This window comes from Arcobacter roscoffensis (assembly GCF_024267655.1).
GTDB lineage: Bacteria > Campylobacterota > Campylobacteria > Campylobacterales > Arcobacteraceae > Arcobacter_B > Arcobacter_B roscoffensis.
Window position 1 is genome coordinate 922,747 of the sequence record NZ_CP100595.1, and the last position, 922,746, is coordinate 1,845,492.

The 922,746-nt window shown below is 28.4% G+C and carries 812 protein-coding genes, 14 tRNA genes, 7 pseudogenes and 1 riboswitch (2 of these 834 cut by a window edge); of the genes and pseudogenes, 470 read left to right on the plus strand and 363 right to left on the minus strand.

From position 1 onward, the window contains the following. From rfaD to NJU99_RS04505, 6 genes are all read left to right on the plus strand, one after another. A protein-coding gene (gene rfaD, locus NJU99_RS04480; RefSeq protein WP_254577529.1) for an ADP-glyceromanno-heptose 6-epimerase crosses the window boundary here: on the plus strand, nt 1–257 show its 3' end. 745 nt of this gene lie to the left of the window's left edge; 257 of the gene's 1,002 nt are visible here — the last part of the coding sequence; its start codon lies off the left edge, out of view; it ends in the stop codon at nt 255–257. Between the two features lie 48 nt (nt 258–305). Continuing rightward, entirely contained in the window at nt 306–1,322 is a 1,017-nt protein-coding gene (gene galE / locus NJU99_RS04485; protein ID WP_254577530.1) for a UDP-glucose 4-epimerase GalE, read from the plus strand. A 97-nt stretch (nt 1,323–1,419) separates the two neighbouring features. Continuing rightward, complete coding sequence (locus NJU99_RS04490; protein ID WP_254577531.1) at nt 1,420–1,974, plus strand: adenine phosphoribosyltransferase; 555 nt, start codon at nt 1,420–1,422, stop codon at nt 1,972–1,974. A gap of 10 nt (nt 1,975–1,984) precedes the next feature. Continuing rightward, entirely contained in the window at nt 1,985–3,193 is a 1,209-nt protein-coding gene (gene trpB, locus NJU99_RS04495) for a tryptophan synthase subunit beta (RefSeq protein ID WP_254577532.1), read from the plus strand. Nucleotides 3,194–3,198: 5 nt separating this feature from the next. Beyond that, entirely contained in the window at nt 3,199–3,906 is a 708-nt protein-coding gene (locus tag NJU99_RS04500) for a DedA family protein (RefSeq protein ID WP_254577533.1), read from the plus strand. After that, nucleotides 3,896–5,314, plus strand: coding sequence for a leucyl aminopeptidase (locus tag NJU99_RS04505; protein WP_254577534.1), 1,419 nt, complete (start codon nt 3,896–3,898; stop codon nt 5,312–5,314). The genes NJU99_RS04500 and NJU99_RS04505 overlap by 11 nt, the downstream gene beginning before the upstream one ends. A 21-nt stretch (nt 5,315–5,335) precedes the next feature. Here NJU99_RS04505 and NJU99_RS04510 read toward each other — a convergent pair whose 3' ends face one another. Then, entirely contained in the window at nt 5,336–6,139 is an 804-nt protein-coding gene (locus tag NJU99_RS04510; protein WP_254577535.1) for a DNA ligase, read from the minus strand. Between the two features lie 264 nt (nt 6,140–6,403). Between NJU99_RS04510 and NJU99_RS04515 the strand changes: the two genes are divergently transcribed. The 4 genes from NJU99_RS04515 to NJU99_RS04530 all read left to right on the plus strand — a co-directional run bounded on the left by NJU99_RS04515 (nt 6,404) and on the right by NJU99_RS04530 (nt 9,005). Further along, nucleotides 6,404–6,622 carry a cold-shock protein gene (locus NJU99_RS04515; protein WP_254577536.1) on the plus strand — a complete coding sequence of 73 codons (219 nt, stop codon included), beginning with the start codon at nt 6,404–6,406 and terminating at the stop codon, nt 6,620–6,622. Nucleotides 6,623–6,694: 72 nt separating this feature from the next. After that, a complete protein-coding gene (locus NJU99_RS04520) occupies nt 6,695–6,832 on the plus strand; it encodes a hypothetical protein (protein ID WP_254577537.1) in 138 nt (45 codons plus the stop codon). Nucleotides 6,833–7,030: 198 nt separating this feature from the next. Continuing rightward, nucleotides 7,031–8,134 (plus strand): redox-regulated ATPase YchF, encoded by a 1,104-nt coding sequence (gene ychF, locus NJU99_RS04525; protein WP_254577538.1) that lies wholly within the window; start codon nt 7,031–7,033, stop codon nt 8,132–8,134. 49 nt (nt 8,135–8,183) lie between these two features. Then, nucleotides 8,184–9,005 (plus strand): HDOD domain-containing protein, encoded by an 822-nt coding sequence (locus tag NJU99_RS04530; protein ID WP_254577539.1) that lies wholly within the window; start codon nt 8,184–8,186, stop codon nt 9,003–9,005. A 19-nt stretch (nt 9,006–9,024) separates the two neighbouring features. Here NJU99_RS04530 and NJU99_RS04535 read toward each other — a convergent pair whose 3' ends face one another. From NJU99_RS04535 to NJU99_RS04545, 3 genes are read right to left on the minus strand one after another with little or no spacing between them, the layout of a single operon-like run. Beyond that, the gene (locus tag NJU99_RS04535) at nt 9,025–11,433 is read right to left on the minus strand and encodes a diguanylate cyclase domain-containing protein (protein WP_254577540.1); all 2,409 of its coding nucleotides are present in this window, start codon (nt 11,431–11,433) and stop codon (nt 9,025–9,027) included. A 43-nt stretch (nt 11,434–11,476) separates the two neighbouring features. Further along, on the minus strand, nt 11,477–12,091 hold the full coding sequence (recO, locus tag NJU99_RS04540; RefSeq protein ID WP_254577541.1) for a recombination protein RecO: 615 nt from the start codon (nt 12,089–12,091) through the stop codon (nt 11,477–11,479). A 3-nt stretch (nt 12,092–12,094) separates the two neighbouring features. Beyond that, a complete protein-coding gene (locus tag NJU99_RS04545; RefSeq protein ID WP_254577542.1) occupies nt 12,095–12,349 on the minus strand; it encodes a hypothetical protein in 255 nt (84 codons plus the stop codon). A gap of 126 nt (nt 12,350–12,475) precedes the next feature. Between NJU99_RS04545 and ppnP (NJU99_RS04550) the strand changes: the two genes are divergently transcribed. The 3 genes from ppnP (NJU99_RS04550) (at nt 12,476) to NJU99_RS04560 (ending at nt 15,945) form a co-directional block, all read left to right on the plus strand. After that, nucleotides 12,476–12,787 carry a pyrimidine/purine nucleoside phosphorylase gene (gene ppnP, locus NJU99_RS04550; RefSeq protein WP_254577543.1) on the plus strand — a complete coding sequence of 104 codons (312 nt, stop codon included), beginning with the start codon at nt 12,476–12,478 and terminating at the stop codon, nt 12,785–12,787. 217 nt (nt 12,788–13,004) lie between these two features. Continuing rightward, nucleotides 13,005–13,901, plus strand: a complete 897-nt coding sequence (locus NJU99_RS04555; RefSeq protein WP_254577544.1) for a cytochrome-c peroxidase — start codon at nt 13,005–13,007, stop codon at nt 13,899–13,901. A gap of 1 nt (nt 13,902) precedes the next feature. Next, on the plus strand, nt 13,903–15,945 hold the full coding sequence (locus NJU99_RS04560; protein ID WP_254577545.1) for an EAL domain-containing protein: 2,043 nt from the start codon (nt 13,903–13,905) through the stop codon (nt 15,943–15,945). Between the two features lie 40 nt (nt 15,946–15,985). On the opposite strand, the gene NJU99_RS04565 is transcribed toward NJU99_RS04560, so the two are convergent. After that, on the minus strand, nt 15,986–16,372 hold the full coding sequence (locus NJU99_RS04565) for a class II SORL domain-containing protein (protein WP_254577546.1): 387 nt from the start codon (nt 16,370–16,372) through the stop codon (nt 15,986–15,988). A 142-nt stretch (nt 16,373–16,514) separates the two neighbouring features. On the opposite strand from NJU99_RS04565, the gene NJU99_RS04570 reads away from it, so the two are divergent. The 3 genes from NJU99_RS04570 to NJU99_RS04580 all read left to right on the plus strand — a co-directional run bounded on the left by NJU99_RS04570 (nt 16,515) and on the right by NJU99_RS04580 (nt 18,849). After that, entirely contained in the window at nt 16,515–17,336 is an 822-nt protein-coding gene (locus NJU99_RS04570) for a thiamine-phosphate kinase (protein WP_254577547.1), read from the plus strand. 18 nt (nt 17,337–17,354) lie between these two features. Beyond that, entirely contained in the window at nt 17,355–18,419 is a 1,065-nt protein-coding gene (gene truD, locus NJU99_RS04575; RefSeq protein ID WP_254577548.1) for a tRNA pseudouridine(13) synthase TruD, read from the plus strand. A gap of 79 nt (nt 18,420–18,498) precedes the next feature. After that, nucleotides 18,499–18,849, plus strand: coding sequence for a hypothetical protein (locus NJU99_RS04580; protein ID WP_254577549.1), 351 nt, complete (start codon nt 18,499–18,501; stop codon nt 18,847–18,849). Nucleotides 18,850–18,871: 22 nt separating this feature from the next. On the opposite strand, the gene NJU99_RS04585 is transcribed toward NJU99_RS04580, so the two are convergent. Then, nucleotides 18,872–21,061, minus strand: coding sequence for a methyl-accepting chemotaxis protein (locus tag NJU99_RS04585; RefSeq protein WP_254577550.1), 2,190 nt, complete (start codon nt 21,059–21,061; stop codon nt 18,872–18,874). A gap of 93 nt (nt 21,062–21,154) precedes the next feature. Between NJU99_RS04585 and ruvA the strand changes: the two genes are divergently transcribed. From ruvA to NJU99_RS04615, 6 genes are all read left to right on the plus strand, one after another. Continuing rightward, on the plus strand, nt 21,155–21,721 hold the full coding sequence (gene ruvA / locus NJU99_RS04590; protein ID WP_254577551.1) for a Holliday junction branch migration protein RuvA: 567 nt from the start codon (nt 21,155–21,157) through the stop codon (nt 21,719–21,721). 18 nt (nt 21,722–21,739) lie between these two features. Further along, nucleotides 21,740–22,780 (plus strand): D-alanine--D-alanine ligase, encoded by a 1,041-nt coding sequence (locus NJU99_RS04595; RefSeq protein WP_254577552.1) that lies wholly within the window; start codon nt 21,740–21,742, stop codon nt 22,778–22,780. Between the two features lie 2 nt (nt 22,781–22,782). Beyond that, a complete protein-coding gene (locus tag NJU99_RS04600) occupies nt 22,783–23,502 on the plus strand; it encodes an alpha/beta fold hydrolase (protein ID WP_254577553.1) in 720 nt (239 codons plus the stop codon). Beyond that, nucleotides 23,489–24,934, plus strand: coding sequence for a Mur ligase family protein (locus NJU99_RS04605; protein WP_254577554.1), 1,446 nt, complete (start codon nt 23,489–23,491; stop codon nt 24,932–24,934). The genes NJU99_RS04600 and NJU99_RS04605 overlap by 14 nt, the downstream gene beginning before the upstream one ends. A gap of 13 nt (nt 24,935–24,947) precedes the next feature. After that, nucleotides 24,948–25,436, plus strand: coding sequence for an HIT family protein (locus NJU99_RS04610; RefSeq protein WP_254577555.1), 489 nt, complete (start codon nt 24,948–24,950; stop codon nt 25,434–25,436). Nucleotides 25,437–25,537: 101 nt separating this feature from the next. Next, entirely contained in the window at nt 25,538–26,818 is a 1,281-nt protein-coding gene (locus tag NJU99_RS04615) for an NAD(P)/FAD-dependent oxidoreductase (protein ID WP_254577556.1), read from the plus strand. Here the strand turns inward: NJU99_RS04615 and NJU99_RS04620 are convergent. Continuing rightward, nucleotides 26,808–27,308, minus strand: a complete 501-nt coding sequence (locus tag NJU99_RS04620) for a hypothetical protein (RefSeq protein WP_254577557.1) — start codon at nt 27,306–27,308, stop codon at nt 26,808–26,810. The genes NJU99_RS04615 and NJU99_RS04620 overlap by 11 nt on opposite strands. 149 nt (nt 27,309–27,457) lie before the next feature. On the opposite strand from NJU99_RS04620, the gene NJU99_RS04625 reads away from it, so the two are divergent. The 3 genes from NJU99_RS04625 to NJU99_RS04635 are packed head-to-tail and all read left to right on the plus strand — an operon-like array spanning nt 27,458 to nt 30,910. After that, entirely contained in the window at nt 27,458–28,807 is a 1,350-nt protein-coding gene (locus NJU99_RS04625) for a hypothetical protein (RefSeq protein ID WP_254577558.1), read from the plus strand. A gap of 3 nt (nt 28,808–28,810) precedes the next feature. Further along, nucleotides 28,811–29,815 (plus strand): ATP-binding protein, encoded by a 1,005-nt coding sequence (locus NJU99_RS04630; protein ID WP_254577559.1) that lies wholly within the window; start codon nt 28,811–28,813, stop codon nt 29,813–29,815. Between the two features lie 3 nt (nt 29,816–29,818). Continuing rightward, complete coding sequence (locus NJU99_RS04635; RefSeq protein WP_254577560.1) at nt 29,819–30,910, plus strand: vWA domain-containing protein; 1,092 nt, start codon at nt 29,819–29,821, stop codon at nt 30,908–30,910. 247 nt (nt 30,911–31,157) lie between these two features. Next, nucleotides 31,158–31,235: riboswitch (cyclic di-GMP riboswitch) on the minus strand. Nucleotides 31,236–31,284: 49 nt separating this feature from the next. On the opposite strand, the gene NJU99_RS04640 is transcribed toward NJU99_RS04635, so the two are convergent. Then, entirely contained in the window at nt 31,285–31,914 is a 630-nt protein-coding gene (locus NJU99_RS04640) for a TetR/AcrR family transcriptional regulator (RefSeq protein WP_254577561.1), read from the minus strand. A gap of 126 nt (nt 31,915–32,040) precedes the next feature. On the opposite strand from NJU99_RS04640, the gene NJU99_RS04645 reads away from it, so the two are divergent. The 27 genes from NJU99_RS04645 to infA all read left to right on the plus strand — a co-directional run bounded on the left by NJU99_RS04645 (nt 32,041) and on the right by infA (nt 45,891). Then, entirely contained in the window at nt 32,041–33,228 is a 1,188-nt protein-coding gene (locus NJU99_RS04645) for a zinc ribbon domain-containing protein (RefSeq protein WP_254577562.1), read from the plus strand. A gap of 99 nt (nt 33,229–33,327) precedes the next feature. Then, nucleotides 33,328–33,504 carry a hypothetical protein gene (locus tag NJU99_RS04650; protein ID WP_254577563.1) on the plus strand — a complete coding sequence of 59 codons (177 nt, stop codon included), beginning with the start codon at nt 33,328–33,330 and terminating at the stop codon, nt 33,502–33,504. Between the two features lie 151 nt (nt 33,505–33,655). Continuing rightward, complete coding sequence (locus NJU99_RS04655) at nt 33,656–34,420, plus strand: hypothetical protein (RefSeq protein WP_254577564.1); 765 nt, start codon at nt 33,656–33,658, stop codon at nt 34,418–34,420. Further along, nucleotides 34,410–34,727, plus strand: coding sequence for a hypothetical protein (locus NJU99_RS04660; protein ID WP_254577565.1), 318 nt, complete (start codon nt 34,410–34,412; stop codon nt 34,725–34,727). Before NJU99_RS04655 ends, NJU99_RS04660 begins: the two co-directional genes overlap by 11 nt. 552 nt (nt 34,728–35,279) lie before the next feature. Continuing rightward, entirely contained in the window at nt 35,280–35,594 is a 315-nt protein-coding gene (gene rpsJ, locus NJU99_RS04665) for a 30S ribosomal protein S10 (RefSeq protein ID WP_071627220.1), read from the plus strand. 15 nt (nt 35,595–35,609) lie between these two features. After that, entirely contained in the window at nt 35,610–36,185 is a 576-nt protein-coding gene (gene rplC, locus NJU99_RS04670) for a 50S ribosomal protein L3 (RefSeq protein ID WP_254577566.1), read from the plus strand. Continuing rightward, nucleotides 36,182–36,793: a 50S ribosomal protein L4 gene (gene rplD, locus NJU99_RS04675; RefSeq protein ID WP_254577567.1), complete on the plus strand. Its 612-nt coding sequence runs from the start codon at nt 36,182–36,184 to the stop codon at nt 36,791–36,793. Before rplC ends, rplD begins: the two co-directional genes overlap by 4 nt. Nucleotide 36,794: 1 nt before the next feature. Then, entirely contained in the window at nt 36,795–37,076 is a 282-nt protein-coding gene (locus NJU99_RS04680) for a 50S ribosomal protein L23 (RefSeq protein WP_254577568.1), read from the plus strand. 11 nt (nt 37,077–37,087) lie between these two features. Continuing rightward, nucleotides 37,088–37,915 (plus strand): 50S ribosomal protein L2, encoded by an 828-nt coding sequence (gene rplB, locus NJU99_RS04685; RefSeq protein ID WP_254577569.1) that lies wholly within the window; start codon nt 37,088–37,090, stop codon nt 37,913–37,915. A gap of 9 nt (nt 37,916–37,924) precedes the next feature. After that, the gene (gene rpsS / locus NJU99_RS04690; RefSeq protein WP_254577570.1) at nt 37,925–38,200 is read left to right on the plus strand and encodes a 30S ribosomal protein S19; all 276 of its coding nucleotides are present in this window, start codon (nt 37,925–37,927) and stop codon (nt 38,198–38,200) included. A gap of 3 nt (nt 38,201–38,203) precedes the next feature. Further along, nucleotides 38,204–38,536, plus strand: coding sequence for a 50S ribosomal protein L22 (rplV, locus tag NJU99_RS04695; protein WP_254577571.1), 333 nt, complete (start codon nt 38,204–38,206; stop codon nt 38,534–38,536). After that, a complete protein-coding gene (rpsC, locus tag NJU99_RS04700) occupies nt 38,536–39,234 on the plus strand; it encodes a 30S ribosomal protein S3 (protein ID WP_254577572.1) in 699 nt (232 codons plus the stop codon). The genes rplV and rpsC overlap by 1 nt, the downstream gene beginning before the upstream one ends. A gap of 2 nt (nt 39,235–39,236) precedes the next feature. Beyond that, nucleotides 39,237–39,662 (plus strand): 50S ribosomal protein L16, encoded by a 426-nt coding sequence (gene rplP, locus NJU99_RS04705; RefSeq protein ID WP_254577573.1) that lies wholly within the window; start codon nt 39,237–39,239, stop codon nt 39,660–39,662. Continuing rightward, a complete protein-coding gene (gene rpmC, locus NJU99_RS04710; RefSeq protein WP_076084968.1) occupies nt 39,649–39,840 on the plus strand; it encodes a 50S ribosomal protein L29 in 192 nt (63 codons plus the stop codon). Before rplP ends, rpmC begins: the two co-directional genes overlap by 14 nt. A gap of 11 nt (nt 39,841–39,851) precedes the next feature. Then, a complete protein-coding gene (gene rpsQ, locus NJU99_RS04715) occupies nt 39,852–40,103 on the plus strand; it encodes a 30S ribosomal protein S17 (protein ID WP_254577574.1) in 252 nt (83 codons plus the stop codon). After that, nucleotides 40,103–40,471: a 50S ribosomal protein L14 gene (rplN, locus tag NJU99_RS04720; protein WP_254577575.1), complete on the plus strand. Its 369-nt coding sequence runs from the start codon at nt 40,103–40,105 to the stop codon at nt 40,469–40,471. The genes rpsQ and rplN overlap by 1 nt, the downstream gene beginning before the upstream one ends. Before the next feature lies 1 nt (nt 40,472). Then, on the plus strand, nt 40,473–40,712 hold the full coding sequence (gene rplX, locus NJU99_RS04725; protein ID WP_254577576.1) for a 50S ribosomal protein L24: 240 nt from the start codon (nt 40,473–40,475) through the stop codon (nt 40,710–40,712). Nucleotide 40,713: 1 nt separating this feature from the next. Beyond that, nucleotides 40,714–41,262, plus strand: coding sequence for a 50S ribosomal protein L5 (rplE, locus tag NJU99_RS04730; protein ID WP_254577577.1), 549 nt, complete (start codon nt 40,714–40,716; stop codon nt 41,260–41,262). Continuing rightward, nucleotides 41,262–41,447 (plus strand): type Z 30S ribosomal protein S14, encoded by a 186-nt coding sequence (locus tag NJU99_RS04735; RefSeq protein WP_254577578.1) that lies wholly within the window; start codon nt 41,262–41,264, stop codon nt 41,445–41,447. Before rplE ends, NJU99_RS04735 begins: the two co-directional genes overlap by 1 nt. A gap of 14 nt (nt 41,448–41,461) precedes the next feature. Continuing rightward, nucleotides 41,462–41,860, plus strand: a complete 399-nt coding sequence (gene rpsH, locus NJU99_RS04740; protein ID WP_254577579.1) for a 30S ribosomal protein S8 — start codon at nt 41,462–41,464, stop codon at nt 41,858–41,860. Nucleotides 41,861–41,869: 9 nt separating this feature from the next. Continuing rightward, complete coding sequence (gene rplF / locus NJU99_RS04745) at nt 41,870–42,403, plus strand: 50S ribosomal protein L6 (protein ID WP_254577580.1); 534 nt, start codon at nt 41,870–41,872, stop codon at nt 42,401–42,403. Nucleotides 42,404–42,413: 10 nt separating this feature from the next. Next, complete coding sequence (gene rplR / locus NJU99_RS04750; protein ID WP_254577581.1) at nt 42,414–42,773, plus strand: 50S ribosomal protein L18; 360 nt, start codon at nt 42,414–42,416, stop codon at nt 42,771–42,773. A gap of 9 nt (nt 42,774–42,782) precedes the next feature. Then, nucleotides 42,783–43,223, plus strand: coding sequence for a 30S ribosomal protein S5 (rpsE, locus tag NJU99_RS04755; protein WP_254577582.1), 441 nt, complete (start codon nt 42,783–42,785; stop codon nt 43,221–43,223). A gap of 4 nt (nt 43,224–43,227) precedes the next feature. After that, on the plus strand, nt 43,228–43,626 hold the full coding sequence (gene rplO / locus NJU99_RS04760; protein WP_254577583.1) for a 50S ribosomal protein L15: 399 nt from the start codon (nt 43,228–43,230) through the stop codon (nt 43,624–43,626). Between the two features lie 2 nt (nt 43,627–43,628). Beyond that, complete coding sequence (secY, locus tag NJU99_RS04765) at nt 43,629–44,891, plus strand: preprotein translocase subunit SecY (RefSeq protein WP_254577584.1); 1,263 nt, start codon at nt 43,629–43,631, stop codon at nt 44,889–44,891. 2 nt (nt 44,892–44,893) lie between these two features. Continuing rightward, complete coding sequence (map, locus tag NJU99_RS04770) at nt 44,894–45,658, plus strand: type I methionyl aminopeptidase (protein WP_254577585.1); 765 nt, start codon at nt 44,894–44,896, stop codon at nt 45,656–45,658. Nucleotides 45,659–45,672: 14 nt separating this feature from the next. Continuing rightward, on the plus strand, nt 45,673–45,891 hold the full coding sequence (gene infA / locus NJU99_RS04775) for a translation initiation factor IF-1 (protein WP_072682044.1): 219 nt from the start codon (nt 45,673–45,675) through the stop codon (nt 45,889–45,891). Between the two features lie 129 nt (nt 45,892–46,020). Here infA and NJU99_RS04780 read toward each other — a convergent pair whose 3' ends face one another. Next, nucleotides 46,021–46,230 carry a transcriptional regulator gene (locus NJU99_RS04780; protein ID WP_254577586.1) on the minus strand — a complete coding sequence of 70 codons (210 nt, stop codon included), beginning with the start codon at nt 46,228–46,230 and terminating at the stop codon, nt 46,021–46,023. Nucleotides 46,231–46,357: 127 nt separating this feature from the next. On the opposite strand from NJU99_RS04780, the gene NJU99_RS04785 reads away from it, so the two are divergent. The 10 genes from NJU99_RS04785 to NJU99_RS04830 all read left to right on the plus strand — a co-directional run bounded on the left by NJU99_RS04785 (nt 46,358) and on the right by NJU99_RS04830 (nt 57,579). Then, nucleotides 46,358–47,029: a uracil-DNA glycosylase gene (locus tag NJU99_RS04785; protein ID WP_254577587.1), complete on the plus strand. Its 672-nt coding sequence runs from the start codon at nt 46,358–46,360 to the stop codon at nt 47,027–47,029. Next, complete coding sequence (locus tag NJU99_RS04790; protein ID WP_254577588.1) at nt 47,026–48,156, plus strand: hypothetical protein; 1,131 nt, start codon at nt 47,026–47,028, stop codon at nt 48,154–48,156. Before NJU99_RS04785 ends, NJU99_RS04790 begins: the two co-directional genes overlap by 4 nt. 44 nt (nt 48,157–48,200) lie before the next feature. Then, nucleotides 48,201–49,952, plus strand: a complete 1,752-nt coding sequence (aspS, locus tag NJU99_RS04795) for an aspartate--tRNA ligase (RefSeq protein ID WP_254577589.1) — start codon at nt 48,201–48,203, stop codon at nt 49,950–49,952. Between the two features lie 19 nt (nt 49,953–49,971). Then, the gene (locus NJU99_RS04800) at nt 49,972–50,766 is read left to right on the plus strand and encodes a metal ABC transporter solute-binding protein, Zn/Mn family (protein WP_254577590.1); all 795 of its coding nucleotides are present in this window, start codon (nt 49,972–49,974) and stop codon (nt 50,764–50,766) included. 100 nt (nt 50,767–50,866) lie between these two features. After that, nucleotides 50,867–53,443 (plus strand): chemotaxis protein CheW, encoded by a 2,577-nt coding sequence (locus NJU99_RS04805; RefSeq protein WP_254577591.1) that lies wholly within the window; start codon nt 50,867–50,869, stop codon nt 53,441–53,443. 236 nt (nt 53,444–53,679) lie between these two features. Next, nucleotides 53,680–53,925, plus strand: a complete 246-nt coding sequence (locus tag NJU99_RS04810; RefSeq protein WP_254577592.1) for a type II toxin-antitoxin system Phd/YefM family antitoxin — start codon at nt 53,680–53,682, stop codon at nt 53,923–53,925. Further along, on the plus strand, nt 53,919–54,188 hold the full coding sequence (locus NJU99_RS04815) for a Txe/YoeB family addiction module toxin (RefSeq protein ID WP_254577593.1): 270 nt from the start codon (nt 53,919–53,921) through the stop codon (nt 54,186–54,188). The genes NJU99_RS04810 and NJU99_RS04815 overlap by 7 nt, the downstream gene beginning before the upstream one ends. A gap of 157 nt (nt 54,189–54,345) precedes the next feature. Continuing rightward, a complete protein-coding gene (locus NJU99_RS04820; RefSeq protein WP_254577594.1) occupies nt 54,346–56,127 on the plus strand; it encodes a YgiQ family radical SAM protein in 1,782 nt (593 codons plus the stop codon). A 112-nt stretch (nt 56,128–56,239) separates the two neighbouring features. Beyond that, entirely contained in the window at nt 56,240–56,824 is a 585-nt protein-coding gene (locus NJU99_RS04825) for an adenylate kinase (RefSeq protein WP_254577595.1), read from the plus strand. Beyond that, nucleotides 56,824–57,579, plus strand: a complete 756-nt coding sequence (locus NJU99_RS04830) for a competence/damage-inducible protein A (RefSeq protein WP_254577596.1) — start codon at nt 56,824–56,826, stop codon at nt 57,577–57,579. The genes NJU99_RS04825 and NJU99_RS04830 overlap by 1 nt, the downstream gene beginning before the upstream one ends. Before the next feature lie 3 nt (nt 57,580–57,582). Here NJU99_RS04830 and NJU99_RS04835 read toward each other — a convergent pair whose 3' ends face one another. The 5 genes from NJU99_RS04835 to NJU99_RS04855 all read right to left on the minus strand — a co-directional run bounded on the left by NJU99_RS04835 (nt 57,583) and on the right by NJU99_RS04855 (nt 63,699). Then, nucleotides 57,583–58,149: a tetratricopeptide repeat protein gene (locus NJU99_RS04835; protein ID WP_254577597.1), complete on the minus strand. Its 567-nt coding sequence runs from the start codon at nt 58,147–58,149 to the stop codon at nt 57,583–57,585. Beyond that, nucleotides 58,146–59,168 (minus strand): alanine racemase, encoded by a 1,023-nt coding sequence (locus NJU99_RS04840; RefSeq protein ID WP_254577598.1) that lies wholly within the window; start codon nt 59,166–59,168, stop codon nt 58,146–58,148. Before NJU99_RS04840 ends, NJU99_RS04835 begins: the two co-directional genes overlap by 4 nt. Before the next feature lie 3 nt (nt 59,169–59,171). Then, nucleotides 59,172–61,022 carry an excinuclease ABC subunit UvrC gene (gene uvrC, locus NJU99_RS04845; RefSeq protein WP_254577599.1) on the minus strand — a complete coding sequence of 617 codons (1,851 nt, stop codon included), beginning with the start codon at nt 61,020–61,022 and terminating at the stop codon, nt 59,172–59,174. Nucleotides 61,023–61,079: 57 nt separating this feature from the next. Next, entirely contained in the window at nt 61,080–62,720 is a 1,641-nt protein-coding gene (locus NJU99_RS04850; RefSeq protein WP_254577600.1) for a TPR end-of-group domain-containing protein, read from the minus strand. Nucleotides 62,721–62,796: 76 nt separating this feature from the next. Beyond that, the gene (locus NJU99_RS04855; RefSeq protein WP_254577601.1) at nt 62,797–63,699 is read right to left on the minus strand and encodes a hypothetical protein; all 903 of its coding nucleotides are present in this window, start codon (nt 63,697–63,699) and stop codon (nt 62,797–62,799) included. Between the two features lie 128 nt (nt 63,700–63,827). Here NJU99_RS04855 and NJU99_RS04860 point away from each other — a divergent pair, with 128 nt between their 5' ends. Continuing rightward, on the plus strand, nt 63,828–64,523 hold the full coding sequence (locus tag NJU99_RS04860; RefSeq protein ID WP_254577602.1) for an SOS response-associated peptidase: 696 nt from the start codon (nt 63,828–63,830) through the stop codon (nt 64,521–64,523). Here NJU99_RS04860 and NJU99_RS04865 read toward each other — a convergent pair. The 11 genes from NJU99_RS04865 to NJU99_RS04915 form a co-directional block, all read right to left on the minus strand. After that, on the minus strand, nt 64,512–65,270 hold the full coding sequence (locus NJU99_RS04865) for a phosphotransferase (RefSeq protein ID WP_254577603.1): 759 nt from the start codon (nt 65,268–65,270) through the stop codon (nt 64,512–64,514). The genes NJU99_RS04860 and NJU99_RS04865 overlap by 12 nt on opposite strands. Then, entirely contained in the window at nt 65,251–65,820 is a 570-nt protein-coding gene (pnuC, locus tag NJU99_RS04870) for a nicotinamide riboside transporter PnuC (RefSeq protein WP_254577604.1), read from the minus strand. The genes NJU99_RS04865 and pnuC overlap by 20 nt, the downstream gene beginning before the upstream one ends. Before the next feature lie 98 nt (nt 65,821–65,918). Continuing rightward, nucleotides 65,919–66,395: a glutathione peroxidase gene (locus NJU99_RS04875; protein WP_254578076.1), complete on the minus strand. Its 477-nt coding sequence runs from the start codon at nt 66,393–66,395 to the stop codon at nt 65,919–65,921. Between the two features lie 129 nt (nt 66,396–66,524). After that, nucleotides 66,525–67,823 (minus strand): diguanylate cyclase, encoded by a 1,299-nt coding sequence (locus NJU99_RS04880; RefSeq protein ID WP_254577605.1) that lies wholly within the window; start codon nt 67,821–67,823, stop codon nt 66,525–66,527. 241 nt (nt 67,824–68,064) lie between these two features. Next, nucleotides 68,065–68,997, minus strand: coding sequence for a GGDEF domain-containing protein (locus tag NJU99_RS04885; protein WP_254577606.1), 933 nt, complete (start codon nt 68,995–68,997; stop codon nt 68,065–68,067). A 6-nt stretch (nt 68,998–69,003) separates the two neighbouring features. Further along, on the minus strand, nt 69,004–69,624 hold the full coding sequence (locus tag NJU99_RS04890; RefSeq protein ID WP_254577607.1) for a chemotaxis protein CheX: 621 nt from the start codon (nt 69,622–69,624) through the stop codon (nt 69,004–69,006). Then, complete coding sequence (locus NJU99_RS04895; protein WP_254577608.1) at nt 69,624–69,989, minus strand: response regulator; 366 nt, start codon at nt 69,987–69,989, stop codon at nt 69,624–69,626. The genes NJU99_RS04890 and NJU99_RS04895 overlap by 1 nt, the downstream gene beginning before the upstream one ends. 101 nt (nt 69,990–70,090) lie before the next feature. Further along, a tRNA-Pro gene (locus NJU99_RS04900) sits at nt 70,091–70,168 on the minus strand. A gap of 64 nt (nt 70,169–70,232) precedes the next feature. Next, a complete protein-coding gene (locus NJU99_RS04905) occupies nt 70,233–70,703 on the minus strand; it encodes a hypothetical protein (protein ID WP_254577609.1) in 471 nt (156 codons plus the stop codon). Nucleotides 70,704–70,762: 59 nt separating this feature from the next. Further along, a complete protein-coding gene (locus tag NJU99_RS04910) occupies nt 70,763–71,263 on the minus strand; it encodes a SprT-like domain-containing protein (protein WP_254577610.1) in 501 nt (166 codons plus the stop codon). A 5-nt stretch (nt 71,264–71,268) separates the two neighbouring features. Next, nucleotides 71,269–71,742: a J domain-containing protein gene (locus tag NJU99_RS04915; protein ID WP_254577611.1), complete on the minus strand. Its 474-nt coding sequence runs from the start codon at nt 71,740–71,742 to the stop codon at nt 71,269–71,271. 223 nt (nt 71,743–71,965) lie between these two features. On the opposite strand from NJU99_RS04915, the gene NJU99_RS04920 reads away from it, so the two are divergent. From NJU99_RS04920 to NJU99_RS04930, 3 genes are all read left to right on the plus strand, one after another. Further along, entirely contained in the window at nt 71,966–73,657 is a 1,692-nt protein-coding gene (locus NJU99_RS04920; RefSeq protein WP_254577612.1) for an L-lactate permease, read from the plus strand. Nucleotides 73,658–73,761: 104 nt separating this feature from the next. Next, entirely contained in the window at nt 73,762–75,693 is a 1,932-nt protein-coding gene (locus tag NJU99_RS04925) for an ankyrin repeat domain-containing protein (RefSeq protein ID WP_254577613.1), read from the plus strand. 95 nt (nt 75,694–75,788) lie between these two features. Next, entirely contained in the window at nt 75,789–77,702 is a 1,914-nt protein-coding gene (locus NJU99_RS04930) for an ankyrin repeat domain-containing protein (protein WP_254577614.1), read from the plus strand. A gap of 11 nt (nt 77,703–77,713) precedes the next feature. Here the strand turns inward: NJU99_RS04930 and NJU99_RS04935 are convergent, their stop codons facing one another. Together NJU99_RS04935 and NJU99_RS04940 are read right to left on the minus strand one after the other, a co-directional pair. After that, entirely contained in the window at nt 77,714–79,648 is a 1,935-nt protein-coding gene (locus NJU99_RS04935; protein ID WP_254577615.1) for a sensor histidine kinase, read from the minus strand. A 90-nt stretch (nt 79,649–79,738) separates the two neighbouring features. After that, a complete protein-coding gene (locus NJU99_RS04940) occupies nt 79,739–80,362 on the minus strand; it encodes a DsbA family protein (RefSeq protein WP_254577616.1) in 624 nt (207 codons plus the stop codon). Nucleotides 80,363–80,457: 95 nt separating this feature from the next. Here NJU99_RS04940 and NJU99_RS04945 point away from each other — a divergent pair, with 95 nt between their 5' ends. From NJU99_RS04945 to NJU99_RS04960, 4 genes are all read left to right on the plus strand, one after another. Beyond that, nucleotides 80,458–80,724 carry a DnaJ domain-containing protein gene (locus NJU99_RS04945; RefSeq protein WP_254577617.1) on the plus strand — a complete coding sequence of 89 codons (267 nt, stop codon included), beginning with the start codon at nt 80,458–80,460 and terminating at the stop codon, nt 80,722–80,724. 11 nt (nt 80,725–80,735) lie between these two features. Then, entirely contained in the window at nt 80,736–81,596 is an 861-nt protein-coding gene (locus NJU99_RS04950; RefSeq protein WP_254577618.1) for an ADP-ribosylglycohydrolase family protein, read from the plus strand. A gap of 7 nt (nt 81,597–81,603) precedes the next feature. Further along, a complete protein-coding gene (locus NJU99_RS04955; protein ID WP_254577619.1) occupies nt 81,604–82,035 on the plus strand; it encodes a hypothetical protein in 432 nt (143 codons plus the stop codon). Between the two features lie 189 nt (nt 82,036–82,224). Next, entirely contained in the window at nt 82,225–84,777 is a 2,553-nt protein-coding gene (locus tag NJU99_RS04960) for a methyl-accepting chemotaxis protein (RefSeq protein WP_254577620.1), read from the plus strand. Between the two features lie 19 nt (nt 84,778–84,796). On the opposite strand, the gene NJU99_RS04965 is transcribed toward NJU99_RS04960, so the two are convergent. Together NJU99_RS04965 and NJU99_RS04970 are read right to left on the minus strand one after the other, a co-directional pair. Next, on the minus strand, nt 84,797–85,459 hold the full coding sequence (locus NJU99_RS04965; RefSeq protein WP_254577621.1) for a response regulator transcription factor: 663 nt from the start codon (nt 85,457–85,459) through the stop codon (nt 84,797–84,799). After that, nucleotides 85,456–86,511: a hybrid sensor histidine kinase/response regulator gene (locus tag NJU99_RS04970; RefSeq protein ID WP_254577622.1), complete on the minus strand. Its 1,056-nt coding sequence runs from the start codon at nt 86,509–86,511 to the stop codon at nt 85,456–85,458. The genes NJU99_RS04965 and NJU99_RS04970 overlap by 4 nt, the downstream gene beginning before the upstream one ends. A 75-nt stretch (nt 86,512–86,586) precedes the next feature. Here NJU99_RS04970 and NJU99_RS04975 point away from each other — a divergent pair, with 75 nt between their 5' ends. From NJU99_RS04975 to NJU99_RS05090, 24 genes are all read left to right on the plus strand, one after another. Then, complete coding sequence (locus NJU99_RS04975) at nt 86,587–88,875, plus strand: ATP-binding protein (protein ID WP_254577623.1); 2,289 nt, start codon at nt 86,587–86,589, stop codon at nt 88,873–88,875. Between the two features lie 97 nt (nt 88,876–88,972). Further along, nucleotides 88,973–90,250, plus strand: a complete 1,278-nt coding sequence (urtA, locus tag NJU99_RS04980; protein WP_254577624.1) for an urea ABC transporter substrate-binding protein — start codon at nt 88,973–88,975, stop codon at nt 90,248–90,250. Nucleotides 90,251–90,297: 47 nt separating this feature from the next. Beyond that, entirely contained in the window at nt 90,298–91,896 is a 1,599-nt protein-coding gene (gene urtB / locus NJU99_RS04985; RefSeq protein WP_254577625.1) for an urea ABC transporter permease subunit UrtB, read from the plus strand. A gap of 4 nt (nt 91,897–91,900) precedes the next feature. Next, nucleotides 91,901–93,010: an urea ABC transporter permease subunit UrtC gene (gene urtC / locus NJU99_RS04990; protein WP_254577626.1), complete on the plus strand. Its 1,110-nt coding sequence runs from the start codon at nt 91,901–91,903 to the stop codon at nt 93,008–93,010. A gap of 1 nt (nt 93,011) precedes the next feature. Then, on the plus strand, nt 93,012–93,800 hold the full coding sequence (urtD, locus tag NJU99_RS04995) for an urea ABC transporter ATP-binding protein UrtD (protein ID WP_254577627.1): 789 nt from the start codon (nt 93,012–93,014) through the stop codon (nt 93,798–93,800). Nucleotides 93,801–93,938: 138 nt separating this feature from the next. Further along, nucleotides 93,939–94,634 (plus strand): urea ABC transporter ATP-binding subunit UrtE, encoded by a 696-nt coding sequence (gene urtE / locus NJU99_RS05000; protein WP_254577628.1) that lies wholly within the window; start codon nt 93,939–93,941, stop codon nt 94,632–94,634. A gap of 261 nt (nt 94,635–94,895) precedes the next feature. Continuing rightward, nucleotides 94,896–95,582, plus strand: a complete 687-nt coding sequence (locus tag NJU99_RS05005) for a GntR family transcriptional regulator (protein WP_254577629.1) — start codon at nt 94,896–94,898, stop codon at nt 95,580–95,582. A 3-nt stretch (nt 95,583–95,585) separates the two neighbouring features. Continuing rightward, a complete protein-coding gene (gene puuE, locus NJU99_RS05010; protein WP_254577630.1) occupies nt 95,586–96,506 on the plus strand; it encodes an allantoinase PuuE in 921 nt (306 codons plus the stop codon). A 240-nt stretch (nt 96,507–96,746) separates the two neighbouring features. Then, nucleotides 96,747–97,268, plus strand: coding sequence for a 2-oxo-4-hydroxy-4-carboxy-5-ureidoimidazoline decarboxylase (gene uraD, locus NJU99_RS05015; RefSeq protein ID WP_254577631.1), 522 nt, complete (start codon nt 96,747–96,749; stop codon nt 97,266–97,268). Further along, on the plus strand, nt 97,258–98,268 hold the full coding sequence (gene alc / locus NJU99_RS05020) for an allantoicase (protein WP_254577632.1): 1,011 nt from the start codon (nt 97,258–97,260) through the stop codon (nt 98,266–98,268). The genes uraD and alc overlap by 11 nt, the downstream gene beginning before the upstream one ends. Before the next feature lie 3 nt (nt 98,269–98,271). Then, nucleotides 98,272–98,790: an ureidoglycolate lyase gene (locus NJU99_RS05025; RefSeq protein WP_254577633.1), complete on the plus strand. Its 519-nt coding sequence runs from the start codon at nt 98,272–98,274 to the stop codon at nt 98,788–98,790. 1 nt (nt 98,791) lies between these two features. Further along, nucleotides 98,792–99,979, plus strand: coding sequence for a urate hydroxylase PuuD (locus tag NJU99_RS05030; RefSeq protein ID WP_254577634.1), 1,188 nt, complete (start codon nt 98,792–98,794; stop codon nt 99,977–99,979). A 1-nt stretch (nt 99,980) separates the two neighbouring features. Further along, a complete protein-coding gene (gene uraH, locus NJU99_RS05035; RefSeq protein WP_254577635.1) occupies nt 99,981–100,325 on the plus strand; it encodes a hydroxyisourate hydrolase in 345 nt (114 codons plus the stop codon). A gap of 32 nt (nt 100,326–100,357) precedes the next feature. After that, nucleotides 100,358–101,104, plus strand: coding sequence for an outer membrane protein OmpK (locus NJU99_RS05040; protein ID WP_254577636.1), 747 nt, complete (start codon nt 100,358–100,360; stop codon nt 101,102–101,104). A gap of 13 nt (nt 101,105–101,117) precedes the next feature. Beyond that, nucleotides 101,118–102,557 (plus strand): uracil-xanthine permease family protein, encoded by a 1,440-nt coding sequence (locus NJU99_RS05045; RefSeq protein WP_254577637.1) that lies wholly within the window; start codon nt 101,118–101,120, stop codon nt 102,555–102,557. Nucleotides 102,558–102,567: 10 nt separating this feature from the next. Beyond that, nucleotides 102,568–103,908, plus strand: a complete 1,341-nt coding sequence (locus NJU99_RS05050; RefSeq protein ID WP_254577638.1) for an 8-oxoguanine deaminase — start codon at nt 102,568–102,570, stop codon at nt 103,906–103,908. Between the two features lie 86 nt (nt 103,909–103,994). Continuing rightward, nucleotides 103,995–104,747, plus strand: a complete 753-nt coding sequence (locus NJU99_RS05055) for an urease accessory protein UreD (protein WP_254577639.1) — start codon at nt 103,995–103,997, stop codon at nt 104,745–104,747. Nucleotides 104,748–104,758: 11 nt separating this feature from the next. Continuing rightward, complete coding sequence (locus NJU99_RS05060; protein WP_254577640.1) at nt 104,759–105,451, plus strand: urease subunit gamma; 693 nt, start codon at nt 104,759–104,761, stop codon at nt 105,449–105,451. Further along, a complete protein-coding gene (gene ureC / locus NJU99_RS05065) occupies nt 105,438–107,138 on the plus strand; it encodes an urease subunit alpha (protein WP_254577641.1) in 1,701 nt (566 codons plus the stop codon). The genes NJU99_RS05060 and ureC overlap by 14 nt, the downstream gene beginning before the upstream one ends. 24 nt (nt 107,139–107,162) lie before the next feature. Then, nucleotides 107,163–107,597: an urease accessory protein UreE gene (locus tag NJU99_RS05070; protein WP_254577642.1), complete on the plus strand. Its 435-nt coding sequence runs from the start codon at nt 107,163–107,165 to the stop codon at nt 107,595–107,597. Then, a complete protein-coding gene (locus NJU99_RS05075; RefSeq protein WP_254577643.1) occupies nt 107,572–108,273 on the plus strand; it encodes an urease accessory protein UreF in 702 nt (233 codons plus the stop codon). Before NJU99_RS05070 ends, NJU99_RS05075 begins: the two co-directional genes overlap by 26 nt. Before the next feature lie 22 nt (nt 108,274–108,295). Then, a complete protein-coding gene (gene ureG, locus NJU99_RS05080) occupies nt 108,296–108,883 on the plus strand; it encodes an urease accessory protein UreG (RefSeq protein WP_254577644.1) in 588 nt (195 codons plus the stop codon). 60 nt (nt 108,884–108,943) lie between these two features. Beyond that, nucleotides 108,944–110,035, plus strand: coding sequence for a glycoside hydrolase family 3 N-terminal domain-containing protein (locus NJU99_RS05085; RefSeq protein ID WP_254577645.1), 1,092 nt, complete (start codon nt 108,944–108,946; stop codon nt 110,033–110,035). 8 nt (nt 110,036–110,043) lie between these two features. Then, on the plus strand, nt 110,044–110,643 hold the full coding sequence (locus NJU99_RS05090; protein ID WP_254577646.1) for a leucine-rich repeat domain-containing protein: 600 nt from the start codon (nt 110,044–110,046) through the stop codon (nt 110,641–110,643). Between the two features lie 141 nt (nt 110,644–110,784). Here the strand turns inward: NJU99_RS05090 and NJU99_RS05095 are convergent, their stop codons facing one another. Then, nucleotides 110,785–111,237, minus strand: coding sequence for a tyrosine-type recombinase/integrase (locus tag NJU99_RS05095; protein WP_254577647.1), 453 nt, complete (start codon nt 111,235–111,237; stop codon nt 110,785–110,787). A gap of 38 nt (nt 111,238–111,275) precedes the next feature. Then, nucleotides 111,276–111,587 (minus strand): phage integrase N-terminal SAM-like domain-containing protein, encoded by a 312-nt coding sequence (locus tag NJU99_RS05100; RefSeq protein WP_254577648.1) that lies wholly within the window; start codon nt 111,585–111,587, stop codon nt 111,276–111,278. Between the two features lie 322 nt (nt 111,588–111,909). Between NJU99_RS05100 and NJU99_RS05105 the strand changes: the two genes are divergently transcribed. The 5 genes from NJU99_RS05105 to NJU99_RS05125 all read left to right on the plus strand — a co-directional run bounded on the left by NJU99_RS05105 (nt 111,910) and on the right by NJU99_RS05125 (nt 114,362). After that, nucleotides 111,910–112,203 carry a hypothetical protein gene (locus NJU99_RS05105; protein ID WP_254577649.1) on the plus strand — a complete coding sequence of 98 codons (294 nt, stop codon included), beginning with the start codon at nt 111,910–111,912 and terminating at the stop codon, nt 112,201–112,203. A gap of 29 nt (nt 112,204–112,232) precedes the next feature. Then, nucleotides 112,233–112,469 carry a hypothetical protein gene (locus NJU99_RS05110; RefSeq protein WP_254577650.1) on the plus strand — a complete coding sequence of 79 codons (237 nt, stop codon included), beginning with the start codon at nt 112,233–112,235 and terminating at the stop codon, nt 112,467–112,469. Nucleotides 112,470–112,493: 24 nt separating this feature from the next. Then, on the plus strand, nt 112,494–113,129 hold the full coding sequence (locus NJU99_RS05115) for a hypothetical protein (RefSeq protein WP_254577651.1): 636 nt from the start codon (nt 112,494–112,496) through the stop codon (nt 113,127–113,129). A gap of 153 nt (nt 113,130–113,282) precedes the next feature. Further along, a complete protein-coding gene (locus tag NJU99_RS05120; protein WP_254577652.1) occupies nt 113,283–113,741 on the plus strand; it encodes a hypothetical protein in 459 nt (152 codons plus the stop codon). A gap of 147 nt (nt 113,742–113,888) precedes the next feature. Then, entirely contained in the window at nt 113,889–114,362 is a 474-nt protein-coding gene (locus NJU99_RS05125; RefSeq protein ID WP_254577653.1) for a hypothetical protein, read from the plus strand. Between the two features lie 274 nt (nt 114,363–114,636). Here NJU99_RS05125 and NJU99_RS05130 read toward each other — a convergent pair whose 3' ends face one another. Next, entirely contained in the window at nt 114,637–115,326 is a 690-nt protein-coding gene (locus NJU99_RS05130; protein ID WP_254577654.1) for a class I SAM-dependent methyltransferase, read from the minus strand. Between the two features lie 161 nt (nt 115,327–115,487). Between NJU99_RS05130 and NJU99_RS05135 the strand changes: the two genes are divergently transcribed. Further along, nucleotides 115,488–115,967 (plus strand): helix-turn-helix transcriptional regulator, encoded by a 480-nt coding sequence (locus NJU99_RS05135; protein WP_254577655.1) that lies wholly within the window; start codon nt 115,488–115,490, stop codon nt 115,965–115,967. Between the two features lie 259 nt (nt 115,968–116,226). Next, on the plus strand, nt 116,227–117,126 hold the full coding sequence (locus NJU99_RS05140; protein WP_254577656.1) for a glycosyltransferase family 9 protein: 900 nt from the start codon (nt 116,227–116,229) through the stop codon (nt 117,124–117,126). Nucleotides 117,127–117,137: 11 nt separating this feature from the next. Here NJU99_RS05140 and NJU99_RS05145 read toward each other — a convergent pair whose 3' ends face one another. Next, complete coding sequence (locus NJU99_RS05145) at nt 117,138–117,926, minus strand: exodeoxyribonuclease III (RefSeq protein ID WP_254577657.1); 789 nt, start codon at nt 117,924–117,926, stop codon at nt 117,138–117,140. Nucleotides 117,927–118,066: 140 nt separating this feature from the next. On the opposite strand from NJU99_RS05145, the gene NJU99_RS05150 reads away from it, so the two are divergent. After that, the gene (locus NJU99_RS05150) at nt 118,067–118,492 is read left to right on the plus strand and encodes a globin domain-containing protein (protein ID WP_254577658.1); all 426 of its coding nucleotides are present in this window, start codon (nt 118,067–118,069) and stop codon (nt 118,490–118,492) included. A 36-nt stretch (nt 118,493–118,528) separates the two neighbouring features. Here NJU99_RS05150 and NJU99_RS05155 read toward each other — a convergent pair whose 3' ends face one another. From NJU99_RS05155 to NJU99_RS05170, 4 genes are all read right to left on the minus strand, one after another. Beyond that, on the minus strand, nt 118,529–119,101 hold the full coding sequence (locus NJU99_RS05155) for a TetR/AcrR family transcriptional regulator (RefSeq protein WP_254577659.1): 573 nt from the start codon (nt 119,099–119,101) through the stop codon (nt 118,529–118,531). 11 nt (nt 119,102–119,112) lie between these two features. Continuing rightward, nucleotides 119,113–119,766 carry a peroxiredoxin-like family protein gene (locus tag NJU99_RS05160; RefSeq protein WP_254577660.1) on the minus strand — a complete coding sequence of 218 codons (654 nt, stop codon included), beginning with the start codon at nt 119,764–119,766 and terminating at the stop codon, nt 119,113–119,115. A 112-nt stretch (nt 119,767–119,878) separates the two neighbouring features. Continuing rightward, a complete protein-coding gene (locus NJU99_RS05165; RefSeq protein WP_254577661.1) occupies nt 119,879–120,139 on the minus strand; it encodes a hypothetical protein in 261 nt (86 codons plus the stop codon). Next, complete coding sequence (locus NJU99_RS05170; RefSeq protein ID WP_254577662.1) at nt 120,136–120,399, minus strand: CBU_0592 family membrane protein; 264 nt, start codon at nt 120,397–120,399, stop codon at nt 120,136–120,138. Before NJU99_RS05170 ends, NJU99_RS05165 begins: the two co-directional genes overlap by 4 nt. A 101-nt stretch (nt 120,400–120,500) precedes the next feature. Here NJU99_RS05170 and NJU99_RS05175 point away from each other — a divergent pair, with 101 nt between their 5' ends. Beyond that, the gene (locus NJU99_RS05175) at nt 120,501–121,214 is read left to right on the plus strand and encodes a sulfite exporter TauE/SafE family protein (protein WP_254577663.1); all 714 of its coding nucleotides are present in this window, start codon (nt 120,501–120,503) and stop codon (nt 121,212–121,214) included. Nucleotides 121,215–121,222: 8 nt separating this feature from the next. On the opposite strand, the gene NJU99_RS05180 is transcribed toward NJU99_RS05175, so the two are convergent. Further along, a complete protein-coding gene (locus NJU99_RS05180; RefSeq protein WP_254577664.1) occupies nt 121,223–122,137 on the minus strand; it encodes an AEC family transporter in 915 nt (304 codons plus the stop codon). 107 nt (nt 122,138–122,244) lie between these two features. Between NJU99_RS05180 and NJU99_RS05185 the strand changes: the two genes are divergently transcribed. Both NJU99_RS05185 and NJU99_RS05190 read left to right on the plus strand, forming a co-directional pair. After that, nucleotides 122,245–124,854 (plus strand): sensor histidine kinase, encoded by a 2,610-nt coding sequence (locus NJU99_RS05185; protein ID WP_254577665.1) that lies wholly within the window; start codon nt 122,245–122,247, stop codon nt 124,852–124,854. Between the two features lie 15 nt (nt 124,855–124,869). Continuing rightward, the gene (locus NJU99_RS05190) at nt 124,870–125,577 is read left to right on the plus strand and encodes a response regulator transcription factor (protein ID WP_254577666.1); all 708 of its coding nucleotides are present in this window, start codon (nt 124,870–124,872) and stop codon (nt 125,575–125,577) included. A 61-nt stretch (nt 125,578–125,638) separates the two neighbouring features. Here NJU99_RS05190 and NJU99_RS05195 read toward each other — a convergent pair whose 3' ends face one another. Next, complete coding sequence (locus tag NJU99_RS05195) at nt 125,639–125,902, minus strand: hypothetical protein (protein WP_254577667.1); 264 nt, start codon at nt 125,900–125,902, stop codon at nt 125,639–125,641. Continuing rightward, nucleotides 125,892–126,194, minus strand: coding sequence for a toxin (locus tag NJU99_RS05200; protein ID WP_254577668.1), 303 nt, complete (start codon nt 126,192–126,194; stop codon nt 125,892–125,894). Before NJU99_RS05200 ends, NJU99_RS05195 begins: the two co-directional genes overlap by 11 nt. Before the next feature lie 319 nt (nt 126,195–126,513). Between NJU99_RS05200 and NJU99_RS05205 the strand changes: the two genes are divergently transcribed. From NJU99_RS05205 to lhgO, 4 genes are all read left to right on the plus strand, one after another. Next, the gene (locus NJU99_RS05205; protein ID WP_254577669.1) at nt 126,514–127,533 is read left to right on the plus strand and encodes a TAXI family TRAP transporter solute-binding subunit; all 1,020 of its coding nucleotides are present in this window, start codon (nt 126,514–126,516) and stop codon (nt 127,531–127,533) included. Between the two features lie 104 nt (nt 127,534–127,637). Continuing rightward, on the plus strand, nt 127,638–129,587 hold the full coding sequence (locus NJU99_RS05210; RefSeq protein WP_254577670.1) for a TRAP transporter permease: 1,950 nt from the start codon (nt 127,638–127,640) through the stop codon (nt 129,585–129,587). Beyond that, complete coding sequence (locus NJU99_RS05215; RefSeq protein WP_254577671.1) at nt 129,571–130,167, plus strand: lactate utilization protein; 597 nt, start codon at nt 129,571–129,573, stop codon at nt 130,165–130,167. The genes NJU99_RS05210 and NJU99_RS05215 overlap by 17 nt, the downstream gene beginning before the upstream one ends. Next, nucleotides 130,148–131,365 carry an L-2-hydroxyglutarate oxidase gene (lhgO, locus tag NJU99_RS05220; protein WP_254577672.1) on the plus strand — a complete coding sequence of 406 codons (1,218 nt, stop codon included), beginning with the start codon at nt 130,148–130,150 and terminating at the stop codon, nt 131,363–131,365. The genes NJU99_RS05215 and lhgO overlap by 20 nt, the downstream gene beginning before the upstream one ends. 7 nt (nt 131,366–131,372) lie before the next feature. Here lhgO and NJU99_RS05225 read toward each other — a convergent pair whose 3' ends face one another. Genes NJU99_RS05225 through NJU99_RS05240 form a run of 4 tightly spaced genes read right to left on the minus strand, consistent with a single transcriptional unit; the run spans nt 131,373 to nt 133,765 of the window. Further along, nucleotides 131,373–132,410: a sensor histidine kinase gene (locus NJU99_RS05225; protein ID WP_254577673.1), complete on the minus strand. Its 1,038-nt coding sequence runs from the start codon at nt 132,408–132,410 to the stop codon at nt 131,373–131,375. Further along, nucleotides 132,397–133,041 carry a response regulator transcription factor gene (locus tag NJU99_RS05230; RefSeq protein ID WP_254577674.1) on the minus strand — a complete coding sequence of 215 codons (645 nt, stop codon included), beginning with the start codon at nt 133,039–133,041 and terminating at the stop codon, nt 132,397–132,399. Before NJU99_RS05230 ends, NJU99_RS05225 begins: the two co-directional genes overlap by 14 nt. A 2-nt stretch (nt 133,042–133,043) precedes the next feature. Further along, nucleotides 133,044–133,295 carry a hypothetical protein gene (locus tag NJU99_RS05235; protein WP_254577675.1) on the minus strand — a complete coding sequence of 84 codons (252 nt, stop codon included), beginning with the start codon at nt 133,293–133,295 and terminating at the stop codon, nt 133,044–133,046. After that, nucleotides 133,292–133,765 carry a hypothetical protein gene (locus NJU99_RS05240; protein ID WP_254577676.1) on the minus strand — a complete coding sequence of 158 codons (474 nt, stop codon included), beginning with the start codon at nt 133,763–133,765 and terminating at the stop codon, nt 133,292–133,294. Before NJU99_RS05240 ends, NJU99_RS05235 begins: the two co-directional genes overlap by 4 nt. A 146-nt stretch (nt 133,766–133,911) precedes the next feature. On the opposite strand from NJU99_RS05240, the gene NJU99_RS05245 reads away from it, so the two are divergent. Beyond that, nucleotides 133,912–134,115, plus strand: coding sequence for a hypothetical protein (locus NJU99_RS05245; RefSeq protein WP_254577677.1), 204 nt, complete (start codon nt 133,912–133,914; stop codon nt 134,113–134,115). A gap of 235 nt (nt 134,116–134,350) precedes the next feature. On the opposite strand, the gene NJU99_RS05250 is transcribed toward NJU99_RS05245, so the two are convergent. From NJU99_RS05250 to NJU99_RS05260, 3 genes are all read right to left on the minus strand, one after another. Continuing rightward, the gene (locus NJU99_RS05250; RefSeq protein WP_254577678.1) at nt 134,351–135,154 is read right to left on the minus strand and encodes a hypothetical protein; all 804 of its coding nucleotides are present in this window, start codon (nt 135,152–135,154) and stop codon (nt 134,351–134,353) included. A gap of 95 nt (nt 135,155–135,249) precedes the next feature. Further along, on the minus strand, nt 135,250–135,945 hold the full coding sequence (locus NJU99_RS05255) for a hypothetical protein (RefSeq protein WP_254577679.1): 696 nt from the start codon (nt 135,943–135,945) through the stop codon (nt 135,250–135,252). A 368-nt stretch (nt 135,946–136,313) separates the two neighbouring features. Then, the gene (locus tag NJU99_RS05260; protein WP_254577680.1) at nt 136,314–137,141 is read right to left on the minus strand and encodes a LysR family transcriptional regulator; all 828 of its coding nucleotides are present in this window, start codon (nt 137,139–137,141) and stop codon (nt 136,314–136,316) included. Nucleotides 137,142–137,237: 96 nt separating this feature from the next. On the opposite strand from NJU99_RS05260, the gene NJU99_RS05265 reads away from it, so the two are divergent. Genes NJU99_RS05265 through NJU99_RS05275 form a run of 3 tightly spaced genes read left to right on the plus strand, consistent with a single transcriptional unit; the run spans nt 137,238 to nt 138,974 of the window. Continuing rightward, nucleotides 137,238–138,422 carry a YbfB/YjiJ family MFS transporter gene (locus NJU99_RS05265; protein ID WP_254577681.1) on the plus strand — a complete coding sequence of 395 codons (1,185 nt, stop codon included), beginning with the start codon at nt 137,238–137,240 and terminating at the stop codon, nt 138,420–138,422. A gap of 10 nt (nt 138,423–138,432) precedes the next feature. After that, complete coding sequence (locus NJU99_RS05270) at nt 138,433–138,771, plus strand: antibiotic biosynthesis monooxygenase family protein (RefSeq protein ID WP_254577682.1); 339 nt, start codon at nt 138,433–138,435, stop codon at nt 138,769–138,771. Continuing rightward, nucleotides 138,762–138,974: a tautomerase family protein gene (locus NJU99_RS05275; protein ID WP_254577683.1), complete on the plus strand. Its 213-nt coding sequence runs from the start codon at nt 138,762–138,764 to the stop codon at nt 138,972–138,974. The genes NJU99_RS05270 and NJU99_RS05275 overlap by 10 nt, the downstream gene beginning before the upstream one ends. Here the strand turns inward: NJU99_RS05275 and NJU99_RS05280 are convergent. After that, nucleotides 138,971–140,800 (minus strand): mechanosensitive ion channel domain-containing protein, encoded by a 1,830-nt coding sequence (locus NJU99_RS05280; protein WP_254577684.1) that lies wholly within the window; start codon nt 140,798–140,800, stop codon nt 138,971–138,973. The genes NJU99_RS05275 and NJU99_RS05280 overlap by 4 nt on opposite strands. 73 nt (nt 140,801–140,873) lie before the next feature. On the opposite strand from NJU99_RS05280, the gene NJU99_RS05285 reads away from it, so the two are divergent. Together NJU99_RS05285 and NJU99_RS05290 are read left to right on the plus strand one after the other, a co-directional pair. Then, complete coding sequence (locus NJU99_RS05285) at nt 140,874–141,902, plus strand: peptidase M42 (protein ID WP_254577685.1); 1,029 nt, start codon at nt 140,874–140,876, stop codon at nt 141,900–141,902. A gap of 7 nt (nt 141,903–141,909) precedes the next feature. Then, nucleotides 141,910–142,881 (plus strand): zinc transporter ZntB, encoded by a 972-nt coding sequence (locus NJU99_RS05290; RefSeq protein WP_254577686.1) that lies wholly within the window; start codon nt 141,910–141,912, stop codon nt 142,879–142,881. 10 nt (nt 142,882–142,891) lie between these two features. Here the strand turns inward: NJU99_RS05290 and NJU99_RS05295 are convergent, their stop codons facing one another. The 5 genes from NJU99_RS05295 to NJU99_RS14905 form a co-directional block, all read right to left on the minus strand. Next, on the minus strand, nt 142,892–143,944 hold the full coding sequence (locus tag NJU99_RS05295) for a succinylglutamate desuccinylase/aspartoacylase family protein (RefSeq protein WP_254577687.1): 1,053 nt from the start codon (nt 143,942–143,944) through the stop codon (nt 142,892–142,894). Beyond that, nucleotides 143,945–144,868: a 30S ribosomal protein S6--L-glutamate ligase gene (gene rimK / locus NJU99_RS05300; protein ID WP_254577688.1), complete on the minus strand. Its 924-nt coding sequence runs from the start codon at nt 144,866–144,868 to the stop codon at nt 143,945–143,947. 1 nt (nt 144,869) lies between these two features. Further along, entirely contained in the window at nt 144,870–145,277 is a 408-nt protein-coding gene (locus NJU99_RS05305; RefSeq protein WP_254577689.1) for an ester cyclase, read from the minus strand. A 53-nt stretch (nt 145,278–145,330) separates the two neighbouring features. After that, nucleotides 145,331–145,582, minus strand: coding sequence for a hypothetical protein (locus NJU99_RS05310; protein WP_254577690.1), 252 nt, complete (start codon nt 145,580–145,582; stop codon nt 145,331–145,333). Between the two features lie 356 nt (nt 145,583–145,938). Beyond that, nucleotides 145,939–146,067, minus strand: a complete 129-nt coding sequence (locus NJU99_RS14905; protein WP_283256440.1) for a hypothetical protein — start codon at nt 146,065–146,067, stop codon at nt 145,939–145,941. A gap of 126 nt (nt 146,068–146,193) precedes the next feature. Here NJU99_RS14905 and NJU99_RS05315 point away from each other — a divergent pair, with 126 nt between their 5' ends. From NJU99_RS05315 to NJU99_RS05330, 4 genes are all read left to right on the plus strand, one after another. Next, a complete protein-coding gene (locus NJU99_RS05315; protein ID WP_254577691.1) occupies nt 146,194–146,385 on the plus strand; it encodes a sodium-dependent tyrosine transporter in 192 nt (63 codons plus the stop codon). 124 nt (nt 146,386–146,509) lie between these two features. Then, nucleotides 146,510–147,946, plus strand: coding sequence for an alanine/glycine:cation symporter family protein (locus tag NJU99_RS05320; RefSeq protein WP_254577692.1), 1,437 nt, complete (start codon nt 146,510–146,512; stop codon nt 147,944–147,946). A 71-nt stretch (nt 147,947–148,017) separates the two neighbouring features. Continuing rightward, a complete protein-coding gene (locus NJU99_RS05325; RefSeq protein ID WP_254577693.1) occupies nt 148,018–149,154 on the plus strand; it encodes a sensor histidine kinase in 1,137 nt (378 codons plus the stop codon). Next, a complete protein-coding gene (locus tag NJU99_RS05330) occupies nt 149,147–149,830 on the plus strand; it encodes a response regulator transcription factor (protein WP_254577694.1) in 684 nt (227 codons plus the stop codon). The genes NJU99_RS05325 and NJU99_RS05330 overlap by 8 nt, the downstream gene beginning before the upstream one ends. A 20-nt stretch (nt 149,831–149,850) precedes the next feature. Here the strand turns inward: NJU99_RS05330 and doeB2 are convergent, their stop codons facing one another. From doeB2 to NJU99_RS05355, 5 genes are all read right to left on the minus strand, one after another. After that, entirely contained in the window at nt 149,851–151,008 is a 1,158-nt protein-coding gene (gene doeB2, locus NJU99_RS05335; RefSeq protein ID WP_254577695.1) for a N(2)-acetyl-L-2,4-diaminobutanoate deacetylase DoeB2, read from the minus strand. A gap of 53 nt (nt 151,009–151,061) precedes the next feature. Next, nucleotides 151,062–152,261: a M24 family metallopeptidase gene (locus NJU99_RS05340; RefSeq protein ID WP_254577696.1), complete on the minus strand. Its 1,200-nt coding sequence runs from the start codon at nt 152,259–152,261 to the stop codon at nt 151,062–151,064. Between the two features lie 18 nt (nt 152,262–152,279). Next, nucleotides 152,280–153,677: an NAD-dependent succinate-semialdehyde dehydrogenase gene (locus NJU99_RS05345; protein ID WP_254577697.1), complete on the minus strand. Its 1,398-nt coding sequence runs from the start codon at nt 153,675–153,677 to the stop codon at nt 152,280–152,282. 27 nt (nt 153,678–153,704) lie between these two features. Continuing rightward, entirely contained in the window at nt 153,705–154,946 is a 1,242-nt protein-coding gene (locus tag NJU99_RS05350) for a diaminobutyrate--2-oxoglutarate transaminase (RefSeq protein WP_254577698.1), read from the minus strand. Between the two features lie 137 nt (nt 154,947–155,083). After that, a complete protein-coding gene (locus NJU99_RS05355; RefSeq protein ID WP_254577699.1) occupies nt 155,084–155,239 on the minus strand; it encodes a hypothetical protein in 156 nt (51 codons plus the stop codon). Nucleotides 155,240–155,469: 230 nt separating this feature from the next. Between NJU99_RS05355 and aspA (NJU99_RS05360) the strand changes: the two genes are divergently transcribed. Together aspA (NJU99_RS05360) and NJU99_RS05365 are read left to right on the plus strand one after the other, a co-directional pair. Then, nucleotides 155,470–156,876 carry an aspartate ammonia-lyase gene (gene aspA / locus NJU99_RS05360; protein WP_254577700.1) on the plus strand — a complete coding sequence of 469 codons (1,407 nt, stop codon included), beginning with the start codon at nt 155,470–155,472 and terminating at the stop codon, nt 156,874–156,876. A gap of 3 nt (nt 156,877–156,879) precedes the next feature. Beyond that, entirely contained in the window at nt 156,880–157,371 is a 492-nt protein-coding gene (locus NJU99_RS05365; RefSeq protein WP_254577701.1) for an asparaginase domain-containing protein, read from the plus strand. A gap of 18 nt (nt 157,372–157,389) precedes the next feature. Here NJU99_RS05365 and NJU99_RS05370 read toward each other — a convergent pair whose 3' ends face one another. Beyond that, entirely contained in the window at nt 157,390–157,899 is a 510-nt protein-coding gene (locus NJU99_RS05370) for a ferritin (RefSeq protein WP_254577702.1), read from the minus strand. A 111-nt stretch (nt 157,900–158,010) separates the two neighbouring features. Here NJU99_RS05370 and NJU99_RS05375 point away from each other — a divergent pair, with 111 nt between their 5' ends. From NJU99_RS05375 to NJU99_RS05390, 4 genes are all read left to right on the plus strand, one after another. Further along, nucleotides 158,011–159,915: a sensor histidine kinase gene (locus NJU99_RS05375; RefSeq protein ID WP_254577703.1), complete on the plus strand. Its 1,905-nt coding sequence runs from the start codon at nt 158,011–158,013 to the stop codon at nt 159,913–159,915. A 77-nt stretch (nt 159,916–159,992) separates the two neighbouring features. Next, a complete protein-coding gene (locus NJU99_RS05380; protein ID WP_254577704.1) occupies nt 159,993–160,913 on the plus strand; it encodes a manganese-dependent inorganic pyrophosphatase in 921 nt (306 codons plus the stop codon). 251 nt (nt 160,914–161,164) lie between these two features. Next, nucleotides 161,165–163,954, plus strand: coding sequence for an HD domain-containing protein (locus NJU99_RS05385; protein ID WP_429726352.1), 2,790 nt, complete (start codon nt 161,165–161,167; stop codon nt 163,952–163,954). 1 nt (nt 163,955) lies between these two features. Further along, complete coding sequence (locus tag NJU99_RS05390; protein ID WP_254577706.1) at nt 163,956–164,552, plus strand: hypothetical protein; 597 nt, start codon at nt 163,956–163,958, stop codon at nt 164,550–164,552. A gap of 100 nt (nt 164,553–164,652) precedes the next feature. Here NJU99_RS05390 and NJU99_RS05395 read toward each other — a convergent pair whose 3' ends face one another. Next, nucleotides 164,653–165,714 (minus strand): agmatinase family protein, encoded by a 1,062-nt coding sequence (locus tag NJU99_RS05395; protein WP_254577707.1) that lies wholly within the window; start codon nt 165,712–165,714, stop codon nt 164,653–164,655. Between the two features lie 152 nt (nt 165,715–165,866). On the opposite strand from NJU99_RS05395, the gene NJU99_RS05400 reads away from it, so the two are divergent. The 6 genes from NJU99_RS05400 (at nt 165,867) to NJU99_RS05425 (ending at nt 172,997) form a co-directional block, all read left to right on the plus strand. Further along, on the plus strand, nt 165,867–166,952 hold the full coding sequence (locus tag NJU99_RS05400; RefSeq protein ID WP_254577708.1) for a DNA alkylation repair protein: 1,086 nt from the start codon (nt 165,867–165,869) through the stop codon (nt 166,950–166,952). Beyond that, entirely contained in the window at nt 166,936–167,403 is a 468-nt protein-coding gene (gene ybaK / locus NJU99_RS05405; protein ID WP_254577709.1) for a Cys-tRNA(Pro) deacylase, read from the plus strand. The genes NJU99_RS05400 and ybaK overlap by 17 nt, the downstream gene beginning before the upstream one ends. Nucleotides 167,404–167,507: 104 nt before the next feature. Further along, a complete protein-coding gene (locus tag NJU99_RS05410; RefSeq protein WP_254577710.1) occupies nt 167,508–170,696 on the plus strand; it encodes an NAD-glutamate dehydrogenase domain-containing protein in 3,189 nt (1,062 codons plus the stop codon). A gap of 78 nt (nt 170,697–170,774) precedes the next feature. Beyond that, nucleotides 170,775–170,987: a hypothetical protein gene (locus NJU99_RS05415; RefSeq protein ID WP_254577711.1), complete on the plus strand. Its 213-nt coding sequence runs from the start codon at nt 170,775–170,777 to the stop codon at nt 170,985–170,987. Nucleotides 170,988–170,994: 7 nt separating this feature from the next. After that, on the plus strand, nt 170,995–172,305 hold the full coding sequence (locus NJU99_RS05420; protein ID WP_254577712.1) for a SagB family peptide dehydrogenase: 1,311 nt from the start codon (nt 170,995–170,997) through the stop codon (nt 172,303–172,305). 11 nt (nt 172,306–172,316) lie between these two features. After that, a complete protein-coding gene (locus tag NJU99_RS05425; protein ID WP_254577713.1) occupies nt 172,317–172,997 on the plus strand; it encodes a response regulator in 681 nt (226 codons plus the stop codon). Nucleotides 172,998–173,016: 19 nt separating this feature from the next. On the opposite strand, the gene NJU99_RS05430 is transcribed toward NJU99_RS05425, so the two are convergent. After that, nucleotides 173,017–173,451 carry a globin domain-containing protein gene (locus tag NJU99_RS05430; protein ID WP_254577714.1) on the minus strand — a complete coding sequence of 145 codons (435 nt, stop codon included), beginning with the start codon at nt 173,449–173,451 and terminating at the stop codon, nt 173,017–173,019. Between the two features lie 151 nt (nt 173,452–173,602). Between NJU99_RS05430 and NJU99_RS05435 the strand changes: the two genes are divergently transcribed. From NJU99_RS05435 to NJU99_RS05445, 3 genes are read left to right on the plus strand one after another with little or no spacing between them, the layout of a single operon-like run. Further along, nucleotides 173,603–174,202, plus strand: a complete 600-nt coding sequence (locus tag NJU99_RS05435; RefSeq protein ID WP_254577715.1) for a paraquat-inducible protein A — start codon at nt 173,603–173,605, stop codon at nt 174,200–174,202. Further along, a complete protein-coding gene (locus NJU99_RS05440) occupies nt 174,203–174,784 on the plus strand; it encodes a paraquat-inducible protein A (RefSeq protein ID WP_254577716.1) in 582 nt (193 codons plus the stop codon). Next, entirely contained in the window at nt 174,777–177,437 is a 2,661-nt protein-coding gene (locus NJU99_RS05445; RefSeq protein ID WP_254577717.1) for an MlaD family protein, read from the plus strand. The genes NJU99_RS05440 and NJU99_RS05445 overlap by 8 nt, the downstream gene beginning before the upstream one ends. 15 nt (nt 177,438–177,452) lie before the next feature. On the opposite strand, the gene NJU99_RS05450 is transcribed toward NJU99_RS05445, so the two are convergent. From NJU99_RS05450 to NJU99_RS05465, 4 genes are all read right to left on the minus strand, one after another. Then, nucleotides 177,453–177,677 carry a cysteine-rich CWC family protein gene (locus NJU99_RS05450; RefSeq protein ID WP_254577718.1) on the minus strand — a complete coding sequence of 75 codons (225 nt, stop codon included), beginning with the start codon at nt 177,675–177,677 and terminating at the stop codon, nt 177,453–177,455. After that, nucleotides 177,678–179,105 (minus strand): SDR family oxidoreductase, encoded by a 1,428-nt coding sequence (locus tag NJU99_RS05455; RefSeq protein ID WP_254577719.1) that lies wholly within the window; start codon nt 179,103–179,105, stop codon nt 177,678–177,680. A gap of 93 nt (nt 179,106–179,198) precedes the next feature. Then, the gene (gene ciaB / locus NJU99_RS05460) at nt 179,199–181,076 is read right to left on the minus strand and encodes an invasion protein CiaB (protein WP_254577720.1); all 1,878 of its coding nucleotides are present in this window, start codon (nt 181,074–181,076) and stop codon (nt 179,199–179,201) included. 66 nt (nt 181,077–181,142) lie between these two features. Further along, entirely contained in the window at nt 181,143–181,517 is a 375-nt protein-coding gene (locus NJU99_RS05465; RefSeq protein WP_254577721.1) for a DoxX family protein, read from the minus strand. 186 nt (nt 181,518–181,703) lie between these two features. Between NJU99_RS05465 and htpG the strand changes: the two genes are divergently transcribed. The 6 genes from htpG to NJU99_RS05495 all read left to right on the plus strand — a co-directional run bounded on the left by htpG (nt 181,704) and on the right by NJU99_RS05495 (nt 187,899). Beyond that, nucleotides 181,704–183,614, plus strand: a complete 1,911-nt coding sequence (gene htpG / locus NJU99_RS05470; protein ID WP_254577722.1) for a molecular chaperone HtpG — start codon at nt 181,704–181,706, stop codon at nt 183,612–183,614. Nucleotides 183,615–183,790: 176 nt separating this feature from the next. Beyond that, entirely contained in the window at nt 183,791–184,594 is an 804-nt protein-coding gene (locus NJU99_RS05475; protein ID WP_254577723.1) for a DUF2971 domain-containing protein, read from the plus strand. 130 nt (nt 184,595–184,724) lie between these two features. Next, nucleotides 184,725–185,468, plus strand: a complete 744-nt coding sequence (locus tag NJU99_RS05480; protein WP_254577724.1) for a sulfite exporter TauE/SafE family protein — start codon at nt 184,725–184,727, stop codon at nt 185,466–185,468. A 24-nt stretch (nt 185,469–185,492) separates the two neighbouring features. Then, nucleotides 185,493–186,311: a LysR family transcriptional regulator gene (locus NJU99_RS05485; protein ID WP_254577725.1), complete on the plus strand. Its 819-nt coding sequence runs from the start codon at nt 185,493–185,495 to the stop codon at nt 186,309–186,311. A 98-nt stretch (nt 186,312–186,409) separates the two neighbouring features. Then, entirely contained in the window at nt 186,410–186,889 is a 480-nt protein-coding gene (locus NJU99_RS05490) for a GNAT family N-acetyltransferase (protein WP_254577726.1), read from the plus strand. 59 nt (nt 186,890–186,948) lie between these two features. Next, entirely contained in the window at nt 186,949–187,899 is a 951-nt protein-coding gene (locus NJU99_RS05495) for a tetratricopeptide repeat protein (protein WP_254577727.1), read from the plus strand. A gap of 22 nt (nt 187,900–187,921) precedes the next feature. Here the strand turns inward: NJU99_RS05495 and NJU99_RS05500 are convergent, their stop codons facing one another. Next, nucleotides 187,922–188,386, minus strand: a complete 465-nt coding sequence (locus NJU99_RS05500) for a hypothetical protein (RefSeq protein WP_254577728.1) — start codon at nt 188,384–188,386, stop codon at nt 187,922–187,924. 272 nt (nt 188,387–188,658) lie between these two features. Between NJU99_RS05500 and NJU99_RS05505 the strand changes: the two genes are divergently transcribed. Next, the gene (locus NJU99_RS05505) at nt 188,659–191,109 is read left to right on the plus strand and encodes a methyl-accepting chemotaxis protein (RefSeq protein WP_254577729.1); all 2,451 of its coding nucleotides are present in this window, start codon (nt 188,659–188,661) and stop codon (nt 191,107–191,109) included. A 122-nt stretch (nt 191,110–191,231) separates the two neighbouring features. Next, the gene (locus NJU99_RS05510) at nt 191,232–191,795 is read left to right on the plus strand and encodes a hypothetical protein (RefSeq protein WP_254577730.1); all 564 of its coding nucleotides are present in this window, start codon (nt 191,232–191,234) and stop codon (nt 191,793–191,795) included. A 16-nt stretch (nt 191,796–191,811) separates the two neighbouring features. Here the strand turns inward: NJU99_RS05510 and NJU99_RS05515 are convergent, their stop codons facing one another. Beyond that, nucleotides 191,812–192,627 carry a DUF4197 domain-containing protein gene (locus tag NJU99_RS05515; protein ID WP_254577731.1) on the minus strand — a complete coding sequence of 272 codons (816 nt, stop codon included), beginning with the start codon at nt 192,625–192,627 and terminating at the stop codon, nt 191,812–191,814. 76 nt (nt 192,628–192,703) lie between these two features. Between NJU99_RS05515 and NJU99_RS05520 the strand changes: the two genes are divergently transcribed. Beyond that, a complete protein-coding gene (locus NJU99_RS05520; protein ID WP_254577732.1) occupies nt 192,704–193,138 on the plus strand; it encodes a hypothetical protein in 435 nt (144 codons plus the stop codon). 9 nt (nt 193,139–193,147) lie between these two features. Here NJU99_RS05520 and NJU99_RS05525 read toward each other — a convergent pair whose 3' ends face one another. Beyond that, nucleotides 193,148–193,774: an LOG family protein gene (locus tag NJU99_RS05525; RefSeq protein ID WP_254577733.1), complete on the minus strand. Its 627-nt coding sequence runs from the start codon at nt 193,772–193,774 to the stop codon at nt 193,148–193,150. 120 nt (nt 193,775–193,894) lie between these two features. Between NJU99_RS05525 and NJU99_RS05530 the strand changes: the two genes are divergently transcribed. The 10 genes from NJU99_RS05530 to NJU99_RS05575 all read left to right on the plus strand — a co-directional run bounded on the left by NJU99_RS05530 (nt 193,895) and on the right by NJU99_RS05575 (nt 201,842). Further along, on the plus strand, nt 193,895–195,427 hold the full coding sequence (locus NJU99_RS05530; protein WP_254577734.1) for a cache domain-containing protein: 1,533 nt from the start codon (nt 193,895–193,897) through the stop codon (nt 195,425–195,427). Between the two features lie 118 nt (nt 195,428–195,545). Continuing rightward, nucleotides 195,546–195,665 (plus strand): HD domain-containing phosphohydrolase, encoded by a 120-nt coding sequence (locus tag NJU99_RS05535; protein WP_254577735.1) that lies wholly within the window; start codon nt 195,546–195,548, stop codon nt 195,663–195,665. Next, entirely contained in the window at nt 195,649–196,329 is a 681-nt protein-coding gene (locus NJU99_RS05540) for a response regulator transcription factor (protein ID WP_254577736.1), read from the plus strand. Before NJU99_RS05535 ends, NJU99_RS05540 begins: the two co-directional genes overlap by 17 nt. Before the next feature lie 63 nt (nt 196,330–196,392). Then, the gene (locus NJU99_RS05545; RefSeq protein WP_254577737.1) at nt 196,393–197,349 is read left to right on the plus strand and encodes a TRAP transporter substrate-binding protein; all 957 of its coding nucleotides are present in this window, start codon (nt 196,393–196,395) and stop codon (nt 197,347–197,349) included. A gap of 44 nt (nt 197,350–197,393) precedes the next feature. Further along, the gene (locus NJU99_RS05550; protein WP_283256446.1) at nt 197,394–197,840 is read left to right on the plus strand and encodes a TRAP transporter small permease subunit; all 447 of its coding nucleotides are present in this window, start codon (nt 197,394–197,396) and stop codon (nt 197,838–197,840) included. After that, entirely contained in the window at nt 197,830–199,164 is a 1,335-nt protein-coding gene (locus tag NJU99_RS05555; protein ID WP_254577739.1) for a TRAP transporter large permease, read from the plus strand. Before NJU99_RS05550 ends, NJU99_RS05555 begins: the two co-directional genes overlap by 11 nt. 102 nt (nt 199,165–199,266) lie before the next feature. Further along, nucleotides 199,267–199,467, plus strand: coding sequence for a hypothetical protein (locus tag NJU99_RS05560; RefSeq protein ID WP_254577740.1), 201 nt, complete (start codon nt 199,267–199,269; stop codon nt 199,465–199,467). Between the two features lie 55 nt (nt 199,468–199,522). Continuing rightward, nucleotides 199,523–200,260, plus strand: a complete 738-nt coding sequence (locus NJU99_RS05565; protein WP_254578077.1) for a 5-oxoprolinase subunit PxpA — start codon at nt 199,523–199,525, stop codon at nt 200,258–200,260. Then, nucleotides 200,260–200,934 carry a 5-oxoprolinase subunit PxpB gene (pxpB, locus tag NJU99_RS05570; protein WP_254577741.1) on the plus strand — a complete coding sequence of 225 codons (675 nt, stop codon included), beginning with the start codon at nt 200,260–200,262 and terminating at the stop codon, nt 200,932–200,934. Before NJU99_RS05565 ends, pxpB begins: the two co-directional genes overlap by 1 nt. Then, on the plus strand, nt 200,931–201,842 hold the full coding sequence (locus NJU99_RS05575) for a 5-oxoprolinase subunit C family protein (RefSeq protein WP_254577742.1): 912 nt from the start codon (nt 200,931–200,933) through the stop codon (nt 201,840–201,842). The genes pxpB and NJU99_RS05575 overlap by 4 nt, the downstream gene beginning before the upstream one ends. Here NJU99_RS05575 and NJU99_RS05580 read toward each other — a convergent pair. Both NJU99_RS05580 and NJU99_RS05585 read right to left on the minus strand, forming a co-directional pair. Beyond that, nucleotides 201,834–202,619: a diguanylate cyclase domain-containing protein gene (locus NJU99_RS05580; RefSeq protein WP_254577743.1), complete on the minus strand. Its 786-nt coding sequence runs from the start codon at nt 202,617–202,619 to the stop codon at nt 201,834–201,836. The genes NJU99_RS05575 and NJU99_RS05580 overlap by 9 nt on opposite strands. Next, a complete protein-coding gene (locus NJU99_RS05585) occupies nt 202,616–203,839 on the minus strand; it encodes an EAL domain-containing protein (RefSeq protein WP_254577744.1) in 1,224 nt (407 codons plus the stop codon). Before NJU99_RS05585 ends, NJU99_RS05580 begins: the two co-directional genes overlap by 4 nt. A 177-nt stretch (nt 203,840–204,016) precedes the next feature. Here NJU99_RS05585 and NJU99_RS05590 point away from each other — a divergent pair, with 177 nt between their 5' ends. From NJU99_RS05590 to ribA (NJU99_RS05615), 6 genes are all read left to right on the plus strand, one after another. Next, a complete protein-coding gene (locus NJU99_RS05590; RefSeq protein WP_254577745.1) occupies nt 204,017–204,643 on the plus strand; it encodes a hypothetical protein in 627 nt (208 codons plus the stop codon). Nucleotide 204,644: 1 nt separating this feature from the next. After that, nucleotides 204,645–205,175: a DedA family protein gene (locus NJU99_RS05595; protein ID WP_254577746.1), complete on the plus strand. Its 531-nt coding sequence runs from the start codon at nt 204,645–204,647 to the stop codon at nt 205,173–205,175. A 10-nt stretch (nt 205,176–205,185) separates the two neighbouring features. Then, the gene (dbpA, locus tag NJU99_RS05600) at nt 205,186–206,553 is read left to right on the plus strand and encodes an ATP-dependent RNA helicase DbpA (protein ID WP_254578078.1); all 1,368 of its coding nucleotides are present in this window, start codon (nt 205,186–205,188) and stop codon (nt 206,551–206,553) included. Nucleotides 206,554–206,664: 111 nt separating this feature from the next. Beyond that, entirely contained in the window at nt 206,665–209,109 is a 2,445-nt protein-coding gene (locus tag NJU99_RS05605) for a diguanylate cyclase (RefSeq protein WP_254577747.1), read from the plus strand. Nucleotides 209,110–209,151: 42 nt separating this feature from the next. Beyond that, nucleotides 209,152–209,433 (plus strand): peptidylprolyl isomerase, encoded by a 282-nt coding sequence (locus NJU99_RS05610; RefSeq protein ID WP_254577748.1) that lies wholly within the window; start codon nt 209,152–209,154, stop codon nt 209,431–209,433. Between the two features lie 123 nt (nt 209,434–209,556). Continuing rightward, nucleotides 209,557–210,132: a GTP cyclohydrolase II gene (gene ribA, locus NJU99_RS05615; protein WP_254577749.1), complete on the plus strand. Its 576-nt coding sequence runs from the start codon at nt 209,557–209,559 to the stop codon at nt 210,130–210,132. Here ribA (NJU99_RS05615) and NJU99_RS05620 read toward each other — a convergent pair. The 6 genes from NJU99_RS05620 to NJU99_RS05645 all read right to left on the minus strand — a co-directional run bounded on the left by NJU99_RS05620 (nt 210,127) and on the right by NJU99_RS05645 (nt 217,886). After that, nucleotides 210,127–211,464 (minus strand): sensor histidine kinase, encoded by a 1,338-nt coding sequence (locus NJU99_RS05620; protein WP_254577750.1) that lies wholly within the window; start codon nt 211,462–211,464, stop codon nt 210,127–210,129. The genes ribA (NJU99_RS05615) and NJU99_RS05620 overlap by 6 nt on opposite strands. 4 nt (nt 211,465–211,468) lie before the next feature. Then, nucleotides 211,469–211,942, minus strand: coding sequence for a molybdopterin-dependent oxidoreductase (locus tag NJU99_RS05625; protein WP_254577751.1), 474 nt, complete (start codon nt 211,940–211,942; stop codon nt 211,469–211,471). Nucleotides 211,943–212,013: 71 nt separating this feature from the next. Next, on the minus strand, nt 212,014–212,379 hold the full coding sequence (locus NJU99_RS05630; RefSeq protein WP_254577752.1) for a hypothetical protein: 366 nt from the start codon (nt 212,377–212,379) through the stop codon (nt 212,014–212,016). Between the two features lie 80 nt (nt 212,380–212,459). Further along, the gene (locus NJU99_RS05635; protein ID WP_254577753.1) at nt 212,460–214,721 is read right to left on the minus strand and encodes a methyl-accepting chemotaxis protein; all 2,262 of its coding nucleotides are present in this window, start codon (nt 214,719–214,721) and stop codon (nt 212,460–212,462) included. Nucleotides 214,722–214,811: 90 nt separating this feature from the next. Then, a complete protein-coding gene (locus tag NJU99_RS05640) occupies nt 214,812–216,299 on the minus strand; it encodes an HD domain-containing protein (protein ID WP_254577754.1) in 1,488 nt (495 codons plus the stop codon). A gap of 207 nt (nt 216,300–216,506) precedes the next feature. Next, nucleotides 216,507–217,886, minus strand: a complete 1,380-nt coding sequence (locus tag NJU99_RS05645) for a PhoH family protein (protein WP_254577755.1) — start codon at nt 217,884–217,886, stop codon at nt 216,507–216,509. 121 nt (nt 217,887–218,007) lie between these two features. Here NJU99_RS05645 and NJU99_RS05650 point away from each other — a divergent pair, with 121 nt between their 5' ends. Then, complete coding sequence (locus NJU99_RS05650) at nt 218,008–219,576, plus strand: PAS domain-containing sensor histidine kinase (RefSeq protein WP_254577756.1); 1,569 nt, start codon at nt 218,008–218,010, stop codon at nt 219,574–219,576. A 256-nt stretch (nt 219,577–219,832) separates the two neighbouring features. Here NJU99_RS05650 and NJU99_RS05655 read toward each other — a convergent pair whose 3' ends face one another. Continuing rightward, complete coding sequence (locus NJU99_RS05655) at nt 219,833–220,342, minus strand: NADPH-dependent FMN reductase (protein ID WP_254577757.1); 510 nt, start codon at nt 220,340–220,342, stop codon at nt 219,833–219,835. Nucleotides 220,343–220,450: 108 nt separating this feature from the next. On the opposite strand from NJU99_RS05655, the gene NJU99_RS05660 reads away from it, so the two are divergent. Then, nucleotides 220,451–222,334: a sensor histidine kinase gene (locus tag NJU99_RS05660; RefSeq protein ID WP_254577758.1), complete on the plus strand. Its 1,884-nt coding sequence runs from the start codon at nt 220,451–220,453 to the stop codon at nt 222,332–222,334. 6 nt (nt 222,335–222,340) lie between these two features. On the opposite strand, the gene NJU99_RS05665 is transcribed toward NJU99_RS05660, so the two are convergent. From NJU99_RS05665 to selA, 17 genes are all read right to left on the minus strand, one after another. Continuing rightward, nucleotides 222,341–223,990: a response regulator gene (locus NJU99_RS05665; RefSeq protein ID WP_254577759.1), complete on the minus strand. Its 1,650-nt coding sequence runs from the start codon at nt 223,988–223,990 to the stop codon at nt 222,341–222,343. Further along, entirely contained in the window at nt 223,990–224,529 is a 540-nt protein-coding gene (locus NJU99_RS05670; protein ID WP_254577760.1) for a heme NO-binding domain-containing protein, read from the minus strand. Before NJU99_RS05670 ends, NJU99_RS05665 begins: the two co-directional genes overlap by 1 nt. 9 nt (nt 224,530–224,538) lie before the next feature. Further along, nucleotides 224,539–228,324, minus strand: a complete 3,786-nt coding sequence (locus NJU99_RS05675) for an ATP-binding protein (RefSeq protein ID WP_254577761.1) — start codon at nt 228,322–228,324, stop codon at nt 224,539–224,541. Between the two features lies 1 nt (nt 228,325). Continuing rightward, nucleotides 228,326–231,346: an ATP-binding protein gene (locus NJU99_RS05680; RefSeq protein WP_254577762.1), complete on the minus strand. Its 3,021-nt coding sequence runs from the start codon at nt 231,344–231,346 to the stop codon at nt 228,326–228,328. Then, a complete protein-coding gene (locus NJU99_RS05685) occupies nt 231,347–232,390 on the minus strand; it encodes an HD domain-containing phosphohydrolase (protein WP_254577763.1) in 1,044 nt (347 codons plus the stop codon). It abuts the gene before it with no gap. A 61-nt stretch (nt 232,391–232,451) separates the two neighbouring features. Continuing rightward, nucleotides 232,452–234,629 (minus strand): PAS domain-containing protein, encoded by a 2,178-nt coding sequence (locus NJU99_RS05690; RefSeq protein ID WP_254577764.1) that lies wholly within the window; start codon nt 234,627–234,629, stop codon nt 232,452–232,454. 142 nt (nt 234,630–234,771) lie between these two features. Continuing rightward, nucleotides 234,772–234,858, minus strand: a tRNA-Leu gene (locus NJU99_RS05695). A gap of 23 nt (nt 234,859–234,881) precedes the next feature. Further along, a tRNA-Phe gene (locus tag NJU99_RS05700) sits at nt 234,882–234,957 on the minus strand. Nucleotides 234,958–234,967: 10 nt separating this feature from the next. Next, nucleotides 234,968–235,052: transfer RNA gene (locus NJU99_RS05705), tRNA-Tyr, on the minus strand. A gap of 26 nt (nt 235,053–235,078) precedes the next feature. Beyond that, a tRNA-Gln gene (locus NJU99_RS05710) sits at nt 235,079–235,153 on the minus strand. A gap of 115 nt (nt 235,154–235,268) precedes the next feature. After that, complete coding sequence (locus tag NJU99_RS05715; protein ID WP_254577765.1) at nt 235,269–236,018, minus strand: hypothetical protein; 750 nt, start codon at nt 236,016–236,018, stop codon at nt 235,269–235,271. A gap of 29 nt (nt 236,019–236,047) precedes the next feature. Next, complete coding sequence (locus tag NJU99_RS05720; protein ID WP_254577766.1) at nt 236,048–238,201, minus strand: hypothetical protein; 2,154 nt, start codon at nt 238,199–238,201, stop codon at nt 236,048–236,050. After that, nucleotides 238,198–239,136 (minus strand): hypothetical protein, encoded by a 939-nt coding sequence (locus tag NJU99_RS05725; protein ID WP_254577767.1) that lies wholly within the window; start codon nt 239,134–239,136, stop codon nt 238,198–238,200. The genes NJU99_RS05720 and NJU99_RS05725 overlap by 4 nt, the downstream gene beginning before the upstream one ends. Continuing rightward, complete coding sequence (locus NJU99_RS05730; RefSeq protein ID WP_254577768.1) at nt 239,126–240,751, minus strand: UvrD-helicase domain-containing protein; 1,626 nt, start codon at nt 240,749–240,751, stop codon at nt 239,126–239,128. The genes NJU99_RS05725 and NJU99_RS05730 overlap by 11 nt, the downstream gene beginning before the upstream one ends. Before the next feature lie 5 nt (nt 240,752–240,756). Continuing rightward, the gene (locus tag NJU99_RS05735) at nt 240,757–241,302 is read right to left on the minus strand and encodes a manganese efflux pump MntP (RefSeq protein WP_254577769.1); all 546 of its coding nucleotides are present in this window, start codon (nt 241,300–241,302) and stop codon (nt 240,757–240,759) included. A 62-nt stretch (nt 241,303–241,364) separates the two neighbouring features. After that, nucleotides 241,365–243,194, minus strand: coding sequence for a selenocysteine-specific translation elongation factor (selB, locus tag NJU99_RS05740; protein WP_254577770.1), 1,830 nt, complete (start codon nt 243,192–243,194; stop codon nt 241,365–241,367). Further along, a complete protein-coding gene (selA, locus tag NJU99_RS05745; RefSeq protein WP_254577771.1) occupies nt 243,194–244,540 on the minus strand; it encodes an L-seryl-tRNA(Sec) selenium transferase in 1,347 nt (448 codons plus the stop codon). Before selA ends, selB begins: the two co-directional genes overlap by 1 nt. A gap of 58 nt (nt 244,541–244,598) precedes the next feature. On the opposite strand from selA, the gene NJU99_RS05750 reads away from it, so the two are divergent. After that, nucleotides 244,599–244,697 (plus strand) — tRNA-Sec (locus NJU99_RS05750). Between the two features lie 134 nt (nt 244,698–244,831). Here NJU99_RS05750 and NJU99_RS05755 read toward each other — a convergent pair. Continuing rightward, on the minus strand, nt 244,832–245,443 hold the full coding sequence (locus tag NJU99_RS05755) for a cupin domain-containing protein (protein WP_254577772.1): 612 nt from the start codon (nt 245,441–245,443) through the stop codon (nt 244,832–244,834). 480 nt (nt 245,444–245,923) lie between these two features. On the opposite strand from NJU99_RS05755, the gene NJU99_RS05760 reads away from it, so the two are divergent. From NJU99_RS05760 to NJU99_RS05820, 13 genes are all read left to right on the plus strand, one after another. Then, on the plus strand, nt 245,924–246,670 hold the full coding sequence (locus NJU99_RS05760) for a SapC family protein (protein ID WP_254577773.1): 747 nt from the start codon (nt 245,924–245,926) through the stop codon (nt 246,668–246,670). Between the two features lie 86 nt (nt 246,671–246,756). Then, nucleotides 246,757–295,332, plus strand: coding sequence for an LEPR-XLL domain-containing protein (locus tag NJU99_RS05765; protein ID WP_254577774.1), 48,576 nt, complete (start codon nt 246,757–246,759; stop codon nt 295,330–295,332). Nucleotides 295,333–295,350: 18 nt separating this feature from the next. Then, complete coding sequence (locus tag NJU99_RS05770) at nt 295,351–305,709, plus strand: beta strand repeat-containing protein (protein ID WP_254577775.1); 10,359 nt, start codon at nt 295,351–295,353, stop codon at nt 305,707–305,709. A 50-nt stretch (nt 305,710–305,759) separates the two neighbouring features. Continuing rightward, on the plus strand, nt 305,760–307,886 hold the full coding sequence (locus tag NJU99_RS05775) for a hypothetical protein (protein WP_254577776.1): 2,127 nt from the start codon (nt 305,760–305,762) through the stop codon (nt 307,884–307,886). Between the two features lie 4 nt (nt 307,887–307,890). Continuing rightward, entirely contained in the window at nt 307,891–308,382 is a 492-nt protein-coding gene (locus NJU99_RS05780) for a hypothetical protein (RefSeq protein WP_254577777.1), read from the plus strand. Between the two features lie 16 nt (nt 308,383–308,398). Next, nucleotides 308,399–309,955, plus strand: coding sequence for a TolC family protein (locus NJU99_RS05785; RefSeq protein ID WP_254577778.1), 1,557 nt, complete (start codon nt 308,399–308,401; stop codon nt 309,953–309,955). After that, nucleotides 309,956–310,759, plus strand: a complete 804-nt coding sequence (locus NJU99_RS05790) for an efflux RND transporter periplasmic adaptor subunit (protein WP_254577779.1) — start codon at nt 309,956–309,958, stop codon at nt 310,757–310,759. A 6-nt stretch (nt 310,760–310,765) separates the two neighbouring features. Then, nucleotides 310,766–312,646, plus strand: a complete 1,881-nt coding sequence (locus NJU99_RS05795; RefSeq protein WP_254577780.1) for an RND family efflux transporter — start codon at nt 310,766–310,768, stop codon at nt 312,644–312,646. A gap of 5 nt (nt 312,647–312,651) precedes the next feature. Continuing rightward, complete coding sequence (locus tag NJU99_RS05800) at nt 312,652–314,802, plus strand: site-2 protease family protein (protein WP_254577781.1); 2,151 nt, start codon at nt 312,652–312,654, stop codon at nt 314,800–314,802. Nucleotides 314,803–314,809: 7 nt separating this feature from the next. Then, nucleotides 314,810–316,765 carry a preprotein translocase subunit SecA gene (locus NJU99_RS05805; RefSeq protein WP_254577782.1) on the plus strand — a complete coding sequence of 652 codons (1,956 nt, stop codon included), beginning with the start codon at nt 314,810–314,812 and terminating at the stop codon, nt 316,763–316,765. Between the two features lie 136 nt (nt 316,766–316,901). Next, on the plus strand, nt 316,902–317,636 hold the full coding sequence (locus NJU99_RS05810) for an endonuclease (RefSeq protein ID WP_254577783.1): 735 nt from the start codon (nt 316,902–316,904) through the stop codon (nt 317,634–317,636). Nucleotides 317,637–317,719: 83 nt separating this feature from the next. After that, nucleotides 317,720–318,895, plus strand: a complete 1,176-nt coding sequence (locus NJU99_RS05815) for a class I SAM-dependent methyltransferase (RefSeq protein WP_254577784.1) — start codon at nt 317,720–317,722, stop codon at nt 318,893–318,895. Between the two features lie 18 nt (nt 318,896–318,913). Next, nucleotides 318,914–319,315, plus strand: coding sequence for a DUF695 domain-containing protein (locus NJU99_RS05820; protein WP_254577785.1), 402 nt, complete (start codon nt 318,914–318,916; stop codon nt 319,313–319,315). A 10-nt stretch (nt 319,316–319,325) separates the two neighbouring features. Here NJU99_RS05820 and selD read toward each other — a convergent pair whose 3' ends face one another. Next, entirely contained in the window at nt 319,326–320,363 is a 1,038-nt protein-coding gene (gene selD, locus NJU99_RS05825) for a selenide, water dikinase SelD (RefSeq protein ID WP_254577786.1), read from the minus strand. 197 nt (nt 320,364–320,560) lie between these two features. Here selD and NJU99_RS05830 point away from each other — a divergent pair, with 197 nt between their 5' ends. The 5 genes from NJU99_RS05830 to NJU99_RS05850 all read left to right on the plus strand — a co-directional run bounded on the left by NJU99_RS05830 (nt 320,561) and on the right by NJU99_RS05850 (nt 330,523). Then, the gene (locus NJU99_RS05830; RefSeq protein ID WP_254577787.1) at nt 320,561–325,852 is read left to right on the plus strand and encodes a transporter substrate-binding domain-containing protein; all 5,292 of its coding nucleotides are present in this window, start codon (nt 320,561–320,563) and stop codon (nt 325,850–325,852) included. A gap of 21 nt (nt 325,853–325,873) precedes the next feature. After that, nucleotides 325,874–327,370, plus strand: a complete 1,497-nt coding sequence (locus NJU99_RS05835; protein ID WP_254577788.1) for an HD domain-containing phosphohydrolase — start codon at nt 325,874–325,876, stop codon at nt 327,368–327,370. Between the two features lie 165 nt (nt 327,371–327,535). Further along, complete coding sequence (locus tag NJU99_RS05840) at nt 327,536–328,381, plus strand: putative selenate ABC transporter substrate-binding protein (RefSeq protein ID WP_254577789.1); 846 nt, start codon at nt 327,536–327,538, stop codon at nt 328,379–328,381. Continuing rightward, a complete protein-coding gene (locus tag NJU99_RS05845; protein WP_254577790.1) occupies nt 328,381–329,040 on the plus strand; it encodes an ATP-binding cassette domain-containing protein in 660 nt (219 codons plus the stop codon). The genes NJU99_RS05840 and NJU99_RS05845 overlap by 1 nt, the downstream gene beginning before the upstream one ends. Next, nucleotides 329,033–330,523 carry a PhnE/PtxC family ABC transporter permease gene (locus tag NJU99_RS05850; protein WP_254577791.1) on the plus strand — a complete coding sequence of 497 codons (1,491 nt, stop codon included), beginning with the start codon at nt 329,033–329,035 and terminating at the stop codon, nt 330,521–330,523. Before NJU99_RS05845 ends, NJU99_RS05850 begins: the two co-directional genes overlap by 8 nt. Here NJU99_RS05850 and NJU99_RS05855 read toward each other — a convergent pair. From NJU99_RS05855 to NJU99_RS05870, 4 genes are read right to left on the minus strand one after another with little or no spacing between them, the layout of a single operon-like run. After that, nucleotides 330,515–331,198 (minus strand): metallophosphoesterase, encoded by a 684-nt coding sequence (locus NJU99_RS05855; protein ID WP_254577792.1) that lies wholly within the window; start codon nt 331,196–331,198, stop codon nt 330,515–330,517. The two genes, NJU99_RS05850 and NJU99_RS05855, sit on opposite strands and share 9 nt — an antisense overlap. Continuing rightward, nucleotides 331,198–331,860, minus strand: a complete 663-nt coding sequence (locus tag NJU99_RS05860) for a response regulator (RefSeq protein WP_254577793.1) — start codon at nt 331,858–331,860, stop codon at nt 331,198–331,200. Before NJU99_RS05860 ends, NJU99_RS05855 begins: the two co-directional genes overlap by 1 nt. After that, nucleotides 331,853–333,451 carry a sensor histidine kinase gene (locus NJU99_RS05865; protein WP_254577794.1) on the minus strand — a complete coding sequence of 533 codons (1,599 nt, stop codon included), beginning with the start codon at nt 333,449–333,451 and terminating at the stop codon, nt 331,853–331,855. Before NJU99_RS05865 ends, NJU99_RS05860 begins: the two co-directional genes overlap by 8 nt. Next, nucleotides 333,445–334,593, minus strand: a complete 1,149-nt coding sequence (locus NJU99_RS05870; RefSeq protein WP_254577795.1) for an ABC transporter substrate-binding protein — start codon at nt 334,591–334,593, stop codon at nt 333,445–333,447. The genes NJU99_RS05865 and NJU99_RS05870 overlap by 7 nt, the downstream gene beginning before the upstream one ends. 202 nt (nt 334,594–334,795) lie before the next feature. On the opposite strand from NJU99_RS05870, the gene NJU99_RS05875 reads away from it, so the two are divergent. From NJU99_RS05875 to NJU99_RS05955, 17 genes are all read left to right on the plus strand, one after another. Then, the gene (locus tag NJU99_RS05875; RefSeq protein ID WP_254577796.1) at nt 334,796–336,493 is read left to right on the plus strand and encodes a 4Fe-4S binding protein; all 1,698 of its coding nucleotides are present in this window, start codon (nt 334,796–334,798) and stop codon (nt 336,491–336,493) included. After that, complete coding sequence (locus NJU99_RS05880; RefSeq protein WP_254577797.1) at nt 336,483–337,256, plus strand: TorD/DmsD family molecular chaperone; 774 nt, start codon at nt 336,483–336,485, stop codon at nt 337,254–337,256. Before NJU99_RS05875 ends, NJU99_RS05880 begins: the two co-directional genes overlap by 11 nt. A 141-nt stretch (nt 337,257–337,397) precedes the next feature. Further along, nucleotides 337,398–337,610, plus strand: a complete 213-nt coding sequence (locus tag NJU99_RS05885) for a Tat pathway signal protein (RefSeq protein WP_254577798.1) — start codon at nt 337,398–337,400, stop codon at nt 337,608–337,610. Between the two features lie 28 nt (nt 337,611–337,638). Next, complete coding sequence (locus NJU99_RS05890; RefSeq protein WP_254577799.1) at nt 337,639–340,470, plus strand: formate dehydrogenase subunit alpha; 2,832 nt, start codon at nt 337,639–337,641, stop codon at nt 340,468–340,470. Nucleotides 340,471–340,479: 9 nt separating this feature from the next. Next, nucleotides 340,480–341,106 (plus strand): formate dehydrogenase FDH3 subunit beta, encoded by a 627-nt coding sequence (fdh3B, locus tag NJU99_RS05895; protein ID WP_254577800.1) that lies wholly within the window; start codon nt 340,480–340,482, stop codon nt 341,104–341,106. Continuing rightward, nucleotides 341,096–342,055, plus strand: coding sequence for a cytochrome b/b6 domain-containing protein (locus NJU99_RS05900; protein WP_254577801.1), 960 nt, complete (start codon nt 341,096–341,098; stop codon nt 342,053–342,055). Before fdh3B ends, NJU99_RS05900 begins: the two co-directional genes overlap by 11 nt. 130 nt (nt 342,056–342,185) lie before the next feature. Further along, nucleotides 342,186–342,974: a formate dehydrogenase accessory sulfurtransferase FdhD gene (fdhD, locus tag NJU99_RS05905; RefSeq protein ID WP_254577802.1), complete on the plus strand. Its 789-nt coding sequence runs from the start codon at nt 342,186–342,188 to the stop codon at nt 342,972–342,974. Next, nucleotides 342,967–343,368, plus strand: a complete 402-nt coding sequence (locus NJU99_RS05910; protein ID WP_254577803.1) for a ModE family transcriptional regulator — start codon at nt 342,967–342,969, stop codon at nt 343,366–343,368. Before fdhD ends, NJU99_RS05910 begins: the two co-directional genes overlap by 8 nt. Further along, a complete protein-coding gene (locus tag NJU99_RS05915; RefSeq protein ID WP_254577804.1) occupies nt 343,352–343,735 on the plus strand; it encodes a winged helix-turn-helix domain-containing protein in 384 nt (127 codons plus the stop codon). Before NJU99_RS05910 ends, NJU99_RS05915 begins: the two co-directional genes overlap by 17 nt. Next, a complete protein-coding gene (locus tag NJU99_RS05920; RefSeq protein WP_254577805.1) occupies nt 343,722–344,711 on the plus strand; it encodes a cysteine desulfurase in 990 nt (329 codons plus the stop codon). The genes NJU99_RS05915 and NJU99_RS05920 overlap by 14 nt, the downstream gene beginning before the upstream one ends. Further along, on the plus strand, nt 344,701–345,948 hold the full coding sequence (locus NJU99_RS05925) for a molybdopterin molybdotransferase MoeA (RefSeq protein WP_254577806.1): 1,248 nt from the start codon (nt 344,701–344,703) through the stop codon (nt 345,946–345,948). The genes NJU99_RS05920 and NJU99_RS05925 overlap by 11 nt, the downstream gene beginning before the upstream one ends. A 26-nt stretch (nt 345,949–345,974) precedes the next feature. Beyond that, the gene (locus NJU99_RS05930) at nt 345,975–346,787 is read left to right on the plus strand and encodes an ABC transporter substrate-binding protein (RefSeq protein WP_254578079.1); all 813 of its coding nucleotides are present in this window, start codon (nt 345,975–345,977) and stop codon (nt 346,785–346,787) included. A 30-nt stretch (nt 346,788–346,817) separates the two neighbouring features. Further along, on the plus strand, nt 346,818–347,513 hold the full coding sequence (locus tag NJU99_RS05935) for an ABC transporter permease (RefSeq protein WP_254577807.1): 696 nt from the start codon (nt 346,818–346,820) through the stop codon (nt 347,511–347,513). Beyond that, nucleotides 347,510–348,529: an energy-coupling factor ABC transporter ATP-binding protein gene (locus NJU99_RS05940; protein ID WP_254577808.1), complete on the plus strand. Its 1,020-nt coding sequence runs from the start codon at nt 347,510–347,512 to the stop codon at nt 348,527–348,529. The genes NJU99_RS05935 and NJU99_RS05940 overlap by 4 nt, the downstream gene beginning before the upstream one ends. A gap of 66 nt (nt 348,530–348,595) precedes the next feature. After that, nucleotides 348,596–348,988: a rhodanese-like domain-containing protein gene (locus NJU99_RS05945; protein ID WP_254577809.1), complete on the plus strand. Its 393-nt coding sequence runs from the start codon at nt 348,596–348,598 to the stop codon at nt 348,986–348,988. A gap of 45 nt (nt 348,989–349,033) precedes the next feature. Beyond that, nucleotides 349,034–349,381 carry a rhodanese-like domain-containing protein gene (locus tag NJU99_RS05950; protein WP_254577810.1) on the plus strand — a complete coding sequence of 116 codons (348 nt, stop codon included), beginning with the start codon at nt 349,034–349,036 and terminating at the stop codon, nt 349,379–349,381. An 88-nt stretch (nt 349,382–349,469) separates the two neighbouring features. Further along, entirely contained in the window at nt 349,470–349,655 is a 186-nt protein-coding gene (locus tag NJU99_RS05955; protein ID WP_254577811.1) for an Rdx family protein, read from the plus strand. A gap of 22 nt (nt 349,656–349,677) precedes the next feature. Here the strand turns inward: NJU99_RS05955 and NJU99_RS05960 are convergent, their stop codons facing one another. After that, nucleotides 349,678–349,896 (minus strand): cold-shock protein, encoded by a 219-nt coding sequence (locus tag NJU99_RS05960; RefSeq protein ID WP_254577812.1) that lies wholly within the window; start codon nt 349,894–349,896, stop codon nt 349,678–349,680. Between the two features lie 386 nt (nt 349,897–350,282). Next, nucleotides 350,283–351,251 (minus strand): aldolase catalytic domain-containing protein, encoded by a 969-nt coding sequence (locus NJU99_RS05965; RefSeq protein ID WP_254577813.1) that lies wholly within the window; start codon nt 351,249–351,251, stop codon nt 350,283–350,285. A 167-nt stretch (nt 351,252–351,418) separates the two neighbouring features. Here NJU99_RS05965 and NJU99_RS05970 point away from each other — a divergent pair, with 167 nt between their 5' ends. From NJU99_RS05970 to NJU99_RS05980, 3 genes are all read left to right on the plus strand, one after another. After that, the gene (locus tag NJU99_RS05970) at nt 351,419–352,594 is read left to right on the plus strand and encodes an ATP-binding response regulator (RefSeq protein WP_254577814.1); all 1,176 of its coding nucleotides are present in this window, start codon (nt 351,419–351,421) and stop codon (nt 352,592–352,594) included. A 130-nt stretch (nt 352,595–352,724) separates the two neighbouring features. Beyond that, a complete protein-coding gene (locus NJU99_RS05975) occupies nt 352,725–353,987 on the plus strand; it encodes a serine hydroxymethyltransferase (RefSeq protein WP_254577815.1) in 1,263 nt (420 codons plus the stop codon). 150 nt (nt 353,988–354,137) lie between these two features. After that, nucleotides 354,138–354,977: a bifunctional transcriptional activator/DNA repair enzyme AdaA gene (locus tag NJU99_RS05980; RefSeq protein WP_254577816.1), complete on the plus strand. Its 840-nt coding sequence runs from the start codon at nt 354,138–354,140 to the stop codon at nt 354,975–354,977. On the opposite strand, the gene NJU99_RS05985 is transcribed toward NJU99_RS05980, so the two are convergent. The 4 genes from NJU99_RS05985 to NJU99_RS06000 form a co-directional block, all read right to left on the minus strand. After that, the gene (locus NJU99_RS05985) at nt 354,974–355,492 is read right to left on the minus strand and encodes a methyltransferase (RefSeq protein WP_254577817.1); all 519 of its coding nucleotides are present in this window, start codon (nt 355,490–355,492) and stop codon (nt 354,974–354,976) included. The genes NJU99_RS05980 and NJU99_RS05985 overlap by 4 nt on opposite strands. A gap of 20 nt (nt 355,493–355,512) precedes the next feature. Beyond that, nucleotides 355,513–355,821 carry a hypothetical protein gene (locus tag NJU99_RS05990; protein WP_254577818.1) on the minus strand — a complete coding sequence of 103 codons (309 nt, stop codon included), beginning with the start codon at nt 355,819–355,821 and terminating at the stop codon, nt 355,513–355,515. Nucleotides 355,822–355,892: 71 nt separating this feature from the next. Further along, nucleotides 355,893–356,270 carry a DUF302 domain-containing protein gene (locus tag NJU99_RS05995; protein ID WP_254577819.1) on the minus strand — a complete coding sequence of 126 codons (378 nt, stop codon included), beginning with the start codon at nt 356,268–356,270 and terminating at the stop codon, nt 355,893–355,895. A 2-nt stretch (nt 356,271–356,272) separates the two neighbouring features. Continuing rightward, nucleotides 356,273–356,752, minus strand: a complete 480-nt coding sequence (locus NJU99_RS06000; protein ID WP_254577820.1) for a DUF2721 domain-containing protein — start codon at nt 356,750–356,752, stop codon at nt 356,273–356,275. A gap of 92 nt (nt 356,753–356,844) precedes the next feature. On the opposite strand from NJU99_RS06000, the gene NJU99_RS06005 reads away from it, so the two are divergent. The 3 genes from NJU99_RS06005 to NJU99_RS06015 all read left to right on the plus strand — a co-directional run bounded on the left by NJU99_RS06005 (nt 356,845) and on the right by NJU99_RS06015 (nt 359,804). Further along, nucleotides 356,845–357,207 (plus strand): S24 family peptidase, encoded by a 363-nt coding sequence (locus NJU99_RS06005; protein ID WP_254577821.1) that lies wholly within the window; start codon nt 356,845–356,847, stop codon nt 357,205–357,207. Between the two features lie 94 nt (nt 357,208–357,301). After that, a complete protein-coding gene (locus tag NJU99_RS06010) occupies nt 357,302–358,564 on the plus strand; it encodes a PAS domain-containing protein (protein WP_254577822.1) in 1,263 nt (420 codons plus the stop codon). 4 nt (nt 358,565–358,568) lie between these two features. Then, nucleotides 358,569–359,804, plus strand: coding sequence for a response regulator (locus NJU99_RS06015; RefSeq protein ID WP_254577823.1), 1,236 nt, complete (start codon nt 358,569–358,571; stop codon nt 359,802–359,804). An 11-nt stretch (nt 359,805–359,815) separates the two neighbouring features. On the opposite strand, the gene NJU99_RS06020 is transcribed toward NJU99_RS06015, so the two are convergent. The 3 genes from NJU99_RS06020 to NJU99_RS06030 form a co-directional block, all read right to left on the minus strand. Next, a tRNA-Ser gene (locus NJU99_RS06020) sits at nt 359,816–359,904 on the minus strand. Nucleotides 359,905–359,919: 15 nt separating this feature from the next. After that, nucleotides 359,920–360,006, minus strand: a tRNA-Leu gene (locus tag NJU99_RS06025). Between the two features lie 19 nt (nt 360,007–360,025). Beyond that, nucleotides 360,026–360,110, minus strand: a tRNA-Tyr gene (locus tag NJU99_RS06030). Between the two features lie 103 nt (nt 360,111–360,213). Here NJU99_RS06030 and NJU99_RS06035 point away from each other — a divergent pair. Continuing rightward, entirely contained in the window at nt 360,214–360,564 is a 351-nt protein-coding gene (locus NJU99_RS06035; protein ID WP_254577824.1) for a RidA family protein, read from the plus strand. 24 nt (nt 360,565–360,588) lie between these two features. Here NJU99_RS06035 and NJU99_RS06040 read toward each other — a convergent pair whose 3' ends face one another. Together NJU99_RS06040 and NJU99_RS06045 are read right to left on the minus strand one after the other, a co-directional pair. Next, nucleotides 360,589–362,052, minus strand: coding sequence for a sensor domain-containing diguanylate cyclase (locus NJU99_RS06040; RefSeq protein WP_254577825.1), 1,464 nt, complete (start codon nt 362,050–362,052; stop codon nt 360,589–360,591). Continuing rightward, nucleotides 362,052–362,318 (minus strand): hypothetical protein, encoded by a 267-nt coding sequence (locus tag NJU99_RS06045; protein WP_254577826.1) that lies wholly within the window; start codon nt 362,316–362,318, stop codon nt 362,052–362,054. The genes NJU99_RS06040 and NJU99_RS06045 overlap by 1 nt, the downstream gene beginning before the upstream one ends. Nucleotides 362,319–362,426: 108 nt before the next feature. Between NJU99_RS06045 and NJU99_RS06050 the strand changes: the two genes are divergently transcribed. Continuing rightward, nucleotides 362,427–364,274, plus strand: coding sequence for a GGDEF domain-containing protein (locus NJU99_RS06050; protein WP_254577827.1), 1,848 nt, complete (start codon nt 362,427–362,429; stop codon nt 364,272–364,274). Between the two features lie 24 nt (nt 364,275–364,298). On the opposite strand, the gene rraA is transcribed toward NJU99_RS06050, so the two are convergent. Beyond that, on the minus strand, nt 364,299–364,781 hold the full coding sequence (rraA, locus tag NJU99_RS06055) for a ribonuclease E activity regulator RraA (RefSeq protein ID WP_254577828.1): 483 nt from the start codon (nt 364,779–364,781) through the stop codon (nt 364,299–364,301). Nucleotides 364,782–364,980: 199 nt separating this feature from the next. On the opposite strand from rraA, the gene NJU99_RS06060 reads away from it, so the two are divergent. The 10 genes from NJU99_RS06060 (at nt 364,981) to NJU99_RS06105 (ending at nt 372,170) form a co-directional block, all read left to right on the plus strand. Beyond that, nucleotides 364,981–365,463 carry a DUF2721 domain-containing protein gene (locus NJU99_RS06060; protein ID WP_254577829.1) on the plus strand — a complete coding sequence of 161 codons (483 nt, stop codon included), beginning with the start codon at nt 364,981–364,983 and terminating at the stop codon, nt 365,461–365,463. 2 nt (nt 365,464–365,465) lie between these two features. After that, entirely contained in the window at nt 365,466–366,398 is a 933-nt protein-coding gene (locus tag NJU99_RS06065; protein WP_254577830.1) for a methyltransferase domain-containing protein, read from the plus strand. A gap of 62 nt (nt 366,399–366,460) precedes the next feature. Beyond that, nucleotides 366,461–366,745 carry a hypothetical protein gene (locus tag NJU99_RS06070; protein WP_254577831.1) on the plus strand — a complete coding sequence of 95 codons (285 nt, stop codon included), beginning with the start codon at nt 366,461–366,463 and terminating at the stop codon, nt 366,743–366,745. 92 nt (nt 366,746–366,837) lie between these two features. Further along, on the plus strand, nt 366,838–367,260 hold the full coding sequence (locus NJU99_RS06075) for a disulfide oxidoreductase (protein ID WP_254577832.1): 423 nt from the start codon (nt 366,838–366,840) through the stop codon (nt 367,258–367,260). Then, entirely contained in the window at nt 367,250–367,894 is a 645-nt protein-coding gene (locus tag NJU99_RS06080) for a DsbA family protein (RefSeq protein ID WP_254577833.1), read from the plus strand. Before NJU99_RS06075 ends, NJU99_RS06080 begins: the two co-directional genes overlap by 11 nt. A 3-nt stretch (nt 367,895–367,897) precedes the next feature. After that, the gene (locus tag NJU99_RS06085) at nt 367,898–368,758 is read left to right on the plus strand and encodes a PhnD/SsuA/transferrin family substrate-binding protein (RefSeq protein WP_254577834.1); all 861 of its coding nucleotides are present in this window, start codon (nt 367,898–367,900) and stop codon (nt 368,756–368,758) included. A 127-nt stretch (nt 368,759–368,885) separates the two neighbouring features. Beyond that, nucleotides 368,886–370,064: a hypothetical protein gene (locus tag NJU99_RS06090; RefSeq protein WP_254577835.1), complete on the plus strand. Its 1,179-nt coding sequence runs from the start codon at nt 368,886–368,888 to the stop codon at nt 370,062–370,064. Between the two features lies 1 nt (nt 370,065). Beyond that, nucleotides 370,066–370,356: a hypothetical protein gene (locus tag NJU99_RS06095; protein ID WP_254577836.1), complete on the plus strand. Its 291-nt coding sequence runs from the start codon at nt 370,066–370,068 to the stop codon at nt 370,354–370,356. A 106-nt stretch (nt 370,357–370,462) separates the two neighbouring features. Beyond that, complete coding sequence (locus NJU99_RS06100) at nt 370,463–371,038, plus strand: TlpA family protein disulfide reductase (protein ID WP_254577837.1); 576 nt, start codon at nt 370,463–370,465, stop codon at nt 371,036–371,038. Between the two features lie 16 nt (nt 371,039–371,054). Then, on the plus strand, nt 371,055–372,170 hold the full coding sequence (locus NJU99_RS06105; protein ID WP_254577838.1) for a pyridoxal phosphate-dependent aminotransferase: 1,116 nt from the start codon (nt 371,055–371,057) through the stop codon (nt 372,168–372,170). A 2-nt stretch (nt 372,171–372,172) separates the two neighbouring features. Here NJU99_RS06105 and NJU99_RS06110 read toward each other — a convergent pair whose 3' ends face one another. The 8 genes from NJU99_RS06110 to pgp3 form a co-directional block, all read right to left on the minus strand. After that, nucleotides 372,173–373,150: a hypothetical protein gene (locus tag NJU99_RS06110; protein ID WP_254577839.1), complete on the minus strand. Its 978-nt coding sequence runs from the start codon at nt 373,148–373,150 to the stop codon at nt 372,173–372,175. A 65-nt stretch (nt 373,151–373,215) separates the two neighbouring features. Beyond that, nucleotides 373,216–373,854 (minus strand): HAD family hydrolase, encoded by a 639-nt coding sequence (locus NJU99_RS06115; protein WP_254577840.1) that lies wholly within the window; start codon nt 373,852–373,854, stop codon nt 373,216–373,218. 3 nt (nt 373,855–373,857) lie between these two features. Next, nucleotides 373,858–374,274, minus strand: a complete 417-nt coding sequence (locus NJU99_RS06120) for a ModE family transcriptional regulator (RefSeq protein ID WP_254577841.1) — start codon at nt 374,272–374,274, stop codon at nt 373,858–373,860. A gap of 304 nt (nt 374,275–374,578) precedes the next feature. Beyond that, a complete protein-coding gene (locus tag NJU99_RS06125; protein WP_254577842.1) occupies nt 374,579–376,207 on the minus strand; it encodes an ATP-binding protein in 1,629 nt (542 codons plus the stop codon). Between the two features lie 70 nt (nt 376,208–376,277). Further along, the gene (locus NJU99_RS06130; protein ID WP_254577843.1) at nt 376,278–378,776 is read right to left on the minus strand and encodes an efflux RND transporter permease subunit; all 2,499 of its coding nucleotides are present in this window, start codon (nt 378,774–378,776) and stop codon (nt 376,278–376,280) included. Further along, the gene (locus NJU99_RS06135) at nt 378,777–379,364 is read right to left on the minus strand and encodes a Tgt2/MlaC family protein (protein ID WP_254577844.1); all 588 of its coding nucleotides are present in this window, start codon (nt 379,362–379,364) and stop codon (nt 378,777–378,779) included. 5 nt (nt 379,365–379,369) lie between these two features. Further along, the gene (locus NJU99_RS06140) at nt 379,370–380,116 is read right to left on the minus strand and encodes an MlaA family lipoprotein (protein ID WP_429726353.1); all 747 of its coding nucleotides are present in this window, start codon (nt 380,114–380,116) and stop codon (nt 379,370–379,372) included. 139 nt (nt 380,117–380,255) lie between these two features. Continuing rightward, nucleotides 380,256–381,128 carry a peptidoglycan metallopeptidase Pgp3 gene (gene pgp3 / locus NJU99_RS06145; protein ID WP_254577846.1) on the minus strand — a complete coding sequence of 291 codons (873 nt, stop codon included), beginning with the start codon at nt 381,126–381,128 and terminating at the stop codon, nt 380,256–380,258. Nucleotides 381,129–381,221: 93 nt separating this feature from the next. Between pgp3 and aspA (NJU99_RS06150) the strand changes: the two genes are divergently transcribed. The 4 genes from aspA (NJU99_RS06150) to NJU99_RS06165 all read left to right on the plus strand — a co-directional run bounded on the left by aspA (NJU99_RS06150) (nt 381,222) and on the right by NJU99_RS06165 (nt 389,287). After that, a complete protein-coding gene (aspA, locus tag NJU99_RS06150) occupies nt 381,222–382,640 on the plus strand; it encodes an aspartate ammonia-lyase (RefSeq protein ID WP_254577847.1) in 1,419 nt (472 codons plus the stop codon). 65 nt (nt 382,641–382,705) lie between these two features. Further along, nucleotides 382,706–383,416: a YebC/PmpR family DNA-binding transcriptional regulator gene (locus tag NJU99_RS06155; RefSeq protein WP_254577848.1), complete on the plus strand. Its 711-nt coding sequence runs from the start codon at nt 382,706–382,708 to the stop codon at nt 383,414–383,416. Nucleotides 383,417–383,562: 146 nt separating this feature from the next. Next, nucleotides 383,563–387,756 (plus strand): response regulator, encoded by a 4,194-nt coding sequence (locus NJU99_RS06160; RefSeq protein WP_254577849.1) that lies wholly within the window; start codon nt 383,563–383,565, stop codon nt 387,754–387,756. Continuing rightward, a complete protein-coding gene (locus tag NJU99_RS06165) occupies nt 387,749–389,287 on the plus strand; it encodes an ATP-binding response regulator (RefSeq protein ID WP_254577850.1) in 1,539 nt (512 codons plus the stop codon). The genes NJU99_RS06160 and NJU99_RS06165 overlap by 8 nt, the downstream gene beginning before the upstream one ends. A gap of 17 nt (nt 389,288–389,304) precedes the next feature. On the opposite strand, the gene NJU99_RS06170 is transcribed toward NJU99_RS06165, so the two are convergent. The 7 genes from NJU99_RS06170 to NJU99_RS06200 form a co-directional block, all read right to left on the minus strand. Further along, on the minus strand, nt 389,305–390,132 hold the full coding sequence (locus NJU99_RS06170) for a M48 family metallopeptidase (RefSeq protein WP_254577851.1): 828 nt from the start codon (nt 390,130–390,132) through the stop codon (nt 389,305–389,307). A gap of 41 nt (nt 390,133–390,173) precedes the next feature. Next, complete coding sequence (locus NJU99_RS06175) at nt 390,174–392,306, minus strand: alpha/beta fold hydrolase (RefSeq protein WP_254577852.1); 2,133 nt, start codon at nt 392,304–392,306, stop codon at nt 390,174–390,176. Next, complete coding sequence (locus NJU99_RS06180; RefSeq protein WP_254577853.1) at nt 392,303–394,663, minus strand: acyl-CoA dehydrogenase; 2,361 nt, start codon at nt 394,661–394,663, stop codon at nt 392,303–392,305. The genes NJU99_RS06175 and NJU99_RS06180 overlap by 4 nt, the downstream gene beginning before the upstream one ends. After that, nucleotides 394,651–396,759: a 3-hydroxyacyl-CoA dehydrogenase NAD-binding domain-containing protein gene (locus tag NJU99_RS06185; RefSeq protein ID WP_254577854.1), complete on the minus strand. Its 2,109-nt coding sequence runs from the start codon at nt 396,757–396,759 to the stop codon at nt 394,651–394,653. Before NJU99_RS06185 ends, NJU99_RS06180 begins: the two co-directional genes overlap by 13 nt. 1 nt (nt 396,760) lies before the next feature. Next, nucleotides 396,761–398,035 carry a thiolase family protein gene (locus NJU99_RS06190; RefSeq protein ID WP_254577855.1) on the minus strand — a complete coding sequence of 425 codons (1,275 nt, stop codon included), beginning with the start codon at nt 398,033–398,035 and terminating at the stop codon, nt 396,761–396,763. A 10-nt stretch (nt 398,036–398,045) separates the two neighbouring features. After that, on the minus strand, nt 398,046–399,779 hold the full coding sequence (locus tag NJU99_RS06195) for an AMP-dependent synthetase/ligase (RefSeq protein ID WP_254577856.1): 1,734 nt from the start codon (nt 399,777–399,779) through the stop codon (nt 398,046–398,048). A gap of 193 nt (nt 399,780–399,972) precedes the next feature. Continuing rightward, the gene (locus tag NJU99_RS06200) at nt 399,973–400,227 is read right to left on the minus strand and encodes a hypothetical protein (RefSeq protein ID WP_254577857.1); all 255 of its coding nucleotides are present in this window, start codon (nt 400,225–400,227) and stop codon (nt 399,973–399,975) included. Between the two features lie 282 nt (nt 400,228–400,509). Here NJU99_RS06200 and fumC point away from each other — a divergent pair, with 282 nt between their 5' ends. After that, complete coding sequence (gene fumC, locus NJU99_RS06205; protein WP_254577858.1) at nt 400,510–401,907, plus strand: class II fumarate hydratase; 1,398 nt, start codon at nt 400,510–400,512, stop codon at nt 401,905–401,907. A gap of 7 nt (nt 401,908–401,914) precedes the next feature. Here fumC and NJU99_RS06210 read toward each other — a convergent pair whose 3' ends face one another. Beyond that, the gene (locus NJU99_RS06210; protein ID WP_254577859.1) at nt 401,915–402,355 is read right to left on the minus strand and encodes a YiiD C-terminal domain-containing protein; all 441 of its coding nucleotides are present in this window, start codon (nt 402,353–402,355) and stop codon (nt 401,915–401,917) included. A 370-nt stretch (nt 402,356–402,725) separates the two neighbouring features. On the opposite strand from NJU99_RS06210, the gene NJU99_RS06215 reads away from it, so the two are divergent. Further along, nucleotides 402,726–405,302 carry a bifunctional aconitate hydratase 2/2-methylisocitrate dehydratase gene (locus NJU99_RS06215; RefSeq protein ID WP_254577860.1) on the plus strand — a complete coding sequence of 859 codons (2,577 nt, stop codon included), beginning with the start codon at nt 402,726–402,728 and terminating at the stop codon, nt 405,300–405,302. Between the two features lie 132 nt (nt 405,303–405,434). Next, nucleotides 405,435–406,313 carry an RluA family pseudouridine synthase gene (locus NJU99_RS06220; protein WP_254577861.1) on the plus strand — a complete coding sequence of 293 codons (879 nt, stop codon included), beginning with the start codon at nt 405,435–405,437 and terminating at the stop codon, nt 406,311–406,313. A gap of 35 nt (nt 406,314–406,348) precedes the next feature. On the opposite strand, the gene NJU99_RS06225 is transcribed toward NJU99_RS06220, so the two are convergent. Next, nucleotides 406,349–407,419, minus strand: a complete 1,071-nt coding sequence (locus tag NJU99_RS06225) for an ADP-ribosylglycohydrolase family protein (RefSeq protein WP_254577862.1) — start codon at nt 407,417–407,419, stop codon at nt 406,349–406,351. A 231-nt stretch (nt 407,420–407,650) separates the two neighbouring features. Here NJU99_RS06225 and NJU99_RS06230 point away from each other — a divergent pair, with 231 nt between their 5' ends. From NJU99_RS06230 to NJU99_RS06290, 13 genes are all read left to right on the plus strand, one after another. Then, nucleotides 407,651–408,211, plus strand: a complete 561-nt coding sequence (locus tag NJU99_RS06230; protein ID WP_346731820.1) for a TetR/AcrR family transcriptional regulator — start codon at nt 407,651–407,653, stop codon at nt 408,209–408,211. Next, complete coding sequence (locus tag NJU99_RS06235; RefSeq protein WP_254577863.1) at nt 408,198–409,085, plus strand: NADH-quinone oxidoreductase subunit B family protein; 888 nt, start codon at nt 408,198–408,200, stop codon at nt 409,083–409,085. Before NJU99_RS06230 ends, NJU99_RS06235 begins: the two co-directional genes overlap by 14 nt. Before the next feature lie 2 nt (nt 409,086–409,087). Continuing rightward, nucleotides 409,088–410,443: a nickel-dependent hydrogenase large subunit gene (locus NJU99_RS06240; RefSeq protein WP_254577864.1), complete on the plus strand. Its 1,356-nt coding sequence runs from the start codon at nt 409,088–409,090 to the stop codon at nt 410,441–410,443. A 266-nt stretch (nt 410,444–410,709) separates the two neighbouring features. Then, on the plus strand, nt 410,710–411,948 hold the full coding sequence (locus NJU99_RS06245) for a hydrogenase small subunit (protein ID WP_283256441.1): 1,239 nt from the start codon (nt 410,710–410,712) through the stop codon (nt 411,946–411,948). After that, a complete protein-coding gene (locus NJU99_RS06250; protein ID WP_254577865.1) occupies nt 411,948–413,690 on the plus strand; it encodes a nickel-dependent hydrogenase large subunit in 1,743 nt (580 codons plus the stop codon). Before NJU99_RS06245 ends, NJU99_RS06250 begins: the two co-directional genes overlap by 1 nt. 19 nt (nt 413,691–413,709) lie before the next feature. Continuing rightward, nucleotides 413,710–414,396, plus strand: a complete 687-nt coding sequence (locus NJU99_RS06255) for a cytochrome b/b6 domain-containing protein (protein ID WP_254578082.1) — start codon at nt 413,710–413,712, stop codon at nt 414,394–414,396. A gap of 88 nt (nt 414,397–414,484) precedes the next feature. Continuing rightward, on the plus strand, nt 414,485–415,072 hold the full coding sequence (locus NJU99_RS06260; RefSeq protein ID WP_254577866.1) for a HyaD/HybD family hydrogenase maturation endopeptidase: 588 nt from the start codon (nt 414,485–414,487) through the stop codon (nt 415,070–415,072). Continuing rightward, the gene (locus NJU99_RS06265; protein WP_254577867.1) at nt 415,056–416,594 is read left to right on the plus strand and encodes a Kae1-like domain-containing protein; all 1,539 of its coding nucleotides are present in this window, start codon (nt 415,056–415,058) and stop codon (nt 416,592–416,594) included. Before NJU99_RS06260 ends, NJU99_RS06265 begins: the two co-directional genes overlap by 17 nt. Nucleotides 416,595–416,781: 187 nt before the next feature. Beyond that, nucleotides 416,782–417,330, plus strand: coding sequence for a hypothetical protein (locus NJU99_RS06270; protein ID WP_254577868.1), 549 nt, complete (start codon nt 416,782–416,784; stop codon nt 417,328–417,330). 55 nt (nt 417,331–417,385) lie between these two features. Next, complete coding sequence (locus NJU99_RS06275; RefSeq protein ID WP_254577869.1) at nt 417,386–418,144, plus strand: hypothetical protein; 759 nt, start codon at nt 417,386–417,388, stop codon at nt 418,142–418,144. Between the two features lie 55 nt (nt 418,145–418,199). After that, nucleotides 418,200–418,949: a hypothetical protein gene (locus tag NJU99_RS06280; protein ID WP_254577870.1), complete on the plus strand. Its 750-nt coding sequence runs from the start codon at nt 418,200–418,202 to the stop codon at nt 418,947–418,949. Between the two features lie 123 nt (nt 418,950–419,072). Then, the gene (gene hypF, locus NJU99_RS06285; protein WP_254577871.1) at nt 419,073–421,298 is read left to right on the plus strand and encodes a carbamoyltransferase HypF; all 2,226 of its coding nucleotides are present in this window, start codon (nt 419,073–419,075) and stop codon (nt 421,296–421,298) included. 411 nt (nt 421,299–421,709) lie between these two features. Then, the gene (locus NJU99_RS06290; RefSeq protein ID WP_254577872.1) at nt 421,710–422,126 is read left to right on the plus strand and encodes a hypothetical protein; all 417 of its coding nucleotides are present in this window, start codon (nt 421,710–421,712) and stop codon (nt 422,124–422,126) included. 50 nt (nt 422,127–422,176) lie between these two features. On the opposite strand, the gene NJU99_RS06295 is transcribed toward NJU99_RS06290, so the two are convergent. Continuing rightward, nucleotides 422,177–424,459 carry a HAMP domain-containing methyl-accepting chemotaxis protein gene (locus NJU99_RS06295; protein WP_254577873.1) on the minus strand — a complete coding sequence of 761 codons (2,283 nt, stop codon included), beginning with the start codon at nt 424,457–424,459 and terminating at the stop codon, nt 422,177–422,179. Between the two features lie 246 nt (nt 424,460–424,705). On the opposite strand from NJU99_RS06295, the gene NJU99_RS06300 reads away from it, so the two are divergent. After that, a complete protein-coding gene (locus tag NJU99_RS06300) occupies nt 424,706–426,052 on the plus strand; it encodes a sodium-dependent transporter (protein WP_254577874.1) in 1,347 nt (448 codons plus the stop codon). 54 nt (nt 426,053–426,106) lie between these two features. Here the strand turns inward: NJU99_RS06300 and NJU99_RS06305 are convergent, their stop codons facing one another. The 3 genes from NJU99_RS06305 to NJU99_RS06315 form a co-directional block, all read right to left on the minus strand. Continuing rightward, nucleotides 426,107–426,577: a DUF420 domain-containing protein gene (locus tag NJU99_RS06305; protein ID WP_254577875.1), complete on the minus strand. Its 471-nt coding sequence runs from the start codon at nt 426,575–426,577 to the stop codon at nt 426,107–426,109. Then, nucleotides 426,578–426,877 (minus strand): DUF3817 domain-containing protein, encoded by a 300-nt coding sequence (locus tag NJU99_RS06310; protein WP_254577876.1) that lies wholly within the window; start codon nt 426,875–426,877, stop codon nt 426,578–426,580. Between the two features lie 165 nt (nt 426,878–427,042). Beyond that, nucleotides 427,043–428,920 carry a sensor histidine kinase gene (locus NJU99_RS06315; protein ID WP_254577877.1) on the minus strand — a complete coding sequence of 626 codons (1,878 nt, stop codon included), beginning with the start codon at nt 428,918–428,920 and terminating at the stop codon, nt 427,043–427,045. A 53-nt stretch (nt 428,921–428,973) separates the two neighbouring features. Between NJU99_RS06315 and NJU99_RS06320 the strand changes: the two genes are divergently transcribed. From NJU99_RS06320 to NJU99_RS06330, 3 genes are read left to right on the plus strand one after another with little or no spacing between them, the layout of a single operon-like run. Then, the gene (locus NJU99_RS06320) at nt 428,974–429,843 is read left to right on the plus strand and encodes a type 2 periplasmic-binding domain-containing protein (protein WP_254577878.1); all 870 of its coding nucleotides are present in this window, start codon (nt 428,974–428,976) and stop codon (nt 429,841–429,843) included. Then, on the plus strand, nt 429,836–430,660 hold the full coding sequence (locus NJU99_RS06325; RefSeq protein WP_254577879.1) for a GGDEF domain-containing protein: 825 nt from the start codon (nt 429,836–429,838) through the stop codon (nt 430,658–430,660). The genes NJU99_RS06320 and NJU99_RS06325 overlap by 8 nt, the downstream gene beginning before the upstream one ends. A gap of 1 nt (nt 430,661) precedes the next feature. Next, nucleotides 430,662–431,057: a DUF2391 family protein gene (locus NJU99_RS06330; RefSeq protein ID WP_254577880.1), complete on the plus strand. Its 396-nt coding sequence runs from the start codon at nt 430,662–430,664 to the stop codon at nt 431,055–431,057. Here the strand turns inward: NJU99_RS06330 and NJU99_RS06335 are convergent, their stop codons facing one another. After that, on the minus strand, nt 431,058–431,693 hold the full coding sequence (locus tag NJU99_RS06335; RefSeq protein ID WP_254577881.1) for a hypothetical protein: 636 nt from the start codon (nt 431,691–431,693) through the stop codon (nt 431,058–431,060). Between the two features lie 48 nt (nt 431,694–431,741). After that, the gene (locus NJU99_RS06340) at nt 431,742–433,718 is read right to left on the minus strand and encodes a methyl-accepting chemotaxis protein (protein ID WP_254577882.1); all 1,977 of its coding nucleotides are present in this window, start codon (nt 433,716–433,718) and stop codon (nt 431,742–431,744) included. Nucleotides 433,719–434,009: 291 nt separating this feature from the next. Here NJU99_RS06340 and hypB point away from each other — a divergent pair, with 291 nt between their 5' ends. The 19 genes from hypB to NJU99_RS06435 all read left to right on the plus strand — a co-directional run bounded on the left by hypB (nt 434,010) and on the right by NJU99_RS06435 (nt 452,682). After that, nucleotides 434,010–434,783 carry a hydrogenase nickel incorporation protein HypB gene (gene hypB / locus NJU99_RS06345; RefSeq protein WP_254577883.1) on the plus strand — a complete coding sequence of 258 codons (774 nt, stop codon included), beginning with the start codon at nt 434,010–434,012 and terminating at the stop codon, nt 434,781–434,783. Nucleotides 434,784–434,787: 4 nt separating this feature from the next. Next, on the plus strand, nt 434,788–435,069 hold the full coding sequence (locus tag NJU99_RS06350; protein WP_254577884.1) for a HypC/HybG/HupF family hydrogenase formation chaperone: 282 nt from the start codon (nt 434,788–434,790) through the stop codon (nt 435,067–435,069). Nucleotides 435,070–435,079: 10 nt separating this feature from the next. Then, on the plus strand, nt 435,080–436,207 hold the full coding sequence (gene hypD, locus NJU99_RS06355; RefSeq protein ID WP_254577885.1) for a hydrogenase formation protein HypD: 1,128 nt from the start codon (nt 435,080–435,082) through the stop codon (nt 436,205–436,207). A gap of 13 nt (nt 436,208–436,220) precedes the next feature. Next, nucleotides 436,221–437,216 (plus strand): hydrogenase expression/formation protein HypE, encoded by a 996-nt coding sequence (gene hypE, locus NJU99_RS06360; RefSeq protein WP_254577886.1) that lies wholly within the window; start codon nt 436,221–436,223, stop codon nt 437,214–437,216. Nucleotides 437,217–437,225: 9 nt separating this feature from the next. Then, a complete protein-coding gene (gene hypA, locus NJU99_RS06365) occupies nt 437,226–437,567 on the plus strand; it encodes a hydrogenase/urease nickel incorporation protein HypA (protein WP_254577887.1) in 342 nt (113 codons plus the stop codon). A gap of 97 nt (nt 437,568–437,664) precedes the next feature. Further along, nucleotides 437,665–439,578 (plus strand): diguanylate cyclase, encoded by a 1,914-nt coding sequence (locus NJU99_RS06370; RefSeq protein ID WP_254577888.1) that lies wholly within the window; start codon nt 437,665–437,667, stop codon nt 439,576–439,578. Nucleotides 439,579–439,695: 117 nt separating this feature from the next. Continuing rightward, entirely contained in the window at nt 439,696–440,811 is a 1,116-nt protein-coding gene (locus tag NJU99_RS06375) for an ABC transporter substrate-binding protein (protein WP_254577889.1), read from the plus strand. Between the two features lie 124 nt (nt 440,812–440,935). Continuing rightward, nucleotides 440,936–441,832 carry a branched-chain amino acid ABC transporter permease gene (locus NJU99_RS06380; RefSeq protein WP_254577890.1) on the plus strand — a complete coding sequence of 299 codons (897 nt, stop codon included), beginning with the start codon at nt 440,936–440,938 and terminating at the stop codon, nt 441,830–441,832. Nucleotides 441,833–441,834: 2 nt separating this feature from the next. Next, nucleotides 441,835–442,881: a branched-chain amino acid ABC transporter permease gene (locus NJU99_RS06385; RefSeq protein ID WP_254577891.1), complete on the plus strand. Its 1,047-nt coding sequence runs from the start codon at nt 441,835–441,837 to the stop codon at nt 442,879–442,881. Then, on the plus strand, nt 442,878–443,645 hold the full coding sequence (locus NJU99_RS06390) for an ABC transporter ATP-binding protein (RefSeq protein ID WP_254577892.1): 768 nt from the start codon (nt 442,878–442,880) through the stop codon (nt 443,643–443,645). Before NJU99_RS06385 ends, NJU99_RS06390 begins: the two co-directional genes overlap by 4 nt. Further along, the gene (locus NJU99_RS06395; RefSeq protein ID WP_254577893.1) at nt 443,638–444,333 is read left to right on the plus strand and encodes an ABC transporter ATP-binding protein; all 696 of its coding nucleotides are present in this window, start codon (nt 443,638–443,640) and stop codon (nt 444,331–444,333) included. The genes NJU99_RS06390 and NJU99_RS06395 overlap by 8 nt, the downstream gene beginning before the upstream one ends. A gap of 124 nt (nt 444,334–444,457) precedes the next feature. After that, nucleotides 444,458–444,871 (plus strand): TerB family tellurite resistance protein, encoded by a 414-nt coding sequence (locus tag NJU99_RS06400; protein ID WP_254577894.1) that lies wholly within the window; start codon nt 444,458–444,460, stop codon nt 444,869–444,871. Nucleotides 444,872–445,114: 243 nt separating this feature from the next. After that, the gene (locus tag NJU99_RS06405; protein ID WP_254577895.1) at nt 445,115–445,324 is read left to right on the plus strand and encodes a hypothetical protein; all 210 of its coding nucleotides are present in this window, start codon (nt 445,115–445,117) and stop codon (nt 445,322–445,324) included. Beyond that, nucleotides 445,324–445,758 (plus strand): hypothetical protein, encoded by a 435-nt coding sequence (locus NJU99_RS06410; RefSeq protein WP_254577896.1) that lies wholly within the window; start codon nt 445,324–445,326, stop codon nt 445,756–445,758. The genes NJU99_RS06405 and NJU99_RS06410 overlap by 1 nt, the downstream gene beginning before the upstream one ends. 1 nt (nt 445,759) lies before the next feature. After that, entirely contained in the window at nt 445,760–447,607 is a 1,848-nt protein-coding gene (locus NJU99_RS06415; RefSeq protein ID WP_254577897.1) for a primosomal protein N', read from the plus strand. Nucleotides 447,608–447,696: 89 nt separating this feature from the next. Next, on the plus strand, nt 447,697–448,884 hold the full coding sequence (locus tag NJU99_RS06420) for a tetrahydrodipicolinate N-succinyltransferase N-terminal domain-containing protein (protein WP_254577898.1): 1,188 nt from the start codon (nt 447,697–447,699) through the stop codon (nt 448,882–448,884). A gap of 116 nt (nt 448,885–449,000) precedes the next feature. Further along, nucleotides 449,001–449,807: a substrate-binding periplasmic protein gene (locus tag NJU99_RS06425; protein ID WP_254577899.1), complete on the plus strand. Its 807-nt coding sequence runs from the start codon at nt 449,001–449,003 to the stop codon at nt 449,805–449,807. Nucleotides 449,808–449,862: 55 nt separating this feature from the next. After that, entirely contained in the window at nt 449,863–451,692 is a 1,830-nt protein-coding gene (locus tag NJU99_RS06430; RefSeq protein WP_254577900.1) for an ABC-F family ATP-binding cassette domain-containing protein, read from the plus strand. Between the two features lie 69 nt (nt 451,693–451,761). Next, entirely contained in the window at nt 451,762–452,682 is a 921-nt protein-coding gene (locus tag NJU99_RS06435; RefSeq protein ID WP_254577901.1) for a hypothetical protein, read from the plus strand. A 10-nt stretch (nt 452,683–452,692) separates the two neighbouring features. Here the strand turns inward: NJU99_RS06435 and NJU99_RS06440 are convergent, their stop codons facing one another. From NJU99_RS06440 to NJU99_RS06480, 9 genes are all read right to left on the minus strand, one after another. Continuing rightward, nucleotides 452,693–454,690, minus strand: coding sequence for an EAL domain-containing protein (locus NJU99_RS06440; RefSeq protein WP_254577902.1), 1,998 nt, complete (start codon nt 454,688–454,690; stop codon nt 452,693–452,695). 73 nt (nt 454,691–454,763) lie between these two features. Next, the gene (locus NJU99_RS06445; RefSeq protein WP_254577903.1) at nt 454,764–455,846 is read right to left on the minus strand and encodes an FkbM family methyltransferase; all 1,083 of its coding nucleotides are present in this window, start codon (nt 455,844–455,846) and stop codon (nt 454,764–454,766) included. After that, nucleotides 455,843–456,661: a DUF234 domain-containing protein gene (locus NJU99_RS06450; protein ID WP_254577904.1), complete on the minus strand. Its 819-nt coding sequence runs from the start codon at nt 456,659–456,661 to the stop codon at nt 455,843–455,845. The genes NJU99_RS06445 and NJU99_RS06450 overlap by 4 nt, the downstream gene beginning before the upstream one ends. 86 nt (nt 456,662–456,747) lie before the next feature. After that, on the minus strand, nt 456,748–458,043 hold the full coding sequence (locus NJU99_RS06455; RefSeq protein WP_254577905.1) for a murein hydrolase activator EnvC family protein: 1,296 nt from the start codon (nt 458,041–458,043) through the stop codon (nt 456,748–456,750). Continuing rightward, on the minus strand, nt 458,036–458,854 hold the full coding sequence (locus tag NJU99_RS06460) for a cell division protein FtsX (RefSeq protein ID WP_254577906.1): 819 nt from the start codon (nt 458,852–458,854) through the stop codon (nt 458,036–458,038). The genes NJU99_RS06455 and NJU99_RS06460 overlap by 8 nt, the downstream gene beginning before the upstream one ends. Then, a complete protein-coding gene (locus tag NJU99_RS06465) occupies nt 458,841–459,503 on the minus strand; it encodes a cell division ATP-binding protein FtsE (protein WP_254577907.1) in 663 nt (220 codons plus the stop codon). The genes NJU99_RS06460 and NJU99_RS06465 overlap by 14 nt, the downstream gene beginning before the upstream one ends. After that, the gene (trmB, locus tag NJU99_RS06470; RefSeq protein WP_254577908.1) at nt 459,500–460,696 is read right to left on the minus strand and encodes a tRNA (guanosine(46)-N7)-methyltransferase TrmB; all 1,197 of its coding nucleotides are present in this window, start codon (nt 460,694–460,696) and stop codon (nt 459,500–459,502) included. Before trmB ends, NJU99_RS06465 begins: the two co-directional genes overlap by 4 nt. Nucleotides 460,697–460,707: 11 nt before the next feature. Next, complete coding sequence (locus tag NJU99_RS06475) at nt 460,708–461,979, minus strand: fibronectin type III domain-containing protein (protein ID WP_254577909.1); 1,272 nt, start codon at nt 461,977–461,979, stop codon at nt 460,708–460,710. Continuing rightward, entirely contained in the window at nt 461,927–462,913 is a 987-nt protein-coding gene (locus tag NJU99_RS06480; RefSeq protein WP_254577910.1) for an RluA family pseudouridine synthase, read from the minus strand. The genes NJU99_RS06475 and NJU99_RS06480 overlap by 53 nt, the downstream gene beginning before the upstream one ends. A gap of 19 nt (nt 462,914–462,932) precedes the next feature. Here NJU99_RS06480 and NJU99_RS06485 point away from each other — a divergent pair, with 19 nt between their 5' ends. Both NJU99_RS06485 and NJU99_RS06490 read left to right on the plus strand, forming a co-directional pair. Then, a complete protein-coding gene (locus tag NJU99_RS06485) occupies nt 462,933–464,039 on the plus strand; it encodes an FtsW/RodA/SpoVE family cell cycle protein (RefSeq protein ID WP_254577911.1) in 1,107 nt (368 codons plus the stop codon). Between the two features lie 97 nt (nt 464,040–464,136). Further along, nucleotides 464,137–464,715 carry a superoxide dismutase gene (locus tag NJU99_RS06490; RefSeq protein ID WP_254577912.1) on the plus strand — a complete coding sequence of 193 codons (579 nt, stop codon included), beginning with the start codon at nt 464,137–464,139 and terminating at the stop codon, nt 464,713–464,715. Between the two features lie 55 nt (nt 464,716–464,770). Here the strand turns inward: NJU99_RS06490 and NJU99_RS06495 are convergent, their stop codons facing one another. From NJU99_RS06495 to NJU99_RS06505, 3 genes are all read right to left on the minus strand, one after another. Further along, complete coding sequence (locus NJU99_RS06495; protein ID WP_254577913.1) at nt 464,771–465,691, minus strand: methylenetetrahydrofolate reductase; 921 nt, start codon at nt 465,689–465,691, stop codon at nt 464,771–464,773. A gap of 69 nt (nt 465,692–465,760) precedes the next feature. Further along, the gene (locus NJU99_RS06500; RefSeq protein WP_254577914.1) at nt 465,761–466,486 is read right to left on the minus strand and encodes a hypothetical protein; all 726 of its coding nucleotides are present in this window, start codon (nt 466,484–466,486) and stop codon (nt 465,761–465,763) included. Nucleotides 466,487–466,499: 13 nt separating this feature from the next. Next, the gene (locus tag NJU99_RS06505) at nt 466,500–467,273 is read right to left on the minus strand and encodes an energy transducer TonB (protein WP_254577915.1); all 774 of its coding nucleotides are present in this window, start codon (nt 467,271–467,273) and stop codon (nt 466,500–466,502) included. A gap of 112 nt (nt 467,274–467,385) precedes the next feature. On the opposite strand from NJU99_RS06505, the gene NJU99_RS06510 reads away from it, so the two are divergent. The 5 genes from NJU99_RS06510 (at nt 467,386) to NJU99_RS06530 (ending at nt 471,058) form a co-directional block, all read left to right on the plus strand. After that, a complete protein-coding gene (locus tag NJU99_RS06510; RefSeq protein WP_254577916.1) occupies nt 467,386–468,522 on the plus strand; it encodes a GGDEF domain-containing protein in 1,137 nt (378 codons plus the stop codon). Nucleotides 468,523–468,594: 72 nt separating this feature from the next. Continuing rightward, entirely contained in the window at nt 468,595–469,875 is a 1,281-nt protein-coding gene (gene hemL, locus NJU99_RS06515; protein ID WP_254577917.1) for a glutamate-1-semialdehyde 2,1-aminomutase, read from the plus strand. Between the two features lie 10 nt (nt 469,876–469,885). Further along, the gene (ppnP, locus tag NJU99_RS06520) at nt 469,886–470,200 is read left to right on the plus strand and encodes a pyrimidine/purine nucleoside phosphorylase (protein ID WP_254577918.1); all 315 of its coding nucleotides are present in this window, start codon (nt 469,886–469,888) and stop codon (nt 470,198–470,200) included. 8 nt (nt 470,201–470,208) lie between these two features. Then, on the plus strand, nt 470,209–470,520 hold the full coding sequence (locus tag NJU99_RS06525; protein ID WP_254577919.1) for an AtpZ/AtpI family protein: 312 nt from the start codon (nt 470,209–470,211) through the stop codon (nt 470,518–470,520). Beyond that, entirely contained in the window at nt 470,504–471,058 is a 555-nt protein-coding gene (locus NJU99_RS06530) for a hypothetical protein (RefSeq protein ID WP_254577920.1), read from the plus strand. The genes NJU99_RS06525 and NJU99_RS06530 overlap by 17 nt, the downstream gene beginning before the upstream one ends. A gap of 9 nt (nt 471,059–471,067) precedes the next feature. On the opposite strand, the gene NJU99_RS06535 is transcribed toward NJU99_RS06530, so the two are convergent. Together NJU99_RS06535 and rpoD are read right to left on the minus strand one after the other, a co-directional pair. After that, a complete protein-coding gene (locus NJU99_RS06535) occupies nt 471,068–471,748 on the minus strand; it encodes a hypothetical protein (RefSeq protein ID WP_254577921.1) in 681 nt (226 codons plus the stop codon). A 3-nt stretch (nt 471,749–471,751) separates the two neighbouring features. Continuing rightward, nucleotides 471,752–473,605, minus strand: coding sequence for an RNA polymerase sigma factor RpoD (rpoD, locus tag NJU99_RS06540; protein ID WP_254577922.1), 1,854 nt, complete (start codon nt 473,603–473,605; stop codon nt 471,752–471,754). A 175-nt stretch (nt 473,606–473,780) separates the two neighbouring features. On the opposite strand from rpoD, the gene NJU99_RS06545 reads away from it, so the two are divergent. From NJU99_RS06545 to NJU99_RS06555, 3 genes are all read left to right on the plus strand, one after another. After that, on the plus strand, nt 473,781–474,290 hold the full coding sequence (locus tag NJU99_RS06545; RefSeq protein WP_254577923.1) for a 3-isopropylmalate dehydratase small subunit: 510 nt from the start codon (nt 473,781–473,783) through the stop codon (nt 474,288–474,290). Next, a complete protein-coding gene (gene leuB, locus NJU99_RS06550) occupies nt 474,290–475,354 on the plus strand; it encodes a 3-isopropylmalate dehydrogenase (RefSeq protein WP_254577924.1) in 1,065 nt (354 codons plus the stop codon). Before NJU99_RS06545 ends, leuB begins: the two co-directional genes overlap by 1 nt. 123 nt (nt 475,355–475,477) lie before the next feature. Then, nucleotides 475,478–476,404: an exopolyphosphatase gene (locus tag NJU99_RS06555; RefSeq protein WP_254577925.1), complete on the plus strand. Its 927-nt coding sequence runs from the start codon at nt 475,478–475,480 to the stop codon at nt 476,402–476,404. A 23-nt stretch (nt 476,405–476,427) separates the two neighbouring features. Here NJU99_RS06555 and NJU99_RS06560 read toward each other — a convergent pair whose 3' ends face one another. Continuing rightward, entirely contained in the window at nt 476,428–476,790 is a 363-nt protein-coding gene (locus NJU99_RS06560) for an HIT family protein (RefSeq protein ID WP_254577926.1), read from the minus strand. A 327-nt stretch (nt 476,791–477,117) separates the two neighbouring features. Here NJU99_RS06560 and rpmJ point away from each other — a divergent pair, with 327 nt between their 5' ends. From rpmJ to guaB, 8 genes are all read left to right on the plus strand, one after another. Beyond that, nucleotides 477,118–477,231 carry a 50S ribosomal protein L36 gene (gene rpmJ, locus NJU99_RS06565; RefSeq protein WP_254577927.1) on the plus strand — a complete coding sequence of 38 codons (114 nt, stop codon included), beginning with the start codon at nt 477,118–477,120 and terminating at the stop codon, nt 477,229–477,231. A 6-nt stretch (nt 477,232–477,237) separates the two neighbouring features. Further along, nucleotides 477,238–477,606 carry a 30S ribosomal protein S13 gene (rpsM, locus tag NJU99_RS06570; RefSeq protein ID WP_254577928.1) on the plus strand — a complete coding sequence of 123 codons (369 nt, stop codon included), beginning with the start codon at nt 477,238–477,240 and terminating at the stop codon, nt 477,604–477,606. Between the two features lie 10 nt (nt 477,607–477,616). Further along, entirely contained in the window at nt 477,617–478,009 is a 393-nt protein-coding gene (gene rpsK, locus NJU99_RS06575; protein ID WP_254577929.1) for a 30S ribosomal protein S11, read from the plus strand. A gap of 9 nt (nt 478,010–478,018) precedes the next feature. Beyond that, on the plus strand, nt 478,019–478,645 hold the full coding sequence (rpsD, locus tag NJU99_RS06580; RefSeq protein WP_254577930.1) for a 30S ribosomal protein S4: 627 nt from the start codon (nt 478,019–478,021) through the stop codon (nt 478,643–478,645). A 21-nt stretch (nt 478,646–478,666) separates the two neighbouring features. After that, nucleotides 478,667–479,665, plus strand: a complete 999-nt coding sequence (locus NJU99_RS06585; RefSeq protein WP_254577931.1) for a DNA-directed RNA polymerase subunit alpha — start codon at nt 478,667–478,669, stop codon at nt 479,663–479,665. A 15-nt stretch (nt 479,666–479,680) separates the two neighbouring features. Continuing rightward, nucleotides 479,681–480,031, plus strand: coding sequence for a 50S ribosomal protein L17 (gene rplQ, locus NJU99_RS06590; protein ID WP_254577932.1), 351 nt, complete (start codon nt 479,681–479,683; stop codon nt 480,029–480,031). A gap of 198 nt (nt 480,032–480,229) precedes the next feature. Then, nucleotides 480,230–481,588, plus strand: coding sequence for an Asp-tRNA(Asn)/Glu-tRNA(Gln) amidotransferase subunit GatA (gene gatA, locus NJU99_RS06595; RefSeq protein ID WP_254577933.1), 1,359 nt, complete (start codon nt 480,230–480,232; stop codon nt 481,586–481,588). A 23-nt stretch (nt 481,589–481,611) separates the two neighbouring features. Further along, a complete protein-coding gene (gene guaB / locus NJU99_RS06600) occupies nt 481,612–483,057 on the plus strand; it encodes an IMP dehydrogenase (RefSeq protein ID WP_254577934.1) in 1,446 nt (481 codons plus the stop codon). A 153-nt stretch (nt 483,058–483,210) separates the two neighbouring features. Here guaB and NJU99_RS06605 read toward each other — a convergent pair whose 3' ends face one another. Further along, nucleotides 483,211–483,501: a DUF3144 domain-containing protein gene (locus NJU99_RS06605; RefSeq protein WP_254577935.1), complete on the minus strand. Its 291-nt coding sequence runs from the start codon at nt 483,499–483,501 to the stop codon at nt 483,211–483,213. A gap of 222 nt (nt 483,502–483,723) precedes the next feature. Here NJU99_RS06605 and NJU99_RS06610 point away from each other — a divergent pair, with 222 nt between their 5' ends. The 7 genes from NJU99_RS06610 to NJU99_RS06640 all read left to right on the plus strand — a co-directional run bounded on the left by NJU99_RS06610 (nt 483,724) and on the right by NJU99_RS06640 (nt 486,705). Continuing rightward, nucleotides 483,724–484,149 carry a hypothetical protein gene (locus NJU99_RS06610; protein WP_254577936.1) on the plus strand — a complete coding sequence of 142 codons (426 nt, stop codon included), beginning with the start codon at nt 483,724–483,726 and terminating at the stop codon, nt 484,147–484,149. A 91-nt stretch (nt 484,150–484,240) separates the two neighbouring features. Continuing rightward, nucleotides 484,241–484,495: a hypothetical protein gene (locus tag NJU99_RS06615; RefSeq protein WP_254577937.1), complete on the plus strand. Its 255-nt coding sequence runs from the start codon at nt 484,241–484,243 to the stop codon at nt 484,493–484,495. A gap of 62 nt (nt 484,496–484,557) precedes the next feature. Continuing rightward, nucleotides 484,558–484,782 (plus strand): hypothetical protein, encoded by a 225-nt coding sequence (locus NJU99_RS06620; RefSeq protein ID WP_254577938.1) that lies wholly within the window; start codon nt 484,558–484,560, stop codon nt 484,780–484,782. A 48-nt stretch (nt 484,783–484,830) separates the two neighbouring features. Beyond that, a complete protein-coding gene (locus tag NJU99_RS06625; RefSeq protein ID WP_254577939.1) occupies nt 484,831–485,067 on the plus strand; it encodes a hypothetical protein in 237 nt (78 codons plus the stop codon). Nucleotides 485,068–485,126: 59 nt separating this feature from the next. Continuing rightward, a complete protein-coding gene (locus NJU99_RS06630; RefSeq protein ID WP_254577940.1) occupies nt 485,127–485,474 on the plus strand; it encodes a hypothetical protein in 348 nt (115 codons plus the stop codon). A 104-nt stretch (nt 485,475–485,578) separates the two neighbouring features. After that, nucleotides 485,579–486,208 (plus strand): adenylate kinase, encoded by a 630-nt coding sequence (locus tag NJU99_RS06635; protein ID WP_254577941.1) that lies wholly within the window; start codon nt 485,579–485,581, stop codon nt 486,206–486,208. A 155-nt stretch (nt 486,209–486,363) separates the two neighbouring features. Then, nucleotides 486,364–486,705, plus strand: a complete 342-nt coding sequence (locus tag NJU99_RS06640; RefSeq protein WP_254577942.1) for a metal-sulfur cluster assembly factor — start codon at nt 486,364–486,366, stop codon at nt 486,703–486,705. A gap of 25 nt (nt 486,706–486,730) precedes the next feature. On the opposite strand, the gene NJU99_RS06645 is transcribed toward NJU99_RS06640, so the two are convergent. After that, on the minus strand, nt 486,731–487,105 hold the full coding sequence (locus tag NJU99_RS06645; protein WP_254577943.1) for a hypothetical protein: 375 nt from the start codon (nt 487,103–487,105) through the stop codon (nt 486,731–486,733). A 122-nt stretch (nt 487,106–487,227) separates the two neighbouring features. Between NJU99_RS06645 and NJU99_RS06650 the strand changes: the two genes are divergently transcribed. The 4 genes from NJU99_RS06650 to NJU99_RS06665 all read left to right on the plus strand — a co-directional run bounded on the left by NJU99_RS06650 (nt 487,228) and on the right by NJU99_RS06665 (nt 490,198). Next, complete coding sequence (locus NJU99_RS06650) at nt 487,228–487,695, plus strand: Lcl C-terminal domain-containing protein (RefSeq protein WP_254577944.1); 468 nt, start codon at nt 487,228–487,230, stop codon at nt 487,693–487,695. Nucleotides 487,696–487,776: 81 nt separating this feature from the next. Further along, nucleotides 487,777–488,586 (plus strand): AraC family transcriptional regulator, encoded by an 810-nt coding sequence (locus tag NJU99_RS06655; protein ID WP_254577945.1) that lies wholly within the window; start codon nt 487,777–487,779, stop codon nt 488,584–488,586. 52 nt (nt 488,587–488,638) lie between these two features. After that, complete coding sequence (locus NJU99_RS06660; RefSeq protein WP_254577946.1) at nt 488,639–489,235, plus strand: LysE family translocator; 597 nt, start codon at nt 488,639–488,641, stop codon at nt 489,233–489,235. A gap of 24 nt (nt 489,236–489,259) precedes the next feature. Next, nucleotides 489,260–490,198, plus strand: coding sequence for a matrixin family metalloprotease (locus NJU99_RS06665; RefSeq protein WP_254577947.1), 939 nt, complete (start codon nt 489,260–489,262; stop codon nt 490,196–490,198). Between the two features lie 6 nt (nt 490,199–490,204). On the opposite strand, the gene NJU99_RS06670 is transcribed toward NJU99_RS06665, so the two are convergent. Continuing rightward, complete coding sequence (locus tag NJU99_RS06670; RefSeq protein ID WP_254577948.1) at nt 490,205–490,699, minus strand: type II toxin-antitoxin system antitoxin SocA domain-containing protein; 495 nt, start codon at nt 490,697–490,699, stop codon at nt 490,205–490,207. Nucleotides 490,700–490,774: 75 nt separating this feature from the next. Between NJU99_RS06670 and NJU99_RS06675 the strand changes: the two genes are divergently transcribed. Continuing rightward, nucleotides 490,775–491,128 (plus strand): DCC1-like thiol-disulfide oxidoreductase family protein, encoded by a 354-nt coding sequence (locus NJU99_RS06675; protein WP_254577949.1) that lies wholly within the window; start codon nt 490,775–490,777, stop codon nt 491,126–491,128. On the opposite strand, the gene NJU99_RS06680 is transcribed toward NJU99_RS06675, so the two are convergent. The 4 genes from NJU99_RS06680 to NJU99_RS06695 all read right to left on the minus strand — a co-directional run bounded on the left by NJU99_RS06680 (nt 491,125) and on the right by NJU99_RS06695 (nt 494,145). Beyond that, on the minus strand, nt 491,125–492,201 hold the full coding sequence (locus NJU99_RS06680) for a YeeE/YedE family protein (RefSeq protein WP_254577950.1): 1,077 nt from the start codon (nt 492,199–492,201) through the stop codon (nt 491,125–491,127). The two genes, NJU99_RS06675 and NJU99_RS06680, sit on opposite strands and share 4 nt — an antisense overlap. A 1-nt stretch (nt 492,202) precedes the next feature. Next, entirely contained in the window at nt 492,203–492,472 is a 270-nt protein-coding gene (locus NJU99_RS06685; protein WP_254577951.1) for a hypothetical protein, read from the minus strand. A gap of 148 nt (nt 492,473–492,620) precedes the next feature. Continuing rightward, nucleotides 492,621–493,040 (minus strand): FKBP-type peptidyl-prolyl cis-trans isomerase, encoded by a 420-nt coding sequence (locus tag NJU99_RS06690; RefSeq protein WP_254577952.1) that lies wholly within the window; start codon nt 493,038–493,040, stop codon nt 492,621–492,623. A 70-nt stretch (nt 493,041–493,110) separates the two neighbouring features. Beyond that, entirely contained in the window at nt 493,111–494,145 is a 1,035-nt protein-coding gene (locus tag NJU99_RS06695; RefSeq protein ID WP_254577953.1) for a coproporphyrinogen III oxidase, read from the minus strand. 111 nt (nt 494,146–494,256) lie between these two features. Here NJU99_RS06695 and NJU99_RS06700 point away from each other — a divergent pair, with 111 nt between their 5' ends. From NJU99_RS06700 to NJU99_RS14910, 30 genes are all read left to right on the plus strand, one after another. Continuing rightward, nucleotides 494,257–494,838: a DJ-1/PfpI family protein gene (locus NJU99_RS06700; protein WP_254577954.1), complete on the plus strand. Its 582-nt coding sequence runs from the start codon at nt 494,257–494,259 to the stop codon at nt 494,836–494,838. Nucleotides 494,839–494,846: 8 nt separating this feature from the next. Next, a complete protein-coding gene (locus NJU99_RS06705) occupies nt 494,847–495,854 on the plus strand; it encodes an adenosine deaminase (RefSeq protein ID WP_254577955.1) in 1,008 nt (335 codons plus the stop codon). Continuing rightward, nucleotides 495,854–496,306 carry a protein tyrosine phosphatase family protein gene (locus tag NJU99_RS06710; protein ID WP_254577956.1) on the plus strand — a complete coding sequence of 151 codons (453 nt, stop codon included), beginning with the start codon at nt 495,854–495,856 and terminating at the stop codon, nt 496,304–496,306. Before NJU99_RS06705 ends, NJU99_RS06710 begins: the two co-directional genes overlap by 1 nt. Nucleotides 496,307–496,395: 89 nt before the next feature. Beyond that, entirely contained in the window at nt 496,396–497,502 is a 1,107-nt protein-coding gene (gene metX / locus NJU99_RS06715) for a homoserine O-acetyltransferase MetX (protein ID WP_254577957.1), read from the plus strand. A 3-nt stretch (nt 497,503–497,505) separates the two neighbouring features. Continuing rightward, nucleotides 497,506–497,709, plus strand: a complete 204-nt coding sequence (gene xseB, locus NJU99_RS06720) for an exodeoxyribonuclease VII small subunit (RefSeq protein ID WP_254577958.1) — start codon at nt 497,506–497,508, stop codon at nt 497,707–497,709. A 61-nt stretch (nt 497,710–497,770) separates the two neighbouring features. Continuing rightward, nucleotides 497,771–498,433, plus strand: coding sequence for a RadC family protein (gene radC / locus NJU99_RS06725; RefSeq protein ID WP_254577959.1), 663 nt, complete (start codon nt 497,771–497,773; stop codon nt 498,431–498,433). 77 nt (nt 498,434–498,510) lie between these two features. Beyond that, complete coding sequence (locus tag NJU99_RS06730) at nt 498,511–500,073, plus strand: type I restriction-modification system subunit M (protein WP_254577960.1); 1,563 nt, start codon at nt 498,511–498,513, stop codon at nt 500,071–500,073. 14 nt (nt 500,074–500,087) lie between these two features. After that, a complete protein-coding gene (locus tag NJU99_RS06735; protein WP_254577961.1) occupies nt 500,088–500,981 on the plus strand; it encodes a PDDEXK nuclease domain-containing protein in 894 nt (297 codons plus the stop codon). Beyond that, on the plus strand, nt 500,974–502,200 hold the full coding sequence (locus tag NJU99_RS06740) for a restriction endonuclease subunit S (protein ID WP_254577962.1): 1,227 nt from the start codon (nt 500,974–500,976) through the stop codon (nt 502,198–502,200). The genes NJU99_RS06735 and NJU99_RS06740 overlap by 8 nt, the downstream gene beginning before the upstream one ends. Before the next feature lie 35 nt (nt 502,201–502,235). Then, entirely contained in the window at nt 502,236–503,717 is a 1,482-nt protein-coding gene (locus NJU99_RS06745; protein WP_254577963.1) for a hypothetical protein, read from the plus strand. Nucleotides 503,718–503,800: 83 nt separating this feature from the next. Next, a complete protein-coding gene (locus NJU99_RS06750) occupies nt 503,801–504,082 on the plus strand; it encodes a type II toxin-antitoxin system Phd/YefM family antitoxin (RefSeq protein ID WP_254577964.1) in 282 nt (93 codons plus the stop codon). Further along, nucleotides 504,079–504,405, plus strand: coding sequence for a type II toxin-antitoxin system RelE/ParE family toxin (locus NJU99_RS06755; RefSeq protein ID WP_254577965.1), 327 nt, complete (start codon nt 504,079–504,081; stop codon nt 504,403–504,405). The genes NJU99_RS06750 and NJU99_RS06755 overlap by 4 nt, the downstream gene beginning before the upstream one ends. Then, nucleotides 504,402–507,317, plus strand: coding sequence for a type I restriction endonuclease subunit R (locus tag NJU99_RS06760; RefSeq protein ID WP_254577966.1), 2,916 nt, complete (start codon nt 504,402–504,404; stop codon nt 507,315–507,317). The genes NJU99_RS06755 and NJU99_RS06760 overlap by 4 nt, the downstream gene beginning before the upstream one ends. 123 nt (nt 507,318–507,440) lie before the next feature. Beyond that, nucleotides 507,441–508,121: a HesA/MoeB/ThiF family protein gene (locus NJU99_RS06765; RefSeq protein WP_254577967.1), complete on the plus strand. Its 681-nt coding sequence runs from the start codon at nt 507,441–507,443 to the stop codon at nt 508,119–508,121. 139 nt (nt 508,122–508,260) lie between these two features. Further along, entirely contained in the window at nt 508,261–511,500 is a 3,240-nt protein-coding gene (gene carB / locus NJU99_RS06770; protein WP_254577968.1) for a carbamoyl-phosphate synthase large subunit, read from the plus strand. After that, nucleotides 511,500–511,943, plus strand: coding sequence for a Sua5/YciO/YrdC/YwlC family protein (locus NJU99_RS06775; protein WP_254577969.1), 444 nt, complete (start codon nt 511,500–511,502; stop codon nt 511,941–511,943). Before carB ends, NJU99_RS06775 begins: the two co-directional genes overlap by 1 nt. A gap of 14 nt (nt 511,944–511,957) precedes the next feature. Further along, nucleotides 511,958–513,259 (plus strand): ATP-binding protein, encoded by a 1,302-nt coding sequence (locus NJU99_RS06780; protein WP_254577970.1) that lies wholly within the window; start codon nt 511,958–511,960, stop codon nt 513,257–513,259. A gap of 160 nt (nt 513,260–513,419) precedes the next feature. Continuing rightward, a complete protein-coding gene (locus NJU99_RS06785) occupies nt 513,420–552,689 on the plus strand; it encodes a hypothetical protein (protein ID WP_254577971.1) in 39,270 nt (13,089 codons plus the stop codon). 14 nt (nt 552,690–552,703) lie between these two features. Continuing rightward, nucleotides 552,704–555,148: a tetratricopeptide repeat protein gene (locus NJU99_RS06790; RefSeq protein ID WP_254577972.1), complete on the plus strand. Its 2,445-nt coding sequence runs from the start codon at nt 552,704–552,706 to the stop codon at nt 555,146–555,148. Nucleotides 555,149–555,162: 14 nt separating this feature from the next. Further along, nucleotides 555,163–557,289: a type I secretion system permease/ATPase gene (locus NJU99_RS06795; RefSeq protein WP_254577973.1), complete on the plus strand. Its 2,127-nt coding sequence runs from the start codon at nt 555,163–555,165 to the stop codon at nt 557,287–557,289. Nucleotides 557,290–557,295: 6 nt separating this feature from the next. Continuing rightward, the gene (locus NJU99_RS06800; protein WP_254577974.1) at nt 557,296–558,570 is read left to right on the plus strand and encodes an HlyD family type I secretion periplasmic adaptor subunit; all 1,275 of its coding nucleotides are present in this window, start codon (nt 557,296–557,298) and stop codon (nt 558,568–558,570) included. 95 nt (nt 558,571–558,665) lie between these two features. Continuing rightward, complete coding sequence (locus NJU99_RS06805) at nt 558,666–559,619, plus strand: hypothetical protein (protein WP_254577975.1); 954 nt, start codon at nt 558,666–558,668, stop codon at nt 559,617–559,619. 10 nt (nt 559,620–559,629) lie between these two features. Then, complete coding sequence (locus tag NJU99_RS06810) at nt 559,630–560,769, plus strand: hypothetical protein (RefSeq protein WP_254577976.1); 1,140 nt, start codon at nt 559,630–559,632, stop codon at nt 560,767–560,769. A 10-nt stretch (nt 560,770–560,779) separates the two neighbouring features. Continuing rightward, nucleotides 560,780–561,532 carry a hypothetical protein gene (locus NJU99_RS06815; protein ID WP_254577977.1) on the plus strand — a complete coding sequence of 251 codons (753 nt, stop codon included), beginning with the start codon at nt 560,780–560,782 and terminating at the stop codon, nt 561,530–561,532. Beyond that, nucleotides 561,532–565,290, plus strand: a complete 3,759-nt coding sequence (locus tag NJU99_RS06820) for a TolC family protein (protein ID WP_254577978.1) — start codon at nt 561,532–561,534, stop codon at nt 565,288–565,290. Before NJU99_RS06815 ends, NJU99_RS06820 begins: the two co-directional genes overlap by 1 nt. Next, the gene (locus NJU99_RS06825; RefSeq protein WP_254577979.1) at nt 565,290–567,473 is read left to right on the plus strand and encodes a GGDEF domain-containing protein; all 2,184 of its coding nucleotides are present in this window, start codon (nt 565,290–565,292) and stop codon (nt 567,471–567,473) included. Before NJU99_RS06820 ends, NJU99_RS06825 begins: the two co-directional genes overlap by 1 nt. Further along, entirely contained in the window at nt 567,457–568,272 is an 816-nt protein-coding gene (locus tag NJU99_RS06830; RefSeq protein ID WP_254577980.1) for a hypothetical protein, read from the plus strand. The genes NJU99_RS06825 and NJU99_RS06830 overlap by 17 nt, the downstream gene beginning before the upstream one ends. 14 nt (nt 568,273–568,286) lie before the next feature. Beyond that, a complete protein-coding gene (locus NJU99_RS06835) occupies nt 568,287–569,222 on the plus strand; it encodes an SEL1-like repeat protein (protein WP_254577981.1) in 936 nt (311 codons plus the stop codon). A gap of 59 nt (nt 569,223–569,281) precedes the next feature. Next, nucleotides 569,282–569,357: transfer RNA gene (locus NJU99_RS06840), tRNA-Glu, on the plus strand. Nucleotides 569,358–569,472: 115 nt separating this feature from the next. Further along, nucleotides 569,473–569,607, plus strand: a complete 135-nt coding sequence (locus NJU99_RS14910; protein ID WP_283256442.1) for a hypothetical protein — start codon at nt 569,473–569,475, stop codon at nt 569,605–569,607. A gap of 13 nt (nt 569,608–569,620) precedes the next feature. Here NJU99_RS14910 and NJU99_RS06845 read toward each other — a convergent pair whose 3' ends face one another. Further along, entirely contained in the window at nt 569,621–571,267 is a 1,647-nt protein-coding gene (locus tag NJU99_RS06845) for a BCCT family transporter (protein WP_254577982.1), read from the minus strand. A 152-nt stretch (nt 571,268–571,419) separates the two neighbouring features. Here NJU99_RS06845 and aroB point away from each other — a divergent pair, with 152 nt between their 5' ends. The 9 genes from aroB to NJU99_RS14915 all read left to right on the plus strand — a co-directional run bounded on the left by aroB (nt 571,420) and on the right by NJU99_RS14915 (nt 581,953). Beyond that, complete coding sequence (aroB, locus tag NJU99_RS06850) at nt 571,420–572,454, plus strand: 3-dehydroquinate synthase (RefSeq protein ID WP_254577983.1); 1,035 nt, start codon at nt 571,420–571,422, stop codon at nt 572,452–572,454. 1 nt (nt 572,455) lies between these two features. Then, on the plus strand, nt 572,456–574,213 hold the full coding sequence (locus NJU99_RS06855; protein ID WP_254577984.1) for a mechanosensitive ion channel domain-containing protein: 1,758 nt from the start codon (nt 572,456–572,458) through the stop codon (nt 574,211–574,213). 18 nt (nt 574,214–574,231) lie between these two features. After that, nucleotides 574,232–575,500, plus strand: a complete 1,269-nt coding sequence (gene mtaB / locus NJU99_RS06860) for a tRNA (N(6)-L-threonylcarbamoyladenosine(37)-C(2))-methylthiotransferase MtaB (protein ID WP_254577985.1) — start codon at nt 574,232–574,234, stop codon at nt 575,498–575,500. Then, complete coding sequence (locus tag NJU99_RS06865; protein ID WP_254577986.1) at nt 575,481–576,968, plus strand: AAA family ATPase; 1,488 nt, start codon at nt 575,481–575,483, stop codon at nt 576,966–576,968. The genes mtaB and NJU99_RS06865 overlap by 20 nt, the downstream gene beginning before the upstream one ends. After that, a complete protein-coding gene (gene bioV, locus NJU99_RS06870) occupies nt 576,955–577,473 on the plus strand; it encodes a pimelyl-ACP methyl ester esterase BioV (RefSeq protein ID WP_254578083.1) in 519 nt (172 codons plus the stop codon). Before NJU99_RS06865 ends, bioV begins: the two co-directional genes overlap by 14 nt. Then, complete coding sequence (gene mog, locus NJU99_RS06875; RefSeq protein ID WP_254577987.1) at nt 577,470–578,012, plus strand: molybdopterin adenylyltransferase; 543 nt, start codon at nt 577,470–577,472, stop codon at nt 578,010–578,012. The genes bioV and mog overlap by 4 nt, the downstream gene beginning before the upstream one ends. Before the next feature lie 178 nt (nt 578,013–578,190). Beyond that, nucleotides 578,191–579,525, plus strand: a complete 1,335-nt coding sequence (locus tag NJU99_RS06880; protein ID WP_254577988.1) for an SLC13 family permease — start codon at nt 578,191–578,193, stop codon at nt 579,523–579,525. Nucleotides 579,526–579,560: 35 nt separating this feature from the next. Beyond that, the gene (locus NJU99_RS06885; protein WP_254577989.1) at nt 579,561–581,765 is read left to right on the plus strand and encodes an endonuclease MutS2; all 2,205 of its coding nucleotides are present in this window, start codon (nt 579,561–579,563) and stop codon (nt 581,763–581,765) included. Nucleotides 581,766–581,830: 65 nt separating this feature from the next. Continuing rightward, nucleotides 581,831–581,953, plus strand: a complete 123-nt coding sequence (locus NJU99_RS14915; protein ID WP_283256443.1) for a hypothetical protein — start codon at nt 581,831–581,833, stop codon at nt 581,951–581,953. 16 nt (nt 581,954–581,969) lie between these two features. Here the strand turns inward: NJU99_RS14915 and NJU99_RS06890 are convergent, their stop codons facing one another. Further along, entirely contained in the window at nt 581,970–582,515 is a 546-nt protein-coding gene (locus NJU99_RS06890; protein ID WP_254577990.1) for a hypothetical protein, read from the minus strand. A gap of 96 nt (nt 582,516–582,611) precedes the next feature. Further along, entirely contained in the window at nt 582,612–585,725 is a 3,114-nt protein-coding gene (locus NJU99_RS06895; protein ID WP_254577991.1) for a DUF748 domain-containing protein, read from the minus strand. Nucleotides 585,726–585,827: 102 nt separating this feature from the next. On the opposite strand from NJU99_RS06895, the gene dapE reads away from it, so the two are divergent. From dapE to NJU99_RS06950, 11 genes are all read left to right on the plus strand, one after another. Beyond that, on the plus strand, nt 585,828–586,928 hold the full coding sequence (gene dapE / locus NJU99_RS06900) for a succinyl-diaminopimelate desuccinylase (RefSeq protein ID WP_254577992.1): 1,101 nt from the start codon (nt 585,828–585,830) through the stop codon (nt 586,926–586,928). A 154-nt stretch (nt 586,929–587,082) separates the two neighbouring features. Continuing rightward, nucleotides 587,083–588,249, plus strand: a complete 1,167-nt coding sequence (locus NJU99_RS06905) for an AAA family ATPase (protein ID WP_254577993.1) — start codon at nt 587,083–587,085, stop codon at nt 588,247–588,249. Then, nucleotides 588,236–590,158, plus strand: a complete 1,923-nt coding sequence (locus NJU99_RS06910) for an NACHT domain-containing protein (RefSeq protein ID WP_254577994.1) — start codon at nt 588,236–588,238, stop codon at nt 590,156–590,158. Before NJU99_RS06905 ends, NJU99_RS06910 begins: the two co-directional genes overlap by 14 nt. A 212-nt stretch (nt 590,159–590,370) precedes the next feature. Continuing rightward, a complete protein-coding gene (locus tag NJU99_RS06915) occupies nt 590,371–591,348 on the plus strand; it encodes an alpha/beta hydrolase (protein WP_254577995.1) in 978 nt (325 codons plus the stop codon). Continuing rightward, entirely contained in the window at nt 591,345–591,818 is a 474-nt protein-coding gene (locus NJU99_RS06920; protein ID WP_254577996.1) for a GNAT family N-acetyltransferase, read from the plus strand. The genes NJU99_RS06915 and NJU99_RS06920 overlap by 4 nt, the downstream gene beginning before the upstream one ends. Before the next feature lie 11 nt (nt 591,819–591,829). Beyond that, nucleotides 591,830–592,645, plus strand: a complete 816-nt coding sequence (locus NJU99_RS06925; RefSeq protein WP_254577997.1) for a helix-turn-helix domain-containing protein — start codon at nt 591,830–591,832, stop codon at nt 592,643–592,645. Between the two features lie 66 nt (nt 592,646–592,711). Continuing rightward, the gene (locus NJU99_RS06930) at nt 592,712–593,236 is read left to right on the plus strand and encodes a YbhB/YbcL family Raf kinase inhibitor-like protein (RefSeq protein ID WP_254577998.1); all 525 of its coding nucleotides are present in this window, start codon (nt 592,712–592,714) and stop codon (nt 593,234–593,236) included. Between the two features lie 100 nt (nt 593,237–593,336). Next, entirely contained in the window at nt 593,337–593,783 is a 447-nt protein-coding gene (locus tag NJU99_RS06935; RefSeq protein WP_254577999.1) for a GyrI-like domain-containing protein, read from the plus strand. Nucleotides 593,784–593,792: 9 nt separating this feature from the next. Further along, a complete protein-coding gene (locus NJU99_RS06940) occupies nt 593,793–594,491 on the plus strand; it encodes an aspartate/glutamate racemase family protein (protein ID WP_254578000.1) in 699 nt (232 codons plus the stop codon). 1 nt (nt 594,492) lies between these two features. Beyond that, complete coding sequence (locus NJU99_RS06945) at nt 594,493–595,125, plus strand: hypothetical protein (RefSeq protein ID WP_254578001.1); 633 nt, start codon at nt 594,493–594,495, stop codon at nt 595,123–595,125. 11 nt (nt 595,126–595,136) lie between these two features. Next, nucleotides 595,137–595,475: a zinc ribbon domain-containing protein YjdM gene (locus NJU99_RS06950; protein WP_254578002.1), complete on the plus strand. Its 339-nt coding sequence runs from the start codon at nt 595,137–595,139 to the stop codon at nt 595,473–595,475. Here NJU99_RS06950 and NJU99_RS06955 read toward each other — a convergent pair. From NJU99_RS06955 to NJU99_RS06970, 4 genes are all read right to left on the minus strand, one after another. Continuing rightward, nucleotides 595,472–596,260 (minus strand): ABC transporter ATP-binding protein, encoded by a 789-nt coding sequence (locus tag NJU99_RS06955; RefSeq protein WP_254578003.1) that lies wholly within the window; start codon nt 596,258–596,260, stop codon nt 595,472–595,474. The two genes, NJU99_RS06950 and NJU99_RS06955, sit on opposite strands and share 4 nt — an antisense overlap. 24 nt (nt 596,261–596,284) lie before the next feature. Next, nucleotides 596,285–597,631 carry an SLC13 family permease gene (locus NJU99_RS06960; protein ID WP_254578004.1) on the minus strand — a complete coding sequence of 449 codons (1,347 nt, stop codon included), beginning with the start codon at nt 597,629–597,631 and terminating at the stop codon, nt 596,285–596,287. A gap of 71 nt (nt 597,632–597,702) precedes the next feature. Further along, complete coding sequence (locus NJU99_RS06965; RefSeq protein WP_254578005.1) at nt 597,703–598,509, minus strand: AraC family transcriptional regulator; 807 nt, start codon at nt 598,507–598,509, stop codon at nt 597,703–597,705. Nucleotides 598,510–598,516: 7 nt separating this feature from the next. Further along, complete coding sequence (locus NJU99_RS06970) at nt 598,517–599,119, minus strand: Crp/Fnr family transcriptional regulator (protein ID WP_254578006.1); 603 nt, start codon at nt 599,117–599,119, stop codon at nt 598,517–598,519. Between the two features lie 83 nt (nt 599,120–599,202). On the opposite strand from NJU99_RS06970, the gene NJU99_RS06975 reads away from it, so the two are divergent. Then, a complete protein-coding gene (locus NJU99_RS06975) occupies nt 599,203–600,096 on the plus strand; it encodes a DMT family transporter (RefSeq protein WP_254578007.1) in 894 nt (297 codons plus the stop codon). A gap of 12 nt (nt 600,097–600,108) precedes the next feature. Next, nucleotides 600,109–600,903, plus strand: coding sequence for an aldo/keto reductase family protein (locus NJU99_RS06980; protein WP_254578008.1), 795 nt, complete (start codon nt 600,109–600,111; stop codon nt 600,901–600,903). 29 nt (nt 600,904–600,932) lie between these two features. Here the strand turns inward: NJU99_RS06980 and NJU99_RS06985 are convergent, their stop codons facing one another. Further along, the gene (locus tag NJU99_RS06985) at nt 600,933–601,496 is read right to left on the minus strand and encodes an LOG family protein (RefSeq protein WP_254578009.1); all 564 of its coding nucleotides are present in this window, start codon (nt 601,494–601,496) and stop codon (nt 600,933–600,935) included. Between the two features lie 167 nt (nt 601,497–601,663). On the opposite strand from NJU99_RS06985, the gene NJU99_RS06990 reads away from it, so the two are divergent. The 3 genes from NJU99_RS06990 to NJU99_RS07000 are packed head-to-tail and all read left to right on the plus strand — an operon-like array spanning nt 601,664 to nt 603,307. After that, nucleotides 601,664–602,218, plus strand: a complete 555-nt coding sequence (locus NJU99_RS06990) for a TetR/AcrR family transcriptional regulator (RefSeq protein WP_254578010.1) — start codon at nt 601,664–601,666, stop codon at nt 602,216–602,218. A 54-nt stretch (nt 602,219–602,272) separates the two neighbouring features. Then, entirely contained in the window at nt 602,273–602,779 is a 507-nt protein-coding gene (locus NJU99_RS06995) for an HPP family protein (protein ID WP_254578011.1), read from the plus strand. A 6-nt stretch (nt 602,780–602,785) separates the two neighbouring features. Further along, nucleotides 602,786–603,307: a pyridoxamine 5'-phosphate oxidase family protein gene (locus NJU99_RS07000; RefSeq protein WP_254578012.1), complete on the plus strand. Its 522-nt coding sequence runs from the start codon at nt 602,786–602,788 to the stop codon at nt 603,305–603,307. A 15-nt stretch (nt 603,308–603,322) separates the two neighbouring features. Here the strand turns inward: NJU99_RS07000 and NJU99_RS07005 are convergent, their stop codons facing one another. The 3 genes from NJU99_RS07005 to NJU99_RS07015 form a co-directional block, all read right to left on the minus strand. Further along, nucleotides 603,323–604,051 (minus strand): DsbC family protein, encoded by a 729-nt coding sequence (locus NJU99_RS07005; RefSeq protein ID WP_254578013.1) that lies wholly within the window; start codon nt 604,049–604,051, stop codon nt 603,323–603,325. 115 nt (nt 604,052–604,166) lie between these two features. Then, nucleotides 604,167–605,063, minus strand: a complete 897-nt coding sequence (locus NJU99_RS07010; protein WP_254578014.1) for an AEC family transporter — start codon at nt 605,061–605,063, stop codon at nt 604,167–604,169. Next, entirely contained in the window at nt 605,063–605,455 is a 393-nt protein-coding gene (locus NJU99_RS07015) for a winged helix-turn-helix transcriptional regulator (protein WP_254578015.1), read from the minus strand. The genes NJU99_RS07010 and NJU99_RS07015 overlap by 1 nt, the downstream gene beginning before the upstream one ends. A gap of 134 nt (nt 605,456–605,589) precedes the next feature. On the opposite strand from NJU99_RS07015, the gene NJU99_RS07020 reads away from it, so the two are divergent. The 9 genes from NJU99_RS07020 to NJU99_RS07060 all read left to right on the plus strand — a co-directional run bounded on the left by NJU99_RS07020 (nt 605,590) and on the right by NJU99_RS07060 (nt 611,640). Beyond that, nucleotides 605,590–606,249 (plus strand): NAD(P)H-dependent oxidoreductase, encoded by a 660-nt coding sequence (locus NJU99_RS07020; RefSeq protein ID WP_254578016.1) that lies wholly within the window; start codon nt 605,590–605,592, stop codon nt 606,247–606,249. A gap of 8 nt (nt 606,250–606,257) precedes the next feature. Next, complete coding sequence (locus tag NJU99_RS07025; RefSeq protein ID WP_254578017.1) at nt 606,258–606,692, plus strand: DoxX family protein; 435 nt, start codon at nt 606,258–606,260, stop codon at nt 606,690–606,692. After that, the gene (locus NJU99_RS07030) at nt 606,692–607,681 is read left to right on the plus strand and encodes an L-dopachrome tautomerase-related protein (protein ID WP_254578018.1); all 990 of its coding nucleotides are present in this window, start codon (nt 606,692–606,694) and stop codon (nt 607,679–607,681) included. The genes NJU99_RS07025 and NJU99_RS07030 overlap by 1 nt, the downstream gene beginning before the upstream one ends. After that, nucleotides 607,681–607,989 carry a putative quinol monooxygenase gene (locus NJU99_RS07035; protein WP_254578019.1) on the plus strand — a complete coding sequence of 103 codons (309 nt, stop codon included), beginning with the start codon at nt 607,681–607,683 and terminating at the stop codon, nt 607,987–607,989. Before NJU99_RS07030 ends, NJU99_RS07035 begins: the two co-directional genes overlap by 1 nt. Nucleotides 607,990–607,992: 3 nt before the next feature. Then, on the plus strand, nt 607,993–609,093 hold the full coding sequence (locus NJU99_RS07040) for an alkene reductase (RefSeq protein WP_254578020.1): 1,101 nt from the start codon (nt 607,993–607,995) through the stop codon (nt 609,091–609,093). 57 nt (nt 609,094–609,150) lie between these two features. Then, nucleotides 609,151–609,711 carry a DUF1097 domain-containing protein gene (locus tag NJU99_RS07045; protein WP_254578021.1) on the plus strand — a complete coding sequence of 187 codons (561 nt, stop codon included), beginning with the start codon at nt 609,151–609,153 and terminating at the stop codon, nt 609,709–609,711. A gap of 73 nt (nt 609,712–609,784) precedes the next feature. Further along, entirely contained in the window at nt 609,785–610,417 is a 633-nt protein-coding gene (locus NJU99_RS07050; protein ID WP_254578022.1) for an NAD(P)H-dependent oxidoreductase, read from the plus strand. A gap of 78 nt (nt 610,418–610,495) precedes the next feature. Continuing rightward, nucleotides 610,496–610,876 (plus strand): hypothetical protein, encoded by a 381-nt coding sequence (locus NJU99_RS07055; RefSeq protein WP_254578023.1) that lies wholly within the window; start codon nt 610,496–610,498, stop codon nt 610,874–610,876. A 65-nt stretch (nt 610,877–610,941) separates the two neighbouring features. Then, nucleotides 610,942–611,640, plus strand: a complete 699-nt coding sequence (locus NJU99_RS07060) for a winged helix-turn-helix domain-containing protein (protein ID WP_254578024.1) — start codon at nt 610,942–610,944, stop codon at nt 611,638–611,640. A 70-nt stretch (nt 611,641–611,710) separates the two neighbouring features. On the opposite strand, the pseudogene NJU99_RS07065 reads toward NJU99_RS07060, so the two are convergent. The 4 genes and pseudogenes from NJU99_RS07065 to NJU99_RS07080 form a co-directional block, all read right to left on the minus strand. Then, nucleotides 611,711–611,845, minus strand: a pseudogene (locus tag NJU99_RS07065) (IS256 family transposase); the annotation flags it as partial. Nucleotides 611,846–612,071: 226 nt separating this feature from the next. After that, nucleotides 612,072–612,698, minus strand: a complete 627-nt coding sequence (locus NJU99_RS07070) for a hypothetical protein (protein ID WP_254578025.1) — start codon at nt 612,696–612,698, stop codon at nt 612,072–612,074. Between the two features lie 67 nt (nt 612,699–612,765). Then, nucleotides 612,766–612,954, minus strand: a pseudogene (locus NJU99_RS07075) (IS256 family transposase); the annotation flags it as partial. A 72-nt stretch (nt 612,955–613,026) separates the two neighbouring features. Beyond that, complete coding sequence (locus tag NJU99_RS07080; RefSeq protein ID WP_254578026.1) at nt 613,027–614,076, minus strand: sensor histidine kinase; 1,050 nt, start codon at nt 614,074–614,076, stop codon at nt 613,027–613,029. Between the two features lie 72 nt (nt 614,077–614,148). Between NJU99_RS07080 and NJU99_RS07085 the strand changes: the two genes are divergently transcribed. Beyond that, the gene (locus NJU99_RS07085; RefSeq protein ID WP_254578027.1) at nt 614,149–614,907 is read left to right on the plus strand and encodes a response regulator transcription factor; all 759 of its coding nucleotides are present in this window, start codon (nt 614,149–614,151) and stop codon (nt 614,905–614,907) included. 1 nt (nt 614,908) lies between these two features. On the opposite strand, the gene NJU99_RS07090 is transcribed toward NJU99_RS07085, so the two are convergent. The 5 genes from NJU99_RS07090 to NJU99_RS07110 are packed head-to-tail and all read right to left on the minus strand — an operon-like array spanning nt 614,909 to nt 618,372. After that, complete coding sequence (locus NJU99_RS07090) at nt 614,909–615,757, minus strand: ABC transporter ATP-binding protein (protein WP_254578028.1); 849 nt, start codon at nt 615,755–615,757, stop codon at nt 614,909–614,911. Then, the gene (gene modB / locus NJU99_RS07095; RefSeq protein ID WP_254578029.1) at nt 615,754–616,443 is read right to left on the minus strand and encodes a molybdate ABC transporter permease subunit; all 690 of its coding nucleotides are present in this window, start codon (nt 616,441–616,443) and stop codon (nt 615,754–615,756) included. The genes NJU99_RS07090 and modB overlap by 4 nt, the downstream gene beginning before the upstream one ends. Next, nucleotides 616,443–616,832, minus strand: coding sequence for a TOBE domain-containing protein (locus NJU99_RS07100; RefSeq protein ID WP_254578030.1), 390 nt, complete (start codon nt 616,830–616,832; stop codon nt 616,443–616,445). The genes modB and NJU99_RS07100 overlap by 1 nt, the downstream gene beginning before the upstream one ends. 10 nt (nt 616,833–616,842) lie before the next feature. Continuing rightward, nucleotides 616,843–617,589, minus strand: a complete 747-nt coding sequence (modA, locus tag NJU99_RS07105; RefSeq protein WP_254578031.1) for a molybdate ABC transporter substrate-binding protein — start codon at nt 617,587–617,589, stop codon at nt 616,843–616,845. After that, the gene (locus NJU99_RS07110; protein WP_254578032.1) at nt 617,590–618,372 is read right to left on the minus strand and encodes a TOBE domain-containing protein; all 783 of its coding nucleotides are present in this window, start codon (nt 618,370–618,372) and stop codon (nt 617,590–617,592) included. A gap of 403 nt (nt 618,373–618,775) precedes the next feature. Here NJU99_RS07110 and NJU99_RS07115 point away from each other — a divergent pair, with 403 nt between their 5' ends. The 6 genes from NJU99_RS07115 to NJU99_RS07140 all read left to right on the plus strand — a co-directional run bounded on the left by NJU99_RS07115 (nt 618,776) and on the right by NJU99_RS07140 (nt 624,910). Then, the gene (locus tag NJU99_RS07115) at nt 618,776–619,111 is read left to right on the plus strand and encodes a DUF5666 domain-containing protein (protein ID WP_254578033.1); all 336 of its coding nucleotides are present in this window, start codon (nt 618,776–618,778) and stop codon (nt 619,109–619,111) included. 117 nt (nt 619,112–619,228) lie between these two features. Continuing rightward, nucleotides 619,229–619,891 (plus strand): response regulator transcription factor, encoded by a 663-nt coding sequence (locus NJU99_RS07120; protein WP_254578034.1) that lies wholly within the window; start codon nt 619,229–619,231, stop codon nt 619,889–619,891. After that, a complete protein-coding gene (locus NJU99_RS07125) occupies nt 619,888–621,216 on the plus strand; it encodes a sensor histidine kinase (RefSeq protein WP_254578035.1) in 1,329 nt (442 codons plus the stop codon). Before NJU99_RS07120 ends, NJU99_RS07125 begins: the two co-directional genes overlap by 4 nt. A gap of 43 nt (nt 621,217–621,259) precedes the next feature. Then, nucleotides 621,260–621,679, plus strand: a complete 420-nt coding sequence (locus NJU99_RS07130; protein ID WP_254578036.1) for an FKBP-type peptidyl-prolyl cis-trans isomerase — start codon at nt 621,260–621,262, stop codon at nt 621,677–621,679. Between the two features lie 139 nt (nt 621,680–621,818). Beyond that, entirely contained in the window at nt 621,819–623,291 is a 1,473-nt protein-coding gene (thiI, locus tag NJU99_RS07135; RefSeq protein WP_254578037.1) for a tRNA uracil 4-sulfurtransferase ThiI, read from the plus strand. 125 nt (nt 623,292–623,416) lie between these two features. Continuing rightward, nucleotides 623,417–624,910 (plus strand): hypothetical protein, encoded by a 1,494-nt coding sequence (locus NJU99_RS07140; RefSeq protein WP_254578038.1) that lies wholly within the window; start codon nt 623,417–623,419, stop codon nt 624,908–624,910. A 2-nt stretch (nt 624,911–624,912) separates the two neighbouring features. Here the strand turns inward: NJU99_RS07140 and NJU99_RS07145 are convergent, their stop codons facing one another. From NJU99_RS07145 to NJU99_RS07160, 4 genes are all read right to left on the minus strand, one after another. Further along, a complete protein-coding gene (locus tag NJU99_RS07145) occupies nt 624,913–627,171 on the minus strand; it encodes an EAL domain-containing protein (RefSeq protein ID WP_254578039.1) in 2,259 nt (752 codons plus the stop codon). A 79-nt stretch (nt 627,172–627,250) separates the two neighbouring features. Continuing rightward, nucleotides 627,251–628,450 (minus strand): hybrid sensor histidine kinase/response regulator, encoded by a 1,200-nt coding sequence (locus NJU99_RS07150; protein WP_254578040.1) that lies wholly within the window; start codon nt 628,448–628,450, stop codon nt 627,251–627,253. Next, nucleotides 628,447–630,099, minus strand: a complete 1,653-nt coding sequence (locus tag NJU99_RS07155; protein ID WP_254578041.1) for a CheR family methyltransferase — start codon at nt 630,097–630,099, stop codon at nt 628,447–628,449. Before NJU99_RS07155 ends, NJU99_RS07150 begins: the two co-directional genes overlap by 4 nt. Further along, nucleotides 630,096–634,082, minus strand: coding sequence for a response regulator (locus tag NJU99_RS07160; RefSeq protein ID WP_254578042.1), 3,987 nt, complete (start codon nt 634,080–634,082; stop codon nt 630,096–630,098). Before NJU99_RS07160 ends, NJU99_RS07155 begins: the two co-directional genes overlap by 4 nt. A gap of 198 nt (nt 634,083–634,280) precedes the next feature. On the opposite strand from NJU99_RS07160, the gene NJU99_RS07165 reads away from it, so the two are divergent. Beyond that, nucleotides 634,281–635,873 carry an ABC-F family ATP-binding cassette domain-containing protein gene (locus NJU99_RS07165; RefSeq protein ID WP_254578043.1) on the plus strand — a complete coding sequence of 531 codons (1,593 nt, stop codon included), beginning with the start codon at nt 634,281–634,283 and terminating at the stop codon, nt 635,871–635,873. An 81-nt stretch (nt 635,874–635,954) separates the two neighbouring features. On the opposite strand, the gene NJU99_RS07170 is transcribed toward NJU99_RS07165, so the two are convergent. After that, nucleotides 635,955–636,428: an acyl-CoA thioesterase gene (locus tag NJU99_RS07170; RefSeq protein WP_254578044.1), complete on the minus strand. Its 474-nt coding sequence runs from the start codon at nt 636,426–636,428 to the stop codon at nt 635,955–635,957. A 276-nt stretch (nt 636,429–636,704) separates the two neighbouring features. Between NJU99_RS07170 and NJU99_RS07175 the strand changes: the two genes are divergently transcribed. Both NJU99_RS07175 and NJU99_RS07180 read left to right on the plus strand, forming a co-directional pair. Next, nucleotides 636,705–638,561, plus strand: coding sequence for a HAMP domain-containing sensor histidine kinase (locus NJU99_RS07175; protein WP_254578045.1), 1,857 nt, complete (start codon nt 636,705–636,707; stop codon nt 638,559–638,561). Then, nucleotides 638,558–639,154 (plus strand): response regulator, encoded by a 597-nt coding sequence (locus NJU99_RS07180; protein WP_254578046.1) that lies wholly within the window; start codon nt 638,558–638,560, stop codon nt 639,152–639,154. Before NJU99_RS07175 ends, NJU99_RS07180 begins: the two co-directional genes overlap by 4 nt. Nucleotides 639,155–639,166: 12 nt before the next feature. Here NJU99_RS07180 and ligA read toward each other — a convergent pair whose 3' ends face one another. Continuing rightward, on the minus strand, nt 639,167–641,113 hold the full coding sequence (ligA, locus tag NJU99_RS07185; RefSeq protein ID WP_254578047.1) for an NAD-dependent DNA ligase LigA: 1,947 nt from the start codon (nt 641,111–641,113) through the stop codon (nt 639,167–639,169). A 125-nt stretch (nt 641,114–641,238) separates the two neighbouring features. Between ligA and NJU99_RS07190 the strand changes: the two genes are divergently transcribed. Genes NJU99_RS07190 through NJU99_RS07200 form a run of 3 tightly spaced genes read left to right on the plus strand, consistent with a single transcriptional unit; the run spans nt 641,239 to nt 644,647 of the window. Beyond that, nucleotides 641,239–641,634 (plus strand): hypothetical protein, encoded by a 396-nt coding sequence (locus tag NJU99_RS07190; RefSeq protein WP_254578048.1) that lies wholly within the window; start codon nt 641,239–641,241, stop codon nt 641,632–641,634. Between the two features lie 3 nt (nt 641,635–641,637). Then, entirely contained in the window at nt 641,638–643,527 is a 1,890-nt protein-coding gene (locus NJU99_RS07195; RefSeq protein ID WP_254578049.1) for a HAMP domain-containing sensor histidine kinase, read from the plus strand. A 1-nt stretch (nt 643,528) separates the two neighbouring features. After that, a complete protein-coding gene (locus tag NJU99_RS07200) occupies nt 643,529–644,647 on the plus strand; it encodes a hybrid sensor histidine kinase/response regulator (RefSeq protein ID WP_254578050.1) in 1,119 nt (372 codons plus the stop codon). A gap of 58 nt (nt 644,648–644,705) precedes the next feature. Here the strand turns inward: NJU99_RS07200 and NJU99_RS07205 are convergent, their stop codons facing one another. The 5 genes from NJU99_RS07205 to NJU99_RS07225 form a co-directional block, all read right to left on the minus strand. Then, nucleotides 644,706–645,779, minus strand: coding sequence for a tyrosine-type recombinase/integrase (locus NJU99_RS07205; protein WP_254578051.1), 1,074 nt, complete (start codon nt 645,777–645,779; stop codon nt 644,706–644,708). A gap of 64 nt (nt 645,780–645,843) precedes the next feature. Continuing rightward, nucleotides 645,844–646,149: a helix-turn-helix domain-containing protein gene (locus tag NJU99_RS07210; RefSeq protein WP_254578052.1), complete on the minus strand. Its 306-nt coding sequence runs from the start codon at nt 646,147–646,149 to the stop codon at nt 645,844–645,846. Between the two features lie 78 nt (nt 646,150–646,227). Further along, on the minus strand, nt 646,228–647,577 hold the full coding sequence (locus NJU99_RS07215; protein WP_254578053.1) for a hypothetical protein: 1,350 nt from the start codon (nt 647,575–647,577) through the stop codon (nt 646,228–646,230). Nucleotides 647,578–647,694: 117 nt separating this feature from the next. Continuing rightward, nucleotides 647,695–647,952 (minus strand): hypothetical protein, encoded by a 258-nt coding sequence (locus NJU99_RS07220; protein ID WP_254578054.1) that lies wholly within the window; start codon nt 647,950–647,952, stop codon nt 647,695–647,697. Between the two features lie 161 nt (nt 647,953–648,113). Then, entirely contained in the window at nt 648,114–649,088 is a 975-nt protein-coding gene (locus NJU99_RS07225; RefSeq protein ID WP_254578055.1) for a hypothetical protein, read from the minus strand. Between the two features lie 111 nt (nt 649,089–649,199). Here NJU99_RS07225 and NJU99_RS07230 point away from each other — a divergent pair, with 111 nt between their 5' ends. Next, complete coding sequence (locus NJU99_RS07230; RefSeq protein ID WP_254578056.1) at nt 649,200–649,376, plus strand: hypothetical protein; 177 nt, start codon at nt 649,200–649,202, stop codon at nt 649,374–649,376. A gap of 23 nt (nt 649,377–649,399) precedes the next feature. Then, the gene (locus NJU99_RS07235; protein ID WP_254578057.1) at nt 649,400–650,362 is read left to right on the plus strand and encodes a hypothetical protein; all 963 of its coding nucleotides are present in this window, start codon (nt 649,400–649,402) and stop codon (nt 650,360–650,362) included. 339 nt (nt 650,363–650,701) lie between these two features. Here NJU99_RS07235 and NJU99_RS07240 read toward each other — a convergent pair whose 3' ends face one another. Then, entirely contained in the window at nt 650,702–651,940 is a 1,239-nt protein-coding gene (locus tag NJU99_RS07240) for a response regulator (protein ID WP_254578058.1), read from the minus strand. Between the two features lie 169 nt (nt 651,941–652,109). On the opposite strand from NJU99_RS07240, the gene NJU99_RS07245 reads away from it, so the two are divergent. Beyond that, entirely contained in the window at nt 652,110–653,603 is a 1,494-nt protein-coding gene (locus NJU99_RS07245; RefSeq protein WP_254578059.1) for a PAS domain-containing sensor histidine kinase, read from the plus strand. A gap of 30 nt (nt 653,604–653,633) precedes the next feature. Continuing rightward, nucleotides 653,634–653,978, plus strand: a complete 345-nt coding sequence (locus NJU99_RS07250) for a hypothetical protein (protein ID WP_254578060.1) — start codon at nt 653,634–653,636, stop codon at nt 653,976–653,978. 23 nt (nt 653,979–654,001) lie between these two features. Here NJU99_RS07250 and NJU99_RS07255 read toward each other — a convergent pair whose 3' ends face one another. Together NJU99_RS07255 and NJU99_RS07260 are read right to left on the minus strand one after the other, a co-directional pair. Further along, nucleotides 654,002–654,253: a type II toxin-antitoxin system RelE family toxin gene (locus tag NJU99_RS07255; protein WP_254578061.1), complete on the minus strand. Its 252-nt coding sequence runs from the start codon at nt 654,251–654,253 to the stop codon at nt 654,002–654,004. Next, nucleotides 654,246–654,476 carry a ribbon-helix-helix protein, CopG family gene (locus NJU99_RS07260; RefSeq protein ID WP_254578062.1) on the minus strand — a complete coding sequence of 77 codons (231 nt, stop codon included), beginning with the start codon at nt 654,474–654,476 and terminating at the stop codon, nt 654,246–654,248. The genes NJU99_RS07255 and NJU99_RS07260 overlap by 8 nt, the downstream gene beginning before the upstream one ends. Before the next feature lie 119 nt (nt 654,477–654,595). Here NJU99_RS07260 and NJU99_RS07265 point away from each other — a divergent pair, with 119 nt between their 5' ends. Then, entirely contained in the window at nt 654,596–655,399 is an 804-nt protein-coding gene (locus NJU99_RS07265) for a DUF1853 family protein (protein WP_254575253.1), read from the plus strand. Between the two features lies 1 nt (nt 655,400). On the opposite strand, the gene NJU99_RS07270 is transcribed toward NJU99_RS07265, so the two are convergent. Together NJU99_RS07270 and ccsA are read right to left on the minus strand one after the other, a co-directional pair. Then, a complete protein-coding gene (locus NJU99_RS07270) occupies nt 655,401–656,693 on the minus strand; it encodes a zinc-binding metallopeptidase family protein (RefSeq protein ID WP_254575254.1) in 1,293 nt (430 codons plus the stop codon). Nucleotides 656,694–656,789: 96 nt separating this feature from the next. Continuing rightward, complete coding sequence (ccsA, locus tag NJU99_RS07275; RefSeq protein ID WP_254575255.1) at nt 656,790–659,543, minus strand: cytochrome c biogenesis protein CcsA; 2,754 nt, start codon at nt 659,541–659,543, stop codon at nt 656,790–656,792. A 175-nt stretch (nt 659,544–659,718) separates the two neighbouring features. Between ccsA and cmoB the strand changes: the two genes are divergently transcribed. Next, on the plus strand, nt 659,719–660,633 hold the full coding sequence (gene cmoB / locus NJU99_RS07280) for a tRNA 5-methoxyuridine(34)/uridine 5-oxyacetic acid(34) synthase CmoB (RefSeq protein ID WP_254575256.1): 915 nt from the start codon (nt 659,719–659,721) through the stop codon (nt 660,631–660,633). A gap of 2 nt (nt 660,634–660,635) precedes the next feature. Here the strand turns inward: cmoB and NJU99_RS07285 are convergent, their stop codons facing one another. Genes NJU99_RS07285 through NJU99_RS07295 form a run of 3 tightly spaced genes read right to left on the minus strand, consistent with a single transcriptional unit; the run spans nt 660,636 to nt 663,141 of the window. After that, nucleotides 660,636–661,610, minus strand: coding sequence for a GGDEF domain-containing protein (locus tag NJU99_RS07285; protein WP_254575257.1), 975 nt, complete (start codon nt 661,608–661,610; stop codon nt 660,636–660,638). 10 nt (nt 661,611–661,620) lie between these two features. Further along, nucleotides 661,621–662,526: a GGDEF domain-containing protein gene (locus NJU99_RS07290; RefSeq protein WP_254575258.1), complete on the minus strand. Its 906-nt coding sequence runs from the start codon at nt 662,524–662,526 to the stop codon at nt 661,621–661,623. A 12-nt stretch (nt 662,527–662,538) separates the two neighbouring features. Next, nucleotides 662,539–663,141: an MBL fold metallo-hydrolase gene (locus tag NJU99_RS07295; RefSeq protein WP_254575259.1), complete on the minus strand. Its 603-nt coding sequence runs from the start codon at nt 663,139–663,141 to the stop codon at nt 662,539–662,541. Nucleotides 663,142–663,193: 52 nt separating this feature from the next. Here NJU99_RS07295 and NJU99_RS07300 point away from each other — a divergent pair, with 52 nt between their 5' ends. From NJU99_RS07300 to NJU99_RS07385, 18 genes are all read left to right on the plus strand, one after another. Beyond that, the gene (locus NJU99_RS07300; RefSeq protein WP_254575260.1) at nt 663,194–664,012 is read left to right on the plus strand and encodes a ferritin-like domain-containing protein; all 819 of its coding nucleotides are present in this window, start codon (nt 663,194–663,196) and stop codon (nt 664,010–664,012) included. Between the two features lie 171 nt (nt 664,013–664,183). Then, nucleotides 664,184–664,906: a GntR family transcriptional regulator gene (locus NJU99_RS07305; protein WP_254575261.1), complete on the plus strand. Its 723-nt coding sequence runs from the start codon at nt 664,184–664,186 to the stop codon at nt 664,904–664,906. A gap of 23 nt (nt 664,907–664,929) precedes the next feature. Continuing rightward, a complete protein-coding gene (gene phnC, locus NJU99_RS07310; protein WP_254578084.1) occupies nt 664,930–665,655 on the plus strand; it encodes a phosphonate ABC transporter ATP-binding protein in 726 nt (241 codons plus the stop codon). Nucleotides 665,656–665,685: 30 nt separating this feature from the next. Next, complete coding sequence (gene phnD / locus NJU99_RS07315; RefSeq protein WP_254575262.1) at nt 665,686–666,549, plus strand: phosphonate ABC transporter substrate-binding protein; 864 nt, start codon at nt 665,686–665,688, stop codon at nt 666,547–666,549. Nucleotides 666,550–666,595: 46 nt separating this feature from the next. Next, nucleotides 666,596–667,453 carry a phosphonate ABC transporter, permease protein PhnE gene (gene phnE, locus NJU99_RS07320; RefSeq protein ID WP_254575263.1) on the plus strand — a complete coding sequence of 286 codons (858 nt, stop codon included), beginning with the start codon at nt 666,596–666,598 and terminating at the stop codon, nt 667,451–667,453. After that, on the plus strand, nt 667,453–667,866 hold the full coding sequence (locus tag NJU99_RS07325; protein ID WP_254575264.1) for a phosphonate C-P lyase system protein PhnG: 414 nt from the start codon (nt 667,453–667,455) through the stop codon (nt 667,864–667,866). Before phnE ends, NJU99_RS07325 begins: the two co-directional genes overlap by 1 nt. An 11-nt stretch (nt 667,867–667,877) precedes the next feature. Then, on the plus strand, nt 667,878–668,414 hold the full coding sequence (phnH, locus tag NJU99_RS07330; RefSeq protein ID WP_254575265.1) for a phosphonate C-P lyase system protein PhnH: 537 nt from the start codon (nt 667,878–667,880) through the stop codon (nt 668,412–668,414). Nucleotide 668,415: 1 nt separating this feature from the next. Continuing rightward, nucleotides 668,416–669,492, plus strand: a complete 1,077-nt coding sequence (locus tag NJU99_RS07335) for a carbon-phosphorus lyase complex subunit PhnI (RefSeq protein ID WP_254575266.1) — start codon at nt 668,416–668,418, stop codon at nt 669,490–669,492. Then, entirely contained in the window at nt 669,489–670,319 is an 831-nt protein-coding gene (locus NJU99_RS07340; protein WP_254575267.1) for an alpha-D-ribose 1-methylphosphonate 5-phosphate C-P-lyase PhnJ, read from the plus strand. Before NJU99_RS07335 ends, NJU99_RS07340 begins: the two co-directional genes overlap by 4 nt. Further along, nucleotides 670,319–671,155: an ATP-binding cassette domain-containing protein gene (locus tag NJU99_RS07345; RefSeq protein WP_254575268.1), complete on the plus strand. Its 837-nt coding sequence runs from the start codon at nt 670,319–670,321 to the stop codon at nt 671,153–671,155. The genes NJU99_RS07340 and NJU99_RS07345 overlap by 1 nt, the downstream gene beginning before the upstream one ends. A gap of 12 nt (nt 671,156–671,167) precedes the next feature. Next, on the plus strand, nt 671,168–671,857 hold the full coding sequence (phnL, locus tag NJU99_RS07350; protein ID WP_254575269.1) for a phosphonate C-P lyase system protein PhnL: 690 nt from the start codon (nt 671,168–671,170) through the stop codon (nt 671,855–671,857). Beyond that, nucleotides 671,857–672,996: an alpha-D-ribose 1-methylphosphonate 5-triphosphate diphosphatase gene (locus tag NJU99_RS07355; protein ID WP_254575270.1), complete on the plus strand. Its 1,140-nt coding sequence runs from the start codon at nt 671,857–671,859 to the stop codon at nt 672,994–672,996. The genes phnL and NJU99_RS07355 overlap by 1 nt, the downstream gene beginning before the upstream one ends. 55 nt (nt 672,997–673,051) lie before the next feature. Further along, entirely contained in the window at nt 673,052–673,690 is a 639-nt protein-coding gene (locus tag NJU99_RS07360) for an LbetaH domain-containing protein (RefSeq protein ID WP_254575271.1), read from the plus strand. Nucleotides 673,691–673,699: 9 nt separating this feature from the next. Next, complete coding sequence (locus NJU99_RS07365) at nt 673,700–674,230, plus strand: nucleoside/nucleotide kinase family protein (protein ID WP_254575272.1); 531 nt, start codon at nt 673,700–673,702, stop codon at nt 674,228–674,230. Next, nucleotides 674,223–674,912 (plus strand): endonuclease/exonuclease/phosphatase family protein, encoded by a 690-nt coding sequence (locus NJU99_RS07370; protein WP_254575273.1) that lies wholly within the window; start codon nt 674,223–674,225, stop codon nt 674,910–674,912. Before NJU99_RS07365 ends, NJU99_RS07370 begins: the two co-directional genes overlap by 8 nt. Before the next feature lie 9 nt (nt 674,913–674,921). Beyond that, nucleotides 674,922–676,154 (plus strand): MFS transporter, encoded by a 1,233-nt coding sequence (locus NJU99_RS07375; protein WP_254575274.1) that lies wholly within the window; start codon nt 674,922–674,924, stop codon nt 676,152–676,154. After that, a complete protein-coding gene (locus NJU99_RS07380) occupies nt 676,144–676,884 on the plus strand; it encodes an MBL fold metallo-hydrolase (protein ID WP_254575275.1) in 741 nt (246 codons plus the stop codon). The genes NJU99_RS07375 and NJU99_RS07380 overlap by 11 nt, the downstream gene beginning before the upstream one ends. A gap of 59 nt (nt 676,885–676,943) precedes the next feature. Further along, on the plus strand, nt 676,944–678,917 hold the full coding sequence (locus tag NJU99_RS07385; protein WP_254575276.1) for a DUF2075 domain-containing protein: 1,974 nt from the start codon (nt 676,944–676,946) through the stop codon (nt 678,915–678,917). A 25-nt stretch (nt 678,918–678,942) separates the two neighbouring features. Here the strand turns inward: NJU99_RS07385 and NJU99_RS07390 are convergent, their stop codons facing one another. The 5 genes from NJU99_RS07390 to NJU99_RS07410 form a co-directional block, all read right to left on the minus strand. Continuing rightward, complete coding sequence (locus NJU99_RS07390) at nt 678,943–679,854, minus strand: NAD(P)-binding protein (protein ID WP_254575277.1); 912 nt, start codon at nt 679,852–679,854, stop codon at nt 678,943–678,945. Between the two features lie 10 nt (nt 679,855–679,864). Next, the gene (locus NJU99_RS07395; RefSeq protein ID WP_254575278.1) at nt 679,865–681,352 is read right to left on the minus strand and encodes an ABC1 kinase family protein; all 1,488 of its coding nucleotides are present in this window, start codon (nt 681,350–681,352) and stop codon (nt 679,865–679,867) included. A 65-nt stretch (nt 681,353–681,417) separates the two neighbouring features. Further along, a complete protein-coding gene (locus NJU99_RS07400) occupies nt 681,418–681,681 on the minus strand; it encodes a hypothetical protein (RefSeq protein ID WP_254575279.1) in 264 nt (87 codons plus the stop codon). Nucleotides 681,682–681,761: 80 nt separating this feature from the next. Further along, nucleotides 681,762–682,046, minus strand: a complete 285-nt coding sequence (locus NJU99_RS07405; RefSeq protein WP_254575280.1) for a TIGR03643 family protein — start codon at nt 682,044–682,046, stop codon at nt 681,762–681,764. Between the two features lie 3 nt (nt 682,047–682,049). After that, nucleotides 682,050–682,562 carry a lipocalin family protein gene (locus NJU99_RS07410; RefSeq protein WP_254575281.1) on the minus strand — a complete coding sequence of 171 codons (513 nt, stop codon included), beginning with the start codon at nt 682,560–682,562 and terminating at the stop codon, nt 682,050–682,052. Between the two features lie 214 nt (nt 682,563–682,776). On the opposite strand from NJU99_RS07410, the gene NJU99_RS07415 reads away from it, so the two are divergent. After that, complete coding sequence (locus NJU99_RS07415) at nt 682,777–683,445, plus strand: hypothetical protein (RefSeq protein ID WP_254575282.1); 669 nt, start codon at nt 682,777–682,779, stop codon at nt 683,443–683,445. Between the two features lie 6 nt (nt 683,446–683,451). Here NJU99_RS07415 and NJU99_RS07420 read toward each other — a convergent pair whose 3' ends face one another. Together NJU99_RS07420 and NJU99_RS07425 are read right to left on the minus strand one after the other, a co-directional pair. After that, nucleotides 683,452–684,180, minus strand: coding sequence for a TIGR03915 family putative DNA repair protein (locus NJU99_RS07420; RefSeq protein ID WP_254575283.1), 729 nt, complete (start codon nt 684,178–684,180; stop codon nt 683,452–683,454). A gap of 1 nt (nt 684,181) precedes the next feature. After that, nucleotides 684,182–685,423 carry a putative DNA modification/repair radical SAM protein gene (locus tag NJU99_RS07425; RefSeq protein WP_254575284.1) on the minus strand — a complete coding sequence of 414 codons (1,242 nt, stop codon included), beginning with the start codon at nt 685,421–685,423 and terminating at the stop codon, nt 684,182–684,184. Between the two features lie 181 nt (nt 685,424–685,604). Between NJU99_RS07425 and NJU99_RS07430 the strand changes: the two genes are divergently transcribed. Continuing rightward, entirely contained in the window at nt 685,605–686,747 is a 1,143-nt protein-coding gene (locus NJU99_RS07430; RefSeq protein WP_254575285.1) for an iron-containing alcohol dehydrogenase, read from the plus strand. 22 nt (nt 686,748–686,769) lie between these two features. Here NJU99_RS07430 and NJU99_RS07435 read toward each other — a convergent pair whose 3' ends face one another. The 24 genes and pseudogenes from NJU99_RS07435 to NJU99_RS07550 all read right to left on the minus strand — a co-directional run bounded on the left by NJU99_RS07435 (nt 686,770) and on the right by NJU99_RS07550 (nt 708,795). After that, the gene (locus NJU99_RS07435; RefSeq protein ID WP_254575286.1) at nt 686,770–687,636 is read right to left on the minus strand and encodes an AraC family transcriptional regulator; all 867 of its coding nucleotides are present in this window, start codon (nt 687,634–687,636) and stop codon (nt 686,770–686,772) included. 9 nt (nt 687,637–687,645) lie between these two features. After that, nucleotides 687,646–688,248, minus strand: a pseudogene (locus NJU99_RS14995) (HD-GYP domain-containing protein); the annotation flags it as partial. Nucleotides 688,249–689,229: 981 nt separating this feature from the next. Continuing rightward, nucleotides 689,230–690,588: a sensor histidine kinase gene (locus NJU99_RS07445; RefSeq protein ID WP_254575288.1), complete on the minus strand. Its 1,359-nt coding sequence runs from the start codon at nt 690,586–690,588 to the stop codon at nt 689,230–689,232. Further along, complete coding sequence (locus NJU99_RS07450; protein ID WP_254575289.1) at nt 690,581–691,252, minus strand: response regulator; 672 nt, start codon at nt 691,250–691,252, stop codon at nt 690,581–690,583. Before NJU99_RS07450 ends, NJU99_RS07445 begins: the two co-directional genes overlap by 8 nt. A 66-nt stretch (nt 691,253–691,318) precedes the next feature. Further along, entirely contained in the window at nt 691,319–692,035 is a 717-nt protein-coding gene (locus NJU99_RS07455) for a metallophosphoesterase (protein ID WP_254575290.1), read from the minus strand. 4 nt (nt 692,036–692,039) lie between these two features. Next, nucleotides 692,040–692,570, minus strand: a complete 531-nt coding sequence (locus NJU99_RS07460; protein WP_254575291.1) for a YceI family protein — start codon at nt 692,568–692,570, stop codon at nt 692,040–692,042. After that, nucleotides 692,558–693,532: a hypothetical protein gene (locus NJU99_RS07465; protein ID WP_254575292.1), complete on the minus strand. Its 975-nt coding sequence runs from the start codon at nt 693,530–693,532 to the stop codon at nt 692,558–692,560. Before NJU99_RS07465 ends, NJU99_RS07460 begins: the two co-directional genes overlap by 13 nt. Further along, nucleotides 693,511–695,082: a hypothetical protein gene (locus NJU99_RS07470; RefSeq protein ID WP_254575293.1), complete on the minus strand. Its 1,572-nt coding sequence runs from the start codon at nt 695,080–695,082 to the stop codon at nt 693,511–693,513. The genes NJU99_RS07465 and NJU99_RS07470 overlap by 22 nt, the downstream gene beginning before the upstream one ends. Continuing rightward, a complete protein-coding gene (locus NJU99_RS07475) occupies nt 695,066–695,692 on the minus strand; it encodes an ABC transporter ATP-binding protein (RefSeq protein ID WP_254575294.1) in 627 nt (208 codons plus the stop codon). The genes NJU99_RS07470 and NJU99_RS07475 overlap by 17 nt, the downstream gene beginning before the upstream one ends. Next, nucleotides 695,689–696,768: an ABC transporter permease gene (locus NJU99_RS07480; protein WP_254575295.1), complete on the minus strand. Its 1,080-nt coding sequence runs from the start codon at nt 696,766–696,768 to the stop codon at nt 695,689–695,691. The genes NJU99_RS07475 and NJU99_RS07480 overlap by 4 nt, the downstream gene beginning before the upstream one ends. Nucleotides 696,769–696,836: 68 nt before the next feature. Beyond that, complete coding sequence (locus tag NJU99_RS07485) at nt 696,837–698,228, minus strand: cryptochrome/photolyase family protein (RefSeq protein ID WP_254575296.1); 1,392 nt, start codon at nt 698,226–698,228, stop codon at nt 696,837–696,839. Further along, a complete protein-coding gene (locus NJU99_RS07490) occupies nt 698,228–699,283 on the minus strand; it encodes an EAL domain-containing protein (RefSeq protein WP_254575297.1) in 1,056 nt (351 codons plus the stop codon). Before NJU99_RS07490 ends, NJU99_RS07485 begins: the two co-directional genes overlap by 1 nt. Nucleotides 699,284–699,292: 9 nt before the next feature. Next, nucleotides 699,293–699,934: a pyridoxamine 5'-phosphate oxidase gene (gene pdxH / locus NJU99_RS07495; RefSeq protein WP_254575298.1), complete on the minus strand. Its 642-nt coding sequence runs from the start codon at nt 699,932–699,934 to the stop codon at nt 699,293–699,295. Nucleotides 699,935–699,943: 9 nt separating this feature from the next. Continuing rightward, on the minus strand, nt 699,944–700,480 hold the full coding sequence (locus NJU99_RS07500; protein WP_254575299.1) for a DUF3833 domain-containing protein: 537 nt from the start codon (nt 700,478–700,480) through the stop codon (nt 699,944–699,946). After that, on the minus strand, nt 700,477–701,703 hold the full coding sequence (locus NJU99_RS07505) for an SAM-dependent methyltransferase (RefSeq protein WP_254575300.1): 1,227 nt from the start codon (nt 701,701–701,703) through the stop codon (nt 700,477–700,479). Before NJU99_RS07505 ends, NJU99_RS07500 begins: the two co-directional genes overlap by 4 nt. A 1-nt stretch (nt 701,704) precedes the next feature. Continuing rightward, the gene (locus NJU99_RS07510) at nt 701,705–702,451 is read right to left on the minus strand and encodes a DUF1365 domain-containing protein (RefSeq protein WP_254575301.1); all 747 of its coding nucleotides are present in this window, start codon (nt 702,449–702,451) and stop codon (nt 701,705–701,707) included. Beyond that, entirely contained in the window at nt 702,448–703,686 is a 1,239-nt protein-coding gene (locus NJU99_RS07515) for an NAD(P)/FAD-dependent oxidoreductase (protein ID WP_254575302.1), read from the minus strand. Before NJU99_RS07515 ends, NJU99_RS07510 begins: the two co-directional genes overlap by 4 nt. Further along, complete coding sequence (locus NJU99_RS07520) at nt 703,683–704,201, minus strand: lipocalin family protein (protein ID WP_254575303.1); 519 nt, start codon at nt 704,199–704,201, stop codon at nt 703,683–703,685. Before NJU99_RS07520 ends, NJU99_RS07515 begins: the two co-directional genes overlap by 4 nt. 86 nt (nt 704,202–704,287) lie before the next feature. Continuing rightward, on the minus strand, nt 704,288–705,523 hold the full coding sequence (locus NJU99_RS07525) for an MFS transporter (protein WP_254575304.1): 1,236 nt from the start codon (nt 705,521–705,523) through the stop codon (nt 704,288–704,290). Then, complete coding sequence (locus tag NJU99_RS07530; RefSeq protein ID WP_254575305.1) at nt 705,520–705,951, minus strand: nuclear transport factor 2 family protein; 432 nt, start codon at nt 705,949–705,951, stop codon at nt 705,520–705,522. The genes NJU99_RS07525 and NJU99_RS07530 overlap by 4 nt, the downstream gene beginning before the upstream one ends. After that, complete coding sequence (locus NJU99_RS07535; protein ID WP_254575306.1) at nt 705,948–706,703, minus strand: SDR family NAD(P)-dependent oxidoreductase; 756 nt, start codon at nt 706,701–706,703, stop codon at nt 705,948–705,950. Before NJU99_RS07535 ends, NJU99_RS07530 begins: the two co-directional genes overlap by 4 nt. 10 nt (nt 706,704–706,713) lie before the next feature. Beyond that, a complete protein-coding gene (thiE, locus tag NJU99_RS07540) occupies nt 706,714–707,328 on the minus strand; it encodes a thiamine phosphate synthase (protein WP_254575307.1) in 615 nt (204 codons plus the stop codon). After that, nucleotides 707,322–708,089, minus strand: coding sequence for a bifunctional hydroxymethylpyrimidine kinase/phosphomethylpyrimidine kinase (gene thiD, locus NJU99_RS07545; protein WP_254575308.1), 768 nt, complete (start codon nt 708,087–708,089; stop codon nt 707,322–707,324). Before thiD ends, thiE begins: the two co-directional genes overlap by 7 nt. Nucleotides 708,090–708,192: 103 nt before the next feature. Beyond that, nucleotides 708,193–708,795 (minus strand): hypothetical protein, encoded by a 603-nt coding sequence (locus NJU99_RS07550; protein WP_254575309.1) that lies wholly within the window; start codon nt 708,793–708,795, stop codon nt 708,193–708,195. A gap of 77 nt (nt 708,796–708,872) precedes the next feature. Between NJU99_RS07550 and NJU99_RS07555 the strand changes: the two genes are divergently transcribed. Then, complete coding sequence (locus NJU99_RS07555) at nt 708,873–709,775, plus strand: DMT family transporter (protein ID WP_254575310.1); 903 nt, start codon at nt 708,873–708,875, stop codon at nt 709,773–709,775. Nucleotides 709,776–709,788: 13 nt separating this feature from the next. On the opposite strand, the gene NJU99_RS07560 is transcribed toward NJU99_RS07555, so the two are convergent. The 4 genes from NJU99_RS07560 to dnaJ all read right to left on the minus strand — a co-directional run bounded on the left by NJU99_RS07560 (nt 709,789) and on the right by dnaJ (nt 716,768). Continuing rightward, a complete protein-coding gene (locus NJU99_RS07560) occupies nt 709,789–710,685 on the minus strand; it encodes a formate dehydrogenase subunit gamma (RefSeq protein WP_254575311.1) in 897 nt (298 codons plus the stop codon). Nucleotides 710,686–710,857: 172 nt separating this feature from the next. Continuing rightward, nucleotides 710,858–712,075: a tryptophan synthase subunit beta gene (trpB, locus tag NJU99_RS07565; protein WP_254575312.1), complete on the minus strand. Its 1,218-nt coding sequence runs from the start codon at nt 712,073–712,075 to the stop codon at nt 710,858–710,860. A gap of 71 nt (nt 712,076–712,146) precedes the next feature. Next, entirely contained in the window at nt 712,147–715,575 is a 3,429-nt protein-coding gene (locus NJU99_RS07570; RefSeq protein ID WP_254575313.1) for a transporter substrate-binding domain-containing protein, read from the minus strand. 74 nt (nt 715,576–715,649) lie between these two features. Then, entirely contained in the window at nt 715,650–716,768 is a 1,119-nt protein-coding gene (gene dnaJ / locus NJU99_RS07575) for a molecular chaperone DnaJ (RefSeq protein ID WP_254575314.1), read from the minus strand. Between the two features lie 86 nt (nt 716,769–716,854). Here dnaJ and recR point away from each other — a divergent pair, with 86 nt between their 5' ends. Further along, nucleotides 716,855–717,427 carry a recombination mediator RecR gene (gene recR / locus NJU99_RS07580; protein ID WP_254575315.1) on the plus strand — a complete coding sequence of 191 codons (573 nt, stop codon included), beginning with the start codon at nt 716,855–716,857 and terminating at the stop codon, nt 717,425–717,427. Here recR and NJU99_RS07585 read toward each other — a convergent pair. Together NJU99_RS07585 and NJU99_RS07590 are read right to left on the minus strand one after the other, a co-directional pair. After that, nucleotides 717,424–717,831 carry a PAS domain-containing protein gene (locus NJU99_RS07585; RefSeq protein ID WP_254575316.1) on the minus strand — a complete coding sequence of 136 codons (408 nt, stop codon included), beginning with the start codon at nt 717,829–717,831 and terminating at the stop codon, nt 717,424–717,426. The two genes, recR and NJU99_RS07585, sit on opposite strands and share 4 nt — an antisense overlap. 9 nt (nt 717,832–717,840) lie before the next feature. After that, nucleotides 717,841–719,238, minus strand: coding sequence for a methyl-accepting chemotaxis protein (locus tag NJU99_RS07590; RefSeq protein WP_254575317.1), 1,398 nt, complete (start codon nt 719,236–719,238; stop codon nt 717,841–717,843). A 374-nt stretch (nt 719,239–719,612) separates the two neighbouring features. On the opposite strand from NJU99_RS07590, the gene NJU99_RS07595 reads away from it, so the two are divergent. Beyond that, a complete protein-coding gene (locus NJU99_RS07595; protein ID WP_254575318.1) occupies nt 719,613–720,536 on the plus strand; it encodes a dUTP diphosphatase in 924 nt (307 codons plus the stop codon). Between the two features lie 27 nt (nt 720,537–720,563). Here the strand turns inward: NJU99_RS07595 and NJU99_RS07600 are convergent, their stop codons facing one another. The 6 genes from NJU99_RS07600 to NJU99_RS07625 form a co-directional block, all read right to left on the minus strand. Next, entirely contained in the window at nt 720,564–721,064 is a 501-nt protein-coding gene (locus NJU99_RS07600) for a gamma carbonic anhydrase family protein (protein ID WP_254575319.1), read from the minus strand. Nucleotides 721,065–721,125: 61 nt separating this feature from the next. Then, the gene (locus NJU99_RS07605; RefSeq protein WP_254575320.1) at nt 721,126–723,711 is read right to left on the minus strand and encodes a M14 family metallopeptidase; all 2,586 of its coding nucleotides are present in this window, start codon (nt 723,709–723,711) and stop codon (nt 721,126–721,128) included. A gap of 1 nt (nt 723,712) precedes the next feature. Continuing rightward, nucleotides 723,713–725,215: a helix-hairpin-helix domain-containing protein gene (locus NJU99_RS07610; RefSeq protein ID WP_254575321.1), complete on the minus strand. Its 1,503-nt coding sequence runs from the start codon at nt 725,213–725,215 to the stop codon at nt 723,713–723,715. Between the two features lie 9 nt (nt 725,216–725,224). Further along, a complete protein-coding gene (locus NJU99_RS07615) occupies nt 725,225–726,127 on the minus strand; it encodes an ATP-grasp domain-containing protein (protein ID WP_254575322.1) in 903 nt (300 codons plus the stop codon). An 18-nt stretch (nt 726,128–726,145) separates the two neighbouring features. Further along, entirely contained in the window at nt 726,146–727,273 is a 1,128-nt protein-coding gene (locus NJU99_RS07620) for a M20 family metallopeptidase (protein ID WP_254575323.1), read from the minus strand. Nucleotides 727,274–727,406: 133 nt separating this feature from the next. Further along, nucleotides 727,407–728,654 (minus strand): argininosuccinate synthase, encoded by a 1,248-nt coding sequence (locus NJU99_RS07625; protein WP_254575324.1) that lies wholly within the window; start codon nt 728,652–728,654, stop codon nt 727,407–727,409. Between the two features lie 146 nt (nt 728,655–728,800). On the opposite strand from NJU99_RS07625, the gene NJU99_RS07630 reads away from it, so the two are divergent. From NJU99_RS07630 to lptB, 4 genes are read left to right on the plus strand one after another with little or no spacing between them, the layout of a single operon-like run. Beyond that, on the plus strand, nt 728,801–729,052 hold the full coding sequence (locus NJU99_RS07630) for a S4 domain-containing protein (protein WP_254575325.1): 252 nt from the start codon (nt 728,801–728,803) through the stop codon (nt 729,050–729,052). Between the two features lie 2 nt (nt 729,053–729,054). Then, nucleotides 729,055–730,038, plus strand: coding sequence for an anthranilate phosphoribosyltransferase (trpD, locus tag NJU99_RS07635; protein WP_254575326.1), 984 nt, complete (start codon nt 729,055–729,057; stop codon nt 730,036–730,038). 11 nt (nt 730,039–730,049) lie between these two features. After that, nucleotides 730,050–730,466: a tRNA (adenosine(37)-N6)-threonylcarbamoyltransferase complex ATPase subunit type 1 TsaE gene (gene tsaE / locus NJU99_RS07640; protein WP_254575327.1), complete on the plus strand. Its 417-nt coding sequence runs from the start codon at nt 730,050–730,052 to the stop codon at nt 730,464–730,466. Then, entirely contained in the window at nt 730,456–731,181 is a 726-nt protein-coding gene (gene lptB, locus NJU99_RS07645; RefSeq protein ID WP_254575328.1) for an LPS export ABC transporter ATP-binding protein, read from the plus strand. The genes tsaE and lptB overlap by 11 nt, the downstream gene beginning before the upstream one ends. Before the next feature lie 12 nt (nt 731,182–731,193). On the opposite strand, the gene NJU99_RS07650 is transcribed toward lptB, so the two are convergent. From NJU99_RS07650 to kdsB, 3 genes are all read right to left on the minus strand, one after another. After that, on the minus strand, nt 731,194–732,513 hold the full coding sequence (locus NJU99_RS07650) for a GGDEF domain-containing response regulator (RefSeq protein WP_254575329.1): 1,320 nt from the start codon (nt 732,511–732,513) through the stop codon (nt 731,194–731,196). Then, nucleotides 732,506–734,467 (minus strand): EAL domain-containing protein, encoded by a 1,962-nt coding sequence (locus tag NJU99_RS07655; RefSeq protein ID WP_254575330.1) that lies wholly within the window; start codon nt 734,465–734,467, stop codon nt 732,506–732,508. Before NJU99_RS07655 ends, NJU99_RS07650 begins: the two co-directional genes overlap by 8 nt. 96 nt (nt 734,468–734,563) lie before the next feature. Continuing rightward, nucleotides 734,564–735,289: a 3-deoxy-manno-octulosonate cytidylyltransferase gene (kdsB, locus tag NJU99_RS07660; RefSeq protein WP_254575331.1), complete on the minus strand. Its 726-nt coding sequence runs from the start codon at nt 735,287–735,289 to the stop codon at nt 734,564–734,566. Nucleotides 735,290–735,375: 86 nt separating this feature from the next. On the opposite strand from kdsB, the gene polA reads away from it, so the two are divergent. The 4 genes from polA (at nt 735,376) to NJU99_RS07680 (ending at nt 739,364) form a co-directional block, all read left to right on the plus strand. Then, nucleotides 735,376–738,057 carry a DNA polymerase I gene (polA, locus tag NJU99_RS07665; RefSeq protein ID WP_254575332.1) on the plus strand — a complete coding sequence of 894 codons (2,682 nt, stop codon included), beginning with the start codon at nt 735,376–735,378 and terminating at the stop codon, nt 738,055–738,057. Between the two features lie 106 nt (nt 738,058–738,163). Continuing rightward, on the plus strand, nt 738,164–738,865 hold the full coding sequence (locus tag NJU99_RS07670) for a response regulator transcription factor (protein WP_254575333.1): 702 nt from the start codon (nt 738,164–738,166) through the stop codon (nt 738,863–738,865). Nucleotides 738,866–738,903: 38 nt separating this feature from the next. Further along, a complete protein-coding gene (locus tag NJU99_RS07675) occupies nt 738,904–739,101 on the plus strand; it encodes a hypothetical protein (protein WP_254575334.1) in 198 nt (65 codons plus the stop codon). 35 nt (nt 739,102–739,136) lie between these two features. Then, the gene (locus tag NJU99_RS07680) at nt 739,137–739,364 is read left to right on the plus strand and encodes a hypothetical protein (protein ID WP_254575335.1); all 228 of its coding nucleotides are present in this window, start codon (nt 739,137–739,139) and stop codon (nt 739,362–739,364) included. A 22-nt stretch (nt 739,365–739,386) separates the two neighbouring features. Here the strand turns inward: NJU99_RS07680 and lgt are convergent, their stop codons facing one another. After that, complete coding sequence (lgt, locus tag NJU99_RS07685) at nt 739,387–740,208, minus strand: prolipoprotein diacylglyceryl transferase (RefSeq protein ID WP_254575336.1); 822 nt, start codon at nt 740,206–740,208, stop codon at nt 739,387–739,389. Nucleotides 740,209–740,210: 2 nt separating this feature from the next. After that, nucleotides 740,211–741,512 (minus strand): (Fe-S)-binding protein, encoded by a 1,302-nt coding sequence (locus tag NJU99_RS07690; RefSeq protein WP_254575337.1) that lies wholly within the window; start codon nt 741,510–741,512, stop codon nt 740,211–740,213. A gap of 214 nt (nt 741,513–741,726) precedes the next feature. Here NJU99_RS07690 and NJU99_RS07695 point away from each other — a divergent pair, with 214 nt between their 5' ends. Continuing rightward, the gene (locus tag NJU99_RS07695; RefSeq protein ID WP_254575338.1) at nt 741,727–742,467 is read left to right on the plus strand and encodes a glycerophosphodiester phosphodiesterase; all 741 of its coding nucleotides are present in this window, start codon (nt 741,727–741,729) and stop codon (nt 742,465–742,467) included. A gap of 8 nt (nt 742,468–742,475) precedes the next feature. Here NJU99_RS07695 and hemN read toward each other — a convergent pair whose 3' ends face one another. The 3 genes from hemN to hemB form a co-directional block, all read right to left on the minus strand. Next, nucleotides 742,476–743,843, minus strand: coding sequence for an oxygen-independent coproporphyrinogen III oxidase (gene hemN / locus NJU99_RS07700; RefSeq protein ID WP_254575339.1), 1,368 nt, complete (start codon nt 743,841–743,843; stop codon nt 742,476–742,478). Next, nucleotides 743,843–744,769, minus strand: a complete 927-nt coding sequence (gene argF, locus NJU99_RS07705) for an ornithine carbamoyltransferase (RefSeq protein WP_254575340.1) — start codon at nt 744,767–744,769, stop codon at nt 743,843–743,845. Before argF ends, hemN begins: the two co-directional genes overlap by 1 nt. Nucleotides 744,770–744,905: 136 nt before the next feature. Beyond that, nucleotides 744,906–745,880 (minus strand): porphobilinogen synthase, encoded by a 975-nt coding sequence (gene hemB / locus NJU99_RS07710; protein WP_254575341.1) that lies wholly within the window; start codon nt 745,878–745,880, stop codon nt 744,906–744,908. Nucleotides 745,881–745,938: 58 nt separating this feature from the next. On the opposite strand from hemB, the gene ribA (NJU99_RS07715) reads away from it, so the two are divergent. The 8 genes from ribA (NJU99_RS07715) (at nt 745,939) to NJU99_RS07750 (ending at nt 750,614) form a co-directional block, all read left to right on the plus strand. Further along, nucleotides 745,939–746,514 carry a GTP cyclohydrolase II gene (gene ribA, locus NJU99_RS07715; protein WP_254575342.1) on the plus strand — a complete coding sequence of 192 codons (576 nt, stop codon included), beginning with the start codon at nt 745,939–745,941 and terminating at the stop codon, nt 746,512–746,514. Next, nucleotides 746,511–747,098, plus strand: coding sequence for a 16S rRNA (guanine(527)-N(7))-methyltransferase RsmG (rsmG, locus tag NJU99_RS07720; RefSeq protein WP_254575343.1), 588 nt, complete (start codon nt 746,511–746,513; stop codon nt 747,096–747,098). Before ribA (NJU99_RS07715) ends, rsmG begins: the two co-directional genes overlap by 4 nt. Beyond that, entirely contained in the window at nt 747,098–747,319 is a 222-nt protein-coding gene (locus tag NJU99_RS07725) for a PP0621 family protein (RefSeq protein WP_254575344.1), read from the plus strand. The genes rsmG and NJU99_RS07725 overlap by 1 nt, the downstream gene beginning before the upstream one ends. 8 nt (nt 747,320–747,327) lie before the next feature. Beyond that, entirely contained in the window at nt 747,328–747,699 is a 372-nt protein-coding gene (locus NJU99_RS07730; protein WP_254575345.1) for a hypothetical protein, read from the plus strand. 74 nt (nt 747,700–747,773) lie between these two features. After that, nucleotides 747,774–747,929, plus strand: a complete 156-nt coding sequence (locus NJU99_RS07735) for a hypothetical protein (protein ID WP_254575346.1) — start codon at nt 747,774–747,776, stop codon at nt 747,927–747,929. After that, complete coding sequence (glyS, locus tag NJU99_RS07740) at nt 747,922–749,937, plus strand: glycine--tRNA ligase subunit beta (protein WP_254575347.1); 2,016 nt, start codon at nt 747,922–747,924, stop codon at nt 749,935–749,937. The genes NJU99_RS07735 and glyS overlap by 8 nt, the downstream gene beginning before the upstream one ends. 150 nt (nt 749,938–750,087) lie before the next feature. Continuing rightward, a complete protein-coding gene (locus tag NJU99_RS07745) occupies nt 750,088–750,432 on the plus strand; it encodes a hypothetical protein (RefSeq protein WP_254575348.1) in 345 nt (114 codons plus the stop codon). A gap of 14 nt (nt 750,433–750,446) precedes the next feature. After that, complete coding sequence (locus NJU99_RS07750) at nt 750,447–750,614, plus strand: entericidin EcnAB (RefSeq protein WP_254575349.1); 168 nt, start codon at nt 750,447–750,449, stop codon at nt 750,612–750,614. A gap of 114 nt (nt 750,615–750,728) precedes the next feature. On the opposite strand, the gene NJU99_RS07755 is transcribed toward NJU99_RS07750, so the two are convergent. The 4 genes from NJU99_RS07755 to NJU99_RS07770 all read right to left on the minus strand — a co-directional run bounded on the left by NJU99_RS07755 (nt 750,729) and on the right by NJU99_RS07770 (nt 751,107). Beyond that, nucleotides 750,729–750,805 (minus strand) — tRNA-Thr (locus tag NJU99_RS07755). 36 nt (nt 750,806–750,841) lie between these two features. Beyond that, nucleotides 750,842–750,918 (minus strand) — tRNA-Met (locus tag NJU99_RS07760). A 13-nt stretch (nt 750,919–750,931) separates the two neighbouring features. Beyond that, nucleotides 750,932–751,008: transfer RNA gene (locus NJU99_RS07765), tRNA-Met, on the minus strand. A gap of 24 nt (nt 751,009–751,032) precedes the next feature. After that, a tRNA-Gln gene (locus tag NJU99_RS07770) sits at nt 751,033–751,107 on the minus strand. A gap of 119 nt (nt 751,108–751,226) precedes the next feature. Here NJU99_RS07770 and NJU99_RS07775 point away from each other — a divergent pair. Continuing rightward, nucleotides 751,227–752,255, plus strand: a complete 1,029-nt coding sequence (locus NJU99_RS07775) for a bifunctional 3,4-dihydroxy-2-butanone 4-phosphate synthase/GTP cyclohydrolase II (RefSeq protein WP_254575350.1) — start codon at nt 751,227–751,229, stop codon at nt 752,253–752,255. A 23-nt stretch (nt 752,256–752,278) separates the two neighbouring features. Here the strand turns inward: NJU99_RS07775 and NJU99_RS07780 are convergent, their stop codons facing one another. The 5 genes from NJU99_RS07780 to NJU99_RS07800 form a co-directional block, all read right to left on the minus strand. Next, nucleotides 752,279–752,773: a hypothetical protein gene (locus NJU99_RS07780; RefSeq protein WP_254575351.1), complete on the minus strand. Its 495-nt coding sequence runs from the start codon at nt 752,771–752,773 to the stop codon at nt 752,279–752,281. An 86-nt stretch (nt 752,774–752,859) separates the two neighbouring features. After that, complete coding sequence (gene pckA / locus NJU99_RS07785; protein WP_254575352.1) at nt 752,860–754,440, minus strand: phosphoenolpyruvate carboxykinase (ATP); 1,581 nt, start codon at nt 754,438–754,440, stop codon at nt 752,860–752,862. Nucleotides 754,441–754,482: 42 nt separating this feature from the next. Continuing rightward, nucleotides 754,483–755,805, minus strand: coding sequence for a sodium ion-translocating decarboxylase subunit beta (locus NJU99_RS07790; RefSeq protein WP_254575353.1), 1,323 nt, complete (start codon nt 755,803–755,805; stop codon nt 754,483–754,485). A 16-nt stretch (nt 755,806–755,821) separates the two neighbouring features. Beyond that, a complete protein-coding gene (locus tag NJU99_RS07795) occupies nt 755,822–757,609 on the minus strand; it encodes a biotin/lipoyl-containing protein (protein WP_254575354.1) in 1,788 nt (595 codons plus the stop codon). Between the two features lie 6 nt (nt 757,610–757,615). Further along, the gene (locus tag NJU99_RS07800) at nt 757,616–757,861 is read right to left on the minus strand and encodes an OadG family protein (protein ID WP_254575355.1); all 246 of its coding nucleotides are present in this window, start codon (nt 757,859–757,861) and stop codon (nt 757,616–757,618) included. A gap of 330 nt (nt 757,862–758,191) precedes the next feature. Here NJU99_RS07800 and NJU99_RS07805 point away from each other — a divergent pair, with 330 nt between their 5' ends. Further along, a complete protein-coding gene (locus tag NJU99_RS07805) occupies nt 758,192–758,848 on the plus strand; it encodes a S24 family peptidase (protein WP_254575356.1) in 657 nt (218 codons plus the stop codon). Between the two features lie 8 nt (nt 758,849–758,856). On the opposite strand, the gene NJU99_RS07810 is transcribed toward NJU99_RS07805, so the two are convergent. From NJU99_RS07810 to NJU99_RS07835, 6 genes are read right to left on the minus strand one after another with little or no spacing between them, the layout of a single operon-like run. Further along, the gene (locus NJU99_RS07810) at nt 758,857–759,846 is read right to left on the minus strand and encodes a peptidoglycan synthetase (RefSeq protein ID WP_254575357.1); all 990 of its coding nucleotides are present in this window, start codon (nt 759,844–759,846) and stop codon (nt 758,857–758,859) included. After that, nucleotides 759,846–761,804 carry a methionine--tRNA ligase gene (gene metG / locus NJU99_RS07815; RefSeq protein ID WP_254575358.1) on the minus strand — a complete coding sequence of 653 codons (1,959 nt, stop codon included), beginning with the start codon at nt 761,802–761,804 and terminating at the stop codon, nt 759,846–759,848. The genes NJU99_RS07810 and metG overlap by 1 nt, the downstream gene beginning before the upstream one ends. A gap of 30 nt (nt 761,805–761,834) precedes the next feature. Then, complete coding sequence (locus tag NJU99_RS07820; protein ID WP_254575359.1) at nt 761,835–762,041, minus strand: hypothetical protein; 207 nt, start codon at nt 762,039–762,041, stop codon at nt 761,835–761,837. Beyond that, nucleotides 762,034–762,876, minus strand: a complete 843-nt coding sequence (locus NJU99_RS07825; RefSeq protein WP_254575360.1) for a class 1 fructose-bisphosphatase — start codon at nt 762,874–762,876, stop codon at nt 762,034–762,036. The genes NJU99_RS07820 and NJU99_RS07825 overlap by 8 nt, the downstream gene beginning before the upstream one ends. A 2-nt stretch (nt 762,877–762,878) precedes the next feature. After that, a complete protein-coding gene (mobB, locus tag NJU99_RS07830; protein ID WP_254575361.1) occupies nt 762,879–763,376 on the minus strand; it encodes a molybdopterin-guanine dinucleotide biosynthesis protein B in 498 nt (165 codons plus the stop codon). Nucleotides 763,377–763,422: 46 nt separating this feature from the next. Further along, nucleotides 763,423–763,794: a sirohydrochlorin chelatase gene (locus tag NJU99_RS07835; RefSeq protein WP_254575362.1), complete on the minus strand. Its 372-nt coding sequence runs from the start codon at nt 763,792–763,794 to the stop codon at nt 763,423–763,425. A gap of 119 nt (nt 763,795–763,913) precedes the next feature. Here NJU99_RS07835 and NJU99_RS07840 point away from each other — a divergent pair, with 119 nt between their 5' ends. Continuing rightward, nucleotides 763,914–764,378: a hypothetical protein gene (locus NJU99_RS07840; protein WP_254575363.1), complete on the plus strand. Its 465-nt coding sequence runs from the start codon at nt 763,914–763,916 to the stop codon at nt 764,376–764,378. Here NJU99_RS07840 and NJU99_RS07845 read toward each other — a convergent pair. Genes NJU99_RS07845 through bamA form a run of 6 tightly spaced genes read right to left on the minus strand, consistent with a single transcriptional unit; the run spans nt 764,350 to nt 772,186 of the window. Beyond that, complete coding sequence (locus tag NJU99_RS07845; protein ID WP_254575364.1) at nt 764,350–766,008, minus strand: lytic transglycosylase domain-containing protein; 1,659 nt, start codon at nt 766,006–766,008, stop codon at nt 764,350–764,352. The genes NJU99_RS07840 and NJU99_RS07845 overlap by 29 nt on opposite strands. A 2-nt stretch (nt 766,009–766,010) precedes the next feature. Continuing rightward, nucleotides 766,011–766,283, minus strand: a complete 273-nt coding sequence (locus NJU99_RS07850) for a YggT family protein (RefSeq protein WP_254575365.1) — start codon at nt 766,281–766,283, stop codon at nt 766,011–766,013. After that, entirely contained in the window at nt 766,280–767,551 is a 1,272-nt protein-coding gene (gene gltX / locus NJU99_RS07855; RefSeq protein ID WP_254575366.1) for a glutamate--tRNA ligase, read from the minus strand. Before gltX ends, NJU99_RS07850 begins: the two co-directional genes overlap by 4 nt. A 2-nt stretch (nt 767,552–767,553) precedes the next feature. Beyond that, complete coding sequence (locus NJU99_RS07860; protein WP_254575367.1) at nt 767,554–768,843, minus strand: M16 family metallopeptidase; 1,290 nt, start codon at nt 768,841–768,843, stop codon at nt 767,554–767,556. Between the two features lie 5 nt (nt 768,844–768,848). After that, nucleotides 768,849–769,937, minus strand: a complete 1,089-nt coding sequence (locus NJU99_RS07865; protein WP_254575368.1) for a dehypoxanthine futalosine cyclase — start codon at nt 769,935–769,937, stop codon at nt 768,849–768,851. After that, entirely contained in the window at nt 769,937–772,186 is a 2,250-nt protein-coding gene (gene bamA / locus NJU99_RS07870) for an outer membrane protein assembly factor BamA (RefSeq protein WP_254575369.1), read from the minus strand. Before bamA ends, NJU99_RS07865 begins: the two co-directional genes overlap by 1 nt. Nucleotides 772,187–772,286: 100 nt before the next feature. On the opposite strand from bamA, the gene NJU99_RS07875 reads away from it, so the two are divergent. Next, complete coding sequence (locus NJU99_RS07875) at nt 772,287–773,117, plus strand: prephenate dehydrogenase (protein WP_254575370.1); 831 nt, start codon at nt 772,287–772,289, stop codon at nt 773,115–773,117. 20 nt (nt 773,118–773,137) lie between these two features. Here NJU99_RS07875 and folP read toward each other — a convergent pair whose 3' ends face one another. From folP to NJU99_RS07900, 5 genes are read right to left on the minus strand one after another with little or no spacing between them, the layout of a single operon-like run. Further along, nucleotides 773,138–774,277, minus strand: coding sequence for a dihydropteroate synthase (gene folP / locus NJU99_RS07880; protein ID WP_254575371.1), 1,140 nt, complete (start codon nt 774,275–774,277; stop codon nt 773,138–773,140). A 10-nt stretch (nt 774,278–774,287) separates the two neighbouring features. Continuing rightward, nucleotides 774,288–774,920 carry a DNA polymerase III subunit delta' gene (locus NJU99_RS07885; protein ID WP_254575372.1) on the minus strand — a complete coding sequence of 211 codons (633 nt, stop codon included), beginning with the start codon at nt 774,918–774,920 and terminating at the stop codon, nt 774,288–774,290. A 3-nt stretch (nt 774,921–774,923) separates the two neighbouring features. After that, the gene (locus NJU99_RS07890; protein ID WP_254575373.1) at nt 774,924–775,475 is read right to left on the minus strand and encodes a HobA family DNA replication regulator; all 552 of its coding nucleotides are present in this window, start codon (nt 775,473–775,475) and stop codon (nt 774,924–774,926) included. A gap of 2 nt (nt 775,476–775,477) precedes the next feature. Continuing rightward, complete coding sequence (locus NJU99_RS07895; protein ID WP_254575374.1) at nt 775,478–776,689, minus strand: aspartate kinase; 1,212 nt, start codon at nt 776,687–776,689, stop codon at nt 775,478–775,480. 17 nt (nt 776,690–776,706) lie between these two features. Further along, nucleotides 776,707–777,204, minus strand: a complete 498-nt coding sequence (locus NJU99_RS07900; RefSeq protein ID WP_254575375.1) for an RNA pyrophosphohydrolase — start codon at nt 777,202–777,204, stop codon at nt 776,707–776,709. 55 nt (nt 777,205–777,259) lie between these two features. Here NJU99_RS07900 and hemW point away from each other — a divergent pair, with 55 nt between their 5' ends. The 6 genes from hemW to NJU99_RS07930 all read left to right on the plus strand — a co-directional run bounded on the left by hemW (nt 777,260) and on the right by NJU99_RS07930 (nt 783,260). Further along, the gene (hemW, locus tag NJU99_RS07905) at nt 777,260–778,327 is read left to right on the plus strand and encodes a radical SAM family heme chaperone HemW (RefSeq protein WP_254575376.1); all 1,068 of its coding nucleotides are present in this window, start codon (nt 777,260–777,262) and stop codon (nt 778,325–778,327) included. A 47-nt stretch (nt 778,328–778,374) separates the two neighbouring features. Continuing rightward, the gene (gene prmC, locus NJU99_RS07910; protein ID WP_254575377.1) at nt 778,375–779,199 is read left to right on the plus strand and encodes a peptide chain release factor N(5)-glutamine methyltransferase; all 825 of its coding nucleotides are present in this window, start codon (nt 778,375–778,377) and stop codon (nt 779,197–779,199) included. Between the two features lie 11 nt (nt 779,200–779,210). Further along, complete coding sequence (locus tag NJU99_RS07915) at nt 779,211–781,184, plus strand: M3 family metallopeptidase (RefSeq protein ID WP_254575378.1); 1,974 nt, start codon at nt 779,211–779,213, stop codon at nt 781,182–781,184. A gap of 51 nt (nt 781,185–781,235) precedes the next feature. Continuing rightward, nucleotides 781,236–781,820, plus strand: a complete 585-nt coding sequence (locus NJU99_RS07920; RefSeq protein WP_254575379.1) for a hypothetical protein — start codon at nt 781,236–781,238, stop codon at nt 781,818–781,820. Nucleotides 781,821–781,834: 14 nt separating this feature from the next. Beyond that, on the plus strand, nt 781,835–782,113 hold the full coding sequence (locus tag NJU99_RS07925; protein WP_254575380.1) for a hypothetical protein: 279 nt from the start codon (nt 781,835–781,837) through the stop codon (nt 782,111–782,113). 94 nt (nt 782,114–782,207) lie between these two features. Further along, nucleotides 782,208–783,260: a tyrosine-type recombinase/integrase gene (locus NJU99_RS07930; protein ID WP_254575381.1), complete on the plus strand. Its 1,053-nt coding sequence runs from the start codon at nt 782,208–782,210 to the stop codon at nt 783,258–783,260. 19 nt (nt 783,261–783,279) lie between these two features. On the opposite strand, the gene NJU99_RS07935 is transcribed toward NJU99_RS07930, so the two are convergent. From NJU99_RS07935 to NJU99_RS08025, 19 genes are all read right to left on the minus strand, one after another. After that, complete coding sequence (locus tag NJU99_RS07935; protein ID WP_254575382.1) at nt 783,280–784,284, minus strand: sensor domain-containing diguanylate cyclase; 1,005 nt, start codon at nt 784,282–784,284, stop codon at nt 783,280–783,282. 84 nt (nt 784,285–784,368) lie between these two features. Beyond that, nucleotides 784,369–785,442 (minus strand): protein-glutamate methylesterase/protein-glutamine glutaminase, encoded by a 1,074-nt coding sequence (locus tag NJU99_RS07940; protein WP_254575383.1) that lies wholly within the window; start codon nt 785,440–785,442, stop codon nt 784,369–784,371. A gap of 13 nt (nt 785,443–785,455) precedes the next feature. Continuing rightward, nucleotides 785,456–786,130: a chemotaxis protein CheD gene (locus NJU99_RS07945; RefSeq protein ID WP_254575384.1), complete on the minus strand. Its 675-nt coding sequence runs from the start codon at nt 786,128–786,130 to the stop codon at nt 785,456–785,458. Beyond that, a complete protein-coding gene (locus NJU99_RS07950) occupies nt 786,127–786,975 on the minus strand; it encodes a CheR family methyltransferase (protein WP_254575385.1) in 849 nt (282 codons plus the stop codon). The genes NJU99_RS07945 and NJU99_RS07950 overlap by 4 nt, the downstream gene beginning before the upstream one ends. Before the next feature lie 12 nt (nt 786,976–786,987). Next, a complete protein-coding gene (locus tag NJU99_RS07955; RefSeq protein ID WP_254575386.1) occupies nt 786,988–789,138 on the minus strand; it encodes a chemotaxis protein CheA in 2,151 nt (716 codons plus the stop codon). 16 nt (nt 789,139–789,154) lie between these two features. Then, complete coding sequence (locus tag NJU99_RS07960) at nt 789,155–789,499, minus strand: response regulator (RefSeq protein WP_254575387.1); 345 nt, start codon at nt 789,497–789,499, stop codon at nt 789,155–789,157. Nucleotides 789,500–789,758: 259 nt separating this feature from the next. Next, on the minus strand, nt 789,759–791,936 hold the full coding sequence (locus NJU99_RS07965; RefSeq protein WP_254575388.1) for a polyribonucleotide nucleotidyltransferase: 2,178 nt from the start codon (nt 791,934–791,936) through the stop codon (nt 789,759–789,761). 7 nt (nt 791,937–791,943) lie between these two features. Beyond that, complete coding sequence (locus NJU99_RS07970) at nt 791,944–792,597, minus strand: phosphoribosyltransferase family protein (protein WP_254575389.1); 654 nt, start codon at nt 792,595–792,597, stop codon at nt 791,944–791,946. Further along, on the minus strand, nt 792,587–794,707 hold the full coding sequence (locus NJU99_RS07975) for an LPS-assembly protein LptD (RefSeq protein ID WP_254575390.1): 2,121 nt from the start codon (nt 794,705–794,707) through the stop codon (nt 792,587–792,589). Before NJU99_RS07975 ends, NJU99_RS07970 begins: the two co-directional genes overlap by 11 nt. Continuing rightward, nucleotides 794,700–795,140, minus strand: coding sequence for an RDD family protein (locus tag NJU99_RS07980; protein WP_254575391.1), 441 nt, complete (start codon nt 795,138–795,140; stop codon nt 794,700–794,702). The genes NJU99_RS07975 and NJU99_RS07980 overlap by 8 nt, the downstream gene beginning before the upstream one ends. A gap of 9 nt (nt 795,141–795,149) precedes the next feature. Then, on the minus strand, nt 795,150–796,415 hold the full coding sequence (gene purD / locus NJU99_RS07985; protein WP_254575392.1) for a phosphoribosylamine--glycine ligase: 1,266 nt from the start codon (nt 796,413–796,415) through the stop codon (nt 795,150–795,152). A 259-nt stretch (nt 796,416–796,674) separates the two neighbouring features. Continuing rightward, complete coding sequence (locus NJU99_RS07990; RefSeq protein WP_254575393.1) at nt 796,675–797,304, minus strand: uroporphyrinogen-III synthase; 630 nt, start codon at nt 797,302–797,304, stop codon at nt 796,675–796,677. Then, nucleotides 797,297–798,868: a SulP family inorganic anion transporter gene (locus NJU99_RS07995; protein WP_254575394.1), complete on the minus strand. Its 1,572-nt coding sequence runs from the start codon at nt 798,866–798,868 to the stop codon at nt 797,297–797,299. Before NJU99_RS07995 ends, NJU99_RS07990 begins: the two co-directional genes overlap by 8 nt. Before the next feature lie 17 nt (nt 798,869–798,885). Next, the gene (der, locus tag NJU99_RS08000) at nt 798,886–800,310 is read right to left on the minus strand and encodes a ribosome biogenesis GTPase Der (protein WP_254575395.1); all 1,425 of its coding nucleotides are present in this window, start codon (nt 800,308–800,310) and stop codon (nt 798,886–798,888) included. An 84-nt stretch (nt 800,311–800,394) separates the two neighbouring features. Then, nucleotides 800,395–800,937 carry a ribosome hibernation-promoting factor, HPF/YfiA family gene (hpf, locus tag NJU99_RS08005; RefSeq protein ID WP_254575396.1) on the minus strand — a complete coding sequence of 181 codons (543 nt, stop codon included), beginning with the start codon at nt 800,935–800,937 and terminating at the stop codon, nt 800,395–800,397. A 92-nt stretch (nt 800,938–801,029) separates the two neighbouring features. After that, nucleotides 801,030–803,294, minus strand: coding sequence for a DNA translocase FtsK (locus NJU99_RS08010; protein WP_254578085.1), 2,265 nt, complete (start codon nt 803,292–803,294; stop codon nt 801,030–801,032). 10 nt (nt 803,295–803,304) lie between these two features. Then, on the minus strand, nt 803,305–804,252 hold the full coding sequence (gene lpxD, locus NJU99_RS08015; protein ID WP_254575397.1) for a UDP-3-O-(3-hydroxymyristoyl)glucosamine N-acyltransferase: 948 nt from the start codon (nt 804,250–804,252) through the stop codon (nt 803,305–803,307). A gap of 49 nt (nt 804,253–804,301) precedes the next feature. Beyond that, nucleotides 804,302–804,799: an acetolactate synthase small subunit gene (gene ilvN / locus NJU99_RS08020; RefSeq protein WP_254575398.1), complete on the minus strand. Its 498-nt coding sequence runs from the start codon at nt 804,797–804,799 to the stop codon at nt 804,302–804,304. After that, nucleotides 804,799–806,496: an acetolactate synthase large subunit gene (locus NJU99_RS08025; protein ID WP_254575399.1), complete on the minus strand. Its 1,698-nt coding sequence runs from the start codon at nt 806,494–806,496 to the stop codon at nt 804,799–804,801. The genes ilvN and NJU99_RS08025 overlap by 1 nt, the downstream gene beginning before the upstream one ends. Nucleotides 806,497–806,646: 150 nt before the next feature. Here NJU99_RS08025 and NJU99_RS08030 point away from each other — a divergent pair, with 150 nt between their 5' ends. Next, nucleotides 806,647–807,456 carry a flagellin N-terminal helical domain-containing protein gene (locus tag NJU99_RS08030; RefSeq protein ID WP_254575400.1) on the plus strand — a complete coding sequence of 270 codons (810 nt, stop codon included), beginning with the start codon at nt 806,647–806,649 and terminating at the stop codon, nt 807,454–807,456. Here the strand turns inward: NJU99_RS08030 and NJU99_RS08035 are convergent. Genes NJU99_RS08035 through NJU99_RS08045 form a run of 3 tightly spaced genes read right to left on the minus strand, consistent with a single transcriptional unit; the run spans nt 807,453 to nt 810,043 of the window. Beyond that, nucleotides 807,453–808,367 (minus strand): Ppx/GppA phosphatase family protein, encoded by a 915-nt coding sequence (locus NJU99_RS08035; RefSeq protein WP_254575401.1) that lies wholly within the window; start codon nt 808,365–808,367, stop codon nt 807,453–807,455. The genes NJU99_RS08030 and NJU99_RS08035 overlap by 4 nt on opposite strands. Before the next feature lie 12 nt (nt 808,368–808,379). Next, complete coding sequence (locus NJU99_RS08040) at nt 808,380–808,937, minus strand: CDP-alcohol phosphatidyltransferase family protein (protein WP_254575402.1); 558 nt, start codon at nt 808,935–808,937, stop codon at nt 808,380–808,382. Further along, nucleotides 808,934–810,043 (minus strand): GGDEF domain-containing protein, encoded by a 1,110-nt coding sequence (locus NJU99_RS08045; protein ID WP_254575403.1) that lies wholly within the window; start codon nt 810,041–810,043, stop codon nt 808,934–808,936. Before NJU99_RS08045 ends, NJU99_RS08040 begins: the two co-directional genes overlap by 4 nt. 89 nt (nt 810,044–810,132) lie before the next feature. Between NJU99_RS08045 and NJU99_RS08050 the strand changes: the two genes are divergently transcribed. The 4 genes from NJU99_RS08050 (at nt 810,133) to trxC (ending at nt 812,951) form a co-directional block, all read left to right on the plus strand. Next, nucleotides 810,133–811,674 (plus strand): SulP family inorganic anion transporter, encoded by a 1,542-nt coding sequence (locus NJU99_RS08050; RefSeq protein WP_254575404.1) that lies wholly within the window; start codon nt 810,133–810,135, stop codon nt 811,672–811,674. A gap of 105 nt (nt 811,675–811,779) precedes the next feature. Further along, nucleotides 811,780–812,292: a putative metalloprotease CJM1_0395 family protein gene (locus NJU99_RS08055; protein ID WP_254575405.1), complete on the plus strand. Its 513-nt coding sequence runs from the start codon at nt 811,780–811,782 to the stop codon at nt 812,290–812,292. Beyond that, complete coding sequence (locus tag NJU99_RS08060) at nt 812,270–812,515, plus strand: hypothetical protein (RefSeq protein WP_254575406.1); 246 nt, start codon at nt 812,270–812,272, stop codon at nt 812,513–812,515. Before NJU99_RS08055 ends, NJU99_RS08060 begins: the two co-directional genes overlap by 23 nt. 4 nt (nt 812,516–812,519) lie before the next feature. Further along, nucleotides 812,520–812,951: a thioredoxin TrxC gene (gene trxC / locus NJU99_RS08065; RefSeq protein WP_254575407.1), complete on the plus strand. Its 432-nt coding sequence runs from the start codon at nt 812,520–812,522 to the stop codon at nt 812,949–812,951. Between the two features lie 3 nt (nt 812,952–812,954). On the opposite strand, the gene NJU99_RS08070 is transcribed toward trxC, so the two are convergent. Both NJU99_RS08070 and NJU99_RS08075 read right to left on the minus strand, forming a co-directional pair. Then, nucleotides 812,955–813,449: a 2-thiouracil desulfurase family protein gene (locus NJU99_RS08070; protein ID WP_254575408.1), complete on the minus strand. Its 495-nt coding sequence runs from the start codon at nt 813,447–813,449 to the stop codon at nt 812,955–812,957. A 3-nt stretch (nt 813,450–813,452) separates the two neighbouring features. After that, on the minus strand, nt 813,453–814,232 hold the full coding sequence (locus NJU99_RS08075) for a PP-loop family protein (RefSeq protein WP_254575409.1): 780 nt from the start codon (nt 814,230–814,232) through the stop codon (nt 813,453–813,455). 169 nt (nt 814,233–814,401) lie between these two features. On the opposite strand from NJU99_RS08075, the gene NJU99_RS08080 reads away from it, so the two are divergent. Then, the gene (locus NJU99_RS08080; RefSeq protein WP_254575410.1) at nt 814,402–814,611 is read left to right on the plus strand and encodes a hypothetical protein; all 210 of its coding nucleotides are present in this window, start codon (nt 814,402–814,404) and stop codon (nt 814,609–814,611) included. A gap of 480 nt (nt 814,612–815,091) precedes the next feature. Continuing rightward, the gene (locus NJU99_RS08085) at nt 815,092–816,312 is read left to right on the plus strand and encodes a molybdopterin molybdotransferase MoeA (RefSeq protein ID WP_254575411.1); all 1,221 of its coding nucleotides are present in this window, start codon (nt 815,092–815,094) and stop codon (nt 816,310–816,312) included. Nucleotides 816,313–816,328: 16 nt separating this feature from the next. Here NJU99_RS08085 and NJU99_RS08090 read toward each other — a convergent pair whose 3' ends face one another. The 6 genes from NJU99_RS08090 to NJU99_RS08115 form a co-directional block, all read right to left on the minus strand. Further along, nucleotides 816,329–817,456 (minus strand): SO_0444 family Cu/Zn efflux transporter, encoded by a 1,128-nt coding sequence (locus tag NJU99_RS08090; protein ID WP_254575412.1) that lies wholly within the window; start codon nt 817,454–817,456, stop codon nt 816,329–816,331. Nucleotides 817,457–817,459: 3 nt separating this feature from the next. Then, nucleotides 817,460–818,800, minus strand: a complete 1,341-nt coding sequence (locus NJU99_RS08095) for a DNA recombination protein RmuC (RefSeq protein ID WP_254575413.1) — start codon at nt 818,798–818,800, stop codon at nt 817,460–817,462. Next, nucleotides 818,793–820,040, minus strand: coding sequence for a M48 family metallopeptidase (locus tag NJU99_RS08100; protein WP_254575414.1), 1,248 nt, complete (start codon nt 820,038–820,040; stop codon nt 818,793–818,795). The genes NJU99_RS08095 and NJU99_RS08100 overlap by 8 nt, the downstream gene beginning before the upstream one ends. A gap of 71 nt (nt 820,041–820,111) precedes the next feature. Beyond that, nucleotides 820,112–821,116 carry a GGDEF domain-containing protein gene (locus NJU99_RS08105; protein WP_254575415.1) on the minus strand — a complete coding sequence of 335 codons (1,005 nt, stop codon included), beginning with the start codon at nt 821,114–821,116 and terminating at the stop codon, nt 820,112–820,114. Between the two features lie 74 nt (nt 821,117–821,190). Beyond that, nucleotides 821,191–821,703, minus strand: a complete 513-nt coding sequence (locus NJU99_RS08110) for a phospholipase D-like domain-containing protein (RefSeq protein WP_254575416.1) — start codon at nt 821,701–821,703, stop codon at nt 821,191–821,193. After that, the gene (locus NJU99_RS08115) at nt 821,690–822,064 is read right to left on the minus strand and encodes a YbgC/FadM family acyl-CoA thioesterase (protein ID WP_254575417.1); all 375 of its coding nucleotides are present in this window, start codon (nt 822,062–822,064) and stop codon (nt 821,690–821,692) included. The genes NJU99_RS08110 and NJU99_RS08115 overlap by 14 nt, the downstream gene beginning before the upstream one ends. Nucleotides 822,065–822,786: 722 nt before the next feature. On the opposite strand from NJU99_RS08115, the gene NJU99_RS08120 reads away from it, so the two are divergent. From NJU99_RS08120 to NJU99_RS08135, 4 genes are read left to right on the plus strand one after another with little or no spacing between them, the layout of a single operon-like run. After that, on the plus strand, nt 822,787–824,328 hold the full coding sequence (locus NJU99_RS08120) for a coiled-coil domain-containing protein (RefSeq protein WP_254575418.1): 1,542 nt from the start codon (nt 822,787–822,789) through the stop codon (nt 824,326–824,328). 9 nt (nt 824,329–824,337) lie between these two features. Beyond that, nucleotides 824,338–824,973 (plus strand): hypothetical protein, encoded by a 636-nt coding sequence (locus tag NJU99_RS08125; protein ID WP_254575419.1) that lies wholly within the window; start codon nt 824,338–824,340, stop codon nt 824,971–824,973. Continuing rightward, nucleotides 824,954–825,256 (plus strand): hypothetical protein, encoded by a 303-nt coding sequence (locus NJU99_RS08130; protein ID WP_254575420.1) that lies wholly within the window; start codon nt 824,954–824,956, stop codon nt 825,254–825,256. Before NJU99_RS08125 ends, NJU99_RS08130 begins: the two co-directional genes overlap by 20 nt. Further along, nucleotides 825,250–825,567, plus strand: coding sequence for a DNA/RNA non-specific endonuclease (locus NJU99_RS08135; RefSeq protein ID WP_283256447.1), 318 nt, complete (start codon nt 825,250–825,252; stop codon nt 825,565–825,567). The genes NJU99_RS08130 and NJU99_RS08135 overlap by 7 nt, the downstream gene beginning before the upstream one ends. 331 nt (nt 825,568–825,898) lie before the next feature. On the opposite strand, the gene NJU99_RS08140 is transcribed toward NJU99_RS08135, so the two are convergent. Then, on the minus strand, nt 825,899–826,054 hold the full coding sequence (locus tag NJU99_RS08140) for a hypothetical protein (RefSeq protein ID WP_254575422.1): 156 nt from the start codon (nt 826,052–826,054) through the stop codon (nt 825,899–825,901). Between the two features lie 135 nt (nt 826,055–826,189). Between NJU99_RS08140 and NJU99_RS08145 the strand changes: the two genes are divergently transcribed. Further along, nucleotides 826,190–826,579 carry a hypothetical protein gene (locus NJU99_RS08145; RefSeq protein ID WP_254575423.1) on the plus strand — a complete coding sequence of 130 codons (390 nt, stop codon included), beginning with the start codon at nt 826,190–826,192 and terminating at the stop codon, nt 826,577–826,579. A 17-nt stretch (nt 826,580–826,596) separates the two neighbouring features. On the opposite strand, the gene NJU99_RS08150 is transcribed toward NJU99_RS08145, so the two are convergent. Further along, the gene (locus tag NJU99_RS08150; protein ID WP_254575424.1) at nt 826,597–828,279 is read right to left on the minus strand and encodes a protein adenylyltransferase SelO; all 1,683 of its coding nucleotides are present in this window, start codon (nt 828,277–828,279) and stop codon (nt 826,597–826,599) included. 168 nt (nt 828,280–828,447) lie between these two features. Continuing rightward, on the minus strand, nt 828,448–830,991 hold the full coding sequence (locus NJU99_RS08155) for a methyl-accepting chemotaxis protein (RefSeq protein WP_254575425.1): 2,544 nt from the start codon (nt 830,989–830,991) through the stop codon (nt 828,448–828,450). A 160-nt stretch (nt 830,992–831,151) separates the two neighbouring features. Between NJU99_RS08155 and NJU99_RS08160 the strand changes: the two genes are divergently transcribed. Beyond that, nucleotides 831,152–832,585: a sensor domain-containing diguanylate cyclase gene (locus tag NJU99_RS08160; RefSeq protein ID WP_254575426.1), complete on the plus strand. Its 1,434-nt coding sequence runs from the start codon at nt 831,152–831,154 to the stop codon at nt 832,583–832,585. A gap of 31 nt (nt 832,586–832,616) precedes the next feature. On the opposite strand, the gene NJU99_RS08165 is transcribed toward NJU99_RS08160, so the two are convergent. Then, entirely contained in the window at nt 832,617–833,636 is a 1,020-nt protein-coding gene (locus tag NJU99_RS08165) for an aldo/keto reductase (protein ID WP_254575427.1), read from the minus strand. A gap of 56 nt (nt 833,637–833,692) precedes the next feature. Beyond that, a complete protein-coding gene (locus tag NJU99_RS08170; protein ID WP_254575428.1) occupies nt 833,693–834,670 on the minus strand; it encodes an SLAC1 anion channel family protein in 978 nt (325 codons plus the stop codon). A gap of 56 nt (nt 834,671–834,726) precedes the next feature. On the opposite strand from NJU99_RS08170, the gene NJU99_RS08175 reads away from it, so the two are divergent. After that, complete coding sequence (locus tag NJU99_RS08175; RefSeq protein WP_254575429.1) at nt 834,727–834,939, plus strand: malate dehydrogenase; 213 nt, start codon at nt 834,727–834,729, stop codon at nt 834,937–834,939. A gap of 66 nt (nt 834,940–835,005) precedes the next feature. Here the strand turns inward: NJU99_RS08175 and NJU99_RS08180 are convergent, their stop codons facing one another. Next, nucleotides 835,006–836,268, minus strand: coding sequence for a cobyrinic acid a,c-diamide synthase CobB (locus NJU99_RS08180; protein ID WP_346731821.1), 1,263 nt, complete (start codon nt 836,266–836,268; stop codon nt 835,006–835,008). Between the two features lie 106 nt (nt 836,269–836,374). Here NJU99_RS08180 and NJU99_RS08185 point away from each other — a divergent pair, with 106 nt between their 5' ends. Together NJU99_RS08185 and NJU99_RS08190 are read left to right on the plus strand one after the other, a co-directional pair. Next, complete coding sequence (locus NJU99_RS08185; RefSeq protein ID WP_254575430.1) at nt 836,375–837,121, plus strand: metallophosphoesterase family protein; 747 nt, start codon at nt 836,375–836,377, stop codon at nt 837,119–837,121. Continuing rightward, nucleotides 837,121–837,741, plus strand: coding sequence for an acyl carrier protein phosphodiesterase (locus tag NJU99_RS08190; RefSeq protein ID WP_254575431.1), 621 nt, complete (start codon nt 837,121–837,123; stop codon nt 837,739–837,741). The genes NJU99_RS08185 and NJU99_RS08190 overlap by 1 nt, the downstream gene beginning before the upstream one ends. On the opposite strand, the gene NJU99_RS08195 is transcribed toward NJU99_RS08190, so the two are convergent. The 6 genes from NJU99_RS08195 to NJU99_RS08220 all read right to left on the minus strand — a co-directional run bounded on the left by NJU99_RS08195 (nt 837,738) and on the right by NJU99_RS08220 (nt 843,011). Then, nucleotides 837,738–838,712, minus strand: a complete 975-nt coding sequence (locus tag NJU99_RS08195; RefSeq protein WP_346731805.1) for a FecCD family ABC transporter permease — start codon at nt 838,710–838,712, stop codon at nt 837,738–837,740. The two genes, NJU99_RS08190 and NJU99_RS08195, sit on opposite strands and share 4 nt — an antisense overlap. Next, nucleotides 838,709–839,410, minus strand: a complete 702-nt coding sequence (locus NJU99_RS08200) for an ATP-binding cassette domain-containing protein (RefSeq protein ID WP_254575432.1) — start codon at nt 839,408–839,410, stop codon at nt 838,709–838,711. Before NJU99_RS08200 ends, NJU99_RS08195 begins: the two co-directional genes overlap by 4 nt. Next, on the minus strand, nt 839,388–840,221 hold the full coding sequence (locus NJU99_RS08205; protein ID WP_254575433.1) for an ABC transporter substrate-binding protein: 834 nt from the start codon (nt 840,219–840,221) through the stop codon (nt 839,388–839,390). Before NJU99_RS08205 ends, NJU99_RS08200 begins: the two co-directional genes overlap by 23 nt. 1 nt (nt 840,222) lies before the next feature. Further along, on the minus strand, nt 840,223–842,019 hold the full coding sequence (locus NJU99_RS08210) for a TonB-dependent receptor domain-containing protein (RefSeq protein WP_254575434.1): 1,797 nt from the start codon (nt 842,017–842,019) through the stop codon (nt 840,223–840,225). A gap of 22 nt (nt 842,020–842,041) precedes the next feature. Then, nucleotides 842,042–842,227 (minus strand): hypothetical protein, encoded by a 186-nt coding sequence (locus tag NJU99_RS08215; protein WP_254575435.1) that lies wholly within the window; start codon nt 842,225–842,227, stop codon nt 842,042–842,044. A 73-nt stretch (nt 842,228–842,300) separates the two neighbouring features. Then, a complete protein-coding gene (locus NJU99_RS08220; RefSeq protein WP_254575436.1) occupies nt 842,301–843,011 on the minus strand; it encodes a sulfite exporter TauE/SafE family protein in 711 nt (236 codons plus the stop codon). 382 nt (nt 843,012–843,393) lie between these two features. On the opposite strand from NJU99_RS08220, the gene NJU99_RS08225 reads away from it, so the two are divergent. Further along, entirely contained in the window at nt 843,394–844,017 is a 624-nt protein-coding gene (locus NJU99_RS08225; protein WP_254575437.1) for an HAD family hydrolase, read from the plus strand. A gap of 174 nt (nt 844,018–844,191) precedes the next feature. Beyond that, nucleotides 844,192–846,393 (plus strand): HAMP domain-containing methyl-accepting chemotaxis protein, encoded by a 2,202-nt coding sequence (locus NJU99_RS08230; protein WP_254575438.1) that lies wholly within the window; start codon nt 844,192–844,194, stop codon nt 846,391–846,393. Between the two features lie 90 nt (nt 846,394–846,483). Here the strand turns inward: NJU99_RS08230 and NJU99_RS08235 are convergent, their stop codons facing one another. From NJU99_RS08235 to NJU99_RS08260, 6 genes are all read right to left on the minus strand, one after another. Continuing rightward, entirely contained in the window at nt 846,484–847,839 is a 1,356-nt protein-coding gene (locus tag NJU99_RS08235; RefSeq protein WP_254575439.1) for a 4Fe-4S binding protein, read from the minus strand. Between the two features lie 9 nt (nt 847,840–847,848). Beyond that, on the minus strand, nt 847,849–849,717 hold the full coding sequence (locus NJU99_RS08240) for a TonB-dependent receptor plug domain-containing protein (protein ID WP_254575440.1): 1,869 nt from the start codon (nt 849,715–849,717) through the stop codon (nt 847,849–847,851). Nucleotides 849,718–849,841: 124 nt separating this feature from the next. Beyond that, a complete protein-coding gene (locus tag NJU99_RS08245) occupies nt 849,842–850,291 on the minus strand; it encodes an NfeD family protein (protein WP_254575441.1) in 450 nt (149 codons plus the stop codon). After that, complete coding sequence (locus tag NJU99_RS08250; protein ID WP_429726333.1) at nt 850,263–851,201, minus strand: SPFH domain-containing protein; 939 nt, start codon at nt 851,199–851,201, stop codon at nt 850,263–850,265. Before NJU99_RS08250 ends, NJU99_RS08245 begins: the two co-directional genes overlap by 29 nt. Before the next feature lie 67 nt (nt 851,202–851,268). Beyond that, complete coding sequence (locus NJU99_RS08255; RefSeq protein WP_254575442.1) at nt 851,269–852,123, minus strand: sensor histidine kinase; 855 nt, start codon at nt 852,121–852,123, stop codon at nt 851,269–851,271. Further along, nucleotides 852,113–852,772: a response regulator transcription factor gene (locus tag NJU99_RS08260; protein WP_254575443.1), complete on the minus strand. Its 660-nt coding sequence runs from the start codon at nt 852,770–852,772 to the stop codon at nt 852,113–852,115. Before NJU99_RS08260 ends, NJU99_RS08255 begins: the two co-directional genes overlap by 11 nt. A 166-nt stretch (nt 852,773–852,938) precedes the next feature. On the opposite strand from NJU99_RS08260, the gene NJU99_RS08265 reads away from it, so the two are divergent. Continuing rightward, a complete protein-coding gene (locus tag NJU99_RS08265) occupies nt 852,939–855,185 on the plus strand; it encodes a methyl-accepting chemotaxis protein (protein ID WP_254575444.1) in 2,247 nt (748 codons plus the stop codon). Between the two features lie 27 nt (nt 855,186–855,212). Here NJU99_RS08265 and NJU99_RS08270 read toward each other — a convergent pair whose 3' ends face one another. The 4 genes from NJU99_RS08270 to pgeF form a co-directional block, all read right to left on the minus strand. Continuing rightward, nucleotides 855,213–855,677, minus strand: coding sequence for a tRNA (cytidine(34)-2'-O)-methyltransferase (locus NJU99_RS08270; RefSeq protein ID WP_254575445.1), 465 nt, complete (start codon nt 855,675–855,677; stop codon nt 855,213–855,215). Next, nucleotides 855,677–856,510, minus strand: a complete 834-nt coding sequence (gene purU / locus NJU99_RS08275) for a formyltetrahydrofolate deformylase (protein ID WP_254575446.1) — start codon at nt 856,508–856,510, stop codon at nt 855,677–855,679. The genes NJU99_RS08270 and purU overlap by 1 nt, the downstream gene beginning before the upstream one ends. Nucleotides 856,511–856,585: 75 nt before the next feature. Then, a complete protein-coding gene (locus NJU99_RS08280; protein WP_254575447.1) occupies nt 856,586–857,842 on the minus strand; it encodes a malic enzyme-like NAD(P)-binding protein in 1,257 nt (418 codons plus the stop codon). Nucleotides 857,843–858,175: 333 nt separating this feature from the next. Then, complete coding sequence (pgeF, locus tag NJU99_RS08285) at nt 858,176–858,844, minus strand: peptidoglycan editing factor PgeF (protein ID WP_254575448.1); 669 nt, start codon at nt 858,842–858,844, stop codon at nt 858,176–858,178. A gap of 84 nt (nt 858,845–858,928) precedes the next feature. Here pgeF and NJU99_RS08290 point away from each other — a divergent pair, with 84 nt between their 5' ends. Continuing rightward, entirely contained in the window at nt 858,929–859,543 is a 615-nt protein-coding gene (locus tag NJU99_RS08290) for a class I SAM-dependent methyltransferase (protein WP_254575449.1), read from the plus strand. Between the two features lie 10 nt (nt 859,544–859,553). Here the strand turns inward: NJU99_RS08290 and NJU99_RS08295 are convergent, their stop codons facing one another. Further along, on the minus strand, nt 859,554–859,997 hold the full coding sequence (locus NJU99_RS08295) for a bacteriohemerythrin (RefSeq protein ID WP_254575450.1): 444 nt from the start codon (nt 859,995–859,997) through the stop codon (nt 859,554–859,556). Between the two features lie 127 nt (nt 859,998–860,124). Here NJU99_RS08295 and NJU99_RS08300 point away from each other — a divergent pair, with 127 nt between their 5' ends. After that, nucleotides 860,125–860,928 carry a shikimate dehydrogenase gene (locus NJU99_RS08300; RefSeq protein ID WP_254575451.1) on the plus strand — a complete coding sequence of 268 codons (804 nt, stop codon included), beginning with the start codon at nt 860,125–860,127 and terminating at the stop codon, nt 860,926–860,928. Between the two features lie 13 nt (nt 860,929–860,941). Here the strand turns inward: NJU99_RS08300 and NJU99_RS08305 are convergent, their stop codons facing one another. From NJU99_RS08305 to NJU99_RS08325, 5 genes are all read right to left on the minus strand, one after another. Further along, nucleotides 860,942–861,469 carry a super-infection exclusion protein B gene (locus tag NJU99_RS08305; protein WP_346731806.1) on the minus strand — a complete coding sequence of 176 codons (528 nt, stop codon included), beginning with the start codon at nt 861,467–861,469 and terminating at the stop codon, nt 860,942–860,944. A 35-nt stretch (nt 861,470–861,504) separates the two neighbouring features. Next, nucleotides 861,505–861,753, minus strand: a complete 249-nt coding sequence (locus NJU99_RS08310; RefSeq protein WP_254575452.1) for a CcdB family protein — start codon at nt 861,751–861,753, stop codon at nt 861,505–861,507. Next, nucleotides 861,753–861,995, minus strand: coding sequence for a type II toxin-antitoxin system CcdA family antitoxin (locus NJU99_RS08315; protein WP_254575453.1), 243 nt, complete (start codon nt 861,993–861,995; stop codon nt 861,753–861,755). The genes NJU99_RS08310 and NJU99_RS08315 overlap by 1 nt, the downstream gene beginning before the upstream one ends. Nucleotides 861,996–862,110: 115 nt before the next feature. Beyond that, nucleotides 862,111–862,779, minus strand: coding sequence for a hypothetical protein (locus tag NJU99_RS08320; RefSeq protein ID WP_254575454.1), 669 nt, complete (start codon nt 862,777–862,779; stop codon nt 862,111–862,113). Between the two features lie 152 nt (nt 862,780–862,931). Beyond that, nucleotides 862,932–863,825, minus strand: a complete 894-nt coding sequence (locus tag NJU99_RS08325; protein WP_254575455.1) for an AEC family transporter — start codon at nt 863,823–863,825, stop codon at nt 862,932–862,934. Between the two features lie 133 nt (nt 863,826–863,958). Between NJU99_RS08325 and NJU99_RS08330 the strand changes: the two genes are divergently transcribed. From NJU99_RS08330 to NJU99_RS08355, 6 genes are all read left to right on the plus strand, one after another. Then, nucleotides 863,959–864,828, plus strand: a complete 870-nt coding sequence (locus NJU99_RS08330) for an AraC family transcriptional regulator (RefSeq protein WP_254575456.1) — start codon at nt 863,959–863,961, stop codon at nt 864,826–864,828. Between the two features lie 71 nt (nt 864,829–864,899). Beyond that, the gene (locus NJU99_RS08335) at nt 864,900–865,244 is read left to right on the plus strand and encodes a DUF6172 family protein (RefSeq protein WP_254575457.1); all 345 of its coding nucleotides are present in this window, start codon (nt 864,900–864,902) and stop codon (nt 865,242–865,244) included. Nucleotides 865,245–865,252: 8 nt separating this feature from the next. Then, nucleotides 865,253–865,753, plus strand: a complete 501-nt coding sequence (locus tag NJU99_RS08340; protein ID WP_254575458.1) for a YgjV family protein — start codon at nt 865,253–865,255, stop codon at nt 865,751–865,753. A gap of 68 nt (nt 865,754–865,821) precedes the next feature. Further along, nucleotides 865,822–866,679: a hypothetical protein gene (locus NJU99_RS08345; protein WP_254575459.1), complete on the plus strand. Its 858-nt coding sequence runs from the start codon at nt 865,822–865,824 to the stop codon at nt 866,677–866,679. An 88-nt stretch (nt 866,680–866,767) separates the two neighbouring features. After that, on the plus strand, nt 866,768–867,415 hold the full coding sequence (locus NJU99_RS08350; protein ID WP_254575460.1) for a UPF0323 family lipoprotein: 648 nt from the start codon (nt 866,768–866,770) through the stop codon (nt 867,413–867,415). Between the two features lie 3 nt (nt 867,416–867,418). Continuing rightward, nucleotides 867,419–868,597 carry a glutathionylspermidine synthase family protein gene (locus NJU99_RS08355; RefSeq protein WP_254575461.1) on the plus strand — a complete coding sequence of 393 codons (1,179 nt, stop codon included), beginning with the start codon at nt 867,419–867,421 and terminating at the stop codon, nt 868,595–868,597. 31 nt (nt 868,598–868,628) lie between these two features. Here the strand turns inward: NJU99_RS08355 and NJU99_RS08360 are convergent, their stop codons facing one another. After that, nucleotides 868,629–869,549, minus strand: a complete 921-nt coding sequence (locus NJU99_RS08360) for an MBL fold metallo-hydrolase (RefSeq protein WP_254575462.1) — start codon at nt 869,547–869,549, stop codon at nt 868,629–868,631. 138 nt (nt 869,550–869,687) lie between these two features. Here NJU99_RS08360 and NJU99_RS08365 point away from each other — a divergent pair, with 138 nt between their 5' ends. Continuing rightward, nucleotides 869,688–870,719 carry a hypothetical protein gene (locus NJU99_RS08365; RefSeq protein ID WP_254575463.1) on the plus strand — a complete coding sequence of 344 codons (1,032 nt, stop codon included), beginning with the start codon at nt 869,688–869,690 and terminating at the stop codon, nt 870,717–870,719. Here NJU99_RS08365 and NJU99_RS08370 read toward each other — a convergent pair. Genes NJU99_RS08370 through NJU99_RS08405 form a run of 8 tightly spaced genes read right to left on the minus strand, consistent with a single transcriptional unit; the run spans nt 870,702 to nt 875,456 of the window. Beyond that, nucleotides 870,702–871,151, minus strand: coding sequence for a hypothetical protein (locus NJU99_RS08370; RefSeq protein WP_254575464.1), 450 nt, complete (start codon nt 871,149–871,151; stop codon nt 870,702–870,704). The two genes, NJU99_RS08365 and NJU99_RS08370, sit on opposite strands and share 18 nt — an antisense overlap. Continuing rightward, complete coding sequence (locus NJU99_RS08375) at nt 871,144–872,088, minus strand: tetraacyldisaccharide 4'-kinase (RefSeq protein WP_254575465.1); 945 nt, start codon at nt 872,086–872,088, stop codon at nt 871,144–871,146. Before NJU99_RS08375 ends, NJU99_RS08370 begins: the two co-directional genes overlap by 8 nt. 6 nt (nt 872,089–872,094) lie before the next feature. Continuing rightward, a complete protein-coding gene (locus NJU99_RS08380) occupies nt 872,095–873,234 on the minus strand; it encodes a DegT/DnrJ/EryC1/StrS family aminotransferase (protein WP_254575466.1) in 1,140 nt (379 codons plus the stop codon). Nucleotides 873,235–873,238: 4 nt separating this feature from the next. Further along, nucleotides 873,239–874,000: an NAD+ synthase gene (locus NJU99_RS08385; protein WP_254575467.1), complete on the minus strand. Its 762-nt coding sequence runs from the start codon at nt 873,998–874,000 to the stop codon at nt 873,239–873,241. A 24-nt stretch (nt 874,001–874,024) separates the two neighbouring features. Then, a complete protein-coding gene (locus NJU99_RS08390; protein ID WP_254575468.1) occupies nt 874,025–874,237 on the minus strand; it encodes a hypothetical protein in 213 nt (70 codons plus the stop codon). A gap of 1 nt (nt 874,238) precedes the next feature. Then, complete coding sequence (locus tag NJU99_RS08395; RefSeq protein WP_254575469.1) at nt 874,239–874,469, minus strand: (2Fe-2S)-binding protein; 231 nt, start codon at nt 874,467–874,469, stop codon at nt 874,239–874,241. A gap of 4 nt (nt 874,470–874,473) precedes the next feature. Then, a complete protein-coding gene (locus NJU99_RS08400) occupies nt 874,474–874,701 on the minus strand; it encodes a (2Fe-2S)-binding protein (protein ID WP_254575470.1) in 228 nt (75 codons plus the stop codon). Beyond that, a complete protein-coding gene (locus NJU99_RS08405) occupies nt 874,701–875,456 on the minus strand; it encodes a TerB family tellurite resistance protein (RefSeq protein ID WP_254575471.1) in 756 nt (251 codons plus the stop codon). The genes NJU99_RS08400 and NJU99_RS08405 overlap by 1 nt, the downstream gene beginning before the upstream one ends. A 91-nt stretch (nt 875,457–875,547) precedes the next feature. On the opposite strand from NJU99_RS08405, the gene tatB reads away from it, so the two are divergent. The 5 genes from tatB (at nt 875,548) to NJU99_RS08430 (ending at nt 880,043) form a co-directional block, all read left to right on the plus strand. Further along, entirely contained in the window at nt 875,548–876,063 is a 516-nt protein-coding gene (tatB, locus tag NJU99_RS08410) for a Sec-independent protein translocase protein TatB (protein ID WP_254575472.1), read from the plus strand. After that, nucleotides 876,063–876,791, plus strand: coding sequence for a twin-arginine translocase subunit TatC (gene tatC / locus NJU99_RS08415; RefSeq protein ID WP_254575473.1), 729 nt, complete (start codon nt 876,063–876,065; stop codon nt 876,789–876,791). The genes tatB and tatC overlap by 1 nt, the downstream gene beginning before the upstream one ends. A gap of 5 nt (nt 876,792–876,796) precedes the next feature. After that, nucleotides 876,797–877,819: a tRNA preQ1(34) S-adenosylmethionine ribosyltransferase-isomerase QueA gene (gene queA, locus NJU99_RS08420; protein WP_254575474.1), complete on the plus strand. Its 1,023-nt coding sequence runs from the start codon at nt 876,797–876,799 to the stop codon at nt 877,817–877,819. A 33-nt stretch (nt 877,820–877,852) separates the two neighbouring features. Then, nucleotides 877,853–878,605 carry an exonuclease domain-containing protein gene (locus NJU99_RS08425; protein WP_254575475.1) on the plus strand — a complete coding sequence of 251 codons (753 nt, stop codon included), beginning with the start codon at nt 877,853–877,855 and terminating at the stop codon, nt 878,603–878,605. 100 nt (nt 878,606–878,705) lie between these two features. Then, the gene (locus NJU99_RS08430) at nt 878,706–880,043 is read left to right on the plus strand and encodes a sodium-dependent transporter (RefSeq protein ID WP_254575476.1); all 1,338 of its coding nucleotides are present in this window, start codon (nt 878,706–878,708) and stop codon (nt 880,041–880,043) included. A 21-nt stretch (nt 880,044–880,064) separates the two neighbouring features. Here NJU99_RS08430 and NJU99_RS08435 read toward each other — a convergent pair. The 4 genes and pseudogenes from NJU99_RS08435 to NJU99_RS08450 form a co-directional block, all read right to left on the minus strand. Then, nucleotides 880,065–881,270, minus strand: a pseudogene (locus tag NJU99_RS08435) (glycerate kinase). Beyond that, nucleotides 881,179–882,936, minus strand: coding sequence for a sensor domain-containing diguanylate cyclase (locus tag NJU99_RS08440; RefSeq protein WP_254575477.1), 1,758 nt, complete (start codon nt 882,934–882,936; stop codon nt 881,179–881,181). The pseudogene NJU99_RS08435 and the gene NJU99_RS08440 overlap by 92 nt, the downstream one beginning before the upstream one ends. A gap of 309 nt (nt 882,937–883,245) precedes the next feature. After that, nucleotides 883,246–884,688 (minus strand): dGTPase, encoded by a 1,443-nt coding sequence (gene dgt / locus NJU99_RS08445; RefSeq protein WP_254575478.1) that lies wholly within the window; start codon nt 884,686–884,688, stop codon nt 883,246–883,248. After that, nucleotides 884,681–885,445 (minus strand): ion transporter, encoded by a 765-nt coding sequence (locus NJU99_RS08450; RefSeq protein ID WP_254575479.1) that lies wholly within the window; start codon nt 885,443–885,445, stop codon nt 884,681–884,683. The genes dgt and NJU99_RS08450 overlap by 8 nt, the downstream gene beginning before the upstream one ends. 118 nt (nt 885,446–885,563) lie before the next feature. Between NJU99_RS08450 and NJU99_RS08455 the strand changes: the two genes are divergently transcribed. Beyond that, nucleotides 885,564–885,731 (plus strand): hypothetical protein, encoded by a 168-nt coding sequence (locus NJU99_RS08455; RefSeq protein ID WP_254575480.1) that lies wholly within the window; start codon nt 885,564–885,566, stop codon nt 885,729–885,731. A 5-nt stretch (nt 885,732–885,736) separates the two neighbouring features. After that, the gene (gene aat, locus NJU99_RS08460) at nt 885,737–886,408 is read left to right on the plus strand and encodes a leucyl/phenylalanyl-tRNA--protein transferase (protein WP_254575481.1); all 672 of its coding nucleotides are present in this window, start codon (nt 885,737–885,739) and stop codon (nt 886,406–886,408) included. Between the two features lie 6 nt (nt 886,409–886,414). Here the strand turns inward: aat and NJU99_RS08465 are convergent, their stop codons facing one another. The 9 genes and pseudogenes from NJU99_RS08465 to NJU99_RS08500 all read right to left on the minus strand — a co-directional run bounded on the left by NJU99_RS08465 (nt 886,415) and on the right by NJU99_RS08500 (nt 899,551). Next, nucleotides 886,415–887,560 carry a Wadjet anti-phage system protein JetD domain-containing protein gene (locus NJU99_RS08465; protein WP_254575482.1) on the minus strand — a complete coding sequence of 382 codons (1,146 nt, stop codon included), beginning with the start codon at nt 887,558–887,560 and terminating at the stop codon, nt 886,415–886,417. After that, on the minus strand, nt 887,550–891,128 hold the full coding sequence (locus tag NJU99_RS08470; RefSeq protein WP_254575483.1) for an ATP-binding protein: 3,579 nt from the start codon (nt 891,126–891,128) through the stop codon (nt 887,550–887,552). The genes NJU99_RS08465 and NJU99_RS08470 overlap by 11 nt, the downstream gene beginning before the upstream one ends. After that, nucleotides 891,121–891,795: a DUF4194 domain-containing protein gene (locus NJU99_RS08475; RefSeq protein WP_254575484.1), complete on the minus strand. Its 675-nt coding sequence runs from the start codon at nt 891,793–891,795 to the stop codon at nt 891,121–891,123. Before NJU99_RS08475 ends, NJU99_RS08470 begins: the two co-directional genes overlap by 8 nt. Further along, complete coding sequence (locus tag NJU99_RS08480) at nt 891,785–893,188, minus strand: Wadjet anti-phage system protein JetA family protein (protein ID WP_254575485.1); 1,404 nt, start codon at nt 893,186–893,188, stop codon at nt 891,785–891,787. The genes NJU99_RS08475 and NJU99_RS08480 overlap by 11 nt, the downstream gene beginning before the upstream one ends. 89 nt (nt 893,189–893,277) lie before the next feature. Continuing rightward, nucleotides 893,278–893,913: pseudogene (locus NJU99_RS08485) on the minus strand (HD-GYP domain-containing protein); the annotation flags it as partial. A 228-nt stretch (nt 893,914–894,141) separates the two neighbouring features. After that, nucleotides 894,142–894,750 (minus strand): annotated as a pseudogene (locus NJU99_RS14960) (hypothetical protein); the annotation flags it as partial. A gap of 48 nt (nt 894,751–894,798) precedes the next feature. Further along, on the minus strand, nt 894,799–897,168 hold the full coding sequence (locus NJU99_RS08490; RefSeq protein ID WP_254575486.1) for an AAA family ATPase: 2,370 nt from the start codon (nt 897,166–897,168) through the stop codon (nt 894,799–894,801). Further along, on the minus strand, nt 897,155–898,279 hold the full coding sequence (locus NJU99_RS08495) for a metallophosphoesterase family protein (protein WP_254575487.1): 1,125 nt from the start codon (nt 898,277–898,279) through the stop codon (nt 897,155–897,157). Before NJU99_RS08495 ends, NJU99_RS08490 begins: the two co-directional genes overlap by 14 nt. A 33-nt stretch (nt 898,280–898,312) precedes the next feature. Beyond that, the gene (locus NJU99_RS08500) at nt 898,313–899,551 is read right to left on the minus strand and encodes a ComEC/Rec2 family competence protein (RefSeq protein WP_254575488.1); all 1,239 of its coding nucleotides are present in this window, start codon (nt 899,549–899,551) and stop codon (nt 898,313–898,315) included. Nucleotides 899,552–899,628: 77 nt separating this feature from the next. Between NJU99_RS08500 and NJU99_RS08505 the strand changes: the two genes are divergently transcribed. From NJU99_RS08505 to NJU99_RS08520, 4 genes are all read left to right on the plus strand, one after another. Then, entirely contained in the window at nt 899,629–900,438 is an 810-nt protein-coding gene (locus tag NJU99_RS08505) for a hypothetical protein (RefSeq protein WP_254575489.1), read from the plus strand. A gap of 87 nt (nt 900,439–900,525) precedes the next feature. After that, nucleotides 900,526–901,155, plus strand: a complete 630-nt coding sequence (locus NJU99_RS08510) for a hypothetical protein (RefSeq protein ID WP_254575490.1) — start codon at nt 900,526–900,528, stop codon at nt 901,153–901,155. Nucleotides 901,156–901,271: 116 nt separating this feature from the next. Further along, the gene (locus NJU99_RS08515; RefSeq protein ID WP_254575491.1) at nt 901,272–901,484 is read left to right on the plus strand and encodes a hypothetical protein; all 213 of its coding nucleotides are present in this window, start codon (nt 901,272–901,274) and stop codon (nt 901,482–901,484) included. After that, complete coding sequence (locus NJU99_RS08520; protein WP_254575492.1) at nt 901,481–901,765, plus strand: type II toxin-antitoxin system RelE family toxin; 285 nt, start codon at nt 901,481–901,483, stop codon at nt 901,763–901,765. Before NJU99_RS08515 ends, NJU99_RS08520 begins: the two co-directional genes overlap by 4 nt. A 20-nt stretch (nt 901,766–901,785) precedes the next feature. On the opposite strand, the gene NJU99_RS08525 is transcribed toward NJU99_RS08520, so the two are convergent. The 8 genes and pseudogenes from NJU99_RS08525 to NJU99_RS08560 all read right to left on the minus strand — a co-directional run bounded on the left by NJU99_RS08525 (nt 901,786) and on the right by NJU99_RS08560 (nt 911,041). After that, the gene (locus NJU99_RS08525; RefSeq protein ID WP_254575493.1) at nt 901,786–902,430 is read right to left on the minus strand and encodes a CatB-related O-acetyltransferase; all 645 of its coding nucleotides are present in this window, start codon (nt 902,428–902,430) and stop codon (nt 901,786–901,788) included. Between the two features lie 307 nt (nt 902,431–902,737). Next, complete coding sequence (locus NJU99_RS08530; RefSeq protein ID WP_254575494.1) at nt 902,738–903,766, minus strand: ankyrin repeat domain-containing protein; 1,029 nt, start codon at nt 903,764–903,766, stop codon at nt 902,738–902,740. Between the two features lie 208 nt (nt 903,767–903,974). After that, nucleotides 903,975–904,259 (minus strand): annotated as a pseudogene (locus NJU99_RS08535) (LbetaH domain-containing protein); the annotation flags it as partial. 507 nt (nt 904,260–904,766) lie between these two features. Next, complete coding sequence (locus tag NJU99_RS08540) at nt 904,767–905,564, minus strand: hypothetical protein (RefSeq protein WP_254575495.1); 798 nt, start codon at nt 905,562–905,564, stop codon at nt 904,767–904,769. Between the two features lie 106 nt (nt 905,565–905,670). Next, on the minus strand, nt 905,671–907,761 hold the full coding sequence (gene ovoA, locus NJU99_RS08545) for a 5-histidylcysteine sulfoxide synthase (protein WP_254575496.1): 2,091 nt from the start codon (nt 907,759–907,761) through the stop codon (nt 905,671–905,673). Between the two features lie 20 nt (nt 907,762–907,781). Continuing rightward, nucleotides 907,782–909,998 carry a tetratricopeptide repeat protein gene (locus NJU99_RS08550; RefSeq protein WP_254575497.1) on the minus strand — a complete coding sequence of 739 codons (2,217 nt, stop codon included), beginning with the start codon at nt 909,996–909,998 and terminating at the stop codon, nt 907,782–907,784. Beyond that, a complete protein-coding gene (locus NJU99_RS08555) occupies nt 909,999–910,562 on the minus strand; it encodes a hypothetical protein (RefSeq protein ID WP_254575498.1) in 564 nt (187 codons plus the stop codon). Then, nucleotides 910,562–911,041, minus strand: a complete 480-nt coding sequence (locus tag NJU99_RS08560) for an RraA family protein (protein ID WP_254575499.1) — start codon at nt 911,039–911,041, stop codon at nt 910,562–910,564. Before NJU99_RS08560 ends, NJU99_RS08555 begins: the two co-directional genes overlap by 1 nt. 127 nt (nt 911,042–911,168) lie before the next feature. On the opposite strand from NJU99_RS08560, the gene NJU99_RS08565 reads away from it, so the two are divergent. From NJU99_RS08565 to NJU99_RS08575, 3 genes are all read left to right on the plus strand, one after another. Continuing rightward, the gene (locus NJU99_RS08565; protein WP_254575500.1) at nt 911,169–912,146 is read left to right on the plus strand and encodes a tetratricopeptide repeat protein; all 978 of its coding nucleotides are present in this window, start codon (nt 911,169–911,171) and stop codon (nt 912,144–912,146) included. A 71-nt stretch (nt 912,147–912,217) separates the two neighbouring features. After that, nucleotides 912,218–912,859: a DsbA family protein gene (locus tag NJU99_RS08570; protein ID WP_254575501.1), complete on the plus strand. Its 642-nt coding sequence runs from the start codon at nt 912,218–912,220 to the stop codon at nt 912,857–912,859. Nucleotides 912,860–912,968: 109 nt separating this feature from the next. After that, nucleotides 912,969–913,529 carry a hypothetical protein gene (locus NJU99_RS08575; protein ID WP_254575502.1) on the plus strand — a complete coding sequence of 187 codons (561 nt, stop codon included), beginning with the start codon at nt 912,969–912,971 and terminating at the stop codon, nt 913,527–913,529. 5 nt (nt 913,530–913,534) lie between these two features. Here the strand turns inward: NJU99_RS08575 and NJU99_RS08580 are convergent, their stop codons facing one another. Next, nucleotides 913,535–914,422: a DMT family transporter gene (locus NJU99_RS08580; protein ID WP_254575503.1), complete on the minus strand. Its 888-nt coding sequence runs from the start codon at nt 914,420–914,422 to the stop codon at nt 913,535–913,537. A gap of 241 nt (nt 914,423–914,663) precedes the next feature. Here NJU99_RS08580 and glmS point away from each other — a divergent pair, with 241 nt between their 5' ends. From glmS to NJU99_RS08605, 5 genes are all read left to right on the plus strand, one after another. Then, the gene (glmS, locus tag NJU99_RS08585) at nt 914,664–915,077 is read left to right on the plus strand and encodes a methylaspartate mutase subunit S (protein WP_254575504.1); all 414 of its coding nucleotides are present in this window, start codon (nt 914,664–914,666) and stop codon (nt 915,075–915,077) included. After that, nucleotides 915,077–916,441, plus strand: coding sequence for a methylaspartate mutase (locus tag NJU99_RS08590; protein WP_254575505.1), 1,365 nt, complete (start codon nt 915,077–915,079; stop codon nt 916,439–916,441). Before glmS ends, NJU99_RS08590 begins: the two co-directional genes overlap by 1 nt. After that, nucleotides 916,438–917,643 carry a glutamate mutase L gene (locus NJU99_RS08595; RefSeq protein WP_254575506.1) on the plus strand — a complete coding sequence of 402 codons (1,206 nt, stop codon included), beginning with the start codon at nt 916,438–916,440 and terminating at the stop codon, nt 917,641–917,643. The genes NJU99_RS08590 and NJU99_RS08595 overlap by 4 nt, the downstream gene beginning before the upstream one ends. A gap of 12 nt (nt 917,644–917,655) precedes the next feature. After that, a complete protein-coding gene (locus tag NJU99_RS08600) occupies nt 917,656–919,227 on the plus strand; it encodes an AMP-binding protein (RefSeq protein WP_254575507.1) in 1,572 nt (523 codons plus the stop codon). A 123-nt stretch (nt 919,228–919,350) separates the two neighbouring features. Continuing rightward, nucleotides 919,351–919,629: a c-type cytochrome gene (locus NJU99_RS08605; RefSeq protein WP_254575508.1), complete on the plus strand. Its 279-nt coding sequence runs from the start codon at nt 919,351–919,353 to the stop codon at nt 919,627–919,629. A 29-nt stretch (nt 919,630–919,658) separates the two neighbouring features. Here the strand turns inward: NJU99_RS08605 and NJU99_RS08610 are convergent, their stop codons facing one another. Continuing rightward, a complete protein-coding gene (locus NJU99_RS08610; protein WP_254575509.1) occupies nt 919,659–920,498 on the minus strand; it encodes a GGDEF domain-containing protein in 840 nt (279 codons plus the stop codon). Between the two features lie 152 nt (nt 920,499–920,650). On the opposite strand from NJU99_RS08610, the gene NJU99_RS08615 reads away from it, so the two are divergent. Further along, nucleotides 920,651–921,811 (plus strand): TsoY family (seleno)protein, encoded by a 1,161-nt coding sequence (locus NJU99_RS08615; RefSeq protein WP_254575510.1) that lies wholly within the window; start codon nt 920,651–920,653, stop codon nt 921,809–921,811. Between the two features lie 118 nt (nt 921,812–921,929). Beyond that, nucleotides 921,930–922,746, plus strand: the 5' portion of a protein-coding gene (locus NJU99_RS08620) for a C40 family peptidase (RefSeq protein ID WP_254575511.1). The gene runs 455 nt beyond the window's last position; only the first 817 of its 1,272 coding nucleotides appear in the window; the start codon lies at nt 921,930–921,932; the stop codon falls past the right edge of the window.

Below are 922,746 nucleotides of genomic sequence, written 5' to 3' on the forward strand. Positions count from 1 at the left end.
AAAAATCAGGAGTTTTCAATGTAGGAACTTCAAAACCAAAAAGCTTTGAAGACATTGTAAATATTTTGCAAGAGTTATTAAAAACTCCTAAGAAAAAAGAGTATATAAAAAATCCCTATATAGGTTCATATCAGTTTTTTACACAAGCAAATATTGAGACTACAAAAAAGTATTTAGATTATGAACCAAGATATTCTTTAGAAGAGGGTATAAAAGAGTATTTACCTCAAATAAAAGAGTCTTTAAAGACAAAATAATAAATAATAAATTATAATACTAAAACTTATTTAGCAAAAGGAAAGATATTGAAAGTACTAGTAACAGGCGCAGCAGGATATATAGGAAGTCATACTTGTATCTCTTTACATGAAGCAGGCTTTGATTTTGTAGTTTTTGACAATTTATGTAACTCTTCACAAGAGAGTTTAAGTAGAGTTGAAAAAATTATAGGAAAAAAAATAGAATTTGTAAAAGGTGATATTAGAGATAAAAAAGCTTTAGATGAGGTTTTTTCAAAATATGAGATAGATTCTGTTATTCACTTTGCAGGATTAAAAGCTGTAGGTGAGTCTGTTACTAATCCTTTAGAATATTATGATAACAATATAAATGGTACTTTGGTTTTACTTGAAGTTATGAAAAAACATAATTGTAAAAAGATAGTATTTAGCTCTTCTGCTACAGTTTACGGTGACCCTCATACAACTCCTATAAAAGAAAACTTTCCAGTGGGCGCAACTACAAATCCATATGGTAGAACAAAATATTTTATAGAAGAGATATTAAGAGATGTTTATATCTCTGACAATGACTTTAAAATAGTACTTCTAAGATATTTTAACCCAGTTGGAGCTCATGAGTCAGGAACTATTGGTGAAGATCCAAATGGAATACCAAATAACCTTATGCCATTTATCGCTCAAACTGCTGTTGGAAAAAGAGAGTTTTTAAGTGTATTTGGTGGAGATTATGAAACTCATGATGGTACAGGAGTTAGAGATTATATTCATGTGGTAGACTTAGCAGCAGGTCATGTAAAAGCCTTAGAGAAAATAAATAGTATAAATGAAGTATTAACTGTAAATCTTGGAACAGGAAATGGTTATAGCGTGCTAGATATGATAAAAGCCTTTGAGAACACTAGTGGTAAAAAAGTAGCTTATAAAATTGTAGATAGAAGAGCAGGAGATATTGCAAAATGTTTTGCTGATCCAAGTTATGCTAAAGAAACTTTAGATTGGGAAGCAACAAAAGGAATTGAGCAGATGTGCTCTGATACTTGGAATTGGCAATCAAATAATCCAAATGGCTATAAGTCATAGTATAAAATAACCCCACATCACAAACAATTATAAAACAATAATAAACTTTTAGCTAAAATATTTACTAAAATATCATCTAGATAAAAAGGGAAATATTTTGAGCTTAAAAAAATTAAATGAAGATGACAAAAGATTATTACTAGACTCTATTAGAGATGTGGAAGATTTTCCAAAACCTGGCATTATTTTTAAAGATATAACTACACTATTAAACAACAAAGAAGCCTTTGCTTTACTTATGCAACACTTAGAAGATAGATACAAAGAATACAACTTAGATTATATTGCTGGTATTGACTCAAGAGGTTTTATTTTTGGAGCGGCTTTAGCTGATAGATTAGGTATTGGTTTTGTACCAGTTAGAAAAAAAGGTAAATTACCAAGTACTACTGTTTGTGAAAAATATGAATTAGAGTATGGTTTTGATGAAATTGAACTTCATCTAGATGCATTTAGAGGTGATACTCATGCAAGAGTTCTTTTAATAGATGATATTATAGTAAGTGGTGGTACTGCTTACGCAGCAGCTAATCTTATAAATAAACTAAATGTTGATTTAGTGGAAATGTGTTTTTTAATGAATATTCAGATTTTAGATGGCGCACAAAAACTAAAAAAAGTAGCACCAGTTTATTCTGTGCTAGACGTATAAAGAGAGAAATATGAACGATTATATACCAAAACCAAGTAAGCACGACCCAGATAATAAGGGACAGTTTGGTATCTTTGGTGGTCAGTACGTACCAGAAACATTGATGCCTGTTTTAAAAGAATTAGAAATAGAATATAATAAATATAGATTTGATAAAGAGTTTTGGGCTGAGGTAAATGAACTTTTAAGAGATTATGTAGGTAGAGAAAACCCACTTTATCATGCGAAAAATATAAGTGATGAAATAGGTGCAAAAGTATATTTAAAAAGAGAAGACTTAAATCATACAGGTGCACATAAAGTAAATAATGTAATAGCCCAAGGTTTACTTGCAAAAAAACTTGGAAAAACTAAGATTATTGCAGAAACAGGAGCAGGACAACATGGAGTTGCAAGTGCTACTATTGCTGCACTTTTAGGTTTAGAATGTACAGTATTTATGGGTGCAAAAGATGTTCAAAGACAAGAGCTAAATGTATTTAGAATGAAGCTTTTAGGAGCAAAGGTAGTAGCAGTAGAGTCAGGAAGTAAGACTTTAAAAGATGCTATGAATGATGCTATTAGATACTGGGTTACAAATGCAAGAGATACTTTCTATGTAATTGGAACTGTTGCAGGACCTCACCCTTATCCAGTTATGGTTAGAGATTTTCAAGCTATTATAGGTTATGAAGCAAGAAAACAAATCTTAGAAAAAGATAGAAAACTTCCTGATTATGTAGTAGCTTGTATTGGTGGTGGATCAAATGCTATTGGTATGTTCTCACATTTTATAGAAGATGAAGAAGTTACTTGTATTGGTATTGAAGCAGGTGGTTTAGGACTTGATACAGATAAACACGGATGTTCGCTAGAAAAAGGAAGACCAGGGGTTTTACATGGACAATGTTCATACCTTTTACAAGATGAAAATGGACAAGTTTTAGAAGCTCACTCAATGAGTGCAGGACTTGACTATCCTGGAATTGGACCTGAACACTCTTATCATAAAGATATGAAAACTGTACAGTATGATTCAGTTACTGATGATGAGGCTTTAGATGCTTTTGTTTGGTTAAGTCAAAAAGAAGGTATTATTCCTGCTTTTGAATCATCACATGCAATTGCTTATTTGAAGAAAGCAAAAGAAAAGTTCCAAGGGAAAACTGTTATTATAAACCTTTCAGGTAGAGGTGATAAAGATATGGTTCAAGCAAAAGATTTACTGGAGTTTAAATAAAATATATGATAAAGAGCCTACAAAACCATTCTGGAAAAATTTTATTTGCTGTTGTTTTAACTTTTTTGTCTTTTTTAGCTTACAATCTTTACATAGCACCTGTACAGGGCTTTGAAAATAAGTTTATATATCTTTTAAAAACATATGGTTATGTGATTTTATTTGCATGGAGTACTTTGGAGGGAGAACTTGGTCTTATTATGGCTGGGCTTCTTATTCATGATGGGCATATGAATCTTTATATTGCTATATTTATAGCAGGCTTAGGTGGTTTTGTAGGAGATCAAGTATATTTTTATACTGGAAGATTCAATAAAGCTTATGTTCATAGAAAGTTCAAAGGTCAGCGAAGAAAGTTTGCATTAGCTCACTTGCTTCTTAAAAAGTATGGTTGGCCTATTATTTTTGTACAAAGATATATGTATGGAATGAGAACAATTATTCCAATTTCAATTGGTCTTACAAGATATAGTGCAAAAATGTTTGCATTTATTAATCTTATAAGTGCTTGGTGTTGGGCTGCACTTACTATTGTACCTGTTTGGTATTTTGGTGAAGAGATTTTAAAAGTACTACATTGGGCAAAAGAACACTGGTATTTAGCTTTACCATTTGCAATTGCTTTTGGAGGAAGTATAATTTACTACTTCAATAAAGCAACACAAAAAGTAGATAGAAAAACTTTAGAAAAGGAAATAAATAGTGAAAATTAGTATAAATACAAAAAATTATAAAAAAGTAAAAGCAGATTTAGAAATCATTTTAATAAATGAAATTGAAGATACAAAGGATGAGGAAGTTTTAGAAGCCTTAGATTTTAAAGCAGTTGATGAAGCTTGTATCTTACTTCCTGAATCAAAAAAAATATATGTAGGTTTTGAAGATGATACATATGATAGTATCGCAATTGCAATTGCTACAGCTGTAAAAAAACTTCAAAGCACAAAGTATAAAACTGCAAAAATTGACTTATCAAGTGGTGCTTTAAGTGAAAATGTAAAAGCTTTGATTGAGGGAGCTTTACTTGGGTCTTATACTTTCGATAGATACAAGTCAGAGAAAAAAGAGAAGAAGAAACAAGAGCTTATTTTTGTAGTTGAAGATGAAGCTTCTATTAATGAAGTTTTAAATGACTCAAAAGTTATAGCAAAAGCTGTAAATAAAGCAAGAGATATGGTAAATTCAACTCCTCAAGACTTCTACCCTATAGTTATGGCTGATTTAGCAAAAGAGTTAGCAGTTGATGCTGGCATTGATTGTAAAGTTTATGGTGAAAACTTTTTAGAAAAAAACCATATGAATGCAATGTTAAGTGTTGGTAGAGCCTCAGTTCATGAATCTCAACTTATTCATATGTCATATAAACCAAAAAATGCAAAGAAAAAGATTGTATTAGTTGGTAAGGGTCTTACTTATGATTCAGGTGGATTATCACTTAAACCTGCAGATTTTATGGTAACAATGAAACTTGACAAAGCTGGTGGTTGTGCTGTTATGGCTACTCTTTGGGCTGTTGCAAAACTTGGACTTCCTTATGAAGTACACGGAATCGTTGGTGCTGTTGAAAATATGGTAGGTGGTGATGCTTATAAACCTGATGATGTATTAGTGGCTAAAAATGGTAAAACTATTGAAGTTAGAAATACAGATGCTGAGGGAAGACTTGTACTTGCTGATTGTTTATGTTATGCCCAAGATGAGATTGAAGATATTGATTATATTTTTGATTATGCAACACTTACAGGTGCTTGTGTAGTTGGTGTTGGTGAATATACAACAGGTATTATGGGTAATGATGATATTTTAAAAAGAAATGCAGTTTTAAGTGCCTTAAAGTCAGGTGAGTACGCAACAACTTTAGACTTTAACAGATATTTAAGAAAAACTATCAAATCAGAAGTAGCAGATATTTGTAATATCGCTAGTACTAGATATGGTGGAGCAATTACAGCAGGTATTTTCTTAGATAACTTTATTTGTGAAGAAAATAAAGACAAATGGATACACTTTGACATAGCAGGACCTGCATATGCTCAAAAATCATGGGGATATAACCCATATGGTGGATCAGGAGCTGGTGTTAGAATGACTATTGAGTTCTTAAAAGGCTTAGGCAAATAGTTTTTTATTAGAAGAGGTGATTTATTCACTTCTTCTTACTCTTAAAAATGATGCAAACTTTGGCTTCCCATATTTTGTGAAACCATAATATTTGAAAGTTACTACTTCATCTATTTTAGGATGCTTCTTTTTTTGTTCATTTGTAAAACCTCCTCCTAAATTGAACTTAATTCCATTTTTTAGTTTTACTTTCAAACTTTTAAATTTTCCATCTTCATGTTTATTTATTCCTATTACTAAAGCTTCCATATCAAAAAACTTTTTTACCTTAAGAATATTTTCATTTCTTCCTTCAAAGTAGGTTATATTTGGATTTTTTAGTATTATGCCTTCTGCTTTTAATTTAATAAGTTCATTTAGATATTTGTTGAGGTGTTTTTTGTTTTTACAAATTATCTGCGGTATGATTTTTATATATTTGTTTTGATTGACTCTTTGCCAGTTTTTTATTTTTTTAAGTCTTTTTCTAAAATCTCCTTTTTCATGTGGCACTTCAAAGATATTGTAAGTTATATTTTTCCAGTCTTTTGAAGGAGTTTTATCTAATACAATATTTTGGATATTTTCAAAGTCTGATCTTTTTGTCCATAATTCGCCATCAAGTTTGAAATTTGGAAAATCCTTTGTAAACCAGGACGGAGCATATATTTTATTTCCATTTTTGCTTAAAAGTTCTTTTCCATTCCAATATGCTCTAATACCATCAAGTTTTTCACTCATATACCAGCCTTTGATATTATCTTGTTCTTTATTATAAACTTTAGGTTTTTGAAGTTCTAGTGCATTTAGGTTGAAAAGTATAATGCTTAGGATAAATAGTCTCATTTTCGCCCTTATTTATTTAAATATAACTAATTATATTATGTAAAGTCTTAATTTACTAATTCTTTTGCCTTTTCATACAAAAAGCTTGCTATTAGTTAGCTATTGTGTTACTATGTCCTAACTTTTAAAGATTAACGATTGTAATAGCTTCACTTTGACCTGCTTTTTTTAATAAACATTGATTAAAACTCTCAAATATTTAGATACTCAAACTTTGACTTTATAAAAATTTAAATAATACATTTGTATTAACAAGGAAACTCTATGGAAAATAGACAAAATGGAACAGTAAAATGGTTCAACAATGATAAAGGTTTTGGATTCATCCAATTAGAAGATAATAGTAAAGATTTATTTGTACACTACAGTGAAATCAATCAAACAGGTTACGGAAGAGTATCGTTAGAAGACGGACAAAAAGTAACTTTCCTAATTGGCGAAGGTCAAAAAGGTGAGCAAGCTAAGAATGTTGAAGTAGTTTAATTAACTATTTCTCTTTTAGCTTGAAGATAAAGCATTATGCTTTATCTTTGCGAAATAATAGAAAGGAAAAAAATGACAACATTAACAAGAAAATATAAATTTACTGTACTTTTAAGACTTTTAGATACAAAAGAAACATTAATTGATGCATGTTCAAAATCAGGTCTTAGCTTAAATCAAGCAACAAACTATTTAAATAAACTTTCATAAACTCAAATCCTAAAAAATAGGATTTAAATCCTATGTACTTTATCTAATTCTTTGCAATTTTCGTTTATAATACACTTCAAGTAATACCTTCTTAATTGATTAGAAATCTTTTTGATACTTAAATAAAAAGTCTCTTTCAAATACCTTCTTGAAGGTTATAGTAAAATAAAATATTTATCATTAAATAAAAGGAAATAAATGGGATTAGGTGTAGGAATAGTAGGACTTCCAAACGTAGGTAAATCAACAACTTTTAATGCTTTAACAAAAGCACAAAATGCAGAGGCTCAAAACTATCCATTTTGTACAATTGAACCAAATAAAGCTGTTGTTCCAGTACCTGACAAAAGACTTGATGAATTAGCAAAAATTGTTGACCCAAATAAGATTCAGCACTCAACTATTGATTTTGTAGATATTGCAGGATTAGTTAGAGGTGCAAGTAAGGGTGAAGGACTTGGGAATCAGTTCTTATCTAATATTAGAGAAGTTGAAGTTATCTTACATATGGTTAGATGTTTTGATGATGGAAATGTAACTCATGTTGAAGGTGATGTAGATCCAATTAGGGATATTGAAATCATTGAAACAGAGTTGATTTATGCTGATATTACTCAATGTGAAAAGAAAATCGAAAAGTTAAAAAAACAATCAAAAGGTTCTAAAGAAGCTGCTGCTATGTTAGTTGTTGCTGAAGAGTTAATGGCTCATTTAAGTGAATTAGAACCTGTAAAAACTTTTGAAGATAAAGAAAATGAACTTTTCCTTGCAATGGATAAAGAATTAAGATTTTTATCAAATAAAGATGTGATCTATGGTGCAAATATGGATGAAGACTCTTTAATGGAGGGAACAAATGAGTATGTTGAAAAACTAAAAGAACATGCAAGCTCTGTAGATGCTGATGTTATTACTCTTTGTGCTAAAATTGAAGAAGAGCTTGTTGGTATGGAAGATGATGAAGCAAAAGAGATGTTAACAGATCTTGGTGTTGCTGAGTCTGGATTAGAGCAAATTATACATAAAGCATTTGATAAACTAGGGCTACAATCTTACTTCACTGCTGGTAAAATGGAAGTTAGAGCATGGACTATTAAAAAAGAGACTAAAGCTCCTCAAGCAGCTGCTGTAATTCATAATGATTTTGAAAAAGGATTTATAAAAGCAGAAGTTATTTCTTATGAAGACTTTGTTGCAAATGGTGGAGAATCTAAGTGTAAAGAGCTTGGAAAATTAAGACTTGAAGGTAAAGATTACATTGTTCAAGACGGTGATGTAATGCATTTCAGATTTAATACATAATTGATATACATTGTGTTACAATAGAAAATTATTATAGTAGGAGTTTAAATTGTCATCTATAAGCATATTAGAAAAAATAGAATCTCTTCCTCCACTTCCTAAGACTATTAGTGAAATAGAGGAATTTAGAAGAAAAAGTGATAAAGAAGCATTTGAGTTACTACAAATTGTAGAAAAAGACGCTTTAATCATTTCTACATTATTAAAGATTTCAAATTCAGCAATGTTTGGATTTAGATCTAAAGTAGAAACACCAAGTAGAGCAATCAATCTTTTAGGAATTAATTTTACAATTTCTATTGCTATTGGTGGAACAGTTCAGAATTTACTGATGTCGAATTTAGAGCCATATAGTATTAGTAGTGATGATTTTATGAGAGCTTCAAACCTTTCATCAACTCTAGCTCATTTATGGGTTTCAAAATTTGATTATGATTTAAAAGAAGAGCTTTTACTTCCTGCACTTTTACAAGAAGCTGGTAAGTTTATTTTAGCTGACATAATAGTTTCAGATAAGAAAACAGAAATGTTTAAAGCTAAGATTGCTCAAGGTGAAGATGTAGCTGCTGTTGAAAAAGAATTAGTTGGTTTATCAACTTCAGAAATAACAGCGAAAATCTTTAGACACTGGAAATTAAGTGATAATTTAATTGATATGATTGAATTTGTAGATGATGTAGAAAAATGTAATGCATCAATTAAACAAAAAGCTCAAATTTTAGATGTTATTAAAACAGCTTGTAATGTTACAGATCCTTTAAGTGAAGAGAATTGTGCAAAAGCAGTTGAAAAAGCTACTAAATATGGACTTCATACTAAATCTTTAGAAAAAGCTATAGAGACACTTCAAGACAGACTACTAGACGAATAATTAAGGTTTTAAACCTTAATTATTTAAATTCATAATATCCATTTTTACTATTTTTAGCTAAAGACATTCCATATTCTGACTTTTCTAAAATATTTTGACTATCACCCCATGTAACTGAAATTTGAAGTTCTGGTTTTATATTAATATCTTCATGATTCAAAGTAATCTCTTTTATTTTTTCAATTAAATTTTTATACTCTTCTTTATTACTTAAAATAGCTAATGTAGGACCTTGAAGTCTATATACAGGTATTTCTTCATTTATTTTTAAAGCAAATTGTTTAAATAGTTTATTACCTTTATCATAAGTGTATTTACTATTGATTTGTTTTAAATTATCAAAATAAATTTCAATAAATGTAATTTCTTCATTTTCTTGATTTTTTAAATCTTTTTTTAATTTATTTGTATTAAATAGCGTAGTAACTGAATCTATATATATAGGGATACTTTTTAAATAACTAATGATAATATTTATGAGGTTTTGTATTATATAAGACTTGTTTTTTTCAAAAATCTCTAAAAATATATGTTCATATACTTTAGAATAAGCCATTCTTAGTTTATAGCCTTCCATTAGGGGTATTTCAAGTTTTTTATATCCTAAGTCAACTAATCTACATTTTTCTTCACAAAGCCCTTCAATGGCGCAAAAAATAAGACCATGAAATATTTCATTTGAAATAAAGTTTTCAATACTTTTATTTAAAGTATCACTATCCAAACCTTCTTTTGTAAAGATTTCACTTACGATATTTGTTAGTTTTTGGTTTATATTATATTTTAAGGTGATTTCAAATCTTTTTGCATACTTCTCTATAATATTTTGACCAATTTCTCTATATTTTGTTGTCTCGTAAACTAAATCACTAATCTTTATATCTTCAACGTAGTTTTTCCCAAGATTTACAAGAACTGCATTGTTTAGCTCTAAATATTCATTTTCAAGTAGAGATTTGCCATTTATACTTATATATTTGTAAAAATATTCTTTAGTAGTTTCAATAGACTTTTCATCATCATAGTATGAATAATAAGCAGATAAAGATAAATAGAGTTTAGAGTATATAGCCATAAGGTGTGAAGCTATTTTATTTGTTTCTATATATGAAATTATTTTAGAATGAAGACTATTTTTTATAATATCATTGTTAAGTTTTGTTAGTTTTGAAATAATAACATCACACAAAGATAGTTTATAGTATTCATGGTAATCATTTTCAAACTTATCTTTTTTTATAAGTATTTCTAAAATTTCAATTAATTTATTTTCATCTATTTTTTTTGAATAAAGTACAATACAAAGAACTATTTGCATATTTATACTATTAAACTCTTTATTCTTTATAAACACGTCAAGTATCTGAGTATAATCGTAATTCTTGTTTGTATTATTGTTGTAAATATATGAAAAATTATCAATCAAGTCTTCTTGAAATTCATATATACACTTAAAATCTTTTATAGTTTTATGTGTTACTTCTTGTTTGTATAAATCAAAAATATTTGCAAAGTTTTCTAAAACATTTGTGTTTTCTAAATCATAATTATGGTGAAGTTTATAAATTAAGTTTGATAATAGAGTACTTAAAGAATTTAAAAAAATACAATAATACTTTTGATGGTTTTGTTCATTTGCAAAGTTTGTATTTTTTGATAACTCGTAACCATCGCATGTTTTTTGAAAATAAAAATAAAACTCATTTATAAGGTAAGTGTAATCTTTATTTTTAATATCTATAAATGGTATATGAGAATAAAAGAACAGTAGTTTTCCTAAAATATTATTTAATATATTTATCTTTTCATCACCAATAGATACTTTAAATTTTGTAATATTTATTGTTTCCGTGATTAAATCAATTAATTCATTTATTGTTCTTTTTCTATAGACATCATTTGAATTTACTGTACAAATCTTATTTAGTGTTTCAATCAATAGTACATACTGAGTGAAACTGTTCTCAAAGTTTTTCTTATCTTTTTTTTCATATTCATTTTGTAGTTTATCTTCGTAATCTCTAAATAACTTAGATAGGTTTTCTAAATTAAATAGATTATAACTCTTAAATAGATTATAATCTTTTCCAAAAGATAAAAGATTTATAATTGTTACTACTTCTTTGAAGAAAATTGTTGAGCTATTATCTAGAATATTATTTAATCTACTTTGAATATTATCAATTAAATAAGTTTTGAAATGAAAATTATTTTTAAGCTCATTTTTTATGTCATAAGGTATTTCTTCTTCATTAATATATAGTTGTGATATAAATTCTATAAAAGCATCATAGTCATCACTTAAACTATACAGATAAGATTTATTGTTTATATGGATATCATATTTACTTAATAAAGACTCAATAGCTAAATCTTCACTATCTACATCTAAATATGCACTTGCATTATTTGAAGAAATATTTGACATAATAACTCCTAGGTTTATGTTATTTATTATATTACTTTTTTACTTATAAACCTTGAAGTATTATGTTCCACAGGTATTCAACCTCTTCATCTGAAAAGCTAATGAGCTTTTTTTCTTCAAAGAGTTCTTTTATTTTTCTCATTTCAAAAACCTTACTATATGTACATTTTGCATGAACAGGAAGAAAACTTCTAACAAGTGATATATCTTTTGTAATGGTGTTTTCACATAAAAGACACTCATAATTTGTATGAAGTCTTCCTTCATGTTCAAGTAGGTTTATATATGTCTCACAAATTGCTCTTAGTGCATTTTGCTTTATCATTACATGCGTGAGGTGGTCTAATAGATAAAAGTAATAAGAATCAACTTCTTCTAAATCTTTTAAATGTGGGTTAAATAATTTTATAAATCTTTGCCAACAATACATTTTTTCATAATCTAATATCCATTCAAAACCTAATTGAATAACATCTTTAAGCCTTGGTATATTAGCTCTTGTATTTTCAAGTTCAAAATCTATTTTATAACCAATATTTATATTTGAGTGTCTTGCTCCATAAAATCTATAAGTAGTATATAAATGATTCTCAGTAAGAATGGTAACTATTAAGTCATCATCTTTAACTGGTTTAATATCTATTATATATCCTTGCAATTACTACTTGTCCTCTAACATCTCATTTATTTCTTCAATAATTTCTTGACACTCTTCATCATCAATTTCACCTGCTTCTATATCTTTAAGCATTTCAAGAAAATCATCTCTCATCTCTTGTATATCTGCTAATTCTTCTTTTGTTCTTTCATCATCTTTTTTTGAAGCAATTAATTCAAATAGTTCATCAATATAATCTTCAACATCAGTCAATACATCATTTTTTATTAGTTGCTCTAATTGTTTTTGAATAGTCATTTTTTCCCTTAATGTATAATGTTGCGATTATAACAAAAAACAACTACTCTTTTGCTTGAATATTCATAAAAAATATATTTTAATTATGATATGATATTTAAAAATAATTATGTAAGGAAAATGTAGATGGCAGAATTTAATAATGTATCAATTGCAAAAGCTGCAAATATTTTATTTGAAGGAAATATCACTAGTAGAAGTATTGAGTTTGAAGATGGATCTAAAAAAACATTAGGAATTATGTTACCTGGTGAGTATGAATTAAATACGGTTCATTCAGAGATTATGGATATTCAAAGAGGAAAACTAGAAGTTATGCTTCCTGCTGAAGATTGGGTTGAATATGAAGGGCCTGCGACTTTTGAAATTCCTGCAAATTCAAAATTTAAATTAAAAGTACATTCATTAGTTGATTATTGTTGTTCTTTTGTAAAATAATATTTTTCTTAGCAATGCGGTCTTAATCGCATTGTAAAAGAAAAACTCTATCTTTAAATAAAAATATCAAACAAATATTAATTATTTTTAGCTGATAAAAATATAAATAATTGTTAAAACTCCCATTTTACAATGTAAATTAAGTGTAAAATATATATAATAACTTCAATATATGGTTATTAATAAAATCAAACTAATTTTAATTTCAATTTTTTTATTGTTAAATTTAAATGCACAAGAAATATATAAACCTTTACCTACTACTTTATCTTATGATAAAAAAAAGGTAAATCTAGGAAGAGAACTATTTTTTGATACATTACTATCTAAAAACAAAAACATATCATGTGCTTCATGCCATAGTATTTATGGTGCAGATGATAAAAAGTTTAGTTTAGGAGACAATAATAAAATAGGGAGTATCAATACAACAAGTATTTTTAATAATAAATTTAACTTAAGTCTTTTTTGGAATGGAAGAGCAAATAATTTAAAAGAGCAACTTTTAGATGGACCACTTTTTAATGAACATGAAATGAATATTTCAAAAGAACTTATTGAACAAAGACTAAGAACATCTTTAAAATATCAAAAGCTTTTTGAAGAAGCATATGGAAAAAAACCAAACTTTAAAAATAGTATTGATGCTATAATTGCTTTTGAAGAAACTCTAATAACTCCAAATTCAAAATTTGATAAATATTTAAGAGGTGAAGTTGAGTTTTCTTCTAAAGAAAAAAAAGGTTTAGAGCTATTTAATTCTTATGGTTGTGTTTCTTGCCATAATGGAATAAATTTGGGTGGAAACTCTTATCAAAAATTTGGAACTATTATTAATTATAATAGTAGTAAAAATAATAGCCTTTGGGAAGATAGATTTAAATATACAAATAAGCAGAAAGACAAAGATGTTTATAGAGTTCCTAGTCTTAGAAATGTGGCTAAAACTGCTCCATATTTTCATTCAGGGGATGTTAATGATTTAAAACATGCAATAAGTCTAATGGCTTACTATAATCTTGGTATAGTAATAAAACATGAAGAAGTTGAATTAATTGAGTTGTTTTTAAATACTCTAACAGGTGAACTTCCTAAAACATGGATAACTAGATAAAATGCAAAGGTTAAATTTTAAACTATTAATGCTTCTTGCTTTATCCTTTGGGGTATTTATCCTTGCTTTAAATTTGAAAAAAGATTTGGATAAATTTAATAAAGATTATAATAAATTAGCTGAAAATATTTATAAAATAAAATACAATGTTACAAGTCATCTTCAAGAGATAAAAAACTCTATAATCTTTCTTCATTACAATAATGATAATATAGTAGAAAAAATAAAAGAGAATCGAACTTTTATTGAAAATATTAATTATGAAGAAAACTATCCAAAAACTTTTAATTTAATATCAAGTTTTCAGTTAGAGTATAGACATTTTGAAGAACTCACTTATGATTTTATGAGAAAAAATGCAAAGGTAAAAAACTCTCTTACAAATCTAAAAAGAAGTATAAAGAATAGAGATGATTTCAGTGTTGAATACTCAACAAAATTAATAGATATAGTTTCAGAATTTATGTTATTAAACAGTTCTTTTGATTTAAAAACAAATATAGATAAAAAGCTTTATAACTATTTTAAAAATCATGAAAGAGTAGAGGAGTCTAGTTTTGAATTGATATTTATTCATATTGATTTACTTTATAGAAATATACCTCAATTAAAAGAGTTATTAGAAGAACTACAGGAAACAAGACTTATTTATATAAATGAACAAATGTTTGAAAGCTTAGAAAAAGAGTCAAAAGTTCTACGAGATAAAGTACAGCTTAAATTTTACGTGGTTCTTTTTGCTTATCTTTTATCAATAGTTTTAATTCTTTATTATATTGATAAGTCAAGAAAAGATACGCAAAATATAATCAAACTAAAAAATAAAAATGAAAAAAATCTTTTATTTGATGACTTAACAGGATTATTAAATAGAACATCTTATTCTCTTGATTCTAAAGATAAAAACAACTCAATAATCTTAATAGATATAATTGATTTTAATAAAGTAAATTCACTTATAGGATATGAAGGTGGTGATTTTTTATTAAAAGATGTTGCAAAATTTTTAGACAAAAGGTTTGAGAAAGTATATAGAGTGGGGGTTGATCATTTTGCTATTTTATTTAATGATAAAGCAATTAAAGAGTTAGTATCAATATCACAAGATTTACTAAGTCAACTAGATAATAATAAATTTGTATATAAATCTATTGAAGTTCCAGTTAGTTTAAATATAGGAATTTCAAATATTCAATCATATTTAAAAAATGCAGAAATAGCAATATCTAAATCAAAGAATAGTTATGAAAGAGTTAATGTTTATAGTAAAGAAATGAATGAAAAAGAGGATACTTTAAAAAACTTCTCAATGCTTGCAAAGGTTAAACAAGCAATTGAAAATGATAAAATAAGGCCTTTTTTCCAAGGAATTGTAGATTTACAAACAAAAGAAATTGTAAAATATGAGGCTTTAGTAAGACTTATTGACGAAAATGAAAAAGCAATTAGCCCATATTTTTTTCTTGATATTACAAAAAAATCTAAACTTTATCCAGAGATTACAAAAATAGTTATCAAAAAAAGTATTGAGTTTATAAACCTAAGAAAACAAGCAGTTTCAATAAACTTATCATATCAAGATATAATTGATTCAAAAACCTTAGAGTATATATATACAACTTTATCAAATAATAAAGAAGTTGCTTCATACATAACTTTTGAGATGTTAGAAAGTGATGAAATAGATAGTTATGAGTATGTTTATGATTTTATAGAAAAGATCAAGTCCTATGGCTGTAAGTTAGCTATTGATGACTTTGGTAGTGGATACTCTAACTTTACGCAACTATTTAATATGAAGCCAGATATTGTAAAAATAGACGGAAGTTTGATAAAAGATATAAATACAAATCAAAACTCAAAAAATATAGTAGAAGCCATAATAAACCTATCTAAAAAAAGTGGTATTCAAACAGTTGCTGAGTTTATAGATAATAAAGAAGTCGAACAAACAGTATTAAGTCTTGGAGCAAATATGGCACAAGGTTTTTACTATGCTAAACCGGAGGATCTTTTAGAAGATATAAAAAAAGGCAAAAGCTAAAAGCTTTTACCTTCTTACGAAATTAAGATACAAATAGAAATTAAGCTTCTACAGCTACTTCTACAGGTGTACCTTCCCAAATTCCGTGCTTAGTACAGTAACCATGAGCTACTAAGTTTAATTTTTTACCAGTTGGAATAACAGTAAAAGTTGTTGTATTATGAGCTTTAACGTTTCCTAAAGTTCCTGGAACGTAAGTAGCTTTTGCTAATAAAGTTTCACCGTTGAATAATGATACAGACTCAATGTAGTGATCGAAATCATCTGGGTGAGTATACTCGTTACCCATTTTTACAGTTACTTCAAATGGTTCACCTTGCTTTGCAGTTTCAGCACAGTGGATGAATGGTGAGTGTCTATCAATTAAATCTTTTTTTGCTTCTCTTTCAACAGTGTCGATGTCAACATATTTATTAATTTTTGGCATTTTGTCTCCTAATATTTTAATTTGACCATTATTATACAATAATTTTCTTAAAAATAAATAGGATAAAAACTATCCTATTTAAAAATGTAACTTTTTAGTAACAAAAAAGCTCTTGTTTTATTCTTCTTTGGTATAATTTCATATGAATAAAGAAGATTATTTTATAAAACAGTTTTCAAATAGTAAATTTATTGGTGATGATGCTGCTGTTGTGGGTAAGTGGTCATACTCAATGGATGCATTTTTTGAAAATGTTCATTTCAAAAAAGAGTGGATGAGCTTAAGACAAATAGCTTATAAGTCTATGATAGTTAATATTTCAGATGCAATTGCTATGAACTCATATCCTAAGTATGCACTACTTACTGTTGCTATCCCAAAATCCTATTCAAATGATGAACTAAAAGATTTAGCAAAAGGCTTTAAAAAAGCAGCAAAAGAGTTTGATATAGAGATTATTGGTGGAGATACTATTGCTAATGAAAAACTTGATATCTCTATCACAATAATATCAAAAATCAAAAATCCTATTTATAGAAATGGTGTAAAAAAAGATGATTTAGTTTGCTTTACAGGTGATTTAGGAAGCTGTAAAAAAGATTTGGAAAAACTTTTTAAAAATAAAAAAGTGTCAAAAAACTCAAAGTTTATCAAGCCCAAGTTAAGTGCTGACTTTTTTTATGAGGCTTCAAAATATATAAATGCTTCATTAGATATATCAGATGGTTTATTTTTTGAGTTAGAAAGATTATCAAAGCAAAGTAAGCTTGGATTTGAATTTTTTGAAAAAATAAGTGATGAGATTGGAACTTCAGGTGAAGAGTATGAAATACTTTTCACTTTTGAAGAAAAAAATAGAAAAAAAATAGAAAAAATAGCCAAAAAACATGGTGTAAAATTAAATATATTTGCAAAAGCAATAAAAGGTAAATATAGAACAAAAGTTAAAAATCACCATTTTTAAATAAAACAAGGAAAATTATTGGAACAATTACAAAGATATTTAAATCATGCAAAAATTGATGTGGTATTTAAACAAACAAAAGATGACTTCGTAGTAACAGAAGTGCCTTTATATGAGTTTTCAGGTGAGGGTGAACATCTTATTTTAAAAATAAGAAAAAAAGACTTATCTACTTGGGATGCAGTTGAGATTATCTCAAATCATGTTGGATGTAAAGTAAGAGATATTGGTTATGCAGGATTAAAAGATAAAAATGCAATGACAATTCAGTCTATTTCTCTTCATAAAAGTTTTGAAGAAAAAATAAATAATTTTGAACATCCAAATATTAAGATTTTAGAAAAAACTTACCATAACAACAAAATAAAAGTAGGACACTTAAAAGGAAATAAATTTTTTATTAGATTAAAAAGAGTAAATCTTGTTGATCAAAGAAAAATTGAACAAGCTTTAAGTAGTATTGTTACTCTTGGTATGCCAAACTACTTTGGTTTTCAAAGATTTGGTATTGAAGGTGACAATTACAAAAAAGGTAAAGATATTATTGATGGTAAACTAAAAGAGAAAAGAAGAAACCTAAAACAGATGTATATTAATGCATATCAAAGTCATCTTTTTAACTCTTGGCTTTCAAAAAGAATAGAAATATCTAAACTTGTAGAAGCTTTTGAACCAAAAGAAATTTATGAAAAATTAAATTTACCACTTGATGTTGTAAAAGAAATGAAAAAGCAAAAACACCCACTAAAGCTAATTACTGGGGATTTACTATCTCATTATCCTTTCGGAAAAATTTTCACTATTGAGGATTTAGAAACAGAATCTAATAAATTCTATGAAAGAGATAGAGTACCAACTGGACTTTTAGCTGGTAAAAGAGTTAAAAACAGTGAAGGCTTAGCTTATGAAATAGAAAAAGAGTTTGATGCTAAAACTTTACAAGATGGTGCAAGAAGATTTGCTTGGGTTTTCCCTGATGAAGTTGAGAGTAATTATAAAGAAGATAAAAACTGGATGGAGTTACAATTTTATCTTCCAAAAGGTTCTTATGCAACTGAGCTAATAGCAGAAATAATCCACTAGTAATAAAAAAGTAACATTTTTCTTTTCATTAAGTAAAAATAGGTTAAACTCATGTATAAAGTATATTCAAGGAAGACATATGAAGTATGAAGAGCTAATACATGAGTTATGTGATGTAATAAAACAATCAGAAAATAACGCTACTCTAATATATGAAAATCTACAAAATATCTCAGATTCTACTGAAAGTTTAAGTGTAATTGAACATGAAAAAGACAAAATAAGAAGTCAAGTTTCTGAGGCAATGGGTCATCTTCAACATCAAGATTTATATAGACAAAGAATAGAAAAAGTTGTAAATTTTGTTTGTGAAAAAAATGATATTGATAAATCTCAATATAATTTAGCCAATAGTGCTAAAAGTATTGATAGTGATGATAACCTAAGTGAAAAAGAGTTAGAAGAACTAATTAAACAAATGCAAGCTTAAATAAAGAAGTATTTAAACTTCTTTATTTCTTACAAGCATCTTCTTTTAGATGATTTAAATTACCAAATATTTTAAGTGTTGTAATCTCTACTTCTTTTGCCTTTTGATTTAAACTAGAATTATCTTCTTTATTTGCATTAGCATCAACTAAAGCTTGAAGAGATGATCTAAAATTATCTGTTAAAATACTTAATTCATTCATAGTATCATGGTTTTGTTTTTTACCTGATACCTTATGCTTTTCACACCAGTTTTTAAGATTTGTATCTTCTGGTACCTTCCAAGAGTTATAAGTTCCAAGTTTAGAGTATGTATCATCTTTTCTTGTAAGTAAGTCTACTTTTAATTCAGCAGTATCATAAACTAAATCCACATCACAAACTTTATTTAAAGACTCTTTTAAGAAAGAAGCTCTTGATGCTGCTGTTACTAATGAATTTGACATAGTTGAAATATTTTCAGCCATATGTGAAATCTCACCTGCAACTTGTGCATTTTTTTGTGTGGCTTGATCAAGTGTATTAATCGCATCATTTATTTGAACAATACCTCTTTCTTGCTCTTTTGAAGCATTTGCGACTTCTTCAATAGTCACAGTTGTATTAGCAATGTTCCCATTTAACTCTTTATATCCTTCTATCATTTCATCAGATATATTTTTACCTTCTTGGGCTTTATTTGTAGCTAGTTCAACTATCTCTTTAATCTCTTTAGCTGCTTCTGCACTTCTTGAAGCTAGATTTCTTACTTCTTGAGCAACGACAGCAAAACCTTTTCCAGCTTCACCAGCAGTTGCTGCTTCAACAGCTGCATTTAATGAAAGAATATTTGTTTGGAATGCTATTTGATCAATTACTTCAATAGCTTCATTGATAGAGCTAACTTCAGTATTTATTTCATCCATTGCTCCTGCTGTTCTATTAGCTAAGCTTTCACCTTTTTTAGCAGAGTTTGTAACACTTTGTGCAAGTTGTGACATTCTAACTGTTGCTTGTGTGTTTGATTGAATATTAGCAGTTATTTGCTCTAAGGCTGCTGCTGTTTCTTCTAATGATGCTGCTTGTTGATTTGATGAAGCTGATAGATTATGAGAAGCTCCTGATAGGGTTTTAGTATTTTCATTTAATGAATCACCTGTATTCATAATCATTGCTAAAATTTCAGATGTATTGTTTCCAACTAATTTAATTCCTGATGCAAGAGAACCTAAATCTCCATAAATACCTTTGTCATCAATTCTATAATCAAATTTAGACTCAGAATATTTTCTAAGAGTTTCGTTGATTTTATCAAGTGTTTCTTTTGTATGTAAAATCATTGCATTTAATTGATTTTTTAAGTTTTCAACATGAGGGTTAGAAGCAGTACTTTCAACTTGATAAACAAAGAATCCACTAGCAGTTTTCTCTAAAATATCATTTGCTTCTTCAATAACAACTTCATCTTTTTTAAGTCCAGCTCTAACTTTTGCCATGTAAGCATTAAATAAATCAGCAACTTCACCCACTTCATCTTTTGATTGAACATCAAGTGTAATTGTTGGATCATTTGATTCAAGTAGTTTTTGGAATCCCGTTTTTAAATCACCTATTGTATTTGTAGCTCTTTTTACTATAAAGAATACAAATAAAATCGTTATCCATCCAGCAATTGTAGCTACAACTAAAATATGAATTAGTAAATCCCAGATTTCATCATCAGCTTCATCTAGTGAGAATGTTAAATCCATAACACCAATAACATCACCTTTGGCTTGGTTGGCATGACATAACAAACATTCTTGTGTTGCAACCATTGGTTTAACCATTCTTAAATTATGTCCACTTTCATCATCTGTTTCTAGTAATAAAGGTTTTTTAGTTTCAAATGTTTTTAGTATTTCTGAATCAGTGGTATACTCATATCCAGGGTTTGGGTACATTTCCATTAAAGGTTTACTTTTTGCTACGGTTAAATTTTTTACACCTTTAATTTCTCTTGCATCTTCTTCTGCTTTTTTAATTTGAGCAGGGTCACCAGTATTCATCGCATTTCTTAAACTTTGGAACATTGCTGCGTTTAACATTTCCAAGTTTTCTTTTGTATTTTCAATTGTATTTCTACTAACTTCTTTTGTACTGAAATATACAATTGTTAATGTACTTATAGTAAGTAAAACCAAAAGTGAAAATATGATTTTATTACTAATCTTCTTTGTTACTAAATCAAACATTGTCGTAGCCTTTATTTTTAAGTCTATTTATTATATAATCTAATTTATTTATTAAATATTAATTGTAACATAAAATTTAACAAAAGTAGGAAAATGATTGTAGGTCTTGAAGGAAAAATAACTAAAAAAGAGCCCACATTATTAAACATAAATGTAAATGGTATAATATACGAAGTTAACGTATCTATTAACTGTTCTCAAAAGATAACATCTAATGAGATTTCACTGCACATAACTCAAATAATAAGAGAAGATGCCCATACTCTTTATGGCTTTTTAGACCCAAATGAAAAGAAGCTTTTTGACACTGTAATCAAAATCAATGGAGTAGGTCCAAAAGTAGCACTAGCAATTTGTTCAACTTTTACTCCTAGTTCTTTCTCTCAAATTGTAACAGACAATGATGTTTCAATGTTAAAAAGAGTTCCAGGAATCGGTCCAAAAGGTGCAAGTAGAATCTTAGTAGAATTATCAGGATTTATTGTAGATGGTGATGACTCTAGTGAAGATAATTTAGCAGCATCAGCTTCTCTTGAAGCAGCACTTGCTTTAGAATCTTTAGGCTTTAAAAAAGATATGGTTTCAAAAATATTAAAAACTTGTAAGGGTACAAATACAAGTGAGTTAGTAAAAGAAGCTCTTAAAAAATTACAAAAATAAAATCACAAAAGGAATTTAATGAAAATAGCAATAGTTTTCGGTGGGGTAAGCTTTGAACATGAAATTTCAATTGTAAGTTCAATTGCAATGAAAGATGTTCTAAAAAATGAATTAGTTTATATATTTTTAGACGAAAATAGAGAGTTTTATCATATTCCAACAGATGTAATCAAGTCAAAACTTTTTAGTTCGGGTGATTATAAAAAGTTTGATAAATTAAGTATTGCAAAAAATGGTTTTTATAAAAAAGGTGGATTATTTTCAAAAGAAAAGCCATTAGACTTTGATATTGCTTTAACACTTATGCATGGTGGTGATGGTGAAGATGGTGTTGTGGCTTCACTTTTTGAATTCTATAACATTCCTTATTTAGCTCCAAGAGTTGAAGCTTGTGTTGTAAGTTCAAATAAATTTTTAACTAAAGGTTATGCTTCATCTGTTGATGTAAATGTAGTTGATTATAAGTATTTCACAAAAGGTGATGAAGTTAAAGTTGATGAATTTCCAGTGATTTTAAAACCTGTAAAACTAGGTAGTTCTATTGGTGTATCTATTGTAAAGTCAAAAGAAGAGTTAGACTATGCTTTAGATGTTGCTTATGAGTTTGATGATGCTATTATTATTGAACCATTTATTAGTGGTGTAAAAGAGTATAATTTAGCTGGAACAAAAGTAAATGGTGAGTTTAAATTCTCTATTTTAGAAGAACCTCAAAAAGCTGAGTTCTTAGACTTTGATAAAAAATACTTAGACTTTTCTAGAACTTCTAAAGCAAAAGAAATTGATCTTGGTGAAGAGTTAAATACAAAAGTAAAAGAGGCATTTAAAAGAATCTATAACAACTTATTTGAAGGTTCATTAATCAGATGTGACTTTTTTGTTATTGACAATGAAGTTTACTTAAATGAGATTAACTCAATTCCTGGATCTATGGCAAACTATTTATTTGATGATTTCAATGCTTTATTAAATGAAGTAGCTTCAAATCTTCCAAAAAGAAAACATATACCAATTTCATATGAGTATGTAAATAAAATTCATAGTGCAAAAGGTAAGTAGTTTTGGCAAAAAAAAGTATAAAAGTAGATAATAAAGAGTATGAAATCTCTTATGATTTAGTAAACCCAAGTGCAAAAGTAGATTTTGTTGTTTTGCATGGTTGGGGTTCAAATAAGGAGATTATGAAAAACTCTTTTAGTTCATATTTAAAAGATTACAGACATATCTATATTGATATGCCAGGCTTTGGAAAAAGTCCTACATCTTATGAACTTACTACACATTTATACGCCAAAATACTAGAAGAGTTTTTGTCTCAATTAAACTCTTCAAAAGATATCATAGCCGGTCATTCTTATGGTGGAAAAGTAGCTACACTTTTAAAGCCTAAGTATTTAGTTCTTTTAAGTAGTGCTGGTATTTTAGAAGAGAAAGCTTTTGATGTAAAAGTAAAAATTGCTATTTCTAAATTCTTTAACTCTATAGGTTTAGGTGGTATTACAAAAGCTTTTAGAAGTAAAGACGTAAATACTATGAGTGAAAACATGTATGCAACATTTAAAAATGTTGTAAACGAAGATTTTAGAGCAAATTTCAAAGCTTTTGAAAATCAAGCTTTAATCTTTTGGGGAGAGAAAGATACAGCCACTTCCTTAGATTCTGGTAAAAAAATAGCCTCTTTAATAAATAACTCAACATTTATATCATATGATGGTGACCATTACTTCTTTGCAAAAAATGCAAAAGATATTTGTGAGAGAATAGAAAATGCAATACCTTGAATATTTTAATATATTTACACATATAGTTTTAATAATGAGTTTAGGTTGGTATCTTATTACTAACCTTCAATGGTACAACTACAAAATAGAAAGAGTTGTTTTAAAGCACCACAAATGGCAGTGGCATATCACTTACTTCCTAGCTCCAATTGTTCTATTTTATTTAATTCCTGAACTTTATTATGCTATTTATTTTTATGCATTATACTTAGTTAGTTTTGTATTATGGAATAAAAAACTAGATAAGCCCTTGGTTTTAACTGCAAGGGTAAAGAGATTTTTAACAATACTTCTTTTTACAACTTTTGTATTAACAGCGCTTTGTTTAGCAAGTTTAGAATGTTCAAATAAGTTTATATTTGCACCACTTCTTTTAGCTTATGGTATTTCTACTATTTTAGAGAAGATATTTTTTATCTCTTTTAAGCATAAAGCAAAACAAAGATATGAAAATATTAGAGGTTTAAAAACAGTTGCTATTACAGCATCATTTGGAAAAACTTCAATCAAAAACTTTTTATATCATGTAATCAAGAATAAGTTTAAAACATATAAAACACCAAGATCTGTAAATACAATGGGTGGTATAGTCTTAGATGTAAATAGAGATTTACCTGATGATACACAAGTTTATATTGCAGAAGCAGGGGCAAGAGTAAAAGGTGACATTGAAGAAATTACAATGTTCTTAGAACCGCAACTTTGTGTAGTAGGAACTATTGGTGAAGCTCATATTGAGTACTTTAAAACTATAGATAATATTATTCATACAAAAATGGAACTTTTAAAATCTCCAAAAATGGAAATGGGATTTGTTCATGAATCAACTCATATAAAAGATTATGACACAATTACAAAGTTTCCAAACGGTTTACATGTTACAAAAAGTGATTTAAACGGTATATGGTTTGATGTAGAAATTAATGGCGAAATGGAACATTTCCATGCGCCAGTTCTAGGAAGTTTTAATGCTGTAAATTTAACAGCTGTAATTCTAGTAGCTCATCATTTAGGTATGAGTATAGATGAGATTAAATTAGCTCTTCAAGACTTACCTCAAGTTGAACACAGACTTCAAAAGATAGAAGCAGGCGGTAAAGTAATCATTGATGATTCATTTAATGGAAATATTGAAGGAATGCTTGAAGGTATAAATATTTGTTCTTCATATGCTGGAAGAAAAGTGATTATAACTCCTGGATTAGTCGAGTCAACAGATGAAGCAAATATGCTACTTGCAAATGCAATTAATGAAAAATTTGATTATGCAATTATTACAGGTGATTTAAACTCTCATTTACTAAGCTCAAATATTGATGAAGATAAAGTATTTATCTTAAAAGATAAATCAAAAATGGAAGAAACTTTGGCAGAAAAAACAAGATCAGGTGATTTAATTCTTTTTGCTAATGATGCCCCAAACTTTATATAAGGAATAATAAATTATGGAACACTTATATGCACCTTGGAGATACTCTTATGTTAGTGAGGAAAAGATTGAAGGTTGTGTTTTTTGTCATATTTCAAAAAACTTAGATGATGAAAACCTACAAGTTTTATTTCATGATGAGTATTGTTTTGTGGTAATGAATAAGTTTCCATACTCACCTGGTCATATGATGGTTATACCTCATTTTCATACTGATAAAATTGAAGACTTAGATGACAAAACTTGGGAAGTTATGAGTGTTCGTGTTAGACAAGGTGTAAAGCTGCTAAAAGAGACAATGTCTTGTGAGGGAGTAAATATAGGAATGAATTTAGGAAAAGCTGCTGGTGCAGGAATAGAGCAGCATGTACACTATCATATGCTTCCAAGATGGCTTGGAGATACTAACTTTATAAGTTCAATTGCTGGAAATAGAGTTTATCCTGCTAATTTTGATGAGATTTTTAACAAATTAAAAAATAGTGCTTCAAAATATTTCGTATAAATTATTAATTAAATAAATTATATTATAATACTCACACATATTTTATCTACAAAAATACAAAATATTAATATATTATTTGAAAAATATTCTAAGGATTTTTTATGAAACGAGATATCGTAATAATTGGTGGAGGTATTATTGGATTAATGAGTGCTTACTTTTTGCAAAAAGCTGGAAGAAAAGTAACTTTGATTGATGAAAATGATATTACAAATAGTACCTCTTTTGGAAATGCTGGTTTATTGTCAGCTTTTGATAAAGCTCCTTTAAGTCATCCAGGTGTTGTGGGTGAGACAATAAAAATGATGATGAAGGGTGAATCACCTGTAAAACTTCATCCTAAATTTGATTATCAACTTATCAAATGGCTTTTATCATTTGTAAAAAATGCAAATGAAGAAAGGCTAAAAAAAACACTTATTCTTTTTGAGAAGTACGGACAAGATACTATTGATTTATATAAACAACTTCAAAAAGAAGAGGGTTTAGATTTTGATTTTCATCATACGGGTATGTTATCTGTTTTTACAGAGCAAGACACCTATGATAAAAAGCTAAAACAATATAATTATGAAGATAGTAAAAGATTTGAGGTACTTACAAAAAGTAGACTTGAAGAGTATTTACCTTGTGCAAGTTCTGATGTAAAAGGGGCTATTTTATTTAAGAAAAATGCTCACTTAGATCCTCAAAGAGTTATGCTTGAAATGAAAAGATACCTTATGGAAAATGGTGTTGAGTTTATTTTAAATGAGAAAATTGAAGATATTAGCTTTAGCGATGATAAAGTAATTAGCGTTAGTTCAAAAAGTGCTACATATGAAGCAAATACCTTTATAATGGCTACAGGATATCAAACACTTCTTGCAAAAAGAAGAAAAAAGCAACTGCTTATGACACCGGCAAAGGGTTATAGTATAACTTTTGAAATGCCAGAAGAGTTACGTCCTAAAACTTCTTGTTTATTCAATGATTTATTTATTGTGATGACACCAAGAAGAGGTGATGTAAGACTTACTTCAAAATTAGAATTAGGTTCTTCAAATCCTGCTATTGTAAAAGCTCAAATAGATAGTATAAAAGAAAATTTTAAAAAGTACACAAAACCTTTTGAAATGAAAAATATCAAAGAGTGGAGTGGTTTTAGACCCTTAACACCAAATGATAGACCATTGTTTGGAAAAGATGAAGAGTATGACAATCTTGTATATGCTATGGGGCTTGGGTGGCTTGGTATGACATTTGCTCCAAGTATTGCTAAAACACTTGAAAATCTAATAGTAAATGATTTAAAAAATGAAGAAGATGATGATGTTCTTCTTTTCTCTGGATTCTACCAAGGGGAGAGTCCAAAGAAGCATTTGTTTTGTCTTATAAATTAGAAGTATAAGCTTGTAATTTCTCTCTTACATCTGGACTTTGAGTTTGTTCATTTATTTTGTCCATCATATTTGCAAAAGATGAAAGCTTATTTTCACCTGTACTATTTGCTGTTTCATTAGTTATACTAAATAAAGCAGCTGCATAGTTTGCATCAGTAGTTATATCATTTTGTGTATTTAAAACTTGTTCTTGCAGATTTAAGTTATTTAAGCCACTATCTCCTAGAAAATTACTAAAATCTTCTCTTGAAATATTTCCATTTCTTAGTTCATCAAGATTAAATAAAAAATCTTGCTGTAAAGCTTGTGTTTGTATATTGTCTTGTGCTACTGCATCAATATTTACAACACTTGCATCACCTATTTCACGAGGTGGAGCAACTTGATCTACTGGATCTGGTGTTTCAAAGCTAGGGCTTGAAGGTTGTATGGATATATCAGCATAATCAGGTATATCTAAACCATAACTGTCAATTGATGAAATATTCATAATAATCAACTCCCTTCATATATTATATGTATTAATTATATCATCCAAAAGTAAATGAAATGTATAGAAACTGTAAAGTTTTAATAAAAATTAGCTTAAATATTTAATTTAATAAAGGAATTTAAAGTATGAAAAGATAAGATACCAACATGATTGATTATAAAAATAAAAATATATTTTTTACAGGAAGAACTGACCTTATTGATTTAGAAGAGTTAGAAAAGTATTTATTACAAAAAGGTGCAGTTCTTGTTGATAGTATGGAAAAAGCAGATCTTGTTATAAAAGGTAAATTTACACCTATTATTATAGAAGAGGAGTTATATGAACTCTCTCTAACCCAATTAGATATTTTAGAAATTAATAAACTAGAAGAGGAGTTTTCAAAGAATCTTGATATAGATTCAATACTAATAGCTATAAAAATATCTAAAGACCAAGAAAGGTTATTAAAACTTTTAAGTAATGAGTATTTTGAAGATGAAGTTTTTATAAAGCTTTTAAGATTATATGACTTTAAAGATGAAGATATTTATGATACAGATGAAAATAGGGATGTTTGTACAAAGATTGTTGAGAGGTTTTGTAGTTTAGTTGAAACTAATCACAATATTCAATATGCACCAATAGGAGTATATTATACAGCCTTAGAAGCAAGTAGTGATAAGCTCTTAGAGGTTATCTATAATATGCCTGATTTCTCAATTTCTGATAAAAATGCTCAAGAAAACCAGCCTTTAAATCTTAAAGAAGTTGTAGCTTTAAATCCAAATAGTTCTAAGACTATGCATTTACAGATTATCAAAAATAATAGAGTAAATGAACTAAGATTTTTAGCTTTAAATGAAGCTATATCTGCTATGGTTCAAAAAAAGCTTTTTGAAAAAAATATACAAGAGGTAAACATCTCTTTGATAAAGGCTTCAAACTATGATGAGAATATGATAGATGAGTTTTTAAAAGATGATGTTTTAAGAAAAGAACTTTTTAAAGTTGTAAGTTTAGATGAAAGATTGTTTGATAAGTTTTTTGAAAATATAGATGATATTTCACTTATTTATTTATGTATGAACAAGAGTTTAACTAGTGGCATGATTGAAAAAGCATTTGAAAAAAATATAGATAATGCAAATATAAATCTTCTAAAAAATAAAAACTGTCCAAATGAAAAAATTGAAGAGTTTTTAAATAAACAAGACAAGATATATAATATCTCAATTGCTCATAATGAAGCATTAACTAAAGAGCAGTTTGAATCTCTTTATGCTTTAGATGATTACGATGTAAATATCTCTCTTGCTTCAAATATAAGTACTTCTAAAGAGATTTTAAAAAGTTTAAGTCTAAAAGAAGATAGATTTATAAATGAGACTCTATGTGCAAATGTAAGTACTCCCATAGGTGTATTATTACAGTTTCAGTACGATGGTGGTTTAAAATCAATAATCTCTAATAATGATAGTTTTAGAGAATTTACAAGAAAAAATATAGGAATGTAAGATATGAAAGCAAGTGCATTAAAAAACTCTTTAGAAGCTATGATAAAAAGTCAAGTACCTGTATTTATCTGGGGAAATCCAGGAGTTGGTAAATCTTCACTTGTAAAACAAATAGCAAATGAAAAGGCTATGAATTTTATAGATTTAAGACTAAGCCTTCTTGATCCTACTGATTTAAGAGGAATACCTTTTTTTGAAAAAGAGTCAAAAAGTGCAGTATGGGCAAAACCTGAGTTCTTACCTGATACAAATTCACAAGAAGAGGGGATACTATTTTTAGATGAAATAAACTCAGCTCCTCCAACTATACAAGCAGCAGCTTATCAGCTTATCTTAGATAGAAAAATAGGTGAGTATACTCTTCCTTTAAACTATGCAATCATTGCAGCAGGTAACTATGAAACAGATAGAGGTGTGACATACAGAATGCCAACACCTTTGGCAAATAGGTTTGTGCATTTAGATTTTGATTTGGATTTTGATGAGTGGAAGAAGTGGGCTTATACTTCAAATATTGATATTAGAATCATTTCTTTTTTATCATATAAAAGTGAAAACTTATTTACATTTGATGCAAAGTCAAAAGAAAAGTCCTTTGCAACACCTAGGTCTTGGTCTTATGTAAATGACATCTTAAAATCAAAACTTGAAATGAACTTACTGGAAGAAGTTATAAGTGGTGCAGTTGGAAAAGATAGTGCAGTTGAGTTTATGAACTATTGTAAGGTTATGAAAGATTTACCCAATATAAGTAGTATCTTAGATGGAAGCTTAAAGGAAGTTCCAGAAAATAACTCTGTTTTATATGCTTTATGTACAGGAATAACTTATGCTTTAAAACAAAATCAAAGTATAGAGACAATTACAAATGTTTTAGATTACTCTTTAGAATTACCAAATGAATTTTCAGTAATGCTTATAAGAGATATTCAAAAAGAGGGTATTAATATTGAGAGTTCACCTTCATGGAAGACATGGAGTGATGCAAATAAGTTTTTGATAGGCTAAGTCTTGCAAAATCAAATTGAACAGAGAATCTCAAGAGTTAAGTCCTCTCTTATAATAGAACAACCATATTTTGGCTCAATAGCTTCAAGTCAAAAGGCTGTTTTAAATGAGGATTTAAAAACATATCTTTCAACTAGTACAAACTTTGAATATAATGATGATTATATAAACTCATTAAGTGATGAAGAGTTAAGTTTTGTACTAACAAACTCAGCAATGCATCAAGCATTTTTGCATGATAAAAGAGTAGATTTAAGAATGCAATGGCTTTGGGTTTTAGCAACAGATTATGCAATAAATTGTTTACTTGTAAACAATGGCTTAGAACTTCCAGATGGTGTAAACTATGATGAAAGATTTGATGATATGAGTGCAGAGGCTATTTATGCTGCACTTGAAAATGAAATAGATGATGATAAACACACTCCTGAACAAGTTTCACAAATAAAGTTTGAAAAACAGTACGAACAAGAAATAGATGATAATCAAGAAATACAAGATATGCATGAACAGCTTTTAAATAAAGCAAAACTTCAAGGTGATTTACCTCTAGGAATAGAAATACTTGTACCAAATCTATATGATGGAAAAATCTCTTGGGAAGATGAACTTTATAATATAATAGAGCAATCTGTAAGGTTTGATTATAAGTTAATACCTCCAAATAAAAGATATATTTCCCAAGGCATTGCTTTGCCATCGCTACAAGGTACAAAGGCTAAACTTGTGGTTTGTATAGATAGTTCAGGTTCTATTGATGGAAAACTTTTATCTAGATTTTTAGCAGAAGTTGAATCTATCATGAATAGTTTTGAGAACTTTGAGATTGATTTATTAGTGGCTGATGCAAAGGTGCATGAACATCATATTTTATATGCTGGAGATGAACTATCTTACACTTTAAAAGGTGGAGGAGGAACTAACTTTGAAAATACTTTTAAATACATAGATGAAAATATTGATGAGGTAAATTTACTTTTATATTTTACTGATGGCTTTGGAAAGTTTCCCCAAGATGAGCCTTCATATGAAAGTGTTTGGGTTCTAAGTGAAGACATAGAAGTTCCTTTTGGAAGAAAACTTCTATTAATCTAATTTCCACATTTTATTTTGTTATTATGTTGTAAACAAATTGAAAACAGGTATGTTTTTTTGCATATGCATAAGTAGAATAAGTGTGAAGGAAAAAACAGCTAATAAGAAGCTATTTTTCAATCCTTTTGTTATAAGTGTTCTCATTTTTAATCTCCTAGAATATTCAAAGAAGTGTAGTTCGCGTATAACTTCTTCATTTTAATTCATAGTTTAGATTAAAATTGCCAATTGCATTGGTTGTATAAGAGTGTGCAATCCGGCTATCTTAAATCTAAGACCCGTGACTTTCCGTCCCTATCTCACAATAGGTTTGGCTATACTAATTTTATGTTATTTTTTATTATAAAAAGCTTATTTGTGGGAAATATATAGTTTTATTTATTCATTTTCCTTATTAAGTCCTTGCCTTTTTGTGTTAAATTTGGGTAAATCATAAACTCAAAAAATACTTCTTTTGATTCTTGAAGTGTCTCTAAAGTCACATCTTCTATTGTAGAAACAAAGCTTTGCCAATAAGCTGTAATAAACCAGTGAAGTTTAGCTCTTTTGTTTAAAGAGCTTTTATTTAACTCTTTTATTAAACCTTCTTTTATAAGATATTTCAACAGACCTTCTATTTGTTTTATTCTTATTTCTTGATTTTGTGTAAAAGCTTTTTTTAGATTAGAATCCATAGCTATTAAAACTGTAGCATCTCTTAGTAAAAATCTATATTCAAAAAATAGTTTTGCATATTGATTAAACATCTCATCCATAGCCTCAAAAAAATTATCATGCATTAGCATTTTTTCAAAACTGTTTAGTTCTACAAAATTTAAACTAAGTTCTTTGTATAAATCAAGAATTATCTCTTCTTTGTTTTTGTAGTGATAATAGAGATTACCTGGTGATATACCAGCTTGTTTGGCTATATGGTTTGTAGTAATACTTAATGAATTTTTTTCATTGAAAAGTTTCATTGCAGATTGTTTTATTTTTGTTTTTGCATCAATTCTTTTTTTCATGATCAATTATATCATCTTAGAGCTTTTACTCTAAAAGATAGAGTAAAAATTCTAAATATTTTTATACGAATTAAATTATAGTTTACATATACTTAGCTTCAAAATAAATATCTCATGGAGAAGACAATGAAAGAGGTTTTCAAAAACTTTTATAAAAACAATTTCGTATTTAAAGGAAAAGAGAAACTCTCTAAACTTGCTATTATTTTTATAGTACTGTTAGATTTATTTGTATTCTCTATTTTACAAATGGGAGTAGACTTTCAAGTAAAAGTTCTTAATAGTCCTTATAATTCATACAATAGTACTTGTAAAAACATAGTAACATCAAGTAAAATTGAGAGTTTAAATAGTTACTATTATACAAATGAAAATAGATATAAATATAATACTATTCAAAAAGAGAATATATCTAGTAAGTGTAAGGAAGTTATATCTTTAATAGATAATGTAAAAAAAGAACATAGTATAAAAGAGCTTCGTAAAACAAAAAGATTGATCAATAAAGAATTAGCATCAGTAAATACTCAAATAAACTTCTACAGACAAAACTATAACACATCACTTTTTGAAAACATACAAACACAAAATAAAGAAGAACTAAATAGTGAAGTTAAAGACAAATACAATAACTATCTAGCAAAAAGAAAAGAGTTAAACACAAAGATAAATCAAATAGATAAAAACTTTGCTTCTTCAAAAAGTGTGAAAAAACTAAGCTCTTATATCAATGAAAATAAAGAGTTGATAAAAGAAGACTATAAAGCAAAAGTAAAAGCATATGAAGTAAAAAAAGATTTAATTACGCTTGCATTTTTATTACCTCTTTTATTAGTATCATTCTTTGCTATGAAAAAATACATGTTAAAAGAGAACTATATTTTATATATAATTGCAAAAAATGTTTTAGTAATAGTATCTATACCTACAGTTGTATCTTTTATTTCTTTAGTGTATACACTTTTACCAAAAGTGTTTTTTGAAAAGTTGATGAGATTTTTTGCAAATTTGGAAATCCCATTTGTAGTTTACTATTTTGCTTTAGCTGTGTTAGTTGTAGTATTTACTTTTATCATAATAAGAGTACAAAAGAAATATAAAGAAAGTAACAGCCAGTTTCAAAATACTTCCATGTCAAAAATAGAATCATACAATAAAAGTATATGTAATAACTGCAACAATAAAATAAACTATGAAACAATGAACTTTTGCCCAAACTGTCAAAATAAAATAAGAGTAAAATGTAAAGCTTGTGGAGACATGACAGTTGATTCTTTAAAGTATTGTAGTTCTTGTGGAGAAGAACATAACTAGTATTTTATTAAGAAAACACTAAATACAGTATTTTTAGAAATGATACTATTATGATACCTTTAATAAATATAATGAATATTATAAAAAAAGGAGTCTGTTATGAAGAGTATAAATATTTTAATTTTAACAATTTTTATCTTGGTAATGGCAGGCTGTAATAGCCAAAACAATAAACTAACAAAACAAGATTGTCTTAATGAAAATAAAAACTACAAAATAGAAAAACAACTTAACTACAGAACTGGTAAATATGAGGATAGGGTGATTTGTATTTGACTATCTAATATTATCAATGTAAAGCAAGGCTTCTATTAGAATTATGAAAAAGATTAATTATACATTATTCTCAATACAAAAAAAGGTAAGGAAGGTTTTATTACTAATTATTAAATAGATATAATTATTCTGAAATTATTTTGGAGTTAGTATGAGTGAGAAAGAATATAATATAATTGATGTCATTGAGGATATATCAAAAGTGGGATATTCAATTGGAGTATTTGCCTGTAAATATATTTATAAGGCTAGTAGTGTTGAAACATTAAAAAACTCTATGGATGCATATGTAGCTTCGAGATTTTTACAAAGATTAGAATATTTTATAAATGAGCATGACAAAATATCAAATTATGAAAAAGAAGATTTTTATAGTAGTTTAATAAGTAACAAACAAAATATGAATTATTTATATGAATTTATAGAAAAAGCAAGAACTACAACTTATGATATTCATTCTAAAATATATGCATTATTGTCAGTGAGATTAATTAGAAATAAAGGTTTAAAGTATTACGAAGATTTGATCCTATCAAATTTGCATTTATTAAATGAACATGATTTGAGATATCTAGGATATATTTTAGGTATAACTACAGAACACAATTATTATACAGACAATTTCAGTGAGATAAAATCAGAAGAAAAACTAAATAAAATGAAAGTTTATAAAAGTAGAAAGTTTGGCAAATTAAAAATAGATAATGAACATATATTTATTATTGAGAACCATGAACATTATATGACATATAGAAAATGTTTACAGTTTGGAATTTTTGATGAAATTATTGAAAAAGATAACTCAGGATATGTAGAATCAAATAGTCCAAAAATATATGGAGTTTTAGAAGATAGAAAAATCTGCATTACAAAGTGTACAAAAATTTTTGCAGAAATATTAGAAGATGTGTTATAAAATGTTAAATATTAATGAAATAATCGAAAAACTTAAAGACATTTTGTCAAATGAGATTAAAGATAAAAATATATATGATAAAGATATTGCACAGGCACTGAGAATAAACTATGATAATTTCAGAAAACAAAAAGCTAGAGGGACAATACCCTATCAAGAGATAATGAGCTTCTTAGTTAAAAGAAATATATCAATTAATTGGTTCTTCTGTAATCAACTACCAGAATCTCTAATAAAACCAACTTCAAAATTTATACTAGTTAATTATCAAAAGAGAATAAATGCATCATCAGAAGATGATGAATAAACTATCATTTGGATGATACAACTAATTAGGTATTGTTAAATAGCTATCAGATCATATCAAGACAAACTATTATTTATATATTAGAGGGAATAAAGAATGTAAGAGATAGTAATGAGCTAGATCAGGCTTATATATAAAAAGAATACACATTAAGGAAGATAAACATTATATATAAAGACATAGAGTAAGAAGAATATTAAGTAATAAGAAGGGTAAAAGGAGTACTTTTAAAGCTTTAGATTTGTAAATGAAATGTGAGTAATGTAATCTTAGATAGTCTATTTTTATGCGTACACACATTTCATAAGCCGTTTTCACAAATTGTTTCCATTTTGTAATAGTCCCAAATTTTAAGCTTTATACTTAGTATATACTTAAAATGATGCTGAATTTACACTATCTTTCCTTTATAGAAGGAAATAAAATATGCTTTTTTTCTATCTAAACCCCATTATACTTGACATTTAATACCTTTTAAGTTATAATCCGCGTCCACTAAATGTGGTTAGAGTGCTTTTTTGGTACGTCTAACGAGTTCTTTAAAGGAAAAAAATGGAAAAAATCAGATTAAAGCTTAAAGCTTACGATCATAGAGTTTTAGACAGAAGTGTTGCTTCAATTGTTGAAGCTGTTAAAAGAACTGGTGCTGAGTTGAGAGGTCCTATACCTTTACCAACTAAAATCAGAAGATATACAGTTCTTAAAGGTCCTCACGTAAACAAGGATTCAAGAGAGCAATTCGAAATCAGAGTTCATTCAAGAATGATTGATATCATTGCAGCGACTCCTGATACAGTAGATTCATTAATGAAACTTGACTTAGCTCCTGAAGTTGATGTTGAAGTTAGATCTATGGGTCAAGAATAAGAGAAAGGGTAATAAATGGAATATATCGTAGAAAAAATTGGTATGAGTAGAACTGTTTCAGTTCCTGCTGTTCCTGTTACACTTTTAAAAGTTCTAGATACTAAGGTATGTGAAGTGACTGACGGTGTAGCAATTGTTTCTTATGCTTCTGGAAAGAAGATGAATAAGACAATTGAAGGTCAACAAAAGAAATATAATCTATCTAAAGAGTTTAACAGATTTGCAACTACTACAGTAGCAAACGCTGAAGCTGGTGATTTAGATGTTGCTCCTTTATCTGAAGCGAAAGTTTTAAAAACAACTTTCAAGACTAAAGGTAGAGGTTTCCAAGGTGGAGTTAAAAGATGGAACTTCGCAGGTGGTAGAGCATCTCACGGTCATAGAATGGGTAGAAGAACTGGTTCAATCGGTAATGCTGAGTGGCCAGGTAGAGTTCAACCAGGTAAAAAAATGCCAGGACAATACGGAAATACAAATGTAAGTGTTAAAAATGATGTAGTTTCATTTGACGCTGAAACTGGAATCTTAGTTGTAAAAGGTTCAGTATCAGGACCAAATGGTGCATTAGGAAAAGTAAAGGTTGCTAAATGAGTAATGCAGTAGTATTAAACGAAAAATTTGAAAATAATGGTGAGTTAGCATTACCAGCAAGTTATGAAGAGATTAACTCTCACAACTTATACTTATATGCTAAATCTTACTTATCTTCATTAAGAGCAAATACAGCTAGAGTTAAAAACAGATCTGAAGTAAGCGGTGGTGGTAAAAAACCTAAAGCTCAAAAAGGTTCTGGTGGTGCTAGATGGGGTTCTAAAAGATCTCCTTTATTCGTAGGTGGGGGTCAAGTATTTGGACCATCAGCTAGAAACTATAACCAAAAAATTAACAAAAAACAAAAAGCTTTAGCATTAAAATTCGCTTTAAATGCACAAGCTAATAATGGTTCATTATTTGTAGCAGATTCTGTTAAAATTGAATCAGGTAAGACAAAAGACGCAGTTGCAGTTTTAAATAAACTAGACAAAAGAGATACTCTTGTTGTAGTTGATACAATTGATGAGAAAACATACTTAGCGTTTAGAAATGTTAAAAACTGTTATATGGTTGAAAAGCAAGAAGTTAACGCTTACATAATTGCTGCATACCACTCAGTACTAATTGAAAAATCAGTATTTGATGCATTAACAAAAGAGGCTTAAGATGGCAGATATTACAGATATTAAAGCGATATTATATACAGAAAAGACAATCGAGCTTCAAGAAAATGGTGTAATCGTTGTTCAAACTAGTCCAAGAATGACTAAAAACGGTTTAAAAGAAGTATTTAAAGAGTATTTTGGTGTTACTCCATCAAAAGTTAATTCTTTAAGACAAAACGGTAAAGTTAAAAGATTTAGAGGAAAGCCTGGTAAAAGACCAGATTTCAAAAAATTCTACGTTACATTACCAGAGGGCGCTGAAATAGCGAACCTATCAGCTTAAGGAGATTATAGATGGCAATTAAAAAATTTAGACCAATAACTCCTGCAAGAAGATTCATGTCGGTTATGGATACTTCTGATATTACTTCTAAACCAACAGTTAGATCTTTACTTGTAAGAGTTAAAGCTTCAGCTGGTAGAAATAATAACGGTAGAATCACTTCTAGACATAAAGAAGCAGGTGCTAAAAAATTATATAGAATTATCGATTTTAAAAGAGATAAATTTGGTGTTCAGGGTACTGTATCAACTATTGAGTACGACCCATACAGAAACTGTAGAATTTGTTTAGTTACTTATGCTGATGGTGATAAAAGATATATCTTACAACCTTCTGGATTAAAAGTTGGTGATAAAATTCAAGCTGCTGAGTCTGGTTTAGATATTATTCCAGGTAATGCAATGAGATTAAAATCTATCCCTGTTGGTACTATGGTTCATAACATTGAGATGAAACCAGGTAAAGGTGGACAAATTGCAAGATCTGCTGGTGGATATGCTCAAATTATGGGTAGAGAAGACAAGTATGTTATCTTAAGATTACCATCTGGTGAAATGAGAAAGATCCTTGGTGTATGTATCGCAACAATTGGTATTGTTGGTAACGAAGACTACATTAATATGGTTGTTGGTAAAGCTGGTAGAACTAGACATATGGGTATTAGACCTCAAACTAGAGGTTCTGCAATGAACCCTATTGATCACCCACACGGTGGTGGTGAAGGTAAGACTAACTCTGGTAGACATCCTGTTACTCCATGGGGTATGCCAACTAAAGGTTACAAAACTAGAAAGAAAAAAGCTAGTGATAAGCTAATCATTTCAAGAAGAAAGAAGTAAGGGTTTAAGATGGCAAGATCAATTAAAAAAGGTCCATTTGTAGATGCACACCTAATGAAAAAAGTTATCAAAGCTGTTGAAGCTAACGATAAAAAACCAATTAAAACTTGGTCAAGAAGATCAATGGTATTACCTGATATGATTGGTTTAACTTTTAATGTGCACAATGGTAGAAACTTTGTTCCTGTAAATATTACAGAGAACCACGTTGGATATAAATTAGGTGAATTTGCACCAACTAGAACATTTAAGGGTCATAAAGGCTCTGTACAGAAGAAGGCGTAATCAATGGGTAAAGCAATATTAAAATTTATTAGACTTTCTCCTACAAAAGCAAGATTAATTGCTAGAGAAGTTCAAGGTATGAATGCTGAGTATGCTATTGCATCTTTAGAATTTACTCCTAACAAAGCTGCTGGAATCATCTCAAAAGTTATTGCATCTGCAGTAGCAAATGCTGGTTTAGAGCCAGAAGAAGCTGTAATTACTTCAGCTAGAGTTGACAAAGGTCCAGTTCTTAAGAGATTTACTCCAAGAGCTAGAGGTAGTGCATCACCTAAGCACAAACCAACTGCACACATTATGATTGAAGTAGCGGCTGCTGAAAAAGGAGACAAGTAATGGGTCAAAAAGTTAATCCAATAGGTTTAAGACTAGGTATCAATAGAAACTGGGAATCAAGATGGTTTCCTAAATTTTCTAACATGCCAGCAAACGTTGCTGAAGATGATAAAATTAGAAAGTTCGTTAAGAAAGAGTTATACTATGCAGGTGTTGCTCAAACTATCGTAGAAAGAACTGCTAAGAAAATTAGAGTTACTATTGTAGCTGCTAGACCTGGTATCATCATTGGTAAAAAAGGTGCTGACGTTGAGAAGTTAAAAGTTAATCTTTCTAATTTAGTTGGAAAAGAAATCGCTGTTAACATCAAAGAAGAAAGAAAGCCTCAACTTTCTGGTCAATTATCTGCTGAAAATGTTGCTCAACAATTAGAAAGAAGAGTTGCGTTCAGAAGAGCTATGAAGAGAGTTATGCAAAATGCTTTAAAATCTGGTGCTAAAGGTATCAAGGTTTCTGTTTCTGGTAGACTTGGTGGAGCTGAAATGGCTAGAACTGAGTGGTACTTAGAGGGTAGAGTTCCTTTACATACTTTAAGAGCTAAGATTGATTACGGATTCGCTGAAGCTCATACAACTTACGGTTGTATCGGTATTAAAGTTTGGATCTTCAAAGGTGAAATTCTTGCAAAAGGAATTCCAGCTGAGAGAACTGAAGAGCCTAAGCAAAAGAGAAGACCAAGTAAGAGAAGAGGTAAATAATTATGTTAATGCCTAAAAGAACAAAATATAGAAAAATGATGAAAGGCCGAAACAGAGGTAAAGCCCATAGAGGTAATACTTTAGCTTACGGTGACATCGGACTTAAAGCTGTTGAGCACGGAAGAATTGATTCAAGACAAATCGAAGCTTCTAGGGTTGCAATGACTAGAAAAGTTAAGAGACAAGCGAAAGTTTGGATTACTGTATTCCCAGATAAGCCACTTACTGCTAAGCCATTAGAAACAAGAATGGGTAAAGGTAAAGGTGCTGTTGATAAATGGGTTATGAACATTAAGCCTGGAAGAATTTGTTTTGAGATGGCGGGTGTTAGTGATGAGTTAGCAAGAGAAGCTTTAACTTTAGCACAACATAAATTACCATTTAAAACTAAAATTGTAACAAGAGATAGCGAAAATGAACTATACTGATTTAAAAGACAAGAGCTTACAAGAGCTTACGGAATTATTAAAAGAAAAAAAGGTGCTTCTTTTTGAATTAAAAGCTAAGCTAAAAACTATGCAGTTAACAAATACATCTGAATTAAGAGTAGCGAAAAAAGACATCGCAAAAATTCAAACAGCAATTACTGCAGCAAAAGCTAACTAAGGATCCAAAGTATGACACATAAAAGAGAGATTCAAGGTGTAGTGGTAAAAAAATCTGGAGATAAAACAGCATCAGTATTAGTTACTAGATACGTTTTACACCCAAGATATCACAAGACTGTAAAAAGATTTAAAAAATATTTAATTCATGATGAAAGAAATGAGTTAAATGAAGGTGACAAAGTTATCGCTGTTGAGTGTAGACCTTTATCAAAAACTAAATCTTTCAGATTAAAAACTATTGTTGCTACAGGAGTTAAGTAATGATTCAAAGTTTTTCAAGATTAAACGTAGCTGATAACACAGGTGCTAAAGAAATCATGTGTATCAAAGTTCTTGGTGGATCTAAGAGAAGATATGCATCTGTAGGTGATGTAATTGTTGCTTCTGTTAAAAAAGCTTTACCAACTGGAAAAGTTAAAAAAGGTCAAGTAGTTAAAGCAGTAGTTGTTAGAACTCATAAAGAAGTTCAAAGAGAAAATGGTTCATTAATCAGATTTGACGACAATGCAGCAGTAATTTTAGATGCTAAAAAAGACCCAATTGGTACAAGAATCTTTGGACCTGTTGCTAGAGAAGTTAGATATTCAGGTTTCATGAAAATCGTTTCACTTGCACCGGAGGTATTATAATATGGCAGTTAAATTAAAAATCAAAAAAGGTGATACTGTAAAAATCATCGCAGGTGATGACAAAGGTAAAACTGGTGAAGTTTTAGCTGTATTACCAAAAGAATTAAAAGTAATCGTTAAAGATTGTAAAGTTGCTAAAAAAACTGTTAAGCCTGATCAAGAGAAAAACCCAGAAGGTGGTTTTGTAAACAAAGAAATGCCTATTGATATTTCAAATGTAGCAAAAGTAGAAGGTGAGTAAGATGGCAGCAAGATTATTAGAAAAATACAATTCAGAGATTAAACCAGTTTTAGAAACTGAATTCCCAAAAAACAAGATGTTAACTGCTAAGATAGAAAAAGTAGTTATTTCTGTTGGTGCTGGGGAAGCTATGAAAGATAGTAAATTAATGCAAAACATTGAAGATACTATCTCTTTAATTGCTGGTCAAAAGTCAGTTAGAGTTATCGCTAAAAAATCAGTTGCTGGTTTTAAAGTAAGAGAAGGTTACCCTGTAGGTGTTAAAGTAACACTTAGAGCTGAAAGAATGTATGAATTCTTAGACAAATTATGTTCTATTGCATTACCAAGAGTAAAAGACTTCCAAGGTTTAAACAGAAATGGTTTTGACGGAAGAGGAAACTTCAACTTCGGTTTAGATGAGCAGTTAATGTTCCCAGAAGTAGTTTATGATGATATTATCAAAACTCACGGTATGAATATTTCAGTTTCTACTAGTGCTGATAATGATGCGGAAGCATTTAGATTATTAGAGTTAGCAGGAATTCCATTTACTAAAGGAAGAGCGTAATGGCAAAGAAATCTATGATTGCTAAGCAAAAGAGAACTCCTAAGTTCTCTTCAAGAGCATATACAAGATGTTCAGTGTGTGGTAGACCACACTCAGTATACAGAGACTTCGGACTTTGTAGAGTTTGTTTAAGAAAAATGGCTAACGAAGGTTTATTACCTGGTGTTAGAAAAGCTAGTTGGTAGGGAGAAAATAAGCTATGATGAATGATATAATCGCAGATGCTTTAACTAGAATTAGAAATGCTGCAATGAGAAAATTAGAAGTTGCAACATTATTACATTCGAACACTGTTGTTGGTATTGCTGAAGTATTACAACAAAAAGAGTATATAGAAAGTTACAAAGTTATTGATGGTGAAAACAACAAAAAAACTGTTCAAGTTACATTAAAATATGATGATAATGATAACTCTGTAATTAACGAAATCAAAAGAGTTTCTAAACCTGGTAGAAGAGTTTACAAATCTTTTGATGAATTAAAAAACTTTAAAAATGGATACGGTACAATCATTGTTACAACTAACAAGGGTGTTATTGCTAACGACGAAGCTTACGCTTCTAAAGTTGGTGGTGAAGTACTGTGTACAGTATGGTAGGAGAGTGTAATGTCTAGAATTGGAAAAAAACCTATCGCAATCCCTTCAGGGGTTGAAGTATCAGTTGATGGTACAATCGTAAATGTTAAAAAAGGGAATAAAACTATTCCTGTTGAAACTCACGGAAGAGTATCTGTAGAAATTGCTGATAGCCAAGTTGTTTTAGGAAAAGTTGGTGAAGCAAAAGAAGCGGCTGCTTTCTGGGGAACTTATAGAGCATTAATCAACAACGCTGTTGATGGTTTAGCTACAGGTTTCCAAAAGTCTTTAGAAATCAACGGTGTTGGTTATAGAGCTGCTGTAAAAGGTAAAGTATTAGAGTTACAATTAGGATACTCTCACCCAATTAATTATGAAATCCCAGAAGGATTAGAAATTACTGTTGAGAAAAACTTAATTCACGTTAAAGGTGCAGACAAACAACAAGTTGGTCAAGCTGCTGCAATTATTAGAGGCTACAGAAAACCAGAACCGTACAAAGGTAAAGGTGTTAAGTATACTGACGAGCATATCGTTAGAAAAGCCGGAAAAACTGCTAAGTAAGGTGTGAGTAATGAGTAGAGCAAAAGATTTAGCAAAGAAAAATGCATTAAGAGCAAGAAGAAAAAGAAGAGTTAGAGGATCAATTTTTGGTACAGCTGAAAAGCCAAGAGTAACAATTTTTAAATCTAACAAATATTTAAGCGCTCAAGCGGTTAATGATGTTGAAGGTGTAACTTTAGCAGCTGTTAGTTCTCAAACAATGGGACTTAAAGTGAGTAAAGAAAATGCAGTAAAAGTTGCAGCACAATTCGCTGAAAACTTAAAGTCTGCTGGTATTGAAACAGTAGTATTTGATAGAAATGGGTACCTTTATCATGGTGTTGTTGCAGCTTTCGCTGACGCATTAAGAGAAAACGGTATTAAATTATAAGGGTTAATGATGGCAGTAAATAGAGAAGACTTTCAAGAAGCAATCGTTAAAATCGGAAGAGTAACAAAAGTTGTAAAGGGTGGTAGAAGATTCAGATTTACAGCTTTAGTTGTTGTTGGAGATAAAAACGGAACAGTTGGATTTGGTACAGGAAAAGCTAAAGAGGTTCCTGATGCAATTAAAAAAGCTTTAGATGATGCATTTAAATCTTTAGTAAAAGTTAGTATTAATGGTACAACTATTGCACATGATATTGAACACAAATATAACGCATCTAAAATCTTATTAAAACCAGCATCTGAAGGTACAGGACTTATCGCAGGTGGTGCGGCAAGACCAGTTCTTGAACTTTCTGGAGTTAAAGATATTATTGCAAAATCTTTAGGTTCAAATAATCCAAACAACCTTGTACAAGCTACAGTTGAAGCTTTAGCAAGAATCAAAGGATAGTATGATGGCATTAGAAAATTTACAACCAGCTCCTGGTAGTACAAAAAACAGAAAAAGAGTAGGTAGAGGTCAAGGTTCTGGAACTGGTAAGACTTCTGCAAGAGGACAAAAAGGTCAAAAATCTAGATCTGGTTACAAGATCAAGAGAGGATTTGAAGGTGGTCAAATGCCAATGCAAAAAAGACTTCCTAAGATTGGATTCTTCTCAAGAACAGTTAAGCCTTACTCTATCAACGTTGATAAAGTAAAAGCTGTTGCTGCACTTGAAGAGATTACAGTTGAGTCAATCAAATCTGTATACAAATTATCTAAATCAGTTGTTAAAGTTAAATTAATTGGAGCTGCTGCAAAAGATTTAGTATCTAAAATTAAAGACGAAAACGTAACAACTACTGGAAAATAACTATGAGTAAAGATCTAATAAATAAGATTCTTATTACATTAGGTTTTATTTTACTTTACAGGTTACTGGCATACGTGCCGGTACCTGGTGTAAACATAGACGTAGTTAAAGAATTCTTCGATTCAAATGCAAATAATGCATTAGGTCTTGTTAATATGTTTAGTGGTAATGCAGTTGAAAGACTGTCTATTATATCACTAGGAATTATGCCTTACATCACAGCTTCTATTATTATGGAATTATTAGCTGCAACTTTCCCTGCACTTGGTAAAATGAAAAAAGAGAGAGATGGTATGCAAAAATACATGCAAATCATCAGATATACAACTATTGTTATTACATTAATTCAATCTATTGGTGTATCAATGGGATTAAACTCTTTAACAGGACAAAGTGGACAAAGTGCGATTTCAATTGATATGAATACATTTATATTCGTATCTTCAATTTCTATGTTAACTGGTACTATGCTTCTTATGTGGATTGGTGAACAAATCACACAAAAAGGTATAGGTAATGGTATTTCATTAATTATTTTCGCTGGTATTGTATCTGCAATTCCAAGTGCAATTGGTGGAACTATTGACTTAGTTAATAATGGTCAAATGAACTTCTTAACAGTAATTGCAATAATTGTAATTATTTTAGCTACTGTTGGAGCTATTATTTATGTTGAGTTAGGTGAGAGAAGAGTTCCCGTATCATATTCAAGAAAAGTAATGATGCAAAATCAAAACAAAAGAGTTATGAATTATATTCCTATTAAGGTTAACCTTGCAGGTGTAATTCCAGCTATTTTTGCAAGTGCGATTTTAATGTTCCCTGCAACTGTTTTACAGGGATCGCAAAATGAATACTTATTAGTTATTGCTGACTATTTAAGTCCAAGTTCTTATACATTTAATGTATTTATGTTCTTATTTGTAGTTTTCTTTGCATTCTTCTATGCATCAATTACATTTAATGCAAAAGATATATCTGAGAACTTAAAAAAACAAGGTGGATTTATTCCAGGTGTTAGACCAGGAGCAAGTACAGCTGAGTTTTTAAATGAGACTGCAAGTAGATTAACATTCTGGGGTGCATTATATTTAGGTGCTATCTCAACTGTTCCTTGGTTAATAGTTAAAGGAATGGGTGTACCATTTTATTTTGGTGGTGTTGCAGTATTAATCGTTGTTCAAGTTGCAATTGATACAATGAGAAAAATTGAAGCACAACAGTACACTAATAAATATCAAACATTAAGTGCGGTAGGTCTTTAAAAATGGCTATTCCAATTAGAAAACCTAACGAAATAGCTAAACTTAAAGCGGCAAATGTAATTGTTGCTAAAACACTTAACTATCTTAGAGAAAACGTAAAACCTGGCATGACTTTATTAGAAGTCGATGCCATGGGTGATAAGTTTTTAAGAGACTTAGGGGCAAGACCATCTTTCAAAGGTCTTTATGGTTTCCCTAATTCAGTTTGTACTTCTTTAAATGAAGTAATTATTCACGGAATACCAGATGATACTGTTTTAAAAGAAGGCGATATTCTTGGCCTTGATATTGGAACAGAACTTGATGGTTGGTATGGTGATTCTGCGATAACAATGCCAATTGGGCAAATATCAAAAGAAGATGAAGAATTAATTGCTTGTGCAAAAGATTCTTTATATCACGCTATTGATATTATTCATGAAGGTATGAGATTCAAAGAACTTTCAAAAGCTATTGAAGAATTTATCGTTGCTAGAGGTTATCAACCACTAGTAAGATTTTGTGGTCATGGTATTGGAAAGAAACCTCATGATGAGCCAGAGATTCCAAACTACTTAGAGAATGGTAGTCCAAAATCTGGACCAAAAATTAAAAACGGTATGGTATTTTGTTTAGAGCCAATGATTTGTCATAAGGATAGAGAACCTGTTATTTTAGAAAATAATTGGGATGTTGTATCTAGAGATGGATTTAGAGGTAGCCATTACGAGCACACAGTTGCTGTTGTTGATGGTAAAGCAGTTATTTTAAGTACAGTTGAAAACTAGGGAGAACATAAAAAGTGGCAAAAGATGATGTAATTGTAATTGATGGTAAGGTTATTGAGGCTTTACCTAATGCAATGTTTAGAGTTGAATTAGACAATGGTCATGTAGTATTATGTCATATCTCAGGAAAAATGAGAATGCACTACATTAAAATTTTACCAGGTGATAAGGTTAAAGTAGAAATTACTCCTTATTCATTAGATAAAGGTAGAATTACTCACAGATATAAATAAGGATTTTTCCTTATTTATATTTTTTTGGTTTCATAAAATATACAAAACTATGAAGCCCTAACAATTAATATTTCGCGCACTTTAAAAAGTTTACTAAAGGCTATGGCTTCATAGTTTTATATATTGATATTATACCCTTTTCTTGGTTAGAGTTATCTCATGCTCAATTATCTCTTTTTGTTTAATAAGAATTTCAAGGTTTTTTTTTAGTAGTTCTTTATCTTTATATGAGTTGATTATAAATTCATAAAGTTTAGGTCTATTTTTTTTCCAATTATGCAGGGTAGTTTTATTTACTTCTAAATCTTCTTCTAATTTTCTAAGACTAGGTGATGTCATTTTAGTTTTCCCAAAAAAATTTATGCGTATTTTATAAGATATTGGAACAAATGTCAAGTTATTTTTTAATACTGTACATATAGTTGGAACAAATAGTTACCAAAGTAAGATTTTTGTACAATTTTGTATGACAAAATCAACCAAATATAAATTATTACATCATTTAAAATTTTTAAAATCAATTGGATATTCTTATCATGAGCCAATTACTTTCATCTCAAATGAGATTAATGGTTTTAATTTACCAAACAATTTAGAATTACTTAAAAATAGTGTTGAAAATTGCTACTTATGCGAATTGTCAAAAAGTAGAAAAAATACTGTTTTTGCTAGTGGCAATATAAATGCTAAGATTATGTTCATATCTGACTTTCCTGGAAGTTTAGAAGATGAAACTGGAAAAATATTTGTAGGTAAAACAGGTGAATTACTTACTAAAATGATTGAAAATGTTTTAAATATAAAAAGAGAAGAAGTTTATATTGCTAATATTTTAAAATGTAAGCCTATAAATACTAGTTCTTTAAGTAATGAAGCAAATCTTTGTAAGTCTTATTTATTTAAACAAATAGAATTAGTTAAACCTAAAATTATTGTTACTTTAGGGGAAAATGCTTACAAGTATTTAACAAATGAGGATGTAAATATAAATATGCTTAGAGGTCAAACTATAAACTATAAGGATATGGTTTTAATACCAACTTTTCATCCAAGTTTTTTATTAAGAAACCCTTCTTCTAAAAAAGATGCATATGTTGATATGTTAAAAATTAAAAATCAATTGGAGTCTTTAAATTGAAACAGTTATTAAGTATTATATTTGTAGCAGCTATTTTTATAGGTTGTACACCTAAACAAGAAGTTGAAATTAATATTCCTCAAAAGGAAGTAAGTGAGCAACTAGGCAAGCCTATTACAAATGATTTTGAATTAGGACAGAATGTTGGTGAGCAGATTGAAGGGGTGGATCCTTTAGTAATTGAAGAAAATGAATTTACTTTAGAGGCTTCACAGAAGTCTGTTAATGTTGCTATTGTTTATCCTTCAAGAGTTGTGGGGCGATATGCAAAAAGTTCAATGAATACAATTTTGGGTTATTTATCTTTCATGAATGCAAGCTACAATGTTAAAGTTTATGACACAGAAAATGAAAATCCTGAAAACATTACAAAAGCATTTGAAGATTTGAAAACAGATGGATATGAAAAGGTTATTGCCTTATTTACACCAAGAGCTGCAAGTACTCTTCACACTTTAGATAGCTCTTCATTAAGTGTTTTTTTACCTCTAAGCAATAAAGGTGATTATGAAACATATAATGATAATTTTGTATATGGTGCAATTTCATATGATAAACAAATACAAAAGCTTTTAGAGTATTCTAATATTAAGAACACGATGTTTTATCAAGAGTCTTATATTGGTAAGAAATTAAAAGAAAAGTATGAAAAACAAGTTCCTAGTACGGTGACAACAAAGTTGATCAAAAATAAAAGAAACTATTTTAAATGGATTGTAAAAGATCATAAGTTAAATAACTCTACACTATTTTTAAATACTAAAATTGTTAAGACATCTATCATTTTATCTCAATTAAGAGCGTATGAAACTAAACCAAAAGTTATATTATCAACACAGTTAAATTTCAATCCTAAGATAATTGCATTAACTCAAGAAAAAGATAGAAAAAACTTAGTTGTTGCAAGTTCAATTGATAAAGTAGATGATAAATTAATTGATACAATTAAAATGTATGGTGGAGATATTGAATACAATTGGGTTGATTATTCAACGCTAGTTGGTATTCATTATTTATTTGAATCTAATCAATCAAATGGAATTAACACAAAAATTGAAGACAATAGAGTTATATATGAACCAAAACTATATAAAACAACTAGATTTGGTTTTTTAGAAATTAAGTAAAAGTTAGATAAAATCGCGCATATTTATTATTTATGGAGTTTGAATTGAGAACACATTATTGTACAGAAGTAACTGAAAATATCATCGGTGAAAAAGTTACTGTTGCTGGATGGGTAAACAGTAGAAGAGACCACGGTGGAATTATATTTATTGATTTAAGAGATAAGGGTGGAATAGTTCAACTAGTAGCTGACCCTAAAGAGTTAGATGTAGCTGAGTCTGTAAGAGACGAATTTGTTTTAATTGCAACAGGTACTGTAAGACAAAGAGGTGAGGGATTAGAAAATCCAAACTTAATTACTGGAAAAATTGAAATTGTATTAGATGAATTAGTAATTGAAAACAGATCTAAGCCAATGCCTTTTGATTTAAATGATGAAAAAGTAAATGATGAGATTAAGTTAAGAAATAGATTCTTAGAATTAAGATCAGATAAAATGTATGACATTTTCAAATTAAGATCAAAAGCAACTATTCAAGTTAGAAACACTTTAGATGAATTAGGTTTCTTAGATGTTGAAACTCCTATATTAACAAAATCAACTCCAGAGGGAGCAAGAGATTATCTTGTACCATCAAGAGTTCATGGAGGAGAGTTTTATGCACTTCCACAATCACCACAATTATTTAAACAATTATTAATGGTATCTGGTTTTGATAAGTACTTCCAAATTGCTAAATGTTTTAGAGATGAAGATTTAAGAGCTGATAGACAGCCTGAATTTACTCAAATAGATGTTGAGATGAGTTTCTGTGACCAAGAAGATGTAATCAAAGTAGCTGAAAAATTAATCTATGATACATTTACAGCTTGTGGAAAAGAAGTTCCTTCTACTTTCCCAAGAATTACTTATGCTGATGCTATGGAAAAATATGGTTCGGATAAACCTGATTTAAGATTTGATATGGCAATGGTTGATGTTATTGATATTTTTGCTAACTCAACAAATGAAATCTTTGCATCAATTGCAAAAGATACTAAGAACAATAGAATCAAAGCTTTAAGATGTCCAAATGGAGATAATATTTTCTCAAAAAGACAAATGAAAGGTTTTGAAGATTACGTTAGAAAGTTTGGAGCTAAAGGTTTAGGTTACTTCCAAATGAAAGAAGATGGATTAAAAGGTCCATTAACTAAGTTCTTCTCTGAAGAAGATTTAGAAGCAATCGTTAAAACTACGCAATTAGAAGTTGGTGATGTTGTATTCTTTGGTGCAGGTGATAAAAAGACTGTATGGGATTACATGGGTAGATTTAGACTTTACTTAGCAGAGCAAATGGATATTATTCCAACAGACGTTTATGAGTTTGTATGGGTTGTTGACTTCCCTATGTTTGAGGTTGAAGATGGAAGAACAAAAGCATTACACCATCCATTTACTATGCCTAACTTAGAAAAATGTGATTTAGACAATATCGATGATATTGAAAATATTGAATCAATTGCTTATGATATCGTATTAAACGGAACTGAGCTTGGTGGTGGTTCAATCAGAATTCATAAAGAAGAAATACAATCTAAAGTATTTAAACTTATGGGAATTTCTGATGAGGAAGCAAAAGAGAAATTTGGTTTCTTATTAGATGCTCTTCAATATGGTGCTCCATCTCATGGTGGTTTTGCAATGGGACTTGATAGAATGATCATGTTACTTGCTGGAACTGACTCAATTAGAGATGTTATTGCATTCCCTAAAACTCAAAAAGCTCAATGTCTATTAACTCAAGCTCCAAGTGAAGTTGATGCTGAGCAATTAAAAGAGTTAAGCTTAAGAATTAGAAAATTAGAACAATAAGTTTTACTAGGTAAGAATTGTGAAAAAAACTCTTTTTTTACTAATTCTTCCTTTATTGGCATTTAGTAAGTTTCAAATAACTGTCTATATGCCAATAGAAGAGTTTTTTATAAAAAAAATAGCTCAAAATTTTGTTCGAGCTAAAAAGATAACTTTATACTATACTGATAAACCTATTGATTTAAAATACTCAGATCTTTCAAGGTTGGCTACTACTAGGGCTTATTTTCATTTTGGTTTAGATATAGAAAAATCATATATCAAAAAACTAAAAGATATAAATCCTCAACTAAAAATATACGACTTATCTGTAGGAATAAATAAACTAAAACTAAAAGATGGAACTGTAAATCCATATATTTGGACTGATCCTTTGATTTTAAGAGATGTTGCTACAAATATTTATGAGTATTTAATAGAACTTGATTCTCTAAATCAAGAGCACTATAAAAGAAACTATGAGCTTTTACTTGCTAAACTTGATAAACTCTTTTTAGATATAAGAAACAACCTATATGAAAGTGAAATATATAATATCTATGTATTTGATGATTACTGGGATTATTTTGCAAATAGATTTGGTCTTAATTTATATAAAAGAGAAAAAAAGATTATCAAAGCTGATGAATTAGAAGATATTAAAAAGTTCGTAAATCTAAATGAAATAAAAGCAATTTTAATAAAAGATAAAAATGACATAAACTACGCTAAGTCTCTTGCAGATGAAATGAATATTATCATAAAAGAGCATGATATATTCGAGGAACTATTCTTTTTTAACCTAGAAAATCTATCAAAAAAATTATCTAAATAGTTATTAGAAATTATACAAGAGTATAAAAACTATACACACTAATAAAAATTATTTCTTTTTTATAATGTATAATTTATGTATACAAATTGGGAGAATTTATATGTCAAAAAAGTTTATTAATTACAAAGGTATTAGTGTAAAAAAAGATTTATATCCTATTATTAAGCATATTGAAGATGTTGATAAATATAGAGAAGAGTTAGGACGACTTAGTTCCTCTTGGGATATCTTTGCTCTTTTAGGGCAGTTGGGAGATATAAATATTGATATTGGAAAAACTAAAGAGAATTTTTTAAATCTAACTTCTACTTTATTAAATCACTTAAGTGAAGAAACTATCAAAAAAGTAACAGCTGAGATGAAATTTAAATCACAAGTTGCTATTGATGTTGTTATTAGAAACTTATTTGAAAGAACTGCTGATATTGGATTTTTAGCTACTGATGACGATATTAGAAACTTTATACAAACATATGTTTCTGATTATAATGATGAGAGTTTAGAGCTGAAAAAACAAATACAAAAAAGATTTAAAGAGTATGTGGCTAAATACTCTGTATATTTTGATATTGTACTTGCTAATCCAAATGGAAAAGTTATTGCAAGACTTGATGAAACAAATAAAGTTGATAAGATTGATAATAGTTTTATTCAAGAAGTATTAAATACAAGTGATGAGTATGTTGAAACTTATAAACATCATGATTTTATTCCCCAATATAAAAAGACACTAGTATATTCATATAAAGTTACAAAAACAAATAATCCAAATAGTGAAAACTTAGGGGTTTTATGTTTATGCTTTAGGTTTACAGACGAAATGAAAGGTATTTTCAAAAACTTAATTGATACTAGAAATAAAGAAGCCTTAACTATTTTAGATGAAGAGGGACGTGTTATTGCATCAAGTGATAGATCTTATATTCCATTAGGTTCAAAACTTCCTATTATTTTAAATGAGGATTATAAAGTTGTAACTTTTTCAGGTAGGGACTATATAGCTAAAACTTGTAAAACCAATGGTTACCAAGGCTTCAAAGGGCTTAAATGGTATGGGCATATTATGATACCTATTGAATATGCTTTTTTAAGTGATGATTTAAACCCTATTGATACAGATGATAATATTATTGAAGCTATGATGGATAATGAAGAACATTTTTCAAAAGATCTTAAAGATGTGTTTAATAAAAGTAGAACTATTCAAGATAATCTTAGTCGTGTAATTTGGAATGGTAATATTGCTCAAAGCAAGTTAAACTCATCAAATAGAGGTTTTTCTAAATCCCTTCTAAATGAAATTGGTGTTACAGGAGTTAAAGCAAACTCTTCATTAGACAACCTAAACCAAACTATAATCACATCTATTTTAAAAGATAGTGAATTTTTATCTTCCCTTGCTATTGATATTATGGATAGAAACCTTTATGAAAGAGCAAATGACTGTAGATGGTGGGCTTTAACTTCTTATTTTAGAGAAGCTTTAGATGATATGAACTCAATTGCTCATAAAAAAGAAGAAATTAGCTCTATTTTAAAGTACATAAATGATTTATATACAGTTTATACAAACTTACTTATTTTTGATAAGGATGGAAAAGTAATAGCTGTATCAAATGATAAAGATGAGTATTTAGTAGGAAAGGTTTTATCTCAAGAATGGGTTGGAAAAACTCTAACTTTAGGTGATACTTCAAAATATACAGTATCTAAATTTGAAAAAACTAATCTTTATAATAATGAACCTACTTATGTTTATTGTTCTGCTATTAGATCTTTTAAAAATGAGAAGCAAATAAATGGTGGTATTGCAATTGTTTTTGATTCAACACCTGAGCTTCATGCAATGCTTGAAGAAACTCTTCCTTCAAATAAAAATGGTGTGTTTGGTGTATTTACAAATAGATCTAAAAAGATAATTTCATCAACAAATAAAAGCTTAGAAGTTGATGGTTTCTTAGATATTGATGATAAGTTCTTTTCAATTGAAAATGGGCATAAATATAGTGAAATAATTGAATATGATAATTGCTACTATGCTGTTGGTGCTAGATGTTCTATGGGATATAGAGAGTATAAAAGTAGAGTTGATGATTATAAAAATGATGTATTGTGTTTTGTATTTATAAAAATTGGAAATATTGAAAATAGTAATAAAATTCTTTCTAATAAAAACAATACTTTTACAAATCAAAATGAGAATAAAAAGTTTGATGAAGATAGTACTGAACTTGCAACATTTAATATTGGAAATAAGTTTTTAGCAGTTGAAGCTAAAAATGTATTAGAATCAATTTCAGTTGATGAACTGGAAGAGTCAATTGATATTGATAAAAACAATCCATTTAAAGGTATGGTTTTATACAAAGATAGGTTGATTTCGGTTTTAGATATTAGAGACTTTATAAATGTAGAAGTTGAAGATGATGAGCTTAACAATATTATCTTATTTGAGTATGATAAAGATAATATAGAACATTGTATTGGAATTATGGTTTCTACTTTACAAAGTATTAGCGTTGTTCAAAGAAGTTCAATTCAACATATAGAAAACCACTTTTTAGGTTCAGGTACGCTAGTTCAAAGCTTAGTTGATATTACAGACAATAATGAGTCAAAAGTAGCAATGATTTTAGATATTAAGAAAATCGATGATAACCTTACGGAAAGGGTTTAAAAAATTATGGTTTAATAGTTACTATTAGAAGTGCTTAGCTAGAATAATTGTTTTTTGTGTCTTTCTATTGATATTTCAAAATACATTATTTAAGGAGTTTGTCACTGCTTCGACATGAAGTATATTTTAACATAGCATTTTTCTAATTCCTTAATTAGTTATCTTTAAGATTATCATATCTTGACAAAACGTACGATACTTAGTACAATATGTAAAATTAACTTAAAGGTTTACTTATGACAAGAGTTATGTCAGTAAGTCAGGTAAGAGCTGATATTTACAATGTAATGGATGAAACAGCACAAACTCATGAGCCTATACTTATTACAGGGAAAAGAAACAATGTAGTTATGCTTTCACAAGAAGACTGGAATGCAATAGAAGAAACACTATATTTAAATTCTATACCTAATATGGCATCTTCAATTCAAAAATCTATGAGTGCAGATGATAGTGAGTTTAGTGAAGATATTGAATGGTAGGGTATAAAATACTTTATAGTAAGTTAGCATTAAAAGATGCTAAAAAACTATCAAGTGCAAATTTAGATAAAAAAGCTAAAGAACTTATTGAAATTATCAAAAAAGAGCCATTTCAAAACCCTCCTCCCTATGAAAAATTGGTAGGAAATTTAAATGGTTCATATTCAAGAAGAATAAATATTCAACATAGACTGGTTTATGAGGTTAGAGAATCTGATAAGGTAATAAGAATTTCTAGAATGTGGTCACATTATGGAGATTAAGATAATAAGTCTTTGCATTAAATAGATAATTGATTAATAAACTCAAATGTAAGTATTCCCTTTGTAAAAATGATAGTGCTCCTTTATAGTATATGTTAAAACATATTGTGGCACAATACGAAAAATATAAATACAAATAAATTTAAAAGAATATATAATGAGCCACAATAAAAAACCAAATAATTTTTTACCAACTACTAAAGAAGAAATGAAACAAAGAGGTTGGGATGAACTTGATGTTGTCCTAATTACAGGAGATGCTTATATAGACTCTCCTTTCATGGGAATTGCAGTTGTTGGAAGAATCTTAGAAGATATAGGATTAAGAGTTGGAATCATAGGGCAACCTGATGTTGATTCTGATGTAGATGTTAAAAGATTAGGTGAACCAAAACTTTTTTGGGGTGTAAGTGGTGGAAGTATTGACTCAATGGTGTCAAACTACACTGCAACTAAGAAGTTTAGAAACTCTGATGATTATACTCCTGGTGGAAAAAATGATAAAAGACCAGATAGAGCTACTTTAGTATATACAAATCTAATTAGAAGACATTTTAAAAATACAGTTCCAGTTGTACTTGGAGGAATTGAAGCTAGTCTTAGAAGATTAACTCACTATGATTACTGGACAAATAAGCTTAGAAAACCAATTTTGTTTGATTCAAAAGCTGACTACATGATTTACGGTATGGGTGAACAAGCTATTATTGATTTAGGAAATACTTTAAGAGAGGGTGGAGATCCAAGAAGTATTAGAGGACTTTGCTATATTTCAAAAGAAGAACCTACTGGTGAAAACTTCAAAGAGATACCATCACATCAAGACTGTTTAGATGATAAAGAAAAATATATAGATCTTTTTAGAGATTTTTATGATAATAATGACCCAATATACTCAAAAGGACTTTATCAAAAAGTTGATACTAGATACTTAATCCAAAATCCACCAAGTGACCATATGGAAGAAGAGGAGATGGATAAAATCGCATCTTTCCCTTATCAAAGAGATGCACATCCTTTCCATAAAAAAGATGGAAAAGTTAAGTGTTTGGAGACTATTAAGTTTTCAATTATGACACATCATGGATGTTGGGGAGAGTGTAACTTCTGTGCTATTGCTGCTCATCAAGGTAGAACTATTAGAACAAGAAGTGAAAAAAACATCTTAGAAGAAGCAAAATCTTTTACTAAGATGAAAGACTTCAAAGGTATTATTTCTGATGTTGGTGGACCTACTGCTAATATGTATGGTTATGAATGTAAAAAGAAAATGAAACTTGGAACTTGTGTAGATAATAAAAGATGTGTAGATGCAAACAGACTTTGTAGAACAATGAAAGTTGATCATAGCAGAAACATACAACTTCTAAAAGATATTAGAGAAATTCCAGGAATTAAAAAAGCCTTTGTTGCTTCTGGGGTTAGATATGATTTAATTACTGCTGATAAAAAGCATGGTTATGAGTATCTAAAAGAGATGGTTGACCATCATATTTCAGGTCAAATGAAAGTTGCACCAGAACATACAAGTGATGAAGTACTTCATCATATGGGAAAACCAGGAAAACAAACACTTATTGATTTTAAAAAGATGTATGATAGATTAAATAAAGAATCAGGTAAAAAACAGTTCTTAACATACTATTTAATCGCAGCTCACCCTGGATGTGAAGAGAAGCATATGAAGGAACTAAAAGACTTCACTACAAATGAACTTAAAATGAATCCAGAGCAAGCGCAAGTATTTACACCAACACCTGGAACTTACTCAGCTGTGATGTATTATACAGGTCTTGATCCATTTACAAAGAAAAAAATCTTTGTAGAAAAAGACCCAAGAAGAAAAGAGAAACAAAAAGAGATTGTTATTGAAAAACATAGATTCAATCACTATGGTGGAACAAAGAAAAGAGAGTTTGGTTCTGGAATGCAAGGATAACTCTTAATGGAATAGTAGTTAAATCAAAGGTATTTCTTACCTTTGATTTAATAACAATTTTGATAAAATCTCATTATTAAAAAACTTAAATACACTCAAGGAAAATCAATATATGAAAAAACTATTTTTAATCATTGGAGCTCCAGGTTCTGGAAAAACTACTGATGCTGAACTAATTGCACAAAAACATGAAGATATTACACACTATTCTGCTGGTGGTATGTTTAGGGCTGAAGTTGCAAGTGGTAGCGATAGAGGACAATTAATAGACTCTTTTATTTCAAAAGGTCTTATTGTTCCTATTGATATTGCAATTGAAACTATAGTAGATGCTATTAAAAATGCTCCAACAAAAGTAGTTATTATTGATGGTTATCCAAGATCAAACGAGCAAATGATAGAACTGGATAAATACTTGGAAAATGAAAAAGAAGTTGAATTATCAAGTGTTATTGAAGTAGAAGTATCAAAAGATACAGCTTTTAAAAGAGTTCTAGGAAGAGCAGAAGAAGATGAAGTTGTAAGAGCTGATGATAATGAAGAAGTATTCTTAAATAGAATGAGAGTTTATACTGAGCCATTAAAAGAGATTCAAGAGTTTTATCAAGAGAAAAACTTACATAAAGTAATTTCAGGTGAGGGAACTATTGAAGAGATTGTACTTGAAATGAATGAGTTTATTCAATCTCAAATCTAATGACTAAAAAAGTTAATTTCTACTCAGTTATTATTGGAACTGAACTATTAAATGGGCGACGAAAAGATGCCCATTTTTCTTTTTTGAATGAACAACTTTTAGAAAGAGGCTGGGAACATAAAGCCTCTTTTGTAATAGAAGATGACATAGAGCTAATGCTAAATATCTTTAATCTTATAAAAGCTGATAAAAACTCTGTTATGTTTTGTTTTGGAGGTATTGGTTCAACTCCTGATGATTATACTAGACAAATAGCTGCTAAAGCTTTTACTGATTCTAAGATGGAATTTCAAGAAGAATCAAAAAGAAAAATAGAGAGTAGATTCAAAGAAGAAGCATATCCTCATAGAATAAATATGGCATATCTTCCTATAAATGCAAAATTACTTCAAAATGTAGTAAATGACATACCAGGGTTTTATTTAGAAGATAGATTCTTCTTTACACCAGGATTTCCTTCAATGAGTCAAAGTATGGTAGTTGAGGCTTTAGATAAACTATATCCAAAAAGTACTGCTAAATATAAAAGAGTTTTAACAGCTTCTTGTGGTGAAAATGCTTTAATTGATATTATGAAAAAAATGCCAAGTCATTTAGATTTTGCTTCTTTACCTAAACTTATAGGTGAAAAAAGAAAAGTTGTGATTTTTCTTGCTGGATATGAAAGTGCTGAGGTTGATGAGTATTTTCAACTTTTTGTAGATTATTTAGAAGAAAACAATATAGAGTATATCTTAAAAGATATTAGCTTTTAAAAGCTATTCTATTGGCTTATTATAATTCCCAATATTCCAACCCTTATCTTTTGGATATTTAGCCAAATTATAATCCTTCCAAACTTTTTTACATAGTTTATTGCCTTTTTCATACTCTTTTTTAGCAAATACATGGGCTCTTCCAAAGTTTGGAAATGCACCTTTTCCACTTGCATACATATAAGCAATATAGCAGTTTGCTTTATACTCTTTTTGTTTTGAGGCTTCTTTGAAATAGTATAAAGCTTTATCGTAGTCTTTAGGTGTTGTAAGCCCTTGTAAGAAAAGTTTTCCTACTATTAGTTGTGATCTTGCATGACCTTTATTTGCTGCGTATACGAAGCTATTATAAGCTTTTATTTTGTCATAGTATTTAGTTTTTTTTGATAAATATATTTTTCCTAAAGTATAATAAGCATTTAGATTTTTGTTTTCTTTTGAAAGTAAGAGTAAAGTGTAGGCCTTATCTATATCTTTGTTTTTGATGTATTTTAAGGCTTCATTATAATAGTTTGTTGTTGCAAATAGAAAGTTTGATAAAATACTTAGAGCAACAACTGCTTTTCTCAAACTATTTGCCTTGGTATTTGAGTACTAAGTGTTGTTATGATTTCATAAGAAATAGTATCATGAATTTTTGCTAAATCATTTGCATCATCAAAAATACATACTTCTTTATCATCACTATTTAATGATAAATTATCCATCGATACTCTTCCTAAAATTTTATAACCTTTAGGCGTAAAGTATTTATTTTTTTCATTTATTCTTAAAAAACCATCTCCATAACCTAAGTCATAAGTTGAAGCTATCATATCTTCTTTTGCGATATATGTTCCACCATATCCTATAGCTTGACCTTTAGTTATTTTTCTAGTTGAAATTTTACTTGCCCAAAGAGATAATACAGGCTTTAAGTCTGGTACCCTTAAAGGTTTTTTATTTTCAATATAACCATAAGTGGCTATTCCAACTCTAGCAAAATCTTCATCAAAGTGGTTATGTCTAAATAGAGCAGAAGAGTTGCAAGAATGAAACTTTGGAAGTGCAAGTGAAAGTTTTTCACATAAGTTCACAACTATTCTTTTAACATCCTTAAAATTCTCATTTTGCCAATAGAACTCAGTTGATAACTCATCAGCACTTCTATGGTGTGTAAAGACTCCTGTAATGTTTACATTATTCTTACACAATCCATGAATACACTCTTCTAGCTCATCTTTTGATATACCATTTCTATGCATTCCTGTATCTACTTTGATATGAACATTGGCATCTTTAGGTAGATTACTAATATTTTCTAGGGAGTTTAAAGCTATGTGAAAAGAGTGTGAATAAGTGGGGAAATTTGTTTCAGCTAGGATTAATATATAGTCAAATAATTTTTCTATTTTACTGGCTTCTTCATATGTCCTAACCACTGCTTTTTTTATTCCAAACTCTTTTGCCATAGTGGCTATCTCTAAAAGACCATGACCGTAAGCATTGTCTTTAAGTACTACGGCTACTTTATCTTTATTTCCTGCATGATTTTTGATTATTTCCAGGTTGTGAAATAAGTTTTCTTTACTTAATAAAATTTTTGCCAAAATTTATTCCCCGTTTTCTCTAAAATAATTATGTATTAAGTTTGCATCTTTTTCATTTATAACTTCTTTTAGTTCTTCAACTGATGCATTTTTAATCTTTTCAAACTCCCCAAAGTATAAAAGAAGTTTTTTAACTTTTGCCTCACCTATACCTTTTATTTGAAGTAGTGAAATTTGTTTATCTTCTTTTCTTTTTTGTTTTTTATGAAAGTTGATTACAAATCTATGGGCTTCATCCCTTTGTCTTTGAACAAATTGAAGTCTTTGGTCACTTGTTTTTAGTTTTATATTTCTTATTGTTCCATCACTATCTTTATAGTGAACTATATCTTTTGCTGCACCTTTTGCTCTGTGGGCTTTTGCGTCAACCTTCTCTTTTGCAATAGCAATTATATCAAGGTTAACACCAACTGATTGCACTATATCAAAAGCAAGTTTTAGTAGAGTTTCACCTCCATCAATAACCCATAAATCAGGCGCAGGGTTCTTCTCAAAACTTTCAACTCTTCTCATTAGCATTTCTCTCATTTGAGAGTATTCATCTTTTGATTCAAGATTATAGTGTCTAAAGGCTTTTCTATCAAAAGAGTTTAACTCTTCATTCCACACAACCATGGCTCCAACAGTAGCTTGTCCCATCATATGAGAGTTATCAAAAGACTCAACTCTGTAAGGGAGTGTTTGTAGCTTAAATAGATTTTTTAACTCATCATAAATAGTAGTTTGGTTTCTTGATGATTCAATTCTAAGTAGTTCATCACAGTTATTTAAAGCTATTTCAAGTAGTGTCTTTTTCTTTCCTCTTTGAGGATTAATGATACTAATATTTCTTTCAAATCTATTTTTTAAAAACTCTTCTATCTCTTCTTTATCTTCAACTTCTTGAGCTGTTAAAATCTCTTTTGGTAAAAGTGGTATTTCATTGTCATAATAATTTACAATTGCTCTTTTATAGGCTTCATTTAAATCTATATTTGAATTATCTTCTAAAAAGTCAAGCTTTACAAAATCATGAGAAGATGAGGCTAGTTTTCCATCTCTTATGAACATTCTTACTATTACTGCTTTTTTTGAGCTTGCTTTTATAGCAAATAGGTCTAAGTCTTCGTTTGTTGCTAAATCCATTCCTGATTTAATTTGAGACTTTTCTATGGTTTTTATTCTATCTCTAAGCTTCATAGCCTCTTCAAATCTAAACTCTTCTGAGTATTGCATCATTTTTTCTTCTAGTTTTGAAATAAGCTTTGCTTTATTATATATAAAATCTAAGGCTTCTTCAACAACTTTTCCATAATCAGCAGTTGAGATTTTACCTTCACAAGGAGCATGACACTTTTTGATTTGATGGAAAAGACAAGCTTCTTTTCCTTTTACACATGATTTTTTTTGTACAAGTGGAACTATTTCATAAATAGAGTCAAGCATATCTTTTGCACCTGTAGAGTAGGGACCAAAGTATTTGATATTTTTACCCTTATAAACTCTTCTTGTTATTTCAAGTCTTGGAAAAAGTTCATTATAATCAACCATAATATATGGATAGGTTTTGTCATCTCGTAGAAGAATATTGTATTTAGGTTTTAACTGTTTTATTAAAGAGTTTTCCAAAATTAAAGCATCATGCTCATTTGGAACAACAATCCATTCTAATGATACAACTTCTGTAATCATCTTATAAATTCTAGGACCTAGTCTATCTGATGGAAGAAGTTTTGGAGTAAATTTAAAGTATGATTTAACTCTATTTTTAAGTACTTTCGCTTTTCCTATATAAAGTAAATGACCATCTTTATCAAAGTATTGATATACCCCAGCATCGTTTGGGAGTTGTTTAAGTTTCTCTTCTAATTGCATTTTGAAATAATATCCAAAAAATGCTTTACAAGAATTATAAAGGTTTAAACAAAACCTTTATTTATATTTACTAATTATTTTTTGAAAGTTTTCATCATCAAGTAAATGAGCCCAGTCTTCATCTTCTAAAACAAAATCCTTTGTGATTTCATCATCTTTTAATGATTTATCTAAAATATCTAAGGCTTTATCTATTTCATCTTTTACAGAATATAGACATGCTAAATTATATTTTCCTCCACCTAATTCTATTGCTTTTTCATATTTTTCAAAGGCTTGACTAAATAAATTTTTATCGTTGTTTATTTTTGCTAAGTCAATTAATACAACTCCCCAATTATTAAAGATAGATTCATCTTTAGGATTTAAAATTGAAGCAGATTTATATTTTTCTAAAGCCTTTTTATATAATTTTTCATTATTGTCTATTCTTGCTAAATCAGTTAATGTGACTCCCCAGTTATAATAGATATGACTTTCTTTTGAATTTAAAATGGAAGCGCGTTCATACTTTTTTAAAGCTTCATTAAATAAGTCTTTATCATTTGTTTTTTTTGCTAAATTAGCTAACATATTTCCCCAGTTTTCTTGAAGTTCAAAACTTCTAGGATATGCAATTTCTGCTTCTTTATAAATATCAAGTTTTTTATTTATGTCTTTTTCTTTTTGTGCTTTTAATTCATAATCCCACCAACTAGGCAGTATTGATTTAGCATTTTCTTTAAATTCTTCTGAAGTAGATTCTTTTACTTCTTCCATAAATTTAGATAATTGCTGTTTATAGATTTTTACTTTTTTGTAAGCATTTTTTACAATAAGAGATTCTGAATCATCATCTTTAGACAAGGATTCTATTGATTCAAAACTGTAGACATTTTTTTGCAAAGAAACCATCAGCTCATCAAAGCCTTCTATTTTTACTATTTTATCATTTCCTTTTAAAACTTCTTTTATATTTTGAGGAATATTTTCAGTATTTTTTAAACACCAGTAAATTTCCTTTCTTGTAGAGTTTTTTAGAAAATTCATAATACTTTTATCATTTCCTCCATAACCTATGATTATTAAAGGTGAATTAGCAAGTATAGGTTTTAGTGCCTGTTCTAGTGGTTGTTCAAGTTCACAGGTATTATCTGGACTATTATATGGATCCAAAAGAATATCTCTATGGGCTTTTATAATTGTAGGTCTAGTAGAATTTAACTGTACAAAGTTAGCAAGAGATTCATGTCCACATACTAAAGGTCTTTTTGATGTAAATAAGAAAAGAGCATCTTCAATCAATGAGTCAAAGTTTGTTGTTATTACAAAGTTATGGTTTGTATTTTCTAAAATTTGAGAAAGAATAGTGTATCCAATACTTGGTTGTTTATTTTCCATTATCTTTTGAAGTGTTTCATAGCCATTTTGAGGGTTATATTCAAATCTTTTTCTAAAAATCTCTGTATATTTAGAAGCAGGGTTTTTTTCATCAATTTTATTTTCTTTTTTCCATGATTCAAACTCTTCTTTCAAATCTTCTTTTATTTCTTCAATCCACTCTTTCGCAAGTTTTGATGCAGATGGTATTTCACTTTGTACAGAAGCACCTGCACCTAAAAGAAAAACAAACCTAGTATCGCTTTTATTTTTATGATTATCTTTTAGTATTCTTACTAGGTTGTTTTGATTGATTTTAATTATATTTTCTTGACCCATTGAAGTTTCCTCTTTAAATTGTAAGGATATTATATCTGACAATGGGTAAATAGTATTTTAATATAAAATTTAATTCTTAGTGATAATTTATATAATAAGGTTGTTCTTCAATTATTTGACTTCCAACATTTTCAAAACCAAGTATTTTTTTTGGTGTCATTAAAGGTTTTATATCATTGTTATAAAAGATTTTAAATCCACCTATAGCTTTATTTGTTTGTTCTCTTGCATACAAGGCATTGTAGATTTTAACTTTTACTCCTGCTTGTCCATGTCCATCTATATTGTAGATTAGTTTTATGTTTTCATAGTTTTTTACTTCATTTTTTTGTCTTAACATTCTTTTATGAAACATATGAACTATTATTTTCTTAGGAGTTTTAATATCATTTTCTTTTAGGTATGAACCTACATACTCTTGTAGTTCATTTAACTCTTTTGCTTTTACATGACCTACATATTTTCCTGGTGGGTATCTTCTATGTGTTGGGATTTTGAACTCTGGGTCAATTGCTAAGTGTACATTTTCATATTTTAGATACTTAAGTAGTGGTTCTACAGCTTCTTTGGGAGTTTTTACTGAAAGTTGTACATCTAAAATCACTGCAAAGTTTTCTTTTTGGGCTCTTTTTATATATTTTAGTACAGTTTTTTCACTCATTCCTAAAAGGTAGTCATTTCTTCTTCCTGGGTCTTTTGTTGCAAGAGAATGAATAATATGAAAAGCCATTTTTACTTCTAAGTCCTTATTAAAAAGTTCTAAGTCTTTTTTATAGTATTCTTGCTTTTCTCTCATTTTAATAACTAATTCATTAATATTATTTTCTCCTAAAATTCCTAATGATTTACTATTTGGTCTACCATAGAAACCTACTAAAACTTCATTTTTATAGGTTTTTGAATATTCTATAGTATTTGCAGTTATAGTACTTGTAAGGAATAGGGCTATAATGCCTATATAAACTAGTGTTTTTCTCATTTTTACCTCAAAAAAAATTATTTAATAATTTTAGTATATTCTATTAACTTGAAATAAAATTTAAAACCTTTCCAATAAGGCTAATTACAGTTAAATACTATTAATATTTCATAAAAAAAGGAAAAGTTTTGCCAGGTAGATTAGCTATTTTTGATGATAAGTCTTTTAAAGAAGACTCAAAACATTTGATTAAAAATGATATGGTAGGTATCTTACAAAAAAGATACAATATTCCGCCAACTACTCCAATACCTGCACTTTTAAATAATGGCAACTATCTATATACTCATTTTGGTTTTTTACCTTCGTGGGCTACTTCAAAATCTTCTATGAATATAAATGCAAGAAGTGAGAGTATTTATGAAAAAAAGACTTTTAGAGAAGCTTTTAGATTCAAAAGATGTATTATTCCAATAAATGGCTTTTATGAGTGGCAAGTTGAAGATAAAGAAAAAACACCTTTTTTTGTAAAAGATATGAAAGAGGATTATTTAGCTGTTGCTGGTATTTGGGACGAGTATTTTGAAGAGCAGTTAAATATGAATATTGTAACTCTTGCTTTGATAACTTGTGATGCAAATGATAAGTTGGGAGAGATTCATCACAGAATGCCAGTAGTTTTAGAAAAAAAAGATTTTTCAACTTGGCTTAAAAGTGATGATTTAAAAGAAGTAAACTCTTTATTTAAAATCTATGATTCTTCAAAACTAGAACTTTATGAAGTATCAAGTGATGTAAATAAAGTTCTTTTTGATAAGCCTTCGTGTATTGAAAAGGTAGTTAAAAAACAGCCTGAACCAAGAGGTCAGTTATCACTTTTTTAAAGCTTCAAACCACAAAATCCAAAGATTAGTGCAGATTTTTTTGTATGCTTTTAGTTTTTCTTTATGCTCTTTTTTTACTTTTTTAAAATACTCTTTTAATAAATACTTTTCTTGTTTATCATTTAGTTTAAACTCTATACATAAAGCTGCTAGATCAAAAAACCTGTCATTTATACAAGCAAACTCCCAGTCTATAAAAAATGCTTTATTTTGATTAAAAAGTATATTTTTCTGATTTAAATCATGGTGACATAAAACTAAATCTTTTTTATATCTTTTAAGAGTGTGAAGCTGTTTTAAAGACTCTTTAGCAAGAGTTTTTATCTTTCTATCTTTAAATAACTTTTCATAGTTTTTAAAATCTTTTTTTAAATCATAAGGCTTTTTCTTTATTTTTATACTATGAAGCTTTTTAAGTGTTTTAACTACAGCTTTTATATTAGCCTTTGTGAGTTTTTCTTTATGTTCACCTTTTATAAAATCACAAATCATTAGAGAATTTTTTTTATCTAAGATATAGGCTTTTGCACCTATATCTTTTTTATAAGCTTTATTTTGTATCTTAAATTCAATTTCTCTTTTTTTCTTTTGTGTATGGGTGTGTTTAAAAACTCTTATACTATAAGTTTTTTTAGAAGTTTGAAGTTTATAAATAGTATTGCAAACTCCTTGATTTTCAAGAATTTTTAAATCTAAAAGCTCTTGATTTCCAAAAAGTTTATACTCTTTAAGCTTTTTGATATTCATAATCTCTTTTCCATTTTAAGTATGCTACAAATGCAAGGGCAGTATAAATTGCAAATAAAACAGCAGTTAGATTTAAATCTTTTTGAATATAAATGTAAATAGAAATAGCATCTATTACTATCCAATAAATCCAGTTTTCTAGTACTTTTTTTGCTAGCATATATGTAGAAAACACTGCAAAAACTGTAGTAAAAGAATCAATATAAGCAAAATCAGCATGAGTATATGTATCCATGATAAAACCAAATATTGAAGATATGATACTTAAAACTATGATTATTTGGATATTTTTCTTTATTCCATAACTAGTTACAACTAGTTCTTTTTCTTTTAGTTTATTTCCATATCTCCATGAGTACCAACCATAAAGTGCCATAACTAAATAGTACACATTTAAAGCACTATCCATTAAAAGTGCTACATCAAAAAATATTATTGCATAAATAAGGGTTGAAAAAAATGCAGCTACCCAACACCATAAATTTTGTTTAATAGCAAGAAGTAGGTAAGCAATAGATAAACTCATAGCTATTGCTTCCCAGTTTGACATAATCTTTAAATAATCAATTATAGGGCTAATAAAATCTTCGATAATAAATCCTTTTTATAAAAAAGGAAATATATCTAAAATGTTCTAAAAAAAGCTATTTATAAAAGTTCTTTTATTTTTGGTTCTATTTCTAAAGGTTTTGTTGTTGAACCATATCTTTCAATAACATTTCCTTTTTTATCAATTAAAAACTTTGTAAAGTTCCATTTTATGCTTTCTGTTCCTAAAATTCCAGAAGCCTCTTTTTTTAGATGAGTATATAAAGGATGTTCATTATCACCATTTACATCAATCTTTGAAAACATATCAAATTTTACTCCAAATGTTAGTGTACAAAACTCTTTTATCTCTTCATTTGTTCCTGGTTCTTGGTTTGCAAATTGATTTGATGGGAAACCTAAAACCATAAAATCTTCATCTTTATATTTTGCATGAAGTTTTTCTAAGCCTTCATATTGAGAAGTAAAACCACATTTACTAGCTACATTTACTATTAGAAGAACTTTGTCTTTATATTTTGACATGGAAATCTCTTTTCCTTCTATATCTTTTACTTTAAAATCATAAATACTCATACTATTCTCCTTAGCAAATAAAGTTCCAATTAATAATGAAACTACAACAGTTAATCTTAATATCATAATTTATCCCTTTATTTTAGTAATTCATTTTAACGCAATTTACTGTTATTTTGTATGGTTTTTTTATAAATTCACACTAACTTGGTTTCTTCCATTCTCTTTTGAAGCATATAAAGCCTTATCAGCTCTTGCTATAATAGTGTCTAAACTTTCATCATTACTTTTTATTTGTGAGATACCTATACTAATAGTTACAGGAATATTTAGGTTTTCAGTTATGAAGTTGTTTTTATTAAAAAACTCTCTAATTTTTTCAGACAGATTTAAAGCTCCTTGCGAGTCTGTACTATTTAAAATAATCATAAACTCTTCACCGCCAGTACGAGCTAAAATATCAGACTTTCTAATACTGTTTTCAAGTGAACCTGATACATATTTTAAAACTTCATCTCCTATTTGATGACCATAGGTATCATTTACTTTTTTAAAAAAATCAATATCAATACAAACAACACATAGTTTTTGATTTTCTCTTTTTGCTAGATTGAATGACTTTGAACCCATATCAAAGAAATATCTTCTATTTGGTATATTTGTTAAAAAGTCTGATGTTGAGATTTTAAGAAGTTTTTTATTTGCCTCAACAAGCTCTTTTGTTCGATTTTTTACTTTTCTCTCCAAGGTCTTGTTTAGTCTTAAAATATTTCTTTCTCTTGTATAAATACTATTTATTGTATAGCTTATGATAAAAATAAATACGATACTTGTAAAAAAAGTAATTACATATAAAATATTTGTTTTTGAAGTAATAAGTTCAACGTTTTGACTATAAACATTTGTAGGAATACTAACTCTTAGTCCACCCATAGTATCGCCAACTTTGTAGTTTTGTGTTTTGTGACAGCTTAAACATGATTCATCAACTCTTAAAACTCCTAGTAAGTCATAAGCTTTGTCATTTAGTTTTGTATAAAAATCTTCATTTCTATTTTTATCTAAAAACTCAAGGGCTTTTTTCTCAAATAAATCTGCCTTATTATTTGGATTTTTAGGATTTAAACTTGTGATTTTGAAATAGTAGTTTTTATTTACTTCATTTGATAATTCTGATAATTGTCTTGTCATCCAAGCCGGATTTACTTTTATAAGAAGTTCATTGTTTTTTGTGTAAGTGTGATTGTCTTCTAAATAAGGATTTGGCTTTATTCCTTCGTGTGCTTTTACATAAATACCACCATGTTTTGATGCCCAAAGTCTTGTAGTTACAACATTGTTAAATAGACTTGAAGCTTCTTGAAAAAGTATTTTTTGAGATACTTTAATATAGTTTAATTTTGTTTGATAAATATAGTTCACAATAATTATTGTAAATATAAAAACTAATGTAACTATAAAATAAATAATGAAGTTTTTGTTTTTCATACTCTACCTATAAGACTTATATATGTATTGTAACATAAAATAATTTTATTATATAGAAATATATAGGATATAAAATATACAGTTTTTAGATAGATACTTGTAACTAAGTTGTTATAATAGTACTATATAATTCACAACAAAGGAGAAGGTATGGAAATTATATATATTACATTTGCATGTATTTTTTTAGTTGGTATTACGGCTTGTTGTATTGTAAAATTTTTTGGAAATTATGAAAAGACTATTTAGCTTTTACAACTTTATTTCTACCACTAGTTTTTGCTTCATATAAAGCTTCATCAGCTCTAGCAAAAGTCTGTTCTAAATTATCATTGTCTTTTTGCTCATCAAATTTAGCAACACCTAAACTAACAGTATATTTTATCGTAGTATTTTCATCTATTATAACTTCTGCTTTTTCTATATACTCTCTAATTTTTTCAGCAACTAGATAGGCATTTTCTATACTACAATCTTGAAGAAGTACAACAAACTCTTCTCCTCCAAATCTTGAAATAATATCACTATCTCTTAAGTTTTTTTCAAGTGCTCTTGCAATATGAATAATTACTTCATCACCAACAAGGTGACCATAAGTATCATTTATATTTTTAAACTTATCAATATCTAAAACAATAAGAGAAAGGCATGTATCATTTCTTTTGCTATATGATTGTATTTTTTTTGATTGCATTGAGAAGTATCTTCTATTTGAAAGTTTTGTCAAAGGGTCTCTATGTGTCATTTCTACTAGTTCTTCATTTAAAAGTTCTAGTTTATGATTTGTTTCTCTAAGATTTGTAGTATTGTAAATAAATAAACAAACAAGTTCTTTATCTTTGTCATAAGGAACAATAGTAATATTTTGTTGCATATATTTATATATGCTATTAGTAATAGATTCCACAGGAATTTTTATCAAGTATCTGTTTTGGTCAACATTGTAAAATGAAGGATTATTTGTAACTAAAACTGACTTTACTTTTCTTTTTAGTTTTTTTTCATTTATATTTTCATAAAGTTCACAGATGTTTTTATTTATTACATCCGCTTCTTTTTTATAAGTAAGTATTTCAAGCCATCTATTCCAAGCTAAAATATTTAGCTCTTTGTCAAGTATTATAATTCCATTGTCAACACTATTAAATATTACATTATTGTTTATATCTATCATTTATATTTATAAATCCTCTAAAAACTGAGAAATTGATTCTCTTAAATATTCAGATGATTCATTTTTTGAAAGTATAATTAATTCACCTTTTATATGTTCATCTTCAAAGTTAAGCTCAGTAGAAATTATAATGATATTTTCATAGCTTTTATCAAAACCATCATTAAACTCTTTTATATTAGTAACTCTTTTTATATTTGGAGATGAAAATGAAATACTTGCATCAATTAATGAGGCTAGTTTTCCTGATGTTACAGATGAAATGATATTTGTAATTTCTAAAACAACATCTTTTATTTCATCATCATCAATTTCATCATCTTCTAAACCAAACTCTTTAGTAAGATTATAGCTAGATTTTTCATCAATTATAAAAAGATTTTCTCCTGAAATATTCCCATGAATAAGTTGATTCGCAATAAAATAGTTCCCATTTTCAACAATTTTTTCATTTAAGTGTTTAAGTAAACCCTCAGAAGTAACTGTATTAATTACTGGAATATTCAAAGTTGCAAATTTATCTATGATTTTAGATATGGCAGCAGTTGCTTCACCATAAGCTATATTCATGAGTTCTTGTAAGCAGTCTCTTTCATCTTCATTTAAATCAATAAGATTTTTGCCCATTAGATTAGTCCAAGTTTTTCAAGCATCTTTTTTAAATTTTCTAGGTTTATTGGTTTTTTTATAAAACCTAATGCGCCATTATTTTTAGCTTTTTGCATAGCTTGTTCTTGAATATCTGCACTTACTATAATGATTTTAGAGTCTTTATCGAATTGACTTATTTCTTTAGTTGCTTCAAAACCATCTACAACAGGCATTGTTAAGTCCATAAAACAAATAGAAGGATTATGCTCTTTGTAAAGCTCAATTGCCTCTTGGCCATTTGTAGCTTCTACAATATTTGAGTCTTCGCTTATTATCTCTTTTAAATTCTTAATTGTCATTTTTCTTGCTAGTTTAGAATCGTCAACTACTAAATATGTCATAAAGTATCCTCAATTAAATTTTGGACATTATAGCATAATAATTTTTGTTTTAATTTGAAAAAAGTGTTAGTTTGTGATGTTTTTTTGATTTTGTAGATAAATGGTCGGGGCGAGAGGATTCGAACCTCCGGCCCCCTGGTCCCAAACCAGGTGCGCTAACCAGACTGCGCTACGCCCCGACGATTAACAAGGCGGGAATAATACTATGTTTTTTAATAAATGTCAAGTATATATTCCAAAAAACTATTGAATTTTTGAAATTTCAATATCATTTATATTTTCTACTAGTTTAAGTAAGCTATTGTCTTTCATTTCTAAATAACCTTCACTTTTAATTCTTCCTTTAGAGTCATAAACAAATTTAAAGTTTTCATCAAAACTTACAGTAATAAACTTATCTTTTTTTACTTCTAGTTTTTCTGTTTTTACATCATTTGCCATAGCTTTTTTTAGAATATAGATAATGGCATATTTGTCTTTTTTATATTTTGTATTTTCATCATTTTTTTTATTTTTAAAATCTTCATTGTAAAAAACAAACTTATCCTTTCCTAATAAAAATCTAGCAATAGAGTTTGTAACTTTTGCTTCAAGATAGTTGTGTTCTAAAGACTTAAAGTTTTCTATTTCACCTAAAGTAATACCTTTAAATTTGATTGTATAGTTTGCAAACGCAAAACTCGCAAGTAGTATAGTTGTTATTAAAATTTTCATGTTTTCCCTTTTAATTTAAGTGATATTATATCTAAAAAGTGAATTTTTCGTGAAAGCTTTTAATTGAAAAGTTTTGTTTTTTCCATCAAAATATCATTATGATTTACGAATCTTTCACATCTAAGACCATTTAGTTTTTTACAAATTCTTTGCCATTTTTTTGTATGACCTGAGTTTTTATTTGAAAAGTCACTAATATGAAACATTATAGCATGGGCATATTCGTGGGGAAGTACATCATTTATCATATAATTTGAGCTTTCTTTAAATCTTTTTTTATTTAAATATATTTCAATACTTCCATCTCTTTCATAAACAGCCATGCCAAATCTATTTGCAGTCATTTCCTCAGAAATAATTATAGGAAATTCTCTTACAATATTAAAATTTATTTTTGCTAAGTATCTTAACTCTTTAAGTTTTAGTGTTAGTTGGGTTTTGTATTTATCATCAAGTGGTTTTTTATCAAAAGAATAGTCTTCATACCAAAGTAGAACTAAAAGTGCCAAAGCACCTATAGTTATAAAGAAGAAAGTTTTTTGTAGCTTTTTAAAAAACATAAGTTTTATTTTACTGTTTTTATTAAAATATCTCTAAAGTGATTTAGCTCTTTCATTTTTGTATCATCTCCACCGTTTATATCAGGGTGATATTTTCTTGCTAATTCTTTGTATCTTTTTTTTATCTCTTCTTTTGTAGGTTCACCTGTAAAACCAAAAAAGTCTTTTGCTTGTTGTATTTCATTGTATCTTGGCTGATTTGCAAAGTTTTGAAAATCATTTGAATTAAAATTTTGAAAATCATTGAAGTTGAAATTTGCATTGTTTCCTTGTGAAAACTCTTGACCGTTAAATTTAAAGTGAAAACCATTTGTTTTAATTTTCTTTTTTAAATTATATATTGCTATAAAACCTAAGATAAATATAATCCCTATTATCATTAAAAATGTTCCAAAGTTTGTAAATATTAAGTATAAAATAAAAAATATTATTGCAAGTCTTACTATTCTGTTAAATATATAAATGGCTGTATTGTTCATAAAAATCTAAATCCTTTAAAATAAAACGTGTATTATAGTATTCTTTTTAAAATAAGTAAATTAAAGCTATTTCTTATATAAAAATTAATTATATTTATTAAATGTGTTACAAAAGTAATCATTAAAACTTTAAAAATATTGCTATTTAAATGCTATAGAAAAATTATCATAAAAATATCACATGCTAGGAATATTCTTTTTGTGTTAAAACAAGGAGGAATACATGAGTATTGGTTTACAAGCATTTTTTGCTGCATTACCTATATTTTTAGCTGGTATTTTACTAGTTGGTTTAAGGGTTTCTGCTAAGAAAGCAATGCCTTTAGTTTATATAGCAACAGTTGGTGTTGCATTTGTTGTGTGGGAAGTTTCTTTTAATAGAGTTATGGCTTCAACTATTCAAGGTCTACTTATAACAGTTGCTGTTTTATGGATTATTTTTGGTGCAATTTTACTTTTAAATACACTAAAACATTCAGGTGCGATTGCTGTAATTAGACAAGGTTTCAACAATATTAGTCCTGATAGAAGAGTACAAGTTATTATAATTGCATGGTTATTTGGATCATTTATTGAGGGTGCTTCTGGATTTGGTACACCTGCTGCGATTGCTGCACCACTTTTAGTTGCTATTGGTTTCCCGGCAATGGCTGCTGTTATGGTTGGTATGATGATTCAAAGTACACCTGTATCTTTTGGTGCTGTTGGAACGCCTATTTTAATAGGAGTAAATAAAGGTTTAGATGCTCAAGGAATAGGGCTTGACTTAGAAAGTATTGGTTCGTCTTGGGATGTTTATTTACAAATTATTACTTCACAAGTTGCAATTACTCATGCAATTGTTGGTACTTTAATTCCTTTATTTATGACTGTAATGTTAACTAGGTTTTTTGGTGAAAATAAGTCATGGAGTGAGGGCTTAAGTATTTTACCTTTTGCTATTTTTGCAGGACTTGCGTTTACAATTCCTTATGCTTTAACAGGTGTTTTCTTAGGTGCTGAGTTTCCATCATTAATAGGTGCTTTAGTTGGACTTCCAATAGTTATGTTTGCAGCTAAAAAAGGTTTCTTAGTTCCTAAAAAAGCTTGGGATTTTGCTCCAAGAGAGAAATGGCCTACATCATGGGTTTCAAAAATAGAGATGAAATTAGACGCAATGAGTGCAAAAGTTCCAATGTCTTTAACAAAAGCATGGATTCCATATATCTTAGTTGCAGTGATTTTAGTAATTACAAGAGTTAGTGATGAGGCTAAAGCGTTTGTTAAATCTTGGATTATTCCATTTAAAGATATTTTAGGTGAAAACTTAGGTTATTCTATCACTCCACTTTACTTACCAGGGGGTATTTTAGTATTTGTAGCCCTTGTTACTTATTTCCTACATAAAATGGAATTTAAAGAGATGAAAGAAGCTATAGGTGAGTCTTCAAAGGTTATGTTAGGTGCTGGTTTTGTACTTATTTTTACAATTCCATTAGTTAGAATTCTAATTAATTCAGGTGTAAATGATTCTGGATTTGATTCAATGCCAGTTGCAATGGCTAATTTTGTAGCTTCATCAGTTGGAGATATATATCCATTATTTGCTCCAATGGTTGGTGCTTTAGGTGCATTTATTGCAGGTTCAAATACAGTTTCAAATATGATGTTAGCACAGTATCAATTTGGTGTTGCAGATGCACTAGGTGTATCAACAGCCTTTATGGTAGCACTTCAAGCAGTTGGAGCTGCTGCTGGTAATATGATTGCAATTCATAATGTTGTTGCAGCAAGTGCAACTGTTGGTCTTTTAGATCAAGAAGGGCAAACATTAAGAAGAACAATTATTCCTACAATCTATTATTGTTTATTAGCAGGTATTATCGGACTTGTTGGTATGTATGTATTAGATGTGGTTGATCCACTTATGAAATAAAGAAAAGAGATTTAATCTCTTTTCTTAAACTACTATTTTAACCTCTTTATAACCTCTTTTTTGATAATCTAAATCATAATTTATATACATAGGTAACTAATTTTATGTTAAATAAACTTTTAGAGAAAAAAGAACTTTTATTTGGAAAAAAAGAGTCATTAGAAGAGCTTGTAATAAAAGATCCTTTTAATGAAAAAAAGCTTCAAAAAGCAATAGATGCTTATGATTTAGACTTAAATAACCAATACTTACTTAAGCTATGTATACAGAACAACTCTTATGAAGCTTTAAGTTTTCTTATAGAAAAAGTAGGCTTTAAAATAGACAAACTAGATGTAAATAAAGAAAACCTATTATTCTTAGCTATAAGAGAAAAAGTTAATGAGTGTTGTAAAGTCTTATTATCAAATAATATTGATATTAATCAAGCAAATATAAACAGCATTACACCCTTGCATCTTGTAACTAAAAGTGGCATGGAAGACATATTTGATATTATCACAGATAGAGTTGACAATCTTGAAATAGAAGATAAAGACGGAAGAAATATTCTTTTCTATGCAATACAATCAAAAAACTTTGAAATTATAAAAAAAGTATTTCAACTAACATCTATAAAACTTAACTTCAAAGACAATCAAGACAATACAATTGTTCATATAAAAGAGATTACAGCAAATCTTGACTTATTTAAATTTTTCGTAAGTAAGGGATTAAATGTAGATAGCATAAATAAAAACAATGAAGATTTTTTATATTTAAACTGTTTAGATTTAGATGTTCCAGATGAACTTTTTATATCTTTTTTACAAAAAAGTAATTTAAAAAATAGAAAGTATGGATTAAATGAAGAGTCTATTTTAATGAAAATAGTAAAAAAAATACTTTCAATTGATATACAAGTTCTAGAAAATAAAGGTTTAGTTACTAAGTATCAAGATAGACTTATTACCTTTATCGAACATGGGGTAGATGAAAATAGCTTGAATAGTGAAAATGAAAACTTTTTATTTGATGTTGTAAGAGCAAAAGATGATTTAGTTTTAGAGTTTTTATTAAACAGAACAAAAGTAAATATTAATCAAATTAATAATCATGGTCAAAACTTACTTGACTTAGCAATCTTTAATGGAAAAGTAAATGTTGAATTAGTTAAAAAGCTAGTATATACAAACATAAATTGTACTGTAAAAGATAAAGATGGATTAACAATAGTTGAAAAACTTGTAGATGTTATATTAAGTGAAGATATTCCAAATAGAGTAAGAAAAATAGGGAAAACAAAAAGTGCAAAAAATGTAAACTATACTCAAATTTTAACTTTTATTTTAGATTATACAAAAATTGATATAAATCAAATTATGTTTGAGGCTGAACCTATAGTATTTGAGATAGGAAAATCTTTTCATGTTCCATTATTAGAAGTATTTAAAAAACATGGTGCAAATTTAAATATAGTAGGTCAAAAAGATAAACTTACTATTTTTTATAAGGTTTTAGAAGCAGGTAAAGATGCAAAAGATGAAAGAGCACTTTTTTTAAAAATGTTAAAGTATTTAGTTCTATGTGATGTTGATATTGACCATAAAGATTCACATGGTGGAAATGTAATACATAAAGCAATTTTAGATCACGATTTACAAGTTGTAAATATTCTAACTCTAAGAGTTAAAAATTATAAAGCAAGGGATAAAAAAGGAAGAACTTATATTCATAATACAATTTGGAAAAATAAAGCAGATATTTTGAAAAAAATAGCCTTTAAAAATAAAGACTTGATGAATATACCTGATAAGTTTGGTTTATTACCTATAAATTATGGCGTTATAATGGGAAAAAAAGAAGTTGTATTTGCTTTAATAAAAATGGGTGCTTATTTAAATAATCCTTATAATGTAAACGAACAATTTAAAGAACAATTCTTTTCAAAACTTGGAAAACTTGAGGATATTTTGAGTTCAACAATGACTGAAAATGAGAGATCTCTAATGACAGAACTAGTAAGAAGTATGCAAAAAGAACTTGATATAGAATAAAAATAATTTTTAAAAACCCTAAAATAAAGGGATTTAATTCAAACATAATAAAAAAATTGCTATTCTTTCGCTAATGAAAGAAAAAAGGTAGAGTAATGCTAGATAAATTATTTGGTAGTAGTGAAACTATCGAAGAGTTAATAATAAAAAAACCTTTTAATGAAAAAGCGGTAGAAAAGAAATTAGCAAAATCTGATTTTAATAAAAATGATAGCTCTTTATTGCATCATTGTGCAAAATATGATGCTTTTAATGCAGTTAATTATTTGCTAAGTATTGGAGTTAAATTTAATTCTTTAAATGAATTTAATGAAAATGCACTTTTTACAGCTTTAAAAAGCTCAAGTTTAGAGACTTCTAAACTATTATTAAAAAAAGGAATAGATGTAAATCAAGAAAATCTTGATGGGGAAATCCCCTTACATTTAGCTTTTAAATATGGAGCAATTCAATTAATAGATATAATTGCTTCAAAAACGCAAGATATAAATAAAAAAAATAAAGTAGGTAGAACAGTTTTATTTTATGCAATAGAGTCAAAAAATAGACTAGCCATAAAAAAAGTTTTAGCTTTAAGTAATGAATTAGATATTAATCAACAAGATAATAATGGTAATACAATTTGTCATTTAAAAGAAATAACTGCTGATTTAAATATTTTTGATGGATTGCTTGATTTAGGTTTAGATTTAAACTCTATTAACAACAAAGGACAAGACTTTTTATATCTAAATTGTTTAGATTTGGATTTAAATAACAATCTTTTCTCTTTTGCAATAAGAAATAATGCTTCATTAAATAGAAGATATGGAACAAAGAAAAATACCTTATTGATATACTTGATTGATAAACTATTAACTTATGATATTCAAGTTTATGAAAATAAAAGTTTTATAAATAAATATCAAGATAGGATAATGACTTTTGTTGAAAATGGTGCAAATGTAAATCTTTTGAATTTAGAAGAAGAGAATTTATTATTTAACATAATAAGAGCAAGAAGTGAGTTTAATTTAGATTTTATTTTAAAGTCAACATCTATAAATGTAAATCAAACTAATGCTATTGGTAATACGGTTTTAGATATTGCTATTTTTAATGGTAAACCTAACATTGATCTAATAAAAAGACTTCTTTTTTCAAATATTGACTCAAGTTTAAAAGATAAAAATAATCATAGTGTTATAGAAAAAGTAGTAGATGTTATTTTGAGTGAAAACTCACCAAATAGAGTAAGAAAAGTATCAAATATAAGAGTTTATCCAGAGGTTAATTATAATCAAATTCTAAATTTACTTTTAGAGTTTATAAAAGTAGATATAAATGAAATACTTTTTGAAGAAGAGCCAATTATTTTTGAAATTGCAAAATATTTTAATGTTCCTTTACTTGAGACATTTAAAAAATATGGTGCAAATCTAGATATCTTAAGTAAAAAAGATAATCTAAATGCATTTTATAGGGTCCTTCAATCAGGAAAAGAACAAAAAAATCAAAAGCAAGCTTTTCATAAAACTTTGAATTTCCTTATCTTAAATAATGTAAATATTGACTGTAAAGACTCTTATGGAGGAAATGTAATTCATAAAGCTATATTAGATCATGACTTACAAGTTATAAATATTCTTACAAAAAGAGTAGGGGATTATAGAGCTGTAGATAATAAGGGAAGAAACTATATTCATAATACAGTTTGGAGTGATAAAATAGATATATTAAAGAAAATTGCTTTAAAAAATAGAGACCTAATAAACAAACCTGATAGATTTGGTATCTTACCAATAAATTATGCTGTTATTATGGGTAAAAAAGAGGTTGTGTTCTCTCTTATAAAATTAGGTGCATTTTTAAATAATCACAATAAAATCAATCAGCAATTTAAAGAGAGTTTTTTTTCTAAACTAGGAGATTTAGATGATATTTTAAATACTTCAATGACGGTAAATGAAAGAAGCTTAATGACTAAATTAGTATCTAATATGAAAGAAGAGTTTCATATTAAGAAATAGTTTTAATGGTTTTATTTTTTAGGCCCCAATAAGGGCACTTCAATTGTAAATTTTGCTCCATTAAAACTAGAACCTTTATAATTATATGATATGTTTTCAACAGAAAGTTTCCCTTTTAAACTTTTTGTTACTATGTTTTTTGACATATAAAGTCCTATACCTGTACCTTCATTTCCTTTTGTAGTAAAATAAGGACTAAATACATTTTTTATAATATCTTCATTTATTCCTTTTGCATTATCATATATTTCTAATTTTAAAAAATTGTCATTTTTTAATGTTTTGATAAAAATAAATTTATTTTCTTCAAGTTCTTCTCTGTTTTCAAGTGCTTCACTTGCATTTTTAATGATATTTACTAAAACTTGCAGTAGTTCATTTTCATTACTTTTTATAGATATATCTTTATCTTCTCTAATTACTTTGATATTACAAGTTTTAATTGAACTTTCTAAAAGTTTAAGTGTTCTATTTATTGTATTTGTAACTTCAAAGTCATTGAATTCTTTGTGGGGTGAAAAGAAGTTTTTAAAATCATCTATTGTCTCAGATAGATACTTTGTCGATTTTGTGATTTTATCCATCTGTGAATTAATATCTTCAAGTTTTAAATAGTTTAATTCATTTTGCATTTTTATTCCAGAAGATATTGTTGTTATTTGACTTAGAGGTTGTTTCCATTGATGTGCAATATTTGCTATCATTTCTCCCATTGTTGCCATCTTCGCTTGTTGGGACATTAAGTCATCTTTTTCTTTATTTTCTATGATTTTATTTTCAATTTCTTTTTTATAAAGTTTAAGTCTACTTTCTAAAACTTTTGAGATAAAAAATGAAATAATAAGTAAAAGCATAGTTGTTAAAATGCTTATTTTTGTAATAGTTTCAATATTATCAAGTTTTTTCTTTTCAAGTAAAAGCTTTTTCTCTTCAATCTTTTTATTTAAGTTTTCAGTATAAAAACCAGTTCCTATAACCCATTTGTATGCTTCAAATTTTCTGATATAAGAGATTTTTTTATTGCTAAGGGCACTTTTATCTGTATTGATAGTTGCCTCATAAGTCATATACTCCCCATCATTATTTCTTGCAAAATTTATAATATCTTGAACTAAATATCTACCTGCACTGTTTTTATAGTTTATTCTATTTTTACCAATTAGTTTTGTTTTATAATGAGCTAAATATTTCCCATCATAATCTATTACAAAAATATAAGCATTATTTGCATATCTTATTTTTTGAATATACTCTAAAATTTTAGTTTTAAGTTTTGCTTCAAAGTCAACTATATATTCCCCTGTACCTATAATAATATCATATGGCTCAAAATATTTATAAAATGCAATTTTTTCAAAGACTTCAGCTGTATCATTGTTCTTATACCAAAAATAGGAATCAAAACTTTCACTTTTCTTTTTAATCGTTTCAATCATTTTTCTAACTGGGTAATTACCTTCTTTATCTCTAAAGTTTATGTAGTTTTTGCCTTCAATGGATTTATTTAATGGTTGAAGAACATTATTCCCATACTTGTCATTTATGAAAAAATATCCCCTTCCTTCATTAAAAATTATACTTTCTAATGTTGTTTTTATTAAAGAGAAAATTTCTTCTTTTGATTTTGTATCTTTATTTTTTTCATAGATTTTTGTAGCAATATTATGAGCTAGATAAACTTTTTCTTTTATAAAAACTTTTAGTTCTTTTTCTGTATTATTTTTTTCATTTTCAATATGATTATAGACTCTTTGTACTTCTTCATAAACTCTTTTTTTATTTTGTAAGTAGTACTCTTTTTCTAATTCTGTAATCTCTTTTTTATAAGATACTTCTTTTTCATTTAGTATTATTTTAGTTGCAATAAGTGAGAAAATAATAACAAATATAATAGGTGCATACTTTATAAAAAATATTATAAACTTGTCATTATTTGATTTTATCATCACTTGCCTTTTTAGGTATTCTTCTATTATATAACATAAGTTATTAAATATAATAAAAAAAAGGCTTTAAAAAAGGAGTTTAATCCTTTTTTAAAAATAGATATTTTGTGTTAAATCAATAATCTGCTTTAACATACTTGTATGATCATCATATTTTATATTTATTGGATAAACTTCTTTCTTATATTTTAATACAAGAGAAGGGAAAACTCTAACTTTTAGTGATCTTCTTAAATTTAATTCATCTTGTAAATCTTCTTCGATTTTTTGACCTTTCAAATCTTCTTCAAATTTCTTTTCATCTAATCCTATTTTTTTTGCAAGATCGATTAAAGTAGAAGCATCACTTGGGTTTTTTGCTTCTTGATAATAAGCTTTTTGAATAGCTTCTATCATTTCATCTTCTTTATTTTCATATCTAGCTAGCATTGTAGCTTGGCATGAAAGGTAAGTTGAACGTCTTGGTTCACATTTTTTCCAGAAGTCGTGATTAAATTTTGTTCCAACTTCTTTATTTATTTGTTTCCATATATTTTCAATTGTTTCTTGCTGTTCTTTTGGCATAGGAATATTACTATTTTTAGCTAATCCTCCCACAACATGTACAAGTTCTACATTTGATGGAAGTTCTTTTCTTAAGTTATCAAGAGTAGGTTTAAAAGCATAACACCATGAACACATTGGGTCATGTACATGATAAAGTATTGATTTCATATATTCTCCTAAAATTTATATTATACTTGTAGTATACTATATTCATTTAAAAAAAATATTGTAGAATATAATTGATTATATAATTAGGGAAAAATATGGATTATGAAGAGTTTGAAAAAGCAGTTGATATAATGGGAGTTCTTACAAGAACCTCTAAAAAAGATTTGAAGAAAAAATATTTAAAACTCTCAAAAAGATACCATCCTGATATGCCAGAAGGTAGTCATGAAAAGTTTCAAGAAATAAAAGATTCATATGACTTACTTTGTGCATACATGGATTCGTATTGTTTTTTATTTGATAAAGAAGAGTTTAAAGAGCAGTTCCCAGCTTTTACAAATTATAAAAATTGGAATAGATAAAAGGATAATTAATGTTTGAACAAAAAAAAATAAAAGAGTTAGTGCTAACTTCACTGGTAACAGATGCATATTGTTTAGGAACACACTGGGTTTATGATGAAAAACAGTTATTGGATGATTCAATTAACTTTGAGAAGCTAAATAAACCCCTTTCTATTTGGCATAAAGAAAAAGTTGCAGGTGAGTTTACTCATTATGGCGATCAAACTTATTGGCTTTATGAATTTTTAAAAGATAAAGAAGAATTTAATGAAAATGATTTTCTAGAGTTTTGGACTAATAAAATGGCTGCTTATAATGGTTATATTGATGGTGCATCTAGAAATACTTTACAAAATATAAAAGATTCAGTAGTACCTAGTGGTTCAAACTCTAGCGATTTATCAATTGTTGGAAGAATTGCACCTTTATTAAAAGTTTCGAAAACAAAAGAAGAGTTTTTAGAAAATGTAGAAAAGTTTGTAAAATTAACACATAATTCATCAAAAGCTTTAAATGCTTCAAGATTTTTTGCAAAAGTCTTATTAAAAGTTTTAGATAAAAAAGATATTAAAGAAGCAATTATGAGTTTAAAAGATGAGTTTGATATATCTATTAAAAAGCATATTGAAAATGCAATAGATTCTAAAGATAAAGATACTTTCCAAGTAATTAGAGAGTTTGGTCCTGCTTGTGATGTAGATCAAGGTTTTGCTGGAACTATACATTTACTTTTAAAATATGACAGTTTAAAAGAAATGTTAATTGAAAATGCAAAAGCTGGTGGAGATTCTAGTGCTAGAGCTATGATAGCATCTATCATATTCATGGCAAATAATTCAATAAAACAAATACCAAATGATTGGTTAGCAATTAAAGTGGTAATAGATTAGGAGATTTATGAAAAAAACAGTATTAAATTTTTTCTCGGATAAATTGTATATAGAATTAGCAATAGCTTCAGTTTTATTTATTATTGCTTTATCTTTAGGCATGTTAATGGATTTTATTATTTATATGCTTTATTTTATTATATTTTTAGAAATTGTTAGAGCTGTAATTAATTATATAAGGGAGCAAAGGGTTGCTCTTACTCTTTTAGTTGATGCTTTTATAATTCTTGCTTTAAGAGAATTTATTGTAAATGTTGTAAAAGTTAATAAAGAAGAGTTAAATTCAATTGATGCAATATTCAGTAGTGCAGTTAATTATAATCTTCTAATTTTGTCAGGGGTTATTGTATTTTTACTTGTTGTTAGATATTTTTCAATTAAGACATCTCAAAAATATTTATTTACTAAAAGAATAAAAGAAGAGAAAAAACTTGATTAATGTAACTTATTGTTTTATATAGAATAATTAATAAATGTTATTCAAATATGCTCAAATATTAAAGTTATTTTAATTTAAAACAGAATATTATTAAAATAGAATAATGATTCTTCAAGGGGTTTAATAAGAGTTATTAGAGGATAGAAACTATTATTTAATATTTTTTATCAAAAGAAAAAAGGGGCGATTATGTTAAAATCTATATCCATTAAAGCTAAGCTTTTAATGATTGTAATTAGTTCAATTGTAGTAGTTTCAGTTGCAATGATTGTTCAATCAATTATTTCATTACAAGAAACATCTGAAACTGTGATTGAAAAGTTTAAGGCAGATGCATACAAATCAAAAGAAAAAGAGCTAGAAAACTATATTTCATTAGCTATAAAAACAGTTGAAACTTATCATGCAAGAACGGCAAAAGATAAAGTAAAAGCTGAGGTTCAAAGTTACCTAAAAGAACAAACTGGATTTATGTTATCTGTAATGGAAGGAACTTATAATCAATATAAGGGAAAAGTTTCAGATGATGAGTTAAAAGAATTAGTAAGAACAGCAGTAAAATCTACAAGATATGGTAAAACGGGTTATTTTTGGATGAATGACTTAGATGCAAATATAGTAATGCATCCAATTAAACCGCAACTTGATGGAAAAGATTTATCTCAGTTTAAAGATAAAGGTGGAAAAAGAATTTTCTTTGAGTTTGCAAAAGTTGCAAAACAAAAGGGTGAAGGTTTTGTAGATTATGTATGGCCTAAACCTGGATTTGAAGCTCCACAAGATAAAGTATCTTTTGTAAAATTATTTAAGCCATTTGGTTGGGTAGTTGGTACTGGTGAATATGTTGATGATGTTACATCAAGACTACAAAAAGAAGCTTTACAGGCAGTTGCTGATATGAGATATGGTAAAGATGGATACTACTGGATCAATGACTCTCATCCTAAAATGGTAATGCATCCTATAAAACCAAAACTGAATGGAAAAGATTTAACAAACAATGCCGATGCCACAGGAAAAAGACACTTTGTTGAAATGTCAAAGGTTGCAAATTCTTCAAAAGAGGGTGGATTAGTTAGTTACAAGTGGGATAGACCAGGAAAAGTTGGTGATCCTAGACTAAAATTCTCTTATGTTAAAAAATTTGAGCCATGGGATTGGATTATTGGAACAGGGGCATATGTAGATAATATTGAGTCAAAAATTGCTGAAATGGAAGCAAAAACTCAAGAGCAGATTTTAGATGTAATTATTAGAAACTGTATTATCATTTTCATAATTATGATTATTTTAGCATTTGTAATGGCAGTATTATCAAATAAAGCAATCTTTAAACCATTACAAGAGTTCCAAGATGGTTTATTAAATTTCTTCAAATATATCAACAAAGAAAAAAATGATGTTGATCATTTAGACGATAGCGCTAATGATGAGATTGGTAGAATGGCTAAGATTATTAATCAAAATGTTGTTAAAACAAAATCATTAGTTGAGCAAGATGCCGCACTTATTGAAGATGTGACAAGAGTTGTTGCAAATATCAAAGATGGATATTTAGATAGTAGAGTTGAAAAAACTACTCAAACAGAAGCCCTACAAATTTTACAAACTCAAATCAATGAGATGTTAGATAATCTAGAAACAAATATTGGTAGAGATACAAATATAATTTTAGATGTATTAGCAAAATATGGTCAATTAGACTTTAGAAATAATATTAAAAATGCTAATGGAAAAGTAGAAATTGCAATCAATGATTTATCAAAAATTATTAATGATATGTTAGCAGAAAACAAACAAAATGGTTTAACTCTTGATTCAAGTTCAGATGTTCTACTTCAAAATGTAGATAAATTAAATAAAAACTCTACAACAACAGCAGCAGCCTTAGAAGAAACAGCAGCAGCTTTAGAAGAGATTACAAGTACAATTATTAATAATACAGATAGTATTAGTATTATGGCAGCTAATTCAGAAGAGTTATCTAAATCTATTAATATAGGACAACAATTAGCAACGGGAACTGTTAAATCTATGGATGAAATTAATGATCAAACACAAGATATTGCAGAAGCAATTACAGTTATTGATCAAATTGCATTCCAAACAAATATCCTTTCACTAAACGCAGCAGTTGAAGCAGCTACAGCAGGTGAAGCTGGAAAAGGCTTTGCAGTAGTTGCACAAGAAGTAAGAAACCTTGCAGCAAGATCAGCAGAAGCTGCAAAAGAGATTAAAAATATTGTTGAAAAAGCAACAGAAAAAGCAAATGCTGGTAAAGATGGTGCGGATAAGATGATTAAAGGTTATGAGACTTTAAATCAAAGTATCTTAAAAACTACAGAATTAATTGCTACAATTACAGAAGCTTCAAAAGAACAAAGAGCAGGAATTGAGCAAATTAATGATGCAGTAACACAACTTGATCAACAAACACAACAAAATGTTGTTATTTCAAATACAACTCATAGTATTGCTTCTCAAACTGATGAGATAGCGAAACTTATCGTTCAACAAGCAGATGAAAAAGAGTTTATTGGAAAAGAAACAATAAAAAGTGAGGCTGTAAAGTTAAGTGAAAAAAGTTCAGAAGAAATTTTGGCAGAACTTAGAAATAAAACAAATTCAAAGAATTCATCTAAACCAAAACAGACGCAAAGTTATACTCAATCAGAATCAAAAACAAACACAAAACAATCATTCACAGATACAAGTAGTGATGATGAGTGGGAAAGCTTCTAAAAGAAGCTTTTCTCTCAACTTATTTAATTAGCTTATATCCTACACCTCTTAAATTTATTATCATTCCACTTTTTAGTTTTTGTTTCAATTTATGAATAACACTTCTCATACTTACAGTTTGCATCTCTTTAGAACTCCATACATATTCATGTATCATCTCATTTGTAACTGTATTATTTATATTTTTAGAAAAAAGAGTAAGAAGAAGTTTTTCTTTTACTGTTAAATCAATCTCATGTTTATGTTTATAAAGCCTTTGTTCTATTAAATCAAAAGAGAAATTATTACCTAAATCTTTTTGTAATTCGCTGGTTTTTTCTAAGTTTAAGTGGGATAAGTGATACTCAATTCTAAGATATAACTCTTCAAAATCAAAGGGTTTTTTTATATAATCATTACAACCAAGATTGTATGATTTCTTGATATTTTCAATATCAATTTTTGCACTAATCATAATAACAGGTGTATTTATATCTTTTTGTCTAATAAACTCTAAGGTTTTATGACCATCAAAGCCTAAGACATTTACATCTAAAATATATAAATCATAACTATCATTTAGTATTTTATCAACTGCTTTATATCCATCTATAAAGCTATCTATGAAAAAACCTTTTTTTTCAAGTGAGACTTTTATGATTTTATTTAGATTATGGTCATCTTCTAAAAGTAGTATTTTCATAAAACTTCCTTTATCATATTTTTTGGAAAAATATAAGAGAAACTTGTTTCTTCTTTACTTGAATTTATATCTATTTGTATTTGATTGTTTTTACAAATCTCTTTTACAATACTAAGCCCCAAGCCTAAACCAATATTTTTATCTTTTTGTTGATAATATGCTTTAAAAATAGAATCCTTATCTTCTATAATAATACCTTTATTTTTTATCTCTATTATTCCTTGATTTTTATAATCTAAAATAATTTCTATATCTTTATTTTCATATGAGTATTTTATTGCATTTGATATTGTATTATCAATTACTCTTTCAAGTTCATATCTATCCATAAAAAGTTCAAACTCTTTATCTATCTCTAAATGAATATGAAGATTTTTTGTTTTTGCTATCTCATCAAAAAATTGTATTCTTGAAGATAAAAAAGAGACTAAATCTATTTTTTCGCAAGACTTTTCTCTTGCTTTCTTTTTTGTTAAAAAGTACAAGTCATTATAAATTGAAGAGAGTGATTTGCTTGAGGCTTTTATAACTTCAAGTTGTTCTTTTTGTCCTATTTGCTCTTCTAAATTATCTACATTTAAAGAGATTACACTCAGAGGTGTGTTTATTTCATGAATAATTTTTTTTAGAAAAAAGTCTTGTTGATTTAATAGTTTTGAAATAGTTTGTTTATTTTCATATATTTCAAGTTGTGTTCTTATTCTTGCTTTTACTTCTTCTTGCTCAAAAGGTTTTGTAATATAATCAACCCCACCTTGCTCAAAAGCTTTAACTTTTATAGAAACATCATCTAAAGCACTTATAAAAATTATGGGTATATCTTTAAGTTTCTCATCTTGTTTTACTATCTTACAAACTTCAAAACCATCAATATTTGGCATTTTTATATCAAGTAGTATTAAATTTGGTGGCTTTTGTTTTGCTGATTCAATTGCAAATAGTGCATCAGGTGTTGCTTTTAATTCATACGTTTCATCTTTTAAAATCTCTTTTAAGTACTTTAAATTCTCAATTTTATCATCTATTATAAGTACTGTATATTTTCTATTCATGGTGATTACTCTTTTTGCTTTGGCTATTGTTACAATTATAAGCAAATAGATATAAAGATAGATTGAGGATTTTAGGTGAAATTAAAGAAACTTTTTATGTTGCTGTTTATTTTTAATACAGTTGCTTTTATAAGTATGGCAATTGTGATTAATAAATATCAAAAAGCAACCATTGATTTAGAAGATGCTTATGAAATGCAATACAAATCACTTATTCTAGCTCATGAGTTAAGGCAAAGTAGTGATGATTTAACACGAATGGCTAGAACCTATGTAATAACGGGAAATCCAATGTTTGAACAGCAGTATAAAACAGTTCTTGATATAAGAAATGGTTTAAAACCAAGACCTAAAAGATACAATGGTATTTTTTGGGATTTTCTCACAATAGATGGAAGTAAGGCTAAACTTGATGGGAAAAAAGTTCCTTTGAGAGAATTGATGAAAGAAGCAAACTTCCCAGATGAAGAGTTGAACTTACTTTTTACTTCACAAAATGAATCTGATGAACTAACAAGGCTAGAACATAAAGCAATGAATGCTGTAAAAGGTATTTTTGAAGATAAAAATGGAAACTATACTATAAAAGAAGAACCTAACTTCACACTAGCAAGACAGATTATGCACTCTAAAGAGTATCATGAAGCAAAAATAAGAATTATGAAACCTCTAGATACCTTCTACAGAGCCTTTGAAAATAGAACAAAACAAAAAGTTATTGAAGCTGCAAATGTAGTAAAACAACAAGAGTTAAATGTAAATGTGATTGTAGTTTTATCTATTCTTATATTTTTAACTTCCTTTTTTATAATTTTATTTAGAATAGTTTATCCCCTTGATTTACTTAGAAAAATCATGTTAAGACTATCACAAAATGATATGAGTGTAGAGCTTGAGAAAAATAAATATGAAGATGAAATAGGTGATATGATAGGAGCTGTTGAAATCTTTAAAGATAATACAACAAAACTTATAAGTAGTGAGGCAAAATTAAGAGTTGCTATTAGTGAAGCAAAAAGTGCAAACAAAGCAAAATCAATATTTTTAGCAAGAATGAGTCATGAATTAAGAACTCCTCTAAATGCTATATTAGGTTTTTCAAGCTTGCTTCAAAAATCAAAAAATATAAAAAAAGATGAAATTGAAAACCTAAATATTATTCATAAAAGTGGAAAACATCTTTTAAATATAATAAATGAAATATTAGAACTTTCAAAAATTGAAGCAGGGAAAATTGAAATACGAGCAGTAAGTTTTGATTTTTATGAGCTAATAAAAGAGATAGATTCAATTTTTAGTTTTAGATGTAAAACAAAAGATATTGATTTTAAGATAAAGCACCTATCAAGCCTACCTAAATATATAAAAGCAGATGAACAAAGACTAAAACAAATACTTATAAACTTACTTGGAAATTCATTAAAATTTACAGAAAAGAAAGGCTCTATTTTAGTAAATATCTATGAGAAGAATAAAAAGCTTTTTTTTGAAGTAAAAGATAGTGGTAAGGGTATAAAAAAAGAAGATATAAGAAAAATATTCAAACCATTTGAGCAAGTAAATGATGAAGAGTTCAAACAAAAAGGTACTGGACTTGGATTATCTATCACAAAAGAGCTAGTAAACTTAATGGGTGGAGATATTTATGTAAAAAGCCAAGTTAATATTGGAAGTCAATTTTTCTTTAGTATAGAGTATGAAAAAAGTATAGAAAAAAACTCAAAGTTAAATAGCATAGAACTTTTTTCAAAACAAGAAATAAAAGGTAAAAACAAAACTATCTTAGTAGTTGATGATATAAAAGTAAATAGGGATTTGATTTGTAAGATACTGCAAGAGTATGATTTTAAAACTTTTGAAGCAAGTAGTGGAAAGCAAGCTTTAGCTTTAATCTCAAAATATGAAATAGATTTAGTTTGTATGGATATTTTGATGAAGGATTTAAATGGTTTAGAAACCATGAAAATACTAAGAGAAGATTTAAATATAAAAATACCCATTATTGCAATCTCTGCAAACGTATATGAGGAAGATAAAACAAAAGCCTTAGATTGTGGAGCAAATGACTTTGTATGTAAACCAATAGATGAAAATGAACTTATTTCTAAAATATCGAAATATTTAAATCTATGTAATGAAACTAAAGCTCTTAGTACTGAAAACATAGAAGATAGTTTTATTAAAATATCTAAAACTTTTTTTGAACTATTAAAAAAATATAGCTTAGATATGAATGAAGATAAGATACTTGAACTTCTTGAAATCTATAAACTCTCAGAAAATCAAAAGGCTTATATAAAAGCTTTATTGAATGATTTTAACTACAGTAAAATAAATGACTTATGTATAAAATATATACACTAAGTCTTTATTTTTAATCTAAAAAACAACACTAAAACAACACTTCTTTTTTATACTTCTTTTTAGAAGTCAAGATGACTTGAATTAAAAAGGAGAATTCATGAAGAAAAGATTTGCAAAAGCCTTAGCTGCTTCGGCGTTGGTTAGTATGAGTTTAATGGCACAAGCTGCTGATACAATTAAAGTTGGTGTTTTACACTCTTTATCAGGAACGATGGCTATTAGTGAGACAACACTTAAAGATACAGTTTTAATGCTAATAGAAGAGCAAAATAAAAAAGGTGGACTACTAGGTAAAAAATTAGAGCCTGTAGTTGTTGACCCTGCTTCAAACTGGCCTTTATTTGCTGAAAAAATGAGAGGTCTTTTAACTAAAGATAAGGTAGATGTTACTTTTGGATGTTGGACATCAGTATCTAGAAAATCTGTTTTACCTGTGGTTGAAGAGTTAAATGGTTTATTATTTTATCCTGTTCAATATGAAGGGGAAGAATCTTCTAAAAATGTATTTTATACAGGTGCTGCGCCAAATCAGCAGGCAATTCCAGCAGTTGATTACTTAATGAATGAAGTTGGTGTTAAAAGATGGGTTTTAGCAGGAACTGACTATGTATATCCAAGAACAACAAACAAAATTTTAGAAGCATATTTGAAAGCAAAAGGGGTTGCTGCTTCAGATATTATGGTTAACTATACACCATTTGGTCACTCTGACTGGCAAAGTATTGTAAGTGATGTTAAGAAGTTTGGTAGTGCAGGGAAGAAAACAGCAGTTGTTTCTACAATCAATGGTGATGCAAATGTACCATTTTATAAAGAATTAGGAAACCAAGGTATTACTTCTGAAAATATTCCAGTAGTTGCTTTTTCTGTTGGGGAAGAAGAGTTATCAGGAATTGATACTAAACCTTTAGTTGGTCACTTAGCTGCATGGAACTACTTCCAAAGTGCTGAATCACAAGCTAATGATGAGTTTATATCTAAATGGAAAACATTTATCAAAGATGATAAAAGAGTTACAAATGACCCAATGGAAGCAACTTATATTGGATTTAATATGTGGGTAAAAGCTGTAGAAAAAGCAGGAACTACTAATGTTGATAAAGTAAGTGATGCAATGATTGGAATTGAAGTACCAAATCTTACAGGTGGAACTGCAAAAATGCTTAAAAATCACCACTTAACAAAACCTGTTTTAATTGGTGAAATTCAAGAAAATGGTCAGTTTGAAACTGTATGGGAAACTGACGGTGAAGTTGCAGGTGATGCATGGTCTGACTTTTTACCAGGAAGTAAAGACTTGATTTCTGACTGGACTAAACCAGTTAATTGTGGAAACTACAACACAAAAACTAATAAATGTATAGGTGCAAATTAATAAAAGTATGGAAGTTCTCTTCCATGCTTTTATAAAGAAAGGTTAATATGAATATTTTAAAAATAATATTACTTAATTTATTGCTAGTAAGTTTTACATATGCAAATACTTTAAAAGAAGATGCAAACTCTTTACTTACAAATAGTTTTAAAGGCAAAGAGAAAGCTATTAAAAGTTTAGCTTCAAAATACTCAGAAAATGACAATTTAGAGTTTCTTTTACAAAGAATGTTAGAGGGAAAACTTTACTACATAAAAAAAGATAAAACATTAGTTTTCTTAAAAGAAAAGATTCAAAGAGAGTATATAACTGTTGAGGTTTTCTCAAAAAAAACTTTAGAAAAGAAATCAAAATATGATTTCAAAAAAATTAAAATAAACAATAAATTAAGAAGTGTTATCAAAGAATCACTTGCTAAACTAAATCTTTTTTCAAAAAATGAAGACAAAAGACTTAAGTCAGCAAAAAATTTACTTAAAAACTTAGATATAAAAAGTCAAGCTTTAGTTTTAGAAGCTTTAAATAAAGAAAAAAGTAGTGATGTAAAAGAGGTTTTAGAAGAGATAAAAACAAATCTTGATGCAAAGTATGCTTCTTCATTAGATAAACAAATGGAAGCAACAAAAAAACTAGGAGAGTTTTTATCTTCTAAATCACTTCAAACATTAAATGAGATTAAAAATAGTAGTGAAGATAAAGTTTTAGTTCAAACTGCTCAAAAATCAATAAAAAGTATTGAATCAAGTAAATCTTTTTACTCTTTTATTGAAACTGCATTTTTTGGTTTAAGTATGGGGTCTGTTTTACTTTTAGCTGCAATTGGTTTAGCTATTACTTTTGGTGTTATGAAGGTTATTAATATGGCTCATGGTGAGCTTATTATGATTGGGGCATATACAACTTATACTATTCAGCAAATTATGCCAGGACTTATTGAGTACTCAGTTCTTATTGCTATTCCAGTTGCTTTTGTTGTAAGTGGTATTGTAGGGATTTTAATTGAAAGATTGGTTATTAGACATCTTTATGGAAGACCACTTGAAACACTTTTAGCAACATTTGGGGTTAGTTTGATTTTACAACAATTAGTTAGAACAATTTACTCTCCTTTAAATCAAGAAGTAAAAACACCATCTTGGATGAGTGGAGCTTGGGAAGTAAATAGTACGCTGTTTTTAACATACAACAGACTTTATATTATTATATTTGCCTTTGCTGTATTTTTAGCAATTTTATTTGTGATGAAAAAAACTTCACTTGGATTAAAAGTTAGAGCTGTTTCTCAAAACAGACCAATAGCAAGAGCTATGGGAATAAAATCGAACTATATTGATGCCTTAACATTTGGTATTGGTTCAGGTATAGCAGGTGTTGCAGGTGTTGCTTTATCTCAACTTACAAATGTAGGACCAAATCTAGGACAAGCTTATATAGTTGATAGTTTTATGGTAGTTGTATTTGGTGGAGTTGGTAACTTATGGGGTACGCTAATAGCAGCTCTTACACTTGGAGAGATAAATAAATTTATAGAACCAATTTCAGGAGCAGTTCTTGCTAAGGTTATTATTCTTGTGTTTATTATTTTATTTATACAAAAAAAGCCTAGAGGATTATTTCCTCAAAAGGGCAGAGATGTTGAGGATTAATTAGATGGAAAGAAAAGCATTAATATTAAAAATATTAGAAAATGACAAAGGAGGGAAGATAGTTCTTTCTTCTTTAGCTGTAGTAGTTTTTGTAGTTGCTTTTTGTAATTTATTTGTTCCAAGTGATTCGATATTTTACATCTCAACTTTTACAGTAACTATTTTAGGAAAGTATTTAGCCTTTGCACTTTTAGCCTTGGCTTTGGATTTAGTTTGGGGATATTTAGGAGTTTTAAGTCTTGGTCATGGGGCATTTTTTGCCCTTGGTGGTTATGCTTGGGCTATGTATCTTATGAGACAAATAGGTGATAGAGGTGTTTATGGAAACCCTGATTTACCTGATTTTATGGTTTTTATGAACCTAAAAGAGTTACCATGGTTTTGGCAAGGCTTTGATAATCCACTATTTGCTTTTTTAATGGTGATGTTAATTCCAGGTATCTTAGCTTTTGTTTTTGGATACTTAGCTTTTAAAAGTAGGGTTACAGGAGTTTATCTATCGATAATAACTCAAGCTTTAACTTATGCTTTAATGTTGGCATTTTTTAGAAATGATATGGGTTTTGGTGGAAACAATGGACTTACAGATTTTAAAGATATTTTAGGTTTTGATTTACAAGCTGATACAACAAGGGTTGCACTTTTAATCATCACTTTTTTAGCTTTAGTTTTAGGATATTTAGTTTGTAGATTTATTATAAATTCAAGACTTGGAAGAGTTGTTATCTCAATTAGAGATGCTGAAAGTAGAGTAAGATTTTTAGGATATAAAGTTGAGCAATATAAACTATTTATCTTTGTAGTATCAGCTGTTTTAGCTGCAATTGCAGGAGCTTTATATGTACCGCAAGTTGGGATTATAAACCCTGGTGTATTCTCTCCTTTATTTTCTATTGAGCTTGTGATCTGGGTTGCTATTGGAGGAAGAGGTACTTTATATGGTGCAATTATTGGAGCAATAGTTGTAAGTTTTGCAAGTACATATTTTACATCAGCTTTACCTGAGATTTGGTTATATGCTTTAGGTGCTTTATTTGTAATATCGACTTTATATTTACCAAAGGGAGTTGTGGGAGTATTTGCACAACTTAGCTCAAAACTAAAAAAGGCTTAAAATGAAACTATTAAAACATGAAAATGAACAAAATGTAGGTGATTTAAAAAAAGGAGATAGAATCCTTTTAGTTGATGGTGTAAGTGTTAGTTTTGATGGTTTCAAGGCTTTAAATAATCTAAGTTTTTCTATAAATTATGGTGAGCTTAGATGTATTATTGGTGCAAATGGTGCAGGAAAATCAACTATGATGGATGTAGTAACAGGAAAAACAAGACCAGATGAAGGTCATGTTGTTTTTGGTGAAGCTGTTGATTTACTTGGACTTAATGAGCCAACAATAGCTCAAATAGGTATTGGAAGAAAGTTCCAAAAACCAACTGTTTTTCAAAACAATACAGTTTTTGAAAACCTAGAACTTGCTATGAAAGAAGATAAAAGGTTTTTTAAAACTCTATTTTCAAAGTTAAGTGGTGAGCAAGAAGATAAAATTGATGAGACTTTAGGACTTATTGGACTTAAAGATTTAGTGCATAGGCAAGCAGGTATTTTATCACACGGGCAAAAGCAGTGGTTAGAAATAGGAATGTTAATCATGCAAGAACCAAAACTTCTACTTGTAGATGAACCAGTTGCAGGAATGACTCCCCAAGAAGTGGAAAATACAGCTGAAATTCTAACAAATTTAGCAAAAGATAATGCAGTTGTAGTCGTTGAGCATGATATGGAGTTTATTAGAAGTATCGCTAAAAAAGTTACAGTTTTACATGAGGGGTCTGTTTTAGCTGAGGGAAGCATGGATGCTATACAGAACAATGAGAAAGTAAGACAAGTATATTTGGGTGAATAGAACCCAAATATAAAGGCAAACTCGTTTGCCCCTTTAGGGTTTTGTTCACTTTTAACAATTTTTTATAAATTGTGTTAAAAAGTGTTATAGATAAAAAGGTCCCTGTTAAATTGGGACAATTTAATAGGAAAAAACAATATGTTAAAAATAGAAAAAATAAATCAATACTATGGACAAAGTCATACTCTTTGGGATCTAAGTTTAGAGCTTAAAAAAGGTAGGTGTACTTGTATTATGGGAAGAAATGGTGTTGGTAAAACAACACTAAGTAAAGTAATTATGGGATTACTTCCTATAAAAGATGGACAGCTTTTATATGATGGAAAAGATATTTCAAACTTAAGTGACCATAAAAGAGCAGGTATTGCCATAGGATATGTACCTCAAGGAAGAGAGATATTTTCACAACTTACAGTTTTAGAAAATCTTCAAATAGGTGTATTAGCAAATAGAAATAAAATCAAAAAAGTACCTGAAAAAATCTATGAGCTTTTTCCTGTTTTAAAAGATATGCAAAAAAGAAAAGGTGGGGATTTAAGTGGAGGTCAGCAACAACAATTAGCAATTGCAAGGGCTTTATGTATAGATCCAAAATTTCTAATCTTGGACGAACCAAGTGAGGGAATACAACCAAATATCGTAGCTCAAATAGGTGAGGTTATTGATTATCTTACAAAAGAAGAAGATATGACAGTTATGTTAGTTGAGCAAAAACTTCCTTTTGCAAGACGACATGGAGATGACTTTTATGTATTAGATAGAGGTAGTGTTGTAGCAAATGGTGAAATCAATGAACTAAGTGATGATATTGTAAATAAATATATGTCTGTTTAAATTCACAAAATAAAATAGGTCAAGAAAAACTTAGTCTTGATCTATACTTCTTGTATCTAAAAAAACTATCAAATAATCCAAAATATTGTAGACAATCTTTTAAATATTTATACAAAAAATATACAGCTATATAAAAAATATATAAACAAATTGTATTATATATTATAAATATATAAAATGAATATATTATATACAAGAATTGTATACAATTATTGTTGACAATCTGCTAATATTTCCTCATATCAAAAAAGGATTTACTTAATGCTTGAAATAAATGAACATAGAACTTTAGAAGAGGAAATCGTCTATTTTATTTTTGATTCAATATTAAATAAAAAAATACAAGCAGGAATAAAACTCTCTGAGAGTGTTTTAGCAAAAGAGTTTAATACAAGTAGAGATGTTATTAGAAAGGCTTTTAGTCAACTTCAAAGCATGGGAATTTTAAAGTATAAAAAAAATCAAGGTTTTCATGTTGTTTGGTTAACAAAAGAAGATACAAAAGATATTTTTGCAACAAGAAAAATATTAGAGTTAGGGATAATTCAAATACTTACACAAATGCATGCTAAAAATGAGCTGGATTTAAGTCTTTTAAATCAAAGTGTAGAAACAGAAGAGTTTTTAAAAGTATCTCTTAGAAATGGTGAGTATGTAAAAAGTTCTTGTGATTTTCACTTAAATTTGGCACTTTTAACAAAAAATGACTATTTAATAAATGCCTTAAAACCTTTGATTGCTTTAAGTACACTTGCTGCACTTATTTATGATAATCAAGAAACATCTTTTTGCTCTTACGATGAACATAAAGTAGTTATAAAAGCTATTGAAAGTCATGATATTGAAAATGCAAAAAGTATTATGTATCAGCATTTAAATCATTGTGTTGAGTCTTTAGATTTTGATATAAAGCCAAGTAAAAAAATAAATTTAATTTTTGGAAAATAGTTGATGTATGATTTTAATAAAAATTACCCAAGGGATTTAATAGGCTATGGAAATAATCCAGTAAACCCAAAATGGCCAAATAATGCAAAAATTGCTTTACAGTTTGTCTTAAATTATGAAGAAGGTGCTGAAAACTCAATCTTACATGGAGATGAAGCAAGTGAAGTGTTTTTATCAGATATGGCAAATCCTCAAGCCTTTAAAGCAAGACATAAAAGCATAGAGTCTTTATATGAATATGGTTCAAGAGTAGGTGTTTGGAGAGTCTTAGAGCTTTTTAAAGCTTATAATATTCCAGTTACTATTTTTGCAGTTGCTATGGCAATTGCTAGAAATCCAAAACTTGCTGAATACTTAGCTAAAAACAATTATGACATTTGTTCTCATGGATATAGATGGATAAATTATCAAAATATTGATAAATCTATTGAAGAAGATCATTTATATAAAAGTATAGAAATTTTAGAGCAAATGATAGGGAAAAGACCTCTTGGATGGTACACAGGAAGAGATAGTGTTAATACTAGGGAGCTTGTAGTAAAAGAGGGTGGTTTTTTATATGACAGCGATGCTTATAATGATGATTTACCATATTTTTCACCTGAAATTACTTCAAAAAAGCATTTAGTAATTCCTTATACTATGGATAATAATGATATGAGGTTTTTACCAAATGGCTTTTCATATTCACAAGAGTTTTATGAGTACTTAAAAGATAGTTTTGACACCTTATATGAAGAAGGAAAAACAAGTCCAAAAATGATGTCTATAGGAATGCACTGTAGAATTTTGGGTCGTCCTGGGAAAATAGCTGCTATGAAAAAGTTTTTAGATTATGTAAGTGGATTTGATGATGTTTGGTTTTGCACAAGAGAGCAAGTAGCTAGACATTGGATAAATAATTTTAGTGAATTAAAAATTTAAAGGATATTTGATGAAGCAATCAATTTTAAGTATACCACCATAAAAATGACTTTTTTAATCCATATTTAAAATATTTCCTAAAAAAGTCACGCCAATACAATTATAGTGAAAATATTATTAAATAAGGAAAATGCAGTGATAAGAAAATCATTTTTCATTATAAATTGATAGATATACACACTTTTTATGTCTAGTAAAAAATATAATGAAAAATATTATTAGATATAAAAAGGAATTTTAATGATTAAACCTCATACTTTAGCAAATAAAAATAAAGAACTTTTTCTTGATACTTTCAAGGATGTTTACGAGCATTCAGCTTGGATTATAAAGGACTCTTATGAAATTGCAAAGGCAAATGAATTATATGATGATGTACAAAAGTTTCATATTCTTCTTTCTCAAATAGTTTTAAACTCTACAAAGAGTCAACAAGACTTACTAATAAAAGCTCACCCTATGTTAGCAAAAGAGAAATTAGCTTTTAAAGAGCTAACACTAAACTCTCAAAATGAACAAAAGTCAGCAAGTTTGGATTCATGTAGCAAGGATGAACTTGAGAAGTTTACAAGCTTAAATACAAAATATTTTGAGAAATTTGGCTTTCCTTTTATTATGGCAATTAAAAATAAATCAAAAGAAGAGATTTTAGAAAGTTTTGAAAGAAGAATTAAAAATACAAAAGAGCAAGAGCATGAGGAATCTTTAAATCAAATCAATCAAATTGCTCTTTTAAGAATAAAGGATATTTATGAAAAATAGTATTGATAACCTAGCAAATGTTGCAAGTTATGATTTAGGTTCAAGGGTTATTTACTCAAGTGATGAGTTTTTTGCACAAGCAAATAGAATGCTAGAAGACACAGATGCTGTTTTTAAAGATGAGTATGATGATAATGGTCATTGGATGGACGGTTGGGAAACTAGAAGAAGAAGAAATGATGGAAATGACTACTGTATCATCAAGCTTGCAGAAATCTCAACAATCGATAACTTCTTAGTAGATACAAGCTTTTTTAAAGGAAATTTCCCCCCAGCTGTTTCAATAAAAGGGTGTTTTAGTAAAAATGGAAATGATGAAGAGTTTATCTCAAATCAAGATACACAAGAATGGTTTGAATTATTAGAACAATCAGACTTACAAGGGGATAATCAAGAATTATTTACTTGTATTTCACAAAAGCAAGTAAGTCATTTAAAAGTTGATATTTATCCTGATGGTGGTATTGCAAGACTTAGAGCTTATGGTTCTATAGTTTTTAATGAAAAGCTTTTTAAAGAAGACAATATAAATGTTATAAGTGCAAAAACTGGTGCAAAAGCAGTTTCTACAAACAATGAGTTTTTTGGAAAACTAAAAAACATCCTAAAAGATAGTAAAGCTTTAAATATGGGTGATGGTTGGGAGACTAGAAGAAGAAGAGAACCTGGTTATGACTGGGGAATTATAGAGTTAGGAAATAGTGCAGTTGTTGATAATATCATGATTGATACTAATTTCTTCAAAGGAAATTATCCTGACTCATTTAGTATTTGTAGTGCTTATTTGCCAAATACTACACCAAGTAGTGTAATTACTCAAAGTATATTTTGGGAAGATTTGATCTCTTCACAAAAACTACAAATGAACAAAGAACACTATTTTGATAAGAGTTTCTTGCTTCATAATAAACCAATAACACATATTAGAATAAATATTTTTCCAGATGGTGGAGTTTCTAGACTTAAACTTTTTGGAAAATTTGTAAAAGAAGAAGTATAGAAAATGAAGCTTAGTTTAAAACCACAAGCTTTAACACAGGAGAGCTTTAGTGCTTATGGAAAGGTATTAAGTACAAAAGACTCAAAAAGCAAAATCATAAATAATGGCTTTGCAAAAAAGCATTATGAACTTTGTTTGATGGATGCAAATGAGAAAAATGGTGTTTCAACACTACATATTTATATTGCAAAGAAAAGAGAGTTTCCTTTAAGTATAAATATGCTTGAAAAGCATCCATTTTTTTCTCAAACCTTTATGCCAAGAAGTGAAAAACCTTTTTTACTTGTGGTTGCATTAGGCGAAGATAAACCTGATTTATCAACAATTAAAGCTTTTGTAACAGATGGAAGTCAAGGGGTACATTATGACAGAGGTATTTGGCATTTTCCTTTGATTAGTTTAGAAGACAATGAAGAGTTTATAGTAATAGATAGAAGTGATAAAGGTTTGACTCAAAGTAAAATTGAAGAGTGTATAGAGTTTGATTTTATTAATGAGAATATCACTTTAGAAAGGACATAAAGTGGAAGCATATATATTAGACTGGCTAAATACAATGATTAGGTTTGCCCATTTCATAACAGGAATTGCATGGATTGGAGCCTCATTTTATTTTAACTGGTTAGAGAATAATTTAAATAGACAAGCAGGTCAAAAAGAAGGAATTGCAGGTCATTTATGGGCTGTTCATGGTGGAGGTTTTTACTATTTAGAAAAGTATAAATCTTATCCAAATGAACTTCCAAAAGAGTTACATTGGTTTAAATGGGAAGCTTATTTTACCTTAATAACAGGATTTGCTTTATTAGTAGTGATTTATTATTACAACGCAAACTCATATTTATTATTGCCAAATAGTTCAATCTCTGCAATAACAGGAATTGCACTAAGTTTTTTTGGTTTGGTTTTAGGCTGGTTGATTTATGATAGTTTGACAAAAACAGCATTAGTTAATAAGCAAAATATTATTGCTTTAATTATGCTAGGTGTTGTGGCACTTTTTGCTTTATTTTATCAGCAGTTTTTTACACCAAGAGCTGTGTTTATTCAGATTGGAGCAATGATAGGAACTATTATGGTTCTAAATGTATTTTTTGTAATTATTCCTTCTCAAAAACAACTAGTTAAAGCCTGTGTAGATAAAGCAGATATTGGAAATGATTTGGTTTTCAAGGGATATATTAGATCAAGAAACAATAACTATTTTACTTTACCTGTACTATTTATTATGTTAAGCGGACACTTTCCAATGTTTTATTCAAATGTAAATCCAGCTTTGATGTTGGTTTTAATTTTCATAACAACAGTATTAATTAGACACTACTTTAACTTAAAAGGTGAAGGTAAAAAAGGAACTTCTTTAGTTTTAGCCTTAGTTGTTATTTTAACAGCTAGTGTATTTTATGCACTTATGCCTCAAAAAAGAGTTTTAAGTGAGAATGCAAAAGTAGTAGAGTATGAAAAAATCGCAACTATTATAGAAAAAAGATGTGCAACATGTCACTCTTCAAACCCAAGAGATGAGAGTTTTAGTGTAGCACCATCAGGTTTTATTCTTGATACAAAAGAGCAGATTATAAATGCTAAAGATGCAATTTATTCAAGAACAATCGCAAGTGCTTCAATGCCTTTAGCAAATAAAACAAATATGACAGATGAAGAGAGAACAAATCTTGCAAATTGGCTTATCTCTTTATCAAAGGAAAAATAAGATGAAAAAATTAAGTACACATGTTTTAGATACAACATTAGGTAAGCCAGCAGAAAATGTAAAAATTGAACTTTTTAAGCTTGAAGATGAAAACAAAAAGCTTTTAAAAACAGTTTTTACAAATAGTGATGGAAGAGTTAATGAGCCTATTTTAAAAGATGAAGAACTAGAAAAAGCAACTTATGAGTTTGTATTTTATACAGCATCTTATTTTAAAGAAAATGGTATCAAATCTACATTTTTAGAAGATGTAGTAATTAGATTTTGTATTGATTTAAAAGAGGATAATTATCATGTTCCTCTTTTATTATCACCTTATGGCTACTCAACATATAAGGGTAGTTAAAAAAAATTATAAATATTACAAGGATTATTAAAATGAAAAAAATTATAGCGTTAACATTAGGAATCAATTTATCTTTATTTGCATTTAGTTCAACAAGTTTATCAGTATTAAATGGAAAATTTGATGGAAATAGTGCAGTTTACGATACAAACGAAGGTAAAAATAAAACAACAGTTACATTTGAGACTTTAACAAAAGGAAAAATGGGTGATGTCTTTTTCTTTGCCGATTATGCACAAGCAAGTAGTGGACAGTTATATAACAAGGATAATAAATCATGGATTTATGCTGAGCTTGCACCAAGATTGAGTTTAAGTTACTTAACAGACAAAGATTTATCAAACTCATTTGTAAAAGATTATTTTATCGCGTCACAGTATAACTATGGAAGTAATTCTGATTTTAAAGCAGGTTTACTTGGAGTTGGAGCTGACTTAAATGTTCCTGGATTCGATTTCTTTCAAGCAAATCTTTATTATAGAAATGTAGATCTAACAATCAAAGCAAAAGATTATGATAGAAATACTTATCAAGTAACAACAGTTTATGGGAAAAAGTTTAAGGATTATGGAATATCTTTTAAAGGTTTTGTGGATTTAACAGGATATAACCTAGGAACTCAAAACCAACTTTTATATGATTTATTTGAAATTGAAGGAAAAGCTGTACAAGTTGGAGTTGAACACTTATACTACTATGAATTCAAAAACGATTTTACATCAAGTAACCCTCATGTAAAAACTAGTGCTTTACAAGCAATGATTAAATTTTCTTGGTAAGAAAGGATAAAAAATGAGTAATGATAAAGAATTAATTTATAAACTTGATGATAATCCCTCCGCAAGGGAGTCTTTTTTTGCAGCAATACAACATGTATTAGCTAGTTTTATTGGAATTATTACCCCTACTTTAATTATAGGAGGGGTACTTGGATTAGGAAGTGAAATCCCTTATTTAATCTCTATGGCACTTATGGTTTCAGGAGTTGGTACTATTATTCAAGCCAAAAAACCAATGGGAATTGGTACAGGTATGATATGTGTACAAGGTACAAGTTTTGCTTTTTTAAGTTCAGTATTAGCAGCAGGATTTATAGCTAAAGCAAATGGTGGTGGCCCTGATGATATTTTAGCAATGATATTTGGTGTATGTGTTTTAGGTGCATTTATTGAAATAGGACTTAGCCAAGTTTTATCAAAATTAAAAAGAATAATCACTCCTTTAGTTACAGGTACAGTTATTACTATTATTGGTATTAGTTTAATCAAAGTAGGATTTACAGACTTAGCAGGTGGAAAATGGCTTATGACAAATAAACCTGAATTTTTTGCAAGTTTTGAGAATCTATTTTTAGGATTTATTGTAATGCTTACAATAATTATTGCAAATAAATCACCAAACCAATGGGTTAGATTATCTTCGATTATTCTAGGTATGTTAGTTGGTTTTGTAATTGCCATGTTTATGGGAAAAGTAAATTTTGCTTCAATTACTCAAGTTGAATCAGTTATTAGTATACCAATTCCATTTAAATATGGTTTTGATTTTGATATTGCTGCTTTTATACCAATTGCATTGATTTATTTAATTACTGCTATTGAATCATCAGGAGATATTACAGCAAACTGTATGATTTCAAAACAAGATATAAAAGGAAAGTCTTATTTAGAAAGAATAAAAGGTGGAGTTTTAGCTGATGGTGTTAACTCACTAATTGCAGGAGTATTTAATACTTTTCCAAATACTACTTTTAGTCAAAATAATGGAGTTATTCAGTTAACTGGAATTGCAAGTAGATTTATTGGTGTATGGATTGGAGCAATTTTAATTATTCTTGGATTGTTTCCTCATATTGGTGCGGCTTTTAGAGCTATACCAAACTCTGTTTTAGGAGGTGCAACTATTATTATGTTTGCAACTGTTGCAATAGCTGGAATAAAAATTTTATCTCAGGTAAATCTAAATAGAAGAAATATGCTGATTCTAGCTATCTCTTTTGGTATGGGTTTAGGGGTTTTATTAGTTCCTGAAATCGTAAATACAGTAGCTGCTAATGTGGGTGGAGATTTAGGAAAAATTATCAAAAGTGTATTTGGTTCTTCTATTACAGCAGGTGGTATCACCGCTATTTTGGCTTCACTATTTATCTCAAAAGCAGAAGATGTACAAGAATTACCAAGTGAAGAACCTATAAAACAAGATTTTGCAACACCAGCTAGTGCAGCTATCTGAAGGGAGATTTATGGGAGTGAAAATTTGGATAAAGCAGCCTTTAGCTATATACGCAACTAATGCCGAAAATGGTTTAGTAGTACAAGATGATAAAATTATAGAATTAGTACCAAAAGGTGCTACTCCTTTAAATCTAATTGATGAGGTATTTGATGCCTCACAATTAGTAGTAACTCCTGGTTTAATAAATACTCATCATCACTTTTATCAAACTTTGACAAGGGCATATCCAACAGCTTTAAATAAAGAGCTATTCCCTTGGCTTTTATCTTTATATGATGTTTGGGAAAATCTTGATGAACAGATGATTTATCACTCTACAAAACTTGCTTTAAGTGAGCTTTTGCTTTCAGGTTGTACTACTGCTAGTGATCATCATTATGTATTTCCTAAAAGATTAGAAAATGCCATTGACATTCAAGTTCAAGTTGCAAAAGAGCTTGGAATAAGAACAGTTTTCACAAGAGGTTCTATGAGTTTAGGAAGAGATGATGGTGGCTTACCTCCTCAAAGTGTAGTTCAAGATGAACAAACAATAATTGATGACTCAATTAGACTAATCAAAGCTTATCATGATGAAAATGAAGGTGCTATGAGCCAAATTGCTTTAGCCCCTTGTTCTCCTTTTTCTGTATCAACACAGCTTATGAAAGAGAGTGCAAAATTATCAGAAGAATATAATGTTTGTCTACATACTCATTTAGCTGAAACAATTGATGAAGAAAAGTTTTGTTTAGAAAAGTTTGGTATGAGAACTGTTGATTATTTAGAGCATACAAATTGGTTACATGATAAAACATGGTTAGCCCATGGAATACACTTTAATGATGAAGAGATTTCAAGACTTGGAAAAGCAAATGTTGGTATTACTCATTGTCCAACTTCAAATATGATGTTAGCTTCTGGAATTTGTAAGACTTTAGAACTTGAAGAAGCAGGGGCAATAGTAGGTTTAGGTGTTGATGGCTCTGCTTCAAATGATGGTTCAAATATGATTCAAGAAGTAAGAATGGCTATGTATCTTCAAAGATTGAAATATGGTTCTACAAAAATCACACATCAAAAGGCATTATCTTGGGCAACAAAAGGAAGTGCAAGTCTTTTAAGAAGAGATGACTTAGGTGAAATAAAAGTAGGTAAGCAAGCCGATATAGCATTTTTTAAACTTGATGAAATTCAGTTTTCAGGTTCTCATGATCCTTTGGCTGCCTTACTATTATGTGGAGCAAGAAAAGCAAATGCTGTTATGGTAGCAGGTAAGTTTAGAGTACTTGATTCAAAAATAGTTGATATGGATATAGAAGAGATTATCTCAAATCATAAAAAACAGGCTAAAAAATTAGCTGTGTGATTATTTTATATACAAATGTAGAAAAAATAACTGGATGTTTTTAGTTAAAATATCTTTATAAATTATAGACATGATTAAGAGGAAATATGAGCATAAAGTTTGGTTTTAAAGAAGATGTATTTAGTTTAGATAAACTACTTTTACCGTCACGATATTACTATTTTAACGAAGATGAAAACTATATAAAACTTCTAAATATAGGTGAGGGAATATTTCCAAAAGATAGAATAAAACTTCATGTATCTTTGAATAAATCAAACTTAGTTCTTACAACTGAATCTGCAACTAAGATTTATAAATCAAAAAAAGAGTATGGAATCAACTATATCAATATCAAACTTCAAAAAAGCGCGAACTTGGAGTTTATAAATGATGAGTTGATTTTATATGAACAATCAAAATATATACAGCTTTTTAGACTAAGTTTTGATGAAAACTCTACATTTTTTTATACTGATATTTTGAGTCGTGGAAGAAGTTATGAGAACTTTGATTTTACTTCTATGCTTATGAAAAACTCTTTTTATGAAAACAATAACTTAGAGTATCAAGAAAAGTTTGATGTAAGTGGTGTTCAACTAAAAGATTATATGAAAAGAAAAAAGAGTAAACAAAACTTTTTTGCCAAAATTTATATTAAAACAAAAAACAATGAAGAGTTTTTAAATGAGGTTTATAAAAGTGGTTTTGAAAGTATAACTTACTCTTCAAATCAAAAAATGCTTATAGCTGTAATATCCCATGAAAATATGAACAGTTTAAGAAAAGAAATCTTTTTTATTTGGAGTTTATATAGAAAAAGTCTAAATAAAAAAGAGTTTAATCTAGGAAAACAATAAAAGGAGAAAGTGTGTTTCTTACAAATCGTGAATCAGAAAAACTGCAAATTTATACAGCAGCAAAATTAGCCCTTGAGAGAAAAGATAGAGGCTTAAAACTTAACTATCCTGAAGCTGTTGCTATTATCACTTCATATATCATAGAAGGTGCTAGAGATGGAAAAAGTGTAGCTCAACTTATGGTTGATGCAACTAAAGTTTTAAAACAAGATGATGTAATACCTGAAGTTGCTTCTATGATTTCTATGGTTCAAGTAGAAGCTACTTTTGATGATGGAACAAAACTAGTAACTGTTCATAATCCAATACCAACTTCAAAAGATATAGAAGTTCCAGGAGAGTATTTAGTAGATGATGAAGAACTTATATTAAATGAAAATGCCAAGATTACTACAATAGAAGTAGAAAACAAAGGGGATAGACCTGTTCAGATAGGTTCACACTATCACTTTTTTGAGGTAAATAAAGAGCTTGATTTTGAAAGATTTGAAGCTTATGGAAAAAGACTTGATGTACCTGCTGGAACATCTGTAAGGTTTGAGCCAGGTTCTAAAAAACAAGTTGATTTAGTTGCCTTTACTGGAAAAAGATATATGAGTGGTTTTAATGGTTTAGTGGAAGGCTTTTTAGATGATGAAGAAACTAAAGAAAAAGCTAAAAAAAATTTAGAGAAGTTTTTAGGAGAGTGTGATGAAGATAAGTAAACAAAAATATGCTTCTATGTATGGTCCAACAAAGGGTGATAGATTTAGATTAGCTGATACTTCATTAATAGCAAAAATTGAAAAAGATTATACTACTTATGGTGAAGAGGTTAAGTTTGGTGGGGGAAAGACTATTAGGGATGGTATGGCTCAAAGCCCAACAGCAACTGTTACTTGTGATTTGATTATCACAAATGCTACTATTATTGATTATACAGGAATTTATAAAGCTGATATTGGAATAAAAGATGGCTTAATTAGTGCTATTGGAAAAGCAGGAAATCCAAATCTTTGTGATGGTATTAGTGAAGGTTTGGAGATTGGTGCAAATACAGAAATACTTTCAGCTGAGGGAAAAATCATAACAGCAGGGGGAATTGACTCTCATATTCACTTTATCTCTCCTGGGCAAATTGATGAAGCACTAGCTAGTGGTGTTACTTCTATGCTTGGAGGTGGTACTGGACCAAACACAGGAACAAATGCTACAACTTGTACACCTGGTGAGTGGAATATATCAAAGATGATTCAAAGTGTTGATGATATACCTATGAACTTTGGATTTATGGGAAAAGGAAATAGTTCAAGCTATGAAGCTTTAAAAATGCAAATAGAAGCAGGTGCTATGGGTCTTAAACTTCATGAAGATTGGGGAAGTACTCCAAAGGCTATTGATACATGTCTTAGTGTTGCAGATGATTTTGATATACAAGTTGCAATTCATACAGATACTTTAAATGAGTCAGGTTTTGTGGATAATACAGTTGATAGTTTTAAAAATAGAACTATTCATACTTTCCATAGTGAAGGAGCTGGTGGTGGTCATGCCCCTGATATTATGAAAGTTGCAGGTTTAGCAAATATTTTGCCTTCAAGTACAAACCCAACACTTCCATATACAAAAAATACTATTGAAGAACACCTTGATATGCTTATGGTTTGTCATCACTTAAGCCCTAAAATTCCTGAGGATGTGAGCTTTGCAGAAAGTAGAATTAGAGGTAATACTATCGCAGCTGAGGATGTACTACAAGACTTAGGAGCTATTTCTATTACTAGTTCTGACTCACAAGCTATGGGAAGAGTAGGTGAAGTAGTAATAAGAACTTGGCAAGTTGCTGACTCTATGAAAAAACAAAGAGGAGCTCTTGAGGGTGATGATGAAAAAAGTGATAATGAAAGAATCAAAAGATACATAGCAAAATACACTATAAACCCTGCAATTGCTTGTGGAATTGATGAGTATGTGGGAAGTGTTGAAGTTGGAAAAATGGCTGATTTAGTTTTATGGAATAGGGCATTTTTTGGAGTGAAACCAGAACTTGTACTAAAAGGTGGATTTATAGCTCTTGCTATGATGGGAGATAGTAATGCTTCTATTCCTACACCTGAACCAAATATGTATAGACCTATGTTTGGTAGTCTTGGTAAGGCTAGTGCTAAAACAAGTGCTATTTTTACTTCAAAAGTAGCAAGTGAAAACTTAGCTAGTAAACTTGGAATAAACAAACAAGTTTTAAGTGTAAAAAACACAAGAAATATAGGTAAAAAAGATATGAAACTAAATGATTTCATAGGTGAGGTTGAGGTTGACCCTGAAACTTATGATGTAAGAGTTGATGGAAAACTAATAGAATCAAATTATGTAAGTGAAGTGCCAATGGCTAAGAAATACTTCTTATTTTAAAATGTGACATTTTAAGGAATATAAATGATAAAAAAAATAATAGAAATAAAAAAAGACATCAGTTTTGATGATGAGGTTGAGTTATCATGGTTTGATATGCAAAAACCAAACCTAACAGCTGTAAGTAAAAAAGGTGTTGATTTTATAATAAAAGCCAAGTTTACGCACTTGCATGAAAATGATATTTTAGTTGATGAAGATGGCTTTACTATCAAAGTTTCAAGAAGTGAAGATATGATTTATATCTTAGAGTTTAAAGATGCACTTAGTTTTGCAAAAACTGCTTATGAGATAGGAAATAGACACCAACCAGTGCAAATAAGTGAGTCAAAAATAGTGGTTTTAGATGATATATCTATTGAAGATATTATCAAAGACTGCTATAAAAATGAGTCAATAAAAGTAGAAAAGACAAGAGGGTATTTTAAACCAAATGGAAAAGCACACCACTCACACTAAGACTTTAAAAAGCTTAAGTAGATTTTTGCAAATACTTGATGGAAGTTTTCCCTCAGGTGTTTTTGTTCACTCTTTTGGACTTGAACCTCATATGGTTTTAGAAGAAGTAAAAGATATAGATACTTTAAGAGAGTATCTTAAAAACTTTATTTATGATCAGTATGCAAAACAAGAGTTTGTATACATCAAAAAAGTCTATGAGGCTTTAAGTAGTGAAAATCTAGTAGTATTAAAAAAACTTGATAAAAATCTAGGGGCATATTTGACTTTTGAGTATGCGAAGGCTTCAAAACATATAGGTGAAAACTATTTTGCTCAAACAAAAACTTTGCCCCAAAAGCAAATAGTAAAAGAGTACTTTTTAAAAATAGAAAATAAACAGTGTTTAGGAAATGAACTTTTAGTTTTAAGCTCACTAGCCTTTGATATGGATATAAAAATAGAAGATTTTATAGTAATGTGGACTAAAAAAAATCTCATAAACATCTGTGCAGCAACACTAAAAATATCAAGAATAAAACCCTCACAAATTCAACAACTCTTATTTGAGTTTGATGAGTTTTTAGATGAGTTTGATTATGAAAATATTGATGAAAAGATTACAAATTTTAATCCACTTTTTGAAGAAGTGATATTTAAACATAAAAATTTAGAACCCAAACTATTTATTACATAAAAATTAGTCAGTAGGAGAAAAAATGGCACTAAAAATAGGAATAGCAGGACCAGTAGGAAGTGGTAAAACTTCTTTGATTGAAAGCCTTACAAATGTTTTGAAAGATAAATATAGTTTAGGAATAGTAACAAATGATATTTATACAACAGAAGATGCAAACTATCTTAAAAAAACACTTGATTTAGATGAAAATAGAATTCTAGGAGTTGAGACAGGAGGATGTCCTCACACAGCAATCAGAGATGATATTTCTATGAATCAAAAAGCAGTAGTTGAGTTAGAAGAGAAGTTTAATCCTGATATTATTTTTGTAGAAAGTGGTGGAGACAATCTAAGTGCTACTTTTTCTTATGAATTAATAGATTATTACTTATATGTTATTGATGTTGCACAAGGTGCTGATATTCCTAGAAAAAAGGGTGCTGGTTTACTTTTTAGTGATTTACTTGTGGTAAATAAAACAGATTTAGCCCCTTATGTTGGTGTATATTTAGAGCAGATGAAAGAAGATGTAGCAAACAATAGAAAAAATAAACCCTCGCTTTTTATCACAAACAAAGATGAAAAAAGTTTAGAAAAACTAGTAGAGTGGGTAGAGGTTTTACTTTGATATAAGTATTTAAAAAGAGCAAAAGGATATAATTTCATAAATTTTAAAAAGAGAAAATATATGATAAAAAAACTTTTTGTTCTAAGCCTTTTTGTTAGTTGTTTATTTGCAAATGAAAACTATACAAAAAAACAAGTAGAAAATATGATAGCAAAGATGGTAGTCTTAGGTTTTCATGGTACAGATGTATCTGTAAATGATAAAATATATAAGGATATAAAAAACTATAATCTAGGTGGTGTTATTCTTTTTGATAAAGACCCAAATGATAAAAGTAAAAGAAAAAATATAGTAAATCCTACTCAACTTAAAACTTTAACTTCAAAACTTCAAAATATTAAAGTTGAGAAACTTTTAATCTCTATAGACCAAGAGGGTGGAGTCGTGCAAAGACTAAAACCTGCTTATGGATTTAAGTATACATCATCAGCCCAAAAAGTCTCTTCAATGGGTGAAAACTTTGCAAGACAAGAGTATCAAACACTTGCAAAACAGCTAAAAGAAAATGGAATAAACCTAAACTTCGCACCAGTAGTTGATCTAGCTATAAATCCTAAAAATAAAGTAATCTATAAACTAAAAAGATCTTATGGAAAAGACCCAAAACAAGTAATAAAGTATGCTTCTATCTTTGTAGAAGAATCAAGAAAACAAGGTGTTATCTCTGTACTTAAACACTTCCCTGGACATGGTTCATCTTATGGAGACTCTCATAAAGGCTTTGTAGATGTAACAAAAACTTGGAAACAAGAAGAGATGAAACCATATGAATATCTAATACAGAACAATAAAGTTGATATGATTATGAGTGCTCATGTTTTCAATAAAGAGATGGATAGAAACTATCCTGCAACACTTTCATATGATATAAATACTATTATTTTGAGAGATATGCTAAACTATAAAGGTGTTTTAATAAGTGATGACTTACAAATGAAAGCTATCTCTTCACACTATAGTTTAGAAGATACAGTAACTTTAGCTATAAATTCAGGTGTAAATATCTTGCTTTTTGCAAATCAACTTGCAAAACCTGTAAAACTTGAAACTATCATAAATACAGTTTACACACAAATACAAAAAGGAAAAATATCTCTTGATAAAATAGTTGATTCAAATAAAAAGATAGAAACACTACTTCAAAAGATATAAAAATAACAATGTTTGAATTTGAAGATAAAACTATCGAAACTTTAAATCTAAACCATAAAAACTTAAAAGAAATCCCTAAAGAGGTCTTTGAAATAAGCTCTTTAAGGAAACTCTACCTTTGGAGCAATGCTATTTCGATGCTACCAAATGAAATAGCTAGCTTAAACTTGCTAGAATGTTTAGATATTAGAAATAATACTTTAGAAACTTTGCCTTTTGAGATTTCTAAGCTTGAAAACTTAAAAACACTTTATCTCACATCAAATAAGCTAAAAGAGTTACCACTAGGATTTTATAAGCTAAGAAACTTAGAAAAAATAGTCTTAAATGATAACTGTTTTGAGGTGTTTCCTAGTGAACTTCTAAAAATGCCAAAGCTTCAAAGAGTGATAATAAGAAACAATAAGATAAAAGAAATACCCAAAGAAATAACAAATATGAAAAGTCTAAAAAACTTGGACATTAGTGGAAATTTATTGGAAAATTTACCAAAAGAGTTAAAAAATCTAAAAAATCTAAAAAGACTAGATGTAAGTGGAAATAAAATAAAACAAAATGAACTTAAAATAGAAGAGTTTGAAAGCTTAAAAGTCTTTCAAAACTCTTGATTTTTTAAGACTGCTCAGAGTTTTGTATCAGTAACTGATAGTTCCTAGAATTTTAGTATAGTTAATCTTACTAATCCTAATTTGCGCCAAAAAGTACAGGTTTTGAATCAGAATTTAACAATCAATATTTATTCATAAAATTTAAAAATCCAATGGTGATTTAATATCACCTTTATTTAATTCTTTTACTACATGTGTATATATCATCGTAGTTTCTATAGATTTATGTCCTAAAAGTTCTTGAATGCTTCGTATATCTGTACCATTCTGCAAAATAGGAAAAACATATTGCCATTTGGTTTCAAATTTTGCTTTTGGAAATTTTCGTTCAAGTGCATAAGGTATATATACACTTCCATATCCATTTTCTAAATCTTTTTGGTGTATTTCTTTTACTTTCTCAACTTGAATTTTAAGTTCATCTTTTATTTTTAGTGGAAGTGGTAAAGTTCTATCTTTAAGTGACTTACTATCCCAAATATAGATTTTATCGTATCCGAAATCAATATCTTTTATACGTATATATTGTGCTTCTTTCATTCTTAATCCACACCCATACATAAGTTTAACTATGAGTTGATAAATACCTGTCATATTTAATATAATACTTCTTACTTCATTTATAGTTAAAACTACAGGAATATGCTTTCTTTTGCTCTTAGTGCTTGAATATTTTGGTCTTTTAAAGAGATATTTAAAACTTGTTCATATAAAAATAATATTGCATTAAAGGCTTGGTTCTGTGTTGTAGGAGATACGTTTAGTTTTGTGGCAAGATAAGTCAAAAACTGTTCTATTTCGATTTTTCCCATTTCTATAGGGTGCCTTTTCTTATGGTAAATAATATATCTTTTAGCCCAGCCGATATAGCTTTGTTCTGTTTTTATACTGTAGTGCTTAAATCGTATTTTGTCTCTCATAATATCTAGTAATTTTTTACCCATAATAGACTCCTGATATATTTATCATTATGTTAAACTATTACAGTTTTTAATCAATATCAGAACATTTTGATAAGATATTAAGGATATTAGTTAATAATCTAACAAAAATAATTATATCAAAGATAAAAAATAAGATAAAAAATAAGATAAAAAATATTACATATTGTAATATATTATTTTATATTTTATTGAATTAATCCTATTTATAGGACTTTGTCTAACTTGATATCATAACATTTAAAATGTATTACTATTAAGTAATTTTATGGGTAATTAGTATATAATGTATTACTAATAAATAGTTATACATAAAAGGAGAAACATGTTAACACAACAAGAATTACAAATTAAAATTGATAGATATACAAAACAACCATTTATGTATTATGTTGAATATCCTGAAAGTGATGATAATGAATATTTTTGGAAAGATGGTTTGGGAGAATTACAATTCATTCCAGATATGACAATGGATCATTTAAAGGCATGTATTAATAAAATCAAAAAAGATATAAAAGAATTTTATGATGAAGATGTTCGGGATATCCTTATTCCTATTGCAGAAAAAAAACAAAAGCAATTACAAGCAGAATTAATGAGAAAAGCAAATAGTTAAAATATAACAAGTCATTGGAGAAAAATATTATGAGTAATCAATACAATGGAAAACGAATTTATGAGTATGGGCGTGGTTCTCAAGCTAAATATGAGATTCGCGGTAATTTAATTCATGAGTATGCTCGTGGTACACAAGCAATCTACGAAATTAGAGGCAACCTGATTCATGAATATGCTAGAGGAACACAGGCTAAATATGAAATTAGAGGTAAGTATATCCATGAATACGCACGTGGAACTCAAGCAGTTTATGAAATACGTTGAGAAACAGCATAATAAAGGAAGCAAATGAATGATGTTTTAACAACAATATTTTATGGAGTTATTTCAAGTATTATTGCTGCGATAATACTTGAATTAGCTAGAAAAAACTCTTCATGGATACCATCTCCATCCGAAAACAAATCATTAAAAAACACATTAGAATCCATAGAAGAAAATGATGTAAGATCAAGAAATAAAGAAAAATTAAATCGAACTTTCTTTAATATGTTTTTTTATTTTTATACGTTCATGTTATTATATTTAGCATTACTTATGCCACCACTGTTAAAAGGTGGATTATTAAATAAAGGTGTTGTTTATTTAGATGATGCTAGATTTATAGGTGCTTATTTACCACACATTCTAATACAGTCGAATATTGTACAATCAGTTTTTATTGGAATAGCTATTGTATTTTATCTTCCTCTTTTATTAATTGTAAATAAATGCTCGCTATATATTGCACTTATAGTTGATAAGTTTAAGCTTGTGGACTTTTACGAATGGAGAAGAATTCAAACACTTATTTTTATGGTATTTTCATCAATAATAGCCATACTATCTATATGGCTTTATAATGAAATGAGTATAGGAAAGGCATTTTCTTCATTTTTAACATTTATATTTTTAGGTTTTGTACTTGCATCAGGTAAGCGATAAACATAACAAATCAGTGGAGTCAATAAATTACCCTGCAGGCAATTTATTGGCTCATTTTAAACGTTATCAATATTTATATCAAGGATGGAGTATATAGTGAAAGATAAAATAGTTTTTTATTTAGCAATATGGGGTGCACTATTAAGTTCAATATTGGGTTATTTTCAAATTCAAGAATATTTAACTCCAAAACATACTATTTATATAGATGCTCAAATAAGTGCCACCAATAATAAAAATGGTGAAAATATTGTAATGTGGATACGAAATATTGGACAATCAACATTTTCAATAAAACCTCCAATAAAAATAATAAGTATGAATAAAAATGACAAAAAGGCTTACACACAAGTTCTTAATTGGAGTGAAATACCATCAACAAGAAAAAATTCTGATAACAGAATAGTACCTGGTCCAGCATTGCTAAAAACAAATGAGCTAATTGAAGCAAGAGGCACCTTAAACATGATGGATAAATTTAATCCAAAAGATAATGATGTATTTGTAGTCTTTGATATTGTTAATGAAGGTCAATATCAAACTATTCTAAATGTTACAGAATCATATAGCAAAAATAATTTCAGGGTCAATGGATTTGTGCATAAATATTAATTGATAACAAAACATTGGAAAGAAAAACGAGGGTGTACTTGCGGTTTTAAAGTTATAAATTGTAAGTAGAATTTAAAAGTGGTATTGAATAATCAGATGGAATCTTTCCTCGTTTTTCAATTCAACCGTTAGCATAGGAAATAATCAGTGAATATCCCAAATATCCCAACAGACAATCTTTATAAGTTTTTAAGTATATCTAGCATGTTAATTACCATTTTTTTCTTTGTTATCCCCTTATACCTTAAACACGAAATAGATATAAAAATAATATATCTTACTGGAGAAATGGATTTAATTGAAAAAAAGATATCTATTACTTCTAATGATCTAGATATACTTGATAAACTAGCTCAAACAGAAGATAAGCAATCATTAAAATATATTGAATTAGAAAAAGAAATCAAAAAAAACAATCTTGTTAATGAGAATAGTTTAAATGAAATTCGTGTTAAATCTACACTTATAGCATATTATAAGAAAAATCTTTTTTATCTTGCTATAATTTCTTTTATTATATTGTTCGTAAGTATTCCAATGACTTTTATTGGGTTTAGGCTATGGTACATAAAGATTCAGAAACCATTAGATACAGAATTGTATACTAACTTAAAGTGCTAAAACCTTGGAAGAAAAACAAGGGTATACTGCGGTTTATTTTAACTTTTTAGAACAAAAAAGCTCAAATGAAAATTTGAAATTATCAAGTGGAATCATACCCTTGTTTTTCAAGTCCAACGTTAGAACTCCTATAAACTCTAAATTTTGGAAGAAAATCAGAAAATCTTACTTATCGGCTTTATAAGCTTTATGTAGAGATATAATTTGTTCCAAAAAGTATTCAAGAAGTAGAATTTATAGATTCTCTAAAATCAGACCTTTTGAACAATAAAAATCACTTTTTATAAACTGCAAAAAAGTGAGGAACACTTGGTACTTGCTCATCATCATAAGCTAAAAAACTTTGCTCTTTTAGATTTTGTACTGTTATGAACTCATCTATTTCTGATTTACTTAAAGGTTTTGGTATTTCATCTTCTTTTTCATGCTCATCTCTACTTCTACATGAAACTAAAATATATCCATCTTTTGAAAGAAGGGAAGTCATAGAAGTTCTTGCTTTTTTTCTGTATTCATCTGGTAAAACTTGAATCGTATTACACTCATAAACTACATCAAAACTCTCAAACCACTCTTTTGGATAGTCAAACAAATCAGCTACTATAAACTGCACTTTTGTATCAGGGTATCTGTTTTTACAAAGCTCTATAGCCTTTGGTGAAATATCAAAAGCTATAACTTCAAAACCAAACTCACTTAAAGCCTGTGCATCATCACCAACTCCACAGCCAATAACACAAGCTCTTTTATTCGCTTTGTTTATAGGGTTTTCTTTTAGCCAAGATACAAGATAAGGACTTGGCTCTAAGTCAGCCCAAAACACCTTCGTATAGTCACCTTTGGCACTCTCATAAATATGGTCAAACCATTGTGTAGGTTTGTCTTTTTCATAATAAGACTTAACCATGTCTTTGTATTTATCTGCTTCAAAAGTATCTTTATTTAGAAAATCAAAATCATTCATAATATACGCCTTTTGTTTTTGAGTGATTTTAGCAGTAGTTTTCTTAAGGGTGCTAGAGTGTTTATAAAATAAGAATTTCTCTGCATTTTTTATTTAGTTGTCAGTTGACAATAATATATTTATTTTATATAATTGATAAATGTATTATCTAAAGGTAAAAAATGAAAAATTATGATTTTGAACTTATATTTAAAGTTCCCAATATATCAAAAGATATAAATGAATACTTAGATAGTTTATATGAAAGTGCTTGTGATGATGCCATTATAAGTACAGGTCAGTTTGGAATGATAGCATTGTCTTTTTCAAGAGAATCAAATAGTGCAAATGAAGCTATAAAAAGTGCAATAACTGATGTCAAAAAAGCCATAAAGGATGCCAAACTAGTAGAAGCAACTCCTGATATAGTAAGTATTTCTGATGTAGCATCTATTTTAGGCTATTCAAGACAATATATAAGAAAACTTTTTGAAGAAAATATATCTTATCTACCAACACCAATTCATATAGGAAATCCTTCTATATGGCACTTAAATGAAATACTTTCTTGTATCAAAGAAATCAAAAAAAACAAAGATATCAATGAATTGCTTTTTGAAGTATCTAGGGTTACTAAAGAAGTTAATAGAAGTAGGGTATGATTCAGTATGATAATTTTTATATTGAAAACAAACACAAATCATGATACGAAAAATAAATATTTAAACATCAAAAAGTGGTATGTAAAATTTGATTTTTCATACCATTCATCTTATTGTCTAAATCTATTTCATAAAAGTTACCCCTTCACACACTCAAAAAAAGCTATGATAAAATTGCTATATTAATCAAAAAAGCTCAACTAATACAAAGAAAATTTATGTATATTATATATAAAATATTTATACATTGGGAAGATAGATGAAGTTATTGGTTGAACTACCTGAATTGATTGAAGATACTGTTTTGATTACTCCTGCTATTGAGAATCTTTTGAAGCATTATAGAAACGCTGAAGTTACTTTTGTAGGTTCTAGTGTTTCTACTCAACTTTTTTCTAAAGATGAAAGAGTTAAAAACCTTGTTGTTGAGGAGACTTCTAAGAGTTTGTTTACTCTTATTTCACTTTTTAGAATGGCTAAAAGTTTTGATGAACAAGATTTAGTTATCTCTTTTAAAGATGGTTTTTTATCTAAGTTTTTTGTTTATTTTGTAAATGCAAAAAAGAAAGTAAGTTATACTTCAAACAACAAAGATATTCATCAAGTTGAAAAGTACAATAACTTTGTAAATGAAACTTTAGATACTTCATATAAAGCAGGGGATTTGATGCTTCACTTTAAACCTCAGTGGTTTAAAAAACCTACTTTTGGTATTCACCCAGGTTCAACTTATGCAGATGTTAAAAGATGGCCACCGCAAGAGTTTGCTAAAGTAGCTGTTGCTTTATCTGCTAAGTATGATATTGTACTTCTTGGTGGTAAAAATGAAGTTGATATTTGTAGTGTGATAGAAGAAGAACTTCAAGCAAATGGTATTACAAACTATGAAAATCTTGCAGGCAAAACTTCTGTAGCTGATTTAGTAGAAAAAATCGCTGCTCTTGATTTATTTTTAGGAATAGATTGTGGGCCTATGCAGTTAGCTGCTGTTTACAGAGTAAACTCTATAATATTACCAACATCTTATGATAAGATAGAGCAAAGAAATCAGTGGAAAAACCCACTTGAGACTATAGTTTATAAAGAAGTAGACCCTTATGAGGATGAGCCTGATTATACTGTTCAAGCCCAAGATGTTTTAAAACTGTTTAAGTTATAAGAGGATAACTCTTATAACTCAATCTCAAGTCCGATAGGACAATGATCACTTCCCATAACATCATCTAAGATATAAGCATCTTTTACAAAATCTTTTAAATCTTCACTTATATAAAAGTAGTCGATTCTCCAGCCAACATTGTTTCCTCTAGCATTTGCTCTGTATGACCACCATGAATATTTATCTTTTATATCACCATTTACAAGTCTAAATGTATCAAGATAACCATGTTCTAAGAACTTAGTTAACCAATCTCTTTCCATCGGCAAGAAACCTGATTTTTTTTCATTTGCTTTTGGTCTTGCGATGTCGATTTCTGTGTGAGCTGTATTTACATCTCCACAAACTATGATAGATTTTCCTTCTTTTTTTAGATTTTCACAGTGTTCTAAAAATCTATCATAAAACTCCATTTTATATGTAAGTCTTTCTTCTTTTGATTGACCATTTGGAAAATATACATTGAAAAATGCTATATCTTTTTCACCTAAAGTAAAATGAACTTCATTTATTCTTCCCTCATCAAGCACATCTACACTAGGACAGTTGCACTCAAAAGTTGTTTCTATATCTGTAAATAGTGCTGTTCCACTTCTTCCTTTGATAGCTGATTCACTAGCAAATAGTGTTTTGTACTTTTTGTCAAAGATTGACTCAGGGATTTGTGATTTCATTGATTTTGTTTCTTGTATACCAAGTAAATCAATATTTGCTTCATCTACCCATTTTAAAGCCTCTTTTTTATCAACTGCTCTAATACCGTTTACATTCCACGAAATAAATTTATATGTTTTTGCCATTTATTTATACCTTATAATATCTATTGAATTTTTGAAATTATATCAGAAAAGTCTTGTATTATTTTTATCTTGATTCTAATCAAGACAAAAAGTATCCTATTTTGCTAAACTTCGCCAAATTATTAAAAAAGGAATAAATTATGAATGAAAAAACAATAGAAATTATAAAAGCAACTGCTCCAATTGTAAGAGATAAAAAAGATGAAATTACAAATACAATGTATGAGATTTTATTTACAAAGTATCCAGAAACAAAGATTTTATTTAAAGATGCTACAGAAGAACAGCCTAAAAAATTAGCAAATGCAATTTATGCTTATGCAAGCAATATTGATAAGTTAGACAATCTTACAAAAGGAATAGAAACAATGGTAAGTGCTCACGTAAAAACAAATATCCAAGCTAAGCACTATCCTATGGTAAAAGACTCTTTACTTCAAGCTTTCAAAGAGGTTTTAGGTGAAGCTTGTACTTCAGAGGTAGCTAATGCTTGGGCTGAAGCATATGATTTTTTAGCAAATGTATTAATTCAAAAAGAGAAAGAAGCTTATTCTAAAGTATCATAGATATAAGGTTTAAACTAAAATACTAAGGTATTTAGTTTAAACTCTAAATGAATTTATATAAGATACTAAGTGTTTCATTGTATCTTCAAAATCTTTTTCATTTTCATGTTTTTTACTAAGAAGTAAAGCACCTTCAATTGAAGCTATTAAAAAAGTGGCACAAGTTTTTGTATCTAGTGTTTGAGTTATTTGTTTTTTATCTTTTGCTTTTTGCAAGATGTTTGAAAAAAACTCTTTCCATTCATCTAAAATAGTAGTTAAGGCTTTTGCAAAGTCCTCATCATGGTCAAGTGATTCTTGAAGTAAGTTTCCTAAAGGACATCCATTTTTTAAATCCCAACTATTAATATCTTCTAAAATTGATATAAGTGAATCTATAATATTCTCTTCAGTACTTGCTAAGTCTTTCCACTTATTTTCAATTCTTAATTTTATTTTTTCATCAATCATAGATAAAACCATCTCTTTTTTTGAAGGAAAGTAGTGATACATAGCACCTTTTTTTACATCAGCTCTTTTTAGTATATGAGCTAGTGAAGCTGCTTGGTATCCTTTAGAAAAGACTTCTTGAAATGTGGCTTCAATCAATCTACTTCTTACATCTTGCATTTGCTTACACCTTATTGGTTTTTGCTAATTATATCCAAAATTTCTTGGGGTTCACTTCTACTTGTGTAGTCTTCATCTATGAAGGCATATAGTATTTCTTTGTTTTTATTTATTACATACGTTGCAGGCATGGGAAGGTTAAATGTGTCATCATTATTTGAGCCAACTATATCTATTCCAAATTTTTCATATATAGGTTTTAGCTCATCTGCAAGTGAAAACACTAGTCCATATTCTTTTGCTATTTTATTATCTGTATCACTTAGAACTTCAAAACTTAGCTCATTTTTCTCTTTTGTTGTTAAGCTTGCATCTGGAGTTTGAGGAGAAATAGCTATAAGTTTTGCTTTTTTGTTTAACAGTTGTTCATTTATAGACTCAAATGCTTTTAATTCTAAGTTACAATATGGACACCATGCTCCTCTGTAGAAATTTAAAACTACAAATTCATTTTCTTCAAGTAATTTATTTAAATTTACATCTTTATTTATTGCATTTTTTAAAGTAAAATCTTTTGCTATATCTGATACTTTCAAAGCATTTTTTGATAATTTTTGCTCTTTTAGCTTTTGTGTTGCATTTAGCATTGTTTCTTGTAGATTTTCAGGGACTCTTTTTCTAAAATCTTCTTGATATTTATTTATACTATCTATTAATCTTGACATTATATTCCTTTAAATTCTTGTTATTTATTTTAAAACCAACCAGTTGGTCTGTTGGAATATTAACAAGAAATCAAACTTGTGTCAAGCACTTTTTTGATTTCTTATTTAGTTTTTATTTGTTTTGAGTAGTTTTTTTAGTAGGTTTAGGTTTGTTTTGAGGTATTAAAGGTTTCGGTGCATTAGGCTTTTTAGGTTTATTTACTCCTATTGATAAAGAGTTAAAATTTTGATTTGTAAAAGCTGATTTTGAATCAATTAGTTTATCGCCTTTTCCTCCATGCATATCGATATTTTTTGCATTTTGATTATTAAATGAGTAATTAGCATATAAAATATTTGAAAACACTAAACTTATAAATATTATATATTTCATTCTTCTTCCTTTTTTTTATTCTTTTTTTCTCTTATATTTTTTGCTATTCCATAAATAGTAATTCCTATCCAAAATACTTCGATTATGAAAGAACCCAAGTTAAAGTGTACAAAAAGAGATATTAAAAGTAAGATAGCACCAACAAGGTTTAAAAGTTGATACTGAATTGATCTAATAGTATATTTATCCATTTGTAAAAGTAAGTAAGCAAAAACAACAAATGCCATTCCCACAAAGCCTATCCATTGGTAAATATCCAAGGTATTCTCCTGTCGTGATTTAAAATCGGATTGTAGCTTTTTTTTGATAATAAAGCCTTAATTTAGTATCTTAAATATATAAAATATTTTGGAGATTTATTTTGACAGAGATTATCTTAGGTTTAGTCACGTTTTTTACATCTGCTATTGCTGCTATTGTAGGTCTTGGTGGTGGTATGATGTTGATTGCTGTTCTTCCATCTTTTTTACCTTTAAATGCCATAATTCCAGTACATGGTCTAACTCAAATGTCAAGCAATGTAAGCCGAGCAGTTTTTGGATACAAAGATATACAGTATGAAACTATTCCAAAGTTTTTAATTGGCTCACTTTTAGGAGTAGGTCTTTTTGCTAGTATAGTCTCAGTTATTTCACTAGAGTATGTTCCTTTGTTCATAGGAATTTATATACTTCTATCTTTATGGTCAAAAAAGTTTAATAACAAAATCAAAAAGTTTGAAAACTACTATATCTTAGGCTTTTTTCAATCAGGATTATCCGTAGTTGTTGGTGCAACTGGACCTTTGACACTTACTTTACTTTATAAAGACTATATTGATAAAAATAAAGTAGTAGCCACAAGTGCTGCTTTGATGAGCATATCTCATCTTTTAAAAATACTTGTATTTATCTATTTTGGTTTTGTATTTTTTGATTATATAGAACTTATAACAGTTATGATAATAGCTGCTATTTTAGGCTCATATGTAGGAACAAAACTAAGAAATAAAATAGATGGAAAAAAGTTTGCTATTGTTTTAAAAGTTTTATTATCTATTTTAGCTTTTAAGTTGATACTTGGCTTATTTATATAAGTTTATTTTTAGACAAAATAGTTTAAAACAAAGATTATAAACAGTATAGATAGTAAAGTTTGTACTGTTATAATTGAAGACATTAAGTTTATATCTCCACCAAGTTGTCTTGCTAGTACAAAAGAGGAGGGTGCTGTTGGAAGTACCGCAAAGATGATAAGTATTGAAATCATAAAGTCATCTAAATTAAAAAGTTTAGCTACTAAAAACATGATTATGGGTGTTATGATTAGCTTTGCTAAATTTGCATTAAATATTTCATTTTTAGATGAGTTTATCTCTTTTAGAACAAGTCCAAAGCCAACTGATAAAAGTCCTAGTGGAAGTGCTGCTGAGCTTAAAATGGCTAATATTTTATCTGCTATTACAGGAAGCTGTACCCCTAAAAAATTTATCATACCTCCTATGAAGCAAGCTATTATCAAAGGATTTGTGATTATTGATTTAAGCAAATATATAAAAGTTAATTTATTGTTATTTATATAAAGTGCAAAACTTGAAATACAAAGTATATTTATAAATGGAATAACAAAAGTCATTAATATTGCTGCTAAAACAAGACCTTTATCTCCAAAAATAGAATCAACTAAAGCTAAAAAAACGTATGTATTAAATCTAATACCACCTTGTACAATAGATGTAAAAGCATCACCTTTGAATTTGAATAGTTTATTTATTATAATTAGAAGTATAAAAACAAAGCTAATAGCAAAAATTGCAGTAGCTACAAAGTTTAATCCATCTACTCCTTTAAGGTTTGCAGTTGAGAGTTTATAAATCAAAAGTGATGGCATCAAAATAAAGTATGTTAATTTGTCAGCTTGAGGCCAAAACTCTTTTGATGGGAATTTGATTTTTTTTAAGAAGTAACCAATCATAATCAGCGAAAAGATAGGAATTAGTGCTGTAAAAATATGTATCATAGTTACTCCTTAACTTTGCTTTATAAAAAGTTTCAATATAATCTAAACAATTGAAACAATTTTGAAACTTTAGAATTATAGATTAAAAATATATAGGATAAGATTAAATGCTTTTTAAAAATGAAAAAAAATACACTCTTTATGATATACAAAAGCTTTTTTCTCAAATCCCTGTGATATTTATAATGATATTTGCAAGTTTATTTATTGTAATTTCATATTTTATTTTAGAAGCTAAAGAAAATAGAGAAATAGATCTTTTAAAACAAAAATCTTTTTTAAGCTATAAGTTTGAAAAAAAAGAACAAATTATTGATTTTAAGTCAAAAGTAGAAGAGCAGCTAAAAGAAGGCTTTTTAGAAGAAGAAACTTTATTAAAAAAAGTAACTTATAAAGCTATTGGTTATTTAGAATCAAACTCTTTATCAAAGTTTGATTTACTTACAGATTATTTACAAAAAATAGAAAAACAAAACCACATAGAACTAGTAGTATTTACAAAAGATAATCTAAATATTTTATATGGAAAAGATTCAATTAGTTATTTACAAAAGTTAATATTTAATTCAGATACAAAAAATCATGAAAATATAACATTGAAGTATATTTACTCTCAAGGGCAAAGTAACCTTCAATATTGGAAGGATGATTTAAAAAGAACAGTTAGATTAAGCTTTTTTGATAAGATAACTATAAATGGCTATGAGTATTTTGTGGGTTCATTTTCTACTATTAATTCCATAAAAGAAATCACTAAAAGCTCTATAATGAGCACAATTTCAAATCAAAATTATGATATATGGTTTTATGATATTATCTCCCAAGATACTTTTAATTTTAATGCTAAGAAAAAAAATATAAAATCTAATGAACTACTTAAAAATAAAGATGATAATATCTCATATAAGATTTTAGAACATTATTTTAAAGATTATGAATATAATAAAAAATTTAAAGATTATACCTACTTTTATGATAAGTATAATTTTTTGATAGTAAGTTTTTATGATGAAAATGAAATCAACGATGAAATGAAATATACTGTAAAACAAATAAAAAAAGAGTATCTAAATCAGTTTTTTCAAATATCAACATTGATTATAATTATAACTACTGTTTTTATACTTTTTACATATATCTTCTCTAATTTTATTAAAAATATTTTCAATGAATACAATGATGAACTTGAAGGTAAAACTTTATCTTTGGAGCATTGGAAAAAAAGATTTGAACTTGCTATTATTGCTTCAAATGATGGATTATGGGATATTGATTTCAAAACTAAAAAGATATACTTTTCTGATAAATGGCTTGAAATGTTTGCTTATGAAAAGCAAGAATTACAAACATTTTCAGATTGGTTTGAACTAATTCATAATGAAGATAAAAAAAATGTAGAAAAGCTTTTTGATAAAATCTTTGCAAAAGTTGATGATACTTTTATTTGTGAGTATAGACTAAAAACAAAAAATGATGGTTTCAAATGGGTACTTGCACGTGGAAAAGCCTTTGTAAATGACAAAAACGAACTAGATAGAATGCTTATGATGTCAATGGATATAGATAAAAATAAAAGAATGAAAAAAGAACTTTTAGATGTTGAATATCTTGTTGAAGATGGGAAAATCGTAATCTTTAAACTTAAAAATGATGAGAATTTATCAGTTCAATATATCTCAAATAGTATTAAGTCTTTTGGCTATACAAAAAAGAATTTTGAACAAAAAGAAATGAATTTTTTAAATCTAATTCATAAAGAAGATACAAACAAAGTTCAAGTAGCAATAAATGCAGCACTTAAAAATGATCTTCCAAATTTTACAGTTGTATGTAGAGTAAAAAATGCAGCAAATGAAACTAGATGGATTTCATCAAGAGTAATACTTATCAAAAATCATTCAGGAAAAGTTTCTCATTTTTACGGTTATATAAATGACATAACAAAAATCAAGTTAAGTGAAGAAGACCTAAAACTAAAAGTTGAAGATGAAGTAAAGAAAAATAGAGAAAAAGATAGAATTTTAATTCAACAAAGTAAGTTAGCAGCTATGGGAGAAATGCTTGGAAATATAGCACACCAGTGGAGGCAGCCTCTAAATAATATCTCTTTAATCATGCAGTTTTTAAGAGATAACTATAAAAATGAAGCAGTTAGTGAGCAAAAACTAGATAAGTTTATGAATAAAGCAAATAAACATATAGAGTATATGAGTGAAACAATAGATGATTTTAGAAACTTCTATAAACCCTCAAAAACTCAAGATAAATTTAGCATAAAAGATTGTATAAACACACTTTTATATATGATAAAAAATCAGTATGAAAGTGATGGTGTTAGAATAGAGTTTGAATGTGAAGATATAATAATCATTAACTATGAAAATGAATTAAAGCAAGCATTACTGAATATCTTAAACAATGCAAAAGATGCTTTATTAATCAAAAAAGAGAATAAAAAGTTTGATGCAACTATCAAAATAGTAGTAAAGAAACAAGATGATAAACTAAAAATAGAAATCTTAAATAACGGTGATAATATTAAAAATGATATAATAGATAGGATTTTTGAACCCTATTTTACTACAAAGTTTGAGACTCAAGGTACGGGAATAGGGCTTTATATGACAAAATCAATAATTGAGACAAATATGAAAGGAAAAATTCAAGTTGAAAATATAAAAGATGGTGTGAAGTTTATAATCACATTAAATATTTGAAACAGGATATAAAAAATGAGTGAAATAATTACAAGAGTTTTATTAGTAGAAGATGAAGAAGATGCAAGAGAAATATTGGAGTTTTATTTAGATACGATTTTTGATGAAGTGCAAATCGCTTGTGATGGAGAACAAGGTTTAGAGCTATATAAAAAATATCATGATGAAAATAAAACCTTTGACTTAGTTCTAACAGATATAAAAATGCCAAATAAAGATGGTCTTTCAATGATTGATGATATAACAGTTTTAAATGAAAATCAAAAGTTCATCATAGTATCAGCATATAAAGATGAAGAATACCTATTTCGATCAATAGGACTAAATGTAATCTCATATTTCGTTAAACCCCTAGAAGTAAAAACAGTAATGGAAATGTTAAAAAAAGTAAAAACAAAAGTCCTAGAAGATAAATCATCAAAACAAGAAGACTTAGATGAAGTAATAAAGCTAAATCAGACCTACTCATATAATAGAAAAACAAATTTATTATACAAAAATGATGAGCTAATAAATCTATCAAAAAAAGAGACATTATTAATACAAGCTCTAATCACAAATATAAAAGAGATAAAAACAAAAGAGTACCTAAAAGAGTTCATCTGGAATGACTCAAATACCTCAGATGCCACAATGCGTACAGTTATTAAAAGAGTAAAAGATAAAGTATCAGATGATGACTTTATTGTTTCTAAGAAAGGGCTTGGTTATATAGTTGAGTAATAGAACTTTGTAATACTAATTGAATTAGAACTAACACACCCTTTTTTAGTATTGTTTTTCTTTATACATCTAATTTGATTTTATTAGAAGCGAACTGATGTATAAGCATCTGAATTAGTGTTTGATATGGGATAGAGTTTTCTAAAGCTTTCTTTTTTAGTTCATAAATATCATTTTCATTTATTCTTATAGATATTGCTTTTTTCTTTTGATTTTTTATGTATGACTGTAGTTCTTTTAATCTATCTTCTTTATTGTTTCTGCTTTCCCATTCGTTATTTTCAACACTTTGCAAAATATCATTTTCAAATTTGTCAAGAGTCATTTTTTGCTCCTTTATTATATTTTTTATTCATTTGTCTTGAAGGTATAATCGTTTTTAAAAATATTGATTTTTCATCTTCTACATAAGGAACTAAATATACATAATCTTTTATTTTTATTAAAATTATAAAAATATTTTGATTTGGATATTTGTTTTTATTTGGATGTTCTATATCATCCAATAGATTACCCTCTTCAATACTTAAAATCACATCTTCAAAACTAATATTTCTATCTCTCTTCAGAATTTCATTTTTTTCTAAAGAATATCTTATAGTTTTATTTTTAAACATAATTAATCCTATATATACAATGTATTTTATATTCTTTTATTTTTATTGTCAAGTTATTTTAGCAATTAAATTTTAGTAGTATTGTTTTTATGTCAAATTGTAATAATTTTATATTTTAAATCATTATTTATATTTGATTTTAAGTAAATATAGATTCTGTAAAGTTTCAAAGTTAATAGATTTTTTGTATATAATAAATGATAAATCTCCCATAAATAAGGATGTTTAAAACAAATTTATAAATTTGAAACAATTTTGAAACAATTTTGTTTCAAAATGTGTTATACTTCTTCTAGTACAAAAACTAAGGAGAAATAAGATGTCTAAAATATCAATCTTAAAAAAACTTTTTGTTACATCAGCAATCACAGCTACAATGATTACTGGTGCCAATGCAGCAAAAAAAGAGTCTAAGTATGTAATTGCAACGGCAAGTACAGGTGGAACTTACTATCCAGTAGGTGTTGGAATTGCAACTATTGCTTCACTTAAATTAGCAAAAAAACATAAAACAACATTTTCTGCTATCACATCTGCTGGAAGTGGTGAAAATGTAGATATGCTTCAAAAAGGTGAAGTAAACTTTGCTATTTTACAAGGGCTTTTTGGTTCTATGGCTTGGCAAGGAAAAGCTAAATATGAAGGTCAGCCAAAGAAAAACTTAAGATCTATTACTATGTTATGGCAAAATGTTGAGCAGTTTACTATAAGAAAAGAGTTTGCTAAAACTGGAAATATTATGGATTTACAAAATCTTTATGATGAAAGATTCTCAATTGGTGGAAGAAGTTCTGGTTCAAGGGTTTCAGCTGAAACTATTATGAGCTCATTAGATGTAGACTTTAATAAAATGAATATTCAATACTTAGGGTATACTCCCTCATCAACTGCTCTTCAAGATGGTAAAATCGATGGTATGAACACTCCCTCAGGACCTCCAACATCAGCTGTTACAAATGCTTTTGCTTCTATTGGAAATGATAAAATTAAAGTTTTAGATTTTAATGAAAAAGATTTAAAGAAAATCAACGACAACTATCCTGTATGGACTCCATTTACTATTAAATCAGGTACATATCCAGGACAAACAGAAGATATCAATACAATCGCACAACCAAACTTATTAGTTGTTACAAAAGATACACCAGAAGAGACAGTATATCTTTTAACTAAAACGATTTATGAAAACTTACCATTTTTAAATAGTGTTCATAAAGCTACAAAAGCAATGAGTTTAGACAAAGCAATTTCAGGTCTTCCTATGCCCCTACATCCAGGTGCAGTAAGATTTTATAAAGAACAAGGTATTAAAATCCCAGCTACTTTAATGGCAAAATAATTTTAAGAAATAGACATACCAAAAGAAGATTTCTTCTTTTGGTGTATGGATTATATAAGTAATTATAAATTGTTTATGTAGTTTATATATTTTAGGAAAAAAAGATGATAAAAATAAAATACTTTAAAGAAATTACCTTTATTTACGCAATCTTTATATCATTATTTCATTTTGGTATAAATGTTTGGGGTGGATTAAGTGATTTATGGTTTAACTCCGCGCACTTTGCACTTTTGGCTTCACTTGGATTTTTGACATATGAAGCAAGTAAAAATGAAAATCAAGTTTCCATTTTAAATTTAGTCTTTGCAGTTTTGTCATTGGCTACTTTTATATATATGATGGCTTTTGAAGAGAGCCTTTATGCCGTTGCTAATGGTCAAATGAGAACAAGTGATTTAATAGTAGCTTCAATGACAATTGTTTTAGCTATTGAGATGGTTAGAAAATCAACAGGTTATGTAATTCCTTCCATTATCGTGTTTTGTATTGCATATTTGCTATTTTTAGGTCAGCATTTTGAAGGTGTTTTTGCTTTTGGTGGAATGACTGTAGATAGATTTTTATATAGAATGTTCTATACAAATGAAGGTTTATTTGGTCCAATTGCAACAATTTCTTCAACATATGTATTTATGTTTATTCTTTTTGCTGCTTTCTTATTAAAATCAGGAGCAGGGGACTTTATAGTAGATGTGGCAAATGCTGTTGCTGGTAAATATACAGGTGGAACTGGTCATGTTGCTGTTATCTCTTCAGCTATGATGGGAACAATCTCAGGTTCAGCAGTTGCAAATACCGTATCAACTGGATCTATTACAATTCCTATGATGCAAAAAGCAGGATTCAAATCCAAATTCGCAGCAGCAGTTGAAGCAGCAGCTAGTACGGGTGGACAAATCATGCCTCCTATTATGGGAGCAGGGGCTTTTATCATGGCTCAGATGACTCATATTCCATTTGTTACTATTATTTCTGTATCTATTTTACCTGCTATTTTATATTTTGCTTCTATTGCATTTTATATAAATATTCATGCAAAAGAAAATAATGTAAGAGGTGAAAAAAGTGATGTTAAAATCCTTCCTATTTTAAGAGAAGGTTTTCACTTTATTATTCCACTTTCTACTTTAGTTGGATTATTAATTTATGGATTTACTCCTACTTATGCAGCTGGTATTGCAATAGTTGCAATTGTTTTATCTTCATATCTTACAAAAAATAAAAGAATGGGTATAAAAGAGATTTTAGGTGCTTTAGCCCTTGGTTCTCAAAATATGATTGTAACAGGTGTTTTACTTATTGCAGTTGGAATCATAGTAGGGATTATTAATATTTCAGGTATTGGTATTACTTTCTCTCAGTTAATTATGGAATGGTCTGGTAATTCACTATTAATCGCAATTGTATTAGTTGCTATTGCTTCTCTTATTTTAGGGATGGGATTGCCTGTAACTGCATCTTATGTTGTATTATCGGTACTATCAGCACCAGCATTAGTTGGTCTTATGCTAAGTCCTGAAATGGCAGCTTTAGTAAATGCAGGTATTCAAATTCCTGAAGTTACTATGTATTTATTATCAGCACACTTGATAATCTTTTGGTTATCACAAGATTCTAACCTTACACCACCTGTGTGTCTTGCAGCATTTGCAGCAGCTGCAATTGCAAAAACACCACCAATGGCTACAGGTATGACTTCTTGGAAAGTTGGAAAAGGTATGTATATTATTCCACTACTTTTTGCCTTCACTCCTCTTATCAATGGTACTTGGTTTGAGAGATTTGAGGTATTTGGATTTGCTTTATTTGGAATCATGGCATTTTCCATTGTTATGGAAGGATACTGGGATAAAAAAATGAGTATTTTAGAAAGAGTTGTATTTGCTGTTGCAGCTGTTCTTTTACTTACTCCTGATAGTGCTTTTGGTCTTGAAAGTTATTTAGGTTTAATTCAAAATACGCATATCTTAGGATTTGGGATTTTTGCTGTATCTATGGTAATGCATAAAATTTTATCAAAGGAGGAGAGAGCTTATGCAAAAGCTAATTAATACACTTGAAAGTTGTGGTTACAAAGTACATAACGCAAAAGATAAAAAAGAAGCTTTAGAAATATCAAAGATTTATATAAAGGAGGGAATCTCTGTAGGTCTTGGAGGTTCTACTTCTGTTGGGCAGATTGGATTACTTGATTTTCTTGTAAATAATAAAAATATTACTTTATACAATCAGTATGAAAAAGGTATTTCTATGGAAGAAAATACAAAGAGAAGAAGAGAAGGTATGCTTACTGATTTATATGTTACAGGTACTAATGCATTAACTAAAGATGGGAAACTAGTAAATGCAGATGGCAGTGGAAATAGAGTCGCAGCTATGATTTTTGGACCTAAAAAGGTTTTAGTAATTGTAGGAAAAAATAAAATTGTAAATTCTGTAGAAGAAGGCTTTGATAGGGTTATGAATGTAGCTGCTGTTAAAAATATTGATAGAATGAATAAAAAAGCTATTGAAATGGGAAAAGAACCAAGACACAATTTAGATAATGCTGCAAATAAATTTACTTATATAAAAGCAGATGAAAAAGATAGAATAGTATTGATTTTAGTAGATGAAGAATTGGGGTTTTAAGATGTATGATTATTTGATTATAGGGGCAGGTATTATAGGATTAAATATTGCTAAAAACTTAAAACAGAGATTCCCTCAAAGCAAAATTTTGGTGATAGAAAAAGAAAATGAAGTAGGCTTTCATAGTTCAGGACGAAATTCAGGGGTTCTTCATGCAGGCTTTTACTATACAGCAAATTCTTTGAAAGCTAAGTTCACAAAAGAGGGAAATGCAGCTTTAAAAGAGTTTGTTAAAAGCAGAGGATTACAACTTAATGAGTGTCAAAAAGTTGTAGTTGCAACAAATGATAAAGAAGTTGAGGGATTAGAAGAACTTAAAAGAAGAGGAGATATTAATGGAGTTGAGCTTATATGGTTGGACGAAAAACAATTATCTGAGCTTTATCCAAATATTAAAACTTATAAAAAAGCACTTCTATGTCCAAGTACAGCAACAGTAAATCCAAAAGAAGTAACAAAAGAGTTTGCAAAAGTTATTGAAGAAATGGGAGTTGAGTTACTTTTAGATTGTAAATATATTTCAAGTAATAGCAATGTTGTATCTACAAGTGCTGGAGATTTTCAAACTACAAAAGTGATTAATTGTGCAGGATTATATGCTGATAATATTGCTAGAGATTTTGGTTTTTCAAAAGATTATGTGATTATTCCATTTAAAGGTATTTATTTAAAAGATAAAAAAAATGAATCGAATCTTAAAACAAATATTTATCCTGTGCCAAATTTAGAAAACCCATTTTTGGGAGTTCATTATACTTTAACTGTAGATAATGAAAGTAAGATTGGGCCTACAGCTATTCCTGCATTTTGGAGAGAAAATTACAAAGGTTTTGATAACTTCTCTTTAAAAGAGTTTATTCAGATTCTGTATTATGAATCAAAACTGTTTATTACAAATGCCTTTGGCTTTAGAAGTTTGGCTTTTGCAGAGATGAGAAAGTATTCACTTTCTCATTTAAAAGGATTAGCTCAAACATTAAGTAACAAAAAAATGGACCATAAAGGTTTTGATTCATGGTCAACGCCAGGAATTAGAGCTCAATTGTTAAATAAAAACACATTAGAGCTAGTGCAAGATTTTGTTGTTGAATCTGATGAAAATTCAGTACATGTTTTAAATGCAGTAAGTCCTGCATTTACATCTTCAATACCTTTCGCGAACTGGGTAGTAGAGGAGCATGTTTTAAAAAGTAAATAATATAGGATTATTTAGGGAATGTAAGGCTTACCTTCGTTCCCACTTGAACTTCACTTCTAATATCTATTTGTATTTCTAATATATCACAAAGCTTTCTTACAATACTCATTCCAATACCAAGACCATTTTCATTCTCTTTATAGTATCTTTGAAATACTTTATTTGTATCTTTTATTCCTACACCTGTGTCTTCTATGATAAGGCTATTATTCTCTATACTTATGATTACTTTTCCATTTTTTTTGTTATATTTACAAGCATTTGTTAGAAGGTTGTCTATGATTCTATCAACTGCATTTTTGTTGCTTTTGATAGTTAAATCATCTTGTAGCTTTTCAAAAGAGACTCTTGGATATAGCTTTTCTAAAAGCTCTATTTTATTATCAATTAGTTCTTTTAGTGAGATTTCTTCATCTTTTATAATTTGTTGAGGATTTATAAATTCTAAATTTTTATATAAAGATGAGATTGTTTTAGCACTTAATTCTATTCTCTCAATCTCTTTAAAATCACCTTTTCTTCTTAAAAGTTTTGTGTTTAATAAAATAGATGTAGCAGGAGTATTTAAATCATGTATCAAGTCTTTTAAGAATGTCTCTAGTAGATTTACAGCCTCTTTCATAGGTCTTATTGAGTACATGGCAAAGGCTATAGATATAAGAAGTATAAAAATGAAAATAACAATACTAAATTTAAATATTTTCATCAAAAAGTCATTATAAACTTTCTCATATTTGTTTTTATCATAGATTACTTTTAAAAGGTAAGGGTTTTTTGATGGTGTTTTAAAATAAGCACATAAACCTCCATCACACTCGTAGATTTTAAAAGTCTCTTTTTTATCACTATATTCAACAATATCTAAACTAAATTTATCACTTTGAAAATCAAAAGTATAGTCTTTCATCTGATATAAAATATTCTCTTTTATATATTTTATTCTATCTTGATGATACATATAAAGTACGATAAAAGCGAAGCTAATCAAAGGAATAAAAAACAAAAAAGTAGTTGTTAGTAAGGATTTCTTCTCATAGTTCTTCAAGTTTGTATCCTATACCTTTTATATTTGTGATATTTAAATCAAATGTTTTTTTTAGCTTACTTATCAAAACTCTAAGTGCTGTATCTGAGGGTTTATTCATATAGTCAAAAAAATCAGTTTTATTTACTGTAAGCCCTATATTTTTAATAAGAAGGGAAAATACATCTTTTTCTACGCTTCCTAGTGCTACTTCTTTTTCGTCTTGAAAAACTCTATTTTCAAGTAAATCAAAACTAATATTCTTATAGTTTATAGTTGGATTTCTTCTTTTTAATGTGGCTTTAACACGTGCAAGAAGTTCATCTGGATCAAAAGGTTTTTTTATATAATCATCACATCCACAATCAAAACCTTCAAGGGTAGATTTTGTATCAATAAGTGCAGTTATAAAAAATGTAGGAGTGTTGTCTTGGGCATCTCTTAGAAGTTTTAATGTTTCTTTTCCATTTAATAAAGGAACATTTATATCAAATAAATATAAGTCATATTTCTCTTCATATGTTGCTTCAAGTACTTCTTCACCATCATTTACCAAAGTAACATCATAGTTCTCTTCTTCTAGTAAATCAAGTAAACTACTTGCTAAAACAGTATCATCTTCAAGTAATAGGATTTTTAGTTTTTTATTCATATCTATTTTTCTAAACTAAAAGTTTTAGTAGGAAGTTTACTTTTTGCTTTGATAATCGCATTTGATTCCTCTTGAACTTTTTTATTTTTATTCGCAAGTTTTATTTTTAGTTTCTCAATGAGTTGTTTTTTCTCAACTGGATTTTTTGTTTGGTTTATTTTTAAAAGTAAATTATCAATAGTATTAATATTTTCAGTTTGAGCGAAAAGTGTATTTAAAGTTACTAATAAACTTATAATTATAAGTTTTTTCATTTCTCACCTGCTTTTATCTTACTTTTTATTTGTGTTAGTGGGTGTGTTTTAAAGGCTCTAATATTACAGCTATTTTTTTTAGCTTTATTATAGTTTTCATCATATACGCTTAGCGCTGCATTAATATTTTTTGCAAAAATAGTTGGGGATTTACTCTTTACTAGAAAAAGTTGAGCCTTTGCTCCTACAATATCTTTTTTATCAAAGTAGGCTTTGTTAAATTCAGTTAAGATATATTTTTTTGCAAAAAGCATATCTTTTCTATGTTTATAGCAATATTTATATGTTTTTTTAATCTTTTTAGTTTTTACTGTTTTCTTAACTTCTGCTTTACTTGGTTTTTCTTGTTTGCTTTCAATTTCTTTTTTTGTTTCTGTTTTTATATCTTGTTTTTCTACTTGTTTATTTAGACATCCTGTTAATAAAATTATGAAAATGGTAATAAAAAATAGTTTTAAAATCTTTGACATTTTTACCTCTTAAGTGTAATTAGTTCTTTTGAAAAGATGAAAATTATAATGGAAACTCTATTAAACATCAAATGAAAATAGAACTTATACTTAACTAACACTTCTTATATATACTTCCACCACATAAAAAATAGGAGAAATTAAAAATGAAAATTATCGTAAAAAGTTTAGCATTAGTATTAGTAGGTCTTACAAGTTTAGTAGCACTTGAAGTAAATGACAAGGTTAACAATGAACAACAAATCGTAAAAGTAAAAGTTAAAAAACAAGTTGAACAAACTAAACAAGAAGCAAAAGATGTTAAAGAAGATGAAAAAATGAAAGATTTTAAAGACTCTATTAAAAAGTAAATTTTTATCTTATAAAAGAAATTTTATTGTTCAAGAAGTCCTAAGGGTTTGAGAGAATCTCAAAATTCTACTTCTTGAACACTTTTTGGAATAAAGCATATCTCTTTAAAAAGCTAATAGGCTAATAAATGAGATTTTCTGATTTTGTTCCAAAATTAAGAGGTTCTGAAACACTTTGTTCACTATAAATTACGAATGCATCAAGTAATTTCCCCGTGTGTAGCAACCTGTTAAGTCAATATGGCTTTTCAATCTTATCAGATGTCTTCAGTAATTCTTTATTAAATTTGGAGTCAACATAGTCAGCCTGAAAACCAGCCTCACAAAGTGCTTTTTTTAAATTTGATATTGTAAGATCTTTCTCTGAAATATCTAAATTAATTTTTTTACATTGCTGCTTAGCAACATTGAACTCTTCTTTATAGGAAGAGTAGAAAAATGTATTTTTTGGAAAATATAGAGCAGGGTCACCTTGATATGGTTTTGTTAAAATCAATGCATTATCTGAAATATCAAATCTAGATATTGAGACCTTATCAGTTACATATAAACTAACTTCAATAAATGGCGATTTATTGATTTTTAGACAAGACAAAAAGGTTGTAAGTAGTTCAATTCTTACATCTCTTGTTGACTGAATTTTTCTTCCTTTATTTCTTTCGCCATGCCCAAATGAAGCATAGAATTTACAAGCATTTTCATCATCTGGATCGATAATTATTAAATCAATATGTTTAGTAATTCTTAAATCATTAGCCTGTTCTAGAAGTTTTGGAAATGTAACAGCTCTATTCCACCTCGCAGTATGACCATAGTACGAAAAGCGTTCTGTTCCATTGAGCATAGAATTAAGAGAGTCTTTTATATCATGTGAAGAAATTACATTTACATCATTACTATCAAGACCACTTGGTGTAATAAACCAGATAAAACCAGAAGCAATCAGGCTTGAACCAAGTAATGCTATTAAATTATTCATAAATGAAGGTACAGCTCCCTCATAAACGTATTCAAAGAAAACAAATGCTTTGGGTAACAAGTAATAATTAGTAAGTATCATTAATACTAAAAATATTATTAGACCAGTGAAATAAATCCGCAATTTTGTTGGACTTTTTATTATATCTTTAACAATCAAAATAACCTCCGATTTAAAAATTCAGACAACTTTTTTTGCAAGAAAGAATTATGGATAGTAGAGTTTTTAAATATCAAGTTACACTCGATTTTCCGATTTGTAAGCACATTAGCACTTAACCCCATTGCTTCCCCCGTTATCACTATTGATTCTGCGGGATTTGAGTTTTCTTTACTTACATTATGGTACTTTGTCTGAGGCAATTGAAAAATGTCACCTTGTTGAAAACTTAGTTTTTCTATCTGATTTAAAACAACATTGTCAAGATTATGAAACGAATGCCCCGAGTAATCTTCTAAATATCGGCATTCAAATAAATTAAAGCTTTCACATTCTTTTGAAGTTTGATCAAAAGTATAAATTGGCCACTCATAGGACCCATTCAGAACTAATCCCGTCATGTCCCAAGGATGATTATGGATATCAGGAGCTTGGAAAGGTTTTTCTGGCCAAATATGAAACCTAATAGAATATTTAGGTCGCTTTTCTATCAGCACAACTTTTAGAAATCCGTTGTTATGAGAATAAGACCTGCTTGCTACTTCATTAAGCTCTATTGGATTACCCAATAAGTTCTCAATAACATCTTCAAGTAAGCCTGACTTTAGCAATTGAAGAAAGCTAGTTCTATTTTCTTTGTTGTTTATCAAAAGTTTTTCAGATGCTAGAGTTTCAAGCTCAATCAGTTTCATATTGTCCCTCTTTAGGATTTAATTATTTATTAAGTATACATTATAAACAAGATAGCCTAAAATTAACAAACAACATATCCGAAAATATTACTTGTTAAAAGAGATAAAACTATAAAATGTTAAATATATTGGGAAATACAATGTGAGTTATAACTGCTCTAAATATTAGGGCTTTATGAATTTATTTGGAGAGGTAACATGAATTCATACTTAGAATTTAAAATACCTAAGTTAAAATAATAAGTTCAACAATCTGTAGATTTTGGCAAAAAATTAGTATTAGTAAGATTAGCACACTAAAATTATATCTCTATCAACTTTGACATAAAACTATGAATAGTCTACTTACAAAAGAAATAAACTTAATTCTATAAGTTTATTTCTTTTAATTGTTCACTTATCATAGGTTTGTTGTCTTTTCTACAAACTAAGTAAGTAGATAAATCAAATAAATTTTTATCTAATAATTCAAGTTTCAATCTGTCTTCATATCCAAATTTATAAATAATACTTTGAGGGATTATTGACCTTCCCATTCCTACTTCTACACAACCAAGTATGGTTTCATAGTTTTCAAATACTATAGTTTTAAAATCATTATTTCCATTGTTTTTTAGATAATTTCTAAAAAAAGTATAATATGCACAGCTATCTTTATATGCTAATATCGTATTTGAACTATTACCATCTTTTTTATCTACAAAGTAAACATTTTCATCAAATACTTTTATTACTTCAATATCTTTATGATTTGGGTTTCCACTTACAAAAGCAATATCAATTTTATAGTTTAAAAGCTCATTTACTACATGTGGGGTAGTGTTAGTATACACTTCAAGTTTCATATTTTCAAAATCATTATTCATTTTTTTTATAAAAGGAAGAAGTCTTACTATTGCATTTGATTGAGTTGAACCAATTCTGAGAAGCTCTTGATAATTGATGTTTTTCATATTTAAAACTAGTTGTTCAACTTTATTTATTACTTCTAAGGCATAAGGATATAGTTTTTCTCCTTCTTTTGTAAGTTGAACTCCTTTTGCAACTCTATAAAAAAGTGCAAATCCCAAGACTTTTTCAAGCTGTTTTATTCTTGATGTCACATTTGATTGAGCAAAACCCAACTCTTTTGCAGCAAGTGAAACACTTTTTTGATTTGTAACTTCAATAAATACTTTTAATAAATTTGAATCCATATCACTAATCCTTATATCATATATCATGATTTAATATTTGACTTTACATCATCTATAGTGATATTATACAAAAAATATCAAGATTTAGGATTAAAAATGTATCTTTTAAATAAAAATAGCAATACCTCGATTATCTTAGCTGGTATTTTAGCTTTGATTGTTGGAGTTGGTGTTTCTAGGTTTGCTTTTACTTCTTTACTTCCTTCAATGTTAGATGATTTTTTGAGTGTTAGTTTTGCTGGTTATTTAGCTGCTATAAATTATGTAGGTTATTTAAGTGGTGCAATTTTTGCAGTTTTTATAAAAGATATAAATACAAAAGTAAAATATTTTAGAGTTGGAATGCTTTTATGTGTTTTAACAACAATATTTTTAGCAACTACACACAATGAAACTGTTTGGTTGCTTTCAAGAATTATTGCAGGTTTTGGTTCGGCTATGGCTTTAGTTGTTGGTTCTGCAATTGTAATGACAAAGCTTAATATGCAAAGTAAAACAAAAGCAATGGGAATACACTTTTCTGGAATTGGTTTTTCTATTTTGGTTTGTGATTTAATAATGAGAGCAGTTTTTCAAGCAAATGGCTCATGGGAAAACTCATGGGTGATATTAACAATTTTTGCTTTTTTTGCAACACTTTATAGTATTTATATTTTATCTTTTGACAAAGAACAAAAAACAGCAAACACTAGTCACGGTTTTGATAAATCTATATTCTCAACATATGTTGTTTTATTGATATTGGCATATTTTGCAGTGGGAATTGGATTTGTAGTTTTTGCTACATTTTTACCTGATATTATAAACTCCCTTGAGGGGCTTGAAGGCTATGGCAGTTTAACTTGGACTTTAGTTGGACTAGCTGGAATTCCATCTTGTATTTTTTGGATGAATTTAGCTCATAAAAAAGGTAGTGTAAATGTTATTATAATTTCAATGTTTTTACTTTTTATTGCTATTATGATACCAACACTTACAAATAATGTATATTTAAACCTGCTAAGTGGAGTTTTGTATGGAGGTACATTTGTTGGACTTGTAGGACTTTTTTTAAATATTGGTGGAAAATTAGCAGGGAAAAATCCAGTAGTTTTAATGGGAGCTATGACTACAGCATATGGAATAGGGCAAGTAATAGGGCCTTTATATAGTGTTGCGTTAATAGATTATTTTAAAGATTACAATTATGCTTTATATGTAACAGCAGGGATAGTTTTACTTGGTATATTTTTATTATTTATAGCAAAAAATATTGCAAATGAAGAACAAAAAAACTTATAAGGAGAAGAGTATGTATGGAGTGATTTTTGAGGTAAAAATTGCAAAGATGAAAAAAGAAGAGTATTTAAAAATAGCTTCAAATTTAAAAGAGCAGTTAGTAAAAATGCCTGGATTTATATCAATAGAGAGATTTCAATCACTGGTTGAAGAATCAAAGCTTTTATCTTTATCTTTTTGGGAAGATGAAGAGTCTTTACTTAAGTGGAAAGCAAATATTGAGCATATGGCAGCTCAGAAAAAAGGAAGAGACTCTATTTTTGAGGATTATAGAATTAGGATTGTAGAAGTAAAAAGAGATTATACGATGCAAAGTAGTACATTTGAAAACAATGAGAAGAAATGCCAATAATAAACGTAAAAATGACTCATGAAGATGGAGGTGCTTCAAAAGATCAAAAAGAAGAGTTAGCAAAGAAGTTAACAGATGCTTTTGTAGAAGTTTTTGGAAGAGGTGAAAAAACTTGTGTTGTAACTATTGATGAAATTTCAACTGACAACTACTCAATAGGTGGAAAGACTATTTCAAATATTAGAAAAGAACAAGCAGATTAAACTGCTTGATTCTTCTCTTTTTTGATATGTAAATCAAGTTGAGGAAATGGTATCTCAATATCGTGTTTGTATAAAGCATTATAAATTAAAATTAAAAAATCAGATCTTAACGAGTTTGGTTGAAGTTTATCATTTGCTTTTATCCAAACTAAAAGCTCTAAATCAACGCTACTTGTATTCATATTTTCAAGTCTAATTTCAGGTTTCTTATCGTCATTATTTTTTACATATTTTAAATCACTATTTTCTAATTCTTCTAAAACAACTTCTTTTACTTTTTCAATTTTTGTACCATACGCAACTCCAAAAGGAATATGAAGTCTTCTTGATGGGTCTTCTAGTGTCCAGTTGATTACATTGTTTTGAATAAAAGATGAATTTGGCACTACAATATCAATATTATCAAAAGTTTTAATAGTCGTTGACCTAATTCTAATATCTGTAACTGTTCCTTTTAATAAATCATTTATTTCTATAATATCACCAATTCTAATAGTTCTTTCAAACATTAAAATTACACCAGCAATTAAGTTTGAAACAACTGTCTGTAAACCAAAACCAATACCAATAGATAATGCCCCAGCAATTAATGAAATAGATGACATATCTATTCCTAAGCTACTCATCGCAATCATAAATGTAATTATTACAATAATATAAAAACCTACATTTGATGAAAGTTTTAGAGACATTTGGCTCATATTTGGCCACTTTTTAGCAATATTTGCAAGCCATTTTTTATAAATAACTCCAATTACAAAACCAAATACTATTAGTAAAATAGCTTTTATTAAACTAAATAGTGTTATTGCTTGTTCATTGTAAACAAAAATTGGTGATGTTATATATCCCCAAATTTGTTTTAAAATATCTTGACTTTGATATATTGAGTTACTTAAAAAAAGTTTAGTATTTCCAAGATGTTTTTTTGCTAAACTTTTTATAAACTCATCTACTTTTTCATACTGTTTTTTATCTTTTAATAATAGCTCACTAAAAAGATTTTCTTTTAATGTATATACCTTTATTAACTCTTTTTCATTTTGATTTTTTATAAAAAATATACTTTGTTTGAAAAGAATATCTAAGCTTTTTTGAATTTGCTCTTGAATCTGAACATTTTTTGCTTCAATTTTATTTGCAAACAACAAAATATTTTTACTATTTTCTTCAATATTCTCTTTTTCTAGTTCTATTTCATAGGCTGTTTTATCTTCAATTAGTTTTTTGATTTTTTTGTTTATATCTTCTAAATCTTTTACTAATTTATTTATATCAAAACTTTTGATTTTTGAGATAAATTCAAAAAGAGACTTTTCATATCTATCTTCAATCTTTTTTAACTCTTTAACTCTTTGTTCAATATTGCTTTTTTGAGTTCTGTAATAAGCATATTGCAATTGATATGTTAAAAGGTTTTGTTTATCTTGTTCGATAATATCTTCAATACTTTTCTTTAAAAATATTAATTTATTTTGTACATCACCTAATAAACTATTTTGAGTATCTATTTTTATTTGTGTTTTGGCTAAAGTTAAAGTAGCTTCAAAATATGTATCAATATTTATATCTTTATTTGCAAAATATGAATTGTCAAATTTTTCTATATTTATATCTTTAGAAATAAGCTCTCTTAGTCTTTTTAAATTAACTTTTTGAGTATTGATTATTTCTTGTGAAAACTCTTGTTTTTTTGATGATTCTTCAATCTTTTTTTCTAAGTCTTCATAGAATTTAGGATTGTTTTTATTTTCAAATAAACTATTGTCTATTTGAGCTGAATTTAAAAAAAGTGCTAGTGAAAAAATCACTAATAAACTTCTCATTTTTTCTTACCTTTTTTTGCGTAATTATATCAGAAATTTTGATATAATCATGCAATTTAATTAAGTAGGAAAAATGGAAAATTTTTATGATATTTTAAAGCAATTAATTCGTATTCCAAGTGTTGTTGGAGCGGAGCACTCATTCTTTGTTTATTTAAAAAGAGAACTAGAAGAGATGAACATAAAAGTGCAGTATTACGATGGTATTTTAGTTGCAATTGGTGATGAGCCAACTAGTGGCTATATCTCTGCTCATGCTGATAGACATGGGCTTGTTTGTACTGGTCACAATGAGTTTCAGTATGCTGCTTTTATTGCAAAAAACCAAGCAGATTTAAAAGGAAATTCAAACTCAGAACAGATGCTAAAAAACTTTGAAATGAGATTTGTAAATCAAAAAGTTCAAGCTTATGAACCTTGGTCTGGTTCTTATTTAGGTTTAGGTGTAATTGAAGATGCTTTTTTATGTGAAAGAAGAAACAATATTATTTTTAAAGTAAAAGATTTAGAACATCTTTTACCTGGAACACCAATAGCATTTTTAGATAAATTAACAATAGATAATGATTTGGTTTCTGCACAAATTGACAATGTTTTAAGTATTGCGATGATTTTACATCTTTATTCTCTTGGCTATAAAGGTACCGCATTTTTTACAGCTTCTGAGGAAGCAGGTAAGAGTTGGAGGTTTTTATTAGAGTATTTTAAAAGATTTGATATTTCTACAAAAGAACTATTAGTTTTAGATACAAGTCCTTATAAAAATATTGAGGATTTAAACCATCTAGATATAGTCTTAAGAAACAGAGATGAAAACGCATATTTTAGATCACCTCTAAAAAGTAAAATAAAAAAAATAGCATTAAAAAAGAAAATGAAGTATCACTATAAAGATGAGTATATGAAAAATATTATGAATCAAACAGGTGTTAAAACTTCTTTAGGGGTAACAGAACTTGGAAGAATTATAAAAGCAAGTAAAGGCTCAATTCAAGGAACAACTCTGCAAGTTCCAACTATTGGTTATCATACAGTAGAAGAGACAACTTCAAAAGCTTCAATTGATAGTATGATGACTATTTTAAAAGAGTTATATTTATAGGAAAATTATGGAAGAAAAAAAAGGACTAATCTATGCTTATCTTTTAGATAAGCAAGGTGGTGCAAGAGAAATAAGTCTTGAAGATTATACAAATAGAAAAGAAGATGAGCTAATCTGGTTGCATTTTAATTATACAAATGATGAAAGTATAAATTGGCTAGAAAATGAAAGTGGCTTGGATGAAGTTGTTATAAATGCTTTATTAACTCCTGAGACTAGACCTAGAACAGTTTTTTTAGAAGATTCTATTTTGATAGCTTTAAGAGGAATAAATTTTAATATAAACAGTGAACCTGAAGATATGGTTTCTCTTAGAGTATTTATAAATGAAAATACAATTATTACAAGTAAAAAAAGAAATATGCTTTCAGTTAGTGAAATAGCAAAAGAGTTACAGTCAAAAAAAGGAGTAAAAAGTTCATCTGAATTTTTAATAACTCTTACAGATAAAATCACTTCTAAAATGCAAGAGACTATTGATGACTTAGAAGAGAATAGTCTAGATTTAGAAGAGAATATTTTAAGTGATGAGAATGTAAATATAAAAACAGAAATTTCATCTTTTAGAAAAGAACTGCTATCTTTGAAAAGATATTTATACCCTCAAAAAGATGCTTTAAATAAACTATGTTTTAACTCTATTTCATGGCTTAGTGATTATGATAAAATCAAATTAAAAGAAGTAACTGATCATCTAATAAGATATATTGAAGAGATTGAAACACTAAAAGATAAACTTAGTTTAATTCAAGAAGAGTTTACAAATAAAATAAGTGAACAAATGAATCAAAGGGTTTATATCTTATCTATTGTTTCAGCAATCTTTTTGCCCCTTGGTTTTTTTACTGGATTATTTGGTATAAACGTAGGTGGAATTCCAGGAGTTGAGGATAAAAATGCTTTTAATATTTTTCTTGTAGCTTTAGTTATACTTTTGATAATACAACTTATAATTTTTAAAAAGAAAAAATGGATTTAAGGATTCTATATTATTCTATAGAATCCTCTGTGTTTAGTTCATAAAACTCGCTTGTTTCTATGGCGTCTTCACTAAAATATTCTATTTTGTCTTCAGCCGTTTCAAGATTTTTAAATCTTCCTATATGAAAAATTGCATCTCCTTCATGAACTAAAGGTATTTCAGACTTACCTATAATCACACCGTCAAAAGTTGCTTTTATAGCATATGAAATATCCTCTAATGGATCATCAATATAAGCTATGATTTCATCTGTTTTTACGGTATCTCCTAAAGCTTTTATAGTTCTTAAAATACCACTTTCACAAGCTCTTATCCAGTTACTACTTCTTGTAACAATAGGAAGTCTTCTAGTTTTTCTTTTTGTATTTTTAGGAAGCATATCAATTTCTCTTAAAATATTTATTATGCCTTTCACTCCAATTCTAATACAAGTTTCATCAAATCTTAAAGCTTCACCTGCTTCATACAAAAGTACAGGAATACCTTTTTCTTGTGATTGAGCTCTTAATGAACCATCTCTTAAAGAAGAGTGTAAAACCACAGGAGCTTGAAAGGCTTTTGCAAGATTATATGAAAATTCATCATTTAAATTTGCTCTAATTTGTGGTAGGTTTGATTTGTGAATAGAGGCTGTATGTAAATCAATTCCTAAATCGCAAATACTTACAATCTCATCAAAAAATATCTTTGCAACTCTACTTGCTAGTGAGCCTTTTTGTGAACCTGGAAAACTTCTATTTAAATCTCTTCTATCAGGTGTATATCTTGATAGAGTCATGATTCCATAGATATTTACAATAGGAATTAAAATCAAAGTACCTTTTAGTTTTTTTAAAATATTTAGTTTTTTTACTCTTCTAATAATTTCAATACCATTTAATTCATCTCCATGAATAGAAGCACTTACAAAAACACAAGGGCCATCTTTTTTCCCTCTAAAAACATATACAGGGAGGTTTGCAGGTGTATTGTAAAGTTTGGGAAGCTTAATATTTACTCTTTTTGTTTCACCTCTTAAAATTTCAATACCACCTAAAATAAAAGCTTTAGATTTTTCCATCTAAGCTCCTATTCTATCTTTTTTAATTTTTCTTTTTATTGGTTCATTTGGAGTTACATTTCTTTCAATATAATTCATAATTTCCCCTGCAATATCTAGTTTAGTACTTGTTTCAATTCCTTCTAAACCAGGAGATGAGTTTACCTCCATTACTAAAGGACCTCTTTTTGAAGGAATCATATCCACTCCACAAACTCCAAGTCCCATAGCTTTAGCAGCAGCAAGAGCTGTTGATTTTTCTTTTCTTGTAAGTTTATGTGCAACAGCAGAGCCACCTTGGTGTAGGTTTGACCTAAAATCACCCTCAGCACCTTGTCTTTTCATAGCTCCTACAACTTGTCCATCTACAATAAAAGCTCTAATATCAGCCCCACCTGCTTCTTCAATATATTCTTGAACAAGTAAGTTTACATCCATTCCATAAAAAGCATCAAGAACTGACTTAGCTGCTTTTTCACTATCAACTAAAACAACACCAACACCTTGTGTTCCTTCTAAAATTTTTAAAACTAAAGGTGCTCCACCACTTAAAGCAATAACATCTTTTGAGCTTGACATATTTGAAGCAAATACTGTTTTAGGCATATCTACGCCATTTTTTGAAAGTATTTGTAAGCTTCTTAGTTTATCTCTACTTCTTTTAATAGCTAAACTTCCTGTTACAGTAAATACATCCATCATCTCAAAGTGTCTAACCATAGCAGTCCCATAAAAAGTTCTACTTGCACCAATTCTTGGAATAATAGCATCAGGAACTGGAAGTTCAACTCCTTGGTAGTTTATTTTTAACTCACCTTTCATTATCTCAATACTACATTTTAAAAAATCAATTACTCGAATATCCCAGTTTTTTGCTTTTCCTGCTTCAACTAGTCTTTTTGTAGAGTATAAAGATGGGTTCCTAGATAAAATATAAACTCTCATGTTATGCCTTTAATTGTTTTACTAATGTATTTAAATCACCAAGAACCCAAATACTTTTTATTTTGTTTTCATCAAATTTGAAAAATGTAGCACCGTTATATAAAATTCTATTATTAGATGCTTCATACTCAAAAAGTTTTCCTGTATGCTTACCTGTATATAATGCTCTTACCGCAATACTATTGTTATCAACTACCATATCTATTATACTATGAAACAGTGATGGAATACCAGTATGAATTGTATTCATATACTCTTCAAACTCTTTTTTGCCATTTGTTTCTAGTCCTAGTGAACCATGAAAAGAGATGTTGTCATGAAATAAAATATCTATAAACTCTTTATTTTTTTTATTCCATAGTTCTTCATAATATAGTTTTACTAAATCTTTATTTGTTAAATTCTTCATTTTATTCCTTAATATTAAAATAGAATAAGAAGATAAAAGGAAGCTAATATTTTTTAATTTTGGTTTTGATCTTGATCGTTTTCTTGATATTGCTCTGCTGGTTCATTTTCAGTAGTTGGTTCTTGAGAAATCAAACATTTATCAAACTCATATTCACATTTTTCTATACACATTTGATCTTTAGTCTCACCTTGTGTTTGTTCGCATTTATCTGTACATCTTTCGAATACATCTTCACAATCAATTTCATTTGCATTTAAAGCAATTGTTAATACTAAAGAACTAAATAAGATTTTTTTTAACATTCAAACTCCTATATAACAAATTTAACTTTTTCATAAGCTATCTTTGTTAGTATAAAAGTACTCAATATTTTAGAGTACAACATATAATCTAAAACTTACACAGACACCGCCAAATGTATTAAGTGTAGGTTTTAGAACTCTTGATAATTACATTCTTCTTATTCTATTTGCGAATTATAAATCAAAAAAAAAGATTTTACTCTTAAAAAAAACTTAAACTTAAATTGTGGTTAAAAAAGTGGCTTTTTTAGGGTCTTTTTCGTGCAAATTTTTTTTAAGAAAAATAAAATTTATTTTGAAAATTAGTATTGATAATTTGATTTTTATAAAATTATATAAAGAAAGTAAATAGGGTATTAAAAATACCCTATAAATTTATGATATTTGTATACAAACTTTTTACAAGTTTGAACCAACTCTAATAAAATAGAGTTCATCTCCTCAATCATACTTTTTTGTAAATAAGAATTTGAAATCGTAGCCATAATAAATCCTTTATTGTAAAGTTTTATTATATAAATATTTTATTAAAAAGTAAAATAAAAAGGTAAAATAAACTTTACTATAAAAATAAAAAATGCTAAAATACACAAAAATAAAAAAGGAAGCCTATGTTTTTTCAATTAAATGATAGAGTTTTTATCAATTTAAATAAAATTAGTAGAACAAAAATTGACCATGTAGAAGATGGAATTAGAGTTAGATTTTATGAAGGTAAAGATCAAATTGCAAAGTCACAAAAATTTGATGATGTAAAATCAGCACAAAAGTGGCTAAAAAAAGCCCTAAACATCAAAAAATAGTCAAAAAACACTCAAAAAGAGGCAAAAACACTAGTTTTTACCTCTGTAAACTTTAAATAACACTAAATCCCACTTTTATCACTCTTCTTACTGCTAAACTGCTTCTAGTTAAAAAGGAGAAAAAATGTTAGCTGAAATTAATGACTTTTTAAATAACTTAATCTGGGGAAATATTTTAATATATTTACTTCCTGCTTTAGGTATATTTTTTACGGTTGCGTCAAGATTTGTACAGTTTAGATATTTCTTTAAAATGTTTAGAGTTTTAAGAGATACTGTACATGATAAAGAAGGACATATTAGTTCTTTCCAAGCTTTAATGCTTAGTGTTGCAGGTCGTGTTGGTGGTGGAAACATTGCTGGTGTTGCTGTTGCTATTACTCTTGGAGGTCCAGGTGCTGTGTTCTGGATGTGGATTATTGGTCTTATTGGTATGAGTACAAGTTTCTTTGAGTGTTCTTTAGCTCAATTATATAAAGAAAAAGATGGTGAAGATTCAGGTGTATATAGAGGTGGTCCTGCTTACTATGTTACAAAAGCACTAGGACAAAAATGGTTAGGTGTAATTATTTCTATTCTTTTAATGATTACTTTTGGTTTTGCGTTTAATGCAACTCAATCATTTATTATCTCAACTTCTTTTGAATCATCATTTGATATTCCTACTTGGATTACAGGGGCAGTTATTACTGTGATTTTTGCAGCTGCAATTTTTGGTGGTATTAAAAGAATTACTAAATTCTCAGAAGTAATCGTTCCTGTAATGGCAGTTGGATATTTACTTATTGCTATTGTGGTTATTGCTTTAAACTTAGAAAAAATCCCAGATTTAATTACTATGATTGTAACAGAAGCTTTCAATCCTTCATCTGCTATTGGTGGTGGTATTGGTGCTGTTATACTTCAAGGTGCAAAAAGAGGTATGTTCTCAAATGAAGCTGGACTTGGTTCTGCTCCGAATGTTGCAGCAGTTGCTTATGTTGCTCACCCAGTACAACAAGGTATTGTTCAATCATTCTCTGTATTTATTGATACAATTATTCTTTGTTCTTGTACGGCGTTTATTATTCTTTTATCTGGTGTTTATGTTCCAGGTCAAGAAGGTGTTCAAGGTGTATTATTAACTCAAAATGCTTTAGTTGAACATATTGGACCATTTGGTGGATATTTTGTAACTGTTGCATTATTTTTATTTGGTTTATCTTCAATGTTGTATAACTATTATCTTGCAGAAAATAGTGTAAACTTCTTCTCAAAAGGTAATACAACATTATTCAATGGATTTAGAGTTTTATGTGTTGCTTTAATTGTATGGGGATCATTCCAAGACCTAGGGTCTATATTCTCATTTGCTGATTTATCAATGGGATTATTAGCTGTAATTAACTTAGTTGTACTTGCAATTTTATACAAGCCAGTTCTTAAACTTATTAAAGGTTACGATAGACAATTAAAAGAGGGTAGAAAACCTGTTTTAAGATACAATGACTATCAAGAATTTAAAATTGATAAAGATACATGGAAAGAAATTGTTGATAATATCAATGATAAAAAAGCTTAAAAGTAAAGGGGAAATAGCCCCTTTATTTTTTATTTGATATTATATAAACATAAAGAACTAAGGTGAGAGTTATGTTTAATAAAGAGGGAATTCCTTTTTTTACTGTTATTATTCCTTTTTTAAGTATATTGTTTGTGGCTTTTTTTTCTACTTCTTATTATCTTAAGCTTACAAATGAGGCTTTTGAAGAAGATATAAAAGAGTTTAATCAATTATATATTTTAAAAAGTAATAATCAAAAAAATATAAATATTTTAATAAAACAAAAAACACAAGTTCATAAACAAAGACAAGAGAAGTTTAAAGAGTTTATGATTTATCTTACAGGCTCAATTGTAGTTTTCATGGCACTTTTTTCACTTCTTATGAGTTCAATAATAGATGATGTTGTAAAAAAATATAAGCAACAAGTACAAAATAAAGAAGGGAAACTTCAAAGATTAAATAAGAGTTTAGAGTACAAAGTTCAAAAAGGTATACAAGAAGCTAAAAGAAAAGATAAAGCTATCTTACAACAATCAAAGTTAGCTAGAATGGGTTCTATGATAAGTATGATTGCACACCAATGGAGACAACCTTTAACTGAACTTTCAGGTGTTTTAATGGAGCTTGAAACAGCAACTAGATTTAAGAAAGTGAATGATGAACATATTTTAAGTTCAATTGAGCGATGTGATGGAATGATTGAATTTATGTCAAATACCATTGATGATTTTAGAAATTTTTATAGACCAGATAAGAAAAAAGAAGATTTTTATGTATTAGATTCTTGTCAAAAAGCTATAGGTTTAGTAAATGCTTCTTTGAAAGAGTCTAGTATTGATTTGATTTTAAATATTAAAAAAGACAAATTAATTCATGGTTATCCCACTGAATTTTCTCAAGTGATTTTGAATTTAATTACTAATGCAAGAGATGTTTTATTGGAAAAAAATATTCAAGAACCTAGAATTGAACTTAGTATAGAAACTATGGGTGTTTTATGTATTGTGAAGGTAAAAGATAATGCTGGAGGAATAAAAAAAGAAAACCTCGACTTAATATTTGATCCTTATTTTAGTACAAAAGATGAGAAAAGTGGAACTGGATTAGGTCTTTATATTTCAAAACTTATTATTGAAAATAATATGGGTGGTGAGCTTAGTGTAAAAAATGATAAAGATGGTGCAGTTTTTAAAATAGTTATAACAGGATGGAACAATGGATAAAATTTTATTAGAAGAATTAAAAAATATACCAATTTTATGTGTTGAAGATGAAGATGGTATTAGACAAATAGTTGTTGAAACTTTAAAATACTATTTTGATGAAGTTTATGAAGCACGAAGTGGAGAAGAGGCTTTTGAAATTTATGAAGATTATAAGCCAAAAATTATTCTTTCAGATATTCAAATGAAAGATGGTGATGGAATAGAATTTGTAAAGAAAGTTAGGAAAGAGGATACAAACACTTTTATTATAATGCTTACTGCTTACTCAAATGAAGAGTATTTAGTGGATTTAATAAATTTAAATATTAATCACTTTATTTTAAAGCCTTTAAATCTTAAAAAGCTAAATGAAGTTTTACTTAAATATATAAACTTAAAAGCAAAACCTATTACTTTATGTAAGGATTTAGTTTTAGATTTACAAAAAAGGGAGCTTATTTATAAAAATGAAGAAACAATCTTTTTGAGAAAAAGAGAGAAAGACTTCTTACAAATACTTTTTGAAAAAAAAGATTCTATTTTAACTTATGAAGAAATTGAATTAGAGCTTTGGCATGATAAGCATATGACTTCCCATGCTTTAAAATCTTTTATTAAAGATTTAAGACACAAACTACCTATAAATGTAATAAAAAATGTTCCTCAAGAGGGATATACTTTAGCTAAGTTTTAAATAGAAGAGTAAATACTCTTCTATTCAAACTCAAAGTTTGCAAGTCTCATTAATGTAGTACTTGCAGGTTTTATAAGCTTGTCGTTAAAATCATAATACACATTATGACAAGGTTTTTGATGTTTCTCAACACCATCATCTGTTCCAATAAGTGCAAAAGCACCAGGAATTGTATTTAAATAGTAACTAAAGTCTTCACTAGCCATAATAGGTGTAGGAATACTACTTTGCCAATTTTCACCTAATGTTTGTTTTAGAGATTCTCTCATCATTGAAGCTTGTGTATCATGGTTTATTGTTGCTTGGTATCTATCTCTTAATTCTATTTCAACTTCTACATTATAAGATTTTGCTACATCTTTTGTAATCTCTTCAATTTGCTTAAATACAAACTGTTTTAGCTCAATAGTTGGAACTCTAATACTTCCTTCAATTCTTGCATTATCAGGAATAGTAGTTAGCTCGCTTCTTGCATCTATTGATGTTACTGAAACCACAACACTATCTTGAGGTGCTATTTGTCTTGCAACAATTTGTTGCAAAGCCATAGTAATAGCACTTGAAGCTAAAACAGGGTCTTTACATATTTCAGGTTGGGAAGAGTGTCCTCCCAAACCTTTCACATCTATATGAAAAGTTCCATTTCCTGCCATAACTGTACCATCTGGGCAAACCGCTTGTCCAAACTTTATAGCAGGCCAATTATGCCAACCAAAAATCATATCAACACCTTCTAAACAACCTTCTTCAATCATTTTTTTTGCACCATGACCTCCTTCTTCAGCAGGTTGAAATACAAGTGAAACAGGATTTGTAAGTTTATCTTCATTTTCTTTTAGCCAAATTGCAGCTGCTATTAAAGTAGCTGTATGTCCATCATGCCCGCAAGCATGCATACATTGAGGTTTTTGTGATTTATAAGATACATCAGTTTTTTCTTCTAAGGGAAGGGCATCTATATCACCTCTTAAAGCAATATGTGGTCCTTCCTTGTCTTGTGCTAAAAGTCCAACTGTACCAGTATTTGCATATGTCTTATAAGGAATTCCATGTTGTTCTAAAACTTCTCTAATATTTTTTGCTGTATTAGTTTCTTCCCATTTTAACTCAGGATTTTTATGTAAGTTATGTCTAAAATCTATTGCATATCCTATAACTTCATCAAAACTTTTATACATGATAACTCCTTTTATCTATAACTTATCATATTAAAATATTTTATAGCTTTTTATTACTTAATAAATAATTCTCTTGGGAAATTACTTAAAGTCTCAACTCCATCTTTTGTAATTAATATACTTTCAGTAACTTCAGCTCCCCAATCTTCTTGCCAAATTCCTGGCATAAAGTGGAAAGTCATACCTTCTTCTAAAACTGTTAAATCAGTATTTCTCAAACTACAAGTTCTTTCACCCCAGTCAGGAGGATAACTAACACCTATTGGATATCCATACCTTGCATCATTTCTATCTATTCCATATCTTTTCATAACTTTTTCAGCAGCTATTGCTATATCAGCAGTTGTATTTCCTGGTTTTGCCATTTCTAAACCTGCTTCAATAGTCTCTCTTAAAGCTTTTTCTGCATCTAAAAACTGTTGGGTTGGTTTGCCAATATAAATAGTTCTAGACATGGGGGCATGGTATCTTTTGTAGCACCCTGAAATTTCTATATATGTTGCTTCATTTCTTTTAAAAGGTCTATCATCCCATGTAATATGTGAAGCTGATGCTTCTGTTCCTGAGGGTAATAGAGGAACAATTGACGGGTAATCCCCTCCATATCCATCTACTCCTGCAATTGCAGTTTCATAAATCTGTGATACTACATGACTTTTTGGAATACCAGGTTTTACAATATCAAGAACTCTTTGATGAATTTTTTCTGTAATTCTTCCTGCAATTTTCATATACTCTATCTCTTTTGCAGATTTTTTACCTCTAACCCAGTTTACAAGGTTATTGGCATTTATAAATGTTGCATTAGGAAGAGTTGCTGTTAATCTAAAATGAGCCTCAGCTGAATAATAATAGTTATCCCTTTCTGTTGCAATTATTGCTTTATCCCAGCCATTTTTTTTGAAGATATTCTCTCCAATCCAAGTCATAGGATGTTCATCTAGATTTTGTACATATTTTTCAGGATAACCTACCATATTATCTGCATTCATATAGCATCTAAGTAAGGCTGCATTTTTATCCATAAGTCTTCCAAACCAAATAGGCTCTTCATGGTCAAGTGAGATAATTACCCCTTGATGAACATAAAAAGACCAACCATCATAACCTGTAAGCCAGTTCATATTTCCAGGATCTGTAGCAACTAAGACGTCAATTCGTCTTTGTTGCATAATAGATTTAACTTTTTTAACCCTTTGGATATATTCCTTTTTTGTAAAGGCAAGCTTTGTAATCGTTTTTGATTTAGCCATTGTTGTTTTCTCCAAAACTTAGTTTTTTACAGGACCTACCCACACTTGTTGAGTATTTACAAACATTTTAATACCTTGAGGGCCTAATTCTTTTCCAAGTCCTGATTTTTTAACTCCACCACTTGGAAGTCTTGGGTCTGATTTTACGATACCGTTTACTGATACTTGTCCAGTGATAATCTTTCCTGCAAGTTTTTTACCTTTTTCTACATCACCTGTCCAAATTGAACCACCTAAACCATACTCTGTATCATTTGCAACTTTTATAGCTTCTTTTTCATCTTTAACTTTAATAATTGCTGCAATTGGTCCAAATGTTTCTTGGCAAGATACAACCATACCAGGTTCAACATCAGCAAGCATAGTTACAGGGAAGAAGAATCCTTGTCCTTCATGTCTTTTCCCACCTAATATTAATCTTGCACCTGCTTGAACAGATCTATCTACTTGATTATGCATCTCTTCAACTAACTCTTTTCTTGCAATTGGTCCAATAGTTGTAGTTTCATCTTTTGGATCACCAAGTTTAAGTTTTTCAAATCTCTCTTTTAAAAGTTCTATAAATTTTTCATAAATTGGCTCTTCAACTATGATTCTTTTTGCTGCAATACAAGATTGTCCTGCATTAATATATCTTGAAAGAACTATAGTATCAGCAGCTTTTTCTAAATCATCAGCATCTGCTAAAACAATAGCAGGGTCACTTCCACCTAATTCTAAAACAACTGGTTTAATTTCACTTCCAGCAATTGCTCCTACACTAGCACCAGCTTTTGATGAACCTGTTAAAGATACACCTTTTATAATAGGATTTCTAATCACAGATTCTAAACTTTCATGTCCTACTACTAAATTTTGAACTAAGTTTTTAGGCGCACCTGCTTTTTGGAAAGCTTCTACAATTCTTACTGCACAAAGTGGAGTATGTGAATCATGTTTCATAACACAAGCATTTCCAGACATAACAGCTGGAGCTAAGTATCTAAATGCTAACCAAAAAGGAGCATTCCAAGGAAGAATTCCTAATGTAACTCCAATTGGAAGATACTGAACATAACTCTCACTTGCATCTGATTCAAGATATTCTGTTTTTAAGTAATCTTCTCCAAAAGAAGCATAATGCTCAGCTGCCCATGCTGCTTTGTTTACTTCACCTCTTGCTTCATTAATAGGTTTTCCCATCTCTTCTGTCATTGGAAGTGCGTAGTAATCAAGATTATCTTTCATTTCTTTTGCTACATCATTTAAAAGCTTTGCTCTTTGCTCATAGCTTGTATCTTCCCAAGTATTATCAAATGCTTCTTGAGCATTTTCTAATATTTCTCTTGCTTCTTGCAGTGTATGCATAGGTATTTCATATACAGTCTCTTCTGTATAAGGATTTATTGATTTAAAGTGTGTTTTGCTGTATCCCATCTTTTATCCTTTTAAATGTCCAATTTCTTATAATACTGCTTCAACAGAAGCTACAAATCTATTTAAACCTTCATTTAACTTATCATCTTCAATAGTTAAAGGAGGAATAAACTTGATAATCTCACCTGTTGAACAAGCACCGATGATTAAACCATTTTCATAACATTTCCCAGTTATCTCTTTTACAGTTGCTGCACTATCAAACTCAATAGCAAGCATCATTCCTTTTTGTCTGATTTCAATAGCTTGTGAGTACTTAGAGTTGATTTCATCTAAAACTTTTCTAATAATGTCACCTTTTCTTTTTGTTTCATTATTAAACTCTTCGTCTTTGAAGTAATCAAGACCCACTTTACCAGCCACAAAAGATAAACCTTGTCCTCTAAATGTACCTGTATGTTGTCCTGGACCCCATGCTTTATCAAACTCTGGTTTATTTACAAGCATTCCTATAGGAGTTCCAACTCCACCTAAACCTTTTGCTAAAATTATGATATCTGGGTCTACATCTAAGTCATCAAAACTAAAGTAACTTCCACATCTACCACTACCACATTGAATACTATCAAGAATAAATAGTGCTCCTGTGTCATTTGCTAGTTTTTGAACACCTTGTAACCACTCTTTTGTTGCAGGTCTAACTCCACCCTCAGCTTGAACAGGTTCTACAATAAATGCAGCAGGAGGTAACATTCCCGAACCTAAATCAAACATTTTTTGTCTTAAGTTTTCTAAGGCTTCCATATCATTAAATGTATCTCTGATTACATTTGTTAAAGGAACTCCTGAACTACTTCTAAAGGCATTATTTGCTGTACAAGCTAAAGCTCCAAGTGTCATACCATGGAAACCTCTGTTAAATGCTACTATTTCTGTTCTTCCTGTTACTTTTCTAGCAAGTTTTAGTGCAGCTTCAACTGCATTTGTTCCAGTAGGACCTGTAAATTGAAGTTTTCTATCTTCCCAGCCTCTTGGCTTTAAAATAGTCTCAACAAATGAATCAATGAATTCTCTTTTTACATCTGTATACATATCTAGTGAGTGAATAACTCCATCTCTTTGAATAAAATCAACAATTGCTTCTTTCATTTTAGGGTTGTTGTGACCGAAGTTTAAAACACCTGCACCTGCAAAAAAGTCTATAAATTCTTTATCATTTTCATCTATCATAACTGCATTTTTAGATGATTTAAAAACTGTTGGTACGGCTCTACAATATGCTCTAATTTCTGATTCGTTTTTTTCAAAAGTTGTAATTTTGTTTGACATTATATATCCTTTAAAATAGTATTAAATTATTAAGTTTTGTAAAAAGTGACCCTCTAAAATAGATATATAATATAATAGTTATTTATATATCTAAAATCACAATCATCTAATATTTTATATATTTAGATTGTGGGGGTCTATCTGGCAATAAGAATAAAGCTTTTTTCTTGGATTAGTAAGTTTTGAATTTCTTTTATAGGTTTTGTTGTTAAGTAGATAATTTTGTATAGTCTAATTAGAGTATAGATTATGATATTTTTAAATTTCGATAGCGAATAGTTTAATGATTTCATTTATACTCCTTTAAAAGTTTATACAAAAATCTTAACCAAAATTTTTTAAGGAGTCAATCCCTTTTTGATTAAATTTTGTACAAAAATGTGTTAAATCTATAATTAAGCTGTAAAAAGTTAGTGTTTTTATTGTAATTAATATGAAATTTGTTAAAAACTATATAAATATATACACTTTTGTCATACTTAATAATAGTAATATTGTATATGAAAATTTAAAAGGTTAAATTATGGAAGAGAATTTTAGAATTGAAAAAGATTTTTTAGGTGAAAAGAAGATTGATATTCATAGTTATTATGGAATACAAACATTAAGAGCAAAAGAGAATTTTGATATTACAAAAACTAGTATCTCTTTATTTCCAAACTTTATAAAATCCCTTGCAAAAGTTAAAAAAGCTTGTGCTTTAACAAACTATGAATTAGGTGATTTAAATGACAAACAAAGAGATGCAATAATCCAAGCTTGTAATGAAATTATAGATGGTAAATTTAAAGACCAGTTTATTGTTGACCCAATTCAAGGTGGAGCTGGAACTTCAACTAACATGAATGTAAATGAAGTAATTGCAAATAGAGCCTTAGAAATATTAGGTGAAAAAAGAAGTAGTTATGATGTAATTCATCCAAACAATCATGTGAATATGTCTCAATCAACAAATGATGTTTACCCAACAGCAATTAAACTAACACTTTATGAGTTAATTTATAAGTTAAAAGACTCTTTAAGATATTTAAGAGATAGTTTTGAAGAGAAATCAGTTGAATTTAAAGATGTATTAAAAATGGGAAGAACACAACTTCAAGACGCTGTTCCTATGACTTTAGGTCAAGAGTTTAAGACTTTTGCCATTATGGTTGATGAAGATATCTATAGATTAAGAGATGCCCAAGCCTTACTAAAAGAGGTAAACTTAGGTGCTACTGCTATTGGTACAGGAATTAATACTAAAAAAGAGTATAGAAGAAAGGTTATAAATAACCTAAGAGAAGTAACTGGAATAGATTATGAAAGTGCAGGGGATTTAATTGAAGCCACACAAGATACTGGAGCTTTTGTACATATCTCTGGTATTTTAAAAAGAGTTGCTATTAAAATCTCTAAAATTTGTAATGACCTAAGACTTTTAAGTAGTGGTCCAAGAGCTGGTTTAAATGAAATCAATCTTCCACCAATGCAACCAGGAAGTTCAATCATGCCAGGAAAAGTAAATCCAGTAATTCCAGAAGTTGTAAATCAAGTAGCTTTTGAAGTAATTGGTGCAGATGCTACTATTTCAATTGCTTGTGAAGGTGGACAGTTACAACTAAATGTATTTGAGCCATTAGTTGCTTATAAGCTTTTCACATCAATTAATATGATGAGAAGATCATTTTATTCATTGGCTGAAAAATGTATAAAAGGAATTACTGCAAATGAAGATGTTTGTATGGAAAATATTTTAAACTCTGTTACTTTAGTAACTTGTTTAAATCCTATTTTAGGATATGAAAAAAGTTCAGCTTTAGCAAAAGAAGCACTAGCTACAAATAAAAGAGTATATGATATTATTCTAGAGCAAGAACTATTTACAAAAGAAGAGTTAGATGAACTTCTTCATCCAAAAAATATGGTAAGTAATTATGAAGGAAATTAATAGATGAATATTACAATTATAAATACAGGTGGAACTTTTAATAAAAGATATAACCCATTAAAAGGTGAGCTTGAAGTACCAAGTGATAATATAGCTTTAGATGAGATTATCGAGTCTTGTTTTAATATAGATTTTGAAATCAAAAATATTATTTCTAAAGATAGTCTAGAAATAGACAATGATGATAGAGATATGATGATTAAAGCTATAAATGAATCTGAAAATGAAAAAATAATCATAGTTCACGGAACAGATACTATTGATATTACAGCACAATATCTTCAAGATAAAGGTGTAAAAAAACAAATTGTTTTAACTGGTGCAATGGTTCCTATGAGTATCAAAAAAGTAGAAGCAACGATGAACTTTTCACAAGCTATTGGCTTCTTAAACGCAGATATAAAAAATGGTGTATATATTTCTATGCATGGTGTTGTAGTAAATCATACAGATATTAAAAAAGATAGAAAAATAGGTCAGTTTTTAGTAAATTAATAAGAGCAAATGCTCTTATTAATTATTTGTAGTATCTACAAAAGTTCTTCCAGATAGTTCTTTATCAATTGTGTAAAGTCCATATCCATTATCACCCACAAGTTTAATATGGTCAATAATTTCACCAACAGTTGCTTCTTCTTCAACTTGTTCAGTTACATACCATTGAAGTAAGTTATAAGTAGCATGGTCTTTTTCTTTCATAGCTAAATCTGATAAATTATTTAAGTTTTTAGTCATTTTTTGTTCGTGTGATAATGATTTTTTAAATACATCTAATAATGATTTATAATCCACATCAACAGCATCAATTTTTGGAAGTTTAATCTCAACATCTTGATCTTCTAAGTATTTAAATAGTTTCATCCCATGAGCTACTTCTTCTTGGTATTGAATTAAAAACCAATTAGATGCACCATTGAAACCCTCTTTAGAACAGTATGCACTCATACCTAAATAAATGTATGCAGAGTGGTACTCTTTATTTAGTTGCTCTATTAAAGCTTTTTGTAATTCTTTGCTAATCATATATTACTCCTTTAATTTTTTGAATTATAACTAAAAAAATATTTGAAACTATGTAAACAATTCAGTGAAATTATGAGACAATATTTAATAAGTAATTAAAAGAGTTTAATAATGAAAATTAAAAATGAGAAACAAATATTATTTATTATAAAATATGCTCTGCCAAGCTTTATTCTTATAGTATCCTTGATAATAACTATATTTCTGTATTGTAAAAGTAAATCAGATTTTGAAAAGTTAAAAACAGAAACACAGGAAAACTTTATTTCTGAAAAAAAGTTTATAATAAAAGAACAGGTTGAAAGTATCTATAATTATATTATGTCTGAGCAACTAGATACTGAAAATGCTCTTAGAAAATCACTTATCTTAAGAGTTAATGAAGCTCATAAAATAATCCAAAATATATACAATACTTATGATGATACTCTTTCAAAAGAAGAATTAACTAAACTTATTAGAACATCAATAAAAGATATTAGGTTTAACAATAATAGGGGCTATTTTTTTGTTTATGATAAAAAAGCAGTGAATATTATACATCCATTACTTCCTATGGTTGAAGGTAAAAGTTTAATAAATCATCAAGATACAAAAGGAACTTATGTATTAAGAGAATCCCTTGCTTTATTAGAAAATGCAGATCAATCATATCAAGAGTGGTATTGGAGAAAAGTCAAAGGTGATAGTCGTGAATATAAAAAAATAGGTTTCGTTAAAAATATTTATGAGTTAGATTGGTTTATTGGAACAGGAGAATATGTAGAAGATTTTTCAAAGGATATTCAACAAAAAGTATTGTCTCAAATAAAAAAGTTTAAGTTTGGCAAAAATGACTATTTTGTGGTAATAAGTGATGATGATAAATATTTGTCTCATATAAAACCTGAGCTTATAGGAACAAATGTTATTAAAAAACTAAACAGCTGGAATAGTACTAATATTTTGAAAAAAACAAAGAGTTTAGTTTCTAAAGGTGGAGGTTTTATAACTTTAGAATTCTCAAAACCTCACAATACTCAATCTTCAAAGAAAATCAATTATGTAAAAAGTATTCCTCATTGGAATTGGATTATTTCAACAGGTTTTTATTTGGATGAAATACAAATCGAAATTGATAAACAAAAAGAGCTTTTAAACCAAAATTATATAGAAAATATAAAAAGTTTATTTTTAATTGCTTTTTTGTCTATTGTTTTTTTATTGATTTTATCTTTTTATATATCTTCACTTATTGAAAAAAAATTTAATAAATATAAAGAAGATTTAAAATCTTATATTAATGAAAATCAAAAGCAATTCGAGTTATTATCTCAAAAGTCAAAACTAGCTTCAATGGGTGAAATGATGGAAAATATAGCTCATCAATGGAGACAACCACTATCTTTAATTACAACTGCCTCAACTGGTATAAAATTCCAAAAAGAAATGGATATATTAACTGATAAGTTTCTATTGGAGTCTGTTGAAAGCATAGGTAATTCAGCTAATCATTTATCTGAAACCATTGAAGATTTTAGAGATTTTTTTAGGTCTGATAAACAAAAAGAGTTTTTTAAATTAGAAGATAGTATTGATAAAACTTTTAAACTTTTATCATCGCAAATGCAAAAGCAAGAAATAGAAGTTATAAGAAATATTAAAGATGTAAGTATAGAGTCTTATGAAAGAGAGTTGTTACAAGTACTTCTTAATATTTTAAATAATGCAAAGGATGCATTAGAAGATTGTCATGGTGATAAATATATTTTTATTGATATATATGAAGAAGAAAACATAGCATATATTAAAATTTATGATAATGCAGGTGGAGTTAAGAAAGATGCTTTAAGCAGAATATTTGAACCTCATTTTACTACTAAAAATCATAAAAAAGGAACAGGGCTAGGGTTATATATGTCAAAAGTAATTGTTGAAAAGCATATGAGTGGTGAACTATTAGTCTCTAATATAAACTTTGAGTATGAGTCAAAAAAATATACAGGTGCAATGTTTACAATAAAAATTCCTAAATAAATTAATATTTTTATTTAAAAGTAACATAACTATATTTTAGGTAAAATTCCCAAAAATTAAATTTAGGATATTTTATAATGGCAATTTATACATGTGGACATACAACTCCTGATTCAGATTCTATCTGTTCAGCGATTTCATTAGCATACCTTTTAAACAAAACTGGAAGAGAAGCAATTCCAGCAAGACAAGGTAAGGTTTCTCCTGAAACACAATTTATTTTAGATAAGTTTGGTTTTGAAGCACCAGAGCTTAAAACTGAATTTGCAGGTTGTGAACTATTTATCACTGATTATTCTGATAAAGGACAAGCTCCTGCTGATATTGATGAAGCAACTGTTGTTGGTATAGTTGATCACCATAAATTAGGTGATATTACAACTGATACACCTTTAGAGTGTTGGATTAGACCTGTTGGTTGTACAAATACAATTGTAAAAGAGATGTACGATTATCATGGTGTAGAAATTCCTGCAAATATTGCTGGTGTTATGTTATGTGCAATTTTAAGTGATACAGTTATCTTTAAATCACCTACTTGTACAGATATTGATATAAAAGTTGTAAGAGAACTTGCTGAGATTGCAGGTGTTGAAGACTTTGGTGCACTTGGTATGGAAATGTTCAAAGTTAAATCAGCAGTTGATGGAACGCCTGTAAGAGACTTAATTTTAAGAGATTACAAACCATTTGATATGCACGGAAATGATGTAGGAATTGGACAATTAGAAGTTGTTGATTTAGCTATTTTTGATCCAATCAAAGATGAGTTACAAGCTGATTTAGATAAATTAAGAGAAGAAAATGGTTTACATACAGCATGTTTACTTTTAACTGATATTATGAAAGAAGGTTCTGAAGTTCTTGTATCTTCTAGTGATTCATCAATCTTTGAAAAAGCATTTGATGCAAAACTTGAAGATGGAAAAGTTTGGTTAGACGGTTGTCTATCAAGAAAAAAACAAGTTATTCCTTTCTTACAACCTGCATTTGCATAATTTATAAAGACAGCTTAGGCTGTTTTTATAATAACTATTTTAATTTCTCTGTATTTACTTTTTCAATAACATGATTTTTAGTTTTTTAATTATATAATAACTTAATAATTTTAGAATTAGGATTTATTATTAGTAATTACAGAAACACAAATCTATGGAATTTATTTACAAATAAAACTGATGAAGCAATTCAAGGTAAATTAAAAACAATATTAGATAATTCAATTCCTTTACTAAAACAAATAGTAAGAATTTTCCCAACTTATACAAATCATGATGACGCACATTCTCTAAAAATTTTAGAAAATATTGAAATGTTATTAGGAAATAGTATTGATAACTTGTCAGCTAGTGAATTAGCTGTAATATTATTATCTGCATATTGGCATGATTTAGGAATGGTTTGTAATGATATTGAAGAGATAAAAAATGAAGAATGGTTTGATGAGTATATAGATAAATCATATAAGTATGATGGAAATTTAACGCCTAATATTGTTTCTGAATATATAAGATTAAATCATCATAAAAGATTAGAAAAGTATCTTTATGATACTTCAAATATATTAAATGAATCAGAAAAAGATTTATTTATAAATGAATATGATGTAATTGATATGGCTTATAAAGTATCAATGAGTCACAATGAAAATACAAAAGATTTAGAAAAATTTAAAGAATATCAATCAAATCATAATCAAGATGATTTTATTTTTTGTGCTATTTTATTGAGGTTAGCTGATGTTATGGATTTTGACAATGATCGAACAGCTAATTCTTCTTATAAGTTTTTAGGTTTAGAAAACCCAATAAATAGTGAAAATCAATTTAGTCAAAAAGAATGGAAAAAACATTTAGATAGTTTAGGATTTAGCTATAATTATGAAAATAAAATACTCTATTTTAAAGCTATTCCAAAAGACCCTGACACAGAATTTTATATTAGAGAATTTGTAAAAATTATTGAAAATGAGTTAAATAAATGTACTCAACTTTTTAATTCTCATTGTCATAAATGGAGAGATGTTTTTAAATTACCTTATGAAATAGATATTTCAGGTATTAATTCAAAAAGTAGGTATAAATTTGGAGATTATAAATTTTCATTTGATAATAATCAAGTATTAGATTTACTAACTGGAAATAATATATATTCTGATCCTATGATTTTTGTAAGAGAATTATTACAAAATTCAATTGATGCTTCTTTATATCGAGAAACTTTAGAAAAAGAAAAAGGTAAAAGTGATTTTAAATGTGAAGCAATAAATGTAACAGATTGGCATGATAAAGATGGTAATTACTGGATTAGATTTGATGATTATGGTTTAGGAATGGATGAGTATGTCTTACTTAATTATTTTACAAAAATTGGAAAGTCGTTTTATGAATCAAAAGATTTTAATAACGAAGTAGGTTTTAAGGCAATAAGTAGATTTGGTATAGGAATATTATCTTGTTTTATGGTTGCTAATAAAATTGAAGTAAGTACAAAAAAAGAAAATAGTGAAGCTATAAGATTTTCTATTAAATCTCTTTATTCTTACTTTATAACGCAATTAGAAAGTATACATAGAAATGTATCTCCATTTCCATCATCTGATGACTCAAAAATTGAAAAATATAGAAAAGAGATTGGTACATCAATAGCAATACAAATTGATTTTAATAAATTAAACAGATGGTTTGAAATAAAAAAAGAACTTTTAAGACATATATATTATAGTCCAGTTGAAATACAATATAAAAATGAAAAAATTGGAACAACTATTGATGAACTTGAAAAAAATCCTTGGATTGATGAAGAAACAATTATTGAATTAAATGAGAAAGACGATTCAAAAATTAAATCTTTTTTTACTATTACCAATATGAATGAAAGATTTAAGTTAAGAATTAAACCTATTAAATTGTCAGATTATTCTAATAACAATAAAATAAAAGCTCAAATGGTAATAGTAGAAGTTTTTTCTAACATTTTAAAAGTTGAAGGGAATATTCAAAGAGAAATATTGATTCAAAGAAGTTTTGTTAATGATGAATCTTTAGAATTGAAACTTAATAGAACAAATCCAAAAATAAGTCATAGTTCAAAAAGTACTAGAATATTGTTAAAGAATTACAAAGAACTTGTAAGTTTTGATAAATTGACTTATTCCAAATTAGGACATAATGGAATTTTCAATACTAAGGATTTTTCAGATTTATTTAATGAAAAATTAACTTCAATTACAAATTCAGAAAAATTTGTAATAACACATATTTACTTGTCAAATGAATTTAGACCATCATTAGATATTTCACGTTCAAAAGAAATAAATTTTGACTATAAAACTATTTCAACTGTAAATTTAATGATGAGTAAGTTTATTACTAAGAATAATTTAACAAAAGAAACATATGATTGTTCACTTGTAAGGAATCGTTTTAGTGGGAATATAACATATAATGAAATTTTAAATGATGAAAATTCTAAAGAATGGAAAGAAGAAAAAATATTTTTATTAGAAAATGATAATTATGGAAGTTTAAAAGAACTAGTAAATAAAAGAATTTATAATTATCCAAGAATTGAACATTTTAATCTGGATTATATTTATAAATCACATACTAGACAAATGTTTGTTTTAATTCTAGTTAGTTTATTTACTGATGGGTATTTAGATAAAAAAGGTTTTTATTATGTTGAAAAAATTTATGAACAACCTAAAGAAGTTAATGCAGAGAAATATTTTAATGTTGGCTTTTTCTTAAAATATGAAGAAAGTATAAGAACTAAATTACAGCTAAGCTATAAGCATGAATATTTTTCTTTAAATATTGAACATCCATTTTCTAAATGGCTTTTAGAAAATGCAAAAGCGTTAAATGATAATTATAAAGGTATATTTGAAGATATAAAGAATACATTTAATAGTTATTATCAAAATGAAAAATTTGAAAAATTAGATTCTCTTTTAAGATTATTAGAAAAATTAAAACCAAATATTATTGACGATGTAATAATAAAGAGTATAGAAACATTAAAAGAAGGAAGTTAAATTGTTAAAGGTATTAAATCAACAAAATATTTTACCAGATGAAAGAAAAGCTATTAAAAGATGGACTTCAAAATCAGAAGTAAGGTTTTATAGACATATAAAAAAAGCTTCTGAAAATAAATATAAAAATACAACTCATGTTTTAGAAGCAAATTATATAAAGTGGTTCGATAGTTTGGAAAGTTTATTTAAAAGCTATGAAGATAACACTTTATCTTTTAAAGAGATTTATAGAGCTGATATTATAGATAATACTTTTGGTGAAGAATTTTCAGATGATGAATTATTTGAAAAATTTAGTTCTCAATTTACAATAAATGAATATTATAAATTTCCTGATATTTTATGTTCTTTTAGTAGAGATAAATACTATGCAATAAATGCTTGTGAAAAGAATGACAAATATAAAAACAGTAAAACTCCAAGAGTTTTATATGTAGTTGAAAAAAGGACTTCAAAGTATCTTTATATTGAAGAATTTTCTGAAGTTGCAAATGAAGAAGAAGTTATAGCTATTTTAAAATCAAAATTTATTGTAAAAAATATCATAAAAAAAGAAAACAATTTCATAGAAATATATCTTGATGAATTAGATTGATGGAAAAGTTTGGTTAGACGGTTGTCTATCAAGAAAAAAACAAGTTATTCCTTTCTTACAACCTGCATTTGCATAAAAAATAAATAATCCCTTTTTGGGATTATTTATACTCAATTTTTCCTTGACTTGCTAGTAGGGCACCACATAACTGGTATAAAACTCTCGCACCAACATTTGCGTCCCATTCATCATCACTAGTTCCAACTTCACATAAATCAAAACCTATGATATTTCGTCCACTTTTAACTACCATAAATACTAAATGTTCTAACTCGCTATATCTTAAACCACCTGGTACGGGAGTTCCTGTATTTGGACAGTTTAATGGTTCTAATCCATCAATATCAATAGATAAATAAACATTTTGTGGAAGCTTTTCAATATACGGAGTAAAAACCTCTTCTAATGTTTTTCCAGATGCTAACTGTGCTTGTATATGTGAGTCATATAAACAAGCACCTCTTTGCCCATAATCAATCATTCTTTGTTCTTCTTCACTACTATAATCTCTAATTCCAAATTGAACTAATTGTGAGATTTTTTCACACTCATTTAAGGCATTATAAAAAATTGAGGCATGAGAGTAAGTAAAATCTTCATAAGCTTGTCTTAAATCATGGTGGGCATCCACATGTAAAACTCCAAACTCTTCATCTTGTGTATCATTTAAAGCTTTTAAAAGACCAAGAGGGCAAGAATGATCTCCTCCTACAACAGCAACAGCTTTACCTTTTTTTAGTTGTTTCATTGCTTTTTTGTAAACAGAAGTATTTAAAATATCAGAAGCTTCATTTACAAACTTAATAGCTTTCTTATTTTTGTTTCCTTTTTCTAAGGCTTCGATTGCTTTAACAGCTTTTTTTCTAGCTTTATTGCTTAATTTTAATAAATCCTTATCTGTTTCAAGCATAGTAATACCAGCAGTATAAGGCTTGATATAATGATAAGTTTCAACATCAAGTTGATGACTTGAAACTCTTATTGCATCAGGAGCATGTGCTGTTCCCTCACCAAATGAAACTGTTGCTTCCCATGGAACAGGTATTAGAACTAAACTAGCTTCTTTGGGATTTAATCTTCCTCCAATAAAACCATCATCTTCTTGTGGTGGCAAGCCTTGTTCTAGTATTTTTATTTCTTCTTTTAATGTTCTGTATGACATTAGTTTTCCTAAGTTAAAGTAAATTTTATTTGTAATTATATACAAAGTAAGTCTATAAAATAGTTAATCTCTGATTTTATTTCAAAGTGAAATATTTTTTTAGTAAATACTATTTTTATGATAGACTTTCAAAAAACAAAAAAAGAAAAAATATGGCTGAACAATTAAAGAATGTCTATACAGAAGAATATATTTCAAATTTAGCAAATGAAATTGAGATATACTATAAAAAATTTGAAAAAAAAAGTTTTATCAAAGCTATTTTTGATAAACCTTGGGAACATTTAGAGTTAAAACAAAGAATGAGACATATTGCTTTGATGTTAAATAAGTTCTTATTAATAACTTATGAAAAGCAACTTGAAATTTTAAAGCCTGTATCAACTAAGTTTAGTGGTTTTGAGGCTATGTTTTTTCAAGATTTTGTAGAAGTTTTTGGCTTAGATGATTTTGAGAATTCTATGAAGGCTTTAGAAGTTTTTACAATTGATAGTAGTAGTGAATTTGCTATAAGAGCATTTATTTTAAAGTATGAAGATAAAACTTTAAATCAAATGAAACTTTGGGCAAAGAGTGAAAATGAACATTTACGAAGATTATCATGTGAAGGCTGTCGTCCTAGACTTCCTTGGGCTGTAGCTTTACCTAAGTTTAAAAATGATCCTTCAAAAGTTTTGGAAATAATTGAACTTCTTAAAAATGATAAGAGCAAATATGTTCAAAAAAGCCTTGCAAACAATCTAAATGATATATCAAAAGATAATCCACAAATTGTAATAGATTTTGTTTCAAAAAATCTTGGAATTTCAAAAGATTTAGATTGGATATGTAAACACGCAAGTAGAACCTTACTTAAAAAAGGTGATAAAAAAATACTAAAACTTTTTGATTATGGAACTACTTCTCATATTGATATTAGAAATTTTAAGTATGATTCTTCTGTAAATCTTGGAGATTATTTTACTTTTTCTTTTGATTTAAATAGTTTAGAAACTTTAGGAAATCTAAGAGTTGAGTATGCTATTTATTATAAAAAAGCAAATAGTACAAATTCTAAAAAAGTTTTTATGATAAGTCAAAATGAACATAAAACAAAAAATAAAAGTTTTATAAAGAAACTAAGTTTTAAAGACTTAACTACAAGAAAACACTATTTAGGAGAGCATTTTGTCTCTATTATTTTAAATGGTGAAGAAAAAATAAAAAGGAGTTTTGTTTTAAATGACACCAGCAATTAATCTACTTAAAAAAAATAAATGTGAATTTAAAATACACAAGTATGACCATGATCCAGCTTGTGAAAACTATGGAGAAGAAGCAGCTTTAAAATTAGGTCTTGATGAAAACCAAGTATATAAAACGCTTTTAGTTGAATTATCACCAAAAGAATTAGCAGTTGCAGTTCTACCTGTATCAAAACAGTTAAGTCTAAAAGAAGTTGCAAATGCTTTTAAAGCAAAAAAAGCTGTGATGGCAAACAAACAAGAAGCACAAAAAGTAACAGGATATTTACTTGGAGGGATTTCACCTTTGGGGCAGAAAAAAAGATTAAAAACTATTCTTGATGAGAGTGCCAAAAGTTATGATACTATTTTTGTAAGTGGCGGTAAAAGAGGTTTAGATATTGAAGTAAAGCCACAAGATTTAATTAAACTTTTAAATGCAAATTACTATAAGGTTACTGCCTAGTAACAAATATATTATTAACTTATAAAAATTACAAGCTTTTAATGAATTCTTAACATTTAAAGAGTAAGATATGGAAAAATAATATATATAAAGAAGGAAAAACAATGGCTAATTCAGATATGCACGCGATATGTTCTCAACTTTTAACACCTGATGATTTAGCTGTAAGCAATGAGCTTTTTGAAGAGGTATTAAAAGAAGACATTGTTTCTAAGATTTTAGATGGAAAAGATACAAAATATGTAAAGATTTTTTCAACAAAAAAACTTTTCTTATCTCATATAACACCTTTATTACATAATATTGGCTTTGAAATTATTGATGAGGTTACATATAATATCTCTCATAAAAATAAAGAGATTTATATCTCAAGGTTTAACTTAAATGTTACAGATACAAGTAAACTTGAAGAAGCAAAAGATAATTTAGAGTTTATAATAGCAAATAGTTTAAAAGACTGCAATATTAAGCATTCAAAGGCATTTAGTTTAGTTTATAAACAAAATTTATCAATTAGAAAAATCAAGCTTTTAAGAGCTTTTATCGAGTATATAGACCAAGCTGTACTTACTATAAATTCAGCAACAATTTTAAATACTCTTACAAAACATGACAAGTTAGCTTGTATGTTTGTAAAATATTTTATTGCAAAATTTGATCCAGAAGCAAAAGATAGAAAAAAACAATTAAGTGAAATTGAAGAGAAAATAAAAGATGAAATTAAAGCAATTCCTCAAATTATTGATGACAAGGTTTTAAACATCACATTTATGTTCTTAAAATCACTTTTAAGAACAAACTATTTTTTAAATAAGAAAACAATAGCTTTAAAAATTGATACAAAAACTTTTGGTAAAGACTTAAGAGGTTTACAACCAAACTTTGAAAACTTTATTTATCACCAAGACTTTTACGGAGTTCATTTAAGAATGTCAAAAGTATCAAGGGGTGGACTTAGATGGTCTGATAGACATGATGACTATAGACAAGAAGTAAAATCACTTATGATCACTCAAGAGGGTAAAAACTCTATTATTATTCCTGATGGTTCAAAGGGTGGTTTTGTAATAAATAAAGATATATTTTCAGAGTTTTCAAAAGAGTCTTTTACTGAAATCTATTCAGAGTTTATCCATGCTAATTTAGATCTTGTTGATAATATGATTGATGGAAAAGTTGTAAGAGATGAAAGAATTGTAGCTTATGATGGTGATGATCCATATTTTGTAGTTGCTGCTGATAAAGGAACTGCTTCTATGAGTGATGTTGCTAATGATATTGCAATTAGCAGAGGCTACTGGCTTGGTGATGCTTTTGCTAGTGGTGGAAGTAATGGATATGGGCATAAAGATTTAGGTATTACTGCTCGTGGTTCTATTATGTCAACAAAAAGATTTTTTATTGAAGATGGTATTGATATATATAAAGATGAAGTATCAGTTGTAGGTATTGGTTCTATGAGTGGGGATGTATTTGGAAATGGTTTAATTGAATCAGAAAAATTCAAACTACTTGCAGCAATTTCTCATAGTGATATATTCGTAGATCCAAATCCTGATTTAAAGGTTTCTTTTAAAGAGAGAAAAAGACTTTTTGAGTCTAAAAATGGTGGTTGGAAAAATTATAATACAAAACTTATTTCCAAAGGTGGAGGTATCTTTAAAAGAAGTGACAAAGAGATTACACTTTCACCTGAAATTAAAAAGCTTTTAAATACTACTAAAAAAGTAATCTCAGGAGAAGAACTATCTAGAAGATTGCTTACATTAGAAGTTGATATGCTATTTAATGGTGGTGTTGGAACTTATGCAAAAGCTAGTGATGAAAATAACTTAGATTTAGGTGATAAACAAAATGAAGCTGTAAGAGTTGATGCAAATGAAATTAAAGCAAAAGTAGTTTGTGAGGGTGGAAATTTAGGTTTTACTCAAAGAGCAAGAATTGAATATGCTTTAAATGGTGGAAGAATTCATCAAGATGCTATTGATAATGCGGCAGGTGTAAATACTTCAGATCATGAAGTAAACTTAAAAATCTTACTAAATAGTATAAAAGCACAAGGGATTTTATCTCAAAAACAAGTTCAAGATACTCTTTACTCTCTTACAGATCAAGTTGTGGATATGGTTTTACAAAGTAATTATGACCAAGCTTTTGTGATTTCTATTGATGAGCAATTTTCAAGAAAATATGTAGATGATTTTATTAGAACGATAGAAATTTTAGAAAATAATGTAGAAGCCTTTAATAGAAAAGATTTTTATATTCCTAAAAATGAGAATATACATGAAATTATAGATATCCATGGTTCAATCGTAAGACCTGTTTTAGGTTCACTATTATCATATAGTAAGATTTTTGTAAAAAAAGTATTACTTGAAACTAATCTAATTGATGAACAGTTTGCACAGCAGTATTTATATAGATACTTCCCAAAATCTTTTGTTGGGGCATATGAACATGATATTTCTAACCATCCATTAAAAAGAGAAATAATAGCTACTATGATGGCAGATATTATTATAAACTCTCAAGGATGTACTTTTGTAAGTGATTATGAAAAGTTAGGAAAAGATAGATTTTTATTAAAAATAAAATCTTATCTAATTATCAAGCAATTATTTGGTGCAAGAGCTATTAGACAGAAAATTTATGATCAAGATTATACTATGAACATAGAAAAACAGTATAAATTAATCAATAAATTAGAGTACACTTTATATGCAAGTACTAGATGGATGCTTAAATATTTAAAGAAAAATCAGTTAGATTCTTCTCATATTTTAGACCATAAAGAAGAGTTGTTCCAACTTCTTTCAGAGGTTCACAATCAAAAAGTAGAAGTTTTAATTGAAAATGATAATGACTTTAATCAGTTCTATTCAGTTATTGATTATCTAAGGTTTGCAATTGCAGCTATTATGATAAAAGAGGATACACATCATTCCTTTAAAGATGTAATTATTTTATTCTACTCATTAATCCATGAGTTTAATATCTTAGAAATAGTAATTGCTTTAAACAGAGTAAAGATTACAAACCAAAGTGATATGACTTTAAGAAACCAAGTGTTACAGTTCATTGACTTTATTGTAGTAGACTATACAAAGAAAGTTTTAGAATTTAAAAGGGTAAATGAAGAACCGGATGTAGCTTTTGCAAATTTTGTTACAAATGAAAAAGAGGTTTTCTATAAAGTTAGATCTCACTTAGATACATTTATGGCAAAAGAAACAAAAGATATTAAAGAAATTGCTATAACTGTTAATCAATTAATGGTTTCATTAATATAATATTAACTTATAATTAACATTTGATTGTTAAAATTAAATTAGTTATACTTATAGTTAAAAATATGAAAGGATATAACTATGCAAAATAAAGATTTTGACGATGAATTAAGTATGGATAAAATAGAAGACTATGATGGAAATGAGTCTTCTCAAAAGAAAAAAACAGTAAGGAATGTAATAGTAGTTTTATTAATAGTAGGAGCAGCTTTTGCTTATTTTAAAGCAACATCAGTTCCTGATGATTATATAGGTACTCCTGAAAAACCAGGAATTACGGCTACTAAGCATTAAGGAAAAAATGAAACAATTTTATGATTTTTTTAAATATCACCAAGAAACAAAACACTCTTATCATTCTGTTAGGGTTTTCCCTAACAGACTAGATTGGAATAATCAGCCAAGTACTCTTAAAAACTATCCTCAAAACTATAAAAGAATAGATTTAAATACAAATTTAGATAACCATAATTTTTTATATTTGATTGCAGGAGTAAATGCAAAAAAAGTTTATCCTACAGTTGAGTATTATTTAAGAGTAAACCCAAGTGCAGGAGCACTGTATCCAAATGAGATATATTTTCAAGTAAGAAATGAAGATGGCTTTGAAGATGGTATTTATCACTTTGAGATTAGCTCATCAAATGCTACTTTACTATATAAACTAAAAGAAGATGAAGGTATTGAAGGAAACTTAGAACTTGAGGGAAGTTATGATGGATTTATTTTCTTTATTTCATCTGTTTATTATAGATCTTCTTGGAAGTATAAAAATAGAGCCTTTAGATATTGTTTATTGGATGCAGGACATATTTTAGGTTCAATTGAGGCTTCTTCTTATTTATTTGATAAAGAGTTTTCAATAATATATGATTTTAATAGGGAGAAATTAAATAAACTTTTTGCTTTTGATGAAAAGGAATTTTTTAATTCATTAGTGCTGTGTGCAAAAAAGACAAATGCCTCTAAAAACCCTATATTATTAGACTTGCCTACAGTTGATGGATTAAAAGTTGAGCAAAATAGTAAAGAAGAAATTTTTGAAAAAAATGAATTAATTGAAAATGCATATCTCCTCTCATCTAAAATAAATAATAAAATAGTACAATTACACAAAGCAAACTTTGTTTATAATAAAGAACTTTTTAAAGAAACAATTTTTAAAAGAAGGTCTATACGAGGCTTTTCTAATAAGTCTATTTCTAAAGTTGAATATGAATCAATATTAAATGTTTTAAATCAAGCAATTACTTCTGATTGTGATGAGCAAATTGATATTTATTATGTTGTAAATAGAGTTGAAAATATGCCTATTGGTTTATACAAAAATGGTAAGTTGATTAAAGAAGGTGACTTTAAATCAAAAGCTGGTTATTTATGCTTAGAGCAAGATTTAGGTTCAAGCAGTGCCGTAACTTTTTATTTAACTTCAAAAGATAAAAACTACCAAGCGTTATATCAAAAAGCAGGAATCATAGGACATAGGTTATATCTTGCTAGTAACTATATGCAAATAGGTTGTAGTGGGATAGGTGCTTATTATGATGATGAAGTTTGTGAATTTATAGATGAGTATTGTATGGTTTTATACTCACTAGCAATAGGAAATTAAAAAGGGGTAAAATGGATAAGATTAGGGTACTTTTAATCGAAGATGAGAAAATGATTGCTGAAAATCTAAAGTCTGTTATTGAGAACTTTGGATATGAAGTTGTTGATATAGTTGATACAGCAGAGGATGCTTTAGAAGTTGCGTTTGACACAAGTATTGATATTGTAGTTTCAGATATTGAAATTAGAGGTCTTACAGATGGTATTGAAGTTTCTAAGATACTGCAAAATACTTATAATTTACCAATTATTTTTACAACAGCTTATAATGATGAAGAAAAAATCAAAAGAGCTTCTGATGTAGTAAATATGGTAGGGTATTTAGTTAAACCTATTAGAATTGATGAACTTGATACTATGATAAAAATAGCAATTACTAAATATCAAATTTTAGAAAAAAGAAAAATGAAAGATATCAATAATATCTATAAATATGACTTCACAAATAAAAAGATTTTTGAAGACGATAAAGAGATTGTTCTTACAAGAAATGAAAGTATTTTACTTTCTTTATTAGTAAATTCTATGGGAGATATTTTATCTTATGATGCTGTAAATACTGCAATTTGGAAAGATAAAAAAGGTTCAGATGTTGCTAGAAGACAATTAATTCATAGACTAAAATCTAAACTAGAAAAAATAGATATTGCCTCTGAGAAGGGTGTTGGTATTTATATCAAAGAAAAAGAGTAAGTATAAACTTACTCTTTTTTTAAGCTTCGTTAGTATTCATCATCCAAATTGAAAAAATATCAATATAATTCCAAAAAGATTTTTTTAATTCTTCTGGCATATCATGTTGTGCTAAAACCATAGCATATGATTCAAGCCAAACTCTTCTTGCTTCTGGATTGATTTTAAATGGTGCATGTCTTGCTGCCATCATAGGTCTTCCTCTTTTTTGATTAAAGTGTTGAGGTCCACCACAGATTTGAATAAAGAAATCAGCTGAATGCTCTTTTGCCATAGCAAAACCTTTATCTGTTGGAGGAAATAATCCTTTGATATTACTTTGTCTTAATAAATCATAATGATCTGATACAAGTTTTCTCATACCATCTTCACCAAGATACTCTAATACAGCAGGACTTGGCTTTTCTACAGGAGGTCTAGTACCAACTTGTGCTGGTGTTATATTAAAATCCATTTTATTAACCTTTAAAAATTTAAAATTGTTTATATTTATGCTTTACAGCAAGGTAATAATACTATGGTAAACTAAAATACCCACTTAAAAGTATTAAAGCATAAAAAAGATAATTATGATAAAATTATAAGATATTAAAAGTAGGGAAATAATGTCAATAGATACAAATAAAGTAATAGAGTGTTATGGGTGTGGACTTTTTATAGCAAAACAAAAAAAGCAAAAAGGCAAAAAATTTAAATGCCCTAGATGTAATACTAGATTGCTACTAGAAAATAACCATAGTTTTGACTCACTATACTATGCAATTTCAGCACTTTTACTTTTTATACTTTTTAATAGCTATCCTTTAATAAGTTTAGATGTTAATAATGCCCACTTAAAAACAACGCTGTATGATACTATTTTGATTTTACTAGAACAAAATCTATTTTTTGTGGCATTAATAGTTTTTTTTACTATTTTTTTAGCACCTGTTTTAAATTCACTTATAATTATATTTTCTTTTATTCAGATGCATACTAATATAAGATTTTTTACAAATACTTTACTTCATGATAGTTTGGTATTTTTTAAGCATTGGGGATTTATTGAGGTGTTTATTATAAGTGTAATAGTAACATATATAAAACTTGTAGGTATGTCAGATAGTACTAGGTTTGATATAGGATTTTATATTATGTTAGTATATTTGTTTTGTTTGTATATGTCCAATATAAAGTTTGAGGGTAAAAATGTTTTTGGAGAGTAGATGCCTTTAATTTCTTGTAAAAACTGCCACAAGGTTTTTGAAAAACCCAATTATGACAACTTTGTATGTGATAGATGTAATCATGTGGTTAGAAAAAGAATACATCACTCTTTACAAGTATCACTAGCACTTGTAATTAGTGCAATACTTTTATATATACCTGCTATGGTTTACCCTATGATGGAGATAACTAAGTTTGGAGTTACTACTGAAAGTACAATTATAGAAGGCGTTATAAGCTTTTTAGAGTATGAAAACTATTTTATAGCTATTGTTGTTTTTGTAGCAAGTGTGGTAATACCAGTGGTGAAACTTATTGGTTTATTATTGATTTTTACAAGTTTAAAAATACGTGTAAAAATGAGTAATAAAACTAAGCTTGTAGTTTTTAAGTTTATTGATATGATAGGAAAATGGTCTATGATTGATATTTATGTTGTAGCAATCATGGCTTCAATCGTTCAAATGGATGAACTTTTTAATATTAAAGGAGGCATAGCTGCAAGCTCTTTTGCCTTAGTGGTGGTTATTACAATGATAGCTGCGTATAGATTTGATACAAGGATAATTTGGGATGAGTAATCAAGAAGAAAATATAGAAGAAGTTGTTTATAAAGCAAAAGAAAAAAAGAATAAAAAAGCTGTATCTTTTATATGGGTTTTACCTTTGATTATTTTAGGTGTTTTATCTTGGATTGCTTATGAATCATATATGAAAAAAGGCACAAATATAGAAGTTGTTTTCAAAAGTGCTGAAGGACTTAAAGAAAATGTTACTCCCTTAGAGTACAAAGGTTTACAACTTGGAAAAGTAACTGATATTAAACTTCATAAAGATTTAAAAAGTGTAAAAGTAAATATCCTTGTAAAAAATGAAGTAGCAAAATATGTAGCAAGTGAAAGCTCAAGATTTTATATCAAGAGACCTACAATTTCCCTTACTAAAGTGTCAGGTTTAAGTACTTTAATTAGTGGATTTAAAATAGAAATATCTCCTAAGTTTAGAACAAAAGGAGAATTTGAAGAAGGAAAACAAAAGTTTATATTTGAAGGACTTGATAGTAGGCCTGATGATGAACTATCAGCTGAGGGTTACTATATAACACTTCTTGCAAATGATAAAGAAAGCCTAGAAGTAGGAACTCCGATTTTTTATAATCAATATCAAATAGGTGAGGTGGTTTCAAAAGAATTTAAAGCTGAAAAAGCTTTTTTAAACGCATATATTTATGATAAATTCAACTATCTTGTAAACAATAGTTCAAAGTTTGTAATGAATAGTGCATTAAAAGTAAACTATGGACCAAGTGGCTTAAATATAGAGTTAGGTTCACTATACTCTGCAATTGTTGGAGGAATAACAGTAGTTACTCCAAAGAAAGATGATGAAAAGATAAAAAGAGATGAGGTTCATATTCTTTATGGAAATAAAGATGATCTTAAAAAGAAAAAATATTTTCATATAAAATTCGCAAATGCAAGTGGAATAGGTGAGAATACTCCTATTATCTACAAAGGTATTACTGTTGGTAAAATATCAGAGCTTTCACTTACACCTGAGGATGTATCAACAAAAGCTTTTATTTATGATAAGTATAAATATCTTCTTACTTCAAATACAGACTTTTTTATAAAAAGACCCAAAGTTAGTATTGATGGAGTAAAAGATCTTGGAAATGTAGTAAAAGGTGATTATATTTCTCTTGATTATAAAAAAGGTGAAGAAAAAGATGTTTTTGTGGCAAAAGATTATCAAGATTTGAAAAAAAGTTTAGAAAATACAATCATAACTTTATATGCAGATGATTTAAACTCAATTACTAAAAAGTCAAAACTTTACTATAAAAATATAGAAATAGGTGAAGTTGTAGATTATGATTTTACTAAAAACTTTTCAAAAGTTAAAATAAAAGTATCTATCGATAAAAAGTATGAAAATCTAGTAAATGACCATACTTTATTTTATGACTTAAGTTCAAAACTTGTAGATATGAAAGCTTTAAATTTAGATATAAATTATAGTGGTTTCGAGCCTTTATTAAATGGTGCTATAGGAATACTTACTGAAAAAAGAACTTCAAATCTATCAAAGAAAAGTTTTAAACTTTATGAGAAATATAAAGATGTGCGAGATTTAAAAAGAGTATATAACCAAGGAAGTTTATATACAGCATATTTTGATAATAGCTTTATGCTAGAAAAAGGAATGGCAGTAGTTTATAAAAATAAAGAAATAGGTTTTGTAAAATCAATCTCTTTTGATGAAAAAGAATCAAAAGTAAAACTATTTATTTATAAAGGTTTTAAAAAATATATAAACAATACAAGTGCTTTTTATAAAAAATCTAAGGTAGATTTTAGTGCAAGTTTAAATGGCATAAATCTAAATATTGATAACTTCACATCTTTCTTAGAAGGCTCAATTCATTTGATGAGTAAAACAGACAAAACTTATGATAAAAAAAGAGTTTATTCTTCGTATGATGAACTGAAAAATATTTCAAATAGTATAAGTATAGTTTTTGATGATGTTGAAGGTTTACATGAAGAGTTTTCTCAACTTACTTATAAAGGTGTAAAAATTGGTAAGGTTACAAATATCTCTTTAAACAAAGAGCAAAAAGTAGTAGTTAAAGCACAAATTTATGATGACTATGAAAGTTTTGCAAAAAAAGGTGTGATTTATTATCTTAAAAAGCCAATTATTTCACTACAGCAAGTATCCGATGTTGGCTCAACAATCAAGGCTGTAAATATTGGAGTTGTAACTTCAAAAGCAAAAGATGTATTTGCAAAGAGTTTTGTAGGCTTTGATAAGCTGCCTTCTATTGATAAAACACATGAAGGAATAACTTTTAAAGTAAACTCTATTCATGCTTCAAAAGCAGATGTAAATGCACCTATTTATTATAAGTTTGTGAAAATTGGTAAAATACATAAAAAAGAGTTGTCTCATGATGGTTCAAGAGTTATTATGCATTGTCAAATAGATAATAGATATGCTAATCTTGTTAGAAAAAACTCTAAGTTCTATGATATAAGTGGCTTTAATGTTAAGTTCTCAATCTTCTCAGGTTCTAAAGTAGAGTCAAATACTTTTACAAGTATTTTAAAAGGTGGTTTAGTTTTAGTAACACCTGAAGAGTATACTCAAAAAGCAAGTACTATTGATGAGTTTGATTTAATCGAAGAGTTACCTGATGGATGGGATAAGATAACTCCTAATATAAAATAGCAAAAGAAGATAAATCTATTTATATGGATTTATTTCTTCTATAAATTTTTCTTTATTTTCTTTGAAAGCTTCAATACAGTTCTTACAAATGCAAGATTTCATTTGTAAGTTCTGAGGAATTAAAGCAATTAATTCTTTTGGTACTTTTATATCAAAGCACCAACAAGTACTATTTTTTATGTGAGCTTGACATAAATTCTCTTTTTTACAAAAAGGACACAGTTTTTCATTTGTTTTCATTTAGTTCTCTTTATCTTTTGCTTTTTTCACGATACTTTTAATCATATTTGTAAATACAAAATAGTGAAGTGGTACAAGTGCATACCAATACAATCTTCCAAAAACTCCTCTTGGATAAAAGTAAGCTGATTGTATAAGTTTTTCATCATCTACTTTAAACTCTAACCATGCAGTTCCTGGTAGTTTCATTTGTGCAAAAAGTAATAATCTTTTATTCTCTTGTACATCAACAACTTTCCAGAAATCCAAGCTATCACCAACTCTTAAATTATATTGGTCTCTTCTTCCTCTTTTTAAACCAACTCCACCAATCATTTTATCAATAACACCTCTAATTTTCCAAAGAAAATCATAGTCAAACCAACCCTCTTTTCCACCAATAGAAATAAAAGATTTGTAGATATTCTCTTTTGAAACATTATTATAATACTCTATTTTTCTATCAACAAATATAGCATCAGCCAAGTCTTTTGAGTGGTCTTTATCCCAAGCTTTACCAAATCTATCACTCCATCTACTTATTACCTGGTTTTTTTCAATCTCTTCTACTGCTTTTTTTACAGCATTTAAATATGATATTGGTTTTATATTAGGAAAGTATTTTTTTGCATTGTCATTTTGTATTATAACTTCTGATCTTAATCCTTCAATCAAAGCTTTTGCAACACCAAATCTAACAGGTGTAAATAGATTTAACCAATAAGATGAAAGGGTAATTGATAAAAATGGAAGAGGAATAATATATCTTTTTAAGTCTAAGGCTTCTGCTGTTTTTAACATCATCTCTTTATAAGTTAACTGTTCAGCTCCCACATCAATAGTAAGGTTTTTTTCTTCTTTTAAATAAATTGATTCATATAAATAGTTCAATACATCAGAAACAGCAATTGGCTGAGCTTTTGTATCTACCCATTTTGGAGTAGTCATAACAGGAAGTTTTTCTGTTAAGTTTCTAATAATCTCAAAGCTTGTACTTCCTGAACCAATAATAACCCCAGCTCTAACCCAAATAGTTTGAACCTTTGGATTTGAACTTAGAACTTGTCCTGTTTCAAGTCTACTAAGAAGGTGTTCACTTGTATTTTCATTCTCAACTCCAAGACCACCTAAATAGATAATTCTTTTTACTCCACAAGAAGCTGCTATATCAACAAAGTTTTGAGCTGAAATCTTGTCAAGATTTTTATAATCTTTTCTATTTAGTGAGTGAATCATATAAAAGGCAGTATGAACTCCCTCAAGGGCTTTTTCTAATGATTCTTTATCAAAGGTATTACCTTCAATAACTTCTACTTTTTTTGAGTTTTTTAAGCTAACAGATTGTTTGTTTCTTACGAAAAGACGTAAATCTATGTTTTCATCTGCTAGTAGTATTTGTTTTAATCTTCTACCGATATATCCTGTCGAACCTGTTAGTAATACTTTCATAATATATCCTTTAAGTAGTTTAAATTATTTTAGCATGTTATTTTGTTTTTACATAGAGTTATTTTGTAGTTATATAAACTAAGGCTTTAGCCTTTAGTTTATATAGTTCTCTTTTTTATCTTCTGTATCTAACTCTTGACCAATTTCTTGGTATCTTTTAAAGTAGTATTTTACAAATGAGTTTATTTTTTTGTTTACAGGCATGAAGTATTTTTCTTCTTTTTCTGCGTATTGATTTAAGAACTGTGTTGCGTCTTTTTTATCAAGGTAGTGTTTTGCTAAATCAGTGTAAGTTTGAACATACCACTTTTTAAGTGCTTCGTGTTTTTCATCACTCATGTCAACGATTAAGTTTTTTTCATCCCAATCTAAAACACCACTATCAAAAAGTCCAGCTAAGTGAATAAGACCTTCACAATAGTATGGTTGAACTTCATCTACTTCCATCCATCCCATAAGTCCTACAGCTCTTTTTACTGTATCTATTAGTACTTGTTTTTCAAGTTCTTTTTCATCATCTTGTTCATCTAGGAAAAATGAAACTAATCCACCAGTTGTAGCTTTGAACTCTTCTATGTTTTTGAAGTTTCCTGTTTTATTCATAGCTGATTCTGTTTCATCATCACACCATAGAATATGACCAAACTCATGTCCAATAGTTGTGATGTCATAAACTTGGTGCCATTTTGAAGTTTCATTGAAAAGGAAAGTTCTATCTTCTGTAAGTAGTTCTTGTCCAAAAGTCTCTTTTGAAATCTTTAAAAATGGCTTTGCTCTACTGCTTTGAAGTATTTCATCACTAAATGCGAAGATTTTTTTACCTTCTTCTTTTGATACTATCTCATCATTTGGTACAACTTGTGCTGAAAATAGTCCATTGAATTCAGCTCCAAAAAATACAGCAGGTCTTCCTATATAAAGTTGCACTTTGTAAAGTGATTTTAGTGAGAAATCATAAATACTTTTGTATTCTTGTGTTTGCTCAATTCTATCAAATACTTTTGCAAAAGCTGATTTGATTTTAGTTACCCTGTGGTCATTTTGTGCAAACTGTGGATTTGAAAGTCTTATATCCCACTCTAAAGCAACTGCTTTTCTAAAGTGATCTTCATAGTACTCTAAAGGGTGACCTATTTGAATAGGTGCTTTTATTTTCATCCAAGCTCTATCTACATCTGCCCATTTCTCAACTAGTTTATGTTCTTTGTCTTCCCCCAAGGCTTTGATTAGTGTTTGGATATATAAGATATAGTTCCATTTCTCACCATATATATCATCTTCAAGTTCGATTAGTTTTTCTTCAAACTCTTCAAGTTCATCAATTACAGCTGTTGTTTGCTCTTTGAAAGCTTTGATATATGCTTGTGATTTATACTCATCTTTTTGTTTTACAAGTGCTGAGTATGATCTATCTGCTATCATGTCATTATGACCTAAGTCATAAAGATGGTTATTTTCTAAGTATTCATATACTTTTGACTCATCACCATCAAATTTGGCTAATAACTCTTTATTTATACCATTTATAATATGTGAAGTCCAAGCACTCTGCCATGATGACATCTTAAGACCTACATTATAAACACCTTGAAAAATCTCTTGGTAAAAAGGAGTTAATAAGTTGTTGTTTTTTATATAATCGATTGTGTTCTTATGCTTTTCATGCCAAAAGTCTCTTACAAAGCAGTAAGCTTTTTCTTGAAGCTCTATAATCTGTGCCTCACTTTTTTCAGACTTTTTAAGTACCTGTACAAGTGAATCATCTCTAAGACTTACAAGTCTAGTAACAAGAGCAAATCTTAAATCTTCTTTCATTTCTAAACCTAAGTTTTTTGCAAACTCATCAATGATAGTAAGTTTTTCATACTCTTCGTTTTCTAAATGTGATATTAGTTTATTGATATTTGATTTTTGAGCATCTAGGTACTCATATAATTCATTTAAATCTTCTAAAAATTTGTTTTTATCCAAAATTTTATCCTTATGTTTATCTATTTTGTAAGTCTATCTAGTTATATCTTTTTTTTATATAATAAATTAAAATTTATTTTTTAAAAAGTAAGATATCGCAAGAATTCCAAGTATCACTAAAGGTGCAATAATCTTATCAAGGGAATCTCCAACAGCAAAATGAGAATAAGAAGCCGCAATAAAATCAAAAGTAAAACCTGCATAAGCCCACTGTTTAATAGTAGAAAAACTTCTTGGTAAAAGTAAAGCAATAGCTCCTAAAATCTTAAATACCCCAAGCATTGGGAAAAAATATGGTGGATATTGTAATGTTTGGTTTACTTCTAAAACAGCACTTGTTTGAAGTATATCTACAATTCCACCATAAAAACCAACAAGTAAAGCAATAAATAGTGTTGATGCGTAATAAATACTCTTTTTATTTATAATTTTTCCTATCATATTTAGTCCTTTTTATATCTAGTAAATAATTATATTTTAATTTTGTTTAACAAATGTAAAGTCAAAAAGTATATAAAATTAGCACTTGATGAGTAAAAGTGCTAAAATTTATCAAAACTTTAGCTTTCTTTTATAAAGTTTTGTTAAAATTATCATAATAAAATTAAAATTTAATAGGAGAAATTTATGGCGAAACATCAATTTCAAACAGAAGTAGGACAATTATTACATTTAATGACGCACTCTTTATACTCAAATAAAGAGATATTTATAAGAGAATTAGTATCAAATGGTAGTGATGCTATTGATAAGTTAAACTACTTAAAGTTAACTGATGATAAATTAAAAGAACAATACGCAGATTGGTCAGGTGAGATTAACATCACTTTTGATGAAGAAGATAAATCTTTAACTATTATTGATAATGGTATTGGTATGAATGAAGAAGATTTAATCGCTTCTATTGGTACTATTGCAAAATCAGGAACTAAATCATTTGTTGAAGCTCTAACAGGTGATGCTAAAAAAGACTCAAACTTAATCGGACAGTTTGGTGTTGGATTCTATTCAGTATTTATGGTAGCTTCAAAAGTAGATGTTATCTCTAAAAAAGCTGGTGAAGAAACTGCTTATAAGTGGTCTTCAGATGGTACTGGTGAGTTTGATTTATCACCTTGTACAAAAGAGTCTTCAGGAACTGTTATTTATATCAAACTTAAAGATGAAGAAGCTGAAGAATTTGCTAATAAATCAAGAATTGAAAATATTATTGGTAAATACTCAAACCATATCGCTTACCCAATTTTCTTAAACTACACAGAAGAAGTAGAAGAAGAGTTAAGTGAAGAAGATAAAAAAGCTGGAAAAGAAGCTAAAAAAACAACTGAAAAAAGACATGAAAAAATCAATGAAGCAACAGCTTTATGGATGCAAGCAAAATCAAAAGTAAAACAAGAAGAGTACAATGATTTCTATAAGTCAATCTCTCATGACTCTCAAGATCCATTAGCTACTATTCATACAAAAGCTGAGGGTGTAAATGAGTATACTACACTTTTCTATATCCCAAAAACTGCACCTATGGATATGTATAGAGCTGATTATCAACCAGGTGTTAAGCTTTATGTTAAAAGAGTATTTATTACTGATGATGAAAAAGAGTTATTACCAACTTACTTAAGATTTGTTAGAGGTATTATCGATAGTGAAGATTTACCACTAAATGTATCAAGAGAAATCTTACAAGAAAACAGAATCCTAGCAAACATCAAACAATCATCTGTTAAAAAAGTTTTATCTGAAATCAAAAAACTTTCTAAAGATGAAGAAAAATATGCTGAATTTATTGAGCAATACAATAGACCACTTAAAGAGGGTGCTTACCAAGACTTCACAAATAAAGATAAAATCTTAGAATTAATTAGATTCAAGTCAACTAAGGCAGAAGCTGGAAAAATGACTTCATTAGAAGCTTATAAAGAAGCAGCTGATAGTGAACAAAAAGCTATTTACTTTATCGTAGGTGAAAATGAAAATGTATTAAGAAACTCACCACTTTTAGAAGCATATAAGAAAAATGACATTGAAGTTTTAATCTTAGATGACAAAGAAATCGATGAAATCGTAACTCCAATGTATGGTGCATACAAAGAGTGGGAATTCAAAGACATCACAGCTTGTGAAGCTCCAAAAGTAGAGCAATCAGAAGAGAAGAAAAAAGAAGTTGAAGAGAAGTTTGAAGACATCACGAAAAAAATCAAAGATATCTTAGGTGAAACTGTATCAGATGTAAGAGTTACAAACAGACTTTCAGATTCACCATCTTGTGTAGTAAAAGATGCAGGTGACGCTCAAATGGCTCAAATGCAACAAATGATGAGAGCAATGGGACAAGAGATGCCAGAATCAGCTCCAATCTTAGAAATCAACCCAGACCACGAAATCGTAACAAAACTAAACGGTTTAGCGGATGAAGCACTAGTTTCAGATGTATCATGGGTACTATTAGACCAAGCAAAATTATCTGAGGGTATGGATATCACAGATGCAGTAGCGTTTGCGCAGAGATTATCAAGAATCACAGCAAAAGCTCTATAAAAATAAATCAACTATTTGCACGCATCTTCAGCGTTGCAAATAGTTTTTCTTTCAATCACCTACTAAATGTAGGCTCAATCAAGAAAAAATATTTACGCCTTGAATCTACATACAACTAGTTGTTTATTTAATTGTTATATACTAATAGATTAAGTTAAATAATTTAAGGAAATAATTTGAATTTAGAAGATTTTAATAGTGATAAGTATGTAGCTCATTACACTAACGTTCATAGAGTCTTAAAAAAGATACTCCCCTCTAATAAAATACGAATCAGTTCAGTTTCTAAAGTTAATGATCCATATGAAAGAGATTCTACTTGGATTGAAAACGAACCTTGTTTTTCAGATGAAGATGCTATTAAATGTTCTAATTTATTAAGCGAATTAAAACCACATATTTATAATTATATAAAACTTTTTTGTGTGTCTTCATATGACAAAAAAAGTAGTAATTGTTTTGATTTATCTCTTGATATATATGGTAAACCAAGAATGTGGGCAAGTTATGGAGATAATTGTAAAGGTTTGTGTTTAATTTTTGATAAAGAAGAATTATCAAAAGAGTTTAATAAAATTGATAATGTAAAGATATATGAAGATAAAGTTGAATATTTAGATTTCATACCTTTAATTGAAAGTTCTACTTGTTTTTCACTTTATGATTTGAAGAATATAAAAACTAATTCCGAAGAAATGAAGTTTAACCCAGAACTATTATATAAGGCAATAGATAAAAACTATTTATTAAAGTTCAAGTATTTTCGTAAACATATTGATTGGAAAACAGAAAATGAATACAGATGGCTAGTTTTTTCAAGAGAAACAAAAGATTTAGATATTAATTTTGGAAATTCTTTGAAAGCTATTGTTTTAGGAGTTGATTGTAATTCTAAGTATAAGTGTTTATTAGAATATTATAATATACCATTATTTAAGTTATCACTTCAATATGGAAAATATATAGCTACAAAACTATGAAAGAATAGTATTTTCGTAAAGAATATTTTTTGCTTTTTATTTTCAAACCCCTTTAATAAATTTCTGATATAATGATTAGTAATACTATTTGGTATTACACATAGTTATATGTAATATTAAAGGTAGTCATATGGAAACTGAATTTCTTATTGTTTTTACTCTTGTTATACTGATTTCTTCTTTTATTCATGGAAGTATTGGTTTTGGTTTTGGGCTTATTTCTACGCCTGTTGTCGCTCTTTTTACTGATATTCAAACAACTATTACTTATATTATTGTTCCTACTATGATTGTGAACTTAGTTAGTATTTTAAGTGAAGGGAAGTTTTTCGAGGCTTTGAGGAAGTTTTGGTTTATTATACTTCTTATGGTGATTGGCTCTTGTGTTGGAACTTATATACTTGTTTATTTTAATTCTGAGTATTTTAAGTTGCTGTTAGCTTTTATCATCTTTGCTTATTTGATTCAATCAGCTATAAAAGTTAGAGCTTCTTTCCTCTCTACTTATCCAAGGTCTTCTACTTATGGTTTGGGTCTTATAGGTGGTCTTGTATCTGGTCTTACAAATGTTGTAGCACCTTTGACTATCATGTACACTTTAGAGCTTAAGTACTCTAAAAAAGATACAATTCAGCTATCAAACTTATGTTTTTTATTTACAAAAGTAGGGCAGATAGCTACTTTTTTATATTTTGGAGCATTTAGTAGTACTGCTGTTGAAATATCATTTGTTAGTATGTTTTTAGTTGCTATTGGTTTATACTTTGGTATAAAAATAAAGAAAAAAATCGATGCTAAGTTTTATGCTAAGATTTTAAAAGCATTACTGTTTATCATAGCTGTTGTTTTAGTGGTTCAAACACTAGCTGTTTAAATACAAAAGATTATAGGAATTTTTGTGGACTCAAATTTATTAAAAGCATTTATCACTGTTAAAAATGAAAAAAGCATATCAGGCGCAGCCAAAAAGTTAGGCTACACTCAGTCAAACATAACTTCAAGAATCAAGCAACTTGAAAAAACTTTAGCTTATAGTCTATTTCATAGAACAAACAGAGGTGTTGTACTTACAAATGAGGGAGAGAAACTATACCCTTTTGCTGTTGATATTGTAAAAAAAGTAGAAGAAGCAACTTCTCAAATGAGAAACATAAATCATCAAGAAATTCTAAAAATGGGAACAACCCAATCAAACGCAACCATAAGACTTATTCCTATAATTGAGCAGTTAAATAAAGACTTCCAAGATATGAAAATAGAGTTTAATATAGATAGTAGCTTAAATCTAATAGAACAACTTTTAGACTATCAAATAGACATAGCTTTTATAAATGGAAAGCCAAATCATAAAGACTTAGAAATTCTAAATGTATTTAAAGATGAGATATATTATGTAGAACCCAAAGATAAAGAAGTTAAAAACAACCTATTAGTTTATAGAGATACTTGTGCTTATTGTCTTCATTTGCAAGATTATGCGAAGCAAAATAGTGATTTAGAGTATAAAACTATAGCTTTACAAAACTATGAGCTAATGTTAGGACTTACAAAAGCAGGCTATGGTGTAACACTACTTTCAAAAAGTATCATAGATAAGTTTGGCTATACAGACAAACTAAAGCTTACAAGAATACAAAGTGACTTTGATGCTCATTTAGTTTGTAGAAAAGATTATCGTCCGATGATTGAAGATTATCTAAGAACTAAGTTGCAATAGTTTTATACTCTATAAATTAGTTTGCTTTCAGAATCTTTTGATAAAGTTCCAGCACTAAAGAATAAAGAGAAAATAGAAAAATTAAATTAAGGAATAAAATGTCAGTTATTATAAGAGATGCAGTATCAAGTGATGCTCAAACTATACTAGATTTTATTATTGAGTTAGCTGTTTATGAAAAAGCAGAACATGAAGTAAAAACAAATGTAGAACAAACAAGAGAAGCTATTTTTGGTGATAACTCTACTGTAAAAGCTTTGATTTGTGAAGAAAATGGAGTTGCTATTGGTTATGCTGTATATTTTTACAACTACTCAACTTGGCTTGGTAAAAAAGGTATTTATTTAGAAGACTTATATATCACAGAGCTAAAAAGAGGAAATGGTGCAGGTAAGAAGATGTTAAAACATCTTGCAAAAAAAGCACTTAATGAGAAGTGTGGAAGGTTTGAATGGTCATGTTTAGATTGGAATACTCCATCAAGAGAGTTTTATGAAAGTCTTGGTGCAAAAAGCCAAGATGAATGGATAGGATATAGACTAGAAGGCAAAACTTTAGAAGATTTTGCAAAAAGTTAATAATAAATCAAGTATACTTTTGTTAAAAATAATAATTATCAAATATTAAAAGGATGAAATTGAATCAAGAAAACTTTGAATATTTATACAGTCAATTTAATCAAAAGATGCAAAATAAAGAGTTTGAGGATGCTTTGTTTTTAGTACCCGAGTTATTAAGTGTAGCTGGAGACAATGACCTTGATGTATTTTATACACTTATGGGGAAAGCCTCAGCACTTACAAACCTAAATGAAGATAAAGATGTAATTGAAACATATGATGAAATAATAGAAAAATTTGAAGATACAAAAAATGAGATTATCTTTAGATATCTAGCATATAGTTATTATAATAAAGCTTTAATTTATGCTAAATCAAATGATTATGAAAAAGAACTTGAATGCTATAACAGGCTTTTAGAAAAATTTATTGAAGATACATCTTCTCAATTAGAGATTGTTTTAGTAAAAGCTTATTTAAATAAAGCTGTTTGCATAAATCAACTAAAAGAAAGAAAAGATGCAATTGTCGTTTATGAAGAACTGCTTTTAAATTTTAAAGACTCAGTAAACCCAGACGTTCTAGACAATCTTGCTTATGCTTCATTTAACATAGCTTTATTGTATGCAAAAGAAGAACAAAATGATGAAGCTATTAAAGCTTATGACTTTTTAATTGATAACTTTAATTCATATGAAGAAGAGAGTATCAAAGAACTCGTAGCAAAAGCTTATGTAAATAAAGCAGGAAGGTATAGGGAACAAAACTATATTGGAAAGGCAATTGAGGTTTATGATCAAGTTATAGAAAAGTATGAAAAAGAACAAGGTGTACTTTTAAAGCAAGTGGCACTTGCTTTATATAATAAATCTATTATATTAAGTCAATTAAATAATGAAAAAGAACTTTTAGAAGTTTGTGATATTATCATAGAAAAATTCTCAGATAGTAAAGATGATATGATTATGAATGTAGTATCATCTGCTGAGGTAGTTAAAAATAAAGAGAAGTTTAATCACTCTTTTTAAACTTCCTAAAAAAGAGAAGTGTTTACTTCTCTTCTAACTGTTTTAAAGACAAAATGATTGCTTGTGATAAATCATCTGTTATTATCTCTTGCCATTTCTTTTTTTGTTCTTCTTTGTGTTCTTTACAAACTTCAATCATTGTTTCATTAAAAAATCTATTATCGTTTATTTCATGAACCATATGTTCTATTTCTATTTTTTCTGTTTTTACATCATCTAAGTTATCATTTGCAAATTTTTGCAGTGCATCCATTGCTGCTTGCTTTTTTAGCTCATCTTGAAATATTTCATTGATATTATCAAGGCTATCTAAATCTTTTAGTAATTCATAAATAGAACCAAGGGCATATTGAAGTTCAATATCATAATTTATATTTGTATTATTTGTAAGGGAACAAAGTTTACCAAGAGATACTTGATAAAATATTTCATAATCTGCCAAGTTCTGTGTGATTTTGTCTTTTTCAAAATAGTTTTCAATATTCATAAGAGTCCATTTTTTATTTTGATTTTATCAAAAAAAATAAAAAATAAGATTAATAATAAAGTAGTTGTAAAAAATACATGATTTAGAGTTATTTTATAGGTTATGATTTAATATTAAAGAGTTATTAGTTTTAAGTAATGTATTATAAAACCCAATTTTAAGGAGTTCTGTTTTTGTCTTCTATAGTTATTTAAAAATATTATTTAAATTTTTTATCAGATATGAAAGCTTTTTATTATATAATGGATAAAAAATATACACAAGGGAAGCAAATGTTTAAAAAGATGACAATTAAAGCTAAAGTAATAGGGCTTATTGTAGTGTCATTAAGTTTACTTGCAGTTGTTATAGCAGGTTTTTCAGTAAGCAAAGCTAAAGAGGGTATTTTAGCTCAAAACTACGCTATGCTGACATCTGCAAGGGATTCAAAAGCAAACCAAATAACAAACTTTTTTCAAGAGAGAGTTGGGGATATAAAGGTTTTATCTAAAAGTAAAGATATTTTAGAACTTTATAATTCCCTTGAGCAAACTTTTGATGTTGTTGGCTTAGATGATAAGTCTTCATATGATGTAAAAAATCAATTGGTAAAAAATGTAACAAGTAAGTATGAAGAGTATTTTCAAAGTTATATGAAAGAGTATGGTTATTACGATATATTCTTAATAAATGCTCAAACAGGTCACGTAATATATACAGCAGCAAAAGAGTCTGATTATGGAGCAAACTTAAAGTACGGTTCATTGAAAAATAGTGGTTTAGGAAAGGTTTTTGCAAACACTCTTACTAGAAATAAACCAACATTTGAAGATATGAGACCTTATGCACCAAGTAATAATACACCTGCAATGTTCCTAGGAAATCCTATTTCTAAAAATGGAAAGGTAGATGCAGTTTTAGTTTTCCAAATAAGTGATAGGTCAATTAATAAAATTATGCAGTTTAGAGAAGGTTATGGAAAATCACAAGAAGATTACTTAGTAGGTTCTGATAAACTTATGAGAAGTGATAGTTATCTTGACCCTAAAGGGCACAGTTTAATAGCTTCTTTCTCAAATAATACGCAAGTTAAAACTAAAGGAAGCCAAAATGCATTAGATGGTCAATCAAATACAGAAATTATTGATGACTATAATGGAAATCCTGTATTATCAGCATATGCACCTTTAAATATTAGTTCTGATATAAAATGGGCGATTTTATCTGAGATTGATGAAGCTGAAGTTTTAAAAACACCAAATGCTATTAGAAACTTAATTTTAATCATTGCTTTAGCATTACTTATTTTTGTAATTGCAGGAGCTGTTATTACTATTAATAATATCGTTGTAAAAAGATTAGTTAAATTCCAAGATGGTTTAGAAGGCTTCTTTGATTATGTAAATAGAAAATCTTCTGATGTAAAAGAGTTAGAAACAGATAGTTTTGATGAAATAGGTTTAATGGCTCAGGTTGTTAATGAGAATATCAAAAAAGCTAAAAAAGGTATTGAAGAAGATAGAGCTATTATTGATGAGACAATTACTGTTTTAAATGAGTTTGAAAAAGGTGATTTAACTCAAAGAATAACAACATCAGTTAATAACCCAGCATTAAATGAACTAAGAGATGTTTTAAATAAAATGGGTGATAACTTAGAGAATAATATTGATAATATTTTAGATGTTTTAGAAAAATTCTCAAATTACAACTACTTAAGTAAAGTTGATACAACAGGAATAAAAGAGCATTTAGAAAGACTTGCAAAGGGCGTTAACTCTTTAGGTGTTTCTATTACAGAAATGTTAGTTGATAATAAGAAGAATGGTCTTATTGTTGATAGTTCATCTGAACATCTATTATCAAATGTAGACACATTAAATCAAGCTTCAAATGAAGCAGCAGCATCACTTGAAGAAACAGCAGCAGCTCTTGAAGAGATTACAGGAAATGTATCTTCAACAACACAAAAAATTTCAGAAATGTCTACTTTAGCAAATGAAGTTACTGCATCAGCTAGTAAAGGTGAAGAACTAGCTTCAAGAACTACTTTAGCAATGGATGAAATAAATGACCAAGTAAGTTCAATCAATGAAGCAATTACAGTAATTGATCAAATTGCTTTCCAAACAAATATTCTTTCATTAAACGCAGCAGTAGAAGCAGCAACAGCAGGTGAAGCTGGAAAAGGTTTTGCCGTAGTAGCACAAGAAGTGCGAAACTTAGCTTCAAGAAGTGCAGAAGCAGCAAAAGAGATTAAAGAATTAGTTGAAAATGCAAATATCAAAGCCAATGAAGGTAAAAATATTGCAGGTGAAATGATTAAAGGTTATGAGGGATTAAACTCAAATATTGATAAAACAATTGAGCTTATTTCAGATGTTTCAAGTGCTTCAAAAGAACAGGAAACTGGTATTGTTCAAATAAATGATGCTATTAACTCACTAGACCAACAAACTCAAAAAAATGCAACAGTTGCAGGTGAAACTAAAAACATTGCATTAAATACAGCAGCATTAGCAAAAGATATAGTTTCAAAAGCAAATGAAAAAGAGTTTGAAGGAAAAGATAGTATTGATATTTCAAAAGATATCAAAGCTATAAATAGTACAAATGATAGTGTTAGTGTAACTGCTCAAAGTAGAACAGTTTCAAGACCACAAAGTCAAGCTAAACCTCAAGCAAAATATGAACCTAAAACTTTCAATGATACTTCGTCAGATGATGAGTGGGAAAGTTTCTAATAAAGCTTAAGAGATTCACCTTAGTGAATCTCTTAAAAAACTAAAAACTAGCCATTAAAACCTTGAATTTCACATTTAAATATGATAAAGTACATTTCTTTATATTAAATTAAGGCATTTAAATGGGAATCATAAAAAACTTTCTAAAAAGCTTCATAAAATTATCTCGACCACGTTTTACTTTTACAGATAATAAACTTATTTTTAAAATCAACTCAGACCTTTTTTATGAATATGCAATAGAAAATTATGAAACAAATACTAGACATGATTCTTATGTATTAGATGCTTATACTCTAAAAAGTGATGAAATTTTTTTAGAACATATTCATGTGGACAATGATGTTGAGTGGGAAGGTTTACCTAGTTCTATTTATACATCATTTTTAAAAGAACAATTAAAATTTAAAAATATGGAAGTTCTTGAAAAGTTTGAGTATGATGGTTTTGATTTTATTACTTACAAACTTGATGAACATTTTATTTTAAATTTTATATATATTTATGAAATAAATAAAGACACTTTTATTTTAGATGTGAAATCTAATCTTTATACAAAGCTTCTTAAAAGTTTTGATAGTTCTTATGAATATAATTATGAGAAAAATAGCCAAGAAGTTCTAAATTTAGATATAAGTTTAGTAAAACAAAATGCCATTTATGGGTATTTTAAACTTGATAACTAAAAAGGTTGTAACCTTCTTAGTTTCCGAATACTTTTTGTAAAATAGATGTAGTTTGAGCTACTGGATTAGTTCTAATATCAGCTTCTTTTTGAGCTATCATTTTAAATAAACCATCAATTGCCTTATCAGTTACATACTCATCTAAGTTTTTATCACTACTTCCTGGAAGATATGAGTCAACACCAAAGTTTTTAGCAAGTCCCATAACAGAGCTTTCATCTACCATTGATTTTACATTTGTTTTATAAAAATTATTTGCCATATCGTAGTATGTTGCTACTTGATTGTCCTTCATAGTTTCTTGAATAATAGGTTTTATCATATTTCTTAAAGAATCAGATGTATTTGATTTAAAGTAGTTTGTTGCAGCTTCATTATTCCCTGCAAGTATTTTTTTAGCATCTTCAATTGACATATTTTCAATGCTCTTCATAAAAATATCAGCTGTTTTAGGAGCTGCTTTTGTTGCTGCTTTGTTCATTGAGTTGATTAAATTATCAGCGATTTCATTTCCACCTGCTTTTCTTATTAGTGTTTCAACTTTTGATAAGTTATCAGGTAAGGGAATTTTAACATTACTATTGTTTAAATAACCATTCTCTTTTCCTAATGTTGATACTGCATAACTTACACCTTTTTTAAGTGCTTCTTTCAATCCAGTTGAAACTGTTGAGCTTTCAAGTGAGCTTTGCTCTTTTGTAGTTGTTTGTTCATTTGTTGTACTTGGTTTTGTAACAGTATCTATCACATCTTTTGTTAAAGCATTTAAGTCAAATGCAAAAGATAAACTTGAACTTAAAATTAGTGATGCTAGTATTGTTGTTTTTTTCATTTTTATTCCTGTTATAAATTTTTTTTTATATTAGTATTATATAATAGATTAATTGTGAAAAAGGATAATTAAAAAAATGACTAGTGAAATTTCAAATTATTTTCATGCTTTTAAGAACAAAACTTTAGAAGCAGATGAAATATATGCCAAATGTGGAAAAACTATTTTAGAGTTTGAACAAAAGTTTAAGGAAACTTTATCTTTCGAAGAGTATGAGAATAATTTTCTAGTAATATTAGGGTATACCTATAGACTTACTGATGTCTCTCAAAGATTGTATTATACTTTCCAAGAAGCTGTTTATGCTATTGATTTAGATAAACTCATGAGAAATGAAGACTCTTTAAAACTAAACACTATTGTATATACTTTGGTATTAGCAAATATATTAAAAGAGTATGAATCAAAACAAATTGATGAAGATATTAAACAAAAAGCTATTTTAGAGTATAAAAAACTAGAAGAGAGAAAAGCAAAAGAGAATAGTAAATATCATATGTATCAAAATTGATACATATGGTTATTTTAGTAGAGTTTTTATTTCCTCTTCAATCAGTTTTATATCATCAGTTGCTTTGATAATATGAATATCTTCTTTACTAATCATATTATTTGCATAAAGTGACTTTTCAATAAACTTTAGTAAATACTCCCAATAATCATACCCAACTAGATATATTTTAAAACCTTTTGGCATTTTTCCTGTTTGTGTAAGAGTTAAAACTTCAAACATTTCATCAAGTGTACCAAATCCTCCTGGAAATACAACACAAGCTTTTGAGTATTTTACTAACATATATTTTCTTGAGAAAAAATAGTTAAAAGTAAGATTTTTATTTGTGTATTTATTTAAAGACTTTTCAAAAGGTAAATAAATACTCAAGCCAATAGATTGGGCACAATTTGCATCATATGCTCCTTTATTAGCTGCTTGCATAATACCATCTCCACCACCTGTGATAATATTTATTCTATTTTTACTTAAATTAAAAGCTAAATCATAGGCTAGTTTTGCATATTTGTCATCTTCATTTGTTCTTGCACTACCAAAAATAGTTACATTATTTTTTAAATCTTTTAGTAGCTCTTTGCCATTTGTAAAATCATCATTTATCTTTTTTTTATATACTGTATCAGGACTTAACATAATATCCTCCTTTATAAAAAAATATTATTTATATAAATTATATGCCAATTTACATTAAAAAACTCACTATTTTCTCACTTGGTTTTGCTACACTTATATTTTAGATTAGGAGACTTTAACTTGTTTAGTGAAAAAAACATTCCCAAACTCATTATTTTAACACCTATTATTACAGTTATTATGATTGCATTTTTTACTATTTATTTTTTTATAGAAAATCAAAACAACTATTTTGAAGCACAAAGTATTGAAGTTGAAAAAGCATATATTAACAAGCAAAAAAATATTTTAAAAAAAGAAGTAGATTACATCATAAACTATATTGAACATCATGTAAAAAGAAACAATAAATTAAGTGAAGAAGAGTTAAAAAAAGAGCTTTTAAAATATATAGAGACTATTAGATATGAAAAACATGGGTATATCTGGGTTCATGATACAGATTATTATTTAAGAGCCCATCCCTTTAGACAAGACAGCATTGATACATATGATATAGATTTGCAAGATGCTATGGGAACTTATATTACAAAAGAGTTTATTGATAAAACTATTAAGAATCCAGATGGAATTTTTATAGAGTATTATTGGCAAAAACCTAAAAATGTTCATTTTTCAAAAAAACTTGGTTTTTTTAGATTGTATGAAAAATACAATTGGGTAATTGGAGCTGGACTTTATATCGATGATATTCAAAACTCAATTTATGAAAATAAAAAGATTTTAGAAGAGAAAATTAATAAACATATTAGACTTGTTGTAACTATTTCTTTCTTAGTTATTTTAGTAATAGGACTTTTGTCTTTTATCATGTCAAAAAAAATTACACAAGTTTTTAAAGCCTATCAAGATAGTGTAAAGAAAAAAGAGTTATTACTTGAAGATTTAAATAGAAACTTAGAGCTCAAAGTTCAAAAAGCTATTAAAGAAGTAAAGAAAAAAGATAGAGCTATGCTTCATCAATCAAGACTAGCTAGAATGGGAACAATGCTTAGCATGATTGCTCATCAGTGGAGACAACCCTTAAGTGAAGTTTCTGGTATCTTAATGGAGTTAGAAACTGCTAATAAATTTAAAAAAGTTGATTCAAATATGATAAAAGATAGTGTAGATGAATCAAATAAACAAATTCAGTTTATGTCAAATACTATTGAAGATTTTAGAAACTTTTTTAAACCTGATAAAAAGAAGATTGATTTTTATATTGATAGTGCTTGTAGTGAAGCGGTTACTTTAGTTTATGCTTCTTTAAAGAATTTTAACATCAAATTAAACAAAAATGTAAAGTATAATTGTTTTATTCATGGTTATGAAAGAGAGTTCGCTCAAGTTATGTTAAATCTTATTTCAAATGCAAAGGATATTTTAATTCAAAGAAATATCAAAGATCCTAAAATTGATATTACTTTGGATAAGAAATTTAATAATGCAATTATAAAAGTACAAGATAATGCAGGTGGGGTTGAAGATGAGTATTTGGATTTAATCTTTGAACCATATTTTACTACAAAAAGCAGTTCAAAAGGTACTGGCTTGGGACTTTATATGGCTAAGATGATTATTGAAAAGAATATGCAAGGAGAGTTATTTGTAGAAAATAAAAAAGAAGGAGCTTGTTTTTTTATTATTTTACCAATTGAACAAAAAGTATAAAATGATACTTGTTTGATACTATTTTTTTGGATATAAAAAAGAGTTTGAAAAAGTAAAAGAACATCCTTCTTTTTCAGTTGAAATTCTAAAAAAGTATGGATAAACAAAACAAAGGTTATTGGATATTATTGAGCAACACCATGAAAAATGTCATGGCTCAGCTTATCCAAAAGGCTTAAAAAAAGATGAAATAGACTTAGATTATTTAAATAAGGTTTTTGATGGAAGATTTAATTAAACAACTTCAAAACTATACAGTTTTATGCGTAGAAGATGAAGAGGGAATTAGAAAAAGATTAGTAAATACTTTAAAATACTATTTTAAAGATGTTTATGAAGCAAATAATGGTGAAGATGGTTTTGATATGTATCAAGAGTATAAGCCTTCACTAATTATAAGCGATATAGAAATGCCTAATCAAAATGGTATTTCTATGATAGAGCAGATTAGAGAAAATGACTTTGATACTATTGTTATTATGATTACTGCTTATTCAAATGAAGAATATTTATTAGAACTTATAAATTTAAATATCAATCAATATATTTTAAAGCCTGTAAATTCAGACTCTTTATTAAGTGGTATAATAAAAGCTTTTGGTAATAGTTTAAATGAAGTAATAAACTTTAGTGAAAATATGTTCTTTGATAAAACTCAGATGGAGCTTTTTTATAAAAATGAACTTGTACCTTTGAGAAAACGAGATAAAGAGTTTTTACTGCTTCTTCACAAGAATAGGAACGGTGTGCTTACTTATGACTTAATTGAAGAGTATTTATGGAGAGATAAGTCAATGAGTTTATCAGCACTAAAAACTTTCATCAAAGAGTTTCGTCAAAGAATACCTGTGGATATTATCACGAATGTGCCACAAATTGGTTACAAACTTTTAAATCTATAAAAAACTCACTATAAACTCACTTGATTGTTTTATGATTTCCTTATAAAAATAAGGAGAAACAAAATGATTAAGAAAAGTTTACTAATAGCCTCACTTGCATCTTTAGCTTTAGCTGGAAATGTTAAGATGGATTTAAATGCAAAATATGGAGCAAATAACTTCCATACAAAAGGTGCTGTACAGTTTGCAGGTCTTGTAAAAGACTATTCAAATGGAAGTGTAAATATTACAGTTCATCCAGGAAGTGCATTAATTAAAGGAAACCCTTTAAAAGCGGTAAAAGATGCAACTGTTGCAATGACTGATATGTTTATTCCCTTTACATCAGGTGGAGGAAAAGTATTTGGAGTTTCAGCTTTACCTTTTATTGCAAACTCATATGAAGATGCTTATAAGTTATACCAATTATCAAAACCTGCATATGAAAAAACTGCAAGAAAGTGGAATCAAAAACTACTTTATTCTGTAACATGGCCAGCTTCTGGTTTTTACTCTAAAGATTCAATTTCATCAATCAATGATTTTAAAGGTATCAAAACTAGAACTTATGATAAAAACTCAGCTGCGTTTATTAACCTATCAGGTGGAAATGCTGTAGCACTTCCTTGGGGAGAGGTTTATTCAGCACTTAGAACAGGTATGGTTGACTCAGTTGTAACATCTTCATCATCAGGAAAAGATGGTAAGTTTTGGGAAGTTTTAAATAACTATACAAAAATCAATTATGCATACCCACTTCAAGCAGTTACTATTAACTTAGATTATTGGAATTCTTTAGATAAGGCACAACAAGAAGCTGTTTTAAAAGCTGCAAAACAAATAGAAGAGTCTCAATGGAAAGCTGTTAAAGTTGAAGAAAAAGAAGCACTTGAGACTTTAGCTAAAAATGGAATGAAAATAGTAGATGCTACTCCTGCACTAAAAGCAGATTTAGACAAAATTGCAAATAAGTTATTAGAAGAGTATTTAGAAGATGCAAATTCTGATATTAAGAAAATATTCAAAGAATATAGAAAGTAATAGTTATGAACTATATTTCAAACTTTATAGATAAGCTTACCAAAATGGGGGCTTATCTTGCGGGATTTTTATTAGTTTCACTGGTTTTATTAATTTTGACAGAGATTTTTTTGAGATCTTTTTTTGATATTTCTACGATGATAGCAGATGAGTATAGTGGGTATTTATATTTAGCATCTATATTTTTAAGTTTAGCTTATGCTTTTTCAAAAGATGCTCATATTAGAATCAACATAATTACTTCAAGATTATCAAAAAAGACAAATAAGAAGATTGATATTGTTGCAGCAATTATTACTTTAGGTGTTTTAATTTTTGCCTTATATAGAACAATTTTATTTACTTATGACTCTTATGATTTAGAAATGTTATCAGAAAATGTATCTGAAACACCACTTTATCTAACACAACTTGCAATGCCAATAGGGATTACTATTTTTATATTAGCAGTTGTATTATTTATATTCAAAGGATTCTCAAATGATAGCTGATCCACTAATTTTAGCAGTAATTTTAATTACTGTAATGTTTGTTTTTTTATTATCATCTTTATGGATTGGTGTGTCATTAATGCTTACAGGTATTATAGGAATGCTAATTTATGATCATAATTTACCACCTGTAATTAGTATTTTTGATAAAGTAGGAGATTTACTTGCTTCATCTTTATACGATGCTATGAATTCATGGTCACTAGCAGCACTTCCTATGTTTATTTTGATGGGAGAGATTTTATATAAATCTTCAATTTCTGCAAAACTTTTAAATGGACTTAGACCTTGGCTTTCACATATTCCAGGGGGACTTCTACATGTAAATGTAGCTGCATGTTCACTTTTTGCAGCAGTTTCAGGTTCAAGTACAGCAACAACTGCAACAGTTGGAAAAATCACACTTGATGAGCTTCAAAAAAGAGGTTATTCAAAACACTTAGCTATGGGTTCACTTGCTGGTTCTGGAACTTTGGGATATTTGATTCCTCCTTCATTAATTATGATTATTTATGGAGTAATGGCTGATGTATCTATTGGTAAACTATTTTTAGCAGGATTACTTCCAGGGCTTCTAATGGCTTCTTTATACTCATTTTATATTATGTATAAAGCAAAAGTAGATCCAAGTGTTTTACCTGCAAATGAAGAAAAGTATACATGGAGTGATAAACTTCACTCACTAAAAGACTTAGCACCAATTTTCTTATTGATTTCATTGGTTTTAGGTTCTATTTATGGTGGATATGCAACTCCTACAGAAGCTGCTGCGTTAGGTGTATTAGGAAGTCTAATTTTAGCGGCTTATTTTAAAGCGGTATCTTTAGAAATTTTAAAAAATGCTTTATTAAATAGTATTAGAACATCTGTAATGATTGGATTTATTATTGCTGGAGCTGTTTTCTTATCACAAGTAATTGGATTTTTAGGAATAGCAAGAGCTATGAGTGAGTTTATTACAGGACTTGGATTGACTCCAATGATGCTTATTTTAATAATTGGTATTATGTACATAATTTTAGGAATGATATTAGAAGCTATTTCTATTGTTGTTATGACACTTCCTATTGTTTTACCAATTGTTGTATTAGCAGGTTTTGATCCTTTATGGTTTGGGGTTTTTCTAGTATTTATGGTTGAGATGGCTCAAATTACGCCACCTGTAGGTTTTTCATTGTTTGTGATACAAAGTATAAGTAATGAAAAAATACAAACAATTTTAAAAGCAACATTCCCATTTTTTATTCTGATGATTGTAACAGTTGTGATTATTACTGTTTTCCCAGAAATAGTATTTTTCTTACCAGATCAGATGATTAAATAGTTACAAAAAAGAAGTAGTTTGCTACTTCTTTTTTTATTTGTATAAAACTCACTTTTTCCCTACTTTGAGTTGTTAGTATTAAAAAAACTTTAGGTGGAAAATATGCTTGAATTATTATATGTTTTTATATGTGTGATGATATATCTTATCTCTTTTATATACAGAAGAGTGTCAATACTTGCTAGTTTAGTGGTTTTATATACAGCTTATGTTTTAGAGGTTAGTTTACCTTTTGCTCTTGGTGTTTTAGTTGTTTTAACATTACTAAGACTTAAAAAAACAGGGATAAAAGAAGAACTTTAAAAAATTATATGTTTAAGATATGGTAGAATAAGGAATATCAATGCAAGGTAATGAAATGGCAACTATTAGATTAAACTGTGATATGGGTGAGAGTTTTGGTATTTGGAAGATGGGTTTAGATGATCAAGTTATGCCTTATATCGATATGGCAAATTTAGCTTGTGGTTTTCATGCAAGTGATGCTGTAACTATGAATAAATCAGTAGCTCTTGCAAAGCAAAACAATGTAACAATAGGTGCTCATCCCGCATATCAAGATTTAGTAGGTTTTGGAAGAAGAACAATGCAATGTTCTTTAGAAGAAATAAAATCAATAGTTTTATACCAATTAGGTGCATTAAGTGCTTTTTGTAAAGCTCATAAAACAGCAATATCTTATGTAAAACCACATGGTGCTTTATATAATGACATGATGAGAGATGAGAATATTTATAAGGCAATTGTAAGTGCTATTGCTTCTTTTGATAAAAATATAAAAATTATGATTTTATCAAGCCCTAAAAATGAAGCCTATAAACATACAGCACTTTTATATGGAATAAATGTAATTTATGAAGTATTTGCAGATAGAAACTATAATGATGATGGAACACTAGTTTCAAGAACAAGAGAAAATGCAGTAATTCATGATGAATTGGATGTGGCTGAGAGAATTGGTACTTTAAAGAACTATGGTTATTTACATAGTGTAAGTGGGCAAAAACTTTATATGGCGGTTGATACTATTTGTGTTCATGGGGATAATGAAAAAGCATTATCATTTATAAAGCTACTTAAAAAAGCGATGACATAATGCAGTTTAAAGTAGCATCTGTAGATTCCTTGATTATTTATTTTGGAGATGAAATAGCCCAAGATGTGGCTTTGAAAGTAAAAAAAGCTTATCAAGGCTTAAAGAGTTTAAAGCTTGAGGGTTTAATAGAAATAATTCCTTCATACACTTCGATTTTTATAAGCTATGATATTTTTAAATATGATTATGAGAGTTTAGTAAAGCTTTTAAAACAAGAAATAAATCTTGATTCAAAAATAGAGTTTGAAGAAAAAATAGTAACTATTGATACATATTATGACCCTGAAGTTGGTCTTGATTTAAAAGATATGGCTTTTAAAACTAATCTTAGTATTGATGATATTATTGGAATTCATTCAAATAAACTTTATGATGTATATGCAATTGGTTTTTTACCAGGCTTTGCTTATTTAGCAAGCGTGGATGAGGCTATAGCAATGCCAAGATTAAGTACTCCAAGAAAACAAATACCAAAAGGCTCTGTTAGTATTGCAGATACTCAAACAGCAGTTTATCCACAAGCAAGTCCTGGGGGCTGGAATATTTTAGGTCGTACTGCTCTTGAACTATTTGATAGAAGTTTAGATACTTTATCTCCTTTAAGTGTTGGTGATAAGGTAAAGTTTAATCCTATTACAAAAAAAGAGTTTTTAGCACAAGGGGGAGTTTTATGAGTTTAGAAATAATCAACTCTCCTATTTTTGCAACCATTCAAGATAAAGGAAGATTCGGCTTTAATTCAATTGGAGTTACAAACTCAGGAGTTATGGATGAGTATGCTTATTTAATAGCAAATAAACTTTTAGAAAATAGCGAAGATGAAAATATAATTGAAATAGCTTTTTCAAACGTAGAGTTTAAAGCTTTAAAAGATATAAAAGTTGCTCTTACAGGAGCTAAGTGTGAGTTTTTTATCAATAACACTTTGTATCCAACTTGGCAAACTTATAGTGTCAAAGCTGGCGATATAATAAAAGTTGGGAAGATAGAAGAGGGTGCTAGAGTTTATTTTGGTGTTAAAGGTGGCTTTGATATTAAAAAAGAGTTTGGTAGTAATTCAACAACACTAAAAGAAAAACTTGGTGGAATAAATGCAGATAGATTACAAAAAGGTCAAATCTTAGAGTCTAAGAAAATTAATGAATTTTATAATATTAGATTAAAAGAAAAATTTGTTCCTAAATATGAAGATACTTTAGAGCTAAGGGTAATCTTGTCTTATCAAGATGAATTTTTCTATAAAGAGGAAATAGCTAAGTTTTTCTCTTCAATTTACACAGTATCAAATGAATTTAATAGAATGGGTTGTAAGCTTCAAGGTGAGCCTGTTTCTTGTAGTATTGATGGAATTATTTCTGAGGGAATTGGATTTGGTTCAATTCAAATACCAAGTGATGGACAGCCAATCATTTTACTTAAAGATAGACAAACAATAGGTGGTTATCCTAAAATTGGCTCAGTTTTAAGTATAGATTGTTTTAAATTAGCTCAAGCAAAACCAAAAACAAAAATAAAATTTAAGCCTATAGAAATTAAAAAAGCCCAAGACATAGTAAAAAAGTTTTACTCTTCTTTACGATAAAAGAGCTTCAAGAAGCTCTTTTGAGTCCGTCCCTTTTTCATAAGCTTTGATTTTATATTCAAAATTAGCTTTTAAAACAATACCTGATTTACTTTTTAAAGTGCTATTTGCTAAAAGTCTTTTTATATTATTGATTAGACTTTGTGCATCTTTTTGTGTTTTATCACTAAAAAGAACTAAAAATTTGTTGTTTAGAAATCTTACTATTTCAAATTCACATTTGTCATCTTCTAAATGTTTTTTTAGGAAATTACAAATGAAAATAAGTAGATTATTTGAGATTACATCTCCATACTCTTTTTGAACATAATTATAATCAACTAAATCAACCATAGAAATAATTCCATTGTTTTTGAAATAAGTATTTTCGTCTAAAACTTCATTGTACAGCCATTTTCTATTATATGAACTTGTTAAATCGTCTAAGAAAATTTTTTTATTTAGTTCTTGAATCTCTTTTTCTAAGTCATCCATATGTTTATAAATACTAGTTAAGGCATCGGTGTCTTTATCCTCAATAGCCTTTTTTGTATCTTTTGCAACTTTTTTAAGCTCTTTTGCATTGTTTGCCGTAATATCCATATAGCTTTCAATTGTATTAAAGTCTTCAATAATTAGTTCATTTATCTCATTATTAAATTTTTCATCATTAAAATCTATTTCTAAAGTTTTTGCATTTTTATTAAACTTTTCAAAATAAATCGATGGCATAATTATTTCATTGTTTAATAGCTCATTTATAGTAAGATTTGTAATCTTTCTAAGCTCTTTTTTCATTTCTTTTCTCCGATTATATTCCCAATTGGCTGGGGTTTACCTATGTAGTAGCCTTGCGAATAGTCAATTCCAACAGCATTTACATATCTTAATATTTTTAAATCACTTACAAACTCTGCAACTGTTTTTATATTTTGTTGTTTACAAAAGTGAACAATACTTTTAATTAGGTTTAAATAAATCTCTTCGTTTATTTTCTTTATTAGTGAACCATCAATCTTAATATAATCTACATTTAGATTTAAGATATATTCATAGTTTGAAAAACCTGTACCAAAATCATCAATAGCTATTTTAACTCCATATTTTTTAACTTTTGCAATAAATTCGTTTACTATATTGTAATTAGAGATTTTTTCACTCTCTAAAATTTCAATTGTAAGGTACTCACCGATATGATTTGTATTTATCTTTCCAATAATTGACTTTTGTACATAAGGGTTTAAAATATCTGTATAGTCAAGATTTATACTAATGTGAATTTTGTATTTTATGATATAGTCAACAACTTTATCTATTAGCAGTTCCATTAGTTTATGATAAAGTCTTGCTTTTTTAGCTTTTTGAATAAAAACAAAAGGAGATAAAACATTCCCTTCTTTATCAAAAACTCTCATTAAAGCTTCATATTTATAAAGTTCTTCTGTATCTGAGTCTACAATTGCTTGTAAATATGGTTCAACAAGTTTGTTCTCTATATTGTAAGTTAGAAGCTCTATAATATTTTCATTACTATGGTCATTTTCATAAAGTTTTGCATCATAATATGTAAAATGTATATTGTTTATTTTTGCATTGTATAAGGCTTTTTCAGCATAAACTCTTAAGTAAGAGTCTTTTGATTTAGAACAACCAATAGTAATATCAATATTAATAGGTGTTTGCTTTGTTTTAAGATTGAAATTATGGTTGATTACTTTTTTAAATATAAGCTTTCTAATTTCTGTAATTTCTTCTTGTGTTAAATTATCGTAAAGGGTTAAAGAAAAAACATCAGCATGTAAGTTTTTAAGTTCTGTATAGATATTTCTTTTAAGGGATTTTTTTATTAATTTCGTTATTTTATTTTTTAAAAGGCTTTTTAATTGATTAATTATAAAATCACCATTTTTAAATCCGTAGATTGCATTAATATCCTTCATATAAAGGATATCAATCAAAAATAGAGTTTTTACATTTTTTTTATGTATTTGTTTGTATATAAAACCATTTAAAAACAAAAATTAACCTTATTTAAAGAAAGATAAATCATTATATATAATTTATCTTTAAGAATTGTAAAAAATTTAAATAAAAGTTATCAAATTTACAATTTTTATAAAGCTTTTTTGTAAAAACTTTTATTTAATACTATTTTTGATAAAATCCAGCAACTATATAAGATAGGATTTAAATAAATGAAAAAGATAAATATAAAAGATTTATATATTGATATTGATTTAATACAACTTAATGAATTTATAAAAGTAAATAAAACAATAATTATTGATTATAAGGGTAATTTACTCTCTGAAAATGAGAATAAAGAGGCTGTAGTGTTTATATCATCAAAACTTGATGAATTAAAGCGTATAAATGATTTAAAGCTATTAGGAACAACTCTTTTTGAAAAATATAAGCCTGTAGTTTCTGGAACAAACTGTAAAATAAAACCTTTAAATAATTGGCAAGAAATTATTGATTTTAATAGAAAAACAATGCTTTACTTTGATCATCAAAGTGATGGGGTTGAAATCTTTGAAGATTCCATTTTAGAAGATTATGGATGGCATGCTAGTGCCCTAGAAGTAAACTACAGACAAATCAGTGATTTTATAGAAGAAAACTGTGAAGGTGTTTTATTATGCTATGATAATGAAATACAATTTAGTGGTTTTGCAATAGAAGATAATATTGAAGATTTAAGATCTTCTGTAAAAAAGTTTATTATAGAAGAAGCTAAGAAAAATATTGAAACAAATGTTGTTGATTTAGATGATGAAGATGCTCAAGAAGCTTGTGAGTTTTTTGGTATAGAGGAATAAAATGGAAGAATTGATTAGAGACTGGGGCTATATAGCTCTTTTTGCTTACTCATTTGGTGGTGGCTTTGTTGGTTTAGTATTTGCAGGGATTTTATCTTATGCAGGTGATTTGAACTTATTTATTTGTATTTTAGTAGCAGGGGTATCAAACTTTTTGGGTGATCAGTTTCTTTTCTTTTTAGCTAGAAAAAATAAAGCATATGCAAAAGATATGATGAAAAAATATGGAAGAAAAATTGCAATGGCACATTTACTTATGAGAAAATATGGCTCATTTGTAGTATTTTTCCAAAAATATGTTTACGGTATTAAAACTTTAATACCACTTGCAATGGGGCTTACAAAGTATTCAGGAATAAAGTTTTCTATTTTGAATATATTTGCAACAGCTCTTTGGGCAACTGTAGTAGGTTATGCATCTTACGCAGCAGGTGAGGTTATCTTAAGTTCAGCAGATGAGTTTAAGTATGTTGGTTTAGGAATTGTAGCAGTAATACTTCTTACAGTTTCTTACTATTTTAGAAAAATATAAAGGCTATAAAATTTCTACATTTAATAAATTAAATTTAAAAGATGAGTTTGTAAAAAACTTAGACTCATTAGAGTATAAACAAATGACAAAGATACAAGAACTATCTTTACCACATACTTTAGACAATAAAGATATTATTGCTAAAGCTAAGACAGGTTCAGGAAAAACAGTAGCTTTTTCAATACCAATAGTAAATAAATTAGATGTTAAAAAGTTTAAAATACAGTCTTTAGTTTTAGCTCCAACAAGAGAACTTGCAAACCAAATAGCACAAGAAATAAGAAAATTGTCACGTCATATTCATAATGTTAAGGTTTTAACTTTAACAGGTGGAGTTCCATTTAAACCTCAAGTAGCTTCACTTTTCCATGGGGCACATATAATTGTAGGAACACCAGGAAGAGTACTACAACATATTAAAGAAGAGAATATAAACTTCGAATCTTTAAATACATTTGTTTTGGATGAAGCAGATAAAATGCTTGATATGGGATTCTTTGATGATATCAAACTTATTATTGATGAGCTTCCAAAACAAAAACAATCTATGCTATTTTCAGCAACTTATGAAGAAGGAATTGAAAGTCTTGCTTCATTTGTTTTAAATGAGCCTATAAAAGTTGAAGTTGAAGATGAAGAAAAAGTTAACATAAAACAGGTTTTATATAAAGCAGATGAAGCTGTAAAAACTTCAATACTTCCATCACTAATTAGTTCAAATGAAGCTAATACTACTTTGATATTCTGTAATACAAAAGTTAAATGTGATGAGTTAGCAGATGAATTATATGACTTAGGTTTAGATGTTTTAACTTTACATTCTGATTTAGAACAAAGAGATAGGGATGAGGTTATAACTTTATTTGCAAGTAAATCTTATCCTATTTTAATAGCAACAGATGTAGCTTCAAGAGGTTTACATATTGATGATATTGATTTAGTAATAAATTATGATTTAGCAAGGGATGAAAAAGTTCATACCCATAGAATAGGAAGAACTGCAAGAGCTGGTAAAGGTGGTATGGCTATATCTTTATACGAAGCTTGGGAAGAAGAAAAAATAGAAGATTTAAAAGAGTTTTTTGATGATATTAAATTTGATGAAGTTTCAAATATAATAGAAAACCCATCTTTTAAAATTGATAGTGATTATAGAACACTCTTTATAAATGGTGGTAAAAAACAAAAACTAAGAGCAGGGGATATTTTAGGTGCTTTAACAGCAGGACTTGGTCTTGAAAAAACAAGTGTGGGAAAAATCACATCTTATGATTTTTGTTCATATGTTGCTGTTAAAAAAGAAGATATAAAAAAAGCACATGATGGATTAAGTAATAAAAGAATTAAAGGAAAATATTTTAGAGTTTTCATAAAATAACTTATTTCAAAAAGTAACCAAGTTTATAAAAGTGAAGGTATAACTATTTAAATTCTTCACTTTTAGAGCTTTTTAAATATAATTTAAATAGCTAGAGGAAAGATGATACATATGATAAATAAAATTTTAAACTATTTTCTACTTAAAAATACACTTTTTCTTAAAATTATTTTAGTGTTTACTCTACCTGCACTTGGTATGCTTTATTTTAGTACAGTTTTAGTGTATGAAAAAGTTCAAACTTTAAACGAAGTAAAAAATGTACAAAAAAATATTGACTACACCTTAATCTCACAAAAATTGATTCATTCTTTACAGCTTGAAAGGGGAATGAGTGCAATATATATTAATTCAAAAAAGAATATAAAGCAACTTAATCAACAAAAAGCATTTGTAAACAAGGCATATGAAAATTACTTAAATAAAACACTTAATCTTAAACTAAATAGTAAAACAATTGAAAAAATAAAAGATATCAAATTAAAACTTTACAAACTAGAACCAATAAGACAGAGTGTTTTAAATGTAAATAGAAATGAAGTAGGTCTGATTTTTCAAGAGTATACACACATAATCAATTATCTAATAAATAGTTTAACAAGTATAAAACCTGTAAATTCAGCTACAAGCTTTAATAATAGATTTTCATACTTAGTAAATCTACTTGTACTAAAAGAAAACATGTCTATTCAAAGAGGCATTATTGCAATGGCTATTGCAAGTAATAAAATAGAGCAAAAGACATTAAACGAATTACAAAAAAATAGTGTATTAGAACAAGAAAATATAAAACAGTTTTTAGTAAAAGCAAGCAATGAAGAAGTAGAAAGATTAAATACTCTTTTAAATTTAAATGAAACAAAAAAAATTAATGAAATAAAAAACTCTTTATTAAATAATAAAATTCCTACAGATATAACAGTTAAAAAGTGGTGGGAAATTGCAAGTGTTAAAATAGAAGCTTTAAGTGATATTTATAATTTTGTGGTTCTTCAAACTTCTAAATACTCAAAAAGTTTGCAAACAGAAGCATATATGGCTCAGATATTTAGTTTGGCATTTTTACTTGTATCTTTTTTAACATTAATTAGTCTTTTCTTTGTTTTAAGAAGTATTGTTTCAAATGAACAAAAAAGTTTTAATAAAATTAAAAAACAACAAGAAGTTTATAAACTTTTAAATAAAACAAATAAATTTTTAATAAAAATCAATGATGAAAAAGAGTTGTTTTCTGAAATATGTAAATTGATTTATGAAAATAAAAATATGTCTTTTGGTTTTATTTATAAAATAAAAAGACATAATAACTTTAAACTTATTGCTCAAGAGGGTGAATTAAAAGATATTTTAAATGAAAAGTTTAGGCGTGAAGAAAAAAGAGACAATTTAGTAAAAAAAGTATTAGAAATAAACAATAATGTTATTGTAAATGATTATGAAGAAGAAAACATTTCACTTTTAAATGATGTAGCTACAACTTATGATATAAAATCTGCTGCTGCCTTTGCTATAAAAAAGTTTAAAAAAATTGATGCTGTTTTAGTTTTATATTCAAATGAAAAAGAGTTTTTTGATGAAGAAATAGAAATTCTTTTTGGAAAAATGATAAATGATATGAGTCATACTTTAGAAAGAATTGAGTATGAAAAAACAAGAAAAGAACAAGAAGATGAATTAAGGCTTGCTTCTTATGCTTTTGAATCAAATGAACCTATGATTATCACAGATAAAGATACATTTATAATTAATGCAAATAATGCTTTTTGTAAGGTTATGGGTTATAGTAAAAATGATGTGATCGGAAGACGTCCTAGTATGTTTAAATCAAAACATCAAGATAAAGAGTTTTATAATAAACTTTGGTATGATTTAACAAAAAATGGCTCGTGGTCTGGTGAGATTTATAATACAAAAAAAGACAAACAAAAAATACCTTTAAGATCAACTATTACAGCAATCAAAGACAATGAAGGACTTGTAACTCACTATTTAGGACAGTATATTGATATTAGTGAGCAAATAGATAAGCAAAAAGTATTAGAGTATCAAGCAACTCATGATAACCTAACAGGACTGCCAAATAGATTATTATTATTAGATAGAATTGAACATGCAATTACAAAGACTATAAGACATGATATTGTTGGAGGTCTTATTTTTATAGACCTTGACAACTTTAAACAAATCAATGATACTCTAGGACATGATGTAGGTGATAAGCTTCTATTTGCAGTTGCTCAAAAGCTAAAAGAAAGTATTAGACAAGAAGATACAATAGCAAGAATTGGTGGAGATGAGTTTATTGTATTAGTTGATTGTATTGGTTCAAATAGTGATGAAGCGAAAGAGAACTTAAGTAATTTAGCTCAAAAAATAAAAGAGTCTTTAAATAGTATAGAGTATATAGATGGACATAAAAATATATCAACTCCAAGTATTGGTGTTACTTTATTTAAAGACTCATCTGTAACGGCAAGAGATATTATAAAACAAGCAGATACCGCAATGTATGCAGCTAAAAAACAAGGTAAAAACTCAGTAGAGTTTTTTAATTGATTTATGCTAGAATTTTGCTTTTAAAAAATATAAGGAATTAAAATGAAATCAGCAAGTGCAAGACACTTATTAGTAGAATCAGAAGAATTATGTAATGAATTAAAACAAAAAATTGCAAATGGTGAAAAGTTTGAAGATATTGCGAAAGAGTATTCAAAATGTCCATCAGGTGCACAAGGTGGAGATTTAGGTACATTTTTCCAAGGTCAAATGGTTCCAGAATTTGATAAAGTAGTATTTAACGATGAATTAAATGTAGTTCATGGACCAGTACAAACTCAATTTGGATACCACTTATTAGAAACAACTGCTAGAAATGACTAAATAAAAGAGAGTTTTACTCTCTTTTATACTTTTAAATAAGATAACTTTACTCCTCTTTAAGAAAAACCTATTATAATATATTTATGCAACTTAGTTGCAAAATAAAATAAATAAGAATAAATTATGGAAATTAAAAAATCAAATATTGCAAAACTTCCATCAAAACATGGAAAGTTTTTTATTAAAGCTTATAAGCAAGATAATCAAGAGCATTTAGCAATTATGAGTGAAAACTTTAATCAATTACAAAATCCTTATGTTAGAGTTCATAGTGAATGTCTAACAGGAGATGCCTTAGGAAGTCTAAAGTGCGATTGTCAAAACCAATTAGATTTGGCATTAAACTTTATTTCAAAGCAAGGTGGTTTGGTGATATATCATAGACAAGAGGGAAGAAATATAGGTTTATTAAATAAGATAAATGCCTATGCTCTTCAAGATAAGGGAAGAAATACAGTAGAGGCAAATCTAGAATTAGGCTTTGCAGAAGATGAAAGAGATTATAGTGTAGTAAAGTTTATTTTTGAAGATTTAGATATAAATAGTATTAAGCTTATTACAAACAATCCTAAAAAAATAGAATATATAAACTCAATAGGTGTAAGTATTGTTGAGAGGATTCCTGCTATTACAGAGGTAAATGAGTTTAATAAAAACTATTTAAATACTAAAAAAGAGCATTTTGGACATATGTTATAGGGGAATTACTACAGTAAATTTTGCACCTTTTAGCTTTTTGTTTTCATGTGTATATTCATGATTAGCAACACTAATAGTGCCTTTACAGTACTTTGAGATTAGCTCGTGGGACATGTAAAGGCCTATTCCCGTACCTAAAGATTTGTGCTTTGTTGTAAAATATGGTTCAAAGATTTTTGTTATTACTTCTTCCTTTATACCTTGTGCACTATCTAAAAACTCAATTTCTAAATTTTTATCTTTTTGTTTAATATCAATAAAAAAATATCTATTTTCTGTATTTATTTCTTTTTGTTTAAAAGCATCTTTTGCATTGTTGCAAATATTTATAAAGGCTTGAATTAAGATACTTTCATTTGAGTATAAATCATGATTTTTATCAATTGTAATTTGAGTTTTTATAAAATTATTCTCAAAAATATTTTGAGTAAGAGATTCTAAATCTCTAATTACTTTTTTTATACTAATAATACTCATAGACTCATTATCTGCCATAAAAAAGCTTCTAAAATCATCAATAGTCTTAGATAAGTAATTTGCTTGTTTTATGATATTATCAGAAGCTTGAATAAGCTCTTCTTTTTTTAATTCATTATTTATTTCTAGTGAAAATTTTGTTCCACTTGCGAGTGTTGTAATCACAGATAAGGGTTGTCTCCATTGATGAGCAATATTTCCAAGCATTTCACCAATTGCTGCAATTTTTGATTGATTTAAAAGAAGTTTTTGATCTCTTGTTTTTTCTTGCTCTAATAGTGACTTCTTTTTAAAAATATAAATTAGAATAGCAAATAAAATAAGTATCGATACTAGTGTATAAACTAAAATTACCATTATTTCAAATTTTTTAGATTCATCTAAAACTATTTGTTTATGAAGCTGTTTCCATTTGATTTTCTCTATGCGTTCAACTATCTTATTTACTTCTTGTTTATTATCAAAAAGATTTTTTCTATTTTGAGGATCTATATTAAGTAGATTTTCTTCTAATATTGAAATAGAGTTTAAAACATGGGTTTTTAGTTTATCTATATCTTTGTATTCTCTTAATTCAAAGGCAGATAAAAAACCAAGTGAACCTTCTAGGTAATCTACACTATCATAAATTAAGTCTTCATCACTTTTTAGAAAACCTTCAATTGCTAAGTTGTAAGCTTTTTCGTTTAAAATTGAGACTTTTAAAATATGCCTTACAGATTCATTTGTAATAAAGTTTTTTCCTACTTCATTTACTTTATGGGGTACATATTTAGTATATCCCCACCAAAAGTAAGAAACACTACAAATTATAAACATAAGTAGTAATAAAATATATAAAATTCTATTCTTCATATATTTATTTAAACTCTATACTTTTTATCATCCAAATCCATTTGGGAAGATTTTTAGCGAAGTTTTCATTCGCTTTTTTATATTTAGGGTAAACAACTCTTAAGGGCCCTTTTTTATCATAGCCTACAATTTGTCCATTGATTCTAGTTGCTAAGAGAATATGGAATTTTTCCCACTCTTTTTTTGTGATATTTACACTATATCCATCAAGTGCATTAAAACTAATGCTTTTTGTATTTTCATTGGCAAAAAAGTTTGCAAATGTTTTTAAATCAACACCAGAATATTTTGTTTTTATTTTTGTATATGGATCAAGTATTTCAAAAGATTTAATACCTAAGGATTCAATAGTTTTTATAGAAACTCTTTTTTTTATATTGGGTTTTAACTCCCCAGAAAATTTTATGGTTTTTGATGAAAGTTCACTTTGTGCTAAAAGTGAAGAAAAAAAAAGACAAAAAAGTAAAAGATATTTCAATAAATACTCCAGATATTTAAATATAATTTAAAGTATAACATCTTTGATATAAAGAATACTTAATAAAATAATTAAAAAGTATCTTTATCTTCTACTTCTTCCTCCCATAAAACAGATACTCCGTACTCTTCATCAGTAATTACATATTTAAAATACTCTCCTGTTCCCTTTCTTCCATGAAGCCTTACTACAGTTTGACCATCTTGTAATAATTTTTTCATTTCTCTTTCACTAAAACTTCTTTTATTCCATCTTAAAAAAGCATTTGAGTATACTCTAAATCTACATGAGGAATCAGTTGTAAATACATACTGTTCACTTTCATCATACTCTTTCTTTGCATTTTCACATGAGTAAAGTTTTATTTTCTTACCTTGGGCTGTAATATTTTTTGAGCTAACAACACCTTTACAGTAAGGACACTCTCCTAATATCATTTAATATCCTGTTTTTTATTTGAGATTCTAGCTTAATTTTTTTAAAATCTAAAAAAATATTTCAAATTGAAAGCAAAGAGTTAAATTTCTTTACCTTCAAAATTATTTTTAGCCACATTTTGAACTACTTTTGAAGCTATTATATTTGTTTGTTTTGCAATGCTGTCAGTTTTTTGAGCAATTTTTGTATTTTCTTGGGCGTAAATATCAAGTTTGTTAACTATATCATCAATAAAGCTAATTTTTCTTTCTTGCTCTTTTGCGGCATTTGTTACATCATCAATAAGATGGTTTGTTTGAGTAACTTTTTCTTCTAAATCTTCAAAGCCTTCAATAAGAGAATCACTTATTTGTTTCCCTTCATCAGTTTTTAAAGAGGCACTCTCAACTAATGCTGTTATTTCTTTTGCCGCTTGAGCACTTCTATTAGCAAGGTTTCTAACTTCCTGTGCTACAACTGCAAAGCCTTTGCCTGCTTCGCCAGCAGTTGCTGCTTCTACTGCTGCATTTAATGATAAAATATTTGTCTGGAATGCAATTTGATCAATGATAGTAATCGCTTCATTTATTGCTTTTACTTTTTCATTTATGTCATCCATTGAAGAAGCTGTTTTTGAAGCTAAATCTTTTCCTTTTAGTGATGAATCTTTTGTAAAAGTAGAAATATCAGACATCTCTTTTGCTCTTGCGCTTGTATGGGAGATAGTTGTTGAAATATCATTAATTGCTTCTGTTGTTTCATTTAAAGCATTATTTTGTTTATGTGCATTTTCATTTAAAACTTTTACATCTGTTGTTAGTTTAGACGAACTTTCTTGTAAAGTAATACCATCACGTTGATTCGAAGTTAACATATTTGTAATCATTTTATTCATAGAGATAATTTGTTTACCAATGTCACCACTAGTTTTTTCATCCAATTTAGGTGTAAAATCATTTTTTGAGTAACTGTTTAATACTTTTGAAAGCTTATTAATATCATCACCCATAAATTTTTGTAAGTTCTCAAGCATGGTATTAATAAGTGTTTTTAATTCAGCTAAAGAGTCTGTATTAGATTGTTTCTCAATTCTTTTGTTTAAGTGACCTTCTTTTACACTATTTACTACATCTTTTACATTATTAATCAAAATATTTTCTTCTTTGATACTTTTACTTATTTCTAAAATATTATCATTGATGTTCTTTGCCATTTGTCCAAATTCATCATTTTGATTTATTATAATTTTTTCTGGGCTGTTTGATTGTTTATTTAAAAACTTAAAGAAATTATTTAAGCCATTTTGAATAGTGTTTAATTTTGTATTTAAAACTTTTGTAGAGTAAAATACCACTAATCCTATTAAAATAGTAGTTATTAAACCTGCTAAAATAGAGAAGTTTTTGATGATAAAAGCACTTTGTAAATATTCATCATTTGGAACAGATAATCCAAAACCCCAAGTTACATCAGAATTGGAAATTATAAAAGAAGTAAGATAATTAAATGAGTCTTGATTGTTATATAAAGATTTTTCATCAAAGAAAAAGTCTTTATTTTTTTGAATATTTTTTATAATCTCTTTACTTCTATTTGTTTTTGAAACATCAAAAAGGTTTTTGCCTAAAAGTTTTTCATTTGGATGGGAAATAACTGTTCCTTTTGAACTTAATATATATCCATAGCCATTATCTAGAATTTTTAGTTTAGAAACTTTTTGTACTATTTTATCAAGAGAAATATCAATTCCTACAACACCAACAAATTTTCCATTATTGTACATAGGAACTGAAACAGTTGTATTTAGTACTTCTTTATTATTTACATTAAATTTGTAAGGTTCTGTAATGTACTCTTTTTTTGTTTCTTTAGGTTTTGTAATCCAAATATTGTTTTCCAATACAGGATATTGCCAAACTAAGTTTATTTCACCATTGTTTTTCATAACATAAGGCGAGAATCTTCCTTTTTCATCGTGGGCGTATCTATTTGCCATTGAAGGAATATTTTTATAAAATGTATTTGCTTCAAAATAAGTCCAAACCCCAACAATATATGGGTTTTTCTCTAAGATAGAACTCATAAGCTCTATTAAAATAGGCTTAGAGTACATAACATCTTCTTTTAAAGCAGTTTCTAAAGAAGCACTAAATGTTTTGATTAGAACAACAGACTTTTCAATATCTCCTTTAATTTCTAAAGCATTTTTATGTCCCAGTTCTTTCATATAATCTTTTGAAATCTTTTGGGTTTCACTAAATACTTTACTTGAAATTAGAAAAGTTGATATTGTAGATAAAAATACAAGTACACCTAAAACACTAAATAATAATTTCTTACTAAAACTTAAATTATTGAACATTATTAAACCCCTAACAAAAATAGTAAAAATAATACAAAAATATTGTTTAGTGATTGTTGGTTAAGAGTTTAAATATAAAACTAAAAGAGCTTAAGAGAATATCTTAAGAATAATCTCTTTTAGCTCTTTTTTCATAGTCTCACTTAGTGTTTTTTTATTTGAGTAAATATAAAAAGGTACGGTGTTTTGCATAGAGTGTTTAAGTCTTTTTCTAAGCGTTGAAATCTCATCTATATCTATCAAAGATTCGCCATCATAAAAACAAAAGTCTTTTTGAATACCAATTTTAAATGACACTATTTGATAAGTAAGAAATAGCTCATCTTTCTTATTTTCCCATCTTTTAGTAAAGGCATCTAACTCTTTTTGAAGGGTTTTAGCTCTATTTTCTGTGATATATCCAAAACTTTCTCTAAACTTATATCTTTGAACTGTTTCAAATCCTAACTCTTTATAAAACTCATTTAGGTTTTTCCAATGGGATTTAAATCTTCTTTTTCCAAATAGAACTTCTTCAAAACAATAAAGATATTTTTTATCTTGTGTAGTTAAGATTTTCTTATCTTTTATATAAAAGTACTCTTTTTTAAATAGTGAGATTAGCCAGTTCTCATCTAGCATAGATATTGTATCAAGTTGTTTTTCCACATCTTTTTCTTCATTGAAATTCCAAAGCATTGATATATTATCTTCATTATTTGCTGATTTGATTTTGTCATTAAAGAAATTATTAGAAAGATATAAAACTACATTTTCTAAAAGAGCATCTGTCTTTGCAATGCCATGATTATAAATCACTTTTTTGTATAAATTAAATCTCATTTCTAACATATGTTCTATATCAATTAGTGACATATCAAAGAAACTTAAATAAAATTTATTCTTCTCTTCTACTAAAACAGCTTGTTTTGTGATTCTAATATGATCACTAGGACCTGTGATATATCCACTTGCAAGCATATCTCTATTTACATAATCAAGTCTATCAGCATCAACAGTACTATCTATATAATTATGTAAAACTTTAAAGTCAAAACCATTATAAACTTTTTCTTCTAATATAAATAAACACAGTTTTTTTATTAGTTTTATGTATTCTTTATCAACACTTTTTTTAAGTAGGTCTTCTACTTCATAATCAAAAAGAAGTTCTAAAAGGTTTTTCCCTATTGCTTCATGAAGTACTTCTTTTGAATCTTGTGTTATCTGCTCATATTTAGTTTTAAATTCTATTTCTTTTTTAAGTAAAACTTCTTTATTTAACTCTTTTTCTATGATTTTTCTATAAACTTTTTTTAGGGCATACTCTATTTGATGAGAGAAAGGAAGGTGCCCCACATCATGTAATAATCCAACTATTCTAATAGTTTGTAAAACAATACAATAAGAAACTCTATGAGCCTTTGATTTTGTAGGAATATTAAATTGATATAAAGCTTTGTTATCGAAATACTCCATATCTTTTAAATCAAGTTTTAAGGCATCCTCTTCAATGATTTTTAAAATTACATCTTTTAGTGAATCAAGGAAGTCGTTTTTTGTTTTTTTATTTGCATTTAAAAGAGAGTTTTTAAACATAAATGAAGCTAAATGCATAGTTCCAAGTGAATGTATAAACCTCTTTGTTGTAATAGATGGATAAGAAAAATATGCTAATGCATTTTGTGTAATAAACTGTAATCTGTTTACTATTTTTGTTTGTAATAATTTGTCTTCTAATTTTGTGTACTCTATATGATTATAGATAGTATCATTTATTAATCTATTTTGTATTTTAAATCCTTATTAGTTCTCTTTTTTCTTTTCAAAAATTCGCTCTGTAAATTGTGCATATTTACCTCTTACTGCTTTATCAAGTTCAATTGCAAACATATTAAGCTCTTCATGTTTACTACTTGTTTGCTTTAATAAAGTTGTAAGACCGTTATTGTATTTATTTAAATATAAATTATCAATTTGTCTGTTTGAACCAATCACTATAGCCATACAAGATTCATCAAGTCTTGATAGAATTAATTGTGTTGTTTTTTCACTTGAGTTTTGCCACTCATCCATGATAACTATAGCACTTGATAGAGTTCTTCCTCTAGCTTCTCCTGGCCATAAAGTTTCAATACAGTATTTTGACTGAAGTTCACTTATCTTTGACTCAATTGATTCTTTATTATCCTTATTTTCACTTTTTTTAAGTTGTTTTTTTGCTATAAATTCCAAAGTGTCATGTACAGCCATATTATAGATTCTAAATTTTTCATCATTTCCTGCAAGATAACCAATATCAGCACCTTTATCTAAAGATTCAATTGAGTTCCTAACATATACTATTTTGTCATATAGTCCTAAGTCAATAAGTCTCATGGCACTTACTATTGACATAAGTGTTTTCCCACTTCCTGCTTTTGCATCAATTACAAGTAAATCATACATATTAGATAAAATAGCTTTTGTAAATAGTTTTTGCTTTAAATTTACAGGTTTTACATTTAATGACTTAAAGTCTGTTTCTTTTAAAATATCGAGTTTACCATTGTAAACAATACCATAAGTTGAATTTCCATCAGGGCTTTCAAAACTATATGAAAAGTTTTCATATACGTAGTGTTCATCTATATTAAATATATTTTTTTTATCAAGACTATTAAAGTTACTTGAGTCAAAATCAAGTTTTTTAACAAACTCAAAGCTTGGAACAGTTGATTTATCATCATGTAAAGTCTCTGTTTTTAAACCCTTAAATAAAGCGAAAGTTCTAGCATAAACATCAAGAGATAAAAAAATAGTCTGTAAGCCTTTATAGTATTCTTGAGCAATAGATGCAACTTCTATGATTCTTTTATCATTACTTTCACTTATATGGATTTGTTCTATTTGTGTATCATAAACATCTTTTGAAATGATATGTAAGTTTAGTTCATCATTAAAAAACTTTATTACTTTAAAGCCTAGTTTATAATCAACTTCTTTTATTTTCATTTTGGCTAATAATCTAGCAAACTCTCTTGAATAAAAACCTAATTCATTTGTCAACTTCTTCTTATCTTCAAGTTCTAGTAAAACTGTTTCTGGGATTACAATATGGTTAGTTTTATTGTCAGATATTTTATAAAGATTTTGAATATTCTGTAAAATGATATTTGTGTCTAATACGTATATTTTATCTTTCATAAAAAAAGTCTAGCACATATAAGTTACAAAATAATAACAGTCTTGCATTAAAATTATACTTTAGCTATAATCATTTCCATTAAAAATAACTATTAAAAAATAAATAATTATAGGTTTTCTTGTGACTAAATTTAAGAGAAACAATATTAAAAATCTTCTAAAAACTTCATTAGACCTTGCAAATGAAGCAATCTATCTAATAGACTCAAATGGTAAAATTCTTTTAGCTAATACGACAGCATGTCAAGCTTTAGGTTATGATAAAAAAGAAGTATCAAGTTTAAATGTTTTCGATGTGGACGCTTTAGTTAAATCAAAAGATGAATATAAAGAGAAATTTGAACTATTTAAACAAAATAAATCTAATAATGCTTCTGTTATAGAATCAATACATAAGAGAAAAGACGGCACTACTTTCCCTGTTGAGATAAGTTCAAGACTAATTGATATTGATGGTAAAGAACATCTAATATCTTATGTATTAGACATTTCCCATAGGGTTAAACAAGATGAAGAATTAAAGCTTTATTTTGAGTTTATTAAAGAATCAAGTGATATGATTTTTTTAGTTGATTTTCAAAGTCAAAAAATAGAGTTTGCTAATGAGAAAGTTTGCAAGACTTTAGAATATAGTTTAGAAGAATTAAAGCAAATGAGAATTTCTCAATTAAGAGAAGGGATATTAGACTCAGCAGAAATACCAGAAGTTTTTAAAGATATAAAAAATAAGAAAAACATGATTACATATGGTAAATATATTGGCAAAAATAATAACAGTGTTTTTGTGGAAACCTCATTAAGTTTGAAAAATTATCATGGTAAAGATTATATTATGGCAATTTCTAGAGATATTAGTGAACGATTAGAGATTGAGAAACAAAGGGAAGCTTTAAATAGAAAACTTGAAAACTATAATAATACATTAAAAGAAGAAGTTGCAAAAATAAAAAGTGAACTTACTGAGTATGAAAATATCATGCAAAGACAAGCTAAGATGGCAGCAATGGGTGAGATGTTAGAAAATATCGCCCATCAGTGGAGACAGCCTTTATCAATTATTTCAGTTTTATCAACAGGGATGAAAATACAAAATGATACAGGAACACTTGATAAGCAGACTTTAACAAATGGCTTAAATGATATAAATACAAGTTCTCAATATCTTTCTAAAACTATTGATGATTTTAGTAATTTCTTTAAACCAAGCTATAAGAAAACTAAATTTAATATAAGTGAAGTTATCAAATACACAATAAATCTTACTAAAACAAATTTTAAATCTCAAAATATAAAGATAGTTGAAAATATTATAGATTTAGAAGTTTATACTTTTAAAAATGAACTTATTCAAGTACTTTTAAATATTTTAAATAATGCTGGGGATGAGCTTATAAAGTTAGATAAAAAAAGAAAACTAATTATGATAGAAACTTATGAAAATGATGAATATTTATTTATAAAAGTTTTAGATAACGCTGGCGGAATTAAAAAATCAATAGTAAATAGAGTCTTTGAGCCATACTTTACTACAAAACATAAATCACAAGGTACAGGAGTAGGGCTTTATATGTGTGAAACTATTGTAAAAAAACACATGCAAGGTTTAATTGAAGTTGAGAATAAAGAGTTTATGTTTGAAGATGATAAGTATACAGGTGCTCAATTTATATTAAGTTTACCGAAAAATTAATTTTAGCACTATGTGTTAATGAGTGCTAGTTTTTATTGAAAATTAAGTTTTATACATTTATAATTACATTAACTTTAGTCACAAACACTAAAGAGTACTTTTTTATTACGGTAAGGAGGTTGATAAGGTTTGATTAAAGGATAAAATTAAAATATAAAAAAGTGTAAAAGAGGCAATAGCACTCTATTTTTTAAGTAATCTCCCTGATATTATAAAGACATCAATAGAATAAAATATAGGCAATTTGCCTATATTTTTAAACTTTTGAAAGTTTTACTAATTGTTCAATCATATTTTTTGAAGCATCTTCATTTAACTGTTTTTCATAAGTTGTTAAAATTTCTCTTGCTAAAATATTTGCACCTAAGTGTTGGAACATGATTCTCATAGCCTGAAGACCCTTAGCTCCACCTCCACCACTGTGAGTTGCTAATCCTACAACTTTTTCGTTGAAAGCATCTCTCCAATCTTTAGTCGATCTTGAAGTCCATGCCATTGCATTATTTAGAACAGGAGGCATTACTCCATTGTATTCAGGAGCGATTACAATAAATGCTTTTAAATCTAAAATAGTATTTGCTAAATCTAATGCTGTTTCTGGGATTCCATTTCTTTCTTCTTCAATAGTACTATATAGTGGTAAATCTAAATCTACTAGGTTAATTAACTCCACTTCGCAAGATAAGCTTTCGGCAAGCTCTTTTAATTTATCACCTAATTTTCTATTGTTATTTGCACTTGCAACTAAAATACCAATTTTTGACATATTTAATTCCTTATAATTTATAATATTTTTAGAAGTATATCTTATTTATTACTTATAAAGTGAAATTCTTATATCATTTTAATTAAATTATGATAAAACAGTTGGACAATGAAAAATAATAATGAAAAAAACATTCTTTATATTATAAGATACACACCACCTTTTTTTATTATTTTAATATCTATCATTTTGACTATTATTCTATATTCTGATAAGAAAAAAACTATTTTAGAACAAAAGAAAACTATAAAAAAAGAACTTTTAGAAGAACAAAAACAAATTATTAAAAGTGAAGTAGATAGAACTTATAGATATATTACTTACCTCGAAGAAAACGCTGAAAGAAACTTAAAAAAACACATAAAAGACAGGGTGAATGAAGCTTATAATTTGATAGATGGTATATATAATAAATATAAAAATACTAAATCAAAAAATGAAATTTTTAATCTTATAAAAACAAGTTTAAATGAGCTTAGATATGATGATAAACAAGGTTATTTCTTTGCTTATAATAGATTTTTGGATACTGTTGTATATCCAATCTCAACCGATAGAAGACATTTTAGAAAATTTGATAAATTTGGAAATAGTATCATTGATGAAATAAAAATGACTTTTCAAGATAAAAAAGAAAGATTTGGAACCTACTTTTGGTATAAACCTAATTCCGGTGATGAACAACATAAAAAAATCTCTTACTACAAATATTTTGAAGCTTTTGATATAGTTATAGGAACAGGTATTTATTTAGATGACTTTGAAAGTAGAATACAGAAAAAAGTTTTAGATTATACAAAGCTTGTAAGTTATGGTAAGAATAGTTATATTTTTGTTATTGATTATGATACAGTTTATTTAAGTCATAAAAATGAAGAGTATATTGGTGAAACGGCAAAACAGAATAATGATACAAAATATGTTGATGAAGTAATAGCAAAGCTTATTGGTATTGCAAAAAATGGTAGTGGTTTTTATGAATATATTCAAAATAAAAAGCCAGGTACAAATATTCCCATGAAAAAAACTAGTTATGTAAGAGGAAATAATAACTGGAATTGGCTAATTGGTATGGGTGTTTATAGTGATGATATATTAGAAAGAATAGAAGAAAAAGAGAAACTTATTGATGAAAAATTTGATGAATATATTAAAAATATCATTATAGTTTCTATTCTGCTTACTATTTTATTGTTGTTATTTTCAATTTATATTTCAAATATTCTTGAAGAGAAATTTAATTTATATAGAAATGATATAGAAAAAAAGCAAGATATTTTATTTCAACAATCAAAAATGGCAGCAATGGGAGAGATGATAGGAAACATTGCTCACCAATGGAGACAGCCTTTATCTACTATTACTACTGTATCAAGTGGTATGTCTTTACAAAAGCAAATGGGTGTTTTAAATGATGACTTTTTTGAAGAGGGTACAAAAAAGATTACTAAATCAGCTCAATATTTATCCCAAACAATTGATGATTTTAGAAACTTTTTTAATCCAGCAAAAGAGAAAAATAGTTTTGTTTTAGAAAATGCTTTTAATTCAACACTTGATTTAGTTGATGCACAATTTAGGACTAAGAATATAGAAATTTTTAAAGATATCGAAAAACTTACAATAAACTCATACGAAAATGAATTGATACAAGTTTTTATTAATATTTTAAATAATGCAAAAGATGCCTTTTTAGAAAATGAAATAAAAGGTAAAAGGTACATATTTATAAAAGCTTATGTAGATAAGTCATTACTTGCTATTGAGATAAAAGATAGTGCAGGGGGAATTCCAAATGATATTTTGCCTAGAGTATTTGAACCATATTTTACTACAAAAGCACATAAAGATGGAACAGGAATTGGTCTTTATATGACTAAAGAGATTATTACTAAACACTTAGATGGTAAAATCAGTGTTGAAAATAGTGAATACGAGTTTGAAGATAAAACTTATAATGGAGCACTTTTTAAGATTATATTGCCCCTATAAAAATAGTTAAATATCTTTAAAACTATTTTTTAAAAGGTTCATTATCTTATTTTGTTTTTCTTTTGAAAGTATGTTTTCTTCAAGTTCTTGTAGAATTTTACAAATATCTATAAATCCCAAATTCAAACAAGAGTTTTTGATATAGTTTGCTTTTGCAATAATATTTGATGAGTCATTTTCTTTTATAAAAGTATCAAGTTCATCTAAATCTTTATGTATTTCTTTTTTAAACTTTGATACTATCATTTCAGCTATATTTTCAGAAATACCAATATTTTGTGAAATCTTTTTTATATTAATATCTAACTTTAAGTGTTCATTACTTTGTTTATTTGTATATTTGGCAATAAGCTTTTTTAGTTCGTTTGCATTTATAGGTTTGCTCAAGTAATCATTCATCCCAAGTTCTAAAAGTTTTTCTTTGTCTCCTTTTATTGCATTTGCTGTTAGTGCAATAATAGGAATATTTTTTAGTTTATTTATTCCTTGATAATTTTTTATCTTTTTAAATGAATCAATACCATTTAAAATAGGCATATTAATATCCATTAAAATTAAATCATACTCTTCAGGGCTTTTTATATACTTATCATAGGCAATAGCGCCATTTTCTGCTATTTCAAGATTTATTTGAAGCTCATTTAAAATAGCCTTTAGTAGTTCTTGATTAGCATAATTATCCTCAGCTAATAATATATTTATTTTTGAAGATATATTCTCTTCTAGTCTATTTTGATATTCATCTTTACTTATTTCTTCTTTTGTGTCTTCAAAAACTTCACAAATTAGAGTAAACTTAAAAGTACTTCCTTTATTTTCTTTGCTTTGTATTTCTAAGTTTGAAGCAAAAAGCTTTAAAAGCTCAGTAGATATACTAAGTCCTAACCCTGTTCCAACAGTTTGTTTATTTGATATATCTTCTAATTGAATAAATGGTTTAGTTATAGCTTCAATTTTATTTGAAGCTATTCCTATGCCTGTATCTTTTATAATAAACTCTAATTTTGTCTTATTTTCAAAAGCCTCAATAAGATTTATTCTAAACTCTACCTTACCTTCTTCTTTTGTAAATTTAATTGCATTTGAAAGTAGATTTGTGATTATTTGCTTTAGTCTTAGGCTATCTGTGTTTATATATTTAGGAATATTCTCATCTATTTTAGAAAAGAAATTTAGATTCTTTTCTTTTATTTTATAGGAAAATAAATCTAAAACATCTGTATATATAGCATATATATTTGTTTTACTTTTTGATATATTAAAATTACCATTTTCAATTTTAGAAAAATCAAGAATGTCATTTATTATGGATAATAGTGAATTAGCACTTGAATTTATAATAGATGAGTATTTAATACTTTTTTCATCTAAGCTTTGTGAATCATTGAGAATTTTTGAAAAACCTATTATTGCATTTAGAGGAGTTCTAATCTCATGACTCATATTTGCTAAAAAGTCAGACTTGGCTTGATCTGCTTTTCTAGCTTGAACTAGTGCTTTTTCAAGACTTGCTGTTCTTTCTTTTACTTGATTTTCTAGGTCCTGATTTATTTGCCATAATTCAAAACTTTTTTCTTCAAGAAGCCTTTCACTCTCTTTTCTAGCTTTTCTTTCCCTTTCAAATCTACTTTTCCAAGGGTTATTCTCTTCAATCATTAGATTTTCTTTATAGTAAACTTAACTTCATAAGGTTCATCACAAACAGTTTTATATTTTACATCAAGTGGTTCATTAAAGTACTCTCCACATGCTTCAATAAGACCATGAGCAAAGGCTTCTAATCTTTTGCTTGATTTATATACAAGTTCTAAACTTTCTTCATCTTTTTGAACTGTTTCAAACTTTGGTAAATCAGCATCAGGATAAAGTTTTTTAACTTCTACGTGAACATACTCTTCTACACTATCAATAAAATCAAGAGCATTTCCCACACTTTTAATATCTTTTCCATATAGTTTTACAAGTGTAGAAAATAGATGTTTTCCAAAAATAAATAAAAGATCATTTGGGGCTTTCCCTGTTATTTCAGATAAAGCTGTTAATAGTTTCACCATATGATCAAAAGGATAATTACCACCTTGAGAAAAGGCTCCATGGTTTTCAAGCATAGCTTTTTCTATCATTTTATCTGCAACATCAAAACCTAAAGCTTCTTCTACAAACTCTATCATTTCTGTAAAAATTACACCTCTCATTTTTTCTCCTTATTTTAGTGAATTTATTTTATTTTTTAAACTATTGTAAATTTTTTGAATCTCTAAAGAGCTTAACTCTTCACAACTTTCAAGAGATTGAAGATTAAGACAAATGTCATCTAAAGCAAGATTCAAACAAGAGTTTTTAATATAATGAGCCTTAGCAGAGATATTTTCATGGTCATTGTCTTGAATAAAAGAATGAAGTTCATCTAAATCCTTGTGAATTTCCTTTTTGAACTTTTCAATAATCATAATAGCAATGTTCTTAGAAACCCCAAGCTTAGAAATAACCTTGTCAATGTCAATCTCAAAAGTCTCAACAACTTCCTTCTTGCTTAAATTACTTTCCTCTAAAGATGGCTTAGAGTGCATAGCTTCTTTTTTGTTTAAAAATTTGTCAAATAAAAACTTTAACTCATTAGTATTAACAGGCTTAGATAAATACTCGTTCATACCAATGTTTAAAAATCTTTCCCTGTCACCTTTAATTGCATTAGCAGTTAAAGCAATAATAGGAATAGTACCTAAAGCATGTTGCTTTTCATGTTCTCTAATGGCATTAAATGCCTCAATACCATCCATAATAGGCATGTTAATATCCATTAAAACTAAATCATAAGCCTCAGGTTTAGAAATAAACTCATCTAAAGTTTCTTTCCCATTAGGTTTGATATTATAATTAAGACCGAAACTTTCTAAAATATAAGAGATTAACTCCTGATTAGCAAGATTGTCCTCAGCAACTAAAATGTTTCCATTAAAAGACTCCAATAAAGAGTCTTCATTAATTGAAGGCATAGAATCAACAGCTTTTTTCTGAAGTTCCTGTAAAGCATCATTAACCTTAGAAGCATAAAAAGGTAAAGATAATGCTTGCTCGTTGTCTTCTAAAATAAGCTTAGATAAGTCTTCTTCATATTCAAATAAAATTAAGATAGGATTGTCTTTGTGTAATTGTCTAAAATCATCTAAATTATGATCTTTATTGTAATTGAAGATGTAAATATCTTTAGATGAAGATTTGTTAATGTTAATAGTACCAAAGATAGATAAATACCTTTTAATGTAATGATATAAATCATTGTCAGTATTCTCAACCTTGAAATTTAAATGATGTAAATACTCTTTGTTAGTATGAATAGAATCGTCACAAACATCAAATGTTAAATCAAAGAAAAAAGAAGTACCTAAACCAATAGAACTTTTAATACCAATTTTAGAACCTAAAGCCTCAATAATATGAGAACAAATACTTAGACCTAAACCAGTACCCTCAAACTCCCTAGTAGACTTGTGGTCAACTTGAATAAAAGGTCTGAAAACATTGTCAAGCTTGTCATCAGGAATACCAATACCAGTATCTTTAATTTCAAAGTTAATAGTAGCTTTGCCATCAGAGATGCTTTGTAAAGAGATATTAAGTTCAACCTTGCCATGCTGAGGAGTAAACTTAATAGCATTAGATAAAAGGTTAGATAGAACTTGTCTTACTCTAACACCATCAGTTAAGATACACATAGGGATTCTATGGTCAATGTTAAAAATAAGTTTAAGATTTTTTTCAATAGCATTTTTAGAGAAAAGCTCAATAACATGCTCAGAGATAAAATATAAATCAGTATTGTCAATAGTAATGTCAAAATTACCACTTTCAATTTTAGAAATGTCAAGGATGTCATTAATAATAGATAATAAAGAGTTAGCACTAGATTGAATAATTCTAGCTTGCTTAACTCCATGAATATCTAAAGATTTAGATTTGCAAAGGATGTCAGAGAAACCAATAATAGCATTTAAAGGGGTTCTAATTTCATGACTCATATTTGCTAGGAATGTTGACTTCGCTTCATCGGCTTTTTTTGTATTTTCTAAAGCCTTTTGAAGACTTTGTGTTCTTTGTTCTATTTGCTTTTCTAAAGATTGATTAATTTGAACTAATTGTTTAGTTTTATTATCAACTTTTTCTTCTAAGTGTATATTTAACTCTTTTTGCTCAGTTAATAATATTTTTATTTTATGTGCCATTTCATTAAATGACTTTTCTAGATTACCTATTTCATCATTTGATTTTACTTCTATTTTATAGTCAAAATCATTGTTTGCGAATTTTTTAGTACCAATAAGAAGTTTTTCAATTTTAGAAGATATATAATTAGACATCCAAATAGCAACTGCTATTATAAAAATAATCATAATAAAAGTAAGAACTGTAAGTTCATTTATTAAAGATTTAATAAATGTTTCTACCTCAAAAGTATTATCATCTACTATTTCTTTCATTTGTTCTGTTTGATGTCTTAATATTTTATTTATATTTCTTTTTGTGTCATTTGCCGCTGCATGAAACTCTTCTACATTTGCTCCAATTGTTACAAATCCAAAACCTCTTTTTGAATTTGCATATTGACCTGTATAATATGGAATGGTAGCAGCAGTTGTTAGTTTCCATACCTTACTCCAATAGATAATAAATGAACCATAACCTCCATCTTCAGTTACTTGCATCCATCCTTTACATTGAGGAGCAAAGTTTAAATATCTACAATCAAGTCCAATATTTCCATTATCTTTTAACTGTTTTATATTTGGTTTTTTCTTTAAACTTTGATTTTCAAAAGTAGGGTATGAAGATAGAAATTCATTTATTTCTATATTTGAGTTATAATATTTTTTTGCAGTATCACTACTTAGCCAAGGCATAGCAGGTTTACCTGTATTCTTATCATATCCTACAATAAAATAGTCTCTTGGGTGAGAGATGTTTTTCCCTTTATGATCCCACATAAAAGCATAGTTCCCATTGCTTGCATCAGAGATATTTTGAATAGGGTTGTTACTAGTAGGATTTATTGTATCTGTAAATTGCATAATATGTTCATGATCCAAAGCAAGTGAGATATATCCTCTTTTTTTGCCATCTTTATAAATTGGAGTTACAAATCTTATAATACCTTCAAACTTTTTACCTACAGGATTTTCTTTTCCTGCATAAGCATAATTTTCAGGCTTAAAAGAAATATTTGCTTTTTGTGCTTTTTGTTTACTAAAGTTTCCTATTACTTTTGTGTGTAGTTGTTCTCCAATTACTTCTGATACATATATCTCACCTTTTTTCAGGTTTTGAATTTTTTCGAAATAGCTCTCAGAGTTTATATAAGTGTTTTGTTTTTCTGAAATATTTAATAAATTAGGATTTATTTGTGAAACCTTATATAGTTCATTTCCTTTTAAATCAAAATAGTTTATTTCTTTATAAAGTGGAATAGATTTCTTACTAAATTTAATAGGGTTTGTATAATTAAACTCTTTTTCATTATCTTTTATACTTGCCTCAAGTAGTTCATATTTTTCTTTTGAGGGTTGTTTTGTACTTTTCCAAGTATTTATCTTATCATCATAAATATAATCCTCATGAAGAATAATTTCTTTAGTCTTATTGTTATAAAAACTTTCTAAAGTATTTTTATTAAGTTCTAAATTTGATAATAATAGTATATCTTTATCTCTTTCATACAAAAAAGCTGCTACTTTTTGAGCAATTTCAAAAGATAGCCTTTCAATGGCTAATTGAGACTTCTTATCTAAATTTTTAATACTATCTTCAATTGATTCATTGGCAGTATTCATTATAATCTCTTTATTTTGATTAAATAAAAACCTTGTACTATTTTGAAGATACTCTTCTAGTTTAATAGCACCTGTGTATGCAATATAAGTAATTATAAGTAAAGGAATCACTTTTATTAAAATAAATAGAAGTATTAGTTTTACTTTAATTGAGAAGTTTTTCATTTTAGGCCTTTATGCTACTAAGTTGTTTTCTTATATAGTTAAAACAGTCATTAATTTCATTCACAGATAAATCCATAGAATTTTCAAGAGATTGAAGATTAAGACAAATGTCATCTAAAGCAAGATTCAAACAAGAGTTTTTAATATAATGAGCCTTAGCAGAGATATTTTCATGGTCATTGTCTTGAATAAAAGAATGAAGTTCATCTAAATCCTTGTGAATTTCCTTTTTGAACTTTTCAATAATCATAATAGCAATGTTCTTAGAAACCCCAAGCTTAGAAATAACCTTGTCAATGTCAATCTCAAAAGTCTCAACAACTTCCTTCTTGCTTAAATTACTTTCCTCTAAAGATGGCTTAGAGTGCATAGCTTCTTTTTTGTTTAAAAATTTGTCAAATAAAAACTTTAACTCATTAGTATTAACAGGCTTAGATAAATACTCGTTCATACCAATGTTTAAAAATCTTTCCCTGTCACCTTTAATTGCATTAGCAGTTAAAGCAATAATAGGAATAGTACCTAAAGCATGTTGCTTTTCATGTTCTCTAATGGCATTAAATGCCTCAATACCATCCATAATAGGCATGTTAATATCCATTAAAACTAAATCATAAGCCTCAGGTTTAGAAATAAACTCATCTAAAGTTTCTTTCCCATTAGGTTTGATATTATAATTAAGACCGAAACTTTCTAAAATATAAGAGATTAACTCCTGATTAGCAAGATTGTCCTCAGCAACTAAAATGTTTCCATTAAAAGACTCCAATAAAGAGTCTTCATTAATTGAAGGCATAGAATCAACAGCTTTTTTCTGAAGTTCCTGTAAAGCATCATTAACCTTAGAAGCATAAAAAGGTAAAGATAATGCTTGCTCGTTGTCTTCTAAAATAAGCTTAGATAAGTCTTCTTCATATTCAAATAAAATTAAGATAGGATTGTCTTTGTGTAATTGTCTAAAATCATCTAAATTATGATCTTTATTGTAATTGAAGATGTAAATATCTTTAGATGAAGATTTGTTAATGTTAATAGTACCAAAGATAGATAAATACCTTTTAATGTAATGATATAAATCATTGTCAGTATTCTCAACCTTGAAATTTAAATGATGTAAATACTCTTTGTTAGTATGAATAGAATCGTCACAAACATCAAATGTTAAATCAAAGAAAAAAGAAGTACCTAAACCAATAGAACTTTTAATACCAATTTTAGAACCTAAAGCCTCAATAATATGAGAACAAATACTTAGACCTAAACCAGTACCCTCAAACTCCCTAGTAGACTTGTGGTCAACTTGAATAAAAGGTCTGAAAACATTGTCAAGCTTGTCATCAGGAATACCAATACCAGTATCTTTAATTTCAAAGTTAATAGTAGCTTTGCCATCAGAGATGCTTTGTAAAGAGATATTAAGTTCAACCTTGCCATGCTGAGGAGTAAACTTAATAGCATTAGATAAAAGGTTAGATAGAACTTGTCTTACTCTAACACCATCAGTTAAGATACACATAGGGATTCTATGGTCAATGTTAAAAATAAGTTTAAGATTTTTTTCAATAGCATTTTTAGAGAAAAGCTCAATAACATGCTCAGAGATAAAATATAAATCAGTATTGTCAATAGTAATGTCAAAATTACCACTTTCAATTTTAGAAATGTCAAGGATGTCATTAATAATAGATAATAAAGAGTTAGCACTAGATTGAATAATTCTAGCTTGCTTAACTCCATGAATATCTAAAGATTTAGATTTGCAAAGGATGTCAGAGAAACCAATAATAGCATTTAAAGGGGTTCTAATTTCATGACTCATATTTGCTAGGAATGTTGATTTCGCTTCATCTGCTTTTTGTGCTTTGATTTGAGAGATTATTACATCAGTAATATCAAGTCTAATAGCCAAGAACTCTTCTATTTCATTTTCGTAATTTAAGATAGGAACAATAGTAGTATTTACATAGTAATCTTTTCCTTCTTTATCTTTATTCTTTATCTGTCCTTTCCATATTTGTTTACTTAAAATTGTATTCCATACTTCTTCAAATAGACTAGTTGGCATATCAGGATGTCTTACTATATTGTGATTCTCACCTATTAATTCTTCTTGCGTATATTTAGATATTTTAATAAAGGCATCATTTACATATGTAATTTTTCCATTCTTGTCTGTCTTTGATACTATGGCACTTAAGTCAACGGCTCTTTTATATTGGTTTAAAAGCTTATTAGCATTTCTTAAATCTTGAGTTCTATTTTCTACTTCTGATTCTAGTGTTTCTTTTGCTTCTTTATGTTGCTTTTCATTTTTTTCTGAAATGATATTATAGTGAATCGCTAAAATTAGAATAAAGAATATTAATATTGAAACCATTATCAAAGTTTGTTGAGTTGTTAAAATAAACTCATTTCTATATGGCATACTAACTTCAATAACTCCTCTTACATCACCTAATTTCCAATTGTTTTTAGGAGTATCTGCTCTTGTATTGTGACAATTTACACAAGACATATCAGTAAATACATCAGCAATAGCAACTTTGTATTTTTTTGTACTATTAGAAGAAATTTCTTGTGTGTAAATCTCAGAAGGGTTATTCACTAAATATGAAAGAGTCATCTTTTCATGTTCTTTTAGAACTCTGTTTTCTCTATTTGGAAAAGGATAATTACTATACATTTTAATTTCAATTTCATTCTTAGGTAATAGCAAACTCAAATCATGTAAAAGTGTTGCAGGTAGAGGAATAGTTTTTGTATTTGTTTCGTGATCAAAATTAATATTTATATTCTCATGACCTTTAATTTTACTTATTATTTTTTCCGTATAGTAAGCTCTAGTTTTTTTTAAATTATCAATAAGTTCTAAAGCTTTTTCTTCCATTTGAGTTTTATTGTTTGCATTTGTATACTTTGGAATAATAAAAACCATAGATACAGTAAGTATTATAGTAATTACAAAAATTGGACCAGTAAAGGGATTAATAAAAGGACTTAAAATTTTTTTGCTTAAATTCATTTAGTTTTCTTCTTGAAATGAGTTATAGATATTTTTTACTTCGTCAATATTCTCAACAAAAAGTTCAACAACTTTTGGATCAAAATGTTTACCTTTTTCTTCTATTAAAAGATTCAAAGCATCCTCAAAAGTCCAGGCTTTTTTATATGGTCTATGAGATGTTAAAGCATCAAATACATCAACAACAGCGACTATTCTTCCATAAATATGAATATCTTCACCTTTTAAACCCTTTGGGTAACCAGAGCCATCATACTTTTCATGATGATTAATAGCAATAGTAGCACCTGCTTGAAGATATTCACTTTTAGAGTCTTTTAGTATTTCATAACCAATGTGAGCATGTGTTTTCATAACATCAAACTCTTCTTTATCTAATCTTCCAGGTTTTAATAAAATATCATCTTCAATTCCTACTTTTCCTAAATCATGGAAAGGTGAAGCATAGTAAATAATATCCTGCTCTTTTGGGCTTAATCCATACTCTCTTGCTAGCATTTTAGAATAGTGTGCAACTCTTGATACATGTGAAGCTGTTTCTGGGTCTTTGTATTCTGCTGTTTTACCTAAAATACTTAGTGTTTCATGTTCTCTTTCAATAAGCTCTTTTGTTGCAATTACTACTTCTTCTTCTAAAAGTTTAGCTTTATCTTCAATCAAAAGAGTATTTTTATATAAATTTAGTAAGTTTAAAACTCTTGCTTTAAATAAAGTTGCATTTACTGGTTTATTTAAAAAGTCATTAGCCCCTGCTTGAAAAGCATCATTATGTATATCTTGGTCATTTGCTGCTGTAATCATAATTATAGGCACTTTTGTATTATTCTTTCTAAACTCTTTAATAAAATCAAGACCATTTAGTTGAGGCATCATATAATCTATTAGTATCATGTCAACAGGATTATTTAATACATGCAAAAGTGCATCTAATGGCTCAGAGAAGCTTTTTATATTAAGCCCCATATCATTACAAAAAGCTTCGATTAAAAATAAATTGTTTTCATTATCATCAATAGAAATAATCTTCATATCTTCTAGTTTCAAGTTAATCCTTTTATCTACTTTTAAAGTATATATAAAAATAGTATTTTAATAGTATCAATTTTTATTCTTTAAAAACTATACTAAAACAGCAACCTTTATAAGTTATATTATTATATACAAATTCTTTATTAAATACATTAATTTGTGCATTATGTCTTTGCCTTAAGACTCTGTCAACTATGGCAAGGCCTAAGCCTGTACCGTTTGATTTATGTTTTGTAGTAAAGTAGGGTTCAAATATTTTATCTATGATATTATCAGGAATCCCAAGGGCACTATCGTAAATCAAAAGTTCAAGTTCATTTTTATGTTTAACTGTCTTTATAAAAATAAATCTATCACTTTCATTTTTTACATTTTGTTTTAGAGCATCTTTACTATTATTTATGATATTTATAAAAGCTTCAATTAGTTCATTTTTATTTCCATAAATTTTATAATCATCAATATCTAATATAGCTTGAATATAGTTGTTTTTAAGAGATGCCTGAACTAAAGTTAGAGTATCTTCAATAACTTCTTTAATTGATACTTGTATTATCTCATCTTTATTGCCTTTAATAAAGTTTCTAAAGTTGTCAATTGTATTTGAAAGGTATTTTGCTTGTTTCATAATACTATCTACACAAGTATCAATATCTTTTTGTTCCAAAGTGTTTAGTTGTGATTGAAGTTTTAAGCCACTTGCATTCATAGTTATAACACTTAAAGGTTGTCTCCATTGATGGGCAATATTACCTATCATTTCTCCCATGGAAGCTAGTTTAGATTGTTTTTCTAAGGTTTTTTTACTTGTAATGTCTTTTATTGTTAGTAAAAAATTATCTTTATTTGGTAAGGAAGAGATACAAATGCTAACTATTATTCGTCTATTCTCTTTTACTAGAATACTTTTTTCAAAGTATTCACTATGTCCAAGTTTTGAAGCATTATGTATAGCATTTAAAAATTTAGTTTTATCTTCTTTTATAATTAAGTCTATATAACATAAGTTATTTATCTCTTCTTTTTCATATGTAGTTAATTTTATGAAAGCATCATTGAAATTTAAAATTTTAAAGTTAAAATCAATAATCACAATACTATCTTGAGAGTAGTTAAATATTGATTCAAATTCATTTTTTTGTTTTAATATTTTATCTTGAAGTTCTTTTTCTTTTGTAATATCTCTAAACGAACTATAGGTATATGCTTTATGATTAATTTTTATACTAGTAATTTTAATTGATACATCAATCAGTAAGCCATCTTTTGTGATATATTTAGACTCAAAACCCATTGGGCTTTTTAAATCTTTTTTTATATTTTCTTTTATTTGCTCTTTTTTGTGAATTGCTTCAAAATCCCAAACATAAAGATTTAAAGCTTCTTTTTTTGTATAACCCAGTACTTTACAAAATTCTTTACTTACCTCAATAACTTTTGCATTTTCATCAACTATAAAAATAGCATCAGAGGATTGTTCTAAAAGTTTTTTATATTTTACTTTTTCTGCTTCTAAAGTGTCTTGTAATTTTTTTATTTCACTTATATCTCTAGCTATTCCTAAAATACCAGATAATTCATTGTTTTCATCTAGCATTTTTGTTTTGATTGTAAGGCAATACTCTTTATGCTTATCATTTGAAAATGTTAACTCTTCAAAGTTTGATACGGGAATATTGCTATTCATAGCCTCTAAGTCATGCTTCCTAAAAAAGTCACCTAACTGTTTATCTACAAAATCATAGTCGGTTTTTCCTATAATTTGTTCTTTTTTTGCTCCAAAAAACTCTTCAAATTTTTTATTACAATTAAGATAAGTTCCATCTTTATCTTTCATCCAAAGTAAGTCAGGAAGAAGATACAGAACAGAATCTATGTTATTTGCTTTTTTTGCTTTATACTCATTTGTAATATCATTTAAAAATAAAACATAAAAGCCATTTTCAATATTTGCATTTGCTTTTATATGTTTATGTTTCTTTTTTTTATCAGTTATTGTAAATATTGGAAGTTCAAAGTTGTTATTTGTATTTGTGGAAAATACTTTTAAAATTTCTTCTAAATCACTTTTTTCAATAAGGTTTTGAAATAAAATATTATTTAATAGAAATTCATTTTTATCATAAGATGTTAGTGTTTTTATATTTGCTGATACGTTTACTATTTTTTTTAAATCTTTGTCTTCAAAAACTATTGCTGAAGTAGGGCAGTTGTTAAAAAATTGGCTTTCGATAATATTGTTAATGTTATCCAAGGAAGTCATAGTAAGAGTCACTTTATAATAAATTATTTTAATATACTATTTTATCATAGTTTAATAAAAGTGTAGTTAAATACTTGAGATTATAAAGTTAAAATTAAAGTTTTTGATTGTTTTGTTTTGATTATTTAAAAGGTGGTGCGAATGGTGAGAATCGAACTCACACTCCGAAACCGGAATGGGATTTTAAGTCCCACGCGTCTACCTATTCCGCCACACTCGCACACAGTGTATAATATTTTTAAGTGGTGGTTCGAGGCAGAATCGAACTGCCGACACAAGGATTTTCAATCCTTTGCTCTACCGACTGAGCTATCGAACCATTACTTAAGTGGTGGTGAGGGAAGGATTCGAACCTTCGAAGCCGTAGGCGGCGGATTTACAATCCGCAGGATTTGACCACTCTCCAACCTCACCATTGAGATATAAAATAACATACTTAGTGGATGGGGTAGAGGGATTCGAACCCCCGAATAACGATACCAAAAACCGTTGCCTTACCACTTGGCGATACCCCATTCCGTTTAAGTGGGTGAAATTATAATAGGTTGTTTATTAAAATAACCTGAAATTATTTCAAAATTTAATTTTTTTTCGAAATAAGTAAAAAAGACTATTTTTATATAATCTTTTTTACTTATAAGGTGTTGCAACAGGTGGGAATTCTTCAAAAGATTTCTTGATTGCTTCACTTATTGTGTTCTTATTTTTGATATTTTGCATTGGATTTGAGAATTGTAAGTACTCAATTGCACCTTCTTTTGTTTTTTCTTCTTTAAAAACAAAGGCTTCTTTCTTTCCAAGTTTTAAAACATTTTCATATAATAGCTTTGCATAATCATTTATATAAGGGAATTCTTTTTGACTTATCTTATCTCCCCATGCAAAAAATACAAACTTTCCGTTTGGTATTAAATTCGCAGCATCTAAATACATAATATCTCTATCAAACTCTGTGTTTTGGAAAGAATTGTATTTTTCTAAATCTGAATTAAACTTCATAAGAAGCGAAGAAGCATCAATATTTGATTCAACTAAGTTAAATAAGTTTTTGAACTCTACAATTTTACCTTTACATTTCTCTTTCATAGCTTGTTTAAAGATAGTGATATAGTTTTCACCTTTTATTTCTACAAAATCACCCCATTGATCAAAGTCTTGCTCTAAAAGGTACTTATTTGAATCATAACCTACAGGAGTTACAATTGGATTATATAAGTAAACTGTACCTATAATATTTTTCTTTCTATCTTTGTTTGTTTTAATTTTCTGCTTTAAGTCTTTTACTGTGATGATATCATCTTCATCATAGTTGAAATACATATAGCTTGAAGTTAAAAAAACTTCTTCATATTTAGTCTCAAATGTTCCAAAATATTGCATTTTTTTCCTTATTTATTTATGTTTGAATGTTATCTAATTTCTTTTTTATATATTCTTAGGTTAGCACACTCTTTGATTAGTTCCTCATAGTATTTTGTATTAGAATACTCTTTGTCTAATTTTTCAAAAAACTCACCATAGCCATTTTCTAGATATTTTTTATAGATTTTTGATTTTGAGTATACCCAAAATCTTTCAGGCTCATAGCTTTCTTTGGCTGCTATATAGTAAGGTTCTCTTTTTTTAGAGAATTTTATATCAAAAGAGGCTAGTTCTGATTTTGCTAACATATAAACTATTTTTGCTCTAAATTCTTTGTTTTTTGCGTATTTTAAAGCTTTTTTATAGTGTTTTATTGATAAATTTATTTTTTTCTCTTCCAAATTCTTTTCTTTGAAAGAATAAACACTTCTATAAACAGTTGTTAAACTATTTGAGTTTCCAAAATAACTTAAGTTATATAAGGCGTTTGCATATAAATAGTTATCCATGACACTCTTTGGGTTTAAATCTATTTGCTTTTTTATTTCTAGTGTTTTTTCTAGAAACTGCTTAGTTGTATAAGTGTATTGTTTACCTTCTCTATTATTTCCTTTGATATTTACATTAAATGGATTAAATCTGATTTTTTCATTTAAAATATTTGCATTTATATTAAGAGCTTTTCTAAATTGCAGATTATTTATAAGTAGTTTTGTATTTGTATCTTTTAGATTTTTTGATAAGACAAAACTCTCTTTTTCTTCTAAAATATAAGCTCTTTTTTTATGCTGTTTTATAAAGTACTCTTCAAGTTTTGTTTGGGGCTTTTTATTTATAAAGGCTTTAAACTCTTCTAAGCTTTTTAAGTCAAAAATAGTTGGTCTTAAATAGTTTACACTTGCACTTAAAATCATTTTTAACTCATCATTTTGGGCTTTATAAAGCTTTTCTAGTTTTTTGAAAGTATAGTTATGAATAGAATCAGTATTCAAACATTTACCTTCGTGTTCTTTTAAAAGTTGTGACATTTTTTTATAAATAATATTTTCATCTTCTAAATTTACTTTTTTTAGACTATTTAAATATATTAAATAATTTAAAGTTCTTGTTTCATGATTGCTATTTGTTTTTAGTAGTTTTTCTGAAAACTCTTGAGCTTTTTTGATGTTTCCATCATATAAATAAAAGTATGATAATGATAAATCAATCAAATACATATCATCTTTTGAAATAGACTCTAAAAAGTTAATATACTCTTTTATTTGAAAATCTCTTTCATATAAAGTATGTTCATCAAAAAAGTGTTGAGTATTTAAAAGCTGTCTATAAAGCAAAAAGTCAAACCATTTAGAATTAGGATTTAATTCATATAGATTTTGAAGCTCTATTAGTGTGTTTGCATTTGCATTTAAGGCTCTAAGAGTTATAAACTTCTCTTTTTCTTCTTCTGATTTTGCTAAACTTTTTAGCTCTTCCCAAAGTTCATTTGTGTTTATATGATAGAAGTTATAAAAGCTTAATTGCCAGTTTATTTTTGATTTATCAAAGAGTTTTGTAAAGTTATAAACACCTAATGCTATTTGTTTGTCTTTTATTAAAATCCCAGCATATAATGCTTCAATCCAGTCTTTTACAATAGTTTTAGACTTGCTGTCTAAAAGATATTTATAGTTTTCAAAAACTTCTAAAGCATTCATATTTTTATAGTGAGTCAGTCTAAGAGCTAAATAAAAATATCTTAGTTTTAAATACTCAGAGTCTACTTCGTCTATTTTTTTTAAAGCTTGGTTTATTAAAACTTGTGGGTCTAGTTTTTCTTTTTTCTTTTTGTAGTAATAGTAGTGAGGAACTACTAAAGATTCTTGTTTTTCTACAAGGTTTAGATAGTCTAAAACCTCTTGATTTTTTATAAGGTTTAGGCTTTCTCTTTTATATACTATTTTTTCAATTTGCTCTAAAGTAAGACTGTTTTTAAACTGATTTTGCCACTCTTTTAAGTTGGCTTGTTTATTTCTTTTTTCATAATCCCAATGAATTTGATTGTAGATAGCTGAGTCTTTTAGGTTTCCTGAATTATTAGAAAATGGAAGTTCTCTTTGCTCTAAAAATACAAATTGTTTATCATGAAAACTCCAGCCAGAAGCACAAGCAAAAAGACTTGTCGTAAAAAGTAAAATAAAAGAAAGTATTTTCAAAATCATAAATTATCCTTGATTAGATGGTTTAAATTATATCTATTTTTATAAGAGTATCTATAGAAAATGATTTCATTAAAAGGCTTTTTGGCTAATGAAAAAAAGTCATTTATAGCTATAGCCAAATCTTTTTCTAAGCTTTGCTCAAACCTAAAAATATCACCTTTGTATATGTACTTTTTTTGAAAATACATACTTTTTTTAGCTCTATAAAAGTTTGTATCTATTTTGCTAAAGTTCTCTTTAAAGTTCTCTTCTTTTAAGCCTTCAAATATATCTAAAGGCATATTTCCTCTAAATCTAATGGCTTGATTATATAAAGGAAGTGCAAGTTTAAGTCTTAGAGGATATTCATCAAAGTTATAGTGGTATTTTTTAGCAATAATATTATCTAAAATAGAATTTTTAGTGTTTATATCTGTGATACTTGACATATTGTAGTACATCAAAACACCATAATCAACAGGTGGTACTCCTGTTTTTGCATAGTATTTTATTTGATGAAGTCTTATTGTAACACTTAGTTTTTTATTAGATTTAGTTTTTAGCTCTTTTAATAAATCAAAATAGTTTGCTTTATTTAAAAGTGACCAGTCGCAATCTATTTGAAGCTCAGAAAAATCATAAGCTTTTGTTTGCTCCAATATAAGTTTACTTATGTTTTTGTAGTTTATATTTTTCATAGCTTCGTTTGTGATATAAACTGTAGGGATGAACTTTTTTGGTGCTTTCTTTATAAATCTTGTTTTTTCAAACTCTAATTTTTTTGAGTATGAGATATCTAAGACTTTTATATAAAGTTTTTCTTTTACATTCTCTTCTTTGAAGCTATTTTTCCAATGATAAAAAGATACTTCTATTTTAGGCTTTTGAGTGAATATAAAATATGAACATACAATAGCTATCAAAACAGCTATTAATATCAGTAATTTAGAAGGCATCGACTTTTTTTACTCTATTTTTTTTAAGCCATTCTTCTTGTAGATTTTTCATTTTTTTATCACTTGTTTTTTTAGCATATCTAGGTTTTGCTATTGAACTTACGGCATCACCTTCTTTGTAAGTATAGTCAAGGTTTAAAGAGGCTAAATCGATGGCTTTTTTTACTCTTGTAGCTGCCACATAGTAGATGTTTAACTCTTCATTTATTCTAAGATAAGATAGTTTACTTTTGGGATTACTAATCTCTTTTTTTGTAATAAAGTCATTTGTCATCAAAACTTGTTCATACTCTAAACCTTTTGATTTATGAGTTGTTGTGAAAATAATATCGGCTTCTTCTTTTTTTGTGGTAAGTCTATCTTTGATTTTTTTGTTTATATCAAAGATATTATCTCCATAGGTATTGATAAACTTTATAATATTTAAATAGTCTTGGTTTTTTGTATCTTTTGCAAACTGTTCTAACTCATAGATTGATTCAAAGTCTTTGATTTCATCTAGTGTAACTTTGTCGTTTTTTTTCTCTTTTAGATAAAAAATAGAGTAAACAGTCTGATTCATAAATGAATAAGAGTTATATCCACCCTCAAAGTAAAACTTTTTATCTGAGTGAATATGCTGTACTAACTCTTGCATAAGACCAAAGGTTGATCTTGCAATAATAGTATATTGTTTATCCTCATCAATACAGTTTCTATGAAAAGAAGTTTTTGAATCAATACCTGAAATACTTAAAGGTTTGGTACTATTTTTTTCATAAAGGCTATTGATTCTTCTTTGTAAGTCTTTTGCGTATTCATCTGAAAATCTAAAACTTTTTGTAAGATTGTAACTTGGTAAATCTATTTTATTTAAGGCATTTATGGCGTATCTAAAAGAGTATATTTGCTGAAAAGAATCCCCTACATAAACCCTTCTACAGTTTTGTGATTCAACTATTCCTATCATCACATCTGAAATATCTTGGGCTTCATCTACTAAAATCAAGTCATATCCAAGGTTTGAACTGATTTTTTTATTTAGGTAAAACATCTTTAGATAAAAGTCATGGGTTGCATCTATTTGTTTGTTTTTCATAGATGATAAGATGTGTTTTAGGTGGGCTAAAACCCTTGAAGTATCTTTGTTTATAAGCTCCAAAATCTTAGCGCTTAAATCAGATTGTTTTTTATAGTTTTCTATTAGTTTTAAATCAAGTGCTATCAATGAACTATTACAATAAAAGTTTACTAAGTCTTTCATAAGCGCAATATACTCAGGAATAGGGTAGTAGTTGTTTCTTTGGTTTACTGTTTGCTCAAAAGAGCATAAAACTCTCTCAATTACTTGTACTTTTAAATCATGGGCAAGAGTGTATCTATATGCTTCTATTTTATTGTAAGCAAGAGAGTGAATGGTACTTATACTCATGTTTGATAGTTCATATTCACTTAGCTTTTTTTGAATGGTTTGTTGAAGAGATTTGTTGTATGCTAGATATAAAATTTTTAGATGTCTATTTTGTTTTGCGTACTCTAAAAGTGTAGTGGTTTTACCACTTCCTGCAACAGCATTTATTTTAAAAGATGGCTCTTTTGAGTTTATAATCTCTTCTTGTTCTTTTGTATAATTCATTTATATTAAGCTAATCCCTCTATCAATATTTTAAATCCTAAAGCTATTAAAATAAAACCACCTAAATACTCTGCTTTATCTTCTAAGTAACCACCTAAGTATTTACCCACATAAACAGCAACTATACATAAAGCAAAAGTTATAAGTGTGATTAGGATTACTGCATAAAAAATATCAGTATTAGAAAAAGAGAACGTAACACCAACAGCAAGTGCATCAATAGATGTGGCAACTGCTAAAATAAAAAGTGTTTTGGTTTTTAAATCTTTTACTTCATCTTCAAAGTCATCTTGCCTTGCTTCTTGTATCATCTTATAACCTAAAAATACTAAAATTACAAAGGCTATATAGTGATCTATGCTATCCACAAAATCTGCAAATAAAGCACCTAAATAGTATCCAATTAAAGGCATCATACCCTGAGCGATACCAAAAAAAGCTGCTATTTTTATAGTGTTTGAAAAGTTTATATTTTTATATTTACTTCCACTAGCTATAGATACTGCAACACTATCCATAGCTAATGCAATTGCAATAAGTACAAGTTCCATTTTTTATCCTAAATTTTATTAAGATTGGAATTGTACTTATTTTATAATTAAAGCAGTGTTAGCTAGGTTAAAACTCTTTTATTTCCGTCTTTTTTAATATTTGAGAAGTTGTCTAAGTAATCAAGGTAAGTAATAAGATATTTTCTACTTAAAGGGTGTCTTTCTTTGAAATTTGAAATTTCAATAAAGCCATCTTCTTGGATTATACTTTTCATTTGTCTTACTATACTATCTAGACTTTCACTATGAATAAAAAGATTATGTTGAAGTCTAATTACAAGTTTTTTTGAAGTTAAAAACTTAAGTATATTATCTCCAAGTTTTCTATCTAAGTCTAAATCATCATAGATATTATAAGGAGCAGTTGGTGTGATATGCTCTTTTTTAAGTCTTTCTAAAACTATATTTTTTAGTTTGTCTTCATAGTCTTCTTCTATATCTTTACTTTTATAAAGTTTGTTGTTTTTAACTAAAAATCCTTCATCAACTAAGTGTGTTAAAGCATCTTCGATGAAGCTTTCACTTGCCCATTTGATTCTAAGATTTATAGAAGCTGGTGAAAGTAGGGCGTATTTGTTTTTTGTATAAATCTCTTTGATAAAGTCAATAATAACTTGTTTTGTTTCAATAGGATAAATCGTAAGTTCTTCTTTATCTATATATACATTTTCTAAATTATTAGCAAACTCGATTGCCTCTTCATGGCTTAAAGCAAATCTTTGTGAAGATGAAATAAGACCTAAACCTTTTTTATGGGCTTCAAGAAGTTTTTTATAAGCATAAGTAAAGTTCTCTTCTTTTAGAGCTTCTAAAAGTTCTCTTTTTTGGTTTTTTTTCATAGGATCTGCGATAGGATTTAGAACCTTTCCACCTGCAATAGTGTCATTTCCTAATCTTAGGATAATCTTTTCACCAAAAATAGTATATAGTTTTTCATCAGCTTTTATAGTAGCAAAGCCTTCTTTTAAACTAGTCGTAGAATCAAAAAGTAAAACCCTAACTTCAAGCTTTTTAGAACCTATGAAAAGTGTATATTTTTGATTGTGTTTTAACTCTTTTTGTTTTAAAGTATTAAAAGAAATATCAATCATATCAAAGCCTCTTAAAAAGCCTTTTTTACTAAGTAAATCACCTTTTTGAATAGAATTTGCATTTATACCTTGTAAGTTTAAAGCAGCTCTGTTTGAGATGTTTGCTTCAATGGCATTTTCATTATGAACTTGGATGTTTTTTATTTTGATTTGTTTTTCACTTTGACATAAAAAAACTTTTTCATTTAATTCACAAGGTTTCCCTAAAACTGTACCAGTTACAACAGTACCTATACCTTTTGGAGAGAACACTCTATCTACATAATACCTAAAGAAGTTTTCTTCTTTTTTTGCTTTGTTTTTTATACTAAAAAGTTTATCTTTTAAAGTCTCTATTGAATCAGGCTCAAAAACAGATACAGCTTGAATAAAATTTATATCAAAATCATACTCTGAAAAAAACTCTTCTATTCTTTTTTCTTGTTTCTCTAACTCATCTTGTGATACTAAGTCTTTTTTCGTTATCACAATAACTACATCTTTAATACCCAAAAGATTGATAATCTCAATATGCTCAACAGTTTGTGGCATGATACCTTCTTGGGCACTAATAGCAAACATAACGCAGTTAAATCCAAAAGCACCTGCAATCATATTTTTGATAAGTTTTTCATGTCCTGGCACATCAATAAATGCTATGTTTTGTTGACCTTTAGAAAGATTTGAAAAAGATAAATCAATAGTGATACCTCTTTGTTGTTCCTCTTTTGTAGAGTCACCTTCATAGCCGTTTAAAGCTTTGATTAAAGCAGTTTTCCCATGGTCAATATGTCCTGCTGTTCCTATAATAATATTTGACATTAGTTAAAAACTCCTCTTATAATCTCTTGTATTTCTTTTATTTCATGTTCTTGAATACTTCTAAAATCAATTAGAACTTTTTCATTTTCTATTCTTATTATCAAGTTTTGTTTTCTAAGAAGTTTTTCTATTTTGTTTGCTTTATAGTCTTTGTATTCTAAAGTAAGGGCAATTGTTGGTATCTTTTTGTTTGGAGTAGTTCCTCCACCTATTAAAGATTGTGTTTTTATAACTTCACACTTACAAATATCTTCTATACTTTGTTTTAGAGTATTTGCTCTTTGCTCTAAAGTCTTAACATCTTCATGTAACATCTTTAAAGTAGGAATGTCTTGTGTTTGACCTTTTAGATACGAAGTAAGATTGTCTTCAAGTATTGCTAAAGTGATTTTATCAACTCTTAGCATTCTTAGAAGTTGGTTTTTTTTGATTTTTGCTATTAGCTCTTTTTTACCAACTATGATACCAGCTTGAACTGAACCTAAAAGTTTATCTCCTGAGAAACTAAGTAAGCTTGGTTTATGTTTCATATATTTTATAAGTGATGGTTCACTTAAGTCAAGATTGTAAGGTAAATCTATCATATGACCACTCCCCATGTCATAGTAGTCTATCACATCATGTTCTTGGGCTACTTTTATGATCTCTTCATAAGAAACTTCTGATGTAAAACCTTCAATAGAGTAGTTTGACTTATGAACTTTCATAAGCATAGATGTATCTTCATCAATAGCATTTTCATAGTCTCTAAGGTGAGTTTTGTTTGTAGTACCTATCTCTTTTAGTTTTGCACCACTTTGGCTCATAACCTCAGGAACTCTAAAACTTCCACCAATTTCCACAAGCTCACCACGACTTACAACTACCTCTTTGTTTTTAGCAAAAGTATTTAGTATCAAAAATACAGCACTAGCATTGTTGTTTACAACAACTGCATCTTCACAACCTGTAAGAGCTTGAAGAGTAGATACTATATGCTCATATCTTTCACCTCTTTTTCCCTCTTGAAGAGAATACTCTAAGTTGTTGTATGAAGTAGCAACTTTTTTTGCTCTATCAAAACTATCTGGATTTATCAAAGACCTACCTAAGTTTGTATGTACGATAATACCTGTAGCATTTATAACTTTTTGAAGTGAAGGTTTTGTGATGTCTTGGTACTTTTTAAGTACATCATTTATAATATCATCTTGTGTGAAATCTTGGATTTTTTCATCTAAGATATCTTGTCTATACTGATTTATAGTATCTTTACTGATACTTGTAATCAACTGTTTTGAAAGCTCTTCAAAAGCTTTGTTGTTGACAAACTTGTCAACCTTTGGAAGGTTCTTAAGTAAACCCATATTTACCCTTTCAGATAGTTTTAAAATAAAATGCTGTAAGATTTCAATTCTTTTAAGCGGGGGGTATGTGATCCTGGTGGACACCGCAGGCTTCAACCCTGATCGGAGGTTCGTGTGTACGCGCCTCGGTAGGTTCGATTCCTACACCTTCTCGCCATTATTTAAATGGCTATACTCCCCTTAAAATCATACTTTCTTACAAAATAATTCAGAGATTTTATCTAATATATAATTCATTTTAACTTAATAAAATGGTAAAATTTATTTTACTTTTTGTCAAAATATGCTTTTCTATAAATGTCCAGTTTTTACAAAGATAATAGTTTCTTCTTTTACAAAGGGAAAATGCTCACTTAAATGAGGACTTCTTATCCAAGAACCTTTTGGATAGTTTCCATATTCATCCATAAATATACCTTCTAGCACAAGTATTTCTTCACCTCCCCAGTGTTTATGAGGAATAAACTTTTCATCTTTTGGCCATTTAACTAGTGCTGTTTGAACATCAAGAGGCATTACTTTTAGATTGCCTTGTCCTTCTAACCATTCTGAGGTTTCAGTATCAATAATGATTTTTTGTTCATCAGAAAAATGATTTGTCTTTCTAAAAAATACACAGTTATCATCTGTTTTTACTAAAGATTCATTTTCCTTACTTAGTTTGAGATAAGTTCCTTTAAGAAATTTTCCATATTGGTTTATGTATGTACCTTCAAGAACAAATACTTCTACACTATTTATTTTTGTTTCTTGATTTAAGCTAGAGTTTTTTTGTAGTTTGATTAGAGATGTTTCTTCTTCATCTTTTGTTGATAAAACTTTTTTAAATACATTTTGAGTATCTATTTGCCATTCTAGATTGTTTGTATCTATTAAAGCTTTTTTTTCATAGTCACTATTCATGTTAATCCTAAGAATTTATATCGTTGTTGTATTTTAATCTTTATTTCCTTAGCTTGTAAATAAAAGACTAAAAAATATAAATTTTGATTAGAAAATATACAGAGAATTAATTGATAAAAATTTTGTTTTTATTTTTATAATAAAAATAATTTCAAGAGCCAGTTTTTTGCTTAAAATAACTAATCATATAACGATTAAATTTTAATTAAAATAACCTATAAATTAATTTTTAAAATTTTTAAATAAATAAAATAACTCTCATAATCCCCTTAAATAAGGTGTTTTAGGGATATATAATTAAAGATGACAGGTAGTTTATTCATAGCATTAAGATAGCATTGTAAATTAGACAAATAATACTCCCATTAACTAGTTATTTTTTACAATTATTTTGTTTATTTTATTGGTTTTAGAACAAAATTTAGCTATAATATTATGAAGTACGTAATATACTCAAAAAATCTTAAGGAGATAAACATAATGTTTAAAAAAATTGTACCTATAACTTTGAATAATCACAAAGATTTAAAAGTAAAGCAAATTGATAACTTTAATTTCGTAAGTGATATTCACTTAGCTTCTGTGATGGTTCACGAATTCTCAAGAGCTGCTGCTACATACCCAATCGTTTTCTTAGAAGATAAAGCAAATGATAAATTTAGACCAGTTGTTATGTTAGGACTTGAAGCAGGTGAAAACCTATTTGTTCAAGAAGGTAAATGGAAGGCATCTTACATTCCTGCAATTGTTAGAAGATATCCTTTCGCACTTTCTAAAACAGGTGATGAAGATAGATACGTAATTTGTATTGATGAAGATAGTGAATTTGTTAACAATGACGAAGGTCAAGCTATATTCAAAGAAGACGGTACAGCTGATGAAGTAATGGATAGAGTAAAAAAATATTTAACTGAACTTCAGCAAATGGATTTATTTACTGATAAGTTTTGTGAGGATATGAAGTCTGAAAACATGTTTACACCTCTTAACATGAAAGTTAGAGTTGGTGATGAAATTAAAAATGTTGGTGGAGCTTATGTAATCAATGAAGAAAGATTTAATGACTTAAACAATGAAAAGTTTGTTGAGTTAAGAGAGAAGAAATATATTCCTGTTATTTATTCTCATTTAAGTTCATTAGCTCAAATTGAAAGATTATTGACTTTCAAAGATACATCAAGAGCAGTTACTGAAAAAATCGAAGAAAGATTTGAAGAAGTAAAATAAACAAAAAATCAGAAGATAGTTTATAGTGCACAAAGTTCTACTTTGTGTACTATTAAGTTATCAATCATCAAGAAAAAGGATATATTATGAAAAGACCAAGTGGATTAAATAATTTACATAGAAGATACCAAAGACATCAAGAGAAACTACAGGCTAAAAAACAAAAAAAACTATTCAAAGAAGGAAATAGTTTATTTGAAATAGAACCTTTAGAGCAAAGGACACTATTATCTGCTGATCCTTTACTTGGTGCAGGTTCTGCTGCAGTTATTTTAAATGATAATGAAAATAAATACCAAGAAACACAAACAATAATCCTTGATGATACTTTAAATGAAAAAGAAACAGTTGTAAAAGATTTAACAACTGAAGATAACTCTTTCTTACTTGATGCAAAACTTATAGACTTTAATAATATATCTGAATTACTAATTGATGATGAAATCCTAGGGGGAAGTGGTACTATCGAGGCTGATGTTGTAAACTATAACATTGTAGCTCCTGGTTACTCTCCAGGTATCCAAAATATTACTGGTGATTATACACAAGATAGTAGCGGTACCCTTCAAATAGAAATTGGTGGACTTGATAACTCTGATACAAATAATCCTGAATATGACCAATTAAATGCTTCTGGAAATATTGAGCTTGATGGTACTTTAGAAATTACTATGTGGGATGATTTTGCTGCAAATGTAGGGGATGAATTTACTATTATTACAGGTTCAAATATTACAGGTGCATTTACAGATATTACAGGTCTTTACGGATTTAATTCTGATTACTACTTTGATATTGAACAAACAAGTACAGAAGTAAAACTTATCACGAAAGAGTTGGTATCTGGAGATGATTTCAACTTTGTATTAGATACTGTTCCTCAATATGATGAAATAGGAAAAGTTTTAAATGCTGATTATTTAGTATCAGCACAAAATAGTATTGAACTAAATGACATAGATATTCAAGTTTCAGGGTTTGCTGCAAGTGGTAATTTTGCTATTGAAAAAAACACTAATACTATTGAAATTATTGGTTCGGGTGTATCAGTTACTATGAATGCCTCTGATATTTTTGTTGGGGTTGAAAATGCAGATTTAGGAATCATTGTTGATAGTAATAAAAAAGTTGCTTTAGAAGCAAGTGGTGATATTGTATTAGATGGTTTTGATTTTGATTTACCTACTGCACAAAGTGTATCTGTAAAATTAAATCAAACAGGTACAGAATATACGGATGAGACACTAACTATTGGAACTTCATCTTATACTTTTGATAATATCGCATCTTCTACAACTCTAAAAGAGATAGGTATTACAGGTTTAGATGTAACATTTAGTGATAATATAGTTTTAAAAGGTGACTTTGCTTTTGTAAGTGATACTACAAATAATGTATTTAATGCAATATCATCTAATGCAACAGCTTATATGAGTGCAGGTGATTTTTATGTTGGTGTAAGTAGTGCAAATTTAGGTTTAATGGTAACTGATGAAGGTGTAGTTTTACAAGCAAATGGTGCTTTAGATGTATCTTTAGGTAGTGATATCGTTTTAAGTGCTGAAAATGTTTCATTTGATTACAATGAAACGGCTACAGATTATTTAAATGAAACTATTAGTGTTGGCGCATCAACTTTTACTTTCAATGTTGAGTCTTTACACAAGGCTACAAATATTACTAATGGTTCATTAAATGTATTTGACTTTTTAACAGCTTCTGGAAATTTCTCTTTTACTCAATCAAACGATACTGTAACTTTATCTGATAGTACAAATACTTCAGTAGAATTATTAACTTTAGGTATGACAAATGTTACAGCATTTGCAGGACTAAATGCAAACTCAAGTGATAAAGTAGGTTTTGAACTTTCTAATTTAGACCTTGCTTTAGTATTTGCTGTTGATACAAAAAACAATGCAAGAAAGTGGACTGCATTACAAGCTAGTACAAATAGTATTTCATTTGTAGGAAGTGATAAACTAACAATCGAAGCTACATCTACACTTTTAGAAATAAATAGAAGTGCTATTGATGGTACATTAATTGATTTTAAATTAAATCCATTAACAATACAAGTAGGTACAGACTCTTTATCTTTAACAATGGATGCAAGTGAAGGTGAACTTTTAAGAGTTTCAGGAGATATGATTATAAACATAAGTGATTTCTTCATCTTTGAAGGAAGTGTTTATTTTAGTAAATCAACTACAAGTGTAACTTTAACAGACGATAGTGTTGTAAGTGTTGATAATTTGACTTTAGCCATGAATGGTGTAGATGCATTTGCTGGTTTAGATGCTCAAAGCTCAAATAAAGTTGGTTTAGACTTAGAAGGTGTTTCTTTTGCCTACTCAATTATGGCAAGCAAGAGTGTCGCAAGTGATAAATGGACATCGTTTAAAGCTAAAGCAACTGGAGCTTCTTTTGTGGGAATTGATGATGTAACAATTGATGCAAGAGATATTTTAGTAAATATAAATACTTCTTCAAATGCTGAGTTTGTTGATTATTCAAAAACATCATATAGTGTAGATTTCCAAAATGGAAACAGTATAGAGTTTGATATGCAAGCTGAAATTATAGAATTAAGTGCTGATATAACATTTAATTTATATGATTTTTTAGTTATTGACGGTGGCTTTGCTATTGAAAAATCTACACTAGATGATGTAGTACTAAGTGATGAATCATTAGTTGATGTTGATTTACTTACTGTTGGTGCAAATAATTTAACTGCATTTGCTGGATTAAATTATGGAAAAACTGATGAGGTTGGGTTATCTTTAAGTGGTGTTTCTTTTGCTCTTAGTGTAATGAGTGAAAAAACAGCTAATAAAAGAAAATGGTTAGCCCTTCAAGCAACTGCACAAAACGCAGGTTTAGTTGGAGTAGATGATTTAGTATTAAAAGGAAGTGATTTAAATATATTGATAAATCAAGCTTCTTCTGATGGTACTTTAGTTGATTTTAGTTCTATGAGTTTTGCAGTTGATACAAGTTCTTCAACTTCAATTACCTTAGATATGGACGGAAGTGTAGGAGAGTACTTAAAAGTAAGTGGACACTTCGATGTAAATGTATATAATTTCTTTAGTACAAGCGGTAACTTTGCATTAGAGAAGACAACAGATACAGTAAGCCTAGATAGTGGAGAGAATGTAAATGTAGATTTACTAACAATAGGAGCAGATTCAGTAGATGCGTTTGTTGGAGTAAATGGAGGAAGCAGTGATGCAATAGGGATCCAAGCCACAAATACAAACTTTGCATTAGCAATATTAAATGATAAAACAGTAGGAAGTAATTCTCAATGGATATCATTACAAGCAACAGTAGGGACAGCTGGATTTGTAGGGATAGATGGATTAAGCCTAAGCGCAAGTAACCTAGATGTACAAATAAATAGAAGTAGTGAAACAGGGTCAGATGCAAGATATGTAGATTATGCAATAAATAATCTAGAAGTAGCAACAGGAACAGACACAAGCTTTAACTTAACAATGGATGGAAGCCAAAAAGAGTTAACACAAATTAGTGGAGCTATGGATATAAACATCTTTAACTTCTTTAGTGTAAATGGAGAGTTTGCATTAAAGAAATATACAGACTATGATATAAAAACAGTAGATAAAGATGATAGTACAAATACAACAACAATAGAAGAAGTAGATGTATTAACACTAGGAGCATTAGGAGCAAACGCATTCATAGGAATGAATGGAGGAAGTGATGAAGCCCTAGGACTAAGCGCAGCAGGTGTAAACTTTGCCTTAGCAATAATCAATAATAAATCAAATAAAAATGAAAGTTTCACATCCCTACAAGCAACAACAAATAATGTAAGCTTCGTAGGAATAGAAGACTTAACAGTAAGCGCAACAGACTTAGCATTAAATATCAACCAAGCGTCAAATACAAATAAAGTAGTAGACTATAAAACAATGGAAGATAATGGTGATGCCTTTGATGTACTAGTAGGAACAAACCAAACAGTAACATTAGATATGGATGGAAGTAGAGGAGAATTACTAGAAGCATCAGGACACCTAGAATTAAACCTATTTAACTTTATAGGATTAGAAGGAAACTTCGGATTTGAGAAATCAGTAAGAGAAGTAACCCTAAACTCAGGTGAAAGTATAAAAGTAGATTACCTAGGATTAGGTGGAGAGAATGTAAGTGCATTCGCAGGATTAAATTATAAACAAGCAGATGCAGTAGGATTAAGCTTAGGAGATATGGACTTCGGATTAGCTTTAATGAGTGATAAGAAAGATAATACAAGAAAGTTCACATCATTACAAGCGACAGCATCAAGTGCAGGACTAATCGGAGTAGATGGATTAGTAATAGAAGCTAGTGACTTAGAAGTATATGTAAATCAAGGTATCAAAGTAGATGAGATACCAGATGAGACAATAAAAGAGAATACAATTTTAAAAGTAAGCATCACAGAAGATATAAGAGGTGATGTAGTAATAACAAAAGATGGCTCAAATGAAATACTAAATATAGATGGAAGTGAAACAAATGAGACATTATTAGCAGAATTAAAAGCAGCATTTGTAAGTTTAGCAGGAACAGACGCCGTAAATGTAGAAGTAAGTGGCGATAAAGTAAATGGATATAAAGTAGAGTTTGTAGGAGCACTAGAAGGTGTAAATGTAGAAGGGTTTACAGTTTCAACAACAGCACCAAGTGCAAGTGTAAGTATATCGACGATAGAAGAGGCGAAAGCGGGAGTAGATGAGATAACAAGATTAACAATCGATACTCCTAGAGTTGTTACTGCGCCAATAGACACAGAAATATCTACAATAACAAATACTTCAAGTGGAACAAATGAAATTCAAACAATAACTTTCCATGACCCATATGATGCAGGGACATATACATTATCAAATGGTGTAAGTTCAGTTAGTGTTAAATTTGTAGGAAGTCAAACTTTAACAAATCAAACAAATATACAAAAAGCATTAGTAACACTATATGGTGGAACAACAGCAGACTATAAAGTTAAGTTTGATTCAAGTTCAAGTGGAAGTCATAAGTATTATATTACCTTCCAAGGAACAAAAGCAAATAGTAATATTACAGAATTAAATGCAACACCAGATTCTAATATGAAAGCAATTTCTGTTTCTACATATAAAGAAGGAACAGGAGCTCTTAGTGAAACACAAGAGTTTAAAGTTTCAACAACAGCAACTGGAAACTATACTTTATCTTTAGATTATAATGGAAATACATATACTACAAGTGCATTAGACTTTAATGCAACAGCAAATGAAATTCAAACAGCATTAACAAATGCGATTTCTTCAATAAGTGGAGCAACTGTTTCTGTAGTAGATTCAGTATCAGGTAAAGAAGATACATATGAAGTTACATTTGCAGGTACATTATCAGGAGTAGATTTAGCACTTTTATCAATAAAAACAAATCCAGATGCTACAAGCGCGAGTGGGACATTTGATATATGGTTTGAAGGAGATAGTAAGCAAACAGTAGCATATTCAACAGATATGAGTGTGTTAGCAAGTAATATTCAAACAGCATTAGAAGCAACAAGTACGATGGGTGCAGGAAATGTACAAGTAGAGTATGATGCAGCAAATTCAAATGAGACACAAATAAATTTCCTAATAAAAGCGATAGGAACATTAGAGAAGACAGATGTAAGTGATAAGTTCTATACAGATGATAGTAATCTAAACCTAGCAAGTACAAAATTGTACTATGAAGTAGAAGGGTATAGTGATACAGCAGAAGAGCAAAAGTTAGTATTTAACTCAGAGACAGAATATAGTTATACATTAACATATAATGGACAAACAACAAGTGCGATATTATCAAGTGCAACAATAACAGAGATACAAGCTATTATAGATACAGAGTTAACAAGTGATATAAAAGTAAGTAACTTTAATGGAACAGAATTAGTATTAAGCTTTGAAGGAAGTTTAGCAGGGACAGATGTAGAGACAATAGTAGCAAATGTAGAAGCTAAGACAAGTGAAGCAAGTATAGAAGTAAGTCAAGCAGGGTCAACAACAGTAATTGCAGGGAAAGAGGCAAGTGCAATAGTAGTTGATTATAAAGCGATGAATGAGGTATCTGCAACAACAGATGATGATTTCAAAGTATTATCAGGAACAGGTAAATACTTTACTTTAGATATGGATGGAAGTGTAGGAGAGTACTTAAAAGTAAGTGGACACTTCGATGTAAATGTATATAATTTCTTTAGTACAAGCGGTAACTTTGCATTAGAGAAGACAACAGATACAGTAAGCCTAGATAGTGGAGAGAATGTAAATGTAGATTTACTAACAATAGGAGCAGATTCAGTAGATGCGTTTGTTGGAGTAAATGGAGGAAGCAGTGATGCAATAGGGATCCAAGCCACAAATACAAACTTTGCATTAGCAATATTAAATGATAAAACAGTAGGAAGTAATTCTCAATGGATATCATTACAAGCAACAGTAGGGACAGCTGGATTTGTAGGGATAGATGGATTAAGCCTAAGCGCAAGTAACCTAGATGTACAAATAAATAGAAGTAGTGAAACAGGGTCAGATGCAAGATATGTAGATTATGCAATAAATAATCTAGAAGTAGCAACAGGAACAGACACAAGCTTTAACTTAACAATGGATGGAAGCCAAAAAGAGTTAACACAAATTAGTGGAGCTATGGATATAAACATCTTTAACTTCTTTAGTGTAAATGGAGAGTTTGCATTAAAGAAATATACAGACTATGATATAAAAACAGTAGATAAAGATGATAGTACAAATACAACAACAATAGAAGAAGTAGATGTATTAACACTAGGAGCATTAGGAGCAAACGCATTCATAGGAATGAATGGAGGAAGTGATGAAGCCCTAGGACTAAGCGCAGCAGGTGTAAACTTTGCCTTAGCAATAATCAATAATAAATCAAATAAAAATGAAAGTTTCACATCCCTACAAGCAACAACAAATAATGTAAGCTTCGTAGGAATAGAAGACTTAACAGTAAGCGCAACAGACTTAGCATTAAATATCAACCAAGCGTCAAATACAAATAAAGTAGTAGACTATAAAACAATGGAAGATAATGGTGATGCCTTTGATGTACTAGTAGGAACAAACCAAACAGTAACATTAGATATGGATGGAAGTAGAGGAGAACTACTAGAAGCATCAGGACACCTAGAATTAAACCTATTTAACTTTATTGGATTAGAAGGAAACTTCGGATTTGAGAAATCAGTAAGAGAAGTAACACTAAACTCAGGTGAAAGTATAAAAGTAGATTACCTAGGATTAGGTGGAGAGAATGTAAGTGCATTCGCAGGATTAAATTATAAACAAGCAGATGCAGTAGGATTAAGCTTAGGAGATATGGACTTCGGATTAGCTTTAATGAGTGATAAGAAAGATAATACAAGAAAGTTCACATCATTACAAGCGACAGCATCAAGTGCAGGACTAATCGGAGTAGATGGATTAGTAATAGAAGCTAGTGACTTAGAAGTATATGTAAATCAAGGTATCAAAGTAGATGAGATACCAGATGAGACAATAAAAGAGAATACAATTTTAAAAGTAAGCATCACAGAAGATATAAGAGGTGATGTAGTAATAACAAAAGATGGCTCAAATGAAATACTAAATATAGATGGAAGTGAAACAAATGAGACATTATTAGCAGAATTAAAAGCAGCATTTGTAAGTTTAGCAGGAACAGACGCCGTAAATGTAGAAGTAAGTGGCGATAAAGTAAATGGATATAAAGTAGAGTTTGTAGGAGCACTAGAAGGTGTAAATGTAGAAGGGTTTACAGTTTCAACAACAGCACCAAGTGCAAGTGTAAGTATATCGACGATAGAAGAGGCGAAAGCGGGAGTAGATGAGATAACAAGATTAACAATCGATACTCCTAGAGTTGTTACTGCGCCAGTAAATGTAAGTGTGACAACAACAGCTACAGCAGTTTCTGGAATGGATGAAGTAAAACATATTATTTTTAAATCTCCTACATCTTCAACTGGTACATATAAAATTACATCTAACTCTAAAACATCAGAGACAATAACTTATGATAAAAATAGTGTAGAAACAAATAAAACAAGAATAAAAAATGCTTTCTTAAGTTTATATAATGATTTAGCAACAGGTGTTTCAAGTGATGATATTATAGTTACACAAGAAGTATTAGCAGATGGTAGTCATCAATATAATGTTAAGTTTACAAATGATTTAGGACATAAAGATGTTCCATCATATAAAGTTTCATGGAGAGGTTTATCTATGAAAATAGCTACAACAGATAATGGTGTAGCACAAGTAAATGAAACTCAAAACTTTAAAATATCAACAACAGCAACAGGAACATATAATTTATCATTTGCATACAATGGAAATACATACACAACAAGTGAACTTAATTTTACAGCAGATGCAACAGCAATTCAAACAGCATTAAATAATGCAGTAACATTAGCAGATACAAGTATAAGTGTAACAGGAAATACTGCAAATGGATTTGATGTTGTATTTGGTGGAAGTCTAAGTGGTATAGATGTAGAGACATTAAAAGTTAAAACAAATCCAGATGCTACAAGCGCGAGTGGGACATTTGATATATGGTTTGAAGGAGATAGTAAGCAAACAGTAGCATATTCAACAGATATGAGTGTGTTAGCAAGTAATATTCAAACAGCATTAGAAGCAACAAGTACGATGGGTGCAGGAAATGTACAAGTAGAGTATGATGCAGCAAATTCAAATGAGACACAAATAAATTTCCTAATAAAAGCGATAGGAACATTAGAGAAGACAGATGTAAGTGATAAGTTCTATACAGATGATAGTAATCTAAACCTAGCAAGTACAAAATTGTACTATGAAGTAGAAGGGTATAGTGATACAGCAGAAGAGCAAAAGTTAGTATTTAACTCAGAGACAGAATATAGTTATACATTAACATATAATGGACAAACAACAAGTGCGATATTATCAAGTGCAACAATAACAGAGATACAAGCTATTATAGATACAGAGTTAACAAGTGATATAAAAGTAAGTAACTTTAATGGAACAGAATTAGTATTAAGCTTTGAAGGAAGTTTAGCAGGGACAGATGTAGAGACAATAGTAGCAAATGTAGAAGCTAAGACAAGTGAAGCAAGTATAGAAGTAAGTCAAGCAGGGTCAACAACAGTAATTGCAGGGAAAGAGGCAAGTGCAATAGTAGTTGATTATAAAGCGATGAATGAGGTATCTGCAACAACAGATGATGATTTCAAAGTATTATCAGGAACAGGTAAATACTTTACTTTAGATATGGATGGAAGTGTAGGAGAGTACTTAAAAGTAAGTGGACACTTCGATGTAAATGTATATAATTTCTTTAGTACAAGCGGTAACTTTGCATTAGAGAAGACAACAGATACAGTAAGCCTAGATAGTGGAGAGAATGTAAATGTAGATTTACTAACAATAGGAGCAGATTCAGTAGATGCGTTTGTTGGAGTAAATGGAGGAAGCAGTGATGCAATAGGGATCCAAGCCACAAATACAAACTTTGCATTAGCAATATTAAATGATAAAACAGTAGGAAGTAATTCTCAATGGATATCATTACAAGCAACAGTAGGGACAGCTGGATTTGTAGGGATAGATGGATTAAGCCTAAGCGCAAGTAACCTAGATGTACAAATAAATAGAAGTAGTGAAACAGGGTCAGATGCAAGATATGTAGATTATGCAATAAATAATCTAGAAGTAGCAACAGGAACAGACACAAGCTTTAACTTAACAATGGATGGAAGCCAAAAAGAGTTAACACAAATTAGTGGAGCTATGGATATAAACATCTTTAACTTCTTTAGTGTAAATGGAGAGTTTGCATTAAAGAAATATACAGACTATGATATAAAAACAGTAGATAAAGATGATAGTACAAATACAACAACAATAGAAGAAGTAGATGTATTAACACTAGGAGCATTAGGAGCAAACGCATTCATAGGAATGAATGGAGGAAGTGATGAAGCCCTAGGACTAAGCGCAGCAGGTGTAAACTTTGCCTTAGCAATAATCAATAATAAATCAAATAAAAATGAAAGTTTCACATCCCTACAAGCAACAACAAATAATGTAAGCTTCGTAGGAATAGAAGACTTAACAGTAAGCGCAACAGACTTAGCATTAAATATCAACCAAGCGTCAAATACAAATAAAGTAGTAGACTATAAAACAATGGAAGATAATGGTGATGCCTTTGATGTACTAGTAGGAACAAACCAAACAGTAACATTAGATATGGATGGAAGTAGAGGAGAACTACTAGAAGCATCAGGACACCTAGAATTAAACCTATTTAACTTTATTGGATTAGAAGGAAACTTCGGATTTGAGAAATCAGTAAGAGAAGTAACACTAAACTCAGGTGAAAGTATAAAAGTAGATTACCTAGGATTAGGTGGAGAGAATGTAAGTGCATTCGCAGGATTAAATTATAAACAAGCAGATGCAGTAGGATTAAGCTTAGGAGATATGGACTTCGGATTAGCTTTAATGAGTGATAAGAAAGATAATACAAGAAAGTTCACATCATTACAAGCGACAGCATCAAGTGCAGGACTAATCGGAGTAGATGGATTAGTAATAGAAGCTAGTGACTTAGAAGTATATGTAAATCAAGGTATCAAAGTAGATGAGATACCAGATGAGACAATAAAAGAGAATACAATTTTAAAAGTAAGCATCACAGAAGATATAAGAGGTGATGTAGTAATAACAAAAGATGGCTCAAATGAAATACTAAATATAGATGGAAGTGAAACAAATGAGACATTATTAGCAGAATTAAAAGCAGCATTTGTAAGTTTAGCAGGAACAGACGCCGTAAATGTAGAAGTAAGTGGCGATAAAGTAAATGGATATAAAGTAGAGTTTGTAGGAGCACTAGAAGGTGTAAATGTAGAAGGGTTTACAGTTTCAACAACAGCACCAAGTGCAAGTGTAAGTATATCGACGATAGAAGAGGCGAAAGCGGGAGTAGATGAGATAACAAGATTAACAATCGATACTCCTAGAGTTGTTACTGCGCCAATAGACACAGAAATATCTACAATAACAAATACTTCAAGTGGAACAAATGAAATTCAAACAATAACTTTCCATGACCCATATGATGCAGGGACATATACATTATCAAATGGTGTAAGTTCAGTTAGTGTTAAATTTGTAGGAAGTCAAACTTTAACAAATCAAACAAATATACAAAAAGCATTAGTAACACTATATGGTGGAACAACAGCAGACTATAAAGTTAAGTTTGATTCAAGTTCAAGTGGAAGTCATAAGTATTATATTACCTTCCAAGGAACAAAAGCAAATAGTAATATTACAGAATTAAATGCAACACCAGATTCTAATATGAAAGCAATTTCTGTTTCTACATATAAAGAAGGAACAGGAGCTCTTAGTGAAACACAAGAGTTTAAAGTTTCAACAACAGCAACTGGAAACTATACTTTATCTTTAGATTATAATGGAAATACATATACTACAAGTGCATTAGACTTTAATGCAACAGCAAATGAAATTCAAACAGCATTAACAAATGCGATTTCTTCAATAAGTGGAGCAACTGTTTCTGTAGTAGATTCAGTATCAGGTAAAGAAGATACATATGAAGTTACATTTGCAGGTACATTATCAGGAGTAGATTTAGCACTTTTATCAATAAAAACAAATCCAGATGCTACAAGCGCGAGTGGGACATTTGATATATGGTTTGAAGGAGATAGTAAGCAAACAGTAGCATATTCAACAGATATGAGTGTGTTAGCAAGTAATATTCAAACAGCATTAGAAGCAACAAGTACGATGGGTGCAGGAAATGTACAAGTAGAGTATGATGCAGCAAATTCAAATGAGACACAAATAAATTTCCTAATAAAAGCGATAGGAACATTAGAGAAGACAGATGTAAGTGATAAGTTCTATACAGATGATAGTAATCTAAACCTAGCAAGTACAAAATTGTACTATGAAGTAGAAGGGTATAGTGATACAGCAGAAGAGCAAAAGTTAGTATTTAACTCAGAGACAGAATATAGTTATACATTAACATATAATGGACAAACAACAAGTGCGATATTATCAAGTGCAACAATAACAGAGATACAAGCTATTATAGATACAGAGTTAACAAGTGATATAAAAGTAAGTAACTTTAATGGAACAGAATTAGTATTAAGCTTTGAAGGAAGTTTAGCAGGGACAGATGTAGAGACAATAGTAGCAAATGTAGAAGCTAAGACAAGTGAAGCAAGTATAGAAGTAAGTCAAGCAGGGTCAACAACAGTAATTGCAGGGAAAGAGGCAAGTGCAATAGTAGTTGATTATAAAGCGATGAATGAGGTATCTGCAACAACAGATGATGATTTCAAAGTATTATCAGGAACAGGTAAATACTTTACTTTAGATATGGATGGAAGTGTAGGAGAGTACTTAAAAGTTGCTGGTAATTTAGAAATTGATGTATTTGGTGCAGTAAAACTTGATGGTGGCTTTGCTCTAGAAAAGTACACTAAATCTGATGTTCTTTTATCTGATAACACTACAGTAAATACTGATATGCTTACTTTTGGTATTAGTGATGCTAATGGATTAGTAGGATATGACCAAGATACAGAAGATAAAACAGATGATGTTGGACTTATTTTAAGTGATGTTGATTTTGCAATGGCTATATTAAGTGATAAAACTGTTGCAAGTACTCAAAAATGGATTACTGCAAATGCAACAGTTGGATCTGTTTCATTTGGTGGGATTTCAGGCTTAGGTATGAGTGTATCTAACTTAAATATTTCTGTAAATAAAGAATCTGCTAATAAAACAGTTATTGATTATAAAGTTGATGAAAATGATACGACAGGAACTGAGCTTTCTGTTTTAACTGGAAGTGATAATAAATCAATTGACTTTAATATGGCTGGAAGTAAGGGTGATTTCCTAGAGGTAGCAGGACAAGCGACAATAGACTTGTTTGGAGTAGTAAAAGTAGATGGAGGGTTTGCAGTAAGTAAGTCTGCGAATCAAACAGTATACTTAGCAAAAGATGGAGTTGAGCAAACAGGTGCAGTAGATACAGAGTTAATGACGATAGGATTAACAGGGGCAAATGCACTAGTAGGATATGACCAAGGGACAGATACAAGTACAGATGATGTAGGATTATTACTGCAAGATGTAGATTTAGCAGTAGCAATGATAAAAGAGAAATCAGGTACAAGAAGCTGGACATCAGTACAAGCTAGTGTAGGGAGTGTAAGTTTCCAAGGAGTACCTGGACTTACAATGTCAGTAGATAAGACAAATGTATTAGTAAATAAACAAGCAGCAGATTCAACAGTAGTAAACTATTTAACAAGTGATACAGATACAGTAGGAACAGACTTAAGTGTAGCAGTAGGAACAGATGAGAATAGTGTTACACAATATGTAGATTTCAATTTAGATGGAAGTAAAGGTGATTTCTTAGAGGTAGCAGGACAAGCGACAATAGACTTGTTTGGAGTAGTAAAAGTAGATGGAGGGTTTGCAGTAAGTAAGTCTGCGAATCAAACAGTATACTTAGCAAAAGATGGAGTTGAGCAAACAGGTGCAGTAGATACAGAGTTAATGACAATAGGATTAACAGGGGCAAATGCACTAGTAGGATATGACCAAGGGACAGATACAAGTACAGATGATGTAGGATTATTGTTGCAAGATGTAGATTTAGCAGTAGCAATGATAAAAGAGAAATCTGGTACAAGAAGCTGGACATCAGTACAAGCTAGTGTAGGGAGTGTAAGTTTCCAAGGAGTACCTGGACTTACAATGTCAGTAGATAAGACAAATGTATTAGTAAATAAACAAGCAGCAGATTCAACAGTAGTAAACTATTTAACAAGTGATACAGATACGTTAGGAACAGACTTAAGTGTAGCAGTAGGAACAGATGATAATAGTGTTACACAATATGTAGATTTCAATTTAGCTGGAAGTAAGGGTGATTTCTTAGAGGTAGCAGGACAAGCGACAATAGACTTGTTTGGAGTAGTAAAAGTAGATGGAGGGTTTGCAGTAAGTAAGCAAGCAAACCAAACAGTAGATGTTTACAATAAAACTACATCTAAAAATACATCTGTTAATACTGAATTATTAACATTAGGTCTTTATGGAGTTGATGCTTTAGCGGGTTATGATCAAGGTACTGAAACTAAAGAAGATGATGTTGGTATAGAGTTTAGTGATGTTAATTTAGCAGTTGGAATCTTCAAAGATAAATCAAGTAGCAGAACTTGGACAGCAGCATTAGGTAGTGGTGGTGCAGTCTTAAAAGGAATTGATGGATTAACTGCTTCAATTAATAGTTCTGATATTTTACTAAATAATGCAGCTAGTGATGATACTGTAATAGATTTTGCTAATATGAAATCTGATGGAAATACTTTCAATGTTGCAACAGGAACAAATGATAGTGGTGTTACACAATATGTAGAGTTTGATATAGATGGTAAAAAAGGCTCTCAATTATCAGTTGCTGGTGATATAACTTTACAAATTGCTGACTTTGTTTATATTGATGGTGGATTCGCATTTAGCAAATCAAGTATTCAAACTACACTAACAGGAAAAACAACTTCATTTGATGCGAATGTTATGACCTTTGGATTAAGTGATATGGACCTTTTTGCTGGTGTGAATTACAACACTAGTGAAGCAATTGGTATTGAGGCAACAGGTCTTAACTTAGCTCTTGCAATTATTTCTGAAAAGAAAACATCAGGAAGAGAATGGATAGCTTTAAAAGGTAATGTATCAACAGCAACATTTAAAGAAAATATTGATGCCTTTGATATGAGTGTTAGTGATATTAATGTTGAGTTTAATATTGCAAGTAGTGTTGATGATTCAACAGTTGACTTTAGTAAGACTGTATTAGAAGTTGCTACTGGACCTAGTTCAAGTTATACATTTACTACAACTGCACAAAGTGTTGCAATTTCTGGTAAGTTAAGTTTAGACATTGATGGTTTTGTTTCATTAGAAGGTGGCTTCTCTTACGAAAAATCTCAAAAAGTAATGAAATTATCTGATGGTTCTGATGTAACTGTAGATGTATTAGCATTTGGTGGTTCAAATATTACTGCATTTGCTGGTGTAAATGGAATAGGTTTTGATTTAAAAGATGTAACTTTTGGATTAGCTTTATTAAATGATGTTAATACAAATAGAAACTGGACATCTTTAATTGCTAATGCAAGTAGTGTTAAATTTGAGGGTGTTGATGGTTTGACATTAAGTGCTACTGATTTGGATGTGACAATTAACACTGCAAGTTCTGGTGTTGCTATTGATTATGCAAATAGTTCAAGTAGTGTGAAAATTGGAACATTAGATTTAAGTATGTCTGGACAAACTCTACTTGTTTCAGGTGCTATTGAAATAAATATCTTTGACTTTGTTCAAATAGATGCACAATTAGACTTCTCTAAAAAGTCTGATACAGTTTCTGTTTATGATAATGGTACAACACAAGATGTAGAAGTTGAAATGTTAACTATGGCTGCATTTAATGTTAATGCATTTGCTGGTATGGGAAGTGTTGGATTTGAGTTAAAAGAAGCTGATTTTGCACTTGCAATTATGAGTGAAAAAGTTCAGTCAGGAACAGCTAGATCTTGGACATCATTACAAGCAAATGTAGGTTCTATTGGATTTGTAGGTGTAGATGGATTAGGTATTTCAGGTAATGATATAACGATCGAATATAATAAAACGGCTCTTGATGGAAGTGCAGTTGACACTAGTGTAAATAGTTTAGTAGTGGTATCTCCATTTGATGAGTCTCAAACTGTATCTATTTCTATTGATGGAAGTGAAGGGTCATATGCCCAGATAGAAGGTAGTTTAAAATTAAGTTTATTTGGTTTCTATGAAAATGATGTTTTCTATACTTTAAGACAATACTTAGAAACAGTTCAACTTTCAGATGGTACAACTACTTCTGTAGCTATGTATAAATTTGCAAAAAGTGGAATTAGTGCAAAAGCAGGAATAGGTGATGTTGGATTTGCAATAGATGATGTTGATATTGGATTTGCCTTATACACAGATGGAACTAGAGGTTGGATTTCTGGAAAAGCTACTGCAAATGAAGTGAGTTTTGGTGGTATTGATGGTGTAGATATTGCAGCAACAAGTGTTGATCTTACTATAAATTCTGCTTGGGATGGAGTTGCTATTGATTATAGCGCTAAAGAAGTTAAAATTTCAGACACTATTACTTTAGATACTTCTATTACAGGTGAAGTGTATAAGATTCAAGGTGATTTAGATGTAAATATCTTTAACTTTTTCACTGTAAATGGAAACTTTGCATTTGAAAAGTCTGTACAAGAAGTAACTTTAGTTGATGGAACAGAGCTTAGTACAAATGCTATGACATTATCAGGTACAAATGTAAATGCTTTTGCAGGTTTAGCCTTTGATGACTATAAAGTTGGTTTTGAATTAACAGGTGTTAATTTTGCTCTTGCTATGTTAGAAAGTAGAGCTAACTCAGCTCACAACTGGACATCTTTAAAAGCTACTGCATTAAATGCTGAGTTTGTAGGTGTTGATGGTTTAGAAATTGGTGTAGAAAATCTTGATATTTCATTAAATATGGCAGCTCCAAATATCTCAGGAGTAAACTATTCAGCTTCAAATTTAAATGTTGGTGTTGTATCTTTAGATATGGCTGAAGAAAATGTAATGAAACTTGAAGGTCTAATGGATATTAATCTATTTGGTCTTTATGAAAAAGAAGATGAATTTGCTTTAGTTAAAGAGTTCCAAACTGTAACATTTGATGATGGTTCAACTGGTATGGTTGATATTCTTACACTGGGTGCTAAAATTGATAGTGCATTTGCTGGTGTAAATGAGGGAACTGACGATGAATTTGGATTTGGACTTAATGATGTAGGGTTTGGATTAGCTGTTGCTCTAGATAGTTTTAACCCAAGTAATTATTGGATTACTGCTCAAGCAAAGGCTGAGGAAGTTACATTCAAAACAGCTGGTGCCTTTGATATGGAAGTTCAAGGTTTAGAAGTAATAATTAATACAAAATCTAATAGTGGAAGAGTAATTGACTACTCAACTAATAATCTTGAAATTAAAGAAGGTGCATCAGGTGGTGGAGTTTCTACTAGTGATGAAGTTGCATTTGTTTTAGATGCAAAAGGTATTGAAACTTATGGTATTGATATTGAATATGCAGAGCTTACTGTAGGTGATTTTGTACAAATTGTGGGTGGATTATCTATTCAAAAGGGTGCAGATATTGAAGTTGATGTATCTACAAACTTAAAACTTATTGACTTACCATTCTTAGCTCCAAACGAGTTAAAAGCAGTATTATTAAATGCTTTAACATTAGACTTAGGGCTTGATGATGCACTAGATTTAATGAATAGTTTTACAAGTGCTGAATCAATACTTGAATTTGCTATTGATAATTTCCATAGATTAGACTTCTCAACTATTAAAAATGTAAAAGTTTCTACATTAACAGTTGGTGGAAATGACGTAAATGTGTTTGCAGGACTAGGACCATACTTCCAAGATACAAATAATGATGGAAGAATGACTTCTGAGGATGAAGTAAATGAATCTGCTATGGGATTTGCAATAGAAAATACTAATGTAGGTTTAGGTTTATTTAGTCAAGTTACTAAACTTGGTGAGCTTAAATATTTAAAACAATTTACTTCATTAAAAGTAACAGCTGAAAGTGTTGGACTAGTTGGATTTGATTTCTTAGACTTAACTGCAAAAGATATAAATATCGCAGTTAATACAGGTGGAACTTGGGGAACAGGTTATTTACAGAAAAAATCAGTTATCGATTGGGAATCTACATATTCAAGTTCAGAAGATGCAGGATTTAAATTACCAACTGGTGGAGAATCGTTTTTAACTTTAGACTATGATGGTCAAGATAGAATGGCCGTAGAAATTGGTCAAGCTTTATTAAGAATTGATGAGTTCTTATATCTTCAAGGTTCATTTGCATTTGAAAAAGGGCCAATTGAAGAAGTTTCAATAAATACAGGACTTGGTGATATTGGTGCTGCTGCTGGATTAATTCCAGGAATTAACGGTATTATTGATGATGTCTTAGGTGTAGGTGGTCTTGGAATAAATGAAGATTACTCAATCTTAAGTGGAGTAGAAGTATCTACTATGACAATTGGTGCTTCAAATATTCAAGCCTTTGTAGGTATTGGTGGACCATATAAACAAGACTTTGATTGGACAGTTGATAGTGATGGTGATGGAAATAAATATAATGACTTCTATTACAATGCAGGAGCTACTGGAGTTGTAATTGATGATCTTGATTTTGGTATGGGTATATTTAGCACTCAAACACCAATATTAAAAGACTTCTTAGATAAATTCTATTCTGTTAATATCACTGCTAATAAAATAGGTCTAGTTGGTCTTGGGGAAGATATTAATAGTAATGGAAAGATTGATAAAAAAATCAATACATATAAATATGATGACAATGGTGATTTAGTACTAGAAACAATAAGTGAAGATTCAAATGGAAATGATCTATTAGATGCAACTGTTGTTTTAGAAGGTAGAGAAATTGCTGTTAGATTTAATAATGGTCCAAAATGGGGTGGAGTTTTAGGCCCTGCTTCAATTAACTTCAAAGAATCATTTGCAGATTTTACTGAAGATTCAAATGGAAATGGTATTCTAGATGAGGGTGAAGATTTAAATCTAGATGGAAAAATAAATGAAGATGCATTCGCTATAAATACTGGTGGAGAGCCTGTTTATTTAGATTATGAAAACAATCTTATTGAAGTTGAAGTTGGAGTTGCTCAACTTCAAGTATCTGAGTTCCTTTACTTAAGAGGTGGCTTTAAGTTTACTATGTCAAATGTTGAACAAGTTGTTGTAAACACTGGTGATTTAGCTCCTTTAGTTCAAGGCTTTAAAGCTGCAACTGGAACTGATGATGGTTTAGAAGATGATCAAATCAGAATGAATGTTGATAGAATTTCAATTGCTGCAACAAATCTTTATGGATTTGCAGGAGTTGGTGGTGCACCATGGCAAGACTTAAATAATGATGGTGAGATTGTTGGTGATGAAGAAAAATGGGCTAATAGTGAGTCTATGGGAGTTAGTTTAGTAGATGCAGATATTGCCTTTGCTATTATGACTCCAAGTTTAGCTCAAATTCCAGGAGCTGGAAACTTTGTACCAAAATTTGTTTCATTAAAAGTTGGAATTGATTATGCTGGATTAATTGGTGTTGATGATTATGTTGAAGCAAACTTACAAGATGTACAAGTAAATATTAATACTTTATATGTTCCTCAGTCAATGTTACCTGGACCAGCATACGCTGCATATGCAGTAGCATTAGCAGCAGGTGCTTTACCAAATATAGATTATAAAGCTTCATACAAAGGTGAAGATACTAATAACAATGGTATTTTAGATGAAGGCGAAGATACAAACTTAGATGGAGAGTTAAACAGAGGACTTGAAATGTCTAGTGGTTTAAGTGCTTTCTATCTTGATTTTGATACAGAAGTTATTGAAATTAAAGGTTATGGAGAACTTCAAATTATGGGTGTACTTCAAGTAAGTGCAGGTGTAGTTATAAGTAAAAAAGTTCAAGATGTAACTTTTATAGATGTTGTAGGAGGACATGAAGCTGTTGGTTCAGCTGTAACTTTAAACTTTGGAATTATAGAAGCTTATGGATATATAGGTCAACCTGTACAAGGTGGATACTGGATTGATGCCAATAATGACGGTCAAATTACAAATGAAGATGGTGGTGCAAGAGCAACTGGTGTTGTGGGTATTGCTGTTGAAGATTTAAATCTTGGTATGTCTGTTATGAGACAAACTACTGCCATTGTTGATTGGAATGTAGATACAGGGTCTGAAGCAGGAGATATTGCAGCAGATGCTGCTTTAAATATTGCAGGAAAAGCAAATATTTATATGGGTATGGTTGCAAGTCTTGGAAGTATAGAGTTAGTTGGTATTCCAGGTGTTGAACTAAAAGCTGAAAGCTTTAGTTTCCTTGTAAATCAAGCATACAATCCATTATTAATAGTGGATTTCTCTAGATCTGGTGAATTAGATGAAGATACAGGTATTAGAGGTGATTATGCTCTTGAAGTAAATGAAAACTTAAGATTAAGCTTTGGAGAGTTAGATGACTTAATGTTAAGTATTTCAGGTGCAGCTACAATGAGAGTATATGATCCAAACTCAAATACAAATTTTGTAAGTGTTACAGCTGCTTTATCTATGGAAGTTAGTGCAAGTGGTGGAATTGAGCTATTCTTTGATGGACAAGTAAACATTGCAAGTGGAATTATTGAAGCAGATGCTTCAGGATTATTTGTACTTAATGATAAAGGTGTAATAAGTAAATTTGATTTAGGAACTGGTTTTGGTATTGATGGAGTATTTAGATTAGATGCTGAACTTCAATTCTTAATGAATACTACAGGTGAAGACTTTACTTATAATGTTCCTTCACAACTTCAAGAAACAGTAGGTTATGAAACAATAGAGGTTTCAAATACACCTCCTGGAAAAACTGAACCAGTTGATGCTTATATTTCTTTATCAGGAAAAGGTAATTTAGATTTATTAAATATAGTAGATTTAAAAGGTGAGTTTGACATCTTAATTAGCATGGACGATGGTGGCTCAAGTTTACTTACTGAAATGAATATTGGAGCATTACTAATTATAGAAGGTTTAAGTGAAATTGGAGTAGCTGGAACTTTAGGATTAGGAACTGAGGGATTATATGGTTCATTAATGGTTGGAAATCCATTTGGTGGAGGTTCAACGATTATAGATGCTGGAGTATTTACAATTTCAGGTGGATTTATTTTCCAAATTAATACTACATCTTCAACTCAACAAGTAAAAGGTTTAGAATTAGATGCTGATGGTAATCTAACAGGTGAGTTTATAAATCTTGATTTAGATCCAACTTCATTATTTATAGCAGGTAGTGCAGAAATTGTAATTGCTGATACTGTAACAATGTATGGTGCTATGGAACTTCTAATTAATGAGCAAGGTTTTGAGGCAGAAGCGCAATTAACTTTAGAATTAGGGAATCTTGGAAACTTAAATGTTGAAGGTGCTATTGCTATTTTAAATACAGATGAAGGTCCAGTATTTGCTATGAGAGTTGCAACTGATGTTGAACTTGGAATTGATGTTATTGGAATTCAAGCAGGTGCTGTATTAGAAATAAACACAAGTAGCTCAAATGAATATGCAGGAGTAAAAGCTAATACGCTATTTAATTTAGAGCTTAATGGGGCACTTAAAATATTAGCATTTGATGTTGATTTTGCTGGAAGTGTTAGTATAGTTGATAGTGTATTTGAGATTAGAATAGATAGGGCAAACTTAAACTTCTTTAATTTTGTTGATATTAATATTAGTGGATTTATTAGAAGTGATGGAAACTTCATGATTAAAGGTGGAGTTGACTTTAGTATAGGTCTTGGACCATTACAACTTAATGCTGGTATGTCTATTACTTTAGGAAATAAAATTTTTGCAGCATCTGCTTATGGTTCATTAGATGTTCATATTGATTTAGGTTTATTTGAAATTAATACTACATTAGCTGGTTTTAGTGGAGAGATTGAATTAACACCATCAACTGCATATTTAAGAGCTACAGCTACTGTTGCTGGTATTAGTGTTAGTGGTGATGTATTATGGACATGGGGAATTCCAGATCCTATTTTAGCTACGAAAAGTGGAGATACTTTATACTTAAATATTGGTGATAGATGGGATAAAAGAGAAGTAGACCCTAATGATCCTCACTATAAAGATGTAACAAATGAAATGTATACAATTACTGAGAAAAAAGATGGTACAGTAGTTGTTGAAGCATTAGGATTTAAAGAAGAATATAGTGGTATTAATAAAATCGTTGCAGATGGTGGTTCTGGGAATGATACATTCTTTATTGATAATAGTGTTACAAAATTATTAGAACTTAAAGGTGGAGAAGGAAATGATGAATTCTTAACTTTTGGTGGTAAGAGTGGAAGTAAATTCTATGGTGGTGCTGGAAGAGACTCTTTTGTAAATAGTATTGATAAAGCTTACTTCTATGGAGAAGGTGGAAATGACGAATTTTATGGAAGTGAAGTTGTAGAATATGTTTTCATGGGAAGTGGAAAAAATATAGCGAATACTTCTGGTGGAGATGATGTTATTTATATTGAAAGTGCTGATGATACAGTAAATGCAGGAAGTGGAAATGATACAATTTACTCAACTACAAATGGTGGAAGTTTAGATCTAATTGCTGGTAATGGTATTGATAAAATTATTTTTGATACAGTAGCTTCAGATAGTATCTTTGAGTTAGGTAATGAATCTATAAACTATGGATATAGAACTACTACATTTGATGATTCTTTAGAGTATATTTATATTAAAGATACTTCAGATTTAACAGTTATTGAAACAACAGATGACCATACTATAAGTAAAACATCAATTGAGCTTAAGTCATCAGGAAAAATTGACATTGCAAATCAAAATGTTAATATGAATAGTGGAAGTTTAATTTTAGAATCTTCATCTGATATTATTGATATTAGAAATACAACATTTAATATGCCAAATGGAAGTTTAATTTTAGATGCTTATGGAATTTATGGAACTTTAAATAGTACACTTGAAAACTTAACGATTATAAATAAAGCAACTACTTCTGAATATGCAAATATTGTTATAAATGAAACAGACTCATTAAACATACTACGTGATAATAGAGTAAATGGTGGATTATATACGATAAATGGTGTAATTGATATTACATTAAATAGCAAGGATGCTTTATTGCATCTTCAAAGTGGAGTTATTTCAACTGAAAATTCTGGCAATGATATCACAATAACAGCAGATGATGTTGACTTTGATAGTGGTAGAGATAAAGTAAAATCTTTAGGTGAATTACATGTTGTATCAAAATCATTAGATCAAGATTATAGACTTGGTGGAGCTGGTGGTTCTAGATATGGTAACGACTTCTCTTTAGGTGCACCAAATGGATATTTAGACTTCTCTATGAAAGATTTTGATGCTCTTGTAGATGGTTTTTCTTATATTTATATTGGACATAAATCAGATGATACTTTAATGATGATAGGTGACCTTGAGAATAAGGTAGTTTCTGGTAGAGATTTTAGATCTAAATTAACAGACTTAGTTAAATTTACTGCAAATAGAATTAATATTGTTGGTGATGTTCAATCAGAAACTATTATTAATTTTGAATCTGATTTATTTGATGTTCAAAAAGCAAATATTAATACTCCATTAAGTGGACCTGATTCAGGTATTACGGGTGAAGAGATTAATATAGTTGCAAATGAACAAATGTTAGTAGGGGGATGGATTAAAGCTAATACTTTAATTGATATTGACATTTTAAATACAGTAAATGGAAATACTTTAGTTGGTTATGGAAGTGAAGCAAATTCATTTACAGCAGATCAAGGTAGTGCAATAGTTACTTTAAGTGATAATGCAACTATAAATATTGATACTTTAGGATCTATTTACAGTGCAACTGCAATCGAGGTGTTTGGTACAGATTCTATAATAAATATGACAAGTGCTTCAGGGCTTACTATACTTGAAGGTGCAGTTGTTGCAGCAAGAGCAGATAACTCTTCTATTAACCTTACAGGTGAAGATTATTTACATATAAATAGTGGAGGTGCTGTAACTGCTGGTGCTAAGTTTGAGTATGTTGAATCAACTCCAATAGCAATTGCAACTGGTATCAATACTTCAATGAATTTAACAACAAGTGGTGAGATGTTATTAGCTGGTTCTATTACAGCAAATGGTGCAATGAATTTAGTAGGTGGTGGCTCATTTAGTGATTATGAAGATTACTTCGACACAATCCCTGGAGAAAAAATTGCTTCAACATCTATAACGGAAGCTATTTTAGAAAAATTAAATGCACAAGATAAATCATTAGATTCAGCAATTCTAGAATTATTTGCAAGTGAAAATTTAATTATAAGTGATAACTTAACTATTACAGCAATAGAAAATTATAAGACTTTTGCAGATTTAGATGAAGCTACTCAAAAAATGATTATTGCTGATTTAGGGTATACTTTAGTTGATATTGAAGGTGAAGATAAAACATTCTATTTCAATCCAAATAGTAATAATCCTGTTATAACAGAGTTTATTTCAGGAAATATATACACTAGTTCTCAATTAATTGAAATGGGATATACAAAAGCAACAAATACTATTTTCTATAACCCAGAAACAGGTGAGCTTAAAACTTCATTCTTTGAAGGTGATATTGTTGATTATGATAATTCTTTAATTGATTGGACAGGGGTAGGAACTCCAGCTACAAATGCTTCATTTAGTGATTTAACATATGAACAGCAAGAAAGAGTTGCTAATACTCTTGGTTATGAACAAGAAGTAATTGAAAATACTCCTACAGCTATATTTAATGTAATTACTGGGTATAACAAAGATAGTGAAGGTAATGCAAGTGACCCAATCTATAAAGAAAAAAGAGAATATGTAGATTATAGAAATGTAAGAGTTGACTGGTCTGAGTTAGGAGTTGAACAGCCTGATGAGGATACATTCTTTGAAAACTATACATCTGAGCAAAAACAAGTAATTGCAAATGCTTTAGACTTTGAATTATCTAGTGTTGAATATACAAAACAAAGAGATCCTAAATACTTTAACTATGATGCACAAGCAGGTAAAAAAATAGTTGAAGAATTTACTCAAGGTACATGGGCTGATTACAAAAATGAATATGTATATTGGGGAGAAAGTTCATCAACGCCTACAGGTAACTTCTCATCATTAAGTTTAGAACAACAAAAAGTTCTTGCTCATTCTTTAGGGTTTGATGTTTATGAAACAGGAACATATTATAATCTTGAAGCAAATGATTCTTTAAAATTCCAAGAATCAAGAGAAACTGGAAGTCAAGCAAATTATATGTTCTCTCAAATTGATTTTGGTGGTGTAGAAACTCCAGATGAAGGAACTACTTTTGAACAATTATCAATTGCTCAGAAAAATATTGTTTTAGAAGAGTTAGGTTATTCTGAATTTACAGGAAAAATTTATATTAGCACTACTGAAGGTACACCTACTTTTGCTACTTCATTTACTGAGGGAGTTGATTATACAATTGAAGATATTACTTGGGATACTGATGAAAATGGTAATGAAAAAGCACCTGCAAAAGATGCTATTTTTGAAGTTTTATCAAAAGATCAACAAACAAAAGTATTAGAATTTTTAGAGTATAAATTATATAGTGGAGTAACATATTATAATGTAGATTTAAATAAATATACTCTAACACTAGTTGAAGGTATTGATTATGAAAACTCTAAAGTTTCTTGGAGTGATGTAGAAATACCTTCTTCAGATATTACATTTGATGAAATGAGTGGAGAACAACAAAGTGCAATTTTAAGTTCACTAGGTTATAAGGAGTATTCTGCTCCTCAATATTATAATGTGAATGCTTCTAGTGAAGATAAATACATTGTTCAAAGTTTTATAGAAGGTATTGATTATAATAATAGTGATTACAACTTAGGAAATAGTGCTAATAGATGGCTTGTTACTGATGAAACTAATAATACTCAATATATGTTATATGCAACTGATACTGATGGAAATGGTGAATTTGAAGAGATTCAAATCCAAGATCCACATGAGTTAGTAGGACAAAGAGGTTATGGATTCTTATTAACAGGTACAATTACTGTACTTGAAGATAATAAAGACTTAGTAATTTCTAGTAATAATGATACTGTAATCAGAGGTAATATTAATCTTTACGGAGAAAATTCTACATTAACAGTTCAATCAGATAGTTGGGTTTACTGGGAAGGTGAAGCTGATGTTACAGGTGATATTACTTTACTTGGTGGTATTGATTTAGATGATAAAGTAACAGTTGAAGATAGTGCAAAAGATACATCTCTTTATATTCATGCTACATCAACATTAAATTCAAAAGATGCAGCAACTACAATTACTCTTTCTGGTGGTAAAGATGTTGATATTTATGGAAGAGTTGTTGCAGGTGGTGCTATTGGAAGTACAGGTGTTACTTATAATGAAGGTGATTCAGTTGTAAATATTTTAGCTGGTGAACAGGTATATATCGATACTGCAATTGCTGCAAGTAAGGCAATTAATATTACAACAACACAAGAAACAAATAGTGAAGATGATAATAAATCTCTTATTTTAACTTCATCTTCTGGATTAACTGTTGCGGGTATTACATCAGATTTAAGTGGTGGAAACATTAATATTAATACAGTTGATGATATTGAAGCAATAGGTATGATTCTTTCAGGTGGATTTGTTACTCAAACATTTGATGAAAGTGGAAACCTTCAGTCTGAAACATTTAATTGGAATGAAGAAAATTCTTACGTTTCAATTACAAGTTTAGGAAAAGTTTCAATTGCAGGTGAAGTGTTAGATATTAATAATGAAGCTGTTGAAATTGGTGGTGTTATTAGAGCTAAATCAGGAATTACAATAAATGCAGGTATTTCTAGTGATGGCATTGGTATTTATTTACCAGGAAGTGCAAAACTAATTACTTATGATACTAATAGTGTTATTGATTTAAGTTCATCTGGTGATGCTGTTTTAACTGGACTTATTATTGCTGGTGGTGAGTTAGTTGACTATAGAGACTCAGAGGGTAAATACCTTGGAAGTGAAGTTGAGTTAAAAGATGATAATACTTCTAAAATATATATTTCTTCTGATAAACAAATTACATTAGGTAGAGATTTAACAGCAGGTAGTTTAATTGATGTGAGAGGTGGTGCAGGTAGTGATAGAGCAGATGATACTGTTCTTGGTGAAGAAGGTTACTACTTTAATAGACAAGACCAAGGTATTGTAATTGGAGCAAATGTTCACTTAACAACACTTTCTGAAGACTCAGAAATCAACTTAAGTTCAAGTGGTGACTTAGCAGTTCTTGCTAGTGTTTGGAACGAAGAAATTACAGCTGATAAATTTGCAGAATCTGCTTATGGAAAATTAAGTGAAGATGTTACTTTAAAAATAGAGTTTGATAATGGAGTTGAAAAAATCACTAAAGATGTTGTTATTTCAGCAGCAGACACTTCATCAAATAATGGTTTAGGTGATTTAATTACAGATATTCAAAATGCATTAGATGCAGTTGGTTTTGCTGATATTACAGCAAGACTTACTGATGGTAAAATCATGTTAACTAGTGATTATGCCTTTGTATTAATGGCATCTTCATCAAGCGCAAAACTTCTTGGATTTAATCTTAATGAAAATAGAAACTCTAAAGGTTCTATCTCAATTGATGCAACACAAAAAGGAAGTGTAGTTAATCTAGGTAAAGAAGGAGCTATTAATGGTTCTATTTATCTATCTAATTATGTAGCTGGTCATGATGCTGTGAATTTCTACAGTGGAAATGAACCAACAGATGGTGGAAATCAAAACTTCTACTTTGGTGTTGGTGGAACTATTGAAACACATAAAGGTGATATTGAGCTTAATCCAGGAGATAATGGTACTTTATTAGGGGATTTAAAAGCTTTAGGTGATGGAGCGAATATTATAATTCACTCATCTGATACTTTAGATATAAAAGGAAGTTTAACTGCTCAACAAAATATCATCATTTATGCAGGAAGTGAGCAAAAAGAAGGTACTACAAGTATTCAAACTTATGGAACAAGTTCTATAAATACATTAGATGCAAATGGTTCAATTATTTTCGCTGGATACAATGATGTAGTAATAGATAGTGTTCTTGGAAAAGATAAAGATGGTAATGTAAATGCTAACTTAGATTCAATTCAAATTGTATCAGTATATGGAGATGTTACATTAGCTAAAACTAGTGGATGGATTGAGACAGGCGCTCAAATTAACTTTAAAGCTGGTGGAGATATTTCTGTTGATGGTGTTATTAAAAGTTCAAGAGTAACTGAGTCTTTATATGATGATGAAGTATCTTTTGTAGCAGATAAGGGTGTTAACTTAAGTGGAACATTAGAACTTGATGGCTCTTTAAAAATTCAAACTGGTGAAGATATCGTTCTTGAAGGTACAAGAATGGGTATTGATAATACTGATCAACATCTAAAACTTTATTCTCAAAGAGATATTTACTTAGGTACTATCAATCCAGTTGTTGGTGAAGAAGCAAACGGTGCAGTTGTAATCTATGCTGATAAATATGTTGATATGAAAGCAGCAGGAGATATAGTTCTTGCAAATGATGCTCATATTATGACAAGTGGAGAGAATAGTGAAGTAAAAGTAACTGCTAAGAACTTAACAGTTGCTGGTTCTATTAGAGCTGGAGCTACATTTGATGAAGATACAAATTCTACTTCTTTAACTAAACAAGGTGGTGTGATTACTATCAAAGTTGATGAGTTATTAACTGTTGGTGGAAATGGTATGACATTTGATGAAAATCAACTTATATCTGGAACAACTCAAAGAGGTGGTGTTATTGAAGCTGCCAATGATATTACAATTAAAACAGGTTCAAATGATAATGGATCTGGTGTTAGTATTATTAATTCAAGTACAGTAAGAGTTGACTCTACCGTAGATGGAGCATTTGCAGATACTACAGATGGAAGTATTTATATTTTCTCTGAGGGAATGATAAATGTTGAAGGTATTATTAGTGCACTAGATGATGGTGCTGATATAACTTTAAAAAGTGAAGACTTAATCTATGTAAATAGTATGATTAATGCTGATGATAGTATCGTTATAGAAGGTGGTAGTGGTGCTAGTGGTTCAGGTGTATTTGTAGAAAAGCTATTATTTACTGATTATGAATATGACACTACTAGTGGTTTAATTACTAATAAAGACTACTTAAGTGGTGGTATTATAAAAACAGGTGATAATGGAACTATAGATATCTCTTCTGATGATGATATTATTATCAAAGGTGTAGTTGGTGAGCTTGATGCAAATGCAAATGCTGTAACTAAATCCGTAACTTTAACAACTCTTTCATCTGATATTACTGTTCAAGGTCAAGCAAATACTTACTCAACTACTTTAAGTGATGGAAGTACTTATGAAGGTGTTGAATATAACTATGCAAGAGTTGATGCAAAAGATTTAATAGATGTTTACGCTAAAAATATTAATGTTCTTCAAAACTCTTTAGTTTCTGCAAGAAGTGATATAAGTAGAGTTGAGTTAGAAGCTGTTAAAACAGTATTTATCAGTTCTGCAATTGACCCAGACCAAGGTGGTATTGTAAAAGCAAAAGATTTGATGCATATTAAAGCTAATGATATTAGAGTTGATGGTTTTGTAGGTTCAAGAAGTGATGATGGTGATGATAATGATTACATGGGAGACAACAATGACGATGGTGTAGCAGATTTAGATACATCAAAAGATAGAGTTACTGTTGTTCAAGATGATGGAAGTACAATTGTTTTATCAAAATCTAGTGTATTAGGAAATGATACAGCAACACCAGAAAACTTATATATTTCAGCACAAAATAGTGTACTTGTAAAAGGATATATCAGTGCTAATGATATTAGTTTACTATCTGGTATTGATTTAGAAGAGTACACAATGAGTGAAATTGAAGCAGGAACAGCAAGCGATGCTACACCTGATATAGAAATAACACTTGATGATTTAAAAGACGGAACAATTACTATTAGTAATCAAGGTATTGTAAATGCAGTAGAAGATATTGAAATGTTTGCAGGAGGAGATGTAACATTAAATGCAGATACTTCTTTAGATGGAGGTCCTGCAACAATTCTTATTCCTTATATTTATAGTTATACAAAAGATGTAGAGTATGTAACTGGATACCAAGAAGTAGCAATTGGTCAAATAGAAGTTCCTAAAATCACTTGGGTTTCAACAGAAGTAACTGAGCAAACAGGAACAAAAGAAGTACCTGTTGGTAACTATTACTATACTATGGATATTGAGCTAACTCAAATTGGTTATTATAATCCAAATGCAGAAGAGAGTGAAAAGTTTAAAGAAGTTCTTATTGAAGGTCTTGATTATAACAACAAAGATGTTAATTGGGCTAATGCTGGAAATGAAGCAATGCCAAGTAGAACAGCAGAAACTGTTGTATATAATTATGATGATTACGATAAGTCAGACTATTTAGCAAAATATAAATCATTTACTCAATTAAATGATGCACAGAAACAAGCAGTTTTAAACTATTTAGGGTATAAGACTTTATATAGCTTTGGTTATAGTGCAACAGATCCTGATACAGATGTAGTTAAAAGTGATAAGGTTCTTAAAAATCAAGTTGTAAATGGTACAGCAAGTACACAAATAGTTACTCCTGATTGGGCTTCAAATGATGAACAAGTTTACGCAATTGATGTTGCAGGACTTAGAGATAAGCTTATAGTAATGCCAGAAGGTGCGCATGAAGATATCTTAAGAGTTGTATCACAAGGTGAGGCAAGATATCTTTCAGGTAATGATACGAATACAGATTTCCATAGCGGTTCAGAAGCAAATCAAACTTATACATGGAAAACAGCAAGTGAGTTAGCAGCTTCAGTTGATTATTTCTATAAGTCTGACAATAATCATACAGGTTCTACTTTAATAAGTGGAGATTACTACTATGAAACAATTGCAAAATCTGTTTATAGTAATTTTACTGAATGGGAAAAATTTGGTGCAAGCACACCTGTATTATTTAAAGATGGAAGTACAGTTTTAACAGAAGCACCTGACGGAGAGTACTTCTTTAACGCTGATACTGAAAAGTTATATTATTTAGATACAACAAATGATAAATTTGTATTAGTTTCTGATACAACAGAGACTATTTCTTTAACAGATGTTAATGGTGGACTTGTTGCTGATGGTGGATTAGATATTAATTGGGATAGATTTGAAGGAAGTGTAACAATTGATGGTGAAACATTAGCTAAATTTACTAAAGCTGAAAAGATTGCAACTTTAGAGTCTGTAGGCTTTATGTTAAAAGAAATCTCACTTGATGAGTTCGATACATATTCAATTCAAAAGCAAGAAGCAACTAGACTTGGTTTTAGTGCTGTAATTGATTATAAAGACTTTGATAAGTTATCTTCTGCTCAGCAAGAAGCAGTAGCTGCAAAATATGGATATACAAAAGGCTTCTATGATACTAGTGGTGGAAGTGTATCTATTGGTGAATGGGTAGGTAAATATAAAGATGAATCAAATGTTTATTATGATCAAACATCATCAACTTTTGATGAAACAACAAATAGTTTAAAAACAACAAATGGACATACAGGAGCAAGTGATACTTTCTCTCATAGTAAATGGAATGGAATTGATGCAACTATAACTGATAATGATTCTGGTCTAAATGCTTGGGATACTGGTTATACGACATCAGGTGCTAAATGGACAGCTGATTATATAGATAATACAGGTACTAGATATTTTGATATAAAAGATAATGATGCTATTTTCTATAACTTTGCTTACGAAGGTGTTGAAAATATAAATTATGACCCTTATTGGTCTTGGAGTGGAAGTAATGCAAGTGCAGAAGGTACAGACTCTTGGAACACAGGTAAAAGAGATAGTCAAAATATAGTTTCTTATGCTGATTATATAAGTGCATTAGATAAAACAAATGGTAATACTCAGTCATTAGAATATGTGACTAGTAAAACACAATATAATGTTGTAGTAGGTAAGTTCGCATATTGGGATTCATGGGATACAATTTTCTTATTAATTATTGATGATGATGATGGTTCTAAACACACTGGTGGAGATGGAGGTATTAAGAGTGGATATGACTTTAATAATACATATAAGAATTTCTCTTATAAAGCATTAGGTTCAAATACTTATGCTTATGAAACTAATGACACGTATAAAGATAGAATAATTGACTGGGCAAATGATGATGATGGTGGACCTTGGGAGAAACACTGGAGAAATGTTGGTTATGGAAACTTTATTAATAGCTATTCTGAATTAAATACGATAGCAAATGCTTATGATGAAGTTGATTTTAGGTTAGATTATTTATCAAATAGTGAATGGAGTGGTAATAATAACTCTTCTAAAGGTGACTTACCAATTTGGGGTGCTGATGAAGATGGTGCATTAGTTGAACTTGTAGGTAGAGATAGAATTTGGGTAAATGTAAAACAAGACCAGTATGATTATACTTATGAGTGGACTTCAAAATACCATGATATGTATGACACGCGAATCAAACTAAATTATCAAATGGCAACACAAAGTCAAACAGTTTATGACTTTAGACCTATATATGAAACTAAAAATGTACAAAAAGAGCATATTGATTGGGAAACTCAAACAGTTTACGAAACTCAAGCAATTATGGGAACTCAAGAAGAAGTTGTAACTGAGACTAGATATGAAGAAGGTGTTGGTCTTGGTGGAGACTATAGTGATAGTTTATTTGCTGATAATCTATTTATTAAAACTAAATCAGATACTAATATCTTTGGTAATATTTATGGTATTGATACGATTGATATTTATGCAAAAAATTCTATTGATATCAAAGGTAAAATGGCTGATGGTGATACAAATGAAACTATTTCAAAACTTGATGCTGATAACTCTATAAGACTTGTTTCTGATGATACTATATCTATTAGTGACTCAGCAAAAATTATAGGTACAAATAGCGTTGTTATTGAAGCTAAAAATAGTTTAATCCTAGGTTCTGAGGCCATAGCAAATGAACATGCAGCAATGGATGTAAATGATACAATTTCAGGCTATACAAAAGGTCAAATTGAAATTGAATCTACAAATGTAACTTTAAAATCTGGTTCAGATATGGTTTTAAGTGGAACAATAACTGCTTCTAATCAATTAACATTAAGTGCAGGTGATGACACTGTAAATAGTGTAAATGATGGTGGAATTACTGGAGATTATGAACTTGAATTAGATGCTAAAAATATCTCTATTTCAACAGGTACATTTGGTGGAAATGTTAATTTTGTTGGTTCAAAAATAAATGCTACGAATTCAATTACTATGAATGTTCAAGCAGGTCAAGTAAATCAAAGTATTGGTGCAATAAGTACTGATTTATTAACAGCAGATGCTGAAACAAAAATAAGTTTTGCAAATGCAAGTGTAAATAGTGTAGATTTAAGCTTAAATGATAAAGGTAATATCTCTCTTATTAACGATAAGGATCTTGAGATTATTGATGTAGAAGCTAAAAATGGTTCTATTGATATAACTGCAACAGGTGATATTGAAATTCTAAAAGCTAGTACATTAGGTGTTAGTGATGTAAATGATATGACGGTTACAGCTAATAGTTTTACTATCTATACATATAAAAATTCTGATGGTGTTGAAAGTGATTACTTATCTTCTCAATCTGATAGTAATTTAGAATTAGTTTCAACAAGAACTGAAGGTGGTAATGTATATTTAGGTTCTATTTCATTAGGAACGAGAGGTGATTTTTCTGTAAATGCAAGTGCAGCTATCTTAAAATCAACTAATCTTGATGATAGTGCAGTAGATAATATTTTTGTAAATGCCGATGAAGTTATTTTAACTTCAGTTGGAAATATTGTTATAGATACAAAGGCTAATAGTTTATCTGCAAATGTAAATGCAAAAGGTAATTTAACAGTTAATCAATCAGTAAAAGATAAATTGCTATTAAAAGATGTAAGTTTATCAAATGGTAATATTTTAGTAAATAGTGATGCGATTGTTGAACTTGGAAGTGTAAATGTTAAAACAGATACAAATGTCGAAACTGAAGCAATATTTGACATAGATGGAAGTAAGATTTCAGATGCAGTAAAAACTGATAATTTAATTACTATAAATGCAAATAGTGATATTTTAATCCAAAAAGTTTGGTTTGGAAATGATGAATCAGAACAAGTAGTTAATAATATTAGTGGAGATATTGTATTAAATTCTGGTGGTATCATTAAAGAAAGCTTTGGTGATGATGAAGCAGATATTATTGCTGATACAATTGATTTTACTGCTGTAACTGGAGTAATTGAACTTGAAACAACACTAAATAAAATTACAAATATTACTACTACGTCAGGTAATGTGATTTTAACAGAAGTAGATAGAGTTGCTGATACTACAAAAGGTCTTGAAATTGGAAATATTTCAATTACTGCAACAACAGATACTATTGTAGATATTACATCTCAAAATGACTTATTAGTAAGAGCAGATTCTCTAATCAAAGGTGCAAGTATTATTCTTGAAAGTACTGAAGGAAGCATTAGTGTTGAAACTCCAGAATCATATGTGGAAAACGATACTTCAACAGACAGCTTAGTTTACACAGAAGGTGTAAGTTTCACAGCATTTGATACTATTGATTTATATAGATTCTTTAATGCTCCTGAGTTTATTATTTATAAAGCAGGTGATCATTTTGAGTTTGGAACAGTAAGTGATCCAGAATCAGCAGACTTTAATAAATCAACATTAGTACCAGAAAATATTGAATCAGATACTGTAATTTTAAATTCAGGTGTAACAATTTCTATTGATGGAACAATTACAGCTAAAGATAGATTAGAGTTAGTTTCTAAACAAAATATTAATATTTCAGGTGATATCTTAGCTAAAGACTTAAATATTAGTGAAGTATATATTAAAGCTACAGGTGAAAATACTATTAAGTCTATTGTTGATTCATCAGGTTCAGGTGTTGCGAATGTTTCTGGAACAATAAAAGAAACACCATCAGGTTTTGTAAATATTAATACAGCAGGTATTGAAGCAATTAATTTTGAAATTAGAGCTTTAAATGATATCTTTATTCAATTTGATGATAACTTTACATTAACTGGATTTGTTGGTGGACTTACTGGATTTGACAGTGCTAGAAATATTGATATTATTGTAAAAGATACACTATTACCAAATGATATAAGTAATAGTTTAACTGTTCAAGGTGGTATTGTAAGTGCACAAGATATTTTAAGACTTGAAGCTGATGATATTAGTAGTGATGACAGTTCGGTATTTATTGCTACAGACTTAATCGCTGTTGCAAAAGGTGGAATGTTACTAAATACTTTAGTTAAAACAGTAGATGCAGTATCTTCTAATGTAGGAAGTATCATAATAAATGAGGCTGATAATTTAGTAGTTAAAAATGTTTATGCTAATAATGGAAAAATAGATATTACTGCAGGTGGTAATTTAGATGTTTATAGTGCAATTACAGCTGTAGATTCAGGAGATGCAAGTGCTATTAATGCTTCAAGAATTTCACAAATTGATGATACTGCATTATCTGCTTTAAAAACAGCATACACTACAGCATACTCAAGTGCAAATTATGAAACAGCAATGGAAAAAGCTCTTGAAATAGCACAAATAGGTAAATTAATTACAAGTGCAGTTGATCTTTATGAAGGAATATCTGTTTTAAAAGAGGCTATAACATTATACAACGAAGCAAATGCAGCTAAAACAGAATTAGATACAGCAAAATCTGATTTATCTAGTTTCCAAACAAGTAGTACTGAGAAAAGTACATTAGATACTGCCAAATCTAATTTAACAACAATAGAGGGTGAACTTACTCCATTAGAAACAGCTTATAATAATGCTCTAGCTGACTTTAATTCAGCAGAAGAATTACAAACAGCAGTAATTACTAATATTATTAATGATAGAGTTACTTACTATAAATCAGAGTACGGATTAACTGATTTACAAGCTTTAAAACTTGTAAAAACAGAATTTGATTTAGAAAAACAAAATGCACAGGATGAAGTAAATATTGCATTAACAAATTGGGAAGCAGATGAAAATAATACATCGTTAAGAGATATTCATATTGAAAAAGATAAGATATTAGATAGAAAAGCTTTATTCTCTAATGTTGCAGATAGTTTATTATCTGCGTTAAATTTAGGAGATGGTAGTTATTCAACGTTAATTTCAAATGCAAGTTCTTATACTATACCAGCATCTTACAGTACTAAAGTTTCAACATATGATACAGATTTTGCAGCTTATAAAACTGCAAATACTAATTTTGAGAATGCCTTAAGTGCTTATGATACATCATCTTTAAATACATATAAAACTAATATAGATTCATATGATTTAAATATAGATACATATAAAGCTGATACAGAAACTTATTATACAGATGCAAAAGCATTATATTCTGGAAGTGCTTCAGCTGTTGGAACTGCTAAAACAGCAGCAGATGATGCATTATCTGCTGCAAATACTGCATTAAGTGCAGTTACAACGGCACTTTCAAACATTAATAGTAGTACAATTACATCGGCTAAAACAGCTTTAGATACAGCTACTGCAAAAATTTCAATGGCAAATGCAGATTCATCTGTAAGTGAGGTAGTAGATTACTTTGATGCAATCTCTGCATTAGAAACAGCACAAGCTGCCTATACTGCATTATCTTCATCTGCTACAGAAACGCAAATAAATACAGCATTAGATAATATAGAAACAGCACAAACAAATGTAATTACAGCATTGGCTGATTATAAAGCGGCAGTTACTGAGTACGAAACAGCATTATCTAATTATATTACAGCAGCTAAAAACTATAATACAAGTATTCAAACTTACCATGATAAAGTAGATACTTACTATACAGCTGTAAATACATTTAATTCTAAAGTAGATGCTTATAAAACTGCAATTGAAGCTGATGGAACTAATATTTCAAGTTTAGGAAATATCCCTTCTCTTAGTTCATCAAGTATTACTAGAGTTACTGCAACTTTAGATAATAGTACTTTATCTACAGCTGCGACTACTTTAAATACAAGTGAATATTCATTAGTTGATGATTTAAGAGTGAACACTTTAGCAAAATTTGATACTATGAGTACAGCTAGTGAAACATATAATAATAAACTTGCAGAAAAAGAAACAGCACAAGAAGCTGTAAATACAGCACAAGATGCATATGATGCAAAAGAAGATACTTATAGTTCTATAGTTACTCAAAAGCAAGAAGCTTTATATGCTATTTTAAGTTTAGAAGGTGTTGATAAAACAGAAGCAAAAGTTACAACAAAATTAGCTGAGTTACAGACAAATATTAGTACAGAAGCTTCTAATATGAATACTGATTATACAAGTTTTATTGCAAATGTTGATTCAGGATTAACTTCTGCATCTAATGTTTCTGATGGCTTATCAGGTGAAGATTATAAATCACAGTTTAGTGGTAATGATATTTTCTTAAGTTCAGCTGGTAATTTAAAAGTTGATTATGTTGAGTCAGGTGCAAATGCAGGTGCAGAGAAAGCAAATACTTCAATTGTATTAAACTCAGCAGGAATAATAAGTGAGCTTATTAATAACTCTAAAAATATTGCAATGACAGCTACTCCATCAGATGCTGAAGATTTAGCGATCTTTAATAAAGAACAACAAGCTGTTGATGTATTTGGTTCTCAAGTATTTATTAAAAACCTTTCAACTTCATATGTTAGTTTAAGTGGAGCAGGAAATACTAACAATAGAGGAACATCTCTTGTAGATATAGAGATTGCTAATACTCAACCAAATGGAGTTAGTGTTGATGCTACAACAATTGAAAAAGATACAGCAGGTTATACGGCAAAAACATATACAGGAGATAAAGTATTAATTATTCCAGAAGTTGTAACAACAACTGTGGATATTACAACTAATGAAACATTAACTGTTGCTAAATTTAGTAGTGATGGAAAAAATGATTTAGCCTTTACTGCTGGTGAAGATTTAGTAATTGTTTCAGATTTAACTGTAGATGCAGATAAAAAAGTTACTTTAGATGCTTCAACTGGTGGAATTACTCTTGGAGGAACAATTACTGCTGGTACTTTAGATGTTACTGTTCAAGATGACTTCTCAGTTATTAGTAAAGTAGATACATTAGTTTTAGATGTAGTAGGAAGTGGAGATGTAACTATTGAGCAAATAGGTAATTTAACAGTTTCTAGCTTAGATATGAATGGTGGAGATTTAGATATTGTTATTGATGGAGATATTACACTTAACTTTACAAGTGATGCTTCAATTGGAGATATTAATATTACTGCAACAGGTTCTGTAATTGTTACTGGTTTAACTGATTCTGCTAACGTTACAATAAGTTCAGGTGGAAGTGTTGATTTAACACTAGAAGCAGATACTTTAGATATTGAAGCTAATGGTGAGGTTACTATAAATGAAACTGATGATGTAACTGTAAATAGATTAGAACAAAATAGTACAGACTCGAACTTAACACTTACAGCTGGTGGAAGTGTTGTATACAATGATAATATTGAAGCTACTAATGATGCTGTTATTAGTATGAATGTTGGAACATTAACTCTTAATAATTCAATTGAGAGTGAAAATGGTGCTATTAGTCTAATCGCTTCAAGTGGTATGAGCTTTAGTGGACAAGGTGATATTACAAATACAGCTGGAAATGTAAGTCTTAACAGTGGTAGTGGTGTTCTTGAAATGAATGCAGAAACTGTATTTAATAGTGGTAGTGGAATTTTATCATTAACTTCTGGCTCTGATATGAGTATAGGTAAACTTCAAAGTCAGTTTAGTGATGATGGCGGTTCTCAAGCAGCTATTGTTGTAAATAGTGGTGGTTATGTTTATGATAGTGAAGATAGTACTATTGATATTATTGCTGTAAATGAAACTGTTGAAATTAACGCTGCTGATGGTATTGGTGGTGGAGAATTTGAAGCTATCGAAACTAATGTAAAAGAGTTAATCTTAACAAATAGTACAACAGGAGATGTTTTAATCTCTGAATTAGATGATATTGAAATCAGTAAGATTACTCAAGATGGTTCAGGTGTAATTACTTTAGAAACTGTTGATGGTTCTATTACTGTACAAAAAGATGGAATTAGTTCTACAAGTGGAGATATAACTTTATACGCAGGAGGAAATGATACAACTAATTTCTTTACATTAAATGCTGATATTAATACAACAGGTGGAAGTGTAAGTATTACAACGGAGCAAGGAGATGTGACACTTAAAGAAGACATTTTTGTAAATGGTTTAGGTGATATTTTAATAGCTGCAAATAATGGAGCTATTTTAAATGATATTACATCTTTAGATTGGGTTATGGAAAATAATCCAGCAAATGATAATTATGACTTCAATAAAGACCTTGTTTGGGTGTTTAAAAACTTCAAATTTGATATTGATAAAAACACAGGTGAAATAGTTGTTGCAAATGCTACACCTTATGAAGAACAACAATATTTTGCAAATGGAACAGTTCTTAAAGGTATTGTAGGTGCTTATATTCAAACAACTGAAGGAAAGATAACTTTAGAAGCTAAAGAAAATATTGGTGGTAGAAGTATAGATGATCCATTTGTTGGTATTGAAACACAAGAAGAACAAGCAAAAAGAGAACTTCTAGAAAAAATTGCATTAACTGTATTAGTTGATGCTGAAAAATTAACTATGTATAGTGCAAATAGAGATGAAATCTTTGTAACGGCTATGGATAGTGTAGAAGTAGTAAAAAGTGAAAAAGCAGGTTCAAAAGCAGGTGCTACAAATGTAACTACTTTAGCTTATAATGCTGAACAAACAATTACAGATGCAGTTGATGCAAGTGGTGAAGATATTGAAATTATTTCATCTGATATTAATATTGATGAGTCAGTAAGAAGTGCAGGTGGTGTATTAAATATTTCAACTATTAATCCATATGCAAATATTGCAATTGGAGATTATATTACAGATCCTGTTTTACTTGAAGCCTTACAGTTGGATAAATCAGAAATTGCAAACCTTGAAAATGGTTTTGAAGAGATTATTATTGGTAGTGAAACAAGTGCAAATAAAATCTACTTTGGTGATAAAGATGAAGATGGTACTGTAGAAACTATTACATTCCAAGATGATTTAGTAATTATGAATCCTCAAATTGGTGGTGAGATTTTTGTAAATAGAGATTTAGTTATCAATGATGATTCAAGCTTAAAAATCTATGGTTCAGGATTTACAACTACAGTTAGTTCAGATATGACAGTTGATTCTTCTGTTTATATCAATGACTCTATTAAAATAGACGGTAGCGAACAAGTAGATAATACAGTAGTTATTACTTCAGTTGATTCTCATATTACATTAGGAGATCATGTGTCTCATACTTTAGACGGTGATGGTATAACAGGTGATGATAAACTTATCGTAGATGCTGAACTTGATGTAAATATTACAGGTAAAGTTGGAAGTGATGATGCCTTAGAGTACTTAGAAGTAAATGGTAGAGATATTGACTTTTATAAAGAAGTAGTTGTAAATGGTGACTTAAAAATTGATGCATCAGGAGATGTATCATTTAGAGAAGATATTTTAATTTATGGTGATTTATATATTGAAAATGCAGATAGCATTGACTTTAAAGGTACAGTTACTGTAACAGGAGATATTTTCTTAGAAGGAAATAGTGTTGACTTTGCAGGTGTTGTAAAATCAACTAATAATGGAACATTAACTATTAGACCAGCAGATAAGACTTTTGACATTGAAGTTTCTAGTATGATGGATAATTCAGTAAATCCTGATGAGGTTTTAGAGCTTACTTATACTGAAATGTCATTAATTAAAGATGGTTTTGATTCTATTAAAATAGGTTATAACCTTGGTGATAGAGCAGACTTTGGACTAGGAGATATTTTCCTTGGACAAAAGAATGCAAATTCATATACATTCTTAGATACTGCATATTTATATGCTAATAAGATTATTGTTGAAGATGGTATTACTAGTGATTATACACTTAAAACTTTAGAAGATTTACATCTTGAAGCATATAGTAATGTAGAAATTTATAACCAAATTACAGCTGGAACTAGTGAATCAGCACAGAATGTAAGTATTTATTCTCAAACTGGAAAAATTGTTCAGTTAGATTATGAAAACTTTGGACATGATGGAGAACTTGGTGAGTCTGAGTATATTAAAGCAAATACTTTAAGTTTATACGCACAATCTGGAATGGATTTACAAGCATTACTAGTTGATAATCTTTCTGTTGAAAATAGTGGTGATGGTAATATCATCCTTAATATTGTAGATAATGATATAAATATCTCAAATGGTGCAAGTGGTATTCAAGATGTAAACATCATCAAAGTATCTCAGTCAAATGAAACTGGTACAGGTAATACTACAATTACTACTGAAAATGGTGATATTACAGTTCTTGATAATGCAACTACTGTTTCAAGTGCTTTAGGTGATGTAACTGGTTTAGGTATTGATATAAAAGGAAGTGGTACTTTAAATATCACAGCTAAAGATACAGGAGTAAATACTGATCTTAATATCAATAATACAATCACAGCAGTTGGAGGAGAGTTTAACTTAATTGCTGATGGAAATATAAATATTAACGCAAATATTTCAAATACATTAGCTCAAGGAAGTGGTGCAATTACTATCACTTCTAATAAAGCAGATGTTGTGATGCAAGATGGAACAAAAGTTAGTTCTATGGATGCAATTAATAATGATGGTTCTATTAGTATTACAGCTGATAATGATATTAAATTATCAATTCTTGAAGCTGATGGTTCTGTAACATTAACAGCAGGAGCGAGCGTACTAGATAACTTAAGTGGTGAAACATCAAATATCTTAGGTGGAACAACTTCCTTAACAATAACAGCACAGACAGGAATAGGAACAAATAGTGATGATATAGATACAACAGTAGCAAATATTACACTAACAAATAGTACAAGTGGTGATATATATTTACAAGAAACAGATACATTAGAAATAAAAGGTATCACACAAAATAGTAGTGATGGTGTAATCAATATTGTTGTTGATTCAGGAGATATTACACAAAGTGGAAATATTACATCAGTAAATGGAGATATAAGTGTAATAGCTACATCTGGAAGTATCATAATGAATGATATAAAAGAAACAAACTCAACTTCAGGAAATATTACATATGACGCAAGTTCAAATGTAGAAGTAGCAATAATAAATACAACAGGAAATGTATCAGTAATAGCAGGATTAGCAATAAGTGATAACTTAAGTAGTGAAAATGCAAATATTACAGCAAATGAAGCAGCATTAAGCGCAACAACAGGAATAGGAACAAATAGTGAAGAAATAGATACAGATGTATCAACAATCTCTTTAACAAATATAACAAGTGGAGATATATTCCTAGAAGAAGATGATGACTTAATAATCTCTTCAATTGATTCACAAGGTTCAAATGGTGATGTAGTAATCGTAACAGAAGAAGGTTCAATTACAACAACAGGAACAATAACAACAAATACAAGCTCAAATGGAGATATATTACTTCAAGCAATAGGAACAGAATCTGATATCACAATAGGAGCAGCCTTATTAAGTACAACTGGAAATATATCACTAAATGCAGGAAGAAGTGTAAACTTAAATGCAAATGTAACAACATCAACAAGTAGTAAAACAATAGATGTATTAGCAAATACAAATATCACAATGGCAGATGGAACAACTCTAGAAACTAATGATGGAAATATCATCATAGAAGCAACTGCAGGAAGTGTAACAACAGAGATAGTAAATGCAGGAACAGCAGATGTAGCTGTTTATGCAGGAACAACACTAAGTGATATAGATGAAAATTCAGAAATCATAGCAAATGACTTATTATTAAAAACAGGATTATCAATAGGTGAAGGAAGTAATCACTTAAATACAACAGTAGATGTAGTAACAGTAAATAGTGGATCAGATGTATATATCACAGAAGCAAATGCAGTAGAAGTAAACAGTGTAGATGTAGAGGTAAATAGAGTAGCTAGTAATGGTGTGGCTACTCTTACAACAAGTCATGCAACACAAAGTGATATAACAACAGGCGGAAGCTTAGTTATAGAATCAGGTGCGATGAGTGTAAGTGAGAGTATAGTTGCCCAAGATAATGTACTGTTAAAATCAAATGATACAATGACACTAGATGCAAACTTAACATCAAATAGTGGAAATATTACATTAGATGCAACAAATGATATAGTATTAAACGCAGATGTAAAAGCAGTAGTAGCAAATAAAACAATAGAATTAAAATCAGGAAATGATATCACTATGGCAACAGATACATTAGTATCTGTAGAAAATGGTGGAAATATTTTATTAGATGCAAATAATGATGTAACAATAGAAACAATAGATGCAAAAACATCAAGTGTTTCAATCACTGCCGGTGGAAACTTAATAGATACAGATGATCAAATAGATATTATAGCTTCTAGCTTATTGTTAGATATTACAGGTGCTGTAGGAAGTGTAAATAATCACTTAGAAACAAATATAGATACATTAAGTGCAAAAGCAGGAAATGGTTTATTTATAACTGAAACTAATACAGTTTCAATAGATTCAGTAGATGTAAATGTAAATAGTGTAAATAATGATGGAACGATTACATCAACAACAAATGGAGCACAAGAAAACTTAGTATCAACAGATAAAATGATTTTAGTAAGTACACAAGGTGATATTGATGTTACAGAAGGTGCAGTAGTATCTTCAAATAGTGATACACTTATTAAAGCAACAAATGGAAATGTAGTATTAAGTAGTGATTTAAATACATTAGGAAACTTAAGTATCCAAGCTTCAAATAGCTTCACTCAAAATGCAAATGTAATAGCAACTGGAACAGTAGATGTAAAAGCTGTAACAATCACAATGGGAAGTACAACTTCAACAGATGCAACAGCTTCAAATATTAGATATAACGCTACAGGAGTATTAACACTAGGTGAATTAGTAACTACAAGTGATGTATCGTTAAAAGCAGGTTCAATAGTAGATTCAAATGCAGATACAAATAATATCACAGCAGATGAGTTAAGAGTTGAAACTACAGGTTCAATAGGTGAGAGTACAAACTTAATAGAAACAGATGTAGCAAAACTAAGCTCAAACTCAGATAGCTTATTTGTAGTAGAAGCAAATGACTTATTAATTACACAAACATCGGCAGTAGAAGTACAAAGAGTAGATGAAGTAGGAAACTTATCATTAGTAACAGACTTAGCACAAAGTGATGTAATCGCAAATAATGATATAGAGATAAAAGCAGAAGGTACAATAACAGTAGATGTAAATGCAGGTGATGTAATATCAACAAATGGAAGTATTGCTTTAGAAGCAGGAACAAATATTGTTCAAAATGGATTAGTACAAGCAAATACTACAGTATCAATGGAAGCAAAAGCAGGAGATATTACAATGGGTGAAGACTCAAGAGTAATAGCAAATGCAGATGTAAGCTTAGAAGCGAATGGTTCGATTATAACAGAGATAATAAGTACATCAGGTAATGTAAGTTTAGTAGCAAGTACAGGAAGTGTAAGTGATATTGATGCTAACTCTAAGATTTCAGCAAATGGATTAAATGTACAAGCAACTACAAATATAGGATCTGTAGCAAATGTATTAAATACAGAAGTATCAAAAATAGCTATGGATGCAGGAAGTGATATTTATGTAAGTGAAGTTGATTCTCTTGAAGTAGCAGAAGTAACAGTTTCTATTGATAGTCAAAATACTGTAAACTCTGGTATCAATAGTGTTGGAACTTTAGTTCTTAATACAGCAGATTCTATAACAACAAATGCAGATATCGTATCAACAAATGCAGATATTAACCTAGAAGCAGGAACATATATCGCTCAAAATGCTTTAGTTCAAGCAAATAGTACAGTTTCAATGAATGCACAAGATGGAAATATTACTATGGACGATAACTCAAGTACAGTATCAAATGCTGATATAAGTTTAGTAGCTAAAGATTCAATAGTAACACAGTTAATTAGTACATCAGCAAATGTAAGTTTAGTAGCAAGTACAGGAAGTGTAAGTGATATAGATGAAAACTCAAAAGTTCAAGCAAGTACTTTAAGTATTCAATCAGGAACAAATATTGGTGAAGCTAATAATCACTTCAATACACAAGTATCTACTATAACTACTGTTTCACAAGATGATACATTTATTGATGAAGTTGATGCTATTATTATCTCAGATATAACAAGTGCAGGAAGCTTAGTGTTAGAATCAGGTGCGATGAGTGTAAGTGAGAGTATAGTTGCCCAAGATAATGTACTGTTAAAATCAAATGATACAATGACACTAGATGCAAACTTAACATCAAATAGTGGAAATATTACATTAGATGCAACAAATGATATAGTATTAAACGCAGATGTAAAAGCAGTAGTAGCAAATAAAACAATAGAATTAAAATCAGGAAATGATATCACTATGGCAACAGATACATTAGTATCTGTAGAAAATGGTGGAAATATTTTATTAGATGCAAATAATGATGTAACAATAGAAACAATAGATGCAAAAACATCAAGTGTTTCAATCACTGCCGGTGGAAACTTAATAGATACAGATGATCAAATAGATATTATAGCTTCTAGCTTATTGTTAGATATTACAGGTGCTGTAGGAAGTGTAAATAATCACTTAGAAACAAATATAGATACATTAAGTGCAAAAGCAGGAAATGGTTTATTTATAACTGAAACTAATACAGTTTCAATAGATTCAGTAGATGTAAATGTAAATAGTGTAAATAATGATGGAACGATTACATCAACAACAAATGGAGCACAAGAAAACTTAGTATCAACAGATAAAATGATTTTAGTAAGTACACAAGGTGATATTGATGTTACAGAAGGTGCAGTAGTATCTTCAAATAGTGATACACTTATTAAAGCAACAAATGGAAATGTAGTATTAAGTAGTGATTTAAATACATTAGGAAACTTAAGTATCCAAGCTTCAAATAGCTTCACTCAAAATGCAAATGTAATAGCAACTGGAACAGTAGATGTAAAAGCTGTAACAATCACAATGGGAAGTACAACTTCAACAGATGCAACAGCTTCAAATATTAGATATAACGCTACAGGAGTATTAACACTAGGTGAATTAGTAACTACAAGTGATGTATCGTTAAAAGCAGGTTCAATAGTAGATTCAAATGCAGATACAAATAATATCACAGCAGATGAGTTAAGAGTTGAAACTACAGGTTCAATAGGTGAGAGTACAAACTTAATAGAAACAGATGTAGCAAAACTAAGCTCAAACTCAGATAGCTTATTTGTAGTAGAAGCAAATGACTTATTAATTACACAAACATCGGCAGTAGAAGTACAAAGAGTAGATGAAGTAGGAAACTTATCATTAGTAACAGACTTAGCACAAAGTGATGTAATCGCAAATAATGATATAGAGATAAAAGCAGAAGGTACAATAACAGTAGATGTAAATGCAGGTGATGTAATATCAACAAATGGAAGTATTGCTTTAGAAGCAGGAACAAATATTGTTCAAAATGGATTAGTACAAGCAAATACTACAGTATCAATGGAAGCAAAAGCAGGAGATATTACAATGGGTGAAGACTCAAGAGTAATAGCAAATGCAGATGTAAGCTTAGAAGCGAATGATTCGATTATAACAGAGATAATAAGTACATCAGGTAATGTAAGTTTAGTAGCAAGTGCAGGAAGTGTAAGTGATATTGATGCTAACTCTAAAGTTACAGCTACAAACTTAACAGTAGATGCAAGTCAAATTGGACAAAGTGATAATCACTTAAATACGGATGTAAATGTATTAAATGCTACATTATCAAGTGATACAATGTATTTATCAGAAGTAGATGATATGGTAGTAAACACAGATAAGTTACTAGGAAGCATCCAAGCGACAACATTAACAGTAAATGCAAATGAAATAGGTGAAAGTAATAATCACCTAAATACAGATGTAAATACAATGAATGTAACAGTAGAAAATGACACAGTATACTTAACAGAAAAAGACGCAATCACAATAAATATAGATAAATTACTAGGTGAAATAAAAGCAACAGAGCTAACAGTAAATGCAAATGAAATAGGAGAAAATACAAATCACCTAAATACAGATGTAAATACAATGAATGTTACAGTAGCAAATGATACAGTATACCTAACAGAAAAAGATGCAATCATAATAACTATCGATAAATTATTAGGTGAAATAAAAGCAACAACATTAACAATAAATGCAAATGAAATAGGTGAAATAACAAATCACCTAAATACAGATGTAAATATAATAAATGTAAACGCTTCAAATAATACAGTGTACCTAAGTGAAAAAGACTCTATCATTGTAAATAGTACTTCTTTATTCGGAACAATAGAAGCAAGTGATTTAACAATAAGCGCAAATAGTGTAGGTTCTACAGTAAATTACCTAAATACAAATGTAGATACACTAAATGCTCAAATAACTAATGATATTTACCTAATAGAAAATGATGATTTAAAAATAGATACAGTAGATGCAATAAATATGTATGTAATCGCAAACTCAAATATAGAGAATAAAGATGTAAACTCATTAGTAAAAACAGATAAATTAATAATAGATGCTCTAAATGTAAACCTGAATACAGAAATAAAAACAATAAAAGCAAATGTAGTAAATGATATAACAATAAATGAAAAAGATAACCTACTAGGAACAATCATAGCAGAAGACTTAATCCTAGATGTAGCCTTCTCAACACTTCTAACAGATGTAGAGACAATGACACTTAACTCAAGTGACTCAATATATGTAACACAAATAGATGATGTAATAGTAAAAGACTCAAATGCAATAAATATCCTAGCAATAGAAAGCTCAAATGGAGATCTATACTTAGATAAATTAACAGCAGAAACAGTAACAGTAAAAGTATCAGAAGATAAAAGAATACTAGATAATAATGATGAGTTAACAAATGTAGAGTCAGAAAACCTAAATATGCTAGGAAAAGGTGCATACACAGAAGGAAACTTAATAAACCCAGAAACAATAGAAACAATGGGACAAAAAGCTATAGAAATAGACACAACAAAGTTATATCTAGGGAATCATGATACAGCTAAAATAAAAAATAATACAATAAATGATACAATGTACGGATTATTAATAGAAAGAGATAACTACTCGATGCAATATGTAGCTCAATCAGAATTTGAAAGAGAATTAACAGAGATAAATACGGAACTTTCAACAGGTATGGAAGATATTGTAATGTGGGAATTTGAAGCAGCAATAAATTATCAAAGTTTAAATCAATCAAGTAATGTAAATAGTGCATATAATGAATATGTAGTAAGAAATACACAGATAACACAGAATGATAATATCAGAGCATTAAGAAGCTTTGAAGTACAGACTGTAAGTACAGTAGCGGAGCATACAGTAATAATGCCAAGTGTAGAATATAGTACGTATACAAGTTCAATAGGATTTATAGATATAGAAAGAACAAGTAATAATATCTTGTTTGACTATGATGATGAAGAGTATGAGTTATGGACAGAAGATTTAGTTTTATAATAAAAGTAGGGAAATAGTATGAAATTTAATAGTAGAGTTATAAAAAGAAGAGAAAAACTTTTGAAGCAGAAGAAGTTAAAACAAATGGAACAAACTGAGTCACTTTATAATATAGAACCTTTAGAGAGTAGAACACTACTCTCTGCTGATCCAGTTTTAGGTGGGGCACAAGCTGTACTCCTTTTGAATAATGACCAAAACACTTATTCTCAAACAAGCTATGAAACTATTAAAAATACTTTAGATGATAGTGATGGAAGTAGAACAGAATTATTAAAAGACAATACTCGACTTGAGGCATTAGATTCAAATAATAATAAAACAGTTGTTTTAGACATTAAAGAGATGTTAAATGCAGATGGTACTTTAGAAACTATTCTTTTTATAGACCCACTAGATTTAAATGACCATATTTATTTAGGAACAGATGGAACTACTAATACTTCTGCTGGAATTCATTTAAATGCACAATTGTTTGAAGATATTAAAAATGAGTTTGATACGATAGTTGTAGGAAGTGTAGCAGGCTCAAATGACTTTACTGTTTTAGGATCAGGTGATGGCACAGCAAACTTAGAATTAGATGATAATCTGTATATCGTATCGAACCCAAATAACTCTACAACAAATATTACTTCAAAACTCTCTTTTTTAAATGGAAATAATTTAACTACTTTTGTTGCTGATGTGATGACAAATAAAAATACTACTTATGCAGCTCCTATTATTGTTTCAGGTGATGAAGTATATTTTAATTCAGATGGGTATTATGATTCAAGTGAAGAAGGTATTCAATTTGATGATACTATAAATGGAAGTACTTCAAATGATAAATTAGCTATTTTAGCATCAGGAAATATGACCTTTAAAGATAAAATTGGTGATACAAATCCTTTAGAGCATTTATCTATTACTGGAAATAATATGAACTTTGATCTTGAAGTTATAACAGATGGTGATTTTGTAATAACTTCAACTAATGGAAATATATTATTTAATGATAGTGTTACAGTAAATGGAAATCTTTATATAGAAGGTGCAAATACTATTATCTTCCAAAATACTCTTGATGTTACTGGTAATATTTATTTAGAAGGTAATGAAATAGATTTTGCTAACTATGTAAATAAAGATGTTACTTTTGATGCAAATAGAACTATCACATTAAAACCTACTGATAAGAGTGTAAATATAGAGGTTTCTTCACCAAGTAAAGTAGGTGCTGATTATGAAGATATTAACTCTCTTAATTTAAGTAGTACAGAATTAGGGTATTTATCTGAAAAGTTTGGAAAGATTATCATAGGTCATGAAGATGGTATGGATAGTTATAATGATACTACTAGTACAGGTCATGCTTCAAGCGGATTAGGGGATATTATCTTAGGACAAATTGGTTTATTTGGTTCTACTTTTAATGATGATGTTTATCTTTTTGGAAATAATATTATAGTTGATGATAATCAAAACTCTTCAGCTATTTTATCTGTAAAAGATAGTATTTATTTTGAAGCCTATAATAATATCGAAATATATAATAAAGTTACTACTTCAAATGATATTTCTTTTTATTCAGTTGAGGGAAGTATTTCTCAAAAAGACTATAATGAAGTTGATAATGATAATAGAACAGGAGAATATGAGTTTTTAGATGCTGATAACTTAACAGCTGTTGCTAAAACAGGAATAGATTTATCTTCTATATTTGTCAATAATATTGATATTAAAAATACAGGAAATGGAGATATTAATATCAACATTGTTGATTTAAAAGATGATAAAGGAACATCTGATACTTCTGATGATACAGATATTGTAAATGGATATACTTATAAAAAAGATGTAAATGTAACAGCTTTAGAACAAACAGATGAAAATGGTACAGGAACTACTACTCTTACAACTGAAAATGGAACTATCACAGTTTTATCTAGTGCCAATAGTGGGAGAGGAATTACTATAAATAGTAGTGAAACTACTACAATTGAATCAAAAGATAGAGATACTAGTGATAGTGATGATTTTGATATTTTAGTAAATAATAATATTCAAACAAATGATAGGAATTTATATTTAGTAGCTGATAAATCAATTACTGTAGCTGATGGTATTTATACTAACTCTTCAAATGGTGGAGATATAGCTTATACTGCTGGTTTAGATATAGCTGTTTCTATTATAACAACCTCTTCAAATGTAACATTAACAGCAGGAGGGAGCGTCCTAGATAACTTAAGTGGTGAAACATCAAATATCTTAGGAACAACAACTTCATTAACAATAACAGCAGAAGCAGGAATAGGAACAAGTAGTGATGATATAGATACAACAGTAGCAAATATCACATTAACAAATGGTACAAGTGGTGATATATACCTACAAGAAACAGATATATTAGAAATAAAAGGTATCACTCAAAGTGGATCAGGCGTAATTGATATTGTTGTTGATTCAGGTGATATAAATCAAACAGGTAATGTAACTTCAACTAGTGGCGATATTTCTATTGAAGCTACGTCTGGAAATATTACTATGACTGCTCAGAAATATACAACTTCAACTTCTGGAAATATTACATATGATGCAAACTTAAATGTAAATATTTCAATTTTAAGCACAAGTTCTAATATAACAGTTACTTCTGGAGATGCGATAACTGATACCCTTGTAAGTGAAGATGCAAATATCATAGCAGATGAAGTAACGTTAAGTGCAGTAAATGGAATAGGTACAAGTGAAGATAATGATATAGATACAAGTGTATCAACAATTTCATTAAGTAACACTACAAGTGGGGATATATTTATTCAAGAAGATAATGATTTAATAATCTCTTCAATTAATTCACAAGGTTCAAATGCAGATGTAGTTGTAACTACAGAAAATGGTTCAATAGAAACAACAAATTCTATTACTGATTCAGTGACAGGTGATATATTACTTCAAGCAATAGGAGCTACTTCAGATATCACAATAGGAGCAGCCTTATTAAGTACAACTGGAAATATATCACTAAATGCAGGAAGAAGTGTAAATCTAAATTCTAATGTGACAACTAATGGAAATAGTAAAACAGTAGATATATTGGCAAATGATTCAATAACAATGATAGATGGAACTACTATCCAAACTAATAATGGTAATATCATTTTAGATGCAACTGCAGGAAGTGTAACAATAGACAGCGTAAATGCAGGAACAGCAGATATAGCTACTTATGCAGGGACTAGTATTTCTGATATAGATGAGAGTTCTTTAATTACAGCAAATGATTTATTATTAAAATCAGGAAGCACAATAGGAACAGGAATAAACCACTTAAATACAACAGTAGATAACTTAACTGTAAATAGTGGAGATAATACATTTTTAACAGAATCAACAGATATAAATATAGATAGTGTTGATGTGGAAATAAATAGAGTAGATTCTACAGGAGTAGCGACACCTACTACAAGTCATGCAACACAAAGTGATATAAATTCAAGTGGAGCATTGGTACTACAAACACAAGATGGAAGTATCACAACTATAGTAAATGATGGAGATATAATAACAGGTGGGAATACACTGTTAAAAACATCAGAAATAGCAGAGGGAAGTAGTAGCGATTCAGATATTACACTAGGTGGAAGTATAAGTATCACAAATGGAAATATAAGTATTTCATCAAGTGATAATGTAAATATCAATAATAATATCATTTCAAATACAATAAATAAAACAATAGATGTTTTAGCAAGTAGTAATATAACAATGATAGATGGAACAAGTGTTACAAGTAGTGATGGAAATATCAGCTTTGAAGCAAATACTGGAAATGTAATAAGTGAAACTATTAACGCTGGAACTGGTGCAGTAGCAATAAAAACAGCAGGAACAATAAATGATATAGATTCTTCTTCTTTAATTACAGCACAAAGCTTACTAATAGATGCTCTAGGAAAAGTAGGAACAACTACTAATCATATAAATACAAATATCACAACATTAAGCGCAAATGCAGGAGCAGGTTTATATATCACAGAAAATGATGGTGTTTCAATTGATAGTGTAGATGTAGAGGTAAATAGAGTTGCAAATACAGCAATAGCAACAGAAACAACAAATGATGCACAAGAAAAACTAATCTCAACAGAAAAACTAGTATTAGTTGCAACTTTAGGAAATATAGAGGTAACAAGTAATAGTTCAAATGATGTAAGCTCAAATGGTGATACTTTAATTAGTGCATTAGATGGAGCTGTTACATTAAGTGATGATTTAATAACAGGAACTGGAAACTTAAGTATCTTAGCAAATACAACATTTGCACAAAATTCAAATATTACAACTGCTGGAACTGTAGATGTAGAAGCAAATACTTCAATTACAATGGTAGATGTAATTACTAATGCAAATGATTCAAATATTAGATACTCAACAAGTGGTGAAATAAGTTTAGCTCAATTAACAACAAGTGCAGATGTTTCAATCATAGCAGGTTCAGTAAGTGATAGTAATGCAGATACAAATAATATCACAGCAGATGAGTTAAGATTAGAAGTTATAGGTTCAACAGGTGTTGGAACAAATCATATAGAAACAGATGTAAATACTCTAAGTTCAAATGGTGGAAGCTTATTTGTAACAGAAGCAAATGATATAACAATAAACCAAACAAGCCAAATAGTAGTTCAAAGAGTTGGAAGTGATACAACACTAACAACAACAAACACAACAGATACAACACAAAGTGATATAAATTCAAGTGGAGCATTGGTACTACAAACACAAGATGGAAGTATCACAACTATAGTAAATGATGGAGATATAATAACAGGTGGGAATACACTGTTAAAAACATCAGAAATAGCAGAGGGAAGTAGTAGCGATTCAGATATTACACTAGGTGGAAGTATAAGTATCACAAATGGAAATATAAGTATTTCATCAAGTGATAATGTAAATATCAATAATAATATCATTTCAAATACAATAAATAAAACAATAGATGTTTTAGTAAGTAGTAATATAACAATGATAGATGGAACATCTGTTACAAGTACAGATGGGAATATCAGCTTTGAAGCAAATACTGGAAATGTAATAAGTGAAACTATTAACGCTGGAACTGGTGCAGTAGCAATAAAAACAGCAGGAACAATAAATGATATAGATTCTTCTTCTTTAATTACAGCACAAAGCTTACTAATAGATGCTCTAGGAAAAGTAGGAACAACTACTAATCATATAAATACAAATATCACAACATTAAGCGCAAATGCAGGAGCAGGTTTATATATCACAGAAAATGATGGTGTTTCAATTGATAGTGTAGATGTAGAGGTAAATAGAGTTGCAAATACAGCAATAGCAACAGAAACAACAAATGATGCACAAGAAAAACTAATCTCAACAGAAAAACTAGTATTAGTTGCAACTTTAGGAAATATAGAGGTAACAAGTAATAGTTCAAATGATGTAAGCTCAAATGGTGATACTTTAATTAGTGCATTAGATGGAGCTGTTACATTAAGTGATGATTTAATAACAGGAACTGGAAACTTAAGTATCTTAGCAAATACAACATTTGCACAAAATTCAAATATTACAACTGCTGGAACTGTAGATGTAGAAGCAAATACTTCAATTACAATGGTAGATGTAATTACTAATGCAAATGATTCAAATATTAGATACTCAACAAGTGGTGAAATAAGTTTAGCTCAATTAACAACAAGTGCAGATGTTTCAATCATAGCAGGTTCAGTAAGTGATAGTAATGCAGATACAAATAATATCACAGCAGATGAGTTAAGATTAGAAGTTATAGGTTCAACAGGTGCTGGAATAAATCATATAGAAACAGATGTAAATACTCTAAGTTCAAATGGTGGAAGCTTATTTGTAACAGAAGCAAATGATATAACAATAAACCAAACAAGCCAAATAGTAGTTCAAAGAGTTGGAAGTGATATAACACTAACAACAACAAACACAACAGATGCAACACAAAGTGATATAAATTCAAGTGGAGCATTGGTACTACAAACACAAGATGGAAGTATCACAACAGTAGTAAATGATGGAGATATAATAACAGGTGGGAATACACTGTTAAAAACATCAGAAATAGCTGAGGGAACAAGTAGTGATTCAGATATAACATTAGGTGGAAGTATAAGTATCACAAATGGAAATATAAGTATTTCATCAAGTGATAATGTAAATGTAAATAATAATATCATTTCAAATACAATAAGTAAAACAATAGATGTTTTAGCAAGTAGTAATATAACAATGATAGATGGAACAAGTGTTACAGGTAGTGATGGAAATATCAGCTTTGAAGCAAATACTGGAAATGTAATAAGTGAAACTATTAATGCAGGAACTGGTGATGTGATAATAAATGCAGGAGATAAAATATCAAATATAGATAATAACTCTTTAATTACAGCAGATAAATTATTATTAAATACAGGAAACTCTATAGGAAGTTCTTCAAATCATATAAATACAACTATAAATTCATTAAGTGCAAAAGCAGATACTAATGATGTAGATACAACAGATGATAATGATATTTTTGTTACAAATACACAAGCTTTAATTATTGATAGTATTACTATAGATATAAATAGAGTTGATACTAGTGCAACCATAGATACAGATACTACAGGAACAACACAAGAAGATATCTCAACTAGTGATAACGGAAATATTGTAATAAAAGCAAGTGATATTACACTTGAGGGTGGAAGTGATACTATAGGATTAAATACACTTGGAACAGGAAATGTAAAACTAAATGCAACTTCTGGAAATATTACATTAAATGATAATGTAAATGCTGGAAGTGGTGACATAACAGTTTTAGCTGGTACAAGTATCATCCAATCAGGAGATATTTTAACTACAGATGGAACAGTGGAACTAGAAGCAACTGCTGGTTCAATTAGTATGGGTGATGGTGTAAAAACAAGTTCAAATGAAAACATAAGATATGAAGCATCTACAAGCTTGTCTCTTGGATTGATAACTACAAGTAAAAATGTATCGCTAGTTGCAGGAACTATAACTGATAGTGCAGGCTTAGACACAAGTGATACAACAGTAGATATCCAAGCAAAAGAGCTAAGAGTTGAAACTACTGATTTATCAGGTGGATTGGGAATTGGTGCTAACCATATAGAAACTACAGTTGAAGTAATAAGTGTAAAAACTGGAACAAGTGGAGCATTTATAAGTGAGACTGATGATGTTTTAGTTGATGAAGTTGAAGATACAGAAGATTCATCAGATGGAATAAGTGTAAATAGAGTACTAGATACAGCAGTAGTAACAGCTTCAATAATAACTGATGCAAGTCAAAGTGATATAGTAACTAGTGGAGATTTAGTACTACAAACATTAGACGGAAGTATTACAACAGTATCAGATAGTGGAGATATAAGTACTGGTGGAAACACACTTTTAAAAACTATAGATGAAGATGATAAAGAGGATAATATTAATATTAACTCTAATATAACTTCATTAAGTAATATCTCAATTGTCTCAGCTCAAAACTTCAACTTAGCAGCAAATGCAAAAGTTGAATCTACGGGTGTAAACTCTACAATAGATATTTTTATAAGTAGTGTTGATGGAGATGTATCCCTAGAAGATACAAGTTCTATTGTTTCAAATGATTCAAATATTAGAGTAAAAGCAGATGATATTAAGCTTTCATCAATAGATGCTGGAACTGCTTCGATTTCTCTTTATGCACTTGGAAATATACTTGATAATGGAGATACAACTACAGATTTAGTTTCAAAAAATTTAAGAGTTTTTGCACAAAATGGTGGAGCAGGAAATGACACTACAACAATAAATAGCTTAGATATTGATGCTGATAATATCACTGCAAATATAGGTGTAAATGGTATTTATATAGAAGACTTAGATGATTTAACAGTTACATATATTGATGATATTAATGTAAATAATGTAAACTCACAAGCTTTAGTTTTATCTCAAAGAACAGATGAAATCCAAGAAGATATTAAAACTAAAGATAGTGGTGTTATTTCGATTACTACAGATAGTACTTTAACTATCAAAGAAGGAGAGTTAGTAAACCCTTCAACAAATGCAAATACAGATGATGGCTTAGGAATAAGTGGAAGTGATAATATAGTATTAAACTCTACAAGTGGAAATATTGATATTCAAAGTGGTATTACATCGTCATCTGGAGATATTACAATAAATGCTCAAACATCTATTTCTCAAACTGGGAAAATAGAAGTACAAGGTTTAAATAACTTACTTAAAGTTACAACACAAACTGGAAGTATTGTGATGAATGATGACTCTATTATAAAAGCAGTTGATTCAACTACTCAAATAGAGCTAAATTCAGCTGCAAATATTGAAGTAGAAACAATTGAAAGTTTAGGGCAAGTAAGTATAACTGCAGGAGGGAACTTAACTGATATAGACTTAACTGGTGATAGTGAAGTAGATATTACAGCAGTAGATTTAATCTTGAATGTTACTAATGAAATAGGTTCATTAGATAATAACATCGAAACAGATATTACTACAATTGAATCTACTTCAAGTAACTTATACTTAGATGAAACAGATGATTTATTTGTAAATAGTATCACAGGAACACAAGTAAATTTAACAGCAAATAAAATAACAGATGGAACAAATACAAGCATCCAAGCGACAACATTAACAGTAAATGCAAATGAAATAGGTGAAAGTAATAATCACCTAAATACAGATGTAAATACAATGAATGTAACAGTAGAAAATGACACAGTATACTTAACAGAAAAAGACGCAATCACAATAAATATAGATAAATTACTAGGTGAAATAAAAGCAACAGAGCTAACAGTAAATGCAAATGAAATAGGAGAAAATACAAATCACCTAAATACAGATGTAAATACAATGAATGTTACAGTAGCAAATGATACAGTATACCTAACAGAAAAAGATGCAATCATAATAACTATCGATAAATTATTAGGTGAAATAAAAGCAACAACATTAACAATAAATGCAAATGAAATAGGTGAAATAACAAATCACCTAAATACAGATGTAAATATAATAAATGTAAACGCTTCAAATAATACAGTGTACCTAAGTGAAAAAGACTCTATCATTGTAAATAGTACTTCTTTATTCGGAACAATAGAAGCAAGTGATTTAACAATAAGCGCAAATAGTGTAGGTTCTACAGTAAATTACCTAAATACAAATGTAGATACACTAAATGCTCAAATAACTAATGATATTTACCTAATAGAAAATGATGATTTAAAAATAGATACAGTAGATGCAATAAATATGTATGTAATCGCAAACTCAAATATAGAGAATAAAGATGTAAACTCATTAGTAAAAACAGATAAATTAATAATAGATGCTCTAAATGTAAACCTGAATACAGAAATAAAAACAATAAAAGCAAATGTAGTAAATGATATAACAATAAATGAAAAAGATAACCTACTAGGAACAATCATAGCAGAAGACTTAATCCTAGATGTAGCCTTCTCAACACTTCTAACAGATGTAGAGACAATGACACTTAACTCAAGTGACTCAATATATGTAACACAAATAGATGATGTAATAGTAAAAGACTCAAATGCAATAAATATCCTAGCAATAGAAAGCTCAAATGGAGATCTATACTTAGATAAATTAACAGCAGAAACAGTAACAGTAAAAGTATCAGAAGATAAAAGAATACTAGATAATAATGATGAGTTAACAAATGTAGAGTCAGAAAACCTAAATATGCTAGGAAAAGGTGCATACACAGAAGGAAACTTAATAAACCCAGAAACAATAGAAACAATGGGACAAAAAGCTATAGAAATAGACACAACAAAGTTATATCTAGGGAATCATGATACAGCTAAAATAAAAAATAATACAATAAATGATACAATGTACGGATTATTAATAGAAAGAGATAACTACTCGATGCAATATGTAGCTCAATCAGAATTTGAAAGAGAATTAACAGAGATAAATACGGAACTTTCAACAGGTATGGAAGATATTGTAATGTGGGAATTTGAAGCAGCAATAAATTATCAAAGTTTAAATCAATCAAGTAATGTAAATAGTGCATATAATGAATATGTAGTAAGAAATACACAGATAACACAGAATGATAATATCAGAGCATTAAGAAGCTTTGAAGTACAGACTGTAAGTACAGTAGCGGAGCATACAGTAATAATGCCAAGTGTAGAATATAGTACGTATACAAGTTCAATAGGATTTATAGATATAGAAAGAACAAGTAATAATATCTTGTTTGACTATGATGATGAAGAGTATGAGTTATGGACAGAAGATTTAGTTTTATAATAAAAGTAAAAAAGAAAATAAAAATTATCTAAATATTAAAAGGAATTAAAATGTTAAAAGTAAAACACCTAGTATTATCAACATCTACAATTATTTTTTTAAGTGCTTGTGGTGGAGGAGGTGGTGCAACTACAACTACTGTTTCAACACCAATCACAAAAGTATCAGGAACAGTTACAGATGGACCTATTAAAAATGCATTAGTATATATAGATGAAAACTTAAATGGACAATTAGATTATATTGATAATAATACTAATAGTACTTTAGATTTTGGAGTTGATAGTGTAACTGAGTATTATACTTTTACTGATGAAAATGGTAGATATACTATACAAGGTATTTTAGATAATAATAAAGAGTATATGGTTGTAGTTGAAGGTTCGTCAGCTTATAATACAGAAGACTCAGAGGATAATGCAAGTGATGGTACAAATCTTACATTTAAAATGTTTAACATTCTAAAAACAACAACTGCAAGTTCTACAAATAAATTTACAGGTGGTCAATATAGTGTAAATCATAATGCTAATCTTTTTAAATCAACACTTAAAACTTTAGATGAAAAAACTTTTAATGCTATAAGTGATTCTAACTCATATACAGGAGTTAAAGAATTTATAAATGATCCCTCTACTGATAATACAGATTTATTTCAAAAGTATATAAAAAGTACAGCAACAACACCTATAAATGCACAAGTTACAACACTTCAAGGTGAAGTAACACAATATTTAGATAAACAAAACAATGAACAACAGCCAACTGTTACAAATAATCTTTTAGGTTTAGGAAGTGATAGTTTACTTGCTACTTCATCATCTACAAGTAATTCTTTACTTGACAGTTCTTTAACACAAAAATCAACTATTGGAACTAATTATACCTTCTCAAAGAAGGTAGATTCATCTACATTATATGAAGAGACTAATTCAGGCTCTTACAGTTATATTACAAAGTATGATAATATCTTACAAATTCCAGATTTTGAAATTTTACAAAACCAAGGTTACTCTTTCGTAAGTGGGGCAGATATTAAAACTAACAATACTACAGGTGATGTATTGGATATTTTAAATAACTTATTAGAAGAAGTAAGTTTTACTGATCAAACAGCAGTAGTTTTATATCAATATAATGGAACTTCATGGAATCAAGTAGGTACTACATTTGATATTGTATCAAATGAAATAGATTCTACTATTAAAGCTTCAATGACATTAAATCCATTTATTATTCTTGAAAATAAAACTAGTAATCAAACTACTAAAACTTTAGATGTAAGTGAGTTTAGCTCTTATTCTAATCCATTAGTAGTTGTAAAAAACACTAAAGGTGAGATTATTGATTATGTTGAAGTTACTGGAAATAGTGTAAATATAAATTATGATGATTCTGAAAATGTTGGTTCTATTGTTGTTTTAAGTGAAGATTTTAAAGAAACAACAAGCAGTGAGAGTTTAGCTGTATCACTAAAAGTAACTAAAGACCAAAGTGGAGACTTATCTTTAGGAGAATTACCAATTACTAAAAGACTTGTTACAGGGGATTCTTTATTAGACATTAAAAGTGGAAATAACATTTATGAAATTTATGGTGCTCAAAATATGATTAGAACAGATATTGCTTATGAAGTAGTAAGTGATTATAATTCTGATACTAGTAGTTATAGTTCTTATTCAGCAACTGATCTTGGGGATAATATCGTAAGCGTAGTATTTAGTAAATCTTTTGAAAATGAAACTACTTTAAGTGATAGTTCAGAGCAAAGTGAAACTAGTAATTATGAAGGTCTTGTAGTATTTAATCAAAGTACAAGTAAACTGCTTTCTGCTAAATATTACCAAGATATTACTTTAAAAAATAGTGTATCTGGAATTAATAAATTAAGTGGATATATTACTATGAAAGATACGTCATCAGGTACAGCACTTGAATTTGAAAAAGGAAACTATGAGTTTTCAATCAATGATAGTAGTGTAGGTACTTATACTATTTTAACTACAAGTACTTGTAATCCAGTAGTTACAGATGATGATAATATAGAAAATGATAGTGCTATTATAAAAGGTGAAATTGAAGTTACTAATGCTACAACTGCAAAAGCAGCAGGTAATGCACAGGTTGATAATACAATCACAACAGCAGTTGTTACAACAACAAATAAGTGTCAATAAATAGATGACAAAAGAGATTTTTAGAGTATTTAGATTTTTTTCTTTTGTATTTATAGTATTGTTTTTTAGTGCTTGTGGAGGTGGTGGTGGCACTAGCTCCTCAAGTGTAGATACAAATATGCAAAAGATAGATGGAAAATGGGACCCATATTTTAGTGATAAAAGATTTTTAGCCAATCAAAATGGTGACTTTGTAGGTCAAGCTACTTGGTATGAAGAAAAACTAAAAGATGATGGTTCTGTAGATGCAGACGCTGAAGGTGAAATGACTTTTATTTTTAATTCTAAAGGTGAAGTATATTTAAGTATTGAAATTTTAGAACCTATAAAAGTAGGAGAATATGACATAGATAGTCAAGGAAGAGAATTAACAATTAGTTCATTGAAAGTTATTTATGAATTAGTTGAAAACGCAGGACAAAATTGTGTAAAAGTTAGTAAGCTAACAAATGGTAATTTTGACTCATATTATAACTTATGTCAAAAATTTAATTAGAGTATTAAGGGGAGTGATGAAAAAAGTTATAACAATATGTTGTATAGGACTTCTATCATCAGTTTGGGCTTCAAATGAGCCTAAAACTATTGATGTGGATATAAAAAGTATGATTGTGGAAGTTGTAAAGAGAAATTCAAATATCATCTTTGATAGAATGCAAGATCAGATTATTGAATCTCAAATTAAACTAGAAGAATCTGGTTTTGATCCTACTTTTTATGTAAATATTACAAAACAAAGAACAGATGTACCAAATGGTGTTGATGAAAAATCAACAAGAGGCTATTTAAACGACTATGAAGAAAATCTCCAATCCCAAGAAATGGGAATAAAAGGTGTCACTTCAATTGGTTCACAATGGAGTCTATCTCTTACAAGTTCTGCAAAACAAAGTAATTTAATCAATAAATATCAAAGTGATTATGATACAGAGTTTAGAAAAGGAATAAAGCTAAGTCTTGTTCAGCCCTTACTTAAAGGTTTTGGTGAACATGGAGCTATGGGAAAAGTAAATTTAGCTAAGGCTGAAAGAAAAATATACTCTAAAAAATCTCAAAAAAATATTTCAGATGTTATGGGCGGTACAATTCAAAGTTATTGGAAATACTACTCTGCTAAACAGTTAAAAGAAAGCTATAAAAGCTCACTAGATTTTAATGAAAAAATCACAAAACTACTTGAAAAGAAATTTGAAGCTGGTGAAATACCTTATTCAGAAGTTTTAGAAGCAAAAAGTTCAGGTCTTATTAGACAAGCTCAACTAAAAAAAATAGATAGTGAAATCAAAAAATACAAAAATGATTTTTTCTCACTTTTAAATGTATCTACTTATAATACTCAAGATATTGATTTTAATCTATTAGAAAATCCAAGTATTGATGAAAATGAAAAAGTACTGAGCTTACAAGCATACTTTGAAAAAGCACTTGAAATTTGGCCAGAATTTCAAATAGCAAAAAATAAACTTGAAAAAGAGTTATTACAGATTAAAATCACTGAAAATTATGTAAAACCACAGTTAGATTTAATCACTAGTGCATCAAGTGGTACTTTAACAAATACTTTTAAAGATAGAGTTTATGATGATGAACATATATCTTGGAGTGTAGGATTACAATATTCAGGTTCTTTATATAATAATCAAGCAATAAATGCTTTAAGAATCGCAAAATTAAAAGTAAATCAAATCAAACTAGAACTTGATACTTTAAAAAAAGGCTTATACAACGCTATTGATACAAAACTTGAATCATACAATAACTCAAAAGAAGAAGTTGAGTTTTATAAAGATAGTTTAGAAATCAAAAAAAGATTATTAGCTGATACAAAAAAAGCCTTTAATTTTGGAGAAAAAAGTATAAAAGATGTTATTGTTCAAGAAGATGATTTGATTGAATATCAGAATAAATTTTTTAATAGACTAATAGACTTTAAGTTATCAAAAGCATCTTTAGATAAAGCTATTGGAGAGTTATTTAATAAATACTTATCAATGGAAGAAATCGAAAGATTAAAAGTTTCAAATGTTAGAAATGAATTATCAAAAGAAAGTTTTGGAGTTATAAGATAAATGAAAAGATTAATATATATGGCTTGTATTTGTACTACATTTTTACAAGCTCAGGAGTTATTAGCTCCTTTAACAGGAATAGTTAAACCTATTTATGAAGGTAAAATTGGTATTTCAACAGAAGGTAAGGTTGATAAGGTTTATTTAAAAGAGGGTGATAGTGTAAAAAAAGGTCAGGTTATTTTATCTTTAGATAGTAACTTACAAAAACTAGAAACGCAAAGACGAAATCTTCTATTAAAAGATAAAACTCAATTAAACTCACTAAAAAAGAATATTGTTGTAATTGAAGATATTTTAAATAAAAAACAAAAACTTTACAATGAAACAAAATCAATTAGTTTAAATGAACTAAATCAATTAAAAATGCAATACACAAATACAAAAGCAGAATTAAGTTCACTAATTATAAATGAAAAAAAAGAGTATATAGAGTATCAAATTTCTAAAAATGTATTGGATTATTATAAACTAAAATCACCTGTAAGTGGTGTGATTACAAAAATTGAACCTAAAATTGGTGAATGGGTTCAAGTAGGGAAAGAAATAGTTCAAATTATTGATATTGATACTTGTTTTGTTGAAGTTGATTTAACAACAAGCGATTTACAGCAATTATCTGTAAACTCAAAAGTAGATGTGGAAATTTCAAATGGAAAGGAAACATTTATTAAAGAGGGAACTGTATCATTTATTTCAGCTATGGCTGATAGTTCAAGTGGATTAATTAGAGCAAAGATAGACTTTGATAATAAAGATAAAAAAGCTATTCCTGGATTAACTGCAAATGTTATTTTAAAGTAGAGCTGAATGGAAGTTAGTAAGAGTAAAAAAACAGACACAATTGAGATATTAAATAGTTTAACAAATTTGAGAAACTCTTCTTTAGAAGAAGAAGAGTTTTGGTTTGAGTATTTAGAATCTATATCTTTACTTACAAAAAGTAATCTAAGCTTTATTGTAAAAAAAGATGAAGAGCTTACTCTTTTTCAAGAGTATGATGATGCTTCAATAGATGATATAAGTAAAGATAGTATTTATAATAATATAAGTTCATTAGTTCAAAGGTCTTCACAAAATACTTATGCTTATGAAAAATCAAATTTTCAAAATAGACATATAGTAGCTATTAAAATAGATAGTATAGAAGAAAAAAGTGAATTTTTTCTTTGTTTTTTAATAGAAAACAATAACAAAAATGAGTTTACAAATGTAATATTAAGAGCTATCTTATGTAAAGATGTTCCTTTTGCATATTTTAATAATAAGAATAAATCAAAAGCAGTTGAAGTATACCAATCAAATGATATGAATGACATAGATGAACAGGAAGAAAATGATTTAACTTCAGTTGTTGAACTTATAAACTATATTGTAAGTGAAAATAAATTTAAACTATCAATTATGAAACTAGTAGATGAACTATGTACTAGATACAACGCAAATAGAGTATCAATTGGTTGGGAATTTAATCAATATGTAACTCCTAAAGCCATAAGTCATGTGGAGGATTTTTTAAAATCAAGTTACAGTTCAAAGGCTTTAGAAGCTATTTATGAAGAAGCTTATGAACAAGATAGTGAAATATTTTATCCTGAGGATAAAGATAGTGATTTAATTACAAATGCTCATAAAATATATCTAAAAGATAACAAGCTTTTAAATTTATATACCTTTCCTATTAGACTTGAAGATGAGATCATAGGTGTTATTAGTTTAGAGTTTAAAGAGAGTGAGTTGTCATTTTCTAGTTTAGAAACTATTAGATTAGCTCTAAATTTAATTGCACCAATTTTAAATAATATTTATACTCATGATCAAAATATTTTTAAAAAATCTTTAGTTAAAACTGAAAAAATGTCTAAAAACTTTTTTGGACCACAAAAAAGTTTATTGAAGTTATCAACTATTTTAGTATCAATTCTTTTTTTATGGATTATATTTGGAAAACTTGAATATAAAGTTGAGTCTGTAACTAATCTTCAAACAGATAATATATCTTATGTTTCAGCACCTTTTGATGGAATAGTGCAAGAAGTTTTTGTAGACTCAGGAGATGATGTTGAAAAAGGAAAAAAACTTTTAGCTTTTGATGACAAAGAAATGATTTTAAAAAAATTAGAGATTAATGCTGATCTTATTAGATACGATACAGAAGCAGAAAAGGCTAGATCTCAAAGAAAACTTGCAGATATGCAAATCGCACTTGCAAAAAAAGAGCAATCAGAAGCAAACCTAAAAAAGCTAAATTACTTTCTGGAAAAAGCAGAGCTTAAATCACCTTTTGATGGTATTATCATCGAAGGAGATAAAGAAAAACTACTTGGAAGTCCTTTCTCAAAAGGTGATATTTTAATTCAAATAGCTAAACCTACTGATTTATATGCAAAACTAAAGGTTCAAGAAGAGTATATTGATGAAATAAAAGTAGGTCAAATAGCTGAACTTAACCTTTTAAGTAGACCACATGAATACTTTAATGTAAAAGTAGAAAAGATAATTCCAATGGCAAATGTTGATGATGAAAATGGAAATGTTTTTACAATTAAAGTAGTTTTTTTAGATGAAGTAAAACCTTGGATGAGACCTGGTATGAGTGGTATTGCAAAGATTAAAATTGAGCAAAGACCTGTTTATTGGATATTAACTCATAAAATCTCTGACTTTTTACATATGCATGTATGGTGGTAAGATAGATGCAAGGTAGTGTTTTTAGTGAACAGTGGTTTAAAGTTGCAAAACTTAATGTATCACTTAATAGTTCAAGTTATATAAAAAAACAGTTTTATAGAGGTCAGAAATGGTATGTAATTGAAGATAGTTTTAACAATCAATTTTTTAGAGTTAGAGAAGAGGCTTATAGATTTTTAGCTAGACTTGACTCTTCTAAAACTGTTGAAGAGATTTGGGAAGAGTCTTTAAAAGATGAGTCCTCTCACACTCCAACTCAAGATGAAGTTATATCATTACTAACAAGTCTACACCATAAAAATCTTTTATATTTTAAAAATAAAGCAAATACTGAACAACTTTTAAATAGAGCAGAACTAAAGCATAATAAAAAGATGAAAACTAAAGTTTTTTCTTTTTTATATTTTAAAGTACCATTATTTGACCCAGATAGATTTCTTGATAAAACAAGACCTTTTACTGAAATAGTTTTTTCAAAAATAGGTGCTATTGTATGGTTTATAGTAATTGCACTGGGAATAAAATACTCTATTGAAAACTTTTCATCTTTATATGATCAAACACAAGGAATGTTATCTCCTAATAAGCTTTTCTTACTTTATATTTCAATCATAATATTAAAAACCTTACATGAATTTGGTCATTCAATGATGGTTAAAAAATTTGGTGGAAAAGTAAATGAAATGGGTGTAATGATACTTGTTTTTACACCAATACCATATATGGATGCTACGCAAAGCTGGCTTTTTAGATCAAAATATCAAAGAGCGCTAGTTGGTGCTGCTGGTATGATAGTAGAGCTTTTTATAGCAGCAATTGCAGCTATTGTTTGGGCAAATACAGGTGATGGTATAGTTAATAGTATTGCTTTTAATATGATGATTATAGGGTCTGTTTCAAGTATCTTTTTTAACGGTAACCCTTTATTAAGGTTTGATTCATACTTTATTTTATCTGACCTTTTAGAAATACCAAATCTTTACGAAAACTCTAAAAAACAATGGTATTATTTAGTTGAAAAGTATATTTTTAAACTGGAATATGTAGTAAATCCAAGTCAGTCTTTAAGGGAAGCATTTTGGTTATGTACTTATTCTGTTTTAAGTTTTTTCTATAGACTCTTTGTTGCTTTTTTAATTGCTCTTTTTGTAGCAGATCAATGGTTTTTTCTTGGTGTTTTAGTAGTTTTAATATCTTTGTATATGTGGATTTTGAAACCTTGGTATGAATTTTTTAAGTACTTATTTACTAGTAATAAGTTACAAAAAACAAGATTAAAAGCAATATCAATAACGACTTTTGTAATAGCTACAATATTTATAATAATTGCAGTGATACCATTTCCTTTTTCATTAAAAGCAAACGGTATTGTAATGACTGATAACTATCAAAATATATTTTTAAAAACTGATGGATATTTAAATAAAATACATGTAAAAAATGGTGAGTTTGTCAACCAAGGTGATGTCTTACTAAGTTTTGTAAATAAAGAGTTAGATTTTGAAATACAAAGTGTAGATGCTTCAATAAAAGAAACAAAAGCTTATATGGTAAAAGCAAGAACAAGTGCAAAAGCTGATATGAATGCTATTAACAATCAAATAAATTTATTAAAAGACAAATTAAAATATTTGGAAGAGAAAAAAGATAAACTTTTTATAAAAGCAGATAAAAGTGGATATTTTATTCATCAAGAGATAAAAAATAAAGAAAATACTTGGTTTCAAATGGGACAAAAAATTGGAATGATACTTCCTAATAAGAAGACGCATTTTCAAGCAGTAATTCCTCAAGAAGAGTCTTTTAATATCTTTACTAATCAAGTTTACAATGGAAGTTTAAAACTTCATGGTTTAAATGAATACAAAATTAGTGTTAGTGAAATTAGAGTTATTCCATATCAAAAGCAAGAGCTTCCGTCTGCTGCACTTGGTTGGCTTGGTGGTGGTGATATTGCTGTATCACAAAAAGATAATTCAGGTACAAAAACAAAAGAGAGTTTTTTTGAGGTTAAAGCAAATATTACAAATAAACAAAAGTTTGTTTTACAACATGGAAGATCAGGTGTTCTAAAAATAAAACTAGAGCCAAAAACTTTAGTTGAAAGAATAGTAACAAATGCTAAACAGATTTTACAAAAACATTATAAGATTTAAGTAGTCTATGAAAAAAGCTAGAAAAAACATAATAAAAATAAAAGAAAAAGAGTTACATGAAGGCTTAGATTATTACTATAATCTAATTCTTGGTAAGATAAATAAATTTAAATATAGACCTTCAAACTTAAAAAAAGATGCTTTATTTGTACATAAAACTTCTTTAGAGTTTCAAAAATTAGCTCAAGAAGAATTAGATAAAAAAATAGAATTAATTCAGACTCTTTTTAGATTAAACAAACAAAAAGAAAAAGATGTTTTAGAAGCCTTTGCTTTGTGTGTAGAGGCTTGTTTTAGAATCACAGCTAAAAGAGCCTATGTTGTACAGATAATGGGAGCAATTGCTTTATATAAGAAGTTTATTATCGAGATGTCTACAGGTGAGGGTAAAACTCTAACTGCGGCTATTGCTGCTGGGGTTTTAGGTTGGCTTGGTAAACCTATACATATTTTTACTTCAAATGATTATCTAGCTGCAAGAGATGCTGAACTTTTTGAAGAGTTCTATAATAGTATTGGATTAACATGTTGTTCAATTACTTCTTCAAATTCTCCTGAGGAAAGAAAAAAACTTTATGAATCAAATATAGTTTATACAACAGGGAAAGAGGTTTTAGCAGATTTTCTAAAAGATAGAATGAAAGAAGATTCTTCTTTTGATTTTAATAAATACTTAATTGATAAAGTAAGTGGAAAACTAAATGAAAATGATTATGCATTAAGAGGTTTAGAAATAGCGATAATTGATGAGGCTGATAGTGTTTTAGCCGATGATGCTGTTACTCCTTTGATTATTTCTGCTACGGCTGAAAATAAGGTTTTACAAAAGTCAGTTGTTGATGCTTATAAAATAGCTTCATTATTAAAAAAAGATGAAGATTATAAAATTAGTGAAAAGTTTAATGACATAACTCTTACAAAAAGTGGTATCAAAATAGTTGAAGAAAATAGTTTTGAACTAAACGAGATATGGAAAGTTAAACATAGAAGAGAGTATCTTGTAAAGCAAGCTTTAACAGCAAGAGAATTATATCTTTTAAATAAACACTACATTATAAAAGAAGGTAAAGTTGTAATCGTTGATGAAAAGACTGGTAGAATTATGGAACACCGATCGTGGGGAAATGGACTACATCAGGCTATTGAAGTAAAAGAAGGCTTAGGGATTACAGATCCAACTACTACTTTTGCAAAAATGAGTTTTCAAAGGTTCTTTAGATTATATACTCATTTATGTGGGATGAGTGGAACTTTAAAAAATCTTGATAATGAATTTTGGCAAATTTATGAAATATCTATACTAAAAATACCTACACGAGTTCCTTCAAAAATGATTATTAAAAAAGATGAATTCTTTTTAGATGAAAATAAAAAAAATACTAAGATAATAGAATATATAAATTCATTAAATAAAAAAGGAATTCCTGTATTAATAGGTGTTACTTCTATTAAAGATAGTGAAAACTTAGCTAAAGAACTTAAAAAAATAGGTTTACAAAGTAAAACTTTAAATGCCTTACATGACGAAGATGAGGCAAATATTATTTCTCAAGCAGGACAAAAAGGTTCAATTACGATTGCTACAAATATGGCTGGTCGTGGAACAGATATTGATATAAGTGAAGAAATAAACTCTTTAGGTGGTCTCCATGTAATCACAACTCAAAGGGATAAATCAAGAAGAATTGATTTACAGTTTTTTGGAAGATGTGCTAGACAAGGAGAGAATGGAGTGGCTGTTGCTTTTTTAAGTTTAGATGACTTAATTATAAAACATTATTTACCAGCTTGGTTAAGAGAGTTTTTCTTAAAAAACTTTAATTCAAAACTAATAAAAAAAATAGCTTGGTTATTTTATGTTTTTTATCAAAAAAAGATAGAAAAGGATATTTCAAATATTAGAAATAAAACACTACTTCAAGAGTTTAATTTAAAAAATTCTATGTCTTATACTTTAGACTAATAAAATTTATATTATTAAATAGAAATATTATAAGTATAAAACATATTAAAATATTATTTATTTTAAAACTTCCTAATTTTATAAATCTATAGAAATTATTTATACGTTATACTTCTTCAAAAAATTTGGAGAGTTTATGAGAATAGTTTTTATTTTTATTATGTCTTTTGCATTTATCTATGCAAATACTACTATTGATTCTTTTAGTAAGTCAAAAAAGCTTCTAAAGAAAATATACAAAGGTAATCAAATTACTTTTTATGCAGAATGTAAGTACAACTACAAAGATAAATCAAATATGATTGATAGAAGTTCATGTGGTTATACTCCAAGAAATGAGTACACTAAAAAAGGTAATCAAAACAAAAGAGCTAGAAGAATAGAATGGGAACATGTAATTCCTGCTCAGAACTTTGGTAGACAGTTTTCTTGTTGGTATGAGGGTGATTCGCAATGTATAAAGCAAAATGGAAAGTCTTACAAAGGAAGAAAGTGCTGCACTAAAGTAAATCAAAAGTACAAGTATATGCAAGCTGATTTACATAATCTTGTACCTGCAGTTGGTGAACTAAATGCCGATAGATCAAACTTTAGATTTTCACAAATCGAAGGTGAAAGAAGATGGTATGGAAAAGATGTGGATTTTGAGGTGGACTTTAAAAGAAGAGTTGTTGAGCCTAGAGATGAGATAAAAGGAAATATCGCTAGAACATACTTCTATTTTGAAAAGACTTATGGTATGAAAATCTCACAAAAAGATAAGAAGATATTAGAAGTTTGGAACAGACTTGACCCAGTAGATAAGTGGGAAAGTCAAAGAAACAAACTAATAGAGAAAATTCAAGGCAATAAAAATGAGCTCATTGATTAATATACAAATGAACTCACTTTAGATATTATACGAAAAAATAGTCTTATAAATTAGCAGTAAATTCACAGGAGTTTAAAAATACTATGGAAAGCATAACTCAATCAATACAAAATATAGTAGATGAAGAAGCGATAATACACTCAGTTTTAAGCGGTATTCAAAAAAATGCCCAAAAAACTTTCAACAAAGTTACAATAAAAAAAGTAATCATTCAAAATGAAGAAAAATACCAATTTGAATATTTTTATGATAAAAATGTGGAACATAAAAACCTAAATAATGATGAAACAAAAGAAGAGTTATCAAAGCTTATTGAAACATATTTTAAGCAAGCTATTATTCATACAAGCTCTTGGGATTATCATATTTTAGTAAACAAAAAAGGCGAAGCTAAAATAAACAAAAAGCAAGCCACAAGAAAGTTTGAAGAGATTAGTCACAATAGAAAGAAAAAGTATATTATAAATGAGGGTGAAAAATCAGCTTTTTTAATAGAGCTTGGAATTATGACAAAAGAAGGAAAGGTAATCAAAGCTAAATATGATAAGTTTAAACAAATAAATCGTTATTTAGAGTTGGTTTCTGATTGTATTCCATATTTAGATAAAAACAAAACTATTAGAATTATTGATTTTGGTTGTGGAAAGGCATATTTAACTTTTGCTCTTTATGATTATCTTGTATTAAAGATGGGTTACAATGTAGAGATTGTAGGGCTTGACTTAAAAGAAAATGTTATTAAGTTTTGTTCAAACCTAGCAAAAAAACTAAACTATGATGACTTAAGATTTGAACAAGGTGATATAAAAGGCTTCAAGCAGTACGGTGAGGTTGATATGGTTATTTCACTTCATGCTTGTAATACTGCTACTGATGAAGCACTAGCTCAAGCTGTAAAGTGGGATGCAAAGGTTATTTTAGCAGTGCCATGTTGTCAGCATGAATTACTAAAGAAAATCAAAAATGAGAAAATGGCTCCTATTATGAAGTATGGAATCATCAAAGAAAAAGTAGCATCACTACTTACTGATGGTTTAAGAGCAAATGTTTTAGAGATTATGGGATATAGAACACAGGTTTTAGAGTTCATAGATATGGAACATACTCCTAAAAACATAATGATCAGAGCTTTCTTTGAAGATACAAAAAATATAAGTAAAGTAGTAAATGAATACAAAGAGTTTAAAACCCAATGGCAAATCTCACCATATATAGAACAAGCATTTGGTGAAAAGCTAATAAATAGACTAGAAAAATAATAAGTTTTAGGAGAGAATATGGAAGAAGTTTGGCAACTAAAAGTAACTGATAGTTTAAATCAAATGTTACGAATTAGAAATGATATTGATATAAACAGTACTTTAGAAAGCTTTAGTCATTTAGTAACTATAAAACACAAGTATCATGCAAGTGATGATATTATGTTTCCTGATCCTGCTTGTTTGGCTTTTTTTACTGCTTTTGAGCAAAATCATCTAAAAGCTTTAGAAGAAAGTGATAGTTTAAAACTAGTAGCTGTTGATATTCATGAAGGAATAATGCAGTATTTTCTTCTTACAAATGATGCTATGAAAACTATAAATGACTCTATTTCATTTTTGAAATCAAACTCTTTATATGCTTGTGATTTTGAAATAGCTCATGAGAAAAAAAATGAGCTTATAAGTAGTATGTATTAAGATATTATAGTTAGTGAACTATAATATCTTTAACACCTTTAGGAATAACTTCCCCAATAATTGAAGCATAACCAAAGCTTAATTCTTCAAGCTCTTTTATATACTCAACTGCGTCTTCTTTTGGCATAGCAATTAGTAAGCCACCTGATGTCTGAGCATCACAAAGTAGTGTTTTACAATGTTGTGATAAACCACTCATATAAGATACTTTATCTTCTAAGTATTTCATATTTTTCTTTGTTCCACCAGGAACTACACCATCACTAGCTAAAGCAATAGCTTCTTCAACTACAGGTACACTTGAACACTCTATCATAAATGAAGTAGTTTCATTTACAGACTCTAAAGCATGACCTAATAGTCCAAAACCTGTAATATCAGTACAAGAGCTAACTTTGTACTTTCTCATGATTTTAGAAGGAAGATAGTTTAAACTAGCCATAATATCTGCACATTTTCTAATAAGAGAGTTTTCTATCAAATCTCTTTTTATAGCTGTTGTTAAAACACCCATTCCTATAGGTTTTGTAAGAACTAAAACATCACCAATTCTTGCTGTATTGTTTCTTACTATTTCATTTGGATGTATCATACCTGTAACTGATAGACCATAATACATCTCAGGTGATTCAATAGTATGACCACCAAGTAAAAGTCCACCACACTCTTTAATCTTTTCATTTCCGCCATTTAGAATCTCTCCTAAGGCTTCATATGATAGATTAGCTTTATCAAATCCTACGATGTTTAAAGCAGTTTTAACCTCTGCTCCCATAGCAAATACATCTGATAGAGAGTTAGCTGCTGCTATTTGTCCATAAATATATGGATCATCAATTACAGGAGTAATAAAATCTAGTGTTTGAACTATAGCTTGATCATCATTTATTTGATAAACACTAGCATCTTCGCTTGTATCAAAGCCCACTAAAATTCTGCTGTCATTTGGTTTTAAGTTGCAAATTGTTTGTTTAAGATCCCCCGGACCCATCTTTGCAGCTCACCCAGCAGCTTTAACGAACTTAGTTAATTTATATTCATTGTTCATAAAACTCCTTTCAAAACACATGTTTTACACATAATTGTAATATAATATAAATAAAATCCGTAATTGTACAAGGTTTTTTTCAAAAAAGACTTAAAAAGTAAAGTAAAATTTACTTTTTGATATAAGTAACTTTGAACATTTAAGTTTAAAGAATATAGAATAACTAAATATATACTTAGGTATAACAAAGGTGAAAAATGAAAACCTTATTAAAAATACTAATTTTTTTTGTCTTACTTTTTAATTTTTTACATGCAGAAGAAAAAAAACAAATTGATATTGCAATAATAAAAGATATGGTTCCTTATTCCTTTTTAAACAAAAATGGCAAGCCAGATGGTATTTTTGTAGATTATTGGAAGCTTTGGGCACAAAAACAAAATGTAAAGATAAACTTTAAAGCTTATAGTTGGAGTAAAAGTTTAGAAGCTATAAAAAACAAAGAAGTAGATATTCACTCTGGGCTTTTTGAAAATGAACAAAGAAAAGAGTTTGTAACTTATATTGATAAAATATATCCTTCCCAAGGATATATTTATATAAAAAGAGAGAAAAAAGAAGATTTTAAAACAATAAAAGATTTTAAAAATCAAAAAATAAGTGTTTTAAAAGGAAGTTTTTTTGAAGGCTATTTAAAAGAAAACTATCCTTTTTTAGATTTAGATGAAAAGGAAAGTTTTAAGGAAAGTTTTGATGATATAAGAAGTTCTAAAACAGAATTTTTTATAGATGATGCTTTAATCTCTTGGTTTCAACTAGTAGGTTCACTAGATCATAAAAACTTTACTACATTAGATGATTTTAAAATAAATAAGTGGTTTTATAGTGCAGTTAAAAAAGATGATATAACTTTAAAAAATCTTGTTCAAGAAGGAATAAAAAAAATCTCTTATGATGAACTAGTTGAACTTGAAAAAAAATGGATTATTCAAAATGAATATAGATATTTTGAACAAAAAAAACAAATTGATTTACTAAACTTTGAAGAGAGACTTTGGCTTTTAAGAAACCAAGATATAAAGTTTGCTCTTGTGAAAGATTGGGAAAGATATAGCTTTCTTAATAAGTTTGGTGAAGTAAAGGGCTATCATTTAGATTTATTAAAACTTTTAAATAAGAAGTTAAAAACAGATTTTAAATATAAGGTTTTTGATAGTTGGTCTGATGCTTACAATAGTGTAAAAAATGGTAAAAATGAAGCTATTTTTGGTCTTTCTTGGTCACAAAGTAGAGAAAAGATATTTAGTTTTTCTCCTTCTTATAACTATAGCCCTTATTATATAGTTACTCATAAAGATGATAACTCAATAAAAACTTTAAGCGATTATGAAAATAAAACAGTTGTTACTTTAGAAAACTCTATTACAAATGAAATTATAAATGAGGAAGTTAATGATGCAAATATAATATATGCCAAATCTATTAATGATATTTTATATAAACTTCAAACAAAAAAAGCAAAAAGTGCAATATTAGAAAATGCAAAAGATTTAGATTTAGATAGTTACAATCTAAAAATAGTAGCACCTATTTATTCTAAGTATGGAAAACTTCATATAGGAATAAATAAAAAATTAAAAACATTTACTTCAATTTTAGAAAAAGGAATAAATTCTATTTCTATTGAAGAATCAAAAGTTTTACAGGATAAATGGCTTAAAAATATTATTGAGTTTTCAAATGAAGAATTAGATTACATAAAAAATAAAAAGATATTAAAAGTTGGTGTTGAAAACTGGACAGCTATTAGTGAGTTTAAAAATGAATATGAAATGGATGGAATTGGAGGAAGAGTAGTTCAAAAAGCTTTAGATATTTCAGGAATAAATTATGAGTTAGTAAAAGGTGAATGGAGTAACTTACTTGAAAGTTTTAAAGAAGGTGAAATTGATATTTTACCAACAACTTTATATTCTGAAAATAGAGCCTCTTATGGTGAGTTTTCAAATAGCTATTTATGGGTAAAAAACTTTTTATATGTAAAAGATAATAATTCTGAAATAAAAACCTTTGAAGATTTAAAGGGTAAAAGATTAGCAATTCAAAAAAGCTATGCAACTATAGAATTAGTAAAACAAAAATATCCTGATATTGAAATAGTAGAAACAAAAAACTTAGAAGATTCAATTACAAGGGTTTTAAATGGTTCCGTTGATGCTTTATTTGAATTACAAATATCAGTTGAGAGCAAATTAAAAGAGCTATTAATTACTAGTTTAAAAGCTGTTTCTCAAAATAGTATTAAAGCTCAAGAATTACATGTATTATCAAAGTATGAAGACTATAATTTAGTAAATATTATCAATAAATCTTTATCTTCAATAGATCAAAAAACAAAAGAGACTATTATTTCAAGTTGGACTAATAATTTAAAAGTTAAAAAAGAGGTGAAAATAGCTTTTGCTAAAGATAGAGAACCTTATACTATTAGTCAAGGTCAAGTAAAGGGAATAGAGTATGACTTATTAAAAGAGATATTAATTCTAAGTGATATAAATATTGTTGAATCTAAGAACGTAAGTGTAGATAAACTTAGTTCAATATTAGTAAAAAATGACAATTTTGATATAGCTGTAAATAGAAAACTAAATGAGGGTGATAATCTTTTTTATTCAGATAAATTTTTAAGTTTTGAAAATGTTGTAGTTTCAAAAAAATATAGATTTAATGCTATTAAGAGTTTAGAAGAGTTAAAAGATAAAAAAGTTTTAGCTTTTTATAATGCTAAAAAATATTTAGGTGAAACTTACAATAGTGTATTAAAACCAAAAACTAATAAAAACTATATGGAAACAGCAAATCAATTTGAGCAAGTAAAAGCATTGGTAAATGATGAGGTTGATTTTATTGTTTTAGACAAAAATATATTTAAATGGTATTTAAATAAACTTGATAGAAGTATTGAAAATAAATATAATATTGATTTTGTATTTTCAAGTAAAAACCCAAGATATGTTGCTTTTAAAAACAAAGCATTAAGAGATTTATTTAATAAGAATTTAGAAATTATTAAAACTAATGGTATTTATGAAGAGATATTTTTAGATTATACAAATGCTTATATTTTACCAAAGGTAAAAATAAACTCTTTAATAGCAGCGGTTGCTTCAAACTATATATTCATAGAGAATATTCAAGAACTATCAAGGGTAATGGATGTTTTTTCAAGATTGCCATATATAGAAAAAATAGAAATTTTTAATAACTCATCAAATATATTGTATTCATCAAATGAAAAGCCTTTAATAAAACATAGAGCTCAAAACAGTTTTCACTATATAGTAAATGTACCTCAGAAAGTAGGTTTTATAAAAGTATATTTTGATAATAATTTACTAAAAACCTATGAACAAAGTGATGATTTTATTCCTAAGTTATCACTTTTTGAAAACTTTAAAAGCTTTGAATATATAAAAACAGTTTATAAAAAATATGGCTATATAAATAAAGGCCTAAACTTAAATAGTAAAGAAAAAGAATTTATTAAGAAAAATAATACAATATACTTTTCAGAGATTGATTGGAAACCAATAGTACTAATTGAAGATGATAAGTTTAGTGGTTTAGCAAAAGATTATTTAGATTTAATAAAAAAAACAACAGGCTTAAATTTTGAGTTTAAGAAGTATAAAAATTGGCAAGAAACTGTATTAGCTTTTGAAAATGGTAAAATTGATATGATACCAGCTTTAGGAGATGTGGCATTTTCTATAAAAGGCTCATTTGTAAGTAATAGTATGGCAGATTTTAAATATGCAATAGTAACAAATAATGAAGGAAGATTTCTAGATGGAATAAAAGACTTAAAAGGAAAAACTGTTGCTCTACCAAAAGGCTTTAGTTCACATGCACTTATAGAAAATAGGTATCCAGATATTAATATTAGGGAAACAAAATCAATTGATGAGGCTTTAAGTTTGGTTTCAAAAGGTGAGGTTGATGCTTTTATAGGTCATAGTGCAGTTGTAGTTTATAAACTACAAAATAGTTTTTCAGATTTAAAAATTTCAGGATTAAGTGAAGAGAGATTTAACCATTATATATTAATACAAGATAAGTATCCAGAACTTTTAAGTATCTTGAACAAAGCAATATTTAATATTACTCCAAATCAAAAATTTGAGATAAAAAATAAATGGATTAAATCAGAAATTAAAACAGAAATTAATTATGAACTCTTATATAGAGTAATAACTATTTTTATAATCATACTTTTGATTGTTTTATACTTTACAAAAAAATTATCAGATACAAAAAGTTTGGTACTACAAAAATCTAAAGATTTAGAAGAGCAAAGAAACGTATTTCAAACACTATTTAATGATTCAAGTGATGGTTTGTCCTTGATGAAAAATGGAAGATTCATTGAGTGTAATGATGCTGTATTAAAAATGCTTGATTATAAGAGCAAAGAAGAGTTTTTAAATCTAAAACACACTGAACTCTCTCCTTTATACCAATTTGATGGACAAAAGTCAGAAGATAAAGCAAAGGTCATTGTTCAAGAGTGTCTAAAAACAGGTCATGCAAGATTTGAGTGGTTACATTTAACATCAAAAGGTAAAGAAATTTGGTTTGAAATAGTACTAACCAAACTTATTCTTAACGATGAAGAAGTAATTCATGCTGTATGGAGAGATATTGAAGATAAAAAGACATTAGAAGAACAAAACTTAAGAAGAACTATGGAACTTGAAGATACAAATAATGAATTAGAACACTCAATAGATAATCTAAAAAAGACACAAAAACAGTTAATTGAATCAGAAAAAATGGCTAGTTTAGGTGGATTAGTTGCAGGTGTTGCCCATGAGATAAATACCCCTATTGGAGTAGCCTATACAGGAATTACTCATTTTAAAGAAATAACTGATAAGGTTAAAAGTTTATATGAAAAAGATATGATGAGTCAAGAGGAGTTTGAAGAGTATTTAAATACTTCACTTGAGCTTTCAACATTACTTAATACAAATATAAAAAGAGCTGCAAATCTAGTGAAGAGTTTTAAACAAGTAGCAGTGGATCAAACTAGTGAAGAAAAAAGAGTATTTAACATAAGAAAATACTTACAAGAGATTCTTTTCTCAATTCATAGTGTTACTAAAAAAACTAATTTAGATTTTAAAATTACATGTGAGAGTAGTTTAGAAATCAATAGTTTCCCTGGAGCTATTTCTCAAATTATAACAAATCTAATCATGAATTCTATTATTCATGCTTATGAACCTAAGCAAAAAGGTGTAGTTTCAATAGAAGTAATAAAAGAAGATGATAATATAAAATTAATATATAAAGATGATGGAAAAGGAATTCCAAAAGAGAACCTAACAAAAATATTTGATCCATTTTTTACTACTAATAGAGAAAAAGGTGGTAGTGGTTTAGGTTTAAATATAATTTATAATATTGTTACAAGTAAATTAAATGGAAAGATAAATTGTCAAAATAATGAAAATGGAGTAGAGTTTATTATACTTTTTAAAGTATAATAATTCTAATAGGATTAAAAAATGGGTAAATTAAATTTTTATAAGTCAAAAGATAAAAAAAATGAAATTTTAGACACATGGAAAATACTTATTTCAGATGATGAGTTAGATGTGCATACTTTAACTAAAACTGTTTTAAAAAACTTTGTTTATAAGGGTAAGGGTTTAGAGTTTATTAGTACTTTTAGTGGTGAAGAAACTATTGAAGTTGTTAAAAATAATGATGATATAGTTTTATTACTTCTTGATGTAATCATGGAAAGTGATGATGCAGGACTTCAAGTAGTAAAAACAATCAGAGATGATTTAAATAACCATGACTTACAAATAGTTTTAAGAACAGGTCAATCAGGACTAGTTCCTGAGAGTGAAGTTGTTATGGATTATGCAATAAATGACTATAAAGAAAAAACTGAACTTACTTCAAAAAAATTAATTACCACAATTATTACAGCAATTAGGTCTTTTGAGAATATAAAAGCTTTAAATAAAAGTAATGAAGATATTAAAAAATTAAACTACGACCTAAATGGTATTTTAGATTCATTTGATAAATATGTAATAGCTTCAAGGGCAAATAAAGATGGTGAAATCATATACGTAAGTGAAGCTTTTTGTAATTTAACGGGGTATAGAAAAGATGAATTATTGGGAAATAATCATAATATCTTAAAAGATATGTTTACACCAAATGAAATTTATGATGATTTATGGAAAACAATTACCTCAAACAAAGTTTGGAGGGGTCAAATAAGAAACCAAAAGAAAAATGGTGAGTATTATTGGTTAAAAACTGTAATTAGTCCTGAATATGATGTCCATGGGGAGTTTGTTTGTTATACTGCAATTTCCCAAAATATCACAGCTCAAAAAGAAGTTGAAAAAGCAAATGTAGAAATTGAGCAGTTAAATGAAGATATTATAGAAACACAAAGAGAAGTAGTCTTTAGACTTGGTGCTATTGCAGAAGCTAGAGATAAAGAAACAGGTATGCATGTAAAAAGAGTAGCTGAATACTCTAAGCTTTTAGCCTTATATTACGGACTTCCTGCAAATGAAGCTGAAATAGTAAAAATGGCAAGTCCAATGCATGACATAGGTAAAGTTGCAATTCCTGATGATATCTTAAAGAAACCAGGTAGATATACTCCCGAAGAGTTTGAGATTATGAAAACCCATGCTCAAATTGGTTATGATATGTTGAAATCTTCAAATAAACCTATTTTAAAAGCAGCAGCAATTATTGCTCACCAACATCAAGAAAAATATGATGGTTCGGGTTATCCACAAGGTTTAAGTGGAGAAGATATTCATATATATGGAAGAATAACTGCTATTGCTGATGTATTTGATGCCCTTGGAAGTGATAGGGTTTATAAAAAAGCTTGGGATGATGATAGAATTTTTAATCTTTTTAAAGAAGAAAGAGCCAAGCATTTTGATCCAGTTCTAATAGACTTATTCTTTAAAAATTTAGACAACTTTTTAGAGATTAGAGACAAATTTAAGGATGTATAGTAAAATGGTAAAGTTTTTTTTACTTTTCCTTAAGTTTTATTTTATACAAGATATTATAGTATTTCGACATAAATTAGCATACAGACCTAAGGTTTAGGTTGGACATAAAGTATAATTTTCTATCTTTATTTCTTCATTAATGCTTCAAAAAATTGAGGTTTTTTTATGAAAAAAATTCTTTTCGCAGTTGCATTTTTAGCAACTACACTATTTTCACAAACATTTACGTTTACAGCAATTCCTGATCAGGATGAAACAAAGTTAAAAGAGAGATTCTCTAAATTAGCAGTTTACTTAACAAAAGAGTTAGGTGTTGATGTTAAGTTTGTTCCAGTTAAGTCTTATTCTGCATCTGTTGCTGCATTTAGAAATAATCAAGTTCAATTAGCATGGTTTGGTGGTTTTTCAGGTGTTAAAGCAAGACTTTTAGTTAAAGATTCACAAGCAATCGCTCAAGGTGTTGAAGATCCAAAGTTCTACTCTTATATTATTGCTCATAAAAGTACTGGATTAGATAAAGCTAAAACTTTACCAGAAGCTGTTAAAGGTAAGACTTTTACATTTGGTTCAAAAGGTTCTACTTCTGGTAGATTAATGCCTGAATACTTTATTAGAGAGACTTTTAATGCAGCTCCTGCTGATGTATTTAAAAAAGTTGGTTTCTCAGGAAATCACTCTAAAACTATCTCTTTAGTTCAAAGCGGTGCTTATGAATTAGGTGCTGTTAACTATAAAGTATGGGATAGAGAGTTAAAAGCTGGAAATATTGATACTTCAAAAGTTAAAGTTATCTATAAAACTCCAGATTACTATGACTACAACTTTACAATTAGAGCTGATGTAGATAAAAATTATGGTGAAGGTTTCATCAAAAAAGTTCAAGCTGCATTATTAAAGCTTGATGATAGAGATATCCTAGATGCATTCCCAAGAGCTAAGTTTATCGAAGCTAAAAACTCTGATTATGATAAGGTTTTAGAAACTGGTAGAAAAATCGGACTTATTGACTAATGATTTTTAATTTAGAAAATGAAACAATCTCTTATGAAAATAAAAAAGTTTTAGATTCTATTAATTTGTCAATAAAGAAGGGCGAAAAAATCGCTCTTCTTGGTTCAAGTGGAAGCGGGAAGTCAACACTTTTAAAAAGATTATATGAAATAAAAAGCGAAGAAGTTTCATATTTACCACAAGATTTAGGTTTAGTAAACAACCTTACTTCTTATCACAATGTTTATACAGCAACACTTGAAAAAAAATCAACAATTTATAATTTAATAAATCTAATTAGACCTTTTAAAAAGGACTTATATGAGGTGTCAAAGATTTTAAAAGAGCTTGAATGTGAAAGTAAGCTTTTAACAAAGTCTTTAAATCTATCAGGTGGGCAAAAACAAAGAGTAGCAATTGCTAAATCTATTTATTCAGGTAAAAATATTCTTTTAGCAGATGAACCAATATCTGCTCTTGATGAATATATATGTAAAAAGTCAATTGATATTATGCATAAATCCTTTGAAACAATTATTTGTGCGATGCATAATGTGGATTTAGCAATTGAAAACTTTGATAGAATAATTGGTATAAAAAATGGAAAGATACTTCTAGATAAACAAACTACATCTATTTCAAAAGAGGATACAAATAGGCTTTATTATGTTGTTGAGTAGTAAATCAAGAGAATTAAATGTAAGTTTGATTTTTCTTGCTGTATTTGTAATATCTCTATTTTTTGCAGATTTAGAGATCTCTGCTTATGAACCTTTTTTAGAATTAAGTAAATTTATATCAGGAATAAAAGATATAAATTTTTCTTCAATTGATACTTTACTTGAAGCAGTTTTACAAACTATTTATATTGCAACAATCTCTATAGTTTTATCAGCTGTATTTGGTTTTATACTATCATTTTATTTTAAATATATGCTAGTTAGAGTTACTTTAGCTTATATAAGAGCAATTCATGAAATATTTTGGGCATTAATTTTTCTTCAAATTTTTGGTTTAAATACAATAACAGCTATTTTGGCAATTTCCTTACCTTATAGTGCTATACTTGCAAAAGTTTATGCTGAAATCCTTGAAGAGTATGATACTTTTGATGAAAAAACTATTTCTCAAAAAGTATCAAAAATATCAGCATTTTTTTATACAAAGTTACCAAATGCTATGCCTCATTTAATCTCATATACACTATATAGATTTGAGTGTGCTATGAAATCTTCTGCAATTTTGGGTTTTGTAGGAATTGCAACTTTAGGATACTACTTATCTTCATCTTTTAATGAAGGTCATTATAATGATGTATGGCTTATGTTAATCATCTTTTATATACTTATTGCAACTATTAAATTTTGGTTTAATAAGTTTACTGTATTGATTTTATTTGTAATATCATTTATTCAAATGCCTATGAGTATAAATTCTTTTTCTTATGATAATTTAGTGCGATTTTTAACAGAAGATATTATTCCAAGTCCAATAAAAAATGATTATACTTTAATAGAAGGCTTTAATTGGTTCTCTAAAATTTTTGTAAATGAAATAGTTCCAGGAGTTTTTAATACTGTAGTTTTAACTCAGATTTCTTTAGTAACTACAGCTATTTTAGCACTTATTTTATTCCCAATGATTTCATATAGGTTTGTAAGTAAAACAGGTAGGTTCTTTTCACATATACTCTTAGTAGTTTTAAGATCAACTCCTGAGTATATTTTAGCTTTCTTATTTTTATCTATTTTTGGTGCTTCTATGCTTCCAGCAGTTCTAGCTTTAATGCTTCATAATGGAGCAATTATAGCATTTATAATTGGTAAACAATCAAATGAAATGCAGTATGTATTAGATAAGTCAAGTCATTTAAATCTATATGCTTATGAAGTACTACCAAGGCTTTATAGTTCATTTTTAGCTTTTTTATTTTATAGATGGGAAGTAATCATGAGAGAGTCTGCAATACTTGGTATTTTAGGGGTTGCGACTTTAGGTTTTTATATAGATTCAGCCCTAGCAGATATTAGATTAGATAAAGTTGTAATACTTCTATTTTTCACAGCACTTTTAAATATTTCTATTGATTTAATCTCAAAAAAAGTAAGGGATTATCTAAAAGCAGATGAAAAACTTATAGGATGTGGCTGCGATTTAAAGTAGCACATCTTTTTTTATTAAGTCTTGTTGTATTACTTCTAAACTATCTAAATTTAAAGCACTAAGTTTTCCACCATAAACACAAGCTGTATCAATACAAATATAGTTATGTTTTCTTACTATATTTTTTGAAGACTCATGACCATATATATTTATATACTCATACTTCTTCCAATCTTTTTCCCAATCCCAATCCCATTCGTCTTTATCTGAAATTCGATTTGTCATCATAGCATGAGTTTTTGATTTATCATTTCTTCTTTTAAAGTAGGGCATGCAAAAAGCATGAGTAATAAAATAGTTTTCTATTATTAGGTATTGAGGTAGAGTTTTAATCCATTCTAAATGCTCTTTTAGCGTATCTAAATCGTTTTTATAGTTATCAATAGTTACAAGTCCACCCATATACTCTTTTGTATTCCATCTAACCTTAGCACCATTTAAACAATCTTCTATATTATCTAAAAGATAAAAGTCGTGATTTCCTAAAATACATGGATAATTATTGTTTTTTACAAACTCTATTACTTTTTTAGAGTAAAGTCCTCTATCACATAAATCTCCCACAAAAATTAAATTAGCATTTGATGGAAGCTTCTTTATCAAAGCTAGCATAGTATAATAACAGCCATGTATGTCAGAGATAACATAGGTGTTTTTTAAATCAACCTTTTGCATTAAATATGCTCTAGGGCAGACTCATTAAATCTATATGTTTTATGTTGTACTTTAACTAAAATATTTTTTTCAGCAAGTTCTTTAAAAAGTTTTATAAGTGTTGGTTTTGAAATAGAAATCTCTTCCATAATATCACTGTATGAAGCTGTAAATTGGTTTTCATTGTCTAGGTTATTGATGATAAATTTTACAATATCAACTTGCTTACTATCTGTGATAGCTGAAATAGTTCTAATTACATTTGAGTTCTTTTGAATCTCTTTTTGTTGAACTATAGGAAGCAATACATCATGTAAGCTATTTAGTAACTCTTTTATATTTATTGGTTTTACTATATAGTTTTCTACTTTTAATTTTATGGCTTCAAGTAAATATTTTGTATCCGTATGAGCTGTTGTTAAAATAGTTGGAATAGTGATATTTTTTTGTTTAATGTGTTTTAAAAAATCAATTCCATTTTCATCTTCAAGTAGAATATCAGAGATAATAATATCAACTTTTTTATTTAATAATATATCCATAGCTTCATTAGAAGTTTTTACTGCGTAGATATTGTTTACAAAGTCTTCTAAAACATCTTTTGTATGTTTCAATAGACTTACATCATCTTCTAAGTATAAAATATTAAATTGTTGTAAGATATTTAAATCTCTGTTATTCATTTATAGCCTCTTTATTATTTGAAATTGGGATTTTTATTGTAAATAAGGAACATTTAAAATTTGTATTATCATTTGGTTTTATTTTATGTACAATATTTTTATATGAAATAGAGCCATTCATATGTTTTTCAATTATTTGCTTTGACATATATAAACCAATACCAGTTCCGGCACTTTTATATTTTGTAGTGTAATATGGTTCAAAGATTTTAGGAACAATCTCTTCATTGATTCCTCCACCATTATCTATTAGATTTACTACTACATTATGCTTATATTTATTTACAATTATTTTTATAATTCTATCATTTTTATTAATAGTACTACATAAAGCATCCTTTGAATTGGAAATGATATTTAAAAATACATGAGATAGTTCATTATAGAAAGTATGAAGTTCTACATTTTGTTTGATTTCAAATTTTATTTGAATACTTTGTTTTTCTAAAGAGTATTTTGAAAGCTCAATAGAGTGTTCAATACAATCTTTGATTAAAAACTTACTTCTTTGTTTATTGGGGCTAAAAAAGTTTTTAAAATCATCTAAGGTTTGAGACATGTTATTTGCTAAAAGCAAAGCATCATTTACTTTTTCATCAACAAAGGTATCAGTTAATTTTCCCATTAACATTTTTGTTTGGAAGCTTTGAACAATCATAGTAATAGATCCTAGTGGTTGTCTCCATTGATGGGCTATGTTATTTAGCATTTCACCTAAACTTGCAAGTCTAGCTTGTTGAAACATAATTATATCTTTCTTTCTATTTTGAGCAACCTCTTTTGATACTTTTATCTCTAGGTAAGCATTCAGTTCTGTTAGCTCTTTTGTTTTCTCTTCTACTTTTTGCTCTAAGGTATTATGTAAAGTTTTAAAATTATTGATTATATAAACTGACAAGATAATAGAAAATAAAAACACTAAAATAATAGATATAATTGAAAAAATCATGATTATATTGAAAATCTTTTGGGTATTTCTCTTTTCATTTATAGCAAGGGATAAATCATAATTAATCAAACTTGTAATATAAATAGAAATGGCATTTATTTCTAGATTTAAATTTGCATAATCATAGTCTATTTTATTTTCAATCATATAGTTTAAATCATACTTTATTTGAAACATTTTTTTATCAACATTTCTCATAATATTTTTCTTTAGAACTTCATTTTCAAAATAGTTCTCTTCATTTATGAAAAACTTTTTTATAAATGAAATTATATAAAATCTATCAGCTTTTTTTTCTAACTCTTCTTTATATGAATTCCAGTTTTTATTTATAAGTTGTTGAGCTAAAAGTAAAACATCTTTTGCTTGATTTAGTGTTAGTTCATCATTCTCCAAGTCTTTAATAGTAGCTTGAATATTTACATTATAGGTATCTTTTATGTTCTCTAATTTAATTAAACTTTTTGTTCTTTTATCAAAAAGTACGTCAAAATCTTGTTTGATTGTAAAAGTTGAAATCTGAGATAGAATAACTATACAAATCATACCACCAGCAATAATAAAAACTAAAAAAGAAGTTTTGTATTTGAAACTTAAATCATCAAAATATGCAATTATTTTTTTTAATTTACTTATTACCATTTTAACTCTTTAAATTTATTCTCATCATATTCAAATAGATATGTTTTGTTAAATAATTGAGAATTTCTATACTTTAAATGTAAACCTTTTAATAAATCAGAAGGAGTAGTTTTTAGCATATGTATTAATTTTTCTCTTGTTCTGTCACCTTTTATTCTAGAAATTGCATTTACTAAAATCTTAGAAGCCATAAATGCCTCAAGGGAAATAAAACCAAACTCTTCATTTGGATAATATTTTTTCATAAGTGTTTGATACTCATTTATAACAGGTATTTTATTATCTAGATAGTTAGGAACGACTTGTGAGAAAATTAGATTTTTTGAACTGATTTTTAGCTCGTCAAGTTTTTTTACCATTGCATTTGCATCACCAAAAGAAATATTACAAAAAATTGCATCTTTCAAATTTGGATTTTGTTTAGCTTTTTTGATAAATAAAGCATTTGTTTTATAAGCTCCAACCATCACAATAGCTTGAGGCTGTGCATCTTTTATCTCATTGAAAGCGTGGTTTATAGACAAGGTGTTTCTTTTATAAGAACCCTCAGCAACTAAAGGGAGTTTTCTTTTCTCTAAGGCTTGTAAAAGGGAAATATAACCTTCTTCTCCATAATCGTCATTCTGATAAAAAACTGCAATTCTATTTAGCTTTTTTTGTTTATGTAAATATTCAACTATTTTTTCTATTTCTTGTTTATATGAACTTCTAAAGTTAATAAAATTCTCATCTTTTGTATCTCTTAAAAAAGAAGCCCCAGTAAAAGCACCAAAAAATGGTATATCTTCATCATGTATAATTGGTAAGATATTTTTAACTGTTGGTGTTCCAACAAATCCAAAAAGAGCATAAATTTTATCTGTAAATATTAATTTGTTTACATTTTCTATTGTAAGTTCTGGTTCATACTTATCATCATACATTAGCAGTTCAATTTTTTTATTTCCTAAAAGTCTACTTTCATTTACATGCTTAAAGTATGCATTAGTACCTTTTTCAACTGATTCTCCCCATGTTTTAATAATTCCAGTTTTAGGAACGGACATACCTATTTTAATAGTATTGCTTGGAAAAATTTCATCTTTGAAATATATATAAAAAATGATAAATATAAATAGTAGTATTGGTAATCTTTTAATCATACTTTAGTTTACAAAAATATGTTCAAAATATAGCTTTAATACACTAAATATAAAAGTTTTATATCTTTTGTAAAAAACATAGTCCTTATAAGTAACACCCTTTAAAATATAGGTAAAAAGTTTTTTAATATTTAAGGTTCATTTAAAAATATACTATTAGAATTAGGTAAAATATTTTTTACCATTGATAAGGGCATAGGTTATGCAAGAATTTATATATTACAACCCAAAAGGTTTAGATTTCCCTGTTAGCGAAGAGATACTAGTATCTACTAACTTAGATGAAATAAAAGAAAAAAGTTTTTTAATCTCTAATACTTCTGAGGTAAATGCAGAAGTAAATGCAGATGAAATCGATTTTTATATCAAAAATACAAAAGACTCAATGGCAGCTCAAATTGAAAATGTTTATAAATTATATGATATAGCTGCTAATAAGTACGATTTTGCTCAAGATATATCTTACTCACAAGAAGTTACAAATCAATTACTTTTAGTTGCAAATACTAAAGAAGAGTATGAAAAATTTGTAGCCTGTATTAAGCCTGATGATTTTGAACTATTTTTTGTACAAGAAAATATCATCAAATCTATTTCAGGTCATATTGGAAACTTAAGTGTTATTGTTGATGATGAAGGCAAAGATGTAACTTTAAATGTTTCTCAGATTGTTTGGTATGATGCCAAAGAAGAGGGAATTAAGCAAAGTGGATGCTTTGATCCAAAAGAATCAAGTGAAGAGGAAGTTGTATCTTTACTAAAAGAAAATATCAACTCTTACTCTTACAAAAAATTTACAACATATGATAAAACAATCTGTCAATATAATGAAAGAAGAGAAGTTATTTGTTCTAAATGTGAAGAGGTTTGTCCTAGTGTTGCTATTACAAAAGATGACGAAACAAAAGTATTGTCTTTTTCACAAATAGATTGTCATGGATGTGGTGGATGTATTTCTGTTTGTCCAAGTGGTGCACTTGATTATGCTCCATCAAATAGAGAGTCTCTTTTTGAAATGAGCAAAGCGTTTGCAAACACTCATCCTTTAATTACACCTCAAAAAATGAACATTTCTTCTTTAGAAGTTGAATTAAAAGAGGGTGTTTTACCTTTTGCAATTGAGGGTGAAAAGTTTTTAGATGAAACTGCTTTTTTAACTTTAGCTCAGATTTCAGGTTCTCAACTTGTGTTTTACACTGACTTCATCTCAAAAGGAAGTGGTGATGCAATTAGAATTGTGAATGACATTTACCAAAAGAAATACGGTAAAGATGCGATTATAGTTGCTATGAATGAAGAAGAATTAAGTGAAGCTTTAAAAGAAGTTTCATTTATTGAGGGTTCAAACTTTAACTTTAATCAAGAAGGACTTAAAAAAAGAGAAATCTTTTCTCATAGACTTCAAAAGCTAGTTGGGGATGAAGATTTAGGTGAAGTTAAAACAGGTGAACATGTTCATTATGGTCTTGTAAATGTAAATGAAGATAAGTGTACTTTATGTTTAGTTTGTGTTGGAGCTTGTAATGTAGATGCTTTACAAGCAGATGCAAAAGATAATACACTAAGACTTAATCCATCTTTATGTACATCATGTGGATATTGTGAAGTTTCATGTCCTGAAACAGATTGTCTAGAAATCGAAAGAGATGTTATAAAACTTCAACCAATGTGGTTTAAGGAAAATATCTTAGCTCAAGATGAACTTTTTGCATGTGTAGAGTGTGGTGTAGAGTTCGCAACTAAAAAATCAGTTGAAAAAATAGCAGCTATTATGGGTCCTGTTTTTGCAAATGATCCTGTAAAAGAGAAATCTTTATATTGTTGTGCAGACTGTAAACCAAAAATTATGATGCAAAACTATTATGATCAAAAAAAGCAAGGAATGTCAAATGCAAGATAATCAAGCAATAAACAAAGCAAGAGCACTTTACTACAATCTTTTTGCAAACTTTTTTGTAGCATCTCCTGATACTACAACTTATTTAGAGTTAGTAAGACTAGTAAATGTACTAAAAGAAAATCCTTTAGAACCATCATCAGGAAAAGCCTTAGAGTCTATTTCTTCAAAGTTAGACCCAAGTTCAAATATTGCTTTATTACAAGAGTTTGATGAGTTGTTCCATAATCCAACAAGTGCAACTATTAGAACAACAGCTTCATTTTATGATGAGGGAATTGAATCAGGTAAAAAAAGAGTTGAAATGATTAATTTTGTTGCAAAAACAAAATTAAGAAGAGATGAAAAAAACTATTATGAGTATGAAGACTCAATTGGATTTATTTTTTCATTAATGGCTCAATTAACTGATGAAATTTCTCAAGGTGAAAAAATATATGAAAATACTGTTCATTGTATTTTTGATCAAATTCTAAATGAATTTATAGATGAAATAGGAAAAGAAATATATGAACATGAACATGGAAATATTTATAAAGATTTAATGATTGTTTTAAATTCTTTTGTAGAGTTTGAAAGACTTTATTTAGAAGTTTCAAAACCTGCACCTAAACCAAAACAAGCAAAAGAAGATGCTTCTTGTGCTGTGGAGGAAATATCAGAAGAAGAAAAGCAAAGAAGAGCTAGAAATAAAGCATTAAAGGCTTTAGGACCAAAAGAAGAAACACCAAAAGACATCCAATATGATGTTGAGGAAGATATCTAAAAGAGAATTTCTCTTTTAGGGATTTTATAAAGAAAGCTAAGCTTTTTTTATAAAGTCTCTAAAATAAAGAGTCTTTTAAAAACAATCAGGTTTTTAAAAGATTACTTTTCAGGGGCTTATTTTTCTATAAGGAGGTCAGTCATGGAACAAAGCAGAAGAGAATTCGCTAAGAAAACTGCAATTGTTACTGCTGGTGCTGCAGTTGCTGCGGGAACTAGTGTATTGGCTGCTACTGGTAATTCATCAGTTCAAGATGATACGAATAATGGTGTTGTAAAAGGGTCTTCTAGAAAGAAAGAGATTCTTTACAGAAAAACTGCAGCGTGGGAAGAATTCTACAAAGCAGCAAAATAACAATAATATAAAAGAGTAGGAGAGGCGTATGTCAGCAAATACATATGAAACTCTAAATGCAAAAGTAGGTAGAAGGTCATTTATGAAAATGGCTGCAGTAGCTACTGCATTTGGTGTTACATCGTCTTTTGCAAGTACTACAGCAACAAGAAAAGCTACTGAGGAAGAGATTAAAAATCCATTCCCTGGTTCAAAGATGGTTAGATCTATCTGTACAGCTTGTTCAGTTGGTTGTGGTGTAGAAGCGGAAGTACAAAATGGTGTATGGGTAAGACAAGAAGTAGCTCAAGATCACCCTGTATCACTTGGAGGTCACTGTTGTAAAGGTGCCGATATGATTGATATGGTTAGATCGGAAGTTAGAGTTAAACACCCAATGGTTAAAAGAGGTGGAAAATGGCAAAGAATTTCTTGGGATGAAGCATTAGACAATATCGCTAATAAGCTTGAATCTTTAAGACAAACAGATGGGCCAGATTCAACAATGTTTTTAGGATCAGCGAAATTTAATACTGAGCAATCATATTACTTTAGAAAATTCGCTGCAATGTTTGGAACTAATAATATAGATCACCAAGCTAGAATTTGACATAGCTCAACAGTTGCCGGGGTGGCAAACACATGGGGTTATGGTGCTATGACAAATTCTTTAGGGGATATTCAAAACTCTAAGGCGATCATTATTTTTGGAGCAAATCCAGCGGTTAATCACCCAGTTGGTTTCCAGCACTTCTTAAAAGCAAAAGAGAGAAACAACGCAAAAATTATTGTTGTTGATCCAAGATTTACTAAAACTGCTGCAAAAGCAGATTTATATGCAGGTTTAAGACCTGGTACAGACATTCCATTTATGTATGGTATGTTAAATATTATTTTTGAAAACGGATGGCATGACGAAAACTTTATTAAAGATAGAGTTTACGGAATGGAAGACATTAAAAAAGAGGCTAAAAACTGGCCACTTGATAGAGTTGCTGATGTAACTGGTGTTGATGCTGATTTAATTATGCAAATCACTAAGTTATATGCTCAAAATTCTCCTGGTACATTAGTATGGGCTATGGGTTTAACGCAACACAATAATGGTTCTTCAAATACAAGAATTGCTCCAATCGTTCAATTAGCTCTTGGTAACATGGGTATTGAAGGTGGTGGAACAAACATCTTAAGAGGTCACGATAACGTTCAGGGTGCTACTGATATGTGTTGTTTATCACACACATTACCAGGATACTATGGATTAAGTGATGGTTCATGGAAATATTTCGCAAAAATGTGGAATGTTGATTATGAATGGTTAAAAGGAAGATTTAAAGCTCCTGAATGGATGAATAAAAAAGGTTTCACACTTGCTAGATGGTGGGCTGGAGTTCTTGGTGGTAATCCAGGAGAAGATGCTATTCATAATGCAGGTACAAACTTAAAAGCTTTATTTGTTATGGCAAATGGTATTACATCAACTGCACAACAAGTAAAAGTAAAAGAAGCCTTAGATAATTTAGATATCGCAGTATTTGTTGACCCATTTGTAAATGAGGGTGCAATTATTACTGATAAGCAAGATGATGTTTATATCTTACCTGCTGCAACTCAATTTGAAACTAGTGGTTCTGTAACTGCTACAAATAGATCAGCACAGTGGAGAGATAAAATTATTGAGCCAATGTATGAGTCAAAAACTGACCACGACATTATGTTTGAATTAGCTAAAAGACTTGGATTCTATGATGAATTAACAGCAGGTATGTTAGTTAGAGAGAATAAAAAAGAGTTTACTTGGCCTGAAGATTGTACAGATGAAATTGCTAGAACAATCAAAACAATTGGTTTAACTGGTTGGACGGCTGCAAGACTTAAAAAACATCAAAAGAACTGGCATATGTTCGATGAAGTATCTATGAGAGGATACGGAGAAATGGCTGGTGAGTACTATGGTTTACCATGGCCTTGTTGGACTGAGGATCATTGTGGATCTCCATTATTATACAACATTAACAGAAGTGTTAAAGATGGTGGTATGGGATTCAGAAATAGATTTGGACTTGAGCACGACGGTGAAGATTTATTAGCAGGAAAAGGTTCAGCACCTAAAAACTCTGTAAATAAAGATGGTTATCCTGAAATTACAAGAGATAACATTGAAGAAGTACTTAAGATTAAGTTAACAGATGAAGAGAAAAAGAAAATTGGTAAAAACTGGAAAGTTGATACTTCAAATATTATTGCTGAAAAATGTATGGAAAGAGGAATTGCTCCTTATGGAAATGCAAAAGCAAGAGCAAAAGTATGGACATTCGCAGACCCAATTCCTTTACATAGAGAGCCATTACACTCTCCAAGACAAGATTTAGTTGGAAAATACCCAACGTTTGCAGATAAGAAAGATCACTATAGAGTTGATACTAGATATATCTCTGAGCAAAATGCAGAAGAATGGGTTAAAGAATTCCCAATTAACTTAGTTACGGGAAGACTTGTAAATATGAATGGTGCTGGTATGGAAAATAGAGCATCTAAGTATTTAGCTAAATTAACTCCAGAAATGTTCTGTGATATTAATCCAGACTTAGCTGGAAGACACGGTATTAGAGATGGTGCTATGATGTGGATTCATTCGCCAAACAATACTAAGATTAAAGTTAAAGCAAAATACAGCCACAGTGTAGCTGATGATAGAGTATTCTTGCCATTCCACTTCTCGGGTGTAATGCAAGGTGTAGATTTATCTCACAAATACCCTGAGGGAACACTACCATTTGCAATCGGTGATAATGCAAATATTGTAACTAACTATGGTTATGATATTGTTACGCAGATCCCTGAAACAAAAGGTGGTTTATGTAGAATTGAAAGAGCCTAGGAGAAGCACATGAGTAGTAATAATTTAAAAGTAGATTTCTCAAGTATGAGGTTTTACTGTGATGAAAACAGATGTATCCATTGTGATGGTTGTTCTGTTGCTTGTGCCGAAGCTCACGAATTACCAGTAGAAATTTCTAGAAGAAAAGTAATAACAGTAAATGAAGGTAAGCAAGGCGAAGAGTTCTCTATGTCTGTTGCTTGTATGCATTGTACTGATGCCCCTTGTGAGCAAGTTTGTCCAGTTGATTGTTTCTACATCAGAGAAGACGGAATTGTTTTACATGATAAAGATAAGTGTATTGGATGTTCATATTGTCTATACGCTTGTCCTTTTGGAGCTCCTCAGTTCCCTAAAAATGGTGCATTTGGTACAAAGGGAGTTATGGACAAATGTACTATGTGTGCAGGTGGTCCTGATGAAACAAACTCTGAGCACGAAAGACATTTATATGGACAAAACAGAATCTCAGAAGGTAAAGTTCCAGTTTGTGCAGCAATGTGTTCAACAAAAGCTTTACTAGTTGGTGATTCTGAATCTATCTCTAATATTTATAGAGAAAGAGTTCTATCTTTCGGGCACGGTGTTCAAACAGCTCCTAAACCGTACGGATGGGATAAAGCATATGGAAAATAAGAGTTTTCTTAGCGAATATAAAGCCTATTTAATTATAGGCTTACTATTCGTAGTTCTTACTTATTGGTATTTTTGGTTAGCAACAATTGCGGATATAAACTATGTTTATAACTTCTTGTTGCAAATAGCACAGGGTAATTTTACTGGTCAAGTAATTCCATATGAGTCATTAACTAAATATGAACAAATGGAAGTTACATTATTTGGTCCAGAGTATGATGCAATCGCACCTGAAGTAGTTAGAGCATTTGAAGAAAGACAACATTTACTGCCAATAGTTTTTACTGTGGAGTTTTTCTTATTTTTAACAATGTTCATTGTTGCAAAGGGTAGAAAGCAAGCTAAAATTACAAGACATGATGACAAAGTACAAGTTTACTCTGTATTTCAAAGAATTGTAATTTTATTAAATATAGTTATTATGATGTATCTATTTATCACAGGTTTTTCAATTACATTTGGAAACTGGACAGGTGGTGGAGAGATTGCAAGATTTATGAGAGCAACGCATGAAATAGTTGGTGTTGGTTGGATTCCAGTTTGGTTACTGATGACAATTATCGCATTTAAAGATCATAAATTTTTCATAAGACCAAGTGTTAAAATTTGGAATAAAATTTTCTTAAGAGGAAAATACAAGCATATGGATAGAATTAACTACTATATGTATGCTGCATTTGGATCAAAACTAGTTATTAGTGGATTTATCATTTGGTGGATGTTCCCCGATGCTGCAAATCATGCTGAAACTATTCAGTTCAAAAGATTTATTCTATTTATTCACTTTATGGGAAGTGCGATTATTTCGTTCTTTACATTTGAAACAGTATATTCATACTTTGTATCTGTAAAAGGATACATCCCTGGAGTAATCACAGGAAAATTACCAGTTGAGTATCTAGAGCAGTTAAGACCTGATGTTCTAGAAGAAGAGAATTTAAGAAAATAGAAAAGCTATCATGTTTCCCCTTTGGGAAACTGATTTGCTTTTTCTATTTATTTACTAATATGCAAAACTAGCATATTAGAATTTTGATATTATCAAATATGCAAACTTAGCATATTAAGAGAGAAGAGATATGGACAACACTAAATATTTAAAAACAGTAGTAATAGACAAACTTATAGAAAATGAAGCAACTGAAATCGAAGATGTGACGATTGATGAGTCACGATTAAACTTATATTTAAATGGAGAAAAAACCATATCAATGATGACAATTCCAAAAGATCAAGATGCACACGCCATTGGCTTCTTGATGAGTGAGAATGTAATTTCTTCTATTGATGATATTGAAGATATAAAAATAAGTGAAGAGGGATTAAGAGTTGATGTAAAAGCGAAAATCAATGAAGAATCACTTCAAAATTTATATAAAGAAAAAACACTTACTTCTGGTTGCGGTGGGGGAGTTACAGGTACAGAAGCTACTGAGCTTGTAATTCCTTTTAATCAAACGGCATTTAAAATTAAACCCCAAACAATTTCAGATGAAATTAGAATATTTTACAGAGAAAGTGAACTATATAATCTAACAGGTTGTGTTCATAAAGCAATGATTTACTTACTTGATGGAACAACAGTAACAGCAGAAGATATAGGAAGACACAATGCAATTGATAAAGCAATTGGTAAGTGTAAATTACAAAAACTTGACACTATAAAGTCAGTTTTATTTGTATCTGGAAGATTAAGTTCAGAGATGGTTACAAAAGCAGTAATGCACAGAATTCCTATAATTGTTTCAAGAACAGCACCTACTTATCTTGGTGTTCAAACAGCACATAAACATGGAATAACACTTATTGGTTTTGCAAGGGGTAAAAAGATGAATCTTTATACTCACCAAGGAAGAATTGATGTCTAGTTTAGATGAAGTTCAAAAAGAACTTTTATTTACAAATTTAGATGAAGAAGGAAAACTATCTTGTCTAAAGGCTTTTAAGGTTGCAAGACTTATTGGAAAGCATCCAAAACAAATGGCAAAAATTACAAATGAGTATGGTGTTAAAATCACTAACTGTGAGTTAGGTGTTTTTGGGAAACTGAGATTTGAAAGTTCTAGTGATAAGGTTTACAATAGATTACAAGAGAATTACATGGGGCATAAAAGATTAGAGTGTAAAGTTTTATGGGATGAAGCACAAAAATCAACACTTAATACTGTGGGCTCAACTGTAAAAAATTCTGATATTCAAGTAACTCATTGTCAGCTAGGAATATTTAGAGAAAGAAGAGGAAACCATGGAAGTAAAAGTTAAAGTTTGGATTGATGATGACGAAAACAACTTGGTTTTTGGTGGTGGTAAAACAGAAGTTTTAAAATATATAGATCAAACTGGTTCTATTTCTAAAGCAGCTAAAATCGTAGGTATGAACTATAAAAAAGCATGGACTCATATAAAAATACTTGAAGAGCATATAGAAGATGAACTTGTACATACTAAAAAAGGTAGGGGTGAGGATAGTGGAAGTTCTCTTACTCCAAAAGCAAGGGAAATTGTTGATACTTATGAAATTCTACAAGAAGATATAAAAGAGTATGCAAAAAAAAGATTTGATGAGCTGTTTTTGAAAGATAATAAAGAGATTATAAAAGTAAAAGGTGAATGTTGTGATAAAGCTTAACTCTTTGCAGTATACAAATATGCAAAATTTGCATATAAATAGTGATTTGTCATTAAGTGTATTAAGTAATAATGAAAGCTATTTAGATTTAAAAAAAGAGTTTATATCTAAATATTCTAAAACTAATTTAACAACTTTTAGTTTTGATAAAGATGGTTTTTTAGGACTTTTTTTAGAGCTTTCAAAAAAAGGAAAGATAGCTGTTTGTAAAGGTGAAACACATAGTGTTTATGAAGCAGCAAAGACATTTGAGTCTTTAGGTTTTGAACTTTTATGGCTGGATTTATTAAAAAATGGAAAAGTAGATACAAAAAAAATAGAAAGTGAAAATATTGACTTTTTATTTCTTTCATCATATGTGATGGACACTTTTGTAAAAACAAATTTAGAAGAAATCAAAGAACTTACCAGTGCAAAGATTATATCAAATGCAAGTGCAAGTTTTAGTGAACATAGTGATGCTGTATATTTTGACTCTTATAAATTAACTGGTTTTACTACATCTGGTGTTTTACTTTTTGATGGTGAATTATTTGAAGAAAAGTCTTTTGGTTTTATAGATAGTATTGCTGTAAATACTATATTTGAAGCTTTAAAAGCTCAAAGTTTTGAAAGCTCAATAAAACACAGTTTTAAAGATGAACTTGAAAATGCACTTGGAGATAATCTATACTATTTTGTTGATTCAAATGATACTTTAGATTATTCATTTCATTTTGCATTAAAAGGCATAAAAGCAAGAGAGCTTATAAGAACTCTTAGTTTAGATGAAATACATATTACAAATGGTGAAGGATGTAGCTTAGGTTTATCAAAACCTTCAAGAATTATCCAAGCTATGGGCTATGATGAAACTACAAGTAGAAATGCTTTGTCTCTTACTTTTTGTGAAAAGTTAGATGCAAATATTATTGAAAAAGTAGCAAAAATAATTGCTAAAAAATATAGACAAATAAAGGTTTTAAATGAGCAATAAATTAAGATATTTAGATTTTGAAGAAGCAGTTAAAAGAAGTTTAGATTTAGCAAAGGCTACAAGTTTTACAGAGATTATTCCTTTAGCAAATGCAATTGGTAGAGTTGTTAGTGAAGATGTACTTTGTGTTAAGAATCTTCCTGCTTTTAATAACTCAGCAATGGATGGTTTTGCAATTAAAGCAAGTGATGCAGGAAAAACACTAAACATAAATAAAGTGATTTATGCAGGTGATAAGGGTGAAGCTGTAAAAGAATCACTTTGGGATAATGAATGTTACAAGATTATGACAGGTGCAAAAGTACCTAGTGATGTTGATACGATTATTCCTATTGAAAACTGCTTTGATGTAACAGATAAAACAGTTAGAGTTCCTGAAAATATAAAAGAGGGTGCAAATTTAAGACTAAAAGGTGAAGAGCAAAAAGAAGGAAATGTTTTATTTGAAAAAGGTGAGATTATTACTTCTTCTCATGTGACACTTTTAGCATCACAAGGTCTTACAATGATTAAGGTTTTCAAAAAAATCTCAATTGCTGTTGTATCAACTGGAAATGAGTTAAAAGAGCCATGGGAAAGTAGTGATGAAGAAGAGATTTATAACTGTAATTCTTATGCTTTAGTGTCATTACTTACTGAAAATGGTTTTGATGCAACTTACAGTGGAGTAATACCTGATAGCTTAGAAGCTTCAAAAGAGTTTATTTCAAATATGAAAAACTATGATGTAATTATTACAACTGGTGGTATTTCTATGGGAGATGCTGATTTTGTAGGTCAAGCTTTTTTAGATAATGGTTTAGAAACTGCATTTCATGGAGTAAATGTAAAACCTGGACGTCCAATAATGATGGGAAAAATGGAAAATACTATTGTGATGTGTTTACCAGGTAACCCACTTACTGCGATGGTAAATATGCACTTATTTGCAGTACCTGTTTTACATAAACTACAAGGAAGTAGTAGTTTTTATCATGATGTGAATTTTGCTATGAATCATCAAGATTTCAAAACAAAGCAAGGAAGAGTAAATGTAGTACTTGGAACTTGTGAAAATGGAGGTTTTAAGGTAACAAGAAATAATAAATATGGTTCAGGAATGATAACAGCACTGTATGAGAGTAATTCTATACTTGTGACTAGGGAAGAGACATCAGGTATAGATGTAGGTCAAGAGGTTTATGTTATTAAATTTAATAACAAATTAGTAAAAAAACAAACAAATATATTTAATTAGTTAAAACAAAAAGGAAGCAAAAAATGATGAAGAAAACTTTAGTAACTTTAGGATTAAGTGCAGCATTAGTATCTGGATTAAACGCAAAAGATTTAATGATGGCTACAACAACAAGTACAGATAATACTGGATTATTAGACTATTTAGCACCAAAATTTGAAAAAGAGACTGGTACAACTTTAAAATGGGTTGCAACAGGAACTGGAAAAGCTTTAAAAATGGGTGGAAATTGTGATGTAGATATTTTATTTGTACATGCACCTGGTGCTGAAAAGAAATTTGTTGGAACAGGTTACGGTGTAAATAGAACTCAAGTTATGTATAACGATTTTGTAGTTATTGGACCAAAAGCAGACCCTGCAATGGTAACAGGTATGCAAACAGCAGCAGCACTTAAAAAAATTAATGATAAGGAAGCTAAATTCTTCTCAAGAGGTGATAACTCTGGTACAAACAAAAAAGAGATTAAACTTTGGAAAGAAGCTTTAACTAAAGCTCCTGAAAAAGCATCTTGGTATGTTCAAACTGGTCAAGGTATGTTAAGAACTATTAACATGGCTGCTGAAAAGGGTGGATATACAATGACAGATAGAGGAACTTGGATTAAATATCAATCACAAAAAGCTGATAAAAATACAATGAAAATTGTAGTTGAAGGTGATAAAACACTATTTAATCAATACTCTGTTGTATCAATTAATAAAGAAAAATGCTCAAATGTTAAACCAGAATTAGCAGCACAGTTTACAAGCTGGATTATTAAGCCTGAAACTCAAAAAACAATTGCTGATTTTAGATTATTAGGAAAAGCTTTATTTATTCCTAATGCTGGTAAATAAATAAAAAATTAAACTTAGGATTAAAACGGGATGAATCTTTTTACTGATGGCTTTAATGAAGCGATAGAACTACTTGTATCTGGAAATGAGAGTGTTTATTCTGCGATTATTACGACAGTTACTGTATCTTCTTGGTCTTTACTTATAAGCTTACTAATAGGTCTTCCTTTAGGCTTTGCTTTGGGATATTATAACTTCCCAGGCAAGGCAGTGGTTAGAACTATTGTAGATACACTTCTTGCTTTACCAACTGTTGTTATTGGTTTAGTTGCTTATACAATGTTATCAAGGGTAGGACCTTTTGGTGAGTATGATTTACTTTTTTCTCAACAAGCAATAATAATAGGACAAATAGTTTTAGGTTTGCCTATTATTATTGCTTTAACAGCCACGCAAGTTGAAGCAGTTGATAAAAGACTTTATATCTCTTTGAAAGGTTTAGGTGCTACATCTTTTCAGATATTAAATGCAACTTTAGTAGAAGCTAGATTTGGAATTATGACAGCGGCAGTTACAGCATATGGACGAATTGTGACTGAAATTGGTATTTCTATGATGGTTGGTGGAAATATCAAATATCACACAAGAACTGTTACTACTGCAATTGCTTTAGAGACTGGTAAAGGTGAGTTTGTAACTGGAATTGCATTAGGTCTTGTGCTTTTTGCTGTTGCTCTTATGGTAAATATTGCATTGTCAATGCTTAAAAGGAAATGGACACAATGAGTTTATATAAATTAAGTAATGTTGAACAATACTATGATGGAAGAAGAGTTTTATCAATAGATAATCTAACTTTAGATGAAAATCAAATAATAGGATTTTTTGGTCCAAATGGAAGTGGTAAATCAACACTCTTTTCTCTTTTATCTTTTATAGATAAACCAAGCTTAGGAAATGTATCCTTTAATGGCTTATGTAATAGCAAACTTGATTTTGAAACAAGACAAAGTGTAGTAATGGTACCTCAAAATCCATATCTTTTAAAAAGAACAGTTTATGAAAATATAGTTTATGGTTTGAAACTTAGAAAACAAACAGATAATTTAGATGAAAAAGTCTTAGAAGCTTTGAGTTTAGTAGGACTTGATAACTCTTTTTCAAAAAGAAAATGGAGTCAACTTTCAGGTGGGGAGTCTCAAAGAGTAGCACTTGCTGCAAGACTTATATTAAAACCAAAAGTTCTGATACTAGATGAACCAACAACAGGAGTTGATACAAATTCTGCGCAGTTGATAAAAGAAGCAATTTTAACAGCAAAACAAAAGTACAACACAACTATTTTAATCTCAAGTCATGATCATAACTGGCTTAATCATATCTGTGATAGGAAAGTTGCTTTATTTAATGGAAGTTTAGTTGAAGCAGGGGGAGTTAATCTTCTTTTTTCACCTTGGCAAAAAAATGAAGATGGAAATTTAGTAAAGCATTTTATAGATGGGCAAAGATTAGAAATAAAAAATAGTAAAAGTAAAAAAAGAGATGCAGTTGCTATGATAAATTGTGATTCTATAAATATATGTAGAGTAGATTGTGAAGAAATGAAAGATGAAAATACATTAATTGCAGAAGTAAGCTCTATTCAACAGCTTAATGGTTTAGATGATTTATTAATAGAGTTTACAATTTCAGGAATTAGTTTTAACTGTAAAATTTCAAGAAAACTAATGCAAGAACAAAGTTTTCTACCAGGCGATAAAATCAATGTAAATATTGATACTACTAAGGTTTGTTGGATTTAAGAAGCTTCTTTTAATTGAATTAATAAACAGATTAGTATATAGTTATTAAAAATTTTGGAGATAACTATGAATGAACAAATAAAACACTATGAAGATAAGCTAAAGTATGAGATTGATTCATGGGATTTAAATATTGCATTAAAAGAAGATAAAAATATTATTGTAATTGATGCAAGATCTAATGAGGCTTATGAGTATGAAAGAATTCCTAATTCTATAAATTTACCCCACAGAACAATGACTGAAGAAACTTTAATAAACTTAGATAAAGATATAATTTATATTACTTATTGTGATGGAATAGGATGTAATGCTTCTACTAAAGGGGCTTTAAATATGGCGAAATTAGGTTTTAAAGTAAAAGAGTTAATAGGTGGACTAGACTGGTGGATTAGAGATGGTTACCAAACAGATGGTAAAAATGCAAGAAAAGCTAGTAGTATCTCTTGTGGATGTTAATCTTATATCAGTATAATAATAAATATTTAATACTAAAGGACTTTGATGAATGAAAATATGATTTATATTCTTATCATATTTATAGCTTACTTTGCTTATAAAAAATACATGCAATATAAAGTCTTAAAACTAGTTCCTGAATTACTTAAAAAAGGTGGACTTATTATAGATGTTAGAACAGAAGATGAGTTTAATTTGGCCCATAAAGATGGGAGTATAAATATTCCATTGAATAAACTTAATAGTAGTACTGATAAATTAGATAAAACTAAACCTATTATCGTTTGTTGTGCTAGTGGAAGTAGAAGTGGTATAGCAAAGCATACTTTAAAAGCTCAAGGTTTCAAAGATGTTCACAATGCAGGAACATGGAAAGCACTTAGAAAGTTTTAAACATATATATTCTATTATGTAATAAATTAAGTATTAAAAGGTTTTATTTATGAAAGTAGAAATTTTTTATTGTACAGCTTGAAACTATTTGCCAAGAGCTTCTAGGGTAGAAGAGGAAATTAGGGAGTCTTTCCCAAGTGTAAATATTAAGTTAATACAAAGTTCTGGTGGTGATTTTAGGGTAATTGTTGATGAAAAAACTATTTATGATAAGAAGGAAACTGAGACGTTTCCAAGAATTTTTGAAATTAGTAAGATTATAGAAGAGTTATAAACTCTTCTATAACTAATGGCTACTATAAAACAGTTACGTTTACAGCTTGAACACCCTTATCAGTTTGCTCAGTTTCATAAGAAACTTTTTGACCTTCTTCTAAAGAAACTCTTCCGTAACCAGTGCTATTTACTTGTCTGTAATGTACAAATGCGTCTTTGCTTCCATCTTCAGGTTGAATAAATCCAAAACCTTTTTCGTCGTTGAACCATTTAATAGTTCCGTTTTTTAAATCTGCCATTTTTAATGCCTTATATTAATGTAATCTTGAAAATATAAAGTAAAGTGTTCTTCAGGGTAGTTCTACTGCAGTTGTGTTCAATAAATCTTAGCTAAAGATGAAACTCTAAACCATCTTTCAATTGATTTATTTTAACAAAAAGAAACTTTAATTACATCATAAAATGAAGAAATATTAAAAAAATGTGAAAATTTGTCAATGATACTTTTTTAATACACATTTTTTCTATAATATATTCATGAATGAAGATACAAGATTTTTAATTATATGTTTGGCGTTATATCCGTGTTTGTGTTTTAGTTACTTTGTAGGTTTTTTCTTATTTTAAGTAGCTTTAAATAAGAAAAGGGATAATTGTTATCCCTTTTAATTTTAGACTTTTAAACTTATTCTTTTAATAAGTCTCTGTAAAACTCTCTATATTCTGTATTTTTCTCATCTCTTGCTTTCATGGCAGGTCTTGGATGTTCGTTTAACTGTCCTGTTAGCATATATGGAATTGAGTAACCCCAGTCAAGCTCTTTTTCTAATGGTACAATAAACTCTTCAATAAATTTAAGAATTGGCATTAGTTTATACTTTGGATTTTTTAGGAAACCAATTAGTAGTTCCATAGGACAGTTTCCTGCACCTCTTCCTAATCCTGATACAGTTACATCTAAGAAACTAGCACCATATGTCATAGCTTCAATTGTATTTGCATAGGCTAATTGTAAGTTGTTATGTGCATGAATACCTATTTTTTTACCACTTGCTTCTGCAATTTTTAAATATTTTTCTGTAAGTTTTACAATTTGTTCAGGGTAGAATGAACCAAAACTATCTGCAATATAGATTACATCTACAGGTGTTTGAGCTAATTGATTTAAAACTTCAGTTAATTCATCATCAAAAGATTTTGATATAGCCATAACATTTACAGTTGTTTCATAACCTTTAGCATGTGCATCTTCTATTAATTCAATTGCAGCTGGTAATTGGTGAATATATGTAGCAATTCTAATCATATCAACAACTGATTCTTCTTTTGGTCTTAACTCTTCTTTTAAAGATCTACCAATATCAGACATAACAGCTATTTTCATATCAGTATTGTTTTCACCAACAATTCTTCTAATATCCTCTTCTTTACAGAAGTTCCATGGTCCATACTCATCTTCACTCATAATAGTTGGAGATACATTTTTACCGATTTCCATATAATCAACACCAGAGGCTACACAAGCTTCATAATGTGCTTTTACAAATTCATCTGAAAATTGGTAATTATTTACTAGACCACCATCTCTGATAGTACAATCAAAAACTTTAATATCTTCTCTTACTGAAAGTATAGAACCTTTTCTTTCTAACATAATACTCTTCCTAATTCTTCTTTTTTGAAATTGTTTGTATCTTATCTTAAAATGATTCAAAGTATTATTAATAAGATTGTCTTGTTTGCATTTTTAATAAAAAACTATGATTAATTTCATATTTTATGTATAATTGTTATAACAGATATTAAAAATAAGAGTAAGTCATGAAAGCTAAAACACTAGAAGATATACTTATATTATATGTAGAAGATGATGAATTCATTAGAAATGAACTTATTTATTTCTTAGAAAAGAAGTTTAAAAATATAAAAGTAGCTTCAAATGGTGAAGAGGGATTAGAACTTTTTGAAAAATATCAACCTGATATTGTTATTACAGATATAAAAATGCCAAAGATGAGTGGTATTGAATTAAGTAAATATATTAGACAAAAAAATAGTGACACAATTATAATAGTAAGCTCAGCTCACTCTGAAACAAGTCTTTTAGATGAAGCAATAGAGTTTGGAATAGATACGTTTTTGATAAAACCAATTAGTTTAGCCCAACTTTATTGTACTGTTCAAATAGCAATTGAAAAAATCATATTAAAAAAACAGAATGAAGATACTCAAAATAAATTAGATGAAACAAAAAAGCTTTTAATAGAAGCAGATAAAATGGCAATGATAGGAAATCTAGTAGCAGGCGCAACTCATGAAATCAGTTCACCTTTAGGTGTTGGGATTACAAGTATTAGTCATCTTACAGATATAAGTGAAAAATTAAAAGCAGATTATGAAAATGAGATTATGACTCAAGATAATTTTGAGTCATATTTAAATTCTGCGATTGATTTATCAAAGATGACATATATTAACTTGCAAAAAGCAAGTGATTTAATAAAAAGTTTTAAAACAATTGCTGTTGATCAAGCTTTAGATGATAAAAAAGAGTTTGATTTACAAAGCTATCTAAATGAAGTAATTTTTAGTTTAAACTATGTATTAAAAAAAGTAAAGGTAAGTGTAAATATAAAAGCTAGTGAAAAAATACAACTAAACTCTTACCCAGGAGTTTTTTCGCAGATTTTTACAAATCTTATAAACAACTCAATAAATCATGGCTTTGAAAATCTAGAAGAAGGTAATATAAATATAACTCTAAGTAAAAATGATAATGAAATAAAAATCATTTATCATGATAATGGAAATGGTATTGATAAAGAAAAATTACCAAATATCTTTGATAAGTTCTATACTACTAAAAAAGGTAAAGGCGGTACAGGACTTGGACTTAATATAATAAAAGATTTGGTAGAAAATAGATTAAATGGAAGCATTACTTGTGAAAGTTCAAAGAAAGAAGGAACTTCTTTTGAAATAATTTTAAAAAAATAAAATTAAGTTTTTTATTTGATGAACCAAAGCAATTAATATAAAAAAGTAAAAAATTTTAAATTAGCAATATTTGGATTGTTTGAATTTAAAGTTTTCGTTATACTTTCAAAAAAACAATAAAAGGCAGACTATGAGCTATATATCAAACGCATCGTTAAAAGAAGCAGATAAAGAGATATTTGATATCGTTGAGCAAGAATTAGATAGACAAACAACACACTTAGAAATGATTGCAAGTGAAAACTTTACTTCACCTGCTGTTATGGAAACTATGGGTTCAGTATTTACAAACAAATATGCTGAGGGTTACCCTTATAAAAGATATTATGGTGGATGTGAATTTGCTGATGCTGCTGAGCAATTAGCAATTGATAGAGCTTGTGAAATCTTTGGATGTTCTTATGCAAATGTTCAACCACATTCAGGTTCTCAAGCAAATGGTGCAGTTTATGCAGCATTATTAAAAGCTGGTGATAAAATCTTAGGTATGGACTTATCTCATGGTGGTCACTTAACTCATGGTTCTAAACCATCATTCTCAGGTAAGAACTACCAAGCATTCTACTACGGTGTAGAATTAGATGGTAGAATTAACTATGATAAAGTAATGGAAATTGCTAAAATCACTCAACCAAAAATCATTGTTTGTGGAGCTTCTGCTTACGCAAGAGAAATTGATTTTTCTAAATTTAGAGAAATTGCTGATGCAGTTGGTGCTATTTTATTTGCTGATATTGCACATATTGCTGGATTAGTTGCAGCAGGTGAGCATATGAGTCCATTCCCTTATGCTGATGTAGTAACTTCAACAACTCATAAGACTTTAAGAGGTCCAAGAGGTGGTATTATTTTATCAAATGATGAAGATATTGCTAAGAAAATTAATTCTGCTATTTTCCCAGGATTACAAGGTGGACCATTAGTTCACGTAATGGCAGCAAAAGCAGTAGCATTTAAAGAGATTTTAGCACCCCAATGGAAAGATTATGCTAAACAAGTAAAAGCAAATGCAGCAAAACTTGGTGAAGTACTAGTTTCAAGAGGATACGACATTGTATCAGGTGGAACAGATAATCACTTAGTATTAGTATCTTTCTTAAACAAAGAATTTTCAGGAAAAGATGCAGATGCAGCATTACAAAACGCTGGTATTACTGTAAATAAAAACACAGTACCAGGTGAAACAAGATCTCCATTTGTAACATCAGGGGTTAGAATTGGATCACCTGCTTTAACAGCAAGAGGAATGAAAGAGCAAGAGTTTGAATTAATTGCAAACAAAATTGCTGATATTTTAGACGATATTGAGAACACTGAATTACAAGCAAGTATTAAGGCTGAACTTAAAGATTTAGCTAATAACTTTGTTATTTACACTCAGTCTACTTACTAAGATTTAATCTTAGTCCCATTTATTTAAATCAAAACATTGCAAAAGTGGTCTTCCCAAACCACTTTTGCTTCCCAATTAACTCATAATTTGCTTTTACTAATAAACTTTTCTATATAATACAAAATATAAAAAGAAACATCAGGATATTTTATGCAAGACAAACTTTTAGAAGAGAATGAAAACTATAAAAAAATTGAAAAAGTTATAAAATATATTGATGAAAACTTCAAAGAACAACCTTCAATTGATACTATTGCTTCATATATTGGTATGAGTAAATATCATCTGATTCGTGTATTTAAAGAGTATGTGGGAGTAACTCCCATACAGTTTTTACAATCTGTTACTTTGAACTATGCAAAAGAGCATTTAAAAGAATCAAAATCTATTTTAGATAGTGCACTTGATATGGGACTTTCAAGCCCAAGTAGACTTCACGATTTATTTGTAAATATTATTGGTGTTACACCAAAAGAGTATAAAGAATCAGGGAAAAATGTAAAAATCACTTATGGTTATGGTTCTACTCCTTTTGGAGAAGCTTTAATTGCTTTTACAAAAAGAGGGGTTTCCTATCTTGGTTTTGTAGATAATGACAAAGAAGGAATTTTTAATAGGTTCAAGGAAATTTGGGAGAAAGCTGAACTTATAAAAGATGATGAAAAAGCTCAAGAGTTTTTGAATAATATCTTTGTAGAAAAGAAAAAGTTTGATTTATATGTAAAAGGAACAAATTTTCAAATAAATATTTGGAAAGCCTTACTTAATATTCCAAATGGAACAATTGCAACTTATCAAGATATAGCAAATAGTATAAATAAACCAAAAGCAGTAAGAGCAGTTGCTAGTGCAATTGGTTCAAATCATATAGGATATTTAATTCCTTGTCATAGGGTTTTAGCAAAAAGTGGTGCTATGAGTGGTTATAGATGGGGAATTGAAAGAAAGAAAATTTTAGTTGCTTATGAGGCTTTAAAAAAAGAAAATTAAGTTTTATAAAAATAAATAGGGGTTCTGTAAATATCTTTTACTTCTATTTTTTTTCTAAATTTTATATGTCTAAAGGCAAAGGTACTGCTTATTATTTCTGTATTTATAGTCTCATCAAAAAGTTTATCTTCAAGATTTTGCATTCCTTTTGGAAATAAATAACAAACTAAAAGAGAATTTTTTAAATCTTCTTTTAGAAAATCTTTTTTATAAATTTCAAGATTTTTTACTCTTAAAATAGTTTTTAATACTTTTGAAATTATATATGGAAAAAAAGATACTTCATAAGCTAGAACTTTTTTATGTGGTATATTTATTGCTAGAAAAATAGCTAAACTTCCAAAACCTGAACCCAAATCTATAATTTCATTTTTAGTAGAATTTTTAGCTAGTGCTAAAATTTCCATAGCAACTTTTTTAGAAGAGGGCATTGGTGAAATACCAATTTTTAAAGAGCTAATTGCAATTGTAATTGTAATAAAAAGTAAAATTATTAGTAAATATAGTTCAAACATGAACTATATTATATACAAATTTAGCCACAAAATCCACAGGCTGTTTTATATTGAGCTTCATTTTTAGGACAAATTACACATCTATCTTGAAATCGTGATAAATCTCTTTTTTCTGAACAAATAGGATTTTTTAAAGCAGCATAAGAAACATTTGCTACAGGGTCATATGCAAGACTATTAACTATATATGAAGGAGTGTGTCTATTTTTAGCAATACATCTTCTCACATTTGAGAAAGGAGATTTACTTAAAGTAATTATATCATTTAACTCTCTTGTATTTTGTGCTTTCAATATCAATATATGTTCTTCTTGTGCAACTTTTATCATACTCTTAATCCTTTTTATATTTTAAGAAATTGTATTTAAAAAGAGTATGAAAAAAGTATCATTATTTAAATTTATTTAACATTTTCAATTAATTCTAAAACAATACTTTGTACTTCTTGAGCCTCATCTACTAAGTCAGGATTAATATCATCTATTAATTGAACTATTGAGTTCATTGAAATGTATGTTTGTTTATCTTTTGAATATACTGATATTTTACAAGGCATAATTGTTGATAAAGTCATATCACTTTCTAAAAAAAGCTTTGCAAAGTTTGGATTACAAATATCTAAGATTTGACACTCTTCATTAAACTCTACACCTTTTGATTCTAATGTTTGGGCAACATTATGAATATGTAAAACTCCAAATTTATAATCTGATATTTTTTCTTGAATCTCATTTACAAGTTCTTGAACACTTTTATTTGATGTTTCTGTATAAACCATTATTAACCTTTATTTTTTAATGTAGTTTTCTTTTTATTTATAAATGACGTAGTATAGTATATCTCTCTTAGAAATAAAATTAAAGATAAAATAAAAGACAACATTGCCACTATAAATAAACTTGCAATAAATAAAGAGTCTTCAAACTTAAACATTGCACTTAAAAACATTGTTACAATAACCATTGCGATTAAAAGCCCTGTACTTGTACAAAAGAAAATAGAGTAGTTTATATTTCTCATTCTATTAATCAAAAATCTTCTTCTATCTTTAAATTTTTCTTTTGCTTTTTGTTCATCTTCATTTGTTTTTTGATTACCAATAAAATTATCAATTTTTTCTAATTTATCAATAATTCTAGATAATCTTCCTGTAAAAACATTTAAAAGACCTGCAACTCCTGCTAATAAAAAAACAGGGGCAACAGCTAACTGTATTAGCTGAGCCACTGTATTTACTGTATTTACACTATCAACTGACATTTTTTCACTTTATATTTTATTTACTATTTAAAAATTAATTAGTATTTAATCAAATAATATATATAAATAAAGCTTAAAAATAAGGTACAATTATGAAAAGAATAACTTTAGAATATACAGATGTCTTTGATAATAATAAAATAAAAACAATAAGTTTTGAAGAAACAGCGATAAAAGAAAGTTTTAATAAAACATCACTATTTGCTACATTAGTTGATGGGGAATCAATGCAACCTTTGATTACTCACAAAGCAATTTTAGTTGTTGATATTTCAAAAAAAGATTTATTTCATGAAGAAAATTATTTAATATATTATAAAAATAGAATGTGGATAAAAAAGTATGATAATAATATAAAATCATTTGTATCTATAAATCCAAAATATCAGCATTTAATTTATAGCTTAAATGAGGTTCATACCGTAGGAAAAGTACTTTTGTATAAGAATTGCTAGAAAAAAGTTTATTTTTCTTAATAAAAGGTTATTTCTTAAAAACTAACTTAGAGAGTTTATAGTAAGATATTATAATATAAGGGAAAATAAATATATGCTAGATGAAAATTTTTTAGGTACATTAACTATATTATATGTTGAAAATGACAGTGAACTGAAGAAGGAGTTTCTTCAAAAGTTTGAACCACTTTTTAAAACAGTTATTACTTCAAGTAGTGTTAATGAAGCAATAAGTAGTTTTGATAGTGCAATAAAAAACAATAATGATGTAGATATTATAGTTAGTGAAGCAAATATTTCTGAATGCTCTGGTTTAAGCTTACTTTCTCATGTAAGAAAAGAACATAAAAATCTTCCTTTTATCTTTTTTACTGATATGCAAAATGCAGATATAGATGTACTTTTAACTTCTTTAAGACAAGATGTAACAGCTTATTTTATGAAACCTCTAAAAATAGATGATATTTTAATGAAAATAGAGGATGTATGTAAGGTAAAAAAAAGAGAAGATGAAATTGAATCTGAAAGAAATGAAGTAGAAGAATACTTAAGAATAATCAATAAAGTTGCTTTAGTATTTATTTTTGATGTAAATGGAACAATAGTTTATGTAAATGACTTTTTGAAAGAAGTAGTTAAATGTAGAGATGAAGAAATTTTAGGTCATGATTTCAAAGCGATATATCATCATGAAATGCCTAAAAAAGTTCTACAAGAGCAGTGGGAACTAATAAATGAGGGTGAAAAATGGGATGGTAAGATGAAGTATCTTACAAAAGACAGTTCAATTTTTTATACAAATGCTTCAATCATTCCTGTTTTTAGTAAAGATGAAAATGAAAATATAAGAAAGTTTATAAGTGTTAACTTTCTTACAACAAAAGAAGAAAATGAAAAAAGAGAATATCGAAAAAAAGTTTTATATAATCTTCAAGAAACAAAAAGAGTTTATCAAGTAGCCCAACAAAAAATAGATGAACTAAATCAATACTTAAAAAGATACGATGGTTATGATAAGGTAGAAGAGTATCTTAATAAGCAAGTAAAAGAAAATAAAGAAAAATATGATGAGTTACAAGGTTTAGAGAATAGACTAAAGGCTAGTAAACGAAGATTTGAACAATTAACATTTGGTGTGAATGATAAAATAAACAAAATTTCAATAATGACTAGTGATATGAAAGATATAGAATTTAAAGCTACAAAAAAGATTGATAAAGTAATAGAAGAAATAAAAGTAAGAGAAGCTTATATTCATAGAATTAAAGAAGAGATAGAAGAAAAAGCTTCAAAGATTAAAGATTTAGAAGATGTAGTAAAACATAGAACAGAGCAATTAGTAGAAAAGAAAGGTTAAGTAAGTGTTTAATTATGCATTTTTAAAAAAGCTTGATATTTTATATATTGAAAGTAATGAAAAGGACAATAGTTATTTAACTGAAATGCTTTGTAAGCAGTTTAGAAATGTAATCTCTGAAAAAAATGGTAAAGATGGATTAGATAAGTTTAAAAAAAACAAAGATGAAGAGTTTGAACTTGACATTGTAATTGTTTCTGAAAAACTTGATGACATGTCAGGGCTAGATGTTTTAAAAGGAATAAGAGAACTAAACTCAAATATTCCTGTAATCATTACAACTAATAAAATAGAAATTGAACCTCTTTTAGAGGCTATTGATTATCAAGCAACTGACTATTTACAAAAGCCAATAAATGCAAAAGATTTAGTTTTTAGTGTTGAAAATATATGTCAGAATAAATACCATGCGAAACTTAGAATTCAAGCTCAAAAAGATTTAGAAGATATAATTGAAGTTATTAACGAAGTTGCTTTAGTTATCAAAACAAATGAGCATGGAGAGATTACTTTTGTAAATAGTTTCTTTAGTGAAACTTCAAATTATAGTTTAGATGAATTAGTTGGTAGTAATTATGAAATTCTAAAAGATGAAGGTACTAACAAACTTATTTTTGAAGATTTATGGCATAAAGTAAAACAAGGTGAAATATGGGAAGGAAAGCTTAGATTTATTACAAAAAATAAAGATTTTTTCTATGTATATTTAACTGTTGTACCTGTTATGGATAAAAAAAATTCAAATATAAAAGAGTATATGTGGGTAAGTTTTCTTGCAACTCAAGATGAGTTGGAACAAAAAGAGTTTAAGAAAAAAGCTGCACAAAATATCCAAGCAAATAGACGCATAAATACACAAGCTAGAGAAAAAATCGATGAGCTTATAAATAAGCTTTCATTTTATAGAAATATTGAAACTCAAATAAGAAGTGAAAAAGAAAGAAATGCAAAGTTTTCTAATCAAATAATATTTTATAAAAAAGAGCTAGAGCAACTTGAAAAGAAGTTAAAAGAAACAAGTGAAAAAGCTAGTGTAAAGATTAAAAAAGTAGTTGCTGATGAAAAGGTAACTAGAGAGAAAAAAGATAAAGTTGTAAATGAACTAAGAGGACTAACAAAAGAGTTAGATATAAAAAATAAAACCATAAAAGAACTAACAAGTGAACTTGATTTACAAGTAAAAACAATCGAAAAACTAATGGCATCTATTGAAAGAAAAGAAAATCAAATAGGGATTTAAAGTATTGAAAGTGGCAGAGAGTGGGGGATTCGAACCCCCGGAGGCGTGAACCTCGCCGGTTTTCAAAACCGGTACTTTCGACCAACTCAGTCAACTCTCTACTGTTTTTAAAAGATGGTGCGAATGGTGAGAATCGAACTCACACTCCGAAACCGGAATGGGATTTTAAGTCCCACGCGTCTACCTATTCCGCCACACTCGCACACAGTATATCTCTAAAGTGGTGGTGAGGGAAGGATTCGAACCTTCGAAGCCGTAGGCGGCGGATTTACAATCCGCAGGATTTGACCACTCTCCAACCTCACCGTTTTAAAGAGGTCGAAATTATAGTTACTTTTTTATTAATTTAAAATTAAATTTTGTTAACTTTGCTATAATTTTTCAAATTTTATATAAATTAGGAGTTATTTTGATTAATAGAGAAGAAGTTAGTGAAAGAATGAGTAGAATTGTAGAGCATAATGGTGTAGTGTATCTTGCAGGAATTGTATCAGATGATAAAACTTTAGATATCAAAGGTCAAGCTGCAAGAGCTTTAGAAATAGCTGAGCAAAGATTAAATCAAATTGGTTCAAATAAAGATAGTGTTTTAAGAGTAGAAATCTTCTTAAAAGATATTTACAGAGATTTTCAAGATTTTAATAGTGTATGGGATGAGTGGGTTTCAAAAGAAAATCCTCCAGCTAGAGCTTGTGTTGAAGCAAATATGGCAAGTACTACAACATTAGTTGAGTTAGTAGTAACAGCAGTTAAAAGTTAAGTAATTTTACTTAACTTTTATCTTTTAAAGATGTCTTTGTCTTATGATACAGTTCTTACCATTACTCTTGGCGCTATAAAGTAGTTTATCTGCTTCATTTAGCATAAAGTCTAAGCTATCTTTATTTTTTCTCTTAGCTAGCCCTGAACTTATAGTATATTTTATTTTATCACCATTATATATTAAAAAGTCATTTTCTATGGATTCTCTTATTTTTTCACTAAGTTCATATGCCTTTTCTTCATTTAAGTCATAATAAACTATTGCAAACTCTTCTCCACCCAGTCGACCAAAAACATATTTACCATCTAATAAATCAGTTACTTTATTTGTAAAGTGTTTTAAAACTTCATCACCTGCTGGATGTCCATATGTATCATTTATAGTTTTAAAGTTATCAATATCAATCATTAAAACAGCTAAGTCTTTTTGTGTATTAGCTGAAAGATTAAATAGTTTATTTGCCTCATAGAAAAACATTCTTCTATTACTTATTTTAGTTAATTCATCAGTTTGTGAAAGGTATTTTAACTTTTCGTTTGATTCTTTCAACTTTTGCGTTTTTAAATCAATCTCTTTTGCTAATCTTTTATTATATTTTTGTAATATTTTGATATTTACATATATAAGTAAAAGAAGAACAAATAAGAATGTAGTAGTTATAATATTATAAAAAACAATAGTTTCTTTTCCTTTTTTCATAAAGTCCCTGTTGTTTTTTAATGAAAATGTAACTAAATGTGTTTTATCAAAACTATAATATTCAATATAATTTATGATTGTGTCTGATTCTTTTAATGTACTTACTTTTATATCTTTGATATAAATTGATCTTTCATCTTGATACTCTTCTAAGTGATTAGTTTTATCTAAAATATCTATATTTTTAAATGATTTATTTAATTTAGATAAACTTTTCTTAGTTATTTCTTTCCCTGAATATAAATAACCATTAGGTTTTGCTCTACTATCACTTGTTGAAATTTCATTTTTTGTGATGATAAAATATCTATTTTGATACTCTAGGATCTCTTTTTTAAATAAATTAGATATATTCTTTTTATTTAAGAATTTTTTTATTAGTTCTAATTCAAAGCTTTTTTTATCTTTTAAAAAATTAGAGTTTATATAGCTTGAGTAAATAGGCGTATTATTAATATTTGTAAATAACATAAAATCAAGATTTAAATCTTCTAAAGTATTAGAGCCTTCTCTAAAGTTTTCATTTATATACTCACTATTTTTATCATTTATAAATCTGTATGTAGCATCCCAATAAGCATAATCTACTGTTATACTTTCCACTCTTGATAACTCATTATCAATTATAGTTAAAAAAGAGTTGATGTTTTTTTTATTTTGTTCATCTTCAATATTTTCAAACTTAACTGTAAAAAAACTGTAACTTAAAGTATAGAATACAACTACAAGTATTGTAATAAATAGTACAGCTAAATATGAATTTGTTTTAAGAAGTAATGTTTTCATTACTGGTGTTCATGCTCTTTTATATTTGAAATAATCTTTTCATAAATTTTTTCATACTCTTCTTGTGGGATGCTATCTTCTTCTATTACAGCTAGAATATTTTGAAGTTCAACTAAAAATGATTCCATTTCTTTTATTGCATCTATATCATCTTGCGTTTCAACACCTTTTTCAAGTAATGTATGAAGATCTTCCACATAATGTTCTACTTCGGGAATCATTCCATTTTCAACTAGGTCTTTTAGCTTATTTTTTATTTCTGACATTTAAAATCCTTTATTTTACTGATTATATAATATTTTTTATAAATTGTTATATAACTAGTTTAAGAACAATTACTGTACAATTTTTTTATTATTATTTAAGGTGTTTTTGTGAGAAAAAATATTATTTTACAGTTTGTTGTTATGGTTGTTTTATTAGCAATAGTTATTACCGCATTAAGTCTATATAATTTAAGAAATATTGGTATTAAATCTGCAATTCATAATGCTCAGGCAATTTCAGAAGTTGTAAAAAGCGGTTTAACTTCTCATATGTTAAACAACAATATGCATCAAGTGGACACTTTTATAGATTCAGTATCTAATATGAACAATGTAAAAAACATATGGCTAGTTAGAGGTGAGCCTGTAAATAAACAGTTTGATAGAGTTGATAAGACGAAATTACCTAAAGATGCACTAGACAAAAGTGTATTATTAACTGGAAAAATGCAATATAAAATAGAAGAAACTTTTACAACTACCTCAGTTAGAGTTACAATTCCTTATAATGCAATTGCAATTAAAAATGTGGATTGTTTAAAATGTCATAATGTAGACCCAGGTGAGACTTTGGGTGCAGTATCCTTAGAACTTGATATTAGTGCTTTAAAACAAATTGGGATTGAATCAATTTATATAATAACGTTAGTCGTACTTTTTGCAATTTTGATTATTGTATATCTTTCAAGAAGAATTTTAAAACCATATATAGTTTTATTTGAAAAGTTTAGTGTAAATATAAGTAATGCAGTTCAAGGAAAATTTAAAAAAATCAGTACACCAACTGGTCTTACTAAAGATATGCTTTCTTTAACTGATGAATACAATAAATTAATGGTAAACTTTAAAGATACATCAATTGATATTGAACAAAAACTACATGGATTTATTGGCTACAAAACAGGTCAACATGGAAAAGATCCATTAAATGAATCAAAAGAGATTATTGATAATTTATCAAATCTTTATCAGTTTAAAAAAGAGATTGAACTTGATGACTCAAGGGATGAAATATATCAAAGGCTATCACAAGTATTCTCAAATAAGTTTAATCTAAAAGCTTTTAACTTTATAGAAATAGAAATGACTAAAAATAAAATGACTACTGTTGTTGAAAAAGGTGATATGTTTTGTTGTAAAACTACTTTAGAAGAAACTCCTGAGGTTTGTAGGGCAGCAAGAACTAAAAATGATGTAATATCAATGGATTTTCATAACACTTGTCCGTACTTTGAAAAAGAGGATCTTTTTTATTATTGTACAAATGTTGCAATTAGTAAAAATGTTAATCTTATTATAAACTTTGTATTTGAAAATAAAGAAGATTTAGAAGAATTAAAATCTCAAATTACATTTATTAAAAGTTATATAAATGAAGCTGCACCTTCACTTGAAGTTAAACTTCTTATGAAAGCATTACAAGAATCAGCATTTACAGATGGTCTAACAGGGCTTTATAATAGAAAATTCTTAGAAGAACATACTAAAAAACTTATTCCACATGCAAAAAGAGAAGATATTAATATTGGTGTTTTAATGCTAGACATGGATCACTTTAAAGCTGTAAATGATGAATATGGACATGATATAGGTGATAAAGTATTAAAAGAGTTAGCTATTATTTTAGATGAAAATGTAAGAGAATCAGATTTAGTTATTAGATATGGTGGTGAAGAGTTTATTGTTCTTTTAGTTGGAGTTAATAGTGAAGAAGATGCTTTAAGTGTTGCAAATAAAATTTCTAAAAAAGTTAGAGAAAATGAAATAGATGTATACGCAGGAGCTAAGCTTAAAAAGACAATCAGTACAGGATTATCAATGTTCCCACAAGACTCATCAAACTTTAATTCAGTTATTAAAAATGCAGATATTGCATTATATGAAGCAAAAAGTACAGGTAGAGATAAAGTTGTAAGATTTAAAGAAGAGCAGGTATCTAGTGTAGATTTATTTTAGTATAAACTAAGGGTAAAACCTTAGTTACACTAACTTTTCTTTTGAGATAACTATACCGTCATTATCAGCATAAATATAATCACCTCTATTAAAAGTTAAACCCTCGAAGCTTATTTCTTCACCTCTTGAAGATTCAGTCTTATCAAAGTTTCTTAAAGGACAAGTACCGATTGCGAATAATCCAACATTAATATTTTTAGTTTCATCAGTATCTCTTACATATCCATTTAAAATGATAGCTTGCCAGTTGTTTTTTGCTGCAAAAGCCATAAGTTTATCACCTACAACTCCAAAAAATTCTTGTGCATTATCAACAACTACAATTCTACCTTCACCATCTTCATCTCTTAGCATTTCTAAAAGTCTAAAGTTACTTTTATCAAGTTTTACTGTTTCAATTTGTCCATAAAATCTTTTTAAACCACCATAATTTTTAAATTTTGGTGATAAAATCTGTAATTTTTTATCTTGGTTTTCATCACATAAATCAGCTGTGTGTATATTCATATATTCTCCTTAATAGTTTCTTCCCATAGGTGCAATAGTAGTAGAAAAAAATGTATAAAAAGTGTAAACATTAAAAAAACATTAAAAAAAAATATTAATTTAAAAGAATAAGTAAAATAGTAACACTTGTGATAAAAAATATCATATACTTTACAGATAAATAAGTTATAATTTCAAAAATCTTAATCAAGGGTATTATATGGATATTGCTTTAACTACACCAGCACTATTATTTCCAGCTATTTCATTATTGTTATTAGCTTATACAAGTAGGTTTTTAACAACAGCTCAGCTTATCAGAGGACTTAGTGCAAATGCAAGAGATGGGAAAGTACCAAAAGCATCAAAACAAATAAAGAATTTAAAAAAAAGAGTTGACTTAATCAAATTAATGCAAATACTTGGCGTTTTATCTCTTCTTCTTTGTACCTTTTCAATGTTTTTACTTTTTTTAGAGTTTAAGACATTTGGGAATATTATTTTTGGAGTTAGTTTAATTTTGATGTGTGCTTCTTTAATTACTGCTATTTTTGAAATATCTATTTCAACAGGTGCAATCGAAATAGAACTTGAAGGTATTAAAAAATATTCAAAGGAGCATAAGAAAACTAAAGATGCTGATCTTGATATAAAAGAAGTACAAGAAGAAATTCAAACACAGCTAAAGAAAGAAGAAAAGTAATTATGAAAAAATTCACAAGAAATGCTATGTTTGAAATCTTAGAGTATTTACAAGATATTTTAAAAAAAAGCAGTGAGGCACAAATAGAAGTTTTAAACCCTGATTATGGAGTTGATTTATATGCAGGCGAGATAATAAAACTTGATGAAGAGTATATTTATCATTCATATAAAGCTTGGAGTGATTTAAGTGAGCTTTTGTATTGTAAACTTTTAACACCAAGTATTAAATCTAAATACACAGTAGTATTAACTTTTGTAAAGATAAATAAAAAAGAGTCTTTTCATAATACAAAAATTAATGATATAAGTGAAAAGTATGGGGAAGACTCTATTTTTTTTAGAATAAATAAAAATGAAGAACCAGCATTTTTATACTATTATAAACAAGCACTTTTAAATGCAAAAATACAAGAGAAAAAAAACATATTAAATTTAGGTATAAATAAAGCAGATGAGTTTGCTTTGATAAGTAAACTTTTATCAAAAGATGAACTATCACAAAAACAGTTTTTTGGGATTGATTTTTCAAAAACAGCAATAAACTACTCAAAACAAAGATTTCCCCAAGAAAATTTTAAATTTTATGCCCATGATATAAATGATTTAAAAAGTTTAAATCTAAAAAAAGCTGATTTGATTATTTCTATTGGAACATTGCAAAGTACAACACTTAATTTTAAAGAGTTATTTATGGATATTTTCCAAAATCATCTTGAAGAAAATGGGGCTATAATTTTAGGCTTTCCAAATTGTAGATGGCACGACACACAGATGATTTATGGTGCAAAAGCTGCAAATTATTCATTTTCCGAACAATCAGTGTTATATAAAGATGTATATTTCTGTAAAAAATATTTACAACAAAAAAAATATAGAGTTACACTTACTGGAAAGAATTATCTTTTCTTAACTGCAACATCAATAAAGAAATAAAATGTTTGTTTATTGCTACGCTTTTATGTTACAATTTATGAAATTTAACCAAGGAGTGTATTATGCCTAGTAAACACATTGAAATAAAAACATTTAAATTAGCTCACAGTTCTGATGATACTGTAAAAATTGAGCACGTTGAAAAACCATACGGTGAGTATAGTAGTCCTGTTGTTAGTATTGCAATTTATTCTCACGGTAAAGAAAAAACAGCAGAAGTTGAAATTCCTTATGAAAATATTGAAGAGTTTTTTAAAGCTTTAAATGAGTCAGTTGCTATGTGTGATTCTATTCCTAGAAGTGAACTTCATGGTGAACTAAATGCCAATGTAGGTGGCGGAGCTTAAAACTTTATAAATTCTACTTATAACAATTATAATAAATTTATTGTTAACTAATCTTAGATATAATTTTCGAAAAATTATATCTAGGAGCTAATTTGACTAAGTCAAACTTTTTAATTTTACTCTCTTTTATCACAGCCTGCATCGCAACAATGGGAAGCCTTTTTTTCTCAGAAGTTATGCAATTTGTACCGTGTAGTATGTGTTGGTATCAAAGAATTTTTATGTATCCTCTTGTTTTAATATTTTTAGTAAACACACTTTATCCTGATAATAAAGTCTTCAAATATGCTATGCCAATAGTGGTAGTTGGTTTATTGTTTGCTATTTATCACAATTTACTAATGTTTGGGATTATTCCTGAAAGTGTAGTTCCTTGTGTTCAAGGTGTACCTTGCTCAACTGAGTATATTAATTGGTTAGGTTTTATAACTATTCCATTTTTATCACTTAGTGCTTATTCTATAATATTTATCTTACTTTTAATGTATAAAAAGGAATTAAAAAATGAAAAATAAATCAGTAGTATTTATATCAATTTTCGTAATAGTAGCAGCTTTTATAGCAATGGTGTTTTTTTATCAACAAAAAACAACAAGTAGTATTGAAAAACTATCTCATACAGATGCTCCTTTTATTAGAGATCATTCTACAAAATTTGGGGATAATAAAAAAGGCGTGTATGTAGTAGAATTTATTGATCCTGAATGTGAATCATGTGCTTTATATCATAAAGTAGTAAAAGAACTTTATCGAACTTACTATGAGGATATTCAACTGGTTGTAAGATATTTAGATAATCATACTAATTCAAAATTTGCAATTAGAGTTTTAGAGGCTTCAAAAAATCAAAACATGTATCAAGCAGTACTTGATAAGATTTATGAAACACAAAGAATTTGGGCGCAACATAATAATGAAAAACCAGAACTTTTATGGGAAGAATTAAAAAGTGTTCCTTCTTTAGATGTGGAAAAATTAAAAGCAGATTTTGAAAATACAAATGTAGATAAAATCGTAAAAATTGATAGAGAAGATGCGACAAAATTGGGTGTTAGAGGAACTCCAACACTATTTGTAAATGGTGAAAAACTTCAAAGGTTATCATATCAAGATTTATTTGACTTAGTAGAATCAAAACTTTTTAAATAAAAAATGATTAAAGTATTATTCTTTATATTTATTACCTCATTATTTATAAAGGCTGATAGTATAAATATCGGTCTTTATGGTCTTGATAAAAAAGTAGCAAATGAAAAAACAGTAAAAAGACTTATGGAGAAGTTTCTAAGTGATATAAAAGGCTTAGAAAACTTAGAAGTAAGTGTTACAACTTATTATGATGAGAAAATTTTAAAAGAAGATTACTTATTAAATAAACTTAATCTTTTTTATTTGACTCCAAGTTTATATATAAAATATTTTAAATTTTTTAATGAAAATACAAAAGATTTGATTATTTTAAAAGACTCTGCAGATAATCATACTCAATATTTAAGTTTAGTAAATAAAACTTCAAAAATAGAATCCTATAAACACTTAAATGATAAAAATGTAAGTTTTTATACTAATCATAATCTATCAAAACTCTGGTTTATAAAAAGATATTATGAGGAAACAAATAATAAGAATATAAGTTTTCATATAAAAGATTATGCAAATTTTAATCAACACAAAAAAATCTTAGATGTATATTTTAACAAATTAGATTTAGCTGTTGTTCCTTCTCATGTTTGGGAAATTGCAAAAAGTTTAAATCCTAAAATAGTGCAAAGAGTAGAAATATTTGATAAGTCTGAAAAGATCTTTCCTTCTGTAGTTGGACTTTTTAATAAAAACTATAATCAATCTATAATCAAAACTCATAAAGAGTATATCAATAATGAAAAAAATAAAGATAGAATTAAAAAGATTTTAAGTCTGGTTCGTTATCAAACAGTAGAATCAATTGATAAAACAACATATAAGCAAGCCCATGAATTTTACAAAAAGTATGAAAAGTATTTTTATGAATAAATAGAAGTTTATTTTTGTATCAGTTAATAACTTATACCTTTTAAGTATAGATTATATAGTAAAAAGATTAAGAAAAAGAGTGTATACTAATAAAAGTAATAAAGTTAAATATTAAAGGAAGCAGGGGATGTCATTTTTAGAAAACCTAAAAGAGTTTTTTACTATTGCAAAGCAAACGAATTTTGATTTAGCACAAGTTTATGCACAAACACCAAATGGAGTTTATAGTACAGGTTTAGTTTTACTAGTGATTTTATTAGTTGTTCTATTTTTTATTAGAAGATCTATTAAAATCTCTTCAGCTGTTAAGTTAGCCTCACAAATTCAAAACTCAAAAGATATAAATGAGTATAATGAAAAGCTTGATAAGCTAGCAGCTGAGTTGCCTAAAAGAGGTCTTAAAGTTGCTCAAACTTTAAATGCTCAAAAAAATGAGATTTTAGAAAAAGAGTTAGAGCTTTTAGAAGAGTTAAATATCAAAGAAAAGATTGATAAGTATACACAAATAGCTTCAAAATATGAGTTAATAGCTAAAAACTCAAAGAAATATGCTATGAATGAATTAACTTCTTATTATGATCAAACAGCAAAAAAACTACTTGAAGTAAATCTTATAGAAGATATTAATACTTATAGTAAAAATGCTGCTTTCAATGAAAATGATCTTGAATTTGTAAATAGTATAGTTAAGTATGCAAATACTACACCAAATCCTGATGAAATTTTAAATTCAGTAATAAAAGAGATAAACTCTTATAGTTATGCATATAATTTAGATTTAGTAAAGTTTACAAAAGCTTTAACTAAAGATGAATCAAAGCAAGTTTATGAGAACTGTACTAATAACTTAGAATTAGTTTTAACATCAGGTGAACATAAAGTATCAGAAATAGTTTTATCATATCTTTTAGAAGAAAATAAAGAAGATGTTTATAACTATATTTCTACTTTAGAAAATAAAACTTACCTAGAAGATTTATATCATAACTTATTTGCAAAAAAAGATGATATTGATTTAGATCTAGCTTTTGTTGCAAATGAGACAAAAACTAATGTAGATTATGCAAGTTTTATTGATAAAAAAATCACTGATAACTGGAAAGATTTAAAACTTATGAAGCATATAATAAAAGCTCCACGAGTCTTAGAAACAATTGGACATGTAAGCTATAGATCTGTTTTAGAAAGAATTGAAAAACTTGAAACACAAGAAGAGAACAATAAAACAATTTTAGAGGCACTGCAAACTGCTAGAAGAGCTGAAGCTTTAGCTAAAGAAGCAAAAGATATAGCAAGGTCTAAATAGTATGGATGCTCTAACTTTAGTTTTAATACTTTTAATTATTTTTGCTACTTATTTAATTTACAAGCAATTTTCTCAAAAAATAGCAGTGAAACCAAGTGCTGTAAAGAAAGATGAAATAATTGAAGAGTATAAACAAAAGTTAGAGCAAATCAAAACTAATTATAAAGATGATGAATCAAAATTAAAAATAGAGAAAATGAAGTTTATAAAACAAGTTAATACTGAGCTTTCAATGAATCTATTTTTTGATGAACATGAAGCAAAAAAGATAATACAAGATTTACTTAAATAATCTTTGTATTATTAACAAACTGATATAATTCCACTTTTATTTTAGCATTTATGATTTATTAATCATTCTTAATTATAATTTTAAAAATCAAATTTCTAGGACTAATATGAAAAAAAACTTTTTAATTGCAGGAGCAATAACTTCGTTATTACTTTTCACAGGATGTGATACAAAAAGCTCAATCGATGAGAGTATGGTAGCAAAGCCAACAAAAGATAAAAAAGTAGGTGAGAATTTCGATTCTAAAGAATTTAAATTAACAACAGTTGATGGCAAAACAATAGAAGCAAGAACAACACTTACAGGGATTGATTTCAAGGATTATAAAGGAAAGGTTGTGTTAGTAGATATTTTTGCTACATGGTGTCCTCCTTGTATTAAAGGGCTTCCTGATATGAACAAGTTAAAAGAAAAGTATGATGGAAAGTTTGAGATTATTTCTGTTTTATTCCAAGATAATAAAACTATAGAAGAGATGCAAGCTTTTAAAAAAGAACATAATATAAAATATCCTATTGCAATTGGTGATGTAAATGCAAAATTTGCTAAAGAGTTAGGAGAGGTTACAAAAGTTCCTGAATACTACCTATATGATAAAGATGGAAATTATATTAAAAAGTTTGTTGGTGAAACTGACAAATCTTTATTTGAAAGATATATAGATAAGGCTATAAACAACTAAATTGGAGAGTTTTTAATTGAGATATGAAAATATGAGTTCATTTATTGTGATGGACATAGTAAGGGATGCTGCTGCATTTGAAGATACAATACATTTTGAAATAGGGCAGCCAGATTTAAAACCTAGTGCAAAGGTTAAGAAAAAGCTTTTAGAAGCTGTGGAAAATGATGAGTTTTCTTATACTGAATCAAAAGGTCTTGTAGAACTAAGACAAGAAATAGTTTCAATGTATAAAAGAAATTATAATGTGAATATAGATAAGGAACAAGTTATTTTAACTCCTGGAACATCAGGAGCTTTTTTGGTTGCTTATACCTTAACATTGAAGCATAACCATGTACTGGGATTATCAGATCCTTCATATCCTTGTTATAAAAACTTTGCAAGTATGTTAGATATAAAGCCTTGTTTTATGCCTATAGACAAATCAAGTGATTATGAGTTAACAGTTGAGCATCTAAAGAATAAAAAATTGGATGCCCTTCAAATATCTTCTCCTTGTAATCCAACAGGAAATATTTATAAAAAGAAGAATTTAAAAGAGCTTATAGAGTATTGTGAACACAATAATATAGCTTTTATTTCTGATGAGTTATATCATGGTTTAACATATGAAAAAGATGCAAACACAGCTTTAGAGTTTAGCGATAAAGCTTTTGTAATAAATGGTTTTTCAAAATACTATTGTATGCCAGGATTAAGACTTGGATGGATTATAGTTCCAAAAGAGCTTTCTAGACAAGCTGAAATTATTGCTCAAAATATATTTATTTCAGCACCTACTTTATCGCAATATGCAGCACTTGAGGCTTTTGATGAAGAGTATCTACAAGAAGTAAAGTCTATCTTTAAAGAAAGAAGAGATTATTTATATAATGAATTAAGTGATATTTTTGAAATAGATGCTAAGCCTGACGGAGCTTTTTATCTTTGGGCAAATGTATCAAAATATACAGATGATAGTTTTGCTTTTGCAAAAGAGCTTCTTGACTCTATTCATATTGCTACAACTCCTGGTATTGATTTTGGAGCAAATAAAACAAATCAATACTTAAGATTTGCATACACAAGAGATATAGAACATATGAAAGAGGGAGTTCAAAGATTAAAAGAGTACTTAAAAACTAGATAGTTTTAAATTATAAAATCTACTCCATTTATAAGTCCTGTCTTACCATTCTCTTTTATAAAAAAACTAGATTGTTTAAGATGGGCAAATCTATTTTCAATAGATTGATGATAATCAAAAGATGTTTTAGAATCACCTAAATAAATAGCTCCAACTCCTGCTTGAGTTAAAGAGATTAGTCTATCATCTCCTTTATCATTTTTTTCCCAAATCACCAAATCTTTGAAAATTGAATCATTTTCATCAATCCAGTTATTACTGTCTTTATCATAAGCTTTTAAATCTTTAAAACCATCACCACTTTTAGTTCCAAATAGTTCATTTGCACTATCTATTGCTTGATTACTATTTTTATCTATTGCTAAAAAACCTGCTCCATCTCTTAGAAGAGGTATTCTTTCAACTTTTCCATCATTATTTAAATCAAAAGCAAATTTTAAAGTAGGGTTTATATTATCAAAACTATTTAAAGTATCCTTATAGTTTATAATAAGTGGGTCTATAAATTTTTCATTTCCTAGATTTAGTTTTTCCTCATGAACTTCATAAAAGCTTTTTGAAAAAAATATTGATAGGTCTATTTCAAACTCTTTATTTGAAGTTTTTATTACAGCTTTTGTATTAAACTCAATACTATTTTCAAGTTGATATTGTGTTTTTGTATGTAGTCTAAAGCCCCAATTTACTTCATCATTTTTAAATTTATCTTTGTTATTAGGAAAAAAGCTAGTTTGTTTATCATTATTTACTTTAGAAGTAATCTCTTCTAATATTTGTTTTTTGATTTTATCTTCATTTGAGAGTTTTGATTCATCATTTGAGGCTAGATATATACCATTTAAATCTGCAACTACTGTAGTTTTTACAGCCTTTGTTTCTCTTGCACTTTTGAGTTCATTCATCCAAGAAGCAGAGCTTACTGAGCTACTTGTAAGTGAGTTTGAAACAGTATTTATTGTAATCTCTGATGATTCTATTTTCATAATAAAGCCTTTTTTCTTTATATAAAAATTTTATGATAGCTTTATAAAAAGGAAGCTTAAGAGTTTTATATAGTTTCTAGTAAGCTTTCAAGTTCATCTAGTTTGTTTATAAAGAAATCAGCCTTTGAAAAATCATGTTTTACTGTAAAGTCATTGTGTACTATAGCACATTGAATATTAGCATTAACAGCAGAGTTTAGACCTCTTTGTGAATCTTCTACCACTATAGCTTCTTCTTTTTTTGCCTTAAATTTTTTAAGACCTGCTAGGTATGGGTCAGGGTAGGGTTTAGCTCTTTTATACTCTTCAACGCAAAGACTAAATTCCATGTAATCAATAATACCTCTATTTTTATGAATAAGATCAAAGTCAACTCTTCTCGAAGTTGTAACTATTCCCATTTTATATTTTTTTGATAGTTTTTCTAAAGTTTTTTTAACATTTGGAATTTCAATATTTTTAGTTTTCAAGAAATCTTGATAATAATCGTCTCTTTGAAATCTTTTATTATCAACTATTTTTTTTGAAAAGCCTTTTTCAAAAGCTAATTCCCAAGCTGTACCACCTCTTGCCATGATTTCTAGGTATACATCAAGTCCTAAAGTAATTCCCAGTTCTTTTAAAGCTATTCTATTAGCTTCATAGTACCACTTTTCTGTTTCTACTAATACTCCATCGTTATCAAATAGTATATATTTTTTCATATACTACTTTTTTCTCACCTTATCAAATTTGTCAAACTCTTCATCATAAAAAACACCTAATTGACAATGAGTTACTTTAATATCAGAATTTTTAATAGATGAGCCAACTTTTTTTAGAGTTGAACCTTTCTCTTGTGCTAATTTCCAAGCAATCTCACACTGAACTTTTTTGTTGTTTGCAGAGTTTTTAGCTAATGTATTATAAATATCATCATTCATTTGTGAGAATTTTAGTTTACCAAATACACCTAGTTCACAATTTGTAATTTTAATATTCATGTCTTTTGCAATTTGGGCCATATTTTTAGGTTTTATACCCATAAGTTTTGCAGCTTTAAAAGCTCTTATACACGATAATTCACCGTTTTCATTTAGATTGTTTAAAACTAACTGTTTTTGTGTAGAATCAAGTTTTATCATTATATTATTAAAAATCCTTATATTTATTAAAATTGTAATTATAGTTAAAAAATATTAATTTTGTTGTTATTTTTAATTCAAATATTATACAGTTTTATAAATTAAATCTAAGCATAAAAAAAACAGAACGCCTAGGGGGTAGCGTTCTGTTATTGACTTGTATATTATTTGTAGGAGAGTCAAGTTGAAAAACTTGTGTATCAAAATTAAGTCTTTTGCTTAATTGATATTATAATTATAGATTATGAAGATTAATATATTTTAAATAAATAGTTAACCATGAGTAAATAAGATAAAAAATATCTTAATTTATTTGAATAGGTAAAATCAATTTAACCTCTAATCCTTTGTAAGGTTTGTCTTGGTAGTTGAACTCTGTATTAGTAACTTCTATAGTACCTTTTAAGTGTCTTTTGATTAAATCATGAACTATAAATAAACTAAGACCAACTCCCGATGATTTGTCATCTTTTGTTGTAAAATATGGTTCAAAAATTTTATCTAATAAATTCTCATCAATCCCAAGAGCATTATCCTTGATTCTTACAATGCAGTTCTTGTTAGCTTCTTGTTTAACATCAATAATAATAAGCGGATTTGAAATATTTTTGTTTTCAAAGGCATCAATTGAATTGTTTATAATATTTATTAGGATGTGAATTAGTTCTGTTTCATATGTATATAAAGAAACATCTTCAAGGTTTTGTTTTACTATTATATTTGAGCTCGCAAATTTCTTATTTAAAACTTCGTTAATTTTCTCAAAAGTTTCTTTTATTTTGAGCTCTTTTTTTTGTGTATTTTTAAGAAAATATTCTCTAAACTCATCTATTGTTTTTGATAGATTTTGAGTTGTTTTTACAACTTTATCTAAGGCTTGATCATATAGTTTTTTATCTTCCATATAAATATCATAATCTATTTTCATAGCACTTGTAATAGTAGAGATTAAAGATAATGGCTGTCTCCAGTGATGTGCTATATTTTCAAGCACATTACTTAATGATACTAACTTTGCTTGGTGAGTTATAAGATTTTCTTGTTTTTTTATCTCTTCTTGTCTTAAATATCTATTTACTGCAAGGGATACTAAATAAGAAAAAGAGTCAATTAACTCAAGCTCAAAACTTGTTGGTTGCTTGGGTTTTTTATAATAAATGGCAAAAGTTCCTAAAACTTCATTGTTCTTTGAAAAGAAAGGTTGAGACCAACAAGCGTTTAGGCCAATTGGTTTTGTAAGGCTTACAAAGTCAGCCCAAAAAGGGTGTGTATTTATGTCTTCAACTATAACTCTTTGTTTTGTAAAAGCAGCAGTTCCACAAGAACCAACACCCTCTCCAATTACTAAGGTTTTAACAGCATCATTATAGTAATCTGGAAGACTTTTAGTAAAGCTTTTATTGAACATTTGTTTTTTTTCATCTAAAAGAAGAATAGAACATATCATATTATTATTTATTTTTTCAGCTTCATTGATTATGAAAAGTAAAGTTTCTTTTAGTTTATTGTCTTTTAGAGTATATTCAAGAATTTTTTGTGTTGTAGTATGTAGAGTTTCATACTCTTTTTCTTTTGTAATATCTTTTGAAATACCAATAATTGCTACAGCATTATTTTGTTCATCTAAAATCACATCCTTTTTAGATTCAAAGTAGATTTTACTATCATCGTTTAAAGTTAATACTTCGCAAAAACTTTTTTCTTCTTTTTGATTTATAACGCTTTGGTCGTTTGTAGTAAATGCTTTTGCATCTTCTTCATTAAAAAGTTCATAATCTGTTTTCCCTATGACTTCTTCTTTTGTATAGTTTGTATATTTACAAAAAGAGTCATTACATAGTATATATTTACCCTCTAGGTCTTTAAAGTATACTAGATTTTCTAACAGATCAAAAGTTTTTTCTTGGTATAGATATGTTTTTAATGTATTCATAACTATAAATATAACATATTTTAGTTATATAAGAGATATAAATATTGGAAAAAGTTAAAAAAAGTAGCTGTTATGCTACTTTTTTAAATGGTTTAAATAGGATAATAAGTTTTGGAAGTAAAAGTAAAGCAGATGCTAAAATAGTTGCCATTACTACTACTGTTAATAGACCAAAATAAATTGTTGGAATTAGATTTGATAAAACTAAAATAGAAAAACCAACTATTACAACTAAAGATGTGTAATACATAGCATAACCTATAGTTTCATGAGCTCTTTTCATACTATTTAAATAATTATGATCATGTTTGAACTCTTCTTTAAATCTATGAATATAGTGAATTGTATCGTCAACTCCAATACCTATAGAAATAGCTGCAATTGTAATAGTCATAATATCTAAAGGAATGTTTAACCAACCCATAATTCCAAAAATTGCAGAAATAGGAATAATATTTGCGAGTATTGCAACTGTTGCTATTTTTATTGATCTAAATAGAATTAAAAACATTATAAATAGAATAACTACTACAAATCCTAAAGTATTGATTTGAGAATCAAATAAAGATTGAAGCATATTATTATATAAAATCATTAGATTTGATAATCTAAATGAAGTGTGTTCACTAGCAATTAGTTCTTCTAAATCATGATTGATTTTCTTTATAAGTTCATTTCTTCTAAGCTCTGGGTTTGAATCCATAATTCTTACTGTAACTCTTGCTTCATTATTTTCAATATTAATATATGGATTTAAAATAATATCTTTATATTTATTTGGTAGTTCATTATAAAGTAGGGCTAGCGTTACACCATCTAAAGGCTCCCCTTCATTTAAAAGTTTCCCAAGTCTAAGTAAAGTCTCTAAAGATTGAACCTTACCAACTTCATCAAGTGATTCTAAATATGAATGAACTTTTTTAATAACTTCAAGTTTATCTGCTGTAAACCAGTATTGTTCATCATTTGCACTCTCTTGGAATTCACTTTCAAAGTCATCAAAAGCACTAAATTCATCACTAGTATCTTCTTTAATAGCCACTGCTACTTCTTTTTTATCTTCTTTAAATTTGATGATTACATCTAAGGGAGTTGTTCCTCCTAGTTGCTCATCAATTACTTTCATTCCTTTATAAATTTCAGTATCTTTTTTAAAGTAGTTAATAAAACTATTTTCAACAATAAGTTTTGAAGCACCACTTAATGAAAATATTACTAGAAGTATACTTGCTATTATAATAGTATTTCCTCTTTTCTCAACTAATTTTGTACAAGTTGGGATAAGTGAGAAACTGTCTTGTTTTTTCTTTGCATTTTTTTCTTCTTTTCTTTTTAAGAAAATTAAAATAATAGGAAAAACTATAAAAGCAATAATAAGAGAGATTGCAATACCTGCACTCATCATTAAACCTAAGTTTTTAACAGGCTCAATTTTTGATAAAACAAGTGAAGCAAAACCTGTTATTGTTGTAAGTATAGCAAAGAATGATGGGTTTAATTTTGATAATACAGTATTGATTACAAGTTTGTATTGACTTGCATGTTTGTATCGATTGTTAAGCTCTCTATATCTTACGATTAAGTGAAGTACTATTGATAATGTAATTATTAATTGTAAAGATATAAAGTTTGATGATATAACAGTAACTTCTAAAGCAAATAAACCTAAAACACCAGCTGTTGATACTACAGAAAGTAAACAAATAGTAATAGGTAAAACTACCCATCTTAAGTTTTTAAAAATAATCCAAAGAATAGTAATAAGTAAGAAAATTAGAGTTGAACCATAAATCAAAAGGTCACTTTTTACATAGCCAACAATATCATTAGCTATCATATTTACTCCACCTAAGAAAATAGTTCCAGTATTTTCATATCTTTTTATAATATTTCTAATAGCTTGAATGTTTTGGCTATCTTCTTCTCTTACAAAATCCCTATGTTTTTTGAATTCAATTATTATTTCATCAAGCTCTTTTTTTTCTTTAGAAGTTATACTACCTTCTCTTTCAAGCTTAAGTAAAGAGTTTCTTTTTTCAAGTAATGCTCTATACTTTTCATCATCTTTTAAACTTAAAACTAAAGCTGTTGTTTTAAAATCTTTGCTAACTAAACTATTACTATAAAGCTCAGAGTTTAAGAACTCTTTTTTTACTAAGTCTTTATCATAGTTCCCATCTTCAATTGTATTTACTCCATCAACTAAGCTTGCTATAGGTTTTATAGGTGATTGAAGTAAAGGAGCATTTATTATTGAAGTAACTTTTGTAATTGAGTCAACTTCTAAAAAGTCATTACTTATTTTTTTGATAGTATCAATACTTTCTTGTGATAATAAATCATTATTGGGAGTAAATGTTACAAGTAAAAAGTTTGGATTATGGTATCTTTTACTAACTTCTCTTACGAATTTTAAATCTTTATCGTCATCTAAAAGCAAAGTTTCAGCAGAAGCATCTATTTCAAGTTTTGTAGCGTAGTATCCCAAAGCTCCTACAGAAAGTAATAAGGCAATTATTACAGCTGTTGGAAACTTGAAAATTATATTGTCATAGAATTTTTTAATCATCTATTTTTTTGTATCTTTTAAAATCACAAGTAATTCATCAAAACTTTTTTCTTTTAAAAGTCCAGCAAATTGTTTTCTATAAGTTTGAACAATACTAACTCCTAGTAAATCTACATCATAGATAAGCCATTGACTTTTCTTTTTATTGTTATAGAAATTGTAATTAATTTTATAAACTTCATCTTTTCCTACAACTTCTGTTTTTAACTGAAGTCTTGTTTTCTTATACGGAGAAAGTTCTATGATTTTCACTTTTTGGTCTGTATAAAGCTCTAATTTATCAACATAAGAGTTTTTAAGTTTAGTCTCAAAGGCTTTTATAAACTCTTCTCTTTGAGTGTCATTTATACTTAACCAAGTTTTTTTACCAAGTGAGATTTTTCCCATAAGTTCATAATCAAAAATTTCATCTATTAAAGCAAAGATTTTATTTGCCTTATCTTTTGTTTCTAAATCTTTTTGTTTTAAAACCTCTAAGGCATTATCAACTTTAGCTGTCATTACATTTATAATTTCATCTTTTTGAAGCGCATTTGCACCAGTGATTAAAAATGTTAATAGAAGTAAAACTTTTAATATATTTTTCATTTAATTTATTCCTTTATTTGTTGATTTCTTCTTTGCTCATAAATATCCCTTAAAAATGGATATAAATCTAAAGCATCTTTTTTGATATTTTCATATTGACCTAGTTTTAAAGAAACACTATTTACAGTGTTTACTCCTGTAATAGCCATAGCTTCGATACTATTATTTGGTATTTTATATCCTATATCACTTGAACCTGTTACAGATATAGGACTTACATATCCATCTGGAATCATACTAAATACATCTCTTAGGTTTGAAGGTCCAAGTAGTGGTAAAACTATATGAAAGCCATTTCCTACACCATAGTGCCCAAGTGTTTGTCCAAAGTCTTCATCATATTGTTTCCAGTTAAGCTCAGAAGTAGCTGGATCCATAAATCCGCCTAATCCCCAAATTGTATTTACTACAAATCTTCCTACCTCAACACCTGCATTTTCAAATTTAAGTTGTAAAACATTGTTTGTAAACCTAATTGGAAATAATAAGTTATCAAAAAAGTTTGATACTCCAACTCTTACATCTTGAGGTAAAACATAAGCATAACCTTTGGCAATAGGATTCATAACATATATAAATGCATAATCATTAAAAGTTGTCATAACTCTGTTGTAGCCACTTAATGGATCAAAAACTTCAGCTTTTGAGTCTTCACTAAACTCATCTGCAAATTCATCACTGAACTCATCATTAAAACTATCATCGTTTTTTGATAAAGTTGTAGATTTTTCTTGGGGCGCAGTTTTTTCTATATTGCTATTATCTTTACTTGCACAGGCATTAAAAGAAAAAGCAATAAAAAGTACAAAAATAAGATTTTTCAAATTAGTTCCTCATAATTTTATTAAATATTATATAAAAAAAATGTGAAATATATGTTGAAAGAGTTTTTTAGTTATTTAATTTATTTAAAATTTTTATTGCTTGAAGTGGGTCTACTTGAATACCATTTATTCTAAAAGCATAGTGTAAGTGTGGTCCTGTGATTCTTCCTGTTGCTCCACTAAGTCCTATTGTTTCACCTTTTTTTACAAAATCACCAACTTTAAAATTCATTTTACTTAAGTGATAATAACAAGAATAAACCCCATGTCCATGATCAATTACTATTGAGTTTCCTGCATAAAATCTATTTTGTGCAATTCTTACAATTCCTGAGTTTGAAGCAATTATAGGTGTACCTACTTTTGCTCTAAAATCTGTACCACTATGATAAGATTTTAGTTGATTATTATAAACTCTTTTTGTTCCAAAGGCACTTGTGATTTTTGAGTTCATAGGATAGATAAAGTCCTCGTTCCACAAAATCTTTTCACTTATACTTCTGTAAACACTCATAGCATCTTTATACTCTTGTTTTGTTCTTTTTATTCTTTGTTTATTTGGTTTAAACTTTGACTTTGAAACAGTAATAGTTTCACTTTTATATTTCCCATCTATTACATTTAGTTTTATTGATTTGAAATATTTTTTGTCATTTTTAAAATATGAAATAATAACTTTATACTTTTTTGGCTTTTTATAATAAGAAATAGGTATTAAAGCATAGTATTCATTTTTTTTGAAACTATTTTTTTTAAAATTTAAATTTAGTGTTTCTTTATCTAGTAGCGTTAATTTTGCATTGGAAATATCCTTTGCTTGAAGCCTTAAAAGTGCTGTTTGTGCATTTTTTATAGTGTTTTCTTCAAAGAAAAGCTTTAACTCTTGAGCGTATGTAAAATTGAATAATAAAGTAAGTAGTATAAGTTTTTTAATCATCATACGAAATTGTAACAAAATCTCTTTAAAGTTTAAACAAACTAATATAAAAACACAGTAGAATTAATGATAATAAAAATATTGCTGAGGTTATTTATGAAAAAAAAGTACAGAATAGAGTGTGATTTATTAGGTGAAAAAGAGATTTCAAATAAATATTATTATGGAATTCAAACATTAAGAGCAAAAGAGAACTTTTCAATATCAGGTGTTCCTTTGTCAAACTTTCCCAAACTTATTATTGCCCTAGCTCAGGTTAAAAAAGCTTCTGCTCTAGCCAATAATAAACTTGGATTACTGGATGATGAAATTTGTAATGCTATTTGTAGTGCTTGTGATGAGCTTTTTGCAAAAAAATATCATAAACAGTTTATAGTTGATGTGATACAAGGAGGTGCAGGAACTTCTACAAATATGAATGCAAATGAAGTAATAGCAAATATTGCATTAGAGTTAATAGGAAAGAAAAAAGGTGAGTATGAGTTTATTCATCCAAATAATCATGTAAATATGTCTCAATCTACAAACGATGTATATCCAACAGCTGTACGATTAGCTCTTTATGAATACCTTTGTAAGCTTCAAAATAAGATGGAAGTTTTAAAAGAATCATTTTCAACTAAAGCAAAAGAGTTTGAAAAGATTATAAAAATGGGAAGAACACAACTTCAAGATGCAGTTCCTATGACTTTAGGGCAAGAGTTTAACTCTTTTGCTTTAATGATTGATGATGATATAAAAGTAATTGAGATGGTAAAAGGTTTAGTTGCTCAAATGAATTTGGGTGGTACTGCGATTGGTACAGGAATAAATACAGATTCTAAGTATGCAGCTTTAGTAAAAGAGAAACTTGAAGAAGTTACAAATAGACCTTTTGTTACAGCTTGTGACTTAGTAAAAGCAACACAAGATACTTCAACTTTTGTTCATGTATCAGGGGTTTTAAAATCAATTGCTACAAAAATATCTAAAATTTGTAATGACTTAAGACTTTTAAGTAGTGGCCCTAGAACGGGAATAAATGAAATAAATCTACCAAAAATGCAACCAGGAAGTTCTATAATGCCTGGAAAAGTAAATCCAGTAATTCCAGAAGTTGTAAATCAAGTAGCCTTTCAAGTAATAGGTTATGATACGACTATTTCACTTGCAAGTGAAGGAGGGCAGTTACAACTAAATGTATTTGAGCCAATAATAGCTTATAATCTTTTTCAATCTGTAAATATGATGTGTAATGCCTTTGAGACATTGGCATTTAAATGTGTTGATGGAATTACGGCAAATGAAGATGTATGTAAAAATCAAGTATTAAATTCTATTGGTTTAGTAACAGCACTTAATCCTTATATAGGTTATCACAATGCAACAGCAGTTGCAAAAGAGGCATTAAATACAAATAGAAGTGTATATGATATAGTTTTAGAAAAAAAATTATTATCTAAAGAGCAGTTAGATGAGTATTTGAAACCAGAGAATATGACTCATCCCTCATTTTCAGGTGAATGTAAACTTTAATATAATGGCATCTTTATTACAAACTTGTTATAATCCCCACAAAAAACATAATTGGAGTATTTTTTATGGGTAGAGCCTTTGAGTATAGAAAAGCCGCAAAAATGAAAAGATGGGGAGCAATGTCTAGAGTTTTCCCTAAACTAGCAAAAACTATTGAGATAGCTGCAAAAGCAGGTGGAGCTGATCCTGAGATGAACTCAGCATTAAGAACTGCTATTTTAAATGCAAAAGCTGAAAATATGCCAAAAACAAATATTGAAGCAGCTATCAAAAGAGCAACTGGAAAAGATTCTGCAAACTATACAGATGTAAACTTTGAAGGTAAGGGACCTCATGGTGTTTTAATTTTTGTTGAAACAGCAACAGATAACAACACAAGAACAGTTGCAAATGTAAAAATGCACTTTAATAAAAATGGTGGTTCAATGGCACCAACTGGTTCATTAGAGTTTATGTTTGATAGAAAAGCTATTTTTGAATTTAATAAAGCTGATGATACGGATTTAGAAGAGTTAGAGTTAGAACTAATCGATGCTGGTCTTGAAGAGATTGAAGAAGAAGATGGTATTGTATTAGTTACTGCTGATTATAAAGATTTTGGTACTTTAAATAAAGCCTTTGAAGATATGGGAATTGAACTTACAAAAGCTAAATTAGAGAGAATCTCAAATAATCCTCAAGAATTTTCAGAAGAACAGCAAGAAGAAATCGGAAAGTTATTAGAAAAACTTGAAGATGATGATGATGTTCAAGCTGTATATACAAACATGGCATAGCCTATAAAATAGAGGTTTCCCTCTATTTTGTACTTTTAATAAACTTATTTATAAATATAAAGTGTAAAATTTTTACTTTTTTTAAACTAATTTAATTATTATTTACATTATAATGAAGACTAATAAATTTAGTCTGGAATCATAAAGTGAACCTTTTAAAAATACTTATCTTCATATCAATAACTTTTACATATGCAATATCATCAGATATTATAAAAATTGTTTATAACTCTAATACACCTCCTTTAAAGTTTACTGATAAAAATAACCAAGCAAATGGAATGCTTATTGATATATGGAAGCTTTGGGCTAAAAAAACAAATACAAAAGTTGAATTTGTAGAGGCTTCATGGGAAGATACTCTTAAAATGGTAAAAGATGGAGAAGCTGATATTCATGCAGGATTATATTATACAAAACAAAGAGATAAGTTTTTAGAATATTCGAAGACTGTTTTGTTTAATAATAAAAAATATTTCTTTTACAGTGATAAATTAGAAAAGATAGAAGATATAAACAAATTTAAACCCTATGTAGTCGCTGTTGATAATGGTTATCCTGTTTCATTTATGAAAAAAAATCATAGTAATCTTTATATAAAAGAATTCCCAAATGCAAACTTAGCAAATGAATCTTTTTTTAGTGATAACCAAAAAGTTGTTTTATCTTCATTGGCAACTTTATATTATTATATAAAAAGAAATAATATTGATGAATCGAAGTTTCAATACAATGAATATACTTATGCTTATTCAAAACAATATTTAGGTGCAGTAAAAGAAGGTAACTTAGAATTATTAAAGAAAATAGATAATGGCTTTAAGTTAATAAGTAAAGAAGAATTTGATTTTATCGAACTTAAATGGACTAAAGAGCTTGATATAAATAAGGTCGAGGAAGAAACTTCAAATAGTATGCTTTCAAAAGAACAAATTAATTTTTTAGATAAAAAAGAAGAGATTAGCATGTGTGTTGATCCAAGTTGGTTACCCTTTGAAAATATAGATAATGGTAAGCATATGGGTTTAGTTGCTGATATTTTTACTCTTTTTGAGGAAAAATTAAAACATCCAATTACTCTTATTTCAACTCAAACATGGAGTGAAAGTTTAAATTTTGCCAAAGAAAGAAAATGTGACATAATAAGTGCAGCTGCATTAACACCTGAAAGAAAGAAATATTTAGATTTTTCAAAACCTTATTTAAGATTTCCACAAGTTATTGTAACAAGAGAAAAAGAACCATTTATTGTTGACTTTAATGAAATTATTCATAAAAAAATTGGTGTAGTTAAAGACTCAGCTGTAGTAGAGCTACTTCTTAAAAAATATCCAAATATTAATTTGATTGAAATAGATGATGTATCAGAAGGTTTATATAAAGTTAGTAGTGGCGAATTATATGGTTTTGTAAATACAACTGCTGCTGTAAGTTATGCAATAGCAAAAAGTGGAATGACAAATCTTAAGATTGCTGCAAAGGCTGATATTGATTATTTTTTAAGAGTTGCCATTAGAAATGATGAACCACAACTTGTAGATATTTTTAATAGGCTAATTAGTGAAGTAGATAAGGTAAAAATTGAAGAGATTAAAGATAATTGGCTAACTGTAAAAACACAAGAGATAGTTGATTATAGTTTGATTTATAAAATTTTAGGTGTATCTATTTTTATTTTAGGTTTTATTTTATATTGGAATAGAAAATTAAAGCAAGAAATAAGTGAAAGAATTATAGCCCAAGAAAAGTTAAATAAATTTATGCAAGTAATTGAACAAAGTAAAGTTTCAATCATACTTACAGACAAAAGTGGAGTTATAGAGTATGTAAATCCTTTTTGTATAAAGAAAACAGGTTTCTCTCATAATGATTTTATTGGCTCGAAACCAAGTATATTAAAGTCTGGCTACCAAGATGTAAGTTTTTATGATAATTTATGGTCAACTATTCTTTCTGGAAAAACTTGGAGTGGTGAGTTTTCTAATAAGAAAAAAAATGGTAATGTTTTTTGGGAAAGTGCTGTAATTGCACCTATTTTTGATAATGATGGGAAAATAAAATATTTTGCATCAATTAAAGAAGACATAACAGAAAAAGTAAAAGTACAAGAAGAGTTAGTTGTAGCACAAAAAGAAGCAGATAGTGCAAATAAAGCAAAATCAGATTTTTTAGCAAAAATGAGTCATGAAATTAGAACTCCAATGAATGCTGTTTTAGGGATGTTATATTTACTTGAAAAAACGCAACTTAATACAACTCAAGAAAATTACATAAAAAAAGCTCATGGTGCAGCTAATTCTTTATTGGGTGTTATTAATGATATCTTAGATTTTTCTAAAATTGAAGCAGACAAGCTGGAAATTAAAAATGAAGAGATAAATATTCATATTTTGATTAATGATATTATGAGTGTAATGAGTGTAAAAGCTGAAGAGAATGAATTAGAACTTTTAACTTATTATGATAAAGAGTTTCCTATCCATATAATAAGTGATCCTCTAAGAATATCTCAGATCTTAAACAATCTATTGTCAAATGCAATAAAATTTACTACAAAAGGTGAAGTTTTAGTTTCAACAAAGTTAGTAAGCCAAAATAGTAATGAAGCAATTTTAAAGTTCAGTGTTAAAGATACAGGAATTGGCGTTTCAAAAGAGAATCAAAAGAAACTATTCCAAGAGTTTTCTCAGGTTGATAGTTCTGCAACAAGAAGCTTTGCAGGAACTGGTCTAGGTTTAGCAATTTCTAAAAAGCTAACAAATTTACTTGGTGGTGAAATCTGGGTCGAAGAGAGTATGGAAGGTGTTGGTACAACTATTTGTTTTACTATAAAAGTAAAGCTAATGAACCAGGACTCTTCTAAAAATTATTCATTACCTACACATATGTCTAATTTAAGTGTATTGATTGTGGATGATAACTTTACAGCATGTGAAGTTCTAAAAGAGATGTTAGAGTCATTTAAATATAGTGTTGATGTAGTTTTTAATGGATTAGATGCAATTAATATAGTACAAAAGTATGATTATGATATGGTATTTTTAGATTACAAAATGCCTGGATTAAATGGTATAAAAACATATACTGAGTATAAAAATATACTAAAAGAAAAAACTCCTAAAACCTTGTTGGTGACAGCATATTCACAGGAGCTTATAAACGAGAATGTTGAAGATGCTGGAATAAAAGGTTATTTAACAAAACCTGTTTCTCCATCTACTTTATATGATTCAATTATAAATATAATGAATGAAAATAGAATTATCTATGATAATACTAAAAATTTAAAATATTCAAATCAAGTACTAGAATCTTGTGATGTTTTATTAGTTGAAGATAATAAATTAAATCAAGAGTTTGCTATTTCAATTTTAGAGTCATTTAATTTAATTGTTGATTTGGCAAATAACGGCTTGGAAGCAATTGAGAAAGTAAATTCAAAAAAATATAAATTAGTTCTTATGGATATTCAAATGCCAAAACTTGATGGCTTAGAAGCAACGAGAAGAATAAGAACTTTAGATAATGAGTATTTTAAAAATATTCCAATTATTGCATTAAGTGCAAATGCACTTGTCGGAGATAAAGAAAAGAGTTTAAGTGCTGGAATGAATGAACACATAACAAAACCAATAAATCCAGATGAATTATATACAACGCTCAAAAAATATATAAAAGAAGTGGATGTTAAAATACCTAATGCTAGTATTCAAAGTACAGATAGTACTAAAGAGATAATAGAGTTTGAAATAATATCAAAACTAGATAAAAAAGTTTTAAATATAGATGAAGCAATGAGTAGAATGTCTAATAATGAGACTGCATATATAAAAATTCTAGAGCAATTTAAAGAACACTATGCTGAAATATTTGTTGAACTTGAAAAGCTTTTTGAGAATAAAGATATTTTAACATTAGATAAGAAAATACATGAATTAAAAGGGATATCTGGTAATTTAGCGGCAAAAGAGTTGTTTCATAATTTGCTTGAAATCAATAGTTATTTACAAAAAGGTAAACTTCCTACTGTTGAGATTTTTAAAGCAACAAAAAATAGTTTAGATGATGTAATAAAAGAGATCAATAAAATCACACAAGAAAATATTATTAAGAGTAAACAGTTTGATATTAATATTGTGATAGATTTACTATATAATATAAAAAACAATTTAAACAGTGATATTGTAAAGTGTGAAGAAAATATGAATACTTTAAAATCTTATCTAACAGAAGATTACTTAGACTATTCTTCAAAACTACAAAAAGCATTAAATGAATTTGATTTAGATAAAGTAGATGTGTTAATTGAATCATTTTTAAAGGAACTAAATAATGAATAGTAAACCTAGAGTTTTAATAGTAGATGATGTATCCTCAAATATTCATCTATTAATGAATATTTTAAAAGATGATTATACATTAATAGCTGCAACAAATGGAGAAAAAGCAATATCTCTAACAAATATGGACCCACAACCAGATATAATTTTACTTGATGTTGTTATGCCTGATATGGATGGTTATGAAGTTTGTAGAAGATTAAAACAAAACAAACAAACAGCCCATATTCCAATAGTTTTTGTTACTTCTTTAAATAGTACTGAACAACAAGAAGAAGCTATTAATGTTGGTGCGATTGATTTTATAACAAAGCCTTTATCTAGAAATATAGTATTACATAAAGTTAAGACATATATTAATTTAAATAGTTTAAATGATAAAAAAGACTCAATATCTATTAGAAAATTAAAAGATACTAATACGAAAATAATCAAGCCCTCTATTTTGGTTGTAGATGATACTCCTGAAAACATTCAAGTTATGATACAGGTTTTAAAAAATGAATACATAGTAACTGTAGCTACAAGTGGGGCAAAAGCCTTAGAGATACTTAGTAATGGTTTATCTCCTGATTTAATATTATTAGATGTAGTCATGCCTAAGATGAATGGATATGAGTTCTGTGAGCTTATAAATCTAGATGATAAGTATAAACACATACCAATTATCTTTGTAACAATATTAGAACATGAAAAAGATATTGTAAAAGGTTTTGAATTGGGTGCAGTTGATTATGTTGTTAAACCAATAGAGCCAATAGTTTTAAAAGCTAGAATAAACACACATTTAAAATTGAAAGGTTATAGTGACAAGTTAATTGAAGATATAAGAGTAAAAGAAGATTTGATTATAAATCAATCAAAACTTGCACTTTTAGGTGAGATGTTTGAAAATGTTACTCATCAATGGAAACAACCACTATCTTCAATTAATGTAACAACTACAGGAATTAAAATACAAAAAGACTATAATCAACTAGATGATGAAAAACTATTGAATGGTTTAAACACAATAGAAAATGCAGTAAAGTATTTATCTGATACAGTTGATGATTTTGGAAACTTTTTGATAAATGATTCTAAAAAATATGAGTTTAATATTGAAGTATTAATATCTAGAACGCTAAATTTATTAAGTCCTAAACTTGCTGATTATTCTATTATAGTAGAGAATAACGTGGAAAATGTTTTACTTATAAATTATGAAAATGATTTAATGCAAGTTTTAATGAATATTATTTTAAATGCTTTAGATAAATTAGTTAATGTAAAAGGTAATAGAAAAATTATAATAGATTCCACACATAATGAAAACAGTATAACTATAAGAGTTCAAGATAATGCAGGAGGGGTTAATCCTGAAAACATTGATTGTATTTTTGATAAGTACTTTACAACTAAATCTAAAAAAGAGGGAAGAGGTTTAGGTCTTTTTATAAGTAAAAAAATTGTTGAAGATAGATTAAGTGGAGAAATTAATGTAAGCAATATTAGTGACGGTGCTTGTTTTGAAATTGTTTTAAGTATTTAGAAGAAGTTTAACTTCTTCTAATAAACAGGGTTTCCTAAAAGCTTGCTTGAAGATTTAGATTCTGTTTTTTGATTTCTAACTTTTGTTTGTGTTGATTCAATTTTTTCAATTACTCTTTGAATATTTGCAATTCTTGTACTTGAACTTGGGTGAGTTGAAAAAAACTCATTTGTTTGTTTTTTACCCTTACTCATATTTTTCCAAAAGTTTAAAGCTTCATGTATATCATAATTAGCTTTTGCCATAAGATAAATACCTATTTCATCAGCTTCACTTTCTTGCAATCTTCCATAAGGAAGCATGACACCTAGTTGACTACCTACTCCATAAGCTTGATTAAATACATTTGTGTATTCAGGAGCAGTTGAAGCTAATACCACATTTCCTATTACTTGTAATCCTTGTTGAACCATAGCAGAACTCATTCTTTCAGCTCCATGTCGAGCTAGTGCATGGGCAACCTCATGGGCCATTACAGTTGCTAATTGGTCATCGTTTTGAGCAACTTCTAAAATACCTGTATAAACAACAACTTTTCCACCAGGTAAACAAAAGGCATTTTTAGCTTTATTTTTTACTAAGTTAAATTCCCATTTAAAATCAGGTCTTTTTGCAACTTGGGCTATTTTTAGACCAATATTTTGAACTCTTCTTGCATCAGTAGTATTTGTAAGAACTTCTGATTTTGAAAGGGCTTGTTTATATGACTTTTCACCTAGAGCTAACTCTTCTTTTGGTGACATAAAAATCATTTGTGATCTGTTTGTGTAGGGTGTTTTTTGAGTACAACCTAAAATGATTAGTGAAAGCAGCGTTATAAAAATTAGATTTTTTAAGAACTTCATTTTGGTTCCTTGTGTGTTTTTTCTTATTATACTAAAACTTTTTAGTGTAGAAACTGTGAATATAGGTTGTTTTTAATAAAGTTTAATATTATCTCAAATAACTCATCTTTCCCCTCACCTTTAACTATTATATGTCTGTTGGCTTCTATTATTTGTAAATCTTTATTTTGTGAGTTTATTTTTTCATGTATTTCATAAGCACTACTAGCATTTACTACTGGGTCATCTTTTGCTTGAAGTATCAAGCAAGGTTGTGTTACATTTTTTAGATTTTTTCTTGTGATTTCCATTAGTAAGCTTAGTTGTTTGATTGATTCTATATAAAACTTATCATAGTTTACATCAGGGTTTTCTGAGTTGTTATCTATATAGTCTTTTGAATAGTCATTGTTATTAAATCGTTTTACTAGATCATTCCAAAAAGATACAGCAGGAAGTAGGGCTTTTACTCTTATGTCTTTTAGATTTAATGCTGCATTTATACATATAATAGCTGTAAATTCATGATACTTTTTATTTGAACTTAAAAGACTTAATAATCCACCTGTTGAAAAGCCTACTATAAATACTTTTTTGTATTTTATAGATGCTATTGTTATAGTTTGAGATACACTTTTATACCAATCTTCCCATTTCTTATCTTTTAAATCCTCAGGGCTAGTTCCATGACCATCAAGTCTAGGAGAGTAAACAGCAAAACCAGCAGAGTGTAAATATATGCTTAACTCTTCAACTTCTTTTGGGCTTGAGGAAAAACCATGTACGGTGATAATACAAGTATCACTTGATTCTAAATCAAGATATTTATTCTCACCAATATTTATATCTTTTACATCCGCAAACTCTTTAAACTTCATATAACTTTTTAAATATGAGTCTTTTTGTTGTTTCCTAAGAAGTTTAACTATCTTTTTATTTATTTTTTCTTCATTATTATTTACATATTCTTTTGCTAACTTTACGACACTTTCATTTACTAAGACTTCATTTAGTATGACTTTTAATATATTTTTTAATCTAATTGAGTGATGAGTATAACTAGCTAAAAGTTTTTGTTTATTAATTATATATTCATCATTTGAATCATAAATAATTTCATCTGTTAAAGCAATCTTTAAAACCTCTTCATACTGTTTATATTTTTCATATGAAATTAGATATATTAAATCTTTATCTATATCATCATCTAAAAAATAGTCTCTATTTCTTAGTTTGTTTATTACAAGATAGATTAGTCTTTTAAATATTTTTATATTAATTCTTTTTTTTGGATATAAGAAAAGTATTAATATAAAAATATGGTCAAAATTGATAGTCAATGATTGATAAATTTTATTCATAAAGTTATGTGTAGTTTCATATCTAATAGCACTTATAGTTTTTGCATGATTAGGTTCTTTTGAATAATCTTTTAAAAGCTCCTTTGTACTAATAGGCTCTAAGACTTGTATTATTATTTTTGAGTTTAAAACTATGTTACTCTCTATTTCTAACTCTTCTTTAAAGTTATCTCCTATACTATCCATAAGTTTTTCAACCATGTCAACTAAAAAGTTTCTGCCATGTCTTATTTTGGAGTATGAGATATTTATAGGAACTATCATAGTGTCATTTTCATTTATCTCACTACAATCATTTATAAAATATTTTCTTTGAAATTTCTTGAAATTTTTTACTTTATGATTAAAATAGTCTTCTCTTAAAGCTTGAGAAAGTAGGGCAAAATAACTAGCTCCTGTATAAACTCTTTGACAAGTTCCATCTATTTTTACACAGAAGTGTTTACCTATTTTTTCAATATCTTTAGCTTTTACCATTCTTCCTTCAGGAAAAACCATCCAATCCTTGCAAGATGTTATTAAATCTCCAAGGATATGGTTGTTTCTTAGGGGGTCTGATTTTTTCATAGCCCCAAGGTTACTTAAAAAGTCTCCAAAATATGTTTTAAATAGTGAATCATCAGCAATAACTCCTACTTTTTTACCTGTAAGATTATACATAGTATATGGTACAAGCATTGCTTCTGTTCTTGTAAAATGATTTGCCACAAAAATTCTTGGATTATTTTTTGGAATATTCTCTATTCCTTTTACTTCTACATTTGCATCTAGAATTTTTTCTAACAAACTTAAAATATACCCATTAGTATTTATTAACAAATCTTTCTTTTTCATTTTGAAGCCTTATACTCCTCAACACTGAAAGAATCTACACTTACAACTTCTTGTTTTAATTCATGAGCTTCTTTCATAGATGCTGCTTTTTCTTTATTGATTAAACCTTTTTCTATAAGTTGTTTAATCATCTCATCAAATTCACCTGCAACTACAGTGTTCTCTTTGATTGCAGTTTTTAAGATTTTGAAACTATCTTGATTTATTCTATTTAATTTAACTGCTTTTTGTAGTTTTGCAAATCTGTCTTCATCATTTTTATCAACAAAGATGTTTGAGCAAAGTTCACTTAAACTCTCTTCATTTTTTAATGTATCAATAATTTTTGCATTTAATTTATCGTCAGCTTTAACTCCAAAAGGATTTAATTTTACTATTGGTAAAAGCCAAGATAATCCACCAAGATTTGAGATAAGTTCTTCTCTTGCTATTTGAATATCATTAAAACAATAATCACAAATGTATGTAACTAAAGCTTTATGTTCTTCTTTTGGATTATTTTCAAACTCTCTTAATGTAGCAGTAATTAAGTAAAGGTTTGAAAGTATATCTCCAAATCTAGCACTTATATTTTCTCTTTTTTTAAGTGCAGGTCCTAAAATACCTAAAGCAACATTTGCTAAGAATGTAAACTCAGAACTAACCCAAGTTACTTTTTGTTTATATCTAGTAAACTCACCTTTTTCACAAATAATATGACCTCTTGTAAGATAATAAAATAGTGATTTACAAAATGAACTATATCCTAGATTCACATGGGCAAAAAAGCCTTTATCAAAACTCTCAATATTATTTGATCTTAAAGCATTTATTTCTTTATAGATATATGGATGAGATTTTATTAAACCTTGTCCAAATTGCATTAAATTTCTTGTTAAGATATTTGCTCCCTCAACTGTAATAGAAATAGGTAAAGCAAAATAAGCATGAGCTAAAAGGTTGTTTTTACCTCTAATAATAGCACTACCACCTAAAACATCCATAGAGTCATTTATAACTTCTCTAAACTTCTCAGTTGCATGATATTTCATAACTGAATTAATAACACCTGGTTTCTCACCATTATCAATTGCATCTAAAGTATAGTTTCTACTTGCATTTAACATATAAGTAAAAGCAGCAACTTTAGCAATTTTTTCTTCAACACCTTCAAAGTGGTCTATACTTAAACCAAATTGTTCTCTTAATTGTGAGTATGAACTTACAATATTTAAAGCATATTTACTTCCACCTAAAGATACAGAAGGAAGTGAAATACCACGACCAATAGATAAAGATTCAACTAACATTTGCCAACCTTTACCAATGCCATCAACACCACCAATAATATCTTCTAAATCAATAATTACATCTTTCCCATATAAAGGCGAGTTTACAAAAGGAATTGTAAGTGGGTCATGTCTTCTTGAGTTATCAACACCATCTTTTTTATGGTCAACTAAACCAAAAGTAATTCCAAGATTTTCTTCTTTTCCTAGTAAATGCTCAGGATCTTTTAAAACAAAAGCAAGACCAATAAGTGTTGCTATATTTCCTAAAGTAATATATCTTTTTTCAAAGTTTAGTCTTATTCTAATTTTTCCTGAGTCATCTTTAAATAAAACACCATTAGATTTTATAGAAGTCGCATCACTACCTGCATTTGGTTCAGTTAGTCCAAAACAAGGCACTTGCTTACCTCTTGCTAAATCTTTTAGGTATTTGTCTTTTTGTTCATTAGTACCATGTTTTTCTATTAACTCAGCAGGTCCAAGTGAATTTGGAACCATAACTGTAATAGCTAAAACTTGAGATCTTGATACTAGTTTTTCAATTACTTTTGAGTGTGCTGTTGCACTAAATCCAAGACCACCATATTTTTTAGGAACTATCATCCCAAAGAATTTTTTATCTTTGATAAACTGCCAAACCTCAGGACTTAAATCTCTATCTTGGAAAATCTCCCAATCTGTAGTCATAGAACATAATTGTTCAACTTCATTATCTAAGAAAGCTTGTTCTTCTTCTGTAAGTTCAGTGATTTTCTCTTCTAAAACTTCACTAAAATTAACTCTTCCTTTAAAGTAGCTTGATTCAACCCAGTTTGTACCTGCTTGAAGTGCTGCTTCTTCAGTTTGAGAAATTTGAGGAAGTAAGCCATTTTTATTTATAAAGTCAACAAGTTTTTTGGTAATAAACTTTATTCTTAAAGGCTGAATTAAAAATAATGCAGCTAAAGCAAAGAATATAAGCCAAGATATTACACCAAAGTCAAAGAATACAAATGAGTAAACTCCAACAACTGTAAAGTAAGTATATAATGGGAAACTCATATATCCCAAAACTAAAAGTATTAAAATTAAAATTAGTGTTTCCATAATGTTTCTCCTGTATTGAAGTCTTTGTCTTGTTCTTGAAGTTTTAATAATAAAGAACTTGGTTTAAATCTTTCCCCGTAAGTCTTCTCATATTTTTCTAAACTTTTTACAAGATTTTTGATTCCAATTTTATTTGCTAGAGTACAAAGTCCACCTTTATATGGAGGGAAACCAGTTCCTGTAATCATAGCAAAGTCTATAATATTTGGATCATCAACAATTCCTTCTTCTAAACATCTTGAGGCTTCATTTATCATAATAAATATACATCTATTAATAATATCCTCGTCATCTAAAATTTTACTCTTCTTATCTAGCAATTGCGTAACATTAGGGTTTACATCTTTTGCTTTTTTACCTTGATATGTATAAAAACCAGAACCTGTTTTAACACCTAATTCTTTTTTGTTATAAATTTTCTCTATTAAAGGAGCAACAGGCATTCTGTTTCCATAAGACTCATTTAATATATTTGCAACTTTATAACCAATATCAATACCAACTGTATCAGCTAAAGTAAAAGGTCCCATTGGCATACCAAAGTTTTTGATAAGCTTATCAATATGTTTAATATCCCCATGCTCTTCTAAAATAAATGCAGCTTCATTTAAATAAGGAAGTAAAATTCTATTTACAATAAACCCTGCACAATCTCCTACTAAAATAGGAGTTTTACCACAAGAGATTAAAAGCTCAAAAACTTTGTTAATAGTCTCTTTTGATGTATTTGAAGTTGGGATTACTTCTACTAAGGGCATCATATTTACAGGATTAAAGAAGTGAACTCCTAAGAAGTTTTCTTTATTTTTAATATCGCTTGAAAGTTTTTCTATAGATATTGATGAGGTATTTGTAGCAATAATTGCATCATCTTTCATACTATTTTCTAAACTTTTAAAGGCTTCTTTTTTTGCTTTTTCATCTTCAATAATAGCTTCTATGGCAATATCACTATTTTTTAAACCTTCAAACTTATCTGTGTAAGTGATTTTATTTAGTTTAAAATCAACTTGATTTGCTGTCATTCTTCTTGTTTTTACTAAGAAGTCATATATTTTAGATACATCTTTTAAAATGCTATGAATTTGCTCAATTTTTCGCACTTTGATTCTAGTACTTTGAAGATATTTAGAAAATAGCCAGATAATACCTTTTCCCATAACTCCATTTCCTAAAATAACAGCATTGTTTATAGGATTAGCAGTTTTCTCATAATTTTTATTTAGTTTTTGGAAAGTAAAAAATAGTTTAATCATATTTTTTGATTCATGAGTTATTGCTATTTTTGAAAACTCTCTTGCTTCTACTTTTAAACCTTCATTAAATGATCTTGCAAAAGTATCTTTGATAACTTCTAAGGCTACATAAGGAGCTTTGAAATCTTTATTTACTTTTTTTTCTAAGTTTTTATAGGCTTTTGAAAATACTATTTCTCTTAAAGGCCATGTTTCAAGTAAAGCGAATTTTTTTCTATTTTTAACTTCATTTTTTATGGCTTTTTGTATAAACTCTTCAAGTTTAAACTCTTTTTGTCCATCATCAAAAATCTCATCTACAAGTTTTATTCTATATGCTTTTTTAGCATCAAGATTTTTAGCACTTAAGATAATATCTAAGGCATTTACAAGTCCTACTATTTTTGGAGCTCTTAAACATCCTGCAAAACCTGGAAATATTCCTAATTTTATTTCAGGGAAAGCAAGCTTAGTTTTAGAACTTGTTGTTGCAACTCTATATGTACAAGCTAAAGCTAACTCTAAACCTCCACCCATACAAGCACCATTTATATAAGCGATTGATGGAAAAGGAAGATTTTCTAACTTATTAAAAATAGAGTGTACTTTCATAAGAAGTTCGTAAATCTCTTCTTCTTTACTTAAAGTCTCAATCTCTTCAATATCAGCACCAGCAATAAAAATATTTTTCTTTGCACTTTGAACTACTAGGGCTTTGATTGAAGAATTGTTTTTTATCACATCTAAAGTCTCATCAAATTCACTTAAGACTTTAGTTGATAGTTTGTTTACTTTTTCATTTTCTAAATCAAAAGTAATTCTTGCAATACCATCTTTGATTTCTAAATTTAAATTCTTCATTTTACACCTCCAATAAGAAAGCTGCACCTTGTCCACCACCAATACATAGTGTTGCTAAGGCTTTTTTAGCTTTTCTTCTTCTAAGTTCTTTAAGTGCAGTTAAAACTATTCTAGCTCCACTCATTCCAACAGGGTGACCAAGAGCTATAGCTCCACCATTTACATTTAATATAGATTCATCAATTTCGCCAATTGCATCACTTCCAAAAGTTTTTTTACAAAAGCTTTTTGATTTAAAAGCTTCTAGATTTGCTATTACTTGTGCTGCGAAGGCTTCATTTAACTCTATTACATCTATATCTTTTAGTGAAGTTCCTGTTTTATCGAAAAGTTTTTTACTTGCATAAACAGGTCCTAAACCCATTCTTGAAGCTTCTAGTCCTGCATAAGAGTAGTCACTTATAAAACCAAGTGGTTCAAGATTTAACTCTTTTGCTTTTGATTCCGTAGTAACTATTAAACTACAAGCTCCATCTGATACTTGTGATGAGTTTCCAGCTGTTACTGTTCCACTTAATCTATCAAAAATAGGTCTTAGTTTCGAAAGGCTTTGAATATTTTGATTTAGTCTTACCCCATCATCATCAATAATCGAAGCATCTTTTGTCATAATAGGATGAATTTCATCTTTTAAAACACCATCTTCTATAGCTTTTTGAGCTTTTAGGTGAGAGTTTAGGGCATATTCATCTTGAGATAATCTGCTGATTTTAAACTCATTTGCTAGGTTTTCAGCTGTAATACCCATAATTCTTCCAGAAATTGGGTCTGTTAAGCCAGAGATTAATCCAATCACAGGTTTTAAAAAGATTGGTCTAAAAGTTCCTAATATTTTAAGTTTTTCTTGGAAATTTCGAGCATAAGTTAGTTTTGTAATAAGTCTTCGTAATTTGTCACTATGAAGTAGAGGAATATTACTCATAGATTCAACTCCACCTGCTAGGTATAAATCCCCTTGGTTTGTTTGAATCTTTTCAATTGCTGATGAAATTGCTTGCATTCCAGAAGCACAGTTTCTATGAACTGTGTACGCAATTGTACTTTGTGGAAAACCAGCTTTTATAGCTAATACTCTTGCTATGTTTGCTGCATTTGCTGGTTGTGCTACATTTCCTATTATTACTTCATCAAAAAGTTTGTAATCAAGATTATTTCTACTTACAAGTTCTTTTGTAATAATAGCTCCAAGTGTATCTGCACTAACTAAATCTAATTTGCCATTTGCTTTAGCGATAGGACTTCTAAGTCCGTCTATTATTGCTATTCTTTCTTTCATGATGGCTCTCCTAATACATACTGTTTATGTCATTTTCATACTTTTGTTCAATAAAGGCTCTACAAACTTTCATTGAAGGTGTTAATTCCCCTGTTTCAATTGAAATGTCGTTTGTTATTAATTTGTATTGAACTACTTTCTCCCATTCATTTAAGTCTTTATTTACTTCTTTGATATAATTATTTATTTCAGAAGTAATTTTTTCATTATTATAGTACTCTTGTATTGTTAAGTGTTTATTTAGTCTTTTTGCTTCATTGAAAATCTCCTTATCTACAAAAAGTAGGGCAGTTGTATATTTTCTGTTATTAGCTATTATTACAGCAAACTCAATATATTTATTTTTTGCTAACTTTTGCTCTATTTGAACTGCTGCAACATACTCACCAGTTGATGTTTTGAAAACCTCTTTTTTTCTACTTGTTATGTAAAGGTAACCCTGTTCATCAACTCTGGCGATATCACCTGTATGTAACCAACCTTGATTATCAATAGTCTCATTTGTTAGTTTTTCTTGATTTAAATAACCTTTCATTAGTGAAGGCCCTTTTACTAGTAGTTCCCCATCTTCTAAGATTTTTATAGTAGCACTTGGAAGTACTCTTCCTGTTGAGCCAATTTTATTTGCTTTTGGATGATTTGTTGAAATAACTGGCGAAAACTCTGTAAGTCCATAGCCTTGATAGATTGGAACACCAATATTGTTGAAAAATACTGAGATGTCTTTAGGTAGTGCTGCTCCTCCACTGATAAGTTTTTCAAGTTTTGAACCAAAAATATCTCTAAATTTACTATATACAATTTTGTCAAAAATAGGAAAAAGTAGGCTATTTTTATTCATGCTTTCATTTTGAGCATACTCAAAAGCCTTTGAAGCTATGAATTTTCCAATAAATGGCTTATTTGAAATATTTGTCTGAATTTTATTATAGATTTTTTCAAGTAGCCTTGGAACAGCAGTCATAATAGTAGGTTTAACAACTTTTAAGAGATTTGCTACATTTGTAATTTCATCAACAAAATATATACTAACTCCTCTACTTAAATAGTAGCTCATTACAGTTCTCTCAAAAATATGAGCTAAAGGTAAAAGAGATAATGCTGTTTCATTTTGTTTTAATGATATGAGTGTGTTTATATCATGAAGTTGTGAAACTATGTTTTTATGTGTAAGCATTACACCTTTTGGAGTTCCCGTATTTCCACTTGTGTATATAATAGAAAAGATTTCATCTTCATTTGGAATATATGCTTCAAAGCCTTTTGAGTCACAAATTTGTTGACCTATAATTAAAATATCATCCACGTTGAAAAATCTATCTTCTTTTATACAAAAGTTATGAGTGATAAAAATAAGTTCACTATTTTCATCTTCTATATCTTTAATTCTTTCTTCATTATCTATAAAGATATATTTTATCTTTGCATCTTGTATTTCAAAGTTTAAATTTTTGGAAGAGATATTAGCAAAAATAGGAACACTAATAGCTCCTACTTCATGAATAGCAAAATCAAAGATAAGCCAAAAAGGTGAGGAGTTGGCAAATATAGCAACCTTATCACCAGCTTTTATACCTAAATCCTTCATTGCTAAACTTAAGCATATTACTTTATTTTTAAAGGTTTCAATTGAAATATTTTTATATTCACCATTTTCTAGATAGTTTAGAAAAGTGTTATTTTTATAGTTTGTTGTGATGTGAGTAAAAAGCTCACTGTATGTTTTAAAGTCATAAGAATTCATAGTGTATCCTTTCACAATGAACATGTAAAACTATTGTACCATTTAAATTAAAAAGAAACAGAAACTATTTTTTTAATGTAAAAATTTTATTATTTTTTAAGAATTAATAAAAGCTTTTATTTATTATGACTTAAATAAAAGCTTTTTAGGTAGTTTGAGGTGCTTAAAAAAACATCAATTTGTTTTTTTTGAGTTATTTATCTAATCTCATTTCATTTAAAGCTTCTAATATTTCTACAGCTTCTTCTTCACTTATATCTTTGTTATCTAAGTCTTCAACAACTTGTTCAAAGAATTTCTTCATTTCTTTTAAATCTTCAAACTCTTCTTTATCATCACTAGTAGCTTTCCAAGATTGAGTTATATTTGCAAGTTCAAGTAGACTTTCATCAAGTTCAGGAATAAACTCTTCTTTAAGTACTTTTTCTAATTTTTCAATATTTGACATGATATATCCTAATTTTTTTGAGATTATATCGAAAATAGCTTGAAAATAAATATCGCATATTATCAAAATTAAGAGTTCTTTAAAACTCTATTATATATAATGATAATTAATATCATAAAAGGAAAATAAGATGGATACTCTTATAATAATGTTAATATGTATTTTGGTTGTTGGTGTAAGTTCTTTGATTCTTATAGTAAAATTGGATAAATTTTTAAATGTTCAGAACTTATATCTTAATAGAAATGAAAATAAAAACAAATCTTTAAAAAAGGATAGTTTATGCAATATAGAATAGAAAAAGACACAATGGGTGAGATGCAAGTACCAAATGATAAGTATTGGGGTGCTCAAACTCAAAGAAGTATCGAAAACTTTCCAATTGGTGAAGAAAAAATGCCAAATGAAGTAATTGAGGGTTTTGCATATCTTAAAAAATCTTGTGCAATTGTAAATAACAAACTTGAAAGATTAGATGATGAAAAAACAGCTGCTATTTTACAAGCTTGTGATGAAATCTTAGAAGGTAAACTTGATGGGAACTTTCCTTTAGTTGTTTGGCAAACAGGTTCAGGAACACAATCAAATATGAATATAAATGAAGTTGTAGCAAATAGGGCAAGTGAAATTTTAGGATGTGATTTTAGAGTAGAAAAGCCAGCTCACCCAAATGATGATGTAAATAAAGGTCAAAGCTCAAATGATACTTACCCAACTGCAATGAGAATTGCTTTTGTTTTAGACCTACAAAAAAGATTAATTCCAGCAATAAAAACTTTAAAAGCTACATTTGAAAATAAAGTTAAAGAGTTTGAAGATGTAGTAAAAATAGGAAGAACACATCTCCAAGATGCTACTCCTCTTACTTTAGGACAAGAAATATCAGCATACGTTGATATGCTTGATAAAGCTTTATTACAAATAGATGATTCTATGAAGTATATAGTAGAACTTGCTATTGGTGGAACTGCTGTTGGAACTGGACTTAATTCACATCCTGATTTCTCACCAATGGTTGCAGAAGTTTTAAATGAGCTCACAAATACAAAATATAAGTTTAAATCCCACCCGAATAAATTTCATGCACTAACAGCTCATGATGGTGAAGTTGTCTTAAGTGGAGTTTTAAACGCTCTTGCTTCAAATCTTATGAAAATAGCAAATGATATAAGATGGCTTTCATCCGGTCCTAGATGTGGAATAGGGGAGATAAATATCCCTGAAAATGAACCAGGAAGTTCAATCATGCCTGGAAAAGTAAACCCAACACAAAGTGAAGCTATGACAATGGTTGCAGTTCAAGTTATGGGAAATCATACAACCATAAGTGTTGCAGCATCTCAAGGTAATTTTGAGCTAAATGTATTTAAACCAGTAATTGCTTTAAATATTCTTCAATCAATTAGACTGTTAAGTGATACAATGATAGCTTTTAATGACAAATGTGCAATAGGACTTGAAGCTAATAAAATAAATATTGAGAAATATTTAAATGAATCTTTGATGTTGGTAACAGCTTTAAATCCATATATAGGATATGAAAAAGCAGCACTAATAGCAAAAACTGCCCATAAAAATGGAACTTCATTAAAAGAAGAAGCTATGAATCTAGGTATTTTAACTTATTCGCAGTTTGATGAGTATGTAAAGCCATATGAAATGATAAAAGCAAAAGTGTAAGATTTTCTTACACTTTTATCACATAAACACCTTCAAAATCTACGCAAGTTTGATTATCTTCAATTATCGAAGACTTTATCTTTAATGAAGCACTACCTTTTTCTTTTAGTTTTTTAGCTACTTTTTCTATCTCATCAATTGAAGGCTTGATTGTGTAACAATATATATCTTTAGTAACAGGCTTTTTATATGAGTTTTCATTTTTTATTACAACAATATTTTTACTATCTATATTTAGCTCTTGAGAAATAAGCCAAGACATACTCCAAGATGAGATAATAGTCATAGTACTTAAACTTCCACCAAAAGCTGTTCCTTTATCATTTATATTTATATCAAGAGGTGCTTTTGTAATTAGTTCTTTTTCATTATATTCTTCAATACTTATATTCATTAATTTTGTAAGTGGTATTTCATTGTGTAGTTTATCTTGTAATTTTTTTATCAAAATGCTTCCTATTATAATAAAATGAATGAAATTATAGTCATAAATACTTAAAATAATAGAAAAACTTGCTTTTACAATTTCTGTCATATATAGCACAGAAATTGTACAAAGCTCACAGAAACTAAAATTTAAGATTTGAAAGAAAATTATACAAATACTTAAAGAAATGTAAAGATAGCTTTGCTTTATTGCCCTATAATACTATTTTTCACTAGTATAGGCTTTTAAATATAGCTTAACAATAGCTATTTTTGTAACTTTTATTTACATAAATTAAAACTTGTACAATAGTTTACAATTTTTGTACATACTAATTTTTTTGTTTATGTTATAATATTCCAAACTTTTTAAATCAAATAGGAGATAATATATGAGTTTATTAGCTGATTACCAAGCACACACGCAAGAAAGACTTAATGAAGGTGATTTACCTCCATTAGCATTAACTGCTGAGCAAACTGCTGAATTAGTAGAATTACTAAAAGCAGATTCTGTTGAGGAAGCAGATTACTGTTTAGAATTATTTAAAAACAAAATTAACCCAGGTGTTGATGACGCTGCATACGTTAAAGCTGCATTTTTAAATGACGTTGTTCAAGGAAATGTTTCATGTTCAGTAATTTCAAAATCTGAAGCTATTGAAATTTTAGGTAAAATGATGGGTGGATTTAACGTTACTCCATTAATTGACGCACTTAAAGTTGAAGAGGTTGCAGATATTGCAGCTACTCAATTAAAAAATACTATCTTAGTATATGATGCATTCAACGATGTAAAAGATTTAATGGATGCTGGAAATGCTAAAGCAAAAGAAGTTATCGAATCTTGGGCAAATGGTGAGTGGTTCACTAATAAGCCAGCTTTAGAAGAAGAAATTAAATTAACTGTTTATAAAATTCCTGGTGAAACAAATACAGATGATTTATCTCCTGCAACTGTTGCATTTACTAGACCAGATATTCCATTACACGCAACTGCAATGTTACAATCAAGAATGGAAAATCCATTAGATACAATGAAAGCTCTTAAAGAAAAAGGTAACCCATTAGCATACGTTGGTGATGTTGTTGGTACTGGTTCTTCAAGAAAATCAGGTATTAACTCTGTTCAATGGCACATGGGTAGAGATATTCCAGGTGTTCCAAATAAAAGAACAGGTGGTGTTGTAATTGGTTCTATTATTGCTCCAATTTTCTTCAATACAGCAGAAGATTCAGGATGTTTACCAATTGAAGCTCCAGTTGATGCACTTGAAACTGGTGATGAAATTGTTGTTAAACCATACGCTGGTCAAATCACTAAAAATGGTGAGGTAGTTTCTGAATTTACTTTAGCTCCTAACACTATGACTGATGAAATGAGAGCAGGTGGTAGAATTCCTTTAATTATTGGTAAAGGTTTAACTGCAAAAGCTAGAGACGTATTAGGTTTACCTGCAACTGACATGTTCTTAGCTCCTGAGCAACCATCTGATAATGGTAAAGGATTTACTCAAGCACAAAAAATGGTTGGTAGAGCTTGTGGTATTGAAGGTGTTAAGCCTGGTATGTACGTTGAGCCAATCGCTACAACTGTTGGATCACAAGATACAACTGGACCAATGACAAGAGATGAGATTAAAGAACTTGCAGCACTTAGCTTTGGTGCTGATATGGTTATGCAATCATTCTGTCATACTGCTGCTTACCCAAAACCAGCAGATATTAAATTAAGACATACTTTACCTGATTTCATCAACTCAAGAGGTGGTGTTACACTTAAGCCAGGTGACGGTGTTATTCACTCTTGGTTAAATAGATTATGTTTACCAGATACAGTAGGTACTGGTGGAGATTCTCATACTAGATTCCCAATTGGTATTTCATTCCCAGCTGGTTCTGGTCTTATTGCATTTGCTGGTGTTACAGGTGCTATGCCTTTAACTATGCCAGAGTCTGTACTTGTTAAATTCAAAGGTGAAATGCAACCAGGAATTACTTTAAGAGACTTAGTAAATGCTATCCCTTACCAAGCAATTCAAGATGGTTTATTAACTGTTGAGAAAAAAGGTAAGAAAAACGTATTCGCTGGTACTATCATCGAAATCGCTGGTTTACCAGATCTTAAAGTTGAGCAAGCATTCGAATTATCAGATTCAGCAGCAGAGAGATCAGCAGCAGCTTGTTCTGTTCAATTAGATAAAGAACCAATCATTGAGTACTTATCTTCAAATATCGCTTTAATTGAAAAAATGATTGAAGAGGGTTACGAAGATGCTAGAACTCTTCAAAGAAGAGCTGACAAAATGAAAGAATGGTTAGCAAATCCAGAGTTATTAACTCCAGATGCAGATGCTGAATATAAAGAAGTAATTGAAATTGATTTAAATACAATTACTGAGCCAATCTTAGCTTGTCCAAACGATCCAGATGATGTTGATACATTAACAAACATCTTAGCTGATGACAAAAGAATTAAGAATATTGATGAAGTATTCGTAGGTTCTTGTATGACTAATATCGGATTATTTAGAGCACTTGGTGAAGTTCTTAAAGGTGAGGGTGAAGTTCCTACTAAATTATGGGTTGCACCACCAACAAAAATGGATGAAGCTCAATTAACTGAAGAGGGATACTATGCTACATTTGCAGCAGCAGGTGCTAGATTAGAAATTCCTGGTTGTTCTTTATGTATGGGTAACCAAGCTTCTGTTTCAGAAGGAGCAGCAGTATTCTCAACTTCTACAAGAAACTTTGATAATAGACTTGGAAAAGGTTCTCAAGTTTACTTAGGATCAGCAGAAGTTGCTGCAGTTGCTGCACTTCTTGGAAGACTTCCATCTAAAGAAGAGTACATGGAAATCGTACCTAAGAAAATTACTGAACAAAACAAAGATGGAGTTTATAAATACTTAAACTTCAACCAAGTTTCTAAAGAGCACTTAACTACTTTAGTAACTTCAAGATAATCTTGAATTAAAACAAAGAGCTTAGCCTCTTTGTTTTATTTTAACTAGCAATTACGAACTTCTTAATCTCAAAAAATCTTCTTAATTTTATTTTTATAGTGTATAATTCAAAAAAATAAAAAAGGTTTTTACTTGCCATACATCTTAAAAAAGATAAATGTTTCAAAAGCTATGAAAATAGAAGAATTTTTATTGGAAAATACAAACTTAGATGAAAATACTATCAATAGTTTAGTATCAAAAGGAAAAATTCTTAATGATAAAAACAAAAGATTACAAAAAAATCAAGTTATAAAAGATGGATTTATTAATGTATATGTTTTTGAGCCTAAAAGCAAGGGATTAAAACCTTTATTTGAAACTTTTCATTTTGCGATTTTTGATAAGCCCTCTGGTTTAAAAGTCCATCCCAGTGCTATTGATAACGAGTATACTTTGCTTGATGAAATACAGTATTATTTAGGAAAAGATGCTTCTTTAGTTCATAGAATTGATGCTCAAACATCTGGTTTAGTATTAGTTGCAAAAAATCCATATAGTCAAATGGTTTTAAATAGTATGTTTGAAGAAAAGAAATATTCAAAAAAATATTTAGCTTACGTAGAAGGTCAGATTAAAGAAGCTGTAAACATAAATAAAAAGATTACAAATAGTAAAGGTATTATAAAACTAAAGATGAAAACCTCAGATGAAGGAAAAGAGTCTTTAACTAAAATAAATCCCTTATCATATGATAATGAAAAAGATATAACTTTACTTGAATGTATGCCTATAACTGGGAGACAACACCAAATACGTGTACATTTAGACTCAATAGGACATAGAATAATAGGTGACCCAATTTATGGAATTGATGAAAAACTTTGTGATAAACTTCTTAAAAAAAGTTTGACTAAAGAAGAAAGATATGAAATTACCAAAGCAGATAGATTAATGCTTCATGCTTATTTATTAGAGTTTACATTTTTAAATATAAAATATAAAATATCTTCAAAGCAAGAGTTTCAATAAAAAAAGGAGCTTCTTACGAAGTTCCCTTTTTATAGTTATTTTTCTTTATTTATTAAAGGAAGTTTGTTAAGTAGATTCTCACAATACTCCCATTGGTCTAATGTCTCTTTCCACTCTTTAGGAATAGCACTTACACCTTTATATGCTCCTAGAACCATTCCAATTGCAATACCTCTTGAAGCATTATCTCCTCCAACCATTGCATTTGCTTGTAAGGCTTTTTTTAAGCTGTCTTCTTTATCTGAATATTTTAATATGAAATAAACACTTGCAGGTAAAGTACCTTCTGTTGGACTAGCTTTTCCAACTTTTATAGGTTCACTTCTTCCTATATCCCAAAGTCTAGCCATACTAGTAATTGCTAAATCATCACTAAATTGCTCTTTTGATAAATCAGAATTAGGGTCTTTTTCTTCTTCATACTTAGCAATTGCTTGCTTTACTTTATCTTCATAAAAGCCACCCATTAAAACAGCAACATCTTCTATGGCACTTCTTGGTGTTTCACCCCTTAGAACTCTATGTGTTACTCTTGCAAAAAACTCTCCACCACCTAAGGCATAAGTGTTTTGATGAGTAAACATAGTTTTTCTTGCTACATCAACTATTTCTTCTTCTGTTTCATAATAAGCATGAGCTGCAACATGTCTAATAGCTGTTGCATTTGATGCACCACCTAAGTATTGAGTTTGTACACCTTGTTTTACTTGTGCATATGTCTCTTTTGTCATTGTACAAATCCATGAACCCCAAGAGTTTTCAAGTCTATTCATCCAATGTGGAATTAGTTTTGATACCTCAAAAGCTCTAGGTGGATTTGAAATCATTGCTAGATGTTCTAAAACTAAAATATTATAATCTCCATAGTCTGTAGTACCTCCTGCTTTTTTCCCAGGATGATAGTTTCTTTGTCCCCAACCAATTCCATGAGTTTCTCCACCCATGTGTTCCCCTGGACTCATAAACTTTTCAATTGGTTTTTGTCCATAAGCATTGTAGATTTTTTCAGCATCGTACTCATAGTGTGTACCTAAACATAATGCATCTGCAACAATAGCTCCAAAAAATGCACCCTTTAAATTTTCTTCTTTTAATAATGTATTCATATTTTATAACCTTTTAATTTTAATGGCTATATCTTAGGGAAATTTACATTAATACACGCAAGAAATAAGTATTTTAATTTTATTTACTTTTTATTTGTTCCAAATAGTTGATAAAATCTTTTATGAAAACTCATTCACTATTAATTAGAAATATTGTATCATTGGATACTATTTTATTATAATTAAGGATCCATCATATCTACTGCAAAAGAGACTAAAAAAAACAATATTATTGAAAATTCTTTAAAACTATTTTCTAAAAAAGGTTTTTATAATACAACTATTCCAGATATTGCAAAAGCCATGAAAATGAGTGTTGGAAATATGTATAACTACTTCTCTTCAAAAGAAGAGCTAGCAAAATATGCTATTAAATACTCTACAAATATTTTAGCAGCAGAACTAAGAGAAATAAATCAAATGGATATTTCTTCAAAAGAGAAAGTATATCTTTTTGTAAAAAACTATTTTGAAAATGTTAAAAACTCACCTGAAGTGGTTGAGTATTTTTTAAGGGTTTACTTATCAAATAGAGAAGTGTTCAAAGAAGGTTGTGAAGGCTTTTTGTGTGTAGGAGAGTTTGTAACAGAAGTTATGATTCTTTTAGATGAAGGGGCTCAAAATAAAGAGTTTAGAGAACAAGATTTTTTCCCTGCATTTGCTATGATTATGGGTTGTTTAGGTGGCTTTGCTTTTTTAAGTGGTGAGGCTGTTCTTGACAAAGATTTATTAGAGTATTCAGATCCAATTGCTGATAATATCTACAGAGCCTTAAAGTATGAAGAGTCATAAACCAACAATTGTATGGTATCAAGCAGTTACTTGTAATGGTAATACTCACTCACTTTTAAGTGCAAGCTCTTCAAGGTTAGAGCTATTTTTAAATAGCTTTGATCTTATCTATCATCCCTCACTTACAATTGACACAACTTTAGATGATATTTTAAAACTAAAAGACATTGATTTTTTATTAGTTGAAGGAGCTATTACTTCTGATGAAAAGTATTATTCAATTAATCAAAACTCAACAAAAAATATTTTAGAAAAGTTATCTCAAAAAGCAAAATATATAATAAGTGTTGGTTCATGTGCCTCTTATGGTGGAGTTCATAAAAAGTTTGAACAAAATGATGATATTTTAGGTGTTGAAGAAATTATAGACACAAAAAAATATAAAAACTTAAAACATGAAATAGTAAATCTTACAGGCTGCCCTGTGCACCCAGAATGGATACTTCAAACAGTTTTTTCTTTAAATAGCTTTTCTAGGATGAGTTTAGATGATGAAAAAAGACCACGAGAGCTTTATAGTAATTTAGCTCACCATGGTTGTACTAGAAATGAGTATTTTGAATGGAAAGTCGAAGGTGACTTTGGGCAAAAAGAGGGATGTTTATTTTATGACCAAGGATGTAGGGGACCTATGACTCATAGTTCATGTAATAAAATCTTATGGAATGATGTGAGTTCTAAAACAAGAGCCGGTATGCCATGTATTGGCTGTACGGAAAAAGACTTTCCAAGAGAGAATATGCTTGAAACAAAAAAGAACATAGGAATTCCTTTAGATGTACCACTTGGTATTCCTAAACGTGCATATCTTTCAATAACAGGTGTTGCAAAGACTTTTAAAATAGATAGATTAAATAAAAAACTAATGGATTAGCTTTGAAAACAGTAGATATAGTAGAGAGAATAGAAGGTGAAGCAAGACTTAACTGTACTTGGGAAAATGGCTTTGTCAAAGATACCCAAATAGATTTTTTAAATTTTAGAGGTTTTGAGTATATATTAGAAGGTAAACCAGCTTTAGATGCACTTGTATACACTCCAAGAATTTGTGGAATTTGTGGACAGGCTCATTTAAAAGCTACTGTTGAAGCTTTGGAGAATATTTATAAAAGTCTAAATGAAGAACTAGTTATTACAAATAAAGCTAAGATTTTAAGAGAAATAGGTTTAAATATTGAAATAATTGATTCACATATAAAATGGTTTTATATGTTTATTTTACCTGATGTAATTAAACTTAAAGAAAATGACTTAAAAGAGTACTCACCGCTAAAAGGCAAAAGATGGTTAGAAGCTTGTAAAACAGCAAGTGAAACTATAAAAGCTTTAGCAATTATAGGCGGTCAGTGGCCACATACTTCTTATATGATACCAGGTGGAGTAGTAAGTGACCCAACTTTACTTGACTTGACTTCTATGATGAACTATTTGGATTTAGCAATTAACTTTTTTGAAGACTCTATTGCCGGAGTTAGTTTTGATAAATATTTATCTTTTAATAGTGTAGATGATTTAAATATTTTAAATGAGGATTTAAAATATTTTACAAACTTGAGTTTTGAATACTCACTGCAAAAATATGGCACTTCTTATGATAGACATCTTGCACTAAGTGACTCTTCTATTTCTAAAAGAGGAAAGATTAGGCAAAGACTTACAGATAAACTTGACTTAAATAAGATAAAAGAGAATTGTGATAGAACTTTTAAAGTTGAAGAAGATAGTAAAAATAAAGAGAAACATACTTGGTCAAAAGCAGTTACTTATAACTCAATGTTTTATGAAACAGGACCTTTTTCTCGTGCGATGGTTTCACATAGAGAGTTTATTTATGAGCTTCATAAATCATATAAAGACTCAGTATTTACAAGAGTAATGGCAAGAGTTGATGAAATCGCTCACCTTTTACATAGTACAAAAGAGTTAATCAAACAAGTAGATATAAGTGAAGAGTCTTATATAAAACCAAAAATATCACTAAAAGATATACCAAAAGCAAATGCTAAATCAGTTGTTGAAGCTTGTAGAGGTTCACTTTATCATAATGTCTCAATTGAAAAAGGAATTATCACAAAATATGATGTAATCACTCCTACTGTTTGGAACTTAGGTCCTGCTATAAAAGATGAAAAAGGAGTGGCTCAAAAAGCAATAATTGGCTCACCTTCACTAGATATTGCAAAAATAGTTCTTAGAAGTTTTGATGTTTGCTCTGTTTGTACAACTCACTAAGTAAAATAAACTGTTACTTTTTTAAACATAAGAAAAAATATTTTATAAATAATAATTCAATTATAAAAGCTAGTTTTAAACTTTATATATGAATAGTCATTCATTGAATAGCCATCAGATGGTTACTTAGTGAATAGTTATTCATAAAATTCATAATTTAAGCTATTTTATTGCTAGAAAACCTTAAATGTTATTAAGTAAACAATAAGTTTCATATTGATAATTTTACAATAGTAAATGAATATTCATTTTTTAGGGAGATACATATGATAGATTCTACAGAGATGGTAAAAAAAGTTTTTACCCAAAAATCAGGTAGAGTGGACACAAATAGAGGTGACGAATATTATAATTCTTTATTTGAGAACGCTAAAAATAGATTATCAACTTTAAGAGAGCAAGAGCCACTTAAAGATATTGATATGATGGATGTAATTGAGAGTGAAGGTGTAAATAGAAGAGATTTCATGAAGTGGGTAAGTGCTACAACTGCTACACTTATGTTACCTCCTATGTTTGCTCCTTTAGTTGCTGAGGCAACTGAACTTATGAATAGAGTTCCAGTAATTTGGCTTGAGTTACAAGACTGTGCTGGTAATACAGAAGCACTTTTAAGAAGTAGTGCACCAACTGTTGATGACTTGTTATTTGATGTATTAAGTTTAGAGTTCCACCATGCTTTAATGGCAGGAGCTGGACATGATGCTGAACATCAATTAGATGAAGCAATGGAGCATTTTAAAGATAACTATTTATTATTTGTAGAGGGTTCTATTCCTATGGGAATGAATGGAAACTATGGAACTATTGGACCATCAGGTGAGACTTTCCATGACCATTTACAAAGAATTTCTAAACATGCAGCAGCTGTTGTAGCTGTTGGTACTTGTGCTACATTTGGTGGAGTTCCTGCTGCCTCTCCAAATCCAACTGGTGCTGTTGGTGTTATGGATATTGTAAAAGGTAAGCCAATTATTAATATTCCTGCATGTCCTGCAAACCCTGCAAATATGGTTGGTGTAGTTTTACACTATATTTTAACAGGTCAGGTTCCAGAGTTAGACTCACTATTAAGACCTAAGTTCGCATTTGGATATAGAATCCACGATAACTGTGAAAGAAGAGCGCACTTTGATGCAGGTGAATTTGTAGAAGAGTGGGGTGATGTTGGAGCTCAAAACAACTGGTGTTTATATAAAGTTGGTTGTAAAGGTCCTATGACATTTAATAACTGTTCGATTATTAGATATAACGAGGGAACAAACTGGCCTATTGGTGCAGGTCATGGATGTATTGGGTGTTCTGAGCCAGACTTCTGGGATAAATATGCTTACCAAAGACCAATGGCAAGTGCAAATATAAAAGCTCCAACAGGTGGAGTTGAGAAAACAGTTGATGAGTTTGGATTAGGATTATTAACAGCTACAACAGTAGGTATTGGTGTTCATGCAGTTGCAAGCGCAGTTGCAGGTAAAAAATCAGGTGAAGAAGGAGAAGACAAATAATGGCAAAAAAACACTTAGTAATTGACCCAATTACAAGAATTGAAGGACATCTTAGAATTGAGGCAATTATAGATGAAAACAATGTTGTAACAGATGCATACTCTTCTTCTACTATGTTTAGAGGAATTGAAGAGATTTTAAAGGGAAGAGACCCAAGAGATTGTGGTTTACTAGCAATGAGAATTTGTGGTGTTTGTACAGGTACTCACTATCAAAGATCAATAGAAGCAGTTGAGCATGCCTTCAATGTTACTATTCCAAAAAATGCAAGATTAGTTAGAAACTTAATTCAAGGTGCACTTTATGTACATGACCATATCGTTCATTTTTATCATTTACACGCTCTTGACTGGGTTGATATTACAGAAGCACTTAAAGCTGATCCTAAAAAAACTGTAGCAGAAGCTCAAAAGTGGGCAAAAGTTGCAGGTGATAGACCATGGAATGCAAGTGAAGATAACTATAAAGCTGTTCAAGAAAGAGTTGAAAAGTATATCAAACAAGGAAGATTAGGTATTTTTGGAAATGCTTACTGGGGATCAAAAGGCTTTAAACTTACTCCTGAGCAAAACTTAATCGGTTTATCTCACTATCTTGATGCTTTAGAAATCCAAAGAGAACTTGGAAAAATGATGGCTATCTTTGGTGGTAAAAACCCACACCCACAATCATTTGTTGTTGGTGGTGTTACTTGTGTTCAAGATATTAAAAACCCTGCAAGAATTGCTGAGTTTAAACAAATACTAAAAGCTGGAAGAAAGTTCACAAAACAAGCATATTTACCAGATGTTTACATGGCTGGAACTATGTATGCTGATGAAGCACTTGAAGGAATTGGTGGAGGTTTAGGAAACTTCATGTCTTATGGTGACTTTAATATGGATGATTTACCATTCTATGAAGCTTCTAAGTTATTCCCATCAGGTATTGTAAAAAATAAAGATTTATCAAAAGTATATGAAGTAAATCAAGAAAAGATTACAGAAGATGTTACTCATGCTTGGTATGAGGGAAGTACAAACCTTCACCCATACGATGGTGAGACTAAACCAAACTTTACAGGTTTTGGTAAAAAAGAAGACAATATCGCTTACTTAGATACTGAAAATAAATACTCTTGGATTAAATCACCACTATATGATGATGAAAGAATGGAAGTAGGACCACTTGCAAGAATGATTGTAGGTGTTGCAAAAGGTGATGAGAGAATCTCTAAATATGTAACTACTTTCCTAAAAAATGGTAACTTACCAACAAAAGTTTTATTCTCAACAGTTGGAAGAACAGCTGCAAGAGCTATTGAAACTGAACTTATGTGTGATGTTATGATGGAATGGTGTGATGAATTAGCATCAAATGTTGCTCATGGAGATTTATCTACATGGACTGAATTTGACTTTGATTCAGTATCAGGTGATGTACAAGGTTATGGTATGGCTGAGGCTCCAAGAGGAGGATTAGGTCACTGGGTTAAAATCAAAGATGGAAAAGTTGCAAACTATCAAGCAGTAGTTCCTTCAACTTGGAATGCAGCCCCTAGAGATTATAAAGGAAGACTTGGTGCTTATGAAGCATCACTTGTTGGTACAAAAGTAGCAAATCCTGACCAGCCTTTAGAAATCTTAAGAACTGTTCATAGTTTTGATCCTTGTATTGCTTGTGCTGTACATATTATTGATACAAATGGAAAAGAGTTAGGTGTTTATAAAGTAGATCCAATAGGAGGGACAAGCCGTGCCTAAAATAAAAAAGGTTAGAAGAATGACTGTAACCATGCGAATCATTCACTGGGTAACAGTGATAAGCATGATTATTGCAGTTGTAACCGGTCTTTATATAGGTCACCCTTATTATCAAACTTTTATTGCTGATCCAGCTGTGGATAAGTATGTTATGGCTTGGAATAGATGGTGGCATTTTATTGTTGCAATTATATTTGATGTAACTGCAATTTTAGTTGGGTATTTATACTTCTTCTCAAGGTTTGAAAAGCCTTATAAGAAGTTGATTCCAAATAAGCAAAATCTTGTAGAGTTTTGGGAAGTTCTTTTAAATCTAATTACTTTAAATAGAAGAAAAAAGTTTGACTCAACTCATAGTGATAGTTTTAATACTGTATTTTTTACAGTATTTCACTTACTATTAGTACTTATGTTATTTACAGGTTTACAGTTATATGTACACGCACTTGCTTCTGGTACATCTTCAATCGGTGCTTGGTGGCCTGCAATGCTTCACTTAGTTACTGATTGGACGCTATATGTATTTGGTGGAAATATGGGTGTTAGATATACTCATCACTTTAGTATGTATCTAATCATCATGTGGGTTATGTTCCATGTTTACTATCAAGTATGGAGAACAATCTTCTGGCAAGAAGGAGACATCGCTATAGTTGTTGGTGGTTCTAAATTTGTAAAAGAAGAAGAGGATAAAAAACAGGATTAATTCCTGTTTTTATCTTTTTTATAAGCAGTATAAAAATAGTGTTTATAAAAGGGATACACAAAAAAATAGATAACAACGGAGTTATAAAATGAAGAAAAATATAGTTGTTGGTGTAGGAAATATGCTTTTCAAAGATGAGGGTGTTGGTATTTATGCCTCTGAGTATTTAAAACAAAACTATGAGTTTGATGGGGATTTAGAGATTATAGATGGTGGTACATTAGGTTTTAAACTAATGACATATTTTCAAGAGTATGAAAATGTAATTATTCTTGATACTGTATCTATTGAAGAGAATGCAGGTGAGATATATAGACTTCCTTCTGATGTACTTTTAGGCATGGGAAACTACAGAAAAACTGCCCATGAAGTAGAAATAGTTGAAATGCTTGAGATTGTATCTGTTTTAGACTCTCATGCTAAAGTTACTATTTTAGGAATTATTCCTGAAGATATAATCTCTGTTGGTATTGGTTTGACTGAAACTATTGAAAATAGATTTGAAGAGTTTATTTTAAACGCTATAAAAGAGATAGAATCACTTGGCGTAAAAACTAAAAAAGTAAATAATATAGCCATACCAGATATTGTAAAAAGTATGATTGGTAGTTATAATGGTGAACACTTAAGTAGAATTCCAAATGAAGAAGATATAAGACATGCAACTAATATATAAAATAGAATTTAATACAACTAACTCATATTTCAAATACATAATAAATAAACTAATAGATGAAGCAAACGTAAATGCCACTTGTAAACAATACAAAGGCTTTATAATCTTAAAGATTGAAGAGAGTGCAGAGAATATTGAGAGCTTTTTTGCATTACTTGAAAAAAAGCTTCCTGTTTCGATTTTTTTAGGAAAGTCATATGTAATAGAAGAGTTTGATGAAACAATAGAAGAGTTAGAGTGTAAAGAAATAAAACAAAACCTTACACTTTTAACAAACGACTCAATCAAAGATATTATAGAAAACAACGATATTGACTTTTTAAATGATATAGTAAAAATCTCAAAAGGTGGAGTTTCAAGATTTGAAACACACAATGGTTTAAAAGATCTATTTTTACCAAATAAAGAGTTAAGAGAAGAGTTTGAAAGTAAAGGTCATGAAGTAAAACTTCTAATTACTGATTTAAATAAAATCACAGACTTATTTGATGTAAGTGCAAAAGATTTACAACTTTTATGCTCTATAGAAAGACCTCTTGTAAAACTAAAGTTTAAACTTTTACAAAACAAAGAAAATGAGTACTCATCTACAAACTTTATTTATGCAAAAATACCTGATGATAAAGAAACGGTTTTATTTGCTCAGGCTTTAAAACAAAAAGATATTTCTCATATACTTTATGTAAATGATGATGTTTATCAAGATGGACTAAAAGTTACATATTTCAATGATGAGAACCTAATCATACATGGAGATAAAGGTCTTTTCCCTAAGTTTGATTATCTAGCAAATAAGAAGTTTAACTCTTCAAAAGAGTATTTTGATGAAAATGGAGGAGTTTATAAAGCAATACTAGCTCAAAATAATAAAAGACTTGTTCCAAGTGCAGGAGTTTACTTCTCTTCTAACTCAAATAAAAGCTCGGTTTTAATGAACCTTCCAACAAAGGGTTTAAAAGAAGTAATAGCAATACCAAATATAATAAACTCTTTTGAAAACTGTTTAGAAGAAATAACAGAAATAGATGAGTTTTGTGAAAGACTTGTTTCAAACTATAAAAACAAATTTCCAACATATTTTGAGGATATGAGTGTAGATAAAAATGCTCATGGTTTTGAATCTATTATAAATATGTGTGCAAAAGCCTTAGGTATGAAAGGTGGAGCAAAAGAGTTTGAAGATACAGCTTTAAGTATAAACATAAAAAGTGGTATTCAAATAGATATGAAGCTTGTAAATTTAGATGGGGTTAACTATCTAGATTATAGAAGAACGGTTCAATCTATCATGTCATATAAGATGGCAGATGTAGATAATGCTACTTTAGCTTACTCTTTTTATGAAAGCCTTAGTGAGTTTATCTGTAACTATACAGATGAGGTTGCAAAAGAGATAAAAGCAAAAGACGTAGTAATGAGCGGAGATATGTTCTCAAACTCAATCTTACTTTCAAAAACACATAAAAAACTAAGTAAAAACTATAACTTCATTCTTCCTAAAGAGTATCCTTTAGATTACTAAAAACAATAGCCTAAATATCTTTTAGGCTATACCTCAAATAATAAGTAAAAAATATAAATTTTAAACTATTTTTACTTTGCTAACATAGTTATTTAACACAGTAATCCTCTTATTTTAATAATAAATAAAGTATTATAGTATTAATATATAATATTAATATGTTTTAGTAATTAAAGGTAATAGTTAAATGACAGTAAGTACTAGTAATAATTTAAATCATTTGATTCAAAAAGTTCAATCATCTAATAAAACACAAAATACAAAAGAAAGTTCTATGATTCAAAAAGAAGAGCTTGGAGAAAAAAAAGATTCTGAAAGATATAATTTTTTAACTGCAAATGGCTGGTTGGATAATTCAATAATTATGAAAGATGAGAAATTGAATGCAGAATTTAGAAATTATGTAGATAATATGAGCGAAGATGAATATTTCTCTTTCCTCACTTCAATGGCTTGTGATTTTGCACCAGGATTTGGTAATAATATAAATAATTTGCCTCTTAACGAAGCTCCTTCAAAAAAAGACCCAAACATTGAATTTTCTTCATTATCAAGTATAAAAAAATACTTTACAGATGAATATAATGAAGTATTAACAAATACTGCTAAATGGGGTGGAGATACAACAAATGCGATAAATACAATAACTAATCTTTTAGATTTTTTTAAAAATTATGAATCAAAAGAACAAGAAAAACAATACATTACTTTAGGACAAGGTAGTATAAATGTCTAAAAGTATTTTAAAATATATTATGTTTACAAAATAAAACTAAAAAAAGGAGTTTATAATGCAAGTAACAAATAATACATATACAAACTATTATAATCAAACAAATAGCACAACAAAAGTAGAAAAAACAGAAAAAAGCTCTTTTGCTTCAATGTTGACAGGTTCACAAAAAGAAGATGTAGATGAGCAAGGAAGATTTCTAAAGTACATGGATAAGTATAATGCATTTGATTCCCTTTCACAAGAAGATAGAAAAGTCTTTAGAGAAATACTAAAAGATGACAAAGTAACAATGGCTGAAATAGATAATCTATCTTATAATCAAGCAGAAATTAGTCAAGAATCATTTAATTTACCAGCAAAAAAACTAGATAAAGGGAATAGTATCGGAAAAGAAAGATATGATGCTTTAGCAATTAATGGCTGGTTTAAGAATTCTGCTTTTGAAAAAGATGAAAATTTAAAGGAAGAGTTTAAAAGTTATTTGGGAGAAATGTCACAAAGAAGTTTTTCAATGACTTTGTTTTCTATGATTAGAAGTTTTACTCCTGGAATGGTTGAAAATAATGACTTACTTCCTTTACATTTAGCACCAAAACATAAGGATGCATCGATTGAACTTTCTTCTGTTTCAAGTATAACTAATTACTTTCAGGATAATTATAACTCAATAGTTGAAAATGTAAATAAATGGGGTGGAGATGCAACAGAGGCACTTAAAAATGTATCAGGATTAATTAACTTTTTTAAAAATTATGAATCAAAAGAACAAGAAAAACAATATATTACTTTAGGACAAGGTAGTAGAAATGTCTAAAAGTATTTTAAAATATATTATGTTTACAAAATAAAACTAAAAAAAGGAGTTTATTATGCAAGTAACAAATAATACATATACAAACTATTATAATCAAACAAATAACACAACAAAAGTAGAAAAAACAGAAGAAAGCTCTTTTGCTTCAATGTTGACAGGTTCACAAGAAGAAGAGGAAGTTGGTAGGTATGTAAAATATATGGATCAATTTAATTATTTTGATTCTTTATCAGAAGAAGATAGAAAAGTTTTTAGAGAAATACTAAAAGATGATAAGATAACAATGGCTGAGATGGATAGTTTGAGTTATGAGCAAGCAGTAAGATTTGAGAAAGTAGCTTTTCCTCAAGGAAATTTTTCTAAAGAACAACTTAACAATACTCCTATTGTAAACATGCCAAATCAAGCAGTTCACATGCTCTCTGCCACAAAAAGAACAAATGATAAAACTTTTAACGAAGCTTTATATAGAACAGCAAGAGAAATAGATGACGACTCATACAGAAGGACTATTTTTAGAGAAGTAAAAACAAATGTAACACAAGTACATTTTGGAGACCCTTTAGTTGAAACATTTAATGTAATAGCATATGAAAATGCAAAAAATCTTTGGAAAGAAGATATTGATAAGATGAATATAAACTTTGATAAATTCTTGACAGATGTAATTACTTTACATGAAAAAGCACTAGTAAATCCTAAAACACATCCTGCGGTTATAGACCAACATCAAGAAAAACTTGATGGATATAATATAATTTTAAAACATTATACTGACATAAAAAAAGAATCAATTTATGCTTGATCTTCAAAGATTGTTGTATAAATAAGAAGAATGATTAATTAATACTTTAAAACCTTCTTCTAAATAATTTTACAATAAGAATTTTTTTATACAATTATAAAAAACTTATATATTGGATGATTGATGAAAACTTTACAAATTGAGATTAAAGGTATAGTTCAAGGAGTAGGGTTTCGACCATATGTATATAATCTAGCTTTAAAACATGAGATAAAAGGTTGGGTTAACAACGATGAAAAAGGAGTAAATATAGTAGTTTACTCTTTTGAAAAAAACTGCGAAAACTTCATAAATGAACTAAAAAACAATCCCCCAGTTTTAGCAAGAATAGACTCTTTAGAAATAAAAGAAATAACAAAAATAAAAGAGTATAAAAGCTTTGAGATTATACAAAGTACTAAGCAAAACAACAAAACTACAATAGTCTCACCAGATATGGCGATATGCCAAGACTGCATAGATGACATAAACGATAAAAACAACTTTAGATACAATTATGCTTTAACAAACTGTACAAACTGTGGTCCAAGATACTCTATAATCAAAACAGTTCCCTATGATAGAGAAAATACTTCAATGAGTGAATTTGAATTATGTCAAAAATGTAAAGAAGAGTATGAAAATCCAACAAATAGAAGATACCATGCCCAACCAGTTGCATGTGAGACTTGTGGACCAAATGTGACTTTGTATAATAAAAATAAAGAAGTATCTTCAAATATAGAAGCTATAGAACAGTGTGCAAACTATATAGATGAAGGAAAGATTGTTGCAATCAAAGGCTTAGGCGGTTTTCATCTAATTTGTGATGCAACAAATAGCAAAGTTGTAAAAGAATTAAGACTTAGAAAAAATAGACCAAGTAAACCTTTTGCAGTTATGTTTGATAATATCAAGACTATTAAAGATTATACAATTTTGAGCTCAAAAGAAGAAGAATTATTAAACTCAAAAGAAAAACCTATAGTTTTAGTCAAAAAAGTAGAACAAGCAGACTTGTGTGAAGAAGTTGCACCAAATATTGATAGACTAGGGTGCTTTATAGCTTATACACCTTTACATCATCTACTTTTTAGATTTACAAACAAACCTTTAGTTGCAACAAGTGCAAACTTAAAAGATGAACCTATTATTAGATTTAAAGATGAGATTTTAGAAAAGTTAGGTCATGTGGTGGATTTTGTACTTGATTTTAATAGAGATATTGTAAATGCTTGTGATGATTCTGTTATACAAGTTGTGAACAATGATATTTTGAAGCTTAGAAATGCAAGAGCTTATGCCCCTACAGCTATAAACTTACAAAAAAAGGCAAATAAAAAGATATTAGCTCTTGGAGCAAATCAAAAATCAGCAATAGCAATAGCTTCTGAAAATAATCTTATTTTATCTCCTCATATTGGAGATTTAAACTCTATTGATGCAGTGGAGTATTTCATAAGAACTATTGATACATTTAAAAGATTTTATGACTTTGTACCTGATGTTATTGTTTGTGATAAGCATCCAAATTATGAGAGTGTAAAATGGGCAAAATCACAAGATATTAAACTTGTACAAGTTCAACATCATTATGCTCATATTTTATCAACTATGGCAGAATACAAGCTTGAAAAAGATGTCTTAGGAATAGCTTTTGATGGTACAGGTTATGGTGATGATGGAAATATATGGGGTGGTGAAGCTTTTGTTTGTAATAAAAAAGAGTATAAAAGAGCTTATCATTTACAGTATTTTAAACTCCTAGGAGGTGAAAAGGCTGTAAAAGAGCCTAAAAGAATAGCTCTATCTCTTCTTTTTGATAACTATACTTTAGAAGAGGTTCTATCACAAAACAATAGTGTCGTAAACGCCTTTAGTGGAAATGAGATAAAGCTTTTACATACTATGTGGCAGAAAGATTTAAATGCCCCACTTACAAGCTCAATAGGAAGGCTTTTTGATGCAGTTGCTAGTATTGCAAATCTTGCTCATATCCAAAGTTATGAGGGAGAAACAGGTCTTTTGATAGAGCAAAACTATGATGAAAAAATAAAAGATATTTATTCATATGCGTTAAATGAGGAAGAAATAGATATTAGTTCAATGATAAAAGAAATGCTAGAAGATAAACAAACACAAGTTATATGTACTAAGTTTATAAATACTTTAACTCAGATAATCCTTGATATTTCAAATAGATATGATGATTTAGAAGTGGTTTTAAGTGGTGGAGTTTTTCAAAATAAAACTCTTTTAGAATTAGTAACAAAAAAGCTTGAAAATCAAAATAAAAAATACTACTACTCAAAACAAATTCCTTTAAATGATGGTGGAATTTCAGTAGGTCAAATCTATCATATAACTTAAAATTTAAACCAAGTTTACTAAATAGAGTAGGGCTATTTAGTAAACATCTTTCATTAATATTCTTTATAATCAGTATAAAAAACAAAGTAGGAGAATAAATCTATATTTTATTCAAAATCACTCGTTTAATAAAATATTTATAGTATTACAAAGTGTACACTATTTATTAGTCTATTTATGTTAAATAAAATGTATGAAAATATTCTATGGAGTCTATATATAGGTAAATATTGAAAAAATAATTTTTTGAAAAAAGCTTCTTGTTTTTTCTTTTAAATATGGTGTATTTTATTTATTATAAATTATATGATATGTATATGTTTTAATAGTATTAAAAACATATAAGTGAAAATATATTATGATATATAAATCTTACTATGTTAAAATCATGAAAAAATTTTAAGGTAACTTATGATTAAAACAGCACATGAAATTTCAAATGAAAATGGATATATAAAATACAACTTCTTTGAAATCCACCCTGACTTAGAAGCTATAATTGCAGAAGATTATCATACATATGGAACTGATAAATATGAAAAGCAAGAGTATTGTGAAGCTATGTATAAAAAGAATTTTTATGACAAATATGATGAGAGTTTATACAAAGAAGTTTATGATAAATATATCAACAATGAAAAGTTTAAAGAAAAAGCAATGTTTGTATATAGTGTTATAGACTATGATAAATATAAGCAGTTTGTGAAGCTTAATCCTGAGATAGAAAACCCAAATGAATTAACTATTACATATTCTATTTTAGATAGTAGTGGTGTGAAAGTACAGATTTATAATTTAGCGATTACTGATATTTCTTTTGTGTTTTAGAGGTTTAAACTAAGTTTTTAGAAACTAGACTTAAAAGTCTAGTTTTTATTTTAGAAATTTTCCCAAATTTCTTCTTGGGAATCTTCTTCTTTTTTTATTTTAGTATCTTCTTTATGTTTTATATTTTTTAAAGAAAGCTTTTTCTCTTTTACTTCATCTTTTCCAAGAAACTCTTTTGCATTTGCATTTTCTACGATAGTATTTGCTATTGTTGAAGTAGTTGTTGCTATTTCTTGAGTTTGATTAGCAATACCAGCATTTTTTTGTGTTTGTTCATCCAAAGAGTTAATTGCATCATTTATTTGAACTATTCCCGTTTGTTGTTCATTAGCAGCATTTGATACATCACTTATAAGTTCTATAGTTTCGTTTATATTAGATTTTAGGTCTACATAACCTTCTTGCATGTTATGGGCAATATTTTTGCCTTCATTAGCTTTTAAAGTAGCTTTTTCAACTAAATCTTTTATTTCTTTAGCAGCCTCTGCACTTCTTGAAGCAAGGTTTCGCACTTCTTGTGCTACAACTGCAAAACCTTTTCCTGCTTCACCTGCTGTTGCTGCTTCTACTGCGGCATTAAGTGACAGAATATTTGTTTGGAAGGCAATTTGGTCAATAACTGTAATTGCTTCATTTATTGAGCTAACTTGTGTATTTATATCCTCCATTGCTGTTGTAGTTTGTATTGCTAAATCTTCACCTTTATTAGCAGAGCTAGTTACATTTGAAGTAAGGTCATTCATTTTTGTGATTTTTTGAGTCGTAAGGGAAATATTACTTGTGATTTCTTCAAGAGCTGCTGCTGTTTGTTCTAGTGATGCTGCTGCTTCATTTGAGCTTATATTTAAAGTATCAACATTTTCAAGTAGTATTTTTGAACTGTTATTTAAGGTAAGACCGTTTGATTTATTTTCAATTAGCATACTTGTAATTGAAATACCTAGACTATTTACTCCATTCGCTAATCTTTCTAGATGCTCTTTTATTCCAGTTGTGTCAACTTTATTTAAGTAGTTGTAATTTGAGAACTGCTCTAATACATCTAAAATATTATCTATATTTTGCTCTAATGTATCACCCATATTATTTAGAACATCTTTTAGTTTATTTAAGGCTGGATTGTTTACATTTGTTGTAATTCTTTGATATAAGTCACCTTTTTCAAACTCACTTAATACTTCTACTGTTTCATTTATAATTGCTCTATCTTCTTCGATATTCTTTTTAGCTATTTTGATATTTTCATTAACTACCTTTGACATGATACCAATCTCAGTTTTAGTAGTGTTTTTTAGTTCTTCAACATTTGGAATCTCTCTATTTAAATATTTGAAGAAATTTAGTAAACCTTCTTGGAATTGGATAATTTGATTATTAATGTCTCTTGGTATATAAACCCCAAGTATTAATATAATAGATATAACAATAAGTGAAATAATTTTAATAGCAAGTTCTAAGTTGTAGTTAGTTTCAGCCACATCAGGACCAATAGTGTCTTGTTCTTTTTTTATAGAGGTTTTAAGTTTTTGTGCAATATTGGCAATATTTGGACCAATAGTGTCTAATCTTTCAATAACTTTGTTTCTCTTATCAATAACTTCAATAACATCATTTAATCCACTTTTATAAATTTCAATTAATGCTGTTGCTTCTTTTAGTTGTTCCAATCTATTGTTATTTTGAACTTGGTTTTGTACAGATGCTATTTGTTTTTTTAGTAAATTAAACTCTTTGTGGGCTCTTTGATTATCTACATGTTTATTTGAAATCAAAAATTTTGCAGAATATAATCTTGCTAAAAGTAGTGTTCTTACGGTTTTTGCAGCTTCAAGTGAAGCTATTAAATCACTATCTCTTTGAGCACTATTCATAACTTTAGTAAGTAAGTTTTCTATTTCTTTACCATTTACATCTAAATTTCCATAAACTATTTTATTTCTTTGTTCCATATAGTCTGTAAGCATAAAAAAGTTTTTTCTATACTCTTCTAGATTTTTAGATAACTTTTCTACTAAAGGTTTTCTATTTGTATTTTCAATCTCTTTTAAAGCTTTGTTGATATGCTCTTTTGTTTTATCATAATAAGCCTCAAAGTCTTCAATATCTTTTTTGTTCATGTTATGAATATAATCTTTTACATTCATTCTTACCATCAACATATTTGATTGAACATTACTAGCTAGAACTGTATCTTTAGCCATCTCCCTATAACTTGAAAAGCCTTTAGCTGCTTTATCAATTCCAAATATACTATATAGTCCTAGTGTAACTATAAGTATACACACAATCGTAAATGAAATAATCAGTTTTAACTTAATTGTTAAATTATTCATTTTTCTTATCTCCTCCATAAATTTTACTTATTATACTTAAGATATGATAATAGTTCTCACTATTGAAGTTATATTTGTAGTTATAATTTTAAATATATTTTTGATTATTATTAGTATGTAAAAAAATAGTTATAAATTTATAAAATAAAAGAATTATGAAATTAATTTGTAATAAATTACAAGATAGTTACATAAAAGTTTAACTTAAATTTAGATAAAATCTTTGTTTTTAAATTAAGGAGAATTATGAATTCATCAAGATTTACTAGGTTTGGATTTATTTTAGCTGCTGTTGGTTCAGCAGTTGGATTAGGAAATGTATGGAAATTCCCATATGTTACAGGTGAATATGGAGGAGGAGCCTTTGTATTAGTTTATTTAGCAACAGCTTTATTTGTTGGGGTATTTGTATTAATTTCAGAGTTACTAATTGGTAAACTAGGTCGAAGTGATGCTGTTTCAATGTTTGAGAATTTAGCAGTTAGAAACAAAAAACTTTGGAAATGGGCTGGTTTTATAGTAATTGTGCCATTAATAATTTTATCTTATTACTCTGTAGTAATCGGGTGGATTTTTCATTATATTGCAATGTCATTTCAAGGTTTACCTTCAACAGTAGAGCAATCTAAAGATATTTTTATGGCATTGCTGACTACAGATGTACAGACTCAACTTATGTATCATACAATAGTATTTGTTTTAGTAACAGCTATTATTTTAAGAGGTATTAAAGATGGTATTGAGAAGATTAATAAGATTTTAATGCCATTATTAGCACTTATCTTAGCTATTTTATTTGTATATTCTATAAATATAGATAGTTTCTCAAAAGCTGTTCATTTTATGTTTGATCCTGACTTCTCAAAGCTTACATCTGAAGCTATTATTGTAGCTATTGGACAAGCATTCTATACTCTTTCTTTAGGTATGGGTATTATTATTACATATGCAGCTTCTTTACCAAAAGAGGCAAATGTTGTTAAGTCATCGATTTTAATCTCAATCATTGATACTATGGTTGCGATTGTTGCAGGTCTTATTATCTTTACTTTATTATTTGACAAAGGTGCAGAGTCTACAAAAGGTGCTGGATTAGTATTTATTTCATTACCATCTGTATTTTATGAGTTTGGTTCAATTGGTTCAACTTTAGCTTTATTATTCTTTATTGCTATTGCATTTGCTGGTATCACATCAGCTATTTCTATGTTAGAACCAATGGTATCTTACTTTATGAATAGATTTGATATGTCAAGAATTAAAGCTGCATTAATTTGTAGTATATTTTTCTATGTATTAGGTATTGCGGCATTGTTATCAAATATCTCAGATTACTCGCCTATGTTAATGATTGGAGAAAAAGGATTATTTGACTGGTTAGACTTTGTTTGTTCAACTATCTTAGTTCCAATTGGTGGTATTTTAGTAGTTGTATTTATTGGACACTTTATGGATAAAGAAACAGTTGAGGGTGAGCTTGTTCCTTTAATGGGAAGCTTCTTAACGAAAGTATGGTTCTTTATGGTTAGATATGTAATTCCTATTGCTTTAGTAGTAGTAATTTTAAATGAAACTGGAATATTTAAATTTTAATATTTATTGATAAGTCAAAATAAGAAGGGATAGATATTTTATCTATCCCTTTTTTTATATAAATAAAAATATATAAATACTTACACCCATAATAGAAGTAAGTGTCATTGAAGCGAAAATTGCTTTTCCTATTTTTTTATGTTTACTATTTGAAAACTCTTTAAAGCCACTTTTCTTATATAGTTTATAAGAGCTAATAAAAAGATATAACCAACCAGCTACAGCAAAAATAGCGATTACAATATGAACAATTAAAAATATAAGTAAAAAGTCATATGATAAATTACTATGCTTTGCATACTCAATAAATCCACCTGTTAATCTAACACCTATTTCAAATACTAAAACCATTACTAAACTAAGAGCTAGAATAATAGTTTGAGAGATAAAGTGAAGTTTATATTTTTTGTTGATGGCAAGCTTGATACTATAAGCTAGTAAGAAAGGAAGTAGTACAAAAAAGATTGTAACTACATCCATAAATAGTAAAGCTTTTGTTCCTAAAAAGCCAGATGAAGAGAACATCTAGCTGTCTTGAGGCTGTTTTTTAAGTGATTTGTCTATTATGATAAATCCAAATGGAATTAAAGAATATACAAAGTACTGAAATGCAATTCCTTTATCCCAATTACATTTTCTTAATGCATCAAATAAAAAAATACAAAATAGTATAAATAATACTCCATGACTCATACCTACAATCTTTACAGGATAAGGGTTCTCACCTATATATTTGATAGGCATTGCTATAAATACTAAGATTAAGTACGATAAACCTTCTAAAATAGAAATAATTCTAAATCTAGAATATGCGTTTTTTAACATTTTGATCCTTTATAATAAAAACATGATTATATGAAAGTTTTGTTTACGAAAAGTTAATATAGAATTGCTAAAATATACACTAAGGAGTTTTTATGAATGCAAATAAAGTGATTTTTTCATTATTGGTTTTATATATATTAGCAGATGTTGCAAATACATATTTTTTTAACTAAGGTTTATTTTTATTGTAAATTCTACACCTTTGTTCTCTTCACTATTACAAACAATTGACCCTTTTAATTTACTTGTGATGATATTATAGATTATATTTAAGCCAAGACCTGTGCTTCCTTTATCCCTATTAGTTGTAAAGAAAGGCTCAAAGATCTTAGCAATATTTTCTTCTTTGATTCCTTTTCCATTATCTTTATAGATTATAAAAACTGTATCTTCTTCTTTTTTTAAAGCAATATCAATTTTTCCATCAGTTTTATGTTTAAAGCCATGCTTTATAGAATTTATAATCAGATTTGTAATAATCTGAGAAAAGTAACCTGGATATGAGTATAACTCAATATTATCATCAGAACTAATATCAACATCTACATGATTTTTCTTTATGATATTTTTTAAGCTAAATAGTATGTCATAGATGTATTTATCTAAGAAAAACTTTCTCTCATCTTCACTTGTTTGATCAACTGAGATTTGTTTGAAACTTTTTACTAATTGAGCTGTTCTTTCAAGGTTTGTATTTACAAGCTTTGAAATATCATCACTTAAGCTTAAGTATTTCTCAAAGTCTTCTTGGGTTATTTTATCTTCTTTATATAGTGCACTTATCTTTTTTGTTTCTTCTAAAAGATGAGTAACTCCTGTAAGTCCAATACCTACAGGTGTATTTATTTCATGGGCAACTCCTGCTACAAGAGAGCCTAAGCTTGCAAGTTTTTCTGCTTCAATAAGTTTATCTTGTGTTTGTTTTAAGTTATTTATTGTAGCTTGTAGTTCTTCATTTGATTCTTCTAACTCTTCTGTTCTTTCATAAACTTTTTGTTGTAACTCTTCATTGAATTTTTCTATTTTTTCTTTTGCTTTGTTTATTTCTGTAATATCTAAGTATGTACCAATAATTAGCCTTGTATTAGTTTTATCATCTTTAAAATAGTTTTTATAAATAATAACATCTTTGATATTTCCTTTAAAATTTTTAACTTTACAAAATTTACTCTTGGCTTTTTCACTTTTTAAAACTTCATTATCTACTTGTTTTTGCTCTTCAATTAGAGTATTGTCTTTAAATATACTTATATTTGAGCCTATGATTTCTTCTTTAGTCTTACCATAGAATTTTGCAAAAGATTTATTACAGTTTACATAGTTTAATTTGTCGTCTTTTATAAAAATAGGGACATTGATACTTTCCATTAATAGATGTTGGAAATCTAATTGTTGATTAATTGTATCAATTCTATTTTTTAAAGAGTTTCTCATACTATCGAAGTTTTGAGCAAGTTGAGCTACTTCATCTTTTGAGTTTATGTTTATCTCAAAGTCTAAATTACCTGAACTTATTTCTTTTGTTGCATGGGATAAATAGTTTATAGATTTGATTGTTTTATTTACAAAATAGTAAATTATTCCTAATAAAAGAAACAAAACAATAATTGTAGCTTCAATTATTGCTTCTTTATATTTTTGAACAGTCTCTAAGATTGATGTGTCTGAATAATAAATATTTAAAGTTCCTAAATGCTCTTGGGATATTTTTAAAGGAATAGAGTTTTTAATTATCTTTGATGTGGAGTTTATTTTTTTATCAATAGTTATATTTACTACTTCGCTAAAGTCAATTAGTTCTATTTTTAAAATATCTTCATCAATTGATAAGGCTTTTAAGTTAGTAGTTAAGATATTTTTATTTAAATCAAATAGTAGTTGAGCAATAGTATCTTGATTGATTTTTTTATGGTATTCGATTTTTTCAGTAAGTTTAGCTTGAGCTTCTTGTTTTTTTATATTGATGATATAATTAACAAAGATAGACATTGATACTATTGTTGTTATTGAAATTGATAAAAAAATCTTCATTAAAATAGACATGTTTAAACCTTTAAGTTATTATACAATAAAGACAACTTAATTTAAGGAATACTATGAGTAAAGTTTTTTTAATTATAATTTTTTCATTTGTTTTTTTAAATGCTAATAACATAAAAGTAATTCCTCCAAAATCAGAATTTGATACTATTCATGATTATTATTTTAAGTTATTAAAAAAAGTTTTAAAGCTTACAGAGTCAAAATATGGAAAAGCAAATATTCTATTTTCAAAAAAAATGGAACAGGGTAGGGCTTTAGTTTATTTAAAAGAAGGAAAATTTATAGATATTCATTGGGCTGGTACATCAAAAAAAAGAGAAAAAGAACTAAAAGCAATAAAAATTCCTTTATTTAAAGGACTACTTGGTTTTAGAAAACTAATAATTCATAAAGATAACATAGAAAAATTTAATGAAGTTAATACTTTGGAAGATTTGAAAAAATATAAAGCTTGCCAAGGTACACACTGGCCTGATACAAAGATTTTAGAAAATGCTAAAATAAAAGTAGTAAAGAATACAAACTATGAAGCGATGTTTTATCAAATAAAAAGTAAAAGATGTGACTTTTTCCCAAGAGCTATATTTGAAGCTAATCCTGAGGTTGAAAGTAGAAAAGATATTTTACCCCAGTTAATGGTTTATAAGAATTTAGCTTTAGTATATGAATTTCCTATGTATTTTTTTGTATCAAAAAAGAATATAAATTTATATAAAAGAATTAAAGAGGGCTTAACTATAATGCTTGAAACAAAAGAGTTAGACAAATTTATGATGAATCATGAAATAACTAGACATATTTTTCCTATTGAAGAAAAAATAAATGTAAAAAGCTTTAAATTAGACAATCCTTATATAAATAAGAATAAAATCACTGATGATATTTTTGGTTTACAAAATAAAAAAGGTTACTTAAATGAGTAGTGAACAAATTGAAACAATTATAAAAAATGAAAAATTAGAAAATTTAGATACAAAAAAAATTAATGAATTAGCTTATAATACTGCTAGTATAGAAAAGTTTACAAAGAAAATAAATAATCCTTACTCTAAAATCATATCTGTTTTAATACATAAGAAGCTTGATGAGCATGAAGCTAAATTTACATGGGATAAGTTAGTTACTCATATGAAAAGTTTAGAAAAAACTTTAAAAAGACCTGTTGGTATAAATGTGGCAAGTGTAGATTATATAGAAAATATTAAAAATACATCAGAAGATATGAAAGTTATGTTAGAAGATGAGTTTGAAACTATATCTAAAATTGCTACTATTGATGAATTGACTTCTTTATATAAAAGAGAGGTTTTGGATATTTTTATAAAAAAGATTTTTGAAAAAGCAAAAAGAAAGAACAATAATTTCTCTTTTATGATGATTGATATTGATGATTTTAAAGATGTAAATGATACTTATGGACATCAAAAAGGTGATGAGGTTCTTGCAAAAATTTCAAAGATTATTAAACAAAGTATTAGAAGTATGGATGTAGCTTTTAGGTATGGAGGTGAAGAGTTGAGTGTAATTTTTCCTGATACCAAAAAAGATGATGCTTTTATGATTGCCCAAAAAATAAGGGAAAATATTCAAAAAGAGTATACAAATGATATGAAAATAACAGTAAGTATAGGTATAAGTAGTAATGAAGAGATAAAAAAAGATGAACAAGAAATCATTAAAAGTGCAGATGAACTTCTTTATGAAGCAAAAAACAATGGTAAAAACCAAGTAAGGGTTTAAAATGAATTTAAATATTGATATGAAAGATATAGGTCAAATTTCAATAGGCTCTTTTGCTTTTGCTGTTCCAATTTCATTTTCAGAGGAGGCTTGGAGAATTAGTGAGAGTCTTCCTTTTACTAATCTTACATTAGTATTTTTATTGTCAGTGAGTTTTTTAGCCCTTTTTGCCTATGAGAGTGTTTTCCAAGGGCAGGTTGTACATAGAATTTTTGTTTTTATAATAAGAATTATAATTGCATATATAATATCAGCTTTTGTCGTAGCCTTAGTTTTAATATCTATTGATAAATTACCTTTATTAACAGAGCCAATTATTGCTATAAAAAGATTGATTGTTATTACAATGCCTGCTTCAATGGGTGCAATTATTGTAGATAGTTTTGATAAAGAGTAATTAAAATATTTTATTCAAAATTTTAATTTGCTCTTCTTTGCTGTAGTTAAATTTAAATTCACACTCTTTTAAATAATAAAAAAAATAGTCTGACTCAAAACCTTTATATTTTCTAAGATTGTCTTCCAAAAAAAGCCAAAACTCTTTTAATCTTGTCTTATATGAGTCTTTAGAATGGATTTTATACCAGTTTAAATACTCTTTAAAATGCTCATTGTTTTCACTATTTCTTTTAGGTAGTTTGGGCATTAAAAGTGTATATACTTTTTCATCAAAATAAAAGCCTATTATATTTATAGCTTCATATAAGGACTTGTTCTTACTTTGTTTTTGTTTTGTATTGAAGTAATAATACTCTTCATAATCGCTATTGTCTTTAATACTCTTGTTATACTCTTCTTCTAAAAATTTAGCAAGTTTTAGTCTTAGTTGGTCATACCTATTTTTTACAGTACGATAGTTTACATTTAATTTTCTGCTGCATTCATTGGCATTGATATTATCGCAAAAGCTTTTGATGATTTTGCTATCTGTTGCAAGTTTTTTTAAGGAGTACTTTTTATTGCATTTTTTGCATTTTATGTAGTTTTTTTCAATATGATAAAAAGTGTTATTGTTGCAGTTTTTACAATTCATAAAAACATTTTAACACTTTTTATCAAAGTTATAGTTTATAAGACAAGCTTAAAAGCTTGTCCATTCATCTTCATCTTTTGAAGAGTCTTTAAACTCATTATGTGAGGATTTATTAAAGTTATTTGAGTTTTGTTTTGATGAAGTTTTTACTTCATATTTTTTACTGTCATCAGAATCATTAGAGTTTAACTCTTTTGCTTGAACCTCATCTTTACCTATAAACTCTTTTGAGTTTGCATTTTCAACTACAAGTTTTGCGATATTATCAGTTTGCACAGCCACATTGTATGTTTGGTTAGCAATCATTGCATTTTCTTGTGTTTGTCTGTCAAGGGAATTAACAGCATCATTAATTTGTTCAATACCTGATAACTGTTCTTTACTAGATGCTTCAACATTTTTAATTAAATCAATTGTTTTATTTATATCTTCATTAAGCTCTTTGTATCCAGTAATCATCTCATCAGAGATTTTTTTACCTTCATCTGCTTTAATTGTAGCTGTTTCAACTAAGTCTTTGATCTCTTTAGCAGCCTCTGCTGATCTAGCTGCAAGGTTTCGCACTTCTTGAGCAACAACAGCAAAACCTTTACCAGCTTCACCAGCAGTAGCAGCTTCAACAGCAGCGTTTAATGATAAAATATTTGTTTGGAAGGCAATTTGGTCAATTACAGTAATTGCTTCATTAATAGCATTTACTTCATTGTCAATTTCAGTCATAGCTTCTGTTGTTTTGTTTGCTAAAGCTTGCCCTTGTGAAACTGAAGATGTTACACTTGATGCTAATTGTGACATTTGAACAACATTTTGAGTATTGTTTGAAATATTACTTGAAATTTCTTCAATAGCTGCTGCTGTTTGCTCTAATGATGCTGCTGCTTCATTTGAGTTTTTATTTAAAGTATCAACATTATTTAACAAGATATTACTACTATTACCCAATGTTAAACCATTTGATTTATTTTCAACAAGCATATCATTTATGATATCTGCAAGGTTATTTAGTCCAACAGTAACGCCACTATTACAACCATGAATTCTATGTGTAAAGTCTAAAGAAGCATATCTTTCTAAAGCAAATGAAATATCATTTATATTTGTACAAACTCTAAGTTGTAAGCTATAAAGCATTTCATTTATTTGCTCTCTTAGGTTCTCTAAACTAGCTGTTTTTGTTTCATTGTCAAGTCTTTTGTTTAAGAAACCATCTTTGATTACATGAACAATATCATTTATTTCATCTAAGAATTTATTATCAGAATCAATTGTCTCTTTTGCTTCTTTAATATTCTTATTAACTTCTTTAGCCATAACTCCAAACTCATCTTTTGATGAATCATCTAAGAATTCAACAGTATCACTCTCTTTATTTACATACATAAAGAAACTAAGAAGTCCACTTTGGAAGTTTCTAATAGATCTTAGTATTTGATTTGATAATAAAATACTAAAAGTTAAGAAAAGAATAATTGATACAAGAGCAATTGTGATTAAAACATTGTTCATTGTTACTACTGCAGCATCTTTTTGTTTGATGGCATTTTCATTTATTGTTGATAACTCTTTTTCAAGCTTTAAACCTGTTTGAACCATCTGTTTAATTATAGATAAAATCCTTGGAGTATCTTTAATTATGCCCTTTTCAAAATTAGTTATTTTTTCAGGTGCGAAATTGTTAAATTTTACAATATACTCTTGAGATAAAGATAAAATATCCTTTGCTAAATGCTGATTTTCTGTATTGTCTAGCAGTGGAATTAAGTTTTTTACCTGATTATCTAAGGACTTAAAATCCTCTCTAACTTTGTTTGCTGTTTGGTTATTTGGAGATCTTAAGAATTGATATACAGAAATCCTACCTTTTAAAACCTTCTGTATAAACACATCTGTCTCAACAGCTACATGAATCCTCTTTTCAGATATACTATTGAAGTAACTGAAAACTAGACTAGATACTATAACTATAAATATGAATGTTATAGGTAGTATCAATAGTTTTACCTTTGTACTAATGTTGTTTAGCATTTGTACCTCCCTTATTATTTTAAAAACAAAAATTAATTATTACTTAAATTAAATGAAAATTAAATAAAGAAATATTGAATTCTGTTATCTATAGTGTTATATAAATATATTTATTACCTAAAGTCTTTTCAAATGATATAAGTTTTGGTTATATGTTTAAAATATATACTTTTTTTCCTAAAAATACATAAGAAATTGATTTAATTAGAATAGATTTATAAAAAGTGAGTTACACTACAGAATAAAATGAATAAGTATTCACATTTAAATATATTACTAAAAGGAATAAATATGTGTACAGATTGCGGATGTTCAATAACAGACCACCATCATCATGATCATGAACACTCACATGGAGATAGTCAAACTCACCAAGCTGCTCATGAAACTTTACATCATAACCCACAACTAAATGATAGTAAAACAGTATCAGTAATAAAAAAGATTTTAGATAAAAATGACCATGAGGCATCACATAATAGAGCCCATTTTGATAAGCAAGGTGTTTTAGGTATTAATCTGATGTCTAGTCCAGGAAGTGGTAAAACTACACTTTTAGAGCATATGGCTGACTTAGCCCAGTTTAATTATGGTGTTGTCGAAGGTGACTTAGAAACAAACAGAGATGCTGATAGATTAAAAGCAAAAGGAATAAAAGCTACTCAAATTCAAACAGGTAGTGCTTGTCATTTAGATGCTTTTATGGTTCATAAAGGTTTACATGATATGCCTTTAGATGAATTAGATGTTTGTTTTGTAGAAAATGTTGGGAACTTAGTATGTCCTGCTTCTTATGATGTTGGAACTCATTTAAATATTGTACTTGTATCAATTCCTGAGGGTGAAGATAAGATTGCAAAATATCCAGTTATGTTTAGATGTGCTGATTTGATTTTGATTACTAAAACAGATTTACTTCCTCACTTTCAATATGATATAGAAAAAGAAAAGCGTGAGGCTAGAAAACTAAAACCAAATGTTGATATTTTAGAAGTTAATATCAATGATAAAGAATCAATTCAAAGAGTTCTTGATTGGATTGAATTTAAAAGAAAGATGAGATAAGGCTATGTGTTTATCAATTCCTTCAAAGATTAAAAGTATAGATGAAGAAATGAACACTTGTGTAGTGGATACTATGGGAGTTGAAAGAAGTGCTTCTTTAGATTTAATTGACCAACCTGTAAAAATAGGTGATTATGTATTATTACATATAGGTTTTGCTATGAATAAGATAGATGAAGAAGATGCATTAGAGTCATTAAAAGTTTATCAAGAAATCATAGATAAAATGGAAGAAAATGACAGGCTTGCAGCAATAGAAGAGTCAGAAAACTGTCCTAATAGATAAGTAGAGAAGTATGGAAAAAGAACTAGAACTAAATGATTTATATGATGGCTTTAGAAACCCTGAGGTTATGAAAGCTTATGCAAAATTAATAGAAGAAGATGCAAGTAAGTTAGATAAAACTATAAATATTATGGAAGTTTGTGGAGGTCATACTCATACTATTATGAAGTATGGAGTTCCACAACTTCTTCCATCTAATATAAACTTTATTCATGGACCAGGATGTCCTGTGTGTGTTATGCCAAAAGATAAAATCGATAGTGCATATGCACTTGCTATGCAAGAAGATATTATCTTAGTTACTCTTGGAGATATGATAAAGGTTCCTGGAAGTAATGGAAGTTTACAAGATGCTAGAAGTAAGGGTGCTGATGTAAGGTTTGTGTACTCTCCAATGGATTGTATAAAAATTGCAGATGAAAATCCATCTAAAACAGTAGTGTTTTTTGCTATTGGATTTGAAACAACAACTCCTATGACATGTTCACTTTTAAAAACAGTAATAGCAAAAGATATGAAGAATTTATACTTTCATGTAAATCATGTAACAGTTCCAGAAGTTATGGAAGTTTTAGTTCAAAGTGATGATTGTAAGATAGATGCTTTTTTAGGACCTTCTCATGTATCAGTTATAAGTGGCTCTAAAATCTACGAACCTTTCCCTAAAAAATACAATAAACCTGTAGTTGTAAGTGGTTTTGAGCCTGTTGATGTGATGCAGTCTATTCATATGTTAATCAGACAGTTTGTAGAAAATAGAAGTGATTTAGAAGTTGAGTATAAAAGATTAGTTTCTTTTGAAGGAAACCTAAAAGCTCAAGAGATGATTGATACATATTTAAAGAAAGTTACTTTTAAATTTAGAGGAGTTGGAGAAGTTCCTTTAAGTGGTTATGACTTAAAAGATGAGTTTGATAAATATAATGCAAAAGTAATATATGAAAAGATATTGCCAAAAGAAACTCCAAAAGAAAACAAAGCTTGTAAGTGTCCAGAGATTTTAAAAGGAGTGGCAAAACCAACTGACTGTAAAATATTTGGAAATGTATGTACTCCTACAAACCCTGTTGGTTCTTGTATGGTAAGTAGCGAAGGTGCATGTGCTGCGTATTATAAATATGGTAATCTCTTAAAATAAGTAAAGGAAATAGATGAAAAAAGTTACATTAGCCCATGGAAATGGTGGAGCTGAAAATCAAGAGTTAATATCAAAGGTTTTTTATAAAGCTTTTGAAAATGAGATTTTAGCAAAAAGTGAAGATGCTGCTATTATTGATAATGGAAGATTAGCTTTTACGACTGATTCTTTTACAGTAAGTCCTATTTTTTTTAATGGAGCAGATATAGGGAAACTTTCAATTTGTGGAACTTGTAATGACCTGGCAATGATGGGTGCAAAACCAAAATATCTTACATGTTCAGTGATAATAGAAGAGGGTTTTGAGGTTGATAAGTTAGAAACTATTGTAAATAGTATGAAAATTGAGCTTGAAAAAAATGGTGCGAAGGTTGTAAGTGGTGATACAAAAGTAGTGCCAAAAGGAAGTGTTGATAAGATATTTATAAATACAACTGGAATAGGTGAAGTTCAAAAAGAGGGTATTAGTTCAAATAAAGTATCAACTGATGATGTGATTATAGTTAGTCGTGATATTGGAGCTCATGGGGCAACTATCTTTGCTTCAAGAGAGGGTATGGATATGAATACTGATTTGCAAAGTGATTGTGCTTCTTTATGGCCACAAGTTGAGGCTTTAATAAATGAAAACATAAACATAACAGCTTTAAGAGATGCCACAAGAGGTGGATTAAGTGCTGTTTTAAATGAGTGGGCAGTTCAATCTGATATATGTATCGAAGTGAATGAAGAAGCAGTACCTGTAAAGGATGAGGTAAAAGGTTTATGTGAGCTTTTAGGTTTTGAGGCTATGAGTTTAGCAAATGAAGGAACTTTTGTATTAGCAGTAAAAAAAGAAGATGCAAAAAAAGCAATTGAGGTTTTAAGTAGTTTTGAAAATAGCTCAAACGCTTCTATTATTGCAGATGTTACAAAACAATATGATAAAAAAGTAGTTTTAAACAGCCCTTGGGGAACAAAAAGATTTTTAGAGTTGCCTACTGGTGAACTACTTCCTAGAATTTGTTAGGAGAAGCATATGCACGAATACAGTATAGTTCAATCCTTACTAGAGTCATGTGAAGAGCATGCAAAACAAAATGAAGCTAAAGAAGTTACAAAAGTAGTAGTAAAAATAGGTGTTTTATCAGGAGTTGAACCTGATTTGTTGCAAACAGCTTTTGATACTTTCAAAGAACATACAGTTTGTCATAATGCTGATTTTATTATGAATATACAAAAAATAATGATTGAGTGTCATAATTGTAATACTCAATCAGAACTTGAAAAAAATGAATTTTCATGTCCAAAATGCAAAAATACTGATATAAAAGTACTTGATGGTGAGGATATGTATCTTATGAGTTTAGAAATGAATTAATATGTATTTAAATTTATAACTGATATTCTTTTCATAATAAGTAAAAAATAACTTAAGGTTTAAGATATAATGTAAAAAATACATATAAAGATTTATTATGAAAAAAATATTATTAGAAAAACTAATTTATAAAAATTATTTAAAAACTTCATTAACTTCATTATTACTAATTGAGGTTTTATTGATATTTATTTACTTCTCTGTAAATAATAACATGACTACAACAAGTGTTAATTTTATGCTAAAAGATATAAAAGAAAATACTTATGAGCTTGTAGAGTCACGTATTGAAAATCTATCAAATAAGTTTGCACAAGTTGAGAACTTAACAAAAATAATCCAAAATGAACATGAGTACTTTTTCTCTAATCCAAAACTATTTGAGTATAAAACTGATGAAAAACTATTTAAATATTCCCCTTATGGTGTTTATTATAAATACATAGAAAATGGTGGTAGTTCGCTTATTTTGTCTAGAAATACAAAACTAACAAAAAGTTTAGAAGATACTTTATATAAAACTGAGTATTTTGATAGAACTTTTAAATCCATAGTACAAAGTGATAAAAGTATAATAGCTGCTTACTTTAACTCAAAAGATAACTATAGTAGATACTATCCTTATATATTTGATATTTTTAAAGTATTCCCAAATGATTTAGATATGAATAACTATAACTTCTACTATAAAGCAAAAAAAGAAAACAACCCTTCACAAAAACCTATTTGGACAGATGTATATTTAGACCCTGCTGGAAAAGGTTGGATGATAAGTAGTGTTGCTCCTATTTATAATAAAAATAAACTAGAAGGGGTATCTGGTATTGATGTTACTATTGATACTTTTATAAAAGAGTTTTTAAATATAAAACTACCCTATGATGGTAAGTCTTTTATTTTAGGCTCAGATGGAAAAATAATAGCAATGCCAAAGGGAATAGAAACGGTCTTAAATATTGATGAGGTTACTCCTTATGATTATAAAAACAGTTTATTAATAGAAAAGACTATTTATAAATCAGATAAATTTAACTTATTAAATTACCATGATGAAAAAGTTGCATATAATTTTAAAAATATATTAGCTTCAAAACCTTACAGTCACAAGATAACTTTTGAAGGAAAAAACTATTTGATTTTTTCTAAAAAACTTGAAAAAACCTCTTGGTATATTATTTCTTTAATACCTGAGGATAAAATACTTGAAAAGATAAATACTTTAAAAAGTGATTATCAAAAACTTGGATATTTGATTATTTCATGTATTTTGATGTTTTATTTACTATTTTTTGTTTTTCTTTATTATAAGGCAAAGTGTTTAGTAAATGATATAAACAAGCCTTTGATGAAAGTAGTTGAACTTACAAGAAATTTAGGAAAAACAAAAAGTATTGGAAAGTTAGAAAACTGTGGAATAGAAGAAATAGATAAATTAAGTGATAACTTCAATCAAATGACAAAAGAGTTAGAAATAAGAACTCAAAAACTTGTAAAATCAGAGACAAAAAGAGTACTGGTTGAAAAACTTGCAAATACTGATCCTTTAAGTGGAGCATATAATAGAAGATTTTTAGATGAATTTATTGAAGGTTATTTCAAAATAGTAAAAAGAGAGCATAGTGATTTATCTTTACTTTTAATAGATATTGATGATTTTAAAAGTATAAATGATAATTTTGGTCATGATATTGGAGATGAAGTTATAAGAGATTTCGCAAAATTAACTAAAAGTACTATTAGAAAGAATGATTTATTAGTTCGATTTGGTGGAGATGAATTTTTAATACTACTTCCAAATACTAAAAAAGAGGCTTCAAAAAAAGTGGCTATTAAGTTAGTAAATAAAATAGATGAGTTTAAAAGTCTAAATAAAGATAAAAAATACAACTACACAATTAGTATTGGTAGTGCTAGTTATAATAAAGATGATAATTGTATTGATGATATTATTATTAGAGCAGATGAAGCTTTATATACAGCAAAGGCAAATGGTAAGAACACAATTGTATAAAATATGTAAAAAACGAATAAAATATGTAATTTTCCTATAAAAAATGATTTCAAATAAGCTAGTTTTCCATAACTTTTCCATAAAATTGTTATATTGTTTTTAACAAAAGGAGAATGAATGAAAAAAGTATTAAGTTTAGCTCTTGCATCTGCCTTGACTTGTGGTGTTGCAATGGCAAAAGAGATTAAAGTTGGAGCAGTTATGCCAATGTCTGGACCATTAGCTGCATATGGGCAAGTAACAAATTTAGGAGTTGAACTAGCTCATAAGTTACAACCTACACTTAAAAATGGAGATACTGTTAAATTAGTATTAATCGATAATAAAGGTGATAAGGTTGAAACTGCAAATGCTACAACTAGATTAATCTCATCTGATAAAGTAGTTGCTATTTTAGGTGCTCTTACATCTACAAACACAGCTCAAGCTATTGCCATAGCTGATAAGAAAAAAGTTCCAGTTATTGCTTCTGTTGCTACAAATGATAGATTAACTGCAAGAAGAACTTTTGCAAATAGAGTTTGTTTTACAGACTCATTCCAAGGTGAAGTTGTTGCAAACTATGCAAAAGATCAAGGTTACAAAACGGCGGTAGTTGTAGTTGATCAAGCACAAGTTTACTCACTAGGACTTGCTAAAGCATTTCAAGATGCATTTAAGAAAAGCGGTGGAGATATTGTAAAAGTTATTAGAGTTACATCAGGAGATAAAGACTTTAAAGCTGTTGTTTCACAAATCAAAAAAATAAATCCTGACTTTATGTTCTTACCTTTATATCATCCAGAAGCTTCTATGATTGCTAGACAATCTAAACAATTAGGATTAGACAAGCCTATGTTTAGTGGTGATGGTGTTGCTAACCAAACATTTATTGACTTAGGTGGTGAGTCAGTTGAAGGTTATATGTTTACAGACTTCTTTGATTACACAAATCCTCCATCTCAAACTTCAGCAGACTTCGTTAAGTTCCATGAAAAAGAGACTGGAAAAGCTGAAATGAATTCATTTACTGCTTTAGGTGCAGATACTTATAATATCTTAATTGATGCAATGAACAGATGTGAAGATCCAACTGATTCTATTTGTGTAAATAATGAGATTAAAAAAACAACTGAATTTGATGGTGTTTCAGGAAAGATTACTATTAACAATGAAGGTAATGCTACAAGATCAGCGGTTATTAAAGAGATTAAAGGTGGAAAAGCTAGCTTTAAAGCGACGGTTAATCCATAATTTTTTAATCAACTATTAAAAAGTCTAGCAATAAGTTTGCTAGACTTTTTTTTTGCTATAGGAAAAGCAATAGTATTACTTTTCCTATTGTAAAAGGGTATTTTTTACAAATTAGGGAGTTTTGATGGATATATTAACATTTATGCAACAAATGGTAAATGGATTCTCACTTGGATCTATGTACGCATTAATTGCAATTGGGTATACGATGGTATACGGGGTTTTAAGGCTTATTAACTTTGCCCACGGTGATATTATGATGGTTGGTGCCTTTTTAGGTTATGCATTTTTAGCAATTTTTCAATTACCTTTTAGTGTTGCTGTACTACTTGCAGTGACATTATCTGCTGCTGTTGGTATCTTAACAGATAAGATTGCTTATAAGCCTTTAAGAGAAGCACCAAGAATTTCATTACTTATTACAGCTATTGGTATTTCTTTTTTCTTAGAAAATGCCTTTACTGTATTTGCAGGTGGAGTTCCAAGAGCTTTTCCTGTTCCTGAATACATGGAAAACATTTTTAATGTAGCAGGAGTTACTTTTACAGTATCTTCTATTATGGTTCCAATTGTTACATTGATTTTACTTGTAGGTATTTTATTTGTACTATATAAAACAAAATACGGTATGGCAATTCGTGCTTTATCATTTGACTTTAAAACAGTAAATCTTATGGGAATTGATGCAAATATGATTATTTCTATTGTGTTTGCTTTAGGTTCTGCTTTGGCTGCTGTTGGTGGGATTTTCTGGGTAGTAAACTATCCATCTGTTGAGCCTATGATGGGAGTTCTTGTTGGACTTAAAGCCTTTGCTGCTGCTGTTGTTGGTGGTATTGGTTCTGTAACAGGAGCTGTTATTGGTGGATTTATTATTGGATTTACTGAAGTTGTTGTTATTGCTTTTTGGCCTGAGCTTGGTGGTTATAAAGATGCCTTCGCATTTATCTTCTTAATTTTAGTTCTTATTTTTAAACCAACTGGAATTATGGGTGAAGATTTAGAAAAGAGTAGGTTTTAATCATGATGAACGATACAATATTCACAAAACAAAGATTAATAAATCTAAGTATTATAGTAGTTGCTATTTGGTTTACATGGTTCGCCCAAGTAACTTTTGATGACTATACAGTAAGAATTATAAACAATGTTTGTATTTTTATAATCTTAGCCGTTTCATATAACCTTATAAATGGTGTAACAGGGCAGTTATCCCTAGAACCAAACGGTTTTGTAGCAGTTGGTGCTTATGTAACTGCTATTTTGACTTTAGATGCTGATACTATGCTTTATCAGTTCTATTTAGAAGATCCATCTGAGTGGGTTTTAGCACTTCAAGCTGATTTTGCATGGGCATTACTATTTTCAGGTATTATTTCTGCACTTTTAGCTTTAACTTTATCTTTTCCTGTATTTAGAGTAAGAGGGGATTACTTAGCTATTGTTACTTTAGGTTTTGGTTTTATTATCAAGATTTTAGCTATAAATAATCCACAAATTACAAATGGTTCATTAGGTCTAAACGATATTCCAGAGTTTTCAAATCTTTACTGGACAGGTGGAATTGCAATCTTTACAGTTATAGCTATTTTAAATGTAATTTATTCAAAATATGGAAGAGCTATGAAAGCTGTAAGAGATGATGAAGATGCAGCAACAGCTATGGGAATTAATACATTTAAAACAAAAACTTTAGCATTTTGTACTTCTGCATTCTTTGAAGGTGTTGGTGGTGGTTTATTAGCTGCACTTTTAACTTCAATCAGTCCAGATTTATTTACATTCTTACTTACATTCCAGTTACTAATCATCATTATTTTAGGTGGTTTAGGATCAACGACAGGAGCGATTTTAGGTACTATTTTTGTAATGGCAGGATTAGAATGGGCGAGATTCTTAGATGAACCTATGAATATTCTTGGTTTCCAAACAGAAGGAACACCAGGAATGAGAATGGTTGTATTCTCTCTAGTTCTTATAATCGTTATGCTATTTGCAAGAGAAGGGCTTATGGGTAAAAAAGAGTTATTTGATCTTAAGATTTTCAAAAGAAAAAAGGGGAATAAATGATTTTAGAAGTATGTAATGTAACTAAGAAATTTGGAGGAGTTACTGCTATAAAAGATACCTCTTTTCATGTAAACTCTAAAGAGATTTATGGTCTTATTGGTCCAAATGGAGCTGGTAAGACTACTATGTTTAATATCATTACAGGAAACTATGAACCAACTGAAGGTTCTATAAAGTTTCATGGACAAACTTTAAATGGTATAAAACCACATAAGATTGTACATAGAGGAATTGCAAGAACATTCCAAAATATTAGATTATTTAATTCTATGACAGTTTTAGATAATGTTTTAATTGGTTTTGATTATCAAGCTTCATATTCATATCTTGAAGCGATGCTTAGATTTCCAAGATTTTTCTTAGAAGAGAGGCGAATTAGAAAAAGAGCTTTTGAGATAATGGAAGTTTTAGGCATAGCAGAGTTTGCAAATGAAATGTCTACATCATTATCTTATGGACAGCAAAGAAAAGTAGAAATAGCAAGAGCACTAGCAGCAGCTCCTCAACTTCTACTTTTAGATGAACCAGCAGCAGGAATGAATCCTCATGAGACTCATGAATTAGCAGAGCTTTTCTTTAAGATTAGAGATGAGTTTGATGTTACGATTTTATTGATTGAACATGATATGAAGTTTGTAAATAAACTTTGTGATAGGGTTATGGTTCTTGATTATGGGAAAACTATTTTTGAAGGTGATATTAAAGATGCCATTAAAGATGAAGAAGTTATAAAAGCTTACCTTGGAGATTTTAAACATGCTTAAAGTAAAAGATTTAAAAGTATATTATGGATTAATAAACGCAGTAAAAGGTATAGACTTTGAAGTAGGTACGGGACAAATTGTTTCGCTTATTGGAAGTAATGGTGCAGGTAAAACTTCAACTTTACAATCAATTGTAAATGATGTTAAAAAAACAGGGAGTATTGTATATATTGATAATGATATTTCTAAAATGAAAACACATAAAATTATTCAAAGTAATATAGCACTTGTTCCAGAAGGAAGAAGATGCTTCCAAAACTTAACTATTGAAGAAAACTTAAGAATGGGTGCTTTTAACAATGATGAAAAATATGAAGAGTTATTAGAGCATATGTTTAAACTATTCCCTAGACTTGTATCAAAAAAAGGTCAACTAGCAGGAACAATGAGTGGAGGGGAACAGCAAATGCTAGCAATTGCTAGAGCTTTGATGTCAAGCCCAAAACTTCTAATGCTAGATGAGCCTTCACTTGGACTTGCTCCAAAAATTGTAGGGGAGTTATTTCAAACAATTGAAAAATTAAGAGATGAAGGTATTACAATTTTATTAGTTGAACAAAATGCCTTTGCAGCTTTAGAAATCTCTGATTATGCTTATGTTTTAGAAAACGGTGAGATAGCTTTAGAAGGAAAAGGAAGTGAACTTATAGACTCTGATGAAATTAGAGCAAAATATCTAGGTGCTTAAACTTTAAAAAAGAAATAGTAGCTAAAATACGGCTACTATTTTATAAACTATTATTTAACAATCATTAACTATCAAAGAATATAATATTTATAATAATTAAAAAACTATTTAGGAATTTACATAAATGCTATTAATGCAATTAGAAACAAAAGAAAAATTTTCATTTTTACAACTTGCTCACTATTTAGCAAGAATTGATAAAAATTTTGGTGAAAAAGAAGAAGAGATTATTTTAGAATATTGTTCTGAAATGGGAATTGATAATATTGATATCTTTGATGAAGATAGCTTTTGTTTAGAAACTGTTTTAAATGATTTTAAATCTAAGAAGAGCCAAAAAATAGTACTTTTAGAGCTTATGATTTTAATTCATATTGATAATAATTTTGATATAAATGAGAAAGAGTTTATAAAAAATATTTGTGATAAATTTGATATTTCATTAGAAGATGCAGATGATTTTTCACAATGGGGTAAATCAGTAGCTATGTTATATCAAGTAGCAAAAATATTTATAAATGAGAAAAAAGAGGCATAAGTACAATTCTTTAAACTTTCTTAGTAGGAAACTTTTGATAAAATCTCATTATGGAAATAATAGAGACATTAAATACTAAGCTTGATAAAATTTTACATGATTATGAAAGATTGAAATTAGAAAATCAATCTTTAAAGCAGGAGTTAGAAACTCTCAAAAATGATAATGATGAGTTGGTACGCAATAATCAAGATATGTTTCTAAGAATTGATAGTACTTTAACATTAACGAAGGCACGAAGAAGTGAATAAAGAGATTACATTTTATATTAATCACATGGCATATACTATCAATGTTGATGAAGAAATGGAAGAACAACTTACAAAATATTTAGAACTAGATAAAGAGAATAATACAAAAGATTTATTAGCTGCTTATATTAGGATTACTCAAGAGTATTCAACTTTTAAAAAAGAGGTTGAACAAATTACAGAAAAATTAGCAAGGTTTTAATGAAAAAATCTTTTTCTATCTTAGAAATTATTATAGTTATTGTAATAGTTTCAATTATATTAAGTTTTGCAGTTACAAAATTTGATTTAATAAATCAAAATACAAATCTTACAAAATTAAAAGCAGATACTGCGCTTATTCAAAATGGAATCACAAATCTAAAAAAACAAAAAGTTTTACAAAATAACTATGATGAAGTTGATATTTTAGATGATGCTTCTGTTCTAACAAAAGATGAAAAACTTTTTTCAAAGGTATTACAATATCCTATAATATCTACAAATAAAGCTTTAAAACAAAAAGCCCATTGGTATAAAAAAAGTTCCAAAGAGTATGTATTTGTTTTAGATAGTAGTGATGAAGTATTATTTGAGTTAGAAAATTCTGTTTTTTCTTGTATTAAACCCAAAAAAGTTTGTGAGGAGCTTTATTAAAATGTTTTATTATGAATTAGCCTTATTAAAGTCTCCTTTAAACCCTTTGACTTATCAAAGCCAAAACTCATTAGATATTGGTTCAAAAGTTTTAGTTAAACTTCAAAATAGAAAAAAACTAAATGAAGCAGTTGTTATAAAAGAGGTTGAAAAACCAAGTTTTAGATGTGTAAATGTAGAAGAACTAACAGATGAATATTTTGATGAAAAGATGCTTCAAGTAGCAAAGTTTGTATCACAATATTATGTATGTTCATTAGGTGAAGCTTTGAGTGTTTATAGTCCTTTTAAAAGGGGACTTGAAAAAAGTAGTGAATTTGAGCTTTTTGATACAAAAATAGAATTATCAAATGAACAAGAAAAAGCATATGATTTTTTAAATGAAAAAAAACAAGCCTTACTTTTTGCAAATACAGGTGCAGGAAAAACAGAGATTTATATCAAGATTATAGAAGAGCATTTAAATCAAAATAAGCAAGCTGTTTTATTAATGCCTGAAATTTCACTTACTCCTCAAATGCAAAAAAGATTAGAAAAGGTCTTTGAAAATAGCGTTGCAATTTGGCATTCAAAAATTACCAGAAAGAAAAAAGATGAGATTTTACATAAGCTTCAAATAGGAGAGATTAAACTAATAGCTGGTGCGAGGTCAGCACTATTTTTACCCTATAAAGACTTAGGTTTAATTGTAGTTGATGAAGAGCATGATGAGTCTTATAAAAGTGATTCAAAACCAAGGCTTAATACAAAAGATTTATCTATTTATATGGCAAAGAAATTTGATATGCAACTGATCTTAGGAAGTGCTACTGTTTCAGCAGGCTCTTTTGCAAAAATACCTTATGTTAGACTTGAAAAGACTTTTTATGATACATCAAAAAAATATATTTTTGATGATGGAGAATCATGTTTAACTCCTATGATTTTAAATAAAATCTCACAAACAATAGAATCACAAAATCAAGTGATTATATTTTTACCTACAAGAGCAAACTTTAAGTATCAAATATGTACTTCATGTGGTAAATCAGTTGAATGTCCTTATTGTTCTGTATCAATGAGTTTACATAAAAATGATTTAGCTTTAAAGTGTCACTATTGTGGATATTCCCAACAAATACCTGATAGCTGTCCTTCTTGTGGTACTGGAATTATTCATAATTTAAGAGTTGGAACGGCTCAAATAGAAGAAGAGTTAAAAGAGATTTTTCCTAGCAAAAGTATAAAAAGATTTGATAGGGATGAGATAAAAACAAATAAGCAGTTAAAAACGGTTTTAAATGAGTTTAATAAAGGTGAAATTGATATTTTAGTTGGAACTCAAATGCTTTCAAAAGGTCATGATTATCACAATGTAAAGCTTGCAGTTGTACTTGGAATTGATTCTGTTTTAAATATGAATTCATACAAATCAAGAGAAAAGGCTTTATCTTTACTTATTCAAATTGCAGGAAGAAGTGGACGAAAAGGTGATGGTGAAGTTATAATTCAGACAAAAAATGAAGAGTTTTTTGATTTTTATTTAAATGAGTCAAATTACAAAGAGTTTTTAGAAACAGAATTAGAGTTTAGAGAAGAATTATATCCACCTTATTTAAAACTTTCAAAAGTTATATTTGCCCATACAAATGGACTTAAAGTAAAAGAAGAACTTGATAAATATGTGAGAATTTTAAAATCTAATCCAAATATAGAAGTAGTAGGATTTGGACAATGTGCAATTTTTAAAATGGCGAATAAATATAGATATGAGATAGTTTTAAGATCAAAAAATGTAAAAGCAATGCTAGAAGCTTTACATAGTGTTACTTCACCTATGGCTACCATAGATATGGATACTATATATTAAATAAAAATTTAAATACATATAAAATAGGATTATTTTAATCTTATATTAGCAAACTTATTGTATAATCGGCAAAATTTTTAGGAGATATTATGGCTTATACAAAAGAAGATTTCAAAAAATTAGTAGAAGATATTCAATCACAAGATTGGTATAAAAATCCAATCGGATTTGGTATTGCAAGAGTAGATAGAGGACAGTTAAACCCTGAAAAAATCCTGCAAGCAACTTACCCATTAATTAACTGGGAAGAGAACTATGGAAGTGCTGCTGTGTTATTAAATGCACTTAAAAAAGCAGGAAATAATGTAGATACATCTGGTTCTGAGTTAGTTTGTTCAGTTTCTGATGCTTTCTTAGCTGAGTGTATTGAATCATTTAGACCTTACATTCCAGAAGCAAAGGGTGATGCACATAAAAATGTTCAAGTAATTTCTGCATTATCATCATTACCAATTGATTCAGGATATACTGCTGATGATTATAAAGTAGTATTTATTTTTGAAGATACAGATGCAAAATCTGTTGAATCAGCATACTTAAAACTATATGCTTTATCAACTGGAAAAGCAGCACTTAGATCATTAAACTTAAATGGAATCTTTGGTCAATTACATAACGTTGCATGGGTTGGAAATCAACCAATCGAACTTGACTGGTTAAGAGAAAATGAGATTACATTAAAACTTTCTGGTCAATACCCAAGTATTACTAAAGTAGATAAATTCCCTCAATTCTTAGATCACGTTATCCCTGCTGATAATACAAGAGTTTTAGATACAAATAAAGTAAGATTTGGTGCTCAGTTAGCTGGTGGAACTACTGTTATGCCTGGTGCTGCATACATCAACTTCAATGCTGGAACTGAAGGTTCAGTAATGGTTGAAGGTAGAATTTCATCATCTGCTAAAGTTGGAGCTGGTTCTGACGTTGGTGGTGGGGCTTCTATTCTTGGTGTATTATCAGGAACTGATGGTGTTCCTGTTACTATTGGAGAGAACACTTTATTAGGTGCTAACTCTTGTACAGGTACTGCTATTGGTGATTCTTGTATCTTAGATGCAGGGGTAACAATCTTACCTGGTACTAAAATTGCATTATCTGAAAAAGCAGTAGCTGCAATTAAAGAAATTAACCCAGATAAAGAAATTTCTACTTCAATGAAAGGTGCTGATTTCTTAGGAGTAAATGGAGTTCACTTTAGAGTTAACTCTACAACTGGTCAAACAATCGCTATGAGATCAACTAGAGAAGTTAAATTAAACGCTGACTTACACTAGTATAAAACTACAGTTTAACTAAAACACTTAAAAAGGTAAGAGTAAAATCTTACCTTTTTTTATATATTTATTTTTATATGATATAATTTACTATATTTAAATAGGAATTATGCAATATGAAACTTCAAAAAATAATACTTTTGATATTTATATCTTTAAACTTTGTATATGCAAATAAGCTAATAATGGGCTATAGAGAAAATGAAAGACAACCATTGATAGGTAATATTTATGATAATAATGGCCTTTACCTAGAACTATATTCATTAGCAGCAAAGCGAATAGGTTATGATTTAGAGGTTGTAAGAAAACCTAAAAAGAGGATTTTACTTGAAATGAAACAAGGTAAAATTGATTTTTATCCAGGTTTTACATTCACACATCCAAGAACAAAGTATAGTTATTTTATGGAAAATGGATTACCAGGAGGAGATGTAGGGATATCTTTAAAAGATTTTCCTGATATTAACAGTCTTGATGATTTAAGTGGAAGAAAAGTCTTAGTAGCAGCAGGTGGACCTACTGAGGCTAGATTATCAGATTTAGAGCATATCAAACTTCATAGGGTACCAAGATTAAGTATAGAAAAGGCATTTAATTTAATAAAACTTAAAAGAGATGATTTTTATGTTTATAATAAAGCATCAATTGATTTTTATATAAAAGTTAATAATATTGATTATTTAAAAGTCCATGATAAATGTTGTGGAGGTTATAAACCTATGTATTTAGGATTCTCAATAAACTCTGATAAGTTCTCTTATATAAAAAATCCAAATTTTGACAGATCACAAGAAATTACAAGAAACAACCTCCCAATCAAAATAGATACAAATAGTGTTGCTTATAAATTCCAAAAGGCACTTGAAAAAATGAAAAATGAGGGCATCACAGATAAACTTTATAAAAAGTACTATAATTAATCTCTAACTTATAATTTCATATAATCAGCCTTCAATTTAATAGAAAAGAAGACTAATGATAGAACTTTCAAATATTTCAAAAAGCTTTGCAAACAAAGAGTTATTTACGAATTTAAACTTTAGACTAAACAAAGGTAATAAAGTAGGTTTAGTAGGAAGAAATGGTAGTGGGAAATCTACTTTATTTAAAATCATTTTAGGTGAAGAACATCCTGATGATGGTGAAATAAACATACCTAAAAACTATAAGATAGGAGCTTTAAAACAGCATTTAGTTTTTACTGAAAAAACTGTTCGAGAAGAAGGCTCAACTGCTTTAAATGAAGAAGATAAATATAATGTATATAAGGTAGAGAAAATTCTTTTTGGATTAGGTTTTTCCCATGAGGATCTGGACAAATCCCCTCAAAGTTTCTCAGGTGGATACCAAATCAGAATAAACTTAGCAAAACTACTTGTAACACAACCAAATCTTTTACTTTTAGATGAGCCTACAAACTACTTGGATATTGTATCTTTAAGATGGCTAAAAAGCTTTTTGAAATCTTTTGATGGCGAAGTTATTATAATCACTCACAATAGAGATTTTATGGATAGCATAACTACACATACTATGGGCTTAGTGCGAAAAAATCTAGAAGTTATACCAGGAAGCACACATAAGTTTTATGCTCAACTTGAAGCAAATGATGAACACTATGAAAAACAAAAAGCTTCAAATGAGAGAAAAAGAAAAGAGCTTGAAGATTTTATAGCAAAAAATAAAGCAAGAGCTTCAACAGCTGCACAAGCACAGTCAAAACAAAAAGAGCTTGATAAAATGGAAGACTTAGGAAGCTTAGAGAATGAAGCTAGTTTAGATTTTGACTTTAACTACAAAGATACACCATCAAAAGTTTTACTTGATGTAAAAGATGTTTCATTTGGATATGATGAAAATAATTTATTATTTCAAGATATTTCTTTTTCACTAAAAAAGGGTGAAACTATTGGAATCATAGGAAAAAATGGTAAGGGTAAATCAACACTTCTAAATACAATTGCAGGTGAATTAAAACACTTAAGCGGTTCAGTTGACTTTCATACATCAACAACTCTTGGACATTTTGGTCAAACAAATATAGATCATTTAAATCCTAAAAATACAATCATGGATGAGATATATCTTGGAAATGCAAAACTAGCTGAATCATCAGTTCGTGGTATTGCTGGGTCTATGATGTTTAGTGGGGATGATATAAAGAAGAAAATTTCACTTTTATCAGGTGGTGAAAAAAGTAGAGTTATGCTTGGGAAAATACTAGCAACAGATGTAAACCTGCTTTTCTTAGATGAGCCTACAAATCACCTTGATATGCAGTCAATTGATGCACTTATAAAAGCCATCAAAAACTTCAATGGATCGTGTTTGATAGTAACTCACTCAGAAGAGCTTTTAAGGGAAGTATGTGATAGTCTTATTATCTTCTCAAAAGGAACAGCTTCATATTTTGATAGGGGATATGATGAATTCTTAGAAAAAATTGGTTGGGAAGAAGAGGAAGAAGAGAAAAAAACAAAAACTGCTCCAAAAGTAAATAAAAAAGAAAACAAAAAACTAAGAGCTCAAATTATTCAAGAAAGAAGCAAAAAAACATCACCTCTAAAGAAAAAACTAGAAAAATTAGAAAATGAAATTATGGAACTTGAAGATGATGTTAGTTCACAACAAGAAGAGCTAATCAAAGCTTCAAACGAAGGTGATAATAGTAAAGTAATTGAACTTTCTCAAATAGTAACAAAAAATGAAAAACTAGTTGAAGACAAATTTGAACAGCTTGAAATAACTCAACATGAATTAGATGAAATTGAAGAAGAGTATCAGCAAAAACTGGATGAAATCTAAGCTTTTATATATTTAATACTTTTAAAAGTTAATCCTATTATAATATTAAAAATTATAATAAGGATTAATATGAAAAACTCTTTACTAATTATCTTAAGCACATTTATTTTTACTGCTTGTTCTTTTAGTAATCAAGCTAAGATAAAAGAAACAAAATCAATAAACGTTTTTACTAATTATGTATCTAATAGTTATTATAAAAAAGATGAAGGTTATGACTGGGTTAGTGTAAACTTATCTAAATATGATGAAAATACTATTAAAGTAAAAGTTCGTTCTCGTGCTGATAAAAAAACACCTACATGTACTTTAGATACTTTTGCATATAAAGTTGATAAAAATAAATATAACTTTTATAGTGAAGGTAAAACATTAGAGCTTTTAATATATGAAAACAAAATAGAGTTAAAAGGTAAAACAAAAGATGATGAAATAGCCTTATATTATTTTTGTTCAGGTGGGGGAAGTCTAAAAGGTGATTATTTCAAATATGAAAAGTCATTAGATAAAGAACAGATTGATAAAAGAGCCTATGTTAATAGTCTGTCTTATGGAAAATATAGATTCTATATAGATAGTTCTGATAATAAATTAACAATAAAAACTTATGATTTAAAATACTCAAAAGAGCCTTTTGTACATGAAATAAAAGGACAAGTAGTATTTAGTGAAATAGCAGATATAAATAATGATACAAATCCAGAAATCTATATATATTTAAATGAAAATATAGAAGGTAAGACTTATGGAAAATTAATTGCATATAGTGTAAATGCAGCAGTTTCAATGAGTGAAATATATCTTGCACCACTAAAATATAATAAAGAGCTTTCTTCTTCATATTTTGGAAATGATGAATTTAGAGTAGTTAAAAACACTTTAGTAAGAAGATACCCTCTAAAAAATGGAAAAATAAAACAAATTCAATATAAATTAGTAGCAGGTGAGGCTACTTGGCAGTTAAAAATAGATAAGATATTGGAGTATTAAACTTTTTATCTTATATCCCTAAAAAACTAATATTCTCAGGTTTACCAAAGTAGTAACCTTGAGAGTAATCAACTCCTAGATTCTTTAGAGTGTTAAATATTTCCTCATTTTCCACATATTCAGCAACTGTTTCAATATTTTGCTTTTTTGCAAACATTACTATAGTTTCAATTATGTTTTGACTAAATTGATCACTTACTATATTTTTAACTAAACTTCCATCTATTTTTAGAATGTCTGGTTCAAACTTAAGGAGTCTTTCAAAGTTCGAGTATCCAGTTCCAAAATCATCAATAGCAATTCTTACACCCATTTTTTTTACTTTTCTAATAAACTTTCTTATGACATTAAAATTTTTCACTTCTTCGTCTTCTAGTAGTTCAAAGATTATTCTGTTTGCGTTTTCTTTGTGCTGTTCAAGAAGGGTATAGAGAACTCTTCTTGTGTCTTCTTTTTCTATATCAACAGAAGATAGATTTATAGATAGTTTTGTGTTAATTTTATCTAGAATTTTAAAAGAGTTTTCAAGAACTCTGTGGGTGATTTTATTATAGTAGCTTCCTTTTTTTGATATATCTAAAAATCCTGCAGGAGATATAACAGAACCTTTTTCGTCAACTAGTCTTACAAGAGATTCATATTTTTCAATCTCTTTTGTTTTGTTGTTGATTATAGGTTGAAAATAAGAGATTATTTTATAGTTTTCTAAGGCTATTTTAACCATTTTCATTACTTCTATATTTTTCTTAGCTTCAATATGCTCTTTAATAGAATTATCATTTGAAAAGTTTACTATCTCTTTTTTTAGTAAGGCTTCATCTAAACCACACTTAGCATCTTCGAATAGATGCATTTTCCCAAAAGAGTAGCTTACTATAATATTCAAATCATATTCAATATCATCGATAATTAAAATAGATTCCTTTACTTCTTGAATAAATTTGTTAATGTAGTTATTAAGGTTTATTTCATATTTAGAAAAAGTAAAAAAATCAGTTAAAAGTGCAAATTGACCATTTTTCATATTATATATTTGCTCAAAAATATATTCATCTGGTAGATAATCAAGAAGTCTTTGGGCAAATTCATTTTCAATTTTATTTACGATATCTTTATTATAAAACTTCTCAAACATATCAAACTCTTCAATTTGAATAAGAAGAAGTAAAGAGATATTATTTTGCTCAATTTCACTTATTAGCTTTTTCTCATCCCTTTGAATACTTGTAATATTACTTTTTATATGTATATATTCAAGTGTTCTAGTTTTCTTAGATAATATAGGTTTCATATCTGTTTTAAGGTAGTAAGGCTTACCATTCTTAGATATGTTTTTTATTACGGCTGAGCATTCTTCTTTTTTATTTATTAATGTATTCCATAGATTTTCTTGGATTTTTTTTGATTGTTTTGGGTGATTTAGTAGTGTGTAGTGTTGACCTATTAATTCATCTGGTGTATACTCAGATACATCACAAAAATTGCTATTTACATAAGTTATAATTCCTTGATTATCAATTTTTGAAATTATAGAGGTTTTATCTGCCGTTTCTAAATGATATTTTAGAAGCTTTAATTCTTTTTTAATTTTTTTATTTTTATCTTTAATTTTTTTTGATGATTTGATTAAAATATCTATAAAATCTACTTCTTTAAATGGAAATAATAAAAAGCCATCTATTCCTATATTTATTGATTTCATTAAATGCTCAGGTTTATTATCTTTTGTATATATAATAGAAACAAAGTTCTTACTAAAACTTTTCATTAATTCAAGCATTTCAAAGGTACATAAAGGAGAAGTTTTAATATCTGTTATTACTATATCTATTTTGTTTTCTTTAAAGTATTTAAGTCCTTCACGAGTATTTGAAATCAAAATAACATTTTCAAAAAAATTATTTAAATATCTTATTTCATTTGAATTTTTATCTTTTATGTCTGAAATAAACAATATACTTAATTTTATAATATTATTTTCCATCTTATCTTTACTTATTGAATCCATGGAATTCCTTATAAATAATTTTTATATATGGTATAGTAAATATACTAATAGAATTATTAATAAAAATAAGAAATTACGAATTATATTTTTTTGGAATAAAATACATCACAGTTTCATATATCCCTTCCATATAATGTCTAAGGTATACATCGTAGTCATTTCTTATGCTAAGTATCAAATTGGGTACTTCATACCAGTCACTTGCTTTATGATAAATACATATAGCTAAGATAGGATGATATAGCTCTATTGTCTTTTTAGCACCTTCTAAGGCTTTTATTTCATCACCTTCAATATCAAGCTTAACAAAGTCTATTTTATCCTTTATAAGCTCATCAATTGTGTTTATATTCTGTGTTTGATAATCATGTCTACAGTTGTTTTGTACTTCATCAAGTTTATCTTCTACAAGGTGAATATTATTTCCAAGTCCATAGTTTAAAAACTCTATGTTTTTAAAGTTTGCATATTTTTTTTTAGCTATGTTTATATGAAGTAAGCTCGGTTCCACACAATAAATCTTATTGTAATCAGGGTAGTTCTTAAGTATGTACTCTAAAGTATCTCCAATATAAGCACCACCATCTAAGAAGTTTATATTTTCTATTTTTGGAATTATCTCTTTATCAAAGTATTGGTTTTCATGGTCATTTGTAAAACCTTGCATAAACTCTAAATCATAGCTAATTTTGAAGTTTATTACTTTTTCAAAAATTTCTTTTGATTTTTTATCTTTTAGAAGTTCATAAGTCTTTTTGTATTTATCTTTATTTTCTAAAAAGTCTTCTTTAAAATCTCCCATAAAAATAGGCGAGGGTAGTTCAAGTTTACTGTAGTTATAAAAGCTAAGATAATTGAAGTTTTTATATCCAAGTTCATCTAGCTTATTTTTTACCTCAAGCGGACTTCCTGTTGAAGCACTAAGAATTATAGAGTTTTCTTTTGGTATATCTTCTATTTTTAGAATATGTTTCTTTTTTGAGCTTTGAACTCTTGTAAAATCATCTATTATTCCATCAACTTCTATATGTTTAGCAATAGCTTTTCCAAATTTATTTATGCCTAAGATATATTTTTTTACATCTTTTGAGTTGATAAAAAGCTGTGTAAGCTTTTTATCTTTATGATTTATATAATCAAAGTCTATTAGATTCATTTATTACTTTGTGTAAGTAGTTTAAGACTTTTTGTATTAAAAAGTTTTAGTGTTTCACTTTTCATAGCTTTTAGTTCATTTGTGAAACCACTGTTTGCAAATAAAACATATGCATCAGCTTGTATACCAACATCTGTACAATCTTGCATAAGTTTAGTAAGTATTGCTTTTTTCATTTTAGAAGTGGCATTTTTACAAACACCAACTATTATTTTGTTTTCTTTTGTTTGTACTATTACATCAATTTGTCTTGATTTATCCCAGTATTTACCTAAATCTTTAATACCATCTTTTTCATAGAAATCTCTTGAGTATTCCATACATAATTCTTCAAAAATAAACTCTTGAAATTGTGTAAAGTTGTTTTTAAATCTCTCCTCAAATTCTGCATATTTTTTATCTCTAATACCTTTATAGATTGGAGAAACAAAAGCAAACCAAAATCTTAAAAAAGGTGTTGTAAATAGAAGTTTTTTTGATACATCACTGTTATCTACTTTTTTAGCTAAGAAGTTAAATGATGACTCAATCTCAATTATTCCTTTTTCACAAAGGTTATCAACACAAGTCATTCCCTCTTCAAAACTTATGTGAGCTCTTTTAAATGAAGCATTAGTTCTTCTATCACTTAAAGCAATACCTGATAATACAGCATGATCTATATGATAACCACCTGTTAGTAAATGAATTTCTCTTTTTAAGTCTTCATAATTGTTTAAGATATGAGATTTTATTAATTCTTCTAAAGGTTTTGTAGTATCAATCTTTAGGTCATATCCACCAAATACATTAAAGTATTTAACTGCTGTTTGCATATCCTTTGGATTGTTTTTTTCACAAAAAAGCGCAAACTGCTTCTTTGTTGATAAGTCGATTAAAAAAATGTTAGTCCTTTGTATTTTTATATTTTAAATAAATCTTTTGGATTTATATGATAAGAGTTTTTTGTAGCTTGAAACATTAGGTTATCGTTTACTCTTCCTACAACATAACCTTTTTTTATCCATTTCCCAACTCTAAGTGTTGGAGCTATTTCATCTAAATGAGAGTAGATTGTATGTAAGCCATTTTGGTGTTGTACGATTACAACATTTTCAAGCATTCCTGCATTTTTTTTAGCATATACAACTTTTCCGTTTAATACAGATACAACCTTAGCTTTTGGTCTTTTTGTTTTTAAAACAACTGATTCATTAAATAGTTTTATCTTATAAACAGGGTCATAATAAGTTCCAAATTTTTTTACAACCTTAAAAGATTTTAAAGGTGCTATTGTTTTACTTCCTCTATATCTTGTGATTTTTACACCAGATGTTGAAGAACCTATCTTTCTTACATCAAGATTAAGTTTTTGAGCATATCTTTGATTTCTATCTTGTGATGATACTACTTTTTTAGAGTTTGTTTTATTGCTTTCTTTTTTCTTTTTTTCAGCAAGTAGTCTTCTAATTCTCTCTCTTCTATCACGCTCTTTTTGTATCTCTTCTTTTTTCAAGATGTTTAGCCTTGATAAAAGAGTTTTTAAAGATTCTTGTTTTCTTACCACTTCTTTTAGTTGTTCTTGATACTCTTTATGTTGTTTCTCCAAACTACTAAGAGATTGTGAGTGTTTTGATTTTAAAGAGTTTAAAGTCTTTTTTGTTTCTTGTCTCTCTTTTATATAAGAAGAGATTTTTTTGATTTTCTTTTGATTTTCTTTTGTATTACTTGTAAGTAAATCATAGTTATTGTTAAGTTTTAGTATTTCATCTTTAGAATTTTGTGATAAAATAGTATATATTTCACTATCCACAAGCTCTTTTAAACTATCTTTTGAAGCTAATTTTAAAGCAATTGATGTTGAAAAGTCTTCAATAATAGTATCAACTATTTGTTCTTCATTTGTTGTTTTTTTCTTTATTAATTTTGAAGATTTTGTTTTAAGTAAAGATATTTTCTTTTTAGAATCTTCTAATAGTTCCGTATGTTTTTCAATATCAGCATTAATTCTTTTTATATCTTTTTCTAGATTGGTGATATTACTATTTTGCTCGTTAATTTTTTTTGATAAATCATTGATTTTTTGAGTAGTAGCTCTTTTTTTAGAGACATTACTATTTAAAATCTTTTTATTACTTTGTATTTTTTTATCTATAGATTTAGTAGAAGTATAACTAAATGTACTTAGTAAGATTATTGTAAAAAGTATTTTAATCATTGTTTATTTTGTACTTTAATAATACGCCAATTATCGTAAACAAAGATATTCCAAAGGATAATAAAAACAGTTTAGATAATTCACTATATAAATCTATCTCAACATTTATTATGTCTTTTAGCTCATATGGAAAAATCACCATCATATTGCTTGAAACATAATATAAAAATGCACCAACAATTATAAAAGAAAATAGTGAACTAAGGATAGCATAATTTAACACACTTGAAGCACTATATAAAATAGATGCACCATGTAATCTTAAAATAGCTATTTTTGTACTATGTTCATGAAACCAAAGTTTTACTTGTTTAGCTATTATAATTATTGCAAAAATTGTAATGATAAAAAATAGAATAAAAGTAATACTATTTAATAAAACTAATAACAGATAAGTTTGATTATGATTTTTAGAGAATACTTCTACTTTTCTTATGTTTTTATTTTGAAGTAGGGTATTTTTGATTTCATCTAATTGAGTTGTTGTAGGGAACTCTTCTAAAAATATCTGATAGAAATTTGGAAGTTTTCTTTTTAGTAATTCTACAGATGTATCAGATAAATTTGATTTGATATTATTGATAATACGATTTTTCTTTAAAGTTTGTATTTTTTCTACATCAATTCCTGCTAAAGTATTAATATTTTCTTTTATAAGTGGAGTGTTTGTAACTATAACAATCGAGTAATCATTTGATATTTTTTGTTTATAGTTATCTACTACATTATTAATTAATAAATATATTGAAAAAGTAATTAGCATTGAAGTTAAAGGAATTAAAAAAGCAAAAATATTTTTAAGAAACTTCATATATCATACCATCCTCTAAAGACAACTGTCTAAATTTAATACCTAAGTTCTTAGGAACTCTATGTGTTACAACTACAATAGTAATACCTAGTTGTTCATTTGCACCTTTTAGTAAATTCCATACAACTTCAGCAGAATAATCATCAAGATTTCCCGTAGGTTCATCTGCAATAATAATTTTTGGGTTATGTGCTAATGCACGTGCTACAGCAACTCTTTGCTGTTCCCCACCACTTATTTCATTTGGGTAGTATCCAGCTCTATGTGATAGTCTTACATGAGCTAAAAGCTTATTTGCTTGATCTTTTGAAACTTCATTTGAGTATCCATTGATTTTAAGAGGTATCATAATATTTTCTTCAATCGTAAACTCACTAATAAGTTTATAATCTTGAAATATAATACCAATATCTTTTCTTAAAACCCTAAGCTTTTTACCACCAATTCCAAATACTTCTTGACCTTCAATTTTTAAGCTACCATGTTTTAATGGAATATCTCCATAAAATGATTTTAATAAAGTAGATTTACCACTACCTGAGTTTCCACCAATAAAGATGAATTCTTTTGATTTGATAGTAAAATTACCTTTTTTTATAATATATTTATTATCGTCATATGATAAGTATATATTCTTAGCTTCAATCATTTACTTAAAATCTCTTTTAATTTTTTATGTGCATTTAGGTTAGAACTTGTAGGAATAGGGCTTCCTTGATAATAAGAAACCTTTCCTTGCTCAACTAAGATATATTTACTTACAGGTCTATCAAAATTACCCATAGTAAGTTGTATCATTCCTGAGTTTTCTTTGTTTTCTAAAGTAAAAATATCTTCAATGTGTACAAAGTATCCATTTTCAACTACAGATTTTGTTGGGATATTTTCAATTAGTTTTAAATAATCATCAACTTCAAAGTCAAAATCAAAATCAGGTTTTATATCAATAGGCTCATCTTCTTGTGAAGATACTAACACTACATCATAAATGTTTTTACCCATTTTTTTCCATCTATCTTCATATTTGCTAGATACTTCTAAGTCTTTATTTATATCAATAGTAATTCTTCCCTTTGGAAGATTTGTAAGAAGTTCTGTACAATAATCAAAATATTTTCTACTATCAGTTCTAAGCTCTAAAGTCCCACCAATTTTTAAAACTCTTAAAGCTTCATTGATAAACTCATTTGAGTAAATTCTTCTATGTGGTTTTTTATCCCAAGGTACAGGGAAGTGTACAAATATTTTACCAACTTTGTTTGATTTAATAAACTCCATGAATAATCTAGCATCATAGTTAACTACTAAAACATTTTCTATTTCTTGAAGTTCTAATTGTTTTGATAATTGCTCAATTGATGGAGTATGTATTTCAAGCCCTACAAACTGTACATCAGGATTGTTTTTTGCTTGGTGGATTAGATGTCTACCACTTCCAAAACCAATCTCTATTTGTATTTCTTTGTCTGTATCAAATTCATCTACAAAATAGTTTATATCTTTTATATATTTGTTTTGTGGAACAATTTTATTTGAAAAGTTGTTTGTATTTGAAAAAATAATATCAGCTTCAATAGCTTTTGCATAACTGTTGATTGCATCTTTTACAACTGATACAGGAGAAATTCTTGTAACTTTATCAAACTTAACCATTTGATTTTCATCTTTTGGTCTTACAGTTAGTAAAAAGTCTCTGTTATCTTTTTGTACTGCTATTTTATATTCTGTATTTCTTTTTTTATCTGTAAAATTATATGACTTTGCTATAAACTTAAAATCAACACCATCACAAGTTGATGGTGTTTTAACTAAATCTGTTTTTTTATATACGATATGTGGCATTTTCTACTTTACTATTTTTGAATTTTTGGTAAGATTAATTCAGCTTCATCAGTCTTTTCTGAAATTAATCCATATGTGTCATTTGCTTGAATAGAGTATTTATATTGTACTCCATTGATGATATTATTGTCTTCAAATCTTAAACCTTTAATATCAGTAAACTTTTCTGTTTTACTTTCCCAGAAACCTGTTTGAGTAGTTTTATATACGTTATAAGAAACTGCTCTTTTATCTCCTGGTGTCCAGTTTAAAATTGCTTTAGAACCTTGAATTTGAGCAAGGGTCATTATTGGTTTTGAAGGTTTTGTAAGTGTCATACCCATTTTTGCATCAATTTTGTCAGAACTTCTTAAAAAGTCTTTATCAATTGAGTAAACTTTGTAGTAGTATGTTTTTCCATCATCATTTATATGATCTGTATAATCTAAAGTATTTTTTGTAAACTCTTTATGTTTTGTAAATCCAATACTTTTAAATGGACTTCTATAAATTACATATTTTATAACATCTTCTGTAGGACTTGGCTCCCATTTTAAAACAATTTTTTTAGGTTGATTTACTGTTACTTGAAGATTTTGTACACCAATTGGTAAAGGTTTTGTTTTTGCAGTTACTACTTTACTTGGCTGTGTTGCAATATCTTCAAATGTAAAAGCAATTATTCTATACTTAAATGTTTCATTGTTACCTAAGTTTGAATCAATATACTCAGCATTAAGTCTACCTTTGATTGTTTTTAAAGTAGTCCATTTAGTATTTTTTTCATCAAGTTTTTGTACTTTGTAATACTCGATTCTTAAATCAGGATGTGGTCTCCATACAATTTTTATTCTATTTGGAAGATCATTTATTCCCTGAACAAAACTTACAGGTAAAGCTCTTGCAGCAGTACTAGCTACTAGAGCTTTTGTTGTTTTTGACTCCATTCCATTTCTTGCTTTTGAAGAAATTTGGTAAACATATTTTGTATTTGGCTCTAAATCAGTATCCACAAAGTGTGTAGTGTATCTATTATCTAAACTCTCAATTAGTTTTAGTCTTCTACCATCTTTGTGCATATTAGCTCTATAGAAGTTATACCCCACAACTCTTGGGTCATCTATTTTTTGCCACTCAAAACCTATTGATGTAATATCTGATATCACCTTAACTGAGTTGTTATCAACTACAGGAATTGTATCATCGATTTTAGGTTTTATTGGAGTGTTCAGATTGTTTATGCTACAACCACTAAGTAAAAGAACTAAAGCTGTTAATGATGTTGTTTTCATCAATGTTGTCATTTATAATCTCCGTTTGAAAGTTGTTATTTAAAAAGTCATTCATATCATTTGGTAAATCTGCTTTAAAATTCATCTGTTTTTTTGTTATTGGATGAATTAAATATAGATTATATGCATGTAAATAAAATCTATTTATTTTATTTAAATCGCCCTTAAAACCATATAAATTATCTCCTAAAATATGCCTATTTATCGAAGCTAGGTGTACTCTTATTTGATGAGTTCTTCCTGTAAATAGTTTTGCTGCTATTAGCTCATATTTTTCATTATTGCTTTGTTGTATTTTGGCAAAAGCTGACTTCGCATTTTTACCATTTAATTCTATTGACATTTTTAGTCTATTGTTTGGGTTTCTAGCAATTGGCTTTTCCATTACAACATTATCTTTTAAAGGTAAATCAATGATTGCAAGATAGTATCTTCCCATAGATTTATCTTCAAGTTGTTTTGATAAGCCTACATGCGCTTCATTTGTCTTTGCAACTACCATAACACCACTTGTGCCTTTATCAAGTCTATGAACTATTCCATGTCGCTCTTCACCACTTATTGTAGATAAAGATATATTTTTTAACTTTAACCAATCAACAAGTGTTGCATCTTTTACACTTGGTGCATCATGTACTGTAAGATTGTAAGGCTTGTTTACAACTAAAATATGTTCATCTTCATAAATTACCTTTACATCTTTACCCTCAAGCGATTCTTTTACAAAAGTTTCATCTTTTACTGGGTTTAGTTCAGTCTCGGGGAAGTGAACATCAACTTTTTGATCTACTTTTAATTTAAGACCTGTTTTACTAACTGTCTTTCCATCAACTTGTACAAACTCTTTTTTTATAAGTTGTTCTATTTGATTCCTAGATGCATCAATTTGTGATGCAAGGAATTTATCTAGTCTATTTGCTTCTTGAACAATAAAATTTTTATCCATATTTAGATACTCTTTCACTATGCGTTTATTTGATAAGAGGATTATATCCCATTTTGATTATTTATTACTAATTTTTGTTTTACCTTTGGTGTTTTTATCACATCACCTTATAAGTGAAACAAATGAAATATTAGCAAAGAAACAATTAATATACTTTTCAATTTCACTAATTGCTTTTGCATTTGTGTTTATTTTGCCAATTAGGAAAAAATTAAGACTAATTCCGTTTTTATATTGGGTAGGTATTGCATTGCTTTTAGCTGTGGAGTTTTGGGGAGTAACAAAGCTTGGTGCAAAAAGATGGTTGCCAGTTCCAATTTTAAATACAACTATGCAACCCTCAGAGCTTATTAAACCTATTTATATTTTAATGCTTGGGTATTTAATACATAGTAGACCACCCCCAAAAAAAGGTTATGGATTAAAAGATTTTATATATTTTTCTTTTTATATTCTATTGCCTTTTATTTTGATTGCAAAAGAACCTGATTTAGGAACTGCACTTGTAATGCTTTTAGTTGGGTATGGTATTTTATTTATTATTGGTGTAAACTGGAAAATTTGGGCAACTATTATTTTAAGTATTGGTTTATCTTCTCCTTTGATTTATACTTATTTAATCAAAGATTATCAAAAGAAAAGAATTAAAGATTTTATATCTGAAAAACCAAGTTATCACGTACAACAATCAATTATTGCTATTGGTTCAGGTGGACTTGTGGGGAAAGTAAGTGAAGATGCAACACAAACACAATTGAAGTTTTTGCCAATTGCAACAAGTGATTTTATTTTTGCTTATTTTGTGGAAAGATATGGTTTTTTAGGTGCTTTAGGGCTCATTTTTATTTATGTTTTACTTATTATGCATTTATTAAGTATGAATTATTACTATAAAGATGATTACGTCATTCGTTGTTTTGCCTCCGGATTGGCACTTTTAATATTTTTTAACATGAGTGTTAATATTTTGATGGTTATAGGTTTTGCACCTGTTGTAGGTCTTCCCTTGCCTTTATTTTCTTATGGTGGAAGTTCTTTTATTAACTTTGTAGTTATATTTGCTATATTAGAGAATTTATTAGCTTTTAGGTATATGGATATGTATAACTATGAAAGAAGATTATAGCTTATTTTAGTGTAAATAAAATAAGCTATTTACTTTTTATTAAGCTTTTAGCAGTATCATTGATTTGTGTACAAAATTTTATACAAAAGGATAAAGAATGACACATGAATTAATGAAACTACCTTATGAAATAGATGCCTTAGAGCCTTTGATGTCAAAGGAGACTTTAGAGTATCACTACGGAAAACATCACCAAACATATGTAAATAAATTAAATGAGTTAATAAAAGATACAAAATATGAAAATTTACAATTAGAAGAGATTATTAAAACTTCTCAGGGTGCTATTTTCAATAATGCCGCACAAGTTTTTAATCATGACTTTTTTTGGAATGGTTTAAGTCCAAATGAAAAACAAATACCAATAAACTTAGAAAATAAACTATTAGAAACTTTTGGTTCTTTGGATGAGTTTAAAAAAGATTTTATCGATAAAGCAACAGCTCATTTTGGTTCAGGATGGGCATGGCTAGTAAAAGATGCTGATAATAAATTAAGTATTATTTCAACAGCAAATGCACAAACTCCTATTGTAGATGGTTTAAAGCCCCTTCTTGTATGTGATGTTTGGGAACATGCTTATTATATTGACTACAGAAATGCAAGACCTAATTATTTAGAGAACTTCTGGAAATTAGTAAATTGGGATTTTGTAGCACAAAATTTAGAAAACTAAAAAAAAGGCTAACTATTCTATAGTTAGCCTTTTTATTTATACTTTTAAAACTTTTTTAGTTTTCTTTTACTATTTTTTTTACTTCTTCAAGAAGCTCAACAGAAGCTTCAATCTCTTCTTTTCTAATTGCAACACTTTCAATATTACAACCAACTGGAATACCTCTTTTTTTACCAAAGATATAAAGTTCTTCAAAAATATCTCTTGATAGTTTAACTGACTCTTCTAAAATATTACCAGATTCTTTTAAATCCTCTTCTAGATAGTTTGGAATGTTAATACCTAACCATTTCATAAAGTCAAGTGTTTTAGCACTACCACAAGGAGTTAATGTAAAAATAATAGGTACCATTTCTAAGTCATTTTCTTTTACATATTTTGCATAATCTGTTAAGAATATCTTTGATGCTTCTAAATCATATACACATTGAGTAATAAAAAACTCACAAGAACTATCTATTTTTGATGCAACTCTTAAATGCTCATCATGTTTCTTAGAGTGTCTTTCAGGTATTGCTATACCACCTAAACAAAGATTATCATTTACTTTTCTTTTTAGTTCATATGCTTGTTTTAAAGTAATATTTGTTTGCTGTTCATGGGAAGCAGCACCTACAAATACAGAGTGAACTTGACTTTGTTTTGTCTCTTCTAACCATGTAGAAAATCTCTCTTCATTATAGTTACCAACTGCTCTATAAACAATTCTTGGAGTTTTTAAATCTTGTAAATAGTTTTTTGAATACTCACAAGGATTGATTGTTTTGATAAATGGAAAAGGTCTTTTTTCATCAGTTCTATCTGACTCATCTTGAATATCGTATAAAACTAAACCATCAACATTTAATTTAGAGATTCTTTCAACGTGTTTTTTTGCAATCTCTTTTATTTCTTCTTCTGTATGCTTTACTTTAGGTGGTGTAATACCATATAAAATAATGCCTTCTTCTTTCTTTCTTATCTTATCTGTTAACATTTGTTACCTTGATATAAATTATTAAAATTTTCGTATTTTACTAAGTTATGTTTAAATTTATGTAAAAGACTATGGTTGATTTTGATTATTAAGTATTACTTTAAGCATATCAAGGTCATATATAGATGGTCCACAACTCTCTTTTGTAGTAACTATTTTTATAAGCTCATCATTTTTATCATCTAAATAATCATATTCTAAAATATATTGTTTCTTAAGTAAATCAAGCGTAGTTTCATCTTCACATAAAGAGTTTTGAACATCTTCCTTGAAGCTTTTTAGATTCAAGCTCGCTATATGAGAAAACCTTTTATTTACTATTTGGTATGTATATTTTATTTTGTTATCTTTTTTATCAATAGCTTTTAGATTTGTATATGAATTAACTTTTATTGGAACTTGTTCTTTATATAATTCAATTTGAGATTCTATAAAATAGTCTTCTAATAAATAAACTTTTATAAGCTCAAGACTTGTAATAAGTGTTATTATAAGATTTAAAGTAACTAAAACTTTTGCAAAAAATGAAAAAACTTTTGAACCTGTATATTTATTTGCACTTCTTATTACAGCTATGAAAATAAATATTGTATATAAAAATAAAATAGAGAATAAAAATAGATCAAGCAGTGTTTCTTGTTTATGAAAAGTTAACTGATAATGAGTGTTTTCTAAATCAAGTTCAATATAACTATTTAAAATAAAAGTAATTAGTACAAAATAAATCCAAAATACTATATTTAAGGCTATTTCTCCTTTGAACAGTTTTCTAAAAAACTCATTTAGTTTTGTCATTTTCATTTTCCTTTTAATAAAGTCTATATTGTACATTAAAGATAAGCTTCGTGGCACTTTTTGGTCTAGGGTAGTCTTTATATGCTATTTTAATCAGCTCTAAACTATAGTCATCAAAAACAGAGTATCCAGATGAATTACTTATCTTTAAATTTGAAATATCCCCATTTGGATGGAATATAAAAGATACTTGATTTATACCTGATATTCTCATTTCTCTTGCTATATAAGGATAACCCATCTGATTTAAAACTCTTTGTGTTATTGCTTGAAATGTATTTAAATTTTTCTTAATAAATGCTTTTTGTACTTTTGTAAATGTTTCAAATTCTCTACCATAAAGTCTTTCAACTTGGCTTGTCATTTTCTCTTCTTTAGAATCCCTTTGAGATAAAAAGTCTTCAAGTGTTTTATTTTGAATAGATTTTTCTTTATTTACAATTTGATTTTTTAAGATTTTATTTTGCAGTTTTTTACTTTTTTCTAATTGTTTTTTAGGAAGCTTTTTTTGAACTGTTTTTTTCTTTACACTTTTTTTTGTTTTCTTTTCAATTTTTGGTTTTTGTACTTTTTGTTTTTTAATATTTGGCTTTTTTAATTCTTTTTTAGGCTCAATTTTTTTAGCTTCAGGCTTTTTCTTTAGTTTTACATATTTAATTTCAGTTGTTTTTTTTATTTCTTCTTTATTCTGTATGTTTTTTTTAGGCTCAGGTTTTTGCGTAAATGAGAAAATAAATAAGAAATGAAATAAAATAGATAGGAAAAATGCAATTAAAATTAGTTTCATAAAAGGATTATATTAAAAAAATACTAATACAATATTAATCAGTTTTTTTAAAAGCTTATATTTTATTATTATTTGTTATAATATTAGTTATATAAAATTAATAGGTGTTTTTTTGAAAGAACTAGAATTTTTTAATATCATAAAAAATATATTTAGCACTAAAATATATTTACTAATTTCTTTTTTATTCCTCTCTTTGATGTTGTTTATCTCTTTTTTTGTTAAAAGTACAATAATACCTTCATTTAAAGAACAAGTTATTTCTAATATTATTGATAATACTACAAGATTGGCTTTTAGAATTTCTAAAAATATGGATTTTGAAAATCTAAGCAAAGATGATTTGTCTAAAAACTTGGCACTTGATTTAAGTATTTTTAAAATCTCTAAAATTCATTATTTTGATAAGTATGGAAAGATTATTTATTCAACAAAAAAAGAAAAAATAGATAATCAAAAAATTGATTGGTATTTCTCTGATGTTTTAACAAAGGGCAAAATCTATTATGAAATAGAAAAAAATGATAAAAACACACTTTTAGAAGTTTATGTTCCTATTTTAAAAGGTGGGGACTATCAAGGTGCTTTTGAATTATATTATGACATTACAAATGAGATGAATAGTTTTGAAGAACTATCAACTAAAATTATGAGTTTAGTACTGTTCAGTGGTACTTTTTTCTCTATGATATTTTTAATTGTTATGTATAATGCAAGCAAAAGTAATCTTAAATTAAAGAATAATGAGGGTAGGTTAAAAGAACTTGCTAATACTGACAGTTTAACAAAACTCTATAATAGAAGATATTTTTATAAGATTGCTACAAAAATATTAAAGTTATCACAAAGAGCAAAACAAGATATTTGTATATGTATGATAGATATTGATAATTTTAAAAACATAAATGATACATATGGACATCACTTAGGTGATTATGTAATAAAAAACTTAGCTAAAAGGCTAAATACATTAACAAGGCAAAGTGATATAGTTGCAAGATATGGTGGAGAAGAGTTCGTATTGCTTTTTCCTAATACAAGTATAGAAGGTGCTCAAATAATTGCTAAGAAGATATGTAAAGAAATTTCTGAACAAAAACTAATTAACAAAAAGATTAATCTAAGTTATACAATATCTTTAGGGCTTAGTTTGTATAATGGAGAAGATTCAATAGATGATTTCATTATAAAAGCTGATGAGAGTTTATACAAAGCTAAACATGCAGGGAAAAATCAAGTTATATTTTAGAGCTTACTTTTACTCTATCGTAAATATTTTTTGGGTATCCTATGGCAAAATTATTACTGAATAGGATATTAAATGTTTGATAATTCAATAAAAGCATATGAAGAAGCAAAAGAAGTTATTCCAGGTGGTGTTGACTCACCTGTAAGAGCTTTTAAAAGTGTTGGAGGAACTCCACCATTTATTGAAAGAGGTGAGGGTGCTTATCTTTTTGATATTGATGGAAATAAATACGTAGACTTTGTACAATCATGGGGACCACTTATTTTTGGTCATGCAGATAAAGATGTTGAAGAAGCAGTTATTAATACAGCTAAAAAAGGTTTATCATTTGGTGCTCCAAGTCCACTTGAGACTGAACTAGCAAAAGAGATTGTTGATATGTTTGATAATATTGACAAAGTAAGATTTGTAAGTTCAGGTACTGAAGCTACTATGTCAGCTATTAGACTTGCACGTGGTGTTACTGGTAAAAATGATATTCTAAAGTTTGAAGGATGTTACCATGGACATTCAGACTCATTACTAGTTCAAGCAGGTTCAGGTTTAGCTACTTTTGGAACTCCTAGTAGTCCAGGTGTTCCAGCTGATTTAACTAAGCATACTTTACTTTGTGAATATAACAACATAGAAAACTTAAAAAAATGTTTTGAAGACTCTGATGATATTTCTTGTATTATTATTGAGCCAATTGCAGGAAATATGGGATTAGTTCCAGCAAGTCCAGAGTTTATCAAAGCTTGTAGAGAATTATGTGATGCAAATGGTGCATTACTTATTTTTGATGAAGTTATGACAGGTTTTAGAGCCTCTTTAAAAGGTGCAAGTGGGATTTTAGAAGAGCAAGCTGATATTATTACTTTTGGTAAGGTAATTGGTGCAGGAATGCCTGTAGGTGCATTTGCTGCTTCAAAAGATATTATGAATCACTTATCTCCTGATGGGGCTGTTTATCAAGCAGGAACATTAAGTGGAAATCCTGTTGCTATGAGTGCTGGTCTTGTAAATCTTAGAAAACTAAAAGCTAATCCAGAAGTTTATGAAGAATTAAATGCAAAAGCAGTTAAGTTAGTAAATGGATTTAAAGAAGTTGCTTCTAAAAACAATATTGCGTTACAAGTTAATACAAGAGGTTCTATGTTTGGTTTCTTCTTTTGCGAGGAATCTCCTACAAACTTTAAAGAGGTTGGTAAATGTGACTTTGATAGATTTGCTAAATTTCACCATGAAATGATTAAAAAAGGTTTCTATTTTGCTTGTTCTCAATATGAAGCAGGATTTATGTCAACTGCTATTTCAAATGAAGATATTGAAGCTTGTATTGAAGCAGCAAATGAAGTTATGAAAAACTTATAAGGATAATAAAATGGATATTTTAAAGAGTGTAGATTTAGTAAAAAAAGCAAATATTTACTTTGATGGAAATGTAACAAGTAGATCTTTCGTTGACTCAAATGGTGAAGATAAATCACTTGGTATTATGATGCCAGGTGAATATAATTTTGGAACAAATGCAGCTGAGTTAATGGAAATCTTAGATGGTGAAGTTGAAGTAAAACTTGCAGGTTCTGATACATGGAATACATATACAGCAGATACATCATTTGATGTACCTGCTAATTCTAGTTTTGATATTAAAGTAAAAACAATTACTGATTATTGTTGTTCATATATTAAGTAAGGTCTTGCATGGAAAATAAACAAAATAATAAACCTAAACATCAAGCTAAACTACAAGCCTTAGATAACTTATCTTTAGGTATTTCTATGGTAGCTGCTGTTGCTATTGGATTTGGTGTTGGATATGGGCTAAAAGCTCTTACAGGTTATGAGTGGACATTATGGCTTGGAGTTTTCTGGGGAGTTGCTGCTGCTGGACTTAATATACAAAAAGCATATAAAAGAGCTCAAAAAGAGTTTGAAGGTTTAGAAAACGACCCAAGATATGCACATAGAGCTAAGTATGGGGATAAATCAGACAACGATGATGAAGATAAATAAAACCATTTTAGATTTTGCAAAAGTATTTATAGTAATAAATCTTTGTTTAATTATCTATTCTTTAGGTTTTCATGATAAATATTGGCTATTAAATGCACAGGTCGCATTTATAGCCTCATTATTTATAACAATTACTTCTTTCTTTTCTTATAAGAAAAATATCCAAAATAGAATATCTACAATTGATTATTCAAAAGAAGATTATTCAAATGAGCAAAGAGATAAAGTTGATGAGATTGATGATCCATATGATTTATACAGTGAATATAAAGAGATTCCAGAAGAAGAACTAACTCCTGAAAAAATTAAAGAAATAATCAATGATGAAAAAACAAAAGTTAAAAGAAACTCTTTTAAAAATGCAATATTTAGTGCAGGTGGTTTTCTATCGATTTATAGAGTTTTAGGATATGGTTTATTGGTTTTTTCATTTTTTGCTTTAAATAACAATAATCTATTTTTACCAATTGCTTTTTTAGTTGGATTAGGTGTTGTTCCTATTGGTGTTTTATTCTCTAAGTTTGTATTTAAAACTTAGAGAATAAATTTAAATAATAAGAGGTAAGTCAATAGTTATATTGTCTTCTTCACAACTTAAAATAAAAGCAGAGTGATCTCTTGCTTTTAATGCTGTTACATCTGTTTTTTTATCTGACTGAATTTTTACACTAATTAAAGAGTACTTTTTCCCATCAATTCTTATATATTCCCCAATCTTAAGCATTACAGAACACTTAATAGTTGTAGCTTCGCTAAATGCTTGAAATATATCATTTACTACTTTTATAAAAGAACTAGCCTCTAATTTAAAATCAGGGATAGAAGGATCATAGTTTTTTACATAGTTTATTTGGTTTTTGATTTTTTGTGTTGATATAGCTAAATCAAGTATTGTAAAGATATTAGTATTATCTACATTTGAAATATTAAGCTTTGACTCTTTTTTAACCATAGCACTTTTATAAAGTTTCATATGAATTTCATCTTCATCTTCATATTTTACAGTGATAGCATAAAAAGTATAGTTTTTCATTGATAAATCAATATAAGAGGTTTTAGCCCCGAAGGATTGAGAAGCATATTTCAATGCTAACTCAAAAAGCTCATTTTGCTTAATTCTACTAAGCAAAAATTGAGCCTCACTATTTGAATAAGTGATTTTCCCGCTTTGATTAAAAGATATTATAGGGTTTAAATCTAAATCAACCCATTCTTCAAAGAAGTTCATTTCTTAACTCTCAACATAGTTTTTAAGGTTTTTACCTACTTTAGGGTGTTTTAATTTTTTAATTGCACTTGATTCAATTTGTCTAACTCTTTCTCTTGTAACTGATAATTCTTTACCAATTTCTTCAAGAGTTCTATCAGATGCATCATCCATTAATCCAAATCTCATTCTTACAACTGCTTGTTCTCTTTCATTTAACTGAGCTAAAATCTGATCAATTTGCCCTTGTAAGTCTTCTTTCATAATATTATCAACTGGTGTTGGAGCTTTTTCATCAGGTACAAAGTCTCCAAATTTACCATCATCATCAGAACCAATAGGTGCTTCAAGTGATACAGGTTCTTTAGTAATTTTAATTACTTGCTTAACTTTATCAACTGCAAGTCCTACTTCTTTTGAGATATCCTCTACATCTGGCTCTTTACCATTTTCTTGGATACCTTTTCTAATGATTTTATTGATTCTGTTAATCGTTTCAATCATATGAATTGGAATTCTAATAGTTCTAGCTTGGTCAGCAATTGCTCTTGAAATAGCTTGTCTAATCCACCATGTTGCATAAGTAGAGAATTTATATCCCTTTTTATACTCAAATTTATCAACAGCTTTCATAAGACCTATATTACCTTCTTGAATTAAGTCTAAGAATGGTAAACCTCTATTTGTATATCTTTTTGCAATAGATACAACAAGTCTAAGGTTTGATTTAGCCATTCTAGTCTTAGCTTTATCAGTAATTTGCTTACCTCTTTTAATTTGTTCTAATACATCTTTTAGTTCTTCTGGTTCTAAATCAAAACCATCTTTAGAAGCTTCTGCTGTTTGGAACAGTTTTTTGATTTCCATATAAGTAGAAACCATAGTCGCTTCAGGAACCATAGAAGTAATTTGAACTTTTGATAGGTTGATAATATTATCTAATATCTTTTTGTGATTAGCTAATAAAGTATCATTAAATAATGGTAATCTATATTCTAATCTTTTAAGCTCAGAATCAAATCCTGTATCAGATTTAAGTGCAGTTTCCATAGCTTTTACAATTTCTGTAATAAGTTTAGATGTTGGACCTAAGTCTAATAATGCTTCTTTTAAAATTCTTTTTTTGAACGCAACTGCTAGGTTGTGTTGCATTTGATGAATTTCATCTTCTGATTTTGCTTCTTCTTTTGATAGGAATTTAAGCCAATCTTTTTTAGCTTTTTCTAAAACTTTAAAAGAATCAATAATAGTTTGAGCTCTTTTATCAAGTTTTTTATTTTTCTTTCCTGCTTCATCATCTGCACTAAGAACTTCTACTTCTGTTTCAACTTCATCAGCTGAATCATCAGAATCTTCGTCATCAAAGTTTCTGAAAAGCTCTTTAACTTTTCTTTCTCTATTTACTAAAGGCTCTTTGTATTCTAAAATGAAATCTATTAAGTACGGTACATAACAAATAGCATCAAGAATTACATCTTCACCCATTTCAATTTTTTTAGAAATTTCAATCTCTTCTTCTTTTGTAAGTAATGGAATCTGACCCATTTCTCTTAGATACATTCTTACAGGAGAATCAGATCTAGACCACTCTAATAACTCTTTATTTTTTAATAAATCAAAAACATCATCTTCGTTTTCGATCAGCTTTTCTCTTTGTTCTCTTTTCTTTTTAGCTTCCTCAGCATTCATTCTTTTTGCTTGTTCTTGCGAACTAATAACTGTTACGTTATATAGTTGAATAAAAGCTAAAAGTTTTTTTACATTTGCTGCTGATGGGGCTTTAGGAAAGATTTTAATAATTTTTTCATAAGTTAAGATAGAGTCTTTGTATTCTTTTACAGTTTGCTCTATAGCTTTATTTAAATCTTTTGCGCTCATTAACGAAAAATCCTCTTGTTAAGATAGGCATTTATTATACCGAAATTACATAAGAAAGTTATTAAAAATTTGTTATTTAATCAAATATTACTAAATTTTTAGCTAAAATGTGTGTTTTCTGAAAATAATCATGTTTAATAAATTAAAATATTTATTAAATACAAGGATACAAAATATGAATAAAATTACTGGAAAAGTATGGAATTTTGGTGCTAATATTGATACAGATGTTATCATCGCAGCAAGATATTTAAATAGTTCAGACCCTGAGCATTTAGCAAAATATGTTATGGAAGATGCAGATCCTGAGTTCCCAAACAAGTTACAAAAGGGTGATATTATAGTTGCAGGTGAAAACTTTGGATGTGGAAGCTCTAGAGAACATGCACCAATCGCATTAAAAGCAGCAGGTGTTGCAGCAGTTGTTGCTCCATCATTTGCGAGAATCTTTTATAGAAATGCATTTAATATGGGATTACCAATTTTTGAATTACCTGAGTCTTTAGAAATTAAAGAGGGTGAAGAAATCTCTATTAACTTAGATGCAGGTGAGATTACAAATAATACAACTAATAAAACTTATAAATTTATTCCAATTCCAGATTTTATGCAAGAATTAATTGCAGCTGGTGGATTAATCAACTTTGCTAATATTGAAGCAGCTAGAGAAAAGGAAAACAACTAATGAAAAGATATAATATCTCTTTAATTAAAGGTGACGGAATTGGTCCAGAAATTGTAGATGAAGCTGTAAAAGTTTTAGATACAGTTGCAGGTGCTTGTAGTTTTACATTAGATTACAAAGAGTACTTAATGGGTGGTATTGCTATTGATGAAACAGGTGTACCTTTACCAACTGAAACAGTTGAGGGTGTTTTAAAATCTGATGCTTGTTTATTTGGAGCAATTGGTGGTGAGAAATGGGATACATTACCAAGAGATTTAAGACCTGAAACTGGACTTTTAAAGTTTAGAGAAGAGATGGGTGTATATGCAAACTTAAGACCTGCTATTGTTTATGATGAATTAGTAAATGCTTCTACATTAAAACCTGAAGTTATTGAGGGTTGTGATATTATGGTTGTAAGAGAACTAATTGGTGGTATTTACTTTGGACAACCAAGAGCAAATGATGGTCAAAAAGCTTATAATACTATGGTTTATACAAAGCCAGAAATTGAAAGAATTGGTAAACAAGCTTTTGAATTTGCTATGAAAAGAGACAAGAGAGTTTGTTCTGTTGATAAAGCAAATGTTCTTGAGGTATCTCAATTATGGAGAGATACTATGGAAGAAATCGCAAAAGATTACCCTGCTGTTGAATTAACACATATGTATGTTGATAATGCTGCAATGCAATTAGTAAGAAATCCAAAACAATTTGATGTTATTGTAACTGGTAATATCTTTGGAGATATTCTATCTGATACAGCTTCTATGGTTGTTGGATCTATTGGATTATTACCATCAGCTTCAACTGGTGATAAAACTGCAATCTATGAGCCAATCCATGGTTCTGCTCCTGATATTGCTGGACAAGGTATTGCAAATCCTATTGCTACAATTGAAAGTGCTGCTATGATGCTTAGATATTCTCTTGGAGAAGTAGAAGCTGCAAGTAAAATTGAAACAGCAATTAGAAATGTATTAAAAGATGGATACAGAACAAAAGATTTAGCTGCTTATGATGCTAAAGAAGTTGTAACAACTGCTGAAATGGGTGATATAATCGCCAACTACATTAAATAGTAAAAAAGGGAAAACCCCTTTTTTACGAATCTTTCTAAAGATTTACTTTTATATATAATTTTATTTAATAGAATTTAAGAATCATTTATGCTAAAATAATCAAAAATTAATTTAGGACTTCTAATGGATAAAAAATATAGACTTGTTACTAGAAGTGATATGGATGGATTAGTGTGTGGAACACTAATGAAGTATCTAGGTATTATTGATGAAATTACTTTTGTTCACCCAAAAGATATGCAAGATGGAAAAGTTGAAATCACATCAAATGACATAACTACAAATCTACCATATGTAGATGGTGTATATTTAGCTTTTGATCATCACTTTAGTGAAACACTAAGAAATGAAAAAAAAGACAATCATATTATTGACCCAAAAGCACCAAGTGCAGCTGAAGTTGTATATCAATATTATGGGGGAAATGAAAAATTCCCAGAAGCTTTTGATGCTATGATGATAGCTGCAAATAAAGCTGATAGTGCGGCATTTACAAAAGAAGATATTTTAAATCCACAAGGTTGGGAGTTATTAAGTTTCTTAATGGATTCAAGAACTGGTCTTGGAAGATTTAGAGAGTTTACAGTTTCAAATTACCAATTGATGATGGATTTAATTGATTATTGTAAAGACCACACAATTGAAGAGATTTTATCATTAAGTGATGTAAAAGAAAGAGTTGACTTATACTTTAAATATGAAAAAGAGTTTAAAGAGCAATTAGAAAGATGTACAAGAGTTGAAAAAAATCTTTTAATCATTGATTATAGAGATGAAGAGATAATTTATCCTGGAAACAGATTTTTAGTTTATGCTATGTATCCAGATGCAAATATTTCTATTCATGTAGTATGGGGTAGAGATAAACAAAATGTTGTTTACAGTACAGGTAAATCTATCATAAATAAAAGCTCAAATACAAATGTAGGTGAGTTAATGCTTAAATATGGTGGAGGAGGGCATGAAGCTGCTGGTGGATGTCAACCAAGCCATGAAGAAGCTCCAAAAGTATTAGAAGAGTTAATCGCTCAAATAAATGCAGATGGATAAGAAGGCTTAAGTAAAGAAAAGTTTTATAAACTTTTCTTTACTAATTCATAAAACTCTTCAAAAGAAGCTAAATCAAGATTTGCATCTCTTTGTTTCTTACCCCACATAGGTTCAGGGAAATATGAATCTTGTTTAAATCTAGCCATAATATGAAAATGTACATGTGGAACATAATTTCCAAAAGAAGCGATATTTACTTTATCACATTCAAAATACTCTAACATGATTTTCTCAATAATATCCAAACATCTAAATATTTCCATTTTTGTTTCACTATCACAATGTGATAACTCTTTTAAATCTTTATTTGTAAATATTTTAAGCCACGGAATCTCACTTTGCTCGATTTGTATATTTATTAAATCATTTGTATAAATTTTTGACATATAATCCCTTTTGTTTAGTAATATTTACATTTTACAACAAGAAAGCTGAAAGTAGTTTAAGGTTTAAACTACATTTAAGTAAATATTAATTATAATCCGAATCCATTTTTTCAACCATCAAGGAAGTTTTTATAAAATATTTGTGTTTTATAAAGAGTTGGTAGGAGTAGCGTCTAAATAAACGCTTTACTATAGCCTACTATTTTTACTCCTGAATATTTAGAGAAAATATAGGTTAAGACAAATGATACGGTAAAGGTTATATCGTTTGTTTACGTCTCTTGCCTGTTGAAAAGTGGTAATAAACACAAAAAAGAGGAATGACTGATGAAAGTTAGAGCTTCAGTAAAGAAAATGTGTGATAAATGTAAAGTTATCAAAAGAAATGGTATCGTAAGAGTAATCTGCGAAAACAAAAAACACAAACAAAGACAAGGATAAAAAGACATGGCAAGAATCGCAGGTGTTGATTTACCAAATAAAAAGAGAATGGAATACGCATTAACTTACGTTTATGGTATTGGTTTACATAACTCTAGATTAATCTTAGATGCTGTAGGTATTGATAGAAACAAAAGAGCACACGAATTAACAGAAGACGAAGCAGCAACAATTAGACAAGAAATCCAAAAGAACTACCAAGTTGAGGGTGATTTAAGAAAGAAAGTTGCTATGGATATTAAAGCTTTAATGGACTTAGGTTCATACAGAGGTTTAAGACACAGAAAAGGTTTACCTTGTAGAGGGCAAAAGACTAAGACTAATGCTAGAACAAGAAAAGGTAAAAAGAAAACTGTTGGCGCAGCAGCTAAGTAAGGGATTGTAGATGGCAAAAAGAAAAGTTACTAGAAAAAAAATTGTAAGAAAAAATATTGCTGACGGTGTTGTACATATTGCTGCAACATTTAACAATACTATGGTTACTGTATCTGACAATGCAGGTAATGCAATCGCATGGTCAAGTGCTGGAAGCTTAGGATTCAAAGGTTCTAAGAAGTCAACTCCATTTGCTGCACAAGCTGCTGTAGAAGATGCTATGCAAAAAGCAATGGAACACGGAATTAAAAACGTTGGAATCAAAATTCAAGGACCAGGATCTGGTAGAGATACTGCAGTTAAATCTGTAGGTGCTATTGATGGTATCAGAGTTACTTGGTTTAAAGATGTTACACCATTACCACATAATGGTTGTAGACCACCTAAAAGAAGAAGAGTGTAAGGGGCAATTATGGCAAGATATAGAGGACCAGTAGAAAAAATCGAAAGAAGATTAGATGCAGACCTTGGATTAAAAGGTGAGAGAAGACTTAACGGAAAATCTGCATTAGAAAAAAGACCATTTGCTCCAGGACAACACGGACAAAGAAGAACTAAAATTTCTGAGTATGGTTTACAATTAAGAGAAAAGCAAAAAGCTAAATTTATGTATGGTGTTTCTGAAAAACAATTCAGAAAATACTTCAAAGAAGCTGCAAGAAGAGAAGGTAATACAGGTGCAAACTTAATTACTTTAATTGAGCAGAGATTAGATAACGTTGTATATAGAATGGGATTTGCTTCAACTAGAGCAAACGCTAGACAATTTACAACTCACGGGCACATCTTAGTTGATGGTAAAAAAGTTGATATTCCTTCTTTTGTTGTTAAGCCTGGACAAAAAATTGAAATTAGAGAAAAATCTAAAACTAACCCACAAATCGTTAGATCTTTAGAGTTAACTAACCAAACTGGACTTGTTGACTGGGTAGATGTAGATAAAGATAAAGTATTCGGAATTTTCACAAGAATCCCAACTAGAGAAGAAGTTGTTATTCCTGTAGAAGAGAGATTAATCGTAGAGTTATATTCTAAATAATTGAGAGCAAAAAGGTAGCCAATGAAGAAGTTTGCAGATACACCGTTTTTACCAACTGAAGTTGAAATCGAAGCTATTAGTGATAACGAAGCTAAGATTTCTGCATATCCATTTGAGAGTGGTTTTGCAATTACTTTGGCACACCCTTTAAGAAGACTTTTATTAAGTTCTTCAGTTGGTTACGCACCAATTGCAGTTAAAATTGAAGGTGCTTCTCATGAGTTTGACTCATTAAGAGGGATGCTAGAAGATATAGCTATATTTATTATTAATCTTAAAAACATTAAGTTTAAAATAAATAGTGACGAAGAGCAAGTAGTAGTTGAATACTCTTTTAATGGACCTAAAGAGATCAAGGGTGAAGATTTAATTAATGCTGATGTAGAAGTAGTTTCTCCTGATGCACACCTAGCTACTATTAACTCAGATTGTAATCTTACTTTTTCTGTGATTATTCAAAAAGGTATCGGATATATGCCTTCTGAAGACATCAGAGATATTGTTGGACCAGATTACATTCCAATCGATGCTTTCTTTACACCAGTGAAAAAAGTAGTTTACGATATTGAAAAAATGTTAGTTGAAGATAATCCTAACTTTGAAAAAGCTGTATTTAACGTACAAACAAATGGACAAATTTCTCCAATTACTGCTTTTAAAGAAGCAGTATCTGTTATGTACTCTCAAATGTCAGTATTTAATAAAGTATTTGATTTATCAGAAGTAACAGTAAGTGATGCAGGTGAAGAGCCAGTAGAACTTAAAGATTTAATTATTAAAATAGACGATTTAAATTTAAGTGCTAGATCATTTAACTCTTTAGATAGAGCGGGATTAAAATTCTTAGGTGAATTAGTACTTATGAGTGAAGTTGAAGTTAAAAACATCAAAAACTTAGGGAAAAAATCTTACGATGAGATTGCTGAGAAATTAGAATCTTTAGGATTCCCAGTTGAAGATACACTTCCAGAAAATGTTGCATCTGCATTAAGAAGAAAATTAGAGCAACTAAAAGCATAATTAAGGGTTAGTAATATGAGACATAAGCATGGATATAGAAGATTAAGCAGAACTTCTTCTCATAGAAAAGCGTTATTAAAAAACATGGCAATCGCTTTAATCGAGAGAGAAAAAATTGAAACAACTGTTCCAAAAGCAAAAGAATTAAGAAGATACGTTGAGAAATTAGTAACTACAGCTAGAAATGCTGATTTAAATAGCCACAGAGCTGTTTTCAAAGCATTACAAGATAAAGAAGCTACTAAAAAATTAATTAATGAAATCGCACCAAAATACGAAGGTAGAAATGGTGGATATACTTCAATAATTAAAACAAGAATCAGAAGAGGTGATGCTACTCAAATGGCATTCATTTCTTTCGTATAATCTTTAATTTATACTGTTTACAAAAAAGGTAGGAGTTTATAACTTCTACCTTTTTTTATTTAAAAAAAATAATACCTTTACTCACAATCAAACTTAAAAATTTCTTTTTAATTTCATTTAATTTTTCTTTACCAAAATTTAATCATTTTTTAGATAAAATCGGGTGTATACTATAATTGTAAAACACAGGAGAGCCTTTTGATAACTCTAAAAGAAGCGCTTAATTTAAGTGCTGATGATATTCAAAAATTAAGAGATGATTTAAAACAAAAAATTAATGAAGACAAAACTGGTGCATATGTTGAGCAATTAACTTCACAAGATATTTCTGAAGCAGGTTCTGGTATCCCAATAGCTATTAAAGATAATATAAATGTTAAAAACTGGGAAATCACTTGTTCAAGTAATATTTTAAAAGGTTATAAGTCACCATATAACGCAACTGTAATAAATAAATTAAATGATGCAGGTTTAAGTGCATTTGGTAGAACTAACATGGATGAATTTGCTATGGGAAGTTCAACTGAATCTTCTTGTTATGGAAAAACACTAAACCCTGTTGATAATACAAAAGTTCCTGGTGGAAGTTCAGGTGGTTCAGCTGCTGCTGTTGCTGCTGGTACTGCTATTGCTGCACTTGGAACAGATACGGGTGGATCGATTAGACAACCTGCTGCTTATTGTGGTGTTGTTGGTATGAAACCTACTTATGGAAGAGTTTCAAGATATGGAATTACTGCTTACTCTTCTTCACTTGATCAATGTGGACCAATTACTCAAAATGTAGAAGATGCTGCTATTTTATATGATATTATTTCAGGAAATGATCCAATGGATTCAACATCTGCAAATGTAGAATATGAAGCAGTTACACCAAAACTTGATGAGAATAGAAAATTAACTATTGCAGTAATTGATAGTTTTGTAGAAGAAGCTAGTCCTGCTATTAAAGCTGGATACGAAAAAGCTATTAAAGCACTAGAAGATGCAGGACATACAATAGTTCATAAAAATATGTTAGATACAAGTAAAATTTTATCTTCATATTATATTGTAGCAACTGCTGAGGCTTCTGCAAATCTTTCTAGATTTGATGGTGTTAGATATGGAAACAGAAAAGGCAATGCTGGTTTAAAAGATATGTATACTCAAACTAAAACTCAAGGTTTTGGTGAAGAAGTTCAAAAAAGAATCATGCTTGGTTCTTTTGTATTAAGTTCTGGTTATTACGATGCTTATTATATTAAAGCACAAAAAGTTAGACACTTAATAAAAGATGAATATGAAGCAATTTTTAATGATGCAGATTTAATACTTTCTCCAGTTGCTCCAACAACTGCTCCTGAGTTTGGAAGTTTTAAAACATCATTAGAAATGTATTTAAGTGATATTTACACAATTTCAGTTAACTTAGCTGGATTACCTGCTATTTCATTACCTGTAGATAAAGATGAAAATGGTATGCCTGTTGGATTACAGTTAATTGGAAAAGCTTACGATGAACAAACTGTGTTTGATGGTGCTTTATCATTAGAAAAAGCCGTAGATTATAAATAAAGAAAAGATTAGGATAGTATATTATGAGAATTAGAAAAAGAGCATTAACATTTGAAGACGTTTTATTAGTACCAGCAAAATCAGAAGTATTACCAAAAGAAGTTTGTATTAAAACTAAACTTACTAAAAAAATTGAGTTAAATATTCCTTTTGTATCTGCTGCTATGGATACAGTAACAGAATATCAAGCTGCAATTGCTATGGCTAGACTTGGTGGTATTGGTATTGTTCACAAAAATATGGATATTGAATCTCAAGCATTACAATGTAAAAAAGTTAAAAAATCTGAGTCAGGTATGATTATTGATCCTGTAACAATTGGCCCAGATCAAACACTTCAAGATGCTGAAGATATTATGGCATCATACAAAATTTCAGGAGTACCTGTTGTTGATGAAAATAATACTTTATTAGGTATTTTAACAAACAGAGATATGAGATTTACTAAGGACTTCTCTTTATTAGCAAAAGAAAAAATGACTTCAATGCCATTAGTTGTTGCTAAAGAAGGTACTACTTTAGATGAAGCAGCTGATGTAATGCATGCTAATAAAATTGAAAAGTTACCAATTGTAGGTGAGAACGATAAATTAATTGGTCTTATTACAATTAAAGACATTAATAAAAAAAGAGAATACCCAAATGCAAATAAAGATGAATTTGGAAGATTAAGAGTTGGTGCTGCAATTGGTGTAGGACAAATGGATAGAGCTAAAGCACTAGTTGAAGTTGGTGTTGATGTATTAGTTCTTGATTCTGCTCATGGTCATTCAAAAGGTATTTTAGATAGTGTAAAAGCTATTAAAGCTGAATTAGATGTAGAAGTAATTGCTGGAAATGTAGCAACTGCTGAAGCAACTGAAGATTTAATCAAAGCTGGTGCTGATGCTGTTAAAGTAGGTATTGGACCAGGTTCTATTTGTACAACAAGAATTGTTGCAGGTGTTGGTGTTCCTCAAATTTCTGCAATTGATGAGTGTGCAGCAGCTGGAGCTAAACATGGTGTTCCAGTTATCGCTGATGGTGGTATTAAATATTCAGGTGATGTTGCAAAAGCATTAGCAGTTGGAGCATCTGCTTGTATGATGGGTTCTGCATTAGCAGGTACTGAGGAATCTCCTGGTGAAGTTATATTATTCCAAGGAAGAAAATTCAAATCATACAGAGGTATGGGATCAATTGGTGCTATGACAAAAGGAAGTAATGATAGATATTTCCAAGAAGGAACAGCAGCTGATAAACTAGTACCTGAGGGAATTGAAGGTAGAGTAGCGTACAGAGGAAGTGTAAAAGATATCATTCATCAAATGATTGGTGGATTAAGAGCTTCTATGGGTTACTTAGGTTCTAAAGACATTCCAACATTCCAAGAAAAAGCTGAATTTGTAGAAATTACATCTGCTGGACTTAAAGAGTCTCACGTGCATGATGTTACTATTACTAACGAAGCTCCAAACTACCACGTATAAAAAATTAAAGTAAAGCGTCAATTTTTCGCTTTACTCTGCGTTGAAGAAGAAAATTAAATGCTCACGTACTTGATGTACGCTGCGCTTAAATTTACTTCTTCGCCTTGATTAAAACAAAAACTTAACACTTTCTTTTAATTTTTGCTTAACTAATTAGTTACTTGGATTTTGTGAAAAATCATGTGTAACTGCAAAATTGTTTATATGTTCTTCAAGTGCTAGTTTATACTCTTTTACAAAGTATTCCATAATATTTTCTTTTTCTTCTAGCATGTGTTCTGCACTATCAAATGAAGTACATGCCATATATGTTGTAAATCTTGTAGAACCATACATAAGTGCGGCACTTACTTCGCCTAAAGTATTACCTCTTTCTAATTGTTGATTTGCAGTTGCTATGTATTCATCGGCTCTTTGTAAAAATTCTGTTGTTTTTTCGCTCATAAATTTTCCTATTTTTATTTGGATTATAGTCAAATAATGGTTATAAAAAAGAAAAATGGGAAAAATATTTTTACCAAAATGAATAAATGTAAATTAAATGAACAAAGTTAACTAATAAATAGGCCTATTTAAGTGTTTATTGAAAGAAAAAATAAAACTTATTGTTTAAAATCTTCAATAGTTGCAAAAAAACGCTATAATGGCGAAAATATAAGGATATATATGCCAAAAGGTAAAAAAACAGTTATAAAAGAAATCAAATTATTAGAAAATAATGAGATCTTAATAAACGGTAGAGAGTATGTAATTTTAGAAACTACAGAAGATATTCAAACAGCTAAGACTATGAAAGTATCTTCAAATGGAAATAGAATACTAAGGTTTGATGATGAAAGTAAAAAAGCTAGAATTGATTTAAAAAGATCTATTGATATTTATAAAATTACTTTCAAAGATGGAAGAAGAGCAAAACAGTTTAGTAAAAGTAAAGACAAAAAGTTAATCTTACCAATTGATGGTAATGAGATTGTTTCAACTGCTAATTCATTTATTGAAGCACGTTCTTATGTTTCAAAGTTTCAAGATAAAAAAAGCAAAACTTATGATAAAAAAGTAGGTGTTAGTGTTTTTTATTTATTTGAAGAATAAAAAATTTTAAAAATTTTCTAATATCTATACCTATTTACTTTACTATTTTTATTTATAAATGGTACTATTATCTATAAAAAAGGAAGTTTATATGTTAGATAAAATAAAAAAATATTATAAATTAGCTAAACAAAAAGATGTTGATGGGTATTTAATCAAACTTGGAGTATTAGGAGTTATTATTGGTATTGTATTTTCTATTCCAATAGTAAAAGAAATATTCGTATGGTTTATTTTATTTGGTATATGTATAAAACTTTATAATTTTACTGAAAAGATTGAACATAATATAGTTCCTTATGATTTCAATAGAATTTTACCTCCTCCACCTAAAAAAGAAGAGTAATTAATCTATGTTTTTATATAGATTTTACTACAATACCAAACTTTAAAAAATAAGGTTAATAAATGTCTGGAAAAGAATTAAATATATCAAGTGTAAAAACTACAAAGGGCGATAAACTTGCAAAGCAAGGCAATCAAAATAAAAACGCTACAAGAGTTGCTTTTTCACAAGATAAAAACAAAGATGAACAAATAGTAAATGCAAGAAAAAGTGTAAATGGACAACTTGCAAAGAAAAAAGCAAAAAGAAAAGCTGCAAAAGCTTCTAGAAAAAAAAGTAAAAAATAGCGATAAATCTGCGAAAAAGTTTTGATACTCTTCTTTTAAAGGATGAGTATGAAAACAATGACATGTAAAGAACTTGGTGGAGCTTGTGATGAGAAATTTACTGCTAATAGTTTCGATGAAATAGGAAGACTTAGTAAAGAGCATACAAAACATATGTTTGATAAAAGAGACTTAGCTCATTTAGAAGCGATAAAACAAATGAATGAACTTATGAAAGATAAAACTGCATTTATCCAATGGTTACACTCAAAAAAAGAAACATTTGATAAACTACCTAACAACTAGTATTTAAACATATATATTGTAAACTTTATAAAAATTTTAAGATATAAAAGTGGAACTATATGTTTAAAAAAATAGAAAATCAAATAAATGAGTTTACAAGTGGCATCAAAGAAGCAAAAGGTTGTGATGAGCTTATGGTTTACATGAACAGCAGTTATGTATCTAGTATAAAGCTTTTGATGTTTGCATCAAGCAGTTTTTCTTTATATGCTAGACTTCTACTATTTTTTATTATTGCAAATGGTGGTTTATTAATGTTTACATCTATTGGGGCTTTACCTTTGGATTTTACACCTTTTTTAGTTGTTACTTTTGCTTTAGTAGCTATGATGGTTTTCTATACTTCTCACTTTAAAAAGATACTAACTTCAAGTATAGAAGGGGTAAAAACTAAGATGAAAAGCTAAATTAAGTACTTTATTTTTAATTTACTCATGTAATTGTTTTATCTTAGGTGTTATTAACTACTTTTTTTATACAATCACACAAAAAGAAATCAAGGAAATTGAATATGAATTTAATGTTATTTGGTGCACCAGGTGCAGGAAAAGGTACACAAGCAAAATTTTTAATTGAAAAATATGACATCCCTCAAATCTCAACAGGTGATATTTTAAGAGCTGCTATTGCAGATAAAACTGAAATGGGTATGGAAGCTAAGAAATTTATGGATGAGGGTCAATTAGTACCTGATTCAACTATTATTGGTATTATTAAAGATAGACTTGCTGAAGATGATTGTAAAAAAGGTTTTATCCTTGATGGTTTCCCAAGAACATTACCACAAGCTGAAGCTTTAAATGCTTTAATGAATGATATGGGAATTGCTTTAGATAAGGTTATTTCTTTAAATGTTCCAGATGAATTAATTGTAGAAAGAATTACTGGAAGAAGAACATCTAAAGTAACTGGTAAAATCTACCACATGAAATTTAACCCACCAACTGATGAAAAAGAAGAAGATTTAATCCAAAGAGCTGATGATACAGAAGAAACTGTAACAAAAAGATTATCAGCATATCATGATCAAACTGCTCCATTAATTGATTTTTATACTAACATGGGTGTTATTGTAGAACTTGATGGTACAAAAGATGTATCAGAAGTAACTGCTGATATGTTTGCTGCTATTGAGAAGTAATTTCTCAAAATTTATTAGAAGTTGAGAATTCTCAACTTCTATAAACCTCTTTTATAATTAAAAACCCTTTAAATTAAAAAAGTAAATTTATTTTGACTATATTCATGCTATAAAACTTCTGTATTATTCTGTTTTTAAAAAACAGGAGTGTTAAAATGAACATAGTAAAAGATGATGTAGAAGAAAAAGTAATTCAAAAACTAAAAAATATTCAAGATATTGAACTGCCTATAAGTATCTATGATTTAGGACTTATTTATAAAACAGATGTTGAACTTAAAGATGATAACATTTATGTAAATATAGAAACAACAATGATAAATTCTAGATGTAATAGTACTTACTCTTTTAGTGAAGAGATTGTAAATAATATAAAAAGTATAGATGAAGTTGATGATTGTAATGTAAAGTTTGTTTATTCACCAAAGTGGGATGTATCTATGATTTCACCAAAGGGAATAGAGCAGTTAAATTGTGCTAATGCCAAGGGTATGTAATATCTAAAACAAAAAAGAAGAGAGTCTAAAGAGAGTTATTTATCTCATCTAACTCAAAATTAGTTTTCTTCTTTAGTTCATCTATTTTTTTGATAAGCTCTTCTTGGGAAGTAAAGTCATATTTTTTACAAATAGCTTCTATTAAAGCAAAACGTGTTTCTTTTGAATTATCAATTTTTGATTTATCTTGTTCTTTTTGAATATTGTTTCTTTTCGTTATGACGTTCTTTAGGTATAAATCAACAGCTTTTGAGTTTAACTCATCTTCTACCATAAAAATATCAACATTTTTCAGTATCTCTTCAACTTTTTGTTTTAATTGCTCAAAACTATATTTTGTTTTGTCACTTATAAGGGCTGCAATTTTTTCATCTACTAAGTTAAGTGGGTCTGTATTCATAATCATCCATTAAAAAAAATATTTTTGATTTTAGCATAATTAGGATTATTGCTATATTTCTTTTTTTCTTTCGCTATAAATATCTGATAAAATTTATATAAACTAAAGCAAAAGGATTTATGATGAAAAAAATATTTATATTTTTACTAATTAGTCTTTGTTTATGGGCCAATGAACAATCAAAGTTTATAAGAGATAAGAATATAGTTTATGATAAAGAATTGAAACTTTATTGGCAAGATGACAAAAGTGTAGAAACAAATAAATATACTTTAGAAAATTCTATAAAATATTGTAAAGATTTAAATTTAAACTCTTATACTAACTGGCGATTGCCAACTTACAAAGAGTTACTTAGTATTGGTGATTATGAGGTTTATAAACCAACACTAAATGAAACATTTAAACATAGTGCCTCTGGTCACTTTTGGTCTATTATATATAAAAGAGTAGCTTTTGGTAAAGAGTGGAAACCTATAAAAGACTTCTATGTAAAAAGGATATATTTTAGCGATGGATACTCTTATGACAATGATAGAACAGGAAAGGCATATGTAAGATGCGTAAGAGAAAAGAAAAACTCTAAATAATTTCAAATTAAATTTAATAAAGTCAATTTTATACAAGAAGTAAAAACTATATTGTGCTATATTAAATAAAAAGGAAGTTCTATGAATAAAATATTTACTAAAATCTATTCAAGTGAAAAGCTTCCTTTTATGCAACTTCGATATTCAAATTCAAATAAACACTATAAAAAGCACTTTCACTCTTCTTTTTCTTTGGGAATAAATAAAGAGGGGATTAGTGTTTATTCAAATCAAAATAAGAAGTTTATTCTTGATAAAAATAGACTTAGTATCATGAATCCATATGAGGTTCATTCTTGTAATTCTTGTGGGAATACTTTAAATAAATATTATATGATGTATCTAGATACTTCTTGGTGTACAAAAATACAAAATATTATAAACAATAATATAGAAGATTTTGTAGCAGTAGATAAAAAACTATTAGAATCAAAAGAGTTCTATAATAGATTCTTAGATTTGTGCGAGTTTATTTATGAAAATAATAGCATAGAAGAAAAGGAAAATGAATTAATTGAGTTTTTCTTAGACTTTTTTGGCTTGTATTTAAAAGAAGATGAAGTAAAAGCCAAAGATGAGAACTTTGAAACAATTAAGGCTTTTATACATGAGAACTATAAAGAAAATATTACTTTAAAAGATTTATCAGATAAGTTTGATTTAAATGAGTACTATATAATTAGACTTTTCAAAAAACATCTCAATATCACACCCCATTCATATCTTTTAAATTTAAGAGTAAACCATGCAAGAGTATGTTTAAAAGAGGGAATGAGTATAGTAGAAACTGCACTAGAGTGTGGTTTTTATGACCAAAGTCATCTACACAGAAACTTTTTAAACTTTGTAGCCACAACTCCAAAAGAGTACCAACTCAATTTCGTACAATAAAAAAGTTTTCATTTATTATAAACTCTCTTAAATTTAAAATTTAGGAATTTTTATGAGTATATCTTTTTTTATATCTATGCTTTCATTTTGTATAGTATTGTCAATCTCTCCAGGCCCTGTAAATGCAATGATTGTTACATCAGGTTTAAATAATGGCTTTAGAAAAACTTTTTCATTTATTTCAGGTGCAACTATTGGTTTTACTCTTTTACTTTTATCCATTGCATTTACATATGAAAAGTTTTTAATCTCATCAAATAATCAATTTCTTTTGTTTTTAGAAATATTTGGAAGTTTATTTATCATTTATATGGGATATAAAATAGCAAGTACTTCAATGCTTGATTTAAGTGTCAAAGAGAGTAAAACCTTGAAGTTTTATGAAGGCTTTTTATTGCAGTGGCTAAATCCCAAAGCATGGCTTGCTTGTTTAGCCGGTGTTTCTATGTTTGTAAACTCACAAATAACACTTGTTATCTTTGTAATAATGTACTTTGTAGTTTGTTATGTATGTTTGAGTTTATGGGGTATTTTAGGTCATAAGGCAAGTATATTTTTTGATACAGCTCTTAAAGTAAAAGTTTTTAATATGAGTATGGGTATTTTACTGATTATAAGTGCATCTGTTTTGCTACTAAATAATATCTAAATGTTTTTTGTATAAAATGTATTTATGATTAAAAAGACATTATATACAACACTATTTTTAGCATCATCTTTATATGCAGGTTTTCAAGAAATAAAAATTGGAAAGATTGATAGATACTATCAAGATAAAATAAATGAAAGACAATTAAAAACAATCTTAGATGAAATAGAAGAGCACTTTGAGTCAAAACTTGGTTTTGATGTATTTGATTACTCTTCTATGGGAAAACCTATAGATATTCTTTATGTAAAACCATCAAGTATGGAAAGAAGAATAAACAGAGCCATGGATAGATTTGAAAGAAAAAAGGAAAAAATTCAAAGCTATCAAGATGAGTTTGAAACAAAAAAAGTTCAAATTGATAAGCAAACAAAAGTTTATAAAATCTTAGAAAATGAAGTAAATGAAAAAACAGAAGAATTAAATAAATACATCAAAAAAATAAATCAAAGAAGAAATGTATCCCAAGAAGAGTATAAAAAAATACAAACTTATGTAAAAGCAAAAAAAGTAGTTATAAACCAAAAATTAAAAGAGCTAAGGGGTGAACAAAGAGCCTTAAAAAGATTAGTAAATAGTTTTAATAATAAAGTTCATTTATACAATACTCATACTCAAAATTATTATAATCTTGCAAATGAAATTGAGTCTTTAAATAGAGGTTTTAAAAAAGTAAAAGGTCAAGCAATAGGAGTAAAACAAACAGTTTTAAAAACCTATGTAAAAGATGGAGTTACCATAAAAGAAAAAACAGTAACAAATAGTATGAATAAAATAGAGATTTATGGTTTTGAAAGTCTTAGCGAACTAAAAGCTATATTAGCCCATGAAATAGCTCACTTAGTAGGTATTCCTCATATACAAGAGCAGGGTGCTTTACTAAACCCTATCTTGCAAAAAAATCAAAAGCAGAATTTAAATCTAACTTATGATGATATTTTGAACTTTAAAGAGCACTTCTAATTTTTATTAAATTATAAGTTCACCTTTTGGTGTAGCTCTTACTTCTTCTATTTTGAAACATTCGTTTGCTGTATTTCTTGGAGAAGTTTCTAGGTATTTTTCTACAACTTTATGGATTGTAGTTAATTCTTCTTTTTCAAATAGTTCTTCATCAAACTCTTCTTCCATTTTGATAAATTTTAATTCAATAAACTTGTCATTTGCTTTTACTTCAATATCTATGTAATCTAATAACTCTTGAATTAAAAAAAGTCTTGGATCTTCCTCATCTAAGTCTTCTTCATTTGCGATTATGTCAAACAATTCACTTAAGATTACAGGCTCAGGGTTTCTTGAGTCTTTAATATACTCTTCATTAAAAATCTTATTTCCACAATGATTTGAATGGTTAAAATCCATTAAAAAAAGCATTATTGATAGTTTTTTATCATTTAGATGTTTTACTTGCTTATGTAACATATATAAAATTACATTTGCAACTTTAGTCATATCTATATTCAAATAGTTTCCTTTGTTTAAATTAAATGAAGTATACAATATTTATGGTATATAATAGATAATAAAAAAAGGCGTAAAATGAAAATAAAACTATATTATGATAAAGATTGTCCTTTCTGTAAAAAATACGCTCAAATTTTAAAGTTAAAACAAAATCATGAAGTTAGCATTTTTAATGCAAGAGAAAGTCAAGAAGATATTTTATTTTTTAAAGAAAAAGGCTTTGATATAAATGAAGGATTTATTATTTATATAGATGAAAAAGAGATTTTACAAGGAAGTGAAGCTGTTATATTTTTAGATAAATTAAGTGAAAAAAGATTGTTTTTAGTAGATACTTGGTTTTTTAAAAAGATTGCTTATCCAATAATAAAGCAAATAAGAAAAGCAATTTTATTAATACTTGGGAAGAACCCAAATATTAAGTTTTAGATTTGATAATCAGGTGTATTATCATCCCAATCAAAGATAAAACACATAGGTAATTTATCTCTTTTATTTAAGTACTTAGCTGTGATAACACCACTTACAAAAATAGAAATAATTGCAAGAGCAGAAGCTAAAGCTAAAGTAGAAAGTCCTGTAAGACCTTGACCTACAGTACATCCAATACATAGAACACCACCAGTACCCATAAGTGCTCCACCGAACATATTGTATTTTGATCTATTTATATTTTGGTTTGCAGTACATCCAAAGCTATATTGTCTATTTATTTTAGACATAGCAAATGCTCCTAAAACAACACCAATTACAATAGCAATACTAAAAGTAAGAACATTTACTTGATAGAAACTAAATAACTCAAAAGTCTTAGCAGTAGGATAGATAAATGTAATACCATTTAACTCAATCATTCTTTCAATACTATCTTCACCCATAACTCCTGTTACATACCAAGAAGCAGAGATTAAAAGTCCAATTAGAACACCATCTACTAAACTTATAAGTCTTTTTGTTTTTTTGATTATAAATGCTAAGATTAAAACTAAAACACCAACTACAAAGTACACATTCATAGTTACATTTCCTATCATAGCAGACCATTCAAGTAAAGTTTCATTTTTTGTAATAGGTGAAAATATATCATTTAGAAGACCATTAGCAGTAGCAAAAGCAAAAATACCTATAAATACTAAAGCTATAAGAGCATTTGGGTCACCTTGTGCAAACTTTATAAGTTGTCTATTCCCACAACCATCAGCTATCATCATACCAGCACCAAATAAAGCTCCACCTAGTATGATAGAGAAGTAGTTTATATTATCTCTATAGTAGTTTGAGTCTGTTAAATCTATTTCAAAATAACTGGCAACTATAGTAGTTGAAATAATAGCAACTATCATAGCCATGATTACAGAGGAACCTCTTTTTGTAGATTTTGTTAGCATATAGTCTTTGATTGAACCACTAAAACAAAACTGTTTTTTTTGAGCGATTGCTCCAAAGGCTAAACCTATTACTAAACCTAGTATATTTATTATTTCGTATACTTCAAAATCCATCTTAAACCTCTTGGTTTTCTATTCTCATATCTTCAAGTCCATCTAAAATATCAAGTGCTTGATCTTCTGTTAGAGTTTTGTTTTCTATGTCTAAAACAACATCATCAAAGTACTGTTTTACTTGATTGATATACTCTAACTCCTCTTTTAAAACTTTTGCATCTTTTTTACTAGCAGTTTTTATATTTGTTTCTAACTCATTTATAGTTTCTTTTATTTCTACTAGTACATCAGTTTTTAATAGTTCATCTAATTTTTTTATATTACTCATGTATGTCCTTTTTTTGGAATTATATCTAAATCTATATAAATAAGTTATTGTAATAAATATTATAAGTAAGTAAAAGTAAATAAGTTTTTGTTAATTGTTTTGTAAGGGTGTAAAAAAGTAAAACCCCAAAACTTGGGGTTTTAATAAATTAGATAATTGTATTAATAGTAATAGAGAAGTTTAATTCTTGTCCTGCTAAAGGATGGTTAAAATCAACTACGATTTCATTTTCTCTGATTTCATCAACTACAACTTGAATTGGTTGACCATTTTCACCTTGACCTTGTAATGGCATACCAACTTCTAGTTGCATATCACCAAATTGTTCTTTTGGTAAGGCTTGTTTTGCTTCAGCGTTATACTCACCATAAGCTTCTGCTGCTGGAACTGTAACTTCTTTTGAGTCACCTTCGTTCATTTCATTGATTCTTGATTCTAAACCAGGGATTAATTGACCAATTCCAAAAGTGAATTCTAAAGGATCTTTACCAATATTGCTATCAACTACCTCTCCGTTTACTTTTAATTCGTAATTCATTGTTACTACTTGATTTTCTTGTATAGCCATATTGACTCTCCTTTATTTAATATTTGAACATGGTAACAAAGATAAAGTAACACTAACCTAAAACAAATTGTTATTTTTTGTGATTTTGTACTGTACTTGGAATCGTATTCCCACTTGCTTGGTGCATTAAAGCTTCTTTATTATTTTTATAAAATTCTCTAACTTTATTTGCTAAGTGTATTTTAGTATCAATATCAATTAAGCCTTTATCATTTATACAAGATACTAAGGCTTCTACTAAAGGCTTTTGAATTACTGGAACTTTGTCTTTCCATGAATCTAATAAGGCTTTATTTATAAACTTAGGAAGTGAACCCATAATACCTGCATCATTTTGATTATGTACTAAAAGTCCAGATGTTGTTCCTCTATCAAGTGTTAGAACTTGAAATAAGTATAAAGTGTGATAATCTAACTGTTTTTTAATATCTTGAACACTAAATAACTCTCTTTGCTTTATTGCTTCATCTAGTATTTGTACATAAGTATCTATGATACCTTCTCCAAAACTCATAGCAAAGTCATAATCAGCTTTTTTATCATCAGTTTTATAGTTTTCTAAATAAAAGTGACTAACTCCTCTATGTCTATCAAGTGCTGGAATAAAAAAGTATTTCTCACCTTGTTTTACACCTTCTTCATATTTCTCTTCTGAAAGTTCTTTTAATGCTGTTTCAAATTTTTGTTTATCATTTTCATCTTCTATACTTGGATTTAAATCAGCCATTACTCTCCAATATGAGTGACCATCTCTTAAACATGTAAGTGATATATGTATATGTATTGATGGAAGCTTTGGATTATTTGGATGAATGATAGTTGAAATAGCTGTTGCACTTTGCAATTTTTTGTCTTCCATATCATCATAGTGAACCTGAGATACATTGATACTTGCAGTATTAAATAAAGCTTTATCTCTAGCCTCAAATCTACTTCCCCCACCGTGAGAGCCTTCATCTCTTAGCCATAAAACTTCTTCAAAATTTTTGTTTTCACCATATTTTTTACTTAAATCATTTAATTTATTTGCAAATCTTTCTTGTAAAGTTCGAACTAGTATATAAGCTTCTTTAGCTTCTTGTGAGCTTGCCATAATCATATTCATAAAATAAAACCTTCAAATTTTTTCCGTATTGTAACATATGAGAATAAAAGTTTATTAAGAAAGTTTATATATCTTTAGTTATACTTCCGAAAATTTAAAAAAGGAAATTTTTTGAATATAGGAATTTATATTTATGAAGATGCAGAGGTTCTGGATTTTAGTGGACCTTTTGAAGTTTTTTCAACAGCATCAAGATTTTTAGATGAAAAAGAAAAATTCAATGTTTTTTTAATAGGACAAGATAATAAAGTAGTAAAGGCAAGAGGTGGTTTTGATGTATTTCCTCACTACTGTTTTGCTGATGCTCCTGCTTTAGATGTTTTGATAGTTGTAGGTGGGGTTCATACAAAAGAGCTTGAAAAAAAAGAGGTTATTACTTGGATAAAAGATAAAGCAAAAGAGTGTAAACATATAGCTTCTGTTTGTACAGGTGCTTTTTTACTTGCAAAGGCAAAAGTTTTAAAGAAACAAAAAGTTACAACACACCATGAAGATATAAAAGATTTAAGAAAACAGTTCCCAAAACTTGAAGTAGTTGAAAATACTAGGTGGGTAGAAGAAGACAATATCATCACATCAGCTGGTATTAGTGCTGGAATTGATATGAGTTTATATCTAGTAAGTAAAATAAAAAACAAAAAACTAGCAAATAAAACAGCCAAACAAATGGAATTTGACTGGAAAATAAAATAGGAAAACAATTGAAAGATTTAATAAAAGCTTTACCAAAAGCAGAACTACATCTACATATTGAAGGTTCACTTGAACCTGAACTAATGTTTGAATTATCAAAAAGAAATAATATCAAAATACCATATAAAACAGTAGAAGAAGTAAAAGCTGCATATAACTTCACAAACTTACAAAGTTTTTTAGACATATATTATGCAGGTGCAAATGTACTTATAACAAAGCAAGATTTTTATGATATGACTTGGGAATATATATTAAAATGTAAAGAAGACAATGTAATTCATACAGAAATATTTTTTGATCCACAAACTCATACACAAAGAGGAATAGCTTTTGAAACTGTAATAAGCGGAATAAAAGAGGCTTTAGATGAGGCTAAAAAGCAGTTTGGTATTACATCTGAGATAATCATGTGTTTTTTAAGACATTTATCACAAGAAGAGGCTTTTGAAACTCTAAATCAGTCATTAGCTTATAAAAATAATATTATAGGTGTTGGGCTTGATTCATCAGAGCTTGGAAATCCTCCTAAAAAGTTTGAAGAGGTTTTCAAAAAAGCAAAAAATGAAGGCTTTAAACTAGTAGCTCATGCAGGAGAAGAGGGTGATGTATCTTATATAGAAGATGCTCTTGATTTATTACAAATACAAAGAATAGACCATGGAGTTCAAGCTATAAATAGTGAAACTCTAATGAAAAGATTAAAAGATGAGCAAATACCTCTTACGGTTTGCCCAAACTCAAATATAGAACTAAAAGTATTTGAAAACTATAAAGAACATAATATAAAAGAGCTTTTAGACTTTGGACTTAATATCACAGTAAACTCAGATGACCCTGCTTATTTTAAAGGATATATGAATCAAAACTTTTATAATCTATGTGATAATCTACCTTTAAGTAAAGAAGATATTATAAAGCTTGTAAAAAACTCTTTTAAAAGTGCTTTTATAAGTGATAAGTTAAAAGAAGAGTATTTAAAACAAATTGATGAGGTAGCAAAGGAGTTTTTATAATGGAAGAGCTTTTAAACTATATAAAAGTAAATGAACTAATTCATACAAGTGGACAGCCAAGACAAGAACAGTTTGAAAAGCTAAAAGAAGAAGAATTTGAAGTAATAATAAATATAGCCTTATGTGATTCTTCTGATGCTTTAGAAAATGAAGATAAAATTGTAAGTGATTTAGGAATGACATATATTCATTTGCCAGTTGATTTTGAAGAGCCTAAACTTAGTGACTTAAAGTTATTTATTAATATTTTACAGTCATTAGGAGCAAATAAGGTTTTAGTTCATTGTGCTAAAAATTATAGAGTTAGTGCTTTTATATATGTATATCATAAGTATATACTTCAAACGCCATTTGATAATATAGATTTATCTATGTTTGAGGAGTGGAGTCCAAATAAAACATGGCAATCATTAATGAAAGTTGATTACGAAGAGTTAAAAAAGGCTCTTTAATTAAATATAACTAAACCAAATTCTTATATTATTTTTGCTAATATAAATAGGATTAAAATATAAAGTATATTAAAGAAGATGGATAGAATTTGAGAATAGAGACTAAAACTGAGAAATTTGATGAACCTTTACATTTAGAAAGTGGTAGGATTTTGGAGTCTTTTGAGTTGGTATATGAGACTTACGGAGAGCTAAATGAGGATAAATCAAATGTTATTGTAATTTGTCATGCCCTAGCAGGTTCACACCATGCAGCGGGAAGATACGCAAATGAAGCAAAGCCTGGATGGTGGGATAAGTTTATAGGTGATGGTAAGGTAATTGATACTACAAAATACTTTGTTATTTGTTCAAATAACATAGGAAGTACTTTTGGGTCTACGAACCCTTTGAGTATTGATCCCTCAACAGGAAAAGAGTATAGATTTAAGTTTCCTATACTTACTATTTCAGATGTTGTAAGAGCTCAAATGAAGCTTTATGATAGACTTGGAATTGAAAAAGCAGTTGCTGTTATAGGTGGTTCTATGGGTGGAATGCAAGCACTTTGTTATTCTATAGAACAACCTGATTTTACAGATACAGTTATAGCCATGGCAACAACAGCTTATACAAGACCTTGGGCAATTGCTATAAATAAAATAGCAATAGAATCAATCAGACATGACCCAGCTTTCAAAGATGGTTTTTATGACCCTGATGATTTACAAGCTCAAGGTTTACCAGGATTAGCAATAGGAAGAATGGCAGGATTAATAGCATATTTAAGTCCAGAATTATTTAATAGTAAGTTTGGTAGAGAGTATGCTAGAACAGATGGTTTATATGAACTATTTGGTAGATTTGAAGTTGAGAGATACTTAGAGTATAATTCATATAGTTTTCCTAAGGTTTTTGATCCTCTATCATATCTTTATATCTGTAAGACAATGAATATTTTTGATGCAGGAAGAAATAAAGATAAACTAGAAGACTCTTTTGATAAGGTAAAGTGTAATTTACATCTTATATCTTTCAAAGATGATATGCTTTTCTTTCCAGAAGAGATGGAAGAAATAAGAGATATTATGATAAAACTTGGAAAGCAAGATCAAATAACATATAAAATGGTTGATAGTCAATCAGGACATGATTCATTCTTAGTTGAGGTTGAAAAGTTTGAAGACCATGTAAGAGATATTTTAAAAGGAAAATAATAAATGAGCGAAGAAATAAAAGAAGAAAAACTAGTATTTGAAGACAAAATCATAAAAGCAAAAAATCTTTTAGATAAACTTTCAAATCCAGAAATCACACTAAGTGATTCACTAGACGTATACAAAAATGGAATGAAAGAGCTAGAAGAGGCTCAAAAGCTTTTAGATGAAGCAAAACTTATCTTCACTACTGAAAATAAAAACTAATATATAACTTATAATATTATTATAAAAACTTAGATAAACTTCTTCTTTATAGGAGGAGTTTATGAGTATAAAAAAACTAGAAAATATAGATAAACCAAGGGAAAAACTTCTAAAACTAGGAAGCCAAAATCTTAAAGATTATGAGCTTTTAGCAGTTTTACTTGGAAGTGGTGTAAAAAACAAAGATGTGATAACACTTTCAAAAGAGATAATCAAACTCTTTGAAGATGACTTTGAAAACTTGGATTTAGAAAAGCTTCTTTTAGTTCATGGATTAGGAAATGCAAAAGCTTGTCAAATAGTAAGTGCAATAGAGTTATCAAAAAGATACCTTATAAAAAACAATAAAGTAAAAATCTCTTCTTCAAAACAAGTCTATGAAGAGCTAAGAAAATATCATCACAAACAGCAAGAGTACTTTTTAACACTTTATCTTGATGGAGCAAATCATCTAGTAGATACAAAAGTCATAAGCATAGGCACTCTAAACCAAAGTCTAGTTCATCCAAGGGAAGTCTTTTCTTATGCCATAGAAAAAAGATGTGCAAGTATCATAGTAGCTCACAATCACCCAAGTGGTATTTTAAAACCAAGCAACGAAGATATAAACATAACAAAAAGACTGCAAGACTCTGCAAAAATACTAGGAATAGAACTCCTTGATCATGTGATATTCACAAAAGAGGGCTTTTATAGTTTTCAAGAAGAGGGGATTTTATGTTAAAAGTATCATATTTTATCAAGCTAACTAAAAAGTTATAGTAAAATAATTTTTATAAATTATATAAGGATTTTAAGCCTATGGGCGAAGAGAATAAAAAGAGATTAGAACAACAGCTTTGGAATATAGCAAATGAACTTAGAGGAAAGATGGATGCAGATGATTTTAGAGACTATATCCTAGGTTTTATTTTCTATAAGTACCTTTCTGAAAAGATGGAAAACTACGCAAATGCTGAACTAGAAGAAGATAACTTAACATACACACAACTAGATGAAAAAGACCCATATCATCAAGAACTATTAGAAGCTCTAAAAGAGTACTCTATAGAATCACTTGGATTTTTCCTAAAACCAAATGAACTTTTCTCTCAAATTGCTCTTAGAGGAAATGGCGATACAAACAATTTTATTTTAGATGATTTAACACAAATACTAAGACATATAGAGTCATCAACTATGGGTAGTGAGAGTGAAGAGGATTTTGAACATCTATTTTCTGATTTAGATTTAAGCTCACAAAAACTTGGACGAAGTGAAGAGCAGAAAAATACTCTTATCTCAAAAGTGCTTTATCACTTGGACAATATCGACTTTGAACTAAAAAACCATGATAGAGATGTATTAGGTGATGCTTATGAGTATTTAATAGCACAGTTTGCAGCGGGAGCTGGTAAAAAAGCAGGGGAGTTTTATACTCCTCAACAAGTATCAAAAATATTAGCTCAAATAGTAACACTAGGAAAAGATAAACTAAAATCAGTATATGACCCAACTTGTGGTTCTGGTTCACTACTTTTAAGAGTTGCAAAAGAGGTAAAAGATGTAGCTGATTTCTACGGTCAAGAGAGAAACCCAACTACATATAACCTTGCTCGTATGAATATGATTATGCATGATGTTCACTATCGAAAGTTTGACATCAAGCAAGAAGATACCCTAGAGCATCCACAGCATATAGACAAGAAGTTTGAAGCAATAGTTGCTAACCCACCATTTTCCGCCCAATGGTCGGCAAATCCACTTCACCTAGGTGATGATAGATTTTCTCAATACGGTAAACTAGCACCCAAAACAAAAGCAGATTTTGCTTTTGTACAGCATATGATACACCATCTTGATGATATGGGTACGATGGCTCTAGTACTTCCTCACGGAGTGCTTTTCAGAGGTGCAGCAGAAGGTCACATAAGAAAGTACTTAATCGAAGATAGAAACTATCTTGATGCAGTTATTGGACTGCCTGCAAATATCTTTTATGGTACTTCCATTCCTACGTGTATTTTAGTATTTAAAAAGTGTAGAGAATCAAGTGATGAGGTACTTTTTATAGACTCTTCAAAGCATTTTGAAAAGGCAAAGAATCAAAACTACCTAAGAGATGAAGATATAGAAAAAATAGTATCTACATATAGTAAGAGAATCCAAGAAGATAAATACTCATACAAAGCAACACTTGATGAGATAAAAGAAAATGACTACAATCTAAATATTCCAAGATATGTAGATACCTTTGAAGAAGAAGAGCCTATAGATATAGATAATGTAAGTAGTGAACTAAAGCAATTAGAACTTGATATGAAAACTACTGATAAAATAATTCAGGGCTTTTGTGATGAGCTTGGAATAGCTACGCCATGTTAGATCAGGAGCATAAAATGCAGATAGATAAAACAGATTTGGATAAATATAAATCTTGGCTTGAATCTTTGAAAGAAAAGTTTCAATCCTCTCAAATAAAAGCTTCAATACAAGTAAATTCTACTTTACTAGAATATTACTGGAATTTAGCTGGTGAGATAATTGAAAAAGAGAAAAGTCATAAGTGGGGAACTGGTTTTTTAAAACAGTTAAGTTCTGATCTTATGAAAGAGTTTCCTGATGTAAAGGGTTTTTCATATCGAAATATTAGATATATAAAACAATGGTATCTATTTTGGCAACAAGCTGTTGCCAATTTGGAAAGTGAAATTTGGCAACAGCTTGTTGCCAGATTATTTCTGATACCTTGGGGACATAACTTAGTTATCATATCTAAGAGTAAAAGTATAGATGAAGCGATATATTATGTTAATAATACTATTAAAAATGGTATAAGTAGAACAGTTTTAGTTCATCAAATGGAAACAAATCTTTATAGTAGAGAAGCAAAAGCTTTAACAAACTTTTCTCAAACCTTACCAGATATGCAGTCTGATTTGGCAAGAGAGGTGACAAAAGATCCTTATGTATTCGATTTTTTAACTTTAAGTAAAGATTATCAAGAGAGAGAACTTAAAACAGTAGATTTTAAACCTGAGTTTGCTGGAAAACTAAACTTTTATATCTCAGCAGTAGATGGGGAACTAAAATCAAAAGAAGATAATCCAACTATAGGGATACTAATCTGCAAATCAAAAAATGATACAGTAGTAGAGTACTCTCTAAAAGATATTAATAAACCTATGGGAGTAAGTGAATATGAATTAACTCATGTACTTCCTGAAAATTTAAAATCATCATTGCCAACTATCGAAGAGATAGAAGCTGAATTGGAGATGTTAGATGAATAAAATACCACAACTTAGGTTTAAAGAGTTTAGTGGAGAGTGGGAAGAAACTAAGTTAAAAATAATAAGTAAAAAAATTGGAAGTGGAAGTACGCCAAGAGGTGGAGAAAAAGTTTATAAAACTTCTGGTATTCCATTTATTAGAAGTCAAAATGTAAATTATAATAAACTTATTTTAGATGATGTATCCTATATTGATGAAGAAACTCATTCTATTATGAAAAATAGTTCAGTAAGAGCAAATGATATATTATTGAATATTACTGGTGCTTCGATAGGAAGATCTTGTGTTGTGCCTTCTTCTTTTAATGAAGGTAATGTAAATCAGCACGTATGTATTATAAGATTAAAAGATAAATACATATCTAGTTTTTTACAGTCATTTTTATCTTCATATAATGGACAAAAACTTATTTTTCAAGGACAAACTGGAAGTGGTAGAGAAGGAATTAATTTTCAATCAATTGGTGCTTTTAAAATTAATTCACCTTCAAAACAAGAGCAAGAAAAAATTGCCTCTTTTTTGACTCAAGTTGATAGAAGAATAGAACAACTAACAAAAAAAGCAAAGCTACTAAGAGATTATAAAAAAGGCACAATGCAAAAGATATTTTCACAAGAGATAAGATTTAAAGATGAAAATGGAAAAGATTACCCTAATTGGGAAGAGAAATTACTTGGACAAATAGCAGATGTTAGAGATGGTACACACGATTCACCAAAATATTATGAAGAAGGATACCCTCTTATAACATCAAAAAACTTGTTACAAAATGGAAGTATTGATTTTGAAAATATTAATCTAATTTTGGAAGAAGATTTTAATAATATAAATAAGCGTTCGAAGGTAGATATTGGAGATATATTATTTGGTATGATTGGAACAATAGGAAACCCTGTTATCGTAAATCAAGATGGTTTTGCGATTAAAAATGTTGCATTAATAAAAGAGGTAGAACAATTATTAAACAAATTTTTAATTCATTATTTAAAAAGTACATTAATTGAAAAACAATTTTATGAACAAAATACTGGTGGAACTCAGAAGTTTATAGCATTAGGAGTTATTAGAAGTTTAAAAATAAAACTACCTTTTTTAGAAGAACAAACAAAAATAGCAAACTTCCTATCCTCAATTGACACAAAAATTGAACAAAACCAAAAAGCCTTAGAAAAAACAAAAGAGTTTAAAAAAGCACTATTACAACAGATGTTTGTGTAAAGAGATCAAAGTCAAAACAGAAAAAGGATATAAATATGGCTAAATGTTCAATAGAACATTGCAATTTAGATGTATATGAATCTGATAGTAAATGTATTTTGCATTGTCAAAAGCATGAATATTCTGTTGATTTTAATAAAATAGGTTTTTTAAAAGCTTTTTATGATGAATTAGTTAATTCAATCATTAGAGAATTAAGTAGTGATTATAGTGAACAAAAACTAAGCTTATATTTTAAAGATGAACTTGATGAGGCTGATAGTTATTCTGTTGATGAGTATATTAAAGAGGAAGTAATTGTTTTTAATAATATCTATTTCCCTCAAAGTAAAGAAATAGATAGTTTCGATTATACGAAAATCTTAAAGAGATTAGGACAAATTCATTTTAACTATTGTGAATTTTCTACTAGTTATTTGGATTTAGATTCAACTAAATGTTTCTTTCAAGATTGTAAGTTTCACAATGGTCTTTCTTTATCAAATATTCCAGTCTTAGAAAATGAATTAAATGTTTTATTTCAAAAGTGTGAGTTTGGTAATACTGTTAGTTCTTCTCCTTGGGATAAACAACTTGTTATTGATTCACCTTTATTTTCTGATTGTTCTTTTACAAAGATAAACTTTGATAATACTATTTTTAATGAAGCTATATTTAAAAACTCTAAAGATTTTGATGGAAGTATTAAAGAGTTGGAAATATATGATAGTGTTTTAAAAAAAGAGTTTGTTTTAGATTATCATAGTATAGATTCTTTAATTATAAGAGATACGCAGTTTCAAGAGCCTTTACATATGTATAAGTGTAGAAATATCAATGAACTCAATATTACCAATTCTTCTTTTGAAAAAAGTGTCGATTTCTATAATTCTAGTTTAGGAGCATTTTATACTTCTAATACTTTGTTTTCTGAATTTGTAAATTTTGAATATTGTGAATTTGGATTAGGTGAGGGTATAGAAGAGTACTTTAAAGCGAAGTTTGATTATACGACATTCAAATCATTTATAAATTTTAGAAATACTTTTTTCTATAGTGGTTTAGATTTGAGTCTGACAAATCTAAAAGAGAATCCAAACTTTTTAAATACAACCATTGATTATAAATATACAAATAAAGAAACATTTAGAATTATAAAAAACTCATTTGATAAAGTAGGGAATTTTTCAGATGCTAATAAGTTTTTTGCTAAAGAAATGCAAAAGGATTTAAATGAAACATTTTTCTTAGATAGTCCTGCCAAAAAGCTAATGTTATGGTTTAATCTTGGTATATCAAACTTTGGTCAGTTTTATTGGCTGCCTTTACTTTATATCATAGGATTTTCTTTTTTACTTAGTTTTATAAATTATGAAGAGTTAAAATGTTGTGAGATATTAAACCCCTTAGCTAAGACTTTACCTTTTGGTAGGTTTTTAGATGAAGGAAAAGAGTTTGTGCATCTTTTAGTATATATAGTTTATTCTGTCTTAATCTACCACTTTATTGTATCAGTAAAAAGAATGATAAAGAGATAGTTCATAGCTATATAAAATTTGTTTAAAAATAAATATTGTGTTATAATACTCAATATATTACGGAAAATTACGAGGAAAATATTATGGTAACATACACAGCAGATGAATTAATACCATCATCAGAATTAGCTAAGAAGTTTGGAACTTACCTTTCTCAAATCAAAGACCACTCTGTAGAGAAACTTGCAGTTTTAAAAAACAACAAAGTTGAAGCAGTGCTTATTTCAAAAGATGAATATGAAGTATTAAAAGAAGCACTAAAACAAGTAGAAGCTCAGCAGATTATGAACTCAATTCAAAATGGTTTAGATGATGTACAAAAAGCTAAAACAAAACCAATAGAAAAGTTATGGGATGAACTGTGACTATAGAGTATAGTGACAATTTTTTCAAAGAAGCAAAGAAACTATCCAAAAAATACAAACTTTTAAAAACTGATTTAAAAGAAGTAGTAAAAGGAATAGAAGAGAAAAAAGACTTAGGTGTATCACTTGGTTTTAATCTTTTTAAAAAAAGAGTTCCAAACTCTTCTATTCCTACTGGTAAAAGTGGTGGTTTTAGAGTTATTATCTATGAGCGAATTGAAGATAAAATAGTTTTAATATCAATATATTCGAAAACTCAAAAAGATACTTTAAGTGATGAAGAATTAAAAGCTATTTTAAAAGAGTATATGGAAAGCAAATGAGCATACAAAGCGAAGCAGTATTAGAAGAAAAACTTATCAAACAATTAGCCTCACAAGGCTTTGAAAATGTAAGTATCAAAGATGAAGAAGCCTTAGAAGCAAATCTAAAATCACAGCTAGAAAAGCACAATAAAACAACTTTCAGTCAAAGTGAATTTAAAAAGATACTAAATCACCTAGGAAAAGGCAATGTCTTTGAAAAAGCACAACTTTTAAGAGATAAGTTTGTATTACAAAAAGATGATGGCACAAAAGAGTATATAGAGTTTTTAGATTGTGAGTACTGGTGTCAAAATCTTTTTCAAGTTACAAATCAAATCAGTATAAATGGAACATACAAAAATAGATATGATGTAACACTTCTAATAAATGGACTTCCATTAGTTCAAATTGAACTAAAAAGAAGAGGCTTAGAGTTAAAAGAAGCTTTTAATCAAATTAATCGTTATCAAAAACACTCATATAGTGCAAATCATGGACTTTTTAACTTTGTACAAATCTTCATCATAAGCAATGGAGTAAATACAAAATATTATGCCAATAATAAAAAGCAAACCTTTAAACAAACTTTCTTTTGGGCAGATAGTGAAAATAAAAACATCAGAAATCTAGATGAGTTTACTACAGCCTTTTTAGAAAAGTGCCATATCTCAAAAATGATATGCAAGTATATAGTTTTAAATCAAACAGATAAAATACTTATGGTCTTAAGACCTTATCAATTTTATGCAGTAGAAGCAATAGTTGATAAAGTGCAAACTTCTAATAAAAACGGATATATCTGGCATACTACAGGAAGTGGTAAAACACTTACTTCTTTTAAAACTGCTCAAGTTTTGATGAAGCTTCCAAAAGTAGACAAGGTAGTCTTTGTAGTAGATAGAAAAGATTTAGATTATCAAACAACAAAAGAGTTCAATAGCTTTAGTCATGGAAGTGTTGATGGAACTGATAATACAAAAGCATTAGTAAAACAGTTTGGAGATGATACAAAACTAATAGTAACAACTATACAAAAACTAAACACAGCTATTAAGAAAGTAAGATATAGCGAAACTATGGAGAAACTAAAAGATAAGCACATCGTCTTTATCTTTGATGAGTGTCATAGAAGTCAGTTTGGAGAAACTCACCTAAATATAAATAAATACTTCCAAAACAATCAAATGATTGGATTTACTGGAACACCTATCTTTAAAGATAATTCAGCTTCAAATAAACTAGGTCGTAGAACTACAGCAGATCTTTTTGGAGAGAGACTTCATAGATATATAATCACAGATGCAATTTCAGATGAAAATGTATTGAAGTTTTCAGTTGAGTATGTGGGAAGATATAAAGAGAAAAAAGATAGTGCTACATATATAGATATGGAAGTAGAAGCCATAGATACAAAAGAGTTATTAGAAAGTGAGGATAGAGTTGAAAAGATAGTTGATTATATCTTAGCAAATCATGATAGAAAAACACATAGTAAAACCTATACAGCTATGATGACAGTAAGTTCTGTAGAAATGCTTATTAAATACTATGAAGCTTTTAGAGCAAAAGAGCACAAGCTAAAAATAGCTACTATTTTTTCTTATAGTGCAAATGAAGAAGATAAAGGTGCTGATGGTTTATATGAGAGTGATGGGGCACATATAGATGAAACACATATAAATAAACACAGTCGTGAAAAGCTAGATGAGTATATAAGTGATTACAATAAAATCTTTGGAACAAAACATAGTACAAAAGACTCACAAAGTTTTTATAACTATTATAATGACATTTCAAAAACAGTAAAAAGAGGTGAGATAGATATACTACTTGTAGTAAATATGTTCCTAACAGGTTTTGATAGTAAAAAATTAAATACTTTATATGTGGATAAAAACTTAAAACATCATGGACTTATACAAGCTTTTTCTAGAACAAATAGAATATTAGACGATAAAAAATCCCAAGGAAATATTATCTGTTTTAGAAATCTAAAAACTGCAACAGATGATGCAATAGCAATGTTTTCTAAAAAAGAAGCAAAAGATGAAATACTAATGGAACCATATGAAGAGTATGTATTAAAATTTAATAATGGTTTCATAAAGCTTTTAGGTATAGCCCCAAGTGTAAGCTCAGTAGATATGCTAATAAGCGAAGATGATAAGTTAGAATTTATCAAAGCTTTTAGGCAGTTGATTAGAGTTCTAAATATTCTAAAAGGATTTAGTGATTTTAAATGGTCTGATTTATCTATGAGCGAACAACTTTTTGAAGATTATAAATCTAAATACCTTGATATTTATGATAGGGTAAAAGCTGAACGTTTAGAGGGAGCTGAAAAAGTATCTATCTTGGAAGATGTTGATTTTGAATTGGAGCTTATTCATAAAGATGAGATAAATGTAAGTTATATTTTAAAACTATTAGCTCGATATAAAGATTCAGATGAAGAAGAACAAAAGAAACAAAAAGAAAATATCTTAAATATTCTTAGCAATAACCCACAGCTTAGAAGTAAAAAAGAACTTATCGAAAAGTTTATCAATGAAAATCTTATGAGTATAGATGAAGATAATATTGAAGATGAGTTTGAAAAGTATTGGGAAGAAGAAAAAGATACTGCATATGAAAAACTATGTAAAGAAGAAGACTTAAATTGTAAAGAAGTTAGAAAGTTAGTGGATAAATATATCTATGAACAGAAACTTCCTCTAAAAGATGATATAGCTCAAACATTAAAGTTCAAACCAAAGCTTTTGGAGAAAAAAAGAATTATTCCAAGAGTACTAGATAAAATAGTGAGTTTTGTTGAGATTTTTTATGATGATGTTGATACTGTTATAAGTATGCCAAAAGTTGGGGAAAATGATATAAATAACTATGAAGAAGAATTATTAGTAGCACAACCGAAACCAGAGTATAATTAGATTAACTAAACTAATTTACTCAAGAATATTTTGATGCAAGTCAAAGAAATTTAAACTAAATGTGTTATCATTACGTCATAATATAATTTTTATAAACTTTACTTATTTACTAAGGATTTAAACATGAGTGAAATTCATGAATTTTTTAACAGACAGATAAAACTATGGGGTGAGGAAACTCAAGACTCATTACAAAATAAAAAAGTAGCTATTATTGGTAGTGGGGGATTAGGTTGTACTTTAGGTATTGCTTTAGGTGCTTCTGGTATTGGTGAGTTTGCTTTTGTTGATTTTGATGAGGTTGGTGTTCACAATATTCACAGACAAATTGGTTTTAAAGTTGGTGATGATGGAAAGCCAAAATGTGAGGTTTTAAAAGAGTTAGTTGAGTCAAGATGTCCTTATACAAAAGTTACAGCTTACAATGAATCTTTTGATGAGTTTGCAAAAAGAGGTTTAGAGTTTGATTTAATTATTGATGCAACTGATAACCTACCAAGTAGAGCAGCTATAAATGAATACTGTATTCAAAACAATCAGCCTTGGATTTATGGTTCAGTTGAAGAATTCCATGGTCAAGTGTGTTTCTTTGAAAAAGCATCTTATGAAGCTGTATTTGTTGTAAATGATAGAAAACCAAATGGAATTGCTTGTCCTATTGTTATGCATATAGGTTCACTTCAAGCAAACTTAGCTATTAGATATTTAACTGGATTACCAGTAAAAAAAGATGTTTTATACTACCTTTCATTTGATGATGAAGGTGTTATTTCTACAAAGAAATTTAACTTACCAACAGCATAAACTATATAAAAATAGCATTATGAAAATATAATGCTATTTTTTCTCACAAAAAACTCTTATACATTTCGTGTAACCCTAGTTTAAGTCCTTTTTAGCTATACTTCCCAAATTTTATAAAAAAACATGTGGGGAATTTTTTATGCCAAAAAGAGAAGATATAAAATCTATTTTACTTATTGGTTCTGGACCAATCGTAATTGGACAAGCGTGTGAGTTTGACTACTCAGGTACACAAGCTACTAAAACGCTAAAAGAACTAGGATACAGAGTTGTTTTAATTAATTCAAATCCAGCTACGATCATGACTGATCCAGAATTTGCTGATAAAACTTATATTGAGCCTATTACAGAAGAAGTTGTTGCTAAAATTATTGAAAAAGAAAATATTGATGCAGTTTTACCTACTATGGGTGGACAAACAGCATTAAATGTTGCAACTACTATGTATGAAAAAGGAATGCTTGATGGTGTGCAGTTCCTTGGAGCTCATCCTGATGCAATTAAGAAAGGTGAAGATAGACATCTTTTCAACGAAGCTATGATTAAAATTGGTATGGATTTACCAAAATCTGCAAATGCTTATTCTGTTGATGAAGCAATGAAAAAAGCAAAAGAGATTGGTTTCCCAGTTATTTCAAGAGCTTCATTTACACTAGCTGGTGGTGGTTCAGGTGTTGCTTACAACATGGACGAGTTCAAAAAACTTGCTGAAGAGGGTATTGAAGCTTCTCCAATCAATGAGATTGAGATTATGGAATCTATGCTTGGTTGGAAAGAGTACGAGATGGAAGTTATCAGAGACAAAAAAGATAACTGTATTATCGTATGTTCTATCGAAAACTTAGACCCTATGGGAGTTCACACAGGTGACTCTACTACTATTGCTCCTGCATTAACTCTTACTGATAAAGAATACCAAGACATGAGAAATGCTTCTTTTGCAATTCTTAGAGAAATTGGTGTTGATACTGGTGGATCAAATGTACAGTTCTCTATTTGTCCAAATACAGGAAGAATGATTGTAATTGAAATGAACCCAAGAGTTTCTAGATCTTCTGCTTTAGCATCTAAAGCTACTGGTTATCCTATTGCTAAGGTAGCAACACTTCTTGCTGTTGGATTTACTTTAGATGAGATTACAAATGACATTACTGGAACTGCTGCTTCTTTTGAGCCTGTAATTGATTATGTTGTTACAAAGATTCCAAGATTTACTTTTGAAAAATTCCCTAAAGCAAACTCTACACTTACAACAGGTATGAAATCTGTAGGTGAGGTTATGGCTATTGGTAGAACATTTAATGAGTCTATGCAAAAAGCATTATGTTCTATGGAAACAGGTCTTGTAGGATTTGATCCAATTTGTGATGATTTAGAAAAAATCAAAGCAGAAATTAGAAGACCAAATGCTGATAGATTAAGATACTTAATGGACGGATACAGAAAAGGTCTTACAAATGAAGAGCTATTTGAATTATGTAATATTGATCCATGGTTCTTATCTAAATTTAGAGAAATCTACAACATAGAAACTTCTATGAGTGATGCTATTCTTACAAATGAAGAAGCGATGAGAGAAGCAAAAACAAATGGTTTCTCAGATGCTATGATAGCTTTACTTGTTGGTAAAACAGAAGAAGAAGTATATAGTGCTAGAAAAGCTTTAGATATTGACTTTGAATACAATGAAGTTGATACTTGTGCTGCTGAGTTTAAAGCACTTACACCATATCTTTACTCTTCAACAAATATTACAAAAATACCAAAAGTTGAAAAACAAGATGATAATAAAAAAGTATTAATCATCGGTGGTGGTCCAAATAGAATTGGACAAGGTATTGAGTTTGATTATTGTTGTGTACACGCATCATTTGCTTTAAATGAAATGGGTATCAAAACAATCATGTATAACTGTAATCCTGAAACTGTATCTACTGATTATGATACATCAGATGTATTATACTTTGAGCCAATTGATTTTGAACACGTAAGAGCTGTAATTGAGCAAGAGAATCCAGATGGTATTATTGTTCACTTTGGTGGTCAAACTCCTCTTAAATTAGCAAATGCTATTACAGATGTTGGTGGAAAGATTATTGGTACTACTGCTGAAGTTATTGATTTAGCTGAAGATAGAGAAAAATTCTCTACATTTGTAGAAAAAGCAGGATTATTACAACCTGATAATGGTACAGCAGTTGAAGTTGAACAAGCTATTGAAATTGCTGAGAGAATTGGATACCCAGTACTTGTTAGACCTTCATTCGTACTTGGTGGTAGAGGTATGAGAATTGTATATACAACTTCTGAATTAAGACAATATATGGATGAAGCTGTATCTGTTTCAAATGATGCACCTGTTCTTATTGATAAATTCTTAGATAGAGCAATTGAGCTTGATGTTGATTGTATTTGTGATGGTAAAGAAGTTTATATTGGTGGAATCATGCAGCATATTGAAGAAGCTGGTGTTCACTCAGGTGACTCTGCTTGTTCATTACCTCCTGTTTCAATTTCAGAAGAATTAATTAAACAATTAGAAGAAAAAACAAAAGCTATGGCACTTGGACTTGGTGTAGTAGGTCTTATGAATACACAGTATGCTATTCATAAAGGTGAAATCTACTTAATTGAAGTAAACCCAAGAGCATCTAGAACTGTACCGTTTGTATCAAAAGCTACTGGTATGCCTTTAGCGAAGATTGCAACTAGAGTTATGTGGGGTGAGAGCTTAAGAGATGCACTTGCTGTATATGATAAAGATATTGTTCATGAAGATAATGGTGTATTAAAACCTAAATTAAAAGGTCATATTGCTGTTAAAGAAGCTGTATTCCCATTTAATAAATTATCAGGTTCAGACCCAATCTTAACACCTGAAATGAAATCAACTGGTGAAGTTATGGGTATTTCTGATAACTTTGGTGAAGCATATGCAAAAGCACAAAGTGCTGCTAAAAATGGATTACCAACTGAAGGTAAAGTATTTATTTCATTATGTGATTTAGATAAAGAATTTGCTCCACAAATTGCAAAAGGTTTAGTCGATGAGGGATTCTCTGTAGTTGCTACAGGTGGAACTCACAAAGCTATTACTGATGCTGGTATTGAGTGTGAGAAAGTTCTTAAGATTTCTGAGGGTAGACCAAATATTACTGATGCTATTACAAATGGTGAAATTGCACTTGCATTTAATACATCAGATGGAAAAGAATCATCAAAAGATGATGGTAAAAATATCAGAAGAGCAGTATTAAAAGAAAATGTTCCTTATGGAACAACAGCTGCAACTGCTTTAGCTTGTATTGAAGCTATGAAAGCTCTTAAGAGTACTAATGGTGTAAATGTACAATCTATTCAGGAATTTTTAGCTGACTAATGAACTCATCATTAGTTTATTTAGTACAAACTGATACAACTGTAGGTTTCTCATGTTCTTCACATGAGAGGCTTTCAGATGTAAAGCAAAGACCACGAAGCAAAAAAATACTAAATACAGTTGATTCTTTTAAGACTTTAAATGAAAATACAAGAGTACCTAAAAAATTTAGGAAGCAAGTAAGAAGAGCTTCAAAAACTACATATATTTATCCAAATCTAAAGTCCTTTAGAGTTATAAATAAAGAGTCTTTATTTCATCCTTTTATATCAAAATTTAAGATACTTTATTCTACTTCTGCAAATCTTACTGGAAATAGTTTTGATGAAGAATTTGCTCTAAAAAATAGTGATATTATTGTAAATCAAAAAGATGGCTTTAGCGAAAAGGTTTCATCTTCAATTTATAAAATAAATAAATCAAAAATAGTTAAAATAAGATAAATAAAAGATAGCAAATGTTTTTACAAAGAGAAGAGGAATTAGAACTTTTAAATAAAGATTTTAACTTACCATATGCTTCTTTAGAGTTTATTATAGCAGCTAGAAATACAGGTAAAACAGCACTTATAAGTGAATACACAAAAGATAAAGAATACCTTTACATAGCAAACCATGAGATGATTTCTACACATTTTTTTACTTCCCTTGCAAATATTATTAGTAACTATTTTGATAATCAAGATTGTAAATTTAATTTTTCAAATTTTATTGAGGTTTTAGAGTTTTTAAGTAAACATAAAATCAATAAAAAGTTAGTGATAATATTTGATGATTTCCAAAATATACAAAAGTTAGATAAAACTGCACTTTTTGAGCTTCTTTCTTTTTGGAATAAATGCCTAAAAACTAAAAACATCCAATTAATAATCTCTTCTTCTTTACTCTTTGAAAATAAAGAATTAGAAAAGATAGAGAAAACAGCTACAAATATAATAAAGCTTGAGTACTTAAGCTTTAGTGCTTTAAAAACCTTTTTCCCAAATGTTAATAAATTAGATTTATTATATATATACTCTATTTTAGGGACTAGTACTACAAATTTAAAGTATTACAACACTCAAAAAAGTTTTAGTGAAAATATCTATAATCTTTTTTTATCTTCAAATGCTTACCTTTTTGATTATGGAATAAGAGTCTTGAAAAGTGAGATTTCTGATATAGGAACATATTCTTCAATACTATACGCAATATCTTTAGGAAATACAAAAATAGGTGATATAGCAAGCTTTTTAGATATAAAATCAACTTATCTTTCAAGGTATATACAAAAGCTTCAAGATATGATGATCATCAAAAAAAGTATTCCTCTAGGCGAAGATACAAAAAGAAGTAAGTTTGGAAGATATGAAATAGTAGATAATACTTTAAACTTTTGGTTTTTATATATTTATCCAAATTTAGCTAAATTAAAATTTTCAAAAGTTGAAGATGTAAGTAAGCTAATAGAAGATGATTTTATATCAAAAACAGTTTTTAGAAACTATAAAAAGTGTATAAAAGAGTATATCTTTGAAAATAAAGATACTATTTTTGGATTTAAACCTAAAACTATTGGTTCTTGGTGGGATAATACTAGTACGATTGATTTAATAGCTTATGATAATATTAGCATTACATATGTACAAATTTTATGGGAAGATAAGGATATGGCAAAAATTTCTTATGGAAAACTAAAGCAAAACTCAGAAAAATTTAAATCTTCATTAGAAAAAAATTTCTTAATAATAACGAAAGAAACCTTCTTTAATGTCTTATAATTATGTTGTTTAACATAATAAAATATTTTTTCAAAAATACTTATATATAGACCTATAAAATACTATTATGTTTTAAAACATAATAAATAAATAAAAGATATCAGAAATTGCAAATAATTTAGATATAATTAACTAATAATGTATTAATTAGGAATAAATTATGGCAACAGATAATAAATATGTAAAGTATCAAAACAAAAGTGTTAAGATTGTAGATAAACCCCAACAGGGTGAAAATGTTTCAGTTTATGTAAGACCTGGGGATTTAGTTGATTTTAAAATTCCAGGTTATAACTTGGAAGATTTAGAGTATGAGTTAGTTGGTGGGGATATTGTAATTGATATTCCCAACCAAGGAACTTTTACTTTTGTTTCAATGGCTCTTATGGGCTACAACGACACACCACCAAGATTTGCTAGTAACTCTGGAAAACAGCTTAGCCTTGGTGATATTTTATCTGAAGTTGAAGAAATCAACTCCTTGCCTATTGATTCTTTAGTTTCAAATATCGATGTAAATATTCCTGATAATACAGCAAAAGAGAATGAAGAGGGTGATGAAACACAACAAAACCCTCAAACTGCACCACAAGTTATAATTCAAGAAGTTGAAGTTGCCCCTGAACAAGATCTTGAAGAAAAAACTGACGATAATGAATTTGAACTACCACCAGAACCAGCACCAGAAGTTGTAGAGGTTGTTTTTACAGATGATGCACAAGATAGTTCAAGTAGTAGTGAAACTTCAAAAACAGAGGGTGTTACGCCTACTTTAGAGTTTGATATAGATATTCAACATGTTAATGCAATTGATTCATCAGATGGTACAACACTTACTGTTCAAGGTGGTGGTGGTGTTGCTTATGGAAACTATTACCCATCTGAGAGTGATACAAATATAAGTAGTGATGTTTTAAACCAATCTCAAAAGGAGACTTTAGATTATTCAGCGATTACAGCAAGTCAGTATAGCAATGTAGTTATACATGCGGATGATAGCTCACTTTTTGATGCAAATAAAACTTCAAGAACTATTACGATTAAACCAAACCAAGGTACTGGTTTTGCTTTAGATAAAGTAGTAATTAGTGGAGATGATTTGCCAAGTGGTTTTGATGTTAAATATGCTACTAAATCAGGAAATACTTATACTTTAACAAAAGATAATCCTGATACAGATGAGATTGAAGGTTTTATCGTAGATGGAAGTGGAAATGCCTTGATTACTTTCTCGGTTGACACTACAAATGTAACTGTAAATGATATTGAAAATGCAACTTTAAAAATAGAAGCTACTTCAAAGTTTGATATAAATAATGTTTCAGAAGATAAAAAAGCAGATGTTGAAACACCTGTTCTGACTGAAATAAAAGCAGAAAATGAATATGGTTTAAATATAAAAGAGCTTCTTGAAAATCCTACTAAGTCAGATTATTACTACAACAAAGAGGCAGTTGATAGTGCGGGAAATGCCCTTCCTACAGGATTTGTTGTAACTGCAAATATAAATGACAATTTAATCAAAGGATCACAAACTTTAGATAATACAATCTATGGTGGAATAGCAAATGATACAGTAACAACTGGAAGTGGAAAAGACACTATTTATGGTAATACTGGCGAAGATATTATAGATTCAGGTTCAAATGATGATGTTATTGACTCAGGCGAAGATGATGATACTATAACTGCTGGTACTGGTAATGATACTATTAGTGCTGGAACTGGGAATGACACAATAGATGCAGGATCTGGAAATGATGAGATTTCATCAGGAAGTGGTGATGATACTATTATTCTAGGTTTAGGTGATGACTCTTTAGATGCAGGAAGTGGTATAGATACTATTGATTTTTCAAGTATTGATAATCAAAACAATATAGGTATTAATGCTAACTTAGAAACTGGAATTATCACAGGTGATGGAACAGATACTGTAAGTAATGTTGAAAATATTTTAGGTACACAAGATAATGATATTCTAACTGGTTCTAGTCTTGACAATGTTATAGATGGTAATGCTGGAGATGATACTATAGATGGGAAAGCAGGAAATGACACTATAGATGGTGGAGCAGGAAATGACACTATAAATGGTGGAGCAGGAGATGATAAACTAATAGGTTCATCTGGTAGTGATACAGTATCTTTTGAAAACAGTAATGTAGGTGTTACAGTTGATTTACAAAGTGATAGTGCAAATGATCAAATAGGTTCTGCTACAGGTCAGGGAACTGATATTTTAGAAGATTTTGAAAATATTATAGGTTCATCACAAAATGATAAACTAGAAGGTAATGATGAAGATAATAGTATCTCAGGACTAGATGGAAATGATGAATTAATAGGTCATGCCGGTAATGATATATTAGATGCAGGAGAAGGAGATAATACTCTTGATGGTGGAGAAGGTAATGATACTTTAATCTCTGGAAGTGGAGAAGATACTTTAAATGCAGGTGAAGGAAATGATAGTCTAAATTCTGGTGCAGGAAATGATGAAATTAATGCTGGAACTGGAAATGACAGTATCAACGCAGGAGCTGGAAATGATACTATAGTTGGTGGAGAAGGAAATGATATCATTGAAGGTGGTTTAGGAAATGACACAGTAGATTTCTCTAACTCTTCATCAGCTCAAATTGTAGATTTATTAAATGAACAGGCATCAGGTGGTGAAGGTCTTGATGATATTGTAGGTGTTGAAAATGTAATAGGTTCAAAATTCAATGATACTATCACAGGTGATAATGAAGACAATATTCTAGAGGGTGACAGAGGAGTTGACACTCTTGATGGTGGAATAGGAAATGACACTTTAAAAGGTGGAACAGAAGATGACTTACTTATTGGTGGACTAGGAGATGATACGCTTGATGGTGGAGATGGCTCTAGTGATACAGCTAGTTATGCCGATATTACATCAGGTGGGGTTGAAGTATCCTTAGAAACTACAGCTGCCCAAGATACAAAAAATGCAGGTACAGATACTTTAGTAAATATTGAAAATCTAACTGGTACAAGTTCTGATGATACATTAAGTGGAAATGCTCAAGATAATACACTTTTAGGTGGAGCAGGAAATGATACTTTATTTGCAAATGGAAGTTCAGCTTCTGGCTATGACTATTTAGATGGTGGAGCAGGAAATGATGACCTTGTAAGTTTTAGTAATTTAAATAGCTCAATTACTATTGATCTATCTTTAACAGATAAGCAAAACACAGGAACTCAAGATATTATTGTAAGAAATATTGAAAATGTAGAGGGAAGTTCTCAAAATGATTCAATAACTGGCTCAAATGCTTCAAATGATTTATATGGTTTAGATGGGGATGACTATATAGATGGAAATGGTGGAAATGACACTATTTATGGAGGAAATGATTCAGATACACTGTTAGGAAATAGTGGAAATGATGAACTTTATGGCGATGCAGGAAATGACACTCTTGAGGGTGGAGCAGGAGCTGATAAACTTGAAGGTGGGGCAGATAATGATACTTTAATAGGTGGTTCCGGAAATGATATTCTTGATGGTGGAGATGGAGTAGATTTAGTTGACTATTCTGATTCTAATGCTGTTAAATTAACACTTGCTAATACTGGTCTTGAAGCAACTGCAACAATTGGTTTAGAAGAAGATACTGTAAAAGATGTTGAAAATATCACAGGTTCAGAGTTTGCAGATACTTTAGGTGGAAATAATGAAAATAATGTAATTGATGGAAATAGTGGAAATGATACTTTACTTGCAAGTGATGGGAATGATACACTCACAGGAAATAGTGGAACAGATACTATAGATTATAGTGCAAGAAATAATAGCATTGAACTTACATTAGATTCAAATAACCCTGCATTTTTAAAAGAAAATGGAGTAAATAAAGATACTATTTTTCAAGTTGAAAATGTAATAGGTTCACAAACTGACGATACAATTACTGGTGATGAAAACAATAACATCATCAAAGGTCAAGAAGGTGATGATACTCTAGCTGGTGGTAAAGGTAATGATTATTTAGACGGTGGAGATGATATAGATACAGTTGATTATTCTTATATTGATAACATATTAACAGATAGCCAAGGTGTTAATGTTGATTTATCAAACAACAGAGGTGTTGACTTAAATAACAATAACATAGATACTTTAGAAAACATTGAAAATGTTACTGGTACAAAACATGATGATATTATTTCAGGAGATAGCCAAGACAATATTTTAGATGGTAAAGCAGGTGATGATACTTTAAAAGGTGGAGCTGGTGATGATAGCTTTATTGGTGGAGATGGAGTTGATACTGCTGATTATTCTGATGTAGATGAAAAACTATTTATTGATTTAAAATCTACTACACCAAGAGAGGTTTCTACTGGTCTAGGTATTGATTCTTTTGATTCAATTGAGGGTGTTTTAGGTGGTTCTAATGATGATACTTTAATAGGTACAAATACAGAAAATAACCTAGTTGGTAATGGTGGAAATGATACTTTAATTGGCTTTGGTGGAGATGATACTTTATCAGGTGGAGATGGAAATGACTGGGTTAGTTTTGGGTTCACATCAAATGATATTAAAGTTGATTTATCAGATAATGCAGCTCAAAATACAGGAGCAGGAAATCTAATAATTTCAGGTGTTGAAAACATTGAAGGAAGCTTTGGTGATGATACATTTACAGGAAATAGTGAAGATAATACTTTACAAGGTGGCTATGGAAATGACACTTTAATAGGAAAAGCTGGAAATGATGTATTAGATGGTGGAAGAAATCAAGACTCTCATACAATTAGAATTACTAATCCTTCAATAGCTGTGTCTTTTGTAATTGGAGCTGTTACTATATCTACAAGTGCTAGTGCAAATGAAGATACAATGTTAGATGCTTTAGTTGACGACTTTAACTCAAAAAATACAGATTTATCTTTAGGTAATTTAGTTCGAAATGGAAATGAATTATTACTTCAAACTACTCAAAATGTAAGTGGGCTTTCAAATGCTACTGATACTGCAAAAACTTTTATTGATACAGCTGATTACTCAACAAGTTCTGGTTTATCAATTGATGTTGATTTAGAGAGTGGAACAGCTGATTTAACAGATGGAACAACTGATACTTTAATAGATATAGAAAGAGTTGTTGGTACTTCTCAAGATGATAATATCAAAGGAGATAGCAAGGCTAATATTCTTGAAGGTCAAAACGGTGATGACACTATTTATGGTAGAGCTGGAAATGATACTATTTATGGACAAGATGGTAATGATTATCTTTTAGGTGGTGAAGGTGATGATACTATTTATGGTGGTGTAGGAAATGACACTATCTATGGAAATGAAGGAAATGATAATCTAAACGGTGGTCTTGGTGAAGATACTTTATCAGGTGGGTCAGGTGATGATAATATAAATGGTGATGCTGGAAATGATAAAGTAATAGCCAACTTTCAAGCTTCAAATTCTGACACAAACGATGTAAATGATGTAATTGATGGTGGAACAGGTATTGATACTATTGATTACAGTGGAACTGACTTTGATGGACATAAGATAAATGCAGATTTATCATCAGGTATTGTGTCAGTTCAAGATGGTGACCGTGATGAAATCTCAAACATTGAAAATGTTACAGGTACAAACTACAATGATGGAGATAATTCTACTATAGAAGATGTTATTGTTGGAGATGAAAATGATAATACTTTCAAAGGTGAAAAAGGTGATGATTCACTAAATGGTGCAGCTGGAAATGATGAACTTTATGGTGGAGAAGGTTTTGATAAGTTAGATGGTGGAGCTGGTGATGATAAGCTTTTTGGTGATGTTGGAAATGATACATTAATTGCCGGAAGTGGAACAGATGAACTTGATGGTGGACTTGGAGATGATACTTTAAGTAGTGGTTCAGGAGATAATTTACTTAATGGTAATCTAGGAGTTGATACAGCTGATTATAGTGGAAGTAAGGCTGTAAATGTTGATTTAAATATCACAACTTCACAAGATGTATTTTCTGATGGAACTTCAAATGATACTCTTTTATCAATAGAAAATGTTACAGGTTCTAGTGCAAATGATATAATCAAAGGAAATGCAGAAGATAACTCTTTATTTGGTTCAACTGGAAATGATACCTTAGTAGGAAATGCAGGAAATGATACTTTAAACGGTGGTGCAGGTCTTGAAGATGTAGCTGATTACTCTAATCAAACAAATGCAATTACTGTAAATTTAAAAACACCAGATTCAAATGGAAACCAAGTAACGAATGATGGGCAAGGTTCTTTTGATACTTTAGAAAATATAGAAATCATCAAAGCTTCACAAGGTAATGATAATTTAACAGGAAGTGATAACTCTGATACATTTATAGCAAATGAAGGAAATGATGTTATAGATGGTCAAGCTGGAGCTGATGTACTTGAAGGAAATGCCGGAAATGACACTTTTAAGGGTAGTGATAATGATGGGATTGACTCTATAGATGGTGGAGAGGATTTAGATACTTTAGATTATCAAAATATTTCAGGAGATATAGAAGTAACTTTAAATGGCTCAACTGAAGCTATTTTAAAGATTGATGGTGTTGATAATGACAGTATTAAAAATGTAGAAAATATTACAACAGGTAGTGGTGATGATACTATTACAGGTGATGATTTAAATAACACTATTATTACAAATGCAGGTGACGATAATGTTGAAGGTGGAAGAGGAAATGACTATTTAGATGGAGGTTCTAATACTTCTGTTGGTGATAGTGTAGATTACTCTTATTTAGATGATATTACAGCATATACAAGTGGTGTAAAAGCAGACTTATCAAATGAAACTGCAAGTGACTTAGATGGTGGTGATGCTGTTGGTACTGACATTTTAAAAAACTTTGAAAATGTTACTGGATCAAAAAATGATGATTCACTTATAGGAAATGATTCAGCTAATACACTTAGCGGAAATGCAGGTGATGATGTACTTGAAGGTAAAGACGGAGATGATTCACTTGATGGAGGTCTTGGAAAAGATACTTTAAAAGGTGGCGTTGGTGATGATATTTTAAATGGTGGTATTGGTGATGATATTGATACTGCTGATTTTTCTGATGCCACAGGAGATTTAAATATTGATTTAAATGCTTCTGGTGAAGTTGATGTTGGTGCTGGTTTAGGAAAAGATACTTTTATCTCTATTGAGGGTGCTATTGGTGGAGATTATGATGATACTATCAAAGGAACATCGCAGGCTAATACTCTAATAGGAAATAATGGAGATGATACTTTACTTGGTGGAGGAGCTTCATCTTCTTATGATTATATTGATGGTGGAAATGGTACAGATTTTGTAAGTTATAGTTATATTAAAGATGAAACACAAGATGTTACTATAAATCTTGGTTTAGAATACGATGGAGATGGACACTCTTATAATGACCCTGATGGAGATGTAGATACTTATCAAAATGCAGGTGCAGCTGGAAATTTATTTATCAAAAATGTTGAAAATCTTGAAGGTGGAGCAGGTGATGATACACTAATTGGAAATGACCAACAAAATAGATTAGTAGGTGGAGTTGGTGATGACTGGCTTATTGGAGGAACAAATAGTAATACTTTAATAGGTGGGCAGTCTGAGACTTTAGATAGTAAAGAGATTGATGAAACGAATAATGATGCTTTATCAGGTTTAGGTATTGATACTGTTGATTACTCAGGCATTACAAGTAGTATTGGAATAAATGCTAATATGAATGATGGAGATGATACATCAAGTCAAGCAGGAGAAGTTCAATATAATGCAAGTTCTGTAGATAAACTTTATGGTATTGAAAATATTAGAGCTTCAAAAAATGATGATGAAATCACAGGTGACATAGATGATAATGTTTCAAATACTTTTGAGGGTATGGGTGGAGCTGATGTTATCTCTGGTGGAGCAGGGGATGATACTATTTATGGTGCTTCATCTACTGATGACTTAACATCTACTGATGGTGCTGATACTTTGTATGGTGGAACTGGAAATGATGAACTTCATGGACAAACAGGAGATGATACTTTAATTGGTAATGAAGGCGATGATAACTTAATAGGAGGAGCTGGAAATGATACAGCTGACTACTCTTATTTAGATACAAGCTCAAATAGTGTAATTGCTGATTTTACTTCAAATACTGCTACTGTTTCAAATGGAACTGATACAGATACTTTCAATAGCATTGAAAATGTTACAGGAACAAAAAACAATGATACTTTCATCATGCAAAGTGGAAATGTATCAAATGTAATAAATGGTGGTGCAAATGGTATTGATACTATCGATTACTCAAACTACACAACAAATGGTATTGAAATCGATTTAAGTCTTACAGCTTCACAGGAAATTGTAGTAGGAGATTTTGACACAGTTGAGGGTATTGAAAATATTATAGGGTCTCAACTAAAAGATACTATCACAGGTAATGATGAAAATAATAACATAGACGGCCATGAGGGAAGTGACTCTATTATAAGTAGTGCAGGAACTGATACTCTTAATGGTGGAGTTGATGCTACATCAAATGATATTGATGTGGTTGATTATTCAAATCAAACTCAAAAAGTAGTATTAACTACACAAGCAGGAACTTCAAACTATACTGTAAATAAAACAGCTAGCTCATCTAGTGATTCTTTAACAAATATAGAAGAAGTTATAGGTTCATCGTATGATGATACTATGACAGGAGATAATCAAAAAGATGTATTTAAAAGTGGTTCTGGAAATGATGAACTAATAGGTAATGCAGGTGATGACTCATTATATGGAGAAGATGGTGATGATAAACTTATTGGCGGAACTGGAAATGATATTTTAGATGGAGGGGATAATACTTCTATTGGGGACACAGTTGATTATAGTTTAAGAACTGATGAGATTAAAGTTGACCTTACAAATAATGAAGCAATTATTGATACATCAAATGATGATACTTTTGGTGCAGGTGATGAACAAGATTCACTTTTAAATATAGAAAATATAGAAGCCACAGCAGGAAATGATACTTTAATAGGTAATAATTCAAACAATACTTTAATAGGTAATGCAGGCGATGATTTACTTGAAGGTGGAATGGGTGCTGATTATCTTACTGGAAACGCAGGTGATGATACTTTTACTTTCAAAACTTCTAGTGAAACAACAGGTGATTATATTGATGGTGGTGAAACAGATGAGACTGCAGGAGATAGAGTTGATTATAGTTCAGTAACTAATGGAGTTAACGTAACATTAGGAGAAGCAGGAATTGAAACTGATGTAATTATCTCAAATGTAAACGATCATCAAATAAAAGATATAGAGCATGTAGATGGAACTAATCAAAAAGATATTATTACTGGTAACTCAGAAGACAATACTTTAAAAGGTAATGATGATAATGATACATTAACAGGTAATGCAGGAAATGACGAACTTTATGGTGGAAATAATAACGATACATTATCTGGTGGAGCAGGAAATGATTTACTTGATGGTGGAGCTGGAAATGACACTGTAGATTACCAAAATGCAAGTGAAGATTTAGATGTAGATATTACAGATGGAACTAAGTTTATTAGTGCTTCACAAGGAACTGATACTTTTAAAGATATTGAAGGAATCATTGGTGGAAGTGGAAATGATAAACTTACAGGAAACACAGGAGCAAATACACTTATAGGAAATGATGGAGATGATACATTACTTGGAAATGGTGTAAGTACAGGTTCAGGAATTGATTATTTAGATGGTGGGGATAATACTACAAATGGTGGGGACTTTGTAAGCTTCTCTTATAGCTCAACTGGAATAAATGTAGATTTATCAACAACAGCCCAACAAGATACAGATGGTGTAAATGGTGCTGATTTAATTATAAAAAACATAGAAAATGTTGAGGGAAGTAATGGTAATGATATTATTACTGGAAATAGCTCAAACAATATCATAAAAGGTTTAGATGGAGCTGACTCTATAAATGCAAGTGCAGGAGATGACTATATTTATGGAGGAAATGAAACATCAGATACTTCTTTAGATGATATAGTTGATTATTCAGCTCAGTCTAAAAAAATAACTCTTACACAAAATTCAGGTAGTGCAGACTATACAGTTGATAAAGTAGCAGGAGGAACGGATACTTTAGATGGTATAGATACAGTTATTGCTACAAGCTACAATGATGAACTTACTGGAACGGATTCAAAAGATATTTTCATAGCAGGTGCAGGAAATGATGAACTTACAGGTAATGCAGGTGATGATACACTAAAAGCAGAAGATGGAAATGACATCTTGAAAGGTGGTCTAGGAGAAGATCTACTTGATGGTGGTGATGGAGTTGACAAAGTTGATTATAGTGATAGATTAAATGCTGTAAAAGTTGACTTAGAAAATGGACAAGCAACAGTTGATACACAAAATGATAATGACTTTGATATAGACGATGAAAATGATTCTGTTTTAAATATTGAAAATATTGATGCTACAAATTATGATGATTACTTAATAGGTGATGTAAATGTAAATACTATTGTAGGTAATGACGGAGATGACACTATTAGAGGTGGTGGTAGTGGAGATATTTTATATGGTAATGCAGGAGATGATACTTTTGAATTTACTTCAACTGCCGATGAATCAAGATTTGATGTAATTGATGGTGGCGAAGCAAATGAAGATAATGGAGGAGATACTCTTGATTATAGTTCTCTAACTTCAAAAGTTGATGTAGTATTAGGTGAAAGTGGAGTTACAACTGATGTTACTGTAGGAACAAGAACACAAGACCATGAAATAAAAGACATTGAAAATGTAAAGGGTACTAATTTAGGTGACAGCTTATTTGGTAATAGTGAAAACAACTCTTTATATGGTAATGATGGAGATGATACTTTAAGAGGTGGTGCTGGTGATGACTACCTTGATGGTGGGGCAGATAATGATACTGTAGATTATAGCCAAGCAAGCGAAGATTTAGATGTTGATATTGCTGATGGAACTAAATTTATTAGTACATCACAAGGAACGGATACATTCAAAGATATTGAAGGTGTTATTGGTGGTTTAGGTAATGATATTTTAAAAGGAAATGAAAAAGCAAATACACTTATTGGTAATGCAGGAAATGATACTTTATTTGCAAGAGGTACTACAACTGGAACTGACTATCTTGATGGTGGTGAGAATGCTGATGGAAGTATAAGTCTAACTGATGAAGATTATGTAAGTTATGCAGACAACGCAACAACTGGTGTAACACTTGATTTATCAAAAACTACAGCACAAGATACAAATGGTGATGGAAACAATGATTTAATCATTAAAAATATAGAAAATGCAGAGGGTTCAAACTTCAAAGATATTCTTACAGGTGATGACCAAGTAGGTGGGAATACTATAAAAGGTTTAGATGGCGATGATACTATAAATGCAAGTGCTGGGGATGATTATATAGATGGTGGAGCAAATAATGATCAAATGTCTTATGCAAGCCAAAATCAAAAAATCATTCTTACATCATCAGGAACTGACTATAGTGTAGATAAAGATATAGATGGAACAGATACTCTAACAAATATTGAAGAAGTTGTAGGGACAGACTATAAAGATACTATGACTGGTGGTGCAAATGATGATATCTTTGTTGCAGGAGATGAAGCTGATATTCTAAGAGGTGAAGCTGGAAATGACACTTTACAAGGTCAAGAAGGTGATGATTCACTTTATGGAGGAACTGGCGAGGATTTACTTGAAGGTGGAGCTGGTGCTGATACTTTAAGTGGTGAAGCTGGCGATGACAACATCCAAGGTGGAACAGGTGAAGATAAGATAGTAGCAAGCTACCAAGCCTCAGGGGATGATGCAGATAATGATAATGACATTATAGATGGTGGAAATGATACGGATACAATAGATTATAGTGGAAGTGAATTTGATAGTCATAAAATAAATGCAAACTTGTCAACAAATACAATCACAGCAGATGGAGCAGATAGTGATACTGTAACAAATGTAGAGAATATCATAGGAACAAATTATGATGATTCAGATACAAATACAATAGATGATATTATCATAGGAGATGATAAAGCTAATAGTATAAATGGTATGGCAGGAGATGACTCTTTAGTAGGAAATGAGAATGACGATATTATCCGAGGTGGAGCAGGATTTGATACTATAGATGGTGGAGCAGATAATGATACATTATACGGTGATGCTGGAAATGATTTAATTGAAGGTGGAACAGGAGAGGATTCACTATACGGAAATGCAGATGATGATGTACTAGATGGTGGAGATAATGATGACTACTTAGATGGTGGAGTAGGAAATGATACACTTAAAGGTGGAGCAGGAGATGATTCATTATTAGGTCAAGCAGGAGATGATACTTTATTTGCAAGTACAACTGAGGGATTAGATGAACTAAATGGTGGAACAGATACAGATACAGTTAGTTTCGAAGATGCAACAACAACTATAAATGTAGATTTATCAAATAGTTCAGCCCAAGATGTTGGTGGTACAGCAGATGATGATGTTATTTTAAATAGTATAGAAAATGTAATTGGTTCAAATCAAAAAGATACTATAAAAGGTGATTCAGAAGATAATTCACTATTTGGTGGAGTTGAGAATGATACCTTAATAGGAAATGCAGGAAATGATATTTTAGATGGTGGAGATGGACTTGAAGATATAGCTGATTACTCAAATCAAGCAAATGCAATAACTGTAAATCTAAAAACACCAGATGCAAATGGAAACCAAGTAACAAATGATGGACAAGGCTCTTTTGATGAGTTAAAAAATATAGAAATTATTAGTGCTTCACAAGGTGATGATAACTTAACAGGTAGTGATAATTCAGATACATTCTTAGGAAATGCCGGAGCAGATGTAATAAATGCAAATGGTGGAGATGATTCAATAGATGGTGGAGCAGGTGCAGATATAATCCATGGAAATGCAGGTGATGATACAATCACAGCAGGTGATAATAATGACACTATTTATGGGGATGAAGGCGATGACAACATCCAAGGTGGAACAGGTGAAGATAAGATAGTAGCAAGCTACCAAGCCTCAGGGGATGATGCAGATAATGATAATGACATTATAGATGGTGGAAATGATACGGATACAATAGATTATAGTGGAAGTGAATTTGATAGTCATAAAATAAATGCAAACTTGTCAACAAATACAATCACAGCAGATGGAGCAGATAGTGATACTGTAACAAATGTAGAGAATATCATAGGAACAAATTATGATGATACAGATACAAATACAATAGATGATATTATCATAGGAGATGATAAAGCTAATAGTATAAATGGTATGGCAGGAGATGACTCTTTAGTAGGAAATGAGAATGACGATATTATCCGAGGTGGAGCAGGATTTGATACTATAGATGGTGGAGCAGATAATGATACATTATACGGTGATGCCGGAAATGATTTAATTGAAGGTGGAACAGGAGAGGATTCACTATACGGAAATGCAGATGATGATGTACTAGATGGTGGAGATAATGATGACTACTTAGATGGTGGAGTAGGAAATGATACACTTAAAGGTGGCGCAGGTTCTAACTCATTAGTAGGAAATGATGGAATTGATACAGTTGATTACTCAGGTTCTAAAGCTGTAACAGTTGACTTATCTATTTTATCTTCACAAGATGTATTTGGTGATGGAACTCAAAATGATAAATTAAGCTCAATTGAAAATGTAACTGGTTCAACATCAAATGATGAAATAACTGGAAATGTTGAAGATAACTCATTATTTGGTTCAAGTGGAGATGATTCTTTAAAATCGAGTGCCGGGGATGATACTCTTGATGGTGGAGCTAATAATGATACAGTTGATTACTCAAATCAAACTCAAGAAATTATACTTACAACAAACACAGGTACAAATGAATATAGTGTAAATAAAGGCTCAAATGGAACTGATAGTGTAATCAACACTGAAACTATTATTGCTACAAACTTTGATGATACTATGACTGGTGATAGTTTAAAAGATGTATTTATCTCAAGAGGTGGAGATGATACTTTAAGAGGTAATGCAGGTGATGATACTTTAAGTGGTGAAGCAGGAGAAGATACTTTATTTGGTGGAACAGGAGATGATGAATTACTAGGTGGAGATGATAATGATAAGTTATCAGGTGATGCCGGTGATGATGTTATTGATGGTGGAGCTGGTAATGACATAATTACTGCAAATTTTCAAGCAAGTAATGAAGACCTTGATACTACAAATGATGCTATAGATGGTGGAGTTAACACTGATATAGTAGATTATAGTGGAAGTGATTTTGATGGTCACAAAATAAACGCAAATCTAACTACAGGTGATGTTACTGTTCAAGGTGGAGATAGCGATACTTTAACAGAGATTGAAAATATAAATGCTACTAACTACAATGATGGTGATAACAGTACTATTGAAGATGTTATTCTTGGAAATACTTCAGACAATACTATAAATGGTCTTGCAGGTGATGACTCTATTGATGGAGCAGCTGGTGAAGATGTTTTAAATGGTGGAGCAGGTTTTGATAAGTTATCAGGTGGAGCTGATAATGATGAGCTTTATGGAAATGATGGAAATGATACACTTGATGGTGGAAGTGGTGATGATTATTTAGATGGTGGACTAGGAGATGATACTTTTATAGGTGGAGCAGGTTCAAACTCTTTAATAGGAAACACAGGGGTTGACACAGTTGATTATTCTGGTTCTAAAGCTGTAACAGTTGACCTATCAGATAACACAGTTCAAAATGTATTTGGGGATAACTCTCAATTAGATACTTTAAACTCAATAGAAAATGTAATAGGTTCAAGCGAAGCTGATGTTATTACAGGAAGCAATAAAGATAATTCACTATTTGGTGCAGATGAAAATGATATTTTAAAATCAAGTGCTGGTAATGATATTTTAAATGGTGGAAATGGAACTGAAAATATTGCTGATTATTCAAATCAAAGTTCAGCTATAAATGTAAACTTAAATAATGCCCAACAAGTTACAAAAACAGCAGGTGGAAGTGATACTTTAGAAAATATCCAAATTATTCAAGGAACAGATGATGCAGATAACTTCATAGGTGATGGAACTTCAAACACTTTAAAAGGTGGAGATGGAAATGATATTATTGAAGGTAGAGGCTCAAATGATAGTCTTTACGGAGAAAATGATGATGACACAATCACAGGTGGAGCAGGTGATGACTATATAGATGGTGGAGCAGGAAATGATACTGCAAGCTATTTAGATGCCACAGGTTCTGGTGTTACGGTTGATTTATCAGATACAAATTCTCAAAATGTAGGTGGTAACTTAGGTAGTGATACTTTAGTTAGTATTGAAAACTTAGAGGGTTCAAACTTTGCTGATAGCCTAATTGGTGACAACCAAGGAAATGTTATCACAGGAAAAGATGGTGATGATGAAATCACAGGAAATGCAGGTGCTGATAGCCTTTATGGAAATGAAGGAAATGACACATTTATTCAAACAGTAGGACATACTACAGGTGATGTTATAAATGGTGGTAGTAATACAGATACTTCAAGAGGTAGTGATACTGTTGATTATAGTGCTTTAAGTGATGCAAATGGAATAAAAGTATCTTTAAATGACACAGGTGTAGCAGGGGTTACGGTTGCAAACTCTTCAAATGATCATCAATTATCTGACATTGAAAATATCATTGGTACATCAGGAACAGATACAATAGAAGGTGATAGTGCTGATAATATTTTAAATGCTAATAGTGGTACAAATGACACTATATCTTTTGAAAATGCTTCAAGTTCTGTTTATGTAAACTTAGGTTCGAGTATTTCAAGTGATATTACAGGTGATGGTACAGCTGATAATATCAATGCTACAACAGCAGTAGGAGCTACTACAGGAACTGATACTATTACAAATTTTGATGATGTAAAAGGTAGTGTAAATAGTGATACTATTGTAGGTGATAGTGGAGATAATACACTTGATGGTGGAGCAAATGATGATATTTTAGTTGGTGGTGAGGGTTCTGATAGCTTAATTGGTGGAACAGGAAATGATACTGTTTCATATGCTCTTGATACAGGCTCTGTTGATGTTAGTTTAAGAAATGTAATTGGTACAGATGGTTATGGAGATACAGATAGATATGATTCTATTGAAAATGTAATTGGTTCTTCAAACAATGATACTATTGAGGGTAATGTAAGTAACAATATCTTAGATGGTGGTGATGGAGTTGATACTTTAACTTATAAAAATGCTCTTGCAGGTGTTACTGTAAACTTAGGTCTTGAAACAAATAATACAGGTAGTGACGGAACAGATACTATCAAAAACTTTGAGAATTTAGAAGGTTCTAATTTAGCAGATAATTTAACAGGGGATGCAAATGCAAATACAATTTCAGGACTTAGTGGAAATGATGCAATTGATGGTGCAAATGGAAATGACTTCTTATATGGTGGTTTAGGAAATGACACTTTCACTGTAAACTTAGGCGATGGAAATGATATTATTGATGGTTATTTAGACTCTCAAACAGATACAGATGATAGCTCAAATAAAGATACAGTTGATTTTAGCTCTATTGGCGGAGCAAATTATGTAAATGCAGACCTATCAAATACAAGTACAGCAAATGCAATAGTTACAGATGGTACTACAGTAAATCAAAGTGATACTTTAAGAAATATAGAGAATATCACAGGTACAAACAATGATGATACTTTAATAGGAAATTCTGAGTCAAATATCCTTGATGGACAAGCAGGTGATGATGAAATCACAGGTAATGCAGGAGCTGATGAGCTTCAAGGTGGAGCAGGTGATGATACTTTTAAAGGTAGTGACTTCAAAGACGACATAATCAATGGTGGAAATACTGATGAAACAAGAGGAGATACAGTTGATTATAGTGCTGTAACTTCTGGTATTACAGTAAATTTAGAAGATAATGGTTCAAATACAGATGTAGAAGTTGGAGTTGATACTACGAATCACACAATAGCAAATATTGAGAATATCACAGGTTCAAATACAGCAGTAGATAACTTAACAGGAAATAGCTCTGTAAACACTATCTTAGGACTTGGTGGTGATGATGTTATAGATGGTGATGATGGTGATGACTTCTTAGATGGTGGAGCTGGTAATAATACAGTTGCCTTTACAAGTGTAAGTTCTGGTGTAAATGTAAATCTTTCAAGTAGTGATTATACATATAATAGTGAAACTTTAAGTGCAAATAGTGCCATCTCAACAGCAACTGATGCAGACTCAAATGGTACAAATGACACAGATACAATCAATAACTTTAGAAATCTTACAGGTTCTACTTATGATGATGTTTTAGTAGGAAATGGTGAGATTAATAACATCAATGGTGGTGATGGAAGAGATGTTATTGATGGACTTGGCGGAAATGATGTATTAGATGGAGCAGCTGGAAATGATAGCTTTATCATGGGTGCAAATGATGGTGAGGATATTGTAGATGGAGGTAGTGGTAGTAGAGATATTATTGATTACTCTTCACTAGCTTCAAATCAAGGAATAAATGTTTCATTAGATACAGATTCAAGTGTTACTGTAAATATTGCAAATGGTGAAAATGACTCTATTAAAAACATTGAAAATGTTATTGGTGGAGCAGGTGATGATAATATAGTAGGTGATGGACTTAAAAATACTATTATTGGTAATGCAGGTGCTGATACTATTGAAGGTGGAGCTTCTGCTGATACTATTGAAGGTGGAATCGGAGCTGATGACCTAAGAGGTGATAGTGGTGATGATCTTATCAAAGGTGGAGCTGATAATGACTTCATTAGAGGTGGTGATAATAACGACACACTTTATGGTGGAAATGCAACACATGATGAAGATACTATTGAGTCAAATACAGGTGATGATACTATAAATGGTGAAGCAGGTGTTGATATTATTTATGGTAGAGATGGTGATGATGAACTATCAGGTGGAGCTGATGATGATACACTTTATGGTGGAGTTGGAAGTGACCTTTTAAGTGGTGGCGATGGAAATGACACTATTGATGGTGGTGAAGGTGAAGAGACAAATGGTGGAGATACTATTGATTACTCTTCAAAATCTATTTTTGTAGATGTAAACCTTATGGATATAGATGCAAATGACTATGCAACTGCTTCACTTGGAACAGAAAACGATAAACTAAAAAATATAGAAAATATCACAGGTACAGTTGGTAATGATTATATTGGTGGAGATAATGACAACAATATAATTGATGGAAATATAGGTGATGATACACTAGTTGGTGCCAATGGTAATGATACATTAATTGGTGGTGATGGTGACGATACTTTTAAAGCTGGACTTGATGAAAATGGAGATAAAACTTTAGAAAGTGGTGATGATGGAGTTGATTATTATGATGGAGAAGAAGGACAAGAGGATAATAATGGAGATACATTAGATTACTCTGCTTTTGATAATACTCATAATATTAATGTAGACTTATCAATTACATCTGACACAGCAGGACTTACAGATGTTACAACAGTTAGTGTAAATAATGGTTCAAATGACTATATCAAAAATATAGAAAACATCACAGGAAGTGCTGGTGCTGATGTTATCAAAGGTGATTCAAGTGCTAATATTTTAGATGGTAGTGCAGGAAATGATACATTAAGTGGAGCAGGTGGAGCTGATACTTTAGAAGGTGGGGCTGGAATAAATAGAGCTGATTATTCAAATGCTGCTTCAAAAATAGTTGTTGATATGGAAAATGCAACAGAAGAAGTATCAAATGATGGTGATGGTTCATCTGATAATCTAAATAATATCCAAGAAATAGAAGCTACGAATGCAAATGATACTATTTATGGTTCATCAGCAGATGAGTTATTTATAGGTAATAATAATGATGATACTTTTATGGGTAGAGATGGAAATGACACTATATATGGTGGGTCAGAAGCTAGAGTAGATGACTCATCAGCTGATACTGTTTCTTATGAGTATTTAAATACAGGAAGCAAAAGTGTAACAGTTGATTTATCAAATGATACAGGAACAGCTGTTGTTGATGGAAGTGATACAGATACACTTTATGATATTGAAAATATCATTGGTGGTGATGGAAATGATGTTATTACAGGAAGTGATGCTTCAAATAATCTAAAAGGTGGTGATGGAAATGATACATTTATAGCAACAAGTGCAAATGATGGTGCTGATGTTATAGATGGTGGAGACCACACTACAGGTGATACAGTAGATTATAATGCTTTAGATTCAAACTCTATTACAGTTACTTTAGCTAATAGTGGAACTACAAGTGTTGATGTAAGTGGAGCAGGTGATGATGATACAATTTCAAATATTGAAAATGTAGTAGGAACACAATTAGGTGATAATATTACAGGTAATAATGCAAACAATACACTAGAAGGAAAAGAAGGTGCTGATGTTTTAGCAGGTGGTGCTGGAAACGATAGACTTGATGGTGGAGATGGTATTGATACTGCTGATTATTCAAGTGCAAATGCAGGAGTTACTGTTGATTTAGGTATTGATGGAACTGCTCAAACTATTGGGGCAGACCAAGGAAGTGATACTTTAGTTGATATTGAAAATGTTATTGGTTCAACTGATGATGATACATTTAAAACTGATTATTCAAATGATAATAACTTCAATGGTAACACAGGAAGTGATACAGTTGATTACAGTTCATTAGATGTTGATGATGCTACAGTTGATAAAGTAGTTGCTACTATGAGTGGAGCAACTATTACAGGTAGTTCTGCTACTACTCCTACAAGTGCAAATGATAGCTTTACTTCAATAGAAAATATCATAGCAAGTGATGGAAATGACACTTTAACAGGTGATGGAAATGCTAATACTTTAAAAGGTGGAGCAGGTGATGATATTATTGATGGTGCAGGTGGAAATGATAACATTGATGGTGGACTTAATACAGCTGTTGGTGATACTGTAAACTATTCAAGTTCATCAGAAGGTGTAAATGTTGATTTAAGTTTAGATGGTGTTGCACAGTTTATTAGTGCAAGTGCAGGAACAGATACTTTAAACTCAATTGAAAATGTAATAGGTTCAGCTCAAGCAGATACTTTTAAAGGTAATAATACAGTATCAAATACATTCAATGGCGGTATTACTGACCTTTCAAACCCAAATTCTGAAAATACAAGTGATGAAAATGATAAAGTAGATTATTCAGATTCTACAAATACAATTGTTGCAGATCTAACAGCTGGAACGGTAGTAATTGGTGGAAGTGTTACTGATAATTTAATCAATATTGAGCATGTTCAAGGAACTGATGGAAATGATACTTTTACAGGAAATGCCGATGATAACTCACTTATTGGTGGAGCTGGAAATGACAAGTTCTTAATCACAAGTGTAAATAATGGTGATGATGTAATAGAGGGTGATACAAATGCTGGAAATGATGGTCTAAGAGATGAGATAGATTATAGTGCTATTTCTAATACTTACTATTTAGATGCAGATTTATCAAACAATTCATTAGTAATAAAACAAACAAGTGATGATAGCTCTGTTGATAGTGATACTGTAAGAAATATTGAAGATATAACGGGAACTGCTGGGGAAGATACTATAAGAGGTAATACTTCTAAAAATATTTTAAGTGGTGCAAATGGAACTGATACTATTTATGGTGAAGCAGGTGATGATGTAATAAATGGTGGAGATAATACAGATAATGCTACTTCTTCAACTACTTATGAGTACTTAGATGGTGGAGAAGGTGCTGATACTATTTATGGTGGAGCTGGAAATGACTCTATTGTTGGTGGGTCTGATGATGGAAAAGATACATTATACGGTGAAGCAGGAAATGACATCATTCAAGCAGGTTCAGGTGTAGATAAAATTTATGGTGGAGCTGATGATGACTCTATTCGAGGTGATGCTGGTGAAGATTTAATCTATGGGGGAAGTGGAGCTGATAGTATTTCAGGTGGAAGTGAAGCTGATATTATTCATGGTGGAGATACATTAAATAGCAACGATGATGGTGATGACATTATAAATGGAGATGATGGAGCTGATACTATTTATGGTGGATATGGAAATGACACTATAAGTGGTGGAGCTAACAATGATGAAATTTATGGTGGTATTTCTGGAAATACAGACTATGATAATGCTATTTATGGTGATAATGATACTGTAACTTATGAAAACGCTACAAATGGCGTAACTGTTGATTTTGTAAATAATCAAGCAACAGGTGAAGGAACTGATACTTTATATGGAATTGAAAATGCTATAGGTTCAGCCTTTGATGATACATTTGTTTCAAAACTTGATGTTTCAAATAAATTTGATGGTAACTCAGGAAATGAAACAAATGGAGATAGCATCTCTTATGAAAATGTAAATGTAGATACAAATGATGAAGCAAATGACAAAGTAGTTGTAAATCTATCAGGAACACAAGATTCAGATGGATATTTTGAAGCACAGATTTACCAAGATGGAGCACTTACTACAACTGACTATTTAAAAGATATTGAAAATGTAACAGGTAGTGCAGGTGATGATACTTTAACAGGAGATAGTGATAGTAATACCCTGAAAGGTTTAGCTGGAGATGACTTATTAAGTGGGCAAGAATCTAATAACTATCTTGATGGTGGAGCTGGAAGTGATACTGTAACATATGAAGATAAATCAGTTTCAGTAACAGTTGACTTTAAAAATAATGAAGCTTCAACTTCTACACAAATAGATACTTTAGTGAGTATTGAAAACGCTATTGGTGGCTCAGCAAAAGATACATTTATTATGAATGAAGATAATGTTGATAACACTATAAATGGTAATAATGAAGAAGATACAATCTCTTATGCTAACTACACATCAAATGGTGTAAATGTAAATTTAAGTACAACACTTGCTCAAACAGTAGTTGATAATGTAAGTGATGATGATATTGATACTATTTCAAATATTGAACATGTAATAGGAACTTCAAATGATGATGAATTTATAGGTTCAGTTTTAGCCAACTCAATAAGCGCTGGTGCTGGAAATGATACAATTATTGCTGGTGTTGATGTAGATAATAATGGAACAATTGATTCTTGGAGCGATGACGGAGCTGATTATTTTGATGGTGGAGCAGGTACACAAGATTGGCTTGATTACTCTATAATAGAAAATGACGGTGGCAACAATGGTATTTCACTTACTTTAGATAGTGCAAATCCTGAAAATGTGACTGTAAAAGGTGCTTCAACTGATACTATTTTAAATATCGAAAATATCAAAGGTACACAAGATGCTGACTCAATTAAAGGTGATGTTCAAAACAACTCTTTACTTGGGAATGATGGAGACGATATTTTAGAAGGTGAGGGTGGAGCTGATAGACTTTATGGTGGAGCTGACAATGATACTTTACTAGGTGGAGCAGGTGATGATACACTTATGGGAGAAGCTGGAGATGATTCATTAACAGGAAGTTTAGGAAGTGATAAAATCTATGGTGGTGATGACAACTCTGATAGTGGAGTTGATACAGTAGATTATACAAATGCCTTAGAGACTTTAACTATTGATTTAGACTTAACTGCAACTGGTGGTTTAAATTCTGATGGTTCTATTGAAGGAAAATCAGTAGGTTCTACAGGAGCACAAGGACAAGGTATAGATGAACTTTATGGAATAGAAAATATTATAGGTTCAAACTTTGCAAATGATACTATTTATGGAAATAGTTCTAAAAATGTTATTACAAGTCAAGCTGATGATGATTTTATTGAAGCTAGAGATGGTGCAGATACTGTAATTGCAGGAGATGGAGATGATACTATTGTTTCTACAAGTGCAAATGATGGAGTTGATTATTATGATGGTGGAAGTAACAATGATACAGTTGATTACTCAGCTTTAGGTTCAACAAATGCAATTAGTGTTGATTTAAGTGCTAGTGCAACTCATGATTTTGATGGAGTTGGTGGAAATGACTCTTGGGAAGTAAGTATTGCAAATGGTGATAATGACATCATAAAAGATGTTGAAAATATCATAGGTGGAGCAGGTGATGATACTATCCTTGCAAATAGTGCTGTAAATGAACTTCAAGGTGGAGCAGGAGCTGATACTTTATCTGGTAATGATGGTATTGATACTATTTATGGATTTACAAAAGGACAAAGTGAATCAAGTGTAGAGTATGATACAGTTACATATAGCTACTTAACTTCAAAATCAGCTGTTATTGACTTAACTGCTGGAACTGCAACTATAGATGCAAATGATAGTGATACACTTATAAGTATTGAAAATGCAATTGGTGGAAGCCTAAAAGATACAATCACAGGTAATTCACAAATTAATACTCTTCAAGGAGCAGGGGGAGATGATACTTTTGTAAGCTCAACTGCAAATGACTTTATTTATGGGGGAACTTTAAATACATCTGGTGTTCACACAGATAGTCATACTACTGGGGATATGATTGATTATAGTAATACTTTAAATGCTAATAATAGATTGGTTTTAGATTTATCAACTACAAGTAGTGATGGAACAAACTCTTATAGCGAAGCTAATATTTTATTAAATAGTGATGATTCAAGTGTTTATACTGATAGATTATATGATATAGAAAACGTAAAAGCCACAGATAACAATGATGAATTAACAGGAAATGTTTCAGATAATACACTTATTGGTAATGCAGGAAATGATACTCTTCAAGGAAAAGCAGGAGCTGATAGGCTTGAAGGTTCAAGCGGAGATGACTTATTTATAGTTGATGATAGTGATATTACAAATAGTGGTGATGAGATAATCGGTGGAGCTGATTTTGATACAGTTGATTATAGTGGTATTACTGTAAGTGGTGTAACAGTTGATTTAGAATCAGGTTCAACTGTAACAGTTGATATAGCAGGACAAACACATACTTTAAATGGTATTGAGCATTTAATAGGAACAAACCAAACTGATACTTTAACAGGTGATGCAAATCTAAATAGAGTTCAAGGAATGGGCGGAGATGATGAAATCTTCGGTCAAGATGGTAGTGACTTCTTATATGGTGGAGCTCAAGAAGAAAATAGCGCAGGTTCAGGAAATGATACTATTGATGGTAAAGCAGGTGATGACTTCATTAGAGGTGGTGATGGAGATGATGATCTAAGAGGTGGTACAGGAAAAGATACTATTTATGGTGAAGATGGTGTTGATGTAATACGTGGAGAATCAGAAGATGATATTATCTATGGTGGAGCAAATGATGATGATATAAACGGTGGTTTAGGTGCAGATACAATCTATGCAGGAACTGGCGATGATGTTATTTCATTTGAACAAGCAGATAATAAAATTGATATAGTTTATGGTGGCGATGATGTATCTGATAGTGGAGTTGATACTGTTGATTATTCACAAGCTATTAAAGGTATGACAATTGATTTAGCAAATGGAAATGCCCAAGGAACTGCAAGTAGTGCTGACCAAGGTGATGACTTATTATATGGTATTGAAAATGTATTAGGTTCAAACTTAGAAGGTGATGTAATTAGAGGTAATGATGTTACAAATACTTTAAGTGGTAATGGTGAAAATGATACTTTATACGGTGAAGGTGGTGAGGATACACTACTTGGTGGAGCTGATAATGATGAATTACATGGTGGATTAGCAAATGATAGTATTGATGGTGAAGCTGGTGATGATGTAATTTACGGTGATGAGGGTGCTGATACTCTTATAGGTAGTGCAGGTGATGATACATTTATAGCTACTGCTTCAAATGATGGAAGTGATTCTATTATTGGTGGAAATGACAGTGATACAGTTGACTATAGTGTAATTGGTGCAGGAAATGATATTGTTGCAAATTTAGCTGCTAGTGGAGATACTACTGTTACATTTACATCAGGAGATAGTGACACTATAAAGGGTATTGAAAATATCATAGGTGGAGATGGAGATGACACTTTTACAGGAAGTGCTCTACAAAATACTTTAGATGGTTCAAATGGAACTGATGAAGTTAGATACGACTATGATAATGGGCAAGGTGTTAGTGTAGATTTACAAAACAACACAGCAACAGAAGCAGGTGGTGTTGTAGATACTTTAACATCTATTGAGAATGTACTAGGTTCTTCTTATGATGATGATTTTGTTACAGCAACAGGAGTTACAAATGTAATTGATGGTGGAACTGCTACAAATGAAACAAATGGTGATACTATTGATTATAGTTCAAGAAACTCATCAATTAATTTAACACTAAATACATCAACTTTAGCAACAGTAAATATTTCAGGTGATTCAAATGATCAAATTAGAAATATTGAAAATGTAAAAGGAAGTTCTACAGATGATACTATCACAGGAGACGCATCAGTAAATACTCTATTAGGTAATGCAGGTTCTGATACTTTAGATGGTGCAGGAAATGATGACTATTTAGATGGTGGAGCAGGAAATGACACTCTAATTGGTGGAGCAGGTGCAGATGAAATGTATGGTTCTGCTGGTAATGATGTATTTAAAGGTACAGATTTTACAGGTGATAGTATTGATGGTGGAAATGAAGATGATTCATCAAGAGGAAGTGATACTGTTGATTATAGTAATTTAGATACAACAGGTATGACTACAGGTGTATCTCTTACTTTAAATGACTCTACTTCTACAACTGTAACAGTTGATACAGATACAAATAATCATACTTTAGTAAATATTGAAAATGTTTACGGAACATCTTTAGCTGATAATATCACAGGTGATGCAGATGCAAATAGTATTTTAGGTAATGATGGAACTGACTATATAGATGGTGCTGCTGGAGATGATTATATTGAAGGTGGAGCTAACACGGGGATTGAGACACTAATAGGTGGGGAAGGACTAGATACTATTTATGGTGGAGAAGGTGTTGATCATATTATTGGTGGAAATGATGATGATAAACTATATGGTGATGAACAAAACGATACTTTAGATGGTGGAGCTGGAGTTGATACACTAGAAGGTGGTGCAGGTGATGATACTTTAATTGGTGGAGCTGGAAATGATAATCTTGTTGGTGGTAGTACAGGAGAGACTATAGGTGATACAGCTGATTATAGTAATGAAAGTTCAACTATTCAAGCAAATATTTCAAACTCTTTTGCAGTTGGTAGCTCAATTGGAACTGATACATTTAACTCAATTGAAAATATCACAGGTACTAATCTTGGTGGTGTTGGTGATGATATTACAGGTGATGGAAGAGATAATATTCTAAAAGGTTTAGCAGGTGATGATACTATCTCAGAACTAGCAGGTGATGATACTGTTGAAGGTGGAGCAGGTAATGACTATATTATTGCAGGAAGTGGTAATGATACTATTGATGGTGATGATACTGATGTTGGAACAACAGATGGTACTTCTGATACTTTAGATTACAACTCAATTTCAATAAATGATGATACAGGTGATACAAGAGATGTTGATGGAGCTGGTATTGATACAACTGGTGTTGATGCTTACTTAGGTATTGAAATTGATTTATCTGATGAAAATGCTCAAAGAATTCATAATGAGTATGGAACTGATACTATTACAAATATTGAAAATGTAATTGGTTCAAATAAAGGTGATTATATTTCAGGAAATGACTCTAATAATACTTTAGAGGGAAGATCAGGAAATGATTACCTAGTAGGACTTGATGGAGCTGATAAACTTATTGGTGGTAGTGGAGTTGATACAGTTGACTTTACAGCAGGAACACAAAAAGTTGTAGTTGATATGAACACATCTCAAACAGATGGAAGTAGTGATACTTATAGAGTTCAAAATGATGGATATGGAAATAAAGAGTTCTTAGATGGTGTAGAAAATATTATCACAGGTGATGGTGATGACACTATTTACGGTGATGCCTTATCAAATACAATTATTACAGGTGCAGGTAATGATATTATTAGAGGTGGAGCGGATGCTGATGTAATTGATGGTGGAGACAACCTAGATACAGCTGATTTCTCAGATTTAGCATATGGAGTTACTGTTGATTTAGATACAGATAATGATATTTCAAATGGTGCTGAGGGTACTGCTTTATCAAATGGAAAAACAGATACTCTAAGAAATATTGAAAATGTAATAGGAACAAATAGAGCAGATAATATCACAGGTGATGAAAATAACAATACTTTAGAAGGTGGAGCTGATAATGACACTTTCAAAGGTTTAGAAGGTCAAGATTATATTGATGGTGGTGATGGAACTGCTGATACTATAGACTTTAGTGATGGAACACAAGGTATAGATGTAGATTTAAGTGTAGCTCAAACATTAGGTAATACAGCAACTTATAGAGTTCAAGATGATGGTTTTGGAAACTCAGAATATATTGATGGTATTGAAAATATTATAGGTACAAATGAACAAGATGTTATCACAGGAGACTCAAACAACAACATTTTAGATGGTGGAGCAAATGATGATATTATCTCAGGTGGAGATGGTGCTGATACTTTAGTTGGACAATTAGGAGCTGATACATTTAAAGGTGGAGCTGGAGATGACTTTATTTATGGTAATGATTCATTGGTTTCAAGTGTAGATGCAAGTAGAGATGTAGTTGATTACTCAGATGCTTCAAATTCTATTTTATTAAATCTTTCTTCATCAGATAGTAATATAGAACTTTCAAGGGAAACATCAACTACGTTAGGTACTCAAACAGCTGTTGGTGAGGGTACGGATAGACTATATGATATTCAAGATGTAATTGGATCAAATCTTGCAGATACTATAGTTGGAGATGAAAATACAAACTCACTTCAAGGACAAGGTGGAAATGACTTACTTATAGGTTCAGGTGGAGCTGATGTAATAATAGGTGGAAATGATAATGATACTATTTTAGGTGGCTTAGATTCTGATGTTATTTATGGTGGTTCTTTAAGTGGAACTACACATACAGATAATGGAACTGATACAGTTGATTATAGTTATATTACAAGTACTACAGCTATTAATGCAGATTTATCACTGGATGATGGAGATAATGACACAAATAATGAGCAAGAAATCAAAGAAGTTGGAAATGCCACAAATGCTGATAGTGTTGAGGGTATTGAAAATATTATTGCCACAAAAAATAATGATACATTAAAAGGTAGTGATGATTACAATGAAATAAATGTACTTGATGGATATAAAGGAAATGACCTATTTATAGCTTCAAAAGGTGTAGATGAGTTTATAGGTGGAGATGGTATTGATACTTTAGACTTTAGTAATATTGATACAAATTCTTCTACTGTTACTTTAGATGATGATGGAAATGCAGTAATAGTTGATTTAGGTTTAGGGCAAGCAACAGATGATGGATACCAAAATGGTGGAACTGCTGTAGTTGATACAATCACAGATATTGAAGTTGTAATAGGAACAAATGGAGATGACCAGCTTACAGGAAGTAGTGAAGCTAATACTTTAAGAGGTGAAGACGGCGATGATACTATAGATGGAGGAGCTGGAATTGACTACCTTTTAGGTGGAGAAGATAATGACTCTATTTATGGTGGAGCAGAGGTTGATACTCTTTTAGGTGAAAATGGAAATGATGTTTTACAAGGTGGAACAGGAAACGACTCTATTTATGGTGGAGCTGGAAATGATGAAATAGATAAACTTCAAGGTGATGGTGATGATACTATTGATGCTGGAAGTGGAGATGATACTATTTACTCAGGTGAAGGTGATGACTCTATTACAGGTGGCGCTGATGTAGATACCTTAACTTATGAGCAAGTTACATCAAATGGTATTACAGTAAATCTTGGAAGTGGAGTTTCAAATGACTTTGGTACTATCACAAATGGAGCTAATACAGATACTTTAGGTGATCATATAGAAATCATCAAGGGTTCAACTCAAGATGATATTATTTTAGGATATAACGGAACTGATGAAGGAAGTGATTATGAGGACACTTTATACGGAAATGGTTCAGGAGATAGCATCTATGGTGGTATTGGAGATGATACACTATTTGGTGGAAATGGAATAGATACACTAAGAGGTCAAGCAGGAAATGACTCTATCAATGGTGGTTCAGGACAAGATACTATTGATTTTGCAGATGCAAACACAGGTGTTAGAGTTTATTTAGATAGCACTGATGAAGATAATAATGTAGTAAGTCATGAAGTAATGGAAGATGGTTTTGGAACACAAGATCAAGTTACAGAAGTTGAAAAAATCATTGGTTCTATTCATGCTGATACACTAAAAGGTGATGCAAATACTAACACTATTCAAGCTGGACTTGGTGATGATACAATTATTGCTACAAATGGTTCAGATGAAATAGATGGTGGTGGTAACACTACAGGTGCAGGTGGGGGAGACTGGCTTAGTTTCCAAGCTTTAGGAACAGCAGTTAATGCAGCTATGCAAAATGGAACTATTACAGGTGGTTTAGGTACTACAAATATTACAGAAATTGAAAACTTATATGGTACAACACTAAATGACTCATTAACAGGTGATGCAAACGATAACTCACTTGATGGAAATAGTGGCGATGATGTAATAGATGGTGGAGCAGGAGCTGACCACTTACTTGGAAATACAGGAAATGATACTTTAATAGGTGGAGATGGAATTGACACTTATGATGGTGGAGATGACAATGATACTATTAGTTTCTATAATGTAGGAGCTTCTGTAGATGTAGACTTATCAAGTTCAACTGTAAATGATGATGGTTATGGAAATACAGAATCAGGTGCTATAACAGATGTAGAAAATATCGTAGGTACATTAAACTATGCTGACAACTTAACAGGTGATAATCAAAATAACACTATTTATGGTTATGGTGGAAATGATGTATTAAATGGTTTAGATGGTTATGATACTATTTATGGTGGTACAGGACTAGATATTATAAATACAGGAACAGATAGTGGAACGGCTGCTGAAGATGTTGCTTTTGGTGGAGAAGGAATTGATACTTTAACTGGTGGATTAAGTGGTTCTGTATTATATGGTGATAGTGTAGGTGGAACAAATGTTGAAGTTGACTGGGCTGATTATTCAAGTGTAACAGGTAATGGTGTAATAATAGATTTAAGTCAGACAGTTGCTTATGACGCTGTTGATAATAATTTAGATGGTAACTATAATACAGTTGTAAACATAGATGATAACACACAAGTAGACTATATAACTCAAATCGAAAACCTAATAGGAACAAACCAAGTTGATACTCTTGGAGGAAATGGTGGAGATAATACTATTTATGCAGGAGATGGTGATGATACATTCCTTTTATCAGCAGGTGATGATACGCTTTATGGTGAAGATGGAAGTGATTGGCTAGATTTAACAAATAGATCAGTTGATATTAATCTTCAAAGTGGAAATTTCCAAAGTATTGAAAATATTATAGACTCAACATCATCAACAGGACAAAGAGATTTCTGGGGGACTAGTGGAAATAATATCTTTATTACATATGGTGGAAATGATTATGTAAGAGGAAGAGCTGGAAATGACTTATATGATTTAGGTGCTGGAAATGACTTAGCAAGAGCTGCTGGTGGTAGTGATACTATTATTGGTGGTGATGGAGAAGATGCTTTAGATTATAGAGAGTTTGAAGGTTCGAATGGAGTTATTTTTGACTCTACAAATATTCAATCAGTTGATGTTGATACAAATGGTGATGGAATTACAGATAGAACTGAAAACTTCTATGTTGTTACAAATGATAGTACAGGTGCAACAGATTATATCTTTGAAATTGAAAATATCTATACAGCAGATAACGCAACAAGAAATGATGATATTAAATTTGATGATAATGACAATGATATTAATACTTACAGAGGTAATGACCTTGTATGGGGTAGAGGTGGAGCTGATACTATCAACTTAGGTGATGGAAATGATTCTGCTAGAGGTGGTACAGGTTCTGATATTATTAATGGTGGAAATGGAATTGATATTATTTACGGTGGAGATGCCGAAGATATAGATGGTACAGAAGCAAATGCTGGTGAAGTAGGAAATGATACTTTAAATGGAGGAGCAGGAGCTGATACAATATATGGTGAAGCAGGAAACGATGATATAGATGGTGGAAGTGGAGCTGATAAACTATATGGTGGAGCAGGTGATGATGATATTGATGCAGGAACTGAAAATGATATAATTTATGGTGGAACAGGAAATGACAATATTTCAGGACAAGAAGGTCTTGACACAATTTACAATAACGACGGATCTGATATTATAGATGGTGGAACTGAAGTAGATGATCTGTTCTATGAAGGTGGAACACAAGGTGTTGTTGTAGAGCTAGATGGAACTTCTAATGCCTCTACTGATTCATATGGAAATACTGAAACTATTAGAAATATTGAAAATGTTACAGGTACAGCTTTTAATGATACATTTAGAGGAAATGACTCTGAAAATACTTTAGTTGGTGGAGATTTAGATGATACTTTTTATATCTCAATTGGTGATGATAAAATTCAAGGTGATAGTGGAAATGAAGATTTAATCGACTTCTCTGAAATAGTTATTGATGGAACAGCAAATGATGCAATAATTGATAATAATGTAGATTTAGAAGACCAAGACAATGCTGTATTTAGTGTAGGTGGAACACAATATAATCAATCTTTATTAGGTATTGAAAATGTAAATGGTAGTGATAAAGATGACAGAATTATTGGTACTAAAACAGTAAATATTGATAACACAATAAATGGACTTGAAGGTAATGACTCTATTGAAGGTTTAGCAGGAGATGATTATCTAACTGGTGGTGCTGGTGATGATACTATTGAAGGTGGTCTTGGTGATGATACTATGTTTGGTGGTGATGCTTCAACTGACACAAGTTCAAACGATTGGGTTGTTTATGATAGTTCATTAACAGGTGTAAAAATAAATATAGACTCAACAACAGCACATGATGGAATAGCTGCAAATACTGCAACAGGTGAAGGTAATGATACTTTAAGTGGTTTTGAAAATGTTATAGGTTCTACAAGTCAAGATACTATTTATGGTTCAGATGGAGTAAATGAACTTCAAGGTAATTCAGGTTCTGATAGTATTTATGGTTTAGATGGAGATGACACTATTTATGGTGATGCTGATAATGACTATATTGATGGTGGTATCGGAAATGATGAGTTATATGGTGGAACTGGTGATGATTCATTTGTTACAACTGCAGGAAACGATGATATAGATGGTGGAAGTGATAGTGACACAGTTGATTATAGTTCTGTAAATGCATCATTAAATGTTACATTAGGAGCTAGTGGAGATGCAACTGTAAATATTGATGGAACAGATACTTTAACTGGAATTGAAAACCTAAGAGGCTCAAATACTCAAGGGGATTCAATACAAGGTAATAGTGAGAACAACACTTTAGAAGGACTTGGAGGAGATGATACTCTAAGAGGTGAAGCAGGAGATGATAACCTTCAAGGTGGAGCTGGAAATGACAGAATCTTTGCAGGAAGTGGAGTTGATAATATTGATGGTGGAAACGACACAACTGGTGACTGGTTAGATTATAGTGATACATCAAATAATATTACAGTTAGTCTACATAATAAAACAGCTACTGGTGATGGAGATGATACTATTGACAATATCGAACATCTTCAAATGGGAAGTGGTGATGATAATGTTGAAGGTGATATTTATAACAATAGTTTAATTGGTGGAGCAGGAAATGACACACTTAACTTTACAAATGCTTCAAATGCAATAACTATAAATGTAACTAATAATGATGGTACATCAACTGGATTTGGTACAGATACATTTGAAAGTTTTGAGAACTTTGTAGGTTCAGCTCAAAGTGATACTTTAAATACATCAGCTATTGATAATATCACATTTAATGGTGCAGGAAATACTGACACTATTGATTATAATATTACAGATAATACAGATTTAACAGTAACTATTGATGGAACTAATCCTATAACTGTAAGTGATACTACAAACACAGATACACTGACAAGTGTTGAGGTTATCAAAACTGGAAATGGTAATGACACATATAACTATACAGGCTCTCCAAATATAGATACTCTTGATGCAGGAGCTGGTACAGATACTTTATCTCTATCAGGTAGTGTAGATTTAAGTGGTGTTACACTACTTAATTTTGAAGATATTTCAGTTGAAGATGGGAATACAGCAACAATAAGTGCAACAAACTTAGATGATGAAACACTTACAATAAATACGAATAGTACAGGTGTTTTAAATATTATCGCTACAGATACTCCAGCTGATCATGACTTTGATACAATTACTAAAGATGGAACTGGAACTATAAATCTAATAGTAAATCAAAGTGTTGATTTAACAGGACATGATATAAATGGAACAAATGACATAATAGATGGCATAGAAGTTACAAGTGGAGTTGTAACACTAAGTGAAACACAAGTTACAAGTGGAACAGTTGTAGTAAATGGAGCAGGAAGTGCAGTTGTTGAGGTAAGTGGTGATAGTGCTACAGATTTCACATCTATTTTAGCCTTAGATGATAATACAAATGAAACAATTCAGTTTACAGGAAACTCTACATTTACAGGGATTTTTGCAGATTCAAATATAGATATTAATTCAGGTGTTACAGTAATAACAACTGGTGATAAATTAGATGGCAAAACAACTACTATAACAGGTGCAGGAAACATGACAGTTAATGCTTCTGGTACAGTAGACTTAAGTTCAATTTCAAATAATATTAGTGGAGACTTTACAATCAATGACTCAGCTGGTGATGATAATATTACAGCAACAAATAGTGATGATATTATCAATGTAACAGGTGCAGGAAATGACGTGATTAGTGCACAAGCAGGTAGTGATACTATTACTATTGACCATGTTATTAGTAGTGTTGATGGTGGAAATGATAGTGATACATTAGTTATAACTACTGGTGCAGGTGTAATAGATATGAGTAGTTCAACAATTACATCTATTGAAACTATTACAGTAAATTCAGGTGCTACACTTCAAATCACAGATGATCAAGCAAATAACATTAATATAATCAATGGTGCAGGAACTATTGAAGTTTTAGTTGATAGTGATTCAAATATAGATTTAACTCACATGGGGACAAATACGAAAATAGTAACAGTTACAAATGATAGTAATTATACTGGTACTTTTGCAAATGGGACAACTATTCAGGTTAATGATGGAGCAACTTTAACATCTAATTACTCAAAATTAACTGGATTTACTGTAAATGAAACTGGAAGTACAGGTGAAGTTGAGATTGAAATAGCATCATCAAATTCAAATGCAGATTTATCAACAGTTACTGGTACAGCAGAACAAAGAGCAACTATTACACAAAGCCAAACTTTTACAGGTAATTTAAATGGTGTAATAACAACAATTAATGCTGTATCAGTAGTAGCTGCTGCTGATGTTGTAACAAATGAAACATTAAATCAAATAAGTGGTGGAACACTTACAGTAACAATCTCTGATGCTTTAGGTCAAAGAGATGCAGATTTAACAACAATTGGTGGAAATGCTTTAGATACTATTACTATAAATGATTCATTAACATTTACAGGTGTGTTAGATGATATAGTAACAACTACAGTGTTAGCAGGAAACACTTTAACTATTGCAGATACTATAGTTAATGGAAAAACAATTGATGGTTCAGGTAATGCAAATATTACAGTAAACTCTAACTCTTCAGTTGACTTTACTTCTGTAAATGTTGGTGGAACTGAGACTATTCAAATTACTGGTAATTCAACATTTACAGGTAATTTTGCTGATTCAAATATAGTTATTGACTCAGGAGTTACATTAAGTACAGCATTTAATAAACTAGATGGAAAAATTTCAGAATTAAGTGGAGATGGTAATTTAACAATAACTGATGCAAGTATCTCTGCTGCTAATACAGATTTATTAGCAGCTGCTATTAATGGAGTATTAAAAGCTACAATTACAACAGGAACAGTTGATGATACCTTAACAGCTATTACAAATGTAAATACTTCTGATGATATTACATTTACTACAAATGATACTAGTGTTGATGCTTCTAATTTAGTTGCATTAGATGCTAAAGTAGATACATTTGGAGTTGCTACTATTACAGATATTACGGAAGTTTATAATACAGCTAATTTAGCAAGTGTTGTAACTAATGCTTTAGCTATTGTTGATGGAAATGAAGATGTAACTATTACAGGTGGAGCAATTAGTGCAAGTGATACAAACACTATAGCAGGAGCTACAAGTGGAGCAGTTACAGCTACAATTGCAACTGGAGATGTTACAGTAACATATGATGCAATTAAAACAAATGTTAATACTAGTGATAATATTACATTTACTACAAATAGCACTACAGCTGATGCAACAGATTTAGTAGCATTAAATGCTTTAATTGATACAGCAAACTTTACTTCAATTAATACAATAACTGAATCATATAATACAGCTAGTTTAACAACTCAAATCAGTGATGCACTAGCAATTGTTCCAAACGCAGATGTAGAAATTACAGGTGGAACTATTAGCGTTTCAGATGCAAATACTATAGATGCATTAACAACAGGTGTTGTAACTACAAGTATTACAGAAACTGATGCGAGTACATTATCAACATTAACAGGTGTAAACAATGATTACACAGCAACTATAACTACATCAAGTGTAGATGCTTCAGTATTTAATGGTATTGCAAATATTGTTGATAACTTAACAGATGGTGGAGTTACTACATTAACTGAAAATGCTGCAGATTTTGCAGAAGTTAATAGTGCTTTAACTGGTGGAGTATTAAATGGTAATGAAGCTGTAAATATCACTGGTTCAATTAGTGCAACAAATATCAATACAGTATTAGGAAATACAAGTGGAGTTGTAACAGCTAATGTAAGCGCTGATACTGCTTCTAATTTAAATAGTTTATTATCAAGTGCAACACCAAGTGATGCTTTAGGTTTAACTATTACAAATTCAGCCACAGACGCAAGCGACTTAGTTGCACTAAATGCTAAAACAAATCAAACTATTGATGTTTCTTCTGTATCTTCAAGTATAAATGGTACATCATCAGAGTTAATTGATATTTATATTACTAATAATTCCCAATATACTGGATTAGGAAATGAAGATGTTGTAGTAGATAATACAGCAAGTGCAAGTGATACAAACACTATAGCAGGAGCTACAAGTGGAGCAGTTACAGCTACAATTGCAACTGGAGATGTTACAGTAACATATGATGCAATTAAAACAAATGTTAATACTAGTGATAATATTACATTTACTACAAATAGCACTACAGCTGATGCAACAGATTTAGTAGCATTAAATGCTTTAATTGATACAGCAAACTTTACTTCAATTAATACAATAACTGAATCATATAATACAGCTAGTTTAACAACTCAAATCAGTGATGCACTAGCAATTGTTCCAAACGCAGATGTAGAAATTACAGGTGGAACTATTAGCGTTTCAGATGCAAATACTATAGATGCATTAACAACAGGTGTTGTAACTACAAGTATTACAGAAACTGATGCGAGTACATTATCAACATTAACAGGTGTAAACAATGATTACACAGCAACTATAACTACATCAAGTGTAGATGCTTCAGTATTTAATGGTATTGCAAATATTGTTGATAACTTAACAGATGGTGGAGTTACTACATTAACTGAAAATGCTGCAGATTTTGCAGAAGTTAATAGTGCTTTAACTGGTGGAGTATTAAATGGTAATGAAGCTGTAAATATCACTGGTTCAATTAGTGCAACAAATATCAATACAGTATTAGGAAATACAAGTGGAGTTGTAACAGCTAATGTAAGCGCTGATACTGCTTCTAATTTAAATAGTTTATTATCAAGTGCAACACCAAGTGATGCTTTAGGTTTAACTATTACAAATTCAGCCACAGACGCAAGCGACTTAGTTGCACTAAATGCTAAAACAAATCAAACTATTGATGTTTCTTCTGTATCTTCAAGTATAAATGGTACATCATCAGAGTTAATTGATATTTATATTACTAATAATTCCCAATATACTGGATTAGGAAATGAAGATGTTGTAGTAGATAATACAGCAAGTGCAAGTGATACAAACACTATAGCAGGAGCTACAAGTGGAGCAGTTACAGCTACAATTGCAACTGGAGATGTTACAGTAACATATGATGCAATTAAAACAAATGTTAATACTAGTGATAATATTACATTTACTACAAATAGCACTACAGCTGATGCAACAGATTTAGTAGCATTAAATGCTTTAATTGATACAGCAAACTTTACTTCAATTAATACAATAACTGAATCATATAATACAGCTAGTTTAACAACTCAAATCAGTGATGCACTAGCAATTGTTCCAAACGCAGATGTAGAAATTACAGGTGGAACTATTAGCGTTTCAGATGCAAATACTATAGATGCATTAACAACAGGTGTTGTAACTACAAGTATTACAGAAACTGATGCGAGTACATTATCAACATTAACAGGTGTAAACAATGATTACACAGCAACTATAACTACATCAAGTGTAGATGCTTCAGTATTTAATGGTATTGCAAATATTGTTGATAACTTAACAGATGGTGGAGTTACTACATTAACTGAAAATGCTGCAGATTTTGCAGAAGTTAATAGTGCTTTAACTGGTGGAGTATTAAATGGTAATGAAGCTGTAAATATCACTGGTTCAATTAGTGCAACAAATATCAATACAGTATTAGGAAATACAAGTGGAGTTGTAACAGCTAATGTAAGCGCTGATACTGCTTCTAATTTAAATAGTTTATTATCAAGTGCAACACCAAGTGATGCTTTAGGTTTAACTATTACAAATTCAGCCACAGACGCAAGCGACTTAGTTGCACTAAATGCTAAAACAAATCAAACTATTGATGTTTCTTCTGTATCTTCAAGTATAAATGGTACATCATCAGAGTTAATTGATATTTATATTACTAATAATTCCCAATATACTGGATTAGGAAATGAAGATGTTGTAGTAGATAATACAGCAAGTGCAAGTGATGTAAATCAAATATTAACTGCAACAAGTGGCGTAGTAACTGCTACAGTAACAGCTGATACGGCATCTAATTTAGATACAGCATTAGTAAATGCAACTTCAAGTGATGCTTTAACAATTACTATAAATGGAATTACAGCTAATGCTTCTGATATTAACTCTCTTGATGGAAAAACATCAGTTGATTTAACTGTAAATGCTACAACACTTGAAGGTAATATTGATGATTTAAATACTACGTATAATTCTACAACTATTAATGGTTTAGGTAATGAAGATATTAATATTACAAATACAGGTACAGTTACAAGTACACAAATGAATGATATTTTAAGTGAAACATCAGGAACTATTTCATTAACTGGAAGTGGTTCATTAACTATTAATACAACAGCTGGTGATACATTAAACTTAGGATCTGTTAATAATGGTTTATCTGGAACATTAACAGTAAATGATTCAACAGGAAATGAAAATATTACTACAACAGCTGCTAATGACACAGTTAACTTAAGCTCTGGAAATGATATGGTTAATTTATCTGGCGGAAGTGATAATGTAAATATTGATACTATTGATTTAACAAATCTTGATAACATCGACTTTGGAGCAGGAGATAGTGATACTTTAACATTTAATGATTCAGGAACTATAACAGACTCACAGTTCACAAATATCTCGAATCTTGATAGGGTTGATTTTGCAAATGGAGCTGATACGGTTAGTTTAGGTAACGAAACAGCTCAAGCTATTGAAGGAACTTCTGATATTATTGATGGAAATGGTGGAAATGATGACTTCTCACTTGACTTTAGTAATTTAGATTCATTCTCTATTGATGGTGGGGCAGATAATGATGAAGTTAATTTAACTGGTAATACAGGAGCAGATATATCAAGTGACACTTTATTAGGGGATAATAATGACTTTAGTAATATTGAAAGTTTAGATTTAACAAATCTCACTTTAAATACTAGTGATTCTTCACAACATGAATTTGAATTAACTGATGATCTTATTAAGTCTTGGACAGAATCAGGAAATGATTTAACATTAAAATTAAAAGATATTAATCAAGCAGACAAAATCAAATTTACAGATAAAGATGGAAATGTATTTGATGGTGATACTAATACGATTTCAAATACTGCAACACAAACATATGAGTTAGATGATGTTGGAACAACACTAACAATTGATTTACAAAATATTATATAGTAATAGGGAGCATGATGAGTAAAATAGTTTATAATCCAAATATTTTTGAACAAGAAGATATTGACAAAGCAAAAAAAATCATCCTTACAAATGAGGGTGATTTAAAAAGTGAAGAAAGATGGGAAAAAGAGACACCTTTTATTGTAGATGATATTGTAGAAAAATTACAAATAAATGAAAACATGACTCTTTTAGATTTTGGTTGTGGTATTGGAAGAGTAGCAAAAGAGCTTATAGAAAAAACTTCTTGTAAAGTAATAGGGGTTGATATTTCAAGTTCTATGAGAGATATGGCAAAGAAGTATGTAAATAGCCAAAATTTTAAAGCTATATCTCCACAAGATTTAGAAGAGAATATAAAAAAAGGCTTTAGATTTGATGCTGCTTATAGTATTTGGGTTTTACAACACTGTCTAAGTCCTCAAATGGAAATTGATACAATCAAAAAAGCTTTAAAAAAAGATGCTTTATTTTATGTCTTAAACAATAAAATAAGTGCAGTTCCAACAAACAAAGGTTGGAAAAACAATGGAGTTAATATTCATGATATTTTAAAACTAAGATTTGAACAGCTTGATGAAAGTTCATTACCTATAGAAATAGCTGATGAGAAAATATCAAAACTTACTTTTATAAGTTTTCTTAAAAACTCAAAGGGTTTTAAAACTCTTTCATCAAATCAAGAAGTTATAAACTTAGCAAATCAGGCATTGCAAGAGTACAAAAAAGGAAACCTTGAAGCTTGTAAAAAGCTATATTTAAAAGTATTAGAGATTGAAGAAAACAATGAAGATGCCCTAGCAAACTTAGGAGTTATCTCAAAGGCTTTAGGAAATAGTAAGGAAGCCATAAACTACTATATAAAAGCAATAAAAATAAACCCTCATAATGCTTTGACATACAATAATCTAGGAAATGCTTTAAAAGACGTAAAAGATTATAAAAGAGCTATTCAAGCTTTTAGTGATTGTATAAAAAGAGATCCAAAAAACTTTAATGCATATAATAACTTAGGAATTACTTTTGAAGCATTAAAAGACTCAAATAAAGCGATTTGGGCATATAAAGAAGCTGTGAAAATAAATCCAAACTTTTCAAAAGCTGTAAATAATATTGGAGTAATACTTTATAAACAAGAAAAGTATGAAGAAGCAATACAAATATTTAAAATTGCACTAAATATTGATAAAAATTACCATGAGTTACATAGTAATATTGGAGCTTGTTTAAATAAACTAAAAAAGTACGATGAAGCTATTAAGTCTTTAGATTTAGCCATAGAAAAAGACCCAAAAAATGCGGGAGCTTATACAAATCTAGGAAATGTATATAATAAAATCCATGAGTATAAAAAAGCTGCAAAATTACATGAAAAGTCAATTGAGTTAGCACCAAATGGTGTAAATGCTTATAGTAATGTTGGAACTTCATATAAGTATTTAAACCAAGCAAATAAAGCAATTGAGTCATATAAAAAAGCAATTGAGCTTGACCCAAGTTTTGTAAATGCTCACTTTGATTTAGCAACTATGTATTTAGCTAAAGGTGATTATGAAAATGGTTTTAAAGAGTATGAGTATAGATTCCAAAAAGATGAAATGAAAGCTCATATCTTTAATAATAAAGATATTTTCTCAAAACCTATGTTTACAGGTAAAGAAGATATAAAAGATAAAACACTTTTAATTCACTCTGAGCAAGGGTTTGGGGATTCATTACAGTTTATTAGATTTATCTCTGATATTAAAGAAAAGTTTTCTTGTAAAATAGCTGTGAAATGTAGAGATGAACTAAAAGAGCTATTTAAGTGTTTAGAAGAAATTGATATTTTAACTGATAGAAGTGAAGATACACCTTCATTTGATTATCATTTACCTCTTATGAGTATGCCTTATATTTTAGGAATAAAAGATATAAAAGAACTAAAGCAAGACAAGGGATACTTAAAAGCAAAAAAAGATGATAACTTCAAAATAACAAAGAAAAAAGGAACTTTAAATATTGGAATTTGTTGGAGTGCTTCTGTAACAGGTGAGAGTTATGATGGAAAAGTTTTTGATTTAAGTTATTTAGAAAAGCTTGTAAAAAGTGAAAAAGTAAATGTATATTCACTTCAAGTGGGTCCTGAAAAAGAAGATATAAAAAAACTTGGCTTTGAAGATGATATTATAGATTTAACAGAGCAGCTAACAGACTTTTCTAAAACAGCAAGTTTGATAAATGAACTTGATTTAGTAATCTCATCTGATACATCAGTTGCTCATTTAACTGGTGCTTTAAATAAACCAGTTTGGGTTCCACTACAAAAAATACCTGATTGGAGATGGCAAAATAAAGGTGAAAAATCTTTATGGTATCCAAGTGCAAAACTATTCAGACAAAAAACAAATAGGGTTTGGGATAGCGTATTTCAGTCTATTTATGATAAACTTTTTTCTAATTTTAAAATAAAAGTTTAGTTATAGGTAGATAATTGGAAGAGACGTTAAATACAAACGAAAATATAGAAAATAATGATGAAATAAACCAAAGAGAAGAGTATCCTTTACTTTACTCTTTGAAATATATTTTAGACTTTTACTTTGGTGAAATATCTATTGATACAATCTTAAATCTTTGTGCTTCAACTTCAAATGGCTTTACTCCTGAAATAGCTATTGATGTAATTCAAGAAGTAGGTCTTAGTGCAGTTTCAAAAGATATAAGTGCCCTAGATATACCAAACCACTTTTTCCCATGTATTATTATTGATGAAAATGATAAACCTTACGTGTATCTAAAAAAAGATAGAGATATTTATCTTTTTGACCCAGTAACACAAAAACAAGTTCAAGAAGCACCTGTTTTTTTAAAAAACTTCAAAAAAGCAATATTAGTTTTTAGAAACCCAAGCAAAAAAGAGACTTTAGAAAAACCAAGAGACAAAAGTTGGTTTTGGAATCCTGTAAAAACATTTTGGAGATCTTATATTGAAGTTGGATTTTTAACACTTTTTATAAACATTTTTGCATTAGCTGTACCTTTGTTTACTATGAGTGTATATGATAGAGTTGTTCCAAATAATGCAACAGAAACACTATTTGTTTTAGCAAGTGGAGTTGTAATAATACTTCTTTTTGATGTATATTTTAAGAGTGTTAGAAATCATATAATAGAAAAAGTTGGTAAAAAACTTGGGGTTTACTTAGAAGAAGAACTTATGAAAAGAATGCTTACAATAAAGTCTGAGTATGATACGACACTGGTTGGTTCAAAAGCAAATCTTTTTAGGGAACTTGCTCAAATAAAAGACTTTTTTGCTACAAAATCAATCTTACAAGTAATCGACTTACCATTTTTCTTTATAGCTGTTTTTGTGATTTTTTTAATATCTCCAACAGTTGCAGCCGTTCCAATAGTAGTTGCAATTTTAATTGTAATATTTAATATTTTTATGCAAATACCAATTTCAAATTTAAGTAAAAAAAATGTAGAGAATATTCAAGCTAAAAATAGTTATTTAGTAGAGACTATTCAAGGTAGTGAGATTATTAAGCTATCAAATGCAACATCAACTAAACTATTTAATTGGAGAAATTTAGTTGCAGTAACAGAATCAATTACTCAAAAAATCCAATCTTTAAATGTATTTTCTATGAACTTATCTCAAACTGTTGTTCAGTTTGTAACTATGGCAGTTATCGTGGTTGGGGTATTTGAAATAGCTAATAAAAACTTAACAGTTGGGGGATTAATAGCTGTTACTATTTTAGCAAGCAGGGCAATGGTTCCTGTAATTCAAACTTCTATGATGGTTATTAAATTAAAAGAGATAAAAGAATCACTTAATAATATAAATGAGTTTTGGCATCTTCCTTTAGAAAATGAGAAAAAACCAGATATTGGTCTTGGTAAAATAAAAGGTGAAATTGAGTTTAAAGATGTTGAGTTCTTTTATAAAAATAGTAAATATCCATCACTTGCAGAGTGTAACTTAAAAATCCAGCCAGGAGAGAAAGTAGGTATTATAGGTCAAACTGGTGCTGGTAAAACTACATTTATGAGACTTCTAACTGGACTTGATAGTGCAACTAAAGGAAGTGTATATTTAGATAGTCATGAAATTTCTACAATACATCCTGTTGAAGTTAGACAAAATGTAGGTGTTATGCCTCAAGAGCCTTTCTTGTTCTCAGGAACATTAAAAGAAAACATCGAGTTATCAAACCCAATAAGTAAAGAAAAACTTATGTCGATTATAAAACTAACAGGTTTAGATGAGTTAGTAAAAAAATCAGGACAAGGTGATGCCTTGCAAGTAGGGGAAAGAGGAAATAACTTATCAGTAGGACAAAGACACTTAGTTGCCCTTGCAAGAGCAGTATTAAATGACCCTTCAATCGTTGTTTTAGATGAACCAACAACAGGTATGGATATAGGTTTAGAGAAAACTTTGATTAGTCATATTAAAAAACTTCTTGAAGAAAAAACATTGATTGTAATTACACATAGGTTTGCAGCCTTAGAGCTAGTAGATAGAGTTATTGTTTTAAACAATGGAAAAATAGTAGCAGATGGACCTAAAAATCAGGTTTTAGCTGCATTACAACAAAAGAAGTAGGGACTTATGGATAGTAGATTTTTTGAAGAAAGAAAATGGAATTATTATGTATCAGTTCTTCCTATAATGCTTTTTATAGTTTCTTTTGTAACCTGGGCATCTTTTAGTAATGTTGATGAAGTTGTAAGAGGAGTAGGAAAGGTTGTTCCCTCAAGTCAAACAAAAGTACTTCAAAACCTAGAAGGTGGGATTATCTCTTATATAAATGTAAATGAAGGTGAGACTGTAAAAAGAGGTCAAGTTATATATACTTTATCAAATGAGTTTTTTAAAGCCGATTTAAAATCAAAAGAGATTGACCTATTGGCTTTTAAAGCAAGTGAAATAAGACTAAAAGCTTTTATAAATGAAGAAGATAGTTTAAACTTTCCTGATGAATTTATAGAAAAAATACCTGATATAGTTGAAAATGAAAGAAGCCTTTTCAATGAAGACCAAATGAATGTAAAAAACAAAATAAATATTTACAAAGATAAGCTAAATCAAAAAAAGTTAAAACTAAATGAAGCTCAAAGAAAGTTTGAAAACCTTTCAATTGAGTTAAATTTAGCTCAGGTTAATATGAAGATTTTAGAGCAATTATATAAGAAAAATGCAGTTTCTAAAAAAGAGTATATTTCTGAATTATCAAAAAAACAAAACATCGTTACTAAGTTATCTGAAACAAGAAGTAGTATACCTATTATAAAAGAAGAAATCAGCGAAGCTAAAAAAAGAATTGAAGAAGTAAGATCTGAACAAAGAACAAAGTACTTAAATAAATACTCTACAATTAAAGCTGAAATAAATAAATTAATTGAAAAAAATAAGGCTAATACAGATAGAGAACTTAGAAAAGAAGTTATTTCTCCTGTGAATGGTATTGTAAATAAGTTATATTTCTATACATTAGGGGGAATTGTAAAACCAGGTGATAAAATGGCTGAAATAACTCCTCTTGAAGATGCTTTAACTATTGAAGCAAAAATAAAAACTTCTGATAGAGCCCTAGTTTGGGAAGGACAAACAGTTTCTATTGAAGTTACAGCTTATGATTTCTCTAAATATGGATTACTTGAAGGAAAACTTACATCAATTTCTGCTGATTCTTTTGAAGATAGAAATGGAAGTGTATATTATTTAGCAAAAATTAAAGCAGATACAAACCAATTTGCACCAGAACTTCCTATCTTACCTGGAATGGTAGCAAATGTAAATATACTTACAGGAAAGAAAACAATACTTGAATATATAATAAAACCATTAAAAGATATAAGAAAAAATGCACTAAGCGAACAATAATTCATTTTAGTTATTAAAAAGTCATATTAAATTTACTTTTTTAAAAGTTTACTTAGTGTAATATGTCTTTTTTATGTAGTATATGAGAGGTTTTAATGTTTAGTTTCTTCAAGTTTCTTCAAAATAGTATAAAAAATCTTAAACAAAATAAAGGTTTATGGTTTACTATTCTTGCCGTTCTTTCAATCACAGGTATTTTTCTTTCATTATATTTGTTAACACACATGACGCAAAATGCATCAAAAGAAGTGTATACAAATATTGCTTCATCATATGATAAGAACTTAAAAAATAAATTTTATGAAAAAGAGTTAGAATTTAAAAAGATACTTTTATCTGTAAATTCAAACACTACTTTAATCAACGAAGTGCAAACAAATGATTTAATTGCAGTTGGAAATAGTATAGGCTCTTATAACAAGAGCTTTAAAGATAGTGGTTTTGAAACACTACAACTTAGTTTCTATCCTGTGATTAATCAAGTAAATCAATATAGAAATAGTATTAACTCAGTTATAACTTCAAAAAATAAAGTTTTTGGATTAGAAGTTTTATTTGATGGAATATATTTAGTTTATATACAACCTATAATTTCAGAAGATAGAATAGTTGGTGTTCTTGAGTTAAAAGAAGAGTTACATGTATTTAAAGATGTATATACTAAAGAAGACTCTATTTTCATGTTTTTATTAGAAAGTAGAATGTTAAATAAATTATCAATTAATGCTAGAAACGGGAAATATAGAGAAGTAGTAAATGATTTATATGTAGAAGAGGCAAGATATGATGGTCAATTCTTTGCTAAAATCATTGAAAACGGTAAAGAAGAATTTGCAAATATGATGGATCTTAGTTATTCAGTTGATGATCAGTTCTATAGATCCGTACGAGAAATTTCTGATATTAATGGAAATGTAATTGGGGTTGTTTTAATTGGTCAAACAGTTGCAAACAGTGGATCTTTTGTAAATATCGTAGATAAAATGACAAAAACAGTAACAACAGTTGCCTTAGGTTTAGTTATTTCAATCTTACTATTTATGTTCTAAGAGGACTTTTATGAGACGTATTAAAATATTAAAGATTTACTTTATCTTTTTACTGTTTTTAGTTTTTTTAGTTTTTTCAAACATTCAATTAATTAGTACATTCTTTTTTGCAACATTAACTTTTAATGTTGCAATTTTAACTATATTTTCTATTGGTTTATTAGTTTTATATCAAGCAGCTATTAAACTTACAATGCTTTCAGGTACTTTTGGAATTTTAGCCTATAAAAAGGGTAAGGATTTAGAATTTTACCTTCAAGGAATTACAGGTGTATTTCCTGCTACTATTGCTCATATGTTTAACAAAAGAGCAAAAAGAGGTGTTCTTTACTTTACACAACATGAAGCAAAAGATGTAAGTGATTGGTTAACAGATCAATTTTTTAATCAAAAAGGTTATACAAACTTTTTCGTTGGAACATCATTAATGCTTGGACTTTTTGGTACTTTTACAGGATTATTAGTTGCTATTGATGAAATGGGTGCAATTATTTTATCTTTTGGTGGTGATGATATTGATCTAGGTGAAGTAATGACAAGTTTCTCAGGTCCTCTTGGTGGTATGTCAGTTGGATTTGCTTCATCATTATTTGGTGTTGCCTCAGCAGTTATCTTAAATGTAATGCAATATATTTTAACAAGAAACCAAGCAGCATTTTTACATGATGTTGAAGATTGGATGAAGGGTAAAATTATTGAGTCTCAATCATCAGAAGCTTTAGAAGAGAGTGGTTTACCTCAAGCTATGACTCAAACAGCAGCCTCAAGTGCAGTTGCAAATCCAGGAGCTGGATTTCTTGATGTATTTGTTGATACTATGGGTAGTTTTACTGAAAAACTTGACAAGTCTAATAAAAGCAATGAAGAGATATATAAAGTTATAAGTGATAATTTATCTTCAAGTAATAAAAATGATGAAAAAGAAACAATGCTTCTAGAAGATATAGTTAACAACTTAAGAGAATTAAATGTAAACCAGTTCTCAAATGCTTCAATGATGGAAGAGTCATTACAAGAGATTTCAAATGTAATTATGTCGGAGCATAGGACTATGAAAAAGAATTTAGAGTTACAAGAAGAGAGTAATAAAATTTTACTTGACTTAGTTAAAACCTTAAATACTAGAATTGATAAGCTAGAAAATAAATAGTGGAATTTGAATGAGCAGAAAATGTGAAGATGAATTTAATCCTTGGCCATCATTTGTTGATATTTTTTCATCAGTGATTTTAGTAATGTTACTTTTTCTATTAGTATTGCTAGTGAACCTTGGATATTATGCTCAATTTAAATTTAAAGTTTCTTATACAGGAACGATTACAACAGATGAATTGATCTTTAATAGCACGCCTTCACCTCTTCAAATAGAAGAAATAGTAAAAAAGAAAGAAGAACAAGACCAAGAGCAAAAAAAACAAACTCAAAATATACAAGAAATGAAACAAGAGATTGTTAGACTAAAGAAAATAATAGAAGAAAGAACAGTAAAAGCAATAGAAAAAAAAGAAGCAGAACTTGAATCAGGTGGAGTTGATGTAGCTGATGTAAAAGATGATGATAATGACTCTAAACAAGTACTTGTACAAAGTGAAGAGTACTTTATTATCACATATAAAGGAAATGAAATTTTCTTAGATAATAAAATTGCAAAAGATTTAAAAGCTTTTATTGCAGATGTTAAAAAGAAATATAATAATCATAAGATATTAATTACTGCTGCTGATGTTCAAGATCAAGCTAGTGCTACAGTTGCTAAACAAATATCTTTAGCAAGGTCTTTAGGAACAAGAAATCTTATTAGAAAGTTTGGTTACGAGAAAAAAGATGTAAGAATTGATCTTTTAGCTAGTACAGAAGTAAAAGAAGATATTAATAAACAAAATGGTTATTTAGTGATTAGGATAAAAAGATAGTGAAAAAGATATTTAGATATAGTTTAGTTTTATTAGCAACATCTTCTATGTTTAGTGCGCAAGATGAGCAAAATGTACAATTAACAAATAAAGATATTGCAAATGCTAATTTAAATCTTGAAGCTATAAAAAAGCTAAAAAGAGTAGAAGGAGTTAGTACTAATCTTGACTCTTTAGACAATGAAAGAAACCTAGCTACACTAGATAAACTAAAAGAAAAAGATAAGTATAAAGACGCAATTGATAGCTCAAATTATAAAAAAGTAAGATTAATTGATGTGGTCTTAGAAACTATTTCAAGAAGTGAAAATTTAAAAGCAAAAAGAGAAAAAGTAATTCAATATGAATTAAAAGTAAAAAGTGCTTTTGCGCAAAACTATCCTTCTGTTGATTTAGAGTATAACTATGGAAAAACTTATAAAAAACCAAGTGGTGATGAGAATCTTTTATATAAAAGATATAAAGATAATAACTACAGAATTGTATTAAGACAAAATCTTTATTCAGGTGGAAAGATTACAAATGATATTAACAATCTAGTTAAAAAACTAGAAGTTTCTCAAAATCAATACGAAATTACACTAGATGATGAAATAAAAAAAGCAATTAAGGCTTATTTCCAAGTTGTATTTGCAAATAGGTCTGTTTTAGTAAATGAAAGAAATATGAAGAAACTAAGAAAGATTCTTGATATTGTAACTGTAAAATACGACAATGGAGCAGCATCAATTGGAGATTTGACTTCTATTAAAGCAAGTGTAGCAAATGCTATGACAAAACTTGTAAAAGTTAAATCAAAATATATAGAGGCTTTAAGATATTATGAATATGTAGTTGGTTCAAGATTTGAAAAAACTCTTCCTTTTGAGAAAAGCTTTGATATAAAAATAGATGATTTTGATCAGCTTTATAAAAGAGCACTTGATAATAATAAAGAGTTAATAAACTATTATAAAACAATAGAAGCAGAAAAGTATAGAATTAGAAGTACTCAATCAGCATTCAAACCAACTGTTGATTTTGAAATGTCATATAAAAAAGTAAATGACAAAGAAGATATTGAAGAACATGAGTCATACTATAATGGAAAAGTTAAAGTAAAATATAATTTATACAATGGCGGTAAAGATCAAAATAAAGTACTAGAAGTAAATAGTGCTATTAGAGAGTTAAATTATAGATTAGAAGAAGAAAAGAAAAAGATAAAATGGAATTTATCTAAACTATATACTTCTGTGGATTCAGTTTCACAAGCTTTAAAAAGTACAGTTGAAGAAGTAATAGCTTCTAGAAAAATGATTAGTTCTTATTGGGATGCTTTTAAATTAGGTGAGCAAGACTTAGCTACTTTGCTTCAAGGACAAAGACAATTAAACTCAGCAGAAACAGAGCTTGTAAAGTTTGAACAACAACAAGCAACAGAGTTTTTTGATATCTTAGAAATTACTGGTGATATTGCTACTTTCTTTGAAATTGATCCTTCAAGTCAAAAGTTTATTGACTTTTCAAAAAGTGATTATATGGATACGATTTATCCAAAAGAGGGTGTTTCATCTCCTGGATTAAATTTTAAAGACTTAGAAAAAGAGAATAAAAAGACAGAAGAGAAAGAAAAAGAAGAAGAGATTGTTCCAAAGATTGAAAATATTATTGAGCCTGTAGTATCTCTAGAAGAAAAGATAAATGAATTTATAGAAAAGTTTAAGGCTTTTGATGAAAATAGCTATATGATTGAAATCGGCAATTTTAAAAACCTATTTGAATCTTTTTCTTTTATAAAAGAGAATAAACTTGAAGAAGATTCTTTAGCCTATGATGTTGTAAATGATTTAAAAATTCAAACTAAAATAGCCCATAATAATTTTGAGAATGAAGAATTAGCACAAGAGTATTTAGATACTCTAAAAGAAAAATTAGCAAATAAAACCCTAGCAATAAAAAAAGTTTCTCTTATAAAAGAAGAATACAATAAATATTTAGAGGGTCTTGAAATCCAAAAGCCAAAACCAGAAGTAAAAGTAAAGGTTAAAGTTGTTGAGAAGTATTTAAAGCCTAAAAAGAAAAAGAGTTTTACTGCTAATCAAGAGTTTAAAGAAAAGTTTTTAGCTTTAAACAATAATGAGTATACAATTAATGTAAGTACCTTTACAAAACTTTCAGATGTAAAAACTATCATAGAAAATAATGATATATACAAGAATAGTTTCTTTTTTAGAGCAGGAGATAATGGAGAGTTGATAAAATTAGTTTATGGTATTTTTGAAGACTATAAGCAAGCTCAAAACCATTTACAATTTACAGGAATAAAAGGTGAAAATATTTTCCCTGTAATTCAAAATAGTGCTTCTATTATCAAGCTTTACAATGAGAATAAAAAGTTTAATATTGTAAAAGAAGAAAAAGTTGAATATGAGTATGTAAATAAAAAAGACAAAAAAGTTAATAATGAGTTTGTATATAAAAAACCACTTGATTTAAAAGAACAAAAAGATTTTGTTAAAAAATATTTAGATGCTCCAAAAAACAACTTTACTTTAAATATTGCAGCTTTTGATACTATGGAATTAGCAAAAGAGTATGTAAATAAGAATGATATTGAGAATAAAACTATTTTAGTAATTTCTAATAGTGGTAAAATAATGGTTATGTATGGAATATACGATAGCTTTGAAGATGTAAAGTCAAAATTAGAAGAACTACCTGAGTTTATTAGAAGAAACAAACCAATTATTCAAAAAATCTTTAGAACACAAGAATCTTTTGTAAAAAATAATCTAAAAGAAAATAGATTAATTGAAGAACAAAGTACTAAAGAAGAGAGTATAAGTCAAGAAGAAACTAAACTAGAGAAGTTAACAAAAGCTTTAGTAGAAGCTAAACAATTAGCAAGTAAAAAGAAAGATTTAGAAGAGCAAAGAAAAACTAATGAAGAAGAACTTAAAAAGAATTTAGAAGAAAAAGCTAAACTTGAAGAAGAGAAGAAGCTAGCAGAACAAAAAGTACTTGAAGAGAAAAGACTTGCAGAAGAACAAGCAAAACTTGAAGCTCAAAAAATAGAGCAAGAAAAAATTGAAGAAGAGAAGAAATTAGCAGAACAAAAAGCACTTGAAGAGCAAAGACTTGCTGAAGAACAAGCAAAACTTGAAGCGCAAAGAAAAGAGCAAGAAAGAATTGAAAAAGAGAAGAAGCTAGCAGAACAAAAAGCACTTGAAGAGCAAAGACTTGCTGAAGAACAAGCAAAACTTGAAGCTCAAAAAATAGAGCAAGAAAAAATTGAAGAAGAGAAGAAGCTAGCAGAACAAAAAGCACTTGAAGAGCAAAGACTTGCAGAAGAACAAGCAAGACTTGAAGCTCAAAAAATAGAGCAAGAAAAAATTGAAGAAGAGAAGAAGCTAGCAGAACAAAAAGCACTTGAAGAGCAAAGACTAGCAGAAGAACAAGCTAAACTTGAAGCTCAAAGAAAAGAACAAGAAAGAATCGAAAAAGAGAAAAAACTAGTAGAACAAAAAGTTATCGAAGCTTCTGATAAAATACAAAGTAAGAAATTTACACTATTCTTAGATGAAATTGATAATTCAAAAGTTAAATGGTTTATCCATAGATTTGGATTAGATTTAAGTAAGGTAAATTTAGTTAAAAATGGAAGTAAAACCATTGTAAACTATGGCGATTTTACAAGTAATGAAGAAGCTTTAAAAGCAACAAATAGCATACATCCAAGACTTGATCCAAAAATTCAAGAAATAGGTAATAGATAATGAAAAAAACTATGAATAAATATACAAATAATAATATTAGAAATACTTCTATATTATCTGTAATATTTATTGTACTTTTTTTGTCTTCTTCTTATTTATTTTATAAAAACTATAAAGATAACTTAGTTGAAAGAACGAAGAACAGTTTTCAATTAAATTTAAACTATTTAAATAATTATTTTGAAGATAATATCTTAGTAAAAAGAGAAAACACTTTATTAGAAATTGATAAATCAGTTGATTTGAAACTATTTAAACAAATAAAAGTAGACTATAATAGGTTTATTTTTGATAAAAATTCTTTAGTTGATTCAGTAGCTAACTTTGATGATAAGTCATGGAAAATGACAGAAACATTAGTTGATGCTAATTTTGGCTTTATTCAAGAAGTTGAAGGAAGTTCATACTTTGAGTTTATTCCATCAAATAATTTTGAGCAAAACCAAGCTTTGCAAATTAGATTTCAACTTTATAAAAAAGGTGAAATTCAAAACTTTTTAACACAAATCAATTTTTCAAATTTAGAAATGAAAAAAACTATGGATGGAGACAAATTCTTTTCATTTGTAAGTACTTTAATTGATTTAGATTTTTCCTCAAAAGTATATGATTTAGTGATTGATGATATTAAAGTAGCTACAATTACTTATGGTTTAAACAGTTATTTTGTGAAAAAAGAGCTTCAAGATTTTTTATTAAAACTTATATTATTTACTTTTGTTATGACTTTTCCTATTATTTTCGTAATTGCTTTTTATCATAGATATGTATTTAAAAAGTATGTGAATGAACCTATTATTTATTTAAACAAACATCTTGATAAGATTATAAATAATAAGTTTGCAACTATAGAAAAAAATAAGTTTGAGGGAACACCTCAAATTGTAGAACTTACACAAAAAGTATCTAAAATGTCATCTAAAATTGCAGCTTTAACAAATGAATTAAACATGAACAAAGAGTCTTTAGAACTTAAAGTTTCTACTGATACATTAACAGGATTACCAAATAAAAAGATATTTGATTTTGATTTAAAAAATATGTTTATTACTTCAACTTCTGGATATGTATTTATTATAAAAATTGATGGCTTAGCAACAATTAGTAAAAAACATGATAGTGGGTATATAAATAACTTTATTGAACACTATTCAAGTGTAATAAAAAATACAATTTATTCTCATAGTAAATCTGATAATAAAATCTATAGGTTTTATGGTTCTCAGTTTGCAGTTATTTCTAAAAATATTGATGATAAAGAAGCTCAAGAAATTTCACAAGCTTTAGTAGATGATATAGTAAGTAAGATGAGTTCAGGTTTTGATGTACCAGATGAATTAGTTCAAGTTGGTGCTACATCTATTGATTTATATGGAACAATTGAAAGTGTTTTAAATTCTGCAAATGAAGCTTATGATAAATCTAAACAATTAGGAAATAATAAAGCTTATATTATTACAGAGAAAGATGTTTCTAAAAATTATGAAAAAATAGATAGTAATGTAAAAGAAATCATATCTGAATCTAAATTTGATATTAGTTTTGTATTAGATACATATTCATTTGATAAACCTGATGAGATTATCATGAAAGAGTTAGCTCCACAATTATTTGATCATAATGGTGAGAAACTATTGATAGGTTCTTTTGTATCTGTTGCTGAAAAGCTTGGAGTTATCAAAGAGTTTGATAAGCAAGTTGTTGAAAAAGCAGTTGAATATATTAAAAACACAAACTGTAATTTTGAAATAGCAGTAAACTTATCTTTTAGCACTATTAAAGATAACTCTTTTATTAAATGGCTTGAAGAATACTCTTTAGAAAACAAAGAAGTTATTAATAAAGTTGTATTTAGTATTACTGCTTATAGTGCTTTTTTACATAAAATAGATTTTATTAGATTTGTAAATACATGTTCTGAAATGAACTTAAAAACAATTCTTAAGAGATACAAAAATGAAGACTATCCTTTAGAGCAGTTAGAAAAGTTAGCAATTACATATATAAGAATGCATAAAGATTATACTACAGGTTTTGCTAATGATGTAGTAAAAAAACATAAGGTAAAAAATACACTAATTTTCGGACAGCTAAACAATATAAATATTATCGCTGATAGTGTTAAATTAGATTTAGATTATGAATTATTAGATAGGTTAGGGGCTTATGGTACTAGTAAATAAAACAAAAATTCTGCAAATAGTATGCACTTTTACTATTGCTACTTTTTTTACTGCATGTGCAGTAAGTAATGAAAACTTAAATAAAGAAAAACCATATACAAAAAAAGTATATAAAAATATAAATAAAGATGCTGTATTGGAAGCTTCAAAAAAAGTATTTATGTATTCAGGAAATAGAGATTTCTTAATAGATTCATATAGAGATAGTATTTATGTTGTTAAACCAAAATTAGTAGTTAGACTTTTTAGTGCTTATACTACAGAAGATAAATGGGCTATATCAGTTGAAGAAAAAGATAAAACAACAAATGTAAAATTAAATATTAAAAGAATTGAAGCTTATGATGAAGATAATCCTATTTACTTTAAAAAGCCTTTATATAAGTTTTTCTGGAAAAGATTAGATTTTATGTTAGGATTAAATAAAGAGTGGCCAAAATGTGAGGATTATGTCTTAGGAGATTCTGCTTTATGTGATGGTGACCTTTGGGATACTATAACTCCAAATAAATATGATGTTTTGAAAAACATCTCATTTGATGATAAAATAAAAGTAAGAAATATTGATCAATACGGTGATGATATTTTAAGTAAAGATATTGAGTTAAGTGTAGATGAAGATACAAGTAAAGACATTCTATTAGATGATAAAGAAGAGAATTTAGATGAAGAAATAGATGAAAAAAATCTAAATATTATTGATGAAGAAATAGATAAATTAAATAAAGAAGTAAATGAAAATATAGACGCAACACTTGATAAAATAAAAGTAAACGAAGAAATGAAAGATAAAGAATAATAAAAGGCTTTAATATGTTAAAACTTTTGATTATATTAGGAATACTTTTTTCAAGCATAAATGCAATAACTTTTGAAGATGCTTCAAAAAGTTTGAAAGAAAAGAAGTATTTTCAAGCCTATGAAGAACTACTTATTTTAGCAGCAAACAATAGCTCTGATGCTCAATATAATCTAGGCTTGATGAATTATAAAGGTCTCGGAGTTGAAAAGAGCTATGAATTAGCAGCTTTTTGGTATGAAAAAGCAGCCAAAAACTCTAATATAAGAGCATTAAATAACTTAGCTCATATGTACTTTATGGGAAAGGGTGTTAAGAAAGATAAAACTAAAGCAAAAGAGTATTATTTATTAGCAGCCAAAAAAGGATATGCTCTTGCTCAATTAAATCTTGGAATGATTTATGAACTTTCACCAAAAGAAGAGAGTTTAAAACAAGCATATTTTTGGTATGAAAAAGCAGCAGTTCAAGGAGTGATTTTAGCTCAAAATAATTTAGCTTCTATGTATTACTATGGAAAAGGAATTCCAAAAGATATAAAAAAAGCTATTTACTGGTTTGAACAAGCAAGTAAAGCCAATAATGAGGTGGCTTTATTTAATCTAGGGGTAATTTATCTAGTAGGGGATGATACAGATAAAAATATTAATAGAGCTGTTAGTCTTTTAGAAAAATCAGCAGATAAAGGCAATGTAAAAGCGCAACTAAAAATTGCAGATGTGTATAGACTAGGTAATGATGTAAGTCAGAACTATACTAAAGCATTTAAATACTATGAAATGGCAGCTAATCAAGGAAGAACCAAAGCTATGTTTTATCTAGGCTTTTTTTATTACAATGGTCATGGAATAGCAAAGAATCGAAATGAGGCTACAATATGGCTTAGAAAAGCAAAAGCCTTAGGTCATAAAAGATCAGCTAACTTTTTAAAAGTCCATAATTTAGATTAAGCATAAATTTTAAGAATACTTCAATAATAATTTGAATATAATTGCAGTCTTCAAAATATGACCCCGTCGTCTAGCGGCCAAGGACCTTAGGATTTCCTCCTAAAGACGTGTGTTCGAATCACACTGGGGTCGCCAATTTCTACAATATTTCAAAATCTTCAAATTTCACATTTTAAATATAGCTTTTTTATATTAAATTAAGTTTTCTTTTATAGAATAAAGTAATATTTTATTACTAAAAGGATGAAAAATGAAAATGGATTACTATGACTCTTGTTACAGTTCAGGTTTAAGTTCTATGGATATTTTATCTCAGTTCAAGCTTCAAGGTATGTTTATTGTGGGTACTATTTTAACTAGTTCTTTTTTTGTGCTAGTTACTTAAATAGAAAAAGCCTTTATTTATATTCAGGCTCTTCTATTTTTTTGACATTTGGATTTAGTTCATCAATAATAGTGGCTTCTTCACCCACTTCTTTTTCTAAAATCCATGGTTCTCTAGCACTTAAAGTTTCATTACCTGATCTTACTGCAGTGTCTTCTAAGCTTAGACTTTTTAAAAGTCCTGCAATCATTATCATGATAATAATAGAAAAAGGAAGTGCAGCTGTAATTACTGCTGCTTGAAGTGTCTCTAAGCCACCTGCTATTATAAGTACACCAGTTAATAGTGTAAGAATTACTCCCCACAAGCCTCTATGAAGTGATGGAGGATTTGTTGAACCTGCTGATAATATTGTTGTGATTACAAGTGTTCCAGCATTTGCTGATGTTATTAAATATGTAGCAATTAGTACTATCATTAGAAATGACATTATATCTCCTAATTCACCCAAATTTAGATTATCAAGCATTGTAAAAAGTGCTCCTGATACATCATTGTTTACAGCTGTTACAATATCTTTTTGCATAAAAAGTTGTTCATAAAGTGCAGTCCCACCAAATAAACCAATCCAAATAATTGTAATTAAAGTTGGTGTTAGAAGTACTCCTGCAACAAACTCACCAAAGGTTCTTCCCCTAGAAATTCTTGCAATGAACATACCAACAAATGGCGACCATGCAATCCACCAACCCCAGAAGAAAACTGTCCACACAGCTTGCCAATTGGTATCATGAGTTACATTTGTATGAAAAGTAAGTCTTAAAATATTTTGTATATAATCACCTGTTGATTCTATTGTAAGACCTATTAAATATTGAGTTGGCCCAAAAATAAGTAAAAATCCTAATGCTATTATACTTAGCCAAAAGTTACCAACGGAAAGTAGTTTTACACCTTTATTAACACCTGATAATACTGAGACCGTAGCTATTAACATGATTATTACCATTACTATTATTTGTAAAGTTGTTGAAGTATTTATATTTAATACTTCTTTTAAACCTGAGTTCATTTGCTCAACTCCTAAACCAAGAGTTGTTGCAATACCAAAGATTGTACCAATAACTGCTAGGACATCTACAATATCACCAATTATTCCATCTGTATGACGACCTAAAATAGGGTATAATGCAGAACGAATAGTCAAAGGATAATCATGTCTAAAAGAAAAATATGCCATAGTAATAGCAATAAATGAAAATATTGCCCAACCATTTAAACCCCAGTGAAAGTATGTTAGACTCATACCTTTTATCGCAGCTTCAGGTGTCATAGCTGTACCTGTAAATGGATTTTCTTGAAACTGTATAATTGGTTGTGCTACTGACCAAAAAAGAATACCCACTCCTGTTCCTGCTGCAAAAAGCATAGAAACCCAAGAAAAGAAAGTAAATTCAGGTTGTTCTAAATCTCCACCTAATCTTATATTTTTATATCTTCCCATACCAAGCCAAATCATAAAAAAGAGTAAAAATGCAACTAAAAGTACATAATACCACTCTAAAAAAGGGTTTAAATACTCTCTAATTATTACAAAAAAATCTGCACTTTTTACAGGAAAATATCCAGTTAAAAATACTGCTAATAAAATCAAAAAAATTGTAATTAATGACATGTTTTTATTCATACCTTTAAAAAACCCAATATTTGCAATATTCATACTCTCTCCTAAAAATTTAATTATTATTTCTCCTAGCCTAACAAATGAATCTTAAATGGCATTTAATAAAGGCCGATTTTATAGAACTTTTTAAACCGATAATTAGATTTTTTTAGATAAAATCTTATAAATTTAGACTAAATGGATTTTATATGATAGTAAATATTACTTTACCAAATAACACATCTTACGATATTACGATTGATAAATTAAATGATATACATTTTGATACAAAAGTAGTTGTGGTTACTAACCCAACAGTTAGTGGTTTTCATCTTGATTACTTAAAAAAATACTTAAGTGCAAAAGAGTTAAGTGTTGTAACTATTCCTGATGGGGAAGAGTACAAAAATATGAGTACAATCGATATGATTTTAAATCATTGTTTTGAACATAGACTTGATAGAAAATCACTATTAGTTGCTTTTGGTGGTGGAGTAATTGGTGATATGACAGGTTTTGCCGCTTCTATTTATCAAAGAGGAATTAACTTTGTTCAAATTCCTACAACACTTCTTTCTCAAGTTGATGCAAGTGTTGGTGGTAAAACAGGTATAAATAATAAATATGGGAAAAATCTAATTGGGGCTTTTCATCAACCAAAAGCTGTTTTAATTGATCCAAGTATGTTAAAAACTTTACCAAAAAGAGAGTTTGGAGCAGGAGTAGCTGAAATAGTTAAAATGGCAGTTACTTTTAATAAAGACTTTTTTGAATGGTTAGAACAAAATGATTTAACAAGTGATGAGAATATAAAAATTGCCATTGCAAAATCTGTAGAAACAAAAGCTGATGTTGTATCAAAGGATGAAAAAGAACATGGTATAAGAGCAGCTCTTAATTATGGACATACTTTTGGGCATGTAATTGAAAATGAAACAAACTACAATACTTACTTACATGGAGAAGCTGTAGGTATTGGAATGGTTATGGCAAATAAACTAGCTGTTAAAGTTGGACTTATGAATGAAGAAGAAGCACTAAGAGTGAAAAATTTACTTGAAAAATATGACATTCCTACTTCATATAGTATAAAAGATGTGGAAGACTTCTATGAACACTTTTTCTTAGATAAAAAATCACTTGATAACAAAATCAAGTTTATTTTACCTAAAGGTTTAGGTGATTGTGTTATTACTGATGAAGTAAGTAAAAATGATGTTATTGAGGTTTTAAAGGAATTCTAAATTGATTAAAAAAATAGTATTATCTGCTTTATTTGTTTTTTCTTTTTCATTTGCACAAGAGAGTGTAATTTCAAATGATGTAATTGCCCCAGAAGATAAAGCAGTTGTTGATGAAATTGAACAAAAGATGATAAAACAAAGGTTTGATGCTGCTCAAAAAGAGCTTGAAGCAGAAAAAGCAAGAGAGTTAGCTGAGAAAAAAGCAAGAGAAATTAATATGCAAAATCTTGCTAAAATAAATGTTTTATTAGAAAAAATTAGAATAATCGATTTAGAATTAAAAGATAATATTTTATTAAAAAGATATTCAAACTATATTTCTTATAGTAAAATTTCAACGGAACTTGCAAATTTTAAAAAAGATCTACTACATAAGAAAAAAATTCAAAATGAAGAAAAACTATATCAATTACACAATAAGATAAAAGTAAAAGAGAATGAATTAGAGCTTATTAAAGAGTATAAAGGTTCACCTATTGGTGGACTTATTAATCCTCCTGAAATAGAAGAGTATCAAGAAATCACTAATCCTTTTGGAATTATAAATGCTTTATCTCATATCAAAAGACTTGAAGATAATAAAAAACAATTCAAAAACTTAGAAAAAGATATTGAAAATTTAGCTTTAAAACTTGATAGAGAACTTGTTTTATATTTAGAACTATTTAATTTAGATCAAAAAAGTATTTATAAAGATAAAATCACTTTCTTAGATAAACAGAAAAAAGATTTTAATATGGTTTTAGAGATTGTATCAACAACGCAAATTGTTTATACAAGAAAGATCGAACAAGTTATTTTAGAGATAAAAGACCAAATATCTCAACAAGTTCAGAAAATCATAATCATCTTAGCAATTATTGTTATTTTATGGTTAATTACATTTTTAGTAAAACTTACTCTTAAAAAGTACTTCTCTCAAAATGAGAGTTACTATATGACAAACAAAGTCATAAACTTTACAGTTGTATTTTTAGTAATTATGGTAATACTTTTTTCATACATAGATAATGTATCTTATGTAGTAACAATCTTAGGTTTCGCATCTGCGGGTATTGCTATTGCACTTAAAGATTGGTTTATGTCTATTTTTGGATGGATGGTTATTGTAACATCAGGTTCTATTCAAGTTGGGGATAGAATAAAAGTTACAAGAAATGGATTAGAAGTAGTTGGAGATGTTCTTGATATTTCTCTATTTAAAATTACAATTAGAGAAGATATTACTTACACTTCATATACAGTAAATAGAAGAACAGGTAGAATTTTCTTTATTCCAAATAACTATGTTTTCTCTGAAATGATTGCAAACTACACTCATGCAGGCCTTAGAACAGTTTGGGATGGTATTGATGTTACTATTACTTTTGATTCCAACCACAAAAAAGCCCAGAGAATTGTAAAAGATATTTTAAAACATTACTCAAAAGGATATACTGATATTACAAGAAAACAGTTATCTAAAATGAGAAGTAAATATCAGTTAAGAGCTACAGGCGTAGAACCAAGAGTGTTTACTTTTGCAGAAACACATGGTATGGTTATTTCAGGATGGTATCTTACGAATTCTTATGCTGCATTACAGCTAAGAAGTACTATGTCTCCTGAGATTATCAGTGCATTTATGAAAGAAGATGATATTCATATTGCATACCCAACTCAACAAATTAATATTAATAAAACAGATAATGCATACGGCGTTGCAGTTCATAAAAAGAATGTGCCAAGCGAATTAGAAGATGCAATTATTAAAAGATAAATTAAGGACAAATATTTAATGAATTTTTCAAGTGATAAACCAAAGGTATATTTTAAAACTTTTGGTTGTAGAACAAATGTATTTGATACTCAAGTTATGATGAGTAATTTAAAAGATTTTGAAATTACACAAAAAGAGAATGAAGCAGATGTTGTTATAATCAACTCTTGTACAGTTACAAATGGTGCTGATTCAACTGCAAGAGGATATATAAACTCTTTGAAGAAACTTCCAAAAGACCCAAGAGTTGTATTTACAGGTTGTGGTGTGTGGACAAAAGGTGAGAGCTTATTTGAAGAAAAAAAGGTTGACTCATTATTTGGACACTCTGAAAAAGAGAATATCAATGAACTTTTAAAGAAAGAAGAGAGATTTTTCCAAGCTGGGGATTTAGAACATATTGATGAAACAATAGTTGAAGAGTTTGTTGGAAAAAGTAGAGCCTTTATCAAAATTCAAGAGGGGTGTGACTTTAGATGTTCATATTGTATTATTCCTTATGTAAGAGGTGATGCAAGGTCTTATAGAGAAGATAAAATCTTAGAGCAAGTTACTACTTTAGCTGCAAATGGTTTTGGTGAGTTTATTTTAACAGGAACAAATGTCGGTTCATATGGTAAAAAACAACACACTTCTCTAGCAAAACTTTTAAAGAAAATGGCACAAATAAAAGGTGTTAGAAGAATTAGAATGGGAAGTATTGAACCTATTCAAATTGATGATGAATTTAAAGAAATCATTAATGAGCCATTTATGGCAAAACATCTTCATATTGCACTGCAACATACATCAAAAGATATGTTAAAGATAATGAACAGAAGAAATAAAGTATTATCTGATTTAGAACTTTTTGAGTTTTTAAAAGAAAATGGATATGCTTTGGGAACTGATTTTATAGTGGGTCATCCAGGTGAGACTGATGAGTTATGGAAAGAAGCTATGGAGAATCTTCATAAGTTCCCACTTACTCATGTTCATGCTTTTACTTACTCAAAAAGAGATGGAACTCCAAGTGCAACTATGAAACCTGAAATTAGAGGAGATGTTGCTAAAATACGTTATAACGAATTGACAAGTATTATTGAACAGAAAAATCTTGACTTTAGACAAAACAACAAGCAAAGACTTGAAGTTTTAATAGAACAAGAGAAAAATGGAAAATATATTGGGCTTGATCAATTCTTCAATCAAATAGAAGTTGAATCTCCTGTTGATATAGTTGGAGATTGGATTTTCATAGATGACTATGAAGCAAAGGCTGATAAAAATGTCGCAAAATTCAAATAAGATAGACAAAAATTTAGATAAAAACTTTAAGTTGATGGCAATTTCTGCCATCGTTCTTCTGATACTTTTTTTATATACAATCTACAAAAGTAGTGCTCACATACAAAATAGTTCATATTATTTAGGAATAGGTTTCTTATTCATACTTCTAGGTTTTGCACTTGTACTTAAATTTAATCAAGAAAAGGTTCGAGATTATATTCAAAGTAAAAGAGGTGGAAAGTCTATTAAAAATAGTGCTTTTAATGAAGAGTTAGTAAAATCAAGAGCACAAACTTCAAATGATATTTTAAATTCTGATATTCAAGCTGTAAGCTCAAATGTAACATTTAAAGATGTTGCAGGAATTTCTGAAATAAAAGAAGAACTTGAAGAAGTAGTTGATTTTTTAAATGAACCTAAGAAGTATTTAAAACATGGTATTAAACTACCAAAAGGTGTTTTACTTGTAGGACCTCCTGGTGTTGGTAAAACACTTATTGCAAGAGCAGTTGCAGGAGAGGCTGATGTACCTTTTTTCTATCAAAGTGGAGCTTCTTTTGTTCAGATTTATGTGGGGATGGGTGCAAAAAAAGTTAGAGAGCTTTTTGCAAAAGCAAAGCTTAGCGCACCTGCCATTGTATTTATTGATGAAATTGATGCAGTTGGAAAAGCAAGAAGTGGAAAATCAAATGATGAAAGAGAAGCTACTTTAAATGAGCTCTTAACTCAAATGGATGGATTTGAAGGTGATAGTGGTGTTATTGTAATTGCTGCAACTAATAAAATTGAAGTTTTAGATGATGCACTTTTAAGAGCTGGAAGATTTGATAGGAGAGTTCATGTTGGACTTCCAAATATTGAAGATAGAAAAAGAATTTTAGAACTATATCTAAAAGAAAAAAACCATGAAGTAAACATAGATAAATTAGCAAATGATACTACAGGATTTAGTTCAGCATCACTTGCTACACTTATTAATGAAGCTTTATTATGTATGATAAAAAGAGAAGCAAAAGTTTTAGATATGGATGATATTGAAGTTGCTAAAAATAAATTAGAGTTTGGAAAAAAGCAAATCAAAATCCTTGATGATAAACAAAAAGAGATTTTATCTATTTATCAAGCTTCAAAAGCATTTATTTCTAAATCAAAGGTAGCATTATTTGATGAAAGTGTCGAAAAACTTAATTCTACATATCCTTCATATCATGAATTATGTCAGAATATAAAAAGAGATTTAGCTGGTATTATTGGTGTTGAAGTGATTAAAAAAGAGAAATATGCCATAAATCATAAAGATTTAGAAAGTGCTTATTCAACGGCAAAAGATATTGTAGAAAAATATAAAATGAGTGGTTCAGTTGAAGAGTTGATTACAAATATCAAAAATGAATTAAGAGCTGACTTATCACATAATGCTGCAAATATCGAAAGATTAAAAAACATCATGTTAGAAAATGAGGTTATAAATGTTGAAGACATCTAAAAGTTTCTATTCAGGATTTTGTTTAGAAAATGAGCAAGAACTTTTTTCTGAGTATTTAATAGAAAATGATTTTACAATCTCAGGTTTTTCTTATGGGGCTATAAAAGCTTTTGAAGAAGCACTAAAAACTTCCTCAAGAGTTGATAAACTTCAACTTTTTTCACCTGCTTTTTTTCAAACACAAGATAAAAAGTTCAAAAGAATGCAATTAATGTTTTTTAAAAAAGATGCACAAGCTTATTGTGATAATTTTTTAGAAAATATTGCATATCCACAAAAAAAAGACACATCTAAATATTTTAAATTAGGTACTTACGAAGAGCTTGAAGAACTTTTAATGTATGAGTGGTGTGAGGAAAAGCTTCAAGTACTTTTAGACAAAGGTGTAAAGATTGAAGTTTATCTTGGTCAAAAAGATAAGATTATTGATTCAAAAAAAGCAAATGATTTTTTTAAAGATTATGCAACAGTATATTATATAAAAGAAAAAGGACATATTTTATGAGTGAAAAACAAATAGCAAAAATAGGAATTATTACAGCATCTGATAGAGCTAGTAAAGGAATTTATGAAGATATTAGTGGAAAAGCTATTGAAGAGACAATGAATGATTATTTAACATCACCCTGGGAACCTGTATACAGATGTATTGAAGATGATCAAAAAACTATTGAAGATACTATGAAAGATTTAGTTGATAATCAGGGCTGTTGTTTAGTAGTAACAACAGGAGGAACTGGACCTGCTGCAAGAGATGTAACACCAGAAGCTACTGAAGCTGTATGTGATAGAATGATGCCAGGTTTTGGAGAACTTATGAGAGCTGAGTCTTTAAAGTTTGTACCAACTGCAATTTTATCAAGACAAACAGCAGGATTAAGAGGAAGTTCATTGATTGTAAATTTGCCAGGTAAACCAAAATCAATTAGAGAATGTTTAGATGCTGTATTTCCTGCGATTCCATATTGTATCGATTTGATGGAAGGACCTTTTTTAGAGTGTAATGAAGAGGTAATAAAGCCTTTTAGACCAAAAAAGAAGTAAATTATATGTAAAATGTACATATAATGTACTTATTATGTATAAATAATGTTATAAGATTTTTTTATGTTACTATAGGTAATTTTTTACCATAGTGAGTACAATTTTTATACACTTTCTTTTGTTATTTGCACATTTGTTCATTACAATGTAAATAACAGTTAAAAAAGAAAGGATTAAATTGAAAAAAATAGCTATAGCATTAGTATTAGCACTAGCTACATTTTTTGTAGCTAGTTATGCGTTTAACACGCAACATGCAACTCTACTTGGAATTATTACATTTCTTGTTGCATTATGGACAAATGAGGCATTGCCTTTAGGTGTAGTATCACTATTTCCTATACTGCTTTTCCCAGCATTTGATATTATGAGTACGAACGCAACTACAGTGAACTACTCTAAGTCTATTATTTTTCTATTTTTAGGTGGTTTTATGATTGCTATTGCAACACAAAAGACCAATTTACATAAATATGTTTCAAATAAGTTATTGACACTTTTCCCAAATACACCAAGGGGAGTTTTATTTTCACTTTCAATAACTTCAGCATTTTTAAGTTCTCTTATTTCAAATACAACAACAGCACTTTTACTTATTCCAATTGCTATGTTCTTAACAGATGATTTAAGATTAAAAATGAGATTAGTACTTGCAATTGCTTATGGTGCAAGTATTGGCGGTATTGTTACACCTATTGGAACACCTCCAAATTTAATTCTTTTAGGATTTATGGAACAACAATCTATTGAAGCTATTCCATTTGTTAAATGGATTTTCTTAACAGGACCATTAGCATTTATTATGTTGTTAATTATTCCATTTGTTTTATCTCTTGGTGTAAATAACTTAAAGTTTGATACACATTTAGAAGATAGAGAGCATTTAAGTTCTGAACAAAGAAGACTTTTATATATTTTAGGTTCATTAGTGGTTTTACTTCTAGTAAACTCTAAAATTGAGCCATATTATTCAGGTCTTGGTATCAATGAAAAAGGTATTTTACTTGCTTATGGATTGTTAATGTTCATGCCAAAGATTGGTTTCTTAACTTGGGATGATACAAAAAAGATTCCTTATGAAATTATCTTCTTATTTGGTGCAGGTTTTTCTATTGCTGCAGCCTTCTCATCAACAGGTCTTGCAGGTGAAATAGCAAACTATTTATTACAACTTACTAACTTACCAGTGGTATTCTTGATAATCTTAGTTGCAACACTGATTACATTTACAACAGAAGTTACATCAAATACAGCATTGATTTCAATTGCTTTACCTATTATTTATTCTTTAAGTCAGGTAGCAAATATTGACACTACACTTATTTTATTTGTAGCTACTATTTGTGCTTCTTACGCCTTTATGCTTCCAATTGCAACTCCTCCAAATGCAATTGCAATGAGTAGTGGTGCTGTAAAAGTAAAAGATATGGCTAGATTTGGTATTGTATTTAATATCTTTGGTATTATTTGTATTACTACAATAGCTTTAGTTTACTGGCAGTATTATTTATAATAAAAGTATTATAGCCTTTTGGCTATAATGCGCCCATGCAAAATATATTAAAAAAATTAGATTTAACAGACTATATAGAATCTTTTTCTAAGCTTTTAGCTAGAGAAAAATCAATCATCTTAGAAGGGGATATAAACCTTCACTTCAAACTTATAAACGAACTTTCAAACTATGATATAAATGAACCAAAAAAAGTTGAAAATTTAGACAATCAGCTAGTTCACTTACAAAAACAAGGTATTTTAAAAGTATATGAGATTTATGAGTTTATAAAAATCATCAAGTACTTCAACTATTTAAGAAGATTTAACTTTGAGGGAAAACTTCAAGAGTGGATAGATAAGATTATCATACCTAAAGATGTAAATGAAGTTTGTAATTACTTTGATGAAAAATCAAACTTAAAACATGGTGTAAGTGATGACTTTGATAGAGTAAATGAAGCTATCAAAAAAAATAAAGAACAAATCAAACAAAGCCTTTATAAATCAATAAACAATAGTAATCTAAGAACATATCTTGTAGATACTCAAGTTCACTATGTAAATGGCGAGGAGTGTTTACTTGTAAGAGGTGGATTTAATCATGTATTAAAAGCTTCTGTTTTAGATAGATCAAATTCAGGTTTTTTCTATGTACTACCTCATAGTGTAAGCTCACTTAAGCAATCACAAAATGATTTATTAAATAAAAAAGAAGAAATCTTATTAAAAGTTTGTAAACAAATAAGCTCAATATTTGAAAAAAACTTAATGTTTTTAAAGTTTATTAACAAAGAGTTTGATAGATTTGATCACTATCAAGCAAGAATTTTCTTTGCAAAAATGGATGATAAAAACTTTATTTTACCATCAAAGAAAAAAGAGAATAAACTAGTAAACTTTGCTCACCCAGCACTACATGATGCAAAACCTATAAGTATTGATTTTACTAAATCTGTAGTTATGATTACAGGGGTAAATGCAGGGGGTAAAACTATGATGTTAAAATCAATTTTATCAGCAGTGCTTTTATCAAAGTATTTATTACCATACAAAGCTTCAAAAGAGACACAAATAGGAAGCTTCAAAAATATCAATGCTGTTTTAGATGACCCTCAAAGTGTAAAAAATGATATTTCAACATTTGCTGGAAGAATGGTAGAGTTTTCAAAACTATTTAGTGCAAAAAATGCAATAGTTGGTGTTGATGAAATTGAGTTAGGTACCGATTCAGATGAAGCAGCAAGTTTATTTAAAGTAATAATTGAAGACTTAATGAAAAGAGATATTAAAGTAATTATTACAACTCACCATAAAAGACTAGCTGCACTTATGGCTTCAAATGATGATGTTGAATTAATAGCCGCACTTTATGATGAAGAGAACCAACAACCAACTTATGAATTTTTACAAGGAACTATTGGTAAGTCTTATGCTTTTGAAACAGCAAGTAGATATGGTATTCCTCAAAATGTAGTTAAAAAAGCAAAAGAGGTTTATGGAGAGGATAAAGATAGATTAAATGAACTTATTGAAAGAAGTAGTGATTTAGAGCGAGAATATAAACTAAAAATTGCAAAACTTGATGATGAGATTGATAATATGCAAAGATTATCAAGAAATTTAAAAGAGCAAAAAGAGACTTTAGATGAGCAAATTTATTCTGAAAAATCAAAACTTCACAAAGAGTATAAAGATGCAAGAGAAGAGGCTAAAAAAGCTATAAAAGCTAAGATGGTAAGAGAAGGTCATCAGCATTTAAATACTTCCCATAAAAAAGCTAGCGAAATAAAAACTAATAAAGTAGTTGATTCTGTTGAGCTTAAAGTAGGGGATAGAGTAAAATATAGAACAACAAAAGGTACACTTATTTCTATAAAAGGGAAAAAAGCCTTTATTGAAAATGATATGGGTATGAAAGTACAAGTTAAACTTGAAGACTTACAAAGAAGTGGAAATCCTCCAAAGATAAAAACACCTCCTAAAAAAGCAACAGTAAATGTTCAAAAACCAGATAGTGGTCATGTAAAACTTGACTTACATGGGCAAAGATCAGATGAAGCCATAGATAATCTAGATAAATTTTTATCAGATGCACTAATAGCAGGATTTGATGAAGTTTTAGTTTATCATGGAATAGGAACTGGAAAACTATCTTACGCTGTTAAAAAGTTTTTAGACTCTCATCCCAAAGTTGCTGGATATACAGATGCACACCCAAGTCAAGGTGGTTTTGGAGCTAAGGTTATTAGGCTTTAAAAAACTAGTACTATTATAGTACTACTTTTAACTATACTTCCTTTATAAATTTTAAAGGATGTATAATGTTTGATAATATAGTTTTTGATGTAATCTTTGGATTACTTTTTATAAGTGGAATAGTTGCTGCATTACCTTATAGTTTTTGGGCAGCAGTACATGTAGATAGTAGTGAAGACAAGAACTAAGCTCTACTACTAGTCTTTATTTTAATAAAATTAGTGATTTGATGGCACAATTTATTCTCTCATCTAAATCACTTATATCATCTTCCATATAATCAGTTTGTATTTTATATACTTGTGTATCATTTAAAATAAACTCTAATACAATATAACCAGCATAAACCTTACAGCTATCACCTTTTTTTCTTTTATCTTCTCTATCATTTTCGTAAATATAGAATTTAATATCTACTTTATCTTTAAGTTTTTCATCTGTTTCTTTGTATGTATTAAGTACTTTAATGATTCTATTATTAATATCAGCATTTGATATTTTGTTTTCTAGATTACTTTTCATAAACTTTGAATAATCAATATATCCATCAATATTAACTGAGCCATTTTCTATAAGTTTAATAGTTTTAGAGATATTTGCTTCTGTGTTTATCTTGTCAAAAGTGATAGTCTTATTTTGACAAGGAACTCTTTTTAGATTTTTCGAGGAAGTTTTATCTATTTGAGTAAATACACCATAAAAAAGAAACCCTAATAAAAGTATTATAATTAATATAAATCCATTTTTCATAAGTTATCCTTATAATTTTGATATAAATTAAAAGAATAATATCAGATTATTATAAATATGTCAAATGACATATTTATAAGTTTAAGTTATAGTATTTTATTTTGCTTGTGAGATTTTTAAGTCTATGTTTGAAGTTTTTTTACTTTGAGTTTTCACTTTTATTTTATCACTTATGATGATTTGAGAAGCTTTGATTTTTTTAGTTTTAGTAAGATATTCTTTTATATTTAAAACTCTATTTTTAGCCATTTTTTCTAAATCTTTTTTAGAAATATTTTGCTTAGAGATCAAGTTTTTTTCTAGATAATTACTATATTCTTTTTGATTCAGTTTTCCATCTTTTGTAAAGCTTTTTTTAGAGCTTAACTTTTTGTCAAACTTTTTATACATAGACATCATAACTTCTAAATATCTTTTTTCATAATCTCTTATTTGGTCGTTTGGTATTTTTGTTTTGATTTGTTTTTCAAAGCTTGCTTTTTTCATTGCATACATGTCTTTAGTTTCATCATACGAGCCTACTAGTTTTAAAGCTAAGTTTGGTCTTTTATTTAGGATTTTAGATATTTTATCAAGTGTTTCTTTTTGTATTGGAGTGATTTCACTTTTTGCAAAATCAAAGTTTACACTTTTTATTTCATCTTCATCAAATCCAAACATAGCACCTAAAAGAGAGAAGGGAGCTGTAATAGCTTTTGTAATAAGATTTGTAAAGGCTTTCCATACTACTGAACCTATTTGGAATTTTGGATCATCTACATTTCCTGATACTGGAATATCTAAATCAATAACTCCGTTCGAGTCTTCAAGTAAAGCTATTGCTAAACCAAGAGGAAGTGAAACTGCATCATCACTTTTTACATCTTTACCTAGCTCTATTTTAGTAATAACAATTGAGTTTTTGGCATCTAAATCTGACTTTTGGATATTGTATTTTAAATCTAAATCTAGTTTACCACTATCTAACTCTTTTCCTATAAATTTAGAAGTATAAGGAGTGAAGTTTTTCATAGAGATATTTTTAAATACCATATTTACATCTGTAAGTATTTTTATATCATTTGGATTTACAACACCTGTAATCTTTGTTGTTCCATACTTATCAACAACTCCATTTACTTTTAGTCTTGTTTTACTTGCTTTTGTTGTATCTAGCTCTGATATTTGACCATTTAGTTTTGACACAGTTGTTTTAAAAGGAAGTGGTAAGCTTTTGTCTTCAAAAGCTAAAGAAGCATTTTTGATATTTACAGGGCCTATGTTTAGTTTTGCATTGCTTTTAGCTTTTGGTTCTTTCTCTTGCTTCACAACTTTTTTTGATTTTGTAGAACTAGAACTCTTTTTAGGAAGCGATATAGAAACTTTTGGGTTTATGATATCTGTACTTGCAACACTTAAAAGACCGTTTGTATAGCTTTTTATGTCTTTTACTAAAACATCTATATTTGAAGTATTTATTTTAGTTTTTTCTTTTGTATTGTAGATACTTAGGTTTGGCTCATTTAGTCTTAGTTGTTTAACTCTTATTAGTTTTGCGTTTTTGCTAATACCATTTAAACTTAACTCAATATTTCTTGCGTTTATTTGGCTATTTGATTTTTGGTTTGCAAGTTTGATTGATGGTTTTGCTATTTTTGCTTTTGATACGCTGATATTTTCACCATTTAGATTTATGCTATTTATATCAAGACCTAAGTTATTGATATTTATTTTTTGTTTTTCTCTTGCTTGATTTAAGGCTATTGATTTAATCATCGAGTTTATAGAATTTACTGATGTCTTACCATCTGCTACTTTTATATTGCTTAGGTTTATAGAAGCTTTATTTGTATTTATATACATTGCATTTTTTCTATCTTTTAGTGATAAACTCTCTTTTGTGATACCTAGTTTATCTATAGCTATTTTATTATCAATTAAAGCTAAGTCATTTAGTTTGATATTCAAATTTTTTGTATCTACATTAAGTCTATTTTTCTTATCTACAAATGAAAGCTTTGGATTGTTTAATGTAAGGTTATTTAAATCTATTTTTGAATCTTTTATATTGATGCTATTTGTATTAAAAGAAAAATTTGGATTTTTAACTTCTAAGTTATTTATAGTATCTTTGAAATTTAAACTAGCATTTGCTAATTTGATATTTGATACATTTACTTTCCAGTTATTTGGTTTTGATTCTTTCTTTTTTTCTTCTTTTTTATCGTTTGTATTTACTAATTTTGTGATATTTAGACCATCTTTATTTTGTAGTAAATTTATAATAGGTTTTGATAAAGTCACATCTGATACTTTTAGGTCTTCATTTTTAAGATTTAAATCAACTCTTTTAATATCAAAACTATCTAGTTTGAATATATCTTGTTTTTGGCTGTTAATATTTAGATTTGATAGTTTTAGTTTATCTGTAAAAAGCTCTAGGTTAAACTCATCTTTTGTAGTAATATCAAAGTTTACAATAGTATCAAACTTTGCTTTTTTATCAAGTGTGAAGTTTAACATCTCTTTTTCATACTCTAAAAGTTTTGCAAGTTCTAGGTTTTCTAAAGAGGCTTTACCATACATAGTAAAAGGTTCTAATCTAAAAGCACCTTTGATTAAAAGTTTTGCATTTTCATTTATTTTTAGAGAAAAGTTATTTGATGAAAGAGGGTTTTCAAAACTACCTAAATCATATAATTCATAGTTTATATTATCTAAAGTAAGTAAAAATGGCTTTTTATCTTTTATTTTTGTATAGTTGATTTTAGAGTCAACAAGTGAGATTTTAGATACTAAGAACTTAATATCATTTTCACTTTTTGTTTCTTCTTGTTTTTTTGGCTCTTCTTTTTTCTCTTTTAGAAGTTTTGTAAGATTTATAGTTCCATCTTTTTGCTGTACTACATCGATAAAAGCGTTTTTAAGTAAAACATTTTCTACATTTACATGTAGATTAAAAAGTGACTTAAAGCCACCAAAATCAAATGCAAACTCTTCAAAAGAAACAGTTGGCTTTTCATAGTCTCCCAGTCTAAAATCATGTATTTTTGCATGAAATGTAAAGGGATTAAAGTCTACTTTTTTAACATGGGACTTTAGTGTTAAAGTTTTATCAAGATTCTTTACTAGTTGGTCTTCAACGACATAAGGAATTAGTTTAAAACCTACAGTTACATAAATACTTAGTGATATTACTATTGTATAGAAAATTTTATCAAATCTACTCATAATTATTACCTTTTTTTGCTCATAATTTTTTGGCAATTTTAATTATTATAGCAAAATAAATCACAATTTCGCTACAATCCCATTATATATAAAAGGAATTAAATGACAGTTATAGAACTATTTCAAAAATTATTAAGATTTAAGTCAGTTACTCCTGATGATGATGGAGCATTTGATTTTATAGAAGAGTATTTAGGTGATACATGGGAATGTATAAGTGTTGATATGGAAGGCGTAAAAAATAGATTTTATTATAAAAAATTCAATGACAATCCACAACACTTATGTTTTGCAGGACATATAGATGTAGTACCTCCTGGTGAGGGTTGGGATGTAGATCCTTTTGCTGCTGATATTATCGATGGTGTTATCACAGCACGTGGAACACAAGATATGAAAAGTGGTGATGCAGCGTTTTTATATGCTTGTAAACACGCCGTTGATTTTGATGGGACACTTAGTATTCTTATGACTTCTGATGAAGAGGGTGAGGGAACATACGGAACTATCAAAATGCTTGAGCATTTAAAGGCTATAAACTTCATACCTCAATATGCAGTTGTAGCAGAGCCAACATGTGAAGATGTATTTGGTGATGCTATAAAAGTAGGAAGAAGAGGAAGTATCAACGGATACATCACTATCAAAGGAAAGCAAGGTCACGCAGCATACCCTGAGAAGTGTATAAATCCAGTACATAACTTCGCTCATGTTTTACCAAAAATAGCAGGACATAACCTAGATGATGGAGATGAATACTTCGCACCATCAAAGATGGTAATGACTGATATAAGAGGTGGTATGGAAGTTACAAATGTAACACCAAATGAGTTAAAACTTATGTTCAATGTAAGAAATTCAACAAACACTACAAGAGAATCAGTAGAAGAGTTTATTCATGAAAATCTAAAAGGTTTAGAGTATGACTTTAAAACTACACAAGGCTCTTTTCCATTTGTAACAAACAAAGAATCAAAAGTAGTAAAAGCCATGGAAAACTCAATAAAAGAAATCACAGGAGTTACTACAAAACACTCAACAGCAGGTGGTACAAGTGATGCCAGATACTTCGGAAGCTTTGGAATAGAAGCTATAGAGTTTGGAGTAATCAACGACACAATCCATAGTGTAGGTGAGAGAACAACAGTAAAAGAAGTAGAAGACTTAACAGCTGTTTATGTGGACTTGATTAAGAAGTTTTAATCTCTTCACTTGGAAACTACTAAAAGGTAAGAATTTAATTTCTTACCTTTTTTTATAGCTAAAAATTTATAACAACAAAAAAATTGTCAAAGCTATTGACAACAAAAAAATTGTCAGTTATAATAACAACAAAAAAGTTGTCAAAGGAAAATTCATGAAAAATTGTGTTGGTCAAGCAGTAAGAGGAAATGATTTTTGGGATAGAAATAGTGAAATATCAATTATCTGGAATAAAATAGATAGTGGTAGTCATATATTACTAGCTGCTCCAAGAAGAGTTGGTAAGACATCAATTATGTTTAATTTGCTTGATAATCCAAAAGATGATTACATCGTTATGTATATCGATACTGAATCAGCAGATAATGAAAATGAATTTTGGCAAAAATTATTCAATGCTTTACAAGAAGAAGATTTTGTAAATAAATTAAAATCATATTCAAATACATTATTTGAAAAAATAAAAAATATAAGAATTGATAAAATATCAACATCTGGAGTTACTTTTGGGGATGGTGAAACTTTAGATTATTCTGAAGCATTTGAAAAAATGATTAAAGATTTAGATACTAATAAAAAGCTAATTATTATGATTGATGAATTTGCTCAAACTGTAGAAAATATAATTAAATATGAAGATACAATAAGTGCTATAAAGTTTATAAAAAGACATAGAGAACTAAGACAAAATCAAAAAATATCAAGTAAAGTATCATTTATTTATGCAGGTTCTATTGGATTAGAAAGTGTAGTTTCAAAGTTAAATGGAATGAAACATATAAATGACCTAAATAGTATAAAAGTTAATCCTCTTAGTTTTATTGAGAGTAAGCAATTTATTAGTGTGTTAGTATCTAATCTTGAATTAAAATTAGATGATACCGTAATAAATGAGTTTCTAAAAAGAGTTGAATGGTATATACCTTTTTATATACAACTAATCATTCAAGAAATTAAAACAATAACAATCGAAGATAATGTTAATGAGGTAACAGTTGAAATACTTGATAAAGCTATTAATAATGCATTAAATCATAGAAATCATTTTGAGCACTGGAGAAGTAAATTAAAAGAAGCATTAGGTATAAATGAATTTAAATTTACAAAAGAAATGTTAAATCATATATCAGAAAATAATATAATGGAATCGTTAGATATTATTAATATAGGTGTTAAATATGATTTAGATGATGATGAAGTAAAAGAAATTATTCATTCGCTTATTCATGATGGTTACATTAACAATAATGATAATCCAAAAGAATATAGATTTAATTCTCCTATTTTAAAAATGTGGTGGTACAAAAATGTTGCAAATTAATAGTTCAAGATATAAGTATACTCCAGATGAAATGCCAGAAGATGAATTTTTAAAAAGATTTGTAGTTAGAGAAAAAGTATTTGAAGAGATATTCAAAGATATTAAAGCTTCTGATTATGAGGTGGCAAATCAACATTTTATCATAGTTGGGCAAAGAGGTCAGGGTAAAACCACACTCTTAAGAAAGATTTTAATAGAAACAAAAAAAGATAAAAACTTATCTAAGTTTTTAATTCCCGTAAAATTTGCAGAAGAACAATATCAAATTAGGTCTTTATCTCGATTATGGGAAGAAGTAGCTGACTATCTCCAATCTATGTATGAAGATATATTTCCAAATATTTTAGACGATATGGAAGAGTTTTTTGAAGATGAAGATTATGAACTAAAAGCATTTTCATATTTTGAAAAACATATCAAAAAAGAAAATAAAAAACTATTAATTCTTGTAGATAATATAGATGAATTAATAGGCAAGTTTTCCCAAAAAGAGCAAAGACGATTTAGAGAGATACTTTTAACTTCTTCATCTTTTAGAATTATTGGTGGTTCAACTAAAATGCTTGAACAACATTATGATTATAGTAAACCTTTTTATGAGTTTTTCAAAATAGTTAAACTTAAAGGTTTTAATTCAGAAGAGAGTAAAAAGTTTTTATTATCTTATGCAAATACGGAAGAAAAGAAAAAAATAAAAGAAGTTATAGAAAATACTCCAGAAAGATTAGAAGTAATCAGACAATTAACAGGTGGAGTTCCTAGAACCTTAGTAATGTTATTTGATATATTTTTAGATGAAGAGGGAACGGCTTTTGATGATTTACTCAAAATTCTTGATGAAGTTACACCACTTTACAAACATAGAATGGATGATTTACCAGACCAGTTACAAGAAATAGTACACACAATTGCTATAAATTGGGATGGCATGTACACAAAAGAGATAGCAAAAAAAACTAGAATGGAAAGCAAAGCTATTTCAGCTCAACTTAAAAAACTTGAAAAATACGAAATTATTGAATCAGAATCTATAGGGAAAAATAAGATATATAAAATCAAAGAAAGGTTTTTTAATATTTGGTATCTTATGAGATTTGGTAGAAAAAAAGATAGACAAAGAGTTGAATGGTTAATTGCATTTTTAAACTCTTGGTGTACTAAGGAAGAATTAGAATTTAGAGCTATTTCTCTAACACAAAGAATTAAAGAAAAAGATTTAAATCCAAATTATGTCTACTATATGTCTGAAGCTTTGAGATTTTGTAATTTAAATATAGAAATAGATATTAATTTAAAAATGAATAGCAGAGAATATTTTAAAAAAATAGAATCTAGTTATTTAAATGAGTTATCTTCATCTGATAACGAAATCGGTGTTATTAGTAGGCAACTTGCTAATGATGGCGAAGTTGGGAAAGCAGTAGTTTTATTGGAAAAATCTAAAAGAAAAAGTCCTTTTTTATTGTGGCAACTTTCAGAATTTTATATCATATTAGGTAGGTATAACGAAGCAACAGAATTAACTAAAGAACTTGCAAACAAATTGGGTTTAATGAAGATGGGATATCTTTATTTATACGCAGAATTATTATTTGAATGTGATAAATTTAATAGCTGTGTTTTGGAAATTAAGAAGTTTTTACCTTTTTGTGAAGATTCAGTTATATTAGAAATTTTAACAAAATACATAATAAAACTAAGTTCAAAAAAACAGTATAATTTAGCAAAAGAATTACTTGAATTAAAAGAATATAATTTAAAAGAAAAATTAAAACCAATATGGTTTGCTCTTATGAAACTTATGCAAGATGAATATCCAAATGAATATAAAAAGATGGGTGCTGAGTTAGAGAGTAGTGTTAATGAAGTATTAGAAGAAATAGAAAAGCTGAGAGATGAAAATAATTAACTACGATAATAAATATAAAAAAGATATTCCAAATTCTTTTATCATTTAAAATCTCCATTGATTTAAATAGTATTAACTAAGCTTTAATTTAAAAATAACTTCTATTAATATAATTTTGGATAAATGATAAGGTTACTTTACATTTTTGCTAAAATATTTCAAAATGATAACTAGTTTTATCATTTTGAATTAAAATACGTTAGGAAATACAATTGAAATCAATAAAAGCTATACGAAAAACATTACTTCTTTTCTTTTTTATATCTACAGCATTATTTGCCAATAACAAAGTAGGATTTACTACTTTTGATGTTTACTCAAAACATAGAAACTCTGATATAAAAACTATGGTTTTTTATCCAAGTTCTGATGAAGAAGAGTTTATTTTAGGTCAACACAAACTTTTTGTATCTCAAAGCCTTGCTTTAAATGGGGCTTTAAAAAAGGACAAGTATCCTTTGATTTTTTTATCTCATGGAGGGCTTAGAAGTGCTTCTAATCAGATAGATTGGTTAGCAAAAGCTTTAGCCCAAAAAGGTTTTATAGTTTTGCTTACTAGAAATAAACTTGATAAAAAAACTTCTTTTTATGAGCCTTGGTTAAGAGCAAATGATATCCATATATCTTTTGAAAAGCTAAAAGAGACTGAAAAATTTAAAGATAGTATTGATTATGAAAACATCAATTCTGTGGGTTTTTTACTTGGATCTACTAGTTTTGCTTTATCTTCATCTGCTAAGTTAAATCTTGAATCATATAAAAACCAGTGTTTAAATACTCAAAGTTTAGATTGTACTTGGTATGAAGAAAATGATATTGATTTAAAGTCTTTTGATGTGGAGTTTATAAAAGACATAAAAGTCTCAATACCAAGTAAAAAAGCAGTTTTATTTGATATGGAATATTCAAATATGTTTGATAAAAATAGCTTAGAAGATAGTATGACAGATTTTTCATTTATAAATTTATCAAATCAAAAAGTATTAGACAATAGTCATTTTAAAGATAGTTTTACATATGAAAAGATAAAAAACTCAAATGTCTTTAGTTCTTTTTCTCTATGTACTAAAAAAGGAAAGATGATATTAAAAGGTACAAAAGAAAATCCAAATCTCTGTTATGAAGAGAAAGTTAGTAAAGAGTTGATTCATCAAGATATAATAGATACAATAGTGAGTATTTTAAAATGAAGTCATTTACTATAAAACCTTATGAAGAAAAATACATAAAAGAAGTAGCAAATCTTTTTACAAACACAGTTCATAATATAAATAAAAAAGATTATACAGAAGAGCAGTTAGATGCTTGGGCTAGTAAAAATATAGATTTAAAAACATGGAAAAATAGGCTTAAAACTTCAAATACTTATTTATGTATGCTTGAAGATGAAATAGTAGGTTTTTATATTTATGAAGATGATTATATTGATTGTTTTTATGTTCATCATGAGTATCAAGGTCTAAAAATAGGGAGGTTTATGATAGAACAGATATTTAAAAATGCAGATAATCATGGTATTAAACTATTGAGAGTTGATGCAAGTATTACAGCAAAACCTTTTTTTGAGAGGTTTGGTTTTAAAGAAGTAAAAGAAAATCATATAAAAAGACAAAATCAAACTCTTATAAACTATTCTATGATAAAAGATATGAGTAATTAAAAGGAAAAAGATTGAAACTAAAAATACCTGAAACTCAAAGCTTCTCATATTTGAACTATATTCAAAAAGAGCCACAAAACAAAAACGAAGTTTTATTAGAGTCAAATGTTTTAATACTTGTAATAAAAGGTACAAAAATTCTTCATCTAAATGATAAAGATATTTATGTGGATGAAAATCAGTTTTTATTTCTAAAAAGTGGAACTTATGTGATGAGTGAAGTTTTAGATGAGTATTATGAAGCTATGTTATTTTTTTATGAAGACTCTACGCTATTAGATTTTATATCAAAATATAATATATCTTTCAAAGATGAAGACTCAAAAGAAACGGACATATTAAGTTTTAAAAAGACACAAGAGCTTAGTATTGTTATGAACTCTACTTTTAATTATGTAAAGACTTTAAAAACAACAAATAAAGAAATCATAAAACTAAAACTAGAAGAGGCTTTTTTAAATATATTAACTAGCAAATACTCAACTGAATTTAAAAGCTTTTTACACTCAATCTACAAAGACAACTATTTCAAATCTTTTATAGAAAACAATTTTTCTTATGAAGACAATATTTTAGACCTAGCGTATGCTTTAAAAATGAGCGATATATCTTTTAGGCAGAAATTTAAAGAGGTTTATAAAACTACACCTAAAAAATGGCAAACAAAAAAAAGACTACAAAGAGCAAAGATACTTTTAGAAAATAGTGATAAAAATGTAAGTGAAATCTGTATACAGTGTGGCTTTGATAACTTATCTTGGTTTATACAAGTTTTTAAAAAAGAGTACAACTTAACTCCAAAACAAATAAAAAACAACAAAAATTAGTTTTTTTCTAGTACTTTTTTATAACATTTTAGTTTATAATAACACTATCTTACAAAAAGGAAAAATATGAAAAAGATATTATTAGTATTAGCTTTTAGTTTTATCTCACTATTTGCTGATAATTTTACTTTAAAAAGTGATACTTTAAAAGGGCAACTTACAAAAACTCAAGAGTTTAACGGTTTTGGATGTACAGGTGAAAACATCTCTCCACATCTTTCATGGGAAAATGCACCAAAAGGTACAAAATCTTTTGCTGTAACTGTTTATGATCCAGATGCTCCTACTGGTTCTGGTTGGTGGCATTGGTTAGTTTTTGATATTCCAAAAGATACTATGAGCTTAGAAAAAGATTTTGGTTCAAAAGAGCATAAAGATATAGTTCAAAGTGTTACAAACTATGGAAAAAGTGGATTTGGTGGAGCTTGCCCTCCAAAAGGTGATAAAGCTCATAGATATGTTTTCACAGTTTATGCTTTAGACACAGATAAATTAGGTTTAGACAAAAATACAAACCCTGCAATTGTAGGTTACTACTTAAATAACCACGCAATAGCAAAAGCTTCACTAATCTCATACTATAAAAGATAATATATCGCCTTTTGGGCGATGTATTTAAGACTTCAATCAAATATCAAATTCTTTTTATATTCTTTTGCTACTATTACATAAATAAAAATAAAAGAGAAATATGAAAGTTAAATACTTAGAAAAATTCTATGTAGCAGGTATTACTACAAGAACAAACAACGAAACTGAACTAAACGAAGAACAAGGAAAGATTCCAGATTTATGGCAAAAATATGTTGATGACAATATTGAATCAAAAACATTTAATAAAGCTAAAAGTTTTGCAATGTACGGGCTTTATAACAAATATGAAAGTGATGTAAATTCTGACTATGATTATACAGTAGGAGTAGAAGTTACTAAACCAAAAAATGCAATCACTATTGAAAAAGATAGATACTTAGTATTTACAAAAAAAGGTGAATTACCTGATGTTGTAATAGATGCTTGGCATGATGTTTGGAACTATTTTAGCTCAGAAGAGTGTGAATATGAAAGAGCATACAATTTTGACTTTGAAAAATATGAAGAAGATGAGCAAATAGAGATTTATATTTCTATAAAATAAAGGTTTAAAATGAAAACTATAGGACTACTTGGTGGCATGAGTTGGGAAAGTACAGCTTTATATTATAAACAAATCAACGAAGAAGTTAAAAAACAACTCGGTGGTTTACATAGTGCTAAGGTAGTTGTCTATAGCGTGGATTTTGATGAGATAGAAAAACTGCAACACTTAGGTAAGTGGGATGAAACAGCAGATATATTAAGTGAAGCTGCACAAAATATCCAAAATGCAGGGGCTGACTTTTTGCTTATTTGTACAAACACCATGCATAAAGTAGCTCCTATTATCCAAGAAAATATAAGTATTCCTATTTTGCATATAGCAAATGCAACTGGTAAAAAACTTCAAGAAGAAGGTATTAAAAAAGTAGGGCTTTTAGGTACAGCTTTTACTATGGAGCAAGATTTTTATAAAAATACAATACAAACAAATTTTGATATTGAAGTAATAGTTCCAAATAAAGAGGAAATAAAAACTATTCACAAAATCATTTACGAAGAGTTATGTTTAGGAAAAATAAAAGAAGACTCAAAAGTACAGTACTTAAACATAATTGATTCACTAAAAAATAGAGGTGCCCAAGGAGTTATCTTAGGTTGTACAGAAATAGGAATGTTAGTATCGCAAGAAGATACAGATGTAAAACTATATGATACTACAAGTATACATGCACTAGAGGCTGTAAATGAGGCCTTAAAAAAGAGTTAATATGCACTATTTAGAAAGACTAAAAGATATAGAAGCTGAATTTTTAGAACAATATCCTAAAGGCTTTAAGGATGAGTACTTTTTCCCTACAATGAAAAAGTTTAAACCTGAAAAGCTTGAAGAGTTTGCAAAAGAGGCTTTGAAAAAAGAGAACTTTTCAAACCCAAACTTGATAGTAGAAAACTTTTATAAAGTTATACAAAAATCAGTTATGGTATCGCTGTTTGATAAACTAAAACTAAAAGATGCACTAGCAACTTTAAACTCATATGAAAAAGATATGTTAAGTATTGAGATTTATGAGCTTTTATATGGTAATAAAAAAGAAGGTTTTGAAGGTTTAGTTGAGTTTTTAGCTGAATATAGACTGGCAAAGTGGACGATAATAAGTGTAGTGCCTTATTATCTAAATAGAAAAAAAGAGTATTTTATAAAACCAACAACTACAAAAAATATCATAAAATACTTTGATTTAAAAGATGTAATATATAAACCAAAACCTAGTTATGAGTTTTATGAAAGATTTTCAAAACATTTAAATGATATGAAAAAAAATGTAGATTCTTCTGTAAAATTTGACAATGCAGTATTTACAGGTTTTTTAAGAATAGCTATAGAAATGGGCGAAGAATAAAAGGAAAAGATATGCAAGATTTACCAAGTTGTCCAAAATGTAATTGTGAATACACATATGAAGATGGAAGTTTAATCATCTGTCCTGAATGTACACATGAGTTTACAAAAGAAGATTTAGAAGAAAAAGAGTTTACTGTAAAAGACGCAAATGGTGCAATACTAAGAGCAGGGGATGATGTAACTGTAATAAAAGACCTAAAAATCAAAGGTAGCTCTTCTGTAGTAAAAGTTGGTACAAAAATAAAAAATATTAGATTAGTTGATAGTGCTGATAATCATAATATCGATTGTAAGATACCAAAAATTGGAGCTATTAAAATAACTCCAAAATATGTAAAAAAGTCTTAGCCTATTTCTTCTACGAAATAGCGTCCTTTTTTCTCTTTGATATGAAGTTTAGTATCAAAGATTTCTGATAAGTTTTGACTTGTTAGTATTTCTTTTTTCTTACCACTTTTATAGATAGAGTTTTTATGTATAAGTGCGATGTTCTCAATCTCTTCAAAAATTTCTTCTAGATGATGAGTTACTAAAATAATAGAGCAGTTTTTAGATAGCTTTTTTAACATAGCTATAAAATTTATTTGAGCTTTTATATCTAGCCCAACAGTAGGCTCATCTAAAATAAATGCTTTTGGTTCATGTATTAAAGCTCTAGCAACTATACATTTTCTAAGCTCACCTGTAGACATAGCAGCGACTTTTTTTCCTTTTAGATGTTCTATTTGTAAGAACTTCATAACTTCTTGTGCTTTTTGGTGTTGCTCATCAGTAAAATCTTGATGAGAGAATATCCCAATAGAGCTATAATATCCACTAAGTGTTACTTCATAAGCACTTAAGTATGACCCTGATATTGAGAAAAAATTATGTAAATCGTTAGTTATAATTCCCAGCTGTTTCTTTAGCTCAAAAATAGAATAATTACTTTTCCCTAAAATCTCTTTTTTAAACTTATTTGTTCTTCTTGGGTGAAGTTCTGATTGTATTATCTTCATCAAAGTTGATTTTCCAGAACCATTAGCACCAAGTATTGCCCAATGCTCATTTTCTTTAATCTTTAATGTTATATCTTTAAGTACTATCTTTTCGTTATAACCTACATTAATATTTTCAAAATCTATTATATTCATAATAACTCCAATTAAAAGCAAATTTTATCTTAAAAAACTTAACCAAAAATATTCTAATGGATATAAAAAAACTATAGTTATTAGTGCAAGTAAAAGTATGATTTTTAACATATCTCTTTGTTTTATTTGTGATAATGCAAGCCCTACAGCTAAAGGTGGGGCTTGAAATGGAAAAAATACATTTGAAAAAGCTGCTATTTGCATCATAAATACTTCATTTAAACTAAAAGCACTTACATCACTTAACTGTTGGGCAATTGGTGTAAAAATAGCTGGAATTGTTGGTTGTGTGATGACTATACCGCTAAAAGACATAAAAGATGTAATACTTATATAGTTTAAAATCTCTAAATCAAAAGGTTCGTATTGATTAACCAAAGAGTTTAGAGCATTTTCAAAAAAGTCATTATTAGCTACAATTGAACCTAAACTAATAATAGCTACTACATATATCAAAGAAGAAAAGTTGATACTATTAAAATCTTTGGCTTTAATGATATTTATCGTAGGAAATGCTAAAAATAATACTCCTATTATAGCTATAATACTTGGTGAAATTTGATGAATAAAATCACTCATCCATAATATAAGCATGATAAAAATAGTAGCTAAAACAATTTTTTCATTTTTTGTAAAGTCTTGTATCTCTTCTTTTTCTAATTTATTTTTTAGTTCATCTTTAAAGAAATAGTAAACTAAAGATACAATAATTATATTTTTTATAAATCCAAGAACTAAAAAGTTTGCTATAAAATAGTAAGAAAAAAGTAGTTCATAATCATATATTTCTTTTGTTAGTCCTGCAAGTATCATATTTGGTACATTTGCAGGTAAAATAGTAAATGCAGGCAATGAAGTACATAAAATAAAAGTCAAGATAATTCCTGTAAAACCTTTGTCTTCTTTTTGAAATCCTAAACTAGAAGCTAGTGCAATAGCTAAAGGCACAACTAAAACAATTCTTACTACACTAGAGGGCATAATAAAACTAAATAAAACAGCAAAAATAGATATATAAATTAAAAGCTTTAAATAAGTAAGATTTTTTATATTTGAAAATAGATTTGTAAACCTTAGAGTTAAATTTGTATTTTTTATAGCAGTAGCTATTAGCATACCTGCAAAAACCAACCAAAATGCTCCTGATGAAAAACCTGAGAAAATCACATCTTTACTAGCTAGAGAAAAAGCAAGTGCTGTAAATAAAAAAATCAAAGAACTAAAATATAAGGGTACTAGATTTGAAGCCCAATATATAATAGTTGTAATAATTAAACTAAGTAATATTAAGTCTTTTTGCTCCTCTATAAAGCTAAATAATCCTAGATAAATAAAATTAGGTATAAAAATAAATAAAATAGTTTTAAACATAAAATTCCTTTTGTTTTTAAAGAATATTACTATTTAAATAAACTTTTGTATTGTAATATTTTGAACATATTCTAAATATTTTTATATTTTGTAGGTGTTATACCGTGATATTTTTTAAACTCTTTAGTAAAATGAGATTGATCATAAAAGCCACACTCTAGTGCTAATTGTGACAAGCTTTCATAGTTTGTTAAGAGTTTTGTAGCTTTTGAAACTCGTAAAAAGTTTATAAAAGTTTGAGGAGTTAATCCTATAGACTTTGAAAAAATTCTATGAAAATAGTATGGGTTCATGTTCATAACTTTTGCCATATCATAAAAGCTTAACTCTTTTAAATCATATTTTTCTTCTTTAAAAAATTTAAATAACTCTTCAAATCTTTCATTTTTAATGGTTTTGATTTTTTCTTTATAGGTCATGTACTTTTCACAAAATAGGGTGATGAAGTCTATGATGTGATTGTCAAAGATTTTTTCATAAGTTAAAGTATCTCTTATGATTTTTTCTAAATAAGTAGCTAAATCATCATCTTTTATAAAGTATTCTTTAAAAGTAAAGTTACTTTTATTACAAATACTTTTTGCAATCTCTTCAAAGAAATCTTTAGGGATAAAACAAGTAAGAAACTGCCATTTATTATCAATATTTAGTGTTTTACATGAGTGTACAGTATTTGGGGGAATAAGACATATCATTCCTTTAGTAACTTCAAAATCTTGATTGTCCATATTAAAATAGTTTTTACCATCTAAACAAATTCCTATCATGTATTTATCATCATGTATATGCTTTGCAAAGTTATGCTTTTTATGTATAAATTTAAATATCAATTTATGTTCTTGAAAAGATAGCTCTTTCATTACTGAATTTTTTAGCATAAGTTTCCTAGCGTTTTTTATTTTCTAATGATTTTCGTATTCTACTTAAGTGAGTAGGGGATATACCAAGATATGAAGCTACATGATATTGTGAAAGTCTTGGTAATATATGTGCAAATTCATCTAAAAATCTTTCATATCTAAGTTTTGCATCTTCTAAAACCAAAGCATAAGTATTATGGTCTTTTTGTAGTATCCAGTGTTTTTCTAAATATAAAATATGATACATTTTTAGGTCACTTGATTCTTTTAAAAGTTCTCTATACTTATTATGTTTAATATCAACAACAATAGAGTCTTCTAAAGCTTGAACACAAGCATTTACTTCACTATTTGTAAGAAGTGCAACCATTGGTCCATAAAATCTTGTTTCCCAAAAAAAGTTTTTTGTATACTCTTCACCTTGTTCATTTATACTAAATGTTCTAAATAAACCTTTATAAACAAATGATATTTCATTTACCTCATCATATAAATCATAGGCGTATTCACCTTTTTTGATACTTCTAATAGTGCAAATTTCTTTAAATTTATTCCAAGTTTCATTTGAGATAGTGAAGTATGAGTTTAATGTTTTATTTAAACTTTTTAATATTTCTTCTTCATTCATTTTGAAATATTAGCTAAAAAATCAACCTATGTAAATGACAAAAAATTTTACTTCTTATAAACTATAAATAAAAAAGGAAATTTATGAATCAAAATATACAAGCTCATATATTGGTATTTACAGCCACAATACTAGTTGCACTATCTTTTATAATCTCAGGAAAACTATCTGGCATAATAGATCCAATCTCTTTAACTCTAGGAAGGTTTGTTTTAGCTTTTATAAGTTTACTACCTATTATTTTAATAGTAAAAAAATATAGAGTAAAAATAAAAAAAAGTTTTATAAAAGGGCTTAAAATAAGCTTCTTTTATAGTTTGTATTTTATTTTACTTTTTAAAGCTTTAGAAGATACAACAGCTTTAAACACAGCAACACTATTTACTTTAGTTCCTTTAATTACTGCAATATTAGCAAACTTTATTTTTAAAGATAAACTAAATATTTTAAAGTTATTTATATATTTTATGGGAATGATAGGTACTACTATAGTTATCTTTGATGGAGATATTCAAAGATTAATAAACTTAAGTTTTAACAATGGAGATATTATATTTTTATTTGGTGTTTTATCTATGGCTTTGTATTCAATAAGTGCAAAATTCTTTTATGAAAAAGAGGATGAAGTATTAAGTATTACTTTAATGACATTATTTGGTGGGATTATTTGGATGAGCATTGCTTTAGTAGCATTAGATATTCCTTTGCAGTGGGAAAAACTTGAAGGTGAAAACTTTTGGTATATGGTATATTTAAGTATAGGCGCTACTTTGATTACTGTTTTTTTATATCAAAAATCAACTGTTATTTTAGGACCTAATAAACTTATGGCTTATGTATATTTAAATCCTGCCATTGTTGCTTTTTTGATGTATATTATGGAGAATCAAAAAATAAATATTAATACTTTTTTTGGTATTTTACTATCAATTTTTGCTACTATTATATTATTGAAAAAAAGTAAAGAAATAAAATAAAAAGGTTTAGTTATGATATATGGAACAGCCTGGAAAAAAGAAGAGACATCAAGACTAGTTGAGCAAGCACTTCTTTGTGGCTTCAAAGCTGTTGATACAGCATGCCAGCCAAGACATTATAGAGAGGACTTAGTAGGAGTTGGTTTAGAAAATGCCTATAAAAATGGTATAAAAAGAGAAGATATTTTTATTCAAACAAAGTTTACTCCAATAAATGGGCAAGATGAAAACAATATGCCTTATTTAGCTTCTGATGATATTTTAATACAATTAGAGAAATCTTTTTTAAAATCTAAAGAGAATTTGAAAACTGATTACATTGATTCTTATATTTTACATTCTCCTTTTGGACCAATAGAAGATTTGGTAAAAGTTTTTAAAACTATGGGAGAGTTCGTACAGTGCGGACAAGTAGGGCAAATAGGAATTAGCAATTGTTATGATTTAAATTTACTTATTTATTTATATGATGTATTAGAAGTAAAACCAAAAGTTGTACAAAATAGATTTTATAAAGATAGTGATTATGATAAACAAATAAGAGAGTTTTGTAGACAAAAAGATATTACATACCAAAGCTTTTGGTCACTTACAGCAAATCCACATCTTTTAAGTTCCAAAGAAGTACAGTCTTTAGCAATAAAATATGATAAAACAGTTCCTCAAATTTTTTATAGATTTTTAAATCAAATGGGAATAACTCCTTTAAATGGAACAACATCAAAAATTCATATGCAAGAGGATTTAGAAATATCTAATTTTAGTTTAGAAGAAGAGGAAGTAAAAGAGATAAACTCTTTACTATAGAAATAAGTACTTATAAAAGTACTTATTTTTTAGTTTTTCCATTTTATTTTTGGAGGAGTATATGTATTTATTTTTTCAATTAATTCTTCTACAGTAGAAGTTTTTATAAGCATATTAGAGTACTCTTTTTTCATAAAACCTTCTTGACACATATTGTCAATCATAGTAAATAAACTATCATAAAAGCCATTTGTATTATAAAATGCACAAGGTTTATTGTGATATCCAAGTTGAGCCCAAGTCCAAACTTCAAATATCTCTTCAAAAGTACCAATTCCACCTGGAAGTGCTACAAAAGCATCTGCCATATCAGCCATTGCTGCTTTTCTTTCATGCATATCTTTTACTATTTTAAGTTCAGTGATTCCTTTATGACCAAGCTCTTTATCTTGTAAATCCTCAGGTATAACTCCATAAACTTTTCCACCATTTTGCATTGCAGTTGAAGCTATAACTCCCATAAGACCAACATTTCCACCACCATAGACTATATCTATATTATTAAGTGCTAAATATTTGCTAAGTTGTTTTGCTGCATCAGAATAAACTTCCTTATTTCCAATACTCGAGCCACAAAATACTGCTATTTTCATTGCCAATTCCTTAATTTTTAAATTAAACTACTTTAACGCTTGTTAGGTTAAAAAAGCATTAATATTTAAAGAAAAAGTAGTTTATAAAGAATATGATTATTAAAATAATATTGACATTATAGAATAATTGTATTATAATTTTACCAAACAACCGTTTGGGAAAAATAATGGCAACAAAAAAAACATCAAGAGAAGAGATTTTACAAAAAGCTATTGCACTCTTTAAAAAAAGAGGTTATTCAAATACTTCAATAGCAAATATTGCCCAGCAATGTGGTTTAATAAAAGGTAGTCTTTATCATCACTTTAAAAGTAAAGATGAAATAGGTTTGGAATCATTAAAGTACATACATGAGTATTTTGATAAAAATGTTTATAAAATCGCCTATGATGATACTTTAAATAGCAAAGATAAAATCAAACTATTTGTAAAAAAAGTTGATGATTATTTTTTAAATAGTGAAGGAGGTTGTTTATTAGGTAATTTAGCTTTAGAAGTATCAAATGAAAATGAAGAGTTTAAAAAGCATATAAAAAAATATTTTTTAGCTTGGGAAGATGCTTTGTTTAATATATTAAAAGATAAATATACCCATGAAGAAGCTAGAAGTCTAGCAAGAGAGTATGTTTCTTTAACACAAGGGGCTATAATGCTTATGAATCTATATGAAGATAATAAAGACTATTTAAAAGTAGGTCAAAAAATCATTAATTTAATTTAATGATTTTTTTTAACTAATTTAATCAAACAATCGTTTGGTTGTATGGGAGAAAAAATGAATTATATAAAAAAATTTAAAGGACAGGGAGTAGCTCTTCCTGATAGTACACATGTAAAAGAGGTTTTATTTGCATTTATAGGTGGCTTTATAGCAATTAGTATTATAGGTTATATGACAAAAAGTTTTGATAATTTATTGGTATTAGGATCTTTTGGAGCCTCATGTGTACTTATTTTTGCTTATGATAAAAGCCCTTTTTCTCAGCCAAGAAATGTAATTTTTGGCCATTTAATAGCTACATTTATAGGTCTGTTTTTCTTTCACTTTATATCACAAGAGTGGTGGAGTATGGCCTTGGCTTTAGCTACTGCAATTTCTGCAATGATATTAACAAAAACTGTTCATCCACCAGCTGGTTCAAATCCTCTAATTGTTTTTTTATTAGCGGCAAATTGGGATTACTTAATATTTCCAACATTAATTGGCTCTATAATCTTAGTTGTAACAGCATTGTTTTATATAAATTTACATAAAAACAGAAATTATCCACAGTATTGGTAGGAAAAGATGAGTATATTTACAAAAGAACATAATGATTTAAGAGAAAAACATAATACTAAAAATAAGTTTGAATACTATTTTGACAATATAGTAAAAGATGAAATTGATGAGTCTTTAGCTAATTATTTGGAATCTTTAGAGTATTTCTTTTTTGCAACATCAAATATAAATGGAAATACAAATGTAAACTTTAAAGGGAAAAAGTCTAAATATTTAATAAAAGTACTCGATGAAAAAACATTTATTTTTCCTGATTATTTTGGAAATGGAATATTTCATGGTGCAGGAGATATTTTAAGTAATCCAAATGTTGGACTATTATGTATTGATTTTTCAAATGATAAAAGAGTCAAAATATCAGGAACAGCAGAAATAATAGATAATAAAAAAGAACTTTTAAAATATATGGATTTGTTTGATTCTTATGATATTCAAAGAGTTATTGAAATAAGAGTAAACTATATAATACCTAATTGCTCGAATAATTTAAGTATAGTAAGAGAAAGTATTTTGAAAGATTGTAACTAGTAGAAATTCTACTAGTTATTTTACTTCTATTCCGTAAGACTGAAGCATTTGAACCCAGTTTACTTTGTTTCCATCTTTATCAAAAACAGCTGGTGTTCCTTGAACTCCTAGTTCTTGTCCTATTGCGATTTGTTTATCAAGTTTAGCTTCTAAACTTTTAAGCTTTTTTGCATCAATTTTTCTATTTTTAAAGGCAGGTGTATCTTTTGTAGTGTTTACCATAGCATTAACTTTATCTTTATATGAGTCTTGACTCATAACATAAAGAGAAATATCTCTAGCGTTAGCATGGAAATCTAAAGGAAAATAAAATACATTTATTTTTACTTTATCTTCTACTTGAGCTAAGTATGACTCAAACTTTTTACAATAAGGACACTCTGGATCTGTAAATAAATAGTATTCATCATTTCCTTTTCCAAAAGTAAAGGCTTGGTTTCCTTTTGCTATTGATAAGTCAGCTGGAACTGATAGTTTTGCACCAGTTTTAGTATCCATAACATCACCTGCAATTAAGTATTTTTTGTCTTTAGTTAAATAAATCTCATCAATCTTACCTCTAACATTTACTTTTAAAAGGTATAAGCTTTCTGTGTCATAAGCTTTATTAACTTTAATATTTACACCTTTAAAAAGATCTAAGTTTTCAATTTTTTTGATTTCATCTTTATTAAGTTCTGTTGCTGCATTTAGTCCTGTTGTTAAGGCTAATGCTAATAGTAAGTTTCTTGCTGTTTTTATCATATATTTTATCCTATAAAAAAATTTACCAAATCATACAATGTTTATGTTTAGTATTTATAAAAACAATAGTATAAAATATGAAATTTTTTTATATTTAAGTAAAACTTATAATTTATTATATAAGTATACTTATAATATATGTAGTTAAAAATGAGAAGATTATTCCATATCCAACTATAGCAGTACTAAGTCTTGGTGCAAGTCCCGCCATAGAAGCTATAGCTCCTGCTGTTATCATTGGAGCCATTCCTGCTTCAAAAATTGAAGTTTTTCCTGCAAGATTATACCAATCAAATAAAATACAAATTCCATAAGCTATAAGTGGTGCTAAAATAAGTTTTATTAAAAGAGCAATACTTAAAGGTTGTAAATCATCTTTTGGTAGTTTAAATTGAAGTTGTAAACCAACAGCGACAAGTGCAACTGGCACTAAGGTATTTGCAAATTTAGTTAAAACTTCTGTAATTAGAGGATTAAACTCTTGACCAAGTAGGGCAAGGGCAAACATTAAAGCAATAAATGAGGGAAATGTAACTATTTTCTTGACTATAACTTTTGGATGGATATTTCCACTTGAACTATAATAAGCAGTCACAAAAGTACCATAGGCAGCTAAGGCTAAAAAAGTACCTAGTTGGTCATATATAAGAACATAAGGTAAAGATTCTGAGCCTAAATATAACTCTATAATTGGAATACCCATAATAGAACTATTAGTTAAAATTGCTACTAAAAGTAAACTTCCAGTAACTTCTCTTGACCATGATAAAACTTTTGAAAAAAATAGAACAATAATTGCAGATATTCCCATAACAAGCCATGCAATAATAGTAGGGATTAAAACATCAAATGAAAATGTAAGTTTGGGAACTTGCAAAAGAATTATTGCAGGTAAGGGAATGTAAATAATGTATTTATTTAAAATATTAGAGGTTTCTTGTGGAAATATTTTAAACCTTTGTAAAACATATCCAACAAGAATTGCTATTGCTATTAAAGCAAAGTTTGCCATTATTTCTTAAAGCCAATTTTTTGTGAAATAGCTACTTCGCAACAAGCACCATCTTCTGTAATCTCTCCATGTTCTTGGGCATAAGATATTCCCCATTCGTACATCTCTTTTAGTACAGGTCTTAACCTTTTCCCTGCATCAGTTAAAGAATATACAACTTTTGGAGGCACTTCTGGAAAAACTTCTCTATTTATTATATTTTTTTCTTCTAATTCTTTTAGCTTTACAGTTAGAGTTTTCTGTGTTATTTCAGGAATACTCTCATGCAGGTCTTTAAATCTCTTGTCTTTTTCTAATAAGTGCCAGATAATAGATAGTTTCCATCTATCATTAAAAATATCTAAAGTTACTGCAACTGAACACTTATATTCTTTATCATTTACTATATACATAATTAAAAATCCTTTTTCTAAAGATTATTATATCATAAATATATTTAATTCCATTACTTACCTAAAGTAAAGTAAGAAACATTTAAGTTTGTTAAGTCTATAATTTTCAGTAACAAAAGATTTTAGGAGTTATTATGAAAAAAAGTTTTTTAGATGCAATGAAGTTTAGACATGCTTGTAAAGTATTTGATGAAAATAAAAAAATATCAGCAGAAGATTTTGATTATATATTAGAAACTGGAAGATTAAGTCCAAGTTCATTTGGTTTTGAGCCATGGCAGTTTTTAGTAGTTCAAAATGAAAACTTAAGAGAAAAATTAAAAGAGTTTACATGGGGAGGGCAAGGACAGTTACCTACTTGTAGTCATTATGTAATTATCCTTTCTAGAAAAAAAGGCTCAATGGTTTATAACAGCAAATATATTACACATATGATGAAAGATATTCAAAAGTTACCTGAAGAGATTGTTGAATTAAAAGGTGGCTTTTACGAGAACTTCCAAAAAACAGATTTTAGCTTAATAGATGATGATAGAGCAATGTTTGATTGGGCAACTAAACAAACATACATCGCCTTAGGAAATATGATGACAGGTGCAGCTTATATTGGTGTTGATTCATGTCCTATTGAAGGTTTTGATATGGAAAAAATGACAAACTTTTTAGAAGAGGATTTAAATATAGATACAGAAGAGTTTGGCGTATCTTGTATGCTTGCTTTTGGATATAGAAAAGAAGATCCAAGAGGGAAAACTAGACAAGATATTAATGATATTGCAAAATGGTATAAGTAAGGAAAATTATGTGTAATACAAAACAAAATAGTAAAGATTTAGCGTACGCATTGTTAAGGTTAGCAATGGGTGTAAATATGTTTGTTCATGGTTTGGTAAGACTTCCAAAACTTGAAGCTTTTAACACTTGGATGCTAGGGTATTTTCAGGACACTTTTTTACCAGAGTTTTTAGTGAATATCATGTCTTATACAATTCCTTTTGTTGAATTAGCAGTTGGGGTTTTACTTATTTTAGGTTTATTTACAAGACAAGCATTATTAGCAGGTGCTTTACTTATGGTGGTTCTATTATTTGGAGCTTGTTTAAAAGAAAATTGGGAATGGGCTGCATTTCAAATGATTTATGCAATTTTCTTCTTTATGCTTTCATACTTTATTGAATTAAATAAAGTTTCAATTGATAAGTTAAGAGGAAAATGTGATTGTGAGGAGAATAAATAATGAAAAAGATTTTAATATCGTCGTTTTTAGTTGTTTCAGCATTAGTTGCGAACAAGGTAGAAGTTGTAAAAACTGTTGCGGTTTTTGATGAAAGACCTGCAAATTTAACTGTATCAAATGAAGGTAGAATGTTTGTATCGATTCATCCATTGATTAATCCAACTACTAAATTAATCGAATTAACTGCAATAGGAAGTAAAAACATATATCCAAATAAAGAGTATTCATTTGGAAAAGACTCAACTATTGGTGCAACTATTGCTGTAAAAGCTGATAGTAATGGTAATCTTTGGGTATTAGATTTAGGAAAGAAACAGTTCGTAGTATGGGATATTGAAAAAAACAGATTAAAAAATACTATAAAAATTCCTTCAAATGTTCTTACAAAAGCTAGTTTCTTACAAGATTTTGTTTTAGATGAAAAAAGAAACAGAGCAATTATTGCAGATATGACACAAGGTGATTTAAAAAGTAAACCAGAACCTGCTTTTATTGTAGTTGATACAAAAACAGGTCTTTCAAAAAGATTTGCTCAAAGTCATAAGTCAATGATGCCTGATTTTGAAGGTGGATTTGCTTTAAATCCAATAGCAATTGATCCAGGGTTTAATTGGGTTTATTATGGTGCAATTCATGGTAAAAAAGTATATAGAGTTCCTGCAAGCAGTTTTGATAGTGAAGAAAATGTAATAAAAAATATCAAAGAGTATGGGCCAAAATCATATAGTGATGGAATTGCAGCTGATAAAAATCAGAATGTTTATATTACTGATATTGAAAAACAAGCTATTGGGGTATCAAATAAAAATGGGTATAAAATAATTGCTAAATTACCACAAAATCAAACATGGCCTGATGGTTTAGCTGTTGCAAATGATGGATATGTTTATGGAACGGTTAACCAACTTGATAAAACAGCAGCTTTAAATAATGGAAAAGAAGAGGGTGTTCCTCCATATCTAATAGTTAAAACTAAACTGGAAAAATAATGGAAAAGATTGTAGTTCTTGCAAAATTAAGAATCAAAAAGAAATTTGCTAATGAAGTTTATAATGAATTAATAAGTTTACATAATAATACTAAAAAGTTTGACGAGGGTTGTATTCAGTATGATTTACATAAAAACCCAGATGAAGAAAATTCATTTGTTTTTGTGGAAACATGGGAGTCTTTAACTGCTTTGACTAAACATGAAAAAAAAGAGCATTTTGTTTCATTTATTGAAAGTGTAGAAGGCAAACTTGAGAGTTTAGATATTTCTAAACTAATTAAGATAGATATTAAAAATAAGGATTAAGTTATGAAAAATATATTTGAATCATATGATATGAAAGATATTCATGTAAAAAATAGAGTTTTAATGGCACCAATGACAAGATCGAGAACTATAACAGGTGAAGTTCCAACTTCAATGAATGCTGAATATTATGCACAAAGAGCAAGTGCTGGTATTATTGTGGCTGAGGCTACACAAGTATCTAAACAAGGTCAAGGTTACGCAGATACACCTGGTATTTATACAAAAGAACAAATTGAAGGTTGGAAAAAAGTTACAAAAGCTGTACATGATGAAGGTGGAAAGATAATATTACAACTTTGGCATGTTGGAAGAGTATCAAGCTCAAAAGTAAATGGACTACAGCCAATTGCACCATCAGCACTTATTGCAAAAGATACACCTGTTTATGTATTTGATACATCTGAAAGTAAAGATGCAACAATGATTCCAGTTGAGCAACCAAGAGAAATGACTAAGGAAGATATATCTCAGGCTATTCAAGAATTTGTAATAGGTGCAAAAAATGCAATTGAAGCAGGTTTTGATGGTGTTGAAATCCATGGAGCAAATGGATATTTAATTGACCAATTCTTAAGAAGTAATTCAAATATTAGAGAAGATAATTACGGTGGAAGTAAAGAAAATAGAATAAACTTTTTACTTGAAGTAACTAAAGCTGTGATAGCAGAAATAGGTGCAGAAAAAACTGGTGTGAGATTATCTCCATTTATTAAGTTTAAAGATATGGATGATCCTGAAATGCTAGATACTTTTATGATAGCTGCAAAAGAACTAAATAAACTAGACATTTTATATATTCATTTATGTGAAGCAGATTGGGATGATGCTCCTGAAATCCCACAAAGTTTCAGAGAAGAATTAAGAAGAAACTTTAAAAACACAATAATTGCAACTGGTGGTTATACATTAGAAAGAGCTAATGATGTAATAAGAAAAGATTTAGTTGATTTAGTTGGTTTTGGGAGATATTTTATTCCAAATCCTGATTTAGTTAGTAGACTAGAAAATAGTTATCCCTTAGCTGAAATAAAAGATTCTCATACTCTTTTTGGTGGTAGAGATGAGTTTGGATATAGTGATTACCCGAATTATAATGCATAATAGCTAAGTATCAATTATTATTGTTCATATAAAAATGGATGATGAAAGGAACTATTTATGAAAAAGGTATATTTTAAAGTAATTAGTATTTTTCCTATAGCAATTTCAGTTGGTTTTATGACTTTTATTACCGCTTGGTTTTGTTTATATATGGGATGGACAGTTTGGCTTTCATTTTTAAGTTGGGCTTTATATTTTCTTCATGGAGGTACAGCACAAAAAGGTTTAAGTGCTTTTGTATCTTTTCTTTATGGGATAATTTTAGCTCAGTTCGCAATATGGTATATAGAGTTTTTATTCAGTATTACACAGCAAGAAGCTTGGTGGAATGACTATATTATTCCTTCATCCGTTTTTATAGTTGCTGCTATAATAACTTTAACAATGAGAATAAATGAAAGCTGGGCTTCATTTATTCCTGCTGTATATATAGGAACAGTTTTTAGATTTGCATTTATTGATTTATCACTTGCAAACGAAAATATAAATAAAATTGTTCCTGATTTAGTATTCCCAATATTATTTGGGCTTGTTATTGGTTGGTGTACAGTAACACTATTGGTTTTTCTTGATAAAGTTGGACTTTCACAATGGCATAGAAGATGGGAAGTTGAATAAATACTTACCTAAAGTAAAGTAAGTGAAATTTAAGTTGAGTAGTTTTATAATTATTGAAAAATTTGGAGATAATATGAAAAAAGAACAGTTTTTAGAGGCAATGGATTTTAGACATGCGTGTAAAGTATTTGATGAGACAAAAAAGATTTCTGATGAAGATATGAATTTTATTTTAGAAGTAGCTAGAAAGTCTCCTTCTTCTTTTGGTATGGAACCATGGAAGTTTTTAGTTATTACAAATGAAGAGTTAAAAGCAAAAATCAGACCTGCTTGTTGGAATCAAGTACAAATCACATCTTGTTCACATTTAGTTGTTGTTTTGGCTGCAATTGAAGGTGTTAAACCAGAATCAGGAATTCCAAAAAGAAAATTTGGAAGAAGAGAGATGCCACAAGAAAAACTTGATTTTTATTTAAATCTATACGCAGATCATTTAAAACAGACATTAGCAACAGATGAAAATATCTATAGCTGGACAGCAAGACAAACATATATTGCTTTAGGTAATATTATGACAGCAGCTGCTAGCATAGGTATTGATTCTTGTCCAATTGAAGGATTTGAAAAAGATAAACTTGATGAAATTTTAGAATTAGATACTACAAAATATCAAACATCAATGGTTTTACCTTTCGGATATAGAATAAATGAGCAATCAACTCAACAAAGAGAAAAAATAGAAGATATAGTTGAATTTATAGATTAAAAAAGAGCACCTTTTACAAAATGATACTTTAGTAACACTATTTATAACTATACTAAAGAAAAAGTAAAAGGTGCAATTATGTCTGACAATAAAATTTTATTAAATAGTATAGTTGAAGCGGCTATTTCAAAAGTAAAAGAAAAAAAAGTAGAAGATAAGCTTAACATCTTTGAAAACATAGATACATCTGTCGAAGTTAATGCAAATAAAAATGAATTGCTTGATACTCTTTCTACATTATTGCAAGCTTCGATTAACAATTGTAAAAACTCTCAAAACAATAAAATAAATATTTATGTAAGTGTTTATTCAAAAGAAGATAAAAAGTATATTCTTATTGAAGATAATGCAAAATCACCAAAAAATAAAGTCTTTAAAGAGAATAATGATATGTTTAAAAATATCTCTATTGAAAATACACCAGATGGTTTAAAATGCAAAATTGAATTTAATAACTAAATGATACGTTTATGATACGATTATGTATTATAATAAATCAAATAAAATAATAAATAGGACTTAAGATGAATAGTATATTTATAAACACCACTAATAGTATAAAACCTAAGTCGGTATTAATAATAAGTAATGAAGAAAACTTAATCTCAAAGATTAAAGAATTTGAAGAAGATACACTTTTTAAAGTTTCTTTTTTTGAAATGAATAAGTTCAATTTGATTTATGATAAATTGTCATTATTTGATTTAGTAGTATTTGACAACAGAATAAATAGTAATATTAAAGAGTTTACAGATATATTCGAAAGTAATTTTTCTTATAAATTTAATATACCTATTATACTGCTTGAAAATGAAGCAAATGAAGATCAAATTATGTATAAGAACTCAAATGTGTATTCAGTTTTCTTTGAACCAATTAAACCTTTAGAGCTTGTACTAAATATAAAACTATTTTTAAACTTCCAAAATCAAAATAAAAAAATTGAGTTTGAAAAAGGCTATTATTTTGATGTTGCAAGGGATGAACTGTTTTGTGATAGAAGAGTTATAAGACTTACAAGAACAGAAAAAAATTTAGTTAAACTTTTAATAGAAAGAAAAAATCAATTAGTTACATATGAGACAATTGAGAGAATAGTTTGGAAAAACAAGAACTTTTCTAAATACTCTTTAAGAAATATCATTAAACATATTAGAGAAAAAACACATAATTCTCTAATCAAGAACTCTTCAAATAGAGGTTATGTGGTAAATACTTTATAAGAATTTTTGAGACCGTTAAATATTCCGTGTCAACATAGTTCTGATAGGAGAAATCCTATCAGAACTAAACTTAAATTTTAAGCTCATCGTCTAATCTACCCTCGAAGAATATAGCTAGTTGTGAGAGGGTCAGATTCCAGTTCCATATCGGCATATTCCATTTTTTTGTAGCATTTTGTATTCCCATATAAAGTAATTTCAACAATAGCACTTGAAAATTCAAGTGTAATGTTTGATTTACCTGTTGATGGTATAAAAGAGAAAAATGCTTGGATTACACTTTAGTATATGATCAAAATTCTAATGGATATATTGAATTAAGAATACTAATTATAGTTTTATTATTTGCAATATCATTAAAATTGATGTTATAGAAAGGACTATAAGATTGTAGTCCTTTCTATATGGTATTGTTTGGTTTAGATTAATTTTCAATTAAACTTTAATTTTAAATATTTTTGTATTTGGGCTATTAATTCTAAAATAATATATGCTGCATATCCTCCTATGGAACTCCCTAATGAACAAATAATTGTGACGGTAAATGAATTCTTAAAAAAATAACTTGTTGTATATCCATCTTCTATTAATACAAAAAAATATCCTAAATGAGTTATCTCAAATATAGCAAACATAAAAAAACAAGAGTATATTAGTAAACTAAATGGACGGTCAACTTTTTTGTTTTCTATAGATTTGATATGGTACACTTTTTTACAATTATTAAGATAGCCTAAACTACATAAGTATGCTTTACCATAAACATATAACATTACGAAAAATAATATTGCTCCTACAACAACAATACTATAGTTATAAATAAACCTGACTTTATTAGCAATACCTGTAGAGTTTGCAAGTTCTGCAGCTCTATCAATATTTCTCAGATAATCATTAAACATATGAGATAGAGAAAATAAATATTCATTACTTGCTACCATCTCATCTGATATAAAAATTAAAGGTATAAACATTAACCCTGCAATAATTATGTAAAAATATCTTTGAAAATATCTTTCTGCCATTAATGTATCTTTATTAAATTCATATTCTTTCATATTATACCTCTACCATGAATTAATTTCATCTTTGTAATCGCTAAATGCACTATCATAAAAATCTTCTCCCATTTTTTCTATTCTTGTTTTCCGAAAGAACATCATTCGCAATAAGTGATTCTACTTCTGCTTCTAAAGCAGCTTCAGTTAGTTGTTTGATAAGTGGTGCTAAGAGACCATCTTTACCAGTAAGATTGTTACCACTTTTAAATTGTTCTAAAACTTCATTAAAGTCAAACTCTATTTTTTCTTCCATTGTCAATCTTTGATATTATTTTATCAGATTGACACGAAATTTCTAACACTCCCGAATTTTAATAAACAAGTATTATTTAAAAAGCTTGATTTTAAATAATACTCCATCTTCGTGGTTTTCTACACTTAACTCACCATTTGAGTGTTTTTCAATAATACTTTTACATATATATAAACCAAGTCCTGTGCCATTTTTACTTGTTTTTGTAGTAAAGTAGGGTGTAAAAATTTTAGCAAGAATATCACTTGAAATTCCCCCTGCATTATCTTTTATATATATTATTTGAAAACTATCTTTTTCATCAAAAGAGATATTTATTTTAGCTTCTTTAATATCTCTTTCTAGAAAAGCGTCTTTTGAGTTATTTAAAATATTTATTAAAACTTGCAAAAGTTCATTTTTATGCAAATATAAAGCTGAATATTTTTTATTTTCTACAATAATCTTGATATTTTGATTTTCAAAAGACTTTCCAATCATTTTAATAGTATCTTCTACTAAAGATAGAGTTGTTACAGGAGTTTGCTCTTTTTGCGGTTCAAAGAAGTTTCTAAAGTCATCAATTGTTTTAGACATATATTGTAAATAATTATTGATTTCATCGGCTTTTTCTTCTACTAGTTCATTTGTTAAATTATTCATTTTGACTTTCATTTTAAGTCTTGTAGCAATACTTGCAATGGTATTTAAAGGTTGTCTCCATTGGTGAGCAATAACTGAAATCATCTCACCCATTGCAGCTAATTTTGATTGTTCAATTAGCATATCTTCTTTTTCTTTTATTTCGCTCATATCTAAAACAGATACCATTTTACACTTTTTGTTGTTTAAGGAAATGGATTTTATTTTAATAATTGCTGGAATAATGGTAGCATCTTTTGTAATAAGAGATATTTCTTGAAATGTTCTACTATTATATTTAATAAACTTTTTATTTGATGTTGGAATTAGTATACCCGTTGCTAGATTACCAATTAGCTCTTCTTCTTTTTCGTAATGCAGTATATTTATTAAGGATTTATTTACATTTTTTATAAATCCATCTTCAATTATTATGATACCCTCAATAGTATTATCCAATATATTTCGTAACTCTAAGGAAATTGTTTTATTTTCTTCCATATATAATTCCTTTATAATCTAAATGTATTATAATACATATAATGTTTTATTGTATTAAAAGGGACAAGATAAATGATTGATTATATACTTTTAGAAAAATATTCAAAAGACATAAATGTATTATTTGTTGAAGATGACGAGTTTATCAGAAAAGAAACAAAAGAGTTACTAGAAGATATTTTTCAAAAAAATATTACTATTGCAGTTGATGGTAAAGACGGTTTTGAAAAATATATGAATTACTATAATGAAAATAAAAAATATTTTGATTTGGTAATTACAGATATAAAGATGCCTAATATGGACGGTATTGAGTTAACAAAACTTATTTATAATCAACATGAAAATCAATCTTTGATTGTATTATCTGCTCATAATGAGTCAGAATATCTAATGCAACTTATAAACTTAGGAATTTCCCAGTTTATTTTAAAACCTATAGATTTTGATAATTTTGTGGAAGTTATTTATAAAGTTTCAAAAGATATTTATTTAGATGATAAGTCAGCTCAATCTGATATTTTAGAAAACCCAATGTTAAAACTATCTAAGAGTTTAACATGGGATAAACAAAATAAACAACTATTAAATAATGAAGAACTTGTAAAACTTACAAAAAAAGAGTATCTACTTTTTGATTTATTATTGAAAGTGCCTGAAAAAACTTGCACTAATGAAGAAATACTAAGCTATTTATGGCAAGATGACGATGATAAGTCACCTGATATTACAAATTTAAAAAATATAATCTCAAGACTAAGAAAAAAAGTTCCTGAGCTTAGAATCGAAAATATTTATAGTTTAGGGTATAGAATAAATACTCTACCATAAACTATTTTACTACGGGAGCAAAAGCTTTTGTTCCTACATTTATTTTTGAGCCAATTTTTAGACCTTGAAGCTCTTGATTACTTAAAACTACCTCAACAAGTTGTTGCCCTATACTTATAATAGCAATATTCACTACATCAATTTTTATAATATCAAGTATTTCTCCCTCAAAAGAGAATTTTTGAGAACCTTGAGTTTTTAATAGTACATCTTTAGGTTTTCCATCATTTAAAACTTCACCATTTTCAAGTAAAATCACTCTATTACTTAGTTTATATATTTCCCTTGGTTCATGACTAACCATAATAGTTGTAGTATTAAACTCTTTATGAAGGCTTAAAATTTCATCTTGTAAACTATTTCTCATTTTTGGATCAAGCGCGGATAGGGGTTCATCAAGTAATAAAAGCTTTGGTTTATTCATCATAGCTCTACAGATACTAAGTCTTTGCTTTTGACCTCCACTTAAGCTATTTGGGTATCTATTAATAAGATTTTTTAAATCACATAGTTCAAGTAGTTTAAAAGCTAAATCTTTATCTTTTTTTACATAAAGTAGATTTTGTAAAACACTCATATTTTCAAATAGGGCATAGTCTTGAAAAACAAAACCAATATCTCTTTTTTGAACTGCTAAATTAGTTTTATCATCTAGCCATGTAACGCTATTTACTTCAATATTGCCATTTGCACTCTCTAAACCTGCAAGTATTCTAAGTAAAGTTGTTTTACCACTACCACTTTTACCAGTAAGAGCAATAAAATCACCTTTTTGTATCTGCAAGTTTACGTCTAGGTTTATGTCACCTATTTGTCCATGAAGACTTTTTTGAATATCAATTTTAATCATATAAAACTCTTTTTTTGCTTATTGTTAAATATATATACCCCTAAAAGCACTACAAAACTAAGAACTAACATAATAGCACTATATACATGAGCCATATCATAATCTAAGATTTCTACAAACTCATATATAGCCACAGATGCAACCTTAGTTTCACCTGGTATGCTTCCTCCTATCATCAAAACCACACCAAACTCTCCAACTGTGTGGGCAAATGTTACTATAAGAGCTGTTAGAAGTGAGGGTTTGATATTTGGTAGGGCTACTTTAAATAGGGTAGTTAGTTTACTTTTACCACTTATATAACTTGCTTCTAACATATTTTTATTTAGGTTTTCAAAACCACTTTGTAGGGGTTGAACCATAAAAGGTAGGCTATAAAAACAACTAGCTATTACTAAGCCTGTAAAATTAAATACAAGCTGTATTCCAAAAGTCTCTTCAAAGAAAGCTCCTATATATGAATTGCTTGATAAACTCCAAAGTATATAAAAGCCAATAACAGAAGGTGGTAAAACAATTGGCAAGGCTGTTAATGCTTCAATAAAAGGTTTTACCTTAGAGTTACTTTGACTAAGCCACCATGATAAGGGCAGAGCAAGTATAAACAAAATAACAGTTGTAATAAATGCTAGTTTAAAAGAGATATAAAAAGGTGTTAATTCTATACTTGATAGTAATTCAAACATTATAAGACCTCTTTTATTGATATTTCACTTGCTTTTATTAAGACTATTACTTCATCATCTTTTTTTAATCCCATCTTCAAAGATGCACTACTTGTTATAATAGCTTCTTGAATATCTCCACTTAGGTTTAAACGAACTGAACTTAATAGCTTTCCATTTTCAACTGATTGTATTTTTGCTTTTATTTGATTACTACAGCTAAGCTCTCCTGAGAACTTTTTTGCTAAAGTTATGTGAGTTGATTTAATACATAAGGCTACTTTTGTTCCTACTTTGATACTATCATCTAGTTCTAAACTTAGCATTTTTAAAGTATTTCCATGAAAATTAAATTCTACAAGATGTATAATTTCTTCCTTTTGTATACTTTTTACTACTGCTTTTAACATATACAAACTCCTATTTTACTATATATCCGTAGTTTTCTAAAATACTCTTAGCTTCTTTTGAGAACAAGAAATTATAGAACTTTTTAGCTTCTTTTTTATTTTTACTATTTTTTAAAATAATAGCCCCTTGCTTTATAGAAGTATATAGTTTCGGGTTAATGTGTATATAGTTTAATCCTTCTTTATACTTAGACATTTTTGGACTATAAAGCATAGATTTTGCGATAAAACCAATATTTGCAGCTGTAAATGTATATGAAAGAGTTTGTGAAATAGACTCACCATATACAAACTTTTTTTGAAGTTCATTTAAAAGCTTTGTATTTTCCAAAACTTCAAATGAGGCTTGACCATAAGGAGCAGTTTTTGGATTAGCTATTGCTATATGTTTAATATCTTGATTTTTTAATAAAGCTAAGCCTTTAGAAAAGTCTTGTTTTTTCTTTGAAAACAAAGATAATGAGCCTCTTGCATAAACTCTTGGAGTATTTAAAGCTAAGCCATCTTTGTATAAAGCTTGGGGATACTTCATATTTGCAGACATGAAAACATCATAAGGTGCATTGTTTTTAATCTGCGCTGTTAATTTACCACTACTTCCTAAAGTAATATTTACTTTAGTATTAGGATTTGTTTTTATAAACTCTTTTTTTAACTCTTTGATTGCATAAGATACATTTGCAGCAAGGGCTATATTTAAGGTATTTGCATATAAACCACATGAAAGTAAAGCAATACTTGCTAGAATCTTTTTCATTTATTTACCCACCATAATATCATTTGATTTTATATAGGCATATACAGCTTTCCCTACTTCAAGCCTCAGGTTCTTAACAGCCCCTGTTGTAATAATAGATGTAATAGTCTCATTTTCACTAATATCAATAGTAACTTCACTATTTGTAGAGTTTTTTGTGATATCTTTGATAATACCTTTTATTTTATTTCTGGCACTTATTGCTATATCACTACTTGTAGATAAAAGTATATTATTTGAGTTAAAAATAGCTATTACTTCGTCATCTTTTTTTATATCTAAAGACTGTAGGGCATCATATGTAATATTTGCAAAAAGTTCATGGTCACTTTTAGGGACTATTATTATATTTGCATTTACTTCATTTGATACTATTTTATCAACTCTTCCTATTATTTGATTTCTCGCACTTATTTGCATTGCTAGTCTTCCTATTGTTTTAAATGTTCCTGTATCTATGTTTGTTAGTTCATTTAACTTTTCCATAAATCTTTTTTGTTCTTCTTTTAAAAGTAAGTAAGTATTGATAATACTTTCCCCATATGAAGTAAGAGCAGTTCCTCCACCACCTTTTCCTCCTGTCTCTTTTGATACAAGAGCTTTAGCTGATAAGTTATTCATACTATCTATTGCATCCCATGCTGTTTTATAACTCATAGGAACAGCTTTTGCAGCTTTTGATATTGAACCATGTTCTTTAATAGCAAGTAGTAAATCTATTCTTTTTTCTAATAAAAAAGGCTGGTCAAATAACTCTAAAGTTAAGTTTGATGATATATTCACTTTATTCCTTATATACTTAATTATATAGCGTTTGTAAAATATTAGCGTTGTATACCTTAGTATACAATGAAAGCTTTTTACTCCTATACGGTGTTTGTTAAATAGTAAGTAGAGTTTAGTACTTTACAAAGACTGTTTTTGCATTGATATATGCTATAAAAGCTCTGTTTTGTACTTATGTGTAAAAGTTTATCTTACAAAATGAAAGATTTTTTATGATTTAAACAAATTTTTTTATTCCTATACGCTAAATGTAAAATTGTAAGTAGGGTATAAAGTAATACATCTATAAAAACTTTAATATATTTTTATTTTCTAAAATGAATAAAATTTCATTTTCACTTCACTTATAGTTCATTTAGCTCTTATATCATTACAGCAACAAAACAAAAAAGGATTACAAATGATGAATAAGAAAATGTTAGTTAGTTTAGGATTAGTAACTTTAATACCACTTGCTATTTTTGCAAGTAGTGATAGATATGATTTTGATGATAAAAGAAATTCTAATTATCTAAAAGAAAAAGGTATAAATTTTATTTTTGAGGGAAGATTAGATGAAAAACCAATGAATAGTCTAAATGGTAAATGGATAATTTCAGGTAAAACTGTTATTGTTGATGATTCTACTATAATTAAACAAGAGAAAAAAGTATTTAGAACTGGTGATGAAATTGAGATTTCAGGTATAAGATCAAATGGAAGTATAAAAGCAATTACTTTAAAACAAGATGATTAATAGCTGTTTGTATAAGATTTTATAGTATATATAAATAAACAAATGTAAAAGATATGTATATATTGTTAACTAATTTATTTTTAGGCAATATATACATATTTGTAAGAAAGAGGATAAATGAAAATTTTATTAGTTGAAGACAATCCAAATATATATGATTTTTTAAAAAAAGCATTAGAGCAAGATTTTTATGCCGTTGATATAGCAACAGATGGAAAAGAGGGTTTTTACTTAGCTACAGTGAATAAATATGATTTAATTATCCTAGATGTTATGCTTCCATTTATGAGTGGATTTGAATTATGTAAACAGTTAAGAGAGTATAAAATTGATACACCTATACTTATGCTAACAGCAAAAGATGACAGTGAAGATATAGTAAATGGTCTTGATAGTGGGGCTGATGACTATTTGACGAAACCTTTTATTTTAAAAGAATTACAAGCTAGAATAAGAGCAATGCTTAGAAGAAAAACTTCTAATACAAGTGTTTTAAAATATAAGGATTTACAACTAGATACTATAAAAAAGTCTGTGTATAGAAATAAAACAAAGATAGATTTAACTGCTAAAGAGTTTTCCATATTAGAGTTGTTAGTTCGAAATGAAAACAAAGTTGTAAGTGATTCTATGATAATCGAGCATGTGTGGGATATGAACTATTCAAATGCTTCTAATTTAGTAAAAGTTTATATTTACAGACTAAGAAATAAAATAGACAAAAGCTTTGAGGAAGCCTATATACATAATATAAAAAATACAGGATATACATTAAAATGAAATCTATAAAATTTAAACTATTTACAGCATTTAGTCTTGCACTATTTTTGATACTGTTTTTCTTATCAATTTTTTCTATACATTTTTTTACACAAAATCAAGAAAATGAAGCCATAAGCAAAGTAGAGAAAAATTTAATTATTGTTAATCAAACTTTAGCTTCAAATAAAAGATTGGATTTACTCTATTCTCAGTTAGACTTAAAAGAGCAATTTCTTTTTATCTTTAAAGACAATAAGTTAGTATTTACAAATGAGTCTGAACATGAAACAAAAGAGATATTAGAAGAGTTAAGACAAATAAACTTTTCATCTTCAAACTTCATAAAAGTTGATGATTTTGTAGTTTCTAAAAATAAATACAATGAGTTTAGTGTTTATATGGGTATTGAAGATGATTATATTGAAGAAAGAAACGAAGCTATTATAAGTAGTATAATTACAATGAACAGTATTATCTTTGTGGTATTTATAGCTTTTATATATTTTATTATAAATAAAACTATTAGACCTTTAAAAGATATTTTAAATGATGTAAAAAATCTTCAAAAAGGAAATGATTTATCTAAAAGACTTAAATCAAATAATACAAAAGATGAATTTGAGCAGTTAACAAACTCTTTTAATGAAATGCTTGAAAATATAGAAAAGAGTGTGGAGAATATAAAACAGTTTTCTTCAGATGCTTCTCATGAGCTTAAAACGCCTCTTACTATTATTCAAGGAGAAATTGAGCTTGCAAAAAGTAAAGATCTAAAACAAGATGAATTTTATGAAGTTTTAAACAAGTTAGATATAGAACAAAAAAAGCTACAAGACATAATAAGAAACTTTTTACTTTTAGCAAGATTGGATAAAGAGGCTATTAAAAAAGAGAAGTGCTTTTTAGATACTTTAGTTTTTGAGTGTATTGAAACAAATTTAGATATCTTAGAGAAAAAAGGCTTAGAGCTAAAACTTGATATACAAGAAGCCTTAGAAGTAAACTCTAGTAAGAAGTATTTATCTATTGTAATAAACAATCTTTTATCAAATGCTATTAAATACACAAATGAAGGCTCTATTAGTATTAAAGCAAATAAAAATGAGCATTTTACTTTTTTTGAAATAAGCGATACAGGAATAGGTATGGATAAAAAAGATACTTCTATGATTTTTGAAAGATTTTATAGAGTAGATAAAGCAAGAAGTGATTTCAAAGATGGAATAGGTATTGGTTTATCAATTGTAAAAAGAGTTTGTGAGAGATTTAATATTTCCATAAAAGTTGAAAGTAAACTTGAAAAAGGAAGTAAATTTTCACTTAGATTTACTAATTTTCATTAAAGATTTTTTTGATATAGTTAGGCATTTTAAATAAGGAATACAAATGGCTATTAAAAAAGATCAATTAGTAACTATGACATTTGAATTAAAAGTAGATGATAGAATAATAGAAAGTAATATGGGTGAGAAGCCAATGACATTTGCTTTTGGTTCAGGACAATTATTAGCAGGTTTTGAAGAATTAATTGAAGATATAAATGAAGGTGAAACAAGAACTGTTACTGTAAAAAGTGATAAAGCTTATGGCCCTTATGATGAAACTTTAAATGAAAAAGTTCCAGCAGGTGAATTTGAAGGTATTGATTTACAAATAGGTATGATTTTAGAAGGTGAAGCTCAAGATGGCTCAGTTTTAAAAGCAACTGTTACAGATGTTACAAAAGATGAGGTAACTGTGGATTATAATCATCCCTTAGCAGGAAAAGATTTAACATTTAAAGTATTTATTGAAAAAATCGTTTAATTAACTCATATAAAAATCTTATAAGGTAGATAGTGTTTTAAATACTATTCATACCTTATTTATTCTTTTTTACTCTACACTAAACTTAAAAATCTTATGTTATAATTGCGCTTATATAAAAAGATAAGGTATTTAAATAATGGAAATGTCGAAAGATAAGACACAAAAATTTGTAGTAAAGTTCTTCCCAGAAATTATGGTAAAAGGAACAAAAGCAAAAAGACAAATGGTTGGACAGCTTTATAATAACCTACAAACGGTACTTCATAAAATAGATGAAAAAATCACAGTAAAAAAATTTTCAGACAAAATGGAAATAACTTGTGTAAATGAACTTATAGAACAAGTAAGACAAAGACTTAAAGATACTCCTGGTGTTGAGTTGATTTTAGAAGTATTACAATTTGAAAATGTGACTACAATTGATGAAATAAAAATAAAAGCAAATGAGTTAATGTCTCATGAAATTAAAGATAAAACTTTTGTTGTAAGAGTTAAAAGAAGTGGAACACATGAATTTAAATCAACAGATATAGAACAAACTGTTGGTGGATATATGTTAGCTCATAATGAAACAAAAGGTGTAGATTTAAGAAATGCTGAGGTAACTATAAATATTGAGCTTGTAAATAATCAGTTAAATATAGTAACTAAAAAATATAGAGGTTTATCAGGTTTCCCTATTGGTAGCCAAAATTCTATTTTATCTTTAATGTCAGGTGGTTTTGACTCAACTGTTGCTTCATACCTTACGATGAAAAGAGGAATTAAAACTCACTTTATTTTCTTTAATCTTGGTGGAATTGCTCATGAGATTGGAGTTAAACAAGTAGCATATTATTTATGGAATAAATTTGGTTCTTCTCATAGAGTTACTTTTACTTCTGTTCCTTTTGATGATGTTGTAACTGAAATTTTTAAGTCAACTAGTGAGCCTTATATGGGTGTTACACTAAAAAGACTTATGGTTATGGCTGCTGAAAAAATAGCTGATGAAATGAAGATCGATGCTTTACTTACAGGTGAGAGTGTGGCACAGGTTTCAAGTCAAACTTTAAGAAACCTAGCTTTAATTGATAAAGTTTCAAATAAGCTAATTTTAAGACCCTTATCTACTATGAATAAACCTGATATTATAGAAATATCTACAAAAATAGGTACTACAAGATTTGCTGAGAGTATGCCTGAGTATTGTGGTGTTATTTCAAAAAGTCCAGTAACACATGGTTCATTTGACAGAATGGAAAAAGAAGCTAGAGCTTTTAATTATGAAGTTTTAGATAAAGCTGTAGAAGATGCTGTTGTAGTAAATGTTGATGAGATAGATGATGATGTAAATGAAATAGGTCAAATTGATGTTGTTTCAGATTTATCAACTGGAAATTACACTGTAATTGATATTAGACAAAGCGATGATTGCATTGAGACTAGTGTTGAGACGTTAAAAATACCATTTTATAAATTAAAATCACAATTTAGAAAACTACCTCAAGATAAAGAGTACTTATTTTATTGTGACAAAGGAATTTTAAGTCAATTACATGCACAGTTTTTAAGAGATGCAGAGGGTTTAAATAACATAAAAGTTTACAGACCTGAGAAAAACAACTAATAAAACAAAAGAGTTTAATACTCTTTTTGTTTAAATAATCTGTCTTTAAGCCTTAAAATAGGCAATCTAATAAGAAATAAAGCAAATAAAAACTAAAATTTAGTATATATAAAAAAAGGTGAAAAATGACAAGTTTATCTGCAGTTGAGAACTGGCTAAAAGAGCACTCAATTGAGAATTATACAATTTCAGATGATTTATATATTACTGTTCATGGTAGTGTGAATTTAAATGAAAAAATTAGAGAAAAAAGACTTCCTGTAAAATTTAAATTAGTAAATGGTTATTTTGATATAAGTAATAACCATTTAGAAGCTCTTGATGGTTGTCCTGAAAAAGTTGGAAAAGACTTTAATTGTTCTAAAAACAATTTAGAGTCACTACTTGGTGCTCCTGTAAAAGTAGGAGACTTTGACTGTTCTTATAATAAATTAGTTAACCTTTCTTATTGTCCAAAAGAAGTTATAGGTTTTTTTAATTGTTCAAACAATCAACTAACATCTGTAAAAGGAAGTCCAAGAACAATAAAGGGCTATTTTAGATGTGAACACAATAAAATAGAATCCCTAAAAGGTGGACCTAAATATATTGATGCATATTTTGATTGTTCTCATAACTATATCAAAGATTTACATGGTGGACCAATTACAGTTGTTCAAGACTATATTTGTAATGGAAATCTTTTAAAAAGTTTAGATGGTATTGCTGATACTATTGGTTGGGATGTAAGAACTGATGTTAGATTAAATAAACTTGCAAATAGTTATAATGAAGAAGAGAAGTTTTGGAAATATAAGGGAAAAGATGTAGTTTCACATGTATATAAACCCTTAGTTGCTTTATGTAATAAAGAAGATATAAGCAGATGGCTTGCTAAACATGATATAAAAAGTTTTGAAATATTACCAAACAATTCAGTAAATGTAAAAGGTAGTGTAAAACTATCTGATAAACTAGCAAACCTTTCAAAACTTCCACTTAGTTTTAACGAAGTGGAAGGGGATTTTGATATTAGTAATAATGAACTTATCTCTCTTGAAGGTTGTCCTAAGGTTGTTCATGGAGACTTTCTAGCTTTTAAAAATGAATTAGCTTCTTTAAAAGGTGGACCTAAAGAAGTTACAGGTAGTTTCATAATTCTTAAAAACAATATAAGCTCACTTAAGTTTTCCCCATCTATTGTAAAAGAAGACTATATTTGCTCTCATAATCCTTTGAAAGACTTAGATGGAATCAATACAGTTGAGGGATCGATATTTACAGGTGTTTTTATTCCACATGTAAAAGCCCAAAAATATGTTTATAATTCAGTTACTACATATAAATATGCAGGTGAGGGTATTACAGAATACTTAGATAAGGTCTATGTAACTTTAACAGAAGAAGAAAAAGTTTATGAAAGAACAAAAGCAAATCTAAAAAGTGCTATTACAAGACTAATTGAAAGTGACAGTTTAAAAAAAGAGATGATAAACGACACTTTAATAAGAAATCTAGAAAAGTATCATTTAGATGATTTAAAACATAAAGTCTTACTTATTAAAAATCCAAAGCCAAGAACTAAAGAAGAACTAACAGAAAGTGATGTTTTAAAAATGGCATTTGAAGTGGAATTATAGATTTAAGCAATCTTAATTTCATCTTCTGATCTACCTATGTAATAGCCTTGTGAATAATCAATTCCCATTGATTTCACATAATCAAAAAGTTCTTTACTTTCCACATACTCAGCAATTGTTTTAATATTTAAATTATCACATAAGAATTTAAGTGTTCCTATTAAAAGTTGTCTTTTGGAATTTTTATCTAAACCTATTATTAAAGATCCATCAATTTTAAGAAAATCAATATAATCACTTAGTTTTACTATGTACTCATAATTTGAATATCCGCTTCCAAAATCATCGATTGCTATTTGACATCCATACTCTTTAGCTTTTTTTATGAAAAAGAAAAAGTTTTCATAATTATCAATAGCTTCTGTTTCAACTATTTCTAATACTAATCTATCTTTTATATCATACTCTTTAATTTTATTAAAAAGATGTTTTCTAATTTTTTTATCAGAAATATCTTCGATACTTAAGTTTATTGAAAACTGTATATCTTTTTTATCTTTAAAATACTCAAAAGATTTATCAATTACTATCATTGTTAGCTTTTTATATTTTTTTGTTTCCTTTGCAATATCTAAAAATTCACCTGGAAAGATTAGTTTATCATCAATTTTAAGTCTTATTAGTGTTTCATATTTATCAATACAGTTTTTATTATTGTTATAAATAGCTTGAAATTGCACTATTACATTATCATTTTCTATTGCTTTTTTTATTTTATTTACCATCAAGATATTTTCTTGATTAATTTGAATATTTTTCTTTTCTGTATTATCATAAATATTAATATCTACTTTTTCTTTTAAGGCATCACTTAAAGCAATCTCAGCTTCCTTTAGCTCTTCTATGCTGTTATTTAACTTTTCTGTATTACTTACAGCTATTGTACTATTTACTAAGACTTCAAAATTTCCATTTATAACTTGAAAAGATTCATTTTCTAATCTATAATGTATGTTATCCAAAGAGCTTAATAGCTTTGATTTTGTTTTAAAATGATATTTAAATGCAAAAGTTGCTTTTGATATTTTGTATAGTTTTGAAAATGAATTTTTATACTCGAATTGTTTTAAAAATAAGGCTGATTCTTTTATTAGCTCTTCTGCTATTTTGAAACCGTAAGCATCTTGAACTTTATCATAATTATCTATATGAATAAGTATAATAATAGAATCTTCAAATTTTTTTCTATTTAAATCATGAAATAAGCAAGCTCTATTTGGAAGTTGCGTAATTGGATCTGTAATAGCTTGTGTGTGTATCTTACCTTTTAGTTTTTCAGGAATACTTGCAAAATAAAAAATTAATGGTAAAAGAATAAATGATATAGCTATTAATATAGCGTAAATAGAGTATTCATTCTCTTTTTGTTCATTTAATAAAGCAGTAAATTTTGATTTTAGGATTAATTTTAATCCTTGTCCTGTATTTAGGTTTGATATTTTTTTACTATAATAATCATTATTTTTCATCTCTAAATTTGAAATAATCTCTTTTGCATTTTCTAGACCAAATTCATCATTTAATAAATAAGTTTTAAAGCTATTTGACAAAATACCTTTTTTATCATCAGGATGCAGGATAAACCTTTGTTTATTATCTATAAGATAAATATCATATAAAGTACTTTTTCTGATAGTGTTAAATAAAGTTTCTAAATTGATACTAAATACAACAAAGCCATTTTTCTTATCATCTTTATCATATACAGGTGTTGCTAGTCTAAGTAAAGATACCTTTGGTAAAACTTCTTTTCCAAACTCTCTTCGTAAATCAATCTTTGAGATACCTACATTATCTTTTGTAAGATTTATAAATCTATGAAAGTAATATCTATTTGCTTTATTTTGTAATAAGTTATTAGGAGTAATTATTGATGGATTATTTCTTAAGTTGTAATCTCTTCTGATTTTTACTTTTTCATAGCCATCTTTATCAATATATCTTAATTGAAAACTATTTTCAAAGGAGTTATTTAGTGTTAGAAAGGTTTCTTTAACAGTCTCTTCATTTTTATTTGAAGTTATATATTCTATTAAATTTTTGTTTTTTGACAAAGATATTAAAGCATTTTCATATTTTTCAAAATACTCATGTATTAGTTCTTCATGTGTCTTGAACTTTTCTTCTATTTTTAAAGATGAAATTGTTTTAATATTAGTTTTATCTTTAATCTCAGAAAAATATCCAATTATAAACAATGAAAACATCACACCTATCATATATAATATGATATATGTAGTTCTATAGTTGATTTTTTGCATTTAGATCCTAAATATTTGTATTTACGAAGTATACAAATAAATAGTATCAAAATAATATCATATTCACATGAAAAAAATTTTATAATGATAAAGGCAATTCTATTGTGAAAACAGCTCCTTCAAATTTTTCATTATTATACTCATATCTGCTATTTTTTACTTTTACTTTTCCACACATTGAATCATGGATGATTTTATACACAATATTTAAACCTAAGCCAACTCCATGTGATTTATGTTTTGTTGTAAAATAAGGTTCAAAAACTTTATTTACAAACTCTGTTTTAATACCACCTGCATTATCTTTTATAAGTATTTCAATTCTATTATTTTCAAGTTTTTTTGTTTCAATAAAAATATACTTAGGAGTGTTTAGTTTTCCTAGCGCATCATTTGAATTTCTTACTATATTTACTATTGCTTGAAATAAGCTATTTGGTAAGTTTTCTAAGACTATATCATCATCTAAATTCATGATTACATCAATATTATTTTTTGATAAGATGTAATCTTCACATTCAATACATTTTCTTATAGTTTCACTTAAGTTAAAGTTTATAAGTTTTTCTTTGTTTGTATAATCTCTAAATGATTCAATAGTATTTGATAGATCTTGTGTAGTTTTCATTATCATATCAATATTTTTTTTCATATCTTCTTTTTTCATAAGACCTAAATCAATATTTAAATGCATCCCAGAAGCACATGTTGATATAACTGATAGAGGCTGTCTCCATTGGTGGGCAATATTTCCTATCATCTCTCCTAGTGCAGCCATTTTACTTTGTTCAATTAGCTCAAGTTGTTGTTTTTCAATTCTTTCTTTTAATTGTATCTCTTTTTGTAAAACTTGATATAAGTCATCATTTACAGCTTGTAGTTGTTTGTTTTTTATAATTACTTCTATATAAAGTTTTAGTTTATTGATAAATTGATGATTGTCTATAGGTTTTGTTAGGTAGTCAATAGCACCAATCTCAAAACCTTTTTGCTTGAATTCTTCTTCTTTAAATGCTGCTGTTAAAAATATAATAGGAATGTTTTGTGTTTTAGGATTTGATTTTAGATATTTTGCTGTATCAAAACCATCAAGTCCTGGCATTTGTATATCTAAAATAATAATATCAACATTAGTTTTATATGTGACTTTTAGTGCATCTTCTCCGCTAGAAGCTAGTAATAGGTTTATATTTTCTAGATATTCATCTATTAAATATTGTAAGGATACTCTATTTGCTTCTACATCATCAACTACTAATACTGTTATATCTTCTTTCATATTTTCCTCTTATATATTTTATTTTTTTCATCAATTGTTACATAGTTTAAATTATTGTTTAAAGATTCACTCTCACCTAAAACTAAAAAGCCATAAGAGTCAAGAGAGTCTTTAAATAAATCAAAAATTCTGTTTTTCAAATCTTTATCAAAATAGATTAAGACATTTCTACAAAAAATTAATTGAAACTCGTTAAGTTTTGAATCAAGGGCTAAATTGTGTTTAAAAAACAAAATTTTATCTTTGATACTTTCATCTATTTCTACAAAATCATCATGACTTATAAAGTACTTACTAAAGCTTTGATTGCCACCTGCTTGGTAATAGTGCTTTAAAAATCTTTCATAACTCTCTTTTGAATAAAGTCCATTCTTTGCATTTTCTAAAATCACATCATTTAAATCAGTTGCATAAATCAAACTTCTATCAAGTAATCCTAATTCTTTTAAGAAAATTGCAATAGAGTAGGGTTCTTCACCACTACTGCAACCTGCACACCAGATTTTTATATCTAAATAACTATCAAGTTTTGGAAGGATTTCTTCTTTTAATAATTTGAATACTTTAGGGTTTCTATAAAAAGTGGTAATATTAACAGAAATATTTAAAAATAAATCTTTAAATACACTTTTATTATTTAAAACTATTTCTTGAAACTCTTTAAAGTTTTTAGGTTTTAAATTTGAATAAAAAAGATGTATTCTTCTTTTTATATGATTTTCATTGTATCCACTATAGTCATAGCCATATTTCTCATAAACTTTTTTTAAAAATATTTTTATATCTTTTTTATCAAAAAAATCATCATCTATATTAAACTTAATATAATTAACAAGTTGTTCTAAATCTAAAACTTCATCATAAAGTTTAGTGGCAATTGCATTTTCAAGCATAGCTTTTGCTTCACACTCTTTTGGGTTTTCTATTAAAACTGTTGAGCCATTTTTACTCAAAGATTCTAAACTATCACTACCATCAGCCCCATATCCACAAACTAAAACAGCAAGTAGGGTGTTTTTATATTCATTTGATAATGACTCAAAACTAGTACTAATAGATGGTCTTGAAAAGTTTCGTTTTTCTTCATCTGTTAAGAAAATAAAATTACCAGCAACTATCATATGTTTGCCAGCTGGGGCACAATAAATTGTATTTGACTCAACTTTCATATCAGATTTTGCTTCTACTACATTATAATCATTTGTATATTTTTGTAGTATCTCATTTAAATGAGTTTTCTTATCTGGTTTTTGATGCATGATAATAAAAATTGAAACTTGCGATTTTGGTAAAGCTTTTATAATTTCTATAAATTTAGCCAAACTTCCAGCACTTCCACCGATTGCTATATATTGTAAATTTAATGTCTTGGGTTTGTCATTATATACATCTTTATATTTTAATGTAAAACCAAGATTCATTAAATATGTTTTTAGAGTTGTTTCATTTGTAAAAATATCAATTTTATCAACTCTTTTTTTTAGTTCAATTATCAACTCTTTTGGTATCATTTGAATATTTAGAAAATTTAGTTCAATTTTTTTGCTATCACTATCAAAGTAGTTTATTAAGGTTTTTATATCCTCTTTTTTTATTTTTTGAACTATGATTTTTAATACATCCTCATGTCTTTGTGCAACTACATTCATCTATGTTTTTTAGTACTCCAAACTTTTATTAAATTTCCTAAAATATTTAAATCAATTGGCTTTGACATATAATCATCAGCTCCAAGACTAATACATTTTTCTCTGTCTTCTTTCATGGCTTTTGCAGTTACAGCAATAATTGGGATATGTTTTAAGCTATCATCTTCTCTAATTCTCTCCATTGCTTCATAACCATCCATTACAGGCATCATAATATCCATTAAAATTAAATCAACTTTATCATTTTGCTTTAAAAATTCAATGGCTTCTTGTCCATTAAATGCTGTAAAAGTATTAGCTTCAAATTCTTTTAATGCAGCGTCTAAAACAAAAATATTTTTTATATCATCATCAACTATTAAAATATTTGTATCTTTTAAATCTATGGCATCAAAAATTTCATTGTTTGATTCTTCCGGCTCTTCTTCTCTATGTAAAAATAGATTGATTTCATTTAAAATTCTTTCATTTGAATTTGCTGTTTTAATAATAATACTATTACTATATTCTTGAAGTTTGATTTTATCTTCATAAGAAATATCTCTTCCAGTATAAATAATAATTGGAAGATTAGGATGATTATTTTTAATAAATTCACATACTTCATAACCACTTCCATCCATAAGTCCTAAATCAACTACAACCGTATCATAAAGCTCTTTTTTTACTTCTTCAATAGCTTGTGAAGCTGTCTTAACACCTTTTATATTTACACCCTCACCAACAAGTTCAATTAAAGCTTCTCTTTGTACTTCATCATCTTCAACAATAAGTAAGTCTTTGATTTTTTTCTCTTGAAAAGAATCAATTGAAGAAATTACACTATTAATATCTCCATCATATACAGGTTTCTGTAAGTAACCAATTGCACCTAGTTCTAATGTTTCTTTGTTCTTATCTTTTGAAGATATAATGTGAACAGGTATATTTTTTGTATGAGCTTGAGATTTTAATTGTTTTAATACATCAATTCCATCCATATCAGGAAGAGTTAAATCTAGTAAAACCCCTTTAATATTATAGTTTTTGATTAAGTCTAAACCAGAAGCTCCATCATAAGCAACAAGTACAAAGTTATTGTCTTTTTTAATTTCTTCATAAACAATATCAGCAAAGGCTTCATCATCATCGATAACTAAATAAGCTTCATCATTTGTATTTATAATGTTTCTATCATCATTAGCTACTTTTTTAGAATTGTTAGTTAAATCTTTTTTTGTCTTTTCATTGCTTTGAAGTTTAAAACTTCCTTCATCTTCAAATACAGATTTTGTACTATTTACACTTTCTAAGTTAGGTAAATCAATACTAAAGTTACTTCCTTTTTCCTCTTTTGATTCTAAAGAGATATAACCACCAAGTAGTTTTGCTAATTCTCTTGAAATAGATAAGCCAAGTCCAGTACCACCATATTGTCTACTTGTACCACCATCTGCTTGTGTAAAGGCTTTGAATATATCTTCTTGCTTGTTAAGAGGTATTCCAATTCCTGTATCAATTACATTAATTCTAAATTCTTGTGAAAGATCTGACGATGGCTCTATTTTTACAGTAATAGAACCTTCTTTTGTAAATTTGAAAGCATTTGAAATAAGGTTTCTTAAAATCTGTAGGATTCTATCTTTATCATTATGTATAATGCTATTATACTCATCAATAACATTAAACTCTAAACCTTTGTCATTTGCAGTAAAGTCAAAAGTATCTTTTAAATGAGATAATAAATCTTTACTAGAGAAGTTATCTACTATCACTTCCATTTTTCCAGACTCAACTTTTGATAAATCTAAAATATCATTAATAAGTCTTAATAAATCATTTCCTGAATCAAAAATAGTTTTTGCTTTTTTAATATCATCATTATTTAAAGATTTTTTACTATTTTTTTGAAGTAGTGATGAAAGTAGAATAATAGAGTTTAGAGGTGTTCTTAACTCATGACTCATATTTGCCAAAAATTCAGATTTGTATTTACCTGATTTTGTTAATTCATCAGCTTTTTTCTCTATTTCTTTTTTTGTTTCTTCTAGTTGTTGATTTTGAAGTTTTAAGTTTTGCTCAGAAATTTTTAGCTGTTGCTGCTGTTCTTCCATGTTGGCATTTGCTTCTTCTAATTGTTGTTGTTGCTCTTCCATATTTGCGTTTGCTTCTTCAAGTTGAACTTGTTGTTCTTCCATTTGAGCATTTGCTTCTTGAAGTTCTAATTGTTGTTTTTCTAATCTATCATTTGCAACTTTTGTATTTTCAAGTAGTTTTTGTACTTTGTTAGCTTGAATAGATGTAGCTAATGAAATACAAATAGCCTTAGTAATATTTGATAAAAACTCTAAAGTCTGTTTGTTGAATTCATTAAATGAACCTAGTTCAATAACTCCAAATAGTTCGTCATTATAAATCAAAGGAAAAGTATAAGTGTTATATGAGGCTTGAGTTACAGTTCCAGTTGTGATTAGGTTTTCATCTTTTTTGATATTTTTAAGTAAAATGGCTTCTTTTTGAAAGGCAACTTGTCCTATTACCCCTTGTTTTAAGTCAAATGAAGTTGATAATTCATCTCTTATTACATGGGCATAACTTGCATATTGTTGAAGTTTTTGTTTATCTTCTTCATAAAAATAAAATACACCAACACCTGCATTTATATAGTTACTTATAAACTTAATAGACTCATTACTAACATCATTTACAGATTTTAAATTCATTAGTATTTGATTTAGTTGAGTTACCCCATCTTTAATCCAAGCTTCAATATCACTTTTTTCAATATTTTCTCTTGTTTTTTCAATACCTTTGTTTACAGCATTACTCATAATACCAATTTCATCATTTGAATCACTATTAAGAAGTTTAACTTCATGTGTCTCTTGATTTAAAAACTTGAAGAAGTTTAGTAATCCATCTTGAAAACTACTTAATGAGTTGATTATATATTTTTGAATTACTAAGTAAAGTAAAATCATTATAATTAAAAAAGATACAAGTGTAATTATAATCATTGTATTTCTTAATTCATTTGGTTTTTTTAATATATCTTCTAAATTAATTTCAGAAATCACTGCCCATCTTAATTCTTCGTCTATATCAAAGTTTGTATATGAAGATAAAACCTTATTTCCTAGGTAATCTGTAATTACTTTAGTTCCTGTATTTCCTCTTAAAGCTTCTTTTGCTGCAATTGTGTCAACTCTACCACTTTGAGGATATTTTAAAGAGTTTTCTAAAGAGTGAGTTTTAGGAGACAAAAAACTATCACTTCTCATATGTAAGTCATCACCTACAAGATAATCTTCATGTGAACTTACATAACCACTTCTATATTTCATAATAGCTTGAATATTTTCATTATCTATTTTATAAACTAAAACTGATTTAAATTGATCCTTTATGTAAACAGGTGCTGCGATAAACATACTTGGTTCACCATTCCTAGGTTCATATGCACTCATATCATAAAATACAACTCTTTTGTATTTTTTAACTTTTTGCCAAATTTTTGCAAGACCACTTTTTCTAAACTCACCATTTGCTAGATTTGCACCAAAATCGTTTCTTTTTCCAAAAGTATATAGAACATGCCCTGATTCAGCAGAGATTACATATACATCATCAAAAGGATATGTATCAGTATAACTTTTATAAAAAGCATCCCATTTTGGAAGTAACTCCTTTACTTTTTTATTATTTACTGGAAATTTACTATAAGGGTCTATGTCTAATTCTTCTTGAACAGCTAAAAACTCTTTTGTTAAATCTTTAGAGAAACTAGTTTTTGTTAAAAGATATATTTGTTTTTTATATAGTTTAAAAATATCTTCAAGTTGTTTAATCTTTGAATCTCTGACCGATGTTAATTGTGAATACTTTGATTCTATTAATGTTTCTTTCATTTGATTTATTGAAACAATACCAAGTGTTGAAGCTAAAATTAGAAGTGATAAACCAATAAGAATTATTAGTTTAAGTTTGATAGAAATATTTTTCATTAATGTAACTCTTTAATTTGTTATTATAATAATTATAACGTAAGTTAAATAATAAACTATTTGATTGGTATCAAGAGTTTATTAATATTACTTCTAAAATTATTTTTTTATAAAAATAACAAATTTTTTAGTATAAATTATCCATCAGCTTTAATTAGATATAATCGCCACATATTACAGATTTGGAGTTAATTTTATATGGTACAAGTAGTAAATTTAAAAAAAGCATTCGGAGCAAGAGTGCTTTTTCAAGACATTAATCTTAAACTAGATACAGGGAAAAGATATGGTCTAATTGGTGCAAATGGTGCTGGTAAGACTACATTTCTTAAGATTTTAGCAGGTATTGAAGATGCAACAGAGGGTGAAGTTCAAGTTCAAAATGGTAAAAAAGTAGGAACACTAGAGCAAAATCAGTTTGCATACGAAGAGCATACATTATTTGATACAGTATTATTAGGTAATAAAAGACTATATGATGCAATCAAAGAAAAAGAAGAGTTATATATGAGTCCTGAGTTTACTGATGAAGTAAACAACAGATTAGCAGAATTAGAAATTGTTTGTGTTGAAGAAGACCCAACATATGAATATGATGTAAAGATTACAAAAATCTTAGAAGATTTAGGTTTTCCAGCTTCTCAACAAACTGATTTAATGTCTACATTAACAGGTGGAGATAAATTTAAGGTTTTATTAGCACAAGTTTTATATCCAAAACCTGATGTTTTATTCCTAGATGAGCCTACGAATAACCTTGATATTGAAACTATTGGATGGTTAGAAAACCAGTTACAACACCATGATGGTACTATGGTAGTTATTTCTCACGATAGACACTTTTTAAATGCAGTTTGTACTCATATCCTAGATGTAGATTTTAAGAAAATTAGAGAATTTACAGGTACTTATGATGATTGGTACATTGCTTCAACAGTATTAGCAAAACAAGCTCAAACTGATATGAATAAAAAACAAAAAGAAAAAGAAGAACTAGAAAAATTCATTGCTAGATTCTCAGCAAATGCATCAAAAGCAAAACAAGCTACTTCAAGACAAAAACAACTTGATAAATTAGATGTTGGTACTATTGAAGTTTCTTCAAGAAGAGACCCATCTATTATCTTTAAACAAAAAAGAGAAGTTGGTAAAGAATTATTAATAGTTAAAAATATTTCTAAATCTTATGATGGTCAAACAGTATTAAATGACATTTCATTTACAGTTGAAAAGGGTGATAAAATTGCATTAATAGGACCAAATGGTATTGGTAAAACTACTTTATGTGAAATTATTGTTCAAAATGTTGAACCTGATAGTGGTGATGTTCATTGGGGAGCAACTATTCAAAATGGTTACTTCCCTCAAAATGCCACTGATTTAATTTCAGGAGATATTACACTTTATGATTGGTTAAGATCATTTGATAGAGATGCTGATATTAATGAAATTAGAAACTGTTTAGGAAGAATGTTATTTAATGGTCAAGAACAAGAGAAAAAAGTTCAGTCTTGTTCAGGGGGAGAAAAACATAGAATGTTCTTATCTAAAATTATGTTAGAGCAACCAAACTTTATGGTTTTAGATGAGCCAACAAACCACTTAGACTTAGAAGCAATTATTGCTTTAGGTGAAGGTTTACTTGAGTATCCAGGTTCTGTAGTTTGTGTATCACACGATAGGGAATTATTAGATGCATATGCAAATAGAATTATTGAGATTCAAGAAGATGGTTCGATTGTTGATTTCAAAGGAACTTATGAAGATTATATAGAATCAAAAAAGGCTTAATGCCTTTTTCGATATTTGTATTATAAAAAAAGGGGATAGATTTTAATCTATCCCCTTTTTTATTTCTTTGAATAATCAAGACTATTTAGCGTGTCTTGATTCCATTCTGATTTCTCTTCTTTTAATAGCGTCGTTATATCTTCTTTTATCATCTTCAGTTTGTAAATCAAGTTTTGGTACAGGTGTTGGTTTTCCATTTTCATCTACTGAAATCATTGTAAAGTAACATACATTTGTATTTTTAATTGTATGGTCTTTAATGTCTTCTGAAATTACTTTAATACCAATTTCCATTGATGTTCTACCTGTGTAGTTTACTGATGCATGGAAAGTAACAAGAGAACCTATTTTTATTGGATTTTTAAATAATACCATATCAACTGATAATGTTACTGCATACATTCCTGTATATCTAGCAGCACAAGCATATGCAACATGATCAAGCATTTTTAAAATTTCACCACCATGTACATTTTTTCCAGAAAAGTTTGCTTTATCTGGAGTCATTAACATTGTCATTGTTAAAGATTTTTCTCTTTTTACTTCTTCGCTCATTTGTAACCTCTATAATTAATTATTGTCAAATTTTGATTTATTATAAAATAAAAGCGTAGTATAAACATAGCAATTTCCAATTTTATGTATATAGTTTTTAAAACTATATAAAAAAGTAACATTTTTACTCTCAAACTTTATTTTTTCTTATGTTTACGACTTATTAGTGTTAATTATTGTAACACTAAAACTCTAGAAAAAAATACTAAAATGTATTAAAATGATATTAATTTAATACTATTCAATGTTATAATAATCTAAGAAAAAGGATTAGAAATGTCATTTAAATATAGATTTATTGTCTCTTTTGTACTTTTAGAAATATTTTTTATTTTATTAATCGTAACAGTAAACTTCATTGCAATAAATAATTCTTCAAATAAATTAACAAATCAAAATATTCAATCAAATATTACTTTTATGGATGAGCTATTAAAAATTCCACTAAGTATTTATGATATAGCAACTATTGATAACTTAATATTAAAAGCAACGAATTTAAGTTATGTTAATTCAATTGTAGTATTAGATTTTCAAAATAAGATTCTTTCAAAAGATTATAATTTTAAGCATTTAAAACTTGATGAGTTTATAAATAAAAATGAGTCTTTTTCTTTTGAAAAAGATAATGAATTTTATGAAATTAAAATAGAAAAAATAAAAGAAGAGGAACAACTTCTTGGTACGATGTATATCGTTTTTGACACAAGTGAAAATAAACACTTTATTTCAAAAAATAAAAACAATACAATTATGATCATATTAGTTGAGATATTTTTATCAACATTTTTATCGTTTATAATTGGTTCTAAGATTACAAATAAACTAACAAGACTTTCAGAAGTAGCTGAGCAAATCGGTAAAAATAAAAACCCAGAAATTCCTTATAAAACATCTAAAGATGAGATGGGTATTCTTGCAAAATCTCTTAATAAAATGCAAGAAGATTTAATTCAAAGAAGTGATAAGTTAAAAGAATTGGCAGTAACACTAAATAAACAGAAAAATGAATTAATACAAGCACATAAAGCCAAAGATGCTTTTTTGGCAAATATGAGTCATGAATTAAAAACACCACTAAATTCAATAAATGTAATATCTGCAATTATGATGAAGAATAAACAAAATAGACTTGATGAAGAGTATCAAAAGAACATGACAGTTATAAATAGATGTGGAAAAGACTTACTGTACTTAATCAATGATATTTTAGATATTTCAAAGCTAGAAGCAAAAGAGATAAAACTTGATTTTACTAAAGTGAGCTTATGTGAATTTATAGGTGAAATTGAAGATATGTTTAGACCTCAAGCAAATGAGAAAAACCTTGAGTTTATTGTTTCTTGTGATAAAAGTATTGATTTTGTATCTATTGACAAAAATAGAGTTAATCAAATCATAAAAAATCTTTTAAGTAATGCTTTAAAATTTACAAGTAAAGGTAAAATCGAACTAATTGTTAGAAATAAAAACAATGAGTTTTTAGAAATTCTAGTAAAAGATGAGGGTATAGGAATTGCACAAAATAAATTAGAGCATATATTTGATAGGTTTAAACAAGCTGATTCAACAACTACAAGAAAATTTGGGGGAACTGGACTTGGCTTAGCAATTAGTAAAGAATTATCTAATTTAATGGGTGGAGATATAAGTGTTGAGAGTCAAGAAAATATTGGAACAACTTTCATAGCAACTATAAGTATACAAAATAGTTTTAATTCTTTAGAAACAACAAGGCAAGTAGTTGTAGATGAAAAGTCAAAAGAGTTCTCTATGAATGTTGGCGTAATACAGACTGAAACTAAAATAAATGACATTTATATATTGAATAACGATCCTGTGGCATTTTTAGGTATTGTTATTGAGTTAAATAAAGACTTCAAAGTAAAACAAGCTACAAATATTGAAAAATTTAAAGAATTAATCAATGATATAAAAGATGAAGACTTGGTAATTTTAAGTTTAGATAATACAAATATTGATGAAGTAAAAAGTTTAGATTTAAATAATACGGTAGTTGTTTGTGAGGATTTAAAACTAAGTGAAAATTTAGATAAGCCATATGAAAAACTTTTTGAAAAGAACTCTTTGTTAAAAGAGAATTTATTAACATATATTAAGGATAAAGCATGAAAAAATTTACTATATTAATTATTGATGATATTGAAGATAATATTTATACTTTGAAATTTTTGTTAAATAGTAATTTTGAAGATTTACAGATTCTAGAAGCAAACAGTGCAAAAGATGCTATTTTTCTGATAATGCAAAATGATGTGGATTTGATTTTAAGTGATATTCAAATGCCTGAAATTGATGGCTTTGAGTTAGTAGAATATCTTCAATCCGTACCCTCTACAAGTCAAATACCTATAGTTTTAATTACTGGTATTTATCATGATGATATATATAAAAAAAGAGCATTCTCTCTTTCAAATGAAGTGGTTGATTTTATTAGTAAGCCAATTGATGATGAGATTTTATGTCAGAAACTAAGAGTTTATATTAAGATTTTTGAAGAAAAAAAGATTACTAAAGAAAATTTACTACAAAAAGATAGATTAATAAAAGACCATAATAAAGTAAATAGTATGCTTGATAATTTAGATAATATAAATGAAGATTTACAAGGTATTATAAAACATAGTGATGAATACAAAAAGTTAATGGAAGAAGAGGATTTACTAATAGATTTAGAAGAGGTAGTAGCAAAAAATAAATCTTAGCAAAACTAGAGATTAAATCATCTCTAGCATTTGCTCTTCTGTGAGTGTTGATACTTTTAAATCAACAGCTTTGTCGTATTTACTACCAGCATCTTCACCATAAATTAAATAATCAGTTTTTTTAGACACAGATGAACTTACTTTTGCACCTAAGGCTTCTAGCTCTTTTTTTATTAACCCTCGTGATCTACTCATTGTTCCTGTTAAAACTACTGTTTTACCTTTGAAGTTATTCTCTTGTATTTCTACTTTTTCTTCAACTGTAGGCTGAATTATTTCAAGAAGTTTTAAAACAAGTTCTTTATTCACATGCATAAACTCAACAAATGATTTTGCCATTTGCTCTCCAATACCATCTAAAGCAATTAATGAATCAATATCAATATTTACAACATTTAAACCAAACTCTAAACAAATTTGTTTTGATGCAACTTCACCTATATGCTCAATTCCTAAAGCATTTATAACTCTGTGAAGTTCAACACCTTTTGTATTTTTGATAGAGTTTAATAGATTATTTATTTTTTTATCTTTAAATCCTTCTAGGTCTGCTAAGTTCTCATATTCTAATGAATATAAATCTAAAATATCATAGATTTTCTTTTCTCTTACAAGTTGTTCAACTATCTTAATTCCAAGTCCATCTATATTCATACAGTTTTTACTAGCAAAATAGATAATAGAATTAGTAACAATACTTGGACAATCTAAGTTTTGACACTTAATTAAAGTACCTTCATCTAAAAGTTCACTATCACATTTAGGACAATTTGTAGGTCTTTGTATCTCTTCTTGACTTCCATCTCTTCTATCATGAAAGACCTTTGTAATCTTTGGAATAATATCACCACTTTTGATAATAATTACTTCATCATTTATTCTTAAGTCAAGTCTTTGAATCTCATCATAGTTATGTAAACTAGCTCTTTCAACCATACTTCCATCTATATGCGTTGGCTCTACTACTGCAACTGGAGTTATAACTCCTGTTCTTCCTACTTGTTGAATAATATCTTTGATTTTTGTTGTTTTTTCAACTGCTGGGAATTTATAAGCACATGACCATCTAGGAAATTTTACTGTATATCCTAATTCTTGTTGAGTTTCTATATCGTTTATTTTTACAACCATACCATCAAGCATCATTTCAATACTATCTCTTTGTTTGATTATTTCGTGATAAATTTCTTCAATTCCATCAACTGTAGATGTAATCGTTTGTAAAGGAGGTTTCGCAAATCCAAGAGAATAAATATAGTTCATAAGCTCTGATGTTTTATCAAAATCAAGTGAGTTCTCACCTACACCCCAAACGTTAAAAAATAGTTTTCTCTTAGCTGTGATACTTGGATCTAGTTGTCTTAAGCTTCCTGAAGCTGCATTTCTAGGATTTGCAAAAGGTGCTTCTTCATTTTTAAGTCTTAATTCATTTATTTTTTCAAAGTCTGCTTTTTTAATTACAATTTCACCTCTTATTTCTAAAAGTCCTTTTTCTTCTATTTGAAGTGGAATAGAATGAATTGTTTTTACATTGTTTGTAACATCTTCTCCAATACTACCATCACCTCTTGTAATGGCTTGTTTTAAAAAACCATTTTCATAAATAAGATTTAAACTAGCTCCATCAAATTTTGGTTCACAATAGAATTCTAAATTAGTATTTACTTTTTTAGCTCTATTTATCCAATCTTCTAATTCTTTTGTATCAAATACATCTTCTTGTGACCACATTCTGCTTAAATGATTTGCTTTTACAAAGCCATCTAAAACCATACCACCAACTCTTTTATTTGGAGAATTTGGATGGGATAGGCTTGGATTTTCTTGCTCATAAGCTAAACACAATCTAGCTAATTTATCATACTCTTCATCTGTAGCTACTGGATTGTCTTCAACATAATAAGAATAAGCCCATTTTATAAGTTTGTCAATATTTAAATCATATTCATTTTTAGTCATTATATCTCTTTGAAAATTTTTTCGTATTCTACCAAAAAATAGATTATTTAAAAGAAATATGAATTTTTATAAAAATAATACCTTTTTGATACTATTTATGATTATTATATTATAAAGGATTTATTATGAAAAATATGACTCTTATATTAATAATTTTATTTTCAACTAAAGTTTTCTGTAAAGAGACCGTTACAGTTTACTCATATCACAAAGTTGAACCTATAGTACTAAATAAATTAGATAGTTTATCTTTTGATTATGATTTTATAGTAAAAGTAGTTCCTAAAAATAGATTAGATTATATTCTTAAACCATGGAAAGAGAATGAGTGCAAGGATTATGTTAGAAGATGTTATCCTAATTGGATAGTTTTAAATAGCAAACCATTTTCATTTAATGAGTTTGAAAAAGATAAATTTTTACATAAACAATTAGCTTTTGAGAATAAAAAATATATAATAACTAATATTAATAACAGAAAAATAATCCAATTGTTTAATAATTTGGATGTAAAAGAGTAAATTATGGGAAAACAAACAATTGTTAAAAATTTTAGACATACAATAGGTTTTTTACTATTTAAAAAAATATTTTTAGCATATTTACTATTTGTTGTACTATTTACAAGTTTTCAGATTTATACTGAGTATAACTTTGCAAAAAAATTAATCAAAAAAGATTTAATAAACACAGAACAGTCTTTTAAAACTGTATTAGCTAAAACAGTTTGGGTTTTTGATAAAAAGAAAATTGATGAACAAGTACAAGCTATTATAGATGCAAAAACAGTAAAGGGAATAGTAATTCTTACACCTTTTAATGAATTTATTTCAGTAAAAGGAAAAATTTTGCCAAAATTCTCAAAAATTGATAAATTTGTTTTTGAAAACACTACACTAGAAAATATAGAATATGATACAAACTTGATTAGTCATAGTTTTGAACTAAAAAACTTCGAGAATAAATCTGAAGAAGTTTTAGGAACAGTAACTCTTTTTGTTCCCAAAAATCAAATAGCTGAACTAACACAAGAAGCAATATCATTGATTTTAATAAATGTTATTGTTTCAGCTTTAATGTTATGGTTTTTATTTATATATTTTGCGAATAAACTTTTAACTGAACCTTTAAATAAAATGATTGAAGCTACAAATGATTATGATGTTCAAGAATTCAATGAGATTAATATAGAATTTGATGATAAAAAACACAATGAACTAAATACTCTAGCTCAAACATTCAATCAAATGTCAAGAAGAATTAATGAAGCATATATAAATATGAAACAGCTTACGATGATTCAAGATAAGCAAAAACATGATTTAGAAAATGCCAATAAATATAAAACAGATTTTCTTGCAAATATGAGTCATGAACTTAAAACACCACTTAATTCTATAAATGTAATTTCTTCTGTAATGATGAAAAACAAAGATGATAGTTTAGATCAAAAGCAAGTTCAAAATTTAAAAATCATAAATAACTGTGGTAATGACTTATTATTCTTGATAAATGATGTTTTAGATATTTCAAAACTTGAAGCAGGGGAGTTGACTTTAGATTATACTCAAGTGAATATGTGTGATTTGATGCATAGTATTAAAGATATGTTTGCCCCTCAAGTTCAAGAGAAAAATTTAGAATTTGTATTTAATTGTGATAGTAATATAGGGGATGTTTATACAGATCCAAATAGAGTAAAACAAATAATAAAAAATTTACTTAGTAATGCCTTAAAATTTGTAAAAAATGGTGAAGTTAAACTATTAGTAAAAGATAGTGAAAATAGTGTTGAGATTTTAGTTAAAGACTCAGGTATAGGAATAGCTCAAGAAAAACTAGACCATATTTTTGATAGATTTAAACAAGCTGATGGAAGCACTACAAGAAAGTATGGAGGTACAGGACTTGGTTTATCTATTTGTAAAGAGCTTTTAGTATTACTTGGAGGTGACATCTCTGTGAAAAGTAAAGTAGATGTGGGAAGTATATTTAGAGTTCTAATTCCTAAAAACAAAGAAAAAGTTCAAGCAAATACTATAGCAAATGATGAAGTAAGTTTAATGAGTGTTGAAAAAAATATAAATAACAAAATCTTACTTTTAAATAATGACCCAGTTACGTATTTAAGTATTGTAGTTGAACTTAACAAAGTTTATGAGGTTACGCAAGTAACGAAAGCTTCTGATTTCATAAAAGTAGATAATACTGATGAGTTTAGCTTAACTATATTGGATATTAGTAAATTAAACGAAAATGAAATAAATAAAACTTTATCTAATGTAAATAATAATATAGTTATTGTCTATGAAAATAATTTAAGTAACTTAGTAAAAGAAAAAGGTTTTGATTCATTTAAAAAACCTTTTGACAAAGAAAGTTTTATAGAATTTATAAATAATAAAAAGGTTTAATATGAGTAAATTTTCAGTATTAATAGTAGATGATGTTCAAGATAATATCTATTCTTTAAAACTTATAATTGAAGACAATTTTGATGTTGATATTTATAGTGCTTTAAGTGCCACGGAAGCTATGGAATTACTTATGAAAACAAAGGTTGATTTGATTTTAAGTGATATTCAAATGCCAGATATTGATGGTTTTCAATTTGCCCAGTATTTAAAGTCTGTTGATTCAACTAAAAACATACCAATTATATTTATCACAGGGATCTATGATAAAGACGCTTATCAAAAAAAAGGTTATGAAATAGGTGCTGTTGAGTATATCTCAAAACCTATTGATGAAAATCTTTTAACAGCTAAATTAAAGGTTTATATTGATTTATTTGAAGATAAAAAAAGAGATACAAATGAACTTTCAAAAAAAGAAGAGATATTAATACATCAGTCAAAAATGGCAACAATGGGTGAAATGATAGGCGTTATTGCTCATCAATTAAAACAGCCTTTAAATAATATGTCTTTATATTGTTCTGATGTAAAAGATTCATATAAACATGGGGAAATTGATGATAACTTTATAGAAGAGTTTGACAAAAATACAAAAGATCAGATTGTTTTTATGAGTGAAACTATAAATGACTTTATAAACTTTTTTAATCCCAATAAGACTAAAAAATCTTTCACAATAAAATCTGCAATGGACAAAACTATAAAACTACTTGATAAACAATTGGTAAATAATAATATTGATTTAAAAGTTCATTTAGGTGAAGAAACAGCTTTTGGAGTAGAAACAGAACTTGAACAAGTTTTTTTAAACTTAATAACAAACGCTAAAGATGCTTTTGTAGAAAGAGAAATTCAAAATAGACAAATAGCTATAACTTCTATGACAAGAGATAAGTATAGTATAGTTATTATTGAAGATAATGCAGGTGGAATAAAAGAAGATAACCTTGATAAAATCTTTGACCCATACTACACAACAAAAGATTATGGTACAGGCACTGGTCTTTATATGGTAAAACTTGTAATCAAAAGTAGTTTTGGTGGGGATTTAAAAATTCAAAATGGTAAACATGGGGCAAAATTTATAATCGTAGTTCCTAAAAGCAAAATAGCCTAAAAATAGGGCTATTTAAAGTGTTTATTTTTTACTGTTCCAAAATTGTACCAGTATTGTTCTATGCATTAAAATAGCTACCTCTAGTCTTTTCATCATTTTTTATGTATTTTGCATAAAATGATAAAGTTATATTTGCATTTTTGTGACCTAACATATTTGATACCCATAAAATATCTTCTCCATTAGATATCATTAATGAAGCAAAAGTATGCCTCATTTGATACAAGTTTCTATATTCGATATCTAATTCTTTTAAAGCTTTTTTCCAATAAACAATTGATAGTTTATTAGCACTATGAAATGGCTTTTTAAACTTTGTATTAAAAAGATATTCTGAATCAGTTTTATATTTTAAATGACTATTTAAATAGGGTAATAAAACATTTATTATATCAACATCTCTAATACTAGATTTTGTTTTAGGAGTACTATCCTTACCTCGATTTCTAGTTGCTCTTACATAAATTGTTTTATTTTCAAAATCAATATTTTCCCATTTTAAGGCTAAAATCTCTCCAGTTCTCATACCTGTAAAAAAACCTATTGCAAAATAAGCTCTTACTTTTGAAGGCAAAGTATTTAATATACTAAATATTTCCTCTTTTGAAAAAGGTTTAACCTTTTGTAAGAGTTCAGAAGAAGGGGATTTTATCAAAGTTAAAGGGTTTTTATTAATAATCTCATCTCTAAAGGCATCTTGTAAAATGCCATGAAATACTACTCTAATATTAGATACATATTTAGGAGAAAACTTTTTTAATAAATCATTTTGCCATAATGTAAGTTCACTAACTTTTAGTGAAGTTATTTTCTTCTTTCCAAAATAGGGCAATATATGATATTTAATTACATAATCATAATTAATACGTGTTTGTTCTTTTCTACTACTTGAATGCATCTTCAAACTAATATCAATCATTTCTTTAACAGTTGGAACAGTTTTGTTTTCAAAGAACTCACCACTATGTACCTTTAAAAGCATTTGTGGAATTATTTGTGTGTCAGCTAATTTTCTATTAGCTTTACTATCTTCTATATTTAGTGATTTTTTAATCACTTTACCATCTAAACTAAACCTTACCCAAAGTTTTTTCCCTCTAGTGTAAAGTTTAGGTTGTGTCATTTTAATCATGTGTTTCTCCTTTTGAAAAACACCTTGATTTTAATACTTCTAAACGATTTAATTTTACTATAATTCATATTAAATCTTTAATAACATTATTAGCTATTTCTTTTGCATTCATTTTTGTTAATGTATGCATAACCCAGTTATCTAGTTCTAACTTATCAAACAAAACTCTACCAGCCTTTTTATAGTAGTGTTTACCTTCAATTAAATAGTTGTCTTTTAGTTTATGGATATGCTCTTTTGAATATCCAAGATAATAAGATGCTTCTTTTGTATTTAGCCATCTTTTCTCACTATTAATCTTTTGTTCTAATATATTTAATTTTTCTAATACTTCATTTATTTTTTCTAAATTCTCAAATGGTATATTCATTGTTTTAATTCTCCTTTGATTATCTGTTTAAGGGAGGGAGTAAATCCCTCAACGCTGTATATACTTTTTAAAAAAGTATCAAAAACCTTGTGCCTCATTTGGTGTAATATCTAATACTAAATTCCTCTTTGTAGCTTCATTTAAAGCAACATAGTAAATATGCTTATCTCTTGAAGATAAATGTTTCTTCTCTTTTGTCTTATCAAGATAAACAAGTAAGTCATAATCTTGTAATTTAGATACTGTTTCAGTTCTAAGAGGTTTGATTAAATTTCCATCTTCTAATAATCTAAGATTTTCAATTTGACCATCTTTATTTATAATCTCTACTTCAGTATATCTTTTCCTTAACTCTTTATTTGTTGTAGTTTTATTTAATGACTCTTTTGCATCTTTGTATAGCTCATCTAAAAAGTTTGAATCAATATTTAAATTGTTTATAAATGCTTTTCTAATTAAGGCTATATACTCTAATTTGAACTTATAATCATCATATATTGAAATAGCTCTTTTAACTCTACTTAGAGGTAATTGTATTTGTAAAAAATCTTCTAAGTAATATTCACTCTTTATTTCTTCCCAAATAGCTAAAGTATTAGCTCTATGCTTGTTGTTATGTTCAATTGCTTTATTTGATAAAGAGTTAATATCTATTAGTCTAATATCTTCCATAGAAGCTTTAAATAGATTTACTGCATTAGAGAATAAATCTTCAATAGTAAAGATATTAAAAGTTTTTAAATATGCTCTATGTAACTCAAACTCAACATTAAAAATCTCATCTTCAATATTAAAGTCATTATTTAAAAAGTATTCAAACATCAAATCTTTTTTCTTAGACTTTTTTAATTCTTCTTTTTTATTATATAGTCTTAGTTTAAAAGGCTCTTTTCCTACATATAGAGTTTGCACTTTTGAAGCATTGCCAATTTCACTAATTGTTGAGTATTGTTTTTTTCTTGTACTAAACATCTCTTTTGTAACAAAGCTAAAATCATATTGAATAAAACAGTTTAAATCTGCTCTTGTAATTGGATTGAATCCAGTTGTATATTCTTTTAGAAGTTCAACATTAATAAACTCAACTAGTGATTTAATACCTATAGTATAAATTCCTATACCTTGTAGTTGCACTCTAATATCATTTAAACCTCTGTTTTTATATCTATCTTTAAAACCTATTTTAAAGAATTCATTTATATCTTTAAACCAATGAAAGCCTTCTGCTTTTCCTAAAAAGTTTAAAGGTGTATCGTTTATGTTTATAATTATGTCATTGTTCTCAAACTCAACATCTTTTTTTTCAAACTTACCTTTTATTTCTTCTACTTGGTCTAATATTTCAAGATATAAATCATCATAATTTTCATTTGATTCACAGAAGTAATAAAGTGAATCAATACCAAATAATTTTTTTACTTTACTCATTTATTCCCTCTTTATGACGTATAGAACGGGGTATTACTATAAACCCCGAACATAAATTTATTTTTTTGTCACGAATAAGAAAAAACACAGAAGGCTCTCTGTGTTCTTTTCTTATTCTTAGACACCATAGAATGAATGTTTTTCTGAAATTATTCCTACTGGAATTTCAACTTCTTTATTAACCTTATCTTTGTATAAAGGTATTTTTCCATCAGGAATAGAGATAGTATGAAGTTCTTTTACAATTGAACCATTAGCTCTTTTATTTTCCACTAGAACTTGAACTTTTGCTTTTGTATCTATTTCTAAACCTTCTTTATTTTTATACTTACTCTTGTCGATTATATTAAGTAGTATTCCATTGATTTTTAACATTTTTTACCCTTTTAGGATTATCTATTTATTAAAATAGAAAGTTAGTAAACGTCTTTACTGTTATATAAATTTATATGACTTATTTGGTCAATTGATAAGGGAAGTTTAATTTATTTTAATTTTTTAAGAAAGTGATTCTCACTAGTAATTGACTAGTGAGTTTATAAGTCTTTAAATATAGGATGTTGTTTATAGTTTCTTTTTGTTCTAAACTCTAATATTTCTAAATTATTGAAGGTATCTTTTAGTTGAGTTTCTTTTTTTAAATGATTTACATTTAAATTAGATTTAAATTCATAATCAAAGAATGAGTCCATTAGTGTATTGATATATTCAATTAAACTTTTATCTTTAATAGTTTCTTTTAAATTTAATGAATTACTTATAAAAGTATTGTTTTTATAAAAAGAAATACAATAAATTTGACAGCTTTTAAATATATGGGTATCTTCTAATTTTGTAGCAGAGTTTAAATAGGTTTGTTGATTTAAAATAACATTAACTAATTTTCTCTCATCGCCAATAAATTTAGGATTTCCTATATTTATACCTTGATACATTACTCTTATATCTAGTGGCTGATTTAGAAAATCTTCATATAATGTAACCATTAAATTTGACTCTTTACTATCATTGAAGTTTTGATATTCTTTAAATGTTTTTAATCTTGGAGTAATTGCATCTTTCACAATAGGGTGCGTTGTTTTAGCAATGCCTTTCTTTATAAAATCTTTTTCTTCCTCCAGATTATTTAAAATTTTTAAAGCATCTAAATGTTCAAATATCTTATTTAACAAAATTGTTAATCTATATAAAACTTTTTTTTCATTTATAATACATTGTTTGTCAAACAAAGCAAGTTCTTTTAATACTTCTGATTCTTGTTCTTTAAAGTTGTGATTATATTGATTTAGAGTATTAGTAAAAACTTTTTCTCTTTGTTTGTCATTTTTTATTATGCATATAGTTTGAGTTATTTTAAACTCTTTAATCATGTTATTCAAAAAAGAAGAAAAGTCTATTTCATTTTCAAATTCTTTTATCATATTTTCTAAATAGTTAATAAATGCACTTTCCATATCTTTTGTTTTTTTTAATTCATTATTAAAATCTTCAATTATTTTTTTTATTGTCAAAAGCAACCTTTAAATGATTTATTGTATTATAGTATTTTTATATTTAATTAAAATATTCTAATATAATTGTTAAATGTATTATTTAATAAAATAAATAAATTAAGGAAACAAATGTCAAGACAAGTAAAGATAAAAGTAAGTTTTACAGTAAAAAACAAAGTAAAAGTCCAAACAAAAGAAATTGAAGTTCCAGTAGATGCAATTAAAAAGAAAGATGATTGTAAAAAATATCTTACTATTCATGAGTACGATGTTGATGAAGTTATGAGTTATCAAGAAATAAAATAGTTTAGTGAAAAGGAAGATAAGAAATGTATATTGAAGAATTATATGAATTAACTATATGGTTTACTGATGAAGTAATTGAGAAAAAAGTATTAGATAAATATAGTCAGTTATTGAATAAATTAAAACAAAATTTACAGAATAATAGTATTGCTTATGATTTAGAAAGAACAAATTTATTTAATAGTTTAAAGGAAATAGATACTAGTTTATTAAATGATGAGCAAAAAAAGTTTTTAGATAGAATAAATGTCTTCAACAAATTAAGTTCTTTAGGTGTAAAAGAAATAGAAAATATATTATTTAAAAATTCACTAGATATTAAAACTGCCACAAGTAAATTAAATGAATTAATTACAGAATTAAATAAAGGGTCTCAAAAAATTAGAAATATAAAAACGGGATTAGATGGGATAGTTGAAGTAGAAGATAAAATTAAAGATAAAACAATTATTAGATTAATTTTTGATAATGAAGCAAGTATTAATAATGTGACGAACTTAAAAAATTGGTCTAATGAATGGTATGAAATATCACGTGGAATAGCAATGATGCACGATGAAGCACCAGAGTCTATAGAGGTTATAGGAGCTAAAAAAGGTTCTATAATAATAGAATTGGCTACTGTAGCTTTAATAACAGGAACAATATCAAAAATTATTTATGAGATATTGAAAGTTATAGAAAAAGTTTATGATATAAGAAAAAAAGCAGAAGAAATAAAGGCATTGAAATTAAATAATCAACAAATAGAAAAAGATTTAGAGAATGAAGCTAGTCACGTTGAGGAAGTAGCAATTGAAGATATAGTAGACTTGATAATTAAAAAAACAGAAAAATCTGATGGAGATAAAAAAAATGCTTTGAGAAAATCAATAACTAATTTATTTAAATTTATGAATAAAGGTGGAAAAATAGAATTTAGTTTACCTCAAAAAATCGATAATAATGAAAGTGAAAAAATAATAGTCATAGTTAAACAAAGATAACTATAAGATAAAATTATTTTCATTGTATCTTGTAATTAGGCAAAAATAGTGTTATTTTACAGGCTCTTATTGGGGAATTCATATTTATAGAAATTTATGGTTTTTATATCTTTTTTTCATTTCCACATCAAGCGTGCTATTATGAATAATAGTTTATATATTATTTTATCAATATACTTATTAAAAATTAATGTTCCAAATATGTTCCAATTAAGTAAATGTTTTACGAGTTTAATTTAAATATTAATGTTTAGAAGTCTTAAAACAAGGTGTTTTATAGTTTTTTAATTTATTTTAGTAAAATTTATAATCGTAGTTCCTAAAAGTAAGCCTTAAAGCTTACTTTTCAAAGCTCTCGTCATATTTTCTTAACTGGGCTTCTCTTACTTCTACTAAATTAAGTAGATCATCAACTCTTGTTTGTTTAATTTCTATTTTTTCTTGAAGTTTTTCAATTTCTGCTTTTGCACTTACAAGCTCTTTTGATAATTCATTGTATTTTTTAACACCTTTTTCTCTTTCTTCTTTTGAATTTGAAATAATAGCTTTAAGATCTTCAATTTCACTATTTTTAACTTTTAAGTTCTTAATAACTTTATCATCTAAACCTAACATTTCATTTTCATAATACTCTATCTGAGTTCTTTGGTCTAGATATTTTTGTTTAGTAGTTTTTAGTTCATTTTCTAAATAAGATATTCTATTTTCATATGCTTTTAGATTATTTGAAGATTGAGCAACTTGCAAATTTTTTTCTTTTATATTCGTAATAAGCTTTTTTTGAAATTCTCTTTTTTGATTTACTTCTTCAGTTGATATAAAACCAATAGAAATATACTCTTCCTTTTCATTTGCTGTTTTAAATATGGTTGATCTTATATAAATTACTTCACCATTTTTATCTTCAAACTTTAAATCTTTTTTCCAAGTTTTATCAGTCTTCACTGTTTTCCATAAATCAAGAAGAATATTTTTATCAATGTTTTTACTTATTAAAGTATGAAAGTTTTTTTCTATTAACTCTTCTTTAGAATAGGCAATAGTATCACTAAATAGTCTATTAGTGTAAGTTATATCACCTTTTGAATCCATTTTAAAAATTGTAGCTACATTATCAATTACTTTTAAGTACTCTTTTAATTCAATATTTTTTTCTTCTATTAATTTTTCAAAATATTTCTTTTCACATACTTTTTGTATTTTTTCAACTACATCTTCAATATCCACAGGCTTTAAAGCATAATAAGAAGCATTTAGAGATATGGCCTTTAAAAGATATTCCGTTTCAGACCTAGCTGTTGTGAAAATAATAGGTATTGAATCATTTTTTTCTCTAATTTTTTCAAGCATTTCTATACCATTTAGTTGTGGCATATTTATATCACTTAAAATCAAATCAATCTTTGAGTTTTCAAGCAATTTGTCTTCTTGGTACTTCTGTAAGCCTTCTAAACCATTTTTGGCGACAATTACTTCTTTAAATAACCTATTTAAAACCTTTTCAAGCTGTTTTCTTGCTATCTCTTCATCTTCAACATATAATATAGTTAGATTTTTTAAAAATTCTTTATTAAACATGATTAAACCTTTATATAATAGTAATACAAATTACATAAAAGAATTATAATTATATAGATTTTTTTAAAACAAATGAAAAGATAAAATAATTTATCAAAACTTTATAATAAAAGCGATATTATAAATGATAATATTAAAATAACATAAATGTTGTTTTTTGGAGAATTACATGCCAATTATAGATAATCTTCTTTTTTACAAGCAAGTATTTGATAAATTACAAGTAAGTATTATTGTAATAAATACAAATACTGGTAATATTACAGATGTAAATGAAAGAGCATCAAAACTTTTAAAAATGCCTTGTGAAGAAATAAAAGGTATGCATTATTCTCAAATACATCCAAATAGCAATAACTTGCTTTTTGATGAATTTCTAAATGAAACTATTCAAAAACTTTTAAATGAAAAAAAAGTAGAGGATTTTGAACATTTTATTATAGATTCAAATAAAAAAATTATCCCCATAGAAATCTCTTTTAATCTAATCAATATAGAAGAAAAAAACTATTTAGTTTTAATGATTAAAGATTTGAGACTAAGAAAACAAAGAGAGAATTTAATCAACTACTACAATAAAGCTCTAGAAAAGTCTTCGAGTTTTCTAGCTTTAGTAGATAAAAACTATAAGTATTTATCAGTAAATGACTACTATTCAAAAGTTTTTGGTATGAAAAAAGAGAAGTTTATAGGTAAGTCTATGTCTTTTATTTTTGGTGAAGAGTATTTTAATGAAATAATAAAAGAAAAATTTGATAAAGCTTTAAATGGTGAGTCAATAGAGTTCAACACAACTGTTGATATTAATAAAAAAACACACTATTTACAAGTATATTATGAACCATATTATAATAGTGAAAAACATATAGAAAGTGTTGTAGTTCATGTTTATGATATGACTAGATTTAAAGAGTATGAAGATGATAATCTAAAAAAAGAAAAACTTCTAATACAGCAATCAAAAATGGCATCTATGGGTGAAATGCTTGAAAATATTGCTCATCAATGGAGACAGCCTTTATCAGTTATTTCTACTTGTACAAGCGGAATAATGCTTCAAAAAGAGTTTGATACTTTGACTGATGAGATTTTAAATGAATCCTTATCAAATATAATGAATACAACAAATTATTTATCTAGTACAATTGATGATTTTAAAAACTTTTTTGAAAGAGATAAGCAAAAAATTGTTTTTAATGTTTCATCAATTATAAATAAAACACTAGATTTAGTTGAGATGAGTTTAAGTAGTAATGATATAGATTTAATAAAAGATTTAGATGAAACAATCGATATTGAAAACTATAAAAACGAATTAATGCAAGTTTTATTAAATATTGTAAACAATGCAAAAGATGCCTTAATTATAAATAAGCAAGGCTATGAAAACAAAAAACTTATTAAGATTTCTTTGTATAGAAAAGATGACAAAACAGTAATAGAAATTTTAGATAATGCAAATGGTGTACCAGAAGAGATTCAAGAAAAGATTTTTGAGCCATATTTTACTACAAAACACCAAAGTCAAGGAACGGGAATAGGGCTTTTTATGACAAGAGAAATTGTTGCAAAACATATGGAAGGTGAAATTAGTATTGAAAATATTAAATTTACCTTTGAAAAAGAAGAACAGTTCGGTGCTTTATTTAGAATTGTAATTTAAATGATAGAATGAAATTTTTAGGAGAGATTAATGAGTTATCTAGATATATGTGTGATTGGCTGGAACTTAAATGTAATGATGTTCTTAATAAACTTCTTTTTGGCAATAAGAGTAATTTTTGCCCAAGATAGAGATAGACTACAAGAGGAAAGCTTGGTATTAAAAGAGCTTAAAGAAGAAATGGATAACTACTATCCATATAGAACCCAAACTACCATTATTACTTATTTAGTGCCTTTTACAGCATTTTTTAGAATGAGTCTAAGATTTATGGAAATGTTTTTTTTCTTTCAAAAAAATAGAGGTTCAAAGATGTTTGACTATATGGTATATAAGTACACAACTGAAATTAATAAGGCTAAGAATAACCAATAGTAGGGGATTTTAAGTGAAGTGTATTAATAGACTTCTTTTCTATGTGCTATACGAATTAAAGTGATTAATAGGATATTATTTTCTTTATAGTATATTATTCTATAGTCACCTGCACGTTTTCTAAACTTGCCTTTATGTTTACCTTTTAGAGCTTTATCGTTTGTAAAAATACCTTCTTGTAAATCTTTTATTTTATTTGCTATTATTTGTCTTGATTCCTGATTAAGCTTCATAAACTCTTTTTGAGATGCTTTAACAAATGCAATTTTATACATCTATACCAGCTTTTTTAAATACATCTTCCATTGAAAGCACTTCCATAGATCCTTTTTTAACTTCATCTATTCTTTGATCACTTATCATTTCATCTAGAGTATCAAAATAACTACTAATCGCTTTTTCTATTAAATAAGTTCTTGTTCTATCTAATTCAGAAGCATATTCATCAAGGTTTGATAATAACTCTTCATCTAATCTAATATTAATTGCTTTTTTCATTTGACTACCTTTGTCTATATATGTAGATACATTTTACTACATTAATTTTATTTTGTCAATTTCTCTAAGTTTTTGTTATAATATTTTTTAATTTACAATATAGGAAATAAATATAATATATGAATAATCTAAAAGCACAATTCGAAGGCTTTTATAATACGCCTGCTTTGTTTGAAACTCTAAATGATATTAGACAATTTGAATTTGAAGCAATTGAATATAAAAAACATGATTATGCAAAATTTGAGATTTTACAAAAACTTCCTTTGGGAAAAAGAGTAGAGTACTTTTTTGAAGAGTATATAAAACTATCAAATCGTTATAACCTAATATACAAGAATATCCAAGTAATTGAGAATAAAAATACCTTAGGAGAACTAGACTTCATACTGTTTGATAAAAAAACACAGCTGTATTTACATACAGAGCTTGTTTATAAGTTTTATTTGTATGATAATAGTTTCAACGAGGAAATAAACAGATATATAGGCCCTAATAGAGATGATACATTACTTAAAAAGCTAGAAAAACTAAAAACAAAACAATTTCCTTTACTTTTTAGAGATGAAACAAAAAACTATATAGATATTGATTTAAAGAATGTTTTTCAAAACAGTTGTTTTAAAGCAAATATATTTTTACCTTACAAAAAAGATGTAAAAACATCTTTAATAAATAAATCTTGCATTAAAGGCTTTCATATTAATATAATTGAGTTTTTAAAATTACCTGAATTTAAAGAGTATAAATATTTTTTACCCCATAGATATGATTGGATTTTAGATGCTTCTTCAAGTACTACTTGGAAAAATTATGGTGAAATACAAGAAGAGATTCAAGTCTTTTTAGACTTGAAAAAATCTCCTTTAGTTTGGTTAAAAAGTCAAACTGATTATAAAGTGTTTTTTATCACTTGGTGGTAGATTACTTATAAATCTCTTCAACAATCTTTTTTACAACTTCATAAACATTTTCAACAGACTTTATTGATACTTGCTCTTTTCTTGAGTGTGGAAAGTTTATAGTAGGACCTATTGAAGCTACTTTCAAGTGAGGGTATTTATCTTTAAAGATTGCACACTCTAATCCTGCATGAATAGCTTCTAGTGAGGCTTGAGGGTTAATAGTTTGATATATATCTAATACTTTTGAAGTAAACTCATTTACATCAGGTTTCCAAGCAGGGTATTTCCCATCTGTTCTTACACTAAAACCATGTTCATTTAAAATATTTGTTGTTTCTTCTTTTATAGCTGCTAACTCATTATTTGCCATTGATCTTGCACTAAATTCAATTTTAATACTATCAATTGTTGTTGATATGATTGCAATATTTATAGAGTTTTGAACTACATTTAACTCTTCATTTGTAGAAATAACCCCTTGTTTAAAATCATAGATGAAATCAATCACCTTATCATCAAATACACTTAAATGCTCACTTTGAGTATCTATTTTAGTAATCTTCATATTTTCATGACTAGCAATTGGTTCACAGCTACAAGCTACAATAGCTTTTGCATTTACTGGAATAGAGTTTATTCTCTCTCCACCATTAAAATCTAAAAGCTTTGCATTTGCTTCTTTTATAGTTTTTGCTACTAGCTTTATGGCATTTGGGATATTTTTATCAATATCAACACCACTATGACCACCTTGAAGCTTAGCTATACTTATCTCATACAAATCAAGTTTTTCAGTATTAGGAAGAATCTTTTTATTTGAATTTACAGCAAAAATATCTACTCCACCTGCACAACCTATACAAACTTCACCTTCTTCTTCACTATCAAGGTTTAGCATATAAGGAGCGTTTATTTCTAACTCTAAGTTATTTGCACCAATCAAACCTATTTCTTCATCAGATGTAAATAAATACTCAGCATCAACTCCATCATACATAAGGTTTATCATATATGAACAACCAATACCATTATCACTTCCAAGAGTAGAGTTCTTTGCACTTAAAATATCATCATTCTGAATGATTTGAGGAACACAATTATCTTCTAAACATACTATGTCATAGTGAGATTGAAATACTATTTTTGCTTGTGAATTTTCTTTTTTACATAAAATATTATTATATTTATCTACTAAACATTCATATCCTAAATCTAGCGATATTTTTTTCATGTAGTTTATAAATGCTTCATGAGTTTTTGAACATCTTGGAATTGCAGTGATTTCTTTAAAAATTTCTATAACTTTACTCATATTACACCTTAAATTTTTTAGGTGATTATAACAAAATAAGCTAGGGAAGAGTTTAAAGTAGGGGGAGTTAAATATATAAACTAAGAGTAAAAACTCTTAGTTTGTTTTATTAGTTTGTACAGAAATAGGATCTTTCATATTTCTGTTTTTATATGCTAAGGCAATTGTAATAAATACCATAGAAACTACATAGTAAACCCATGTAGGAATTGGTACAGGATCACCTGTTGCATATGAGTGCATACCTGATAAGTAGAAGTTTACTCCAAAGTATGTCATTAAAATTGTTGCAAATGCTAAAAGTGAAGCAGTTGAGAATGCAAATGGATTGTTAAGTGGTTTAACAAATCTCATGTGGATTACAAAAACATAAGTTATGATTGATACATAAGCCCAAGTCTCTTTTGGATCCCATCCCCAATATCTACCCCAAGATTCATTTGCCCAAATACCACCAAGGAAGTTACCAATTGTAATAAATGTAACACCGACAATTAAAGCTATTTCATTAATAGCAGTGATATTTTTAATAGTCTCATCTAAATGAGGTCTATTTTTTCTAAAGATAAACATAATTAATGACATAAATCCTAAGATAGCTCCAAGTCCAAAGAATCCATATGAAGCTGTTAGAATTGATACGTGAATTGTTAACCAATAAGATTTAAGTACAGGAACAAGATTTGTAATTTGTGGATCAATTCCTGTTAAGTGAGCTGTAAACATAAATATACCAGCAACAATAACAGCAGCACTTAATGCAAGAAGTGATTTTCTAAAGAAAACAACACCTGCAAATATAGCTGACCAAGATATATATAGAAGTGATTCATATGTATCTGACCATGGTGCATGACCTGAAATAACCCATCTAAATCCCATTCCAAAAGTATGTGTAGCAAATAACAATGCTAATACAATAAAGAAGAAGAATGTAGTTTTTCTTGGTTTAATATTAGGATTAAATACTACAACAAATGCTACTATTAACATAATTAAACCAGTTAAAACATATGCAAGTGTAAGTTTTAAGAAGATATCTAATTCATTAAATAAAATCTCATTACTAACTTCTGAGTCACTTAACATAACTTCTTTACCAATCTTTTCTTGGTAAAGTTTAATCATATCAAGGAATTTGTCTGCTTGTTCCCAATCACTTTGAATAACAGAGTTAATAAACCCTCTCGTCATAAGTTCAGCTGCTCTTCCACTTTTTTCTTCAAAAGTTTCCATAGCCTCTAATGGTGCATGCCATGTATTTGCTTTATCTTCTGGTTCTGGGAAGATTCTAAATAAGTTACCATTAAAAGTTGCATATGTGATATTAAGTCTTTCATCAAGTCTTACAATATCTTTTTCATATGTTCCTCTATCTTGAGGTTTAGTAATAGCAGCTTTTTCAGCTTCTTTATTTAAAATATATTTACCATCAATAAAAACTTCTGTAAAAGCAATATGTTTTCTACTTTCATCAATACCTAAAAACTTTTTTAATTTAGGAGTTTTTACTTTAATAAGTCTAATATCTCTCCACATTTCAGGTCTTGTTAGCATACCTAAAACGATTTGGTCTGCATTCATTCCAAATAATGATTTTCTACCACTTAATTTAAGAAGGATTTCTCTATTTAGTGTAGATATAGGTTTCATTCTTCCACCTTGACTTTGTGTCACAAGTTTAGAGAACTTATCAGCTGTTGCTTTTGATTCTTCTTTAAATTTCTTTAAATAAGCAACTGTATCTTGAGCTTTTACTTCGTCTTCCATAACTCTTTCTTCAGCGTGTAATGAAGTTGAAGCAAAAGCAAACATACAGGCAATTGCAATAGAAGCTACATTTCTTTGAGCTACATATTTAGTTAATTTCCAAAATCTTGATTTTTTGTCAAATAGATTCATAACTAAACCAAGTGTCAGTAAGAAGTAACCAAAGTAAGTAGGCCATTTTCCTGGGTCATTATTTACAGATAAAACAGTACCTGTTTCATCAGGGAAATATGAACTTTGGAAGAATAAGAAGTTTCCTTCATGTAGTGTTCTATTCATAAAAATCCTATAATCATACTCTTTATTATCTTTGATAACTGTAACTTCAGATGCATAAGATGAAGGTGCATTACTACCTGGGTATCTGTCAAGCTGAAAGTCATTTAATTTAATAGCAAATGGTAAGAATAGTGTTTTAGAACCATAAGATAAAGTTACTGTTGTATCACCAAATACTAGGTCTCTTTTTAAACCTCTTTGTCCTCTTTGTCCTGGAAGCTTAATAGTTTGTGTTTTACCATCAATTGTTACATCAACGCTTAAAAGTCCCATTTTAGCAGTACCTTTTTTTGCTAAAAGGTAATCTTTATATTTTACATTTACTTTTTTATCATCACTATATAAAATAGTGTGTTCAAAGTCATTAACAAATTTTAGTAAAGATGTAAACTCTTTTTGGTACTCTTTGTAGTAAGTTGTACCATTTTCTTTAATAGATATTTGTAAGTAAGGCTCTAGTGAACTCATTCTGTTTTCAGTAGTTCCTTCTTTAATTTGCATAATTCCTTCATAACCTGCATATCTTGTAATACCAGCAGCAATTAATATAACTACAAATGATGTGTGAAATATAAATCTAGCTTTACTTTTCCACATTTTATATTTAAAAATAATACCTGTTAGATTTATTGTAGTTAATACTAGTATTGCTTCATACCAAATATGATTATAAACTAATACTCTTGCAGAAGATGTATCAAAATCATTTTCAATAAATGTAGCATAACCAGCTCCAATTGCTAATATAGCTAATAAGATAAGTGTAGTCTTAAAGGAAAATAAGACATTTGTTCCTTTCAAAAAAAATCCTTTCTGTTTTAATTAATGAATGAATTATATTGTTAAGTAGTTAACTATAAGTTAACTAAAAATGAAAATAAATTCATATTTTATTTCATTTGGAAGTATAACAAAAGATTAATTTGTTTGACTTGATTTAAGACAATATTTTACTTATTATTCCTATAATAACGCTATGAATTTAGAAGAATTACAAAAAAAGAAAGACGATTGCAGAAATTGGAAAAATGTTCAGCCTTGGTTTGAGCAATTAAATAAAGCACGAGAGATAAAAACGAAAGAGCTTTTTGTTGATTATGGAGATTGGTTTACTATTGGAAAAAGAGAAAACCTTACTCAAGAAGAGTATAATCTAATCGAAGAAACAGCAAAAAAACTTATTCCTTGGAGAAAAGGGCCTTTTAATCTTTTTGGTTTAGAAATAGATAGCGAATGGCAAAGTAATATAAAATACAATCTAATTAGACCTCACTTTAATTTAAAAGACAAAGTTGTTGCAGATATTGGTTGTAATAATGGATATTATATGTTTAGAATGCTTGAGGATAAACCAAAAAGACTTATTGGTTTTGATCCTAGTGCTTTAACCTTACATCAATTTGAGTTTATAAATCACTTTGTTAAATCAGAAATAGTTTATGAAATGCTTGGGGTTGAACACTTAGAGTATTATAATCATCAATTTGACTTTATTTTTATGCTTGGTGTTTTATATCATAGACCAGATCCTGTAGGAACTTTAAAGTCATTAGCAAGAGGCTTAAACTCAAAAGGTGAAATATTAATTGATACTTTTATGATTGATGGAGAAGAAGAGCTTTGTCTAACACCAAATAAAAGATATTCAAAAATACCAAATATTTATTTTATACCAACAATTCCTGCACTTACAAACTGGCTTCTTAGAGCTGGATTTGAAAATATTGAAGTTATTGCAACAACAGTTACAACAAATGAAGAGCAAAGAAAAACAAAATGGTCTTTTGATCAAAGCTTAGAAGATTTTTTAGATCCAAATGATAGTAGTAAAACTATTGAGGGTTATCCTGCACCTAAAAGAGTATATGTAAAAGCTAGAAAAGTACAATAGACTTAAAAAAGTTCTATTGTATCTTCTTCTGAGAGTTCAGCATAGTCAAAAAACTGACTCCTCCCATTATTTTTTGCTTCATATAAAGCAATATCAGCATTTTTTATAGCATCTGTAATTGTTTCACTAGAATCTGTTTTAAAAGTTTCAAGTCCTATGCAAATAGTTTTTTTCAAAGTTTGCTTTGTAATTGGATTAACTTCAATCTCTACTTTTGCAAAACCTTCAATTATTTTTTTAGCAATATCTTCTATTTGCCATTTTGCTGTATTACTTAAAATAGTTACTAAAAATTCATCAGCATTAAGTCTAGCAACCATATCAAATTCATTTATATTTGTATGGATTATTTTTGCAAGCTCTACTAAAACTTGATCTGAGATGTCATAATCAAATTCATCTATTACAGCTTTAAAATGATCAACACCAATCATAAGAAAATATATCTCTTCTCTTGTATTATTTGAAATAGTAAGATGTTTATTTAAGTTTTCAATTAAATAGTTTCTATTATAAACTTTAGTAACTGAATCAATAGATGAAGACTCTATAAAGTTTTTCTTTAGAATACCATTTTGAATAATAGGTGAGATTTGAAAAAATGCAGCTTCAATAGTATCATATTTAGCTTGCAGTACTTGATAGTGAACATTTGAAGTGGCACTAAAAGATACTGTTGCATTAAGATTAGTATGAGTATTTATAATAAAAAAGTAAGCTCTATCATCATCAAGATAGAATTCTTTCCCTTTTACTAAAATCTCTTCTTTTGTATTTGAGCTTATATCAATTAGAGAAAATGTTAGATTATCAACACAAAAAAATTTGTTTAACCAGTCATAAATATCTTCAGCCATTTGAACAATATTTGTTGAATACTGTAGTTGCTCGTATAAATTATAAATACTAACTAAAGATTTGTAGCTTTCTTCATTTTTCTTTGAGTCTTTTATTAGTTCTAAAATCTTCTCTTTCATAATTTAAACCTTAAAATAAGTCAATTGTATTGGTATCTTCTTGTGTATACGTAAAAAATTGACTTCTACCTTTATTTTTTGCTTCATATAAAGCAATATCAGATTTTCTAAAAATTTCATCCATTGATGAAGCATCATCAGGGAAAATTGCTATACCACAACAAACTGTCTTTTTTAGAGTTTGCTTAGTTTGTTCGTTTACTAATACTTCTTTTTGTGCAAATGCTTCAATAATTTTTTGGGCTATCATTGAAGCATTTTCATTATCTTGAATGTTCATTAAAATTACTAAAAATTCATCTGAATCAATTCTTAAAATAATATCAGATGTTCTTAAAGTCTCTTTTAATACATCTGATAAAGCAATAAGTACTTTATCACCTATATTGTAATCAAACTCATCAATTACAGCTTTAAATTGATCAATACCAAATTTTAAAAAACCTAAAGTATTTTTTTCTCTAATTGATAAACTTAATAATTTCTCTGCATAGTTTTCTAAATAGTGTCTATTATATAAACCTGTTAAACTATCAATCAAACTTAAATCTTTTAAAGTATCTTTTAAAAGCTTATTATATAGTGTCTGAGAAAAGGCTTGAAGAGCAAGATTAATCACAAATCTATTCTCAATTATATTTTTATCGTCATTTGATGAAACTATAACTCTAATCTTTGTATATTCACTTTGAATTAATTCAAATACACAGTTCTCATGCTCTATTAGTTTATTTGAAGATTTGTAAAGAATATCTTCTCTATCCTCTTCGCTTGTATCAAGTAGAGTAATCTCAATATCATCAACATTGAATTTTGTTTTTAAATACTCTAATACTTCTACATAAAACTGTTCTAAAGTTCTTACAAGTTTTAAGTTTTCATTCTCATTTACTATATTTTCACAAACTTGACTCATCTATATTTACCCTTATAATATAATATATCTTTCCCATTGTGCTAAGGAATCTAACTCAGCTATTAGTGTAGTTTTATCACCATGTCCAGGGTAAATATGAAAATTTGTATTTTCCCAAGAAAGTATCTTATTAATACTTTGTTTCATTTGTGCTGCATTTGACATTGGAAAGTCAAATCTTCCAATAGTACCTTTAAATATAAAATCACCTGTAAATAAATGTTCATTAATTTGAATTGCAGAACATCCTGGCGTATGTCCAGGGAAATGATGAAATTTAATTTTAACACCTGCAATCTCAAACTCTTGGTCTGGTTCAACTTCAATATCAGCAATTGAAGAGGGCATTCCAAGTCCATAAGGATCTGTAGTTAATAAAAAACAGTCATCTTTTGGTGTATATAATTTTACATTGTATTCATTTTTAACTTCTGTATTTGACCATACATGATCAAAATGTCCATGAGTGTTTAAAACTGCGACAGGATTTGTTACATTTTGTTTTATCCATCTTGCTGCATCTACTCCTGGATCAATAATTATATCTTTATCATCTATTGTTACTATATAACAATTAGTCTGATAATCGCCCATTGGCTGTACTTTTATATCCATTTTAAAGCCTTTTCGCTAAAATATTATCATTATATCATAAAAGAGGTTATACGTGAATTATTTTTCTACATTAGAGCAGGTTTTATTAGCAAATAATCCAAAAGATAAGATTGAAAAGTTCAAATCTTTTTATAAAAACTTTATAAATAACAATTTTACTTTTGAAAAAGATTATATACCCTATGAACTTAAAGAGCCATCATATATAAGTTTTTTAAAGATTGTTAAACCAACATCTTTACCTAAAATAAAAAACTTTAAATCCATAGAAGGTAAACAATATTTATTACATACAATCTTACATATCGAATATAGTGCAATTGATTTAGCACTTGATGCAGCACTTAGATACAAAGACTTACCCCTAGAATACTATAAAGATTGGTTAGAGGTTGCAGATGATGAGATTAGACATTTTTTAATGTTAGAGGAGTTACTAGCAGAAATAGGTGGTAAATATGGTGACTTTGCCGTGCATAAAAATTTATTTGAAGCTATGGAGACAACACCTGAATTTTTAAGAAGAATGGCAGCAGTTCCAAGATATCTTGAAGCAAATGGTTTAGATCAAAATCCAAAAATAATGGAAAAGCTAAAATCAAATAATGATCCATTTAATAGAAAAATACTTGATGTTTTAAATATTATTTTAGAAGAAGAAGTTGATCATGTAACAAAAGGCGATGTTTGGTTTAAATACGCATGTGATTTAGAAAATGTACCTTATGATTCTACTTATTTACAAATAATAGAAGAAGTTTTTCCAGGGTCAACAAAAAGAAAAATGGATTTAAACTTTGAAGCTAGAAAAAAAGCTGGCTTTTCTTGCGAACTTTTAAAAACTTTATCTAAAAAAGAAGATTGTAATTAAACTGTAATTATCTAATCTAACTACCATAAATACTGCTATTAAACAAATTTAACTTTTAGCTTGTCTATACAAGACTTACAACTTGTATAGACAACTTGTAATCATTGTGTAATTTATGTGCTTTATACTTCCAACATCAAGCTTGTGTAGACAAGTTAAAAGGCAGTTAAAGTGAAGAAAGTTACAAAACCTACATATATAAAACTTTATGAACAAATATTAAAAAGTATTGAATCCAAAGAGTACAATGTAAGTGAAAAACTACCATCAGAAAATGAATTAGCTAAACAGTTTGATGTAAATAGACATACTGTAAGACAAGCTTTATCTTTATTAAAAGACAAAGGGTTTATTTACACAAAAAGAGGAAAAGGAAACTTTATATCAAATATAAAAGTTCCTTATTCAATTACTGATAAAAGCTCTTACTCTTCAAAAATATTAGATTTAGGTTACGAGCCAAAAACAAAACTTTTAAGTGCCAATATTGTTGAACCAAGCGAAGATGTAATAAATAACTTAGGATTAAGTAAGAAATTAAAAGTTATAGAGTTGAAACTTTTAAGATATGCAAATGATTTGCCTATTTCTGTTTCATATTCTTATTTTGATGCATTTATTTATAGAGAGATTATTAACAACTTAGATATGGAGCCTTTCTCTTTATATAAAATTTTAAATAAATGTTATCCAAATTTAGAAATTAGGAAAGTTTCAACTGTATTTGAATCTTTAGTTTCAACAAAAGAGTTTAGCAAACTACTCATGATGCCTTCAAATTCACCAATTTTAGCAGCTAGTACTTTATCAAAAGACCAAGATGGAAATTTTGTTGAATATGGAACATCATATTTTAGAGCCGATACTTGTAAAATCAAAGTAGATTTAATTTAATTAGGAGATTAATAGTGATAAAGATGAAAAACCTAACATTAGGTTATAAAAAAGAAGAAATCTTAAAAAATGTGGACTTTAAAGTAAAAGAGGGTGAATTTATTGGAATCATTGGACCTAGTGGTGCTGGTAAATCAACACTTTTAATGTCAGTTACTGGTGGAATAAAAGTTTTTGATGGAAAGTTTGAAGTTTTAGATTTTGATTTAAATAATATCAAGAAAAAGAACTTAGTTAAATTAAGAGAACAAGTTGGAGTTATTTTTCAAGGCTATAACCTAGTTGATAGAATTTCTGTACTTGATAATGTAATTAGTGGAATGTTAAAAGAAATCCCTCTAACAAGAGCAATAATAAAACTATATAAGAAAAAGGAGTTAAAAAAAGCAAAAGAGTATATGGACATTGTTGATATTACAAAACATTCGATGAAAAGGTGTGATGAACTTTCGGGAGGACAAAGACAAAGAGTTGCAATAGCTAGAGCTTTAGCCGCAGAACCAAAGATCATTTTAGCTGATGAACCTGTATCTGCTCTTGATCCAAAAAGTGCAAAAAAGGTTATGGAGATTTTAAGGAAGGTAAACAAAACTTACGGGGTAACTGTAATTGCGAACCTTCATCATTTAGAGTATGCCAAAGAGTATTGTGACCGAATCGTTGGAGTAAACGATGGTCAAGTTGTCTTTGACGATAAGAGTGAGTTGCTAACTGAAAAGTTAGTTGAAAAAATCTACACAAACAACTAGTGTAAAACAAAAATTAAATTAGGAAATAAAATGAAATTAATTAAAAAACTTACAGTAGCTTCTATAGCTTTAGGATTAGCATCAACATCAATGTTTGCACAAGAAAAATGGCCAGAAAAAATTACTTTTGGTGTAATACCTGTAGCTGGTTCAACTTCTATGAAAGAAAACTTCGGACCTTTAACTGATTATTTATCAAAATCATTAGGTATTAAAGTTGAGATGAAATTAGCTGGAGATTACACAGGTGTAATTACAGGAATGCAACATAAACATATTGATGTAGCTTATTTAGGACCAAAATCTTATGTTGAAGCTGCAAAAAGAGCTAATGCTGAAGCTTTAGTTGTAGAAGTTGATGGGGAATCAGGGCTTCCAGGATATAGAGGTACGATTATTACTAAAAAAGGAAGCGGCTTAAAAAGTTTAGCTGACTTAAAAGGTAAAACTTGGGCATTCACATCATCTCAATCTACATCAGGAACTTTAGTTCCAACAGTGATGTTCTCAAAAGCTGGAATTAACCCTCAAGAATATTTTTCTAAAGTAGTTTATTCAGGTGGTCATGAGGCTTCTATTTTAACAGTAAAAGCTGGAAGAATTGATGCAGCTTCTACTAATAATTTAGATTTTAATAGAGGATTAGGAAAACACTGGGAAAAAGATCAATTTAATGTTATCTGGACTTCAGATTTAATTCCAGGAGCTCCTGTTGCTGCAAGAGCTGATTTACCAACATCACTTAAAATGGCTTTAAAAGGTGCATTTTTATCTTACAACGACCCTAAAGGTTTAGAAAAACTAAAAAACAAAGGTTTTGTTAAAGGTGATGACTCTGTTTATGATTCTGTAAGAGAATTAATCGAACTAAAAAATAAGTTAAAAAATAAATAATTAAAAAAAGTAAGCGTTCTACGCTTACTTAAATAAGGATAATAAAATGAATGTAGAAGAGCTAAAAGCTAAAAGTAGTCCCTTTTCTTTTGGGAAATCAGCAGTAATTGTAATTTTTTTACTTGTTCTAATTCAAAGTTGGAATGACACAGAAATGAGTTTTTCTTCACTTTATGAGGGTGCTGGTTATATGTCTGAGTATATTGCTGGTAATCCAAGTATTGAAGGAAGTGGATTTTTCCCACCAAATTTAAATAGTGCTGATTTAATGGTTTATGTATGGTCAATGATAGAGACTATTCAAATGGCAGTTGTTGCATTGTTTATATCTATAGTAGTGGCAGTTCCATTATCATATATGAGTTCAAGAAATATCTTAAATATTTTAATTCCAGGTAAAACTCCAATTCATGAGTTCATAAAAAAAGTGATATATGGAAGTGCTACCTTTGTTGCAAATGTTTTTAGATCAATCAATGAAATTGTATGGGCATTGATTTTTGTAAGTGCAGTTGGTCTTGGACCAATGGCAGGTATTTTAGCATTAGGTGTGCATACAGCAGGTGTTTTATCAAAGCTTTTAAGTGAGGGAAATGAGTCAATAGACCCAGGTCCGGTAGAAGCTTTAACTACAACAGGTGCTGGATTTTTTAAAGTATTAGTTTATGCGGTTATCCCACAAACAATGCCTCATTTTGTTTCTATGGCTTTATATAGATTTGAAAGTGATGTAAGAGCAGCTTCAATTCTTGGATTTGTTGGTGCTGGTGGTATTGGTTTTTATCTGTTCGACAAGATGAGAGCTTTTGAAAATGGTGATGTATGTTCAATCATTATCATTATTGTTTTAACTGTTTGGATACTTGACAAAATTAGTGCAATGATTAGAAAAAGGTTTATTTAATGAAAAGAGAAGATATTAATAATTTAGCACAATTAGTGCAATTAGAAAAATTAGAAAAATTATATAAAGAGATTGATAAAGACAATAAGGTTCAAGTTTTAACACCTCCTACAGAGCAAACACTTTTAGTTCCTGTAAGAGATCCTATTTCAAATAGTGATTTTTATGCAGGAGAGGTATTAGTAACTTCTACTATTGTACAAGTAAATGATACTAAAGGTTGGTCGATGGTTATGGATACAAATGAGAGTTTATCTCTTTATACAGCAGTTATTGATGCTGCTTTTGAAGCAGATATTTTTAAAGAGAAAATAGTAACTATTTTAGAAGAAGCAAAGAGTCAAGATAGTTTAAATAAAGAGAAAATAAATCAAAAAGTAAACGCTACTAGAGTTTCTTTTGATTTAATGTAAGGGAATATTAGATGAATACTGTTGATATAGAAAAACTAAATAGAGATAACTTTAAATCAATGATGAATGCTTTATCAATGCCAGGTAAGATTGAGAAAATTCAACCTTTATTTGAATCAAATTTGTTGGCAATTGCAAACACACTTTTATACTCAGAAGTTAGCTTTTATTATGAAGGGAATGAAGAGTTTAATTTAATTGAAGCAATTACAAATTCACAAAATGATCAAGCTGATAATGCAGATTATATTTTTTGTGATGAACTAAATGAGTATTTATTCAATAAAGGAAAAGTTGGAACATCAAAAGACCCTGAATACTCTTCTACATTTGTTTTTAAGTGTAAAGATTTTAATGGCTTAGAAGTTAAATTGACAGGACCGGGAATAGATGGAAGTAAAAAGGTTAACTTACCAATTGACAAATCTTTTGTTGAGTTTTTTAATGAAAAGAACTCTTACTATCCACTTGGAAATGAAGTATTCTTTTTAAGTCAAGAAGGCGAGATTACAGCAATTTCAAGAACTACAAAAATGGAGGTTTTATAAAATGGCTTATTATGCAATAAAAGGTGGAGAAGAAGCTATTAAAAACTCTCTTGATTTTTATGGTGATATTACAAAAGAATCAGAAAAGTTAGATGATAAAGATTTAATTGAGGGTTTAACTTATTCTATTGATAGAGTAATTAGTGAAGGGTCTTTATATACTAAAAAATTAGCAGCACAAGCTATAAAAAGAAGTGCAGGGGATTTACTTAATGCCTCATTTTTCTTAAGAGCTCATAGAAGTTCTTGTCAAAGAATTGGAATTGCTAAAACTGTTGATATAAATGATATGAGATTAACAAGAAGAATTTCATCAGCGTTTAAAGACATTGAAGGTGGTCAATTACTTGGGCCTTCAAATGATTATGAAATTAAACTTTTAGTTGATTTAGAAAATATCGAAACAAATATTGAAGAGTATTCTACAAAAGATAATATTATCAAATCAGCAATGTCCCCTTTAAGAGAAGATAATCTTATCAAAATCCTTCCAAAAGAAGATAAGCCTTGGGATATTACTAGAAGTTATCCAACTGAGCCTTATCCAAGAAGTGCTGTTTTACAAGTAATGGCAAGAGCTGAAACAGGTTCTCTTTTATGTGTTGGATATACAACGATGAGAGGTTATGGTGATATTCACCCAACAATTGGTGATTTGAGAATTGGTGAGCTTGATATTGAGTTTACTCATCCATTTACAAAAAATGAAGTTAAAGTTGGAAGTATTGAAGCCACTGCTGTTGAATGTGTAGGTACATTTAATCAAGATGAAGATGGAGATACAAAACTTACAACAGGTTTTGGTTTTTGTTTTGGAAAAAATGAAACAAAAGCTATTTCTATGTCTATGATAGATTTATCACTTTACAATACTCACTATTCTGTGGGTGGTGAACATATTATTGCAGCTGATTTTGACATGATTATGCACCACTTAGATGGGATTGAGTCATTTGGTATGACAAATCACTTTAAATTACCACACTATGTGACATTCCAAACTGATTATCAAATCTTTAAATCAGCACAAAAATATACAGATGATAAGAAAGAAGAAGAAAAAGGACTTGCAAAATGAGATATGCATTTTTAGATGAAGAAGCAAAAAAAGAGATTAGAAGATCTATTTTAAAAGCTATTGCAATTCCTGGATATATTGTAGGTTTTGCATCAAGAGAACTTCCAGTTGCTCGTGGTTGGGGTACTGGTGGATTACAAGTAACACTTGCGATAATAAATGAAGAAGATACTTTAAAAGTAATTGACCAAGGTTGTGATGGAAGTGTAAATGCTGTAAATATTAGAAATTTTATTAAATCAGTTACAAAAGTTAATACAACAACTAAAACACTTGATGCAAGTATAATTCAAACAAGACACAGAGTTCCTGAGATTGACTTACAAGAAGGTCAAACTTTAGTTTATCAAGTACCAATGCCTGATATTTTAGAAACTGTTGAGCCAAATATATCAAAAGCTAAGCTTTTACATGCAAATGCAGACTACTCTAAGTTATGGGTTTTATTATATGAAGATACATCAATGTATGGAGATTCAAGAATATCAAATAGATATCCTGTAATGGTAAATGATAGATATGCAATGGATCCAAGTCCAATTCCAAAATATGATACACCAAAGCTTAATGATTGCAAAGCTTTACAACTTTTTGGAGCAGGAAGGGAAAAAAAGATTTATGCTATTCCTCCTTATACAAAAGTAGAGCCTTTAAAATTTGAAGATAGAGAGTTTAAAGTAGAGAACTTTGATGGAAAAGCTTGTGCTAGATGTGGAAGTGTTCATAGCTTCTTAGATGAAGTTTATGATGATGAGGGTAAAGCAACATATTATTGTAATGATACAGATTATTGTGATACGCAAAAAGAAAAACAAGGAAATAACTAATGATACTAGATATGAGAAATGTCTCTAAGGTTTTTGGAAAATTTTGTCCAAAATGTTTAGAAACAACAGGCGCAGATTTTAATAGCTCTATTTGTCCTACTTGTAAAAGTGTTGTTGGGGTTAATGATGTAAATTTAACACTTGCAAACGGAGAGGTTTTAGGAATAGTTGGTGAAAGTGGTAGTGGTAAATCAACACTTTTACAATTAATATATCAAGACCAAAAAGCCTCACTTGGTGAGATTTTTGTAAGAGATTTTGTAGGAAGAGATGGAAAAAGAAAAAATATTTTAGATGCAAATTTAAATGAACTATCTTTTTTGCGAAACTCTTTAATGTCAATGATTTATCAAAACCCAAGACTAGGGCTTAACTATAACTTTTCAGCAGGTGGAAACATAGCTGAAAAAGTTATCATGAGTGGAAATAAAAAATATGATGAGATTAGAGATAGAGCCTTATACTTTTTAGATAAAACTGAGATTCCTACAAGTAGAATTGATGCTTATCCTGAATACTTTTCAGGTGGACAACAACAAAGAATTCAAATTTCTAAAGCCTTATCAAGTAATCCAAAAATCTTATTACTTGATGAGCCAACAACTGGTCTTGATTTATCAGTTCAAGCAAAGATTCTTGATTTAATCAAAGAATTACAGCATGAAATTGGTTTTGCCATGGTAGTTGTATCACATGATTTAGGAGTTATAAAACACTTAACAGATATTACAGTTGTTATGAAAAATGGACAAATAGTTGAAAGAGGATTAACAGATCAAATCTTAGAAGATCCTCAGCACCCATATACACAGTTATTAGTTTCATCAATACTTTAAGGATAAAAAGAAATGACACGATTAGAAGTAAAAGATTTAGATAAAACTTTTAAAGTACATACTCAAGGAAGTATTGAAGTTAAGGGTTTCGAAAATATTGGTTTTGATGTTAAACAAGGTGAGTTTTTATCACTTTTTGGTCCAAGTGGAGCAGGTAAGTCATCAATCTTAAAAACATTATTTAGAACATATACTACTACAAAAGGGAATATTGTATTTCATAGAGATAATGGAAATAAGATTGATATTGCAACTGCAACTGAGAGTGAGATTTTAGAGCTTAGAAAGTCTGAAATCGGTTATGTATCACAGTTTTTACAAATATTACCAAGAATTAGTGCAGTTGATGTTGTAGCTCAACAGCTAATAGTAAAAGGTGAAAGTGAAGAAGTATCAAGAAACAAAGCAAAAGAAATGTTAGATTATTTATCTATTAGAGAAGAGCTATTTGACTTGTCACCATTGACTTTTTCAGGTGGTGAGCAACAAAGAGTAAATATCGCAAAAGGTATTATTGCTCCCAAAAGCTTGCTTTTACTTGATGAACCAACTGCTTCACTGGATAAAACAAATACTATGAAAGTAGTAGAGAAGTTAAAAGAACTAAAAACACAAGGTGTTGCAATGGTTGGGATTTTTCACGACCTTGAAGCAATGGAAATGATAAGTGATAAGATTTATAAATTAGAGAGAGTTCAATAATGGAAACAATTTTAAGAAGTAAAAATGTATTAATAAACGAAGAGTTTGTTCCTGCTGATGTGGTAATAAAAGGTGAATTTATAGAAAGAATTGATGAGTATGAAAAAAATGAAGTAGCAGTTGATTTAGGTGATAAAAAAATTGCTCCTGGTATTGTAGATTTACACTCAGATGCTATTGAAAAAGAGATTGAACCAAGACATGGGGCTACTTTTCCAGTAGAACTTGCTGTTGCTGAACTTGATAAAAAGCTATCAATGGCAGGTGTTACAACAATGTTTCATGCTATTGGTTTTGAAGAAAATCCAAAGAAAAAAAGAAGTATTGATTTAGCAATATCTCAAATAGAAGAGATTAACAAAGCAAATGACAAACACTTGGGAGTTGATAACTATGTTCATGCAAGATTTGAGTTAAGTTGTGATGAAGCAGTTGAGCCTATCAAAGAAGTAATCTCAAAAGGTATGGTAAAACTTGTTTCTCTTATGGATCACTCACCTGGGCAAGGTCAATTTAAATCTTTAGAGTCTTTCAAAACTTACTATAGTGCTTATTATGGCTTAGATGATAATGAGGTTCAAGAAGTAGTTGATAAAAAATTAAACAAAAATGAAGATAAGATTAATGATTTAATTTCTTTTACAAAAAAACATGACTTAACACTTTTAAGCCATGATGATGATTGTATTGAGAAACTTGATGGACTACTTAATTTAGGTGTTCAAATTTCTGAATTCCCACTTGATTTAGAAGTAGCAAAATATGCTGTTTCAAATGGAATTGCAACAGGTATGGGAGCTCCAAATATTGTAAGAGGTGGATCTCAAAGTGGTAATATTGCAGCTATTGAACTGGTAAAAGAGGGTGTTTGTAAGTATCTTTGTTCTGATTACCACCCAACATCTATGCTTCAAGCAGTATATAGAATGAAAGAAGATGCAAATCTTGATATAGCAAAAGGTTTCTCAATGGTAACTTCAACTCCTGCAGCATACGCTAACTTAGAGGATAGAGGTGAGATAAAGGAAGGAAAAAGAGCTGATATTATTGTAGTTGATGATACACATATCCCAAAAGTAGTGCTTACTTTAAAAGATGGTGATTCAATTTACAATGGCATTAGAGGCTTTAAATTATAAGGATTAAAAATGGTTACAATTTATAGAAGTATTTTACACCTAGAGGTTAAATACAATGACAAAAATAGAAAATCATAATCCTGAACCAAAGGTAGTATTAGGGAGAAAACCATTTATTTTCCCTAATGCGATTATTGAAAACTGTGAATTTGGCGAATATACGGAGATTAGAGATTTTGTAAACATCACCCATTCTTCAATGGATGACTATTCTTATGTATGTGAATATTCTCAAATTACCAACACTACTATAGGTAAATTTGCAAATATCGCTTCAAATGTGCGAATAAACCCAGGGTTTCACCCTTATGAAATGCCTTGTCAACACCACTTTATGTACAGAAGAGAAATGTATGGTTTTGGTGATGATGATAAAGCATTTTTTAACTATAGAGACATGCAAAAAGTAAACATAGGTCATGATGTTTGGATAGGTCATGGGGCTGTTATTATGCCAGGAGTTAAGATAGGAAATGGTGCAATTATTGGATCAAATGCTGTTGTAACCAAAGATGTACCCTCATATGCTATAGTAGCAGGTGTAAGTGCTAAAGTACTTAAGTATAGATTCTCAAAAGATATAATAAAAGCATTAGAGGAAATCTCATGGTGGGATTGGACTCATGATGAGATAAAAGAGCAAATTGAAGACTTAAAAGATATTAGAGAGTTTATATATAAATATTCAAAATAAGAAGGTTACATGGATACAAAAATAGTTTTAATAGTAGGACCAAGTGGAGTTGGTAAAGACACTTTGTTGAAAAGTGCAAGAAAAGAGTTAAAAGGTGAAGTTAATTTCGTAAGAAGATATATAACTAGAAAGCCTGATAAAAACGAAAAAAACTATTTCCTTGATGATTTTGCATTTGAGATATTAAAACATAATAGTTTTTTTGCCTCAACTTGGAATGCTCATGGAAACTACTATGGCATTGCTAAAAATTCTATTAAAAACAAGGTAAATGTTATCTCTATTTCAAGATCAAAGATTTCTGATTTTGAAAAATTGTATGATAAGGTTTACACTATTAATATAACTGTTCCTAAAGAAGAGTTAAGAAATAGACTATTACTAAGAAAAAGAGAATCAATTGAAGAGATTGAGAAAAGACTAAATAGAAGTTATGAAAAAATTGAAGCTAAAAAATTGATTGAGTTTGACAATAGTAAAGATATTGAGGAAAGCTCAAAAGAGTTTATAAATTTAATAAAAAAGTTATCACTTGAATAAAAAAATAAAAGTAGCAACTTTTAATATTTGGAAAAATGATGGTGATTTCCCCACTAGAATATATAAGTTAAATGATGAGCTAAGACAAAAAAACTTTGATATTATTTGTTTACAAGAAGACTATGAATCAAAAGAGTTTTCAAGTGGTAAACACCTAAATAAAAGCTTGGATTTTAACTATATATCTACAAGAACAAGAACAAAAAAAAGAGATAATAAACTAAGCAGTTCTAACCTTACTATACTTTCAAAATACAAAATAAAGTTAATAGATGAGATTTTCTTTGAAAAGAATGAAAAAGAAGAAAGAGCTTGTCAAATAATCCAAGTAGAAGTAAAAACAAAAAAAATACTTCTTGTTAATACTCATTTATCTCATATAAGTTCAAAACATAGAATCAAACAAATAAAAGCTATCTTAAATGCAATAAAACAGTATTATTCTTTTTATGATGTAACTATGTTTTGTGGCGATTTAAATGCTTTTCCAAATTCAAAAGAAATCCAACTTATAAAAGAAAATGGCTTTTATGATGATAATGTTCAGTTCAGCCATAAAGATGGAGTTATTATAGACTACATTTTTTATAAAAGTGATGAAAATATAAAAGTTTCATCTAAAATAGTTTTAAAAGATTATAGTGATCACTACTGCTTACTTAGTACTTTGAGATTTAAATAAAGAGAAAAAATGAATATATTTGAAAAGATTATAGAAAAAATATTTATAAAAGGAACAGCTAAATCTGTAATAGGTTTAGGTATTACTACAACAATTGGATATGGTACTTTATACTACTCTATATCCATTATGAGTGAAGAAATTTCAAGTTATTTTACATGGTCTAAGTCATTTATCTTTGGTATTTTATCACTAGGTATTTTACTTGGAGGATTGATAGCTCCTATAGTTGGTAAAATACTTGATAAACATGGGGCAAGATGGATTATGAGTTTTGGCTCACTTTTTTGTGCTTTGGGCTTAGTACTTTTAGCATATGTGCAAACAAAATTTCAATTTATCTTTGCCATACTGTTTTTGGAAATGGTTTCTGTTTTGGTTTTATATGAAGCTGCTTTTGTAGCTTTCTCTCAACTTGCAGGTGTAAAAGCTAGACTTCCTATCGTTCAGATTACACTTATGGCAGGTTTTGCATCTACCATATTTTGGCCCTTGATTACTTATTTACTTACTGTTTTTACTTGGAGAGAAGTTTATCAATTGCTTGCGCTATTTCATATCTTTATAGCTTTGCCTATTCACTTTTTTGTTTTAAAACCAAATATGCTTTTAGATAATAGTTTATTTGAAGATAAAAACTTCACTGATTGTATCTGTCTAGAAGGTAAACAAAAGAAGAATTCTTTGATTGTTTTAGCAATAGCTTTTTCACTTTTAGCAATACCTATTACGGCTATGCAAACACAATTTTTAGCTATCTTTAAAGGTTTTGGTATGGAGGCTGCAACTACTGTAGCTCTTGGTGCTTTAATAGGTCCTTCACAAGTTGTAGCCAGAGTTACAGAACTTAGTTTTGCAAAAAGAATATCACCATTATTTACAGCTATTTCTTCAACTTTTTTGATGTTTTTTGGTTTAATAGCTTTAATTCTTAGTGGTTATGATTATTTAGTAGCTTTATTGTTTGTGCTATTATATGGAGCAGGACAAGGACTAAGTGACATAGTAAGAGGAACACTTCCTTTATATCTTTTTGGAAATGATGGTTATGGTAAAACTATAGGAAAACTAAACCTTTTCAGACTAATAGTTACCTCAATGGTTCCTTTTGGTTTTGCTTTTGTTTTAGAAAACTTTGGAGTTAAGATAGCTACAATAGGACTAATAAGTGTGACTTTAATAGCAGTGCTATTACTGCTAAGTATAAAAAATAGTGTAAAAGGAGTAAAAATTGAAGCTTGAATTTCTAGGAACTGCTGATAGTGCAGGCTTTCCAGTACATAATTGCCAATGTATGGTATGTACATATCACAGAGACAAAGGACTAAAAAATCTATCAACAAGTGTATATATCAAAGTAGATAATAATGTAATACTTTTAGATGCAGGAATAGAAGATATATCAAATATCTTTGATGGAAATGATATAAAAGCTGTATTTCTTACTCACTTTCATGCTGATCATTGTCTAGGGCTTTTAAGACTAAGACACTCAGCTCAAAAAATCAACTGTTTTCACCCAAAAGATGAAAATGGTTTTTCTGATTTGTTTAAACATAAACACTCAATATGTTATAACGAAATAGAAGAGTTCAAAACTCAAACCATCGATGATATAAGCTTTACAACTATTCCTTTAAAACATTCAAAAAACACTTTTGGTTATCTAATAAAAACAAAAAACAAAACCATAGCATACCTAACAGACTGTTCAGGAATAGCAAAAAATAGCCTAGATTTTCTAAAATCACAAAAAATAGACCTAGCTTTCATAGATGCTTGCTATGATGAAAGAAAAGAAGTAGGAAACCACCTAAACTACAATCAAGCAAGTGATATATTAGATGAACTAAAAGTAAAAGAGGGTTATTTGATGCACATCTCGCATACAACTTTAGAGTATATATTAAAAAATAAAGTAAAATTGAAGTATAAGTATGTGAAAACTGGGGATGAGTTTTATTTAGGCTAATGATATAATATTCATAGTATATTATGTTATAATAATATTAAAACATAGGAAATTTCAACTTGCAAAGATCTTATTATTCAAATAATATCAATAAATTTACTAAAGAAGACACAAACAAGATTCTTGGTGAACTAGCAAGATATCATAATCATGCTTTAGAAGATTTACAGAAAAATGCTTGGATAAGACAAATAAAGTTACTAAAACAAGTATTTTTTACTTATACTCATGGATATATTTTTTTTGAATTTGCAATTCCAAGAATGGGAAAGCGTGTCGATAATGTTATTATTATCAATGATTCAATTTTTGTTATTGAATTTAAAGTTGGCTCAACAACATATGACAATAATGCAATAGAGCAAGTTATAGACTATTCACAAGACTTAAAAAACTTTCATGAAGGCAGTCATACTCAAAAGTTATTTCCCATACTTATTGCAACTGAAGCAAAAAGTTTTGAAAATAAAATTGAGCAATTACAAGATAAACTATATAAACCATTACTAGCTAATAAAAATTCTTTTTTTAATGTCATAGAAGAATGTTTAAATTTAAGACAAGAATATAATATATGTCCATTGTCTTGGAAAGACTCAATATATAAACCAACACCAACTATAATTGAAGCAGCTAAAGCATTATATAAAGGTCATAATGTTCAAGAAATTTCAAGATCAGATTCTGGTGCTATTAATTTGTCCATTACAACAAATAAAATTAACCAAATTATAAATAGTTCAAAAAAAACAAATGAGAAATCAATTTGTTTTATTACAGGTGTTCCTGGTGCAGGAAAAACACTTGCAGGCCTAAATATTGCAAATGAAAGAATGAATATTGATAAAAAGGAACATGCAGTTTTTTTATCAGGAAATGGGCCATTAGTTGACGTATTAAGAGAAGCTCTCACAAGAGATGAAGTTAACAATGCAAAAAAGAAAGGGCAAAAGCTAACAAAAAAAGAAGCTGCAATTAAAACACATGCTTTTATTCAAAACATTCACCATTTTAGGGATGACTCATTAGTTACAGATAAAGCACCTATTGAAAAAGTAGTAGTATTTGATGAAGCTCAAAGAGCTTGGGATCAAGAACAAACCAGTTCTTTTATGAAAAGAAAAAAAGGGCAAGATAATTTTGAGTCATCAGAACCGAGGTTTTTAATTGATGTAATGAATAGGCATCAAGATTGGTGTACAATAATTTGCTTAATAGGTGGTGGACAAGAGATAAATACGGGTGAGGCAGGATTAGAAGAATGGATTAGTTCGTTGAAAAATCATTTTCAAGATTGGAATATATATTTATCAAATTCAATAGTAGAAGATAAAAACTACTTGAAAGATAATACATTAAAAGAGTGGTTAAAAGAAAATACTAATATAAATAAAAACTTACACCTATCTGTTTCAGTTAGATCTTTTCGCTCAGAAAAACTATCTGATTTTGTTCACTCTATTTTAGATATTAACACAACAAAGGCTACGAGATTATATAATAACTTTTTAAAAAATGATTATCCTATATTGGTCACAAGAGATTTCGAGAAAGCAAAAAAATGGTTAAAATCAAAAGTAATTGGAAGTGAAAGAAGTGGTGTAGTTACTTCATCTGGGGCATATCGTTTAAGGCCATTTGGTATAAATGTAAAAAACCAGATTGATGCCCCAGTTTGGTTCTTAAATAATAAAGATGATATTAGGTCTTCATACTTCAATGAAGAAGTTGCAACTGAATTTGATATTCAAGGACTAGAACTTGATTGGACATGTGTATGCTGGGATGGAGATTTTTATTTTCATAACAACCAATGGGTATTTAGAAAATTTAAGGGTACAAAATGGCAGAATATCAATAAAGAAATAATAAAAAGTTATTTATTAAATGCATATAGAGTTTTGCTAACTAGAGCTAGGCAAGGAATGATAATATTTATACCTTATGGATCAATAGATGACAAAACACGATTACCAGAATTTTATGATGAAACATTTAATTACATAAAAAGAATTGGGATAGAAGAGATATAAAAATGTTCGAATGTACTTAATCAAATTATTTTACTAACTCATCTCCCAAAGCCTTAGCACTTAGAAAACTTCCTTCTAAGTTTGCTTTCTCGAAGTAGTCTCCACAAAAAGCTAAATCTTTTTCATTATTTAGGTAGTACTTACTTTTAAGTCCTTCTTTTACAGTTGCATATTTCCAAAGATGTGAAATATGGTATATGGATTTAGGTAGTTTTGTTTTTTGGAAATAGTCTATATAGTTGTATATTTGTACTCCTAAATCTTCTTTATTTTTGTCATTGTTATTTGTAGAAAAGCTTTCATTTGAATGAAATACATAACTTGAAAAATCTTTGTAGTCGTATTTTTCACTATTGTTTACTACTTTTTTAAAGAATTGCGAGCTATATAAATCTTCATTTATTTTGAACTCATTATCATCATGAAGTATAAGTGTTGCTATTGAATTGTATTTTACTTTTGATAAATCATCGGCTATTTTATCATCTATTTGTATATCCATTTCTAAAACTTGTGGGGCTGGAATAGTTAATATAAGTAAATCAAAAGCTTCATAACATTTTGACTTTTCATCATACAAATACCATAAAGACTCTTTTTTTATGCACTTTGTTATCTTTGTTTGTTTTATTAAATCTTTTTTATTTATCATTGAAGAACAAAATTTATTTATACCATTTGTAGGGAAGTATTTGTTTTTCTCTTTTCTTAATATGCCTTTTCTTTCAAATCTATTTGCAAAGTAAATAAAGTCAGGTTCTTTAGTTTCAAAGTAGGGTGTACCATGATCTACAAACTTATCACCAATATATTTAGTACTTAGTCTTCCTCCACATCCTCTTGATTTTTCAAAAATTTTAATATCATGATTTTCTTTTCTAAATCTATTATATAAGTAGCATCCACTAAAACCTGCTCCAATTATAGCTATGTTCATAATACTTCCCTTACTTGTATATTATTCTTGCAAGTGCAAAAACAAATAGACCTATTGCTATTTCTTTGTAATCTTTATCTAAAAGAAGAATAAAAATTGAACTTATCATCAAAGACAAAGATACGAACTTTGGTTTTAGATACTCTTTTACTTCTTTTGTTAGGTACTCCAACTGATTTTGTGAAACTTGTACTTCAAGATCACCTTCACTTGCTTGTTTTAAAGTTGATTTTAAATCTTTGATTGTAAAAGGTATATCTTTTATTTCATCGATGATAGTTTCAACTATTGAGTCTTTTGCTCCAAGAGCTTTTGGAAGATTATCTCTTAAGATAGGTAGAATATCTTTTACACCATTGAAGTTTTCAATATATGTAGTTCCAAGACCTTCGATAATAGCACTAACTCTTAAGATATATATCGCATCACTTGGAAGTTTAAAAGGCATATTTCTAGTGCTTTCTAAAACTTCAAAAGCTAGTTCTTGCATAGATTCACTATCAAGATTATCATTTGAGAAAATATCAAACATCTTACTTGTAAACTCTGCAAGTTCACTTGTAGGGGCTTCATAGGCAATAGTCCCAAGTCTTTTACTCGCACTAATATATAGTTCATAGTCTTGTTCATTTGCAGCTTTTATAAGCTCAATAATTGCAACTCTTTTATTATTTGGTACTGTTTTTACCATACCAAAATCGAGCATAGTTATATTTCCCTCTTTTGTAATAAGAATATTTCCAGGATGAGGATCAGCGTGAAAATAACCTTTTATTAACATTTGAGTTGTATAGAAGCTTACTAAGTTTGCGATAATCTTGTTAAAATCTATATTATATTTAAGTATTGATTTTTTATCATCAAACCTAAAGCCTTCTTCATAGCTCATAACAAGAGCATCATCACTACAGTATTGCTCGTAAGGTTTTGGAAAGCCTATATTTTCATCTTTATAAGTGTGAGAAAACTTTTTTAAGTTTTGAAGCTCTGTTGTTAAACTTACTTCTTGTCTTATCATAGATGAAAACTCTACAATTACAGCTTCTATTGAGTTTTTTGTATAATGTGAAAATAGGGGTTTGAATATTTTATTAAAAAAAGAGATGATATTTATATCAGCAATAACTCTTTGTTTTATTCCCTCACGTCTAAGTTTTACAGCAACTTTTTGTCCATCTTTTAATTTTGCAATATGTACTTGTCCTATGGATGCAGAAGCAATAGCTTTTTTGTCAAATTTCTTAAAAGGAGTATTTGAAAATGCTCTTTCAAATACCCTTTGGAAACTGTCATCTGACATTGTTGGAAGTTGGTCGTGAAGTTCTCTTAATTCACTTAAGTAATCTTCACTAAAAAAATCAGCCCTAGTTGCCAGAACTTGAGCCAATTTTATGAAACTAGCGCCTAAGCTTATAGTAGTGTTTTTTAAGCCTTTAGGGTCAAGAGGTTTGATCCACATAAAACTCTCTTTTTTCTTAATAACTAAATAAACAGTCATTAAAAACCTAAAGACTTTATAGACTCTTTTAGGTGAGTAGAGTTTCAGTTTAGAGAAAAAAGTGTCTATTTTAGATCCTTTTTTAATTTCTCTAAATCTTTTTTAGTTACAAGTCCAAGTTCATTAATAGCTTCTTTTAAACTATCTTTGATATGTTTTTTAAACTTCTCTTCTTCGTCTTGTCCCTTTTTCTCCAAAGATTCTATAAAGCCTTTAACATCAGATGAATCAATCTTACCTTTTTCTTCAAGTTTTTTTAGTTCATCTTCAACTTTATCTTTAATAACAGCTGTTGCACCCAAACCTGTAAAAATTAACTCTTTTAACATCTTAAGTCCTTTTTTTATTTATTTTATACTAAAAGCAGTGCCTTTAGTATAAAAAAATTGTCATTTCATGAATAGCTATATTACCATGGACCTTGAAATCTATCTGGTTTATGATGAACTTTTGTTTTATGTTTTGTAGCTCTTCCATGAACTCTTTTTCTCCATCTTTTAAAACCATCTTTACTTAGTAATTTTTTCATTCTTTTTTTGACTTGATTTTCTGTAAGTCCGTATTGAAGGTATATTGCATCAAAAGTTGTTCTGTCTTGCCAAGCCATTTCTATTAGTCTGTTATCATCAAATTCTTGCATATCACTTTCTAACTCTTTAGGCTTTTTAGGTTTGTGAAGTTTTTTATAGTACATATATTAATCCTGAATAGTCCATATAAATTTTGAAGCATCAAACTTTAACGCTGGAAGTTTTGCTAAAATATTATTTTTAGTTTCATCACTTATAGTTTTTGTTCTTGATAATATCCATAAATATTCTCTATTTGGTGATCCAACAAGTGCATATTTATACTCTTCATCAAGCATTAAAACCCAATAATCCCCATAAAATGGCCTAAAGAAACTAACTCTTAGTTTACTATTTGTTTCGTCAACTGCATATGCAACACCAGTTGCCTCAGTTTTTTCACCTGTTTTTATTTGAGTACAAGAGTTTATTACTTTTATATCGCCATTATCTTTTAAAGAATAGTTTGCTTTTACATTTTTACAACCTTCTTCAAATCTATGCTCGAACCTTGCTATTTCATACCAAGTTCCAAGATATTTTTGTATGTCAACTTTATTTACTGTCTCTAAAGGAGGATTTTTTGAACTACATCCAAAAAATAAAAATGCAGTAACTAAAAGAATTAATATATTTTTCATGCTTGCCCTTTTTGTTTTTATTTTATATAATATATAAACTCTTTAGTAGGCTCAAAATGTAAGTTCATATCTTAAGATTTACTTAGACTTATATTTGGACGAGGTTTGTTTTAGTGGTGCAATTACACGACTAAAACTACAAAAAGCCTTTGTAGGCTAAATATGAAGATTTACTATGTTTTATTAGTATTTAAAACTATAAAAAGGTTGTGTTTTGTTCACATCAAATATAAATGAATTAAATTTCTTAGCAAATATCAAAAAAGACAATATTAGTAGTAAAAATGAAGAGTTTTTAAAAGAAGTTAAAAACTCATTAGATAAAGACTTTAAAACAGATAAAACAACTAGTCTTAGTTTTGAAAATATAAAAAATATTTCACTTGAAGAAATAGAGTATCTTTTTGAAAATGAAGAAGATAAACAAATAGCAAAAAACTTAAGACTAGCGACACTTTTTTCAAATGATGAAAATTTATCAAAAGCTATGTTTAATACAGTACTTGGTAAACCTTTTAATATGGGCTTTACTTTTTTATCAACTAAATATGAAGATAAACACAATTATTTTTCATCACAAAATTCAAATAGCAGTTTAAGTGACTTACTACATAAAAGTGCAAGTTACAAAATAAATAATGAAAACTTTAAAACAACTGATAAAATACCCCAAGAGCAACTTGATGAAATCTTACTTGAGATAAACTCTTTTTCTTTTTTAGATACATTAAGCAGTTCTTATAAAAACCAATATGATACTTACAAAGATGAAAATAATGATTATTCATTTTTGTACAATGACTACTATTTACAATATGAACAACTAAAACAAGAGTATAAAAATGTTCAAAACCAAAATACAAATTTTATAAAGCAGTTTTAAATAGTTTTAAATAAATTCTGTCATATACTTTCTATAAAGTAGGGGAACATAGTTTTTTTGACATTTTTCATTTTTTCGCTCATCTATACTTACAGCTTTGAAAAAGGTATTCCATAAGTTTTGAAACATTTGTTCGTCATCAGAAACCTTTGGTTCTTCAAAATCTAAAACTTCTTTTACTCCAATATAATAATCATTTTTTATGAAAGCCACTTTTCTATTTATATCATGTATTATGTACTTTTGATTATTTAACCTTTTAAAAAAATGCTTACCTAAAAAATATACTACATTAAATTTTGTTTCAATTTTTGCATATAAAGTTCCATCTTCTAGCTCTTCAAACCTCGTAAAACCAGTCATTTTATGTACGTGTCTAAATAATTCTTTTTGTAGATTATCTATATAAAAAACTGAAGAATTGTTTATATTAAAAAGTTCACTTTTGTTTTTAAAGCCATAAATAACAAATGCTAAAAGTTCTAATTCAAACTCTTTTGTGTCACACATAAATGTATTAATAATTTTTTCATAAGACTTTTTATCAAATTTTTCTTCAATTGCTTTTAGTACTTTTAGGGCATTTTCTTCATCTGTTTTTATGAGTTTTATCTCTTCTAAAATCAAGGTTTTAGGTTCACTTCTTAATATTTTATTAGGTTTATACTTTTTATAAAACACCTCATATACAAGACTTAAAAAGCCTTCAAAACTTCCATCATATTGTAAAATCATCTTATATCTCACCTGTTATAGCACTATAATCCATATCAAATAAACTTGCTTGAATTATCTTTTTTTTAGGTGGTTTTACTATTGCTTGTTTAATATCTTCTTTGTAAAAAGCTACATCTTTTTGGTATTTTCCTTTACAAGTTATGAAATATCTAGCTCTTTTTAGAGATATTTTTAGCTTCTTCAAATCCTCAAAATCTAAACTTTTAAATCTTCTAGCTTTTAGTATTTTAAATACACCTCTTACCCCAATACCTGGAATTCTTAAAAGTTCATCCTTGCTTACTTTGTTTATTTCCATAGGAAAATACTGTAGATTTTGTAAAGCCCAAAATGTCTTTGGGTCAACATCTTCATCTAAGTTTGGATTTTGCTCATCTACTATCTCATCCCAAGTAAAGTCATAAAATCTCAAAAGCCAATCAGCTTGATATAGTCTATGTTCCCTAAGTAATGGTGGTTTTGTTATAATAGCAGGTAGATTTTTGTCATCATTTACTGGAATATATGCACTATAATACACTCTTTTTAACAAAGCTTTATCATATAAAACTGAGCTTAGTTTTAATATATCTTTATCACTCTCAGGAGTAGCACCAACTATTAGTTGTGTGCTCATTCCTATGGGTTTTGTATCTTTTTCTAGGCTTATATCTCTTGCATATTTTAAAGGCTGTAGTACTTTTTCTTTTGTTTTATTTGGAGCTAAAAGCTTTAAAGATTTATTACTTGGTAGTTCTATATTTGAACTTACTCTATTTGCTAAGGATACTACTTCACGTATTAGCTCATCACAAGAACCAGGGATTAGTTTCACATGGATATAACCATTAAACTTATACTCAAATCTTAGTATTTTTAAAGCCCTTAGTATTAGATTCATAGTATGGTCTTCATCTTTTACAATTCCAGAACTTAAAAAAAGACCTTCTATATAGTTTCTTTTATAAAAGTTTATAGTTATGTCTGCAAGCTGTCTTGGAGTAAAAGCTTCTCTTCTTATGTCATTTGATTTTCTATTTATACAGTATGAGCAGTCATAAATACAATGATTTGTAAATAAGACTTTAAGTAATGATACACATCTTCCATCCGCTGTATAAGTATGACAAATTCCGCTTTTATGAGTAGCTCCTAATTCACCTGTTTTATAGTTACTATCACTTCCACTTGAACTACATGAAACATCATATTTTGCCGAATCTGCTAAGACTTCCATCTTTTTGTATATACTATTTTTCATTTTGCAATTTTAGTATAAAAAACTACATACACTTAAAAATATTTCAAATTGTAATATAATATTTTCAATACCTATTTCTTAATTATTTATAGAAATTGACATGAAATTTGTAAGTTTCACTATTCAAATAGTGTATTTTTTATTCTATAATACATAAATTAAAAAATTAAAGGAAATTTCTATGAGTTTTACATACGATTATTATAACCCAACAACTATTCACTTTGGAAAAGGAAAAATTGAAGCTATAACTAAACATATCCCAAAAGACAATAAAGTCTTGATAGTTTACGGTGGTGGTTCTATCAAAAAAAATGGAGTTTACGACCAAGTTGTAAAAGCACTTGAATCTTATGAATTCTTTGAGTTTAGTGGAGTTGAAGCAAATCCAACTTATGAGACTATGAACAAAGCAGTTGAAGTAATAAAAGAAAATAACATCGATTTTGTACTTGCTGTTGGTGGTGGTTCTGTTATAGATGGATGTAAGTATTTAATTGCTGCTTCACAATATGAAGGTGATGCATGGGACTTTTTAGATGGAAGTGCTCAAGTTGAAAAAGCTTTACCCTTAGGTGTTGTTTTAACTTTAGCAGCAACTGGGAGCGAATCAAATACAGGTGCAGTTCTTACAAAAAGAGAAACAAATGAAAAAAGATTTTTCCACTCAGTTTTATCATTTCCAAAATTTGCAGTTTTAGATCCAAGTGTTATGGCTTCGTTAAGTGATAAGCAACTTGCAAATGGCTTAGTTGATGCTTTTGTTCATACATGTGAGCAGTATATTACAAAAGCAAATACATCACTTTTACATGATGGTTATGCTCAAACTATTTTAAAAGGCTTAGTAACACTAGCTAATGACTGGGAAAATAGAAGAGAACTAGTTTGGTTAGAAAACTTAATGCTTCTAGCAAATCAAGCCTTAAATGGTTTTATCGGAACTGGTGTAACACAAGATTGGGCTACACACTTTATAGGACATGAATTAACAGCTTATTATGGAATAGATCATGCAAGAACACTTGCAATTGTTCAACCTTCACTTTTAAGAGTGTTAAAAGAAGATAAAAAAGACAAAATCCTAAAAATGGGAACAGAGGTTTTTAATATAAATGAAGATGAAGAAGCTGTTATTAAAGCTATTGAAAACCTATATGAAAAAGTAGGGATTTCAACAAATCTAAATGATTATGAAATTGATGATAAAGTGATTGAAAATGTACTTTCAGGACTTAAAATACATGGAATGACAGCTATTGGTGAAAATGCTAATATCACACTAGAAACAAGTGAAAAAATCTTAAAAATGTCTATGAAGTAGATTCTGTAAAATAAATTCTTGCCTAAAGAGCTATTTTAGCCTCTTTAGGTGGATATCCAAAATACTTTTTAAAATCTTTTGAAAACTGTGATACTGACTCATATCCAACTGCATAAGCTGTATTATTAACTTGCATATTCTTCTGTTCTATAAAATCTTTTGCTTTGTTTAATCTGATTTTTTTAATATATTGAAGGGGAGAATAAGATGTGATATTTTTAAAGTGAGTATGAAAAGATGAAACACTCATATCCTCTTGCTTTGCTAAAGTAGGAATGTCTAAAGGTTGATTAAAATTATCATGAATACTTTTTAAAGATTTTGATATTTTAGCTTCTTGTTTTTGTTTTAAAAACATTTTATGTAAAAAATGAGAATTACTATTTGTGGCAATTCTGTAGTACAATTCTTTTAAAATTGACTCACCTAAAATAGCTGATTCTTCTTTTGATTTAAGTGTTTTTAAAAGTCTTAAAACTATATCCTCTATTTGAGGAGTTACACTATCTTGAAATACTCCCATTTGTATTGTCTTACAGTTCTTAGCTTCTTGGTTACTAAGTGATGAAATAATATCAAACATCATCTTTTTATCAATATCAATGGCTAAGCAAATAAAAGGCTCTTCTTTTGAAGCATAAGTCTCACACTCAAAAGGAAGACTAATAGGAACTACTAAATAGTTATCTTTGTTGTACTCAAAACTCTTATTTGGTAAATATCCAAGTTTCTTACCTTGCAGTACTAAAATCAAACAAAACTCATAAGTTAATGGTTGTCTTTTTGAATAATCAATTGTCTTAAAAAGTTTCACGCTATTTATATTTGTTTGATTTATTAACTCATTTTTAATAAGTTTATTTGCTTCTTGTAATATTTCTTTATTCATTTGTAAATATTAATCCTTAAATGTATCTCTAATTTTTAGAAAATCATCTAAATTATCAAAGAAAATATCTATAAGCTTTGGATCGAAATGCTTAGCTTTTTCTTCTTTAAATAATTTAAATATCTTTTCATCTTCCCAAGCTTTTTTATAGCACCTATCACTACCTAATGCATCAAATACATCTGCTAAAGCTGTAATTCTTCCATAAATATGTATTTCCTCACCTTTTAAACCATTAGGGTAGCCTGTACCATCCCACTTTTCGTGGTGTTGTAATGATACTATGGCAGCTGTTCTTAAAAGAGGTCTTGGTGAATGTTTTAACATATCATAGCCTAGTTTCGCATGTGTATTCATTATTTTTCTTTCATTATCATCAAATCTACCAGGTTTATTTAAAATAGAATCAGGAATAGCAACTTTTCCTATATCGTGCATAGGGCTTGCTTGTTTTAAAAGTTCAGCTTCTTTTTTACCTAAACCATATTTTAAAGCTAATAGTTTAGAATATTCAGCAACTCTTTTTACATGATTTCCTGTTTCTTTACTTCTACTTTCACCAATTGAGCCCATTGTAAAAACAACTTCTTTTTGAGTGTTTTCAATCTCATTATTTAAACTTCTTATTTCTTCTAAGCCTTTATTTACTTCATCTTCAATTTGTTCAAAACTCATAACTACATTCTTGTTAACTTTTATTGATAATATTAAAATAAATAATACTGTAAGAACTAAAATAAATAGCACAGTATAATAAAATTTATCAATAAAACTTTCAGATAATCTATCAATATTGTTTTTAGTTTCATTTAAAAGTTTTGTATTTTTATCTACAATAGAAAATATTTCATTTTCTAAAAAGAGTTCTTTGTTTTTAATCTCATTTAATTGTATTGAGTATAACCCAATCATCTTTGCAGTTTTGTAGTACTCATTAACTAAGTGATTGTTATCAATAAAACTTAATTCATTTAGCTTTTCAATTTCTTTTAACCACTTATTTAAATACCTTGAATTTTTATGTTGAAAAAGTGTTTCTTTACTATAATATTTTATATTAGATAAAGTTTTGTAACTTTTTATATCTTTACGCTTTTCAATAATTCTTTCAATCTTATTTCTTTGAAGATTTTCATTTGGGTATTTTTTAGCAAAAAGATTTGTAAGCTCAATCTTTTTTGTTTGTATCTTGATAATTTCATCAAAATATTTTTCAATTGTTTTTTCGCTCTTTGAGATTTTTTCAAGATTGATTTTTATTTCATCATATTTATGAATATCTTTTATGAAGTTGTCTATAAAGTCTTTAGTAGTGTCGTTTTTAAATATATCTAGTATCTCTTCAAATTGAAGTTCAAAGCTTACAAAGTCATTTTTGATTTTTTTGATTTCATTTATTGTTTTAGTATTTAGTAAGTCTTTTACTAAACTATTCATTTTATGTTGCGTATAAACTAAATTTGAGATATTACTCTTTGTTTCATTATTTTCTTTTACTTGATAAAGAGTTAAACTATTAATCATAAATATTACTATTATTGAGAAAATAATTATTAAAAAACTAAACTTTACTTTTTTCTTTATATTCATCACTTAACCTTTAAAATATATTTTAACTATTGTTCCAGTATTTACTTCACTTGTTAACTTGATACTTCCATTGTGGATTTTTACTATTTTTTTACAAATAGCCATTCCAAGTCCTGTTCCACCTGAATTTTTGTTTCTACTTTTATCTGTTCTGTAAAACTCTTCAAATATTCTTTCTTGTTCATCTTTAGCAATTCCAATGCCACTATCCTCAACGCTAATTACAGTTGAGTCATTTTCTTTATAGCAAGAAATCTTTACAATACTTTTTTCAAAACTAAAATTAATAGCATTTTTAATTAGATTTTTAACAGCTATTTTCAATAAAGATGCATGACCTTTGATTTGACTCATATTAGTAATATTTGTTTTTAGTTGTATATTTTTTGACAGGGCATAAGACTTTAACTCTTCCACAGATTCCAAGGTAATTTCATCAAGATATATATCAGTATAATTATCAGAAATTGCAGTGTCATTTTTCGCTAAAAATAGTAAATCATCAATAGTATTTTGAATTCTAAGTACTTCATCTAAACATACTTCTAAACTGTTTTTGTACTCTTCCTTATCTCTATCTTTTCGAAGAGCTATTTCTATTTCACCTCTTATAATCGTAAGTGGAGTTTTAAGTTCATGGGATGCATCACTACTAAACTGATTTATTTTTTTAAATGATATTTCCAATCTTTGAAGCAAGTTATTTATTTCATCAATTAATAAATCAACTTCATCATTACTATGAAGTTTTTTGACTCTTTGTGATAAATCAGAAGCATTTATTGATTTTAGACTATTTAGTATTTCTTCTATGGGTTTAAATGATTTATATATTAAAAAATATCCCCCAGTAATAGAGAAAACAAGAACAATTGGTATTATAAAAATAAGTATATAAAAAAGATTTTCAAGGGTTGAATTTAGTATCTTATAATCTGTAGCAACTTGTAGAATATACTCTTTATTTTTTATATTAAATACAATGTTTCCTACTATATAGTCGTTTAACTCTTTAAAAACAATTTTATCTTTTTGTAATTCATCTTGAAAAACTTTTATATTTGATGGGAAACTAGTAGTATTGATTATTTTTTTGTCTCTGTTGTTTTCAACTAATCTTATATATAAAGGAGAAAAGTTATACTCTTTTTCTTCATTATATAAATCAAACTGAAGATTAGACTCGTGGTCTAATATATCATCTACAACATCCAAAATTATAACTTTTAAAGAAGTTTGCATTTTATCTAAAGTCGAAATTTTAAGGGTTTTATAGATTGATAAAGATAGTACAATCAAGATTATAAATTGAATTATTATATTATAAAATAAAAGCTTTTTCTTTATTGATAGATTAGTCATCACTTATTTTAAACCCCATTCCTCTTACTGTTTTAATAAGTTTTTTCTCAAAAGGTTTGTCTATTTTATTTCTTAATCTATAAATATATACATTTATGATATTACTTATATTACTATCTTCCATATTACTTAATGAAGATAAAATAACACTTTCCGATAAGACCTTATTTTTGTTTCTAACTAAATATTCTAGTAAAGAAAACTCCTTAGCTGTTAATTCTATTTTTTTACCCGCTCTTTGTATATTTTTTGTTAGTAAATCAAGTTGTAAATCATCAATAGCAAGTAAAGTTGTTTGAGTTTCAGTCTTAAGTCTTAATTGAACTCTAATTCGAGCTAAAAGTTCATTAAAAGAAAAAGGTTTAGGAAGATAATCATTAGCACCAATATCAAGACCTTTTATCGTATCTTCTGTGCTATTTTTTGCAGTAAGCATAATAATTGGGGTGTTAATATTTTGTGTTCTTAATGTTTTACAAACTTCAATGCCATCTTTTATAGGAAGCATTATATCAAGCAATATCACATCATAATCATTTACAGAAGCTAAGTAAATTCCTTCTTCGCCATCTAAACAATAATCAACACTATAAGACTCTTCTTCAAGACCTTTTTTCAAAAAATTTACTATTTTTATATCATCTTCAACTATTAAAACTTTCATAAATATCCTAATTCTTTTTAGTTATAAAAATTATATTATAAAAATATGAATATAAAATGAATACTATTAATAAATAAGATTTATTAGGCTTATTTCACTATCAGCTTTGTATCTAAAATCAACTCCCCAAGTACCGATTCCTTTATTTACATAAATTGCAGTTTTATCTATATAATGAAGTCCATATAAAAAAGGCTGGAACAATTTTACAATATAATGAAAAGGGTATATTTGACCACCATGGGTATGTCCACATAAAAATAGATCTATATAATTTTTTGTAGCATATTCATAATCCTTTGGTTGGTGAGCTAGAAGAATAGAGTTTTCATATTTACTAAGAGTATTTAATAGTTTTTCTTCATCTCTTTTTATTCTAAAAAATTTTGAAAATCTATCACTTAATCCACCAATAGCAATTTCCTTATCTTTAAAATCAATAAATTCAATCTTATTATCTAAAAAAGTTATTTGACTTAATATGTTCTTTAATTCATCTAGGCCATAAAATAAATCATGATTACCACTTATAAAATAAGCATTTCTTAGAGTATTTAACAATAATAACTTATCTTTTATTTTTGATACTTTACAATCTATAATATCACCTGTAATAAATAGTACATCATATTTAGTTTTTTGACATAAATCTATTAATTTTTCAATATAAAATATATCGGTTTTTGTATCTATATGTAAATCACTTAAATGTAGTATTTTAAAACCATCTAAAGCTAGTTTCTCTACTTTTATATCTAATTTATTAATTGTATTTGTTTTCATATAATTACATATCGCTAAATTTAAAATTATATTTAATATCAATTTTATTTCTTACTGCTAAAAAAAGTAGTGTAGGGGGTTCTAAATTATAATCTGTTAAATTAATACTAAAAACTCCATCAAAGAAAACTTTGTTGTTTGATTTTGATATTTTTGTTAATGCTTTTACTTTTCTACTTACTTTATTTAGAGATATAAAACCTTCAATCATATAATTGTCTTTATCAATTTTTCTTACATTAATAAAATCAAAACTTATTTTTGGGTTAATCTTTGATTTTAATAAGTCATACATATTTTTATCTCTACTAGAATCCTCACTTTCCAAATCAATACTATTTATCCAAATTGTTCCTTTGATATTTGAAAAATCATTTTCATACTGTAAGTTTGTATATATTTTTTTTGTTTTAGGATCTATATTTTTATCCCCAAATATTTCTGTATGAGCTATTACTTCTCCATTTTCTAGTACTAATTTATTTGCAGTAAGTGCAGTAATAGCAAATAAAACTAATAATATTAATTTATACATTTTTTCTCCTTTATTGATATATTATAAGAACTTAAAACTTTTAGAAGTGATATCAAAAATATAATTGGCACATATAAAATCAAGTTTTCTAAAGCTACTAAAAGTCCTAACCCAGAGGCTATCCAACCTATAAAAATCATATAAATGCAAATAGTTCTAAAATCTTTTTTTATTATTCCTCTTAAAATAGCCACATTGTAATATGAAATAACAAAAGGATAAACTATTCCTAGTAAAGCAGCTTCTTGCAAGAAAAATAGTAAATAACTTAGTGCGAAAAGTAAGATGACAAATATCTCATTTTCAAACTTTTCAAATTTAAATGTAAAAGCAGCTAATACACCTACTATATGAAATACAATAATTTCTAAAGTAAATCCATCTCTCCAAATTGAAATACTAGCATCCCTAGAAAGAGTTTCAAATAGTGCAGAGTCTATAAAAACCCAAAGAGTCATTGAATACAATGAGTATGAATAGCTTGGCAAACTTTTCATTTTTTCATTATCTTTTATAAATAGAACACTTATTAAACAAACCAAAGAAAAAATGATTGCAATAAACTGTCTATCTGAAGGCTCTATTATAAAAAGTGCTGTACCTAAAGTATAAGATAAAGCTAAAGCAAATGCCAATTGAAGCGTTGAACTTTCTTTTATTTTCTCAATTATCAAAGGGGCTAATCCTCCAACACTTAATCCAAGTAAAAAAAGTAAGACTTTTGAAAAATCTGGATAAGCTAAACTAACACTAAATTGTAATAGCAATAACAAAACTATTTTATTTTTAGAAGATAACTTAATAAAATAAACTAAAATCGAACCAATAATCCCTCCTATAGCTATTGGTGATATTGCATAAATGTTCGATGAGAGATATTCAACAATTCCTGTTTGGGCTATTAATAAATAAAAGCTTAATTCAAAAGATATAAATATACTTAAAGCAATTTTTGAAAACATGAAAACTCCTTTTTGTAAAAAATTATGAAAAACAGCACTGAAAAAGATAAGTCAAAAACTGTAATAAAAAGTGCTTCATAAGATAAACTTCCATTTAAATATAAAGCAAAAAACATAGAACTAACAAAAATTCTAATAATTGCAGTAAGTAAAGTAAACTCATATTGAGATTTTTTAGAAATAAAAGCAAAATAGTGGATTATTCCTGTAGTAAAAACAAAAATAAAAACAATGTACTCATAACTATTTGAAAATTTAAAACCTAGTAAAGGATATAAATAACTTCCAAGAAAAATTAAAATAATTCCAGTTGAACCATCACTTAAAGCTCCTAATAGATTATACTTTTGTAAAGAGTTTAGCTTTAAATCTAGTTTTATTAGTTTAAAAAAAGATATAAATACTACTATTCCAAATAGAGTTCTTAAACTCCATAATATTTCTATATCACCTTTAATAACACCTGCTTGTACAAATCCTGATATACTTAAAACTAAAAATATCCCAAGAATTCCATACAAATAATACTTGTAAAACTTTATATCTTTTAAACTATTTATATGATTTGATAAAATTGCAAAAGTCATAAATAAAATTGAGACTCCCATTGCAACATGGGCATGAGCTACAATCAAATCATTTCTATGAAATAACCATCTAAACTCTGGAATAAAAAGAATATTTCCCTCAATATCCACAAACAAAAAGGCTAATATAGATATCAATAAAACATATTTAGGTGTTTTTGATATATGTGCATCTTGAAACCATCTATAAAGTAAAGGTATATATAAAAATGTTAGATATTGTAAAAACCATTCTTGCTCATATGTTAGTGAAGCAACAAAACTTCTATAAAGTACAGATAAAATATAAAAAACAAATGGAATTATCCAAAAAATATGCCATCTTGCATTAAAATTACCTTTATGAAGAAGTTTGATTATAAGATAATAAATAGGAATTAAAGCAAAACTCATACCTAAAGTATTATCGCCATGTGGTCCACTTATAGTACTTTCTACTTGACCTATTATTGGATTCATTAATATCAAAAGGCAAAATGGTGCTATTATTACAATTGCTAAAGATACTTTAATCCATAATGGTTTAACTTCATAAAGTTTTATATATTCATATAAAGCTAAAGCATAAAAAACTCCACTTACAGCCAAGATAAAATTTAGTTCATAAGGGAAGTCATAAAAAGCTAAATCTCTAGTATTTCCTAAAACTAAACTACTTATCATAAAAACTAAAAATATATACCAAAAAATTGAATAAAGCCCTAAATATCTAAGTCCTTTATCACTTTTAATTCCATCTTTATTTATAAGTAAAAATGGTAAATAAGAAAGCATTAAAGGAATAAAACCATATAACATCAATGAAATATGTAATGATCTTACATTTGATGGTAATAAGGTATTAGAATTAATAGAAAATCCTAATAAATTAATAGAATATACTATTCCAAAAAATATCCCTAAAAAAAGAAAAATCAAAGAGATTTTGAAGTTTTGATTTATGAAACTACTGAATTTGTCCATCTTTCACCTCAATTATTCTATTTGATAATTGTGCAAGACTCTTATCGTGCGTAGCAACTATTACTGTGATTCCTTCTTTTGATAACTCTTGAAATAGTTTAAAAACATTTAAAGAGTTTTTTGAATCTAAATTACCAGTTGGTTCATCTGCAAAAAGAACTTTTGGTTTATTTATAAGTGCTCTTGCTATTGCAACTCTTTGTCTTTGTCCTCCTGATATTTCATTTGGAAATTTATTTAGAAGCTCCCTAATATCTAATAAATTAAAAAGTTCACTTATTTCTTTATCACTTGCTTTTTCATTAGCTATTTTTATATTTTCAGCATTTGTAAGATAGTTTATTAAATAGTGAAATTGGAAAATAAAGCCAATATTATCTTTTCTAAATTTATCTATATTTTTTATTTCTCTATATTTTTTATTTTCAAAAAATAGTTCGCCACTTTTTTCTTTTAAAAGTGTTGATAAAATTGAAAGTAGGGTAGTTTTACCACTTCCACTCTCACCAATAATAGATATAAATTCACCTTTTTTAATACTTAGATTTATATTTTTTAAGGCCAAATCACCATTATAATCATGAGAAAAGTTTTTTGCTTCTATTATCATATTTTATCTCCTTGCATTAAAATTATTGGATCAATTTTAGATACATTTAAAGCAGGGATTATTGAGCCAATTACAGCCATTAAAATTGAACAGATAAATAGTGTAAGGCTTAAAGAACTACTTAAATGTGCATTGATATATCCATGAAATAGCTCAAATTTTTCAATCATCAGAAGAAATATATTTGCTATAAAAAATGCAGAAATAAAACTAATAAAGCCCAAAATGGCTGTTTCTAAAACTATTTGATTAATAATTCTTCCCGTTGAAATTCCAATAGCCTTTTTTATTCCAAATTCACTTTTTCTTTGATTTACAGTAATACTCATAATACTTACAACACTTAAAAGTCCCATACAAAAAGCTACCGATGAAATAAGCTTAGAAGAAGTTCTGATAATTTCAAATTGGTTATAATTATCTACAAAGCTATTTGTAGATTTAACTTCAATATCGTTTGATAAGTCTTGTGTATTTTTTATTATGAAATCTATATCTTTTTGAATATTTGTATTTACTAAAAGAAATGAAGCTGATTTATTAAAGATTTTAGAAGCTTGATTTATATTTAATACAACTCCACCATTTTCAAAACCAATTTCACTTCTAAATACTCCAGAAATTTTGTACGTATCTTTTGAAATTTGAATACTGTTTTTATTTTTTAAAGAATCATATATAGATTTTCCTACTAAAACTTCATTATCTTTTGGATATGAACCTTTTATTAGTGTATAGTTTGAAAATCTATTTTTTGTTACTCCATATACAGCTACAATTGGTAGTTCTTCAACAGGACTTGCCCCAACAACAACAGCTGATACTTTTTTAACTCCATCAAACTCTTCTATTTTATGAATAAGATTTATATCTACATTTGAAAAAAATGTATCAGAAATCTTTGCTTGAGTTATTATAATATCTCCATCATTTTTAAGCATAGAAGAGTACATATAAATAATGCCATTTGATATTGAACTAATTAAAAAAATAGAACAAATACTAAGGCTTAAACTAAATAATATTAGTAAGGTTTTAAGTTTATTAGCTTTTAAAGCTTTTAAAGCAGTTCGCATATATCTCCTTTTCATTATAGGAAATATAGCTGCAATTGATGAATTAAATATGAATAGGGTATGAACTTTTATTCATAAAAAAGAGTTTTTAGGTATTCTTCTGCTGTTTTTAAATGTTCATGTAGTTTATCTTCTGACATTCTATTTAAAAGAGATATTTGCATTTTCATTCTAGGATTATCTTTGAAAAGATGTGAGTATTTATATAAAAATCTCCAATATAAAGCATCAACTATTTTACACCAAGGCTCTTTTTTTGAGTAATCACTCATCTTTATAAGATAATTAGAACTTGCTATATATGGCTTAGTAGTTATACTTCCACCATCACTAAAACCACTCATTCCATAGACATTTCCAAGCATTACCCAATCGTAAGCATCTATATAGTTTTGCATAAAATACTCATAGACATCATTTGGCCTTATTTCTAAAAGTAAAAAGATATTACCTAAAATCATAAGTCTTTCTATATGATGAGCATAGGCTGTTTTGTCTACTTTTTTTATTACATCATCCAGTATATCTATTCCACTTTTTCCATCAATAATTGCTTTTGGCATTGAGTTTTTAAATTCAAAAAAATTAGAGTTTCGCAATCTCACACCATCATCTTCATAGATTTTTAGCATAAACTCTCTCCAACCAATAATCTGTCTTATAAATCCTTCTTTGGCATTATATGGAGCATGTGCATTTTTTATTTTTTCAATTACATAGTTTAAATCAAGTAAACCTATATTTAAACTGCTTGAGATATTTGAGTGGAAAAGATAAATAAGATTAGTATTTTTTGTAATTGCATCTTGGTAGTTTCCAAAGTTGTCAAATTTTTCTTTTACAAAATACTCAAGTTGTAATCTAGCTTCATCAAAAGAAATAGGGTAATTAAAATCTTCACAAACACCTACAGTATCAAACTTTTGACAATACTCTTTTGCTTCATTTATATAGTCATTTTCATAAGATAGTGTTGCAGGAATAAATATATCTTTTGGAAGTTTCTTTCTATTATCACTATCAAAACTATATTTCCCGTATAAAGGTTTTCCGTTTTCCATAAATATATCAAGCTCTTTTCTTCTGTGCATATAAAAATGGTGTAGAAACTTACTTTTATCATCAGGATGTAAAAAGTTTGGATTTTTAATAGTATGTATATTTTCAAAATTCTTATAAACTTTCTTTTCTAAATAATCATCAAAAAGTTCATATATAAAAATTTCATTAGTTTTGTATTTTTCTAAATAGCTTTCATCCTCAAAATACTCAACATCAAAAGCATTTTGTTTTAAATAATTTTCATAAAACTTCATAGAGGCTCTATGAAGTACTAACTTTTGAATATGAAATTTATATTGAGTAAAAAATAAAGGCTCTTCTATTAAAACTATTTTTTTGTTTTTTAAAATATCAGTATTTTCAAATAACTGATGAGGATAGATTAAAAAAATATCCATTAAAATATTCTTCTTATAGGTTCAGGGGATGGCTTAGCAAAATAGTAACCTTGTGCATAATCTACACCTAGTTTTTTTACCATTTCTAACTCTTCTAGTGTTTCAACACCCTCGGCTAATATTTGAATATTGTTATCAATAGATATTGATTTTAAAGCTTTATAAACTGATTGTTTAAGCTCATTTGTATCAATACCATCTATTATATTTCTATCAACTTTTATAATATCAGGTTTTATATCAATAATCATATTTAAAGAAGAGTATCCCTCTCCAACATCATCTAAGGCAATTTTGAAGCCTTGTTCTCTATAGTAGTTTAAGATTTGTTTTAAATGCACTTTATCTTGTACATTTTCAGTTTCAACTACTTCAAAAACAATGTTTCTAGGGTCAAGTTCTAGTTGTTTAGCCCATTTAACTGTACTTTGCAAACAAAATTTTGGGTCATAAATAGCTGTTGGTAAAAAGTTTATAAAAACTTTTGAGTTTATTTTTTTTACTGCTGCTGTTTTAAGTGCAGACTCACGACAAAGTTTATCTAGTCTAAAGTTTGTATCATTTCTATTTGACTTTTCAAAAAGATCATTTGGATACATCAAGTCACCATTTGGTAAAACACCTCTTGTCAAACATTCATAGGCATGTATTTTATTTGTTTTCATATCAATTATTGGTTGAAAATGCGTAGTTAAAGTCTCACTTTCTAGTATCTCAAAAAAGCTATTATCTTTAATGAAATTTAGATAAATATTTAAAGGCTTAGCTTTTAAAACAGAAGTAATAGATAAAAGCTCATTAGTAGTTTCAACAAATATTTTTATCTCAGCTTGCTCAAATTGAGTGAAATTCTCATCAAAAAACTCTACTTGATTTTCAAAAAAAGTTCTAGCATCATCTATATCAATACTGCAAATATGTTCTTTAAGTCTTAGATTATTCTTATCTTTTAAAAGAATCTTACACTTATGTAATAACTCTGGAACTACAGTTATAAAGTGAATTGTTGCTTTTTCATTTTTTATACAAAAATTTTCATTACATTTACAGCTCATATTTTATCCTTATGGTGCTAATCTATTTACTTCCCAAGAATTATCTTCTTTTCTTTTATACTCAAACCTATCATGTAATCTATCTTTTCCACCTTGCCAAAACTCTATTGTTTCAGGGACTACTTTATATCCACCCCAAAAAGAAGGGAAGGGTACTTCTCCTTTTGAAAACTTATTTTTTATCTCATCAAACTTTGCTTCAAGTAAGCTTCTTGAACTAATAACCTCACTTTGATGTGATACCCAAGCTCCAAGTTGACTACCTTTAGGTCTTGATAAAAAGTATTTCATAGAATCAGTTTTACTGATTTTTTCAATTCTTCCTTCCATCTTTACCTGTCGCTCTAAACCTAACCAAGCAAAGTGAATAGCTCCATATGGGTTTTCATCTATTTGCACTGCTTTTTTGCTTTTATAGTTTGAGAAAAATACAAAACCATCTGTATCAAAGGTTTTAAGTAGAACAGTTCTAATTGAAGGTTTCATATCATTTCCAACTGTAGATAAGCTCATAGCATTTGGCTCTATAAGATTTGCATCTATTGCTTGGTTGAACCATATCTCAAACTGTTTAAAAGGGCATTCATCTAAATCTTTAAAATCTAAACCCTTTGTCATATACTCTTGTCTCATTTTTGATAAATCAAACATTATCAAGCCTTATTGTTTAATTATAGTGATTACTAGCTCACCTACTGTAAAACCAAACTTTTTCATCTTTGAGTGGTTTATAATAACTCCATCTTCTTGTAAATGTAACCAATCTTTCACATCTATATTGATAGTTGAATCATTGTAAGGAACTTCCATTGTATAGTCTATCATTACTGTGTTACCATTTGACTTAAGTATACCTTGCCCTACAATATCAGAAGCAGTTCCTATATATTCATTTTTATTTTTTGAAGGTATTAGAGTCCACACTCTTCTTTGTTTTTCACCGTTATTATAAACAAAATATTCATCTAAAGTTCCAACTCCATCTTCATCCCATGAACCAATCATCTTAGCCTTAAAAGATTTGATTATCTTTCCACTTCTATCTTTTACTAGTCCATATGCTTTTAGTTCCCCATTGAAATAATCTTTTACTACAAATTTAGGGCTTGTTTCATTAAAGTCTTCAAGTTTCATAGCTCCACATCCTGTAAAAAGAAGTACAATAAATAGTACAACTAATAGATTTTTTGTTTTCATGCAACTAAACCTTTATTTAGGTGCATATTTTGATCTCTTGTAAATACTACTTGAACAAGATTTACATTTCTTGTTAAAAAAGCAGCCTCACAATAATTTAAATACATTTTCCACATTCTAATAAAATAATCATCAAAGCCTAAGGCTTTTATCTCTTTAATTCTAGTATTAAAATTTTCATACCAAATATTTAAAGTTTTTGCATAATCTTCTGTAAACTCTTCCATATGTAAAAGATTTAGTCTTGTATGTTTGCTTGTGCTTTTTAAAATTCTTGATACACTTGGAAGATGTCCACCTGGGAAGATATATTTTTGAATAAAGTCAGTTCCTTTAGAATAAGATTCATATCTATTATCAGGCATTGTGATAATTTGTAGCGCTAAAACTCCACTTGGTTTAAGTAAGGCTTCACATTTTTTAAAGAAAATATCAAAATACTCTTTACCTACTGCTTCAAACATCTCAACTGCAATGATTGCATCATATTTACCCTCTAAATCTCTATAGTCTTTTAAGAAAATATCAATACTCTCTTCAATTTTATTCTCTTTAAACTTTTTCTCACATAATTTTTTTTGTTCACTACTTAAAGTTACAGTTGTTACTTTACACTTTCTTTCTTTTGCTAAGTGCATTGCCATAGATCCCCAACCAGAACCAATTTCAAGTACTCTATCACCTTCTTTGATATTTAATTTATTTGCTAAGTGAGATATTTTTCTTTTTTGAGCCTCATAAAGTGATTCATTTGGATTTTCAAAAATAGCTGCTGAGTACATCATAGTTTCATCTAAAAATAGTTTATAGAAGTCATTTGATAAATCATAATGCTCTGAGATATTTTTTCTAGAGTTTTTCTTTGAGTTTTTTCTTAAAAGATGTTTTACTTTATTAAAATGAGGTAAGATATTGATAAAGAAATTGTTTTTATCATGCTCACTTTTTACACCTAAATCATCAGAGTTTATCAAAGCTAACTCAATAAGTTTTGTTAAATCATTTGTTTCAAAATCCTCATCCATATAACTCTCAGCAAAGCCAACATCACCATATAAAGCTATTTTTGAAAAAAAACTATAGTTATTTAGTTTTAAAAATACTTCTTTTTCTTCCTTATTACCATAATGATTTATCTCGTTGTTTGGAAATTGTACTTTTAAATTTCCTTCTTTTAATTTTGAAAAAAAAGAGTGTCCAAATTTATGCCATACCTTTTTCATTTTAATATCTCCTTTTTGTATCTATATCTTCTATACTATTAAACTTCAAGCCCTTTTTATAAAGTTTCAAGGATTGCCATAAAGTCCTTGTCACAACAAAAAAAGTTAAAAAAGTGTGCTTTAAAAATAGTTTTATAATATTTTTATTAGTGAACTCTAAAGGTGTCCCACTAAAAGATGCTGTTAGCATTTTTTTCTTTTCTTCAAATAAATCTATTTTTAAAGCCACGTTTGATTTGTCATATCTAAATAAAAAACTATAATCCCCATCTCTTTTAAAAAAAGGTGATACATACATATCTTTTGGAATCTCACCTCTATAAAGGTTATGTCCTCTATGAGTTAGTTTAACAGGATAAATAACTCTTCCTCCATTATAATTATGAACTTCTGCAAGTATATAATCTAGCTCTTCATTTTTATTAAATATTAAAAGTAAACTAATAGGATTAAATACAAAATTTAAAATTCTAGGAAGAGTTATAAATCTAAGCTTATGGGGTTTTTGAATGTCAAATTTTTCTAAAAGTTCATCAACGTTTTCTAAAAAATTTTCTTGTTTCCCAAAATGATCTTTGCTTTTAAAAGAAAAAAGATTGAGTTTATTATATGAGAATAGTTTAGTTTTTAACTCTTCTAAACTATTTGTATCAATATCAAGCATAAAAAATTTATACTTAAAATCATGAGCTTTTGGAAGAAATCTTTTATGGTAGATTACTCCATCATAAAATTGATGTGCACTCATAGTTCACATCCAAACATTGAAGCTATAGTATTTGCACTCCAAAGTCCATCTTCATGAAAACCGTATCGCCAATAAGCTCCTGCATAATAAGTGTTGTTTATACCGTTTATTTCATCTCTTCTTTTTTGAGCCTCAATTGCTTTTTTATCAAACTGCGGATGAGAATATGAAATTCTCTCAATTATTTCATCTACACTATCTATTTCATTTAATGACACAAAATAGTCTTTATTTGTTTTTAGATTTTGTAGAGTATTAATCCAATATGATAAAGTAATCGAGTTATCGTTCTTTTTATCTGTTTTATAATTCCATGCAGCATAAATATCTTTATTTGGATATAAAACTTTTCTGTCAGTATGAAGTAGGGCGTCATTTTTTTTGTATTTAAAACAATCTAAAACTTCTTTTTCATTTTCACTTGCATCATCCAAAAGCTCTAGTGCATCAGGAGCGTGCATTGCAAATACAACTTTATCATAGATTTTAGTTTCATCATTTTCAAAAGTTATAAATACTCCATCTGCTTTTCTTTCAACTTTTTTGATATTTGAGTTTAAGAAAATTTGACCAGAGATTTTTTCTTTGATTTTATTTACATAATTTACACTACCATTTGATACAGTGAGCCATTGATGATGAGTAGTTACACCTAATAATCCGTGATTTTTAAAAAACTGTAAAAATGTTCTTGCAGGAAAGTCATTCATCTTATCACTTGGTGTTGACCAAATAGATGCACCCATAGGAATAATGTATCTTTCTTTAAAAGCTTCTCCATACTCTTTTAGGTAATCACCTAAATCTTTATCCAAATCTTTACTGTTAGTTTCTAAATCTTTATTTGCTTTTTTATTAAACTTCATTATGTCATTTATCATAGAGTAGTGAGAAAGATTAAAAAGGTTTTTTTTCTGAAAAAACAGACCACCTATAGAGTTTCCATTGTAAGCTATGTTTTCATTTTTATCCCAGAAACCAAAACTCATATCACTTTTTTCTATTTTAACATCAAGCTTTTCAAAAAGTTTTGTTAAAAGAGGATATGTTTCATGATTGAAAACTAAAAAGCCTGTATCAACTCCAAATTTCTTACCATCTTCTTCAACTTGTGTAGTTCTTGCATGACCACCAAGTCTATGCTCTTTTTCATATAAATCTACATGATGTCTTTGGCTTAGAAGATAAGCACTACCTAAACCGCTAATTCCTGCTCCTAGTACTGCTATTTTCATTTGTATCTTCCTTTTTCATCTTGTTTTGTGTAAATTAAACTATTTACATTTATATAATCACTTAAAAAATCTATGATTTTCTTTTGTTCTTCTTTTGCCATAAATGGCTTTCTGTTCATAATCCATAAATTTTCTAAATCATCATCTGCAACAACTGCACTTTTATAATTGTTTAGGTAAATCACATTGTATTTTTTTGAAAAAATCCAAAAGTAGGTCATTTTCATACTTGACATAGAATCATCATCCAAAGCTTTTGCAATACCTGAATACTCTATTAGTTTTCCACCTATTTGATTTTCAAAACATCTGTTGAATACTTTATATTTGTTAGTATCTATTAAAGAGTATTCAACAGTTGAGGCTATACAGTTTTCTTGAAAACTGTTGTGTGTACGAGCAATCTCATACCAAATTCCACTAAAAGATTTAGGGTCAACAAATTGGACTGACTTTAAAGGCTTTGAATGTAATAATGAGAACATAGCTAAAATAATAAATAATTTTACACTCATATTGACACCTAAATGTTTTAGTAAGGTAATATTAACAGCTATTAATTACTTTTAATAGCTGTTTTTTGTCACTTTATAAAAAACTATTATTTTTTATATTTTAAAAGAAGAGTAATTGCAAATATTTTAAGAATTACTGGTAAGATTGAGTAAAGTAAAGCTAAAATGCTCAAAGAAAAACTGCTAGGGTTTACAGTATTAAAAGATACTAGCTCTAAAGATACAAAAGTAATAGCAACACTTAAAGCTAATGCTAGTTTTGTAAACATCGCCCAAAAACCAAAAAGTGTTCCTGAGATTTCATTTCCTATTTTTTTTGAACTTTGCGCTAAATCTGCTTGAATAGAAGAGGGTAGAGCCATATCAGCTCCCAAACAAATACCTGTAAAAAATGTAATAAAAGCAAACTTTATATACTCACCTTCGTTTATAAAAGGAGTAAAACAAAAGAAAAAAGAAGCTACTATCATAGATATAATCCATGTTTTCTTTTTAGATATTTTTTTTGATAAATTAAGCCAAAATGGAACAGCAATAATTGCACTTATAAAATATAAAAGTAATAAAGCTCCGGTAAATTGTGGTGTTTGCAAGTAGTGCTGTACATAAAATAAAAAAAGAGTTGCTGGAATTGCATTTGCTAAATTATTTATCAAAAAAGCTAAAAATAGTCTTTTGGCTTCTTTAAATTCATTATAAAAAAGTTTCAATGAATTTAAAAAACTAATATTATTTAATTCTAATGTAGGCTCTTTTATACCAAAAAGAAAAATAGCTAATATACAAGGAAGTAAAAAAGCAAGTAAATAAAATATAAGCTCTAAACTTTTACTTGAATCATCAGATACACCCAGCAGAAATGGAAGTAATAAAACTAAAAGCACTCCAATTATTGCAAAAACTTCTCTACTAAAAGAGAGTTTAGAGTTATGAAAACTATTTTTACCCAAGACAGCATTTAGTGCAAGATAAGGAATATTTAGTAAACTCCAAGCAATATAAGTAATAACTGAAAATAAAATCAAAGATAAAGTAGGGTAGTTTTCAAAGGGGTTTACTAAAAAATAAAAGCCAAAAACTAAAAGAATAGAACCAAATAAAATCAAACTTTTTTTACTAAAGTATTTATCACAAGCTCTCCCAATAAATGGATCAGCTATCATATCTAAAACTCTTGCAATAAATAAAGTTATTCCTACAAGTGCTGTATTTAGACCAATTGATTCAACATAATATGTGGGAAGATATATATACAAAGGCATTCCTAATATTGCTATTGGAATAGCTAAACTACCATATATTAAAACCCCTTTATTATTCATGCTTTTATCTTATTTTTTATAAAGCGTAAAATTGACTTTAATACAGGTACTTTTTCATAAATATTTGAAGCAGCATCCCAATAATCAATATGTGATACAACTTTTAAGTCTTCATTTAATTCAATTCTACTAACTCCTGTAAAACTCTCTACATCTTTACAATTTTTGTATTTAAATATAAAGTTCCATTGTAAATATGCAATATTTTTATTTTCTACTATCTCTTTTACAATAAACCTTGGTTCATCTAGTGATTTATACATATGGTCAAAAATATTATATATTGAGTTTATTCCTTTTGTTTTTTGAAAAGGGTCTTCAAAATATATATCTTCACTAAAAATATCTTCGTACTCTTGTATAGATATATCTTTATTTAAATTTTCAAAAAATAAAGCATAGTTTTGTATATGTTTTGAATAATTCATTTTAACAATCCTTTTGTAATTGCTAAAGAAATTTTATAAGGTAGAATATTTAATAAATACAAGAAAAATGAAAGTTTAAATGGAAACTTTATTTCAAACTTATATCCTTTATCTAAATTATGAAAAATCTTAAGTGCTGCTGTTTTACTACTCATTAGTTGAGGCATATCAAAATTGTTTTTATTTGTAAGTCTAGTTTTGACAAATCCATGATTTATTATTTGAAGTTCAATATTTTTCTTTAGAAGTTCAGGCTGAATAGCTTGTGCAAAATTTACGAGTGCAGCTTTACTAGATCCATAAGCACCTGCATTTGGTAAACCAAAATAGCTTGATAAACTTGCATTAAAAACTAATTTTCCAAAACCTTGATTCTCAAATTTTGGTGTAATGATATTTGTAAGTCTTACAGCTCCTAAATAATTTATATCTGTCATTTTTTCAAAATCTTCTATATTTAAACTATCTAAGGGTGAAACTTCATAAACCCCTGCATTAAAAATACATACATCAAGGTAGTTTAATTTTTTCCATACACATAAAGCTGCTTCATTTATAGATGAACTATTTTGAACATCTATATCTTTTAAAAATAAAGTTTGTTTAAAAGATGACTTTAAACTATTTAGCTCATGAGAGTGTTTTGTATCTCTAGAACTAGCTACTACTGTATAGCCATTTTGTAAATATAATTTTGTAAGCTCATAGCCAATGCCACTACTTGCACCAATTATCCATATATTTTTAGACATAATAAATCCTTTATTTAAAAAGACTTGTATAATAAGCAGCTTTATTAACAACTAAATCTTTATTGCTCCAAATGTCATTTATAACTGATACCATATCAGGCTCAAAATGCATTAAAGTTTTCACACTATTAGTATTAATTCCACCAATAACACATACAGGAATATCTAGTTTTTCTTTTGCTTTTTTGATAATATCAACAGGCACGATGTTTGATTGAGGTTTAGTTTTTGAGTTGAAAAAAGAGCCAAAAGCTACATAATTAGCACCTTCATCTTGCATTTTTTTAGCAAGTTTAACATCTCCATAACAAGAAACACCAATTATTCCTTTAAAGTTTTTTCTTATTTTTTTAAAATCTTTATGATCACTTTTTCCTACATGTAAACCATCACAAGATAGTTTTATAGCTAAATCAATTCTATCATTTAAAATAAAAGTAGCATTGTAGTAAACACATAGTTTTTGAAGCTGCTTTATTTTTTCAATCAGTTCTTCATCACTACTTTTTTTATCTCTTAATTGAACTATTTTAGCTCCACCAACTAATGCTTTTTTAATATCATCATAAATAGTTTCATCAGAAGTTAGTTCATCATCACTAATAACATATAAACCTTTTAACATTTTAAGCCTTTTAAATTATGTTTTATAGGTCCATTGCCTTTTCCTAAATTTGGGGCATTTACTATTGCTTCATAGATATACTCTTTTGCTTCTTTTATTACAGCTTTTAAGTCATCATCGTAAGATAAAAGTGTTGCAATTGCTGCACTATATGAACATCCTGTACCATGAGTGTTTAAATCACTTGCTCTTTTACTTTGAAAATACTCTAGTTTCCCATCACTTGTTTTTAGCACATCTACTGCAAAGTCTTCATTATCTTCTATATCTTTAAATAAAATATTTGTTCCATAATTTTCACAAGATAAAATATCTTCAATATGCTCAACACCAAAAAACTCTTTTGCTTCATATCTATTTGGTGTAATAAGTGTGGCAAAAGAAAATAGTTGTTTTAAGCTTTCAATACAATCATCATCTAAAAGTTTTGAGTTTGCTCTTGATATTGCAACTGGGTCTAAAACCACAGGAATCTGTAAATCTTTTATATACTCTTTTACAACTTCAATTAAATCTTGTGAGCCTAACATACCTATTTTTACTGCTTTTATATCAAAATCACTGTTTACTGAGTCTATTTGTTCTTTAACAAAATTAGGCTCTAATGGAACTACACCTTGAACACCTAAAGTATTTTGAGCAGTAATTGCTGTAATTGCTGTAGTCATAAAGCCATTGTGATAAAGTGAACTTTTTATGTCAGCTTGTATTCCTGCTCCACCACCACTGTCACTACCAGCAATTGATAAAATAGTATTCATATTAGAATCCTTTTATTATTGTATGGTGTTAGTTTAGCTTTATAATTTAATTTTTTGTATTTGTAATTTGTTAGTTAATAAAATAGTAAGTTTTAATTACTTACTATTTTGAAGGAAAAATCGCTACTTTTAAAATAGCTTTAAAGGCATCATTTTTATTAGTTGTAGAAATGTCACTTGATATTTTATGCTCTGATAGTTTACCTTGCAAAGTTTGTAAAACATGCCAAAATCTTTCATTAAAAGGCACTTCTATATGTTTTATTTCATGCTCTAAAATAAGCTCAACAATTGTCTCAATACAATGAAAATAAAAGATTTTATTTCTAGCTCTTTGTATTTTGTATTCTCTCATTATTTTTAGGTTATTTATGAAAGCTTCTTTTTCAATATCGCTCAAAGAACTTCTATTTTGAACATCATTTTCTTCTTCATCTAAATGCTCTAAATATGAATCAATTTCTTTATTCATGTTATTTTCAATATTTGGATGAAATTTCAAAATAAGATTTAATATCTCATTTGCTCTTAATCTTTCTTCTTTTAGTTCATGAGAATAGTTTGTTTTTCTTTTATAGTCATGATCAAAAGCTTCTAAAAGCTCAGCTGCATACTTTAAGTATTTAAATTTATCTTCTTTACCATCTTTAAAGGTAATACCATGTTCACTGATAATTGGTTTTAAGCCTGCATATTCTAGTTTCATATTAATTCCTTATATTACTTAATTTTATCAAATAAAAATAAAAGCTTAATAAAATTATATTTTGTTATAATCCGCTCATGCAAAAATCTATCACAAATCAAAATCAAGAAAATATTAAAGGTATTATCTTTATGGTATCAGCTGTATTGATTTTACCATTTAGTGACTCCATCGCAAAATGGCTATCAAGCTCATATACAACCATACAAATAGCATGGTTACGATTTCTTATTCAAGCTATAATACTTATAATATTATCTTTTAGTCTAAAATATAAAATAACAGGTTTTCATAAAAAATTTATTTTAGTAAGTATTTATATTAGTTCATCTATTGTCTTTTTATTTTGGGGATTAAAGTATCTTCCTTTAGCAAATAATATAGCACTATTTTTTATAGAACCCCTTGTTTTAACACTTTTAAGTGTTTTAATACTAAAAGAAAAACTTCAAAAAAATCATATAATTGCAGTAATCATAGGACTTATAGGTACTTTAATAATCATAAGACCAAACTGGTCCGCTTATGGTATGGCTTCTATTTTCCCCATAGTATCAGCTATTTTTTATGCCTTATATTTAATTACATTAAGACAGGTTTCTACTAAAACAAATAGTAAAAGTTTACAGTTTTATATTGGTGTAATTTCAACTATTCTTTTAAGTGTTATTATAGTTGTTTGTGAACTTTTAAATATAGATTCATTTGGTTTTAAACAAATAGATTTTAATGATTGGTGGTTGATACTTCTTTTAGGTGTTATAACTACAATAGTTCAATTATTAGTTTCTAAAGCTTTCTTTTACTCTAAGGCTTCAAGTTTAGCTTCATTTCAATACTTAGAGATTATAAGTGCTTCAATTTTAGGATGGCTTATATTTAAACATATACCCGATATGTTAACAATTATAGGTGCGATAATTGTTATTTCCTCTGGATTATATCTTATAAGCCATGAAAGAAAGAACTCTAAAACATAGAAGTTTAAATTTATTAAACTTCTTGTTTTTTTGTTTCTTCTAATTCTTTATAATATGTACCATGTAAAATAGCCATCTCTTCTTCCTCTTTATAACCATTTATAATACTAGCAATTGCTCCTTTTATAGCAAATATAGACATATAAATATGAGTAAAAAATAGTGCTGTCATTGCAAGCCCTACAATATTATGTATGATAATACAAAGTCTTAGCATTTCAATTTTTGTTAATCCAAACATTGTTAAAACTGCTAAATTTAAATCTTGAACATATAAAGTTGCACCTGTGAATATCATAACTAAACCACCAAGAGTACAAACCCAAAACCACATTTTCTGACCTGCATTAAACTTTCCTGCTGGAACTGGTTTTTTCTCTTTAGATAAATAACCTCCTAAAATCATAAACCATTTAATATCCTCAGCTGTAAAAAGCATATTTTTAAGCCACATTAAAAACATAGGTACTACACTTATCATAAATAAAACAGTAGATACAGCATGGAGTTCCTTACAAGCTTTAACAAACTCTCCTCCACCAAAAGTAGAACCAAACATCATAATAATACCTGTTGGAATGATTATAATAAAAGAAACAGCGGCAATTCCATGTATTATTCTATTAAAAAGAGTAAACACATAATACTTTTTACCATCATGCTTAAACTTTTTTGGTCCAACTATTAAGTAATGAACTAAAAAAACTAAAGGAACTACTACCAAAATAAAAAGATAAGCGTTTTCAAAAAGTCTTGTTTGTAAGAAAACAAAAAGATCACCTAAATGACTATTACCTGTTTGCTCTTGACTAAGCATGTTTGTAATAATCTCTTGATTTTGCACGCTAACTGTAGTATATGCAAATAGCGAGCCAACTAAAGTAACAATTAACAAAAATATTTTTTTCATAATGTGTCTCCAATATAAATATGAAGAAATTATTACCTTGAAGAGTGACTTTAATATGACATTTTAAATTTTAGTAAATTTTATTTTACTATTAGACTTTTTTAGGTTTATTTAATATAGCTATTTGGAAATCTTAAAATAAAAAAAGGAAAAAATATTTTCCTTTTTTTTATTAAAATTTAGCGTTTGGAATAGGGTGGTTTTCGACAACAAAATCAATATCTTTATCACCTCTACCACTTAGATTTACTAAAATTGTTTGATCTTTTGGAAGCTGCTTTGCTAACTGCATAGCAAAACCTACTGCATGAGCTGATTCTAAAGCAGGAATTATTCCTTCAAGTTGTGATAACTTATAAAAAGCATCAATAGCTTGTGTATCATTACAAAGTCCAACCTTTGTTCTTCCTATATCATTTAAATGTGCTTGTTCAGGTCCAACAGATGGATAATCAATTCCTGAAGCAATAGAATAAACAGGAGCAGGTTCACCTTTTTCATCTTTTAGCATTACTGAATTAAAACCATGCATAACACCTTCACTACCATATGTTAAAGAAGCAGAGTGTTCACCAAGCTTTTCACCTTTGCCCATAGGTTCAACTCCATAAAGTTCTACTTCCTTATCATCAATGAAGCCTGCAAAAATTCCCATTGCATTAGATCCACCACCAACACAAGCAACTACATTATTAGGTAAATTATCTTCATGTTCAAAAAACTGCTCACGTGATTCAATTCCGATAATACTTTGGAAATCTCTAACCATCATTGGAAAAGGATGAGGACCAACAACTGAACCAATACAGTAGATTGCTGTATCTGCTTGAGAAACATAAGATTCAAAAGCAGAATCAACAGCTTCTTTTAGTGTTCTTAAACCATGTGTTGCAGGAACAACCTTAGCTCCTAGAATTTTCATTCTAACTACATTTGGATGTTCTTTTGCAATATCAACTTCACCCATATGTATTTCACACTCTAAACCAAAATAAGCAGCAGCAGTTGCTAAAGCAACTCCATGTTGACCAGCACCAGTTTCTGCAATAACTTTTTTAAAGCCCATATGTTTAGCTAAAATAACTTCAGCCATACAATGATTAAGTTTATGAGCCCCAGAATGATTTAAATCTTCTCTTTTTAAATAAATCTTAGCTCCACCACAGTGAGTTGTCAAGTTTTTTGCATAAGTAATAGGAGTTGGTCTTCCTTGAAAATGCTTTCTTACATATTTTAACTCTTCTATAAATGCAGGTGAGTTTTTTATTTCTTCATATGCTTTTGTAATATCTGCAAATGGTTTTTCTAACATTGGAGGAATAAATGATCCTCCAAATCTTCCAAAATAACCATTTTCATCAGGATGTGATTCTAAATAAGATTTACCCATAAATTGCTTCCTTTTGTCTTTAATAAGCGTAATAAAATGGCAAACATTATATTCTATAAGTTTTTAATCTCTTATGAAAGTGGTAGTTTAATACTTACTTTTGCACATTTATTGAAGTTCTTTTCTTGGAAAACATAAGAGATATTTTCAATTTTGATTTCACCACTTAAACTCTCACTAATAATCTTATGGGTCATATACAATCCAAGACCAGTACCTTGACTTTTATGTTTTGTAGTAAAGTATGGTTCAAAAACTCTATCAATAATTTCAGGATTAATACCACCTGCATTATCAATTATTTCTATAATTGCGTAATTATTTTCCATAAATGTATTAATCTTAATAAACCTATCATCAAAATCTTTATCTTTTAAGGCATCTTTTGAGTTATTGATTATATTTAATAAGGCTTGATTTAATTCATTTTCAAAAGAGTTTAAATCAATCTGTTTATCCAAACTAAGTTCAATATCAATAAAATTATTTGTAAATGAACTTTTTACAATATTTAAAAGTTTTTCTATAGTTGAGCTAAGATTAAATAACATTTTTGTTTTATCAGTTTTTAAATAGTTTTGAAAATCATCAATAGTTTGAGATAAAAACATAGTTGTTTGTGAAATATTATCAATTGTGTCATTAAAAGTTTTATCATCAAGTTGATCAAACTCTTTTTGTAATTTCATACCAGTTGCAGCTGTTGATATAAAACTTAAAGGTTGCCTCCATTGATGAGCAATATTTCCAATCATTTCACCTAAACTTGCCATTTTTGATTGTTGAATAATTAACTGTTCTTTGTCTTTAATCTCACTCATATCAATGACTGAAACAATATCACAATTCTCTTCTTTAAAAAGAATTGTTTTTGACTTTAGTAAAATAGGGAAGGTTTTATTATTTCTTTTAACAGCTCTTAGCTCATAAGTTTTTGTTTTTGCTTCACTTATTATACTTTTCAAATCTTTTTTGTCATTAACTTTAAAAAGTGAATCAAAATCTATTTTATGTAAATGTTTCTTGTTTATATTAAACATTCTTAAAGCTTCAATGTTTGAAAATAGAATCTTATTTCCTTTAATAATAAATATTCCCTCAATAGTTAAATTAATCAAGGCTCTAAAGTTTTCCACTGTATTTTCAAGTTCTTTTTGTGTTTTCTTTAAATTATTCTGATAATTTAAAAGTTGCTTATTTTTATAAAGTATAATTACTATTATGATTAATAAAGGTAAGAAGTACTTCCATAAAACAGAGTAATCAAAAGCTTGTGTATACTCCAACTTTGACCACTTTTCATAGATTTCTCTTTTTTCATCAGGGGTCATTGTTTTTAGAACTTTATTTATGATTGATTGAAGTACTTCATAATCATCTCTTATCATCATTTGCAAATCAAAGTTTATTCCCGTACTTCCAGATATTTTTATATTGCTATAGGCATATTTCCTTATATTGTGAGCTAATATAGGCATTGATTCAACTAAAGCATCTATTTTTCCATTTGATAAAAGCTCTAAACCATGTTGTACATTTTTAAGTAATACAAATTTCATATTTGGATATGCTTCTTTTAATAGTTTATGAGCAGTATAGTTCTCACCAACTCCAACTCTTTTATTAAGTAAATATGAACCATCCGGAATATAATTACTTTCTTGTAAAGTAGCTATTCCTAAAGGTGCTTTAAAATATATATCCGTAAATATCGAATACTTTTGTCTATCACTAGTTTTTGAAGTTGTAATGATAATATCATTTCTTTTATTTTTTATATCATCCAAGGCTTCTGTAAAATTACTTTTAAAATTTAGATTTACTTTTAATTTAGACTTTTTAACTACATATTGCCAAAAGTCAAAACCTAAACCATAGGCTTTACCATTTTCTTCAAAACTCATAGGAGCCCAATTATCTGTGTAGGCTACATTTACTATCTTATTATCTATAAACTCTTGTTCTTGTCTAGTAAAATGAATCTCTTTTGAAATATTTAACCATTTATCATTTAAAGCATCTAATTCACTTTGAGAAATCAAATCCATTGATTTATTTACAATAGTTACTAATTGTTCTTTATTTTTATTTACTCCCATAAAAAGTTTATTGTTATAATCTTTTAGTTTAACTTCTGCGGTACTTTTTAAGCTAGCTGAATACTCTTTATTTAAATAGTAAGTTCCTATAAGCTTATTTTGAATTGTAGCATCTGCAATATTGTTTTTTATAGCATTAAAAACTTCTTTTAAACTATCAAATTCAAGTAGTTTAATATTTGGAAAATTTTTCTTTATTGTAGAAGATAATGCCCAGCCTTTTACCATAGCTACTTTTTTTTCATCTAAATCATCAATATTTACAATATCTGTTGTGTAATTATTTGTAATTAAAATAAGCTCTTGATTTAAAAACTCTTTTGTATAGAATAAAAACTCTTCTCTTTCTTTTTTATAGGCTATAACTGGTAATAAGTCAATCTCTTTATTTTTAAATTTTTCCATTAAAATAGGCCACTTATCACTTATAAATATAGGCTCTATACCGATTTTAGAAAATAAAAGTTTCACATAATCAATAACAAAACCTCTTGGTTTAGCATTTTGATAGTAGTCATATGGAATCCAATCTAACTCATTTGCAATATATATTTTTTTATTTTTATCTATAAAGTTCTTTTCTTCATTTGTAAAAAAACTAACCTGAATATGTTTATCATTTTCTATCCATTTTGAATAAATTAAATTTTTTTCATCTATAGTTATTAAATCTAGTGATTTGTCAATTATTGATTTTAATATAGAAGAGTCTTTTTTTGTTGCCATGAAAAGTTCATTGTGTTTATTAAGTAAAAACTGTGCTTTAATACCACTGATATTATGTTTTTTCATTAAATATTGCACTAAAGCAACATTTGAAATAAAAGCATCAGCTTTATTTAAGATTACAGCATCTATTGCAGATAAAATATCTTTCACATAATAAATTTCAATATTAGGATAGTTGTTTTTTATAAAGGTTTCTTGAGCGTAACCTCTAGGTATTGCTATTTTTTTGCCATTTAGTTCTTCCAAAGAACTAAAACTTTTTTTACTACTATATAAATAATCTCTTATGCTAATATAACTTTTTTTTGTGTATTCTAAGTATTCTTCTCTTTTTTTATTTTTAAATAAAACAGGTAATAAATCTATTTTTTTATTTTTTGCTAATTCTAATAGTTCATTCCATGTGTAACCATAGTTATATCTAAATTTAAGACCACTTTTTTTCTCTATTAAATCTAAATAGTCTTTTGCTATGCCTTTATAAACTCCATTTTCAACAAAATCAAAAGGAGGCCAATCTTCTTCAACACCTACATCAATTATTGAATTGTTTTTTATATATTTCAACTCTTCTTGATTAAAAATAAGAGTTTTTTCAATAGTAGAACTTTCAATATTGTGTGAAAATAGGGTAGTTATGAAAATAAAAAATAAAAAAATGTATCTATACATCAAGTAACCTTATTATAGTAATAATGATATATTATACTATAACAAGGTTTATAATAAAGTAAGTATTTTATGTCCTAGCTAAACCAATTTTTAACTTTATCAAACATATTTTCAAAGCTTGATTCATGTGGCTTACTCTCTACTCCAAAACTCTCTTGTAGTTTTTCAAGTAATTCTTTTTGCTCAGAAGTTAATGCTTTTGGGTATTCAATTTTAATTTGTACTATTAAATCCCCTTGTCCATATCCTTGAACAGATTTAACACCTTCACCTCTAAATTTAAACTGTTGTTTATCTTTAGCACCAGCTGGAATTTCTAATTCTAATTCACCTCTAAGTCCTGGAACTTTTATTTTATCTCCAAGGGCAACTTGTGTAAAGAAAATAGGTGCTTCAAGATAAATATCATCATCATTTCTAACAAAATGTGAATCTTCTTTTACGCTTACTTGTAAATATAAATCTCCTCTTGAACCATCAGGAGCAATATTACCTTTATTTGAAACTCTAATTCTCATTCCATCATTTACACCCTCAGGTATATCAACTTTAAATGAGTCTTTAACTTCATCATATCCAGTACCACCACATGATTTACATGATGCGCTAGGTGCTTGACCAGTCCCTTGACATGTTGGACATGTTTGAGCAAATGTCATAAATCCTTGTCTAGTATGAACTTGACCTTGTCCAGCACAAGTTTTACAAGTTGAAAGTTTTCCATCTTTAGCACCTGTACCCTTACAAGGTTTACAAGCAGTTTTATATGTATAATCTATCTCTTTATTACAACCAAAAATAGCTTCATTGAATTCAAGTCTTACTTCAACTGCAATATCTAAATTATAGTTGTAAGTTTTTCTTTGTCTTCTTGAGCCACCGCCACCAAAAGCAGAACCAAACATCTCTTCAAAAACAGAACTTAAATCATCAAAACCACCAGAGAAGCCTCCACCTTGGCCATGACCTTCTAGTCCTTGTTTACCATATCTATCATAAATTGATCTTTTTTCTTCATCACTTAGAACCTGGTATGCCTCATTTACAGCTTTAAACTTCTCTTCTGCTTCATTATCATCAGGGTTTTTATCTGGGTGATACTTCATAGCCATTTTTCTGTAAGCTTTTTTTATTTCGCTTTTTTGTGCATTTGTACTTACTTCTAATATTTCATAATAATCTAATTCAGTCAATTAAATATCTCCTAAATAATTTTTTCTATTTGTTACATCTGCGCGATTTTATCTAAAATATTATAAAAATAAGATATAATTCGCTTATGAAAAAAGGATTAGAAAAATTTTATGAATTAGTTGAGGCTTTTGAGTCTCTTCCGACTATTGGTAAAAAGTCAGCTTTAAGATTGGCATATCATGTTGTAATGAATGATAATTATTGTGGTATTAAAATTGCCCATAGTATTGAAAATGCTTTAAAAAATATAACAAAATGTGTTAAATGTGGTTCTATGAGCGAACATGAAATATGTGAGTTTTGCTTAGATGATTCAAGGGATAATACAAAACTATGTATTGTTCAAAGTGCTAAAGATATATTTATTATTGAAGATTCTAAACAATTTGATGGAAAATACTTTGTAATTGAAGAGTTAGATCAAGAAGCAATTGATGCTTTAAATAGATTTGTTCTTGAAAATGAAGTTGAAATGGTTTTGTTTGCTATAACACCATCAATTGCAAATGATGCTTTTATTTTGTTTATTGAAGATAAATTAAAAGATAAAAATATTCAGTTTTCAAAAATAGCTCAAGGTGTTCCAACCGGTGTTAGTTTAGAAAACGTAGATATTTTATCTCTATCAAAAGCTATACAAAGTAGGGTGGAAGTTTAAACTCTTCCTTCCTCTTTGTTCCAAGTAGCATAAAGTTCCTCAGCTGCTGAGATTTCTTTAGGAGAGGCTTTTCTTCTACAAGACATGTACCCTTTAGAACCATCACATGACTCAAATGGATATACTGTTGCATATACCCAATAATACCCACCTGATTTTGTAGCGTTCTTTACATACCCTGTCCAAATTTCACCTCTTTGTACTGTGTCCCATAATGACTTAAATGCCTTACTTGGCATATCCTTATGTCTTACCATACTATGAGGTTTTCCTAATAGCTCTTCTATTGAATACTCTGCTATACTACAAAAATCACTATTGGCAAATCTTATTATTCCCTTTGCATCCGTCTCACTTACTAAAAACGCATAATCATCTAATACTGTTTCTTGTCCTGCTGCCATATCTTACCCCTAAAACTTTTTGCTCTTAGCATCTTCAACTAATAAATTAGCCATCTGTGACACTTCGTTTGAAATACTTGTTGTTTGATTTGCTTCGTTTGCATTCTCTTGTGTAACTCTATCAAGCATTGTTACTGCATCATTAATCTGCTCAATTCCACTCATTTGCTCTTTTGAAGAATTACTAACATCTTCAATAATAGAAATAGTTTCATTAATATGATTGTTTAATGTTTCATATCCATTAATCATCTCATCTGAAATCTTTTTACCTGAATTTGCTTTTTCATTTGCATCTTCAACTAAAACTTTAATATCCTTAGCAGCCTCAGCTGATCTAGCTGCAAGATTTCTAACTTCTTGAGCAACAACAGCAAAACCTTTACCAGCTTCACCAGCAGTAGCAGCTTCAACAGCAGCATTTAGTGAAAGGATATTTGTTTGGAAAGCAATTTGGTCAATAATAGTAATAGCTTCGTTAATAGAAGATACCTTAGTATTAATTTCCTCCATAGAAGAAGCAGTTTGAGAAGCTAAAGTTCTACCATTAGAAACAGCACCTCTAACAGTATTACCTAAATCAGCCATTTTAGAAGCATTGTTAGCATTATTTCTAGTAATAGAAGTAATTTCTTCTAAAGAAGCAGAAGTTTGCTCTAGTGATGCTGCTTGTTCATTTGCTTTAGTAGAAAGGTTATGCATTGAGTTTCTCATGATTGATGAGTTTTGCTCTAACTTTTGTCCATTTTCTAGGTTTGTTTGGGCATGATTAGATAAGGCATCACCTAAAGTATTAATACTAGTCATTACTTCAAGCATATTATCTCTGATATCAAATGGAATATCAATTTTTTTTGTAAAATCATCATTTGCATAAGCAGTAGATGTCTCTTTGATACTATTCATATTTCTTTCTAAAACATCTAACATCTGATTTAGTGATTTTCTTAAAGCACTAACCATAAAGTTTTTAGAATCAGATTTAACTCTACATTTAAAGATACCTTGTTCTACTTTATTAAGTGTCAAAATAATTTCACCTAATACTTTCATATCTTCTTTTCTCATAGCATCAAAAGTGTCATAATAGTCATTCATTTCATGAAGAATTAAACCTATCTCATCATTTTTTATATATTTTGCTTTTTCAACTGTATTTGATCTCATAAAAGTAAAGTTTACAATATCACCCATATACTTTTTAAATCTATTAATACCACCAAGAATTCTGTTTTTTGCTGCATTTGTTGTATAAAAAATCAGCAATCCAAAAACAATATTTATAGCTATAATTGCTATCATATCAGATGCTGTATAAATCGCCATTATACTTATACATGCAAATCCTATTTGAGTTAATATCATATTAACCCAAAGCCTCTTATTGGTACTCATGTTTGTAAACATTATTTTGCCTTTTATTCTAATTACTAGTTCATTATTTTTGCTCTTCATTATTATTATAGTAAATATTTGATAAAATGACTACATGAAAAAAAGAATTATTTGTCAAAAATGTGTAAATTATTTTGTTACATGGGAACAGGGTAGACCCCATGGTTGTAAGGCTTATGGCTTTAAATCTAAGATTATACCCTCTATGGTTGTAAAAAACTCAAGTGGTTTTGAATGTAACTTTTATCAACAAAAAAACCTTAAATGATTATTTATAACTATGCAAATCACATAAAAAGTATACTTTTTATATAAAATCTATTATTCATTGAATTTTAGATACTATTACAAAAATAAATACAACTATATATTATTAGGAGACAAGTTTGTTATATAAAGACTTAAAAGACAGCATAAAATCATTGGGATTTTTATCAATTGAAGATTTTGTGCAATACATCGGTGTAACACCATCTGATGTTTTAGAATGGGAAGAAAAAGATCAAGTACCATATACTATATCTTTAATTATTCATTTACTAAAAGGTGAAAAAGAATTACCAAATAATACAACTCTAGATAATTTAGTAGAAGAGTGTTTACCTTTAGCTGAACTATTAGAAGAAGCTTCATCTTTTCCTCATAAATTAGAAGAAATGTTTTTATTACAAAAAGAGCTTAATGACTCTACGAATGGTAAAAACTGGGAGCTAGGAAGAAACAAGTTTGGCAAAGAAATAAACTGGCTTAGATGTATTCATATGGAAGTTGCTGAACTTATAGACTCAACTCCATGGAAACACTGGAAAAATATCAATTCTGAACCAGATATGAAGAATATACATGTAGAATTAGTTGATATTTGGCACTTTTTAATGTCATATATTTTACAAGAAACAAATGTTCCTAAGGCTGTATCTTTAGTAAATACTCATTGCATTTATGAAGCTGTTGTTGATGTAGATGTAAGGGTTATGGTGAAAGAAGCAGAAAAACTATCTTACATAGCTTTAGCAATTGAAACAAATAACATGCCTTCATTTAGTGGTGTTGAAAGATTTATTGATCAATTCTTTAGATGTTGTAAGGTATCAGGTTTATCATTTACTTGGCTTCAAAAACTTTACATTGGAAAAAACTGTTTAAATAAATTTAGACAAGACAATGGATATAAAGAAGGAACATATATAAAAGAATGGAATGGAAAAGAAGATAATGTAATCATGGTTTCACATTTAGAAACAATGGATAATGTTAGCTTTGAAATTTTATATAATAAACTTGAAGAGTCTTATAGCAAATGTAAATAATTTTATAGCTAAAAAGGGTTTCCCTTTTTAGCTATAATCATTTTTATAATCTACATAATGTCCAGCGTGTTTAATTAAACCTTCAACATCCTCATCCGTTAGCTGTTTTACAACTTTTGCAGGACTTCCCATAATTAAACTTTTAGGTGGGAACTTTTTACCTGATGTAACTAAAGAATTAGCTCCAACAATTGAACCCTCACCAATTACAGCATCATCAAGAATAGTAGCACTCATACCAATCAAACAATTATCTTCAATTTTACAACCATGAAGCATTACTTTGTGCCCAATAGTAACATTATCACCAATAATCGTAGAAGTATGTGTATCTGTATGAATCATAGATAAATCTTGAACATTTGTATTTTTACCAATTCTAACTTTATTTACATCTGATCTAATTACACATTGAAACCACACAGAAGAGTTCTCACCAATTACTACATCACCAATTATATCAGCACTTGGAGCTACCCAAGCAGATGAATCAATTTGAGGATAGTGCTCTTTAAATTTTAATATCATATTGCTTCCTAAATTTTTTAGGATTATTATAACTTGTGATTTTTAAAAATGCAAATAAGTTTTACTTATTTGCACTATATTTTAAAATTATTGGTTTACTATAATTTGGAACATCATCATATGTAAATATTGCATAATATTTATCAATATCCATTGCTCCAAAATCATCATAAGTATAAACATCTTTACCTGCATAAAGCTTTTGCCCATCATAAGAAGAGTAAGGAGCTCTAAATGGATTTTTAATGACCTTTACTCCTACAAAATCAATATCTACTGGATTTTCCCATGTGATTTTCACTTTTCCATTATCTTCAAATATTTTTGCATTTTTAACTTGAGCTAGTGGACTTCTTCGCTTAGGGATATGCTCTATTATAAGTTTTGGAGAAAGTGAAATATTTTTAATTTCCCAAGAAACTTTTTTGTCTTTCAATACTTTTTTAGATGAAGTAGGCTTTAAAACAAAAGATACATTTGTTTTATCCTTTACCTTTTCATTTAAAATTTTCTCTGAGAATGTATCAAACATAAAGTATTGAGTCTGATTATTCTTAAGCTCAGTTGCACTTACATCATAACCTATATTTTGGATAATCTCTCTATTTGCAATGCTCTCATAAGATTTTTCTATATTGTCATCTACAAATTCTATATGAAATCTGATATCATCTTTTATGTATATTTTTGTTGAGTTCAACTCAAAGTATGCTTTTGTAATCATACTGCTTTCATAAGGAGGCAAAGAGGCTAAATTAAACTCAAAAGTAGAATATATTTTTGATCCATTTTCATCAAAACCTGCTGTTATTTCATCGTCTTTTATTTCATTTTTACTTATTGTATGAACATTTGTTGGATATAAAGCTGTAATTTCAGGTTTTAAAGTATATGTTAGTTCAAGTCTTGGCCTATAAGGTAAACCAAAACCAAATTTCCCATAACCTATATCCCATTGCATCATTTGTCTTGATCTTCCAATTCTAAGCTCTTTTGGACCTTCAACTCTTAAAATGATTTTATTATCATGAATAGATTTCTTAAGGAATTCACACTCCATTGCTGATAATTCCCAAGTTCTCCAAATACCTTGAGTTAATTGATGAGATTGAGTAGGTCTTCCTATATATTTAATAAGTTTCATGTTTTCAACATCATCAAAATCAGTAATATCACCCATTTGTGTTTGATCAACAATTGCCACATTCCACTCACCATATTTTTCAATAGTAGTTGAAACTCTATTTATTGGGTATAAATTAAATTCAGCATGTTTAATCATTGCGCTTTGAGGTAATGAGTTTACATTTATGGTAATTACAGCATATGAAACACCTTTATTCTCATCAACACCAACAAATAATGAGTTAACACCAAAATGTTTGGCATTGTCATTGATATTTTCAGATACATAACCTGTTTCATTTTTACTAGCGTAATATGTTCTGCTAAACTCATCATATTCTAAATTTGTTTTTATTTTAACTTGTGGACAATAGGGTGATTTGATACCTGTTTTACTATTTACAGCTCTTATATTATAGTAATAATCTTTATTTGAAAAAAGATTAATATCATTAAATTCTAAGTTTTGTGTTCTAGCAATTAGATTATTATCATTACAAAAAGATTTATCTTTTAAACTTCTATATATTTCAAAAAATACATTTTCTTGCTTTTCATACTCCCATTTAAGGTTTACATGGGAAGAACCAATTTCAACTACTTCAAAAGATTCCACTCTTTTTAAAGCAAAATCACTATAATTTGGAACTTCTGATACTGTACTTAGTAATGCAGGAATATGTTCTCTTAAATGCTCGTTCATATCATCCATATAATCACTTATATTTCTAGTACCAACTTCCACTACTGTTGAAATAATACCCTTTGAATAGTAAAATTCTCTACCACTTCCAGAAATAAGCTTCGCAGGAGGTTTTCCTTGATGAATACCATATTCTCTTCCAGATATTTTTCTAATTTCTTCTGCCATATTTGCACATATTGTATTCATGTCTGTCGTATCAATTGTATCTTCGTGCCTAAAATCATGAGCAGGGAAAAATACATTTCCTTGAGAATGGTAATCTAAAGCAATAGTTATATTTTCATGGCTTTCTACAAAATCTTTTAAAGCTTTTGTTTCTGGCTCTGAAAAAGGCTGTGGACCACCATATACATTTGATGTAGTAAGACTTGATTTTATAAAACCAATAGGAAAGTTTCTATTTAAATCAACTCCATAAGTTCCATCAGCGTTTACACGTCTATTTTTTCTCCAGAAAGAAAAATGATTTCTTGAATACTCATATCCATCAGGATTTGCACAAGGAACCATATAAATAGTTGTATTTTCTAAATATGACCTAATTTTAGGGTCACTTTCATAATTTTCTAAAACATAATTTGCAAACTCTATAGCCAATTCATGTCCAACCCATTCTCTTGCATGTATAGTTCCTGTATAAAATAATGCAGGTCTAGAAGAAGCGGTTTTAATATCTTTAGAAATTGTAATAACATTTATATCTCTTTTTTCCCACGTTTGTCCTATAGAGTCCAAACTAAAATAAAGAGGATATTTTTTTTGTAATTCTTTAAATATATCAGTTGACTGAGTATATGATCTATAAAGTTGTTTCAACTTATTCTCCTATTTTTAATCTAGACTTTAACTGAACTAGTTTATTCTTTCCTATTCCATCAATCTGCTTTAATTCATCTATTGTAGTAAAGCCATCAATAGTATCTCTAAAGTCTAAGATAATTTTTGCTAACTTTGAGCCTATACCTTTGATTTTTCTTAAAGTATCAACATCAGCACTATTTATATCAATTCTCATATCATCAATATTATCATCCCATACTTTTAAAAGCTGTTCATCTATTGACTCTAATTCTAATAAATCACTAGTATCAGTTACAATATTTTCTTTTAAATACTCATGTATTTCTAATGCAAGTTCTTCTTCCATACCATGTAAAGTCATAATATCAGTTAATGAAGCACAATTTAAATTTATTTTATCAAGGCTAAATTCATTTTTTAAAGGCTTATTGTTTAATTCTTTTTTTATTGGTAGGTCTTTTGGATTAATAGAAGCAGGATAATCTAAATCATTTGACTGTTCAGTAATTTCCATATCAAAATCATCTTTTGGATCATTTATGTACCAAGTTCCATCACAAGAAGGCTTATATTTGCTAAAACCAATATGTCTCATAGTTCTTAGTAATGATGAATCAATTTTTCCTAACTCTTCCCATGAGAATAGGGGAACATGTGGCATACCAAATCTTCCATTTGAGAAGTCCCACATTAAGTATTGACCAATCCAATCTCTAATATAAGGGAAGGCTGCAAAAGCTGTTGCACACTCTAATATATAAGGTTTATCAGTTTTAGCACAAATAGCAATATCACAAGCCCAATATTCTGCTTTTGCTGCTTTACTTGCTTCTACTGCTAATTCTAAGGCATTCATAGGTACATTTTCATATGACATTGAACCACCCTGAGAAGTATTTGTAATCCATTCACCTTCTCCTGAAAATCTCCAAAATGCACAAATTGGTTTATGTCCTATTAACATAACTCTTAAATCCCCTGAATATTTTAAATCAATCGCATCTTGAGTATAAATAGGACTATATTTTTTCTCATCTAATAGTTTTTTCGCTTCTTTATAAGTATCAGCTTTATGCACATAATATCCACCATAATTTGATGGCCCATATGATCTTTTAATAATTTGAGGATATGAAGCTTTATTTTTTAAGTAGTTAAAACCTTTTTTATTATCATAAAAAATTTTAGTTTTTGGAATACTAAGATTGTTTTTCTCACAAAATAGTGTTACATTCTCTTTTGATTTGTTTGAGAACTGTGTTTGAAGTGATGGCACAAACCTAACATGTGGCAACTCTTTAGATATTTCTACAAAAGTATCATAAGCAGTTGCAGGTATATTACCAATTAGAATATCAATCTTCTTTTTTTTAACCTCTTTAATAAATCTTTCTTTATCATTTTTCCAGTGATATACAACTTCTTCAATTTTATCAGGCCAACCTTTGAAATTTGAATGATCAAAGAATCTTAAAACATAATCAAGATATAAAAATCCTAACTTTGGTAATTTCTGCATTTTCTCCCCTTATTTTTTTGTTTTTTTATCAATTAAGTTTGCGATTAACTCTATTTTTTTATCGTTAAAATCAAGTCCAAGTTTTTCTTGTTCTGGTGTTGCAAAAGCTGGAATTCCATTTACTTCTAAAACAATATATTCTTCTTTTTTTCTATCATAGATAATATCAACACCTGCAATATCAAGTCCTGTAACTTTAACAGCTTTTAGTGCCAAATTGATTACATCATCATTTGGTTCTCTAACAAAAACACTTCCTCCACTGGTAATATTTGTTTTCCAACTACCTTCACTTGCTTTTCTACCATAGCAAGCAACATATTGACCATCTACAATATCAACTCTATAATCAGTATTATCATAATCAATAAATTTTTCAACATAAAAGTATCTTAAATCCATTTGATTCAAAAATGGAATTAACATGTCTAAAGTTTCACGATTTTCTATTTTTGTAAGACCAACTCCACCCCAACCGTCAGTTGGTTTGTATACCATCTTACTCCATTTTTTCATTATTTCTTGAAGATGGTGTGTGTCATCTCTATGACAAAGCTTATAATCTGCTGTTTGAATCTTATTGCGTCTTAAAAGAAAAGATGTATGAAATTTGTCTTCTGTTAATTCAAATGCATCGTAAGAATTAATCATAGGTATCACATGATTTAAAGCTTTATACAAATACATTTGATATTGAGTTTGTTCACCCGCATTATAAGAAAAGAATAAGTCTAATTTATCAAGTTTTATACCGTCGTATAATATGTGCCCATTCTTTGCTATTGCATTTCTTAAGTTTATATCAGCAATAACATCTATATCTCTTTGTTTAAGTTGCTTAATTAGTTTTTCTTGTATCTTATCTCCACCACCATTTTGGTATAACCACATACCAATCTTTCTATTCCCCATAGTACCCCTTCTATATAGTTAATTATTATTTTGATAATAATCTAAAATTTCTGTCATCATTTGTATTCTTTGCTCAAATGAACTTTTAAGTGCTCGCTCTTTTAATGTATGATCACCATAGCCATATGGACCAAAACCATCAAGTGTTATAACTCCACAATTAGAAACTATATTTGCATCACTAACTCCACCTCTATGCTCTTTTGGAATTTTTAGTTTTGTTAGTTCTTCTAGAAACTTTAAATAATCTAATTGTTCTTGGTTTTCTTCCATTACATCTCTTTGAATTATTCCATCAAGATGACAAGCAGAACCTTTTACAAAACTAGTATTTGAAATTTCTTCTACAGCTTTGATAACTCTTTGTTTTTCACTTTTCTTATCAAACCTAAATTCAAACATCATTTCAAAATGAGGTGAAACTGTATTTATCCCAATTCCTCCCTCACATTTTCCAACATTGATTATAGTTCCTTTATTTATATCCATAAGTTCACTATATTTTTGAAGTTTGATAGCCCCTTCTAAGTTTGCATTTATTCCTTTTTCATAAGAAGTCCCTGCATGTGCTGCTTTCCCGTCAATTTTTACTATATATCTTCCAACACCTTTTCTTGATGTTACAAGTTCTAAATTTTTACCTGCTGCTTCAAAAACAAAACAATAATCATAATTTTTTGCAATACTAGAACTTACTTCTTTTGAATCATCACTTCCTGTTTCCTCATCACTAACAAGTAAAAAATCAATATTAAAGATTTGTCCATTTTTTTCATATATATTCCGTAAAGCTTGTAAGGCAACAATATTGCCACCTTTCATATCACAAACTCCAGGACCATATATCCAATTATCATCTTCATCCCATTTTTCAAAATAGTCTTGAGGAAATACTGTGTCATTGTGACCAAGCAGAAGTATTTTTTTGCCAGTTTTTTTTGTGGATTTAAATAAAAGATGGTCACCTATGAACTCTCTTTTATATGTAGTTGTTGAAAACCCAATATTTTCAAGCCATGTTTTCATTTGTAAACCAACCTTATCTACACCACTTTTATTTGTAGTATAAGAGTTAATTTTTACTATTTTCTTAAGATCTTCTAAATAGTTCATTTTTTCACTTTTTTGGATTATATAAATACACATAAAATTATATCCTAAAAAAGTTACATTTTGGATACTATGAAAAAATAGTTTTTAGATTTAATTTGTAGAAAAAAAAAGGCATTGTAAAAAATGCCTTTTTTTTGAGTAATATAAATATTATTTATTTATATTTTTATAAATGATAGTATTTCTTGTTTTCACCAGAAATTATAAATCTTAGTGCATTAAGTCTAATAAATCCTTCTGCATCTTTTTGATTATATACTTCATCTTCTTCAAAAGTAGAGTGAGCTTCTGAGAATAAAGATTTTTTAGAATCTCTTCCTACAACGATAACATTACCTTTGTAAAGTTTTAATTTTACTGTTCCCTCAACATTTTCTTGAGTTTTATCAATAGCAGATTGCAGCATTTCTCTCTCAGGAGAGAACCAATATCCTTGATAAATTAACTTAGCATATTTAGGCATTAATTCATCTTTTAAATGAGCAGCTTCTCTATCTAAAGTAATTGATTCAATTGCTCTATGAGCTTTTAACATGATAGTTCCACCTGGAGTTTCATAACAACCTCTAGCTTTCATTCCAACATATCTATTTTCAACAATATCAATTCTTCCAATACCATGTTTATTTCCATAGTTATTTAAAGTTTCTAAGATAGTTGCAGGTGACAACTCTTCACCATTAATTGAAATTGGGTCACCATTTTTATATCCAATTGTAATATACTCAGGTTCATCAGGTGCTTTTTCAGGAGAGTTAGTCCATAACCACATAGATTCCTCAGGTTCTGCATTTGGATCTTCTAAAGATAAACCTTCATAAGAAATATGAAGTAAGTTTGCATCCATAGAGTATGGAGAAATAGCTGGGTTACCATCTTCATCAATATGTTTTTGGTCAATTTCAATACCATGTTTAGCAGCATATGCTAATAATTTTTCTCTTGAATTTAAGTCCCATTCTCTCCATGGAGCAATTACTGTAATATCTGGGTTTAATCCTAAGTATCCAAGTTCAAATCTAACTTGGTCATTACCTTTTCCTGTAGCACCATGAGATACAGCATCTGCACCCATTTTATTTGCAATCTCTATTTGCTTTTTAGCAATAAGTGGTCTTGCAATTGATGTTCCTAATAAATATTCACCTTCATAAATTGCATTTGCTCTAAACATTGGGAATACATAATCTTTTACAAACTCTTCTTTGATATCTAAAATAAAAATATTTTCAGGTTTAATTCCACAAGCTAAAGCTTTTTCTCTTGCAGGTTCAACTTCTTCACCTTGACCTAGATCAGCAGTAAAAGTAATAACTTCAGCATTATACTCATCTTGAAGCCATTTTAAAATAGTAGATGTATCTAGCCCACCACTATAAGCTAATACAACTTTTTTAACATCTTTTTTACTCATTTAATTTATCCTATGATTTCATATAAATTTTAAGCATATATTATATCTAAATGTAACTATAAAATAATTTAAACATATTATTAACCTTTACTTAATACATAATATATAAAAAGCACTTTTAATAATAATTAGATATAATCACTCTTATGAGAATAGATAAATTTTTAAATGCAGTAAATATTACAAAAAGAAGAGCAGTTGCTGAGGATATGCTTGAACATAAAGTTGTTTTTATAAACAATCAAGCTGTTAAAAAAGCAAAAGAGGTTAAAGTAGGGGACTTAATTGAAATTAAATACCTTGAAAAAAGTGACAAATTTGAAGTATTACAAATACCTACTTCAAAATCTACACCTAAATCTAAAATGGAAGAGTACGTAAAGAAAATAGAAGGATAAATATGTTTAATAGTGCAAAATTAAAATTTGATGATATTTTTGAAAATAGGTTACCACAAGAAGAAGTAAGAGACTATTTAATTGAACTTTACGAAAGAGGTGAAACAGCAGCTGAAATTGCAGGAGCTGCGAGTGCTATGAGAGATCATTTGATACCACTTCCTGTTCACTATAGTATTAAAGAGAAGCTAATTGACAATTGTGGTACAGGAGGAGATAAGTCTAACTCTTTTAATATTTCTACAACAGTATCAATTTTATTAGCTGCTTGTGGTTCATATGTAGCAAAACATGGAAATAGAAGTATTACAAGTAAAAGTGGTAGTGCAGATATGCTTGAAGCCTTAGGTATTAACTTAGAAATGTCATTAGAAAATTCAGCAAAAATGCTAGAAGATGCAAACTTTTGTTTTATGTTTGCACAAAAACATCATCCAGCAATGAAATACATAATGCCTATTAGAAAGTCAATACCACATAGAACTATCTTTAATATCCTAGGTCCTTTATCAAATCCAGCAACAGTTTCAAAGCAACTTATAGGTGTATTTGATAAAACTTATATAAATAAGATTGCTTACGCTTTAGATATGCTTGATACTAAAAGATCAATTATTGTTTCTTCAAAAGATGGAATGGATGAAGTATCTATTTCTGATATTTCTTATGCTACTTCTTTAATAAATGGTAAAATTGAAGACTTTGAAATTGACCCAGAAATATTTGGACTTAAATTAGCACCAAAAGAGTATATAGTTGGTGGTGATGAAAAAGAGAATGCTTTAACAACAAAAGCTATTTTAAGTGATGAAATAATAGGGCCTAAGCTTGATATAGTACTTATTAATGCCGCTGTTGCTTTAGTAGTTGATGAAAAAGCAAGGGATATAAAAGAAGGTATTGAAATTGCAAGAAATGCTATAAAAAGTGGAAAAACAAAAGAAAAGCTAGAAGAGCTTATTAAAATATCAAATCAATTAAACTAAGTGAAATAAAATTGGCAAAAGAGTTTGAACTAAAAGAAAATGAATTAGAAATACTAATTTCATACTTAAAAGCAATCTTAAACAACAAAGATTGTATCGTAATACTAAGAGGTGACTTAGCAAGTGGTAAAACTACACTAGTTAAAAACTATGTGAAAAGCTTAGGTATAGATGACTTAGTAACATCTCCTACATTTTCAATTCAATCAATTTACTCAAATGAAATATTTCACTATGATGTTTATAATAAAACATTAGAAGAATTTATTTCACTGGGAATGCTAGAAGAGTTTGAAAAACAAGGACTTCACTTTGTAGAGTGGGGAGATAAAAAACTTCAAGAAATACTAAATGATTATGGTTATGAAGTTTTAGTAATAAACATAGATAAAAAAGACAACAAGAGGTTATATACAATTGAATCATAAACTACATATAAAAGATATAACAAAAACTATTAAAAAAACGCAAATATTACATGGCATTTCCCTAGAAGTAAAATCAGGAGAAATTATTGGTTTATTAGGGCCAAATGGTGCAGGTAAAACTACAACTTTCTATACAGTTTGTGGATTAGTAAAACCAAGTTCTGGTGATGTTTACTTTGATGACAAAGAAATAACTCATCTTCCTTTACATAAAAGAGCTTTAAAAGGAATAGGTTATTTGCCTCAAGAGTCATCTATTTTTAAAGACTTATCGGTTGAAGATAATCTTATGCTTGCAGCGCAAATTGTAACTGATGATAAGGAAGAACAACACAAAAGAGTAGAAGAACTACTTGAAGTATTTAATATTGAACCTATTCGTCAAAGAAAAGGTGTATCATTATCAGGAGGAGAGAGAAGAAGAACTGAAATTGCAAGAGCTCTTGTTTCTCATCCAAAATTCTTATTACTAGATGAACCTTTTGCTGGTGTTGACCCAATTGCGGTAAAAGATATACAAGAAATTATTTCACAATTAACAAAGATAAATATTGGTGTTTTAATTACAGATCATAATGTAAGAGAGACTTTACAAATTTGTGATAGAGCATATGTTATGAAAGCTGGTGCATTACTTGCAAGTGGTACTAGTGAAGAAATAAGAAATGACGATAAGGTAAGAGAACACTACTTAGGTGAAGATTTTAACTTCTAAAGTTAAATCTTCTTAGTGTACTATTACTTTATTTCTACCAGTTCTTTTAGCTTCATATAAAGCTTCATCAGTTCTTGCTAAAAGAGTGTTTTCATCATCTCCATCTTTTAAAGAAGCAATACCAAAACTAGCTGTCAATCTTAAATTTTTAGAACTAAAATCTTTGTCTTCTATAGCAGCTCTTATTTTCTCAGCCACATTCAAAGATCCTTCTGATGAAGTTTCAGGAAGTAAGATCAAAAACTCTTCTCCACCCCATCTAACAACAATATCATGTTCTCTTACATTGCCTAAAACAACTTGAGCAATATCTTTTAAAACCTCATCGCCTATTTGGTGGCCATGAGTGTCATTTATATTTTTAAAGAAATCTAAATCAAAGATTATTAAAGATAAATCATTTTTATATCTAAAACCTCTTCTTATTTCTTTTCCATATATTTCTTTAAACTTATTTCTATTGTTAAGTCCCGTTAAAGAGTCATGGCTTGCTTGATATTCTAAAAGGTTTGATTTCTCTTTTAACTCTGTAATATCTGTAAGTGACAATACAAAATAATTATCTTTTTCATCATAATTATCAATATTTACGGTAAAAATTCTTTCTTCATTATTTGAATTTTTTATTTTTACAACTCTATCTATCTCAGGAAGTTTTTTAATATAACTTATCCAACACTCTTGTTTTTGTAATAAGTCTTTTGTAATAAAACCATACTCTTCTTGAAATAAATCATAAATATTTACAGTTTTAGAACTAAACTCTTCAATGTCACTAACATTAAAAAATTCTAAGAATCTTTTATTTACATTGGTTAAGCTATTATTATTTGTAACTACTACTATATTATCTTGAGCATCAAGTATTGATTTTAGTTTTTGAACTTCTTGTTCTACTCTTGACTCTAAAGAAACATTTAATTGCTCTAACTCTCTTTTTAATAAAATAGGCTCAATCGCTTTTATCATACTCTCAACTAACTGATATAAATCAATAGGTTTCATAGCATAAGTATTAACACCAACATCTATAGCTCTTTTTAAAAAGTTAGGGTCATTGTGGGCACTTGTAATTACTATTGGTATTTCTTTGTTGATTTCCTTGATTCGTGTACACATTTCAAGACCATCCATTTTTGGCATGTTAATATCAGATACAATTAAATCAATAGCTGATGAGTTTTCTTTAAAAGTTTCTAAGCCTTCTAAACCATTTGCAGCTGTATATACTTTTTTTACCAATGAACCTAAAAGCTTCGCAGTAAACTCTCTTACATCATTTTCATCTTCCACATATAAAACAGAGATGTTTTCTAAAATCTCTTTATTCATTGTTTTCTCCTGTAAACTCATACAAATTAGGTTCGGCTATTGGTGCTGAAAAATAATAACCTTGTGAAAAATCAGTTCCCAACTCTTTTGTAATATTAAAGATTTCTTCATTCTCTACAAATTCTGCAATTGTTTTTAAGTTTAAATTCTTAGCAAATTCTACTATAGTTTTAGTAATTTTAAAAGAGTTTTCATCAACTGCAATATTTTTAATCAATGAAGCATCGATTTTTAAATAATCAACATTCATTTTCAATAAGTGTTCAAAATTAGAATAACCACTACCAAAGTCATCAATAGCTACTTTACATCCTAAAGCTTTTATCTCATCAACAAAGTTAATTAATAATTCGTAATTTTTAACATTCTCATCTTCTAGAATTTCAAATACAACCTTATTTGAAACATTATATTTTTTTATTTTTTCTTTTATAAAATCTAAAAAATCTGGGTCTTCTATATCTTCATATGAAATATTCACAGAAAATTCAAAGGGTAAATCAGAAAACTTTTTAAAAGATTTTTCTATTACTATTTTTGTAAGTTTTGTATATTGATTAGATTTTTTAGATATATCTAGAAAGAAAAATGGAGATATTACTTTTCCATCTTCATCAATCAGTCTAACTAAACACTCATACTTATCAACCTTCATTGTCTTATTATTTATAAGAGGTTGATAAAATACTACAATCTTATCATTATTAAATGCAGTTTTTAGCTTCTTTGACCATAGCATGTTATTTTCATACTCTTGAAATTTATCTAACTCATCATAAAATACTAAATAGTCTTTATGGTCTTTTTTTGCACTTTGTAATGCAATATCAGCAGTAATAAGCTTATTGTTTTTATTTGAAAAAGAAATACCAGCTGTGATTCTTACATCAATTTCATATTGTTCATAATAGAAAACTTTTTTATAAATCTCTTCTGAAATATTCTGAACTATTTCTAAAAACTTATCTTGCTCTAAATTTGTATTTGTTATACAATAAGTATCAGCTGGGAATTTATATAGGCTTAATTGTTTATAATCTTTAATACAACTATAAATCAACTCACCTACACCTTTTAATATATCATCACCGATTCTATGACCAAAGAAATCATTTATCTCTTTAAATGAATTTATATCAAAAATTGAAATTGCATCTAGGTTTAGTTTATTTTGTTGTAAGCTATCAATTAGTTTAGCTCTATTTGGTAAAGAAGTTAAATTATCTGTATATAAAAGATTAAATAAATCATTTTTATATTTTATTTCATGGGAAATATCATTTAGTAAAATTATATTTGTATGATTGTGGGCAAGGTAGATTTTTTGTATTGTAAAATACTTTTTCGCACCTTCATAAATAATACATACCTTATTATCTTCTTTTTCTGTTTTTTCTAACCAGCTATCATCACCTTTTTGAATACACTCGTTTTCATTTTCAAAGATATTAGAAATTTTTATATATTTTCCATTTATTTCATCTTCATTTTGACAAGATGTTAATTGATTAAAATATTGATTTGAGAAAATTACATTTTCCCCATCTGTTAAAAATAGTGGATTATTAATATTATTTATTATAGAACTTGATAATTCTTGCTCTTTTTTTATTTGAATATCTTTTACATGTAAACTATTATAGTTTTCAAGTTTAAAATATAATTCATCATAATCAACAGGACTTAATAAATAATCATAATCTTTTTTCGATCTTTCATTCTCACAAATAAGTAAAATTGCAATATTTAATTGCTTACATCTTTGTGTTATTTGTTCATAATTACTAATGTTTGTATTTAATACAAGTAAATTTTTATTCTCTAAATTAAAAAGAACTTCTTTACTATTAGTAGAATAATTAATTGTTATATCACTAGTATATTTTTTAATGTGCTGATTAAACCCTAAATAGTCTTCAAGGTTCATATCAGCTATTAAGACACTAAAATGCATTCTTTACCTTAATGTTATCAGTTTTCATAGTTTTACATAAAAATGCTTTAAAATTACTTTTACAGCAATAGTTCCAGTAAAGCTATAATTTAAAAATTATTTATTAAATATTTTAAGTGCATTGTTTAAATCTTCTTGTGTATCAATACCAAAAGATTTAGACTCAACTTGAACCATTGCAATTTTATTACCATTATCTATTGCTCTTAACTGCTCTAACTTTTCTACTGCTTCAAGTTTTGATGGATTTAATTCACAAAATGCATTTAAAGATTTCTTTGTAAATCCATAAATACCTAAATGTCCATAGTAACTAGAGTTATCATAGTGATCTCTGTGATATGGAACTTTTGCTCTTGAGAAATATATTGCATTTTCTAACTCATCTAATACAACTTTTACATGATTTGGATCATCTGCAAGTTCTGAACTGATTTTTTTATAACAAGAAGTAATCATAATGTCTTCATTATTTTCAATTACATCTTTTACTCTATTAATTACAGCTTCTACAACTTGTGTTTCAATAAAAGGTTCATCTGCTTGAACATTTACAATTACTTCATTCTCATCTAAATTTAGTTTATTTACAGCTTCATTAATTCTATCTGTTCCACTTTGATGCTCACTTGATGTCATAACAGCATCAAATCCATGCTCTTTTGCAAGATCAATTACTTCTTGTGAATCAGTTGCAATTACAACCGTGTCTAATGTACTTACTTGCTTTGCAGTCTTTATAACCATAGGTAAGCCCATAATATCAACTAATATTTTATTTTCAAATCTACTAGAGTTTAATCTTGCAGGTATAATAATCATTTTAATTCCTTATCTTGTAAAACCTTATTTTTAGTGTATATATTATAATATAATATCTTTAAATACGACTATGAAAGAAGAAATTAATGAAAAAAACTATTACTGTTATTGATACATTTGGATTTTTATTTAGATCTTATTATGCTTTACCCCCTTTAAAATCGAAAACTGGTTTTCCAACAGGACTTTTAACTGGTTTTATGAATTTTGTTTCAAATATAGGTAAAGATTTTCAAACAGACTACTTAGTTTTCGCTCTTGATGCTAAAGGTGATACCTTTAGAAGTGAAATATACCCTGAATATAAGTCACATAGACCTGATGTACCACAAGACTTATTAGCGCAACTTCCTGTTGCAATTGATTGGATTGAAAAGATGGGCTTTAAAACTGCCATTAGAACAGGTTTTGAAGCAGATGATATTATTGCTTCTATTGCTCATGATGCAAAACAAAAAGATTTAGAAGTTAGAATTGTCTCTCACGATAAAGATTTATACCAACTAATAGAAGATGATTCTATTTATCTTTTTGACCCTATTAAAAAAGTTGTTATAAACGAAGAAAACTGTTATTCAAAATATGGTGTTAGACCTAATCAATTTACAGATTATCAATCACTATTAGGTGATAGTGCCGATAATGTTCCAGGAGTTAAAGGAGTAGGTGCTAAAACAGCAGAAGCTTTAATAAAAGAGTATGGAACACTAGATAATATTTATGCTAATTTAGAAAACATTGAAAAGAAAAGATGGAAAACACTTCTTACTGATGGAAAAGAAATGGCATTTGTATCAAAGCAATTAGTTACACTTAGTCAAGATTGCCATTGTATTGACAATCTTGAAGAGTTTAACTTACCAGAAGAAAATCCGATTTTAAAAATAGCTCATATTTTAGATGAATATGATATGAATAGAATTATTGATAGAGTAAATAAAAATGGCTTAAACTACAAAACTAAAATACCAGAACCAAAAGTAAAAGAAAACTATGAATATGTTTTATTAGATAATGAAGATAAACTTTTTGAAGTAATTAACTCAATACCTAAAGATACAATTGTAGCTTTTGATACAGAAACAACAGATGTAGATGCTAAAAATGCAAAAATTGTAGGTTTTTCTTTTGCATATGAAACAAACAAAGCTTATTATGTACCTATTTCACACTTTTATTTAGGGGTAGGGGAGCAAATAAGTTTAGAAGCTTCAAAAAAAGCTATTGAAAAACTTAATGACTTTAAACTTGTTTTACAAAACTACAAATATGATTATGTAATCGTAAAAGAAAATTTAGGAATACAATTAAGCCTTTATGCTGATACTATGATTTTATCATGGCTTTTAAATACTGCTGAAAAGATAGGGCTTGATTATCAAGTTGATAAATATTTTGATCACAAGATGATAGCTTATAAAGATGTTGTAAAAAAAGGTGAAAACTTCTCAAATGTAAATATAAATGAAGCTTGTAATTATGCAGCTGAAGATGCACTTATGACTTTAAAACTATTTAATAAACAACTAGAATTATTTAAAGATGAAGAAAATACTGAACTTTTAGATATTGCTTTTAAGTATGAATTTGATTTCATAAAAGTATTAGCAAATATGGAAGACAATGGTATTAAAATTGACTCAGACGTTCTAAAAGAGTTAAAAGAGAAAAATAGTATACACATTAATGAATTAACTATAAAAATATATGAATTAGCTGGTACTGAATTTAATATAAACTCTCCAAAACAATTAGGTGTAATATTATTTGAAACATTAGAGCTACCAGTAATTAAAAAAACAAAATCAGGATACAGCACAAATGAAGTAGTTTTACATAAACTAGAAGACCAACATGCTATTGTTCCATTACTTTTAGAGTATAGAGAAGCATATAAACTACAATCAACATATTTAGAACCACTTTTTAAACTTGCATTAGAAAATAAAGATAGTAAAATTCATACTTCATTTTTACATACAGGAACAGCAACAGGAAGATTAAGTTCAAAAAATCCAAATTTACAAAATATTCCTGTAAGAAGTAAAGTAGGTAAGCAAATAAGAAAAGCATTTATTCCTCAAGATGGTTACAAATTAGTAGGTATTGATTATTCTCAAATTGAACTAAGACTTCTTGCCCACTTTAGTGAAGATGAAGCCTTAGTAGAAGCTTTTAGTCATAACTTAGATATTCATAGACAAACAGCTGTTAAAATTTTTGGTGAAGAAGAAGCTGATGCAAAAAGATCAATTGCTAAATCAATTAACTTTGGATTACTATATGGAATGGGAAGTAAAAAACTAGGTGATACTTTAGGAATTCCATCAAAAGAAGCAAAAGTATATATCGAATCATATTTTGAAGCTTTTAAAGATGTAAAAGACTATTTAAAATCAATAGAAGATTTTGCATATGAAAATGGTTTTGTTGAAACTTTAGTTAAAAGAAAAAGACTTTTTGATTTTAATTCAGCAAATGGAATGCAAAAAGCTGCTTATTTAAGGGAGTCTGTAAATACACTTTTTCAAGGAAGTGCAGCAGATTTAATTAAATTATCAATGCTTGAAATATTTAAAAAATATGAAAGTAATGAAGACATACGAATGTTATTACAGATACATGATGAACTTATTTTTGAAATAAAAGAAGAGAAAATAGAAAAAATAACTTCAGATTTAGAACAAATCATGGAAAATATTTACAAATTAAAAATACCTCTAAAAGTGTCAGTATGCGTTGGGGAGTCGTGGCAAGACTTGAAATAATCTTAATTCTTACTTAATTTTATGCATTTTATAACTTTTATTTTGACATGTAAAGAAATATTTGTTATTATTATGTTGAAAAAATTAATACATAAAGAGTAATAACATGTTAAAGACAGTAAGAAATATAAGAAAACTATACAACGCTAAGTTACTTTTTATTAGTGCTGATGAAAATGTACATCAGACTATAGAAAATGAATTTGATGATTATTTCAAAGAATTGAAAATTGCGAAAAATTTAATTGAAGCTATAAAGTTAGCTACTTCGAGTACTTATGATATGGCTGTTATTGATACAAATATTGAAGGTGTATCTTTCTCTGAACTTTGTACTGAGTTATCAGAGGTTGCACCTACTTTACCAAAGATTGTAATTTCTGATTCTGATGAAAATGAAAACATTGTTACAGCTATTAATAATGGTGCCTATACTTTTTTATCTAAGCCTTTAAGAGCAAAAGATATTAAATTAGCAGTTATTATGTGTCTTAACCAAACAAAAAGAGGGGATAAAATAGAGTTTGATCATGGTATTTATTTTGATGAATATAGAGATCAATTCTTTAAAGCTGGTGGAGTTCTAATTGAATTTACTAGACTTGAAAAGTCATTCTTAAAACTTTTGATTGCTAAAAGAAATGAAGTCGTTGATTATGATATGATAAAAGAAGTTGTTTGGAAAGGTAAAGATATGTCTATTTACACTATGAGAAATATTGTAAATAAAGTTAGACAAAAAACTTATTATGAAATAGTAAAAAATCACTCTAACAAGGGTTACACAATAGATAATCTTAAAAAATAAGATTATCTATTTACAAACGTTAATAAAAAAGTTATAATATGCATGAAGAACTTATAGTATCAAAAGAAGAGTTGATCAAACTTTTCGAAGAAGAAACCATCAAGGATACAGGAAAAGGCTGGCTTATGGAAGATAAGGAAGTGGATATTATAGCTTTACATGAAGTTGACCCCAAATTCCTACAAGATGTCACCAAGGCAAAGTTCTACAAATTAATTCAAAAAGGTAATAAATAATGTCGCATTGTCCATACTGCAAAAAGAAAATTGCTATGAGCAAAGCTTTTTGTTCAAGAAGCTGTAAAGAGAACTATTTTCAATTAATAGCTATACAAATTCCAAAACCATTCTTAAAAAGAATTTTTGTATTTTGTACACCAGAACAAAGAGAAGCTGAAATAGAAAATTTTGCTAATAGACATGGATGGAGATTAGATTTATTAAAAAAGAAAATAGATGAACTAGCAATACAAAGTGGTTATATCGAAGAGAATAATTAAAACTATTCTCTTCGATTCTTTTTTATTTAATATTTAAATTGTCTCTTTTTAAAACTACATAAATAACTATACAAATCAGTGTAAATAAACCTGAAATAAGCATTCCCATAGTTAGCCAATTGCTATATATGAAACCTAACTGAACATCAGGCTGTCTATAAAACTCTGCTATAATTCTCATAATAGAGTAAAGAACTCCATACATCAAGGCTAGTTGCCCATCAAATGATTTTCTATTTCTAAAATAAACTAAAATAGCAAATACAACAATTCCCTCTAAGAATGCTTCATATAACTGAGAAGGATGTCTTAAAACACCATCTACATAAATACCCCAAGGAACATCAGTAGCTCTTCCCACTAACTCTTGATTTACAAAATTCCCAATTCTTCCAAATACATAAGCAGCTGAAATACCCAATACAGAAATATCAGCTAAAAACCAAAAAGACACTTTGTTTCTTCTTGTAAATAAATAAGAAGCAATGATAAATCCTATAAATGCACCATGATAACTCATACCAGCAATTCCCACAAATTCACCATTAGCAAAGGGGTTAAAAATTTGCCATGGATGAGTTAAGTAATATGAAGTATTTGGGTCATAAAATAAAATATAGCCTAGTCTAGCACCTAAAATAACACCTATTTCTACCCACCAAATATATGAATCAAAAAGATCATTTGATATAGAAAGCTTATCTCTTTTAATAAACCACTTAGCCACAAAAATAGCTGAAAGTAGAGCAAGGGCATACATTATTCCATACCAGTGTACAGAAATCCCTGCAACATTAAATGCTACAGGGTCAAAATTTGAGTATATGTTTTGCCACTCTTGCATTACTAGTCTAATGCCTCAGCGATTAACTCAATTGGGTTTTTAAATACTACTTCTTGTACATCTGCTTGATGTAAAGAGTTTGTTATTTGCATTCTACATGCACTACACTCAGCACTTACGATTTGAGCTTTTGTATCTTTAATCATTGCTGCTTTTGGAGCGCCTGCTGCTTTTGCAAACTCATATTTTTCAGTTTGCATAGTAACACCACCAAATCCACAACATCTATTTGAATCACTCATTTCAGTTAAAACATAATTTTGTTTTAATAAAGTTCTTGGTTCTTCCCATACACCTTGCATCTTTTTAGCATGACAAGGATCATGATAAGTTACAACATCTTCCATTTTTTTGTCAGATTTAGCAAGCATATCTTTAAGTTCTGTATTGTTTTCTAACCACTTAGTAGCCATAAATACTTTTTTAGAAATCTTTTGTGCTCTTGCTTTCCATTCAGGTTGATCATGTAAGTAATGTTCCCAATCTTGATTAATCATTGCAGAACAAGTTGCTTCAGGAATAATAATTGCATCGACTTCATCAATCCATGATTCAAAGTACTCAATATTATATTTAGTTAAATAATCAACTGTATCAAATGCTCCTGTAAAATATGCAGGTGCACCACAACACTTTTGTTTCTTTGGAATAAATATATCAAGCTCAAGTTTCTTTAAAATCTTAACTAAAGAATCCCCTGTTGCAGTATAAGTATAATTACTCATACATCCAATAAAGATTGCAACCTTTCCTTTTTTGTTTTCTTCTTGCTTTTTATGTTTTGCAAAAATATTCTCTGGATATTTTCTTAAGAAACTTCTCATATCTGCAAAAGGTAAAGCTCTATCTTTTTTTACAATTGGAAGTGAAAATCTAGGAAGTGCAGACTCTTTAGCTTTATCTATTTTTAAAGCACATGTTTGGAACATCCAACCTAAAGATGATAATAAGTCCATAGTTTTTCTATGTCTTAAAAGATAAAAGAAAAATCTTTTATACCAAGCAATACCATATTTTTTTGCAATATCACTTCTTACTTGTTCAATCACCATATCCGTAGGTAAATCGTTAGGACATGCCTCAACACAGTTTGTACATAAAAAACATGATTCAAAAATATCTTTTGCATTTTGATCAAGCTCTAAATTACCATCTTCATATGCACCTAATAAATCAATAAATCCTCTTGGACTTGTTGCTTCATCTTGGTTTATATTAAAAATAGTACAAACAGGTTTACATTTACCACACTTAACACAATCATCAGCGATTGCGTTATAATTAAATTTATTAATTTTTGACACTTTTATTACCTTATTTGATTTAAAATTTATAATATTTAATATAATAAGCTGTGCAATATACAATAAATAGTGTTAAGAGTACATAAATAGTAGCGCCAACATCGCATTTATGAGGCATTAATAAAACCTTCTTTTTTAATATATTTTTTCAATAATTATCATAAATTTTTAAAGAAATATTTGATAATCTAAAGAATAAATACTAGGAGTTTAAATGAATTTTTTAGAAAATTTTAAAAATAAAAACTTGATAATAGCTCATAGAGGCTTTAGAGATTTTTATGTTGAAAACTCATTAGATGCACTAATAAACTCCTCAAAAAATAGTGATTTTATTGAACTTGATATTCAATTTACAAAAGATTACACTGCTATCATTCATCATGATGAAACCTTGGAGAGAATGTCTAATATACATATGTATCAAAATTATAAGGATTTAAAACCTTGGTATATAAAAGATTTTAATTATAAAGAAATAGAAAACTTAGATATAAAAGGTACTAACATTTCAACTCTAGAAGAGTTTTTAGAAATTGCTAAAAAAAAAGATATATATTTTAATCTAGAAATAAAACAAATGTCAAAAGATACAAATAAAATAGAAGCAATTGATATTATAATAAATCTTATTGAAAAATATGATTGTTCTAAATATGTACTTTTTTCATCTTTTAATCATGAGTATTTAAAGCTTATCAATAAATATAATAAAAAGTATTCAATTGCTGTACTTGATGAAAATATAAAAAGAGAAAAACTTCTTTCATATCTAAAAGATTTAAATGCTCAAACCTACAATATAAATAAAGAATTAGTAGATGAAACCCTTATTAGAAAATTAAAAAAAGAAGGAATTGAAACTTTAGTTTACACAATAAATGATAAAAAGATTATTGACAAGTTATTTAAAAAAGGAGTTAAGGGAGTCTTTACAGACTACCCTTATGAATGATTCAAAAACTAAATAGTTTTTGAGAATCTTCTTTTATCTTCTGGTATTTTATTTAAATAAGCATCAAAAGGCATACAAATATTTCTAATTAACATTGTTCCTGTTTGGCTTACTTGAATTTTATCTTCTGTAATTTCAACAAGTTGAGCTTGAACAAACTCTTCTAAAGCTTCAATTGCATCATTAAAATACTCATTAAAATTAACATTGAACTCATTTTCAACTCTTTTGATATTTAAAGAGAAATTACTCATAAGCTCCATAATTACAAATTGTCTTAACTGATCATCATCAGATAATCTATAACCTTTAAATACTGGTAAGTCTCCATTATCTAAAGCTTGTTCATATGATGGAATATCTTTAAAGTTTTGAGAGTAGTAATCAACTCCATTTCCAATAGATGTTAAACCAATTCCAATTAAATCAGCTCCACCTTTTGTAGTATATCCTTGGAAGTTTCTATGTAACTCACCTTTTTCAATAGCCTTAAATAGTTCATCCTCTGGTTTTGCGAAGTGATCCATACCAACCATTTTATAGCCATTTGATGTAAAGAAATCAATTGTGTCTTTTAGCATTTCTAATTTTTCTTCTGGTTGTGGGAAAGTAGTCTCATCAAACTTTCTCATAGTCTTCATTAACCAAGGAACATGAGCATAATTAAATACTGCAAATCTATCAGTATCTAAAGTAATCATCTTCTCTAAAGTCTTTTTAAAACTCTCTCTTGTTTGATGAGGAAGTCCATAAATTAAATCTGTGTTAACAGAATGAATTCCAGCTTCTCTTGCAATTTTAATTACATTTTGAGTCAATTCAAAAGGTTGAATTCTATGAATTGTTTTTTGAACAGTCTCATCCAAATCTTGTACACCAAAACTTAATCTATTACAACCACCAGCTTTTAATACATCCATATGCTCTTGTGTAAAAAATCTTGGGTCAACTTCACATGAAACTTCTGCATCATCTGAAAAATTTGGAAATATCTCTTTTACTGCATTTATTACTTCTTCAAGTTGAGAAGGAGAGAAAAAAGTAGGAGTTCCTCCTCCAAAATGCATTTGAGTTACTTCTCTTTTTGTATTAAGGTGATTTTTTAAGATACTAAGTTCTTTTTTTAAGTACTGTATATATCTTACTTTTTTATCCTCTTTAGATGTAAAAATAGTATTACATCCACAAAAATAACAAGCACTTCTACAAAATGGCATATGTATATATAAAGATATTGCTCTATCATCACTTTGATTAGAGTAGTACTCTTTTAAATCATCTTGAGTAAACTCTTCACTAAACTCAGGAGCCGTAGGATATGAAGTATATCTAGGTCCTGGTCTTGAATACTTTTTAAATTTAGAAAAATCAATCATTAAACGTTTCTTTGTTTATCTAGCCAAACCATTACACCTTTTTGTGCATGTAGCCTGTTTTCAGCTTCTTGGAATACTAAACTTTTTTCAGATTCAAATACTTCTTCACTTACTTCATAACCTCTATAAGCAGGTAAACAGTGTAAGAAAATTGCTTTATCATCAGCAATATTCATCATTGCATTATCTACCATGTAACCTTCAAACTCTTTTACTTTTTGTTCCTTTTCATCTTCTTGACCCATAGAAACCCAAGTATCAGTAGTAACAACAGTTGCATCTTTTACAGCTGCTTTAGGGTCATTGCTAATAACAATCTTAGCACCAGACTCTTTTGCAGCTTCTAATGCAACTTCTAAAATCTTTTCATCAACTTCATAACCTTTTGGTGTAGCAATTCTAAGTTCAAAACCTAGTTTTGCAGCCATATTTAGCCATGAATGCGCAAGATTATTACCATCACCAACATAAGCAACAACAAGATTTTCTTCTAATCCTGCTTCTTGAATAGTCATGTAATCAGCCATTAATTGTACTGGGTGATACTCATTTGTAAGTCCATTAATTACAGGAACCTTTGAATGATGTGCAAACTCTTCAAGTTTACTTTGTTCAAATGTTCTAATCATTACCATATCAACCATTCTAGATATCACTCTTGAAGTATCGCTCATAGGCTCGCCTCTACCTAATTGAATATCATTTGATGAAAGAAATAATCCTACACCACCTAGTTGATAAATACCTGTTTCAAAAGAGACTCTTGTTCTAGTAGAACTTTTCTCAAAAATCATACCCAAAGTTTGTTTTGGCATATAATCTTTAAACTCTCTTCTTTTTGTCTCTTCTTTGATTTGTTTAGCCAAATCAAGAATTTCTAGGATTTCATCCTTAGTGTAGTCTGCTAATGTTAAGAAATGTCTCATAATAATTCCTCTGTAAATTAATAAAAAGGAACATTCTATTTAATTATGGATTATTTTTTACTTAAGAAATTTATATTTTTAATACATATAAGATTATATAGCACCTAAAATAGGGCTATATAATTTTTAAAGAAAATTACTTTTGAAGTAAAAGCTCACAAGCTTCTTTTGCGTGGTATGTGATAATTAAGTTTGCACCAGCTCTTTTAAATGAAAGAAGTGTTTCCATCATTACTCTTTCATAATCAATAAGTCCAGCAGCCCCAGCATGTTTAAGCATAGCATACTCACCACTTACATTATAAACACAAAGTGGTGTATTTGAATTATTTCTAATATCTCTAATAACATCCATGTAAGATAGAGCTGGTTTTACCATAAGTATATCTGCCCCTTGTTTCTCATCTTCAAGTGACTCTTCAATAGCTTCTAATCTATTAGCAGGATTCATTTGATAAGTTCTTCTATCTCCAAATGAAGGTGTTGATTCAGCAACATCTCTAAAAGGTCCATAATATGCACTTGCAAACTTAGTTGAATATGCCATAATTGGTAAATTTTCATAACCATTTTCGTCTAATGCTTTTCTTAATGTACCAATAATTCCATCCATCATTCCAGATGGTGCTATCATATCAACGCCTGCTTTTGCATGTACTATTACTTGTTGTGCTGATATTTCTAATGTTTTATCGTTATCAACTGTTTGAGTCTTTGGATCTAAAATCCCACAATGTCCATGATCTGTATACTCACAAAAACATAAGTCTGTAACAATAAACATTTCAGGGAATTTCTCTTTTATTGCTCTTATAGTTCTTGCTATAATACTCTCATCACATAAACACTCACTTCCCACAGAATCTTTAGTATCAGGAATTGCAAATAATATTATAGATTTTAGATTAATACTTATTAAGTACTCACACTCTTTTAAAATCTCATCAATTGACATTTGAAATACACCTGGCATTGATGAAACTTCTGTTTTAATTCCTTCGCCTTCTCTTACAAATAATGGATATATAAAATCATCAGTTGAAAGCTTTGTTTCTTCTACTAAACCTCTTAAAGTTTCATTTATTCTTAGTCTTCTAAATCGTTTAAACATTCTATTTACCTCTTTTGGTTATAATCTCGAATTCTAACAATATAAGGTTTAAAGATAAATGAATATAATACAATCAAATATAGCTAATCTACCTACAAAACATGGAAAGTTTAGAATAAAAGCTTATAAACAAGATAATCAAGAACACCTAGCTATCATGAGTGAGAATTTTGAAGAATTAGAATCTCCCTATGTTAGAATTCATTCAGAATGTCTAACAGGTGATACACTTGGCAGCTTAAAATGTGACTGTCAAAATCAATTAAATTTAGCACTAGATTTTATATCAAAGCAGGGTGGCCTAGTAATCTACCATAGACAAGAGGGAAGAAATATAGGTTTATTAAACAAAGTAAATGCCTATTGTTTACAAGATCAAGGAAGAAATACAATTGAAGCAAATATTGAGCTTGGTTTTGGTGAAGATGATAGAGATTATTCCGTAGTAAAATATATATTTAATGACTTAGATATCAAAAAGATAAAACTTATTACAAATAATCCAAAAAAAATAGATTATGTAGAGAACTTAGGAATTGAAATTGTAAAAAGAATTCCAGCAATTACAAAAACTAATATATATAATGAACACTATTTAAAAACAAAAAAAGATCAAATGGGACACATGCTTTGATAGATTTAAAACAATTATGCCAATCAAACAACTTAGATTTTGATGATAAATTTTATGAAGATTGTGAAGTTTTCACAAAACTTTTAAGACAATGGGGACAAGTTCATAACTTAACAGGAAGTCTTGCAATAGATGATATAAATGAGAATATTCTAGACTCAGTATATCCTTTAAGTTTTATTGAAAATCATGAAAGTTTTGCAGATATAGGAACAGGTGCTGGTTATCCAGGTCTTATTTTAGCAATGGCCAGAAGAGATATAAAAGCTTATTTAATAGAACCAAGAGTTAAAAGAGTATCTTTTTTAAACTTCGTAAAAGCTAGTTTAAAACTTGAAAACTTAACAGTTATATGCAATAGAGTAGAAAAAGTTGAAGATTTAAATGTTGATTTAATAACTTCAAGAGCAGTTACAAACACTAACTTACTTTTAGATATTACAAACAATATCAAAGAAGAAAATAGTTCATATCTTTTTTACAAAGGTTCCCTTGTTCAAGAAGAAATAGAACAAGCAAAAGTAAATAACTATACACTTGTAAATAGAAAAGATAGAAACTATTTATATATAAAAGGTAAATAATGATTTTCAAAATTCTAGCAATACTAATAGTACTTTTTTTGGTTTACTTAATCTTCTTTAAAAAAGGAAGAGAAAAAGATATAGTTCAAGCAAAAAAAGATGAAAAAATCTCTGATGAAATGGTAGAATGCCCAACTTGTAAAACATATGTTTCTCAAAATGAAGCTATCTTAAGTAATGGAAAATTCTACTGCTCAGAAGAGTGTTTAAATAATAAATAGGATTAACAATGATACTAATAGGTGATAAACTAGTTCCTTTCGAAAATATTTCGAAAATCAATCAAATAAATGAGATAGAAAATACAAAAAGTAATAGTACTCTTTCATTTGGTTACAACGAAGACTTACTTAAATATACTTATGAAAATGAGTTAAATAGTGCTGTAAAAGTTAATTCAATTAAAGAAGCGATTTATGCAAATGCTTTAAATGCAAAATATATTCTTGCTCAAAAGTCATTAGCTAAACAAATTCAAAAGGTAGCAGAAAACTATATGTTTGACTCAAAAGTTTTGGCAATTATTGAATCTAATGAAGAATTAGAAGAAATAGCCACTTTTGAAATAGATGGAATTATTTACAACTCAATAATTGAATAAAAAATAACTAACCAAAAAATAAGCAAACATTAGATAACATAATTACCTTTTATATAAACAATATAGGCAAAAATATGAAAGAAATATTAGATATCGTAATTCTTATTATGTTCGTAATTATGGTTGCATTATTTATAATCAACTTTAACAAACAACAAATAAAGAAATACAAAGATAAAATAGAAAATAAAGATGACAAGACTTCTAATAAGGAAACAATAGATGAATAAACCATTATTAATAGAGATTGGTGTTGAAGAATTACCAGCAATTCCATTTTTAAAAGAGTTAGCAAACATTGAGAAAAAATGGACTGACATTTTAGAAAAGAATAGATTATTATGTGATTTTGAATTTTTCTATACACCAAGAAGATTAGTATTATGGCATAGAGAGTTTCAAGTAAAACAAGAAGATTCAGTTCAAGAAATGTTCGGAGCTCCTGTAAAGATAGCATTTAAAGATGGTGAACCAACTGGTGCTGCTTTAGGTTTTGCAAAAAAATGTGGTGTAAGTGTAGATGAATTAGATAAAATCGATCAAGGAAGAGGGGAAGTTTTATACTTCAAAAAAGAAGTAACTGGAACAAACTCAGCTGATTTATTAAATGATATGGTAAATGAATTTATCTCTTCTTTAAATTTTGGAAAATCAATGAGATGGGCTTCAAGAACAGATAGCTTTATTAGACCTATTAGATCATTATCAATTATGCTAGGTGAACAAGTAGTTGAGGGTGAACTTTATGGAGTTAAATCTTCTAACTTTGCTTTTGCACATAGAATGGTTTCTTATGAACCTTTCACATTTGATTTTGCAGGAGATTATTTCTGTAAACTTGATAAAAATGGAGTTATTTTATATCCAGATGAAAGAAGAAAAATCATCTTAGATCAAATGAGAGAGATTGAGCATAGAGATGGTGTTAAAATTGAAATAGATAAAGATTTACTAGAAGAAGTTGTTGCTATTACAGAATATCCAACTGCTTTAATTGGTAAATTTGACGAAGAGTTTTTAGAGTTACCAGAAGAAGTAATTGTAACTTCTATGAAAGAACACCAAAGATATTTTGCTGTTTATAAAGATGACAAATTAACAAACAACTTTATTGTTGTATCAAACTCTAAAACTAATGACTTTGGTTACATTATTGAAGGTAATGAAAAAGTATTAAGACCAAGACTTGCAGATGGTATGTTCTTCTGGAAAAATGATATTAATAATGGGCTTTCAAATGAAGGACTTAAAAAGCTTACATTTGTAGAAGGTTTAGGTTCTATGTATGAGAAGTGTGAAAGAGAAGCAAAAATTGCATCTTACTTAGCCAATACATTTGAAGTAGAACAAAAAGATCTTATAGAAAAAGCTGTAATGTTAAGTAAAGCAGACTTAATGTCTGAAATGGTATTTGAATTTACAGAACTTCAAGGTCTTATGGGATACTACTATGCAAAACTTGCAGGAGAAGATGAACTAGTATACACTGCACTTAAAGAGCAGTATTTACCAGATGGTGAAGACTCTGACTTACCATCAAATAAATTTTCATCAATAATAGCATTAGCTTATAAACTTGATAACTTAATGGGATTATTTAGTGTTGGTAAAATCCCAACTGGTTCAAAAGATCCATTTGGATTAAGAAGAGCTGCTGCTGGTATTGTAAAAATTTCAATGGAACATGAATTATCAGTTGATTTAGATAAAATCATTGATGCATTAGCATCTAATTACCCAGGATTAGATAAAGCTCAATTAGTTGAATTCTTCAATGAAAGACTATTTAAAATTTTTGATGTAAACCCATCTGTATTAAAAGCAGTTTTAGGTTCAGGGGAAACTGATATATTTAAAATCTCTAAAAAACTTTGTGCATTAAACCCAATTGTTCAAAGTGATAATTTCAAAGAATACTCTACAACATTTAAAAGAGTTGCAAATATCATCAAAGATATAGATGTAAACTCTGAACTAACTGTTAATGACTCTTTATTAGAAGATGATGCAGAAAAAGAATTGTATTTAGCATTTACAACAGTTGTATCAAAAGAGTATCAATGTTATGAAGACCAAGTAGAGGCTTTATTTGATTTAAAATCACAATTAGATAACTTCTTTGACAATGTATATGTAAATCATGAAGATGAAGCTATCAAAACAAATAGAAAAAATATCATAGGTAAAGTTTACCAAGAATTTAGAAAAATTGCTGATATTAAAGAAATTACTATCTAATAAAATATGAATAGACTTAGCTCTATTCATATAAAATAAATAACTAATCACACTTTTAAAAATTATTAATCCCTAAACTACTCAAATCTTGCTTTTAGTACTTTTGTAGTACACTTTTACTTTAAAAAACTTATAATAAGGAAATATATAGTGAAGAAAATTTTAATAGCAACTTCCTTAGTAGCGACTGCTTTATTTTTTAATGGTTGTGAAGAGAAACAAAATAAAATCAATAGATATATTCAAAACTGGACAGGTGTAAATGGAGTTCTTGAAGTTTATGCAGGAGAAAAACTAGTAAAGAGATTCATAAAAATTGATAAACTTTCAACAGCTGTTGCAACAGAAGGAAAGAACCATAGACCATATAGATTTGGATATGGAATACTTGATCAGAATTTAAACTTTAAAAAAGATGCAAATGAGAGTAAAGTATATTTTGAGTTTTCTGATTACTCTACAAACTATATTTTCTTTGAAAATCCAAACCCATAAAAAAGAAGGACAAAATGAAAAGAATTCTATTAATTACAATTACATCTATTTTTATCTTTTCAGGTTGTGCAACTTGGGAAGGGGTTAAAGAAGATAGTTCAAAAGCTTGGAGTGCTACAAAAAAAGGAAGCAAGCATGTTTATGAAGGAACAAAAGAAGCAATACACGAAGCCACTGAATAGCTTAAGTTATATTTTGGGGAAATCCCCAAAATATGTACAAAGTATAATAGAAAAAAATCGCGCTTTTTGAATAATTGTTAGTATGTATTATAAAGTTTACTTTGTGAAATTTAATGGAGCTGGTGAAGGGACTTGAACCCCCGACCTGCTGATTACAAATCAGCTGCTCTAGCCAACTGAGCTACACCAGCTTCCAAAAATAAAAAGATTATTCAACATGTGAATAATGGTGTCAAGAGAGAGACTTGAACTCTCGACCTCCGGCTTATGAGACCAGCGCTCTAGCCAGCTGAGCTACCTTGACATATTGGCTAAATTGGTTGCGGAAATAGGATTTGAACCTATGACCTTCGGGTTATGAGCCCGACGAGCTACCGAGCTGCTCTATTCCGCGAACTAATATTTTAAGACACTTAAATGGATGGGGTAGAGGGATTCGAACCCCCGAATAACGATACCAAAAACCGTTGCCTTACCACTTGGCGATACCCCATTTTTTAAGTGACGAAATTATAGTGGAAATTATAATATTTGTCAAGAGGTTTTAGAAAAAATTTTGAAATTTCTGATATAATATATTATAAATTAAATAAATTATTGAAAAGAAGAGACATGAACGCAATACAAAGAGTAAAAGAAGCAATTGAAGAAATACAAAAAGGAAATATGGTCATCATGCTTGATGATGAAGATAGAGAAAATGAAGGTGATTTAGTTTATTCAGCAGCATTAAGTACTCCTGAAAAAGTAAACTTTATGGCAACTCATGCAAAAGGTCTAATCTGTGTATCGGTTACAAAAGAGACTGCAAATAAATTAGAGTTAAATCCTATGGTTAATTCTAATACATCTTCATACGAAACAGCATTTACAGTTTCAGTTGATGCAGCAGATGCAGCAACAGGAATCAGTGCAGGTGAAAGAGATGACACAATAAAAATTTTAGCAAACCCAATAGCCAAGGCTACTGAACTTGTAAGACCTGGTCATATATTTCCATTAATTGCAAAAGATGGTGGAGTTTTAGTTAGAACAGGTCATACAGAAGGAAGCGTTGACTTATGTAAACTTGCAGGACTAAACGGAGAAGCTGTAATTTGTGAAATTATGAAAGAAGATGGAACAATGGCAAGAAGAGATGATTTAGATATTTTTGCCCAAAAACACAATATGAAACAAATTTATATTTCTGACTTAGTTGAGTATAGATTATCTCATGAAAAACTTGTAGAAGAAATATCTAGTGAAGAAACTAACTTCTTAGGGACTAGTGCTAAGAAAAAAGAGTTTAAAGACCATTTAGGAAATGTACATACAGCAATCTTATTAGGTGATCAAAATGAAATTAGTCATGTGAAATTTCATACAATTTTACCTGATATAGAGTTATTCTTAAAAGATGAAAAGCTAAATTCTATGTTAAAAACAATAAACTTTTTACAATCAAAAGGTGGAGTTCTAATTTTCTTATCAGACGAGAAAAAAAGAGAAACTCAAAAAGATTATGGAATAGGGGCTCAAATACTAAACAGCTTAAATATTAAGCAAATAAAACTTATGACAAGTGGAGGGAAACACTCTTTTGTTGGACTTCAAGGTTTTGGTTTAGAAATTGTTGAAGAAATTCAAATAGAGTGTTAAACTCTATTTGAAATAGTAGGAATTTAAACTAAACCTGCTGCTGATTTAATTAAATCTAATGTTTTTTGAGGAATCACTAAATCATTAGATAATTTATCTTCATTCTCTTTATAATATTTTGACTCTAAAATTATATTAATTTTATCTTCATATTTTTGAATAACAGTTTCTTGTGTATCTCTATCTTCAATATCTAAGAATTGTCTAGGCTCTTGGTTTGATACTCTTGCAAGTCTATATTCAAAAAGAGATCTATTATCAAAATCTTCATTAAATCTATTACAAATAGTTTGATAAACATCATTTAATTCTGCTTCATACTTTCTGTAAATAGTTCCAGCACTATCATTTAATGCTCTTGTAAAGTTGTCATAATCAACAAATAGGGATTTTAAAGTCTCTTCATCTAAAGAGTCTTCTTCAACATTATACTTCTTTGATAACAAGTGCTTGCAACAATAATAAACAACTTCTTTTTCTGTATTTTTAATGTCAGCTAAAAATTCTGATAATTTCATATATTTCTCCTATTTAATTTAATGAAAAAAAGGAGTGAAAATTTTCACTCCTTTTGACAGTAAATTTTTAATAGTAGAATTATACCTTATAATAATGGTCCTGCAGCTGTGAAATCATATTCACTTTCTAAAGTTAAGTATTTTTTAAAGTTTTCTATATACATGGCTGCTAATTTTTTCTTAGTTTCATCATATGAAGCTTTATCTTCCCATGTGTTTCTAGGATTTAATACTTCTGTATCAACACCATCTAAAGTTTTTGGAATAGATAAATTAAATACTGGTAATGTTTCAAATTCAGAGTTTTCAATAGAACCATCTAAAATTCCATTAATACAAGCTCTTGTATTTCTAATACTCATTCTTGAACCAACACCATATGGACCACCAGTCCATCCAGTATTAACTAAATAAACATTAACATTGTGTTTATCAATTTTTTGTCCTAGTAACTCTGCATATTTAGTAGGGTTAAGAGGTAAAAAAGCCTCTCCGAAACAAGATGAGAAAGTAGCAACTGGTTCAGTAATACCTCTTTCAGTACCTGCAACTTTTGCAGTATATCCACTTAAGAAGTAATACATAGCTTGTTGTTTATCAAGTTTTGCAACTGGAGGTAAAACACCAAATGCGTCTGCACATAAGAAGATGATATTTGTAGGATGTCCACCTCTCATATCAGGAGTATGATTTTCAATATGATCTAATGGGTAAGATACTCTTGTATTCTCTGTTTTAGATCCATCTGAATAATCAACTACTCCATTTTCATCTGCAACAACATTTTCTAAAATTGCACCTTTTTTAATTGCACCAAAAATTTCAGGTTCTGATTCTGCATCTAAGTTAATAACTTTTGCATAACAACCACCTTCAAAATTAAAGATACCATTATCATCCCAACCATGTTCATCATCACCAATTAAAGCTCTATTAGGATCTGTAGATAAAGTAGTTTTTCCTGTACCAGATAAACCAAAGAATAATGCAGTATCACCATCTTTACCAATATTTGCAGAACAGTGCATAGGAAGTTTACCTTCTAATGGAAGCCAGTAGTTCATCATTGAGAACACACCTTTTTTCATCTCACCAGCATACCAAGTACCACCAATGATTGCAGTGTTTTCTTCAACATTAAATACTACATAAACTTCTGAGTGTAAACCATGACTTGCATAAGACATATCACAAGTTTTACAAGAATTATAAACTGTAAAATCTGGTTCAAAGTTGTCAAGTTCTTCTTGAGTTTGAGGAACAATAAACATATTTTGAATAAAATGCGCTTGCCATGCTACTTCTGTAATAAATCTAACAGATTTTCTAGAATCTAATGAAGCTCCACAATAAACATCAGTAACATATAAATCTTTATTACTTAATTGCTTTTTAGAGTTTTTTAATAAATCTTCATAAACTTCAGATGAAACCTTTTGATTTATATCTCCCCAAGCAATATATTTATTTGAAGGATCTTGATTCACAAAGAATTTGTCCTTTGGACTTCTTCCTGTGAAAATACCAGTATCAACCATTAAAGCACCAGTTGAAGAAACTTTCGCACCTTCATTTGCTACTGCATCTTTAATTAAAGAATCTACATTAAGATTCCTTTTAACTTCACCTACATTTTCTAGACCTAAAGCGTCTTTAATTTCAGACATAATTTAACTTTCCTACTATATAAAATTTTTTATTTTAACTTTTTATTTAAATATTGATATTAGTATACCAGCTGCTACTGCTGAACCAATAACTCCTGCAACGTTTGGACCCATCGCATTCATTAATAGAACGTTTGATGAGTCATATTTTTGACCTTCTTTACTTACAACTCTTGCCGCCATTGGCACAGCTGAAACTCCAGCTGCACCAATTAGAGGATTGATTTTATTGTCTTTAGGCATGAATAAATTCATAACCTTAGCCATAAGAACACCCATTGCAGTACCTGCAGCGAATGCTAATAATCCAATTGCCATAATTCCTAATGTTTCACCAACTAAGAATTGCTCAGCAGCAAGTTTTGAACCAACACCTAATCCTAAGAAAATAGTAACAACATTAATTAATGAGTTTTGCATAGTATCTGAAAGTCTATCTACAACTCCAGATTCTTTACAAAAGTTACCAAAACAAAATGCACCGATTAATGGAGCTGCATCTGGTAAAATTAATAATGTTAATACTACAACAACTATTGGGAAGATGATTTTTTCTGTTTTAGAAACTCTTCTAACAGATTTCATTCTAATCTTTCTTTCCTCTAAAGTTGTCAATGCTCTCATAATAGGAGGTTGAATTACTGGAACTAATGCCATATATGAATATGCAGCAACGGCGATAGCTCCAAGTAATTCAGGTGCAAGTGCAGTTGCAATAAAGATTGATGTTGGACCATCAGCCCCACCAATAATTGAAATTGCAGCAGCTTGTTCTAATGAAAATTCAATTCCTGGAACTAATTGTGATAATACAATTGCTGCAACTAGTGATCCAAAAATACCAAATTGCGCTGCACCACCTAGTAATGCAGTTTTTGGATTAGACAACAATGGTCCAAAATCCGTCATAGCTCCAACACCCATAAAAATTAAAAGAGGGAAGAAACCATTTGAAATACCCATGTCATAGATAATTCCTAACATTCCATCTGCACCTGCAATTTCTGCAATTGGAATATTTGCTAAAATACCACCAAATCCGATAGGAATTAATAGTAATGGTTCAAAACCTTTTTTAATTGCTAAATAGAAAAGAATTAAACAAATTATAATCATTATAACTCTACCAAAGCTTTGTGCGAACTTTGTTAATTCTTCTCCATGTGGTCCCTTAAGACCTGGTTGAGGGTCAATAATTGCTTTAAGACCTGTTGTATTATAAAATGACTGAATTAAATCAGACATAGACTTAGAGTGATACTCTTGCTTCTCAACAGCACTTTCAACAGGTGCAGTTGCAGCTAGTGCGTTTGTAGAAAATACACTTAAAATTGTAAACAGTAGGATAAATAGACTTTTTTTCATTTCAACTCCAATACAATTAGCCAATAATAGCTAATGTTTGTCCTTCATCTACTGCTTCGTTAGCACCAACAGTTATTTTACTTATAGTTCCAGCAACTGGAGCATTAATATCAATCTCCATTTTCATAGCTTCTAAGATCATGATTTTTTGATCTTTTTCAACTTTTTCACCTTCATTTACTAAGATTTTCCATACATTACCATTAACAGTTGCAGGAACATCAGTAGCTTCACCACTTGTAGATACTGATGATGAAACATCCGATGAATTATTTGAAGCAGGTGTTACTTGAATATCAGCATCACCCTCAGCAATACTTACATTAAATTTTTGTCCATCTACTACTACAGTATAGTTTCCAGTTGCATTAGCCATTGAATTTTCTCCTTGAGTTGTTTCATTTTTTCTAACATTTAATGGTGAATCACCTTTTAAGAATGCGATTCCTTTTTCATCACAAGCTGCTGCAATGAAAATATTTTCTTCTGAAGCTTCTAAACCTTCCATTTCTAATCTTTGCTTCCAAACAGAGATTTTTTTCTTTTCGTCTCTATCAGCAATATCTAGTGGATTTTCACTTGTTGGTTCCATCTTTAGTTTTTCAGCAGCTAAAGCAACAATTTCAGCATCTGGTTCAACAGGTGTTTTACCAAAATATCCAAGTACCATTTTTCCGTAACCTGGTGCTATTTGTTTCCATGGTCCAAACATAACATTTGCATATGCTTGTTGCCAATAGAATTGAGAAACAGGTGTAACAGAAGTTCCATATCCACCTTTTTCTACTACTTCTCTCATAGCTTTAATAACTTCTGGGAATTTATCTAAAGTTCCATTATCTCTCATCATTTGAGTGTTTGCAGTTAATGCTCCACCTGGCATAGGCGAGAATGGAATTAAAGGTGATACTTGAGTTGCTTCTGGTGGCATGAAATAATCACCTAAACAATCAGTTAATACTTCTTGATATTTTAATACTTTTTCAATGTCTAAACCACCTAAGTCGTAGTTTTTACCTTTTACAGCATGTAACATTGTTAAAATATCTGGTTGAGAAGTTCCACCTGAAACAGGAGATGCAGCTAAATCAATTCCATCTGCACCAGCTTCTAATGCTGCTAAATAACAAGCAACTGAAACACCAGCTGTTTCATGTGTGTGAAGTCTAATATGTGTATCATTACCAACTAGCTTTCTTGCCATTTGGATAGTTTCATATACTTTTTGAGGAGATGAAGTTCCTGATGCATCTTTGAAACAGATTGAATCGTGAGGAACTCCACTATCTAAGATCTGTCTTAATGTTTTTTCATAGAAAGGAACATCATGAGCACCTTCACATCCAGGAGGTAAGTCCATTAATGTAACAACAACTTCATGGTTTAAGCCATATTTTTTGATACATTCAGCTGAGTACTCTAAGTTTTGTACATCATTTAAAGCATCAAAATTTCTGATAGTTGTTGTTCCATGTTTTGCGAACATTTTTGCATGTAAATCAACAAGTTCTCTTGAACCTGTATCTAACATTACTGTATTAATACCTCTTGCTAAGGTTTGTAGATTTGCATCTGGACCAACAATTTCTCTGAATTTGTCCATCATTTCAAATGCATTTTCTTGTAAGTAGAAGAATAAAGATTGGAATCTTGCTCCTCCACCAAACTCAAAGTGAGTTATACCAGCATCTTTCGCAGCTTCAACAGCAGGAAAGAAATCTTCCATTAAAACTCTACCTCCAAAGACAGACTGAAATCCATCTCTAAAAGTAGTATCCATAACATCGATATACTTTTTAGCCATTATAAATTAACCTTTTAGATTTTTGTGATGTTGAACTGCAGCGATAATAGCAGCCGTCTTTGCAGAATTGTTAGATGCAGATGAACCAACTGGTTTATTTGCCGTAGGTTTCTTTTCCTTTTCAGGAAAATACTTTGTAATTAAAGCCGCTTGTGCTTTTAGCACGAAAATTAAAATTACTAAAAATGAGAATACAACTCCCATTCCCAGTAACATGAACTTTAGTGCTTCTGTGACTAAGTTTACTTCCATAATACTCTCCGTGGTTACCACCATGTAATTATTATTGTAATAATATATAAAAGTACCTTTATTAACATTTATACTTATCTTTTATTTGTATTAAATTTATAAATTTTTCAATATTCAGCAGATTATAATACTTTATCACCAAATTTATAAATCAATATGTCAAGTTTTTGAAAAAAATTAAGAAGATTATCTTTTGTTTTTACAATTTTCATTGCCATAATGCATCCTTTTTAAATAAATATTTCAAATTTTATAATATTTTTAATAAACTCTTGAAAAATATTTCATTTTGTAATATAATTATGTAACTAGTATGTAATAGGAGTTAAAATGTTAGATGTAAGTGAAATTATCGACAAATTAAAAGATATTATAAGTGCAGATGGCAAAAATGGGAAAGTATTTGATAAAGATGTAGCTAACTCTCTTGAATTAAGTCAAGCAAACTTTGCTACTATGAAGAATAGAGGAAAGATTCCTTATCAAAATATTTTAAACTTTTGTGCTATTAAAAAAATCTCAATCAACTGGTTACTATACAACCAAAATCCTGACTCACTTGTAGATTCTACAGATAAGTATTGGATAAAATACTTTCCATCAGTAAATGTAAGTGCAGGTGGAGGAGCATATGATGCACAAGACAACTATGAATCTTTAGAAGTACCTCCATATTTTATTGAGATGTTAGGTGGTAAAGAAAACCTTAAAAATATAGATGCAATAAATGTAGTAGGGGATTCTATGGAACCAACACTAAATGACGAAAACATCATATTTGTTGATAAAACAAGAAATGACCCATCAAGGGATGGAATATTTGCTTTTACTACTAATCATGGCTTATTCGTAAAAAGAATACAAAAAAGAGTTGATGGAAATTTTGATATTATTTCTGATAATAAAGACTATCCCTCTCAAGTACTAAGTACAAACGATATTCAAGTAGTAGGAAAAGTAATAAGTTCTTTTGGGATGGTTTATTAAAGTTATACCTAGAAAAGCGAAGCTTGCTTTTCTAGTTTTTGTAAAGCTTTTGAAATATCATCATATTTAAAACCAATTATGTATGCAGCATTAAAACTGTTTTCCTTAAGTGCTTTTTTTAATTCATCCATAGTTTTAACAATAGTTTGCTTTGAACCTAAATTAGAATTATATTTAGACGTTAAGTATAAAGTCTTTGCATATGTAAATCTATTTTTTAAATAATTTATTTCATTTTTTACAAGAGAATTATCATTTTGAGTAATAATAAACTTATCACTTTTCCCAAACTCAATTATTTCCAAAGACTTATCTAAAAAAAGTGGTTTAAAATATTTGAATGTCTTTAATTTACTTAAATCAAGCTCTAAATCCAAGAAGTCATAAACACTTAAAAAATCAGTTATATAAATCTTTGATAATCTAAGTTTTGAGAAATAAATATTTTTATACGTAAATGAAACTTCAAATAATGAGTGTTCTACTAAGTTTTCATAACTTAAGTTATTTTTGTTGAATAAGTTAACATTTGGATAAATTTTTTCTAATAATTCTTTGTCTTTTGATATTAATATATCATTATCTTGAATATCATCAATATTTTTAATAAAATCATTTAAATCATTAGATAAAAACTTTAGATTTTTTGAAGAACTATTTGAATACAACTTCAATAAACCATATGTAGCACTATTGCAAATATATGCTTGTAATGAATAATTAGCTAACTTAAATCTTATAAGTTGAATGAGAGATAAATCAATGTCAAGAACTTTTATCCAAGCAATTTCTTTATCGATAATTGGATGAACTTCTTGAGTTACAATAGCAAAAGCTCCATTTTCAACAGCTAAAGGTATATCATTTATAGTTTTAGCTATAAATAAATCTCCTTCATTAACTTTTGTAGGATCTGTTTTAAATGAATAAATAAATGAGATTGACGGAGAGTTTAAAAGTCTTCCGTCAATTATATCTATTAATGATGATATTTGCACTAGCTTATTTTTGTTCCTGATTTTTTAGGAGCTTCTGGTCTTATTAAAGATAAACCATTCTCATCTTTAGCAGCCATTAACATACCCTCAGAAAGCATACCCATTAATTTTGCTGGTTTTAAGTTAGCAACTACACAAGCTTGAGTACCTACTAATTCTTCTGCTGAATAAAACTCTTTAATTCCTGCTAAAATTTGTCTATTTTTTTCTTCACCTACATCAACTTGTAGTTTTAAAAGTTTTTTAGACTTTGGAACTTCTTGGGCTTCTACAATAGTTCCGATTTTTAAAGTTGTTTCAAAGAACTTATCAATTGTAATTAAATTATCAGGTTCTTCAGTTTTCTCTTCTTTTTTAGATTCAGATTTTTTTTCAACTTCATTTTTAGAAACTTCAGCTGGTTTCGCTTGTTCTAATAAAATCTCTTCAATTCTTGGGAATAGTTGAGATACCTTTGTAATAACTGTATCATCAAGTAATTCTTTATTTTTGATAAGTTTAATATAGTTTTGCGTAGAAATTTCTACACCTAAAGAGTCTGCAATTTTAGCAATTTTTTCTGGCATTACAGAGTCTAAAAGTAGGGCAACTCTAGCCATGATATTAGTAATTAATGCTACTAATGCCATTGCTTCATCTTCCTTACCTTCTTTCATTTTAGCCCAAGGCTCGTAGTCACCAATCGCTTTATTTGCAATTGTTAATACTTTCCAAATGTCTTCTAAGTATCTATTGATTTGCATATTATATAAATACTCTTCAATATTTTCTAAAATTGCTTCAACTTCTTCTATCTCTTTTTTATGGAATTTTTCTACATCTTTTGATGTAATTTTAAAATCAAAATATTTTCCAGACATTCCAGATATTCTATTTAAAAGATTTCCTAAATCATTTCCTAAATCAGAATTTATTCTATCCATTAAAGCTTTTTGTGAAAAGTCTCCATCTTGACCAAATGGTACTTCTCTTAACATAAAGTATCTAAATGCATCTAAACCATATGCATCTGCTACTTCTTTAGGATTAACAACATTACCTTTAGATTTAGACATTTTTTCACCATCTCTTGTCCACCAACCATGGGCTGCAATATGCTTAGGTAATGGTAAATCTAAAGACATTAAAAATGCTGGCCAGTAAATTGAGTGGAATCTTAAAATATCTTTTCCTACTAAATGAGTACTTGCTGGCCAATGATTCATGTTCTTTTCATCTCCGCCATAACCTAATGCAGTAATATAGTTCATTAAAGCATCTAACCAAACATACATTACATGTCTTGGTTCGTTCATAGACTCAGGTAGTTTTACTCCCCAGTCAAACGAAGTTCTAGAAATAGATAAATCTTTTAATCCACCTTTAACAAAATTCATAATTTCATTTTTCTTACTTCTTGGTAAAATACAATCTTCATTTTGTTCATACCATTCTATTAGTTTATCTTCATACTTAGATAATTTAAAGAAATAGCTCTCTTCTTTTACAATTGATGTAGGTCTTCCACAGTCTGGACAAAATTGCTCATCTACTAACTGTTTTTCAGTAAAGAATGTCTCACATGATACACAGTAAAAACCTTCGTATTCACCTTTGTAAATATCACCTTTATTGTACATTGTTTCAAATGCTTTTTGAACACCTATTTTATGTTCATCATCAGTTGTTCTAATGAATTTGTCATAAGTGATATCAAAATCATCCCATAATGTTTTAAATTTACCAGAAACTTCATCAGCATACTCTTGAGGAGATCTACCTCTTTGCTCAGCACTTTGAGCGATTTTTTGACCATGCTCATCTGTTCCTGTTAGAAAATAAGTATTTGCACCTGTTAATCTTGAATATCTAGCTAGCATGTCAGCAATAATTGTTGTATATGCATGACCTATGTGTGCCACATCATTTACATAATAAATTGGTGTTGTTATATATACATTTTTACAAGATTCTTCCATTCTTTACCTCTTTTATAGTTTATAATAATTTTAAAATTCAAATCCACCGCCAGAGCCCTTATTCATTGACTCATAAACAGTAATTACATATCTTTTTCTAAGTTCACAATCAAAAAATTGATCACATGGTGTACAAGATTTTAAGCTTTTAGACTCTTGGCAAGTTTTAAGCTCTTGAAGTTTTTGATCAAGCTTTATTTGCCACTCGTCAATAACAATCTCATTTTGATTATCCATTGTTTTTATATACTTCTAATACTCTATTTATCTCTGTCTTAGATCCGAAGAAACATGGTGTTGTATCATGAATATGTGTTGTTTCAACTTCTAATGCTCTTTTAAATCCATCAACTGCACCACCATTTGCTTTTTCATAAGTGTAAGCAAATGGGAAAACTTCGAATAATTGTCTTAATTTACCTTTTGGTCTATCAGTAGTTCCAGGATAAGAGAATAATCCTCCACCTTTTAATAGAATTTGATGTAAATCAGGAACCATTCCACCTGAATATCTTAATCTATATCCATCTTGGAAAATATCATCAATCATCTGCTTATGGTAAGGTGCCCAACAGTTTTGAGTAGATCCAGGGGCATTTAACTTACCTTTTTCATTTAAAACTATATTTTGAATAAATTCAAACTTACCTTTTAACAATCTATACATTTTTACATCATCAGTCGCAACTACCATTTCAACTCTTGGACCAAATACCACATATATAGATGCTACAATATTTTGTGCATTGAACTCATTTTTATAAATACCATAAATCGAACCAACAGATAAATTAACATCAACCAAAGATGAACCATCTAATGGATCATAAGCGATTAAATATTCACCATCTTCATTTAAATCTACAATCTCTTCCTGCTCTTCTGAAACAATAGCTTTAATACTTGGAATTTGTTTGAAAATATTTTCAATTATAACATCACTTGCGATATCGAGTTTTAATTGTGTATCACCTGTTGAATTTTCTTGTTCACTTTTACCTGTATCACCTGTTTCAATAAGGTCTTTGATTTTTATACTTGCTTCTTCAATTGCTTTAATTATATCTTGCATTATTACACTCTTTTTGCGTTTTTATCAATCCACGAAATTATCTCTTCTGGATTGTTTAAATCTAATTTATAAATATTAGTAGGGATTTTATCTTTATCAATAGTATCATCACAAGCTATTGCATCTGTACAAGGGAAATAAGATTCTTCTAATTTATTTCTGAAAATAGATATTCTTGGAAGTTCTAGTGTTTTTAAGCCTTCCACAAACAAATAGTCAAATTCATCAAACAAACTAATTATTTCATCAACAGAAGATGTCTGTTTTTTAAATACTGTAGTTCTATTGGGACTTACAACTGCAACATTTGCACCTGTTTGACTAAATTTGTATGAATCTTTTCCTTCAATATCAAAAGTAGCTTTATCCTTTGGATCATGTTTTATAATACAAACTTTAAAGCCTTTAGCCTGAAGGGCTTCTGATAGCTTAACAATAACAGTAGTTTTTCCACTATTTGATGGGCCAGATAAAGCCACCACTAATCTTTTATTATTCATAGTGGGGATTTTATCTAAATTGTAGTTAAAGTATATTTAGATTAGATCATTTTTCATTTAAGGCGTAGTTATTAATAATGAGTTGAGCTAAACCATCTATTTTTCCTAGATGTGGTAAGACTTCAATATTTGCATTTTTATATAACTCTTTGATTTTATCAATCTCATTTGGAATATCAACTTTTACATGTTTTCCTTTTGCTAAAAAATAGGGTAGTATCTTAATTTTTCCACTTGGATTATTTTTAATACAAGAGTCTAATGATTCAAAAATACTAGGCTCGGCTAATTCTAAATAAGCATATTTTACATCAAAACTATCATCACTTAAATCTTTAATACTTTTTGCAAATTTTATAATTTCTTCATTTGATTCTTTAAGTCTGCTTCCATGAGCAATAACTAATAATGTATTCATATTTTTCCTTTTTGAAATAATACAATATTTTTTTGAAGATTTATATATAAAATATGTTAGTTAATTTCTATTTTAGATATTTAAAGTAAAATTACTTTTCATATAAACTTGGAGAAAACATGTATAAATCTATACTTTTAGCAGCGGTATCAACAATATTTGTTGGTTGTTCTTCTACTAGTGCTTTAGCATACTTTAAAGCTGATGAACAAAAAGCCAGAGCTGTACAACATACAAAAAAAGCCGATATTATAAAAAATGATGAACAAAAAGTACTATTTTGGGCTACATATTTAAATAATATAAAAAAACTTGAAAATGAAACATTTATAATCACAACTTATTTTATAGATGAAAAAAATCAGGACTTTGAAGCATATAATTATGACTTAAAATTAAATGAAAAGTTTAAAGCTGTAAGTTTTGAGGAAATAAAAGAAAATAGTAAATATAGCTCAATTTTAGAAAGTAGAGCTTGGGGAAAACATTATCTAGTTAAGTTTGAAACTTTAAAAAAAGAAACAAACCTAACTTTAGAGCTTTCTGATAGTGCCACTAAGGCGCAGTTAAAGTTTGAAAAATAGAAGATAAACTCTTCTTATTTTTCTTATTTAAATAGTTATTGTAAATATAATAGTTTGCAAGAACTTTTTTCCCATATCTTCTAGTTTCATTATAAGAAATTAGTTCTATACTTAAAAATGGTTCATACTTTTTATTTATTTTACTAAATAAACCTCTTCTAAATTGTTTTCTAGTATATCCAGGGCCTCCATTATAAGCATAAGCTATAAATAATGGATTATTATCAAATTGTCTTTTTAAAGTCTCCAAATGCTTATTTGCAAACTTTATATTTATAGAAGGAACAAACTGCTCATAAATATTATAAGGTATATCAAGCTGTTTAGCTAAAGCTTTTGATAAAAATGGCATTATTTGCATCATTCCTTGTGCAGTTGCAAAAGAAATAGAAGAGGGTATAAATCTACTCTCTTGTCTTCCTAAAGCATAAATATATACTTGATTTTCTAAACTATATTTTTTTACTTCATCCATATACGGTGTAATAAAATATTGTTCTTTATAGTTAGCATACTTTTCAAGCAAATATGCCATATGAGGTTTAGTATCTTCATTTGTGAATATCTCGTTTTGATACTTTAAAAGTTTTTCTTTATCTAAACCTTTTTTTATATCATCTAAAACGTTTATCCAATCAAATTGATTGCTAATATCAAAAGATGTTTCTTTATTAACTACTTCTAGGTCATAAAAAACATTATCGATTTTTTTATCTAAAAGTTCTTTTGCATATAATGAATAAATATTCACATCCCAACTATTACTTAATTGTTCTAAAATTTCTTTATTTTTAGTAACTAAATACTCCCAAAAAAGTACTTTATCTTTATCCATTCTAAAATATGCTTTTTTAGAAGCTTTTGAAAGATAACTTAAAGCTATATCTTCTTTTTTATGAGCTAAAGCATTCATTGATAAAAAGAAAAGTGTTTGATGACTTAAAAGTTTGTTGTCTTCAACTTCAAATAGTGATTTTTGAATATATTTATATTTAGGATTAGGAACAGTGTATCTAATAAATTTGTTAAAATCTTTCTCCAGTGATAGCTTATGAATAAACTCTTTTGGCATTGGATGATTTAACTCTTTTAGTCTATACTCTTCACCCACATCAAAAAAGATTCGATAATATCTATGTGGATATGTTTTTAAAATCTCTAAAAAAGGTTGATTTGCAGCTATTATTTCTAAATCATTCATCAAAGTAGGGTATTTTGAAACTCTTCTTACAGCTTCTTTTACATAAGATGTTGGAAGTTTAGTTGCTTCTTTTAAAGTAAGTCCTAAAGCTAAACACCTATCTTCTTCTAAAAAAAGTTCTTTACTTGTTGCTCTATAACATTTTAAATCTTCTATAGGAATTTTATCACTATATTTTTTATATGCTTTATTTACTCTACTTGATTTTCTTTTTGCTAAGTCATAAGCCTTTTTAGCTTCTTCATCTGAAATATTATTTTGATTTAAATATTGAATTATAAAAAAATCTCTGGCATAAGACTCAGGCTTTTCCTCAAGCCAAGAAAGAGTAGGTTTAAAATCTTTTTTTAGAAATGTTGTTTCATTAGCAGTTAATGAAGCAGAAGTAAGTGTGAAAAAACAAATTAGTGAAGTTGCTAGCCTTTTCATAATTAAAAGGCTAGACTTTTTAGGAATGTTTCTAAGAAAATTAAAGCAAATATTAAAATTATAGGTGCTAAATCCATTCCTCCAAAAACTGTAGGAATATATTTTCTCACAAGTGCATAAGCAGGTTCTGTTAATCTATATAACATTTGAACTACTGGATTATAAGGGTCTGGTTTAACCCATGATAAAATAGCTGAAATAATAATTACCCATTTGTATAAAAAAATAATCCCTAAAACAACTGTAAAAATTGAAGCTAAAAGTGCATCTATCATTTTGCAATTTCTCCTATATAGTTTTTAATTAAAGGATAAATATTCTCTAATTTAGAATAATCATCTTGAGCTGTTAAAATAAAACTTAAAGGCTTCTGTAAAGACTCATCTTTAAAACCTGTTTTTTCTGATACATATTTTACTAAATCTTCAAAGTTTTCAAAGAAAGGTGCGTCTTGTACACAAAGTTTGATTTCAACAAACTCTTTTTCATAACCTTCATAAGTTACTTTTTGAGCAAAAACAGTATCAAGTTTTGTTTTTACTTCTTTTATAGTAGAAAAGTCTTCTAAAAATATTTTTCCAAGTTTCCCTAAATCAGTATCAGCATAACCTAAAATCTTAGATAATCTCATATCATCTAAAGCAGCTAAGTGCTTTTTATTTATTTGTTTTAATTTATCCATATCAAAAGATAAAGTTTCTTTTGAAATTTTTGTAATATCTAACCACTCAATTGCTTCTTCTAATGAGAAAATCTCTTTTGGTGTTTTATTTCCTAAAAGTACTATATAGTTTGCAATAGCACTAGGAAGAAAACCTTCCTCAATTAAAGATTTAACTGATATTTCATCTGCATTATCAATAGTAGTTAAATGAACATAATCTATCTTTTTATCATAAGATAGAGATTTCCTTACATGAATTTGATTAGCAGTAGAATCTAAATGCTTTTCGTCTCTAATAACAGTTGAAATATCCATAATCATATCATCAACTGCACAAGCATAATCATATGTTGGTGTTTTATCATGATTTAAAATAATAAAAGAGTTCATCTCCAAAGGTTTAATTTTAAAATCACCTTGTAATAAATCAGTAAATCTAATACTTGCATTTGCTTCTTTAATTCTTACAGTAAAAGGTGCATTTGTATTTAAAACTGTTTCATCTGATAAAGTTTCACAGAACCCATCATATTTAAAAGGCTTTCCAGCTTTTTTAGCTTCTTCTTTTAACTCATCAAGCTTTACATCTCCACAAAAACAAGCAAAAGCTTTTTTTTGAGCCATAAGTTGCATTGCCATTTTTTGATGATATTTTAAAGAGTCACTTTGATGAGCAGCTCTTGAATAATCAATTGAGAAAAGACTTAAAAGCTCTAAAATTTCCTTGTCTTTTCCTTCAACTATCTTATCTTTTTCAATATCTTCAATTCTTACAGTTAAACCTTCATTCTTTTGTTTTGAAACAATATAATTATAAATAGCAACTCTTAAATCACTAATATTCATACTTCTTGTTGGGCTAGGTGCAAATCTTAACAAATCTATTTCCTTACTATTGCAAAAGTCAATTTATTAATCTCATCATGAGATTTGATATATTCATTTAAATCTTCAACTTTTAAGTTTTGAATCTTCTCTAACTCTTTTTTAGAATAATCAGTAGGTAAACCTCTATAATAAAGAGTAAAGGCTCTGTTTAATCTTTGAGCTAATGTCTCACTTCTTAAAGGCTCACTTCCAGTTAAAAAGTTTTTTGCAGCTTCTAATTCTTCAGCTGTAACACCTTTTTTAACAAAATCTTTTACAATAGAAGCTACTAATTCTTTTGCTTCATTTGCAGTTTCATTTTTAGTTTGTAAGTATCCTGTAAAGTAAGAGTGTGATTTATTAACTGAAATATACCCATAAGCACTATACGCTAATCCTCTTTTTACTCTAATTTCTTCCATAAGTCTTGAACCAAAACCAGAACCACCTAAAATAAATGATGCTACTTTTGCCATATAAGAGTCTTTGTCTTTTGTTTCAACATCATAAGAACTTCCAAAATAAATGTAAGCTTGTTGAGTATCTTTTAAAACTATTTCTTCTTTTTGTTTTGATTTGAATTTAATTTTATCAAGTGATGGTTTTTCACCTTTTTTAAGTGTTTTTAAAAGTGGTTTGATTAATTTTTTAAACTCTTCATAATCAAAATCTCCACCTGCAACAATAATTAATTTATTTAAAACCAAGGTTTCATTTAAAAACTCTTTAATATCATCTAGTTTAATTTTAGAAATAGAGTCAATAGTCCCAGAACTTGGGTTTTGTAGAGATGTATTTTCAAATAAAGTAGACTTTAAAAGATTTCTAGCTGTATAATCAAAATCATTCTCTTTTCTTTTTAATGCTCCAATTTGTATAGTTTTTAACTTATCTAAAACATTATCACTATAGTTTGGAGAACTTAAAAGTTGTGTCAATAAATCAATAGATTTATTACTTACATCTTTTATATTAGATAACTCAATTACAAATGTTTCAAAACCATTTGAAGTACTTAGTGAAATAGCATTTTCTTCTAGCTTTTGTGCAAACTTTGTAGAACCTAAGTCTTTTGTTCCTTCATTTAAAAGCTTTGAAGAAAGACTTACTAATCCATTTTTTTCTTTATCTTGAATATATCCTGAATCTTGAAAAACTAATTGTAAGTTTAGCGTTGGTAAACTTTTTTGTTCTTCAAAAATTACAGGTACTTTAATATCATCTATTTTTATATGCTTTATTACTGCACTCATTAAACTCCCTTGTATAATCATTGTTGCTAATAAAAGTTTTGAAAATTTCATTAGACTTAATACCTTTCAAGTATCTCATATGCAGTATTTCTTTTTGCTGGTTTTTCTTCAACATCTTTAATCAATCTAATCATCTCATCTTGATTCATTCTGTTTGCTGCCCCAGCTGCTTTTACTACATTTTCTTCCATCATTGTACTACCTAGGTCATTAGCTCCAAATCTTAAAGCCATTTGTCCTATATATGACCCTTGCGTAACCCAAGAACTTTGCATATTTCTAAAATTATCTAAATAAAGTCTTGAAACTGCTAATAATCTTAAATATCTATTAGATGATTGAGGTTTTATATCTGGTTGCTCTTTTGCAAGTTGTGTATTTTGACCTTGGAAAGACCACATAATAAAGGCTCTAAATCCACCTGTTTCATCTTGTAGTTTTCTAAGCATTTCCCAGTGTTCTATAATCTCTTCATCTGTTTCAACTGTACCGAACATCATAGTAGCAGTTGTTTTCATACCAATTGAGTGAGCAAGTCTATGTATTTCTAACCACTCTTCTGAGTCCATTTTATTTGGTGCAATTATATCTCTTACTCTATCAGATAATATCTCAGCTCCAGCTCCTGGAATTGAACTTAAACCCTTAGCTTGTAATCTTTTTAAAACTTCAAGTTTTGATATTTTTGATACTCTTGCAATAAAATGAATTTCAATAGCTGAAAAACCATGAATAGTAATTTGAGGGTATTTTGTATGAATATGCTCAACTAACTCTTCATAATAATCAATCTTTAATTTTGGATGAACCCCACCTTGGAATAGGATTTGTGTTCCACCAATTTCAAGTAATTCATCAATTTTTTCATCAATTTCATCAAATTTTAATACATATGAATCATCATCTCTTCCATGTCTATAAAATGCACAGAATTTACAATCAACCCAACATACATTTGTATAGTTAATATTTCTATCAACTATAAATGTAGTTACTTTATTTGGGTGTAGTTGATCTTTTTTTAAAGACGCTAATTCACCTAACTCTAAAAGTGAAGCATTTTTAATTAAATCTAATGCTTCTTCATTTGATATTCTTCTATTTATAATATCTTTATCTATTTTGTTTTCAAATTTTTTAACCATTAAAAACTAGCTCCTAGTGAGAATTCAAATGATGAAGTCTCATCTCCTTCTTCATCATCAAGTGGTTGTGCAAAGATTAACTGTAAAGGTCCAACAGGTGAAATCCACTCAAGTAAGGCACCTGTACTTGATCTTTTTACATCAGTAAAATCATCAACACCAGTCATACCATAATCATAAAATACTCCCCATCTCATTTTTGCACTATCTGATAGTGGGAAGTTTAATTCTAAAGAGTTCGTCCATAATCTCTTATATGGTGTTTCCTTAATACCTTCATCATTATTTGGACCAAAAGCATAAGATTTGTAACCTCTAAGTGATCTTACACCACCCATATATAATGAATCACCTGGATTTAACTGACCTAAATCAGCTAATACTTTCATTTGTGTTTTAAATCTAAAAATCCAATCAAGTTCAGTCATATCTTCAATAGAGTGGAAATATTTAAATGAAGTAGTTGATTTTAAATATTCTGAATCTCCACCAACACCTGCAAACTCTAAAGATGAAGACATTTTATAACCTTCTCTTGGTACATAAAAATCATCTGTATTATCAAAGTTTAGATATGGAGTAATTGAACTTGTAATATACTCAGCATCTTGATAATACTTAGGATTATTATTTTTAAAAGTATCATCATATTGATAATCTTCTTCAATAGTATCAAGTCTGTATCTTAATCCAACATACATATCTCTTACAACTTCTTTTCCAACTGAAACAGAGAAACCTAAAGAGTTTTTATCTAAATCATAAGTATCTCTTGTGATTTCATCATCACTATTATGAATTTCAAATTCACCATTATATTCACTATCATTAATGGCTGGGTTTTTAACGTTAAACGAGAACTTACTTCTAGTTGCAGATAAATCAGCATTTACTCCAACACCAATCCCTGAACCAAAAATACTTGAGTCACTAACAGAAGCATTAATCATAAGTTTATCATATGAACCATATCCACCACCAACAATAAGTGAACCTGTAGAAGTTTCAACTACTTTAACAAGTAAATCTATTTTATCTTCTGATACTCTTTTCTCTTCGATTTTTACATCATCAAAACTTCTTGTTCTTCTAAGTTTTGAAATAGAGTCTTTTAAATCAGTTGCATTATATAAATCACCTGGTGCTAAATATACATTTCTTCTGATAACTCTATCTAAAGTTCTAGTATTTCCAGAAATTTTTACATCATTTATATAAACTTTATTTCCTGGAATCACATTAAATACTACATCAACTGTAGCGTCTTTTGTGTTTTCCTTAATATCGAACTTAACTTGTGCAAAAGCATAACCTTGATTTGCAACTTGTGTTTTTATAAAATCTTGGTCAGCTCTTAATTTTTTGATATTAAAAGTGTTTCCAACAATTAAATCTAAATTTTCTTGAAGATATTTAGGATCTACAATAGTAGAGTCTACATAGATTTTTATATCATTCGTAGTATATTTTTGTCCCTCTGTAATAAAGAAGTCAAGATTAGCTTGATTTGAAGCAAAATCAATATTTAAATATGGTTTTTTAACTTGTGCATCTAAATAACCATTTTCAAAATATAATTCATTTATTCTTCTAGAATCAAATTTAAGTTCATCAACTTTTACTTCACCACTATTTTGACCAAACCACCATGAAGCAAACTCTTTTTCATTATTTGCTGTTACATCTTCAAAGTCATCCCCATCAAGTTTGTCAGAACCATAATAGTTGGCTTTTTTAATGATAATCTCATCACCCTTATTTACATTATAAGTAACTTTTACAGAGTTTTCATTTAATTTTTCTGTATCTATCTCAACAACAGAGTTTATATACCCTTCGCTTTCTAGAAGATCAAGAATTACTTTCTTACCTTCTTCTAGTCTTTGCTTAGTATACATAACACCTTTTTTAACTTTCATGAAATCCTTCATGATTTCAATTTCGTCTTCTCTTGTTTTATAACCTTTAATTTCAACCTTTGCGATGGAAGGTTTTTCATTAAAGACTAATTCAACATTTCCGTTATTATTAAAGACAACTATATCATCAAAATAACCGAAGTCATAAAACTTTTTTATAGCATTATTTAACTTTTCATTATCAAGTTTGTCACCAGCTTTAAAACCTAAAGTTTCATTTACGATTTTAGGCGATATTTTATTCAAATTTTTATATTCAATAGATTTTATCGTGTTTGCACAAAGTGCTGTTGCACACGCTAAAGAAAATAGTACTGCTTTATTTTTCACGACTTTCCTTAATTTCTTAATAAGGCAATAATATAGCTAAATATAGATTATATGAATATTAAGATATAATCTCGAAATTATTATAAGAAAAGGTACAAATTTGAATATAGGAATTGTTGGTTTAGGACTAATGGGTGGTTCGTTTGCAAAGGCTGTAAAAAGATATGCAATAGCCACAAAGGTATACGGTTATGCAAGAAGTGAAAAATCTAAAAAAGAAATAGCAGAATTAAACCTTGTAGATGAGTTAGTAGATATAAAAACTCTAAAAGAAAAGTGTGATTTAATTGTTTTAGCCATTCCAGTTGATAATATAATCTCTATTATCCCAGAATTTTTAGATATTAAAGATACTACAACAATTATGGATTTGGGATCAACTAAAGATTTTATTGTTAAAAATATTCCAGAATCTATTAGACAAAATTTTATAGCAGCCCATCCAATGACAGGTACAGAAAAATCTGGACCAAAAGCTGCTATTGATGATTTATATGAAGGTAAGACTGTAGTTTTATGTAATCTTGAAGACAATGAAAACATACATGTAAATAGAGCCTTTAAAGTTTTTCAAGCAATTGGCATGAGAATTGTTGTTATGGATTCTGATGAACATGATATACATGCTTGTTATATGTCTCATTTACCACATGCTATTTCATATTCATTAGCAAATACAGTAATGGGACATGAAGATCCAAAATCTATTATAGCTCTTGCTGCTGGTGGATTTAAAGATATGAGTAGAATTGCAAAATCTAGTCCTGATATGTGGACTGATATTTTTAAACAAAATAGAGAAAATCTTTTAAAATCTATAGATTTATTTGAAGACCATATGAAAAAAGTAAGAACGATGGTTGAAGAAGAAGATTATGATGATTTAAAAGAGTGGATGAAAAAAGCAAATAGTTTACATGAGATACTTTAAAAGTATCTCATAATCTTTTACTAGTTTATACTATTTATAGCTTCTTGTACTTTTATTGCTTGATGATGTTCTTTTACATCATGACATCTAATAATAGAAGCGCCATTTTTTATAGATTCTAAATGAATAGCTAAAGTTCCCGGAAGTCTTTGCTCAATAGAAGAGGGTGTTATCATATCAATCATTGATTTTCTACTTGCACCTATTAAAAGTTCATATCCAAAATGTTTAAAATGTTCTAAATCATTTAACAAAGTTAAATTATGTTCTAAAGTTTTACCAAATCCAATACCTACATCTAAAACAATATCATTTATACCAAAAGATTTTGCTTTTTGTATTTGATTTTTAAAATACGCATCTAAATCTAATATAATATTTTCATACTCAGGATTTTCTTGCATTACTTTTGGGTCATTTTGCATATGCATTATTACAACTTGAGCATTATATGAAGCACTTATTTTACATACCTCATCATTTGCTAAACCTGTAATATCATTTACTATTTTAAAACCCTTATTTAATACATAATCAATAACTAAAGGCTCATAAGAATCAATTGAAAAATCTACCTTTTCATAATACTTATTTTCATAAATAGTATCTACAATATCTTTTAGTCTCTCAAGTTCTACTTTTGGCTCAACAGGAAGACTTCCAGGTCTTGAAGAAACTGCACCTATATCTATGATATTTGCTCCATCTTCAATCATTGATTCTATTTTTTGACTAGCTTGTTTTGAACAAAATCTACTATCTTTAAAAAAAGAGTCTTCATTTGCATTTAGAACTCCCATAATTTTAGTTTTATAATTATTCTCTTTTATATACTCTTTTAAACTCTTAGCTAAATCTTTTAAGCCAAAAGGCTGAGCTAATTCTTTTCTAGCTAAAAGTTCAAAGTGTTTTGTAGTACCAAGTAAAATACCATCAACATATTTTTCCTTTGCAGTTATCACACCAGTTGGAACTGCTAAATCAGCACCAATAGATAAAGCATCTTGTTTTAAAATATTAGCAGCACCCACATGCATTTGTTTTATATACAAAGTATGAAGTTTTGCTTTTTTAGAAAGTATATTTATACCACCTTTATCACAGTTTAATTGTGTAAAAAGTTTTTTTGCGTCATTTATTGATATCTTGTATGTTTGCATACAAATCCCTTTAAAAAGATTTTTTTTGTTTTGATAAAGATAAAAGTAGGGTAGTTAAAACATTTATAGGTCTAGCATTTAGCTCTATTAATTTTATTGATTTTGAAAATATATTTAATTGAGATTCATCTAATAACAAATTTTGATCTTTTACTTTAAGTAAAATTGACTCTATCAAATCTTTTGCTTCATTTTTAGATATTTTTTGATTTTGTTTTAAAAAGTTATATATATCTTTTAAATCTAGTTTTGCTATATCTAAAGATGATACCTCTTTAAAAGTAGATGTTTTTAAATATTTATAAGGCATCCTAGAATAAATTGTAGGTAGTATTGATGACTTTGAAGTTGTTATTAAAATAAAAACTACATTTTTAGGTGGTTCTTCCAAAACTTTTAATAAAGAGTTTTGTGCTTCATTTCTAAATGATGAACCACATAAAAATATATATTTTTTTTCATTTGAAGCTATATAGGCTTCTTTTATAGCAAGATTAGCTTGAGCAATTAAAAACTCATCTTTCTCCTCATTTTTTATAATCCTAACTAAGTGTTTTGGATAAAAAGGAATTAATTCACTTAATGTTGTTTCTAAATCATTTACAACAAGTATAGTCGAGTTTTCAATTATTTGCGTAATCATCTATTAATGCTCCACATTTATCTGAGCAAATAGTGCGGCACTAACTGTTTTATTATAAAGTCTAAACATTTGTAATAATTTCATATCTAAAGCTTCATCAGTACTTCTAAGGTTAAAAGCATCTTGTTTTTCTTCATCAAATAACCATAAAAAAGAGTTCTTTGAAACCTTTGGAATAATAGCTCTTGGATCTTGACTCTTTCCAATATACCAAAATACATATCCATTTGGAAATGAGATATTTAACATATCTTTTATATAAGCTATATCATCATCTGATTTTATATTATCTATATATTTGTAAAATGATTTAAAATCATAAAAAGGTAAAAATGGTCTATTTAGTTTAGGTGAGTTTATATGAGTTAAACTATACTCTAAAAACCATTCTCTCTCCTTATCCGTTAAGACAATAACTGAACATCCTTTTTCTAGAAGATTCACGATATTCTTAGATACTAAAGGTGTCCATTCATATTTTTTTTCTTCCAACCAAGGAGAGATAAGTCTATCTTCCCTGATTGAATCAACTGTCCAGTTTAAAAACTCTTGCACTGTTATTTATCCAGTTCGTATGCTTCATGTAAAGATCTAACAGCTAATTCTGCATATTTCTCTTCAATAATCATTGAGATTTTAATCTCAGAAGTTGAGATGATTCTTATATTGATGTTTTCGTTTGCTAATGTAGAGAATGCCTTAGATGCAACTCCTGTATGAGATTTCATACCAACACCTACAATTGAAACTTTACAAATAGCATCATTATAATCAATATTTTTTGCATCATTCTTAAACTTTTCCATTACTTTTTTACAAGCTTCAAAATCAGTAGTAGGAATAGTAAAATCTAAATCTGTTGAACCATCAACACCAACTGTTTGAACTATCATATCTACATTAATATTATTATCTGCAAGTGAAGTAAAAATAGATGCTGCAATTCCTGGTTTATCTGTTACACCATACATTCCTACTCTTATTTGGTTTTTGTCTAAAGCAATACCACTTACAACTGGTTTTTCCATAATATTCTCTTCCTTTGTTATTAATGTACCTTCAACTTCTGGTGTGAAGCTACTTCTTGATACTAAATTTACATTTAATTTTTTTGCCATCTCAACTGATCTGTTTTGTAAAACCTTTGCACCTAAAGATGCTAACTCTAACATTTCATCATATGAAATTTTATCAAGCTTTTTAGCTTTTGGTTCAATTCTAGGATCAGTAGTATAAATACCATCTACATCAGTATAAATCTCACATACATCAGCTTCAATAGCCCCTGCAATTGCAACAGCAGTTAAATCACTTCCACCTCTACCTAAAGTAGAAACTCTGTTTGTATCTTGTGCTACACCTTGGAAACCTGCAACAATAATTACATTACCTTCACTAATTGCATCTTTCATACCATCAGTATTTATTAATTCAATTCTAGCTTTAGTATGTGCATTATCTGTAACAATACCTGCTTGTCTACCACTCATAGAACAAGCCTTATACCCTTGTTCATTTAAAGCAATTGATAGTAATGCAGAGGTAACTCTTTCACCTGAACTTAAAAGCATATCCATTTCATCTGATTTTGGGTCATTTGAAAATGTATTAGCATACTCAATTAATTTGTTAGTCTCTCCACTCATTGCTGAAACAACAGCAATTACATCATGACCTTCATCTTTAATTTTTTTTATAATATTCGCAACGTTTTGAATTCTTTCAAGTGTTCCTACACTTGTTCCACCAAACTTAAGTACTTTTAACATCTAATTCATTATCCTTCTTAAATATAACCTTCGTTTCTAAAATATTTTAAAACCTGTTTATAAACAGTACGTTTAAAAAATGTTATATAATCGTATATATTTTTTGTTGGTACAAATTTATACTCACTAAACTCAGGTATTTCTGTGTTAATGTTTATTTTTGCACCTTTTTTTAGCTTTACTAAAAAATATTTTTGTATCTGACCATCATAAGGCTGCATTTTCTTTGCAATTGCAGGAGGAAACTCATAAGATACCCATTTTGGATACTCTGCAATAATCTCTACTTCTCTTGTGCCAATTTCTTCTTCTAGTTCTCTGTATAGAGCCTCTTTAGCACTCTCTCCATCATCTATTCCACCTTGAGGAAATTGCCATGCATTTTCCACATCAGTTCTTGAAGCAATAAAAATTTCACATGTATGAGGGTATTTTGCTGATAGTACAATTGCTGCTACGTTAGGTCTAAAGTTTTTGTTCTCATTATTTGTTTTTTTTTCGTTTTTATCAGTCATAAATATATTTTCCCTTATAATTAGCCCGATATTATATAATTACTAGGATTAAAAATTGCTTTTATACATACATATACCATTTTGTGATAGTAAGTGCTTCTATTGTGCTTTCAACTCCTATACAGATAGGTTTCATTTAAAACAGCAGTACATGCAGGCTTTAAAAAAACAATTAAAACATGAGTTACAAAATTATGTTGAGAAAAATAATAAAGAAATAGAAACTGTTTTCATTGGAGGAGGAACTCCATCAACAATAAAATTCCATGAGTACGAAGAGGTTTTTGAATTAATAAAACCTTACTTAAAAAAAGATGCTGAGATTACAACAGAAGCAAACCCAAACTCTGCTTCTTTTGATTGGCAAAAAGGTATGTTTGATTTAGGAGTTACTAGAATAAGTTTTGGTGTACAAAGTTTTCATCAAGATAAACTAAAATTCCTAGGTCGTTCGCATAACAGTAAAAGTGCTATAAAAGCTATACAAAATGCCAATTGTATAGGTTTTAATGGCATTAACTGCGATATAATATATGGTGTTCAAGGTGATACTTTATCTTCAATGAAAGAGGATTTTGATACTGCTTTTAGCTTACCTATTACACACTTAAGTGCTTACTCTTTAACTATAGAAGAAGGTACAAAATTCTTTGATAGAAGTAGTGTAAAAATTGATGATGAAGAGCTATCAAAAGAGATTTTTGATTATATTCATACTAAAGGTTTTACTCAATATGAAATCTCAAATTTTGCAAGAGCTAAAGAGTTTGAGTCAAAACATAATTATGGATACTGGGAACATAAAGAGTATTTAGGAATTGGTGCAGGTGCAGTTGGTTACTATGAAAATAATAGAAGATATCCAACAAAAAGTATAGAAGAGTATATAGAAAATCCTTTAAATATAGAACTTGAAGAGTTAAATTTAGAAGATATTAAAACAGAAAAGACACTTTTAGGTTTTAGATGTTCAAATGGAGTTGACTTATCAATTTTTAATGAAAAAGAACTTGAAAAGATAGAAGATTTAATAGAATATGAAAAAATAGAAAAAATTGATAATAGAATCTACAATAAAGAGTTTTTACTATCTGATGAGTTAGCTTTATATATTTTAGGCTAATAAAAACTCTTTTTACTATAATTACAGTTTTAAAGGATTTAAAAACTATGACAATAAAAGAAACAATTAAAAAACAATCTTCTAGGCTAAAGTATGTAACACATATACCTGCTAAAGAAGTAGAGATTTTAATGATGCATTTATTAGATAAAAACACTATTTGGCTTCATTTAAATTATAATCAAGAGTTTACAAAAGAAAAAGAGTTAGAAAAACTAATAAAAAAAAGAGAAACAAACTATCCAATAGAGTATCTTATAAATAAAGCTACTTTTTATGGTGAAAACTTTTTGGTAAAAGAAGGGGTTTTAATTCCAAGACCTGAAACAGAAATATTAGTAGAAAATGCCGTTGAAATCATAAAAAAAGAAAATAGAGCATTTAAAGTATTAGAAATAGGAACAGGTTCTGGGATTATTTCTGTAATGTTAGCTTTATTAATAGAAGATATTTCAATAATTGCTGTAGATATAAATGAAAAAGCAATTGAACTAGCAAAACAAAATGCAAAGAAGCATAATGTTGAGCATAAAATAGAGTTTAGACTAAGTAACTTATATGAAAAAGTAAATGAAGATATTGATATGACAATATCAAATCCACCATATATAGCAGATGACTATAAACTGCCAGAAAATGTAAAGTTTGAACCATCAAATGCATTATTTGGAGGGAAAGTTGGAGATGAACTTCTTAAAGATATTATAGACGAAACCTATGAAAGAAAAATAAAATACCTTTTATGTGAAATGGGTTATGATCAAAAGAAACCCTTAGAAGAGTATTTCAAAAAGTTTGATATTAAAAAGTATAGCTTCTATCAAGACTATGAAAAGTTTGATAGAGGTTTTACTGTACAATTTAAAAAATAAAAGGAGATTAAATGTTTAAAGATTTTAATTTAGAAAATTTAGAAAATTCAAAAGATATATTACAAGAACTATTAGATGAAAGTAGAGTAAAAATAAATGAGCTTTTAAATATAAAAGAAAAAACATATGAAAATTTTGTTACACCATATCAAGAAGCAGGGGAGAGAATAAATGATTTTCTAACTCCTATTTTTCATATTGATTCTGTAAAGAACTCAGAAATAACAAGAAGAGTGTACGAAGAATGTCTTCCGATTATCTCAAAATATGAAACTGAGATAAGTCAAAATGAAAAGATTTATACAGCTTTAAAAGATATACAGTCTAAAGAAAAAAGTATGTTAAATAGTATACAAAATAAAGTACTAGAAAATGAAATAAGAGACTTTAAACTTTCTGGTTGTCATTTAGATAATAACAAAAAGAAAAGATTAGAAGAGTTGAATTTAAAGCTTAGTGAACTATCACAAAGCTTCTCACACAATCTTTTAGATGCAACAAATTCATGGGAAATGATAATTGAGGATTTTGAAGATGTTAAAGAGATTCCTAAATCAGATTTAGAATTAGCAAAGTTTGAAGAAGAAGGAAAAACTAAATATAAATTTACTTTACAAATTCCATCTTACTTAGCATATATTACATATGGTACTTCTAGAGAGAAAAGAGAAGAGATCTATAAAGCTTATTGTACAAGAGCTCCTCAGAATGGAAAAATCATAGAAGAAATCTTAAAACTAAAAGATGAAAAAGTTAAAATCTTAGGTTTTAATTGTTATGCCCAATACTCGCTATCAACTAAAATGGCTAAAACAGAAGATGAAGTTGTATCTTTCTTAGAAGAGTTAGGTCATAAAGGAAAAGCTAAAGCAACAGAAGAGTTAGAAGAGATTAAACAAATAGCTTTTGAAGATGGTTTAGAAAAAGAAGATTTTAGATCATCAGATATGGCTTACTATTCTGAAAAGTTAAAGAAAGCTAAATACGATTTAGATGAAGAGTATTATAGACCATATTTTGAACAAGAATCTGTTTTAAATGGTTTCTTTGACTTCTTAAATAAAATCTTTGATATTAAATTTGAAAAAGTAGAGGCACCTGCTTGGGATGAAAAAGTTAGAGTTTATAATATTAGCTCAAATGGTAAATTAAGTTCTAGAATCTATTTAGATTTAGAAGCAAGAAAAGATAAAAGAGGTGGTGCTTGGATGAATAACTGGCATTCACACTATACTGATTCAAAAGGTATTACACATCTTCCAACAGCTTATATAGTATGTAATTTCCCACAATCAACAGAAACAACACCTTCACTTCTTAGACATTCAGATGTTGTTACACTATTTCATGAGATGGGTCATGCCCTACATCACTTATTAAGTGAAGTAACTGAAGCTTATGTAAGTGGTATTTCTGGTGTTGCTTGGGATACAGTAGAGTTTCCATCTCAATTTTTAGAGTATTTCTCTTATGATAAAGATATATTAAAACTATTTGCAAAACACTATGAAACAAAAGAAGTTTTAGATGATGCAGCAATTGAAAGAATTATAAAAGCAAAAAATTTCCAATCTTCTTTATCTTTAGTTAGACAAATTGAGTTTGCACTGTTTGATTTTAAACTATATCAAAAGTTATACAAAACAGAAGAAGAAGTTCAAGAAGTATTAGATAATGTAAGAAAAGAATTTGCAGCAATAACACCTCCTTCATACAATAAATTCCAAAATGGTTTTTCTCATATTTTTGCTGGTGGATACGCTGCTGGGTATTATTCATACAAATGGGCTGAAGTTTTAAGTGCTGATGCATTTTATATGTTTATTGATTCAGGAAATGTATTCAATAAAGACTTAGCAGTTAAATATAAAGATACAATATTAAGTAAGGGTGGATCAAAAAATATGGATGAATTATTCTTTGATTTTGCACAAAGACAAGCAAGTGTTGATTCTTTATTAAAAATTGATGGAATTATTAGCTAAAATTTGCAATAATACACTTTTAATTATAATACAAACAAGGATTTTATAACAATGACAAATGCAGAGACAATTTCAAAATTAAATAATGCTTTAAATACACTAATAAAAGCATATGAAGAACTTCAAAATGATAATGATGGTTTAAAAGACAGAATAACTGAATTAGAGGATGAAGTTCTTGAATTAGAGTCTGCTAAAGAGGATTTAGAGCTACAAAAGATGGAGTTAGAAAGCAACCTAGAAGAGTTTAATGAAAATAAAGAGAAAGATAACTCTAATATTTCATCAATGCTTGGAAAGATTGAGTCTTTATTAAATTCAGATAATGCTGCTGAAGATGAGAATAAGAACAGTTCAAATCAAAATGAGAAAAAAGATGAGAACAAAAATTCAAACCAACATAGCAATAACACCAATAATCACAACAACAACTTTAACAAACAAAATCAAAATAGCAATCACAACAATCAAAATGCTAAAAACCATGAGAAAAAAGAAGAGGGCGAAGATGATAGTGCATTAAACTCGTTTGATAATCTTGGTTTAAAAGTTGAAGAACGTAAAGAAAATGACTCTAATGACAATAAAATTGATTTGAATAGAATGGCATCATTGTTAAATGGATTTAATAACTAGACTGAAAAGATAATATGACAATACTATTAAATAAAAATTCTTTGTATAATACTTTTGGAGTCGATGACTTCAACTGCCTTGAAGATGCTGTAAACAATATGGCACCTTCAATGGTAGAGTACTATTTATCGGACTTAAGTCAATATAGTGAAGATGCTTATTTAAATAAATCTCAAATAGAAAAAAGTGTTTACTTAGGGGATTATAGCCTATACATAGATTACAGTGATAATGTATATTTAGAGTTAGACAATCAAAAAGAAAATCCTTGTGATACAGGAAGTTTTTGGTAATAAACAATAGGCTTAGTAGTTTACTAACTACGGCAAATATAATAGTTTGGAAATTATAGTTTCCAAAAGTAAAATATAAATTTAAAGGTATAGTGTGAAATATCCATTAGATTGTGAAGCAACATTTAGTGATACATATTTGTTTTGGTTATCAAGGTTTATTAGAAGCAAAATCACAAGCTTATCAAATAGACAAGTAAAAGACAAAGATAGACTAGCTCAAATTCTAAAGGAGCTTATAAAAGGTTTTAAATCTATTGAGGATTTAAAGATAACAATAAAAGAAGTAAGAAATATTGGTATCAATAGTATTCATGTATATTACATACCTTTGGAGAAACTATATAAGTTCATGATTAGCTTTGGTGCTTCATCTATGAAAGAAATTGATGAAGAGTTATTAAGTGACTTTCTAGCAACTGAAACAAGTACACTATCTGATGCAACAAAGAAAAACTACAGAATAGCTCTTGTTACTTTCTTTGGCTATATAGATAAACAAAATGAAGAAAATGATAATTATGTATATAGATATGGTATTGAGCTTAAAAATTGGGGTGGTTTATCAGGAAAAAGTGGTACTAAACTGCCCTCGTTTATGCAAAAAGAAGAAGTTCAAAGATTTATTGAAGGTATAAATGATTACCCATTTAGTGCAAAGATTGCTGCTAGAAATAGACTTGTAATTAAAACTATCCTCTATACAGGAATAAGAGTTAGTGAAGCTATAAACATTGATTTAAAAGATTTCAATAAAGATGGGGATGCTTATATCATCCAAGTTAGAGGAAAAGGTAATAAACCAAGAGTTGTTATGATAAAAGAAAATATCATAAAAAAAGAGCTTGAGGAATGGTTTAGTGTAAAATGCTGTACAAACAATCTTTTATTTTGTAATCAAAAAGGAAAAGCTTTAAGTCAAGCATATATAAGTAGTATTGTTGAAAAAATACTTTTAAGTGTAGGTATTAGAAAAGAAAAAAATGGGGCTCATATGCTAAGACATACTTTTGCCACCCTACTTTACCAAAAAAACAAAGACTTAATTCTTGTACAAGAATCACTTGGTCACGCAGATATTAATACATCTAGAATTTATACTCATTTTGATAAAGATAAGTTAGAGAAGACTACTGATATTTTTTAAAGCTGCTATTTAATAAGAGTCATGTATTTTTAACTCTTATTAAATCACTAAAATGTTTAACACTATTTCTTCCATTATTTTTTACATAATATAAAGCTTCATCTGCATCTTTTATCATATTATCTAAGAACTCTTGAGTATTTATTTGTTTTGAAGGTTTAAAAGTTGTTAAACCACAACTTATAGTTTGATTTTTAATTTTTCCAATTTCATGGTTTTGTATATAAAGTCTTATTCTTTCAATAGCTATAATAGCTTCTTCTTTTCCTGTTTGGGGCATAAGCACTATAAATTCTTCTCCACCATATCTAGCAAGGATATCACTTCCTCTACAAGTATCAAGAAATATATCTGAAACAGCTTTTAATAACTCATCACCTTGAGCATGACCATATGTATCATTTATTTTCTTAAAAAAATCCAAATCAAGTAAAGCTAAGCTCAATGAAGTTTCATCTCTTTTTGCTAGTTCTATTACATATTTAGCATTTTTTGTAAAACCTCTTCTATTTAGAAGTTTAGTTAAGTAATCTTCATAAGCCTTTTTATAAAGTTTTTTATTAGCATCTTCTATATCTTTTTTCTCATCTAATTTTTTCCTAAGTTCCATAATAACTGTTAAATCATTATGTGCTCCTAACATTCTTATTGCTTTTCCATTCTCATCTCTAATAGCCATACCTCTACATCTAATCCAAACTGTAGAACCATTTTTATGTTTATATCTTACTATTTGATCATATTCATGATTTGGATCTTCTAAATGTTTATTAAAATTTTCAGTAGCTATTTTTAAATCTTCCTCAAATATGATATCTTGCCACTGTGAAGATTTATGCTCCATAGAACTAGGGTCATAACCTAATACTTTCCAAAACTTTGGACTCATCCATTCATCTTCAGGGTTTTGTAAATCCCAATACCAAATTCCATCTAAACTTGATTCTTGAATAAATTCAAAAATAGAATTATCTTTTTTTATTAAATCATATAATTCTTGCTTTAAATAGTTCTCTTCTTTCAATAATAAATCCTATATAAATAACAGTCTATATAACAATAACAAATTAATGTTTTAAAAATAATTAAATAGTGAAGAAAAAGAAGATTATCTTCTTCTTCCTTTTGAGTACTCAACAATATATTGAGCTATTTCATTTAAGTGGATTATGTCTTTTACTGCACCTGCTTGGATTGCTTTCATAGGCATTCCAAAAACAACACAAGACTCTTTATTTTGAGCAACCGTATAAGCCCCATTGTCAAACATATCTTTCATAGCAATAGAGCCATCATCTCCCATTCCTGTCATCATAACACCCATTGCAGATGAACCAACACTATTGTTTACAGACCTAAAAAGTACGTCAACACTTGGTTTATGTTGACTAACTTTTACTGTATCTAAAAGCTTTGTTTTATAATTTCCGCCAACTTTTTCTATTGTTAGGTGCATATTTCCAGGAGCTAAATAAGCATATCCTCTCTCAAGAATTTCTCCATCTTTTGCTTCATGTACATTTACTTGTGAGTTGTCATTAAGTCTATGAGCAAAGGAGTTTGAAAAACCATAAGGAATGTGTTGTGTTATCACTATAGGTGGTAAACCACTTGGTAAATCCCTAAATACTTTTAATAATGACTCAACTCCACCTGTAGATGATCCAATAGCAATTACCTTACTTCCTGGCATTAAAGCAGGTTTTGAAGGTATTACTTCATTAGGATGAACCTTATGATGTACTTCAATTTTTGATGTTTTAACCTGCTTTAGAGCTTTTGGTTTTTTTAATGTATATCTTTTTAGTAAGAAAGTAAGATTTAAAAGTGTATCTTTAATTCTTGAATGAAAAGAAACCATTGATTCACCAGCTTCAGGTTTTGGCACAAATCCAACAGCACCATCATCAAAAATGTCATTACCTCTAACCCCCTCACCTGAAACTACAACAGCAGGCATAGGGTGAAGTCTCATAAGATTTCTTAAAAAAGTAACTCCATCCATTTTTGGCATATTAATATCAATAGTAACTAAATCTGGTTCATATTGTTTAATCTTTTCTCTTGCATCATAAGCATCTACTGCTGTTGCAATAACTTCAAATTCATCAATTGAATCTATCATATCTTTTATAACTCTTCTCATAGAAGGAGAGTCATCAATAATCAAAACTGTATACACTTTTTTCTATCCTTTAGAAAAGATCAATTTCCATTTCTGGTTCAGCCTCTTTCTCAGAACCAAATAAATCAACACCACCAACGTATTCTTTGATAACTGGTGCTTTCGTAATTTCTTTTTGTAATGATTGCTCTTCACTAGCAATTTTACTATCTGTCTCAGTTTTCTGAGTAACTTTTATAAATGTTTGAAATTCATCTGCTAAAAGAATTAATCTACCGTGTTCACCTCTTGTATGTTCACTAATAAGCTTAAACCCCTCAGACTTACAAAAGTCTTTTGCAAACTCTACATTTCTATGTCCTATAGATAAAGAAGACATATTTAGTTGCATAATATCAGCACCACCTGATATTTTTGCAACCATGTTGTTTTTTGAACAGCCAAGTTTATACATCTCATTTAGCATTGCTTCAACAGAATATAAACCATATTTCATATCATCATTTGTATTATTTGTAGTTGGTAATAAAAAATGATTCATTGCTTTAATTTTTTTTACTTTATCAAAAAACATAATTGCAACACAAGAACCAAGAAGTGTTTTAAAAGCAATATTCTCAATATCACTTCCAACTGCAAACTCACCACCTATTACAGTATGAGTTAATAAACCTTTTGTTTTTTGAGTAAATCTAACAGCAGAAGTTTTTTCTATACTACCATCTTTATGACCAATTACAATCAATTTATTTCCTTTTCTTTTACGAAAATATTTTGTCCAACTCTACTTACATAATTAATTAAATCTTGAGGATTTTCTGAATGCCCTAAATATAAAGTTCCACCAATCTTTAAATGTCTAAAAAGTTTTTTTAGTATGTTATTTTGATCTTCTGCTGAAAAATAAATCAATACATTTCTACAAAAAATAACATCAAACTGATTGTTTTGATAAGGGTATGAATTATCATTTAGATTCATTACTTTAAAAGTAATCATCTTTTTTAATTCATCTTTAACTTTTATTAAAACTTCTTCACCTGCAAGGTTTTTTTGAACTCTTCTTTTAAAATATTTTTGTGGTTTAATCCAATTTGGAAACTCTTTTGAAGATTTAGAAAATCTATATATTCCATTTGCAGCATATTGTAAAACATTTGTATCAATGTCTGTAGCAACAATTGAAGCATCAATATATTTTCCAAGTTCTTCTTTTGTTTCTAAAACAGTCATTGCCATAGAATAAGGTTCTTCACCAGTAGAAGATGCAGAACAATACATTTGTATCTTTCCACCCTCTTTTGCTAATTTAGGAAGAACTCTATCCTTTAAATCTAAGAAATGAAAATCTTCTCTGAAAAAATGCGTCTTATTTGTTGTAAAAGAGTTTATAAACTCTGTAACGTAACTTCCACTTTCAACTAAATCCAAAAGATCCATAATATCACCTTGATATTTTGAATCTCTTTTTAATTTATCAATTCTATTTGATATCATTATATCTTTATTGTCTGCTAGGGTAATCCCTGTCAGAGAATAAAGAAGTTTTTTTATTCTATTATGAGCATCTTGTGTAGTATACTTTTTCATTTAGACTATTTCTTATGAAGCTTTTCTTGCGAAGCTCATGTCTTTTTCTCTTTTTATCTGTGCATTGATAATACCAACAACATCTAAAATAAGACCAATACTTCCATCCCCTCTAACAGTAGCAGCTCCAATTCCTTGAACACTTCTAAAGTTTTTATCTAAAGGTTTTACAACAACTTGGTGTTGATTTAAAAATTCATCAATAGATAATGCAACTTTAGTATTACTTGATTTAACAACAATTAACATACCTTCTTCAAGTTTGTCAAAGCTTTTCGTAATCCCAAATAAATCATGAAGTCTAACAACAGGAATAAATTCTTCTCTTAACATTAATAAATCTTGAGTACCATCACCAATTTTTTTAATCATATCAGCACTTGGTTGTAGTGATTCAACAATTGAACTTAATGGTAAAATATACTTTTTATCTCCAACGGCAATATCAAGACCATCAAGAATAGCAAGTGTAAGAGGTAACATAATTGTAATTGTTGTACCAACACCAACGCTAGTATCTAATTCAATTGCTCCACCTAATTTATGAATATTTGTTCTAACAACATCCATACCAACACCTCTACCTGAAATGTCAGTGATTTCATCTGCTGTTGAAACACCAGCACCAAATACAAGCATTGCTTTTTCTTTGTCATTCATACTTTTAAATTGGTTCTCATCAATTTGACCATTGTCTAAAGCTTTTAAAGCAACTTTTTCAGCATTAATTCCTCTACCATCATCTTCTATAGTAATAATCATTTGCCCATTTGCTTGTTCTGCTGAAATAGTAATAGAACCTACTTCTGATTTACCAGACTCAACTCTTTGCTCAGTTGTTTCAAGTCCATGATCAAGAGAGTTTCTAATAATATGCATTAAAGGATCAGTTAATCCCTCAATCATTGCTTTATCAATCTCAACATTATCACCATAATGAATAAACTCAACTTTTTTACCAAGTTTTCTTGAAATATCTCTAACAACTTTTGGGAACTTAGAGTATATTGATTCCATTGGTACCATTCTAATACTCATAATTGAATCTTGCATATCTCTAATATGTCTTTCTAAAAGTTCTAATCGCTCTAAAACAGAATTTCTAGTTTTAGCACCTTCAATTGTAGTTGCAAATTGAGTTAACATAGCGTTTGTAATTACTAGATCCCCAACATTATTCATAAGTAAATCAATCTTATCAAGGTTTACTCTAATATTACTACTTGCAGCAGATTTTTTTGCACCCTCTTTTTGATCTCTTGGTTTTCTCGTTGGTCTATCTTTTTTAGGCTCACTTGCTACTGGTGTAGACTCTTTGTTTTCAACTTCAACAGTTTTGGCTACTTCTTTTTTAGGTTCTACTTTTGCAACTTCAGCAGTTTTTACTGGCTCTTCTTTTTGCTCAACACTATTAGTTTCCATAACTGAATCAGGAGTAATAGATGGTACATCATCAAAGAAACCAAAATCTTCTCTGTCATCATTTGTGTCAACCATATCTTCTTGAGAGTCATCCATACTTTCAGCTAATTCTTCCAGTTCATCATCAAAGAAACCATAATTCTTATGTGCTTCATCAATTGAATCATCTTCAAAAATACCATAAGCATTACTATTTTTTTGTTCATTTAAGTCATCATCAAAAAATCCAATATTGTCATTATCAATTTCTATATGATCTACTGATTTAATCTCTTCTTTTGGTTCTTCTTTTGCAACTTGAACTTCTTGAACTTTTGGTTCTTCTTTTGCAACAGGAGCATTCCCACTTGAATATGCTCTAATCTCTTCTAAAAGATCAGTTGTCATATCAGTAAATGTATCCTTAGTTAAATCTTCTGCAACCTCTAAGTCAAGAATTTCTCTCATTACATCTAAACCATCAATAAGAGTACTTGCCATTTCTGGAATAAACTCTATTTCGTGATTCCTTAATTTGTCCATCATGTTCTCAACATCATGAGTAAATTCAGCAAACTTAGTCAACTCTACAGATGCACCACTACCTTTTAGTGTATGTACATCTCTAAACAGTTGACCCATTTCATCATCAGTTAAAGAACCATTAGTTTCAGCTTCTAATAATACATTATCTGCTGATTCAAAAAGCTCTTCTGCTTCTTCTAGAAACATTTCTCTATATTTAGAAATATCAAATGACATGATAACCCCTTTTTTATTATCTACTTAAAACTATATTTACAGCTTTTAGTAATTGATCTGGAACAAATGGCTTAACAATCCAACCTGTTGCGCCAGCTGCCTTTCCTTTTGCTTTCATTTCATCGCTTCTTTCAGTTGTCAGAACTAAAATAGGCTTTTTAGAATATTGTGGAAGTTTTCTTAACTCACCAATAAGTGTTAAACCATCCATATTTGGCATGTTAACATCTGTGATAATTAAATCAAACTCATCAGCCTTAGCTTTTGCCAAACCATCAACACCATCGATACCTTCATTTAATGCATAGTTAAGCATATCTCTTAGCATAGTAGAATCATCTACAATTAAAAGCTTAGCCATTATAAAACCCCTTAGTTTTTTAAAAAAATTATTTTTACTATACTATCGTAAGAAATATTAATGTAAGTTTATAATTTAAATAATTCTTACTATATTACATGTGAATAACAAACTTTAGCCTATATTGCTATCTCATCGTTTTATATTATATCACAAAATTTATAAATAACAAACATTGAGTGTTACTTTTTATTACTATTAGGGTAAGATTTAAAATTATTTATTTTGAAAGTGATAAAAAGACCTAAGTCTTTTTATCTTAAAGAGAAGCAGCTGATAGTTCGATTCTATCTTTTTTAACGTTTAACACTTTGATTTCTACATTATCTCCAACTGAGAATACATCAGAAACATTATTTACTCTTTGCTTAGAGATTTTAGAAATATGTAATAATCCCTCTCCACCTTTTGGTAAAGATACAAAGGCACCAAAGTCAACGATTCTTTCAACTTTACCAGTTAAAATATCTTCTGGTTTATATAAGTCTTCAAAGTTTATACTTTTAGTCTCTTTTCTTGAAGTGGCATTGTTAGAAATTGTTTTAATATGTTCACAAGCATCTAAAACATTCTGTTTAGATTCACCACTTACTTTTACATTTCCAGAATTTCTATCTAAATCAATAGCAACAGAGAATTTTTCAATAATCTCTTTAATTGTTGCACCAGCTTTTCCAATAACTACCATCATTTTACTAGGGTCAATTGCAAATTGCTCAACTAAAGGTAAGGCTTCACTTGGAACAATTTGCTCTGCTGCTTCTTCCATGATTGCTAGAATATGTTCTCTTCCCTCTTTTGCTTGAAGTAATGCTTCTTTTAATACTGAAAGTTCAATTCCTCCAAGTTTTATATCCATTTGAAGTGCAGTAATACCATCTTTTGTACCTGCTACTTTAAAGTCCATATCTCCATCATGATCTTCTAAGCCCATAATATCAGTAAGAACTGAATACTCATCACCTTCAACAACCATACCCATTGCAACACCTGCAACTAAATCAGATATAGGAACACCTGCTGCTTTAAGTGCCAATGAACCACCACAAACAGTTGCCATTGAAGAAGAACCATTTGATTCTAAAATTTCTGAAACTAATCTAACTGTTTCAGTATAATCTTTATCAATAGTAGATTCAAGTGCTTTTTTACCTAGGTTACCATGACCTAGCTCTCTTCTTCCTACACCAAACATTGGTTTTGCTTCACCTACTGAGAAACCAGGGAAGTTATAATGAACCATAAAGTTTTCCATTGAAGTAGACTTTTCAGTTAAAACTTCATACATTTGCCCATCTTTAGAACCAGCTATTGTTCCAACAACTAAAGCTTGAGTTTCACCTCTTGTAAATAAACAAGATGAGTGAGCAGATGGTAAAATATTAGTATCAATAGAAATAGGTCTTACATCTTTAAGTCCTCTTCCATCAGCTCTAACTTTTTCTTTTACAATCATATCTCTTACTAGTTCTCTTTTTACAATTGAAACTGCTTCATAAACTACCTTGTATTCAATCTCTTTTGCTAGGCAATTTTCATCTTGGGAAATTAGTTTTGCAACATCTTTTAACTCAGTAGCTCTTTCACTTTTTGCAAGCTTTTTAATAGCTTCTTTAATATTTGAAGAGTAGTTATCTCTAACATATTCAATTACTTCTTCATCTATTGTAAATTTAACTAATTCAACTTCTTTTAGTGGTTTACAAACACTTTCAAAACCATCTTCATAAGTTTTATTTGCTTCATGTAAAGCTTTCTGTGCAACAGCAATTGCTTCTACTAACTCTTCTTCACAAATTTCATTAGCATTATGTACTTTTGTAAATGCTTCTATATCTACTTCAACTAATTGAGCACTTGAAATTGATTTCATTTCAATCATAAGCAACTCGTCTTTTGAACCAGCTACATATAAATCTAATGATGAATCTTCTAATTGAGTTGATGTTGGATTAACAACATATTCACCTTCGATTTTACCAATTCTTACACCACATACAGATTTTTTAATAGGAAGATTAGAAGTATATAAAGCAGCATTTGCAGCGTTAAGAGCTAGCATTTGTAAATCAACATCTTTATCAGCACTTAATACCATAACAGTAATAGTTGTAGGATAAACATAACCTTTAGGGAATAATGGTCTTAAACTTCTATCAATAACTCTTGAAGTTAAAGTTTCAAATTCACTTGGTTTTGCTTCTCTTTTTATAAACCCACCTGGAAGCTTTGCTGATGCATATGTTTTTTCAACATATTGTACAGTCAAAGGAGTAAAATCCTCTTCCACTGGGTTATCAAATTCACTTACTACTGTAGCTAAAACTACTGCCTTACCTAATTTTGCTAAAACAGATCCATTTGCCTGTTTAGCTACTTTGTCAAATTCAAAAATCTCTTCTTTTTCATTTAGTTCAAATTCACATACTGTTGACATACTTACTTTATCCTTTATTTATTTTTTCTAATTCTTCAAATGCTACATCATTTAGACTATCATAATAAAAGTCAATTGATATGAAATGATTAAGTTTTTTTACATAATATAAATCATCTGCAATTGATTCAATTGTCTGAATACTAGCAGTTGGTAAAATAGGAGTTGCTACTGAAATAGATTTAGCCCCTAAATTAATTGCTGTTTTTATACATGCCATCATTGTAAGACCTGTATTAATTCCTTCATCTACAATTAAAACATTTTTGTATTTTAAATCAGCAATTTGCTTACCATGCCTTAATCTACTTACTTTATTTAAAACTATATTTTCATAAATTTGTTTAGATTTTGCATAAATATAATCTAAACTAATATCAAAACTTTTTACTAACTCTTCATGTATAACAACTTCTTCATGCTCAGTTACAATAGCAATTTCGCACTCATCATTTGCAGGTGCTTCTATTTTTTCACTAATCATTATATCAAGTTTCGCATTTAATGTATCTGCTATAACTTTTGCAACTTCAAAACCACCGCAAGAACTAGATATAACTGTCCAATTTTCTAACTTCATTTTATCAATTGGCATTACATCTAATAATCTATATGCTGCAACTTCTCTATTTTTAAAATAGATACTATTCTCAGGATTCATTACTATCCTTGAATTTATACTTTTGCTTAATTCCACCAAGAGGTTTAAGCTCTAAGTTTATATATAAAATATTTTGTCTAATACCTTCACTATTGCTACTAGTAGAAGGTATTACTTCTTTTTCATACTTTAAGGCTAAAGCCCAACATCTATCATAAATATCAAAGCCAATACCTTGCTTATTTCGTAAACTATCTTTTATATTATAGTTTTCATAATAAGAGATTTTATAGTCATTTGATATATCATATGAAGTATTAATCCTAAAAGATTCCAGCTCTTCTTTATTTGAATTCTTTGTATCTTTTGACTTATAATAACCTAAAGATAAATCAAAATCTTCATACTTATAAGTTAAGCTTGAAGTATTTTCAGTAAAATGTTTATCTTCTACATTATAGATAATTTTATTAGTTATAGTTCCATTAGAATAATTGTACTTAACAAAATTTTCTAAATCCATAAATTTTGGATCATTATTTTCATCATATAAAATTGATTGTGATAATTTATGATTTACTATTTGCTTTAAACCCTCTTTTTCATATAAAGATTGATTCAATTTAAGCTTAATATTCTTTTTTCCCTGAGCAATAGGGAAAGATGCTAGTTCTTCACCTTTTAAACTATCTTTATCAACTGTTATATCGTATAAGTCTCCATCTTTTTGAATATTCTTTGGATATGAGTACTTAGCACTTAAGTTTACTGTATGTAAATAATTTGTATAAGGCTTAATTAAATCTGTTCCTATTGTAATAGATGATTCATTTTGAACTAAAGTACCATTATCATATGAAGTGTCTGTATTAGAGTATTGATATTTACTAATAGTACTTTTGTTTTCTAAAGTTAAATATAAGAAATCATCTAAAAAATATGTATTATAACTAATAGGAAGAGTTAATTCATAAATTTGAGCATTAATCTTTTTTTGTCTTTCATAATTAATAGCTTTCGCATCAACAGAATAAATTAAATTTTTTATACCTAAATCTTTATTATATGAGTGTAATTGAATTTGAGGTAATTCTTGAAGTGTTGTATCATTTGAATCTAAATCTGTATCAATATAATATCTTGAGTATAGTCCCCCATAGTATTCAGGAGTATTATAAAAGTAGTTTAATTTTGATTCAACTTTTTTTTCAGTAGAAATCACATCTTCTTCATTTTCAACAGTTCTATATTCAATATCATTTAACCAGTTTATAGATGCATATAAACCATCTTGATGAGATTCATTCTTAGAAAAAAGTTTTGTTCTTTCATAATCAATACTCCACCCATAGTGTTTTTCATTTTTTAAATCAAACTCTTTTCTATACTCATCTTTTTCTTCAAAGTATCCAGTTTTTAATTTTAATAATGAATATGGTGAATCAGCTAATCTATAATAAGCATAAAGTCCAGAACCTCTATTTGTTCTTAACTGTGGTATTAATTCAAAATCATAATTTTGAGCAGGTGCAAAATAAATAGGTTGAGAATAATATCCTCCATCGTTTTTTGAATATCCAATTGTAGGAGTTAAAAGTCCTGTTCTTCTTGTTTTATCTGTTGGGAAACCAAGATAAGGACTATAAAATACAGGAACATCTTTTATATATAATCTAGTATTATAAGCATGTAACCATTTATCTTCTGTATCATATGAAGCAGATGAAACTTTTATGCTCCATACAGGGTCAACACAATCACATGATGAGATTATTGAACTTTCAAGCTCAATTTCAGTTTTATTTTTTTTAGATGATTTAGAGTTTATCCATAAGTTACTCTCTTTTTCCATTAGTAATACAGGTGTTTGTTCATAAGAGTCATCATTTACATCTAAAAAAGCATAATTACTTTGTGTTTGTATTCTATTGTCTTTTAAAATTAAAACATTATCAAAAAGCTCAAAGGTCTCTTTTTCTTTATCATATATTATTTTGTCAGCTGTAATGTAGTAGTTTTTAGAAAAAACCACAACATCACCATTTGCAATAACTGTACTATTTTTAGTATCAACATTTTTTGCAAGAAGTTGAAATTTTTCATTATTCAACTCTTTAGAGTAAGAAAGAGTTGATAATAAAATTAATGGAGCAACTACACTTCTAAACATTTACAACCAATGTTTTACCAGTATAATCATGAAATGTTCTTTTTCCATCATTAAAAAATGCAATAATGAATCCAATATATACAAACCACTCAGAGAATACTCTACCTATTGCTCTTAATAAAGATGAGAAGATAGATATTCTTCCTAAAGTATTATAATCAATTACTCTAATTTTTGTAATAATTTTTCCTATTGTTGCACCATAATACCACACAAAAAAAGTATGATATACAACCTTTAACATTATCAAAGGTCCTACAATCTCTACTTTCATTAAATAAACCATTGATTCCATGCTATTGCCTGCATTAGTGATCTTATCCCAAAACATAGCGATTACTAAAAAAGTAACAAGTAAATCATCAATCACAAATGCCATAGCTCTTGAACTAAGTGTTGCTAATTGAAGATCTTGTGAGCTGTTATTTTGCATTATAAATCTCTATTTTAAAGCTTGATAAGCAATATCTGATCTACATTTCTTTCCAGCAAAGTGAACATAACCACATAAATCATATGCTCTGTCTCTTGCTTCTTGAATTGAGTTACCAAAACCAACACAAAGTAGCACTCTACCACCTGTAGCCATTAGTTTACCATCTTCTTCCGACACACCTGCATAAGAAATATGTGAATTAGCTTTTAACTCATCATCAATAATTTCATCAACGATTATTTCAGCAGGTTTAGACGATGAATAAGGATAATTTTCACTTGCCATTACAACAGCAACACCATATTCATTTTTAATTTTAATATCTAATTTATCAAGTTGCTTTGTAGCACCTTTATAAAATAAATCTGATACAGGAGTTTCTAATAAAGGCATTAAAATCTCACATTCAGGATCACCAAATCTTACGTTATATTCTAAAATAATTGGCTCACCATTTACAACCATAACCCCAATAAATAAAACACCTTCAAAAGGAGCACCTTCTTGTTTCATACCTTCTAAAGTTGGTTTAATTACTCTCTCTTCTACTTTTTTATAAATATCGTCATTTACTAAAGGAGTTGGAGCATAAGCACCCATTCCACCTGTATTAGGCCCAGTATCACCATCTCCTACTCTTTTATGATCTTGAGCAGCTGGTAGTACTTTGTAGTTCTCACCATCACAAATAGCAAAGATTGATAATTCATATCCATCTAAATACTCTTCAACTACGATAGAAGTTCCTGCATCACCAAAAGATGAACCATTTAACATATCAGATGCTGCTTGTTTAGCTTCTTCATGTGACTGTGCAATAATTACACCTTTTCCTGCACATAAACCATCAGCTTTAACAACTACTGGGATACTCATAGTATCAATAAAATCATGAGCCTCTTTTTCATTTGTAGTTTCTATAAATGCTGCTGTTGGTATTTTGTACTTTTTAAGAATATTTTTCATATATACTTTTGAACCTTCTAAGGCAGCTGCTGCTTTACTTGGTCCAAATACAGTTAAGTCATTTTCTTTAAATATATCAACAACACCATCTACTAATGGAGCTTCTGGTCCTACAATTGTTAAATCAATAGAATTATCTTTTGCCCATTGTGCTAATTCGTTATAATCTTTTATATTTATATTTGTACCTAATTGCGAAGTTGCACCATTTCCTGGCATGAAAAATAAGTTGTGAGCATTTTCTTTATATATTGCTAATCCAATAGAGTATTCTCTACCACCACTTCCTAGTATCAATATATTCACGATAATTCCTTGTATTATTAGTTTTTTTAGTTTAAATTTAAGTTCTCCAAGCAGCCGTTAACCATCAAATGGCCCACAAAAAGCCAATAACTGCACATAAGAATCTCACTTCAGGAGCGAAAATACCAAAAGGCAAATGCTGCACACCATGAAATTACAATTACACGCAAAAATACAGTATCGGACCCTCAACGATGGAAAATCCCGAACTGCTTAGATATTCTTATTTTAGCAAAACTTATTAAATTTGAGTTTAAATCTATAACTTTAAAGCTACTTTTATACACTCTTCTACAGAAGTTTTAGAACTTACATAAGCATTTATATTAAAAGGCATGTATTTTAATGTGGTTTTTCCAATAACAACTGCATCAAAACTCTCATCCCAATCAAAATTTTTGAAAAAACACTCTACACTTGAAGGAGATGTGAAAATAATAACGCTATTTTTTTCAAGATTGTTTTTTATTTTATTACATGATGTTTTATAAACTATCTCATCATCAATATCGATAGAATTTTCCTTTAGTATCTCAACTAAGCTAGAAACTGTTTTTTCAGCTTTTAAGTATAAAACTTTTTTGTTTTTTAAAAGGGGTGTTAATTCATTTGCAAAATCATTTCCATGACCAGACTCTCCTATGAAAGCTATATTGCCACCAACTTTTTCTAAAACCTTTGCTGTTTTTGGTGCTATTACATAAGAGGGGATTTCTTTATATTTGTCTGAAAAACTATCTAATGAATAAATAGCATTTTTTGAAGTAAAAATCAAAGCGTCATATTTTGAAAAGTTTATGTCTTTTTTAATAAAATCAATTTTAAATACTTCAAGGTTTTCAACACCTTCAAACTTTAAATTATTTAGCAAGTATATTTTTCTATGCATTTTTTAACTCTAACTCTTGTGTAAAATTTATAGCTTCATCTATATTATGATAAAGCTTACTATCTTTAAATTTTTTATTTATATCAACTTTTGAAATAGCTCTTCTATGGGCATACTTTAAAACAAATATAGTTTTTATATTTTTATCTCTTAATTTTTCAATTAAATCTTCAATCATAAAAATTGCCGATATATCCAAGTAAAATACACTTTTTAAATCTAAAATTACATATTTTACATCTTTTAATTTCTCAATTTTTTTATCTAAAACAGAGGCTGTTCCAAAAAATAAAGAACCGTTAATCTTGATAACTTCTATTTTTTTACTATCTAAATCAATATCAAAAGAAGTTTGAGCTCTTTGTGTCTTGATTTTAGTATTTTTTGATACTTGATATACAGCTAAAATTGAAGCTATTGTAATACCAACACCAACCGCCATAATCAAATCAACAAATACTGTTAATAAAAATACAGTAATCATAATTAGTAAATCTTGCCTTTTTACTTGTGGCAAGATTTTAATAAACCTATAATCTAAAATATCAAAACCAACTTTTATCAAAATTCCAGATAAAACTGCAAGGGGAATTTGTGAAGCTAAGGGTGCAAGTAACAAAACTATTAAAAGTAAGGTAATAGAATGAACCATTCCAGAAACTTTAGATGTTCCTCCACTATTAATATTTATAACCGTTCTCATAGTTGCACCTGCACCTGGAATTGCTCCAACAAAGGAACATAAACTATTTCCTATACCTTGAGCTATTAACTCTTTTTTTGAATTATGTTTTGTTTTTGTCATTGAATCAGCAACTAAAGAAGTAAGTAAAGAATCAATAGAACCTAATAGGGCTAATGTTATAGCTAAAGTTAATATAGTATCTAGTTTACTTAGATCAAAAGAAAAAGGCATTATAACCTCAGGTAAGCCCATAGGGATTTCACCTATTTTATCTATTTGCAAACCAAGATAAAAACTAAGAAACGTTACAAAAACAAGAGCAATTAAAGCTGTTGGTATTTTATTTGAAATTACTTTAGGGGTAAAAAACATTATTGCTAAAGTTATAGAAGCCACTAAAAAGGAGTCATAATCTATATTTTTTAAAGTATTAAAAATTTCACTTAATGTCATAATCACTGAACTTTGTGATTCTACTCCTAAAAAAGGATTTATTTGCAGTATTATAATTATAAGCCCTACTCCACTCATAAATCCAGAAATCACAGGATAAGGTATATATTTTATCCATTTACCAATACCTACAATTCCAAAAGAAATTTGTATCAAACCAGATAAAAGAATAATACTCATAACAGAAGATAAATCATTGGGAAATGTTGCAATAGCAGTTGCAGTGATAACTGTCATAGGACCAGTTGGCCCTGAGATTTGAGTTGAAGTTCCTCCAAAAAATGCAGCAAAAAAACCTAAGATAATTGCTCCATACAAACCAGCAATTGCACCGGCACCACTAGCAACACCAAAGGCTAAGGCTAAAGGAAGTGCTACAATTGCAGCTGTGATTCCAGCAAATATATTGTTTTTTATCGCATTCAAAAGAACTCCTATTTTGTTTAGTTACTCTCTTCTAGATATTCCTCATCACCTATTTTATCGTTTTTACCTCTTGCAATTAAATGAATAGGTGTACCTTCAAAGTTGAAATTATCTCTTAAGAAGTTAATTAAGTATCTTTTATAAGAGAAGTGAAGCATTCTAGGTTTATTCATAACTAATGCAATTTTTGGTGGTTGAGCACTAAATTGAGTAGCATAATAAATTCTAAGATAATTACCGGCTGGACTTGGAAGTGCATGTCTAATAACTGCTTGTTCAATTACTCTATTTAAAGCAGATGTTGGAATTCTTCTAGTGTAGTTCTCATGAACCTCAATAATCTTATCTTTTAATCTCTCAACTGATCTTCCAGTTTTTGCAGAAATTGCAATAATTGGTGCATATTCTAAGAATCTAAATCTTCTTCTAACTTCAGTTTCAAGCTTTTGGAATGTATCCATGTTTTCATCCCATTTATTTAGAACTATAATAGTTCCTAAACCATATTGATCAACTAAACCAGCAATTTTTTCATCTAAATCACTAAAGGCAGTAGAAGCATCAAGTACAACTAAAGCAACATTTGCTTTTTCTAACATATCTTTAGTTCTCATTAAGGCAAACTTCTCAATACCTTCGATTTTACCTCTTCTTCTAAGACCTGCTGTATCAACAAAAGTAACATTTTTATTTTGATATTCAAAAGATTCATCAACAGGGTCAATAGTTGTACCTGCAACTTCTGAAACAACAGATCTTTCTTCACCAATAATTGCATTTAAAGTAGATGATTTTCCAACATTAACTTTACCAATAATAGCTACTTTGATGTTTTTCTCATCAATTTCTTCTCTTTTTGATTTTTCACTATCATCATCTTCTAAAGCTTGTTCTAACTTTGCTTTTTCTTCTTCGCTTAATTCTGGTTCAACAACTGGTGGTAAATGATTATATATCCATTCGAAAAGTGTTTTAGTACCTCTGTTATGAGATACTGAAATTCCAAATAAATTTTCATCAGAAATTCCAAACTCAAAGAATTCCCATAATCTTTCATTCTCTTTGTCATTATCTATTTTATTTACAACTAAAGCAAGCTCTTTACCTAAAGCTTGAAGCTCATAAAATAATTCTTTATCCTTTTCATCAGGTATTCTTTTACCATCTACCATAAAAAGTATTATATCAGCCTCTTTTGCAGTCTCAATAGCTTTTCTTTTTACATTAGAGAAGATCGCATCATTAGTTTCATCAATACCACCAGTATCTAACATCATAGCACATCTATCAAATACTTCAATCTCATGTTTTCTAATATCTCTTGTTGTACCTGCTAAATCTGATACAATAGCAATTCTTTGTTTTGCAATTCTATTAAAAAGTGAAGATTTACCTACATTTGGTTGACCAATTAGTGCAATTTTTTTTAGTTCAGTATTCATTAGTATGAACTCCTATATTTTTTGTATAAATAAAAAAAGGCATTAGCCAGGGCTAATACCTCTTTTCTAAAGGGGAAAAAAGGATTAATATAATCCAAATTTACCTTCTTCTTTAGTTTTGTAAAGTACTCTCATGTTATCATCTTTATCATAGAATACTTTAAATTGTGCATCAGAACCTTTAAGGTCTTGTAATGCTTCTTCAATATCTATTGGTTTGTATGAAGTTAATCTTACAGGTGCAATCTCATCTTCAAATTTTTCTAATTCGATAGCAATTTGATCTTCAATTACTTGCGACTCAACTTCAGTAAGTTTTGTAGCTTTGTGACCTGTTATTTTGTCATGGTGTCTTCTTAAAACTTTTGATACTCTATCTACTGCAATATCAACTGCTGCATATAAATCTTTATCTTTTTGTTTTACAACAATAGTATCTAAATGAGCTACGTTTAGTGTAAACTCAAAAGTAAATGCTTTTTTCCCATGTTTTTCATCTTGTGAAATAATCGAATTAACAGAAATAATATCTAAGTTATATTTTTTGAAAATTTCTACAGAGCTATTTATATAATCTTTAATTGGCTCAGTTAAATCTAAATGTCTTCCTACAATACTTGTATTCATAACAAACTCCTTAATAATAATTTATTTATTCTAACATAAATAAAATAAAAAGTGAGCCTGCTACAATCAAGTCATACAATAAAAATATTGGCTTATACTAAAATTTCTCTATTTCCTTTAGTATTTGCTTCTGAAAGTACTCCTGTTTGCTCTAATTGTTCTACAATTGTAGCAGCTCTGTTATATCCAATTCTAAGTTTTCTTTGTATATATGAGATTGAAGTCTTTTTATCAGTTAAAACAACTTGTTTTGCATCTTCATATAATTCATCTAAATCTCCAAGTTCTGCATCGGATGAAGTTGCACCTAAACTTGATGAATTAGAATCTTTAATAAAGTTCATATCATATTCTACTTCTCTTTGAGCTTTTAAGAATTCAACAACTTCTTCAATCTCTTCTTCTTTTGACCAAGGAGCATGAATTCTTACAAGACCAGAAGTTCCAGGAGGAGTAAATAACATATCTCCTCTTCCAAGTAAAGACTCTGCACCCATTGAATCAAGAATAATTTTAGAATCTACTTTTTGACCTACTTTATAAGATAGTCTACTTGGTAAATTTGCTTTAATTAATCCTGTTACTACATCAACAGATGGTCTTTGAGTAGCAACTATTAAGTGAATACCTGCTGCTCTTGCCATTTGAGCAAGTCTTGCAATTGAATATTCAACATCTTTACCACTTGTCATCATAAGGTCAGCTAACTCATCAATAACAACAACAATGTATGGCATTTTATCATGGCCATGTTTTAATGCTTTTTCATTGAAGTTTTCAATATTCTTTGTTTTTGTTTGAGACATTAAAGTATATCTTCTCTCCATCTCACTTACCATATTCGATAAAGCATTAATTGCATCCCCGGCTTTTGTAATAACAGGTGTTAATAAATGTGGAATGTCATTATACATAGAAAACTCTAGCATCTTAGGATCAATCATCACAAGCTTTAAAGTATCTGGTGAATTCTTATACAGAAGAGATAAAATCATTGAGTTAATACCAACAGACTTACCAGAACCAGTTGTTCCTGCAATAAGTAAGTGAGGAAGCTTTTTTAAATCTGTAACAAAAGGTTTACCAACTATGTCTTTTCCTAAAATCATTGTTAAAGGTGATTTTGCATTTTGGAAAAGTTCACTGTCTAACATCTCTCTTAAGAAAATAATTTGACTATCTTCATTTGGAACTTCAATACCAACTACATCTTTTCCAGGAATTGGAGCTTGAATTCTGATAGTTTGAGCTTTAAGTGCCATTGCTAAATCATCTTGAAGATTTAATATTTTTGAAACTTTTACATTTGGTGCTGGTTTAAACTCAAAAGTAGTTACAACTGGACCTGTATAAGTTCTTACAACATCACCTTCAATTTTAAACATTGAAAGTTTATCTAATAAATCACAGATTTTTTGATCAATTACACTTTCAGAAACTTTAGATTTATTATCTTTTGGTCCTTTTTGGAAAAATTTTGTTGGAGGAAGTTTAAAATCTTTTGGTTTTTCTGTTTGACCTAATTCGATATCATCTAATAACTTTCTATTCTCTTCTAATTCATCTACAATTACACTGTGTTGCTCAGGTGAAGCTTGTACTTCTGGAATTTCTTCTTTTAATTCTTGATTATTATCTATATCTTGTATTACTTCTTCATGCTTATTTGAAAAAGTTGTATTTGTTTGAAGGTTTAAAGTTTCATCTTTAACTTCTTCTATTACTTCATACATATCAGGTTTTATAGCAAACTCATTTGATTCATTTTGCTGTAAATCTTTTTCTAGTGTAATTTCTGCAACATTACCTGTTTCTGTTACTCTTACTTTTTGTTCTTTTCTTTTTGTTCTTCTTTGATTTTCTATTTTTTTAGCATTATTAGTTGATTCTTTTAATTTAAGTCTATTTTTTAAATTCTTAACCTTGCTAAAATCAACTTCACTATTTTCAAATGCAACCATAAAAGATATTACATATCCTACAATTACAAAAATAAATAGCCCTGCCCTACCAATAAAAGGACTTAATGTATCAATTAAAATATTTCCTATTTTTCCACTGTATTCACCTTCAACTAGTAAAGCTTGAAGAGTTAAAGATACAAATAAAATAAGTAAAACAACAGAAATATTAACAACAAAATCTTTTAAATCAAAATCTTTTTTGAAATTTACTACATATAAAGTATAAATAAATAAAAATAAATATATATATCCCAAAAAGCCGAAATAATCCAATGAGTAAGTAGCAAAAGTAGAGCCAAATTGCCCTACAATTTCTTTGCTACTAAAAAATGTAGCATATTCAAAATATACTAAGATAAATAATACAATTAGTGAAATAATTTTTTTAGCTATTTTATATCCCTTACTTTAATAATTTTGCAATTCTACCCTGTAATCTTAACCATTGTTTATGGTCCATTAAAGGGAAACCTGCCCAAGACTTTTTAGGTTCCGTAATTGATTTAGTTACTCCACCACGTGCTGCAATTGTTGTAAATGGTGCGATTTCTAAGTGACCTGCTGTTGCACTTTGACCACCCATGATTACATATTGACCAAGAGTAGTTGAACCTGAAAGTCCAACTTGACCTGTAAGAATACAACCTCTTGATAATTTACAATTATGTCCTATATGAACTAGATTATCAATTCTTACACCATCTTCAATAATAGTAGATTTAAATACTGCCCTATCAATAGTACAGTTTGCACCAATTTCTACATCATTTCCAATTTCTACATTTCCGTTTTGATAGATTTTAATATATTTTCCATCTTTTGTATTTGCAAAACCAAAACCATCACTTCCAATAACAGTTCCTGCATGAATAATACAATCACTTCCAATATTACAATCTCTATAAATAGTAGTATTTGGATGTAAAACTGTGTTATTACCAATATTTACATTATCACCAATATAAGCACCTGCCATAATAGTACAGTCTTTACCAACTGATGAACCTTTTCCAATATAAACATTTGGCATAACTTTTGTACCATCACCAATTGATGGCTTTGCACCTTCAACTTCAATTATATTTGGTGCAAAAAGTTTACTAGTTTTTGCTAAAAATAAGTAAGGCTCATCACAAACTAAAGCTATAGTACCACTTGGAACACTTGAAGCATGTTCTTGTTTTACTAAAACTGCTGCTGCTTTTGTATTTTGTAAATCTTTTATGTATTTTTTGTTTTCTAAGAAAGTTAATTCATTTTCATTTGAGTCTTTAAGAGTATTTAATCCAGATATTTCAATCTTACTATCACACTCTAACTCTAAAGTTTTTGCTATTTCTTGTAGTGTCATAAGTATCCTTATAGAGTTATATAGTAAAAAAAGATAAGAGAAGTTTCTCTTATCTTTCCATTGCTACAATACCACTTCTTACTACTTCAAGTGGATTGAATTTTTGCATAATTTTAATAAAGTTCATGATTCTAGAACTAGAATCAGTTGCGGATACAATAATAGCTTCATCTGTAACATTTTGAATAGAACCATGATAAGCTCTAGCAATTACATCAATATCAGATAAATTATTATCAATTGAAAACTTCATTATTACTGTATCTTTTTCAATTACATTTTTATGTTCATTTACTTTTAATACAGGAATTAATTTATTTAATTGCTTTACAATTTGATCAATAATTCTTTTATCTCCAGTTGTAACAATTGTCATTCTTGAATATTCACTTTCTTCAATTGGAGCTACTGTTAAAGAGTCAATATTATAACCTCTTGCAGAGAATAATCCAACTATTCTTGATAAAACACTGTTTTCATTCATTACAATGACAGAAATAACCTGTCTTGTAGTTTCAGTGTCATAATAGTGATTAAAATTATTCATTACTTAGCTCCTTCAATTAAAGTCATTTCATTTAAGGCATGACCGTTTGGTACCATTGGAAGTACATCTTCATCTCTTGCTACTACAACATCAATCATTGCAGGTTTTTTCTTCTCAATTGCATCTTTAAGTGCAGCATCAAACTCTTCTTTTGTTGTAACTCTATATCCAACTCCACCAAAAGCTTCCACAAGCTTGATAAAGTCAGGTTGCATAGATAAATCTGTTTCCGATAATCTATTTTCATAGAACATAGTTTGCCACTGTCTTACCATACCAAGGTAGTTATTATTTAAAATAATATTAATTACTGGTAAATCACTCTCTACACATGTCATAAGTTCTTGAATATTCATAAGAATTGAACCATCACCTGTAAAGTTAACAGATACCTTATCTGTATCTTTAAAAGCTCTTGCTACACCCATTGCAGCTGGTAATCCGAATCCCATAGTTCCTAAACCACCAGAAGTTATCCATTGTCTAGGATAAGCAAATGGATAAAACTGAGCTGTCCACATTTGGTGTTGTCCAACATCTGTAGAAACAATAGCTCTTTCACCTAGTAACTGTCCAACTCTTTCAATTGGCCATTGTGGTTTAATAACTTCATTTGAGTCATTGTATCTTAATGGCTCTTTTTCTCTATATTCTGTTAATAATTCAACCCAGTTTGAATAATCATTGAATTCTGCTTCATTAGAAGCTTCAATCATTGCTTCAACTGTAAGTTTTAAATCTCCAACAATTGGATAATCAGGTGTAACTAGTTTTCCAATACTTGTAGGGTCAATATCAACATGAATAACCTTTGCTTTTGCAGCAAATTGATCAAGTCTTCCAGTTACTCTATCATCAAATCTTGCACCAAGTGAGATTAATAAATCTGTCTCATAAGCAGCCATATTTGCTGCAAATTCACCATGCATACCTAACATACCAAAGAATAATGGATTATCATGACCCATTACTCCTCTTGCCATTAATGTCTCAACAGCTGGAATATTTGCTTTTTTAGCAAACTCTCTAATCTCATATCCACAATTTGAAAGTACAGCTCCTCCACCAATATATAATAAAGGCTTTTTAGCTTTTGATATAGCCGTCATTGCCTTTTTTAATTGCCTTTTGTTGTAATTAACAGTTGGCTTATAAGTTGGCAAATGAAGCTTCGTTGGATAATTAAAATTAGAAATTTCTGCTGTGATATCTTTTGGGATATCAACATGTACTGGACCTGGTCTTCCAGTACTTGCTATATGGAATGCTTCATTTATAATTCTTGGTAAATCATCAATATCATTTACTAAATAATTGTGTTTAGTACATGGTCTTGAAATACCAACAGCGTCTATTTCTTGAAAGCCATCAGTTCCAATAATCGTAGTTGGAACCTGCCCTGAAATAACAACCAAAGGAATAGAATCCATGTAAGCATCAGCTAAACCAGTTACTGCATTTGTAAAACCAGGACCTGATGTTACAATAGCAACACCAACTTTACCAGTTGATCTTGCATAACCTTGTGCAGCTATAATTGATGCTTGTTCATGTCTATTTAATATATGTTCAAAGTAATTTTGCTTGTATATTTCATCGTAGACGTTCATAATAGCGCCTCCAGGGTATCCAAATACTACTTCTACCCCTTCTTGATGTAATGATTCTACAACCATTTTTGCGCCCGTCATTTTCATATCATTTCTCCGTTTTAAGTTAAAGGAGATATTATATAGAAAATTATATTAATTAACCTTTAGATAAAAAAACCTAAATGATTTGTTTTATAATTTTTTTAGCTAAGTTTAAATATAATTTAAGGATAAAATAAATAGTAAGGAGTAATTATGGAAGTAAATAATATTAACAATAATATTAGTACCCTAAATAATGCCCCGTTATCCCCTCAAACAGGTAGAACTCAACAAAGTGAAAAAATTGAGAATGTAGAAAATGCATCCCTTGTTTTATCAGTTAATCAGTACAACCAAAAAAGAGATGAGTTATCGCTAAATATACAAAGCATAAATGAAGGGCTTGCTATTACAAAAATCTCTGAAAATTCCCTAGAAAAACAACAAGATTTTTTATCAAATATTCAAGATAAACTTCAAAAAGTTGAAAATGGTGAATTTGAAGCAAGAGATAAAAATGATATTAAACAAGATATAAATGAAGATTTAAAAAACTTCAATCAATTAGCTTATGAAACAAAGTTTAATAATCAAACACTTTTAAGCAAAGAATCAACAGATGAAAATACTACTATTGAAATAAATACAAGTAATAATAACTTTTCTATTGAAAGACCAAATACTCCTCAATTAGCAAATGATATTTTTGGGGAATTAAATGAAGCAAATCTAAATAGTCTTCCAGATTTACAAAGAGTTTCAAAACAAGTAGAAGAAGCATCAAGACAACTTCAAGCAGTTACTTCTGAATTTACTGAATTTGGAAACAAATTAGAAAGTAGCGCAAAAGAAAATATAGTTGAGCAACAAAATCTTTACAATCAAAATAAATCAAATCAATTAAGAGATTTTGGTAAAGAATCAACAGATTTTAATAAAACAAATGTAAATGCAAATGCAGGATATTTAGCAGCTTCACAAGCAAATATCGTTCAAGAGCAAAGTGTAAGACTTTTATCTTAAGTCTTACACTTTAAACAAGCATTTATAGCAACACCCTCTCTTAAACCATCATCTAAAACTATTGATTCACTTTTTCCTAAAACCTCATAAATTGCTTGATATATGAATATACCTACTTCAATAAATTCAACTCTTCCTCGACCAACAAGTTTTGTAATCTCTTCTTTTGAAGAATTAGAAAGCAGTGTCAAACAAGTTTGTAAATCATCTAAATTTACAATAGTTCCATTTACTACATCTTTATCATAAGAGAAAAAATCTTGTCCTAGCTTTACAGCAGCAACAGTTGTCGGAGTTCCTGCTGTTGCTACAAATGTATAATCATCTAGGTTTATTTCTAAAGAGTCTAAATACTTCTTAATCTCTTTTTTTCTTTTTTCTAAATCAGAATTTAAGGCATGATAATGTAAATACTCTTGTGTCATAGTTACAATACCAAAATCAAAACTATGCGACTTATATGTATCATTATTATTTACTATTATTTCAGTTGATCCTCCACCAATATCTAATAAAATAAATTTTGATGAGTTAATCTTTTCTCTTTTTAGTGCATATTTTACAGCAAGAAGTGTTAGTCTTGCTTCTTCTTTCCCATCAATAATTGTGAAATCTACACCTGTTTCATCTTTAAAATATTTTAATACTTCTTGATTATTCTTAGCTTTTCTCATAGCCGCAGTTGTAACAGCAACTGCCTTTTTTGTATCATAGTTCACAATTTCTACAGATTTATTTATAGCCTCTATTACTCTTTGCATGGCATCTTTTGAGATTCTGTTAGTTTCAACTAAGCCATCAGCCATACCAACTACTTCATTATATTCTGCAAGAATCTTTTCATTTCTACAATCATATTTCAAAACTCTAAATGAGTTTGAACCTAGATCTATACTTACTACTTCATTCATCTATTCTACTACTTAAGGATGTGGGATTTTTACTTTTGAATTTAGTAAAAATCCTATTACAATCATAAGTACTAAAACTATAGTTTCATTTATAAAACCTGTTAAATACACAAGGTATGTAAGCCATAATAAAATTGCTCCAAGTGGTGTAGGAACTCCTGTGAAATACTTTGATACTTCACCCTCATTTGAGTTTATATTAAATTGAATTAATCTTCTAAGTCCTGAGATAACATAGTACACAAATGCAAATACTACTAAAACAGTATTTAGTTCTAACTCTTTTGTATCTATAACTGCAAAATAAATATACATAGTTGGAACAATAACAAAAGACAAGAAGTCAGCATAAGAATCTAACTGAATACCAAACTCTGTTGATAAGTTATACTTTCTTGCAATTTTTCCATCAATAATATCAAAACCTCCTGCAAGCCATGCAAAAAGTGCAGCTGCAAAAAACTCTTGATGAGTTAAAAAATAAATGGCAAATATTCCTGCTGCGATATTAAAAAATGTCACAATATTTGCTAAGTTGAAATGATTGTTTTTATTAAACAAAAATGTCATTGTTTTCCTTTATAAATATGGTATTTATTTCTACCACTCTGTTTTGATTTGTATAAACACTCATCTGCTAATCTATATAATTTATTAGCTGATATATAGCTATTTGGTTCATAAACAATAGCACCAATAGATACAGATACAACATCAAGTATACTACTACCTTTATGTTCTATACCTAAATCAACTATTCTTTTATTGATGTCTTCCAAACAGCTTTGTAAAGTAGTTTCATCTATATCAAATAAAACTACACCAAACTCTTCACCACCTAATCTAAATACAAACTCATATTTTTGATTAAAATAATCTTTTAAAGTATTAGCTACTTTTTTTAATGTCTCATCACCTAAGTCATGTCCATAAGTGTCATTGTACTGTTTAAAAAAGTCAATATCTAAAATAATAAATGCACACTGCCAACTATTTGCATTTGCGATAAAAGGCATATTATCAAAAATAGTATCAAAATATTTTCTATTATATAGTTTTGTCATACCATCTGTAATAGAATCAATTTTATACTTTTTATTTAAAATTCTTAATTGATTATCTTTTTTTACCACTTGTAAGATAATAAAACCAATCAATCCAAAGGATAAAACTATAATTGATATTACACTATAAAGTAAATAGTTTTTCATACTTTGGTAATCTTGTAAAAAAAGCTTACGTTGCTTGAAAGCCATTTGTGTTTCATACTCTATTAAGTAATCAATCTTTTTTACAATATTTTTAAATATATGAAGTTTATTTACTCTAAAAGTATCTTTTATAGATTTGTCTACACTATTTACTACTTCTTTTTCTTTAGCATTTTTATATGAACTAAAATAATACTCCCACTCTTTTTCTATTATGTTTTGTTCTTTTTTAAAATCACAAACATATCTAAGTGTTCTACAAGATATAATCTTCCTATAATTATCCTGAATTTTTTCTAACTTTACAACTGGTATAAAGTTTCCAAAATATATATTATCAATTTGTTTTTTTAATTTGTCTATTTGAGAATTAAATATTAGTGAAGCTGTAATTAAAGCAAACATTACAATAAAAACTAACATTATCAATTTAAAAGTAACTGATTTAAAAAAATTATATTTCATTGCATTATTTTATTAAAAAAATCATTTAACTAAGATTAAGTACATCTTAGGTATCATCGCGAATTAATACAAACACAAAGGTTTCAAATTTGTTAAATATAAAAGATACTTTTATAGGAAAAAATCCTAAAAGTGATATTCTATCAGGACTTGTAGTTGCAGTTGCATTAGTACCTGAAGCTATTGCTTTCTCATTTATTGCCCAAGTTAGTCCTATTGTTGGTCTATATGCTGCGTTTATTCTTGGATTAATTACTGCTTTAATGGGTGGAAAGCCTGGTATGATTTCTGGTGCTACTGGTGCGGTTGCTATTGTTTTAGTTGGTGTTAGTATTGCATCAAAAGAGATTTTAATTGCTCAAGGACTAACAGGTGATGCCCTATCATTTGGAATAATTCAGTATATTACACTTACAGGTATTGTTGCAGGAACTATACAAATTCTAATTGGTCTATTCAAAATGGGTAAATTTATTCGTTTAGTACCACAACCAGCTCTTCATGGATTTGTAAATGGTCTTGCTGTTGTTATTGCAACTAGTCAATTCAAATTTTTAGATGGTGCAGGTATGATTATGTATGCTATCATCATTGGAACTATGGCTATTATGTACTTTTTACCTAAGTTTACAGCAGCGATTCCAGGTGGTTTAGTTGCTATCATTCTATTTACACTTGGAGTTTATATTACAGGAGCTGATACTAAACTTGTAGGTGATTTAGCAAACTTAACTGAGTTTAAAGGTTTATTGCCACAATTTCATATACCAGATGTAATTTTAGACTTTGATGCGTTTATGCTTGTACTTCCTTATGCCGTTATTGTTGCACTTGTTGGTGTAATTGAGTCATTATTAACTTTATCAGTTTTAGATGAGATTAGTAATACAAGAGGTAGTGCAAACCAAGAATGTATTGCGCAAGGTACAGGAAATATTACTTGTGGTTTCTTTGGTGCTATGCCAGGATGTGCAATGATTGGTCAATCAATCATCAACTATACATCAGGAGGATTAGGTAGATTATCAGGGGTTGTGGCTTCTCTTGGACTTATTTTATTAGTTGCTACATTAACTGATCTTTTAAATGTAATTCCCGTTGCTATTTTAGTTGGTATTATGTTTATGGTTTCTATTGGTACATTTGAGTGGAGTTCTTTTGCAAGAATTACAAAAATGCCAAAAAGTGATGCTTTTGTACTTGTAACAGTAACTGGTATTACAATTGTTGAAGACTTAGCAATTGCGGTTATTTCAGGTGTAATAATTTCAGCCTTAGTATTTGCTTGGAATCATGCAAAAGTTACTGCTAAAAAACACCTTGAAGAAGATGGTTCAAAAGTATATGAATTTGATGGACCTTTATTTTTTGGAAGTGTTACTTCATTTAACGAAAACTTTGATATTGAAAATGACCCTGAAAATATTGTATTAGACTTTAAAGACGCTAGAGTTATGGATATATCAGGAGTTGAAGCTATTGATGCAATTACAAAAAAATATGCTGAAGCAAATAAAAAACTTGTAATTAGACACTTAAGTAAAGATTGTAAAAAGATTCTTAAAAATGCTGGACAATTCTGTACATATGAAGAAGATGATCCAAACTACAAAGTTGCAATTAACTACTAAATATTATTCTTTAAATTAAGCCCCAAATATTGGGGCTTTTTTCTTCTTATTTACATGCTTACAAAAATTAGGTAAAATTAACTCATATATAAATTGAGGTGCATCATGGAAATTTTTGATAGATATCAATCTGCCTCTTCTATAAATCAACAAATAGCTGTTAAAAAAGCAGAACTTGCAGCAATTGATAAAAAAGAGGAGCAAAAGTCAACATTTGAAAAAACTGATACTGTTAATATTGGTGATAAAAACTATGATGAAAATGATTACCAAAGAGTATTAGAAAAGTTCAAAAGAGTTGATTCTCAAACAAGAGCCCATGAACAACAACATGCAAGCCTTGGAGATACAAAAGGTGCTATTTCTTATAACTATCAAACTGGACCGGATGGTAAACTTTATGTAACTGGTGGACACGTAAGACTTGACACCTCACTACCTCAAGATGAAGATGCTGCCCTTGCAAAACTTGAAAAACTTTCAAAATCAGCAGGAGCACCAAGTGAATTAAGTAGTGCAGATGCTTCAATAGCAAGAGCTGCGAACTTAAATAAAATGCTTATTTTAAGCAGACAAGAAGAACAAGGAGTAAATGATGCAAATAACAAACAGCAATAGTTTAAATGGTATGCTAGCAGCACAAGCTCAAGTAACACAAACAGCTTCAAACCTAGCTCAGGTTGCAAATATCACAGGTGATCCAGCAACTCAAGAAGTTACAGCTGATTTTATAAATAGTATTGTAAATCAAATTCCTCAAGTGATTGCTTATGAAGCAAATGCTCAAGGAATCATCACACAACAACAAGTAACAGATTCTCTGTTAGATATAAAGGCCTAAATAAATGAGTAAAATAAATGTAGTTTGTCCATCATGTTTAAAAGTAAATGCAATTCCAAAAAAAGATTCATATAGTAAAGCAAATTGTGGTTCATGTAAAAACTCACTACTTGAAACACATCCTATTGAGCTAAATGAAGAAAACTTTGATCATGTTATAGTAAACTCTGATATTCCTGTAATTGTAGACTTTTGGGCACCTTGGTGTGGTCCATGTAAGATGATGGCTCCTATTTTCAATGAAACAGCAACAAAATATCCCCTAAAAGCTTTATTTGTAAAAGTAAATACCCAAGAACATCAAGCTTTAGGTGCGAAGTATGGCATTAGATCAATTCCAACACTTGTAGTTTATAAAGCAGGAAGTGAAGTAAAAAGAGTTAGTGGAGCACTTGATCCAATTAGACTTTCAAATTTAGTAAACGAGAATTTATAAAAACTAAGAGTTAGTTTTTATAAATTTATTAAACTCTTTTAGCTGTGTTTCATTAAAGACTACAACACCATTTTCTTCAAGAAGCCTTGCAGTTAAACCTTTTCCTTCAACTAAAGTACCATTGAAATTCCCATCATATATTTTTTCGTTTCCACAAGATGGAGATTTTGATTTAAGTAGTGCAACTTTAATATCTTCATTTTGACAAAGATCTAAAGCATTTTTAGCCCCAAGTAAAAAGTTGATTGTTACATCATTTTGCTCTTTTGTTAATACTTTAAAAGGCTTATTAGAACTTACAAGTTCTGCTGGTTCTCTAGGAGTAGTTAATCCTCCTGATACTTCAGGACAAAATGAATAGATTTCATTATCACATAAAATATCCATAAACAACTCTTTTTGAGAGAATGTAAAAGAAGCACCCATAGCAATTGATGAGTTACCTCCGTCATACCTTACATCCTCACCTAATAAACATGAAGAAATAAGAAGCTTCATATATTAAGCTTCCTCATCAATAGGATCAATTCTATCTAATTCATCATTTGTAAAGAATGTTGATAGTTGAATATTATTGAATGCTGCTTTCATAGATACAAATATTTGTGGATTATCTTCTTCTAATTGAGCTAATAACTCTTTAGTTTTTGCTCTAGCATATGGCATTTTAACATCAAATCTAAGACCTGGACAAGCTTCATCACCAATAACGCTAATTTCATTACTATCAGCAAAGGCTCTTAGTTGTCTTTCTCTACAAAAGATTAAAGGTCTTATAACTTCTAAACCATTTTCTGCTTTATAAACAGGAGGCATAGATCTCATAGTTCCATTATAAAAGAAGTTCATAAAAAATGACTCCATTGCATCATCTAAGTGATGTCCTAAGGCAACTTTATTGTATCCTTGCTCTAATGCAGTAGAATAAAGATAACCTCTTCTCATTCTTGAGAAAAATGAACAAAAAGATGAATTCTTTCTGATTTTTTCCCCTGCTAATTCAAAGATTTCTGTATCAACTATTTCATGGTCAATTCCATGTTCCTTACAATGATCAGCTAAAAACTGTACTTGCTCACCCATACCATAAGTTACAGTTACAGCTTTAAACTCAAAGTTGTATGGAGCAACACTTTGTAATCTTTTTAATGCATGAATTAATGTAGTTGAGTCTTTCCCACCAGAAAAACCAACTAATACTCTATCACCCTCTTTGATAAGGCTATATTCAGCATTTGTTTTCCCTACTAGTTTAGATATTTTTTTACTTAGTTCAATCAAGATATATATCCTACTTAAAAAATTTTTGCAAGTATATCGAAAAAGTTCTCAAATTTATGTTTTTTATCTATAAATTTTATATTAATTATATAAATTGTCTATATTTTACTAAATTTTTAGATAAAATCATTATAATTTCAGATACTTTCAAGCATTAGGAAAATAATACATGACACTAGAAGAACAAGAAGAGTTTAAACAAAAAATTGCCGAAACAATTTTGCCAATTGCTGTTAATATGACAGAAGAACAAATAAGAACAGTGATTTTAAATGTTTTAAAAGATAATGAAGAAATGAACCCTGCTTTTGGTGATATGCTATTTGAACAAATCATGATTCATAAATATAATTTGAACAATAAAAACACAAATAATTAATCTACTAATTCATTTGGTTTAAACCAAATTTATCAAATTTTAAATATGTGTCGTTATAATTTCGCCCCAAAAATAAATTTAAAGGCTTAAAAATAAGAATTACAGTTTCAGTAAAAGACTTAAAAATATTACAAGAACTTTGTAAAGACCATGGTCAAGCAGAACTATACAAAAAACTTCATTTAGAAGAAGAGAAATATCAAAAAAGTTTAACTGAAAAGAAAAGTAAAGCTACTAAAAAAGCTACTAAAACTAGACAAGAAACAGCTAAACGAAAGATTGAAGCTTCTGTAAATATGATGAGAATGTTTAATCAAAAAATTACAGTATACTCTGTGTCAAAAGAAGCACAGGTAAGCTACAACACTGCTTTAAAATACAAAGAATTTATAGAACAAAATGCAAAGTAATCTACTTTGCATTAAGTAACTATTTTTTATTTTTTGGTAATATTTCATTTACCTAAATTAGGAGAATGAAATGAGAGAATTTATAAGTTACGACAAATCTTTAGAAATACTAAATAATATTAAACTATCAAAACCTACAATACAAAAAGAGTTTTTAATCAATGCTATTGGAAAAGTAATAGCAAGTGATATTATAGCTGATCATAACTCACCTGAGTTTCCTACATCTGGAATGGATGGATATGCTATTAAACATGAAGACCAAGCTTTAAAAACAATCAAAATTATTGATAAAAATCCTGCTGGAACAGTAGTTGAATCAAAAGTAGAAACAGGTGTTTGTATCAAAACATTTACAGGTTCATTAATGCCTGAGGGTAGTGACACTTTAATACCTATTGAAAATGTAGAAGTAAATGGTGATGAAATCACAATCACAAAAGAAGTACCATTTGGTTTTGCTACAAGAGCAATTGGTGAAAACTATGCGAAAGATGAAGTTTTAATCAAAAAAGGAACTGTTGTTGGCTTTGCTGAAGTTGGAGTTTTAGCTTCTTTAAATATAGCTCAAATTCCTGTAGCTGTTAATCCTACAGTTGCTATTGCAAGTACTGGAAGTGAGATTTTAGATTTAGGTGAGATGCAAACAAACGATGCTCAAATTAGAAGTTCAAATCACTTAACAATCGAAGCTTTATGTAAAGAAGCAGGTGCGTCAACTGTTCAACTTGGTATTGTAAAAGATGATATAGATTCAATTACTGAGATGTTAGAAACTGCACTTTCAAAATCTGATATTGTTGTTACAACTGGTGGTGTATCTGTTGGAGATTATGACTTTGTACAAGATGTAATCAAAGATAAACTTCAAGCAGAAGTTTTATTTCATGGTGTAACAATTAAACCTGGTATGCATTTACTTGCTGCGGTTAAAGATGGTAAGACTATTATTGCTTTACCTGGATTTGCTTACTCTTCTACTGTTTGTGCTATTTTATATGTATTACCTCTTATCTACAAACTTAGAGGCTCAAATGAAAAGCTTCCAATAGTAAAAGCTAAAATACAGCAAGACTTCCCAAGAAAAATGCCTAAGACTGTATTTACAGCTTGTAATGTAGAATATATCAATGGTGAATATACTATTAACTTTGATGGTAAGAAAAAAGGAACAAGTGCTATTTTAACAAATATGCTTGAAAGCCCTGCTCTACTTATTCAAAAAGAAGATAGTGAAGATATTAAAAAAGGTGACTTAGTAGATATTTTACTTTTAAATGAACTAAAATAATAGTTCATTTAAAATCTTAAGAGCAACAAGATTTTGTTTGCTCTTTTTTTGAAAACTTGTCTTTAAATAGATGATAAAAAATCAAAAGTAAAACTGCAAGTGAAGCTAAACTCTCTACTAAAGAACTACCCTCATGCTGCATAGAAACTCTTAAAATCTCTAAATCATCAAAGAACATATCAAATACAATACCAAATAATAAAGCTAAAATAGAAATAGTTGATACATATATAATAAGTGAAGTTTTTCCAAGCATTTTATAAACAATACTCATAGTAACAGCACTAGTAGCGGGACCTGCTGTAAGGAAAATAAAAGCAGCACCACCACTCATACCTTGAAGCATTAAAGCAGCAGCTATTGGAAGTGAAGCCGTTGCACAAGTGTATAAAGGAATTGCAAAAAGCATTATTACAAAGTATGTTAAAAAGACATTATCAAAAAGCATACTACTATACTCTTTTGGAATAAAGGTGATGAATAAACTTCCTAAAATAAGACCTATAAGTAAAGCTTTTGCCATATCAGCAAAAAGAGTGCTATATGCATAAGTAAATACAGCTTTTATAGAAAAGCCTTTTTCATTTTCACTTGAGGAACTACAACAACTTGCTTCTTCTTTTTGCTCTTTTTTAATAGTAGTAGAGAAATTTTGAGCAAAATTTACTTTTGTTTCTTGATTAGTAGGTTTTACACTAAATGCAGGTTTTTCTTTCTGTTTTGATTCTTCTTTTTTTTCAAAAATATTTTGCACTAAACCAACACAAATAGCAATAATAATTGAAGATACTACCCTATATAAAGTAAAAACCAAACCAAATAAAGAAAAAGTAGCCAAGATAGAATCAACTCCCGTAATTGGAGTTGAGATCAAAAAGCTTTGAACTGAACCTTTACTAGCTCCTTCTTTTCTAAGTCCTTGTGCTAAAGGAATAACCGAACAAGAACATACAGGTAAAGGAATTCCAAATAAAGTAGCCTTTACAACTGAACTTGTAGAGTCTTTACCTAAATGAGAAGATACAAAATCTGAGGGAACTATTTGTTTTAAAATACCTGCAAAGAAAAGTCCTACTATTATATAAATAGCAAATGCATCTAATAGTGTTAAAAAATTTTGTGCGAATTCGTGTGCTAATTCCATTTTTTACTCTTCTTCTAATAAATTTTTATTATCAATTTGTTTTTTAGGTTTTACACCTAAGTCTATAAACTCTTGTGATCTTTTAAGTAGGTTTCCATTACCTGTTGATAATTTTTTCATTGCATTATCATAGGATTTTTGGGTTCTATTTATATGTGTTCCTACCTCTTCTAAATCTTTTACAAATAAAGCAAATTTATCATACAAATATCCAGCTTTTTTTGCAATAAGTAAAGCATTTTCATGCTGTTGTTCATTTCTCCAAATATTCTCAATTGTTCTTAGAGTAACAAATAAAGTAGAAGGAGATACTAACATGATATTATGTTCAAAAGCTAATTTAAATAGATTTTCTTCTTCAGTACTAGCAAGTAAAAAAGCCCCCTCAATAGGGATAAACAGTAAAACAAAATCCAAAGTTCTAACACCTTCAATATCTTCATATTTTTTAGAACTAAGACCTTTTATATGAGCTGTTACTGATTTAACTAACTCTTTTTTTGCAAAAGCTTTCTTAGTGTTATCTTCACTATTTGTATAATCGATATATGCTTTAAGTGATACTTTTGAATCTATAATAATATCTTTGTTTGAAGGCAAGTGAACTATAACATCAGGTCTTAATCTCTTTCCATGCTCATCAGTAAAAGAGCCTTGAGTTGAATACTCTTTTCCTTCTCTTAACCCTGTTTGCTCTAAGATTGAAGATAAAATCATTTCACCCCAATCCCCTTGGGCTTTGTTATCACCTTTTAGAGCTTTTGTAAGATTTACAGCATCTGTTGAGATTTGTTGGTTTAACTCTTTTAGATTTTTTATTTCTGTAAGCAATGAACTTCTTTGTTTTGTTTCTTCATTGTAAATATCATTTACTCTTTTTCCAAAAGAGTCTAACTGCTCTTTAAAAGGAGTTAATAACTGATTTAAAGTGACATTTGATTTTTTTTGGTTTTGTTCAAAAACCTTTGTTGCTAAAGACTCAAACTCTATTTTCATTTTTTCTTTAGACTCTTCAAGTAGATTTATTTTCTCATTAAAAGAGTCTTCTTTAATCTTGAACTCATTTGTTAAGTTTTCCAATCTTAACTCATAAGTTTCAATAAGATTTTCTTGAATTTGATCTGACTGATTTTGAATAGCTTTTATTTTATCTTCATAAAAAGAGCTTGTAAGTTCTATCTTTTCATTTGCAGTATTTATTTTTAGCAGTACTTCATCTTGCAAATTTTGAAGCTTGTCATTGTAATTTCGCTTCGTAAAATGCAAAATAGCCATAACTGCTAAAGTTATGGCTATTATACTTAAAATAAGTGTGAGTGTATTTATTTCAATAACACTATTCATCAATATTTAATTCCTCTTTTAAGGCATCTTTAGAGCTGTTGTGTACATCATATCCTAACTCTTTAAATCTCTCAACTAAAGGTGGGTGAGAGTAATAAAAGAAAATATAAATAGGATGAGATAAAGGAAATGATTTGTTTTCATTTGCAAGTTTTAAAAGTGCATTCACTAAGTCATTTTTAGATTGTAAATTTGAACCAAACTCATCTGCTGCGTACTCATTGTGTCTTGAAATAAGAGAAATAAGTGGCATTAAGAAAAATGATAGTATCGGTGAAAAAATCATAAAAATAGCTATTATTGCTGCTGGTTCTTGATTTAGTGATAAACCTAAGAATAACTCTTCTGGTAAATTACCAAAAATACCAAAGAAAACGAACATAACAACACCCATAATTCCAATATTCTTTAGAATATCTCCATTTTTAAAGTGTCCTAATTCATGTCCTAATACAGCTAAAAGCTCTCCATGTGTTAATTTTTCAACTAAAGTATCAAATAATACTACTCTTTTTGTACTTCCTAATCCACCAAAATAAGCATTTAGCCTATTGTCTCTTTTACTTGCATCTACTGAAAAAACACCTGAGCTTTTAAAGCCTACTTCATCAAGTAACTTTTCAATTTTACCTTCTAAGTCTTTGTCTTTTAAAGGCTCAAATTTATCAAACATTTTATCTCTAACTAAAGGATAAACCATATTTATGATAATAATCACAGCAAAAATAAAAGCAAAACCCCAAATCCACCATGATGGTAAGTTTTCGATGATAAGTGAAATACCTGCAATTACAATCGAACCAAATAATAAAAATAAAAATCCAGTTTTAAGAGTATCTTTTATAAATAGTGAACTCGTCATATTTGAGAAACCATATTTTTTATCTAATTTAAAAGTTTTGTATAAATCAAAAGGTAGAGTTAAAAGCCAATTTATGATTATAAATAAATCAATAAAAATAACAGCTTTCAGCCATGAAGACTCAACTGTAACTAATGAATCTAGAAAAGATAAACCAAAACCAATCCACATAAAGAAAATGATAAAGTCATAAAATGACGATACAATTGATAACTTTTCTTTCTCTATTGAGTAATTTGCAGCCTCATAATACTTGCTGCTATCTAAAATAATAGGCTCTAAATTTCTTGCATTTTTTACATAGCCTACTTGCATAAATGATGTGTATATATTTAAAGCAAAATATAAACAATATCCCATCACAAAAATCTCTAACACGTATAATCCTTCTAATGTATAAATATTATTTATATTACTATTTTATTGCTTTTAATTTAGTAAAGATATCTTTACTCATTATCAATATCTTCTGTATACACCTCTATTCTATTTCTTCCATTTCTTTTTGCTTCATATAGTGCTAAATCTGCTTTATGAAGTAAACTGTTTAAATCACTCTCATTTGAACTTAAAACACTAACCCCAATAGATACAGTGAATTTAACTCTTTTTTTATTAGTTGAGCAATACTCTAAAGCTTCGATTTCACTTCTTATATGCTCAGCTACTTTTTTTGCCCCTCTTATTGAGGTATTTGGTAAGATAGCTGCAAACTCTTCACCGCCAAGTCTACCAAAGACATCGCTTTTTCTAAGTAAGCCTTGTGTAGTTTGAGCCATAAGTTTTAAAATTTCATCTCCTATTTTATGACCATAATTATCGTTTATCAATTTAAACTTATCTATATCAATCATTAAAGTTGTAAGACTTTTCTTTTCTCTTCTGTTAAATGAAATCATTGGAGTACCTGACTCAAAGAAGCTTCTTCTATTTTTTACACCAGTAAGTGAATCTGTAGTAGCTAGGATGTTTAGTTTTACATTTATGTTGTTTAACTCTTTTGTTCTTTTATCAACTGCTGTTTCAAGAACCCTTTGATACTCTTTTAATCTTCGCTCTTGAGCATTTAGTTTAATAGCTTCTAAAACCATAAGTTCAAAGTCTACTTTTTTTAATGTTCTTGGAATAATCTTATATATTGAAGCTTCATTTATGATTTTTTCTAAGGCATCAGATCTTACAACGTCTTTGAAAATAATATTTTTTGTACTTGGAGAATTTTTATATAATTCTAAAAGAAAATCATCATAGCGTAAAGTAGAGTTATTGTTGCCGTTTATAGTTATAAGTATTTCATTTCCAGCGATTATATTATTGAAACAGCCTATAAGTGCTTGTTCGGCATTTATATAACTTTCAATTATATAATCACTATCAACTATTCGTGAGAGTTTGTTGTAAAGTTCATCTAGTATTTCAACATCATTATCTATGCAGGCTATTATATATCTCATCTTTTGCTCCAAAACTGAAATAGTAGCCAATTAAATTTTAAAACTAAATATAACTTTTAAAGTTTTTTTTGCCTTTAGTCAAACTTTTGTACAAACTTTTTTGACTTCTCAATTATTTTATTATCTCTTGTAAATAAAATAACCTCATAATTGTCTTTAAAAGAGTCTTTCGTCCAGTTCGTACTTCCTAAAACTAGAACTTTCTCATCAAAGATAGCTATTTTAGTGTGTAGTTTCTTATCAGCTATGATAGTTTTAATACCACTTTTTTTAAGCATTTTGTATATCTCATCATCTTTTTTCACTTTTGATTTGTCAAAAATAACTGTAATATTGATTTTTTCTTTTGATTTTTTCACTAACTGTTTTGCAAACTTTTTGTATGAAAAATTGTACATAGAAATATATATACTACTCTTTGATTCTTTTATCAAATCCACTATTTTATCTTTTGTTTTATCTGCATGCTTGGGTAAAAAGTAGATTTCATTTGTATCTTTTAATTCAAAAGCATCTTTTGAAAAGGCAAAACCACTAACTAAAACTAATAAAACTAAACATCTTAAAACAATACTATTTTTCATCATCTAAAACCTCGAACATCTCTTTTGGTATTTTTGTTGGTTTAAAGTTTTTTAAATAAGCTAGTTTAAATGAGCCTTTAAATAAAACTTCACCATCTCTTAAAACTTCTTGGTACATCACAACTGATGCAGCCTTTTTTTGCGTAAGTTTACAAGTAACAACTAAATCATCTCCAAATACAGCAGACTTTATATAATCAGCTTCCACATGTTTAACCACAAAAAACTCATCATCTTGATGAGGAGATAAACCTCTTTTGAAAAAAAGCTCAGACCTAGCTCTCTCACAAAACTTCAAATAGTTGGCATAATAAACAACCCCACCTACATCCGTGTCCTCATAATATACTTTTATATTTAGCACATAAACTTCCTAGTAATAATCTATAATTTTGTAATTATACATCTGTGTTTCTTTGATATATGTTTTATTTTAAGTTTTTAATTAATTTAGTTGAAATATAATGACAATAAATGAATATTTTAGTAGCAAAACTTCACACTAAAATAGAAATTTTAAAATTTGTCTGATTTTGTATTTAATCCACAAAAGACTATGACTTTGTTTATTAGAATAACTTAGATGAAATCATTATTTAGTATGTATAAAGAATCATATTTTTCTTAACTCAATTAAAATGTATTTATAAATGAATAGAATAACTATAGAGGTTTTATGAATATATGCCAACAAAAATATAGAATCTATGGATAAGTTTGAAGCAATTGTAGATAAGCTAAAAAGCCCTTAAAATAGCTACTGATAAAAACTAATTTAATTTCAAATAGTGTTATGTATTACAGAGAAACTGGATTTAAATGAAATTTATTCAAAAAAAAAATGAACACAACAAGATAGAATACAAATTGGAAATAATCAATAATTTAGAAAAACTAAATGAACAACAAATCAAATACATTTACCACATAACAGAAGCAGAAAAGCTAAAACAATAATCAAATAATATTTATATATGTTACATAATCCTGTAAAATATACAATTCAGACTATTATTATCTTGTTATTAATTCATTTTATTTTTATTTTATTTTTGTATTATACTAAAAAATTATTTTAGGATAAAAATGAATGATTTAAATAAAATTTTTGTAAATAGCAATATTAAAAATAACATACAAAATTTAAAAGCGAATATTGATTTAATAAAAATATTACTTGATAATAAAGATATTGTTCCTATAGATTATATTAATTCACTAAAAAGATTAGAAAGCATTTATTCTTGTATTAATACTTACATAATAAATGTAAATCCAGAATTAACTATATCTTCTAAGTTAAAGTCTAATTTAGAAAATATTAATACTTACATATTAGAAAGTACTAAAACATTAAATATCAAAGATGAAAATATTACTTTAAAATCACTTGAAGATGCAAATATAAACTTAGAAGAATGTTTAAAAATCTTTTATTTAAATTTCTTTGATAAATATATCGATATAGAAAATAAGAGAGAAATATTAGAAGCTTATAATGATATTATTAAAGACACTCCTGAAAAAAAATCATTATATACAGAAATAAAAGATGCAAAAACAAATATAGATAATATATATAAAGAATCATCAGATGTAAAAAGCGATATAAATACATTACATGATATAGTAATAAAAGATGCAGAAACAATAGCCCTTAAAAAAAATGACATTATTGAAAATCATGAAGCTATTAATGAAATAAATAATGATTTAGCTCAAATCTATGATGTTATTTCTATAGATGAAGAAAACAAAGATTCAATATATACGAAAATTAAAGAAATAAATAAAAGAGTTGAAGATTTTCATTATGAAGTTAGTAAAGCTTATGAAGAGATATTAGTAGATAAAGAAGAAAAAACATCTTATAAAACTTCAATCATTACAGCGAAAGAAGAAATAGAAAAATTCAAGAAAGAAACTAATGAACTTGTTGAATCTATAGAAGAAGAGACTATAAAGATAAACTCATTTTTTGATAAAATTTTTGGAAAAGAAAATGATGATGGAACAAGAAAAGGTGGATTAAGTAATAAAATTGATACATTAATAGAAAATTTTGAAAAATATAAAAATGAACAAGAAATTTATAATAAAGATATTAATAATAAAAGAGAAGATACTTATAATACTTTAAAAGATAAAATTGAAGATTTAATTGAAGGAGCAACTTCTGCTGGACTAGCAAAATCATATTCTGAAAAAAGAAAAGAATACCAAAATGGAATTAACAGTTGGAATTATCTTTTCATCATATTAGTATTTACAATTCCTATAATTGCTTATTTTTCAATTTATATTTTAAACAAAGATACCGATTTAACAATATCATTTTTAAAAACACTACCTTTAGTTTCTCCCATTGTTTGGTTTGCATGGTATGCTAGTAAAAGAAGAAATGAATATCATGTATTAATGCAAGAGTATGCCCATAAAGAAGCATTTACAATGTCATATAGTAGTTTTAAAAAGCAATTAAATGAATTAGGGGAGAAAGATGAAGAACTTATGAAACAGTTATTAAAAAAATCATTAGAAATAACATCTAGAAACCCTGTAGATTTTTTTGAAAAAGGTCACAATTCTCCTGCTGAAGAAACTTATGCAAAAATAAATAATAAATAGGCTATTGAATTGAATACTGTACTAAAATTTATAAAAAATTCTTTATTAGAGATTTTAGATAAGAAAGTCATATTTTCTTCTTTGATTTTATTTTTTACAATTTTAATGTTAAATGTATTTGATACTAATATACAAACATTTGACTGTACGATAAATGAAACATATTATGATAATTCTTACATTTGTGTTGTTGATTATCATTTAAACAATATAAGTGGAATACTTAGTGTTTTAGACCCAAAAGATACTACAGAAATAGATGAAATATTTTTAATCTTACTCTTCTATATAATAGGTGAAATAATTATTGTTTTAAATAAGTCTTTAACATTTGCATTTAATGAAAGAATAGTAACAAAAGGTATTTTTGAGATTAGTCCATATCTATTATCTATATTAATTGGAGCTTGTATTTCTTTTCCTTTTTTAGTGACTAATTTTATAGCAACTATAGTTATTCTTGTAATTTTGTTTATTTATTTTATAAATATGATATTTGTAATTTCAGGATCAAAAGATAAGTATGTAAAACTTATAGTACTTCATTATGAAAATCAGATTAAAGAACTAGAAAAGAAAAATAGAAAAGAAGAACTAGAAAAAGAATTAGAGGAACTAAAAGAAAATGAAAATCAAGATAAGTAAAATACTAATCTTACATTTGTTTTTTTATAATATTCTTCTTGCAGATTGTAGTACAACAAAATATAAGCATTTATTTGATGCTCCTAACTTTATAGTTAAAAATCCAAATATAGAGAAGATATGCTATGAAACACATATAGTATATTTTGATAAAAAAATGAAAGTTCCTTTATTAGTTGAATATAAAATATCAAAAGACAATATAAGCGATATTAAAAAAGGTCATTCAATTAGAAGAAGTTCAGTACCTTTTAAAGTAGAGAAAAACAAAAAAATATCTTAGAAGAAGAGCAATATCATCCTAATGAATATATAAGACAAGGAGTAGATAGAGGACATTTGCTTCCATATAATAATGCAGGTAAAGAGAAAGATGAAAAACAAGATATAAATAAAATGACTAACATTGCACCACAAAATAGAGGATTAAATACAGGATGTTGGAGAGTTAAAGAAATAAACTTATTAAAAGATTTTGAAAAAAACAAAAAAGATATTGTGATTACAGTTGGAATAAGTTTTCCCAAAGATGAAAAAAATTTAGAAAAAGTTGGAAACTTAAACTATCCTAAAAGTTTTTTTATGTTGATATAGATGAAAAAGACTTAGAGAGTGAGATTGGTATAGATATTTATCCAAATATATAGTATAATCCAAAATGGAGCAGAATATATTTTTATTTGCACTTATATTACCTATACTAATTGCAAAAAAAACTAAGTTTTCTATGATGTTATTTGATTTATCTTTTACTCTATAAAGTTTTGTGTTTCTTTTTAATGCTTGTTTGACTGTACTTCTAAAAAGTTTTTTCTAACTGCGTCCTATTGTGATCTTTTGCATAAAATTCTATAGGATTAGAAAGAAGAAATTTTTCGTTTGATTTTAATGTTTTAAGAGAGTAAGGTGATAATTCTAAATTCAATTATATTGCTTTAACTGATACTTTTTTATCTTTTATACCTTTAAGAAATGGGTTATTTGAAACAACTTTATTTTCCATTTTCTTTAATGTTTTTTTATCAACTGTTGGTAGTGGAGATTCTATGATTTTCCCATTTTTATTTATTCTAAATGACATTCAAACTCCTTTATTTATTTTTGCTAAATCATAACATAAATATTAATTATTCACAAAATTTTAAAGATATATATTTCTAAAAGCTAAATATGTTAAAATCCGTTTTTAGAATTTTACATATTTCAAGGTGGTTTTTTGTCTATTTTTGCGTTACAGTCTTTGGCTGGTGGGTTTCTAGATGAGGATTTAGAACATTTTAATAAATATTTCGATGATTGGTGTATTCAGTTTGATAGTTACGAAGACGCTTCTTTGATTGTGGAGACTTTGGAGAATCAAGAGGCTATTGATATAGTAGAGATTACGCCTTTGAGTTATCCTAAGTACTTTTTCAATGACCTTCAAGGAACTATTCATACTACTAGACAAATAGATGATAAGATAGTTTGTGTAGTTGAGCCATATATGGGAGCTAGTTTTAGGATTGCTGTTTGTGATTTAAATACAAAAAAAGTGAGATTATCAAAGACCCATTACAAAAACATCCCAAATGTTGAGAGTGCTTTTGCAAACTTTGGTGATTGATTATTAATCTATTTGTTTTAAGAAGAACAACTTACATGTGATACACCTGCTATATCAAAAAGATTAGCAGGTTTCAATCTATAGTATTTTTCTTCTATTTCTTTTGATTGCTCTGCGTATGGGTTTGTCATAACTTCTTGAAGTTCATGAATCAAACTGTAGTCATCTTCATTTGCTTTTTCATATGCAGGTACTAAAAACCACTCTCTTAGTGTGTATTTTGGGTTTATTTTTTTCATTTGTTTTGAAAGTTCTTCTTTTGATGAAGATGAGTCATTTATAGATAGTTTCCACTTTCCAAACCAGTTTTCCCATCTATCTTTTAAGTTTTTCTTATCATCAATACTTTTATAAAAACTTTTACTAAGAGCTTCTATATCTTTAGGAAGAGAAGATAACTCTCTAAAGAAAATAGTATAATCAACTGATGTTTCAATCATGAGTATTATCAACTCTTTAAACAGCGCTTCATCAAACTCTTGTATTCCTAGTTTGCTCGCCCACATTTTTTCCATTTCTTCTTGCATCTTATCTGTAAAGCTATTTTCAATTTGTTCTATATATTTTTGTGCTTCTTCATCTTCTGTTAGTAAAGGCTTTAGTGCTGTACAAAACATCTTAAAGTTTTGTTTTGCTGCTTCTGGCTGATTGAAGAAAGAAAAGTGAACTCCTCCACCAGTCCAAGGTTGATATCTAGGATAAAAGTTATCTATAAACCCAAAAGGACCATAATCAAGAGTAAAACCACCAACAGAACAGTTATCACTATTGAAATTGCCTTGACAATAACCTACTCTTATCCAGTTTGATATAAGTGAAGTGAGTCTATCTCTAAAACTTTTTGCAAAAAGAATTATTTTATCTTCTAGTGTTAAATCATTATTTATATCAGGATATTCTCTTTGTATTGCATGTAAAACTATTTGTTTTAACTCTTCTTTTGCTTCTGGATGTTCATGTTTTCTAGCTCGTCTTCCAAATAGTTCTAGTTGACCTACTCTTAAAAATGAAGGTGCAACTCTAGTTGATATAGCTATTTTCTCATCTATCATAACTTCAGGGTCTTTTGAGTAAGAGCCTTTTGTAAACCATGGTCTTTTCACAGTTTCCCTTTGTGAAGTATATAAACTCAGCGACCTAGAAGTAGAAATACCCAATTCATTCATATGTTCTTGTGCTAAAAACTCTCTTATACTAGATCGTAGAACGGCTCTTCCATCTGCACCTCTACAGTATGGAGTTCTTCCTCCACCTTTTAGTTGCATTTCCCATCTCTTATCATTTAAAACAGCTTCAAGGATAGAAATAGCTCTTCCATCTCCATATCCATTTCCTGTTTGAAAAGGACATTGTTGATAATACTCAGTGCCATAAATAGCTAAGGCATACCCACAAGCCCAACCTTCTTTTTTAAGACCTTCAGGTAGATTTGAAGTATCCGCTGAAAACATTTTCATAAAATCTTCATTTTTTGCAAGTTCATCATCAAATCCCAACTCTTCAAAAAACTTTTTGCTATGGGCTATGTACTTTGGTCGTTTGATAGGTGTAGGTTCTACTGGCACATAATGCCCACTAAAAACCTCTCTTGGATTGTGATTCTGTCCATCTTCACGTGCATCTGGGTCACAATTTAAAGTATTAACTAATGAATAATCTGCAAAATGTTGAAGTTCTTCTAGTGTTTCTATTTTTTTCATAATATATATTCTCTCTTGTATTTAATGTAATAAATAAATTTTTGTATTTTTTAAATTTTAATTTTCTATTGAGAAAAATTATCAAGTGAATTATACAGAGGTGTTTCTTTAAAAGGGATTGAAGTTTATATAAAAAGATTAAAAGAATAGGTTCTAAACCTATTCTTTTTAATTTCCACAGTTGATTTCTCTAATTCTATTCAATAAATGGAAAACATCATTGATGTTTTTCTCTATATTTTCAGTCACTGCAAAAATCTGTTCATTGTCATAATTTTCAGCATATAAGTCCACTGTATCTTGAACCATACTATGTACTCTATGGTGAGCTGCTTTTAAATCCTGCCACTCTTTTGTATTTGCAAAAGCCTCATTTTCGTTTGCATCTATCCATTTTCCTAGATTACACTCATGATGATTTTTTACTTTAAATTTAAAACCTTCTTTACACTCAGAGAAATTTGTATTTTTAAATACAATATGGTCTGATTTTAATTTATTTAAATCAAAAATCATATCTGTATTACAAATTCTTTTTTGGGCTTCTTTATCAAAACTTGTTTTATTTACTACAGCTTGAAGCTCTTGTGCAAGAGAAGTTGTATTTTCTGCCATTTGGCTAATACTTGAAGCAAGTGTTGCATTTTGCTGTGTAGCTTGATCAAGTGAATTAACTGTATCATTTATTTGATTCATAGCTAATTGCTGTTCTTTTGAAGCATTTGCCACGTCATTTATAAGTTCAATTGTAGAATTGATATTTTCATCAAGTTCATTATAACCACTAATCATTTCAGTAGTTACATTTTTTCCTGTTTTAGCTTTGTTTGTAGCACTTTCAACTAAGTCTTTTATCTCTTTTGCAGCCTCAGCACTTCTGTTTGCAAGATTTCTAACTTCTTGGGCAACTACTGCAAAGCCTTTTCCTGCCTCACCTGCAGTTGCTGCTTCAACTGCTGCATTAAGTGATAAGATATTTGTTTGAAAAGCAATTTGGTCAATAACTGAAATTGATTCATAAATATCTGTAACTTCATTACTTAACTCATCCATAGATTTTGAAGTTCTTGAAGCTAAGTCTCTTCCTTTGTCATTTGACTTGATTACACTTTGCGCATAATCAGCCATTTTAGAAGCATTTTGGCTACTTTTATTTACTGTTGCTGATACTTCTTCTATTGCTGCTGCTGTTTGTTCTAGTGAAGCTGCTTGAGTATTTGAAGAATCACTTAGTTTTCTAGATGAAAGTGTTAGTTCATTTGCACTTAAAGTTAAGTCTTTATTTGATTTGTCTATTAAACACATTACTTCATTGATAGTTGATTGTGTTACTTTTGTACCACTCATTAAAGAAGCAATTAACCCTGTAAGACCTTCAATATGAGGTATTTTATAGTCGTACTGCGCATTTGATAAAGCAACTAATGAATCAGATAAAATAATCAGATTTTTTTGTAAAGTTTTTATCATACTATTTATCTCAGTTACAAGTGAGTCTACTTCTTTTGAGTGAGCTGTTCCTTTGATTGTATCGTTTAACAATCCTGCATTTACTTTTTCAATAATAAGTTTTGTTTCTTCTATTACTAATTTATCTTGCTTAACACCATCTTGTATAAAGTCTAAATAAGAATTGAAACTTTGAACTAAATCACCTATTTCATCTTTTGAATTAATATCTATTTTTTCAGACTCTGATGAATTGTTTTTTCTAATTTCATCAATAGAATTTTTAAGTTTTAATATTGGAGAAAGTATATTCTTTTTGATATTAATAAGTGAAACAATCATACTTAAAATTAAAGCAATTACTAAAATAGTTAAAGCACTCCAAATAATAGAAGATGTATGTTCGACAGAATTCATAACCTTTTCAATTGGTCGGGCAGATACAGCTATTCCTAAAACTTTATCATTAAAATCTTTTACATCAACATATGAATAAAAGTATTTATCTGTGATTAGGTACTTATCTTGCTTTAACTTTGCAAAATCAATAGTTTTTGCATCCCTTAAAAAATCCTCATTTACAAACTTTTGAGAGATTACATAGTTTTTTAGTATTTTGTCATTTGGAATATTTGCAACAGAGAGTGAACTATCCATAAGTAATACAAAAGCATCGCCGATTTTATCAAAAGACTTTGCAACAGAGTTTATACCTTGCATAAATTCAAGTGAACCTAAATGATTTTTATTTGAATCAAACACAGGAACTACTGCTCTTATACTAAGTCCTGCTTTCCCCACTTCAAAAGTATTTACAGCATTTTGAGTACTATTAACTTTTACTACACTTGCTCTAAATGAGTTTAAATCATCGCCATATTTATCAAGTTTCCATGACCTTAAAAAAGAGTGGGAATCCTTCGTATGAACATGAACCTTTATATTTTTAAAAGGAGTAGAGTCTTTCATACTTTTTGATAAACTCTCTAATGCAGTTATTGCATATTCTCTTTCATTTAATTCTAATGCTTTTTTTATTTCACCATCATTTGAAATAGAAATAGCATTTGAAATACCCACATCAAACTTTGCTTGAATCTTAAGTTCTGATAGGTTTGTCAAATCTTTTTGAACACTATCATAAACTTCTAAAGTTAGGTTTTTCTTATAATAGTCTAAAACTATATAACCAACAACTAACATTAGTAAGGTAACTATAACAGTAATCAAAGAAGATTTTTTTGATATACTTAAGTTATTCATATATATCCTTTATTATTAAAAGTTATATATGATACTATTTTGCCTATTAATTTATGTTATATTTTGCAATTATTTACTATTAAATATAGTTATTTTTAAATATTTATAATCAAATATCTGTTATTATCAATTATACAAATAAAAAAGAAAAGTTAAGCTTATGAAAAATGATTTAAAAATAGTAGTTGTATTTTCATCCTTATTGATTATCTTATCAGTTTCAATGTCTTTTATAAATTTTATGGTTTCACTTGACTCCACACAAAAAGACTTAAAAGAGTATTCACTTCCATTATCTGTTGACAATATCTATTCTGAAATACAAACTCACATAATAAAACCAAACTTAGTATCTTCTATGATGGCCCATGATACTTTTGTAAAAGATTGGCTTTTAAATGAAGAAGAAAACAGTCAAAAAATAAAACGTTATTTACAAATGGTCAAAAACAAATACAGTATGTTTGTAGCATTTTTAGTATCAGAAGATACAAAAAACTACTATACACAAGATGGGCTTTTAGAAACCCTTGATAAAGACAATCCTGATAATCAATGGTTCTTTAAATTTAAAAACACCCAAACAAACCAAGAAATAAACTTAGATTATAATCAAGAGTTGGATAATTCTTTAATTATGTTTATAAATCATAAAATGATAGATGAAGATTATCAGCTAATAGGAGTTACAGGAATTGGACTTAAGATTTCTTATGTTGATGAAATGTTAAAACACTTTAGGCAAAACTATAATTTTTCAGTATATTTTGTAAATGAAGATGGGAAAGTAATTTTATCTGAAAGAAAAAACAATAATTTAAAGAACTTAACTGATATACCAGAACTTGCAAAACTAAAAGAACAAATAGTATCAAAAAAAGCAAATGTTATTGAGTATTCAAAAAATGATATGAAGTATCTTTTAAAAACAAAATATGTTCCAGAATTAGACCTTTATTTAATAGTTGAAGCAAAAATTGATGACTTTATGAATACAGAATATAATACATTTTATATAAATCTATTTATTTCTTTAATAGTTACTATAATTATTACGTTTATTATCATTTACAGTATTAAAGGCTTCAACAAAAGACTTGAGTACTTTGCAAATAATGACCCATTAACAAACCTTTTAAATAGAAGATCTTTCAATGATAATCTAAATACATTTACTAAATTATCAAAAAGAACTCAAAAACCAATATCTTTACTATTTTTAGATATTGATAACTTCAAAACTATAAATGACACTTTAGGACATAAAACAGGGGACGAAGTACTAAAAAGAGTATCAAGTATTTTAAGAGAAAACCTAAGACAAACAGATATAAAAAGTAGATGGGGTGGTGAAGAATTTATAATAGCTCTTATAAATACAGACTCTAAAGAAGCAACTGAAATAGCTCAAAAATTAAAAGAAAAACTTGAAAATGACTTAAGTCTTATAAAACTAGTAAACAAACCTATAACAGGAAGTTTTGGAGTTACTAAAATAAAAGCTGAAGAGAGTATAAGCTTGGCAATTGTAAGAGTTGATAATGCAATGTATGAAGCGAAAAAAAGCGGTAAAAATAAAGTTGTATTAAAATAAAAAAATGAAACCAAAAGGTTTCATTTTTTATCTAGCCCATAGGATATAAAATATCTTTTTGAACCTCTTCTATTTTTTTCATAAGTTCATCATCTATTTTAAAATCAAATGCCGCAAGTGATTCATCTACTTGACTTAGTGTTCTAGCACCTATGATAGTAGAAGCTACAAAATCAAAGTGTTTTGAGTAAGCAACCGCTAATGTTACAGGAGAGATTCCATAATCTTTTGCTAATTGCATATATCTTTTTGTTGCCTCAATTGTCTTTTCATTTACAAACCTATCAGCCATTGCTTGAACTCTTGGGCTTTTATTTTTGATATAAGCTGTAAATCTACATCCATCTGGATATAAACCATTGTTATATTTTCCTGCTAAAACTCCACCTGCAATTGGAGAGTATGGAAGAAGTGAAATATCTTCATTTTTACATACTGTTGCTAACTCATCTAAAAATCTTGGATTCAATAATGAAAAATTATTTTGTATTGATTCAAATCTAGCTAGTTTATTATTTTTTGCAGTTTCATTTGCTTTTGTAAGTCCATAAGCACTATCATTTGATGTTCCTATATATCTTACTTTTCCCTCTTTTACTAAATCATCAAAAGCTCTTAATGATTCTTCAATAGGCACTATTGTATCAGGCCAGTGCATTTGATATAAATCTATATAATCTGTATCAAGTTTTTTTAAACTCCCCTCAACTGCTCTTTTAATATGAAAAGAATCAATAGCAGTCAAGCCATGTCTAATAGGCGGTACAAACCAACCAGAAGCAGCCCCTGCAACTTTTGTAGCTAAAATAATAGAATCTCTATCTTTAGTTTTTAACCACTCACCTACCCACTGTTCTGTTATACCTGCTGTATTTGCTTTTGGTGGAACTGGATATATCTCTGCTGTATCATAAAAATTTATTCCATTATCATAAGCTTTATCCATTATTTTAAAAGCCTCTTCTTTTGATGTAGTAGAACCAAATGTCATTGTTCCCATACAAATAGAAGATACTCTAAGTCCACTTTTTCCTATATATCTAAAATCCATAATAATTCCTTCAAATCTTTAAAAATTGAACTTTATTATATCTTGAAAAGTTTAAACTACTCCATTATACAAATCTCTTTTTTTCTCATGTGAACTACTGTTTGAACTGCAACTAAAACTACAATACTAGTAGTAATCAAAGTAAAAATATAAGATAAATACTCATAAAAAACTACATTAGTTAGCTCATACATCAAAATTGTAGCTAAACTAATTGCTGCCATTGGAAAGGTAAATGCCCACCAAGAAATAAAAAACTTTATATTCATATAGTTTTTATACATCACAAAAACCAAAATAGTAAAAAATAGTCCTAAACTATAAAGTATATGAGCAAAGAAATCTAAACTAGCTGTTAATTTTATATAAGATATAAATCCTATTGCAGGAGGAGCTATAAGTATAAAAAGTGTTGGCATAAACTTTGCAGCAAATTGCTTATGAAAGATAATTCTATTTAATATAATTGAAAAAAGAATAATCCAAAAGAAAATACCAATTGAGTAATAAAAATATAGTATCGACTTATCAATAAATCCAACTCCTGCAATTGGAACTATTAAGTTTCCTACTATTGGTATAAACCATGCAGGGTTTGAATGTGCAATTTCAAGATTATTGTTTATCCAAAACTTGATTGTATAAAATGTAAAAAATATATGAACCAATGCCCCTACAAAAAATAAAATATTTGCAATATACATATCAATATGTCTAAAAAACATTGACAGAAGAAGTGTTGATATTGAAGAGGCTGCAAAAAAGTTTACTCTTATGGGATGAGATAATTCATGTTTTACTTCTTTTACATATAAAACTATTTTAAAAAAATATGTTAAAACTATAAGCAAAAAAAGTCCTGAAGTAAAAAGTCCAAGATAAAAACCTATTTCATAGGGAAAGTCAAAACTCACATTTAATTTTATAAAAACCATTGATAGCCCCATAAGTCCCATAACTGTAGCAAACATCATGATTGGGAAGAATTGAAGTCTATTTGAAGGAATTGCTTTAATTGATTCGCTATTTTGCATCTATTAAATCCTATTAAGAAAAATTTATTATAATTAGAAAAAAGTTAGGAAAATAAATGGCAAAGAGCAAAAAAGCAATCATAGACTTAAAAAAAATGAATCTATCTTTTGAAGAGAGAAATCATCATATTAAACTTTTAAGTTTCAAAACATCAACAATGACTATAGATGTAGAAGTATACGAAAAAGGTCAATTGTTAAAAAAAGATACAATTGTTTTTGCTCATCTACCAAAAAAGCTTAAAGCTAAACTAAATCCCCTATTCTAATCACAAATATAATTATAGCTTATTAATTTTAAATAAACTTTACCTATATATAAGTTTAGCTTATATCTATACTAAATAGTTTTCTATTTTTTTAAAGTTTGCCCTAAACATCGTATGTAAATAAGTCCCAAAAACATTCTCTTTTTTAAAGGCTGCGTCTTTTTCATATTCACCTTTTTTCTTATATAAAGTATATTCACCTTTTATATCACTTTTTACACTTGTATAATGAAAAGCATGTCCTGTAATACCTAAGTCATTATCATAGTATCCCATACGAACAAATCTTTTATTTAAAGTAAACTCTAAAGGTAACAAACCTAACATCTTTTTATCATCACAAGATTCACCTAAAACTATAAGACCAGCACACTCTCCATAAACTTTTTTTGTTTTTACATGCTCTTTTAGTGAAGCTTGGAAGTTTTTAGAGTTTTTATATTTATCATAAGCTTCTTTTGTTTCGATATAACCACCACAAATAAATACACTATTTGCATCACTTGGAATAATCTCATCATTTATACTACTTACTATACTTACTTTTGTAAAGTGCTCTTTTAAAAACTCTAAGTTGTCATGGTATAAAAATGAAAAGTTTTCATCGTAAACTACAGCTATATGTTTATCTTTTTTTTCTATTTTTTCAAAAGGATAGTTTATTTCTTGTTTTTTATATTCGCTAATCTCTTCAAGCTTTTGTAAGTCTATATTTTTAAGAACTTCTTTTGAAAGTTCTTCTATTTTTTCTTCATTACAATCTTTTAAATCTAAACCTAAATGAGTTGAACTCAATGACTCTAAATCTTTTTGAATAAATCCTAGACAAGCCACATCATCAAAATCTTTTTCAACTTGTTTTTTTATAAGCTCATAATGCCCTTGTGAAGAGACATGATTAAATACAACTGCATTTATAGTATTTTCTTTTTTATACTCTTTTAGCCCTTTTATAATAGCACTTAAAGTGATGTAAGAACCACTTGCATCTAAAATAAGAACCGTCGGAACATTTAAAAGCTTTGTAACATCATAAGCTGAAGAGTTTTTATCCATCCCATCATAAAAGCCCATAACACCTTCTAAAATAGAAAACTCTTTATTACTATATTGTGAAAACAACCATTGAACACCCTCTTGATTACAAATATTTGTATCAAGATTTATACTTGGTGTTTTTGAGATTTTTTCATGGAATTTTGGGTCTATAAAATCAGGTCCTATTTTAAAAGGTCTTACACTTTTTTTATAATGATAAAGTAAGGCTGTGGTAAGTATTGTTTTTCCTTGATTTGATGCAGTTGCACTAATACATAAAGCTTTGATAATCTATCCTTTTTATTATTTGTGAAATTTTACTATTTTTTCTTATTTACCTAACTTACAAAGAACCTTCAATTTGATATAATCCAAAAAAAGTTCAATAAGGAAATAAATGAAAATTGCCATTATTTCAGATATAAAATCAAATGTTTACGCACTAGAAGAAGTGATAAAAGATATAAAAGCAAAAGATATAGAAGTAGTTTTAAACCTAGGGGATATGTTTTACGGCCCACTAGAACCAAGAGCTACATATGAGCTAATAAGAGCAAATAAGTTTATAAATATCATGGGTGATGAAGATAGAAAAATACTTGAAGCTTCACTTGCACAACTTGAAGAAAATGATACCCTAAGATATGTTTATAATGATTTAGGAGAAGATGTTTTACACTGGATACAAGACTTAGCCTTTGAAAAAATCATAGGTGGGACTTATTATATGATTCATGGAACATATTTTGATGATACACAATATTTACTTGAAGATATAAAAGATGAACTGTTAGTTCCAAGACAAGATGAGCAAATCATAAAACTTACAGATGATATTGAAGCACCTTTTATTTTCTGTGGAAACTCTCACCTTCCAAACTACAAAAAATTAAATTCAGGACAAGTCACTATAAACCCAGGTTCAGTTGGACTGCAAGCCTTTAGTAAAAATGAACCAAAACATAAAATAGAAAACAACACGCCAAATGCTTCTTATATGATACTAAATATCGAAAATAATAAATTTTCAATGGATCATGTAAGAGTTGCTTATGATTATGAAAAAGCAGCCATTAAAGCTCAAGAAAATGGAAGAGATGACTGGGCTTATGCCCTTAGAACTGGTAAAGTAAAAGAAGCCTAATGAACTGGCTAGCTCATGTACTTTTATCAAAAAAAGATATAGATTTTCAAATAGGAAATTTTATAGCAGACCCATACAAAGCAAGACCTTGGGAAAATGCAAGTGATAATTTGAAAAATGGTATGCATACACATAAAATAATAGACTCCTATTCAGACAAACATGAAGCTTTTAAAAAAAGTAAAAAAAGACTAAAAGAAAAAGGCTTATTAAAAGGCATAATCATAGATTTTGTTTATGATTATTTGCTTACAAAAAACTGGGATAAATACTGCAATATAAAACTTAAAGATTTCAACCAAGAGTTTTATGAAAGAGCCTATATTCAAAAAGATAATTATCCTCTAAGAGCAAATCAAATAGTAGAAAATATGATAGCAAGAGATTTATTGAACTATAGCAGTTTTGCTCATTTAGAAAAAGCTTTTAAAAGACTTGACATGAGACTATCACCTAAACTTGCCCAAAGGGATAGTGCTATTTCATACTATGAAATTGTTTGTGAAAAGATAGATGAACTTGAAAAGGATTTTTTAGAGTTTTTTCCTGATTTAATAAAAAGAGTAAATGAAGAACTTAGAACTCTAGGAGAAGATAAACTAAATCATATAAAGATTTAGTTTCCTTCATTTGCTTTTTTATTTCTTTTTATAAGAAGATATACAAAAAATGGCGCTCCAATAAATGCTGTTACAACACCAATAGGAAGTGTAGAGGCTGTATTTAAATTTCTAGCTATTAAATCTGAAACAACTAAAAACACTCCTCCATAAAAAAATACAGGAAAGATTAGTTTGTCTGCACTTTGTTTATAAATAAGTTTGATTATATGAGGTACTACAAGTCCTATAAAACCAATAGGTCCCACAAAACTAATACAAATACCTACACATAAAGAAATGACTACAAGAAGTGTCAGATTTAGTTTATGTACATTAAGCCCTTTTAAAAATGCTGTATCATTAGAGATTAAAAGTAGTTTGATATTTGCTCTATTTACATAAATAGTAAAATACATAATCAAACTTGCAATAAGTACCCAAAAAGAGCTACTAAAACCAACTGTATCTAAACTTCCTAGAGTAAATCTCACAATTGAATAGTTTTGCTCTAAATCACTTAGATAAAAAACAAGCATTAAAGCTGATGAATAAAAATATGACAAGGCAATACCTATTAATAAAATAGAATTAGTAGATACAGCAATACTGTTATTGTTTATTCTTTTTGAGATGTAATATAAGATTATAATAGTTATTAAAGAGCCAAAAGATGATGAAACGGGAAGTATTATACTTGGAATAAATACTATTGAAATAGCGGTAAACAAAGTCGTACCACTTGCTATTCCTAAAGTATATGGTGTGATCAAAGCATTTTTAAAAATAATTTGAAAAATCAAACCACTCAAGGCTAAAACTCCACCTACTAATAGTGCTAAAAATACCCTTGAAACTCTTAACTCCCAAAATACTTTATACGTGATAGTTGAAGGATCAAATAGTTCATTTAGATTTAGTGTAATCTCTCCTAAAAATGGAGAAATCACTATAATAAAAAGTGATGATATAAATAATAGTTTTTTTATCATAAATTCACCACCAAATGTTTATCTAATTTTATAATTGAGTTATTATAAAACTTTTGAAGATTTTCATTTGAAAAAAACTCTTCATTAGAACCATAAAACTTTATTTGTCCATCTTTTAAGTATAAAACTTTAAATTTTAGAGCATATGCTAAGTCAAGATTATGAGTTATTACAATTTTCTGTTGTAAAAAATCAGATTTGAAAATATCATATACCTCTTTTAATCTCGTAATATCCAAGTTTGCAGTAAGTTCATCAAATATAGTAATCTTTGCATTATGCATAATCGCAGAACCAAGAAGTAAAAGCTGTTTTTCCCCAGAACTAAAAGCTTTACAAAATCTATTTTCTAATTTTTTTAAACTCAGTAATTCGATGATTTTATCTATCTGTGAGTTGTTGTCATTATTGTTGATTGCTGATAACTCTAAAAACTCTCTTAGAGTAATATACTCATCAAATATCTCAAGTTTTGGAGGAATATAGTTTATTAAAGATGCTCTTTTATCATCACTTATATCATTTATATTCACATCAAAAAGTTTAACTTCATCATTTTCAATTAGATTTGATAAAACTTTTGCAAGAGTTGATTTTCCTGCGCCATTTTGTCCTAAAATTATAAGATTTTCATTTTCATTTAGAGAAAATGAAATATCTTTTAAAATAGAACTATTATAGTTGTTTATTTCTAACATTTATTAATATCTTTTTAAAATCTTTTATAAAATAAATCACCCTATCACTAGGTATTCCTGCATAATCTTTTGCAATTAAATATATATTTTTATTTATACTTGCATTTACAGGAAGAGTTTTCCATGATTCTTCTAATCTTTTTTGTTCTTCCAAATTATCTTTAATTCTAGGGCTTAAAAGTATAATTATATCAGGATTCATATTTATAATCTTTTCTTTATTAACAACTGGTTGATTTGTACTAGTTGAGAAGTAAGCATTTCTGTTTCCTGAAGCCTTTATAACATCTTCAAAATATAAATTGTTTCCTGTAATATAAATCTGATTATTTAAATCTTTTCTAGGTCCGATAACTAATAATATTTTTTTATCATTGATTATATTGCTCAAATGTTTTATCTCATTGTCAATTTGAGATAAAAATTCATTTGCTTTTTCTTCTACTTTAAAATACTCACCTAAAGTTTTGATTGTATGCTTAATATCATCTAAAGTATTTGTTTTAAAAACCAAAGTTTTAACATCTAAAGCTTTTAAATCAGAAATAAGCTTTTGATTATAATCTTGTGCAATAACAACCGTTGGTTTAAAATTTAAGATTTTCTCTAATGACATAGTTGCATAACCACCTACTTTAGGTAAATCTTTTGATTCTTTTGGATAATTACTAAATAAAGTATTGGCAACTACATTTTTTCCTTGTCCTAAAGCAAAAACAATCTCATTTATTGAAGGAGTAAGAGTTATAATTCTCTCACTCCCAAATAAATTTATACATAAAAATAAAAGTATAAATGTGTATTTTTTCATGTTAGAACTTGTAATTTAAACCAACATAAAATGCTCTTGGTGAAGTAGCATAACCATTCGCTACTTGATAATATTTATTAAAGATATTATCAACCTTTAAATATGTTTTTAAATCATTTGAAATATCATAGTTTACAACAGAGTTCCAAACAGTATATCTTCCTGTTTGAATACCACCCTTATCTTTTTTATCATATCTAGTTCCTACATACTGACCATTTAAATTAATATGTGTTTTTTTAATACCATAATAATCTAATGATAAATTAACTAAATTTTTTGCTCTTCTTGCTAAATCTTTACCTTTTGCATCTTTTGCATCTAAATGAGTATAATTAATTCCTAAAAATAAATCTTCTAAAACATCTTTCTTATATGAAGCCTCATATCCTTCAATAGTTGATGTTCCCTTAATATTACTATATCCACTATCCCAACCAATTAAATCTTTAATTTTAGTCTTAAAATAAGTCACTTCAAAATTCTTATACCCTGCTGTTAAATCAAAAGCCTTTGAACTCTCAGGAACTAAATTTTCATTCCCATAAGATGGATGATAAAGCCTAGTTACAGTTGGTACATTATATGCTGTTCCATAGTTTGTACTAGCAAACAAATCATTAGTAAAGAAATGTTTCAAACCAATTTTCCCTGTTGTTTTATTTTCAAATTTATCAAAATTATCATATCTTAACGATTGTGTAAATATTGTTTGATTATTATTGAAACTATTGCTATTTGTTACAAAAAGTGCTTTATTATTGTAGTTTCTGTTAATATCATTTTCTTTTTTAAAATCTTTATAATTAGTCCCTACCATTAAAAAAGACTTTTCATTAAAGTAAGGAATAGTTGATTCGATACCATACTCAGTTAAACTACCATCATAATCACTTCTTGAACTACTAATATAACTCCAATCATATACTGTTCTATTTATATGTGCTTTTGTTTTAATATCATTATAAAAATTTTCATAATTAACTGATGATACTTTATAATTATATTCAGAATTATTTACTAAATTATCTGAAGATGGTGTATCTAAATCAACTTTACTATCAATAATTTTATGGGCAAAGCCAATTGAATTAGAATCATCAATATTGTATTTAGCTTTTAAACCATATTCTCTTGATTTAAATCCATCTTTTTCATAATTATCAATATCTGTATTATCTTGTGCATGTGCTGTATAACCATCAGTATCAATTGTATTTAAAAAAGTCTCAAGATAATAATCTTTTGTTCCATATGATAAAACTGTATTTGTTTTCTTTGTTTGGAAACTTCCGAACTCTACATTTATATTTCCGTTAAATCCATCTTCTGGCTTTTTTGTAATAATATTAATAACACCCGCAGTTGCATCAGCACCCCAAAGACCACTTTGAGCACCTTTTATCACTTCAATTTGTTCAATATTATTAATATTTAAATTAGCAAAATCTGCTCCACCAGTAAAATTACTTACATCGTTAAATCTTACCCCATCTATTAATACTAAAACTTTTTCACTATCTATACCTCTTACATAAACAGAAGTACTTTTACCTAAACCACCATTTGATATTAAGTTAATACCTGAAAGTGTACTTAAGGCCTCGCTTACGGTAGTAAAATGTCTCTCTTCAATTTCTTGGCTTGTAATAACTTCAACATTTGAAGTAACGTCTTTGATTGATTGTTCTGATTTTGTAGCACTTGTAACAGTGATAGTATCTAAAGTCTGATTTGCAGTTAAGTTTGTTGCTATTAGTAAGCTTGCAACTAAGCTTGTAGTTAATTTTTTATTCATTATTATTTTCCCTATTTTATTTCTATATGTGATTTGTTAAATTTATTTTGATTGGTTTTAATTGTTTACTTAATAGTAGTTTTGTGATTTTTGGTAAATCTTTACTTAGAATTGAGCTTACAGTACAGCAAACTGAATGCATTTTTCTATCAACTGTAGCAGCTAAGATACCAAAAAATGTGAAGTATTTTTTCGATTTACTAATCATGATATTCCTCCTTTATAAAATTTTGTAGTTTAAAAGTGCGGAATTATATAGAAATTTTGTTAAAAGATAGGAATTATATGCTTATATTTGTAAAAACTCCATTTGTATCTGTGTAGAATTGGTACCCTAAGTACATCATATAGAATCCAAAAAGTATTACTAAAATAGAAGCAACTTTTATAAATACATCTCTTAAATTAGATTGTTTAAAAAGTCCAATAAAAAATCCAAGAGAAAAAAGTGCAGGTAAAGTACTAAGACCAAAGATAAACATCACAAATGCTCCCCAAAAAGCACTAGCTGTTCCAGCAGCGATTATTGCAAATGCATATACAAAACCACATGGTAAAAGTCCATTTAACATTCCAAGTAAATAAAAACTTATCATAGAATCAGAACCTAGTAGTTTTTTAAATGTTTTTTGATACAAAGTTGATTTTGAACAAGTATGTTCTAATATAGTTAAAAATTTTATTTTCCCAAGTAATGATAGACCAACTAAAACCATCATAATACCTGTAAAAACTAATAAAATAGAGTTTGTTAGATTATTAAAAGTTACTACACTTCCTACAAAGCCCATAACAGCTCCAATTAAAGTATAAGTTGTAATTCTTCCAAATGAATAAAAAAGATGAGCAATAGCTTGAACTTTTTTTGACCATTCACTTCTGATTTTTGTACTTGAATATGCCATTACAATTCCACCACACATTCCAACACAATGACCAAATGAACCTAAAACAGCAATTGATACAATTGCTAATATACTAATTGTTTCCATATAATCTAACTCCAAGGTAGGTATTATATTCATTTAATAATAAATTTTTCTTTTAATTGCTAAAATTAGGGCAAAAAAAAAGCTTCACAAAGGGAGTTGTGAAGCTTTTGTATTATTCAAATTTATTTTAATGTTTAATAATAGGATACTAATTTAAATATGATTAGTAGTAGGAGGATTTAATATAAATACCCTATATGAAAAAATTTTAACAAATGAAGTGTTAATTATTTGTTAAATCAAGATACTTTTTGTCCTCTTTTCAATAAAATTCCTTATAAATTGTAGAAAAGTAACACTTTTGCTAAATTTTACTATGTAATTTTTAAGAATATAATCATATAATACATCAAATTTAAACAATTATTATAGGAATAAATATATGAGATTAATTATGTTTGATATGGATGGCACGCTAGTTGATAGCTCCAACGCTATCACTAATACAATAAATTATGTAAGAGGAAATCTAGGATTAGAGACTTTAGAAAAAAACTTTATTTTAGAAAAAGTAAATGACCCAGATATAAACTCTGCTGAATTTTTTTATGGAACAAAAGAGTTTACAGATGAACAAGTAGTACTTTTTGAAGAGTATTATAATGAACACTGTTTATTAGATTTAGAAGTTTATGATGGAATTACAAAGTTAATAGAAGATTTAAAAGATGATTTTACACTTGCAGTTGCTACAAATGCAAGTTCGGATTTTGCAAGAAAAATGCTTGATCATGTAGGAATAGAAAAACACTTCTCTAGTATTTTAGGATTTAATAATGTAAAAAACCCAAAACCACACCCTGAAATGGTTCATAAGATTTTAAATGAACACAATATTTTAAACAATAATGCTCAACTTATAGGTGACTCACATAAAGACATCATGGCAGCCACAAACGCAGGAGTTGATTCAGTACTTGTAAACTGGGGGTTTTCTAACCATGAGAAAGATGCAATTCATACAGTAGCAGAACTAGAACAAAAAATATTTGAAAAATTCAAATAATCACTATATTTAAAAGGTTTGATTTAGTAAATTTCAAACCTTTTTAAATTATTTTTTTTAAAACCACACAATTTCCATACTCTTTTTCCTCAAATTAGGATATACTTTTAATTATACATCAATTGTTATAGTAAATTATTTTTTATTATAAATAGAACAAATAAAGGCTTTATCATGAATAACTTAACTATTAGATTAAAATTAATCTTGTCTTTTGGCTTAGTTGCAATACTTTTAATAATCCTTTCTGGATATAGTATTTTTAGTATAAATAAAACCTCACAAGGTTTTACAGAATATAGAGAAATGGCAAGGGATGCTGTATTAGCAGGAAGAGTCCAAGCAAATATGCTTATGGTGAGGTTAAATGTAAAAGACTATTTAACACATCCAATACAAAAAGAAATTGATGAATTTGAACATTATTACAAAAAAGCTAGTGATTATATTGACACAGCTAAAAAAGAGATTCAAAAACCATCAAGGGCTCCTTTGGTAAATCAGCTTTATGAAGATGCAAAACAATACAATATACATTTTCATGAAGTAATAGAATTTATGAATCAAAGAAATGACATTGTAAACAATAATCTTGATGTAAATGGTAAAAAGATAGAACAGTTATTAACAGCTGTTATGAAAAGTGCAAGGGAAGACGATGATGCTGAAGCCTCACTTGAAACAGCTATTGGTATTAGAAGTTTACTTCTAGCAAGACTATATACAGCTAAATTTTTAAAATCAAACTCTCAAGAAGATGCAAATAGAGTAAAAAAAGAGTTTAATGAACTTCAAGTTCAATTAACTAAAATTAGAAATAGTCTTCAAAATCCTAAAAGAAGAGCTCAATTAAAAGAAGCTATATCTTTAATTAATGTTTACCAAGCAGGTGTTACAAAAGTAAAACAGATAATTACAGATAGAAATAAAATCATTGATGAGGGATTAAACAAAATAGGTCCTAATATTGCTAAAGTTTCTGAAGATATAAAATTATCTATAAAAAAAGATCAAGACACTATTGGTCCTGAGGTTAAACAATTAAATGAAAGTATCAGTAATGTCATAACTATTATTTCAGCAATTATTATTATTTTAGTTATTGCTTTAGGTATTATAATTCCTAGAAATATTTCTAATCTAATAGATACTTTCCAAGAAGGGCTAGTTAATTTCTTTAGATATTTAAACAAAGAAACAAAAGAAGCTCAATTAATTGGTATAAAATCAAATGATGAAATAGGTGCTATGTCAAAAGTTGTTGACGAAAATATAATTAAATCAAAAAAATTAATTGAACAAGATACAAAACTAATTAATGATGTAAAAAGAGTTGTATCTTTAGTAAAAGATGGAAAATTAAAACAGCAAGTTAATGTAAAAACTGATAATGAAAGTTTAGAAGAGTTAAAAACTATCATCAATGAGATGCTTGAAGTTATGGCTGAAAATGTAAGTGAGGATTTAAATAAGATTCAAGAAGCTTTAAGTAGTTATCAAAATCTAGATTTCACATATAGAATAGAAAATCAATCTGGAAAAACAGCAAAAGGTTTAAACTCTTTAGCAGATATTATAAATGAAATGTTAGTTGAAAACAAATCAAATGGTTTAACATTACAAAAAAGTTCAGATACTTTAGTTGAAAATGTAGATGTATTAAACAACAACTCAAATGCAGCAGCAGCTTCACTAGAAGAAACAGCAGCAGCGATTGAAGAGATTACTGGAAATGTAAGAAGTAATACGAACAACATAAGACAAATGGCAAATTTTGCTACGGAAGTTAATAATTCAGCTGTTGAGGGTGAAAAACTAGCTACCTCAACAAATACAGCAATGGATGAAATAAATGCCCAAGTAGCAGAAATAAATGATGCTATTGGTATTATTGATCAAATTGCCTTCCAAACAAATATTCTTTCATTAAATGCAGCAGTAGAAGCAGCAACGGCTGGTGAAGCAGGAAAAGGTTTTGCAGTAGTTGCACAAGAAGTTAGAAACTTAGCAAATAGAAGTGCAGAGGCTGCAAATCAAATCAAGTCTTTAGTTGAAACAGCAAATGAAAAAGCTAATCAAGGTAAAAAAATAGCTGACTCAATGATAGAAGGATACTCTTCGTTAAATGAAAATATCACAAAAACAAGTGAGTTAATCAACAATGTAGAAGCAGCCTCAAAAGAACAATTAACAGGAATTGAGCAAATCAATGATGCTGTAAATTCCCTAGATAAACAAACTCAAGAAAACGTAACAATTGCAAACCAAACACATACAGTAGCTCAACAAACTGCTTCTATTGCAGTAACAGTTGTAGAAGATGCGGACAAAAAAGAGTTTTTAAACAAAAATACAGTTCAAGCAAAAGAAGTATAAAAAAGAGTAGAAACCCTACTCTTTTTTAGATGCAGCTGCTTTATGATGAGAATGTCCACCTTTTGAAGCTCCATAAGTTTGAAAAACATATCACGTATAAAATTTTAAACACATATAAAATATAATCAAAGCACTTGCAAAAGGAAATGCTAAAACTTTTAATGATGTTTTAGTATCTATAAGCTTTAATCTTCCAATCATAATAATAAATGCCCAAATATATGCTATATGATTAAATGCCATAAACACCATTACCCATTTATCTTTTCTACTAGCAAGAGGTTTTATATACTCTACATCTAAAGCAAAAGCTTGAATAAATCCATTTACAATATTTGAAGCATATGCAAAAAAGAAGAACTCACAAATATGTGCTAATCCTCCAATTATAAATAAAGGAGCAAATGCATATCCTAAAGTGTAAAAAGTTTTTTCATATGAAACTTTCATAATTCTTGATGCAATATACATACCAACTACAGTTATACCAATTGACATAGCTAAAGCATATAATAAAGTAAAAAATGATTCTACATTAATTGTCCCAAAGTTTATAATACCTTGAAAATAAACAGCTGTTTTATGCCATATGAATTCATCAGCAATTGCAGTTCTACCAAGTGCATGATGCATAGTCATAGCAATAGATAAAATAGCAGTAATAACTATAAATGCCCAAACCTCAACTTTATTTATTTTAAATTTTCCAAATAAGTTTGACGATGGTTTTACAAGCTTAAAAGCTACGTTATCACATGCACTACTACAATCCATACATAAAGTACAATCTTCCATAGAATTCTTTTTAGAAAAAGTAAATGGCTTTAAGTTATAACTACAAGCTTTTGCACAATCAAAAGTTTTACATGTTGCACATCCATCCGTGTAAGTTTCAAGTTTTGTAAACCCATTTTTTCCATATGCTTTTGTAAGTGTTCCAATAGGACAAATGTTTTTACAATAAGCCATATTATCATATACAAAATACATAATTATCGCAATTACTGTTAAAATAGTAAACATTGCAGCAATAGCAAAAGGTGTTCTAAGTAAATTTGGCCACATATAAAATACAAACCACCAGCCAAACACTAAAATAGATAAACCAATAAAAGGATTTGCCATAAACTTTGGCATTTTCTTTTTAAGTCCAAATTTAGTGATGTATTTACCTATAAATCCATGGGGACAAATACCACAAAAAACCCTACCTAAAGTAGCTAGAGATACAACCATAAAAAATGGCCAAAAAAGATTTAAAAATACACCTGTGGTAAACTTATTTTCCTCTTTTGTAGGATATAAAAAACCATACAATATGGCATAAACAAAAACAAATAAAACTAATAGTTTTAAAACAAAAATAAACTTTTGGTTTTTAAATATAAAGCCAAGTATAGGTATAGAGAAGATATCACTTCTCTGCCTTTTAATAATCTCTTTCATACTATGACCTTAAAAAGTATATACTAAACCAGTATAATAAAATCTCTCACCTGGATCATTTGGTGTACCTCTTAATGTCATGTTATATGGCATTTGCTTATCTTGAATATTATCTACACCTATATAAAAAGTTGTATTCTTACTATATCTATAATCAAGCTTTAAATCAGCAGAAGTGTAATCACTATTTTCATTTACTCTATTTTCATTTGCTCCATAGTAGTTATTAAATCTTTGTACATTTAAATAAGCTGTATATTTATCATACTCATAAGATACATTCATTTTATATGTTACTTTAGCACTTCCTGTTAATCTCTCTCCTGTTGATTCATCTTTAGTATTTAGATGTTCAACTGAAGTATTTACTGAAAAGCCATTGTTAAACTTATATGCAAGTGATAACTCCGTACCATCAATCTTTGCTTTATCAATATTTTTATATGTATAGTATGAAGTAGTACCAGCTACACTACTTATATAGGAATTTATAAGATTATCTAGCTTTGTTCTATGATGAACAACTTCAAAATCAAAATTGTTTTTATTATAGGCAAATGCAAATTCATAAGTTTTTGACTCTTCTGGCTTTAAGTCGGGATTACCTGAAATGTCTGAGATTCTTCCTGGTCTTCCTCTTGTAAAGTGGCTATACATATTTGTAAAACTTGGAGCTTTAAATGCTTCTCCATAACTTGTTCTTAATGTTACATCTGAAAACTTATACATTAAAGAAGCTTTAGGATTAATTGTACTTCCAAAATCACTAAAGTTATCATATCTAATTCCTAGATTACTAGTTAGTGAATCTGTAATATTATATTCATTTTGTAATAAAGCAAATACATTATCTCTTGTAGCACTTTGTGTGTACATAGATACTTCAATATCATCATGCTTATATCCAAGTCCTGCAATATTTACCATATTATCATTTGTAAAATGTCTAAAGTAATTATTAAATTCTAATTGCTTATAATCTGTAGTTTCTTTACCTGAACCTCTATCTACTTTTGTGTCACTATATCCATAAGAAATACTTGAATCTATTATATAATCATCATTTATATAATTTAAATTTGAACTTACTTGATATCTGTTCTCTTTTTCATAAGTTTTATATGTTGTAGTTCTAATACCATCATCATCTTGTCTTGAGTATTCAAGCTTATTATTTAATATAGTATTATCATTAATATCAATAGTATGTCCATAGTTGATAAACTGTCTTGACTCATTTCTTAAATCAGTATCACTTTGTGATTTATCTAGTCTATAACTATCTTTCTCTCTTAACTCTATAGAATAATTATGTGAAATACTATCATAAGTTTTAGTACCACTTATTTTTGTGATTAAAGTATCTCTTTCATGATTTTGTGCAGTTCCTGCTAAAATTGAAAGTTTCGTATAGTCTTTTAATGGTTTTTTCTTAGTAATTATATTAACAACCCCAGCGATTGCATCTGCACCATATAAAGTAGACATAGGACCTCTTACAATTTCAACTCTTTGCACATCTTCAAGTTGAACAGAAGATAAATCAAAAGAACCGTACTTACCAGTTCTTCTTAAACCATCTACTAAAATAAGAGTATGGTCTTCACTAAAGCCTCTTATTTTAAGCCATGAAGTACTTCCTCCATCATTTACTGTTAAACCAACAGCTTGTCCTAATAGTTGTGGTAAACTTCTTGAATTACTTTTCTCTATAGTTTTTTTATCTATTACTTGAATTGATGCTTGTACATCATCTACCTTTTTTTGGCTACCAAGTGATGTAGTAGAAACTACAATACTATCTAATGTAATATCTTGTGCATTTGCATTAACTGTAAGAATTAAGCTTACTGCAAAAAGTGAGTGTTTGATTTTCATATTATCCCCTAAATAAAGTCAAAGGGGATAATAGAATGCTTGTGTTAAAAAAAAATTAATTTTCTGTTAAGTTTTTGTTAAGTTTGTAAAAAAGACATTTAAAAATACAAAGAAAAGTGTTTTATCACTTTTTCTTCGTAATCTTCGCAAAATTTCTATAAGTTTTTATTACTTCTATTTTCTCGCCCTCTTCAAACTCTTTTTCATCAATATCACTATCGATTTCCCAGTATGTTCCTTTGAAGAAGACTTTTTGATTTTTTATTTGTCCTATTCCACCTTCTTGTAGATAGTTGTCGTTTACTTTTTCTGTAGAGTCCAAGAACTTTTCTAATACTTTCTTTCTAAGTACTAGTATAAATAAAAGTGAGATTATTGATACACTTGCTAGCTGCCAAACACCATCATTAAAATCAAATGCCAAACTAATAAATGCTGTTATTAAAAACCCTAATCCAAACCATATTAAAATAAATGATGCGATTACAGCTTCAAGTCCTATTAGAACTACCCCTATTCCTAAAAGAATATAAGGGTTTATTACATCAAGAAGCATTGTTGTTTGTATTTCCATTACTTACACCTTTGAAAAAAGCATCTCCAAGTACACTTGTACTTCCAATCATTTGTGTTACATCATAAGGAAGAATCATCTTATCATTAGACTCAGACTCTGCCAATGCTTTAAATGCAGCAACTCTATCTTTTGCAAGTAAAAACTCTGCTGCTTTTTCATTTTGAGCCATTGATTCATTGATTAGAACCATTGCTTGTTTTTGACCTGCTGCGATTTGTTCTTGTTCATATCTTTTTGCGTCTGCCATTCTCTCTATTGCTTCTGCTTTTAAAACTTCTTCTTGTTTAAAAGCTTCTGCACTTCTAATAACAGCTTCTTTATCAGCTCTTGCTTTTGTTTCAATAGCTCTTTTTTCTCTCTCTGCTTCCATTTGCATATTCATAGCTCTCTCAATTTCAGCAGGAACTGAAATATCAGAAATCTCAACTCTTGTTACTTTGATACCCCAGTTTGCTGCCGCACTACCAAGCTCTGTTTGAAGTTTTGCGTTTAGTGATTCTCTATTTGATAAGGTATCATCTAAATCCATTCCACCAATTTCAGCTCTTAAAGTAGTCATCGCAAGATTTGCAATAGCATTTTTAAAGTTTACTACATTGTATGTAGCTTCCTTTGCATCATCTACCTTACAAAATACAATACCATCAATTGAAATATTTACATTATCTTTAGTAATTACAGATTGTTTAGCAATATCTACAAGTTGTTCTCTTGAAGTTAGTTTTGATCTTACTTGATCAACAATAGGAATAATTACATGAAAGCCACCATGTAATATTTTCTTGAACTTTCCTAGCCTTTCAACTACATATAAATCTGACTGAGGTACTATTCTCACACCTTTTGCAATAATAATCAAAACAAATATGATAATAGCAATAGGAAAAACAAGTGTTTCATCTATCATGAAAATCCTTTAAATAAATTTTCATCATAATATAATAATTTATTTAAGAAAAGGATAAATTTAAAATCTAAGTTTTAAGAATATTCTTTAGATTTAAATTAAATCTATTTCCTTCTTCTAGGGTATCTATAGTAATAGTGATTTTATTTTTATCACAAAACTCTTTTACGATATTTAATCCTAATCCAAAGCCGTCATTTGATTTATTTTCCTGAAAGTATTTATCAAAAATAATAAATAAATTTTTTGTATCTATCTTATCACCTGTATTATATACAGATAAAACACTATCTTTATACTCTATTCTTACTATTGGATTGTGTTCTCTATTGTATTTAATTGCATTTGAGATTAGATTATCTATAGTTTTTTCAAAGCCATTTATATCGCTATTTATTTTTATATTTGCAACATTTACTTTTATGATAGTGTCTTTTTTTATATCATCAAATTTTTGAACACTTTTATTTACAAGCTCATCTAAAAAAAACTCTTGTTTTTCTATTTTGTCTATTTGTTTTTTTATATCGTATTCCATATTTTCATAAAGTTTTAGTAAATCATCACTTGCTTGTTTTATTCGCCCTAGTCTTTTTAGACTCTTTTCATCATCTATTTTTCTTTGTAACATTTGAGTATTCATCTGTATAGTTGATACTGGTATATTTAGTTCATGGATTGTTTCTTTTATACTTTGTTGTAAAACTTCATCACTTTTAAAAAGTGGTTTTAAAATATTATTTGTAAAACTCAAAAATATAACTAAGCCCAAAATTACTAAAGGCAAAATAATAAATATAAAATTTTCTTGATTTAATCCAAAAATAGATACAAGCATAAAATTAAAATATAAAACTAAAGTAATCGTAATAGTAAATACAATTGAAATCGATATTAAAAAGTCTCTTTTTTTAGAATTCAATCTTATATCCTACACCTTTTATGTTTGATAAAGAGTCTTTTCCTAAAAGCTTTTTAATTGAGTTTATATAAACTCTAATTGAGCCTTCACTATACTCTTCACCAGCACTCCAAAGTTTTGAGATAATCATTTGTTTTGTAACAATCTCTCCTCTGTGTTCTATAAAAAGCTCTAAAAGCTCAAGTACTTTTATAGGAAGATTTAAATCAACTCCACTTTCATATACTCTTTTAGAAATACTATCAAATTCTAAAGTATCTGTTAGTTTTATAGCTTCAAAACTCTTTTTATTTCTTTTAAATAAAGCTTTTATTCTAAGTATCAATTCATCTAAATCCACAGGCTTTTTCAAATAATCATCACAACCTTTTAAAAAGCCTTCATGCAAAGTCTCTTTATCTTTGTATGATGTAAGAAAAATAGAAGGAGTTTCATCACCTGCTTGTCTTAACTGTTCTAATAAATCAAGACCATTTATTTTTGGTACATTTATATCAAAAATATATAAGTCATATTTGTTCTCATAATTTAAGTCCAAACATTGCTCACCATCGTAAGCTATATCAATCTCAAAGCCTTCATCTTCTAGAAAGTCTTCAATTGTTGATGCAAAAAGTTTATCATCTTCTAGTAGTAGTATTTTATACAAAAAAAATCCTCATCTTATAAAATAATATTATATACAACAATAGTTAATTATTAGTTAAAGAACATAATTTATACATAAATACACTATTTGTTAACTATAAAAAGATATAATAGAAATGAGAGATAACTAATAATGTAACATTTTACATTAACATAAGGATTTTATTATGGCTACTAATATTTCCATAAAATTAAAGCTAATAATTTTAGCTATTGTAATTACGTTTAGTTTTATTTTCATTGTAATAAGCGAAAGAAGTGCAATGCATGAACTTCAAACTTTAGCAAAAATGGATCATCATACTGAAGAGTTGAATGTAAAACTTTTAGAACTAAGGAAAGATGAAAAAGATTTTTTAGTTAGAAAAGACTTGAAGTATATAGAAAGTTTTAAAAAAACACTAAATGAAGTTTTTGAAATAAAAGAACTACTTAAATATGAATTAACATATTTTGATTTAAATACTACTTCTTTAGAAGAGTATGAAAAAACTCTTAAACTGTATGGAAAAAAGTTTATAGAGCTATCAGAAATTCAAAAAAGAATTGGTCTTACTCCAACAGATGCTTTATATGGTGACTTAAGAGCTAAAGTACATCAAGTTCAAGACTATGCTAAAAAACAAAATGATACATATCTTTTATCATCTGTATATGACTTAAGAAAACAAGAAAAAGATTTTATGCTTAGATATAAAAGTAAATACATAGGCAAATTTAACAAAATCATCAAAAAGCTTCTTGATGATAATAGGTATACTCAAATGCACCCTTTATTAAAAGATTATCAAACAAGTTTTTTAGCTCTAACAAAACTTGAAGAGAAAAAAGGTTTTGATCATAAAAGTGGAATTTTAGGAGAGCTTAGAGCAACTGTACATAAAACAGATAAACAACTAGAAATCTTAACTAAAATAATTGCAAAAGCATTTGTTGAGAAAAAAGATGCTATTAGTTTATACTCACTTATAGTTACTTCAAGTATTGCTATTTTTATTATTTTTGCACTAATAGTGTTCAATAGACAAATCTCAAAATCTTTAATAGAGTTTGAAAAAGGTTTAAATAACTTCTTTGCTTTCATAAATCATGAAACAAATGATGTAAAACCTCTAAATGACAAAAACAATGATGAAATCGGAAACATGGCAAAAATGATTAATAAAAATATTGAAAATGCCAAAATAAATATTCAAAAAGATAGAGAGCTTATTGATGATGCAACACAAGTAGCAAATAAAATCAAAGAAGGATATTTATCAAGTAGAATTTCACATAGTTCTAATTCAAATGAGTTAAATGAACTAAAAAATGTAATAAACGAAATGCTTGATACTTTAAGTTCAAATATTGAAAATATAAACTCTGTTTTAAATGAGTTTGCAAAATATGACTATACAAAAGAAGTAAAAACTTCAAATATAAATGGTGAAGTATTACAACTTTGCGAAAACATAAATATAGTTGCAAAAAGTATAAATGAGATGTTAAAAGAGAGTAAATCAATTGGTCTTGGTCTTCAAGTAAGCGCTAATACTTTAGTGACAAATGTTGATAATCTTACTACAAATGCAAACTCTACAGCTGCTTCACTTGAAGAAACAGCAGCAGCAATTGAAGAAATCACATCTACAATTGTAAAAAATAATGAGAGTGTTCAACAGATGTCAACAAACTCTCAGAAAGTTAAAACAGCAGCTACAAATGGTGAGAAACTTGCAAATGAAACTACAAGTGCAATGGATGAAATAAATGAACAAGTTCGAGCTATAAACGAATCAATAGGTTTAATTGACCAGATTGCATTCCAAACAAATATTTTATCACTAAATGCAGCGGTAGAAGCAGCAACAGCAGGAGAAGCTGGTAAAGGTTTTGCTGTGGTTGCTCAAGAAGTACGAAACCTAGCTAGTAGAAGTGCCGAAGTTGCGAAGGAAATTAAACACCTAGTAGAAGTAGCAACATCAAAAGCAACAGATGGAAAAGAGATATCAGCTAAAATGATTATGGGATATAGTGAATTAAATGAAAATATTCATAGCACTATAAATCTAATTTCAGATATTTCAACTGCCTCAAAAGAGCAACAAATTGGTATGGAGCAAATAAATGACTCTATTAATCAACTAGACAAACAAACGCAAGAAATTGCAAATATCTCTTCAAATACTCAACATATTTCAGAACAAACTAATAGTATGGCTATTGAAATAGTAAACAATAGTGATGAAAAAGAGTTTATAGGAAAAGATAGTGTACAAGGGAAAAATATAGATTTACAAAATTTTTCTAAGCCAATTGAGACAAAAAAACAAACTATACATAAACAAGAACGAGAAAATGTAAAAGTTTCTAAAAGAAGTACAGAAATAAAAGAGAATTCATCAAGTGATGATGAATGGGAAAGTTTCTAAAAAATCAAGATAAGAAAAACTCAAAGATTATTTAAAATCTTTGAAGTTTTGTCTTAATGCTTCATAAGCTACAATTGATACAGAGTTTGCAATATTTAAACTTCTTGCATCATTTGTCATAGGAATAGTAATACATCCTTCTTTATGTTTATCCATAATTGATTCAGGTAAACCGGCATCTTCTCTACCAAAGTAGAAAAAATCACCCTTTTCAAACTTGGCATCAAAATAAACTTTATCAGTTTTTGTAGTTGCAAAGAAGTGTCTATTTGAGATTGGATTTTTTTCCCAAAACTCTTCAATATTTTCATACTCATAGATTTCTAAATCATACCAATAATCAAGACCAGCTCTTCTTACTTCTTTTTCTGTAATCTCACCAAAACCATAAGGTTTTATAAGGTGCAAAGTACAGTTCATAGCAAAAGCTAATCTTCCGATAGTTCCAACATTTCCTGGTATTCTTGGTTCGTGTAATACTAAATTAAACATTATAAAATTACCGTTTTATTTCCGTATACAAATACTCTATCTTCAAGTAATAACTGGAAGGCATTTGATAATACAATTTTTTCTACATTTCTTCCTGCTTTTCTCATATCTTGCCAAGAGAATGTATGGTCAACCGCTACTACATCTTGAGAAATGATCGGACCTTCATCTAAATCATCAGTAACATAATGAGCAGTAGCACCAATAATCTTAACACCTCTTTCATGAGCTTGCTTATATGGATTTGCTCCAATAAATGCAGGTAAGAATGAGTGGTGAATATTTAGTACTTTTTGTGGATATTGTTGTACAAACTTTGGAGTTAAGATTCTCATATATTTTGCAAGAACAATAACTTCTGGTTCATATTTGTTAATCTCTTCAATCATTAAGTCTTCGTGAGCTTCTCTTTCCATTCCTTCTGCACTAATACATGTAAATGGAATATTAAACTTCTCAACTAAATCTCTTAAATGCTCATGATTACCAATAACTGCTTTTATATTGGCATTTAACTCACCATCAATATATCTAATAAGTAAATCACCTAATACATGAGACTCTTTAGTAACTAAAATAACTACATCTTTTTTAGCTTTTTTATTTAGTCTAATTCTTGAGCCTTGTGGTAAAACCTCTTTTAACTCTTTTAATAAAATGTCTTTTGAGATATTTCCTGAGATTCTTGTTCTCATGAAAAATTTGTTAGTTTCAGGGTCAACATATTCAGCATTTCGCTCAATATTTAAGTTGTTTGCAAAAAGTACTTTAGAAATGTTGTAAACTAAACCTTTTGCATCTTCTGTATCAATTAAAAGTATATACTCTTCCATTATCGTCCTATAATATTATTCTCATTAAAATTAAATGAGAATAATACCTTTTTCTTAATTAATAGATAATTTAACTTATACCATATGAGAAAGTTTTTCTCTATATGCCTCTAAATCAAACTCTTTTACTCTTGCAACACCTGTCTCAACAGCTGCGTTTGCTACTGCTGCACTTACTTCAACCATAAGTCTTTTATCAAAAGGAGTTGGAATAATATATTCAGGCCCATAAGATAAGTCACCAAACATAACTTTTAATTCTGGATATAATGGCTCTTTTGCTAAATTTGCAATAGCATAAGCTGCTGCCATCTTCATAGTCATGTTGATTTTTCTAGTTTGTACATCTAATGCACCTCTAAAAATAAATGGGAATCCAAGTACATTATTTACTTGATTTGGGAAGTCACTTCTTCCAGTTCCGATAATTGCATTTGGTCTTACTTCTCTAACTTCTTCTGGGAATAACTCTGGTGTTGGGTTTGCAAGTGTAAATACAATAGGTCTTTCACTCATAAGTGAAATATGCTCTTTTGTAAATGTACCTGGTCTTGATAAACCTAATACCATATCAGCATCAGTAAATGCCTCATTCATAGTAAGAGCATCATCAATCATAAAGTCTTTTTTGTATTTATTTAAATCGGTTCTACCTTTATGAATAACACCTTTTGAATCACACATAATTAAGTTTTTAACACCTAATTCTTTATACATATTAGAACAAGAAATAGCTGAGGCTCCTGCACCTACAACTACAACTTTCATATCTTCTGGCTTTTTATTCATCATAGAAGAAGCATTGATTAAACCTGCTGTTGTAATAATAGCTGTTCCATGTTGATCATCATGCATAACAGGGATGTTTAACTCATCAACTAATCTTCTTTCAATTTCAAAACACTCAGGTGATTTAATATCTTCTAAGTTAATTCCACCAAATGTTGGTGAAATCGCTTTTACAGTTTCACAAAACTTATCAATATCTTTTTCATCAACTTCAATATCAAAAGAATCAACTGCTGCAAACTTTTTGAATAATACGGCTTTACCTTCCATAACTGGCTTTGAAGCTAATGCTCCAATATCACCTAGTCCAAGTACAGCTGTACCATTTGAAATAACTGCAACTAAATTTCTTTTTGATGTATATGTATATGCAGCCTCTGGGTTATCTTTGATTTCTTCACAAGGGTATGCAACTCCTGGAGAGTATGCAAGAGATAAATCTCTTTGTGATTCTAATCTTGTAGTTGTAGCAATAGCAACCTTTCCAGGGTTTGGAACTTTATGGTAATCTAATGCTTCACTTTTTGTTACTTTAGTACTCATTTTAATCCTTAATATTTTCTGCTTTCTTTAAATGTGGCAAAATAGTAACAGAAGAAAGCTTAAAAAAGATAAATTTTGAAACTAATTTCATTTCCAAGTTTCATTTAAGCTATTTATGTAAAAGTTATGTAAAACATGATAGGTAATTGATTTTTTTAATACAATTTTAATAATTAAAAATATTAAATTTTACAAACAACAACTGATTTTATGGTACTTTATATATTATATTATGTTTTGAACTTAAAATTTATCTATAAGAAAAAGTAAATTTTAAGTCTTAAGTTTATTTAAGTTTTTAACTATTTTTGAGTAAATTCGTAAAGATTAAAATTAAAGTTTTATGACACCTGCAAATCTGCCAGTTTTTGGGTCTTTTCTGTAAGAATAGTGTTCAGTTCCTGAACATTTTGTACAAATTTTTGAAATTTCTATATTTTTTACATGATTTTGTTCTAAAATTGCACGATTTATTCCTTGAAGATCTATATTTTTTCCTTCAATAAACTCTTTTCCGAAGTTTTTTTCTACAATATTTAATAGCTCGTCATTTACTTCATAACAACACTTTTGAATACTAGGACCCATAAGAGCTTCTATATTTTCACCCTTACATCCAAAGTTTTTTTTCATAATATCAAGTGCTACTTTCACTATCTTTAGAAAAGTAGAGTTTCTTCCTGCATGAAGAGCAGCTATAACACCCTCTTTTTTGTCATGTAAAAGAATAGGTATACAATCTGCAACCATCACCATCAAAGGTAAGTTTTTTTCGTTTGTGATAAGTCCATCACAATCATCTGTACATCTTGGGGAGTTATGATTTACAATAACTACATTGTTTCCATGAACTTGATTCATATATCTTAAATCACTAAATCTATAGCCATGCTTTTTAGCTAAAGCTTTTTGATTTTTATCTACATTATGTCTTTTATCACCCACATGATATGCTAAGTTTCCATCACTTTTATCTGTAAAAACTGCTAATATATCTTCCATAAGTTTCTACCTTTTTTGCTTTTTTCTAATTGTACTGTAAAAAGTTTGATTTTGATATAATGTTATTTTAAACAAAGGATACAAATGAATAGATTTGATGAAGCAGCAAAAACTTGGGATAAGAAACAATCAAGTATTGATAGTTCAAATGCCTGTGTAAATAACCTTTTAGAAAAAACTACACTTAAAAATGATGCAAATATTTTAGACTATGGTTGTGGTACTGGATTTATAGCTTTTGCCCTAAGCAATGAAACAAATAATATTTTAGGAATGGACTATTCAGATGGAATGGTTTCAAGATTTAATGAAAAAGCAAAAGAGTTAGACTTTGATAATATCAAAGCAGTTAAACACAATATGAATGAAGAAGAACTTCCACAAGAACAGTTTGATTTAGTAATATCTTCTATGACAATGCACCATATAAAAGATACAAACATGTTTGCAAGAAAATGTTTTGAAGCCCTTAAAAAAGATGGTATTGTTTGTATAAATGACCTTGAAAAAGAGGATGGAACTTTCCATAAGAAACATAACAATGAGGGAGTTGAACACTTTGGTTTTGAAAAAGAAGATGTATGTAAAATCTTTGAAAATCAAGGTTTTGAAATAGTGTCATGTGATACAGTTTTCAAACATGAAAGAAATGATAAAGAATACCCACTTTTTAATCTAATCGCTAAAAAAGCTAAGTAAACTTAGCTTTTTAGTGCATGGCACTACATGGACTCATACCAGTTTTGAAAAAGTTTGCTGTAACTGTATCCATAGTTTGAATATGATTTAAAAGCCAGTTTAACAAATCCGTTTCTAAGTAGTTTAAAAGTGCATCAATATCACTTGAAGATTTGAAACTATTTAGCACATAAGCCATATGCTCCAAACATCTATCATGTTCACCCTTATGCATCATATAAGGAGGAAATCTTCGCTCTAACATAACTGCCTCTTCACCTTTGAAATGCTTTACTGTATGGTCATACCACTTTTCATAGCAGGCTATAAGTTCTTGTTTGTTTTCTTCTGTTGTATTTTCTTTGAATATTACCGCTTTTGAGTGTAGTTCATTTATAATATCTACATCTTCATAATGTACATCATTCATAAAATCTTCTGCTACAAGGGGTAAGTTGTTTTTATCTATTAGCATATTTATTGCCTTTGAAATTTTTATTGAATTCTTACATAATTTACTTAAAAAAGCATTGATTACAATCAAGTATTATAGTTTCAATAAGATTTTGATAAAATCATGCTTTTAAACTAAGGGAATATATATGTCACAAACAAAAGAAAAATTCGTAATATTTGGAAATCCAGTAGCTCACTCAAAATCACCACAAATGCAAAATGCAGGTTTTGAAGCACTAGATTATGATGGAGTTTATGAAAAACACCACTTAGAAGATGGAACAACTATAAAAACTGCTTTTTTAGAAAACTCATATGAAGGAGCAAACATCACAGTTCCTCATAAAGAGTTTGCATACAAAAACGCCGATGAAGTAAGAGGATTAGCAAACAAAATCCAAGCAGTAAACACATATATAAATGAAAATGGAAAAATCATAGCATACAACACAGATGCACCAGGCTTCCTAAAAGCAATAGAGTCTTTTGGAGAGGTAAAAAATGTACTACTTTTAGGAGCAGGAGGAACAGCAAAAGCAATTGCGCTTGCCTTGCAAGAAAAAGGTATCAAAGTAACAGTACTAAACAGAAGTGCAGGAAAATTAGAGTTTTTTAAAAACGAAGGTATCACTTCATACTCATGGGATGATTTCAAAGCAGAAAACTATGACCTAGTAGTAAACTCAACAAGTGCAGGACTAAAAGATGAATATCTTCCATGCGACAAAGAAATCCTAGAGCCAATTTTAGAAAAAGCCTCATTTGCTTTTGACTGTGTATATGGAAAAATCACACCATTTTTAGCACTAGCTAAACAAAATAACTGTGAGATAAAAGACGGTGAGGATATGTTGCTTTTCCAAGGTGTTTTAGCCTTTGAATACTTCACAAAACAAAATGTAGGTGAAGATATAGTAGAAGCTATGAGAAAGGGATTAAAAGGAGAGTAAAACTACTCTTCTTTTATTTATCACTCCAAAATACTTCTTCATAAAATATTTCATTTTGATTATCATGTAATAAAGCCCAAATATCATTATTAATAATATAAAATGGTTCTAGTCTGACATACTTTTTATATAAATAACCTTTTGCCAATAATTGTTTTAAAACTTTAGGTTCTTGAATACTTTCAAACTTTATATCTAAATTTGAGGTCTTTGTATTATTTACAATAAAATATGCGAAAACTTTTTTTTCATCTAATGATAATTGTTTTAACTCTCTTAATAAATCATTTTTAAACATATTTATTTTCTTTTTATTTTTATACGAAAGAAATATATATTCAAAAAAGAAATACATAAAAATTAACCCACTTATTAAAGTACCAATTCCGATATATACACCATATTCCAAAATGAATTTATTAAGATACATTTTTTGTTTTATCTCTTCTGATGAAAATATCAAAAACAATCCTGCTAAAAAAATTATTAATGATATTTTATATATCAAAGAAATATTCTTTTGTATATCACTTATGTTCAATATTAACCTTTTTTTATTCTAAATATATTTAAGAATCAAAACCCATAAATCAAAAAGTCAATAGAATTTTTAATCTCTTCTTTTTGACTATCCAAAGAATAAACCTTTTCATCCTTTACAACTAACTCTTTTATTAAACCATTAAATACTTTTTTATCTCTAGATAAAGGTACTACAACTCTTGTATTTAGATGTTTTAATACATCACTTTGTACATCTAAAAGATATGGTGTTTTTTTATTTGTTATTGGATTGTCATTTTTATATACATCAAATTGAGCCATTAGAACATCCTACTATCTTTTAGTATCAAGCCCTCTTCTTCTACTTCTTTGTTATAAGCATCAACGGCTTCTTTATTTTCTTTGTACCATTGTTCTGCTTTTTCTTCTTTTGAAGCAATATTTAAATAACTCCTTAATGCTTCTCTAATAATCTGACTTTTCTTTTTCCCTTGAGTTAAAGCTGCATTATCTAGTTCTGAAAGTATAGATTTTTCTAGTGTAATTGTCATTTTTCTAGTCATTCTAAATCCTTTACCATATTTTAACATACAATTTATAAGCTTTATTATTTTCTCTTTTCAAAAGCCGGAACATAGTTGTTATCTTTTAGTCTTTTACTTAGTACCTAGTCTACTGTTACCCATAAAAAACTTTACTTTTTGAACTATTTACATAACTGTTATATGAAGATAAGATATTCTCATATACTTTTGAGTATTTAGAGGATTGCTCTATTCCTACAGTTTTTGCTAATGACTCATGAGAATTTTTCAAAGTTGAAAATAGATATTTAAACTCTTCTGAGCTTATGTTATTAAAATAATTTTCTACATCTTTTGAATCTACACTTCCATAGTCAACTTGTCCATTTTTATCTAAGTTTATACTATAACTTGCTTTTAACTCATTTCCTGAAAGATAGCTACCAATAGCTCCATGCATGTCAAAATTAATAAGACTAATATCATTTACAGACATTTTTGAAAGATTATCAAATGTAGTACTTTGCATATCTTTATTGTTAAACTTACTAGCTACTCTTAAAGCATAATGATAAGACCCTCCTTTCTTTTCTCCATATTTTTCTACAAGTGTATCTTTTAGCTCCATTCTATCTTTTGGTGACATATTTTTAAAAGATTGAACATTTAATAAATCTTCAGTTTGACTAGTATTATTTTCTTCTTTATTTGATACGGAATTAAGAAGTGTAGAAAAATCTTCATTTTTATCTTGACTTTTAGAAGTAGAGTTTGTTTGATTTACATAACCTGTGTAAGCTCTACTTGTTTCTGATACATTCATTTACTATTCCTTTTAATAAATAATAAAAAAATGCTACCTTCCTTACACTTAATAGGTTATTAAATATATTATATTTTAATATTAAAAAAATATTTTTATTATGAAGTTAAGCTAATAAACGTCTAAATAAAAAAGTAACTTTTCTCTTATCCTTAAGCTAAATAATTAACATACATACTTATAGTAAGTAAACTTAGTAATACACCAAGAACTAAAGAGTTAATAGCTATTTTCTCATCTAAGCCACCTTTTATAGCCAATACTGTTGCCATAGTCATAGGAGGCATAGCTACTTCGATGATTGTAACTTTAACCCATGTTTCATCAATTCCATAAAAAATCTGAAATCCTATTAATACAAGGATTGGAACAATAAGCATTTTTATACACATCGCCATAGTTACGATATGAAATTTCACAAATATATTTTTTAGTTCAAGTTTCATACCAATTGCAACCATTGCAAGGGGAACTAGTGTTGAACCTAAGGTTTCACTTGTAAGTAATAAAAAGTTTGGCACTTCAAAGTTTTTTGCAAATATTGTCAAAAAAAACATCAAACTTGGAGGGAAAAGTACTAGACTTTTTAAAATAGACTTTGTATCATTTTTTTTACCTGTACCCCAGTTAATTACAATCATTCCTAAGGTAACTAGTAAAAAGAATGACCCAAAAATATCATAAATGATTCCATAAACTATAAAGTCTTGACCATAAAAAGCATCTATATAAGAAAGACCTATAAATGAGGTATTTCCAAATGTAGCCATAATCATAAAAGTAGCTAAAGTTAATCTATCTAATTTCATCAATCTTCCGATGAAGTAAGCAAGTGCTAAATTAAATAGAATAAATCCTATAAACATTATCATAAGACCTAAAATAGTCCCATCAAGATTTAAAGGATAAATCTTTGAAAAAACAATTCCTGGTAAAGAAAAATATATTATGAATTCTATAAGTTGTTTAGAATTATCGTGAAATATAACTTTATATAAATATCCAAATAGAAGATACATTGCTATGGGTAATACGGGGTCTAACATTTACAGCCTTTTTATTAAAATTAAGTTCTTTTTTTCTTTTAGTATAAAATATTTAAAAACATAATTCTCTATCTTAAATTTCATTTTTATTATCCTATATTGCTATTTTTATTATCCTGTGTTATAATTAATCATGAAAAGAGATACAAAACATCTAAGAGCTCAAATAGTAAATAAAACTTTAAACTATATTTATAAACATATTGGCACAGATATTTCACTAGAAGAACTAGCAAAATTAAATAGTGTTAGCAAATACCACTTTCATAGAATATTCAAAGAAGAAACAGGAGAAAATGTTTTTGAAAAGATTACATCTATTAGACTTCAGAAAGCTGCAAATCTTCTTATTACTGACAAATACTCTACCATTACTGAAATAGCAAATTTTTGCGGTTATGCTTCACATACATCATTTATCAAAGCCTTTAAAAAGCGTTTTACATATACTCCAAGTCAGTGGAGAAAAGGAGCTTTTAGAGGCTTCACTAAAAATAGATTTGATATAGATGATGAATCTATAAAAGATCTTGATGGTTTAGAGCCAAAAATAAAAGTTTGTCCACAAAGAACATGTACATATCTTCGACTAAAAGGCTACACTGAACCAAACCTTATAAAGATATGGCAAAAACTATTAGCTTTTGAGTATCAATGTAATCTAAAAAACAGTACTCATATTGGGATTTACCACGATAGTACTATTATGATTCCATATGAAGAGTGTAATTATATCGCTGCACTTGAAGTAGATGATAGTTTTGAATCAAATAATTCAATAAGTAAATTAAAAATCTATGAATCCCTATGTGCTGTTTTTCATCATAAAGGTAAATATGGAGATATTGAAAGACTTATGATTTATATTTATCAATATTGGATGCCAAATAGTGGATATGAAGTTTTATCTCTACCTGCTTATGCTGTATTTACAAAAAACCACTATTTAGAAGAAAACGATACTTTTATTTTAGACTTTCATGTTCCTGTTAGGGTTATCTGATTTATCAAAAAAGTAGATTAAAATCAAATTTTAGATATACTATTAGTTAAATTTAAAACAAAAGAGAAAAATTGAAGAAAACCTTTAAACTTGAAGATGGTAGAAGACATCCAGATAGAATTATTGATGCTATTAAACACGAAGTTAGAAAATACATCAAAAGAGAAAAAAAGAAAAAATTACCTGAAGATACAGACTTTTGGAAGTTCGAATGTAAAAGTGCAATAAATGGTGAAGAACCACAGACTTTAGAATTCATAGACATTACAAAAGCTATTGATGAAGCAGCAGCTTCAAAAGCAGAGTCATTATATCTTGAGATTATTGCAAAAGCTACTGTAAAAGAAAAAAAAGTAGTACAGGAAGAAACAGCAAAAGAAACAACAGAAGAAAACTCTGAAGAATTATCAGAATAACACACTAGATGAGTCCACTAGCACTTTATATTATAGGAACTTTATCTGTACTTTTACACGGTATTGGTACTGCTCAAACAAGTCCTGTTTTATCTAAACTTTTTATAGGAAGTGCAGTTGTACTAATCATTCCTGATTTATATTATAGTGGTGGTTTTCATGGGGCTTTACAGTCCATAATCATCGCTATTTTATTTTTTTTAGGAGCTTTACAACTTGAAAAAATCGAAAAACTTGTAAAGCTATTCTTACCTTTTTTTACCATATTTTTACTATATAAACTACAAGAACCATTAGGCTTATTGTTAGTATTTGCAGGTATTACAACTACTTTAGCAACTATTGCAAAAGACAATATCAATGTAAAAAGATTTCTTTTTGTATCTTTGTTTTGTTGGGGAACTTATGCATTTTTCAATCAAGCTTGGTTTACACTTGCCTTTGACATACTTGGAATAATTGGAATATTTTACTCTCTACATAAAGAAAAGAAAAAAGTAGTAAATTAAAAATTTCACTTTTTTAGATAAAAATGCTAAAATATAACATGTAGTATAACTTTAAAAAAGGTTTTACCATGAAATATTTTTTTATATTTATAAGTTTATTTTTTACTATATCAAATATAAATGCGTCAAATATCACACTTGACATGCTAATAGAAGAAAATGTACTAAAAGACTATAAAAACTTTACAGAAGACAAAAATCCTTTAAAGATAAAAAACTTTTCACACACATCAAGTAGAAGAAGTGTAGTTGAAATAGTTCTTTTCCAACAAGCTTTATATCTTGGAGGAAACTATAAAGTAAATTTAAATTTTATAAAATCACCTACATACCTAAGAGAACTTCAACAACTAAAACAAGGCAAAGCCATAACAACAGCTACTTCAATATGGTCACATGATTTAAAAGAGCTTAAAAAACATGTGTATATAAGCAAAGCTCTCATTAGAAATAATGAATTTGAAGCAGGCTTATATACAATAAGCTCAAATAAAAAAGCATTAAGTGCTAAATCATTAAAAGATATTCAAAGTCTCAAAGCAGTATCAAATAAATACTGGATACCAGATTGGAAAACTCTATATAAACTAAAACCTAAAAAGCTTATACATGTAATAAAATGGAAATATATGACAAGAATGGTAAGTATACAAAGAGCAGATTTTCTACTTGCACCTTTTCAATCAAAAGAAGACTTATCTTTTCAAACAGAAAATATAGTATTTGTTCCTATTCCTAATCTAAAAGTTGGACTAGAGGGAACTAGACATTTTGCTATATCAAAAGCACATCCAAAAGCAAAAGAGATATTTAAAGCCTTAAATAAAGGTATAGAAATACTTAGAAAAGAAGGATTAATAACAAAAGCATATAAACAATCAGGTTTTTTTAATAAAAAAGTTCATAATTGGAAAAAACTAAATTAAGAATATCTACTTCATCTATTTTATAGCAACAATTAAGTATCATATCTCAAAAATTATAAATGAATAAAAGTATAAAAGGATTATTAGTTTGAAGAAAAGAAATCATATTAAAAAAATATCAGATTATGCTATGGTTGGTGGTCTTGGTGCCATCTTAGTTACAGGTCTAGTTGGATGTAGTGATAGTGGAAATAACAATCAACAGCAAGGTCAAAGTGATGCATTTTCTCAAGCTTCACAAAAACAAGGCGCTTTTGTAGTTATTGAGCAATCAACTGATGGGCAATATGCAATTGCGGATGAATTCCCTGCGTCTAAAACTACAATTGTTTTAAGAAGACCAGATGGAACTGAGAGAATTTTAACTCAAGAAGAAATCAATACACTAGTTAAACAAGAAGAAGCAAAAATCGACAATGGAACTTCAGCTCTTACAAACCCAGAAGTATCAAATGGTGGTATGGGACTTGGTGGAGTTTTACTATCTTCAATAGCAGGTGCGATGATTGGTTCTTGGTTAGGTAATAAATTATTCAACAACCAAAACTATCAAAATCAAAGAAAAGCTCAATACAAATCACCACAAACTTATAGTAGATCTCAAAATTCATTTAGTAAAAATGCAAGTAGTACTAAATCATCTAGTGCAAGTAAAAAAAGTGGATTTTTTGGAAACAAATCATCTAGTTCTAGTTCAAGAAGTTCATTTGGTTCTTCTAGATCGTTTGGTGGGTGATAAATGAGACTTCAAAAATTAGAACCTTTAACAAATGAATATTTAGAATCTATTGGCTTTGTTTGGCATACAGATGAAGATAACACTTCGTATGTTGCAGATGAAATAGTAGAAATAACTCCTGATGAAGCAGAAGCTTACTATGAAGCTACAAATGAACTTTATGATATGTTCTGTGAAGCAGGAGAGTATGTAGTAGAAAATGATTTATTTCATGATTTAAATATCCCTTTTAATCTTGTAGAGATCATCAAAGAGTCATGGGAAAATGATGTTCATTGGCATCTTTATTCAAGATTTGATTTAGCAGGCGGTATTGATGGAAAGCCTATTAAGCTTATAGAATTTAATGCAGATACTCCAACATCACTTTTTGAAACAGCTGTTGTTCAATGGGCAATGTTAAAGAAAAATGGACTTGATGAAGCAAGTCAATTTAACAACTTATATGATGCACTAAAAGATAATTTTAAAAGAATTATTACACTTGATAGTGATTTAGAAAAGTTTGATGAGTACTATTCAAAACTTGGATGGAAAATACTATTTACATCTATTTCAGGACTTCCAGAAGATGAAAATACAACAAAACTTCTACAACATATAGCAACAGAAGCAGGATTTAATACTGATTTTGAATTTATTGATAATGTTGGATTTAATGATGAGGGTATTTTCAAGGAAGATGAACTATTTGAATTTTGGTTTAAGCTTATTCCATGGGAAGATATAGCTATTGATGAGGGAGAATTAGCTCTTATCTTAACTGAAATCATCAAAGAGAAAAAAGCAATTATTTTTAATCCTGCTTATACTTTGATGTTCCAGTCAAAAGGATTTATGAAAATACTTTGGGATTTATATCCAAACCATCCATTATTACTTGAAACTTCTTTTGAGCCTTTAGAGGGAAAAAAACAAGTTGAAAAAAGATGTTTTGGTAGAGAAGGTGCAAATACTAAAATCATAAATGAAGATGGAAGTATTGATGTAGAAACACAAGGTGATTACGAAGGTCATAAAGCTATCTACCAAGAGTATGTAGAACTTCCAACTGATAGTCAAGGAAACTCATATCAAGCTGGTGTTTTTTATGCTTTTGAAGCTTCTGGCTTAGGATTTAGAAGAGGTGAAAAAATTCTAAATAACACGTCTAAATTTGTAGGACATGTTATAAACTAATCAAAATAACTAAGGCTTAGGCCTTAGTTATTTACTCTTCCTCATAAAACTCTAATTCACCATAAGCATCAAAAATATTTCTTGAATTTAACTCTTCATATAAAGCTTTATCTTTAAACTCTTCTAGTTTTACTAGCTTATTTATATTCTCAGCACCTACATCTTCTTCAACTGCTTCTAAAACTCTTTGTTTTAATAAAGTAAAATATTTAACTGTTTCATCAATAGCTGTTTTTGATGTATCATATCCATGACCTGGAACTAAAGTATTCCATTGTTTGCTCTGTATCATTTCTAAAGCTTTCAGTGTTCCTATTACAGAACCATCTCTATTTGATGTAACTCTTCCATTCATTACTATATCACCAGTAAATAAAGCTTTGTTTTGAGGAACATAAACAAATAAATCCTCTGATGTATGAGCTTTTACTCCAACTGGAATCATTATAAACTCAGTATTTCCTACTTTTATAGTAGTAGTTTCATTTATAACTTTGTCAAGACTTGTAAGCTTTGTATTTTTCATTTGCTCTTTTGATAAAACATGAAAGACTCTTGGTTTATGCCCTAGTTTTACTTGTTCATTAATAGATTGTGTTCCTATTAACTCACTATTAAACTCATCTTTATAGAAACTATTTCCAAGCCAATGATCATCATGACCATGAGTATTTAAAACTTTTGCTACTGGAAGCTTTTCTATTTTTGTCATTTGCTCATAGGCTTGTTTTGCTAAATTGTAGTTTGAACCACTATCTATTACAACATAAGCTTTTGAAGTTTTAACATAACAAAAATTCGACATAAATGCCCCATTACTTACTCTTGGCATATCCAAATTACCTAAAAAACACCAAGTATTATTTGCTACTTTTTTTGGTTTTAGATTATAATCAAATGCAAAAATAGCACTTACACTAAATATTAAAAGTAAAAATATTTTCTTTATCATTTGCTTTCCTTAATTAAAATTAATACTAGTATTATAATAAAAGTTTATATAAATATAGCTCAACTATTTGCATCTGTAAAAATCAAAGAAATTAAGATATAATGTAAAATAATTTTTATTCACTTAAGGAAAAAGTTTATGAATAGTGTTATTGCATTAGAAGAACTCATAAAAGAAGAAGAAAGCAGAGCCGCCCTACTTCAAAAACAATTAGCAAACCATGAATCAGGAGAAAACAGACTCTCACGTTTAGCTCTAGCTTCTACAGAATCAAGCCTTGAAGAGACACAAGAAAAACTGACTAAACACAAAGTTATGTATGAAGAACTTATGAAACAAGACCTAAAAGAGCTTGAAGAAAAAGAAAAACTTGAAGAAGCAATACGAAGAAAAAAATATTTTGACAATCAAAACCTAAGAGTGAAAAATAACAATGAAAAAGCTGATGATCAAAAACTAGAAGCTATGATGATTTTAGATGAACTTCCCGAAGAAGTAAACTTTGAAGACGATGAGCTTTTTGAGATTGCTCAAAAGTCTTTAGAATTAAATCTAAAAGATCATAAAGAGCTAAAAGATGAACTATCTATCATAAGAAAAGACTTTAAATCCCATCTAAAAAACTGTAAAGAAGAAAAGCTAAGTGAAATAGAGTTATTAAACTTTAGAATACCTATTTTGGTATTACATTTTAGTGTTTTACTTAAAAATATAGAAAACAACTTTGTGCCAAAGGATGATGAAGAAGAAAAAGAAAAACCTAAAAAATTTACAGGTTTTCCAAGATATGAAGATTGGTGGATACAAGAGTTATGGTCTAGTCATCAAGCTTATTTTGCTTTATTTAAATTTAAAGCTATTATTATGAATGTATGTAAAACAGGGGAACAAAAAAGATCATGGTCAAAAATATTTGATAATTGGGTATTTGTAAAAAAGGTACTTACTGATAAAGGTGCTTTAGCTCATGATTATCATTTTGCACTTGATGCCCTACTTCATAAATACGCAAAACTAGATGAAGAGTTAGAGAGCAAAAACTTAGAATCTATGGAAACTATTATCAAAAAAATTACAAAAAAAGAGGATTTTACTAAAATGGCTAGAAACCATAGTCTAATCACTCCTTATTTAAAATTTAAAAAAGAGAAGTTAAATAGCCTTAAGTAAAGCCTTAAAATTTTCTTCTATCTTTTTTAAATCTCTTAAAAGTAATATCGGATTATGATTTAAATAAGGACTTTTTTTCCTAAAGTCCTTTGCTCTAATATCAATCTTTCCATCAATTAATACTACATCGTAAAATACTTTCCCATCACTAAAACTAATACAAAGAGGTAAATAATACTCCTCTTGATCATCAGCCAAATACCACATAGATTCATTATTTACATTTACATAAGGAAGTGAGGCATCTATTTTTATTTGAGATAAGCCTCCTTTATTAAATAATACTTTTTTAATATTTTTTATATTTAAAATATCTTTATCTATATTTTTTTGAACTCTTTTATACATTGTTCTCCACATAAAAGAATCAAGTCTTCTTGTACTATCAAGATGGGCTAAAGGCTCATCATTTATATAATGTATGTTACTCATATGATTTTATATACTCTTCCATAATCTTAAAGTCTATATTTTCATCAAATTTGATATCTAAATCCATTAGATATAAATCTTTGATTTTAAACTTATTTAGTTTTACTAAATCTTTTCCTGTAGTAATAAAGCTAAAGCCTTTATACTCTTCACAAATAGCCTCAATATCTTCTTTTGTAAAACTATAATGATCAGGAAAACTAATCATCTTAGTATCTTTTGGTAAAAACTCTAATAGTCTTTTTGGTTTTGATATTGCTGTTATAAGAGCAAGTTTTGAAGGAAGTTTAGTTTCCACACCATTTTTTTTAAAAGTAATGACCCTATGAAAATCTCTTCCCTCTTTTAGTTCAATATCTGCATTAAAATAAAAACCTTTAGGTTCTCTATAGCAGCCACTTGGTAAACAAAAGATATTTGTAGGTTCTTTTTTAGGTCGAAGCACTATATCAAACTTTTTAATATGATATTTTGAAAATCCATCGTCTAAGAAGACTATCTTGCATCCAAGTTCTTTTGCTTTTTGTATAGCTTTAACTCTATTTTCGCTAACTATTACACTTGTATTTGGTAAAGAGTTCGCTAAAAGCATAGCTTCGTCACCTGCTGTTTTTACATCTTCTAAGATTTTTCCATTATGTGAAACTACATACAAACCTTTTGAAGCTCTTCCATAACCTCTTAAAATCACACAAGCATTTTCATATCTTGAAGCAAGTTTTATAGCAACTGGTGTTTTACCACTTCCTCCTACTATTATATTTCCTATAGATATTACAGGTATTCCTAAGTGTATCTCTTTTGCCATTGCTCTTTTAAAAAAAATAATAAGCATATATACAAAAGTTAAAGGTATTAATAAAAATGAGATTAATTTTTGGAAGGTATTTGGATAGAAGAGATAATCTTCTATCCAAGTATAAAGTTTTTGTTTCAAGTTATTTTATATCCACTCTGATGCAACTTCAATTACTTGGTCACATACATAGTTAACTTCCTCATCTGTAAGTCCTGCATACATTGGAAGAGAAAGTATTTGTTGATAGTTATTTAAAGCATTTGAATATGCTGTAATTTTAATAGAATACTTTGTTTTATAATAAGATAAAAGATGTAATGGAATATAGTTAAGACCAGTAGCAACTCCTCTTTCTTTTAAAGCTCTTGCAAAAGCATCCCTATTTCTAGATACTCTTACAATAAATTGTGTAAATATATGTTCATCTTTATGAGGAGGAATAGAGATATGTTTTACCCCTGTTAATCTCTTCTCATATAAAGCTGCAATTTCTTTTCTTCTCTTGATAAAACTTTTTGTTTTATTTAACTGAGCTAGTGCATAAGCTGCATCTAACTCTGATAAATCATATTTATGACCAATATCAACCACATCATAAACATAGTCTAAGTTTCCATAGTTATCATAAGTTGTAGTTAAGGCATGAGTTCTTAATAATTTTGCTCTACTTGCAATCTCTTCATTATTTGTTACAATAATTCCTGATCTTGAAATAGCATATTTTGAGTTTGATGGATTTGTAGAGAAGATAGTCATATCAGCTCTTAAGTTTCCAACTGTTTTACCCTTATATGTTGCACCTAGTGAAGATCTACAATCTTCAATAAGAATAATTCCATATTTTTGAGCAATATCATAAATTCTATCTAAATCAGGAGTTTGACCACCAACAAAAGTAATAATCGCACCTCTTAATTTTTTAGAGTTATTCTCTTCTAAAGCCTTTTCAAATTTATCAACATCAATATTCATATCTTCCATATTAATATCAATAAAAACAGGCTCAGCATCAAAATGTCTAACACACTCAGGTAAGTTAACAAAAGAGTTAACAGACATAAGTATCTTATCACCTCTTTTAAGCTTTATTGCACTTAAAGCCAAGTGAATTGCTGCTGTTGAAGTAGCAGTAGCAACTGCGTGTTTAGCTCCTACAAAATTCTTAATACTCTCTTCAAACTCAAGTACTTTAGATAAGTCGTCTTTTGATTCCAAAACACTTCTTATCTGATTTAATTCCTCATTATCTAAAGATGCCTTATAAATTGCAACTTCTTTTTTCATAAATTTAACTCCACTTAATTTTTGCTATTGTAGGTAATTTACCTTTAAAAGCATTTGCTTTTATTCTATAATCTAACATATCTATTAATTTATCTTCAAAACCTAAAGCTATTAGTTCATCTTTTGATTTACCTTCATCAACCATAGGTTTTAATACGTCATCCATTTGCTTATATGAGTAACCTAACTCATTTTCATCACTTTGACCTTCCCAAAGGTCAGCGCTTGGAGCTTTATTTACTATTGCATCAGTTACACCTAAAAATTTTGCGAACTCAAACTCATCACTTTTGTACATTTCACCAATAGGATTAATTGCACAAGCAATATCCCCAAAAATAGTTCCATATCCTAAAAGTAACTCACTTTTATTAGATGTTCCAACAACTATTGATCTTTCCCTTGATGATACATCATAAAGTACAGACATTCTCATTCTTGCACTAAAGTTTCCAATTCTAAGTTTATCATCATCCATATTATCTATAAATGCTTCAACCATTGGAGCAATCGAAATTATTTCGTACTTAATATCAAACTTCTCACAAAGTTCAACAGCATGATCAGTTGAACTTTGACTTGAATATTGAGATGGCATTAAAACACAATTTAATTTATCACCAAAAGCTTCTTTACAAAGTACTGCTACTACAGCTGAGTCAAGTCCACCTGATAGACCTACAGTAACTTTTTCTAAACCTGTCTTTTTTACTTCTTCTTGTAAAAAAGTTATTAGTTGTTCTTTTATATTTTTCCAATTAATCAATTAGTATCCTTTTGACGAAGATTATTATAGCTCATCTTTTTTTGTTTTTTCATAAAGCTCATCTAGATAACCACTGCTAAGTGCAGACATACTACTTTTTCTCTCTAAAAGCTGATTTTTTATATCCAATAATTCCTCTTCTTCAAAATAAGTCAAATAGTTTGGATTTATTTCAATACTATCTTCATCAGATGTCTTTATAAGCTCTTTTATTTCTATTATTAACTCTTCTTTCATACTATTTCTTTGTAAATTTGTCTAAGATTTCTACTAAATAAAGTTCCATTTTTTCAGCCCCTATATCATCAGCAGAACTTTTACATGATTTACAACAAGTTCCAGCGTCTGTAAATTCACCTATTTCTTCCAGTGTAGTTGCTCCTCTTTCTTTTATAGAGTGTATTATCTCCCCTAATGTTACATGTTTACATGTACATACTTCATAAGAGTGAGGAAAATTCCTAGCCATACTTTTAATCCTTTTTTAGTTCATTTAAGATTTGTTTACAGTAAACCTTTTTTTTAATTTTACCAAAATCACCCTCTTCAAAAATACAATGTCTACACTCAGTACCAGCTGTAGTTGTATCTTGAAGCTCTCTTAGTGTTTTTACATTTTGATTATTTACTGCATTTTTTATGTCATTTATTGTAACATTTTTACAATTACATACTTCATAAGAGTCTTCAAATCCTAACATTAAAGACCTCTATTTTTTTTGATTATTTCATAAGCTTGATTTATCTCTTGAAGTTTTGAAGTTGCCTCATCTATGATATTTTGAGAAGCCCCTTGTCCTGAAAGAATATCTGGGTGATGTTTCTTTACTAATTTTCTATAATTCTTTTTAATAGTAGAGTCATCATCATTAACACTAGATTCTAAAAGTTCATAAGCCTTATCAAGACTTAAAGCGTCATTTTTAGCAGCATTTGCATAGAAAGCTTTAAAGTTACTAACTAAACTTTCAAAATCATTTTGTTTAATTTTTAAAGCATTTGCTATATCTTCTGTAATCATTTTTTCTGTATCTGAGAAATCCTTATCAATAAATGCAAGATTTAACAGATATTCCATAATTTTAACACGCTTTGTGTAATCAAATTTCGTCAAATTGTATAATTTTTCACAAATTTCAATTGTATTATCAAAACTTTCTTTTTGTTGTGTGTATAACTCTTTTAACCTATCTCTCATTTCATCTTGATTTTCAAAGTGCCTTGAAATATCATTTAATGTATGTTTTAAAAGTTCAGCTTCTAACTCACAAACTTTTCCATCAGCTTTTGCAACCTTTGCCATAAGACTTACTAAAAGCCCTGCTTCATGAGTCATAAGGTCACCATCAAATTTCTCTTTAACTTTTAAATTAATATTTTTAAACTTTTCAGTCTTATAATTCCTTGCTATTAAAAATAAAATAAAACCAATCACTAGTAAAACTATTATTTTCATCATCATCCTTTATTTAAATACGACTATTTTGCTAGATTTTATCAAATTTTAGTTAAAATCTTAACCTTTAAATATACACTGGAGTTATATTATGTTTGGAATGGGCTTTATGGAGATCCTGCTTATAGCAGTAATTGCGATTGTTGCTTTAGGACCTGATAAACTACCTACTGCGATGGTAGAAATAGCAAAATTTATTAAAAAATTTAAATCAGGTGTAGATGATGCAAAAACAACACTTGATAGTGAATTAAATCTTAAAGAAATGAAAGAAGAAGCGCAAATGTTCAAAGCGCAAATTGAAAACACTAAATCTTCTTTGAATGTAAAAAATCATATGGATTTAGGTTTAGATAATATTATGAACGATGATTTACCATCTTCTTCAAAAGTTCAAGAGGATAAGGAAGAACCTTCAAAAGATGAAAAGGTATCTTTCAAAAAGAAAAAAAAGAAAAACAAAGTTCAAGAAGAAGCTGTTGAAGAACTAGCTTCAATAGAAGAATCAAATGAACAAATCATGCAAAATGCTGCAAACAAATTTAAAGTGAACTTTCCCGAAGATAATGACAAAAATAAAGATGAAAAAAAAGAGGATAATGCTTAATGCTAGATGATTTAAAACCGCATATAGCGGATCTTAGAAAAAGGTTGATGGTATCAGGAGCAAGCTTAATAGTTATGTTCTTTGTATGTTTTTTCTTTTATGAACCAATTTTAGGTTGGATGATGGTTCCTGTTGAGGCTGTTTTACCACCTAATTCTCAAATGGTAGCAGTTGAGATTCAAGAAACATTCTTCACTGCCTTAAAAGTTGCTTTCTTTTCAGCTTTCTTATTATCATTGCCTGTTATATTTTGGCAAATGTGGCTGTTTTTAGCTCCTGGACTTTATGAACATGAAAAAAAGCTAGTTGTACCTTTTGTATTTTTTGCAACACTAATGTTTTTAGTTGGTGCTTCATTTGCGTATTATGTGGTTGTACCTTATGGCTTTGAATTCCTTGTAAACTTTGGTTCTGCTGTTGTTACAGTATTACCAAGTATTGGTAAGTATGTAGGTTTCTTTACAAAACTTCTATTTGGTTTTGGTGTTGCTTTTGAGTTACCAGTAATTACATTTTTCTTAGCAAAAATAGGACTTGTTGATGATAGAATGCTAAAAGACTTCTTTAAATATGCAGTTGTGCTTATTTTTATTTTAGCTTCACTTCTAACACCACCTGATGTATTAACTCAATTTTTAATGGCAGGACCATTAATCATATTATATGGGGTATCTATTTATATTGCTAAAGTATTTAACCCAGCAGATAAAGAAGAGGAGGAAGAGTAGAATTTATGCTTGATCCATTGAAAACTTCAAGCTATGATTATAACTTACCAAATGAACTCATAGCAACAAAACCCGTAAGCCCAGCAGACTCTGCTAGGCTTTTAGTTTATGATAGAAAAACTGACACTATAACTCATACAACTTTTAAAAACCTAATGGACTTTTTACCTGATGATATTTCTGTATTTTTAAATGATACAAAAGTAATAAAAGCTAGAATCTATGGTAAAAAAGAATCAGGTGGTAAAGTTGAACTTCTATTAAATAAGCCTTTATTTATGGATAGATACCTAGTAATGACAAGAGGTAGAGTAAAAGTTGGAAGTGAAATCTTTTTTGATAAAGGTTTACAAGCCAATGTACTTGAATTAAATGAAGATGGTAGTAGAGTAGTAAAATTTACTAAAAATGGTGAAAAAATAGACTTCTTAGAATTAGTAGAAATCTTAAACGATATAGGTCACTTACCACTACCTCCTTATATGAATAGAGAAGATAATCAAGAAGATGAAAAAGACTATCAAACACTTTTTGCTAAAAACTATGGAGCAGTAGCAGCACCAACTGCTTCACTTCACTTTACAGAAGAGCTTTTACAAAAAATAAATGATAAGTTTCCTGTAAACTATCTAACACTTCATGTGGGAGCTGGTACTTTTAAACCAGTTGATGCAGATGATATTTTAGAGCATCCAATGCATAGTGAATATTTTGAAATAGGAGCTACTGCGAAAGAGGCTTTAGATAAAGCAAAAAGCGTTTTAGCAGTTGGTACTACTGTTACAAGAACAGTTGAGTATTATGCAAGAACAAATAAAATCCAAGGTGAATGTGACTTATTTTTAAACCCAGCAAATAAGCCTATAAAAGTAAAGCATCTACTTACAAACTTTCACCTTCCTAAATCTACACTTATTATGTTAATTGCATCATTTGTAGGTTTAGAAAAAACACTTGAGATATACAATACAGCCATAGAAGAGAAATACAGATTTTACTCTTATGGTGATGGTATGTTAATCATATAAATAAATTTGAATATATTATAAAGGAAAAGCAATATGCCACATTATGTGTTATTTGATACAGAAACAACAGGAAATCAAGAAGAAGATAGAGTAATTCAATTTGGAGCTATGATTGTTGACCAAACAGGAAAAATAGAAGCTTATGATGAATTCTGTTCTAGTGATGTAAAAATCAAAATAGAAGCTATGGAAGTTCATAATATCACACCTGATTTAATTGAAGGAAAACCAACAGCTACACAAACTACTTTTTATAAAAGATTAGAAGAGTTAAACTCTCACGAGAACTTCTTAATTGCTCATAATATTGCATTTGATATGGGAATGATTGAAAAAGAAGGCTTTGTAAATAACTATCAAATAATTGATACTTTAAGATGTGCTAAACACTTATTTTCAGAATTGCCATATCATAGATTACAATATTTAAGATATGCCTTAGAGCTTTACAAAACAGAACAAGCAGAAGCCACAAGACATAATATCACAATCAAAGCCCATGATGCTATTGGTGATGTTTTAGTAATGAAGCTATTTTTAACAAAACTTGTAGCTAAATGTAGAGAGATTTATCCTGATTATAATCCAATGGAAAAACTAGTTGAACTTACAAAAACACCTGTATATATCAAAACATTTAAATTTGGTAAACACAAAGGTAAAGATATAGCGGATGTTGCCAAAGAAGACTCAGGATATTTAAACTGGATGAGAACAAATATGGATTTAGATGAGGATTTAAAATATACTCTTGATAAGGTTTTAGGAAGTAATCAAACTTACTAAAACTCCATAAATTCTGTCTTTTTTATATATTTTGAGTTAATTTCATTTAAGTTTCATTTAATTTCACTATAATTACGGAAAATTTTTTTAAAGGTTTAGCTTGAACAAATTTTCTAGAATAGGATTTATTCTAGCAGCTGCGGGTTCAGCTGTTGGTCTTGGAAATATATGGAAATTCCCATATGTTACAGGAGAATATGGAGGAGGAGCATTCGTACTTGTTTATCTTCTTGCAATTCTTTTTATTGGTTTAACTGTATTCTTAGCAGAAGCAGTTATAGGACAAAATGCACAATCTGATGTAGCAACATCGTTTGTAAAGACTTCAAAAACAAAAAATGAAAACTGGAAATTTGCTGGTTTTATGATTATAAGTGGTCTTTTGATTCTTTCATTCTACTCTGTTGTATTAGGGTGGATTTTAGACTATGTAATCACTTCTTTTTCTGCACTTCCTACTGAAGCTAGTGTTGCTGGTGCTGCTTTTGAAAAGCTTATTAGCGATGATATTGGTAACTTAATAGTTTATCATACACTTATAGCTGGAACTGTAATCTTTATTGTATTAAAAGGTGTAAAAGCAGGTATTGAAAAAATCAACTTAATCTTAATGCCCCTATTAGGAATTATTTTAGCTGGTTTACTTATTTATGCTTTAACTTTAGATTCATTCTCACAAGCTGTGTCATTTATGTTTAGCCCTGATTTTAGTAAGATAAATGGTGATGCCCTACTTGCTGCCTTAGGTCAAGCGTTCTTTACACTTTCACTTGGTGTTGGTACTATTATGACTTATTCTGCATCTTTACCTAAAGAAGCAAACTTTGTTAAATCATCATTTTATGTAGCTTTAGTTGATACAACTATTGCAATTATTGCTGGTCTTATCATCTTCTCATTTTTATTTGAAGCAGGAGCTCCAAGTGCTGCAGGACCTGGACTTGTATTTATTTCACTACCTGTTATTTTCTCAGGATGGGGAGTATTAGGTCAAGTTATTGCCGTATCTTTCTTTGTTGCATTAGTATTTGCAGGTATTACATCTGCTGTATCTATGATAGAACCATCATTAAAATTCTTTATTGAGAGATTTGGTTTTACAAGAAGAAAAGCAACTATTCTTTGTGGTTCAATTTTCTATGGATTAGGTATTGTAGCTTTACTATCTATGTCAAAAGCATATGGAGCAGAGTTAACATTCTTTGGTAAAAATGCCTTTGATTGGATGGATTTTATGACTTCATCTATTATGATGCCATTAGCTGCAATTATTACTTGTATTTTCTTAGGGTATTTTGTTGATAAACAAATGCTTCAAGAGAAGTTTACAAAACACACAAGCGTAGCTGTATTTAATATCTGGTATTCATTAATCAGATATGTTGTACCAATAGCAATTATAATTCTTTTCTTAAATAAATTAGGAATTCTTTCATAATAAACTAAAGGCTTAAAGCCTTTAGTTTAACTTCATACTTAAAACTTTAGCTATATTATAAGCACTTAATTCTAAGTTCTTTTTTGCATCTTTTTTTATAATTTCAAAGGACATTGAAATTGGTGTCACATCAAATACAGCATCAATACCATGGTCATATACAAGTTCATAATCATTTGAAGTACAGCCAGCTATTGCAATAACTTGCTTGCCGTATTTTTTAGCAAGCTTTGCAACTCCTATTGGTGTTTTCCCCTGTATAGTTTGGCTATCTATCTTACCCTCACCTGTTATAACTAAAGATGCGTCTTTTATGTGCTTTTCTAAATCTACTTTTTGTATAACAATATCAATACCACTTTTTAGTTTTGCATTCATAAAAGTAATCAAAGCAAATCCTAATCCACCTGCAGCTCCACAACCTTCAATATTCTTTGTTTTTTTATTAAAGCTCTTTTCACATAGGTTTGCAAATTTTTCTAGGCTTTTATCTAAAACCTTTATAGTTTTCCCATCTGCACCTTTTTGTTTCCCAAAAACGAAAGAAGCACCATTTATACCACAAAGTGGATTTTTTACATCACAAGCTACTTCTATATTTATATCTTTATACTTTTATAAACTACTTATATCAAAAGAGTCTATTTTTTCTATATATTTAGCTGCGACTATTGGTAATTCATTTTTATTATTATCATAAAATCTTACACCTAAAGCTTGAAGCATCCCAATACCACAATCATTTGTAGCACTTCCACCAAGACCCAAAATAAAACTTCTAAGACCTTTTTCATAGGCATCTTTTATTAACTGCCCAAAACCATAAGTTGTAGTTTCTAAAGGATTTTTTTCATCTTCTCTTAAAAGCTCCAAACCACTTGCTGTTGCCATTTCAATTACAGCTGTTTTATTATCACCTAAAACCCCGTAATATGCTTCAATATCTCTTTGCAAGGGATCTTTAACACAAACTTTCTTTATAGAGCCACTTGTAGCATCAACTAAAGCTCTAACTGTTCCCTCACCTCCATCAGCAAGGGGTATTTTTATAAACTCAGTATTTTTAAATACTTTTTTAAAACCTTCTTCAATTGTATTTGCTACTTCTTTAGCACTTAATGTTTCTTTGTATGAATCAGGTGCTATAACTATCTTCATTTTCTTCCTTTGTTTTGTATACAAGAGTTTTATTTCTTCCTGCTTTTTTAGCATCATACAATGCCTCATCTGCTCTTTTTAGTATAGTTTGTAGGTTTTTATCTTCATATTTATCAAGAATTGCAATTCCAATACTTATAGTAAATTTTATATCAAGTTGAGCTATTTTAAAAATACTATTTTCTATATCTACTCTTAACTCTTCACTTATTTTATAAGCAGCTTCTAGTTTTGTTTTTGGGAAGACTACAACAAACTCTTCTCCCCCGATTCTACTTATAACATCACTTTTTCTAAATTTGCTTAATAATTTGTTTGATAATTGAACTAAAATTTCATCACCTATGCCATGTCCATAAGTATCATTTATCTTTTTAAATTTATCTAGATCAATCATTATTAGACATAAAGGTTCATTATTTCTTATTGAAATCTGAATTAATGAATCCACAACTGAATTTAAATATCTTCTATTATATAAATTTGTTAAAGAGTCTTTTTCTGCCATTTCCTTTAAAAGCTCTTTGGATTCTTCTAAGTCATGGGTTCTTGTTTTTACTTTCTGTTCTAAATTTTCATTTAAATATTTCAAACTGTTTTTATATTTTTCTAAAATAGCATTGATTTTTTTTGACAAATAATAAAGTATAATTATTCCAAATAGCGTTGCAAGAAAAGAAAAGCATATTAAATTAAATATCATTTTATCTACTTGTTTATCTAGCTTCTCTTTTGCTTTTATAATCTCATTTTCTATATAGTTTGTATAAACTCCTGTACCTATTACCCAATCGAACTTATCAAAGCTTTTTACATAAGATATTTTTTTTGATGGTTTATTTGTTAAAGGGTCAACAGTTGCTATATATTCAACAAAGCCTCCATCACTTTCTTTTCCTTTTTTGATAATATCTTGAACTATATATTTGCCACCTATATTTAAATGCCATCTATTTTTGCCAAGTAAATCTTTTTGAGTATGAGAAATAGTATGTCCTGTATAATCAAAAGCAAAAACATAGCCTTCTTTTAAAAAACTCATTATATTTAATAACTCTTGTAGCTTATTCATAGTAGAAAAGTATATATCTTCTTCATATTTTGCACTACCTATAAAAACATCTAAAGGTTCAAATTTCTTAAGATATCCGATTTTTTCTTTTACTATTGATTCATTTGGTTTAAACCACTTCCATGTCAAAAAGCCTTCACTATTTAACTTCAAAAAATTTAAAAATTTATTTATTGTATTTTGAGCTGCTATATCATCAAGAATTAAAAAGTTTTTTCCCTCATATTTACTGTTATGAGGGTGCATTAAAGAAGTTCCATTATAATCAAACAAGAAATAGTAGCCCATTTTATTTTCAAAGAATTTAATATATGCTAATTTTTCTTTTACTTTTTCTATAATCTCTTCTTTTACTAAACCTTTATTATTTTCATATGTTTTTTCTATAATATCATATGCAATATTTACAGTATTTTTGATTTCTTGTTTTTCATTATCTTTTATTTGCTCATAGGACTTATCTAAAAGATTGATGGTGTTTAAGACCCTTGATTTAATTTCATTTTTAATTTTTATATTCTCGTGAGAAACTAGTAGTTGTTTTTGATTTTCAAAATAGTCTTTAAGCTGTACGATAGATATACTAGTTAAAAATATAGAAGTAAATAAAACTCCCAATATAGGAATAACTATAATCAATTTCTTAATATTATTTTCACTCATGATAAGAAACCTTTTTTATATATAATTAATTATAACAAATTATATATAGAGTTTATATCAAAAGAGTATCAATTTATATTTTTGTACATAAAAAAAGGGAAAAGAGTTCTAGACCTCTTTTCCCTTTATTATTATCAAGTTTAAGAATAAACATTTTTGTTTATCTTACTCACTATGTAGTGAATTTTTATTATTTTAAGTTTGTTACAACAATACTAAGAATGATAATCCTTCGTCATTTACACCTCCATATTGTTTCGGATAATGTAATTATAACATCATTTCATCTTAAAAGCAACTTAAAAATGCTTAGTTACTTAAAGCATTTAATACTCTGTACTCATCTAAAGCAAAATCATCAGTCATACCTGAGATATAATCTATAAGCAATCTAGCCCTTAAATACCACTCTTCTAGCTTATATTTATTACTGTTTTTAGCACTATTTATTTCTTCTAAACTATTTTTATATGCAACAATATGTTTTGAAGATAAACGCTTTACTAAACGCTGTGAAATAAAACATGAGATATTTTTATCTGAAATCAACTCAGAAAACTCTTCACTTGATAGTTTAAGTAAGGGTGTGTATATATCAAGTAGTGAGCTTAATATTTTGTGCCCTTTTAATTCTAAAGTTTGTTTATCTTTATTGCTGTAGATATATTTGATAGAAATCTCTTGTAAAATATTTATTGCTTTTGTATATTTACTGTTTTTATCAAATTCTAAAAGAGCATCATTAAATTCACCATTAAAAACCTTTTCATGATTTTGAACATAAATATCTGAGACATGCTCAACTAAGGCATGTGTTAATTTCGCTCTTGTTAGTGTTAAGAATAGATTGAACTGATAAGGTTCATCTTCATTCTCTTTAGCTTTTTGATAAAAGCCTTCAACTAAATCATGTAAATAAGTCTCCCCTATTTTCTCACAATGCTCTTTTATAAGTCTATAAATATCTTCAAATTTTAATATTCCTTTATCAACTGCATCTTCCATATCTGCATTTAAATAAGAAATATCATCAGCTGCTTCCATGATATAAGTTATTGGAAATCTACAGCCTTTTTTTATATCTAAAGTCTCACAAATCTCTTTTACTATATCTCTTTCAGAATAGTAATAACCTGGCTTTTTCATAAGGTAACTATACTTATGATCTTTTTGAGGTCTTTTTTCATATGCTGCTCTTGAATATTTTAAAATTGCTGCAATTTGTGTATATGATAAATTTAGTCTTTGAAGTTTAGTCACAACTCTTATAGCTTGGGCATTTCCATCAAAGTTGCAAATATCTTCTACTAGCATCTCTTTAAATTCTTCATCTTCTTTTTTAACATCAAGCAAATCATTAAGTAACTTTACACCTTTATTTCTCATCCAATCATTTATAGCAACTTCTGCAAAGTGACCAAAAGGAGGATTTCCTATATCATGAAGTAAACTTGTCATTTCAGCTGTTGATACAAAAGCATCTCCCAATTTCTCTAAACCATGTTTTTTATCAAGTTTTTTGATAATAGTTTTTGCTATATACCTTGCTGTTTGGGAAACTTCAAGGGAGTGTGTAAGTCTACTTCTAACTGCTGCGTTTAACTCCAAAGGGAATACTTGTGTTTTTTTCTGTAATCTTCTTAAAGCAGGAGCTGAAAGAATTCTTCCTCTGTCACTCTCAAAAGAGTTGTTTATGTCTGAGATAGGATACATTTGTCTATGTATTGTAATTTTGTTATTATAATCAATCATCTTTTTCTCTTTTCTTCTTATATTTTTTTAATTTCTTCTCATTTATTTTCTCAAGTAGTGCAGATGTAAAAATACTGCCAGGAATTGCATAAAAAGCAATTCCTAGAAAACTAACAATTGTGGTCAAAATTCTACCCATAACAGTAACTGGATACATATCCCCATAACCAACAGTTGTAAAAGTAATAACAGCCCACCACATAGTAGTAATCATACTAGTAAAAACTTCAGGTTGTGCATCTTTTTCAAAATAATAAACCAAAGGAGTGATGGTTAAAAGTAGTACAAAAAGTACTATAGTAATAAAGAAAAACTCTTCTTTTTTCTCTTTTATAATTGAGCTTATTAAATTATCAAATTCTCCAAACTTAGCTAATCTAAATAACTTAAAAATTCTTAGAATTCTCAAAGCCCTTAAAAAACCAAAATCAAGATTAAACATAGATAAATAAAAAGGTAAAATCGCGATTAAATCAATAATCATAAAAGGTCGTAAAATATACTTTACACGAGTTAGTTTCGGTTTATAAGTAATACTATAAACCCTAAGCATATACTCAATAGTAAATAAAAATACATTGATAAAATTTATAGTACTTAGTATCTTGAAATATTCAGATAAACTCTTTTCTGTTTGTAAAAACAAAACTGCAATACTTATAAATATATTTAAAAATATAGCTACTTGTATAATAGTTCCATATTTATGTTTTCTTGGATTTTCAAAGATAATATATAGTTCTTGTTTTAAGTTCATAAGTTCTTTATTTTATTGGATTTTTAGTAATAATTTATCTTATCAGCTTCCAACTTACACTTTGGTTTATTATTTTTTAAAAAAACTAATATATAATTGGATTTTTAAAGGATATAAGATGTTTGAAAAAATCAAAGAGTTTTTTAAAGAAGAAGAAAAGTTTCCTTGTATAGTTTGGGATGGTAAGATGATGAAATACCTTGATTTAACTCAAAAACAAATAGATGAAATAAATAACGACCCTAAATATGAAGAATGGACCGCTACTAAAAAGGATGAGTGCTAAAATATATGGAATTATTAGATAAAGAATATGGAATATACTTATTAGACTTAGATAATTATGAGTTTCCAACACTTAGTATGATGAAAGATGATTTAGTTGCAGTTGGAGGAGATTTTCATCCACAAAGACTTATAAATGCCTATTCAAATGGACTTTTCCCTTGGTTTATAGATGAATATAATCACATACATTGGTACAGTCCAAATAAAAGAATGATACTTTATCCAAATGAAATGAAAGTATCAAAAAGCCTTAAAAAATCCATAAAAAACAAAGGCTTCGTAGTAAAAACAAATGAAAACTTTGAAGAAGTTATGAAAAACTGTGCAAAAATAAAAAGAAAACATGAAGATGACACTTGGATAAATGATGACTTTATTCAAGCTTATACCAACTTATATAAATTAGGATATGCCTACTCTATTGAGACTTATTTAGATGATGAGTTAGTTGGTGGATTATATGGGGTTTTAATAGATGATGTATTTTGTGGGGAAAGTATGTTTTCAAAAGTAAGTGATGCTTCAAAGGTAGCCTTTTATCACTTATGTAAACAAGCCCAAGAAAATGACATAAGACTAATTGACTGCCAAGTACATAATGAGCACTTAGCAAGTCTTGGAGCTTATGAAATACCAAGAGAAGAGTATTTTAAGATTTTATATAAAAAGAATTAAACCTTTTTATATATTATCTACATTTATAAACTCTTGATCTAAAAAGAGTTTTTTTTCTTTTAAAAATGGAATCAAAAACTCATTACAATAATTACAGGATGTACTTAAAGTCAACTTTTGATTTTGCTTTTTTGCATCTTCAAGAAAGTGTGCATTTCCTTTTAGAACTTCTTTTATCATCAAATCATATGCAGGAACAAAAGCTTTTAAAAAGACGAAATTTCTTTGAAGTTTTTCAAGTATTGAAATACCCTCAAAATCTAAATCACCCCAAAAATAAAGTTCTTTATCGTTTTGATTACTATAAAACCAAGAGATAAAAGTCTCTTTTGTTTTTTGATTTAGTTTACACTCATTATTAAAAAAGAGTTTTGAGCCATCTTTTACTCTTAGTCTTTTAGCAGTTGCTTTATATCCATGGGCATTTATCAAAATATACTCATCAAAGATTTTATTTTTGCTTTCTATACAAGTAGTAAAAGTCTCTAAGTTTTCTATAAAAAGTATTTTTGAAGCACTAGCACTTTTTCCAAAAACATGAAGAAGTACTGGTTTTTCTCTTAAATCAAAATATTCACAAAAGTCTGTTTTATTATCAAATAATTTTGACATACCCCAAAAACATTTGGCTGATTCATGTCTTATAAGTTTTGATTTATTACTAGTTTCTACCCAAACTTTTAGTTTTTCTAAAACTTCTTTATTTGTTTTTCCTTCTATAAAAAATGGTGATTTCTCTAAAACCTCAAATAATCTACTATTTTCTTCAAAATAGTTTTTTAACTCTTCACTCCATGATTGTTTTTGAGATTTTAGTTTTGGTCTTTTGTAAACTTCTCTTAGTAAATCCTCTTTTTCATTGTTGAAAATAAGCTTGGCATTTCTTTTTTCAACTAAAGGTGTAAATTCATCTTTTTTAGTAGCATTTTTTAGTTCAAAAATATCATTATCTAATAAAACTTTTATATCAAACTCTAAATCAATATCTTCATTAAATTCACTTGGAAAATATAAGGCTAAGAAGTTTTTATCATTTAGAGCAAAAGAGATTTTATTTGCTCTTTTTGCTTGTTTATCAAACTTATCTAAGACTTCATTTAGTATTTTTGATAAATGAGGATTTTCAAAAGCTTTTTGAAGATTATTGTTCATATACTTTTTCTGCTTTTTGTTTTGCTATTTCAAATAAGTCTTTTTCTTCTTTCTCAAATAGTTTTTTCACCATTGAATTATTTCTTATTTTAAACTCTGCATATGTTGTATAATCAAGTTCACTTAAAGGGTTTGACTTTCCTGGATGATGAACAAAGTGATAGTTAGTAGACTCAATTTCATAAAAAGTTCCTACATTTTTTGTAGGCATGGCACATATTACTTGAAAACCTAAACTCTCATTTAAATAGCTTAAAATCTCTTTTGATCTTTTTTCATTTGACTTTAAAAAACTCTCATCAATAATAATTGATTCTAAAGAACTAATAGCAGCTTCAAGAGGTTTTAGGGCTGATTGTAGGTTTATTGATCTTATTATATAGTATGAAGTTTCACCCTGACCACCTGAGTTTTTACCATTTCGACTTAAAGAGATACTATTTCCATCTATTTCTTGATAAATATCATAGTTGTTATAGTTTCTATAATCAGATATTCTAATAAGCTCATTTATATGCTTTTCATTATCCATAAACTTATCTAAAAGGGCTTTTGAGATATGTTCAAAACCTTGCTTATCTAAAGCCTCAAAAAGTGAGTTTTCATCTAAATTTGTTTTTGTTTCATGAATTGCTTTAAAGTACTCTTCATACTGTTTTAACTCTTCATCAGCAGGAAATCTTCTAATTTTATATGTTTCATTTCCAAACTTATGCTTTCTTAGGGTTTCATTTAACCTATCAATAGCACCCTCACCTTGTCTAATATTTGTATAAATGGCATTACAAAAGTCATTTAAGAAAATATTTTTAAACTGCTTATCTGCACTTTCAATATCTTTTTTATATTTAAAAGTTAAAGAGTTGTTTTTAACATCGATTTTTTCAAGTAAATCTTTTCTAAAGGTAAGCAATTCATTAAAGTGCTCTTCACATAAAACAAGCTCTTCAAAAGTCAAAGGCTTAGGTAAAGCTACTTTCCCAAGTAGATTTTGACTTGTAAAATAGCTATCAAAATTATGATGTAGGTTTTTTAGGCTCTCAAAAATATTTTCCGATAAACTATAATCCTTTTTTATATCAATTCTATCTAAGATATTTTTTTCATAGTTTTCAAAACCTATATTAGTTTCAACTACTAATTTATTGTAAATTATTTGGAACATATATCTTGAGGCTTCTAGTTTTTTGATTTTATCTTCTAAATCTTTTTGGTTTGTTTGTTCTACTCTTGTTTTTTCATTTAAAGACCTAGTATCTGCTCCTACTTCTTGATTTAAAGCAGTTGTTTCGTATTTTATGCTCTCTTTTCTTTTATTACATTCTTGGATTTGTTTTATGATTTGATCATAATCAGAAGTATCTATTAAAGCTTTTAACTCTTTTGTTTCATGATAAATTTTATGATTGTAAGAAATATTTGAAATATCTTCAATATTTACAAGTTTATTTTCGCTTTTTAATGTGGATAAAACTCTTTTTACTTTATTTAAAATATCAATATTACTTGTGATGGAATCTGAGTCTTTTTCTAAAAGTTCTAATTCATCTTTCATTTTCATAAGAGTTCTTCTTTGAGCTTCTTGCCCAAAAATAAATCTTTGGTCTTTTAACTTACAAGTAAAAAGCAAGTTAGAACTAGCTGCTTTACAATCTTTTGTAATTCCTCTTTTTATCATAGGTAAAACAGATGAGTCATTTACTTGTAAAACTTCTGAATATGTACAAATCAAGTAAGCCAAAGCCTTTTCATCTGAAACTTCAAGTAGATTAATTATAGAGTCTTCATGTACAGCTTTTCCTCTAAAAGACAGCTCTTCTAAAACTTTCTTACCTTGAATAATCTTTAGCTTTAAATCATGTTGTTTTACTACTTCAATAGCTTGACTTTCATATTGGCTTGATACAATTACTGCAAATCTATTATTTGATATATATCCTTCAATAGCCTCTCTCCAAGATTCATCTTTTAGTTCAATAAATTCATAAAGTAAATGAACATTTGCTTTTGGGAGTAGTTTTCTTAGATTTTCAACTGAATTTTGAATATGCTGTGGGCAGTAGTATTGAGTCTCTTCAAGAGTTTTTATTTCACTTTTTAAAGTAGCTACTTTTTCATCTAAGTCATTGTTTTTTACGATAAGCTTTTTATACTCATCTTCTAAGTTTTCTTTTTGCTCATTAAACTCAAAAGAATCAACTAAACTACTATAACTATCTTCTAATTTTTCAAGCATAAGTCTAAAGTTTGTTATTTGATAGTCTATATCAGATGTATCAATATTACTATTTATAAAATATGTATTAAAAGAGTTATTTACAAACTCTTCTAAAAGTACTTTAAACTCAGATAATAAAATACAAAGCTCTTCAAACTGTTCTGGGTTTTTAAAAACCATATTTACATCATTTGAGATACTCTCAATTTTTCCAACAAGTCTCATACTATTTGAAAAAGCTGTATTGAAATTTTTTCGTGATTCATCTAGTTTAAACTCTATAGATTCAAGTTCTTTTACCTTATCGTTACTTTGTTTTGAGATATTTAAATCTATAAGTTTTTCATCTAAACTTTTTTGTTCTTCATCTAGTTTATTTAAGGCTCTTTGGGATTTTTTTATTTGCTTTTCAAGTTTTTCATACTTTTTTTCATCTTGTATTATTTTATTTTTCTGTTTTAAAACATCATAATGACAAAAGGTAAAATGCTCTTCTCCTAGAACTTGCCATTTTTTAATCAAAGCATAAAGTTTTGAGTCTAACTTATTTAAAATTTCAATTGAATCTTCGATTTCTCTTGCGTCTTTTTTTAACTTATCCAAAGATCGAATAGTATTTGATAAAGAGTTTACTTCTTCTTTCATGTTTTTTGAAGCTAAAAACTCATTTCTTACAAAGCTGTTGATATTTTCAACTGGTCTTGCATGAATAAAATTAGCAAATGCCTTAGCGGCTTTTGTAGATCGTGATGATATAGTTTTTAATCTTCCCCATAAAGTACCATATAAAGAGTTTAAGTAGTCAAGCTTGTCTGTACAATGAATAACATTATCTTTGTCATATTTATTACAAAGGCTTTTATATAATTCTGCATGATTTAATAACTGCCCTTTTTCATTTGAAAAGTCTTCTTTAACAAGCTGGGTATTTCTAATAATATAAAACTTCAAACTATCAAGTTTTGGTTTTTTCTCACCCTTTGACTCTTCAAAATCTACACTTCCAGTAATCAAAGCAGAAAAACAAGCCTCTTCTTCTTTAGGTGAGTTTTGAAAAGTCAATGCAATAGTACTTCTACATCCAGTTGGTCTTGAGAATTTAAATCTATCTTCACCTGCAAAATAACCTTGAAGTGTTCTATACTCTTTATTTCTTTTTTTGTTTTGAGCTTCATCTTGCCCTGCATTGTATTTTACAATTCCATTTTTTGAAGCTGTCATCAAAGTTTGAATTGCATCAAGCATAGTACTTTTACCAACACCTGTTTCACCTGTTAAAAAAACTAAATCAGATAAATCATACTCTCTATTTGGAATATTTGACCAGTTCGCAAGGATTAATTTACTCATTTTCATTTGAAATATCCTTGTGTTCAGTTGTATTTACTTCATCTTTTTCTAAAAATGGCTTTAGCATATCAGGTAAAATTACTTGTTTAATATATGGTCTTATGATTAATGGAGCATCTTCACTTTCAAAAACACCTTTAGCATAATTTAAAACCTTTAGTCTTCTTAAAGTTCGTAAAGCCTCATCCCTTACAGACTTATTTTCATTTGCACTATATGAAAGATATGAAGCTAGTGCTGTGTTAAACTCTTCAAGTTCCACTTCAACACTTGCATCATCTTCTATTTGACCTTCATTGAACTTTTGATTATATAAAATTGCTAAGGCTATTAAATAAGCACTCTCTTCACTACTTAAAGACATTGACATATTAGATTTTATATCATCATCCAAATAAGACTGGGGAAAATCAGAACCAGGAGCATAAAGTCGTATTGATAATAAATCTTCATCATGTACTACATTTATATTTATAAGATTCAAATAGTCTTTGATAATACTTTCAAGTCTTAAAAAATTATCATAATACTTTTCTTCTTTTTGAGAGTCTTCCCTACAGATTACGCCATTTTCTAAAAGATATGATGTAATATCTTGAAAATCTTCCAAATCAAGCCCTGCCTCATTTACAAGCTCTACAAATTCATTATAAATACTACTTGCCACTATTTTCCTTTTTTGTGATTATATATTCATCTGTCTCAAAATATATATTTTTACTTCTATTTTTTGTATATCTTACTTCAAACTTCTCATTATCATGTTTGATTATGTCACTTGCATATAAAGAGATAAGCAAGTCTTTTACACTATTTATTTCAAAGGCATTATTTGATATTTTTGTTTTATCTGCTTCTTCAAAATGTTTATTTAAAAACTCATCTATCTCTTTTTGAGAAAATGAAAAAGCCAAATGCTTTTGTTGTTCAAAGGTACTTTTTACATAAGCTTCTTTTGGCATTGTAAGTTCAGGTGAAAGAAAACTCACTATTTCATTTTTTTTAGCTTTTCTTCTAATTTTCACATTTGATAGATTTAAGATTTTTAGATTTGGGAATTTTACTGCTTTTCCTATATCTTCTAAAAGTTTCTCTTTTTCTTCTTTATTTTTAGTTTTTATAATCTTAGCAACTTCACTTATTTCTTTATTTTTATTAAAAAATAAAGAGTTTGTTTGCCTAAAGATCACTGTTCCTCTTTGAACATAAGAAGAGACTTCCCTTTTTAATAAAGGCAATTTAGTATCGCAGGCATTTTTAAGCCTGAAATCAATAGCATCTAAGATATTTTTTAAAGCATTTGGATTGTTTTTATACATAGGAAAATGAGCCAATAGTTTTTTTTGTCTCTTATCTAAACCTTCAATACTTAAATCTCTTACAATATCTTCAATATCTAAGATATATCTATTTGCTGAATCCTTACCAAACTTAACAGCAATATCAGAAGCAAATTTATCTTTTACAAAATCTATAAACTTTCCACCTGCTACTTTTACATCTTCCATAGCAAGTTTCATAAGAAGGTTTTTCTCTTCTCTAACATCATTTATGTTATCTGTTAAATCTGAAACAATATATTTTGAGAAATTTATAGCATCTATTAAATCAGCGGGATCATCTGACTTTTTATAAGACTCTAAAGAAGCCTTTGTAGCTCTTACATTTCTTTGTCTTGTTGAAATATTCTCTTCATCACTTGCAGCATATAAAGTTTGTGCAAATTTTTTACCATTTTTAGTGAAGTTAAAAGTTTTGATTAATAAGGCTCTATCCATAATAAAATCAATCCAACCACAATCTTTTAGTCTTCTTAAAATATAAGAGGCTTTATCTTTTTCATTATCAAAGTTTGTATCACTATTATCATTTTGCCATGGGTTTTCTTGAAGAACTGAGTATATAATATCTCTTGCTTTTTTTCGACCTATTACTTCATCTACAATAAAATCATTCCCATATAAAGAAGAGTAAAGCCTTATTATTGAAGACTCAACTATATGAGCGTTTGCACCTGTTAGAACATTAAAAAAATCTGGATTATTTTGGGTTGTAAGCATAAAAACCTTTATACAATTTATATATTATTATATAGTAATTATATTGAATAAAAGTTAAAGATAAAAAAGGCTTAATTAAAGCCTTTTTTTTAGTTCTGAATATCTTTAAAAGTATCTCTTATTTTATAAATCTCATCTAAATTATCAAAGAAAATATCTATTAATTTTGGATCAAAGTGTTTACCTTTTTGCTCCCTGAAAAGCTCAAATATTCGCTCATCGTCCCAAGCTTTTTTATAAACCCTATCACTTCCTAAGGCATCAAATACATCAGCAATTGCTGTAATTCTTCCATAAATATGAATATCTTCACCCTTTAATCCTCTTGGATAACCACTTCCATCATATTTTTCATGATGATAGTGTGCAACAATAGAAGCTGCTTTTAAAATAGGTTTAGTTGAATGTTTTAACATATCATAACCCAATTGTGCATGGGTTTTCATTATCTCAAATTCATCAAATGTTAATTTTCCAGGTTTATTTAAAATACTATCAGGAATACCAACTTTTCCTATATCATGCATAGGTGATGCTAGCTTTAAAAGCTCCGTTTCTTGGCTGCTTAAACCATATTTTAAAGCAAGAATCTTTGAGTATTCAGCTACTCTTTTTACGTGATTTCCTGTTTCTTTACTTCTAGTCTCTGCTATTTCACCCATAGTATATATAACTTCTCTTTGGGTATTTGTAATCTCATCATTTAAAGACTCAATTTCATTTATTCCATCTTTAATTGAAGTAGACATATCTTTTATTGCATATGAAATTTTTCCTAACTCATCTGGTCTATTTATTAGGACTGTATTTGAAAAAGAGCCTTCTTGTACTGATTTTATATTTGAGATTATAGTATTTGTATCTTCTTTCAAAACCCTTCCAAACACTATGGCTAAGATTATTGAAGACACTAACATAAGTACACCTATATAAAAAACCTCTAAAGTTACATGATTATCTACTACACCATCTAAATTAAATCTTCTTACAACTAATAAAAGTGTTAAAATAGGAGCAATTGTAAAAATCAAAAATGTTTCAATTATTCTTTGTGATAATTTTTCATTAAAGATTGTATATTCTATATCTTTACATATTTTTTTATATCTTTTCTCAAAGATTATATATTCCAACTGGGCTAAAATAGCAGCTCCTAAAGTAATATAACTAGATAAAATCTTTAAATGACTTGACATAGGAAAGTCAGGATAAAGTATATTGTGCAAGGTAAAAGCTGTAATACCTGCTAAAACCCAAGAAATAATACTTAAATAATAAGCTTGTCTTGGTAAAGATATATTTTTCCTAGCATCTTTAAACTTATAGTATAAAAACTCTCTATAAACTATATGCAAAAGAAAAATAATAAAAAGATTTCTAAATAGCTTTTCCGGTTGTAAGCCATCTATAAATGGACAAACATTAGTACAAAATGTTTGTAAAAAAGCTAATGATGTCAAAGAAAATAAATATAAAATTATTCTTGTATTTTTATCCAATAAATCTTGAATATTAAGTTTTTGAGCTGTCAAAAAATGCCTTTGTAAATAAAATATAAACAAATTATAATAAAATTTTGTTTATAAGCTGTGTATTTTCAAAGATTTTCTTTACAATTCAATAATATTCTCAAACATCTCTTTTATTTCTATTTCATGGGAGATTAAAAAGATTTGTCTATATTGTTCTTTTATAGTGTGGAAAGCTTCTAGTATTTCTATTCTTCTATTTTCATCTTGACTTCCAAAGACCTCATCAAAAGCTAAAAACCCAACTGAATTATTTCCACTTAGTTCAGTCAAGGTTTTTGAAATAGCTATTCTTAGAACCAAGTTTGCTAAATCAACCTCACCACCACTAAACCTCTCAATAGGATATTTTTTTCCTTCATCATAAATATAAAAATCAAAATCATTTGATACTTCTATATGTTGATATTTTCCTTTTGTAATTTGTGAATACATAGTTGAAGCAATATCAGAAATTCGAGGGGCTACTTTTGCATTTAGTTTTGTTTTAAAACTAGCTAGGCTAATTTTAATTTTGTCATAATCTTTTAAATCATCTTGTTTACTTCCTAATTTTTCCAACTGCTTATCATTGTTAGATAGAGCTTGATTTATATTTTTTATCTGTCCTTGCATAGTGGCTACTTGAACTTTTATATCATTTAGTTCATTTGAAATTTCATCTTTTGTTTTTAATATTTGCTCATACTCTTTTTTCTTCTCTTCATGCTGTTTTGTATCATAGGCTACACTTTTATACTCTAACTCTTTTTCATTGTATTCAAGCTCATATTTTTTTATGTTTTCATTTGTCTTTTCTAAATCTTCTTTTACGCTATCGACTCTTTTTAGCATAGCCTCTAAACTTAGTACATACTCATATTTTTGCTTTAAATGCTTTTGTTTTTCAAGTAGTTCTTCATGCTCTTGTAATACATAGTTTATATTCTCTAACTTTTCTAGTTCAGTTTTATTTTTTAAGCCCTGCTCTTTTACTTTTTCAAAATACTCTTTTTCTTTTAGTAGGTCTCTTTTTTGATTTTCCATAAGATTTATGTTTTTTGAAAGTTCTAAGTTTTCATCACTTAAACTCTTATATGTTTCATCAAGTTTTTTTAACTCTACTTCTAGTAGCTCTTTTTGCTCTTTTAAAGTATCTATTTTCTCTTTTTCAGTTTTATTTACTATCTGCTCTAGTGAGTTTAAAACTAAATCATACTCTTCAAGTAAAGGTCTAGTACAAGTAGGACATGCTGAGTCTTTTCCTAGTAGCTGAATATTTTCAATCTTTTTATTTATGTCTTCTATTAGCTTCTGTTCCCCTGCTATTTGTGAGCTTAGTTTATTTATATCTAATTGGTTTTTCTTTATGCTTTGAGACAACTGTTCTAAAGTCTCTTGCATACTTTTTTGTTTTTCAACTGCTTGTGTATAAGCTGATGTTTCAAACTCTAATCTTGAAATAGTATCCCTTGATTTTTTATAGTGTTCTCTTAAATTCTCTTGCTCTTGTAGTAAAGACTGTTTTTTAATATCTGCTTGTTTTAACTCTTCTTGTTTTTTAATAGCCTCATGTAATTGTGTATACTCATGTTTTACAGATTCTAAGCCTTTTAACTCTTTTTGTTTTAAATCTAAGCTTTCTAACTCTTGCTTTAGTTTATCGCTGTTTTGAAGATGTGAGTTTATAGTAGATTTTAAAAGCTCACATTTTGAAAATAAATCTTGTTTCTTATCTTTTGTTTGTTGTAATAAATCTAAAGATTTTTTAATATAAAGGCTTTTTAAAGTAGTTTCATCAAGCTGTTTTATTTTTGTATCTTGTTTTTGTTTTAACTCTTTATCTAAAAGCTCATACTCTTCTTTTTGTTTTTTCTTTTGTTCTATTTCATCTTGTGGCATTAAAAACTCTGCAAAAGCAGTTATTTCTCTTTTTAACTCTCGGCTTTTTTCAATGAGTTCTTTTTCGATAAAGTCTATTTTTTCTAAACCAAGAAGCTTTCTAATCATCTTTTTTCTATCTTCATTTTTTAGACTACTCAAACTTGCAAGCTCTTTTTGTGAAGCAAATAGTGTATGTAAAAAAGCATCTTTACTCATTTTGATTAGATTTACGATAGAAGTTGTAACTTCTTTTGCTCCTGTGGTTACAAGCTCATCAGCTTTAAAAAACTTAGCATTAGCACTTAAGGTCTTTCCTCTAAACTCTCTTCTTACACTATAATCCACGCCCTCATACTCAAACTCTAACTCAACTACAACTGGGTCTTTTGAAGTTGCGTTTGCGTTTCTTACTACTTCTTTATAACCTTTTGTTTTAAGCTCCCCATATAAAGCAAAGAAAATAGCTTCAAAAATAGTTGATTTTCCACTACCATTTTTTCCTATGATTCCAACTAAACCTTGGTTAAACTCTAAGGTAAACTGCTCATATCTTTTAAAATTTTCTAGTTTTAGTTTAGTTAATATCATCACTTACCTCTTCTTCATACTTAGAAAACAACTCTTTTACTTTTAGTTTAAGTCTATCACCCTCTATCTCATCTAAACTATCTTCTTTGATATGCTCTATAAAAAAGTCTTCAAGACTTATAGCTTCTATCTCTTCTAAGTCTTGGGTGTTAGTATCTTTTTTAAACTCTCTTTTTATAGTAACACTCATAGCTTCATTAAATAGCTCTTTTATTTCTTTATTTGATATATCTATTGATTGCATTGCACTTAAGTCTTTTAGTACTACTTCTACTATGGCATCTTTTATATTGCTTGTATCAAGTTCTTCTATACTTTGCTCATAGTTTGTACAATCTATTTGTTTTGAGATTATAGGTCTTATACTTATTTCTTTGTACTCTACTTCAAGCTTATCTTCTAAAGTAACTACTACAAAACCTTTTGAATTTCTTTTGTCATTTAGACTGGTTCGCTCTGTACTTCCACTATAATATACATTTTCATGTTTTCCAACATTTCCAAAACCATGCCAGTGACCAAGGGCTACATAATCCATCTTTTCAAAGATATACTCTTTTGAACTTGGATATACCCACTCCCCAAACTCTTGCATAAGATACCAAGCTCCAACACTACAATGCAACATCATGATGTTTTTTCTATTTTCATCTATGTTTTGCTCACATAGTTCTATTTGGTCTTGGGCTATTGTTTCATCGTTCATATGAGGTAAGGTGTGAAATACAATATCATCAAACTCTATTTTTTTATACTTTTGATTATATGATACATAGATATTTTTATAGTTTTCAAATATCTTTAAAATAGGACTGCTTAGATTTGTTCTAGGTGTTGAGTGATTTCCTGCTATTAAAACAAAAGGTATATCCAAAGAGCTTATTTCTCTTATCTTTTCTAAAGCAAAAGTAATAGCTCTATTACTAGGACTTGCTCTATGAAATAAATCTCCTGTATGAATTATATAGTCAGGTTTTATTTCTTTTATCTGCTCTACTACTTGTGTAAATGCATCATAAAAATCTGCTTCCCTTTGGTTTACATTGTTTTGGTCTAGTATATCTAAGTCATTGTAACCTAAGTGAGTATCTGAGAAATGAACTATTTTCAAAGCTTGCCTTTTTTTGATTTGTAAAATTATATCTTAGATATATAAATACACAGTAAAAGCAAATAATAAAATATTTAAAAAATAAAAAGCCTTTTTATTAAAAATAGCGTAAAAAGAAAAGACCATAAATAATACTAAAAACCATAGGTATATGATCTTATCAAAGGTTTTAAACTCATAAGATAAAAACATCAAAATATACTCATCTAAAAAGCCACCAAAAGAAAATATATGAGCAAAAAGCTCTAAAGGATAAAATAAAGTAAAAGCCATAGTAAGAAAAGGTGAAAGCATTTGTTCATAAGTAGTCAAAGGAAAAAAGTAATGAACCAAAGGATTCATAGCCAAATAAATCCAAAAGTTAAAAAGAAGTAAATGTAAAAATTTATTTTTTATGTCTTTAAAGTACTGTATATACAAAAAGATATAAAAAACTCCAAAAATAGAAAACCATAAAGAAAGTGAAAATATATACTTTGGAAATAGTGCAAGTACAAATGCTAAGACTACAAACAAAGTAGTAAAAGAAAAAAGCTTTATATTACACCTTAGAAGATAAATACCTAAAGCCATCATCACAAATGCCCTTGTCAATGAAGCCACAAAACCTGTAAAGATGAGGTAAGAAAAAAGTAAAGCTAAAGTAATAAGTAAAATATCAAACCTTTTATTCCTATAAGGGAAATATCTTAGATGAAAAAAAGCATAAGGGTAGTAAACAATACCATAGATTATGAAACTAAGAACAGCAAGATGAAAACCACTTAGGGCGATAAGATGACTAATACCGTAGTTAGTACAAACTTCCCTTAACTCTTTTGAAATTGGCTTTGCAAAAAACAAAGCAGAAAAGAGCTCAGTTATCATTTCGTTATGATGTTGTGAAGCACTATAGTTTACAAGTCTTGAGGAAAAACTCTCTTGTTTTTCTAACTTATCAAAATAAACACTTTTTACATAAAAGCCTTTTAAATACTCTATAAAAGTTATATTTATAGTGATAATTGCCAAATTTAAAATATCATACTTTGAAACTTGTGTATTTTTGTCAAAATTTGTAAAAATTGTAAAATTTGCATTTTTCAATTTTAGTACATCATATTTTTCTTTTTCATAAATATTTTGTACTTCAACTTTTGTTTCATAAATCTCTTCATCAATTAGCTCTTGGTATTTTGAATACTCTATTGAAAGATTTATGAAAAAAACCAATAGTACAAAAGTTGTCAATACTATATAATTATAGTGTTTATTTAAGATATTTATAATCATAAATATTATTATACAAAAACAAACTTATATGTTATAATCTTAATCCTAGCTTTAACAAACACAAAAAAGGAGCCCATATGAGTGAAAAACTAGTTTTAGGTCCTTTATTATCACTTGAAAATGATAATAAATATGTTGTGTGTTTTTTAAGTAAAACAACCCAAGAATACTCTGTTTTTTTTGATGAAAAACAAGTAGAAGCCAAGAGGCTTGGAAATCTAAAGTTTGGCTATTTGTATAGAGCTGAAATCACTATACCCTTAGATGAAGAAGCCAAAAATATCACTTACATCATAAAAACTAAAAATGGTTTATTAAGTGATAACCATGACAGAAAATGTTGGTCTTTTTATATACCATCTTCTAAGAAGAAAGCAAGACTTGGTATAGAGTCTTATGAAAATTTTCTAAATGCAAATCTACTAGAAGAGAAAGAAATACCATACTCAATGCTAATTTTAAATGAATTTAACCTAATAGACGATGAGGTTTTATCTCAAATAAAAGAGATAAAAAACTGGTCAAAAGATAATCTTGATGACTTTTTTGAGAAACTATATATAGAAAAACTTGGCGATGAAAAAATGTCTTTAGCCTTAGCTAGTATTCCTACTATGATAATGTGGCATAAAACAGAAGAAAATAGTATCAATGATAAAGTACTAGATGAAACAACTAAAAAATATTATGAGATTTTTCAACTTCGAACACTCAAAAACAATACCCTACTTACAAAAGATAGAAGTCACTTCTCTTTTGCTTTAGAGTTTGGAGGAAATAAAATACTAGCCCTAGATAGTAAAAATAATGGAAAATCAAAGCTTTTAAACAACTACTTAGAAAATAAAAAAGATCATTCAAACTTAATGATTATTTATAATAACTAAAAAAAGGGAGGTTTTTCTTCCCTTTTTTATGTACTACTAAACTTTCAAATGATAATATAATACATAATTTATTTTAAGGAATATATTTTGCAAGTAAACTTTGATAATAATAAAAACATTTCATATGACGCTACAGGAAGAGAAGTAGTTGAAGAAAAAAACTCTACAAACTCAGTCTTTGCAAATGATTTAGATGAGGCTCAAAAATCAAGTGAACAAAAAAACAGTAAAGAAAATGAAGATAAAGAAGAAGAACTAACAGCAAAAGAAAAGCAAGAAGTTACAGATAAACTTTTAGAAGATATTATGTCTTTATTTAAAACAGGTCTTACTGTTGAAGAGATGGAAATGCTACGAGAACTTCTTGATGCAATCAAAAGAAAAATTGCAGAAGCCAAATCTTCAAATGACTCAGATGAAATAAAACAAATAGAATCAATGATTACAAGACTAGAGCTTTTAGTAATGAAACTTCAAAAAAGAACAAAAGGTGAAGCTGTATTAGATATGGAAGATTCTCATGTAAATAATATTTCAAAAGAGAATAGAAAAGATGATAAAAAAAGTGTATCTTTAGATATATTAGGTTTTGAAAAAAGAATAGAAAAAGCCCAAAAGAATATCGATGATTTAAGTAAAACTATTAACGAAACACAAGTTAATGAGCTAAAGAAAAATCACGAAGAACTTGAGCTTTTACAGGCTTTGAAGCAGTAGAGTAAAGAGTAAATGTCTCTTTTCTTCTCTTATACCTTTATAAATAGTCAATCATATTTTAGATATAATAGAAGTGATTAAAATTTAAAATAAATTCTTCGATGAAAGGATGACAAATGAAAACTATTCAATTACAAATTGATGATAAGAATTATGAATCTTTTTTAAATATTGTAAATAGTTTAAAAAAAGGTTTTATCAAAAATATCACTATAACTGATACAATTGAATCTGTATCTGACAATGAACAAAAATATTATGAAAAATTACTCGACAATATAAGTAATGATGATAAAATTGTATCTTCTAAAGAATCTATTCAATTATGAATTTAGAGATACAATATCTTAAAAAAGTAGATAAATTCTTTTCAAAAAACTCTCATATACTTTCAAAAGAAAAAACTAAAGAACTTGTTATAAAATCTATAAAAAAAATTGTATTAAAAGAAGATATTAATGTCGATGTAAAACAACTAAAAGGAAATTTACAACACTTTTATAGAATTAGATTTGGAAAAATTAGAATTTTATTTGAATTAGTAAATGAGGAAATTAAAATCATCACTATTATAACTGATGTTGATTTTAGAGGCGATGTTTACAAATAATTGGAAGTGTTAAAAACTTCTTATTTATTTTCTAAAACCTTTTTATTTTTATTCCAGTAGTTCCATAAATCTTCAATATTAGAACTACAGATAAGAGGCATATTCTCTTTTATCTTTTCTTCTTCCCAATTCCACCACTTTATAGTAAGTAATTGCTCTATTTCTTTTTGTTCAAAACGAGTCTTTATGAAAGTAGCTGGATTTCCTCCTACAACACTGTAAGGCTTTACATCTTTTGTCACTACAGCTCTAGCTGCTATTACAGCTCCATCTCCTATGCTTACACCTGGCATTATCATCGCTTCTGAGCCTATCCAGACATCATTTCCTATAGTAGTATTTCCTGCTTTTATGAAAGCATTTTTAGATGTTTTAAAAATATTTGCTTGAAAATAAAAAGGAAAGGTACTTATCCATTCCATATTATGCCCTTGGTTTCCAGCCATCATAAAAACTGCTCCAGATCCAATAGAACAAAAAGAGCCAATAATAAGTTTGTCAACATCCTTTCTTTTATCATGTAAGTATCTTACACATTCAAGAAAATCATGTTTGTGATGATACCCTGAATAATAAGAGAATACACCTACTTTAATATTTGGATGATTAACTGTTTCATTTAATAATTGAGATGAAAATTGATTTTCAAAATGGAATGCTTTCATATTTTATGCCTTATTTTCTAACTCTTTTTTTTGTAGTTATAATAAAATTTGCATAATATCATAAGAAGGCATAAACTCAATCATAATCATACCTTTTTTGCATATTAGATAAACCATTCAACTTTAATATTACTTTTATTGCATATTATATTAGATTTTACCTAGAATAAACTTAATATTAATCTCGAGCTAAGGTCAGGGATTAATTGTGAATTTGATTTTTCTATAAGGGGAAATTTATGACATGACCCCTATTTTCAATTGTTCTTCAAGGTATTTTATAAGTTCATCATTACTATCCATGAAGTTATTTTCTTTTATCTTCTTTAATAACTTCTTCTAAAAATGCTATTACCTTTTCTCTTTTTTTTTCTTTTGCTATATCAAGAGCTGTTTTACCTTCATTATTTTTTGCATATAAATCTACATCATACATATATGATAACCAACAGATATCAACTCTATCACTCGATGCTGCTAATATAAGAGGTGTTTCTCCTTTATTATTTGCTAAATTTACATCTGCACCATTTTCTAAAAGCAGTGATACAACTGATAATTGATTTCCTCCATAAATAATAGTCCAACCTAATGCTGTTTGAGTATCTTCACCTAAGGATAAATTATTTATATCTGCTCCTGATTTTACTAACTGATATATGGGAATCATTCCATCACATCTAGCTCTCCAAGCATAGTTTGTTAAATATTCTAATGGTTGAGAATTTTTATAATCATATGAATTTGGATTTGCTCCATATTTTAAAAGTAATTCAATAGCTATAAAAAGACCTTCTTTACAAGCTATGTGTAGAGCTGTTCTTTTATATTTATCATCTGTTTGTTCTTCTAAGTTTGGATAAAGTTGTAATAATAATTCTAATGCTTTTGTATATTGTTTAATTGTTTTTGTAAAAGCATGTCTAGGCCATGAAGATACAAGGCTCAAAACTGAACTTTTCTTTTTACTTTCATATTTTTTAAATTCTTCACTTCTATCTAAATAAAGCCTATTTTCATTTAAAATAATATCATCAAGTTCTTTTTTCTTTTTATTGATTTCATCTACAATCTTTTGGGCATTTTCTTCTACATAGTGGATTGAAAAATAGTAATCCTCATTTCCACTTATAAAATAAAAATCTCCATGTGATTTCCAAGCTTCTATTAATTGCTCTTTATTATCACAATTTATAGCAAAAGATTTAAGATTTTTATCTAGTTTTCTTTTAATATAACTAATAGCAAACTCTTCAACTTTAAAAGTATCTACTACTTTTGTAGCGAAGTATTTACTAGCTAACTCATGACACTCACCTACTCTTACTTCAAACATTTTTTATTCCTATTTTCTTATTCTAAGTCTTTCTTTTATTAGTTTTAATTGTTTAGCTGAATCTTCTAAAAGATTAAAGATTTTTTTCACAATTCCAGGTGTCAAATTCAGGTCTGGTGTTGAATTGTGAATTTGACTTTTCTAAAAGTGGAAATTCATGATCTGACCCTTATTTTTTTATAAAAGCATTTTTAGATGAATTAAAAATATTTGCTTGAAAATAAAAAGGAAAAGTACTTATCCATTCCATATTATGCCCTTGGTTTCCAGCCATCATAAAAACTGCTCCAGAACCAATAGAGCAAAAAGAGCCAATAATAAGTTTGTCAACATCCTTTCTTTTATCATGTAACTATCTTACACATTCAAGAAAATCATGTTTGTGATGATACCCTGAATAATAAGAGAATCCACCTACTTTTATATTTGGATGATTAACTGTTTCATTTAATAATTGAGATGAAAATTGATTTTCAAAATGGAATGCTTTCATATTTTATGCCTTATTTTCTAACTCTTTTTTGTAGTTTTAATAAAATTTGCATAATATCATAAGAAGGCATAAACTCAATCATAGTCATACCTTTTTTGCACGTTAAAAGAATTATCGTAATTTAATATTACTTTTATTGCATATTATATTAGAATTTGTCTTTTGAAAATCTATTCTATACATATATTTATCTAGTTTTGATTTTATACTTACATCTTTTGTGGGGCATTAGAATTTCAACCTATTGATTTTTTATTATACGAACTAAGAAATGAACTACTTTAGACTCAATAAAATGACTCTATTATCGAAGCTTAGTGTTATTAAATAAATTTTATTAGACTATATTGCGAACTAAAGAATGAACTTAATATTAATTGAACCAAGGTCAGTGTTGAATTGTGAATTTGATTTTTCTAAAAATGGAAATTCATGACCTGACCCTTATTTCTTCAAGACCAAATTCTAGATTAAACTTAACTAGTCTTATTCATTTTATCATCTTTTTTAATCTTCAATTTCTCCATCGATAACATCAGTATTATCATCTTTAAAACTAGGAAGTTTAGACCATTTTTCAGCTTCGTTTTCAAGATATTTAACAATTTGTGAATCTATTACTCCCAGTGTTTTATTTCTAAGGTACTTTATACTCCAAGAAAATACTATACCTACAATTTTTTTTGCACCATTTCTATGAGTATTTTCAAATTCACTTTCTTCATTGATTATTTTTATTTTACAAATATTTTTTCTTATTATATTGACAAATATACTTAGTCCATTTATCTTATATAAAGATAAAGCTTCATTAAAATCTGAATAAAAATCAATAAAAAACTCTCTATCTTCATTATTCATATTAGTTATTGATAAATTTTTTATTAAGCTATTTATTAAATCTTTAAATTCTTCTAAATCCTCTTCTAAAATATCATCTTCTTCTATATTATGGATATGTTTAGCATCAGCAAAAGTTTTGAAAATATCTAATGTTACAATAATTGTATTAAAATTTTTGGGTTGCATAACGATTTGATCTCTTATTAGAGCATTAAAATTTCGCGTATTAACAATTTGATTTAAAGTTTTTACAACTTCTATAAATTGAGTATTTTCTTCAAGTTTTAATTCTTTTAATTCTTCTTCAAATAAATCAACTTCTTTCTTTAAATATATTAATTTACTATAAATACTAATAATATTATCCACTTCAAAGAATTTAATCCAAAATGAATAAAAGCTTTTATCTTTATTTACATCAAGTTCGTTCAACAAATTTTTTATTCTTTCAACTCTTTTCACTATACTACCCTAAATAATTTTATTGTGATTTTAACATAATATTATTAATATACTTACTTTATTAGATTATTTCTAAATTAAAGCAACCCTAAAGACAGGAAAACTCCTATCTTTTCTTCCAAATACTCATTTGAGATACTGTATGTTGGTATTTTCTATTTGTTTCTTTTATCACAAAAGGTACATCTATAGTATCAAGTAGTTCATACCTATCTTCTAGGTTTTCTTTTAGAGTATCAAGTGTTTTTACTTCTTTGTTATCTTTGATATATCCACCAAGCCAGTTTTTCTTTGGTGTATAATCTTCTAGCCATGTGTATGGTGAAAGCAGTACTAAAAGTCCGTTTTGATTTACTCTATTTGGTACATCATCTAAGAACTTTTGAGGATAGTATAGTCTATCTATTAGGTTTGAACAGAAGATTAAATCATATCCTGTATATAGGTCTTTTAGATTACAAGCATCACCTTGCATAAATGTAACTTTGTCTTTTGTATCTTCTAAATCAAAGTCTTTTAAAGATACTGTTTTTTCATCAAAAAGCTCACCCTCTGTTTTTACTTTAAACACAAGAGAGTCATATTTTTTAAGTTTTACACCTACATTGATAAAGTTTGCACTAAAGTCAATACCTAAAACCTCATCAAAAGTTTTTGCTAACTCAAAAGTACTTCTACCTACACTAGAACCTAAATCCATAGCTTTTTTAGTATCTACACCATCTAAATAAGGTTTTAATAAATCCACAGAGTTTTTAGGGAAGTTTTTAACTCCGAAGTTCTCAGCACCATAGTGGAACTCACAATATTGAGAGATTAAATCATCTGTTTCATATACATTGTCATTTAGTTTTGTTCTACATTCATTGTCTGATTGTACATATCTAAACCCTGCATGCTGGAAGAAGTGCTTTCTAAAAGCATATCTTGCACTCTTTAGAGTTTCATTTCCAAGTGAGATAAAAGAACCACCTTTCATAAGTGCATGTCTATCATCAAAAGTTGGTGTCGTAAAATCATCATAAATAGGATGTGTTATAAAATCATCAAATGGATATGTAGGAGTTATACTCCACTGCCATACATTACCAACCACATCATAAAACTCATCAAACTTATACTTATCCACAGGAGATTGATTAAACTGCTTAAGTCCAATATTTGCTTTTTTTTGCCCTGCATTTGTGTAGTCATAAAGTCTGTAGTATTCATCTTCGCTTGGAAGCCTTACTTCATATCCAAGTTTATTACTTAGGTATTTACAGAAAGCTTCTGCTTCATAAACATTTACATCAACTGGATAGTTTAAAGGTAAAGGTATTACTCTGTTTATCTCTCTAAGATAGTATCTTCCTTCTTTTTTTACCCAAAAAGTAGGATGTTTTGCTTGTGAGAAGTCTAACCACTCTTTTCCTTCTTCACTAAATAGTTCAGGTTTATTATATCCACCCTCTTTTACAAACTCTAAAAACTCACCATTTGATACTAAGTATTTTGAAGCCTTGAAGTCTTTGATATTAGCTTTATGGAATGAAAACTCATTATCCCATCCATAGTAAACAGGGTTTTGTCTATCTTTTTCAAGTACAACTTCTCCACCTTTTACTTCAACTAGTTCATTTGTAGGATAGTCATGGCTTTCTTCATTTTTGTATTCAAAAAGTTCATCATCACTCATGTATTTGATTTTAAGTTCTCTTAAAAGTACAGATGAAGTTTCAATATGGATATTTTCATGTTCAATTCCCATCATAATAATCCACATAGGAGATTCCCAATTTATAGGCATTGTAAACTCAATAGTATCTATTAAATCTAAAACTATTTGTTTTACTTTATCTCTATATGCTTTTGTTTCTTCTAATGTTGGCCATGTGTAGTGTTTTTTTTCTAAGTCATCCCATGACATCTCATCAACACCAATAGCGAAGATAGATTCATACTCTTTATTTACTCTATTTTGTAAAATATTTGCAAGTACTAGTTTATTTACAAAAAATGTAGCAGTGTGTCCATAATAGAAAATTAATGGATGTCTAAGTCTATTTGGTTGTTCGTAAATATTTTTTTCATCTTTTAGTAGGTCAAACAACTTCTCATCTAGTTCATATGTTTGAAGAAAATAGTTTTTTATCTCTTCTCTTTTTTCTTCAATAGAACCTTGGGTTAAATCAATAGTATTCCTTATATAATCCATTCTTTTCCTTTTGTTTTTAATTATGTGTTATCTAAAAATTTAATTTTTGCTATTTTATTGGTTTTAATAAACTCTTTGTATATGTTTTGTATCTGTTTAGACTCATTTTCATCAACTTTTAAATAGTGCTTTTCTAATCTTTCAAGATTAATTGAAGCATCCAATTCTAAAAGCTGTTTTGAAATAATATTTTCAATTAAAAGCATTCCAAGTCTTTTTATAGATTTTGTTCTATCTAAAACATTTATTGCATCATCAGTTATGAAAACTACTTCTTCTAAAACCTTTTTATCAATATCACTGTAAATCATTTTATATAAAACATTTAAGGCTTGATTATGAAGAACTACAGGCATTTCATCCCTATCACCAACTGACTCTTTAAGCAATACTCCAAGTTTTCCAAGTTCAATAGACTTATTTATATTATCAAAGTTTTGTTTATCATTTGTTAGATACATAAACCTATATGCTATTGCCATGTTTACAAAAGTAGCACCATATTCAAAAGCTCCTAAAGCTGGAATTGATAAACATTTTTTATAGTTACTAATAGCGCCTTCATAGTCTTCGTTCCACTCAGCATAATTTGCTTTTATATTATAATAATGCCATAACCATAAAGGTTCATTGTCATCATTGTGAGAAAATATCAGTTCATGTAAACTCTGCAATGAGTCTAAACCTTCTTGTTTTATTTCATCTTTTCTTTGACTTACTACTATCCAAGCTTTTCTTTGAAAGTATCGTACTTCTATATCACTTGGCTTTTTATTTTTTCCTACATTTAAGCTTTTTGGTAATGAATTATAAGCTTTATCAAACTGCCCTGTTCTTTCATATAGTGAGCAAATAGATACAGAGTATTTATTTGGATTTATTTCATATAAATATTTTGCTAAAAGCAAGGCTTGTTCAAAATGACCATTTCTTTCAAATAGGAAAATTAGTTTATTTAAAGACTCAATAGAAAGCTTTCTATAATAAGAATTACTTGACATTTCAAAAGAGTTTATATCTAAAGGATCAAACATTTGCCCTGCTATTTGAAACCAAAACTCATCGATTAGCTCGTACTGTTGTTTTTTATAAACTGATAAAATAAACTTCTCTAAAATAGCAATAGTTCTTTTTTCATCTAAAACCACATCTCTTACATAGTAGTATAAAATAAGTAGTGAAATTGGATTATCAAAATACTCAACACACTCTTCTATATGATTTCTAAGATAATAAGAGAGTCTTCTTTGCTCATCTTCAAGCTCTTTTATATTTGCTTGTGATGTAAAATAAATCTGCATAGATTTTTCTTGAGCTACAAATCTAAAATCATCAAAGCTTCTATTTACAAAGTTTTGAAAGCCAGAAATTAGTTGAGTTGAACTACTTTTCTCATTTTCAAAAAAGTTCCTACCGCAATATTCAAAAAGTTCTAAAGATACAAAGATTTTTTTATCTTTTCTTTTTATTATGTTTGTTGAGCTTAACTGCATAAGTGAATAGAGTTTTTGCTCTTTTGAAGATAAAAGAAAATCAATATCACAAGTATCTTCTTTTGCTTTACTTTTAATAACTTCCATATTTAAAATATCTAAAGACTTTAATCTTTTTTCGATGCTTTTTATTTGATCATTTCTAATATACAAATTTAAGTTTGAAAATCTCTTTGTTAAAATTTTAAGTAGAAGTCTAAATACCCAATGGTTTTTGTCAGCTAAATCCATATTATAAATATGAATTGGAGTTTTTTTATCAAACTGAGAAAAAGCAAGTCTTAGTCTTTTTAGTTTTTTTATGTCTTTATTAAACCAAGAAGCCAAGATATTTTTAAACTCACTTCCCTCACCATCTAAAATAGAAGGCATCATCATCAAACCTAAGAAAAAAATCACCACGAAAACAAAAGATATAGTATCTGTAAGCTCCCATTCAAAAGGTAACTCAAAGATTATCTTTTTTAATAAATCTTCATATATAGAAGCAGAAATTAAAGCAAACATAATAACCACAACAGAAATTACAGAAATAAAAGTACTAGAAACTCTTTTTTTTAGAAAATATAAAAAAGAGTTTCCCGTAAGCGTATTTAAATCCTCTTCAAATTTTTCCAAAGTATCACCCTCACAAAAGGTGATATGAAGTTCATTGTTATTTTTGGTGATGATATTCTCTTCAAGGTTTTTTCTTTTTGTTTCACAAAGTTTTGAAGTAAAAATAGTACAACAGTTTTGAGCCATCTACTTTTTGATTCCTTCTTTTGCTAGTTTTTGCTGCATTGGGTCACTAAAGCTATAAGTTCCCTGTTTTAATTCAAAAGGTAAATCCTCTAAACACTCCTTTTTAAACTGTTCTACAAAACTTGTATCATAGTTTTCAAAAGCATTTGTAAGTATGTCTATATACTTTGCAGGAATAAAACAGTTTTCATTTCCTATTTTTGCTATTTTTTCTTCATTTGTTGTCATAAAAGCTACAACATCTTCATCAAGTTCAGCACCTATTACATCACAAGCTTTTATAGTAACTTGCGAGTAGTTTTTTTCTCTTAGTTTTAAGATTTCAAACTCTTGTGGAGTTACTTTTACAACAACTCCACTTGTTTGAGTAGTTTCATCTTTTTGAAGATTTAAAAACACTCCATTAACATCTACACCATCAAACTGGATATGCTCAATACTATTCCAAACTTTTTTAAAACCTTTAATTGTTACAGGAATTAAATCATCATAACTAAGCTCTCTCTCAAAAGATTTTTGAGCACTGTTTAAATTTATAAGTGAACCAAAACCGAAAAGATACATTACACTAAACTCTCTTTTGAAACAACTACACCATCAGGATCAACATAAATATAATCACCTTCATTGATTGTTACACCATCAATTGTAAGAGCTACATTCATTTGAGCGTCTTGAACTGGTATATATTTTCTAGGACAAGTTCCTTTTGCTAAAAGTCCTGTTTGAAACTCTTTTGTTGTAACAGTATCTCTTACATAACCATTTACAATAAGCCCTTCAAAGTGATTGTCGTCTGCGAACTTCATTAAGTTATCACCAACAACTGCATAGTATTTTTCTTCAACATCTACAACTACTACTTTTCCTTCACCCTTATTTTCTTTTAAAAACTTAGCTAAATCTTTGTTGTTTTTATCTAGTTTAAAAGTAATAGCTGTGCCTCTGAATTTTTTACTTCCCCCATATGATTTAAAGTTTGGTCCTAAAACCTCCGTTTTCTCGCTGTGCTCATCACATAAATCTGCTGTAAAAAATCCCATATTTCATCCTTATTTCTAAAATCAATTAATTAAGATTTATATTATCTCATTTTACTATTAATTTATTCTTATTTATCACTTTTTTTACACTTTTAAAATATAATATAATTTTTTCAAAGGGGATATCATGAGTAATCTTTCAAAAATAATCTTATTGGCTTTTAGCATTTTATTTTTTAGTGGCTGTGCTACAAAAATCACAGTAAAATCCCTTCATCCCTCAAAGATAAAAGATGAAAAAATACATACAGTTTTTGTTGATAGATTTTTCAATGACAATATAAATCAAACTTCACAAATAGAAGAGAGATTATCCTCAGCTTATATAAAAAACAAAAAACTATTTAGACTTAAAACAAATAGCTTTAATACAGATGCAATTATTACAGGAGAAGTTTTAGAATCTTCACTAAACTATCACATATATTATGAAGAAGAGTTCAATAAAAAAAGATGTTTAACTTATGAAGTTGATAAAAAAACAAAAAAAAGAACTTGCATACAGTACATAAAAAAGCTTATTCCATGTGAGAAAAGAGACTACAAAGTAAAAACAAAAATTGATATAATAAAAACATCAGCAAATGAAATACTTTTTTCAAAAGTCTATACAAAAACAAAGTTTGAAGATGAATGTTATAGACATAAATCTTACCCTTACTATTCAGATTTTCATAGAAACAAAAAGAGTATAAATTCAAACCTTGCAAAAAGTATAGCTCAAAATTTTTTACAAGACATATCTCCTCATTACAACTACTATACTATTGAAGTAATAGATGAAATAACTAGTTTAGAATTAACAAATCAACAAAAAGATAAATTTGATGAGATTTTAGAGTTAATAGAAAATGCAAACTATAGTATTGCAAAAAAAGAACTTGAAAATTTAAATAAAGAATTAAACTTCAAAAGTTGGGAAGTTTTATATAATCTTGGATTAATTTATGAAAAATTTGAAAATCTTAAAACTGCTCAAGATTTATATCTTGAAGCAAGGCAAAATAGTATTGATAATGAAAGTTTAGCCATAATTCAAGCTTCACTAAATAGAGTAAATAGAAACTTAAGTGAGAAAATAAAAGCAATATCTCAATTGCCTTAAAATCTTTTGTGCTTAATTTTTTGTTAACTCTGATATGTTAGTATTTCGCCCAATTAAAAAAAAGGTAAAAAATGCAAAATAAAAAAGTTGTAATTATTTTAGTTGTTGCTTTATTAGCAATATTTTTCGTTTCTGGATATGTTTACAATAATATGCAAAAACAAAAAGAGCTTGAAAAAGTTCAAAACAATAACACTTCTTTAGTTAGACCTCACTCATATATAGATGGTAAAAAAGATGCTAAAGTTGAGTTAGTAGAATTTTTAGATCCTGCTTGTGGTACTTGTGCTTTATTTCATCCTTACGTAAAAGAGATAAAAAAACAAAACGGTGATGATATAAAAATTGTATATAGATATGCACCTTTTCATGAGGGCTCTGATAAAGTTGTAAAACTATTAGAAGCTGCAAAAGAGCAAGGAAAGTTTAATGAGCTTTTAGAACTTCTTTTTGTAACTCAAAAATACTGGGTAAAACACCATGTAGTTCAATATGATATAGTTGAAAAAATAGCTGAAAAATCTGGACTTATTGATATGGTAGTAGCAAAAGAGTTTGTAAAAAATCCTAAACTTGATGAAATAATCAAACAAGACTTAGCGGATGCAAAAGCCTTAGGAGCAAATAAAACTCCATCATTTTTTGTAAACTCTAAACCTTTAGAAGATTTTGGGCTAGAACAGTTAATTGAGCTAATTAACTCAGAACTTTAAATAAAAATAGAGACAAAGAGAGATAAAAAACTTTCTTTGTTTTTTAAGTATAAATCAAGAAATAAACTTTATTAACTTGATTATAATCAAGATTAGTATAAACTATATCATGTGTAAATTTATCAAAAACCTTAATTACAAAACTATATACTTAACTAGATTTTTTTCTCTTGTTTTTTTGATTGTTATATCAATAATAAATATCTCACTTATCACTACAGACAATAGTGACTATACCAGCTTTATACAAGACAATAATAAACAATCAATTCTAATTGAAAAAAGTATAAATAACTTCTATAAAAATGAAGAAAAAAAGCTTCTAGTAAATCTGAAAAACTTAGAAAAAACAAACATAAAACTTATGGCAAATCCTTTATACCAGAAAGTTAAAAATAATTATAATAAAGAATTAAATAACTTTATTTTATTAAATAAAAATATAGACAAAGAAAGGTTTATAGAACTTTTAAATTCTAAAGAAAAACTTTTATACCTAATAAATGAAAATATATCTATTATAAAAAAAGAGAGCTTAGAGTCTTCATCATTTATCAACACTTTTACTATAGTAGTTTTACTTATTATCATTTCTTATTTAGTATTTGAATCAAAATTTATTATAAATCCTATCTTACATCGTCTTGAAAATCTTGATAAAGACAAATAAAACTACTAATTTTTGATTTTAAATTGCAGTATTAAAGTTGCTAACATTGATATAAATATAGCAAGCATTACAGGTACTGATATAGTAACTCCATCAAAGAAATACACAAACACTGCAATTATTGCAGGTGTTAAATAAATATATGACATCACACTTTTAGGACCTAAAATAATAGTTGCTTTTTGATATAAGTACAAAGTTATAATTGTTGTTGCAACTACTAAATAAACCATATAAAAGAACATATCCCCTTTTATTACAGACCAGTTTAAAGGCTCTGCTGTAAATAGCAAAATCACAGCCATCCATAAAGCACCACCAACTAGGGTACAAAACACTAAAAGAATCGGATCATCATCTTTGTATAAAATCTTCATACAAATAGAATAAAGAGTCATAAATAAAATGCCCACAAGATAGATTAAATCTCCACTATTTAAGGCAAAAGATAAAAACAAATCAAAATTTGCTTTAAATACAACACCTAAAGTTCCAATAATTCCCAAAATATATACAAGCCATTGAGTAAAAGTAATCTTATCCTTAAAAATAAAAATACAAAATATCGCTGTTATTAAAGGAACTAAAGTATACAAAGCCCCTGTATTTAAAGCTGTAGTTGTCTCCAAAGCTATAAACATCAATACAAAATAACCTGCATAAAAAAAGCTTATAATTAAAGCTCTTGGCATGGTAGAGATTATCTTTTCTCTATATTTTCTTCTTACAAGTATAAGTGGAGATAAGATAACTGCGGAGGCTAAAAATCTTAAAAGTATTAGTGAAAAGGGACTGATTAAACCTGCAAGTTTCTGAGTTACTATAAAAGATCCTGCTACAAGAATAGTTGCTATTATTATTAAAATATGTGCTTTTACATGCAAAGTATTCAAAATACACCTTGAATTATTTATTTTTGCAGAATAATAGTAAAAAAAACTACAAGTAAAATTAAATTCGAAAATATATATTATAACTTTTATGAAACTAAGTAGAAATAAAAATGAAATTTATTTAATAAAGCTATTCAATAGTTATTAAAAAGTCCTTACTAATAGAAATATAACCACTTTTTAGATAGAATATTTGCCTTTTTAAAGAAATAAAAACTATAAAAAATTTAGGTACGAAAATATGAAAGTAGTAACTGGCGTAGTTGGAAACGACATCCACGTAGTAGCAAACAGACTAATTGACCTTTCACTTCAAGCAAGAGGCTTTGAGGTATTTAACCTTGGAGTTAACACTTACTTAGAAGAGTTTATTGATGCAGTAATTGAAACAAATGCAGATATATTATTAATCTCATCATTAAACGGTGAAGCTGAGGGTTGGGCAAGAGAACTTAAGATTTTAAAATCAAAGTATGGAAATCTTTTAGATGATGTAGTATTTATGATTGGTGGTAACTTAGTAGTTGGAACAGGAAGTGCAGATGATATTGTTCCAAGATTTAAAAACTATGGTTTTGATTTAGTATTCCACCAAGTGGATTTAAATACTGGTTTAGATGAATTAGAAAAATTCATGGAAGGTAGAAAAAACTAATGAGTTTATTACAAGAAGAAAGAAATATTATATTAAATAATGAGCATGTAGATAACTTTGATTTTGCAGAAGTTGAAGATTTTGTAAAAAATGCTTCAAAAGATCTTTTTATCTCTCATAATTTTAAAACAAAAAATAAAATGTTGGTACAACCAAGAGGTGGATTTCCAACATATGACAAAATGTTTGCTTTATATGAGTTTTTTGATAAGGCTGACGTTGATGTTCTTCCATGTACAGTTGATTCAAATACAAGACTAAATGACTATGAAACAGCAAAAAAGATGCTAAGACTTAGTGAAGAAAATGAAGTTGATATGTTAAATGGTTATCCATTAGTAACACATGGATACAGAACATCAAGAAAAATGATGACTCATTTTAACAAACCTATTTCATTAAGACACGGTACTCCTGATGCAAGACTTTTAATAGAAACTGCAATAGCATCTGGTATTTTTGAGATTGAGGGAGGACCTATTACATACCTTCTTCCTTACTCTAAGAACTTCCCACTTGATAAGGCATTTTTATATTGGAAATATGTAGAGAGAGTTTGTGCGAAATATTCAGTTTTAAATGAACCTATAAATAGAGAGTCATTTGGACCTTTAACAGCTACTTTAGTTCCACCTTGTATTACTATCGTAATTCAGTTATTAGAGATGTTATTATCACTTGAAGAGGGAGTAAAATCTTTCTCTGTATCATTCTCTCAAACTGGTTCTATGAATCAAGATATTGTAATGGGTGCAGTTATCAAAAAACTTGCAAAGCATTATGCAAATGAGATTAACTGTGGTGATGCTGATATTCACTTAGTATATCATCAATGGATGGGTGCTTTCCCTATGGACTCTAACTACGCATCTGAACTTATTTCTATGAGTACAGTTATTGCTGCAATGGTTGGAGCTAATAAGCTTATTACAAAAACAAATCAAGAAGCTTCAGGTATTCCTACAAAAGAAGCAAATGCTGAAACAGTAGCAAATACACAATATCTTCTTAGAATTTTAAATGGTCTTCCAAATGTAGTTGATCAAGAAGAGGAAGAGAACTTAACAGCAGAAGTTATGGCTATTATGGAAGCTGTATTCAATGACCCTGCTGATACTTTATGGAGAAAAGTATTTAACTCTATTAAAAATGGAACTATTGATGTTCCATTCTCTCCTCATATTATCAATAACAATGAAATGATTACAATTAGAGATAAAAACAAGAATATTAGAATCATAAAAAGAGGAAAAGTTCCAATTCCAGATAAGTGTTTTGAGTATGAAAAAGCTCAATGTGACTTAAAAAAAGATACTACATCAATAGTAAATGATATTATCCATGATATAGGAATTATGCAATGAGCCAAGTAAAGCAAAATACAAATGATAAACTTTTAATCGATGTTGGAAGTACTTATTTTAAACTAAGTACTACAAAGGGTGTGGAACAACACTTTAGAGATTTTAATAAAGATATTTATGATGATTTAACTTATAAGTGTGGTGAAACAATTAATAATTATAAAAAAGAAGATGTATTTATTTGTTCTTCTGCAAACGGTGGTTTAAGTACACTTATTATTGGAGTTACAAACTCTTTTTCACTAAAGTATGCTACAAATATCGCTTTTAATTCAGGTATTAATATCATTGATACAGTGCTTTATAAAGATATTGAAGAAACATCAATACCAAGTGAATTAATAGATGTTGTTATAGTTGTTGGTGGAATTGATTCTGTAAGTGGTATGTTTGATGAAAAACTATTTAAATTTTTAAATGATGTAAACTACTCAAATATTGTTTTTGTAGGAAGTAGTAAAGATGCACCTTATTTAAGTGAAAACATTGAAAACTTAAGTGTTTTACCAAATATTATTACAAATAAACTTCATGTTGAAGAAGAGAATTTAAAAGAGTATTTAACAAACCTTTATCAAGCTGATATTATGGGTAAAGAAGACATCAAACACTTATATGATATTACTTCAAATCAAATCTACTCAACACCATATATTGTAAATAAAACTCTTCCTCAAATAGGAAGTAAGTTTACAGTTGCAGACCCATATATCCTAATAGATATTGGTGGGGCTACTACTGATATTCACTACTCAAAAGATTTAGTAGATGAAAATATGGTTACCGAAAATGAGTATGATAGACTTGTATTTAAAAAACTAGGTGTTTACAAATCAAAAGAATCACTAATCTTTGCAGCTAAAAACAATGAGTTTGTTTATGAGTTACTTGCGCACTTAAAAGTTACAGAAAACATCCTTGAAGAGCAAAGTCCTAAAGCAACAGTTATTTTAATGCAATTAGCAATATTCTTAGTTTTATGTAAGGTATCAACTTATGTAAACTCATATGTAAATATCAAACTTTTAGTTTTAAACTCTATAGTCTTTACAGGTGGTATTACTAAGGTTTTAAAGCCGAAAGAAATTGAAGATATTGTATCATTTTTCTATCAAAAAATACTAAACTCTGAGCATAATCCAAATGTAGTTATGGATAACAACTATGATATTTGGACACTTGGCGTAAATGAAAAAAAATAAGAAGGAACAAAAATGTCTATAAATAGTATTAGAACATTATTAGAAGACTCTGCAGTTTCACATCCAAGTAAAACTGCTATAGTTTTTAATGAAAAAAGTATTTCATATGAAGATTTACTTAAAAAAGTAAATCAAGTTGCCTTTTATTTAAAAGAATTAGATTTACCAAAAGGTTCAAGAATTGGTTTATACTCAAACAAGGGTATAGATCAAGTTATAGCAATATTATCAATACTTTCTACTGATTATATACTTGTTCCCCTAACTAGACTTCTAAAGCCTGAGCAAGTTCAATATATAATCAATGATTGTGATATAAAATGTATCATCACTGATAGGTTAAAACTTGAAAGTATAGAAGAAATTGACTTCAATGGTCATATAATTTCTTATGAAACTGCCCATAAAGATATTCCATCATTTGAAGAAATTTACAAATACTATAACAAACCATTTAAGCATGATGTAAATGGGCATGAAAATGCTGTTATCACTTATTCTTTTGGTATTACAGGTCAACCTAAAGGTATTGTTATATCTCATAGAAATCTAATAGATTCAGCAAGAGTTGTATCTCAATATTTAGAACTTAGAGAAGAAGATGTGATTTCAGGAACATTAATCTTTAATCTTGATTATGGATTAAATCAAATTTTCTGTTCTCTTTACAAAAGGGCAACACTAGCATTACATAGATTCATACTAGCAGGAGACTTCTATAATCACTTGATAAATGATAAAGTAACTGTAGTTCCTTTAATGCCTGTAAATATTTCAAATATGTTTGATGAAGATGAACATAGACTTCCAAGTTCAGACTTACTTTCAAATGTAAGAGTACTTACTTCATCAGGAGGAAATGTAACTGTAAAAATGTTAAAAGGATTAGACAAGCTTTTCCCTGATGCAAAGTTTTATTCAATGCATGGATTAACAGAAGCTTTTAGATCTACGTACCTAGACCCATCACAAATTCATATAAGACCTGATTCAATTGGAAAAGCTATTCCAGATGTAGAATTATATGTTATAAACGAAGAAGGGAAAGAGTGTAAGCCAAGAGAAGTTGGTGAACTAATTCACAGAGGTGGTTATATATATAGAGGTTTTTGGAATGCTCCTGTAGAAACTGCTCAAAGATTTAAATCAATTCAAATCTTAAAAGATGTAATAGATTTAGAAGGACAATTAACTGATGAAATAGTTGTAGCAACAGGTGATTATGTATACAAAGATGAAGAAGGTTATTTTTACTTTGTATCTAGACATGATAACATGATAAAAACAAGAGGATTTAGAGTAAGTCCTTATGAAATTGAATCAGTAGTTGCAAATAACTTACCTCAAATTGAACAATGTGCAATCTTTTCTGTTCCAAATGAAGAAATAGAAGAAGAGATAGTTATGGTTTATTCAAGTAGAAGTGAACTTGCACCAAAAGAGATAACATTTGAGCTTAAAAAACATCTTGCATCTTATATGATTCCTTCAAAAATAATCTATAAAAAATCTCTTCCACTAGTGCCTAGTGACAAAAATAAAATAAATAAAGAAGAGTTAAAAAACGAACTTCTAGAAAAATAATAAAAATGTAGCCAAATGGCTACATTTTGCACTATTTCTCCACAATCCTTGACTAATATCAATTACTTCTAATAAAAAATCTATTAGAATATCATTTCATAAAAATTGTAGAAGGATTTAAATATGAAAAAATTAGTAGTAGCAGCGTCATTATTAACTGCATGTGTAGCATTTGCTAACCCTTATGCTAAATGTGTTGGTTGTCATGGTGCAAATGGGGAAAAAGTTGCAATGGGAAAATCTAAGATTATCAAAGATATGACAAAAGCAGATTTCATCGCAGCAATGAAAGGTTACAAAGATGGTTCATACGGTGGACCAATGAAAGGTTTAATGAAAGGTCAAGTTTCTTCTTTATCTGATGCAGATATCGAAGCAATTGCTAATCAAATAGCTAAGTAATCTTAAAACTAGAGTTTTAAAACTCTAGTTTAAGCAAACACAATCACATCCCTACCCTTATCTTTAGCTTTATAAACAGCTTCATCAGCTTTTTGAACTAATAAATCTTTATTTTTAAACTCATCATAAAAAGCAACACCAATACTAACTGTAAGAGATATATCTTTATTTCTATGATACACACTTTGTGATTTAATATCTACTCTTAAATCTTCAACTTTTTTAATAATTTGATCTTTTGGTAAAAAACAAAGAATAACAAACTCTTCCCCACCATATCTATAAACTTCACCATTTAAATAGTTTGCATGTTTTAGAAGCTTATTTGATAAATATTGAAGTGTTCTATCCCCTGCTTCATGACCAAAATTATCATTTATACCTTTAAATCTATCAGCATCTATAAAAATAGCGCATAAAAGATTTGAATTATTTTGATTTGTAAAATGCTCTAAATCTTCTTGCATTTTTTTTCTATTGTAAACTTGGGTTAGATGATCCCTATTCATTTTATCTTCAAGCAACTCTTTTTCTTTTAGAAGTTGTTCTATTAAAGTATCTTTATAATCTTCTTCAACTTGAGTATTTTTTTGCTCAAATACTTTTCCTAAGCTAAACTCAAATCTATCAAAAGAGCTTGAATAATCTACCTTTTTACACTCAACAACAAGTTGTGGTTTATCATCACCTAAACCATTTGTAATAAGAAGCTTTTCAAACTGTTTTATTGAATAAGTGATTTTATCATCTACTATTTTAGGTTCAAGTAGCTCTTTTTTCCAATACTTTGAGCTTTTCTTTGTAAGTAAAGAAGTTTTTTTTAACAAAATATCTTCAAATAAATCTTTTGAAACAGAAATTTTATACATTAGCCTACCCTAGTTTTATTGCTCAAACTATAGCAGTAAAAGGCTTAGTAAGCCATATTGAATATACTTATAACTAAAACTTATATTTTATTTATAAGGATTTAATATAATATTTACTAATATTACAAATCAATTTATTATAAGGAAAACAAATGAAACTAAGAGAAAAATTCACACCAATGTGTTTTTTATCTGCACTAGGAGCAGGAGGATTATCTGTATCATTTTTTATGTATTTAATGTTTCTAGTACCACATGAAGGCGTACCAATGGCAACTTTTGATTTTATCATGCCAAAGTTACTTGAAGGCACATGGCTGTCTATTGTAATTGCTTTATCTTTGGTATTTATACTTGTTTTTGCATATTTTCACTTCAAGCTTCTAATATGGAATACAAAACAATTTAATCTTTTTAAAAAAACTGATAAATACAAAGAGCTTGTAAACTCAAATGCTGAGATTACTTTAATGACAATGCCATTAACATACGCAATGACTATAAATGTATGTTTTGTACTTGGAGCTGTTTTTGTTCCAAATTTATGGAGTATTGTTGAATATATGTTTCCATTTGCACTTCTTGGATTTACTGTTGCTGGATATTTTGGGCTTAAAATATTCATGAACTATTTTTCAAGACTTTTAATCAAAGGTGATTTTGACTTTACAAAAAACAATAACCTTTCACAAATGATTTCAATCTTCGCTTTTGCTATGATAGCTGTAGGTTTTGCAGCACCTGGTGCGATGAGTCACAATATCACTATAAATGCTATTGGTATTTTTGCAGCTATATTTTTTGCTTCTGTTAGTGTTTTACTGCTTATTATTAAGCTTACTATGGGATTTAAAAATATGTTTGAGCATGGTATTTCAGTGGAAGCTAGTCCTTCTTTGTGGATTATTTTGCCGATTTTAACACTTTTAGGTATTACTGCTATTAGAGTTACTTTTGGATTACATCATGGTTTTGAAGCAACACTTGCTAAATCATCTTTATTTACTCTAACAGCTACAATAGTATCACTTCAAGTAATCTTTGGGCTATTAGGATATAAAGTTATGAAACAACTTGGATACTTTGAAAAGTACGTAAATGGAGCTGATAAATCACCTGTGTCTTTTGCACTTATTTGTCCTGGAGTTGCGTTTTTTGTATTTGGAATGTTCTTTATTAATTTTGGTCTTACTTTTAATACAGTAATTGTAAAATATTCCCTTGCATACTTTTTACTAATGCTTCCATTTATTTATATCCAAATAAAAACTATCATCTATTTTTTCAAACTAAAAACAAAGTTTGAATTCTAAAAAAGAGGTTTAAAACCTCTTTTTTTATAAGTTCTTTCAAAATAAAATTATACTTTACCTTATTTACAATCTTATTTTAATACAATCCATTTATAAAATATTCAAAAAGGATTATGAAGTGAAAACAACTATTTTAAATACATTTTTTATCATTCTAATAGCAACATTTTTTACCGCTTGTACTAGTAAAAACATAGAAAAAATTGAAATCTCAAATATAAACATAAAAGAAAAGCTTCCTAACGATGATTTTATGAATCAAAATAAAGAAGCAAATAAACTTCTCCAAAAGCATTTTTCACCTTGGAGTCAAGAAGAAGTCTCTTACTCTCAACTTGAAGCCATGTGGGGGCTTAACTACAAGTTTAGAGACATTTACTTAGAAAATTACAAAAAAGCTTCTTTAGGCTGGTTTTTAAAGCAAGAAACGAATGCAAACTTTGAAAAATACAATACCCTGAAGAAAAAAGCAATTACACTTAAAAATACAAATGTAAGAGTTTTACCTACAAATCAACCTATGTTTTTTAAACCAACAAAACCAGGGGAAGGATTTCCTTTTGACTATAACCAAAACTCACTTCTTAAAATAAACTCACCTATTATAGTCTCACACTTATCAAAAGATAAAGCATGGGCTTATGCTCAAGCTTCTAGCTTTGGAGGGTGGATAAACATAAGTGATATTGCTTTTGTAAATGAAAAGTTTATAAATAAGTTTAAAACAAATGACTATTTTATAGCAATAAAAGAGAAATTTCCTTTATATGAAAATGGTTTTAGAGAGTATGTAAAAGTAGGTACAATTTTTCCTAAAAAAGATGATACATACCTAGTAGCCCAAAAAGTTCAAAACCAAGAAGCAAATATTTCATATATAAATATAAAAGATGAGGAAGTATCAGCCTTCCCTATAAAATACAACGCAGAAAATA

Coding starts and splice junctions, on each gene's coding strand:
- NJU99_RS06120 (WP_254577841.1), bottom strand. CDS start 374,274: ATGATAAAACTTGATTCTACACAAAAACAGTTAGTTTTAAACAATCTA.
- NJU99_RS06235 (WP_254577863.1), top strand. CDS start 408,198: ATGAAGAGTCATAAACCAACAATTGTATGGTATCAAGCAGTTACTTGT.
- NJU99_RS06480 (WP_254577910.1), bottom strand. CDS start 462,913: ATGGATAAAAATTTTATTGTTCAAGAAGCAAATAGACTAGATAAATTC.
- NJU99_RS04805 (WP_254577591.1), top strand. CDS start 50,867: ATGTCAAAAAAGTTTATTAATTACAAAGGTATTAGTGTAAAAAAAGAT.
- NJU99_RS07600 (WP_254575319.1), bottom strand. CDS start 721,064: ATGATATTAAAATTTAAAGAGCACTATCCTCAAATTGATTCATCTGCT.
- NJU99_RS05025 (WP_254577633.1), top strand. CDS start 98,272: ATGAAGCTTAGTTTAAAACCACAAGCTTTAACACAGGAGAGCTTTAGT.
- NJU99_RS08365 (WP_254575463.1), top strand. CDS start 869,688: ATGAATAGTGTTATTGCATTAGAAGAACTCATAAAAGAAGAAGAAAGC.
- NJU99_RS06835 (WP_254577981.1), top strand. CDS start 568,287: ATGTTAAAACTTTTGATTATATTAGGAATACTTTTTTCAAGCATAAAT.
- pxpB (WP_254577741.1), top strand. CDS start 200,260: ATGCAGTTTAAAGTAGCATCTGTAGATTCCTTGATTATTTATTTTGGA.
- NJU99_RS06080 (WP_254577833.1), top strand. CDS start 367,250: ATGAAAAATAAATCAGTAGTATTTATATCAATTTTCGTAATAGTAGCA.
- NJU99_RS06665 (WP_254577947.1), top strand. CDS start 489,260: ATGATTAAAAAGACATTATATACAACACTATTTTTAGCATCATCTTTA.
- tatB (WP_254575472.1), top strand. CDS start 875,548: ATGTTTGGAATGGGCTTTATGGAGATCCTGCTTATAGCAGTAATTGCG.
- NJU99_RS05160 (WP_254577660.1), bottom strand. CDS start 119,766: ATGTCAAGATTAATAGATAGTATAAATAAATATCAAGAAGATTTTAGA.
- fdhD (WP_254577802.1), top strand. CDS start 342,186: ATGGACAACACTAAATATTTAAAAACAGTAGTAATAGACAAACTTATA.
- NJU99_RS05855 (WP_254577792.1), bottom strand. CDS start 331,198: ATGCAAAAGGTTGATTTAAAAAACACCTATGTTATCTCTGACATACAT.
- NJU99_RS08320 (WP_254575454.1), bottom strand. CDS start 862,779: ATGAATGTATCAGAAACAAGTAGAGCTTACACAGGTTATGTAAATCAA.
- rplV (WP_254577571.1), top strand. CDS start 38,204: ATGGGTAAAGCAATATTAAAATTTATTAGACTTTCTCCTACAAAAGCA.
- NJU99_RS05260 (WP_254577680.1), bottom strand. CDS start 137,141: ATGGATTCAAATTTATTAAAAGTATTTATTGAAGTTACAAATCAAAAA.
- NJU99_RS06930 (WP_254577998.1), top strand. CDS start 592,712: ATGAAAAAGATATTATTAGTATTAGCTTTTAGTTTTATCTCACTATTT.
- NJU99_RS04610 (WP_254577555.1), top strand. CDS start 24,948: ATGGAACACTTATATGCACCTTGGAGATACTCTTATGTTAGTGAGGAA.
- map (WP_254577585.1), top strand. CDS start 44,894: ATGGCTATTCCAATTAGAAAACCTAACGAAATAGCTAAACTTAAAGCG.
- NJU99_RS05135 (WP_254577655.1), top strand. CDS start 115,488: ATGAAAAATTATGATTTTGAACTTATATTTAAAGTTCCCAATATATCA.
- NJU99_RS05760 (WP_254577773.1), top strand. CDS start 245,924: ATGTTTAAAAAAATTGTACCTATAACTTTGAATAATCACAAAGATTTA.
- NJU99_RS08195 (WP_346731805.1), bottom strand. CDS start 838,712: ATGATAAAAAAACTATTATTTATATCATCACTTTTTATTATAGTGATT.
- NJU99_RS07125 (WP_254578035.1), top strand. CDS start 619,888: ATGAAATCTATAAAATTTAAACTATTTACAGCATTTAGTCTTGCACTA.
- NJU99_RS06615 (WP_254577937.1), top strand. CDS start 484,241: ATGTTAGATAAAATAAAAAAATATTATAAATTAGCTAAACAAAAAGAT.
- NJU99_RS05265 (WP_254577681.1), top strand. CDS start 137,238: ATGTATCTTTTAAATAAAAATAGCAATACCTCGATTATCTTAGCTGGT.
- NJU99_RS05075 (WP_254577643.1), top strand. CDS start 107,572: ATGGAAAAGCACACCACTCACACTAAGACTTTAAAAAGCTTAAGTAGA.
- NJU99_RS08550 (WP_254575497.1), bottom strand. CDS start 909,998: ATGGCTCAAAACTGTTGTACTATTTTTACTTCAAAACTTTGTGAAACA.
- NJU99_RS04615 (WP_254577556.1), top strand. CDS start 25,538: ATGAAACGAGATATCGTAATAATTGGTGGAGGTATTATTGGATTAATG.
- trpD (WP_254575326.1), top strand. CDS start 729,055: ATGTTTAATAGTGCAAAATTAAAATTTGATGATATTTTTGAAAATAGG.
- hemL (WP_254577917.1), top strand. CDS start 468,595: ATGTTTGATAATTCAATAAAAGCATATGAAGAAGCAAAAGAAGTTATT.
- NJU99_RS06655 (WP_254577945.1), top strand. CDS start 487,777: ATGAATAAAATATTTACTAAAATCTATTCAAGTGAAAAGCTTCCTTTT.
- dgt (WP_254575478.1), bottom strand. CDS start 884,688: ATGATTGATTATAATAACAAAATTACAATACATAGACAAATGTATCCT.
- rpsE (WP_254577582.1), top strand. CDS start 42,783: ATGGCAGTAAATAGAGAAGACTTTCAAGAAGCAATCGTTAAAATCGGA.
- rplX (WP_254577576.1), top strand. CDS start 40,473: ATGGCAGTTAAATTAAAAATCAAAAAAGGTGATACTGTAAAAATCATC.
- NJU99_RS08330 (WP_254575456.1), top strand. CDS start 863,959: ATGAAAAGAGATACAAAACATCTAAGAGCTCAAATAGTAAATAAAACT.
- NJU99_RS07060 (WP_254578024.1), top strand. CDS start 610,942: ATGAATAGTATATTTATAAACACCACTAATAGTATAAAACCTAAGTCG.
- NJU99_RS08450 (WP_254575479.1), bottom strand. CDS start 885,445: ATGAACTTAAAACAAGAACTATATATTATCTTTGAAAATCCAAGAAAA.
- rpoD (WP_254577922.1), bottom strand. CDS start 473,605: ATGAGCGCAAAAGATTTAAATAAAGCTATAGAGCAAACTGTAAAAGAA.
- NJU99_RS05415 (WP_254577711.1), top strand. CDS start 170,775: ATGCAAAATAAAGATTTTGACGATGAATTAAGTATGGATAAAATAGAA.
- NJU99_RS07675 (WP_254575334.1), top strand. CDS start 738,904: ATGCATGAAGAACTTATAGTATCAAAAGAAGAGTTGATCAAACTTTTC.
- NJU99_RS05040 (WP_254577636.1), top strand. CDS start 100,358: ATGAAAAAAATTATAGCGTTAACATTAGGAATCAATTTATCTTTATTT.
- NJU99_RS06945 (WP_254578001.1), top strand. CDS start 594,493: ATGCACTATTTAGAAAGACTAAAAGATATAGAAGCTGAATTTTTAGAA.
- ybaK (WP_254577709.1), top strand. CDS start 166,936: ATGACACCAGCAATTAATCTACTTAAAAAAAATAAATGTGAATTTAAA.
- NJU99_RS05425 (WP_254577713.1), top strand. CDS start 172,317: ATGGATAAGATTAGGGTACTTTTAATCGAAGATGAGAAAATGATTGCT.
- NJU99_RS05525 (WP_254577733.1), bottom strand. CDS start 193,774: ATGTTAAGTCCTGATACAGTATATAAAAAAAAGATAAATGATGATTTT.
- rpsJ (WP_071627220.1), top strand. CDS start 35,280: ATGGAAAAAATCAGATTAAAGCTTAAAGCTTACGATCATAGAGTTTTA.
- NJU99_RS06060 (WP_254577829.1), top strand. CDS start 364,981: ATGGATATTGCTTTAACTACACCAGCACTATTATTTCCAGCTATTTCA.
- doeB2 (WP_254577695.1), bottom strand. CDS start 151,008: ATGTATAAAAGTTTTGATGAAGTTATAGGATATGCAATAGATTTTAGA.
- NJU99_RS05795 (WP_254577780.1), top strand. CDS start 310,766: ATGGAAGTTAGTAAGAGTAAAAAAACAGACACAATTGAGATATTAAAT.
- NJU99_RS07450 (WP_254575289.1), bottom strand. CDS start 691,252: ATGAAAGTTTTAATAGTTGAAGATGATATAAAAATAGTAAATTTTTTG.
- NJU99_RS05400 (WP_254577708.1), top strand. CDS start 165,867: ATGGCTGAACAATTAAAGAATGTCTATACAGAAGAATATATTTCAAAT.
- NJU99_RS05765 (WP_254577774.1), top strand. CDS start 246,757: ATGAAAAGACCAAGTGGATTAAATAATTTACATAGAAGATACCAAAGA.
- urtC (WP_254577626.1), top strand. CDS start 91,901: ATGGAAAGAAAAGCATTAATATTAAAAATATTAGAAAATGACAAAGGA.
- NJU99_RS04880 (WP_254577605.1), bottom strand. CDS start 67,823: ATGAAAAACAAAAACTTCATTATTTATTTTATAGTTACATTAGTTTTT.
- NJU99_RS05630 (WP_254577752.1), bottom strand. CDS start 212,379: ATGATATTAGGAGAGTGTCCTTACTGTAAAGGTGTTGTTAGCTCAAAA.
- NJU99_RS07795 (WP_254575354.1), bottom strand. CDS start 757,609: ATGGCTAAAAAGTATATCGATGTTATGGATACTACTTTTAGAGATGGA.
- NJU99_RS06410 (WP_254577896.1), top strand. CDS start 445,324: ATGAAAAAATCTTTTTCTATCTTAGAAATTATTATAGTTATTGTAATA.
- pckA (WP_254575352.1), bottom strand. CDS start 754,440: ATGTCTGAAATTAAAGACGCTTTAGGTCTAGAAAATGTAGGTGAAGTT.
- NJU99_RS06185 (WP_254577854.1), bottom strand. CDS start 396,759: ATGAAGAATTTAAATTTAGAAATCAAAGATGGTATTGCAAGAATTACT.
- NJU99_RS06830 (WP_254577980.1), top strand. CDS start 567,457: ATGGTACTAGTAAATAAAACAAAAATTCTGCAAATAGTATGCACTTTT.
- NJU99_RS05610 (WP_254577748.1), top strand. CDS start 209,152: ATGAAATCAGCAAGTGCAAGACACTTATTAGTAGAATCAGAAGAATTA.
- NJU99_RS06485 (WP_254577911.1), top strand. CDS start 462,933: ATGCGTTTATTTGATAAGAGGATTATATCCCATTTTGATTATTTATTA.
- NJU99_RS05465 (WP_254577721.1), bottom strand. CDS start 181,517: ATGATAGGAAAAATTATAAATAAAAAGAGTATTTATTACGCATCAACA.
- uraD (WP_254577631.1), top strand. CDS start 96,747: ATGATTAAACCTCATACTTTAGCAAATAAAAATAAAGAACTTTTTCTT.
- NJU99_RS06650 (WP_254577944.1), top strand. CDS start 487,228: ATGAAAAAAATATTTATATTTTTACTAATTAGTCTTTGTTTATGGGCC.
- NJU99_RS07900 (WP_254575375.1), bottom strand. CDS start 777,204: ATGACTGATAAAAACGAAAAAAAAACAAATAATGAGAACAAAAACTTT.
- NJU99_RS06100 (WP_254577837.1), top strand. CDS start 370,463: ATGAAAAAAAACTTTTTAATTGCAGGAGCAATAACTTCGTTATTACTT.
- NJU99_RS05865 (WP_254577794.1), bottom strand. CDS start 333,451: ATGGTAATAAGTAAATTAAAAAAAATAATTGCATATTTTGATGATTTA.
- NJU99_RS05165 (WP_254577661.1), bottom strand. CDS start 120,139: ATGAAATATATAATATTTATAAGTTTAGTGTTTTCAAATATTTTATAT.
- NJU99_RS07050 (WP_254578022.1), top strand. CDS start 609,785: ATGAAAAAAGAACAGTTTTTAGAGGCAATGGATTTTAGACATGCGTGT.
- NJU99_RS05910 (WP_254577803.1), top strand. CDS start 342,967: ATGTCTAGTTTAGATGAAGTTCAAAAAGAACTTTTATTTACAAATTTA.
- NJU99_RS04640 (WP_254577561.1), bottom strand. CDS start 31,914: ATGAAAAAAAGAATTGATGCAAAAACAAAAATAAAACAATCTGCAATG.
- NJU99_RS08380 (WP_254575466.1), bottom strand. CDS start 873,234: ATGAAAAAAGAAGTTGCAATTTATAAGGCATCTTTAGATAATGAGGAA.
- phnL (WP_254575269.1), top strand. CDS start 671,168: ATGACACGATTAGAAGTAAAAGATTTAGATAAAACTTTTAAAGTACAT.
- NJU99_RS06640 (WP_254577942.1), top strand. CDS start 486,364: ATGAACATAGTAAAAGATGATGTAGAAGAAAAAGTAATTCAAAAACTA.
- guaB (WP_254577934.1), top strand. CDS start 481,612: ATGAGAATTAGAAAAAGAGCATTAACATTTGAAGACGTTTTATTAGTA.
- NJU99_RS06495 (WP_254577913.1), bottom strand. CDS start 465,691: ATGTTAACAGATAAGATAAGAAAGAAAGAAGAAGGCATTATTTTATAT.
- NJU99_RS07925 (WP_254575380.1), top strand. CDS start 781,835: ATGACAATACTATTAAATAAAAATTCTTTGTATAATACTTTTGGAGTC.
- NJU99_RS07205 (WP_254578051.1), bottom strand. CDS start 645,779: ATGATTAAAATGACACAACCTAAACTTTACACTAGAGGGAAAAAACTT.
- NJU99_RS08370 (WP_254575464.1), bottom strand. CDS start 871,151: ATGAGTAACATACATTATATAAATGATGAGCCTTTAGCCCATCTTGAT.
- NJU99_RS07475 (WP_254575294.1), bottom strand. CDS start 695,692: ATGATAATAGAAGCAAAAAACTTTTCTCATGATTATAATGGTGATTTG.
- NJU99_RS05885 (WP_254577798.1), top strand. CDS start 337,398: ATGGAACAAAGCAGAAGAGAATTCGCTAAGAAAACTGCAATTGTTACT.
- NJU99_RS07390 (WP_254575277.1), bottom strand. CDS start 679,854: ATGAACATAGCTATAATTGGAGCAGGTTTTAGTGGATGCTACTTATAT.
- aspA (WP_254577847.1), top strand. CDS start 381,222: ATGAAAAAAAAGTACAGAATAGAGTGTGATTTATTAGGTGAAAAAGAG.
- NJU99_RS04545 (WP_254577542.1), bottom strand. CDS start 12,349: ATGACTATTCAAAAACAATTAGAGCAACTAATAAAAAATGATGTATTG.
- NJU99_RS08225 (WP_254575437.1), top strand. CDS start 843,394: ATGAGATTAATTATGTTTGATATGGATGGCACGCTAGTTGATAGCTCC.
- NJU99_RS05205 (WP_254577669.1), top strand. CDS start 126,514: ATGTCTAAAATATCAATCTTAAAAAAACTTTTTGTTACATCAGCAATC.
- NJU99_RS06255 (WP_254578082.1), top strand. CDS start 413,710: ATGACTGTAACCATGCGAATCATTCACTGGGTAACAGTGATAAGCATG.
- NJU99_RS06760 (WP_254577966.1), top strand. CDS start 504,402: ATGAGCATACAAAGCGAAGCAGTATTAGAAGAAAAACTTATCAAACAA.
- glmS (WP_254575504.1), top strand. CDS start 914,664: ATGAAAGTAGTAACTGGCGTAGTTGGAAACGACATCCACGTAGTAGCA.
- cmoB (WP_254575256.1), top strand. CDS start 659,719: ATGAATTTAGAAGAATTACAAAAAAAGAAAGACGATTGCAGAAATTGG.
- NJU99_RS08085 (WP_254575411.1), top strand. CDS start 815,092: ATGAGAGAATTTATAAGTTACGACAAATCTTTAGAAATACTAAATAAT.
- NJU99_RS07435 (WP_254575286.1), bottom strand. CDS start 687,636: ATGAATAAAGAAATATTACAAGAAGCAAATAAACTTATTAAAAATGAG.
- purU (WP_254575446.1), bottom strand. CDS start 856,510: ATGGAAGAGTATATACTTTTAATTGATACAGAAGATGCAAAAGGTTTA.
- NJU99_RS05345 (WP_254577697.1), bottom strand. CDS start 153,677: ATGGGATACAGCAAAACACACTTTAAATCAATAAATCCTTATACAGAA.
- NJU99_RS05770 (WP_254577775.1), top strand. CDS start 295,351: ATGAAATTTAATAGTAGAGTTATAAAAAGAAGAGAAAAACTTTTGAAG.
- NJU99_RS08130 (WP_254575420.1), top strand. CDS start 824,954: ATGAAAATCAAGATAAGTAAAATACTAATCTTACATTTGTTTTTTTAT.
- rpmJ (WP_254577927.1), top strand. CDS start 477,118: ATGAAAGTTAGAGCTTCAGTAAAGAAAATGTGTGATAAATGTAAAGTT.
- NJU99_RS05200 (WP_254577668.1), bottom strand. CDS start 126,194: ATGTTTAAAAATAAAACTATAAGATATTCTTTAGAAAAAAATGAAATT.
- NJU99_RS05900 (WP_254577801.1), top strand. CDS start 341,096: ATGGAAAATAAGAGTTTTCTTAGCGAATATAAAGCCTATTTAATTATA.
- NJU99_RS07505 (WP_254575300.1), bottom strand. CDS start 701,703: ATGAAAAAGGTATGGCATAAATTTGGACACTCTTTTTTTTCAAAATTA.
- NJU99_RS06215 (WP_254577860.1), top strand. CDS start 402,726: ATGAGTTTATTAGCTGATTACCAAGCACACACGCAAGAAAGACTTAAT.
- phnE (WP_254575263.1), top strand. CDS start 666,596: ATGAATGTAGAAGAGCTAAAAGCTAAAAGTAGTCCCTTTTCTTTTGGG.
- NJU99_RS05790 (WP_254577779.1), top strand. CDS start 309,956: ATGAAAAGATTAATATATATGGCTTGTATTTGTACTACATTTTTACAA.
- NJU99_RS07145 (WP_254578039.1), bottom strand. CDS start 627,171: ATGCAAAAAATCAACTATAGAACTACATATATCATATTATATATGATA.
- NJU99_RS06445 (WP_254577903.1), bottom strand. CDS start 455,846: ATGAATCTAATAGACTTTGATTATATAAATCATAAAGATAAAAAGCTT.
- der (WP_254575395.1), bottom strand. CDS start 800,310: ATGAATACTGAACTAAAAAAAATTGCACTAATTGGTCAACCAAATGTA.
- ruvA (WP_254577551.1), top strand. CDS start 21,155: ATGATTGTAGGTCTTGAAGGAAAAATAACTAAAAAAGAGCCCACATTA.
- NJU99_RS07510 (WP_254575301.1), bottom strand. CDS start 702,451: ATGAGTGCACATCAATTTTATGATGGAGTAATCTACCATAAAAGATTT.
- NJU99_RS05150 (WP_254577658.1), top strand. CDS start 118,067: ATGAATGAAAAAACAATAGAAATTATAAAAGCAACTGCTCCAATTGTA.
- NJU99_RS07035 (WP_254578019.1), top strand. CDS start 607,681: ATGGAAAAGATTGTAGTTCTTGCAAAATTAAGAATCAAAAAGAAATTT.
- NJU99_RS06395 (WP_254577893.1), top strand. CDS start 443,638: ATGCTTAAAGTAAAAGATTTAAAAGTATATTATGGATTAATAAACGCA.
- NJU99_RS07630 (WP_254575325.1), top strand. CDS start 728,801: ATGAGAATAGATAAATTTTTAAATGCAGTAAATATTACAAAAAGAAGA.
- NJU99_RS08560 (WP_254575499.1), bottom strand. CDS start 911,041: ATGGGATTTTTTACAGCAGATTTATGTGATGAGCACAGCGAGAAAACG.
- pgeF (WP_254575448.1), bottom strand. CDS start 858,844: ATGGAAGATATATTAGCAGTTTTTACAGATAAAAGTGATGGAAACTTA.
- NJU99_RS08155 (WP_254575425.1), bottom strand. CDS start 830,991: ATGAATAACTTAAGTATATCAAAAAAATCTTCTTTGATTACTGTTATA.
- NJU99_RS05595 (WP_254577746.1), top strand. CDS start 204,645: ATGGAAGAATTGATTAGAGACTGGGGCTATATAGCTCTTTTTGCTTAC.
- NJU99_RS06610 (WP_254577936.1), top strand. CDS start 483,724: ATGCCAAAAGGTAAAAAAACAGTTATAAAAGAAATCAAATTATTAGAA.
- NJU99_RS08235 (WP_254575439.1), bottom strand. CDS start 847,839: ATGAAAGAGATTATTAAAAGGCAGAGAAGTGATATCTTCTCTATACCT.
- NJU99_RS05395 (WP_254577707.1), bottom strand. CDS start 165,714: ATGTCATACAGAACATTAAAAGAAGAAATAAAAATACTAGAACAAGGC.
- thiI (WP_254578037.1), top strand. CDS start 621,819: ATGGAAATGTCGAAAGATAAGACACAAAAATTTGTAGTAAAGTTCTTC.
- NJU99_RS06000 (WP_254577820.1), bottom strand. CDS start 356,752: ATGTCAGTTGATAGTGTAAATACAGTAAATACAGTGGCTCAGCTAATA.
- NJU99_RS07470 (WP_254575293.1), bottom strand. CDS start 695,082: ATGGACAAATTCAGTAGTTTCATAAATCAAAACTTCAAAATCTCTTTG.
- NJU99_RS08505 (WP_254575489.1), top strand. CDS start 899,629: ATGAGTGAAAAACTAGTTTTAGGTCCTTTATTATCACTTGAAAATGAT.
- mtaB (WP_254577985.1), top strand. CDS start 574,232: ATGAATTTTTCAAGTGATAAACCAAAGGTATATTTTAAAACTTTTGGT.
- NJU99_RS06910 (WP_254577994.1), top strand. CDS start 588,236: ATGTTGCAAATTAATAGTTCAAGATATAAGTATACTCCAGATGAAATG.
- NJU99_RS05605 (WP_254577747.1), top strand. CDS start 206,665: ATGATAAATAAAATTTTAAACTATTTTCTACTTAAAAATACACTTTTT.
- NJU99_RS07345 (WP_254575268.1), top strand. CDS start 670,319: ATGATACTAGATATGAGAAATGTCTCTAAGGTTTTTGGAAAATTTTGT.
- NJU99_RS06435 (WP_254577901.1), top strand. CDS start 451,762: ATGAAAAACTCTTTACTAATTATCTTAAGCACATTTATTTTTACTGCT.
- phnH (WP_254575265.1), top strand. CDS start 667,878: ATGAATACTGTTGATATAGAAAAACTAAATAGAGATAACTTTAAATCA.
- NJU99_RS07970 (WP_254575389.1), bottom strand. CDS start 792,597: ATGAATCCTGAGAATAGTATCTATTTTAAAAATAGAGAAGTTGCAGCA.
- NJU99_RS06905 (WP_254577993.1), top strand. CDS start 587,083: ATGAAAAATTGTGTTGGTCAAGCAGTAAGAGGAAATGATTTTTGGGAT.
- NJU99_RS08465 (WP_254575482.1), bottom strand. CDS start 887,560: ATGAACAATAATCTTCAAAAAGCTTTTGAAAATCCTCATTTATCAAAA.
- fumC (WP_254577858.1), top strand. CDS start 400,510: ATGCAATATAGAATAGAAAAAGACACAATGGGTGAGATGCAAGTACCA.
- NJU99_RS05830 (WP_254577787.1), top strand. CDS start 320,561: ATGAAAACCTTATTAAAAATACTAATTTTTTTTGTCTTACTTTTTAAT.
- NJU99_RS05560 (WP_254577740.1), top strand. CDS start 199,267: ATGCTTGAATTATTATATGTTTTTATATGTGTGATGATATATCTTATC.
- rpsQ (WP_254577574.1), top strand. CDS start 39,852: ATGACACATAAAAGAGAGATTCAAGGTGTAGTGGTAAAAAAATCTGGA.
- NJU99_RS08190 (WP_254575431.1), top strand. CDS start 837,121: ATGAACTGGCTAGCTCATGTACTTTTATCAAAAAAAGATATAGATTTT.
- NJU99_RS06455 (WP_254577905.1), bottom strand. CDS start 458,043: ATGATTAAAATACTTTTTACAATAATCTTACTAAGTACATTTAGTTAT.
- NJU99_RS05155 (WP_254577659.1), bottom strand. CDS start 119,101: ATGCAAGATGTAAGAAGTAGATTGATTGAAGCCACATTTCAAGAAGTC.
- NJU99_RS08240 (WP_254575440.1), bottom strand. CDS start 849,717: ATGAAAATCAAACACTCACTTTTTGCAGTAAGCTTAATTCTTACAGTT.
- NJU99_RS05315 (WP_254577691.1), top strand. CDS start 146,194: ATGTTTTTTCAATTAAATGATAGAGTTTTTATCAATTTAAATAAAATT.
- NJU99_RS05805 (WP_254577782.1), top strand. CDS start 314,810: ATGAAAAAAGCTAGAAAAAACATAATAAAAATAAAAGAAAAAGAGTTA.
- NJU99_RS05110 (WP_254577650.1), top strand. CDS start 112,233: ATGAGTAATCAATACAATGGAAAACGAATTTATGAGTATGGGCGTGGT.
- NJU99_RS04820 (WP_254577594.1), top strand. CDS start 54,346: ATGAGCCACAATAAAAAACCAAATAATTTTTTACCAACTACTAAAGAA.
- NJU99_RS06555 (WP_254577925.1), top strand. CDS start 475,478: ATGGATAAAAAATATAGACTTGTTACTAGAAGTGATATGGATGGATTA.
- NJU99_RS06955 (WP_254578003.1), bottom strand. CDS start 596,260: ATGAATATAATAGATTTTGAAAATATTAATGTAGGTTATAACGAAAAG.
- NJU99_RS05490 (WP_254577726.1), top strand. CDS start 186,410: ATGTCAGTTATTATAAGAGATGCAGTATCAAGTGATGCTCAAACTATA.
- NJU99_RS04885 (WP_254577606.1), bottom strand. CDS start 68,997: ATGATAGATATAAACAATAATGTAATATTTAATAGTGTTGACAATGGA.
- NJU99_RS04895 (WP_254577608.1), bottom strand. CDS start 69,989: ATGACATATTTAGTAGTTGACGATTCTAAACTAGCAAGAAAAATGACA.
- lhgO (WP_254577672.1), top strand. CDS start 130,148: ATGAAGAATTGGGGTTTTAAGATGTATGATTATTTGATTATAGGGGCA.
- NJU99_RS04565 (WP_254577546.1), bottom strand. CDS start 16,372: ATGCCAAAAATTAATAAATATGTTGACATCGACACTGTTGAAAGAGAA.
- NJU99_RS06535 (WP_254577921.1), bottom strand. CDS start 471,748: ATGAACTTCTTTGAAGAATGGGTTGATTTAGATTTAAACCCTATAATA.
- NJU99_RS05810 (WP_254577783.1), top strand. CDS start 316,902: ATGAGAATAGTTTTTATTTTTATTATGTCTTTTGCATTTATCTATGCA.
- NJU99_RS06845 (WP_254577982.1), bottom strand. CDS start 571,267: ATGAATATTGCAAATATTGGGTTTTTTAAAGGTATGAATAAAAACATG.
- NJU99_RS08345 (WP_254575459.1), top strand. CDS start 865,822: ATGAAATATTTTTTTATATTTATAAGTTTATTTTTTACTATATCAAAT.
- NJU99_RS04850 (WP_254577600.1), bottom strand. CDS start 62,720: ATGGGTCAAGAAAATATAATTAAAATCAATCAAAACAACCTAGTAAGA.
- NJU99_RS07885 (WP_254575372.1), bottom strand. CDS start 774,920: ATGATTACGCAAATAATTGAAAACTCGACTATACTTGTTGTAAATGAT.
- NJU99_RS04925 (WP_254577613.1), top strand. CDS start 73,762: ATGTTAAATAAACTTTTAGAGAAAAAAGAACTTTTATTTGGAAAAAAA.
- NJU99_RS08455 (WP_254575480.1), top strand. CDS start 885,564: ATGTTTGAAAAAATCAAAGAGTTTTTTAAAGAAGAAGAAAAGTTTCCT.
- queA (WP_254575474.1), top strand. CDS start 876,797: ATGCTTGATCCATTGAAAACTTCAAGCTATGATTATAACTTACCAAAT.
- pdxH (WP_254575298.1), bottom strand. CDS start 699,934: ATGTTTGATTTATCAAAAATGAGACAAGAGTATATGACAAAGGGTTTA.
- NJU99_RS06985 (WP_254578009.1), bottom strand. CDS start 601,496: ATGAAAATAGCAGTATTTTGTGGCTCGAGTATTGGAAATAAGGAAGTT.
- rplQ (WP_254577932.1), top strand. CDS start 479,681: ATGAGACATAAGCATGGATATAGAAGATTAAGCAGAACTTCTTCTCAT.
- NJU99_RS07590 (WP_254575317.1), bottom strand. CDS start 719,238: ATGTTTACAAACATGAGTACCAATAAGAGGCTTTGGGTTAATATGATA.
- NJU99_RS08615 (WP_254575510.1), top strand. CDS start 920,651: ATGAAACTAAGAGAAAAATTCACACCAATGTGTTTTTTATCTGCACTA.
- NJU99_RS06740 (WP_254577962.1), top strand. CDS start 500,974: ATGAATAAAATACCACAACTTAGGTTTAAAGAGTTTAGTGGAGAGTGG.
- NJU99_RS06995 (WP_254578011.1), top strand. CDS start 602,273: ATGAATTATATAAAAAAATTTAAAGGACAGGGAGTAGCTCTTCCTGAT.
- NJU99_RS05325 (WP_254577693.1), top strand. CDS start 148,018: ATGTTTAATAAAGAGGGAATTCCTTTTTTTACTGTTATTATTCCTTTT.
- NJU99_RS05410 (WP_254577710.1), top strand. CDS start 167,508: ATGGCTAATTCAGATATGCACGCGATATGTTCTCAACTTTTAACACCT.
- NJU99_RS06315 (WP_254577877.1), bottom strand. CDS start 428,920: ATGTCTATTTTAATGAAGATTTTTTTATCAATTTCAATAACAACAATA.
- selB (WP_254577770.1), bottom strand. CDS start 243,194: ATGTCAAATATTATTATAGGAACAGCAGGACATATTGACCATGGGAAA.
- NJU99_RS05280 (WP_254577684.1), bottom strand. CDS start 140,800: ATGAGAAGTTTATTAGTGATTTTTTCACTAGCACTTTTTTTAAATTCA.
- trpB (WP_254575312.1), bottom strand. CDS start 712,075: ATGGGTAAATCTTATTTAGAATCACATCCTGATGAAAATGGTTATTTT.
- NJU99_RS06975 (WP_254578007.1), top strand. CDS start 599,203: ATGAATCAAAATATACAAGCTCATATATTGGTATTTACAGCCACAATA.
- NJU99_RS05735 (WP_254577769.1), bottom strand. CDS start 241,302: ATGGAACTTGTACTTATTGCAATTGCATTAGCTATGGATAGTGTTGCA.
- NJU99_RS08565 (WP_254575500.1), top strand. CDS start 911,169: ATGAGTAATCTTTCAAAAATAATCTTATTGGCTTTTAGCATTTTATTT.
- NJU99_RS04930 (WP_254577614.1), top strand. CDS start 75,789: ATGCTAGATAAATTATTTGGTAGTAGTGAAACTATCGAAGAGTTAATA.
- NJU99_RS04630 (WP_254577559.1), top strand. CDS start 28,811: ATGAAAGCAAGTGCATTAAAAAACTCTTTAGAAGCTATGATAAAAAGT.
- NJU99_RS07500 (WP_254575299.1), bottom strand. CDS start 700,480: ATGAAAACAAAAAATCTATTAGTTGTACTATTTATTGTACTTCTTTTT.
- NJU99_RS05310 (WP_254577690.1), bottom strand. CDS start 145,582: ATGTTAAAAAAAATCTTATTTAGTTCTTTAGTATTAACAATTGCTTTA.
- NJU99_RS04535 (WP_254577540.1), bottom strand. CDS start 11,433: ATGTCAAATATTTCTTCAAATAATGCAAGTGCATATTTAGATGTAGAT.
- NJU99_RS06680 (WP_254577950.1), bottom strand. CDS start 492,201: ATGGATTTTGAAGTATACGAAATAATAAATATACTAGGTTTAGTAATA.
- NJU99_RS05730 (WP_254577768.1), bottom strand. CDS start 240,751: ATGAATTATACAAAAGAACAAGAAGAGATTATAAACTCAAAAGAGCCA.
- NJU99_RS06460 (WP_254577906.1), bottom strand. CDS start 458,854: ATGAAGTTTCTTAAAAATATTTTTGCTTTTTTAATTCCTTTAACTTCA.
- NJU99_RS05130 (WP_254577654.1), bottom strand. CDS start 115,326: ATGAATGATTTTGATTTTCTAAATAAAGATACTTTTGAAGCAGATAAA.
- NJU99_RS04965 (WP_254577621.1), bottom strand. CDS start 85,459: ATGAAAATACTACTTTTAGAAGATGACCATAATCTAAATAAAATCATA.
- NJU99_RS06385 (WP_254577891.1), top strand. CDS start 441,835: ATGATGAACGATACAATATTCACAAAACAAAGATTAATAAATCTAAGT.
- NJU99_RS06730 (WP_254577960.1), top strand. CDS start 498,511: ATGGGCGAAGAGAATAAAAAGAGATTAGAACAACAGCTTTGGAATATA.
- prmC (WP_254575377.1), top strand. CDS start 778,375: ATGACAATAAAAGAAACAATTAAAAAACAATCTTCTAGGCTAAAGTAT.
- urtB (WP_254577625.1), top strand. CDS start 90,298: ATGAATATTTTAAAAATAATATTACTTAATTTATTGCTAGTAAGTTTT.
- NJU99_RS06110 (WP_254577839.1), bottom strand. CDS start 373,150: ATGAAAATAGAATCATCAGAGATTACAATAAATACTGTTTCAAACTCA.
- NJU99_RS06645 (WP_254577943.1), bottom strand. CDS start 487,105: ATGAATACAGACCCACTTAACTTAGTAGATGAAAAAATTGCAGCCCTT.
- NJU99_RS06225 (WP_254577862.1), bottom strand. CDS start 407,419: ATGAATACATTATTAAAAGAAGAAAATTTAAAGGGTGCATTTTTTGGA.
- NJU99_RS08480 (WP_254575485.1), bottom strand. CDS start 893,188: ATGCTTACAACCCAAAATAATCCAGATTTTTTTAATGTTCTAACAGGT.
- NJU99_RS04515 (WP_254577536.1), top strand. CDS start 6,404: ATGGAAAATAGACAAAATGGAACAGTAAAATGGTTCAACAATGATAAA.
- NJU99_RS06620 (WP_254577938.1), top strand. CDS start 484,558: ATGTCTGGAAAAGAATTAAATATATCAAGTGTAAAAACTACAAAGGGC.
- NJU99_RS04620 (WP_254577557.1), bottom strand. CDS start 27,308: ATGAATATTTCATCAATTGACAGTTATGGTTTAGATATACCTGATTAT.
- NJU99_RS07480 (WP_254575295.1), bottom strand. CDS start 696,768: ATGCGAACTGCTTTAAAAGCTTTAAAAGCTAATAAACTTAAAACCTTA.
- xseB (WP_254577958.1), top strand. CDS start 497,506: ATGAGCGAAGAAATAAAAGAAGAAAAACTAGTATTTGAAGACAAAATC.
- NJU99_RS06895 (WP_254577991.1), bottom strand. CDS start 585,725: ATGAGTAGATTTGATAAAATTTTCTATACAATAGTAATATCACTAAGT.
- NJU99_RS14915 (WP_283256443.1), top strand. CDS start 581,831: ATGTTTGATAATATAGTTTTTGATGTAATCTTTGGATTACTTTTTATA.
- NJU99_RS08150 (WP_254575424.1), bottom strand. CDS start 828,279: ATGAAAAAAATAGAAACACTAGAAGAACTTCAACATTTTGCAGATTAT.
- NJU99_RS07920 (WP_254575379.1), top strand. CDS start 781,236: ATGACAAATGCAGAGACAATTTCAAAATTAAATAATGCTTTAAATACA.
- NJU99_RS07200 (WP_254578050.1), top strand. CDS start 643,529: ATGAGTAAATTTTCAGTATTAATAGTAGATGATGTTCAAGATAATATC.
- trxC (WP_254575407.1), top strand. CDS start 812,520: ATGAGTAAAATAAATGTAGTTTGTCCATCATGTTTAAAAGTAAATGCA.
- mobB (WP_254575361.1), bottom strand. CDS start 763,376: ATGAATAATAAAAGATTAGTGGTGGCTTTATCTGGCCCATCAAATAGT.
- NJU99_RS08360 (WP_254575462.1), bottom strand. CDS start 869,549: ATGATAAAGAAAATATTTTTACTTTTAATATTTAGTGTAAGTGCTATT.
- NJU99_RS06780 (WP_254577970.1), top strand. CDS start 511,958: ATGTTTTTACAAAGAGAAGAGGAATTAGAACTTTTAAATAAAGATTTT.
- NJU99_RS06825 (WP_254577979.1), top strand. CDS start 565,290: ATGAAAAAAACTATGAATAAATATACAAATAATAATATTAGAAATACT.
- NJU99_RS05640 (WP_254577754.1), bottom strand. CDS start 216,299: ATGTTTAAAAACTCTCTTTTAAATGCAAATAAAAAAACAAAAAACGAC.
- NJU99_RS07355 (WP_254575270.1), top strand. CDS start 671,857: ATGGAAACAATTTTAAGAAGTAAAAATGTATTAATAAACGAAGAGTTT.
- NJU99_RS05185 (WP_254577665.1), top strand. CDS start 122,245: ATGCTTTTTAAAAATGAAAAAAAATACACTCTTTATGATATACAAAAG.
- glyS (WP_254575347.1), top strand. CDS start 747,922: ATGAATAAACCATTATTAATAGAGATTGGTGTTGAAGAATTACCAGCA.
- NJU99_RS04830 (WP_254577596.1), top strand. CDS start 56,824: ATGACTAAAAAAGTTAATTTCTACTCAGTTATTATTGGAACTGAACTA.
- NJU99_RS05005 (WP_254577629.1), top strand. CDS start 94,896: ATGCTTGAAATAAATGAACATAGAACTTTAGAAGAGGAAATCGTCTAT.
- NJU99_RS05455 (WP_254577719.1), bottom strand. CDS start 179,105: ATGAAAGTATTACTAACAGGTTCGACAGGATATATCGGTAGAAGATTA.
- NJU99_RS06010 (WP_254577822.1), top strand. CDS start 357,302: ATGCTAGATGAAAATTTTTTAGGTACATTAACTATATTATATGTTGAA.
- NJU99_RS06675 (WP_254577949.1), top strand. CDS start 490,775: ATGAAAATAAAACTATATTATGATAAAGATTGTCCTTTCTGTAAAAAA.
- NJU99_RS05950 (WP_254577810.1), top strand. CDS start 349,034: ATGAATGAAAATATGATTTATATTCTTATCATATTTATAGCTTACTTT.
- NJU99_RS06090 (WP_254577835.1), top strand. CDS start 368,886: ATGTCATTTTTAGAAAACCTAAAAGAGTTTTTTACTATTGCAAAGCAA.
- NJU99_RS07335 (WP_254575266.1), top strand. CDS start 668,416: ATGGCTTATTATGCAATAAAAGGTGGAGAAGAAGCTATTAAAAACTCT.
- NJU99_RS07780 (WP_254575351.1), bottom strand. CDS start 752,773: ATGAAATTATCAGAATTTTTAGCTGACATTAAAAATACAGAAAAAGAA.
- NJU99_RS07730 (WP_254575345.1), top strand. CDS start 747,328: ATGATACTAATAGGTGATAAACTAGTTCCTTTCGAAAATATTTCGAAA.
- NJU99_RS08440 (WP_254575477.1), bottom strand. CDS start 882,936: ATGAGTGAAAATAATATTAAGAAATTGATTATAGTTATTCCTATATTG.
- NJU99_RS04955 (WP_254577619.1), top strand. CDS start 81,604: ATGAAAAAAACAGTATTAAATTTTTTCTCGGATAAATTGTATATAGAA.
- NJU99_RS05340 (WP_254577696.1), bottom strand. CDS start 152,261: ATGGCTAAATCAAAAACGATTACAAAGCTTGCCTTTACAAAAAAGGAA.
- NJU99_RS05880 (WP_254577797.1), top strand. CDS start 336,483: ATGCAAGATAATCAAGCAATAAACAAAGCAAGAGCACTTTACTACAAT.
- NJU99_RS05555 (WP_254577739.1), top strand. CDS start 197,830: ATGATAGCTGATCCACTAATTTTAGCAGTAATTTTAATTACTGTAATG.
- NJU99_RS06970 (WP_254578006.1), bottom strand. CDS start 599,119: ATGAATGAAGAAGAAATATTAAAAAGTTTAAATAAAACATTAAACTCA.
- NJU99_RS06990 (WP_254578010.1), top strand. CDS start 601,664: ATGGCAACAAAAAAAACATCAAGAGAAGAGATTTTACAAAAAGCTATT.
- NJU99_RS07215 (WP_254578053.1), bottom strand. CDS start 647,577: ATGAGTAAAGTAAAAAAATTATTTGGTATTGATTCACTTTATTACTTC.
- rplE (WP_254577577.1), top strand. CDS start 40,714: ATGGCAGCAAGATTATTAGAAAAATACAATTCAGAGATTAAACCAGTT.
- NJU99_RS08605 (WP_254575508.1), top strand. CDS start 919,351: ATGAAAAAATTAGTAGTAGCAGCGTCATTATTAACTGCATGTGTAGCA.
- NJU99_RS06390 (WP_254577892.1), top strand. CDS start 442,878: ATGATTTTAGAAGTATGTAATGTAACTAAGAAATTTGGAGGAGTTACT.
- trpB (WP_254577532.1), top strand. CDS start 1,985: ATGAACGATTATATACCAAAACCAAGTAAGCACGACCCAGATAATAAG.
- NJU99_RS04910 (WP_254577610.1), bottom strand. CDS start 71,263: ATGTTTTTTAAAAAGCTACAAAAAACTTTCTTCTTTATAACTATAGGT.
- NJU99_RS07160 (WP_254578042.1), bottom strand. CDS start 634,082: ATGAAAAATATTTCTATCAAACTTAAACTAATAATTCTTATTGGTTTA.
- NJU99_RS04785 (WP_254577587.1), top strand. CDS start 46,358: ATGACAAAATCAACCAAATATAAATTATTACATCATTTAAAATTTTTA.
- thiD (WP_254575308.1), bottom strand. CDS start 708,089: ATGAATACTATTTTATCAATTGCTGGTAGTGACAGTGGTGGTGGAGCA.
- NJU99_RS07615 (WP_254575322.1), bottom strand. CDS start 726,127: ATGGGGAATAGAAAGATTGGTATGTGGTTATACCAAAATGGTGGTGGA.
- NJU99_RS07535 (WP_254575306.1), bottom strand. CDS start 706,703: ATGTCTAAAAATATATGGATAATTGGTGCAAGTAGTGGCATTGGCTAT.
- NJU99_RS05140 (WP_254577656.1), top strand. CDS start 116,227: ATGAAGTTATTGGTTGAACTACCTGAATTGATTGAAGATACTGTTTTG.
- NJU99_RS04660 (WP_254577565.1), top strand. CDS start 34,410: ATGTGTTATAAAATGTTAAATATTAATGAAATAATCGAAAAACTTAAA.
- NJU99_RS05435 (WP_254577715.1), top strand. CDS start 173,603: ATGTCAATAGATACAAATAAAGTAATAGAGTGTTATGGGTGTGGACTT.
- NJU99_RS08120 (WP_254575418.1), top strand. CDS start 822,787: ATGAATGATTTAAATAAAATTTTTGTAAATAGCAATATTAAAAATAAC.
- NJU99_RS07030 (WP_254578018.1), top strand. CDS start 606,692: ATGAAAAAGATTTTAATATCGTCGTTTTTAGTTGTTTCAGCATTAGTT.
- fdh3B (WP_254577800.1), top strand. CDS start 340,480: ATGAGTAGTAATAATTTAAAAGTAGATTTCTCAAGTATGAGGTTTTAC.
- NJU99_RS07045 (WP_254578021.1), top strand. CDS start 609,151: ATGAAAAAGGTATATTTTAAAGTAATTAGTATTTTTCCTATAGCAATT.
- NJU99_RS05235 (WP_254577675.1), bottom strand. CDS start 133,295: ATGAAAAAACTTATAATTATAAGTTTATTAGTAACTTTAAATACACTT.
- NJU99_RS06790 (WP_254577972.1), top strand. CDS start 552,704: ATGAGTAAAATAGTTTATAATCCAAATATTTTTGAACAAGAAGATATT.
- NJU99_RS08425 (WP_254575475.1), top strand. CDS start 877,853: ATGCCACATTATGTGTTATTTGATACAGAAACAACAGGAAATCAAGAA.
- NJU99_RS08270 (WP_254575445.1), bottom strand. CDS start 855,677: ATGTTTAATTTAGTATTACACGAACCAAGAATACCAGGAAATGTTGGA.
- NJU99_RS07150 (WP_254578040.1), bottom strand. CDS start 628,450: ATGAAAGAAGATATAACAGTATTAGTAGTTGATGATGTAGAAGCAAAT.
- NJU99_RS06775 (WP_254577969.1), top strand. CDS start 511,500: ATGAACTCATCATTAGTTTATTTAGTACAAACTGATACAACTGTAGGT.
- rraA (WP_254577828.1), bottom strand. CDS start 364,781: ATGAATATACACACAGCTGATTTATGTGATGAAAACCAAGATAAAAAA.
- NJU99_RS08405 (WP_254575471.1), bottom strand. CDS start 875,456: ATGAAAATAATAGTTTTACTAGTGATTGGTTTTATTTTATTTTTAATA.
- radC (WP_254577959.1), top strand. CDS start 497,771: ATGAGTATAAAAAAACTAGAAAATATAGATAAACCAAGGGAAAAACTT.
- NJU99_RS08355 (WP_254575461.1), top strand. CDS start 867,419: ATGAGACTTCAAAAATTAGAACCTTTAACAAATGAATATTTAGAATCT.
- NJU99_RS06935 (WP_254577999.1), top strand. CDS start 593,337: ATGAAAGTTAAATACTTAGAAAAATTCTATGTAGCAGGTATTACTACA.
- NJU99_RS07515 (WP_254575302.1), bottom strand. CDS start 703,686: ATGAAAATAGCAGTACTAGGAGCAGGAATTAGCGGTTTAGGTAGTGCT.
- NJU99_RS07865 (WP_254575368.1), bottom strand. CDS start 769,937: ATGGTTAAAAAATTTGAAAACAAAATAGATAAAGATATTATAAATAGA.
- NJU99_RS07195 (WP_254578049.1), top strand. CDS start 641,638: ATGGGAAAACAAACAATTGTTAAAAATTTTAGACATACAATAGGTTTT.
- polA (WP_254575332.1), top strand. CDS start 735,376: ATGAAAAAAACTATTACTGTTATTGATACATTTGGATTTTTATTTAGA.
- NJU99_RS06490 (WP_254577912.1), top strand. CDS start 464,137: ATGACACATGAATTAATGAAACTACCTTATGAAATAGATGCCTTAGAG.
- NJU99_RS06635 (WP_254577941.1), top strand. CDS start 485,579: ATGAATTTAATGTTATTTGGTGCACCAGGTGCAGGAAAAGGTACACAA.
- NJU99_RS08185 (WP_254575430.1), top strand. CDS start 836,375: ATGAAAATTGCCATTATTTCAGATATAAAATCAAATGTTTACGCACTA.
- NJU99_RS08030 (WP_254575400.1), top strand. CDS start 806,647: ATGGAAGTAAATAATATTAACAATAATATTAGTACCCTAAATAATGCC.
- NJU99_RS07100 (WP_254578030.1), bottom strand. CDS start 616,832: ATGTTAAAAGCAGTAGTAAAAAGTATACAAAAGGAAGAAATTATACAT.
- NJU99_RS07895 (WP_254575374.1), bottom strand. CDS start 776,689: ATGTTAAAAGTACTTAAGTTTGGTGGAACAAGTGTAGGAACACTTGAA.
- htpG (WP_254577722.1), top strand. CDS start 181,704: ATGGCGAAACATCAATTTCAAACAGAAGTAGGACAATTATTACATTTA.
- rpsD (WP_254577930.1), top strand. CDS start 478,019: ATGGCAAGATATAGAGGACCAGTAGAAAAAATCGAAAGAAGATTAGAT.
- NJU99_RS06865 (WP_254577986.1), top strand. CDS start 575,481: ATGTCGCAAAATTCAAATAAGATAGACAAAAATTTAGATAAAAACTTT.
- NJU99_RS05915 (WP_254577804.1), top strand. CDS start 343,352: ATGGAAGTAAAAGTTAAAGTTTGGATTGATGATGACGAAAACAACTTG.
- NJU99_RS04625 (WP_254577558.1), top strand. CDS start 27,458: ATGATTGATTATAAAAATAAAAATATATTTTTTACAGGAAGAACTGAC.
- NJU99_RS05145 (WP_254577657.1), bottom strand. CDS start 117,926: ATGGCAAAAACATATAAATTTATTTCGTGGAATGTAAACGGTATTAGA.
- NJU99_RS06735 (WP_254577961.1), top strand. CDS start 500,088: ATGCAGATAGATAAAACAGATTTGGATAAATATAAATCTTGGCTTGAA.
- metG (WP_254575358.1), bottom strand. CDS start 761,804: ATGGAAGAATCTTGTAAAAATGTATATATAACAACACCAATTTATTAT.
- NJU99_RS07735 (WP_254575346.1), top strand. CDS start 747,774: ATGAAAGAAATATTAGATATCGTAATTCTTATTATGTTCGTAATTATG.
- NJU99_RS08200 (WP_254575432.1), bottom strand. CDS start 839,410: ATGTTAGAAATAAACAACTATAATAGTTCTATTTTAAAAGATATTTCA.
- NJU99_RS07025 (WP_254578017.1), top strand. CDS start 606,258: ATGTGTAATACAAAACAAAATAGTAAAGATTTAGCGTACGCATTGTTA.
- NJU99_RS05095 (WP_254577647.1), bottom strand. CDS start 111,237: ATGACAGGTATTTATCAACTCATAGTTAAACTTATGTATGGGTGTGGA.
- NJU99_RS07980 (WP_254575391.1), bottom strand. CDS start 795,140: ATGCAAAATAACAGCTCACAAGATCTTCAATTAGCAACACTTAGTTCA.
- NJU99_RS05835 (WP_254577788.1), top strand. CDS start 325,874: ATGGGTAAATTAAATTTTTATAAGTCAAAAGATAAAAAAAATGAAATT.
- NJU99_RS05515 (WP_254577731.1), bottom strand. CDS start 192,627: ATGAAAAAAACAACAATACTAGCATCACTAATTTTAAGTTCAAGTTTA.
- NJU99_RS06890 (WP_254577990.1), bottom strand. CDS start 582,515: ATGAAAAATGGATTTATATTAATTATAATACTTTTATTAGGGTTTCTT.
- NJU99_RS08265 (WP_254575444.1), top strand. CDS start 852,939: ATGGCTACTAATATTTCCATAAAATTAAAGCTAATAATTTTAGCTATT.
- NJU99_RS06190 (WP_254577855.1), bottom strand. CDS start 398,035: ATGAAAGAAAGAATAGCAATAATAGACGGACTTAGAAGTCCTATCGCT.
- NJU99_RS06340 (WP_254577882.1), bottom strand. CDS start 433,718: ATGCTAAACAACATTAGTACAAAGGTAAAACTATTGATACTACCTATA.
- NJU99_RS07410 (WP_254575281.1), bottom strand. CDS start 682,562: ATGAAAAATATATTAATTCTTTTAGTTACTGCATTTTTATTTTTTGGA.
- rplF (WP_254577580.1), top strand. CDS start 41,870: ATGTCTAGAATTGGAAAAAAACCTATCGCAATCCCTTCAGGGGTTGAA.
- NJU99_RS07570 (WP_254575313.1), bottom strand. CDS start 715,575: ATGTATAGATACATTTTTTTATTTTTTATTTTCATAACTACCCTATTT.
- NJU99_RS08175 (WP_254575429.1), top strand. CDS start 834,727: ATGGCAAAGAGCAAAAAAGCAATCATAGACTTAAAAAAAATGAATCTA.
- NJU99_RS08590 (WP_254575505.1), top strand. CDS start 915,077: ATGAGTTTATTACAAGAAGAAAGAAATATTATATTAAATAATGAGCAT.
- NJU99_RS07360 (WP_254575271.1), top strand. CDS start 673,052: ATGACAAAAATAGAAAATCATAATCCTGAACCAAAGGTAGTATTAGGG.
- NJU99_RS08600 (WP_254575507.1), top strand. CDS start 917,656: ATGTCTATAAATAGTATTAGAACATTATTAGAAGACTCTGCAGTTTCA.
- NJU99_RS06695 (WP_254577953.1), bottom strand. CDS start 494,145: ATGAATATGATTATGGCAAGCTCACAAGAAGCTAAAGAAGCTTATATA.
- rplN (WP_254577575.1), top strand. CDS start 40,103: ATGATTCAAAGTTTTTCAAGATTAAACGTAGCTGATAACACAGGTGCT.
- NJU99_RS05840 (WP_254577789.1), top strand. CDS start 327,536: ATGAAAAAAATTCTTTTCGCAGTTGCATTTTTAGCAACTACACTATTT.
- NJU99_RS07240 (WP_254578058.1), bottom strand. CDS start 651,940: ATGTTTAATAAAGAATTTTTAAAAAATCTAACTATATTATATGTTGAA.
- NJU99_RS07120 (WP_254578034.1), top strand. CDS start 619,229: ATGAAAATTTTATTAGTTGAAGACAATCCAAATATATATGATTTTTTA.
- NJU99_RS06200 (WP_254577857.1), bottom strand. CDS start 400,227: ATGTCAAATATTGAAAAATTAGAAAAAGTACTTAAAGAAGAGTTTATT.
- NJU99_RS06170 (WP_254577851.1), bottom strand. CDS start 390,132: ATGAAGTTCTTAAAAAATCTAATTTTTATAACGCTGCTTTCACTAATC.
- NJU99_RS04780 (WP_254577586.1), bottom strand. CDS start 46,230: ATGACATCACCTAGTCTTAGAAAATTAGAAGAAGATTTAGAAGTAAAT.
- NJU99_RS06250 (WP_254577865.1), top strand. CDS start 411,948: ATGGCAAAAAAACACTTAGTAATTGACCCAATTACAAGAATTGAAGGA.
- NJU99_RS07560 (WP_254575311.1), bottom strand. CDS start 710,685: ATGAAAAAAATATTTTTGTTAATTGTTACTTTAGTTGGCTCGCTATTT.
- NJU99_RS06605 (WP_254577935.1), bottom strand. CDS start 483,501: ATGAGCGAAAAAACAACAGAATTTTTACAAAGAGCCGATGAATACATA.
- NJU99_RS07695 (WP_254575338.1), top strand. CDS start 741,727: ATGAATTTTTTAGAAAATTTTAAAAATAAAAACTTGATAATAGCTCAT.
- NJU99_RS05720 (WP_254577766.1), bottom strand. CDS start 238,201: ATGATTTTGAAAATACTTTCTTTTATTTTACTTTTTACGACAAGTCTT.
- NJU99_RS04970 (WP_254577622.1), bottom strand. CDS start 86,511: ATGAATAGAAAATATACAGTACTTATAATAGATGATAAAATTGAGAAT.
- rpmC (WP_076084968.1), top strand. CDS start 39,649: ATGAACTATACTGATTTAAAAGACAAGAGCTTACAAGAGCTTACGGAA.
- NJU99_RS06330 (WP_254577880.1), top strand. CDS start 430,662: ATGAATTTAAATATTGATATGAAAGATATAGGTCAAATTTCAATAGGC.
- NJU99_RS08290 (WP_254575449.1), top strand. CDS start 858,929: ATGAATAGATTTGATGAAGCAGCAAAAACTTGGGATAAGAAACAATCA.
- alc (WP_254577632.1), top strand. CDS start 97,258: ATGAAAAATAGTATTGATAACCTAGCAAATGTTGCAAGTTATGATTTA.
- NJU99_RS07490 (WP_254575297.1), bottom strand. CDS start 699,283: ATGAGCTGTAAATGTAATGAAAATTTTTGTATAAAAAATGAAAAAGCA.
- NJU99_RS05505 (WP_254577729.1), top strand. CDS start 188,659: ATGTTTAAAAAGATGACAATTAAAGCTAAAGTAATAGGGCTTATTGTA.
- rplC (WP_254577566.1), top strand. CDS start 35,610: ATGGAATATATCGTAGAAAAAATTGGTATGAGTAGAACTGTTTCAGTT.
- selA (WP_254577771.1), bottom strand. CDS start 244,540: ATGGGTTTACTTAAGAACCTTCCAAAGGTTGACAAGTTTGTCAACAAC.
- rpsK (WP_254577929.1), top strand. CDS start 477,617: ATGGCAAAAAGAAAAGTTACTAGAAAAAAAATTGTAAGAAAAAATATT.
- NJU99_RS07550 (WP_254575309.1), bottom strand. CDS start 708,795: ATGAAACTAGAATATGCAGGCTTAAAACCAATTATCAGTGAACATGGT.
- pgp3 (WP_254577846.1), bottom strand. CDS start 381,128: ATGATGATTAAAAAACTTATACTACTTACTTTATTATTCAATTTTACA.
- NJU99_RS04510 (WP_254577535.1), bottom strand. CDS start 6,139: ATGAGACTATTTATCCTAAGCATTATACTTTTCAACCTAAATGCACTA.
- NJU99_RS04825 (WP_254577595.1), top strand. CDS start 56,240: ATGAAAAAACTATTTTTAATCATTGGAGCTCCAGGTTCTGGAAAAACT.
- NJU99_RS06300 (WP_254577874.1), top strand. CDS start 424,706: ATGAATTCATCAAGATTTACTAGGTTTGGATTTATTTTAGCTGCTGTT.
- NJU99_RS07805 (WP_254575356.1), top strand. CDS start 758,192: ATGTTAGATGTAAGTGAAATTATCGACAAATTAAAAGATATTATAAGT.
- NJU99_RS05725 (WP_254577767.1), bottom strand. CDS start 239,136: ATGCCTTCTAAATTACTGATATTAATAGCTGTTTTGATAGCTATTGTA.
- NJU99_RS07265 (WP_254575253.1), top strand. CDS start 654,596: ATGAATAATCTAAAAGCACAATTCGAAGGCTTTTATAATACGCCTGCT.
- ppnP (WP_254577918.1), top strand. CDS start 469,886: ATGGATATTTTAAAGAGTGTAGATTTAGTAAAAAAAGCAAATATTTAC.
- NJU99_RS05190 (WP_254577666.1), top strand. CDS start 124,870: ATGAGTGAAATAATTACAAGAGTTTTATTAGTAGAAGATGAAGAAGAT.
- NJU99_RS06415 (WP_254577897.1), top strand. CDS start 445,760: ATGTTTTATTATGAATTAGCCTTATTAAAGTCTCCTTTAAACCCTTTG.
- NJU99_RS05940 (WP_254577808.1), top strand. CDS start 347,510: ATGAGTTTATATAAATTAAGTAATGTTGAACAATACTATGATGGAAGA.
- hemN (WP_254575339.1), bottom strand. CDS start 743,843: ATGATTGATTTTTCTAAATTTAAAAAGTATTCAAGACCAGGACCTAGA.
- phnD (WP_254575262.1), top strand. CDS start 665,686: ATGAAATTAATTAAAAAACTTACAGTAGCTTCTATAGCTTTAGGATTA.
- NJU99_RS04570 (WP_254577547.1), top strand. CDS start 16,515: ATGAATAAAGAAGATTATTTTATAAAACAGTTTTCAAATAGTAAATTT.
- NJU99_RS06765 (WP_254577967.1), top strand. CDS start 507,441: ATGAGTGAAATTCATGAATTTTTTAACAGACAGATAAAACTATGGGGT.
- NJU99_RS05925 (WP_254577806.1), top strand. CDS start 344,701: ATGAGCAATAAATTAAGATATTTAGATTTTGAAGAAGCAGTTAAAAGA.
- NJU99_RS05430 (WP_254577714.1), bottom strand. CDS start 173,451: ATGGATTTTAATATAACACCAGCACAAGTTGGTACTAGACCTCCTGTA.
- NJU99_RS05545 (WP_254577737.1), top strand. CDS start 196,393: ATGATTAAGAAAAGTTTACTAATAGCCTCACTTGCATCTTTAGCTTTA.
- NJU99_RS07010 (WP_254578014.1), bottom strand. CDS start 605,063: ATGGCAAACTTTGCTTTAATAGCAATAGCAATTCTTGTTGGATATGTT.
- NJU99_RS05350 (WP_254577698.1), bottom strand. CDS start 154,946: ATGTCAAACAAAATTACAACTTTTGAAAAAAACGAATCAGAAATTAGA.
- NJU99_RS06130 (WP_254577843.1), bottom strand. CDS start 378,776: ATGATTAAAAAATTCTATGACAATATAATTTTCAAGTTTCCAACAGCT.
- NJU99_RS05845 (WP_254577790.1), top strand. CDS start 328,381: ATGATTTTTAATTTAGAAAATGAAACAATCTCTTATGAAAATAAAAAA.
- NJU99_RS08515 (WP_254575491.1), top strand. CDS start 901,272: ATGAAAACTATTCAATTACAAATTGATGATAAGAATTATGAATCTTTT.
- NJU99_RS06350 (WP_254577884.1), top strand. CDS start 434,788: ATGTGTTTATCAATTCCTTCAAAGATTAAAAGTATAGATGAAGAAATG.
- NJU99_RS04935 (WP_254577615.1), bottom strand. CDS start 79,648: ATGATAAAATCAAATAATGACAAGTTTATAATATTTTTTATAAAGTAT.
- NJU99_RS07130 (WP_254578036.1), top strand. CDS start 621,260: ATGGCTATTAAAAAAGATCAATTAGTAACTATGACATTTGAATTAAAA.
- rplP (WP_254577573.1), top strand. CDS start 39,237: ATGTTAATGCCTAAAAGAACAAAATATAGAAAAATGATGAAAGGCCGA.
- NJU99_RS05815 (WP_254577784.1), top strand. CDS start 317,720: ATGGAAAGCATAACTCAATCAATACAAAATATAGTAGATGAAGAAGCG.
- NJU99_RS04915 (WP_254577611.1), bottom strand. CDS start 71,742: ATGAACAATACAGCCATTTATATATTTAACAGAATAGTAAGACTTGCA.
- urtE (WP_254577628.1), top strand. CDS start 93,939: ATGTTAAAAATAGAAAAAATAAATCAATACTATGGACAAAGTCATACT.
- NJU99_RS06800 (WP_254577974.1), top strand. CDS start 557,296: ATGGATAGTAGATTTTTTGAAGAAAGAAAATGGAATTATTATGTATCA.
- NJU99_RS06500 (WP_254577914.1), bottom strand. CDS start 466,486: ATGACAAAACTAAATGAGTTTTTTAGAAAACTGTTCAAAGGAGAAATA.
- NJU99_RS05305 (WP_254577689.1), bottom strand. CDS start 145,277: ATGAAGAATTTAACAAATAAAGATTTAGTAAAACTATATTATGAAGAA.
- NJU99_RS04605 (WP_254577554.1), top strand. CDS start 23,489: ATGCAATACCTTGAATATTTTAATATATTTACACATATAGTTTTAATA.
- NJU99_RS08070 (WP_254575408.1), bottom strand. CDS start 813,449: ATGAAGCTTCTTATTTCTTCATGTTTATTAGGTGAGGATGTAAGGTAT.
- NJU99_RS08570 (WP_254575501.1), top strand. CDS start 912,218: ATGCAAAATAAAAAAGTTGTAATTATTTTAGTTGTTGCTTTATTAGCA.
- NJU99_RS05550 (WP_283256446.1), top strand. CDS start 197,394: ATGGGGGCTTATCTTGCGGGATTTTTATTAGTTTCACTGGTTTTATTA.
- NJU99_RS07375 (WP_254575274.1), top strand. CDS start 674,922: ATGAATATATTTGAAAAGATTATAGAAAAAATATTTATAAAAGGAACA.
- recR (WP_254575315.1), top strand. CDS start 716,855: ATGAAAAAAGGATTAGAAAAATTTTATGAATTAGTTGAGGCTTTTGAG.
- NJU99_RS05875 (WP_254577796.1), top strand. CDS start 334,796: ATGCAAGAATTTATATATTACAACCCAAAAGGTTTAGATTTCCCTGTT.
- NJU99_RS08105 (WP_254575415.1), bottom strand. CDS start 821,116: ATGAGATATATAATAGCCTGCATAGATAATGATGTTGAAATACTAGAT.
- NJU99_RS07260 (WP_254578062.1), bottom strand. CDS start 654,476: ATGAAAAAAGCAATTAATATTAGATTAGATGAAGAGTTATTATCAAAC.
- NJU99_RS06420 (WP_254577898.1), top strand. CDS start 447,697: ATGGCTTATACAAAAGAAGATTTCAAAAAATTAGTAGAAGATATTCAA.
- NJU99_RS07845 (WP_254575364.1), bottom strand. CDS start 766,008: ATGAAAAGGCTAGCAACTTCACTAATTTGTTTTTTCACACTTACTTCT.
- NJU99_RS06965 (WP_254578005.1), bottom strand. CDS start 598,509: ATGCTAAAAAATTCAGTAATGAAAGAGCTATCTTTTCAAGAACATAAA.
- NJU99_RS07680 (WP_254575335.1), top strand. CDS start 739,137: ATGAGCAAAGCTTTTTGTTCAAGAAGCTGTAAAGAGAACTATTTTCAA.
- NJU99_RS04680 (WP_254577568.1), top strand. CDS start 36,795: ATGGCAGATATTACAGATATTAAAGCGATATTATATACAGAAAAGACA.
- NJU99_RS06325 (WP_254577879.1), top strand. CDS start 429,836: ATGAGTAGTGAACAAATTGAAACAATTATAAAAAATGAAAAATTAGAA.
- NJU99_RS07460 (WP_254575291.1), bottom strand. CDS start 692,570: ATGTATAAATTAATATTATTAGTTTTATTTGCTATTACTGCACTTACT.
- NJU99_RS05995 (WP_254577819.1), bottom strand. CDS start 356,270: ATGGTTTATACAGAAACATCAAATAAAAGTGTTCAAGAACTTGTAAAT.
- NJU99_RS06305 (WP_254577875.1), bottom strand. CDS start 426,577: ATGTTCTCTTCATCTGGCTTTTTAGGAACAAAAGCTTTACTATTTATG.
- NJU99_RS08140 (WP_254575422.1), bottom strand. CDS start 826,054: ATGTCATTTAGAATAAATAAAAATGGGAAAATCATAGAATCTCCACTA.
- NJU99_RS07070 (WP_254578025.1), bottom strand. CDS start 612,698: ATGAAAGAATATGAATTTAATAAAGATACATTAATGGCAGAAAGATAT.
- NJU99_RS05715 (WP_254577765.1), bottom strand. CDS start 236,018: ATGCAATATTTTGGAACATTTGAGACTAAATATGAAGAAGTTTTTTTA.
- ychF (WP_254577538.1), top strand. CDS start 7,031: ATGGGATTAGGTGTAGGAATAGTAGGACTTCCAAACGTAGGTAAATCA.
- NJU99_RS06440 (WP_254577902.1), bottom strand. CDS start 454,690: ATGGATTCAATAAGTAAAGATAAGATGGAAAATAATATTATAAAATTA.
- NJU99_RS05635 (WP_254577753.1), bottom strand. CDS start 214,721: ATGTTCAATAATTTAAGTTTTAGTAAGAAATTATTATTTAGTGTTTTA.
- NJU99_RS04890 (WP_254577607.1), bottom strand. CDS start 69,624: ATGGGCAAAAATCTTATTGATTTAAATGAAGATGAAAGAGACTGCTTA.
- NJU99_RS07850 (WP_254575365.1), bottom strand. CDS start 766,283: ATGATAGATGCACTTTTAGCTTCAATTTTTACAGTTGTTTTAGGGATT.
- NJU99_RS05245 (WP_254577677.1), top strand. CDS start 133,912: ATGAAAATTATCGTAAAAAGTTTAGCATTAGTATTAGTAGGTCTTACA.
- NJU99_RS08395 (WP_254575469.1), bottom strand. CDS start 874,469: ATGGCTAGGAATTTTCCTCACTCTTATGAAGTATGTACATGTAAACAT.
- NJU99_RS05675 (WP_254577761.1), bottom strand. CDS start 228,324: ATGAAAAACTTCTCAATTAAAGTAAAACTAATACTTCTATTTATTTTA.
- NJU99_RS08325 (WP_254575455.1), bottom strand. CDS start 863,825: ATGTTAGACCCCGTATTACCCATAGCAATGTATCTTCTATTTGGATAT.
- NJU99_RS07465 (WP_254575292.1), bottom strand. CDS start 693,532: ATGTTTTCAAAAATTGCTTTAAGTATATTTATATCTTTTGAATTAAGC.
- NJU99_RS05660 (WP_254577758.1), top strand. CDS start 220,451: ATGAAAAATAATAATGAAAAAAACATTCTTTATATTATAAGATACACA.
- rpsS (WP_254577570.1), top strand. CDS start 37,925: ATGGCAAGATCAATTAAAAAAGGTCCATTTGTAGATGCACACCTAATG.
- NJU99_RS06785 (WP_254577971.1), top strand. CDS start 513,420: ATGGCAACAGATAATAAATATGTAAAGTATCAAAACAAAAGTGTTAAG.
- NJU99_RS05255 (WP_254577679.1), bottom strand. CDS start 135,945: ATGAAACTGATTGAGCTTGAAACTCTAGCATCTGAAAAACTTTTGATA.
- NJU99_RS05500 (WP_254577728.1), bottom strand. CDS start 188,386: ATGAATATTGAAAACTATTTTGAAAAAGACAAAATCACACAGAACTTG.
- NJU99_RS07775 (WP_254575350.1), top strand. CDS start 751,227: ATGAACGCAATACAAAGAGTAAAAGAAGCAATTGAAGAAATACAAAAA.
- kdsB (WP_254575331.1), bottom strand. CDS start 735,289: ATGATTATTATACCTGCAAGATTAAACTCTAGTAGATTTGAAAATAAA.
- NJU99_RS05540 (WP_254577736.1), top strand. CDS start 195,649: ATGGAAGATTTAATTAAACAACTTCAAAACTATACAGTTTTATGCGTA.
- NJU99_RS06370 (WP_254577888.1), top strand. CDS start 437,665: ATGAAAAAAATATTATTAGAAAAACTAATTTATAAAAATTATTTAAAA.
- NJU99_RS07000 (WP_254578012.1), top strand. CDS start 602,786: ATGAGTATATTTACAAAAGAACATAATGATTTAAGAGAAAAACATAAT.
- rpsH (WP_254577579.1), top strand. CDS start 41,462: ATGATGAATGATATAATCGCAGATGCTTTAACTAGAATTAGAAATGCT.
- NJU99_RS06475 (WP_254577909.1), bottom strand. CDS start 461,979: ATGACAACATTGATGAAAACAACATCATTAACAGCTTTAGTTCTTTTA.
- NJU99_RS05270 (WP_254577682.1), top strand. CDS start 138,433: ATGTATGGAGTGATTTTTGAGGTAAAAATTGCAAAGATGAAAAAAGAA.
- NJU99_RS06750 (WP_254577964.1), top strand. CDS start 503,801: ATGGTAACATACACAGCAGATGAATTAATACCATCATCAGAATTAGCT.
- ureG (WP_254577644.1), top strand. CDS start 108,296: ATGGCACTAAAAATAGGAATAGCAGGACCAGTAGGAAGTGGTAAAACT.
- NJU99_RS07790 (WP_254575353.1), bottom strand. CDS start 755,805: ATGAAAAAAAGTCTATTTATCCTACTGTTTACAATTTTAAGTGTATTT.
- NJU99_RS06280 (WP_254577870.1), top strand. CDS start 418,200: ATGCAAGTAACAAATAATACATATACAAACTATTATAATCAAACAAAT.
- NJU99_RS07055 (WP_254578023.1), top strand. CDS start 610,496: ATGTCTGACAATAAAATTTTATTAAATAGTATAGTTGAAGCGGCTATT.
- NJU99_RS05285 (WP_254577685.1), top strand. CDS start 140,874: ATGGAAAATTTTTATGATATTTTAAAGCAATTAATTCGTATTCCAAGT.
- NJU99_RS07090 (WP_254578028.1), bottom strand. CDS start 615,757: ATGATTAAAATTGATATTCAAAAAAGTCTTCATGGACAAATAGGTGAC.
- NJU99_RS04815 (WP_254577593.1), top strand. CDS start 53,919: ATGGTAGGGTATAAAATACTTTATAGTAAGTTAGCATTAAAAGATGCT.
- NJU99_RS08035 (WP_254575401.1), bottom strand. CDS start 808,367: ATGAATGAAGTAGTAAGTATAGATCTAGGTTCAAACTCATTTAGAGTT.
- NJU99_RS06005 (WP_254577821.1), top strand. CDS start 356,845: ATGAAAAGAATAACTTTAGAATATACAGATGTCTTTGATAATAATAAA.
- NJU99_RS08610 (WP_254575509.1), bottom strand. CDS start 920,498: ATGTATAAAATTTCTGTTTCAAAAGATTTATTTGAAGATATTTTGTTA.
- NJU99_RS06380 (WP_254577890.1), top strand. CDS start 440,936: ATGGATATATTAACATTTATGCAACAAATGGTAAATGGATTCTCACTT.
- NJU99_RS06070 (WP_254577831.1), top strand. CDS start 366,461: ATGCCTAGTAAACACATTGAAATAAAAACATTTAAATTAGCTCACAGT.
- NJU99_RS08055 (WP_254575405.1), top strand. CDS start 811,780: ATGGAAATTTTTGATAGATATCAATCTGCCTCTTCTATAAATCAACAA.
- aat (WP_254575481.1), top strand. CDS start 885,737: ATGGAATTATTAGATAAAGAATATGGAATATACTTATTAGACTTAGAT.
- NJU99_RS06375 (WP_254577889.1), top strand. CDS start 439,696: ATGAAAAAAGTATTAAGTTTAGCTCTTGCATCTGCCTTGACTTGTGGT.
- NJU99_RS07860 (WP_254575367.1), bottom strand. CDS start 768,843: ATGAAATTTTCAAAACTTTTATTAGCAACAATGATTATACAAGGGAGT.
- NJU99_RS06690 (WP_254577952.1), bottom strand. CDS start 493,040: ATGGCTATACAAGAAAATCAAGTAGTAACAATGAATTACGAATTAAAA.
- NJU99_RS07955 (WP_254575386.1), bottom strand. CDS start 789,138: ATGTCATTTGATATTTCTAAATATAGAGAAATGTTTCTAGAAGAAGCA.
- NJU99_RS05100 (WP_254577648.1), bottom strand. CDS start 111,587: ATGGGTAAAAAATTACTAGATATTATGAGAGACAAAATACGATTTAAG.
- NJU99_RS07250 (WP_254578060.1), top strand. CDS start 653,634: ATGAGTTATCTAGATATATGTGTGATTGGCTGGAACTTAAATGTAATG.
- NJU99_RS06155 (WP_254577848.1), top strand. CDS start 382,706: ATGGGTAGAGCCTTTGAGTATAGAAAAGCCGCAAAAATGAAAAGATGG.
- ppnP (WP_254577543.1), top strand. CDS start 12,476: ATGGCAGAATTTAATAATGTATCAATTGCAAAAGCTGCAAATATTTTA.
- hypE (WP_254577886.1), top strand. CDS start 436,221: ATGAAAAAAGTTACATTAGCCCATGGAAATGGTGGAGCTGAAAATCAA.
- NJU99_RS06175 (WP_254577852.1), bottom strand. CDS start 392,306: ATGAAAAAGAAAGATTTGTTAATAAATACTAATGGGTATATTTTAAGT.
- NJU99_RS06625 (WP_254577939.1), top strand. CDS start 484,831: ATGAAAACAATGACATGTAAAGAACTTGGTGGAGCTTGTGATGAGAAA.
- NJU99_RS04500 (WP_254577533.1), top strand. CDS start 3,199: ATGATAAAGAGCCTACAAAACCATTCTGGAAAAATTTTATTTGCTGTT.
- thiE (WP_254575307.1), bottom strand. CDS start 707,328: ATGTTAAAAGGTTTATATGTTATTAGTGATGATGAACTAACTTCTGAT.
- NJU99_RS05755 (WP_254577772.1), bottom strand. CDS start 245,443: ATGAATAGTGACTATGAAAAAAAAGCTTTAATAGATACAAACAATCTA.
- NJU99_RS05930 (WP_254578079.1), top strand. CDS start 345,975: ATGAAGAAAACTTTAGTAACTTTAGGATTAAGTGCAGCATTAGTATCT.
- NJU99_RS06195 (WP_254577856.1), bottom strand. CDS start 399,779: ATGAATTCTTATGACTTTAAAACATACAGTGAGCTTTTTACTCACATC.
- NJU99_RS05180 (WP_254577664.1), bottom strand. CDS start 122,137: ATGATACATATTTTTACAGCACTAATTCCTATCTTTTCGCTGATTATG.
- NJU99_RS05990 (WP_254577818.1), bottom strand. CDS start 355,821: ATGATAAAAGTTGCACAAGAAGAACATATATTGATATTGAAAGCACAA.
- NJU99_RS07405 (WP_254575280.1), bottom strand. CDS start 682,046: ATGTACTATAAAAAACTTCACAAACCTAAAAAGCCTAAAGAGTTAGAA.
- rplD (WP_254577567.1), top strand. CDS start 36,182: ATGAGTAATGCAGTAGTATTAAACGAAAAATTTGAAAATAATGGTGAG.
- NJU99_RS08390 (WP_254575468.1), bottom strand. CDS start 874,237: ATGAAAGAAGAGTTAATAATAGAAATAAAAGAGCTTATAAAGACATCT.
- NJU99_RS06920 (WP_254577996.1), top strand. CDS start 591,345: ATGAAGTCATTTACTATAAAACCTTATGAAGAAAAATACATAAAAGAA.
- NJU99_RS05195 (WP_254577667.1), bottom strand. CDS start 125,902: ATGACTCTTGACAAATTTGAAAATGATATTTTGCAAAGTGTTGAAAAT.
- NJU99_RS04945 (WP_254577617.1), top strand. CDS start 80,458: ATGGATTATGAAGAGTTTGAAAAAGCAGTTGATATAATGGGAGTTCTT.
- NJU99_RS05935 (WP_254577807.1), top strand. CDS start 346,818: ATGAATCTTTTTACTGATGGCTTTAATGAAGCGATAGAACTACTTGTA.
- NJU99_RS05290 (WP_254577686.1), top strand. CDS start 141,910: ATGGAAGAAAAAAAAGGACTAATCTATGCTTATCTTTTAGATAAGCAA.
- NJU99_RS07455 (WP_254575290.1), bottom strand. CDS start 692,035: ATGAAAACAAATACAATTAATAAATTAGATATAAAAGTAGAGAAACTA.
- NJU99_RS06310 (WP_254577876.1), bottom strand. CDS start 426,877: ATGTTAAAAAACGCATATTCTAGATTTAGAATTATTTCTATTTTAGAA.
- NJU99_RS05440 (WP_254577716.1), top strand. CDS start 174,203: ATGCCTTTAATTTCTTGTAAAAACTGCCACAAGGTTTTTGAAAAACCC.
- NJU99_RS04875 (WP_254578076.1), bottom strand. CDS start 66,395: ATGAGTATTTATGATTTTAAAGTAAAAGATATAGAAGGAAAAGAGATT.
- NJU99_RS07180 (WP_254578046.1), top strand. CDS start 638,558: ATGAAAAAATTTACTATATTAATTATTGATGATATTGAAGATAATATT.
- NJU99_RS04655 (WP_254577564.1), top strand. CDS start 33,656: ATGAGTGAGAAAGAATATAATATAATTGATGTCATTGAGGATATATCA.
- NJU99_RS08525 (WP_254575493.1), bottom strand. CDS start 902,430: ATGAAAGCATTCCATTTTGAAAATCAATTTTCATCTCAATTATTAAAT.
- NJU99_RS06320 (WP_254577878.1), top strand. CDS start 428,974: ATGAGTAAAGTTTTTTTAATTATAATTTTTTCATTTGTTTTTTTAAAT.
- NJU99_RS07725 (WP_254575344.1), top strand. CDS start 747,098: ATGATTTTCAAAATTCTAGCAATACTAATAGTACTTTTTTTGGTTTAC.
- NJU99_RS08400 (WP_254575470.1), bottom strand. CDS start 874,701: ATGTTAGGATTTGAAGACTCTTATGAAGTATGTAATTGTAAAAATGTT.
- NJU99_RS07555 (WP_254575310.1), top strand. CDS start 708,873: ATGCAAAAATCTATCACAAATCAAAATCAAGAAAATATTAAAGGTATT.
- NJU99_RS05275 (WP_254577683.1), top strand. CDS start 138,762: ATGCCAATAATAAACGTAAAAATGACTCATGAAGATGGAGGTGCTTCA.
- urtA (WP_254577624.1), top strand. CDS start 88,973: ATGAAGAAAAGATTTGCAAAAGCCTTAGCTGCTTCGGCGTTGGTTAGT.
- NJU99_RS07210 (WP_254578052.1), bottom strand. CDS start 646,149: ATGAATATACCATTTGAGAATTTAGAAAAAATAAATGAAGTATTAGAA.
- NJU99_RS06425 (WP_254577899.1), top strand. CDS start 449,001: ATGAAACTTCAAAAAATAATACTTTTGATATTTATATCTTTAAACTTT.
- NJU99_RS08575 (WP_254575502.1), top strand. CDS start 912,969: ATGTGTAAATTTATCAAAAACCTTAATTACAAAACTATATACTTAACT.
- NJU99_RS07040 (WP_254578020.1), top strand. CDS start 607,993: ATGAAAAATATATTTGAATCATATGATATGAAAGATATTCATGTAAAA.
- NJU99_RS08340 (WP_254575458.1), top strand. CDS start 865,253: ATGAGTCCACTAGCACTTTATATTATAGGAACTTTATCTGTACTTTTA.
- NJU99_RS06270 (WP_254577868.1), top strand. CDS start 416,782: ATGACAGTAAGTACTAGTAATAATTTAAATCATTTGATTCAAAAAGTT.
- NJU99_RS07290 (WP_254575258.1), bottom strand. CDS start 662,526: ATGAGTCAAGTTTGTGAAAATATAGTAAATGAGAATGAAAACTTAAAA.
- NJU99_RS07220 (WP_254578054.1), bottom strand. CDS start 647,952: ATGTTAAAAATCAATGGAATACTACTTAATATAATCGACAAGAGTAAG.
- modA (WP_254578031.1), bottom strand. CDS start 617,589: ATGAAAAAGATTCTAGCAAGTATTGCTTTACTTTCATGTGGTTTATAT.
- NJU99_RS07175 (WP_254578045.1), top strand. CDS start 636,705: ATGTCATTTAAATATAGATTTATTGTCTCTTTTGTACTTTTAGAAATA.
- NJU99_RS07990 (WP_254575393.1), bottom strand. CDS start 797,304: ATGCATAGAAAAATATACTTGCTAAATAATTTAAAGTTTGAAGGTGTT.
- NJU99_RS06660 (WP_254577946.1), top strand. CDS start 488,639: ATGAGTATATCTTTTTTTATATCTATGCTTTCATTTTGTATAGTATTG.
- NJU99_RS05975 (WP_254577815.1), top strand. CDS start 352,725: ATGAGCTATATATCAAACGCATCGTTAAAAGAAGCAGATAAAGAGATA.
- NJU99_RS05575 (WP_254577742.1), top strand. CDS start 200,931: ATGAGTTTAGAAATAATCAACTCTCCTATTTTTGCAACCATTCAAGAT.
- rplB (WP_254577569.1), top strand. CDS start 37,088: ATGGCAATTAAAAAATTTAGACCAATAACTCCTGCAAGAAGATTCATG.
- NJU99_RS08210 (WP_254575434.1), bottom strand. CDS start 842,019: ATGAATAAAAAATTAACTACAAGCTTAGTTGCAAGCTTACTAATAGCA.
- NJU99_RS06585 (WP_254577931.1), top strand. CDS start 478,667: ATGAAGAAGTTTGCAGATACACCGTTTTTACCAACTGAAGTTGAAATC.
- NJU99_RS07365 (WP_254575272.1), top strand. CDS start 673,700: ATGGATACAAAAATAGTTTTAATAGTAGGACCAAGTGGAGTTGGTAAA.
- NJU99_RS04865 (WP_254577603.1), bottom strand. CDS start 65,270: ATGAATATCAAAAAGCTTAAAGAGTATAAACTTTTTGGAAATCAAGAG.
- NJU99_RS05780 (WP_254577777.1), top strand. CDS start 307,891: ATGACAAAAGAGATTTTTAGAGTATTTAGATTTTTTTCTTTTGTATTT.
- carB (WP_254577968.1), top strand. CDS start 508,261: ATGCCAAAAAGAGAAGATATAAAATCTATTTTACTTATTGGTTCTGGA.
- folP (WP_254575371.1), bottom strand. CDS start 774,277: ATGCAAACATACAAGATATCAATAAATGACGCAAAAAAACTTTTTACA.
- NJU99_RS07420 (WP_254575283.1), bottom strand. CDS start 684,180: ATGATTTTACAATATGATGGAAGTTTTGAAGGCTTTTTAAGTCTTGTA.
- NJU99_RS07395 (WP_254575278.1), bottom strand. CDS start 681,352: ATGACTGTTTATTTAGTTATTAAGAAAAAAGAGAGTTTTATGTGGATC.
- NJU99_RS04950 (WP_254577618.1), top strand. CDS start 80,736: ATGTTTGAACAAAAAAAAATAAAAGAGTTAGTGCTAACTTCACTGGTA.
- NJU99_RS06430 (WP_254577900.1), top strand. CDS start 449,863: ATGATAGAACTTTCAAATATTTCAAAAAGCTTTGCAAACAAAGAGTTA.
- NJU99_RS04585 (WP_254577550.1), bottom strand. CDS start 21,061: ATGTTTGATTTAGTAACAAAGAAGATTAGTAATAAAATCATATTTTCA.
- ilvN (WP_254575398.1), bottom strand. CDS start 804,799: ATGAATAATTTTAATCACTATTATGACACTGAAACTACAAGACAGGTT.
- NJU99_RS05645 (WP_254577755.1), bottom strand. CDS start 217,886: ATGAAAGATAAAATATACGTATTAGACACAAATATCATTTTACAGAAT.
- hypD (WP_254577885.1), top strand. CDS start 435,080: ATGGAAAAAGAACTAGAACTAAATGATTTATATGATGGCTTTAGAAAC.
- NJU99_RS06125 (WP_254577842.1), bottom strand. CDS start 376,207: ATGAATACATTAAAAACATATCTATACCAAGAAAAAACTTTTGATCTG.
- ureC (WP_254577641.1), top strand. CDS start 105,438: ATGAAGATAAGTAAACAAAAATATGCTTCTATGTATGGTCCAACAAAG.
- NJU99_RS05785 (WP_254577778.1), top strand. CDS start 308,399: ATGAAAAAAGTTATAACAATATGTTGTATAGGACTTCTATCATCAGTT.
- rpsM (WP_254577928.1), top strand. CDS start 477,238: ATGGCAAGAATCGCAGGTGTTGATTTACCAAATAAAAAGAGAATGGAA.
- NJU99_RS06265 (WP_254577867.1), top strand. CDS start 415,056: ATGCAACTAATATATAAAATAGAATTTAATACAACTAACTCATATTTC.
- NJU99_RS07965 (WP_254575388.1), bottom strand. CDS start 791,936: ATGTCAACAGTATGTGAATTTGAACTAAATGAAAAAGAAGAGATTTTT.
- NJU99_RS07085 (WP_254578027.1), top strand. CDS start 614,149: ATGATTGATTATATACTTTTAGAAAAATATTCAAAAGACATAAATGTA.
- puuE (WP_254577630.1), top strand. CDS start 95,586: ATGTATGATTTTAATAAAAATTACCCAAGGGATTTAATAGGCTATGGA.
- NJU99_RS07325 (WP_254575264.1), top strand. CDS start 667,453: ATGAAAAGAGAAGATATTAATAATTTAGCACAATTAGTGCAATTAGAA.
- NJU99_RS07245 (WP_254578059.1), top strand. CDS start 652,110: ATGCCAATTATAGATAATCTTCTTTTTTACAAGCAAGTATTTGATAAA.
- NJU99_RS05355 (WP_254577699.1), bottom strand. CDS start 155,239: ATGAAATCATTAAACTATTCGCTATCGAAATTTAAAAATATCATAATC.
- NJU99_RS08205 (WP_254575433.1), bottom strand. CDS start 840,221: ATGAAAAAATACACATTTATACTTTTATTTTTATGTATAAATTTATTT.
- NJU99_RS05090 (WP_254577646.1), top strand. CDS start 110,044: ATGTTTGAATTTGAAGATAAAACTATCGAAACTTTAAATCTAAACCAT.
- NJU99_RS06530 (WP_254577920.1), top strand. CDS start 470,504: ATGATGAAGATAAATAAAACCATTTTAGATTTTGCAAAAGTATTTATA.
- NJU99_RS07915 (WP_254575378.1), top strand. CDS start 779,211: ATGTTTAAAGATTTTAATTTAGAAAATTTAGAAAATTCAAAAGATATA.
- NJU99_RS06065 (WP_254577830.1), top strand. CDS start 365,466: ATGAAAAAATTCACAAGAAATGCTATGTTTGAAATCTTAGAGTATTTA.
- hypF (WP_254577871.1), top strand. CDS start 419,073: ATGAAAACTTTACAAATTGAGATTAAAGGTATAGTTCAAGGAGTAGGG.
- uraH (WP_254577635.1), top strand. CDS start 99,981: ATGAAAAAATTAAGTACACATGTTTTAGATACAACATTAGGTAAGCCA.
- NJU99_RS07230 (WP_254578056.1), top strand. CDS start 649,200: ATGTCAAGACAAGTAAAGATAAAAGTAAGTTTTACAGTAAAAAACAAA.
- NJU99_RS06180 (WP_254577853.1), bottom strand. CDS start 394,663: ATGGAAACACTAATTTTAATTTTAATACTTTTAGTTTTGGGATATATG.
- NJU99_RS07445 (WP_254575288.1), bottom strand. CDS start 690,588: ATGACTAATCTATCAATAAAGAAAAAGCTTTTATTTTATAATATAATA.
- hypA (WP_254577887.1), top strand. CDS start 437,226: ATGCACGAATACAGTATAGTTCAATCCTTACTAGAGTCATGTGAAGAG.
- NJU99_RS07655 (WP_254575330.1), bottom strand. CDS start 734,467: ATGCATTTTAGTGTCTTAATAGCTGATATGAACCTTGAAGACTATTTA.
- NJU99_RS08060 (WP_254575406.1), top strand. CDS start 812,270: ATGCAAATAACAAACAGCAATAGTTTAAATGGTATGCTAGCAGCACAA.
- ovoA (WP_254575496.1), bottom strand. CDS start 907,761: ATGGATTATATAAGGAATACTATTGATTTAACCCAAGGTTCTATTGAA.
- NJU99_RS06505 (WP_254577915.1), bottom strand. CDS start 467,273: ATGAAACTAATTTTAATTGCATTTTTCCTATCTATTTTATTTCATTTC.
- NJU99_RS06335 (WP_254577881.1), bottom strand. CDS start 431,693: ATGAATTGTAAAAACTGCAACAATAACACTTTTTATCATATTGAAAAA.
- NJU99_RS08250 (WP_429726333.1), bottom strand. CDS start 851,201: ATGATAGATGAAACACTTGTTTTTCCTATTGCTATTATCATATTTGTT.
- NJU99_RS06810 (WP_254577976.1), top strand. CDS start 559,630: ATGAGACGTATTAAAATATTAAAGATTTACTTTATCTTTTTACTGTTT.
- NJU99_RS04810 (WP_254577592.1), top strand. CDS start 53,680: ATGACAAGAGTTATGTCAGTAAGTCAGGTAAGAGCTGATATTTACAAT.
- NJU99_RS08080 (WP_254575410.1), top strand. CDS start 814,402: ATGACACTAGAAGAACAAGAAGAGTTTAAACAAAAAATTGCCGAAACA.
- NJU99_RS07525 (WP_254575304.1), bottom strand. CDS start 705,523: ATGAATAATAAAGGGGTTTTAATATATGGTAGTTTAGCTATTCCAATA.
- NJU99_RS07255 (WP_254578061.1), bottom strand. CDS start 654,253: ATGTATAAAATTGCATTTGTTAAAGCATCTCAAAAAGAGTTTATGAAG.
- NJU99_RS07960 (WP_254575387.1), bottom strand. CDS start 789,499: ATGGCTAAGCTTTTAATTGTAGATGATTCTACTATGCTAAGAGATATG.
- NJU99_RS06165 (WP_254577850.1), top strand. CDS start 387,749: ATGAATAGTAAACCTAGAGTTTTAATAGTAGATGATGTATCCTCAAAT.
- NJU99_RS05960 (WP_254577812.1), bottom strand. CDS start 349,896: ATGGCAGATTTAAAAAACGGAACTATTAAATGGTTCAACGACGAAAAA.
- NJU99_RS06045 (WP_254577826.1), bottom strand. CDS start 362,318: ATGTCAGAAATAAAAAATAAGCTAAAAGACCTAGTTGAAAATGGAATG.
- NJU99_RS08165 (WP_254575427.1), bottom strand. CDS start 833,636: ATGGATTTTAGATATATAGGAAAAAGTGGACTTAGAGTATCTTCTATT.
- ribA (WP_254577749.1), top strand. CDS start 209,557: ATGGAAATTAAAAAATCAAATATTGCAAAACTTCCATCAAAACATGGA.
- pnuC (WP_254577604.1), bottom strand. CDS start 65,820: ATGTCAAACTGGGAAGCAATAGCTATGAGTTTATCTATTGCTTACCTA.
- NJU99_RS08220 (WP_254575436.1), bottom strand. CDS start 843,011: ATGGAAACAATTAGTATATTAGCAATTGTATCAATTGCTGTTTTAGGT.
- trmB (WP_254577908.1), bottom strand. CDS start 460,696: ATGCCACATATCGTATATAAAAAAACAGATTTAGTTAAAACACCATCA.
- NJU99_RS05055 (WP_254577639.1), top strand. CDS start 103,995: ATGAGCATAAAGTTTGGTTTTAAAGAAGATGTATTTAGTTTAGATAAA.
- NJU99_RS05370 (WP_254577702.1), bottom strand. CDS start 157,899: ATGATTAGCAAAGAATTACAAAAAGCTTTAATAGAGCAACTAAATAAA.
- NJU99_RS06980 (WP_254578008.1), top strand. CDS start 600,109: ATGATATATGGAACAGCCTGGAAAAAAGAAGAGACATCAAGACTAGTT.
- NJU99_RS06400 (WP_254577894.1), top strand. CDS start 444,458: ATGCTATTAATGCAATTAGAAACAAAAGAAAAATTTTCATTTTTACAA.
- ribA (WP_254575342.1), top strand. CDS start 745,939: ATGAATATAATACAATCAAATATAGCTAATCTACCTACAAAACATGGA.
- NJU99_RS06885 (WP_254577989.1), top strand. CDS start 579,561: ATGCAAAATATATTAAAAAAATTAGATTTAACAGACTATATAGAATCT.
- NJU99_RS06560 (WP_254577926.1), bottom strand. CDS start 476,790: ATGTCAAAAATTTATACAAATGATTTAATAAATATACAAATCGAGCAA.
- NJU99_RS05230 (WP_254577674.1), bottom strand. CDS start 133,041: ATGAATAAAAAACTAAAAATCCTATTACTTGAAGATGATACTGTTTTA.
- NJU99_RS05670 (WP_254577760.1), bottom strand. CDS start 224,529: ATGAGAGGTGTAATTTTTACAGAAATGATAGAGTTTGTAGAAGAAGCT.
- NJU99_RS06815 (WP_254577977.1), top strand. CDS start 560,780: ATGAGCAGAAAATGTGAAGATGAATTTAATCCTTGGCCATCATTTGTT.
- hpf (WP_254575396.1), bottom strand. CDS start 800,937: ATGAATACAAGTATTGTAGGAAGACATTTAGATTTAACTGAGCCAATT.
- NJU99_RS04920 (WP_254577612.1), top strand. CDS start 71,966: ATGAGTATTGGTTTACAAGCATTTTTTGCTGCATTACCTATATTTTTA.
- NJU99_RS05970 (WP_254577814.1), top strand. CDS start 351,419: ATGAAAGCTAAAACACTAGAAGATATACTTATATTATATGTAGAAGAT.
- NJU99_RS05655 (WP_254577757.1), bottom strand. CDS start 220,342: ATGTCAAAAATTGGTATTTTAGTTGCAAGTGCAAATAACAATAGAAAA.
- NJU99_RS08300 (WP_254575451.1), top strand. CDS start 860,125: ATGTCACAAACAAAAGAAAAATTCGTAATATTTGGAAATCCAGTAGCT.
- NJU99_RS05045 (WP_254577637.1), top strand. CDS start 101,118: ATGAGTAATGATAAAGAATTAATTTATAAACTTGATGATAATCCCTCC.
- NJU99_RS08215 (WP_254575435.1), bottom strand. CDS start 842,227: ATGATTAGTAAATCGAAAAAATACTTCACATTTTTTGGTATCTTAGCT.
- NJU99_RS06745 (WP_254577963.1), top strand. CDS start 502,236: ATGGCTAAATGTTCAATAGAACATTGCAATTTAGATGTATATGAATCT.
- NJU99_RS05105 (WP_254577649.1), top strand. CDS start 111,910: ATGTTAACACAACAAGAATTACAAATTAAAATTGATAGATATACAAAA.
- NJU99_RS05985 (WP_254577817.1), bottom strand. CDS start 355,492: ATGTTTGAACTATATTTACTAATAATTTTACTTTTTATTACAATTACA.
- NJU99_RS07625 (WP_254575324.1), bottom strand. CDS start 728,654: ATGAGTAAAAAAGATGTTAAAAAAGTTGTATTAGCTTATAGTGGTGGG.
- NJU99_RS06465 (WP_254577907.1), bottom strand. CDS start 459,503: ATGATTGAAGCTAAGAATATATACTTATCATATGACGATAATAAATAT.
- NJU99_RS08500 (WP_254575488.1), bottom strand. CDS start 899,551: ATGATTATAAATATCTTAAATAAACACTATAATTATATAGTATTGACA.
- NJU99_RS04855 (WP_254577601.1), bottom strand. CDS start 63,699: ATGAGAAAAACACTAGTTTATATAGGCATTATAGCCCTATTCCTTACA.
- NJU99_RS06950 (WP_254578002.1), top strand. CDS start 595,137: ATGCAAGATTTACCAAGTTGTCCAAAATGTAATTGTGAATACACATAT.
- NJU99_RS07190 (WP_254578048.1), top strand. CDS start 641,239: ATGAAAAATATGACTCTTATATTAATAATTTTATTTTCAACTAAAGTT.
- NJU99_RS08040 (WP_254575402.1), bottom strand. CDS start 808,937: ATGACATTTTTGTTTAATAAAAACAATCATTTCAACTTAGCAAATATT.
- NJU99_RS05580 (WP_254577743.1), bottom strand. CDS start 202,619: ATGAAAAAAGAGCTTAGAAAGATTACAAATCTTACTATAAATGAGCTA.
- rplO (WP_254577583.1), top strand. CDS start 43,228: ATGGCATTAGAAAATTTACAACCAGCTCCTGGTAGTACAAAAAACAGA.
- NJU99_RS08295 (WP_254575450.1), bottom strand. CDS start 859,997: ATGCTAATAGATAAAAACAACTTACCCCTTGTAGCAGAAGATTTTATG.
- NJU99_RS08490 (WP_254575486.1), bottom strand. CDS start 897,168: ATGATATTAACTAAACTAAAACTAGAAAATTTTAAAAGATATGAGCAG.
- ligA (WP_254578047.1), bottom strand. CDS start 641,113: ATGACTAAAAATGAATATGATTTAAATATTGACAAACTTATAAAATGG.
- NJU99_RS05800 (WP_254577781.1), top strand. CDS start 312,652: ATGCAAGGTAGTGTTTTTAGTGAACAGTGGTTTAAAGTTGCAAAACTT.
- NJU99_RS08230 (WP_254575438.1), top strand. CDS start 844,192: ATGAATAACTTAACTATTAGATTAAAATTAATCTTGTCTTTTGGCTTA.
- argF (WP_254575340.1), bottom strand. CDS start 744,769: ATGAGACATTTCTTAACATTAGCAGACTACACTAAGGATGAAATCCTA.
- NJU99_RS07585 (WP_254575316.1), bottom strand. CDS start 717,831: ATGGCAGCAGGACAAGAAACAGTATTAGATGATTATGCGTTTTTAGTA.
- NJU99_RS07140 (WP_254578038.1), top strand. CDS start 623,417: ATGACAAGTTTATCTGCAGTTGAGAACTGGCTAAAAGAGCACTCAATT.
- urtD (WP_254577627.1), top strand. CDS start 93,012: ATGAAACTATTAAAACATGAAAATGAACAAAATGTAGGTGATTTAAAA.
- NJU99_RS06685 (WP_254577951.1), bottom strand. CDS start 492,472: ATGAGTAATATAAAAAAATTAGATGAACTATTAAAAACTGATGTACTA.
- NJU99_RS07530 (WP_254575305.1), bottom strand. CDS start 705,951: ATGAATTATTCAAAACATATACAAAACTATGCTTTATTTTTTGAAAAT.
- NJU99_RS07650 (WP_254575329.1), bottom strand. CDS start 732,513: ATGAATAAAGAGATTTTAGAAAACATCTCTGTTTTATATGTGGAAGAT.
- NJU99_RS07270 (WP_254575254.1), bottom strand. CDS start 656,693: ATGAGTAAAGTTATAGAAATTTTTAAAGAAATCACTGCAATTCCAAGA.
- NJU99_RS07825 (WP_254575360.1), bottom strand. CDS start 762,876: ATGCAAGATATAATTAAAGCAATTGAAGAAGCAAGTATAAAAATCAAA.
- tatC (WP_254575473.1), top strand. CDS start 876,063: ATGCTAGATGATTTAAAACCGCATATAGCGGATCTTAGAAAAAGGTTG.
- NJU99_RS07170 (WP_254578044.1), bottom strand. CDS start 636,428: ATGAGCGAAGAAGTAAAAAGAGAAAAATCTTTAACAATGACAATGTTA.
- hemB (WP_254575341.1), bottom strand. CDS start 745,880: ATGTTTAAACGATTTAGAAGACTAAGAATAAATGAAACTTTAAGAGGT.
- NJU99_RS07155 (WP_254578041.1), bottom strand. CDS start 630,099: ATGAATGTAGTTGCACAAAGACATGAGGATGTATTAAAAATCATAGTT.
- NJU99_RS07165 (WP_254578043.1), top strand. CDS start 634,281: ATGGTACAAGTAGTAAATTTAAAAAAAGCATTCGGAGCAAGAGTGCTT.
- NJU99_RS06275 (WP_254577869.1), top strand. CDS start 417,386: ATGCAAGTAACAAATAATACATATACAAACTATTATAATCAAACAAAT.
- NJU99_RS06260 (WP_254577866.1), top strand. CDS start 414,485: ATGAAGAAAAATATAGTTGTTGGTGTAGGAAATATGCTTTTCAAAGAT.
- NJU99_RS07975 (WP_254575390.1), bottom strand. CDS start 794,707: ATGTTTAGAAGTGTAGTTGCTCCATTAATTTTATTATCAACTCTTTCT.
- NJU99_RS08160 (WP_254575426.1), top strand. CDS start 831,152: ATGAAAAATGATTTAAAAATAGTAGTTGTATTTTCATCCTTATTGATT.
- NJU99_RS07430 (WP_254575285.1), top strand. CDS start 685,605: ATGAGTTTTACATACGATTATTATAACCCAACAACTATTCACTTTGGA.
- NJU99_RS05860 (WP_254577793.1), bottom strand. CDS start 331,860: ATGAATAACAGAGATTTAAATATCTTACAACAATTTAATATTTTATAC.
- phnC (WP_254578084.1), top strand. CDS start 664,930: ATGAAAAACCTAACATTAGGTTATAAAAAAGAAGAAATCTTAAAAAAT.
- NJU99_RS07485 (WP_254575296.1), bottom strand. CDS start 698,228: ATGGATATTTTTTTAATCTATCCTCATCAGTTATTTGAAAATACTGAT.
- NJU99_RS07610 (WP_254575321.1), bottom strand. CDS start 725,215: ATGCAGAAATTACCAAAGTTAGGATTTTTATATCTTGATTATGTTTTA.
- NJU99_RS05240 (WP_254577676.1), bottom strand. CDS start 133,765: ATGTCAAAGATTTTAAAACTATTTTTTATTACCATTTTCATAATTTTA.
- NJU99_RS05680 (WP_254577762.1), bottom strand. CDS start 231,346: ATGAATTTAAGCAAAAAAATTTTAAGTCCTTTTATTAATCCCTTTACT.
- uvrC (WP_254577599.1), bottom strand. CDS start 61,022: ATGCAATTAGAAGAGAAACTTAAACAACTCCCAAACGATGCTGGGGTA.
- mog (WP_254577987.1), top strand. CDS start 577,470: ATGAGTGAAAAACAAATAGCAAAAATAGGAATTATTACAGCATCTGAT.
- NJU99_RS05320 (WP_254577692.1), top strand. CDS start 146,510: ATGTTAGCTGAAATTAATGACTTTTTAAATAACTTAATCTGGGGAAAT.
- NJU99_RS04520 (WP_254577537.1), top strand. CDS start 6,695: ATGACAACATTAACAAGAAAATATAAATTTACTGTACTTTTAAGACTT.
- NJU99_RS08555 (WP_254575498.1), bottom strand. CDS start 910,562: ATGTATCTTTTCGGTTTTGGTTCACTTATAAATTTAAACAGTGCTCAA.
- NJU99_RS05085 (WP_254577645.1), top strand. CDS start 108,944: ATGATAAAAAAACTTTTTGTTCTAAGCCTTTTTGTTAGTTGTTTATTT.
- NJU99_RS06545 (WP_254577923.1), top strand. CDS start 473,781: ATGAATAAAATTACTGGAAAAGTATGGAATTTTGGTGCTAATATTGAT.
- NJU99_RS05565 (WP_254578077.1), top strand. CDS start 199,523: ATGGCAACTATTAGATTAAACTGTGATATGGGTGAGAGTTTTGGTATT.
- NJU99_RS08045 (WP_254575403.1), bottom strand. CDS start 810,043: ATGAAATATAATTTTTTTAAATCAGTTACTTTTAAATTGATAATGTTA.
- NJU99_RS05620 (WP_254577750.1), bottom strand. CDS start 211,464: ATGAAGAATAGAATTTTATATATTTTATTACTACTTATGTTTATAATT.
- NJU99_RS05450 (WP_254577718.1), bottom strand. CDS start 177,677: ATGAAAACAAATGAAAAACTGTGTCCTTTTTGTAAAAAAGAGAATTTA.
- NJU99_RS05445 (WP_254577717.1), top strand. CDS start 174,777: ATGAGTAATCAAGAAGAAAATATAGAAGAAGTTGTTTATAAAGCAAAA.
- NJU99_RS07005 (WP_254578013.1), bottom strand. CDS start 604,051: ATGATAAAAACAGCAAGAAACTTACTATTAGCATTAGCCTTAACAACA.
- NJU99_RS05365 (WP_254577701.1), top strand. CDS start 156,880: ATGAATATTACAATTATAAATACAGGTGGAACTTTTAATAAAAGATAT.
- NJU99_RS04960 (WP_254577620.1), top strand. CDS start 82,225: ATGTTAAAATCTATATCCATTAAAGCTAAGCTTTTAATGATTGTAATT.
- NJU99_RS05480 (WP_254577724.1), top strand. CDS start 184,725: ATGGAAACTGAATTTCTTATTGTTTTTACTCTTGTTATACTGATTTCT.
- NJU99_RS04595 (WP_254577552.1), top strand. CDS start 21,740: ATGAAAATAGCAATAGTTTTCGGTGGGGTAAGCTTTGAACATGAAATT.
- NJU99_RS05870 (WP_254577795.1), bottom strand. CDS start 334,593: ATGATTAAAAGATTACCAATACTACTATTTATATTTATCATTTTTTAT.
- NJU99_RS05520 (WP_254577732.1), top strand. CDS start 192,704: ATGACTAGTGAAATTTCAAATTATTTTCATGCTTTTAAGAACAAAACT.
- NJU99_RS08280 (WP_254575447.1), bottom strand. CDS start 857,842: ATGAGTACTAAAGTAACAAAAAGTGAAGCATTAGATTACCATAAAGTT.
- NJU99_RS07620 (WP_254575323.1), bottom strand. CDS start 727,273: ATGTGTATTTATATAATCCAAAAAAGTGAAAAAATGAACTATTTAGAA.
- NJU99_RS07835 (WP_254575362.1), bottom strand. CDS start 763,794: ATGAATACATTATTAGTTATTGCTCATGGAAGCAGACTTAAAGAATCA.
- NJU99_RS06290 (WP_254577872.1), top strand. CDS start 421,710: ATGATTAAAACAGCACATGAAATTTCAAATGAAAATGGATATATAAAA.
- NJU99_RS05820 (WP_254577785.1), top strand. CDS start 318,914: ATGGAAGAAGTTTGGCAACTAAAAGTAACTGATAGTTTAAATCAAATG.
- NJU99_RS05375 (WP_254577703.1), top strand. CDS start 158,011: ATGAAAATTAAAAATGAGAAACAAATATTATTTATTATAAAATATGCT.
- NJU99_RS05210 (WP_254577670.1), top strand. CDS start 127,638: ATGATAAAAATAAAATACTTTAAAGAAATTACCTTTATTTACGCAATC.
- NJU99_RS07750 (WP_254575349.1), top strand. CDS start 750,447: ATGAAAAGAATTCTATTAATTACAATTACATCTATTTTTATCTTTTCA.
- NJU99_RS08520 (WP_254575492.1), top strand. CDS start 901,481: ATGAATTTAGAGATACAATATCTTAAAAAAGTAGATAAATTCTTTTCA.
- NJU99_RS05665 (WP_254577759.1), bottom strand. CDS start 223,990: ATGATTGAAGAGAATAACCCTTGGAAAAGTAGATTTGAAAGGGAAAGA.
- NJU99_RS14905 (WP_283256440.1), bottom strand. CDS start 146,067: ATGGCTACGATTTCAAATTCTTATTTACAAAAAAGTATGATTGAGGAG.
- NJU99_RS04650 (WP_254577563.1), top strand. CDS start 33,328: ATGAAGAGTATAAATATTTTAATTTTAACAATTTTTATCTTGGTAATG.
- NJU99_RS05070 (WP_254577642.1), top strand. CDS start 107,163: ATGATAAAAAAAATAATAGAAATAAAAAAAGACATCAGTTTTGATGAT.
- NJU99_RS08095 (WP_254575413.1), bottom strand. CDS start 818,800: ATGAATAGTGTTATTGAAATAAATACACTCACACTTATTTTAAGTATA.
- NJU99_RS08315 (WP_254575453.1), bottom strand. CDS start 861,995: ATGACTAGAAAAATGACAATTACACTAGAAAAATCTATACTTTCAGAA.
- NJU99_RS06525 (WP_254577919.1), top strand. CDS start 470,209: ATGGAAAATAAACAAAATAATAAACCTAAACATCAAGCTAAACTACAA.
- NJU99_RS07425 (WP_254575284.1), bottom strand. CDS start 685,423: ATGAAAAATAGTATATACAAAAAGATGGAAGTCTTAGCAGATTCGGCA.
- NJU99_RS14910 (WP_283256442.1), top strand. CDS start 569,473: ATGAAAATGGATTACTATGACTCTTGTTACAGTTCAGGTTTAAGTTCT.
- rimK (WP_254577688.1), bottom strand. CDS start 144,868: ATGAGAGTTTATATTTTATCTAGGAACCCATCTTTATACTCTACAAAA.
- aroB (WP_254577983.1), top strand. CDS start 571,420: ATGATAGTAAATATTACTTTACCAAATAACACATCTTACGATATTACG.
- NJU99_RS07400 (WP_254575279.1), bottom strand. CDS start 681,681: ATGTTAAAAGAGTTAATTTTTACAGGTTTGGGTGCAACAGCTGTTATT.
- NJU99_RS07020 (WP_254578016.1), top strand. CDS start 605,590: ATGAAAAAAAGTTTTTTAGATGCAATGAAGTTTAGACATGCTTGTAAA.
- NJU99_RS05380 (WP_254577704.1), top strand. CDS start 159,993: ATGGCAATTTATACATGTGGACATACAACTCCTGATTCAGATTCTATC.
- rplR (WP_254577581.1), top strand. CDS start 42,414: ATGAGTAGAGCAAAAGATTTAGCAAAGAAAAATGCATTAAGAGCAAGA.
- lgt (WP_254575336.1), bottom strand. CDS start 740,208: ATGCAAGAGTGGCAAAACATATACTCAAATTTTGACCCTGTAGCATTT.
- NJU99_RS05215 (WP_254577671.1), top strand. CDS start 129,571: ATGCAAAAGCTAATTAATACACTTGAAAGTTGTGGTTACAAAGTACAT.
- NJU99_RS06450 (WP_254577904.1), bottom strand. CDS start 456,661: ATGCAAACAGCAGTTAAATACTTTAATGTATTTGGTGGATATGACCTA.
- NJU99_RS06085 (WP_254577834.1), top strand. CDS start 367,898: ATGATTAAAGTATTATTCTTTATATTTATTACCTCATTATTTATAAAG.
- NJU99_RS06095 (WP_254577836.1), top strand. CDS start 370,066: ATGGATGCTCTAACTTTAGTTTTAATACTTTTAATTATTTTTGCTACT.
- NJU99_RS05420 (WP_254577712.1), top strand. CDS start 170,995: ATGAAACAATTTTATGATTTTTTTAAATATCACCAAGAAACAAAACAC.
- NJU99_RS07285 (WP_254575257.1), bottom strand. CDS start 661,610: ATGAAAGAGAAGATTTTAGAACTAATAAAAGACTCAAAGAAAAATGAA.
- NJU99_RS07670 (WP_254575333.1), top strand. CDS start 738,164: ATGTTAAAGACAGTAAGAAATATAAGAAAACTATACAACGCTAAGTTA.
- NJU99_RS07950 (WP_254575385.1), bottom strand. CDS start 786,975: ATGAAAAAGTATACTACACAAGATGCTCATAATAGAATAAAAAAACTT.
- NJU99_RS05510 (WP_254577730.1), top strand. CDS start 191,232: ATGGGAATCATAAAAAACTTTCTAAAAAGCTTCATAAAATTATCTCGA.
- NJU99_RS07520 (WP_254575303.1), bottom strand. CDS start 704,201: ATGAGTGTAAAATTATTTATTATTTTAGCTATGTTCTCATTATTACAT.
- NJU99_RS04645 (WP_254577562.1), top strand. CDS start 32,041: ATGAAAGAGGTTTTCAAAAACTTTTATAAAAACAATTTCGTATTTAAA.
- aspA (WP_254577700.1), top strand. CDS start 155,470: ATGGAAGAGAATTTTAGAATTGAAAAAGATTTTTTAGGTGAAAAGAAG.
- NJU99_RS07235 (WP_254578057.1), top strand. CDS start 649,400: ATGTATATTGAAGAATTATATGAATTAACTATATGGTTTACTGATGAA.
- NJU99_RS06135 (WP_254577844.1), bottom strand. CDS start 379,364: ATGAAAAATATATTAAAAGTTTTACTTCTATTAACATTTTTAATCACT.
- hypB (WP_254577883.1), top strand. CDS start 434,010: ATGTGTACAGATTGCGGATGTTCAATAACAGACCACCATCATCATGAT.
- NJU99_RS07015 (WP_254578015.1), bottom strand. CDS start 605,455: ATGTATATAGTAAATGATAAAGAATATAAGTGTTCAGTTGCAGTAACT.
- NJU99_RS05590 (WP_254577745.1), top strand. CDS start 204,017: ATGAAAAAGATAAATATAAAAGATTTATATATTGATATTGATTTAATA.
- modB (WP_254578029.1), bottom strand. CDS start 616,443: ATGTTTGAATTACTATCAAGTATAGAATTAACACCTTTTTATATCTCT.
- NJU99_RS05050 (WP_254577638.1), top strand. CDS start 102,568: ATGGGAGTGAAAATTTGGATAAAGCAGCCTTTAGCTATATACGCAACT.
- NJU99_RS06630 (WP_254577940.1), top strand. CDS start 485,127: ATGTTTAAAAAAATAGAAAATCAAATAAATGAGTTTACAAGTGGCATC.
- NJU99_RS05980 (WP_254577816.1), top strand. CDS start 354,138: ATGCAAGACAAACTTTTAGAAGAGAATGAAAACTATAAAAAAATTGAA.
- NJU99_RS06295 (WP_254577873.1), bottom strand. CDS start 424,459: ATGAATAATTTAACAATTAAGTTAAAACTGATTATTTCATTTACGATT.
- secY (WP_254577584.1), top strand. CDS start 43,629: ATGAGTAAAGATCTAATAAATAAGATTCTTATTACATTAGGTTTTATT.
- NJU99_RS08110 (WP_254575416.1), bottom strand. CDS start 821,703: ATGATGAAAAATAGTATTGTTTTAAGATGTTTAGTTTTATTAGTTTTA.
- NJU99_RS05295 (WP_254577687.1), bottom strand. CDS start 143,944: ATGGAAAAATCTAAAGCTTTTATTTTAGGTGGTATTGAAATTTTAAGA.
- NJU99_RS04580 (WP_254577549.1), top strand. CDS start 18,499: ATGAAGTATGAAGAGCTAATACATGAGTTATGTGATGTAATAAAACAA.
- NJU99_RS06960 (WP_254578004.1), bottom strand. CDS start 597,631: ATGTTTAAAACTATTTTATTTATTTTTATACCTAATTTTATTTATCTA.
- NJU99_RS05945 (WP_254577809.1), top strand. CDS start 348,596: ATGAATGAACAAATAAAACACTATGAAGATAAGCTAAAGTATGAGATT.
- NJU99_RS05775 (WP_254577776.1), top strand. CDS start 305,760: ATGTTAAAAGTAAAACACCTAGTATTATCAACATCTACAATTATTTTT.
- NJU99_RS08025 (WP_254575399.1), bottom strand. CDS start 806,496: ATGAAAATGACGGGCGCAAAAATGGTTGTAGAATCATTACATCAAGAA.
- dapE (WP_254577992.1), top strand. CDS start 585,828: ATGACAGTTATAGAACTATTTCAAAAATTATTAAGATTTAAGTCAGTT.
- leuB (WP_254577924.1), top strand. CDS start 474,290: ATGAAAAGATATAATATCTCTTTAATTAAAGGTGACGGAATTGGTCCA.
- NJU99_RS04905 (WP_254577609.1), bottom strand. CDS start 70,703: ATGAAAATTTTAATAACAACTATACTACTTGCGAGTTTTGCGTTTGCA.
- NJU99_RS05965 (WP_254577813.1), bottom strand. CDS start 351,251: ATGTTAGAAAGAAAAGGTTCTATACTTTCAGTAAGAGAAGATATTAAA.
- NJU99_RS07820 (WP_254575359.1), bottom strand. CDS start 762,041: ATGGATAATCAAAATGAGATTGTTATTGACGAGTGGCAAATAAAGCTT.
- NJU99_RS07840 (WP_254575363.1), top strand. CDS start 763,914: ATGTATAAATCTATACTTTTAGCAGCGGTATCAACAATATTTGTTGGT.
- lpxD (WP_254575397.1), bottom strand. CDS start 804,252: ATGACACTACAAGAAATAGCAAAAACTTTAGAGTTAGAGTGTGATAGT.
- NJU99_RS08595 (WP_254575506.1), top strand. CDS start 916,438: ATGAGCCAAGTAAAGCAAAATACAAATGATAAACTTTTAATCGATGTT.
- NJU99_RS08090 (WP_254575412.1), bottom strand. CDS start 817,456: ATGGAATTAGCACACGAATTCGCACAAAATTTTTTAACACTATTAGAT.
- NJU99_RS07115 (WP_254578033.1), top strand. CDS start 618,776: ATGATGAATAAGAAAATGTTAGTTAGTTTAGGATTAGTAACTTTAATA.
- NJU99_RS06245 (WP_283256441.1), top strand. CDS start 410,710: ATGATAGATTCTACAGAGATGGTAAAAAAAGTTTTTACCCAAAAATCA.
- NJU99_RS06040 (WP_254577825.1), bottom strand. CDS start 362,052: ATGAAAACATTACTTCTTAAAACAAATTCATATTTAGCTGTACTATTT.
- NJU99_RS04560 (WP_254577545.1), top strand. CDS start 13,903: ATGCAAAGGTTAAATTTTAAACTATTAATGCTTCTTGCTTTATCCTTT.
- NJU99_RS08470 (WP_254575483.1), bottom strand. CDS start 891,128: ATGAGTAAATTAATCCTTGCGAACTGGTCAAATATTCCAAATAGAGAG.
- NJU99_RS07295 (WP_254575259.1), bottom strand. CDS start 663,141: ATGGATATAAAAGTACAGCCAATGGGCGATTATCAGACTAATTGTTAT.
- NJU99_RS08530 (WP_254575494.1), bottom strand. CDS start 903,766: ATGTTTGAAGTAAGAGTAGGTGAGTGTCATGAGTTAGCTAGTAAATAC.
- NJU99_RS07340 (WP_254575267.1), top strand. CDS start 669,489: ATGAGATATGCATTTTTAGATGAAGAAGCAAAAAAAGAGATTAGAAGA.
- NJU99_RS07800 (WP_254575355.1), bottom strand. CDS start 757,861: ATGGAAGTAAACTTAGTCACAGAAGCACTAAAGTTCATGTTACTGGGA.
- NJU99_RS08310 (WP_254575452.1), bottom strand. CDS start 861,753: ATGGCTCAATTTGATGTATATAAAAATGACAATCCAATAACAAATAAA.
- NJU99_RS06115 (WP_254577840.1), bottom strand. CDS start 373,854: ATGAAAAAATATATACTATTTGATAACGATGGAGTATTAGTAGAAACA.
- NJU99_RS06940 (WP_254578000.1), top strand. CDS start 593,793: ATGAAAACTATAGGACTACTTGGTGGCATGAGTTGGGAAAGTACAGCT.
- NJU99_RS08245 (WP_254575441.1), bottom strand. CDS start 850,291: ATGGAAATACAAACAACAATGCTTCTTGATGTAATAAACCCTTATATT.
- NJU99_RS05115 (WP_254577651.1), top strand. CDS start 112,494: ATGAATGATGTTTTAACAACAATATTTTATGGAGTTATTTCAAGTATT.
- rpsC (WP_254577572.1), top strand. CDS start 38,536: ATGGGTCAAAAAGTTAATCCAATAGGTTTAAGACTAGGTATCAATAGA.
- NJU99_RS04940 (WP_254577616.1), bottom strand. CDS start 80,362: ATGAAATCAATACTTTATCATGTACATGACCCAATGTGTTCATGGTGT.
- NJU99_RS06710 (WP_254577956.1), top strand. CDS start 495,854: ATGGAAGAGCTTTTAAACTATATAAAAGTAAATGAACTAATTCATACA.
- NJU99_RS05330 (WP_254577694.1), top strand. CDS start 149,147: ATGGATAAAATTTTATTAGAAGAATTAAAAAATATACCAATTTTATGT.
- NJU99_RS08170 (WP_254575428.1), bottom strand. CDS start 834,670: ATGCAAAATAGCGAATCAATTAAAGCAATTCCTTCAAATAGACTTCAA.
- NJU99_RS04735 (WP_254577578.1), top strand. CDS start 41,262: ATGGCAAAGAAATCTATGATTGCTAAGCAAAAGAGAACTCCTAAGTTC.
- NJU99_RS07080 (WP_254578026.1), bottom strand. CDS start 614,076: ATGGAAGAAAATAAAACAATTTCCTTAGAGTTACGAAATATATTGGAT.
- NJU99_RS06805 (WP_254577975.1), top strand. CDS start 558,666: ATGTTTAGTTTCTTCAAGTTTCTTCAAAATAGTATAAAAAATCTTAAA.